The 911,670-nt window shown below is 69.2% G+C and carries 776 protein-coding genes, 10 tRNA genes, 3 other RNA genes, 1 pseudogene and 5 riboswitches (2 of these 795 cut by a window edge); of the genes and pseudogenes, 392 read left to right on the top strand and 398 right to left on the bottom strand.

Going from position 1 to position 911,670, the window contains the following annotated elements; all coding sequences use genetic code 11:
• A protein-coding gene (locus tag NYO99_RS06730; RefSeq protein WP_268166328.1) for a PKD domain-containing protein crosses the window boundary here: on the bottom strand, window positions 1-18,472 show its 5' portion. 2,357 nt of this gene lie to the left of the window's left edge; only the first 18,472 of its 20,829 coding nucleotides appear in the window; its start codon is at window positions 18,470-18,472; the stop codon falls past the left edge of the window.
• Between the two features lie 266 nt (window positions 18,473-18,738).
• On the opposite strand from NYO99_RS06730, the gene greB reads away from it, so the two are divergent.
• The gene (gene greB, locus NYO99_RS06725) at window positions 18,739-19,308 is read left to right on the top strand and encodes a transcription elongation factor GreB (RefSeq protein ID WP_268166327.1); all 570 of its coding nucleotides are present in this window, start codon (window positions 18,739-18,741) and stop codon (window positions 19,306-19,308) included.
• Here greB and NYO99_RS06720 read toward each other — a convergent pair whose 3' ends face one another.
• The 7 genes from NYO99_RS06720 to NYO99_RS06690 form a co-directional block, all read right to left on the bottom strand.
• The gene (locus NYO99_RS06720; protein WP_268166326.1) at window positions 19,309-20,814 is read right to left on the bottom strand and encodes a tetratricopeptide repeat protein; all 1,506 of its coding nucleotides are present in this window, start codon (window positions 20,812-20,814) and stop codon (window positions 19,309-19,311) included. It lies immediately after the preceding gene.
• A gap of 13 nt (window positions 20,815-20,827) precedes the next feature.
• Complete coding sequence (locus NYO99_RS06715; protein ID WP_268166325.1) at window positions 20,828-24,607, bottom strand: TonB-dependent receptor; 3,780 nt, start codon at window positions 24,605-24,607, stop codon at window positions 20,828-20,830.
• 266 nt (window positions 24,608-24,873) lie between these two features.
• Window positions 24,874-27,138, bottom strand: coding sequence for a RelA/SpoT family protein (locus NYO99_RS06710; protein WP_268166324.1), 2,265 nt, complete (start codon window positions 27,136-27,138; stop codon window positions 24,874-24,876).
• 76 nt (window positions 27,139-27,214) lie between these two features.
• On the bottom strand, window positions 27,215-27,418 hold the full coding sequence (rpoZ, locus tag NYO99_RS06705) for a DNA-directed RNA polymerase subunit omega (RefSeq protein WP_268166323.1): 204 nt from the start codon (window positions 27,416-27,418) through the stop codon (window positions 27,215-27,217).
• 25 nt (window positions 27,419-27,443) lie between these two features.
• Window positions 27,444-28,064, bottom strand: a complete 621-nt coding sequence (gmk, locus tag NYO99_RS06700) for a guanylate kinase (RefSeq protein WP_268166322.1) — start codon at window positions 28,062-28,064, stop codon at window positions 27,444-27,446.
• A 72-nt stretch (window positions 28,065-28,136) separates the two neighbouring features.
• Complete coding sequence (locus NYO99_RS06695) at window positions 28,137-29,387, bottom strand: glycosyltransferase (RefSeq protein WP_268166321.1); 1,251 nt, start codon at window positions 29,385-29,387, stop codon at window positions 28,137-28,139.
• Window positions 29,387-30,466 carry a nitroreductase family protein gene (locus NYO99_RS06690; protein WP_268166320.1) on the bottom strand — a complete coding sequence of 360 codons (1,080 nt, stop codon included), beginning with the start codon at window positions 30,464-30,466 and terminating at the stop codon, window positions 29,387-29,389. Before NYO99_RS06690 ends, NYO99_RS06695 begins: the two co-directional genes overlap by 1 nt.
• 114 nt (window positions 30,467-30,580) lie before the next feature.
• Here NYO99_RS06690 and NYO99_RS06685 point away from each other — a divergent pair, with 114 nt between their 5' ends.
• The 19 genes from NYO99_RS06685 to NYO99_RS06595 all read left to right on the top strand — a co-directional run bounded on the left by NYO99_RS06685 (window position 30,581) and on the right by NYO99_RS06595 (window position 54,158).
• Entirely contained in the window at window positions 30,581-31,462 is an 882-nt protein-coding gene (locus NYO99_RS06685) for a ThiF family adenylyltransferase (protein WP_268166318.1), read from the top strand.
• 271 nt (window positions 31,463-31,733) lie between these two features.
• The gene (locus tag NYO99_RS06680; protein WP_268166477.1) at window positions 31,734-32,318 is read left to right on the top strand and encodes an XrtA/PEP-CTERM system exopolysaccharide export protein; all 585 of its coding nucleotides are present in this window, start codon (window positions 31,734-31,736) and stop codon (window positions 32,316-32,318) included.
• 74 nt (window positions 32,319-32,392) lie between these two features.
• Window positions 32,393-33,985 (top strand): XrtA system polysaccharide chain length determinant, encoded by a 1,593-nt coding sequence (locus NYO99_RS06675; RefSeq protein ID WP_268166317.1) that lies wholly within the window; start codon window positions 32,393-32,395, stop codon window positions 33,983-33,985.
• A 1-nt stretch (window position 33,986) separates the two neighbouring features.
• Window positions 33,987-34,982, top strand: a complete 996-nt coding sequence (locus NYO99_RS06670) for an XrtA-associated tyrosine autokinase (RefSeq protein ID WP_268166316.1) — start codon at window positions 33,987-33,989, stop codon at window positions 34,980-34,982.
• A 76-nt stretch (window positions 34,983-35,058) separates the two neighbouring features.
• Window positions 35,059-36,519: a TIGR03016 family PEP-CTERM system-associated outer membrane protein gene (locus tag NYO99_RS06665; protein ID WP_268166315.1), complete on the top strand. Its 1,461-nt coding sequence runs from the start codon at window positions 35,059-35,061 to the stop codon at window positions 36,517-36,519.
• 86 nt (window positions 36,520-36,605) lie between these two features.
• Window positions 36,606-37,703, top strand: a complete 1,098-nt coding sequence (locus tag NYO99_RS06660) for an XrtA/PEP-CTERM system-associated ATPase (RefSeq protein WP_268166314.1) — start codon at window positions 36,606-36,608, stop codon at window positions 37,701-37,703.
• A 17-nt stretch (window positions 37,704-37,720) separates the two neighbouring features.
• A complete protein-coding gene (locus tag NYO99_RS06655) occupies window positions 37,721-38,608 on the top strand; it encodes an XrtA system polysaccharide deacetylase (RefSeq protein WP_268166313.1) in 888 nt (295 codons plus the stop codon).
• Window positions 38,609-39,658: a FemAB family XrtA/PEP-CTERM system-associated protein gene (locus NYO99_RS06650; RefSeq protein WP_268166312.1), complete on the top strand. Its 1,050-nt coding sequence runs from the start codon at window positions 38,609-38,611 to the stop codon at window positions 39,656-39,658. It abuts the gene before it with no gap.
• An 88-nt stretch (window positions 39,659-39,746) separates the two neighbouring features.
• A complete protein-coding gene (locus NYO99_RS06645; RefSeq protein ID WP_268166311.1) occupies window positions 39,747-40,937 on the top strand; it encodes a TIGR03087 family PEP-CTERM/XrtA system glycosyltransferase in 1,191 nt (396 codons plus the stop codon).
• A complete protein-coding gene (xrtA, locus tag NYO99_RS06640; protein WP_268166309.1) occupies window positions 40,931-42,505 on the top strand; it encodes an exosortase A in 1,575 nt (524 codons plus the stop codon). The genes NYO99_RS06645 and xrtA overlap by 7 nt, the downstream gene beginning before the upstream one ends.
• Window positions 42,506-42,552: 47 nt before the next feature.
• Window positions 42,553-43,833: a nucleotide sugar dehydrogenase gene (locus NYO99_RS06635; protein WP_268166308.1), complete on the top strand. Its 1,281-nt coding sequence runs from the start codon at window positions 42,553-42,555 to the stop codon at window positions 43,831-43,833.
• 83 nt (window positions 43,834-43,916) lie between these two features.
• Entirely contained in the window at window positions 43,917-44,960 is a 1,044-nt protein-coding gene (locus tag NYO99_RS06630) for an acyltransferase family protein (protein ID WP_268166305.1), read from the top strand.
• Entirely contained in the window at window positions 44,957-46,093 is a 1,137-nt protein-coding gene (locus NYO99_RS06625) for a TIGR03088 family PEP-CTERM/XrtA system glycosyltransferase (RefSeq protein ID WP_268166304.1), read from the top strand. The genes NYO99_RS06630 and NYO99_RS06625 overlap by 4 nt, the downstream gene beginning before the upstream one ends.
• A 128-nt stretch (window positions 46,094-46,221) precedes the next feature.
• The gene (locus tag NYO99_RS06620; protein ID WP_268166303.1) at window positions 46,222-48,141 is read left to right on the top strand and encodes an XrtA/PEP-CTERM system amidotransferase; all 1,920 of its coding nucleotides are present in this window, start codon (window positions 46,222-46,224) and stop codon (window positions 48,139-48,141) included.
• Window positions 48,142-48,160: 19 nt separating this feature from the next.
• Window positions 48,161-49,477 carry a nucleotide sugar dehydrogenase gene (locus NYO99_RS06615; protein ID WP_268166302.1) on the top strand — a complete coding sequence of 439 codons (1,317 nt, stop codon included), beginning with the start codon at window positions 48,161-48,163 and terminating at the stop codon, window positions 49,475-49,477.
• On the top strand, window positions 49,474-50,688 hold the full coding sequence (locus NYO99_RS06610) for a glycosyltransferase family 4 protein (protein WP_268166301.1): 1,215 nt from the start codon (window positions 49,474-49,476) through the stop codon (window positions 50,686-50,688). The genes NYO99_RS06615 and NYO99_RS06610 overlap by 4 nt, the downstream gene beginning before the upstream one ends.
• A 5-nt stretch (window positions 50,689-50,693) precedes the next feature.
• Window positions 50,694-51,890 carry a glycosyltransferase family 4 protein gene (locus NYO99_RS06605; protein ID WP_268166476.1) on the top strand — a complete coding sequence of 399 codons (1,197 nt, stop codon included), beginning with the start codon at window positions 50,694-50,696 and terminating at the stop codon, window positions 51,888-51,890.
• Window positions 51,883-53,202 carry a putative O-glycosylation ligase, exosortase A system-associated gene (locus NYO99_RS06600; protein WP_268166300.1) on the top strand — a complete coding sequence of 440 codons (1,320 nt, stop codon included), beginning with the start codon at window positions 51,883-51,885 and terminating at the stop codon, window positions 53,200-53,202. Before NYO99_RS06605 ends, NYO99_RS06600 begins: the two co-directional genes overlap by 8 nt.
• Window positions 53,199-54,158, top strand: coding sequence for a polysaccharide deacetylase family protein (locus NYO99_RS06595; RefSeq protein ID WP_268166299.1), 960 nt, complete (start codon window positions 53,199-53,201; stop codon window positions 54,156-54,158). Before NYO99_RS06600 ends, NYO99_RS06595 begins: the two co-directional genes overlap by 4 nt.
• Window positions 54,159-54,162: 4 nt before the next feature.
• Here the strand turns inward: NYO99_RS06595 and wecB are convergent, their stop codons facing one another.
• The 13 genes from wecB to NYO99_RS06530 form a co-directional block, all read right to left on the bottom strand.
• The gene (gene wecB, locus NYO99_RS06590; protein ID WP_268166298.1) at window positions 54,163-55,278 is read right to left on the bottom strand and encodes a non-hydrolyzing UDP-N-acetylglucosamine 2-epimerase; all 1,116 of its coding nucleotides are present in this window, start codon (window positions 55,276-55,278) and stop codon (window positions 54,163-54,165) included.
• Between the two features lie 19 nt (window positions 55,279-55,297).
• Window positions 55,298-56,974 carry an asparagine synthetase B family protein gene (locus NYO99_RS06585; protein ID WP_268166297.1) on the bottom strand — a complete coding sequence of 559 codons (1,677 nt, stop codon included), beginning with the start codon at window positions 56,972-56,974 and terminating at the stop codon, window positions 55,298-55,300.
• 15 nt (window positions 56,975-56,989) lie between these two features.
• Entirely contained in the window at window positions 56,990-58,093 is a 1,104-nt protein-coding gene (locus NYO99_RS06580; RefSeq protein ID WP_268166296.1) for a GNAT family N-acetyltransferase, read from the bottom strand.
• Window positions 58,094-58,184: 91 nt separating this feature from the next.
• Window positions 58,185-59,645 (bottom strand): oligosaccharide flippase family protein, encoded by a 1,461-nt coding sequence (locus NYO99_RS06575; RefSeq protein WP_268166295.1) that lies wholly within the window; start codon window positions 59,643-59,645, stop codon window positions 58,185-58,187.
• Between the two features lie 54 nt (window positions 59,646-59,699).
• Entirely contained in the window at window positions 59,700-61,577 is a 1,878-nt protein-coding gene (gene asnB, locus NYO99_RS06570) for an asparagine synthase (glutamine-hydrolyzing) (protein WP_268166294.1), read from the bottom strand.
• A 2-nt stretch (window positions 61,578-61,579) separates the two neighbouring features.
• Window positions 61,580-62,635: a glycosyltransferase gene (locus NYO99_RS06565; protein ID WP_268166293.1), complete on the bottom strand. Its 1,056-nt coding sequence runs from the start codon at window positions 62,633-62,635 to the stop codon at window positions 61,580-61,582.
• 17 nt (window positions 62,636-62,652) lie between these two features.
• Entirely contained in the window at window positions 62,653-63,843 is a 1,191-nt protein-coding gene (locus tag NYO99_RS06560; RefSeq protein WP_268166292.1) for a glycosyltransferase, read from the bottom strand.
• Window positions 63,840-64,787 (bottom strand): glycosyltransferase family 2 protein, encoded by a 948-nt coding sequence (locus tag NYO99_RS06555; RefSeq protein ID WP_268166291.1) that lies wholly within the window; start codon window positions 64,785-64,787, stop codon window positions 63,840-63,842. The genes NYO99_RS06560 and NYO99_RS06555 overlap by 4 nt, the downstream gene beginning before the upstream one ends.
• Window positions 64,784-66,157, bottom strand: coding sequence for a glycosyltransferase (locus NYO99_RS06550; protein ID WP_268166290.1), 1,374 nt, complete (start codon window positions 66,155-66,157; stop codon window positions 64,784-64,786). The genes NYO99_RS06555 and NYO99_RS06550 overlap by 4 nt, the downstream gene beginning before the upstream one ends.
• Entirely contained in the window at window positions 66,084-66,749 is a 666-nt protein-coding gene (locus tag NYO99_RS06545) for a hypothetical protein (RefSeq protein WP_268166289.1), read from the bottom strand. Before NYO99_RS06545 ends, NYO99_RS06550 begins: the two co-directional genes overlap by 74 nt.
• Window positions 66,746-67,633, bottom strand: coding sequence for a hydrolase 1, exosortase A system-associated (locus NYO99_RS06540; protein ID WP_268166288.1), 888 nt, complete (start codon window positions 67,631-67,633; stop codon window positions 66,746-66,748). Before NYO99_RS06540 ends, NYO99_RS06545 begins: the two co-directional genes overlap by 4 nt.
• Window positions 67,630-68,433, bottom strand: coding sequence for a hydrolase 2, exosortase A system-associated (locus NYO99_RS06535; RefSeq protein WP_268166287.1), 804 nt, complete (start codon window positions 68,431-68,433; stop codon window positions 67,630-67,632). The genes NYO99_RS06540 and NYO99_RS06535 overlap by 4 nt, the downstream gene beginning before the upstream one ends.
• Window positions 68,430-68,687 (bottom strand): acyl carrier protein, encoded by a 258-nt coding sequence (locus NYO99_RS06530; RefSeq protein ID WP_268166286.1) that lies wholly within the window; start codon window positions 68,685-68,687, stop codon window positions 68,430-68,432. Before NYO99_RS06530 ends, NYO99_RS06535 begins: the two co-directional genes overlap by 4 nt.
• A 122-nt stretch (window positions 68,688-68,809) precedes the next feature.
• Between NYO99_RS06530 and NYO99_RS06525 the strand changes: the two genes are divergently transcribed.
• Both NYO99_RS06525 and NYO99_RS06520 read left to right on the top strand, forming a co-directional pair.
• On the top strand, window positions 68,810-70,399 hold the full coding sequence (locus tag NYO99_RS06525; RefSeq protein WP_268166285.1) for an acyl-CoA ligase (AMP-forming), exosortase A system-associated: 1,590 nt from the start codon (window positions 68,810-68,812) through the stop codon (window positions 70,397-70,399).
• Window positions 70,396-71,658, top strand: coding sequence for a pyridoxal-dependent decarboxylase, exosortase A system-associated (locus tag NYO99_RS06520; protein ID WP_268166284.1), 1,263 nt, complete (start codon window positions 70,396-70,398; stop codon window positions 71,656-71,658). The genes NYO99_RS06525 and NYO99_RS06520 overlap by 4 nt, the downstream gene beginning before the upstream one ends.
• A gap of 10 nt (window positions 71,659-71,668) precedes the next feature.
• Here NYO99_RS06520 and NYO99_RS06515 read toward each other — a convergent pair whose 3' ends face one another.
• Together NYO99_RS06515 and NYO99_RS06510 are read right to left on the bottom strand one after the other, a co-directional pair.
• Window positions 71,669-72,412: an arginyltransferase gene (locus tag NYO99_RS06515; protein WP_268166283.1), complete on the bottom strand. Its 744-nt coding sequence runs from the start codon at window positions 72,410-72,412 to the stop codon at window positions 71,669-71,671.
• Window positions 72,409-73,140, bottom strand: coding sequence for a leucyl/phenylalanyl-tRNA--protein transferase (locus NYO99_RS06510; RefSeq protein ID WP_268166282.1), 732 nt, complete (start codon window positions 73,138-73,140; stop codon window positions 72,409-72,411). Before NYO99_RS06510 ends, NYO99_RS06515 begins: the two co-directional genes overlap by 4 nt.
• A gap of 24 nt (window positions 73,141-73,164) precedes the next feature.
• Here NYO99_RS06510 and NYO99_RS06505 point away from each other — a divergent pair, with 24 nt between their 5' ends.
• The 10 genes from NYO99_RS06505 (at window position 73,165) to NYO99_RS06460 (ending at window position 82,446) form a co-directional block, all read left to right on the top strand.
• Window positions 73,165-73,527 carry an ArsC family reductase gene (locus tag NYO99_RS06505; RefSeq protein ID WP_268166281.1) on the top strand — a complete coding sequence of 121 codons (363 nt, stop codon included), beginning with the start codon at window positions 73,165-73,167 and terminating at the stop codon, window positions 73,525-73,527.
• Between the two features lie 201 nt (window positions 73,528-73,728).
• Window positions 73,729-74,877 (top strand): ammonium transporter, encoded by a 1,149-nt coding sequence (locus tag NYO99_RS06500; protein ID WP_268166475.1) that lies wholly within the window; start codon window positions 73,729-73,731, stop codon window positions 74,875-74,877.
• A gap of 48 nt (window positions 74,878-74,925) precedes the next feature.
• Entirely contained in the window at window positions 74,926-75,630 is a 705-nt protein-coding gene (locus NYO99_RS06495; protein WP_268166280.1) for a riboflavin synthase subunit alpha, read from the top strand.
• 7 nt (window positions 75,631-75,637) lie between these two features.
• On the top strand, window positions 75,638-76,609 hold the full coding sequence (locus NYO99_RS06490; RefSeq protein ID WP_268166278.1) for a magnesium and cobalt transport protein CorA: 972 nt from the start codon (window positions 75,638-75,640) through the stop codon (window positions 76,607-76,609).
• 198 nt (window positions 76,610-76,807) lie between these two features.
• On the top strand, window positions 76,808-78,046 hold the full coding sequence (locus tag NYO99_RS06485; RefSeq protein WP_268166277.1) for a SpoIIE family protein phosphatase: 1,239 nt from the start codon (window positions 76,808-76,810) through the stop codon (window positions 78,044-78,046).
• Window positions 78,047-78,051: 5 nt separating this feature from the next.
• Entirely contained in the window at window positions 78,052-78,621 is a 570-nt protein-coding gene (locus tag NYO99_RS06480) for a SiaB family protein kinase (protein ID WP_268166275.1), read from the top strand.
• A gap of 26 nt (window positions 78,622-78,647) precedes the next feature.
• Complete coding sequence (locus NYO99_RS06475) at window positions 78,648-79,037, top strand: DUF1987 domain-containing protein (RefSeq protein WP_268166274.1); 390 nt, start codon at window positions 78,648-78,650, stop codon at window positions 79,035-79,037.
• Entirely contained in the window at window positions 79,021-79,773 is a 753-nt protein-coding gene (locus tag NYO99_RS06470; RefSeq protein ID WP_268166273.1) for a GGDEF domain-containing protein, read from the top strand. Before NYO99_RS06475 ends, NYO99_RS06470 begins: the two co-directional genes overlap by 17 nt.
• Window positions 79,774-79,820: 47 nt before the next feature.
• Window positions 79,821-81,164 carry a putative bifunctional diguanylate cyclase/phosphodiesterase gene (locus NYO99_RS06465; protein WP_268166272.1) on the top strand — a complete coding sequence of 448 codons (1,344 nt, stop codon included), beginning with the start codon at window positions 79,821-79,823 and terminating at the stop codon, window positions 81,162-81,164.
• Between the two features lie 37 nt (window positions 81,165-81,201).
• A complete protein-coding gene (locus tag NYO99_RS06460) occupies window positions 81,202-82,446 on the top strand; it encodes a M20/M25/M40 family metallo-hydrolase (RefSeq protein WP_268166271.1) in 1,245 nt (414 codons plus the stop codon).
• A 183-nt stretch (window positions 82,447-82,629) separates the two neighbouring features.
• On the opposite strand, the gene NYO99_RS06455 is transcribed toward NYO99_RS06460, so the two are convergent.
• Window positions 82,630-82,821, bottom strand: a complete 192-nt coding sequence (locus tag NYO99_RS06455; protein WP_268166270.1) for a hypothetical protein — start codon at window positions 82,819-82,821, stop codon at window positions 82,630-82,632.
• On the opposite strand from NYO99_RS06455, the gene NYO99_RS06450 reads away from it, so the two are divergent.
• The 14 genes from NYO99_RS06450 to dut all read left to right on the top strand — a co-directional run bounded on the left by NYO99_RS06450 (window position 82,820) and on the right by dut (window position 96,773).
• A complete protein-coding gene (locus NYO99_RS06450) occupies window positions 82,820-84,436 on the top strand; it encodes an ATP-binding protein (protein WP_268166269.1) in 1,617 nt (538 codons plus the stop codon). The two genes, NYO99_RS06455 and NYO99_RS06450, sit on opposite strands and share 2 nt — an antisense overlap.
• Window positions 84,437-84,478: 42 nt before the next feature.
• The gene (locus NYO99_RS06445; protein WP_268166267.1) at window positions 84,479-84,841 is read left to right on the top strand and encodes a hypothetical protein; all 363 of its coding nucleotides are present in this window, start codon (window positions 84,479-84,481) and stop codon (window positions 84,839-84,841) included.
• A gap of 194 nt (window positions 84,842-85,035) precedes the next feature.
• On the top strand, window positions 85,036-86,349 hold the full coding sequence (locus NYO99_RS06440) for an MATE family efflux transporter (RefSeq protein WP_268166266.1): 1,314 nt from the start codon (window positions 85,036-85,038) through the stop codon (window positions 86,347-86,349).
• Window positions 86,350-86,473: 124 nt separating this feature from the next.
• Complete coding sequence (locus tag NYO99_RS06435) at window positions 86,474-87,460, top strand: BMP family lipoprotein (RefSeq protein ID WP_268166265.1); 987 nt, start codon at window positions 86,474-86,476, stop codon at window positions 87,458-87,460.
• Between the two features lie 8 nt (window positions 87,461-87,468).
• A complete protein-coding gene (locus NYO99_RS06430) occupies window positions 87,469-89,004 on the top strand; it encodes an ABC transporter ATP-binding protein (RefSeq protein WP_268166264.1) in 1,536 nt (511 codons plus the stop codon).
• Entirely contained in the window at window positions 89,001-90,104 is a 1,104-nt protein-coding gene (locus NYO99_RS06425; RefSeq protein WP_268166263.1) for an ABC transporter permease, read from the top strand. Before NYO99_RS06430 ends, NYO99_RS06425 begins: the two co-directional genes overlap by 4 nt.
• Window positions 90,104-91,078, top strand: coding sequence for an ABC transporter permease (locus NYO99_RS06420; protein WP_268166262.1), 975 nt, complete (start codon window positions 90,104-90,106; stop codon window positions 91,076-91,078). Before NYO99_RS06425 ends, NYO99_RS06420 begins: the two co-directional genes overlap by 1 nt.
• On the top strand, window positions 91,078-91,494 hold the full coding sequence (gene cdd / locus NYO99_RS06415; protein WP_268166261.1) for a cytidine deaminase: 417 nt from the start codon (window positions 91,078-91,080) through the stop codon (window positions 91,492-91,494). Before NYO99_RS06420 ends, cdd begins: the two co-directional genes overlap by 1 nt.
• Before the next feature lie 9 nt (window positions 91,495-91,503).
• Window positions 91,504-92,340, top strand: a complete 837-nt coding sequence (locus tag NYO99_RS06410; RefSeq protein ID WP_268166260.1) for a purine-nucleoside phosphorylase — start codon at window positions 91,504-91,506, stop codon at window positions 92,338-92,340.
• Entirely contained in the window at window positions 92,337-93,101 is a 765-nt protein-coding gene (gene deoC, locus NYO99_RS06405) for a deoxyribose-phosphate aldolase (RefSeq protein WP_268166259.1), read from the top strand. The genes NYO99_RS06410 and deoC overlap by 4 nt, the downstream gene beginning before the upstream one ends.
• Before the next feature lie 9 nt (window positions 93,102-93,110).
• Window positions 93,111-94,421, top strand: a complete 1,311-nt coding sequence (deoA, locus tag NYO99_RS06400) for a thymidine phosphorylase (protein ID WP_268166258.1) — start codon at window positions 93,111-93,113, stop codon at window positions 94,419-94,421.
• Window positions 94,421-95,122, top strand: a complete 702-nt coding sequence (gene trmB, locus NYO99_RS06395) for a tRNA (guanosine(46)-N7)-methyltransferase TrmB (protein WP_268166257.1) — start codon at window positions 94,421-94,423, stop codon at window positions 95,120-95,122. Before deoA ends, trmB begins: the two co-directional genes overlap by 1 nt.
• On the top strand, window positions 95,122-96,324 hold the full coding sequence (gene coaBC / locus NYO99_RS06390; protein ID WP_268166256.1) for a bifunctional phosphopantothenoylcysteine decarboxylase/phosphopantothenate--cysteine ligase CoaBC: 1,203 nt from the start codon (window positions 95,122-95,124) through the stop codon (window positions 96,322-96,324). Before trmB ends, coaBC begins: the two co-directional genes overlap by 1 nt.
• Window positions 96,324-96,773 (top strand): dUTP diphosphatase, encoded by a 450-nt coding sequence (gene dut, locus NYO99_RS06385; protein WP_268166255.1) that lies wholly within the window; start codon window positions 96,324-96,326, stop codon window positions 96,771-96,773. Before coaBC ends, dut begins: the two co-directional genes overlap by 1 nt.
• 54 nt (window positions 96,774-96,827) lie before the next feature.
• Here dut and NYO99_RS06380 read toward each other — a convergent pair whose 3' ends face one another.
• Window positions 96,828-97,346 carry an FKBP-type peptidyl-prolyl cis-trans isomerase gene (locus NYO99_RS06380; RefSeq protein WP_268166254.1) on the bottom strand — a complete coding sequence of 173 codons (519 nt, stop codon included), beginning with the start codon at window positions 97,344-97,346 and terminating at the stop codon, window positions 96,828-96,830.
• A gap of 41 nt (window positions 97,347-97,387) precedes the next feature.
• Between NYO99_RS06380 and NYO99_RS06375 the strand changes: the two genes are divergently transcribed.
• Together NYO99_RS06375 and NYO99_RS06370 are read left to right on the top strand one after the other, a co-directional pair.
• Window positions 97,388-98,503 (top strand): JmjC domain-containing protein, encoded by a 1,116-nt coding sequence (locus tag NYO99_RS06375; RefSeq protein WP_268166252.1) that lies wholly within the window; start codon window positions 97,388-97,390, stop codon window positions 98,501-98,503.
• Window positions 98,500-98,994, top strand: coding sequence for a hypothetical protein (locus NYO99_RS06370; RefSeq protein WP_268166251.1), 495 nt, complete (start codon window positions 98,500-98,502; stop codon window positions 98,992-98,994). The genes NYO99_RS06375 and NYO99_RS06370 overlap by 4 nt, the downstream gene beginning before the upstream one ends.
• 491 nt (window positions 98,995-99,485) lie before the next feature.
• On the opposite strand, the gene NYO99_RS06365 is transcribed toward NYO99_RS06370, so the two are convergent.
• From NYO99_RS06365 to NYO99_RS06335, 7 genes are all read right to left on the bottom strand, one after another.
• Complete coding sequence (locus NYO99_RS06365) at window positions 99,486-100,265, bottom strand: MBL fold metallo-hydrolase (RefSeq protein WP_268166250.1); 780 nt, start codon at window positions 100,263-100,265, stop codon at window positions 99,486-99,488.
• Between the two features lie 25 nt (window positions 100,266-100,290).
• Window positions 100,291-101,481 (bottom strand): outer membrane protein assembly factor BamC, encoded by a 1,191-nt coding sequence (gene bamC / locus NYO99_RS06360; protein WP_268166249.1) that lies wholly within the window; start codon window positions 101,479-101,481, stop codon window positions 100,291-100,293.
• A 66-nt stretch (window positions 101,482-101,547) separates the two neighbouring features.
• Window positions 101,548-102,429: a 4-hydroxy-tetrahydrodipicolinate synthase gene (dapA, locus tag NYO99_RS06355; RefSeq protein WP_268166248.1), complete on the bottom strand. Its 882-nt coding sequence runs from the start codon at window positions 102,427-102,429 to the stop codon at window positions 101,548-101,550.
• A gap of 31 nt (window positions 102,430-102,460) precedes the next feature.
• Window positions 102,461-102,961, bottom strand: coding sequence for a class I SAM-dependent methyltransferase (locus NYO99_RS06350; protein WP_268166247.1), 501 nt, complete (start codon window positions 102,959-102,961; stop codon window positions 102,461-102,463).
• Window positions 102,958-103,083 carry a hypothetical protein gene (locus tag NYO99_RS06345; RefSeq protein WP_268166246.1) on the bottom strand — a complete coding sequence of 42 codons (126 nt, stop codon included), beginning with the start codon at window positions 103,081-103,083 and terminating at the stop codon, window positions 102,958-102,960. The genes NYO99_RS06350 and NYO99_RS06345 overlap by 4 nt, the downstream gene beginning before the upstream one ends.
• The gene (locus NYO99_RS06340; protein ID WP_268166245.1) at window positions 103,080-104,297 is read right to left on the bottom strand and encodes an MFS transporter; all 1,218 of its coding nucleotides are present in this window, start codon (window positions 104,295-104,297) and stop codon (window positions 103,080-103,082) included. The genes NYO99_RS06345 and NYO99_RS06340 overlap by 4 nt, the downstream gene beginning before the upstream one ends.
• A gap of 14 nt (window positions 104,298-104,311) precedes the next feature.
• Complete coding sequence (locus NYO99_RS06335; protein WP_268166244.1) at window positions 104,312-105,724, bottom strand: amidohydrolase family protein; 1,413 nt, start codon at window positions 105,722-105,724, stop codon at window positions 104,312-104,314.
• 77 nt (window positions 105,725-105,801) lie between these two features.
• Here NYO99_RS06335 and NYO99_RS06330 point away from each other — a divergent pair, with 77 nt between their 5' ends.
• The 5 genes from NYO99_RS06330 (at window position 105,802) to NYO99_RS06310 (ending at window position 112,139) form a co-directional block, all read left to right on the top strand.
• The gene (locus NYO99_RS06330) at window positions 105,802-107,796 is read left to right on the top strand and encodes a DNA topoisomerase IV subunit B (protein WP_268166243.1); all 1,995 of its coding nucleotides are present in this window, start codon (window positions 105,802-105,804) and stop codon (window positions 107,794-107,796) included.
• A gap of 21 nt (window positions 107,797-107,817) precedes the next feature.
• Entirely contained in the window at window positions 107,818-108,423 is a 606-nt protein-coding gene (locus NYO99_RS06325) for a GNAT family N-acetyltransferase (RefSeq protein WP_268166242.1), read from the top strand.
• Window positions 108,420-109,076: a lytic transglycosylase domain-containing protein gene (locus tag NYO99_RS06320; protein WP_268166241.1), complete on the top strand. Its 657-nt coding sequence runs from the start codon at window positions 108,420-108,422 to the stop codon at window positions 109,074-109,076. Before NYO99_RS06325 ends, NYO99_RS06320 begins: the two co-directional genes overlap by 4 nt.
• A complete protein-coding gene (parC, locus tag NYO99_RS06315; RefSeq protein WP_268166240.1) occupies window positions 109,073-111,445 on the top strand; it encodes a DNA topoisomerase IV subunit A in 2,373 nt (790 codons plus the stop codon). The genes NYO99_RS06320 and parC overlap by 4 nt, the downstream gene beginning before the upstream one ends.
• Before the next feature lie 220 nt (window positions 111,446-111,665).
• Window positions 111,666-112,139, top strand: a complete 474-nt coding sequence (locus NYO99_RS06310) for an FxDxF family PEP-CTERM protein (protein WP_268166239.1) — start codon at window positions 111,666-111,668, stop codon at window positions 112,137-112,139.
• Between the two features lie 95 nt (window positions 112,140-112,234).
• Here NYO99_RS06310 and NYO99_RS06305 read toward each other — a convergent pair whose 3' ends face one another.
• Together NYO99_RS06305 and NYO99_RS06300 are read right to left on the bottom strand one after the other, a co-directional pair.
• Window positions 112,235-112,723 carry an outer membrane protein assembly factor BamE gene (locus tag NYO99_RS06305; protein WP_268166238.1) on the bottom strand — a complete coding sequence of 163 codons (489 nt, stop codon included), beginning with the start codon at window positions 112,721-112,723 and terminating at the stop codon, window positions 112,235-112,237.
• 11 nt (window positions 112,724-112,734) lie between these two features.
• Window positions 112,735-113,775 (bottom strand): quinone-dependent dihydroorotate dehydrogenase, encoded by a 1,041-nt coding sequence (locus tag NYO99_RS06300; protein WP_268166237.1) that lies wholly within the window; start codon window positions 113,773-113,775, stop codon window positions 112,735-112,737.
• 87 nt (window positions 113,776-113,862) lie between these two features.
• Between NYO99_RS06300 and NYO99_RS06295 the strand changes: the two genes are divergently transcribed.
• From NYO99_RS06295 to rpiA, 6 genes are all read left to right on the top strand, one after another.
• Window positions 113,863-114,999, top strand: coding sequence for a 3-deoxy-7-phosphoheptulonate synthase (locus NYO99_RS06295; RefSeq protein WP_268166236.1), 1,137 nt, complete (start codon window positions 113,863-113,865; stop codon window positions 114,997-114,999).
• A 107-nt stretch (window positions 115,000-115,106) separates the two neighbouring features.
• A complete protein-coding gene (locus NYO99_RS06290) occupies window positions 115,107-115,538 on the top strand; it encodes a DUF2141 domain-containing protein (protein WP_268166235.1) in 432 nt (143 codons plus the stop codon).
• A gap of 283 nt (window positions 115,539-115,821) precedes the next feature.
• Entirely contained in the window at window positions 115,822-116,484 is a 663-nt protein-coding gene (locus tag NYO99_RS06285) for a PEP-CTERM sorting domain-containing protein (protein WP_268166234.1), read from the top strand.
• 17 nt (window positions 116,485-116,501) lie between these two features.
• Entirely contained in the window at window positions 116,502-117,146 is a 645-nt protein-coding gene (locus NYO99_RS06280) for a PEP-CTERM sorting domain-containing protein (protein ID WP_268166233.1), read from the top strand.
• 5 nt (window positions 117,147-117,151) lie between these two features.
• The gene (locus tag NYO99_RS06275; protein WP_268166232.1) at window positions 117,152-118,909 is read left to right on the top strand and encodes a glycoside hydrolase family 16 protein; all 1,758 of its coding nucleotides are present in this window, start codon (window positions 117,152-117,154) and stop codon (window positions 118,907-118,909) included.
• A gap of 51 nt (window positions 118,910-118,960) precedes the next feature.
• Window positions 118,961-119,620, top strand: coding sequence for a ribose-5-phosphate isomerase RpiA (gene rpiA, locus NYO99_RS06270; protein WP_268166231.1), 660 nt, complete (start codon window positions 118,961-118,963; stop codon window positions 119,618-119,620).
• A 76-nt stretch (window positions 119,621-119,696) separates the two neighbouring features.
• Here rpiA and NYO99_RS06265 read toward each other — a convergent pair whose 3' ends face one another.
• From NYO99_RS06265 to NYO99_RS06245, 5 genes are all read right to left on the bottom strand, one after another.
• Window positions 119,697-121,031 carry a methyl-accepting chemotaxis protein gene (locus NYO99_RS06265; protein ID WP_422395474.1) on the bottom strand — a complete coding sequence of 445 codons (1,335 nt, stop codon included), beginning with the start codon at window positions 121,029-121,031 and terminating at the stop codon, window positions 119,697-119,699.
• A gap of 126 nt (window positions 121,032-121,157) precedes the next feature.
• Window positions 121,158-123,047 (bottom strand): bifunctional tRNA (5-methylaminomethyl-2-thiouridine)(34)-methyltransferase MnmC2/FAD-dependent 5-carboxymethylaminomethyl-2-thiouridine(34) oxidoreductase MnmC1, encoded by a 1,890-nt coding sequence (gene mnmC / locus NYO99_RS06260; protein ID WP_268166229.1) that lies wholly within the window; start codon window positions 123,045-123,047, stop codon window positions 121,158-121,160.
• Window positions 123,044-124,327, bottom strand: coding sequence for an MgtC/SapB family protein (locus tag NYO99_RS06255; RefSeq protein ID WP_268166474.1), 1,284 nt, complete (start codon window positions 124,325-124,327; stop codon window positions 123,044-123,046). Before NYO99_RS06255 ends, mnmC begins: the two co-directional genes overlap by 4 nt.
• Window positions 124,327-125,697 carry an MBL fold metallo-hydrolase RNA specificity domain-containing protein gene (locus NYO99_RS06250; protein WP_268166228.1) on the bottom strand — a complete coding sequence of 457 codons (1,371 nt, stop codon included), beginning with the start codon at window positions 125,695-125,697 and terminating at the stop codon, window positions 124,327-124,329. The genes NYO99_RS06255 and NYO99_RS06250 overlap by 1 nt, the downstream gene beginning before the upstream one ends.
• Complete coding sequence (locus tag NYO99_RS06245) at window positions 125,694-126,386, bottom strand: Rossmann-fold NAD(P)-binding domain-containing protein (RefSeq protein WP_268166227.1); 693 nt, start codon at window positions 126,384-126,386, stop codon at window positions 125,694-125,696. Before NYO99_RS06245 ends, NYO99_RS06250 begins: the two co-directional genes overlap by 4 nt.
• A gap of 79 nt (window positions 126,387-126,465) precedes the next feature.
• On the opposite strand from NYO99_RS06245, the gene NYO99_RS06240 reads away from it, so the two are divergent.
• On the top strand, window positions 126,466-127,026 hold the full coding sequence (locus tag NYO99_RS06240) for a hypothetical protein (protein WP_268166226.1): 561 nt from the start codon (window positions 126,466-126,468) through the stop codon (window positions 127,024-127,026).
• Window positions 127,027-127,056: 30 nt separating this feature from the next.
• On the opposite strand, the gene NYO99_RS06235 is transcribed toward NYO99_RS06240, so the two are convergent.
• From NYO99_RS06235 to NYO99_RS06220, 4 genes are all read right to left on the bottom strand, one after another.
• Window positions 127,057-128,259, bottom strand: coding sequence for a hypothetical protein (locus NYO99_RS06235; protein ID WP_268166225.1), 1,203 nt, complete (start codon window positions 128,257-128,259; stop codon window positions 127,057-127,059).
• A gap of 25 nt (window positions 128,260-128,284) precedes the next feature.
• Entirely contained in the window at window positions 128,285-132,508 is a 4,224-nt protein-coding gene (locus NYO99_RS06230; protein WP_268166224.1) for a DEAD/DEAH box helicase, read from the bottom strand.
• 74 nt (window positions 132,509-132,582) lie between these two features.
• The gene (locus tag NYO99_RS06225; RefSeq protein ID WP_268166223.1) at window positions 132,583-134,085 is read right to left on the bottom strand and encodes a DEAD/DEAH box helicase; all 1,503 of its coding nucleotides are present in this window, start codon (window positions 134,083-134,085) and stop codon (window positions 132,583-132,585) included.
• Between the two features lie 177 nt (window positions 134,086-134,262).
• The gene (locus NYO99_RS06220; protein ID WP_268166222.1) at window positions 134,263-135,840 is read right to left on the bottom strand and encodes an ABC transporter substrate-binding protein; all 1,578 of its coding nucleotides are present in this window, start codon (window positions 135,838-135,840) and stop codon (window positions 134,263-134,265) included.
• Between the two features lie 157 nt (window positions 135,841-135,997).
• Between NYO99_RS06220 and ettA the strand changes: the two genes are divergently transcribed.
• From ettA to NYO99_RS06200, 4 genes are all read left to right on the top strand, one after another.
• Window positions 135,998-137,662, top strand: coding sequence for an energy-dependent translational throttle protein EttA (gene ettA / locus NYO99_RS06215; protein WP_268166221.1), 1,665 nt, complete (start codon window positions 135,998-136,000; stop codon window positions 137,660-137,662).
• A gap of 125 nt (window positions 137,663-137,787) precedes the next feature.
• A complete protein-coding gene (locus NYO99_RS06210; protein ID WP_268166220.1) occupies window positions 137,788-138,294 on the top strand; it encodes a Spy/CpxP family protein refolding chaperone in 507 nt (168 codons plus the stop codon).
• A gap of 92 nt (window positions 138,295-138,386) precedes the next feature.
• Window positions 138,387-139,103 (top strand): response regulator, encoded by a 717-nt coding sequence (locus NYO99_RS06205; RefSeq protein WP_268166219.1) that lies wholly within the window; start codon window positions 138,387-138,389, stop codon window positions 139,101-139,103.
• A gap of 2 nt (window positions 139,104-139,105) precedes the next feature.
• Complete coding sequence (locus tag NYO99_RS06200; RefSeq protein ID WP_268166218.1) at window positions 139,106-140,476, top strand: sensor histidine kinase; 1,371 nt, start codon at window positions 139,106-139,108, stop codon at window positions 140,474-140,476.
• A gap of 48 nt (window positions 140,477-140,524) precedes the next feature.
• Here the strand turns inward: NYO99_RS06200 and NYO99_RS06195 are convergent, their stop codons facing one another.
• From NYO99_RS06195 to trpS, 3 genes are read right to left on the bottom strand one after another with little or no spacing between them, the layout of a single operon-like run.
• Window positions 140,525-141,868 (bottom strand): MATE family efflux transporter, encoded by a 1,344-nt coding sequence (locus NYO99_RS06195; protein ID WP_268166217.1) that lies wholly within the window; start codon window positions 141,866-141,868, stop codon window positions 140,525-140,527.
• A gap of 23 nt (window positions 141,869-141,891) precedes the next feature.
• Window positions 141,892-142,287: a DUF3717 domain-containing protein gene (locus NYO99_RS06190; RefSeq protein ID WP_268166216.1), complete on the bottom strand. Its 396-nt coding sequence runs from the start codon at window positions 142,285-142,287 to the stop codon at window positions 141,892-141,894.
• Window positions 142,288-142,298: 11 nt separating this feature from the next.
• The gene (trpS, locus tag NYO99_RS06185; RefSeq protein WP_268166215.1) at window positions 142,299-143,300 is read right to left on the bottom strand and encodes a tryptophan--tRNA ligase; all 1,002 of its coding nucleotides are present in this window, start codon (window positions 143,298-143,300) and stop codon (window positions 142,299-142,301) included.
• A 71-nt stretch (window positions 143,301-143,371) separates the two neighbouring features.
• Here trpS and purN point away from each other — a divergent pair, with 71 nt between their 5' ends.
• The 4 genes from purN to NYO99_RS06165 all read left to right on the top strand — a co-directional run bounded on the left by purN (window position 143,372) and on the right by NYO99_RS06165 (window position 147,230).
• Entirely contained in the window at window positions 143,372-144,004 is a 633-nt protein-coding gene (purN, locus tag NYO99_RS06180; RefSeq protein WP_268166214.1) for a phosphoribosylglycinamide formyltransferase, read from the top strand.
• A gap of 27 nt (window positions 144,005-144,031) precedes the next feature.
• On the top strand, window positions 144,032-145,294 hold the full coding sequence (locus NYO99_RS06175) for an RsmB/NOP family class I SAM-dependent RNA methyltransferase (RefSeq protein ID WP_268166213.1): 1,263 nt from the start codon (window positions 144,032-144,034) through the stop codon (window positions 145,292-145,294).
• A 131-nt stretch (window positions 145,295-145,425) separates the two neighbouring features.
• Window positions 145,426-146,637 carry a DesA family fatty acid desaturase gene (locus NYO99_RS06170; RefSeq protein ID WP_268166212.1) on the top strand — a complete coding sequence of 404 codons (1,212 nt, stop codon included), beginning with the start codon at window positions 145,426-145,428 and terminating at the stop codon, window positions 146,635-146,637.
• Window positions 146,638-146,738: 101 nt separating this feature from the next.
• Window positions 146,739-147,230, top strand: coding sequence for a DUF3016 domain-containing protein (locus NYO99_RS06165; protein ID WP_268166211.1), 492 nt, complete (start codon window positions 146,739-146,741; stop codon window positions 147,228-147,230).
• Window positions 147,231-147,319: 89 nt separating this feature from the next.
• On the opposite strand, the gene rpmG is transcribed toward NYO99_RS06165, so the two are convergent.
• The 3 genes from rpmG to trxB form a co-directional block, all read right to left on the bottom strand.
• Window positions 147,320-147,490, bottom strand: coding sequence for a 50S ribosomal protein L33 (gene rpmG / locus NYO99_RS06160; protein ID WP_025564431.1), 171 nt, complete (start codon window positions 147,488-147,490; stop codon window positions 147,320-147,322).
• Between the two features lie 37 nt (window positions 147,491-147,527).
• Window positions 147,528-147,761, bottom strand: a complete 234-nt coding sequence (gene rpmB / locus NYO99_RS06155; RefSeq protein WP_268153841.1) for a 50S ribosomal protein L28 — start codon at window positions 147,759-147,761, stop codon at window positions 147,528-147,530.
• A gap of 180 nt (window positions 147,762-147,941) precedes the next feature.
• Window positions 147,942-148,901: a thioredoxin-disulfide reductase gene (trxB, locus tag NYO99_RS06150; RefSeq protein ID WP_268166210.1), complete on the bottom strand. Its 960-nt coding sequence runs from the start codon at window positions 148,899-148,901 to the stop codon at window positions 147,942-147,944.
• Between the two features lie 161 nt (window positions 148,902-149,062).
• On the opposite strand from trxB, the gene NYO99_RS06145 reads away from it, so the two are divergent.
• The 5 genes from NYO99_RS06145 (at window position 149,063) to NYO99_RS06125 (ending at window position 155,046) form a co-directional block, all read left to right on the top strand.
• The gene (locus NYO99_RS06145) at window positions 149,063-149,731 is read left to right on the top strand and encodes a Crp/Fnr family transcriptional regulator (protein ID WP_268166209.1); all 669 of its coding nucleotides are present in this window, start codon (window positions 149,063-149,065) and stop codon (window positions 149,729-149,731) included.
• 16 nt (window positions 149,732-149,747) lie between these two features.
• The gene (locus NYO99_RS06140; RefSeq protein WP_268166208.1) at window positions 149,748-152,150 is read left to right on the top strand and encodes a DNA translocase FtsK; all 2,403 of its coding nucleotides are present in this window, start codon (window positions 149,748-149,750) and stop codon (window positions 152,148-152,150) included.
• Complete coding sequence (lolA, locus tag NYO99_RS06135; protein ID WP_268166207.1) at window positions 152,147-152,752, top strand: outer membrane lipoprotein periplasmic chaperone LolA; 606 nt, start codon at window positions 152,147-152,149, stop codon at window positions 152,750-152,752. The genes NYO99_RS06140 and lolA overlap by 4 nt, the downstream gene beginning before the upstream one ends.
• A 93-nt stretch (window positions 152,753-152,845) precedes the next feature.
• Complete coding sequence (locus tag NYO99_RS06130) at window positions 152,846-154,123, top strand: replication-associated recombination protein A (RefSeq protein WP_268166473.1); 1,278 nt, start codon at window positions 152,846-152,848, stop codon at window positions 154,121-154,123.
• Window positions 154,120-155,046: an amino acid ABC transporter substrate-binding protein gene (locus NYO99_RS06125; RefSeq protein ID WP_268166206.1), complete on the top strand. Its 927-nt coding sequence runs from the start codon at window positions 154,120-154,122 to the stop codon at window positions 155,044-155,046. The genes NYO99_RS06130 and NYO99_RS06125 overlap by 4 nt, the downstream gene beginning before the upstream one ends.
• Window positions 155,047-155,195: 149 nt before the next feature.
• Here the strand turns inward: NYO99_RS06125 and NYO99_RS06120 are convergent, their stop codons facing one another.
• Both NYO99_RS06120 and NYO99_RS06115 read right to left on the bottom strand, forming a co-directional pair.
• On the bottom strand, window positions 155,196-156,536 hold the full coding sequence (locus NYO99_RS06120) for a sigma-54-dependent transcriptional regulator (protein WP_268166205.1): 1,341 nt from the start codon (window positions 156,534-156,536) through the stop codon (window positions 155,196-155,198).
• On the bottom strand, window positions 156,529-158,358 hold the full coding sequence (locus NYO99_RS06115) for a sensor histidine kinase (protein ID WP_268166204.1): 1,830 nt from the start codon (window positions 158,356-158,358) through the stop codon (window positions 156,529-156,531). Before NYO99_RS06115 ends, NYO99_RS06120 begins: the two co-directional genes overlap by 8 nt.
• Window positions 158,359-158,647: 289 nt before the next feature.
• Between NYO99_RS06115 and NYO99_RS06110 the strand changes: the two genes are divergently transcribed.
• From NYO99_RS06110 to NYO99_RS06095, 4 genes are read left to right on the top strand one after another with little or no spacing between them, the layout of a single operon-like run.
• A complete protein-coding gene (locus NYO99_RS06110) occupies window positions 158,648-159,571 on the top strand; it encodes a branched-chain amino acid ABC transporter permease (protein WP_268166203.1) in 924 nt (307 codons plus the stop codon).
• 11 nt (window positions 159,572-159,582) lie between these two features.
• Window positions 159,583-160,665 (top strand): branched-chain amino acid ABC transporter permease, encoded by a 1,083-nt coding sequence (locus NYO99_RS06105; RefSeq protein WP_268166202.1) that lies wholly within the window; start codon window positions 159,583-159,585, stop codon window positions 160,663-160,665.
• Between the two features lie 17 nt (window positions 160,666-160,682).
• Window positions 160,683-161,468 (top strand): ABC transporter ATP-binding protein, encoded by a 786-nt coding sequence (locus tag NYO99_RS06100; RefSeq protein WP_268166201.1) that lies wholly within the window; start codon window positions 160,683-160,685, stop codon window positions 161,466-161,468.
• Window positions 161,469-161,476: 8 nt separating this feature from the next.
• On the top strand, window positions 161,477-162,199 hold the full coding sequence (locus tag NYO99_RS06095; protein WP_268166200.1) for an ABC transporter ATP-binding protein: 723 nt from the start codon (window positions 161,477-161,479) through the stop codon (window positions 162,197-162,199).
• A gap of 129 nt (window positions 162,200-162,328) precedes the next feature.
• On the opposite strand, the gene NYO99_RS06090 is transcribed toward NYO99_RS06095, so the two are convergent.
• The 4 genes from NYO99_RS06090 to NYO99_RS06075 form a co-directional block, all read right to left on the bottom strand.
• The gene (locus NYO99_RS06090) at window positions 162,329-163,384 is read right to left on the bottom strand and encodes a Leu/Phe/Val dehydrogenase (protein WP_268166199.1); all 1,056 of its coding nucleotides are present in this window, start codon (window positions 163,382-163,384) and stop codon (window positions 162,329-162,331) included.
• A gap of 79 nt (window positions 163,385-163,463) precedes the next feature.
• A complete protein-coding gene (locus tag NYO99_RS06085; RefSeq protein ID WP_268166198.1) occupies window positions 163,464-166,511 on the bottom strand; it encodes a glycoside hydrolase family 2 protein in 3,048 nt (1,015 codons plus the stop codon).
• Window positions 166,512-166,623: 112 nt separating this feature from the next.
• A complete protein-coding gene (locus tag NYO99_RS06080) occupies window positions 166,624-167,352 on the bottom strand; it encodes a 2OG-Fe dioxygenase family protein (RefSeq protein ID WP_268166197.1) in 729 nt (242 codons plus the stop codon).
• Window positions 167,353-167,430: 78 nt separating this feature from the next.
• Window positions 167,431-168,459, bottom strand: a complete 1,029-nt coding sequence (locus tag NYO99_RS06075) for a CDP-6-deoxy-delta-3,4-glucoseen reductase (RefSeq protein WP_268166196.1) — start codon at window positions 168,457-168,459, stop codon at window positions 167,431-167,433.
• A gap of 151 nt (window positions 168,460-168,610) precedes the next feature.
• On the opposite strand from NYO99_RS06075, the gene NYO99_RS06070 reads away from it, so the two are divergent.
• Window positions 168,611-169,471 carry an SDR family oxidoreductase gene (locus tag NYO99_RS06070; RefSeq protein WP_268166195.1) on the top strand — a complete coding sequence of 287 codons (861 nt, stop codon included), beginning with the start codon at window positions 168,611-168,613 and terminating at the stop codon, window positions 169,469-169,471.
• Here NYO99_RS06070 and NYO99_RS06065 read toward each other — a convergent pair.
• Both NYO99_RS06065 and NYO99_RS06060 read right to left on the bottom strand, forming a co-directional pair.
• Complete coding sequence (locus NYO99_RS06065) at window positions 169,468-170,046, bottom strand: rhomboid family intramembrane serine protease (protein WP_268166194.1); 579 nt, start codon at window positions 170,044-170,046, stop codon at window positions 169,468-169,470. The two genes, NYO99_RS06070 and NYO99_RS06065, sit on opposite strands and share 4 nt — an antisense overlap.
• Before the next feature lie 98 nt (window positions 170,047-170,144).
• A tRNA-Leu gene (locus tag NYO99_RS06060) sits at window positions 170,145-170,229 on the bottom strand.
• Window positions 170,230-170,320: 91 nt separating this feature from the next.
• On the opposite strand from NYO99_RS06060, the gene cysM reads away from it, so the two are divergent.
• From cysM to NYO99_RS06045, 3 genes are read left to right on the top strand one after another with little or no spacing between them, the layout of a single operon-like run.
• The gene (gene cysM, locus NYO99_RS06055) at window positions 170,321-171,217 is read left to right on the top strand and encodes a cysteine synthase CysM (protein WP_268166193.1); all 897 of its coding nucleotides are present in this window, start codon (window positions 170,321-170,323) and stop codon (window positions 171,215-171,217) included.
• 2 nt (window positions 171,218-171,219) lie between these two features.
• The gene (locus tag NYO99_RS06050) at window positions 171,220-171,753 is read left to right on the top strand and encodes an NUDIX hydrolase (RefSeq protein ID WP_268166472.1); all 534 of its coding nucleotides are present in this window, start codon (window positions 171,220-171,222) and stop codon (window positions 171,751-171,753) included.
• 4 nt (window positions 171,754-171,757) lie between these two features.
• Entirely contained in the window at window positions 171,758-171,985 is a 228-nt protein-coding gene (locus tag NYO99_RS06045; RefSeq protein WP_268166192.1) for a sulfurtransferase TusA family protein, read from the top strand.
• A gap of 28 nt (window positions 171,986-172,013) precedes the next feature.
• Here the strand turns inward: NYO99_RS06045 and galU are convergent, their stop codons facing one another.
• Window positions 172,014-172,907 (bottom strand): UTP--glucose-1-phosphate uridylyltransferase GalU, encoded by an 894-nt coding sequence (gene galU, locus NYO99_RS06040; protein WP_268166191.1) that lies wholly within the window; start codon window positions 172,905-172,907, stop codon window positions 172,014-172,016.
• Window positions 172,908-172,992: 85 nt separating this feature from the next.
• Here galU and NYO99_RS06035 point away from each other — a divergent pair, with 85 nt between their 5' ends.
• Complete coding sequence (locus tag NYO99_RS06035) at window positions 172,993-173,946, top strand: NAD(P)-dependent oxidoreductase (RefSeq protein WP_268166190.1); 954 nt, start codon at window positions 172,993-172,995, stop codon at window positions 173,944-173,946.
• Here the strand turns inward: NYO99_RS06035 and NYO99_RS06030 are convergent.
• The gene (locus tag NYO99_RS06030) at window positions 173,943-176,756 is read right to left on the bottom strand and encodes a valine--tRNA ligase (RefSeq protein WP_268166189.1); all 2,814 of its coding nucleotides are present in this window, start codon (window positions 176,754-176,756) and stop codon (window positions 173,943-173,945) included. The genes NYO99_RS06035 and NYO99_RS06030 overlap by 4 nt on opposite strands.
• Window positions 176,757-176,934: 178 nt before the next feature.
• Here NYO99_RS06030 and NYO99_RS06025 point away from each other — a divergent pair, with 178 nt between their 5' ends.
• The 4 genes from NYO99_RS06025 to NYO99_RS06010 are packed head-to-tail and all read left to right on the top strand — an operon-like array spanning window position 176,935 to window position 179,453.
• Window positions 176,935-177,351 (top strand): hypothetical protein, encoded by a 417-nt coding sequence (locus NYO99_RS06025; RefSeq protein WP_268166188.1) that lies wholly within the window; start codon window positions 176,935-176,937, stop codon window positions 177,349-177,351.
• Window positions 177,348-177,671, top strand: coding sequence for a 4Fe-4S dicluster domain-containing protein (locus NYO99_RS06020; protein WP_268166187.1), 324 nt, complete (start codon window positions 177,348-177,350; stop codon window positions 177,669-177,671). Before NYO99_RS06025 ends, NYO99_RS06020 begins: the two co-directional genes overlap by 4 nt.
• A complete protein-coding gene (locus NYO99_RS06015) occupies window positions 177,649-178,380 on the top strand; it encodes a response regulator transcription factor (RefSeq protein ID WP_268166186.1) in 732 nt (243 codons plus the stop codon). The genes NYO99_RS06020 and NYO99_RS06015 overlap by 23 nt, the downstream gene beginning before the upstream one ends.
• On the top strand, window positions 178,377-179,453 hold the full coding sequence (locus tag NYO99_RS06010; protein WP_268166185.1) for an ATP-binding protein: 1,077 nt from the start codon (window positions 178,377-178,379) through the stop codon (window positions 179,451-179,453). The genes NYO99_RS06015 and NYO99_RS06010 overlap by 4 nt, the downstream gene beginning before the upstream one ends.
• A gap of 102 nt (window positions 179,454-179,555) precedes the next feature.
• Here NYO99_RS06010 and NYO99_RS06005 read toward each other — a convergent pair whose 3' ends face one another.
• Together NYO99_RS06005 and NYO99_RS06000 are read right to left on the bottom strand one after the other, a co-directional pair.
• Entirely contained in the window at window positions 179,556-180,533 is a 978-nt protein-coding gene (locus NYO99_RS06005) for a GMP reductase (RefSeq protein WP_268166471.1), read from the bottom strand.
• A 200-nt stretch (window positions 180,534-180,733) separates the two neighbouring features.
• Window positions 180,734-182,041: a DUF3422 family protein gene (locus tag NYO99_RS06000; protein ID WP_268166184.1), complete on the bottom strand. Its 1,308-nt coding sequence runs from the start codon at window positions 182,039-182,041 to the stop codon at window positions 180,734-180,736.
• A gap of 82 nt (window positions 182,042-182,123) precedes the next feature.
• Between NYO99_RS06000 and NYO99_RS05995 the strand changes: the two genes are divergently transcribed.
• Entirely contained in the window at window positions 182,124-183,257 is a 1,134-nt protein-coding gene (locus NYO99_RS05995) for a beta-ketoacyl-ACP synthase III (RefSeq protein WP_268166183.1), read from the top strand.
• A 7-nt stretch (window positions 183,258-183,264) separates the two neighbouring features.
• Here NYO99_RS05995 and NYO99_RS05990 read toward each other — a convergent pair whose 3' ends face one another.
• Together NYO99_RS05990 and NYO99_RS05985 are read right to left on the bottom strand one after the other, a co-directional pair.
• Window positions 183,265-184,803 carry a methyl-accepting chemotaxis protein gene (locus NYO99_RS05990; protein WP_268166182.1) on the bottom strand — a complete coding sequence of 513 codons (1,539 nt, stop codon included), beginning with the start codon at window positions 184,801-184,803 and terminating at the stop codon, window positions 183,265-183,267.
• A gap of 10 nt (window positions 184,804-184,813) precedes the next feature.
• Window positions 184,814-185,602, bottom strand: coding sequence for a transporter (locus tag NYO99_RS05985; protein ID WP_268166180.1), 789 nt, complete (start codon window positions 185,600-185,602; stop codon window positions 184,814-184,816).
• Window positions 185,603-185,700: 98 nt separating this feature from the next.
• Here NYO99_RS05985 and sbcB point away from each other — a divergent pair, with 98 nt between their 5' ends.
• Window positions 185,701-187,137 (top strand): exodeoxyribonuclease I, encoded by a 1,437-nt coding sequence (gene sbcB / locus NYO99_RS05980; RefSeq protein ID WP_268166179.1) that lies wholly within the window; start codon window positions 185,701-185,703, stop codon window positions 187,135-187,137.
• A 27-nt stretch (window positions 187,138-187,164) separates the two neighbouring features.
• Here sbcB and NYO99_RS05975 read toward each other — a convergent pair whose 3' ends face one another.
• Together NYO99_RS05975 and NYO99_RS05970 are read right to left on the bottom strand one after the other, a co-directional pair.
• Window positions 187,165-188,496 (bottom strand): amidohydrolase family protein, encoded by a 1,332-nt coding sequence (locus NYO99_RS05975; RefSeq protein WP_268166178.1) that lies wholly within the window; start codon window positions 188,494-188,496, stop codon window positions 187,165-187,167.
• Between the two features lies 1 nt (window position 188,497).
• Window positions 188,498-191,554, bottom strand: a complete 3,057-nt coding sequence (locus NYO99_RS05970) for an amidohydrolase family protein (RefSeq protein ID WP_268166177.1) — start codon at window positions 191,552-191,554, stop codon at window positions 188,498-188,500.
• 125 nt (window positions 191,555-191,679) lie between these two features.
• Here NYO99_RS05970 and NYO99_RS05965 point away from each other — a divergent pair, with 125 nt between their 5' ends.
• Together NYO99_RS05965 and NYO99_RS05960 are read left to right on the top strand one after the other, a co-directional pair.
• On the top strand, window positions 191,680-192,612 hold the full coding sequence (locus NYO99_RS05965) for a GGDEF domain-containing protein (RefSeq protein ID WP_268166176.1): 933 nt from the start codon (window positions 191,680-191,682) through the stop codon (window positions 192,610-192,612).
• A gap of 114 nt (window positions 192,613-192,726) precedes the next feature.
• Window positions 192,727-192,999, top strand: coding sequence for a flagellar basal body rod protein (locus NYO99_RS05960; RefSeq protein WP_268166175.1), 273 nt, complete (start codon window positions 192,727-192,729; stop codon window positions 192,997-192,999).
• A gap of 127 nt (window positions 193,000-193,126) precedes the next feature.
• On the opposite strand, the gene acnB is transcribed toward NYO99_RS05960, so the two are convergent.
• From acnB to NYO99_RS05930, 6 genes are all read right to left on the bottom strand, one after another.
• Window positions 193,127-195,724, bottom strand: a complete 2,598-nt coding sequence (gene acnB, locus NYO99_RS05955) for a bifunctional aconitate hydratase 2/2-methylisocitrate dehydratase (protein WP_268166174.1) — start codon at window positions 195,722-195,724, stop codon at window positions 193,127-193,129.
• A gap of 34 nt (window positions 195,725-195,758) precedes the next feature.
• The gene (locus tag NYO99_RS05950; RefSeq protein ID WP_268166172.1) at window positions 195,759-196,169 is read right to left on the bottom strand and encodes a type II toxin-antitoxin system VapC family toxin; all 411 of its coding nucleotides are present in this window, start codon (window positions 196,167-196,169) and stop codon (window positions 195,759-195,761) included.
• The gene (locus NYO99_RS05945; RefSeq protein WP_268166171.1) at window positions 196,166-196,429 is read right to left on the bottom strand and encodes an AbrB/MazE/SpoVT family DNA-binding domain-containing protein; all 264 of its coding nucleotides are present in this window, start codon (window positions 196,427-196,429) and stop codon (window positions 196,166-196,168) included. The genes NYO99_RS05950 and NYO99_RS05945 overlap by 4 nt, the downstream gene beginning before the upstream one ends.
• A gap of 109 nt (window positions 196,430-196,538) precedes the next feature.
• Complete coding sequence (locus NYO99_RS05940) at window positions 196,539-197,111, bottom strand: hypothetical protein (protein ID WP_268166170.1); 573 nt, start codon at window positions 197,109-197,111, stop codon at window positions 196,539-196,541.
• Window positions 197,112-197,227: 116 nt separating this feature from the next.
• Complete coding sequence (locus NYO99_RS05935) at window positions 197,228-198,229, bottom strand: HpcH/HpaI aldolase/citrate lyase family protein (protein WP_268166169.1); 1,002 nt, start codon at window positions 198,227-198,229, stop codon at window positions 197,228-197,230.
• 71 nt (window positions 198,230-198,300) lie between these two features.
• A complete protein-coding gene (locus NYO99_RS05930) occupies window positions 198,301-199,287 on the bottom strand; it encodes a malate dehydrogenase (protein WP_268166168.1) in 987 nt (328 codons plus the stop codon).
• An 85-nt stretch (window positions 199,288-199,372) separates the two neighbouring features.
• Here NYO99_RS05930 and NYO99_RS05925 point away from each other — a divergent pair, with 85 nt between their 5' ends.
• The 10 genes from NYO99_RS05925 to gntR all read left to right on the top strand — a co-directional run bounded on the left by NYO99_RS05925 (window position 199,373) and on the right by gntR (window position 208,515).
• Window positions 199,373-200,113: a GntR family transcriptional regulator gene (locus NYO99_RS05925; RefSeq protein WP_268166167.1), complete on the top strand. Its 741-nt coding sequence runs from the start codon at window positions 199,373-199,375 to the stop codon at window positions 200,111-200,113.
• 93 nt (window positions 200,114-200,206) lie between these two features.
• A complete protein-coding gene (gene sdhC, locus NYO99_RS05920; protein ID WP_268166166.1) occupies window positions 200,207-200,635 on the top strand; it encodes a succinate dehydrogenase, cytochrome b556 subunit in 429 nt (142 codons plus the stop codon).
• Window positions 200,636-200,658: 23 nt separating this feature from the next.
• Window positions 200,659-201,018 carry a succinate dehydrogenase, hydrophobic membrane anchor protein gene (sdhD, locus tag NYO99_RS05915; RefSeq protein ID WP_268166165.1) on the top strand — a complete coding sequence of 120 codons (360 nt, stop codon included), beginning with the start codon at window positions 200,659-200,661 and terminating at the stop codon, window positions 201,016-201,018.
• Window positions 201,018-202,808 carry a succinate dehydrogenase flavoprotein subunit gene (gene sdhA, locus NYO99_RS05910; RefSeq protein WP_268166164.1) on the top strand — a complete coding sequence of 597 codons (1,791 nt, stop codon included), beginning with the start codon at window positions 201,018-201,020 and terminating at the stop codon, window positions 202,806-202,808. The genes sdhD and sdhA overlap by 1 nt, the downstream gene beginning before the upstream one ends.
• A gap of 28 nt (window positions 202,809-202,836) precedes the next feature.
• Window positions 202,837-203,538, top strand: coding sequence for a succinate dehydrogenase iron-sulfur subunit (locus NYO99_RS05905; protein ID WP_268166163.1), 702 nt, complete (start codon window positions 202,837-202,839; stop codon window positions 203,536-203,538).
• Window positions 203,539-203,548: 10 nt separating this feature from the next.
• Window positions 203,549-203,824: an FAD assembly factor SdhE gene (locus NYO99_RS05900; RefSeq protein ID WP_268166162.1), complete on the top strand. Its 276-nt coding sequence runs from the start codon at window positions 203,549-203,551 to the stop codon at window positions 203,822-203,824.
• Between the two features lie 28 nt (window positions 203,825-203,852).
• Entirely contained in the window at window positions 203,853-205,163 is a 1,311-nt protein-coding gene (gene gltA, locus NYO99_RS05895) for a citrate synthase (RefSeq protein ID WP_268166161.1), read from the top strand.
• A 62-nt stretch (window positions 205,164-205,225) separates the two neighbouring features.
• Entirely contained in the window at window positions 205,226-206,149 is a 924-nt protein-coding gene (locus NYO99_RS05890; protein ID WP_268166160.1) for a ribokinase, read from the top strand.
• Window positions 206,150-206,168: 19 nt separating this feature from the next.
• Window positions 206,169-207,479 (top strand): TRZ/ATZ family hydrolase, encoded by a 1,311-nt coding sequence (locus NYO99_RS05885; RefSeq protein WP_268166159.1) that lies wholly within the window; start codon window positions 206,169-206,171, stop codon window positions 207,477-207,479.
• A 19-nt stretch (window positions 207,480-207,498) separates the two neighbouring features.
• The gene (gene gntR / locus NYO99_RS05880) at window positions 207,499-208,515 is read left to right on the top strand and encodes an HTH-type transcriptional regulator GntR (RefSeq protein ID WP_268166158.1); all 1,017 of its coding nucleotides are present in this window, start codon (window positions 207,499-207,501) and stop codon (window positions 208,513-208,515) included.
• Here the strand turns inward: gntR and NYO99_RS05875 are convergent.
• The 3 genes from NYO99_RS05875 to NYO99_RS05865 are packed head-to-tail and all read right to left on the bottom strand — an operon-like array spanning window position 208,507 to window position 212,697.
• A complete protein-coding gene (locus NYO99_RS05875; RefSeq protein ID WP_268166157.1) occupies window positions 208,507-210,837 on the bottom strand; it encodes a GH36-type glycosyl hydrolase domain-containing protein in 2,331 nt (776 codons plus the stop codon). The genes gntR and NYO99_RS05875 overlap by 9 nt on opposite strands.
• Before the next feature lie 4 nt (window positions 210,838-210,841).
• Window positions 210,842-212,197, bottom strand: coding sequence for an MFS transporter (locus NYO99_RS05870; RefSeq protein ID WP_268166156.1), 1,356 nt, complete (start codon window positions 212,195-212,197; stop codon window positions 210,842-210,844).
• Window positions 212,194-212,697, bottom strand: a complete 504-nt coding sequence (locus tag NYO99_RS05865; RefSeq protein WP_268166155.1) for a gluconokinase — start codon at window positions 212,695-212,697, stop codon at window positions 212,194-212,196. The genes NYO99_RS05870 and NYO99_RS05865 overlap by 4 nt, the downstream gene beginning before the upstream one ends.
• 165 nt (window positions 212,698-212,862) lie before the next feature.
• On the opposite strand from NYO99_RS05865, the gene rhaS reads away from it, so the two are divergent.
• The 5 genes from rhaS to purL all read left to right on the top strand — a co-directional run bounded on the left by rhaS (window position 212,863) and on the right by purL (window position 221,567).
• Window positions 212,863-213,855: a rhamnose ABC transporter substrate-binding protein gene (rhaS, locus tag NYO99_RS05860; RefSeq protein WP_268166154.1), complete on the top strand. Its 993-nt coding sequence runs from the start codon at window positions 212,863-212,865 to the stop codon at window positions 213,853-213,855.
• A 108-nt stretch (window positions 213,856-213,963) separates the two neighbouring features.
• Window positions 213,964-215,505, top strand: a complete 1,542-nt coding sequence (locus NYO99_RS05855) for a sugar ABC transporter ATP-binding protein (RefSeq protein ID WP_268166153.1) — start codon at window positions 213,964-213,966, stop codon at window positions 215,503-215,505.
• On the top strand, window positions 215,499-216,467 hold the full coding sequence (locus tag NYO99_RS05850; RefSeq protein WP_268166152.1) for an ABC transporter permease: 969 nt from the start codon (window positions 215,499-215,501) through the stop codon (window positions 216,465-216,467). The genes NYO99_RS05855 and NYO99_RS05850 overlap by 7 nt, the downstream gene beginning before the upstream one ends.
• Window positions 216,464-217,414, top strand: coding sequence for an ABC transporter permease (locus tag NYO99_RS05845; RefSeq protein WP_268166151.1), 951 nt, complete (start codon window positions 216,464-216,466; stop codon window positions 217,412-217,414). Before NYO99_RS05850 ends, NYO99_RS05845 begins: the two co-directional genes overlap by 4 nt.
• Window positions 217,415-217,580: 166 nt before the next feature.
• Window positions 217,581-221,567 (top strand): phosphoribosylformylglycinamidine synthase, encoded by a 3,987-nt coding sequence (purL, locus tag NYO99_RS05840; protein ID WP_268166149.1) that lies wholly within the window; start codon window positions 217,581-217,583, stop codon window positions 221,565-221,567.
• A gap of 113 nt (window positions 221,568-221,680) precedes the next feature.
• Here purL and NYO99_RS05835 read toward each other — a convergent pair whose 3' ends face one another.
• Window positions 221,681-223,012, bottom strand: a complete 1,332-nt coding sequence (locus tag NYO99_RS05835; RefSeq protein WP_268166148.1) for an MFS transporter — start codon at window positions 223,010-223,012, stop codon at window positions 221,681-221,683.
• 114 nt (window positions 223,013-223,126) lie between these two features.
• Here NYO99_RS05835 and cyoA point away from each other — a divergent pair, with 114 nt between their 5' ends.
• The 8 genes from cyoA to NYO99_RS05795 all read left to right on the top strand — a co-directional run bounded on the left by cyoA (window position 223,127) and on the right by NYO99_RS05795 (window position 230,432).
• The gene (cyoA, locus tag NYO99_RS05830) at window positions 223,127-224,206 is read left to right on the top strand and encodes a ubiquinol oxidase subunit II (RefSeq protein WP_268166146.1); all 1,080 of its coding nucleotides are present in this window, start codon (window positions 223,127-223,129) and stop codon (window positions 224,204-224,206) included.
• A 4-nt stretch (window positions 224,207-224,210) separates the two neighbouring features.
• Window positions 224,211-226,214 (top strand): cytochrome o ubiquinol oxidase subunit I, encoded by a 2,004-nt coding sequence (gene cyoB / locus NYO99_RS05825; RefSeq protein WP_268166145.1) that lies wholly within the window; start codon window positions 224,211-224,213, stop codon window positions 226,212-226,214.
• Window positions 226,215-226,242: 28 nt separating this feature from the next.
• The gene (cyoC, locus tag NYO99_RS05820) at window positions 226,243-226,851 is read left to right on the top strand and encodes a cytochrome o ubiquinol oxidase subunit III (RefSeq protein WP_268166144.1); all 609 of its coding nucleotides are present in this window, start codon (window positions 226,243-226,245) and stop codon (window positions 226,849-226,851) included.
• Entirely contained in the window at window positions 226,851-227,234 is a 384-nt protein-coding gene (gene cyoD / locus NYO99_RS05815; RefSeq protein ID WP_268166143.1) for a cytochrome o ubiquinol oxidase subunit IV, read from the top strand. The genes cyoC and cyoD overlap by 1 nt, the downstream gene beginning before the upstream one ends.
• Before the next feature lie 154 nt (window positions 227,235-227,388).
• Window positions 227,389-228,099: an SURF1 family protein gene (locus NYO99_RS05810; RefSeq protein ID WP_268166142.1), complete on the top strand. Its 711-nt coding sequence runs from the start codon at window positions 227,389-227,391 to the stop codon at window positions 228,097-228,099.
• Window positions 228,096-229,436 carry an ATP-binding protein gene (locus NYO99_RS05805; RefSeq protein ID WP_268166141.1) on the top strand — a complete coding sequence of 447 codons (1,341 nt, stop codon included), beginning with the start codon at window positions 228,096-228,098 and terminating at the stop codon, window positions 229,434-229,436. The genes NYO99_RS05810 and NYO99_RS05805 overlap by 4 nt, the downstream gene beginning before the upstream one ends.
• Window positions 229,420-229,983, top strand: a complete 564-nt coding sequence (locus NYO99_RS05800) for a response regulator transcription factor (RefSeq protein ID WP_268166139.1) — start codon at window positions 229,420-229,422, stop codon at window positions 229,981-229,983. Before NYO99_RS05805 ends, NYO99_RS05800 begins: the two co-directional genes overlap by 17 nt.
• A 38-nt stretch (window positions 229,984-230,021) precedes the next feature.
• The gene (locus NYO99_RS05795) at window positions 230,022-230,432 is read left to right on the top strand and encodes a hypothetical protein (RefSeq protein ID WP_268166138.1); all 411 of its coding nucleotides are present in this window, start codon (window positions 230,022-230,024) and stop codon (window positions 230,430-230,432) included.
• 9 nt (window positions 230,433-230,441) lie between these two features.
• Here NYO99_RS05795 and NYO99_RS05790 read toward each other — a convergent pair whose 3' ends face one another.
• From NYO99_RS05790 to modB, 6 genes are read right to left on the bottom strand one after another with little or no spacing between them, the layout of a single operon-like run.
• Window positions 230,442-231,431 (bottom strand): LLM class flavin-dependent oxidoreductase, encoded by a 990-nt coding sequence (locus NYO99_RS05790; protein ID WP_268166137.1) that lies wholly within the window; start codon window positions 231,429-231,431, stop codon window positions 230,442-230,444.
• Between the two features lie 60 nt (window positions 231,432-231,491).
• The gene (locus NYO99_RS05785) at window positions 231,492-231,941 is read right to left on the bottom strand and encodes a GNAT family N-acetyltransferase (RefSeq protein ID WP_268166136.1); all 450 of its coding nucleotides are present in this window, start codon (window positions 231,939-231,941) and stop codon (window positions 231,492-231,494) included.
• An 11-nt stretch (window positions 231,942-231,952) separates the two neighbouring features.
• The gene (locus NYO99_RS05780; RefSeq protein WP_268166135.1) at window positions 231,953-232,750 is read right to left on the bottom strand and encodes a TOBE domain-containing protein; all 798 of its coding nucleotides are present in this window, start codon (window positions 232,748-232,750) and stop codon (window positions 231,953-231,955) included.
• On the bottom strand, window positions 232,747-233,457 hold the full coding sequence (locus tag NYO99_RS05775; protein WP_268166134.1) for an ABC transporter ATP-binding protein: 711 nt from the start codon (window positions 233,455-233,457) through the stop codon (window positions 232,747-232,749). The genes NYO99_RS05780 and NYO99_RS05775 overlap by 4 nt, the downstream gene beginning before the upstream one ends.
• Complete coding sequence (modA, locus tag NYO99_RS05770; protein WP_268166133.1) at window positions 233,454-234,191, bottom strand: molybdate ABC transporter substrate-binding protein; 738 nt, start codon at window positions 234,189-234,191, stop codon at window positions 233,454-233,456. The genes NYO99_RS05775 and modA overlap by 4 nt, the downstream gene beginning before the upstream one ends.
• Complete coding sequence (gene modB, locus NYO99_RS05765) at window positions 234,188-234,874, bottom strand: molybdate ABC transporter permease subunit (protein WP_268166132.1); 687 nt, start codon at window positions 234,872-234,874, stop codon at window positions 234,188-234,190. Before modB ends, modA begins: the two co-directional genes overlap by 4 nt.
• A gap of 182 nt (window positions 234,875-235,056) precedes the next feature.
• On the opposite strand from modB, the gene NYO99_RS05760 reads away from it, so the two are divergent.
• Both NYO99_RS05760 and truD read left to right on the top strand, forming a co-directional pair.
• Window positions 235,057-235,698: a type II secretion system protein gene (locus NYO99_RS05760; RefSeq protein WP_326494822.1), complete on the top strand. Its 642-nt coding sequence runs from the start codon at window positions 235,057-235,059 to the stop codon at window positions 235,696-235,698.
• A gap of 152 nt (window positions 235,699-235,850) precedes the next feature.
• On the top strand, window positions 235,851-236,876 hold the full coding sequence (gene truD / locus NYO99_RS05755) for a tRNA pseudouridine(13) synthase TruD (protein WP_268166131.1): 1,026 nt from the start codon (window positions 235,851-235,853) through the stop codon (window positions 236,874-236,876).
• Window positions 236,877-236,889: 13 nt separating this feature from the next.
• On the opposite strand, the gene NYO99_RS05750 is transcribed toward truD, so the two are convergent.
• Both NYO99_RS05750 and NYO99_RS05745 read right to left on the bottom strand, forming a co-directional pair.
• Window positions 236,890-237,444, bottom strand: a complete 555-nt coding sequence (locus tag NYO99_RS05750) for a PEP-CTERM sorting domain-containing protein (protein WP_268166130.1) — start codon at window positions 237,442-237,444, stop codon at window positions 236,890-236,892.
• An 11-nt stretch (window positions 237,445-237,455) separates the two neighbouring features.
• Window positions 237,456-241,031: an alpha-1,6-glucosidase domain-containing protein gene (locus NYO99_RS05745; RefSeq protein ID WP_268166128.1), complete on the bottom strand. Its 3,576-nt coding sequence runs from the start codon at window positions 241,029-241,031 to the stop codon at window positions 237,456-237,458.
• A 218-nt stretch (window positions 241,032-241,249) separates the two neighbouring features.
• Here NYO99_RS05745 and NYO99_RS05740 point away from each other — a divergent pair, with 218 nt between their 5' ends.
• Entirely contained in the window at window positions 241,250-244,783 is a 3,534-nt protein-coding gene (locus NYO99_RS05740; protein ID WP_268166127.1) for an alpha-1,6-glucosidase domain-containing protein, read from the top strand.
• A gap of 89 nt (window positions 244,784-244,872) precedes the next feature.
• A complete protein-coding gene (locus NYO99_RS05735) occupies window positions 244,873-246,093 on the top strand; it encodes a tetratricopeptide repeat protein (RefSeq protein ID WP_268166126.1) in 1,221 nt (406 codons plus the stop codon).
• A gap of 9 nt (window positions 246,094-246,102) precedes the next feature.
• Here NYO99_RS05735 and NYO99_RS05730 read toward each other — a convergent pair whose 3' ends face one another.
• The gene (locus NYO99_RS05730; protein ID WP_268166125.1) at window positions 246,103-246,429 is read right to left on the bottom strand and encodes a YkgJ family cysteine cluster protein; all 327 of its coding nucleotides are present in this window, start codon (window positions 246,427-246,429) and stop codon (window positions 246,103-246,105) included.
• Window positions 246,430-246,485: 56 nt separating this feature from the next.
• On the opposite strand from NYO99_RS05730, the gene NYO99_RS05725 reads away from it, so the two are divergent.
• Entirely contained in the window at window positions 246,486-247,166 is a 681-nt protein-coding gene (locus tag NYO99_RS05725; protein ID WP_268166124.1) for a cupredoxin domain-containing protein, read from the top strand.
• Window positions 247,167-247,188: 22 nt separating this feature from the next.
• Here the strand turns inward: NYO99_RS05725 and NYO99_RS05720 are convergent, their stop codons facing one another.
• The 4 genes from NYO99_RS05720 to NYO99_RS05705 form a co-directional block, all read right to left on the bottom strand.
• Window positions 247,189-248,643: a bifunctional serine/threonine-protein kinase/universal stress protein gene (locus NYO99_RS05720; protein WP_268166123.1), complete on the bottom strand. Its 1,455-nt coding sequence runs from the start codon at window positions 248,641-248,643 to the stop codon at window positions 247,189-247,191.
• Window positions 248,640-249,416: a metallophosphoesterase family protein gene (locus tag NYO99_RS05715; protein WP_268166122.1), complete on the bottom strand. Its 777-nt coding sequence runs from the start codon at window positions 249,414-249,416 to the stop codon at window positions 248,640-248,642. Before NYO99_RS05715 ends, NYO99_RS05720 begins: the two co-directional genes overlap by 4 nt.
• A gap of 148 nt (window positions 249,417-249,564) precedes the next feature.
• Complete coding sequence (gene argF / locus NYO99_RS05710) at window positions 249,565-250,527, bottom strand: ornithine carbamoyltransferase (RefSeq protein ID WP_268166121.1); 963 nt, start codon at window positions 250,525-250,527, stop codon at window positions 249,565-249,567.
• Complete coding sequence (locus NYO99_RS05705) at window positions 250,524-251,729, bottom strand: aspartate aminotransferase family protein (protein WP_268166120.1); 1,206 nt, start codon at window positions 251,727-251,729, stop codon at window positions 250,524-250,526. Before NYO99_RS05705 ends, argF begins: the two co-directional genes overlap by 4 nt.
• A gap of 153 nt (window positions 251,730-251,882) precedes the next feature.
• Here NYO99_RS05705 and NYO99_RS05700 point away from each other — a divergent pair, with 153 nt between their 5' ends.
• Together NYO99_RS05700 and NYO99_RS05695 are read left to right on the top strand one after the other, a co-directional pair.
• A complete protein-coding gene (locus tag NYO99_RS05700; RefSeq protein WP_268166119.1) occupies window positions 251,883-252,212 on the top strand; it encodes a DUF3579 domain-containing protein in 330 nt (109 codons plus the stop codon).
• Between the two features lie 90 nt (window positions 252,213-252,302).
• Entirely contained in the window at window positions 252,303-253,160 is an 858-nt protein-coding gene (locus NYO99_RS05695; protein ID WP_268166118.1) for an alpha/beta fold hydrolase, read from the top strand.
• Between the two features lie 132 nt (window positions 253,161-253,292).
• Here NYO99_RS05695 and rpsT read toward each other — a convergent pair whose 3' ends face one another.
• Window positions 253,293-253,589, bottom strand: coding sequence for a 30S ribosomal protein S20 (rpsT, locus tag NYO99_RS05690; RefSeq protein ID WP_268166117.1), 297 nt, complete (start codon window positions 253,587-253,589; stop codon window positions 253,293-253,295).
• 120 nt (window positions 253,590-253,709) lie between these two features.
• Here rpsT and murJ point away from each other — a divergent pair, with 120 nt between their 5' ends.
• Genes murJ through NYO99_RS05645 form a run of 9 tightly spaced genes read left to right on the top strand, consistent with a single transcriptional unit; the run spans window position 253,710 to window position 261,647 of the window.
• Entirely contained in the window at window positions 253,710-255,272 is a 1,563-nt protein-coding gene (gene murJ, locus NYO99_RS05685) for a murein biosynthesis integral membrane protein MurJ (RefSeq protein WP_268166116.1), read from the top strand.
• The gene (locus tag NYO99_RS05680; RefSeq protein WP_268166115.1) at window positions 255,272-256,126 is read left to right on the top strand and encodes a SirB1 family protein; all 855 of its coding nucleotides are present in this window, start codon (window positions 255,272-255,274) and stop codon (window positions 256,124-256,126) included. Before murJ ends, NYO99_RS05680 begins: the two co-directional genes overlap by 1 nt.
• Window positions 256,127-256,155: 29 nt before the next feature.
• A complete protein-coding gene (gene hda / locus NYO99_RS05675; protein ID WP_268166114.1) occupies window positions 256,156-256,842 on the top strand; it encodes a DnaA regulatory inactivator Hda in 687 nt (228 codons plus the stop codon).
• The gene (locus NYO99_RS05670; protein ID WP_268166113.1) at window positions 256,839-257,507 is read left to right on the top strand and encodes an HAD family hydrolase; all 669 of its coding nucleotides are present in this window, start codon (window positions 256,839-256,841) and stop codon (window positions 257,505-257,507) included. Before hda ends, NYO99_RS05670 begins: the two co-directional genes overlap by 4 nt.
• Window positions 257,504-259,072 carry a polynucleotide adenylyltransferase PcnB gene (gene pcnB, locus NYO99_RS05665; RefSeq protein WP_268166112.1) on the top strand — a complete coding sequence of 523 codons (1,569 nt, stop codon included), beginning with the start codon at window positions 257,504-257,506 and terminating at the stop codon, window positions 259,070-259,072. The genes NYO99_RS05670 and pcnB overlap by 4 nt, the downstream gene beginning before the upstream one ends.
• Entirely contained in the window at window positions 259,069-259,545 is a 477-nt protein-coding gene (gene folK, locus NYO99_RS05660; RefSeq protein WP_268166111.1) for a 2-amino-4-hydroxy-6-hydroxymethyldihydropteridine diphosphokinase, read from the top strand. The genes pcnB and folK overlap by 4 nt, the downstream gene beginning before the upstream one ends.
• A gap of 15 nt (window positions 259,546-259,560) precedes the next feature.
• Window positions 259,561-259,917 carry a DMT family protein gene (locus tag NYO99_RS05655; protein ID WP_268166110.1) on the top strand — a complete coding sequence of 119 codons (357 nt, stop codon included), beginning with the start codon at window positions 259,561-259,563 and terminating at the stop codon, window positions 259,915-259,917.
• Between the two features lie 59 nt (window positions 259,918-259,976).
• Window positions 259,977-260,624 (top strand): DUF47 domain-containing protein, encoded by a 648-nt coding sequence (locus NYO99_RS05650; RefSeq protein WP_268166109.1) that lies wholly within the window; start codon window positions 259,977-259,979, stop codon window positions 260,622-260,624.
• A gap of 12 nt (window positions 260,625-260,636) precedes the next feature.
• Window positions 260,637-261,647, top strand: coding sequence for an inorganic phosphate transporter (locus NYO99_RS05645; RefSeq protein WP_268166108.1), 1,011 nt, complete (start codon window positions 260,637-260,639; stop codon window positions 261,645-261,647).
• Here the strand turns inward: NYO99_RS05645 and NYO99_RS05640 are convergent.
• A complete protein-coding gene (locus tag NYO99_RS05640; protein ID WP_268166107.1) occupies window positions 261,641-262,057 on the bottom strand; it encodes an NINE protein in 417 nt (138 codons plus the stop codon). The two genes, NYO99_RS05645 and NYO99_RS05640, sit on opposite strands and share 7 nt — an antisense overlap.
• Window positions 262,058-262,065: 8 nt before the next feature.
• On the bottom strand, window positions 262,066-262,611 hold the full coding sequence (locus tag NYO99_RS05635; RefSeq protein WP_268166106.1) for a GNAT family N-acetyltransferase: 546 nt from the start codon (window positions 262,609-262,611) through the stop codon (window positions 262,066-262,068).
• Between the two features lie 181 nt (window positions 262,612-262,792).
• Between NYO99_RS05635 and rpsP the strand changes: the two genes are divergently transcribed.
• From rpsP to NYO99_RS05590, 9 genes are all read left to right on the top strand, one after another.
• Window positions 262,793-263,053: a 30S ribosomal protein S16 gene (gene rpsP / locus NYO99_RS05630; RefSeq protein ID WP_268166105.1), complete on the top strand. Its 261-nt coding sequence runs from the start codon at window positions 262,793-262,795 to the stop codon at window positions 263,051-263,053.
• 6 nt (window positions 263,054-263,059) lie between these two features.
• Window positions 263,060-263,659, top strand: a complete 600-nt coding sequence (rimM, locus tag NYO99_RS05625) for a ribosome maturation factor RimM (RefSeq protein WP_268166104.1) — start codon at window positions 263,060-263,062, stop codon at window positions 263,657-263,659.
• Between the two features lie 4 nt (window positions 263,660-263,663).
• Entirely contained in the window at window positions 263,664-264,404 is a 741-nt protein-coding gene (trmD, locus tag NYO99_RS05620; RefSeq protein WP_268166103.1) for a tRNA (guanosine(37)-N1)-methyltransferase TrmD, read from the top strand.
• Between the two features lie 127 nt (window positions 264,405-264,531).
• Window positions 264,532-264,885 (top strand): 50S ribosomal protein L19, encoded by a 354-nt coding sequence (rplS, locus tag NYO99_RS05615; RefSeq protein WP_133604921.1) that lies wholly within the window; start codon window positions 264,532-264,534, stop codon window positions 264,883-264,885.
• Window positions 264,886-264,953: 68 nt separating this feature from the next.
• Complete coding sequence (locus NYO99_RS05610; protein ID WP_268166102.1) at window positions 264,954-265,637, top strand: CoA pyrophosphatase; 684 nt, start codon at window positions 264,954-264,956, stop codon at window positions 265,635-265,637.
• A gap of 32 nt (window positions 265,638-265,669) precedes the next feature.
• Entirely contained in the window at window positions 265,670-266,659 is a 990-nt protein-coding gene (locus NYO99_RS05605; protein ID WP_268166101.1) for a CobD/CbiB family protein, read from the top strand.
• A gap of 60 nt (window positions 266,660-266,719) precedes the next feature.
• Window positions 266,720-267,745 carry a nicotinate-nucleotide--dimethylbenzimidazole phosphoribosyltransferase gene (cobT, locus tag NYO99_RS05600; RefSeq protein ID WP_268166100.1) on the top strand — a complete coding sequence of 342 codons (1,026 nt, stop codon included), beginning with the start codon at window positions 266,720-266,722 and terminating at the stop codon, window positions 267,743-267,745.
• 2 nt (window positions 267,746-267,747) lie between these two features.
• Entirely contained in the window at window positions 267,748-268,509 is a 762-nt protein-coding gene (gene cobS, locus NYO99_RS05595; protein ID WP_268166099.1) for an adenosylcobinamide-GDP ribazoletransferase, read from the top strand.
• Window positions 268,509-269,042 (top strand): histidine phosphatase family protein, encoded by a 534-nt coding sequence (locus NYO99_RS05590; protein ID WP_268166098.1) that lies wholly within the window; start codon window positions 268,509-268,511, stop codon window positions 269,040-269,042. Before cobS ends, NYO99_RS05590 begins: the two co-directional genes overlap by 1 nt.
• On the opposite strand, the gene NYO99_RS05585 is transcribed toward NYO99_RS05590, so the two are convergent.
• The 17 genes from NYO99_RS05585 to NYO99_RS05505 form a co-directional block, all read right to left on the bottom strand.
• Window positions 269,014-271,032, bottom strand: a complete 2,019-nt coding sequence (locus NYO99_RS05585; RefSeq protein ID WP_268166097.1) for a prolyl oligopeptidase family serine peptidase — start codon at window positions 271,030-271,032, stop codon at window positions 269,014-269,016. The genes NYO99_RS05590 and NYO99_RS05585 overlap by 29 nt on opposite strands.
• Before the next feature lie 85 nt (window positions 271,033-271,117).
• The gene (locus tag NYO99_RS05580; RefSeq protein WP_268166096.1) at window positions 271,118-272,017 is read right to left on the bottom strand and encodes a Tim44 domain-containing protein; all 900 of its coding nucleotides are present in this window, start codon (window positions 272,015-272,017) and stop codon (window positions 271,118-271,120) included.
• A 56-nt stretch (window positions 272,018-272,073) separates the two neighbouring features.
• Window positions 272,074-272,778 carry an SDR family NAD(P)-dependent oxidoreductase gene (locus NYO99_RS05575; RefSeq protein WP_268166095.1) on the bottom strand — a complete coding sequence of 235 codons (705 nt, stop codon included), beginning with the start codon at window positions 272,776-272,778 and terminating at the stop codon, window positions 272,074-272,076.
• Window positions 272,779-273,369 (bottom strand): pseudouridine synthase, encoded by a 591-nt coding sequence (locus tag NYO99_RS05570; protein ID WP_268166094.1) that lies wholly within the window; start codon window positions 273,367-273,369, stop codon window positions 272,779-272,781. It abuts the gene before it with no gap.
• Window positions 273,369-274,271 (bottom strand): DMT family transporter, encoded by a 903-nt coding sequence (locus NYO99_RS05565; RefSeq protein WP_268166093.1) that lies wholly within the window; start codon window positions 274,269-274,271, stop codon window positions 273,369-273,371. Before NYO99_RS05565 ends, NYO99_RS05570 begins: the two co-directional genes overlap by 1 nt.
• 170 nt (window positions 274,272-274,441) lie before the next feature.
• Window positions 274,442-275,953, bottom strand: a complete 1,512-nt coding sequence (locus NYO99_RS05560; protein ID WP_268166092.1) for a hybrid sensor histidine kinase/response regulator — start codon at window positions 275,951-275,953, stop codon at window positions 274,442-274,444.
• Between the two features lie 70 nt (window positions 275,954-276,023).
• Window positions 276,024-276,845, bottom strand: a complete 822-nt coding sequence (locus NYO99_RS05555; protein WP_268166091.1) for a DUF2189 domain-containing protein — start codon at window positions 276,843-276,845, stop codon at window positions 276,024-276,026.
• A complete protein-coding gene (gene lspA / locus NYO99_RS05550) occupies window positions 276,829-277,314 on the bottom strand; it encodes a signal peptidase II (protein ID WP_268166090.1) in 486 nt (161 codons plus the stop codon). Before lspA ends, NYO99_RS05555 begins: the two co-directional genes overlap by 17 nt.
• Window position 277,315: 1 nt before the next feature.
• Window positions 277,316-280,147: an isoleucine--tRNA ligase gene (gene ileS, locus NYO99_RS05545; protein ID WP_268166089.1), complete on the bottom strand. Its 2,832-nt coding sequence runs from the start codon at window positions 280,145-280,147 to the stop codon at window positions 277,316-277,318.
• 75 nt (window positions 280,148-280,222) lie between these two features.
• Complete coding sequence (locus NYO99_RS05540; protein WP_268166088.1) at window positions 280,223-281,239, bottom strand: bifunctional riboflavin kinase/FAD synthetase; 1,017 nt, start codon at window positions 281,237-281,239, stop codon at window positions 280,223-280,225.
• Window positions 281,240-281,244: 5 nt separating this feature from the next.
• Entirely contained in the window at window positions 281,245-281,994 is a 750-nt protein-coding gene (locus tag NYO99_RS05535) for a pseudouridine synthase (protein WP_268166087.1), read from the bottom strand.
• Between the two features lie 39 nt (window positions 281,995-282,033).
• Window positions 282,034-283,143, bottom strand: coding sequence for an acyl-CoA dehydrogenase family protein (locus tag NYO99_RS05530; protein ID WP_268166086.1), 1,110 nt, complete (start codon window positions 283,141-283,143; stop codon window positions 282,034-282,036).
• A gap of 35 nt (window positions 283,144-283,178) precedes the next feature.
• Complete coding sequence (locus NYO99_RS05525) at window positions 283,179-284,378, bottom strand: acyl-CoA dehydrogenase family protein (protein ID WP_268166085.1); 1,200 nt, start codon at window positions 284,376-284,378, stop codon at window positions 283,179-283,181.
• A gap of 169 nt (window positions 284,379-284,547) precedes the next feature.
• Window positions 284,548-285,474 (bottom strand): PEP-CTERM sorting domain-containing protein, encoded by a 927-nt coding sequence (locus NYO99_RS05520; protein ID WP_268166084.1) that lies wholly within the window; start codon window positions 285,472-285,474, stop codon window positions 284,548-284,550.
• A 174-nt stretch (window positions 285,475-285,648) separates the two neighbouring features.
• Entirely contained in the window at window positions 285,649-288,453 is a 2,805-nt protein-coding gene (gene prsT / locus NYO99_RS05515; RefSeq protein ID WP_268166083.1) for an XrtA/PEP-CTERM system TPR-repeat protein PrsT, read from the bottom strand.
• A gap of 65 nt (window positions 288,454-288,518) precedes the next feature.
• Window positions 288,519-289,163 (bottom strand): retropepsin-like aspartic protease family protein, encoded by a 645-nt coding sequence (locus NYO99_RS05510; RefSeq protein ID WP_268166082.1) that lies wholly within the window; start codon window positions 289,161-289,163, stop codon window positions 288,519-288,521.
• Between the two features lie 9 nt (window positions 289,164-289,172).
• Window positions 289,173-289,661, bottom strand: coding sequence for a YajQ family cyclic di-GMP-binding protein (locus NYO99_RS05505; protein ID WP_268166081.1), 489 nt, complete (start codon window positions 289,659-289,661; stop codon window positions 289,173-289,175).
• A 38-nt stretch (window positions 289,662-289,699) separates the two neighbouring features.
• Here NYO99_RS05505 and murB point away from each other — a divergent pair, with 38 nt between their 5' ends.
• On the top strand, window positions 289,700-290,785 hold the full coding sequence (gene murB, locus NYO99_RS05500; protein ID WP_422395473.1) for a UDP-N-acetylmuramate dehydrogenase: 1,086 nt from the start codon (window positions 289,700-289,702) through the stop codon (window positions 290,783-290,785).
• Window positions 290,786-290,858: 73 nt separating this feature from the next.
• Window positions 290,859-291,686, top strand: a complete 828-nt coding sequence (locus tag NYO99_RS05495; RefSeq protein ID WP_268166080.1) for a DNA ligase — start codon at window positions 290,859-290,861, stop codon at window positions 291,684-291,686.
• A gap of 55 nt (window positions 291,687-291,741) precedes the next feature.
• On the opposite strand, the gene argG is transcribed toward NYO99_RS05495, so the two are convergent.
• On the bottom strand, window positions 291,742-293,061 hold the full coding sequence (gene argG, locus NYO99_RS05490) for an argininosuccinate synthase (RefSeq protein WP_268166079.1): 1,320 nt from the start codon (window positions 293,059-293,061) through the stop codon (window positions 291,742-291,744).
• 25 nt (window positions 293,062-293,086) lie between these two features.
• Window positions 293,087-293,647: a YaeQ family protein gene (locus NYO99_RS05485; protein ID WP_268166078.1), complete on the bottom strand. Its 561-nt coding sequence runs from the start codon at window positions 293,645-293,647 to the stop codon at window positions 293,087-293,089.
• Between the two features lie 130 nt (window positions 293,648-293,777).
• Between NYO99_RS05485 and NYO99_RS05480 the strand changes: the two genes are divergently transcribed.
• The gene (locus tag NYO99_RS05480) at window positions 293,778-294,443 is read left to right on the top strand and encodes a hypothetical protein (RefSeq protein WP_268166077.1); all 666 of its coding nucleotides are present in this window, start codon (window positions 293,778-293,780) and stop codon (window positions 294,441-294,443) included.
• 85 nt (window positions 294,444-294,528) lie between these two features.
• Window positions 294,529-296,574, top strand: a complete 2,046-nt coding sequence (locus tag NYO99_RS05475; protein WP_268166076.1) for a M3 family metallopeptidase — start codon at window positions 294,529-294,531, stop codon at window positions 296,572-296,574.
• A gap of 4 nt (window positions 296,575-296,578) precedes the next feature.
• Here the strand turns inward: NYO99_RS05475 and NYO99_RS05470 are convergent, their stop codons facing one another.
• From NYO99_RS05470 to NYO99_RS05435, 8 genes are all read right to left on the bottom strand, one after another.
• Window positions 296,579-296,947, bottom strand: a complete 369-nt coding sequence (locus NYO99_RS05470) for a YbaN family protein (RefSeq protein WP_268166075.1) — start codon at window positions 296,945-296,947, stop codon at window positions 296,579-296,581.
• Window positions 296,948-296,949: 2 nt separating this feature from the next.
• Window positions 296,950-297,717, bottom strand: a complete 768-nt coding sequence (locus tag NYO99_RS05465) for an ABC transporter ATP-binding protein (protein ID WP_268166074.1) — start codon at window positions 297,715-297,717, stop codon at window positions 296,950-296,952.
• A 1-nt stretch (window position 297,718) separates the two neighbouring features.
• On the bottom strand, window positions 297,719-298,834 hold the full coding sequence (locus NYO99_RS05460) for a succinylglutamate desuccinylase/aspartoacylase family protein (RefSeq protein WP_268166073.1): 1,116 nt from the start codon (window positions 298,832-298,834) through the stop codon (window positions 297,719-297,721).
• A 104-nt stretch (window positions 298,835-298,938) separates the two neighbouring features.
• Window positions 298,939-299,625, bottom strand: a complete 687-nt coding sequence (locus NYO99_RS05455; protein WP_268166072.1) for an ABC transporter permease — start codon at window positions 299,623-299,625, stop codon at window positions 298,939-298,941.
• The gene (locus tag NYO99_RS05450) at window positions 299,622-300,311 is read right to left on the bottom strand and encodes an ABC transporter permease (RefSeq protein WP_268166071.1); all 690 of its coding nucleotides are present in this window, start codon (window positions 300,309-300,311) and stop codon (window positions 299,622-299,624) included. Before NYO99_RS05450 ends, NYO99_RS05455 begins: the two co-directional genes overlap by 4 nt.
• Window positions 300,311-301,096: an ABC transporter substrate-binding protein gene (locus NYO99_RS05445; protein WP_268166070.1), complete on the bottom strand. Its 786-nt coding sequence runs from the start codon at window positions 301,094-301,096 to the stop codon at window positions 300,311-300,313. The genes NYO99_RS05450 and NYO99_RS05445 overlap by 1 nt, the downstream gene beginning before the upstream one ends.
• Window positions 301,097-301,122: 26 nt before the next feature.
• Entirely contained in the window at window positions 301,123-302,085 is a 963-nt protein-coding gene (locus NYO99_RS05440) for an alpha/beta fold hydrolase (RefSeq protein ID WP_268166069.1), read from the bottom strand.
• A 1-nt stretch (window position 302,086) separates the two neighbouring features.
• Window positions 302,087-302,851, bottom strand: coding sequence for a sulfurtransferase (locus NYO99_RS05435; protein ID WP_268166068.1), 765 nt, complete (start codon window positions 302,849-302,851; stop codon window positions 302,087-302,089).
• 75 nt (window positions 302,852-302,926) lie between these two features.
• On the opposite strand from NYO99_RS05435, the gene NYO99_RS05430 reads away from it, so the two are divergent.
• A complete protein-coding gene (locus NYO99_RS05430; protein ID WP_268166067.1) occupies window positions 302,927-303,856 on the top strand; it encodes an alpha/beta hydrolase in 930 nt (309 codons plus the stop codon).
• Between the two features lie 4 nt (window positions 303,857-303,860).
• Here NYO99_RS05430 and NYO99_RS05425 read toward each other — a convergent pair whose 3' ends face one another.
• From NYO99_RS05425 to NYO99_RS05415, 3 genes are read right to left on the bottom strand one after another with little or no spacing between them, the layout of a single operon-like run.
• Window positions 303,861-304,967, bottom strand: a complete 1,107-nt coding sequence (locus NYO99_RS05425; protein WP_268166066.1) for a response regulator — start codon at window positions 304,965-304,967, stop codon at window positions 303,861-303,863.
• A complete protein-coding gene (locus NYO99_RS05420; RefSeq protein ID WP_268166065.1) occupies window positions 304,964-306,511 on the bottom strand; it encodes a hybrid sensor histidine kinase/response regulator in 1,548 nt (515 codons plus the stop codon). Before NYO99_RS05420 ends, NYO99_RS05425 begins: the two co-directional genes overlap by 4 nt.
• Window positions 306,508-308,844 (bottom strand): hybrid sensor histidine kinase/response regulator, encoded by a 2,337-nt coding sequence (locus NYO99_RS05415; RefSeq protein ID WP_268166064.1) that lies wholly within the window; start codon window positions 308,842-308,844, stop codon window positions 306,508-306,510. Before NYO99_RS05415 ends, NYO99_RS05420 begins: the two co-directional genes overlap by 4 nt.
• A 137-nt stretch (window positions 308,845-308,981) precedes the next feature.
• Here NYO99_RS05415 and NYO99_RS05410 point away from each other — a divergent pair, with 137 nt between their 5' ends.
• The 5 genes from NYO99_RS05410 to feoB all read left to right on the top strand — a co-directional run bounded on the left by NYO99_RS05410 (window position 308,982) and on the right by feoB (window position 317,356).
• Window positions 308,982-310,148, top strand: a complete 1,167-nt coding sequence (locus NYO99_RS05410) for a sensor histidine kinase (protein ID WP_268166063.1) — start codon at window positions 308,982-308,984, stop codon at window positions 310,146-310,148.
• A 24-nt stretch (window positions 310,149-310,172) separates the two neighbouring features.
• Window positions 310,173-311,408: a transporter substrate-binding protein gene (locus tag NYO99_RS05405; protein ID WP_268166062.1), complete on the top strand. Its 1,236-nt coding sequence runs from the start codon at window positions 310,173-310,175 to the stop codon at window positions 311,406-311,408.
• Entirely contained in the window at window positions 311,408-315,157 is a 3,750-nt protein-coding gene (locus tag NYO99_RS05400) for a hybrid sensor histidine kinase/response regulator (RefSeq protein WP_268166061.1), read from the top strand. Before NYO99_RS05405 ends, NYO99_RS05400 begins: the two co-directional genes overlap by 1 nt.
• Before the next feature lie 82 nt (window positions 315,158-315,239).
• Entirely contained in the window at window positions 315,240-315,494 is a 255-nt protein-coding gene (locus NYO99_RS05395) for a FeoA family protein (RefSeq protein ID WP_268166060.1), read from the top strand.
• Complete coding sequence (gene feoB / locus NYO99_RS05390) at window positions 315,491-317,356, top strand: ferrous iron transporter B (protein ID WP_268166059.1); 1,866 nt, start codon at window positions 315,491-315,493, stop codon at window positions 317,354-317,356. The genes NYO99_RS05395 and feoB overlap by 4 nt, the downstream gene beginning before the upstream one ends.
• A 154-nt stretch (window positions 317,357-317,510) precedes the next feature.
• Here the strand turns inward: feoB and NYO99_RS05385 are convergent, their stop codons facing one another.
• The 3 genes from NYO99_RS05385 to NYO99_RS05375 are packed head-to-tail and all read right to left on the bottom strand — an operon-like array spanning window position 317,511 to window position 320,310.
• Window positions 317,511-318,455 (bottom strand): peptidylprolyl isomerase, encoded by a 945-nt coding sequence (locus tag NYO99_RS05385; protein WP_268166058.1) that lies wholly within the window; start codon window positions 318,453-318,455, stop codon window positions 317,511-317,513.
• An 11-nt stretch (window positions 318,456-318,466) separates the two neighbouring features.
• Window positions 318,467-319,366 (bottom strand): hypothetical protein, encoded by a 900-nt coding sequence (locus tag NYO99_RS05380; RefSeq protein ID WP_268166057.1) that lies wholly within the window; start codon window positions 319,364-319,366, stop codon window positions 318,467-318,469.
• Entirely contained in the window at window positions 319,345-320,310 is a 966-nt protein-coding gene (locus tag NYO99_RS05375; RefSeq protein ID WP_268166056.1) for a glycoside hydrolase family 43 protein, read from the bottom strand. The genes NYO99_RS05380 and NYO99_RS05375 overlap by 22 nt, the downstream gene beginning before the upstream one ends.
• A gap of 211 nt (window positions 320,311-320,521) precedes the next feature.
• Here NYO99_RS05375 and dnaE point away from each other — a divergent pair, with 211 nt between their 5' ends.
• Together dnaE and NYO99_RS05365 are read left to right on the top strand one after the other, a co-directional pair.
• Window positions 320,522-324,070, top strand: a complete 3,549-nt coding sequence (gene dnaE, locus NYO99_RS05370; protein ID WP_268166055.1) for a DNA polymerase III subunit alpha — start codon at window positions 320,522-320,524, stop codon at window positions 324,068-324,070.
• A 27-nt stretch (window positions 324,071-324,097) separates the two neighbouring features.
• Complete coding sequence (locus NYO99_RS05365; protein WP_422395472.1) at window positions 324,098-325,387, top strand: patatin-like phospholipase family protein; 1,290 nt, start codon at window positions 324,098-324,100, stop codon at window positions 325,385-325,387.
• On the opposite strand, the gene NYO99_RS05360 is transcribed toward NYO99_RS05365, so the two are convergent.
• Window positions 325,361-325,642 (bottom strand): ComEA family DNA-binding protein, encoded by a 282-nt coding sequence (locus NYO99_RS05360; RefSeq protein ID WP_268166053.1) that lies wholly within the window; start codon window positions 325,640-325,642, stop codon window positions 325,361-325,363. The genes NYO99_RS05365 and NYO99_RS05360 overlap by 27 nt on opposite strands.
• 3 nt (window positions 325,643-325,645) lie before the next feature.
• Window positions 325,646-327,382 carry an ABC transporter transmembrane domain-containing protein gene (locus NYO99_RS05355; protein WP_268166052.1) on the bottom strand — a complete coding sequence of 579 codons (1,737 nt, stop codon included), beginning with the start codon at window positions 327,380-327,382 and terminating at the stop codon, window positions 325,646-325,648.
• A gap of 37 nt (window positions 327,383-327,419) precedes the next feature.
• Between NYO99_RS05355 and NYO99_RS05350 the strand changes: the two genes are divergently transcribed.
• On the top strand, window positions 327,420-328,424 hold the full coding sequence (locus NYO99_RS05350; protein WP_268166051.1) for a glycosyltransferase: 1,005 nt from the start codon (window positions 327,420-327,422) through the stop codon (window positions 328,422-328,424).
• Here NYO99_RS05350 and NYO99_RS05345 read toward each other — a convergent pair.
• From NYO99_RS05345 to gyrA, 13 genes are all read right to left on the bottom strand, one after another.
• Complete coding sequence (locus NYO99_RS05345) at window positions 328,400-329,368, bottom strand: glycosyltransferase family 2 protein (RefSeq protein ID WP_268166050.1); 969 nt, start codon at window positions 329,366-329,368, stop codon at window positions 328,400-328,402. The genes NYO99_RS05350 and NYO99_RS05345 overlap by 25 nt on opposite strands.
• Entirely contained in the window at window positions 329,365-330,318 is a 954-nt protein-coding gene (locus NYO99_RS05340; protein ID WP_268166049.1) for a glycosyltransferase family 32 protein, read from the bottom strand. Before NYO99_RS05340 ends, NYO99_RS05345 begins: the two co-directional genes overlap by 4 nt.
• Window positions 330,319-330,325: 7 nt before the next feature.
• Complete coding sequence (locus NYO99_RS05335) at window positions 330,326-331,039, bottom strand: glycosyltransferase (protein ID WP_268166048.1); 714 nt, start codon at window positions 331,037-331,039, stop codon at window positions 330,326-330,328.
• 22 nt (window positions 331,040-331,061) lie between these two features.
• Window positions 331,062-332,204, bottom strand: coding sequence for a lipopolysaccharide assembly protein LapB (gene lapB, locus NYO99_RS05330; RefSeq protein WP_268166047.1), 1,143 nt, complete (start codon window positions 332,202-332,204; stop codon window positions 331,062-331,064).
• A complete protein-coding gene (locus NYO99_RS05325; RefSeq protein WP_268166046.1) occupies window positions 332,194-332,484 on the bottom strand; it encodes a lipopolysaccharide assembly protein LapA domain-containing protein in 291 nt (96 codons plus the stop codon). Before NYO99_RS05325 ends, lapB begins: the two co-directional genes overlap by 11 nt.
• Window positions 332,485-332,500: 16 nt before the next feature.
• Complete coding sequence (locus NYO99_RS05320) at window positions 332,501-332,800, bottom strand: integration host factor subunit beta (protein ID WP_056202110.1); 300 nt, start codon at window positions 332,798-332,800, stop codon at window positions 332,501-332,503.
• A gap of 107 nt (window positions 332,801-332,907) precedes the next feature.
• Entirely contained in the window at window positions 332,908-334,620 is a 1,713-nt protein-coding gene (gene rpsA / locus NYO99_RS05315) for a 30S ribosomal protein S1 (RefSeq protein WP_268166045.1), read from the bottom strand.
• Window positions 334,621-334,779: 159 nt separating this feature from the next.
• On the bottom strand, window positions 334,780-336,780 hold the full coding sequence (locus NYO99_RS05310; RefSeq protein ID WP_268166044.1) for a bifunctional 3-phosphoshikimate 1-carboxyvinyltransferase/cytidylate kinase: 2,001 nt from the start codon (window positions 336,778-336,780) through the stop codon (window positions 334,780-334,782).
• Complete coding sequence (locus NYO99_RS05305; RefSeq protein ID WP_268166043.1) at window positions 336,780-337,676, bottom strand: prephenate dehydrogenase; 897 nt, start codon at window positions 337,674-337,676, stop codon at window positions 336,780-336,782. Before NYO99_RS05305 ends, NYO99_RS05310 begins: the two co-directional genes overlap by 1 nt.
• Before the next feature lie 2 nt (window positions 337,677-337,678).
• A complete protein-coding gene (gene pheA / locus NYO99_RS05300; protein WP_268166042.1) occupies window positions 337,679-338,776 on the bottom strand; it encodes a prephenate dehydratase in 1,098 nt (365 codons plus the stop codon).
• Window positions 338,769-339,860 (bottom strand): 3-phosphoserine/phosphohydroxythreonine transaminase, encoded by a 1,092-nt coding sequence (serC, locus tag NYO99_RS05295; protein ID WP_268166041.1) that lies wholly within the window; start codon window positions 339,858-339,860, stop codon window positions 338,769-338,771. The genes pheA and serC overlap by 8 nt, the downstream gene beginning before the upstream one ends.
• Window positions 339,861-339,872: 12 nt before the next feature.
• Window positions 339,873-340,454, bottom strand: a complete 582-nt coding sequence (locus NYO99_RS05290; RefSeq protein WP_268166040.1) for a DUF2059 domain-containing protein — start codon at window positions 340,452-340,454, stop codon at window positions 339,873-339,875.
• Between the two features lie 5 nt (window positions 340,455-340,459).
• Window positions 340,460-343,102 carry a DNA gyrase subunit A gene (gene gyrA / locus NYO99_RS05285; RefSeq protein ID WP_268166039.1) on the bottom strand — a complete coding sequence of 881 codons (2,643 nt, stop codon included), beginning with the start codon at window positions 343,100-343,102 and terminating at the stop codon, window positions 340,460-340,462.
• A gap of 262 nt (window positions 343,103-343,364) precedes the next feature.
• On the opposite strand from gyrA, the gene ompA reads away from it, so the two are divergent.
• The 4 genes from ompA to ssrA all read left to right on the top strand — a co-directional run bounded on the left by ompA (window position 343,365) and on the right by ssrA (window position 345,866).
• Window positions 343,365-344,024 carry an outer membrane protein OmpA gene (ompA, locus tag NYO99_RS05280; RefSeq protein WP_268166038.1) on the top strand — a complete coding sequence of 220 codons (660 nt, stop codon included), beginning with the start codon at window positions 343,365-343,367 and terminating at the stop codon, window positions 344,022-344,024.
• 77 nt (window positions 344,025-344,101) lie between these two features.
• On the top strand, window positions 344,102-344,806 hold the full coding sequence (gene ubiG, locus NYO99_RS05275; protein ID WP_268166037.1) for a bifunctional 2-polyprenyl-6-hydroxyphenol methylase/3-demethylubiquinol 3-O-methyltransferase UbiG: 705 nt from the start codon (window positions 344,102-344,104) through the stop codon (window positions 344,804-344,806).
• Window positions 344,807-344,841: 35 nt separating this feature from the next.
• A complete protein-coding gene (gene gph, locus NYO99_RS05270) occupies window positions 344,842-345,480 on the top strand; it encodes a phosphoglycolate phosphatase (protein ID WP_268166036.1) in 639 nt (212 codons plus the stop codon).
• Window positions 345,481-345,493: 13 nt separating this feature from the next.
• Window positions 345,494-345,866, top strand: a transfer-messenger RNA (tmRNA) gene (gene ssrA, locus NYO99_RS05265).
• 82 nt (window positions 345,867-345,948) lie between these two features.
• Here ssrA and lexA read toward each other — a convergent pair.
• Window positions 345,949-346,617 carry a transcriptional repressor LexA gene (gene lexA, locus NYO99_RS05260; RefSeq protein ID WP_268166468.1) on the bottom strand — a complete coding sequence of 223 codons (669 nt, stop codon included), beginning with the start codon at window positions 346,615-346,617 and terminating at the stop codon, window positions 345,949-345,951.
• Between the two features lie 82 nt (window positions 346,618-346,699).
• On the opposite strand from lexA, the gene NYO99_RS05255 reads away from it, so the two are divergent.
• Window positions 346,700-347,617 (top strand): asparaginase, encoded by a 918-nt coding sequence (locus tag NYO99_RS05255; protein ID WP_268166035.1) that lies wholly within the window; start codon window positions 346,700-346,702, stop codon window positions 347,615-347,617.
• 45 nt (window positions 347,618-347,662) lie between these two features.
• Here the strand turns inward: NYO99_RS05255 and NYO99_RS05250 are convergent, their stop codons facing one another.
• Both NYO99_RS05250 and NYO99_RS05245 read right to left on the bottom strand, forming a co-directional pair.
• A complete protein-coding gene (locus NYO99_RS05250; RefSeq protein WP_268166034.1) occupies window positions 347,663-348,097 on the bottom strand; it encodes an organic hydroperoxide resistance protein in 435 nt (144 codons plus the stop codon).
• 59 nt (window positions 348,098-348,156) lie between these two features.
• Complete coding sequence (locus NYO99_RS05245; RefSeq protein WP_268166033.1) at window positions 348,157-348,654, bottom strand: MarR family winged helix-turn-helix transcriptional regulator; 498 nt, start codon at window positions 348,652-348,654, stop codon at window positions 348,157-348,159.
• A 118-nt stretch (window positions 348,655-348,772) separates the two neighbouring features.
• Here NYO99_RS05245 and NYO99_RS05240 point away from each other — a divergent pair, with 118 nt between their 5' ends.
• On the top strand, window positions 348,773-349,132 hold the full coding sequence (locus NYO99_RS05240; protein ID WP_268166032.1) for a DUF1304 domain-containing protein: 360 nt from the start codon (window positions 348,773-348,775) through the stop codon (window positions 349,130-349,132).
• Between the two features lie 6 nt (window positions 349,133-349,138).
• Here NYO99_RS05240 and NYO99_RS05235 read toward each other — a convergent pair whose 3' ends face one another.
• Genes NYO99_RS05235 through queF form a run of 6 tightly spaced genes read right to left on the bottom strand, consistent with a single transcriptional unit; the run spans window position 349,139 to window position 355,559 of the window.
• Window positions 349,139-351,085, bottom strand: a complete 1,947-nt coding sequence (locus NYO99_RS05235; protein WP_268166031.1) for an ATP-binding cassette domain-containing protein — start codon at window positions 351,083-351,085, stop codon at window positions 349,139-349,141.
• Window positions 351,082-351,942 (bottom strand): 50S ribosomal protein L3 N(5)-glutamine methyltransferase, encoded by an 861-nt coding sequence (prmB, locus tag NYO99_RS05230; protein WP_268166030.1) that lies wholly within the window; start codon window positions 351,940-351,942, stop codon window positions 351,082-351,084. Before prmB ends, NYO99_RS05235 begins: the two co-directional genes overlap by 4 nt.
• The gene (locus NYO99_RS05225; protein ID WP_268166029.1) at window positions 351,939-353,102 is read right to left on the bottom strand and encodes a PilT/PilU family type 4a pilus ATPase; all 1,164 of its coding nucleotides are present in this window, start codon (window positions 353,100-353,102) and stop codon (window positions 351,939-351,941) included. The genes prmB and NYO99_RS05225 overlap by 4 nt, the downstream gene beginning before the upstream one ends.
• 2 nt (window positions 353,103-353,104) lie before the next feature.
• On the bottom strand, window positions 353,105-353,929 hold the full coding sequence (gene dapD / locus NYO99_RS05220; RefSeq protein WP_268166028.1) for a 2,3,4,5-tetrahydropyridine-2,6-dicarboxylate N-succinyltransferase: 825 nt from the start codon (window positions 353,927-353,929) through the stop codon (window positions 353,105-353,107).
• Window positions 353,926-355,119, bottom strand: coding sequence for a succinyldiaminopimelate transaminase (gene dapC / locus NYO99_RS05215; RefSeq protein ID WP_268166027.1), 1,194 nt, complete (start codon window positions 355,117-355,119; stop codon window positions 353,926-353,928). Before dapC ends, dapD begins: the two co-directional genes overlap by 4 nt.
• Complete coding sequence (gene queF, locus NYO99_RS05210) at window positions 355,119-355,559, bottom strand: preQ(1) synthase (protein ID WP_268166466.1); 441 nt, start codon at window positions 355,557-355,559, stop codon at window positions 355,119-355,121. Before queF ends, dapC begins: the two co-directional genes overlap by 1 nt.
• Window positions 355,560-355,724: 165 nt before the next feature.
• On the opposite strand from queF, the gene smc reads away from it, so the two are divergent.
• From smc to ligA, 5 genes are all read left to right on the top strand, one after another.
• Window positions 355,725-359,237: a chromosome segregation protein SMC gene (smc, locus tag NYO99_RS05205; RefSeq protein ID WP_268166026.1), complete on the top strand. Its 3,513-nt coding sequence runs from the start codon at window positions 355,725-355,727 to the stop codon at window positions 359,235-359,237.
• A 52-nt stretch (window positions 359,238-359,289) separates the two neighbouring features.
• Window positions 359,290-360,339 (top strand): cell division protein FtsZ, encoded by a 1,050-nt coding sequence (locus NYO99_RS05200; RefSeq protein ID WP_326494821.1) that lies wholly within the window; start codon window positions 359,290-359,292, stop codon window positions 360,337-360,339.
• A 54-nt stretch (window positions 360,340-360,393) separates the two neighbouring features.
• On the top strand, window positions 360,394-361,683 hold the full coding sequence (gene paeA / locus NYO99_RS05195) for a polyamine export protein PaeA (RefSeq protein ID WP_268166025.1): 1,290 nt from the start codon (window positions 360,394-360,396) through the stop codon (window positions 361,681-361,683).
• A 194-nt stretch (window positions 361,684-361,877) separates the two neighbouring features.
• Window positions 361,878-362,966 (top strand): HD-GYP domain-containing protein, encoded by a 1,089-nt coding sequence (locus NYO99_RS05190; protein ID WP_268166024.1) that lies wholly within the window; start codon window positions 361,878-361,880, stop codon window positions 362,964-362,966.
• Window positions 362,967-362,996: 30 nt separating this feature from the next.
• On the top strand, window positions 362,997-365,036 hold the full coding sequence (gene ligA, locus NYO99_RS05185; protein ID WP_268166023.1) for an NAD-dependent DNA ligase LigA: 2,040 nt from the start codon (window positions 362,997-362,999) through the stop codon (window positions 365,034-365,036).
• Here ligA and NYO99_RS05180 read toward each other — a convergent pair.
• Window positions 364,990-365,931, bottom strand: coding sequence for a LysR family transcriptional regulator (locus tag NYO99_RS05180; protein WP_268166022.1), 942 nt, complete (start codon window positions 365,929-365,931; stop codon window positions 364,990-364,992). The two genes, ligA and NYO99_RS05180, sit on opposite strands and share 47 nt — an antisense overlap.
• 89 nt (window positions 365,932-366,020) lie before the next feature.
• Between NYO99_RS05180 and NYO99_RS05175 the strand changes: the two genes are divergently transcribed.
• The 4 genes from NYO99_RS05175 to NYO99_RS05160 all read left to right on the top strand — a co-directional run bounded on the left by NYO99_RS05175 (window position 366,021) and on the right by NYO99_RS05160 (window position 371,078).
• On the top strand, window positions 366,021-366,860 hold the full coding sequence (locus NYO99_RS05175; protein ID WP_268166021.1) for a pirin family protein: 840 nt from the start codon (window positions 366,021-366,023) through the stop codon (window positions 366,858-366,860).
• Complete coding sequence (locus NYO99_RS05170) at window positions 366,857-367,963, top strand: HlyD family secretion protein (protein ID WP_268166020.1); 1,107 nt, start codon at window positions 366,857-366,859, stop codon at window positions 367,961-367,963. Before NYO99_RS05175 ends, NYO99_RS05170 begins: the two co-directional genes overlap by 4 nt.
• Before the next feature lie 10 nt (window positions 367,964-367,973).
• Window positions 367,974-369,560 carry a DHA2 family efflux MFS transporter permease subunit gene (locus NYO99_RS05165; RefSeq protein ID WP_268166019.1) on the top strand — a complete coding sequence of 529 codons (1,587 nt, stop codon included), beginning with the start codon at window positions 367,974-367,976 and terminating at the stop codon, window positions 369,558-369,560.
• Between the two features lie 111 nt (window positions 369,561-369,671).
• Window positions 369,672-371,078, top strand: coding sequence for an efflux transporter outer membrane subunit (locus NYO99_RS05160; protein WP_268166018.1), 1,407 nt, complete (start codon window positions 369,672-369,674; stop codon window positions 371,076-371,078).
• On the opposite strand, the gene NYO99_RS05155 is transcribed toward NYO99_RS05160, so the two are convergent.
• Genes NYO99_RS05155 through NYO99_RS05145 form a run of 3 tightly spaced genes read right to left on the bottom strand, consistent with a single transcriptional unit; the run spans window position 371,041 to window position 374,382 of the window.
• The gene (locus tag NYO99_RS05155) at window positions 371,041-372,330 is read right to left on the bottom strand and encodes a 3-deoxy-D-manno-octulosonic acid transferase (RefSeq protein WP_268166017.1); all 1,290 of its coding nucleotides are present in this window, start codon (window positions 372,328-372,330) and stop codon (window positions 371,041-371,043) included. The genes NYO99_RS05160 and NYO99_RS05155 overlap by 38 nt on opposite strands.
• Window positions 372,327-372,974, bottom strand: a complete 648-nt coding sequence (locus NYO99_RS05150; protein ID WP_268166016.1) for a hypothetical protein — start codon at window positions 372,972-372,974, stop codon at window positions 372,327-372,329. The genes NYO99_RS05155 and NYO99_RS05150 overlap by 4 nt, the downstream gene beginning before the upstream one ends.
• Window positions 372,975-372,984: 10 nt before the next feature.
• Window positions 372,985-374,382, bottom strand: a complete 1,398-nt coding sequence (locus tag NYO99_RS05145; protein WP_268166015.1) for a phosphomannomutase/phosphoglucomutase — start codon at window positions 374,380-374,382, stop codon at window positions 372,985-372,987.
• Between the two features lie 150 nt (window positions 374,383-374,532).
• On the opposite strand from NYO99_RS05145, the gene NYO99_RS05140 reads away from it, so the two are divergent.
• The 5 genes from NYO99_RS05140 (at window position 374,533) to NYO99_RS05120 (ending at window position 379,323) form a co-directional block, all read left to right on the top strand.
• Window positions 374,533-375,639 carry a sensor histidine kinase gene (locus tag NYO99_RS05140; RefSeq protein ID WP_268166014.1) on the top strand — a complete coding sequence of 369 codons (1,107 nt, stop codon included), beginning with the start codon at window positions 374,533-374,535 and terminating at the stop codon, window positions 375,637-375,639.
• Window positions 375,640-375,652: 13 nt separating this feature from the next.
• The gene (locus NYO99_RS05135; protein WP_268166013.1) at window positions 375,653-376,405 is read left to right on the top strand and encodes a LytR/AlgR family response regulator transcription factor; all 753 of its coding nucleotides are present in this window, start codon (window positions 375,653-375,655) and stop codon (window positions 376,403-376,405) included.
• A 73-nt stretch (window positions 376,406-376,478) separates the two neighbouring features.
• The gene (locus tag NYO99_RS05130; protein ID WP_268166012.1) at window positions 376,479-377,939 is read left to right on the top strand and encodes a DNA-3-methyladenine glycosylase 2 family protein; all 1,461 of its coding nucleotides are present in this window, start codon (window positions 376,479-376,481) and stop codon (window positions 377,937-377,939) included.
• Window positions 377,936-378,427, top strand: coding sequence for a methylated-DNA--[protein]-cysteine S-methyltransferase (locus tag NYO99_RS05125; protein ID WP_268166011.1), 492 nt, complete (start codon window positions 377,936-377,938; stop codon window positions 378,425-378,427). The genes NYO99_RS05130 and NYO99_RS05125 overlap by 4 nt, the downstream gene beginning before the upstream one ends.
• Window positions 378,424-379,323 carry a DMT family transporter gene (locus NYO99_RS05120; protein ID WP_268166010.1) on the top strand — a complete coding sequence of 300 codons (900 nt, stop codon included), beginning with the start codon at window positions 378,424-378,426 and terminating at the stop codon, window positions 379,321-379,323. The genes NYO99_RS05125 and NYO99_RS05120 overlap by 4 nt, the downstream gene beginning before the upstream one ends.
• On the opposite strand, the gene NYO99_RS05115 is transcribed toward NYO99_RS05120, so the two are convergent.
• Complete coding sequence (locus tag NYO99_RS05115) at window positions 379,287-381,665, bottom strand: beta-galactosidase (RefSeq protein WP_268166009.1); 2,379 nt, start codon at window positions 381,663-381,665, stop codon at window positions 379,287-379,289. The two genes, NYO99_RS05120 and NYO99_RS05115, sit on opposite strands and share 37 nt — an antisense overlap.
• 232 nt (window positions 381,666-381,897) lie before the next feature.
• Here NYO99_RS05115 and NYO99_RS05110 point away from each other — a divergent pair, with 232 nt between their 5' ends.
• On the top strand, window positions 381,898-383,742 hold the full coding sequence (locus NYO99_RS05110) for a right-handed parallel beta-helix repeat-containing protein (RefSeq protein ID WP_268166008.1): 1,845 nt from the start codon (window positions 381,898-381,900) through the stop codon (window positions 383,740-383,742).
• 15 nt (window positions 383,743-383,757) lie between these two features.
• Here the strand turns inward: NYO99_RS05110 and NYO99_RS05105 are convergent, their stop codons facing one another.
• Window positions 383,758-385,173 carry a short-chain fatty acyl-CoA regulator family protein gene (locus NYO99_RS05105; protein WP_268166007.1) on the bottom strand — a complete coding sequence of 472 codons (1,416 nt, stop codon included), beginning with the start codon at window positions 385,171-385,173 and terminating at the stop codon, window positions 383,758-383,760.
• Window positions 385,174-385,345: 172 nt separating this feature from the next.
• On the opposite strand from NYO99_RS05105, the gene prpC reads away from it, so the two are divergent.
• Genes prpC through NYO99_RS05085 form a run of 4 tightly spaced genes read left to right on the top strand, consistent with a single transcriptional unit; the run spans window position 385,346 to window position 391,171 of the window.
• Window positions 385,346-386,500 (top strand): bifunctional 2-methylcitrate synthase/citrate synthase, encoded by a 1,155-nt coding sequence (gene prpC, locus NYO99_RS05100; RefSeq protein ID WP_268166006.1) that lies wholly within the window; start codon window positions 385,346-385,348, stop codon window positions 386,498-386,500.
• Window positions 386,497-389,115, top strand: coding sequence for a Fe/S-dependent 2-methylisocitrate dehydratase AcnD (acnD, locus tag NYO99_RS05095; protein WP_268166005.1), 2,619 nt, complete (start codon window positions 386,497-386,499; stop codon window positions 389,113-389,115). Before prpC ends, acnD begins: the two co-directional genes overlap by 4 nt.
• Window positions 389,112-390,293 (top strand): 2-methylaconitate cis-trans isomerase PrpF, encoded by a 1,182-nt coding sequence (prpF, locus tag NYO99_RS05090; RefSeq protein ID WP_268166004.1) that lies wholly within the window; start codon window positions 389,112-389,114, stop codon window positions 390,291-390,293. Before acnD ends, prpF begins: the two co-directional genes overlap by 4 nt.
• Window positions 390,294-390,310: 17 nt before the next feature.
• Entirely contained in the window at window positions 390,311-391,171 is an 861-nt protein-coding gene (locus NYO99_RS05085; RefSeq protein WP_268166003.1) for an isocitrate lyase/PEP mutase family protein, read from the top strand.
• A gap of 18 nt (window positions 391,172-391,189) precedes the next feature.
• Here NYO99_RS05085 and NYO99_RS05080 read toward each other — a convergent pair whose 3' ends face one another.
• On the bottom strand, window positions 391,190-392,086 hold the full coding sequence (locus tag NYO99_RS05080) for a LysR family transcriptional regulator (protein ID WP_268166002.1): 897 nt from the start codon (window positions 392,084-392,086) through the stop codon (window positions 391,190-391,192).
• Between the two features lie 122 nt (window positions 392,087-392,208).
• Here NYO99_RS05080 and NYO99_RS05075 point away from each other — a divergent pair, with 122 nt between their 5' ends.
• Genes NYO99_RS05075 through mmsB form a run of 4 tightly spaced genes read left to right on the top strand, consistent with a single transcriptional unit; the run spans window position 392,209 to window position 396,614 of the window.
• A complete protein-coding gene (locus NYO99_RS05075) occupies window positions 392,209-393,726 on the top strand; it encodes a CoA-acylating methylmalonate-semialdehyde dehydrogenase (RefSeq protein WP_268166001.1) in 1,518 nt (505 codons plus the stop codon).
• Between the two features lie 9 nt (window positions 393,727-393,735).
• Window positions 393,736-394,896 carry an acyl-CoA dehydrogenase family protein gene (locus tag NYO99_RS05070; protein WP_268166000.1) on the top strand — a complete coding sequence of 387 codons (1,161 nt, stop codon included), beginning with the start codon at window positions 393,736-393,738 and terminating at the stop codon, window positions 394,894-394,896.
• A 13-nt stretch (window positions 394,897-394,909) separates the two neighbouring features.
• Window positions 394,910-395,692, top strand: a complete 783-nt coding sequence (locus NYO99_RS05065; RefSeq protein ID WP_268165999.1) for an enoyl-CoA hydratase — start codon at window positions 394,910-394,912, stop codon at window positions 395,690-395,692.
• A gap of 25 nt (window positions 395,693-395,717) precedes the next feature.
• On the top strand, window positions 395,718-396,614 hold the full coding sequence (mmsB, locus tag NYO99_RS05060; protein ID WP_268165998.1) for a 3-hydroxyisobutyrate dehydrogenase: 897 nt from the start codon (window positions 395,718-395,720) through the stop codon (window positions 396,612-396,614).
• On the opposite strand, the gene NYO99_RS05055 is transcribed toward mmsB, so the two are convergent.
• A complete protein-coding gene (locus tag NYO99_RS05055) occupies window positions 396,598-397,446 on the bottom strand; it encodes a hypothetical protein (RefSeq protein WP_268165997.1) in 849 nt (282 codons plus the stop codon). The two genes, mmsB and NYO99_RS05055, sit on opposite strands and share 17 nt — an antisense overlap.
• Window positions 397,447-397,541: 95 nt before the next feature.
• Between NYO99_RS05055 and NYO99_RS05050 the strand changes: the two genes are divergently transcribed.
• Window positions 397,542-398,465, top strand: a complete 924-nt coding sequence (locus tag NYO99_RS05050) for a LysR family transcriptional regulator (RefSeq protein ID WP_268165996.1) — start codon at window positions 397,542-397,544, stop codon at window positions 398,463-398,465.
• On the opposite strand, the gene NYO99_RS05045 is transcribed toward NYO99_RS05050, so the two are convergent.
• A complete protein-coding gene (locus NYO99_RS05045) occupies window positions 398,452-399,351 on the bottom strand; it encodes a LysR family transcriptional regulator (RefSeq protein WP_268165995.1) in 900 nt (299 codons plus the stop codon). The two genes, NYO99_RS05050 and NYO99_RS05045, sit on opposite strands and share 14 nt — an antisense overlap.
• Before the next feature lie 99 nt (window positions 399,352-399,450).
• On the opposite strand from NYO99_RS05045, the gene metE reads away from it, so the two are divergent.
• Window positions 399,451-401,742 (top strand): 5-methyltetrahydropteroyltriglutamate--homocysteine S-methyltransferase, encoded by a 2,292-nt coding sequence (metE, locus tag NYO99_RS05040; protein WP_268165994.1) that lies wholly within the window; start codon window positions 399,451-399,453, stop codon window positions 401,740-401,742.
• 3 nt (window positions 401,743-401,745) lie between these two features.
• On the opposite strand, the gene NYO99_RS05035 is transcribed toward metE, so the two are convergent.
• From NYO99_RS05035 to NYO99_RS04970, 14 genes are all read right to left on the bottom strand, one after another.
• Window positions 401,746-403,566: a secretin N-terminal domain-containing protein gene (locus tag NYO99_RS05035; RefSeq protein WP_268165993.1), complete on the bottom strand. Its 1,821-nt coding sequence runs from the start codon at window positions 403,564-403,566 to the stop codon at window positions 401,746-401,748.
• Window positions 403,563-403,982 (bottom strand): hypothetical protein, encoded by a 420-nt coding sequence (locus tag NYO99_RS05030; protein ID WP_268165992.1) that lies wholly within the window; start codon window positions 403,980-403,982, stop codon window positions 403,563-403,565. The genes NYO99_RS05035 and NYO99_RS05030 overlap by 4 nt, the downstream gene beginning before the upstream one ends.
• Window positions 403,979-404,725 carry a hypothetical protein gene (locus NYO99_RS05025; protein WP_268165991.1) on the bottom strand — a complete coding sequence of 249 codons (747 nt, stop codon included), beginning with the start codon at window positions 404,723-404,725 and terminating at the stop codon, window positions 403,979-403,981. The genes NYO99_RS05030 and NYO99_RS05025 overlap by 4 nt, the downstream gene beginning before the upstream one ends.
• On the bottom strand, window positions 404,722-405,399 hold the full coding sequence (locus NYO99_RS05020) for a hypothetical protein (RefSeq protein ID WP_268165990.1): 678 nt from the start codon (window positions 405,397-405,399) through the stop codon (window positions 404,722-404,724). The genes NYO99_RS05025 and NYO99_RS05020 overlap by 4 nt, the downstream gene beginning before the upstream one ends.
• On the bottom strand, window positions 405,399-406,382 hold the full coding sequence (locus NYO99_RS05015) for a hypothetical protein (protein ID WP_268165989.1): 984 nt from the start codon (window positions 406,380-406,382) through the stop codon (window positions 405,399-405,401). Before NYO99_RS05015 ends, NYO99_RS05020 begins: the two co-directional genes overlap by 1 nt.
• Window positions 406,382-409,942: a DUF6701 domain-containing protein gene (locus NYO99_RS05010; RefSeq protein WP_268165988.1), complete on the bottom strand. Its 3,561-nt coding sequence runs from the start codon at window positions 409,940-409,942 to the stop codon at window positions 406,382-406,384. Before NYO99_RS05010 ends, NYO99_RS05015 begins: the two co-directional genes overlap by 1 nt.
• 7 nt (window positions 409,943-409,949) lie before the next feature.
• Window positions 409,950-410,411 (bottom strand): MSHA biogenesis protein MshP, encoded by a 462-nt coding sequence (locus tag NYO99_RS05005; protein ID WP_268165987.1) that lies wholly within the window; start codon window positions 410,409-410,411, stop codon window positions 409,950-409,952.
• Entirely contained in the window at window positions 410,408-411,223 is an 816-nt protein-coding gene (locus NYO99_RS05000) for a type II secretion system protein (RefSeq protein WP_268165986.1), read from the bottom strand. The genes NYO99_RS05005 and NYO99_RS05000 overlap by 4 nt, the downstream gene beginning before the upstream one ends.
• Window positions 411,210-411,770, bottom strand: a complete 561-nt coding sequence (locus NYO99_RS04995; RefSeq protein ID WP_268165985.1) for a type II secretion system protein — start codon at window positions 411,768-411,770, stop codon at window positions 411,210-411,212. Before NYO99_RS04995 ends, NYO99_RS05000 begins: the two co-directional genes overlap by 14 nt.
• Before the next feature lie 37 nt (window positions 411,771-411,807).
• Window positions 411,808-412,287 (bottom strand): type II secretion system protein, encoded by a 480-nt coding sequence (locus tag NYO99_RS04990; RefSeq protein WP_268165984.1) that lies wholly within the window; start codon window positions 412,285-412,287, stop codon window positions 411,808-411,810.
• The gene (locus NYO99_RS21340) at window positions 412,287-412,679 is read right to left on the bottom strand and encodes a type II secretion system protein (RefSeq protein ID WP_326494820.1); all 393 of its coding nucleotides are present in this window, start codon (window positions 412,677-412,679) and stop codon (window positions 412,287-412,289) included. Before NYO99_RS21340 ends, NYO99_RS04990 begins: the two co-directional genes overlap by 1 nt.
• 146 nt (window positions 412,680-412,825) lie before the next feature.
• Window positions 412,826-414,058: a type II secretion system F family protein gene (locus NYO99_RS04980; protein WP_268165983.1), complete on the bottom strand. Its 1,233-nt coding sequence runs from the start codon at window positions 414,056-414,058 to the stop codon at window positions 412,826-412,828.
• A gap of 7 nt (window positions 414,059-414,065) precedes the next feature.
• A complete protein-coding gene (locus NYO99_RS04975) occupies window positions 414,066-415,799 on the bottom strand; it encodes a GspE/PulE family protein (protein WP_268165982.1) in 1,734 nt (577 codons plus the stop codon).
• Between the two features lie 44 nt (window positions 415,800-415,843).
• Complete coding sequence (locus NYO99_RS04970; RefSeq protein WP_268165981.1) at window positions 415,844-418,345, bottom strand: GspE/PulE family protein; 2,502 nt, start codon at window positions 418,343-418,345, stop codon at window positions 415,844-415,846.
• Between the two features lie 68 nt (window positions 418,346-418,413).
• On the opposite strand from NYO99_RS04970, the gene pcp reads away from it, so the two are divergent.
• Window positions 418,414-419,064 carry a pyroglutamyl-peptidase I gene (gene pcp / locus NYO99_RS04965; RefSeq protein WP_268165980.1) on the top strand — a complete coding sequence of 217 codons (651 nt, stop codon included), beginning with the start codon at window positions 418,414-418,416 and terminating at the stop codon, window positions 419,062-419,064.
• A 1-nt stretch (window position 419,065) separates the two neighbouring features.
• Here the strand turns inward: pcp and NYO99_RS04960 are convergent, their stop codons facing one another.
• Both NYO99_RS04960 and NYO99_RS04955 read right to left on the bottom strand, forming a co-directional pair.
• Window positions 419,066-419,260, bottom strand: coding sequence for an anti-sigma factor family protein (locus tag NYO99_RS04960; RefSeq protein WP_268165979.1), 195 nt, complete (start codon window positions 419,258-419,260; stop codon window positions 419,066-419,068).
• Complete coding sequence (locus tag NYO99_RS04955; RefSeq protein WP_268165978.1) at window positions 419,257-419,835, bottom strand: sigma-70 family RNA polymerase sigma factor; 579 nt, start codon at window positions 419,833-419,835, stop codon at window positions 419,257-419,259. Before NYO99_RS04955 ends, NYO99_RS04960 begins: the two co-directional genes overlap by 4 nt.
• Window positions 419,836-419,937: 102 nt before the next feature.
• Between NYO99_RS04955 and NYO99_RS04950 the strand changes: the two genes are divergently transcribed.
• Genes NYO99_RS04950 through NYO99_RS04935 form a run of 4 tightly spaced genes read left to right on the top strand, consistent with a single transcriptional unit; the run spans window position 419,938 to window position 422,225 of the window.
• Entirely contained in the window at window positions 419,938-420,204 is a 267-nt protein-coding gene (locus tag NYO99_RS04950; RefSeq protein ID WP_268165977.1) for a BufA1 family periplasmic bufferin-type metallophore, read from the top strand.
• 10 nt (window positions 420,205-420,214) lie between these two features.
• The gene (gene bufB / locus NYO99_RS04945) at window positions 420,215-421,048 is read left to right on the top strand and encodes an MNIO family bufferin maturase (RefSeq protein WP_268165976.1); all 834 of its coding nucleotides are present in this window, start codon (window positions 420,215-420,217) and stop codon (window positions 421,046-421,048) included.
• On the top strand, window positions 421,045-421,746 hold the full coding sequence (locus NYO99_RS04940; RefSeq protein ID WP_268165975.1) for an HvfC/BufC N-terminal domain-containing protein: 702 nt from the start codon (window positions 421,045-421,047) through the stop codon (window positions 421,744-421,746). Before bufB ends, NYO99_RS04940 begins: the two co-directional genes overlap by 4 nt.
• Entirely contained in the window at window positions 421,743-422,225 is a 483-nt protein-coding gene (locus tag NYO99_RS04935) for a DoxX family protein (protein ID WP_268165974.1), read from the top strand. Before NYO99_RS04940 ends, NYO99_RS04935 begins: the two co-directional genes overlap by 4 nt.
• Here NYO99_RS04935 and tolA read toward each other — a convergent pair.
• From tolA to NYO99_RS04845, 18 genes are all read right to left on the bottom strand, one after another.
• Window positions 422,209-423,087: a cell envelope integrity protein TolA gene (tolA, locus tag NYO99_RS04930; protein WP_268165973.1), complete on the bottom strand. Its 879-nt coding sequence runs from the start codon at window positions 423,085-423,087 to the stop codon at window positions 422,209-422,211. The genes NYO99_RS04935 and tolA overlap by 17 nt on opposite strands.
• The gene (gene tolR / locus NYO99_RS04925) at window positions 423,087-423,521 is read right to left on the bottom strand and encodes a protein TolR (RefSeq protein WP_268165972.1); all 435 of its coding nucleotides are present in this window, start codon (window positions 423,519-423,521) and stop codon (window positions 423,087-423,089) included. Before tolR ends, tolA begins: the two co-directional genes overlap by 1 nt.
• A 1-nt stretch (window position 423,522) precedes the next feature.
• Window positions 423,523-424,200, bottom strand: coding sequence for a protein TolQ (gene tolQ, locus NYO99_RS04920; RefSeq protein WP_268165971.1), 678 nt, complete (start codon window positions 424,198-424,200; stop codon window positions 423,523-423,525).
• Window positions 424,197-424,592, bottom strand: coding sequence for a tol-pal system-associated acyl-CoA thioesterase (gene ybgC / locus NYO99_RS04915; RefSeq protein WP_268165970.1), 396 nt, complete (start codon window positions 424,590-424,592; stop codon window positions 424,197-424,199). Before ybgC ends, tolQ begins: the two co-directional genes overlap by 4 nt.
• Window positions 424,589-425,779, bottom strand: coding sequence for a pyridoxal phosphate-dependent aminotransferase (locus NYO99_RS04910; RefSeq protein ID WP_268165969.1), 1,191 nt, complete (start codon window positions 425,777-425,779; stop codon window positions 424,589-424,591). The genes ybgC and NYO99_RS04910 overlap by 4 nt, the downstream gene beginning before the upstream one ends.
• A complete protein-coding gene (gene nusB, locus NYO99_RS04905; protein ID WP_268165968.1) occupies window positions 425,779-426,270 on the bottom strand; it encodes a transcription antitermination factor NusB in 492 nt (163 codons plus the stop codon). The genes NYO99_RS04910 and nusB overlap by 1 nt, the downstream gene beginning before the upstream one ends.
• The gene (gene ribH / locus NYO99_RS04900; RefSeq protein ID WP_268165967.1) at window positions 426,267-426,740 is read right to left on the bottom strand and encodes a 6,7-dimethyl-8-ribityllumazine synthase; all 474 of its coding nucleotides are present in this window, start codon (window positions 426,738-426,740) and stop codon (window positions 426,267-426,269) included. The genes nusB and ribH overlap by 4 nt, the downstream gene beginning before the upstream one ends.
• A gap of 15 nt (window positions 426,741-426,755) precedes the next feature.
• Complete coding sequence (gene ribBA / locus NYO99_RS04895) at window positions 426,756-427,853, bottom strand: bifunctional 3,4-dihydroxy-2-butanone-4-phosphate synthase/GTP cyclohydrolase II (protein ID WP_268165966.1); 1,098 nt, start codon at window positions 427,851-427,853, stop codon at window positions 426,756-426,758.
• Between the two features lie 24 nt (window positions 427,854-427,877).
• The gene (gene ribD, locus NYO99_RS04890; protein WP_268165965.1) at window positions 427,878-428,909 is read right to left on the bottom strand and encodes a bifunctional diaminohydroxyphosphoribosylaminopyrimidine deaminase/5-amino-6-(5-phosphoribosylamino)uracil reductase RibD; all 1,032 of its coding nucleotides are present in this window, start codon (window positions 428,907-428,909) and stop codon (window positions 427,878-427,880) included.
• A 25-nt stretch (window positions 428,910-428,934) separates the two neighbouring features.
• The gene (locus NYO99_RS04885) at window positions 428,935-430,260 is read right to left on the bottom strand and encodes a type IV pilus modification PilV family protein (protein WP_268165964.1); all 1,326 of its coding nucleotides are present in this window, start codon (window positions 430,258-430,260) and stop codon (window positions 428,935-428,937) included.
• A gap of 11 nt (window positions 430,261-430,271) precedes the next feature.
• A complete protein-coding gene (locus tag NYO99_RS04880; protein ID WP_268165963.1) occupies window positions 430,272-431,570 on the bottom strand; it encodes a pilus assembly PilX family protein in 1,299 nt (432 codons plus the stop codon).
• Window positions 431,567-432,295: a PilW family protein gene (locus tag NYO99_RS04875; RefSeq protein WP_268165962.1), complete on the bottom strand. Its 729-nt coding sequence runs from the start codon at window positions 432,293-432,295 to the stop codon at window positions 431,567-431,569. The genes NYO99_RS04880 and NYO99_RS04875 overlap by 4 nt, the downstream gene beginning before the upstream one ends.
• Window positions 432,296-432,303: 8 nt before the next feature.
• Window positions 432,304-432,879 carry a pilus assembly FimT family protein gene (locus NYO99_RS04870; protein WP_268165961.1) on the bottom strand — a complete coding sequence of 192 codons (576 nt, stop codon included), beginning with the start codon at window positions 432,877-432,879 and terminating at the stop codon, window positions 432,304-432,306.
• 22 nt (window positions 432,880-432,901) lie between these two features.
• A complete protein-coding gene (locus NYO99_RS04865; protein WP_268165960.1) occupies window positions 432,902-433,372 on the bottom strand; it encodes a type IV pilin protein in 471 nt (156 codons plus the stop codon).
• A gap of 100 nt (window positions 433,373-433,472) precedes the next feature.
• Window positions 433,473-434,030, bottom strand: a complete 558-nt coding sequence (locus NYO99_RS04860) for a pilus assembly FimT family protein (protein WP_268165959.1) — start codon at window positions 434,028-434,030, stop codon at window positions 433,473-433,475.
• A gap of 144 nt (window positions 434,031-434,174) precedes the next feature.
• Window positions 434,175-434,618 carry a transcriptional regulator NrdR gene (nrdR, locus tag NYO99_RS04855; RefSeq protein WP_056876228.1) on the bottom strand — a complete coding sequence of 148 codons (444 nt, stop codon included), beginning with the start codon at window positions 434,616-434,618 and terminating at the stop codon, window positions 434,175-434,177.
• 9 nt (window positions 434,619-434,627) lie between these two features.
• On the bottom strand, window positions 434,628-435,881 hold the full coding sequence (gene glyA / locus NYO99_RS04850; RefSeq protein ID WP_268165958.1) for a serine hydroxymethyltransferase: 1,254 nt from the start codon (window positions 435,879-435,881) through the stop codon (window positions 434,628-434,630).
• 59 nt (window positions 435,882-435,940) lie between these two features.
• Window positions 435,941-436,061: riboswitch (ZMP/ZTP riboswitch) on the bottom strand.
• Window positions 436,062-436,069: 8 nt separating this feature from the next.
• On the bottom strand, window positions 436,070-436,927 hold the full coding sequence (locus NYO99_RS04845; protein ID WP_268165957.1) for a lytic transglycosylase domain-containing protein: 858 nt from the start codon (window positions 436,925-436,927) through the stop codon (window positions 436,070-436,072).
• Window positions 436,928-437,146: 219 nt separating this feature from the next.
• Between NYO99_RS04845 and ubiD the strand changes: the two genes are divergently transcribed.
• Entirely contained in the window at window positions 437,147-438,685 is a 1,539-nt protein-coding gene (gene ubiD / locus NYO99_RS04840) for a 4-hydroxy-3-polyprenylbenzoate decarboxylase (protein ID WP_268165956.1), read from the top strand.
• Between the two features lie 152 nt (window positions 438,686-438,837).
• On the opposite strand, the gene NYO99_RS04835 is transcribed toward ubiD, so the two are convergent.
• Entirely contained in the window at window positions 438,838-439,629 is a 792-nt protein-coding gene (locus NYO99_RS04835; protein WP_268165955.1) for a YdcF family protein, read from the bottom strand.
• 36 nt (window positions 439,630-439,665) lie between these two features.
• Between NYO99_RS04835 and NYO99_RS04830 the strand changes: the two genes are divergently transcribed.
• Genes NYO99_RS04830 through NYO99_RS04810 form a run of 5 tightly spaced genes read left to right on the top strand, consistent with a single transcriptional unit; the run spans window position 439,666 to window position 446,105 of the window.
• The gene (locus NYO99_RS04830) at window positions 439,666-443,136 is read left to right on the top strand and encodes a DUF748 domain-containing protein (protein ID WP_268165954.1); all 3,471 of its coding nucleotides are present in this window, start codon (window positions 439,666-439,668) and stop codon (window positions 443,134-443,136) included.
• A gap of 10 nt (window positions 443,137-443,146) precedes the next feature.
• Window positions 443,147-443,674, top strand: coding sequence for a peptide-methionine (S)-S-oxide reductase MsrA (gene msrA, locus NYO99_RS04825; RefSeq protein WP_268165953.1), 528 nt, complete (start codon window positions 443,147-443,149; stop codon window positions 443,672-443,674).
• Window positions 443,671-444,393 (top strand): ATP-binding cassette domain-containing protein, encoded by a 723-nt coding sequence (locus NYO99_RS04820; protein WP_268165952.1) that lies wholly within the window; start codon window positions 443,671-443,673, stop codon window positions 444,391-444,393. The genes msrA and NYO99_RS04820 overlap by 4 nt, the downstream gene beginning before the upstream one ends.
• Window positions 444,390-445,595 (top strand): FtsX-like permease family protein, encoded by a 1,206-nt coding sequence (locus tag NYO99_RS04815; protein ID WP_268165951.1) that lies wholly within the window; start codon window positions 444,390-444,392, stop codon window positions 445,593-445,595. The genes NYO99_RS04820 and NYO99_RS04815 overlap by 4 nt, the downstream gene beginning before the upstream one ends.
• 18 nt (window positions 445,596-445,613) lie before the next feature.
• Entirely contained in the window at window positions 445,614-446,105 is a 492-nt protein-coding gene (locus tag NYO99_RS04810; RefSeq protein ID WP_268165950.1) for a DUF3299 domain-containing protein, read from the top strand.
• Here the strand turns inward: NYO99_RS04810 and pdxH are convergent, their stop codons facing one another.
• Window positions 446,106-446,741: a pyridoxamine 5'-phosphate oxidase gene (gene pdxH / locus NYO99_RS04805; protein ID WP_268165949.1), complete on the bottom strand. Its 636-nt coding sequence runs from the start codon at window positions 446,739-446,741 to the stop codon at window positions 446,106-446,108.
• A gap of 104 nt (window positions 446,742-446,845) precedes the next feature.
• On the opposite strand from pdxH, the gene NYO99_RS04800 reads away from it, so the two are divergent.
• Window positions 446,846-447,451, top strand: a complete 606-nt coding sequence (locus NYO99_RS04800; protein WP_268165948.1) for a nucleotidyltransferase family protein — start codon at window positions 446,846-446,848, stop codon at window positions 447,449-447,451.
• 1 nt (window position 447,452) lies between these two features.
• Here the strand turns inward: NYO99_RS04800 and NYO99_RS04795 are convergent, their stop codons facing one another.
• Entirely contained in the window at window positions 447,453-448,076 is a 624-nt protein-coding gene (locus NYO99_RS04795; protein WP_268165947.1) for a gamma-glutamylcyclotransferase, read from the bottom strand.
• 132 nt (window positions 448,077-448,208) lie between these two features.
• On the opposite strand from NYO99_RS04795, the gene edd reads away from it, so the two are divergent.
• Together edd and eda are read left to right on the top strand one after the other, a co-directional pair.
• On the top strand, window positions 448,209-450,038 hold the full coding sequence (edd, locus tag NYO99_RS04790) for a phosphogluconate dehydratase (RefSeq protein WP_268165946.1): 1,830 nt from the start codon (window positions 448,209-448,211) through the stop codon (window positions 450,036-450,038).
• Between the two features lie 113 nt (window positions 450,039-450,151).
• Entirely contained in the window at window positions 450,152-450,778 is a 627-nt protein-coding gene (gene eda / locus NYO99_RS04785) for a bifunctional 4-hydroxy-2-oxoglutarate aldolase/2-dehydro-3-deoxy-phosphogluconate aldolase (RefSeq protein WP_268165945.1), read from the top strand.
• A 15-nt stretch (window positions 450,779-450,793) separates the two neighbouring features.
• On the opposite strand, the gene NYO99_RS04780 is transcribed toward eda, so the two are convergent.
• Window positions 450,794-451,342 carry a PaaI family thioesterase gene (locus NYO99_RS04780; protein WP_268165944.1) on the bottom strand — a complete coding sequence of 183 codons (549 nt, stop codon included), beginning with the start codon at window positions 451,340-451,342 and terminating at the stop codon, window positions 450,794-450,796.
• Between the two features lie 66 nt (window positions 451,343-451,408).
• A complete protein-coding gene (locus tag NYO99_RS04775; RefSeq protein WP_268165943.1) occupies window positions 451,409-451,834 on the bottom strand; it encodes a hypothetical protein in 426 nt (141 codons plus the stop codon).
• A gap of 102 nt (window positions 451,835-451,936) precedes the next feature.
• On the opposite strand from NYO99_RS04775, the gene NYO99_RS04770 reads away from it, so the two are divergent.
• From NYO99_RS04770 to NYO99_RS04760, 3 genes are all read left to right on the top strand, one after another.
• On the top strand, window positions 451,937-452,650 hold the full coding sequence (locus tag NYO99_RS04770; protein WP_268165942.1) for a helix-turn-helix transcriptional regulator: 714 nt from the start codon (window positions 451,937-451,939) through the stop codon (window positions 452,648-452,650).
• Between the two features lie 245 nt (window positions 452,651-452,895).
• The gene (locus NYO99_RS04765) at window positions 452,896-453,138 is read left to right on the top strand and encodes a hypothetical protein (RefSeq protein WP_268165941.1); all 243 of its coding nucleotides are present in this window, start codon (window positions 452,896-452,898) and stop codon (window positions 453,136-453,138) included.
• 82 nt (window positions 453,139-453,220) lie between these two features.
• A complete protein-coding gene (locus NYO99_RS04760) occupies window positions 453,221-453,877 on the top strand; it encodes a CatA-like O-acetyltransferase (RefSeq protein ID WP_326494819.1) in 657 nt (218 codons plus the stop codon).
• 53 nt (window positions 453,878-453,930) lie between these two features.
• Here the strand turns inward: NYO99_RS04760 and xth are convergent, their stop codons facing one another.
• Entirely contained in the window at window positions 453,931-454,701 is a 771-nt protein-coding gene (xth, locus tag NYO99_RS04755) for an exodeoxyribonuclease III (RefSeq protein WP_268165939.1), read from the bottom strand.
• A gap of 192 nt (window positions 454,702-454,893) precedes the next feature.
• Between xth and NYO99_RS04750 the strand changes: the two genes are divergently transcribed.
• From NYO99_RS04750 to NYO99_RS04710, 9 genes are all read left to right on the top strand, one after another.
• Entirely contained in the window at window positions 454,894-455,760 is an 867-nt protein-coding gene (locus NYO99_RS04750; RefSeq protein WP_268165938.1) for a lysophospholipid acyltransferase family protein, read from the top strand.
• Window positions 455,753-456,670: an aspartyl/asparaginyl beta-hydroxylase domain-containing protein gene (locus tag NYO99_RS04745; protein ID WP_268165937.1), complete on the top strand. Its 918-nt coding sequence runs from the start codon at window positions 455,753-455,755 to the stop codon at window positions 456,668-456,670. Before NYO99_RS04750 ends, NYO99_RS04745 begins: the two co-directional genes overlap by 8 nt.
• A 109-nt stretch (window positions 456,671-456,779) precedes the next feature.
• Window positions 456,780-460,031, top strand: coding sequence for an amidohydrolase family protein (locus tag NYO99_RS04740; protein WP_268165936.1), 3,252 nt, complete (start codon window positions 456,780-456,782; stop codon window positions 460,029-460,031).
• 28 nt (window positions 460,032-460,059) lie between these two features.
• Window positions 460,060-460,157, top strand: a riboswitch (glycine riboswitch).
• 20 nt (window positions 460,158-460,177) lie between these two features.
• A riboswitch (glycine riboswitch) is annotated at window positions 460,178-460,292 on the top strand.
• A 27-nt stretch (window positions 460,293-460,319) separates the two neighbouring features.
• Window positions 460,320-461,432, top strand: a complete 1,113-nt coding sequence (gene gcvT, locus NYO99_RS04735; protein WP_268165935.1) for a glycine cleavage system aminomethyltransferase GcvT — start codon at window positions 460,320-460,322, stop codon at window positions 461,430-461,432.
• A gap of 2 nt (window positions 461,433-461,434) precedes the next feature.
• Window positions 461,435-461,809 carry a glycine cleavage system protein GcvH gene (gene gcvH / locus NYO99_RS04730; RefSeq protein ID WP_268165934.1) on the top strand — a complete coding sequence of 125 codons (375 nt, stop codon included), beginning with the start codon at window positions 461,435-461,437 and terminating at the stop codon, window positions 461,807-461,809.
• A gap of 19 nt (window positions 461,810-461,828) precedes the next feature.
• Window positions 461,829-464,717, top strand: a complete 2,889-nt coding sequence (gcvP, locus tag NYO99_RS04725; protein ID WP_268165933.1) for an aminomethyl-transferring glycine dehydrogenase — start codon at window positions 461,829-461,831, stop codon at window positions 464,715-464,717.
• Between the two features lie 126 nt (window positions 464,718-464,843).
• The gene (locus NYO99_RS04720; RefSeq protein ID WP_268165932.1) at window positions 464,844-466,232 is read left to right on the top strand and encodes an L-serine ammonia-lyase; all 1,389 of its coding nucleotides are present in this window, start codon (window positions 464,844-464,846) and stop codon (window positions 466,230-466,232) included.
• Window positions 466,233-466,249: 17 nt separating this feature from the next.
• Entirely contained in the window at window positions 466,250-467,047 is a 798-nt protein-coding gene (locus tag NYO99_RS04715) for an NRDE family protein (RefSeq protein WP_268165931.1), read from the top strand.
• A gap of 32 nt (window positions 467,048-467,079) precedes the next feature.
• Entirely contained in the window at window positions 467,080-468,525 is a 1,446-nt protein-coding gene (locus tag NYO99_RS04710) for a YML083C domain-containing protein (RefSeq protein ID WP_268165930.1), read from the top strand.
• 15 nt (window positions 468,526-468,540) lie between these two features.
• Here the strand turns inward: NYO99_RS04710 and NYO99_RS04705 are convergent, their stop codons facing one another.
• A complete protein-coding gene (locus NYO99_RS04705) occupies window positions 468,541-469,560 on the bottom strand; it encodes a zinc-binding alcohol dehydrogenase family protein (RefSeq protein ID WP_268165929.1) in 1,020 nt (339 codons plus the stop codon).
• 102 nt (window positions 469,561-469,662) lie between these two features.
• Here NYO99_RS04705 and NYO99_RS04700 point away from each other — a divergent pair, with 102 nt between their 5' ends.
• The gene (locus tag NYO99_RS04700; RefSeq protein WP_268165928.1) at window positions 469,663-470,604 is read left to right on the top strand and encodes a LysR family transcriptional regulator; all 942 of its coding nucleotides are present in this window, start codon (window positions 469,663-469,665) and stop codon (window positions 470,602-470,604) included.
• A 160-nt stretch (window positions 470,605-470,764) separates the two neighbouring features.
• A complete protein-coding gene (locus tag NYO99_RS04695) occupies window positions 470,765-473,731 on the top strand; it encodes a TonB-dependent receptor (protein ID WP_268165927.1) in 2,967 nt (988 codons plus the stop codon).
• 297 nt (window positions 473,732-474,028) lie between these two features.
• On the opposite strand, the gene NYO99_RS04690 is transcribed toward NYO99_RS04695, so the two are convergent.
• Window positions 474,029-475,327 carry an oligogalacturonate lyase family protein gene (locus NYO99_RS04690; protein ID WP_268165926.1) on the bottom strand — a complete coding sequence of 433 codons (1,299 nt, stop codon included), beginning with the start codon at window positions 475,325-475,327 and terminating at the stop codon, window positions 474,029-474,031.
• 300 nt (window positions 475,328-475,627) lie between these two features.
• Here NYO99_RS04690 and NYO99_RS04685 point away from each other — a divergent pair, with 300 nt between their 5' ends.
• From NYO99_RS04685 to NYO99_RS04665, 5 genes are all read left to right on the top strand, one after another.
• Window positions 475,628-476,743, top strand: coding sequence for an ABC transporter substrate-binding protein (locus NYO99_RS04685; protein ID WP_268165925.1), 1,116 nt, complete (start codon window positions 475,628-475,630; stop codon window positions 476,741-476,743).
• Between the two features lie 130 nt (window positions 476,744-476,873).
• Window positions 476,874-478,844, top strand: a complete 1,971-nt coding sequence (locus NYO99_RS04680) for a TonB-dependent receptor plug domain-containing protein (protein ID WP_268165924.1) — start codon at window positions 476,874-476,876, stop codon at window positions 478,842-478,844.
• A gap of 5 nt (window positions 478,845-478,849) precedes the next feature.
• A complete protein-coding gene (locus NYO99_RS04675) occupies window positions 478,850-479,413 on the top strand; it encodes a YfiR family protein (RefSeq protein WP_268165923.1) in 564 nt (187 codons plus the stop codon).
• Window positions 479,410-481,227: a putative bifunctional diguanylate cyclase/phosphodiesterase gene (locus tag NYO99_RS04670; RefSeq protein WP_268165922.1), complete on the top strand. Its 1,818-nt coding sequence runs from the start codon at window positions 479,410-479,412 to the stop codon at window positions 481,225-481,227. The genes NYO99_RS04675 and NYO99_RS04670 overlap by 4 nt, the downstream gene beginning before the upstream one ends.
• A gap of 19 nt (window positions 481,228-481,246) precedes the next feature.
• Window positions 481,247-481,852, top strand: a complete 606-nt coding sequence (locus tag NYO99_RS04665) for a 3'-5' exonuclease (RefSeq protein ID WP_268165921.1) — start codon at window positions 481,247-481,249, stop codon at window positions 481,850-481,852.
• Here NYO99_RS04665 and NYO99_RS04660 read toward each other — a convergent pair.
• Genes NYO99_RS04660 through thiC form a run of 5 tightly spaced genes read right to left on the bottom strand, consistent with a single transcriptional unit; the run spans window position 481,825 to window position 487,237 of the window.
• Window positions 481,825-483,372, bottom strand: coding sequence for a bifunctional hydroxymethylpyrimidine kinase/phosphomethylpyrimidine kinase (locus NYO99_RS04660; protein ID WP_268165920.1), 1,548 nt, complete (start codon window positions 483,370-483,372; stop codon window positions 481,825-481,827). The two genes, NYO99_RS04665 and NYO99_RS04660, sit on opposite strands and share 28 nt — an antisense overlap.
• Window positions 483,369-484,157 (bottom strand): thiazole synthase, encoded by a 789-nt coding sequence (locus NYO99_RS04655; protein ID WP_326494818.1) that lies wholly within the window; start codon window positions 484,155-484,157, stop codon window positions 483,369-483,371. Before NYO99_RS04655 ends, NYO99_RS04660 begins: the two co-directional genes overlap by 4 nt.
• A 2-nt stretch (window positions 484,158-484,159) precedes the next feature.
• Entirely contained in the window at window positions 484,160-484,363 is a 204-nt protein-coding gene (gene thiS, locus NYO99_RS04650) for a sulfur carrier protein ThiS (protein ID WP_268165919.1), read from the bottom strand.
• The gene (locus NYO99_RS04645) at window positions 484,356-485,354 is read right to left on the bottom strand and encodes an FAD-dependent oxidoreductase (protein ID WP_268165918.1); all 999 of its coding nucleotides are present in this window, start codon (window positions 485,352-485,354) and stop codon (window positions 484,356-484,358) included. The genes thiS and NYO99_RS04645 overlap by 8 nt, the downstream gene beginning before the upstream one ends.
• A 2-nt stretch (window positions 485,355-485,356) precedes the next feature.
• Window positions 485,357-487,237 carry a phosphomethylpyrimidine synthase ThiC gene (thiC, locus tag NYO99_RS04640; RefSeq protein ID WP_268166463.1) on the bottom strand — a complete coding sequence of 627 codons (1,881 nt, stop codon included), beginning with the start codon at window positions 487,235-487,237 and terminating at the stop codon, window positions 485,357-485,359.
• Between the two features lie 96 nt (window positions 487,238-487,333).
• Window positions 487,334-487,457: riboswitch (TPP riboswitch) on the bottom strand.
• A gap of 57 nt (window positions 487,458-487,514) precedes the next feature.
• Between thiC and NYO99_RS04635 the strand changes: the two genes are divergently transcribed.
• A complete protein-coding gene (locus tag NYO99_RS04635; RefSeq protein ID WP_268165917.1) occupies window positions 487,515-488,651 on the top strand; it encodes a hypothetical protein in 1,137 nt (378 codons plus the stop codon).
• Between the two features lie 75 nt (window positions 488,652-488,726).
• Here NYO99_RS04635 and NYO99_RS04630 read toward each other — a convergent pair whose 3' ends face one another.
• From NYO99_RS04630 to NYO99_RS04615, 4 genes are all read right to left on the bottom strand, one after another.
• Window positions 488,727-491,972 (bottom strand): efflux RND transporter permease subunit, encoded by a 3,246-nt coding sequence (locus NYO99_RS04630; protein ID WP_268165916.1) that lies wholly within the window; start codon window positions 491,970-491,972, stop codon window positions 488,727-488,729.
• Window positions 491,973-491,982: 10 nt separating this feature from the next.
• Window positions 491,983-493,146 carry an efflux RND transporter periplasmic adaptor subunit gene (locus NYO99_RS04625; RefSeq protein ID WP_268165915.1) on the bottom strand — a complete coding sequence of 388 codons (1,164 nt, stop codon included), beginning with the start codon at window positions 493,144-493,146 and terminating at the stop codon, window positions 491,983-491,985.
• Window positions 493,147-493,346: 200 nt separating this feature from the next.
• Window positions 493,347-494,444 (bottom strand): chorismate synthase, encoded by a 1,098-nt coding sequence (aroC, locus tag NYO99_RS04620; RefSeq protein ID WP_268165914.1) that lies wholly within the window; start codon window positions 494,442-494,444, stop codon window positions 493,347-493,349.
• 75 nt (window positions 494,445-494,519) lie between these two features.
• On the bottom strand, window positions 494,520-494,987 hold the full coding sequence (locus tag NYO99_RS04615) for a CBS domain-containing protein (protein WP_268165913.1): 468 nt from the start codon (window positions 494,985-494,987) through the stop codon (window positions 494,520-494,522).
• 110 nt (window positions 494,988-495,097) lie between these two features.
• Between NYO99_RS04615 and NYO99_RS04610 the strand changes: the two genes are divergently transcribed.
• A complete protein-coding gene (locus tag NYO99_RS04610; RefSeq protein ID WP_268165912.1) occupies window positions 495,098-495,406 on the top strand; it encodes an Mpo1-like protein in 309 nt (102 codons plus the stop codon).
• A 14-nt stretch (window positions 495,407-495,420) separates the two neighbouring features.
• Here NYO99_RS04610 and NYO99_RS04605 read toward each other — a convergent pair whose 3' ends face one another.
• Genes NYO99_RS04605 through kbl form a run of 3 tightly spaced genes read right to left on the bottom strand, consistent with a single transcriptional unit; the run spans window position 495,421 to window position 498,415 of the window.
• Entirely contained in the window at window positions 495,421-496,230 is an 810-nt protein-coding gene (locus tag NYO99_RS04605) for a MipA/OmpV family protein (protein WP_268165911.1), read from the bottom strand.
• Window positions 496,231-496,265: 35 nt separating this feature from the next.
• Window positions 496,266-497,222 carry an NAD-dependent epimerase/dehydratase family protein gene (locus NYO99_RS04600; RefSeq protein WP_268165910.1) on the bottom strand — a complete coding sequence of 319 codons (957 nt, stop codon included), beginning with the start codon at window positions 497,220-497,222 and terminating at the stop codon, window positions 496,266-496,268.
• Entirely contained in the window at window positions 497,219-498,415 is a 1,197-nt protein-coding gene (kbl, locus tag NYO99_RS04595) for a glycine C-acetyltransferase (RefSeq protein WP_268165909.1), read from the bottom strand. The genes NYO99_RS04600 and kbl overlap by 4 nt, the downstream gene beginning before the upstream one ends.
• A gap of 93 nt (window positions 498,416-498,508) precedes the next feature.
• Here kbl and NYO99_RS04590 point away from each other — a divergent pair, with 93 nt between their 5' ends.
• The gene (locus NYO99_RS04590; RefSeq protein WP_268165908.1) at window positions 498,509-499,075 is read left to right on the top strand and encodes a helix-turn-helix domain-containing protein; all 567 of its coding nucleotides are present in this window, start codon (window positions 498,509-498,511) and stop codon (window positions 499,073-499,075) included.
• Window positions 499,076-499,084: 9 nt separating this feature from the next.
• Here the strand turns inward: NYO99_RS04590 and NYO99_RS04585 are convergent, their stop codons facing one another.
• A complete protein-coding gene (locus NYO99_RS04585; RefSeq protein ID WP_268165907.1) occupies window positions 499,085-501,196 on the bottom strand; it encodes an ABC transporter substrate-binding protein in 2,112 nt (703 codons plus the stop codon).
• 4 nt (window positions 501,197-501,200) lie between these two features.
• Window positions 501,201-502,484 carry a YihY family inner membrane protein gene (locus NYO99_RS04580; protein WP_268165906.1) on the bottom strand — a complete coding sequence of 428 codons (1,284 nt, stop codon included), beginning with the start codon at window positions 502,482-502,484 and terminating at the stop codon, window positions 501,201-501,203.
• Between the two features lie 27 nt (window positions 502,485-502,511).
• Between NYO99_RS04580 and NYO99_RS04575 the strand changes: the two genes are divergently transcribed.
• Complete coding sequence (locus NYO99_RS04575) at window positions 502,512-502,886, top strand: DUF2069 domain-containing protein (RefSeq protein ID WP_268165905.1); 375 nt, start codon at window positions 502,512-502,514, stop codon at window positions 502,884-502,886.
• Window positions 502,883-504,286: an FAD-binding oxidoreductase gene (locus tag NYO99_RS04570; RefSeq protein ID WP_268165904.1), complete on the top strand. Its 1,404-nt coding sequence runs from the start codon at window positions 502,883-502,885 to the stop codon at window positions 504,284-504,286. Before NYO99_RS04575 ends, NYO99_RS04570 begins: the two co-directional genes overlap by 4 nt.
• Here the strand turns inward: NYO99_RS04570 and NYO99_RS04565 are convergent.
• From NYO99_RS04565 to rpsO, 24 genes are all read right to left on the bottom strand, one after another.
• The gene (locus NYO99_RS04565) at window positions 504,264-507,485 is read right to left on the bottom strand and encodes an efflux RND transporter permease subunit (RefSeq protein ID WP_268165903.1); all 3,222 of its coding nucleotides are present in this window, start codon (window positions 507,483-507,485) and stop codon (window positions 504,264-504,266) included. The genes NYO99_RS04570 and NYO99_RS04565 overlap by 23 nt on opposite strands.
• 15 nt (window positions 507,486-507,500) lie before the next feature.
• Window positions 507,501-508,622, bottom strand: coding sequence for an efflux RND transporter periplasmic adaptor subunit (locus NYO99_RS04560; RefSeq protein WP_268165902.1), 1,122 nt, complete (start codon window positions 508,620-508,622; stop codon window positions 507,501-507,503).
• A 164-nt stretch (window positions 508,623-508,786) separates the two neighbouring features.
• Window positions 508,787-509,365: an NUDIX domain-containing protein gene (locus NYO99_RS04555; RefSeq protein ID WP_268165901.1), complete on the bottom strand. Its 579-nt coding sequence runs from the start codon at window positions 509,363-509,365 to the stop codon at window positions 508,787-508,789.
• A complete protein-coding gene (locus NYO99_RS04550; RefSeq protein WP_268165900.1) occupies window positions 509,352-509,654 on the bottom strand; it encodes a DUF2818 family protein in 303 nt (100 codons plus the stop codon). Before NYO99_RS04550 ends, NYO99_RS04555 begins: the two co-directional genes overlap by 14 nt.
• 13 nt (window positions 509,655-509,667) lie before the next feature.
• Window positions 509,668-511,149, bottom strand: a complete 1,482-nt coding sequence (nuoN, locus tag NYO99_RS04545) for an NADH-quinone oxidoreductase subunit NuoN (protein WP_268165899.1) — start codon at window positions 511,147-511,149, stop codon at window positions 509,668-509,670.
• A gap of 22 nt (window positions 511,150-511,171) precedes the next feature.
• Window positions 511,172-512,647 (bottom strand): NADH-quinone oxidoreductase subunit M, encoded by a 1,476-nt coding sequence (locus tag NYO99_RS04540; protein ID WP_268165898.1) that lies wholly within the window; start codon window positions 512,645-512,647, stop codon window positions 511,172-511,174.
• 13 nt (window positions 512,648-512,660) lie between these two features.
• Complete coding sequence (nuoL, locus tag NYO99_RS04535; RefSeq protein WP_268165897.1) at window positions 512,661-514,697, bottom strand: NADH-quinone oxidoreductase subunit L; 2,037 nt, start codon at window positions 514,695-514,697, stop codon at window positions 512,661-512,663.
• 7 nt (window positions 514,698-514,704) lie between these two features.
• Window positions 514,705-515,019, bottom strand: coding sequence for an NADH-quinone oxidoreductase subunit NuoK (nuoK, locus tag NYO99_RS04530; RefSeq protein WP_268165896.1), 315 nt, complete (start codon window positions 515,017-515,019; stop codon window positions 514,705-514,707).
• A complete protein-coding gene (locus tag NYO99_RS04525) occupies window positions 515,016-515,651 on the bottom strand; it encodes an NADH-quinone oxidoreductase subunit J (protein WP_268165895.1) in 636 nt (211 codons plus the stop codon). The genes nuoK and NYO99_RS04525 overlap by 4 nt, the downstream gene beginning before the upstream one ends.
• A 52-nt stretch (window positions 515,652-515,703) precedes the next feature.
• A complete protein-coding gene (gene nuoI, locus NYO99_RS04520; RefSeq protein WP_268165894.1) occupies window positions 515,704-516,192 on the bottom strand; it encodes an NADH-quinone oxidoreductase subunit NuoI in 489 nt (162 codons plus the stop codon).
• A gap of 10 nt (window positions 516,193-516,202) precedes the next feature.
• A complete protein-coding gene (gene nuoH, locus NYO99_RS04515; protein WP_268165893.1) occupies window positions 516,203-517,300 on the bottom strand; it encodes an NADH-quinone oxidoreductase subunit NuoH in 1,098 nt (365 codons plus the stop codon).
• A gap of 14 nt (window positions 517,301-517,314) precedes the next feature.
• Complete coding sequence (nuoG, locus tag NYO99_RS04510; RefSeq protein WP_268165892.1) at window positions 517,315-519,621, bottom strand: NADH-quinone oxidoreductase subunit NuoG; 2,307 nt, start codon at window positions 519,619-519,621, stop codon at window positions 517,315-517,317.
• A 21-nt stretch (window positions 519,622-519,642) separates the two neighbouring features.
• Entirely contained in the window at window positions 519,643-520,983 is a 1,341-nt protein-coding gene (gene nuoF, locus NYO99_RS04505; RefSeq protein ID WP_268165891.1) for an NADH-quinone oxidoreductase subunit NuoF, read from the bottom strand.
• A gap of 8 nt (window positions 520,984-520,991) precedes the next feature.
• Window positions 520,992-521,516 carry an NADH-quinone oxidoreductase subunit NuoE family protein gene (locus NYO99_RS04500; RefSeq protein ID WP_268165890.1) on the bottom strand — a complete coding sequence of 175 codons (525 nt, stop codon included), beginning with the start codon at window positions 521,514-521,516 and terminating at the stop codon, window positions 520,992-520,994.
• 13 nt (window positions 521,517-521,529) lie between these two features.
• Window positions 521,530-522,783, bottom strand: coding sequence for an NADH-quinone oxidoreductase subunit D (locus NYO99_RS04495; protein ID WP_268165889.1), 1,254 nt, complete (start codon window positions 522,781-522,783; stop codon window positions 521,530-521,532).
• A 2-nt stretch (window positions 522,784-522,785) separates the two neighbouring features.
• Complete coding sequence (locus NYO99_RS04490; RefSeq protein WP_268165888.1) at window positions 522,786-523,382, bottom strand: NADH-quinone oxidoreductase subunit C; 597 nt, start codon at window positions 523,380-523,382, stop codon at window positions 522,786-522,788.
• Window positions 523,383-523,390: 8 nt separating this feature from the next.
• Window positions 523,391-523,867 carry a NuoB/complex I 20 kDa subunit family protein gene (locus NYO99_RS04485; RefSeq protein ID WP_046113908.1) on the bottom strand — a complete coding sequence of 159 codons (477 nt, stop codon included), beginning with the start codon at window positions 523,865-523,867 and terminating at the stop codon, window positions 523,391-523,393.
• 30 nt (window positions 523,868-523,897) lie between these two features.
• Complete coding sequence (locus tag NYO99_RS04480; protein ID WP_268165887.1) at window positions 523,898-524,257, bottom strand: NADH-quinone oxidoreductase subunit A; 360 nt, start codon at window positions 524,255-524,257, stop codon at window positions 523,898-523,900.
• A gap of 185 nt (window positions 524,258-524,442) precedes the next feature.
• A tRNA-Leu gene (locus NYO99_RS04475) sits at window positions 524,443-524,527 on the bottom strand.
• 111 nt (window positions 524,528-524,638) lie between these two features.
• A complete protein-coding gene (secG, locus tag NYO99_RS04470) occupies window positions 524,639-525,013 on the bottom strand; it encodes a preprotein translocase subunit SecG (RefSeq protein WP_268165886.1) in 375 nt (124 codons plus the stop codon).
• A gap of 64 nt (window positions 525,014-525,077) precedes the next feature.
• Window positions 525,078-525,821 (bottom strand): triose-phosphate isomerase, encoded by a 744-nt coding sequence (gene tpiA, locus NYO99_RS04465; RefSeq protein ID WP_268165885.1) that lies wholly within the window; start codon window positions 525,819-525,821, stop codon window positions 525,078-525,080.
• Between the two features lie 10 nt (window positions 525,822-525,831).
• A complete protein-coding gene (locus NYO99_RS04460; protein WP_268165884.1) occupies window positions 525,832-526,818 on the bottom strand; it encodes an NAD(P)H-quinone oxidoreductase in 987 nt (328 codons plus the stop codon).
• Between the two features lie 9 nt (window positions 526,819-526,827).
• Window positions 526,828-528,981, bottom strand: coding sequence for a polyribonucleotide nucleotidyltransferase (gene pnp / locus NYO99_RS04455; protein ID WP_268165883.1), 2,154 nt, complete (start codon window positions 528,979-528,981; stop codon window positions 526,828-526,830).
• 218 nt (window positions 528,982-529,199) lie between these two features.
• A complete protein-coding gene (rpsO, locus tag NYO99_RS04450; protein WP_268165882.1) occupies window positions 529,200-529,466 on the bottom strand; it encodes a 30S ribosomal protein S15 in 267 nt (88 codons plus the stop codon).
• 385 nt (window positions 529,467-529,851) lie between these two features.
• On the opposite strand from rpsO, the gene NYO99_RS04445 reads away from it, so the two are divergent.
• A complete protein-coding gene (locus NYO99_RS04445) occupies window positions 529,852-530,241 on the top strand; it encodes an Hsp20/alpha crystallin family protein (RefSeq protein ID WP_268165881.1) in 390 nt (129 codons plus the stop codon).
• On the opposite strand, the gene tsaD is transcribed toward NYO99_RS04445, so the two are convergent.
• The 9 genes from tsaD to uvrB all read right to left on the bottom strand — a co-directional run bounded on the left by tsaD (window position 530,238) and on the right by uvrB (window position 538,896).
• Window positions 530,238-531,290, bottom strand: coding sequence for a tRNA (adenosine(37)-N6)-threonylcarbamoyltransferase complex transferase subunit TsaD (tsaD, locus tag NYO99_RS04440; protein WP_268165880.1), 1,053 nt, complete (start codon window positions 531,288-531,290; stop codon window positions 530,238-530,240). The genes NYO99_RS04445 and tsaD overlap by 4 nt on opposite strands.
• The gene (gene fdx / locus NYO99_RS04435; RefSeq protein WP_268165879.1) at window positions 531,287-531,625 is read right to left on the bottom strand and encodes an ISC system 2Fe-2S type ferredoxin; all 339 of its coding nucleotides are present in this window, start codon (window positions 531,623-531,625) and stop codon (window positions 531,287-531,289) included. Before fdx ends, tsaD begins: the two co-directional genes overlap by 4 nt.
• Before the next feature lie 10 nt (window positions 531,626-531,635).
• Window positions 531,636-533,480, bottom strand: a complete 1,845-nt coding sequence (gene hscA, locus NYO99_RS04430) for a Fe-S protein assembly chaperone HscA (RefSeq protein ID WP_268165878.1) — start codon at window positions 533,478-533,480, stop codon at window positions 531,636-531,638.
• The gene (gene hscB, locus NYO99_RS04425; protein ID WP_268165877.1) at window positions 533,480-533,998 is read right to left on the bottom strand and encodes a Fe-S protein assembly co-chaperone HscB; all 519 of its coding nucleotides are present in this window, start codon (window positions 533,996-533,998) and stop codon (window positions 533,480-533,482) included. Before hscB ends, hscA begins: the two co-directional genes overlap by 1 nt.
• Window positions 533,999-534,057: 59 nt before the next feature.
• On the bottom strand, window positions 534,058-534,381 hold the full coding sequence (gene iscA, locus NYO99_RS04420) for an iron-sulfur cluster assembly protein IscA (RefSeq protein WP_056876585.1): 324 nt from the start codon (window positions 534,379-534,381) through the stop codon (window positions 534,058-534,060).
• Between the two features lies 1 nt (window position 534,382).
• Entirely contained in the window at window positions 534,383-534,772 is a 390-nt protein-coding gene (gene iscU, locus NYO99_RS04415; RefSeq protein ID WP_268165876.1) for a Fe-S cluster assembly scaffold IscU, read from the bottom strand.
• An 18-nt stretch (window positions 534,773-534,790) separates the two neighbouring features.
• Entirely contained in the window at window positions 534,791-536,011 is a 1,221-nt protein-coding gene (locus NYO99_RS04410) for an IscS subfamily cysteine desulfurase (protein WP_268165875.1), read from the bottom strand.
• A gap of 35 nt (window positions 536,012-536,046) precedes the next feature.
• Complete coding sequence (locus NYO99_RS04405) at window positions 536,047-536,580, bottom strand: Fe-S cluster assembly transcription factor (RefSeq protein ID WP_268165874.1); 534 nt, start codon at window positions 536,578-536,580, stop codon at window positions 536,047-536,049.
• 186 nt (window positions 536,581-536,766) lie between these two features.
• Window positions 536,767-538,896, bottom strand: coding sequence for an excinuclease ABC subunit UvrB (gene uvrB / locus NYO99_RS04400; RefSeq protein ID WP_268165873.1), 2,130 nt, complete (start codon window positions 538,894-538,896; stop codon window positions 536,767-536,769).
• Between the two features lie 106 nt (window positions 538,897-539,002).
• Here uvrB and NYO99_RS04395 point away from each other — a divergent pair, with 106 nt between their 5' ends.
• The 9 genes from NYO99_RS04395 (at window position 539,003) to NYO99_RS04355 (ending at window position 544,973) form a co-directional block, all read left to right on the top strand.
• Complete coding sequence (locus NYO99_RS04395) at window positions 539,003-540,190, top strand: amino acid aminotransferase (protein ID WP_268165872.1); 1,188 nt, start codon at window positions 539,003-539,005, stop codon at window positions 540,188-540,190.
• A gap of 128 nt (window positions 540,191-540,318) precedes the next feature.
• Entirely contained in the window at window positions 540,319-541,641 is a 1,323-nt protein-coding gene (locus NYO99_RS04390; RefSeq protein ID WP_268165871.1) for a polyhydroxyalkanoate depolymerase, read from the top strand.
• Window positions 541,638-542,282: an electron transport complex subunit RsxB gene (rsxB, locus tag NYO99_RS04385; protein ID WP_268165870.1), complete on the top strand. Its 645-nt coding sequence runs from the start codon at window positions 541,638-541,640 to the stop codon at window positions 542,280-542,282. The genes NYO99_RS04390 and rsxB overlap by 4 nt, the downstream gene beginning before the upstream one ends.
• A gap of 21 nt (window positions 542,283-542,303) precedes the next feature.
• Window positions 542,304-542,948, top strand: coding sequence for an endonuclease III (gene nth / locus NYO99_RS04380; protein WP_268165869.1), 645 nt, complete (start codon window positions 542,304-542,306; stop codon window positions 542,946-542,948).
• Window positions 542,949-542,962: 14 nt separating this feature from the next.
• Window positions 542,963-543,175: a DUF904 domain-containing protein gene (locus tag NYO99_RS04375; RefSeq protein WP_268165868.1), complete on the top strand. Its 213-nt coding sequence runs from the start codon at window positions 542,963-542,965 to the stop codon at window positions 543,173-543,175.
• Window positions 543,172-543,483: a cell division protein ZapA gene (locus tag NYO99_RS04370; protein ID WP_268165867.1), complete on the top strand. Its 312-nt coding sequence runs from the start codon at window positions 543,172-543,174 to the stop codon at window positions 543,481-543,483. The genes NYO99_RS04375 and NYO99_RS04370 overlap by 4 nt, the downstream gene beginning before the upstream one ends.
• 17 nt (window positions 543,484-543,500) lie before the next feature.
• Window positions 543,501-543,681: non-coding RNA, 6S RNA (gene ssrS / locus NYO99_RS04365), on the top strand.
• A 24-nt stretch (window positions 543,682-543,705) separates the two neighbouring features.
• Window positions 543,706-544,164, top strand: a complete 459-nt coding sequence (locus NYO99_RS04360; protein ID WP_268165866.1) for an EVE domain-containing protein — start codon at window positions 543,706-543,708, stop codon at window positions 544,162-544,164.
• On the top strand, window positions 544,161-544,973 hold the full coding sequence (locus tag NYO99_RS04355; protein WP_268165865.1) for a sulfite exporter TauE/SafE family protein: 813 nt from the start codon (window positions 544,161-544,163) through the stop codon (window positions 544,971-544,973). The genes NYO99_RS04360 and NYO99_RS04355 overlap by 4 nt, the downstream gene beginning before the upstream one ends.
• Here NYO99_RS04355 and NYO99_RS04350 read toward each other — a convergent pair.
• Window positions 544,970-545,977: a GGDEF domain-containing protein gene (locus NYO99_RS04350; RefSeq protein ID WP_268165864.1), complete on the bottom strand. Its 1,008-nt coding sequence runs from the start codon at window positions 545,975-545,977 to the stop codon at window positions 544,970-544,972. The two genes, NYO99_RS04355 and NYO99_RS04350, sit on opposite strands and share 4 nt — an antisense overlap.
• A 214-nt stretch (window positions 545,978-546,191) precedes the next feature.
• On the opposite strand from NYO99_RS04350, the gene NYO99_RS04345 reads away from it, so the two are divergent.
• The 6 genes from NYO99_RS04345 to NYO99_RS04320 all read left to right on the top strand — a co-directional run bounded on the left by NYO99_RS04345 (window position 546,192) and on the right by NYO99_RS04320 (window position 550,955).
• Window positions 546,192-547,406, top strand: a complete 1,215-nt coding sequence (locus NYO99_RS04345) for a BaiN/RdsA family NAD(P)/FAD-dependent oxidoreductase (protein WP_268165863.1) — start codon at window positions 546,192-546,194, stop codon at window positions 547,404-547,406.
• Between the two features lie 165 nt (window positions 547,407-547,571).
• Window positions 547,572-547,784, top strand: coding sequence for a 30S ribosomal protein S21 (rpsU, locus tag NYO99_RS04340; RefSeq protein ID WP_007833691.1), 213 nt, complete (start codon window positions 547,572-547,574; stop codon window positions 547,782-547,784).
• A 102-nt stretch (window positions 547,785-547,886) separates the two neighbouring features.
• Window positions 547,887-548,333, top strand: a complete 447-nt coding sequence (locus NYO99_RS04335) for a GatB/YqeY domain-containing protein (RefSeq protein WP_268165862.1) — start codon at window positions 547,887-547,889, stop codon at window positions 548,331-548,333.
• Between the two features lie 9 nt (window positions 548,334-548,342).
• Window positions 548,343-548,687 carry a protein tyrosine phosphatase family protein gene (locus NYO99_RS04330; RefSeq protein ID WP_268165861.1) on the top strand — a complete coding sequence of 115 codons (345 nt, stop codon included), beginning with the start codon at window positions 548,343-548,345 and terminating at the stop codon, window positions 548,685-548,687.
• Window positions 548,688-548,784: 97 nt separating this feature from the next.
• The gene (locus tag NYO99_RS04325) at window positions 548,785-549,393 is read left to right on the top strand and encodes a TRAP transporter small permease subunit (protein ID WP_268165860.1); all 609 of its coding nucleotides are present in this window, start codon (window positions 548,785-548,787) and stop codon (window positions 549,391-549,393) included.
• A complete protein-coding gene (locus NYO99_RS04320) occupies window positions 549,393-550,955 on the top strand; it encodes a TRAP transporter large permease (protein ID WP_268166462.1) in 1,563 nt (520 codons plus the stop codon). Before NYO99_RS04325 ends, NYO99_RS04320 begins: the two co-directional genes overlap by 1 nt.
• A gap of 74 nt (window positions 550,956-551,029) precedes the next feature.
• Here the strand turns inward: NYO99_RS04320 and malQ are convergent, their stop codons facing one another.
• The 4 genes from malQ to NYO99_RS04300 are packed head-to-tail and all read right to left on the bottom strand — an operon-like array spanning window position 551,030 to window position 559,272.
• Window positions 551,030-552,541 carry a 4-alpha-glucanotransferase gene (malQ, locus tag NYO99_RS04315; protein ID WP_268165859.1) on the bottom strand — a complete coding sequence of 504 codons (1,512 nt, stop codon included), beginning with the start codon at window positions 552,539-552,541 and terminating at the stop codon, window positions 551,030-551,032.
• Window positions 552,538-554,613 carry a glycogen debranching protein GlgX gene (gene glgX, locus NYO99_RS04310; RefSeq protein ID WP_268165858.1) on the bottom strand — a complete coding sequence of 692 codons (2,076 nt, stop codon included), beginning with the start codon at window positions 554,611-554,613 and terminating at the stop codon, window positions 552,538-552,540. The genes malQ and glgX overlap by 4 nt, the downstream gene beginning before the upstream one ends.
• Window positions 554,614-554,633: 20 nt before the next feature.
• Window positions 554,634-556,811, bottom strand: coding sequence for a 1,4-alpha-glucan branching protein GlgB (glgB, locus tag NYO99_RS04305; protein ID WP_268165857.1), 2,178 nt, complete (start codon window positions 556,809-556,811; stop codon window positions 554,634-554,636).
• A 4-nt stretch (window positions 556,812-556,815) separates the two neighbouring features.
• Window positions 556,816-559,272: a glycogen/starch/alpha-glucan phosphorylase gene (locus NYO99_RS04300; RefSeq protein WP_422395477.1), complete on the bottom strand. Its 2,457-nt coding sequence runs from the start codon at window positions 559,270-559,272 to the stop codon at window positions 556,816-556,818.
• A gap of 371 nt (window positions 559,273-559,643) precedes the next feature.
• On the opposite strand from NYO99_RS04300, the gene NYO99_RS04295 reads away from it, so the two are divergent.
• The 17 genes from NYO99_RS04295 to NYO99_RS04215 all read left to right on the top strand — a co-directional run bounded on the left by NYO99_RS04295 (window position 559,644) and on the right by NYO99_RS04215 (window position 580,424).
• Window positions 559,644-560,765, top strand: a complete 1,122-nt coding sequence (locus NYO99_RS04295) for an ABC transporter ATP-binding protein (protein WP_326494817.1) — start codon at window positions 559,644-559,646, stop codon at window positions 560,763-560,765.
• Window positions 560,762-561,937, top strand: coding sequence for a maltose/maltodextrin ABC transporter substrate-binding protein MalE (malE, locus tag NYO99_RS04290; RefSeq protein WP_268165855.1), 1,176 nt, complete (start codon window positions 560,762-560,764; stop codon window positions 561,935-561,937). Before NYO99_RS04295 ends, malE begins: the two co-directional genes overlap by 4 nt.
• The gene (gene malF, locus NYO99_RS04285; RefSeq protein WP_268165854.1) at window positions 561,934-563,523 is read left to right on the top strand and encodes a maltose ABC transporter permease MalF; all 1,590 of its coding nucleotides are present in this window, start codon (window positions 561,934-561,936) and stop codon (window positions 563,521-563,523) included. The genes malE and malF overlap by 4 nt, the downstream gene beginning before the upstream one ends.
• 13 nt (window positions 563,524-563,536) lie before the next feature.
• Entirely contained in the window at window positions 563,537-564,427 is an 891-nt protein-coding gene (gene malG / locus NYO99_RS04280) for a maltose ABC transporter permease MalG (protein WP_268165853.1), read from the top strand.
• 187 nt (window positions 564,428-564,614) lie between these two features.
• Window positions 564,615-566,996, top strand: coding sequence for an alpha-amylase family glycosyl hydrolase (locus NYO99_RS04275; RefSeq protein ID WP_268165852.1), 2,382 nt, complete (start codon window positions 564,615-564,617; stop codon window positions 566,994-566,996).
• The gene (locus tag NYO99_RS04270) at window positions 566,996-567,892 is read left to right on the top strand and encodes an aldo/keto reductase (protein WP_268165851.1); all 897 of its coding nucleotides are present in this window, start codon (window positions 566,996-566,998) and stop codon (window positions 567,890-567,892) included. The genes NYO99_RS04275 and NYO99_RS04270 overlap by 1 nt, the downstream gene beginning before the upstream one ends.
• Before the next feature lie 328 nt (window positions 567,893-568,220).
• Window positions 568,221-570,068, top strand: a complete 1,848-nt coding sequence (locus NYO99_RS04265) for a methyl-accepting chemotaxis protein (protein ID WP_268165850.1) — start codon at window positions 568,221-568,223, stop codon at window positions 570,066-570,068.
• Window positions 570,069-570,083: 15 nt separating this feature from the next.
• Window positions 570,084-571,703 carry a chemotaxis protein CheW gene (locus NYO99_RS04260; RefSeq protein ID WP_268165849.1) on the top strand — a complete coding sequence of 540 codons (1,620 nt, stop codon included), beginning with the start codon at window positions 570,084-570,086 and terminating at the stop codon, window positions 571,701-571,703.
• A 16-nt stretch (window positions 571,704-571,719) separates the two neighbouring features.
• Complete coding sequence (gene cheB, locus NYO99_RS04255) at window positions 571,720-572,862, top strand: chemotaxis-specific protein-glutamate methyltransferase CheB (RefSeq protein WP_268165848.1); 1,143 nt, start codon at window positions 571,720-571,722, stop codon at window positions 572,860-572,862.
• Between the two features lie 14 nt (window positions 572,863-572,876).
• Complete coding sequence (locus NYO99_RS04250) at window positions 572,877-573,500, top strand: HEAT repeat domain-containing protein (RefSeq protein WP_268165847.1); 624 nt, start codon at window positions 572,877-572,879, stop codon at window positions 573,498-573,500.
• Entirely contained in the window at window positions 573,497-574,378 is an 882-nt protein-coding gene (locus NYO99_RS04245) for a CheR family methyltransferase (RefSeq protein WP_268165846.1), read from the top strand. The genes NYO99_RS04250 and NYO99_RS04245 overlap by 4 nt, the downstream gene beginning before the upstream one ends.
• Window positions 574,375-574,812 carry a response regulator gene (locus NYO99_RS04240; protein WP_268165845.1) on the top strand — a complete coding sequence of 146 codons (438 nt, stop codon included), beginning with the start codon at window positions 574,375-574,377 and terminating at the stop codon, window positions 574,810-574,812. Before NYO99_RS04245 ends, NYO99_RS04240 begins: the two co-directional genes overlap by 4 nt.
• Window positions 574,809-577,187: a chemotaxis protein CheA gene (locus NYO99_RS04235; RefSeq protein ID WP_268165844.1), complete on the top strand. Its 2,379-nt coding sequence runs from the start codon at window positions 574,809-574,811 to the stop codon at window positions 577,185-577,187. The genes NYO99_RS04240 and NYO99_RS04235 overlap by 4 nt, the downstream gene beginning before the upstream one ends.
• A complete protein-coding gene (locus NYO99_RS04230; RefSeq protein ID WP_268165843.1) occupies window positions 577,187-577,444 on the top strand; it encodes a hypothetical protein in 258 nt (85 codons plus the stop codon). Before NYO99_RS04235 ends, NYO99_RS04230 begins: the two co-directional genes overlap by 1 nt.
• The gene (locus tag NYO99_RS04225) at window positions 577,441-577,809 is read left to right on the top strand and encodes a response regulator (RefSeq protein ID WP_268165842.1); all 369 of its coding nucleotides are present in this window, start codon (window positions 577,441-577,443) and stop codon (window positions 577,807-577,809) included. The genes NYO99_RS04230 and NYO99_RS04225 overlap by 4 nt, the downstream gene beginning before the upstream one ends.
• 10 nt (window positions 577,810-577,819) lie before the next feature.
• Window positions 577,820-579,139, top strand: a complete 1,320-nt coding sequence (locus NYO99_RS04220; RefSeq protein ID WP_268165841.1) for a methyl-accepting chemotaxis protein — start codon at window positions 577,820-577,822, stop codon at window positions 579,137-579,139.
• Between the two features lie 19 nt (window positions 579,140-579,158).
• The gene (locus NYO99_RS04215) at window positions 579,159-580,424 is read left to right on the top strand and encodes a patatin-like phospholipase family protein (protein WP_268165840.1); all 1,266 of its coding nucleotides are present in this window, start codon (window positions 579,159-579,161) and stop codon (window positions 580,422-580,424) included.
• Here the strand turns inward: NYO99_RS04215 and NYO99_RS04210 are convergent.
• The 7 genes from NYO99_RS04210 to glk form a co-directional block, all read right to left on the bottom strand.
• On the bottom strand, window positions 580,386-581,138 hold the full coding sequence (locus NYO99_RS04210; RefSeq protein WP_268165839.1) for a sugar nucleotide-binding protein: 753 nt from the start codon (window positions 581,136-581,138) through the stop codon (window positions 580,386-580,388). The genes NYO99_RS04215 and NYO99_RS04210 overlap by 39 nt on opposite strands.
• Window positions 581,135-582,469 carry an alpha-amylase family glycosyl hydrolase gene (locus NYO99_RS04205; RefSeq protein ID WP_268165838.1) on the bottom strand — a complete coding sequence of 445 codons (1,335 nt, stop codon included), beginning with the start codon at window positions 582,467-582,469 and terminating at the stop codon, window positions 581,135-581,137. Before NYO99_RS04205 ends, NYO99_RS04210 begins: the two co-directional genes overlap by 4 nt.
• Entirely contained in the window at window positions 582,466-583,977 is a 1,512-nt protein-coding gene (locus NYO99_RS04200; RefSeq protein WP_268165837.1) for a tryptophan halogenase family protein, read from the bottom strand. Before NYO99_RS04200 ends, NYO99_RS04205 begins: the two co-directional genes overlap by 4 nt.
• 5 nt (window positions 583,978-583,982) lie before the next feature.
• Window positions 583,983-584,702: a DUF6445 family protein gene (locus NYO99_RS04195; protein WP_268165836.1), complete on the bottom strand. Its 720-nt coding sequence runs from the start codon at window positions 584,700-584,702 to the stop codon at window positions 583,983-583,985.
• Between the two features lie 12 nt (window positions 584,703-584,714).
• A complete protein-coding gene (locus NYO99_RS04190; protein WP_268165835.1) occupies window positions 584,715-586,235 on the bottom strand; it encodes a tryptophan halogenase family protein in 1,521 nt (506 codons plus the stop codon).
• A 79-nt stretch (window positions 586,236-586,314) separates the two neighbouring features.
• Window positions 586,315-589,053: a TonB-dependent receptor gene (locus NYO99_RS04185; protein ID WP_268165834.1), complete on the bottom strand. Its 2,739-nt coding sequence runs from the start codon at window positions 589,051-589,053 to the stop codon at window positions 586,315-586,317.
• Window positions 589,054-589,552: 499 nt separating this feature from the next.
• Window positions 589,553-590,539, bottom strand: a complete 987-nt coding sequence (gene glk, locus NYO99_RS04180) for a glucokinase (RefSeq protein WP_268165833.1) — start codon at window positions 590,537-590,539, stop codon at window positions 589,553-589,555.
• A 310-nt stretch (window positions 590,540-590,849) separates the two neighbouring features.
• Here glk and NYO99_RS04175 point away from each other — a divergent pair, with 310 nt between their 5' ends.
• A complete protein-coding gene (locus NYO99_RS04175) occupies window positions 590,850-592,766 on the top strand; it encodes a glucokinase (RefSeq protein ID WP_268165832.1) in 1,917 nt (638 codons plus the stop codon).
• A 189-nt stretch (window positions 592,767-592,955) separates the two neighbouring features.
• Here the strand turns inward: NYO99_RS04175 and NYO99_RS04170 are convergent, their stop codons facing one another.
• The 5 genes from NYO99_RS04170 to NYO99_RS04150 all read right to left on the bottom strand — a co-directional run bounded on the left by NYO99_RS04170 (window position 592,956) and on the right by NYO99_RS04150 (window position 601,481).
• Window positions 592,956-594,716 (bottom strand): glycoside hydrolase family 35 protein, encoded by a 1,761-nt coding sequence (locus tag NYO99_RS04170; protein ID WP_268165831.1) that lies wholly within the window; start codon window positions 594,714-594,716, stop codon window positions 592,956-592,958.
• A 152-nt stretch (window positions 594,717-594,868) separates the two neighbouring features.
• Window positions 594,869-597,715 (bottom strand): TonB-dependent receptor, encoded by a 2,847-nt coding sequence (locus NYO99_RS04165; protein ID WP_268165830.1) that lies wholly within the window; start codon window positions 597,713-597,715, stop codon window positions 594,869-594,871.
• Between the two features lie 47 nt (window positions 597,716-597,762).
• Window positions 597,763-598,926, bottom strand: coding sequence for a glycoside hydrolase family 88 protein (locus NYO99_RS04160; RefSeq protein WP_268165829.1), 1,164 nt, complete (start codon window positions 598,924-598,926; stop codon window positions 597,763-597,765).
• 108 nt (window positions 598,927-599,034) lie between these two features.
• Window positions 599,035-600,402: an MFS transporter gene (locus tag NYO99_RS04155; protein WP_268165828.1), complete on the bottom strand. Its 1,368-nt coding sequence runs from the start codon at window positions 600,400-600,402 to the stop codon at window positions 599,035-599,037.
• Window positions 600,399-601,481 carry a LacI family DNA-binding transcriptional regulator gene (locus NYO99_RS04150; protein ID WP_268165827.1) on the bottom strand — a complete coding sequence of 361 codons (1,083 nt, stop codon included), beginning with the start codon at window positions 601,479-601,481 and terminating at the stop codon, window positions 600,399-600,401. The genes NYO99_RS04155 and NYO99_RS04150 overlap by 4 nt, the downstream gene beginning before the upstream one ends.
• Window positions 601,482-601,802: 321 nt before the next feature.
• On the opposite strand from NYO99_RS04150, the gene NYO99_RS04145 reads away from it, so the two are divergent.
• From NYO99_RS04145 to NYO99_RS04130, 4 genes are all read left to right on the top strand, one after another.
• Window positions 601,803-602,954, top strand: coding sequence for an efflux RND transporter periplasmic adaptor subunit (locus NYO99_RS04145; protein ID WP_268165826.1), 1,152 nt, complete (start codon window positions 601,803-601,805; stop codon window positions 602,952-602,954).
• A gap of 80 nt (window positions 602,955-603,034) precedes the next feature.
• Complete coding sequence (locus NYO99_RS04140) at window positions 603,035-605,137, top strand: ATP-binding cassette domain-containing protein (protein WP_268165825.1); 2,103 nt, start codon at window positions 603,035-603,037, stop codon at window positions 605,135-605,137.
• Window positions 605,138-605,141: 4 nt separating this feature from the next.
• Window positions 605,142-606,524, top strand: coding sequence for a TolC family protein (locus NYO99_RS04135; RefSeq protein WP_268165824.1), 1,383 nt, complete (start codon window positions 605,142-605,144; stop codon window positions 606,522-606,524).
• 43 nt (window positions 606,525-606,567) lie between these two features.
• Entirely contained in the window at window positions 606,568-607,350 is a 783-nt protein-coding gene (locus NYO99_RS04130) for a glutaminyl-peptide cyclotransferase (RefSeq protein ID WP_268165823.1), read from the top strand.
• A gap of 21 nt (window positions 607,351-607,371) precedes the next feature.
• Here the strand turns inward: NYO99_RS04130 and NYO99_RS04125 are convergent, their stop codons facing one another.
• On the bottom strand, window positions 607,372-608,550 hold the full coding sequence (locus NYO99_RS04125) for an acyl-CoA dehydrogenase (RefSeq protein ID WP_268165822.1): 1,179 nt from the start codon (window positions 608,548-608,550) through the stop codon (window positions 607,372-607,374).
• Between the two features lie 158 nt (window positions 608,551-608,708).
• Between NYO99_RS04125 and NYO99_RS04120 the strand changes: the two genes are divergently transcribed.
• The 8 genes from NYO99_RS04120 (at window position 608,709) to NYO99_RS04085 (ending at window position 616,824) form a co-directional block, all read left to right on the top strand.
• The gene (locus tag NYO99_RS04120) at window positions 608,709-609,638 is read left to right on the top strand and encodes a LysR family transcriptional regulator (RefSeq protein ID WP_268166460.1); all 930 of its coding nucleotides are present in this window, start codon (window positions 608,709-608,711) and stop codon (window positions 609,636-609,638) included.
• A gap of 66 nt (window positions 609,639-609,704) precedes the next feature.
• Window positions 609,705-610,349 (top strand): DUF3011 domain-containing protein, encoded by a 645-nt coding sequence (locus NYO99_RS04115; protein ID WP_268165821.1) that lies wholly within the window; start codon window positions 609,705-609,707, stop codon window positions 610,347-610,349.
• Window positions 610,350-610,364: 15 nt separating this feature from the next.
• Entirely contained in the window at window positions 610,365-611,243 is an 879-nt protein-coding gene (locus NYO99_RS04110) for a transporter substrate-binding domain-containing protein (RefSeq protein ID WP_268165820.1), read from the top strand.
• An 86-nt stretch (window positions 611,244-611,329) separates the two neighbouring features.
• A complete protein-coding gene (gene kynB, locus NYO99_RS04105; protein WP_268165819.1) occupies window positions 611,330-611,974 on the top strand; it encodes an arylformamidase in 645 nt (214 codons plus the stop codon).
• Window positions 611,971-613,224, top strand: coding sequence for a kynureninase (gene kynU, locus NYO99_RS04100; protein WP_268165818.1), 1,254 nt, complete (start codon window positions 611,971-611,973; stop codon window positions 613,222-613,224). Before kynB ends, kynU begins: the two co-directional genes overlap by 4 nt.
• A gap of 1 nt (window position 613,225) precedes the next feature.
• Window positions 613,226-614,056, top strand: coding sequence for a tryptophan 2,3-dioxygenase (kynA, locus tag NYO99_RS04095; RefSeq protein WP_268165817.1), 831 nt, complete (start codon window positions 613,226-613,228; stop codon window positions 614,054-614,056).
• A gap of 51 nt (window positions 614,057-614,107) precedes the next feature.
• Complete coding sequence (locus NYO99_RS04090; RefSeq protein ID WP_268165816.1) at window positions 614,108-615,925, top strand: aminopeptidase P family protein; 1,818 nt, start codon at window positions 614,108-614,110, stop codon at window positions 615,923-615,925.
• The gene (locus NYO99_RS04085; RefSeq protein WP_268165815.1) at window positions 615,922-616,824 is read left to right on the top strand and encodes a DUF3616 domain-containing protein; all 903 of its coding nucleotides are present in this window, start codon (window positions 615,922-615,924) and stop codon (window positions 616,822-616,824) included. The genes NYO99_RS04090 and NYO99_RS04085 overlap by 4 nt, the downstream gene beginning before the upstream one ends.
• Here the strand turns inward: NYO99_RS04085 and NYO99_RS04080 are convergent.
• On the bottom strand, window positions 616,821-618,017 hold the full coding sequence (locus NYO99_RS04080; protein WP_268165814.1) for an MFS transporter: 1,197 nt from the start codon (window positions 618,015-618,017) through the stop codon (window positions 616,821-616,823). The genes NYO99_RS04085 and NYO99_RS04080 overlap by 4 nt on opposite strands.
• Before the next feature lie 13 nt (window positions 618,018-618,030).
• Window positions 618,031-618,108, bottom strand: a riboswitch (S-adenosyl-L-homocysteine riboswitch).
• Window positions 618,109-618,181: 73 nt separating this feature from the next.
• On the opposite strand from NYO99_RS04080, the gene NYO99_RS04075 reads away from it, so the two are divergent.
• Entirely contained in the window at window positions 618,182-619,264 is a 1,083-nt protein-coding gene (locus tag NYO99_RS04075) for an NAD(P)/FAD-dependent oxidoreductase (RefSeq protein WP_268165813.1), read from the top strand.
• A gap of 10 nt (window positions 619,265-619,274) precedes the next feature.
• Here NYO99_RS04075 and xopAW read toward each other — a convergent pair whose 3' ends face one another.
• Window positions 619,275-619,970, bottom strand: coding sequence for an EF-hand domain-containing protein (gene xopAW, locus NYO99_RS04070; RefSeq protein ID WP_268165812.1), 696 nt, complete (start codon window positions 619,968-619,970; stop codon window positions 619,275-619,277).
• Between the two features lie 166 nt (window positions 619,971-620,136).
• Window positions 620,137-622,356 (bottom strand): aminotransferase class V-fold PLP-dependent enzyme, encoded by a 2,220-nt coding sequence (locus NYO99_RS04065; protein WP_268165811.1) that lies wholly within the window; start codon window positions 622,354-622,356, stop codon window positions 620,137-620,139.
• Window positions 622,357-622,451: 95 nt separating this feature from the next.
• Between NYO99_RS04065 and NYO99_RS04060 the strand changes: the two genes are divergently transcribed.
• Window positions 622,452-622,919, top strand: a complete 468-nt coding sequence (locus NYO99_RS04060; protein ID WP_394397659.1) for an Lrp/AsnC family transcriptional regulator — start codon at window positions 622,452-622,454, stop codon at window positions 622,917-622,919.
• 211 nt (window positions 622,920-623,130) lie between these two features.
• Here NYO99_RS04060 and NYO99_RS04055 read toward each other — a convergent pair whose 3' ends face one another.
• Window positions 623,131-624,387 carry a hypothetical protein gene (locus NYO99_RS04055; protein ID WP_268165810.1) on the bottom strand — a complete coding sequence of 419 codons (1,257 nt, stop codon included), beginning with the start codon at window positions 624,385-624,387 and terminating at the stop codon, window positions 623,131-623,133.
• A 271-nt stretch (window positions 624,388-624,658) separates the two neighbouring features.
• Between NYO99_RS04055 and NYO99_RS04050 the strand changes: the two genes are divergently transcribed.
• The gene (locus tag NYO99_RS04050) at window positions 624,659-625,396 is read left to right on the top strand and encodes a recombinase family protein (RefSeq protein WP_268165809.1); all 738 of its coding nucleotides are present in this window, start codon (window positions 624,659-624,661) and stop codon (window positions 625,394-625,396) included.
• On the opposite strand, the gene NYO99_RS04045 is transcribed toward NYO99_RS04050, so the two are convergent.
• On the bottom strand, window positions 625,393-625,875 hold the full coding sequence (locus NYO99_RS04045; protein WP_268165808.1) for a DUF5063 domain-containing protein: 483 nt from the start codon (window positions 625,873-625,875) through the stop codon (window positions 625,393-625,395). The genes NYO99_RS04050 and NYO99_RS04045 overlap by 4 nt on opposite strands.
• A 220-nt stretch (window positions 625,876-626,095) precedes the next feature.
• Between NYO99_RS04045 and NYO99_RS04040 the strand changes: the two genes are divergently transcribed.
• Window positions 626,096-626,761 (top strand): hypothetical protein, encoded by a 666-nt coding sequence (locus tag NYO99_RS04040; protein WP_268165807.1) that lies wholly within the window; start codon window positions 626,096-626,098, stop codon window positions 626,759-626,761.
• Window positions 626,758-627,579, top strand: a complete 822-nt coding sequence (locus tag NYO99_RS04035) for a ParB/RepB/Spo0J family partition protein (RefSeq protein ID WP_268165806.1) — start codon at window positions 626,758-626,760, stop codon at window positions 627,577-627,579. Before NYO99_RS04040 ends, NYO99_RS04035 begins: the two co-directional genes overlap by 4 nt.
• A 71-nt stretch (window positions 627,580-627,650) precedes the next feature.
• On the opposite strand, the gene NYO99_RS04030 is transcribed toward NYO99_RS04035, so the two are convergent.
• The 8 genes from NYO99_RS04030 to uvrC all read right to left on the bottom strand — a co-directional run bounded on the left by NYO99_RS04030 (window position 627,651) and on the right by uvrC (window position 635,549).
• Complete coding sequence (locus NYO99_RS04030; RefSeq protein ID WP_268165805.1) at window positions 627,651-629,549, bottom strand: DUF6538 domain-containing protein; 1,899 nt, start codon at window positions 629,547-629,549, stop codon at window positions 627,651-627,653.
• Window positions 629,550-629,638: 89 nt separating this feature from the next.
• Window positions 629,639-629,714: transfer RNA gene (locus NYO99_RS04025), tRNA-His, on the bottom strand.
• 29 nt (window positions 629,715-629,743) lie between these two features.
• Window positions 629,744-631,657, bottom strand: a complete 1,914-nt coding sequence (locus tag NYO99_RS04020) for a peptidylprolyl isomerase (RefSeq protein ID WP_268165804.1) — start codon at window positions 631,655-631,657, stop codon at window positions 629,744-629,746.
• 105 nt (window positions 631,658-631,762) lie between these two features.
• Window positions 631,763-631,838, bottom strand: a tRNA-Val gene (locus tag NYO99_RS04015).
• Between the two features lie 34 nt (window positions 631,839-631,872).
• Complete coding sequence (locus NYO99_RS04010; protein ID WP_268165803.1) at window positions 631,873-632,145, bottom strand: HU family DNA-binding protein; 273 nt, start codon at window positions 632,143-632,145, stop codon at window positions 631,873-631,875.
• A gap of 187 nt (window positions 632,146-632,332) precedes the next feature.
• The gene (pgsA, locus tag NYO99_RS04005) at window positions 632,333-632,899 is read right to left on the bottom strand and encodes a CDP-diacylglycerol--glycerol-3-phosphate 3-phosphatidyltransferase (protein WP_268165802.1); all 567 of its coding nucleotides are present in this window, start codon (window positions 632,897-632,899) and stop codon (window positions 632,333-632,335) included.
• 80 nt (window positions 632,900-632,979) lie between these two features.
• The gene (locus tag NYO99_RS04000) at window positions 632,980-633,522 is read right to left on the bottom strand and encodes a hypothetical protein (RefSeq protein ID WP_268165801.1); all 543 of its coding nucleotides are present in this window, start codon (window positions 633,520-633,522) and stop codon (window positions 632,980-632,982) included.
• Window positions 633,523-633,536: 14 nt separating this feature from the next.
• Window positions 633,537-635,549, bottom strand: coding sequence for an excinuclease ABC subunit UvrC (gene uvrC, locus NYO99_RS03995; RefSeq protein ID WP_422395471.1), 2,013 nt, complete (start codon window positions 635,547-635,549; stop codon window positions 633,537-633,539).
• Between the two features lie 33 nt (window positions 635,550-635,582).
• On the opposite strand from uvrC, the gene earP reads away from it, so the two are divergent.
• Both earP and efp read left to right on the top strand, forming a co-directional pair.
• Window positions 635,583-636,626, top strand: a complete 1,044-nt coding sequence (gene earP, locus NYO99_RS03990; protein ID WP_268165800.1) for an elongation factor P maturation arginine rhamnosyltransferase EarP — start codon at window positions 635,583-635,585, stop codon at window positions 636,624-636,626.
• Window positions 636,627-636,726: 100 nt separating this feature from the next.
• Window positions 636,727-637,281 (top strand): elongation factor P, encoded by a 555-nt coding sequence (gene efp / locus NYO99_RS03985; protein ID WP_268165799.1) that lies wholly within the window; start codon window positions 636,727-636,729, stop codon window positions 637,279-637,281.
• Window positions 637,282-637,333: 52 nt separating this feature from the next.
• Here the strand turns inward: efp and NYO99_RS03980 are convergent, their stop codons facing one another.
• The 7 genes from NYO99_RS03980 to mltG all read right to left on the bottom strand — a co-directional run bounded on the left by NYO99_RS03980 (window position 637,334) and on the right by mltG (window position 642,219).
• Window positions 637,334-637,558: a hypothetical protein gene (locus tag NYO99_RS03980; RefSeq protein ID WP_268165798.1), complete on the bottom strand. Its 225-nt coding sequence runs from the start codon at window positions 637,556-637,558 to the stop codon at window positions 637,334-637,336.
• A 119-nt stretch (window positions 637,559-637,677) separates the two neighbouring features.
• Window positions 637,678-638,331 carry an ankyrin repeat domain-containing protein gene (locus tag NYO99_RS03975; protein ID WP_268165797.1) on the bottom strand — a complete coding sequence of 218 codons (654 nt, stop codon included), beginning with the start codon at window positions 638,329-638,331 and terminating at the stop codon, window positions 637,678-637,680.
• Window positions 638,328-639,113 (bottom strand): TatD family hydrolase, encoded by a 786-nt coding sequence (locus NYO99_RS03970; protein ID WP_268165796.1) that lies wholly within the window; start codon window positions 639,111-639,113, stop codon window positions 638,328-638,330. Before NYO99_RS03970 ends, NYO99_RS03975 begins: the two co-directional genes overlap by 4 nt.
• A gap of 35 nt (window positions 639,114-639,148) precedes the next feature.
• On the bottom strand, window positions 639,149-639,598 hold the full coding sequence (locus NYO99_RS03965; protein ID WP_268165795.1) for a PilZ domain-containing protein: 450 nt from the start codon (window positions 639,596-639,598) through the stop codon (window positions 639,149-639,151).
• A 13-nt stretch (window positions 639,599-639,611) separates the two neighbouring features.
• Complete coding sequence (locus NYO99_RS03960) at window positions 639,612-640,616, bottom strand: DNA polymerase III subunit delta' (RefSeq protein WP_268165794.1); 1,005 nt, start codon at window positions 640,614-640,616, stop codon at window positions 639,612-639,614.
• Window positions 640,610-641,227, bottom strand: coding sequence for a dTMP kinase (gene tmk, locus NYO99_RS03955; protein ID WP_268165793.1), 618 nt, complete (start codon window positions 641,225-641,227; stop codon window positions 640,610-640,612). The genes NYO99_RS03960 and tmk overlap by 7 nt, the downstream gene beginning before the upstream one ends.
• Entirely contained in the window at window positions 641,224-642,219 is a 996-nt protein-coding gene (gene mltG, locus NYO99_RS03950; protein WP_268165792.1) for an endolytic transglycosylase MltG, read from the bottom strand. The genes tmk and mltG overlap by 4 nt, the downstream gene beginning before the upstream one ends.
• 57 nt (window positions 642,220-642,276) lie before the next feature.
• Here mltG and ygfZ point away from each other — a divergent pair, with 57 nt between their 5' ends.
• Window positions 642,277-643,164, top strand: a complete 888-nt coding sequence (ygfZ, locus tag NYO99_RS03945) for a CAF17-like 4Fe-4S cluster assembly/insertion protein YgfZ (RefSeq protein WP_268165791.1) — start codon at window positions 642,277-642,279, stop codon at window positions 643,162-643,164.
• Between the two features lie 3 nt (window positions 643,165-643,167).
• Window positions 643,168-643,416 (top strand): DUF4936 family protein, encoded by a 249-nt coding sequence (locus NYO99_RS03940; protein WP_268165790.1) that lies wholly within the window; start codon window positions 643,168-643,170, stop codon window positions 643,414-643,416.
• Here NYO99_RS03940 and NYO99_RS03935 read toward each other — a convergent pair.
• Both NYO99_RS03935 and NYO99_RS03930 read right to left on the bottom strand, forming a co-directional pair.
• The gene (locus tag NYO99_RS03935; RefSeq protein WP_268165789.1) at window positions 643,413-644,270 is read right to left on the bottom strand and encodes a YbgC/FadM family acyl-CoA thioesterase; all 858 of its coding nucleotides are present in this window, start codon (window positions 644,268-644,270) and stop codon (window positions 643,413-643,415) included. The genes NYO99_RS03940 and NYO99_RS03935 overlap by 4 nt on opposite strands.
• Window positions 644,267-645,193, bottom strand: a complete 927-nt coding sequence (locus tag NYO99_RS03930) for an alpha/beta hydrolase (RefSeq protein WP_268165788.1) — start codon at window positions 645,191-645,193, stop codon at window positions 644,267-644,269. The genes NYO99_RS03935 and NYO99_RS03930 overlap by 4 nt, the downstream gene beginning before the upstream one ends.
• Before the next feature lie 105 nt (window positions 645,194-645,298).
• Between NYO99_RS03930 and NYO99_RS03925 the strand changes: the two genes are divergently transcribed.
• The 3 genes from NYO99_RS03925 to NYO99_RS03915 all read left to right on the top strand — a co-directional run bounded on the left by NYO99_RS03925 (window position 645,299) and on the right by NYO99_RS03915 (window position 649,567).
• Entirely contained in the window at window positions 645,299-646,438 is a 1,140-nt protein-coding gene (locus tag NYO99_RS03925; RefSeq protein WP_268165787.1) for an iron-containing alcohol dehydrogenase, read from the top strand.
• Complete coding sequence (locus NYO99_RS03920; RefSeq protein WP_268165786.1) at window positions 646,438-647,865, top strand: FAD-binding oxidoreductase; 1,428 nt, start codon at window positions 646,438-646,440, stop codon at window positions 647,863-647,865. Before NYO99_RS03925 ends, NYO99_RS03920 begins: the two co-directional genes overlap by 1 nt.
• Window positions 647,866-648,016: 151 nt before the next feature.
• Window positions 648,017-649,567, top strand: coding sequence for a methyl-accepting chemotaxis protein (locus NYO99_RS03915; protein WP_268165785.1), 1,551 nt, complete (start codon window positions 648,017-648,019; stop codon window positions 649,565-649,567).
• 110 nt (window positions 649,568-649,677) lie between these two features.
• Here NYO99_RS03915 and aceA read toward each other — a convergent pair whose 3' ends face one another.
• Window positions 649,678-650,976 carry an isocitrate lyase gene (aceA, locus tag NYO99_RS03910; protein ID WP_422395470.1) on the bottom strand — a complete coding sequence of 433 codons (1,299 nt, stop codon included), beginning with the start codon at window positions 650,974-650,976 and terminating at the stop codon, window positions 649,678-649,680.
• A 249-nt stretch (window positions 650,977-651,225) separates the two neighbouring features.
• On the opposite strand from aceA, the gene NYO99_RS03905 reads away from it, so the two are divergent.
• Window positions 651,226-651,777 carry a GNAT family N-acetyltransferase gene (locus tag NYO99_RS03905; RefSeq protein WP_268165784.1) on the top strand — a complete coding sequence of 184 codons (552 nt, stop codon included), beginning with the start codon at window positions 651,226-651,228 and terminating at the stop codon, window positions 651,775-651,777.
• 38 nt (window positions 651,778-651,815) lie between these two features.
• The gene (locus tag NYO99_RS03900) at window positions 651,816-651,962 is read left to right on the top strand and encodes a hypothetical protein (protein ID WP_268165783.1); all 147 of its coding nucleotides are present in this window, start codon (window positions 651,816-651,818) and stop codon (window positions 651,960-651,962) included.
• A 66-nt stretch (window positions 651,963-652,028) separates the two neighbouring features.
• Here the strand turns inward: NYO99_RS03900 and NYO99_RS03895 are convergent, their stop codons facing one another.
• From NYO99_RS03895 to queG, 6 genes are all read right to left on the bottom strand, one after another.
• Window positions 652,029-652,631 (bottom strand): MarC family protein, encoded by a 603-nt coding sequence (locus NYO99_RS03895; RefSeq protein WP_268165782.1) that lies wholly within the window; start codon window positions 652,629-652,631, stop codon window positions 652,029-652,031.
• 24 nt (window positions 652,632-652,655) lie between these two features.
• Window positions 652,656-655,025, bottom strand: a complete 2,370-nt coding sequence (locus NYO99_RS03890) for a TonB-dependent receptor plug domain-containing protein (RefSeq protein ID WP_268165781.1) — start codon at window positions 655,023-655,025, stop codon at window positions 652,656-652,658.
• 135 nt (window positions 655,026-655,160) lie between these two features.
• A complete protein-coding gene (gene xerD / locus NYO99_RS03885; RefSeq protein WP_268165780.1) occupies window positions 655,161-656,036 on the bottom strand; it encodes a site-specific tyrosine recombinase XerD in 876 nt (291 codons plus the stop codon).
• Window positions 656,029-657,003, bottom strand: a complete 975-nt coding sequence (locus tag NYO99_RS03880) for a tripartite tricarboxylate transporter substrate binding protein BugE (protein WP_268165779.1) — start codon at window positions 657,001-657,003, stop codon at window positions 656,029-656,031. The genes xerD and NYO99_RS03880 overlap by 8 nt, the downstream gene beginning before the upstream one ends.
• A gap of 33 nt (window positions 657,004-657,036) precedes the next feature.
• Window positions 657,037-657,639, bottom strand: coding sequence for a chalcone isomerase family protein (locus NYO99_RS03875; protein WP_268165778.1), 603 nt, complete (start codon window positions 657,637-657,639; stop codon window positions 657,037-657,039).
• The gene (queG, locus tag NYO99_RS03870; protein WP_268165777.1) at window positions 657,636-658,775 is read right to left on the bottom strand and encodes a tRNA epoxyqueuosine(34) reductase QueG; all 1,140 of its coding nucleotides are present in this window, start codon (window positions 658,773-658,775) and stop codon (window positions 657,636-657,638) included. Before queG ends, NYO99_RS03875 begins: the two co-directional genes overlap by 4 nt.
• 209 nt (window positions 658,776-658,984) lie before the next feature.
• On the opposite strand from queG, the gene tsaE reads away from it, so the two are divergent.
• Both tsaE and NYO99_RS03860 read left to right on the top strand, forming a co-directional pair.
• Complete coding sequence (tsaE, locus tag NYO99_RS03865) at window positions 658,985-659,479, top strand: tRNA (adenosine(37)-N6)-threonylcarbamoyltransferase complex ATPase subunit type 1 TsaE (protein WP_268165776.1); 495 nt, start codon at window positions 658,985-658,987, stop codon at window positions 659,477-659,479.
• Window positions 659,476-660,861 carry an N-acetylmuramoyl-L-alanine amidase gene (locus NYO99_RS03860; protein WP_422395469.1) on the top strand — a complete coding sequence of 462 codons (1,386 nt, stop codon included), beginning with the start codon at window positions 659,476-659,478 and terminating at the stop codon, window positions 660,859-660,861. Before tsaE ends, NYO99_RS03860 begins: the two co-directional genes overlap by 4 nt.
• Window positions 660,862-660,865: 4 nt before the next feature.
• Here the strand turns inward: NYO99_RS03860 and NYO99_RS03855 are convergent, their stop codons facing one another.
• From NYO99_RS03855 to NYO99_RS03835, 5 genes are read right to left on the bottom strand one after another with little or no spacing between them, the layout of a single operon-like run.
• Window positions 660,866-661,549, bottom strand: coding sequence for a phytanoyl-CoA dioxygenase family protein (locus NYO99_RS03855; RefSeq protein WP_268165775.1), 684 nt, complete (start codon window positions 661,547-661,549; stop codon window positions 660,866-660,868).
• Between the two features lie 16 nt (window positions 661,550-661,565).
• The gene (locus tag NYO99_RS03850; RefSeq protein ID WP_268165774.1) at window positions 661,566-662,765 is read right to left on the bottom strand and encodes an FAD-binding domain-containing protein; all 1,200 of its coding nucleotides are present in this window, start codon (window positions 662,763-662,765) and stop codon (window positions 661,566-661,568) included.
• Complete coding sequence (locus tag NYO99_RS03845) at window positions 662,758-664,305, bottom strand: cryptochrome/photolyase family protein (protein WP_268165773.1); 1,548 nt, start codon at window positions 664,303-664,305, stop codon at window positions 662,758-662,760. The genes NYO99_RS03850 and NYO99_RS03845 overlap by 8 nt, the downstream gene beginning before the upstream one ends.
• A complete protein-coding gene (locus NYO99_RS03840) occupies window positions 664,298-664,468 on the bottom strand; it encodes a DUF2256 domain-containing protein (protein WP_268165772.1) in 171 nt (56 codons plus the stop codon). Before NYO99_RS03840 ends, NYO99_RS03845 begins: the two co-directional genes overlap by 8 nt.
• The gene (locus tag NYO99_RS03835) at window positions 664,465-665,484 is read right to left on the bottom strand and encodes an NAD(P)/FAD-dependent oxidoreductase (protein WP_268165771.1); all 1,020 of its coding nucleotides are present in this window, start codon (window positions 665,482-665,484) and stop codon (window positions 664,465-664,467) included. The genes NYO99_RS03840 and NYO99_RS03835 overlap by 4 nt, the downstream gene beginning before the upstream one ends.
• 126 nt (window positions 665,485-665,610) lie before the next feature.
• On the opposite strand from NYO99_RS03835, the gene NYO99_RS03830 reads away from it, so the two are divergent.
• A complete protein-coding gene (locus NYO99_RS03830; protein ID WP_268165770.1) occupies window positions 665,611-666,606 on the top strand; it encodes a MerR family transcriptional regulator in 996 nt (331 codons plus the stop codon).
• A 76-nt stretch (window positions 666,607-666,682) separates the two neighbouring features.
• Entirely contained in the window at window positions 666,683-667,147 is a 465-nt protein-coding gene (locus NYO99_RS03825) for a hypothetical protein (protein ID WP_268165769.1), read from the top strand.
• Window positions 667,148-667,212: 65 nt separating this feature from the next.
• On the opposite strand, the gene NYO99_RS03820 is transcribed toward NYO99_RS03825, so the two are convergent.
• From NYO99_RS03820 to NYO99_RS03795, 6 genes are all read right to left on the bottom strand, one after another.
• Window positions 667,213-667,416, bottom strand: a complete 204-nt coding sequence (locus tag NYO99_RS03820; protein ID WP_422395468.1) for a YbdD/YjiX family protein — start codon at window positions 667,414-667,416, stop codon at window positions 667,213-667,215.
• Window positions 667,409-669,472 carry a carbon starvation CstA family protein gene (locus NYO99_RS03815; protein ID WP_268165768.1) on the bottom strand — a complete coding sequence of 688 codons (2,064 nt, stop codon included), beginning with the start codon at window positions 669,470-669,472 and terminating at the stop codon, window positions 667,409-667,411. The genes NYO99_RS03820 and NYO99_RS03815 overlap by 8 nt, the downstream gene beginning before the upstream one ends.
• A 121-nt stretch (window positions 669,473-669,593) precedes the next feature.
• A complete protein-coding gene (locus NYO99_RS03810; RefSeq protein WP_268165767.1) occupies window positions 669,594-670,232 on the bottom strand; it encodes a response regulator transcription factor in 639 nt (212 codons plus the stop codon).
• Entirely contained in the window at window positions 670,229-671,578 is a 1,350-nt protein-coding gene (locus NYO99_RS03805) for a cache domain-containing protein (RefSeq protein WP_268165766.1), read from the bottom strand. The genes NYO99_RS03810 and NYO99_RS03805 overlap by 4 nt, the downstream gene beginning before the upstream one ends.
• A gap of 14 nt (window positions 671,579-671,592) precedes the next feature.
• Window positions 671,593-674,943, bottom strand: a complete 3,351-nt coding sequence (locus NYO99_RS03800; RefSeq protein WP_268165765.1) for a S41 family peptidase — start codon at window positions 674,941-674,943, stop codon at window positions 671,593-671,595.
• Window positions 674,944-675,008: 65 nt separating this feature from the next.
• On the bottom strand, window positions 675,009-675,656 hold the full coding sequence (locus tag NYO99_RS03795; protein WP_268165764.1) for a DedA family protein: 648 nt from the start codon (window positions 675,654-675,656) through the stop codon (window positions 675,009-675,011).
• Between the two features lie 51 nt (window positions 675,657-675,707).
• On the opposite strand from NYO99_RS03795, the gene mutL reads away from it, so the two are divergent.
• The 10 genes from mutL to NYO99_RS03745 all read left to right on the top strand — a co-directional run bounded on the left by mutL (window position 675,708) and on the right by NYO99_RS03745 (window position 690,612).
• Complete coding sequence (mutL, locus tag NYO99_RS03790) at window positions 675,708-677,579, top strand: DNA mismatch repair endonuclease MutL (protein WP_268165763.1); 1,872 nt, start codon at window positions 675,708-675,710, stop codon at window positions 677,577-677,579.
• Window positions 677,580-677,582: 3 nt separating this feature from the next.
• Entirely contained in the window at window positions 677,583-678,908 is a 1,326-nt protein-coding gene (locus NYO99_RS03785) for a pseudouridine synthase (protein ID WP_268165762.1), read from the top strand.
• Entirely contained in the window at window positions 678,875-679,903 is a 1,029-nt protein-coding gene (miaA, locus tag NYO99_RS03780) for a tRNA (adenosine(37)-N6)-dimethylallyltransferase MiaA (RefSeq protein WP_268165761.1), read from the top strand. The genes NYO99_RS03785 and miaA overlap by 34 nt, the downstream gene beginning before the upstream one ends.
• Window positions 679,900-680,553 carry an ABC transporter ATP-binding protein gene (locus NYO99_RS03775; protein WP_268165760.1) on the top strand — a complete coding sequence of 218 codons (654 nt, stop codon included), beginning with the start codon at window positions 679,900-679,902 and terminating at the stop codon, window positions 680,551-680,553. Before miaA ends, NYO99_RS03775 begins: the two co-directional genes overlap by 4 nt.
• Before the next feature lie 93 nt (window positions 680,554-680,646).
• Entirely contained in the window at window positions 680,647-683,202 is a 2,556-nt protein-coding gene (locus tag NYO99_RS03770; protein ID WP_268165759.1) for an ABC transporter permease, read from the top strand.
• Window positions 683,199-684,230, top strand: a complete 1,032-nt coding sequence (locus NYO99_RS03765; RefSeq protein WP_268165758.1) for a lipocalin-like domain-containing protein — start codon at window positions 683,199-683,201, stop codon at window positions 684,228-684,230. Before NYO99_RS03770 ends, NYO99_RS03765 begins: the two co-directional genes overlap by 4 nt.
• A gap of 226 nt (window positions 684,231-684,456) precedes the next feature.
• Window positions 684,457-686,568, top strand: coding sequence for an acetyl-CoA hydrolase/transferase C-terminal domain-containing protein (locus NYO99_RS03760; protein ID WP_268165757.1), 2,112 nt, complete (start codon window positions 684,457-684,459; stop codon window positions 686,566-686,568).
• A gap of 40 nt (window positions 686,569-686,608) precedes the next feature.
• Window positions 686,609-688,414 carry an ABC transporter transmembrane domain-containing protein gene (locus NYO99_RS03755; RefSeq protein WP_268165756.1) on the top strand — a complete coding sequence of 602 codons (1,806 nt, stop codon included), beginning with the start codon at window positions 686,609-686,611 and terminating at the stop codon, window positions 688,412-688,414.
• 35 nt (window positions 688,415-688,449) lie between these two features.
• Entirely contained in the window at window positions 688,450-690,330 is a 1,881-nt protein-coding gene (locus tag NYO99_RS03750; protein WP_268165755.1) for a tetratricopeptide repeat protein, read from the top strand.
• 153 nt (window positions 690,331-690,483) lie between these two features.
• A complete protein-coding gene (locus tag NYO99_RS03745; RefSeq protein WP_268165754.1) occupies window positions 690,484-690,612 on the top strand; it encodes a hypothetical protein in 129 nt (42 codons plus the stop codon).
• A 10-nt stretch (window positions 690,613-690,622) separates the two neighbouring features.
• Here the strand turns inward: NYO99_RS03745 and NYO99_RS03740 are convergent, their stop codons facing one another.
• The 7 genes from NYO99_RS03740 to NYO99_RS03710 all read right to left on the bottom strand — a co-directional run bounded on the left by NYO99_RS03740 (window position 690,623) and on the right by NYO99_RS03710 (window position 698,542).
• A complete protein-coding gene (locus tag NYO99_RS03740; RefSeq protein ID WP_268165753.1) occupies window positions 690,623-691,345 on the bottom strand; it encodes an ABC transporter ATP-binding protein in 723 nt (240 codons plus the stop codon).
• Window positions 691,342-692,592, bottom strand: coding sequence for an ABC transporter permease (locus tag NYO99_RS03735; RefSeq protein ID WP_268165752.1), 1,251 nt, complete (start codon window positions 692,590-692,592; stop codon window positions 691,342-691,344). The genes NYO99_RS03740 and NYO99_RS03735 overlap by 4 nt, the downstream gene beginning before the upstream one ends.
• A complete protein-coding gene (locus tag NYO99_RS03730; RefSeq protein ID WP_268165751.1) occupies window positions 692,593-693,897 on the bottom strand; it encodes an efflux RND transporter periplasmic adaptor subunit in 1,305 nt (434 codons plus the stop codon).
• A gap of 298 nt (window positions 693,898-694,195) precedes the next feature.
• On the bottom strand, window positions 694,196-694,696 hold the full coding sequence (locus NYO99_RS03725) for an endonuclease V (RefSeq protein WP_268165750.1): 501 nt from the start codon (window positions 694,694-694,696) through the stop codon (window positions 694,196-694,198).
• Between the two features lie 53 nt (window positions 694,697-694,749).
• Window positions 694,750-697,122, bottom strand: a complete 2,373-nt coding sequence (locus NYO99_RS03720; RefSeq protein ID WP_268165749.1) for a TonB-dependent receptor domain-containing protein — start codon at window positions 697,120-697,122, stop codon at window positions 694,750-694,752.
• 119 nt (window positions 697,123-697,241) lie between these two features.
• Window positions 697,242-697,727, bottom strand: coding sequence for an EF-hand domain-containing protein (locus NYO99_RS03715; RefSeq protein ID WP_268165748.1), 486 nt, complete (start codon window positions 697,725-697,727; stop codon window positions 697,242-697,244).
• Between the two features lie 14 nt (window positions 697,728-697,741).
• Window positions 697,742-698,542, bottom strand: a complete 801-nt coding sequence (locus NYO99_RS03710) for a DUF4198 domain-containing protein (protein WP_268165747.1) — start codon at window positions 698,540-698,542, stop codon at window positions 697,742-697,744.
• A gap of 319 nt (window positions 698,543-698,861) precedes the next feature.
• On the opposite strand from NYO99_RS03710, the gene NYO99_RS03705 reads away from it, so the two are divergent.
• Genes NYO99_RS03705 through NYO99_RS03680 form a run of 6 tightly spaced genes read left to right on the top strand, consistent with a single transcriptional unit; the run spans window position 698,862 to window position 706,575 of the window.
• Window positions 698,862-700,091: an efflux RND transporter periplasmic adaptor subunit gene (locus NYO99_RS03705; protein WP_422395467.1), complete on the top strand. Its 1,230-nt coding sequence runs from the start codon at window positions 698,862-698,864 to the stop codon at window positions 700,089-700,091.
• Between the two features lie 15 nt (window positions 700,092-700,106).
• Window positions 700,107-703,250, top strand: coding sequence for an efflux RND transporter permease subunit (locus tag NYO99_RS03700; protein ID WP_268165746.1), 3,144 nt, complete (start codon window positions 700,107-700,109; stop codon window positions 703,248-703,250).
• Window position 703,251: 1 nt separating this feature from the next.
• A complete protein-coding gene (locus NYO99_RS03695) occupies window positions 703,252-704,646 on the top strand; it encodes an efflux transporter outer membrane subunit (RefSeq protein ID WP_268165745.1) in 1,395 nt (464 codons plus the stop codon).
• On the top strand, window positions 704,643-705,251 hold the full coding sequence (locus NYO99_RS03690; RefSeq protein WP_268165744.1) for a TetR/AcrR family transcriptional regulator: 609 nt from the start codon (window positions 704,643-704,645) through the stop codon (window positions 705,249-705,251). The genes NYO99_RS03695 and NYO99_RS03690 overlap by 4 nt, the downstream gene beginning before the upstream one ends.
• A 17-nt stretch (window positions 705,252-705,268) precedes the next feature.
• Window positions 705,269-706,084, top strand: coding sequence for a thymidylate synthase (locus tag NYO99_RS03685; RefSeq protein WP_268165743.1), 816 nt, complete (start codon window positions 705,269-705,271; stop codon window positions 706,082-706,084).
• Window positions 706,081-706,575 carry a dihydrofolate reductase gene (locus tag NYO99_RS03680; RefSeq protein ID WP_268165742.1) on the top strand — a complete coding sequence of 165 codons (495 nt, stop codon included), beginning with the start codon at window positions 706,081-706,083 and terminating at the stop codon, window positions 706,573-706,575. Before NYO99_RS03685 ends, NYO99_RS03680 begins: the two co-directional genes overlap by 4 nt.
• A gap of 95 nt (window positions 706,576-706,670) precedes the next feature.
• Here the strand turns inward: NYO99_RS03680 and NYO99_RS03675 are convergent.
• From NYO99_RS03675 to NYO99_RS03655, 5 genes are all read right to left on the bottom strand, one after another.
• A tRNA-Val gene (locus NYO99_RS03675) sits at window positions 706,671-706,745 on the bottom strand.
• Window positions 706,746-706,782: 37 nt separating this feature from the next.
• A tRNA-Val gene (locus NYO99_RS03670) sits at window positions 706,783-706,857 on the bottom strand.
• Between the two features lie 33 nt (window positions 706,858-706,890).
• Window positions 706,891-707,619: a DNA polymerase III subunit epsilon gene (gene dnaQ / locus NYO99_RS03665; protein ID WP_268165741.1), complete on the bottom strand. Its 729-nt coding sequence runs from the start codon at window positions 707,617-707,619 to the stop codon at window positions 706,891-706,893.
• A 7-nt stretch (window positions 707,620-707,626) separates the two neighbouring features.
• A complete protein-coding gene (lgt, locus tag NYO99_RS03660) occupies window positions 707,627-708,436 on the bottom strand; it encodes a prolipoprotein diacylglyceryl transferase (RefSeq protein ID WP_268165740.1) in 810 nt (269 codons plus the stop codon).
• A 57-nt stretch (window positions 708,437-708,493) separates the two neighbouring features.
• Window positions 708,494-708,754 carry a TIGR04438 family Trp-rich protein gene (locus NYO99_RS03655; RefSeq protein ID WP_268165739.1) on the bottom strand — a complete coding sequence of 87 codons (261 nt, stop codon included), beginning with the start codon at window positions 708,752-708,754 and terminating at the stop codon, window positions 708,494-708,496.
• Window positions 708,755-708,817: 63 nt separating this feature from the next.
• On the opposite strand from NYO99_RS03655, the gene NYO99_RS03650 reads away from it, so the two are divergent.
• Window positions 708,818-709,111, top strand: coding sequence for a c-type cytochrome (locus tag NYO99_RS03650; RefSeq protein ID WP_268165738.1), 294 nt, complete (start codon window positions 708,818-708,820; stop codon window positions 709,109-709,111).
• A 172-nt stretch (window positions 709,112-709,283) separates the two neighbouring features.
• Here NYO99_RS03650 and acs read toward each other — a convergent pair whose 3' ends face one another.
• Window positions 709,284-711,245, bottom strand: a complete 1,962-nt coding sequence (gene acs, locus NYO99_RS03645) for an acetate--CoA ligase (protein ID WP_268165737.1) — start codon at window positions 711,243-711,245, stop codon at window positions 709,284-709,286.
• A 119-nt stretch (window positions 711,246-711,364) separates the two neighbouring features.
• Here acs and NYO99_RS03640 point away from each other — a divergent pair, with 119 nt between their 5' ends.
• The 3 genes from NYO99_RS03640 (at window position 711,365) to ahr (ending at window position 714,764) form a co-directional block, all read left to right on the top strand.
• Window positions 711,365-711,952, top strand: coding sequence for a TIGR00645 family protein (locus tag NYO99_RS03640; protein WP_268165736.1), 588 nt, complete (start codon window positions 711,365-711,367; stop codon window positions 711,950-711,952).
• A gap of 147 nt (window positions 711,953-712,099) precedes the next feature.
• A complete protein-coding gene (locus NYO99_RS03635; protein WP_268165735.1) occupies window positions 712,100-713,638 on the top strand; it encodes a fumarate hydratase in 1,539 nt (512 codons plus the stop codon).
• Window positions 713,639-713,747: 109 nt separating this feature from the next.
• On the top strand, window positions 713,748-714,764 hold the full coding sequence (ahr, locus tag NYO99_RS03630) for an NADPH-dependent aldehyde reductase Ahr (RefSeq protein ID WP_268165734.1): 1,017 nt from the start codon (window positions 713,748-713,750) through the stop codon (window positions 714,762-714,764).
• Here the strand turns inward: ahr and NYO99_RS03625 are convergent.
• Together NYO99_RS03625 and NYO99_RS03620 are read right to left on the bottom strand one after the other, a co-directional pair.
• On the bottom strand, window positions 714,731-716,014 hold the full coding sequence (locus NYO99_RS03625) for a mechanosensitive ion channel family protein (RefSeq protein WP_268165733.1): 1,284 nt from the start codon (window positions 716,012-716,014) through the stop codon (window positions 714,731-714,733). The two genes, ahr and NYO99_RS03625, sit on opposite strands and share 34 nt — an antisense overlap.
• Before the next feature lie 72 nt (window positions 716,015-716,086).
• Window positions 716,087-717,022: a histone deacetylase family protein gene (locus NYO99_RS03620; protein WP_268165732.1), complete on the bottom strand. Its 936-nt coding sequence runs from the start codon at window positions 717,020-717,022 to the stop codon at window positions 716,087-716,089.
• 31 nt (window positions 717,023-717,053) lie between these two features.
• Here NYO99_RS03620 and NYO99_RS03615 point away from each other — a divergent pair, with 31 nt between their 5' ends.
• A complete protein-coding gene (locus tag NYO99_RS03615; RefSeq protein ID WP_268165731.1) occupies window positions 717,054-717,986 on the top strand; it encodes an AAA family ATPase in 933 nt (310 codons plus the stop codon).
• 28 nt (window positions 717,987-718,014) lie between these two features.
• Here NYO99_RS03615 and NYO99_RS03610 read toward each other — a convergent pair whose 3' ends face one another.
• Window positions 718,015-720,063: a M13 family metallopeptidase gene (locus NYO99_RS03610; RefSeq protein WP_268165730.1), complete on the bottom strand. Its 2,049-nt coding sequence runs from the start codon at window positions 720,061-720,063 to the stop codon at window positions 718,015-718,017.
• 193 nt (window positions 720,064-720,256) lie between these two features.
• Between NYO99_RS03610 and NYO99_RS03605 the strand changes: the two genes are divergently transcribed.
• The 4 genes from NYO99_RS03605 (at window position 720,257) to mltB (ending at window position 725,168) form a co-directional block, all read left to right on the top strand.
• On the top strand, window positions 720,257-721,231 hold the full coding sequence (locus tag NYO99_RS03605) for a DUF58 domain-containing protein (RefSeq protein WP_268165729.1): 975 nt from the start codon (window positions 720,257-720,259) through the stop codon (window positions 721,229-721,231).
• Window positions 721,228-723,246, top strand: a complete 2,019-nt coding sequence (locus tag NYO99_RS03600) for a transglutaminase TgpA family protein (RefSeq protein ID WP_268165728.1) — start codon at window positions 721,228-721,230, stop codon at window positions 723,244-723,246. Before NYO99_RS03605 ends, NYO99_RS03600 begins: the two co-directional genes overlap by 4 nt.
• 184 nt (window positions 723,247-723,430) lie before the next feature.
• Entirely contained in the window at window positions 723,431-724,057 is a 627-nt protein-coding gene (locus tag NYO99_RS03595) for a LysE family translocator (RefSeq protein ID WP_268165727.1), read from the top strand.
• Window positions 724,058-724,091: 34 nt separating this feature from the next.
• Window positions 724,092-725,168 (top strand): lytic murein transglycosylase B, encoded by a 1,077-nt coding sequence (mltB, locus tag NYO99_RS03590; RefSeq protein WP_268165726.1) that lies wholly within the window; start codon window positions 724,092-724,094, stop codon window positions 725,166-725,168.
• Here mltB and NYO99_RS03585 read toward each other — a convergent pair.
• Window positions 725,162-727,567, bottom strand: a complete 2,406-nt coding sequence (locus NYO99_RS03585) for a DNA internalization-related competence protein ComEC/Rec2 (RefSeq protein ID WP_268165725.1) — start codon at window positions 727,565-727,567, stop codon at window positions 725,162-725,164. The two genes, mltB and NYO99_RS03585, sit on opposite strands and share 7 nt — an antisense overlap.
• A gap of 101 nt (window positions 727,568-727,668) precedes the next feature.
• Here NYO99_RS03585 and NYO99_RS03580 point away from each other — a divergent pair, with 101 nt between their 5' ends.
• Complete coding sequence (locus NYO99_RS03580; RefSeq protein WP_268165724.1) at window positions 727,669-728,136, top strand: RidA family protein; 468 nt, start codon at window positions 727,669-727,671, stop codon at window positions 728,134-728,136.
• A complete protein-coding gene (locus NYO99_RS03575) occupies window positions 728,136-728,630 on the top strand; it encodes a disulfide bond formation protein B (RefSeq protein WP_268165723.1) in 495 nt (164 codons plus the stop codon). Before NYO99_RS03580 ends, NYO99_RS03575 begins: the two co-directional genes overlap by 1 nt.
• A 4-nt stretch (window positions 728,631-728,634) precedes the next feature.
• On the opposite strand, the gene NYO99_RS03570 is transcribed toward NYO99_RS03575, so the two are convergent.
• The 6 genes from NYO99_RS03570 to NYO99_RS03545 all read right to left on the bottom strand — a co-directional run bounded on the left by NYO99_RS03570 (window position 728,635) and on the right by NYO99_RS03545 (window position 736,351).
• The gene (locus NYO99_RS03570) at window positions 728,635-730,413 is read right to left on the bottom strand and encodes a gamma-glutamyltransferase family protein (protein ID WP_268165722.1); all 1,779 of its coding nucleotides are present in this window, start codon (window positions 730,411-730,413) and stop codon (window positions 728,635-728,637) included.
• 20 nt (window positions 730,414-730,433) lie between these two features.
• On the bottom strand, window positions 730,434-731,702 hold the full coding sequence (locus NYO99_RS03565; RefSeq protein ID WP_268165721.1) for a hypothetical protein: 1,269 nt from the start codon (window positions 731,700-731,702) through the stop codon (window positions 730,434-730,436).
• Complete coding sequence (locus NYO99_RS03560; protein ID WP_268165720.1) at window positions 731,692-733,074, bottom strand: DUF1501 domain-containing protein; 1,383 nt, start codon at window positions 733,072-733,074, stop codon at window positions 731,692-731,694. The genes NYO99_RS03565 and NYO99_RS03560 overlap by 11 nt, the downstream gene beginning before the upstream one ends.
• 7 nt (window positions 733,075-733,081) lie before the next feature.
• Window positions 733,082-734,791, bottom strand: a complete 1,710-nt coding sequence (locus NYO99_RS03555; RefSeq protein WP_268165719.1) for a DUF1800 domain-containing protein — start codon at window positions 734,789-734,791, stop codon at window positions 733,082-733,084.
• 212 nt (window positions 734,792-735,003) lie between these two features.
• Window positions 735,004-735,642, bottom strand: coding sequence for a CoA transferase subunit B (locus NYO99_RS03550; RefSeq protein WP_268165718.1), 639 nt, complete (start codon window positions 735,640-735,642; stop codon window positions 735,004-735,006).
• Between the two features lies 1 nt (window position 735,643).
• Window positions 735,644-736,351 carry a CoA transferase subunit A gene (locus tag NYO99_RS03545; protein ID WP_268165717.1) on the bottom strand — a complete coding sequence of 236 codons (708 nt, stop codon included), beginning with the start codon at window positions 736,349-736,351 and terminating at the stop codon, window positions 735,644-735,646.
• Between the two features lie 137 nt (window positions 736,352-736,488).
• Here NYO99_RS03545 and NYO99_RS03540 point away from each other — a divergent pair, with 137 nt between their 5' ends.
• Both NYO99_RS03540 and NYO99_RS03535 read left to right on the top strand, forming a co-directional pair.
• Complete coding sequence (locus NYO99_RS03540) at window positions 736,489-737,043, top strand: LuxR C-terminal-related transcriptional regulator (protein WP_268165716.1); 555 nt, start codon at window positions 736,489-736,491, stop codon at window positions 737,041-737,043.
• Window positions 737,040-737,948, top strand: coding sequence for a DUF3667 domain-containing protein (locus NYO99_RS03535; RefSeq protein WP_268165715.1), 909 nt, complete (start codon window positions 737,040-737,042; stop codon window positions 737,946-737,948). The genes NYO99_RS03540 and NYO99_RS03535 overlap by 4 nt, the downstream gene beginning before the upstream one ends.
• Before the next feature lie 5 nt (window positions 737,949-737,953).
• On the opposite strand, the gene NYO99_RS03530 is transcribed toward NYO99_RS03535, so the two are convergent.
• Genes NYO99_RS03530 through NYO99_RS03505 form a run of 6 tightly spaced genes read right to left on the bottom strand, consistent with a single transcriptional unit; the run spans window position 737,954 to window position 741,433 of the window.
• Entirely contained in the window at window positions 737,954-738,796 is an 843-nt protein-coding gene (locus NYO99_RS03530; protein ID WP_268165714.1) for a 2OG-Fe(II) oxygenase, read from the bottom strand.
• Complete coding sequence (gene yaaA / locus NYO99_RS03525; protein WP_268165713.1) at window positions 738,793-739,572, bottom strand: peroxide stress protein YaaA; 780 nt, start codon at window positions 739,570-739,572, stop codon at window positions 738,793-738,795. The genes NYO99_RS03530 and yaaA overlap by 4 nt, the downstream gene beginning before the upstream one ends.
• Before the next feature lie 37 nt (window positions 739,573-739,609).
• A complete protein-coding gene (locus NYO99_RS03520; RefSeq protein WP_268165712.1) occupies window positions 739,610-740,245 on the bottom strand; it encodes a DUF599 family protein in 636 nt (211 codons plus the stop codon).
• Window positions 740,246-740,248: 3 nt separating this feature from the next.
• Window positions 740,249-740,668 carry a DUF6691 family protein gene (locus NYO99_RS03515; RefSeq protein ID WP_268165711.1) on the bottom strand — a complete coding sequence of 140 codons (420 nt, stop codon included), beginning with the start codon at window positions 740,666-740,668 and terminating at the stop codon, window positions 740,249-740,251.
• Window positions 740,669-740,677: 9 nt separating this feature from the next.
• Window positions 740,678-741,112: a YeeE/YedE family protein gene (locus NYO99_RS03510; protein ID WP_268165710.1), complete on the bottom strand. Its 435-nt coding sequence runs from the start codon at window positions 741,110-741,112 to the stop codon at window positions 740,678-740,680.
• 3 nt (window positions 741,113-741,115) lie between these two features.
• Window positions 741,116-741,433 carry an ArsR/SmtB family transcription factor gene (locus tag NYO99_RS03505; RefSeq protein ID WP_268165709.1) on the bottom strand — a complete coding sequence of 106 codons (318 nt, stop codon included), beginning with the start codon at window positions 741,431-741,433 and terminating at the stop codon, window positions 741,116-741,118.
• A gap of 78 nt (window positions 741,434-741,511) precedes the next feature.
• Between NYO99_RS03505 and NYO99_RS03500 the strand changes: the two genes are divergently transcribed.
• A complete protein-coding gene (locus NYO99_RS03500; protein WP_268165708.1) occupies window positions 741,512-742,393 on the top strand; it encodes an MBL fold metallo-hydrolase in 882 nt (293 codons plus the stop codon).
• Between the two features lie 45 nt (window positions 742,394-742,438).
• Here the strand turns inward: NYO99_RS03500 and NYO99_RS03495 are convergent, their stop codons facing one another.
• The 3 genes from NYO99_RS03495 to NYO99_RS03485 all read right to left on the bottom strand — a co-directional run bounded on the left by NYO99_RS03495 (window position 742,439) and on the right by NYO99_RS03485 (window position 745,277).
• On the bottom strand, window positions 742,439-743,785 hold the full coding sequence (locus NYO99_RS03495; protein WP_268165707.1) for a TolC family outer membrane protein: 1,347 nt from the start codon (window positions 743,783-743,785) through the stop codon (window positions 742,439-742,441).
• Between the two features lie 153 nt (window positions 743,786-743,938).
• The gene (locus NYO99_RS03490; RefSeq protein ID WP_268165706.1) at window positions 743,939-744,592 is read right to left on the bottom strand and encodes a protein-L-isoaspartate O-methyltransferase family protein; all 654 of its coding nucleotides are present in this window, start codon (window positions 744,590-744,592) and stop codon (window positions 743,939-743,941) included.
• A gap of 43 nt (window positions 744,593-744,635) precedes the next feature.
• Window positions 744,636-745,277: a TetR/AcrR family transcriptional regulator gene (locus NYO99_RS03485; protein WP_268165705.1), complete on the bottom strand. Its 642-nt coding sequence runs from the start codon at window positions 745,275-745,277 to the stop codon at window positions 744,636-744,638.
• A gap of 141 nt (window positions 745,278-745,418) precedes the next feature.
• On the opposite strand from NYO99_RS03485, the gene NYO99_RS03480 reads away from it, so the two are divergent.
• From NYO99_RS03480 to NYO99_RS03460, 5 genes are all read left to right on the top strand, one after another.
• Window positions 745,419-746,276 (top strand): undecaprenyl-diphosphate phosphatase, encoded by an 858-nt coding sequence (locus NYO99_RS03480; protein ID WP_268165704.1) that lies wholly within the window; start codon window positions 745,419-745,421, stop codon window positions 746,274-746,276.
• A 12-nt stretch (window positions 746,277-746,288) separates the two neighbouring features.
• Window positions 746,289-747,104, top strand: coding sequence for a type I methionyl aminopeptidase (map, locus tag NYO99_RS03475; RefSeq protein WP_268165703.1), 816 nt, complete (start codon window positions 746,289-746,291; stop codon window positions 747,102-747,104).
• A gap of 1 nt (window position 747,105) precedes the next feature.
• A complete protein-coding gene (locus NYO99_RS03470) occupies window positions 747,106-749,694 on the top strand; it encodes a [protein-PII] uridylyltransferase (RefSeq protein WP_268165702.1) in 2,589 nt (862 codons plus the stop codon).
• A gap of 85 nt (window positions 749,695-749,779) precedes the next feature.
• Window positions 749,780-750,574 carry a DUF2189 domain-containing protein gene (locus NYO99_RS03465; RefSeq protein WP_268165701.1) on the top strand — a complete coding sequence of 265 codons (795 nt, stop codon included), beginning with the start codon at window positions 749,780-749,782 and terminating at the stop codon, window positions 750,572-750,574.
• 11 nt (window positions 750,575-750,585) lie between these two features.
• Complete coding sequence (locus NYO99_RS03460) at window positions 750,586-750,804, top strand: DUF2788 domain-containing protein (protein WP_268165700.1); 219 nt, start codon at window positions 750,586-750,588, stop codon at window positions 750,802-750,804.
• Between the two features lie 21 nt (window positions 750,805-750,825).
• On the opposite strand, the gene NYO99_RS03455 is transcribed toward NYO99_RS03460, so the two are convergent.
• Window positions 750,826-751,716, bottom strand: a complete 891-nt coding sequence (locus tag NYO99_RS03455) for an alpha/beta hydrolase (protein ID WP_268165699.1) — start codon at window positions 751,714-751,716, stop codon at window positions 750,826-750,828.
• A 50-nt stretch (window positions 751,717-751,766) separates the two neighbouring features.
• Between NYO99_RS03455 and NYO99_RS03450 the strand changes: the two genes are divergently transcribed.
• Window positions 751,767-751,842 (top strand) — tRNA-Ala (locus NYO99_RS03450).
• A gap of 187 nt (window positions 751,843-752,029) precedes the next feature.
• On the opposite strand, the gene NYO99_RS03445 is transcribed toward NYO99_RS03450, so the two are convergent.
• From NYO99_RS03445 to NYO99_RS03410, 8 genes and pseudogenes are all read right to left on the bottom strand, one after another.
• Window positions 752,030-752,479, bottom strand: coding sequence for a BON domain-containing protein (locus NYO99_RS03445; RefSeq protein ID WP_268165698.1), 450 nt, complete (start codon window positions 752,477-752,479; stop codon window positions 752,030-752,032).
• Window positions 752,472-752,687, bottom strand: coding sequence for a hypothetical protein (locus NYO99_RS03440; RefSeq protein WP_268165697.1), 216 nt, complete (start codon window positions 752,685-752,687; stop codon window positions 752,472-752,474). The genes NYO99_RS03445 and NYO99_RS03440 overlap by 8 nt, the downstream gene beginning before the upstream one ends.
• A gap of 57 nt (window positions 752,688-752,744) precedes the next feature.
• Window positions 752,745-753,473 (bottom strand): GGDEF domain-containing protein, encoded by a 729-nt coding sequence (locus NYO99_RS03435; protein ID WP_268165696.1) that lies wholly within the window; start codon window positions 753,471-753,473, stop codon window positions 752,745-752,747.
• Window positions 753,470-754,231: a Crp/Fnr family transcriptional regulator gene (locus NYO99_RS03430; protein ID WP_268165695.1), complete on the bottom strand. Its 762-nt coding sequence runs from the start codon at window positions 754,229-754,231 to the stop codon at window positions 753,470-753,472. Before NYO99_RS03430 ends, NYO99_RS03435 begins: the two co-directional genes overlap by 4 nt.
• A 52-nt stretch (window positions 754,232-754,283) precedes the next feature.
• Window positions 754,284-755,018, bottom strand: coding sequence for a Crp/Fnr family transcriptional regulator (locus NYO99_RS03425; protein ID WP_268165694.1), 735 nt, complete (start codon window positions 755,016-755,018; stop codon window positions 754,284-754,286).
• A gap of 101 nt (window positions 755,019-755,119) precedes the next feature.
• Window positions 755,120-755,866 carry a trypsin-like peptidase domain-containing protein gene (locus NYO99_RS03420; RefSeq protein ID WP_268165693.1) on the bottom strand — a complete coding sequence of 249 codons (747 nt, stop codon included), beginning with the start codon at window positions 755,864-755,866 and terminating at the stop codon, window positions 755,120-755,122.
• 61 nt (window positions 755,867-755,927) lie between these two features.
• On the bottom strand, window positions 755,928-756,203 hold the full coding sequence (locus NYO99_RS03415; RefSeq protein ID WP_268165692.1) for a hypothetical protein: 276 nt from the start codon (window positions 756,201-756,203) through the stop codon (window positions 755,928-755,930).
• Window positions 756,204-756,367: 164 nt separating this feature from the next.
• Window positions 756,368-756,913: pseudogene (locus NYO99_RS03410) on the bottom strand (DUF1003 domain-containing protein); the annotation flags it as partial.
• A gap of 176 nt (window positions 756,914-757,089) precedes the next feature.
• On the opposite strand from NYO99_RS03410, the gene NYO99_RS03405 reads away from it, so the two are divergent.
• Window positions 757,090-757,647, top strand: coding sequence for a hypothetical protein (locus NYO99_RS03405; RefSeq protein WP_268165691.1), 558 nt, complete (start codon window positions 757,090-757,092; stop codon window positions 757,645-757,647).
• A 20-nt stretch (window positions 757,648-757,667) separates the two neighbouring features.
• Entirely contained in the window at window positions 757,668-758,279 is a 612-nt protein-coding gene (locus NYO99_RS03400) for a sterol desaturase family protein (RefSeq protein WP_268165690.1), read from the top strand.
• Here the strand turns inward: NYO99_RS03400 and NYO99_RS03395 are convergent.
• Entirely contained in the window at window positions 758,245-758,580 is a 336-nt protein-coding gene (locus tag NYO99_RS03395; protein WP_422395466.1) for a BON domain-containing protein, read from the bottom strand. The genes NYO99_RS03400 and NYO99_RS03395 overlap by 35 nt on opposite strands.
• A 236-nt stretch (window positions 758,581-758,816) precedes the next feature.
• Here NYO99_RS03395 and NYO99_RS03390 point away from each other — a divergent pair, with 236 nt between their 5' ends.
• The 5 genes from NYO99_RS03390 to NYO99_RS03370 are packed head-to-tail and all read left to right on the top strand — an operon-like array spanning window position 758,817 to window position 770,757.
• Window positions 758,817-758,981 carry a DUF1328 family protein gene (locus NYO99_RS03390; protein ID WP_268165689.1) on the top strand — a complete coding sequence of 55 codons (165 nt, stop codon included), beginning with the start codon at window positions 758,817-758,819 and terminating at the stop codon, window positions 758,979-758,981.
• A gap of 3 nt (window positions 758,982-758,984) precedes the next feature.
• Window positions 758,985-759,176: a hypothetical protein gene (locus NYO99_RS03385; protein ID WP_268165688.1), complete on the top strand. Its 192-nt coding sequence runs from the start codon at window positions 758,985-758,987 to the stop codon at window positions 759,174-759,176.
• Complete coding sequence (locus NYO99_RS03380; RefSeq protein WP_268165687.1) at window positions 759,164-767,407, top strand: GH36-type glycosyl hydrolase domain-containing protein; 8,244 nt, start codon at window positions 759,164-759,166, stop codon at window positions 767,405-767,407. The genes NYO99_RS03385 and NYO99_RS03380 overlap by 13 nt, the downstream gene beginning before the upstream one ends.
• Before the next feature lie 25 nt (window positions 767,408-767,432).
• A complete protein-coding gene (locus NYO99_RS03375; protein ID WP_268165686.1) occupies window positions 767,433-768,185 on the top strand; it encodes an SDR family NAD(P)-dependent oxidoreductase in 753 nt (250 codons plus the stop codon).
• Window positions 768,166-770,757 carry a cation-translocating P-type ATPase gene (locus tag NYO99_RS03370; RefSeq protein ID WP_268165685.1) on the top strand — a complete coding sequence of 864 codons (2,592 nt, stop codon included), beginning with the start codon at window positions 768,166-768,168 and terminating at the stop codon, window positions 770,755-770,757. Before NYO99_RS03375 ends, NYO99_RS03370 begins: the two co-directional genes overlap by 20 nt.
• Window positions 770,758-771,480: 723 nt before the next feature.
• On the opposite strand, the gene NYO99_RS03365 is transcribed toward NYO99_RS03370, so the two are convergent.
• The 3 genes from NYO99_RS03365 to NYO99_RS03355 all read right to left on the bottom strand — a co-directional run bounded on the left by NYO99_RS03365 (window position 771,481) and on the right by NYO99_RS03355 (window position 774,737).
• Window positions 771,481-771,557: transfer RNA gene (locus NYO99_RS03365), tRNA-Val, on the bottom strand.
• 46 nt (window positions 771,558-771,603) lie between these two features.
• Complete coding sequence (locus tag NYO99_RS03360) at window positions 771,604-773,859, bottom strand: RelA/SpoT family protein (RefSeq protein ID WP_268165684.1); 2,256 nt, start codon at window positions 773,857-773,859, stop codon at window positions 771,604-771,606.
• The gene (locus NYO99_RS03355; protein WP_268165683.1) at window positions 773,856-774,737 is read right to left on the bottom strand and encodes an alpha/beta fold hydrolase; all 882 of its coding nucleotides are present in this window, start codon (window positions 774,735-774,737) and stop codon (window positions 773,856-773,858) included. Before NYO99_RS03355 ends, NYO99_RS03360 begins: the two co-directional genes overlap by 4 nt.
• 47 nt (window positions 774,738-774,784) lie before the next feature.
• Between NYO99_RS03355 and NYO99_RS03350 the strand changes: the two genes are divergently transcribed.
• Window positions 774,785-775,555 carry a 3-hydroxybutyrate dehydrogenase gene (locus NYO99_RS03350; RefSeq protein WP_268165682.1) on the top strand — a complete coding sequence of 257 codons (771 nt, stop codon included), beginning with the start codon at window positions 774,785-774,787 and terminating at the stop codon, window positions 775,553-775,555.
• A 7-nt stretch (window positions 775,556-775,562) separates the two neighbouring features.
• Here the strand turns inward: NYO99_RS03350 and NYO99_RS03345 are convergent, their stop codons facing one another.
• On the bottom strand, window positions 775,563-776,267 hold the full coding sequence (locus tag NYO99_RS03345; protein ID WP_268165681.1) for an SIMPL domain-containing protein: 705 nt from the start codon (window positions 776,265-776,267) through the stop codon (window positions 775,563-775,565).
• A gap of 134 nt (window positions 776,268-776,401) precedes the next feature.
• Between NYO99_RS03345 and ompR the strand changes: the two genes are divergently transcribed.
• Window positions 776,402-777,136 carry an osmolarity response regulator transcription factor OmpR gene (ompR, locus tag NYO99_RS03340; protein WP_268165680.1) on the top strand — a complete coding sequence of 245 codons (735 nt, stop codon included), beginning with the start codon at window positions 776,402-776,404 and terminating at the stop codon, window positions 777,134-777,136.
• A gap of 229 nt (window positions 777,137-777,365) precedes the next feature.
• Window positions 777,366-778,685 (top strand): ATP-binding protein, encoded by a 1,320-nt coding sequence (locus NYO99_RS03335; protein WP_268165679.1) that lies wholly within the window; start codon window positions 777,366-777,368, stop codon window positions 778,683-778,685.
• Between the two features lie 5 nt (window positions 778,686-778,690).
• Here the strand turns inward: NYO99_RS03335 and ispF are convergent, their stop codons facing one another.
• Entirely contained in the window at window positions 778,691-779,182 is a 492-nt protein-coding gene (gene ispF / locus NYO99_RS03330) for a 2-C-methyl-D-erythritol 2,4-cyclodiphosphate synthase (protein ID WP_268165678.1), read from the bottom strand.
• Between the two features lie 69 nt (window positions 779,183-779,251).
• On the opposite strand from ispF, the gene NYO99_RS03325 reads away from it, so the two are divergent.
• The 3 genes from NYO99_RS03325 to NYO99_RS03315 are packed head-to-tail and all read left to right on the top strand — an operon-like array spanning window position 779,252 to window position 782,580.
• Window positions 779,252-779,995 carry a type 2 periplasmic-binding domain-containing protein gene (locus NYO99_RS03325; RefSeq protein WP_268165677.1) on the top strand — a complete coding sequence of 248 codons (744 nt, stop codon included), beginning with the start codon at window positions 779,252-779,254 and terminating at the stop codon, window positions 779,993-779,995.
• Between the two features lie 30 nt (window positions 779,996-780,025).
• Window positions 780,026-782,239 (top strand): patatin-like phospholipase family protein, encoded by a 2,214-nt coding sequence (locus NYO99_RS03320; protein WP_268165676.1) that lies wholly within the window; start codon window positions 780,026-780,028, stop codon window positions 782,237-782,239.
• Window positions 782,233-782,580: a hypothetical protein gene (locus NYO99_RS03315; RefSeq protein ID WP_268165675.1), complete on the top strand. Its 348-nt coding sequence runs from the start codon at window positions 782,233-782,235 to the stop codon at window positions 782,578-782,580. The genes NYO99_RS03320 and NYO99_RS03315 overlap by 7 nt, the downstream gene beginning before the upstream one ends.
• A gap of 1 nt (window position 782,581) precedes the next feature.
• Here the strand turns inward: NYO99_RS03315 and ispD are convergent, their stop codons facing one another.
• The gene (ispD, locus tag NYO99_RS03310) at window positions 782,582-783,265 is read right to left on the bottom strand and encodes a 2-C-methyl-D-erythritol 4-phosphate cytidylyltransferase (protein ID WP_268165674.1); all 684 of its coding nucleotides are present in this window, start codon (window positions 783,263-783,265) and stop codon (window positions 782,582-782,584) included.
• A gap of 106 nt (window positions 783,266-783,371) precedes the next feature.
• Between ispD and NYO99_RS03305 the strand changes: the two genes are divergently transcribed.
• From NYO99_RS03305 to NYO99_RS03275, 7 genes are all read left to right on the top strand, one after another.
• Window positions 783,372-784,409, top strand: coding sequence for an RNA methyltransferase (locus NYO99_RS03305; RefSeq protein WP_268165673.1), 1,038 nt, complete (start codon window positions 783,372-783,374; stop codon window positions 784,407-784,409).
• Window positions 784,410-784,510: 101 nt separating this feature from the next.
• Window positions 784,511-785,110 carry a chalcone isomerase family protein gene (locus NYO99_RS03300; RefSeq protein ID WP_268165672.1) on the top strand — a complete coding sequence of 200 codons (600 nt, stop codon included), beginning with the start codon at window positions 784,511-784,513 and terminating at the stop codon, window positions 785,108-785,110.
• A gap of 171 nt (window positions 785,111-785,281) precedes the next feature.
• On the top strand, window positions 785,282-786,274 hold the full coding sequence (locus tag NYO99_RS03295; RefSeq protein ID WP_268165671.1) for a 2-hydroxyacid dehydrogenase: 993 nt from the start codon (window positions 785,282-785,284) through the stop codon (window positions 786,272-786,274).
• Between the two features lie 33 nt (window positions 786,275-786,307).
• Entirely contained in the window at window positions 786,308-786,631 is a 324-nt protein-coding gene (locus NYO99_RS03290; RefSeq protein ID WP_268165670.1) for a hypothetical protein, read from the top strand.
• A gap of 102 nt (window positions 786,632-786,733) precedes the next feature.
• Window positions 786,734-787,942, top strand: coding sequence for a TolC family protein (locus NYO99_RS03285; RefSeq protein WP_268165669.1), 1,209 nt, complete (start codon window positions 786,734-786,736; stop codon window positions 787,940-787,942).
• A gap of 4 nt (window positions 787,943-787,946) precedes the next feature.
• Window positions 787,947-789,191, top strand: coding sequence for an efflux RND transporter periplasmic adaptor subunit (locus NYO99_RS03280; protein ID WP_268165668.1), 1,245 nt, complete (start codon window positions 787,947-787,949; stop codon window positions 789,189-789,191).
• A gap of 12 nt (window positions 789,192-789,203) precedes the next feature.
• Window positions 789,204-792,311: an efflux RND transporter permease subunit gene (locus tag NYO99_RS03275; RefSeq protein WP_268165667.1), complete on the top strand. Its 3,108-nt coding sequence runs from the start codon at window positions 789,204-789,206 to the stop codon at window positions 792,309-792,311.
• On the opposite strand, the gene NYO99_RS03270 is transcribed toward NYO99_RS03275, so the two are convergent.
• Together NYO99_RS03270 and NYO99_RS03265 are read right to left on the bottom strand one after the other, a co-directional pair.
• The gene (locus NYO99_RS03270; protein ID WP_268165666.1) at window positions 792,308-792,826 is read right to left on the bottom strand and encodes a hypothetical protein; all 519 of its coding nucleotides are present in this window, start codon (window positions 792,824-792,826) and stop codon (window positions 792,308-792,310) included. The genes NYO99_RS03275 and NYO99_RS03270 overlap by 4 nt on opposite strands.
• Before the next feature lie 142 nt (window positions 792,827-792,968).
• Window positions 792,969-794,741 (bottom strand): DUF885 domain-containing protein, encoded by a 1,773-nt coding sequence (locus tag NYO99_RS03265; protein WP_268165665.1) that lies wholly within the window; start codon window positions 794,739-794,741, stop codon window positions 792,969-792,971.
• 119 nt (window positions 794,742-794,860) lie between these two features.
• Here NYO99_RS03265 and mfd point away from each other — a divergent pair, with 119 nt between their 5' ends.
• From mfd to NYO99_RS03245, 4 genes are all read left to right on the top strand, one after another.
• Window positions 794,861-798,328: a transcription-repair coupling factor gene (gene mfd / locus NYO99_RS03260; protein WP_268165664.1), complete on the top strand. Its 3,468-nt coding sequence runs from the start codon at window positions 794,861-794,863 to the stop codon at window positions 798,326-798,328.
• On the top strand, window positions 798,325-799,776 hold the full coding sequence (locus NYO99_RS03255; RefSeq protein WP_268165663.1) for a hypothetical protein: 1,452 nt from the start codon (window positions 798,325-798,327) through the stop codon (window positions 799,774-799,776). The genes mfd and NYO99_RS03255 overlap by 4 nt, the downstream gene beginning before the upstream one ends.
• A gap of 96 nt (window positions 799,777-799,872) precedes the next feature.
• Complete coding sequence (gene serB, locus NYO99_RS03250; RefSeq protein WP_268165662.1) at window positions 799,873-800,583, top strand: phosphoserine phosphatase SerB; 711 nt, start codon at window positions 799,873-799,875, stop codon at window positions 800,581-800,583.
• Window positions 800,580-801,338: a substrate-binding periplasmic protein gene (locus NYO99_RS03245; protein ID WP_268165661.1), complete on the top strand. Its 759-nt coding sequence runs from the start codon at window positions 800,580-800,582 to the stop codon at window positions 801,336-801,338. Before serB ends, NYO99_RS03245 begins: the two co-directional genes overlap by 4 nt.
• 16 nt (window positions 801,339-801,354) lie before the next feature.
• On the opposite strand, the gene NYO99_RS03240 is transcribed toward NYO99_RS03245, so the two are convergent.
• The 5 genes from NYO99_RS03240 to NYO99_RS03220 form a co-directional block, all read right to left on the bottom strand.
• Window positions 801,355-801,576 (bottom strand): RNA-binding S4 domain-containing protein, encoded by a 222-nt coding sequence (locus NYO99_RS03240; protein WP_268165660.1) that lies wholly within the window; start codon window positions 801,574-801,576, stop codon window positions 801,355-801,357.
• The gene (locus tag NYO99_RS03235; RefSeq protein WP_268165659.1) at window positions 801,573-802,436 is read right to left on the bottom strand and encodes a hypothetical protein; all 864 of its coding nucleotides are present in this window, start codon (window positions 802,434-802,436) and stop codon (window positions 801,573-801,575) included. Before NYO99_RS03235 ends, NYO99_RS03240 begins: the two co-directional genes overlap by 4 nt.
• Complete coding sequence (locus NYO99_RS03230) at window positions 802,433-804,154, bottom strand: thiamine pyrophosphate-binding protein (protein ID WP_268165658.1); 1,722 nt, start codon at window positions 804,152-804,154, stop codon at window positions 802,433-802,435. Before NYO99_RS03230 ends, NYO99_RS03235 begins: the two co-directional genes overlap by 4 nt.
• A 74-nt stretch (window positions 804,155-804,228) precedes the next feature.
• Window positions 804,229-805,329 carry an AI-2E family transporter gene (locus tag NYO99_RS03225; RefSeq protein WP_268165657.1) on the bottom strand — a complete coding sequence of 367 codons (1,101 nt, stop codon included), beginning with the start codon at window positions 805,327-805,329 and terminating at the stop codon, window positions 804,229-804,231.
• Window positions 805,330-805,391: 62 nt separating this feature from the next.
• Window positions 805,392-806,651, bottom strand: a complete 1,260-nt coding sequence (locus NYO99_RS03220; protein WP_268165656.1) for an MFS transporter — start codon at window positions 806,649-806,651, stop codon at window positions 805,392-805,394.
• A 116-nt stretch (window positions 806,652-806,767) separates the two neighbouring features.
• Between NYO99_RS03220 and NYO99_RS03215 the strand changes: the two genes are divergently transcribed.
• The 5 genes from NYO99_RS03215 to NYO99_RS03195 all read left to right on the top strand — a co-directional run bounded on the left by NYO99_RS03215 (window position 806,768) and on the right by NYO99_RS03195 (window position 810,442).
• Complete coding sequence (locus NYO99_RS03215; RefSeq protein WP_268165655.1) at window positions 806,768-807,580, top strand: AraC family transcriptional regulator; 813 nt, start codon at window positions 806,768-806,770, stop codon at window positions 807,578-807,580.
• A 123-nt stretch (window positions 807,581-807,703) separates the two neighbouring features.
• Window positions 807,704-808,804, top strand: coding sequence for a quinolinate synthase NadA (nadA, locus tag NYO99_RS03210; RefSeq protein WP_268165654.1), 1,101 nt, complete (start codon window positions 807,704-807,706; stop codon window positions 808,802-808,804).
• 71 nt (window positions 808,805-808,875) lie between these two features.
• Window positions 808,876-809,166 carry a late competence development ComFB family protein gene (locus tag NYO99_RS03205; protein WP_268165653.1) on the top strand — a complete coding sequence of 97 codons (291 nt, stop codon included), beginning with the start codon at window positions 808,876-808,878 and terminating at the stop codon, window positions 809,164-809,166.
• Between the two features lie 121 nt (window positions 809,167-809,287).
• A complete protein-coding gene (locus NYO99_RS03200) occupies window positions 809,288-810,178 on the top strand; it encodes an SPFH domain-containing protein (RefSeq protein WP_268165652.1) in 891 nt (296 codons plus the stop codon).
• 42 nt (window positions 810,179-810,220) lie between these two features.
• Window positions 810,221-810,442 (top strand): type II toxin-antitoxin system antitoxin, encoded by a 222-nt coding sequence (locus NYO99_RS03195; RefSeq protein ID WP_268165651.1) that lies wholly within the window; start codon window positions 810,221-810,223, stop codon window positions 810,440-810,442.
• Here the strand turns inward: NYO99_RS03195 and nadB are convergent.
• Window positions 810,439-812,043, bottom strand: coding sequence for an L-aspartate oxidase (gene nadB, locus NYO99_RS03190; protein ID WP_268165650.1), 1,605 nt, complete (start codon window positions 812,041-812,043; stop codon window positions 810,439-810,441). The two genes, NYO99_RS03195 and nadB, sit on opposite strands and share 4 nt — an antisense overlap.
• Before the next feature lie 132 nt (window positions 812,044-812,175).
• Between nadB and NYO99_RS03185 the strand changes: the two genes are divergently transcribed.
• From NYO99_RS03185 to NYO99_RS03175, 3 genes are all read left to right on the top strand, one after another.
• Complete coding sequence (locus NYO99_RS03185) at window positions 812,176-814,218, top strand: alpha/beta hydrolase family protein (protein WP_268165649.1); 2,043 nt, start codon at window positions 812,176-812,178, stop codon at window positions 814,216-814,218.
• 62 nt (window positions 814,219-814,280) lie between these two features.
• Complete coding sequence (locus tag NYO99_RS03180) at window positions 814,281-816,281, top strand: alpha/beta hydrolase family protein (RefSeq protein WP_268166451.1); 2,001 nt, start codon at window positions 814,281-814,283, stop codon at window positions 816,279-816,281.
• 80 nt (window positions 816,282-816,361) lie between these two features.
• On the top strand, window positions 816,362-818,362 hold the full coding sequence (locus NYO99_RS03175; protein ID WP_268165648.1) for a S9 family peptidase: 2,001 nt from the start codon (window positions 816,362-816,364) through the stop codon (window positions 818,360-818,362).
• Window positions 818,363-818,368: 6 nt separating this feature from the next.
• Here NYO99_RS03175 and NYO99_RS03170 read toward each other — a convergent pair whose 3' ends face one another.
• Window positions 818,369-819,244: a sterol desaturase family protein gene (locus NYO99_RS03170; RefSeq protein ID WP_268165647.1), complete on the bottom strand. Its 876-nt coding sequence runs from the start codon at window positions 819,242-819,244 to the stop codon at window positions 818,369-818,371.
• Between the two features lie 127 nt (window positions 819,245-819,371).
• Between NYO99_RS03170 and NYO99_RS03165 the strand changes: the two genes are divergently transcribed.
• Both NYO99_RS03165 and NYO99_RS03160 read left to right on the top strand, forming a co-directional pair.
• Window positions 819,372-820,358, top strand: a complete 987-nt coding sequence (locus NYO99_RS03165; RefSeq protein WP_268165646.1) for an AraC family transcriptional regulator — start codon at window positions 819,372-819,374, stop codon at window positions 820,356-820,358.
• Entirely contained in the window at window positions 820,355-821,335 is a 981-nt protein-coding gene (locus NYO99_RS03160) for a DUF2804 domain-containing protein (protein ID WP_268165645.1), read from the top strand. Before NYO99_RS03165 ends, NYO99_RS03160 begins: the two co-directional genes overlap by 4 nt.
• Here NYO99_RS03160 and NYO99_RS03155 read toward each other — a convergent pair.
• From NYO99_RS03155 to NYO99_RS03130, 6 genes are all read right to left on the bottom strand, one after another.
• Entirely contained in the window at window positions 821,276-822,448 is a 1,173-nt protein-coding gene (locus tag NYO99_RS03155) for a PepSY-associated TM helix domain-containing protein (RefSeq protein ID WP_268165644.1), read from the bottom strand. The two genes, NYO99_RS03160 and NYO99_RS03155, sit on opposite strands and share 60 nt — an antisense overlap.
• Window positions 822,449-822,455: 7 nt before the next feature.
• Window positions 822,456-824,579 (bottom strand): TonB-dependent siderophore receptor, encoded by a 2,124-nt coding sequence (locus NYO99_RS03150; protein ID WP_268165643.1) that lies wholly within the window; start codon window positions 824,577-824,579, stop codon window positions 822,456-822,458.
• Window positions 824,580-824,618: 39 nt separating this feature from the next.
• Window positions 824,619-824,795, bottom strand: coding sequence for a hypothetical protein (locus NYO99_RS03145; RefSeq protein WP_268165642.1), 177 nt, complete (start codon window positions 824,793-824,795; stop codon window positions 824,619-824,621).
• Between the two features lie 176 nt (window positions 824,796-824,971).
• Complete coding sequence (gene clpB / locus NYO99_RS03140; protein ID WP_268165641.1) at window positions 824,972-827,566, bottom strand: ATP-dependent chaperone ClpB; 2,595 nt, start codon at window positions 827,564-827,566, stop codon at window positions 824,972-824,974.
• A gap of 59 nt (window positions 827,567-827,625) precedes the next feature.
• Window positions 827,626-827,991: a fluoride efflux transporter CrcB gene (crcB, locus tag NYO99_RS03135; RefSeq protein ID WP_268165640.1), complete on the bottom strand. Its 366-nt coding sequence runs from the start codon at window positions 827,989-827,991 to the stop codon at window positions 827,626-827,628.
• A complete protein-coding gene (locus NYO99_RS03130) occupies window positions 827,988-828,461 on the bottom strand; it encodes a molybdenum cofactor biosynthesis protein MoaE (protein WP_268165639.1) in 474 nt (157 codons plus the stop codon). The genes crcB and NYO99_RS03130 overlap by 4 nt, the downstream gene beginning before the upstream one ends.
• 114 nt (window positions 828,462-828,575) lie before the next feature.
• Here NYO99_RS03130 and NYO99_RS03125 point away from each other — a divergent pair, with 114 nt between their 5' ends.
• From NYO99_RS03125 to NYO99_RS03095, 7 genes are read left to right on the top strand one after another with little or no spacing between them, the layout of a single operon-like run.
• Window positions 828,576-829,607 (top strand): SPFH domain-containing protein, encoded by a 1,032-nt coding sequence (locus tag NYO99_RS03125; RefSeq protein WP_268165638.1) that lies wholly within the window; start codon window positions 828,576-828,578, stop codon window positions 829,605-829,607.
• Complete coding sequence (locus tag NYO99_RS03120) at window positions 829,600-831,180, top strand: DUF4178 domain-containing protein (RefSeq protein WP_268165637.1); 1,581 nt, start codon at window positions 829,600-829,602, stop codon at window positions 831,178-831,180. Before NYO99_RS03125 ends, NYO99_RS03120 begins: the two co-directional genes overlap by 8 nt.
• A 21-nt stretch (window positions 831,181-831,201) precedes the next feature.
• Window positions 831,202-831,423 (top strand): DUF350 domain-containing protein, encoded by a 222-nt coding sequence (locus NYO99_RS03115; protein WP_268165636.1) that lies wholly within the window; start codon window positions 831,202-831,204, stop codon window positions 831,421-831,423.
• Window positions 831,416-831,760 (top strand): YciI family protein, encoded by a 345-nt coding sequence (locus NYO99_RS03110; protein ID WP_268165635.1) that lies wholly within the window; start codon window positions 831,416-831,418, stop codon window positions 831,758-831,760. Before NYO99_RS03115 ends, NYO99_RS03110 begins: the two co-directional genes overlap by 8 nt.
• Before the next feature lie 37 nt (window positions 831,761-831,797).
• Window positions 831,798-832,757, top strand: a complete 960-nt coding sequence (locus NYO99_RS03105) for a TolB family protein (RefSeq protein ID WP_268165634.1) — start codon at window positions 831,798-831,800, stop codon at window positions 832,755-832,757.
• Window positions 832,754-834,319: a polyamine aminopropyltransferase gene (locus NYO99_RS03100; RefSeq protein ID WP_268165633.1), complete on the top strand. Its 1,566-nt coding sequence runs from the start codon at window positions 832,754-832,756 to the stop codon at window positions 834,317-834,319. Before NYO99_RS03105 ends, NYO99_RS03100 begins: the two co-directional genes overlap by 4 nt.
• Window positions 834,316-835,860 (top strand): flavin monoamine oxidase family protein, encoded by a 1,545-nt coding sequence (locus NYO99_RS03095; RefSeq protein WP_268165632.1) that lies wholly within the window; start codon window positions 834,316-834,318, stop codon window positions 835,858-835,860. Before NYO99_RS03100 ends, NYO99_RS03095 begins: the two co-directional genes overlap by 4 nt.
• Before the next feature lie 9 nt (window positions 835,861-835,869).
• Here NYO99_RS03095 and NYO99_RS03090 read toward each other — a convergent pair whose 3' ends face one another.
• Genes NYO99_RS03090 through NYO99_RS03060 form a run of 7 tightly spaced genes read right to left on the bottom strand, consistent with a single transcriptional unit; the run spans window position 835,870 to window position 842,126 of the window.
• Window positions 835,870-836,334 carry a hypothetical protein gene (locus NYO99_RS03090; RefSeq protein ID WP_268165631.1) on the bottom strand — a complete coding sequence of 155 codons (465 nt, stop codon included), beginning with the start codon at window positions 836,332-836,334 and terminating at the stop codon, window positions 835,870-835,872.
• Window positions 836,334-836,699, bottom strand: coding sequence for an adenosylmethionine decarboxylase (gene speD / locus NYO99_RS03085; RefSeq protein ID WP_268165630.1), 366 nt, complete (start codon window positions 836,697-836,699; stop codon window positions 836,334-836,336). The genes NYO99_RS03090 and speD overlap by 1 nt, the downstream gene beginning before the upstream one ends.
• Window positions 836,700-836,703: 4 nt before the next feature.
• Window positions 836,704-836,961, bottom strand: coding sequence for a MoaD/ThiS family protein (locus NYO99_RS03080; RefSeq protein WP_268165629.1), 258 nt, complete (start codon window positions 836,959-836,961; stop codon window positions 836,704-836,706).
• Window positions 836,958-838,163, bottom strand: coding sequence for a molybdopterin molybdotransferase MoeA (locus NYO99_RS03075; protein ID WP_268165628.1), 1,206 nt, complete (start codon window positions 838,161-838,163; stop codon window positions 836,958-836,960). The genes NYO99_RS03080 and NYO99_RS03075 overlap by 4 nt, the downstream gene beginning before the upstream one ends.
• Entirely contained in the window at window positions 838,156-839,547 is a 1,392-nt protein-coding gene (gene thrC / locus NYO99_RS03070) for a threonine synthase (protein ID WP_268165627.1), read from the bottom strand. Before thrC ends, NYO99_RS03075 begins: the two co-directional genes overlap by 8 nt.
• Before the next feature lie 2 nt (window positions 839,548-839,549).
• Entirely contained in the window at window positions 839,550-840,869 is a 1,320-nt protein-coding gene (locus NYO99_RS03065; protein WP_268165626.1) for a homoserine dehydrogenase, read from the bottom strand.
• A gap of 30 nt (window positions 840,870-840,899) precedes the next feature.
• Entirely contained in the window at window positions 840,900-842,126 is a 1,227-nt protein-coding gene (locus NYO99_RS03060) for a pyridoxal phosphate-dependent aminotransferase (protein WP_268165625.1), read from the bottom strand.
• 122 nt (window positions 842,127-842,248) lie between these two features.
• Between NYO99_RS03060 and NYO99_RS03055 the strand changes: the two genes are divergently transcribed.
• The 4 genes from NYO99_RS03055 to NYO99_RS03040 all read left to right on the top strand — a co-directional run bounded on the left by NYO99_RS03055 (window position 842,249) and on the right by NYO99_RS03040 (window position 846,153).
• Entirely contained in the window at window positions 842,249-842,623 is a 375-nt protein-coding gene (locus NYO99_RS03055) for an Mth938-like domain-containing protein (RefSeq protein WP_268165624.1), read from the top strand.
• Window positions 842,624-842,752: 129 nt separating this feature from the next.
• A complete protein-coding gene (locus NYO99_RS03050) occupies window positions 842,753-843,232 on the top strand; it encodes a peroxiredoxin (protein ID WP_268165623.1) in 480 nt (159 codons plus the stop codon).
• Between the two features lie 174 nt (window positions 843,233-843,406).
• A complete protein-coding gene (locus NYO99_RS03045; protein WP_268165622.1) occupies window positions 843,407-845,080 on the top strand; it encodes a PhoH family protein in 1,674 nt (557 codons plus the stop codon).
• Between the two features lie 92 nt (window positions 845,081-845,172).
• Complete coding sequence (locus NYO99_RS03040; protein WP_268165621.1) at window positions 845,173-846,153, top strand: aldo/keto reductase; 981 nt, start codon at window positions 845,173-845,175, stop codon at window positions 846,151-846,153.
• Window positions 846,154-846,165: 12 nt separating this feature from the next.
• Here the strand turns inward: NYO99_RS03040 and NYO99_RS03035 are convergent, their stop codons facing one another.
• The gene (locus NYO99_RS03035) at window positions 846,166-847,548 is read right to left on the bottom strand and encodes a patatin-like phospholipase family protein (RefSeq protein ID WP_268165620.1); all 1,383 of its coding nucleotides are present in this window, start codon (window positions 847,546-847,548) and stop codon (window positions 846,166-846,168) included.
• A gap of 111 nt (window positions 847,549-847,659) precedes the next feature.
• Here NYO99_RS03035 and dinB point away from each other — a divergent pair, with 111 nt between their 5' ends.
• The 8 genes from dinB to NYO99_RS02995 all read left to right on the top strand — a co-directional run bounded on the left by dinB (window position 847,660) and on the right by NYO99_RS02995 (window position 860,437).
• The gene (dinB, locus tag NYO99_RS03030) at window positions 847,660-848,871 is read left to right on the top strand and encodes a DNA polymerase IV (RefSeq protein WP_268165619.1); all 1,212 of its coding nucleotides are present in this window, start codon (window positions 847,660-847,662) and stop codon (window positions 848,869-848,871) included.
• Entirely contained in the window at window positions 848,868-851,180 is a 2,313-nt protein-coding gene (locus tag NYO99_RS03025) for an ATP-dependent DNA helicase (RefSeq protein WP_268165618.1), read from the top strand. The genes dinB and NYO99_RS03025 overlap by 4 nt, the downstream gene beginning before the upstream one ends.
• A 118-nt stretch (window positions 851,181-851,298) precedes the next feature.
• A complete protein-coding gene (locus NYO99_RS03020; protein WP_268165617.1) occupies window positions 851,299-851,901 on the top strand; it encodes a CAP domain-containing protein in 603 nt (200 codons plus the stop codon).
• Between the two features lie 122 nt (window positions 851,902-852,023).
• Window positions 852,024-854,843 (top strand): methyl-accepting chemotaxis protein, encoded by a 2,820-nt coding sequence (locus NYO99_RS03015; RefSeq protein ID WP_268165616.1) that lies wholly within the window; start codon window positions 852,024-852,026, stop codon window positions 854,841-854,843.
• Window positions 854,844-854,846: 3 nt separating this feature from the next.
• Window positions 854,847-856,508, top strand: coding sequence for a chemotaxis protein CheW (locus NYO99_RS03010; protein WP_268165615.1), 1,662 nt, complete (start codon window positions 854,847-854,849; stop codon window positions 856,506-856,508).
• Window positions 856,509-856,666: 158 nt separating this feature from the next.
• A complete protein-coding gene (locus tag NYO99_RS03005; protein ID WP_268165614.1) occupies window positions 856,667-857,464 on the top strand; it encodes a tetratricopeptide repeat protein in 798 nt (265 codons plus the stop codon).
• 95 nt (window positions 857,465-857,559) lie between these two features.
• Window positions 857,560-858,714, top strand: coding sequence for an alpha-hydroxy acid oxidase (locus tag NYO99_RS03000; protein WP_268165613.1), 1,155 nt, complete (start codon window positions 857,560-857,562; stop codon window positions 858,712-858,714).
• Window positions 858,715-858,871: 157 nt separating this feature from the next.
• Window positions 858,872-860,437 (top strand): methyl-accepting chemotaxis protein, encoded by a 1,566-nt coding sequence (locus NYO99_RS02995; protein WP_268165612.1) that lies wholly within the window; start codon window positions 858,872-858,874, stop codon window positions 860,435-860,437.
• Window positions 860,438-860,470: 33 nt separating this feature from the next.
• Here the strand turns inward: NYO99_RS02995 and NYO99_RS02990 are convergent, their stop codons facing one another.
• The 9 genes from NYO99_RS02990 to NYO99_RS02950 all read right to left on the bottom strand — a co-directional run bounded on the left by NYO99_RS02990 (window position 860,471) and on the right by NYO99_RS02950 (window position 870,755).
• Window positions 860,471-860,812 carry a YnfA family protein gene (locus NYO99_RS02990; protein ID WP_268165611.1) on the bottom strand — a complete coding sequence of 114 codons (342 nt, stop codon included), beginning with the start codon at window positions 860,810-860,812 and terminating at the stop codon, window positions 860,471-860,473.
• Between the two features lie 7 nt (window positions 860,813-860,819).
• On the bottom strand, window positions 860,820-862,142 hold the full coding sequence (locus NYO99_RS02985; protein ID WP_268165610.1) for a hypothetical protein: 1,323 nt from the start codon (window positions 862,140-862,142) through the stop codon (window positions 860,820-860,822).
• Between the two features lie 276 nt (window positions 862,143-862,418).
• Complete coding sequence (locus NYO99_RS02980) at window positions 862,419-864,605, bottom strand: S46 family peptidase (RefSeq protein WP_268165609.1); 2,187 nt, start codon at window positions 864,603-864,605, stop codon at window positions 862,419-862,421.
• A 217-nt stretch (window positions 864,606-864,822) separates the two neighbouring features.
• Complete coding sequence (locus NYO99_RS02975; RefSeq protein ID WP_268165608.1) at window positions 864,823-865,191, bottom strand: hypothetical protein; 369 nt, start codon at window positions 865,189-865,191, stop codon at window positions 864,823-864,825.
• 187 nt (window positions 865,192-865,378) lie between these two features.
• Window positions 865,379-865,945 carry a dCTP deaminase gene (gene dcd, locus NYO99_RS02970; protein ID WP_268165607.1) on the bottom strand — a complete coding sequence of 189 codons (567 nt, stop codon included), beginning with the start codon at window positions 865,943-865,945 and terminating at the stop codon, window positions 865,379-865,381.
• 15 nt (window positions 865,946-865,960) lie between these two features.
• Window positions 865,961-867,520, bottom strand: coding sequence for an ABC transporter substrate-binding protein (locus tag NYO99_RS02965; protein WP_268165606.1), 1,560 nt, complete (start codon window positions 867,518-867,520; stop codon window positions 865,961-865,963).
• The gene (locus NYO99_RS02960; protein ID WP_268165605.1) at window positions 867,517-869,550 is read right to left on the bottom strand and encodes an amidohydrolase family protein; all 2,034 of its coding nucleotides are present in this window, start codon (window positions 869,548-869,550) and stop codon (window positions 867,517-867,519) included. The genes NYO99_RS02965 and NYO99_RS02960 overlap by 4 nt, the downstream gene beginning before the upstream one ends.
• An 18-nt stretch (window positions 869,551-869,568) precedes the next feature.
• Window positions 869,569-870,054: a ribonuclease HI gene (rnhA, locus tag NYO99_RS02955; protein WP_268165604.1), complete on the bottom strand. Its 486-nt coding sequence runs from the start codon at window positions 870,052-870,054 to the stop codon at window positions 869,569-869,571.
• Window positions 870,051-870,755: a class I SAM-dependent methyltransferase gene (locus NYO99_RS02950; RefSeq protein ID WP_268166450.1), complete on the bottom strand. Its 705-nt coding sequence runs from the start codon at window positions 870,753-870,755 to the stop codon at window positions 870,051-870,053. Before NYO99_RS02950 ends, rnhA begins: the two co-directional genes overlap by 4 nt.
• A 34-nt stretch (window positions 870,756-870,789) precedes the next feature.
• Here NYO99_RS02950 and gloB point away from each other — a divergent pair, with 34 nt between their 5' ends.
• Together gloB and NYO99_RS02940 are read left to right on the top strand one after the other, a co-directional pair.
• Window positions 870,790-871,572 (top strand): hydroxyacylglutathione hydrolase, encoded by a 783-nt coding sequence (gene gloB, locus NYO99_RS02945; RefSeq protein WP_268165603.1) that lies wholly within the window; start codon window positions 870,790-870,792, stop codon window positions 871,570-871,572.
• Window positions 871,569-873,158 carry a transglycosylase SLT domain-containing protein gene (locus NYO99_RS02940; RefSeq protein ID WP_268165602.1) on the top strand — a complete coding sequence of 530 codons (1,590 nt, stop codon included), beginning with the start codon at window positions 871,569-871,571 and terminating at the stop codon, window positions 873,156-873,158. Before gloB ends, NYO99_RS02940 begins: the two co-directional genes overlap by 4 nt.
• 18 nt (window positions 873,159-873,176) lie before the next feature.
• Here NYO99_RS02940 and NYO99_RS02935 read toward each other — a convergent pair whose 3' ends face one another.
• Genes NYO99_RS02935 through dnaX form a run of 4 tightly spaced genes read right to left on the bottom strand, consistent with a single transcriptional unit; the run spans window position 873,177 to window position 876,424 of the window.
• Complete coding sequence (locus NYO99_RS02935) at window positions 873,177-873,569, bottom strand: MAPEG family protein (RefSeq protein WP_268165601.1); 393 nt, start codon at window positions 873,567-873,569, stop codon at window positions 873,177-873,179.
• Window positions 873,570-873,582: 13 nt separating this feature from the next.
• The gene (gene recR, locus NYO99_RS02930; protein ID WP_268166449.1) at window positions 873,583-874,173 is read right to left on the bottom strand and encodes a recombination mediator RecR; all 591 of its coding nucleotides are present in this window, start codon (window positions 874,171-874,173) and stop codon (window positions 873,583-873,585) included.
• Window positions 874,161-874,487 carry a YbaB/EbfC family nucleoid-associated protein gene (locus NYO99_RS02925; protein ID WP_268165600.1) on the bottom strand — a complete coding sequence of 109 codons (327 nt, stop codon included), beginning with the start codon at window positions 874,485-874,487 and terminating at the stop codon, window positions 874,161-874,163. The genes recR and NYO99_RS02925 overlap by 13 nt, the downstream gene beginning before the upstream one ends.
• An 11-nt stretch (window positions 874,488-874,498) precedes the next feature.
• Entirely contained in the window at window positions 874,499-876,424 is a 1,926-nt protein-coding gene (dnaX, locus tag NYO99_RS02920; protein ID WP_268165599.1) for a DNA polymerase III subunit gamma/tau, read from the bottom strand.
• 45 nt (window positions 876,425-876,469) lie between these two features.
• On the opposite strand from dnaX, the gene NYO99_RS02915 reads away from it, so the two are divergent.
• From NYO99_RS02915 to ffs, 3 genes are all read left to right on the top strand, one after another.
• Window positions 876,470-877,579, top strand: a complete 1,110-nt coding sequence (locus NYO99_RS02915; RefSeq protein WP_268165598.1) for an AIR synthase-related protein — start codon at window positions 876,470-876,472, stop codon at window positions 877,577-877,579.
• A gap of 19 nt (window positions 877,580-877,598) precedes the next feature.
• Window positions 877,599-877,976: a SirB2 family protein gene (locus tag NYO99_RS02910; protein WP_268165597.1), complete on the top strand. Its 378-nt coding sequence runs from the start codon at window positions 877,599-877,601 to the stop codon at window positions 877,974-877,976.
• 18 nt (window positions 877,977-877,994) lie between these two features.
• Window positions 877,995-878,091: signal recognition particle sRNA small type (ffs, locus tag NYO99_RS02905), an RNA gene on the top strand.
• Window positions 878,092-878,143: 52 nt separating this feature from the next.
• On the opposite strand, the gene NYO99_RS02900 is transcribed toward ffs, so the two are convergent.
• The 3 genes from NYO99_RS02900 to hrpA all read right to left on the bottom strand — a co-directional run bounded on the left by NYO99_RS02900 (window position 878,144) and on the right by hrpA (window position 886,367).
• Entirely contained in the window at window positions 878,144-880,540 is a 2,397-nt protein-coding gene (locus NYO99_RS02900; RefSeq protein ID WP_268165596.1) for a serine/threonine protein kinase, read from the bottom strand.
• Window positions 880,541-880,554: 14 nt separating this feature from the next.
• Entirely contained in the window at window positions 880,555-882,291 is a 1,737-nt protein-coding gene (locus tag NYO99_RS02895) for an HDOD domain-containing protein (RefSeq protein WP_268165595.1), read from the bottom strand.
• Between the two features lie 221 nt (window positions 882,292-882,512).
• The gene (hrpA, locus tag NYO99_RS02890) at window positions 882,513-886,367 is read right to left on the bottom strand and encodes an ATP-dependent RNA helicase HrpA (RefSeq protein ID WP_268165594.1); all 3,855 of its coding nucleotides are present in this window, start codon (window positions 886,365-886,367) and stop codon (window positions 882,513-882,515) included.
• 39 nt (window positions 886,368-886,406) lie between these two features.
• On the opposite strand from hrpA, the gene argA reads away from it, so the two are divergent.
• The 14 genes from argA (at window position 886,407) to NYO99_RS02820 (ending at window position 906,582) form a co-directional block, all read left to right on the top strand.
• Window positions 886,407-887,750 carry an amino-acid N-acetyltransferase gene (gene argA / locus NYO99_RS02885; RefSeq protein WP_268165593.1) on the top strand — a complete coding sequence of 448 codons (1,344 nt, stop codon included), beginning with the start codon at window positions 886,407-886,409 and terminating at the stop codon, window positions 887,748-887,750.
• 74 nt (window positions 887,751-887,824) lie between these two features.
• Entirely contained in the window at window positions 887,825-888,103 is a 279-nt protein-coding gene (locus NYO99_RS02880; RefSeq protein ID WP_268165592.1) for an oxidative damage protection protein, read from the top strand.
• 313 nt (window positions 888,104-888,416) lie between these two features.
• Window positions 888,417-888,713, top strand: a complete 297-nt coding sequence (locus NYO99_RS02875; RefSeq protein WP_268165591.1) for an H-NS histone family protein — start codon at window positions 888,417-888,419, stop codon at window positions 888,711-888,713.
• A 205-nt stretch (window positions 888,714-888,918) separates the two neighbouring features.
• Window positions 888,919-892,089 carry a GGDEF domain-containing phosphodiesterase gene (locus tag NYO99_RS02870; RefSeq protein ID WP_268165590.1) on the top strand — a complete coding sequence of 1,057 codons (3,171 nt, stop codon included), beginning with the start codon at window positions 888,919-888,921 and terminating at the stop codon, window positions 892,087-892,089.
• A gap of 9 nt (window positions 892,090-892,098) precedes the next feature.
• Entirely contained in the window at window positions 892,099-893,988 is a 1,890-nt protein-coding gene (dnaG, locus tag NYO99_RS02865) for a DNA primase (RefSeq protein WP_268165589.1), read from the top strand.
• Between the two features lie 334 nt (window positions 893,989-894,322).
• Window positions 894,323-896,530 (top strand): RNA polymerase sigma factor RpoD, encoded by a 2,208-nt coding sequence (gene rpoD, locus NYO99_RS02860; protein ID WP_268165588.1) that lies wholly within the window; start codon window positions 894,323-894,325, stop codon window positions 896,528-896,530.
• A gap of 57 nt (window positions 896,531-896,587) precedes the next feature.
• Window positions 896,588-897,556, top strand: a complete 969-nt coding sequence (locus NYO99_RS02855) for an adenylate/guanylate cyclase domain-containing protein (protein WP_268165587.1) — start codon at window positions 896,588-896,590, stop codon at window positions 897,554-897,556.
• A gap of 8 nt (window positions 897,557-897,564) precedes the next feature.
• Entirely contained in the window at window positions 897,565-898,671 is a 1,107-nt protein-coding gene (gene hemH / locus NYO99_RS02850) for a ferrochelatase (RefSeq protein ID WP_268165586.1), read from the top strand.
• Window positions 898,668-899,090 carry an RNA-binding S4 domain-containing protein gene (locus tag NYO99_RS02845; protein ID WP_268165585.1) on the top strand — a complete coding sequence of 141 codons (423 nt, stop codon included), beginning with the start codon at window positions 898,668-898,670 and terminating at the stop codon, window positions 899,088-899,090. Before hemH ends, NYO99_RS02845 begins: the two co-directional genes overlap by 4 nt.
• Before the next feature lie 81 nt (window positions 899,091-899,171).
• Window positions 899,172-899,696 (top strand): nucleotide exchange factor GrpE, encoded by a 525-nt coding sequence (gene grpE / locus NYO99_RS02840; RefSeq protein WP_268165584.1) that lies wholly within the window; start codon window positions 899,172-899,174, stop codon window positions 899,694-899,696.
• A gap of 35 nt (window positions 899,697-899,731) precedes the next feature.
• Window positions 899,732-901,735 carry a molecular chaperone DnaK gene (gene dnaK / locus NYO99_RS02835; protein ID WP_268166448.1) on the top strand — a complete coding sequence of 668 codons (2,004 nt, stop codon included), beginning with the start codon at window positions 899,732-899,734 and terminating at the stop codon, window positions 901,733-901,735.
• Between the two features lie 67 nt (window positions 901,736-901,802).
• Entirely contained in the window at window positions 901,803-902,948 is a 1,146-nt protein-coding gene (gene dnaJ / locus NYO99_RS02830) for a molecular chaperone DnaJ (RefSeq protein ID WP_268165583.1), read from the top strand.
• A 265-nt stretch (window positions 902,949-903,213) separates the two neighbouring features.
• A complete protein-coding gene (locus NYO99_RS02825; RefSeq protein WP_268165582.1) occupies window positions 903,214-904,860 on the top strand; it encodes a response regulator in 1,647 nt (548 codons plus the stop codon).
• Window positions 904,861-906,582, top strand: coding sequence for a phosphoethanolamine transferase (locus NYO99_RS02820; RefSeq protein WP_268165581.1), 1,722 nt, complete (start codon window positions 904,861-904,863; stop codon window positions 906,580-906,582).
• On the opposite strand, the gene NYO99_RS02815 is transcribed toward NYO99_RS02820, so the two are convergent.
• The 7 genes from NYO99_RS02815 to hemC form a co-directional block, all read right to left on the bottom strand.
• Complete coding sequence (locus NYO99_RS02815; RefSeq protein WP_268165580.1) at window positions 906,579-907,715, bottom strand: PA0069 family radical SAM protein; 1,137 nt, start codon at window positions 907,713-907,715, stop codon at window positions 906,579-906,581. The two genes, NYO99_RS02820 and NYO99_RS02815, sit on opposite strands and share 4 nt — an antisense overlap.
• 139 nt (window positions 907,716-907,854) lie before the next feature.
• A tRNA-Arg gene (locus NYO99_RS02810) sits at window positions 907,855-907,931 on the bottom strand.
• Window positions 907,932-907,997: 66 nt separating this feature from the next.
• A tRNA-Arg gene (locus NYO99_RS02805) sits at window positions 907,998-908,074 on the bottom strand.
• An 82-nt stretch (window positions 908,075-908,156) separates the two neighbouring features.
• On the bottom strand, window positions 908,157-909,404 hold the full coding sequence (locus tag NYO99_RS02800) for a heme biosynthesis HemY N-terminal domain-containing protein (RefSeq protein ID WP_268165579.1): 1,248 nt from the start codon (window positions 909,402-909,404) through the stop codon (window positions 908,157-908,159).
• 16 nt (window positions 909,405-909,420) lie between these two features.
• Window positions 909,421-910,560: a uroporphyrinogen-III C-methyltransferase gene (locus NYO99_RS02795; protein ID WP_268165578.1), complete on the bottom strand. Its 1,140-nt coding sequence runs from the start codon at window positions 910,558-910,560 to the stop codon at window positions 909,421-909,423.
• 16 nt (window positions 910,561-910,576) lie between these two features.
• Complete coding sequence (locus NYO99_RS02790) at window positions 910,577-911,320, bottom strand: uroporphyrinogen-III synthase (protein WP_268165577.1); 744 nt, start codon at window positions 911,318-911,320, stop codon at window positions 910,577-910,579.
• Window positions 911,317-911,670, bottom strand: the 3' portion of a protein-coding gene (gene hemC, locus NYO99_RS02785) for a hydroxymethylbilane synthase (protein WP_268165576.1). 579 nt of this gene lie beyond the right edge of the window; the window shows 354 of its 933 coding nt (coding positions 580-933); the start codon falls outside the window, past its right edge; the stop codon is at window positions 911,317-911,319. The genes NYO99_RS02790 and hemC overlap by 4 nt, the downstream gene beginning before the upstream one ends.

Genomic DNA, 911,670 nt, shown 5'->3' with positions numbered 1-911,670 from the left:
CGATGCTGTAGCTCAAGGTGTCGGCGGCGACGTCGCTGCCGGTGATGGCCAGTGCGTACGTGGCGCCTTCGTTGGTGGCAGCGGCGCCCGCCAGGCTCAGGCCCGGGTTGGCGTTGCTGACGCTGAGCGAATGCGTGCCCAGCACGAAGCTGCCGTCCTCGTCGGTGGCGCTGACGGTGATGACCGGCGCGGCAGCGCCGTCGGCGTAGACATGCGAGAAGCTGCCCGCAGCGGCCTGCCATTCGGCGGGCGTGTAGGTGACGGTGCTGCCGTCACCCCAGGCGATGCTGTAGCCGGTGATGGTGTCCTGGCCGGGGTCGACGACGGCGCCGACCGACAGCGTGAAGGCCACGCCTTCCACCGCGCTGGCCGCGCCGCTGACCGGTGCGCTGGGCGCGGTGTTGCTGACGGTGACGTTGAAGCCATCGCTGAAGCTCTCGCCGGCCACGTCGGTGACGGTGACGACGACGGCATGCGTCGCATCGCCATCGGCGTAGAGGTGGTTGAGCTCGATGCTGGGCGTGGCGGTGCCGCCGTTGATGACGGTGCCGTCGCCGTAGTCGACGGTGTAGGTCCAGCCGGCAGCGCCGTTGTCCTGGCCATCGCTGAAGCTGATGGTGCGCGCGAAGGTTGCACCTTCGCTGAGCACGGCATTGCCGCCGGCCTCGAAGTTGACCGTGGGTGTCGGCGGGGACACGGTGACGACCTGGGTGGCGGCGGCAAAGCTGCCGTCTTCGTCCACCACCGTGACCGAGATGGTCGCGTTGCCGGCGCTGGCGAAGGTGTGGGTGACGCTGCCGGTGGCAGCGGCCACCGTCTGCGCCGGACTGCCATCGCCCCAGTTGATGATGTAGCTGGTGGCGGTGTCCTGGCCCGGGTCGACGCGGGCGCCGAGGTTGAGCGTGTAGGCCTGGCCGGCAGTGGCGGCGCCGCTGCCGCCCAGCGCCAGCGTGGGGGCGACGTTGTTGACGTTGACAACGCGGGTGGCTTGTGTGGAGCCGCCGTCCTCGTCGCTGGCCGTGACGGTGATGGTGCGCGCCGTCGTGTTGACCGGGCCATCCTGATCGTCCGCGAACACGTGGCCCACGCTGCCGCCGAGCGTGGCGAGCTGTGCTGCGGTGACGACCTGCGCGGGGGTGCCGTCGCCCCAGTCGATGCTGTAGCTCAGCGTGTCGGCGGCGACGTCGCTGCCGGTGATGGCCAGCGAGTAGCTGGCGCCTTCGTTGGTGGCAGCGGCGCCGGCGAGGATCAGGCCCGGGTTGGCGTTGTTGACCTGCACCGCCTGGCTGCCCAGGACGAAGCTGCCATCTTCGTCGGTCGTGCTGACAACGATGGTGCGAGCGGCGTCGCCATCGGCGTAGACATGCGAGAAGCTGCCCGCGGCGGCCTGCCACTGGGCCGCCGTGAAGTTCTCGACGCTGCCGTCACCCCAGGCGATGCTGTAGCTGCTGCGGGTGTCGGTACCGGGGTCGTTGGCCGCGCCGACAGACAGCAGGTAGGCCACGCCTTCTGTGACGCTGGCTGCGCCGGAGACCGCGGCGGTCGGGGCGACGTTGTTGACGTCGACGACGCGGGTGACCTGCGTGGAGCCGCCGTCCTCGTCGCTGGCGGTGACGGTGATGGTGCGCGGGGTGGTGTTGACCGCGCCATCCTGGTCGTCCGCGAACACGTGGCCGACGCTGCCACCCAGCGTGGCGAGTTGCGCCGCGGTGAGCACCTGGGTGGGGCTGCCGTCGCCCCAGTCGATGCTGTAGCTCAGCGTGTCGGCGGCGACGTCGCTGCCGGTGATGGCCAGCGCGTAGCTGGCACCCTCGTTGGTGGCGGCGGCGCCGGCCAGGCTCAGGCCCGGGTTGGCGTTGCTGACGCTGAGCGAATGCGTGCCCAGCACAAAGCTGCCGTCCTCGTCGGTGGCGCTGACGGTGATGACCGGTGCGGCAGCGCCGTCGGCGTAGACATGCGAGAAGCTGCCCGCAGCGGCCTGCCATTCGGCGGGCGTGTAGGTGACGGTGCTGCCGTCGCCCCAGGCGATGCTGTAGCCGGTGATGGTGTCCTGGCCGGGGTCGACGACGGCGCCGACCGACAGCGTGAAGGCCACACCCTCGGTCACATTGGCCGCGCCGCTGACCGGTGCGCTGGGCGCGGTGTTGCTGACGGTGACGTTGAAGCCATCGCTGAAGCTCTCGCCGGCCACGTCGGCGACGGTGACGACGACGGCATGCGTCGCGTCGCCATCGGCGTAGAGGTGGTTGAGCTCGATGCTGGGTGTGGCGGTGCTGCCGTTGATGACGGTGCCGTCGCCGTAGTCGACGGTGTAGGTCCAGCCGGCAGCGCCGTTGTCCTGGCCGTCGCTGAAGCTGATGGTGCGCGCGAAGGTGGCACCTTCGCTGAGCACGGCATTGCCGCCGGCCTCGAAGCTGACGGTGGGCGTGGGCGCGGCAATCACCACGGCCTGCGAGCCGGCGGCAAAGCTGCCGTCTTCGTCCACCACGGTGACCGAGATGGTCGCGTTGCCGGCGCTGGCGAAGGTGTGGGTGACGCTGCCGGTGGCGGCGGCCACCGTCTGCGCCGGACTGCCATCGCCCCAGTTGATGATGTAGCTGGTGGCGGTGTCCTGGCCCGGGTCGACGCGGGCGCCGAGGTTGAGCGTGTAGGCCTGGCCGGCAGTGGCGGCGCCGCTGCCGCCCAGCGCCAGCGTGGGGGCGACGTTGTTGACGTTGACAACGCGGGTGGCTTGTGTGGAGCCGCCGTCCTCGTCGCTGGCCGTGACGGTGATGGTGCGCGCCGTCGTGTTGACCGGGCCATCCTGATCGTCCGCGAACACGTGGCCCACGCTGCCGCCGAGCGTGGCGAGCTGTGCTGCGGTGACGACCTGCGCGGGGGTGCCGTCGCCCCAGTCGATGCTGTAGCTCAAGGTGTCAGCGTTGACGTCCGAGCCGGTGATGGCCAGCGCGTACGTGGCGCCTTCGTTGGTGGCAGCGGCGCCGGCCAGGCTCAGGCCCGGGTTGGCGTTGACGATGCCGATGGTCTTGCTGCCGATCGTGAAACTGCCGTCTTCGTCTGACGCGGTGACGCTGATGGTGCGCGGCGTGCCGGCGCCCACGCCGTCGGCGTAGACATGCGTGAAGACACCGCCGGCAGCGGCCCATTCAGCCGCGGTGAAGTTGCTGTTGGGCGTGCCGTCGCCCCAGTTGATGCTGTAGCCGGCGATGGTGTCCTGGCCGGGGTCGACGACGGCGCCGACGTTCAGCGTGTAGGCCGTGCCCTCGACCACCGTGTTGGCGCCGCTGACCGGCGCCGTGGGGGCCACGTTGGCCACGAAGACGCTCGAGACGCCAGCATCGACGAAGGTGCCGTCCTCGTCGGTGACCTGCACGCGGATCTGGCGCGTGATGTTGCCGTCGGCGTAGGTGTGCGTGAACTGGCCGTTGGCAGGGAAGCTTGCGGCCGGCACCACCTGCGCGGCGGAGCCGTCGCCCCAGTCGATGACGTATTCGGTGGCGGCGTCCGTGCCCGGGTCGTTCTTGGCCAGCGTGATGGTGTAGCTGCTGCCCTCGGCGACTGAGCCGGCGCCGCTGATGCTGACCGTGGGCGCGACGTTGTTGACGGTTACGAGGAAGCTGTCGCTGCCTTGCTGGGTGATGAGGCCGGAGTCGTCCACCGTCACGGTGACGGCGAACGGGCCGCCCTGGTCGGCATAGGCATGGCCGATGTTGAAGCTGGTTTGCCCAGCGGCCAGGAAGCCGGTGGAGGTTTGCCCATCGCCCCAGGTGACGGTGTAGCTGCGGCCGCTGGGTGACTGGTCGGTCGGGTCGTCGAAGGTGATGGTGCGGCTGAAGAACGTGCCTTCGTTGACGGTGATGTCGGCACCTGCATTGACCGTGATGACCTCGGCCGGTGCGCTGACCGCGATGGTCTTGCTGCCCGCCGGGTTGTAGCTGCCGTCTTCGTCGGTGAGCCCCACGAGGATGGTTTTGCTGCCTGTGGTCAGGTAGGTGTGGGTGACGATGCCGTTGGCCGGCAGCGTCGCGGCGCTGAAGGTCTGCACCGGGCTGCCATCGCCCCAGTCCACGCGGTATTCGCTGACGGTGTCGGCGCCCGGGTCGGCAGGGTTGCCGAGATCCAGCGTGTAGACCTGACCCTGCTCGACCGTGTTGTTGCCGAACAGGCCGATGGTGGGGGCGACGTTGGCAATGTTGGCGGTGAAGCTGCGCTGCTCGATGCTGTTGGGTCGGCCCTGCTGGTCGTTGACCGTGACGGTCACCGTGTAGGCGCCGTTGTCGGCGTAGCTGTGGTTGATCTGCGGCGTGGCGCTGCTGGTGGTGAACTGGGTGTTGGCGCTGCCGTCGCCCCAGTTCACCGTGACCAGATGGCCTTCGGGATCGGGGTCACCGATGTTGAGCGTGGCGGCGAAGTTGCTGCCTTCGCTGCCGTTGCCGTCGGCAATGACGGCCAGGCGCGGGCCATCGTTGACGTTGGCCAGCACGATGTTGGTGAACACCGGGGTGGACGCGAAGGCGATACCGTCGCTGCCGGTCCAGCGGAACTGGTCGTCACCAAAGAAATCCGTGTTGCCCTGGTAGGTCAGCAGGCCGGCTTCCAGGTCGGCGATGCTGATCTCCTGCCCGATGGTGACCGGTGTGCCGTTGAAGCGCAGTTCACCGAAGGCGGGCGGCGTGATGATCTTGATGGCCTGCAGGCTCTGGCCGTCGGGGTCGACGAAGCCCCCCTCGAACAAGGCATCGGTCAGCGTGATGAGCTGTTCCTCGGTGCCGTTCACCAGCACATCGCTGACGTTGGGCGCCGTGTTGCTGAAGCGTTGCAGGCGGATCTCGTAGGTGTCGTTGCCGCCGTCGGGGAGGCCGTCGCCGGTCTGGTCGCTGCTGTAGATGTAGCCGGTGTAGGCGATGACGAAGCCGCCGTCGGCCATGCTGGCCACGGCCGGCTGGGACTGTTGAGAGGGCAGGTACGTGTTGACCAGCGTTTCGCCATCGACCGCGCGGCCGCTGGCGTCGTACTGCTGCATCTTCACGTCCCAGCTCGTGCTGTTGCTGTCAGCCCAGGTGACCACGTAGCCGCCATTGGCCAGACCGGTCACCTCGGGTTGCGACTGTGTGCTGTTGATCGTCGTGTTGACGCGGTACTCGGTGCCTTGCGGGTTGCCCAGCGCATCGAAGCGTTGGGCGTAGATGCCGGTGCTGGACAGGTCCTGGCCCTCGGATTCCCACACCGCCACGAAGCCGCCGCCGGTCAGGGCGGCGACCGACGGCATCTCCTGCGTGCTGTTGACGTAGGCGTTCACCTGGAAGGAGGCGCCCTGGGCCACGCCGTTGGCGTCGAAGCGCTGGCCAAAGACGCCCGCGCCGGAGCCGTCGCGGTCGTTGTCGCGGTAGAGCACGACGAAGTCGCCACTGGCCAGCGTGGTGATGCTGGGCTGGTACTGCGCCACGAACTGGCCCGTGCCGGCCGGGTTGGCGCGCGTTTCGGCGCCGAGCGCGACGCCGTTGACGTCGAAGCGCTGGAACATCACGTCGGCGTATTCGGTGTTGCCTGGCGTGGTGTAGGAGTCGTCGGACCACGCCACGATGTAGCCTGTCGCGGTGGCGGTGACCGCCGGCTGGTATTGGCTGGAGTCGATGCTGGTGTTGACGCGGGCTTCGCCGCCGGCCGCGCTGCCGTCGGCGTTGTAGCGCTGGCTGTAGACGCCCGCACCGCTGCCGTCCTGGCCATCGCCGCGCCAGACGACGACCCAGCCGCCGTTGGACAGTGCGGCGACCTGGGCTTCGTACTGAGCGCCAGCCGTTGTCGTGTTGACCCGCACCTCGCCACCGACGGCGGCGTCATTGGCGTCGTAGCGTTGTTGGTAGATGCCGTAGCTGCCGCCGTCCTGGCCGCTTTCGTCTTGCCAGGTCACGACGTAGCCGCCATCAGCCAGGCGGGTGATGGCGGGCTCGGTCTGGTGGCCGCCGCGCGAGGTGTTGACCACCTTCTCGATGCCGAACTTCACCGCGCCATCCGTCTCGGGCGTGACGTTGATGGTGACGGTGCGTGCCTCGCTGGCGCCGCCGTCGCCATCGGTCACGCGGATGCTGACCGAGCGGCTGGCGAGTGGGTTGCTGGCGGTGTTGGCGTAGCTCAGGTTCTCGATGACCTGCTCAACGGCCGCCACCGTGGCGTTGGCATTGAACTGCACGGCCAGCTTGTTGCCGTTGGCGCCGTTGTGCGTGATGGTGCCGATGGCCACGCCCTCGTAGCTGACGGTGTTGCCCAGCACGCTGACCTGCTGCGCGCCCGTGCCTTCGCTGAGGATGCCGAGCTGGTCTTGCGCGTCCAGCCCTTGCAGGCCAAGTTGATCCTGCGCGCCGTAGCCCGTCAGGTAGTTGACCTCCAGCACGCCGCCGTCGAAGTTGGGCGAGTCCAGGTCCTGCAGGCCCACGCCGGCATCGATGCGCTGGGGCAGGGCGTTGATGGTGTTTTCGGCGAAGGTGACGCTGCTGGCCACGTCGACGAGCTGCGGGTCACCCTGGCGCACGAAGTTGGCGGGCGTGCCGAACAGCTGCTGGTAGACGTTGTAGGTGCTGGTGGTCTCGTCGTAGTCGCGGAAGGACACGACGAAGGCGCCGTTGGCCAGGCCAGCGATGGTGGGCGCGTCGCCGTAGTTGCTGCCGTTGGGCGCGAAATCAGCCTTCAGCTCGCCGTCGATGCGGGCGCCATCGGCCGCGAACTGCTGGACGGTGATCTTGCCCTGGTCGTACCAGCTGATGGCGAAGCCGCCGTGCGTCAGCGCCGCCACCGCCGGTTGCGACTGGTTGCCGCTGACCGTGGTGTTGACGCGGAACTCGCCGCCCACGGGGCTGCCGTCCGCCGCGTAGCGCTGGGCGTACACGCCGTCGCTACTGCTGTCTTGCGCGCGGGACGTCCAGGTAACGATCCAGCCGCCGTCGGCCAGGGCCGCCGCCGCAGGATCCCACTGGTAGTTGGCGGTCTCGCTGTTGACGCGGAAGGCGGCGCCGACTGTGGCGCCGCTGTTGTCGAAGCGCTGGCCGTAGACGCCCGACAGGTTGCCGTCTTCCGTGTCGTCGCGCCAGAAGGCCAGGAAGCCCCCTGCGGACAAGCCTACGAAATTCGGCTCGTACTGGTACTCGAAAGTGCCGGTGCCGGCCGGGTTAGCTCGGGTCTCCACGCCTTGAGCCACGCCGCTGGCGTCGAAGCGCTGGAACAGCACATCGCCGTACTCGGTGTTGGTGGGGTTGGTGTACGAGTCGTCATACCAGCCAACCACGAAGCCGCCGTTGGACAGGCCGGTGACGGTGGGCTGGTATTGGTTGCTGTCGACGCTGGTGTTGACGCGGAACTCGCCGCCCAGCGGCGTGCCACTGTTGCTGAAGCGCTGCGCGTAGACGCCTGCGCCGCTGCCGTCCTGGTTCTGTGAGCGCCACACGACGACGTAGCCGCCGCCGCTCAGCGCAGCAACCGCCGGCTCGGTCTGCGAGTAGGGCGTGTAGCTGTTGACCTGGAACTCGGTGCCAATGGGCACGCCGTTGGCGTCAAAGCGCTGGCCGTAGACGCCGGACTCCCAACCGTCCTGCGCGGTCTGACTTTCCCAGATGGTGACGTAGCTGCCGTCCGACAGGCGCGCGGTGGCCGGGCTGGTCTGCGTGCCGGGCTCGTAGCTGTTGACCTGCGCGTTGCCGTGCAGGGCCTGGGCGCCGTCGGCCTCGGGCGTGACGTTGATCTGGATGGTGCGCGCCTCGCTGGCACCGCCGTCGCCATCGGTCAGGCGGATGCTGACGGTGCGGGTTGCCGCCGGGTCACTGAAGGTGTTGGCGTAGGTGAGGTTCTCGATCACCCGTTCCACCGCCTGCGCCGTCGCGTTGGCATTGAAGCTGAGGGTCAGCTTGTTGCCGTTGACGCCGTCGCTGGTGATGGTGCCGATGGCCGTGCCGCCGTAGCTGACGGTGTTGCCGCTCACGCCCACCTGGCCGGCGCCGTTGCCTTGGTGGCGCAGGCCCAGCTGGTCTTGCGCGGACAGGCCGGACAGGCCGAGCTGGTCTTGCAGCGCGTAGCCGGTGAGGTAGTTCACCTCCAGCGTGCCGCCGTCGAAGTTGGCGGAGTCGGCATCGGACAGGCCGACCGTGGCGTCCAGCAGTTGCGGCGTGCTGTTCACCGTGTTCTCGGCGAAGGTCACCGTGGCGTTCACGTCCACCAGCTGCGGGCTGGCCTGCCGCGTGTCGGTAGCGGCGTTGCCGAAGAACTGCTGGTAGACGTTGTAGGTCGAGCCCTGCGAGTAGTCGTAGTCGCGGAAGCTGACGACGAAGCCGCCGTTGGCCAGGCCCACGACGCTGCTGGTCTCCGCGTTGCCGTTGTTGTCCAGCGTGTCGACGCGCAGCTCGCCGTCCAGGCGGGCGCCTGAGGCATCGAACTGCTGCACGTACTGCAAGCCCTGGCTGGTGTAGGAGACGACGAAGCCGCCGTGCGACAGCGCCGCCACGCTGGGCAGGCCTTGGGTGCTGGTGGTGAGCGTGTTGACGCGGAATTCACCGCCCACGAGGCTGCCGTCGGCGGCGTAGCGCTGGCCGAACACGCCGTCGCCGCTGCCATCCTGGTCGCGCGAATTCCACACCACCACCCAGCCGCCATCGGCCAGCCCCGTGGCGGACGGATTCCATTGGTAGTTGGCCGTCGTGGTGTTGGCGCGGAACACCGCGCCGCTGGCCGCGCCGCTGGCGTCGAAGCGCTGGCCATAGACGCCGGACAGGCTGCCGTCCTCGTTGTCATCGCGCCAGAACATCACGAAGCCGCCGCCGGTCAGTCCCGCCACCGCGGGCTCGTACTGCGGGTCGAATTGACCTGTGCCGGCCGGGTTGCCGCGCGTCTGGGGGCCTTGCGCGACGCCGGCGGCGTTGTAGCGCTGGAAGAAAACGTCCTGGTACTCGGTATTGCCGGCGTTGGTGTAGTGATCGTCGTACCAGGCGACGACGAAGCCGCCATCGGCCAGCGCGGTGATGGCGGGCTGGTACTGGTTGTTGTCGGTGTCGGCGTTGACGCGGAACTCATCGCCCAGCCGCGTGCCGTTGTTGTCAAAGCGCTGCGCGTAGACGCCGGCGCCACTGCCGTCCTGGCCATTGCTGCGCCACGTGACGACATAGCCGCCGCCGGCCAGGCCGGTCACGGCGGGCTCGGACTGGGCGTCACGCGTTTCGTTGTTGATGCGGAATTCGGCGCCCACGGCCACGCCCTTGGCGTCGAAGCGCTGGGCGTAGATGCCGGCGCCCCAGCCGTCCTGGCCTTCAGATGTCCAGACGGTGATGTAGCCACCATCGGACAGGGCTGCAGACGCCGGTGCGTCCTGCGTGCTGCTGCCATAGGTGTTGACGCGCTCGTTGCCGAACAGCGGCGCTGCGCCGTCGGCGTCAGGTGTGACGTTGATGGTCACCAGGCGCGGCGCGCTCGTGCCGCCGTCGCCGTCGGACAGGCTGATGCTGACCGTGCGGCTGCTCACCGGCGCCGACGAGCTGTTGCGGTAGGTCAGGTTCTCCAGCACCGCCTCGACCGCCGCAGCCGTCGCGTCAGCGTTGAAGGTGACCACCAGATCCGCACCGTTCTGGCCGTTGCCGGCGATGCTGCCGATGGCCACCCCGCCGTAGGTGACGGTCAGGCCAACCAGGCCCACCTGGCCAGCGCCGCTGCCCTGGTGGCGGATGCCGAACTGGTCCTGCTGCGCGGCGGGGTCGGCCAGCTGGGCGGTCTCGATGTTGCCGTAGCCGGAGATCACGCTGACCCACAGCGTGCCGCCGTCGAAGTTGGCGCTGTCGGGGTCGACGATGCCTACGCCGGTGTCGATGAGCTGCGGCGTGACGTTGACCAGGTTCTCCGCGAAGCTCACGTCCGACACCACATCGGTCAGCACCGGAGCGGCCGAGGTCGTGATGCTGCCGGCTGTGCCCAGCAGCTGCTGGAACACGCCGTAGGTGTTCTGGGTGCCAGACTCCTGGTCGTAGCCGGCCCAGACGATGACGGCCTTGTTGCCGTTGAGGCCCACCACATCGGGCAGATGCTGTGTGCTGGCCGTGGTGGTGTTGATCAGGCGCGGGCCGTCGACCTTGGCGCCGCTGGCGTCGAATTGCTGGGCCCAGACGTCGTAGCCGTTGCCGCCGACACCGAAATAGCTGTCCCAGGTGACGATGAAACCACCGTCGCTCAGCACCGCCACGCGGGCGTAATCACTGCTGGCGCTGCTGTCGACCGTGCTGACGGCGATTTCGCCGCCGAGCTTGCTGCCGTCGGCGGCGAAGCGTTGCGCATAGACCTGGCCGCCGCTGCTCCACCACGTGGCGACAAAGCCGCCGCCGGGTACGGCCGCGATGTCCGCGCCGTACTGGTTGGAGGCGATGGTGGCGTTGACCGGGATCAGTGCGCCAACCTTGTTGCCGGCGTTGTCGAAGCGCTGCGCCGCGACACCGTAGCCGTTGCCGTCACCGCTGGTGTCGCCCCAGATCGCGACGAAGCCGCCACCGTCCAGCGCCGCGAGTTGCGGCTGGTACTGCGTGGCACCGCCGGTCGTGTTGAGCACGAATTCGCCGCCCAACGGGTTGCCCGACGCGTCGTAGCGCTGGGCCAGCACGTCATAGGTGTAGTTGCCCGCCGCGTTGTTGTAGTCGCTGCGGAAGGCGACGATGAAGCTGCCATCGGCCAGGCCCAGCACGGCGGGTTCCTGTTGGTTGCCGGCCGTGCTGGTGTTGACACGGAACTCGCCGCCGGCGGCCGTGCCGTCTGCCAGGTAGCGCTGGGCATAGACCTCGTAGGTGCCGCTGCCGTCCTGCGCCTGGGCCCGCCAGGCAATCACATAGCCACCGCTGGCCAGGCCGCCGACGGCGGCTTGGTTCTGGTAGTTGAGCGTTGTGGTGTTGACCTGGAACTCGGCGCCCACGGCCGCACCGTTGCTGGCATAGCGCTGGGCGAAGACACCGTGGCCGTCGCCGTCCTGCGAAGCCTCGGACTGCCACACCACGACGTAGCCGCCGTCATTGCTGCCCATCAGGCGACCGACGGCGGGGTAGCTCTGCTGGCCCACCTCGTAGCTGTTGACCTGCTCCTGCGGGCGCAGCGCCACCAGCGCGGCGGCATCGGCCTGCGGTGTGACGTTGATGACGATGTCGTCACTGCCGCTGCTGTTGCCGGCGTTGTCGGTCAGGTTCAGGCGCAGCGTGCGGCTGGGCAGAGGCTGGGCCGAGCTGTTGGCGTAGCTCAGGTTCTCCAGCACGCGCTCGACGATGGCCTCGGAGGCGGCTGCCTTCCAGGTGATCTCCAGATTGCGGCCGTTGGCACCGTCCAGCGTGGCGCTGATGGTGCCGACGGACACGCCGCCGAACTGCACGTCGCTGCCGCTCACGCCCACCTGACCGGCACCGCTGCCTTCGTGCCGGATGCGCAGCTGGTCGTCCACACGGTTGGTGCTGGACAGGTAGCTCACCGTGAGCTTGCCGTTGAGGAAGCCGCCGGCGGCGCTGTGTACCAGTTGTTGGGCGCCGTCGATGACGACGCCGGCCGCGACCTGAGCTTCGGTGAAGGTGACGCTGCTGGCGACGTCGTCCAGCACCAGGGCGCTGGTGCTGACGCTGTTCTGGATGGTGATGACCACCTGGCTGGCGTTGCTGGCACCGCCGTCACCGTCGGTGAGGCGCAGGCCGACGTAGCGGCTGGTGGTGCCCGCTGGCGGCGCGGTATGCAGGTAGGTGATGGCTTGCGCCACCGCCTGCACGGCGGCGGCGTCGGCATTGGCGTTGAAGGTGATGGTCAGTGCGCCCACGCCGGCGCCGCCGCCCGTGAAGCTGCCCACCACGGTGCCGCCGACGCTGATGCTGCTGCCGCTGACGCCGACCTGGCCGGCGCCGCTGCCTTGGTCCTGTATGCCCAGCGCGTCATTGGCGCTGCCGTTGGACAGGAAGCTGACGAACAGCTGGCCGCCGTCGAAGTTGGCGGAGTCGGCGTCGGACACCGCCACATCGAAGTCGATGAGGCGGGCCACGCCGGCGTAGTTCACGGCGTCCGCGGGCGCATTGCTGAAGGTGCGTTGGGCGCGCACATCGCCAAGCAAGGGGTTGGCGCTCGTCGGCGCGAGTTCGGCGGCATCGCCGAAGCGCTGCGTGCGAATCTCATAAGTGCTCTGGCCAGACTCGTTGACGGTGTTGTAGTCGGCGTAGGCGACGACAAAGTTGCCATTGCCCAGATCGGCCACAGCGGGCGCACGCTCCGTGCTGTTGGTGCCAGAGGCCAGCTTGCGTTCGCCGTCCACGGGCACGCCGGTGCTGCTGAACTCGCGGATGTAGACATCCGATGTGGTGCCGGCGCCAGTGGTGTCGTAGTTGTCGTTGTACCAAGTGACGACGAAGCCGCCGGTGGACAGGCCGGTGACCTGGGCCTCGTACTGCCCGCCGGTCAGGCGCTCGTTGACGATGAACTCGCTGCCGAGCTTGTTGCCCGCCGCGTCGATCAGCTGGGCATAGACGCCGTAGCTGTTGCCGTCGTTGCCCGACTGGTCTTCCCAGACGACCACCCAGCCGCCACCGGCCAAGGCGGCGACGCTGGGCGTGGATTGGTTGCCGCCGCTGGTGGTGTTGACGACGAAGGTGCTGCCCAGCACGCCACCAGCGCTGAGCGTGCGGCCGAAGATGCCGACACCGCTGCCGTCCAGTCCCTGGCGGTCCTCCCAGACGATGAACAGGTCGCCGTTGGCCTGGGCCGCCACATCGGGCAGGTATTGCGTGCCGGCCTGGGCTGCGCCGGAGACGACGTTGATGCGCACCTCGGCGGCCGTCTGCGCGCCGGCGTTGTCGAAGCGGCGCACGTAGATGTCGGTGCCGTTGGCGCCCGCCGGGCCGCTCTCTGAGGCGTAGGCGATGGCGAAGCCGCCGGTGTAGCCGGCCAGCTGACCGTGGTATTGGCCATTGGTGGTGCTGGCGTTGAGCACCACGTTGGCGCCGATGGCTGCGCCGTCGCTGCCGTAGAACTGGCCGACCTGCGCCCAGCTGCTGCCATCGGCGCTGGGCGCGACGTTGTCCTGCCACGTGACGACGAAGCCGCCGTTGGACAGGGCCTCGACGTGCGGGAACTCCTGGTCGTTGCTGGTGTTGGTGCTGATGCGGAACTCGGTGCCGAGGGCCGCGCCACTGGCGCTGAAGCGCTGGCCGTAGACGCCATCGCCACTGCCATCCTGCCCGGCCGACTGCCAGACGACGACATAGCTGCCGTCGGCCAGCGTGGCAACGGATGGCGCCTCCTGGTGGTTCTCGCGGTAGGTGTTGACGACCGCGGACTCGCCGCCCACGGCGGGCGCGCCGTCCAGGCTGGGCGTGACGTTGATGGTCACGGCGCTGGCCGCGCTGCTGCCGCCATCGCCGTCGGACAGGCGCAGGCCGACGGTGCGGCTGGCGTCGGGGCTGGACGAGGTGCTGGCGTAGGTGAGGCTTTGGATCAGGGCCTCGACGGCCTCGGCATTGGCGTTGGCATTGAGTTCGACGCGCAGGGCGCCGCCATTGGCGCCGGTTGCGGCGGCAGCGATGCTGCCGATCGCCGTGCCACCGAAGCTGACGGTGCCACCGGCCACACCGATCTGCCCGGCGCCGTTGCCGACATGGCGCACGCCCAGCCGGTCGGTGGCCTGGCCGCCCTGCACGTAGAACAGATCCAGCCGGCCGCCGGCGAAGTTGGCGGAGTCGATGTCGACGACGCTGACCGCCGCATCGATGAGCTGCGGCGCGGCGTTGACGTCGCTTTCGGCAAACGTGACGCTGGCCGCCACATCGCCGATGACGGGGTTGGCCTGGCGGGCCAGGCTGGCCGCGTTGCCGAACAGCTGCTGCGTGATCTCGTAGGTGTTGGCGCCGTTGCCCAGCGCCGGCGTGGCGTTGTAGTCGCTGTAGGCCACGACGAAGTTGCCGCCGGTGAGCGCCGCGATGGCCGGGTTCTGCTCGGTGCTGTTGGTGAGCGACGCCAGCTTGCGCTCGCCGTCGATGGGCACGCCGGCGTTGGTGTACTCGCGGATGTAGACGTCCGAAGTGCTGCCGGTGCCGCTGATGTCGTAGTTGTCGTTGTAGTAGGACACCACGAAGCCGCCGCCCTGCAGCGCGACGACATGGGCGTCGTACTGGCCGCCATCGCGGCGCTGGTTGACGATGAACTCGTCGCCCAGCTTGGCGCCGGCCGCGCTGAAGCGCTGGCCGTAGACGGCATAGCTGCTGCCGTCGTTGCCGCTCTGGTCTTCCCAGACGACCACGAAGCTGCCGTCAGACAGCACGGCGACGTCCGGGTTGAGCTGGGTGCCGGCAGTGGTGGTGTTGATGAGGAAGGTGGCGCCGAAGGTGCCGGCGGCGGCGTCATACAGGCGGCCGTAGACACCCCAGCCGCTGCCGTCGTTGCCGTTGTCACGCCAGACGATGGCGAGGTTGCCGTTGGCCCAGGCGGCCACGTCGGGCAGGTCCTGCGAGCCGGGCGCGGCAACGCCGGCCGTCAGGTCGCTGACGCGCAGGTCTGACGTGATGACGGCGCCGCTGTTGTCGTAGCGCTTGAGGTAGATGTCGAAACTGTTGCCGCCGGCGTTGCTCTGCGAGGACCAGACGATGGCGAAGCCGCCACCGTAGCTGGCCACCTGGCCGTGGTACTGCTGGCTGACGGTGGCGGTCGCCACGCGGAAGGCGCTGCCGGCGGCATCGCCATTGGCGTCGTAGCGCTGGGCCCATTGGCTCCAGCTGTTGCCGTCGCTGGTGTCGTCCTGCCAGGTCACCACCCAGCCGCCGCCGCCCGCGCCGGTCAGGCCGGCGACCTGCGGGTAGTTCTGTTGACCGGCAACTTGCGTGTTGACGCGCACCTCGCCGCCCACCGCCACGCCCACGCTGTTGTAGCGCTGCATGTAGACGCCGTCGCTGTCGCCGTCCTGGTTGGTGGATGCCCAGGCGATGACGTAGCCGCCGTCGGCGAGCGCGCCGATGTGCGGATCTGCCTGGTTGCCGGCCGAGTAGGTGTTGACGCGCTCTTCGCCGTGCACGAGCGGCGTGCCGTCCAGTTCGGAGGTGACGTTGATGGTGAGCAGCGACACCTCGCTGGTGCCGCCGTCGCCATCGGCCACGCGCAGGCCGACGGTGCGTGAGGCCGCCGGGCTGGACGAGTTGCTGCTGTACCCGAGGTTCTGCAACAGCGCCTGAACGGCTTGCGGCGTGGCGTTGCTGTTCAGGTCGATGCGCAAGTTGGTGCCATTGCTGCCGCCGCTGACGGTGCCAATGGCGGTGCCGCCGTAACTGATGGTGGCGCCGGAGACGCCGATCTGTCCCGCACCGCTGCCGACATCGCGCACGCCCAGGCGGTCGCTCGCTTCGCCGCCGCTGACGTAGTAGAGGTCGATGCGGCCGCCAGCAAGGTTGGCGGAATCCACATCGTTGAAGCTCAGCGATGCGTCCAGCACTTGCAGGCCGGCGTTGGCGGCGTTCTCGCCGATGGTCACGGTGCTCGCGAAGTCGCCCACCGTCGGGCGCTCCTGGCGCGGCAGTTCGGCTGCGCTGCCGAAGATCTGCTGCACGATGCCGTAGGTGTTGGTGGCGCCCGTGACGCCGGTGTCGTAGTCCGCGTAGACGACGACGAAGTTGCCCTGGCCGAGGTCGGCAATCGCGGGTTCGAACTCGTTGTGGTTGGTGGGCGAGAGCAGCTTGCGCTCGCTGTCGATGGCGACCCCGGTGGCGTCGTACTCGCGGATGTAGACGTCCGATGTGGTGCCGCTGCTGGTGACGTCGTAGTTGTCGTTGTACCAAGTGACGACGAAGCCGCCGGTGGACAGGGCGGTCACTTGGGCCTGGTACTGGCCACCCAGCGTGCGCTCGTTGACGAGGAACTCGGCACCGACCTTGTTGCCGGTGGCGTCAAAGCGCTGGCCGTAGACGCCGTAGCTGCTGCCGTCGTTGCCGCTGTCGTCCTGCCAGACGACGACGAAGCTGCCGTCGGCGAACATGGCCACTGACGGCTCGTTCTGCGTGCCGGCCGTGGTCGTGTTGACCTGGAAGGTGGCGCCGAAGCTGCCGGTGGCGGCGTTGTAGGTGCGGCCGAAGATGCCGTAGTTGCCGGCGCCGTCGTTGTTGCCATCGTCGCGCCAGACCATGACCAAGTCGCCGTTGGCGCGGCTGGCGATCTCGGGCAGGTACTGGGCGCCGGTCTGGGCGGCGCTGCCGCCCACGCCGTCGCTGACGCGCAGCTCGCCACCGAGCTTGTTGCCGGCGTTGTCGAAGCGCTGCAGGTAGATGTCGTAGTTGCTGCCGCCGGCATTGCCGCTGGAAGCCCAGACGACGCCGAAGCCTGCAGGCACCGAGCCGCCGCCGGCCCAGCTGACGGTGTCGCTGTAGCGCTGCGTGCCGCTGGTGAAGGTGGTGGCGACGAAGTTGCCGCCGACCGGCGCACCGCTGGCGGTGTAGATCTGGCCGATGACGCCGTCGCCACTGCCGTCCGCCCCGGCGCTGACGTCATCCCAGATGACGACGTAGTTGCCGTTGGACAGGCCCGTCACGCGCGGCATCTCTTGCGTGCCGGCACGGGCGGTGTTGAGTTGCGTGAGTTCGGGGCCGATGGGCTCGCCGCTGGCGGACATGCGCTGGCTGTAGATGTCCCAGTCGTTGTTGTGCTGGTTGTAGGCCTGCCAGACCACCACGTAGCTGCCGTCGGCGAGCACGGCCACATCGGGGTGGCGCTGCTCGGCCGCCCCCATGCTGTTCACGGCTTGCTCGCCGTACAGCGCGGGCTGGCCATCGGCCTCGCGGGTGACGATGATTTCCTTGGCGTAGCCGGTGCTGGAGCCACCGTCGCCGTCGCTCACGCGCAGGCCGATGGTGCGGCTCGCGGCCGGGCTGGCGTTGGTGTTGGCGTAGGTGAGGTGCTGGATCAGCTGCTCGACGGCATCCACCGTCGCGTTGGCGTTGAACGTGACCACCAGGGCGCTGCCGTTGCTGCCGCCGCTGAGCGTGCCGAAGGCCGTGCCCTCGAACAGCACGGTGCTGCCGGAGACGGAGATCTGGTCATTGCCGCTGCCCACGCTGCGCACGCCCAACTGGTCTTCCGTGCCGCCACCTTGGACGTAATACAGCTCCAGCCTGCCGCCGTCGAAGTTGCTGCTGTCCAGGTCAGTCAGGCTGACGGCGGCGTCGATGATCTGCGGCCCCGCGTTGACGAGGTTCTCGCTGAAGGTGACGCTGCCACCCAGCGGCGTGCTCTCCCAGTCACCGACGGTCGGCGCAGCCTGCTGGATGGCCGGCGCGGCGCTGGGGCCGAAGATCTGCTGCATCACGTCGTAGCCCACGGTCGCGTCGACATAGGCGCTGTAGGTGACGGTCCAGCGGCCGCCGCCCAGGTCTGCGAGCTGTGGTTCGCTCTCGGCACGGTGCAGGCTGGTGGTGATCCGGGTGGGCGCTTCGGCAGCACTGCCGTCAGCGTTGTAGCTGCGCACCCAGAGGTCCTGGTTGCTGCCCTCGGCGCTGCCGTCGCTGTACCAGGCAACGACGAAGCCGCCGGTGGACAACATCAGCACGGACGGCTGGTACTGGTTGCCGCTGGTCACGCCACTGTTGACGAGAAACTCGCCGCCCAGCTTGGTGTTGTCGGCCGCAAAGCGCTGGGCGTACACGGCCGAGCCGCTGCCGTCGCCGCTGTCGCTGCGCCAGGCAACGACGAAGCTGCCGTCAGCCGCAACACTGACGCTGGGTTCGTACTGATGGCTGGCGATGGCCGTGTTGACGAGGAAGGTGTCGCCGAACGTGCCCGTGCTCGCATCGAAGCGGCGGCCGTAGACGCCAAACCCGCTGCCATCGTTGCCGGATTCGTCCCGCCACACGATGACTTGCGCGCCCGAGGCGTTGCCTGCAACGCGCGGCTGAGTCTGCTGGCCAGACTGGGCTGCCGTGGCGCCTGCGCCCGTGGCCGTGCTGGCCAACATCTCAGCGCCGTTGCGCGTGCCGTCGTTGTTCCAGCGTTGCAGGTAGATGTTGTGGGTGCCGTCCGGGGAATAGCCGGTGTAGACCGTGGAGTAGCCACCGGTGTAGCCGGCGCCGTCGAAGACGGCCTGCGTGCTGTTGGTGACGGTGTTGACCACCGTGTTGCTGCCTTGCGCAACGCCGGCTGCGTTGTAGCGCTGGGCCAGCACCGTCCAGCCCGAGCCGTCGATGCCGTTGTTGTCCTGCCAGCCGATGACGAAACCGCCGTCGCTGGTGGCGACCACGCGCGCGGCCTCCTGCGTGTTGATCGTCGTGCTGCTCACGCGCCACTCGGCGCCCAGCGCTGCACCGGTGGCCGAGAAGCGCTGCGCATACACGCCCCAGCCGCTGCCGTCCTGCCCGTTGGACTGCCAGACGACGACGTAGCTGCCGTCAGCGAGAACCGCGACGTGGCTGGCGCTTTGCTCGCCGGCACGGAAGGTGTTGATGCGCTTTTCGTTGGACAAGATCACGGCGGTCTCCGGTGTGCTTTGGCGGTGCCTGCTGCGGCACCGTGCCGGCGAGGCGCCGGCCAGCGCCATGCGCGCGGGCGCACGGCGTCAAGAATCCAGCCGGGCTTGTACGTGGGGGACGAAGGCGCTTTCAATCACTAGGAACCGAAATCCCCCGGGCTCGTGGGGGGCCGTGTCCACACGTCAAGTTAGGGATTGGTAGACCTGGCTCCAGGGCGTTAGCACGCCCGTTCAAGCCCGCTTGCGCGACGTTGGAGAATGCCTGCATGAGCAAGGCGTTCACCAAGGAATCCGAGGCCGCAGACGACGATGGCGACGGCCCGGCGCTGCCCGCGCTGCCGGCCGGCACGCGCAACTACATGACGCCCGCCGGCTATGCGCGGCTGCGGGCCGAGTTCATGCAGCTCATCGACGTGGAGCGGCCCAAGATGGTGGAGACCGTGTCATGGGCGGCCAAGAACGGCGACCGCTCGGAGAACGGCGACTACCTCTATGGCAAGAAGCGGCTGCGCGAGATCGACCGCCGGCTGCGCTTCCTCACGAAGCGGCTGGACATTGCCGAGGTGGTGGACCCGAGCGCCCACCATGGCAGCGAGCAGGTGTTCTTCGGCGCCACGGTCACCTACGCCAACGCGCGCGGCGACGAGAAGACCATCACCATCAAGGGCATCGACGAATCCGACAGCCTGGCCGGCGAGGTGAGCTGGGTGTCGCCCATTGCCCGCACGTTGCTGAAGGCGCGCGTGGGCGACGAGCTCAAGCTCGTCACGCCGGTGGGCGTGGAGAGCATCGAGGTCGTCGAGGTGCAGTACCCGGCGCCGGGCGCTGCGGGCTGATCAGGACTTCTTCGGCGCGGGCTTGAGCATCGCCTCGGCGCGAGCCTTCTCGTCAGGGCTGAGCTTGGCGGCGATGGCGGGCAGGGCGGTGGCTGCCTGCTCGTTGCCCAGACCCTTGGCCAGACTGCACCAGGCGTAGGCGGCGGCCAGGTCCTTGTCGCCGCCCTGGCCCTGGGCCAGCATGACCGCGAGGTTGAACATCGCATCCGGTTGGCGGCTGCGGGCGGCGGCCTGGAAGAGCTGGCGCGCGGTGGCGTGGTTCTGCGGCACGACCTCGCCGCTGTAGAAAAAGGTGGCCAGCGCGTTCTGCGCATCGGCGTGGCCCTTCACGGCGGCTTCCTTGTAGAACACGAACGCCTTCTCGGGTGCACGTGGCGTGCCTTCGCCGAGGTCCAGCATGCGGCCGTAGGCGTAGGTGGCTTCCAGGTTGCCGGCCCGGGAGGCCGCGCCGTAGTAGGCGCCGGCCTTCTCCAGGTCCAACGGCACGCCAGACGGCTGCTTGGGCACCTGGTGGTGATAGAGCTGGCCCAGCAGCAGCATGGCTGGCACATGGCCGGCGGCGGCGGCCGCCGTGAGCGCCTCGACGGCCTTGGGGCCGTCCGGCGCCGTGCCCACGCCGCTCACATAGGCCTGGCCGATCAGCGTGTTGGCGGGTTCGAAGCCGAAGTCCAGCGCCTTGCGCCACAGGCGAAGCGCTGCCTCGGGGTTGCGCTGGGTGCCCTGGCCGCCCAGATGCACGCGGGCCAGCAGCAGCGTGGCTTCGATGCGGGTGTTGATCTGGTCGGGCTTCTTGGGGTCGTAGCGCAGCCGGTCGTTGACCGGGTGGTAGCGCGCGTTGATGACCTCGTTGAGCCAGTCGATGGCCTTGGGTGTGCTGGCCGGCGTGCCCAGGCCCAGCAGGTGCAGGCGGCCCAGCATCATGGCTGCCTCTTCGTAGCCCAGCTTCTTCCAGCCTTCCTCGAAGCGGGCGCGCGCCTCGACGTAGTTGCCGGCCTCGTAGGCGTCGAAGGCCTGTTGCAGCGACTTGTCCTTGCGGGCGATCCAGTTGCGGCCCGCTGCGAAGCGGCGATCCGTGGCGGCGCAGGCGACCGACGGCGTCGTGGGCATGTCGGGGACGGCTGCGTTGGCTGTCGGTGCCGGCGCGGCGCCGGTGCTGTCGTCGGGGGCCAAGTCGCTGAGCTCGGCATCCAGCGAGCCGAACGAGCGCAGGTAGGCCAGCGTCACGTCATCGTCGGCGGCGCTGTAGCCGCCCATGAAGCCGCAGGACGACGCGAACTGCGCCGACAGGACCTTGTTCTTGGCCGCGACGATGGCGCTGGGGTCGATGGGGCGCGTGCGCTGACCCGTGACCTTGACGGAGCCCAGCGCCTGCACGTCGACCGTGGGCGAGGCGGCATTTGGCGTTTGCTGCGCGCCCGCTGGGCCCGCAGCGAGTGTGGAACACAGGGCCAGGACGGCAAAAGCCGTCCGGCCCAAAACTGCGTTGTGCCGGACGGCTTGCGTCATCGTGTCTCCCTGGTCAGCGCGGGCTGCGGTAGGTCATGCCCACCATGTAGGTGCGACCGTAGTACGCGTCGCTGTAGATGCTCGCGATGCCGCCTGCATAGTTCTGGTAGCCGCCGGTGCTGGTCTGGTTGCGTTCGCCAGTCAGGTTGCGCACGTCCGCGAACAGCTCGATGCCGCTCTTGAAGCGGTAGGACACCTTGGCGTCGATGAACGCCGTGCGCTTGTTGAACATGGGCGCACCGGGGTTGTACGGGAAGCGCACGGCGGACATCAACTCGCCCGGGAAGTTGTTGACGGCCAGGCCGCTGGTGTTCGAGTTCGGCGAGAAGCCCGCGTACTTCGAGGCCACCACCTGCTGCGCAACGCGGAACTGCAGCGCACCGTCGTCGTACCAGAGCGCGGCGTTGTACGAGTACTTGGGCTGGCCGATCAAGGGCAGCGCCTCACCGCTGATCTGGTCGATCATCGGCGAGCCGGCCGAGTTGCGCAGGCGGCTGTAGTTGGCGTCAAAGCCGGTGTAGCGCAGCACGGACGGCAGGAAGGTGAAAGCCGTCTTGGCGCTGAACTCGAGACCGCGTCGCTTGGACGGTGTCATGTTGTTCCATTGACTGAACGAGAACTCCAGGTCGCTCAGCGGCGTGCCGCTCAGCGGGTCCAGCAGCTTGCTGCCGGCGAAAAGGTTGACGTCCGAGTAGCCGACGCGCAGGTTGGGCGCGCCCACCAGATCGCGTTGCTCGAATGCCGAGACCGACAGCGAGGTTTCGCGGTTGACGTACCACTCCAGCGACAGGTTCTTGCTGATCGTGGTCTGCGGCTTCATGGCGGGGTTGCCGAACACGCGGTTGCACCCCTGGTCGGCTGCCGTGCCGTCGTCCTCGAGTGGGCGGTCCTCGACGATCTCGCTCACCGTGCAGGTCACCGTGCCATCGGCAATCGGCGCGACCCGGCTCATCGGCAGGCGGGCGATCTGCTTGGCCCAGGAGAAGCGGGTCACCAGCTTGTCCGGAATCGGCCACAGTGCCAGGTTGAAGGAAGGACTGACGTCAGTACGGCTGCCCTTGAAGTCGACGTTCTGGCTGACCTGCGCGGTCGTCACGTTGGTGGTGTCGCCGTTGCCTTCCACCCACTGGGGGTTTTTGCGGATGGAGCGGAAGATCATGAAGCCGGTGCTCTCCATGTCGGTACGCACGACGCGCACGCCGACGTTGCCGGCCAGCTCCAGGCCGAAGGGCAGGGCGTGGTCGGTGAAGGGCAGGCGATCGATCTCGAAGTCGGTTTGCAGATAGCCGGCGGTCTGTTTGTCCTTCAGCCCGCTCTTGGGCATGTCATAGACCTTGCCGTCGCTGGCCGTGCAGGTGCGGAAGCAATTCAGCGGCACGTTGAAGCCGGCCAGCTGGAACAACCTGTCGATGTCGATTTGGTTCCAGCCATTCAGTAGCGTGGCCGGGCGATCTTTGGCACCGCCGTAGTACTGCCCGTTCGGCGTGATCGTCAGGGTCTGGCGCACGAGTTCCTGGAACTGTGCCGTGGTCAGCGTGGTGGTGCCGCCAACGGTGGCGCCCACGCCAGCGTCGTAGCGCGGGTTCCGCACCGTGCCGTAGGCGCAGGGCTGACCGCCTGTGGCCAGCGATCCAGCGGTGTTCTCGCAGCCGATCACGTTCCAGCGGCCGGTCACGGACGGCGCGTACACGCCGGGCTTGAAGCCCGCCTGTCCAGCCGTGCCAACGGGCGACGCGAGCTCGCCGCCGCCACCACCCCAGGTGGTGGCGCTGTAGTCGATCAACTGCACACCGGTCTTAAGCGCGGTCAGGAAGGGCAGCTTGTCGACCGTGTTGTAGGTCAGGTCGAGCTTGAGCTGCTTCTCGGTGTTCTCGTTGTCAAACGCCCGGATGACGTTCAGTTGGGTGTTGTTTGTGTATTGCGCGCGCTGAGCCGCCGCATAGGCGGGCACGAAGAGCGGGTTGAAGTTGTCGACGGGAACGGCCGCGCTCTGGACCGCGGGGTTCAGCGTCGCGTAGCCAGCCAGATTGCCCATCTGGTCGATCGCTGCGCCACCCGGCCGCGTAAAGCTCCACAGGCCGTTGGGCTCCAGGTTGAAGTTGCCCACGCCATACAGCGTGCTGAACGACGCACGGCGGTCGTAGCGCAGGCCGGTGCCCTTGTTGAAGCTGCCCATGAACTTGGCGCGCAGGCGATCGTTGCGGTACTCGCCGCCGCCCTGCAGGGTCTTGTTCGTGGTGTCGATGCTGCTGAGGATGGTGTCGGTGCCGAGGAAGTTGCCGTCCGTCGAGTAGCTCGTCACGTGGTGGGTGCTGTCCACTGTGTAGCCGGGCAGGAGGTTGGTGGTGGCGCCCAGGATCATCGGCGCGTTGTTGGCGCGGAAGCTGTACGTGCCCGGCAGCGTGGAGCCCACTGCACCCGTCGCCAGCGTGCGGGTGCCGGCAACTACGTTGTCGGTGAAGGTCCCGGCCCCGTTGACGATGGGCGCACCGCCCATGCTCAGGAAGCCGACGATGTCGTCCACATGGCGGCGGTTGCTGATGAACTTGCCGTAGACGGAGAGCTGATCGTTGACCTTGTAGTCCAGGCGGATGTCGCCGCTGGTGCGGGTGTCATCATTGGAGCGGAAGTTGTAGCGTGGGCCGACCGAGTGCGACAGCGTGTAGTCGTTCCACTGGTTCAGGCAAGTCACCTGCTCGTTGACGCGCGACTGGTACGCCAGCGTGCGGTTGGCGGACGTCGTGATGGGGGCCAGCTGGGCGGTTGTGTACAGCGGGAACTTGGTCAGGCAGTCGGCCTTGGTCGCCGCCGCCGCTGATGTCTCCAGGATCTGCCGGGGTGTCAGCGAGGCGAACACGCCACCACCGGTGGTGGCCCACTGGGATACCGGCACGTCAGCAGCGCTGGGCAGCAGCGCATTCACGCTGTTGGCGTACGAGAAGGTCTTCTCGGGCGAATTGTCGAAATCGGCCAAGCGCACCAGGCCCTGCTGGGCGTTGCTGCCGCCCTGGCTGATCTGGTGGTTCTCGCGGACGGTGCGGGCACGGTTCAGGTTGACCATGACGCCCAGCTTCTTGTTGAAGAACTTGTCCGTCCAGATCAGGTTGGCATCCGGCGTCGTCTTCTTGGCAAGGTCGCTCTTGCTGGCGGCCAGGCGGAACGAGTAGTAGGGCTTGTCAAAGTCCAGGCCGTTGCGCGTCTCGATGATGACGCTGGCGCCCAGCGAGCCCTGGGTCATCGAGGCGGTGGCACCCTTCACGATGTCCACGCTCTTGATCAGGTCGGACGACAGTTCACGGAACTCCGTACCGCGGCCATCGCCACCGCCCAGCAGGTTGGTGCCTGCGCCCGAGCTGACGCCAACACCGTCCATCTCGACGCGGGTCGATTCCGGGCCGTTGCCGCGGATGGTGACGTTCACGCCCTCGCCGTAGTCGCCCCGATCCAGCGCCACGCCAGCGATACGGGAGATGGCCTCACCGATGTTGCGGTCGGGGAAGGCACCCACGTCTTCCGCCACGATGGAGTCCTGCACCGTCGCGGCCGTCTTCTTGCGGTTGATGGCCGACTGCTGCGACTGCCGCGTGCCGACGACCAGCACGGTCTCCAGCTCGTTCACCGGCGCCTTGGCCTTGGGGGCTTCCGCAGGCTTGGCGGCGGTGGCCGGCGCCGAGGCCGCGGCCGCAGGGGCGGCGGGTGTCTGGGCCATCACGGCCTCATGCGCCATCAGCGCCAGTGCGAAGGAAACGGCGGTTCCGATGCGGTCGCGCCGCAGCAGGGGGGTGCTGGTCATGGTCTCTCTCCGTGTTGGCCGGTCCCGGTCCGGCCATGCTTGTTGTCAGGCTTTGCGGCCTGGCGTGGAGAGCTGTTCAGGTCCCCGCATCAGGCGTCGGCGCAGACCATAAACATGGGGTTACATGGCGAGAAATACGATTTCCCGGATTTCCTATCTCGTCCGGGAATACCGGGGCCAGAAACAATGGTTAACCCGTGGACGCGTCGAGAAACACTCACGGCGGTGAGCGGCGGCGGTGCAAACGGGCAACACCGACAACGGTGTCAGGCCTTGGTGCGGGACACCCTTTGCACGGCGGGCGTGCGGCGCAACACGCGCAGCACATCGGCCAGGTGCAGGCGGTCGCGCACGGCGATGAGCAGGTTCATTTCCACCTCCTCCAGCGCCGGCGCCTCCTCGCCCATGGCGATGTGGGTGATGTCCGCTTCGGCCTGGGCCACGGCCTGGGCCACCTGGGCGAGCACGCCCTTGCCGTTGGTCAGCAGCAGCGACACGCCCACCTCGAAGCCGCGGGTCAGCTCCTCGGCCCACTCGACACGGATCCAGTGCTCGCTGTCGCGCTGGAACAGCCGCTTGCCGACGGCGCATTCGCAGGTGTGCACGACGAGACCCTCGCCCCGGCCCAGGTAGCCCCGCACCTCGTCGCCGGGGATGGGGCGGCAGCAGGTGGCCAGCTGCACCGAGGCGCCTTCGCTGCCGTCGATGGTGACGCTGGCGCGGTCGTCCACGGGCGCTTCGGTGAACCGGCCCAGCGTCAGCGCCAGCGCATCAGGGCGCTGGCCCTGCTCGGCCATCAGGCGCGCCAGCTTCTTGGCGATGATGGCGGCGATCTTGCGGCCGGCGCCGATGTCCACCAGCAGCTGCTCGGTGCTGGCGCTGCCGGCCCAGTCGGCCAGCGCATGCCACAGCGGCGCCTCGGGCGCGTCCAGCTCCAGGCTGGGCAGGCCCAGGCCCTCGGTGCGCATGGCCTGGGCCAGCATCTTCTCGCCCAGCTCGCGGGACTCTTCCTGCTCCAGATCCTTCAGGTAGTGGCGGATCTTGGAGCGCGCGCGGCCCGTGCGCACGAAGCTCAACCAGGCCGGGTTGGGGCTGGCGCCGGGGGCCGTGATGATCTCGACGATGTCGCCGCTGCGCAGCGCCGCCCGCAGCGGCACGGCCTCGCCGTTGACCTGAGCCGCCACGCAGTGATCGCCGACGTCGGAGTGGATGGCGTAGGCAAAGTCCACCGGCGTGGCGCCCTTGGGCAGCGCCATGATCTTGGACTTGGGCGTGAAGACGTAGATGGAGTCGGGGAAGAGGTCGATCTTGACGTGCTCCAGAAACTCGTTGGCATCGCGCGTCTCGTCCTGGATGTCGATGAGGCTCTGCAGCCAGCGCGCGTTGGCCTGCTGCGCGATCAGCGCCGAGGCCTGCTTGCCGCCCCGGCTCTTGTAGATCCAGTGCGCCGCCACGCCCTGTTCGGCGATCTGGTGCATGCCCTCGGTGCGCAGCTGGAACTCCAGCGGCGTGGCCAGCGGGCCCATCAGCGTGGTGTGCAGCGACTGGTAGCCGTTGTCCTTCTGGTTGGCGATGTAGTCCTTGAAACGGCCCGCCTGTGGCTTGTAGAGCTGGTGCAGCACGCCAAGGGCGGTGTAGCACTGCAGCGGTTCCTCGGTCAGGATGCGAAAGCCAAAGATGTCGCTGACCTGCGCGAAGCTCATCAGGCCTTTCTCGCGCATCTTCTTGTAGATGGAGTAGACCGTCTTCTCCCGCCCCTGCACCTGCACGCGCAGACCGGCCTTGGTGAAGGCCGTGCGGATCTCGCCCTCGATGCGCGACACCAGGTCGCGTCGGTTGCCGCGCGCCTTGGCCACGGCCTTGCTGAGCGCGGTGTAGCGCCAGGGGTGGAAGTAGCGAAAGGACAGGTCTTCCAGCTCGCGGAAGGTCTGGTTCAGGCCCAGGCGGTGGGCGATGGGCGCGTAGATGTCGAAGGTCTCGCGCGCGATGCGGCGAGCCTTGTGCGGCGCCATTGCGCCCATGGTGCGCATGTTGTGCAGCCGGTCGGCGAGCTTGACGAGGATGACGCGCAGGTCGCGCGCCATCGCCAGCAGCATCTTGCGGAAGGACTCGGCCTGGGACTCCTCTTTGGTGGAGAACTGCAGCTTGTCCAGCTTGGTGAGGCCGTCGACGAGGTCGGCCGTGGTGGCGTCGAACTTCTCGATCAGTTCGGCCTTGGAGATGCCGCAGTCCTCGACGACATCGTGCATCAGCGCCGCCATCAGCGCCTGGGCGTCTAGCCGCCATTCGGCGCAGATGCCGGCCACCGCGATGGGGTGGGTGATGTAGGGCTCGCCGGTGGCGCGCTTCTGGCCCAGGTGGGCCTCATCGGCGAACTTGTAGGCCTCGCGCACGCGCTTGACCTCGGCCTTGCTGAGGTAGCCCAGCTTGGGCAGGAGGGCATCGAAGGAGGCGGCTTCCGCCGGTGTCGGCGGCGCCTTGTCGCGCAGCCCGGGCAGGGTGAACCAGGCAGTGAGGGAGCGTTGGGCCATCGCCCGAATTTATCCGATGCCAGAAAGGCAACGGGCGTCCGAGGACGCCCGTTTCATGCTCAGTGCAGCGGCTGGATCAGACCGGCACCTTGCGCAGCATTTCCACGCCCACCTCACCGGCGGCGATTTCGCGCAGCGCGGTGACGCCGGGCTTGTTCTTGCTCTCGATGCGCGGGCTGTGGCCCTGGCTCAGCATGCGGGCGCGGTAGGTCGCGGCCAGCACCAGCTGGAAGCGGTTGGGGATCTTGGTCAGGCAGTCTTCGACGGTGATGCGGGCCATGGTGTTCCTAGGGGGTTGAGCGCGATCAGGGCAGATCGAGCGCCTGAAAGACGGCAGAGCGGTTGCGCCGCTGAGCTGCGTATTTTAGCCGCTGTGCGTGCACGATGGTCTTGAGGTCGAAAACAGCGGTGTCGAACACCGCGTTCACGACGACGAAATCGAAGTGCTGGGCCTGTGCCACCTCGGTGCGCGCGGTGTTCATGCGCTTGGCGATGACCTCCGGCGCCGTGTCGCCGCGGCGGTTCAGGCGCAGGCGCAGTTCGTCCCAGCTGGGCGGCAGGATGAAGATCAGCACAGCGTAGGGGAACAGCTGCTTGATCTGCAGCGCACCCTGGAAGTCGATCTCCAGCACGACGTCCTCGCCGTGCTGCAGCCGCGCCTCGATGCCGGCGCGCGAGGTGCCGTAGAGGTTGTCGTGCACCTCGGCCCACTCGAAGAACTCGCCGCGGGCGGCCATGGCGCGGAACTCGTCCGGCGAGATGAACCAATACTCGCGGCCATGCTGCTCCTGGCCGCGCGGCGCGCGCGAGGTGTGGGAGACGGAGACGGCCAGGCGCGAGTCCAGCTCCAGCAGGGCCTTGACGAGGCTGGACTTGCCCGCGCCGCTGGGCGCTGCGACGACGAAGAGATTGCCGGGGTATTCCATGTGCGTGTCGTTGCGGTGAAGGGCGGATTGTCGCCTGCCCGCATGCCAGCGCTTGCGTGCGCGCGCCGGGCGTCAACTCCGCGCAGGACTGTCGCGCCGGCTCTGCACAAGCCGCCGGGCGGCAGCGTCGAATGCCTGGGCCACGCCGGCGGCAGCGGTCAGCAGCTGCGGCTGCAGCCGGCTGGCTGCGGCGGGCGCGGCCGTCGAGCGCAGCAGTTGCTCGGCAGCGTCGCGGATGCGCGCCACGCTCAGCCGGTCAGCGCGCAGCGTGAGGCCCGCGCCGGCTGCTTCCAGCGGGGCCATGTTGAGGAACTGGTCCATGTTGCTGGCCAGGGCCAGTGTCGGGATGCCGGCCGCCAGCGCCTGCTGCGTGCCCAGGCTCCCGCCGTTGCTGATCATCAGCCGCGAGCGCCGGGCGGCCTCGTCACCTGGCAGGTAGGCGGCCAGCCTGGCGTTGGCCGGCACGCGGGCCGGCGCCGGCGTACCGGCGGTCGATGCGATGACGCGCACCGGCAGGTCCTGCAGCGCCTCCAGGATCATGGGCAGCAGGCCGACATGGCCGGAGCTGCCCAGGGTGACGTACACGCTGCCCAACGGCGCCTGGACGGCCTCATCCCACCAATCGGGTGCCGGCAGCGACGGCGCCCACATCAGCGGGCCGACGTAGGTGTGCGTGTCCGCCGGGCCGCTCAGCGGGAACAGTTCGGCGAGGTCGGGGATGAGCAGGTGGTCGGCGTCGGTATAGACGCGCCTCAGGTTGTTGCCCAGTGAGGCCAGGCCATGCCTTGCGCGCAGCCGGTTCATCGGCTGGCAGTGCGGGATGAAGGCCAGCGGCCGGAAGGTGTGGAACAGCGCCGAGGCCAGCGGCAGCGGCAGCGCACGGCTCAGCGGGATGACGGGCAGCGCGTAGCCGCCGGCGTACTGCGGGGTCCAGTAGGCGTTGGCGATGGCCATGTAGGGCACGCCGGCCAGGCGCGCGCTGACCGACAGCGACAACCGGAAGTCGCCCACCACCAGGTCGGGCTGGAAGGCGCGCAGCAGGCGCAGGTCCTCATCGACGTAGCGCTGCAGCGTGGCCTCGTCGTAGACCGGCGTGCCACGGGCGAGCGCATCGTTGAACTGGGCGCTGGGGATGCTGTGCAGGGATTCGTGCTGCCACGGGCCTTCGGCCGTGAACGTGGCGTAGCGCGGGTCGCAGGCCAGCATCAGCTGGTGCCCGGCCGGCGCGATCGCACGCGCCAGCGCCAGGGGCCGGGCCACATGGGCCAGCGTGACGGCCTCGCAGAACAGCGCGATACGCAGGGGGCGGGCTGTCGATGTCATCACGCCTCCTGGATCATCAGGCTGTCCAGCGGTCGGCGCAGCGAGCGGGAGCGGGGGACATTGCCATGACCCACGCGCCCCATGAACACGGCATGCGCCACGGCATGTTCGCCGACGAGGTCAACGAAGCGCTGCTCCAGCCGGCGCGCCATGTCGTGTGCGCCGGGCGTGCGCGAGAAGTCAATGCCGTTGCGGGCATAGCGGGTGAACACCAGCGGTGTGACCTCCGGCTGCAGTTGCAGCCCCAGGTGTGTGGCGGTCAGCCAGAAGCGCTGCATGGCGCGGCCGGCGGCCACGTAGTCGTCCAGCGTACGGGCGGGGCGCTCGGCCAGCAGCAGGAAATGGGCCGCGCAGGCGACGCCGGGCACGAAGTCCAGCTGGATGCGCGGCGCCCAGGTGCCGGCAAAGAAGCGGTTGAACATTTCCACGCGCGACCAGCTCTGCATGACGAAGCGCATCAGCCGCGTTGTCATCGGGTCGGTGCCCAGCGCCTGATCCGGCACGCGGTCGTCACTGAACTGCGACTGCCACTGGATGATGTCCTTGTGGACGCGGTAGGCCTCTGGCGTGACAAGCCGAATCTTGGCCGAGTGAAACAGCATCTTGGCCATGCGCAGGCGCTGGCCGGTGCTTTCCTGCCAGGTCACGGTGTAGCCCGGCCCGACGGCTGCGGCGAGCGACTGCTTCTGCGGCGCGGTCAGTGGCTGGGTTTTCAGCGGCCGGCGCTGGACGCTGCGGGTCTTGATGCTGTGCAGCAGTGGGTCTGGCGCGAGAGCGGCATCAGGCGTGAACTGCAGGTCGAAGACGGGGCGCGCATCCGGCGAGCCTTCGCGGCGCCTGGCCTGCATCTGCAGCCCGTGGTGGCTGGCGGCGATGGCTGCCGTCTCCAGCATTGCACCCATGGCGATCTGGCTGGGGTGGCCGTCCAGGTCGTAGACGCAATGCTCGCGCGTGTCAAAACCATGGATGGCGACGCTGGCCGGCCCGGTGACCTGAAAGCGCCAGGGTTGGGTGTTGTCGCCGCTGGGAGCCCATCGTGCAAAATCAAGAATCTGCAGAAGCGTGGCCTGGGAAACCATGGTTGACGACCTTTTCTGGAGTTGAAGATTGCCGCGTGGCTGCAACACCATGGCGGGTCGGCCCGTACGGCGGCTCGGGCCGGATTTTGGCTGCGCCCGCCTCAAAGGGGGAACATGAACCAAGCTGCGACATTTGATTACGCCACCGCATTTTCCAGGAACATCGGCTGGGTGACCCCGGCCGAGCAGGAAAAACTTCGTTCGGCCCGCATTGCCATCGCCGGACTGGGGGGGGTGGGCGGCGCGCACCTGCTGACCTTGAGTCGCCTGGGGGTGAGCAGGTTCAATATTGCCGACTTCGACGAATTCGGTGTCCACAATATGAACCGTCAGGTGGGCGCCTTCATGTCGACGGTGAATCAGCCCAAGGCCAGGGTGCTGGCCAATATGGCGCGCGACATCAATCCCGAGATGGATGTCCAGGTATTTTCGGAGGGCGTCACGGAGGCCAATCTCGATGAGTTCCTGCGAGACGTTGACCTGTATGTTGACGGCATCGATTTCTTTGCGCTCCCCGCGCGCCGCATGCTGTTCAGGGCCTGTCATGAGCGTGGCATTCCCGCGCTGACGGCAGCGCCACTGGGCATGGGCGTGGCGTTGATGTATTTCAAGCCGGGCGGCATGAGTTTCGAGCAGTACTTCCGCGTGGAAGGCCGCAGCGAAAACGAGCAATATGCGCGCTTCATCGCCGGGCTGTCTCCGGCCATGCTTCAGCGCAACTATTTGGTTGAGCCCGGCGCCGTGAATTTCCAGGAGCGCCGCGGGCCGTCGACGATGATGTCCTGCGATTTGTGTGCTGGCGTCATGGGTGTGGCGGCGCTCAAAGTGCTGCTCGGACGAGGGCGCCTGCGCGCCGCGCCTTGGGCCATGCAATTTGATGCCTATCACCAGCGCATCAAGTTCACCTGGCGTCCGTTCGGCAACGCCAATCCCATGCAGCAGTTGATGTTGATGCTCATCCGCCCGCTGCTCGAAGGGCGCGCGAAGGTCGGTTGATCAGCGCCACCTGCTCGGGTGGTCATCGGTGTGAAATTGCACGTCGCTTCGTGCGCATGCCCCTGTTTCGGAGGGCTGAGCGCCGCCATCCCTATGGCATCATGCGGCGCGCTGACTCCCGCGCTGGCGGGTGTTGCATTGCTGCTTGCGCTCTTTCGACGAACAGACCCAAAGAGGAATTGCCTTGGACTCCTACCACGCTGAAGCTCGCCATGATGCGCAAATGATGCCGACCGCCAGTAAGCGCGTGCGATCCGGGCTGGGCGTGGCCATGGTCGGCTTGGCGATGGCGCTGTTGGCGGGTTGTGCGAGTACCAACCATCCTGCGGCGCCGGCCACGGTGGCCAATGATGACTACAGCTACATCATCGGCGCTGGCGACAACCTGAGCATCCAGGTCTGGCGCAACCCGGAGCTGTCCATGTCGGTGCCGGTGCGTCCGGACGGCAAGATTGCGGCGCCGCTGGTCGATGAGATCGTTGTGCAGGGCAAGACCTCCGTGCAGGTGGCGCGCGATGTTGAGAAGCAACTCAGCAAGTACGTTCGGGATCCGGTGGTGACCGTGATCGTGACGGGCTTTGTTGGCCCGTACAGCGAGCAGATCCGCGTCGTTGGTGAGGCGGCACGCCCGCAATTTCTGCCCTTCAAGCAGAAGATGACGCTGCTGGACGTGATGATCGCCGTCGGCGGACTGACGGATTTCGCCTCGGGCAACAGCGCCACGATCCTGCGTACGGCCGAGGGCAATAAGCAGTACTCGGTGCGACTGAAGGATCTGATCAAGCGTGGCGATGTGTCGGCCAATGTCGAAATGCGGCCGGGCGACATCCTCATCATTCCGCAGAGCCTGTTCTGAGTCATGGGCCACGGGGTGTTTGGCATGCGGCCGGCACCTCAATCCCGCGCAAGCCTTAACTGAGACTGTTGCAGATGGAATTGCTGATTGCTCAGCTGCTGATCATCGTCCGGCGGATGTGGAAGTACCGCTGGGTTGGCCTGGTGGTGGCTTGGGTGGCCGGGGTGGTAGGGGCGGTGGTCGTGTTCGTGCTGCCGGATCGGTACGAGGCGAGTGCGCGTATCCACGTCGATACGCAGTCCACGCTCAAGCCGCTGATGGCAGGCCTGGCTGTGCAGCCCAATGTCGACCAGCAGGTGTCCCTGCTCAGCCGCACCTTGATCAGTCGACCCAATGTCGAGAAGCTGGTTCGCATGGCAGACCTGGACTTGAAGAGTCAGTCCAAGGCTCAGCAAGAGGCCACCATCGAGGCGGTCACCAGCAACCTGTCTATCCAGGGCAGTGGTCGCGGTGACAACCTGTACATCTTGGGTTACCGCGACAGTGATCCGGAAACTGCCAAGCGCGTCGTTCAGTCGTTGGTGTCTATCTTCGTTGAGTCCAGCTTGGGTGCTACCCGGAAAGACAGTTCGACGGCATCGACGTTCATCAATGAGCAGATCAAGGTCTACGAGGCCAAGCTTGAGGAGGCTGAAACGCGCTTGAAGGAGTTTCGGCTCAAGAATCTGTCGATTTCAGCGGATGGCAAGGATTCTGCAGCGCAGATTGCAGAGGTTGGTGGGCAGTTGGAACGGGCTCGTCTGGAGTACCGGGAGGCGGTGAACGCGCGTGATGCAGCCAAAGCGCAGCTGGCTGCTGAGAAGTCCGGGAACAGCGGCGCGCAGAGCACGGCGCAGAGTCTGTTGCAGGAATCGACCGCCAACGTCAGCACGCCGGAGCTTGATGCGCGCTTGGCCGAGTACCGCCGCAATCTCGACGGGCTGCTGCAGCGCTTCACGGATCAGCACCCTGACATCATCTCCACACGCAAGCTCATCAAGGATCTTGAGGAACAGCGTAAGCGCGAGATTGCCGAGTTGCGTAAGGCTGCGATGAGCCTCCCTCCTGCGGCCGTTGGGCAGTCCGGTGGTAACCCAGCTGTTCAGGAGTTGGTGCGCATCCTCGCGACCACGGAGGTGCAGGTCGCCTCGCTGCGCGCCCGCGTGGACGAGTACTCGGCCCGCTACGCCCAAGCCATGGCGGCCATGAAGACGGCACCTCAAATGGAGGCGGAGGCTGCGCAGCTGAATCGCGATTACGCGATTCACAAGAAAAACTACGAGGACTTGGTGCAGCGGCGTGAGCAGGCATCCATTTCGAGTGAACTGGACGTCGCCTCCGGTGTCGCTGACTTCCGTGTCATTGACCCGCCTCGGGCCAACCCAAAGCCAGTGGCGCCGAATCGGCTGCTTTTGCTCGCCGGTGTGATGGCAGCTTCGTTGGGTGTCGGCGTCTTCACGACGTTTGCGGCCAGCCAGTTGCGGCCCGTATTCCATGATGCCAACGACCTGCGGGCGCGGGTCGAGTTGCCCATCCTGGGCGTGGTGACGCGCCTGGTGACGGATGCCGACAGGGCTCGCCAGCGGGTGGATCTGATCCGCTTCTCGGCGGGTGCTGGCGGATTGTTGGTGATGTTTGCGGTCGCCTTGACGGTCTTGGCGGTGAAGTTGAGCCGGCAGGTGGTTTGACATGACGAGCTTGATAGAACAGGCCGCCCAGCGGCTGGAGCAGCTTCGCCAGGCTGGCGTCGTGCTGCCGGGTGACGAGCAGGCCACCCCGTCGCCAGACGCGGCTATGCCGCTAGCTGCAGCGCCGGCTCCTGTGGCGACGTCCGCTGCGCAGCCCGTCTCGGTCGCGCCCGAGCCTCCTCCGGTGGGCATCACGCTCGTGGACGAGGGGCCTCACACCTCGTCCAAGCGGGTTGAACTGGACGTGGTGGCGCTGGCGGCGCAAGGGTTCTTGATGCCACACACACCACGATCGCAGACAGGCGATCAATACCGCGTCATCAAGCGCCCGCTCATCAAGAACGCGATGGGCAAGGGGGCGGCGACGATCAACCACGCCAACCTCCTGATGGTGACCAGCGCACTGGCCGGTGAGGGCAAGAGCTTCACCTCCATCAACCTGGCATTGAGCATCGCGGCAGAGTTGGACAACACGGTCATGCTGGTGGACGCCGATGTGGCGCGGCCGTCGGTGCTGCGCATGCTGGGCTTGCCGCAAGGCCCTGGCCTGCTGGACGTGTTGGAAGAACGGGTCGACATGTCGGAGGTGCTGCTGCGCACCAACGTCGAAAAGCTGACCATCCTGCCCAGCGGCACGCCGCATCCGCGTGCCACCGAACTGCTGGCCAGCGAGTCCATGAGCCAGTTGCTGGAGAAGATGGCCAAGCGCTATCCGGATCGCATCATCATCTTTGATTCGCCGCCGCTGCTGTTGACGACAGAGTCGCGCGTGCTGGCCTCGCACATGGGTCAGATCGTCATCGTCGTGCACGCCGAGAAGACACCGCAAAGTGCGGTGCAGCAGGCGCTTGCAGCGATCGAGAATTGCCCCGTCAAGATGATGCTGCTCAACCAGGCCAGCCCCAATGCTGCGGGCGGCTATGGCTACGGCTATGGGTATGGCTACGGGTATGGCTACGGCTACGGCTATGGCAGCAATGACTCGGCGCAGAGCTGAGCCGCGTTGTCTCGCATTCGCACTGCTGGCCGGGGTGGCGTTGGCCCAGGCGCAGGGCACGGGTGGTCGTGGCGGCATGTTCTCCGTGTCTCCGCGCCTGAGCGCGACGCAGACGCTGACGGACAACCTGCAACTGACGGCGCGAGACAAGGACGCTGCCCTGATCACGACGGTGTCACCTGGCGTCAGCATCTCCAGCCGTACCGGGGCACTGCAGGGCAGTCTGGATTACGCGATGAACGGCATCCTGTACACCAAGACGGATCAGCCGTCGCGGGTGCAGAACGCGCTGTCCGCCAGTGGGCGTGCGGCGCTGGTTCCGGATGCCTTGTTCGTGGACATGCAGGCCAGCATCGGCCAACAAAACATCTCTGCGTTCGGGTTGCAGAGTGTGCCGAGCCTGGATGCACAGGGCGGCCAAGGTGGCATCAACAGCCTCGCCAACAGCAACCAGCGCGAGACGCTGAGCTATTCGGTCTCGCCTGTGCTGCAGGGCCGGCTTGGCGGCCTGGCCAGTTATGCATTGCGCGGCGAGTTCACGGGCAGCGATGCGCGCGGCAGCGAGCTGGGCGATAGCCGCGGCCGCGGCGCGTCGCTGCAGGTGGACCAGTTGGGGGCGCGTGCGTTCGCCTGGTGGCTGCAGCTCAACACCCGCGAGACCACTTCGGCGGGGAGTGCGACTTCGACCGCCCATGCCCGTACCAGCAGCCTGCGCCTGGGCGCGAACTACCGGCCCGACCCCGACTGGGTGTTCTCCGCCAACGCCGGTCAGGAACGCAGCAACTACCTCGGCAACGCGCAGCAGAGCGGCACGACGGCCGGTGCCACCGCGAGTTGGTCGCCGTCTGCTCGCACACGCCTTGGCTTGGACTGGCAGCGTCACGCCTACGGCAACAGCCATGGCATCAGCCTGGAGCACCGGCTGGCGCGATCGGTGTTGCGCTACTCGGACCAGCAGAGCACGGTGGTTGGCAACACGGGCTCGGCCGGCGGTGCGCGGAGCAACTACGACCAGTTCTTCCTGTTGTTCGCATCGCAGGAGCCCGACTCGGTCAAGCGCGACACCCTTGTGCGGGCTTATCTCCAATCGCAAGGCTTGTCGGCTGACGCGGTAGTCGCTGGCGGTTTCCTGTCGTCTGGCCCGAGTCGGCTGCGTAGTCAGCAGCTGGCTGTCACGCTGCAGGGGGTGCGTGCGAGCCTCACGGGCCAGCTCAGCCGTTCGGTGTCCGGCAGGTTGGGCAGCAATGTGAACCAGGGCAGCCTGGCCGACAGCTCGCAGATCGAGCAGCGGTCGATGTCGCTTTCGGGGAGCTACCAGCTCAGCGCCACCTCCGGCCTGACGCTGATCGCCACGCGCCAGGAGTCGGCGGGCGACACCAGCCGCCAGTCCACGCAGCTGACCAGCTATTTCGTCAACTGGACGGCCCGTCTGGGCGGCCAGTTGTCTGCACAGCTGGGCGCGAGGCACAGCCGCTTCGAAGGTGTCACAAGCTACACCGAAAATGCCATGCTGCTCACTTTGACGCAGCAGTTCTGAAATGAAACGACCGCCCGCACGCCTGCTTTCCAAGCACGCGCCCGGTGCGGCGCATCGGCGCCGCCGCACGGCCGGGAGCCACTGACATGTACGAAGCCTTTTATGGCCTGAGCAGCAAGCCGTTCCAGCTCAGCCCTGACCCGAACTTCTACTTCGGCAGCAAGCAGCACCGTCGTGCCAAGGCGTATCTGGACTACGGCGTGCTGCGCAATGACGGCTTCATCGTCATCACCGGCGAGATCGGTGCGGGCAAGACGACGCTGCTGCGCGGCCTGCTGGATAGCCTGAACCGCAGCAATGTCGTCATTGGCAATGTCGTGACGACCCAGCTCGACGCCGAGGACACGCTGCGCATGGTGGGCGCCGCCTTTGGTGTGCGCGTCAAGGATGCGCCCAAGTCCGAGCTGTTGATGACGCTGGAGGCCTTCTTCGTCAACCAGGTCACGCAGGGCAAGCGGTGCCTGCTGATCGTTGACGAGGCGCAAAACCTCAGTGCCCGCGCGGTAGAGGAACTGCGCATGCTGTCCAACTTCCAGTTCAGCAACCAGTCCCTGCTGCAGACCTTCCTGGTCGGCCAGCCCGAGTTCCGCGGCATCCTGCAGAAGCCCGAGATGGAGCAGTTCCGTCAGCGCGTGGCGGCCACCTGCCACATCGGCCCGCTGGACGAGGATGAAACGCAGCGCTACATGGAGCACCGCCTGAAGTGCGCGGGCTCCACCGGCAAGCCCACCTTCGATCACGACGCCTTCCCGGCCATCTACAAGGCCAGCAACGGCATCCCGCGCCGCATCAACCGGCTGTGCGACCGTCTGCTGCTGCTGGGTTTCATGCAGGGCCGCACACACCTGACGCTGGCCGATGTGAAAGAAGTGCTGCGCGACATCGCCCAGGAAAGTGAGGCGCCGCGTCACAGCGACGTCGGCGCGCTCGACAGTGCGCCCGCCAAACTGCCCGACAGCCGTCCGGCGGCGCTGGACAGCGCGCCGGGAGCGTTGGACGTGGCCAAGCTCAAGCTGAGCGTGGCCGAGGTCGACGGCCTGTCCAGCGAGATTGCCGCGTTGAGCGCCGACCACCACACCGACCGCTTGCAGCGCCTGGAGCGCAGCATGATGCGCCTGGAGCGCATCAACCTGCAGACGCTGGCGCTGCTGCAGAAGCTGGTGGATGCCGTGAAGCAACATTGAGGCTGTAGATCATGTTGATGCCCACCCCCGTCCCGCCGCTGCGCAATGCGATGAGCATCGATGTGGAAGACTACTTCCAGGTCTCTGCGTTCGCGCCCTACATCCGCCGCGAGGACTGGAACGGGCTGGAATGCCGCGTCGAGCGCAACATCGCCGCCATCCTCGCGCTGTTGGCCGAGAAGGACGTCAAGGCGACCTTCTTTACGCTGGGCTGGATCGCCGAGCGCTACCCGCAGGTGGTCAAGGCCATCGTTGCCGGCGGCCATGAGCTGGCCAGCCATGGCTATGGCCACGAACGCGCCAGCGACCTGAGCCCGGCGGCTTTCCTCGAGGACATCGCCAGCGCCAAGAAACTGCTGGAAGACCTGGGCGGCGTGCCCGTTGTTGGCTACCGCGCACCGAGCTTCTCGATCGGCAAGGACAACCTCTGGGCCTTCGACGTGCTGCGTGACGCTGGCTACCGCTATTCCAGCAGCGTCTACCCCATTGCCCACGATCACTACGGCATGCCTGACTCGCCGCGCTTTGCCTACCCGGTGCGCGAGGGCCTGCTGGAGATCCCGGTGACGACGCTGCGCGTCGGCGCCAAGAACCTGCCCAGCAGCGGTGGCGGCTACTTCCGCCTGCTGCCTTACGCGCTGTCGCGCTGGATGATCCGCCGGGTCAACGAGGTCGATGGCCAATCGGCGGTCTTCTACTTCCATCCCTGGGAGATCGACCCCGAGCAGCCGCGTGTGCCGGGCATCGATGCCAAGGCGCGCTTCCGCCACTATGTCAACCTGGCGCGGACCCAAGGCCGCATCGCGCGGTTGCTGGGCGACTTCCGCTGGGGGCGCATGGACGAGATCTTCCTGGGCCGCGAGGCCAGCCCGCGCGCCACGGCGCCCTCGCTGAGCGCCGCCTGAATGAGTGCCTCCCTCCGCATTGCGCGGCTGACCGCGCAAGACCGGGTTGCGTCCGCGCGCTGGGACGCGTTCGTGCTGGCCCATCCGCAAGCCACGTTCTTCCACCGCAGCGGCTGGCTGCGCGTCATCGAGCGCAGCTTCGGCCACGCGTGCTTCTTCCTGTATGCCGAACGTGACGGCGTCATCGAGGGCGTGCTGCCGCTCGCGCAGATCAAGAGCCGGCTGTTTGGCCACTCGGTCGCCAGCCTGCCGTTCGCCGTCTACGGCGGTGTGGCCGCACTGAACGATGAAGCCGCGGCTGCACTGGAAGCCGAGGCCGAGCGCATCGCGGGTGAGCTGGGTGCGGAGCATCTGGAGTACCGCTACCTCGGCGCCACGCGCCATGCGGACTGGCCGCGCCAGGACTTGTACGTCACCTTCCGCAAGGAAATCCTGCCGGACGAGGAGGCCAACATGCTGGCCATTCCGCGCAAGCAGCGGGCCATGGTGCGCAAGGGCATCAAGAACGAACTCAAGGCCGCGATCGACCCCAATGTCGACCGGTTCTTCGACCTCTACGCCGACAACGTGCTGCGCCACGGCACGCCGGCCATGCCGAAGCGCTACTTCCAGGCGCTGCTGGACGAGTTCGGTGCGGACGCCGAGGTGTTGACGGTCACGGCGGCTGATGGACGGCCGCTGTCCAGCGTGCTGAGCTTCTACTTCCGCGATGAGGTGCTGCCTTACTACGCTGGCGACGACGAGGCCGCGCGCGACCTCGCGGCCAATGACTTCAAGTACTGGGAGCTGATGCGGCGCGCCTGTGCGCGGGGCCTCAAGGTCTTCGACTACGGGCGCAGCAAGCAGGGCACGGGGCCCTACGCGTTCAAGAAGAACTGGGGTTTTGAACCGCAGCCGCTGAGCTACGAGTACCGACTGTTCAAGCGCGACGCGATCCCCCAGAACAATCCGAACAACCCCAAGTACCAGCTGATGATCAAGGCGTGGCGCCGCCTGCCGGTGGGCGTGGCCAACTGGTTGGGGCCGTTCATCGTCAAGAACCTGGGCTGAGGGCCGATGCGCACGACCCCACGCTCACTTCGTTCGCGCCGCGATGCGTCGGCGCGTCAGTGCCTCCGTGCGGCCGGGCAGCGCTGACATGAAGATCCTCTACCTCGTCCACCGTCTGCCTTACCCGCCCAACAAGGGCGACAAGGTGCGCTCCTACCATTTGCTCAAGCATCTGGCGGCGCGGCACGAGGTGCACCTCGGCACCTTCATCGACGACCCCGACGACGAGCAGCACCTGCCCCGCGTGCAGGCCCTGTGTGCAGGTCTGCATGTCGCGCGCCTGAACCCGCGCACCGCCAAGCTGCTGAGCCTGCGCGGCCTGCTGACGGGCGAACCCCTGAGCCTGCCTTACTACCGTGATGCCGGCCTGCAGGCCTGGGTGGCCGAGACGGCGGCCCGGGTGGGGTTCGACGCCGTGGTGGTGTTCAGCGGCGTCATGGCGCAGTACGTGCCGGCGGGGCTGCGCATGCTGGTGGACTTTGTGGATGTCGATTCCGCCAAATGGCGTGATTACGCGCCGGAGCACGCATGGCCGATGTCGTGGCTGTACCGGCGCGAATCGAGCCAGCTGCTGGCCTTTGAGCAGCGCACGGCCCGAGCGGCGCAGTGCAGCTTCTTCGTCACCGAGAACGAGGTCGCGCTGTTCCGTGACCTTGGGCCGGGCCAGCCCATGAGGCTCGCCGCGCTGGGCAATGGGGTGGACGCCGATTTCTTTGCCCCCGATGCCGCACGCGCCAGCCCGTTCACGACCGGTGAGCTGCCGCTGGTGTTCACCGGCGCGATGGACTACTGGCCCAACGTCGACGCCGTGACGTGGTTGGTGCGCGACATGTTGCCGGCGCTGCGCGAGCGCTTTCCGGCACTGCGCTTTCACATCGTCGGGCGCAGCCCGACACCCGCTGTTCAGGCGCTGGCCGGGCCGGCCGTCAACGTGACGGGCACCGTGCCCGACGTGCGTCCCTACCTACAACACGCTGCCGCCGTCGTGGCGCCGTTGCGGCTGGCACGGGGCCTGCAGAACAAGGTGCTGGAAGCCATGGCCATGGCCCGGCCGGTCGTGGCCGCCGGCAGCTGTGTGCGTGCGATCACTGAGACGGCCCAGCCGGGCTTGCAGGCTGCAGACGATGTGCAGGCGTACGTCGACCAGTTGTCGCTCTGGCTGGGTGACCCGGCCGCTGCCGATGCGGCCGGCCGCCGTGCGCGAGATTTCGTCGTCGGCGCCTACAGCTGGGACGCCCATCTGGCTGGCCTGGACCGGCACCTGGAAACGTCATGCTGAACATGCCCAAACCCTGGCGATTGCCGCTGCTCGTGCTGGTGCTGGCCTGGGCGCTGTTGGCGCTGATCTACCACGGCACCATCGGCGCCATGGTGTCGATCTGGGATCGCTCCGAGACCTTTGCTCATGCCTGGGTCGTGCCGCCAATTTCGGCCTGGCTGGTGTGGCGGCTGCGCGCTGAGCTGGCAGCGCTCCAGCCTGCGCCCGCGCCAACGTGGCTGTGGGGGCTGCTGCCGCTGGGCCTGCTCTGGCTGGTGGGGGAGCTGGCAGCGGCCAATGCGCCCACGCAGTTTGCCGTGATGGGCATGTTTGTGCTGCTGGTACCGGCCATGCTTGGCACCGAGGTGGCGCGTCGCATGGCGTTTCCGCTGGGTTTCCTGTTCTTTGCCGTGCCTTTCGGCGACTTCCTGACGCCGTGGCTGATGGACCGCACGGCTGACTTCACTGTGCTGGCCGTGCGAGCCAGCGGCATCCCCGTGTTCCGCGAAGGCTTGGACTTTGTCATTCCCTCGGGCTCATGGTCCGTTGTGCAGGCCTGCAGCGGCATCCGCTACCTGATGGCGTCGGTGATGGTGGGCACCCTGTTTGCCTACCTGAACTACCGCTCGCACACGCGGCGCTGGCTGTTCGTCGGCGTCGCCATCGTCACGCCGCTGGTGGCCAACTGGCTGCGGGCCTACATGATCGTCATGCTCGGCCACCTGTCCGGCAACACGCTGGCAGTGGGCGTGGACCACCTCATCTACGGCTGGGTGTTTTTTGGCGTCATCATGCTGGCGATGTTCATGATCGGCTCGCGCTGGGCTGAGCCCGATGCCGCCCCTGAAGCGGTGCCATCCGGCGCACCGGGCGCACATGGCGTGCCGTTGTCGCGCTGGTCGGTTGCGATCGCCGCGGCCTCGCTGCTGCTGGCCCTGCCATCGGTGTTGCGCATGCATGCCAACGAGCGCAGCGCCCATGGCGAGCCCGAACTGGTGGCGCCGCAGTTGCAGGGCTGGGCATGGCGCGCCGAACCCCACTCCAGCTGGCGCCCGGCGTTTGCGAACGCGGCTGCCACGCTACACGGGCGCTATGAGCCGGATCGGGGGGGCGATGCGATTGGCGTCTACATCGGCTACTACCGCGATCAGCGGCCGGGGCGCCAACTCGTGACTTCAGTCAACGGCTTGGTCGATGGAGAGGCGAGCGGCAACTGGTCGCGCACAGGTTCAGCGCGGGCAAGCCTGGACGCCGATGCGGGCGCAACGGACTGGCGTGTTGCTGAACTGCGTGGCGAGGCGCTCAGTCAAGTGAGCGGCGGGGGCAGCTTGGCGCCCAGGCTGCGTGTCTGGCAGGTTTACTGGATCAATGGACACGCCTTTACCAGCGATTGGCGGGCCAAGCTTTACGGCGCCTGGTGCAAGCTGCAAGGACGGGGCGATGACGCCGCTGTGGTGCTGGTGTATGCCGACAAGGACGGTGCCGGCCCAGACGATGCGCGTTTGCGGGCCTTCTTGTCCGCGCACTGGCGCACATTCCACACCGCTTTGAGTGGGGTCCGCGACCGGGGCATGCTTCGCCAACCCTGACAATGCGCCGCCATTCCAACAACGACAGCAACGAGAAGCAAACGACCATGAATACGCTCGCAGTCATCGGCCTGGGTTACGTGGGCCTGCCCCTGGTGGTGGAGTTCGGCAAGCAGATGCGCACCATCGGCTTCGATATTGCCAAGAACAAGGTCGAGGCCTGCCAGCGCGGCACCGACCCCAGCCGCGAGCTGAGCGATGAGGAAGTGCAGGCTGCCACGCATGCGATCTACACGGACGACCCCAAGATGCTGGCCGAGGCCGACGTCATCATCGTGGCCGTGCCCACGCCGGTCGATGAGGCGCATATCCCCGACTTCCGCCCGCTGATCGGCTCCTCCACGAGCGTCGGCCGGCACATGAAGAAGGGCGCCATCGTCGTGTACGAGAGCACGGTGTACCCCGGCGCCACGGAAGAGGTCTGCATCCCGGTGCTGGAGCGCGAGTCGGGCCTGAAGTGGAAGCAGGACTTCTTCGTCGGCTACAGCCCCGAGCGCATCAACCCGGGCGACAAGGAGCACACGCTGACCAAGATCCTGAAGATCGTCTCCGGCGACACGCCCGAGACGCTGGACAAGGTCGCCAAGGTCTACGAGAAGATCATCGTTCCCGGCGTGCACCGCGCGTCCAGCATCAAGGCTGCCGAGGCGGCCAAGGTCATCGAGAACACCCAGCGCGACCTCAACATCGCGCTGATGAACGAGCTGGCCATCATCTTCGACAAGTTGGGCATCGACACTTCCGAGGTGCTGGAAGCCGCCGGCACGAAGTGGAACTTCCTGAAGTTCAAGCCGGGCCTCGTTGGCGGCCACTGCATCGGCGTGGACCCCTACTACCTGACGCACAAGGCCGACATGCTGGGCTACCACCCGCAAGTCATCCTGGCCGGCCGGCGCATCAACGACGGCATGGGCAAGTTCATCGCCGAGCAGACCATCAAGCAGATGATCGCCAGCGGCAGCTACATCAAGGGCGCGCGCGTCAACGTGCTGGGCCTGACCTTCAAGGAGAACTGCGGCGACCTGCGCAACTCCAAGGTCATCGACATCATCAACGAGCTCAAGACCTACGGCGTGGAGATCTTCGTGACCGATGCGCAAGCTGAGGCCGAGGAAGCCATGCACGAGTACGGCGTGCGGCTGATGCCCTTCGACGACCTGCCGCGTGCGGACGCCATCGTGGCGGCGGTGTCGCACCGCGAGTACGCCGCGTTGTCGATGGAGGACATCGGCAAGAAGCTGGTCAAGGGCGGAGCCTTCATCGATGTGAAGGCGGCCTTTGATGCCAAAGCGCTCGCTGGCGCGGGTTTCCGCATCTGGAGGCTGTGAGCACGCCTGCACCCTCGCTCCGCGCCTGGCTGGTTGCGCGCCTGGAGTTGGGGCGCGTCGTGGGGGCTACGAACTTGCGCCCCATGGAAGGCCTGCGTGGCGTCGCGGTGCTGCTCGTGTTCCTGGTTCATTACGCCACGCTGGTGTCGCCCTGGGTGCCGGATGGCGGCCACAGTGAGTGGTTGCTGGAACAGGTCCACGCGATAGGCAACGTCGGCGTGGACTTGTTCTTCGTGTTGAGCGGCTACCTGATCTACGGCAGCCTGCTCGGCGCGCCCCGACCGTTCATGGACTACCTGGCGCGCCGGGTGCGGCGCATCTATCCCGCGTTTCTGGTGGTGTTCGCGGTGTACCTGCTCCTCGCCCTGGCCTCAGGCCGTGTCGAGCGTTTTCCAGCCGATCCGGCGGCGGCGGCGCTGTATGTGCTGCAGAACCTCCTGCTGCTCCCAGGGGTGTTTCCCATCGACCCGCTGATCACCGTCGCGTGGTCGCTGAGTTACGAGTTCTTCTTCTATCTGCTGGTGCCACTGGTTGTCACGGTGGCGAGCCTGCGCGCGCGCAGCGGTGCATGGCGCATCGGCTTCGTGCTGCTCTGCACGGTGCTTGCGCTGTTGAGCTTTGCAGCATGGGGTGGCCCGGTGCGCATGAGCATGTTCCTGGCCGGCATGTTGTTGTTTGAGTTGGTGCGCGGCGGGCATGGCATGGGCTGGGGCTCGCTGGCGGGATTGCTGACCGGGCTGCTCGGCCTGGCAGTTCCTCTGCTGGCGATGCCCGGCCCGGCCTTGCAAGCGCTGCGCGTGGGCCTAGTCTATGCAGCGTTCCTGGGCTTGTGCCTGGCGGCATTTCGTCAGCCCGATGGCTGGTTAGGCCGTGGCCTGTCGTGGGCGCCCTTGCGTTGGATGGGCAATATCAGCTATTCGTATTACCTGTTGCACGGATTGGCGCTGCAGCTGTTCTTCATCGGCTTGAAGCCCGTGCTGCCCGTGGGCGGTGAATGGGCGGCCGTGCTGTTGCTGCTGCCAGCGTGGCTGGCGACGTTGCCGCTGTGTCTGGCGTTGTACTTGGGCATCGAGCGACCGCTGTCATTGGCTGCGCGTGCCTCTGGCGGGCTTCGAGGGGGCGCATGAGTAGCGAGCGTCCTCTTGTTGTGCATTTGCTGCACCGCTTCGACACCGGCGGTTTGGAGAACGGGGTGGTCAACGTCATCAACCACCTGCCGGCCTTCCGGCATGCGGTGGTGGCTGTGACCGACATCACCGCGTTCAAGGAGCGCGTGAAGGCGCCGGATACGCAGTTCATCGCGCTGCACAAGCCGCCCGGTCAGGGCTTGTGGCTTTACCCGCGCGTCTACAAGCTGCTGCGTGAACTGCGCCCGGCCGTCGTGCACACGCGCAATTTGGGCGCGATGGAGTTCCAGTGGCCCGCATGGGCGGCCCGCGTGCCGCTGCGTGTGCACAGCGAGCACGGCTGGGACACGAACGATCTGGGCGGCATCAGCGTCACCAATCAACGTCTGCGGCGTGTCTATGGCGTTGGCACGCACCGCTTCGTGGCGCTGTCACGTGCGATCGAGACCTACCTCACTGGGCCGGTGGGTTTTGCGCCCGAGCGCGTGACGCGCATTTGCAACGGCGTCGACACGCAGCGCTTCGCGCCTGCCCATGCGGTGCCCGAGGCCTGGCCCTATCGGCGCGGTGAGCATCTGGTCATCGGCGCCGTGGGGCGTATGCAGGCGGTGAAGGATCCGTTGAACCTCATCGATGCCTTTTTGCGTTTGCGGGAGCTGTGCCCCGCCGAGTGGCCGCGGTTGCGGCTGGTGATGCTGGGGGGCGGGCCGTTGTTGGCGACTGCCCGCGAGCGTCTGATGCAGGCCGGAGCCGCAGCGCAGGCTTGGTTGCCAGGCGACCGCAGTGATGTCGCGGACCTGCTGCCGCAGGTCGATATCTTCGCGCTGCCTTCGCAAGCCGAAGGCATCAGCAACACGCTGCTGGAGGCCATGGCCTGTGGTTGTGCACCGGTCGCGACCGACGTCGGCGGTAATCCTGAGCTTGTGGAGCAGGGCGTGAATGGCCTGCTGGTGCCACCGCAGGATGCCGGTGCTCTTGCCGTCTCGCTCGCGAGGCTTGTCGGTGATTCCTCGTTGCGGCAGCGTCTTGCCGCTTCGGCGCTGGTGCGCGTGCGCGAGGAGTTCAGCCTGAACCGCATGGTGGAGGCCTACGGTGCGCTCTACTCGCACCACCTCCCCCGTACAGGGGGATAGGGCGTGCGCCACATCACGCCTGGCAGCGCCAGCGGCCGGTGGCGTCACCAAGCTCGGTAAGAATCCGACCTTCGCCGTGCAGTCCTTGCGCGAACATCCCATCAACAGGTTGAACCAGGTTCCAACGCATGTGCGGCATCACCGGACTCTTCGACACCCGCGGCCAGCGCCTTCCCGAGCGCGAGCGGCTGCATCGGATGAACGAGTCCCAGCACCATCGCGGGCCGGATGAGGGTGACCTGCACATCGAACCTGGCGTGGGCTTCGGCCACCGGCGCCTGTCGGTCATCGACATCGCGACCGGCCAGCAGCCCATCTTCAACGACGACAAGTCGGTCGCCCTGGTCTTCAACGGCGAGGTCTACAACTACCTGGAGCTGATGGACGAGCTGCGCGGCCACGGCTATGCGTTCCGCACCAAGAGTGACTCCGAGGCCATCGTGCGCGCGTGGGAGCACTGGGGCGAGGACTGCGTGCACCACCTGCGCGGCATGTTCGCCTTCATGATCCATGACCGCCGTCGCGACTGCCTGTTCATGGCGCGCGACCGGCTGGGCGTGAAGCCGCTGCATTACGCGATGACCGAGGACGGCTGGCTGCTGTTCGGCTCGGAGCTCAAGAGCCTGATGGCCCACGGCGGCCTGCGCCAGGAAATCGACCCGCGTGCCGTCGAGGCCTATTTCGCGCTGGGCTACGTGCCCGACCCGTGGACCATCTACCGCCATGCACAGAAGCTCGCACCCGGCCATCGGCTGCTCGTCAAGCGTGGCCAGCCGCTGGGCGAACCGCAGCGCTACTGGGACGTCAAGTTCACGCTGGACGCGAAGATCGGCGAGGAGGAGGCTGCGGAGGAGCTGCGCCGCCGCCTGACCGAGTCCGTCAAGCTGCGGCTGAAGGCCGAGGTGCCGCTGGGCGCCTTCCTGTCGGGCGGTGTCGATTCCAGCGCCGTGGTCGCAGCGATGGCGCAGCTGGATGGCCAGCCCGTCAACACCTGTTCCATCGGCTTCGACGACCCCAAGTTCAACGAGACCGAGTTCGCGCAGATGGTGGCGGACCGCTACCGCACCAACCACCGTGTCGAGACGGTCAGCAGCGACGACTTCGGTCTCGTGGACCTGCTCGCCCACCTGTACGACGAGCCCTATGCCGACTCGTCCGCCATCCCCACCTACCGCGTCTGCGAGCTGGCCCGTAAGCATGTGACCGTGGCGCTGTCCGGCGACGGCGGCGACGAGAGCCTGGGCGGCTACCGCCGCTACAAGATGCACATGATGGAAGAGCGCATGCGCAGCGCCTTCCCGCTCGCACTGCGCAAGGGGGTGTTCGGTCCGCTGGCACGCCTGTACCCCAAGGCCGACTGGGCGCCGCGCGTGTTCCGCGCCAAGACCACGTTCCAGGCGATCGCCCGCAACTCGGTGGACGCCTACTTCAACACCATGGGCCTGGTGCGCGACCCGCTGAGGCAGGCCCTCTTCAGCGACGCCTTCAAGCGCGACCTGCAGGGCTGGCATGCCAGCGAGGTGTTCCACCACCACGCGCGCCGTGCCGAGACCGACGACCCGCTGGCGCTGATCCAGTACCTGGACATCCACACCTATCTGCCCGGCGACATCAATACCAAGGTTGACCGCGCCAGCATGGCCCACAGCCTGGAGGTGCGCGAGCCGCTGATGGACCACCAGTTGGTGGAGTGGACCGCCACGCTGCCCTCGTCGCTCAAGTTGCGCGGCCAGGAAGGCAAGTACATCTTCAAGAAGGCGCTGGAGCCCATGCTCCCGCACGATGTGCTGTACCGGCCCAAGATGGGCTTTGCCGTGCCGCTGGCGCGCTGGCTGCGCGGCCCGCTGCGTCAGCAGACCCGCCAGGCCCTGCAACGGGGCGCGCTGGCGCAAACCGGCTGGTTCAACCCCGCCACCATCGGCCGCCTGTTGGACCAGCACGAGAGCGGCGCCATGGACCATGCCCAACCGCTGTGGGTGCTGCTGATGTTCGACGCCTTCCTGCGCAACGCGGGGCTGGGTGTGGCGCCGTCGCGCGCTGCCGCCTGATATCGACAAGGACAACAAGATGAAGGTTTCTGTTTTCGGTCTGGGCTATGTGGGCGCCGTGTCATGCGCCTGCCTGCCCGAGTTGGGCCACGACGTGATCGGCGTGGACATCAACCCGCTCAAGGTCCAGCTGATTGCCTCGGGCCAGTCGCCCGTGGTGGAGGAGGGCATCGAGGAGCTGATCGGCGCCGCCGTCAAGGCCGGCAAGCTGACGGCGACGAATGACGTGGCCGCCGCCGTGCAGGGCACCGAGGTGTCGCTGATCTCGGTGGCCACGCCGTCACTGCCCAACTACATGCCCGACCTGACCGCGCTGGACGCCGTCGTCGGCCAGATCGGTGCCGAGATCGCCAAGAAGGACGGCCACCACACGCTGGTCATCCGCAGCACCGTGGCGCCGGGCACGACGCGCGCGCGCATCGCACCGCTGCTGGAGCAGGCTGCAGGCCGCAAGATCGGCGACCGTCTGAGCCTGGTGTTCAACCCCGAGTTCCTGCGCGAAGGTTCATCGGTGGCCGACTTCCATAACCCGCCGCAGACCATCGTTGGCAGCCTGGACGAGGCCGGCGTCGACGTCATGAAGCGCCTCTACACCGGGGTGCCCGGCAGCTTCGTCGCGGCTGACGTCGGCGTGGCCGAGTCGGTCAAGTACCTGTGCAACGTCTTCCACGCGCTGAAGATCGTCTTCGCCAACGAGGCCGGCGCCGTGCTGAAGGAAGCGGGCCTGGACTCGCGCGACGTGCTGGCGCTGTTCTGCGAGGACAAGCAGCTCAACATCTCCAAGGCCTACCTGCGCCCCGGCTTCGCCTTCGGCGGCTCCTGCCTGCCCAAGGAGGTCAAGGGCTTCCTGACCATCGCCCGCGAGCAAGGCGTGGACATCCCCGTGCTGGGCTCGCTGCTGACCAGCAACGACGCCCACATCGGCCGTGCCTTTGACCTCATCGCCGCCAACGGCCGCAAGCCCGTCGCGCTGTTCGGCCTGGCCTTCAAGCCCGGCACCGACGACCTGCGTGACTCGCCGCTGGTGGTGCTGGCCGAGAAGCTGCTCGGCAAGGGCTTCGACCTCGCCATCTACGACAAGTTCGTCAAGATCGCGCGGCTGCTGGGCAAGAACAAGGAATACATCGACCGCGAGATCCCCCACCTCGACAAGCTGCTGCACGAGACGCCCGACGCGGTGCTGGCGCGGGCCGAGATCGTCGTCGTGGGCCATGCGGACGCCGAGACGCGCCAGCGCATCATCGCGCTGGCCAAGGGCGCGCGGGTCGTCGACCTGAACGGCTACGCCGACCTGCGCGATGCCGGCTTCGCCGAATACGAGGGCATCTGCTGGTGAGCCAGCCCGAGCGCCGCCTGAAGCTCGCCTTCATCTCGCCGGTCTTCCTGTTCCCGGCCGATGCGGGCGGCAAGATCCGCACGGGCAACATCCTGCGCGGCCTGAAGGAAAGCGGGCAGTTCGACATCACGCTGCTGTCGCCGGCTTCCGGTCAGCAGCAGCGCGACTGGCAGGGCGAGTTGGATCAGCAATGCCATCGCTTCGTCGGCTGGGCACCCAGCCCGCCGCGCCCGCGCTGGCAGCGCGCGCCGGACCTGCTGTCCTCGCTGCCCATCAACGTGGTGGCCGACCGCACGCCGGCTGCCGTCGCGGCCGTCGAGCAACTGCTGGCGGCCGAGCGCTTCGACGTGGTCGTGTTCGACTTCGTCCACGCCGCCGTGCTGCGTCCTGAGCAGCTCAACGGTGCGACGGTCTGCTTCACGCACAACGTGGAGGCCGAGATTTTCGAGCGCCATGCGAAGACGGCCGCGAGCGCGCCGCTGCGCTGGCTGTGGGCCTCGCAGGCGGCCAAGATGCGGCGCTTCGAGCGCGAGGCGCTGGCGCGCTTCACGCGTGTGGTCGCCGTGTCCGAACGCGACGCGAAGACGTTCGCGGCCGACGGGCTCGCCACGGCACGCGCCATCCCGACCGGTGTGGACCTCGACTTCTTCTCCTGGCAGGCGCCTGCGGATGGCGCGCCCGTGGTCGTCTTCACGGGCTCGATGGACTGGGAAGCCAATGTCGACGGCATCCGTTTCTACATCGAGGACGTGTGGCCGCGCGTGCGTGCGCAGGTGCCGAATGCGCAGCTGCGCGTCGTCGGCAAGAACCCGCCGGCGTCGCTGGTACAGCGCCAGGTGCCGGGCGTGCGCTTCACCGGCTTCGTGGACGACGTGCGTGACCACGCCCGCGACGCGCAGGCCTTCGTCATCCCGCTGCGCGTCGGCGGCGGCACGCGCATCAAGGCCTTCGAGGCCATGGCCATGGGGCTGCCGGTCGTCTCCACGGCGATTGGCATGGAAGGGCTGGATGTCGATGACGGCATTCACTTCCTGCGTGCTGATGGCGCCGAGGCGCTGGCCGAGGCCACGCTGCGGTTGCTGGCTGACGGCGCGCTGCGGCTGCGCCTGTCGCAAGCAGCGCGCGAGCTGGTGGAGGCGCGCTTCGGGCACCGCGTCGCTGCCGAGGTGTTTGGCCGCATCCTCGCCGAGGCCGTGGAGGCCGCCGCGTGAAGACGCTGAAGGTCCTCACGTTCTCCACGCTGTTCCCGAGCAGCGTGCGGCCCGGGCACGGCATCTTCGTTGAGACGCGGCTGCGTGAATTGCTCAAGAGCGGGCAGGTCGAATCCCGCGTCGTGGCGCCCGTGCCCTGGTTCCCGTCGACGGACCCACGCTGGGGCGAGTACGCGAAGTTTGCTGCCACCCCGCGGCGCGAACAGCGCAACGGCTTGGATGTGCTGCATCCGCGCTATCTGCTGGCACCCAAGATCGGCATGACCAGTGCGCCGCTGACGCTGGCACTGGGCGCCCGTGCAGCCGTGCAGCAGCTCATCGACGAGGGCTTCGATTTCGACCTCATCGACGCGCATTACTACTACCCGGATGGCGTGGCGGCGGCGCTGTTGTCGCAGTGGTTCAAGCGGCCGTTGACCATCACGGCGCGCGGCACCGACCTGAACCTGATTCCTCAGTACGCCATGCCACGCCGCATGATCGAGTGGGCCGCGCGGCGCGCCGCCGGCTCCATCGGCGTGTGTGCGGCGCTGATGGAGGTGCTGCGCGGCTGGGGGCATGACCCGGCCCGGCTGCACACGCTGCGCAACGGCGTGGACCTGGCGCGCTTTCGGCCGCTGCCGCAGGACGCCATGCGGGCCGAACTGGGCGTGGATGGGCGGCCGTTGCTGCTGTCGGTGGGGCACCTGATCGAGCGCAAGGGGCACCACATCGCCATCGAGGCGCTGGCCCGCGTCGCGCAGCAGCGGCCTGGGGCGCGGCTGGTGATCATCGGCGAGGGCGAGGAGCGCACCGCGCTGCAGGCGCTGGCGCAGCGCCTGGGCGTGGCCGACAAGGTTCGCCTGACCGGCGCATTGCCCAACACCGAATTGCTGAAGTGGTACAGCGCCGCCGATCTGCTGCTGCTGTGCTCCAGCCGCGAGGGCTGGGCCAACGTGTTGCTGGAGTCCATGGCCTGCGGCACGCCTGTGGTGGCCACCGACATCTGGGGTACGCCTGAAGTCGTCGCTGCGCCGGAGGCCGGCCGCCTGGTGGCAGAGCGCACGGGGCAAGCCTTTGCCGATGCCATCGAGGCCTTGCTGGCGGCTGGCACGGATCGCTGCGCGACGCGCCGTTTTGCCGAAGGCTTCAGCTGGCAGGCGACGACTGAGGGGCAGCTCCGGTTGTTCCAACAGATTCAGGAGCTGCGGGCCCATGCGTGACCTGATCCTGCTGAGCCTCATCGGCTGGTGCTGCCTGCAGGCCTTCAGGCGACCTTGGATCGGCCTGATGTGCTGGACCTGGATCAGCATCATGAACCCGCACCAGCTCAGCTGGGCCGTGCGTTCGCTGCCGGTGGCGGCGGCGGTTGGTGGTGCGTCGCTGCTTGGCCTGTTGATCACACGGGATCGGCGCGACTTCTCAACCAGCCGCGAGACCATCACGCTGATGCTGTTCATGGCGTGGATGTGCATCACCTTGCCGTTCTCCATCCTGTTCGACGACAGCTACGAGTTGTGGACACGGGTCATGAAGATCGACCTGATGATCCTGGTCGCCCTCGTGGTGCTGCACAGCAAGCGGCACGCGATGTTGCTCGCCTGGGTTCTTGTGGTTTCGATTGGCTTCTACGGCGTCAAGGGGGGCTTGTTCACCTTGGCCACTGGCGGTAGCTACAAAGTCTGGGGGCCGGACAACACCTACATCGCGGGCAATAACGAGATCGCGCTGGCGATCGTCATCACCATCCCGTTGATGCGCTTCCTGCAGATGCAGATGCAAGCCAAGTGGGCAAAGATGACGATGACGTTCTGCATGGCGTGCATGGCCATGGCGGCGTTGGGGAGCCATTCGCGCGGTGCGCTGCTGGCACTGGCGGCGATGGCCTCCGTCTTGTGGTGGCGCAGCAATAGCAAGGGCGTGGGCGCCATCGTGATGGTGGTGCTGGCAGTGGGCTTGCTGTCGGCCATGCCGCAGGAATGGTGGGACCGCATGAACACCATCAAGACGTACGAGCAGGACGATTCCGCCCTCGGGCGCATCAATGCTTGGCACATGGCGTGGAATCTGGCCAAGGACCGGGTGTTTGGGGGCGGCTTCATGGTGTCCACCGCGCCCATCTTCGCGATGTATGCGCCGGAGCCCATGCGAGTGCATGCTGCCCACAGCATCTATTTCATGGTGTTGGGTGAGCACGGCTTCATTGGTCTGGGCTTGTTCCTGACGCTGTTCTGCTTCGTGTGGGGAACCGCAGGCACGCTGCGCAAGAAGGGTGTCGCTCAGCCGCAGACGCAATGGCTGTCGGACTTGGGCGGCATGGTGCAGGTGAGCCTGGCCGGCTATGCCGTTGGCGGGGCTTTCCTGTCGCTGAGCTACTGGGACCTACCGTACAACCTCATGATCCTGACCGTCATCGGCAAGCGCTGGCTGGATCGCAAGGAGTGGCTGCGCGAGAAGGAGGAGCCTGTCATCCACTGGCCCGAGTTCCTCAAGAAGCGCTTCGCCAAGAAGAAGCGCGCGCCGCAGTTGCCATGAAACCAGCCTTCAGCCTCTTGTCACCCGCCGGCGCGCGGGGCCGTCTGAGCGTGCTCATCTTTCACCGGGTGCTTGCGCAGCCTGACCCGTTGTTCCCCGACGAGATGGACGCGGCGCGCTTCGATGCCTTGCTGGGCTGGGTCAAAGCCTGGTTCAACGTGCTGCCCCTGGACGAGGCCATCCGTCGGCTGGACGAAGGTAGCCTGCCTGCGCGCGCCGCGGCGCTGAGCTTCGACGATGGCTACGCCGACAACCACGACGTGGCCTTGCCGCTGTTGCGCCGTCATCGGCTGCCTTGCAGCTTCTTTGTTGCGACGGGCTTCCTGGATGGTGGGCGCATGTGGAACGACACCTTGATCGAGTCCGTGCGCCTGAGCACCTTGCCGACGTTAGACCTGCGCGGGCTGGTTGACGCGCATGGCGATGATTTGGGATCGCACGCCCTCGCCAGCACCGACGACCGCCGCGCCGCACTCGGCCGTTTGATCGAACGCGTCAAGTACCTGCCGCCGGAGCCGCGCTTGGCATGCGTTCAGGCGATTGCCCGGCGGGCTGAAGTGGTGCCGCCGGATGACCTGATGATGAGCAGTGCGCAGGTGCGGGCCTTGCGGGCTGCGGGTATGCAGATCGGCGCGCATACCGTCAGTCATCCCATCTTGGCCAAGTTGGACAACCACCAGGCGTCCGATGAGATCGCGCGTAGCCGCGATGCATTGCAGGCGTTGCTTGGCGAGAAGGTGCGGTTGTTTGCCTACCCCAACGGCAAGCCAGGCACGGACTATCGGCCCGACGTCCACCCGGGCATCGTGCGCGAGTTGGGGTTTGACGCTGCCGTGTCCACCCGCTGGGCAGCCGCGCGGCAGGGGGACGACGTCTTTCAGATTCCCCGCTTCACGCCGTGGGATCGCAGCCGGGTGCGCTTCGGACTGCGCCTCGCGCGCAACCTGTTCAGCTGAGCCCTCAGGCCGACAGCCGAGCCACCAGGGCCTCGACGATGCGCTCGGAGGAGCGCCCGTCCCACAGCGCTGGTCGACGACCCGCCTTGGCGCGCCCGGCGAGTGCCTCGCGGCAGGCCGCCAGCACGTGTTCCGGGTCGGTGCCGGCCAGCACGTTGCTGCCTTCGTCCACGGTCACTGGTCGCTCGGTGCTCTCCCGCATCGTCACGCAGGGCACGCCCAGCGCGGTCGTTTCTTCCTGCAGGCCGCCGCTGTCGGTCAGCACGACGACAGCGTCCTTCCAGAGATGCAGGAAGGACATGTAGGGCTGCGGGCCGAGCACGTGCACCGTCGGAGCAAGCGTGAGTCCGAGCGTCTCCAGGTTCTTGCGGGTGCGCGGGTGCATCGGGAACACGATGTTCACATCGGCCGCCAGTGCATTGACGACGCCCACGGCGCGTCGCAGATTGGCCTCGCCGTCGACGTTGCTGGGCCGGTGCAGCGTGACCACCGCGTAGCGACCGAGTTGGCGCTTCAGCGCGTCGCTTTCCAGCGCGGTGGTGTCGAAGTGCTGCCCCAGCTTGGCCGCTTGGTAGAGCAGGTTATCCACCATCACGTGGCCCACGTCGTGGATGGCCTCGGGCGACTGCCCCTCGTGCAGCAGATGGGCGCGGCCCGACGGCTCAGTCACGAAGAACCAATCGGTGATCGCATCCGTCACGAGCCGGTTGATCTCCTCGGGCATGCCACGATCGCCGCTGCGCAGGCCGGCTTCGACGTGGGCGACCGGCACACCGGCCTTTTTGGCGACGATGGCGCAGGCCAGCGTCGAGTTCACGTCACCGACGACGAGGCAGCAGGCAGGTTTGGCGTCAGTCAGGCAGGCCTCGTAGGCCATCATGATCTTGCCGGTCTGCTCCGCATGCGTGCCGCCGCCGCAGTTCAGGCGCACGTCGGGCGTGGGGATGCCGAGCTCCTGGAAGAACACGTCGTTCATGTCCTTGTCGAAATGCTGCCCGGTGTGGATGAGGCGCGCCTGCAGCCGGCCATCCGCCGCGATGGCGCGCATCAGCGGCGCGATCTTCATGAAGTTGGGCCGGGCGCCGGCGATCAGGTGGATCAGGGGTCGGGAGTCGGACATGGGCGGGCGTCGGTGAGGGTCAGGCGGCGATTCGGTAGTCGGGTGCATGCTTGCGCAGCCACTGCTCAAGCATCATCAGTATCCACACCATCTCGCCGTAGTAGCCTGCATGCTCCTTGAGGCGGCGGGTCAGCAGGCTTTCGACAAACTCGGGGCGCACGATGCCGCGGGCAGCCACGCCTCGCAGCGACTCGGCGGCCAGCGCATTGAGCGCAGCATCCTTGACGGCCCAGGGGCCGAAGGGCAGACCGAAGCCGTGCTTCTTCTTGGTCAGGATCTCGTCGGGCAGGAAGCCGCGCAGCGCCTCCTTGAAGAACCAGCGCAGCTTCAGGCCTTTGAGCTTGTAGGCGGTGGGCAGTTTCAGAGAGAAATCCAGCAGGCGTGTGTCAAGCAGCGGGAAGCTCACGTCCACGCCGGCCAGCGCCGTGGTGCCGACGACCTTGGGCAGGTCGTTCTCCGCCAGCGTGTAGCGCCAGTCGAAGGCCAGCATCTGGTTGACGAGGCTGGCCTGCTGCGGTCCGCTGGCCCAGGTGGCGCGCTGGTGCTCGCGTGGTGCCTGCGTGTCCACAGCGGCCAGGAAGCCTGGCGTCAGCACGTCGCGCAGGCCCAGCCGGTCCAGCAGGTTGTAGCTCTGCATGCGGTCGGGCATGGGCACGCGTGCCTGGCGGATGTAGCTGGTGCCCTTTTTCAACAGCGGGATGTTGCCGGTCAGCGGGTTCAGGAACAGCGGGTTCAGCACGCCAGCGCGCAGCGTTGACGGCACCTGGCTGTAGACATGGAACACGCGCTCCTTGGCATAGCGCACGTTGCCGCCGAACAGCTCGTCGCCCCCGTCGCCCGCCAGCATCCGCGTGTAGCCGTCGTCATGCGCCTTGCGTGCGCAGTAGAAGGCGGGCACGGCGGAGGAGTTGCCGAAGGGCTGGTCGTAGTGCGCGGCGACGTCGGGAATCGCCTTCACGAGGTCGGCCGGCGTCACGTAGTACTCATGGTGGTCGGCGCCGAAGGCCTTGGCCGCGATGCGGGCGTAGGCCATCTCGTCATAGCCCTCAGCCTCGAAGCCGATGGAGTAGCTGGCCGGCGCCTGGCCCGTGGTTTCGCGCAGCAGGCCGGCCACCGTGGAGCTGTCGGTGCCGCCACTCAGGAAGCAGGCCGTCTTGCCGTCACCCGTCAGCCGCTGCTTGACCGCGTCGCGCAGGATGTCGCGGAACTCGTCGCGCAACGAGTCAAAGTTGGGTGCGGGCTGTTCGTCGAAGCGTGGCGTCCAGTAAGGCGCCACGCGCAGCTGGCCCTGCTCGAACAGGGCGTAGTGTGCAGGGGGGAGGCGGTGGATTCCCGCGTAGATCGTGCGTGGCGACGGGATGCAATGGTGGAACAGGTAGTCGAACAGCGCCTGTGGGTCCAACTCGCGGATGCCCAGCCGCCGCGCCAGCACGTCGGCGCGCGTCGCGTAGTGCAGGCGACCGTCCTGCACCGCATAGCACAGGCTGTGCACGGCGAACCGGTCGACGGCCAAGTAGGTCCCGCCTCCCGGAAGATCCAGCGCCGCGGCGAACTCGCCACCGACATCCGCTGCACAGCCTGCGCCACGGCTGGCGTAGGCCTGTTGCCAGGCCGCCAGTGCATCGGTTGCGGGCGCGTTGAAGCGGGGGGTGCCGGCGGCGAATGGCGTATCGGGTGGCAGGTCGTGGGCTTGCATCGTCAGTGAGGAGGCTCAGGCGGCGTGATTGTCTGCCGGTGGAGGGGCTGGCGAGCGCAGCCGTTTGACGGCCTTGCCCAGGAGGTGGCGCGCCAGGCCGGCCAGGCCGCGCAGCGTCAGCGGGTCGTAGGCGATCAGGCCGTGCCGCTCTCGGCGCTGGCTCATCCAGGTGGCCTTGTACGGGTCATCGCCGATCAGGTAGTCGATCTCGAGCACCTGATCCGTGTCGATGGCGCGTTCCATCAACGCAGCGGTCAACAGTGTGCCCGGGGCGAGCGCCTTGTGTTCCTCGTCGTAGGCCAGCTTGTAGATGTCGGCACGCCGGTTGGCCACAATCCAGATCTGTGCGGCGACTGGTTTGTCACCCAGCCAGGCCAGCCCCAACCGCAGCCAGCCGCGTCGAGCGCATAGGCGGATGAGTCCCGGGATAAAACCGGGGTAGGGCTCGGGGACTTTCCAACTGCGCCCATACACCTGTTGGTAAGCGGCGAGGCCGGCCTCCAAGGCATCGCCGCCGGTGATGATCTCCAGCCGCCCTCCGGCCGTCGCGAACTTCTTGGCGTTGCGCTTGATCGTGTTGCGCACCTGGCTGCTGCGGTCTTGGAGGTAGTCAGCCCAGGTCTGCGTGACAGGCTGGAACCAGTTGCCGAAGGCGAAGAACGCGTGGGTGCTCAGCCCTGCCAGCTGGAGCGCCTGTTTGAGGATCGCGAACTCGTGTGAGGCCGGGTCCATCGGAGAAAAGCGGTATGTGGCGGCTCGGGACAGCTTTCGCACGGCAGTAACCAGGGGGGCCAGGTCTTGCGCGCTCGTGCCGGTGGCCAAGGCAGGTGCGTAGATGGCCGTGTAGAAGTTTGACAGCGCGCTGAGTTCCTTGCCCATGCTGCCAACGTGAAGCACCGTGGGCAGTACTGCGAGGGTGCGGCCGTCGCGACGGAGCACGTGGAGTGCCACGGTGTGCTGCTGTGGCTCGAGTGCGTAGACCTGCTCAAGCAGGTTGGCATGCCAGTCGGCGCCAAACTCGATGTGGCGCTGTTCGGCAAGCGCCATCAGGGCCCGGGCATCGTCGGGTAGATCCTGCACGCGGTGGAAGGTGTCGATCTGTGCGGAGCCGACGGTCATGGCAGGGGCAGGTTCAGGTCGTGCGGGCAGCGGGAGCCTCCATACGCGCCGGTCGCGGTGGTGGCTGGCGCAACGGGTGTGTGGACGGCGTTCATGAAGCCGCAGCGGCCGGGCGGCGGCGAGCGATGAACTTCTGGATTTCGCCGTGCATGGGGTGGCGGAGCAGGCGTAGACCGACGAGCCAGGCCAGCACGATGAGTGCGCAGCAGCCCAGCCACAAGGGCAGTGCGAGTGCACCGCCCGGCGGGCGTAGCCAAGTGATCACGAGGCCGGCGGGTAGCAGGCACAGGAAGGCGAGCACAAGGTTGCGGGCGATCTCTCGCGCCAGTCGCGGGATGTCGGTGGGCAGGCAGCGCTGTTTGAAACCGTAGAAATACGGCACGGCCACGACAGCCATGGCCAGATAGCCGATGGCGAGCGGCAGCAACGCGCGCCAGTGCCACAGCAAGCCGGCCAACAACATGGCCCGCACAGGCTGGATGATGAGATCCGCGATGGCCGCGAGGCGGGCATGGCCACAGGCCTGCATCAGGCTGGGTACATAGCTGCTGAGCACGCTCACTGCACCTGCCAGGCAATAGAACGGGACCAATTCCCCGGCAGCGTCCCACTGCGGGCCGAACATCAGCCGTAGCACCTCGAGCGGAAACAGTGCCACCGTGCCATAGAACGGCCATGCGACGGCGCAGGTCAGGGTCAGGGTTCGGAGGTACTGCGCTTCCAGATCCTGGCCTTCGCGCCACGTGCGCGCGAAAACGGGGAAGGTGACGGATCGGATGCTGCCCATCACGTCGCGATGGAACAGGTTCATCAACCCCATGGCCCGGCTTGCGATGCCGACCTGGGTGAAGTCCAGCAGCTTGCCCGTCACGATGTCGTTGATGTTCATGGACACCGACGTGACGATCCCCGCGAGCGTCGTGGAGCCACCGATGTCGAGAATCTCGCGGCATCGCGCCCGCCCGGGCAGCGCGGGGGTGAGCCAGCCGCGCGCATGGATCAACATCGCCATCGCGACCAGCGATGACGCGAGCTCGCCCAGCGCCAGGCTGACAGGCCCATGGCCCCGCCACGCCAGCAGCAATGTGACGCTGGTGCCGATGACAGCAGCGCTCACATTCGCCTTGGCAATGGCGCCGAACTGCAACTCGCGGCGGAGCAGGGCGGTGCTGATGGAGTTGAAAGGGTAGATCAGCAGGTTCAGCGACATCACGCGCAGGATGAGCGCGATGTCGGGCGTGTCATAGAAGCCGGCAATGCTGCTCGCTGCGGCGTTGACGCCAAGAAACAGCGTCAGGGCAATGGCGTAGGTGACGCCCAGCGCCTGACGGGAGACGTCATCGTCCAGCCGCGGATGCTGGATGACGTAGGTGCCGACGCCGAAGTCGCGCACCACCTGGACGATGGCCAGCATGGCCGCCAGCGTTGCATAGATGCCCACCTCGTTGGGGCTCAGCAGTCGAGCCAGCAGCACGTAGGCCACCAACTGGAGGGCGGTCAGCGCGTAGCGTTCCAGGAAGACGATGAACAGCGAACGCTGCACGGTGGCCATGGTGGGAGGCGTCGGGATGGGTGTGTGGGATGCAAGCGGTTGTCTTGTGCAGACTCAGCCCGCAAGCCCCTGCTGGCGTGACCAGATGATCCACTGCAGCGCGCGAACCAGCTCGGTGCTGTGATCGCCGCGGCGCTGCCGATGGGCCTCCAGCAGGGCCAGCAGCGCCGGCTTGCGAAGCCCCAGCGACTCCTCGGTGGGCAGCGAGGCAATCATGTCGCGCGCTGGGTCATGCAGCACGCCCTGCAGCCACCGCGCCGACGAGGTCGGAAAGCCGAACTTCTCACGCCGCTCCAGCACCGAGGCGGGAATGCGCCCAGTCATGGCCTGGCGCAGCAAGTGCTTGTTCAGGTCGCCGGACAATTTCCAGTCCGCTTCCAGTGACAGCGACATTTCCACCAAGCGGTGGTCCAGGAAGGGGACGCGGCCTTCCACTGAATGCGCCATGGAGTTGCGGTCTTCCACCCGCAGGTACAGCGGCAGCGGGTCTTGCTGCATCGACCGAATCAGCACCTGCTCCAGGCGCGGTGAGGCGTAGTCCGGGTGCCCAATGGCATGCCGCGCGAGGTCGGGTGAAAGCCAGGCGAGTGCCTGTGTGCGGCGTTGGAAGTTGCGCTGCGCGACGCGCCGGTAGGCCGCACTGCGGCGCAGGCTGGACTGCAGCGTGTGCCGCAGCAGTCCGTGGAACAAGCCCAGTGCGCCTTGACCCTTGGCCTGCGCAAAGCGCCGAACTTCGCGCCATGCGCGCAATGGGCCATGGTCCAGCAGCTCGCTGACCCAGCGGTCGCGGAAGTAGCTGGGGTAGCCGCCCAACACCTCGTCGGCGCCCTGGCCATTGAGCACGACGCGGATGCCATGCTCAGCCGTGAGCTGCATCAGCTGGTAGCCCACCACGGGTGTCAGCGAGTGCACGGGCTCGTCCTGTGCCGCAATGACGTGGGGCAGGTCCTGCCAGATCCGTTGCGCGTCGGTCTGCAGCGCGATCTTGCGTGCGCCGGTTTGAGCCAGCGTGTCGTCGATGAAGCGGGTCTCGTCGTAGTCCTTGTCGTTGTACGAGAACGCGTAGAGCGGGTCCTGCGCGCCAGTCTCAGCGCGCACGCGTGCTGCGGCGCAGGCGATGCTGGTGGAATCGAGTCCGCCCGACAGATGGACGGCGACGGGCACATCGCTGCGCATGTGCAATCGGATGGCGTCCTCAAACAGCGCCGCAAAGGCTTCCACCGGTGCCACGGGCGGCGCGCTCGCGCGGTCGCGTGGCTGCCAGTAGGGCCAACTGCGCAGTGCGCCCGTGGCATCGATCTCGAAGGCATGGCCGGCCGCCAGCGGCACGATGCCGTCGAACATGGTGCGGGCGCGGTCGTCCAGCGCACCGCTGACGAGGTAGTCAGCGGCGGCGCCCAGATCCGCACGCACCTGATAGCGGCCCGAGGCGACGATGGCCTTGATCTCGGATGCCGCAATCAGTTCGCGGCCGCTGTCATGCAGGTAGAGCGGCTTGATGCCCAGGCGGTCGCGCGAGCCGAAGGCCCGGCCGGTCTCGCGGTCCACGATGACGAAGGCCCACATGCCGTTGAGCTTGTCCAGCACCGCGGGGCCCCACTGTGCGTAGCCCTGCAGCAGCACTTCGGTGTCGCCGCTAGACACGAAGCGCCGACCCAGCGCCTGCAGTTCGCGGCGCAGTTCCACGTAGTTGTAGATCTCGCCGTTGAAGGTGATGACGTAGCGCCCGTCCGGGCTGGCCATAGGCTGGTGGCCGTGCGCGGACAGATCGAGAATGGACAGGCGGCGAAAGCCCATCAGGAAGTTCTGGTCGCTCCACGTGCCCGAATCGTCGGGTCCTCGGCGGGCGATTGCGTCGAGCATCGCCTGCAGCGGGGGCGGGCTGGTGGTCCAGTCGGCGCTGCGGCGGGCCAGAAAAACGAATCCACACATGGCTATCGCCGCTCCCTTGTCATGACGTCTTCGTACACCGCGATCAGATCACGCGCCACGGCATCCCATGAGAACTGCCGCACCGCCTGCCGGCAGGCCTGTGCGTCAGGCCGCTGGCGGGTGAGGTCGATCAGGTGCTGCCGGATCTGCGATTCGTTGTTGGGGTCCACCTCGCGCAGCAACGGTGAGGGGAAGCTCAGTCCCATCGAGTGGTTGCGTGTGACCAGTGCCGGCGTGCCAGTGGCCAGGGATTCCAGGGTCACCAGCGGCATGACTTCCTGCTGACTCACAAGCGCCGTCACGCCTGCCGCGGCGTAGGCCGAGGGCAGGGCGGGATCGTCGTAGTTCATGCTGCCCAGGTGGCGGGTGCCCGGCAGTTTCAGCACTTCGTCGAGGTAGGCCTGGTGCGCGGGCATGCATTGACCGATGAAGATGATGTCCAGCCCCAGTCCCTGTGCAGCACGGGCCAGGCCCAACTGGTTCTTGTGCGGCTCGATGGAGCCGACGCACAGGATGTAGCCGGGGCGCAGTCCGAAGCGCTCGCAGGCCAGGTCGGGCGTGGCCTGGAAGTAGCGGCCCGGGATGCCGTTGGGCACGATGGTCACGCGCTCGGCAGGCACCTCAAAGCACTGGATCAGATCGTCCTTTTCCTGCTGGCCCAGTGCAATCAGCTGTTGCGACAGGTGCAGGCCGCGGTGGATCTGTCGGTAGTTGGTGGTGACATGCCAGCCGGTGAGCCGGCCCACCAGGGACTCGAGCCAGCGGGCCCGTCGGCCGACGCTGCGTGTCCAGTGCTGGCGAACCAGTGGCGACATGACGACCGGAATGCCCAGGTCACGCGCCTGCTTCGCAATCATGTCGGTGCCGTGGATGGCAGCGAACACGTGGATGAGGTCGAAGTCGGCGAAGTTGTCGCGGTTGACATCCACCAGTCGCATGGCGTGGCCTTGGCGCTGGACGGCTGCCACGGTTTCCCAGACCTGGATCTGCAGGCCGCCGATGGTCTGGAACAGGAAGGGGTAGGAAATCGCCCCGATGCGCAGTTGCTGGTTCGCCATGTCAGGGGGGAGTGGGGTCATGCTCGGTGGGCGGGAGGGAAATGCCCGGCCATCGTCTGGGCATAGAACGCATCCAGGCGGTCTTGCCAGACCTCCCGGCTGAAGCTGGCCTGTGCTGCCTGGCGGCCTGCCGCGCCCTCGGCGGCGCAGCGCGCCGGGTCGTTCAGCAGCGTGACGATGGCCTGTGCGGTCGCGGCGATGTCGTCGAAGGGCACCAGTTGCCCGGTGCCTGCCGTCTTCAGCACATCGCGCGAGCCTGGGACGTCCGAGCACATCACCGGCACGCCGCAGGCCATGGCTTCCACGGTGGAGATGCCGAAGCCTTCCTGACGGCTGAGCAGCAGGTGCAGGTCCAGTGCCGGATAGATGCGTTCCGGCGCAGGCGTGAAAGGCAGGTGGTGTACCCGTCCCGCCAGGCCGAGCTGGCTGACTTCGCGCTGCAATGCCGCTTCAAGCGGGCCACTGCCCACGTAGAGGAGGTGGGCATTTGGCAGGGCATTGACGGTGGCATGAAAGCAGCGCAGCACCGTCAGGGGCTCCTTCTGCTCGTCGATGCGGGCCACTGACCCGATCAACAGTGCGTGTTCAGCCAAGCCCAGTCGGGCGCGCAATGCCTTGCGGTCGTCGGTCGAGGGCACGAAGCGCTGCGTGTCGACGAAGTTGTGCACGACGGTTTGAACCGTGCCGGGCACGATGAAATCGCCGTAGTTGGCTTGGAATGCCGCCAGCGCACTGTGGGAGACACCATAGATGCCGCGCACGCTGCGGAAGGCCTCTCGCGCCAGTCGGGCGGCCCAGGGGCTGAGCGGCTCCAGCGGGAAGGTGTTGTGCACACTGATGACGGACGGAATGCCCGCGCGATGGGCCAGCCACAGACGGGATCCACCGGTGTGCGTCCAGGCGAACGCGACATGGACCAGGTCGGGCGCGAGGCGCTTCAACGCGCCAACATGGCGCAGTCGGGCCCACAGCCAGTTCAGGTGGCGGTGACGCCACTCTTCAAAGAAGGGTGGGGGGGCGAACTCAGCGCTTTGCAGCCCCTCGGCCCGAAGCCGCTGCAGCCAAGCGTCTCGCCCGGGGAATGGGGAGGGCGCCAGCGGTGCCTCCAGACCATGCGAGCGCAGGTGGCGCGCCTCGTCGGCCAGTCGCAGCTCCATGCCGCCAAGCTGGCCAGACAAGCACGTCAACAGGACGCGGCCTTGCGTCATCGTGAACCGCCGGCCGCTGGCGCGCGGGCATCGGCGCGACGCGTCTGCCACCATTGCGCGAAGAAGCCGCGCAGGAAGGCGAGTTCCCACTCATGGACGAAGGCCTCGTCCGTGCCACGCAGCCGCAGCGCCTTCAGCCGATGATCGATGAAGGAACGGAAGCGCCAGCGCGGCATGCCGAGGAAGGTCGGTGTGCCGTCGCCGTTGCCGGCCTGTTGGTTCCAGGCATTGCGGCCAAAGCGGTAGGCGCGCTGTATCACCCACTGGGGATCCAGTTGCTTGGGGCGAATGATGTGCTGTACGGCCGCGCGCGGCTCGAACCAGCAGCGGCGGCCCTGCGCATGTGCCCGCAGGTTGAATTCGGTCTCGCTGCCCATCACGTACTGGCCGGCGCTTGGGCCGATCTGTTCGTTGAAGCGCATGCCCGCATCAAACACCGTTCGCCGCACCATCATGTTGGCACCCCAAATCAGGCCGGGGAACACGTCGCCAGCCGGCATCTGTGGATCTGTCAGACCGAAGGTGACGCCGAGCGGCGTTTTCTCCAACACCCAGCGTGGTGGCGGGCTGGGCCAGTGCGGCAGGATGTGGCCGCCGAAAATATCGAACTCGGTGTGGGCCAGCGCGCTGCGGTGAAGTTCGACCAGCCAGTTCGGGTCCGGCAACACGTCGTCGTCAGTGAAGACGATCAGTTCGCCCCGCGCAAGCGCCAGACCGGCGTTGAGGGCGCGGTTCTTGCCCCGCGCCCGGTGCTGCAGCACCGTCAGCGGCAACTCGGCGCTGGCTGCTTGCAACAGCGCATGCGTGTTGTCGCTGCTGTCGTTGTCGACGGCGATGATCTGTAGCTCGCAGGCCTCCGGGACGATGACTGATTTGAAGGCTTGCAGCATCGCGGGCAAGGTGCCCGCGCCGTTGTGCGAGGCGAACAGAACGGTCAGCGTCATGCGCGGCGCGCTCCGCCGACGGTGGCGACGCTGTCGAGTAGCCGGGCCAGTTCCTGCGCGCGGGCGTGGCGCGACACCGAGCGGACGAAGGCCGGGTCCGGTGCGGCTGCCTTGCGGGCGTCCGCCGAGTTCACGAAGCGCTGCAGCAGCGCCGCGATGGCGCCCGCGTCATCCAGCGGGCAGACCAGTGGCCCGTTTGCCTGCCGCAGCAGTGCAGCGGTGTCCCCCTGCGGATCGGTCAGCCCGACGATGGGCTTGTGGCAGCGCAGGTACTCGTACAGCTTCGCTGGGATCTGCTGATTGCAGTTGGCGGCCTGCAGCACGAGCAGGCCGTCGACCGCCTGCATCTCGGCGAGCGCCTCACGGTAGCCGACGGGCGGCAGCATCTCGACAAAGGCGGCTACGTCATAGCGCGCAGCCAGTGCGTGCAGCAAGTCATCGTGCACGGCAGCGCGGAAGCGCAACTTCAGTTGGCCAGGCTGCAGGCCTGCTTCGTCCACCATGCGGCGAAGGGCTTCGAAGAGTTGCGTGGGATCGCGCTCCGACGGATAGACGATGCCGCTGTGCAGCAATGTGATGCAGTCGCTCGTGGTGGCAGCCAGGGCTTGTGGCGGCAGCGAGGTGAAGCTTTCTTCGTCGTAGCCGTTCTCGATGAGCTCCACGCGTGCTGCCGCGGACGGGTACTTCTTTCGGTAATGCGCTGCAGCGCTGGGCGTGACGAACACGCTGCGCGTGGCCTGGGCCAGCGTCGCGGCTTCGATGGCCTCGAACTGCTGGCGCGTCCGTGGGTCGGTCGGATAGTCCGGCTGGGCCATCGGATCACGGAAGTCCGCCACCCAGGGCAAGCCGGAACTGGACTGCAGCGCGCGCCCGATGCTGTGTGCCGTCGCGATCGGATAGGTCGACCAGATGACGTCTGGCCGGAAGCGTTCGATGAGCTTTTGGCCGCGGCGCACGCCATCAAACTTCCAACTCATCCAGCGGTCCGGTCGCGCCAGTGCACCGGGATAGCGGCCGAAGGGGGCCAGATGGCGGGCAGTGTCCAGGCACCAGGCGCGCTCAACGTGGACTGATGGCGGCACGGCGGCCATCAACTCGTCCGAGGTGCGCTCGTACGCCATCGGGTTCACTGTCAGTACCACGGGTTCCCAGCCGAAGTCAGGCAACTGCTGCACGAAGCGCAAGGTGCGCTGGATTCCGCTGCTCCCCGCCACAGGCGGGAAGTGGTAGGCAATCATCAGGACGCGACGGCGTGCACTCATGTCGCTGCTTTCTGCATGCTGGGCGTGATGTTCATCATTGCGGTGCGCTCGCTCCGGGGGGCGTTGCTGTGGGCTCGGGCCAGCGTCCCATGGCTTGCAGGCGTTCACGCAGCAAAGGCTGTGGTGCGCCGAGTTCATAGGCGCGCCGGGCCGCCTCCACCGCCTTGTCGATCTGCCCCATGTCCAGGTAGATCAGCCCGACGTTGTGTTGCGTGAACGGGTTGTCCAGCGAGTTTGTCTCGACATAGCTCGCGTGCTGCAGGGCAAGTTCGGTCTGCTTGTTGCGGAGCAGCAGCAGCGCGTAGAGCAGGCGAACAGGGTGATCGTCTGGGCGGAACTGCAGCGCACGCTCGTAGTAGCACTCGGGCGTGTACTTGAGGCCCTCCGGTATCACTGCCTTCTCTTTTTGGGCGTAGCGATCCGCGGCGATCAGCGCGCGGGGGTGATTCGGAAACACCGACAGCGTGTAGGCGATGTCACTGCCGACTGTGCCGGATTTGCCGCGCCGCAAATTCTCGACGTCGGCTGTGAAATGGAAGTCCTCCACCAAGGCTTTCTGTCGGTGGCCGCGGTAGTCCTCCGGGCCGAACGCACCTGCCTGCTTGACGAACGTGAACTGCGGGCACGCGGGTTGCGCAGCCGCGGCGGTTCCCAGGCTGGTCAGCAGCGTCGCAAGAGCGAGTCGTGCGCGGGACTTCATTGGGGGCGTCCTTCAGCGAGTCTTTGGGGCGTGACTGGCCCAGTAGCTAACCGGCCGAGGAAGCCTACGGTCAGGGCGAACACAGTGCGGTGGTGTAGGGCCTGGGAGAACGTGTGGTCAGCCCCCTGGATCGACTGTCGGTCGATGAGGGCGATATCGTCGCTCCCAAGCCGGGCAGGCGGGAACATGTCGCTGAACTCTCTGGCCGTCAAGTCTTCGCTGCTGATCAGCAGCAGCATTGGCACGGGGGGCTGGGTCAGACAGGCGGCCATCCGGGCCTGGAAGCTCAGGGCCGGCGCGGCGCCAGCGCGACGCAGTGTCAGCATCAGGTTGCGAATGGCGCCGGTCAGCGCGGCCGCGCCAACGCCGCCGCGCAGCAGCTTGAGCCAGAAGTCACGTTGCAGCACGCGGCGGCCGTAGTAGTGCTTGACATGGGTGGCCGCCAGCGTATGGGCCGATCGGACCCAAGGGTTGGCCAGCGCCAGCCCGGCGACGCGCGGGTCTGCGTGCTCGCGTGCGTACAGCAGTGCTGCCGAGGCCGCATCGCACAGGCCCCACAGCACAACCCGGCGCAGCCCTGGTCGCGCCGCCATCAGCGCGCCGATTGCAGCGTCGATGTCCGCGGGAATCTGTAGGAAATCGCGCGCATCCCCATCGCTGTCCCCCATGCCCCGGTAGTCGAACCTCATGGTTGTGAAGCCTTGGCTCGCGAGGTGACGCGCCAGCAACGTGAACTGCCGGTGGCTGCCGGCGCGGTATTGCGGGCCGCCGACGATGATGAGCACGCCGACGTCTGCTGCGGGGCAATCGTGTGGCTCGGGCTCGGCCAGGATGCCCACCAGGTGCTCGCCCTCGCAGGGGAAGTTCAGCACCTGCTCCTTCATGCCACGGCCTCCAGGGTGCGTTCGATCAGGGCAGGCGCAATCTCGATCTCGGTGGTGGCCCAGAAGCCGGGGCCGGGCACGACCAGCGCTTGCGTTGCCCAGCCCGCGTCACGCCACTTGGTGACCGCCTGCTCACTGGCTGGCATCAGCGTCGCGTCCTCGCGGTTGCTCAACTCCAGCCACGCCAGCCGACCTGGCGGGCCGGATGGTGCAAGCGTGGCCGATGCCAGCCCATTCGCCAGCGAGGCGCCGAGCACGTAGCCCGCCACCTCGACGCTGCGGCCGGCGGCCAACTCGCCTTTCAGCTGTTCCATCAGGCCCTTGCTCGCGCCGCCAGCCATCTCGGCCGCCAGCTTCAGCCTCAGGAACTGCTGCAGCATCAGCTTGCCACTGGCCATGGGCTGCCAGAACAGGTGGTTCACCGGGCGGCCCCAGTCGGCGGCTGCGAGCAACGCACCAGCGCGCAGGCTCCACAGCCACAGCGGGCCGGCGGGCACACGCCGGTCAAGTTCGGCGAGGCCCAGGCGAACATCGTCTTGCCAGTCGGCCCAGCTCGCGTCGCCGAAGTCGGCCGACGAATCGCCACAGCCACGCAGGTCGATCTGCAGCACGGCATGTCCGGCCGCGGCGAGCGCGCGGCAGGTGAGGGCCACCATGCGGCGCGACTTGTTCATCTCTTCCGCAAAAGGGTGCAGATAGAGAATGCGGCTGCGCGGCGCGCCGGCTGGCGCGTGGAACAGGCACAGCCGCTGCTCGCCGTTCGCGGCGGGCAGGAAGAAGACGTCAGGCCGGGTGGTCAACCCAGTCGGGCCGCAACAAAGTCGGCCAGCGAGCCCACGGTGGCAAAGGTGTCGCCATCAATGTCGTCATCGTCAACGACCAGGCCCAGTTGCTCCTCCAAGCCGGCGATCAGGCTGACCACGGCCATGGAGTCCAACTCGGGCAGTGCGCCCAGCAGCGCCGTGTCGCGGGTGAAGGTCTGGGCGCGGCCGTTCAGGCTGAGCACGTCATCGAGAAGCCTCAGCACATGGCCGAGCACCTGGGCGTTATCCATTCTGGGAGGTCCAAAAAAGCAGCCGCGCAGTTTAGCCGCGCCACTCCTGGCGCCCGGGGCGTTCACCCCTTGTGCTCGGGGGCGCGTGCGATACTTTTTTCACTCTGATCTGCCCCCCGTCCATGCCTGAATCCACGCTGCTTCATGAGTTGGTGTCCGTCGCTGCCGAGCGCTCGCCCGATGCCCCGGCGCTGACCTATGGCGGCGCCACGCTGAGCTACGCCGCACTGGGCGCAGCCGTTGCCGGGTTTGCCAGCGGCCTGGTGGGCCTTGGCGTCGGGCGTGGCGAGCGGGTGGCGATCTACTTGGAGAAGCGCTTCGAGACGGTCGTGGCCAGCTTTGGCGCGCCGGCCGCAGGCGGGGTCTTCGTGCCGCTGAACCCCTTGCTCAAGCCCGATCAGGTGGGCTTCATCCTGCGTGACTGCGATGTTCGCGTGCTCGTCACGTCGCCGGAGCGGCTGGCGCAGTTGGGCGAGGTGCTCACGCAATGCCCGTCGCTGCGCCATGTGGTGTTGACCAGCGGTGCGGGTTCCGCACCGGTGCCAGTGCACGACTGGGCTGCGCTGCTGGCGTCGCCCGCCCGCACCGGCCACCGCGTCATCGACACGGACATGACGGCCATCCTCTACACGTCCGGCTCGACCGGCCGGCCCAAGGGCGTGGTGCTGTCCCACCGTAACATGGTGGCCGGCGGCAAGAGCGTGGCGAGCTATCTGGAGAACCGCGCCAGCGACACGCTGCTGGCGGCGCTGCCGCTGTCCTTCGACGCCGGCTTCAGCCAGCTCACCACCGCCTTCCACAGCGGCGCGCGCGTCGTGCTGCTGAACTACCTGCTGCCCAAGGATGTGCTGAAGGCGATGGAGCGCGAGCACGTCACCGGCCTGACTGCCGTGCCACCGCTCTACATCCAGCTGACGCAGCTGGAATGGCCGGCCGCCATCGACCAGCACCTGCGCTACTTCGCCAACACCGGCGGCCGCATGCCGCGGGCGACGCTGGATCTGCTGCGCGCCAGGGCGCCGTCGGCCAAGCCCTTCCTGATGTACGGGCTGACCGAGGCCTTCCGCTCCACCTACCTGCCGCCCGAGGAAGTGGACCGCCGGCCCGACTCCATCGGCAAGGCCATTCCGAACGCCGAGATCCTCGTGTTGCGCGAGGATGGCAGCGAATGCGCGCCCGACGAGCCGGGCGAACTGGTGCACCGCGGCGCGCTGGTGGGCCTGGGCTACTGGAACGACGCCGAGAAGACGGCCGAGCGCTACAAGCCCTTGCCCGTCGGCGTCGGCGGGCGTGAAGGCGGCCTGCAGCTGCCTGAGTTCGCCGTGTTCTCCGGCGACACGGTCAAGCGCGATGCCGAAGGCTTCCTGTACTTCGTCGGCCGCCGCGACGAGATGATGAAGACCTCGGGCTACCGCGTGAGCCCGACCGAGGTCGAGGAGGTGCTGTACGCGACCGGCCTGGTCGGCGAATGCGTGGCCTTCGGCGTTCATCACGACACACTGGGCCAGAGCATCCAGGTCATCGCAACGCCGCCCGACGGCGCCGCCGAGCTGGACCTCACCGCGCTGATCGCCGCCTGCAAGGCGCGCATGCCGGCCTACATGGTGCCGCACGGCATCGACCCGCGCAGCGGCCCGCTGCCGCGCAACCCCAACGGCAAGATCGACCGCAAGACGCTGTCGACTGACTGGCTAGAACGAAACGCCGCATGAGCGAACCCATTGCCCCCAAGCGCGCGCTGGAACACGCGCCCGTCCTGTTCTCCCGTGATGCCGCTGGCGAGCTGCTCGTCGGCGGCCAGCGGCTGTCGGTGTTGGCCGAGCGCGTCGGCCAAACGCCGTTCTACGCCTATGACCGTGGCCTGTTGCAGGCGCGCGTGGCCGAGCTGCGCGCGGCGCTGCCGCAGGGCATCGAGCTGCATTACGCGATGAAGGCCAACCCCATGCCGGCGCTGGTGCAGCTGATGGCCGGGCTGGTGGACGGCATCGACGTGGCCTCGGCCGGTGAGCTGCAGGTGGCGCTGAATGCTGGCGCGGACCCGCACGAGATCAGCTTCGCCGGCCCCGGCAAGCGCGACATCGAGCTGGGCCAGGCGGTTGCTGCTGGCGTGCTGGTCAACGTGGAATCGGCGCGTGAGTTGGCGCCGCTGGCGCGCGCGTCGCAGCGGCTGGGGCTGCCGGCGCGCGTCGCGCTGCGCGTGAACCCGGACTTCGAGCTCAAGGGCTCGGGCATGCGCATGAGTGGCGGCCCCAAGCAGTTCGGCATCGACGCCGAGGCGCTGCCCGAGGTGCTGGCCGAGGTCGGTCGGCTGAGCGGCGATGGTCTGGCCTTCGAAGGCTTCCACCTGTTCGCCGGCTCGCAAAACCTGAAAGCCGAGGCCATTTGCGAGGCGCAGCTCAAGAGCTACGAACTGGCGCTGCGACTGGCCGAGGCGGCGCCTGCGCCGGTCAAGTTCCTGAACCTGGGTGGCGGCTTCGGCATCCCGTATTTCCCGGGCGAGACGCGGCTGGACCTGGCGCCCATCGCCGACAACCTCACCGCGCTGCAGGCGCGCGCCAAGACCGATCTGCCGGCCGCCAAGCTGGTCATCGAGCTGGGGCGCTACTTCGTCGGCGAGGCGGGCGTCTACGTGAGCCGCATCGTCGACCGCAAGCTGTCGCGCGGCCAGGTGTTCCTGGTGGCCGATGGTGGCCTGCACCATCATCTGTCGGCGTCCGGCAACTTCGGCCAGGTGCTGCGCAAGAACTACCCGGCGTCGGTCGAGCCGCAAGGCCGGCGCGAGACGGTGACCGAAGCTGCCAGCGTCGTCGGCCCGCTGTGCACGCCGCTGGACCTGCTGGCCGACCGCATGGACATGGCCAAGGGCGAGATCGGCGATCTGGCCGTCGTCTACCAGAGCGGTGCCTATGGGCGCAGCGCGAGCCCTGAGGGCTTCCTGGGCCACCCCGGCTGCGTCGAGGTGCTGGTCTGACGCGGCCGCGTCAACTCACGTCGATCCAGCTGCCGTTCTGCAGAATCTGGTGCGGCAGGAAACCGGACTTGTAGGCCATCTTGGGGCTCTCGGCGATCCAGTAGCCCAGGTAGACATGGCTGAGCTTCAGCTCCTTGGCCTGCTGAATCTGCCACAGCACGCCGTAGGTGCCGTAGCTGGCGTCGATGTCGGGGTCGTAGAAGGTGTAGACCGCCGAGATGCCGTCGTTGAGGATGTCCAGGATGGACACCATGCGCAGCGGCCCGGGACCGGATTGGCCGTCGGGCAGGGGCTCGCGGAACTCCACCAGCCGCGAGTTGATGCGGCTTTGCAGCAGGAACTGGGTGTACTGGTCGACGCTGTCGTGGTCCATGCCACCGCCGCTGTGACGGCCGGCCTGGTAGCGCAGGTACAGCGCGTAATGCTCCGGTGAGTAGCCCAGCCGCATGACCTTGGCCTGCAGCGGGCTGTGCGCCTTCCAGGCGCGGCGTTGGGAGCGGTTGGGCTCGAAGCGGTCAACCGGCACACGCAGCGGCACGCAGGCGCGGCACTGGTCGCAATACGGCCGGTAGGTGAACAGGCCGCTGCGGCGAAAGCCGGTGGCGACGAGGTTGGAGTAGGCGTCGGCGTGAATCAGGTGGCTGGGTGTGGCCACCTGCGAGCGCGCCTGGCGGCCCGGCACATAGCTGCACGGGTAGGCCGCCGTGGCGTAGAACTGGATCTGCGCGAGGGGCAGTTCTTTGGGGTGGGTCACGAAGGGTCGAAAAGCCGGTGCCAGTGGTCGGGATGATAGGTCCAGGCCGTGGGGCGGGGCTGGTCGACATGGGCGGCCAGGTGGGCCTCGAAAGCCGAGCGCGGCACTTCAGCGCCGCCGAGCGAGGCCAGATGGCCGGTGTTCTGCTGGCAATCTATCCACGGGATGCCGGCCTCGCGGCACAGGCAGATCAGCGCGCACAGCGCGATCTTGGAGGCGTCGGTGCGGCGCATGAACATGGACTCGCCATAGAACATGCGCCCGAGGTTGACGCCGTAGAGGCCGCCGACGAGTTCGCCGTCCATCCAGGTCTCGACGCTGTGCAGCGCCGGCCAGGCCAGGTAGGCCGCCTGCAGCTCGGGCACGATCCAGGTGCCGTTCTGGCCATCGCGCGGCGTCTCGGCGCATGCTTGCAGCACGGCGGCGCGATTGAAGTCCACGCGGATCTCGCAGCCGGGCGTGGCGATGAAGCGTTGCACCGTCTTGCGCAGCGAGCGCGACAGCTTGAAGTCCGCCGTCTTCAGCACCATGCGCGGGTCGGGCGCCCACCACAGCGGCGGCTGGCCGGGGCCATACCAGGGGAAGATGCCGCGCCGGTAGGCGGCCGCCAGGCGCTGCGGCGTCAGCGTGCCGCCGGCGGCCAGCAGGCCGGGGGCGTCGGTGTCGGGCCCCAGCGCGCGGGTGGTGGGCGGGAAGTCCAGCGAGGCGTCGTCGAGCCAGTCAATCATGCCGGCCATGGTACGGTCGCCGCCATGATCACCGTTTATGGCATCCCCAACTGCGACACCGTCAAGAAGGCCCGCGTCTGGCTGGCCGAACACGGCCTGGAAGTCGCCTTCCACGACTTCAAGAAGCAGGGCGTGCCGGCCGAGCTGCTGCCGGCCTGGCTCGCGGCCTTCGGGCGCGACAAGCTCGTTAACCGCGCCGGCACTACTTGGCGCAAGCTGGACGACGCCGTCAAGGCCGCGGTAGTCGATGACGCGGCGGCGACGGCGCTGATGCTGGCCGAGCCCAGCGTCATCAAGCGCCCCGTGGTGCACTGGGCAGACGGGCGCTGGACGCTCGGATTCAGTGCGTCCATGTTCGAACAAGGTGCGTCGGGCGCACCAAAGTAGATCCATCCTCACCCCGCCCCGGTCGATGCCGGGTGACGCTGATGCCTTGAAGCTGGGCATTGAACTTGCTGTTTCGGTGCGGTTTTGCTCGGCTTGGTGCGTTGTGCCCAAGCCTGGAGCTGAGAACCGAGACAGGAGACAGCGTTGGAGTCATCGATCAAGCAGGGCGCGGATGCGCTCTTCATCCTGCTGGGCGCCATCATGGTGCTGGCCATGCACGCGGGTTTTGCCTTTCTGGAGCTGGGCACCGTGCGCAAGAAGAACCAGGTCAATGCGCTGGTGAAGATCCTCGTGGACTTCGCCGTGTCCACGCTGGCGTACTTCCTGGTCGGCTATGCGGTGGCCTACGGCATGCACTTCTTCGTCGGCGCCGAGCAGCTGGCGCAGAAGAATGGCTATGAGCTGGTCAAGTTCTTCTTCCTGCTGACCTTCGCCGCGGCCATTCCGGCCATCGTATCGGGCGGCATCGCCGAGCGGGCACGCTTCGGCCCGCAGCTGGCGGCCACGACGGTGATCGTCGGCTTCGTCTACCCGTTATTCGAGGGCATCGTCTGGAACCAGGGCCTGGGCCTGCAGGCCTGGCTGAAGGCGGCCACGGGCGCGGAGTTCCATGACTTCGCGGGCAGCGTCGTCGTGCACGCCGTGGGCGGCTGGATCGGCCTGGCGGCCGTGCTGCTGCTCGGGCCCCGCCTGAACCGCTACCGCAAGGACGGCGCGATGAGCGCACACCCGCCGTCCAGCATCCCCTTCCTCGCTTTAGGCGCGTGGGTGCTGACGGTGGGCTGGTTCGGCTTCAACGTGATGAGCGCGCAGACGCTGGACAAGATGTCCGGCCTCGTCGCCGTGAACTCGCTGATGGCCATGGCCGGCGGCACGCTGGTGGCTGTGCTGCTGGGCCGCAACGACCCGGGCTTTGCGTACAACGGCCCGCTGGCCGGCCTGGTGGCCGTGTGCGCCGGCTCGGACGTGATGCATCCGCTGGGCGCGCTGGTCACCGGCGGCGTGGCCGGCTGGCTGTTCGTCAAGTTCTTCACCCTCACGCAGAACCGCTGGAAGATCGACGACGTGCTGGGCGTGTGGCCGCTGCACGGCCTGTGTGGCGCGTGGGGCGGCATCGCCTGCGGCATCTTCGGCCAGCAGGCATTGGGCGGCCTGGGCGGCGTGGCCTTCAGCGCGCAGCTCATCGGCACGCTGGCAGGCGTGGCCTGGGCGCTGGCCGGCGGCTTCGTGGTCTACGGCGGCATCAAGCTGGCGGTCGGCCTGCGGCTGGACGCCGAGCAGGAGTTCGAGGGCGCTGACCTGTCCATCCACAAGATCGGCGCAACGCCGGACCGCGAAGTGAGCTGGTAAGCTGGCTGCAACACATCAAAACGGCCCCACCCGGGGCCTTTTTTCATCATGTTCACAGGCATCGTCCAGGGCGTCGCCCATGTCGAATCGATTGACGCCCGCGAGGGGTTGCACACGCTGGCGCTGAAGCTGCCGGCGGGCTTCGACGAGGATCTCGCCATCGGCGCCAGCGTGGCCTGCGACGGCGTCTGCCTGACCGTCACCGAACGGCCGTCGCCCGACGTCGCGCTGTTCGACGTGATGGGCCAGACGATGAAGCTGACGACGCTGGGGGATTTGCGCGTCGGCTCAGGCCTGAACGTCGAGCGCGCGGCCAAGGACGGTGCCGAGATCGGCGGCCATCCGCTGTCGGGCCACGTCGACGTGTCGGCCCGCATCGCCGAGATCCGCAAGCCCGACAACAACCACGTCATCCGCTTCGCCGTGCCGGCGCCGTGGATGCGCTACGTGTTCGCCAAGGGCTACATCGGCGTCAACGGCTGCAGCCTGACGGTGGCGGAGGCGCAGCGCGAGCGCGACGGCTCGGGCTGGTTCGAGGTGTGGCTGATCCCCGAGACGCTGCGCATGACGACCTTCGCCGACAAGGACGTCGGCGACGCCATCCACCTGGAGATCGACCGCAGCACGCAGGTCGTCGTCGACACGGTGCGCGATGCGCTGGACGAGAAGCTGGGCCCCTTGCTGCCGGTGCTGGAGGCGATCGCGAAAGAGCGCGGCATCGACCTGGGCCAGCTCGGCATCGGCAAGCCCTGAGCCGCCCATGCTGATCAACAGCGCCGTGTACGACGATGGCCGGCTGGTGGCCGAGCCCGGCCTGGACGAGTTGTCCGAGGCGCTGGCCGCCAGCGCCACCAGCTTCGTCTGGATCGCGCTGCGCGACCCGAATGACGACGAGCTCACCCGGCTGCGGCGCGGGCTGGACCTGCCGGCCCTGGCGGTGGAAGACGCGCGCAAGGGCCAGCAGCGGCCCAAGGTCGAGGAGTACGGCGACATCACCTTCGCCGTCATGCACCTGCTGGAGGCTGGGTCCGACGGGCTGGTCGTCGGCGAAGTGCATGTGTTTGTCGGGCCCCGCTTCGTCGTGTCGGTGCGGCACCGCAGCCAGCAGGGCTTTCTCGGCGTGCGCGACCGGGCAGAGCGCGAGCCCGAGCTGCTGCGCCAGGGGCCGGGCTTCGTGCTGTATGCGCTGATGGATGCGGTGGTGGACCGCTACATCCCGCTGATGGACGACATCGACGACAAGCTGGAGACGCTGGAGGCCACGATGTTCCAGCCCCGCCAGGACCGGCAGGCCGTCGTGCAGCAGCTGTTCGCGCTCAAGCAGCGGCTGGCCACGCTGCGCCACGCGGTGACGCCCCTGCTGGAGGTGACCTCCAAGCTGCACGGCGGGCGGGTGCCCATGGTGTGCAAGGCGCTGCAGGACTACTTTCGCGACGTCTACGACCACCTCGTGCGGCTGCAGGCCAGCATCGACGCGGCCCGCGAAACCATCATCGCCGCGACCCAGGTCAACCTGACGCTGGTGACGGTGGAGGAATCGCTGGTCACCAAGCGGCTGGCCGCCTGGGCGGCGATCTTTGCGGCCTCCACGGCGCTGGCCGGCATCTGGGGCATGAACTTCGAGCACATGCCCGAGCTGAAATGGGCCTACGGCTACCCGCTGGCGCTGGGCACCATCGCGTTGGTCAGTGGTGCGCTGTACTGGCGCTTCAAGCGCCTGCGCTGGTTGTGAGGGCAGCCCGGTCCACGTGACCGGGGCCGGGGCGCAAGACCTGACCCTGCCGAGGTGGCCCGGCCCGCAACCCGCTTCGTGATCTCCGCCACGCGCGGGGCGTTTTTCCTGCCGTGTGACAGTCTTGTCATAGGTGTTGCACGATGTTTTTCTAGGCTGCCTGCCTGACGTGATCACGCGTTCGCAGGAGCCCATGCCTTGACCCCCACCGTTCCCCTGGCCGCCCCCACGCGGCGGCCGCCGGCGCGCTTTGCCCAGCCCGTGGCGGGCGACCTGGCGCTGGCCTGTGTGTCCGTCACGCCGGAGCACAACAACGCGCAGGTGTTCGAGATCTTCGGCCGCCACCGCGAGCTGGGCAGCTTGCCCGTGCTGGAGGACGGACGGCCCATCGGGCTCATCAACCGCGCGCTGTTCCTGTCGCAGATCGCCAAGCCCTTCCACAAGGAGCTGTTCGAGAAGAAGAGCTGCATCGCCTTCATGGACAAGCAGCCGCTGGTGGTGGACGCCGCCGTCACCGTGGAGCAACTGGCGCTGCTGACCGTCGAGTCGGGCGAAAAGGCGCTGGCCGATGGCTTTCTCATCACCGAGCAGGGCCGCTTCACCGGCGTGGGCTACGGGCTGGACCTGATGCGCGTCATCGCTGAACAGCAGGCCGAGCGCAACCGCCACATCATGCAGAGCATTGACTACGCGAGCGTCATCCAGCGCTCCATGCTGGGCGTCTCTAGCGCTGCGCTGCAGCGCCGGCTCCGCGATGCCTGCCTGATCTGGGAGCCGCGCGATACCGTCGGCGGCGACTTCTACCTGTTCCAGGACGATGCCGATGGCTGGTTCGCGGCCGTGGCCGACTGCACCGGCCATGGGGTGCCCGGCGCCTTCCTGACGCTGATCGCCCACGCGGCGCTGAAACAGGCGCTGGAGCGGCACGGCCCGCGTGATCCGGCGCTGCTGATGACGGAGGTCAGCCAGGCCATCAAGGCCGCGCTGGGCCAACTCGATGGCGCGGGCTCGGCGTCCAACGACGGGCTGGACGCCGCCTTCCTGTGGTTTGACGCGGCCAGCAGCCGGCTGAGCTTTGCCGGTGCGCGCACGCCCTTGCTGTTGCATGAGCCGGGGCAGGCGGGCGTGGAGGTTATCGACGCTGACCGCCTGGGCCTGGGCTATGCCGACACGCCGGCCGATGCGCGCTGGACCTGCCGGCACATCGACCTGCGCCCCGGCGCCGTGGTGCTGGCCTGCACCGACGGCCTGGTCGACCAGATCGGCGGCCCCAAGGCCATCGCGTTCGGCCGGCGGCGCCTGCGCGAGGCGCTGGTGCGCCACGGCGAGCTGCCCATGGCCGATCTCGGCGCCGCGCTGATGCAGGAGCTGGCCAGCTACCAGGGCAGCCAGCTGCGCCGCGACGACCTCACCCTGTTTGGATTCCGACTGAACTGAGCCCCATGGAACCCCGTCACACCTACGAGCAATACCGCGAGTTCTGCGAGCTCGCGCGGCAGAAGCAGGTCATCTTCTACTACGTCGGCTACTTCTCGCAGAACATCGTCACCGCAATGGCCGAGGCCGTGCGGCTGCGCCTGGAGCAGTGCGGCACCGCCGGGCCCACGCGGCGGCGGCTGTTCTCGTCCTTCGTCGAGATGGCGCAGAACATCATTCACTACTCGGCCGATGCGCTGACGCCACCGGCCCAGACGCAGCATGAGCTGCGCCACGGCTCGGTGTGCATCGGCGTGGACGCCGAGGGCCGCTACTTCCTGCTGTGCGCCAACCCGGTGGATGGCGGCGTCGCGCAGCTGCTGCGCGAGCGCCTGCAGACGCTGCGCGCGATGACGCTGGAGCAGATCAAGGCCAGCTACCGCGAGACGCTGCGCGCCGAGACACCCGAGGACAGCAAGGGCGCCGGCATGGGCCTGCTGACGATGGCGCGCGACGCGAGCGAGCCGCTGGAGTTCGAGTTCCAGCCCACGGAGGACCCGGCCACCGCCATGTTCTTCCTGAAAACCACGATCTGAACGGCAGCCGACAAGAACACCAAGCCATGAACCCCCTTCACATCCCCGCCACGCCCAGTTCCCCCGAAGTCGATTTCCGTTTCGATGCGCACGTGCTGGCGTTGCGCGGCGAGTCCTTTCCCGAGAACGCTGCGGCCTTCTACGGCCCCCTGATCACGGCGCTGCGCGAGTTCCTCGCCCAGCCGCACGACGGCCACATGCTCACGGTGGAAGTGGCGCTGACCTACTTCAACAGCTCCAGCACCAAGATGCTGTTCTCGCTGTTCGACCTGCTGGATCAGGCCTGCGCGGCCGGTCGCCGGGTGCGGCTGGACTGGCAGCACGACGCCGAGGACGACACCATCCGCGAGTTCGGCGAAGAGCTGATGGCCGATTTCTCCCACCTCGAGATCGAACTCCGTGCTGTCGACGCCTGAGGCCGGCGCCCAGCCCCAGCATGACCTGTTCGAGCAGGAGGCCGCTGCGCTGGAGCGGGCGCTGCGCGTGCGTGACAACGCCACGCTGGCGGCTGCGGACTACCGTGCCGCGCTGGGCGACCTGGCCCTTCATTTCGAGCGCCTGATGCGCGAGAGCCGCCGCCTGATCCGCCGCAGCGATCGCGAGGAGCGCGAGCTCAACGTGCTCAACAGCGAGCTGCACCGCCTGGCCAGCCAGCTGGAATACAAGGCGCGGCATGACTCGCTGACCGGCGCACTCAACCGCGGCGCCATCTTCGAGCGCGCCGGCCGCCTGCTGGAGTGCTGCCCGCTGGCGCTGGTGGTGCTGGACATCGACTGCTTCAAGAGCATCAACGACGCCCACGGCCATCCGGCCGGCGATGCCGTCATCTGCGAGGTGGTGAACCGGCTGCGGCAGTCGGTGCCCGTGGGCGCCGAGATCGGCCGCGTCGGCGGCGAGGAGTTCTCCATCCTGCTGCCGTGCGCCAGTCTCGAGGCCGCGCTGCAGCGTGCCGAAGCCATGCGCCAGGCCATTGCCAGCCGGCCGTTCGATTGCCTGCCGGGCCGCGTGGTCACGGCCAGCTTCGGCGTCAGCACCACGCCTCAGCATGGCAGCTTCGGCGATGCCTATGCGCGCGCCGACGAGGCCATGTTCGAGGCCAAGCGCGGTGGCCGCAACCAGGTGCGCGCCGCGGCGGCGGCCCTGCAGGGATGAGGCGCCGCGTGCTGCCCTCGGCCTGGCTGCGTGCCTCGCTCGCCCTGATGCCTGCGCGCGTCGCGGCGCAGCCAGCCGCCGAGCACGCCGGCCGGCGCCGGTTGCTGGACAAGGCCCACACCGACGCACTGACCGGCCTGGCGCTGCGCGACCGCTTCGTCGCGGCGGCGACCGCCGCGCTGGCCGCGGGCGGGTCGGCGGCCCTGCTGTGCCTGGATGTGGACCGCCTCAAGACCGTCAACAACGTGCTGGGCTTTGCCGCCGGCGACTCGTTGCTGCTGGGCCTGGCCGCGCGGCTGGAGCGGTTGCAGGAGCAGGGCCTGCTGTGCGGCCGCCTGGCCGGCGGCTGCTTCGTGCTGCTGCTGCCGCTGGCTGATGCCGGCGGCTGGCAGGGCGAGGTGCAGCGCCTGCACGCCATGCTCAACCGCCGCCATGCCTGGCAGGGCCAGACGCTGGACGCCACCGTCTCCATCGGCGTGGCGCTGTGCCCGGCCCACGGCCGCAATGCCGAGACGCTCGTGCAGCGCGCCGAGCAGGCCATGTTCGAGGCCAAGCGGTTGCGCAACGAGGTGGCGCTGTATGACCCGGAGTTGGAGGCTGACCGGTTGTCGCACCTGAGCCTGCTGTCGGAACTCGAGGCCGCCATTGCCCAAGGCCAGCTGCGCCAGGTGCTGCAGCCCAAGCGCCGCCTGCGCGATGGCCGCATCACCGGCGCCGAGGCGCTGGTGCGCTGGCAGCACCCGTTGCGCGGCTGGCTGCCACCGGCCGAGTTCGTGCCCTTCGCCGAAAGCACCGGCCGCATCCGCCAGATCACGCAGTGGATGCTCCGGCGCGCCATCGCCACGCTGGCCACCTGGTGCGCGCAGGGGCGCGATGTGGCCATCGCGGTCAACATCTCCACGCTGGACCTGCAGGACGGCCAGCTCCCCGCGCGCATCGAGGCCTTGCTGCAGGCGGCCGGCGTGCCGGCGCGGCTGCTGCAGCTGGAGCTGACCGAGACTGGCCTGATGGCCGGCAGCCAGGACCCCATCCACGTGCTGCAGTCGCTGAGCCGGCTGGGCGTGCGCCTGGCCATCGACGACTTCGGCACCGGCCAGTCTTCGCTGGCTTACCTGCAGCGGCTGCCGGTGCATGAGCTGAAGATCGACCGCAGCTTCGTGGACGGCGTGGACCGTGATGCCAAGCGCCAGGCGCTGCTGGGCTCCATCATCACGCTGGGTCACGGCCTGGGGCTGGAGGTCACCGCCGAGGGCGTGGAGACCGAGGCCGAGCTGGCGGTGCTGCACCGCCTGGGCTGCGATCTCGTGCAGGGCTACTGGGTGGGCAAGCCGCTGCCGTTGGCGCACTTCGACGCGCTGCTGGCGCCGGCGCTGGCCTGCGAGTCGGCTTGAGCAGGCCGGGTGGGGCCGGCCGCTATGCTGCCGCGCCATGCAAACGCCCACCTCCCTGCTCGCCCTGGCGCTCGCCGCGATTGCGGTGTCCGCTCCCGTCAGCGCACAGACGCCGCCCGACCCGGTGACGGCGCTCGTGGACCAGCTGGATCTCGAGAAATACAAGGCCACCATCAAGGGCCTGACGCAGTTCGGTGACCGCCGCCAGGGCACGGCCCGCAACCGCGCGGCGCTGGACTGGATCGAGGCCCAGCTGAAGCAGCATGGCTGCACGAACACCGAGCGGCTGCGTTACGAGTTCACTGAGCCCGCGCGCCGCAACCCGGCGCAGCTGCAGCCCCGGCGCGCGGCCGGCCCGGCAGCGCAGGGCGGCGGCACGCTGTTCGGACCGCGCGCGCCGATCGGCGTCAACCTCGATCCGCTGGCCCAGCCCGACGAGCGGCTGCGCGCGCTGAACGCCGAGCTCCCGCCGCTGGGCACGGGGCCGCGCGAGAGCCTGTACTGCACCAAGGTCGGCACCACGCGGCCCGACGAGATGATCATCATCTCCGCGCACATGGACGGCCTCGGCTTTGGCGAGGCCGCCAATGACGACGGCTCCGGCACAGCGCTGGTCATGGAGCTGGCGCGCATCCTCAACGCGCCGGGCGTGACAACGGAGCGCTCGGTGCGCTTCATCCTCTGGAACAACGAGGAGACCGGCCTGAACGGCGCGCATGCCTACGTGGCGCAGCGCAAGGAGTTGCAGGGCATCGAGTCGCCCCCGGGCTCGGGCCGCTACCCCGAGCCGAAGTGGCTGGGTGTGATCCAGCACGACATGCTGCTGTTCGACCACGGCATGCCCGTCCCCAAGCTCGACGCCGCCGGCAAGCCCGTGCTGGACGCCAAGGGCCAGCCCGTCTACACGGCGCCCAAGGAGCAGCGCGCCGAGGCTGACGTGAACGTCGAGTTCCAGGTCAACAGCCAGCAGGCCGAGGCGTCGGCCAAGCTGGCCTGGGCGATGCGCGCTGCCAATGAGAAGTACGCCACCGACTATCCCGTCGCTGTGGGCAACCGCATGACCAACACCGACTCCGTGCCCTTCATGGACCACGCGCCCGCCATCTCGGTGCGCGAGAACGAGCGCGGCATGCACATCGGCGCGGGCTGGAACCCGCACTGGCATCAGCCCACCGACCTGTACGCCACGTATTCGGACAAGGACTTCCTGCTCGGCCTGAACGCCGCGCAGACGACGCTGGCCGCCGTTGCGCAACTGGTGGGGGCCAGAGGCAAGCCCTGACCCCGCGCGTGGCGCAACAGGCGCCGCCGGGCCGCTGGGGCGCGCTGCGGGTGCGGGAACGAGCGGTGGTTTCGCGAATCGTTGATGCGGGCCATCCCTCATGCCAACTGGCCTGGCGAGCGGGTGCAGCCCCCACATAATCCGCGCGCCTCAACCCGTGTCAGGTGCTTCATGTCAGGTCGTTCAGCAGTGCATGTCGGGCATGCTGCCGCGCTTGCGCGCGGTGCCGCCGGTGTGGCTGTGCAGGGCGATGAGACGGCGTTTGCTGAGGGACGCGTAGACCCGTGCGGCGCCTGGTGGGGCGGGTGCTGTGTCGTCCGTTGAGATGTCCACCCATCGCAGCGACGGGCCGCCGTCCAGCATCCTGCCGGACATGGAACCGCCGTGCCCCCCGGCGGCGCCACTGCCGCGCCCCTGGCTGTTGCGCGTCTATGCGCGCTGGCTGCGCGAGACCTCGTTCCGCCGGCATCTGAGCGTTGTCGTGGCGCTGGGCACGCTGGCCATGGCGCTGTTGCTGGCTGGCGTGAACGCCTGGCAGAGCGGGCGCGAACTGCGCGCCATGATGCTGGAGCAGGGCGGGCGCGTGGCCGCCAACCTGGCGACGAGCAGCTCGCTCGCGCTGCTGTATGCGGCGGCCGACAACGCGGACGAGGCCGTGCAGGCCTCGCTGTCCTTTCCTGACGTGACGGCCATCGAAATCCGCGACACCAACGGCCGCCTGCTGCTGGCGCTGGGCCCTGGGCGCGACAGCCTGCCGGCACCTGCGCCGCCATCGGCTGCGGCGAGCGAGGCGTGGCTGGACCACGAGGGCGACGACAGCTGGGCCTTCACCGCGCCGGTGTGGACGCGGCCGGAACCCTCGCCGTTCGATGTGGCGCTGCGCCCGGCGCAGCTGCTGGGCCATGTGCGCGTCATCCAGAGCAAGGCGACGCTGCATCGCGTGCAGACCTCGCTGTTCCTGTCCAACCTGGGCGTGGCGCTGGCGTTTGCCGGCGTGTTCCTGTTTGCGGTGCGCTTCCTGGCGCTGCGGGTGACGCGGCCGTTGTTGGCGTTGTCGCAGGCGATGGAGCGCGTCGAGCGGGGCGACAGAGATGCGCGTGCGCCCGCAGGCGGGCCGCGGGACATCGCGGCCATGGCCCACACCTTCAACCGCATGATTGCGGCGCTGGCGCAGCGCGAGGCCGAACTGGCCGGCCACCGGGATCGTCTGGAGGACCTGGTGCGCGAGCGCACGCTGGAGCTCAGCGCCGCCAAGGAGCGGGCCGAGGTGGCCAGCAGCGCCAAGAGCCAGTTCCTTGCGCGCATGAGCCACGAGTTGCGCACCCCGCTGAATGCGGTCATGGGTTATGCCCAGCTGCTGAAGATGGACGAGGCGATCAGCCCCAAGCAGCGCAGCGGGCTAGACATCATCCATAGCAGCGGCCAGCACCTGCTGACCTTGATCGTGGACATCCTGGACCTGTCCCGCATCGAGGCCGGCAAGGCCGAGCTGCGCCTGGCGCCCATGGCGCTGGTGCCGCGGCTGCATGCGGTGGCGGACATCCTGCGGGTGATGGCTTCGGGCAAGCAGATCGCGCTGGACCTGGCGTTGCATGCCGAGCTGCCGGCATTGGTGCAGGCCGATGACAAGCGGCTGAGCCAGGTGCTGCTGAACCTGGTGGGCAATGCGGTGAAGTTCACGCATGTCGGCGGTGTGACGCTGCGCGTGCTGCCGCTGCCGGGTGCGCCGCAGGGGCAGGCACGCCTGCGCTTCGAGGTGGTGGACAGCGGCGTGGGCATCGCGCGTGAGCAGGTCGCGCGCTTGTTCGAGCCCTTCGAGCAGGCCGGCAGTGCCGAGCAGCGCGTGGGCGGCACCGGGCTGGGTTTGGCGATCAGCCGGCAACTGGTGCGCATGATGGGCAGCGAGATCCATCTGCACAGCGAGCTGGGGCAGGGCAGCCGCTTCTGGTTCGACATCACGGTGCCGGTGCTGGCGGCGCCCGGCGGCTGACGCTGCACGAGCTGTCACACGGGCTGGGCATCATGGCGGGCCATGAACCCGATCCCAACCCCGCCGGCGATGCCGATGCGGCCGCTGCCCGTGGCCCATGACGATGTCGTGGACGTCGACCTGGATGTGCGGCTGAGCACGCCGTCGACGCTGGTCGTCCATGCCCGGCTGGAGACGGCCGTGCCTGAGGCTGAAGGCGAGGGTGGCGTCGAGCTGGCCCTGGTCATCCCGCGCTCGCGCTGCCGCGGCGAACGGCCGTTGCTGGCGGCCTTGCTGGAGGCTGCCCGGGCCGCTGTGGCGCGGGCCACGCGCGCTGGCATGCCGGCGCCGGCCCCGGCGGCGCGCCGGGTCGTCACCCAGGTGGCGGGGCGGCCGCACCTCATCCTCGTGCCCGACGCGGGCTGATCCGTCGCGCCGAAGGCCCCCGCCGCGGGGCCGCGCGCGGCGAACGCACGCCGGTGCAACCCGCAGCGCCGGTTTCCAAGCGGTTACTCCCGTAGCATGCCGGGTCTTTCTGGCGAGCTCGTCGTGATCTTTGTGAACCCCGGCCTTGGGAGGCAGCCGTGACCGCCTCATCCGCTCGCCCCCGTCTCTTTCCGTTGACCTGGCCGCTGCTGCTGGAGCTGCTGCTGGGCATCGGCATCGGCATCATCGGCACCATGCTGGCGGCGCGCCTGGGCGACGATGCCGGCGCGGCCTTCGGGCTGGCCAACCAAGTGTTCGCGGCGCTGTTCGTGCTGTTCCGCGTGATCGGCGCGGGCGTCAGCGTGGCCGTCACGCAGGCGCTGGGCGCCGGCCGGCGCGAGCATGCCGACGAGGTGGCCCGCGCCACGGTGGGCGCCAGCACCTGGCTGGGTGTGGGCGGGGCGCTGGCGGCGCTCCTGGCGGCCGGGCCCTTGCTGGGGCTGGTGAATGCCCCGCCAGAGGTGGCCCCGCTGGCCGCCACGCTGCTGCAAGCGCTGGCCCCGGCGCTGCTGCTGGACGCGCTGAACGCGACCATGGCCAGCGTGATGCGCGCGCACCTGCGCAGCCGCGAGGCGCTGGTGGTGGTTGTCGTCATCCAGTTGGTGACGCTGGTGGTGGCCTTGCTGGCCATGCCGCACCTGGGCCTGCCCGGGTATGCGCTGGCCTGCCTGTGCGGGCGCGGCGCCGGCCTGGCCCTGCACATCGTGCTGTGGCGGCAGCGCCTGGCGCTGCGCCTGCAGCCGCACGACTGGTGGCGCCTGGTGCGCGCGCCGCTGGCCACCGTGCTGCACATCGGCATTCCCGGGGCGGCCGAGAACATTTCCTGGCGGCTGGCCTTCATGACCAGCCTGGCCGCCGTCGCCCAGCTCGGCGCGCTGGCACTGGCCACGCATGCCTACACGATGCAGTTCCTGCACGTGATCCTGATGTTCGGGCTGGCCATCGCGTTCGCGGTGGAGATCCTGGTGGGGCACATGATCGGTGCGGGCGAGCTGCATGCCGCACACAAGCTGGTGCGCAAGTCACTTGGGCTGGGGGTGCTGGTGGCGCTGGCTGTGTCCGCCGGCTTCGCGCTGGCCGGGCCGTGGCTGCTGCGGCAGTTCACGACCGACCCGCAGATCGTCGCGCTGGGCTGCACGCTGCTGTGGTGGACGGTGCTGGTGGAGCCGGGCCGTGTGTTCAACATGGTGGTCATCAATGCGCTGCGGGCGGCGGGCGATGCGCGCTACCCCGTCGTTGCAGGGGCTGCGTCGATGGCGCTGGTGCTGGCCGGGGGGAGCTGGTTCCTGGGTGTGCACCTCGGCTGGGGCCTGGTTGGCGTGTGGATTGCTTATGCCGCTGACGAGTGGATTCGAGGCCTGCTGATGTGGCGCCGTTGGGCGACACTGGGGTGGCTGCCGCACGCCCGCGCTGCCCACCGCAAGCTGCGTCGCGCCAAGGCGGCATAGTCCGCACGCCGATGCCCGGCGACCTCACCTTCACGGGTGATTCGGGGGCGGTGTTTTCCTGGTTAGTAGAAATTGAGGGATGTTTTCTACAATGCGCGCTTTTCGCCTTGCCCAAGCCCAGCCCATGACCTCTCTCCTGCCCCATGCACGACCCCTGGCCGCCCTGACGCTGCTGGCCGCGTCGGCCATGGCCCAGGCCCAGCAGCCCGCGGTGATCTTCGACATGGGCGGCAAGTTCGATAAATCGTTCAACCAGGCCGGCTACCAGGGCGCCGAGCGCTGGAAGAAGGAGGCGGGCAAGAACTACCTCGAGTTCGAGATCAGCAACGACACGCAGCGCGTGCAGGCCCTGCGCCGCATGGCCGAGAAGGGTGCCAACCCCATCATCAGCATCGGCTTCGCCCAGGCGTCGGCGCTGCAGCAGGTGGCCAAGGACTTCCCCAAGACCCAGTTCGCCATCATCGACGCGCAGGTCAACCTGCCCAACGTTCAGTCCGTGCTGTTCAAGGAGCATGAGGGCAGCTACGTCGTCGGCGCCATGGCGGCCCTGGTCAGCAAGACCGGCAAGGTCGGCTTCGTCGGCGGCATGGACATTCCGCTGATCCGCAAGTTCCAGTGCGGCTACGAGCAGGGTGCCAAGGCGACCAATCCCAAGGTCGAGGTGTTCTCCAACATGACCGGCACCACGTCGACGGCGTGGAACGACCCCACGCGCGGCGGCGAACTGGCCAAGGCCCAGTTCACCAAGGGCTCGGACGTGGTGTTCGCCGCGGCCGGTGGCACCGGCGTGGGTGTCTACCAGGCGGCCAAGGATGCCGGCAAGCTCGCCATCGGCGTGGACAGCAACCAGAACCACCTGCAGCCCGGCGTGATGCTGACCTCCATGGTCAAGCGCGTGGATGTGGCCGTCTACAACGTGCTGAAGGGCTGGAAGCCCGGCGTGCAGGTGCTGGGTCTCAAGGAAGGCGGCGTGGATTACGCCGCCGATGAGCACAACGCCAAGCTGCTCACGCCCGTCTTGAAGGGCAAGGTCGACGCCGTGAAGGCCGACATCATCGCCGGCAAGGTGAAGGTGGCCGACTACATGGCGGACAACGCCTGCAAGTACTGAGCGGCAGCGTGGGTACGCCCGCAGTCCGCCTTCAGGGCATCTCCAAGCGCTTCGGCGCCGTGCAGGCCAACCGCGAGGTGTCGTTCGACATCGCCGCGGGCAGTGTGCATGGCCTCGTCGGTGAGAACGGCGCCGGCAAGAGCACGTTGATGGCCATCCTGTATGGCTATTACCAGGCCGATGCCGGCAGCATCGAGATCGCCGGCCGTGCCGTGCAGATCGCCAACTCCCAGCAAGCCATGGCGCTGGGCATCGGCATGGTCCACCAGCACTTCATGCTGGTGGACACGCTGAGCTGCCTGGAGAACATCATGCTGGGCGCCGAGGGAGGCTTCTTCCTCGGGGCGTCCAAGGCGCGGGTGCGCGCCCGGCTGGAGGCGCTGATGGCCGAGACCGGCCTGCAGGTGCAGCTGGATGCGCTGGTGGCCGACCTGCCCGTGGGCGAGCTGCAGCGGCTTGAGATCCTGAAGGCGCTGTACCGCGGCGCCAAGGTGCTGATCCTGGACGAGCCCACTGCCGTGCTGACGCCGCAGGAGACCGACCAGCTCTTCGTCACGCTGCGCAAGCTGCAGCAGCGCGGCACGACGCTGATTCTCATCACGCACAAGCTGCGCGAGGTGATGAGCCTGTGCAGTGCCGTGACGGTGATGCGCGCCGGCCAGGTGGTCGAGACGCGTCCCATCGCCGACTGGAGCGAAGAGGCGCTGGCCGAGAGCATGGTGGGCCGCAAGGTCACGCTGGGCCGCCCCGATGGGTTGCAGCAGCGGGCTGGCGAGGTGCGCCTGCAGGCCAGCGGCCTGAGTCTGAAGCATGCCAATGGCGTGCCGGCGCTGCGTGAGGTGAGCCTCACGCTCAAGGCCGGCGAGATCGTCGGCGTGGCCGGCGTGTCGGGCAATGGCCAGAGCGAATTGCTGGAGGTGCTGAGCGGCCTGCGCGCTCCCGAGGGGGGGCAGCTGGAACTTGGTGGCCGCCGCTTCACGCCCGAGGCGTGGCTGGACACCGCGCAGGCCCGACCGCTGCGGCTGGCGCATGTGCCGGAGGACCGGCACGCCGTCGGCCTGGTGATGAACTTCCCGGCCTGGGAGTCCGCCGTGCTGGGCTATCACGGCCTGCCCAAGTACCGCCGCGGCCTGGCCATGAACCATGCCGCCATGCAGGCTGCTACCCGCGAGATGCAGGAGCGCTTCGACGTGCGCCCGCGCGACGAGCACCTGGGCTCGTCCAAGTTCTCCGGCGGCAACCAGCAGAAGCTGATCCTCGCCCGCGAGATCGGCGAGCAGCCCACCGTGCTGCTGGTCGGGCAGCCCACGCGCGGCGTGGACATCGGCGCCATCGAATTCATCCACAACCAGCTGCGCGCACTGCGCGAGGCGGGTTGTGCGGTGCTGCTGGTCAGCAGCGAGCTGGACGAGATCCTGGCGCTGGCCGACCGCGTGGTCGTCATGAACGGCGGGCGCATCACCGGCGAACTCGCCATCGAGGATTGCGATGAAAAGCGTCTGGGCCTGCTGATGGCCGCACAAGAAGAACGAGCTGCTGCATGAGCCAACCGCTTCAACTTCCTCGCTGGATCGACATCGGCCTGTTGCCGCTGTGGAACCTCGCCGTCGCGCTGGCCGTGGCCGGCCTTGTCGTCATGGTCATCGGCCACAGCCCCTGGCAGGCGCTCACCGTGCTGCTGAACGGCGCGCTGGGCAGCGCCCGCGGCCTGGGCTATTCGCTGTACTACGCCACCACGTTCATCTTCACCGGCTTGGCCGTGGCGGTGGCCATCCATGCCGGCCTGTTCAACATCGGTGGTGAGGGCCAGGCCACGCTGGGCGGTGTGGGCGTGGCGCTGCTGGCGCTGTGGCTGGGCGCGTCGCTGCCGGCCGTCGTCATGCTGCCGCTGCTGGTGCTGGCGGCCGCGCTGTTCGGCATGCTGTGGGCGGCCGTGCCGGCCTACCTGCAGGCCTGGCGGGGCAGCCATGTCGTCATCACGACCATCATGTTCAATTTCCTGGCGGCCGGGCTGAATGGCTACCTGCTCGTCAACTGGCTGCGGCCGGCCGGCAGCATGGCGGTGGAGTCTGCCGAGTTCGCCGAGGCTGCGCGCATGCCGGGGCTGCACCAGATCGCGGCGGCCTTCGGCGTGGAGATGCCGTCCTCGCCGCTGAACCTCAGCCTCTTGATTGCGCTGCTGGCCTGCGTGGCCGTCGGCTGGTTCCTGTGGAAGAGCGCGGCGGGCTACGCCGTGCGGGCCGTGGGCAGCGCGCCGCGCGCCGCGCACTACGCCGGCATTGCGCCGCGTGCGCAGGTCATGCTGGCCATGGCGATCTCCGGTGCGCTGGCCGGCATGGTGGGCGTCAACGAGATCTCCGGTGTGCAGGGCAAGCTGACGCTGGACTTCGTCGCCGGCGCCGGCTTCACCGGCATCGCCGTGTCGCTGATGGGCCGCAACCACCCCGTGGGCATCGTGCTGGCGTCGCTGCTGTTCGGGGTGCTGTACCAGGGCGGCGTCGAGGTGAGCTTCGAACTGCAGGGCTTCAGCCGCGAGATGGTGGTCACGGCGCAAGGCCTGATCGTGCTGTTCTCAGGCGCGATGGCCACCGTGAGCGCGCCGCTGTTCGCGCGTGTCTACGCCGCCGTGAAGGGAGGCCGCTGATGGATGAAGTGCTGATCGCCTCGGTGCTGGCCTCCACGTTGCGCGTCAGTGCGCCGCTGCTGCTGTGCGCGATGGCTGGCGTGCTGTCCGAGCGGGCTGGCGTGGTTGACCTCGGGCTGGAAGGCAAGATGCTGTTCGCCGCGTTTGCGGCGGCTGCCACGGCGTCGGTGACGCAGTCGGCCGCCTTCGGGCTGCTGGCGGCCATGGTGGTGGCCTGTTCGGCCTCACTCGTGCATGGCTTCGCCTGCGTGTCCAACCGGGGCGACCAGGTCGTCTCCGGTGTGGCGCTCAACATGGTGGCGGCCGGGCTGACCGTGGTGCTGGGCATCGCCTGGTTCCAGCAGGGCGGCCAGACGCCGCCCATCACGCCCGATGTGCGCCTGACGGCGCTCGCGCCGGCCTTTGCCGAGCCGCAGGCGGGTGACTGGATCGCATCGGTGCTGGGCCATGGCCTGCTGAGCCACAACGGGCTGGTCTATGTGGCCTTCCTGATGGTGCTGGCCGTGTGGTTCTTCCTGGAGCGCACGCGCCCGGGCCTGCGCCTGCGCGCCGTGGGCGAGAACCCGGCCATGGTGGAGGCTGCAGGCCTGTCCGTGCAGGGGCTGCGCTACCAGGCGCTGCTGATGAACGGCGTGCTGTGCGGCCTGGCCGGTGCCTACCTGACGCTTGCGCAAAACGCGTCTTTCTCGCCCAACATGACCGCCGGCCGCGGCTTCATTGCGCTGGCTGCGATGATCTTCGGCAAGTGGAAGCCGCTGCCGACGATGGGCGCCTGCCTGCTGTTCGGCTTCCTGGACGCGGTGGCCATCCGCATGCAGGGTGTGCAGTTGCCCGCTGGATTGGGCGGTGGCGAGGTGCCGGTGCAGCTCATCCAGGCGCTGCCCTACCTCCTGACCGTCGTGCTGCTGGCCGGCTTCATCGGCTCCGCCATCGCGCCCAAGGCGCTGGGCCGGCCCTACGTGAAGGAGCGCTGATGGACCTGTCCCAGGATCTGCTGGATCGCCTGCTGGCAGAGTCGCTGCGTGCGCGCAGCTTTGCGCATGCGCCTTATTCCAAGTACCAGGTCGGCGTCGCGCTGCTGGACGAGCAGGGCCGCATCCACATCGGTGCCAACGTGGAGAACGCGTCCTACCCGCAGGGCTGGTGCGCCGAACCCTCGGCGCTGACGGCCATGCTCATGGCCGGCGGCAAGCGCGCCGTGGCGGCGCTGGTGACGGGCCCCGGCCCGGACATCATCACGCCCTGCGGCGGCTGCCGCCAGAAGCTCCGGGAGTTCTCCGAGCCCGACGAGCTGGTCATCATTGCCGGCGATCCTGGCGGCATCCGCCAACGCTGGACCCTGGCCGAACTGCTGCCCCACAGCTTCGGGCCATCCCACTTGAATTTCTGAGGTTCCCCCATGATCGACAACAAGACCCTCGACGTCGCCATCAGCGCGAGCGTCGACAAGCTGCAATCCCTGTTCGGCAGCGCGCCGGAAGTCGCCGTGGTGCTGGGCTCTGGCTGGGCCGGCGCCGTCAGCCATGTGCAGGACGGCAAGAACCTGCCTTACACCGAGCTGCCCGCCTTCCCGCAGCCCAAGGTGGAAGGTCACGTCAACGAGATCGTCGTCGGCCAGATCGGCGAGCAGCGTGTCATCTTCCTGCGCGGCCGCGCCCACACCTACGAGAGCGGTGAGTGCACCGGCATGGCCGGCGCGCTGCGCACGCTGAAGCGCTGGGGCGTCAAGCTGCTGGTGCAGACCAACGCCTCCGGCTCGCTGCGCGGCCACATGCCGCCGGGCAGCCTGATGCTGATCGCCGACCACATCAACGCGCCGCAGCGCAGCCCGCTCGTCGGCGAGCAGGGCAGCCACCGCTTCGTCGACATGGTCAACGCCTACGACGGCGAGCTGCGCAAGCACGCGTTGGCGCTGGCCAAGCGCGAGAACCTGATGCTGGGCGAGGGCACCTACTGCTGGGCGCTCGGCCCGCAGTTCGAGACCCCGGCCGAGATCCGCATGTTCGCCGCCTGGGGCGCCGACGCCGTGGGCATGAGCACCGTGCCCGAGACCATCCTGGCCCGCCATGCCGGCCTGAAGGTGATGGGCATCGCGCTGATGACCAACATGGCCGCCGGCCTGTCCGCCGAGGCGTTGACGCACGACCTGACCCTGAAGCAGGCCCAGGCCTCCGGCGAGCGCGCGTCGGCCTTCCTGGCCGCGCTGGTGGCCAGCCTGAAGGGCGTGGCGCTGTGAGCCAGGACCTGAAGGCGGCGGCCCGCACGGCGCTGGCCTGTCTGGACCTCACCAGTCTGAATGACGGCGACACCGTCGCGGACATCGACGCGCTGTGCCGCCGCGCGCAGACCGCGCACGGCCCGGTCGCCGCTGTCTGCGTGTGGCCGCGCTTCGTGGCGCAGGCGCGCGCGGCGTTGCCGGCCACCATCAAGGTGGCTGCCGTGGCCAACTTCCCCGACGGCGCGCTGGATGTGCCGCGCGCCCTAGCCGACGTGGCCGCCATCGCGCAGGCCGGCGGTGATGAGGTCGACGTCGTGCTGCCCTGGCGCGCCCTGCAGGCCGGGCAGTCCACCGAGGTCGCCGAGTTCCTGTCAGAAGTCCGCTTCGCGTCGCGCCCGCTGACGCTGAAGGTCATCATCGAATCCGGCGAACTGGCCACGCCCGAGCGCATCGCCCAGGCCACGCGCCTGGCGCTGGCGGCCGGGGCTGACTTCGTCAAGACCAGCACCGGCAAGACCGCTACCGGCGCCACGGCGGCCGCGGCCGCCGTGATGCTGAAGGAAATCCAGGCCAGCGGCCTGCCGTCGGCCGGCTTCAAGGCTTCGGGCGGCGTGCGCTCGGTGGCCGACGCCGCCGGCTACATCGCCCAGGCCGAAGCCGCGCTCGGCGCTGCCGCGTTGAACCCGCAGCGCCTGCGTTTCGGCGCCAGCGGCCTGCTGACCGACATCGAGGCCGTGCTTGCCGGCGCGGCCTCCACCGCCACCCAGGCGGCTTACTGAACTCCTCCCATGCTTGCCCAAGAAATCATCCGCACCAAGCGCGACGGCCAGGCGCTGAACGAAGCGCAAATCAACCATTTCGTCCGTGGCCTCGTCGACAACTCCTGGAGCGAAGGCCAGGTCGCTGCGCTGGGCATGGCCGTGTTCCTCAAGGGCATGGGCCGTGACGAAGCCGTGCTGCTGACGCGCGCGATGATGAATTCCGGCCGCGTCATGCGCTGGCCCGACATGCCCGGCCCAGTGCTGGACAAGCACAGCAGCGGCGGCGTGGGCGACAAGGTGAGCTTGATGCTGGCGCCCATGGTGGCGGCCTGCGGCGGCTATGTGCCCATGATTGCCGGGCGTGGTCTGGGCCACACCGGCGGCACGGTGGACAAGCTCGAAGCCATCCCCGGCTACACGACCACGCCCGACCCGGCGCGCTTCGACCAGCTCGTGCGCTCGCTGGGCTGCGCCATCATCGGCCAGACGGCCGACCTGGCGCCCGCCGACAAGCGCTTCTACGCCACGCGTGACGTGACGGCCACGGTCGAGAGCGTGCCGCTGATCACGGCGTCCATCCTGTCCAAGAAGCTGGCGGCCGGCCTGGAATGCCTGGCGATGGACATCAAGTGCGGCAACGGCGCGTTCGCGTCCACACCCGCCTTCGCGCAGGAGCTGGCCGAGAGCATCGTGGCGGTGGCCGGCGGTGCGGGCCTGAAGACGCGCGCGTTGATCACCGACATGAACCAGATCCTGGGCACCGATGTCGGCAACGCGCTGGAGGTGTGGGAGACCATCCGCTACCTGAGTGGCGAGCACCGCGAGCCGCGTCTGCACGAGGTGACGCTGGCGCTGTGCGCCGAGATGCTGGTGCTGGGCAAGCTGGCCCCGGACACGGCTGCTGCCCGCGTGAAGCTGCAGGCCGCGCTGGACTCCGGCGCCGCTGCCGAGAAGTTCGCCCAGATGGTGACGGCCCTGGGCGGCCCGGCTGATCTGATGGAGCGCCCGGAGGCCTACCTGGCTGCCGCGCCGGTGGTGAAGGCCGTGAAGGCGCAGCGTGCCGGTGTCATCACGGCGATGGCTACACGCGACCTCGGCGTGGCCATCGTCGAGCTGGGCGGCGGCCGCCGCCAGGCGGGTGATGCCATCGACATGCGCGTCGGCTTCTCGGCCGTCCAGCCCATCGGTACGCGCGTCGCGGCCGGCGAACCGCTGGCGCTGATCCATGCCGCCGACGAGGCTGCGGCCGACCGCGCGATCGCGTCCTACCTGGCCGCCGTGGCGCTGGGCGATGCCGATGTGGCCGCCGCGCCCATGGTCATGGCGACAATCGGCTGATGGACGAACAGAACGACAACCCACCGCAGAACCCGCTGCACCGCCCGATCAAGAGCTTCGTCACGCGGCCCGGCCGCATGGGCACGGGCCAGATCAAGGCGCTGGCCGAACTCGGCCCGAAGTTCGTGCTGCCCTACAAGGTCGAGCGGCTTGACACCGCCGCGACCTTCGGCCGCAGCGCGCCGCTGGTGCTGGAGATCGGCTTCGGCATGGGGGCGGCGACGGCCGACATTGCGCAGACGCTGCCCGACCATGACTTCATCGGTTGCGAGGTCCACGAGCCCGGCGTCGGTGCCTTGCTCAAGCTGATTGGCGAACGCGACATCGGCAACATCCGCATCGTCCAGCACGACGCGGTGGAGGTGCTGCGCGACATGATCGGCGAAGCCGCGCTGGACGGCGTGCACATCTTCTTCCCCGATCCCTGGCACAAGAAGCGCCACAACAAGCGCCGCCTGATCCAGGCGCCGTTCGTGGCCAATCTGGTGAAGCACATCAAGCCCGGCGGCTACCTGCATTGCGCGACCGACTGGCAGCCTTACGCCGAGCAGATGCTGGAAGTGCTGTCCGCCGAGCCGGCCCTCCAGAACACGGCGGCCGGCTATGCCGACAAGCCCGCCTACCGGCCGCTGACCAAGTTCGAGAACCGCGGCATCAAGCTGGGCCACGGCGTGTGGGACCTGGTGTTCAGGAAGCAGTGATGACGAGTCCCCTGGACGGCAAACACATCCTGCTCGCGATGACCGGTGGCATCGCCGGCTACAAGGTCGCCGAGTTGACGCGCCTGTTCGTGAAGGGCGGCGCGACCGTGCAGGTCATGATGACCGAGGGCGCCGAGGCCTTCATCACGGCGGTGACGATGCAGGCACTGTCCGGCCGCCCCGTTTACACCTCGCAGTGGGACGCGCGGCCCGACAACAACATGGCCCACATCAACCTGAGCCGCGAGGCCGACCTGATGCTGGTGGCGCCCGCCAGCGCCGATGCCATCGCCGCGTTGGCGCAGGGCAGGGCGGACGACCTCATCTGCCTGACCGCACTTGCCCGCCGCATCCATGAATGTCCGCTGCTCGTCGTGCCGGCGATGAACCGCGAGATGTGGGCTCACCCGGCCACGCAGCGCAACGTGGCGCAGATCACCGCTGACGGCGCCACCGTCATCGGCCCGGCCAGTGGCGACCAGGCCTGCGGCGAGATCGGTGACGGCCGCATGCTGGAGGCGCAGGAGATCTTCGACGACGTCGAGGCCTTCCTCGCGCCGAAATCCCTGCGCGGCAAGAAGCTGCTCATCACTGCCGGCCCGACCTTCGAGCCCATCGATCCGGTGCGCGGCATCACCAACCACAGCAGCGGCAAGATGGGTTTCGCCATCGCGCGCGCGGCGGCGGAGGCCGGTGCCGAGGTCACGCTGGTGGCTGGCCCCGTGCACCTGCCGACGCCGCGTGGCGTGCAGCGCATCAATGTGCAGTCGGCGCAGCAGATGTTTGATGCCGTGCTGCCGCTGGCGGCACAGCAGCACGCCTTCATTGCCAGCGCGGCTGTGGCTGACTGGCGCCCGGCGCAGACGCACGAGCACAAGATGAAGAAGGTCGAGGGCGGCGCGACGGCGCCCACCATCGCGATGACCGACAACCCGGACATCCTGGCCGCCGTCGCCAGGCTGCCCCAGCCGCCTTACTGCGTTGGCTTTGCCGCCGAGAGCGAGAAGCTCGCCGAACATGCCGAGGCCAAGCGTCGCCGCAAGGGCATCCCGCTCATCGTCGCCAATCTCGGCCCCGCCACCTTCGGCCGCGATGACAACGCGCTGCTGCTCATCGACGAGCACGGCCAGCGCGAGCTGCCGCGCAACGACAAGCTCAGTCTCGCCCGCGAGCTGATCGCCGAACTTTCGAAAAGACTCTGATGCACGCGATTGACCTGCAAGTGCTCGACGCCCGCATGGCCGAGCAGATTCCCGCGCACGCCACGCCCGGCAGCGCCGGCCTGGACCTGCGTGCCTGCCTGGACGCCGCCATCACGCTGGCCCCGGGCCAGACGATGCTGATCCCCACGGGCCTGGCCATCCACATCGCCGATCCGGGCCTGGCCGCCCTCATCCTGCCGCGCTCGGGCCTGGGCCACAAACACGGCATCGTGCTGGGCAACCTCGTGGGCTTGATCGACAGCGACTACCAGGGCCAGCTGATGGTCAGCTGCTGGAACCGCGGCCAGACTGAATTCACCATCCAGCCCTTCGAGCGCATCGCGCAGCTGGTCATCGTGCCGGTGGTGCAGGCGACCTTCCGGCGTGTCGACAGCTTCGATGCCACGGCCCGGGGTGCCGGCGGCTTCGGGTCTACCGGCAAGGCCTGACGACAAAAAGGGCGCCTCCAGGGCGCCCTTGCTGTTTCTGGCCGGTGTGGGGCCTCAGTGCAGCGGCTCGTCCGGCGGCGCGCCGGTCTGCACCATGAAGATGGGCTCGCCGACAGAGCCGGCCGTCACTTCCTGCTCGGTGGCCTCGCGCACGTCCAGCAGCGCCAGGTGCATGCGCAGGCCGATGCCGGCCAGCGGGTGGTTGCCGTCCAGCACCACATGCTCGGGGTAGACCTCGGTCACCGTGTAGATAGCCTCGGGCATGCCTTCGGTCGCGGCGCCGTCGGGCAGGCCTTCGAACTGCATGCCGGGCTGTACATCCTCGGGGAACAGGCCGCGCGCCTCGAAGCACACGAGCGCCGAGTCATAGTCGCCGAAGGCCTCCTCGGGCTGCAGCGCGAGGTCGGTCTCGAAACCGGCCTGCTGGCCGTCAAGGGCCGTCTCCACCTTGGCGAAGAGGTCGTCACCTCCCACCAGGAACTCCATCGGTTCGGCCAACTCGTCGATGAGCTGGCCCTGGGCATCTTCGAGTCTCCAACGCAGGGAGACGACACAGGGGCGGGTCACTTGCATGAGATCAATTTTCCCACAGCCCCTCTCGGCACAATGTCCGCATGCAGATCGATCTCCCCACCCCCATGCTCGCCGGCCTGAGCCCGGCCCAGTTCATGCGCAAGCATTGGCAGAAGAAGCCCTTGCTGGTGCGACAGGCCTTCGCCGATGCACAGCCGCCGGCGTCCCTGAAGCAACTGGCCGCACTGGCGGCGCGCGACGATGTCGAGTCCCGCCTCGTCACGGCGTTTGACGGCGACTGGAAGCTCAAGCATGGCCCCATCGCGCGGCTGCCGGCCATGAGCAAACCCGGCTGGACGCTGCTGGTGCAGGGGCTGGACCAGCACCTGGACGCGGCGCGCGCGCTGCTGGAACAGTTCCGCTTCGCGCCGGATGCGCGGCTGGACGATCTGATGGTGTCCGTCGCCAGCGACGGAGGCGGCGTCGGGCCGCACTTCGACTCCTACGACGTGTTCCTCATCCAACTTGCTGGCCAGCGCCGCTGGCGCATCGCGGCGCAGAAGGACGCCGTGCTGCGCGACGACGTGCCGCTGAAGATCATCGCCAACTTCGCGCCGGAGCAGGAGTTCGTGCTGGAGCCGGGCGACATGCTCTATCTGCCGCCGGGCTGGGCCCACGATGGTGTGGCGGTGGGCCCGGGCTGCATGACCGCGTCCGTGGGCTTTCGTGCCTCAACCGCCGAGGGGCTGGCGGCCGAGCTGCTGCCCCGCCTGCTGGATGACATCGACGGCGCCAGCAAGCTCTATGCCGACCCGCGCCAGGAGGCCACCACCGAACCCGCGCGCGTGCCCACGGCCCTGCTGGACTTCGCCCGCCGCGCGGCCGAGTTGGCGCTGAACAAGCCGCTGGCGCTGGAGCGCGCGCTTGGAGAGGCGCTCACCGAGCCCAAGGCCAATGTCTGGTTCGAGCCGGGCGACGTGCTGCCGCCGGGGCTGGGCGCGGTGCTGGACCGCCGCAGCCGCATGCTCTATGACACCAGCCAGGTGTTCATCAACGGCGAGAGCTTTCGGGCTGGTGGGCGTGACGCCGCACTCATGCGTCGCCTCGCAGATGTGCGCCAGCTGACGGCGGCTGAAGTCCAGCGCCTGTCCCCGGAGGCGCGCGAACTGCTGGATCAGTGGACCGAGGACGGCTGGGTGCAGCCGCTGCCTGCGTGACGCCGCAGACATTCACCGGTCGGGCGGCCTTCAGCCAGCTGAGCGCCGAGGCCCTGGTCTGGGCGGCTGGTCAGGGTTGCCAGTCGTTGCATGCCTGGGATGCCAGCTTTGTGGACTGGCCGTGGTCGGATGCAAACGTGCTGGCTGCGCTGACCGCATGGGCGCGGCAAGGGCGACAACTGCATCTGCTGGCCTTGCAGTACGACGACATCGTGCGCCAGCACCCGAGGTTTGTGCGCTGGCGGCGTGACTTCGCGCATTGCGTGACCGCGCGCATGGTGGAGCCCGAGCTGAAGCTGGAAGGTGCGCCGGAGAGTCTGCTGCTGGCGGCGTCGGCCGATGCAGCACTTAGCCTGCGCCTGCTCGACCGGCACCTCTGGCGTGGCGAGCTGAGCCTGGAGGTCGGCCAGCGCCGCCGTTGGCTGGACTGGTTTGATGCCGCGGCACAACGTTCCTGCGAATCATTTGCGCCAACAACTTTGGGGTTATGAAAGCTTGGTGCAAGGAGCCCCTATAATCGCGGGCTAGGCGAGGGAAGCGCTCGAGGTTTTCCGCGTCTTGTTCTGCGGGGTCGGCAGTTGGTGATGAAACACTGACGCACGGCCCCAAAATTATGGTGTGCACCGTCGTTTAAACGTTTGAGGACAAGTAATGAATAAGTCGATCCTGCTGGCTTCCCTGGTTGCCGTTGCTGCCCTGACCGCTTGCAGCAAGAAGGCTGAAGAGCCCAAGGTTGAAGCTCCCGCCGTGACCGCCCCGGCCGCTGCTGCTTCGGAAGCCGCTTCGGCTGCCGCCAGCGCCGCTGACGCTGGTGCTTCGGCTGCTGCCGACGCCGCTGCGTCCGCCGCTTCGAAGTAATCACTTCGTCCGCTCGGAAAGAGCCGTCGCTGCGCAAGCAGCGACGGCTTTTTTCATTGTTGAGGCGGCGCTGTGGTGCCAATCCAGCAATGGCTGGCTGAATTACAAAACTTTGCGTTCCTCGTCAGCCGAGGGCGACCCAGTCAAATCCCAATGCCGGGTCGGCGATTCGCACTTCGTTCGGCGTGCAGTCCAGTGTGGCCGCCAGGACCTCGCGCACGAGTGTGGGCGCGTTATTCCTCTCGCTGAGGTGGGCGGCGACGACGGCGCCAAGTGCAGGGTGCTGGCAGCGCGCCAGCAGCTCGGCGGCAGCGCTGTTGGACAGGTGGCCGTGGGTCCCCAGGATGCGCCGCTGCAGTGAGGCCGGGTAGGGGCCCGCGCGCAGCAGGGCTTCGTCGTGGTTGCACTCCAGCAGCAGCGCGTGGCAGCCGGCCAGCTGTTGCACGACGCTGTCAGGTGCGCAGCCCAGGTCGGTCACGATGCCCAGCCGGTGAGCGCCGTCGCTCAGGCACAGCTGCAGCGGCTCCTGCGCGTCGTGCGGCACGGTGAAGGGCTGTAGTTGCAGGTCACCGAGTGCGATGGGCTCGCCGTGCCGCGCCAGGCAGAGCAGGCTGGCGTCGAAATCGTCACTGCCGATGGCGCGCCAGGTGCCGCGGCTGGTGATCAGCGGGATGCGGTGCCGACGCGCGAACGCCACCGAGCGGCCGACATGGTCGCCATGCTCGTGCGTGATGAAGATGGCATCGATGTCGGCTGCCGTACAGCCCGCCATCCCCAGGCGGCGCGCCAGCTCGCGCTCGCTGAAGCCCGCGTCGACGAGGACGCGGGTGGTCGTGATGCCCTGGCTGGCCTCGACCAGCGTCGAGTTGCCGCCGCTGCCGCTGCCCAGGTTGCGAAACCGCATGGCAGCCGCTTCTGTCGAGGGGACCTTACTTGAGGTCGTCCATCAACAGCGACAGGATGCGCTTGGCGTTGTCGTCGGTGATGGGCTGGCTGCGCTCGTCGAGCATGCGCACCGTGCTCTTCACGCCGTCGGCCTTGACCGACACGCGGTAGCGCGTGGGCGTGAGGGCCTTGGCGCCGAACAGGCGCTGGAAGAAGTTGGGTTCGTCCTGGCCCGCCTTCTCGGGGTCGGCGTAGCGCAGGTAGAACAGGCCGGCCGCGCGGTCGCGGTCTTCGATGGTGAAGCCGTGACGGTCCAGCGACAGGCCAACACGGCGCCAGGCGCGGTCGAAGCCGTCGTTGACGGTCAGGCTGTCCGGCACTTCGGACAGTGGGCGGCGCGGGCGCATTGCATCACCGGCGGTGGGCAGTGCTGCGGCGGGCTTGGCGGCGGGTGCCGCCGGGGCAGCAGCGACCACGGCCTTGGCGGCGGCTTCCTGTCCGCCGAGCTTGAGCATCAGGCGCGACAGCATCTCGGCTTCCAGCGAGGGGTCGCTGGCGCGCGGCTGCCACGCTGTGCTGTCGCGCGAGGAGTTGGTGTAGACCTCTTGCATGCCGCGGTGGCTGATGAAGATGTCCGTGCCGTTGGCACCGCGCTCCACGCGGGTGCGGTACATGTCGCGCTCGCCTGTGGAGTACAGGCCTTCGAAGACCCTGCCGATGGTGGCGCGGATGAAGTCCTGCGGGAGCTTGGCGCGGTTCTCGGCCCAGTTGGTCTCCATGACGCCGACTTCCGGCTGCTCCTTGGTGATCTCCAGGCCGCGCTCCTGCCAGAAGGCGCGCAGCTGCGGCCAGACCTGTTCCGGCGTGGCCGTGGTGTGCAGCCAGCGCTCGGTGCCGCTGCGCTCCAGGCGGATGTCACCGGCGCTGTTGGGTGCCACGCTGTTGGCGGCCATGGGCGTGCCTGCGGCCACTGCGGCGGCGGGGCGGTTGGCGGTCAGTGCCGAGGCGGTGATGGCACCGCCCTGCACCTGGGCGCGGTTGTCCTTGGCGAGCTGGGTCAGGTCCGGCGGAACGTCCAGGCCCTGGGTCTGGCGGGCGGAGGTCTTGTAGTCGACCTTGTCCGACGAGAACATGCTGTCGATGGTGCTGCAGCCGGCGAGCGACAGGACGAGGGCCGTGCAGGCCAGACGGGTCGCCGTGGGGCGATGCGAGCAAATCGAGGAAAGGGACGTCACGCTGGAGATCTCCGAGGGAACTGGTTGCCCGCGTCTGGCGGGCAGCGGCGCATTAGACCAGAGGCGTCAGAGCAATCCGGCTTCGACCATGGCCTGACCGACGGCGGCCTGGCCAGCCGCGGTCAGCGGCGTGATGGGCAGACGCAGCGCGCTGCCGCAGCGGCCCAGGCGGGACAGGGCCCATTTGGCCGGGCCGGGGCTGGGTTCGCAGAACAGCTGCTTGTGCAGGCCCAGCAGCTGCAGGTGGATCTTGCGCGCCTCGATGGCATTGCCGGCGATAGCCAAGCGGCACATCTCGGCCATCTGGGCGGGCGCGACGTTGGCCGTCACGCTGACGTTGCCATGGCCACCCAGCAGCATCAGTGCCACGGCGGTGCCGTCGTCGCCCGAGTAGACGTGGAAGCCCTTGGGCGCGTGCTTGATGAGGAAGGCGGCGCGCTCGATGTTGCCGGTGGCTTCCTTGGTGCCGAACACGCCGGGCAGTTCGGCGCAGCGCAGCGTGGTCTCGGGCAGCATGTCTGCAACGGTGCGGCCGGGCACGTTGTAGAGCATCATGGGGATGTCCACCGCCTCGGCGATCGCCTTGAAGTGCTGGTAGATGCCTTCCTGCGACGGCTTGTTGTAGTAGGGCACGACGGACAGCGTGCAGTCCGCGCCGACTTCCTTCGCGTAGCGGCTCAGCTCGATGGCCTCGGCCGTGGAGTTGGCGCCGGTGCCGGCCAGGATGGGGATGCGGCCCTTGGCGTGCTCGACCGCGACACGGATGATTTCGCGGTTCTCCTCCATGCTGACCGTCGGCGACTCGCCGGTGGTGCCGACGACGCCGACGCAGGCGGTGCCGGACTCGACATGCCAGTCGATCAGGCGGCGCAGGGCGGGGTAGTCGATGCTGCCGTCCTCGTTCATGGGCGTGACGAGGGCGACGATGCTGCCGAGGATGGGCTTCATGGTGGAAATGTCTTGAGGAATTCGGGCGATTTTAGGCTGTCGGCGACGGCCGGATGGCCGCAACGCGCTGGACGTAGCGCGCGTTGACGCCGGCTTCAAACAGGTCTTCGTAAGCCACGATGCGCCAGTCATGGCAGACGCGCAGCAGTTCGCCCCGCTGCAGCAGGAAATCCGGGCGCGACGGCCGGCCGATGGTCTGCTGGCCGTCGGCAAAGGTTTCCCAGACGAGGCAGCCGCCCGGCTTCACGGCGGACTTGATCGTGTCGAACAGCGGCCGCCACAGGTAGTTGCAAACGACGACCAGATCGAACTGCTGGCCGTCGACGGGCCAGGGGCCGTTCTCGATGTCGGCGTCGACGATCTTTGCAAGGCTTTGCAGTGGCGCTGTGGCGGCCGTGTCACGGTCGACGCCGGTGACCTGCCAGCCGGCTGCGGCCAGCCAGCGCAGGTTGCGCCCGGAGCCGCAGGCGACGTCCAGCGCGGTGCCGGGCGTGGACGGAGCGAAGCGCTGCAGCCAGGCGGACGGCGTCATCCGAAGCAGGTCCAGATCTGCTCGCTGAGCTGCATCATGACCGCCGGGTGGCGGTAGGCGAGCACCGTTGCGGCCAGTGCGGCGGCGATCACGGTCGGCACGATCCAGCGGCGCGGCTTCATGCGGGTTGCACGCCGCGCCGGATGGCGGTTTCGCGCACCGGCAGGTTGGCCAGCATGGCCATCACGCCCAGCGCGATGGCCAGCCACCACACGACGTCATAGCTGCCGGTGGTGTCGTAGAGCTTGCCGCCCAGCCAGACGCCCAGGAAGCTGCCGATCTGGTGGCTGAAGAACACGAAGCCGCCCAGCATGGACAGGTGCTGCGCGCCGAAGATCTGCGCGACGACCGCGTTCGTCGGCGGCACCGTGGACAGCCACAGGAAGCCAATGACGGCAGCGAAGACGTAGACGCTCAGCGGCGTCAGCGGCGCGGCAATGAAGATGGCGATGGCCACCGCGCGCAGGCCGTAGATGGCCGACAGCAGGTAGCGCTTGGGGAAGCGCTGGCCCAGCATGCCGGCGGTGTAGGTGCCGAAGATGTTGAACAGGCCAATCAGCATCAGCGCACCGGTGGACACCTCGATGCCGAGGCCGTGGTCCTTCAGGTAGCTGGGCAGGTGCACGCCGATGAAGACGACCTGGAAGCCGCAGACGAAATAGCCCAGCATCAGCAGCTGGAAGCTGCGGTAGCCGAAGGCTTCCTTGAGCGCCTGGCCAATGCTCTGGTGACCGGTCGAGGCGGCCACGGTGTGGCGCTCGCGGATGCCCAGCGCCAGCGGCACGATCAGCAGTGCCGTGCCGGCCAGCAGGAACAGCGCGGTCTGCCAGCCGAGGTGGCTGATGAGCCAGGTCTCGAGCGGGATCATGACGAACTGGCCGAACGAGCCGGCTGCCGCCGCGACGCCGAAGGCCCAGGAGCGCTTCTCGGGCGACACGGTGCGGCCCAGCACACCGTAGATGACGGCGTAGGTGGAGCCCGACTGCGCGAGGCCGATCAGCACGCCGGCGCCCAGCGTGAAGCCCAGCGGGTCCGTCGCCAGCGCCATGGCCAGCAGGCCCAGCGCGTACGCGATGCCGCCGCCGATCAGCACCTTCCAGGCGCCGAAGCGGTCGGCCAGCATGCCAGCGATGGGGCCGGCAACGCCCCAGGCGATGTTCTGGATGGCCAGCGCGAAGGAGAAGGTCTCGCGCGTCCAGCCCCGCTCCGTGATGATGGGCTGCAGCCAGAAGCCGAAGCCATGGCGTATGCCCATGGAGAGCGTGACGATCAGCGCGCCGCACAGCAGCACCTGGTGAACGGACAGGCCAGGGGCGGCGGGGCGGGCAGCATTCATCTGCCGCACTGTACTCAGCGCCGCTTGGCCTTGCTGGCGGCCTTGGCTGCGGGCTTGGCGGCGGCTCTCTTGGCGCTTGCCTTGGCCTTGCTGCCCTTTTTCTTGGCAGCGGCCTTCTTCGGCGCGTCAGCCGTCGACGCGCTGGCCTGCGAGCTGGACGCGGCCACGTCGGCCAGGCGCGTCAGCAGCCGGCCCTGCTTGACGCGCAGTAGGGGCATGTCGACCTGGGCCAGGTCGGCGATGGGGTCGCCGCCCAGTACCAGGAAGCTGGCCTCGCAGCCGGGTTCGAAGCAGCCCAGCTTGCGGCCGGGGAAGAGGGCGCGCGGCGTGTCCTGCGTGGCCAGGCGCAGCAGCGTGGCGCGGTCCATGCCTAGCGCGTCCAGCGCATGCAGCTCGGCGCGGGCGGTGCCGATGAAGACGTCCGACCCGATCAGCAATTGCACGCCGGCCGCCTGCAGCTTCGCGAGGTTGGCACGCTGTACGTCGCGCAATGCGGCCAGCGGGGCGCCGTCGAGCTTGAAGAGGGCGGTGGCGGCCGTCGTCGTGATGACGGCGGTGCGCTGGCGCGCGGCGCGCGCAGCGGCCTCGTCGCTGAGGGCGAACTGCTCGGGCGCCTCATCCAGCATGTTGGCGTAGCCGGGCAGGTGGGCGATGGCGTCCACGCCGGCAGCCAATGCGGCGTCGAAATCAGCGGCCGTCTCGACGTGGGCGACGACCTTGCGGCCGTCGGCATGCGCCAGCTGGGTCAGCGTGGCGGCGGTGTCGGGCGTCAGGCCCAGGCGGCCGAAGTGTTCGGTCCGCTGGCGCAGCTCGGGGCGCTCGCTGTGGGCCAGCACCAGGCGCAGCCACTGGCCGCCGCGGGCCTTGATGGCCGGCCACTGCTGGCGGGCCTGTTCGGGGCTGTCGACGAGGACGATCTGCTGCTGCGCGGCCGCGGCCTCGGCGGTCGGCTCGGGCAGCACCGCGGCCAGCGGGTAGCCGTCGCTGGAGGTGATGCAGGCGGTGACGAAGCTGACCTCCGGCGCCGCTGGGCTGGCGGTGAGCGGCTTCACGTCGGCCACGCCGGCCGGGTCGCCGCACAGCATGGCGGCGTAGAACACGCCTTGGTCGATGTAGGTGTCGGCGAACTGGCCCCAGCCCCAGGCCGTCTGCAGGTTGTGGTTGTGCGCCTCGGCCAGCGGATTGATCAGTACCTGGCCGCGCATGTCCATCTTGCGGTTGACCTTGGGCGGCTTCTTGGCAGTGAACACGCCGTTCTCGACGTAGAGGTTGCCCTTCTGGATCTTGTGGCCGTCAAACCAGCGGGCGTTCTTCAGCTCCCAGGACAGCGGCGCGCTGGCCTGGTAGGGCTGCTGGGGAGCGGGGGATGTCTGAGCCTGTGAAAAAATACAGGTCGACAACAATAGCGAAGCGATCAGCAGTCTCAAGCGGCAGGACTCGGTGGAGTTCGGTCTTCAGGGAGCCGCGAATCCTAGCCCGAGCCACTTCATAGAATCCCGCCCCTATGTCCAGCCGTCCCCCGTCCACTTCCGCCAACGCCGCTGCCGCCTACGGCGAAGCCTCCATCCGTGTTCTGAAAGGCCTGGAACCCGTCAAGCAGCGGCCGGGCATGTACACCCGCACCGACAACCCGCTGCATTGCATCCAGGAAGTCATCGACAACGCCGCCGACGAGGCGCTGGCCGGCCACGGCAAGCGCATCGACCTGACGCTGCATGCCGACGGCTCCGTGTCGGTCGCCGACGACGGCCGCGGCATTCCGTTCGGCCTGCACCCTGAAGAAGGCGTGCCGGTCATCGAGATCGTCTACACGCGGCTGCATGCCGGCGGCAAGTTCGACAAGGGCTCGGGCGGCGCCTACAGCTTCTCGGGCGGCCTGCACGGCGTGGGCGTGTCCGTGACGAACGCGCTGGCCAAGCGGCTGGAAGTGGCCGTGTGGCGCGACAAGCAGGTGGCCGGCATCGCGTTCGAGCATGGCGATGTCGTGCAGCCGGTAGCCGCGCGCCCGGCGGTGAGCGGCGACCGCAAGCAGGGCACGACGGTGCGTGTCTGGCCCGACCCCAAGTATTTCGAGAGCGCCGAGCTGCCCAGGCACGAGCTGGTGCACCTGCTGCGGTCCAAGGCCGTGCTGATGCCGGGCGTCATCGTCACGCTGAAGATCGAGAAGACGGGCGAGGTCACGACCTGGCAGTACAAGGCCGGTCTGCGCGACTACCTGGCGCAGGCGATGAACAGCGACCCGCTGATCCCGCTGTTCGAGGGTGAGGGCTTTGCCGGCGCCGGCGAGAGCGAGAACTTCGCCGAAGGCGAGGGCGCTTCCTGGTGTGTGGCGTTCACGGAAGACGGCGCGCCGCTGCGCGAGAGCTATGTGAACCTGATCCCGACGGTGGCCGGCGGCACGCACGAGTCCGGGCTGAAGGACGGCCTGTTCGGCGCCGTCAAGGGCTTCATCGAGATGCACTCGCTGCTGCCCAAGGGCGTGAAGCTGATGCCGGACGACGTGTTCTCGCGCGCCAGCTTCGTGCTGAGCGCCAAGGTGCTGGACCCGCAGTTCCAGGGCCAGACCAAGGAGCGGCTGAACTCGCGCGACGCGCTGCGGCTGGTGTCGGCCTATGTGAAGCCGGCGCTGGAGCTGTGGCTGAACCAGCATGTCGAGCACGGCAAGAAGCTGGCCGAGCTGGTCATCAAGCAGGCGCAGACGCGCCAGCGCGCCGGCCAGAAAGTCGAGAAGCGCAAGGGATCCGGCGTGGCCGTGCTGCCCGGCAAGCTGACCGATTGCGAAAGCCGTGACCTGTCCTTGAACGAGGTCTTCCTGGTGGAAGGCGACTCCGCCGGCGGCAGCGCCAAGATGGGCCGCGACAAGGAGACGCAGGCCATCCTGCCGCTGCGCGGCAAGGTGCTGAACGCGTGGGAGGTCGAGCGCGACCTGCTGTTCAAGAACAACGAGATCCATGACATCTCGGTCGCGCTGGGCGTGGACCCCCACGGCCCCAACGACTCGCCGGATCTCTCCGGCCTGCGCTACGGCAAGGTCTGCATCCTGTCGGACGCCGACGTCGACGGCTCGCACATCCAGGTGCTGCTGCTCACGCTCTTCTTCCGCCACTTCCCCAAGCTGGTCGAGACCGGCCATGTGTTCGTCGCCCGCCCGCCGCTGTACCGCGTGGACGCACCAGCCCGCGGCAAGAAGCCGGCCGCCAAGCTCTACGCGCTGGACGACGGCGAGCTGACCGCGACGCTGGACAAGCTGCGCAAGGAAGGCGCCCGCGAGGGTTCGTGGAGCATCAGCCGCTTCAAGGGCCTGGGCGAGATGAACGCCGAGCAGCTGTGGGACACGACGCTGAACCCCGAGACCCGCCGGCTGTCGCGCGTGGCCTACGGCCAGTTCGACTTTGCCGCCACGGTGGACGCCTTCAACAAGCTGATGGGCAAGGGCGAGGCCGCGTCGCGGCGCGAGTTGATGGAGTTGCATGGCGACGCCGTCGAGATCGACATCTGATCGCCAGCGGACCGACGCGACATGAGCCTGCGCCTGCGCCCCACCATGCTGTCGGACCTCGACTGGGTGGCCTCGATCGAGCGTGACGGCGCGAACCTGCCATTCATCACGCCGTGGGAGCGCACGCAGCACGAGGGCGCCATCCGCTTTCCTGATGCGCGCCACTTCATCTTGGAAGCATGGAGCTCCTCGCCGGCGGGTACGCCGGCAATCCCCCACGGGGAGGCGGCCGCCCTCGGGAGCGGCCCGGCGGGCGGCCACGGCGACGCGCTGGCGCGCATCGGCTTCGTCATCCTGCAGGGCTGCCGCAACCCGAACGGCTCGGTGGAGCTCAAGCGACTGGTGCTGCAGCCCAAAGGCCGAGGCCTGGGCCGCCTGGCGGTGCGTCAGCTGAAAGCCATGGCGTTCACGCAGCTGAAGGCGCACCGCTTCTGGCTGGATGTGAAGGCGCTGAACCTGCGGGCTCTGAAGCTCTACCAGAGCGAGGGCTTCGTCGAGGAGGGCCGGCTGCGCGAGAGCGTGAGGGTGACCATCGACGGCGCGGATGGCTACGACTCGCTGGTCGTCATGTCGCTTCTGGACCGCGAATACCAGGCCCGCGTGGCGTTGGGGCTGGAGGCTGCATGAGTCGCTGGCTGGCCTTGCTGCTGTTCGCCCTGGCGCTGCCGGCACATGCGGAGCTGTGGGGCTACGTCGACGGCAGTGGCGTGGCGCACTTCGCGTCGCGCCAGCTGGACGCGCGCTACAAGCCCGTGCTGGGCAGCGTGGGCATGCAGCGCGTGCCCGGCAAGGCCGACGCGGGCCTGGCGTTGTTGAACTGGCTGGACATCGCGCCCGAGGTCAAGGCCGTGCAGCCCTGGGTGCGTGAAGCCGCTGAGAAGCACGGCGTGGACGCAGACCTGCTGAAGGCCGTCATCGCGGTCGAATCCGGCTACCAGCGCAATGCCGTGTCGCCGCGCGGGGCCACTGGCCTCATGCAGATCACCCCCGAGACGGCCAGTCGCTATGCGACGCCGGCCGACGCCGCGCGCCTCATCGAGCCGCGAATCAACATCCACACCGGCGCCCGCATGCTGGCCGACCTGCTGCGCCGCTTCGGCCGCATCGACACCGCCCTGGCCGCCTGGAATGCCGGCGAAGGCGCCGTGCGCCGTGCCGGCAACCGGGTACCCGACATCGAAGAAACCCAGGCCCATGTGCACCTCGTCCTTGAGCTGTACTGGGCCTTGCTGCAGCAGAGCCAACCGGCCCGAGCGCAGCGTGTGACCTTGCATCCATGAGTTCTGAACAGACCACCATCGACTTCAACGGCCCCAATGACGGCGCCCCTCCCGGCAACGCTCACGGCCAAGGCGGCAGCGGCGAGGACGACCCCAGCGCACTGACGCTGGCTGCCTACGCGCAGCAGGCTTATCTCGAGTACGCGCTCAGCGTGGTCAAGGGCCGCGCGTTGCCGTCGTATGCCGACGGCCAGAAGCCCGTGCAGCGCCGCATCCTGTACTCCATGCACCGCCTGGGGCTGGGCTGGAGCGGCGCGTCCGGGGCCAAGCCCGTCAAGGGCGCCAAGGTCGTGGGCGACGTGCTGGGCAGCTTCCACCCGCATGGCGACCAGTCGGTCTATGACGCGCTGGTGCGCATGGCGCAGGACTTCTCGCTGCGCTACCCGCTCATCGACGGCCACGGCAACTTCGGCAGCCGCGATGGCGATGGCGCCGCCGCGATGCGTTACACGGAAGCGCGCCTCGCTCCGATCGCCCGTCTCGTGCTGGATGAGATCGACGAAGGCACGGTGGACTTCCGTCCCAACTACGACGGCACAACGCAGGAGCCCGTCGAGCTGCCGGCGCGCCTGCCGTTCGCGCTGCTGAACGGTGCCAGCGGCATCGCCGTGGGCCTGGCCACCGAGATCCCCAGCCACAACCTGCGCGAGGTGGCGGCGGCCGCTGTCGCGCTGCTGAAGGACGACCAGCTGTCCGACGAGGCCTTGTTCGACCTGCTGCCCGGCCCGGACTTCCCCGGCGGCGGCCAGCTCATCAGCGCGCCGGAGGAAATCCGCGCGGCTTACACGTCCGGTCGTGGCAGCCTCAAGGTGCGGGCTCGCTGGAAGATCGAGGACCTCGCCCGCGGGCAGTGGCAGCTGGTCGTCACCGAGCTGCCGCACGGCACCAGCGCGCAGAAGGTGCTGGAGGAGATCGAGGAGCTGTCCAACCCCAAGGTCAAGGCGGGCAAGAAGACGCTGACGCCCGAGCAACTGCAGCTCAAGGCCAGCGTGCTGGCCGTGCTGGACAGCGTGCGCGACGAGTCCAGCAAGGAAGCGGCCGTGCGCATCGTCTTCGAGCCCAAGAGCCGCACGGTCGAGCAGCAGGACCTCATCAACGCGCTGCTGGCCCACACCAGCCTGGAGAGCAGCGCGCCGGTCAACCTGACCATGATCGGCGCCGATGGCCGGCCCACGCAGAAGAGCGTGCGCCAGGTGCTGGCCGAGTGGGTGGGCTTCCGCCAGGCGACGGTGCGCCGCCGCACCGAGCACCGCCTGGCCAAGGTCAACGAGCGCATCCACGTGCTCGAAGGCCGGCAGTTGGTGCTGCTGAACATCGATGAGGTGATCCGCATCATTCGCGAGTCGGACGAGCCCAAGGAAGCGCTGATTGCCCGCTTCAAGCTCAGCGACCGGCAGGCCGAGGACATCCTCGAAATCCGCCTGCGTCAGCTGGCCCGGCTGGAAGCGATCAAGATCGAGCAGGAACTGTCCAAGCTGCGGGACGAGCGCGCCAAGCTGGAGGAGATCCTGGGCTCGGCCGCCGCGCTGCGCCGCACGGTCATCAAGGAGATCGAGGCCGATGCCAAGCAGTACGGCGATGACCGCCGCACGCTGATCCAGGCCGAGAAGCGTGTCGTCGCCGAGGTGAAGATCGTCGACGAGCCCGTCACCGTCATCGTCAGCCAGAAGGGCTGGGTGCGGGCGCTCAAGGGCCATGAGGTCGACATCGCCGCGCAGACCTTCAAGGCCGGTGATGGCCTGTGGGGCGCGTTCCGCTGCCGCAGCGTCGATCCGCTGATCGTCGTCGGCAGCAACGGCCGTGTTTACTCCGTGGCGGTGTCAACCCTGCCCGGCGGCCGCGGCGACGGCCAGCCCATCACGACCATGATCGAGCTGGAGAGTGGCACGCAGATCGCGCACTACGTCGCCGGTGCGCCAACGCAGCGCCTGGTTTTTGCCGGCTCGACCGGGTATGGCCTGATCGCCCAGCTTGGTGATCTCGTCGGCCGCCAGAAGGCCGGCAAGACCTTCCTGGCGCTGGACGACGGCGAGGCCCCGCTGCTGGCCACCGTGCCAAGCGATGCCGCCGCGCTGCAACTGGGCGTGCTGAGCGCTCAGGGGCGTTTGCTGACGTTCCCGCTGGATGAGCTGAAGCACCAGCCCAAGGGCGGCAAGGGGCTGATGTTGATGGACTTGGAAGACAAGGACAGCGTGCTGTCGCTGGCCTGTTTCACACAGCAACTGCGCGTGGAAGGCAGCGGGCGCGGTGGCAAGCCTCGCGACGAGGTGCTGAAGAACCAGTCGCTCGCGGGCCACGCCGGCAAACGGGGGCGCAAGGGCAAGACGGTGGACGGCCTGCTGAAGGTGCTCCGTTTGGCTGTTGCGTGAGCGCGACCCCAACCTGGTGATACGAACGCACCAAGTTGGCAAAACTGTGTCAGACCCGTGCCGAAATGACCAAGGGTTCCCGCTATTTACAATCTGGCACTCATTTGCGGGGTCGGCCCCCTAGGGCTTGGGGCTGTGCACAAGTTCTCAAATTTTGGTTGCGGTGCACAATGGCTTCCAGGCGGTTGCATCCCTTGACCGCTCGATCAAGGAGTTGAAGATGAAATTGAAGTTGCTTGCCGCCGCCTCGCTGGTGGCCCTGAGCGCGACGGCTGCGCAAGCCGTGACGCTCGTCGACACCTTCGGTGGCGCACATGGTTCGTTCGAGGTTGCGGCTGAAGCTGGCATCGCAGCCCCGTTCTTCGAGACCTACGCTTTCACGCTGGGCAGCACGTCCAACGTGCAGCTGACCTTCGCATCCATCAACGTGCTCGGCGCTGTGGGTCTGTACAAGGCTGACAGCACCCCAGTGGACAGTTTCGCGGTGGGCGGCACGCAGTTCAGCGGGTCCGACTCCTGGACCCTGGCTGCCGGTAGCTACTTCTATGGTGTGTCCGGCACGGGCACGGCTGTTGGTTCCTACACGCTGACCTCCACGGTGGCCGCTGTGCCGGAGCCCGAAACCTATGCCCTGCTGGCTGCTGGTCTTGGCATCGTCGGCTTCGTGGCTTCGCGCCGTCGCCGCAACGACTGATCCCGTCGGGTCAGCGAGGCCAGTTGGCCCCGCGAGTGAACGTCTCTCTGATCGCCCTGGTGCTGCAAGCGCCGGGGCGCTTTTTTTGCTGCTGTTCAGTCATCCACGCCGGGAAGGCGTCGGTTGGGGAAGACCATGCTCTGGCTGGTGCGCACGACCCGACCGTCTTTGAAGTGAACGTTGAAGCGAAGGCCGTAGCCGCTTTGGTCGGGCTCGACGGTCCAGTCCCACACGTCCTCGCCGCTCAGGCGGAAGAACACGCGGCTGCGCTCCGTGCCGAGGATGCGGCTGACTTGCTCAGCCGTCATGCCCGGCTCGATGCGGGCGCGGCTGGCGGCCGACAGCCCGTCTTCGAGGCTCACCACCCGGCCGGTGGCGTCCAGCCTCACCATGAGGCAGTGCCGGCCCCAGGGCTGGCTGGAGTATTCGAGCGTGCGGCCGCCGTCCGCCTCGGGCCAGATCCGCCGTGGCTGACCGTAGGCCGCCAGGACGTCCTCGCTGCGGCTGATGCCTGCATGCAGCCGCGGCGCGGTGGCGCATCCCGCCAGCATCAGGGCACTGAGGGCGAGGGCGGCGACGCGCATGGGCTGTGCCTTCAGCGCCGGGCCAGCGCGCGGGCGCAGTCGCTGACCAGCGCCGGGCCTTTGTAGATCAGGCCGGTGTAGACCTGCACGAGGTCGGCGCCCGCGGCGATCTTGGTGCGGGCATCGTCGCCGCTGAGCACGCCGCCCACGCCGATGATGGGGTAGCCCACTGGCAGCGCTGAGCGCAGCAGGCGGATGACGCGGTTGCTGGCCTCGAACACCGGCGCACCCGACAGGCCGCCCGTCTCGTTCGCGTGGGCCAGGCCCTGCACCTTGTCGCGGGCGATGGTGGTGTTCGTCGCGATGACGCCGTCGATGCCGTTGGCCGTCAACGTCTGCGCGATGACGCTGACCTGGTCTTCGTCCAGGTCGGGCGCGATCTTCACGAACATCGGCACCTTGCGGCCGCTCCGGCTTTCCAGTTGCAGCTTGCGTTCCTGCAGCGCGCCCAGCAGCGCGTCCAGCGCCTCGTCGCTTTGCAGCGCGCGCAGGTTCTTGGTGTTGGGGCTGGAGATGTTGACGGTGACGTAGTCGGCATGCGGGAACACGCCTTCCAGGCCGATCAGGTAGTCGTCGGCCGCGTTCTCGATGGGCGTGGCGGCGTTCTTGCCGATGTTCAGGCCCAGGATGCCGCCAGCCTTGCGGAAGCTGTGGGCACGCTGCACGTTGGCGATGAAGTCTGCCAAGCCTTCGTTGTTGAAGCCCAGGCGGTTGATCAGCGCGTTGGCCTCGGGCAGGCGGAACATGCGCGGCTTGTCGTTGCCGGGCTGGCCCTTGGGCGTAACGGTGCCCACCTCGATGAAGCCGAAGCCCATCGCGCCCAGGCCGTCGATGCAGCGGCCGTTCTTGTCCAGGCCGGCGGCCAGGCCGATGCGGTTCGGAAAGCGCAGGCCGGCGATGGTCACCGGGTCGCTGACGCGCTCGCCGCACCACAGCGCCTGCGCGGGGGTGTTTTGCAGCCGGGCGATGCTGTTGAGGGTAAGTTCGTGCGCGTGTTCGGCGTCGAGGCCGAACAGGAAGGGGCGGGCGAGGGCGTAGGGAATCAGCGGCATAGCCCGTGATTGTCGCCAAGACCGGCGGCATGCGAGCGTGGCGGCGGCCGAGCGGTGACAATGGCAGGCTGTATTGGGAGCCCGGTCATGACATCTCTGGACAACGCGCAGCACGATCGCCACGCCTTCGAGGACGAGGGCGGCGCACGCGACAAGACGCGCGACACCACCCGCACCGACGACACCCGCATCGGCGCCGTGCGCGCGCTGATCAGCCCCGCGCTGCTGCTGGAAGAGTTGCCCATCCCCGATGAGACGCTGGAACTGGTCGCGCGGGCGCGCCAGGAGATCAGCGATGTGCTGCATGGCCGTGATGACCGCCTGCTGGTCATCGTCGGGCCGTGCTCCATCCATGACCATGACCAGGCGATGGACTACGCCCGCCTGCTGAAAGTGGCCCGCGAAGAACTCAAGCGCGACCTGCTCATCGTCATGCGCGTGTATTTCGAGAAGCCGCGCACCACGGTGGGGTGGAAGGGCTACATCAACGACCCGCGCCTGGACGGGAGCTTCCACATGAACGAGGGCCTGCGCCTGGCGCGTCAGCTGCTGCTGGACGTCGCGGCGCTGGGCCTGCCGGCCGGGACGGAGTTCCTGGACTTGCTGTCGCCGCAGTACATCTCCGACCTGATCGCCTGGGGCGCCATCGGCGCGCGCACGACCGAGAGCCAGAGCCACCGCCAGCTCGCGTCGGGCCTCTCCTGCCCGGTCGGCTTCAAGAATGGCACGGACGGCGGCATCAAGGTCGCTAGCGACGCGGTGCTGGCCGCCAGCAGCGCCCATGCCTTCATGGGCATGACCAAGATGGGCACGGCCGCCATCTTCGAGACGCGCGGCAACACGGACTGCCACGTCATCCTGCGCGGTGGCAAGGCGCCCAACTACGACGCGGCCTCGGTCAACGCCGCGTGTGACGCGCTGAAGGCTTCGGGCCTGCGCGAGCAGGTCATGATCGACTTCTCACACGCCAACTCCAGCAAGAAGTACGAGCGCCAGGTGGATGTGGGGCGCGACGTGGCGGGGCAGATCGCCGGCGGCGATGCACGCATCACCGGTGTGATGATCGAAAGCCATCTGCAGCCGGGCCGTCAGGACCTGGCTGAGGGCCAGACCCGTGCCGACCTGAAGCCGGGCGTGTCTATCACGGACGCCTGCCTGGGCTGGGCGCAGACCGAGCCGCTGCTGCGCGAACTCGCCGTCGCCGTGCAAAAGCGTCGCAGCTGACGCTGGCTGGTCGCCATTGGCGCCGGCAGGCGGTCGCCTGTCGCATGCCGGTGGTGGCGTGCAGGCGCCGTTCGCATCATCCGGTCATCCCTTACCTGGAGACCGAGATGAAACATGTTCTGGCTGCGGTGTGTCTGGCGGTGGCTCCGCTGTGGTGCCTGGCGACCGAGGTGACGCTGGAGATCGAGGGCCTGGATGCTGACCGCCTGCAGGGCGCCACGCTGATGGTGGGCGTGTACACCGTGCCGTCAACGTGGTTGGGGCGGCCGCAGGTCGGCCATCGCATCACGCTCACGCCCGCGGCGGCGCCTGGTGGCCGCTACAAGCTGGTGCTGAAGAACCTGCCCGCCGGGCCGCTGGCGATCAGCCTCTTCCAAGACGTCAACGCCAATGGGCGCCTGGACATGGGCGCGCTGGGCATTCCCACGGAACGCTACGGCTTCTCCAACAACGCCCGCGGCCAGTTTGCACCGCCAAGCTTCGAGCAGGCCCTGCTGACGCCGGTGGCCGGCCAGCTCCTGAAGATCCGCATGAGTTGAGCGCGCAGCAGCACGTGTTGGCGGCGCTGCACGCAGATCGGCGCGCGGTGCCTCATCAAGCCAGCGGCTCCTGCCATAGGGCCTGACCCTGTCCCTTGAACATGGGCCTTCGATGGCCCGTCAGGGCTGGCCGCATTGACAGCCGCCAGACCCGCACCTATGGTCGCCGTCGCCATTGAAAGCGCTTTCAGAAAGCGGTTTCAGATGAGCTGACGGGTGACCGGCAAGCAGTTCGTCGTCGCCACGTCGGGGCTTTTCCCACGTAGAAAACTGGAGACGAGACATGCTGAATCTGAAGGCCCATGCGGCCATCGCCACTCTCTGCCTGGCCGGTGCGGCCGGTGCGGCCACCACCAACGGCATCGCCAACGGCGGCTTCGAGGTCGTCAATGGCAACCAGCCGGTCGGCTGGGTCGGTGCGGACTCGTCCGCACCCGTGCTGTCCAACGACGCCCACTCGGGTGCCCACGCCATGCTGCTGAGCGTGCCGGGCGGTTTCGGCGGCTCCGGCATGCTGCAGGACTCCGTCGCGCATGGCGGCCTGGCCGCGCTGACGGCCGCCAACGTCGGCGACACGCCGGTGCTGAGCTTCTGGGCCAAGGGCGATGTCAGCCCCACCGGCAACGCCAAGTTCGGGCTCAGCTACATCGGTGACAGCGGCGTGCTGTACGACAGTGGCCTGCAGTTCTTCCACGGTGATCTCAGCACCTCGACGTGGAAGCAGTTCAGCTTCCAGGCTGCCGCCATCCCGGCGGGTGCCAAGGCGGTCTACCTGCTGATCAACACGGCCGTCGGGCCGCTGGAGGGGGGGCGCGTCAACGCGGTCTACATCGACGACGTGCAGCTCACGCTGACCACCGCCCCGGTGCCCGAGCCCGAGACCTACGCGCTGCTCATCGCCGGCCTGGGTGTCGTCGCTGCCGTGGCCCGCCGCCGTCGCGCCTGACGCCAAGGAGAACCCGCATGCAACTCCACGCACTTTCCAAGATCGCGGCTGCCACGCTACTGCTGGGCGGCCTGGCCGCCCAGGCCGGCGCGCAGACCGTCTTGCTCGACACCTTCGACGCCGACACCAGCTACCTGACTGGCTGGCCCAACCCGCTGCGCTTCGGCGAAGACGTCGCCGTCGCGTTCGAGCTCGGCAGCGCCGCGTCCATCCAGTCCATCCTGACCTCCATCGTGCGCGTCGGCGACAGCGGCGGCGTCACCTTGGGCGTCATCGCCCGCAACGGCGCGCTGCCGGGCAGCCTGAACTGGCTGCACAGCACCCATATTCAGCCCACATCTGTCGATGCCTTCGTGCACAACACGCTGGTGTCGCCCACCGGCTGGACGCTGAACGCCGGCAGCTACTGGCTGGTCGCCGTGGCGGATGCCGGTTTCGACGGCCAGTGGCAGAGCGCCACCGATGCCGGGCCGGCGCCCTATGCGGTGAGCACCTCGACTGGCGTGTGGCAGACGGTGGACAGCGGGTTCACCGGCATGCCCGGTGCGCGCATCACCGTCACCAGCGCCGTGCCCGAGCCCGCCACCTACGGCCTGATGCTGGCCGGTGGCCTGCTCGTCGCCGCGGCCGCGCGCCGCAACGCCCGTCAGCAACAAGGATGAACCCCATGAAGCTCCAACACCTCCTGGGCGGCCTGTTGTTGGCCGCCGGCAGCCTGGCGTCGGCCAGCGTCACCAGCCCCGTCATCGGCAAGCTGCTCTGGTCTGAGGAATTCAACGGCGCGGGCCTTGACGGCAACGTCTGGGCCGCCAGCAACGGCAACGGCTGCCAGATCGGCCTGTGCGGCTACGGCAACCAGGAACTGCAGACCTACACGCCCGGCAACCTGAGCATCGTCAACGTGCCTTTCGAGCCCGCCACGCGCGCGCTGGCCATCACGGCCCGGCGCGAGACGGTGGGCAGCAACCAGTTCACGTCCGGCAAGGTGGACACCGCCGGCAAGGTGCAGGTGAAGTACGGCCTCATCGAGGTGCGCATGGCCACGCCCAAGGTCGGTGTGGGCCTGTGGCCGGCTGCGTGGCTGCTGGGCACCAGCCCGCAGGCCTGGCCGCGCAAGGGCGAGATCGACATCATGGAAATGGGCGGCCGCCAGCCGGCTGGCCTGCCGGCGATCTCGCCGGATCAGTTCGTCGGCGCCAACGTCATCTTCTTCCACCAGGACGCCTGCGTACCCGGCAACGAGACCTGCGCCGCGTCCACCGCCTGGCAGACCAAGAACTGGTACACGCCCAGCCGCTCGCTCGCCAACCGCTTCGTGACCTACCGGCTCTACTGGACGGACACGCAGATGCGCTTCACGGTGCTGGACAACGGCCGCGAGTACGACATGTACAAGGCGCCCATCACCATCGCGTCACCCGCGCTGCAGGCGCCGTTCTACCTGCTGCTGAACATGGCCGTCGGCGGCAACTTCACGCCGGCGGCCACGCCGGCCCAGGTCACCGCGCCGCTGCCCGCCACCACCTATGTGGACTACGTGCGCGTCTACGAGCTGGACGGCAAGGGCGAGGTGAAGCTGGGCGTGGGCATCACCCCCGAGGTCGGCAAATTCGGCGTGTTCACCGACACCACGCCGGTCGAGAACAAGCAGGAGCTCGGCGCCTCGGCGGACTTCTTCATCTGGAACAACGGCGCCATGCGTGGCGGCAACATCCCGGCGTATGAGGGCGCCAACGTCATCGCGCTGGACTACTTCGCTCCCGGCCAGTGGTTCGGCGGCGCCATCGCGTCGCGGCAGGTGCACGACATGAGCGGCTTCCGGGGCGGCCACATCAAGCTGAAGATCAAGGCGCCGGCCAACGTCGCCTTCCGCATCGGCGTGCTGGACACCTACACCAACCACAACTGGGTGACCTTCCCCGCCAACCAGACTGCCTACGGCCTGGTGCGCAACGGCGAATGGGGCACGGCGACCATCCCCGTGGCCGAGATGGCGGGGCAGCTCGTCGCGCTGCAGTCCATGAACTCGCTGTTCGAGTTCCTTAGCGTGGACGGCGCCGTGCCGAACGCGCCGTTCCAGATTGCCTTCGACGACATCGTGTGGGACTCCGGCGTCGCCGGTGTGGCCCCGGTGAAGGTGGCGGCGGCCAGCACGGTCACGGCACCGGTCGTCAGCGGCAGCGCGACGCAGAGCGGCGCGACGACGCTGGACTTCAGCGCCACCGCGTCGGGCTGGGTCGACGTGCACTACACCGTCAACGGCGGTGAGGCCCGCACCGTGCGCATGCGACAGGACGGCAGCCGCAGCCGCTTCACGGCGGGCGGCCTGCAGCGCGGTGATGTGGTCGAGTACCGCTTCACGGCCTGGGATGCGCAGCGCCAAGTGGCGACTGACTCGGTCGCAAGAACGGTGGTCATGAAGTGAGTCCGAGCCGGGATGGGTGGCAGGCGCCACCTGTCCCGGCAAAATCACGGCATGAACCAAGACCAGCTCAAACAACTCGTCGGCCGCGCTGCGCTCGACTACGTCACCCCCGGCCAGATCGTCGGCGTCGGCACCGGCTCCACGGTGGATTGCTTCATCGACGCGCTGGCGGCCAGCGGCATCGCCATCGCCGGCGCCGTCTCCAGCTCGGAGCGTTCCACGCAGCGCCTGCAAAAGCACGGCATTCGCGTGCTGGATGCCACCGAGGTCACAGGCCTGACCGTCTACATCGACGGCGCCGACGAGATCGATGGCAACGGTTACATGGTCAAGGGCGGCGGCGCCGCGCTGACGCGCGAGAAGATCGTTGCCGATCTCGCCGACAAGTTCGTCTGCATCGCCGACGAATCCAAGCTCGTGCAGACGCTGGGCAAGTTCCCGCTGCCGGTGGAAGTCATCCCGATGGCGGCCGCGCAACTCGCGCGCCGCTTCGCCGCGCTGGGCGGCACGGCCACGCTGCGGGCCGGTGTCATCACCGACAACAGCTGCCACATCCTGGACGTGACCGGCCTGTCCATCACCGACCCGCTGGCCTTCGAGGCCGAGGTCACGCTGTGGCCCGGCGTCGTCACGGTGGGCGTGTTCGCGCGCAACAAGGCCCAGGTCTGCCTGCTGGGTGGCGCTGACGGCGTCCGCACGCTGAGCTTCTGAGCCCGGGCGCGCGCCGCCCGCTCAACAAAAAGGGGCGCCGATGGGCGCCCCTGATGGCGAGTGAGCCCGGCGAGGCTCAGAACGTTTCCCAATCGCCATCGTCGGCGGGCTTGGGTGCGGGCGCCGGGGCCGGGCGGGGGGCGGCGGCCGGTGCCGGCGACGCGGCGACCGGCTTGGGCTGCGGCTTGGCGGTGGCGGGCTTCGCCGCCGGTGCGGCCGTCGGCTTGGCCAGTGGCTTGGCCGCTGCGGGCTTTGCCGCAGCCGGCTTGTGCACCATCGGGGCCTTGGCCGTCACGCTGCGTGCGCTGGCGCCGCTGAGGCGGAACACGCTGATGACCTCGGCCATGCGGCCGGACTGCTCGCGCAGGCTCTCGGCCGCCGCAGCCGATTCCTCGACGAGGGCGGCGTTCTGCTGCGTCATCTGGTCCAGTTGCACGACGGACGCGTTGACGGAGGCGATGCCCTCGCTCTGCTCGCGGGCGGCGGCGCTGATCTCGCCAATGATGTCGGTCACGCGCTGAACGCTGGCCACGATCTCCGTCATCGTGGCGCCGGCCGCCTCCACTTGCTGGGTGCCGGAGTCCACGCGCTCGACGCTGGCGCTGATGAGGCTCTTGATCTCCTTGGCCGCTTCGGCACTGCGCTGGGCCAGCGTGCGCACCTCGCCCGCGACGACCGCGAAGCCACGGCCCTGCTCGCCAGCGCGGGCGGCTTCCACAGCCGCGTTCAGCGCCAGGATGTTGGTCTGGAAGGCGATGCCGTCGATGGTGCCGATGATGTCGTTGATCTTGCGCGAGCTCTGGCTGATCTGATCCATCGTGGCGACCACCTGCGACACGGCCTCGCCGCCGCGCTGCGCCACGGAGGCGGCGGAACTGGCGAGCTGGTTGGCCGTCATCGCGGCGTCGGCCGTCTGCTTGACCGTGCCGGTCAGCTCGGCCATGGCGGAGGCGGCGTTCTGCAGGTTGCTGGCGGTCTGCTCGGTGCGCTGGCTCAGGTCCAGGTTGCCCGTGGCGATCTCGGCGCTGGCCGTGCCGATGCTGTCCGACGCGCCACGCACTTCACCGATGAGCTTTTGCAGCGAAGACTGCGTGTCCGACAGTGCCGTCATGAGGCGGCCGATGTCGTCCGATCCGCCGCCAGGGATGGCGTGCGTCAGGTCAAAGCGGGCCAGCGCTTCAGCGGCCTCGGTGGCGGCGTGCAGGCTGGAGCCCTTGCCGCCGCCGGCCGTGGCCAGGCCTGCCACGCCAACCACCCAGGTCAGTACCAGGCTGGCCCACAGCCAGCCCTTGGCCGAACCGGCGTTGTCGCCCAGCCCGGAGAGCGCTACACCAACGCCCACGGTCACCACGCCCAGCACCACGCCAAGCGCCACCTTCAGTCGTTGCGAACCGTTGCCAGAACCGAACATGCCGTCGTCTCCAAGAGTCAAGGGAAAGCCGGCCGTGCCGGCAACAGCGCGCAGTGTCGTACCGGCCCCAGCGGGGTGGGTGCGTGATCAGGGGCTCAAACCGGCAATAGTTGCGCGAACCGGGCCTCAGCGGCCGGGCCGCCGCTGGCGGCGCAAGGGGAAGCGCAGCGGGTCGACGGCGTCCAGCAGGTCGGCTTCCAGCGGGCGCGGGCTGCCCAGCGCCAGCGCCGCCACGAGGCGCCCAGCCAGTGCGGCCCACGTGATGCCGCGCGAGCCGAAGCCGGTGCACACCACCAGGCCCGCGCGGCGTGGCTGCAGGCGCAGTTGGGCCGCCGCGTCGCCGGTGGCGGCCAGGCCGCCGATCAGTGGCAGCCGGTCGGGCGTGACCAGCCGCCAGCCCACGCGGCCGGCCAACGGCAGCGGGGCCATTGGCGCAGGCAGGCCGCCGAGCGCCGCATGGCGCGCGAGGTTCTCGGCCTGGTCGGACTCGCGCAGGCTGGGGTCGAGGTCGCCGTCCTGCGCCGTGGCGCCACACCACGCGCCTCCTTGGCCGTCGGCGATGGTGTAGCCGCCGCCCGCCACCGGCACGGCCGGCTGCCAGCGCGAACGGGCGATGTGCGTGAGCTGGCCGCGCTGTACGACCAGATCGGCCGTTAGCCCGTCCGCCAGCGCGCCCAGCAGCGGCACCTGGCCGTGCCCGCCGGCGAGCACGACGAGAGGCGCCTCGTCGATCACCGCCCCGTCGCTAGCCAGCAGCTGCCAGCCCTGTGCCGTCTCGCGCAGCGCCGCGACGGTGGTGTCCATGCGCATTGCCGCGCCGCTGGCCGCGAGCATGGCGCGGGTGTAGGCCGCCGGGTCCAGCGCGCCGCCGCCCGGGTAGAGCCAGGCGGGCTGGCCCAGCGCGGCGCCGGCCAGGGCAGCGGCGGCGTCGGCCGACAGCGCCTCGACATAGCCCGGCACCGTGGCCATCTGCGCCACGGCCAGCCGCGTTTCCAGGCGCAGCAGCCCGGCCTGATGCGGCAGGCCCAGCTCGGCCAGCAGGGCCTGCGTGGCCAGCGCGGCGGCGCGGTTGAGGCGGGCGTGTGGCCCGTCGTCGGGGTTGAGCGTGCCGTGGAACAGCCCGGCCGGGTTGCCCGAGCTGGCCTGGGCCGGGCCGGGCCGCGCATCGAGCACGGTGCAGGCGACGCCTGCGCGCTGCAGCGCCAGCGCGCAGGCCGCGCCTGCCAGGCCCGCGCCCACAATGACGGCGCGCCGCGCCTGCGGCGCCAGCGGCTCGCGGCCGGCGGGGCGCTGCGGCGTGTGGCGTGGTGCGAAGCGGGCGACCGTCATCTCGGGCTTGTTGGCGAAGCCGGGCGCCAGCCCGACCTCGAAGCCCAGCGACGCCAGCGCGCGGCGCATGGGGCGGTGGATGCTCCAGGTCGCCGCCGTCGCGCCCGGCCGCGCATGGCGGGCCAGGCTCTTCAGCAGCCAGTCGTCCCACAGCGCGGGGTTGAGCTTGGGCGAAAAGCCGTCCAGGTAGATCGCATCCGCATCCAGCACCAGCTCGCGCAGCAGCTCGCGCGCATCGCCCAGGCCCAGCAGCAGTTCGACGCGGCCGGCCTCGAAGCTCAGCGTGTGCAGCCCGGCCGTCAGCGGCGGCCAGTGGTCGATGAGTTGCGCGGCCAGCGCGGGCAGCTCGCTGGCCGCATGAGCGCGCTGCAGGTCGTCGCGGCTCAGCGGGTGCTTCTCGGTGCTGACGAACACCAGCCGCTCGCAGCGGGCCGGGTCTTGCCGCCAGGCGTCCCAGGTGGCGAGGAAGTTGTTGCCCAGGCCGAAGCCGGTCTCCAGCACGACGAAGCGCTCGCGCCCCTGCCAGCGGCCGGGCAGGCCGTTTCCGCCCAGGAACACATGGCGGGCCTGGGCCAGCGCGCCGGCGCGGGCGTGGTAGAGGTCGCCGTACGCGGGGGCCTCGGGCGGGCCGTCGGGGCTGAAGCTCACCTGGGCCGGTGTCATTGCCCAGGGCGGAAGCGCCGTCATGCGCCGCCCCCGGCCTGCAGCAGGATGGCCAGCGCGGCGCCCAGCAGCAGCGGCAGCGCCAGCGCGGGCATCACCTCGCGGGCAAAGCCCCAGCCGCCGGCGGCCACCGCGGTAATGCCGCGCGTGAGGCTGTTGCAGCCGAAGGCCAACAGCAGGCCCACGAGGGCCTGGTGCTGGCTGATGCCGCCGCCCGACTGCAGGCCGGCGAGCGACGCGATGGGCGCATGCACGTCGGCGAAGGCGGCCAGCGCCACGGCACCGTACAGGCCGGTGGCCCCGAACTGGCCCTGGGCCCAGCTGACGGCCACGGCCACGCCGCTGAGCATCAGCGACAGCAGCACCGCCTCGCGCAGCCGCAGCGGGCCGCGCCGGCTGGCGGGGTCGCTGGCGATGTCCGCATGCGCCTCGGCCTCGCGCGAGCGTCGCGCCAGCAGCCAGCCCAGCCCGCCGCAGACCGCGATGCCCTGCAGCGCGATGGGCAGCACTGCCAGCCCGAGCTGCGGCGCCATCGCGAACAGCATGGCCTGCGCCTGCAGCCAGGTGGCGCAGGTGGACATCACCGCGCCCGATGCGCAGGCCAGCCGCAGCGCCGGCTGGTGGCGCGCCTTGGCGCCCATCGCGGCGATGGTGGCCGTGCTGGACACCAGGCCCGACAGCAATCCGGACAGCGCCAGCCCCGCCTGCGGCCCGGCCAGCCGCAGCGCGACATGGCCCACTGCCTGCAGCGCCAGCAGCAGCAGCATCAGCCCCATCAGGGAGTTCGCCTTCATGCCGGCCAGCCAGGGCAGCGGCTGCTGCGGCATCAGCGGCAGCACCACCAGCGCCAGCGCGCCCAGCAGCAGGCCGTCGTGCAGCTCTTCCTCGCGCAGCATCTCCGTCGCGAAGCGGTGCAGCCGCGTGCGCGCGGCCAGCAGCGCCGTCAGCACGACCGCCGCCGGCGCGCCCAGCAGCGGGGCCTGCACGCACAGCGCACCGATCAGGCAGGTCACCAGCAGCGCCAGCGCGCGGGTGAGGCCGGGGTCGCGGCCACGCGCAAGCGAGATGGCGGCGAGCGCCGTCACGGCCAGCGTGGTGGCCACCAGCAGGCCGGGCAGGGCCATGGCCTGGGCGAGGCCGCCGGCCACGGAGGCCAGCGTGTAGGTGCGCAGGCCGGCCGCCTCGCGCCGGCCGCCGCGCGGCTTGTGGCGCTCGCGCTCCAGGCCGATCAACAGGCCGCTGCCCAGCGCGGCGGCCAGGCCGGTGAGGAGCTCGCTGGAGACGCCGAAGGCCAGCGCGTCCATCACCACGCGACGGTCTCGCCGTGCTGGGGCACGCGCACGGCCCAGCCCAACTCGTCCTGGATGCGGCTGCGCAGCGCGTCGGCGGCGGCGGGTTCGCCGTGCACGACATAGACCTGCTCGGGCGGCCGGGGCAGCGCGCGCAGCCACTGCATCAGGCCGTCGGCATCGGCATGGCCGGAGAAACCGTCCAGGTGGCTGATCTCGGCATTCACCGGCACCCAGCGCCCGCGGATCTTGACCTCGCGCTCGCCGGCCACCATGCGCGCGCCGCGCGTGCCGCCGGCCTGGAAGCCGGGGAAGGCGATATGGTGCTGCGGCTGCGGCGCCAGCGTCTCCAGGTAGTTCAGCACGCGGCCGCCGGTGGCCATGCCGCTGGCCGAGATGACGACGGCCGGCTTCGCGCGCGGCGCGGCCAGGCTGGCGGCGAGCTTGAGGCTCTGGGCCTGCTTGGTGACGTAGCGCACACGGTCGGTCAGGCTGCGTGCCTCGCTGGCGCTGATGCGCAGCAGCTTGGCATGCTGGATCGTCAGCTCGGTGGCCTGCTCGGCCATGGGGCTGTCCAGCCAGATGGGCACGTCCAGCGGCAGCTCGCCGGCATTGCGCAGGCGCTGCAGCACCAGCAGCAGCGCCTGCGCGCGGCCCACGGCGAAGCTGGGCAGCAGCACCGAGCCGCCGCGCTTGAAGGTGTTGCGCAGGATCTGCGCCAGCCGGGCCTGCGCGTCTTCCGGCGCATGCAGCCGGTTGCCGTAGGTGGACTCGATCATCACCACGTCCGCCGCCGGCGGCACCTGCGGCACGGGCATCAGCAGGTCGCCCGCGCGGCCGATGTCGCCCGAGAACAGAAGGCTGCGCCCGCCGTGGCTGACGTGGATGCTGCTGGCGCCCAGCAGGTGGCCGGCCGGCGTGAAACGCACGTCCGTCTGGCCCAGGCGCAGCCGGCCGTCGCGTGGCAGCGGCGCAAACTGCTTGAGCGTGGCCTCGGCCTCGCGCACGCTGTACAGCGGCTGGGCCTTGTCATGGCGGCTGGTGCCGTCGCGGTTGGCGCGGCGCGCGTCTTCCTCTTGCAGGTGGGCGCTGTCGCGCAGCAGCACCTCGCAGAGGTCGCGGGTGGCCGACGTGGCGTAGATGGGGCCCTTGAAGCCCTGGCGGCGCAGCGCCGGCAGGTAGCCGCAGTGGTCCAGATGGGCGTGGGACAGCAGCACCGCGTCGAGCTCGGTGGTCGGCCCTCCCAGCGGCATCCAGTTGCGTTCTCTCAGCGCCTTGAAGCCTTGAAAGAGGCCGGCGTCCAGCAGCAGGCGCTGGTCACCCAGCGTCAGCAGATGGCGCGAGCCGGTGACGGTGTCGGCGGCGCCGAGGAAGGTCAGCTTCATGGGGCTCCCAGGGTTTGCATCTGGCCGGATTCAAGCACCTGCACGGCCGGGCCGTCTTGAGAGAGCGCAAGCCGCAGCGCGCGGGCGACGCGGTCGGCGCGGATGGGGCGCCAGGCGGCCGGGATCACCCCGGCCAGCGGCCGCGCCAGGCGCAGGCTCCAGGCCTCGGCCGCGCGGGCGGGCTGGCCCAGCGCCTCGCGGTGGCCGTCCAGCAAGGAGGGCCGGGCGATGACGAGGCGCTCAAAGCCCAGCGCCATCAGCGCCTGCTCCGCTTCGCCCTTGACGCGGTTGTAGAACACGCGCGAGCCCGCATCCGCGCCCAGCGCCGACACCAGCGCGCAACGCGTGGCGCCAGCCGCACGTGCCGTGCGGGCGACGGCGACGACGGTGTCCAGGTCCACCGCGCGGAAAGCCTCCCGCGAGCCGGCCTGCGCCAGCGTCGTGCCCAGTGCGATGTAGAGCCGCCCCGGCGCAGGCAGCCCGGCTGGCAGCGCGCGCAGGTCCACCACCGCCGGCGCAACACCTGGCACCGCCTGGGCGGCCGGCAGCGGCCGGCGCAGCAGGGCCAGCACCGGTTCGCCCGCCGCGCTGGCCTGCCGCAGCAGCTCGCGGCCCACCAGGCCGCTGCCACCGGCCACCCAGCTGGTGTGAGAGGCAGCGGCGGGTGGGGCAGTGGGGGCTGTAGACATCTCGAGCGGGGAGGGAGTGCGGGCAAACACGGGCGGCGGGCCGCATCTTGCAGCATGCGGCACTCCTAAAATTTTCGCGATGAACTTTCGACCCGCTTTTCTGCTGGCAGCCAGCCTGGTGGCTGCTGCCCCTTCTTCAGCCCAGCCGCCCCAGCTCACCCGCGAGGAACTGGCCGCGACCACCGTGGAGGTGACGCCCGAGCGTGACGCGGCGGCCAAGTACATGGGCGAGCGCAGCGCGACGCTGTACGCCATGGGCGCCAGCTGCCGCAAGCTGCTGCGCATGCCGGCCCCGAGCTGGGGGCAGCCCGAGGCCAACGCCTGGGATCAGCACCATTACCGCTACAGCGCGGCGGTGTCGCGCTACATCCAGAAGCGCCAGGCGTTCAATGACGGCCTGAAGAGCTACATGGCTGCGCGCGAGCGCATCGAAGCCGCCTCCGCGCAAGGCGAGAAGGACGCTGCCGCGTGGCTGAAGGCTGCGCCTGACCGCGCCCAGGCCTGCCAGGATTTCTTTGCCGACAGTGCCGCGGGGCGCCTGAACCTGACGCCGGAGCATGTGCACACGCCAGTGCTGGAAGACCTGGCCCGCCGCCTGTTCGACCCGCGCACACCCGCGGCGGCGGCATCGGCGCCCTGACCCGGCGCGCGCGGTCCGCCCGTGGCCGCGTCAGGGGCTGGTGAACCAGGCCTCGACGCGGCGGTTCGGTGGCAGGGGCCGGCTGTCGGCCAGGAAGGCATGCGGCCCCTGGGCCAGGGCCTTCTGCCAGGTCTTGTCATCAGCCAGCACGGGCCCGTCTGCGCCGACCAGCGCGCGCCTGAACTCCACCACCACCACCGCGCCGGCCTGCACGTCCAGTTCGAGCGGCTTGCCCCGCTCGCGGTCGTAGGGGTCGATGACGTAGCGGCCGGGCGGCACGGCCAGCAGCGCATGCGTGAAGGGGTCCATCGGCGGCGTGATGCCAGGTATGGGCGGGTGCTCGTCCTTCATCCAGGCCTCGGACGCCCACCAGTCCTTCTTGATTGGCGGCGCGACGTAGGGCTGATCCGCCGGCCGTAGATCGAAGACCTTGCTTCGCCGGAAGTCCCGCAACCCGGACGTGAAGTGGTTGTTCACGAAGGCGATGGCACCCTGTGTGTCGGACCGCCACCCGGCGATGTCCGCGGGCGCCACCCACTGCGACCCTGGCACCGGGGCGTGCGCACGGGTCTGACCGCGCTGGCCCAGCATGGAGGGCAGGGTGTAGGCGAAATAGCGCTTGAGGTGCAGCTGCATGCCCCAGATGCGGCCCTTCTCGTACACGTCGTCGGTGTAGATGGTGCGCAGCGCGTGCCACAGCAGCCGCTGCTCGGTACGGTCCCACAGCGCTTCCTCGACGGTCCAGCGCATGCGCGGCACCAGCCCGTAGGGGTTGGTCTCCGCGTCGTAGATGCGCCAGCGGCTCAGCAGCACATGGCGGCGCTGCGCCGGCACATCCAGTTGCGCCACATGCGCACCCACGTCGCGCTGCTGCCAGGTCTGGCGCGACAGCCGCACCGGCAGTGCGCCTGCGTGGCTGTCCGCATAGGTGGCCAGCTGCCGGCAGAAGAACTCCACACCGGGTGCCACGGGTATCGGCACGCTGATGCCGATCAACTTGGTGAAGCGGGGCTTGCAGTACTCATCGCTGGCTTCCACGACGACCTCGATGTCCTCGGTGGCCAGCGTGTCGGGCAGCGCGTCGCGCCGCACCTCCAGATCGTGGGCGTTGTACTGGTTGGGGCCCCAGGGGGCTTCACGCAACTGCGCCTGTGCGGCGGGGGCGGTCAGCAGCAGGGCCAGCAGCACGCCGGCCAGCGGGCAGAGAACACGCAACGCGGGAGTGACGGTCATCCTTCAGTAACTCCAGGGGTTCAAATCAAGAAGCCAGCAAGGTTAGCAGCGCCGCGGTATCCAGCGGTGCCGCTTGGCCGTCGCCTTCCAGCATGCCCTCGGCCAGCCCGCGCTTGTCGCGGTGCAGCTCGACGATGCGCTCCTCCACCGAGCCCGCGGTGACGAGCCGGTAGACCGTGACCGGCCGCTGCTGACCCATGCGGTGGGCGCGGCCGCTGGCCTGGTCTTCCGCAGCGGGGTTCCACCACGGGTCGACGATGAGCACGTAGTCGGCCGCCGTCAGGTTCAGGCCGAAGCCGCCGGCCTTCAGGCTGATGAGGAACACGTCGCCGTCCCCGCCCTGGAAGGCGGCGGCGCGGCGGGTGCGCTCGGCCTGCGGCGTGCTGCCGTCCAGGCGCTGGTGGGCCACGCCCATCTGCACGAGGCGTTCGGCCAGCAGATCCAGGTAATCGGTGAACTGGCTGAACACCAGCGCCTTGTGGCCACCGGCCACCAGCTCGCGCACCAGATGTTCGAACTCGGCCATCTTGCTGCCCACCAGGCCCAGCTCGGGCGACACGAGGCGCGGGTCGCAGGCCGCTCGGCGCAGCCGCATCAGCTCGGCCAGCGCCTGCATGGGCGCGCCGCGCTCGGGGTCGGCGGCGGCCTGGGCGACGGCGGCGCGCGCGTCGCGGCGCAGCGCTTCCAGGAAATGGCGCTCGGCCTCGCTGGGCTCCACGCGGTGGACGATCTCGGTGCGGGGCGGCAGGTCTTGCAGCACCTGCGCCTTGGTGCGGCGCAGCAGGAAGGGCGCGACAAGGCGGCGCAGCCGCGCCCGGGTGGCGGTGTCCTGCTGGCGCTCGATGGGGCCGGCAAAGCGCTCGTTGAATTGCGGCGCCGTGCCCAGCAGGCCGGGGTTGACGAGGTTCATGATGGACCACAGGTCGGCCAGCCGGTTCTCCACCGGCGTGCCCGACAGCGCGAGCCGGAAGTCGGCGTCGAACTCAGCGACGGACCGGGCGCGTTTGGTGGCGGCGTTCTTCAGCGCCTGCGCCTCGTCCAGCACCAGGCTGGCCCAGCGCCGGCTGGCAAAGCCCTCGGCGTCAATCTGCGCCAGCGCGTAGCTGGCCACGATCACATCGCCCGGGCCGGCGGCGCGCAGCAGCGCCGTGCGGTCGGCGGCTTCGGCATAGACCTGCACGTTCAGCCCCGGCGCGAAGCTGGCGCTTTCGGCCGCCCAGTTGCCGCAGACGGACGTGGGCGCCAGCACCAGGGCCGGCCCGAGGGCACTGCGCTCGACCAGCAGCGCCAGCGTCTGCACGGTCTTGCCCAGGCCCATGTCATCGGCCAGGCAGGCGCCGAAGCCGGCCGCCGCCAGGCGGCTCATCCACGCAAAGCCCTCGGCCTGGTAGGTGCGCAGCTGCGCGCGCAGCGCCTTCGGCGGCTGCGGTTGCAGCGCGGCGGCGGCGCTCAGCTGGGCGAGGCGGGCGTGCCAGGTCTTGTCACCGCCCAGCTGCACGCCGGCCAGGCCTTGTTCCAGCCAGGCGGCGCCGGCCTGCGGCAGCTGCAGCTCGCCCTTCTTGACCTGGCCCAGCGCGTCCAGGTCGCGGAGCTGCTGGCGCAACTGCTCGGACAGCGCCAGGTAGTGGCCCTCGGCCAGCCGCACGAAGCGGCTCTTGCTGGCCCGGCTCAGCGCCAGCAGCTCCTGCAGCGCCAGCACGCGGCCGGGCTCGACCTGCACCTCGCCGCTGACGCCCAGCCAGTCGCGTCCGCTGCTGACGCTGATCTGCACCGCCTGGCCGTTCACGGGCAGCACGCGCACCGGCTTGCCCTTGGGCCAGGCCAGCGCGGCGATGCCGGGCAAGGCAGGCAGGCGCTCGACGGCGGCCAGGGCTTCTTCCGCGTCGGCGAGCAGCCAGGGCTGGTCGGGCGGCTGCTCGGGGGCCAGGAAGGGCAGGGCGTCCAGCACGGCGTGACGGTGCGCGGCCTCGGCGGCGAGGTCACGCTCGGTGGCCAGGCTGACGCCCTCGTGCAGGCACATCAGCCGCTCGCGGCCTTGGCCGGGCGTGACGGCGGGGCCGAAGTCGCCGAAGGGCTGGGCCACCAGCAGCAGCTGCAGGCCCTCGCCCTGCGGCGTGAGGCGGGCATGCAGGCGGCTATCGCCGGCCACGCGCTGGCCGGCCTCGGCGTCGGAGTGCAGCTGGAAGTGGCCGGTCAGCACCTGCAGCGCGGCGCCCAGCTCGGTGGTGGCGTCGGCCGGCACGCGCCAGCCCTGCGCCACCAGCTCGGCCACGCGGCGCTGCGTGGGCGTGATGCGGATCAGCCGCGCGCGGCCCGGCCCCTCGCGCAGCACGCGCTGGGTGTTGCGGCGCTCGCGCTCGGCTTCGGCCTGGGCGCCAAACAGCGCGCCCACGTGCGGCGCGTCGGTGGCGATCAGCGGCGGGTGCAGGTGGAATTCGAACGCTTCGCTGCCCTCATGCGCCACGCGGCGCACCTCCAGCTCGGGCAGCCCTTCGCTGAGCTCTACCCACTGGCCCGGCGCGTCGGCAAACATCAGGTGCGGGTGGCCCAGCAGCGCCACCAGCGCGGCGCTGACGTCCAGCCGCAGGTCGTGAACGCCGGCCCAGGCATCGCGCTCGATGTGGCGCAGCACGAGGTTGTCGCGGCTGCGCTGCGCGCCCTGCTTCTTCAGCTTGGCCAGCGTGACGGCCTTGAACTTGCGACCGCCGCGCGCGCCGGTGCTCATCTCCAGCGGCTCCAGCGTGTGCACGCGGCCGGCGGCGTCCAGCGTCAGCTGCCAGGCCAGCTCGACCTTGTTGGCGGCGTCGCCGGGCTTGCCGTCGTCGCTGAGGCCGGCGATGGCGGCGAGCGCATCCCGCCAGGCCGGGCGCGGCGCGCTGAGCATGGGTACCACGCGCGTCGGCGCGGCGCCACCCAGGTGCAGGCGCTGCAGCGCGTCGGACAGGTACTCCGCCAGCAGGGCCTGCTCGGGCAGCAGGGCGTTCAGCAGCAGTGCGGCCTGTGCGGGTGTCCAGCCCGGCGCCGGCTTGCCCAGCCAGGCGCACAGCAGCAGGCGGTCCTCGGGCGCGGCGTCGCCGGGCGCATGGGGCGCGAACGCGGCCTCCAGAAAGCTGTCCTCGCCCAGCCGTACGCCGATGCCATGCGCCCACAGGCCCCAGGCCTCGTAGGCCGTGGGGCTGCGCGAGCCGGACTCGGCGATGGCGTATTTGCGCGCTTTCGCCCAGGCCTTGGGGTCGTCCTGGGCCAGCAGCGCCAGCAGGTACCCGCGCGCGGTGTCCAGCGGCAGCGCGCCACGGCGGCTGCGGCCGGCGGTGTGGATGGCCTTGATGGCGGCTTCGAACGCCGTCGCGGCCTCGGCCCAGCGGCCGGCCGTCAGCGCGCGGGTGGCGGCCAGCAGCGTGACGCCGGGGCCGGTCAGGCCGTCGAGTTGGCGCTCGGCGTCGTCCAGCGCCAGCGCCTGGAGGTGGGCCTCGGCCAGCCGCGCGCGCATGGGCAGGGCCAGCGGGCCGGGGTGGGCGTTCAGCCAGGCGCGCAGCGCGGCGCGCACCGAGTACTGCGGCCGCAGCACATCCAGCACCAGGCCCAGCAGGCGGTCGCGCAGTTCCGGGTCGAGCTGGCCCAGCAGGCGCGGGCACAAGGGCTCGGTCAGCGCCTGCACGGTGAGCAGCGGGGCCTGCAGCGCGCTCAGCCGGGTGCTGAGCAGCGCATCGAACTCGGCCGCCGGCATGCCGGAGAACAGCATCAGGCGCAGCGCGGTGCGCATGTCGTCCTCGTGCCGGAAGTTGACCCAGCCCACCGGCTCGCGCCAATCGCCGCGGCCCGGGCCCTGCAGCCACAGGAAGCGGCGCCAGTGGTGTTCGGCCTGCGGCGTCAGCAGCAGGTCCTGCAGGCGCTCGACATGGTCGGCCAGCGCGACGCGCGTGCCCTTGCCCAGCAGCGACTCGGCTCGGCCCTGGGCCACCAGCGCCTGCAAGCCGTCGCGCACGGACGCGAGGTCGAAGGCGCTGCCATCGGCGCGCCGGCACTCGGCCAGCTTCAGCCACTGCAGCAGCGTGTTGATGCTGACGGTGCCGCCCAGCAGCAGCGCGGCATCGACCAAGGCCTGCAGGTCCGCCTCGGCCAGCGATGTGGATGCCGGCTGGTGAGCAGCGCTGGCGTTGCGGGCTCGGCGCAGCATCTCGTCGCCACTGACGAGGCTGCCGTCGGGCAGCGGGAACTTGAGGACGTTGTCGATGGGGGGGCGGGCCATGGCGCGGGATTAGATCAGCCAAGAAAAACGGCCTGCCCCGTGGAGGGCAGGCCGTGTCAGCCGAGCTGGGTGACTCAGCGCTTGGGCTGGGTCAGGCGCGGGCCGTTGTTGTGGCGCGGGGCGCCGCCGTCACGGCCGGGCTGGCCTTGCGGCTTGGGCGCGGTGCGGGCGCCGCCATGGCCGGTGTGCGCGCCGGCAGGTTTGGCGCCACCGTGGCCCGCGTGGGCCTGCGGACGGCCACCACCGCCACCGCCGCCACCACCGCCGCTGGGGCGGCCGCCGCGGTTGTCACCGCCACGGCCACCGCCGCCACCGCCACCCGGGCGGCCGCCGCGGCCGGCGTGCTGCGGCGGGTTGGGGTTGCGGCCCCGGCTGCCGTTGGGGTTCAGCACGGTGCGGCCCAGCACGATGGGCTCGGCCTTTTCGTTGGGGTCGGGCGCGAAGCCCGGCACGATTTCCTTGGGGATCTCGCGCTTGATGAGCTTCTCGATGTCGCGCAGGAAGCCGTTTTCGTCCACGCAGACGAGGCTGACGGCTTCACCCTGAGCGCCGGCGCGGCCGGTGCGGCCGATGCGGTGGACGTAGTCCTCCGGCACGTTGGGCAGCTCGAAGTTGACGACGTGGGGCAGTTGGTCGATGTCGATGCCGCGGGCGGCGATGTCGGTGGCAACGAGGCAGGTCAGGTCGCCCGACTTGAAGTCGGCCAGCGCCTTGGTGCGCGCGCTCTGGCTCTTGTTGCCGTGGATGGCCATGGCGCTGATGCCCTGGTCATTCAGGTAGTCGGTCAGGCGGTTGGCGCCGTGCTTCATGCGGGCGAACACGAGCACCTGGTGCCAGTCGCCGCTCTTGATCAGGTGCACCAGCAGTTCCTTCTTGCGCTCGCGGCCCACGGGGTGGACCTTCTGCGCGATCTGGTCGTTGGTCTGGTTGCGGCGGGCCACCTCGATGAGCGCCGGCTGGTTCAGCAGGCGGTCGGCCAGGTTCTTGATCTCGTCGCTGAAGGTGGCGCTGAACAGCAGCGACTGCTTCTGCGCGGGCAGCAGGGCCAGCACCTTCTTGATGTCGTGGATGAAGCCCATGTCCAGCATGCGGTCGGCTTCGTCCAGCACCAGGATCTCGACCTTGGAGAGGTCGAGGTTGCCCAGGTTGGCGTGGTCCAGCAGGCGGCCGGGCGTCGCGACGAGGATGTCCACGCCGTCGCGCAGCTTGTTGATCTGCGGCTGCATGCCGACGCCGCCGAACATGACCATGCTCTTGAGCTGCGGCAGGTATTTGCCGTAGGTCTGCACGCTTTCCTCGACCTGGGCGGCCAGTTCGCGGGTGGGCGTCAGCACCAGGGCGCGCACGGCTGGGCGCCCGCGCTTGTCGAGCGTGCGCTGGCCAGCCTGCAGGCGGTGCAGCATGGGCAGCGTGAAGCCGGCGGTCTTGCCGGTGCCGGTCTGGGCGCCGGCCATCAGGTCACCGCCCTTCAGGACGGCGGGAATGGCTTGGGCTTGAATCGGGGTGGGGGCCGTGTAGCCGGCGTCGGCGATGGCCTTGAGCAGCGGCGCTGCCAGGCCCAGGGTGTCGAAACTCATCGAATCCTAGAGAAGGGGAGGGCACGCCAACAAAACACCGGGGCTTGCCGTGACGCCGGGGAGGCGACACCAGTCTTCGGGCAAGCCAGGCCGCGTGCGGGGGCTCAAAAAATGAAACGCCGCGCAAGACTGAGAGCGCGGCGTTGGCGGCGATTCTAACGGCTGGTGCCGTGGGGCTTATTTAGAAACGGTGACCCATTCGACGCTGAGCCAGTTGTTGGCCGAGTGCAGCACGCGCACGTTGGCACGCATGGCCCACGGGATCATCTGCCGGTGCAGCGGGATGATGTTGACCTGCTGCCGGTACTCGGCCAGTGCGCCCTTGATGAGTTGCTCGCGCTTTTTCGGGTCGGTCTCGACGGTGGAGGCGCCGGCCAGCGCGTCGGCCTTGTCGTTCACCCAGCCGCCGTTGTTGGAGATGCCCACGCCCTGCTCGCCGCGGTTGCGCAGGATGGGGGTCAGCATGGTCTCGGCATCGGTGCTGCCGCCGCCCCAGCCGTGCAGGTAGAGGCTGGTGTCGTACTTGTCGATCTTGGGGAAGTACAGCGCCCGCGGCATGGCGTTGACCTTCACCTTCACCTTGAGCTGGGCCCAGAAGCTGGCGAGCGCCAGGCAGATCTTCTCGTCGTTGACGTAGCGGTTGTTGGGGCAGTCCAGCGTGACCTCGAAGCCGTCGGCATAGCCGGCTTCGGCCATCAGGCGGCGGGCGGCGGCCAGGTCGTAGGGCAGGCGGGTTTCCAGGCTGGCGTCGTTGTAGGCCCCCAGCGACGACGGCGTCAGCCCGCCGGTGGGCACCGAGAAGCCGGCCATGATCTTGGTCTTGATGGCGTCGATGTCGATGGCCTGGTAGAGCGCCCGGCGCACGCGCAGGTCCTTGAATGGGTTCTTGTCGCCGGGCACCTGGCCGTAGAGCAGCTTGTCGCGCGCCTGGTCCATGCCGATGAAGAGGATGCGGTTGTCCACGCCGTCCACCACCTTCAGCTCGGGCATGCCGCGCAAGCGCTCGACGTCCCGTGGCGGCGGGTCCAGCACGAAGTCCACCTCGCCGGAGATCAGCGCCGCGGTGCGCGTGGCGTCGATGCTGATGGGCATGAACACCAACTCCTGCACATTGCCCCGGCCCGGCAGGCTGCGGCCCCAGTGCGCGGCGTTGCGCTTGAACACGGTCTTCACGCCCGGTTGGCGGCTGACGAGGATGAAGGGCCCGGTGCCATTGGCGTTCTGGCTGGCGTAGGACTCCTCCTTGGCCTTCAGGTCCAGTGGCCGCGTGACGCGGTTGGCCTCGGCCCAGCGCTTGCTCATGATCCTCAGGCTGACCAGGTGCTCGGCAAAGATGGGGTTGGGCTTGTCCAGCGCGAACACCAGCGTCAGCGGGTCCACGGCCTTGGGCACGCCCACCGCATTGGCGTAGACGCGGTAGGGCGACACCGGGTCGCGCAGGCGCTGCAGGGAGAACACGACGTCCTCTGCCGTGAACGGCGTGCCATCGTGGAACTTGACGCCCGGGCGCAGCTTCACGCGCCACAGCAGCGGCGTGGCCTGCGTCCATTCGACGGCGAGCGCTGGCGCCAGGCTCTGGTCGGGCAGGCGCTGGATCAACGGCTCGTAGACCTGGCCGTTCAGCGAGTTGGTCTGTACCTCGTTCGCGGCATGCGGGTCGGTGGTTTGCAGGTCGCCCTGGGCGGCCCAGCGCAGCGTCTGGGCCTGGGCGACGCACGCCAACAGCACAAGTGGCAGCACAAGCAGCCGGCGCATAACCTCTCCCGCAATGGTGGTGGACGGAGTGTCCCGGCCTGGCCGGCGGTGTGCCCACGTGCAAACCCCGAGATCGCGCGCGCCGTGTCGGCGACAATAGCGGGCATCGCAGGCCCTCCCGGGGCCTGCCGCCATTTCAGCCACACAGGATTTGCCCATGGCCCAGTACGTGTTCTCGATGAACCGCGTCAACAAGACGGTTCCCCCCAAGCGCCACATCCTCAAGGACATCTCGCTGTCGTTCTTCCCCGGCGCCAAGATCGGCGTGCTGGGCCTGAACGGCTCGGGCAAGTCCACGCTGCTGAAGATCATGGCCGGCGTCGACAAGGAGATCGAGGGCGAAGCCGTCCCGATGCCTGGCATCAAGATCGGCTACCTGGAGCAGGAGCCCAAGCTCGATCCGGACCAGACCGTGCGCGAAGCCGTGGAAGAGGGCATCGGTGGCGTGCTGGCCGCCAAGAAGCGCCTGGACGAGGTGTACGCCGCCTACGCCGAGCCGGATGCCGATTTCGACGCGCTGGCCGCCGAGCAGGGCGAACTGGAGGCCATCATTGCCGCCGCCGGCTCCGAGAACACCGACCTGCAGCTGGAACTGGCCGCCGACGCGCTGAACTTGCCGCCGTGGGACGCGCAGATCGGCGTGCTGTCCGGCGGTGAGAAGCGCCGCGTGGCGCTGTGCCGCCTGCTGCTGTCCAAGCCCGACATGCTGCTGCTGGACGAGCCGACAAACCACCTGGACGCCGAGTCGGTCGAGTGGCTGGAGCAGTTCCTGCAGCGCTTCCCGGGCACCGTGGTGGCCATCACCCACGATCGCTACTTCCTGGACAACGCGGCCGAGTGGATTCTGGAACTCGACCGCGGCCACGGCATTCCCTGGAAGGGCAACTACTCCGACTGGCTGGACCAGAAGGAACGCCGCCTGGAGCAGGAGCAGAAGTCGGAAGACGCGCGCGCCAAGGCCATGAAGGAAGAACTGAAGTGGGTGCGCTCCAACGCCAAGGGCCGCCAGGCCAAGAGCAAGGCGCGTCTGGCCCGCTTCGAGGAACTGAGCGACGTCGAATACCAGAAGCGCAACGAGACGAACGAAATCTTCATCCCCGTGGCGGACCGCCTGGGCAATGAAGTCATCGAGTTCGAGAACGTCTCCAAGAGCTTCGGCGACCGCGTGCTGATCGACAACCTGTCGTTCAAGGTGCCGGCCGGCGCCATCGTCGGCATCATCGGCCCGAACGGCGCGGGTAAGTCGACGCTGTTCCGCATGATCCAGGGCGTGGAGCAGCCGGATTCGGGCACCGTCAAGATCGGCAAGACCGCCAAGCTGGCCTTCGTGGACCAGAGCCGCGCGAGCCTGGACGGCAGCAAGACCGTGTGGGAAGACGTGTCCGGCGGGCTGGACAACATCGTGGTGGGCAAGTTCGTCATGCCCAGCCGCGCCTACCTCGGTCGCTTCAACTTCAAGGGCAACGACCAGCAGAAGCTGGTGGGTTCGCTCTCCGGCGGTGAACGTGGCCGCCTGCACCTGGCCAAGACGCTGGCCCAGGGCGGCAACGTGCTGATGCTGGACGAACCGTCCAACGACCTCGACGTCGAAACCCTGCGCGCGCTGGAAGAGGCGCTGCTGGAGTTCGCCGGCTCGGCCATGGTCATCAGCCACGACCGCTGGTTCCTGGACCGCATCTGCACGCACATCCTGGCCTGCGAAGGCGACTCGCAGTGGTTCTTCTTCGACGGCAACTTCCACGAGTACGAAGCCGACAAGAAGAAGCGCCTGGGTGAGGAAGGCGCGCGCCCCAAGCGCATGCGCTTCAAGCCCATCAAGTAAGGTGGACGGCCAAGGCGCGATACGCGCCTTGGCCGTGTTTCACAGTTCTTTACCGCAGCCCCAAAGATCCCCAACAGGGGGCTCAGAAGATGCTCATCACACCCCCTTCCTTCAGGAGACCCGTGATGAAAGCCTTCCAGATCCAGAACCTGTTGCGCGTCGGCACCGTGGCTGCGGCGCTGGCCCTGAGCGGCGTGGCTGCACAGGCCATGCCCGGCGGTGGCCATGGTCGCCACGGCGGCCCGGACGCCATGATGGCGGGCGGCCCGTTGGGTGGCATGGGCGGCTTCGGCGGCCACATGCTCGACCTCGTGGACGCCACGGACGCCCAGCGCAGCCAGATCAAGAGCATCTTCCAGGCCGCTCGGCAGGACCTGTCGGGCCAGCGCGAGACCGGCGCCAAGCTGCGCCAGCAACTGGCAGCGCTCTACGCGGCGCCCAACATCGATGCGGCAGCCATCGAGTCGCTGCGTCAGCAGATGAGCGCGCAGCATGACGCCGCGTCCAAGCGCATGAGCCAGGCCAGCATTGACGCTGCCCGTGTGCTGACGCCCGAGCAGCGCGCCAAGATCGCGGCGTTGGCCAAGAAGCGCCAGGCGCGCATGGCCGAGCGCGCCGAACAGCGCCGCTGAGCCCGTGAGCGGCCAGGAGTTCTGCGATGCTTGAGCCCAGAACCACCGGCGCCGTGCCGCGCCGGCCTTTTATTCCTTCGCAGAACCTGCCGATGACTGCCCGACTGCTGCTGATCGATGACGACGCCCGCCTGACCGGCATGGTGGGTGACTACCTCCGCGCGGCCGGCTTCGATGTCAGCACGGCCGGCAGCCTGGCGCAGGCGCGCGAGGCGCTGGCGCAAAGCCGTTTCGACCTGCTGGTGCTGGACATCATGCTGCCTGACGGTGACGGGCTGGACTTCTGCCGCTGGCTGCGCGGCGACCCGCGCTGGCGCCACCAGCCGGTGCTGATGCTGTCGGCCCGTGGCGAACCCATGGACCGCATCCTGGGTCTGGAGCTCGGCGCCGACGACTACCTCGCCAAGCCCTTCGAGCCGCGCGAACTGCAGGCCCGCATCAAGGCCTTGCTGCGCCGGCTGGAGCCCAAGCTGGACGGCGACGAGGTGCTGCGCTTCGGCCGTCTGGACATCGACCTCGCGGCCCGCGTGGCGCGGCTGGACGGCAAGATCTGCGATCTCACCAGCCACCAGTTCGACCTGCTGGTCGTGCTGGCGCAAAGCCCGGGCCGTGTGCTGAGCCGCGACCAGATCATGGACGCGCTCAAGGGCCACCCGCTGGAGGCCTTCGACCGCTCCATCGACGTGCACATCTCGCGCATCCGCGCGGTCATCGAGGACGACCCCAAGACGCCGCGCCGTGTGCTGACCGTGCGCGGTGCGGGCTATGTGTTTGCGCGCAAGCAGGACGCTGACGGCGACGCCGGCTGATCTTGAAGTCCCTCTACCTGCGCATCTACCTGACGCTGGTGGCCTTGCTGCTGGCGTTTGCGTTCGGCTCGGCCTGGCTGTTCCAGCGGCATATCGAGCAGGAGCGCGGCAATGTCGAGATCGCCGCCAGCGAGCGGCTGAACGCCATTGCCGAGTTGCTGCGCCTGGCGCTGCCGCCGGCCACGGCGCCGCGTCGCGAGCAAGCGGCGGCATTCATGGAATGGTCCGGCCGCCTGCGCATGCCGCTGGCGCTGGAGGACGAGCGTGGCCGCATTGCGGCCACCGGTGCATTCCAGCGGCGTGTGGATGATCCGGGCGTGGTCATCATCCGCGCCAGCCTGGGCGACGGGCGCACGCTGGACATGGTGCGCACCGTGCGCCCCCCAGCGGCGCCGGGTGGGCCGGGTGGCCCGGGCCCCGGGGCGGGCGGGCGCGGCGGCCGGCCGGACGAAGGCTTGTGGAACGCGCCCTGGACGGCGCGTGCCGGGGCGCCCGGCAGCACGCAGCTGTCGACGCTGGCCGTGGTGCTGCTGCTGCTCTTCGTCGGCGTGGCGGCCGGGGCCTACCCGGTGGTGCGCCGGCTGACACGCCGGCTGGAGGCGCTCAAGGGCGGTGTCGAGCAATTCGGCGCCGGCCAGTTGCATCACCGCGTGGACGACAGCGGCCGCGATGAGGTGGCCGCCCTGGCAGCCAGTTTCAACCAGGCGGCCGCGCGCATCGAGACGCTGCTTCGCTCCCACCAGACGCTGCTGGCCAATGCCAGCCATGAGCTGCGCTCGCCGTTGGCGCGGCTGAAGATGGCGTTCGCGATGCTGGACGACGCAGCGCCCGCCCAGCGGCAGCGGCTGGCGCAGGAGATCGACGTCAACATTGCCGAGCTGGATGCGCTGGTCGAAGAGGTGCTGCTGGCCAGCCGGCTCGAGGCCGGCAGCGCCCTGGGCGACAGCCAGCCGGTGGACCTGCTGGCGCTGGCGGCCGAGGAGGCCGCGCGCACCGAGGTGGCCTTCGAGCCCGAAACTGGCGCCGCCAGCGTGGACGGGCAGGAGCGCCTGCTGCGCCGCGCGGTGCGCAACCTGCTGGAGAACGCGCGCCGCTATGGCGGCCCGGACGTGCAGCTCGGCCTGCGGCCGGTGGCTGGTGGCTACGAGATCGACGTTGCGGACCGCGGGCCCGGTGTGCCGGCGGAGCTGCGTGAGCGCATCTTTGAGCCCTTCTACCGGCTGCCCGGCCACGCCGAGATGGCGGGCGGCGTGGGCCTGGGGTTGAGCCTGGTCAAGCAGATCGCCGAGCGGCACGGCGGCAGCGTGCGCTGCCTGGCGCGCGACGGCGGCGGCAGCCGCTTCGTCATCTTCCTGCCGGCCAGCAAGCACTGACGAGGCGCGTCGCCATCAGGCGTCACGGGGAATGCCGCGGTGACGCGGTCAGCGGTTCTCGTTGAAGACGCGCTTGAGCAGCAGGCTGAGTAGCAGCGCCGCTGCGAGCAGGCCGGCGGTGGCGGCTTGCCAGAAGCCCACGGCGCCGTTGCCGCCCGCGCCGAACGCGACGACATAGCCACCGCCAATGCCCAGCCCCCACAGCGCGATGACGTAGATGATCATGGGCAGCGTGGCCACCTGGTAGGCGCGCAGCACGTAGGCCGCCACGGTCTGCAGCGCGTCGCCCAGGTGGAAGAACCACACCCACACCAGCAGCGGCAGCGCGGCGGCGGCGGCCTCGGGGTTGCTGGTGTAGAGCGCCACGATGGGCTCGCGCGCCAGCGCGACGACGGCACCCAGGCCGGCAGCCACCAGCGCGGCCAGTGCCATCGCATGCCGGCCGACGATGCGGGCCTCGCGCTTCTCGCCAGCGCCCAGGTGCTGGGCCACCAGCGTGCCGGCGGCCGTCGCCAGGGCCAGCGCGGTCATGAACATCATGGCGACCAGGTTGACGGCGATCTGATGCCCGGCCACCGGCGTGGCGCCCAGCCGGGCGATGAAGAAGGCCATGAAGGTGAAGCCCGTCACCTCCACGAGGATGGACCCACCCATGGGCAGGCCCAGCCGCACCAGCCCCGCCAGCGCCTGCCGGTCGGGCCGGGTGTGCCACAGCATGGGCACGGCGAAGGGGCGGTAGAAGGCGTCGCGGCGCAGCAGCGTCAGCGCCACCAGTGCCTGCGCCGTCATCGCGATGGCCGTCGCCCAGCCGCAGCCGCCCACACCCATCGCCGGGATGGGGCCCCAGCCGAACACCAGCACGGCGTTCAGCGGCACCTTGGCCGCGAGGCCGGTGAGCTGCATGGCCATGACGGCCTTGGGCCGGCTGACGGCGGTGGAGAAGCCGCGGAAGGCGGTGAACAGCAGCGCCGCCGGCAGTGCGAAAGCCTCGGGCCGCGTGTAGGCGCGCACCTTGTCCGCCTGCGTGGCGTCCAGTTGCGCCAGCGCGATGAAGGGGTCGGGAAACCACAGCAGCAGGCAGCCCGGCACGCACAGTAGCACGGCCAGCCACTGCGACTGCACGAAGCTTTGGCCGGCGCCGTGCAGGTCGCCGCCGCCGAACTGCCGGCCCGCGATGGGCCCCACCGCCAGCACCACGCCCATGAGGCCGACGAAGATGGTCACGTAGGCGGCCGAGCCCACGGCCAGTGCAGCCAGGTCCTGCGGGCCCACGCGGCCCATCATCAGCGTGTCCACCGTGCTGAACATCATCACGGCGAGCTGGCCCACGAGCACGGGCCAGGCCTGCGGAACGAGGCGGCGAACGGAGTCGACGAAGCGGATTCTGCTCATGCCTGCCAGCTGCTCGGCCTGCGTCACTTCAGCACCCGTTCGGCATAGCGGTTGAAGCGCCAGGCTGTGCCTTCCTGCGTGATGCGCTGCCAGACGAGGCGCTTCTCGAACGGCCCCAGCACCGGCCAGTGCTGCACTTCTTCGAAGCTGCGACCGCAGCCTTTGCAGAGCGGATCACCCTGGGCGGTGGAGCAGATGGCGATGCAGGGCGAGTCGGGTGTCGTCTCGTACCAGCTCAACCAGGCGCCCAGCGCCTGATCGCTCAGCGCGTCGACCTCGATGTCGGTTGCGCGGCGCCAGGCCAGCAGCGCGTAGGCTTCGGCGAGCGCACACACCTCGGGCGCAGCGCTGACGCTGTCGATGGAGGGCGAGCGCTCACGCCACCAGTTGATGGCGGCTTCGAGGTCGGTGACATGCACCCGCTCGCTGCTCAACTGACCAGCCCCATCGCGCCGCGCACTTCGCGCAGCGTCTTGCGCGCCACGGCACGGGCGCGTTCAGTGCCCAGCTCCAGCGTCCACTTGACCTGCTGCGGGTCCAGCGCCGCAGCCCGCTCGCGCCAGGGGGCCTGCTCCTTCTGGATGGCTTCGATCAGTGGCTGCTTGCAGTCCAGGCAACCGATCGAGGCCGTGCGACAGCCGGCGTCACAGGCGGCGCGCGTGGCGTCGTCGGTGTAGATCTGGTGCAGCGGCCAGACGGGGCAGCGGGCCGGGTCACCGGCGTCGGTACGGCGCGCGCGCTGTGGATCGGTCGGCATGGTGCGGATCTTGGCCGCCGTTGTCTCGGGCTCATCGCGCATCGCGATGGCGTTGTCCAGGCTCTTGCTCATCTTCTGGCCGTCCAGCCCCGGCACGCGGGCGGTCTCGGTCAGCAGCGCCTGCGGTTCAGCGAAGACCGGCGAGGCCTCGGCATAGAGCCGGTTGAAGCGCCGTGCGACCTCGCGGGTCACTTCGACGTGGGCGGCCTGGTCCTCGCCCACCGGCACGCCGGCTGGCTTGTAGAGCAGGATGTCGGCCGCCTGCAGCAGCGGGTAGCCGAGGAAGCCGTAGGTGGCGAGCTCGGGATCCGCGGCGACCTGGTCCTTGTAGCTGGGCATGCGCGCCAGCCAGCTGGACGGTGTGCACATCGCCAGCAGCGTGAACAGCTCGGCGTGCTCGGGCATGCGGCTTTGCAGGAACAGCGTGCAGCGCTCGGGGTCGATGCCGGCGGCCAGCCAGTCGGTGACCATGTCGTAGGCATGGCGTGCCAGCGTCTCGCCGCTGGGGCGCTGGGTGGTCAGCGCATGCCAGTCGGCGACGAAGAAGAAGCAGTCGTGCGTGTCCTGCAACTGCACCCAGTTCTTGAGTGCGCCGTGGAAATGGCCGAGGTGGAGTGCGCCGGTTGGGCGCATGCCCGACAGCACGCGCGGGCGGGTAAGGACGGGTGTCGTCATGGGGCGCGGATTGTCGTTCACGCGGCTTGCCCTGCCGAACGGCAGGGGTGCGCCACCTACACTTCTGTTCCATGAAGCGACTGGTGATTCTGATTTCGGGACGGGGCTCCAACATGGAGGCCATCGTGAAGGCCTGCGCGGCCGAAGGCTGGCCGGCCGAGGTGGCTGCTGTCATCAGCAACCGGCCCGACGCCGGTGGCCTGCAGTTCGCCGCCGCACATGGCATTCCCACCGCGGTGGTGGACCACAAGGTCTACGCCAGCCGCGAGGCGTTTGATGCCGAGCTGGCACGCGTCATCGATGGCTTCTCGCCCGACCTTGTCGTGCTGGCCGGCTTCATGCGCATCCTGACGCCGGGCTTCACGGCCCGTTACGCGCGCCGCATGCTCAACATCCATCCGTCGCTGCTGCCGGCCTTCACGGGCTTGCACACGCACGAGCGGGCCATCGAGATGGGCTGCAAGCTGGCCGGCGTGACGGTGCATTTCGTCACCGCCGAGCTGGACCACGGCGCCATCGTCATGCAGGCCGCCGTGCCGGTGCTGCCGGGGGATGACGCCAAGGCGCTGTCGGCCCGCGTGCTGACTGCCGAGCACTGCATCTACCCGCAGTCGGTGCGCTGGTTCGTCGAGGAGGCGCTGGTGTGGAGTGGCGAGCGCGTGCACCACCGCGATGGCGCCGCCCAGCACGTGCTGTTGGGGTAGCCAGCACAGGCTTGGGATAATGCCGCGATGCATCCCAACGCCTTGCTCGAGCTCTGTGCCGAGCTGATCGCCGTCGTCAACAAGCTCGACGCGCCCGCCGACTCCACCGTTTCGGCCTTCTTCCGACAACACAAGAACCTCGGCCAGCGCGAGCGCGCCAGCCTGGCGGAGACCGTCTACGCGCTGCTGCGCGAGCGGGTCAAGTTCCAGAACCTGGCCCAGAGCGGTAGTGGGCCCATGCCGCGCCGGCTGGCCATGCTCGCCTGGCGCGGCAGTGACAGTTTCCTGCGCGCAGCGCTCAGCCCGGCGGAGCAGCAGTGGCTGGTCCAGGTGCAGGCCATCGCGGTTGAGAGCCTGGCGCCACGGCTGCGGCATAACCTGCCGGACTGGCTGGCCGAGCCCCTGCGCGAGCGGCTGGGCGAGGACGAGTTCTGGCGTCTGGCTGCCGCGCTGAACGAGCCGGCGCCACTGGACCTGCGCGTCAACACGCTCAAGCTCAAGCGCGAGGACGCGCAGGCTGAGTTGGCGGCCGCCGGCATTGACGCGGTGCCTACGCCTTACTCGCCGGTCGGTCTGCGCATCGACGGCAAGCCGGCCATCAACAAGCTGGCGCTGTTCACGAGCGGCGGCGTCGAGGTGCAGGACGAGGGCAGCCAGTTGTTGGCGCTGTTGCTGGCACCCAAGCGCGGCGAGATGGTGGTGGACTTCTGTGCCGGTGCCGGCGGCAAGACGCTGGCCCTCGGTGCCCTGATGCGCAACACCGGTCGCCTGTATGCGTTCGATGTTTCCGGCCATCGGCTGGACGCGCTAAAGCCGCGACTGGCGCGCAGCGGGCTGTCCAACGTCTACCCGGCCCAGATCGCCCACGAGCGAGATGACCGCATCAAGCGCCTGGCCGGCAAGATCGACCGCGTGTTGGTGGACGCCCCGTGCTCGGGCCTGGGCACCCTGCGCCGCAACCCGGACCTGAAGTGGCGCCAGTCGCCGCAGGCCGTGGCTGAGTTGCAGGACAAGCAGCGCGCCATCCTGGCCAGCGCCGCGCGCTTGGTGAAGCCGGGCGGTCGGCTCGTTTATGCGACCTGCAGCCTGCTGGATGCGGAGAACGAGGTCATTGCCGCCGAGTTCGCTGCCGCCCACCCGGACTTCCAGCCGCTGGCTGCCGAGGAGGCGCTGGCCAAGGCCCAGGTCGAGCGAGCTGGGGAGCTGGTGGAGAACGGGGCCTTGCGGCTCTGGCCGCACCGGCACGCGACGGACGGCTTCTTCGCCGTGGCGTGGGAACGCCGCGCTTGATCACCGTCAAAAGGCGCGCCGATTTTCTCGCCTGCGCGCGAATGCGGTGCTGCCCGAAGAGCGCTTTTGGGGGCGCACCTCTACAATCACGGTCTCTTTGCATGCCCCTGAGCGGGTGAGGTCCTGGTCGCATGAATGACTTCTTGAACGCGTTGTTGAACTGGCTGGAAAACGGCCTGCTCGATTTCAGCGCCTGGCAACTGGTGGTGTACGGGTTGATCGTGACCCACATCACGATCGCGGCCGTCACGATCTTCCTGCATCGTTCGCAGGCACATCGGGCGCTGGATCTCGGCCCCATCCCGTCGCACTTCTTCCGCTTCTGGCTGTGGCTGACGACTGGCATGGTCACGCGTGAATGGGTGGCCATCCATCGCAAGCACCACGCCAAGTGCGAAACCGAGGAAGACCCGCACAGCCCGCAGACGCGCGGCCTGAAGAAGGTGCTGGCCGAAGGTGCCGAGCTGTATCGCGCCGAAGCCAAGAACATGGAGACCATTGCCAAGTACAGCCGCGGCACGCCGGACGACTGGATCGAGCGCAATGTCTACATCAAGCACAGCGCCATGGGCATTGCGCTGATGCTGATCATCAACGTGACGCTGTTCGGCGTCATCGGTCTCACCATCTGGGCGATCCAGATGGCCTGGATCCCGATCTGGGCGGCCGGCGTTGTCAACGGCATCGGTCACTACTGGGGCTATCGCAACTTCGAGGCGCCGGACGCATCGACCAACCTGACGCCCTGGACGCTGATCATCGGCGGCGAGGAGTTGCACAACAATCACCATACCTACCCGACGTCGGCCAAGTTCTCCATCAAGCCTTACGAGTTTGATATCGGCTGGATGTACATCCGTGGCCTGGAGATGCTGGGCTGGGCCAAGGTGCGCAAGACGGCGCCCAAGTTGAGCCTGGGTGAGGTGAAGCCGGCTGACGCCCGCACACTGGAGGCGCTGATCGCCAACCGCTACGAGGTGATGGCCAGCTATGCGCGCGACCTGAAATCGGTCTGTGCGGCAGAACTGGACAAGATCAAGGCCGAGGGCGGCAAGCACTCCGAGCGCTTTGCCCAGTTCAAGCTGGCCAAGCGTTGGTTGCACCGTGATGTCGAGCGCATTCCTGCGGGCGTGCATGGCCAGTTGGCGCACGCCCGTGCCGCCAGCCCGGTGATCGATAAGCTCGTCACGATGCGCGAGGAACTGCGCCAACTGTGGACACGCACGAACGTGTCCGCCGAGCAGCTGGTGGCCGACCTGCAGGCCTGGTGCCGTCGTGCGGAAGAGAGTGGCATCGCCGAACTGCAGGCTTTCTCGATGCGCTTGCGCGCCGTGCACGCCTGACACAGGTTTTCTATTGCGTAAAAGGGCGCCTCCATGAGGCGCCCTTTTTCTTGGGCTGACCTAGACTTCGTCAGTGTGGTCAATTCTTCTGGAGGCATCGCATGAAGTACTGCTGGATCGCTGTGAGCCTGTTGGCATGGGGCGCGGCTGCGCAGGCCGATGTGCAGGTCAGCTTCGTCAAACCGGAGACCTTCGTCGACATCAAGGACAACAACGGGTTTCGGGACGATGACGTCCTCAAGGACATCGAGAAGCACTTGCAGGCGCAGGCGCAGAAGTACCTGCCAGGGCGTGATGTGCGCTTCGAAGTGACGGACGTGGATCTTGCCGGCCACGTAGAGCCCTTTCCCCGCGTGTCGAATTGGGTGCGCGTGATGCGCACAGTCACCTTGCCGTCGATCTCGTTGAGCTACGAGGTGCGCGAGGAGGGCAAGGTGGTCAGGCAGGGCAAGGCGCTGTTGCGCGACATGAACTACCAGGATGGCTTCAATAGCTATTTCAGCAGCGACCGGCTGCGCCACGAGAAGCGCATGATGGATCGCTGGTTCGAGGCTGAGTTTGGCGCGGCGAAGGCTGTGGCTGTCGCCCGCTGAGCCATCTCCAAAAACAAAACCCGCCAGCGTTGCCGCTTGGCGGGTTTCTTCTTGGCGAGAAGTTCAGGGCGGTCAAGCCGCCCGTCACATCACTTCAGCTTGATTTCCTTGTACAGGACGTGCTTGCGCGCCTTGGGGTCGAACTTCATGAATTCGAGCTTTTCGGGCGTGGTCTTCTTGTTCTTGTTCGTCGTGTAGAAGTGGCCGGTGCCCGCGGTGGACTCCAGCTTGATCTTTTCGCGGCCGCCTTTGGATGCCATGGTCGTGTTCCTTCAGTAGGTCAGTGAACGGCGCGCTTTACAGCTCGCCCTTGGCACGCAGGTCGGCGACGACCTGGTCGATACCGACCTTGTCGATCAGACGCAGAGCGGCGTTCGAGATGCGCAGGCGCACCCAGCGGTTTTCCGATTCCACGAAGAAACGGCGGTATTGCAGGTTCGGCAGGAACCGGCGCTTGGTTTTGTTGTTGGCATGGGAAACATTGTTCCCGACCATGGGCTTCTTGCCCGTGACTTGACAGACGCGTGCCATGACGCTTCTCCACTCTGACGTTTGACCAGTCGCTGAGGAGCGTCCCCAGCAACCCTTTGACCGCATATGCCTGCTAAATCCAGCGCCTGAAGGTCTCAGGCGCCGAACGCGATCCATCCGGCAGGCAAGCCCGCGAGTATAGCGGAATTCCAGCCGGCCTGGAAGACTAGGGGCGGGCGCTCAACCCTGTTCCTGTTCCAGGAAGCGCTGCGCGTCCAGCGCGGCCATGCAGCCCGTGCCGGCGCTGGTGATGGCCTGGCGGTAGATGTGGTCCTGCACGTCGCCGGCCGCAAACACGCCGGGCACGCTGGTCATCGTCGCGAAGCCGTTCAGGCCGCTCTTCGTGACGATGTAGCCGTCCTTCATCTCCAGCTGGCCCTGGAAGATGTCCGTGTTGGGCTGGTGGCCGATGGCGATGAAGCAGCCGTGCACGGGAATGTCGACCTTGGCACCGTCCTTCACGTTGAGCGTGCGCACGCCGGTCACGCCGGAGGCGTCGCCCAGCACTTCGTCCAGCTGCTGGTGCAGGTGCAGCACGATCTTGCCAGCGGCAGCCTTCTCCATCAGCTTGTCGACCAGGATGGGCTCGGCACGGAACTTGTCGCGACGGTGAATCAGGTGCACGACGTTGGCGATGTTGGACAGGTACAGCGCCTCCTCAACGGCCGTGTTGCCGCCACCGACGACGCAGACTTCCTGGCCGCGGTAGAAGAAGCCGTCGCAGGTCGCGCAGGCGCTGACGCCGCGGCCCATGAAGGCGGACTCCGATTCCAGGCCCAGGTACTTCGCCGAGGCGCCGGTGGCGATGATGAGCGCGTCGCAGGTGTAGGTGCCGCTGTCGCCGACGAGGGTGAACGGGCGCTTGGAGAAGTCGACCTTGTTGATGTGGTCGAACACGATCTGCGTGTTGAAGCGCTCGGCGTGCTGCTGGAAGCGCTGCATCAGCTCAGGGCCTTGCACGCCCATCACATCCGCCGGCCAGTTGTCGACCTCGGTGGTGGTCATGAGTTGACCACCCTGGGCCATGCCGGTCAGCAGCGTGGGCTTGAGGTTGGCGCGCGCGGCATAGATCGCGGCCGTGTAGCCGGCGGGGCCGGAGCCGAGGATGAGCAGGCCGTGGTGTTGGGTGGTGGCGGTCATGTCAGGGGAGGTGAGGGTGGCGAGGCGTCTGTCAAGGGCTTCTGGGGGCTAACCCCGGCCTAACCCGGAGCGGCGAAGCCTGCCGCATGTGCACAATGCACGCCATTTTAGGCAGGCGTCATTTGTGGCGTGTGCCTGGGCCTCAAACCTGGAGATGGCATATGGCGATGATTTCCAACCTGGACCTGATCCGTCGGGTTCCGCTGTTCTCGATGCTGACGACCGACCAGGCCCAGTCGATCGCTGACAGCGTCGTCAAGCGCCGCTTCAAGCGCGGCGAACTGATCGTTGAGCAGGGCACGAAGTCGAATGCGCTGTTCATCCTGCTGAATGGCCGTGCGCGCGTGCTGACCGCCGACCAGCGTGGCCGCGAGGTCATCCTGGCCGTGCTGCAGTCGGGCGACTACGTCGGCGAGATGAGCCTGATCGACAACGAGCCCCACTCGGCCACCGTGCGCGCCGAGGTGCAGACCGACATGCTGGTGCTGGGCCGCATGGAGTTCGCGCGCTGCCTGCCGGAAAGCAGCAGCCTGTCCTACGGCATCCTGCGCGGACTTGTCGCACGCCTGCGCAATGCCGACCGGCAGATCGAGTCGCTGGCGCTGTTGGATGTGTACGGTCGCGTCGCACGCACGCTGCTGGACATGGCTGAGGATGAGAAGGGCATCAAGATCATCCGTGGCAAGGTCTCGCGCCAGGACATGGCCAAGGTCGTCGGCGCGTCGCGCGAGATGGTCAGCCGCGTCATGAAGGACCTGGAGGAGCGCGGCGTCATCGAAACGCTTGAGAACGGTTCGGTGGTCATCAAGGAACGACTGACCCACGATTGAGCGTGACAATGGCGGCATGAGTTTTCCCCTCGGTTCACTGCTGGGCGGCCAGGACGATCCCGGCGCCGCCGGCGAACCCGCCACACCCGCCAAACCCACCCGCCGCCAACCCCCTCGGCCGGCGCCAGCGCAGCCCTCGGCCGCTCAGCGCCTGCTGCGCACGCCGGTGTGGCTGGCGCTGACTGCGTTGTTGCTGGCGCTGCTGGTGCTGGCACTGGCCACGCACGACTTGCGGGATGCGGCGTTCAGCACCAGCGGGCAACACGCCGTGGCCGTCAATCGCCTGGGCAGCGTGGGTGCCTGGTTGTCGGATGGGCTGCTGTTTGTCTTCGGTTTCTCGGCCTGGTGGTTGCCGGTGTTGGCAGCGCGTGGCTGGTTGCGCAGCCTGGCTGGCCTGTTGCGGCATGACGTGGCGCCGCCGCCGCACTGGCGTGAACGCCTGGGTTGGTGGGTTGGTGTGGCATTGCTGGTGGGGGCCAGTTGTGCGCTCGAATGGAGCCGTCTCTACGCCGTGGAGCCCCGTCTGCCCGGGCACGCCGGCGGTCTGATCGGCTATGCGCTGGGGCCGCTGGGCATGAAGCTGCTGGGCTTCGCCGGCTCGGGTGTCGTCTGGATCGTGCTGCTGCTGACCGGCATGGCCTGGGCCTTCCGGTTCTCTTGGGGCCACCTGGCCGAGCGCATCGGCGAGCGCCTGGAACAGCTGCGCGAGCAGCAGTTGGAGAAGCGCGAGATCAAGGCCGATCAGCGCGCGGGCGAGCAGGCCGTCAAGGCGCGTGAGCAGGAGGTCGAGGTAGAGCGCGAGGCCGAGCGCCAGCTGGAGCGCGACCTCGGCATCGAGCCTGACGTGCCCCTGCTGATCGAGACCCCCATCGTTGAGGTGCCGCAGTCCACCCGCGTCGCCAAGGAGCGCCAGCAGACGCTGTTCACCGACATGGGCGATGCCAAGCTGCCGCAGGTGGACCTGCTGGACGCCGCGCCGGGCCGCCAGGAAACGGTGACGCCCGAGTCGCTGGAGATGACCAGCCGCCTCATCGAGAAGAAGCTGCGCGACTTCGGCGTCGAGGTGCACGTCGTCGCGGCGTCGCCGGGCCCGGTCATCACGCGCTACGAGATCGAGCCCGCCACGGGCGTGAAGGGCTCGCAGATCGTCAATCTCGCCAAGGACCTGGCCCGCTCCTTGAGCCTGGTCTCCATCCGCGTTGTCGAGACGATTCCGGGCAAGAACTACATGGCGCTGGAGCTGCCCAACGCGCGGCGCCAGACGATTCGGCTCTCCGAGATCCTTGGCTCGCAGGTCTACGCAGACGCTGCCTCTCAGCTCACCATGGGCCTGGGCAAGGACATCGTCGGCCTGCCCGTCGTGGCCGACCTCGCCAAGATGCCGCACTGCCTGGTGGCCGGCACGACAGGCTCCGGCAAGTCCGTGGGCATCAACGCGATGATCCTCAGCCTGCTCTACAAGGCCGAGGCCCGCGATGTGCGCCTCATCCTCATCGACCCCAAGATGCTGGAGATGAGCGTCTACGAGGGCATCCCGCACCTGCTGGCGCCCGTCGTGACAGACATGAAGCAGGCCGGCAACGCGCTGAACTGGTGTGTCGGCGAGATGGAGCGGCGCTACAAACTCATGTCCAAGATGGGCGTGCGCAACCTCGCCGGCTACAACAAGAAGATCGACGAGGCCAAGGCCAACGGCGTCAGCATCCCCAACCCGTTCGCGCTGAACAACGACGACCCCGAGCCGCTGGAGCGCCTGCCCTTCATCGTCGTCGTCATCGACGAGCTGGCCGACCTGATGATGGTGGTCGGTAAGAAGATCGAGGAGCTGATCGCGCGCCTGGCGCAAAAGGCGCGCGCGGCCGGCATCCACCTGATCCTGGCCACGCAGCGGCCGTCGGTCGATGTGATCACCGGCCTCATCAAGGCCAACATCCCGACGCGCCTGTCCTTCCAGGTCAGCTCCAAGATCGACAGCCGCACCATCCTCGATCAGATGGGCGCCGAGGCGCTGCTGGGCATGGGCGACATGCTCTACATGCCCTCGGGCACAGGCCTGCCCATCCGCGTACACGGCGCCTTTGTCAGCGACGACGAGGTCCACCGCGTTGTGGAGTACATCAAGTCGCAAGGTGAGCCCAACTACATCGAAGGCATCCTCGAAGGCGGCGTGCTCGACGGCATCGACGGCGAGGCGCCTGCGCCGGGGGAGTCCAGCGGTGAGCAAGACCCCATGTACGACCAGGCCGTCGCCATCGTGTTGCAGCATCGCAAGGCGTCCATCTCGCTGGTGCAGCGCCATCTGCGCATCGGCTACAACCGTGCCGCGCGGCTGCTGGAGCAGATGGAGAAGTCCGGCCTCGTCGGCGCGCTGGCGTCCAACGGCAGCCGTGAATTGATTGTTCCGAAGCGAGACGAATGAAGCAGTCCCTCATCGCCCTGACGCTGCTGCTGAGCGGCGTCGCCCATGCCGACGCCGTCGACGCGCTGCGCGATTTCGCCCGTGACGTGAAGAGCGGCAAGGCAGCTTTCACGCAGACGGTCACGTCGCCGGATGGCAAGCGCAAGAAGCTGTCGTCCGGCAGCTTCGAGTTCCAGCGGCCCAACCAGTTCCGCTTTGCCTACACCAAGCCCTTCGAGCAGGTCATCGTGGCCGACGGCCAGAAGGTCTGGATCTTTGACGCCGACCTCAACCAGGCCAGCTCCCGCAAGCTGTCCGACGCGCTGGGCGCCACGCCCGCCGCGCTGCTGGCCGGCAGCAATGTCGAGCGTGACTTCGCGCTGAAGGCCGCTGCGTCCGAGGGCGGGCTGGACTGGGTGCAGGCCAGCCCGAAGCAGGCCGAGTCCACCATCCAGTCGCTGAAGCTGGGCTTCAAGGGCAAGACGCTGGCGGCGATGGAGATCGTTGACGGCTTCGGCCAGCGTTCTCGGCTGGACTTCAGCGCCGTGCAGGCCAACGTGCCCATTGCGGCCGAGCGCTTTCAGTTCAAGCTGCCGGCCGGCGCCGACCTGATCGAGCAATAAGCAGCTGTGAGCGGCTCGCTGTTCGACGACGACGAAGCGTCGCCCCTGTCGCCCCCGCCGCCTGCTGCCGCCGGTGGCGCGGCGCCGCCGGTCATGCCGTTGCCCGAGCTGCTGCGGCCGCGCGAGCTGGGCCAGGTCATCGGCCAGAGCCACCTGCTGGGCGACGGCAAGCCGCTGCAGCTGGCGTTCAAGTCCGGCAAGCCGCACTCCATGATCTTCTGGGGCCCGCCCGGCGTCGGCAAGACGACGCTGGCGCGGCTGACGGCCAGCGCGTTCGGCTGCGAGTTCATCGCGCTGTCGGCCGTGCTGTCCGGCGTGAAGGACATCCGCGAGGCCGTCGAGCGCGCGCAGCAGTACGCCGGGCAGCGCAAGCGCACCATCCTGTTCGTCGACGAGATCCACCGCTTCAACAAGGCGCAGCAGGACGCGCTGCTGCCCCATGTGGAGTCGGGCCTGTTCACCTTCATCGGCGCGACCACGGAGAACCCGTCGTTCGAGGTGAACTCGGCGCTGCTGTCGCGGGCCCAGGTCTACGTGCTCAAGAGCCTCAGCGAGGACGAGCTGCGCCAGCTGGCCGCGCGCGCGCTCGGTGAGGCGCTGCAGCCCATGACGCTGGACGAGGCCGCGCTCACCACGCTGGTCGGCTATGCCGATGGCGATGCGCGCCGGTTGCTGCACCTGCTGGAGCAATGTCACACGGCGGCGCTGGCCGCCGGCATCGCAGCCGTGGACGCGGCCTTCATCACGCGCTCGCTGAGCCTGAACGTGCGCCGCTTCGACAAGGGCGGCGACAACTTCTACGACCAGATCTCCGCGCTGCACAAGTCTGTGCGCGGCTCCAGCCCCGATGGCGCGCTGTACTGGCTGTGCCGCATGCTGGACGGCGGCGCCGACGCGCGCTACCTGTCGCGCCGCATCGTGCGCATGGCCTGGGAGGACATCGGCCTGGCCGACCCACGCGCGCTGCAGATCGCCAACGACGCGGCGGCCACGTTCGAGCGCCTGGGCAGCCCCGAGGGCGAGCTGGCGCTGGCGCAGGCGGTGCTGTACCTGGCCTGTGCGCCCAAGAGCAACGCCGGCTACAACGCCTACAACGCGGCCCGCGCCTTCGTGAAGCAGGACGGCAGCCGCGAGGTGCCGGTGCACCTGCGCAACGCGCCGACGCGGCTGATGAAGGAGCTGGGCTACGGCCACGCCTACCGCTATGCGCACGACGAGCCCCATGCCTACGCGGCCGGCGAGACCTACCTGCCCGACGGCATGGCCGAGCCTGGCTGGTACCAGCCCGTGCCGCGCGGGCTGGAGGTCAAGATCGCCGAGAAACTGGCGTTTCTGCGCCGCCTCGACGACGAAGCCGGCGGCACGCCATGACGGGCTGGGTGCGCGCTCTGCGGCGGCTGGCCGGTGCGGCGCTGATGCTGATGGCCGCGACGGCCCAGGCTGCCCTGGCGGGTGACGGCCCCACGCTGAGCCGGGTGCGCGACACCGGCGTGCTCGTCATCGGCTACCGGCCGGCCTCGTTGCCGTTCTCCTATCTCGACGCGCAACTGCGCCCCACCGGCTACACGGTGGAGCTGTGCGAGCGCATCGTGGCCGCCGTGCGCCAGAAACTGCAGCTGCCCGACCTGGAGGTGCGCCGCGTGGAAGTGGCGTCGGCCACGCGCATGCCGCTGGTCATCAACGGCACGCTGGACCTGGAATGTGGCATCACGACACACACGGCCGAGCGCGCGCGCCAGCAGGCCTTCTCGCTGACCATCTTCGTCGCCGAAACGCGGCTGATGACGCGCGCCGCCGGGCGCGTGCAGGGCCTGGCCGACCTGCGCGGCCAGGCGGTCGCGTCCACGGTGGGAACGACCAGCATCCAGCACCTGGCCAAGGTCAACGAACAGCAGGCCTTGGGCATCCGCATCCTCGGCGGCCTGGACGATCCCGAGGGCTTCCAGCTGCTGCGCAGCGGGCGCGCGGCCGCCTTCCTGATGGATGACGTGCTGCTTCGCGCACTGCTGGCGCAGCAGGGGCCGGGCGCGGACGACTACCGCATCTCCGACACCGCCTTGACGGTGGAGCCCTATGCCATCGGTCTGCGCCGCGGCGACCCGCAGTTCAAGGCGCTGGTGGACGAGGTGCTGGCGGGGCTGTATCGCAGCGGCGAGATCCATGCCATCTACCGCCGCTGGTTCGAGCAGCCGCTGCCGTCGCAGGGTCTGAACCTCAAGCTGCCCATGAGTGCGGCTTTCCGCCGCGTCATCGCGAACCCGACGGACTCGCCGGACCCGGAGCGCTACCGCTAGGTGGGGTGCTTGGCGGGCCGAGCGCCGGGCCGCTCCCAAGCCGGCCCGGACTGGCGATGTGCTCGCGCCTCGATGGCGCGAGCATCGCCGTCCCCTCGGGGGACCGAGCAGGCTTGCCGGCGTTCAGCCGGCGCAAGCTGGGCGAGGGGTCAGCGAAAGTCATCCAGCACGATGCCGTGCCGGTTCAGCTTGTCGTAGAGCGTCTTGCGCGGTGTGCCCAGCAGCTCCATCGCGGCAGGCACCTTGCCGCCGCAGCGGCGCAGGGCCTGCTCGATCAGCGTCTTCTCGACGAGGTCCATCTGCCGCGCCAGGTTCAGGGACGGCACGGCCTGCAGCGCGGCCTGCGGGTCCAGGTCGTCCAGCGCCAGCACGAAGCGGTCGGCCGCGTTGCGGATCTCGCGCACATTGCCGGGCCAGTCATGCGCCATCAGCTCACGCAGCTTCTCGGGTGTCAGCTCGGGCGCGCCGCGCTCGTAGCGGGCGCAGGCCTGGGCGACGAAGTGCTCGAACAGCAGCGGGATGTCCTCGCGGCGCTCGCGCAGCGGCGGCAGGTTCAGCGTCGCGATGTTGAGGCGGTAGTAGAGGTCGTTGCGGAAGCTGCCGCGCTGCGCATGCTCGCGCAGGTCGCCCTTGCTGGCGGCGACGAAGCGCACGTTGACCGGCACCTCGTCGTTGGAGCCCAGGCGCTCGATGCGGCGCTCCTGCAGCACGCGCAGCAGCTTGATCTGCAGCGCGACGGGCATGGTCTCGATCTCGTCCAGCAGCAACGTGCCGCCGTTGGCATGCTCGATCTTGCCGATGCGGCGCTTGGCCGCGCTCGTGAAGGAGCCGGGCTCGTGGCCGAACAGCTCGCTCTCGAACAGCGCTTCGGGCAGGCCGCCGCAGTTGATGGCGACGAAGTGGCGGTCGCGGCGCGGGCTCTGGTCGTGCAGGCAGCGCGCTACCAGCTCCTTGCCGGTGCCGGTCTCGCCGACGATGAGCACGTCGGCCGATGTGCCGGCCAGGTTCATGATCTGCCGGCGCAGCTGCTGCATGGCGGGCGACTGGCCCAGCAGCGCCGCCTGGATGCCGTTGGCCCGCTGCAGCTGCTCGCGCAGCTCGTCGGCCGAGTGGCGCAGCGTGCGCAGGTCCAGCGCGCGGCGGGCCACGTCCACCAGCCGTTCGGGGGCGAAGGGCTTCTCGATGAAGTCGTAGGCGCCGGCCCGCATGGCCTGCACGGCCATGCTGACGTCGCCGTGCGCGGTGATGAGGATCACCGGGATGCTGGCGTCGGTGGCCTGCACATGCGCCAGCAGCGCGCGGCCGTCCATGCCGGGCAGGCGCACATCGGTGATGAGGATGGCCGGCGCGCCGGGCTGCAGGTGGGGCAGGGCTTCTTCAGCCGTGCGGCAGGGCTGCACGGCCAGGCCTTCCAGCTCCAGCGTCTGCGTGAGGCTGACCCGCACCGGCAGGTCGTCCTCGACGAACACGACCTTGTAGCCCTCAAACATCTGCAGTCTCCATCGTGCTTGTGGTGTCGACGGCCAGGTCGAACTCGAAGCTCATGCCGCGCTCCAGCCGCACCGCGCGTAGCGTGCCGCCGAACTCGTGCACGATCTTGGCCGAGATGACCAGGCCCAGCCCCAGCCCTTCGCCGGCCGGCTTGGTCGTGAAGAAGGGCTCGAACAGGTGGGGCAGGGCGGTCTCGCTGACGCCGGTGCCGCTGTCCTGCACCTGGATCAGCACGCGCCGGCCCTCGTCCAGCGGCCGGGCCCGCACGCGCAGGCGGCGCAGCGGTTCGTGCTGCATCGCGTCCAGCGCGTTGCCCATCAGGTTGACGAGCACCTGCTCCAGCCGGTTGGCCTCGGCGCGCACGCGCTGGCCGGCCGTCAGGTCCACATCGATCTGCACGCCGAGCGCACGGCTGCGGTGCTCCAGCAGCAGCAGCGCGGCGCGCACGCTGTCCAGCAGCGGCGTGCTGCCGCCGGCCGGCTCGTCGGCCTTGCGCGCAAAGCTCTTGAGCTGGCGCGTGATCTGGCTCATGCGCTCCACCATGTCGTCCATCAGCTGCAGGTTGGTGGCGACGGCGTCCCGCCGGCCGTTCTCCAGCAGGCGGATGGAATTGCGCGCCAGCGCGCGCAGCGCCGTCAGCGGCTGGTTGACCTCGTGCGACAGCCCCGCCGACATCTGCCCCAGCACGGCCAGCTTGCTGGCCTGCAGCAGCTCGCCCTCGGTCTGCAGGCGCTGCGCGATCTGGGTCTTGAGCGCTTCGTTGGCCTGGCGCAGCTCGGCGGTGCGGCTGTCCACCAGCTGCTCCAGCTGGGCGTGGGCCTGTTGCAGCTGCGTCTGCGCCTGGGTGAGCTGGCGCAGCGCGCGGCGGCGGGACGACAGGTAGAGCAGCAGCAGGCCTATGCTGGCGCCGAAGGCCGCGCCGCCCCAGGCTGCGGCTTGGGCACGCTGGCGCACCTCGGTCAGGTCGGACAACGCCACCAGCCGCAGCCCCAGGGGCACCAGCTGGCGCTGCTGGGCCAGCATGGGCTTGGCGCCCGGCAGCTTCACCTGCTGGCCCTGGTGAACCTCCAGCGATGCGGGCAGCTCCAGGTCGGCGCCGATGGCCTGTGGGTAGCGGGCGCTGGCCTGCAACGCGCGGCGGCGCGAGGGGTCGGCGTGGCCCAGCACGGTGTACTTCCAGGCCTGCACGGAGCTCATGATGACGACGTCCTGGTCGTCGGCCACGAGGATGCGCTCGTTCTGCGAGCGCAGCCCCAGGTCTACCCAGGTGGCCTCCAGCGGCGCGAGGTTGAAGCGCACGACGATGACGCCGGCCGCCGCCTGCTGCGGCTGGCGCAGCGGGTGCAGCAGGTAGAAGTCGCTGCTGCCCGTGGCCGGGTCGGCCGCGAAGAAGTTGGTGCGGCCCTGCGCCATGGCCTCCCTGAGGCGGGCGGGCGGCGTCAGCGGCTCGCTGGCGGACAAGACCTGGCCCTCGGCATCGGCCACAAAGAGCTGGTGCGTGCCGGCGCGCACGTTCACGCGGGCCAGCATCTGGCTGGCCGCGCGGCGCGCGTCGGCATCGTCGGGCGCGTTCATCAGCGCCTGCAGCGTCGGCGCGATGGCCAGCAGGCTGGGCAGCGACGCCTGCCGGCCGAGCTCGGCGGATAGGTTGGTGGCGTAGAGCTCTAGCCGCTCGGTGCTCAGGGCCGACAGTTGCTCGCGGCCGCTGCGCTCGCTGATGCGGTGCGCCAGCGCAAAGCCCAGCGCCATCAGTGCGCCGGTCAGGAAGAGGTAGAAGCCCGGCCGGCTCAGCAGCCGCGGCAGGCGAGAGACGTCAAACACGCCGCTAGTGTGCCCATGCCGTGGGCGGTCTCGGCGTGCGCAACACGGTTTTTTGCGTGCTGGCGGAAAGCCGCTCGGCCGGCTTGGCGGTTTGTGCGGATTTCCGCCCACCCGACCTCGGGTCGACACTCGTGACATTCGACCTTGACGCTGCAGGTGGGATGGATCAAACGGCCGGCCGGTGCAGTTTGTCGGTGAATACCCTTGAAATCCGCTCATTGGCACGGGGGTTGCGATTCACCCTGCGTCGCGTGGCGCATGCTGCGCCCAACAAATTTCGGGAGCCCTCATGGAGACTCTGATTCAACAGATCATCAACGGCCTGGTGCTCGGGAGCATGTATGCCCTCGTCGCGCTCGGCTACACGATGGTCTACGGCATCATCAACCTCATCAACTTTGCGCACGGCGAGATCCTGATGGTCGGCGCCATGATCGCGTGGACCGTCGTCACCGTGCTGGGCGACTCCGGCCTGCCAGGCTGGGCGCTGATGCTCATCGGCCTGGCGGTGGCCACCGTCGTCTGCGCAGTGCTGAACTACGCGGTCGAGAAGATCGCCTACCGGCCGCTGCGCAATGCGCCGCGGCTGGCGCCGCTGATCACGGCCATGGGCATGTCGCTGCTGCTGCAGGTGCTGGCCATGATCATCTGGAAACCCAACCCCAAGCCCTTCCCGCTGCTGCTGCCTACCGAGCCCTTCGACCTGGGCGGCCCGGTGATCACCGTCACGCAGTGCCTGATCCTGGGCCTGACGGTCTGCATCCTGGCAGCGCTGATGTACCTGGTGAACTACACCAAGCTGGGCCGCGCCATGCGGGCCACCGCCGAGAACCCGCGCGTGGCCGGCCTGATGGGTGTGAAGCCCGACTTCATCATCTCCACCACCTTCGTCATCGGTGCCGCGCTCGCGGCCGTCGCCGGCCTGATGTGGGCGGCCAATTACGGCACGGTGCAGCACACCATGGGCTTCATGCCGGGCCTGAAGGCCTTCACGGCAGCTGTGCTGGGCGGCATCGGCAACCTCGCCGGGGCAGTGGTCGGCGGCCTGGTGCTGGGCCTGATCGAGTCCATCGGTGCGGGTTACCTGGGTGACCTGACCGGCGGCGTGCTGGGCAGCCACTACGCCGACATCTTCGCCTTCGTGGCCCTCATCCTCGTGCTGACGCTGCGGCCTTCCGGCCTGCTGGGCGAGCGCGTGGCCGACCGGGCTTGAGGAGACACAGCATGCAAACCAAGAAACTCGTCACCTTCCTCGCTGCGGCCATCGGCCTGCTGGTCGTGCCGTTGTTCGCACAGCAACTGGGCAACGGCCCGGTGCGCATCATCGACCTGGCGCTGCTCTACGTGCTGCTGGCGCTGGGCCTGAACATCGTCGTCGGCTACGCCGGCCTGCTGGACCTGGGCTATGTGGCCTTCTATGCGGTCGGCTCCTACATGTTCGCGTTGATGGCCAGCCCGCACCTCAGCGAGAACTTCGAGGCCTTCCAGGCCATGTTCCCCAACGGCCTGCACTCGCCGTTGTGGATCGTCATCCCGCTGGGTGCGGGCCTGGCGGCGCTGTTCGGCGTGCTGCTGGGCGCGCCGACGCTGAAGCTGCGCGGCGACTACCTGGCCATCGTCACGCTGGGCTTCGGCGAAATCATCCGCGTGTTCCTGAACAACCTGGAGCACCCGGTCAACGTGACCAACGGCCCGCGCGGCATCGGCCAGATCGACTCCTTCCAGCTGTTCGGCGTGGACCTGGGCAAGCCGCTGGAGGTGGCCGGCTACACGCTGCCCTCGGTGACGCTGTACTACTACCTGTTCCTGGCCCTGGTGGTCATCAGCGTGATCGTCTGCTATCGCCTCGAGCAGTCGCGCATCGGCCGCGCGTGGATGGCCATCCGCGAGGACGAGATCGCCGCCAAGGCCATGGGCATCAACACCCGCAACATGAAGCTGCTGGCCTTCGGCATGGGCGCCACCTTCGGCGGCGTGGCCGGTGCGATGTTCGCGAGCTTCCAGGGCTTCGTGTCGCCTGAGTCCTTCAGCCTGCAGGAGTCGGTGATGATCGTCGCGATGGTGGTGTTGGGCGGCATCGGCCACATCCCCGGCGTCATCCTCGGCGCGCTGATGCTGGCCGCGCTGCCCGAAGTGCTGCGCTACGTGGCCGGTGACATCCAGGCCATGACCGACGGCCGCATCGATGCCGCCATCCTGCGCCAGCTGCTCGTGGCACTGGCCATGATCATCATCATGCTGGTGCGCCCGCGTGGCCTGTGGCCGGCGCCGGAGCACGGCAAGGCCGCGCCCACGCCCGTGAAGTGAGAAGGGACGCAAGCACCATGAGCACCCAAGACAACATCGTCCTCAACGTCAGCGGCGCGTCCAAGCGCTTCGGCGGCGTGCAAGCCCTGTCCGACGTCGGCATCCAGATCCGGCGCGGCCAGGTCTACGGCCTCATCGGCCCCAACGGCGCCGGCAAGACCACCTTCTTCAACGTCATCACCGGCCTGTACACGCCCGACGGCGGCAGCTTCTCGCTGGGCGGCACGCCCTACAAGCCGCAGGCCGTGCACCAGGTGGCCCGCGCCGGCATCGCGCGCACCTTCCAGAACATCCGGCTGTTCGCCGACATGACGGCACTCGAGAACGTCATGGTGGGTCGCCATGTGCGCACCAAGTCCGGCCTGCTGGGCGCGGTGCTGCGCACGCCGGCGTTCAAGGCCGAGGAGGCCGCCATCAAGGCCCGCGCGCAGGAGCTGCTGGACTACGTCGGCATCGGCCAGTACGCCGAGTTCAAGGCCCGCACGCTGAGCTACGGCGATCAGCGCCGCCTGGAGATCGCCCGCGCGCTGGCGACCGACCCGCAACTAATCGCGCTAGACGAGCCCGCCGCCGGCATGAACGCGACCGAGAAGGTCGTGCTGCGCGAGCTGATCGACCGCATCCGCAAGGACGGCCGCACCATCCTGCTCATCGAGCACGACGTCAAGCTGGTCATGGGCCTGTGCGACCGCGTGACGGTGCTGGACTACGGCAAGCAGATCGCCGAAGGCACGCCGGCCGAGGTGCAGAGCAACGAGAAGGTGATCGAGGCCTACCTCGGCGCCGGCCACAAAACACACTGAGCACGCACATGGCAGAAGCAAAGCAAACCCTGCTCAAGGTCAGCGGCCTGAAGGTGGCCTACGGCGGCATCCAGGCCGTCAAGGGCGTCAACTTCGAGGTGCGCGAGGGCGAACTGGTGTCGCTGATCGGCGCCAACGGCGCCGGCAAGACGACGACGCTGAAGGCCGTCACCGGCCTGCAGCCGGTCGCCGCTGGCGATGTGAGCTACCTCGGCCAGTCCATCAAGGGCAAGGGCGCCTGGGACCTGGCCAAGCAGGGCCTGGTGATGGTGCCCGAGGGCCGCGGCACGTTCACGCGCATGACCATCGTCGAGAACCTGCAGATGGGCGCCTACAACCGCAACGACGGCGAGATCGAGTCCGACATGGACAAGGTCTTCACGCTGTTCCCGCGGCTGAAGGAACGCGCCAAGCAGCTGGCCGGCACGATGTCCGGCGGCGAGCAGCAGATGCTGGCCATGGGCCGCGCGCTGATGGCCCGCCCCAAGGTGCTGCTGCTGGACGAGCCGTCCATGGGCCTGTCGCCCATCATGGTGGACAAGATCTTCGAGGTCGTGAACGACATCCACCAGCAGGGTGTCACGGTGCTGCTCGTCGAGCAGAACGCCAGCCGCGCGCTGGAGCTGGCCAACCGCGGCTACGTGATGGAGTCCGGCGAGGTCACGATGGAAGGCGAGGGCAAGGCGCTGCTCAACGACCCGAAGGTTCGCGCTGCCTACCTGGGCGAGTGAGCGGCCCACCCCCGAGGCGCTCACGCGCCTCCACCTCAAGGGGCGCCGCCCGTGGCCTGGCAAAGCCAGCCACACGGCGGCCGCTTGAAGGACGCACGCCTGGCAACGCCAGGCGGTTTCCTTTGAAGATCAGCCCAGCGTGACGAGCTTGCTGCGCGCCCAGTCGTCGGCGACGCGGGCCGGTGTCGAGTCGGCCTTCTGCACGCGCTGCAGCAACTCCTCCACGCGCTCGGCGATCTTGCTGACCTCGGCCATCACGGCTGCTTCTTCGCCCTCACCACGGTACTCGCGTGCCACGCTGATGATGCCGCCGGCATTCACCAGGTAGTCGGGCAGGTAGCAGATGCCGCGCGCCTGCAGCGCGTCGCCATCGGCCGGCGTCGCCAGCTGGTTGTTGGCCGCGCCGGCAATCAGCTTGGCGCGCACGGCGGGCACCGTTTGCGCGTTCAGTGACGCGCCCAGGGCGCAGGGCGCCAGCACGTCGACATCGGCCGCCAGGATTTCGCCCACATGCACGGCCACGGCGCCGAACTGCGCCACCGCGCGCTCGACCTTGGCTGCGTCCACATCGGCCACCACCAGCTTGGCACCGGCCCGGTGCAGGAACTCGGCCAGGTGCCAGCCCACCGCGCCCAGGCCCTGCAGCGCGACGCGCACGCCGTCCAGCGAGCTGCGGCCCAGCACGAGGCGCACGCCGGCCTGGATGGACACGAACACGCCCCAGGCCGTCTTGGGGCTGGGGTCGCCGCCGAACGCGTCGTCACGCGGGATACCGCTGACGAAGGGCGTCACGGCCTGCAGGCCGCGCATGTCGGCGGTCGTCGTGCCGACGTCCTCGGCGGTGATGTAGGCGCCATTCAGCGACTGCACGGCGCGGCCGAAGGCGGCGAAGAGGGCGGGGCGGTCGAAGTCGCCCTGCGGCTTCAGGATGACGGCCTTGCCGCCGCCGAAGGGCAGGTCGGCCAGCGCGTTCTTCAGGCTCATGCCTTGCGACAGGCGCAGCGCGTCGTTGAGCGCGGCGGCTTCGGAGTCGTAGTGCCACAGGCGGCAGCCGCCGAAGGCGGGGCCGCGCGCGGTGCTGTGCACGGCGAGGATGGCCTTGAGGCCGGTGGCCGGGTCGGTGGCGAGCAGCACGCGCTCGTGGGCGGCCTGGTCGGGCAGGCCGAAGAGGGAGGAGGGGGTCATGACGATCAGGCGCTTTTGGCGCGGCAGTGAAAGAAGAACGGCCACGCTTTTGGCGTGGCCGCTGCCATTCTATGAACCCTCAGAACTTCAGCAGAAGTCGGCCCTCGTAGCGGCCCGACGCGAGCGCGGGCTGGCCGGCCGGGCCGGTCAGGTCGGCCGCCTGGCCCTTGGCACCCATCGCGGGAATGGCGTGCAGGAAGCCGAGGTCGCCGGCCGGGAACTCGACGCTGGTGGTCGGAAAGTCCGCCAGCCGCGCGCCCAGCTGCAGAAAGGGCGCGCCCTCGTTGACGACCAGCATGTCGCCCGCCGCTGACGGCAGCCGCAGCCAGCGCGGGTCGGCGAAGTAGCCGCCGGGCATCAAGTCGTGCACGCCCAGCACCGGGCCGCGCAGGCGGTTCTGCCACACCGGCTGCGGCCCGCGCGCCAGCGCGCGCACCGGGCTGGCGTCGGTCTGCGGGCGGTCAAACGTGATGCCGTGGTACAGCACCGGGCCCTGCAGCGGGTAGCCGTAGTCCAGCACCAGCATCCCGTCGTTGCGCAGCGTCCAGCGCAGGCGCTCCAGGCCGCCGGCGCCGGGCGCGTCCAGCCACGCGCCGTGGGCGTCGCTGCCCGTCGTCACGGCGATCGGCAGCGCCGGCACCGCGAAGCGCTCGGCCTCGAACGCGAGTTTCACGGCCACGACCGCGGGCGTGCGCCGCACGCCGGCCAGCCGCGTCACGCGCAGCCCCTGCACGGGCTGGGGCGGAAAGAGGTAGGTCTGCCCGTCGCGCGCCACGCGGGCGCTGTCGTAGGCGATCTGCCAGCGCTGCCCGTCGGCCGACAGCTCCAGCCGGAAGCCGGCCCAGCCGTCGGCCTCGGTGATGCCCAGATCGATGCTGGCGATGTTGGCCATCGTCGCGGTGGGGAACTCGTAGACGCCGTCGCCACGGCTGGCCGGCAGCTGCCAGCGGGGTTCGGCCGCCGACTTGGGCCGGGCGACGACCAGGCGCGGTCCGTTGGCCAGCGACTGCACCTGGCCGCCGCGGGCCAGCTCACGCAGCAGCCCGGTGCGTGCGTCGAAGCGGGCGGAGAACGCGCCGGCCTGCAGGCGGATGTCGTCGCCGTCGCGCGTGGCCGTGGGCGTGCCGGCGCGGGGTGCGTCCAGCCGCACGACGGGCTGGCCGGGCCTGGCCCAGACCCAGGTCCACAGCGCCTCGTCGCCGCGCGTTGCCGTCAGCCGCAGCGCGTCGGCGTGCTGCCAGGCCGTCGGCAGCGGCAGCTTCAGCTCGCCGGTGGCCTGCGGCGCCACGGCGGAGCCGGCCAGTTCCCCCTGGGCCAGCACCGCGGCCTGCTGCGTGTGGTCGCTGGCGTCGGCAAAGCGGATCCATTCCCAGCGCAGGCGCACGGCGCTCAGCGGTGTGAAGTCGAACGCGTTGTGGAGCTTGAGCACGCCATTGAACTGCGCGTCCAGCACCGGCGGGTCGATCTGCACCGGCGACCAGATCTCCTTCACGGTGAAGTAGCTGGGCTCCTGCTCGCCCCGCGGGCCGACGATGCCGTCGGGCGCATAGCTGCCGAACAGGTCCAGCCGCCCGCCCTGGTCGGTGCGCGCGATGCCTTCGTCGGCCAGGTTCCACAGGAAGCCGCCGGCGCCACGCGGCGAGGCCTTCATCGCGCGCCAGTAGTCGTCCAACCCCGCGCCCAGGCCGCCGTCGAACAGGCCGTGCAGGAACTCGGTGGGCAGCACCAGCGTGTCGCCGGCCAGGCGGCGCTGCAGGTCGGGGTAGCGGGGGTAGTGCTTGGTGTCGATGCCGCCGAACGCTTCCCATGGATGGATGACGGGCCGCGCCTGCGGGTCGTGGAGCGCGAAGTCGCCGTCCAGTTCGCGGTTCCAGCCGCCCTCGTTGCCGTTGCTCCAGAGCAGGATGCTGGGGTGGTTGACGTCGCGCTCCACCAGCGCGCGCACCAGCTTGCGGCCCACCTCGGTGCCGTGTGCCTGCTGCCAGCCGCTGAGCTCGTTGATGACGTACAGCCCCAGCTCGTCGGCCGCTTCCAGGAAGGCCTTCTCGGGCGCGTAGTGCGCCACGCGCATCGCGTTCATGTTCATGGACTTGATGAGGCGCGCGTCTTCATAGGCTTGCGCGCGCGACACGGCGCGGCCGGTGTCGGGGCGGAAGCTGTGGCGGTTGATGCCCTTGAGCATCAGCCGCTGGCCGTTCAGGAACAGCCCCTGGCCGGCGCGCACCTCGAAGGTCCGGAAACCGAAGCGCTCGGTGACGTGGTGCACGGCCCGCTCGCCCTCCATCAGCGTCAACTGCAGCTGGTAGAGGTGCGGCGTCTCGGCGGTCCACAGCAGCGGCTGTGGGATGCGTCCGGCGACGCGCACGCGGCCCGTGCCGCCTGCCGGCAGTGCCACGCCGATGGGCGCGCCCACCGGCGTGCCGTCGCGGGCCGTGACCTGGGCGACGACGCGTGTCACCGTGCGTGGCGCGCGCAGCGTCACGTCGGCCGTGAGCTCGCCGCTGGCCTGCGCGTGGATGGCCACGTGCGCGATGGACTGCGGCGGCGACGCCTCCAGCCAGACCGGCCGGTAGATGCCGCCGAACACCCAGTAGTCGCCGTGGCGCTCGGCGATGTCGGTGGCCGCATCGGCCGAGGCCTCGCTGACCTGCACCTCGAGGTCGTTGTCCTCGCCGGGCTTGAGCCAGCGCGTCACGTCATGGCTGAAGCGGTTGAAGCCGCCCTGGTGCACAGGGCCGACGACGTGGCCGTTGAGCTTCACGAGCGTGTCGGTCATCACCGCGTCGAACACGACGCGCACCGTGCGGCCCTGCCAGTCGGCCGGCACCGTGAAGCGGCGGTGGTAGGTGCCGGTGTCGGCCTGGCGCGGACCCTTGTCGTAGCCGTACTGGTAGCGGCCAAAGCCTTGCTGCTGCCAGTTGGATGGCACCTTGATGCGCGCCGCCTCGCCGGCGCGCATGCCGCCGTCGATGCGGAAGTCCCACTCCACCGCGTCGTCCGGCCCGGTGCCGGACAGCATCAGCGTCTGTGTGGTGGGCGCGGGCTGCGCGCCAGCCGCCGGCATGGCCAGCGCGCAGGCCAGCAGCAGCCCGGCCTGCAGCGGGCGGGCGAGTCGTCGAAGTTCCACGGCGGGCTCCCGGTGCCGGCGGCCTCGTGCCTGCCGGTGCCGGGGATGCTAGGCGCGAGCGGCTGTGCGTTCCGGTCAAGAAGGCGAGCGTTGAGGCGCCCGCGCGGCCCGCTCAGGGCCCCTGGAAACCGCCGCGGCGCAGCGTCAGCACCAGGGTGTCGCGCCAGCCCCGCTCGCCGGGTGTCAGCGGCTGGATGGGCGTGGTCTCGTGGATGACGCGCTCGTCGTCCAGCAGCAGCAGCGTCCAGGGCTGCGTCATCGTGAAGCGCTGGCCGGCCGGGCCGTGGGCCTCGAACACGCGGGACTCGCCGCCCTTGATCTCATGACGGCTCACCAGCAGCACGGCCACGAGGTCCACGCCGTCGCGGTGCGCGCCCTCGGGCGTGGGGCGGCCGATGCCGTCGCTGGTGTCGATGCGGAAGGGGTGGGCCTCGATGAACCAGGGCTGCTCGCCCTTCATCGCCGAGGCCACGCGGGCCAAGCCCAGCAGCAGCGCGTTCCACGCGGGCGAGGCCACCATCTCCTGCGCCAGCGGCACATACCAGCGCTGGATGCCGCCGTGCAGCGCGTTGTAGTCCAGCGGCTGCCAGTGGGCGCGGTGGGGCTGCAGTGTCAGCGTGTCGCCGTCGGCGACGAAGCAGCCGTGGCGGCGGAAGCGGTAGCGGCCGCCGTCCTTCAGGTAGCCATCGGGCGGCAGGTCGTCCCAACAGGGCTTGAGGGTGTCGAGGTCCGCCGCGGACACGCCCAGGGCGCCCAGCGCCTGCGGCGCGAGCACGACCTCGCCCTCACGTTTCAGCGCGCCGACGAGGTCGGCGGGGTCGGTCCACGGCGGTTCGAACATTTCTAAATCAGGTGCTTGTAGTTTCGACTCACATTCGCCCCAAGGCGAATATGACCCTTCACTGCAAACAGGGCGGCGCTACGCGCCGACATGTTTGTCTGCTTCAGAGGTGAAGGCGTCGGCGTAGAACTCGCCGTCCGGCAGCTGGCATTGCGCGACGAGATCCTTGTGTGCGGACTCCACCATGATGGGCGCACCGCAGGCGTAGACCTGGTGGCCGGACAGGTCCGGCAGGTCCTGCATGACGGCCTGGTGGACGAAGCCGGTGCGGCCCGCCCAGCCTGCGTCGGGCTCGGACAGCACCGGCACATAGCTCAGCGTGGGCCACTCGGCGGCCTGCTGGGCCACCCAGTCGCTCAGGTACAGGTCGGCCTGCTTGCGGGCGCCCCAGTACAGCACCATGGGGCGGGTGGAGCCGATGTGGCGGGCGCGCTCGATGATGGCCTTGATGGGCGCGAAGCCCGTGCCGCTGGCCAGCAGCACGATGGGCTTGGCGCTGTCCTCGCGCAGGAAGAAGCTGCCGAACGGGCCTTCCATGCGCAGGATGTCCTTCTCCTTGAGCGCACCGAACACGTGATCGGTGAACTTGCCGCCGGGCATGTGGCGGATGTGCAGCTCGATCTGGCCCGGCAGCGAGTGCGGCGCGTTGGCCATCGAGTAGCTGCGGCGAGCGCCGTCGCGCAGGATGAACTCGACGTACTGGCCGGCGCGGAACTGGAAGTTCTGGTTGGCGGCCAGCTGCATGGTCAGCACGGCGACATCGGGCGCGGGGCGCGTCATCGCCGCCACGCGCGTGGGCAGCTTCAGCACCGGGAACTCGCCAGCGCCGGGCACGGTGCGGGCTTCGAGCGTGCAGTCGGTCTGCGGGCGGGCGCAGCAGGTCAGCACGAAGCCGGCGGCCTCTTCCTCGGCCGACAGCGCCTTGGCCTGGTGGTTGCCGTGCACGACGCTGCCTTCCAGCAGCTTGCTCTTGCAGGAGCCGCAGGCGCCGTCCTTGCAGCCGTAGGGCAGGCCCACGCCGTTGCGGATGGCGGCGGCGAGCAGGGTGTCGTCGCCGTCGGTGGTGTAGACGCGGCCGGCGGGCTGGATGGTGATCTGGTAGGACATGGGCTCAGGAAAGCAAGCGGCCCCGCGCTGAAGTCCGGGGCCGTAGACTGCCTGCCATTTTGCCCGACCAGGACATGGCCCCACGCTCACGCCGTTCGCTGCCTCCCCGAGGGGGCGCGTCAGCGGTTTCGGGCGGCCGGGCACCGCTGACATGACCCCCCGACTCCTCATCATTGGCTGCGGCGACGTGGGCTTGCGCGTCGTCAAACAGCTGGCCGGCCGCTGGCGCGTGACGGCGCTGACGTCCACGCCGGCCCGTGCGGAGGGCCTGCGGGCTGCGGGCGTCGTGCCGCTGCTCGGCAACCTCGACGAGCCCGCCACGCTGGGCCGCCTGGCCGGCCTGGCCGACTGCGTGCTGCACCTGGCGCCCCCTGCGCGCGACGGCCACACCGACGAACGCACGCGGCATCTGCTCGCCGCGCTGGCGCGCCGCCCGCCGCGGGTGCTGGTGTACGGCAGCACCACGGGCGTTTACGGCGACTGCGGCGGCGCGCGCATTGACGAGACGCGGGCGCTGAACCCGATGACGGACCGCGCCGCCCGCCGCGTCGATGCCGAGGCGCAGCTGCGCGCCTTCGGCCGCCGCCACGGCACGCGCGTAAGCCTGCTACGCATCCCCGGCATCTACGCGCCCGACCGCGAGGGCGGCCATCCGCGCGAGCGGCTGGCGCGTGGCACACCGGTGCTGCGGCGCGAGGACGATGTGTTCACCAACCACATCCACGCCGACGACCTGGCTCGCGCCTGCGTGCTGGCGCTGCTGCGCGGCCTGCCGCAGCGGGCCGTCAACGTGTGCGACGACAGCCAGTTGCTGATGGGCGACTACTTCGATCTGGCTGCTGACCTGTCTGGCCTGCCGCGTCCCGCGCGCATCACGCGCGCCGAGGCCGCCGAGCGCATGGGGCCAATGGCGCTGAGCTTCTGGAGCGAGTCACGCCGCATTGCCAACGGCCGGCTCAAGCGCGAACTGCGGCTGGCGCTGCGCCACCCGACGCCGGCCGACGGGCTTTAACGACGGCGCGACGAGCGCCAGTGGCGGATCAGCAGCCACGCGCCCAGCATGCCGCCCAGGTGGGCGAAGTGGGCGATGCCGCTGGCGCGGCTGAAGCCCAACACCAGTTCCAGCCCGCCGAAGATCGCGACGAAGTACTTGGCCTTCATCGGGATGGGCGGGATCAGCGGCACGATGATGCGGTTGGGGAACAGCATGCCGAAAGACAGCAGCAGCCCGAAGATCGCACCCGAGGCGCCGACCGTGGGGGCGTTGGTGCCGATGGCCCAGGTGAACGCCAGTTGAATGGCAGCGGCGCTCAGCGTGCTGGCCAGCAGGATCTGCGTGTAGCGGCGAGCGCCCCAGACGCGTTCCAACTCGCCGCCAAACATCCACAGGCCCAGCATGTTGAACAGCAGGTGCATGAAGTCGCCGTGCAGGAAGGCATAGCTCAGCGGCTGCCAGGGCAGGAAGGCGCCGGATTGCAGCGGCCACAGCTCGAACCAGAAGGCCAGCGATGGGAACAGGACGAAGAAGCAGAAGACACCGACGCAAGCCAGGATGAAGGCTTTGGTGACCGGAGGCAGCGGAGGCATGGAGTCGCGGCAGGGCGCCGGGGAGGGCGCGTCGCAATCGGGAGGGCCGATGCTTACCGCTTGAGTGTATGCCAGGGGTGCTGGCGCGCCGTTTCGTCTGGTGCCCGGGGCCGGACTCGAACCGGCACACCTTGCGGCGGGGGATTTTGAGTCCCCTGCGTCTACCGATTTCGCCACCCGGGCCCGTCGGAAACTGCGATCTCGCCATTGCAGCGAGGGGCGCATTATGCACTCGTTGAGGCTGGGTCTCGGGCTCGCTGCCACAATCGCCGCCATGAGTTACCCGACCCTCGAAGACGTCATCGGCAAGACGCCGCTCGTGCGCCTGCAGCGCCTGCCCGGCGCCGACACGCGCGGCAACGTGATCCTGGCCAAGCTGGAGGGCAACAACCCGGCCGGCTCCGTGAAGGACCGCCCGGCCATCAGCATGATCAAGCGCGCCGAGGAGCGCGGCGAGATCAAGCCCGGCGACACGCTGATCGAGGCCACCTCCGGCAACACCGGCATCGCGCTGGCCATGGCCGCGGCCATCCGCGGCTACCGCATGGTGCTGATCATGCCGGAGGACCTGTCCATCGAACGCGCGCAGACGATGAAGGCGTTTGGCGCCGAACTCATCCTGACGCCCAAGACCGGCGGCATGGAGTACGCCCGCGACCTGGCCGAGCAGATGGCCCGCGAAGGCAAGGGGCGCGTGCTGGATCAGTTCGCTAACGCCGACAACCCGCGTGTGCATTACGAAACCACCGGCCCCGAGCTGTGGGCCGACACGGGCGGGCGCATCACGCACTTCGTCAGCGCGATGGGCACGACTGGCACCATCACCGGCACGTCGCGCTTCCTGAAGGAGAAGAACCCGGCCATGCGCATCGTCGGCGCGCAGCCCGCCGAGGGCTCGCGCATCCCTGGCATCCGCAAGTGGCCCGAGGCCTACCTGCCCAAGATCTACGACCCGAAGGGCGTGGACGAGTTGGTGCTGGTGAGCCAGGCCGACGCCGAGGACATGGCCCGCCGCCTGGCACGTGAGGAGGGACTGTTTGCCGGCATCTCGGCGGCGGGGGCGTGCTGGGTGGCGCTGCAGATCGCCAAGCAGGTCGAGAACGCGACCATCGCGTTCATCGTCTGCGACCGCGGCGACCGCTATCTCTCCACCGGCGTGTTTCCGGCGTGAGCATGCAGGCGCCGCGCTTTTGCGCCGACTGCGCGACGCCGCTGGCCGCGATCACGCTGGCCGAGGACGGCGGCGACAAGACGCGGCTGCGCTGCCCGGCCTGCGGCTGGACGCACTGGAACAACCCGACGCCGGTGCTGGCCGCCGTCATCGAATGCACGGACCGCGAGGGCCAGGTCTTGCTGGCGCGCAATGCCGCCTGGCCGGGGCGCTTCTTCGGCCTCATCACCGGCTTCATGGAGGCGGGTGAGACGCCGGAAGACGGCATCCGCCGCGAGATCGCGGAGGAAACGTCGCTGCAGGTCGACCGCCTGCAGCTGCTGGGCGTCTGGGACTTCCAGCGCATGAACCAGGTCATCATTGCCTACCACGCGGCCGCCCGCGGCGAGATCCGGCTGTCGCCCGAGCTGGCGGAGTACAAGCTGATCGCGCCGGAGAAAGTGCTGTGCTGGCCGCAGGGCACGGGCCAGGCGCTGGCCACCTGGCTGCGCTCGCGCGGCATCGAGCCGCAGTGGATGGACCTCAAGCGAGAATGACGAGATGGACGTTCAACGCGAGATCGACACCCGGGGGCTGAATTGCCCGCTGCCCATCCTGAAGGCCAAGAAGGCGCTGGCGGAAATGCACAGCGGCGAGCTGTTGAAGGTCGTCGCGACTGACCCCGGCTCCTTGCGCGACTTCCAGGCCTTTGCGCGTCAGACGGGCAATGAACTCGTGCAGCAGGAGACGGCTGGCGCCGAGTTCATCCACGTGCTGCGGCGGCGCTGAAGCAGCGCCCGCAGCGGGGCTGACTTCCTCAGAGTGCGAGGCCCTGCAGGAATTCCTTGAACCCCGGGCCCAGCTGCGCGTGGGCCAATGCGAGTTCGACGTTGGCCTGCAGGAAGCCTTCCTTGCTGCCGCAGTCGTAGCGCTTGCCTTCGTAGCGGTAGGCGAACACCTTTTCGCGGCGCAGCAGGCCGGCGATGCCGTCGGTCAGCTGGATCTCGCCGCCCACGCCTCGCGGCTGGTTGGCGATCTCGTGGAAAACGCCAGGCGTCAGGATGTAGCGGCCAGCGACGCCCAGGCGCGACGGCGCGTCTTCCGGCGCGGGCTTCTCGACGATGCGGTTCACGTCCACGAGCTTGTCGTTGACCTGAATGCCCGCCACGATGCCGTAGCGGCGCGTGTGCTCGGCCGGCACCTCCTGCACGGCCAGGATGGAGGCGCGCCAGTCGGCGAACTGCTCCACCATCTGCTTCAGGATGCCGCGGCCGGGCTGCGGGCCCACCATCAGGTCGTCGGCCAGCAGCACGGCGAAGGGCTCGTTGCCCACCAGCCGCTGGCCACACAGCACGGCGTGGCCCAGGCCCAGCGCCTGCGCCTGGCGCACGTAGATGCATTCCATGTCGTTGGGTTTGACGCTGCGCACCACGTCCAGCAGCTCCTGCTTGCCGGCGTTCTCCAGCGCCACCTCGAGCTCGAAGGTCATGTCGAAATGGTCTTCGATGGGGCGCTTGTGGCGGCCGGTCACGAAGATCATCTCGCGCACGCCGGCCTCGTAGGCTTCCTCGACCGCGTACTGGATCAGCGGCTTGTCGACGACCGGCAGCATCTCCTTGGGTTGGGCCTTGGTGGCCGGCAGGAAGCGAGTGCCCAGCCCGGCGACCGGAAAGATGGCTTTGGTGATCGGCGAACGGGGCAGGGAGGCCATGGGTACACTGTTTTCAGATGAGGGCGCCGGGATTCTGTCATGCGACATGTGACGGTTTTGACCCTCGAGTTGGGCACAACAAGCAATGACCGTTCTGATCCTGGAGCCGCTGGAGGCCGATGTCGTGCAGTGGCTGGCCGAGCGGCACGACGCGCGTTTCGCGCCCGAGCTCGTCGGCGACCACGAGGCGCTGGCCGATGCGCTGCAACACGCGCGGGCGCTGGTGGCGCCGCCGGGCGTGCGGGTCGATGCGGAGTTGCTGCACGGGGCCCGGGTGCTGCGCGCCATCGGCCGCGCCAGTGGTGGTGCCGAGAACATCGACATGGAGGCCTGCCGCAAGGCGGGCGTGGAGGTGGTGCGCTCACAGGCATCCACGGCCAGCGCCGAGGCGGAGTTCGTGATCGGCGCGCTGCTCAGCCTGCTCAGGCGCCTGCCGGTGGAAGGCAGCGATGGCCTGCGGGTCGGCCGTGAATTGGGCTGTGCCACGGTGGGTCTGCTGGGCCTGACGCCGACGGCCCAGGTGTTGACGCAGCTGCTGCAGGCCTTCGGCACGCGGGTGATCGGCTACGACCCGGCGGCCCATCCCAGTGATTCGACCTGGCTGCGCTGGGGCATCGAGGCGGTCAGCCTCAGCGAGCTGATGGAGCAGAGCGACGGCCTGGTGTTGCTGCTGCCGTACTTCGAGCGCTTCCGTGGCCTGGTGGGCGAGCGGCAGTTGGAGATCGCCAAGCCCGAGCAGGTGCTGGTGGGCGTGAGCCAGTCCAGCCTCGTCAACGAGGTGGCGCTGATGCAGGCGCTGCGCAGCGGGCGCTTGCGGGCCGCGTGGTTCGACAGCCTGGAACCGGGCTGGCTGGAGGGCGGGCGGCCATTGAATGGGCTGGCCAACCTGCAGGTCACGCCGCGCGTGGCCGGCACGACGCGCGAGTCGCGCGTGCGTGCGGCTTGGGCCGTGGCCCGGGCCATCGACGAGCTGCTGATGCCGCCACGCAGCCGCACGGCGGCGGCACCGCCGCCGGCGGTGGACTACTACCGCGCTTAGGCCGGCAGCCGGGCCAGCTGCTCGCGCAGGCGGGCGACGGTTTCCTTGAAGCCGGCCACGCGAGCGCGCTCCTGCTCCACAACGGCGGCGGGCGCGCGGGCGACGAAGCTCTCGTTGCCGAGCTTGGCCTCGGCCTTGGTGATCTCGCCTTCCAGGCGCGTGGCCTCCTTGGTCAGGCGGGCGCGCTCGGCCTCGACGTCGATCTCCACCTTCAGCGCCAGCTTGGCCGCGCCATGCACCAGCACGGGTGCCGTGGCGCTCTGCTTCGTGAACTCAGCCTCGTCGGCGATGAGCTCGACGCTGCTCAGCTTGGCCAGCACCTTCAGCACGGCGGCGGCTTCGGACAGGAAGGACAGGTCGCCGCCCACCAGCAGCGGCACGCGCTCGGCCGGGCTCAGCGCCATCTCGCTGCGCAGGCTGCGCGTGGTGCCGACGACTTCCTTCAGCTGCGCCATCCAGGCGTCGGCCGCCGCGTCGATGCGCTCGGGCTGGGCGACGGGGTAGGGCGCCTGGCCGAGGTAGTCCACGGTCTTGCGGGCGGCCACCGGCGCCACGGTCTGCCACAGCTCTTCGGTGATGAAGGGGGCAATCGGGTGCAGCAGGCGCAGCGTCGTCTCCAGCACGCGGATCAGCGTGCGGCGCGTGGCGCGCTGCTGCGCCTCATCGCCGGTCTGGATCTGCACCTTGGCGATTTCCAGGTACCAGTCGCAGTACTCGTCCCAGACGAAGCTGTAGATGCTGTTGGCGACGTTGTCCAGGCGGTACTCGGCAAAGCCCTGGGCCACCGCGGCTTCCACGCGCTGCAGCTCGCTGACGATCCAGCGGTCGGCCTGGCTGAACTTGTTGTAGCCCGGCGGGCAGTGGCCTTGCGCTTCGGTCAGGCCGCAGTCCTGGCCCTGGGTGTTCATCAGCACGAAGCGCGTCGCGTTCCAGAGCTTGTTGCAGAAGTTGCGGTAGCCCTCGCAGCGCTTGGTGTCGAAGTTGATGTTGCGGCCGAGGGACGCGTAGCTGGCCATGGTGAAGCGCAGCGCGTCGGCGCCGTAGGCCGGCATGCCTTCCGGGAACTCCTTCTTCACGCGGGCGGCCACCTTGGGTGCCGTCTCGGGCTTGCGCAGGCCGACGGTGGACTTCGCCGTCAGCGTGTCCAGGTCGCAGCCCTGGATCAGGTCGACCGGGTCCAGCACATTGCCTTCGGACTTGCTCATCTTCTGGCCCTGCGAGTCGCGCACCAGGCCGTGGATGTAGACGTCCTTGAACGGCACCTTGCCGGTGAAGTGGGTCGTCATCATGATCATCCGGGCGACCCAGAAGAAGATGATGTCGTAGCCCGTGACGAGCACCGACGACGGCAGGAACAGCTCCTGCTCCAGCGTCTTCTCGGGCCAGCCGAGCGTGGAGAAGGGCACCAGCGCGGACGAGTACCAGGTGTCCAGCACGTCCGGATCGCGGGTGAGTTCACCGGTGTAGCCGGCGGCGGTGGCCTTGGCGCGCGCCTCGTCCTCGCTGCGCGCGACGAACAGCTCGCCGCCCGTGCCGTACCAGGCCGGGATCTGGTGGCCCCACCACAGCTGGCGCGAGATGCACCAGTCCTGCAGGTTGCCCATCCAGTGGTTGTAGGTGTTGACCCACTGCTCAGGGTGGAACTTGACCGCGCCGGTGTCGACGGCGGCAATTGCCTTGTCGGCGATGCTGGTGCCATCGGCGCCGGGCTTGGTGACGGCGACGAACCACTGGTCGGTCAGCATGGGCTCGATGACCTGGCCGGTGCGCTCGCAGCGCGGCACCTGCAGCTTGTGCTTCTTGATCTCGACCATCAGGCCCAGGGCCTCCAGGTCGGCGACGATCTTCTTGCGGGCGACGAAGCGGTCCAGCCCGCGGTAGGCCTCGGGGGCTTGATCGTTGATCCGAGCCTGCAGGTCCAGCACCGAGATCATCGGCAGCTTATGGCGCTGGCCGACGGCGTAGTCGTTGGTGTCGTGCGCCGGCGTGACCTTGACGACGCCGGTGCCGAACTCGCGGTCCACGTAGTCGTCGGCGATGACCGGGATCTCGCGGTCCGTCAGCGGCAGCTTGACGAGCTTGCCGATCAGCGCGGCATAGCGTTCGTCCTCGGGGTGGACCATGACGGCCACGTCGCCCAGCATCGTTTCCGGTCGGGTCGTCGCGACGACCAGCGAGCCTGAGCCGTCGGCCAGTGGGTAGCGGATATGCCACAGCGAGCCGTCCTCCTCTTCGGAGGCCACTTCCAGGTCCGACACGGCGGACTGCAGGATGGGGTCCCAGCTCACCAGGCGCTTGCCACGGTAGATCAGGCCTTCCTCGAACAGGCGCACGAAGGTCTCGACGACGACGCTCGAGAGCTTTTCGTCCATCGTGAAGTACTCGTGGCCCCAGCTCACCGAGTCGCCCAGGCGGCGCATCTGGCTGGTGATGGTGTTGCCGGACTCCTGCTTCCAGTCCCACACGCGGGCGACGAAGTTCTTGCGGCCGAGATCGTGGCGGCTCTGGCCGGCGGCCTGCAGCTGGCGCTCGACGACGATCTGCGTGGCGATGCCGGCGTGGTCGGTGCCCGGAACCCACAGCGTGTTGTGGCCCAGCATGCGGTGGTAGCGCGTCAGCGAGTCCATCACCGTCTGGTTGAAGGCGTGGCCCATGTGCAGCGTGCCCGTCACGTTGGGCGGCGGCAGCTGGATGCTGAACGAGGGCTTGGCCGGGTCCAGGGTCGGCGCGTACAGGCCGGCAGATTCCCACTTCGGGCCCCAATGGGCTTCCAGGGCGGCGGGTTCGAAGGACTTGGCGAGTTCGGTCACGGGCAGGTCTCGGCTGGCGCGCCGCGCGGCGTGCGCGGTGCATGTCTCAGGGGAGGGGAGCCGACGATTTTAAGGGTCGCCCCCGATACAAAACGAAACCCGGCGATACCCCGGCGAGATGTGCCGCGCGGGCCCGAACGCAATCATGACGACCACTCCCACCCTCCCGTGCATCGCCATGAACTTCCTCCGCCGCTGGCAGGCCCAGCGAGAGTTTCGCCACCACTTCGGGCAGGGCCACCGGCTGGGCCGCCACGGCGACGGCTTCGCCCACCTGCTGATGGCCCGCCTGGGCGCGCGTCTCGCGCTGGACGAAGAGCAGACACGCCGGTTGGGCGCCTGGCTGGCGCAGCTGCAGCAGCAGCGTGATGCGTTCCGGCAGCTGGTGCAAGGCCCCGAGCTGGCCGGCTTCCTGGCCCATGAGCAGTTCCCGCGCGAGGCAGCGGCGCAGCTGGTCGACGCGCGGCTGGCGGCACTGGGCGCGGCCGGGCCCGGCCTGGTCAACGCGTTCGCGGAGTTCTTCGAATCGCTCAACGGCGCGCAGCGCCAGGCCCTGCGCAGCACGCTGGGGCCGGCGAGGAGCGCCCGCGCATGAGCGGCACGAACGCCATCGCGGCGCCGCAGCGCTGGCTGCCGCACATCGACCGCAACCGCTGCGAGGGCGCGGGTGATTGCGTCGTGGCCTGTCCGCAGGGCGTGCTGGCGCTGGGCACGCTGGGCCTGTTCGATCGCCGCGCGCTCAGCCTGAGCGGCCAGCTGCGCGGCTGGGCGCACGACTGGCGCCAGGCCTTCGCCGTCCAGCCGCAGGACTGCCATGCCTGTGGCCGCTGCGTCGGCGCCTGCCCCGAGCGCGCGATCACGCTGGTGGCGGCCGACACGAATAATCCGGCCCATGCACCGATTGCTGCTGATTGATGACGATGAGGCGCTGGCCGGGCCGCTGCGGCAGTACCTGGCTCGCTTCGACTTCCAGCTGGAGGCCGTGACGCGGCCCAGCGCCGCGCAGGCCCGGCTGGCCGACGAGCGCTTCGATGCGCTCATCCTGGACGGCATGCTGCCCGAGATGGACGGCTTCGAGTTCTGCAAGCGGTTGCGCGCCGGCGCCGACGCTTGGCGCGACATCCCCATCCTGATGCTGACCGCCCGCGGCGACCTGACCGACCGCGTCGTTGGCCTGGAGCTGGGCGCTGACGATTACCTGCCCAAGCCCTTCGAGCCGCGCGAGCTGGCGGCGCGGCTGCAGACCATCCTGCGCCGCACGCGCCTGGCGGCGCCGGTGGCGCCGGCCCCACCGGCATCGGCCAGCAAGCTGTGCTTCGACGGCCTGGAGATCGACACGACGCGCCGCGAGGTGCGCGGCGCGAGCGGCCTTGTCGAGCTGACCGGCACCGAGTACGAACTGCTGCTGATGCTGGCCCGCGAGCCCGGCCGCGTCTTCTCGCGCGACGACATCCTGAACCGCCTGCGTGGCCAGGAGGCGGAGCTCTACACGCGGGCCGTGGACATCCTCGTGAGCCGGCTGCGCCGCAAGCTGGAGCCGCTGGCGGCGCTGAAGACGCTGCGCAATGCCGGCTACTGCTTTGCGCTGCCGGCGCGCGCCAGGGGCGCCGGAGCGATGACGTGAAGCCGCACCCCTACGACCACCGCTGGCGCGAGCGCTGCGACCGCATGAAGGCCAAGCGCGCGCGGCGCATGAACCGCGACTGGGAATACCGCTGGCGCGTGCGGCACCGGTGGCACCAGCGCTGGCACCACCAGCACAGGCGCTTCAACCATTCCCTGGGCGCACGCTTGATCGCCGTGTTCATCGTGCTGGCCTGCGCGAGTAGCGCCATCCTGTGGTGGTCGGAGGACAGCGCGGCCGGCCTGCTCTGGGCCGTGCCGGCGCTGCTGCTCGTCACGGGCCTGGCCTTCGGTGCCATCCGCCACATGGTGCAGCCGCTGCACGCGCTGGCCCTGGGGGCCGAGGCCTTCCGGCGCGGCGAGTTCTCGCACCGCGTGCCCGTCATCCATGGTGACGAGATCGGCGACCTGGCGCGGCGCTTCAACCAGATGGCCGCCGACATCCAGGCCATGCTGGACGGCAAGCGGGCGCTGCTGCTGGCGCTGAGCCACGAGTTGCGCAGCCCGCTGACGCGGGCCCGGCTGCATGCCGAGATGGTGGATGAGGGCAGCTCGCGGGACGCCTTGCTGGACGAGTTGGCGCAGATGCGCGACCTCATCAGCGCGCTGCTGGAGAGCGAGCGGCTGGGCGTGGGGCACCGCGCGCTGTCGCTGGCGGACTGCGACCTGGCGGCGCTGGCGCGCGAGCAGGCCCAGCCGGGTGTGGCCCTGCACATCGAGGCTGGCCTGCCGCGGCTGAAGCTGGACGGCCTGCGCATGCAGCTGTGCCTGCGCAACCTCGTGCAGAACGCGCTGCGCCACAACGATGCCGCGCTGGGCGAGGTGCAGCTGACGCTGGCCCGCGCGGGCGACGGCGTGCGCCTGACGGTGCGCGATTTCGGGCCTGGCGTGCCGCCGGAGTCGCTGGCGCAGCTGGGCCAGCCCTTCTACCGGCCGGATGCGGCCCGCAGCCGCCACGGCGGCGGCGTGGGGCTGGGGCTGTGCCTGTGCCGGCTGGTGGCCGAGGCGCACGGCAGCCGGCTGGAGTTGCGCAACGTCGGGCCCGGTTTCGAGGCGGCGCTGACGCTGCGCTGATGGTGCCCGCCGGGGGCGGTCACATGAACAAGTGTTCGCCCGCGTTTTGGCTGAGCCGAAACGCGGGCATCGCGCTACGCGCTCGGTGCCCGCTTGCGGCGGTCACATGAACAAATGTTCGCCCGCGTTCTCTCCGCCCAGGATCACGTAGTTCACCTTCTTCAGGTCGGTTAATTGCGTGCCGCCGGCATAGGAGATAGAGCTCTGCAGGTCTTCCTGCATCTCGCGCAGCGTGTCAGCGAAGCGGCCCTTGACCGGCTCCAGGATGCGCTTGCCTTCCACGTGCCGGTACTCGCCCTTGTTGAAGTCGCTGGCCGAGCCGTAGTACTCCTTGTAGCGCTTGCCGTCGACCTCCACCGTCTGGCCTGGGGACTCCTCGTGGCCGGCGAACAGCGAGCCGATCATCACCATGCTGGCGCCGAAGCGCACGCTCTTGGCGATGTCGCCGTGATGGCGGATGCCGCCATCGGCCACGATGGGCTTGGTGGCGACGCGGGCGCACCACTTCAGCGCCGACAGCTGCCAGCCGCCCGTGCCGAAGCCGGTCTTCAGCCGCGTGATGCAGACCTTGCCCGGGCCCACGCCCACCTTGGTGGCGTCGGCGCCCCAGTTTTCCAGGTCGATGACGCCCTCCGGCGTGCCGACGTTGCCGGCGATGACGAAGGTGTCGGGCAGGCGCTGCTTGATGTGGGCAATCATGCGCTGCACGCTCTCGGCATGGCCGTGGGCGATGTCGATGGTCAGGTAGTCGGCGCCCACGCCTTCAGCGGCAAGCTGGTCCACCAGCGCGTAGTCGGCCGGCTTCACGCCCACGCTCAGGGACACGATCAGGCCCTTGCCACGCATGTCGCGGGCGTAGGCCAGGCTGTCCAGGTCAAAGCGGTGCATCACGTAGAAGTGGCCACTGCGGGCCAGCAGTTCCGTGATGGGCTCGTCCACCACCGTCTTCATGTTGGCCGGCACGACCGGCAGCTTGAAGCGGTGCGGGCCGAACTGCACCGAGGTGTCGCAGTCGGCACGGCTGTCCACGCGGCACTTGCGCGGCAGCAGCAGGATGTTGTCGTAGTCGAAGATTTCCATGTTCAAGATCGCAAAGCGGCGTGCGTTGAGGCAGTGCACGACCTGGGCTGCGAGCAGCTTGACTTGCTTCGGCAAGAGGGCGGGCGCCCTCGACGGCCGGGGAGGCCGTCGCGTCGCAGGCTCACTTCGCTGGCGAAGTTAAGGCGCGACGCGCCGGGCCGAAGACAAAATTTGGGCCCGGTGATTGATTCTACGCAGTCTCAGTGGCTGAAGAAGCGGCGGTGGATGCGCCGCGTCGTCCACCAGACGCCCGCCAGCACGAACGGGATGGCCGCGCCCGCTGCGAGCTCCGGCGCCACCGGCAGCCAGCCCTCGGCCTTCAGTGCCTTGAAGAAGTACAGCAGCAGGCTGACGACGTAGTAGGTGATGGCCGCGAGCGACAGCCCCTCCACCGTTGCCTGCATGCGCAGCTGGGTGCGCTGGCCATCGCCCAACTGGGCCAGCAACTGCTGGTTCTGCGCCTCGGTCGCGATATCCACGCGCGTGCGCAGCAGCGCGCTCGCCCGCGAGATGCGCTGCGACAGGCTGGCCAGCCGCTGCGCCGTGGCGCTGACGGTCGCGATGGCGGGTGACAGCCGGCGCTGCATGAACTCGCCCAGCGTCTGCGTGCCCGCCACCTTGCCCTCGTGCAGCTCGGCCAGGCGCGTCTCGACGATGGCGTGGTAGGCCTGCGTGGCACTGAAGCGGTATTGGTGCTCGGCGGTCGCGTGTTCCACGCGCGCGGCAGTGGAGATCAGGTCGTCCAGCAGTTCGGCCTCGGACGCGGCGTGCGCCTGCAGCCGCGCGGTGATGGCGGCCAGCGTGGCCTCCACCTCGGCCAGCGTGCCGCCCAGTGACTTGGCTGCCGGCAGGCCGCGCAGCGCCATCAGCCGGTAGGTCTCCAGTTCCAGAAGGCGCTGGCAGATGCGGCCGGCCCGCGTCTCGGGCGTGCCGGGCTCGGCCAGCACCACGAGGTGCTCGAAGCCGGTGCCGCGCAGCTGGAAGTCGGTCACCACCAGCGAATGTCCGCCCATGGTGGAGGCGACGACCGCGTGCGCACCGAACCAGGCCTGCGCCTCGGCCAGTGCGCTGGGCGCGAAGGTCAGCGCCCGCTCGATCATCACCAGCTTGATGGCCGCGAATGTGCGGCCCGGGATGCGAGCCAGCCACTCGGGCGCCACGCGCAGGGGCAGGGCGTCCAGCGTCTGCGCGCCGGGCTCGGCGTCGGCCGGCAGGGGCTGGACGACGGCGTAGCGCGTGAACTCTGCGTGGCGCTCCCACTTCAGCGAGAAGTCGCCGCAGCGCAGGCGCAGGAAGTTGGCGGCCAGCGCCTCCTCGGGCAGGGCCTGCTGGCCGGGCAGGCGGCGCAGGTGGGCATGCTCGTCGGCACCGCTGATGCCGGCGTTGAGCACGGCCACGTTGACGATGACGGCCGGCAGCCGGATGCGCGCCGGTGGCCGGGCGTGCACTTCGTTGTGCAGCGTCAGGCGCAGCGCGTCGTCGGGAGGAAGCAGGCGGTCTTCGTTCATGGCCCCAGGCTAGTGCGTAGAGAGCGCCCCACTTTGGCTCGATAAAATTTCAGGCTTCGTACATCAGCAGGGCGTCCTCCTCATGCAAGCATCATTCCCGCCGGTCGTCATCTCCGGCACCGGCCTGTACCGCCCGCCGCACGTCATCACCAATGCCGAGCTGGTCGAGGCCTTCAATGCCTACGCCGACCGCCAGAACGCGCTGCACGCCGACGCGATCGCGGCCGGCACGCGGCCGGCCATGACGCATTCCAGCGTCGAGTTCATCGAGAAGGCCTCGGGCATCAAGCAGCGCTACGTCATCGAGAAGGACGGCGTGCTGGACCCGGCGCGCATGTACCCGCGCTTCGCGCCGCGCGGCGACAGCGAGATCTCGCTGATGGCCGAGATCGCCGTCGACGCGGCGAAGCAGGCCCTCGCGCAGGCGGGCAAGACCGGTGCCGACATCGACGCTGTGCTGTGCTCCAGCGCCAACATGCAGCGTGCCTACCCGGCCATGGCCGTCGAGATCCAGCAGGCGCTGGGCGCGGGCGGCTACGGTTTCGACATGAACGTGGCCTGCTCGTCGGCCACCTTCGCGCTGGAGCAGGCCTTCAACGCCGTGCGTACCGGCTCTGCCAAGTGCGTGCTGGTGGTGAACCCCGAGATCACGTCGGCCCACCTGGAATGGCGCGACCGCGACTGCCACTTCATCTTCGGCGACGTCTGCACGGCGCTCATCGTCGAGCGGGCCGACACCGCCACCGGCCCGGACCAGTGGGAAATTCTCGGCACGCAGCTGGCCACGCAGTTCAGCAGCAACATCCGCAACAACTTCGGCTTCATGAACCGCGCCGAGGACCGCGACCCCGACGCGCGTGACCTGACCTTCTACCAAGAGGGTCGCAAGGTCTTCAAGGAAGTGGTGCCGATGGCAGCGGCCCACATCGAGACCCACCTGGGCAAGCTGGACCTGGCCCCGCCCCAGGTGCGCCGCTACTGGCTGCACCAGGCCAACCAGGGCATGAACCAGCTGGTCATCAAGAAGCTGGTGGGCGCCGATGCCGGCAGCGAGATCGCACCGCTGATCCTGGACGAGTACGCCAACACCGCGTCGGCGGGCTCCATCATCGCCTTCCACCACCACCGCGCCGACCTGCAGGCCGGCGATGCGGGCGTGATCTGCTCCTTCGGCGCCGGCTACTCCATCGGCAGCGTCGTCGTCAGAAAGCGCTGAGCGCGGCTCAGCCGGGCAGCTTGAAGCGCGTCACCAGCTCGGCCAGCCGGGCGGACTGCTCCTTCAGGCTTTCGGCCGCCGCAGCGCTCTGTTCCACCAGCGCTGCGTTCTGCTGCGTCATCTGGTCCAGCAGCGTGACGGCCGAGCCCACCTGCTCGATGCCGTCGCTCTGGGAGCTGCTGGCATCGCTGATCTCCGCGATCAGCGCGCTGACCTTGTTGACCTCGTCAACGATGCTGCGCACCGTTTCACCGGCGTGATCGACCTGGGCCGTACCGGCCTCCACGCGTGACACGCTGCTGCCGATCAGGTCCTTGATCTCGTGCGCGGCCGTGGCCGACCGCTGCGCCAGCGCGCGCACCTCCGACGCCACGACCGCGAAGCCCCGACCCTGTTCGCCGGCTCGTGCCGCCTCGACGGCCGCGTTGAGCGCGAGGATGTTGGTCTGGAAGGCAATGCCGTCGATGACGCCGATGATGTCGGCGATGCGGCGGGAACTGGTGGCAATGTCGCCCATCGTGGCAATCACCTCGCTGACCGCCTCGCCGCCGCGCTGCGCAACCAAGGCGGCTGACTGCGCCATCTCGCTGGCGCGGTGGGCGATCTGGGCGTTGTTGCGCACCGTCGTCGTCAGCTCTTCCATCGCCGATGCTGTCTGCTCCAGGCTGCTGGCCTGCTCTTCCGTGCGCTGGCTCAGGCTGGTGTTACCGACAGCGATCTCGGCGGAGCCGGTCGCGATGGAATCTGCGCTGGCGCGCACCTGACCGACGATGTGGGCCAGGCCCATGCCCATCTGTTCCAGCGCAGTGAGCAGTTGGCCGGTTTCATCACGGTCGTGGCCTTCGATGTGGCGGCTCAGGTCGCCCGCCGCGACGCGTTGCATATGGCGAACGGCCCGGTGCAGCGGCAGCGAGATGCTGCGAGCCGTCGCGATGTTCAGGCCCAGCAGCAGGGCAGCGCCCACCAGCGTGGCACCGATGAGCAGTCGCTTGGCGCGCGTTGCCGCGGCGTCGGCATCCGCTTCGCTGGCGCGGGCGTAGGCAGCGATCAGGTCGCTGAGCTCGCCCATCTCCTGCTCCAGCGCCTTGAAGGCTGCCTGGAAGGCCGGCAGCTTGGCTTCGGCGGCAGGCAGTTCGCGGCCGGCCAGCGCGATGACTTCATTGCCGCTGCTGATGTAGGCCGCCAGGCCAGCCTGTGCCTTGGTCACCGCAGCATCGATCTCGCGACTGAGGCTCAAGGATTTGAGCGTCTCCATGTGCGCGCGGAACTCCTGCACATGCTCTGCGGCGTCCTTTTGTACGGCGCTGACTTCATCAGCCTGGCCCTTGACGCCACCGAGCACCGCTCGCAGCACGTCGGCTCGGAGTGCGTCGTGCATCATGTCCGCCTCCAGCTGGGCGCGCAGCGCGTGTTCCGCGCGCACGCCGGCTGCGGCGGCATCCGCCATATCGCCCAGCTCGACATGGCCTACCGCACCGACGAACGCGACGAAGAAGGTGCCCATCAGGCTCAGTGCCATCAGGCGCCTGCGGATGTTGAGGTTCATGCAAGCCTCCTCAGAAGCGGGTGGACAGGCCCACCGTCCATGAGAAATCCGGTGTCTGCGCGGTCAGTCCCCGCGCCACGGCCAGGTCCAGCTGCAGATCGCGGCTGAGCAGGTAGGCCACACCGGCATCCAGCGAGATCACACGCCCGCCGTTGCGTGCGCTGGTGAGCTGCTGCCCGGCCAACTCCACGAACACGCGCGTCTGCTCGGTGAGTGACTTGCCGACCACCGCAGCCAGGATGGCGCCGGTGTAGCGGCGTCCGTCGTCATTGCGGTCGCGATACAGACCGGGCATCACACCGACTGACCAGCCGCCCGCCAGTTCCCACTCGGCGACCATGCGCAGCGACGGGCGCAAGCCCTGGCCCCGGAAGACGCCGGAGCCGCTGTCGACGTCCACGTGCATGAGCCAGGCGATGCCCGGTTTGCCGCGCTCCTCGTCGCCGTCCTGTTGGTGCCATTTCGCACCGACCGACAGGTCTGACCAGCCGCGCTCGCGCACGCTGACACCCGCCTCTGTGGTGTGCTGACGCAGCCGTCCATCGGTTTCCAGCCGCAGCTCCCACTGCGCGCTGACGCCCATGCGCAACAAGGTGGGCGTGCTGGCGGTACGCACACGCATGCCGCCCTGTCGGTCACGGTCCCAGGCGAGGCTTGTCTCCAGCTGCACACGGCCGCGGCCGACAACATCGCTGGATTCGACGAAGTCCGGGCGATCGGTCGCCAGCGGTTCTTCGTCGGCGTGGGCCGTGGCGACAAGTGCCATCAGCCCGGCGGTTAGCACAGAACGGGTCTTCATATCGAGCTCCCTGATTCCATCGCCTGACCGCCGCACTCTAGCCAAGCTGAGGCGGGATGGCGAGCGTTGCGTGTCAGGCCTTGCGCTATCGTGACAACATGAACACGCTGAGCTTCTTCTGGCACGACTACGAAACCTTCGGCCGCGTGCCCCGCCGCGATCGCCCGGCGCAGTTCGCCGGGCTGCGCACCGATGCCGAGCTCAACGAGGTCGGCGAGCCGCTGATGCTGTATTGCCAGCCCGCGCCTGACGCGCTGCCCGACCCCGAGTCCTGCCTGCTGACCGGCATCCTGCCCCAGCACTGCCTGGAGCGCGGTGTGCCCGAGCACGAGTTCGCCGCCGCCATCGAGACGGTGCTGGCGCTGCCGGGCACGGTGGGCGTGGGCTACAACTCCATCCGCTTCGACGACGAGGTGACGCGCCACCTGTTCTGGCGCAACCTCATCGACCCCTATGCCCGTGAATGGCAGAACGGCTGCGGCCGCTGGGACCTGCTGGACGTCGTGCGCTGCGCCTACGCGTTGCGGCCCGACGGCCTGGCGTGGCCGAAGCATGAGGACGGTCGCCCCAGCTTCAAGCTGGAGCACCTGACGGTGGCCAACGGCGTGGCCCACGAGGCTGCGCACGACGCGCTGTCCGACGTGCGCGCGACCGTGGCGCTAGCGCGCAAGCTGCGCCAGGCCCAGCCCAAGCTGTGGGACTTCTGTGTGAAGCTGCGCAACAAGCAGGCTGTGTGGGACGAGATCGGCGTGGGCAAGCCCTTCCTGCATGTGTCCGGCATGTACGGGCCGGATCGTGGCTGCATCGCGCTGGTGTGGCCGTTGGCGCCGCACCCGACGAACAAGAACGAGCTCATCGTGTGGGACTGCGCTGCCGATCCGAGCGAGCTGCTGACGCTGAACGCCGCCGCCATCCGCGAGCGCATGTTCACCAAGCAGGACGCGCTGCCTGAAGGCGTCACGCGCCTGCCGATCAAGACCATCCACGTCAACAAGAGCCCCATCGTCATCAGCAACCTGAAGACGCTGAGCCCGGCGATGGCCGAGCGCTGGGGGCTGGACGTGGAGGCACAGCTGGCTAACGCGCAACTGCTGGCCGCGCAGGGCCGGCTGCTGGATGGCCTGTGGGCCGACGTGTTCCAGCGCGAGCCGTTCGAAGCGGCGGATGTGGACGAGGATCTTTACGGCGGCTTCATCGGCAACGAGGACCGGCGCGCGCTGAACCGCGTGCGCTCGACGCCGCCGGAACAGCTGGCCGAGCGCGCCGCCCAGGGCAAGCTGGCCTTCCAGGATGCGCGGCTGGACGAGCTCGTCTTCCGCTGGCGGGCTCGCAACTTTCCGGCCAGCCTGTCGACCGAGGAGGCCGAGCGCTGGCAGGCCCACTGCGCGGCGAGGCTGCATGAGGGACAAGGTGGCGCGCAGACGCTGGCGGCGTTCATGGAGCGCATCGACCAGCTCGGCGAGACGGCCGAGGACGAGCGCAGCCAGGCCATCCTCGGCGCGCTGTACGACTACGCCGAACAGATCGCGCCCTAGCGCGGGGCCGGCGCGCGCGCGGGCGCGTCAGCGCCGCTGCAGGTATTTGTCGCGCAGCGCGGTCTGCCGGTCGCTGAGTGGCACCTCGCGGCCTTGGACGAACACCTGCTCGATGCGCGTGCTCGGCTCCAGCGGGTCGCCGTCGGCGACGAAGAGGTTGGCCAGCTTGCCCACCTCCAGTGAACCCAGCCGGTCGGCCACGCCCAGGATCTGTGCCGGGTAGAGCGTGACGGCCTTCAGCGCGTCGGCCGGCGACAGCCCGTAGGCCCGCGCATGCGCGGCCTCGAAAGGCAGGTTGCGGGCGTTGGACGAGTCGCGCCCGCCCTCGGCGATGCAGAACTGCACGCCGGCCGCGGCCAGCCGGGCCGGCAGGCTGAAGAGGGCGTCCGGCGGGTCGTCGCGGCGCATGGGCAGGCGCAGCAGGCCGGTGACGATGACCGGCACCTGCCGCTCGCGCAGCGTGTCTGCCACGCGCCAGGCGTCGGCACCGCCGCTGAGGATGAGCTTCAGGCCGTGGCGCGCGGCAAAGTCCAGCGCGAAGCGGATCTGCGCCAGGTCGTCGGCATGCATGACCACCGGCCGGGCCGGCGCGCGGCCCGGTGCGGCGGGCAGCACCGGGCGCATGGCCTCCCAGCGCGTGTCCACGGCCGTGGCCGGGTCGGCCGCGCGGGCCAGCGCGTAGGCCTTGGCGGACTCGAACGCGTCGTCCAGCAGCTTGAGCCTGGCCTCGGTGGAGCGCCGGATCTCGGCCAGCCGGGCCTCGGGCTGGCCGGGGAAGAGGGCGCTGTTCAGCCGCAGGCGCGGCACGACGATGTGCAGCGCGAACTCGGGCGTGAGGGCCATGTCCTGCCAGTTCCAGCCCTCCAGCTGCAGCAGCGCGGAGGTGCCAGCGATCATGCCGTTGCGGCCGGCCTCGGGCACTGACAGCGCCGCGAGCACGCCGCCGCCACGGGTGACGGGCAGCAGCTCGCTGTCGGCGTTGAAGGCCACCAGCGCGCGGGCGTTGGGGTTGAGCGGTCCGGCCTCGCCGGTGTCGGTGGAGGCGGCGACGGCGCGGATCTCCGCCAGCCCCAGGCTGGACTGGGCGGCCACCAGGCCGGGGTAGACATGGCGGCCGCCCAGGTCCAGCGTGCGCGTACCGGGCGGCGCCGGCAGGTCGGCCCCGCCGATGGCACGGATGCGGCCGCCCTCAATGAGCAGGCTGCCACCGGGAATGGCGGGGCCGCTCACCGGGTGCAGCGTGGCATTGCGAAGCAGCAGGGGTTCGCGCTGGGGCGGCGGTGGTGTGTTCGGTGTGGCGTGGGCGGTGAGCGTGGCCCAGGAAACGGCGAGCGCGGTGATGCAGTGGGTGAGCTTCATGTCAGTACGCGTCCAGGGTGCACTCATGCCAGGCGTCGCCGCCGAAGTAGCTGTGGCGGTCGCGGTTCATCGCGTGCAGCCAGCGCTGCAGCTCCAGCTGGTCCAGCGCGGCGGCCAGCGGCGTGGCGGGCCGCCCCTCGGCCGGCGGCGCCGCCTTCAGGCGCTCGGGCAGGGCCAGCGCCACCAGCCGCTCGCGCTCGGCGCGGTCGCGCTCACGCAGCTGTGCGTCTTCCTGGCGGTCGAAGTAGCGCCGGCCATCAATCCACGTCTGTTCGGCCCGCGCCTGGCTGGACAGCGGGTGCGCGCTCCACAGCACGAAGTCGGCGTCCTTGCCCACCTCCAGCGAGCCCACGCGCTGGTCGATGCGCAGCTGCCGGGCCGGGTTGATGGTGACGAAGTCCAGCGCCTGCGCTTCCGTCAGGCCCCAGGCCTTGCCGCCATAGCGCAGCGCCTTGGCGGCCTCGGTGTTCAGCCGCCGGGCCAGCTCGTCGCTGTCGGAGTTGAAGCTGGTGAGCACGCCGGCCTTCTGGGTCATGGCGCCGTTGTAGGGAATGGCATCCTGCACCTCGACCTTGTAGCCCCACCAGTCCGAGAAGCCCGAGGCCCCGGCGCCCAGCGCGGCGATCTCGGGCGCCACCTTGTAGGCCTCCAGCACATGCTGGAAGGTCGCCACCTCCAGGCCGAACTCGCGCGCCAGCGCGGTGAACATCAGGATCTCGTCGGCGCGGTAGCTGTGGATGTGGATGACGCGCTTGCGCTCCAGCACCTCCACCAGCGCGTCGAGCTGCAGGTCGCGGCGCATGGCGGGGTGGCTGCGGCGCTGCTCGCGGTAGCGCTGTGCGGCCAGCAGCGCGTCGCGCATGACCTGCTCCACGCCCATGCGCGTGGTCGGGTAGCGGGGCTCGCTGTCTGCGGCAGCGGGTGCGTTGGCACGCTTGACGTTCTCGCCCAACGCCCACTTGATGCCCGGCCGCGCGCCGTCGAACTTCAGCGCGTCGGCGTCCAGCCCCCAGCGCAGCTTGATGACCTGGTTCTGGCCGCCGATGGCGTTGGCCGAGCCGTGCAGCAGGTTGGACGTGGTCACGCCGCCGGCCAGTTGGCGGTACAGGCTGATGTCGGTGGCGTCCAGCACATCGCCGATGCGCACCTCGGCGGTCACGGAATGTGCGAACTCGTTGATGCCACGGTGCACGGCGGTGTGGGAGTGGGCGTCGATGAGGCCCGGCGTCAGGTGCAGGCCCTGAGCGTCGATGACGACAGCGCCGGCGGGCGCCGCCAGCCCGCGGCCGATGGCGGCGATGCGGCCGTCGCGCACCAGCAGGTCGGTCTGCGGCAGCACACCGGCGGCCGCACTCGTCCACACCGTGGCGCCGCGCACCAGCACGGCGGCCGGTTGCGGCGGCGCGGCCGTGCGGCCAAAGGCGCCGGCCGGGTAGGTGGCCGGCGCCAGCGCGATGGGCGTGGATGGCTTGGGTGGCGGCGCCTCCAGCGCGGCCGTGCGCGTGGCGCGCCAGGCCTGCGTGCGGCCGTCGGGCAGTGTCAGAGCGCCGCTCAGCTGGTCGCCGCGACCCTCCAAGCGCAGGGCGTGCCCGCCGTTGCAGGGCCAGCGCAGCAGCAGCTCGCGGCCGCGCTGCGTGAGCTCGCAGGCCTGGCCGTCCACGCGCAGCACAGGCCGCGCGCGTGTGCCGGTGATCTGCCAGCGCTGCTCCGGGCCGTCGGCCGGTGTCACCGTCCAACTGCCGCGTGCGTCGAAGCGGCTCCAGGCGTCGGTGGCCAGCGGCTCGCCGTCGACGAAGCTCATCTCCACTTCGGCGTGCTCGTTGGTGAACAGGTCGCCGTGGGCGACGACGACATGGGCCAGCTGGCCGGCGGCCAGGCGGCCCAGGCGCGGCTGGCCCAGCAGCCGGGCGGGTGTGGTGGTCAGGGCGGCCAGCGCGGCGTCGGGCGCCAACCCGCGCTGCACGGCCTGCCGCAGGCGCGGCCAGAACTCGCGGCGCACATCCTTCAGCCCATGCGTGGCGATCGCGAACTCCACGCCCGCCGCCTGCAGCGCGGCCGCATTGCCGGGCGCCCGCTCCCAGTGCTGCAACTGGTGCAGCGGCACGTCCAGCGCGCTCTCGGGCTGCTCCACCTCCGGTGCCGCCGGGAAGGCCAGCGGCACGATGACGGGCAGGCGCAGCGCCTTGAGCTGCGCGGCCTTGCGGTACTCGGCGCCGCTGCCCAGCGCGATCAGGCGCAGCCCGAACTCGTCGCGCAGGCGCGCCACGCGCGGCAGACCCTCTTCGTCCAGCACCTCGTGGATGGCGACCTGCCGCCCCGCGAGCAGCGGAGCCAGCGCCTGCAGGCTGGCATTGAACTCACGCCGCTCGCCAGCCGGCGCCGGGCCGGCGGCCCATTGGCTGTTCAGCAGCGTCTGGCGTTGCAGCGCGATGCTGCCCATCAGCGAGGTCGGGTAGACAGTGCCGCTGCGCGCGCCGGTGTCGAAGTCGATGGTCTGGTACTCATGGGCGAGGTGCTGGGCCACGTCGGCGCTGAGCACGAGGCTGCGCGCGTCGCCGCCGTCGCGCAGGCTGATCAGCGCGCTCTGGCCGCGGAAGATGGCTCCGGCGGGCGGCATGGAGAGTGCGGCGGTGAAGCCCTGCTCGCGGGCGGCTTTCAGCTCGTCGTTGCGGATGTCCAGCGCGGCGGACTGGCGGAAGTCCGCCCGTACCCAGCGCTGGGCGGGCGTCAGGCTACGTCCCCGAGCGGCGTCGAGTTTGGCCTGGCCGACTGTGCTGGCCGCGTCGATGAAGCCGGCGTAGACCGTGCGCCCAGGCAAGTGCCAGACGCGCGCGCCGGCCGGCGGCTTGATGTCCGCTCCCACTGCGACGATGACGCCGTCGCGCATCACCAACGTGCCGTTGTCCACCGTGCGGCCGGGCTCCAACACCAGCTTCACGCCGGTCAGTGCATGCCAGCGTGGCGTGCCATCGCGCAGGCCCTGAGGGGTTTCACTGAGTTGCTGGGCCTGGGCGACGCCGCTGAGGCAGGCGAGCAGGGAGAGAGTCAACAATCGCATGGTCACCCGTCGTGGTGGCGCCTGGGGGCGGCGAAGCGGCAGACTCTAACGGCGTGATGTGCGTCATGGTCGAAATGTGGCAGTCCTGCGATAGTCGGGTTTAGTAGATTTCCATTGGAGACCCCATGAGCAGTGCTGCCCCAGCCCCCGTCGAGGATTCCACCGCCGCACGCCTGCGTGCCTTGCTTGGGAGGGCGCCCACCGCTGTGGCCTTTGTGTCAGGCCAGCGCTTCGAGGTCGTCAGCGACGAGTTCAACCACCTGTTCGGCTTCGGCGATGACAGCGACCTCGCCGGCCAGGGCACGCGGACCGTGCACACGACCGAGCTGGCGCATGCCGGCCTGCATGAGCGTGCTGCGGCGGCTTTTGCGTCCGGCCAGCCACTGGATGAGGAAATCGAATATGTGAAGCGTGACGGCCACCGCTTCTGGGGCCGCCTGCAGGCCTCGCCACTGAACTGGCAGGTGCCGGCGGGCGAGGCGCTGTGGATCGTCGAGGATGTGAGCGCAGCGCGCGCTCAGCGCCTGCAGCCCACCTGGACGGCCAAGCACGACGCGGTCACGGAACTCGCCAATCGCCGCGAGTTCGAGCGCCGGCTGTCCGAGCATGTCGGTAGCCGCCGCAACGAGCCGGTGTCGGTGCTGTGGCTGGATGTGGATCACTTCGCCCAGGTGCTGAAGGGCATGAGCGCCGAGGTGGGCGACCATTTCCTCTATGGGCTGGGCCAGATGCTGACGGGCAAGGTGCGGGCGTCCGACCTGGTGGCGCGGATGGAGGAGGATCACTTCGCCATCCTGTTGCCCGACTGCGACCAGCACTACGCCCAGATCATCGCGGAGAAGATCCGCGCGGCAGTGGCCTCCTACCGGCTGCACTGGGGCCTGCACCGAACGCGGGTGAAGGCGTCGCTGGGTGTCGTGCAGATCCATGCAACGCTGGGCACGGTGGACGCCGTGCTGGGCGCCGCCTCACTGGCCTGCACCGAGGCCAAGGCGGCCGGCGGCGACAGCGTGCGCGTGTTCGTGTCGGCCGGCGGTTTCGAGGAATTGGCGGGCTGAAGTCACGCGGGGCGGCCTGGCAAAGGGCGGAAACGACAGGTTTTTCGCCGTTTGTTCTAAAGTTCATGGCACCGCTGCCGATGTACGGCACAAGCGCCCCAAGACTTGATCGCCATGAACGTCCCGCTGTCCACCGCCCTGTCCGGCATCTCCGCTGCCAATGAGCGGCTGCGCGCGTCGGCGGCCAACATCGCCAACCTGGCCAGCAGCAATCAGGCGCGCCCCGGTGTGGAGCCGACGAACGTGGACAAAGCGCCCGAACGCGAGATCAACCCGGCCAATGAGGTCGTGGAGCAGCAGTCAGCGTCCTACGCCTTCGTTGCCAACCTGAAGGTACTGCAGACCCAGCTCAACACCACCGGCGCGCTGTTGGACATCAAGGCCTGACGGCGCCTGCCTTCCTCACGACCAAGCGGCCTCGGGCCGCTTTTTCTTTGCCCCAGCGCGCCGTGGGCACGAAAAAACCCGCCGGGCTTGCGCGCGGCGGGCTCGGGCCAGCGGGGCTGGCTCAGTGTCAGCAGGTCGGCGCCGCAGCCTTCGCACCTTCCGCGTATTCCTCGATCTGGTCGAAGTTCATGTAGCGGTAGACGCTGGCCTTGTCGGCGTCGATGACGCCCATTTCCTTCAGGTACTCCTCCTTGGTCGGCAGGCGACCCAGGCGCGAGGCGATGGCAGCCAGCTCGGCCGAGCCCAGGAACACGTTGGTGTTCTTGCCCAGACGGTTCGGGAAGTTGCGGGTGGAGGTGGAGATGACCGTGGCGCCTTCACGCACCTGGGCCTGGTTGCCCATGCACAGGCTGCAGCCCGGCATTTCGGTGCGGGCACCGGCGGTGCCGAAGGCCGCGTAGTGGCCTTCCTTGATCAGCTCGCTCTGGTCCATCTTGGTCGGCGGGGCGACCCACAGCTTGACCGGGATGTCGCGCTGGCCGCCCAGCAGCTTGGCCGCGGCGCGGAAGTGGCCGATGTTGGTCATGCACGAGCCGATGAAGGCCTCGTCGATCTTGGTGCCGGCGACGTCGGACAGGAACTTGGCGTCGTCCGGGTCGTTCGGGCAGCAGACGATGGGTTCCTTGATGTCGGCCAGGTCGATCTCGATGACGGCGGCGTACTCGGCGTCCTTGTCGGCTTCGAGCAGATCGGGCTTGGCCAGCCAGGCCTCGACCTTCTCGATGCGGCGCTGCAGCGTCTTCGCGTCGGCGTAGCCGTCATTAATCATGTTCTTCATCAGCACGATGTTGCTGGTGAGGTATTCCTTGATCGGCTCAGGGTTCAGCTTGATCGTGCAGCCGGCGGCCGAGCGCTCGGCGGAGGCGTCAGACAACTCGAAGGCTTGCTCCACCTTCAGGTCCGGCAGACCTTCGATTTCCAGGATGCGGCCCGAGAACACGTTCTTCTTGCCGGCCTTGGCGACCGTCAGCAGACCGGCCTTGATGGCGTACAGCGGGATGGCATGCACCAGGTCACGCAGCGTGACGCCGGGCTGCATTTCGCCCTTGAAGCGCACCAGCACCGATTCCGGCATGTCCAGCGGCATCACGCCGGTGGCAGCGCCGAAGGCCACCAGGCCGGAGCCGGCCGGGAAGGAGATGCCGATGGGGAAGCGGGTGTGCGAGTCGCCGCCGGTGCCGACGGTGTCGGGCAGCAGCAGGCGGTTCAGCCAGCTGTGGATCACGCCGTCGCCCGGACGCAGCGACACGCCGCCGCGGTTGCTGATGAACGCGGGCAGCTCGCGGTGGGTCTTCACGTCCACCGGCTTCGGGTAGGCGGCGGTGTGGCAGAACGACTGCATCACCAGGTCGGCCGAGAAGCCCAGGCAGGCCAGGTCCTTCAGCTCATCGCGGGTCATCGGGCCGGTCGTGTCTTGCGAGCCGACCGTGGTCATCTTGGGCTCGCAGTACGTGCCCGGGCGCACACCCTGGCCTTCCGGCAGGCCGACGGCGCGGCCGACCATCTTCTGGGCCAGCGTGAAGCCGGCGTTGGACGCGGCAGGCGCCTGCGGCAGGCGGAAGAGGGTGGAGGCGGGCAGGCCCAGGAACTCACGCGCCTTGGCGGTCAGCGAGCGGCCGATGATGAGGTTGATGCGGCCGCCGGCGCGCACTTCGTCGAACAGCACATCGCTCTTGAGCTTGAACTCGGCGACGGTCTCGCCGTTCTTCACCAGCTTGCCGTCATAGGGCAGCACGTCGATGACGTCGCCCATTTCCAGCTTGGACACGTCGACTTCGATCGGCAGCGAGCCGGAGTCTTCCTGTGTGTTGAAGAAGATGGGGGCGATCTTGCCGCCGAGCGTCACGCCGCCGAAGCGCTTGTTCGGCACGAAGGGGATGTCCTGGCCCGTGGCCCAGATCACCGAGTTGGTGGCGGACTTGCGCGACGAGCCGGTGCCGACCACGTCGCCGACGTAGGCGACCAGGTGGCCCTTCTTCTTCAGGTCCTCGATGAACTGCATCGGGCCGCGCTTGCCGTCTTCCTCGGGCTTGAAGGCCGCATCCGGGCGGGTGTTCTTCAGCATCGCCAGGTAGTGCAGCGGGATGTCCGGGCGGCTCCAGGCGTCAGGGGCGGGCGACAGGTCGTCGGTGTTGGTCTCGCCGGGCACCTTGAAGACGGTGACGGTGATCTTCTTCTCGACTTCCGGGCGGCTCGTGAACCACTCGGCGTCGGCCCACGACTGCATCACTTCCTTGGCCTTGGCATTGCCGGCCTTGGCCTTGGTGGCGACGTCGTTGAAGTAGTCGAACATCAGCAGGGTCTTCTTCAGGCCCTCGGCAGCGACACCGGCGACTTCGGCGTCGTCCAGCAGCTCGATCAGCGGGTGCACGTTGTAGCCACCCACCATGGTGCCCAGCAGCTCGGTGGCCTTGGCCTTCGAAATGAGGCCCACCTTGATGTCGCCATGAGCGACGGCGGCCAGGAAGCTGGCCTTGACCTTGGCCGCGTCGTCCACGCCCGGGGGCACGCGGTGTGTCAGCAGGTCCAGCAGGAAGGCGTCCTCACCCGCCGGCGGGTTCTTGATCAGCTCGATCAGCTCGGCGACTTGCTTGGCGTCCAGCGCGAGGGGCGGAATGCCGAGGGCGGCGCGCTCGGCGGTGTGTTGGCGGTAGGCGGTGAGCATGGATGAACTCCTGGGGGACGGGGATTGAAAGAGGTCAGGCCTTGGGCGCGATGACGCGCAGGCCCTTGAAGTAGTCACGGAAGAAACCGGCGTCGCGGGTGATCAGGCCCTGGCATTGCAGCAGGGCGTGGGCGCCAATGAGGAAGTCCGGAACGGTGCGCTTGGCGCCGGCGTTGGCGGGGAGGCGCTGGCGGTAGCGGCGCTGCATCTCGCCGGCGCGCAGCGCCGAGCGGATCTCCAGCGGCGAGAAGCCGATGCCAATGGCCTCCAGCGTTTCGAGCACGATGGCGCTGTGCCCCAAGCCGGCCACCACCTCGCTGACGACCACGTCGCAGGCAACGACCGGGCCGGTGGACAGCGCATTGCGCAGCAGCTGCTCGGCCTCGTCGGCCGACGGGCCGTCGCCGATGTAGTCGACGAGGATGGAGGTGTCGACGGCGATCATGCGGCGTCGTCGGCGGGCGGGGGGTAGGGGTCACCGGGCGCGCGGCCACGCAGCTCGCGCATCACGTCGTCGGTGGTGGTGCCTTCCGGCAGCTTGATGCGGCCGCGCATCTTGGACAGCGCGTCGCCCACGTCCTTGCGCAGGATGATGCGGCCGCCGTCCAGCTCGACCTTGAGCGTCGTGCCCTTGGTCAGGCCCAGGGCGTCTCGGACGGCTTTGGGCAGCGTGATTTGCCCGCGTTCGGCAACGGTGGCTTCCATGGCGACTCCGGCACTGCGTCGTCGCGGAAGCGACGGCTCAGGTATGCATCAGAAAGTATGCATTCATTCTACATACCCGGCGCGCCGTTTCAAGCGCAGGGGGCGCGGCTCACTTGCCAGCGGCGGGCGTGATGCCCAGGCTGTTGCGCGCGGCGGCGGCTTCTGCTTCGGGGTCCTGCATGCGGGCGGCCTTGGCGGCGGCCATCAGACGTTCCTGCTCGGGGTGTACGCATTCGTCCAGCAGGCGCTGGCCGATCTTGGTGTCCAGCAGCATGGACTTGTTGGCGATCTGGATCATCAGCGTGCGCCCGGTCACGTCTTCCAGGCGCAGTGCGCCGGTGGATGACAGCACCGGCTTCATCGTGAAGGTGTTCTTCTTCCAGACGACGTCGACATAGCCGGCCACCTTGGGGTGCTTCTGGATGTGGACCGACTCCTTGAACTCGCAGGCGTAGTCGCCCAGATGGGCGCGCTCGGCCGCGGCGAGTTGCGTCTCGTCGGCGTCGGTCAGCACGGGTTCGGGCGGGGGCGGCGGGGTCTTCTTGGCCAGCGTCTTGGGGGCCGGCTTGGCGCTGGCGGGTTTGGCCGCCGCAGGCTTGTTGGCCGGCGCCTGAGCAAGTGCGGGGAGGGCGGCGCTCAGGATGAGTGCAGCGGCGGCGCTGCGAAATGAGAGGGCAGGCATCGGAAGGAGCAGGTAAGGAGGGGAATCAGCCGTGCATCATCGGCCTGAATGGCCGCGAAGGCGGTGAGCAGATGTAGGCATTGTCCGACTCGCGCGCGCGCCGGGCGCTGCGTGATTCACCCGATGGCTGCGGGGAAGAAGGCTTGCCGGGCTGCGGCGGGCATTGGGCGACCCGTGCGGGCCGCTCGCTCCAGCACGGTCCAGAAGTAGCGAAAGCTTGCCCGGTCATGCAGGCGGCCGTCGAAGGCAATGGGCGCCCAGTTTGCGGCCTGGGCCTGCAGCAGCAGGGCGCTGGCTTCGTCGATCTCATCGGCGGCAGGCGCGAAGGCCTCGACGATGGGGCGGATTTGATCGGGATGGATGCTCCACATCCGCGTGTAGCCGAACTCCAGCGAGGCTTTGCGGGCCGCGAGGGCGAGACGTTCGGTGTCGCGGAACTCGGTAACGACGCAGTGGGATGGTGTCTTGCCGAAGGCATGGGCGGCGGCGCTGATCTCGAGCTTGGCGCGCACGACCAGCGGATGCTCGAACTGGCCGGGCAACTCCATCGCCGACTTCGGGATGGCGCCCCAGTGGGCCGACACGAAGTCCATCAACCCGAAGGACAGGGACTCGATGCGCGGGTGGGCTGCGATGCGGAAGACGTCGCGGAGCGCGCCGTGGGTCTCGATGAGGGTATGCAGCGGCAACCTGGGCCGGCCATGCCGATCGCAGGCGGCATCGATGGCGGCCACGGCCAGTGCCAGCTCGTCGGCGTCCTGTGGCTTGGGGATCATCAGGTAGGCCAGGCGATGGCCTGCCTTGCCGATGAGCGTGTCCACGTCGGCCTCGAACGCTGCGTGGCCCCATGGGTGTACGCGCGCGCCCACACGGCCGAAACGATTGGCGGTGCTCGTTGCCAACTCGCTGATGAGTTGTGCGTGTTCGGCCTCGCCGCCGATGGGGGCGCCGTCTTCGGCGTCCAGCGTGATGTCGAACACGGGGCCGAGCTCGGCCTGCAGCGCCAGGCTCTTGCGCATGCGGGCTTCGACGCCGCAGTAATGGTCAACCACCGGCAGCGCGCTGGGTGGCGTGTCATGGCCGAACAGGGCGATGCGAGGGTGCAGGGCGGTGGTCATCGGCAGCGGTTCATCAGCAATGAAAAAGGGCCGGCAAGCCGGCCCTTCTGGCACAAGGCAGGCGCCCCGGATTACAGCAGGTGCTTGACGCCGTCCTGCTCGTCCGTGAGTTCCTTCAGCGTCTTGTTGATGCACTCTTGCGAGAAGGCGTCGATTTCGATGCCTTGGACGATCTTGTACTCGCCGCCTTCGCAGGTGACGGGGTAGCCGAACATCACTTCCTTGGGGATGCCGTATTCGCCGCCCGACGGGATGCCCATCGTGACCCACTTGCCGTTGGTGCCCAGGGCCCAGTCGCGCATGTGGTCGATGGCGGCATTGGCGGCCGAAGCGGCAGACGACAGGCCGCGTGCGGCAATGATGGCGGCGCCACGCTTGCCCACGGTCGGCAGGAACACTTCACGGTTCCACTGCTCGTCGTTGATCAGGTCCTTGACCGACTGGCCATCGATGGTGGCGTTGCGGTAGTCGGCGTACATCGTGGGCGAGTGGTTGCCCCACACGGCCAGCTTCTCGATCGAGCCCACGGGCTTGCCGGTCTTGGCGGCGATCTGCGAGGCCGCACGGTTGTGGTCCAGGCGCAGCATGGCAGTGAAGTTCTTGGCCGGCAGGTCCGGTGCCGACTTCATCGCGATGTAGGCGTTGGTGTTGGCCGGGTTGCCGACCACCAGCACGCGCACGTTGCGCGAAGCCACGGCGTTCAGGGCCTTGCCCTGCACCGTGAAGATCTGGGCGTTGGCGGCCAGCAGGTCGGCGCGCTCCATGCCGGGGCCGCGGGGGCGGGCGCCGACGAGCAGGGCGTAGTCGGTGTCCTTGAAGGCGGTCATCGGGTCGCTGTGGGCCTCGATGCCGGCCAGCAGCGGGAAGGCGCAGTCTTCGAGTTCCATGATCACGCCCTTCAGCGCGTTCTGAGCCTTCTCGTCGGGGATTTCCAACAGTTGCAGGATGACGGGCTGGTCCTTGCCCAGCATCTCGCCAGAGGCGATGCGGAACAGCAGGGCGTAGCCAATCTGGCCAGCAGCGCCGGTGACGGCGACGCGAACGGGTTTCTTGCTCATGGAAAGTCTCCGAAGGGGCAGTTGAAAAAGCGTTAACGAGGGCTTGACCCGGGCATGGGGTCCTCAACCCGTCAAGTGTACGAGCATGCCCTGTGCTGCAATGCGCGTCATGCCCAAGACCGCCGCGCCCTTGTACGAGCAGATTCGCCAGCTCATCGTTGCCGCCTTGGCGGCCGGCGAGTGGCGCCCGGGGGATGCGCTGCCCAGCGAGGCGGCGCTCGCGCAGCGCTTCGGCGCCAGCCCGGGGACGGTCCGCCGGGCGCTGGATGAGTTGACTGCGGAGCACCTCGTGGAGCGCCGGCAGGGCAGTGGCACCTTTGTGTCCACGCACTCCGCGCCGCGTCAGCAGTTTCGTTTCCTGCGCCTGGTGGCGGACGATGAGGCGCGCGGCTTTACGCGTGAGTTGCTGGGATGCCGGCGCATGCGCGCGGTGGCAGCTGTTGCACGGGCCCTGGGTATTCGCACATCAGAACCCGTCATCGAGGTGCGGCGCATGTTGCATCGTCGCGGGCGTCCGGTCGTGTTGGAGGAAATGTGGCTGCCCGAGCGGCACTTCGAAGGGCTCAGTGCTGAGGTGATCACGGCCCACGCTGGCACCCTCTATGCATTGTTCGAATCCCGCTTTGGCGTTCACATGGTGCGGGCCGAGGAGAAGTTGCGTGCAGTGGCGGCGACTCCCGATGCTGCAGCCTTGTTGCAGGTCGCGCCCGGCGAACCGCTGTTGAGCGTGGAGCGGCTGGCCTTCACGTATGGCGACCGCCCGGTCGAATTGCGGCGCGGCCTCTACTACACCAATTCCGATCATTACCGCAACGAACTGAACTGAAGTTGACATTGGCGCAGTGCAGCATCAACGCTCAGGGGAATGACGCTTGGCTCTAGAATCGTTTGGTTTCATCAAGATTACGCAGGCTTGACCATGGCGGACAGCACAAAGACAAGACCCGTTTACACGAATATTCACGTCACGCAAATCGTCAGCTATCGCCTCCCCCCGGCGGGCATTGTTTCCATCCTGCATCGCATCAGCGGCGTGCTCATGTTCCTGCTGCTGCCTTTTGTGGTGTGGATGCTGGATGCGAGCTTGAGCTCCGAGATCTCGTATGACGCGTTCACCAACGTGTTCACCGCTGGTGTCGCCGGCTTGCCCGGCTGGTTTCTGAAACTGGTTGTTCTGGCGCTGCTGTGGGGCTACCTGCATCACTTCATCGCTGGCGTGCGCCACCTGTGGATGGACGCAACGCACAGCGTGAGCAAGGCCCAGGGGCACAGCTCGGCGGTGATCACCCTGGTGTTGAGCATCGGCTTGACGCTGGTGCTTGGCGCCAAGTTGTTTGGCCTGTATTGATCAATTTCCCTTAGGACATCGCAATGAGCACTTTTGGCTCCAAGCGCCTCGTCGTGGGCGCGCACTACGGCCTGCGTGACTGGCTTGCCCAGCGCATCACGGCCGTATTGATGGCTCTGTTCACCATCGCCGTGCTGGCCCGTTTCCTGGCGCCCGGCGAGCTGGGTTACGACCACTGGTACGGTGTGTTCGCGCCGCAGTGGATGAAGGTGCTGACCTTCGTCACCATCCTGGCACTGACCTACCACGTATGGGTGGGCGTGCGAGATATCTGGATGGATTACGTGAAGCCTGTCGGCATCCGGCTGGCCCTGCAAGTGTTTTCGATCGTGTGGCTGCTTGGCTGTGCCGGCTGGGCAATCCAGGTGCTGTGGAGACTGTGATGACGGCAAAGATTTCGACCCGCAAGTTCGACGTGGTCATCGTCGGGGCCGGTGGCTCCGGCATGCGTGCCTCGCTGCAGCTGGCGCGCGCCGGCCTGAACGTGGCGGTGCTGTCCAAAGTGTTCCCGACCCGCTCGCACACCGTGGCTGCACAGGGGGGCATCGGTGCGTCGCTCGGCAACATGAGCGAGGACAACTGGCACTACCACTTCTACGACACCGTCAAGGGCTCCGACTGGCTGGGTGACCAGGACGCCATCGAGTTCATGTGCCGTGAAGCGCCCAAGGTGGTGTACGAGCTTGAGCACTTCGGCATGCCCTTCGACCGCAACGCCGACGGCACCATCTACCAGCGCCCGTTCGGCGGCCACACCGCCAACTACGGCGAGAAGCCTGTTCAGCGCGCCTGTGCTGCGGCCGATCGCACCGGCCATGCAATGCTGCACACGCTCTATCAGCAGAACGTGAAGGCCCGTACGCAGTTCTTCGTCGAGTGGATGGCGCTGGACCTGATCCGCGACGCTGACGGCGATGTGGTTGGTGTGACCGCGCTGGAAATGGAAACCGGCGACCTGCACATCCTGCAGGGCAAGACTGTGCTGCTGGCCACGGGTGGTGCTGGTCGAATCTTCGCGGCCTCGACCAATGCCTTCATCAACACCGGTGACGGCCTGGGCATGGCGGCGCGTGCCGGCATTCCGCTGGAAGACATGGAGTTCTGGCAGTTCCACCCGACCGGCGTGCACAACGCCGGCGTGCTGCTGACCGAAGGCTGCCGTGGCGAAGGCGCCATCCTGCGCAATGCCAATGGCGAGCGCTTCATGGAGCGCTACGCCCCCACGCTGAAGGACCTCGCGCCGCGTGACTTCGTGTCGCGCTGCATGGACCAGGAGATCAAGGAAGGTCGCGGCTGTGGTCCGAACAAGGACTACATCAACCTCGACATGACCCACCTGGGCGCCGACACGATTGCCAAGCGCCTGCCGTCGGTGTTGGAGATCGGCCACAACTTCGCCAACGTCGACATCACGAAGGAACCCATCCCCGTGGTGCCGACCATCCACTACCAGATGGGTGGCATCCCCACCAACATCCACGGTCAGGTGGTGGCGCCGAAGAACGGCAACCCCAACGAGATCATCAACGGCCTGTATGCCGTCGGCGAATGTGCCTGCGTGAGCGTGCACGGCGCGAACCGACTGGGCACCAACTCGCTGCTGGACCTGCTGGTGTTCGGCCGCGCCGCCGGCAACCACCTCGTGGCCGCTGACCTCGGCAAGCGTTCACACAAGGCCCTGCCGGCCGACGCTGCCGACCGTTCGCTGGCCCGCCTGGCCCGGCTGGACAGCAGCACGAGCGGCGAGTACGCGCAAGACGTCGCCAACGACCTGCGCGCCGCCATGCAGCAGCACGCGGGTGTGTTCCGCACGCAGGCCATGCTGGACGAAGGTGTTGCCAAGATCGCCGAGATTGCCCAGCGCGTTAAGAACATCACGCTGAAGGACAAGTCCAAGGTCTTCAACACCGCGCGCATCGAGGCGTTGGAAGTCGAGAACCTCATCGAAGCCGCACAGGCCACGATCGTGTCGGCTGCTGCCCGCAAGGAAAGCCGTGGCGCCCATACGGTCAACGACTACGGCGACACCCCGGCCCACCCGAACGGCCGCAACGACGAAGAGTGGATGAAGCACACGCTCTGGTATTCCGAAGGCAACCGCCTGGACTACAAGCCCGTGAACCTCAAGCCGCTCACCGTTGAATCGGTGCCGCCCAAGGTTCGCACCTTCTGACGGCCGGTCGACCCAGGACATCAAGATCATGAAGCGCACTTTCCAGATTTATCGCTACGACCCGGACAAGGACGCCAAGCCCTACATGCAGACCCTCGAGGTCGAGCTGGACGGCAACGAGCGCATGCTGCTGGACGCCCTGATGAAGCTCAAGGCCGTCGACCCCAGCCTGTCCTTCCGCCGCTCCTGCCGCGAAGGCGTGTGCGGTTCGGACGCCATGAACATCAATGGCAAGAACGGCCTGGCCTGCTTGACGAATATGCGCACGCTGCCGGGCACCGTGGTGCTCAAGCCGCTGCCGGGCCTGCCTGTCGTGCGCGACCTCATCGTCGACATGACGCAGTTCTTCAAGCAGTACCACTCCATCAAGCCCTACCTCGTCAACGACAACATCCCGCCCGACACCGAGCGGCTGCAGTCGCCTGAGGAGCGCGACGAGCTCAACGGCCTGTACGAGTGCATCCTGTGCGCGAGCTGCTCCACGAGCTGCCCGAGCTTCTGGTGGAACCCCGACAAGTTCGTTGGTCCGGCGGGCTTGCTGCAGGCCTACCGCTTCATTGCCGACAGCCGCGACGAAGCCACCAACGAGCGCCTGGATAACCTCGAGGATCCCTACCGCCTGTTCCGTTGCCACACCATCATGAACTGCGTGGACGTCTGCCCCAAGGGCCTGAATCCCACGAAGGCCATTGGCAAGATCAAGGAACTGATGGTGCGTCGCGCCGTCTGAGTCTGGTCTCATGAGCGAAGTCGCCCCCCCGCTGATCGACGAGCGCGCGCTGTCCAAGCTGCGCTGGCGTTGCCGCCGCGGCTTGTTGGAGAACGACCTCCTCATTGAGCGATTCTTTGCGCGGCATGTCGAGTCCGGCATCAGCATCACGCAAGCTGAAGGGCTGACGATGCTGATGGATCTGGCGGACAACGATCTGCTGGATCTGTTGCTCCGCCGCAAGGAACCCAGTGGTGACATCGACACCGCCGCGGTGCGACAGGTTCTGAGCGACCTGCGCCCCTGATGCTTTTCAAAACCCTAAGGACTGAACCATGACCCCGTCCGACGTCAAAGCCACCCTGTCGTTCTCCGACGGCAGCCCCTCGATGGACCTGCCGCTCTACAAGGGCAGCATCGGCCCGGATGTCATCGACATCCGCAAGCTCTACGGCCAGACCGGCAAGTTCACCTACGACCCGGGCTTCCTGTCGACGGCGTCGTGCAATTCCACGATCACCTACATCGACGGTGACAAGGGTGAGCTGCTGTACCGCGGCTATCCCATCGAGCAGCTCGCGGTGAATTGCGACTACCTCGAGACCTGCTACCTGCTGCTGTACGGAGAGCTGCCCAACGCCGAGCAGAAGGCCGGCTTCGAAGACCGTGTGATGCACCACACGATGGTCAACGAGCAGATGCAGTTCTTCCTGCGCGGCTTCCGCCGTGACGCCCACCCGATGGCCGTCATGACCGGCCTGGTGGGCGCGATGTCGGCCTTCTATCACGACAGCACCGACATCAATAACCCCGAGCACCGCGAGATCGCGGCGATCCGCCTGATCGCCAAGATGCCCACGCTCGTGGCCATGGCCTACAAGTACACCATCGGCCAGCCCTACATCTACCCGAAGAACGACCTCAGCTACGCCGGCAACTTCATGCGCATGATGTTTGCCACGCCGTGCGAGGAGTACAAGCCCAATGACGTGCTCGTGCGCGCCATGGACCGCATCTTCACGCTGCACGCCGACCACGAGCAAAACGCGTCGACCTCGACCGTGCGCCTGTGCGGGTCGTCGGGCACCAACCCGTTCGCCGCCATCGCGGCCGGTGTGGCCTGCCTGTGGGGCCCCGCGCACGGCGGCGCCAACGAGGCCTGCCTGAACATGCTGGGCGACATCCAGAAGAACGGTGGCGTGGCCCGCATCGGTGACTTCATCAGCAAGGTCAAGGACAAGAACTCCGGCGTCAAGCTGATGGGTTTCGGTCACCGCGTCTACAAGAACTACGACCCGCGCGCCAAGCTGATGCGCGAGACCTGCCACGAAGTGCTGAACGAACTGGGTCTGCAGAACGACCCGCTGTTCGAGCTGGCCATGAAGCTGGAAAAGATCGCGCTGGAAGACGAGTACTTCGTCGCCCGCAAGCTCTACCCGAACGTGGACTTCTACTCGGGCATCGTGCAGCGCGCCATCGGCATCCCCGTGCCGCTGTTCACCGCCATCTTCGCGCTGGCCCGCACGGTGGGCTGGATCGCTCAGCTCAATGAGATGATCGGCGACCCCGAGTACAAGATCGGCCGCCCGCGCCAGCTGTTCGTCGGCGCCGCGCCGCGCGACGTGAAGCCCATCGGCCAGCGCTGATCCGCCTCTCGCCTCACGCGAACCCCTCGGTGCTCCCGAGGGGTTTTTCATTTGGAGACTTGATGACCGTTCCCGAGATCCTCGTGCTTGGCAGCGTCAACCGCGACCTCATCGTCCATGCGCCGCGCCTGCCGCTGCCGGGCGAGACGCTGCGTGGCCAGCGCTTCGGTTCCTGTCTGGGCGGCAAGGGCGCCAACCAGGCCGTTGCCGCGGCGCGGCTGGGCGCCCGGGTCGCGCTGGCGGCGCGGGTCGGGCTGCGGGAGAACGGCGCGGCCATGGTCGAGCAACTGATGGGTGAGGGCGTCGACACGCGCGCCGTCGCCCAGCCCGCCGACGAGGTGCCCGGCGTGGCGCTGATCGTCGTCGGCGCCGAGGATGCCGAGAACCAGATCGTCACCGTCGCCGGCTCCAACGGCACGCTGCCGCTGGTGCAGGTCGAGGCACTGGAACTGGCCGGCCTGCGCTGGCTCATCGCGCAGCAGGAGCTGCCGCTGGAGAGCGTCGCCCGCGCCTTCGAGCGTGCGCGCGCTGCGGGCGTGAAGACGCTGCTGAACGCCGCGCCCTACCGGCCCGGCTGCGAGTCGCTGCTGCCGCTGGTTGATGTGCTGGTCGTCAATGCGCTGGAGGCACAGGCATTGGTCACGACGCTGGGCGGGCCTGCGGCGGCGCCTGAGGCCTTGGCACAGGCGCTACGCGCCCGCGGGCCATCGGCCGTGCTCGTGTCGCTGGGCGCCGACGGCCTGTGCTGGGTCGATGATGCCGGCACGCGCCGTGTGCCGGCGCGCCGTGTGACGGCGGTCGACACCGTCGGCGCGGGCGATACGCTGGTCGGCGCGCTGGTCACGGCGCTGGCCGAAGGGCAGGCCATCGAGGCGGCGCTGTCGTTTGCGCAGGCGGCTGCGTCCATTGCCGTGTCGCGCCCCGGCGTTCAGGACGCGATGCCACGCCGCGAAGAAGTCGAGCAACTGCTTGGCCACAACAACTGATCCCACAAGGAGAGAACCCATGTCCCAGACCCTGCTGCTGCCCCGCTGGCTGCTGTCGATGAAGCCCGGCGAAGACACGCTGGAACACCATGGCCTGCTGATGGACGGCGAGCGCATTGCCGCCATTGGCACGCACGCCGAGCTGCTGGCGAAGTACCCGCAGGCCGCGCGCGTGGACCTGCCCGAGCAGATCCTCATCCCCGGCCTGATCAACGCCCATGCGCACTCCGCCATGACGCTGCTGCGTGGCGTCGCCGACGACGTGCCGCTGATGGACTGGCTGCAAAACCACATCTGGCCGCTGGAGAAGAAGTGGGTCAGCGAGGCCTGGACCTATCTCGGCTCCAAGCTCGCCGCCGCCGAAGGCCTGCGCAGCGGCACGACCTACATCAACGACATGTACTTCTTCCCGACCGCGATGGCCCGTGCCGCCGTGGACTCGGGCGTGCGTGCCGCCGTGTCGATGAACGTCATCGACTTCCCGACCGGCTATGCGTCGGGGCCGGACGACTACATCGCCAAGGGCGTGGCCGCCTATGAGCAGTACAAGGGCGAAAAGCTACTGGACTGGACCAGCGCGCCGCATGCGCCGTACACGGTGTCGGACGAGACCTTCATCAAGCTGCGCGACCTGGCCGAGAAGCTCGACATCCAGATGCACTGCCACATCCACGAGACGGCGGGTGAGGTCAGCGACAGCGTGAAGCAGTACGGCGTGCGCCCGATCGAGCGCCTGGACAAGCTGGGCCTGTTCAGCGAGCGGATGATCGCCGTGCACATGGTTCATCTGAACGAGGCCGAGATCGAGCTGATGGCCAGGAAGGGCGTGCACCTGGTGCACAACCCGAACTCCAACCTCAAGCTGGCCTCGGGCGTGATGCCGCTCAAGGCGCTGGAGGCTGCGGGCGTCAACACCATCCTCGGCACCGATGGCGCCGCGTCCAACAACCGGCTCGACATGTTCGGCGAGATCCGCTCGGCCGCGCTGCTGGCCAAGGGCATCACCGGCGACCCGACGGTGGCGTCGGCGCGCACGGCGCTGGAGATGGCGACCATCCGCGCCGCCAAGGCCATGGGCCGCGCCGACGACCTGGGCTCGCTGGAAGTGGGCAAGCTGGCCGACGTCGTGGCCGTGTCGCTGGACAGCCTGGAATGCCAGCCCGTCTACAACGCCGCCGCGCAGCTGGTGTACGTGGCGGGCCGCGAGCATGTCAGCAACGTCTGGGTGGGCGGCCGCCAGGTGCTGAAGGACCGCCAGCCCACCACCATCGACGTGCCCGGCCTGCTGGCCGAGGTGCGCGATGTCGTGGGCCGCATGAAGGCGGGCTGACCGCAGCATGCCGGGCGCGATGGGACGGCGCACCCGCGCCACGGGGCGGGTGACCTTGGCGGACGTGGCCGCAGCGGCGGGCGTGAGCCCGATCACCGTGTCGCGCGCGCTGCGCGGCGAGCGCGCGGTGGCGGCGGAGCTGGTGGCGCGCGTGCAGGCCGCCGCGACCGAGCTGGGCTATGTGCCCGACCCGGCCGCGCGGGCGCTCGCCTCGGCACGCAGCTCGCATGTGGCTGTGCTCATTCCCAAGCTCAGCAACACCGTGTTCGTCGAACTGCTGGATGCCTTGCAGGCGGCGCTGCTGCCGGCCGGCTACCAGACGCTGATCGGCGTCACGCATTACGACGGCGCCGAGGAAGAGGCGCAGCTGCGCAGCTTCCTGGCCCACCGGCCGGCCGGGCTCATCGTGACCGGCAGCGACCGGAGCCCCGCCGCGGCGGCGCTGATCCGGGGCAGCGGCCTGCCTTGTGTGCGCCTGATGGAGGTGGGCGACGACGTCGGTGGCCACAGCGTCGGCTTCTCGCAGCGCGAGGCCGGGCGGGCCATCACGCGCCAGTTGCTGGACGCCGGGCGCCGCCGCATCGTCTACGTGGCCGCGCAGCTGGACCCGCGCACGCTGCAGCGCGGCGAGGGCTACGAGGCTGCGCTGGCCGAGGCCGGCCTGTCGGCGCAGGCGCACAAGCTGTTGGTGGCCCAGCCCTCGTCCATGGCGCTGGGGGGCGAGCTGCTGGCCCGCGTGCTGCGCGAGGTGCCGGATGCCGATGCCGTCTTCTTCTGCAACGACGATCTCGCACAGGGCGCGCTGCTGGCCGCGCTGCGGCTGGGCATTGCCGTGCCCGGGCGGCTGGCCGTGGCCGGCTTCAACGACCTGCCCGGCAGCGACCAGATGCTGCCGCCGCTGACGACCGTGGCCACGCCGCGGCGCCAGATCGGCCAGCAGGCGGCACAGATGCTGATGGCGTTGATGCGCGGCCAGCCGGTGGACACGCCGCATCTGGACCTGGGTTTCCAGGTGCTGCGGCGTGGCTCAAGCTAACTCGACCTCCAGCCGGTAGCAGCGTCCGGGTTCGATGCCGCGCACGACCGCGCCGGGCAGCGGCTGGCCGTCCAGGCGCACGCAGGCCCGGCCGGTGCGGCGCACCTGCAGCTCGAACCGGGCGCCGCGGAACTCACGCGTTGCGTCCAGCCGGTCCCAGCCCGAGGGCAGCTGCGGCCGCACCCGCAGGCCCTCGGCGCAGCCGCGCAGGCCGCACAGCCCCTCGATGAGGCTGCGGTAGGCCCAGGCCGCCGTGCCCGTGTTGAACAGCTGGCTGGAGCGGCCGGCGGTGCGCGGGTACTGCGCATGGGCGCCGCGGTAGTAGTTGGGGATGAACACCGGCAACTGCCCGCGCTGGCGCAGATCGGCCTCGTCGGGGCCCGGGATCATCCGGCGCAGCGCGTGGAAGGCGCGATCGGCGTCGCCGACGGCGTACAGCGCATGCACGTAGAACGCGGCCGCGTGGTTGTAGACGGCGCCGTTCTCGGCCGAGCCCGGGTGCTTCTGCGTCACGCGCCCCACGTCGTCGCGCATGCGCGAGTAGGGCGGGTTGAACATGGCCACGCCGTGCGGCGTCTCCAGTTGCGCGTCGATGGCAGCCAGCAGGCGCTGCCGCTGCGTGTCGCTCGCTGCGCCGCTGAGCAGCGCCCAGGACTGCGGGTTCAGGTAGATCCGGCCCTCGGTGTCGGCCGCGATGCCGAACTTCACGTCGTCGTCGGTGATGCCGCGCGCGTACCAGTCGCCGTCCCACAGGTGGGTGTTGGCCGCGTCGTTGAGTGCTTGCGCGGCGGCGCGCCAGCGTGTAGCCGCTTCGGTGCGGCCGGCGTCGGCGCACAGGCCGGCCCACAGGGACATCGCGTACGCGGCTGCCACCGTCAGCCAGCCGGAGACGCCGCGGCCCCGGTAACCCACCATGTTCATCGGATCGCACCAGTCACCCTGGGCGATGTAGCTCAGGCCACGCGCGTCGCGGTCCTGCTGCAGCCAGGCCATGGCGGCATCCAGGCGCTGGGCGACCGTCTGGCCGTTCACGACCTCGCCGAGCAGCGCGAAGTCGGCCGTTTCGTCCAGGTAGGCCTGCAGGCACACGGGCAGCCACACGCAGTGGTCGGTGTGCGGCACCTGGTTGATGTACTTCAGCTCGGCGCCCTCGACGAGCAGGATGCCGTCGGGCATGGCGCCGTTGTCGTGCTGCTGGGCGAGCGCGTGCAGCAGCGCGCCGCGCGTGACGCTCGGTGCGATGTAGGCCATGCCCAGGTTGTCCTGCAGGTAGTTGCGCGTCTGCGGGTCGGTGCTGAGGCGGTTGACGTCGCCGTGATAGAAGACCTGGCGCGGCAGCCAGTGGTTCACGAAGCGGTCCAGCGCGGGGTCCGGCGTGCGGATGCGCAGGCCGCCACTGCCGCTGGCGATGTAGTCGGCATAGGCCGCGCGGGTGCGGGCGAAGCCGGCCTCGCTGAGGTAGGTGCTGCGCACCTGCGCAATCTCGGCATCGTCCAGCGCGGGGCCGAAGGCGAAGCGGTAGACCTCGCTCTGGTACGGCGCCAGCGCCAGCCGGTACTGCACGCAGGCGGCGGGCGTCTCGTAGCGGGCGTCGCCGCCGGCCAGCCGGTCGGCCTGCAGCGCGCTGGGGTCGTGCAGGCCGCCTTCGCCCTCGAACGCGGCCTGGCTGGCCTCCCAGCCATCGGGCGTGCGCTCGCAGAGGAAGTAGGTCTTGTCCTTGAGGTGCAGGTTCTTGAAGTGGTCGGCAACCTTCTGGTAAGGCGTCACGCTGCTGGCGACGATGGCGCCGAGGTCAGCGCGCCATTCGGCCGACTGGTTCATCCACGACATGTAGCCGATGGGGAAGTAGGGCACGACGCTGATGCGGCGCGGGCGGCCGCTCAGGTCGGTCACGCGCAGCTCCCACAGCTCCACCACGTCGTCGGTGGGCAGGCCCAGGCGCATCTCGACGCGCAGGCCAAGGTGCTCCACCGTCCAGGCCAGCTCATGCGTGGCGGCGGTGAAGCTGAAGCTGTCCAGCGGCGCGCGCACCGGCTCGTAGGGCGCAGAGAACAGCGCGCCGGTGTCCTCGTCCTTCACGTAGACAAAGCGGCCGGGGTGGTGGGCGTAGTAGGCCTGCTCCGGCTGCATGAAGGTCTTGGCCTCCAGGTTGGGGGCATGCGCGTACTTGGCCGGCTCGGGCTGCATGAACTGCGCGGTGGCGTAGCCGCGGCAGGTCACCTGGATCATCATGCGGCGGTTCCACAGGAAGCCGCCGGCCAGGGGCAGGGCGGTGGGGCTGGTCAGCTCGCAGCGGGCGCCGTCGTCGTGGTGGCGGATCATGGGGTCAGGTCTTGTCGGCCAGGGGCTGGCGGGCGGCGAGGTCGGCCTGCACGCGCGCCATCGTCGGGTTGTCCAGGGTGTAGAACATCATCAGCCCGGCGGCCAGCAGCATGAAGCCAGCCGGGATGACGGACATCAGCCAGACGATGCCGGCCTGCGAGTCGCTGGACTGGGCCGCGTTGGGCACGTAGCCCAGCGTTGTGAACAGCACGCCGATCACGCCCACGGCCACCGCCGTGCCCAGCTTCTGGGCGAAGGAGCTGGCGGCAAAGGTCAGCGCCGTGGCGCGGCGGCCGTGGCGCCATTCGTTGTAGTCCACGGCATCGGCCAGCATCGCGAAGTTCAGCGGCGACTTCGGCCCCAGCGTCAGGCCCAGCGCGATCTGCAGCGCATACATGAGCCAGATCTGCTGCGCGTCCACAAACAGGAAGGCCGCCGATAGCACCGAGGACAGCAGCATCAGCACGATCATCAGCCGGCGCTTGTCGATGAAACGGGCCAGCAGCGGCGTCAGCGCTGTGCCGGCAGCCGCGGCCAGCAGGTAGGCGGGCACGAAGCTGGCGAGCAGCTCGGGCCGGTGGACGACGTACTTGAAGTAGTAGGCCGCGCTGGTCATGCGCAGCGTGATGCTGACCATGATGATCAGCGCCAGCAGGAACAGCAGCACCCAGGGCAGGTTGCGGCGCAGGTCCGCCAGGTCCTGCCGCACGGGGGATGGCCTGGCCTGCACCGGCTGCACGCGCTCATGCGTGCCGTGGAAGGTCAGCGCCAGCATGGCGGTGGCCGCGACGCCCCAGACCGCCATCGTCAGCGGCCAGCCGCGTGTGGCGTCGCCCGCGCCCAGCAGCTCGACCAGGCGCGGCGTGGCCGCCGTCACCAGCGTGCCGCCCGCGAAGCCGGCGACGAAGCGCGCCGCGTTGATCGCGTTACGGGCCTGCGCGTCGCCGCTGATGACGGCGGACAGTGCGCTGTAGGGCAGATTGACGCCGGTGTAGATCGTCATCAGCAGCAGGTAGCTCACGCCGGCCCAGGCCAGCTTGCCGGTGGGGCCGAGGTCGGGTGTGGTGTAAGTCAGCACCGCGGCCGCCGCCAGCGGCACGGGCAGGAACAGCAGGTAGGGGCGGAACTTGCCCCAGCGCGTGCGCGTGCGGTCGGCGGCGGCGCCGATCAAGGGGTCGGTGAAGGCGTTGAAGATCTTCACGACGAACAGCATGGTGGCGGCCGCCGCCGCGGTGATGCCGAACACGTCGGTGTAGAAGATCAGCAGGAAGGTCGAGATGTTGGTCCAGTAGAAGTTGAAGCCCATGTCGCCCAGGCCATAGGCGGCGATCTCGCGGCGGCGCAGTGGCGGGGCGCTCATGGCGGCGGCATCCAGGCAGCAACCTGCGCCACCAGCTCGTCCAGCGGGCGCAGCGCGTCCAGGTGGAGCACGCCGGGCTCGCCGATGGGCGGCTCCAGCGTGTCGAACTGGCTGGCCATCAGGCGGGCCGAGAAGAAGTGGCCGCCGCGAGCGTCAACGCGCTGGCGGGCCGGCGCCGCTGCGATGTCGAGGTAGGCGAAGCGCAGGCCCGGGCTGGCGGCACGCAGCTGTTGCCGGTAGCTGCGCTTGAGCGCCGAGCAGGCCAGCACGGCACCGGGCTGCTGCTGCAACTGCTCGCACAGCTGGGCGAGCCAGCTGGCGCGGTCGTCGTCGGTGAGGGGGTGGCCCTCGGCCATCTTGCGGCGGTTGGTGTCGCCGTGGAAGTCGTCGCCTTCCAGGCAGACGCGGTGCAGGCGGCGGGCGACCGCATCGGCCAGCGTGGACTTGCCGCTGCCGGCCACGCCCATGACGACGAGAGAACAAGGCGTGGAAGAGGGCATCAAATGGTGACGAGGCGGCGCAACGCCGGGGATCGGGAGGTTGGACAGCGCTATCCTAATCGTCGGCATGAGTGTTGTGATCCGTACTTGCCCGCGGTGGGGCTGAACGCGGCGTTTTTTGGGGCCTACTGCGCGCCCGCTCGCCAAACACACCGCAGGAGACCCATGCACCGCATTCGCATCACGCTGGCCGCCGCCGTCGCGGCGCTGTCACTGGCCCAGCCCGCCCTGGCGGCGGACAAGATCGCGCTGGTGGTCAAGAGCCTGGGCAACGGCTTCTTCGACGCCGCCCGCCAGGGCGCGCAGGAGGCCGCCAAGGAGTTGGGCGGCCTGGAGATCATCTACGCCGGCCCGGCCAAGCCCACCGCGGAGGGCCAGGTGGAGATCGTCAATGCGCTGATCGCCCAGCGCGTGAAGGCCATCGCCATCTCGGCCAATGATCCCGATGCCTTGGTGCCGGTGCTGAAGAAGGCGCGCCAGCGCGGCATCCACGTGCTGTCCTTCGACGCCATGGTGCGCCAGGACGGCCGGCAGCTGCACCTTGCGCCGTCCAGCACACCGCTGATCGGCGCCAAGCTGGCGGCGCTGGCGCTGGAGGCGGCGCCTGGCGGCGGCGAGGTGGCGGTGCTGTCCGCCACCGCGCAAGCTACCAACCAGAACGGGTGGATCGCCGCACTGAAGTCCACGCTGGCCACTCCACCCTACGCCAAGCACAAGCTGGTTAGCGTCGTCTACGGCGACGACCAGACCGACAAGAGCTACCGCGAGGCGCAGGGCCTGCTGAAGAGCCACCCGAACCTCAAGGTCATCGTGGCGCCAACGACGGTGGGCATCGCCGCCGCCGCGCGTGCGGTGCAGGACGAGAGGCGCGTGGGCCAGGTGTTCGTCACCGGCCTGGGCCTGCCGTCGGAGATGCTGGGCCATGTGAGGGGCGGGGCGGTCAAGAGCTTCGCGATCTGGAACCCGGTGGACCTGGGCTACGCCGTCATCCAGCTGGCCAACGGCCTGGTGAAGGGCACGGTCAAGGGCATGGCCGGCGAGACGGTGTCGCTGGGCCGCATCGGCAAGACGACGCTCGACGCCGGCCTCGAAGCCGCCATGGCCGAGCCGTACACCTTCAACGCCAGCAACGTCGACAAGTTCTCGAAGGTGTATTGAGCCCGGCTCTCCCCAGGGGACGGCGATGCCCGCGGCATGGCGCCCCGTGCACGTCGCCGGACGGGTCGGCTTGGGGCGGCCCGGCGCTCGGCACGAAGGAAGGCGTGAATGACGACTGAACCTCTGCTCCAACTGCGAGGCATCACCAAACGCTTCGGCCTCACGCAGGCGCTGCGCGGCGTGGACTTAGACCTCGTGCCCGGCCAGGCGCTTGCGCTGATCGGCGAGAACGGCGCGGGCAAGAGCACGCTGGTCAAGACGCTGACCGGTGTGCATGCGCCCGATGCGGGCGAGATCCTGCTGGACGGCCGCCCCGTGCGCTTTGCGCGCACGCAGGACGCACAGGCCGCCGGCATCGCGGCGGTGCACCAGGAGACGGTGGTGTTCGACGCGCTGTCCGCCGCCGAGAACATCTTCATCGGCCGGCCGCCGCTGCGGCACCTGGCCGGGCTGCGCGTCATCGATTGGCCGCGCATGCGGCGCGAGGCACAGCAGTGGCTGGGCGCGGCGGGCGCCCAGTTCCCCGCGGACACGCCCACGCGTGAGCTGGGCATCGCGCAGAGGCACCAGATCGAGATCGCCCGGGCGCTGTCCCTGCAGGCGCGGGTGGTCATCTTCGATGAGCCCACGGCGGCCCTGTCGCGCGCCGAGATCCAGGACATCTACCGCCTCGTGCGCCAGCTCAAGGCGCAGGGCGTGGCGGTGCTTTTCATCAGCCACAAATTCGACGAGCTGTTCGCCGTCTGCGACCGCTACGTCGTGCTGCGTGACGGTGCGTCGGTGGGCGGCGGCGAGATGGCGACGGCGCAGGAGGCCGAGCTGGTGAAGCTGATGGTGGGCCGTGCGGTGGATGACATCTACCCGCCGCGCCGCCGCTCGCCCGGCGACGTGGCCCTGCGCGTGCAGGGTCTGAGCCACCCGACTGAGTTCGCTGACCTCGGCTTCGAGGTGCGGCGCGGCGAGGTGCTGGGCTTCTACGGGTTGGTGGGCGCCGGCCGCAGCGAGGCCATGCTGGCCCTGATCGGCCGCCAGCCCGACGCGACGGCGCGGGTCGAGCTGGCCGGCCGGCCACTGGACCTGCACGACCCGGCGCAGGCCATCGCGGCCGGCCTGGTCTATGTGCCAGAAGACCGCCGCGGGCAGGGCGCGCTGCTGGATCTGCCCGTCGGCGCCAACCTCACGCTGGCCGCGCTGGCCGGCCCGCGCCATGCATGGCGGGGCAGGCTGTCGCACGGCCCCTGGCTGTCGGCCGTGCGCGAGCGCGGCTTCGCCCAGGCGCTGATGGAGCGGCTGCGCATCAAGGCGGCGTCGCAGGACGCGCCCGTGGCCAGCCTGTCCGGCGGCAACCAGCAGAAGGTGGTCATCGCCAAGTGGCTGGGCCTGCAGCCGCAGGTGGTCATCCTGGACGAGCCCACCAAGGGCATCGACGTGGGCGCCAAGCAGGCGGTCTATGCGCTGATCGAGGACATGGTGCAGCAGGGGCTGGCCGTCATCCTGGTGTCGTCGGAACTGCCTGAGGCCATGCACCTGGCTGACCGCGTCATCGTCATGCGCCGCGGCCGGCAGGTGGCCGAGTTCCCGCACGGCGCGCCGGCCGAGGCCATCGCGGCCGCGGCCTCGGGCATGGTGCAGGAGGCACAGTCATGCTGACTGCCCGACGCGAGGGCCTGCTGCTGGCTGTTATCGCCGTGCTGGTGCTGGCCGTCGGCTGGCGGGCGCCGGTGTTCCTGACTGGGCGCAATGCGCTGGACATCGCCAACGAGTCGGCGCTGCTGGCTCTCCTCGTGGCCGGCCAGCTGGTGGTGCTGCTGACGCGCGGTGTGGACCTGTCGGTGGCGTCCAACCTGGCGCTGACCGGCATGGCCTGCGCGCTGGCCGGACAGGCCTGGCCCGGCCTGCCGGTGGTGGCGCTGCTGGGGCTGGCCGTCGTCGTGGGCGGCGCGCTGGGCGCCGTCAACGGACTGCTGATCGCGCACGCCGGGCTGCCACCCATCGTCGTGACGCTGGGCACGATGTCGCTGTACCGCGGCGCCGTGTTCGTGGCGTCGGGCGGGGCTTGGGTGTCCGAGCAGGACATCCACCCGGCCATCAAGGCGCTGCCGCGCGCGGAGCTGGCCGGTGTGCCGCTGCTCATCGTCATCGCCACGCTCGTGGTGCTGGCCGTGGCGGCCTGGCTGCGCTGGCGGCCGGCGGGGCGCGAGGTGGTGGCGCTGGGCAATCACCCGGAGGCGGCGCAGCTGGTGGGCATCTCGCAGCGACGCCGGCTGCTGCAGGTGTACATGCTGTCGGGCGCGCTGGCGGGGCTTGCGGGCCTGCTGTGGGTGGGGCGCTACGCGATCGCGTTCACCGAGCTCGCGGCGGGCTATGAGTTGACGGTGATCGCGGCCTGCGTGATCGGCGGCGTCAGCATCGCGGGCGGCATCGGTCACATGGGCGGCGCGATGCTGGGCGTGCTGTTCCTCGGCGTCGTCAACGCGGCGCTGCCGGTCATCCAGGTCTCGCCGTTTTGGCAGCAGGCCATTGCGGGTGCGGTCATCCTGCTGTCGGTGGCCTTGAACGCCAACGCACGGGGCCGCCGCGGCCTGCCTATCCTGGAGCGCAGCGAGCCATGAAAGCCTTCACTGCCTGGGAGCGCGTGCTGGCGGCACTGCTGGTGCTGCTGTACGCCGGCTTCGGCCTGGGGCTGGAGGGCTTTTTGTCGCCCTACGCGCTGGCCGATAGCACGGTCAACATGTCTGAGCGGCTCATCATCGCGATGGCCATGGCCCTGCTTATCGTGGCCGGGGAGATCGACCTGTCCATCGCCGCCACCATGGCGCTGGCCTCGTTGGCCATGGGCCTGGCGATGCAGGCCGGCGCGCCGCTGCCGATGATGGTGCTGGCGGCCCTGGCCACCGGCGCCGCCTGCGGAGCGCTGAACGGCTGGCTGGTCACGCGGCGCGGCCTGCCGTCCATCGTCGTGACCATCGGCACGCTGTCGCTGTACCGCGGCCTGGCGTTGGTGCTGCTGGGCGACCAGGCCATCACCGGCTATCCCGAGGCGCTGAGCGTGCTGGGCAACGGCACGCTGGGTGAGCTGATCGGCGTCGAGTGGCTGATCGTCCCCATCGAGTTCGCCATCGCGCTGCTGTTCGCGGTGGGCGTGGCGGTGTGGATGCACCGCACGGTGCATGGTCGGCGCGTCTATGCCATCGGCTCGAATCCGGTGGCCGCGCGCTTCAGCGGCATCGCGGCGGACCGCTACCGCCTCGGGCTGTTCGTCTTCGCCGGCCTCGCTGCCGCGCTGGCGGCCGTGCTGCTGACGGGCCGCATCGGCAGCACCCGGCCCAACCTGGCGGCCGGCTGGGAGCTGGACGCCATCACCATCGCGCTGCTGGGCGGCGTGGCCATCCAGGGCGGGCGCGGCAGCATGGTGGGCGTGATGCTGGCGGCGGTGCTGCTGGGCGCGTTCACGTTCGCGCTGGGCATGCTGAACGTGCCGGGCATCGTGATGGCCATGGTGGTGGGCGGGCTGCTGATCGGCGCGATGCTGCTGCCCCGGCTGCGGCCGCGCCGCTGACATGCAGGCCCCGGCAAGCGCGGCTTGTGCCCATCCGCACGCTGCCGGTGTGCGGCGGGGGAGCTGCCCTCAGTAGAATCCCGTGCTTTCGCACGCCGCCGCTTGCCCCAGGGCGCGTGCCTTCCAGAGAACCGCGCGGCCCCCGCGCCCAGCCTCCCCGGATCCCATGGCCCAGACCCCGCAACTGACCCATTTCGAGGGCGGCAACGCCTTGTCCGACTTCCGCGCCCAGGCCTTGCTGGCCGCGTTGCAACAGGTCAGTGCCCGCATCACCGGCATCAGCGCAAGGGCGGTGCATTGGGTCTGGACCGAAGGCGAGCTGGACGCTGCGACGCGCGAGCGCTTCGCGGCGCTGCTCACGTACGGCGAGCCGGCCGTGGCCGACGCCGCCGGTGACCTGGTGGTCGTCACGCCGCGCTTCGGCACGGTCAGCCCCTGGGCGTCCAAGGCGACCGACATCGCCCGCAACTGCGGCCTGGTGCTCAAGCGTGTGGAGCGCGTCGTCGAGTACCGCATTGCCACCAAGAGCGGCCTGCTGGGCCTGGGCGGTGCCAAGCCGCTGACGGCTGAAGAATTGAACGCCTGCGCCGCGCTGCTGCACGACCGCATGACCGAGTCGGCCTGCTTCAGCCGCGAGGACACGAAACACCTGTTCGACGAACGCACCGCCGAGCCGCTGGCCCACGTGGACGTGCTGGGCGCCGGCCGCGCCGCGCTGGAGCAGGCCAACGTCGAGTTCGGCCTGGCGCTGTCGGGCGATGAGATCGATTACCTGGAAACCAACTTCAAGAAGCTGGGCCGCAACCCCAGCGACGTCGAGCTGATGATGTTCGCGCAGGCCAACAGCGAGCACTGCCGGCACAAGATCTTCAACGCGAGCTTCACAGTGGACGGCGAGGCGCAGCCGCTTTCCCTATTCGGCATGATCCGCAACACCGAGAAGCTGAACCCGCAGCACACGGTGGTCGCGTACTCGGACAACGCGGCCATCATGGAAGGCCATGCCATCCAGCGCTGGATGCCGGCACCCACGGCCGGCGCTGCCTACGTGGCCCGCGCCGAGCAGGCCCAGGTGCTGATGAAGGTGGAGACGCACAACCACCCGACGGCCATCTCGCCCCACCCCGGCGCGTCCACCGGCGCGGGTGGCGAGATCCGCGACGAGGGCGCCACCGGCCGCGGCTCCAAGCCCAAGGCGGGCCTGACGGGCTTCTCGGTGTCCAACCTGCACCTGCCGGGCCTCAGCGAGCCCTGGGAGCTGCAACCCGTCGGCAAGCCGGCCCACATCGCCAGCGCGCTGCAGATCATGATCGACGGCCCGCTGGGCGGCGCCGCGTTCAACAACGAGTTCGGCCGCCCCAACCTGGCGGGCTATTTCCGCGTGTTCGAGCAGACGGTGGCTGGCGTGCGCCGCGGCTATCACAAGCCCATCATGATCGCCGGTGGCCTGGGCACCATCCGTGCGGACCTGACCAAGAAGATCGAGTTCCCCGCTGGCACGCTGCTGATCCAGCTCGGCGGCCCCGGCATGCGCATCGGCATGGGCGGTGGCGCCGCGTCGTCGATGGCGGCGGGCACGAACACGGCCGATCTGGACTTCGACTCCGTGCAGCGCGGCAACCCCGAAATCGAGCGCCGCGCGCAGGAAGTCATCAATCACTGCTGGGGCCTGGGTGCTGAGAACCCGGTGCTGGCCATCCATGACGTCGGCGCGGGCGGCATCTCCAACGCCTTCCCCGAGCTGGTGAACGACGCCGGCCGCGGCGCGCGCTTCGACCTGCGCAAAGTGCCGCTGGAGGAGTCGGGCCTCGCCCCGAAGGAAATCTGGTGCAACGAGAGCCAGGAACGCTACGTGCTGGCCATTGGGCCGGAGAGCCTGGCGCAGTTCACGGCCTTCTGCGAGCGCGAGCGCTGCCCGTTCGCCGTCGTCGGCGTGACGACCGAAGAGCGTGAACTCAAGCTCGTCGATGAGCAGACCGGCAGCGATCCCATCGACATGCCGATGGATGTGCTGCTCGGCAAGCCGCCCAAGACCCACCGCAACGTGACCCGCGTGGCCCGCGACGGCGGCGCGCTGGACCTGACCGGCGTGAAGCTGGAGACGGCCGCCTTCGACGTGCTGCGCCACCCGACGGTCGCCAACAAGCGCTTCCTCGTCACCATCGGCGACCGCACGGTGGGCGGCCTGAACCACCGCGACCAGATGGTGGGCCCCTGGCAGGTGCCGGTGGCTGACTGCGCGGTCACGCTTGCCGACTTCCAGGGTTTTGCCGGCGAGGCGATGAGCATGGGCGAGCGCACGCCGCTGGCCGCCGTCAACGCGCCGGCCTCGGGCCGCATGGCCGTGGCCGAAGCCATCACCAACCTGCTGGCCGCGCCCATCGAATTGCCGCGCGTGAAGCTCAGCGCCAACTGGATGGCCGCCTGCGGCGAAGCCGGCGAGGACGCCGCGCTGTTCGACACCGTCAAGACCGTCGGCATGGAGCTGTGCCCGGCACTGGGTATCTCCATCCCGGTGGGCAAGGATTCGCTGTCGATGCGCACCAAATGGAGCGACAACGGGGACGACAAGCAGGTCACCGCGCCCGTGTCGCTGATCGTCACGGCCTTCGCCAGCATTGCCGACGTGCGCGGCACGCTGACGCCCGAGTGGCAGCGCGAGGACTCCTGCGCCATCCTGATCGACCTCGGCCAGGGCCAGCGCCGCATGGCCGGCTCCATCCTGGCGCAGACGCTGAACCAGTTCGGCAACGACGTGCCGGACCTGGACGATCCGCAGCTGCTGGTGTCGCTGGTCAATGCCGTCAATGAACTGCGCGCCGCGGGCAAGCTGCTGGCCTATCACGACCGCTCCGACGGTGGCCTGTGGGCGGCGGCCTGCGAAATGGCCTTCGCCGGCCAGACCGGCCTGAGCCTGAACATCGACATGCTGGTCACCGAAGGCGACGGCATCAGCGACAGCCGCGCCGACACCGGCGACTCCAAGAACTGGGCTGCGCAAGTCAGCGGCCGCCGCGACGAGCTGACGCTGCGTGCGTTGTTCAATGAGGAACTGGGCGCGCTGATCCAGGTGCGCGCCGCTGACCGCGATGCCGTCATGCAGGTGCTGCGCGCGCATGGCCTGTCCAAGCATTCGCACGTGGTGGCCAAGCCGAATGCGAGCCGGCAGATGGAAGTCTGGCGCGACGCGAAGAAGGTCTTCGGCGCCGACCTGACGGCGCTGCAGCAGACCTGGGACGAGGTGAGCTGGCGCATCGCCAAGCTGCGCGACAACCCGGCCGGCGCCGACGCCGAGCATGCCGCCGCGGGCCGTGCCGACGACCCGGGCATGCACGTCCACCTGACGTTCACGCCTGAATCCATGCCTTCGCCGTTCGTGTCCACCGGCGCGAGACCGAAGGTCGCCATCCTGCGCGAGCAGGGCGTCAACTCGCATGTCGAGATGGCCTATGCGATGTCGCTGGGCGGCTTTGACAGCTTCGACGTGCACATGAGCGACCTGCAGTCCGGCGCGGTCAAGCTGGACGGCTTCGCGGCCTTCGTCGCCTGCGGCGGCTTCAGCTACGGCGACACCCTGGGTGCCGGCGAAGGCTGGGCGCGCTCCATCATGTTCAACCCGGTGCTGGCCGAGCAGTTCCGCGCCTTCTTCTCGCGCCCCGACACGCTGGCCCTGGGTGTGTGCAACGGCTGCCAGATGCTGGCGGCGCTGGCGCCCATCATCCCGGGCGCGGACGCCTGGCCGCGCTTCACGCGCAACCAGAGCGAGCAGTTCGAGGCGCGCCTGTCCATGGTGGAGGTGCTGGATTCGCCCAGCGTGTTCTTCAAGGGCATGGCCGGCAGCCGGCTGCCCATCGCCGTCGCGCACGGTGAGGGCTTTGCGAACTTCGCGCGCCAAGGGGATGCCGCCAAGGCCATCGCGGCAATGCGCTTCGTCGACAACCATGGCGCCGCCACCGAGGCCTACCCGTTCAACCCGAACGGCAGCCCGGGCGGCCTGACCTCGGTGACGACGGCCGACGGCCGCTTCACCGCGCTGATGCCCCACCCGGAGCGCGTGTTCCGCAACGTGCAGATGAGCTGGACATCGGGCGACCGCGCCCAGCACAGCCCGTGGCTGCGCATGTTCCAGAACGCGCGCAAGGCGCTGGGCTGAGTACCTGACCCTGGTCCCGCGCTGGCGGCGCCTCGCGCTGCCAGGCGCGGTGGCGCACGGCCCGGGGACAAAAAAAGGCGGGCCTCAGCCCGCCTTGTCGCCCTCAGGCAGCGTCAGTCCTGCACCACGGCGGCGGTCTGCAGCCGCTTGTTGACGCGCAGCGCCAGCAGTGTGCAGACGGCACCGGACAGCAGGTACACCGTCAGCGAGCCCAGGCCGAAGCGGGACGACAGGTACAGCGCGATGACCGGTGCGAAGGCGGCGCCCAGCAGCCAGGCCATGTCGGCCGTCAGTGCCGCGCCGGTGTAGCGGAAGTGCGGCAGGAAGTTGGACGTCACCGAGCCCGCCGACTGGCCGTAGGACAGGCCCAGCAACACAAAGCCGATCAGCAGGAAGGCGGCCTGGCCGGGCTTGCCGCCACCCAGCATCAGCGGCGCCGCGAACGCGAACAAGCCGATCGCGACGGCCAGGGAGCCCAGGAAATTGCGGCGGCCCACCTTGTCGGCGATCAGGCCCGACATGGGCATGGCCACTGCGGCGAACGCAGCGCCGAGCAGCTCCATCTTCATGAAGTCGTCGATGCCGGCAGGGTCAGACAACGCCACCCAGGACAACGGGAACACGGTCACGAGGTGGAAGAGGGCGTAGCTGGCCAGCGCGGCAAAGGCCCCGATGACAATGTGGTGACCTTGCGCCGGCAGCAGCTCGTTCAGGTGGGCGGGGTCGAGCTCGTGCTCTTCCATGCGCTTTTCGTATTCGTGCGTGACGACCAGGCGCAGGCGTGCGAACAGCGCCACCACGTTGATCGCGAAGGCGGCGAAGAACGGGAAGCGCCAGCCCCAGGACAGGAAATCGCGCACGTCCAGGCTGGTGTAGACGTACAGGAACACCCCGGAGGCGACGAAGAAGCCCAGCGGTGCGCCCAGCTGGCCCAGCATGGCGTACCAGCCGCGCCGCTGCGGCGGCGCGTTCAGCGCCAGCAGCGAGGGCAGGCCGTCCCACGAGCCGCCCAGCGCCAGGCCCTGGCCCACGCGGCACAGCGCCAGCAGCGCGACTGCAGTGCTGCCTGCGGTGCCGTAGCCGGGCAGCAGGCCCATGGCCACCGTGGAGCTGCCCAGCAGCAGCAGCGCAACCGTCAGCTTGGCGGAGCGGCCGAAGCGGCGCTGGATCTCCATGCCGATCAGCGTGCCGAGCGGCCGCACGACAAAGGCCAGCGCAAAGATCAGGAATGAGAACAAGGTGCCGGTCAGGCGGTCCACAAAGGGAAAGAAGACCTGCGGGAACACCAGCACCGACGCAATGCCGAACACAAAGAAGTCGAAGTATTCGGACGCCCGGCCGATGATGACGCCGACGGCGATGTCGCCGGGGGCCAAGTCTTCATCGCTGCGGGTGGGCTGCGGGCCGGACTGAGGGCGGGGGAGGGTACTGCTTGCGGTGGCCATGGCGGGCTTGTCTCCGTCGGTGACTAGGACAAAATGTCCAATCGTTGATTTACCTCAATCAACTTACATTCCAGCATCACGTGCAAGATCGTTAACCCTCGCGCGTTACTCCGGATGTACCCCACAAAGCCTCTACTTTCCCGCACGCTCGCCGTTTTGGCCAGCGTCGCCCTGTGTGGTTGTGACTGGGTCGTGATGAAGCCTCACGGCGACATCGCGCAACAGCAGGCGCAGCTGATCGTCACCTCCACGCTGCTGATGCTGCTGATCATCGTCCCGGTGATCGCGCTGACGCTGTTCTTCGCCTACCGGTACCGGCAGTCGAACACCGAGGCGACCTACGCGCCCGACTGGGATCACTCGACCCGTCTGGAGTTGGTGATCTGGGGCGCGCCGCTGCTGATCATCATCGCGCTCGGGGCGATCACCTGGATCACCACGCACAAGCTGGACCCTTACCGCCCGCTCGACCGCATCTCGGAAGACAAGCCGCTGGTGCCGGGCGTCAAGCCGCTGGAGGTGTATGCCGTCTCCCTGGACTGGAAGTGGCTGTTCATCTACCCCGAGCAGGGCATCGCGACCGTCAACGAAATGGCCGCGCCGGTGGACCGGCCTATCCATTTCCGGCTGACCTCCACGACGGTGATGAACACCTTCTACGTGCCGGCGCTGGCCGGCATGATCTACACGATGCCGGGCATGGAGACGCAGCTGCATGCCGTCATCAACAAGGCCGGCGCTTATGACGGCCTGTCGGCCCACTACAGCGGCGCCGGTTTCTCGGACATGCGCTTCAAGTTCCACGGCCTGTCGGACGCCGATTTCGCGCGCTGGGTTGAGGCCAGCAAGGCCAGCGGCAGCGCGCTAACCCGCGATGATTACCTCAAGCTTGAACAGCCCAGCGCCAAGGAAGCTGTGCGCCGTTACGCCAGCGTCGAGCCGGGCTTGTGGAGCGCCATCCTGGACCGCTGCGTTGATGGCAAGAAGATGTGCGCAAGCCAGATGATGGCCATCGACGCTGCAGGCGGTGCCGGCAAGGGCGGCGTGGCCGGCACCATGCGCAGCCCGTGGCTGACGCTGGATGGCATCAAGCGCGAGCGCACCGTCGTTGCCGCGTTGTGTACCCCTGTCAATCCGCTGGGCCTGGCGCTGGAACCCACCGCGCTGTCCTCCTCCTTCGCGCCGCAGAACTAAGCCGATGATTGCCTACCCCGAAGAGCTCCACCCGGTCCTGGGCCGGCTGGGCCTGCATGCCCTCCCGCTGCACGAACCCATCCTGATCGGCACCTTCGCGGCCGTGATGCTGGGTGGCCTGTTCGTGCTGGCCATGATCACCAAATACCGCCTATGGGGCACCTTGTGGCGGGACTGGATCACCAGCATCGACCACAAGAAGATCGGCATCATGTACATGCTGCTCGGCTTGGTCATGCTGCTGCGTGGCTTTGCCGACGCGATCATGATGCGTGCCCACCAGGCCATGGCCTTTGGTGACAACGCCGGCTTCCTGCCGCCGCATCACTACGACCAGATCTTCACGGCGCACGGCGTCATCATGATCTTCTTCGTCGCGATGCCTTTCGTGACGGGCTTCATGAACTACCTCGTGCCGCTGCAGATCGGTGCGCGCGATGTGGCCTTCCCGTTCCTGAACAACTTCAGCTTCTGGATGACCGCCGGCGGCGCCATCCTGGTGATGATCTCGCTGTTTGTCGGCGAGTTCGCCAAGACCGGCTGGCTGGCTTTCCCGCCGCTGTCGGGCATCCTAGCCAGCCCCGACCCCGGCGTGGACTACTACTTGTGGTCACTGCAGGTGGCCGGTGTGGGCACGACGCTGTCGGGCATCAACCTGATCGCCACCATCGTCAAGATGCGCGCACCCGGCATGACCATGATGAAGATGCCCGTCTTCACCTGGACGTCGCTGTGCACCAACGTGCTGATCGTCGCGACCTTCCCGGTGCTTGCCGCCACGCTGGCGCTGCTGACCGCCGACCGCTACCTCGCCACGAACTTCTTCACGACGGACCTGGGCGGCAACGCCATGCTGTACGTGAACCTGATCTGGATCTGGGGCCACCCGGAGGTCTACATCCTGATCCTGCCGATCTTCGGCGTGTTCTCGGAAGTGGTGTCCACCTTCAGCCGCAAGAAGCTGTTCGGCTATGCGTCGATGGTTTATGCGACGGTCGTCATCACCATCCTGTCCTACCTCGTGTGGCTGCACCACTTCTTCACGATGGGTTCAGGTGCCAGTGTGAACAGCTTCTTCGGCATCACGACGATGATCATCTCGATCCCGACGGGCGCGAAGATCTTCAACTGGCTGTTCACGATGTACCGCGGCCGCATCAAGTTTGAAGTGCCGATGCTGTGGACCGTGGGCTTCATGGTGACCTTCGTCATCGGCGGCATGACCGGCGTGCTGTTGGCCGTGCCGGCAGCTGACTTCGTGCTGCACAACAGCCTGTTCCTGATCGCCCACTTCCACAACGTCATCATCGGTGGCGTGGTGTTCGGGGTGTTTGCCGGCATCAACTTCTGGTTCCCCAAGGCCTTCGGCTTCCGCCTGGATGCGTTCTGGGGCAAGGTGAGCTTCTGGTGCTGGTTCATCGGTTTCTGGGTTGCGTTCACGCCGCTGTACGTGCTGGGCCTGATGGGCGTCACGCGTCGCGTCAGTCACTTCGATGATCCGTCGCTGCAGATCTGGTTCGTGATCGCAGCCTGTGGCGCGGCCATCATTGCGGTCGGCATTGCCGCCTTCCTGGTGCAGATCGCCGTCAGCATCTGGCGCCGCAAGGAGCTGCGCGATGTGACGGGCGACATCTGGGAGGGCCGCACGCTGGAGTGGTCCACCTCGTCGCCGCCGCCGGACTACAACTTCGCGTTCACGCCCGTCGTGCACGAGATGGACGCCTGGCACGACATGAAGCAGCGCGGCGCCCAGCGGCCTCGTAGCGGCTTCGTGGACATCCACATGCCCAAGAACACCGGCGCCGGCTTCGTCATCGCGATGCTGGCCACCGCGATGGGCTTTGCCCTGGTGTGGCACATGTACTGGATCGCGCTGGGTCTGCTGATCGCCACCGTGGCCGCGTCCATCGTGCACACCTTCAACTACAGCCGCGACTACTACATCAAGGCCGATGCTGTGACCCGCTGCGAAGACCAGCGCAGCCGCGAGCTCGACGCCGCGGCCTGATCGACAGAGCAATCCCATGAGCGCAAGCATGACCGCCTCGACCGGTGCGCCGGTCGTCTTCTACGACGACGGCCACCACCATCCGCCCAACAGCACGATGCTGGGCTTCTGGCTCTACCTGATGAGCGACTGCCTCATCTTTGCGGTGCTGTTCGCCACCTACGCCGTGCTGGGCCGCAACTACGCGGCCGGCCCGTCGGGGGCCGACCTGTTCGACCTGCAACTGGTCGCCATCAACACCGCGCTGCTGCTGTTCTCGTCCATCACCTACGGCATGGCCATGGTGGGCATGCAGGCGCGCAAGAAGGCCCAGGTACTGGGCTGGCTGGCGGTGACCGGCGTGCTGGGCCTGGGCTTCCTGGCCATCGAGCTCTATGAGTTCTACCACCTCATCCACCAGGGCGCCGGCCCGGCGCGCAGCGCCTTCCTGTCCAGCTTCTTCACGCTGGTCGGTACGCACGGTCTGCACGTCACCTTCGGCTGCATCTGGTTGGTGGTGCTCATGGTGCAGGTGCAAAAGCACGGCCTCATCGCCGCAAACCGCCGTCGCCTGATGTGCCTGTCGATGTTCTGGCACTTCCTGGACGTCGTCTGGATCGGCGTGTTCACCTTTGTCTATCTGATGGGAGTCATGTGATGGCGGCCAATCACCACCACGATCACGATGATCACCTGGACGGCGAGGAAGACTTCCACGTCAGCGTGAAGGGCTACGCGGTCGGCTTCATCCTGTCCGTCATCCTGACGGCCATCCCCTTCTGGCTGGTCATGGGCAAGGTGCTGCCCAGCCCGCAGACGACGGCGCTGGTCATCCTCGGCTTCGGTGCTGTGCAGATGGTTGTGCACATGATCTATTTCCTGCACATGAACGCCAAGGTCGAGCAGGGCTGGTCCATGCTGGCGTTGGTGTTCACCGTGGCGCTGGTGGTCATCATGTTCGCCGGCTCTGTCTGGGTCATGTACAACATGAACGCCAACATGATGCCCACGCCCGACCCCGCAGCGATGCGGAACATGTAGTCCACGGCCAGGCTGTTGCGCTGAAGGTGGCCGCTGAGATGGCGTGGCGTTCTGTCATCGCGGGGCCTTCGGGGCTGCGGCGGCCTGCAGCTTGCGCGTCGTTGCGGCCGACGGGTGCCGTCGGCGCTGCTGACTCCCGCGAGGTGTGCACGTGATGCGCGCAGCACGCTGGGCGCTGATCGCCGCTACGGCGATGGCCGGTCTGGGCTTTGCGGCACTGTCGCTGTGGCAGATGCAGCGGCTCGGCTGGAAGCAGGACCTGATGGCCCGCGTGGAGCAGCGGCTGCAGGCGGAGCCCGTCAGCCCACCTGCGCCGGCCGCATGGGCGACCCTTGGGCCGGCCGACGAGTACCGTCGGCTGCGGCTGCACGGGCAGTTCGAGCGCGGCGAGGTGTTGGTGCAGGCCACCACGGCCCTCGGCGGCGGTCATTGGGTCATGGCACCGCTGCGGCTGGCGGATGGCAGCGTGGTGCTCGTCAACCGAGGCTTTGTCTCGCCCGAGCGACGCGCAGCCGAGGCGCGTGAGGCGCCGGTGGGTGTCGTCGAGCTCACCGGCTTGTTGCGCCTGACCGAGCCCGGCGGCGGCCCCTTGCGCGCCAACGTGCCGGCCGAAGGGCGCTGGTACTCGCGTGATGTCGCCGGCATTGCCGCGCAGTTGGGCCTGGGCGGCGCCGTCGCCCCGTTCTTCGTCGACGAAGCGGCCGACCCCGCCCAACCGCAGCGTTGGCCGCGCCCGGGGCTGACCGTCGTGCGTTTCGCCAACAATCACGCCGTCTACGCCGCCACCTGGCTGGCGCTCGCCGTCATGGCCGCCGCTGCGGCGGTCTACCTGGTTCGCGAAGAACGCCGCCGCCTCCCGTCTTGAACGCTGCCCGCCTGCTGCCCTCTGCCGCCGAAGCCGTGACCCCCGAACGCCGGGCCGGCCGCGCCAACCTGCGCCAGCTCATCGAGCTGCGCTGGCTGGCCGTGGGCGGGCAACTGGCCACCGTGCTGGTCGTGCATCAGGTGCTGGGCATCACGCTGCCCTGGATCGAGATGCTCAGCCTGCTGGGCGTGCTGACGGCGTTCAACCTGTTCAGCGTGTGGCGCAACCGGCTGGAGCAGCCGGTCTCGCAGATGGCCTTGTGCGTTGCGCTGCTGGTGGACGTCGGCGTCTTGACCGGCCAGCTCTACCTTGCCGGCGGCAGCGACAACCCCTTCATCTACCTCTACCTGCTGCAGGTGGCCGTGGCCTCGGTGCTGCTGCGGCCCGCCTACCTGTGGGCCATCGTGCTGAGCACGGTGTGTGGCTTCGTGGCGCTCACGCAGTGGCACCGCCCGCTGTTGCTGGACCCGACCTCGCCCACCACGCTGTCGCCCAACTACCTGGGCGGCTTGCTGCTGTGCTTCCTGCTCAACGTGGGCCTGCTGGCGGTGTTCATCGTGCGCATCAACCGCAACCTGCGCCAGCGCGATGCCGAGCTCGCCGAGCTGCGCCAGCGTGCCGCCGAGCAGACGCACATCGTGCGCATGGGCCTGCTGGCCAGCGGCGCCGCCCACGAGCTGGGCACGCCACTGGCCACGCTCAGCGTCATCCTCGGCGACTGGGCCCACATGGCGCCGTTCGCGGCGGAGCCCGAGCTGCGCGAGGAGATCGAGGAAATGCAGCGTCAGATCCTGCGTTGCAAGGCCATCGTCACCGGCATCCTGATGTCGGCCGGCGAGGTGCGTGGCGAGGCCCCGCAACTCACCGCGCTGCGCAGCTTCATCGACACGCTCGCCCAGCGCTGGCGCCAGGCCCACCCCAGCGCTGAGCTGCACCTGGTGTGCGACCGCGAACTGCCCGCGCTGGACATCATTGCCGACAGCGCACTGGCGCAAGTGGTCGGCAACCTGCTGGACAACGCCGCCGAGGCCGCGCCCGGTCGGCCGCTGACGCTGGTTGCGGCCCACCCCGATGAGCACACGCTCAGCCTCAGCGTGCTCGACGAAGGCCCCGGCTTCGACGACCGCCAGCTCGCCCACTTCGGCGAGCCCTACCAGAGCAGCAAGGGCCAGCCCGGCCGTGGCATGGGCCTGTTCCTGTCCGTCAACGTGGCCCGCACGTTGGGCGGCCGGTTGGAGGCGCGCAACCGCGACGAAGGCGGGGCGGCGGTCACCCTCACGCTGCCGCTGGCTTCTCTGCTGCCGCAACAATCACGGGCCCATGCCACAAGCCGCTGAAGAAGACCGCCTGCTGCTCATCGTTGAAGACGATGACAGCTTTGCCCGCACGCTGAGCCGCTCCTTCGAGCGTCGCGGTTGGCGCGTGCTGCGCGCCACCGGGCTGGACGACATGAAGCACCTGCTCGATGAGCTGCCCGATGACGAGGAGCTCGGCCATGCCGTCGTGGACCTTAAGCTCGCAGGCGGCGCGTCGGGCCTGGCCTGCGTGCAGGCTCTGCATGGCTGGGACCCCGAGGTCCTGATCGTCGTGCTGACCGGTTACGCCAGCATCGCCACCGCGGTGGAGGCCATCAAGCTGGGCGCCTGCCACTACCTCGCCAAGCCCGCGAACACCGACGACATCGAGGCCGCCTTCGCGCGCCGCCAGGGCGATGCCGAGGTCGAGGTCACCGAGCGCCAGACCGCCAGCATCAAGACGCTGGAGTGGGAGCGCATCCACGAGATGCTGGCCGAGACCGGCTTCAACATCAGCGAGACCGCCCGGCGCCTGGGCATGCACCGCCGCACGCTGGCACGCAAGCTGGAGAAGCAGCGCGTGAAGTGATGGCGACCAACTGAAATACGCAGTCCCGCCAACACATCATGCAACTGCTGAGCGTTGCCATCGTTGCAGCAACAGGGGTGTTCCTGGTGGCGCTTGGCTTGGCTGCGTTGATTCGTCCGCCGCTTGTCTGCGGCTTCCTGCTTGGCTTCGCCGGGTCGGCTGCCAAACACTACGCTGAACTGGCGGTGCGTCTGCTGGTTGGCATCGCACTTGTGTGGGCGGCACCCGCGCTGGCCGGGTCGGCGGTGTTCTGGTGGTTTGGCTGGGTACTGCTGGGCACGACTGGCGTCTTGCTGGCTGTGCCCTGGCGCCTGCATCGTCAGTTTGCGCAGGCCAGCGTCCCGCAGGCCCTGCGCTTTCTGCCGGTCATCGGCTTGGCCTCGCTGGCTGCGGGCGCCGCCACGCTCTGGGCTGTCGTCGCTGCGGGTGCGATGGGACTTGGGCGATAAGCGGCCCAGTCAGAGCCCGGCGAGCAGCTCGTAGGAGCGCCGCCGCGCGGCGTGGTCGTGCACGGCGCAGGCCGCGATGAACTCGTCGGCGCCGGTGCGTTCGGCCGTGGCGGCCAGGCCCGCGCGCACGGTCTGTGGCGAGCCCACGACCGCTTCGCTGAGCATGCGCTCCACCTGCAGCCGCTCGGCCGGCGACCACAGCGCATCCATGCTGGCCACCGGGGCGGGCAGCTTGCCGCGCCGGCCGCGCACCATGCCGAGGAAGCGCTGCTGGATGGACGTGAAGAGCCGCTGCGCCTCCTCGTCGGTCGGCGCGACGAGCACGTTCAGGCCCACCATCGCATGCGGCTTGGGGTGGCGCGCGCTGGGCCGGTAGGTGCTGCGATAGATGTCCAAGGCCTGCATCAGCATGTCGGGCGCGAAGTGCGATGCGAACGCGAACGGCAGGCCCAGGTAGGCGGCCAGCTGCGCGCTGTACAGGCTGGACCCCAGCAGCCAGATCGGCACCTCGGTGCCCTGGCCCGGCACGGCGCGCACGGCAGCGTCGTCGGTGGCCGGGGCGAGATAGCCCTGCAGCTCCAGCACATCGTTCGGGAAGCCGTCCTCGCCGCTGCTCTCCAGGCTGCGGCGCAGTGCGCGCATCGTCGGCCGGTCGGTGCCGGGCGCGCGCCCCAGGCCGAGGTCGATGCGGCCGGGAAAGAGCTCGGCCAGCGTGCCGAACTGCTCGGCGATGGTCAGCGGCGCGTGGTTGGGCAGCATGATGCCGCCCGCGCCGACGCGGATGCGCCGCGACGCCGCGGCCAGCTGGCCGATCAGCACGGCCGTGGCCGAGCTGGCCACGCCTTCCATGTTGTGATGCTCGGCCACCCAGTAGCGCGTGTAGCCCAGCTCATCGGCGAGCTTGACGAGGTCCAGGCTGTTGAGCAGTGCGTCGCGCGTGCTGGCGCCCTCCACAACGGGCGCGAGGTCGAGGATGGACAGTGGGGGCAGGGCAGGCATGGGCGTCATCTTCGCGAGGCCGGCTTGGCCTTGCCAGGGCGGGGCCTTGGGGGCCTGTGCTCAGAGCTGCTTGCCCATGAACACGCTCAGCGGGTGATCGGGGTAGTCGCCGAACGGGCCGCGCCGCACGTAGCCGCGGCCCGCGTAGAAGGCCAGGGCCTCGGGCTGATACGGCCCCGTCTCCAGCAGCAGCTGCGGGCAGCCGCGCGCCCGTGCCGCGTCTTCGAGCACCTGCAGGATCTGGCGCGCCAGGCCGGCGCCGCGCGCGGCTGGCTGCACGTACATGCGCTTGAGTTCGCCATGCGTGGTGCGCAGCACCACGGCTGCACAGCCCCGCGCCACGCCCTGCGCGTCGCGCGCCACGGCAAACAGCACCTCGGGCTGGCACAGTGCGTCCAGGTCGAGCGCGTAGCGCGCCTCGGCGGGGTAGAGGCTGTCCTGGTAGGCATCGAGCTCGGCGATCAGCGCGATGACCTCGGGCTGGCGTGCGGTTTCAAGGGCAACGTGCATGGCGAATGATCTCAGTCCCGCACGGCCAGCATGACGGCATAGGCCTTGAACACGGCCGTCGCCGGCTGGCCTGCTGCGAGCGCGAGGCCGTCCACGGCGTCGTTGGTGACACTGGCCGTCACGACCGTGCCGCCGGGCAGCGTCAGGCCGATCAGCGACGACACCGCGCCGCGCTCCACGCGCGACACGGTGCCGGCCAGCTGGTTGCGCGCCGAGAGTCGGTAGCCGCCGAAGTCGGTCACCAGCACGACCTCGCTGCTCTTCACCAGCGCCAGCGCCTGCTGGCCGGGTTGCACGTCCAGCTCGGCGGCGGCCTCGGTGGTCAGCGCCGCCGTCACCGCCTGGCCACCGTCCAGTGCAACGCGCACCGTGGTCGTTGTCGGCCCAGGGTTCACGTCTGCAATGCGGCCCAGGAACTGGTTGCGGGCGGTGGTTTTCATGCTCATCCTCTTCAGCAGCGCATCCAGCGCCGGTTGGGTGGACAGCCAGGCGGCCTGTTCGTGCAGGAAGGCGGTGTGCCGGGCCTGCAGCGCGCGCCAGGCAGCGAGCAAGGCCTGGCCCTCGGCGGTCAGCCGCGTGCCGCCGCCGCCCGTGCCGCCGGCGGCCTTGTCGGCCAGCGGCGTGCGGGTCAGGGCCTGGGCAGCGTCCAGCACCAGCCAGGCGCCCTTGTAGCTGTAGCCGGCTGCACGGGCCGCCTTGTGCAGCGAACCGGTCAGCGCCAGTGCGGCCAGCAGGTCGAAGAAGCGGCCGTCCAGCCGGCCGGCCAGGCGCAGCTCGCCTTGCAGCAGCGGGTGGTCGCCGCCGTTCACGGCGCGGCCTCCAGTGCCGCGCGCAGGCCTGGGTCGTCGGCGCGCAGCCGGGCCTGCACGCCGCCACCGTCCAGCAGCAGCACCTCGTCGGCCAGGGCCAGCACGTCCTCGGGGTCGTGGCTGACAAGCAGCGTGGGGATGGCCAGGCGCTGGCGCAGCTCTCGCAGTTCGGCGCGCAGCTGGCGGCGCAGCGTGGTGTGCAGCGCGGCGAAAGGCTCGTCCAGCAGCAGCACCTGCGGCTGGCAGGCCAGCGCGCGCGCCAGCGCCACGCGCTGCTGCTGGCCGCCGGACAGCGTGGCCGGCCGGCTGTGCGCCAGCGCTTCAAGGCCGAAGGACGCGATCAGCGCGTCCACGCGTGCGGCGTCGTCGGCGGTCAGGCGGCGGCGCCAGCTGGTCAGGCCGAAGGCGATGTTGTCGCGCACGCTGAGGCGGGGGAAGAGGGCGTAGTGCTGGAACAGATAGCCCACGCCCCGCGCCTCGGGCGGCAGGCAGGTGCCGGTGGCGGTGTCCAGCAGCGTGTGCCCGTTCAGCCGCACATGGCCAGCGCGCACCGGCAGCAGGCCGGCGATGGCCTGCAGCGTCAGCGACTTGCCCGCGCCCGACGGCCCGTACAGTGCGACGACGGGCGCGTCGGTCGCCAAGGCAATGTCCAGGTCGAAGCGCCGGCGCGCGTCCTGGACCGAGAGCTGCAGGCGGATGTCGATCATGGCTGCGCGAACCCGTGCCTGGCGAGGATGGCCTGCGCCTCCGCGCCGTGGAGAAAGCCGATGAAGTCCCGCGCGAGTGCGGGTTGGCGGCTGTCTGCCACGGCAGCCACCGGGTAGCGGATGGGCGCGTGGCCGGTGACCGTGGCCGCCACGCGCACCTTGCTCCCGGCGATGCCGGCGTCGCTGCGGTAAACAAAGCCCGCCTCCACCTCGCCGCGTGCCACGTAGTCCAGCACCTGGCGCACGTTGTCTGCAAACACCAGCTTGGGCGCCAGTGCTGGCCAGAGCTGCGCACTGCTCAGCGCCTGCTGCGTGTAGCGGCCCACCGGCACGGAGGCCACCTTGCCGATGGCGATGCGCTTGACGGCCGGCCCTGCCAGGTCGGTCAGGCGCTGCACGGCGCTGCCGGGCGGCGTCACCAGCACCAGCGCGTTGGCGGCGAAGTCGCGGCGCGTGTCGACCGCAATCGCCCGCTGTGCCACGGCGCGGTCCATGCTGTCCGGGTCGGCGCTGGCGAACACGTCCACCGGCGCGCCTTGAACGATCTGCTGCGCCAGCACGCCCGACGCGGCGATGTTGAAGCGCACCGTGACGCCAGGCCGCGTGGCTTCAAAGCGCTGGCCGATCGCCTTGAACGCGTCGGTCAGGCTGGCCGCAGCGGAGACGGTCAGCTGCTGTGCGGCAGCCAGCAGTGGCAGCCAGCAGGCAAGGGCGGCGAGCAGGCGTTTCGTCACGGTGAAGGCGCGCGTTGCAGGAAGCGGTTAGACAGCACGAGGATGGCCACGGATAAGGCCGACACGATGAGCGCCAGCAGCAGCGCGACGTCGTCGCGGCCGGCTTGCACGGCGTCGTAGATGGCCATGGAGGCGGTCTGCGTCTGGCCGGGGATGGAGCCGGCCACCATCAGCGACGCGCCGAACTCGCCCATCGCGCGGGCGAAGGCCAGCAGCGTGCCGGCCAGGATGCCGGGCCAGGCCAGCGGCAGCGTCACGCGCACGAACGTGCTCCAGGCCGACTGGCGCAGCGTGCGCGCGGCGGCCTCCAGCTGCCGGTCCACCTGCGCGAAGGCGCTGCTCGCGCCCTTGAGCACCAGCGGCAGCGCCACCAGCGTGGACGCGATGACGGCGCCATGCCAGTGGAAGATGACCGTGTAGTCGAAGTGCTCGCGCAGCCAGCCGCCGAGGGCGCCGTGGCGGCCCATCAGCACCAGCAGGCCATAGCCCAGCACGGTGGGCGGCAGCACCAGCGGCAGCATGCAGAGGGCCTCCAGCACGCCGCGTCCGGGCAGGCGCGTGCGTGCGAACACCCAGCCCAGCGCGACGCCCAGTACCAGCGCCAGCCCCGTGGCCAGGCCGGCCACGCGCAGCGTGAGCGCCAGCGGCGCGGCGTCGAATTCGGTCCAGAGCGCGGTGGGCATGGTGCGTAATGTAGAGGACTACATTGCGCTATTGGGGCGCTGCGCCGTGCGGTGCGGGCCGGGGTTGCGCCCGCACGGGCTCGGCGTGGCGCGGGCGAGCGGCAGGTGTGGGCTGATCATCCTGCGGCATTGCGTGAAATCAGGCCGCTGCGAGCTCGGTGGCGTCACGCCGCGGGGATAGCATGCCGCGCGTGGAAGTAACGTTCTCATCGCATGCCATGACTTGTTCCCGAGCCTGCCTCGGTCGGTTGCGACCAACGGGACGCGCATGCATCGGCCGCCGAGGTGCGCTGCCGCCCACCCTGTCGGCGCCTTGCGATCCGGTTTGCCCACCCGGTCATCAGCGGCCGGCCGGCAGGCAGCGGGGCTTCACGCTGTTGGAGTTGGTGATGGCCATCGTCATCCTGGGCGTGCTGGGCGCGTTCGCGCTACCCGGGTTGATCGACACGGGCTCGCAGGCACGCGTTGCCCAGGTGAACTCCACGGCAGGTGCCGTGGCGACGGCGGTGTCCATTGCGGCCTCCAAGTGCGTCGTGACAGCGGGTTGCAATGTCAGGAACTGGTCGCTGCCGATGCGCGGGCCGGACCGAAAGATCGGCACCATGTTCAACGGCTACCCGACGGGCCAATCGCGCCTGCCCAGCTACTTCGGCATCAGGGATTGGGTGGACGTGAAGGGCGTCAGCATCCATGAAATCAACACGTCCATCACGCAGTTCAGGGTGGACACGGCCCCCGATCCCATGAATTGCATGGTGATCTACCACGAGGTGGTCAACTTCGGCGAGCAGCCGTCGGTGACGAAGCTGACGTCGGGCTGCTGACCGCCGCGAAGGCCTTGCGCGGCGGCTGCGATGGACGACAGGCCGGCTGCCCGCCTGCGGTGCACTGGGGCGAGAATCCTGGGCCCAATCGCCCACGCCAACCCCCGTTTGCAGCCTGCCCCACGGGCGCTGCAGGCCCGTGCCTTCCCTTCATGACCGACGTTTCGTACACGCGCTTGCCCCTGTGGCCCCGCGCCCATCCCGTCAGCGGCGCCAGCGCCACGCTGAAGCGCCACAACGAGGACTTCATCGTCACCGAGCTGCCGCTGCAACTGCCGTCCGGCGAGGGCGAGCACCTGTGGCTGGACGTGGAGAAGAGCGGCGCCAACACCGCCTTCGTCGCCCAGCAACTGGCGGCGGCCGCCGGCGTGGACGAGCGCGACGTGGGTTATGCCGGCCTCAAGGATCGCTACGCGGTGACCCGCCAGTGGTTCAGCATCTACCTGCCCTATGGCAAGGGCAAGGCCGAGACGCCCGACCTGACCTTGCTGCAGCATCCCGAGTTCAAGGTGCTGTTCCAGAGCCGCCATGTGAAGAAGCTGCGTCCGGGCGATCTGCGTGGCAATGCCTTTCGCCTCGTGCTGCGCGACGTGGCCGGTGACCGTGATGTGCTGGAGGCCAACCTGCGCGCCGTGGCGGCGCAGGGCGTGCCCAACTACTTCGGCGCCCAGCGCTTCGGTTTTGATGGCGGCAACGTCGAGCAGGGCCGCGCCATGCTGGCGCGAGAGATCCGCGTGCGCAACCCGAAGAAGAAGGGGATCTACCTGTCGGCGGTGCGCTCCTTCGTCTTCAACGAGGTGCTGGCACAGCGCATCCAGCAGGGCCTGTGGGGCCAGACCTTGCCGGGCGATGTGATGGACGAGGCCGGGCAGCCCACCGGTCCGCTGTGGGGTCGCGGCCGTGTGGCGACGAGCGAGCAGGCGCAGGCGCTGGAGATGGCCGTGGCCGCGCGGCACGCCAGCCTGTGCGACGGCATGGAGCACGCCGGCCTGGAGCAGGAGCGCCGCGCGCTGGTGGCCCGCCCGGCGGACATGGCCTGGAACTGGCCGCAGCCTGACGAGCTGGTGCTGAGCTTCTCGCTGCCGGCCGGGAACTACGCCACGTCGGTGCTGGACGAGATCCTGCGCACCACCGAGCCCGAGCGGCACGCGGAGGCCGAGCCGGCGCCGGCCGAGTGAATGCGGCGCGCGCTCAGCGGCGGCGCAGGCGGCGCGCGCCGGCCACCAGGCCCAGCCCGGCCAGCAGCAATGCCGCGCTGGCGGGCTCCGGCACGGGGCTGACGCCGAAGCTGAGCTGACCGCTGACCCAGCGGCCCTCTGCGACGCCGGGGCTCAGGTCCTTGAAGCTCTCGCTGAACTCGATGCGCAGCTGGCCGTCGGCGCCCACGGCCAGGTCCAGGCCGGAGAGATCCAGCGTGCCGCTGTAGCTGCCGGTGCCGCTGAAAGCGTCGTCCGCGGCAGGGGCCCAGTCCAGCGTCAGGCCGCTGGTGTTGCCGAAACTGACGCGCAGCTCCGACAGGCTGCTGGGTGCAAAGGCTTCCAGCACGACGTTCCAGTCGAAGCGGGTGAGGCGGCTGTGGGCGCCGACATCCACCAGCAGCACGGTGTTGCCGTCCTCGCCGAAGCCGTTGACGCTGGTGGCGCCAGCGACATCGACGACGACATCGGCGGCCTGCGCGGTGAGGGCGGCCAGGCCCAGCGTGGCGGCTGCGGCCGTGGCGGCGAGGTGGCGAAAGGTCTTGCTCATGACGGGATCTCTCAGTTGGCGGCCGCGCGGGGCGCGACAAAGACGACGGCGGTGCGGGCCGGCAGGCTGAAGCTGCCGCTTGCGCGGTCGAAGCTGGCGGCGCGGGCGCGCTGGTCGGCAACGTGTGCCGGGTGCAGCACCAGCGGGCGGCCGGCCAGCACGGGGAAGCTCAGCTGCTTGGCGGTCTTGTCGACGTTGATCAGGTAGACCAGTTCGTCGAAGTTGGCGCCGGCGTAGCCCACGCCGTTGATGCGGCCCACCAGCACCGTGGGCTCCTGCGCCGAGCCGGTGTTCAGGAAGCTCAGGCGCGCCTTGATGTCCTCGGCCGTGCGCAGGCGCAGCAGCGTGGTGCTGTTGCGGATCTTGAGCAGGTCGCGGAAGGCATCGCGGGTCCAGGCGATGTCGTTGGCGTGCGGCTTGATGAGTGGGTTGGCCAGCAGCGGGCGGGCCAGCGCCCAGTTGTCGGCGTTGTCCCGAGCGGGCGGCAGGCCGACGCCGAAGTTGTTGTCCTGGTAGGTCCAGTCCAGGCGGTTGAACCAGTCGCCGCTGTCGTAGCTGTTCTTGTCCAGGCTCTTGCTGCGCAGCACGTCGGTGCCGGCATGGAAGTAGGCCACGCCCTGGCTGAACGCATTGATCGCGTTGGCGAGGATCTGCACGCGGGCGCGGTCTTCCTTGCTGGTGCTGGTGGGCAGGCGGAAGGCGTTGTTGTCGAACAGCGTCAGGTTGTCGTGGTTCTCCACGTAGTTGACGACCTCGCCGGGCTCCAGCACCCAGCCGGCCGGGATGCCGCCGACGTCGATCTGGTCCAGGCGCAGCGTGGCGTCCCAGCTGGTCTGCATCTGGAAGCTGCGGATGGAGCCGGCCAGCGAGGCCTTGATGCGGTCGGCAAACCACATCAGCTCGCCGCGGCTCTGGCCGCTGGCGGCGGCGTTGGGGTCGTAGAAGAAGCCGTTGACATAGCCCTGGTTGGCCACCAGCGCGTTGCCGCTGTCGCAGCAGCCGCCGCCGCGCACGGCGTCGCGCATCAGCGGGTTGAAGCTGCCGATGCCCGAGCCGTTCAGGCTCAGCATCTCGGCCTGCACGAAGCGCGCGCCGTTGGCGACCTCGCCGAAGTTCCAGCCCTCGCCGACGATCTGCACCGCGCGCCCGGCGGCGGCCTCGACGCGGGCCTTCAGCGCCTCGATGACCGCGCGCGGGTGGTGGCCCATGATGTCAAAGCGCAGCGAGCTGATGCGGTAGTCGCGCACCCAGGTGACGGCCGAGTCGACCATCAGCTTGGCCATCATCAGGTTTTCGGAGGCGGTGTTCTCGCAGCAGGTCGAGCGCTCGATGCCGCCGGTGGCGTTGTAGCGGAAGTAGTAGCCGGGCACGGCCTTGTCGAGCACCGACGTGGCGTTCTGGCCGGATGAGGTGGTGTGGTTGTAGACCATGTCCATGCCCACGCGCAGGCCGGCCGCGTTCAGCGACTGCACCATGCGGCGGAACTCCACCACGCGGGCCAGCGGGTCGGCCGCGTTGCTGGCGTAGCTGCCGTCGGGCGTCGTGAAGTGGTGCGGGTCGTAGCCCCAGTTGAAGCAGTCGCTGCCGGCGGTCGCGGCCACGGCGGCCTGCTGGCTGTCGCTGTCAGCGGCGCCGCTGGGGGCGGGCGTCGTGCAGCTCTTCTCGTTGACGCTGGCGATGTCGAACACCGGCAGCAGGTGCACGTCGGTCAGGCCGGCGTCGGCCAGCGCCTTCAGGTGCTTCATGCCGTTGGACTGCGACTGCGTGAACGCGAGGTACTTGCCGCGCTGCGCGGCCGGCACGCTGGCGTCGTTGATGGAGAAGTCGCGCACGTGCAGCTCGTAGATGCTGAGGTCCGACGGCGCCTTGACGGTGGCCGGCGGTGCGCCCAGGTCCCAGCCGGCGGGCTTGGTGATGCCGGCGTTCAGGTCCATCACGACGCTCTGCTGCCCGCCCAGGGTCAGGCCTTGCGAGTAGGGGTCGGTGACGAGGTTCTTCACCAGGCCCACACCGCGCACGAAGACCTGCACCTGGTAGCGGTAGGTGGCGCCCTGCAGCGAGCCGGGCTTGGCCAGGCGCCACACGCCAGTGGCGGCGTCGCGTGTCATGGTTTCGGTGGTGGTGCGGGTCAGCGGCGAGTTGCCCAGCGGCGTGGTCAGCACCAGCGAGACGGCCTGGGCGGTGGGCGCCCAGAGCTTGAAGCTGGTGGCGCCGCGCGCGACGACGGCGCCCAGGTCGGGCACGTCGGCCGCCGCCGCGTACAGGTCGTCCAGCGCGCCGGCGATCTGGGCCGTCGTGGCGTTCTGCACCAGGCCGGCGGCGTTTTCCTGCACCAGCACCAGCTGCTGCTGATGCAGCGCGGGCAGGCGGGCGATGTCGGCGTCGCGCACGCTGAAGACGCTGCCGCTGGCAACAAACTTGAAGCGCAGTGCGTCGGCGGCGGGCACGCTGCCGGTGAAGGCGTCCAGCGTGATGAAGCCGTCGGCGCCGCTGACCGGCGCGTCCAGGCCCACGCGGATCTGGCCGGTGGCCGAGTAGTACAGGCGCACGCTGCCGCTGCTGGCCAAGCGCGGCCACTTGACCAGGCGCTTGTTCAGCCACACGGCGCGCGCGTCGGTGCTGGAGACGCTGCGCAGGTCGGGCGCGGCGGTGTAGACGGTGGGGTCGCGCTCGACCAGCCAAATGTGGCCGACCTGATCGCGGATGCTCAGCGCCGCGTATTCGACGCGGATGTTGTTGTCGCGGCCGTCCTTGTCGTTCTCGTTGGCCGGCATGCCGTGGATGATGAATTCCAGGCCCTTGCGGTTGACGTCGCCCTGCGGGTTCAGCACCGGGATGTCGAACACCACCTCGGCGTCGCCGGCGGCATGGCCGGGCAGGGCGTTGAGCGCCACCGGCTGGTTCCAGCGGTCGATGGTGACGCCGGCGGGCAGGCGCGCGGCGTCCAGCCCGCTGCCGTTCCACAGGTGCAGGCCCCAGGCGCTGTAGTTGCCGTCGAAGCGCTTGTAGTGCACGCGCACGGTCTTGATGTCCGGCGCGGGCAGCAGCAGCGGGTTGCTGGTGTAGCTGTTGCTGTCACCCTCCAGGCGCCAGATTTCGTTGACGCCGGCCTGCAGCGCGTAGCTCTGGTCGTTGCCGCCGTTGTCCTTGGTGTCGCCCTGGTGCAGCAGGAAGCCGACGTTGCCGGTGCCGGCTGCGAGCGGCACGTCGTAGTAGACGCCGAAGTCGGTGCTGCCGGCCGCGTTCCAGCCGGCGTTCCAGTTCGGGCTTTGCGCCGCACCCCAGGTGTGGAGCTGCCAGCCGGCATGGTTGCCATCGGCGCGGCGGTAGTGCACGCGTAGCGAGGTGGCGGGCTCGGCGGGCGTGGCCACCGCCGCGATCCGCGCGCGGGCAGTCTCAGGCGCGGGGACACCGGCCAGCAGCTCCACGCCGTCCTCGCTGACCGCCGTGGCCGCGCGGCTGGTGGGCGCCGGTTGCGCCGCCTCCATGCCGCCGCCGCAGGCGCTCAACAACCCCATCAGGCCCAGCGCCCAGGCGCCAGCCAGCTTGCGCGCTCGTTGCGCGACACCATCCGCCCACGTTGCCATCGGCATGTCTCCTTTTTGCTTTGGCGCATGCTAATGAAGTAAAACTACAAACAGAAGTTGGTGGAACTACTGTGTGCGCGGCGGAGCTGTCGTGCGGAAATGCGCGCCTTCTGGCGTCGTTGGCCAGTTGAAATACAGCGAATGTAGTTTTGCTTCTGATAAACAAAAAACAAGTGGCGCGCCGCGATTGCCCGAGCATGCGCCCCCGGAGACCCCTCATGCACGCCCTGAAACACCGGCTCTTTGCCGCCTTGACCGCCCTGGCTCTTGTGGCCTGCGGCGGCGGTGGTGGTGGCACCGCCACGCCCACACCCAGCCCCACGCCCGCTCCGCCGGCCGGTTTGGACATCGGCAATGACACGGCCTTCCAGAAGGTGCTGAGCGCACAGCCCGCCAATCCGGCCGCCAGCGCGCCCACCGCCGGCGTCCCGACGACGCTGACCGTCCACTACCGCCGCACCGCTGGCGACTACACCGGCTGGCAACTGCACCACTGGGGCGCGGCAGCGGCCGTGGACTGGAACGCCGGCCGCAACGCCGACAGCACCGACGCGTTCGGTGCGGTCTACAACGTGCCGCTGGCGGCGCAGACAGGTTCGGTAGGCTATTTGTTCCACAAGGGCGACACCAAGGATCACGGCGGTGCCGACCAGAGCTATGTGCTCAAGGCCGGCGTCAACGAGATCTGGCGCATCGAGGGCGACAGCGCGACCTACACCGCCAACCCGCTGGGCAGCGCGGCACCGGACGTGACGATCGTGCGTGTGCACTACAAGCGCTTCGACGGCGACTTCGCCGGCTGGGGCCTGCACCTGTGGAACGGCAGCGGGCTGGACACGGCCCGCGTGCCCGCCGGCGTCGCCATCGACGACTGGAACAACCCGGTCGCGCTGAACAAGATGCCGGGCTATGCCTCGGTGAATGCCGGCGAGGTGGTGTTCGACATCCCGGTGCTCAACCCCAAGGACAACAGCGCCCGCAAGTCGCTGGAGTTCATCATCCATGGGATGTCGCCCAACCAGGCCAACAAGGACGGCCGGGCCGACAACATCCGCGTGGACTTCGGCGCTTTCACGATCAAGGGTCAGGTGGCCGAGGTGTGGCTGGTGCAGGGCGATCCGCAGGTCTACCCGGCTGCGCCGGACACGCGCAGCGTCTCCACGACCGACGCCAAGGCCTACTGGCTGACCAAGCAGCTGCTGCAGTGGCCGCAGGTGGACGGCAGCGGCGTCTTCAAGCTCTACCACTCGGCGACGGCGCAGATCACCGCGGTCAAGGACGGCAAGGTCGCCGGCGCGGACGGCGCGCTCACGCTGGAGCGCTTCACCGGCAGCCTGGCCACGGCCGTGGCCACGCGCTTCAAGTTCATTGGCGCCGGCGTCGTGCTGGCCGTCAAGGACGCCGACCTCGCCCAGCTCGGCGAGCTGCACAAGAAGCAGCTGCTGCTGGTGCAGGAAGACAGCGCCGGCAACGTGCAGAACGCCACCAGCGCCCAGACCCCCGGCGCGCTGGACGACCTGTACGCGGCGGCCGCTAACGTCAACGACCTGGGCGTGAAGATCGCCGGCGGCCAGACCACCTTCAAGCTGTGGGCGCCAACGGCGCAGAAGGTCACCGTCTTCACCTACGACACGGGCACTGGCGAGGCCAAGACTGTGGACGCGCTGGCCTTCGACGCCGCCACCGGCGTGTGGAGCGTCAGCAAGGCGGGCGACCTGTCCGGCAAGTACTACCGCTTCGCCGTCGAGGTGTTCGTGCGCGGCGTCGGTGTGGTGCGCAACCTCGTCACCGACCCCTATGCCATCAGCCTGACGACCGACTCCAAGCGCAGCTACATCGCCGACCTGGGCGCCGCCAACCTCAAGCCCGCGGGTTGGGATGCGCTGGCCGCGTCCACCAAGGTGGCCGCGCAGACCGACATGGCCATCTACGAGCTCCACATCCGTGACTTCTCGGCCAACGACGCCACCGTGACGGCCGCCAACCGTGGCAAGTACCTGGCCTTCACCGAGGCGGGCTCCAACGGCATGAAGCACCTGAAGGCGCTGGCCGACGCCGGCCTGACCGACGTGCACCTGCTGCCCACGTTCGACCTGGCCTCGGTACCGGAGAGCGGCTGCACGACGCCCACGCCGGCCGGCGCCGCCGATGGCGAGACCCAGCAGGCCGCCGTGTCCGCCACGGCCGGCACCGACTGCTTCAACTGGGGCTATGACCCCTACCACTACAACGCTCCCGAGGGCAGCTACGCGTCCGACGCGGCCGACGGCGCCAAGCGCATCGTCGAGTTCCGCCAGATGGTCCTGGGCCTGAAGAACGCCGGCCTGCGCGTGGGCATGGACGTGGTCTACAACCACACCACGGCCTCGGGCCAGAACGAGAAGTCGGTGCTGGACCGCATCGTGCCGGGCTACTACCACCGGCTGAACGCCAGCGGCCGCGTCGAGACCTCCACCTGCTGCGACAACACCGCCACCGAGCACCTCATGATGGGCAAACTCATGAGCGACTCCGTGCTGCAGTGGGCGCGCGACTACAAGATCGACTCCTTCCGCTTCGACATCATGGGCCACCAGCCGCGCCCGGTCATGGAGGCGATGAAGACCCGCCTGAAGACCACGCTGGGCCGCGACATCCAGCTGATCGGCGAGGGCTGGAACTTCGGCGAGGTGACCGACGGCGCCCGCTTCGTGCAGGCCACGCTGTACAGCCTGAGCGGCTCGGGCATTGGCAGCTTCAACCCCATCATCCGCGACGCCGTGCGCGGCGGTGGCTGCTGCGACAGCGGCAGCGCGCTCGTCAGCAACCAGGGCTTCGTCAGCGGCCTGTTCTACGACCCCAACCCGTCCGCCGGCACGCGCAGCAAGACCGACCTGATGTGGCTGGGCGACCAGCTCAAGGCCAGCCTGGCCGGCAGCCTGCGCAGCTACACCTTCACGACGCACTGGGACGCCACCGTCACCGCCGAGAGCCTGGGCAACAGCATCGGCTGGAGCACGCAGCCGGACGAGGTTGTCAACTACGTGGAGAACCACGACAACCTGACGCTGTTCGACGTGCTGGCGCTGCGCCTGCCGACCACCACCAGCCGCGAGGACCGCGCCCGCGTGCAGCTGCTGGCCAACGCGATCAATGCGTTCAGCCAGGGCGTGGCCTACTTCCATGCCGGCACCGACGTGCTGCGCAGCAAGAGCCTGGACAAGAACAGCTACGACAGCGGCGACTGGTTCAACCGGCTGGACTGGAGCTACCAGGACAACTACTTCGGCACCGGCGCGCCGCGCGCGGCGGACAACAGTGCGGACTGGCCGATGCTCAAGCCCTTCCTCGCCAACGCGGCCATCAAGCCGGCGCCGGGCGACATCGCGTGGATGCGCGACGCCTTCCGCGACGTGTTGAAGATCCGCGCCAGCTCGACGCTGTTCCGCCTGCGAACGGCCGACGACATCAAGGCGCGCCTGAAGTTCCTGAACACCGGCTCGGGCCAGAACCCGGTCGTGCTGGCCGCCACGCTGGACGGCAACGGCTACGCGGGCGCCGGCTTCAAGCGCATCGTCTACCTGTTCAACGTCGACAAGACCACGCAGACGCTGACCGTGCCCGGCGAGGTGGGCCAGGCGCTGCAGCTTCATCCGGTGCACAAGGCTGCCGGCGCCGCCGACCAGCGTGTGGCCAGCGGCGCGAGCTTCGACAGCGCCACTGGCGGCTTCACGCTGCCGGGGCGCTCGGCGGTGGTGTTCGTGCTGCCCTGACCGGGGTGACTGCAGACAGGGGTGCGGCGCGGGACTAAGCTGGGGATGAGGCCTGCAAACGACAGGTCCGGACCCGCGAGGAGACCGCCATGTCCGTCCGCCCCCTGATTGCTGCCTGGGTCGTTGTGCTGGCCGCTGCTGCGCTGGCCGGCTGTGCCACCGAGGCGGTCGGCCCGCCTCGCGTCGACGTGTTCGCCGACGCGGCGTTCAAGCCGCCGGCCACGCCGCTGGACACCGCCGACCCGCTGCGCCTGAGCCCGGCCATGCAGCGCTTCGCCGAGACCGAGATGGCCCAGCAGATCCGCGCCAAGGGTGTGCGCGACGGGCTCATCGATGCGCTCTACACCAAGGGCCGGCTGCAGCTGGACTACGACAGTGAGCTCACCCGCACCGCCGCCGAGGCCTTCGACGCGCGGCGCGGCAACTGCCTGTCGCTGGTGATGATGACCGCGGCCTTCGCCCGCCACCTGAACCTGCCGTACCGCTTCAACAGCGTCCACCTCGAGGAGAACTGGACGCGCAACAACGGCATCTTCTTCGTCGCTGGCCACGTCAACATCAGCCTGGGGCGGCCCATCTCGGCGGCGGCCCGCGTGGCGGTCTATGGTGACCCGGAGATGCTCACCATCGACTTCCTGCCGCCGCAGCAGCTGGGCCGGCACCGCTCGCGCGTGGTCGACGAGTCCACCATCCTGGCGATGTTCCAGAACAACCGCGCCGCCGAGGCGCTGCTGCGCGGGCAGCTGGACGAGGCCTACTGGTGGGCGCGAGCGGCCGTGATCACCGACTCGCGCTGGCTGGCGGCCTACAACACGCTGGCCGTGCTGTACCGGCGCAAGGCCCTGCACCGTGAGGCCGAGCAGGCCCTGCGCCTGGTGCTGGCGAGTGAGCCGCTGAATGTGCAGGCCCTGTCCAACCTCGTGCTGGTGCTCAGTGACCTGGGGCGGCGTGACGAGGCGCAGACCTATGCCAACCAGCTGGCGCAGATGCAGCCGGTGCCGCCGTACAAGTTCTTCGACGAGGGCGTGGCCGCCATGAAGGCCGGCGAGTTCGCGGCGGCGCGCTCACTGTTCCGCAAGGAGGTGGCGCGTGCGGCCTATGTGCCGGAGTTCCATTTCTGGCTGGGCCTGGCGCACTACGGCCTGGGCGACGTCAACGGCGCCCGCGGCGAGCTGGCCAAGGCGCTGGAGCACAGCGCCACGGCGCAGGACCGCCACCTGTATGGCGCCAAGCTGGCCTGGCTCAACGAGCAGCGCGATCAGGGCTCGCAGCGGCGGCGCGAGCTGCTGCTGCCGCGCGCTGGCTCGTAGCGGGCGCTGTCAGATCGGTGCCAGCCCGTGCCGCGCGCGGGCGCGGGCGCAGGCATCGTCGCCGATGCCCATGGGCGCGCGCTCGCCGAACTCGCGGCAGGGCGAGGGCCGCCACTCGTGGATGCCGCAGCTGGCCCGCTCGCCCACCTTGCCGCTCAGCGCCGCGCAGCGCGGCTGCACGTGGTCGGTGCCGCGCATGCGCACGAGGCGTCCGGTCAGCGGCACGGCCAGCCCGTCCGGCACGCGGCCACCTTCGCTCTCCAGTTCGCTGCAGTCGAAATCCACACGGAAGCTGGCGCAGCAGGCGCCGCAGGTCAGGCAGGGGTTGCTACTCATGCGGCCAGTGTAGGCAGCGGTGGGACACTGGCCGCCTACCGACCCAACTCATCACCATGCGCGCCATCCTCCTTGCCTCGTTGTGTCTGGTCTCGGCCGTCGCCCAGGCCGCCGATCTCACCGTCACCGTGCTGGACCGCAACGGCCGCCCGCTGCCGGATGCCGTCGTGCTGGTGGACAGCAGCGTGCAGGGCGTGCGGCCCGCGCCGGTGCTGGAGGCGACCATCGCGCAGGAGAAGCTGCGCTTCGTGCCCACCGTGACGGTGGTGGGGCTGGGCGCCAAGGTCAGCTTCAGCAACCTCGACAGCTGGGATCACCATGTCATCCTGGGCCTGATGGGGGCGGGCGGCGTTTACCTGGACCCGGGGCACAACACGCAGTTCCGGTTGGCCGGTCGCGTGCGCGGCAAGCCGCCGGCGGTGGACAGCAAGCAGCTCACGCAGCCCGGCGCCTACCTGCTGGGCTGCCACATCCATGGCTCCATGCGCGGCCATGTGTACGTGGCCGACACGCCGTGGGCGCGGCTGGCCGGCGAGGACGGTCGCGCCCTGCTGCAAGCGCTGCCCGAGGGCCCGGCTCGCGTGCGCATCTGGCACCCCGACCAGCTCGTCGACGGCGCCGCGACGCCAGTGCAGGTGGCCGCCACGGGCAACGCGGTGACGGTGCAGACGCAGATCACGTCGTCCCGCAAGGCGCGCAGCGCGCCGGCGCCGGACCCGCTCTACCCGGGGCTGTGAGCCCGGCGGGACGCCGCCCGGCTCACTCGGTGCGCGGCTCGCGCACGACGGTGACCGTGCGGTCGGACTCGGCGACCACATAGCCCGACACGCTGCCCAGGTAGCGCCGCACCGGCGACGCGCCGCGTGCGCCCATGACGATGTGGTCCACGCCGTTGCGGCGCGCAAAGTCCACCAGCGCCTCGGCCACGTCCGGGGCCTCCAGCACGTGGAAGGTCAGCCGGCCGTCGTCCAGGTTCAGCGCCTTGCTGATGGGGCGGGCCCAATGCTTGAGCGCGATGAGCTGCTTCACATGCAGGCTCTGGCCGTGCTGGTCGGTGAGTTCGTCGATGCCGATGCGGTTGATCTTCATGACGGCCACGCAGGCCAGCCGCGCGCCGGCCTCGGTCTGCACGATGCGGCGCACCGTCTCGCACAGCTGGGCGCGCAGCTCGGGCGTGCCGCGGTCCAGCTCCACGGCGGCCATCACGATGGGGCTGCGGGCCAGCTGCTGGCCGTGTTGGGCCACCGGCGCGGGCTCGGAGCCCATCGCGAAGAACCAGCGCTTGAGCCGGCGCATGACGCCGCTGGTGTGCAGCTTCTCGGCGCGCGCCGTCAACACCACGCCGCGGGGCTCGCGCAGGTCCAGCGCCAGTTGGGCCGCGCTCTGGTAGCGGCGCTCGGCGCGCACTTCCAGGCAGCGCAGGATGATCTCTTGCAGCCACGGCGGCAGCTCGGGGCGGATGGCGCGTGGCGGCACCGGCTCCACGTAGAGCCGCCGGCGCAGGCCGCGCACCGAGTCGGGCTGGCCGAAGGGGCGCTCGCCGGTGGCCAGGTGGTAGAGCATCACGCCCAGCGCGAACAGGTCGCTGCGTGGGTCGCTGCGCACGAACTGCACCTGCTCCGGGCTCATGTAGGGGCCGGTGCCCATGGGCAGCGTGAACTCCTCTTCCAGCAGGTCGGGCAGCTGGGCATGGCGGCTGAGGCCGAAGTCCACCAGCACGGCCGTGCCGTCGGGCCGGAACATGATGTTGCTGGGCTTGATGTCCAGGTGCACCACATGCTGGCGGTGCAGCGCGGCCAGTGCCGTGGCCACGCGGGCGCCGATGTCGGCCACTTCCTCGGGCGGCAGCGGTGCGTCGTCCAGCCGCGGGCGCAGCGTCTCGCCGGGAATGCGCTCCATGACGATGAAGGCCTGGCGCGTCCAGTCGCCGCGCGCGATGAAGCGCGGCACATGCGGGCCGCTGAGTTGCGGCATCAGCATCTGCTCGACCTCGAAGCCGACGATGGTGGCCGGGTCCTCGCCGCCCTTGATGCGCGGCACTTTCATCAGCAGCTCGTGGCCGTCGTCCGTGCCGGCGTCGACGCGGCTCACGCGCCACAGGTTGGCCATGCCGCCTTGGTGCAGGCGCTCTTCGAGCCGGAAGCCGTCCAGCACCTGGCCAGCCTCCAGCGGAGCGGGTGCGGTGGTCGGGGAGGGGAGTGCGGTGCTGCTCATTCGCCCAGGGTCAGCCGGCGAGCCAGGCGTTCAACAAGGATGGTGGGCATGTCGGTGGCGCGCAGGGCGGCGCAGGCCGCCTCCACGTCGTAGCCGACGCGCTGGAAGGTCACGCGGGCATCGGCCAGGTCGCTGGTGGCAGGGTCGAGCAGCGCATAGCAGGCGGCTGGGTTGCCGTCGCGCGGCTGGCCACAGGCGCCCGGCACGACCAGCCACTGCCGGTGGCCGGGCAGCGGCATGGGCACGCCGGCCAGCGGGCGGAAGTCGCCCGCCTTGCCGGTGCCCGACAGGTGATACAGCATGGGCTCGTGCATGTGGCCGCAGGCCTGGATGCGGGCCGGGCTGGCATGCAGGCTCTTCACGGCCTCGGCCCGGCCCTGCACGTACTCCCAGCCGCCGGGTTGGAAGGCGTTGGCGTGCACGAACAGGCAGTGGCCCGGGTCGCCGTGCGCCTGCAGCGGCAGCCGGGCGAGAAAGCGCAGCTGGTCTTCGTTGAGCTGGGCGCGCGTCCAGTCGATGACGGCGCGGGCGTCCGGGTGCATGCCGGGCGTGCTGCCGTGGGCCACCGCCTCGTCGTGGTTGCCCTGGATGGCGATGGCGCCGTCGGCCACCAGGGCCATCACGCGATCGACCACCCAGGCGGGGTCGGCGCCGTAGCCGACGAAGTCGCCCAGCAGCGCGAAATGCGTCGCGCCCTGGGCGCTGGCGTCCGCCAGCACGGCCTCGAAGGCGTGCCGGTTGGCATGGATGTCGGTGATGAAAGCCCAGCGCATAGCCCGACAGCTTGCCATGAAGCGCTGACGTCCAGCTGCCGCGTGGCGCGCAAGCCGCGAAGGCTGGCTCGCCAAGGCTGCAAGGGCGTTGCGGCACGGGCACAAAAAAGCCGGCACGCGGCCGGCGGTTTGCGCGGGGCAGGTGGCGTCAACCGATGCGGCCCAGCAGCAGGTACTCCATGAGGGCTTTCTGCACGTGCATGCGGTTCTCGGCTTCATCCCACACCACGGACTGCGGTCCGTCGATGACGTCGGCCGTGACTTCCTCGCCGCGGTGCGCCGGCAGGCAGTGCATGAACAGCGCGTCCGGCTTGGCGCGGGACATCATGTCGCGGTCCACGCACCAGTCGGCGAAGGCGGCCTTGCGGGCCTCGTTCTCTGCCTCGTAGCCCATGCTGGTCCAGACGTCGGTGGTGACGAGGTCGGCGCCGATGCAAGCCTCGCGCGGGTCCTTGAAGACCTTGTAGCAGCTTGCATCCTTGATGCCTGCCACGGCCGGGTCGATCTCGTAGCCGCTGGGCGTGCTGACATGCACCGTGAAGCCCAGGATCTCCGCCGCCTGCAGCCAGGTGTTGGCCATGTTGTTGCCGTCGCCCACCCAGGCCACGACGCGGCCCTTCAGGCAGTCCATGTCGATGCTGCCGCGGCGGTCCATGCCACGGGCCTCGATGAAGGTGAACAGGTCGGCCAGGATCTGGCAGGGGTGGTACTCGTTGGTCAGCCCGTTGATGACCGGCACGCGCGAGTGCGCCGCGAAGCGCTCGATCTTGCTCTGCTCGAAGGTGCGGATCATGACGATGTCGACCATGCGGCTGATGACGCGCGCCGAGTCTTCCACCGGCTCGGCGCGGCCCAGCTGGCTGTCGCCGGTCGTCAGGTGCACGACCGAGCCACCCATCTGGTACATGCCCGCCTCGAAGCTGACACGCGTGCGTGTGCTGGCCTTCTCGAAGATCATGGCCAGCGTGCGATCCTGCAGCGGCTGGTACTTCTCGTAGTTCTTGAAGCGGCGCTTGATGATGCCCGCGCGGTCGAACAGGTGGGCGTACTCCTCGGCCCGCAGGTCCTTGAACTGGAGGTAGTGGCGCATCAGGCTGTCTCCCGGCTTCATGGCTTGGGTTCGGCCAGGAAGGCCTTGATCAGCGGCACGAGGATCGCGGTGATCTGGCGCGCTTCGTCGTGGGTGAGGATCAGCGGCGGCAGCAGGCGCACGACCCGGTCGGCCGTGACGCTGATGAGCAGACCAGCGTCGAGCGCGCGCGTCAGCAGCACGCCGCAGGGGCGGTCCAGCTCGATGCCCAGCATCAGGCCTTGGCCGCGGATGTCGACGACGCCGGCTTCGCCTGCCAGCCCTTCGGCCAGCCCGTCGCGCAGCGTCGCACCGACTGCCGCGGCGTTGGCCAGCAGGCCGTCCTCTGCCATGACCTTGAGCGTCTCGACGCCGGCACGCATGGCCAGCGGATTGCCGCCAAACGTGGTGCCGTGGTTGCCGGCCTTCAGCACGTCGGCCGCACGCGGGCCGCAGACGACCGCGCCGATGGGCACGCCCGAGCCCAGGCCCTTGGCCAGCGGCATCACGTCGGGCTGGATGCCCGCCCATTGGTGGGCGAACCACTTGCCGGTGCGGCCAATGCCGCACTGCACCTCGTCCAGCATCAGCAGCAGGTTGTGCTGGTCGCAGACGCGGCGCAGCCCCTGCAGGAATTCGATGCGGGCCGGGTTGATGCCGCCTTCGCCCTGGATGGTCTCCAGGAAGATGGCTGTCACGTTGGGGTGGGCCGCGATGGCGGCCTCGACGGCGGCAATGTCATTCAGCTTCACGCGCACGAAGCCCGGCACCAGCGGGCCGAAGCCGGCTTGAATCTTGGGGTTGGCCGTGGCCGACAGCGTCGCGATGGAGCGGCCGTGAAAGGCGCCCTCGAAAACGATCACCTCTGGCGACTCGACGCCGCGGTCATGGCCGAACTTGCGGGCGATCTTCAGTGCCGCCTCGTTGGCCTCCAGCCCGCTGTTGCAGAAGAAGACGTTGGTCAGGCCCGACAGCTCGACAAGCTTGTCAGCCAGCTGTTCCTGCAGGGGGATGCGGTAGTAGTTGCTGGTGTGAATCAGCTTGGTGACCTGATCCTGCAACGCCGCCACGAGGCGTGGGTGGTTGTGGCCCAGTGTGTTGACAGCGATGCCCGACAGCCCGTCCAGCAATCGTCGGCCGGCCGTGTCCCAGACCCACGCGCCCTGGCCGTGCGAAAGCGCAACGGGCAGGCGGCCGTAGGTCGGCATCACGTGGGCGTCGGAGGGAAGGGGCGCAGCGGTCATCGGGGCTCCGATTGAGTCGAGAAAAAATGAGCTTTTGATTCTAGGACGCGATGCACGGCGCTTTGCTGCGCCGCAATAGAACGGCATGAGCCGAGGCACAATAGCGGTCTTTGGCGGCGTCCCTCCGCTGACCCGCGAAGCCCACCACTTTCCATGACCGTTGCCTCCCCGCCGCGCGAAGTATTCATCCAGGGTGTGACACTGGATGGACGCACCTTCCGCCCGAGCGACTGGGCCGAGCGCCTGGCCGGTGCGATGTCCAGCTTCCGCCCCGGCGGCGCCCGCATGGGCATCGGCGCTCACATCGGCTATTCGCCGTATTGCGTGCCGACCGTTATCAATGGCGTGAAGTGCGTCATCGTCAACGAAGAACTGCGGCGCCTGGAACCCATGGCCTGGGACTTCGTCATGAACTTCGCCCGTGACAACAACCTGCAAGTGGCCGACGCCTGTCTGCTGCCTGACGGTAAACCGGGGGCCTGACCCCCTGATCGGTGGGTGCTTAGCGACACCCCCAGGCGACGTGTGGCGGCGCCACGGCTAAGCTCGCTCTGTGCCTTTTTCCACATGCCAATGATCGCCAGCCCTGTGTCCGAGGGCCCCGCCGCGCAGCTGCGCACAGGGGTCGTAGCTGCATCGCCCGTCTGGGTGCTGCTGCGCGGCATGTCCCGGGAAAGCGGTCATTGGGGCGTCTTTCCTGAGCACCTGCGGCACGAGTTGCAGGCGTTGAGGCCTGATGTGCGGGTGATCTCGCTGGATCTGCCTGGCACAGGCACCTTGCGGCGCCAGCCCAGTCCCACACAGGTGTCGGCCATCGTGGACGCCTGTCGCGCGCAATTGCAACGCCAGGGCGTCAGTGCGCCGGTGTCGGTGCTGGGCATGTCGCTCGGTGCAGCGGTATTGAGCGATTGGGCGAATCGCTATCCGGCGGAGGTCGATGCCGGGGTATTGATCAATCCCAGCTTGCGGCCGTTCAGCGAGCTGTTCCGCAAGTCGCGGCCGCTGAACTACCTGGGGTTGGCGCTGCTGTCACTGAGTCGTTTCGGCGCGCGCATGCGCGAGGAGCGTGTGTTGAGCCTGACGACGCGGCTGACGCCGCCACAGTCGGTCATCGACCGCTGGTTGGAACTGCAGCGTCAGCATCCGCTGGGGGTGCGCAACACGGTGCGCCAGTTGCTTGCCAGTGTGCGCTACCGGGCCAGCCGCACACGGCCTGCGGCGCCCATGCTGCTGCTCTGCAGCAAGGCGGACGGTCTGGTGGATTGGCGGTGCTCGCAGGCAATCAGCCGTGCTTGGGGTGCGCCGCTGCGCATGCATACCCGTGCAGGGCACGACCTGCCGCTGGACGATCCCTTGTGGGTGGCGCGTGCCATCGCCGACTGGATGCGCGATCGCAGCATTCAGGGTGTCGGGCCGGGCGAGTGGCACTGAGCGGCTGAGCCTTCGAGCCGTCATGCCGGCGGCGTGGCTCGGGCGTGGCGCGTACCGGTCGCCGGCAGCATCCGGAAATGCAAAAGGCCCGCCTAAGCGGGCCTTCTGCTTGCACCAGAGCTGGATTGGTTATCAGGCGGCGAGCGCCTTGATCTTGGCGGACAGGCGGCTCTTGTGACGAGCAGCCTTGTTCTTGTGGAAGATGCCCTTGTCGGCGACGGAGTCGATGACGGCTTGGGCGGTCTTGAACAGGTCGGCGGCCTTGGCCTTGTCGCCAGCCGTCACGGCCTTTTGCACGTTCTTGATGACCGTGCGGAATTTGGAGCGCAGCGCGGTGTTCGCGGCGTTGAGCTTGACGTCCTGGCGGGCGCGCTTGCGGCCCGATGCCAGGCGAACCGTCTTCTTCTTGGCTTTGGAGCTGGTTGCCATGCTGTATCTATACCCAGTTGGTGCAAAGACAGCGAGTATAGCGCGGTTTCATTGTTAAAGCCAAGTGTCGACGCGTAGTTTCGTCAGTTCTTGTGGCGACGACACAGATAATCCCGCGCCATGAATCTGCTGCGCGCCGCGTCAACCATCTCTTTGCTGACCCTGGCGTCGCGCATCACCGGCCTGGTACGCGAGACCATGGTGGCCGCCTTGTTTGGCGCGACCGCCATGACGGACGCGTTTCTCGTCGCGTTTCGGATTCCGAACCTGCTGCGACGCCTGTTTGCCGAAGGGGCGTTCTCGCAGGCCTTCGTGCCGCTGCTGGCGGCCACCCGCGCCACCGATGGGGAGGACGCCACCAAGCGTTTGATCGACGCTGTGGCCACGGTGTTGCTGTGGGCGCTGGTGGTGACGTCCGTCGTGGGTGTGCTGGGGGCGCCGGTGTTGGTGTGGATGCTGGGGGCCGGGCAGTCGCCCGAGGCGTTCGACGCGTCCGTCGTGATGACGCGCGTGATGTTCCCGTACATCGGCTGCATGTCGCTGGTGGCGCTGGCCGCGGGCATCCTGAACACCTGGAAGCGCTTCGTCGTGCCGGCGGCCACGCCGGTGCTGCTGAACCTGAGTGTCATCGCCGTCGGCTGGGCGCTGGCCGGGCCACTGGAGCGTGCCGGCCATCCGGGCATCTATGCGATGGCCATCGGCGTCATGCTGGGTGGTGTGCTGCAGTTGCTGGTGCAGTGGCCCGCACTGCGAGCGATCGGAGCGATGCCACGCATGCGGCTGAGTTGGCGCGGCCTGCGGGAGTCATGGGCTCATCCGGGCGTGGGCACCGTGCTCGTGAAGATGGGGCCGGCCTTGCTCGGCGTTGGCGTGGCGCAGTTGTCGTTGATGATCAACACACAGATCTCCACGCACATTGCTGCGGGCGCCACGTCGTGGCTCAACTACGCAGACCGGCTGATGGAGTTTCCGATCGGACTGCTTGGTGTCGCGCTGGGGGCTGTGCTGACGCCGCAGTTGTCGGCGGCTCAGGCCAAAGGCGAGGCGGAGCGCTACAGCCGGCTGCTGGATTGGGGCTTGCGCATGGTGCTGTTGCTGGCGCTGCCGTGTGCCGTCGCGTTGCTGCTGTTTGCTGAGCCGCTGACGGCCGTGCTCTACCACCGCGGCAAGTTCCTGCCGTCCGATGTGGCGCAGACGGCTCAGGCCGTGATGGGGTGGGGCGTGGGCTTGCTGGGTCTGGTGGCCATCAAGGTGCTGGCGCCAGGCTTCTATGCGCGGCAGGACACCGGCACGCCCGCCAAGATCGCGATCGCAGTGCTCGTCTTGACCCAGTTGTTCAATCTGGCGCTGGTGCCGTGGCTGGGCGTGGCGGGCCTGGCCTTGTCGATCGGCTTGGGCGCGCTGGTGAATGCCGGCTGGCTGCTGTTCGGGCTGCGGCGCCTGGGTGGCTACCGGCCGGAGCCCGGGTGGCTGGCCTTCGGGTTGCGCGTGGCGCTGGGCTGTGCGGCGATGGGCGCCCTGCAGTGGTGGCTGTCGACGCGGCTGGACTGGATCGCGCTCGGCGCGCATGAATGGCAGCGTGCATTGGTGATGGCAGCCAGCCTGGCGGGCAGTGCCGCCGTCTACTTCGGTGTGCTGGCACTTGCGGGCTTGCGCCCGCGCGCGCTGGGGCGGCCGGGCTGATGCGCTACGTTGCGCCCACGCCGCTGGACTACTTCGCCGCGCTGGTGGCGGAAGACAAGGGGCTGAACCTGCTGGAGGCTGCCATCAGCCTCGCGCAGGATGAATGCCCGACGCTGGACGTGCAGGCCGTGCTGGCCGAGGTGGATGGCCTGGCGCGCCGGCTGCGTGAGCGCCTGACGCCGCAGACCTCGCCACCCGAGCGCCTGCGCCAGTTGACGCGCTTCTTTCACGGTGAGCTGGGCTTTGCCGGCAACCTGAACAACTACTACGCGGCCGACAACAGCTTCATCCACCGGGTGCTGCAGACGCGTCGCGGCATTCCCATCACGCTGGCCGTGCTGTTGCTGGAGTTGGGTGAGCACGCCGGCCTGCGCATGGCGGGTGTGGCCTTCCCGGGGCATTTCCTCGTCAAGTGCCGCATGGGGCTGGGCGAGGTGGTGCTGGACCCCTTCACCGGCGACGCCTTGTCGCCCTCTCGGCTGGAAGAGCGGCTCGCCCTCTACCGCCAGGACAGCGGCTTGCCTCAGGACATGCCGGTGCCGCTGGAGTTCTTCCTACGTGCAGCGTCGCCGCGGCAGATTCTTGCGCGCATGCTGCGCAACCTGAAGGAGGTGCATCGTGCGGCGGGCGACTGGGTGCGCCTGCTGGCGATACAGCAACGCCTGGTTGTGTTGCTGCCCGATGAGGCCGCTGAGCGGCGTGACCGCGGCCTGGTGCTGGAGGCGCTGGGCGCGCAGGCCGCGGCTGCCGACGACCTGGATTTCTACCTCGCGCAGTGCCCCGACGCGCCCGACGCCGCGAGTCTGCGCGTGCGACTGGACCGGGCTGCCGGGCGGCGGCCTCCGCTTCAGTGACAATCCGCGCCCTCAAGTTTGCACCGTTGATGAGACAGCTGCCCCTCGCGCTGCTGGCGCCGCCCGCGCACAGCTTCGACAATTTTCTGCCCGGCGCCAACGCCGAGGCGCTGGCCTACCTGCTGGGCTTGCTGCCGGCAGACCCGCCCGTGCTGTTGTGGGGGCCGGCCGGCTCCGGCAAGACCCACCTGCTGCAGGCCTTGGCCGAGCGCTGGCAGGCCGCGGGTCAGCGCGTCGCCTGGTATGACGCCGACACGCCGCTGCCCTGGGAGCTTCCCGCGCACGAGAGCCTGCTGCTGCTGGACGACTGCCAGCGCTTCGATGCCGGCCAGCAGCATGCGGCCTTCGCGCTGTTTGTTCAGTCGGCGGGGCAGGGCTACACCGTTGTCGCGACGGCCGATGCGCCCGCTGTCGACCTGGCCGTGCGCGAAGACCTGCGCACCCGCCTCGGTTGGGGGCCCAGTTTCCAGCTGACGCCGCTCGGCGAGACCGAGATGCGCGCGGCCCTGCGCCGCGAGGCTGATCGCCGCGGGCTGCTGCTTGGCGACGAGGTGCTGAGCTATCTGCTGACCCGCTTCGAGCGCAATCTCAAGGGCTTGATGGCGCTGCTGGAGCGGCTCGACGAGTTCGCGCTGGCCAACAAGCGCGCGCTGACGGTGCCGTTGCTCAAGGCCATGCTGGCTGACGAGAAAATTGACTCTGACCCCACTTTATGAATCTCACGCTGTTCGATCTCGACGGGACGCTGATCCCGGTGGATTCCGACCATTCCTTCGGGGCCTTCATGGTCGACGTGGGGTGGGCAGACGGTGCGGCCTGGGGCGCGCGCAACGATGAGTTCTTCGCCCAGTACAACGCGGGCACGCTGAACCTGCCGGCCTATGTCGAGTTCGCCACCTCGGCCTGGCGCCATCGGCCTCTGGAAGAGGCGCTGGCGATGCGCGAGCGCTTCATGGCCGAGATCGGTGAGCCGGCGCTGCGGCCTGAGGCGCGGGCGCTCGTCGAGCGGCACCGCGCGGCCGGCGATCTGATCGCGCTGGTCACCGCCACCAACGAGTTCGTCACCGCGCCGTTCGCCCGGGCTTTCGGTATCGAGCACCTGATCGCCGTGCAGCTTGAGCGCGACGAGCAGGGGCGCTACACCGGCGCCATCCGGGGCGTGCCGAGCTTTCGCGAGGGCAAGATCGAGCGGGTGCAGGGCTGGCTCCAGGGGCTGGGGGCACAATGGCGCGATTTCGAGCGCGTGACCTTCTACAGCGACTCGACCAACGACCTTCCCCTGCTCGAACGTGTCAGCCACCCCGTGGCGACCAATCCCAGTGCGACGCTCGCCCGGATCGCCGGCGAGCGCGGCTGGCCTCAGCTGCAACTCTTCGCATGATCAAGAAGTTCATTGACAAGCTGCTCGGTAAGCCCGCAGCGGCCGCCGGCAAGACCAGCCCCCTCGGCAAGCGGGTGGAGATCCCGTCCGACGTCCACGGCATCGACCCCGAGCTGCTCGACGAGCGCGCGGTCAAGGTGGTCAAGACGCTGACGGATGCCGGCTTCGAGGCCTACATCGTCGGCGGCGCCGTGCGCGACCTGCTGCTGGGCGTGCGCCCCAAGGACTTCGACGTTGCCACCAACGCGACGCCCGAGCAGGTCAAGGGCCTGTTCCGCCGCGCCTTCATCATCGGCCGGCGCTTTCGCATCGTCCACGTCGTGTACGGCCGTGGGCGCGAGCACGAGGTCATCGAAGTCTCCACTTTCCGCGCACTGCCGACCGAGTCCGATGCCGTCGAGGGCAACGAGAAAACGTCTAAGCGCGAGCTCGAAGGCAAGTCCCACGCCGTGGACGCCAGTGGTCGCGTGCTGCGCGACAACGTCTGGGGGCCGCAGGTCGAAGATGCCGCCCGCCGCGACTTCACGGTCAACGCGATGTACTACGACCCGCAGCGCCGCCTCGTCGTGGACTACCACGGCGGCCTGGCCGACGCCCGCGCCAAGCTGCTGCGCATGATCGGCGACCCCGAGGCGCGCTACCGCGAAGACCCGGTGCGCATCGTGCGCGCCGTGCGCTTTGCGGCCAAGTTGGGCTTCACGCTGGAGCCCAAGACGCTGGCGCCGGTGAAGCAGTCCATCGCCCTGCTGCGCAACGTGCCGGCTTCGCGCCTCTTCGACGAGATGATCAAGCTGCTGCAGACCGGCCATTCACTGGCCAGCTTGGTGCAGTTGAAGAAGCTCGGCCTCGTGGGGCAGGGCGCAGGCGGTGTGTTTGCCGTGCTGGACGCCATGCTCAGTGACAGCGGCGATCTGCCGGACGGCGTGCGGGGCAAGTTCGTCCGCCAGGCCTTCGAGGACACCGACCGCCGCGTGCAGGAAGGTCGTGGCGTCAGCCCCAGCTTCATGCTGGCCTGCATGCTGTGGCATGAGGTGCTGGACCGTTGGACGCGCATCCGCAGCAGCGGCGAGCCGCCCGTGCCGGCGCTGGCGCAGGCCATCGACGCCGTGTTCGACGCGCGCATCGGCGATATCTCCGGGCGCGGCAAGCTGGCGGCGGACATGCGCGAGATCTGGATGATGCAGACGCGTTTCGAACGCCGCAGCGGCTCAGGCGTGTTCAGCCTCGTCGAGCAGCCGCGCTACCGCGCTGGGTTCGATTTCCTGCGCCTGCGCGCTGATGCCGGCGAGATCGATCCGGCCCTGGCCGACTGGTGGGAAGACTTCGCGCTGGGCAGTGATGATGACCGCCAGGCCTTGCTGGCCGATGCGCGCGCCGCGCAGCAACGCCAGCCGCGCGCCGTGCGTGCGCCGCGCGCCGAGTCGGCTGATGTTGCAGACGACACCGACGAGGCCGAAGCCGGCGAGTCGGTGGCCGAAGCGCCCGCGAAGAAGCGCCGCCGTCGCCGCCGCAAGCCGGCCGGAGGCGGCGAGGGCGCGGCCGCGCCGACGCCGGCCGCCGAGTGAGCTCGCGCGCCTACATCGGGCTGGGGGCCAACCTGGGCGCCGATCTGGCGCAGACGCTGGCCGATGCGGCCCGATGCCTGGCAGCGTTGCCCGGCACCCAACTGGTCGCCCTGTCCAGCGCCTGGCGCAGCGCGCCGGTGGAGGCTCTTGGGCCCGACTTCCTGAATGCCGTCGCTGCGCTGGACACCGAGCTGGCACCTTTGGACTTGCTGGATGCAGTGCAGGCCATTGAATTGGCTCACGGCCGCGAGCGACCCTATCGGAACGCGCCGCGCACGTTGGACCTGGACGTGCTGCTCTACGACGCGCAGGTGCTGGACACGCCGCGGCTGACCCTGCCGCATCCGCGCCTGCATGAGCGTGCCTTCGTGCTGCGGCCTCTGCTGGAGATCGCGCCCGAGTTGGCCGCGCTGGCGACCAGCGGTGACTGGCAGGCCCAGCGCATCGAATGCCTGGGGCCGCTGTCGATCTGAGCTGGAGTTCCGCTGATGTTCTCGACCATCGCCGGCTGGCAGACCGTGGGTCTGCTGCTGCTGTCCAACGTGTTCATGACCTTCGCCTGGTACGGACACCTGAAGGGCCTGGCGACCAAGCCGTGGTTCGTCGCGGCGCTGATCAGCTGGGGCATCGCGCTGTTCGAGTACCTGCTGCAGGTGCCGGCCAACCGCATCGGCCACGGCGCCGGCTTGTCGCTGGCGCAACTCAAGATCACGCAGGAGGTGATCACACTGGCGGTGTTCGTGCCCTTCAGCGTGTACTACATGGGGGAGCCGCTGAAGCTGGACTTTCTGTGGGCGGGCCTGTGCCTGCTAGGGGCTGTCTACTTCATTTTTCGGTCGGCGTGATGACGGTTTTGTGACAAGGGCCGCTAGACTGCGCGGCTTCCGAAAATCCGAGGTTGGCCATGTTCTTTGGCAAGTTGCTGCCCCGCGAGGGCAATTTTTTTGAGCTCTTCAACGAGCATGGCGCGTTCATCGCTGCGGGCGCACGCGCCTTCCAGAAGATGATCGAGAACTACACCGACACCGCGCTGCGTCAGCAGTACGCGGACGAGGTGGACAAGGCCGAACATGCGGCGGACCGCGTCACGGCCGAGGTGAACCGGCTGCTGCACCGTACCTTCATCACGCCCATCGACCGTGAGCAGATCCATGGCCTGATCAACGCGATGGACGACATCCTGGACCTGCTGCAGGACTCCTCGGAAACGCTGTCGCTGTACGACGTGCGCGCGGTGCCCGACCAGGTGCTGCAACTGGCCACGCTGTCGGTGCGCTGCTGCGAGCGCGTGCAGCACGCCGTCACGCTGCTGCCGCACCTGAGCCAGCCGGCCACGACCGAGGCGGCCATCAAGACCTGCGAGGAGATCGACCGCCTCGAGTCCGACGCCGACCGCGTCATGCGCGAGGCGATGTCGCGCCTGTTCCGAGAAGAGCCCGACGTGCGCGAGCTCATCAAGCTCAAGGCCATCTACGAACAGCTGGAGTCCATCTCCGACCGCTGCGAGGACGTCGCCAACCTCATCGAGGGCATCGTCCTCGAGAACTCCTGATCGGGGTCTCTGATGGCATCCGCTGAGATCGCCTTCTGGGTGGTGGCCCTGCTCGTCGTGCTGGCGCTGCTGTTCGACTTCATGAACGGCTTCCACGACGCGGCCAACTCCATCGCCACCGTCGTCTCCACCGGCGTGCTGAAGCCGCAGCAGGCCGTGCTGTTTGCCGCCTTCTTCAACGTCATCGCCGTTGCGTTCTTCCAGCTCAAGGTGGCGGCCACGATTGGCAAGGGCATTGTCGAGCCGGGCATCGTGGACCACCACGTCGTGTTCGGCGCGCTGATCGGCGCCATTGCGTGGAACACCATCACCTGGTGGTGGGGCATCCCGTCGAGCTCGTCGCACGCGCTGATCGGCGGCATCGTCGGCGCCGTGGTGGCCAAGGCCGGGCCGGATGCGCTGGTGGGCACGGGCATCTGGAAGACCGTGGCCTTCATCATCGTGTCGCCGACGCTGGGCTTCCTGCTGGGCTCGTTGCTGATGGTCATCGTCGCGTGGCTGTGCCGCGGCAAGTCGCCGTTGCGCATCGACGGCTGGTTCCGGCGCCTGCAACTGGTGTCGGCCGGGCTGTACAGCCTGGGCCACGGCGGCAACGATGCGCAGAAGACCATTGGCCTGATCTGGATGCTGCTGATCGCCGCCGGCATGGTGGCGGTGGGCGACAAGGCGCCGCCGGCCTGGGTGATCTGGTCCTGCTACATCGCCATCGGCCTGGGCACCATGTTTGGTGGCTGGCGCATCGTCAAGACCATGGGGCAGCGCATCACCAAGCTCAAGCCGGTCGGCGGCTTCTGCGCCGAGACCGGGGGGGCGATCACCTTGTTCCTGGCCACCGCCATGGGCATTCCGGTGTCAACGACGCACACCATCACCGGCGCCATCGTCGGCGTGGGCTCGGTGCAGCGCGCGTCGTCCGTGCGCTGGGGCGTGGCAGGCAGCATCGTCTGGGCATGGATCTTCACCATCCCCGCCGCCGCACTGATGGCGGCGATCTGCTACTGGGTCAGCTTCCTGCTTTACTGATCGACCTGGGACTCGAAGTAGCGCTGGGCGCTGAAGGCGATGGTCGCCATCAGCGTCGTGCCGCCGATGAACAGGCACAGCACGACGCCAATGACGGCCGGCCAGCCGCCCGCGCTGGCGGGCTGGCCCGCGTTGAAGCGCTCGTTCCAGCGTTCGTCGGGCGTGAGGCCATAGACGATGCCGCCGAGCAGTGCAGCGACCACACTGATGCCCAGCAGCGGGATCAGCACCCACGCTGCGCGGTCGTCCTGACCGAAGGCATTCATGCGCTGCAGTCCGGCGAGTCCGAGCAGAGTGGGCAGCGGGAATAGCCAGCCCCAACGGTCCTTCAGGCCGTGCAGGTAGAAGCGGTGAACTCCGAACACGCCCACCAGCAGCGCCAGCCAGGTGGCGATGGCTTTGTGCTTCACGTCGCCGCTCATTCGGGTGCCGTGGTGTCGCCCACGCTCAGCGTGCGCTGCATCAGCACGACGTCCAGCCAGCGGCCGAACTTCCAGCCGGCGCTCTTCAGCACGCCGGTGTGCTCAAAACCCAGCGCGGTGTGCACGCCGATGGAGCCGGCGTTGGCCGCGTCGCCGATGACGGCCAGCATCTGGCGCGCGCCCGCCGCTTCGCAGCGGGCGATCAGTTCCGCCAGCAGCAAACGGCCTACGCCTTGGCCCTGTGCGGCCGGGGCAAGATAGATGGAGTCCTCCACACAAAAGCGATAGGCGAGGCGAGGGCGGAAGTAGTTGGCGTAGGCGTAGCCAAGGATCTGGCCGTCACGCTCGGCCACCAGCCAGGGCAGCTGGCGGCTCAGCACCTCGGCACGGCGCCGGCCCATCTCCTCAACGGCTGGCACCTCGGTTTCGAAGGTGCCGGTGCCTTCCAGGACGGCTTGCGCGTAGATGGCCTGGATGGCGGGCAAATCGGCGTCGGTGCTGGGACGCAAGGTCAGGGGCGAGGTGGGGGCGGCTTGTGACATAGATGCTTGGGAACGAATGCAATCGAGTTTATAATGCGCGGTTTTGGCGCCGGTCGCAGTTCGATCAAACGAATCGCGGCGTATCTACGGAGCCTTCCCTGGCAGGGGTTTTCTGCCTTTTTCGACTTGCTCGCCCTGAGTGTCTCCTCGTGCGGTAGTCGCCCAATTTTTAGGAAACATCATGGTTGTCATTCGTCTGGCTCGCGGCGGTTCCAAGAAGCGCCCCTTCTACAACATCGTCGTCGCCAACAGCGCTCAGCGCCGTGACGGCCGCTTCATCGAGCGCGTCGGCTTCTACAACCCCATCGCCTCCGGCGCCGCTGAAAAGCTGCGTGTGGCGCAGGACCGCGTCAGCTACTGGATCGGTGTCGGCGCCCAGCTGTCGCCCACCGTGGCTCGCCTGGTTGACGACGCCAAGAAGGCGGCCGTCGCTGCCGCCTAAGCCAGCGTGGCAGGCAACAAGCCTCAGCAAGACGGCGCCTCGGCGCCGTTTTTTGCTTCTGCGGCCGGCTGGCCCGATGACCTCGTGCCGGTGGGCCGCATCCTGGACGCCTGGGGCATCAAGGGCGGCCTGAAGGTGCAGGCGTACTCGGCCGATGCCGATGCGCTGTTCAGTGCCAAGCGCTGGTACCTGAAGTCCACCGGCCCCAAGCCTGGGCAGCAGCAGCTGGCCGTGCGCTCGGTGCGAGAGCAGGGCGAGGGCATCGTCGCGACCGCTGAGGGCGTGGATGATCGCAACGCCGCCGAGGCGCTGCGCGGCCACGAGATCTACATCCCCCGCAGCGACTTCCCGCGCACGCCTGATGGTGAGTACTACTGGGTCGACCTGATCGGGCTGGACGTCGTCAACCGCGAGTCGCAGGCATTGGGCCGCGTCATCGGCCTCATCGACACCGGCCCGCATGCCGTGCTGCGCATCCTGCCGCCGGGCGTGGAAGAGCCGGCCAAGCCGGACCAGGAGCGCCTGATCCCGTTCGTGGGTGCCTTCATCGACGACGTGAACCTTGAGGCCAAGCGCATCACGGTCGACTGGGGTCTGGATTTCTGAGCTCATGCGCTTCGATGTCCTGACGATCTTTCCGGAGCTGTTCGCGCCGCATCTGACGCACGGCGTCACGCGGCGCGCCTTCGCGAGCCGTCAGGTTGATGTGCGCTTCTGGCCGCTGCGCGATTTCGCCGACGACAACTACCGCCGTGTCGATGACCGGCCCTACGGCGGTGGCCCCGGCATGGTCATGCTGGTGGAGCCGCTGGAGCGCGCCTTGGCCGCGGCCAAGGCGGATCGTGGTGAGGCGGCGCCAGCGGTCATCCACTTCACGCCCACCGGCCGGCGCATCGACCAGCCACTCGTACAGGAACTGGCCGCCGGCCCTGGCGCCATTCTGCTGTGCGGGCGCTACGAAGGCATCGACCAGCGTGTGCTTGACCGCCACGTGACGCTGGAGCTGAGCCTGGGCGACTTCGTGTTGTCTGGCGGCGAGCTGCCCGCGCTGGCGCTGCTGGACGCGGTCGCACGACTGCAGGACGGCGTGCTCGGCGATGCGCAATCGCACCAGCAGGACAGCTTCTCCGACGGCCTGCTGGACTGCCCGCACTACAGCCGCCCCGAGGTGCTGCCCGACGGCCGTGAGGTGCCGGCCGTGCTGATGTCCGGCCATCATGCCGATATCCGACGCTGGCGCCGCGAGCGTTCGCTGGCGCTGACGGCGGCGCGGCGGCCTGAACTGATCGCTGCAGCCCGTGCCGCGGGCCGGCTCAGCAAGGCCGACGAAGCCTTTCTGGCCAAGCTCTAGGCAAAACCCGCAAGCCGCGCTACACTAGCGGGCTGTCCGATCCTCTGGCGGGTCGAGTGGTGCAGGTGAGAGCCGGTGCTGCAAACATCCCGATAAATAGCGGTCCGCCAAGATCCCAGGAGTACAGATGAACCTGATCCAAACCCTCGAGCAAGAAGAAATTGCTCGCCTGAACAAGACCATCCCGGCCTTCGCCCCCGGCGACACCGTGATCGTCAGCGTGAACGTCGTTGAAGGCACCCGCAAGCGCGTGCAGGCTTACGAAGGCGTCGTGATTGCCAAGCGCAACCGCGGCCTGAACAGCAGCTTCATCGTTCGCAAGATCTCCAGCGGCGAAGGCGTGGAGCGTACGTTCCAGCTGTACAGCCCGCTGATCGCGTCGATCGAAGTTAAGCGCCGCGGTGACGTCCGCCGCGCCAAGCTGTACTACCTCCGCCAGCGTTCGGGCAAGTCGGCGCGTATCAAGGAAAAGCTGGCCTAATCAGCCGGTTCCTCACCGCCAAAGCCGCCTGGAGCTACGCTCTCGGCGGCTTTTGTTTTATCCGCTGCATGACCCGACCCGCCATCACCCAGCCGCAGCTCGTGCCAGTCACGAGCATCGACAGCCATCTGCCGGCCGTGCCGCCGGACGCGCTCACCCCCGACGCCCTGCGCGCCCGCCTGGCAGCGCAGGCGTCATGGACGCCCGAGCTTGCCGGCGACGGCGGTCGCTTTGCCGAGCGTGAGCCGGCCGGCGCAGCGGTGCTGGTGCCGCTGGTGCAGCGCGACGAGGGCCTCACACTGCTGCTGACCCGCCGCACCGACCACCTGCGTGACCATGCCGGCCAGATCAGCTTCCCCGGCGGTCGCGTCGAGCCCGAGGACGACGGCCCCATCGCCACCGCGCTGCGCGAGACCGAGGAAGAGATCGGTCTGCCGCGCGAGCACATCCACGTCATCGGCCAGTTGCCGGTGTATTCGACGGTGACGGCTTTCCAGGTCACGCCCGTCGTGGCGCTGGTCGAGCCCGGCTTCACGCTGGCGCTGGACGACTTCGAGGTGGCCGAGGCCTTCGAGGTGCCGCTGGCCTTTCTGATGAACCCGGCCCACCACCGCCATCACCGCTTCGAGTTTGGCGGCGTGGAACGGCGCTTCCTGTCCATGCCCTGGCAGGGGCCGGAGCGCGAGTACTTCATCTGGGGGGCGACGGCTGCGATGTTGCGCAACCTCTACCGACTGCTCGCAACGGCCTGAGGACGCCCTCGGCGCCACTATCATCCCGGCCCATGAATTTCTTCGCGGTGCTGCTGGCCCTGCTCTGTGAGCAACTCAAGCCCCTGAGGCACGGCAACGGTGTGCACCAGTCCGTCATCGGTTGGGTGCGCTGGACGGGCCGCAACTTCGATGCGGGTGGCGAACACCATGCCGTCATCGTCTGGACCATCACGGTGCTGGTGCCGGGCCTGCTGCTGACGTTGGCATATTGGGGCTTGAGCCACTTCAGCCTGCTGCTCGCGCTGGCGCTGAATGTGCTGGTGCTCTATCTGACGCTGGGCTTCCGCCAGTTCAGCCACTACTTCACCGACATCCGCGATGCGCTGGAGCGTGGCGACGACCTGACCGCCCGCCAGCTGCTGGCCGACTGGCGCCACCTGGACGCCAGCGAGCTGCCGCGCACGGAGCTGATCCGCCATGTCATCGAGCACTCGCTGCTGGCCGCGCATCGCCACGTGTTCGGCGTGTTCTTCTGGTTCATCGTCTTTTCCACGCTGGGCCTGGGGCCGGCGGGAGCGCTGATCTACCGCATGGCGGAGTTCGCCAGCCGCTACTGGGCCTTCAAGAGCCGCACGCTGGACGCACCCGCCAACCCGCGCCTGCTGGCGCTGTCGCGCCAGGCCTTCATGGTCATCGACCACGTGCCCGCGCGGCTGACGGCGGCGGGCTTCGCCATCGTGGGCAACTTCGAGGAGGCGGTGAACGCGTGGCGGCGTGATGCCAGCCTGTGGATGCATGCCAACGAAGGCATCATCCTCGCGTCCGCCGCGGGCGCCGTGGGCCTGCAACTGGGCGGTGCGGCGGCACCCGGCATCACGCCGGACCGCAGCCGCACCTTCGACGCCGGCTCGGAGCCCTCGGCCACCGGCGCCGCCGGTTCCACGGCCGGCGCGCCGCCGCAGTTGGCCCACCTGCAGAGCGTGGTCGGCCTGGTGTGGCGGTCCGTGGTGCTGTGGATGCTGTTGCTGGCCTTGTTGACGCTGGCCAATCTCGTCGGCTGAGGCGCGTCGTCGCCCCTCATCGCGGCGCCGGCCGTCGCGACATCTCCTTGCAAGCCTCTCATGATCCTTCCTGAACTGCCCGCGCTGGCCGACGCCGGGCTGGCTGCCCGCGTGCAGCACGCCATCGACCACAAGACCAAGCCGCTCGGGGCGCTGGGCCGCATCGAGGCGCTGGCCCTGCAGCTGGCGCTGATCCAGGGCGTGGAACGACCGCAGCTCCATGCGCCGCAACTGGTGGTCTACGCGGCCGACCATGGCCTGTCGCGCCGCGGCGTCTCGGCCTATCCGCGCGAGGTCACGCCGCAGATGGTGGCCAACATGCTGGCCGGTGGCGCCGCCGTGTCGGTGCTGGCGCATCAGCAGGGGCTGGCGTTGACGATCGTGGATTGCGGCGTCGATGCGCGGCTGGCGGACGGCGCGGTGGACCTGCGCATCGCCGCTGGCACAGCCGACGCCAGTGCCGGCCCGGCCATGTCCATCGTGCAGGCCGAGCAGGCGGTGCGCAATGGCAGTGCCTTTGTCGAGCGCCTGCCGGGCAATGCGCTGCTGCTGGGCGAAATGGGCATCGGCAACACCTCGTCGGCCAGCCTGCTGATGCAACGGCTGACCGGCCTGCCGCTGGCCGACTGCGTGGGCCGGGGCACGGGCGTGGACGACGCCGGCCTGGCGCGCAAGCAGGCGGTGCTGCAGCAGGCGCTGGCTGCCAACGCGGGCGCGCAGGCGCCGCTGGAGATCGCGGCGGCGCTGGGCGGGTTCGAGATCCTCACGATGGCCGGCAGCGTCATCGCTGCCGCCGCGCAGCGCCGCGTCGTGCTGGTGGACGGCTTCATCACGACGGCCGCTGTCGCCGTGGCCGAGGCGCTGCGCCCTGGGGTGCTGGCGGCCTGTGTGTTCGCGCACCGCTCGGCCGAAGGCCCGCATGTGCGCTGGCTGCAGCGACTGGGCGTGCAGGCCCTGCTGGATCTGGACCTGCGCCTGGGCGAGGGCAGTGGCGCTGCGCTGGCCTGGCCGCTGCTGCCGGCGGCCTGCGCGTTGCTGGCCGACATGGCCAGCTTCGACAGCGCCGGCGTCAGCAACAAGGGCTGAGCGTGCGGCTGTTCCTCGTTGCGCTGCAGTTCCTCACGCGGTTGCCGGTGCGGCTGCACCGCTTCGAGCCAGCCTGGCTGAACGACTGTGTGCGCCATTTCCCGCTGGTGGGCATGCTGGTGGGCGCGGTCGGTGCGGCCGTGCTGGCGGGCGCCGCGCAGTTCTGGCCGGCCTGGGTAGCCGCGGTGCTGGCGCTGGCAGCCACCGTCGCGCTGACGGGCGGCTTCCACGAGGACGGCCTGGCCGACACCTTGGACGCGCTGGGCGGCGTCGTCGGCCGCGACAAGGCGCTGGCCATCATGAAGGACTCGCGCATCGGCAGCTACGGCGCGCTGGCATTGGGCCTGAGCCTGCTGCTGCGCGCCGCGCTGCTGGCGGTGCTCGCGACACGGCCGCTGCTGGGCGCCGTGGCCGCGCTGCTGACCAGCCACGCGCTGGCGCGCATGGCGGCGGTGGGCGTGATGGCCAGCCTGCCGTACGGCGGCGATGCCGACCACGCCAAGGCCAAGCCACTCGCGCTGGCGGTGGCGCCGCGCAGCGTGGCCATCGCGCTGGCCTGGTGCGGCTTGTTGCTGGCCGGGCTGGCGGCGGCAGGCGTGCCGGCGTCGCAACTGCTGCTGGCCGGGGCTGCAGCCGCCGTCGTGGCGACGCTGATGCGCCAGTGGCTCCAGCGCCGCCTGGGCGGCTACACCGGCGACGGCCTGGGTGCGACCGAGCAGTTGGCCGAGATCGCGGTGCTGCTGGCCTTCACAGCGTCGCTGTGATGCCGGCCTTCACGATCTGGCGCCACCCCCGGCCGCGCGGCGCCGAGGGACGCTGCATCGGTGGCCGCACCGACCTGCCGGTGGACCCGCGCAAGGCCAAGCGGCTGGCGCACCGCATCCGCGCTCATGCGCGCCGGCAGGCGCTGCCGCGCGAGGTCGTCACATCGCCGCTGGCCCGCGCCGCCGATGTGGGGCGCTGGCTGAAGCGCTGGGGCTTTGTCTGGCAGGTCGATCCCGCACTGGCCGAGATGGACTTCGGCTGCTGGGACGGCCGGCCCTGGCGCGCCATCGCAGCGGGCGAGTTCGACCGCTGGATGAACGACTTCTGCGGCTTTGATTTCGATGGCGGCGAGTCGCTGGCCGCGCTGCTGACCCGCGCCGCGGCCTGGACTCCACGCTGCGCGCTGGCCGTGGGCCACGGCGGCTGGATCACCGCCAGGCACTGGCAGGGCGGGGCGGTGCCGACACCATCAAGCTGGCCGCCACCGCCCGGCTATGGCCGTCCTACGGCTTCAGCACCGTCTGCTGCATGAAGAGGATGGTGGCGTAGAACTGGAAGTCCTGGTTCTCCTTCTTCTGGAAACCATGGCCCTCGTTCTCGGCCCGCAGGTACCAGACCGGCGTGCCGCCTTCGCGCACCTTGGCGACGATCTGCTCGGCCTCGGTGTACGGCACGCGCGGGTCGTTCTTGCCTTGGATGACGAACAGCGGTTTCTTGATCTTGGCCACGTTGGTCAGCGGCGAGATCTTCTCCAGGTGAGCCCGCATCGCCGGGTCGCGCTCGTCGCCGTACTCGACGCGGCGGAGGTCGCGGCGGTAGCTCTCGGTGTTGTTCAGGAAGGTCACGAAGTGCGAGATGCCCACCACGTCGATCGCACCGGCGATGCGGTCGGCGTAGTGCGTCGACACGGCCAGCGTCATGTAGCCGCCGTAGCTGCCGCCGGTGACGAGCACGCGCGAGGCGTCCAGGTCGGGCTGCGTGGCGATCCAGTCCAGCAGCGCACCGATGTCCTTCACCGAGTCCTCGCGCTTGAAGCCGTTGTCCATCGCGAGGAAGCTCTTGCCATAGCCCGTGGAGCCGCGCACGTTGGGCTGGATCAACGCCATGCCCAGCTCCTGTGTGAAGTAGGCATTGCGGCCCAGGAAGCCCATCTGCGCCTGGGACTCGGGGCCGCCGTGGATGGAGATCAGCACCGGGCGCTTGCCGGTGAACTTCTTCGGCGGCGGTGTCAGCAGGCCGGAGATGGTCGTCCCGTCGAAGCTCTTCCAGCGCACGACCTTCTGCTCGGTGAACGTCGACGTGTCCACGCCAGCCGGCGCGTAGGCCTTGGTCCACTGCTGCACGCGGCCCTCGGCGTCCAGCGAATAGATCTGGCCCGGGCCCTGGGCATTGCTGACCGAGAAGGCCAGGTCGGCGCGTGCGCGGTGGTAGGCCGCCGTGCCGATATTGCCGGGGGGCAGCGTCGCGGGCGCTGCGCTCTCTTTGCCGGTGGCAGCGTCGAAGAAGCGCAGCTCGTCGCGGCCATCCACGTTGAACTGCGCCGCCAGCTTGCTGCGGTCAGCGGTCAGGCTGGCGCCGTTGAGGTCCCACGGGATGTGGCCGCTGACGCGGGTGATGCGCCCTGGGGTGGCGCCTGCCATCGCGAGCGTCATCAGCTCGCGGAACTCACCGGCGCGGTCACTGGCGAACCACAGCGTGGCGCCATCCGCCGACCAGCCCACGGGCGTGTACGTGGCTTTGGGCTCCTGGCTGCCCACGGCCGGTAGCAACTGCCGCATGGCACCGGAGGCGATGTCCAGCAGCCAGACCTGCGACTCGTTGGCCGACAGATAGCGAGACAACAGCAGGCTGCGCTCATCGGGCGACGGCCGGCTGGCGGACCAGCCCCCGCCGTCCAGCTCGGCCAGCTTGCGCCGGCCCTCGGGCTTCAGCGGGTCCAGCAGCCACAGCGAGGTGGTGACCTTGCTGCGCGTGCCGCCCTGGGCCGTGCGGTCGATGGGCACGGATGAATGGATGAGCTGACCGCTGTTGCGCAGCCAGCCGTTCATCGCGTGGCGCTCGTCGGGATTGGTCAGCAGCTGCGGCTGCGCGCCTGGCTGTGTCAGGCTCAGGCGGTACAGCTGGCCCACCTCGTTGCCGCCGGCGGCGCGCTCGAAGACGATGTACTCCCCGGTGCGCGGCTCATAGCTGGCCTGCGTGACCGGCTCGGCGCTGTCTGTCAGCTGCTGAAGCGCGCCCATGGGGCTGCTCAGGCGATACAGCTGCGCCGTGTTGGCGCCGGCCTTGCGGTGGGCCACCAGCATCTCGCGCTGCTGAGGGTGCCAGTCAACGAAGGCATGGCCGCGGAAGTCGTTGTAGCGGCTGACGGCGTCCGCCAGGCTCTGCGGCACCGGCGGAATGCCTTGCGCGATGAGGTTGGCGTTTGGCGCGACGACAGCAGTGGGCGCGGGCGTCGGGGTGGACGCGCAGGCGGTGAGCAGGGCGGTGGCCAGCGCGCACAGGGAGATCCGGAAGGGTGTCATGGGAGCCTTGAAAAAGAAGAATGGGCGCTCAAGGCGCCCATTCTCAGCGGAGGCCGGGCTCACGTTGAACCCGGCGAACCCTCGGTCATGCCGTCTGCTGGATGCCGGCGATCAGCCAGCCCTCGCCGGACTGCACCAGGTGCCAGATCTCGTCAAAGTTGCCAGCCGCCTGCTCGCTCTCTTCGCGGATCAGGCCCCAGAAGCGCACCGACACGATCTGCTGGCCGTTCTCGGTCGCGACGTCCACGACGCTGGCGTCCAGCTGCATCACGTCCGTGCGCTGCGTGCGCCCGGCACGCTCCAGCAACTCCTGCTGGATGTTCGCGTACATCTGCGGCGTGGTGAAGCGGCGCAGGTCAGCCTGGTCACCGGCATCGTTGGCGGCCTGCAGGCGGATGAACACCTGCTTGGCGATCTTCTCGAAGCCCGCAGAGTCGAAGTCGGCCGGTACGGCGCTCGTGCTGGCAACGGCCACCGGTGCGGCGCTCTGCGGCTGCCAGGCGGCAGGCTGCGGCTGTGCGGTCACCTCGGGCTGCAGGCGGAAGTTCGCGCCCGGCATGCCGGCACCGGCACCGGCGGCTGCCAGCTGCGCCTTGGGCTTGGCGAAGCGGCGCACCAGGAAGCCGATGACGACGGCGGCCACGAGGCCCAGCAACAGCATGGTCATCAGGCTGGCAAGCTCGTCACCGAAGCCGAAATGGCTGGCCAGTGCGGCCAGGCCCAGACCGGCGGCCAGGCCGGCCAGTGGGCCCATCCACGAACGCTTGGGCGCGGCCGCAGGCGTGGCGGGCGTGGCCGCTGCCTGCTTGGCTGGGGCGGCCTGTTGCGGCGCGGCGGGCTGCTGGGCTGGCGGCGTGTTGGGGGTGGTCTGCGTCGGCACGTTGCGCTTCATGCCACCGCCGCTCAGGCGCTTGGCCTCAGCGTCCTGGACGGGAAGGGCAACGGTCAGCACAGCGGCGAGGCTGACGGCAAGGATGCGGTTCAAGGCAGTCTCCAGAGGTAGGTTGGACGCACGACAGGTGCGCGCGCAGGTGCGGATTTTCAAGCTTCCCGGATGTCGGCGACGACAGTTTTTCCGAAGTCTGGCCGCGCGAGAAAGCGAACGATGGCGGCCGCTGTGTCGGCTGCCGTCTGCAGCTGTCCGCCGTCCTTCAGCCCCTGGAAGCGTGCCTGCTCGGGGAAGCGCGCCGGGTCGGCGCCGCGCAGCTGTACCTGCATGTCGGTGTCGATCACGCCGGGGGCCAGGGACACGACGCCGACGTCCGGCTCCTCCAGCGACAGCGCGCGGCTGAGGTGGTCCAGCCCGGCCTTGACGGCGCAGTAGCTGGCGCTGCCGGCCATGGCGCGCCGGCCCAGGCCGGAGGAGATGTTCAGGATCCGCCGTTGCGGCACGCCAGCCGTGCCGGCCAGGAAGGCGCGGCACAGCAGCGTCGGCGCCTCCAGGCCGACGCGCAGCGCGGCGGACAGCTCGTCCAGGCTGGTGGCGGCCAGCGGCCCGGGCGGGCTCAGCAGCGCCGCGTTGTTGATGAGCGTGGCGCTTTCCCAGCCGGTGTGCGCTGCCAGCCAGTCCTGCAGGCGCCGGGCCGCGGGCAGCGGGTCGGCGAGATCCAGCGGCCACTGTTCAGCAGGCAACTCGGGCGTGCGCTGGCGGGCGATGCCGATGACGGTGGCCGCGGGCCCGGCGAGTGCCTTCACGAGCGCGGCGCCGAGGCCGCGCGAGCTGCCGGTGACGATGTAGAGGTGCATTCAGAACTCCGGAGGGCAGAGGAAGTGGTGGCCGGCGATGCGCAGTTCGCTGGCGTGCAGCAGCAGCCGCGGGCTGGCAGCGGCGATGTCGGGTGCGGCGTACAGCGCATCGCCCAGGATGGCGTGGCCCAGCGTGGCCATGTGCACGCGCAACTGGTGGCTGCGGCCGGTCAGCGGTTCGAGCCGCACGCGCGTCGTCCCGTCGCCGTGGCCGAGCGCGCACCAGCGTGTCTGCGACGGTTTGCCGTGGGCGGCATCCACCTGCTGGCGCGGCCGGTTGGGCCAGTCGGCGGCCAGTGGCAGGTCGATGAGGCCATCACCATCGAGGCGGCCGGCGACGATGGCGACATACACCTTGTCCACGCGCCGCTCGGCGAAGTCCGCGCTCAGCTCGCGCTGCGCCTGCGGTCCGCGGCCGAACAGCAGCAGGCCGGAGGTGGCCTGATCCAGCCGGTGGACGATGAGCGCGTCGGGGTACAGCGCCTGCACGCGCGCGCTGGCGCAATCGGGCTCGGTGCGTCCCGGCACGCTGAGCAGGCCGGCGGGCTTGTCGATGACGACCAGGCGGTCGTCGGCATGGACGATGCGCATCAACGCGAGGACACCACGATGCCGGCGGCGATCAGCAGAAACGCCACGCCGTGGTACCAGGCCGGCCATTGGCCCAGCGCAGCGGCCGAGATGACGGCGGCGAACACCGGCGTCAGGTTGACAAAGAAGCCGGCCAGGGCCGGGCCCGCCTCGGCCACGCCCAGCCCCCAGCAGCGGTAGGCGATCAACGACGGGCCGATGGCCACGTAGGCCAGCACCGCGATGAGCGTGGGGCTCCAGTGGATGGCGGCGGGCGCCACTGCCTGCTCCACGCCGGCCGACACGGCCGAGAACACGACGCCGAACATCAGCTGCGCCATCAGCGACTCGGCCCAGTTCCAGTCCGGCCGCTCGCCTGGCCGTAGGCCTGCTGCGGGGCGGGCCAGCAGCCACGAGTAGACGGCCCAGCTGAAGATGGCCACCAGCATCAGCAGGTCGCCCGGCACAAAGTGCACAGCCCGCAGCGCGGCGGGGTCGCCGCGTGCGATGACGAACAGCACGCCCAGCAACGACAGCCCCGCGCCAGCCAGTTGCCGCGGCCTGGGCCGTACGCCGTAGAACACGGCGCCCACGCCCAGCATCCACACCGGCAGGCTGGCGGTGATCAGCGTCACGTTCAGCGGCGACGAGGTGTGCAGCGCCAGGTATTGCAGCGCGTTGTAGCAACCCATGCCCAGCAGGCCCAGCCAGGCCAGGCTGCGCCAGCGCCTCAGCGCCTCGCCGGGGCGGCGCAGCAGCGGCCAGGCCAGCGGCGCCAGCAGCAGCAGGGCCAGGCCCCAGCGCAGCGCGTTCAGCGTCAGGGGCGGGATGGCGTCGCGCACCAGTCGCCCGACGACGGCGTTGCCCGCCCACAGCAGCGGGGGCAGGGTCAGCAGCAGGGCCAGGCGTGGGGTCAGCGTCATCAGCAGCGGCGCGCGTCACAAGGGGGCAGGGGGGCTGGCACGATAACTGAGCGCGCCCATCGCGGGCGTCGCACGCATGAACACGCCTTGCTCATCACACCGTCCGCAAGGCCGCGCAGTCGCCGTGCGTGGCCCTGCAACGGCGGGCGCCGTGGTCGGGGAAGGTCGCCTCAGGCCGCGGCTTGCGCGGGCAGCGCTTGATGCTGTGCGGGCTCGGCGACATGGGCCAGCGCAATCTCGAAGCTGAAGCTGGAGCCCAGCCCCGGCTCACTCTGCACCTGCACTTCGCCGCCCATCAGGCCGACCAGGCGCTGCACGATGGTCAGGCCCAGGCCCGTGCCGCCGTAGCGCCGCGTGATGCTGCCGTCGGCCTGTGTGAAGGGATCGAAGATCTGCGCGATCTGGTCCTGCGTCATGCCGATGCCGGTGTCACTCACGGCAATGCGCAGGCGCACGCGGTCGGTGCTGTCGCCCGGCTGCGGCTGGCCTCGGGTGATCTCGACACGCACTTCGCCGTGCTCGGTGAACTTCAGCGCGTTGCCGATGAGGTTGATCAGCACCTGCCGCAGACGCAGCGCGTCGCCCGCGAGCCGCTGCGGCACGCTGGGCTGCACGGCGGCCTGCAGCCGTATGCCCTTGGCATGGGCCTGCAGCAGCAGGGGCTGCAGCGATTCGGCCAGGCAGTCGTGCAGGTGGAAGGGGTGCTCATCGATGACGGTGCGGCCCGCTTCGATCTTGGCCACGTCCAGCAGGTCGTTGATGATGGTCATCAGGCCTTTGGCGGAGTCGTGTGCCATCGTGATGAAGCGGCGCTGGCGCTCGTTGAGGTCGCCGGCCTGCAGCACGAGCTCGGTCAGACCCAGCACACCGTTCATGGGCGTGCGGATCTCGTGGCTCATGTTGGCCAGGAAGCTGCTCTTGGCCTGGCTGGCAGCCTCGGCGGCCTCGCGCGCGGCCACCAGTGCAGCCTGGCTGGCCTTGAGGTCGGCGATGTCGCGGGCGTTCAGCAGCATGACCGTGTCGCCGGTGACGGGGTCGCGCATGGGGCGTGCGTCAACCGCATGCCAGCGTGGGCCCGCGAGTGTCTGCAATTCGGCATCCTGGCGGCAGGTTTCGCCACGCTGCACGCGGGACAGGATGCCGGCGGCGTCATGCGCATGCGCGAACAAGCGCGTGAACTCGCTGCCGCCGGCGGGCGGCGGCGTGTCGCCGAAGGTCAGCGCGGCGGCCGGGTTGCGCATCAGCAGCTCGCCCTGCTGCAGGCCGAACACGGCGATGCGCACCGAGGTGTGCTGCAGCGCTTCCACGCCGCGCAGCAAGCTGGCATCGGCACCGCCGCCCAGCGAGTCGGCGGCGAAGAGCATGACCTGGCGCCGGTCAGGCGTGCGCATGCCGCGCGACACCAGCATCACGGTGGTGGGCTCACCGCGCGGATACAGCGTCCACAGCTCGCGCACGATGCGGCCCTGGGCGTGGTCGGCCGCCGTGACGGCCAGGCGTTCCTGCACCGCGTCGCCATGTTCGGCGAAGTCGCGGGACAGGAATTCCTCGGCGCTGTCGGCATGCCAGAAGCGCAGCGCGGCGGCATTGGCCCAGAGGTTGCGCTGCTGTTGGGGGTCGAAGACCCACAGGGGAACGTCGAGCCAGTCGTAATGGCTGAGGCTGGCGAAATCGAGGAGCATCAGGAACGGGAGGCGAGGGGCGCGGAATTGTCACCTTGTGTGACAGGCCCACCGCGTGAACTAGTGCGCGTCACGCGGATGCCGGTGGCGCCACGGCAGCGCGGTAGGCATGCCAGCTGGCGTGGCCCAGCCACGGCCCGACGATCACGAGACCCACGAACCACGGCAGCATCGCCAGCACTACGAGCGCTGTGAGCAGGGCGCCCCAGAACAACATGACCAGCGGTTGCGTCAGGCACAGCTTGAGGCTGGCGAGCCCGGCGCTCACGGCGTCGGTGTCGCGGTCCAGCAGCATGGGCATGGCAATGACGCTGATCGCGAAGATCAGGCCCGCGAACACGCCGCCGACGGCGAGATAGACGGCCACGAAGCCGAGGTGCTCGGCGCTCAGCAGCTTGCCGATGGCGCCGGCAAAGTCGGGCATGCCGTTGAAGCTGACCGCAAACACCACCAGCGCGGCGCGGCCCCACAGCATCTCCAGGATCAGCAGCACAAAGCCGAAGATGGCGATCTGCCTGAGATTGGCAAACCAGGCGCCGAGGGCGTCATCGATGCTCGGCGTCTCGCCACGCTCCAGCCGCAGGCTGACCTGGTAGAGCCCCAGGCACAGCAGCGGCCCCAGCAGCAGGAAACCGGCGCACAGTGCCAGCGTGTAAATAGGCGCGTGGCGGAACACCATCAGCACCGCCAGCCCCATCAGCGCGAAGCAGCCGCCGAAGAAGGTGCCGATGGCCGGGGCGCGTCGCAGGTCGGCCCAGCCCAGCCGCAGCCAGTGCAGCGGCGCCGAAAGCGGCAGCCGCCGCAGCGGCACCCCGAGCTCGCGGGGCGGCTCGGGCACGTAGGGAACGTAGGCGGTGTTGCCGGACGGGGCGGGCTCAGGTACGTCGGACACGGCGCAGTTCATCCAGGATCAACAGGATGGCGCCGATGGTGATCGCACTGTCTGCGACGTTGAAGGCGGGGAAATACCAGCCGCCTGCGTGAACCTGGATGAAGTCGACCACATAGCCGTGCACGGCGCGGTCGATGACGTTGCCGATGGCGCCGCCGAGGATGAGGGTCAGTGCCCAGGCAAAGAGCTTCTGCTGGCCGTGCTTGCGCAGCATCCAGGTGATGAAGACGGCCGCCGCCACGCCAATGCCCAGGAAGAACCAGCGCTGCCAGCCCGACGCGCCGTGCAGGAAGCTGAACGCCGCGCCGTAGTTGTGGGCGCGCACCAGGTTGAAGAAGCTGGTCACCGGGCGCACGTCGCCCAGCTGGAAGCTGCCGATGACGAGGATCTTGGTGAACTGGTCAGCCAGGATGATGAGCGCCGCGATCAGCAGCCACTGGGCCAGGCCCGTCGAGGACTTGCCCGCCATGTCAGGCCACCGTGCGGGTTTCGCCCGCGCCGTGCAGGTTGCTGTCGCAGCGGCCGCACAGCGTCGGGTGCGCGGCGATGCTGCCGACGTCGGCGCGGTAGTGCCAGCAGCGCTCGCACTTGGCGTGGCTGCTGGGCGTGACGAGCACGCTGAACTCGGCGGTCGGCACCAGCGTCACGGCGGACGTGATGAACACGAAGCGCAGGTCCTCGCCCAGGCTGCCGAGCAGCGCAGCGTCCTCGGCGTTGACGTGCAGCGTCAGCTCGGCCTGCAGCGACGCGCCGACGGCGCCCGTTGTGCGCACCGCCTCGATGGCCTTGTTGACCTCGTCGCGAATGGCGTGGATGCGATCCCACTTGGCCAGCAGCGACGCGTCCGTGGCGCCGAAGTCCCAGAAGGTCTCGGTGAAGATGGTCTCGCCCTTGGCGAACACCTGCCACGCCTCCTCGGCCGTGAAGCTCAGGAAGGGCGCCATCCAGCGCAGCATGGCGTGCGTGATCTGCCACAGCGCCGTCTGCGCCGAGCGGCGGGCCAGGCTCTTGGGCGCCGTCGTGTAGAGGCGATCCTTGAGCACGTCGAGGTAGAACGCGCCGAGGTCTTCGGAGCAGTAGACCTGCAGCTTGGCGACGACCGGGTGGAACTCGTAGCGCTCGAAGTGCGCCAGGATCTCGGTCTGCAGCTCAGCGGCGCGCGCCAGCGCGTAGCGGTCCACCTCCAGCAGTTGCTCCGGGGCCACGGCGTCAATCGCGGGGTCGAAGTCGCTGACGTTGGCGAGCAAGAAGCGCAGCGTGTTGCGTACGCGGCGGTAGCTGTCCACCACGCGGGCGAGGATCTTTTCGTCCAGTCCCAGGTCGCCGGAGTAGTCGGTCGCGGCCGTCCACAGGCGCAGGATCTCGGCGCCGAACTTGTCCGACACCGCCTGCGGCGCGACGACATTGCCCTGCGACTTGCTCATCTTGCGGCCCTGGCCGTCGACGACGAAACCGTGCGTCAGCAGGCCCTTGTAGGGCGCGCGGCCGTACAGCGCGCAGGCGATCAGCAGCGACGAGTGGAACCAGCCGCGGTGCTGGTCGTGGCCTTCGAGGTAGAGGTCGGCCTCGGGGCCGCTGTCGTGCGCGGCGCCCGGGTGGCTGCCCTTGAGCACATGCTCGAAGGTCGAGCCGGAGTCGAACCACACGTCCAGGATGTCGTTGCCCTTGGTGTACTGCGCCGCCTCGGCGCCCAGCCACTCGGCCGGGTCGAGCTTGGACCAGGCCTCGATGCCCTTAGCCTCCACCAGCTGCGCTGCGCGCTCGATGAAGTCCAGCGTGTTCGGGTGCGCCTCGCCGGTGTCCTTGTGCAGGAAGATGGGCAGCGGCACGCCCCAGCTGCGCTGGCGCGAGATGCACCAGTCGGGCCGGCCGGCGATCATGTCGTGCAAGCGGGCGCGGCCGTTTTCGGGGTAGAAGCTCGTCGCCTCGATGGCAGCCAGCGCCGTCTTGCGCAGGCTGTCCGGCGCCTTGTCGGTCGTGAACAGACCGTCGCCGTCGTCCATACGCACAAACCACTGCGCCGCGGCGCGGTAGATGACCGGTGTCTTGTGGCGCCAGCAGTGCGGATAGCTGTGCGTGATCTTGGACTGGGCCATCAGGCGGCCATTGTCCAGCAGCGTCTGCGCCACGACGGTGTTGGCCTTCCAGATGTGCTGGCCACCGAACAGCGGCAGGTCGGCGGCGTAGGTGCCGTTGCCCTGCACGGGGTTCAGGATGTCGTCGAAGGCCAGGCCGTGGGCCACGCAGCTCTGGAAGTCGTCCAGGCCATAGGCTGGCGCGGAGTGGACGACACCGGTGCCGTCGTCGGCCGTCGCGTAGTCGGCCAGGTAGACCGGGCTTTCGCGGTCATAGCCCGGGTGCACATGGGCCAGCGGGTGCTTGAACTTCAGCAGTTCGAGCTTGCGGCCGGGAACCGTGGCGACGACGCTGCCTTCCAGCTGCCAGCGCGCCAGGCACTTCTCCACCAGCGCCTCGGCGACGACGAAGAAGCCCTTGGGCGTGTCCACCAGCGCGTAGGGCAGCTCGGGGTTTAGGTTGAGCGCCTGGTTGGCTGGGATGGTCCAGGGCGTCGTCGTCCAGATGACGGTGAACGCTTCCTTGCCGAGCGGTGCCACGCCGAAGGCCGCGGCCAGCTTCTCGGCCTCGGCGCAGAGAAACGCCACGTCGACCGCGGGCGACTGCTTGTCCGCGTACTCGATCTCGAACTCGGCCAGCGACGAGCCGCAGTCGAAGCACCAGTACACGGGCTTCAGGCCACGGTAGACGAAGCCGCGCTCGAACAGCCGCTTCAGCACGCGGATCTCGCCGGCCTCGTTGGCGAAGTTCATCGTCTTGTACGGGTTGCTCCATTCGCCCAGCACGCCCAGACGCTTGAAGTCGGCGCGCTGGCCGTCGATCTGCTCGGTGGCGTAGGCGCGGCTCTTGGCCTGCACCTCGTCGCGCGGCAGGCCGCGGCCGAAGGTCTTCTCGATCTGGTTCTCGATGGGCAGGCCGTGGCAGTCCCAGCCGGGGATGTAGGCCGCATCGAAGCCCGCCAGCTGGCGCGCCTTGACGATCATGTCCTTCAGGATCTTGTTGGCCGCGTGGCCGATGTGGATCTGGCCGTTGGCATAGGGCGGGCCGTCATGCAGCACGAACTTCGGCCGGCCGCAGCTGGCGTCGCGCAGGCGCTTGTACAGGCCTTGCTCGTCCCAGGCCTTGACCCAGCCCGGCTCGCGCTTGGGCAGGTCGCCGCGCATCGGGAAGGGCGTGTCGGGCAGGTTGAGCGTGGAGCGATAGTCGGGTGCGTCCGGGGTGGTCATGGCGTGCGGCCAGGCGGCTGAGCCTGGCGGTTCAAAGGCGGGGGGGGCGACGGCGAAGAGCGGCTGGGCGCCGCTTCAAATTCGGTCGCGCGTGGTCTGGCGACGCTGGGCAGCGTGGGTGGCCAGGAAGGCGCGTGCAGCCTCGGTATCCGCCGCGATGGCGGCTGTGAGCGCATCCAGCCCGTCGTACTTGGCTTCGTCGCGAAGTTTGTGCAGCAGTTCCACGCGGGCGAGTTTACCGTAGCCCCCCTCGGCACCCAGGGGCCACTCCAGGCAATGGACCTCCAGCAGCACGCGGCCGGCGTCTTCCACCGTGGGGCGGTTGCCCAGGCTGGCGACGCCTGGCAGCGGCTCCTGCGTCAGGCCGTGCACGAGCACGGCAAAGATGCCGTGCGCGGCCGGCTTGTCGTGCGGGAAGCGCAGGTTCAGCGTGCGAAAGCCGTCGGCTGCGCCGGGCGCTGATTCGCCCAGTTGCCGGCCCAGCTTGCGGCCATGCGTGATGTGGCCGGAGATGGCGTACGGCCGGCCCAGCAAGGAGGCGGCGCGGTCCATGTTGCCCGCCGCGAGCGCCTCGCGCACGGCCGAGCTGCTGACCCGCAGGCCGCGCACCTCGTAGCTCATCATGCGGGCCACGTCGAAGCCGTGCGCCTGGCCGGCGGCGTCCAGCGAGGCGTAGTCACCCTGGCGCTTGGCGCCGAAGCGGAAGTCGTCGCCCACCAGCACATAGCGCGCGCCCAGGCCGTCCAGCAGCACCTGGCGGATGAATTCCTGCGGCGGCAGCGACGACAGCGCCTCGTCGAACGGCAGGATGACGACCTGGTCGATGCCGCAGCGCTCCAGCTCGGCCAGCTTGTCGCGCAGCGTCGCGATGCGCGCCGGTGCCAGCTCCGGCTTGCCGGTCTTGCGCGCGAAATAGTCGCGCGGATGCGGCTCGAAGGTCATCACGCAGGTCGGCAGGCCGCGGTGCCGCGCCTCGGACTGCAGCAGCGCCAGCATGGCCTGGTGGCCGCGGTGCACGCCATCGAAGTTGCCGATGGTCAGCGCGCAGGCGGGCGCGATGCCGGGATGATGGAAGCCTCTGAAAACTCGCATCGGACTCATTGTCCCCAGACCTCGGCCGGGCTGTTCACCCAGCGCCATTCACCGGGCTTGAGGTCGGCCGGCAGCGTCAGCGCACCGAACTGCGGCCGGTGCAGTGCCTCCACGCGGTTGCCCACGGCCGCCACCATGCGCTTGACCTGGTGGTACTTGCCCTCCAGCAGCGTCAGGCGCAGCAACGTCTCGTCGACGATCTCGGCGCCATCGGCCTTGGTCATCTCCGGCGGGCGCTGGAACTTGCCCGGCGGGCGCAGCTTGTCCTCCGGCTCGCGCAGCTCCACGCCGCCCAGCAACTGCTCCACCATCGCCGCGGTCAGCGGGTGTTTGCAGCGTGCCTCGTAGACCTTGGGCACGTGATGCTTGGGCGATGTGAGCTTGTGGATCAGCGCACCGTCGTCAGTCAGCAGCAGCAGGCCGGTGGTGTCTTCGTCCAGCCGGCCGATGGGCTGCACGCCGCGCTCGCGCAGCGGCGCGGGCAGCAGACTCATGACGCTGGGGTGGTGCTTGGGCTTCTGCGAGCACTCGTAGCCGGCCGGCTTGTTCAGCAGGATGAGGGCCTTGTCGAAAAAGGGCCAGACCTGGCCGGCGATCTCGAAGCTCAGCCCGGCGGTGTCGAACTCGGCCCAGGGGTCGTCCACGACTTCGCCGCCCACCTTGACCTCACCGTGGTGGATGAGGCCGGCACACAGCCGGCGGGTGCCGAAGCCTTGGGAAAACAGGATCTGGTCGAGGCGCTGGGGTTTGGACATGGCCCGGATTGTCGGGCCTCGCCCACCGTTCGCCGCGTCTCAGGCGAACACGCCGGCCGTGTCCTGCATGCGCGCGCTGACCTCGCCGAGGTGATGCAGCGTGTCGCCCCACTGCATCTCCATGACGGTCAGGCGCTTGAAGTAGTGGCTGCCGGCGTATTCGTCGGTAACGCCAATGCCACCGTGCATCTGTGTGCACTGCTGGCCCACGAAACGCATGGCCTGCCCCAGCTGCACCTTGGCCTGCGACAGCGCCCGGCGGCGCACCGCGGGTGCATCCCCCAGCCGCAGCGTGGCGTAGTAGCTCATGGAGCGGGCCAGCTCCAACTGCATCTTCACGTCCGCCGTGCGGTGGCGCAGCGCCTGGAAGCTGCTGATCGCCACGCCGAACTGCTTGCGCGTGTTCAGGTAGTCCACCGTCATGGCGAGGTAGGCCTCCATCACACCCACCGCCTCGGCGGCCTGCGCGGCGATGCCGATGTCTGCCGCCAGCTCCAGCAGCGCCAGGCCCTGGTCGGCTCCGACGATGAGCTGGGCGGGCGTGTTGTCCAGGTGCACCTCGGCAGCGCGCGAGCCGTCGTACAGCGAGTAGGCGCGCGTGTTCACGCCGGGCGCCGAGCGCTCGACCAGGTACAGCGCGATGCCGTCCGCGGTGCGCGCAGGCACGATGAAGGCGTCGGCCACATCGCCGGCAGGCACGAGGCTCTTGACGCCGGTCAGCCGGCCATCGACGGCGCGGGTGTCCACGCGGTCGAGGCGGTAGCGTGACTTGGCCTCCTGATGGGCCAGCACCACCAGTGCCTCACCACCGGCGATGCGCGGCAGCCAGGCCTCCTGCAAGGCGGCGGGGGCGTGACTCAGCAGCGCCGGCGCGATCAGCGCGCCCTGGGCGATGGGCTCCAGCACCAGGCCGCGGCCCAGCTCTTCCATCACCACCATGGCTTCGACGGCGCCAAAGCCCAGCCCGCCGTGGGCCTCGGGCACGGCCAGTGCGGTCAGACCGAGGCCCGCCAGGCCTTCCCAGGCGCTGCGGTCGAAACCGCCCGCTCGGGCGATCTGCGTGCGGCGCTCGAAGCCGTAGTCCTTCTCCACGAAGCGGGCCACGGCGTCGCGCAGGGCCTGCTGGTCTTCGCTGAAATCGAAATCCATCTGTCTGTCTCCTTGAGCGGCAGCGTTCGCAGCCTTTAGCCGAGCACCGTCTGCGCGACGATGTTGCGCTGCACTTCGTTCGAGCCACCGTAGATGGTGGTCTTGCGCACGTTCAGGTAAGTGCCGGTCACGGGAATGGCGTGCGATGCGCCACCCAGCCAGGCGCCACCCAGCCATTGGTCCCCCTGCCAGCCCGCTTCCATGGCATCAAGGATGTGGGGCAGGGCCAACGGGCCGCCGGCCAGCATCATCAGCTCGGTGTAACGCTGCTGCAGTTCGCTGCCGCGAATCTTCAGCAGGCCGGCGACATCCAGCGGCTGCTTGCCCGTGCGTTCACCGGACAGCACGCGCAGCACCATCATCTCCAGCGCGACGACATCCACCTCGCACAGCGCGATCTGGTCGCGAAAGCGTGCGTCGTCCATCAGGCCCTCGGCGGCGGCAATGCGCTTGAGGCGCTCCAGCTCACGCTTGGCGCGGTTCACGTCGGCAATGTTGGTGCGCTCGTGGGAAAGCAGGTGCTTGGCGTAGGTCCAGCCCTTGTTCTCCTCGCCGATCAGGTTCTCGGCCGGCACCTCGACGTTGTCGAACCAGACCTCGTTCACCTCGTGCTCGCCGTCCAGCATGATGATGGGCTTGACCGTCACGCCGGGCGACTTCATGTCGATCAGCAGGAAGCTGATGCCGGTTTGGGGCTTGCCTTCGGACGACGTGCGCACCAGGCAGAAAATCCAGTCGCCGTACTGGCCGAGCGTTGTCCAGGTCTTCTGGCCGTTGACGATGTACTTGTTGCCCTGGCGCTCGGCGCGGCACTTCAGCGAGGCGAGGTCGGAGCCGGAGCCTGGCTCGCTGTAGCCTTGGCTCCACCACACGTCGCCGCTCATGATGCCGGGCAGGAAGCGCTGCTGCTGCTCCGGCGTGCCGAAGGCCATGATGACGGGCGCCACCATCACCGGCCCGAACGGAACAATGCGTGGCGCGCCGGCCAGCGCGCATTCCTCTTCGAACAGGTGGCGCTGGATGGCGTTCCAGCCCGGGCCGCCGAACTGCGTGGGCCAGGCCCAGCCATGCCAGCCCTTGGCGCCGAGGATCTTGGCCCAGCGCTGCAGGTCGTCCTTGTTCAGCCGCAGGTCATGGCGCACCTTGTGCGCGATGTCTGCGGGCAGGTGGGCGCGCACCCAGTCGCGCACCTCGGCTCGGAACGCCAGTTCCGCGTCGGTGAAGTTGAGGTCCATGTGCTTGTCGCCTCGCCGTATCGTGATAGGAATGCCGCGCGTTTTAGCACGGTCGTTCGCATCTGCGCTGTCCGGCCAGGGACAGTGGACAAGGCGCGTGCAGACAAACAAAAAGGCGCTCCGAGGAGCGCCTTTGAGGTGCCCGCGCAGCGCGCGGAGCCGAAGGGGATCAAGCGGCCAGCTTGGCCTTGCTGCGGCGACGCAGACCGACCACGCCCAGCAGCGCGACGCTGGTCAGGGCGAGGGTGGCGGGCTCGGGCAGCTTGCCGCCCGTGTTGCCAGAAACCACATTGCCGGCAACGGCGTAAAGCTTGAAATAGTCCTTGCCGTTGTCGATGTTGGTGCCAACGGTCGCGCCACCGGTCAGGCCGCTGTTGTAGGCAGAGATCAACCACCAGCTCGACGTCAGGCCGCTGGCGTTCACGTTGCTGTAAGCCGCGGTCTGATCCACGCCCATGTCGTAGCTGCTGACCAGTTGCCAGCCGGAAGACGTCAGTGAAGAAGCCGAGGTGCTGGTCAGGTTTGGAGGCGTTTGACCCTGCGCACCAACCCAGCGGAACAGTGAGATGTCCGCCTTGATGGTCGAGTTGACCACCGCCCCGCCGTTCAGGCAGTTGCTGTAGTTGGTGCCAGAGGTTCCACTGCAGCTGCTCGACAGAAGCTGGCCGCTCGTGTTGTAGTTGCCGTTGCTGATCCAGCCCAAACCGATGCTCGTCAATGCCACGTTGCTGGTGCCGAAATTCAGCAGCACCGCTTCGGTGGAACCGCTGTTGTCCACAGCGTGATCGGGAGAGCTCTCCGAGCCGGTGACGACACCCAAACCACTGCCCGACCACGACGACAGCTTCTGCTGCGTCCAGTTGCCGGTCACGCCCGTGATGGTGCCGCTGCTGTTAACCGTATTCGTGGCTGAGAAGCCGGTCAACGTGACGCTCGGATCGCCATTCGTCGACGGTGCGGTTGCGCTGTAGGTCGCGCTCGTCTGACCGGTGATGGTCGAATTGCCGAAAACCCAAACTGCATGCGCACTTGTCGAAACCAGGGCTGCAACCGTGCCAAAGGCCAGCAGACTCAGGCGGAGATTCAGGAATTTCATCGGGTGATCTTTCTGGTTTCAGACGCTCGTGACGTCGGGAGTTTGAGGAGTTTTAGCAATCGTTGTGCCAACAACAGAAATTTGTTCCGGCTCAATCACTTGCGCAAACCGACCCCCTAGCTTTGCGAAGAATTGTAAGAAGGGTCGACAGGTTTTCAGGTGGGTGCGGCCCCCTCAGTTGAGGGTCGCCCGCAGCTGTTTGGCTTCATTGACCGTGCCAAATGTCGCGCCGCCGCGCAGGGCGGCATCGAGCTCCTCGCGGGCCTCGCCCTTGCGGCCAGCTTGGGCGAGCACGGCAGCGAGGTGGTAGCGGATATCGGGGTTGTCCGGTGCGCGCAGCCGGGCGTCGCGCAACAGCTGCAGCGCGCGCTCGGCCTTGCCGGCGCGGTGGTTGGCCCAGCCGGCGGTGTCCAGCAGTGCGGCATTCTGCGGGGCGGTCTTCAGTGCGCGTTCGGCCATGTCGACGGCGCCGGGGTCCTTCAGCTCGATCAGCACATTGGCCAGGTTGTTCAGCGCGACGGCGTTCGTCGGTGCGGTCTTGAGGATGGCGTCGTACTGGCGCCGCGCGCCCGGCAGGTCGCCCGCCTGCACCAGCTGCTCGGCCAGCGTGTTGCGCACGGCGATGTCGTTCGGGTTCTTGCGCAGCCAGGCTTCAGCCAGGTCGCTGGCCGGCTTGCCGCCCTGTGCCGCCTGGGCGCGCATGAGGCGGGTCAGCGAGGTGGCGGTCTTGTCGAGCTCGTGCGCCTTGCGCAGCGCGTCCAGCGCCGCAGCGCCCTGGCCCTTGCGCTGGGCGGCCTCGGCCAGCAGGTTGTAGCCCAGGGCCGACTTGGGGTTGGCCTCGATGACCTGCCGCGCCCGCTGCTCGGCACCAGCCACATTGCCCTGCGCCAGCTCCACGCTGGACAGCATGGCGACGGCGGCCGGGTCGTTGGGCGTGCCGGTGAGGGCCTTGTCCAGCGTGTAGGCCGCGGCCTTGAAGTCCTGAGCCTGGGCCTGCTGGCGCGCGACTTCGACCAGTCGCGGCGTGTCGAACGCGGCACGGCGCGAGGCATTGACCAGCGTGCTGCGCGCGCCAGGCGCATCGCCGCTGGCGAGTTGGGCGGCCGCGTAGGCCTGCAGCGCTTCCACGTCTTCCGGCAGCTTGGCCAGCAGCACCTTGGCCGCTTCCAGGGCGCGCGGCGCCTGGCCCTTGCGCAGGTGCCAGGCCACCAGGGCGAAGTTGGCGCGCGTCTCGCGGGCGCTGCTGGCCGAGGCGGCGCTGTCCAGCCACTTCAGCGCTTCGTCGTTCTTGCCGCGCAGTTCGCTGACCAGCGCCAGCTCGAACAGCAGGTTGACGTTGCGCTCGTCCTCCTTGAGCGCCGCGCGCAGCCGCTTCTCGGCGGCGTCGTAATTGCCGGTGACGGCGTCGATGCGCGCCAGGCCCAGCTTGGCCTCCAGCTGGTTGGCGTCCAGCTTGAGGGCCTTCTCGTAGCCGGCACGGCCGCCGGTGTAGTCGCGGGCCTGCGTCTTGGCGTAGGCCTGCACCATGATGACGGTGGCGTTGTTGGGGTTGGCACGGGCCAGGGTGTCCGCAACCGCCAGCGCCTTGGGGAACTGCTGGTTGCGCAGATGCAGCGTCACCAGCGCGAGGCCGGCATACGTCTGCTTGGGGTCGTTCTTGTAGGCTTGGGCGAGCTGTTCCTCGGCCATGCCGGCCTGGCCGGTCTGCAGCAGCGACAGGCCCAGCGCGGTGCGGTAGTCGGCGGAGTCCTTGGCCTTGAGTGCGTCCTGCATCAGTTGCACGGCGCGGGCGTGGCGGCCCTGGCGCATGTGGCTGTTGGCCAGCATCAGTAGGGCCTGGCCGTCGCCGGGGCGCAGCTTGACATAGCCGTCCAGCAGTTCGATGGCCTGGTTGGCATTGCCCTCGGTCAGTGCGATCTGGGCCAGCAGCTTGTACAGCGGGCTGCCGGGCTGCTGGCGGGCTGCCAGCTCCAGGTAGGGCTTGGCTTTTTCCAGCTCACCGAGGTTGTAGTGCGCCAGGCCGTTGAGCATCAGCAGCTGCGTGCGGTAGCGGATGAACTCGATGGGTACCGGGTCCAGCAGTTCGGTGATCTTCTTCTGCGAGGCGCGCGTGGTGGCGGCATCGCCGGCACGGTCGGCGAGCACGGCGCGCAGGTAGGTGCCACGCGGATCGTTGGGCTTGAGCACCAGCAGTTCGTTGAGCTCCACCAGCGCGTCCGCATCGCGGTTGACGTCGATGAGCAGGCCGGTGCGAGCCAGGCGGGACTCGGCGTGCTTGGGCTGGGCCTTGATGGCGCGCTCGTAGCCGGCCAGCGCCTGGGCGATCTGGCCGTTGGCATGGAAGATGGACGCCTTCTGGTACAGCGCCTCGGCGTTGTCGGGGGCGAGCTTCAGCGCCTGGTCGGCGGCGGCATTGGCTTCGGTGAACTGGCGGTTGCGCACGCGCAGCGGCACCTCGGCCAGCCAGCTGTTGACGTTGGTGGCGTCCAGCGCCCGCGCCTGCTGCACGCTGGCGAGCGCGGCCTTCGTGTCCCCGGTGTCGGACTGCGCGAGCGCCCGCTCGATGAGCAGGTCTTGCTGGATGCCGGTGGGCAGGCCGCTTGGCTGCAGCCGCGGATCGGTCAGCATCTGCGGTTGTTTGCCCTGGGCGTTGAGCGCCATGGCCAGCGGCACGGCAATCTCCGCACGGTTGACGCCCAGCCGCAGCGCTTCGCCGAACTGGAACTCAGCGGCCGACGGCTGGCTGTCGGCGAGCAAGGCCTTGCCCAGCAGCACATGCACGGGCAGCTGGTTCTTGTCAGCCTGCAGCGCGTTGCGCAGCTGCACGATGGTGCCGGCGATGTCGCGTTTCTCGTAGCGCTGCAGCGCGTCTTCGTAGAAGCGCGAGGCCTTGGCTGGGTCCTGGGCCTGGGCCAGTGGCGCGGCGGCAATCAGCAGGGCGGTCAGCAGGCGGGAGATCGGTACGAGCGGAGCGGTCATCGGGCGGGCAGGCGGCGGAGGGCGCCGGATTCTTGCAGAAGGGTGCTGTGCGGGCGGGCGAGGCCTCAGTAGCGAAGCTGTAGCGTCATGACATCGTTCTCGCGCCGCATCTGGAAGCGATCGAGAAAGCTGTTGCCCAGCAGCACGTAGGGCATCTGGCTGGGGATGACGATGGCGGCGACGTTGCGCACCTCCACGTCGGCGATGCGCACGCTGGACAGCTCCAGCGCGTAGGCCGGCACCGTGCCGTTGGCGGTGTGCGTGACGATGCGCCGCCCTTGCTGGTAGCGCAGGCCCATGCGCTCCGCCTCGACTTGGCTGATGGCGACACTGGTCGATCCGGTGTCCAGCAAAAACTGTGTGAGGTGGCCGTTGATGGTGCCGCTGGTCGTGTAATGCCCGCCGTGGCCAACCGGCATCACGATTTGCCTGGGCGCCGATGCGCCGGCCGTGACGCGCGCCGGTGCGGCCCCCAGGGACAGCGTCTGGCGGCGGCCGTCGATGTCGACCACGGCGCGCCCGTCTTCCAGCGCCACCAGGGTCACACCCAGCACGGAGGCGCCCAGCTGCACCGTGCGCGGCTCACCGTCGATGATCAACAGCGCGGCACGCGCGCCCAGCATGCCGTTGAGCTGCACCTTGGGCGCTGCCGAAGCGGGCAGTGCCAGCGCAGCGCCCAGGGGCAACACAGCCAGCCAGTGGGCGCGCATCGGCCGGGCTCAGTCGCGGAAGTTGTTGTAGGTCAGCGGCGTGTCGCTGAAGCTCTTCTTCAGGTGGGCGATGGCCACCTGCAGGTCGTCGCGGGCCTTGCCGGTCACGCGCACGGCGTCGCCCTGGATGCTGGCCTGCACCTTGAGCTTGCTCTCCTTCAGCGAGGCGACGATCTTCTTGGCCAGCGTGGCCTCGATGCCTTCCTTGATCTTGTAGACCTGGCGCACCTTGTCGCCGCCGAGCTTCTCGATCTTGTCCTGCTTGTCCAGGAAGCTGATGACGACGTCCTGCTTGGTCAGCTTGGCGTAGAGCACCGCCTCGATCTGCTCCAGCTGGAACTCGCTGTCGCCCGTCGAATGGATTTCCTTGTCCTTGAGCTCGACCTTGGCGCCCGTGCCCTTGAAGTCGAAACGGGTGCCGATTTCCTTGATGGCGTTGTCCACGCCATTGCGGATCTTGACGTGGTCGGGTTCGAGAACGGTGTCGAAGCTGGGCATTTGCAGGAGCAGTGAATGGAATCAGCGAAAATTTTCCCATGTCCACGCCCCCACTGACCCCCTCGAACGCAGTGCCGCACGCCGTGCTGCCAGCGCTTCCGGTCGAAACCGACGTCAATCTCAAGCCCTACAACACCTTCGGGCTGCCGGCTGTGGCCAAGCGCCTCGTGCGCATCCGCGAGGCTGCCGATGTGCGTCGCGTCGTGGACCACCCCGAGCTGGGCCGCGCGCCCAAGTTCGTGCTGGGCGGCGGCAGCAACCTGGTGCTGACCAAGGACGTGGACGCCGTCGTGCTGAAGGTGGAGATCCCGGGCATCCGCCTGCTGGAGGAGCGCGACGACGCCTGGATCGTCGAGGCCGGCGCGGGCGTCGTCTGGCACGACCTCGTCACCTGGACGCTGGATCACGGCTATCCCGGCCTGGAGAACATGGCGCTGATCCCCGGCACCTGCGGCGCCGCGCCGGTGCAGAACGTCGGCGCCTACGGCATCGAGGTGAAGGATCGGCTGGAGGCGGTGGAGGTGATGGACCTCATCACCGGCCGGCCGGCGCTGCTGCCGGCGGATGTCTGCCGCTTCGGCTACCGCGACAGCGTGTTCAAGCACAGCGACTTCGGCGGCCTGGCGGGCAAGAGCGTCATCACGCACGTGCGCTTCCGGCTGCCCAAGCCGTGGCAGCCGGTGCTGGGCTACCTGGAGATCGAGCGCAAGATGGCCGAGACGGGCATCAGCGCGCCCACGCCGCGGCAGATCTACGACTGGATCGTCGCCGTGCGCCGCGCCAAGCTGCCCGACCCGGCCGTCATCGGCAACGCCGGCAGCTTCTTCAAGAACCCGGTCGTCACTGCCGAGCAATGCAAGGACATCATCGGCCGCGACCCCGGCATCGTGCACTACCCGATGCCTGATGGCAGCGTGAAGCTGGCCGCCGGCTGGATGATCGACGCCTGCGGCTGGAAGGGAAAGACCGTGGGCGGTGCAGCTGTCTACGAGAAGCAGGCGCTGGTGCTGGTGAACAAGGCGGACGCGCGGGGCGCTGAGGTCGTCACGCTGGCGCGTGCCATTCAGGAGAGCGTCTACGGGCGCTTCGGCATCCGGCTGGAACCGGAGCCGGTCGTCGTCTGAAGGTGAATCCTGCCGCCCGCGCGCGGCAGGTCGGGATGATCATGCCGCCTCCAGTTCCTGCGGGAGGGGGGCGATGAGCAGCACGATGTTGAGCCGGCGCGTGTGCGTGGCCTGGCTGGGCGCTTGGGCCCTGCCGGTGCTCGCACGGGAGCCGCTGCTGGCGAAGAGCGCGCCGCCCGGCATTGACCCGAGGCGCTACCTGGTCAGCGAGAAACTGGACGGCGTGCGCGCGCTGTGGGACGGCACGACGCTGCGTTTTCGCAGCGGCCGCGTCGTCGCCGCGCCGGCCTGGTTCCTGGCCGCGCTGCCGAAGACGCCGCTGGACGGTGAGCTGTGGATGGGGCGGCGCCGCTTCGATGCACTGTCGGGCGCGGTGCGGCGCGCCGGGCCGGTGGATGCCGAATGGCGCCTCATTCGATTTCACGTGTTCGAGCTGCCGGCGGGCGAGGGCACGTTCGAGCAGCGGGCCGACAAGCTCAAGACATTGGCGAGCGACATCGTCGTGCCGGTCGAGCAGCAGCGCGTTGCGTCGAACGCGGAGCTTCGCAGGATGTTGAAGCAGGTCGTCGATGCCGGCGGCGAGGGGCTGATGCTGCACCGCGCCGACGCGCCGCTGGCGTCTGGTCGCAGCGATCTGCTGCTCAAGCTGAAACCGTTGGCGGATGCCGAGGCCGTCGTCGTCGGCCATGAGCCCGGCAAGGGCCGCTTGGCCGGCCAGCTCGGCGCGCTGGAGTTGCAGACGCCCGAAGGCGTGCGCTTCAAGCTGGGCACCGGCTTCACCGATGCCCAGCGCCGTGATCCGCCGCCCATCGGCGCGACGGTGACCTATCGCTACCGTGACCTGACACCGTCGGGCAAACCGCGGTTTGCCAGCTTCATCCGCGTGGCGGACGAGTTCTAAACCCGTTGGGGACAGAGCTACTCGCTTCGCTCGATCGGTCTGTCCCGCAAAGGCTTCAACTTTCCAGCTTCGGCAGCCCGCCACCCGCCAGCAGGCCCGTGCCGGTGTAGATGCCCAGCTTGCCGCGCGTGTCGGTGATGTCGAGGTTGCGCATGGTCAGCTGGCCGATGCGGTCGGCGGGGCTGAAGGGCGCGTCCTCCACCTTTTCCATCGACAGGCGCTCGGGCGCGTAGGTCAGGTTGGGGCTCTTGGTGTCCAGCAGCGAGTAGTCGTTGCCGCGGCGCAGCTCGAGGGCCACCTCGCCGGTCACGGCGCGGGCGATCCAGCGCTGGGCGGCTTCTCGCAGCATGATGGCCTGCGGGTCGAACCAGCGGCCCTGGTACAGCAGGCGGCCCAGCTTGCGGCCGTTGTCGCGGTACTGCTCGATGGTGTCTTCGTTGTGGATGCCGGTGACCAGGCGCTCGTAGGCGATGTGCAGCAGCGCCAGGCCCGGGGCCTCGTAGATGCCGCGGCTCTTGGCCTCGATGATGCGGTTCTCGATCTGGTCGCTCATGCCCAGGCCGTGGCGGCCGCCGATCTTGTTGGCCTCAGCCAGCAGCGCGACGGGATCGCGGTACTCGACGCCGTTCAGCGCGACGGGCACGCCTTCCTCGAAGCGCACCGACACCTCTTCGGCCTTGATCGCCACGTCCTCGCGCCAGAAGGCGACGCCCATGATGGGGTTGACGATGCGGATGCCGCTGTTGAGGTGCTCCAGGTCCTTGGCCTCGTGCGTGGCGCCCAGCATGTTGGAGTCGGTCGAGTAGGCCTTCTCCGCGCTCATCTTGTAGGCGAAGCCCTTCTCCGTCATGAAGGCGGACATCTCGGCGCGGCCGCCCAGCTCGTCGATGAAGGTCTGGTCCAGCCAGGGCTTGTAGATCTTCAGCGCCGGGTTGGTCAGCAGGCCGTAGCGGTAGAAGCGCTCGATGTCGTTGCCCTTGAAGGTGCTGCCGTCGCCCCAGATGTTGACGCCGTCGGCCTTCATCGCGGCCACCAGCATCGTGCCGGTCACGGCGCGGCCGATGGGCGTGGTGTTGAAGTAGGTGATGCCGGCGGTGCTGATGTGGAAGGCGCCGGCCTGCAGCGCGGCGATGCCCTCATGAACCAGCTGCGCGCGGCAGTCCACCAGCACGGCTTTCTCGGCGCCGTACAGCATGGCCTTGCGCGGAATCTCGTCGTAGTCGGGCTCGTCGGGCTGGCCCAGGTTGGCCGTGTAGGCGTAGGGCAGGGCGCCCTTGAGCTTCATCCAGTGCAGGGCCGCGGAGGTGTCGAGGCCGCCGGAGAAGGCGATGCCGACCTTCTGGCCGACGGGAACGGATTGCAGGATGGTGGACATGGTGTCGGTCTTCTGAGGGGGGCTGTTATTCGGTGGGGGTCTTCAGCGCGACGGGATGTATCTCGACCGACGCATCGGTCGTGGACACGTAGACGCTGCCGTCCTGGATGCTGATCTGCAGCTGCATGCTGCGCGCCGCCAGCCTGGCCAGCGCCTGCGACTGCTCGGCCGGGATCTGCCAGACGGCCAGTTTGGGTGTGCGCGTGAGCTTGTTCTCGAGATTGCGCCACCACACGTCAGTGCTGGACGCGAAGCTGTAGACGCTGACGCGCTCGCTGCGGCCGTGGGCCTTCATCAGGCGGCGGTCATCGGGCTGGCCGAGGTCGATCCAGTGCACCACATCGCCGGTCAGGTCCAGCTGCCACAGGTCGGGTTCGTCCACATCGGACAGTCCCTTGGTGAACTCCAGGCGGCCGCGCAGGTCGTCGGCGGGCACGTTCAGTGCGAAGGCCAGCACACGGATCATCAGCCGCTCCTCGGTCTCGCTGGGGTGGCAGGCGAGGGTGAGGTTGTGGTCGCCGTAGACATGGCGGTCCATGTCGGCAATCTGCAGCTGGGCTTTGTAGATGGTGGCTTTGAGCGCCATTCGGGCAGGGGCGGCAGGCGCCGTGTACAAGGTGGTAACGAAAGGGCAGCCGGGCATTATCGCGGCGAAGCCTCATGGCATCATTCCGGCTTCCCGTTTGGAACCTTCGCAACCCGGTTGCGCCCTCTTCATGAAACGCATTCTTCTCCCGCTGGCTCTGGTCCTGGCTGTCTCTGCCCAGGCGCAGATCACCAACAACCCCAAGGCCAAGGTCGACCCGAAGAACAACAAGGTCAGCAACCCGGTGGTCGAAAAGCCGAAGGTCAAGCTGATGTCGCGCGACGAACTGCGCGCCTGCATCAACCAGCAGGACGACAACAGCAAGGAAGCCGAGGCCATCAAGGTCGAGCAGGCGTCCTACAAGTCCAACGCCGAGAAGCTCAAGGCCGAGAAGCTGACAGTCGAAGCCGGCGAGGCCGACCTGGGCAAGATGATCGAAGGCGTCAAGACCGAGAAGCAGGGCATCCTGGACATGCACGCCGCGCTGACGGCCGAGGCGCCCAAGCTGTCCAAGGACGAGCTCAAGGCCCGCAACGAGGCCTACCAGACGCGCGTGAACGCCTTCAACGGCATGTTCGAGAAGATCAAGGCCGCCGACAGTGAGCAGGGCGCACGCCGCAAGGACTTTGCCGCCAAGGTCGACGGCCTGGATGCGCAGTTCAAGGCGCTGGAAGAGCGCACCGAAAAGCACTTCGACGCGCTCGACAACTGGAAGGCCGAGTGCCAGAACAAGCCCTACGACGAAGCCGACGAGAAGGCCATCCGCAAGGAGAAGGCCGCCGCCGCGGGCAAGTGATTCCCGCGTCACGCTGACGTCTCGCGCAGGCCGCGCCCCACCCGGGAGCGGCCTGTTTTGCTTTCTGCCCCCGGGAGATCCCCGCATGAGCCCCCTCAACCCCTTGCTGCAGACCTGGCAAGCCCCGCATGGCATGCCGCCCTTCGCCGACATCCGGCCCGAGCATTTCCAGCCTGCGTTTGACGTCGCCCTGGCCGCGCACCGCGCGGAAATCGATGCGATCGCGGCCTGCCCGCAGCCGCCCGACTTTGCCAACACGCTGGCCGCGTTCGACGCCAGTGGCCGCCAGCTGGCGCGCCTGCAGGCGCTGTTCTACACACTGGCTGCCTCGGCCACCTCGCCAGAGCTGCAGGCCGCGCAGCGCGCCATGGCAGCGCCGCTGGCGCAGCACCACAGCGCCATCTACATGCACCAGGGCCTGTTCCGGCGCGTGGATGCGCTGTTCCAGCAGCGAGACCGCCTGGGCCTGACGCCGGAGCAGCGCCGGCTGCTGGAGCGCGTGCATCTGGACTTCACGCGGGCCGGGGCCTGCCTGGCGCCCGACGCGCGGGCGCGTTATGCCGCGGTGATGGCGCAGCTGGCTGAGCTCAACACGCGTTTCGCGCAGAACGTGCTGGCGGATGAGGGCGGCTACCAGCTGCGCCTGAGCAGCGAGGCCGAGCTGGCCGGCTTGCCGGACTTTGTGCGGGCCGCCGCGCGCCAGGCGGCGCAGGACCGCGGGCTGGGCGAGGGCGTGCATGTGATCACGCTGTCGCGTTCGCTCATCCTGCCTTTCCTGAGCTTCAGCACCCGGCGCGACCTGCGCGAGCAGGCCTGGCGCGCTTGGGTGGGCCGCGGCGACGACACGGGCGCGACCGACAACCGCGCCATCTGCCGCGAGATCCTTGCGCTGCGCGCCGAACAGGCCGCGCTGCACGGCCACGCCTGCTATGCCGACTTTGCGCTGCAAGACACGATGGCGCAGCGCCAGGACGCCGTGATGGGCCTGCTGCAGCGCGTCTGGGAGCCGGCGCTGGCCGCGCAGGCGCGGGAGCGAGAGGCCGTGCTGGGCGCGATGGCAGCGGCCGGCGCCACGCACGCATTGGAGGCGTGGGACTGGCGCTTCTACGCCGAGCAGGCCAGGCGCGCCCGCTTCGAGCTGGACGAAGCCGAGGTCAAGCCCTACTTCGCGCTGGACCGCATGGTGGCCGCGATGTTCGACTGCGCGAGCCGCCTGTTCGGGCTGCAGTTCAAGCCCCGGCCCGACATCGCCGGCTATCACGCCGACGTACGCGCCTACGAGGTGCTGAACGCTGACGGTACGCTGCGCGGCCTGTTCCTGCAGGACAACTTCGCCCGCCCGCCGAAGCGCAGCGGCGCGTGGATGAACGCGCTGCGCAACCAGAGCCGGGCACTGGGCGCCACGCCCATCATCCTGAACAACAACAACTTCGCGCGCGGCGCGGCCGGCGAGCCCACGCTGCTGAGCTTCGACGATGTGCGCACGCTGTTCCACGAGTTCGGCCACGGGCTGCATGGCCTGCTCAGCGACGTCGAGTACGAGCGCCTGGCCGGCACGCAGGTGCTGCGCGACTTCGTCGAGCTGCCGTCGCAGCTGTACGAGCACTGGATGGCCGAGCCGCAGGTGCTTAAAGCTTTCGCGCGCCACTGGCAGACCGACGAACCGCTGCCCGATGCGCTGCTGGCCAAGCTGCAGGCCGCGCGCCAGTTCGGCCAGGGCTACGAGACGCTGCGCTACACGGCCAGTGCCATCGTCGACATGGCTGCCCACGCGTTGCCGGAGGCGCCGGCCGATGTCGTCGCCTTCGAGCGCGACACGCTGGCCCGCTGGGGCCTGCCGGCCGAGGTGGGCATGAACCACCGGCTCACGCACTTCCAGCACCTGTTCAGCAGCGCTGGCTATGCGGCCGGCTACTACGTCTACCTGTGGGCCGAGGTGCTGGACTGCGACGCCTTCGACGCCTTTGTCGAGGCGGGCGACGTGTTCGACCCCGCCGTGGCGGCGCGGCTGCGCGAGTGCATCCTGTCTGCCGGCAACAGCGTCGAGCCGGGCGCGGCCTTCCGGGCCTTCCGCGGGCGCGACCCGGTCGTCGAGCCCATGCTGAAGGATCGCGGCCTGCTGCAGGTCTGAGTCGTCAGGCTTCCGGCCGGCGCCACAGCCAGATCGCCACGGCCGCCATCACGGCGGGCGTGCCCAGCTTGACGGCCAGTGGCGCTGCCGACAGCGCCAGCAGCGAGGCGCTGAGCGTCATCATGCCGGTGGCGGCCCACTTGGCCCGGCGCGGCACCGTGCCACGCTCGCGCCAGCGGCGGATGGCCGGGCCATGGCGCGGATGGTTCAGCAGCCAGGTTTCCAGCGCCGGCCAGCCCTTGCCGCCGGCCCAGGCCGCCAGCAGCAGGAAGGGCACGGTGGGCAGCCCCGGCAGCACGATGCCGATCAGCCCCAGCAGCACGCTCAGCAGCGCCAGCGCCCGCCACAGCAGCCGCGCCAGGCCGCGATGCATGCCTACTTCAGCCCGCCGCTGAGGAACTGCTGCAGTCGCTCCGACTGCGGGCGCAGCAGCATCTCCTTGGGGTTGCCGGCTTCCTCGACCTTGCCCTGATGCAGGAACAGGCAGTGGTTGGACACCTCGCGCGCAAAGCCCATCTCGTGCGTCACGATGATCATCGTGCGGCCCTCGGCGGCGAGGTCGCGCATCACCTTCAGCACCTCACCGACCAGCTCCGGGTCCAGCGCCGACGTGGGTTCGTCGAACAGCATGACCTCCGGGTCCACGGCCAGTGCGCGGGCGATGGCCACGCGCTGCTGTTCGCCGCCCGACAGCTGCGCCGGGTAGACGTTGGCGCGGTGCGCCACGCCGACGCGCGACAACAGCGCCTGCGCGCGTTCGATGGCCTCGGCCTTGGGCTTGCCCAGCACATGCACGGGCGCCTCGATGACGTTCTCCAGCACGGTCATGTGGGCCCAGAGATTGAAGTTCTGGAACACCATCGCCAGGCGCGCGCGCCAGCGCTGCAGCTGAGGTGCGTCGGCCGCTTTCAGGCTGCCGTCGCGGTCGCGCACCAGCCTAAGCGCCTCGCCGCCCAGCGCCAGTTCGCCCTCGTGTGGCTGCTCCAGCAGGTTCAGGCAGCGCAGGAAGGTGCTCTTGCCCGAGCCTGACGAGCCGATCAGCGTGACGACGTCGCCGCGGGCGGCGCTCAGCGAGATGCCCTTCAGCACCTCGCGCTCGCCGAAGCGCTTGTGGATGTTGGTGGCCTGCAGTTGCATGCTCATGTCAGGCCCCCAGCAGCTTGCCGGTGCGCAGCGCCTCTTTGCCGGCCACCTTGGCGACGCGCATGCCGGCGTTGGCGAAGCGCAGGAAATCGCGCGCGAAGAACAGGCCGTCGACGGGGCTGGTGAGCTCGGTCACCTGGGCCGTGATGGGGTCGATGACATGGGCCAGCACGTCACCGGCCTTCACCTCCGCGCCGACCGGCTGCAGGAAGGTCAGCACGCCCGCGACGGGCGATTTGATGGGCATGCTGCCGGCCAGCGGGCGGGCGTCGCCTTGCGGCGCGGGCAGCGCGGGTTTGTCACCGGCGATCAGGCCGCGCCAGCGCAGGAAGTCGATGATGTTCATCGCGTCGGCGGCGGCCAGCTCATGCGTCACATCGCAGGCGCCGCGCAGTTCCACGGTGACCGACAGGCAGGCCTGCGGGATGGGGAAGCGGTCGCCGAAATGCGCCTTCCACTTCCACCAGACCTGCGAGCAGGCCTCGTCGAAGGGGCTGTCGCCCGAGTCCTGCGCCAGCAGCGTGAGGCGCGAGCCCAGGAAGCGCGCGAGCGGCTCGCAGTCGGGCCAGCAGGGCGTCTCGGTGTAGAGGTGCATGACGGCCTGCGCGTCGCAGTGCAGGTCCAGCACGATGTCGGCGTCGCAGGACAAACCCATCAGCGCGCGGCGCTGCGACTGCAGCTCGGTGTCCACCGGCGAGGCCAGCACGGCTGCCTTCAGCGCACGGCGCAGCAGCGCGACGTTGGCGGCGGGGTCGGCGCCCAGCTGCGGCTCGACGGCGGCGGCCACGGCCGCGATCTGGTCGGGGTAGTGGCGGTTGAAGTTCTCGCCCGACATCAGCTCGAAGCGGCCCAGGTGTGCATGCAGCAGGAACTGGGACAGGCCGATGGGGTTGGCCATCGGCACCAGGACGACTTCGCCGGTGATCTGGCCGGCGGCTTCCAGCGCATCGAGCTGCTGGCGCAGGTGGTGGGCCACCAGCATGCCGGGCAGCTCGTCGCCGTGCAGTGAGGCCTGGATGTAGGCCTTCTGGCCACCAGGCTGGCCGTAGTGCAGCGAGACCAGCTCGCGCTGCGTGCCCGGGGCAGGGGAGACAAGAGGGTGGTGAACAACTTGCATGGTCGTGGTGTCTTATCCAGCGGCTGCCGCAGAACCGGCTTTGCCGGGCTGCTGGCGGCGCCCACTTGAGGGGGCCGGCGAAGCCGGTAGGGGGTGGGCCATTGCTAGCGGCTCATCATGGGTTTGAGCCAGCGGTTCTCGGCCCAGCGGAACAGCCCAACCAGGCTGAGCGTCAGCGCGAAATAGAAGACGCCGGCGGTGATGAAGGCCTCGAAGGGCAGGTAGTACTTGGCGTTCACGGCACGGGCGGCGCCGGTGAGGTCCAGCAACGTGACGACGCTGGCCAGCGAGGTGCCGTGGAGCATGAAGATGGCCTCGTTGCCGTAGGCCGGCAGCGCCCGGCGCAGTGCGGCGGGCAGCACGATGCGGCGCAGCATCAGGCCGCGGCCCATGCCCAGCGCCTTGGCGGCCTCGACCTCGCCGGCCGGCAGCGCACGGATGCTGCCGGCGATGATCTCAGTGGTGTAAGCGGCCGTGTTCAGCGTGAAGGTCAGCCAGGCGCAGAAGGTGGCCGAGGAAAGCCAGGGCCACAGGGCGCTGTCGCGCACGGTGTCGAACTGCGCCAGGCCGTAGTAGCACAGGAAGAGCTGCACCAGCATGGGTGTGCCGCGGAACACATAGGTGTAGGCCCAGACGAGGCGCGACGCCAGACCCTTGGACACCGTGCGCACCAGCGCCAGCGGCACGGCGATCAGCAGGCCGCAGGCCAGCGACAGCAGCAGCAGCTTCAGCGTGATGCCGAGGCCGTCGACATACATCGGCAGGTTCTCGACGATGGCGTCGAAGTTCACAGCTCACCCTTTCGCACGCCGATGGCCAGGCGCTTGTTGGCCCAGGCAAAGGCCAGCTCCGACACGCTGGTGAAGGCCAGGTAGATGACCGCCACGGCGAGGTAGAAGCTGAACGGCTCGCGTGTGGTGCCGGCGGCCTGCTGGCCGCGCGTCATCAGGTCCGACAGGCCGATGATGGACACGATGGCCGTGCTCTTGATGAGCACCAGCCAGTTGTTGGACAGCGCCGGCAGCGCATGGCGCAGCATCTGCGGCAGCGTGATGCGCACGAGCACCTGGTGCGGGCTCATGCCATAGGCCAGGCCGGCCTCGCGCTGGCCCGGCGGCACGGCCAGGAAGGCGCCGCGGAAGGCCTCGGTCAGGTAGGCGCCGAAGATGAAGCCGATGGTCAGCACGCCGGCCACGAAGGGGTCGATGTCGATGTAGTCCTCATGGCCCAGCATCGGCGCCAGCGTGTTGATGCCCAACTGGCCGCCGTAGAACACCAGCAGCATCAGCACCAGGTCGGGAACGCCGCGGATCAGCGTGGTGTAGACGCCGGCCACGCCGCGGGCCATCCGCGAGCGCGACAGCTTGGCCAGCGCGCCGGCCAGGCCCAGCAACACGGCCACGGCCAGCGAGGCCAGCGCCACCGACAGCGTGACCGTCGCACCCTCCAGCAGGCTGGGCAGGAAGCCGTGCAGCATCACTTGCGGGCGGGGGCGATGTCGTAGTCGAAGTACTTGTCGGCCAGCTTCTTGAACGTGCCGTTGGCCTGCAGCGCATCGATGGCGGCGTTGAACTTCTTGCCCAGCGTGGCTTCGTCGGCGCGGCGCATGCCCACGCCCGTGCCCTGGCCGAAGATCTGGTCGTCCGTGATGGGGCCGCCAACGAAGGCGAAGCCCTTGCCCTCGGGCTTCTTCAGAAAGCCGAAGTCGGCTGCGGGGGAGTCCATCAGCGTGGCGTCGATGCGGCCGCTCTTGAGGTCCAGGAACACCTGGTCCTGCGTCGCGTAGCGCACGATCTCGCTCTGCTTGAAGGTGGCTGCTGCGTAGGTCTCGTGCGTCGTGCCGCGCTGCACGCCGATCTTCTTGCCCTTCAGGCCGGCGGCCGTGGGCTCCAGCTTGGCGCCCGCCTTGGCCACCAGGCGGGCCGGCGTGTTGTAGTAGGGCTTGGAGAAGGCGATGACCTTCTGGCGCTCCGCCGTGATGGAGACGCTGGCGAAGATGGCGTCCACCTTGCGCGACTGCAGCGCCGGGATCAGGCCGTCGAACTCCTGCTGCACCAGCGTGCACTGGGCCTTCATCTCCGCGCAGTAGGCCTGCACCAGCTCGATCTCGAATCCCTTGAGCTTGCCGTCGGCGCCGATCTCGGAGAACGGCGGGTAGGCGCCTTCGACGCCGATGCGCAACTTCTTCCATTCCGGCGCCTGGGCGGCAGCGAGGCTGCTGGCGGCCAGCAGCGTGAGGGCGATCAAGGTGGGCTTTTTCATGTCGGACCTTTTGGGCAGGACGGTGTTCAGTGGGCGACGCTGGGTAGCCAGTCGCGCAAGGCCGCAAGCGTAGCAGCCGGGTTTTCTTCCTGCGGCACATGGCCCAGGTCGGGGAAGTTGACGAGCCGGCTGCCGGGAATGGCCTGCTGGAAGGCCTGGCCCCAGCGCGGCGGGATCAGGCGGTCACGCTCGCCCCACAGGATGAGCGTGGGCACGCGGATCTCGGCCAGCCGGGCAACGGGGCCGGGGGCGAGCTGGTCCATGCGCTGCATCAGCGCGGTGCGGTTGCCTTCGCGCAGCGTCAGCTCGTAGTAGCGGTCCACCGTCTCGCCGCGCACGCGCGCCGGGTTGCCATAGACGTTCACTACGCTGCTCTCGACGGCGCGGCGCGGCAGCACCCAGCGCATGCCCTCGCGAAGCACGGGCACTTGCGCGAGGCGAAAGCCCAGCGGCACGGACTCGGGCACGACCTCATGGCCGGCGGCGTCGATCAGTACCAGGCCGGCCACGCGCCCGGGGTCGGCCAGCGCCAGCTGCCAGGCGATGGCGCCGCCCAGCGAATTGCCGGCAACGATGGCCCGTCCCACGCCCAGCCGCGCCAGCAGCTGGCGGGTGAAGGCCACATAACGCGCATCGCGGTAGTCGCCGTCGGCCTGATTGGGGTAAGGCCCGGTCAGCCCGAAGCCCGGCAGGTCGAAGCTGATGACGCGCCGCGTGCGCGCCAGTTCGGTGGCCCAGCCCTCCCAGGTGTGCAGGCTGGCGCCGGTGCCGTGGATGAGCACCAGCGGCAGCGGGTCGCTGCTGGGGCCCTGGTCGCGCACATGCACCAGCAGGCCGTCCACATCGACGAAGTCCGACGGCGGCGGCGCCCAGCGCGGCACCAGGCTCTCCAGCGAGCGGTCCGGCGCCTTGCTTGCAGCCAACAGCATGGCCGCCAGCATCAGCAGGATGCCAGCCGCACGCAGCGCGATGTCGCCGAACCGGCCCATCTCAGCCGGCGTTGCCGCCCGCGGCCGGCGCGACGGGCTGGAGGTTCGGCGCCAGCGACTCGCGCTCGTCGAACACGAAACAGCCGCCGTGATAGTGCGGGCCGCCGGTCTCCTCGAAATACTTCAGGATGCCGCCGTCCAGCTGCCAGGCCGTCAGGCCCTCGGCCTCCAGCACCATGGCGGCCTTCTCGCAGCGGATGCCGCCGGTGCAATAGCTCACGACGGTCTTGCCCGCCAGTTCGTCCCGGTGGGCGGCCAGCGCGTCGGGGAAATCGCTGAACTTGTGCAGCCGCCAGTCGATGGCGCCGTCGAAGGCGCCGACATCCACCTCGAAGCCATTGCGCGTGTCCAGCATGACGACCTCGCGGCCGTCGTCGTCATGGCCCTGGCCCAGCCAGCGGGCCAGCGTGGCCGGCGGCAGCGCGGGCGCGCGCGGCGCCTGGTCGGGGCGCACCGTGGGGCGGTTCATGCGGATGATCTCCGGCTTGACCTTGACCTTCAGGCGCTGGAAGGGCTGGGTCTCGCTCCAGCTCTCCTTGGGGGTCAGCGCGGCAAAGCGGGCGTCGGCGCGCAGCGCGTCCACCCAGGCGTTGACGGCCTCGGGCGGGCCGGCGAGGAAGAGGTTGATGCCTTCCTCGGCGATCAGCACCGTGCCCTTGAGGCCCAGCTGCTCGGCGTGCGCGTGCAGGCGATCGCGCAGCGCGGCGGTGTCGGCCAGCGAGACGAAGAGGTAGCAGGAAATGTTGAGAATGGCGCCAGCTTGCATGAGGCGGCGGATTATCGGCCCGCCGCCGACGCCCCGAGGGCCTGACGCCCTGACCGCTTGCGCCTGGAGACTGCCGTGCGACGCCTGTTGACCTTGTTGCTGACCACCTGTTTGCTCGCCGGCAACGCCGCGTCGACGAGCGCCGCCCCTGACGCAGCGCCGCTGCCCAGCGTTGCCGTCGGCCGCCTGGAGCGGCTGGCGTCGTTCCCGTCGCGCCATGTGGACGCCCGGCACGTCGATGTGTGGCTGCCGCGCGACTACCGCCCCGGCGTGCCGCATGCCGTGCTCTACATGCACGACGGGCAGATGCTGTTCGACGCCGGCACCACGTGGAATCGCCAGGCCTGGCGCGTGCAGGACGCCGTGCAGCGCCTCATCGACGCCGGCCGCATCCCGCCCACGCTGGTGGTGGGCGTGTGGAACAACGGCAAGTACCGGCACAGCGAGTACTTCCCCGAGCGCTTTCTCGGCCACATGCCGGCGCCGTTGCGGCAGCGCTTCGTTAAGGAGGCGCTGCAAGGCCAGCCGCGCAGCGATGCCTACCTGCGCTTCCTCGTGGAGGAGCTCAAGCCGGCCATCGACGCACGCTACGCGACGCGGCGCGACGCCGCCCACACGCTGCTGATGGGCGCCAGCATGGGCGGGCTGATCTCGGTGTACGCGATGAGCGAGTACCCGGCCGTGTTCGGCGGCGCTGCCGGGCTGTCCACGCATTGGGTCGGTACCTTCAAGGCGAATGCGGCCATCCCGCTGGCGGGCTTCAATTACCTGCGCGAGCGTTTGGCTGATCCGGCCACGCACAGGCTCTACCAGGATCACGGCACCACCGAGCTGGATGCGCTGTATGCGCCATACCAGCTCATCGTCAACGACCTGGCGCGCGAGGCGGGCTACGTGGACGGCGCGAACTTCGAGACGCGCGTGTTCACCGGCACCGGCCACAACGAGACCGCATGGGCCGAGCGGCTGGAGGTGCCGCTGCTGTTTCTGTTGGGCCGGCGCTAGCCGCTCAGTCGGCCCAGCGCGCGGCGATGGCCTTGACCGCGTCCTCGCAGGCGTCCAGCGCCTGCACCACGCGCGGGTCGAAGTGGCTGCCGCTGCCGTCGCGGATGAAGGTGAGCGCCTCGTCGTGGCTCATGGGGCGCTTGTACGGCCGCACGCTGATCAGCGCGTCGTACACGTCGGCCACTGCCATCAGGCGCGCGGCCAGCGGAATGGTGTCGCCCGCGAGGCCATCGGGGTAGCCGCTGCCGTCCCATTTCTCGTGGTGGTGGCGGGCGATCTGCTTGCCGAAGGTCAGCATCAGGCCGGCGTCGTCGCCCAGGCGGTCGATGGCGCGCTGCAGCAGGTCCGCGCCTTGCTCGGCATGCGTCTTCATGACGCGCCATTCGTCGGCCGACAGCTTGCCGGGCTTGAGCAGGATGCCGTCGGGGATGGCGACCTTGCCGATATCGTGCAGCGGCGCGGCCTTGGCGAGCTCGTCGATGGCCTCGTCGGTCAGCTCGGCGGGCGCGCCTGGCTGGTCGGCGATCCAGCGCGCCAGCGTGCGCACGTACTCCTGCGTGCGCTGGATGTGGTTGCCGGTGTCGGCGTCACGGAATTCGGCCAGCCCCACCATGACGAACAGCGTCGTGTCGCGCAACCGCTCCACCTCGCGGCGGCGTGCGTCCAGTTCGCCGCTGAGCTGGTGGTTGTGGCGCAGCAGGTGGTCTTCGGCGAGCTTGAGCTGCACATGGGTGCGCACCCGCGCCAGCGCGGTCGCCGGGTTGAAGGGCTTGTGGATGAAGTCGGCGCCACCGGCGTCGAAGCCGGCGGTCTCATCCTCCGGGCGCGTCAGCGCGGTCAGGAAGATGACGGGCACGCGACGTGTGGCCGGGTCGGCCTTGAGCTGGCGGCAGACCTCGTAGCCATCCATGCCGGGCATCATGATGTCCAGCACGATGAGGTCAGGCGCCTGACGGCGGCAGATCTCCAGCGCCTTGGCGCCGTTGACGGCCAGCAGCACGCGGTAGTCTGGCTTGAGCACCTGGGCCAGCAGCGTCAGGTTGGCCGGCGTGTCGTCCACGACCAGCACGGTGGGCTGCGCGGGCGGGGTGGGAGCGTCCTGCTGGGTCATGGTGTGGTTTTGCCACGCAAGGCGGCCTGGGCTTCGTCGAAGTCGAACCGCTGCATGGCGCCTGCCAGTGCCTTGGCCTGCGGGCCGGGCAGCGTGTCCATGAAGGCGGAGCTGTGCTGCTCCCACAGTGCGACGGCCTGTGCATCGGCATCGCCCAGCAGGGTGTCAAGCTCGCTGATCAGCGTGGCGGTGTCGGTGGCCGGGCCGTCGTCTTCGGTGGCCAACAGCGGTGCGGCCGGTGCGGCGGGCAACGGGCTGTCCAGCGCCAGCAGGCGGCGCAGCATGTCGGGCAGCAGGGGCTTGGGCACCAACGCGTGGGCGCCCTGGCGCAGCGCCCGTTCGCGCAGCACCGGCGTGTCAAAGGCACTGAGCAGCACGATGCGCTGCGCGCGCGGTGGCCCGGCTTCGGCCAGGCGGCGCAGCAGCTCGCTGCCCTCCATGTCGGGCAGCACCCAGTCCACCAGCAGCAGGTCGTGCGGCTGGCTGGCCGGCGTTGCGGCCAGCCGGCTCAGGCCCAGCCGCCCCTGCGGCAACACCTCCACGCGGGCGTCTGGCGCCAGCGCCTTCAGCAGGCCCAGCAGGCTGTCGTGGCCGGCGCTGTGGGGCGCCTGCACCAGCAGCACGCTGCGCAGCTGCGGCGCGGCCGGCAGCGGCAGCTCGGGGCAGGGCGGCAGTGGCAGGCGCAGCTCGAAAGTGCTGCCGCGGCCCGGTGTGCTGGTGGCCGTGAGCGTGCCACCCATGCGCTGCGTCAGCGCGCGGCAGATGGCCAGGCCCAGGCCGACGCCGCCGAAGCGCCGCGTGGCGCCGGCCTCGGCCTGCGCAAAGGGCGTGAACAGCCGCGCCAGCTGTTCCGGTTGCATGCCCAGGCCGCTGTCGCGCACGCGCAGCAGCCATGAGCCATCGGCGCCCAGCCCGGCCGTCAGTTGCACCTGGCCGGCCGGCGTGAACTTGACCGCGTTCACCAACAGCTCGGTGAGCAGTTGGGTCAGCCGCGCGGCATCCCCCCGGCGCGCGCCCGCCGCGCCGAGCAGCTCGGGCGCGGCGATGTCGCACAGCAGTTCGAGGTGCTTGGCCTGCGCGGCAGGGCGCACGGCGTCGAAGGCATCGGCCAGCAACTGCTCCAGCCGCAGCGGCTCGGCAGCCAGCGGCATGCGGCCGGCGTCGAGGTCGACATAGTCCAACAGGCTGTCGATGAGCTTGACCAGTGCTTCGCCGGCCTGGGCCACCTCCTGCAGCTGGGCGCGCTGGGCCGCTTGCAGCCGCCCGGCCAGCAGCAGGTGGGTCTGGCCCAGCACGGTATTCATGGGCGTGCGAATCTCGTGGCCGATGTTGGCCAGGAAGTCCGATTTGGCGCGCGCCGCCGCGTCGGCGTCAGCCTGAGAGCGCAGCAATTCGGCACGGCCGGCTTCGCATTGCGCGCGGGTGTCGGCCAAGCTTTGCTGCACACGGCGCAGCCGCCATGCCAGCACGCCGGCAAGCAGCACCAGGGCGGCCACGAGCGCGGCCAGCCCTGCCAGCAGCGGCGTGAGCATGGCGCCACTCATCGCGCAGCTCCGCGCACGGCCAGCAGTGCGGCGTCGAAGTCCAGCACCTCCAGCGCGCGGGCCAGGTCGTTCGCAGCCGCCGAGGGCAGGCCGCTGGCCTCACGGTGGGCAGCCCACCAATCCAGCGCACGTGCGTCGCTTTGCGTGAGCAGCTGCTCCAGCTCGGTCAGGTCGCCGGGTGATGTCGGCGCGCCCGTGCCGGCGGTGGCCGGCCGGGCCAGGTCGGCCTGCGCCTGCTGCAGCAGCGTGCGCAGCGCGGCCTCGACGTCCGACAACTGCTGGCCCGCCAGCGCGGCGTCGCCCGCCGCGGCGCTGCGTTCCAGCGCCAGCGCCGCGCGATGCAGCGGCCGCGCGCCCAGCGTGGCTGCCAGGCCTTGCAGCGTGTGTGCAGCGCGGCGCAGTTCGGGCCAGTCCCCCGCCTGCAGCCAGGCCGTCCAGCCGGCCAGGCCGGGGGCGTATTGCTGGACAAAGCCTTGCAGCGTGCGCCGGTACAGCGCGACCTGCCCGTCGAAGTGGCGCAGCCCGGCCGCGCTGTCCAGCACGGCGGGCGCGGCGCTGCGCCGGTAGCGCTGCAGCTCGCGCACCAGCCGCGTCACGTCCAGCGGCTTGGCGATGTGGCCTTGCATGCCGGCGGCCAGGCAGCGGGCGCGCTCGTCGGGCAAGGCATGGGCCGTCATGGCCAGCACGGGCAGGGTCTCGAAGCCGGGCAGCTCACGCAGGCGGCGCGTTGCGGCCAGACCGTCCAGCACGGGCATCTGCAGGTCCATCAGCACGAGGTCGAAGGCGTCGGGGCCGGCCTCGATGAGCTTGTCCAGCGCCTCCTGGCCGTTGGCGGCGAGCTCGACGCGGGCGCCCCGGCTGCCCAGCAGGCGCAGCGCGATCTCCTGGTTGACGGGATGATCCTCCACCAGCAGAACCTGCAGCGCCGACAGCGACTGCCCGTCCGGCGCACTGGCCACGGGCTTGTCGGTGCCGGCCAGCAGCCGCCGCAACTCGCCCGGCAGCAGGGGCTGTGGGCACACCGCGCGGGCGCCGAAGGCACGCGCCTGGGCGGCGGTTTCGTCGGCGCCGGGCCGCGCCAGCACGGCGATGCGCAGCGCGGGGTGGTCGCGTCGCAGCCGCGCCAGCAGGTCGGCGCCGCTCGGGCCGGGGCCGGGCAGGTCGCTGCTCAGCAGCAGCCACTCAAACGGTCGGCCGGCCTCGCGGGCCTCGGCCAGCAGCGTCAGTGCCGCCGTCACATCGGCAGCCACGCCGAGGCCGTCGCCCAGGCCGAGGTGCCCCAGCAGCGCGCGCGACGCGGTGCGGCTGGTGGCCGCGGTGTCGGCCAGCAGCAGGCGGCAGGGCCGCAGCGGCGGTGCGGGGAGTGCGGTGATGTCCAGCGGCAGCGGCAGGTGGATGTCGAAACGGCTGCCGCAGCCGGGGTCGCTGTTGACGGCCAGGCTGCCGCCCATGAGTTCCACCAGGCGTCGCGTGATGGCCAAGCCCAGACCGGCACCGCCCAGGCGCCGCGGCACGGCGGCCTCGCCGTCACCGAAGGCCCGCGACAGCGCGGCAATCTGCTCGGCGCTCAGGCCCACGCCGCTGTCCTGCACGCTGATGGTCAGGGGCACGCGTCCTTGCGCGTCCGTGGCGTCTGCCGCCAAGCGCAGCGTCACCAGCCCGGCCGGTGTGAACTTGAGCGCGTTGGACAGCAGGTTCACCAACACCTGCTGCAGGCGCAGTGCATCGCCACGCAGCAGGCCGCGCGTGCCCAGCAGCGAGGGGTCGTCCCACTCGCAGGCCAGCGTGACGCCGGCATCGGTGTGCAGCGGGCGCACCAGTTCGACAGCCTGCGTCACCACATCCTCCAGCCTTACCGGCTGGGACTCGATGACCATCAGCCCGGCCTCGATGCGCGAGACGTCCAGCACGTCGTTGACGAGGCTCAGCAGCGTGCGCGAGGCCACGTCGACCGTGGTCAGCAGCTTGCGCTGTTCCGGGCTGAGAGCCGTTTGCAGCGTGAGCTGAGTCATGCCCATGATGGCGTTCATGGGCGTGCGGATCTCGTGGCTGATCTGCGCGATGAAGCGCGCCTTGACCTCGGCGGCGGCCTGGGTGGACGTGGCCGCCTGCGTGGGCGCGGCCGCCGGGGCCGGCGGCTTGGCTGCAGGCCATGCGCGCCGAAGCGCCACCACGCCCAGCGCCGGCAGGGGCAGCAGCAACGCCGTGAGTGCCAGGGCAGCGTCCAGCCCCGCCGGATCGTCGCTGCGCAGGCCCAGCAGCAGCGTCAGCAAGGCCAGCAGGGCCATGAAGGCCATCAAAAGCAGGCCGAGCGTGAGGTGTCGCAGGTGCATGAATGGTGCAAGGGTGTCCGACGATTATCCGCAGCCGTCGCCGCCGGGCGCGCACCGGGCAGGTGTCCGCCGCCCTGGGGAAAGCCCAGCCCCGTGCCGCCGCGCGGCGGCTGAGGCTGCGGTTATCCTGACCAACCATGCCGTTGATCCTTGTCGTCGATGACCAGCCCAGCAACATCCACGCGCTGTATCAGCTGCTGGTGGATGACTGCGAGGTGTCCATGGCCACCAGCGGCGCCGAGGCGCTGGCGTTCTGTGCGCAGCAGCTGCCGGACCTGATCCTGCTGGACGTGCTGATGCCGGAGATGAGCGGCTACGAGGTGTGCGACCGCCTCAAGGCGGACCCCCGCACCCGTGGCATCCCCATCATCTTTGTCACCGTGCAGGGCAGCGCCGACGACGAGGCCGAGGGCTTCGCTCATGGCGCGGTCGACTACATCCCCAAGCCGTTTGTCGACGTGGTGGTGAAGGCCCGGGTGCGCACGCAGCTGGCGCTGAAGCTCGCGTCCGAGAGCTTTGCGCGCTCGCAGATCGAGCTTTTTCAGCGCGACAAGCTGGCCTCGGTGGGGCGCACGATCGCCGGCATTGCCCAGGAACTCAGTTCGCCGCTGGGCAATGCGCTGATCTCGGCCTGCACGCTGCAGGACGATGTTGCCCAACTGGCCAGCCAGGTGCAGGCCAACCAGGTGCGCCGCAGCGACCTGGACAAGCACCTGCGCGTCAGCGAGGAAAGCGTGGGCCTCGTGCTGTCCAACCTGCAGCGCGCACTGTCCATCGTCGATTCCTTCCTGCAATCCACGGCCGACAACTTTGGCGACCAGCGGCGCAGCTTCTCGCTGCTGGAGTTGCTGCACGAGGTGGTGGCGGGCTTGGCGCCGTCGCTGGAGGCGCATCAGGTGCGCTGCGAGCTCGACGTGGGCGACGACCTGCACCTGTTGAGCTTCCGCGGGGCGCTGGCCAAGGTGCTCACCACGCTGATCCAGAACGCAGTCAAGCACGCCTACCGCGAGGCGGGTGGCCAGGTGCACCTGCGGGTGCGGCCGCAGGGCACGGATCAACTCGTCATCACCGTGCAAGACCACGGCATCGGCATGCCGCCGGGCGTGCTGGGGCGGGTGTTCGATCCGTTCTTCTCGACGCGCTTTGGTGCCCAGCGCAGCGAGCCGGGGCTGTACATCGTGCGCAATCTGGTGACCTTTGCGCTGGGCGGGCAGATCCAGGTGGAGTCCACACCGGGCGTCGGCACGACCGCTCGGCTGCTGCTGCCGATGATCTCGCCGGAGTCGCGCCGGCAGCCCAGCTAGCGAACCGGCTCCACGCTCAAGCCCATGCGCCGCCGTCTCGTCTTGCTTGGAGGGGTGATGTTGCTGGTGGCTGCTGCGGCGGTGGGGCTGTGGCTGGTGCGTGCGCCTGCTGCAGCGGCTGCCCAGCGTGGCCCCATCGTCATCGGCGCGCTGCATGCGCAAAGCGGCCCATTGGCCGCCGCCGAGGCGCCGCTGCTGGCGGCCTTGAGGCTGGCGGTGGACGAGATCAACCGCGATGGCGGCCTGCTGGGGCGGCGCGTGGAGCTGCAGGTGGAGGACACCGGCAGCAATGAGATGTCGGCGGTCGCCGCCGCAGCGCGGCGGCTCATCGTCGAGCGCAAGGCGGTCGCGCTGTTTGGCTGTGGCACCTTCACCTGCCGCCAGGCCGCGCGAACCATCGTGGAAGCGCAGCAGCACCTGTTGTTCTACCCACTGGCCTACGAGGGGCTGGAGCGCTCGCCGCACATCATCTACCTGGGCGCCGTGCCCAACCAGCGTCAGTTGCCCGCGGCAGACTGGGCGATGAGCGGCTTTGGACGACGCGTCTTGCTGCTCGGGTCGGATGGCACGTACTCGCGCCGCATGCATGCCGTGCTGCGCGAGTTCGTGCCGTTGAGCGGCGGCCGGGTGATGGCTGAGCAGCGGTTGCCGGCGGGGTCGGTGGAGATGGGCGCGCTGCTGGCAGACCTGCGCCGGCTGCAACCGGATCTCGTGCTGAGCACGCTCAGTGGCGAGAGCAACCGCGCATTGTTCGACGCGCTTGTGGCGGCCGACCTGGCTGATCTGCCCCTGCTGTCGTTTGCCGTTGGCGAACCCGAGTTCAAGGCCTACGGCGCCGGCCGGCTGGGGCGTCACTTCACGGCGGTCAGCTACCTGCAGGCACTGCCCGGCGAGGTCAACCAGGCGTTCAAGGCGGGCCTGAGCCGCGTGCAGGGCGGTGAAGCCAGTGAGGCTGCGGCCGCGTCCTACGTGGCCGTGAAGCTGTGGGCGGCGGCAGTGCGCGAAGTGGGCGATACCCAGGGGGCCGTGGTTGGCGCCAGCGTGCTGCAGCAAAGCGTGCAGGCGCCGCATGGCGTGGCGGCGGTGGACGGTCAGAGCCGCCACCTATGGCGCAGTTTGCGCATGGCCCAGGTGCAGCCGGACGGCCGGCTGGCGGAGGTCTGGCACGACCCCCGCCAGATCAAGCCCATGCCCTGGCCCATGTTCCGCACGCAGGACCAATGGCACACCTTGGTGGCGCCCCAGGGGGAGCCGCGCTGATGGCCGCTGCCGACGAGCCGCGCAGCCCGGCCTGGCGCATCGCCCCCGCGTTGCTGCTGGGGTTTCTGGTGCTGTCCATGCTGCCGCTGGGCGCGATGGGTGTGTGGCAATTGGCCAGTTACGAGCGCAGCCTGCGCGAGACGGTGACCGAGCGCGTGGTGGCCGTGGCGCGCAAGAAGTCGACGGAGATCAACGAGTACTTCAGCGAGCTGCAGATCGACACGCACCTGACGGCAGCCTCGTCGGTGACGCGCGAGTTGCTGCTCGGCACCGTGCCTATGGGCCGGCCGCTGGACGGCGAGCGTGCGCTGTACGGCCGCTTGCTGGACACCGGCAAGTACGCGAACGTGATGCTGGTGCGCCCGGACGGGCGGGTTGCGTTTTCGGTGCGCCCGCTGCCGGGGAGCAGCGACGGCATGGCCACGCTGGACGGCGGCACGCTGGCCGGCAGCGGCCTGCTGGCCGCACACCGGCGTGCGCTGGGCCGCCTGGACGCACAGCTCACGCCGGTGGTCCAGCACCACCGTGACGAGCCGGCCACCTTGTACTTCGTGCAGGCGGTCGTGGACGGTGACCAGGTGCTGGGCTCGCTGGTGCTGCAGATCCGGCTGGCGCGGCTGCTGGCCGTGGCGGCGGACACTGCCGGGCTGGCGATCAGCGGCGAAACCATCCTGGTTCAGCGCCGCGGCGACAAGGCCCATTTCGTCAACACGTTGCGGCGCGACCCCGGCAAGTACGCCGAGCTGGCGCTGGACCCTCTCGCCCCTGACGCCATCCCCGCGCTGCGCGGGCTGCGTGGCGAGAGCGGGAGTGGGCTGACCCACAACTACGCCGGTGTGCCGGTGGTGTCCTCGTGGCGCCACCTGCCGGTGCTGGACTGGGGCATCGCCGTCAACATCGATGCCGATGAGGCCTTTGCCTCGGTGCATGCGTTGCGCAACCGCCTGCTCGCGGCGCTGGGCATTGCGATGCTGCTGGCGCTGGGGCTGGCCTTGCTGGTCGGTCGGCGGCTGGTGGCGCCAGTGCAGTCGCTGAACCGGGCGGTGGCGCGCATCGCTGGTGGCAACCTGGACGAGCGTGCGCCCATCAATGGCTTTCGCGAGTTCCGCGAGCTGGCGCGCAACTTCAACCACATGACCGAGCAGCTGATCGTCGAGCGGCAGCTGCTGGAGGCCCGTGTGGAGCAGCGCACGCGGGCGCTGAACGACAGCGAGCAGCGGTTTCGCGGCGTGTTCGAGCGGGCGCAGGTGGGCATTGCGCTGTGCGATGCCCAGGGTGTCGTGTTGGACGTCAACCTGGCGCTCACTGCCATGCTGTGCCGCACGGCTGACGAGCTGCGTGGCGGCAAGCTGGCGGATTTGCCCGATTTCCGCCCCGGCCGGCTGCCCGGCGGCGAGCTGAACCGGCTGGCCGCCGGGCGCATGGAGCATGTGCGCTTCGAGCGCGGCTTCGCGTTGCCGGGCGGCGGTGAGCTGTTCGCCGACGGCAGCGCCAGCGCCATCCGCGACCGGCGCGGGCGCCTCGTGAACGTCGTGCAGATGCTGATCGACGTGACCGAGCGGCACCGCGCCGAAACCGAGCTGGTACGCGCCCGCGTGGCGGCCGAGGCCGCCAGCCAGGCGAAGAGCGACTTCCTGGCCAACATGAGCCACGAGATTCGCACGCCCATGAACGGCGCGCTGGGCATGCTCAACCTGCTGCTGCGCACCGAGCTGTCACCGCGCCAGCACGACTACGCGTCCAAGGCCCGCACCGCCGCGCAGGCGCTGCTGGCCGTCATCAACGACGTGCTGGATTTCTCCAAGGTCGAGGCCGGCAAGATGGAGCTGGACCCGCACCGCTTCGAGCTCAGCGACTTCATGCGCGAGCTCGCCGTCATCCTCTCGGCCAATGTCGGGAGCAAGGACATCGAGGTGCTGTTCCGGCTTGACCCGCGCCTGCCACCCGCCCTGGTGGGCGATGCGACGCGGCTGCGCCAGGTGCTGCTGAACCTGGCCGGCAACGCGCTGAAGTTCACCGAGCGCGGCGAGGTGGTGTTGGCGCTGACGCGCTTGCCGGACCGGCAGCCGGGGCGGGCGCGCATCCGGTTCGAGGTCATCGACACCGGCATCGGCATTGCGCCCGACAAGCTGGAGCACATCTTCACCGGCTTCAGCCAGGCCGAGCAGACCACCTCGCGCCGCTACGGCGGCACCGGCCTGGGCCTGGCCATCAGCCGCCGGCTCGTCGCCCTGATGGGTGGCGAAGTGCGCGTGGACAGTCGCGTGGGGGAGGGCAGCCGCTTCCACTTCGAGCTGGTCCTGCCCGAGGCCGCGGCCGACCCGCAGGGCGAGCTGCTGCAGCGGCCCGGCCTCAAGGTGCTCATCGTCGATGACAACCCCATGGCCCGCGAGGTGCTGCAGGGCATAGGCGCCAGCCTGGGCTGGGACTGCGACCTGGCCTCCAGCGGTGAGCAGGCGCTGGCGCTGGTGCACCTCGCGGCTGAGCAGGGCGAGCCGCACTACCAACTCATCCTGATGGATTGGCGCATGCCGGGGCTGGACGGCTGGGAGACCTCGCGCCGCATCCGCGACAGCCACGAGTCCGACGCACCGGTCATCATCATGGTCACGGCGCATGGCCGCGAGTTGCTGGCCGAGCGCAGCGAGCAGGAGATCGCGTCGCTGGGCGGCTATCTGGTCAAGCCCGTCACGGCCTCTATGCTGCAGGACGCCGTCGCCGAGGCCACGCAGGGCACGCCGCGCCGGCGCCGCGCCGAGCTCGTCCAGCAGCGCCTGGCCGGGCTGCGCCTGCTGGTGGTGGAGGACAACGGCTTCAACCAGCAGGTGGCGCAAGAGCTGCTGGAGGACGAGGGCGCCCTCGTGACGCTGGCCGGCGGGGGCGTGGAGGGGGCCCACCTTGCGCTGGTCACCGAGCCGCCGTTCGACGCCATCCTGATGGACCTGCAGATGCCCGACATCGATGGCTTCGAGGCCACGCAGCGCATCCTCAAACAGCGGCCCGACAGCCTGGTCATCGCGATGACCGCCAACGCCATGGACGCCGACCGCCAGGCCTGCCTGGCCGCTGGCATGCGCGACCACGTCGCCAAGCCGGTGGACCTGGAGCAACTGGTGGCGACCCTGAGGCGCCATGCGGGCCGGGCCGAGGCTGCAGTGCCCGCGGCGGCGCCGGCCGCGCCGCCGCGCCTGCTGGACAGCGCCGCCGCGCTGCAACGCCTGGGCGGGCGGCAGGCGCTGTACGAGCGCCTGGTGGCCTCGTTCGCCAAGGACGCACCGGCCGAGATCGACAGCCTGCGGCGCAGCAGGCGCGAGGCCAGCGTGCCTGACGTCGCCCGCGCACTGCACACGCTGCGTGGCCTGGCGGGCGCGGTGGGCGGCAATGCGCTGGCCGCGCTGGCGGGCGCCCAGGAGCAGGCCGTGCGCAGTCTGAACGACGTGGCCGGCGCCGATCCTGAGGCGCTGCGGGCGCTGCTGGAGGAGACGCTGGCGGCCTTGCAACCCGCCTCGCCGCCCCCGCCTGCCGGCGGGCCTGTCGATGCGCTCGATGTGCCGCTGGCGCTGCAGCAGCTGCGCCAGTTGCTGGCCGAACGCAATATGCGCTCCGTGGCGCTGTGCGAACAGTTGGCCGGTCACGCCCAGGCATTGGGCGCCGAGTTTCCCGCGCTGAATGCTGCCGTCGGTCGTCTTGACTTCGCCTCGGCGCTCAAGGCCTGTGATGCGCTGCTGGCTGCGCAGCGACGCGGTTGAGTCCATCAGCGGCCGGCACCGTTGCAGCGGTGTTTAGAATGAGAACTGTTCTCAACATTGGCGTCGCCGCCGCAAGCCCTCCATGTCCGAGCCGCTGCCCTCCAGCCTCGCCCACGCCCCTGCCGGGCTGGCACTGACCGTCCAGCAGGTCAGCGCGCCGGCGCATTCGCCGGAATGGGCGACCTGGCTGTCCGACCTGGGCTTTCTGCCGGGAGAGGCCGTGCGCGTGATGCGCCGCGGCCGCCTGAGCGAAGGCAACCTGGTGGTGCGCGTCGGGCAATCGACGTTCGCGCTGCGCCATGCCGAGGCCGACTGCATCGCGGTGACGCCGCGATGACCGAGGCGCCCATCCATGTCCACCGCGGTGGCAAGCTGGTTGCGCTGGTCGGCAACCCGAACTGCGGCAAGACCGCGCTGTTCAACGGCCTGACCGGCAGCCACCAGAAGGTGGCCAACTACGCCGGCGTGACGGTCGAGCGCAAGGAAGGCCGCCTCGTCACGCCCGCCGGCAAGACGCTGCGTCTGCTGGACCTGCCCGGCACCTACAGCCTGCACCCGCGCTCGCCGGACGAACGCGTCACCTGCGACGTGCTGGCCGGCCGCGCCCGCGGCGAGAAGCGGCCGGATCTGGTCGTCTGCGTGCTGGACGCCACCAACCTGCGCCGCACGCTGCGCCTGCTGCTGGCGGTGCGTCGGCAGGGGCTGCCGGTGGTCGTGGCGCTGAACATGGCCGACCTCGCCGCCAAGCGTGGCATCGAGGTCGACGCGGCGGCGCTGAGCGCAGCGCTGGGGGTGCCCGTGGTGCGCACCGTTGCCATCCACAAGCAGGGCCTGAGCGCGCTGGGTGCGACGCTGGACCGCCCCGAGGCCTGGCAGGCGCCGCCGGTCAGCGCCGACCCCGGCGTGGACGATCAAGCCGCCATCCATGCGCTGCTGACCGGCCTGGGCCTGGCCGAGGAGTTGCCGGAGTTGCCCGGCGACCGCGTCGACCGCGTGCTGCTGCACCCTGTGTTCGGCTCGCTGATCCTGGCGGTACTGCTGTTCTTCCTGTTCCAGGCCGTGTTCGCCTGGGCCGAGACGCCGATGGGGCTGATCGAGGCGGCCACCGCCTGGTGTGGCGAGCAGGTGGGCGGCTGGCTGCCGGAGGGCTGGCTGCGCAGCCTGATGGTGGACGGGGTCGTCGCCGGTCTGGGCGGCGTGGTCGTGTTCCTGCCGCAGATCCTGATCCTGTTCTTCTTCATCCTCGTGCTGGAGGAGTCGGGCTACCTGCCGCGCGCCGCGCTGCTGCTGGACCGGCTGATGGGCAGCGTGGGCCTGTCGGGGCGCAGCTTCATCCCGCTGCTGTCGAGCTTCGCGTGCGCCATCCCCGGCATCATGGCGTCGCGCTCCATTGCCAACCCGCGCGATAGGCTGGTCACCATCATGATCGCGCCGCTGATGACCTGTTCGGCGCGCCTGCCGGTCTATGCGCTGCTGATCGCGGCCTTCATCCCCAACCGCGAGGTGGGCGGCTTCGAGCTGCAGGGCCTGGTGCTGTTCGGGCTGTACGTGGCGGGCATCCTCGGCGCGCTTGCAGTGGCCTGGGTCATCAAGCGGCTGGGCAGTTCGGGCCGCGAGGTGCGCCCGCTGATGATGGAGCTGCCGGCCTACCACTGGCCGCAGCCGCGCAGCGTGGCCATCGGCCTGTGGCAGCGGGCCATGATCTTCCTGAAGCGCGTGGGCGGCATCATCCTCGTGATGACCATCGGGTTGTGGGTGTTGTCCACCTTCCCGGCGCCGCCGGCCGGCGCGACGGGCGCGCCCATCGAGTACAGCATCGCCGGCTACCTGGGCCGCGCGCTGGCCGTCGTCTTCGAGCCGCTGGGCTTCAACTGGCAGATCAGCCTGTCGCTGGTGCCCGGCATGGCGGCGCGTGAGGTCATGGTCAGCGCGCTGGGCACCGTGTACGCGCTGTCGGCGACCGGGGACGACACCGCCGGTGCGCTGGCGCCGCTGATCGCGCAGACCTGGAGCCTGGCGACCGCGCTGTCGCTGCTGGCCTGGTTCGTGTTCGCGCCGCAATGCCTGGCCACGCTGGCCGCCATCAAGCGCGAGACCGGTGGCGTGAAGATGGCGCTGGCCGCGGCGGGCTACCTGTTCGGGCTGGCCTACCTGGCGTCGTTCATCACCTATCGCGTGGCGCTCGCTCTGGGCGCCTGATACGTTCTTGTCGCGTTCGGGCCGGGCGCTGGGCCGCTCCCGAGCCGGCCCGTTTGGCGATGGGCTTGCGGCTCAATGCTGCAAGCATCGCCGTCCCCTCGGGGGACCGTCAGGGCTCGCCCGCGTTCAGCGCGGCGAGCCCGGACGAGGGGCTTCAGGGCTGAGGCCGCGTCGGCACGGTCGCGCTGCAGACGTCGATGTAGCCCGGGCTGTGCACGAACCAGCCGCCGCGGTGGCGGCGCGCGTCCAGCAGCCGCGCCCAGGTGGCGGACTCGGTGCGCAGCACCTGCAGCGCGGGGCGTTCCTCCACCGGCATGTCGGCCAGCAGCCGCACGCGCTGGATGCCGGTGCGCTGCTCAGGCTTGTCGTAGAAGCCCATGGCGCCGCTGCCGCGCGGCAGCGCGGCCAGGTGCTCCATGCCCTTGATGACGCGGCCGACGACGGTGATGTTCAGGTCCAGCCCGCGCGGCGCCTGGCCGATGACGGCGTAGAGCTCGGCGCCATTGCTGGAATCGACCGCGTCGCTGCGGCCCGCGCCCACCACGCCGTAGCAGTGCGCCAGCCAGGCCTTGCCCGTCTTGGGGTTGGCGGCCACCGCGAAGCCCTCGGCGAAACCGGTGCGCGGCGCCCAGCCTTCGGCGTCGCGCAGGCGGGTGAAGCCGGCGGCCTTGCCGACGCGGTCCAGCGGCACCGAGAACTCGGCGGGCAGCTTCGCGCTGGCGCCCTCGGGCAGCGGCCGGGCCTTGGTGGGGTCGTCGCCGTCGGGGTCGCCCCATTGGGTGACGAAGTTGTCCTGCACGCGCACGACGGCCAGGCCGTTCCAGTAGCCGCCGCGGGCCAGGGCACGGATGTTGGCGACGTGGGCGGGCGCGAAGCGCGGCGCCAGCTCGATGAGGGCCTGGCCCGAGGGCAGTTCCATCAGCAATGTGTTGTCGGGGTCCAGCCCGCGCCAATCGCTGGCGGGCGACGTGGCCAGGATTTCCTGGGCACTCGGCTTGGGTGCGGGGGCCGGTTTGGCCTTCTTGGCCTTTGTGGCCGGCGCTGCCAGTGCCGTGGACAGCAGGCCGGCGGTGGCCAGCGCAAGGGCGAGGTGTTTCATGGGCGCGCAGCTTAGCGCGGCAGGAAGCGGTGCAAATCCCGCGCTCGCAGCGCCGCCGCCAGCCGTTGCGCCAGCGCCTGTGCGCCCGGTGGCGCCCGCTCCGCGCGCGAGGCCGTGCAGCCCTCGCCCCGCAGGCAGGCCAGCCAGACGGCGGGGTCACGCTCGTCGCAGGCCAGGCCGAACTGGCAGGGCAGCAGGTGCAGCGCGGCCTGGGCGGTGGCACGGCTGGCTTCGTCGTCGAAACGCTGGCCGTCGAAGTACAGCACCGGCTCGCCGTCGAGGCGGTGCAGCAGCAGGCGCTCGCGGAGTTCGTCCAGCAGCAGCGCGTCGGGCCGGGCCATCACGGCCTGCAGCAGCGGCGCGCCGTCCAGGTCGGACTGCTGCACGGCCAGCAGCGGGTCGCCGGCGGCGTCGTCGGGCGCCACGTTGACGAGCGCCAGCCACTCGGCGTTCGCGAACTGACCGCAGCCGGCCGCCAGCGCGGCCTGGCGGGCGACGGCACGCTGGTGGCGGGCATCGTTGGCGTCGGCCGTGTCCGCGGGCTGCAGGGCTGCCAGCTCCGCGCAGCGGCGGGCCAGCGCGCGGGCATAAAGGCGCCCGCCGTGGGCGCGGGCGGCCAGCGCCTGGTGCAGCGTCGTGCGCAGCGCGGTCTCGGGGGCGGTCAGCAACGCGGTCAGGTCGGGCGCAGCCGCCACCGCGGGACGCGGGGCGGCTGCCGGGCGCGCGCCGGGCGGCGGGTCGGCCGCCCAGCGCGCGCCGTGCTTTGTGTGCAGCGCGACGCTCGCGGCGGCCACGCCCTGGGCGGGCACCGCGGCGGGCTCGGCGGGAGGGCCCCACCAGGCCCAGCCCACCAGCGCGAGCCCGAGCACCAGGGCCGCGGGCGGCGCGATCACCAGACCGCTTGCGGCCATCCGTCGGAGCCCCAGGTCACGTTGCCGATGAACAGCACCGGGGCGCCGTTGTTCTGCGCGTCGTAGGCGTGCCAGGCCATCACCGAGCCGTCGCTCAGCAGCGACTGCCCGCCCGGGCCCTTGAAGCGCGTGCCGCTGGACGCCAGCACGGTGCCGCCGCCGGACATCATGGCCACGCCGGCCTTGTCGGCATACGGCCCGGTGATGGACGACGAGCGGCCGACGACGATGCGGTAGGTGCTGTTCGCGCCCTGGCAGCAGGCGCCCTTGGACGCGAACAGGTAGTACCAGCTGCCGCGGCGGACGACGAAGCCGTTCTCGATGCCGTTCACCGTGTCGCGGGCGATGTTGACGAGCCCGCCCGTCGGCGGCTTCAGGTTCACCTTGCTGACGCGGGTGATGTAGATACCGTTCCAGAAGGAGCCGAACACGAGGTAGGGGTCGCCGTTGGCGGCCAGCACGAAGGCCGGGTCGATGGCGTTGTAGCCGTCACCGGCCTTGGAGCTCAGGATGGCGCCCTGGTCCACCCACTGGCCGGCCGCGATGCCGCCGGCCGAGGTCGCCAGGCCGATGGCCGACTTCTGCGAGCCGAAGCTGGACACCGCGTAGTAGCAATAGCCCAGGCCGTTGTACTCGCCGCAGCCGGGCGCCCACACCATGGCGGTCTTGTCGGCCGGCAGGTAGGTTTTCCACCAGGCCAGGCCGTTGCTGAAGATGGGGCCGCCCTGCGTCCACGCCGTGCCGTTGGCGGAGTACTTCACGGCGATGCCGCCGTTGTCGGTGGTCTCGAACAGCCACCAGGTCGAGCTGGTCTTGTAGAGGTGCGGGTCGTGTGTGCCGATGGCGCCGGTCAGCGTCCAGGGGGCCGCCTGCGGTGCCGTCAGGGTGGCGGCGAGCGCGCAGCCGGCGGCCAGCCTCAGCAGGCGCTTCAGGGTCAGGAACATGGGGTGTCTCCGGTCGTTGTGGATGGCCGCCTCTGCGTGCGTGCCTGAGCAAATTAAATATGACTATTTGCGCTTCTGCATGCGAAGTAACGCCGATTCGAGAATTGACATCAATCAATAGTCATACGTCATCGCCCCGTGCGTGCCGGCGCGGACGCGGCCGCCTCGTGTGTTCGGGCGGGGCGCTGAGGCGGCTTCCTACAATGCCGCGATGTCCGAGATTGCTTCCGCCGACCAGCCCTTCGTCCACCTGCGCATGCACACCGAGTACTCGGTCGTGGATGGCACCCTGAGGACCGATGACGCGGCCGGGGCCGCGGCCAAGGATGGGCAGGTGGCGGCAGCCATCACCGACCTGGCCAACCTGTTCGGCGGCATCAAGTTCTATTCGGCCTGCCGCAAGAAGGGCGTGCAGCCCATCCTGGGCGCCGACTGCTGGCTGGAGCCCGACGCCACCGACAAGCCGCCCACGCGGCTGCTGCTGCTGGTGCAGAACAAGCAGGGCTACCTGAACATCAGCGAGTTGCTGTCGCGGGCGTGGATACAGAACGTGCAGCGCAACCAGGCCTGCGTGACCTGGGCCTGGCTGCAGGAGCTGGGCGAGGGGCTGATCTGCCTGAGCGGCGCTCAGCTGGGCGGCCTGGGCCAGGCACTGATGCAGGGTGACAAGGTGCGCGCGCGCGAGTGGGCGAACAAGCTCAGCGCCATCTTCCCCAACCGCTTCTACATCGAGCTGCAGCGCGCCGGCTTGCCCGGCCAGGAGGCGCTGGTGCAGGCCAGCGTGCCGCTGGCCGCCGAGCTGGGCCTGCCGGTGGTGGCGACGCACCCGATCCAGTTCCTGACCGAGGAGGACTTCGAGGCACACGAGGCGCGTGTCTGCGTGGCCGAGGGCGAGACGCTGGCCAACCCCAAGCGCATCAAGCGCTTCCTGCCCAGCCAGCATTTCAAGACGCAGGCGCAGATGCGCGAGCTGTTCAAGGACATCCCCAGCGCGATCCGCAACACGGTCGAGATCGCGCGGCGCTGCTCGCTCACCCTCGTGCTGGGCAAGCCGCAGCTGCCCAACTTCCCGACGCCGTTGATGGAAAACGGCCAGCCCATGCCGATGGAGCAGTACTTCCGCGAGCTCAGCCACGCGGGGCTGAAGGACCGGCTTGTGCACCTGTTCCCCAATGAGGTGGAGCGCGAGAAGGAGCGGCCGCGCTACGTCGAGCGGCTGGAGTTCGAGCTGAACACCATCATCAAGATGGGCTTCCCGGGCTACTTCCTCATCGTGTCGGACTTCATCCGCTGGGCCAAGGAAAACGGCTGCCCGGTGGGCCCGGGCCGGGGCTCGGGCGCCGGCTCGCTGGTGGCGTATGCGCTGCTGATCACGGACCTGGACCCGCTGCGCTACAACCTGCTGTTCGAGCGCTTCCTGAACCCCGAGCGGGTCTCGATGCCCGACTTCGACATCGACTTCTGCCAGGGCAACCGCGACCGCGTCATCGACTACGTCAAGAACAAGTACGGCCTGCCGGCGGTCAGCCAGATCGCTACCTTCGGCACGATGGCCGCCAAGGGTGCGCTGCGCGACATCGGCCGCGTGCTGGGCATGGGCTTCGGCCATGTGGACAGCGTCGCCAAGCTCATCCCGGCGCCGCCCGGCAAGACGGTCACGCTGGCCAAGCTGCCGCCCAACTTCGACCCCGAGAAGGCCAAGATGGTCTACGCGCGCCACGAGTCGCCCGAGATCGAGGAGCGCGAGAAGTCCGACGAGGAAGTGGCCGGCCTGCTGGAGATGGCGGCGCGCGTGGAGGGCACCGTGCGCTCCATCGGCATGCACGCCGGTGGCGTGCTGATCGCGCCGGGCAAGATCACCGACTTCTGCCCGCAGTACCAGCAGCCCGGCTCCACCAGCGCGGTGAGCCAGTACGACAAGGACGACGTGGAGGCCATCGGCCTCGTGAAGTTCGACTTCCTGGGCCTCGCCACGCTGACCATCCTGGAGCTGGCCAAGAACTTCATCGTCGCCCGCCATGCCGATCGCGCCGATTTCGACTGGGCCACGGTGCCGCTGACCGACCGCAAGACCTTCGACCTGTTCGGCAAGGGTCTGTCGGAAAGCATCTTCCAGTTTGAATCGCCGGGCATGCAGCGCCTGCTGAAGGATGCCAAGCCCTCTCGCTTCGAGGACCTGATCGCGCTGGTGTCGCTGTACCGCCCGGGCCCGATGGACCTGATCCCGTCGTTCGTGGCGCGCAAGCACGGCAAGGAGACCATCGAGTACCCGCATCCGCTGCTGGAGCAGGTGCTGGCCGAGACCTATGGCGTGTTCGTCTACCAGGAGCAGGTGATGCAGTCCGCCCAGGTGCTGGGCGGCTACAGCCTCGGCGGCGCCGACATGCTGCGCCGCGCGATGGGCAAGAAGAAGGCCGAGGAAATGGCCATGCACCGTGAGATCTTCCGCAAGGGCGCGGCGGAGAAGGGCATCGACCAGGTGAAGGCCGACGAGGTGTTCGACCTGATGGAGAAGTTCGCGGGCTACGGCTTCAACAAGTCGCACGCGGCCGCGTACGCGCTGCTGAGCTACCACACGGCGTGGCTCAAGGCGCACTACACGGCCGAGTTCTATGCGGCGAACATGACCATCGAAATGGACGACACCGACAAGCTCAAGGTGTTGCTCAACGACGCCAAGCTGTTCGGCATCGACTTCCAGCCGCCCTGCGTGAACAAGGGGCAGTACCGTTTCGAGCCGCTCAGCAACCGCCTTGTGAACTACGGCCTGGGCGCGGTCAAGGGCACCGGCCGCGGCGCCATCGAGGCCATCATCGCGGCCCGCGAGGCGGGCGGGCCCTTCCTGAGCTTCTACGACTTCTGCCTGCGCGTGGACCGCAAGGCCGTCAACAAGCGCGTCGTCGAGGCGCTCATCAAGGCCGGCGCCTTCGACAGCATCAACCCCGAGCGCTCCAAGCTGCTGGCCAGCGTGGCGCGCGGCTACACGCATGCCGAGACGACCGAGGCCAATGCCGACCAGGGCGGCCTGTTCGACTTCGGCGACTCGCACGCGTCCAGCACCGCCGAGCCGGACCTGGTGCACGCCGAGCCGTGGAGCATCAAGGAGCGGTTGTCGCTGGAGAAGACGGCCATCGGCTTCTACCTGTCGGGCCATCTGTTCGACCAGAGCGGCGCCGAGGTGCGGCGCATCGTCAAGCGCCAGATCGCGGATCTGCAGGACAGCCGCGAGCCCACCATGGTGGCTGGCATCGTCAGCGGCATGCGTGTCATCAACGGCCAGCGCGGCCGCGTCGGCATCTTCAAGCTCGACGACAAGAGCGACGCCATCGAGGCCGTGGCCAACGAGGAGCTGCTCAACTCCGCCAAGGAGTTGCTGGTGGAGGACGAGCTCATCATTGCCCAGGGCAAGGTGCAGAACGACCGCTTCTCCGGCGGCCTGCGCATGAACGTGCAGGCGGTCTGGAGCCTGACGGCGGCGCGCGCCAAGTTCGGCCGCCACCTGCTGCTGAACAACGCGGGCGCGGCGGGCCTGATCCACGACCTGGTGCAGCGCTTCCCGCCGCGCGAGGTCGAGACGGAGGAGGGCGGCGTGCGCAAGCAGGGCCTGCCGGTGCGCGTCAGCCTGCGCGCCGAGCCCGAGGGCGACCGCGTCGGTGCGCGCTGGCTGGTGGAGCTGGGCGAGTCCAGCCGCTTCTGGCCGGCCGACGAGGCGCTGGCCAAATTGGGCTCGGCGGCTGAGGTGATCTACGAGCTTGGCTGACGCGTCGCATCGGCGATGATTTCGCCGATGTTGCACGCCGTGCCCACCCTCGTCCCCGGGCCCACCCGCTCGCAGCCGGTCACGGGCCTGATCCTGACCGGTGGTGGCGCCCGTGCCGCCTACCAGGTGGGCGTGCTGGCCGCGATTGCCCAGCTGCGGCGCGATGCGGGCATGACGCAAAGCAATCCCTTCCCCATCATCAGCGGCACGTCGGCCGGCGCCATCAACGCGTCCACGCTGGCCTGCCATGCCGATGACTTCGATGGCGCCGTGGACGGCCTCATGCACCTGTGGCAGGGGCTGCATGTGGAGAGCATCTACCACGCGGACGCCTTCGAGGCCGTCAAGAGCGGCGCGCGCTGGGTGTCCATGCTGAGCCTGGGCTGGGCGATCGCCCGGTGGACGCGCAGCCGCCCGCGCAGCCTGCTGGACAACCAGCCGCTGCGGGAACTGCTGACCCGCTACCTGGACATGGGCCGGCTGGACGCCATGCTCGAAGGCGGCCATCTGCGTGCGCTGGCGCTGACAGGCTCCAGCTACACCTCGGGCCAGCACGTCACCTTCTTCCAGACGCACCACCATGTCGTGCCCTGGCTGCGCGAGCAGCGCATGGCCGTGCAGACCCGGCTGACGCTCGCGCACCTGATGGCCTCGGCCGCCATTCCCTTCATCTTCCCGGCCGAGCCGCTGGATTTCGAGGGCGCGCCTGAGTGGTTCGGCGATGGCTCCATGCGCCAGAACGCGCCGATCTCGCCGGCCGTGCATCTGGGCGCAGACCGCATCCTCGTCATCGGCGCCGGCCGCATGAAGGAACCCGAGGGCCGCCGCACGGCGGCCACGCAGAGCCACCCCAGCATGGCCCACATCGCTGGCCATGCGCTGTCCAACATCTTCCTGGACGCGCTGGCCGTGGACGTGGAGCGGCTGCGCCGCATCAACCGCACGCTGGCGCTGCTGCCGCCCGAGGCGCGCTCGGCCACGGCGCTGCGGCCCATTGAGCTGCTGGTCATTGCGCCCAGCCGGCGGCTGGACGACCTGGCCGGCGAGCACCAGGCCAGTCTGCCCAAGTCCGTGCGCGCCATGCTGCGTGCCATCGGCGTCAGCGGCCGCGGCAAGAGCACCAGCGGTGCGGCGCTGGTGAGCTATCTGCTGTTCGAGCCCAGCTTCATCAACGAGCTGATCAACCTGGGCATGAGCGACACGCTGACCAAGCGGGCCGAGGTGCAGCGCTTCTTCGGCTGGCCGGCGCGTGCGCCGCAGGTGGACCCGGTGCAGCTGCGCCGCAGCCGCTCAGCCGGCTTCGCTGCCGGCTGTTGACCAGGCCTGGCCGGCCACACGCAGGCCGGCCGCCGACAGCCGCCGCGCCGTGCCCGCCTTGACGCCCGGCACGCGCCGCATCAGGTCGTCCCAGTCCGCAAACGGCCGCTTGGCCAGCAGCCGCTGCACCAAGGCCGGGCCCAGGCCGGGCAGGGCCTCGAGTCTCGCGCGCGTCGCGGTGTTGACCTCAACGTCGGCCACGGCCTGGGCCGCGGCCGGTGCCGCGATGCACAGCAGCAGCGCGCGGCGACGCATGGCTCAGGCCTCGCCCGCCTGCGCCCGCACCATCGCCGCATAGGCGCCGTTGAGGGCGATCAGCTCGGCATGCGTGCCGGTCTCCACCAGCTTGCCAGCGCCCATCACGTGGATGGCGTCGGCATCGCGGATGGTGGACAGCCGGTGCGCGATGACGATCAGCGTCTTGCGGCCAGCCCACTGGCCGAGCGCCTGCTGCACGGCCCGCTCGCTCTCGGTGTCCAGTGCCGAGGTGGCCTCGTCGAAGATCCAGATGGGCGCGTCCTTGTACAGCGCCCGCGCAATCGCCAGGCGCTGGCGCTGGCCGCCGGAGAGCTTGCCGCCATTGGCGCCCACGGGCGTCTCCAGCCCTTCCGGCAGCGTCTGCACGAAGTCCCACAGGTGGGCAGCGCGCAGCACCTGCTCCAGCTTGGCGTCGTCGCGTGGCTGGGCGTAGGCGATGTTGGCGGCAACCGAGTCGTCGAACAGCACGATGTCCTGCGACACCACTGCGAACTGGCGGCGCAATGCGGCGCGGCTGAGTGCGCTGATGTCGGCGCCGTCGAGCCGGATGTGGCCACCATCGGGCCGGCCGAAGCCCAGCAGCAGGTGGATGATGGAGCTCTTGCCGGCGCCCGAGGCGCCCACGAGCGCGGTGGTCTTGCCGGCGCCGAAGGCCAGCGTCAGCCCGTCCAGCGCCGGCTGCGCGGCGCCCGGGTAGGTCAGGCGCACCGCGTCCATCGCGATGTCGCCGCGCGCGGGCGCGGGCAGCTCCTGCGTGCCGGTGTCGGCCTCCTTGGGCGCGTCCATCAACTCCAGGCAGCCCTGGGCGATGACGCTGGCGCGCGTCAGAGGCGCGGCCAGGTCGGACAGGTGGCGCAGCTTGGAGATCAGCAGCAGCAGCGCCGCGATGAACTCGGCGAACTGCTGCACGCCGGTTCCTTCGGCCCGCGCCTGCCACAGTGCCGCGCAGATGATGAAGGACAGGCCCACGCTGGCCACCAGCTGCGACATGGGCTGGGCCATGGCCGCGGCGGCCGCCGCCTTGAGGTTGTAGCGGCGCACCTCCTGCGCCGCGTCAACAAAGCGCTGGCGCTCGAACGCCGCCGCGCCGAACTGGCGCACCACGCGCCAGGCGCGGGTGATGTCGTCCACCTTGTTGACCAGCACCAGCTGCGAGTCGTAGGAGCGCGAGGACATCAGCCGGATGCGCCGGTTGACCTTCTTCATCACCAGCGCCAGCAGCGGCGCCACCACCAGCGCCAGCAGCGTGAGCTGCCAGTTCAGGTGGAACAGGTAGCCCACCAGGCCGATGGCCGGCAGGCCGTCGCGCAGCAGCGCCATGCCGACGTCGCCGGTGAGCTGCAGGATCTGCTGCGGGTCGTTGACGACCTTGGTGACGGCCGTGCCCGGCTGCATGCGGGTGTAGACCTGCGCATCCAGCTTCAGCAGCGCCTCCACCAGCGCGGTGCGGAAGTCCAGCACGCTGCGCGTGATGGTCCAGTGGAACAGGTACTGCCCGGCGAAGTTGCACAGCCCGCGCACGACGTACAGACCCACCAGCACCACGGGCACCATCCACAGCGGGAAGGCGTCTTTGGCGAAGCCCTCGCCGAAGGCATAGCCGATGAGCTTGGGCAGCATCAGCTCGGTGCCGGCCACACCCAGGTAGGCCACGATGGTGAGCACCGCGCCCCAGCGGTAAGGGTAGACGTAGCGGCCCAGGCGGCGGCTGACGGGAACGGAGGAGTCTTGGGACATGGGGCGCGATTGTCGTCCGTGTTTCAATCATGCCCCGATGCGCATCGCCCACCTTCTCTTCACCAAGCGCTTCGCTGGCAGCGAGCGCTACGCCATTGAGCTGGCCAACGCGCAGAGCGCGTCGCACGAGGTCTGCTTTCTGTTGGCACAGGCTGCGGCCGAGGACCGGCCGGACGCCTGGGCGCAGCGGCTGGATGCGCGCGTGCAGCAGCACCGGCTGGCCTGGCCGCAGCTGTTCACCGGCCACCGCGTGGCACGCTGGCTGCGGCACTGGCAGCCCGACGTCTGCCATGCCCACCTGAGCCATGCGTGCAAGGCGCTGGCGCGGGTGAGTGCGCCGCCGGTGCGCGTGGCGACGCTGCACATCGCCTACAAGCCGCATCAGCACCAGCACCTGGACGGGCTGATCGCGATCACGCCGCAGCAGCTGGGCCAGATCCCCAGCCGCTTTGGCGGCCGCGTTGCGCAGATCAACAACTGGAGCCAGCCCAGGCCGGCCGACCCCGGCGCCCGCGAGCGGCTGCGCGCGGCCTGGGGCGTGGGGCCGGACGACTGGCTGGTGGGCACGCTGGGCCGTGGCGAGCACAGCAAGGGCTGGGACCTGCTGGTGCAGGCCTTCGAGCGCGCGGCCTTGCCCGGCGCCCGCCTCGTGCTCGTGGGGCAGGGGCCGGACTGGCAGGCCGTGCGGGCGGCGGCGGGAGAGGACATCGTCATGCCGGGCTTCACGAACGAGCCGGCCAATTGCCTGGCCGCGTTCGACCTGTTCGTCAGCGCCGCGCGCAGCGAGCCGTTCGGGCTGGTCTTCCTGGAGGCCATGCATGCAGGCCTGCCCATCCTGGCCACGGCTACGGAGGGGGCGCAGCATCTGCAGGCCAGCTTCGAGCCTTTGCTGCCCTGCGGTGATGCGGTGGCGCTGGCGGCGGCGCTGGCCCGCCTGCATGCGCTGCGGCCGGCGCGCCGGGCGCACCCGGTTGAGCCCTATGCCCTGCCGGCGCGGGTGGCGGAGATCGAGGCCTTCTACCGCGCCTGCGGCGCGCGCTGAGCCCACCACTGCAGGGCGCGCAGCCAGCGGCCGCGGCGCACATAGGCCGCCAGCAGCTGGTCGCGACTCAAGGGGGAGCTGCGTTCGAAGCGCTGTGCATCGGTCGCCAGGCCGTCCAGTGCCGGCCCGCCCAGCTGCAGCCGGCGCCGCCTCGCGCGCAGCAGCGTGCGCGCGCAGAAGTGCGCAATCTCGAAGCGGGTGTCTTCATCCAGCGGCGGCAGTTGTGCGGCGAGGCCGTCGAGCGCGGCCGTCCAGTCGTCCAGCCGCTGCGTGCACAGGGCCGACATCAGGCTGCCGCCGCGCTGGCGGTAGGCCATCCAGACCTCGGGGATGTGGAGGTGGCGTGGCGTGTGCAGGGCCAGGCGCGGGTACAGCGCCAGGTCCTCATAGATGCGGCCGACGGGGAAGCGCAGCGATGCCGGCCAGCAGGCCCGGCGCACGACCTTGCTCCAGGGATGGAACTGCCCGTTGGCGAACAGGCCGCGCAGCCGCAGGTTCACGTCGTCCATGACGACGTGGCGCGGGCCGGCAAAGCTGCTGAGGTGGCGGTGGCGCGGCTTGACGGAGTCGGTGCACGGGCCATCGTCGAAAAGGCGGAAATCCAGCGTCAGCAGGTCGGGCTGGTGCTCGCCGAGCAGGGCTTTCAGCCGCGGGATGACGCCGGGTTCGACGAGGTCATCCGGGTCGATGAACCAGAGGTACTCGCCTCGGGCTTCGTCCAGAAGCCGGTTGCGCGCGGCACTGACGCCGCCGTTGGCCGGCAGGCGGATGACGCGGGCCTGTGGCAGCAACTGCCGCACGACGGCAGCGCAGTCGTCAGGCGAGGCGTCATCCACGCAGATGATCTCCACGCCCTCATCCAGTTGCGGCCGCAGCGACTCGATGCAGGCCGGCAGCCAGGCCTGCACGCGGTACAGCGGCAGCAGCAGGCTGAGCCAGCTCATGCGGTGCGCCGTCGCAGCAGGGCGTCCAGCGCGCTGCCGGGCAGCACGCGGCCGCGCAGCCAGTGCTTCTCGACGATGCGACGGTCGTTGCCGCGCAGCTTCAGCAGCGCTGGTAGCCGGCGCGGGCAAGGCGTCAGCGCAATGCGAACGTAGAGGTGCGTTTTGCGCCAGCCCACTTGGCTCAACCAGGCGAAGGGGCCGTCTTCGGCGCGCATCAGCACCAGGCGGTAGCCGTCGGCATGCTGATCCAGCAGGTCGGCGGTGACGACGTGCATCAGGAGGTAGCGCCGCGACTGCTCATCCAAGCCTTGCAGCACCCGGGTGGCCCGGCCCTGTGCTGCCAGACGGCCCAGCACGGCGTCCGCGCCCTCGTCCAGCGCCTTGTCGAAGGCGTGTGCCAGGGCCTGGGTGAACGGGCATCCAGGGGCGGCGGCCATCAGCCAGTTTTCGACGATGGGCTGGTCCGGGCGCGTGGTGTAGCGGTCGATGTAGAAGCCCACATAGCTCGCCGCGCGCCGTTCGCGCTGCTGATGCAACCAGTCCAGATTGCGGGCCAGCAGCATGGATGCATCCATCCACACGCCGCCGTGACGGGCCAGCAGTTGGATGCGCAGCCAATCGGCCTGGCGATAGGCGGGCAGGGTGTCGAAGTCGGCGCGCAGCGCGGGCAGCCAGTTCAGCGCGCTGTCGCGGTCGAGCAGGCGGATCTCGTGGTCCGGTGCGCAGCGTCGCCAGTTCTCCAGGCAGGCCTGGATGAAGTCCGGCGGCGGTGAGGCGTGCCAGTAGGTCCAGATGACCTTGGGAATGGGTGCGTCATGCCGGGCGTTGCCAACCGTCGTTTCGTGCGTGCGCTCGGGCACGCGGGCGCGCAGCACCGTCCACACCTCGCGCAGAAACAGCAGTGTGACGAGGACCAGCAGTCCCTTGAGGATCAGGACGACGACCGTCATGCGTCAGTCATTCGCGCCAATGGTCTGCAATCCAGCGCGCCGGCCGCGCATGGCGCCAATTGCCGTTGCTGCGGCCCGCCAGCGCATCGGGTGGGTTCATGACGCCGTGGAAGATGAGGATGCGGGCGCCTTGCGGGATGAACGGGTCGCGCCAGTAGCTGGTGGGCCAGGCCGGAATGCAGTGGTACTTGTAGCTGGCGCACCAACTCGCGTCCCAGTACTTCAGCTGGCCCTGGCGGTGCAACACGGCGGACAGAAAGGCCTGCTCGTTGCGGAACTCGGCCTTGGCCTTGGCCTGGTCGGCGACGAACTCGGTCAGCACGTCCTGGTGTGCGCCCAACTCCCAGCGGTAGACCGATGAGTTGCCGGTGATGCGCCAGGGGCGCTTCCAGTCGTGAATGACGAGGAACGCGCCTGGGACCTCGAAGAACGGCGTGATGTCATCGACGATGACGACGTCCAGGTCCAGGAACAGCGCCGTGCCGCGCAGACCGTAGTCGTTGACGAGCACCGGGCTGAAGGTGGTGAGCTTCTTCCAGCCGCGCTCCGGCTCGCCATTGGGAAGCGTGAGCTCGGGGATGGGGAAGCAGGTCACCTCGGCGCGGATGCCCTCGGTGCGATCGGTCAGGCAGACGAAGTGGAAATCGTCACGCAGGTGACGGCGCACCATTGCATAGAGGCGGTTGACGTATTCGGGGCCGTACTTGGTGCCCCATTTCATGCAGACGATATGGCGCATCGGATTACAGCTCTTCCACGTGCCGGGGAGGGTAGGTGTCCCAGTTCAGGCAACCAGGGCATTGCCAGAAGTAATGGGCGGCCTCGAAGCCGCAGGCGGCGCAGCGGTAGCGCAGCAAGGGCTTGGCAGCCTTCTCCAGCGTCTGTACCAGTGGGCCTGCTTCGTCGGCGGGCAGCGCGGCGGCGTTGAGCTTGAGCAGGTCTGTCGCAGCGGACAGCGCCGGCTGCTCGCGCAGGTGGGCCGCCAGGCGCTCGCGTTGTGGGCCGGGTTCCAGCGTGGCCAGCGCGCGCAGCAGGTGCATGCTGGGTGCGCGCTGATATTGCTCGGTCAGCAGCGCGACAGCGCGCTCGGGCTGCCCCAGCGCCTTGGCGGCAGCTGCGCAGTCGGCCGCGACGAGGTTGAAGGCCGGCGGGTTCGCTGCGAGCAGCGTCGTGAAGGCTGCCATCGCGGTCTCGGGCTGGCCGGCCTTCAGGGCCATCTGGCCCTGCAGTACATAGGCACGTGCGGCCTCGGGCGCGCGGCGCTGCGCCTGATCGAGCAGCTCGGGCGCGAGGTCGGCATGGCCTTGCGCTTGGGCAACGAGGGCCTGCTCGCACAGGTAGTGCGCAATGCGGCCCGAGAACGAGCCGGTGCCGGCAGCTTCCAGCTCGGCGGCCACCTCGGCCGCCTTGGCCCAGTCGCGCGAGCGCTCGTACAGCGACAGCAGCGCCAGCCGCGCCTCGCGCTCGAACGCCGTGCCACGCAGCGCGGCATAGGCGGCCTCGGCGCGGTCGAACAGGCCGGCCTTGAAGAAATCCTGCGCCAGCTCGTGCTGGGCGCGGTCGCGGTCGGCCTTGGCGATGTCGCCGCGCCGGATCAGGTGCTCATGCACGCGCACGGCGCGCTCGGTCTCGCCACGACGGCGGAACAGGCTGCCGAGCGCGAAGTGCAGCTCGGACGTGTCCGGGTCGTTTTGGACGGCCTCGATGAAGGCGTCGATGGCCTTGTCCTGCTGCTCATTGAGCAGCAGGTTCAGCCCCTTGAAGTAGGCCTTGGGCGATTCGCGCTGCTCGAGCTTCCACTGCTTGGAGTCCAGTTTGGAGGCCAGCCAGCCAAGGACGAAGACGACGGGCAGGACGAACAGCAGCCAGCGTGGATCAAACTCCATCTTGGTGGGCGGCGTAAGGAACAGCAGGCGCCTCGGGCGCGGGAGTGGCAGCGGGCTCGGCGCGCTGGGCCGCACGGCGGTGGCGCCACCAGGCCGGCACCATGGCCAGCACGCCAAACGCCGCGCCGGCCGCGAAGGCGACGAGCACGATGATCACCTGGGGAGCGCGCCATTCATGGCCGAAGAACCAGCGCACGACAGCGTCGTGGCCGTTGTTCAGCGCGAACGCGAACAGCGTGAAGAAGACGAGGGCTCGCAGGAGCCAGACGAGGGTGCGCATGGCCCCGGATTCTGGCTCAGGCGTCCGTGACGGGGAGGTGCTTGTCGACCGCTTCGCGCAGCGCCTTGCCGGGCTTGAAGTGCGGCGCCAGCTTCTCGGGGATCATGACCTGCTCGCCGCTGCGCGGGTTGCGGCCCACGCGGGGCGGGCGACGGCTGATGGAGAAGCTGCCGAAGCCCCGGATCTCGATGCGGTGCCCCCGGGCCAGCGCGTCGCTCATGGCGTCCAGGATGGTCTTGACCGCGAACTCGGTGTCCCGCTGGGTCAGTTGGCCAAATCGTTCGGCGAGCACGGCGACGAGGTCAGAGCGGGTCATGGCAGGGATTTGCAGGGATCAGAATTGAAACAGGCTCGCTGGCGAGGCCGGCGAGCCTGTGGGGAGCATACCCGGCCTGCATGCAGGCCGGGCGGTCGACCGAGAGCTTAGTTGCCCTGGTTGTCCAGCTTGGCGCGCAGCAGGGCGCCCAGGCTGGTCGTGCCGGCGTTCTCGCGCTCGTTCGTGGAGGCCAGGCGCTGCATGGCTTCCTGCTGGTCGGCGTTGTCCTTGGCCTTGATCGACAGCTGGATGTTGCGGGTCTTGCGATCCACGTTGACGATCACGGCGGTGACTTCGTCGCCTTCCTTCAGCACGTTGCGGGCGTCTTCCACGCGGTCGCGGGAGATTTCCGAAGCGCGCAGGTAGGCCATCACGCCGTCAGCCAGTTCGACTTCAGCACCGCGCGGGTCCACGGTCTTGACCTTGCCGGTCACCGAAGCGCCACGGTCGTTGATCGTGGTGAAGGCGGTGAAGGGGTCGCTGTCCAGCTGCTTGATGCCCAGCGAGATGCGCTCGCGCTCGACGTCCACGGCCAGCACGACGGCTTCGACTTCCTGGCCCTTCTTGAAGTTGCGCACGGCGGTTTCGCCGGCTTCGTCCCAAGACAGGTCGGACAGGTGCACCAGACCGTCGATGCCCTGGGCCAGGCCCACGAACACGCCGAAGTCGGTGATGGACTTGACCGGGCCCTTGACCTTGTCGCCGCGCTTGACGTTCTCGGCGAACTCTTCCCACGGGTTGGCCTTGCACTGCTTCATGCCCAGGCTGATGCGGCGCTTGTCTTCGTCGATTTCCAGAACCATGACTTCGACTTCGTCGCCCAGCGTGACCAGCTTGCTGGGGGCGATGTTCTTGTTGGTCCAGTCCATTTCGGAGACGTGCACCAGGCCTTCGATGCCCGGCTCGATCTCGACGAACGCACCGTAGTCGGCGATGTTCGTGACCTTGCCGAACAGGCGGGTGCTGGTCGGGTAGCGGCGGGCCACGCCGAACCACGGGTCGTCGCCCAGCTGCTTGATGCCCAGCGAGACGCGGTTCTTCTCGGCGTCGAACTTCAGGACCTTGGCCGTCAGTTCCTGGCCAACCGTCACCACTTCGCTCGGGTGACGGACACGGCGCCAGGCCATGTCGGTGATGTGCAGCAGGCCGTCGATGCCGCCCAGGTCGACGAACGCACCGTATTCGGTGATGTTCTTGACCACGCCATTGACGATGGCGCCTTCGGACAGCGTCTCGAGCAGCTTGGCGCGCTCTTCACCCATCGAAGCCTCGACCACGGCGCGACGCGACAGCACAACGTTGTTGCGCTTGCGGTCGAGCTTGATGACCTTGAATTCCATGGTCTTGCCCTCGAACGGGCTCATGTCCTTCACCGGGCGGGTGTCCAGCAGCGAGCCGGGCAGGAAGGCGCGGATGCCGTTGACCAGGACGGTCAGGCCGCCCTTGACCTTGCCGGAGACGGTGCCGGTCACGAAGTCGCCCGACTCCAGGGCCGTTTCCAGGCTCAGCCACGAGGCCAGGCGCTTGGCCTTGTCGCGCGACAGGATGGTGTCGCCGTAGCCGTTTTCGATGGCGTCGATGGCGACGGAGACGAAGTCGCCGACCTGGACTTCCAGTTCGCCCTGGTCGTTCTTGAACTCGTCGATGGGCACATACGCTTCGGACTTGAGGCCGGCGTTGACGACGACGAAGTTGTGTTCGACACGAACGACTTCGGCCGAGATCACTTCACCGGCGCGCATGTCGGAGCGCTGCAGCGACTCCTCGAACATCGCGGCAAAGGATTCCATGCCGAAAGAGGCGGTTTGGGTTTGGGACATGTTGGTTGATCCTGATGCGCCGTGGAACGGCGCGCGTTGCAGGCAAGCCTGCGGGGTTAGGTTGTTGACATCACCGGCCACGAGTTCCTTGCGTTGCTCATAACAAGCGGGCGGGCGCCCGATGCTGGCCGGCGGGCCGCGGCCCTTCTGCGGTTCAGTTCAGAAGGGCCTGCGCTGCTGCCACCAAGCCAGCATCTGGTCCACCGAGGCTTCGATGGTCAGCGCCGAGTTGTCCAGCAGTTGCGCGTCCTGCGCGGGCTCCAGCGGCGAGGTCGACCGGTTTTTGTCCCGTTCGTCCCGCGCCTCCAAATCCGCGCGCAAGCCCTCGATATTAGCCGAAATTCCCTTGGAAATCAATTGCTTATACCGGCGCTCGGCGCGCGTGGCGGCGCTGGCGGTCAGGAAGACCTTGAGCGCAGCGTCCGGGAAGATGGCGGTGCCCATGTCGCGGCCGTCGGCGACGAGGCCAGGCAGGCGGCGGAAGTCCAGCTGCAGCTGGTGCAGCGCACGTCTCACCTGCGGGTGCACGGCCACCTGCGACGCCAGCAGGCCGGTGGCCTCGGCGCGCAGCCGGGCGCTGACGTCTTCCTGGCCCAGGAAAACTTGGCCGTCGGCGAAGCGCAGCTGCAGCGTCGGCACGATGGCGGCGACCGCGTCACCGTCGTCCAGGTCCAGCCCCGCACGGCGCGCGGCGAGGCCGGTCACGCGATACAGCGCGCCGGAATCCAGCACGTTGAAGCCCAGCAGCTTGGCCGTTTCGTCAGCCAGCGTGCCCTTGCCGGAGGCGGTGGGGCCGTCGATGGTGATGACGGGCACGTCAGCAACATCGACGCTGACGACACCGAACAGCGTCTCGAAGTAGTCCGGGAAGGTCTTGGCGACGCAATGCGGCTCCAGGATGCGGACGGGCTTGGCGGCAGTCGTGACCAGGCCGTTGAACGCGGCCAGCGAGAAGCACATCGCGACACGGTGGTCGTCGTAGGTGTGAATGACTGCGGCCTGCCAGCGTTGCAGCGGCTGCACGCGGATCCAGTCCGGGCCTTCGTCCACCGTCGCGCCCAGCTTGCGCAGCTCCGTCGCCATCGCGGCGATGCGGTCGGTTTCCTTCACGCGCCAGCTGGCGATGTTGGTCAGCGTCGTCGGGCCGTCGGCGTACAGCGCCATGACGGTCAGCGTCATCGCCGCGTCGGGGATGTGGTTGCAGTCCAGCGTCAGGCCCTTGAGCGGCCAGGCGCCGCGCTTGACCTCCAGCCAGTTCGGGCCGGCCTTGACCTCGGCGCCCATCGCGGCAGCGGCCTCGATGAAGCGCACGTCGCCCTGCAGCGATTCGCTGCCGACGCCCTCGATGCGGATGGGCACGTCGGTGGCGGCAATGGCGCCCAGGCCGACGAAGTAAGACGCCGAGGACGCATCGCCTTCGACGAACACCTCGCCTGGCGACACGTAGCGGCTGCCGGCCGGGATGACGAACGCGGCCCAGCCTTCGCGCCGCACTTGAATGCCGAAGCGCGCCAGCAGTGCCAGCGTGATCTCGATGTAGGGCTTGGAGATCAGCTCGCCGATGACCTCGATGCGGATGTCGCGTTCGGCCACCAGCGGCAGCGCCAGCAGCAGCGCCGTCAGGAACTGGCTGGACACGTCGCCACGCACGCGCACCGGCGTGTCCAGCGCCAGCGTGGACGGGCCGCGCAGCCGCAGCGGTGGGTAGCCGGCGTTGCCGAGATCGTCGATCTCGCAGCCCAGGCCGCGCAGCGCGTCGACGAGGTCGCCGATGGGGCGTTCGTGCATGCGCGGCACGCCCGACACCTCAAAACTGCCGCCTTGCGTGGCGGCCAGCAGCGACAGCGCCGCCGTCAGCGGGCGCATGGCCGTGCCGGCGTTGCCGAGGAAAAGCTTGGCCTCCTTGGCGCGCAGCTGACCCCCCAGGCCGTCGATGACGACATCGCCGCCCTCGCGCCAGACGGCGCAGCCCAGCGTGCGCAGAGACTCCAGCATGACGGCGGTGTCGTCAGACGCGAGCAGGTCGCGCACGACGGTCCTGCCCTCACTGAGCGCAGCCAGCAGCAGCACGCGGTTGGAAATGCTCTTGGAGCCGGGCAGGCGCACCGTGCCCGCGGCACCGCGCAGCGGCGGCAGGTCGAGGAAGGGGATCTTGAACATCACTTAGCCGTCGTGCGGCCGGGAGGGACAGCGGGAGAGGACAGGTTCCAGGCCGCACGGCCTTCCGCGATCGGGCGCAGCGCGGCCTCAAGCGCGGCGGCGTCGCCGGCTTCGATGAGGGCCTCGAGCTGGTCCAGCATCGTGCGGAAGCGCTTGGACTGCGCCAGCACCTCGTGCTTGTTGGCCAGCAGGATGTCGCGCCAGACGCCAGGCTCGCCGGCGGCGATGCGTGTGAAGTCGCGGAAGCCTGGGCCGGCGAGGCTCAGGTAGTCGCGCGCGGCGGGCTGCTCGGCGATGGCCTGGAAGTAGGCGAAGGCCAGCAGGTGGGGCAGGTGGCTGACGGCGGCGAATGCGGCGTCATGGTTGTGTGGCCGCATCTTCAGCACCGTGCATCCGAGCGCCGACCACACGTCGGTGGCCTTTTGCACCAACTGCGGATTGGTGAAGGGCTGCGGCGTCAGGATGACCTGGCGACCTTCGTACAGCGTGCCTTCGGCGTGCTGAACGCCGCCCGACTCCTTGCCGGCGATGGGGTGGCAGGGCACGAAGCTGGTGGCACGTTCGCCCAGCGCGCGCCGCGCGGCTTCGATGACGTCGCATTTCGTCGAGCCGACGTCCATGAACAGCACGCCCGGGTTCACGAGGTGACGGATGGCCTTCAGCGTGGCCTCGGTGGCGGACACCGGCACCGCGATCAGCACGATGTCCGACCCCGACACGGCCAGCAGGGCCGACTCGGCGGCCACGTCGATGACGCCCATTCGCTTGGCCTGCTCGGTGGTGGATGGCGATTTGCTGTAGCCGATGACGCGCTTGACGAGGCCAGCCTTCTTCATCGCCAGCGCAAAGCTGCCGCCCATCAGGCCGCATCCGATCACGCCGAGCTGATTGAACATGGTCAGTTCTTCACCGGGTAGGCGCCCAACATCTTGAAGAAGGCGCAGTTCTCGCGCAGTTCCGCCAGCGCGGCCGCGACGTTGGGCTGGCTGGGGTGGCCGTCCAGGTCGATGTAGAAGTAGTAGTCCCACTGGCCCGTGCGGGCCGGGCGCGACTCCAGGCGGGTCATGGACACGCCGTGCGTCTTCAGCGGCACCAGCAGGTCATGCATCGCGCCCGGTCGGTTGGGCACGGAGACCACCAGGCTGGTGCAGTCGCGGCCGGTGGCCGGTGGCGTCGCCATGGTCTGCGGCAGGCAGATGACGGCGAACCGCGTGCGGTTGTAGGCCTCGTCCTGGATGGCGTGGGCTGTGATGTGCAGGCCGAACAGCGTGGATGCACGCTCGCTGCCCAGCGCGGCCCAAGCCGGATTGGTGGCGGCCAGCCGCGAGCCCTCGGCATTGCTGGACACCGCACGGCGCTCGACGTCGGGCAGGTGCTTGTTCAGCCAGTTCTGGCATTGGGCCAGCGCCTGCGGGTGCGCCAGCACGGCCTCGATGCCGTGCATGGACGGCTCCTTGCGCATCAGGTTGTGGCGGATCAGCAGGCTGACCTCGCCGACGACGTGGCAGGGCGTGTGCAGGAAGAGGTCCAGCGAGCGCGTGACGACGCCCTCGGTCATGTTCTCGACGCCGACGACGCCGAACTGTGCGCTGCCCGACGCCGTCGCGTGGAAGACCTCGTCGAAGTTGGCGCAGTAGGTCATGTCGGCGGCGCCGCCGAAATATTCGATGGCGGCCTGCTCGCAGAAGGTGCCGACGGGGCCCAGCACGGCGACCCGTTGTGGCGACTCCAGCGCCAGGCAGGCGGACATGATCTCGCGCCAGATGGCCGACACGTGCTCCGCCTTGAGCGGGCCGGGGTTGGCGGCGCGAATCTTGTCGATGACCTGTGCGACGCGGTCGGGGCGGAAGAACGGCGTGCCTTCGGCGCGCTTGATCTCGCCCACCTGCTCGGCGACGCGGGCGCGCTGATTCAGCAGCGCGAGTAGTTGCTTGTCGAGACCGTCGATCTGGTCGCGCAGCGCCAGCAGGGCCTGGGAGGCAACGGGTTCAACCATGGCGGGCCTCGAAGTCCTTCATGAAGCCGACCAGCGCCTGCACGCCTTCCAGCGGCATCGCGTTGTAGAGCGAGGCACGCATGCCGCCCACCGACTTGTGGCCCTTGAGTTGCAGCAGGCCGGCCGCCTTGGCTTCGGCAAGGAAGGCCTCGTTGAGCTTGTCGTCCTTCAGAAAGAAGGGCACGTTCATGCGCGAACGGCAGCTGGCGTCGACACGGTTTTCATAGAAGCCGGACGCATCCAGCGCGCCGTAGAGCAGAGCGGCCTTGTCGATGTTGCGCTGCTCGATGGCGGCCAGGCCCTGCTTGCCGCCGTACTCCAGCCCCTTGATCCACTGGAACACCAAGCCGGCGACGTAGATCGCGAAGGTCGGTGGCGTGTTGAACATGGACTGGTTGGCCGCGACGGTTTCGTAATTGAAGGCCGATGGGCAGATATCCAGCGCGCGGCCCAGCAGGTCATCGCGCACGAACACCAGCGTCAAGCCGGCCGGCCCGATGTTCTTCTGCGCACCGCCGAACGCCAGGCCGACGCGGCGCCAGTCGATGGGGCGCGACAGCACATGCGACGACACGTCCGCCACCAGCGGCACGCCGTTCGGCAGCTCCGGCATTGCGTGGAACTCGACGCCGTCAATCGTCTCGTTGGTGCAGACGTGCACGTAGGCTGCGTCGTCACGCAGCGCCCAGTCGGTCGGGATCTTGTGGCCGCTGCCGATGTCGGCGGCGATCTGTACGTCCGCATAGCGGCGCGCTTCGGCCGCGCTCTTGCGCGACCACGACCCGGTGACGACGACATCCACCTTGCCGCCGCGGCTGAGGTTCAGCGGCACGATGGCGTTCTCGCCGAGGCCGCCGCCCTGCATGAACAGCACACGGAAGTTGGCTGGCACCGCGAGCAGTTCGCGCAGATCGCGCTCGGCGGCTTCGAGGATGCTGCCGAACTCCTTGCCGCGGTGGCTCATCTCCATGACGCTCATGCCGCTGCCGTGCCAATCCAGCATCTCGGCGGCCACCCGGTGCAGCACCGGTTCAGGCAGCACCGCAGGGCCGGCGGAGAAATTGAACGGTCGCGCTGAGGTCATTGATGAGCAGGTTTACGGCTTCTTCGGTGCGGATGCAGGCGGCTTGGCGGGCGCGGCCGGCGGCTGCAAGCCCAGTTGCTTGGCGAGGTTGCCCTGCAGCGTCTTGAGGCGGCCCTCCAGTGTCGGCCCGGCTTCGGTCATGACCTTTTGCGCAATGGCTTTTTGAAGCTCCATGCTGGCCATGCCGAACTTCTGGCTGACCGGTGATTCTGCCCAGGCCAGGATCTGCTTCAGTTCGTCCTCGTTGAAGCGTTCGTCCAGCAGCGCCGAAGCCGTGTTGGGCACGGCCTTGACGATCTTGTCCTTCAGGTAGGGCACGTTCTCTTCGACGAACTTCTTCAGCTCGGCATCCATGGCCTTGGCCGTGGCTTCGCGCTTCTCAGCCGGCACCTGCTGCAGCGCGGCGCGGCCGGCCTGCATCAGTTGCGGCAGCGGCCCCTGCACGAGGTTGGCGGCCAAGCCGTCTGCCAGCCCCTGCTGCTGCAGTGCGACGATCTTGTCGATGAGCGCCTTCTTGGACGCGGAAGGTTGAGCCAGCGCGGAGCCGGCGGCCAGGGCGAGTGCCAGGGCCAGGCCCAGCTTGCGAGAAGTCATGTCAGTCAGTCCTTGGGGGTGTCCGGGGCTTCGGTCGTATCGGCGCCTTCGCTGCCTTCAGCGGCGGCGTCGGCTTCATTGGCGTCGTTCTCGACGATGCGCTGCAGGCCCGACAGCTTGGCGCCGTCGTCCAGTGCAATCAGCGTCACGCCTTGCGTGGCGCGGCCCAGTTCGCGGATCTCGGCGACGCGGGTGCGCACCAGCACGCCCTTGTCGGTGATCAGCATGATTTCGTCTTCCGGACGCACCAGCGTCGCGGCCACCACCCGGCCGTTGCGCTCGCTTTGCTGGATGGCGATCATGCCCTTGGTGCCGCGGCCGTGGCGGGTGTACTCGACGATGCTCGTGCGCTTGCCGTAGCCGTTTTCGGTGGCGGTCAGCACGCTTTGCGATTCGTCCTCGGCCACCAGCATGGCGATCAGGCGCTGGTCGGGTTCGAGCATCATGCCGCGCACGCCGCGGGCGGTGCGGCCCATCGGGCGCACATCGTCTTCGTCGAAGCGCACCGCCTTGCCACCGTCGCTGAACAGCATCACGTCGTGGTGGCCATCGGTCAGTGCCGCGCCGATCAGGTGGTCGCCCTCGTCCAGGTCGACGGCGATGATGCCGGCCTTGCGCGGATTGCTGAAGTCCTTCAGCGAGGTCTTCTTGACCGTGCCCATGGCGGTGGCCATGAAGATGAAGTGATCTTCAGGGAAGCTGCGGAACTCGCCCGTCAGCGGCAGCACGACGGTGATCTTCTCGCCCTGCTGCAGCGGGAACATGTTGACGATGGGCTTGCCACGAGAGTTGCGCGAGCCCTGCGGCACTTCCCACACCTTGAGCCAGTAGACGCGGCCGCGGTCGGAGAAGCACAGGATCCAGTCGTGCGTGTTGGCGATGAAGAGCTGGTCGATCCAGTCGTCATCCTTCGTCGCCGTGGCCTGCTTGCCGCGCCCGCCGCGGCGTTGTGAGCGGTATTCGCTCAGGGCTTGGCTCTTGATGTAGCCGGTATGCGAAAGTGTCACGACCATGTCCGTGGGCGTGATCAGGTCCTCGGTGCCGAGCTCCTGCGCGTTGTGCTCGATGACCGAGCGGCGAGCGCCCAGCTTGGTCTGGCCGAATTCGGTCTTCAGCTGGGTCAGCTCGTCGCCGATGATGGTCGTCACGCGCGAGGGCGTGGCCAGGATGTCGAGCAGGTCGGCGATCTCGGCCATCACGTCCTTGTACTCGCCGACGATCTTGTCCTGCTCCAGGCCCGTCAGGCGTTGCAGGCGCATCTGCAGGATTTCGCCGGCCTGCGCTTCGGACAGGCGGTACAAGCCGTCCGCCTGCATGCCGAACTCAGGTTCCAGGCCTTCCGGGCGGTAGGCGGCGCTGCCGCCTTCGGCGCGCGACAGCATTTCGCGCACCAGCGACGAGTCCCAGCTCTTGCTCATCAGGGCCGCCTTGGCAACCGGCGGCGTCGGCGAGGTCTTGATGGTCTCGATGAACTCGTCGATGTTGGCCAGCGCGACGGCCAGGCCCTCCAGCACGTGGCCCCGTTCGCGTGCCTTGCGCAGTTCGAAGATCGTGCGACGGGTCACCACCTCCCGGCGGTGCTCCAGGAACACGACGATCATGTCCCGCAGATTGCAAAGTTTGGGCTGGCCGTCCACGAGGGCGACCATGTTCATGCCGAAGCTGTCCTGCAGCTGCGTCTGCTTGTAGAGGTTGTTCAGCACCACCTCGGGCACTTCACCGCGCTTGAGCTCGATGACGACGCGCATGCCTGACTTGTCGGACTCGTCCTGGATGTGGCTGATGCCCTCGATCTTCTTCTCGTGCACCAGCTCGGCGATGCGCTCCAGCAGGCTCTTTTTGTTGACCTGGTAGGGGATCTCATCAACGATGATCGCCTGCCGGTTGCCCTTGTCGATGTCCTCGAAGTGCACCTTGGCGCGCATTACCACGCGGCCGCGGCCCGTGCGGTAGCCGTCGCGCACGCCAGCCAGGCCGTAGATGATGCCGGCGGTGGGGAAGTCGGGCGCCGGAATGATCTCCATCAGTTCATCCACCGTGCAGTCCGGCTTGCGCAGTGCAAACAGGCAGGCGTCGACGACCTCGTTCAGGTTGTGCGGCGGAATATTTGTCGCCATACCCACGGCAATACCGGCGGAGCCGTTCACCAGCAGATTTGGCAAACGCGTCGGCAGGACGAGTGGTTCCTTATGGCTGCCGTCGTAATTGGGTCCGAAATCGACAGTTTCCTTGTCGATGTCGGCCAGCATTTCGTGGGCGATTTTGTCGAGGCGGATTTCGGTGTATCGCATCGCCGCGGCGTTATCGCCGTCGATGGAACCGAAGTTGCCCTGACCGTCGATCAGCATGTGCCGCAGGCTGAACGGCTGCGCCATGCGGACGATGGTGTCGTAAATCGCCGAGTCGCCGTGCGGGTGATATTTACCCATGGTCTCACCGACCGCCTGTGCCGACTTGCGGTACTTGGCGTTGTAGGTGTTGCCCATCTCGTTCATCGCGTACAGCACGCGACGGTGCACCGGCTTCAGGCCGTCTCGTGCATCCGGCAGAGCCCGCCCCACAATCACGCTCATCGCGTAATCGAGGTAGGAGCGACGCATCTCCTCCTCAAGGCTGATCGGCAGGGTTTCCTTGGCGAACTGGGTCATGCGCGGCGTGGCGCGCGCCCAGGTGGGCGCGGCGTCATGGAAGGTAGGTGAAAGCTGGGGATTCTAATGGCGCGCCACCCTGTAGCAGCAGCGCAACATCGTCACCGTGCCCATGAACGTAGGCCGCCACAATGCATCGGTCTCGGTGCCCACATGGCACAATCGTCGAGTCCCTAGGAGAAACCCTAGAGTTTTTCCTGAGGTTAGAGGTTCGAGTACTGACTCTCGCAGGGCAACTGCGGCATTCCTTGAGAGGAGAATCATGAAGAAATTGAATCGCGTGGCGTCGCTGTTTGCGGTGGCTGCGGTCGCTGTTGCTGCATCGGGCGCATCGGCACAGACCATCGACAACTGGCGCGCGACCGACGGCACCGTTTGGAAGAACGGCACCAACGAATACTGCTGGCGCGACGGCTTCTGGACGCCCGCTACGGCCGCCAAGGGCTGCGACGGCGAAATCAAGCCTGCGGTCAAGCCGCCCGCACCGCCCGCACCGCCCGCGCAGCCGCCGGTTGCCCCGCCCGCTCCTCCGAAGCCGGTGCCCCCGCCGCCCCCGGCGCCCGTGAGCGAGAAGGTGACGTTCGCCGCTGACGCGTTCTTCGATTTCGACAAGGCAACGCTCAAGGCCGACGCAACCGCCAAGCTGGATGATCTGGTCAGTAAGACCAAGGGCATCAACCTGGAAGTCATCATCGCCGTGGGTCACACCGACTCCGTCGGCAGCGATGAATACAACCAGAAGCTGTCCATCCGTCGCTCGGAAGCCGTCAAGGCCTACCTGGTGAGCAAGGGTGTTGAGCCGAACCGCGTTTACACCGAAGGCAAGGGCGAGAAGCAGCCCGTGGCGGACAACAAGAGCGCCGACGGCCGCGCCAAGAACCGCCGCACCGAGATCGAAGTCGTCGGTACGCGCAACAAGTAAGCTCAGCGCCTTCGGGCGCTTTGCACAAAGCCCCGCACGGCCCGCCCGTCGGGGCTTTTTCATTTCCAGATCCTGTCATGACGATCAACGCCGACCCTCAAGAGCTCGCCAAGTTCGGCGAGTTGGCCCATCACTGGTGGGACCCCGAGAGCGACTTCAAGCCGCTGCATCAGATCAACCCGCTGCGCTTGGGCTGGATCCAGGCGCTGTGCCCGCTCGCCGGCAAGCGTGTCGTGGACGTGGGTTGCGGCGGTGGCATCCTCAGCGATTCCATGGCGCGGGCGGGCGCCCAGGTGCTGGGCATCGACCTGTCGACCAAGCCGCTGCGTGTGGCCGAGTTGCACGCGATGGAAGCTGGCACCGAGGGGGTGGAGTACCGCGAGATCGCCGTCGAGGCGCTGGCGGCCGAGCAGCCCGGAGGCTTTGATGTCGTGACTTGCATGGAGATGCTGGAGCATGTTCCCGATCCGGCCTCGGTGGTGCGCGCCTGTGCCGCACTGGTGAAGCCGGGCGGCTGGGTGTTTCTATCCACGCTGAACCGCAACGCCAAGGCGTTTCTTCTGGCCATCGTCGGCGCGGAGTACGTATTGAACATGCTGCCCCGGGGCACGCATGAGTACGCCCGCTTCCTGAAGCCGTCGGAGCTGGCGCAGTTCTGCCGTGATGCCGGCCTGGAACTGCAAGCCGCCCGTGGGCTGACGTACAACCCTTTGACGCAGCGTTATGCGCTGGGTGCAGACGCCGGCGTCAACTACTTGGTGGCCTGCCGGCGCCCGGTGTGATGTCGCTTGCGCCGTGCTGGGCGCATGTGCGATGCGTGTTGTTCGACCTGGACGGCACGCTAGTCGACAGTGCGCCAGATCTCGGGCGTGCCGCCAATGCCATGCGTCAGGCGCGCGGTCTTCCACCCCTGCCATTGGCGCAGTTCCGACCTCACGGCGGTTCTGGCGCGCGCGGCATGTTGCGTGAGGCCTTTGACATCGCGCCCGGTCATCCCGCGTACGAGGACTTCAAGCGTGAGTTCCTCGATTGCTACGAGGGCTTGATGTATGACACCACGCAGGCGTTCCCGGGCGTTGCTGCGGTGCTGCATGGACTTGGTGTCGCGGGCTTGGCGTGGGGCATCGTGACGAACAAGGCCGAGCGCTTTGCGCTGCCGCTGACGACCGCGCTGCAATTGGGCGCGACGGTCGTTGTCGGTGGCGACACCACCCCGCATACCAAGCCGCATCCTGCGCCACTGCTGGAGGCCGCGCGGCGCCTGGGTGTGGCGGTGACAGACTGCCTTTACGTCGGTGACGACGAACGTGACGTGATGGCGGGCCGCGCTGCGGGCATGGCTACGGCGGTGGCCGCGTGGGGCTATCTGGGGCCGCAGGCTCGCTACAGCGATTGGGGCGCCGACGCGGCATTGAATTCGCCAGGCGACCTCTTGAAGCTGCTCGGTCTGGCCTAAACTACTCAGTCCTGGGGCCGACCTGGTTTCGACGTGGGTGCGGATCCGGAGTAGGGCATGCCGAGCACCAGTCCGCTCGTAAAACCACTGGAAACAAAGTAACTGCAAACGACTCTACGTTCGCACTCGCCGCTTAATTGCGGTTGAGCTTCTCAACGGCAGGCCGATGGGCCGGGCTGCGTTCCGCAAGGGGCAAGGCTGAGAAGTCACTCACATCGGCTGGCGTCTGACCGGGTCACTCGGTCAGGCGTGAGATTCAGTGACTGGCGGGAAAGCTAGCGTGCCACTGCGCGAGTTGACCGTGAGATTCAAACCAGCCGGCTAAGCATGTAGATCTGCCCGGTGATGGCTTGCGGACGGGGGTTCAATTCCCCCCGGCTCCACCATCCAAAAGCAAAGGCCCGTGTCGGTGACACGGGCCTTTTTCATCTCGGTGAGCTTGGGCCGCTTGAGCCGTTGACGCTGGGCTCAGTTGAATCCGTGCCCACGGATCAGTCCGACGGCCAGGCCTTCGATGCTGAAGTGCTCGTCCTCGTTGACGACAATTGGCTGGAAATCAGCGTTCTCGGGCAGGAGTTCGATGCCCGCAGGCCCACGCTTGAAGCGTTTCACGGTCACTTCTTCGCCGACGCGTGCGACGACGATCTGGCCATTGCGGGCCTCCTTGGCCGATTGCACCGCCAGCAGATCGCCATCGAGGATGCCGATGTCGCGCATGCTCATGCCCTTGACCTTGAGCAGGTAGTCCGGTTGCTTGGCGAACAGGCTGGGTTCGACGGTGTAGGTCTGCTCGACGTGTTCTTGCGCCAGGATGGGGGCGCCGGCGGCGACGCGGCCGATCAGTGGCAGCGTGAGTTGCGCCAGACTGGGAATGGGCAGGCTGAATTGGCGGGCTCGGTTGAGGGCACTGAGCGTGTCGGACTTGAGCCGGATGCCGCGCGAGGTGCCGCCCACCAACTCCAGCATGCCTTTGCGGGCCAGCGCCTGAAGGTGTTCCTCGGCCGCATTGGCCGATTTGAAGCCCAGCTCGGCAGCGATTTCGGCGCGCGTGGGCGGCGCACCGGTGCTTTCGATCGCGTTGCGGACCAGGTCGAAGATCTGCTGTTGGCGGGCGGTAAGCTTGGGTTGGTCTTGCACGGGCGGCCTTTTTGTTGAGCTGGTTGTGTATCCAGTATCTGTATTTTTATCCAGGAATTGAAAATTGCAAACCCTTGAGCCCTTGATCGTCATTCTCGGCACCGGCGGCACGATCGCCGGCACCGCGCAGAGCGCCGCGGATGGCGTGGGCTACACGGCGGCGCAGCTGCGCGTGGAGGACTTGCTCGCCGCCGTGCCGACGCTGGCCGGGCGGCGGCTGGAAGCCCATCAGGTGGCCCAGGTTGACAGCAAGGACATGGACATCGCCACTTGGCAGGCGCTGGCCGCGGCAGTGCGGGCGCAGCTGGACCGGCCTGAGGTGGGTGGCGTCGTCGTCACGCACGGCACGGACACGCTGGAGGAGACCGCCTACCTGCTCCACCGCGTGTTGGCCCCCGCCAAGCCGGTGGTGCTGACGGCGGCCATGCGTCCGGCGACGGCGCTGGTGCCGGACGGTCCGCAGAACCTGGTGGATGCGGTGCAGGTGGCGGCGACGCCGGGCGCATCGGGCGTCGTCGTCGCGTTCGCTGGGCGCGTGCACGACGCGGTGCAGGTGCGCAAAGCACACAGCTATCGCGTCGATGCCTTCGAGTCGACTGACGGCGCGCTGATAGCGCGGGTGGAGGAGGGCGCGGTGCGCTTGCTGGGCCGCTGGCCGGCAGGCGAGGCGCTGGGCCTGGCCCGCATCGCCGCGCCGGCAGCGGACTGGCCGCGGGTGGATATCGTGCTGAACCATGCCGGCGCTGATGGCCGCATCGTGCAGGCGCTGCTGGCGGCGGGCGTGGATGGCATCGTGGCTGCCGGAACGGGCAACGGCACCTTGGCCAGGCCGCTGGAGGCGGCGCTGCGAGAGGCGCAGGCCGCCGGTGTGTGCGTGCTTCGCAGCACGCGCTGCGATGCCGGGCCAGTGATGGAGCTGCCCGGCCTGTTGCCGTCGGCGGGGGCATTGAGCCCGGTCAAGGCCAGGATCGAGCTGATGCTGGCTTTGCTGGCCAACTGAATGGGGTGCGCCCGCCGATTCGGTCGGCTCGGGCGCACCGTCGCATCAGACGATGGTCAGCGTGACATCCACGTTGCCGCGGGTGGCATTGGAGTAGGGGCAGACCTCGTGCGCCGTCGCCACGAGGGCTTCCAGCTGGGCGCGGTCCATGCCGGGCACGGAGATCTTCATGTCGACCTGGATGCCGAAGGCACCGGGCTTGTTGGCGTGCGGGCCGATGGCGACGTCGCTGGTGATGCTGACCTCGGCCGGCAGTGCGATCTTCTGGCGGGCCGACACGGCCTTCATCGCGCCGATGAAGCAGGCCGAATAGCCGGCCGCGAACAACTGCTCCGGGTTGGTGCCGGGGCCGCCTGCGCCGCCCAACTGGGCTGGGGTGGACAGCGCCACATCCAGGGCGCCGTCGGATGACTTGGCAGTGCCGGCGCGGCCGCCGGTGGCAGTGGCAGTGGCGGTGTAGAGGGCTTTCTCGATGGCCATGTGGGCTCCTTGGGTCGGGGTGGAAGGGAAGCGGAAACGTTGAGAAGTCGTTGAGGCACTCAGCGCGAGCCGCTGGCCGCCGTCAACTGCTCGCGCAGCGCGTGCAAGCGCGTGGTCAGTGAGGCGAGCTCGCTGAGCTCGCAGGCGCTGGCGCAGGCAAGCTTGCCGGGGATGTCCAGCGCCTGCTTGCGAAGTTTTCGGCCGGCCGGCGTCAACAGGATGTCGACGCGGCGCTCATCGTCCTGCGCGCGGCGCCGTTCGATGTGGCCCAGCAGCTCCAGTCGCTTGAGCAACGGGGTGAGGGTGCCGGAGTCCAGCGACAGCCGCTGGCCGAGCTGCCCGACGGCCAGGCCGTCGGTCTCCCACAGCACCAGCATCACGAGGTACTGCGGGTAGGTCAGGCCCAGTGGTGCCAGCAGCGGCTTGTAGAGCTTGGTCATGGCCAGTGAGCTGCTGTAGAGCGCGAAGCACAGCTGGCGATCCAGTTGCAACCATTGCGCCCGCGGGTCAGCGCCAGGGGCGGCGTCGGCTGCGGTGGTCGGCTTGCGGCGTGGCATGGCTAGGAATGTAGGTGGCAATTAAATTGCACACAATCAAAATGGTCTTTCTGGTGACAGCCGGTGCGCCGGCGGTCTGCGACCATGCGCGTCAATTCAACTTCAAGAGGAGAGGGACATGCAGACCCTGGCTTTGGTGCTTGCAACGCTGCTCGCGCTGCTGCACGTGTACATCCTGGTGCTGGAGATGTTCTTCTGGACCAAGCCGCTGGGCCGCAAGGCCTTCGGGCTGAAGGCGGACTTCGCCGAGCAGAGCAAGGCGCTGGCGGCCAACCAGGGGCTGTACAACGGATTCTTGGCCGCGGGCCTGGCCTGGGGCGTGATGCAGGGCGCGGTCACGGGCCGGCCCTGGATGATCTTCTTCGCGGGCTGCGTGGTGGTGGCTGGCGTGTTTGGCGCAGCCACCGCGTCGCGCAAGATCCTGTTCGTGCAGGCGCTGCCCGGCGCGCTGACGCTGGCGGCCGCGCTGGCCGCCTGAGCAGCGTCAAGCGCTCATCGCCTCAATCTGCTCGCCCAGTTCCAGCCAGCGCATCTCGTCAGCTTCGAGCTGGTCCGCAATCGCTTTCAGTCGCTTGCCCATCTCGGCAATGGCTGATGCCGCGGCGCCGTCGGCCAATTGCGCTTCGATGCCGGCACGTTCCTCGGCGAGTGCGTGCATGCGCTTGTCGATGGCCTCCATCTCCTTGCGCAGCGGGCGGGTTTGCTCAGCAAGTTTGGCGCGCGCCTGTCCAGAGGCCTTGCGGTCCTCGCGGGGCGCCGGGACCGGAGCGGCCTTCGGGGCGGCCACCGGCGCAGGCGCGGCAGCGGGCTGCTTCTTGGCCGCACGGGCGGCTTCCTTGCTCTGCTCCAGCAGCCAGCGCTGGTAGTCGTCCAGGTCGCCGTCGAAGGGCTTGACCTTGCCGTCGGCCACCAGCCAGAACTCGTCGCAGACCTCGCGCAGCAGCGCGCGGTCGTGGCTGACCAGCATCACCGTGCCCTCGAACTCGTTCAGTGCCAGCGACAGCGCCTCGCGGGTGTTCAGGTCCAAGTGGTTGGTCGGTTCGTCCAGCAGCAGCAGATTGGGCCGCTGCCACACCAGCATGGCCAGCACGAGGCGTGCCTTCTCACCGCCGGACAGGCTGCCGACCTGCTGGTTGACCATGTCGCCCGTGAAGCGGAACTGGCCGAGGAAGTCGCGCAGCTCCTGCTCGCGGCCCTGAGGGCCGACCTCGCGGGCCAGGCGCACCATGTGCTCGAGCGGCCCTTCGTCCAGGCGCAGCACGTCCAGCTCCTGCTGCGCGAAGTAGCCGATGGACAGGCCCTTGCCCTCGGTCAGCTTGCCGCCCATCGGCGACTGCGCGCGGGCGATGGTCTTGACCAGTGTGGACTTGCCCTGGCCGTTGGCGCCCAGGATGCCGATGCGCTGGCCGGCCAGCACGGAGCGGTCCACGCCGCGCACGATGATCTTGTCACCCTCATCGGTGCGGTAGCCGGCGCTGAGTTCATCGAACATCAGCATCGGGTTGGGCAGGTTCAGCGGTTCGCGGAACTCGAAGTTGAAGTCGGCCGATGCGAGCACCGGTGCCAGCTTCTCCATGCGCTCCAGCGCCTTCACGCGGCTCTGCGCCTGCTTGGCCTTGCTGGCCTTGGCCTTGAAGCGGTCGATGAACTTCTGCAGGTGGGCGACCTTTTCCTGCTGCTTGGCGTAAGCCGCCTGCTGCAACACCATGCGCTCGGCGCGCTGGGTCTCGAAGCTGGTGTAGTTGCCGCCGTAGCGCACCAGCTTGCCTTCATCCAGATGCAGCGTGACCTTGGTGATCGCGTCGAGGAACTCGCGGTCGTGGCTGATGATGATCAGCGTGCCGTCATAGCGCTGCAGCCAGGCTTCCAGCCAGACGAGGGCGTCCAGGTCCAGGTGGTTGGTGGGCTCGTCCAGCAGCATCAGCTCGGCCGGGCACATCAGCGCGCGGGCCAGCTGCAGGCGCATGCGCCAGCCGCCGGAGAAGCTGTTGACCGGCGCGTCGAGCTGCTCGGTCTTGAAGCCCAGGCCCATCAGCAGCGCCCGCGCGCGCGAGCGGGCGTCGAAGGCGCCGGCATCGGCCAGCGCGGCATGCGCATCGGCCATCGCGTGGCCGTCCTCGGCGGCCTCGGCCTCGGCGAGCGCCACACGGGCAGCCACCAGCGTCAGGTCGCCCTGCAGCACGTAGTCGGTCGCGCCGTCGTCGGTCTCGGGCATGTTCTGGGCGACTTCCGAACGGCGCCAGTGCTTGGGCACTTCCACCTCGCCGCGGTCGTTGGAGAGGCGGCCGGTCAGCAGCGCGAACAGGCTGGACTTGCCGGCCCCGTTGCGGCCGACGAGGCCGATCTTCTCGCCGGGCTGCAGCGTGGCAGAGGCGTTGTCGAGGACGACCTTGACGCCACGGCGCAGGGTGATGTCGCGGAGAGTGATCACAGCAGGTTTTCTTTCGTCACCAGCAGCACCTGGTCGGCGCCGGAGGAGGTTTCCATCCAGACGACTTCGAGCGCTGGAAATGCCGCCTCGAAGAACGTGCGCTCGTTGCCGATCTCCAGCACCAGCACACCGTCGTCGTTCAGCGCGGCAGGCGCGGCGCGCAGCAGCTCGCGGATGAAGTCCATGCCATCTGTGCCGCCGGCCAGCGCCAGCTCGGGCTCGGCGCGGTACTCGGCAGGCAGGGCGGCCATGCTGGCGCTGTTGACGTAGGGCGGGTTGCAGAGGATGAGGTCGTAGCGGCCATCGGCGCCGGCCAGGCCGTCGCCCTGCAGCAGGCGGATGCGGGACGCCAGGCCATGTCGCTCGACGTTCAGCTTCGCCACGGCCAGCGCGTCGACGCTAAGGTCCAGTGCATCCACCGCCACCTCGGGCCACGCCATCGCCGCCAGCACAGCCAGGCTGCCGTTGCCGGTGCACAGGTCCAGCACGCGGCGGCTGGCCGGGTTCAGCCAGGGGTCGATGCTGGCGTCGGCGATCAGTTCGGCAATGAAGCTGCGCGGCACGATGGCGCGCTCGTCGATGGTGAACGGCACGCCCTGCAGCCAGGCCTCGCCGGTCAGGTAGGCGGCGGGCTTGCGGGTGCTGATGCGCTGGTCGACCAGCGCCGTGATGGCCGCCAGCTCGGCGTCGGTCAGCTCGCGGGCCTCGTGCTCGTCCAGCGCGTCCAGTGGCAGGCCCAGGCGCCACAAGGCCAGCCAGGCCGCCTCGTCGAAGGCGTTGGTCGTGCCATGGCCAAAAAACAAGCCCGCCTGGGCGAGGCGGGCGGCTTGGGTGTCGATGCAGTCGATGAGTTTCAAGTGCCGCGGACGTCCAGGGTGATTTCGGTGAAGCTGGCTTCGTCGCCAGCCTTCTCTTCCTTGCGCGGGGCCGTCACGAGGCGCGCGCCGGGCGCGTCGTTCTGCAGCCGCCACAGCAGGTTGGTGGGCGAGTCGGCGAAGGCCAGGCCTTCCTCGCGGGTGATGACACCGTCGGTGATGAGCTTGGCGAAATGCTCTTCGTAGGTCTGCGATCCCTCGGCGATGGATTTCTCCATCGCCTCCTTCACACCGGCGAAGTCGCCCTGCTCGATGAGCTCGGACACCAGCTTGGAGTTCAGCAGGATCTCCAGCACCGGCACGCGGCCGCCGGCCGTGGCGCGCACGAGGCGCTGCGACACGATGGCCTTCAGGCCCGCCGCCAGGTCGTTCAGCAGTGCCGGGCGGGACTCCGGCGTGTAGAAGGACAGGATGCGGTTCAGCGCGTGATAGGTGTTGTTGCCGTGCAGCGTGGCCAGCACGAGGTGGCCCGACAGCGAGTAGCTGATTGCAGCCGTCATGGTCTCGCGGTCGCGGATCTCGCCGATGAGGATGCAGTCCGGCGCCTGGCGCAGCGCGTTCTTCAGCGCAATCTGCAGCGACGCGGTGTCGCGGCCGATCTCGCGCTGGTTGACCACCGAGCGCTTGTTGCTGAACAGGTATTCGATCGGGTCCTCGATGGTGAGGATGTGCCCGGTCATGGTCTGGTTGCGCAGCTCCAGCATGCTGGCGAGCGTGGTGCTCTTGCCGGTGCCGGTGGCGCCCACCATCAGGATCAGCCCGCGCTTCTCCTTGATCATGTTGCCGAGGATGGGCGGCAGGCCCAGGCTTTCCATGGTCGGGATGTCGTGCGGGATGTGCCGGAACACGCCCGCAATCGAGCCCCGCTGGCGGAAGCCCGACAGCCGGAAGCTGCCCACGCCGCTGACCGACACGGCCATGTTCAGCTCGCCGGATGCGTCCAGCTCGGACAGGCTGGCGGGGTCGATGACCTCCGCAATCAGCTGGCGCGGCTGCGGCGGCGTCAGGAGCTGATCGGACAGCTGCACCGTCTGACCGTTGATACGGATCAGCACCGGCATGTTGGCCGACAGGTAGCAGTCCGACGCACCCTTGTCGGCCATCAGCCGCAGGATGCGCTCCATGTTGCCGCTGGTGGCCATGCTCAGGCGCGCAGCAGTTCGTTGATGCTCGTCTTGGAGCGGGTCTGGGCGTCGACACGCTTCACGATGATGGCGGCGTACAGGCTGTAGTTGCCGCCGTCCTTGGGCAGGCTGCCCGAGATCACGACGGAGCCCGCCGGCACGCGGCCATAGCTGACCGTGTCGGTCGCGCGGTCGTAGATCGGCGTGCTCTGACCGATGTAGACGCCCATCGAGATGACCGAGTTCTCCTCGACGATGACGCCTTCGACGACCTCCGAGCGGGCGCCGATGAAGCAGTTGTCTTCGATGATGGTCGGGTTGGCCTGCAGCGGCTCCAGCACGCCGCCAATGCCCACGCCGCCCGACAGGTGCACGTTCTTGCCGATCTGCGCGCATGAGCCGACGGTGGCCCAGGTGTCCACCATCGTGCCTTCGTCGACGTAGGCGCCGATGTTGACGTAGCTGGGCATCAGGATGACGTTCTTGGCCTGGTAGCTGCCGCGACGGGCGACGGCCGGCGGCACCACGCGCACGCCGGTGGCGCGCAGTTCAGCTTCGCTCATGCCGGCGAACTTGGTGGGCACCTTGTCGAAGAAGGTCAGGTCCTTGTCGCCCATCAGGCGGTTGTCGTTCAGACGGAAGGACAGCAGCACGGCCTTCTTGACCCACTGGTGCACGGTCCACTGGCCCACGCCTTCGCGGGTGGCCACGCGCAGGCGGCCCGCGTCCAGTTCGGCGATGACGTGGTCGACGGCCTGGCGCACCTCGGGTGCGTTGACGGGGTCCAGCGAGGCGCGGTTGTCCCAGGCGAGGTCGATCGTGCTTTGGAGTTCTGCGGTGTTCATGGGCGGGATTTCGTGAAGGAGACGATGCGGCGGGCGGCCTCGAGGCATTCGGCCTCGTCAGCCACCAGGGCCAGGCGAATGCGCCCGGCGCCGGGGTTGCTGCCGTGGGCATGGCGGGCCAGCAGGCTGCCCGGCAAGACCGTCAGATTGTATTGAGCGAGCAGGCCCTGGGCGAAGGCGACGTCGTCACCGCCCGGCACGCCGGCCCACAGGTAAAAGCCTGCATCGGGAAGCGCCACGTCCAGCACGTCGGCCAGCAGCGGCGTGACCTCGGCGAACTTGCGGCGATAGCGCGCGCGGTTCTCGACCACATGGGTCTCGTCGCTCCACGCGGCGATGCTGGCGGCCTGCACGAGCGGGCTCATCGCGCTGCCGTGGTAGGTGCGGTAGAGCAGGAACTTCTTCAGCAGCGCCGCGTCGCCCGCCACGAAGCCCGAGCGCAGGCCGGGCACGTTGGAGCGCTTGGACAGCGACGTGAACGCGATGAGGTTCTTGAAGTCGCTGCGGCCCAGCTTGGCCGCGGCTTCCAGGCCGCCCAGCGGCGCTTCGTCCCGGAAGTAGATCTCCGAATAGCACTCGTCCGACGCGATGACGAAGCCGTGCTTGTCGCTCAGCTCGAACAGCGCCTGCCATTCGGCGAGCGGCATCACGGCGCCGCTGGGGTTGCCGGGCGAGCAGACGTAGAGCAGCTGCGTCTTCGCCCAGGTGGCGTCATCGATTTGCGACCAATCCGCGGCGAAGTTGCGTGCCGGGTCGGCGTTGGCGAAGGCCACGTCGGCGCCTGCTAGCAAAGCCGCGCCTTCGTAGATTTGATAGAAGGGGTTGGGGCAGACCACCGTGGCGCCGGCGCGACTGCCGTCCACCACCGTCTGTGCGATGGCGAACAGCGCCTCGCGCGAGCCGTTGACGGGCAGCACCTGCGTGAGCGGGTTCAGCGTGAGCCCGTAGCGGCGGGTGATCCAGCCGGCAATGGCCTCGCGCAGTGCCGGCGTGCCGGCGGTGGCTGGGTAGGCGGCCAGCTGCGGCATGGCGGCCTGGATGGCCTGGCCGATGAAGGCCGGTGCCGGATGGCGGGGCTCACCGATGCCCAACGAGATCGCCGCGAAGTCAGCGTTGGGCGTGATGCCTGCGGTCAGCTCGCGCAGGCGTTCAAACGGGTAGGGATTCAGCCTGTCGAGCAACGGATTCATCAGCCGAGCATCCCCGACTCGAAGCCATGTGCCGGCAGGTCCACGCGCGGCGCGGGCGTCCAGCCGGGCTTGCGGTGCTCGGCAACGACGTTGGTGTAGATGCCGCCGCGCACGTACCACTTGGCCGTGATGCGGATGAAGCGCGGGTCGGTGACCTTGACGATGTCGTCCAGGATCTTGTTGGTGACCTTCTCGTGGAAGGCACCTTCGTCGCGGTAGCTCCAGAAGTACATCTTCAGGCTCTTCAGCTCCACGCAGAGCTCGTCCGCAATCATGTCGATCGTGAAGTGCGCGAAGTCCGGCTGGCCCGTCAGCGGGCAGTGGCAGGTGAACTCAGGCACCTGGAACTGGATGACGTAGTCGCGCTCCGGGTTGGGGTTCGGGAAGACCAGGATGTCCTTGCTGGGCTTGCTCGGCGGGTTCTTGGGCACCTCGCGCATCTTGGGCTTGGCGTTCTTCTTGGCGGGGGCGGCAGCGGCGGACTTCTTGGTGGCCATGGCAGTGAGGCGTTCTGAGAGGGGGCGAATGCTATCATCCGCCCCCGTCGGAGCGCCTGTGAAAGGCGCTTTTCTTTAGCCAAATCAAGGGCTTACCTCGCGACCTCCATGCGGCTGAACTCGATCAAGCTCGCCGGCTTCAAGTCCTTTGCCGAACCCACGACCTTCCAGCTGCCGGGGCAGTTGGTCGGCGTCGTCGGGCCCAACGGCTGCGGCAAGTCCAACATCATGGATGCGGTGCGCTGGGTGCTGGGCGAGAGCAAGGCCAGCGAGTTGCGTGGCGAGTCCATGCAGGACGTCATCTTCAACGGCAGCGGCAACCGCAAGCCGGCGGGGCGCTCCAGCGTCGAGCTGGTGTTCGACAACAGTTCCGCGCGTGCCGGCGGGCCGTGGAACCAGTTCAGCGAGATCGCGGTCAAACGCGTGCTGACGCGCGACGGCACGAGCAGCTACTTCATCAACAACCAGCCCGTCCGCCGCCGTGACGTGCAGGACGTGTTCCTCGGCACCGGCCTGGGGCCGCGGGCCTACGCCATCATCGGCCAGGGCACCATCTCGCGCATCATCGAGAGCAAGCCCGAGGAGATGCGGCTGTTCCTCGAAGAGGCCGCGGGCGTCTCCAAATACAAGGAGCGCCGCCGCGAGACCGAGAACCGGCTCAAGGACACGCGCGAGAACCTGACCCGCGTCGACGACATCCTGCGTGAGCTGAATGCCAACCTCGAGAAGCTGGAGCGCCAGGCCGAGGTGGCGGCCAGCTATCGCAGCCTGCAGGACGCCGGCACCTTGAAGCTGCACCAGCTGTGGTGGCTGAAGCTGCGCGATGCCGGCAACGAAGCTGCGCGTGTGAAGCTCGCCCATGCCGAGGCGCTGACGGCGCTGGAGGCCCGTACCGCCGAGCTGCGCGCGGTGGAGGCCGAGCTGGAAGAGGTGCGCCAGCAGCACTACGCCGCAGGCGACGAGCTGCATGCGTCACAAGGCCGTTATGCCGAAGCGCAGCTGGAGGTGAGCCGGCTGGAGGAGCGCATCCGCTTCGTCGTTGAGAGCCGCAACCGGGCCCAGCAACGCCTGGCCGAGCTGCATGCGCAGGACCAGCAGTGGCGGGCGCGCGTCGAGGAGTCGGCAGCGGAGCTGGAAGGCATCGCCGAGCAGATCGCCGGCGCCGACGAGCAGAGCGAAATCCTCGCCGCGCAGGCCGAGGAGCAGCAGGCCCAGCTGCCCAACAGCGAAGACGCCGTGCGCGCCGCGCAGGCCCGCGCCAACGAGCAGCGCGCGCTGGTGTCGCAGGTGCAGCAGCAGATCCAGGTGCTCGCCGCCGAGAGCCGCAGCGTGGACGAGCAGGTCAAGACACTGCGCCAGCGCGAGGACCGGCTGACGGCCGAATCGCGTGCGCTCGGCGCGCCCGACCATGACGCCCTCGAAGCGCTGCGCGAGCGCAGTGCCGCCGCTGACGAGGCGCGCGAGCTGTCAGAGGGCCGGCTGCAGGAACTCGCCGAGCAGCTGCCGCAGCTGGAAGAGCAACGCCGCGCCGCACAGCAGGACGCGAATGCGCAGTTGGCGCGCCAGTCTGAGCTGACGGCCCGACTGGAGGCGCTGAAGGCGCTGCAGGAGAAGGTGCAGACCGAGGGCAAGCTCAAGCCCTGGCTGAACAAGCATGGGCTGGACAGCCTGCAAGGCCTGTGGACCCGGTTGCACATCACGCCCGGCTGGGAGAACGCGCTGGAGGCGGCGCTGCGCGAGCGCATGGGCGCCTTGAGCGTGGGGCGGCTGGAGACGGTGCGTGCCTTCGAACAGGACGCGCCGCCGGCCCGCTTGGCCTTCTACTCGACGCCGGCAGGCGCGATTGCGAACAGCCACGAGACGCTGCCCACGCTGACGTCGTTGCTCACGCTGGACGACGCCGGGCTGGTGGCGCTGCTCAACGATTGGCTGGAAGGCGTCTACACCGCGCCGACGCTGGACGCCGCGCTGGCCGCGCGCGACCGTCTGACCCACGGTGAGCTGATCCTGACGCCGCAAGGCCATGCGGTGGGCCAGTTCTCGGTGACGTTCTACGCGCCTGATTCTGAGCAGGCCGGCCTGCTGGCCCGCGCGCAGGAGATCGAGCAGCTGACGACGGCGCAGCGCGCCCAGAGCCTGGTTGCCGACGAGGCCCGGCTCACGCTCACGCGTCTGGAGCACCAGTTCAACGATGCCAACGGCCGGCTGGCCGCGCTGCGCCGCGAGGCCAGCGAGGCGCAGACGCGCGCGCACCAGCTGCAAGTCGAGCTGCTGCGCCTGACGCAGCAGGCCGAAGCCAGCCAGCAGCGCCGCAGCGCGCTCGACGCCGAGCTGGCCGAGATCGCCGAGCAGCAGGAGGCGCTGCAGGAGCGCCGCGCGGTGGGCGAGGCGCGCTTTGAAGAGCTGGACATCCAGCTGGGCGACGCGCAGCAGCGCCATGCCGAGCTGGAAGACGGTGTCATCGCCGCCGAGCGCAAGCTGGCCGATGCGCGTGAGCAGCTGCGCACGCTGGAGCGCCGTGCGCAGGAGGCCCGCTTTGCGACGCAGGCGCTCGCCGCCCGTCGCGGCGAGTTGCAGCGCGGCATCGAGACGGCGCAGGCGCAGATCGCCACCGTGGCCACGTCCGCCGCCAGCCTGCAGGCCGAGCTGGACGGTTTCAACGACGCTGCCGCCGAGGCCGGCCTTCAGGACGCGCTGGCGCTGAAGGTGGAGCGCGAGGGGCAGCTGGCCGCCGTGCGTGCCAGCTACGACGACCTGTCCCTGCGCCTGCGCAAGGCCGACGAGCAGCGCCTGACCTTCGAGCGCAGCCTGGATCCGCTGCGCGAGGCCATCACCAAGCTGCAGCTGGAAGAACAGGCCGCACAGCTGGGCGGCGCGCAGTACCGCGAGCAGCTGGAAGCCGCCGCCGTGGACCAGGAGGCGCTGGCCAAGTCCATCGAAGAGAACGGCGTCAAGCTCTACGGCCTGCAGGGCGAGATCGACCGCATCAACCGCGAGATCGCCGCTTTGGGCGCCGTCAACCTGGCCGCTTTGGACGAGCTGACGGCCGCGCGCGAGCGCAAGACCTTCCTCGACTCGCAGTGCACCGACCTGAACGCGGCCATCAAGACGCTGGAAGACGCGATCCACAAGATCGACCTGGAGACGCGCGACCTGCTGGGCTCCACGTTCAACCAGGTCAACGACCACTTCGGCCGCATGTTCCCCGAGCTGTTCGGCGGTGGGCAGGCGCGGCTGGTGATGACGGGCGAAGAGATCCTCGACGCGGGCGTGCAGGTCATGGCGCAGCCGCCGGGCAAGAAGAACTCCACCATCCACCTGCTGTCCGGCGGCGAGAAGGCGCTGACCGCGATCGCGCTGGTGTTTGCGATCTTCCAGCTCAACCCGGCGCCGTTCTGCCTGCTGGACGAGGTGGACGCACCGCTGGATGACGCCAACACCGAGCGTTATGCCAAGCTGGTCAGCAAGATGAGCAGCGGCACGCAGTTTCTCTTCATCTCGCACAACAAGATCGCGATGGAGATGGCCGAGCAACTGATCGGTGTGACGATGCAGGAGCAGGGCGTGTCCCGCATCGTGGCCGTGGACATGGACAAGGCCCTGGCAATGGCCGAGGTCTGAGGCCCGAAGCGGCCGACTTGATTGCAGAACGGATGAGTGAATGAGTCTGAGCTTGACTGAACTCCTCGCCATCGCCGGTGGCGTGGTGCTGGTGGGCGTCGTGGCGCATGGCGCCTGGGCCGCACGCAAGGCAGGCCCCAAGCGGGCACAACCGCTGCAGGAGGAGCCCAGCTTCGACCTGCCCACCCAGGCGCTGCCAGCTGAGGATGCGGAGCCGCTGGCGGGCATGGACGCCCTGGACCCCACACTGACCGCCGTGGCGCGGCCGCAGCGCAAGCCTTCGGCCCGCATCGATGCGCTGATTGACGCCATCGCCACCATCACCGTCGAGCAGCCCGTGGCCGGCGAGCTGGCGCTGCAGCATCAGCCGGGCAGCCGCCGCGCCGGCACCAAGCCTTTCCAGATCGAAGGCCTGAATGCCGAGACGGGCGACTGGGAGCTGCCGGCGCCGGGTCAGCGCTACAGCGAGTTCCAGGCCGGCCTGAAGATGGCCAACCGCAGCGGCGCGATGACCGAGATCGAGTACTCGGAATTCGTGCAGAAGGTGCAGGCCTTCGCCGATGGTGTCGGCGGCTATGTGCAGTTCCCCGACATGCTGGACGTCGTGTCGCGCGCCCGCGAGCTGGACCAGTTCGCCGCCAGCCACGATGCCCAGCTGGCGCTGCTGCTGCGCGCCAAGGCGGCTGCGTGGACGCCAGGCTTCGTGCAGCAGTCCGCAGCGCGGCATGGCTTTGTGGCCGGTGCGCTGCCGGGGCGCCTCGTGCTGCCGGCCGCCGAAGAGGGCGCGCCGCCGGTGCTGACGCTGCAGTTCGATGCCCAGGCCGCGCTGGCGGAGGATCCCGAGGCGCTGTCGCTGCGCGAGCTGACGCTGGCGCTGGACGTGCCGCAAACGCCCGCCGAGCAGGAGCCGTTTGCAGCCTGGCAGGAATCGGCACGCGCCTTGTCGCGCGACCTGGAGGCCGAGGTCTGCGACGACCGCGGCCAGGTGCTGGGCCTGCATGCCTTCGCCGCCATCGACGTGGAGCTGAAGAAGCTCTACGCGGCGCTGGCCGAGCGGGATCTGGCGGCGGGGTCCCCGGCGGCGCGGCGGCTGTTCAGCTGATCGACGGCCGCGGGGCGCGGCTAAACTGAAACGCCCCAACCCTGCGGAGCCCGCTTGAGCTTCAGCCTGCTGCTGATTGCCCTTCTGATCGCCGCCAGTGCGTTCTTCTCGATGGCCGAGCTGTCGCTGGCTGCATCGCGCCGGCTGAACCTGCAGCAGCGGGCGGATGCCGGGGATGGGCGTGCGGCGCAGGTGCTGGCCGTGCAGGCCCAGCCGGGCGACTACTTCACGGTCGTGCAGATCGGCGTGAACACCGTCGCCATCCTCGCCGGCATCGTGGGCGAGGGCGCTTTCACGCCGCATTTCGAGGCCGCGCTGCGCGTCGCGGTGGCGCCGGAGCTGGCGGCGACGCTGGGCTTTGCGGCGTCCTTCCTCAGCATCACCACGTTGTTCATCGTCATGGCCGACCTGGTGCCCAAGCGCCTCGCCATGAACGAGCCCGAGCGTGTGGCGATGGCGCTGGTGGGGCCCATGCTGCTGCTGTGCCGCGTGCTGAAACCGCTGGCCTGGGCCTTCAGTGCGATCACCGAAGGCCTGATCCGCGTGCTGGGCCTGCCCGCCAAGCGTGACGAAACCATCAGCCACCGCGACATCCTGGCGCTGACGGAGGCGGGCTACCAGGCTGGTGTCGTGGCGGACGAAGAGCAGCAGGTCATCGCCAACGTGTTCGAGCTGGACACGCGCACCGTCGAGACGGTGATGACCAACCGCGAGCGCATCGTGTTCTTCTCGCGCGACGACGACGACGCGCTGATCCGCAACCGCATCGCCGACACGCCGCACTCCACCTACCTCGTCTGCAACGATGGCGACATCGACCAGGTCGTGGGCTATGTGGACGCGACTGACCTGTTCCAGCGCGTGCTGCGCGACGAGCCGCTGTCCTTGCGCGAGGACGGCGGCGTCATCGTCAAGAAGGTGCTCATCGTGCCGGACCGGCTGACGCTGTCGGAGGTGCTCACGCAGTTCCGCGAGGCGCATGAGGACTTCGCCGTCATCGTCAACGAGTACAGCCTCGTCGTGGGCGTTGTGACGCTCAATGACGTGATGAGCACGGTGATGGGCGCGCTGGTGGCGCCGCACGACGAAGAGCAGATCGTGCGCCGCGAGGATGGCTCCTTCCTGGCGGATGGCATCACGCCCATCCCGGACGTCGCACGGGCACTGGACATTGCCGACTGGCCCAACGCCGGCACCTACGACACGCTGGCCGGGTTCCTGATGGTGATGCTCCGCCGCATTCCGCGCCGCACCGATCTTGTGGAATGGCAGGGCTGGCGCTTCGAAGTGGTGGACGTGGACAGCTATCGCGTCGACCAGGTGATGGTCACCCGCGTGGCCTAGCACCCGGCGCGGGCCGTGTGCGCAAGTTGTGGGTGGTGCGTGGCACGCCGTGGTGAGGATGTCACGCCCGCTTGCGCTGGCAGCGGTTTCGGCCGTCACGGGCGCGCCGCGGAGGCGCGGGCTGCATACCATGGGCCGTCGCGTCGACTTTCAGCCACGCCATGCACACCTCCGCACCGGTTCTGAATCACGCCGTGATCGAGAGATCAGGCCTGGGTTTGCGTATCCAGAGCCTGCACAGCATCCTGCTGACTCGCTACCCCTTCATCGCCCGGGTCGCACTCGCGCTCTATGACCCCGACACGGACCTGCTCAAGACCTTCGCCAGCAGCAACGAAGGCGGGCCGACCTTGCAACGCCATGAGGCCACGCTGGCCAGCGTGCCGTCCCTGCAGCGCCTGCGCGATACGCGCGCCAGCCGCGTGGTGGACGACATCGACGCGAGCTTCCCCGCCGCCACCGTGCACAGCGACTGGCTCAAGTCGCATCACTACCGCAGCAGCTACACGCTGCCGGTGTTCCGCGGCGACACGTTGTCGGCATTCGTGTTCTTCGACGCCACGGAGCCGGCGGCATTCAGCCCCACGGTGTGCGCCGTGCTGGACCAATTTGCCGACATCATTTCCCAGCTCTACCTGCTGCGTCTGTCGGCGGTGCATCACCTGATCGGCGCGGTGGACATCGCCACCGGGCTGGCGCGCATCCGTGACGTGGAGACCGGCCACCACCTGGAGCGCATGGCCAAGTACTCGCGCCTCATCGGCCGCGGCGTGGCCAGCCGCTATGGGCTGAACGACGAGGCCATCGAGTACGTCCATCTGTTCGCGCCGCTGCACGACATCGGCAAGGTCGGCATTCCGGACGCCATCCTGCTCAAGCCCGGCAAGCTCAATGCCGACGAGTGGCGCGTCATGCAGCAGCATGTGGCCATCGGAGAGCAGCTTGTGGACCACATCGTCGCCGACCTGGGGCTGGAGGGCGACAGCGCTGCGGACATCATGCGGCAGGTGGTCGCCGGCCATCACGAGCGGGGCGACGGCAGTGGCTATCCCCGTGGCCTGCGCATGGAGGACATTCCGGTGCCCGCCCGCATCGTGGCGGTAGCCGACATGTACGACGCGCTGTCGTCTGCGCGCCCCTACAAGCAGCCTTGGGATGAGGACCGCTGTGCCGCTGAGTTGCGCAGCCAGGCCAGCCGCCATCTCATCGACACGGGCTGCGTGGAGGCCCTGCTGGCCGACGACGACGCGCGGCGTCTCATCCGCGAGCGTTTCGCGGACTGAACCCCAGCACGCCGCCGCGACAATGGCGGCATGACCGCCGCTTCCGACACCCCCGCGCAGCAGCGCGCCGCCGCACTGCGTGCCCAGCTCAACCACCACGCCCACTGCTACTACGTGCTCGACGCGCCGGAGGTGCCGGATGCCGAGTACGACCGGCTGTTCGCCGAACTGCAGGCGCTGGAGGCTGCGCACCCCGAGCTGCTGACGGCGGATTCGCCCACGCAGCGCGTCATCGGCGCGGTGTTGCCCGGGCTGACGCCGGTGCAGCACGTGGTGCCCATGCTGTCCATCACGACCGAGACCGACACCACCGAGGGCGGCGCCATCGCGTTCGACGCGCGCGTGCGCCGCGAACTGGCGCTGGCCGAGACCGACCCGCCGGTGGAATACGCCGCCGAGCTGAAGTTCGACGGCCTGGCCATGAGCCTGCGCTACGAGCACGGCGTGCTGGTGCAGGCCGCCACGCGCGGCGACGGCGAGACGGGTGAAGACGTCACGCAGAACGTGCGCACCATCGGCCAGATCCCGCTGCGGCTGCGGGGCGACGCGCCGGCCGTGCTGGAGGTGCGCGGCGAGGTCTACATGCGCCGTGACGACTTCGAGCGCCTCAACGAGCGCCAGCGCGAGAAGGGCGAGAAGACCTTCGTCAACCCGCGCAACACGGCGGCCGGGGCCATCCGCCAGCTGGACCCGGCGCTGGTGCGCCAGCGCCCGCTGTGCTTCTACGCGTACGGGCTGGGCGAGGTGCAGGGCTGGGACATCCCGGCTACGCACGCCGCGATGCTGGACGCGCTGGCGACCTTCGGCCTGCCGGTCAACGGCGACCGCGTGGTGGCGCAGGGCGTGCGCGGGCTGATCGACTTCCACCAGGCCATGGCGGCCAAGCGTGACGCGCTGCCCTTCGACATCGACGGGATCGTCTACAAGGTCAACTCGCGGGCGCTGCAGCAGCAGCTCGGCTTCAAGACCCGCGAGCCACGCTGGGCGGTGGCGCACAAGTACCCGGCGCAAGAGCAGGTGACGACGCTGCTGGCCATCGACATCCAGGTCGGCCGCACCGGCAAGCTGACGCCGGTGGCGCGCCTGGAGCCGGTGTTCGTCGGCGGCACGACGGTCAGCAACGCGACGCTGCACAACCTTTTCGAAATGCGCCGCAAGGGCGTGCGCGCGGGCGACCGCGTCATCGTCCGCCGCGCGGGCGATGTCATTCCCGAAGTGGTGGGCCGTGTGCCCGGCGAGCGGGCGGCCTATGTGCCCAACTTCCACATGCCCCGCGCCTGCCCCGTCTGCGACAGCGCGGCCGCCCGCGAGCGCGGCGGCATGGACTACCGCTGCACCGGTGGCGTGTTCTGTCCGGCCCAGCGCAAGCAGGCGCTGCTGCACTTCGCCGGACGGCGCGCGATGGACATCGAGGGCCTGGGCGACAAGCTCGTCGAGCAGTTGGTGGATCAGGGCATCGTGCTGAGCCTGCCGGGCCTCTACAAGCTGGGCGTCGCCAAGCTGGCCGCGCTGGACCGCATGGCCGAGAAGAGCGCGCAGAACATCGTCGACGCGCTGGAGAAGAGCAAGACGCCGACGCTGGCGCGCTTCCTGTTCTCGCTGGGCATCCGGCAAGTGGGCGAAACCACGGCCAAGGACCTGGCGCGCCACTTCGGCACGCTGGACAAGCTGATGAGCGCCAGCATCGAGCAGCTGCTGGAGGTGCCCGACGTGGGCCCCATCGTCGCGGCCAGCATCCACACCTTCTTTGCGCAGCCGCACAACGTCGAGGTGGTCGAGCAGTTGCTGGCGGCCAGCGTGCAGCCAAAGGAAAGCGAAGGCGAGGGCGATGACCGCCCGCGTCCGCTGCTGGGCAAGACGCTGGTGCTGACCGGCACGCTGCCCACGCTGTCCCGCGACGAGGCGCAGGCGCTGATCGAGGCCGCCGGCGGCAAGGTCAGCGGCTCGGTGTCCAAGAAGACCAGCTACGTCATCGCTGGGGAGGAGGCCGGCAGCAAGCTGGAGAAGGCGCGCACGCTGGGTGTCACGGTGCTGGACGAAGCGGGTCTGCGGGCTTTGCTCGCGGGCTGAGCAGTGGCAGCCGCGCCCAGTCGGGGGCGGTCTCGAACAGGTGGTCGATGAAGGCCCGCGTCTTGGCGGGCATCAGCCGCCGGCTGGCGGTCAGCAGGTGCACCGGCAGCGGCTCATAGCACCAGCCGGGCAGCACCGGCACCAGCGTGCCGGCGGCGACGTCGGGCGCCACCATGCCGAACGGGAAGCTGGCGATGCCGCCACCGGCCCGTGTCAGCGACAACACCAGGCCGATGGAGTTGGCCTCCAGCGGGCCGCGCAGCGGCACCTCGGCCGACTGCCGGCCGTTGTGCAGCACGTGGCTCATGGCGCGGGCCTGGCTCAGCAGCACGAAGTCATGCGCGGCCAGCTCGTCCGGCGTCTGCGGCGCCGGGCGCGACTGCAGGTAGACCGGGCTGGCGTACAGCCCGCGCTCCAGCAGCATGAACTGGCGCGCCACCAGCTCGGGCTCGTCCACGGGGCCCATGCGCACGGCCACGTCGTAGGGCTCGTTGAACAGGTCGACGCGGCGCGGCGTGGTGTCCAGCTCCAGCTCCACCTTGGGGTAGCGGCGCACGAAGCGGGCAAAGCTGTCGGCCAGCACCAGCATCGCGAACTCCGCTGGCACCGACACGCGCACCTTGCCCTGCGGCGTGGCGTCGCGCGCGGCCAGCCAGTGGCGGGTCTCGGCGATGTCGTCGTCGTGCCGCGCGGCGCGTTCGGCCAGCTGCTCGCCCAGTTCGGTCAGCGTCAGCCGGCTGGCGCCGGGCACGAATAGCCGCGCGCCCACGGCCGTCTCCAGCGCCGCAAGGCGCCGGCTCAGCGTGGCCTTGGGCGCGCCCAGTTGGCGGGCCGCCTCGGACAGCGAGCCCGCCTTGTGCACCTGGGCCAGCAGCAGCAGGTCGTCGACTTTCATCTCGGTTTGTTTCGTTTCGTTTGTGGAACGTAGCGTTTGATTTTTGCGCCTATGCGCCAGAAGTGGAACTCTCTACAGTCCGACGCACGATGTCAACACCGCGCCTGCTCCCCGCCCAGCCGCACCGGATCGGCGCCGGCTTCCAGGCCAAAGGCTGGCGTGAGCCGCTGGCGCTGCTGGACCCGTTCATCCAGGTCGACCACTTCCGCCTGCGCGAGCCGGTGTTCGCGCCGCACCCGCATGCCGGCCTCTCGGCCGTGACCTATCTGTTCGACGACTCGGCCACTGGCATGGTGAGCCGCGACTCGCTGGGCGGCACGCATCCGATCGCGCCCGGCGGCCTGCACTGGACACTGGCTGGCCGCGGCGTCATGCACGACGAATTCCCCGCAGAGCCCGGCCGCGAGGCGCACGGCCTGCAGATCTTCGTGAACCTGCCGGCCGACCAGAAGCTGCGCGCGCCCGAGGTCCTGCAACTGGCGGCCGCGCAGATGCCGCGGCGGCAGGGCGATGGCTGGCGTGCCGTGCAGGTGTTCGGCGCTGCCGCACCGCTGCCCCTGTGCTGGCCGGCGGCGCTGGCCATCGTGGACATCGATGCCGGCGCCCATGTCGACACCGCGCTGGCCGTCGGCGAGCAGGGCTTCGCCCTTGTCGTGCACGGCGAGGGCCGGGTGGGCGCACTCGCGCTGATCCCAGGCTGCGGCTGGCATCTGCCCGACCACACCGCCCAGCGCGTGCAGGCCACGCAGGCGCTGCGCCTGGCCTGGTTCAGCGGCCGCCCGCTGCGCGAGCCGCTGGTGCGCCACGGCCCGTTCGCGATGAGCGACGAGAGCCAGGTGGTCGCCGCGCTGCAGCGCTTCCATTCCGGCGGCATGGGCCGCCTTGCTCCCCGAATCACCCGCACCGCTCCTGAGGATTCCCTGTCATGAACGCACCCCAAAGCCAGGCCGTCACGCCCCAGCCCACCCCGAACGGCCCGCTGAACGGCAAGAAGAGCGGCCCGCCCGTGCCGCTGCTCATCATCGGCGCCGCGCTGCTGATCGGTGGCATCGGGCTGGGAGGCCGCATGTGGTGGCGCAGCCAGCACCTGGTGGAGACGGACAACGCCTTCATCGCCGGCCGCATCCACCCCGTCGCCACGCGCGTGGCCGGTGTCGTCACCGAGATGCGCATGCAGGACAACGCCAGCGTCAAGGCCGGCGACGTGCTGCTGCGCCTGGACCCGGCCGACGCCGCCGTGCAGGTGGAGCGGCTGAAGGCGCAGATCGCGCAGGCCGATGCGGCCATCGCCACCAGCGCCGCGCAGATCGCGCAGGCCAAGGCGCAGGCCGCAGCCACCGCCTCGCAGGTGGCCCAGGCCGAGGCCGTGCTGGCCCGCACCGAGCTGGACGCCAAACGCAGCCAGGCGCTGTTCGGCGCCGAGCTGCGCGCGACGAGCAAGCAGGAGCTGGACGCCGCGCTCGCGGCCCGTGATGTGGCCCGTGCCGACCTGGCCGCCCGCAAGGCCAGCGCCGCCGCCGCCAAAGAGGCGGTGGCCGCCGCCGAGAGCGCGCGCCAGTCGGCCCAGGCGCAGAAGCTCGCCACGCAGGCGCAGCTGCAGGACGCGCACAACCAGCTCGGCTATGTGGAGCTCAAGGCCGCCAGCGACGGCCGCATCGGCAAGCGCACCGTGGAGGTGGGCCAGCGCGTGCAGCCGGGCCAGCAGCTCGCTGCCATCGTCGAGGCCGACACCTGGATCGTCGCCAACTTCAAGGAAACGCAGCTCGCCAGGATGAAGCCGGGCCAGAAGGTGCATGTGCACGTCGATGCCTTCCCCGGCCACGACCTGGTCGCCAAGGTCGACAGCTTCGCGCCGGCCTCGGGCGCCAGCTTCGCGCTGCTGCCGCCGGACAACGCGACCGGCAACTTCACCAAGATCGTGCAACGCGTGCCGGTGAAGCTGGTGTTCGAGCCCGAGAGCCTCAAGGCGCTGGGCGAGGCCGCCTCGCGCCTGGTGCCTGGCCTGTCTGTGCAGGTGGAAGTCGAAGTCTGAGCCCCACACCATGGGTCACGACCACCACCTCCCACCGCCGCCCGACCAGCGCGTCAGCGGCCGCACCTGGATCGCCGTGCTGGCCAGCCTGCTGGGCGCCTTCATGGCGGTGCTGGACATCGCCATCACCAACTCCTCGCTGCGCGACATCCTCGGCGCGCTGTCGGCCACGCAGGAAGAGGGCAGCTGGATCTCCAGCGCCTACCTGGTCGCCGAGATCGTCGTCATCCCGCTGGCCGGCTTCCTGGCCATGGTGTTCTCCACGCGGCGCTACCTGCTCGTCAACGTCGCGCTGTTCCTGCTGTTCAGCACGCTGTGCGGCATGGCCTGGAGCCTGGAAAGCATGATTGTGTTCCGTGCGGCGCAGGGCTTCACCGGCGGCGTGATGATCCCGATGGCGATGACGCTGGTCACCCGCAAGCTGCCGCTGAACAAGCGGCCCGTGGGCCTGGCGCTGTTCGGCATGACGGCCACGCTGGCGCCCACGCTCGGCCCCACCGTGGGCGGCTACCTGACCGAGCTCTACGGCTGGCCCAGCATCTTCTACATCAACTGGGTGCCCGGCCTGCTGCTGATCTTCGGCGTGGCCTACGGCCTGGACCGCGAGCCCATGAACCTCAAGGCGCTGCGCGACGTGGACTGGTTCGGCATCCTGTGCATGGCGCTGGGCCTGGGCTCGCTGACCGCGATGATCGAGGAGGGCAATGCCAAGGACTGGTTCGCCAGCCCCTTCATCGTCGGCACGGCGGTGCTGGCGGTGGCCGGCCTGTATGGCTGGGCCTGGCGCGGCCTGACGCGTAAGAACACCTTCATCGACCTGCACATCCTGGGCCGGCCCAGCTTCCTGATCGCGGCGGTCATCGCGTTCACGACCGGCATGGGCCTCTACGGCTCGGCCTTCATCCTGCCGCTGTACCTGGGCCAGATCGCGAACTACACGCCGATGCAGATCGGCCTGGTCATCATGTGGATGGGGCTGCCGCAGCTGTTCATCATGCCGTTCGCGGCCAAGCTCTCCACCCAGCTGGACAACCGCGTGATGATGAGCCTGGGCCTGGGGCTGTTCGCGCTGTCCTGCTTCATGAACACGCACATGAGCGCCGACACGGCCGGCCCCGAGCTGATCGCCGCGCAGATCGTGCGTGCGCTGGGCCAGCCGCTCATCATGATCACGCTGACCAACTTCGCCGTCAGCGGCATCCCGCCGCAGCTGCTGCCCAGCGCGTCGGGCATGTTCAACATGATGCGCAACCTTGGCGGCTCGGTCGGCATTGCGCTGCTGGCCACGCTGCTGACCAACCGCGAGCACCTGCACAGCGCCCGCATCGGCGAGGCCGTGACGCTGTACGACGGCGCCACGCAGGCGCGGCTGGAGGCGCTGGCGGCCAACTTCGCGGCCAAGGGCTTTGATGCCGCCACGGCGCAGGACATGGCGCTGAAGGCGCTGGACAACCTCGTGCGCCGCGACAGCTTTGTCATGGCCTACAACGATGCCTTCCTCATCCTCGGCGTCGCGCTGCTCAGCTGCGTGGCCATCGTCTGGATGAGCAAGAAGGTCATGGGTGGCGCGGCTGGCGCCGCCGAAGCCGCCCATTGAGACCACCCCCTGCGGCCTGACGGCCGCCCCCTTGAGGGGGCACCGCCAGCGGCCCGGCCAAGCCGGTTCCGCGGCAGTCACCGGATAGAACCTTCTGGATCGGAGATCGAGATGAATGCAAAGTTTCTCCTCACGTTGACCATGACGGCCGCGCTGGCGGCCTGCACGACCGTCGGCCCCGACTACCAGGCGCCCGCCGCCAACGCGCCCTCAGCCTACCGAGCCGCAGCGCCCACGGCCGGCGCCGAGCTGCAGCGCGACTGGTGGCTGATGTTTGGCGACGCCGAACTGAACACGCTGCAGGCCCAGGCCTTGCAAGCCAGCCCCACGCTGGCCGCCGCCGCCGCACGCATCGCGCGGGCCCGTGCCGTGTTCGGCGCGACGACGGCCGACCAGCTGCCGCGCGTGGACGTCGGCGCCAATGCCGGCGGCCTGCGCACCTCGGCCCGGGCCACGACGACGCCGGTGCTGAATGGCCGCGCCGTCAGCTTCGAGGGCGAGAGCTTTGGCCTGACGGCCAGCCTGGGCTGGGAGCTGGACCTGTGGGGCCGCGTGAAGCGCCAGCAGGAGGCGGCCCAGGCCCAGTTGGACGCCTCCACGCTGGACGCCGCCGCCGCCCGCGTGTCGCTGACGGCCGACGTCGCCGCCGCCTACTGGCAATGGCGCGCGCTGGCCGACGAGGCCATTGCGCTGCAGCGGCTGCGCGACAGCCGCGCCCAGGCCTTGCGCGTCGCGCAGACGCGCTTCGACGCCGGCGCCGCGACGACGCAAGACCTGGAACGCGTGCGCGCCGAGCTGGCCGCTGCCGACGCCGATGTAGCCGACCTGCCGCGCCGCCAGGCGCTGGTGCTGAACCAGCTGGCCGCGCTGACCGGCCAGGCCGCCGGCGAGCTCAGGCTCACCGCAGCCCCGCTCGCCACGCCGCCCGCCATCCGCGCCGGCCTGCCGTCGGAACTGCTGCAGCGCCGCCCCGACCTGGCGCAAAGCCTGGCGCAGCTGCATGCGGCGACGGCCCAGGTGGGCATCGCCGAGGCGGCCTTCTACCCATCCATCAAGCTGACTGGCAGCTTCGGCTACTCGAGCGAGGACCTGGGCGCGCTGCTGTCCGCACCGGCGCGGCTCTACAACATCGGCCCCAGCGTCTCGCTGCCGCTGTTCGACGGCGGTCGCAACCAGGCCAACCTGGCGTCGTCCAAGGCTTCGGTCGATGAGTCGCTGGCCGCCTTTCGCGGCCGCATGCTGCAGGCGCTGCGCGAGGTGGACGATGCACTGGCCGAACTGCAAGGCCGCACGGCGGTTGCCGAGGCGCAGGCGCGCACGCTGGCTTCCAGCAGCCAGGCGCTGGCCGTGGCCCGCAGCCGCTACGCCCAGGGCGCGGTCAGCTACCTGGACGTGACCGAGGCCGAGCGCACGCCGCTGGCCACCGAGCGTGCGCTGGCCCAGCTGCGCGGCGCGCAGTGGGCGGCGACGGCGCAGCTCGTCAAGGCCTTGGGCGGCGGCTGGGCAGTGAAAGGATGACGCCGGTCATGCGCGCCGCCGCGCCACGGTGAGCGGCCGCGAAGGCCAGCGCCTTCGCTGCCATCGCCTGGCGTGAGGGCGCCGCGTCGCCGCACAGTTGCAGCCCGCGCAGCACGGCTTCGCTGAGTCCGTCACAGCGCTCGATGGCACCGGCGGCCAGCGCCAACTCGGTGGCCTCGGCGAAGTTGAACGTGTGCGGCCCGGCCAGCACCGGGCAGCCGCAGGCCGCCGCCTCGATGAGGTTCTGGCCACCCAGCGGCTCGAAGCTGCCGCCCAGCAGCGCGACGCTGGCCAGGCCGTAGTACAGCGGCATCTCGCGCATGGAGTCGCCCAGCCAGACGTCCGCTTGCAGCGCGTCGGCCGGCGGCTCGTCGCCCCAGCGGCTGCGCCGCGCCAGCGTGAAGCCGGCCGCCTGGATGAGGCCGGCGATCTCATCGAAGCGCTGCGGGTGGCGCGGCACGATGGCCAGCAGCGGGCGAGGGCGGGGCTGCTGCGCCCACGCCGCCAGCAGCGCGGCCTCTTCGCCTTCGCGGCTGACGGCCAGCATCAGCACCGGCCGGCCCAGTCGCTGCGACCAGGCCTGGCCGCGCGCAATCAGCGCCGGGTCCACGGCGATGTCGTACTTCAGGTTGCCGGCCACCTCGACGCGGGCCGTGCCCATGGCGCGGATGCGCTGCGCGTCGGCCTCGGTCTGCGCCAGCGCCAGCGTCATGCGCCGCGCGGCCGGGCGCAGCAGCGCGCCAAAGCGCATGCCCTGGCGCAGGCTTTTCTCGGACAGGCGGGCGTTGGCCAGCACCATGGGCAGGCCGGCCGCTTCCGCCTCGCGCTGCAGCGTGGGCCAGACCTCGGTTTCCATCAGCACACCCAGGCGCGGCTGCCAGTGGCGCAGGAAGCGCCGCACGGCGCCGGGCGTGTCGTAGGGCAGCCAGGTCTGCGCATCACCCTCGCGCAGCAGCGCCTGGCCGGCCTCGCGGCCAGTGGCTGTCGAATGGGTCAGCAGCAACTTGAGTGTCGGGTCGCGCGCGCGCAGCGCGTCGATGAGGGCGCTGGCGGCGCGCGTCTCGCCCAGCGACACCGCATGGACCCACAGCCGACCCGGCGCGGTAGGCCCGGAGAACATGCCGAGCCGCTCGGCCATCGCATGACGGTAGAGCGGCTCCCGCGCGCCGCGCCGCCACAGGCGCAGCAGGTACAGAGGCGTCAACAACCGCAGCAGGGCCGCGTAGGCCCAGCGGGCGAGGGCGTCGCTCAAGGCGAATCCGATGGGGATTGCTTGCGCTGCCGGGCGCGCTCGATCGCCCACAGCACCAGGCCAAAGCCAGCGCCGCCCACGAGCCAGATCAGGGCCTGCACCGCCAGCCCACGCAGCTGCAGCGGTTCATCCCGCAGCAGCCTGGGCACCACGGCCATGGCCACGAACATCATCAGCCCCCAGCGCAGCACGCCCACCTTGACGACGTAGGCGACCACGCCGGACTGCATCTGCGCCTGGGCGGCGCGGGTGGCCTCGGCGTCAGCATCCGTTGAGCCCACGCCGGGCTTGAGCCAAGCTGCGGGCAGCTGCGACTGACGGAACACGCGGTGGACCGCGTCGGCCGGCCATCCGAAGTGGTGGCGGCAGACCTGTTCATTGAGTCGCCAGCCCAGCCACATGCCCGCGACGATGCCGACCAGCATCAGACCCAGGAGCAGCAGCATGACGCCCACGACCTCGCCCGTCATGGGGTGCAGCGACGGATAGCGTGCCTCGATCCAGGGCACGAGCCAGACGAACCACGGCACAAACGACAGCACCAGGCCCGCCAGCGGCAGCACCTGCAGGCCCCAGAGCACGCGGGGCCGCAGCAGCTGCGGCAGTTGGCTGTTCAGCCACAGCGGGCGTGCTGCCGTCTTCATGCGCCTGGTCTCAGTGACCGGCCGCAAACTGCGCGTCCGGCTTCACGCGCTTGAGCTGGGCCAGCACATCGTGCTGGATGCGCTCCAGTGCCTCGGGCGTGTGGCCTTCGAAGCGCAGCACCAGCACCGGCGTGGTGTTGGACGGGCGGATCAGGCCGAAGCCGTCGGCGTACTCGAAGCGCATGCCGTCGATGGTGTTGATCTCCAGCACGCCCGGCAGGTCGGCGGTGGTCACCAGTGCCTTCAGCTGCTTGACGACTTCGTGGTGCTCGCCTTCGGCGCAGGGCACGTTGATCTCGGGCGTGTTGAAGCTGTTGGGCAGGCCCTTCAGCGTGGCGCTGGGGTCGGCGTCACGGCTCAGGATCTCCAGCATGCGGCCGGCCGTGTACATCGCGTCATCGAAGCCGTACCAGCGCTCGCTGAAGAAGATGTGGCCCGACAGCTCGCCGGCCAGCGGTGCGCCGGTTTCCTTCAGCTTGGCCTTGGCCAGCGAGTGGCCGGTCATCCACATCAGCGGCTTGCCGCCGTGTTCCTTGATCCACGGCGCCAGGCGCTGCGTGCACTTGACGTCGAAGATGATCTCGGCGCCGGGCTGGCGCTTCAGGATGTCGGCGGCCAGCAGCATGATCTGGCGGTCCGGCATGATCATCTCGCCATCCTTGGTGACGATGCCGAGGCGGTCGCCGTCGCCGTCGAAGGCCAGGCCCAGTTCGGCGTCGGTGGCGTGGACGATCTTCTTCAGGTCTTCCAGGTTCTCGGGGCGGCTGGGATCGGGATGGTGGTTGGGGAAGTCGCCGTCCACCTTGGAGAAGATGTCGATGACTTCGCAGCCCAGCGCACGCAGGATGGCCGGGGCCGAGGCGCCGGGGATGCCGTTGCCGCTGTCGACGACGATCTTCATCGGGCGGGCCAGCTTGCAGTCCTTGACGACGCGAGCCGTGTACTCGGGCACGATGTTCATGTGGCCGACACGGCCCTTGCCCGTGGCGTAGTCCTCGGCTTCGATGCGCTTCTTCAGGCCCTGGATCTGCTCGCCGTACACGGCGGCACCCTTGAGCACCATCTTGAAGCCGTTGTAGTCCTTCGGGTTGTGGCTGCCCGTGACCATGATGCCGGAGTTGCAGCCATGCTTGCCGCGCGTGGCGGCCACGTAGTACAGCATGGGCGTGGTCACGGCGCCGATGTCGACGACGTCCAGGCCGGTCGACGCGATGCCACGGATCAGCGCAGCCACCAGGCCCGGGCCCGACAGGCGGCCGTCACGGCCCACGGCCACGGCCTTCTCGCCCAGCGCCTTGGCCTCGGTGCCGAAGGCGCGGCCCAGGTGTTCGGCGAGCGCCTCGTCCAAGGTCTTGCCGACGACGCCACGGATGTCGTAGGCCTTGAAGATGGATGCGTTGACCTGCATGGAATCCCTTTGGAAGCTGGATTGGTTTCGAAATCGCGGCGGATTGTAGGCATGGCCCATGACGCTTCATGACCCGCCATCCGTCGCGCCGGCTGTCGATTCGTCGCTCATGCAAGGGGCATGCCGCGGGGGCTTCCTACACTCGCCGCCATGCCGCTGACCTCTGCTGACGTTCGCGCCTCCTGGCGCTCCTGGATTCACTACCAGACCGACGAGCCCGTGGGGCCGGGCTGGCTGCATTTGCTGTGGACGCTGTTGTTCTGCCTCGGCATCGCCGTGGTGCTGACTGCGCTGAGCTGGTTGGGCGGGCGCTGGAGTCTGGCGCAGACCATGGTTTGGTTCGGCCGCAACCTCATCGTCTCCATGACCATTGGCCTTCTGATCCACGGGCTGTATCGCGTGCTCGGCCGCGTGTTCGGCACGCGTGAGCGCATGCGCCGCTGGACGAGCATGCAGCGCACCGCGTACTTCGCCGGCGTGCCCATGGTGGGCGTCGTCATCGGCTGGCCGCTGGGGCTGTTGTTCACCGGCGCCAACCTGGCGTGGTTTGTTGGCGAGCGTGGCCGTGTCTTGGTGATCGCGTCGCTGGCCACCTCGCTGTGCATCACCTGGCTGATGCACATCTACTTCGGCGCGCGTGCACGGGCCTACCAGGCCAGCCAGCAGGCCACCGAGGCACAGCTGCGACTGCTGCAGGGCCAGATCGAGCCGCACTTCCTGTTCAACACGCTGGCCAATGTGCAGAGCCTGATCGACTTCGACCCGCCGCGTGCCAAGCTCATGCTGGAGCGCTTCACCGACTACCTGCGCGCCAGCCTGGGCCAGCTGCGCGGCGAGTCGACGACGCTGGCTCAGGAGTTCGCGATGCTGGAGGCCTACCTCGGCCTGATGCAACTGCGCATGGGCGAGCGGCTGCGCATGCGGCTGGTGCTGCCGCCCGAGCTGGCCGGCGTGGCGCTGCCGCCGCTGCTGATCCAGCCGCTGGTGGAGAACGCCGTGCACCACGGCCTGGAGCCCAAGATTGACGGCGGCGAGATCACCATCTCGGCGCAGCGCGACGCCCAAGGCCTGTGCATCAGCGTCGCCGACGACGGCCAGGGGCTGGACGCGCCGCGCCGGCGGCCCGGCAATGGCGTCGCGCTGGACAACATCCGCGCCCGGCTCGCCGCCCGCTGGGGCGCTACCGCCACGCTGACGCTGGCGCCACGCGACGGTGGCGGCACGCTGGCCCTGATCCGCATTCCTTTCCCCGATTGATGCCCACAGCCGCATGACAACTGCCCTGATCGCCGACGACGAACCCCATCTCGCCCAGTACCTGAAGGCGCAGCTCGCGCAGGCCTGGCCCGACCTGCGTGTGCTGCGCCTGGCCGCCAACGGCGTGGAGGCCGCGGCCGCCATCGCCGAGCTGCGGCCCGACATCGCTTTCCTGGACATCCAGATGCCGGGCCTGACGGGGCTGGAAGTGGCCCAGGGCATCGAGGGCGCTACCCGCGTGGTCTTCGTGACCGCCTATGACCAGTACGCCGTGGAGGCCTTCGAGGCCCGCGCGGTGGACTACCTGCTCAAGCCCTTGAAGGCCGAGCGCCTGGCGGCCTGCGTGCAGCGCCTGCGTGCCGCACCCGCCGCGGCGCCGGGGGAGGAGGGCGCCCTGGCCGACACGCTGCGCCGCCTGCTGGCGCAGCCGGGCACGCCCACGCGGCTGCGCTATGTGCGAGCCGCCCAGGGTGAGCTGATGCACCAGGTGCCGGTGGAAGACGTGCTGTTCTTCCACGCCGACGACAAGTACACCGTCGTGCAGACGGCGGCGGCCGAGCACCTGATCCGCACGCCCATCGCTGAGCTCGCAACCCAGTTGGACCCCGACCGCTTCTGGCAGGTTCACCGCGCCACCATCATCAACCTCGACCACGTGGCCGGTACGCGGCGGGATGACCAGAGCCGCCTGTTCGTGCGCGTCAAGGGCAGCGCGCGCGAGCTGCCGGTGAGCCGCGCCTACGTCCATCTGTTCAAGGCGATGTAGGCCGCGGCGCTGGGCGGGAGGGCATGTCCGGAAACTGCCAGTCGCCGGCAGGCCCGCCCCCTAGACTGGCCGCATGTTGCACGCCCACCTGCCCCCCGATGCCGCCTACGCCGCCCTTCAGGCGCGTGATGCGCGCTTCGACGGCCGGCTCTACGTGGGCGTGACGTCCACCGGCATCTACTGCCGCCCCGTTTGCCGCGTGCGGCTGCCGCGCCGCGAGAACTGCCGTTTCTTCGCGTCGGCCGCGCAGGCCGAGGCGCAGCGCTTTCGGCCCTGCATGAAGTGCCGCCCCGAACTCGCCCCGCAGGACCTGCCGTGGACGACCGCGGACGCCTCCCGCACGCTGGCCCAGCAGGCCGCCCGGTGGCTGGACGCCTGTGACGACCCCGAGGCCAGCGTGGAGGGCCTGGCCACCCACCTCGGCGTCAGCGGCCGGCACCTGCGCCGCATCTTCCAGGCCGAGCACGGCGTGTCGCCGTTGCAGTACCTGCAGACGCGCCGCCTGCTGCTGGCCAAGTCGCTGCTGACGGACAGCGCACTGCCCGTGCAGGCCGTGGCGCACGCGGCCGGCTTTGCGAGCCTGCGGCGCTTCAACGCGGCCTTTCTCGAGCACTACCGGCTGCAGCCCACGGCGCTGCGCCGCGCCGGGCGCGAGGGCAGTGCGCCGCCGGCCTCGCGGCTGCGGCTGGCCTACCGGGCGCCGTACGACGTGCCGGGCGTGCTGGCTTTCCTGGCGCCGCGCGCGGTGGCCGGCGTCGAGCAGGTGGCCGATGGCGCCATCACGCGCTCGCTGGCGCTGGTGCATGGCGGCCAGCGCCATGCGGGCTGGCTGCGGGTGGGCTTTGCGCGGGTCGGCGAAGTGACGGTCGAGTTGTCGCCGGGGCTGTGGCCGGCCGTCGGCACGCTGCTGCCGCGGCTGCGCGGCTGGCTGGACCTGGACGCCGACCCCACCGCCATCGCCGCCGCGCTGGGCCAGGTGCCCGGGCCGGCCGCCGTGCCGGGGCAGCGGCTGCCCGGCTGCCTGGACCGCTTCGAGCTGGCGGTGCGCGCGGTGCTGGGCCAGCAGGTCACGGTGGCGGCGGCGCGCACGCTGGCGGGCCGCTTCGTCGAGCGCTTCGGCGAGCCGCTGGCTGAGGCGCCCGAGGGCTGCCAGTGCCTGTTTCCCAAGCCCGAGCGCATCGCCACCGCCACGCGCGACGACATTGCCTCGCTGGGCATCATCGGCCGCCGCGCCGACTGCCTGATCGCGTTGGCCCAGGCCTGGCCGCAGCTCGCGTTTGCGCGCCGCGAAGGCACGCCGGAGGCGGCTGCCGAGCAGCTGACGCAGTTGCCCGGCATCGGCCCTTGGACAGCGGCCTACATGCTGATGCGCGGCTGGAGCTGGCCCGACGCATTCCCGCCCGGCGACGTGGTGCTGCGCAAGGCCCTCAGCGGCGACGGCCCGCCGCTGTCGCCGCGCGCCTACCAGCTGGCCGCCGAGGGCTGCCGCCCGTTTCGCAGCTACGCCGTGCTGCATCTCTGGAGACATGCATGACTTCCCATCACCTGCTGCAGCGACGCCTGGCGACGCCGCTGGGCCCGCTGACCGCCGCGTGCAGTGCCGCCGGCCTGTCGGGCCTGTGGTTTGACGGCCAGAAGCACCACCCCGGCGCGCTGGCCGTGCCGGTGGACGACGGCCAGGACTCCGTCCTTGCCGCCACGGCCGACGCGCTGGCCGCCTACTTCAGCGGCCGGGCGTTCACGCTGCCGCCGCTGGACCCGGCCGGCACCGCCTTCCAGCGCGCCGTGTGGCGTGCGCTGCTGGACATCCCGCCCGGCGCGCCCGACACCTACGGCCGGCTGGCGCAGCGCCTGGGGCGCGCCAACGCGGCCCGGGCCCTCGGCGCGGCAGTGGGACGCAACCCGATCGCGGTGCTGGTGCCCTGCCATCGCGTCGTCGGGGCCGACGGCTCGCTGACAGGCTATGCCGGCGGCCTGGCGCGCAAGAAGGCCCTGCTGGCGCTGGAGCGCGCTGCCGCATGAAGCTCTTCGATCTCGGCGAGCTGGTGCTGCTCGCGGCGCTGTGGGGCGCGTCCTTCCTGTTTATGCGGCTGGGTGCGCAGGAGTTCGGGCCGCTAGCCCTGGCCTTCGTGCGGGTCGGCCTGGCCAGCGTGCTGCTGCTGCCGCTGCTGGCCTCGCGCGGGCAACTGGCCGAGCTGCGCACGCATTGGCGCGGCCTGCTGGTCGTCGGGGCGCTGAACAGCGCCATCCCGTTCGCGCTGTTCTCGTTCGCGGCGATGTCCATCACTGCCGGGCTGTCCAGCATCGTGAACGCCACCACGCCGCTGTGGACGGCCGTGGTGGCCTTCGCCTGGCTGGGCCAGGGCCTGACGCGGCTGCGCGTGCTGGGGCTGGCGATCGGCTTCGCGGGCGTGACCTTCCTGGCCTGGGACAAGGCCAGCTTCAAACCCGGCGCCGACCATGCGGGCTTGTGGGCCGTGCTGGCCTGCGCGGTGGCCACGCTGTGCTATGGCCTCGCCGCCAACGCCACCCGGCGCTGGCTGACCGGCGTGCCACCGCTGGCTGTGGCCACGGGCAGCCAGGCGGCGGCTGCGCTGCTGCTGGTGCTGCCGGCCCTGTGGCAATGGCCCGTGGCGCTGCCTGGCGCCGTGGCTTGGGGCAGCGCGCTTGCACTGGCCAGCCTGTGCACGGCGCTGGCCTACCTGATGTATTTCCGGTTGATGAGCCGCGTCGGGCCCACCAACGCGGTGTCGGTGACCTTTCTGATCCCGCTGTTTGCCATCCTGTGGGGATGGCTGTTCCTGCGCGAGCCCGTCACGGCGCAGATGCTGATGGGCGGCGCCATCGTGCTGGTGGGCATTGCGCTGGCGCTGGGCCTGGTTCAGTCAAGCCCGTTCACGAGGCCGTCGCCCAGGTAGGCGCGGTAGCGTCGGATGCGGCCAGCCACGCCGTCGGGCCCCTGGCGCGGCGTGTAGCGCAGCGCCGCGACCTCGACGCTGCGGCCCATGTCCACGATAAGCCGGTGCGGCGGCGGCGCGGCCGGTGCCTGGCTGTGCGCGCTGATCCAGCAATCGGAGTTCTGGCCGTTGATGGCATTCAGCGCCGAGCCGTCGGTGCTGAGCCGCTCCTCGCTGCTGACGTAGGCGATGGTCCAGTTGGACTGGTTCAGCGGTTTGTCGGACGCGTCCAGCAGCGCGATCTCGGCGATGGCCGCTATGGCCTGGTCCGGCACCTCCAGCGCGAAGAAGCGGCCCGTGACCGGCGCCGCGAAGCGCAGCACCTGCGTGGCTCCACCGGGCGCGAACTCGCCGTCCAGCACGGGCGTGACGCCGTCCAGCTGCGGGCGGGCGTGGTGGGCAGGCTGGGGCAGATCCAGCTCGGGCCGCAGGCGGTCGAGGATGGGCGTGGTGAGCCCGGTGATCTCGGCGCGTCGCGGGCCGGTCAGGTCCAGCACGACGATGTCGTTGCGGCCCCGGCGCAGCCACGGTGCCGGCAGGTACAGCGTCTGCGTGGGGCCGATGCTCCAGTAGCGGCCCAGGCACTGGCCGTTGACCCAGACGATGCCCTGGCCCCAGGAGGACAGGTCCAGGAAGCTGTCGCCCACCTCGTCCAGCCGGAAGCTGCCGCGCCAGAACGCGGCCGTCGTGGCGTCCGCGGGCCGGGCCGCGCGGAACTTCAGCGGCGGCAGCGCAGCATCGGCGTCGAAGTCGATGGCACGGATGTCCCAGCCCGTGACGGGCTGCGGCTCGCCACCGACGGGCGTGAAGCTCACCGGGCCGTGCAGGCCCTTGCGGTCATGCACCTCCACGCCAAAGTTCACGCGAGCGATGGTGTAGAGCAGGATCTCCACGCTGACCGCTTTGGCGCGTGCCGGCAGCCGCACGCGGTAGCGGCGGTGGCGGGTGTCGAAGCTGCCGACGGGCTGGCCGTCCACGTGCACCCAGGCCAGGTCGCGGGCCTTGGCCACCTCCAGCACGCCAGCCGGTCCGGCGGGGAGCGTCGTGCGGTAGGCGACGAGGCCGCGGCTGATGTCGTAGGCCTCGATGGGCTGCGGGCTGTCCACGCGCAGTCGGCGCGACGGCAGGTTGGCCAGCACCGGCGCCGCGTCTTTTAGCGTGAAGGGCGGGATGGCGATGACGGGCTGGCGCGGTGGGGGCGGCGGCAGCGTCTCACCGGCCGGCAGGAAGGGGCGCAGGCCCTCGCGGTAGGCCTGGAACTTCTCGCCGGTCCAGCCCGCCTCGCTGATGGGGGCGTCGTAGTCGTAGCTGGTGGTGTCGGGGCGGAAGGGGCGGTCGCAGCCGCCCCACAGGCCGAAGCTGGTGCCGCCATGGGCCATGTAGAGGCTGAAGGAGCCACCGGCCTTCAGCATCCAGGCGAGGTCGGCCACGGCCTTGGCGGCATCGCCCTTGCGGTGCGGCGTGCCCCAGGTGTCGAACCAGCCGGAGTAGTACTCGCCGCACATCAGCGGGCCTTGCTGCACGGCCTTCAGCGCGTTGAAGCCGCGCTGCGGGTCGCTGCCGAAGTTGGCCACCGACAGCAGCTCGGGGATGTGGGTCTTGGCGACGGCGTTGGTCGGGTTGCACTGAAACAGCGGCACGTCGAACTGCCCGTCCAGCAGCGCCTGGCGCATCTCGCGCATGTAGGCCAGGTCGTCGCCATAGAAGCCGTACTCGTTCTCCACCTGCACCATCAGGATGGGGCCACCGCGGGTGATCTGCAGCGGCGCCAGCTCACGGCCCACCTCGCGCATCCAGCGCCGGGCCGGCGCCACATAGGCGGGGTCGCGGGTGCGCAAGAAGGCATCGCTGGGCGACTTCTTCAGCAGCCACCAGGGCAGGCCGCCCATCTCCCACTCGGCACAGGCGTAGGGCCCGGGGCGCAGGATGACCCACAGGCCCAGCTCCTGCGCCAGCCGGCAGAAGGCGGCGGCATCACGCTGGGCGGCCCAGTCGTAGCGGCCTTCGCGCCATTCATGGAAGTTCCAGAACAGGTAGGCGCAGACGGCGTTCAGGCCCATGGCCTGGATGGCCTGCAGGCGGTGCCGCCAGTATTCGCGCGGCACGCGAGCGAAGTTCATCTCGCCGCAGCGGATCTGCAGCGGCTGGCCGTCCAGCATGAAGTGCTGCGTGCCGACCGCGAAGCGCGGGGAGGGCGCGTCCAGCACCTGGGCCGTCAGCGGGGTGAGAGGTAGCAGCGTGCTGCCCAGGGCGGCGCCTTGCAACAGGCGGCGGCGAGAAACGCGGTCAATCGGTCGGGACATGCGCGGCGATGCTAGCGACGCGCACCCGGCGGCTGGGATTCCTTTTTTCGTCACAGCTATGCCAATCCGCGCGTCACGCTCATGCGCATGAGCGATTGCACCTTTGGGAGGCGCAGCCGGCCAATTCCCCATGCGAGATCCGGTCATCCGCCTCGCGTCGCAGTCGTGGTAGCGTGCGGCTCCCAGCGATTGGTAGCGCTACCTTCGCTCATAAGAACTGTTTGGAGACTGCATGCTTTCTGACCTGAATCAGCACCTGCGCCGCTGCCTTGGCGCTTTCGGCCTGCTGGCGGCTGCGGCGGCTGTGGCCCAGCCTTCGGGCGGGCCTTACGGGCCGGTGCCGCAACGCTACGCCGTGCCCCAGGCGCCCAACGTCTACTTCGTCGCTCCCGACGGACGCGCCGACGCCACCGGCAAGTCGCTGGCACAACCCACCACGCTGGAGGCTGTCGTCGCCCGTGTGGTGACCGGCGACGCCATCGTGCTGCGCGGCGGCATCTATCGCACCGGCGGCCTGCAGCTGAATCAGGGCGTCAGCCTCCAGCCCTACCTGGACGAAGCCCCGGTGCTCAAGGGCACGCGCGTGGCTGCCGAGTGGCAGGCACTGCCCAACAACGTCTGGCGCACGAGCTGGAAGACGCTGTTCCCGGCGCAGCCGCTGGCCTGGTGGCATGCGGACCGCGAGTCCATGCACACACCGCTGCACCGCTTCAACAACGACATGGTGTTCATCGACGGCGAGCCGCTGCAGTCCGTGGGCTGGCCGGGCGAGCTGGGCAGCAAGGGCTTCTACATCGACTACGCCAAGGGCCATGTCTACATCGGCGTGAACCCGGCGGGCAGGACGGTGGAGATCACCGCGCACGATGTGGCACTGCACCGCCCGTCGCGCCCCGTGCACGGCAAGCCGTCGGACCGCAAGGGCTTCCAGCTGCGCGGCATCACGCTGACGCAGTACGCCTACCGCGCCATCGACATCGAGGGCAAGAAGCCGTCGACGCTGGTGTCCGAGGAGCCCACGGACGACCCCGTCGGCCCGTCGCCCGAGAGCGAACATGGCAAGGAGGTCGTGGGCACGCTGCTGGAGAACGTGACCATCAGCCACTGCTCGCGCGTGGCGGGCTTCTTCCGCGGCGACAAGCTCGTCATCCGCAACTCGCTGATCAGCGACACCAGCACCGAGGGCATCTACGTGATCGGCTCGTCCGACGTGCTGCTGGAGCGCAACCTGATCCGCCGCAACAACGTCGAGCGCCTGACCGGCTACTACCCGGCGGCCGTGAAGATCTTCAACCAGTCTCACCGTGTCGTCGTGCGCGACAACCTCGTCATTGAACAGCCGCACTCCAACGGCGTCTGGTGGGACGTGGGCAACCGCGATGGCGTGTTCGTCAACAACCATGTCGAGGGCACGATGGCGGGGGTCTTCTTCGAGATCTCCCACGGCCTCACCGTGGCCGGCAATGTGTTCGTCAACAACCAGCAGGGCGCGCGCATCCTCAACGCCGCCGGAGCGAAGTTCCACCACAACACCTTCGTGAACTCGCCGGTGCTGATCGACCGCAATGAGCGCAGCGCGCAGGGCGACCACTTCGGCTGGCACCCGCAGACCGGGCCCGACGTGCACGAGCGTGTGGGCCATGTGTTCGAGGGCAACCTGCTGGTGGCCGATGCCGGCGTCAAGGGCGCGCTGCTGCGCTTCGAGCAGCCGCCGCTGGTGTGCGGCAAGGTGACTGCGCCCATGTCTACGCGCGTGAACGGCAACCTCTACCTGCGCGCCGGTACGGGAGAGCCGCTGGTCAGCTGGGCGCCCACGGCGAGTGCGGCAGGCACGGCCTGCATCGCCCAGCATGCGACGCTGGACGCCTTCCGCCAGGCCGTGCCGGGCGTGGAGGCGCAGGGCAGGGCGCTGCCGGCGCCTGCGGGCGCGATCTTCCGCAGCCCCGAGCTGCGTCGCTACGAGCTGGCCCGCGTGCCCGAAGGTGTGCAGCCGCTGCCGGTGCCGGCCGAAGTGCGCCGGGCCACCGGCTGGACCGAAGCCACCCGTTTGCCAGGCGCGCTGCCGGCGGCGCGCTGACGCCGCCAACGGCCGCTACTGCGCGGCATAGGGCTGGGCCACGCGCTCGTTCTCATCGATGTGCAGCCGCTTGCCCAGCGACGGAAAGGCGCGCTGCGCGCAGCCCTCGCGCTCGCACAGCTTGCAGCCCGGGCCGATGGGCGTGGCGCTGGCCGAGTCGTCCAGCGCCAGCCCCTTGGCATAGACCAGCTGGCTGGCGTGCCGCAGGTCGCAGCCCAGGCCGATGGCGAACTCGCGGTTGGGTGAGCCGTAGCCGCCGGTCGGGCGGGGCTCGCAATGCGCGATCCACAGGTAGGCGCGGCCGTCCGGCATGCGGGCCACCTGCGTCAGCACACGCCCAGGCTGGGCGAAGGCCTCGTAGACATTCCACAGCGGGCAGGTGCCGCCGCCGCGCGAGAAGTGGAAGTCGGTGGCGGACTGGCGCTTGGAGATGTTGCCCGCCCGGTCCACCCGCACGAAGAAGAAGGGCACGCCCCGCGCGCCACGCCGCTGCAGCGTGGACAGGCGGTGGCACACGGTCTCGAAGCTGACGCCGAAGCGACGTGCCAGCAGCGCGATGTCGTAGCGCAACTCCTGCGCCGCCGCCAGGAAGCGGCCGTAGGGCAGCACCAGAGCCCCGGCAAAGTAGCTGGCCAGCCCGATGCGCGCCAGCGCCGCGGCCTCGGGGCTGAAGGGGTTGGAGGCCACGAGCCGGTCGATGGTCGGCCCGGCCTCCAGGTAGGCCAGCTGCGTGGCCAGCTGGAAGGCACGCTGGCCGGCCGTCAGCGTGTCGCCCAGGCGCAGCCGGCGCTCGGCGGGGTCGAAGCGGCGCAGCCGGCCCTCCACGACGCCGCGCACCTGCACGCCGTGCGTGGCCTGCAGGTAGGCCTCCAGTTGCGGCACCAGGTCCTGCGTGCTGTCGCCGGCTTGGAGACGGCGGGCCAGCGCCTCGGCCGCGCGATCCAGGCCGTCCATGTGGTTGTGGTGGGCGTAGAAGAAGTCGCGCACCTCTTCGTGCGAGGCCTGGCCGCCGGCCGCCGGGCCGCCGTCGCGGTGGCCCTGGCCCAGGCTGGCCAGGCGCTGCTCGGCGCTGCGCGCGCGGGCGTGCAGGCGCAGCAGCAGCTGGGTCACGGCGGGCATCTGCTGGGCCAGCGTGCGCAGCTCGGCATCGGGCACGCCGCCGCCGGCTTCGCCCGGGCGTGCCGCCTCGGCGACGATCTCGTGCAGTTGCGCCAGGCGCCGTGCCTCATCGTCCTCGGAGAAGAACTGCAGGTCCACGCCCAGCGTGGCCTGCAGGCGCTGAAGCGTCGCCATGCTCAGTGGCCGCTGGTTGTTCTCCAGCTGGTTCACATAGCTGGGCGACAGTGCCAGCCGCTGCGCCAGCGCCGCCTGCGTCAGCCCATGCTGCTCGCGCAGCGTCTTGAGCTTCACGCCCAGAAAGATCTTTCGCATGGCCCGATTGTTCGCAAAGTTTGCAAAACGCGACCGCGATCTTCGCATTCACACGCCATCGTTTGGTTGAGCCGCGCGCACGGCGCTGCGAAGATTGCAAACATCGACGAACCCCAGGCGCCGGCCACCTGCAGGCCCGCGCCGCTGCCACACCAGCCAGGAGACTTCCGCCATGAGCGACACCCCCAACCCGACCTTCAAGCCCAAGAAATCCGTGGCGCTGTCCGGCGTGACGGCCGGCAACACCGCGCTGTGCACGGTGGGCCGCAGCGGCAACGACCTGCACTACCGCGGCTACGACATCCTGGACATCGCCGAAGTCTGCGAGTTCGAGGAAATCGCCCACCTGCTGGTGCACGGCAAGCTGCCCACGCGGGCCGAGCTGAAGGCCTACAAGGCCAAGCTCAAGGCGCTGCGCGGCCTGCCCGACGCGGTGATGAGCGTGCTGGAGACGCTGCCCGCTGCCGCCCACCCGATGGACGTGATGCGCACCGGCGTGTCGGCGCTGGGCTGCACGCTGCCCGAGAAGGATGACCACAACCTGCCCGGTGCCCGCGACATCGCGGATCGCCTGATGGCGAGCCTGGGCTCCATGCTGCTGTACTGGTACCACTTCAGCCACAACGGCCGCCGCATCGAGGTGGAGACGGACGACGACTCCATCGGTGGCCACTTCCTGCACCTGCTGCATGGCGAGAAGCCCAGCGACAGCTGGGTGCGCGCGATGCACACCTCGCTGAACCTGTACGCCGAGCATGAGTTCAACGCGTCCACGTTCACGGCCCGCGTCATCGCCGGCACCGGCAGCGACATGCACTCGGCGATTGCCGGCGCCATCGGCGCGCTGCGCGGCCCCAAGCATGGCGGCGCCAACGAGGTGGCCTTCGAGATCCAGAAGCGCTATGACAACCCGGACGAGGCCGAGGCCGACATCCGCGCCCGCGTCGAGCGCAAGGAAGTCGTCATCGGCTTCGGCCACCCGGTCTACACGGTCAGCGACCCGCGCAACGTCGTCATCAAGGGCGTGGCCAAGCAGCTGTCCGACGAGGCCGGCTCTACGAAGATGTACGACATCGCCGAGCGGCTGGAGTCGGTGATGTGGGAGGTCAAGAAGATGTTCCCCAACCTCGACTGGTTCAGCGCCGTCAGCTATCACATGATGGGCGTGCCCACCGCCATGTTCACGCCGCTGTTCGTCATCTCGCGCACCAGCGGCTGGGCGGCCCACGTCATCGAGCAGCGCATCGACAACAAGATCATCCGCCCCAGCGCCAACTACACCGGCCCCGAGGACCAGCCCTTCGTCGCCATCCAGGATCGCAAGTGAACCACGCCCACCGCAAACCCCTGCCGGGCACGACGCTGGACTACTTCGACGCCCGCGAGGCCGTCGAGGCGCTCCAGCCCGGCGCCTGGGCCACGCTGCCCTACACCGCTCGCGTGCACGCTGAGAACTTGGTGCGTCGCGCCGAGCCCGCGCAGCTGAATGCGTTCCTGGGCCAGCTCATCGGCCGCAAGCGTGAGCTGGACTTTCCGTGGTTCCCGGTGCGCGTGGTCTGCCACGACATCCTGGGCCAGACCGCGCTGGTCGACCTGGCCGGCCTGCGCGATGCCATCGCCGCGCAAGGCGGCGACCCGGCGGCCGTGAACCCGGTCGTGCCGGTGCAGCTGATCGTGGATCACTCGCTGGCGGTGGAATGCGGGGGCTTCGACCCCGACGCCTTCGCGAAGAACCGCGCCATCGAGGACCGCCGCAACGAGGACCGCTTCCATTTCATCGAGTGGACCAAGCGCGCCTTCGACAACGTCGACGTGATCCCGGCCGGCAACGGCATCATGCACCAGATCAATCTGGAGAAGATGTCGCCGGTGGTCTACGTGCAGGACGGCGTGGCCTTCCCCGACACCTGCGTCGGCACCGACAGCCACACGCCGCATGTGGACGCGCTGGGCGTCATCGCCATCGGCGTGGGCGGCCTGGAGGCCGAGAACGTGATGCTGGGCCGTGCCTCGTGGATGCGCCTGCCGGACATCGTCGGCGTCGAGCTGACCGGCCGCCGCGCGCCCGGCATCACGGCGACGGACGTGGTGCTGGCGCTGACCGAGTTCCTGCGCCAGCAGAAGGTCGTGGGCGCGTATCTCGAGTTCTATGGCGAGGGCGCGGACAGCCTGTCCATCGGCGACCGTGCCACCATCGCCAACATGTGCCCGGAGTACGGCGCGACGGCGGCGCTGTTCTACATCGACCGCCAGACCATTGACTACCTGCGCCTCACCGGCCGCGACGACGAGCAGCTGCGCCTGGTGGAGCAGTACGCCCGCACCGCCGGCTTCTGGGCCGAGGACTTGAAGACGGCGCAGTACGAGCGCGTGCTGCGTTTCGACCTCGGCAGCGTGGTGCGCAACATGGCCGGCCCGTCCAACCCGCATCGCCGGCTGCCGACCTCGGCGCTGCGCGAGCGTGGCATCGCGGTGGACCTGGACAAGGCTCGCTCCCAGGAGGCGCAAGGCCTGATGCCCGATGGCGCCGTCATCATCGCGGCCATCACCAGCTGCACCAACACCAGCAACCCGCGCAACGTCATCGCCGCCGGCCTGCTGGCCAAGAAGGCCAATGCGCTGGGCCTGGCACGCAAGCCCTGGGTCAAGTCCTCGCTGGCGCCCGGCTCCAAGGCCGTGGAGCTCTACCTGAAGGAAGCCGACCTGCTGGGCGAGCTGGAGCAGTTGGGCTTCGGCATCGTGGCCTTTGCCTGCACCACCTGCAACGGCATGAGCGGCGCGCTGGACCCCAAGATCCAGCAGGAAATCATCGACCGGGACCTCTACGCGACCGCCGTGCTGTCCGGCAACCGCAACTTCGACGGCCGCATCCACCCCTATGCCAAGCAGGCCTTCCTGGCCTCGCCGCCGCTGGTGGTGGCCTACGCGCTGGCCGGCACGGTGCGCTTTGACATCGAGAACGACGTGCTGGGCGTGGTGGACGGCCGCGAGATCCGCCTGAAGGACCTGTGGCCCAGCGACGAGGAGATCGATGCCGTCGTTGCGGCTGCGGTCAAGCCGGCGCAGTACCGCGCCGTGTACGAGCCGATGTTCGCGATCCGCGACAGCGCCGAACGCGCCGCGCCGCAGTACGACTGGCGCCCGCAGTCCACCTACATCCGCCGCCCGCCGTACTGGGACACCGAGGGCGTGGGCGCGCTGGCTGCCAACCCGCGGACGCGGCGCGGCATGCGCCCGCTGGCGCTGCTGCCGGACAACATCACCACCGACCACCTGTCGCCGTCCAACGCCATCCTGATGGACTCGGCCGCTGGCGAGTACCTGCACAAGATGGGCCTGCCGGAGGAGGACTTCAACTCCTACGCCACGCACCGGGGCGACCACCTGACCGCGATGCGCGCCACCTTCGCCAACCCGACCTTGAAGAACGAGATGGTGAAGAACGCCGACGGCAGCCAGCGCGTCGGCTCGCTGGCCCGCGTGGAGCCCGAGGGCCAGGTCATGCGCATGTGGGAGGCGATGGAGACCTACCTCAACCGCCGCCAGCCGCTGATCATCATTGCCGGCGCCGACTACGGCCAGGGCAGCTCGCGTGACTGGGCTGCCAAGGGCGTTCGCCTGGCGGGCGTGGAGGTCGTCGTGGCCGAGGGCTTCGAGCGCATCCACCGCACCAACCTGATCGGCATGGGCGTGCTGCCACTGGAGTTCCTGCCCGGCACCAACCGCCTGACGCTGCAACTGGACGGCACCGAGGTCTATGACGTCGAGGGCGACATCGCGCCGGGCGCGACGCTGAACCTCGTCATCCACCGCCGCGACGGTCGCACCGACCGCGCACCCATGCGCTGCCGGCTGGACACGGCCGAGGAGGTGCAAGTGCACGACGCCGGTGGCGTGCTGCAGCGCTTTGCGCAGGACTTCCTCGCGGAGCACGCGGCATGAGTGCGCAGCCCCAGGCCCGCATCCCCGCCACCTACCTGCGTGGCGGCACAAGCAAGGGCGTGTTCTTCCGGCTGGAGGACCTGCCCGAGGCCTGCCGCGTGCCCGGCCGGCCGCGCGACCGGCTGTTCCAGCGCGTCATCGGCAGCCCCGATCCCTATGCCGCGCAGATCGACGGCATGGGCGGCGCCACCAGCAGCACCAGCAAGTGCGTGATCATCTCGCCCAGCACGCGTGCCGGCCATGACGTGGACTACCTCTACGGTCAGGTGTCCATCGACAAGGACTTCGTCGACTGGAGCGGCAACTGCGGCAACCTGTCGACGGGCGCCGGTGCGTTCGCCATCCATGCCGGCTACGTGCGCGACGTGCCGCAGGACGGCATCTGCACCGTGCGCATCTGGCAGGCCAACATCGGCAAGACCATCGTGGCCCATGTGCCGGTGCGCGGCGGCCAGGTGCAGGAGAGCGGCGATTTCGAGCTGGACGGCGTGACCTTCCCGGCCGCCGAGATCGTGCTGGAGTTCTTGGATCCGGCCGACGACGGTGACGACGGCGGTGCGATGTTCCCGACCGGCAAGCTCATCGATGAGCTGGACGTGCCTGGCCTCGGCACGGTCAAGGCCACGCTGATCAACTCGGGCATCCCGACCGTCTTCGTCAACGCGGCCGACATCGGCCACACCGGCGCCGAGCTGCGCGAGCACATCAACAGCTCGCCCGCGCTGCTGGCCAAGTTCGAGGCGCTGCGCGTGGCCGGCGCGCTGCGCATGGGCCTGATCCAGACGGCCGAAGAAGCCGCCACGCGCCAGCACACGCCCAAGATCGCCTTCGTTGCGCCCGCGGCGGACTACACCACGTCCAGCGGCAAGGCCGTGCCGGCCGGCGACATCGACCTGCTGGTGCGCGCGCTGTCCATGGGCAAGCTGCACCACGCGATGATGGGCACGGCCTCGGTCGCCATTGCCACCGCTGCCGCCATTCCCGGCACGCTGGTCAACCTCGCCGCGGGCGGCGGCGAGCGGGCGGCTGTGCGCTTCGGTCACCCGTCCGGCGTGCTGCGCGTCGGCGCCGAGGCCTGCCAGGTCGACGGCCAGTGGACGGTCACCAAGGCCGTCATGAGCCGCAGCGCCCGCATCCTGATGGAAGGCGTCGTCCGCGTGCCCGCGGGCAGCTTCTAACCCAACTTCTCCACGTCATGTCCACCCGCAAACAACTCAAGGCCCTTGTCGAAGCCCGCCGCGGCGTCATCGTGCCGGGCGCGTTCAATGCGCTGTCGGCCAAGGTCATCGAAGACCTCGGCTACGAGGCGCTCTACGTCACCGGCGCCGGCGTCACCAACATGTGGTTCGGCATGCCCGACCAGGGCTTCATGGGCCTGGCCGAGATCGCCGACCACACGGCCCGCATCCGCGATGCGGTCAACCTGCCGCTCATCGTCGACGCCGACACCGGCTTCGGCAACGCGCTCAACGTCATCCACACCGTGCGCACGCTGGAGCGCGCCGGTGCCGACTGCATCCAGCTCGAAGACCAGGTCGCGCCCAAGCGCTGCGGCCACTTCTCGGGCAAGGAAGTCATCTCCGCCGAGGAGGCGACGGCCAAGATCAAGGCCGCCGTGGATGCGCGCCGCGACCCGGACTTCATGATCATGGCCCGCACCGATGCGGCCGCCACGCTGGGCTTCGAGGCCGCCATCGAGCGTGCGCAGATGTTCGCCGAGGCCGGCGCCGACATCCTGTTCGTCGAAGCCGTCACGAAGGAAGACGAAGTCCGCGCGCTGCCCAAACGCCTGGGCAAGCCCCAGCTGATGAACATGGTCATCGGCGGCAAGACCCCCATCTTCGGCGCCGAGGAACTGGGCCAACTGGGCTACGGCATCGTGCTGTACGCCAACGCCGCGCTTCAGGGCGCCGTGATGGGCATGCAGAAGGCGCTCACCGCGCTGCGAGACGACAAGCAGGTGCTGGAGAGCAGCGGCCTGGTGGCGCCGTTCGCCGAGCGCCAGCGCCTCGTCGGCAAGCCCGGCTGGGATGCGCTCGAGAAGAAGTACACCTGAGCCCGGCGGTCCGCCGCGTCAGGGTGCCAGCAGGCGCGGCTGCTCACGCTCGGCCAGTTCGCGCAGCAGCGCCCACACGGCCTGCATGCGCGGCAGCTGCCGCGCCTCCTGCGGCATGGACATCCAGAAGGTGCGCTTGAACTGGTGCTGCGGCAGCAGCCGCACCAGCCGTGCGTCGCTCGCCGCGACGAAGGCCGGCAGCACGGCGATGCCGGCGCCGGCCGCCACCGCCTCGTACTGCGCCAGGATGCTGGTGGAACGCAGCGCGAACTGCTGCGGTCGGTGCAGCTCGTCCAGGATCTGCAGCTCCTTGGTGAACAGCAGGTCGTCCACGTAGCTGACGAAGCTGTGGCCGGCGAGCTGCTCCACCGTCTGCGGCCCGGGCTGCTCGCCCAGGTAGTCGCGGCTGGCGTACAGGTGCAGGCTGTAATCGGCCAGCTTCGCGACGATGACCGACCCGCGCGCGGGCCGTTCCAGCGAGATGACGATGTCGGCCTCGCGACGCGACAGGTGCACGAGGCGGGGCAGGGCCAGCAGGTCCACCACCAGCCGCGGATGCAGGCGCGAGAACTGCGCCAACGCGGGCGCCAGCACCCGTGTGGCCAGGCCCTCGGTCGCGCCGATGCGCACGACGCCGGACAGCCCCTCGTCGGCCGCCATCGCCAGCGGCCCGCTGCGCTCCATCTGGCGGAAGGCCGCCTCCATGGCTTCCACCTTGGGCAGCAGCTGCCGCCCGGCCTCGCTGAGGCGGTGGCCGTCGGCCTCGCGCGTGAACAGCGTGGCGCCGGTCTGCTGCTCCAGCGCCCGGATGCGGCGGGCCACGGTGGTGTGGTCCACCTCCAGCCGGCGTGCGGCCGCGTGCAGCGTGCCGGCCCGGGCCAGCTCCATGAAAAAACGCAGGTTGTTCCAGTCCATCGCCACCTCGGTGTGGTTTGCATTCTTGCAAACTGCAGGCGCGAATTTGCGCCTTGTTCAGGCAAATATGCAAAGCTAGGATGACCGCAACATCTCTTCACCCGACATCGCCGGAGACACCCATGACCACCCACGCCACCCCCGCCGTGCCCACCATCCCGTTGCTGATCAACGGCGAGTTCGTCGAGTCCCGCACGACGCAGTGGCGCGACGTCGTGAACCCCGCCACGCAGCAGGTGCTGGCCCGTGTGCCCATGGCCACGCAGCACGAAGTGGCTGCAGCCATCGCCAGCGCGCAGGCCGCGTTCAAGACCTGGAAGAAGACGCCCATCGGCGCCCGCGCCCGCATCTTCCTGAAGTACCAGCAGCTGATCCGCGAGAACATGAAGTCGTTGGCCGCGACGCTGACCGCCGAGCAGGGCAAGACGCTGGCCGACGCCGAGGGCGACGTGTTCCGCGGGCTGGAGGTGGTGGAGCATGCCGCCAACATCGGCAGCCTGCAGATGGGCGAGCGCGCGCACAACGTGGCCGGCGGCGTTGACACCTACACGCTGCTGCAGCCGCTGGGCGTGTGCGCCGGCATCACGCCGTTCAACTTCCCCGCCATGATCCCGCTGTGGATGTTCCCGATGGCCATCGCCACCGGCAACACTTTCGTGCTGAAGCCGTCCGAGCAGGACCCGATGGTGACGATGGAACTCGTGCGGCTGGCGCTGCAGGCCGGCATCCCGGCCGGCGTGCTCAACGTCGTGCACGGCGGCGAGGACGTCGTCAACGCGCTGTGCGACCACCCGGACATCAAGGCCGTGTCCTTCGTCGGTTCCACCAAGGTCGGCACGCACGTCTACCACCGTGCGTCGGCCTCGGGCAAGCGCGTGCAATGCATGATGGGCGCGAAGAACCACGCCATCGTGCTGCCCGATGCGCACAAGGAGCAGACGCTGAACGCGCTGGCCGGCGCCAGCTTCGGCGCTGCCGGCCAGCGCTGCATGGCGGTGTCGGTGGCCATCCTCGTGGGTGAGGCGCGTGGCTGGGTGCCCGAGCTGGTGGCCAAGGCCCGGACGCTGAAGGTCGGCGCGGGCGACGCGGCCGGCACCGATGTGGGCCCGGTCATCTCCTGCGCGGCGCGTGAGCGCGTGGAAGGCCTGATCGAGCGGGGCATCGCCGAGGGCGCGCGGCTGGAGCTGGACGGTCGCAAGCCGGCGCTGGACGGCGCGCTGCGCGAGGGCAACTTCGTCGGCCCGACCATCTTCTCGGGCGTCAAGCCCGGCATGAGCATCTACGAGCAGGAGATCTTCGGCCCCGTGCTGTGCATCGCCGAGGCCGAGACCATGGACGAGGCCATCGCGATGATCAACGCCAACCCCAACGGCAACGGCACAGCCATCTTCACGCAGAGCGGCGCCGCGGCGCGCAAATTCGAGGAAGAAATCGACGTGGGCCAGGTCGGCATCAACGTGCCCATCCCGGTGCCGGTGCCGCTGTTCTCGTTCACCGGCTCGCGCGCGTCCAAGCTGGGCGACCTCGGCCCCTACGGCAAGCAGGTCATCATGTTCTACACGCAGACCAAGACAGTCACCGCGCGCTGGTTCGATGACGACGTGTCCACCGGCGTCAACACCACCATCTCCCTGAAGTAAGGCCGCGCGATGGACTTCGAACTGAGCGAAGACCAGCGTGCCTTCGCTGCCACCGCGCGCAGCTTCGCGCAGAGCGAGCTGGCGCCGTTTGCTGCGCAGTGGGACCGCGAGCACTTCTTTCCGCGCGACACGCTGCGCGCGGCCGGCGAGCTGGGCTTCTGCGGCCTGTACGCGCCCGAGCGCATCGGCGGCCTGGCGCTGCCGCGGCTGGACGCGACGCTGGTGTTCGAGGAACTGGCCGCGGCCGATCCGTCGACGACGGCCTTCCTCACCATCCACAACATGGCCACCTGGATGCTGGGCACCTGGGGCAGCGATGCCGTGTGCGAGCGCTGGGGCGCCGACCTGGTCAGCGGCGCCAAGCTGGCGTCCTACTGCCTGACCGAACCCGGCGCTGGCTCCGATGCCGGCTCGCTGAAGACGCGCGCCGAGTGGGATGGCGCCCAGTGGGTGCTGAACGGTGGCAAGGCCTTCATCTCGGGGGCGGGCGCGACCGATGTGCTCATCGTCATGGCGCGCACCGGCGGCGCCGGGCCGTCGGGCGTGTCGGCCTTCGTTGTGCCGGCCGATGCGCCGGGCATCAGCTACGGCAAGCAGGAGCACAAGATGGGCTGGAACAGCCAGCCCACGCGCACCATCGCGTTCGACAGCGTGCGCGTCGGCGCGGAGGCGCTGCTGGGCGCCGAAGGCCAGGGCTTCAAGCTCGCGATGAAGGGGCTGGATGGCGGGCGCATCAACATCGCCACCTGCTCGGTAGGCGCCGCGCAGGGTGCGCTGGATGCCGCGCGCCGCTACCTGCATGACCGCCGCCAGTTCGGCCAGCCATTGGCCAGCCTGCAGGCGCTGCAGTTCCGCATCGCCGACATGGCCACCGAGCTAGTGGCCGCACGCCAAATGGTGCGCCTGGCCGCCGCCAAGCTGGACGCGGGCCATGCCGAGGCGTCCACCTACTGCGCGATGGCCAAGCGCTTCGCGACCGACGCGGGCTTCACTGTCTGCAACGAGGCGCTGCAGCTGCACGGCGGCTATGGCTACCTGAACGAGTTCCCGCTGGAGCGGCTGGTGCGCGATACCCGCGTGCACCAGATCCTCGAAGGCACCAACGAAATCATGCGTGTCATCGTGTCGCGCCGCGTGCTGCAGGACGACGCCGGTGACGCCATCCGCTGAACAAGGAATCAACATGACGGACTACACCGGCCTGAAGCTCGAAAAGCGCGGCCACACCGCCCTCGTCACGCTGCACAACCCGCCCGCCCACACCTGGACGGCCGACAGCCTCGTGGCGCTGACGCGCCTGGTGCACGACCTGAACGCCGACCGGGAGATCTACGCGCTGGTCATCACCGGCGATGGCGAGAAGTTCTTCAGCGCCGGCGCCGACCTGAAGCTGTTTGCCGACGGCGACAAGGGCGTGGCGGCGACCATGGCCAAGCGCTTTGGCGACGCCTTCGAGGCGCTGTCCGCTTTCCGCGGTGTCAGCGTCGCGGCCATCAACGGCTATGCGATGGGCGGCGGGCTGGAATGCGCGCTGGCCTGCGACCTGCGCGTCGTCGAGAGCCACGCGGTGATGGCATTGCCCGAGGCGGCCGTGGGCCTGCTGCCCTGCGCGGGCGGCACGCAGTGGCTGACCTGGACCGTCGGCGAGAGCTGGGCCAAGCGCATGGTGCTGCTGGGCGAGCGCGTGGACGCCGCCACGGCGCTGCGCATCGGCCTGGCCGATGAGGTCGTCGACAAGGGCCAGGGCCTGGCCCGCGCGCTGCAGATGGCCGAGGCCGTGCAGAAGCAGAGCCCCAGCAGCGTCGCCGCCTGCAAGCGGCTCATCCAGGGCGCACGCCACATGCCGGCCCAGCAGGTGCTGATCCAGGAGCGCGAGTTGTTCGTCGGCCTGTTCGACACCGAGGACCAGCGAGAAGGCGTGAACGCCTTCCTGGGCAAGCGCGCGCCGAAGTGGAAGAACGCCTGACCCAGCCCCACAAGGAGACAAACACATGAGCACACGCATCGCCTTCCTTGGCCTCGGCAACATGGGCGGCCCGATGGCTGTCAACCTGGCCAAGGCCGGCCACGCCGTGCAGGCCTTCGACCTCAGCGCCGAGGCCTGTGCCAAGGCGGCCGAACAAGCCGGCGTGAGCATCGCCGCCACGGCCGCTGCCGCTGTGGACGGCGCGCAGGTCGTCATCTCCATGCTGCCGGCCAGCCGGCATGTGGAGGCGCTGTACCTCGGGGACGACGGCCTGCTGGCCAGGCTGCCGGCCGGCACGCTGGTCATCGACTGCAGCACCATCGCGCCGGCCTCGGTGCTGAAGGTGGCGCAGGCAGCCAGTGCGCGCGGCATCGCCATGCTGGACGCACCGGTGTCCGGCGGCACGGCCGGCGCGGCGGCCGGCACGCTGACCTTCATCGTCGGCGGCGAGGCTGAGGTGCTGGAGCGCGCGCGCCCGGTGCTGCAGGCCATGGGCAAGAACATCTTCCACATGGGTGCCAGCAGCGCCGGCCAGGTGGCCAAGCTGTGCAACAACATGGCGCTGGGCGTCATCATGGCCGTTACTGGCGAGGCGCTGGCCCTGGGCGCAGCCCATGGGCTGGATGCCAAGGTGCTGTCGCAGATGATGGCCGTCAGCACCGGCCGCAGCTGGGCCACCGAGGTGTGCAACCCCTGGCCCGGCGTGCTGGAGAACGCGCCGGCCTCGCGTGGCTACACCGGCGGCTTCGGCAACGACCTGATGCTCAAGGACCTGGGCCTGGCCGCCGAGGCCGCGATGAGCGTGGGCGCCACCATTCCGCTGGGCGAGCTGGCGCGCAACCTCTATGCGCTGAACAAGCAGGCCGGCCGCGGCGGGCTGGATTTCTCCAGCGTCGTGAAGCTGATCAGCGACAAGGCCTGACGTCCTCGCGCCACAGCGCGCGGCGCAGGGCGCCCAGCTGCGCGGCGGCGGCCGCGCCCGGCGGCTGGGCCAGCCAGATGCGGCCACCACGCAGCGCACGGATCTCGCGCGCCAGGGCCAGCGGTGCGCTGGCGCGGCTGAGCTCCAGCGACAGCTCGCGCTCCCGTGGCAAGCGCCGGGCCAGCTGGGGCAGGGCGGGGGCGTCGGCATCCACCTGCAGGCCGGCCACCGGCAGCTCGCAGGCCAGCGCCAGGTTGTCCTCATCCGGCAGCGCGCCGGCTGCCATCAGCAGAGGCTGGTCGACCCGGCCCAGGCGGCCGTAGGCCTCGCGCAGCGCCTGTTGCCAGGCGGGCGACAGCGGCTGGGACAGCAGCGGCTCGTCCAGCTGCACCCAGGTCACGCCGCGTGCGGCGAGCCGCGTCAACAAGGCCTCGTAGACATCCAGCAGCCGGGGCAGCAGGCGCAGGCGGTCGCCGCCCGGCCGGGCCTCGGCGCACAGCGACAGCAGGCTCACCGGGCCCAGCAGCGTTACCTTGGGGCTGGCGGGGCGCGCAATGACGGCATCCACCCGTGCGAGCAAGGGCTCGGCCTGCAGCGCAAAGCGGCTGGCGTCGTCGAGCATGGGGCGGCGGTAGGGCTGGCCCGTCCAGGGGCAGGTGGCCGTCTCGGTCGGAGCGTCGCAGCCGAGCAGCTGCCAGTGGGCCTGCAGGCCATCGACCATGGGCGGCTCGCCCACGGTCAGCAGGTCCAGCACGGCCGTGGGCGCTGCCGTGGCGTCGACCGGCGAGGACGGCCGCTGGTGCCACGCGTGGGAATCATGAATCCGGATCATGCAGGTTTCGATGTGAATGAAATTGGCTCGCATCATTCCTGCTGCTTGACTATGATTCAAACGAAATGTTTTCAGGCTGACCAATAGTTTCACTCATGACGACGCCCCTGGAGCTGCGCCACCTGCGCACGTTGGCCGCGCTGCGCGAGGCGGGCAACCTGTCGCGCGCGGCCCAGGTGCTCAACCTCACGCAGTCGGCGCTGTCGCACCAACTCAAGGCGCTGGAGGCGCACTACGGCACCGAGCTGTTCGCACGCAAGAGCCAGCCCCTGGTGTTCGGCGTCGCCGGCCAGCGGCTGCTGGCACTGGCCGATCTGGTGTTGCCGCAGGTGGACGCGGCCGAGGCCGACATGCGCCGGCTGGTGGCCGGCTCGGCGGGCCAGTTGCGCATTGCGGTCGAGTGCCACACCTGCTTCGACTGGCTGATGCCGGCCATGGACGCCTTTCGCGAGCGCTGGCCGGAGGTGGAGCTGGACATTGTGTCGGGCTTCCACACCGACCCCGTCGGCCTGCTGCACCAGGACCGCGCCGAGCTGGCCATCGTCTCCGACGTGGACGCAGGCGAGGCCGGCGTGGTGGTGCACCCGCTGTTCAGCTTCGAGATCGTCGCGCTGCTGCGCAAGGGCCATGCGCTGCTGGCGCGCCCGTGGCTGGCGGCCGCCGATTTCGCGGCCGAGACGCTGATCACCTATCCGGTGCCCGACGACATGCTGGACCTCGTCCGCCAGGTGCTGCAGCCGGCTGGCATCAACCCGCCGCGCCGCACCAGCGAGCTGACGGTGGCCATCCTGCAGCTCGTGGCCAGCGGCCGCGGCGTGGCCGCGCTGCCGCTGTGGGCGGTGGAGGGCTATCTGGCGCGCGGCTACGTGGCACGGCAACGCATCGGCGCGCAGGGGCTGACCGGCCGGCTCTACGCCGTCAGCACCGCGGCCTTGGCGGCCAAGCCCTTCCTGGCCGACTTCGTGCGCATCATGCGCGAGACCTCGCGCCTCACCCTGCCCAACGTCAGCCTGCTGTAGCGGCGCCGCTGTGGCGGGCCAGGTCGATGAAGGCCTGCAGATAGTCCACCTGCAGCTCGCTCGCGCGGGCGCCGAGGTAGATCTGCTTGGCCACGCCGTGCTCGCCGAGCTTGACCGGCACGATGTCCAGCCGGGCCGCGTACTCCTGCACCAGCCAGCGCGGTAGCGCGGCCACGCCGCGGCCGCTGGCCACCATCTGCAACATGATGTCCGTCGTCTCGATGGGCTTGTGCTGGCGCGGCGTGATGCCGGCGGGCAGCAGGAACTGCGTGTAGACGTCCAGCCGCTCCACCGCGACCGGGTAGGTGATGAGCACCTCCTCCGCCAGCTGCGCGGGCAGCACATGGGCCGCGCCGGCCAGCGCATGGCGCCCGCTCACGACCAGCACCTGCTCGTAGTCGAACACCGGCTCGTAGTGCAGGCCCGGCTTGTGCAGCGGGTCGGGTGTGACGAGCAGGTCGATCTCGTGCCCGAACAGCGCGGCGATGCCGCCGAACTGGAACTTCTGGCGCACATCCACCTCCACGTCCGGCCAGGCCGCGAGGTAGGGCGAGACGACCTTCAGCAGCCATTGGTAGCAGGGGTGGCACTCCATGCCGATGCGCAATGCGCCCCGCGTGCCGGCGGCGAACTGGCGCACCCGCTGCTCGGCCATGTCCAGCTGCGGCAGCAGCCGGTTGGCCACGGCCAGCAGGTACTCGCCGGCCTGCGTCAGGCGCAGCGAGCGGCCCTCGCGCAGCCAGATGTCCGTGCCCAGCTGGCCTTCCAGCTTCTTCATCGCGTGGCTCAGCGCGGACTGCGTCAGGCACAACACGCCGGCCGCGGCCGTCAGCGAGCCCTGGCGGTCAACTTCGCGAATGATGGCCAGGTGGGCGCGCTCAAGCATGAATGAAATCGATTGATCTCTGAAAAATGACCATTTTACTTCATGGGTTGCGATTCCTAGCATGCCGCTCCCTGCACTTCACTCCCTGGCCAGACCGACATGACCCGCATCCACAACCTCGGCTTTCCCCGCATCGGCGCGCGCCGCGAACTCAAGTTCGCGCTGGAGGCCTACTGGCAAGGCCGCAGCAGCGCGGCCGAGCTGAACACCCAGGCCGCCCGGCTGCGCGAGCGCCACTGGGCGGCGCAAGCCGCGCTGGACTTTGTGCCCGTCGGTGACTTCTCGCTCTACGACCAGGTGCTGGACATGAGCTTCACGCTGGGCCACCTGCCGCAGCGCTTCCAGGGCTTGGACGGCGCGGCGCTGGACAACTACTTCCGCGTCGCCCGCGGGCGGTCTGCGCCGCCGGCCGAGGGCCACGGCGCCTGCTGCGGCGTCGCCGCCGGCGAGATGACCAAGTGGTTCGACAGCAACTACCACTACATCGTTCCCGAGTTCCGGGCCGGCCAGACCTTCCGCCTGGACGCCTCGCGCCTGCTGCAGCAATTGGCCGAGGCCCAGGCCCAGGGCCGGCCCGCCAAGCCGGTGCTGATCGGTCCGCTGACCTACCTGGCGCTCGGCAAGGCCAAGGACGGCAGCGAGCGCCTGGACCTGCTGCCGCCCTTGCTGGCGGTCTATGCCGAGCTGCTGGACATGCTGGCGGCGCACGGCGCCGGCTGGGTGCAGATCGACGAGCCGCTGCTGGTGACCGAGCTCGACCCTGGCTGGGCCCTGGCCTACCGCGAGGCCTATGCCGTGCTGGGCACACGCCGCACGCAGCTGCTGGTGGCCACCTATTTCGGCCCGCTGCGCGAGAACCTGCCGCTGCTTGCCGAGCTGCCGGTGCAGGGCGTGCACCTGGACGCCGTCAACGCCCGCGACGAAGTGGCGCCGCTGCTGGCCGCCTTGCCCGGCGACCGTGTGCTGTCGCTGGGCGTCATCAACGGCCGCAACATCTGGCGCACCGACCTGAACGCCACGCTGGACTGGCTGGAGCCGGTGGCCCGGCAGCTGGGCGAGCGGCTTTGGCTGGCGCCGTCCTGCTCGCTGCTGCACGTGCCGATGGACCTGGCCCAGGAGCAGCAGCTGGACGCCGAGCTCAGGTCCTGGCTGTCCTTCGCGCTGCAAAAGCTGGACGAGCTGGCGCTGCTGGCGCGCGCGCTGCGCGAGGGGCGCGCCGCCGTGCAGGCCGAACTGGACGCGAATGCCGCGGCGCTTGCGGGACGGCGGGCGTCGCCGCGCGTGCACAACCCGGCGGTCGCGCAGGCCCTGGCCCGCGTGGATGCCGGGCTGGCCCAGCGCCCCTCGTCACATGCGCAACGCGCCGCCACGCAGGCTGCGCGGTTGCAGCTGCCGGCCTTTCCCACCACGACCATCGGCTCCTTCCCGCAGACGCCCGAGATCCGCCAGGCCCGCAGCCGGTTCAAGGCCGGCGAGATCACGGCCGCGGCCTACGACGACGCGATGCGCCGCGAGATCGCGCATTGCGTGAAGGCCCAGGAGGCGCTGGGGCTGGACGTGCTGGTGCATGGCGAGGCTGAGCGCAACGACATGGTGGAGTACTTCGGCGAGCAGCTGGACGGCTATGCCTTCAGCCAGTTCGGCTGGGTGCAGAGCTATGGCTCACGCTGCGTGAAGCCGCCCATCCTGTTCGGCGACATCAGCCGCCCGCGGCCCATCACCGTGGCCTGGAGCCGCCATGCGCAGTCGCTGACCGAGCGGCCCATGAAGGGCATGCTGACCGGGCCGGTGACCATGCTGAACTGGTCCTTCGTGCGCGACGACCAGCCGCGCGCCACCACCTGCCGACAGCTCGCGCTGGCGCTGCGCGAGGAGGTGCTGGACCTGGAGCGCGCCGGCCTGCCCATCATCCAGATCGACGAGGCCGCGTTGCGCGAGGGCCTGCCGCTGCGCCGCGCTCAGTGGGGCGACTACTTGGACTGGGCCGTGGCCTGCTTCCGCCTGATGGCGGGCGGCGTGGCCGACGCGACGCAGATCCACACCCACATGTGCTACTCAGAGTTCAACGACATCCTGCCGGCCATCGCGGCCATGGACGCCGACGTCATCACCATCGAGACCTCGCGCTCGGACATGGCGTTGCTGGACGCGTTCCGCAGCTTCCGCTATCCCAACCAGATCGGCCCGGGTGTCTACGACATCCACTCGCCCAACATCCCCAGCCAGGCGGACATCGTGACGCTGATGAAGCGCGCCGCCGAGCGGGTGCCGGCCGAGCGTTTGTGGGTCAACCCGGACTGCGGGCTCAAGACCCGCCAGTGGGCCGAGGTGACCCCGGCTCTGCAGCGCATGGTGGCCGCAGCCCGGCAGCTGCGTGCCGAGCTGGGCTGAGCGTCATTTGGCCGGGGCCGGGGCCGGAGCTGCGGCGGGGCCGTCCAGCCGGATGACGCGACGGGCGCGGCTCTCGGTGTCGCTCAGCGACTCGCTGACCAGCCGGTTGTGCTGCGCCCAGTCGTCGGCGCTGCGGATGATGCTGGGCTTGATCAGCACCACCAGCTCGCGCTTGCGGCCGCTGTTGGCGCGGTTGCCGAACAGCGTCGACGTCAGCGGGTTGGTGTCGGCGCCGGGCAGGCCCGAGCCGCGCCGCGACGACTCCATCTGCATCAGCCCGCCGATGGCCACGATGTGGCCATCGGGGATGCGCACCACGGTGTCGCTCTCGTTGACGCTGGCGCTGGCCAGCGGCAGGCGGAAGTTGCCCACCTCGCCCAGGTCCACTTGCTTGACCTTTTCGGTGACGGCCGACACCGACGGGTGGATGTGCAGCGTGATCATGTCGGCCGCATCGATCTGCGGCGTCACGTCCAGCGCGATGCCGCTGAAGAAGGGCGTCAGCGTCAGTGTCGGGATCTGGTTGGTGGTGTTGCCGTTGGTGCCCGTCGTCGTACCGCTGTTGCTGCCGCTGATGCCGGTGATGAAGTAATCGTCCGTGCCCACCTTGAGCACGGCCTTCTGGTTGTTCAGCGTCGCGATGCGTGGGCTGGACAGGATCTGCGTGTCGCCGTGGCTCTCGACGAAGCTCAGCAGCGCCTGGAAGCCGCCGCGCGCCAGCGCCAGGCCGAAGGTGCCGCCGCCGGCCGAGGGCAGGGGGATGAGGTCGGGCCAGTTGGGGCTTTGCGTGCCGCTGGACAGCGTGGGCAGGCCTCGCGTGTTGCTGACGAGCGGGTTGATGATGCTGTTCACGCCGCTCGGTGTGGACGGGTTGGCGCTGGTCTGGCCGATGGCGCCGCGCTCGCCCACGCGCGACCAGTCGATGCCGCTCTGGTAGCCCTCGCGCAGCTCGACCTCGACGATCTTGGCCTCCAGCATGACCTGGCGCTCCACCGCCACGCGCGTGGCCTTGAGCCAGGCCTCCACGTGGCGCAGCTCCTCGGGCATGGCGCGTACGGCCACCGTGCCGGTCTGCGGGCTGGTGATGACGGTGCGGCCCTCGCCGCTGCCCACCAGCGCCCGCAGCGCGGCGGCGGTCTCGGCCCAGAAGTCGGTGGCGACCTTGGTGCTGAGCTGGCTGCTCTCCTGCTGCTGCACGCTGTTGCTGCTGCCGCCGCTGCCGGAGGCGCCTGCGCCCGTGCTGCCGGCGGCGCCGCCACTGCCCCCGCTGCCGCCACTGCCGATCGGCGCTGCACCCGAGCTCACGCGCACCTCGCTGCGGCCGCTGCGCTGGTGGGCCAGCGCGTTGATGGTGAACACGCGGGTCTGCAGCGTCGGCGGGAAGACGGTGATGCGGCGGCCGTCAATGGTGTAGTCGAAGCCGTAGACATCGCGGATGGCGTCCAGCGACTCGCGAATCGTGACGCCCTTGAGCGTGACCGAAAGCTGCCCCGTCACGGTGGGGTGCACCAGCATGCTGTAGCGCGTGTCGCTGACCAGGGACAGGAACACGTCGCGCGCCGGCGCGCCGTTGACGATGAGGTCGAAGCGCGGCTCTGGCGGCGCGGCCGGCGCGATGGGTACGGCAGCCACCGGCGCCGAAGGCGGTACGACGGCCGCAGCCACGCTGCTGGCAGCGGGGGCCGGTGCAGGCGCCGAGCGCTGGGATTGCAACTCGTCGCGCAGGGCTTGGCTGGGCTGTGCCAGGCGCAGGGGCTTGTCTGCGCAGGCGGCCAGCAACAGAGCCGTGCTGAGCAGCAGCAGACGGGGGGCGGGGGCCTTCATGGCTTCTCCTTGGATTTCTTGATGCCTGAGGCGGCCGGACTTGGCGAGAGGGCTGGGGCGCGCTTTTCGACGCCGCCGTACAGCGACTCCCGGCGCAGCGTGCCCGCAGCCTCGCGGAACCAGACGGCATGTTCGGTGATGCGCTCGATGCGGGCGCCGTCCAGGCTTTCGCCCACGGCATAGCGGCGACCGCGTTGAACCACGTAGGCGCGTCCGTCGGCCATGATCACTTGGCGCACCGGTGCTACCGCAATGGCATCTGGCGCAGACGCCGCAGGCGTTGCCTGTGCGGCGACGGCAGCGCGCAGCGCGGGCGGCCATTGCGTGGGGTCACGCGCAGCGACGGGCTCCTGCCCCGAGGCCGCTGGACTGGCCACGGCGCTGGCCATGACGCACAGCCACAACCAGGTTCTCATGGCTGCACCCTCAACAAAAACAATTGCACCTGCAAACGGGACGACTCAGGGCCGCTGCCGGCCGCCAGTTGAAGGTCGCCCCAGCGCAGGCCAGGCAGCTCGCGCTCCAGCTGTTGCAGGTAGCGCTGGGCGACGGGATAGCTGCCGCGCACCACCAGTTCCACGCCTTGCCAACTCATGCCGGGCAGCAGCTGAGACGACGACGGGGCGCCGGCGCTGGATGGCGCGGAGGCTGTGGCGCCTGACGCTGGGGCCGATGCCGCGGTGGCCATGACGGGGGTGTCGTCCAGCAGGCGCAGACGCTCCAGGCTGAGCCCGGCTTGCTGGGCCAGCAGGCGTTGCAACACGGCCGACAGGCCTTCGGCGGAGCTGACTGCCGCGGTGTCCCGCAGGGCGGTGTCGAGGCGCGTGCGCTCGGCGTGGGCGGCTTCGATTTGCACGCGCCATGGCGTGGTGGTGTCGGCTGCACCGCTGCTGGCGTTGACGAAGCCGCTGCGCAGTTGCGCCAGCTCGGTATCTTGCTGGCGGCGTTGATCGAGCCGCTGCTTCTGGCGGCTTGCTTGTGGGCCCAACACCCAGGTGTCAAACGCTGCAGCCAACACGGCCACGATGCTCAGGAACAGGATGGCGCGTTCACGCAGGCTCAGGGCGTCAATCCGCTGGGCGTGGCGCGCCCAGGCAGATTGCAGCGGGGCCAGCTGGCGCTGCAGCCACGCACGATCGATGCGGGTTTGGGCTTTCATCGCGCAACTCCTTGCGGAGCGGAGGCGGCCACCGGCGAACTCACCACGCGAAAGCTCCATACGGGCAGGCCGCTGGGGGCGGTGGCGCCGCTGCGGTCGAACAGCGGGGTGGCATCACCGGCTGTTGCGCCCACCCGGTCCACGCGCAGGGCGGTGAGTTCCTTACCGGCGAGCAGCGGGTGCGCCGCAACCTGACCGAGCCAGGGGCGCAGCACAGCGGTGTTCAGCGTGCCGCCAGCCACTTCCAGCCGGCCCGGCGCGTAACGCACCTCGGTGACCCACGCGGTATCCGGCAGGCTGCGGGCCAGCAGCGCCAGCACGTCGGAGTGGCGTTGCCCGACGGGCGCCGTGCCATCGCGGCCCAGGCTGACGAGCAAGCCGCGGCGCTGGGCGTTGCCCGCCTCGAGCTGCTGCAGTTGCTGCTGCAGTGCCGTGGGGTCTTGCGGCGCGGGCAGGCCGGCCTGGGCGACCTGCAACTGTTGACGTTGCTCGGCGTACTGAGCCATCAGGGCTTGGTGCTCGGCTTCGATGCGGCGCTCGCGTTGCTGCAGCCAAAACGCCGCCGCCAGGCCCGCCAGCAGCATCAGGGCCGCCGCCTGCAACAAGGTCAGCGCCGAGAAGTAGCGCTTGGGTGCCAGCAGGATGGGCGTGAGTAGGTTGATCTGCTGTGGCATCAGAGTCGGCGGTTCTCGGTGCGCAATGCGGCACCCAGCAGTGGCAGGCAGGCGGCCAAGGCGGCACGGGCATCGCCTTCGGGCGCGGGCGCGTTGGGACCAAAGGCCATCAGCGGGTTCAGCGCGACGGTGCGCTGTCCCAGTTCACGCTGGATCAGCGCGGCCACGGCGTCGCCATGATCGGCGGTGAGCACGTACAGGCGCGCCAGCGGCAGCTCAGGCCAGCTGCGCTCCCACACATCGATGGAGCGCTGCAGTTCAACCACCAGCGGAGACTCCTGGTGGCTGGCGGTTTCAAAGTCGCCCCCGGGCTGGTATTCAAAGCCCAGTGGCACTTCGACCGGGCTCACGGAGGGGGTGTCACCACGGGCTCGGGCCACCAGGTCGGCGTCGGGTTCGATACGCCGGGTGTAGAACAGTTCGTCACCCGCGCACACCACCAGCAGGCATTGCGTGTCTTCGATCAACACCGCCGCACAGGCGCGGCCGCTGAGGTCGTCGCGGCGCGCTTGTTGAGCGAGCAGATTGCGCAGGCTGGTTTCCCAGATGTCCACGATGCCGATCTCGCTGTGCATGGCCGCTGCACCGCGGGCCAGCGCCTCAATCGCGCGATTGCGGGCAGCCACCACGAACAGCTGACGCTGCGCGCGTTCCACATCGCCGCCGACGTGAAGCACATCCAGCGTGAGGTCGGCGCCGTCGACGTCGACCATGTCCTTGATCAGCCAGCGTGCGGCTGCCTTGAGCTCCTGCTGGGGCACGCTGGGCGTTTCCACCTTGAGGATCTGGTAGTGCTCCGGGTCGAGCAGTGCAATTGCTTCACCGGCGGGCAGGCTCTTGGCTTCGGGCATCAGGCCCCAGCGCAGCAGTTGGGCGGGTTCACCTGCGGGAGCGCCGCTGGTGAGCACGAAGGCATGTTGTTCGCCCACGCGCCGCAGCACAAGGCGTTGGTTGTTGCGGCGAGATGACCAGGGCCATCGCATCAATAGTTCTCCCGCTGGTAGACCACGCCATTGCTGCCGCGGTACAGCCCCCACACGGCGCGGGCGCTGGGGTCGCTGGTGTAGTTGCCGCCGCACCACGCACCACGCAGCGCCGCCAGGTTGGCGCCCGTGGTGGCAGCCGTAGTGGCCGTCCAGCCGGCGGCGGTTTTGAGGCACGAGGCGTCTGACGGGGAGCTCCCCGTGCCCAAGGCCACGGCGATGTCCGCACTGCCCACGCGGCTGCCGCCGGGCGCCGCCAGCGTGATGAAGGTGGGGCTGGTCGGGTTCACCGTGACGCTGCTGGGGCTCATGACCAGGTCGGCCGCCGTCAAGGACTTGCGCAGATTGCCGAAGCTCAGATTCGCAGCGGTCACGCGGGTGCAGGCATCCAGGGGGTTGGTGACAAAGGCCGTGCCGTTCCAGTACTGGGCAGTCAGCGGCAGTGTGAGCGGCCGGTTGGCCGCACTCATGCCATTTTGGAGGCGCAGGCGTCCGTGTCGCAGCGGGATTTGTCCCAGCAGTGTGCGATCCGCCCCATTGGCCGGACTGTCGGTGTCGAGGTTGAGCGTCAGCATGGTCACGCCGTCAGTGTCGGTGGGCGCGATACCGAACTGTGCCGTGTCAAACGGGCCGTCGGGCACCGCAGCTCGGGCCACACGAGCGGTCAGGGTGATGGCCGCTGTGCCTGCGCTGCCGCCCGTGGCCCAACTGCCCGTGCTGGCGGATGTGCTGACGCGGGTGCCGGGTTTGAACATCGTGCTGCCGCTGATGCCGGCAAGACTGAAATTGCCTGGGGTGGTGAGGGCCAACTTGGCGTAGCTGCCCACGTAATTGCGCGTGGTGGCGCCCGCCGCGTTTTGAGCGGTGAGGGTGAAGCCCAAGGTCACGTCCTCGTCCAGATAGGTGAAGCTGGCGGCCGCTGCGCAGGACATCGCGCTGCGGTGCGCTGCGCTGTACCCGCTGAGCGCAAACCCTGCTGGCACAAAGCGGCCCACACGGTTGCTCTGCACGCCGCTGGCGTTGAACACCGTGGCGTTGAGCGCGAGCCCGCTGGCGAGGAAGTTGCTCACCACGCCGGTGGTGTTCAGCTGAAAGCTGCCGGCTTCGCTGTAGGTGAGGTTGATCCAGTTCACGCTCCCGCCGCCTTGGGAGGTGATGGTCCCGGTGCCGAGCGTGCCGAGCACCCCGCCTGATGAGGCCGTGGGCGTTTGGGACCCGGCGAGTGCACTCAGGGTCACCGTGCTGTTGAAGCCAGCAGCCACGCCACCGGCCGACACCTGGCTCAGCGTGGCTGCAGCGTCGGGCACGCCGTCGTTGGAGGCGTCAGCGCCACCGGACCATCGGTAGGCCGTCGCCGTCGCTGAGAAACTGGCGCCGGCCTTGCCGAAGACGGCGTCGCTCGCGAGGCTGCCGCCCGGATTGCCGGTGCCAGACAGCGTGAGGCCGCGGATGGCGATGGTGAATGGCCGCACGACCAGGTCGCCGACGCTGCCGCTCAACGTGGTGGTGGCGTAGGTGAGCGAGTCGTCGTCGAGATTGAGCCTGTACTTGCCGATGTCGGTGGTCCCGAGGTTCAAACTGGCCACGCCGCTGGTGAAGCTCAGCGCAAGGTTGTTGGATGCAGGACGTGCTGCCGGGATGGTGAGGGCAGGGCTGGTCACGCTGGGCGCTGTCCAGGTGCCGCCGCTGTCGGTGCGCCACAGTTTGAGATTGCGCGTGCCGGTGAAGTCGGTGGCCACGCCGCAGCTGCCGGTGCTGGGGTCTTTCTTGATGAGTGAGACCTGCATGTCGTGTGGGCGGCCTGCCACCACGACGTTGCTGCCACTGACGCGGCCGCTCAGATCCTCTGACCAGACGAAGGCGTTGTCTCGAAAGGCAATGGTGGCCGAGGTGGTGCTGGCGCTGGGGTCCATCGAGTCGGCGACCGTGACGGTGATGTTCTGCGCGAGGCTGTGGCTCAGTTGGAGCTGCACGCTGCCCGCATCCGCCACCGCGTATTGGTAACTCGCGGCCCCGCTGTTGGCCGAGCCGGCCGTGAAGCTGCCTTGCGGTGCGGAGGCCGTTCCGGGTGACCAGTTGCCGCGGCCCGACGAGGTGGTGACGTTGACGGTGCCGTTGTAGTTCAGGATCGTGGCGCCCGCCGCGTCGCGGGCCGTGATCGTGAGGGTTTGCGGCTGGCAGGTGGACGCGGATCCCGTGCCGCTGATGTCAAAGCTGGCCACGGCTGCAGGCACACAGTGGTACAGCTCTTCGGCCGGAATGGCGACGAACGTGCTGGATCCGGGCGGTTGCCATTCCAACTGGATCACGGCGCTGCCACCGCGCTCGTAGTACTCCAAGGTCACCGGCACGTAGCTGCCTGCGATCAGCGACATGGCGCTGCTGACGTCGTAGCTGGCGCTGTGGTCGCTCCAGTTGTCGACCGCGTTGCTGCCGTTCACATACAGCCGTACGCCGTCGTCCGAGCGGGTGCGAAATACGTAGCTCCCGCTCGTGGGCACACGGATCAGGCCGGTCCAGCGCACGGTGAAGTCATCAGCGCCGACGCCTGACACGCCGGGTGCGCCGCCGCCCCAATCGAAGTTGACGGTGCTGTCCACGCGCTGCACGGCCGTTCCGCCAAAGTAGGCCTCGGGAACGCCGTTCTGGCTGTAGTAGGCGCCGAGCAGGCCGCTGGCCAGGGTGGTGGGGGCGTAGGCCACCTGCTTGGTGCTGTTGGCCGCGATCGTGTTGCCGGCCAGATCACGCACGTTGTTGACAGTCAGTGTTCGCGTGGCGGTCATGGCTGGACTCATCGTGAGCGCCACCGCCGTACCGTCACCTGCCAGGGTGGCGCCCGTGATGGTGTGCCCGCCGGACAGGCTGTAGTTGGCCGTGTTCTGCGCGGTGGACGCATCGACCGGCTCCGAAAACGTGACCAGCATCTGGCTCGTGGCGCCGCAGGCGAGCTGGGCCGACACGATGGTGGGCGGTGCAGCATCGGTAACGCCGCTGTACAGCCCCTGCGTACCGTCACCCTTCGGGATCACCACGAGGGTGGAGCCGACAGGGCTGGGGCCGGCCCAACTCAGGCGGATGGACTGTTCGCCGCCGCGCTCGTAGTACTCCAGCTTGAATTTGTACCGGTTGCCCGCAACGAGGTTGTTGCTGCACGCCACGCGGTAGGTGGTGGTGGACTGCTCCACCCAGCGGTCAAACAGCTCGTTGCTCTGAAAAACGCCGTCATTGCTGCAATCGACCCAGAGGCGGATGCCGTCATCGGCTTCGATCTGCAAGGTGTACGACCCCGTGGCGGGAATCAGCAGGCTGCCGGTGTAGCGGATCTGGTAGTTGTCGGAGCCCACACCGGGCGCTGGCGACGCGGTGGAGCGCAGGACGCTGATGGTCGATTCGACCCGGTCCACCACGGCCCCACTGGCGGGGACGCTATCGGGTGGCGGGCCGCTGTAGTTGAAGTATTCCGCACGCACGCCGGGCGTGCCTTGGCCCAGGGCCAGTCCCGGCAACAGGGCCACCACGCAGGCAGCGGCGGCGCAGCGGAGACGCTGAAGCAGCTTCATCAGGCTCTCAACGTGACACCGTGCGCGCCATCTGACGCTCGGTGAAGGTGGGTTCGCTGGTGGAGCCGTTGGGGCAGGCCCCGCCCGCGGTGATGTTGCAGGCCGTGGCCACCAGTTCGTAGAAGACCAACGCGGTACCGCCGTCGCTCACCGTGCCTGTGCTGGGCGTTCGCGTGCAGGTGATGGTGACGGTGAAATCCGCGAGTTGGTCGGGCATCTGGATATTGCGCGCGCTGAAGCACCCGGGTGCGCTGGCCCCGGCCAACACCTGATAGCTGCCCCACTCCAGACCCGCCACGGCCGCCTGATACGCCTTGGCGGCCGCCAGCTCCCCGGCGGAGCCCAGTTGCTGCCGTTGGCTCAGGGCCGCCAAGGCGGTACCCAGCGCCGCAAGCACCACCAGGATGAACAGCATCGACATCATGGTGAAGCCGTGCCGGCGGCTGGCGAGATGGAGGCGGGGCTTCACGGCAGGTTGTCCACGTGCACCGCGTGGTAGAGCGATACCGACTCACCGTTGCGGGTCAAGGTGATCTGCAAGCTGGCCAACGCGTAGCGGGCACCCGCGGCGCCGGTGGTGTAGCTGAAGCTGCAGGCGCTGACGTCCTTGGCCAGTACCGCGCTGGTGCCTCCGGTGGGTGGGTCTGCCTGCGTCGCATTGAAGCCGTAGCCGGTATGACGAGTGAGCGTTTGGGCTGCAGTGTCGCAGCGGTAACTCACGGGCGACTCGATCGCGTAGACCCGATAGGGCGGGGCCAACAACGCATTGGGCAAGGCAGCACCAGTCAGGCCCACCGTTGTGGCGTCGCCCGCTGGGTTGGTGGCGCTACGGACGTTGGCCAGCGTGTAGGCATCGGCGTCGGCGATGCCGGCACCGAGGTTGAACCACGCCAGTTGCTGGCTGGCGCGGCTCAGGCGCAACGCAGGCCCGACGATGCTGAAGCTGCTGTCAGCCGGTGTGGTGCCGAACTGGAGCGGGTCGCCCGACTCGGTGGCGTAGCGTGCGCCGCCGCTCACCGGGATGAGTTCCACGGTCCGGCCGCTGGCTGCCACGCGCACACTGTTGGGCAGTGCCAGCGCTAGGTCGCGGGCCATGCGGCGCAATGCGGTGTCGGCGTGATCGCCCAATTTGGCGCGGTCGCTGCTGGCGAAGTAGGCAGACGTCGCCGGCAAGATGAATACCGACACCACGGCGATGACCACGCCGGTGATGGTGATCACCGTCACGGCTTCGATCAGCGTGAAGCCGCCCTGACGGCGGCTGCGTTCAGTCCGGCGCATTGGGGGCATACCGGGTTCGCCAGCCTTGAAGGTTGAGGGTGCTGCCGTCGGGGGCCGTGACGGTGACGGTGATCTTGAGCGCGTCAGTGGACGACACCGTGTCCAGCGCTGCAGCGGCCACGGCGACCGAGGCGCTGTAGTTCGCCAGCCCGGGCACCACCGTGTTGTTCAGGTCGCGAATGCCGGTCATGGAAAAGCCGGCGTAGTCGTTGACGTTGTTGAAGAAGCTGGTGGGGCCGTAGCGTGTTTGCCCGGCTTCCGGCCCACTGTTCTCCGGCAACGAGGCGCAGGCGCTGGCAGACGCTGCGGTTTCGACATTGGCGTCCGAGGGGTCACAGCGGGTGAATGGCATCAACTGCACTTCGCGCAGCAACGATTCGGCAATGGCGAGTTGCTGGCGACGGATCATCGGATCGGCGCTGGCCCGCGTGGCGGTCACGAACACTTGCAGCATGGCCGCCAGGGCGATACCCACCACCACCACAAACAGCAACAGTTCAATCAAGGTCAGGCCGCGCTGACCTCGGTAGCGGAGTGAAAACGGCATTCCTCGAATGCTAGCCCGGCGCCGCATGGCCAATCGTTCAAGGAGTGGGGTAGATCAGCCCGGTGTCCGCTTCGATGCGGTAGCCCTGGCTGTAGTCGCCGTAGGCCACTGTGGCCACCAAGGCTGCACCGGTGCTGGTGGTCACCGCGCCGCTGTTGCCGCTGTTGAATGTGACGGTACGGCTGCCGCTCTCGGCAATGCACGGTGACTCCGTCGCAGGGCATGGCAGCGTGCCGACGGTCGCGCCGCCAACATAGGCCCAGGAGATGCCAGTGCTGTTGATGGTGGTGACGATGGCGCGACGCTGCTGCAGCGACAGGCGCAGCATGGCCTGATGGCGAGCCTGGAACTCGTCGCCAAAAGCACGCAGCCGCCACAGCGTCGTGTCCAGCACTCTTGGGAGGGCGAACACCGCCAGGGCGGCTGTCATCACGATGACGAGGATCAACTCAACCAGCGTGAAGCCGCGGCATGCGCCGCGGTTCGAGGGGCCACGCGTGCTGCGCGGCAGGCGCATCAGGAGATGCCGGTGGCCGTGAAGTTGGCCGTCTTGCCGTTGCCCGTCACGACGCAGTTGGTGACCGTGGACTCCGCCGTGATCGCCGCAGCCGTGATGGTGTAGCCGCTGGGCAGGCCGGTGCCGGCGGTGCCGTTGTAGCTTTGCATGGTCTTCTCGACATCCGTGCAATTCGCGATCGCCACGCCCTTGCTGCTGTTGGCCTTGCGCGAGGCGTAGTTGATGGCCGAGCCGGAGCTCAGCGCGCCCGCCACACCGTTGACTGCGGCCTGCTTGGCGTCGTCGTCAACGTTGACAAACTTCGGCAGCGCCACCGCGGCCAGCACGCCGAGGATGACGATGACCATCACCAACTCGATCAGCGTGAAACCAGCTTGTTGGGGCTTGTTCATGGGGAGTCCTTCCTGCGCAATGCGCTCTCGTTCTGGGATACCCGCACTATCGTGCAAGCCTGGGTGGCCCAGGAGTGAAAAGCGCACGCGTTTGCGGGCTGAATGCAGCTGGGCTGCAAACCGTTGCAGCCGTCACGCACAAGGCATCAGCGACCCATCGCCGCCTGGCCGAGGTTCCACAGCGGCAGGAACACGCCCAGCGCGAGCACCAGCACCAGCGCGCCGATGATGGCCAGCAAGATGGGCTCGATGGCCGCCGACAGGCCCTTGATGGCGTAGTCGGTCTCGCGCTCGTACATCTGGGCGATTTCGGTCATCAGCGTGTCGAGCTCGCCGGTTTCCTCGCCCACCGCAATCATTTGCAGCACGATGGGTGTGAACACGCCCGTGCCGGTCGCGCAGCGCGAGATGCTCTCGCCGCGCTCCACGCCGTCGCGCATCTGCTCGATGCGGGCGCCGATGTAGGCGTTGTCCACCGTCTGCGCCACCACCGTCATGGCCTGGCTGATGGGCACGCCCGAGCTGCTGGCCAGCGCGAAGCTGCGCGCAAAACGGGCCAGCGTCGCCTTCAGCACGATGTCGCCAGCGATGGGCAGCCGCAGCTTGAGGCGATCCCAGGTGTAGCGCCCGCTGGCCGAGGCCACCCAGTTACGCCACACGAACACGGCCCCGATGCCGCCGGCCAGCACCAGCGGCCACCACTTCACCGTCCAGCCCGAGAAGCCCAACAGGATGCGCGTCATCAGCGGCAGTTCGCTCTTGAAGTGCGCGAAGACCTCGGCGAACTTGGGCAGCACGAAGAGGTTGATGACCACCAGCGCAATGCCCATCGCGATGATGACCATCACCGGATAGCGCAGCGCCTGCTTGATGCGAGCGCGGATGTCGAGTTCGAACTCCAGGTGCTCGGACAGGCGCTGGAACACCTCGGTGAGGCGGCCGGTCAGTTCGCCCACGCGCGTCATCGCGACATAGAAGGCGCTGAACACGGCGGGGTGGCGCGCGAAAGCGGCAGCCAGTTCCCGACCCTGATCGAGGCTGGCGCGCACATCCTGCAGCAGCTTGATGATGCCGGGGTGGGCGGTCGAGGCCTCCAGCCCGGCCAGCGCGCGCAGGATGGGCACGCCGGCCTTTTGCAGTGTGTAGAACTGGCGCGTCAGCACCAGCGTGTCCTCCCCGGTGATGGGGCGGGCCAGCAGCGCTTGCAGCCAGCCACCGGCATCGGGCGAGTTGCTGCCCTCGGCGGCAGGCTCAATGCTGACTGGCACCACCCCGCCCGCCATCAGCTGCGCGGCCACGGCATCACTGCTCGGGGCGTCGACGATGCCCTCCACCAGTTCGCCGCGGCCGTTGCGGCCCTTGAAGGCAAAGTTGCTCATGCCGCCGTCACTCGGTGTCCACGCTGATGCGCACCGCTTCGGCCAGCGAGGTCTTGCCCTCGAGCACCAGCGCCAGGCTGCGGTCGGCCAGCGTCTTGCCCTTCAGTGACTTGCGCGCCGCGCTGAGGAAGGCCCCCGCATCGCTGCGCTGGATGGCCAGCGCCATGTCCGGGTCCAGCTCCAGCATCTCGTAGATGCCGCGCCGCCCTTGCGTGCCGGTGCCGTGGCATTCGGCACAGCCGCGGCCCTTGACGCTGTGGATGGGCCCCGGCGGCAGGCCGTTCATCGCCTGCACCTCGTTGACCCAGGCCTGTTCCTGCGGCGTGGCGACATGCGGCTCGGCGCAGTGCTTGCAGACGCCACGCAGCAGCCGCTGCGCCAGCACGGCCTGCAGCGACGTGGCCACCATGAAAGGCGGTGCGCCCATGTCCAGCAGCCGGAACGGCGTGGAGACGGTGTCTTTGGTGTGCAGCGTGGACAGCAGCAGATGGCCGGTGATGGCCGCGCGCAGGCCGATCTCGGCCGTCTCGGGGTCGCGCATCTCGCCGACGAGGATGACGTCGGGGTCTTGCCGCAGCGCCGCGCGCAGCACGCGGGCGAAACTCAGGTCGATCTTCTCGTGCACCTGCACCTGCGTCAGCCCGGGCAGGCGGTACTCCACCGGGTCTTCGACGGTGATGATCTTGAGCCGTTCAGCATCCAGCTCGGCCAGCGCGGCGTAGAGCGTGGACGTCTTGCCGGAACCGGTGGGCCCAGTCACGAGGATCATGCCGGCGTCGCGCGCCAGCAGCTCGCGGAAGCGGGCCAGCATGTCGTCGGGCATGCCGATGGCGTCCAGCCGGCGCAGCGCCGAACCCTGGCCCAACAGGCGCATGACGACCGATTCGCCGTACTGGCTGGGCATGGTGGACAGCCGCACGTCCAGCGTGCGGTCCGACAGCCGCAGCGTGAAGCGGCCGTCCTGCGGCAGGCGCTTCTCGGAGATGTCCAGGCCGGCCATCAGCTTCAGGCGCTGCGCCAGCGCAGGCGCGATGCGCTTGTCGGCCTGCGTGAGCGTCTGCAGCAGACCGTCGACCCGGTTGCGGATCAGCAGCTCGCCTTCCTGCGGCTCGATGTGCACGTCGGACGCGCCGGCCCGCGTGGCGTCCTCGAACACGCTCTGCAGCAACCGCACGACCGGCGCGCCCTCCTGGCCCACGCTGGCTTGCAGCGCGCCGAAGTCCACCGCGTCGCCGATGTCCTTCTCCAGCGCCTTGGCCAGGCCGGAGATCTCATCGCTGCGGCGGTAGTGCTTGTCGAACACCGCGGCAAGCTGGCTATCGGCCACGACGGCCATGGCCAGCCGGCGCTTCAGGATCTTGGCCAACTCGTCGAAACCGAACAGGTCCAGCGGATCGGCCATCGCGACCAGCAACGTGTCGCCGCGCTCCTCCAGCACCAGTGCGCGGAAGCGCCGGGCCGGCGTCTCCGGCAGCAGGCGCACGAGCTCCGTCTTCAGCGGGAAGGTCTTGAGGTTGACGAAGGGCGCGCGCAGCTGGCGGGCCAGCACGTGGGCCAGCGCCTCCTCGGTGATGAGGTTGGCTTCGATGAGGATGCGCCCCAGCTTCTTGCCGGTGGCGCGCTGCAACTCCAGCGCCTGCCCCAATTGCTCGGCGGAAATCAGCTGCTGTTCGACCAGCACGTCGCCCAGCCGCAGCTTGGGGCGGGGCGCGGCCGCAGGTTCCATCGACGCTTCACTCATCGGTTTGCACTCTTCAAACAGGGGTTCGCCGCCCTTGGGCAGCGCTAGACATTGCTGGTGGCGTGCACCTCGGCGATCGTCGTGATGCCTTGAAGCACCTTGACGATGCCGTCCTGGCGCAGCGAGCGCATGCCCTCGGCCAGGCCGGCGCGGTGCAACTCCTCGGCGCGGGCGCCGGTCTGGATCATGCGACGCAGGTCCTTGGAGACCGACAGCAACTCGTGCAGGCCGGCACGGCCTTTGTAGCCGGAGTGGCCGCAGGCGGGGCAGCCCGGGCTGGTGAACTTCATCAGCCGGCCTTCGTGTGCATGGTGCTTGATCCACTCCGCCGTCAGCGCCAGCCGGCTGGGCCGCGCGTCGGCCGGGAAGACGTGCAGGTAGTCGTCCAGCAGCTCACCCAGCTCAGCCTCGCTCAGCGGCTCGCGTACCTGGCAGGCGGTGCAGCTGCGCCGCACCAGGCGCTGGGCCAGCACGGCCAGCAGCGAGTCGGCGAAGTTGAACGGGTCCATCCCCATGTCCAGCAGCCGCGTGATGGTCTCGGCCGCACTGTTGGTGTGCAGCGTGGACAGCACCAGGTGGCCGGTCAGCGAGGCCTCGACGGCGATCTCGGCAGTCTCCTGGTCGCGGATCTCACCGACCATGATGACGTCCGGGTCGGCGCGCAGGAAGGCCCGCAGCGCCTTGGCAAAGGTCCAGTCGATCTTGGGGTTGACCTGGACCTGGCGCAGGCCGGCCTGCGTGATTTCGACCGGGTCTTCGGCCGTCCAGATCTTGCGGTCCGGCGTGTTGATGTGGGCGAGCGCCGAGTGCAGCGTGGTGGTCTTGCCAGAGCCGGTGGGGCCCACGCACAGCACCATGCCGTAGGGCCGTCCCACGGCCGTCTCCAGCGCCTGGCGGTTGGCGGGCGTCAGGCCGATCTTGTCCAGCGGGATGGGCTTGCTGGAAGCCAGCAGGCGCATCACCACGTCTTCCAGGTTGTTGTTGGTCGGGATGGTGGCCACACGCAGCTCCAGCCGGTGCTGGGGCGAGAAGCGCGCGAAATTGATCTTGCCGTCCTGGGGCTTGCGGCGCTCCGAGATGTCGAGGTCGCACATGATCTTGATGCGCGCAATCATCGCGTTGCGGTAGGTGTGCGGCAGCTCCAGATAGGGCTGCAGCACGCCGTCGCGGCGGAAGCGGATCTTGAGCTTCTCGCGGCCGGGGTAGGTCTCGATGTGGATGTCGGACACGCCCTGGCTGTGCGCCTCGATGATCATCGAGTTGATCAGCCGCACCAGGCTGTTGTCGCTCTGTTCGATGGGCGACTCGTCCTCGCGCGAGACGCGCTCGCTGCTGTCGCGCTCCAGGCTCTCGATGAGCTTGTTGGACGACTCCAGCGTGAAGTCGGGCTGAAAGTCGGGCAGGGCGTCTGCGCCACCCGAGGGCAGCGCATCGCTGCCGAATCGGTCGAAGGCCGCTGGAATGGCGAACTGCAACGTGCCCAGCTTGGTCAGCGTGGGCACGACCTTGAGCTGGGTGATGAACTCCACCTCGTCGATGGCCTCGCGCCGCGTCGGGTCCTCCATGGCGACGATGAGGCGCCCGTCTCGCAGGACCAGCGGCAGCATCTCCAGCCGCTTGGCCACCGCGTGCGGCAGCTTGCGCACGGCATCGGGCTCGATGGCGAAGTTCTCGACGTCGACGACCGGGTAGCCCATCTTGCGCGCCAGCGCCGACTGCAGCTGCGCGCGGCTGATGATGCCGCGGCGCACCAGCAGCTCGCCCAGCGGCACGGAGCGATCGGCACGCTGTTGCACCAGCGCCTGCTCCAGCTGCTCGGGCTTGACCAGCTCCAGTGCCAGCAAGGCCTCGCCGATGCGCACCATGGGCATCTTGGCCTGCTGTTCGATGGCCTGCAGCAGCTGCTCGGCGGTGACGATGTGCTGCTCCACGAGGATGTCGCCCACGCGGCGCTGGCGCAGCTGCGTCTGCTCGACCGCCGCCGCCGCCAACTGCTCCTGCGTGACGAGCTTGTCCTTGAGCAGCAGCTCGCCGATGCGCTCGCCCACCTCGAAATGCGCCAGCACCTCGCGCGGAATGAAGACGCGGCGCACCGAGTCGTCGGCCTCTGACAGCGGCGGGAACAGGAACAGCCCGAGCTCGTCGACCTGGTGGCCGATGGTCACGCCCTTGAGCTCGTCACCGCCGTTGAAGACGATGCGGAACTCGCTGCGCGGGCGCTGATCCGCATCCAGGCGCTCGTCGCGGGGCGCCGCCACCAGCACGCGCATCAGCTTGATGGCGCGGAACTGGCTGAACTTCAGCGGCATGCTGTTGCGAGCCGGCGGCACGTTGATGCGCACCTGACGCCCCGCGGCGTCCAACGCCAGCAACTGCCCGCCGCTGCGGCTGTTGTTCAACCCGAGGATCTCGCAGGCCTCCGGCTCCTGCTGGCGCTGCGGCTGGGCATAGGCCGCATAGGGCGGGCTGGGCCAGACAAAGCCCGCAGACTGGCCAGCCTCGGCCTCTCCATGGGGCCAGGGCAGGGGCTCAAATGGGTCGGTCATGGGGCGATTATGGAGGTGGCCCGTGACGCTTCAGAGCGACGGCGTGCCTGCGTCGCGACAATCTGGCCATGAACATTCTGCTCACCGGCTTCGACCCCTTTGGTGGCGAGGCCATCAACCCCTCCTGGGAGGTCGCGCGCGCGCTGAACGGCCAGTTCATCGGCGCGGCACAGGTGCATGCCCGCCAGCTGCCGACGAGCTTCACGGGCGCGCCCGTCGCGCTCGGGCGGGCGCTGGATGCGCTGGCGCCTGTCCTTGTCGTGGCGCTGGGCCAGGCCAGCGGACGGGCCGAGATCTCGATCGAGCGCGTTGCCGTGAACCTGATCGACGCGCGCATCCCGGACAACGACGGCCAGCGCCCGCTGGACCAGCCGGTGCGTGCCGATGCCCCGGCGGGCTACTTCTCGACGCTGCCGGTCAAGGCCATGCGTGACGCGCTGCGCCAAGCCGGCCATCCGGCCGGGCTGTCGCTGACCGCAGGGGCCTTCGTCTGCAACCAGGTCTTCTTCGAGCTCCAGCACCGGCTGGCGGGCACCGGCGTGCGCAGCGGCTTCATCCACCTGCCGGCGCTGCCCGAGCAGGCCGCGCAGGCCCAGCCCGCGCCGCCCAGCATGGCCCTTGCCGCTCAGGTGGCCGCCATCGGCCTGGCGCTGGCGGTGGCCATGGGCAGCACGTCGATCAGCGCAGCCGCGGCGGACGAGGGCGCGCCGACGAGCTGAGTCAGTCCTGCGTGTAGCCGCGCCAGCGCTCGCCAGCCTGCTGCATCAGCGCGAGCTGCCCGGCGAAGCGGCGGCAGTTGCGGCACAGGCGCTGGTGCAGCAGCATGCCCAGGCGCTCGCTCAGCGTCAGGGGTTGGTCCTGCGCCTTGAGCAGGCGCCGTGTCGTCTCGCGGCAGGTGATCATCAAGGGGCTCACGTGGCAGCTCCGGTCGTACCGAACCAGTTCAGCTGCAGACATTCGCGCAAGCGCAGGCGGGCGCGGTGCAGCATGACCCACAGGTTGGTCGGCGTGATCGCCAATTCCTTGCAGATCTCGTCGGATTCCAGCTCCAGCCACTCGCGCATCATGAACAGGCGCCCCTGCTGGCCAGGCAGCTTCTCGACGCAAAGCTCCAGGACCTTCATGAAGTCGGTCTGCCGCAGCGCATCTTCCGGGTTGCCCCAGTCGTGCGGCGACTCGCGCCAGTGCCCGTCCACCGTGAAGAGCAGATCATCGAGATCCTCGCCATCCTCACTGGTGGATGTGGCTGACATCTCGCGGCTGTTGCGCCGGATCTGGTCGATGAGCTTGTGCTTGAGGATGCCCACGAGCCAGGTCTTGAGCTGGCTGTTGCCGGCGAAGGCCTGCGGCTTTTCCAGCGCGGCGAGCATGGTTTCGGACACCGCGTCCTCGGCCCAGGCCGGATTGCGCAACTGCAGGCGGGCGTACTTGAGCAGCACGGGCTGCAGCGCTTGAACACGATGGCTGAATTCGGTATCGGCATGGGGCATGGCGGCGCGAGTGTAAGGATGGCGGGGTCGCTTGCGACATCTGCTCAGCGGTCGGATGATCGGCCGCGTTTTTCTGGTCCCCCACCTCTACGGAGCATCCTCATGAAGCAACAAGCCCTCGTCTCATCCGCCCTGGCCGCCGCGCTGTCTCTGGGCCTCGTCGCCCAGGCCGAAGCCCAGGACAAGGCCGCCAAGGAAAAGTGCTACGGCGTTGCCAAGGCGGGCCAGAACGATTGCGCCTCGGCCAACGGCAGCCACTCCTGCGCCGGCCAAGCCAAGATGGACAACGACCCCAACGAGTGGAAGTACGTGGCCAAAGGCACCTGCGAGAAGTCGGGTGGCAAGCTCAGCTCGCCGGCCAAGAAGTAAAGGCTGCCGCGTGGCGCCGGAACCTGTCGTCGGCATCGGCTGGCGCCATGCGCACTACGAAGCCCTGCTGGCCCAACGGCCGGCGCTGGGCTTCATCGAAGTGCATGCCGAGAACTTCTTCGCCGACGGCGGCGTCACGCTGGCCGTGCTGGATGCAGGCCGCCAGACCTATGACCTGAGCCTGCATGGCGTGGGCCTGGCGCTGGGCTCGGCCGCTGGGCTGGACCAGCGGCATCTGGCTCGGCTGGCCCGCCTGGTTGAGCGCATGCAGCCGCGCTGGGTGTCAGACCACGCCTGCTTCGCGCGCACCGGCTCGGGCCTGCACGCGGCCGACCTGCTGCCCATTCCCTTCACCGACGAGTCGCTTGCGCTGATCTGCCGCCATGTCGACGAGGTGCAGCAGCGGCTGGGCCGCACGATGCTTGTCGAGAACATCAGCGCCTACGTCGGCTGGGCCGGCGACACGCTGGCCGAACCCGAGTTCTTCAATGAGTTGACGCGCCGCAGCGGCTGCGGCCTGCTGCTGGACGTCAACAACCTCTTCGTCAACGCGCGCAATGCCGGCCATGACGCTGCCGGGGCAACGGCCGAGGCGATGCGCTGGGTCGACGCAATCCGGCCCGGCAGCGTCGGCGAGATGCACGTGGCCGGCCACTGCGAGCGGGACGACGGCCTCGTCATCGACGACCACGGCAGCCGCGTGCGCGATGAGGTCTGGCGCGTCTACGCGCACGCCATCCAGCGCTTCGGCCCCACCCCTACGCTGGTGGAATGGGATACCGACGTGCCGGCACTGGACGTGCTGCTCGCCGAGGCCGCGCAGGCGAGGGCGCTGCAGCGATGAAGGCCGCGCAACAGGCCTTCGTCGACGCGCTGCTCGGTCGCGCGGATGCCCCGGAAACGCTGACCGGCGGCGAGCGCGGCCTCGCGGCCTACCGGCACAACCTCAGCGCGCTGGCCCGGCAGGCGTTGGCCGTGCCGTTCACGCAAGTGCGCGAGGCGCTCGGCGAGGACGAATTCGCCCAGTTGGCCTGGAGCTTCTGGCGCGCCCACCCGCCCAGCAGCGGTGACCTGGGCGACTGGGGCGGTGCGCTGGCGGGCTTTCTGGCCGAGCGCGCGGGCGAGGCCTCCGGCCTCCCCGATCTCGCGCGGCTGGACTGGGCCATCCACCGCGCCGAGCGCGCCGCCGATGCCACGCTGGACGCCGACTCCCTGCAGTTGCTGGGCAGCACACCGCCCGAGACCTTGTGGCTGCAACTGCGCCCGGGCGTCACGCTGCTGGCGCAGCAGGCGGGCGCCGTGCTCGTGTGGCGCGATGGCTGGCGCGGCGTGTCGCAGCCGCTGCCAGCGCCCGACGCCGCCTTCATGCACGCGTTGCTGGGCGGTGCAAGCCTGGCGGCTGCGCTGGAAATCGCCGCCGATGTGCAAGGTCTGGGCGCTGAGTCCGACTTCGACTTTGCCGCGTGGCTGCAAGCCGCGCTGCGCAAGGCCTGGCTGCACGCGGTCAGGTCAACGCCCACAAACCAGACCGACCCGCCATGAACGCTCTGCTCTGCGCCACGCTGCGCGCCTGCACCGACCCCGGACTCACGCCAACGCGGCTGCCCGCGGCACTGGGCGCGCTCGCCAGCCACCTGCAATCGCTGGCGCTGCTGGGCGCGCGGCTGTATGTCGCCCAGGTGTTCTTCCTGTCAGGGCTGACCAAGCTGCGGGACTGGTCGTCCACACTGGCCTTGTTCCAGGATTACTACCAGGTGCCGTTGCTGCCCCCGGTGCTGGCCGCGTGGCTGGGCACGGGCGGGGAGTTGGTGCTGCCGGTGCTTCTCGCACTGGGCCTGGCCGGGCGCTTTGCCGGCGCCGGGCTGTTTGTCGTGAACTTCGTGGCCGTGCTGTCGCTGAGTGCCGACGACCTGTCGCCCGCGGCGCAGGCCCAGCACGCCTTGTGGGGCGTGCTGGCGCTGGCGGTGGTGCTGTGGGGCGCCGGCCGCTGGTCGGCCGACCGCGTTATTCGCGCGGCCTGAACGTCAGGATGATGACCGGGGGCACGCGTCCGTCGGTGTCACGCGGCAGCGTCTCGGCCTTTTCAACGGCCCGCAGCACGGCGCGGTCCCATTCGGCGTCACCGCTGGCCTTGAGCACCTTGCTGCCCAGGATGCGGCCGTCCGGCGCCAGTGCCACCTGCACCTCGGCCATCGGGTTGGCGCCGCCGTCGTCGGCGTAAATGATGAGCGGGCGCACCTTGCCCTTGACGCGGCCCACCCAGCCCGCCGACGGCGCCGCGTTCTGAGCAGCCGTGCCGGTGGAGCCCGGCGTGCCGCCGGCCATGCCCTGGATGCGCTTGAGGAACTCCTGACGCTGCGCCTCGCGCCGCGCGTCGGCCTCCTTGGCCAGCTTCGCCTCCTTGGCGTCCTTGGCAGCCTTCTCCTTCTTGCGCTCCTGCTCTTCCTTGGCAGCCTTTTCCTTCGCGGCCTTGTCCTTGGCGGCCTTCTCTTTGGCTTCCTTCTCTTTGGCTTCCTTCTCGCGCTCCAGCTTGGCGGCTTCTTGACGAGCTTTCTCTTCCTTCAGCTTCTTGGCCTTGGCGATAGCGATCTCGGCCTCGCGCTGCTCGGCGGCCTCTTCCTCAGCGGCGCGCTGTTGGGCGGCACGGTCGGGCTCCGGCGGCTTGGGCGCCTCGGGCTCCGGCTCGGGCGGAGCTTCCTCGCGCGGCGCTGCGATCTGCGGCACCGAGGACCACAGCTCGGCCTCGAACGCTGCCTCGCTGCTGCTGCGCCAGTTGACCGACCAGCTCAGCGCTGCCAGCAGCAGGCCGTGCGCGGCCAGCGCGAACAGCAGGCCGCGGCCCATGCCAGCGGCTTCGGGAGGGCGCAGGGTGGCTGTCGACATCAGTTGGACGCGGCGCCGCTCTTCACGGCCAGGCCCACGCGCTGCACACCGGCGCGCTGCAGCGTGTCCATCACCTGCACGACGGCCTCGTACTTGACGTTCTTGTCCGCCGAGATGACGACCGGGTTGCTGGCGTCACCGCCCTGGGCCTTCTTGACCCGCTCGGCCAGGCGGTTCACCGGGATGCTTTCGGGCTCCAGCTGGTCGACCTTGATCTTCAGCCGCTCGTCGGTGCCGACGATGACCTGGATGACGTGATCCGGCTGCTGGCGGCTCTTGCCCACGCTGGGCAGGTCCACCAAGCCGGTCGTGATCATGGGCGCGCTGACCATGAAGATGATGAGCAGCACCAGCATCACGTCGATGAACGGCACCATGTTGATCTCGTTCATCGTGCGGCGCCGGCGGCCGCCGCGGGCAGAGACGGCGGCCATCTCAGCCGCCCTGCGTGGAGTTGCGCTGCAGGATGTTGGAGAACTCCTCGATGAAGGTCTCCAGCGTGATCGCCGTGCGGTCGATCTGGCGCGCGAAACGGTTGTAGGCCAGCACCGCCGGAATGGCAGCGAACAGGCCGATGGCGGTGGCCACCAGCGCCTCCGCGATGCCCGGTGCCACGGTGGCCAGCGTCACCTGCTGCAGGTTGGACAGGCCGACGAAGGCATGCATGATCCCCCAGATGGTGCCGAACAGGCCCACATACGGCGACACCGAGCCGACCGACGCGAGGAAGGACAGGTTGCTTTCCATCGCGTCCAGCTCGCGCTGGAAGCTGGCGCGCATCGCGCGGCGGGCGGCGTCCAGCAGCGCGCTGGAGTCGGCCACGCGCTTCTCGCGCAACTTCAGGAACTCGCGCATGCCGGACGCAAAGATGCGCTCCAGCGGCGCGCCGTCCTGGCGGTTGCCCACCGACTGGTAGAGGTCGTTGAGGTTCTTGCCGCTCCAGAACTCGGACTCGAAGGCGTCGTTGCGGCGCTTGATCTGGCCCAGGCCGATGAGCTTGCCGAAGATGACGCTCCAGCTCGCAAGCGACACGAGCAGCAGGCCGGCGATGACGAGCTGCACCGCCAGGCTGGCGTGCATGATCAGGGAGACGATGGAGAGGTCTTGGTTCATGAAGCGATCGCCGCGATGACGGCGTCAGGGAGGCGTTGGGGTTTCAGGTCTTGGGCGCGAACGCAGCCGATGCGGATCTCACCCTCGGCCAGCAGCGTGTCGCCGCGCAGCGCGCGCTGGCGCACGACAAGGCTGGCGCGGCCGGCCGGTTCGGGTTCGACGGTGATGGTCAGCAGGTCGTCCAGCCGTGCCGGCGCCGCATAGCGCAGGCTGGTGGCGGCGACGACGAACATGAGGCCGGTGTCCTCGCGCAGCTGGTGCTGTTCGACACCGGCCGCGCGCAGCCACTCGGTGCGGGCGCGCTCGAAGAACTTCAGGTAGTTGGCGTAGAACACGATGCCGCCAGCATCGGTGTCCTCCCAGTACACGCGGACCGGCCAATTGAAGCTCATGCCAGCACCTCGCGGAGGCGGGCCACCGCTTCCTGCAGGTCTTCAAGCGAGGAGGCGAACGACAGTCGCATCCAGCGTTGCGGGTCGGCCAGGCCGAAGTCGCGCCCCGGCGTCAGCGCGACCTGGGCGCTCTGCAGCAGCTCATGCGCGAAGGCCCAGCTGTCGGCATGAAAGCGCGACACATCCATCCACGCGTAGAACGCGCCGTCGGGCGCGACCGGCACGGTGAGGCCCAGCGCATTGAGCGCCGGCACGATGTAGTCCCGGCGTTCGCGCAGCACGGCGCGACGGCGCTCGAACTCAGCGATGGACGCCGGCTCGAAGCAGGCCAGCGCCGCCTTCTGCGCCAGCGTGGACGGGCAGATGTAGAGGTTCTGCGCCAGCCGCTCGATGGCGGGCACGAGGGCCGGCGGCAGCACCAGCCAGCCCAGCCGCCAGCCGGTCATGCCGAAGTACTTGGAGAAGCTGTTGACCGACACGATGTCGTCGCCCAGCCCGTCCGGCAGCCCGAGCGCGCTGCGGCCGAAATGGTCTTCGTAACTCAGCGGCAGGTAGATCTCGTCGACGACCGTGACGCCACCGCGCTCGCGCACGAAGCCGGCGATGTCCGCCAGCACCTCGGGCGCGATGGACGTGCCGGTGGGGTTGCTGGGTGAGGCCAGCAGCACGCCGCGCGTGGCCGACGTCCAGGCGTCACGCACCTGCTGCGCGCCAAGCTGGAAGCGCTCCGCCGCACCGGTGGGCAGCAGGCGCGGCGTGGCGTCCGCCGCCGTCACGAAGTGGCGGTTGCAGGGGTAGCAGGGATCGGGCATCAGCACCTCGTCGCCGCGCTCGAAGAGCGCGAGGCAGGCGAGCTGCAGGCCGGCCGAGGCGCCCGCCGTGATGGCGATGCGCTCGGGCGCAATGGCCAGGCCGAAGCGCTGGCCATACCAGCGCGAGATGGCGTCACGCAGTGCCGGCAGGCCCAGCGCGTCGGTGTAGGGCGTGTCGCCCTGCGCAATGCGGGCGACGGCATCACGCACGGCGGGAGCGGCGCCGAAGTCGGGCTCGCCGATGTTGAGCCGGATCATGCGCCGGCCGCCGCGGGCCGGGTCGCACAGCGGGCCAGCCGCGAGCTGCGCCGCCGCCTTGGCCAGCTCCATCACATAGAAAGGCTCGATGCGGTCCAGCCGCGCTGCCAGTCTCATCAGCGCTTGGCGGTGACCTCGAGGGGGCGCAGGTCCACGGCCGCGCGGTCCAGCACGCCGTTGACGTACTTGTGGCCGTCGGTGCCGCCGAAGGACTTGGCCAGCTCCACCGCCTCGTTGATGGCGACCTTGTACGGGATGTCCAGGCAGTGCTTGAGCTCGTAGGCGCCGATCATCAGGATGCCGTGTTCGATGGGCGACAGCTCGGTCGTCTTGCGGTCGACATGGCGGGACAGGATGGCGTCCAGGTCGGCGGCCTCGTGCACGCAGCCGCCCAGCAGCGCCTCGTAGTGCTTCAGGTCGAGCTTGGCGTAGCCCTCCTGCTCACGGCCCAGCGCAATGATGGCGCCGATGTCTTCACCGGTCAGCAGCCACTGGTAGAGGCCTTGCAACGCTGCTTCGCGCGAGCGGCGGCGGGCAGACTTGACGGCCGGCTTCTTGCCGGCGGGCTTGTTGGCCGTCTTGGGTGCGGTCTTGTTGGGGGTGTTCACTCGATTTCTTTCAGCAGATTGGCCATCTCGACGGCCACACGGGCGGCATCGCGGCCCTTGGGCTCGGCGCGGGCCCACGCCTGGGCCTCGTTCTCGACGGTCAGGATGGCGTTGGCGATCGGGATGCCGTGATCCAGCCCGATGCGGGTGACGGCCGAGCCGCTCTCGTTGGCGACCAACTCGAAGTGATAGGTCTCGCCGCGGATGATGCAGCCCAGCGCGATGAGGGCGTCGTAATCGTTGGTCTCGGCCAGCGCCTGCAGCGCCAGCGGCACCTCCAGCGCGCCGGGGACGGTCACGTGGCGGATGGCCTCTGCCGGCACGCCCAGCACCGACAACTCCGCCAGGCACGCGCTGGCGAGCGCAGAAGTGATGGCATCGTTGAAACGGGCCTGCACGATGGCGACGCTGAGGTCGCTGCCGTCGAGGGCGCCCTCGAAACTGGGCCGGCCTTGGTCGGAGTCTTGCATCTCAGGTCTCTCGCGTCAGCAGGAAGGGGAGGTGACGAAGCCGGTCACTTCCAGTCCGTAGCCGGTCATGCTGGGCATGCGGCGCGGGCTGCCGAGCAGCTTCATGTGGTGCACACCCAGCGCCTTCAGGATCTGGGCGCCAACGCCATAGGTGCGCAGGTCCATCGCGCCGCGCGCGGGCGCGGCCGGTTTGGCGTCGCGCGCACGGGCCAGCACGCCGGCAGCGTCTTCGCCGCAGTTCAGCAGCACGGCGACGCCCGCCGGGCCGGCCTTGATGGCTGCCAGCGCCGCCGGCAAGCCCCAGGAGTGGCCGCAGGAACCCGCCTCCAGAAGGTCCATGACCGACAGCGGCTCATGCACCCGCACCAGCACTTCGTCGTCACGTCGCCAGGCGCCATGCGTCAGCGCGAGGTGGGTGCCGCCGGTGCGGTCGGTAAAGACGTGGCAGTCGAACTCGCCCTGTGCGGTCGCCAGCGGACGCTGGGCGACGCGGTTGACGAGGCTCTCGTTGCGGCTGCGGTACTCGATCAGGTCGGCGATGGTGCCGATCTTCAGGCCATGTTCGGCAGCGAAGATCTCCAGATCCGGCAGGCGCGCCATCGTGCCGTCGTCCTTCATGATCTCGCAGATCACCGAAGTCGCCGACAGGCCAGCCATGCGGGCCAGGTCGCAGCCGGCCTCGGTGTGACCGGCGCGCATCAGCACGCCGCCATCCTGCGCCTGCAGCGGGAAGATATGGCCGGGCTGCACCAGATCGCTGGCCTTGGCATTGGCGGCGACGGCTGCCTGCACGGTGCGGGCGCGGTCGGCCGCCGAGATGCCGGTTGTGACGCCCGTGGCCGCCTCGATGGACACCGTGAAGGCCGTGCCGTGCTGCGTGCCGTTGCGGCGCGTCATGGGCGGCAGTTGCAGGCGCTCGCAGTGCTCGCGCGGGAGCGTCAGGCAGATGAGGCCGCGGCCGTGCTTGGCCATGAAGTTGATGGCCTCAGGCGTGACGAGGTCGGCGGCGAGAACGAGGTCGCCCTCGTTTTCACGGTCTTCTTCGTCGACGAGGATGACCATGCGGCCGGCGGCCAACTCGGCGACCAGCTCGGGGATGGGAGAGATGGGCATAGCCGGTGATTGTAGGTGGCGACCCTAGGTTGGGCGCAGCCGAAGGCGAAGATCTGCACCGAGGGGCATGGCTTCCACGAGCCGCCAGCGCCGGGCCTGATCCAGCCCCGCCAGCGGCTGCAGTGTCGCCAGCGGTCGCCCCTCGCCGATGAGCAGCGGCGCCTGGTAGATCAGCAGTTCATCCACGAGCCCTGCGTCGAGGAAGGCGCCGGACAGCGTCGGGCCGGCTTCCACGTGCAACTCATTGATACCCTGACGGCCCAGATCGGCCAGCAGTGCCGGCAGGTCGGCTCGACCCGGGCCGATGACGCGGGCCTCGCCCGGCGGCTGCAGGATGCGCGCGTGCGCGGACAGGCGCTGTTGTGGGTCGAGCACGATGCGCAGCGGCTGCTTGACGGTCGGCACCAGGCGCACATCCAAGCGGGGATCGTCGGCCAGCACGGTGCCGATGCCTGTCAGCACGGCGCCCGCACGGCGTCGCCAGGCATGACCGTCAGTGCGCGCGGCCTCGCCGGTGATCCATTGGCTGCGCCCGTCCGGCAACGCCGTGCGCCCGTCCAGCGAGATGGCGGATTTCAAGCGCACAAACGGGCGGCCGCGTTGCATGCGAGAAAAGAAGCCGATGTTCAGCTCACGCGCCACATCGGCGGTGGCGGCATCTGCGAGTTCGACGGCGATGCCGGCGGCCTGCAGGCGCGCCAGGCCCTGGCCCGCCACCTGCGGATTGGGATCGGCCACGGCGACGACGACGCGCGCGACACCGGCGGCGATGAGCGCGTCGCAGCAGGGCGGCGTGCGGCCATGGTGCGAGCAGGGTTCCAGCGTGACGATGGCGATGGCGCCGCGCACGTCGTGGCCGCGTGCGGCCGCATCGCGCAGCGCCATGACCTCGGCATGCGCCTGACCGGCAGCCTGTGTATGGCCAGAACCCAGTTCGCTGCCGTCAGCGCTCAGCAGCACACAGCCGACACGCGGGTTGGGATCGGTCAGGCCGATGGCTTGCGAAGCGAGCGAGAGGGCGCGCTGCAGCGCGGCGTCAATGTCGAGAGTGGGCATGCGCCCAGTCTAGCCAGCCCCGGGCTCAGGGCTGCATCTGCGCGGTCGAGTAGTCGACGAAGACGCCTGCGCTCGGATCGGGTGCCGGCGCCACGGGGCACATCACATCGCCGCGAACGACCAGAAAGTTCTGCCGCGCAAGCGAGTAGCTGACTCGCTGATAGGCCGCCGGGTGCTCCTCGTTGTCGATCTTGTCCAGCCCTTCGGGATCGGTCGTCGGGATGTGCGTGTAGCCGTTGCCGTTGTAGTCGGCGCTGTAGCGGCAGACCTTGTAGGTGCTGCTCGTGGTGCCCACACTCAAGCCGGTCAGCAGCAGCTGGCCCCACCAGTTGCGTGGGGACTGGGTGTTGGGATGCACCAAGCACGAGTAGTTCACCAGCGTGCGGGTTGTCACGCCGGGCTCGGGCGCGTCACTGAAGCACACATGGTTGGGCGTGACCGGATAGTCGCGCCCAGGCGCAAGCACGAGCACACCATTGACGCGGGTCTTGAACTGGCTGGGCGTGAGGTTCAGGCTCGCATTCAGCGGCTGCGGCAGGGCCGTGGACGAAGGCGCTGTGGCATCCGGCGTGTCGCCGAAGGCAAAGCGAATCGTTCCGCTGATGAGGTAGCCGACGGTGTTGTTGCGGCATGACTCGACATCGTTGGCGGTCAGCGTCGACACGGCCTGATCGACCGGAATCTCGCAGACGCCAGTGATGACGCCGGTGCGGTTGTTGAAGACCCACACGGCCGTGCTGCTGCCGCCAGGCCGGAAGGCGCTGGCGCCGTTGCCGAGGTCCTTGGCAGAGGTCGGAATCACCGGATTGCGCTTGTCCGGCAGACGCAAGCCGCTGCTGGGCGGCGCCACCCCTATGGCAAGTGCGAATACAGGGTCTGCCCTGGAGATGATGCTGTCCAGCACCAGCTGCTGCGGTGCGCCGCTGCGGTCTTGCCACCCCACCTTCACGGTCACCGCCTGGGCCCGCAAGGTCTGCGGCTCGTTCACGCCGGCAGGAAGCGTGACACCTTGCACGAGCGGCCTGACCGTGCGAGCCAACTCGAACACAGCGTTGGTGTTTTGCGCGGCCACGGTGCGGTCGGCCACGGCAGCCAGCAGGTCCTGGTCGTAGTCACGCACGTTCGCAGCGGCGCCTGCTGCCTTGGTCAGGGTCGAGAAACTGCGCAGCGACTCCATCTCGGCCTGAGCGATGCGCATGGCCTCACCACGCTGCTTGGCGATGTCGCCGCTGTAGCGCAGATTGCCCAGGAGACCGACCAGCGCCACCATGCCGAAGGACATGACGACGAGGGCGACCAGCGCCTCGATCAAGGTGACGCCACGCTGGGCTTGCATCCGTCGACGCAACATCATGACTGTCCTTACTTCCCGTCAATCCAGCTGCCGGACACGCGGACAAAGCTGCCCATGCGGTTGCGGAGATGGTCAGCGACCGTCTGTTGATAGGCAATGTCCATGCGCCCGGAGGTCTGCAGGTTGCCCCCGACGAGCAGGATGCCGTTGATCAAGGACGGCAGGCCGGTGTCGTTGGCCCAACTGACGTTACCGGGCGTGACCAGCATGCCGTTGAGCTGGAAGGGACCGTCGAGCGTGACATCACCCGTCGCCACGATCAGCAGCGGGTCATTCACGCTGCCAAGCACACGGTTGCTGCCGATCGACAGCGTGCCCGACACCCACACCATGCGCTGACCGGCAGCGTAGGCCGCTGCCAAGTCCGCGCTGCAATCGCCGTTGCAGGCCAGCGTGCGCAGCGCGGCATGCTGAGGGTAACGAGCCAAGCTGGTGCCCATGTACATCATGAACACGGCCTCGGCGCTGGCCGCACCGAGGCCCGCGTCCCCTTGGAGGATGGCCTGACTGACCGCAGAGCCTGGCACTGTGTCCAGCCGCGATTCGACCGGGCTCGTCCAAGCGCCGCCAATGGTGGCGAGCAGACCCGACGAGCGCGCGTCACTGTTGTGCAAGCCAAGGCCGGCCCCGCTGCTGTTCACATGCCCTTTCACAACCAGCGGAGCGGCGGGCGGCGTGCGCACCGCACTGACCAGTCCGACCAGCACAGTCGCGCGCGCAAACCCGATCTGCGACTTGCTGAGCTTGATGCGGTTGACGTCTTCCAGGCACCTGTCGACAACACTGTCGGTACAGCCCAGCCCGATCAATTCCATCGTCCCGCTGCGCTTCGCCTCCCGAAACCGGATAGCGAAGCTGGGGGTCATCTGATCGCCACCCAAGGATTCACGAGGGACGCGGTCGGCATCGGCCTGAGGACAACGACAGGCCCAGCCCCCGTTGGCCACGTCACGAGCGCAATCCACCAACTGGGGCACAGCGGGGCGGATGCGCGACGTCAAGCGCCGGTCGGACAGGTCGAACGCCAGGTATTTGTCAGCAAAGCGCTGCCCTGCGTTCTCGACAGGCTTGCAGTTGGCGTCTACGGCAGTGCCATTGAGCTGCGCCAGCGTCCATTCCACAGCGCCTTCTGCAGCCTCCTGGGCCAAGCCTGCACGGATGTAGCTGGTTGCCACACGTTGCTCAAACAGCAGGCTGCGATTGGCGTAAGCCGCCAACAGCGCCATGATCAGGAACAGCATCATCACGACCACCAAGGTGGCCGCACCACGCTGCCCGTGCTGACCGGTGCGCAGGGCCGAGTTCATGCGGGGCAAGCTCCAGTGATCTGATCAGCGCGCACACGCTCGGTACCCGACAGCGTGCGTCGCACCCGTGCATCGTGCTTCGCCTCCCCGACGATCGTGAAGCGAACCTGCCGAACCGCCACAGTCGGGCAGGCGTTGGCGCCGCCCGCCACGCTGCAAGGCACCTCACAGAAGTCTGGGACCGGCGTGGTCTGTTCGATCAGCTCGATGTTGAAGGCGGTGATGAGCAAGGTGTCCGGATCCGTGATGGGCTGCCAGTTGTCCTTGCCATCGACCAAGCCGACCCGCAGGTAGAGCGTCTTGCCTTCTGCACTCCATTTCACGCCGAAGTGTTCGGCACTGCGGGGATCCGGGGCGCCGCTTTGCTCGTCGATGATGCGCGCGTACGTGTAGGTAACGATGCGCGCGCCTTGTTCGCTTACCACCGACAGCGGCGCATACGTGTTCGCTGACGCCAGAGCTTCGGCCGTCTCAGCCGTCGTTCCAACGGCGGTGGGCGGCGCCCACACGCTGCGCTCCACCAAGCCGCGAAAGCCAGCACGTCGGATGTCCAACTGCAGCAGATCTGCTGCGGTACGCAGGTCCTGCTGGATCTGCGTCTCCAACATCAGCCGCCGGTGTTCCGTGATCTGATTGACAGCCACCAGCGATGCGCCGGCTGCCACGATCAAGCCGACGGTGATACCCACCATCAACTCGACCAAGCCCATGCCGCGCTGGCTCATCGACGCTCTCAATTGCATGCAGGGAACCCGCCAATGCTGCCGTCGGGCGAGCAGGTGCGCACCCGTCCGGCGTGGTTGTATTCGACATGCAGCACCGCGTTGGACTTGACGCCTTTCACGACGATTCTGAGGTTGCTCACGTCGGTCTTGTAGACGCCTCGTTCGATGGTGACGATGTAGTTCACCCATCCCCATTGGGCAACTGACTCGTCAACTGAAAAACGAACCGATGACGAATGCGGCAGCAAGTATTCACGCACCAAGGCGGACGAGCCGATGGAACAGACTTTGCTGATTGCGCGGTCGCAGCGGCAGGTATCGCCAACCTCCGCGGTGCTCATGCGCAAACAACTGAAGGCCCCCACCCGCTCTGGGACGGGCTGCATGTGAAGCCGGATCGGATTGGTCTGCAGGGCCGACTCCGATCGGGCTTGTGAAAACAGGCTGGCCACCTCACCCGCAACCGCAACCACGCGCCTGCGTTCCATCATGTTGGTGAGGGAAGGCGTGGCCACGGCCAGCAAGATTCCCGCGATTGCGACGGCAACCAACATCTCTACCAGCGTCAGGCCGGCCAGCGTCAAACGGGGACCAGGGCGCCGCATATCAATGCCGCCAGCAGTTCTGCGCCGTCGTGTCATCGCCGGCAAGGTTTTCGGAGGCGTAGCTGTAAACCGAGCCGTCAAGCTTCAGCTTCAGCACCTGGCAATCCTTGTCATAGGCTTGCGGGCTGTTCGTGCGAGGCGTGGCGGTCAGGACGTATCCCGTCGAATAGGCCGGCTCACCCAAGCCTTCCATCGTGACCTCGTAGTACTTGTGCGCTGCCGCCAGAGTGGCTTCCATGCCGAGACCTTCGGAACCGAAGCTGCTGGCATACAGGGTACGGTTTGAACGGTAGCGCTCCTGCGCTTGCATGACCGACGTCAGCGCCGCAATCGCGTCTGCCCGCCGCCCGCGCGCCACCATGGACGTGAACGCGGGGTAGGCCACTGCCGCAAGAATGCCGGCCACGACAACGGCGACCATCAGTTCAACCAGCGTGAATCCGCAAGAACGGCGGGTGGCGTGAGGATTCATGTGTGACATTTTCAACAGGCTGTTCGACACGAGAGGTTACAAGCGCGCCGCTCGTCCGCCTTCCGCGACCGCTGGTCGCAGGCCACCACGATCAAGGGGTTCACGCACACTTCGGCATGCCAGCGAGTTTGACGCCGCTGTAGCAGTGCCGAACACGGCCGGTGATGGCGATGACCTGACGGATGCCGGCCCCGCCAGCCAAGCTCACCTCGATGCTCCCCGTCTGGGTCACCAAACCTTGCCGATGCTGGAATTGCAGGGTTTCGGCGTTGCTGCGCAGCCGCATCGCATGCTGGGTTGGCAGCCATTCCGCCTTGATCACGGCGCTGCCCGGCGCTGTACAGGCAGCTTGGCCGCCTGCGCAGTCGCAGTCGTTGCGATTGCCGATGTAGACGACATAGCAAGCTTGTGCACCCTTGCCGCTGACGCGGAAGTACACCGAATCGCTGAGCCGAGCGGCCTCAGCCCGCGCCAAACGCAGATCGTCACCCAGCGCATCAGCCACGGCCCGCAATGCACGCTCCTGGTGCATCTTGGTCAGCGCCGGCAATGCCTGACCTGCAAGGGCACCCACAATGCCGAGACCCACACACAACTCGACCAGCGTGAAGCCGGCATTGGCAGACTTGGGAGCGACGGCGAAGGGCGTGCGGTTCATGTTGCTTCCTGAGGTTCGTTGGCGATGAACGAACTCTAGGAAGCACCCAGTCCTACGTCTTTCCCCCTTAAGGCGGATCGAGGGGGGATGGGCGGCCAAGGCATCCCCCCGACACCCCCTGAAGGGGGATAGGGAAACCCCGCGTTAAATTTCCCGAATCAGCTGACGGAACTCGTCAACGTCCTCGAAGCTGCGATAGACCGACGCGAAGCGGACGTAGGCGACCTTGTCGATGCGCTTGAGCTCGCGCATCACGAGTTCGCCCAGCCGCGTCGACGCGATCTCACGGGCGCCGCTGGCCAACAGCTTTTCTTCGATGCGGTTGATGGCTGCGTCGATCTGCTCGACGCTGACCGGCCGCTTGCGCAGCGCCAGTTGCATGGATGCCCGCAACTTGGCGGCATCGAAATCGGCGCGCCGCCCATCTTTCTTGACGACGGACGGCAGCGCGATATCAGCCCGCTCATAGGTCGTGAAGCGCTTGTCGCAGGACAAGCAGCGGCGCCGGCGCCTGACAACGTCGCCCTCGTCGGATTCCCGGGTCTCAGCGACCTGGGTTTCGGTGTGAGAGCAGAACGGACAGCGCATGAGAACCGCTTAGCCGCGGTAGACCGGGAAGGCCGACGTCAGCGCAGCCACCTTCTCGCGCACGGCGGCCAGGTTGGCCTCGTCGTGCGGCTTGTCCAGCACGTCGGCGATCAGGTGGGCCGTGGCGCGCACCTGTTCTTCCTTGAAGCCGCGCGTCGTCATGGCCGGCGTACCCAGGCGGATGCCGCTGGTGACCATAGGCTTTTGCGGGTCGTTCGGGATGCCATTCTTGTTGCAGGTCATGTGGGCGGCGCCCAGGATGGCCTCGGCTTCCTTGCCGGTCAGGTTCTTGGGGCGCAGGTCCACGAGCATCACGTGGCTCTCGGTGCCGCCGGAGACGATGCGCAGGCCGCGCTCGATCAGCGTGTCGGCCAGCACCTTGGCGTTCTTGACGACCTGCTGCTGGTAGGCCTTGAACTCGGGCGACAGCGCTTCCTTGAAGGCCACGGCCTTGCCGGCGATGACGTGCATCAGCGGGCCGCCCTGGATGCCGGGGAAGATCGCCGAGTTGATCTTCTTGGCGATGTCTTCCTTGTTCGTAAGGATGATGCCGCCGCGCGGGCCGCGCAGGCTCTTGTGCGTCGTGGACGTGACGACGTCGGCATGCGGCAGCGGGTTCGGGTAGACGCCCGCGGCGATCAGGCCGGCGTAATGCGCCATGTCGACCATGAAGTAGGCGCCGATCTCCTTGGCGATCTTGCCGAAGCGCTCGAAGTCGATGCGCAGCGAGTAGGCGGAGGCGCCAGCGATGATCAGCTTGGGCTTCTTCTCGCGGGCGAGAGCTTCCATCGCGTCGTAGTCGATGGCTTCGTTGGCGTCCAGGCCGTAGCTGATGACGTTGAACCACTTGCCACTCATGTTCAGCGGCATGCCGTGGGTCAGGTGGCCGCCTTCGGCGAGGCTCATGCCCATGATGGTGTCGCCGGGCTGAAGCAGCGCGAAGAACACGCCCTGGTTGGCCTGCGAGCCGGAGTTGGGCTGCACGTTGGCGAACTCGGCGCCGAACAGTTGCTTCAGGCGGTCGATGGCCAGTTGCTCGGCCACGTCGACGTACTCGCAGCCACCGTAGTAGCGCTTGCCGGGGTAGCCCTCGGCGTACTTGTTGGTCAGCTGGCTGCCCTGGGCTTCCATGACGGCCGGCGAGGTGTAGTTCTCGCTGGCGATCAGCTCGATGTGGTCTTCCTGGCGGCGGGTTTCGTTCTGGACGGCCGTCCAGAGCTCAGGGTCGACCAGGGCGAGGGTGGAGTTGGTGCGGTCAAACATGGCAGGTATTCCGAAGGTCAGGCGGTAAATCCCGGTCGCCCACGAGCAGGCGCGACGAACCAGGCTGCCCAGGCGAACGGCTGAAAGCGGTGAAGGGTCACCCTCGGCCGCCTCACGCTCCCCGGTGGTGGCCCACCTCAGGACAGCTTGTGCCCCTGATCGCCAGTCGCGTGAGCGTCCAGTGTAATTCAGCGCAGCAGCGCGATCTGCGCCGCATCGGGCGCCGTGGACGGCGTGGAGGCGGCATCGCGCGGCGGGCGCAGCGTCGGCGTTGCATTCGGCGACACCGAGCGGCCAGAGGTCACTGCTTTCAACAGATCGTGCTCGGCCAGTACCCGGGCGGTGTAACCAGTGTCCTCCGGCAAGTTGGCGGCGCCGACGTAGAAGCGCAGGCCTTCCTCCAGGCTGCCAGCTCGCTGGATGCACTCCTTGAGCACTTGCACGCCAACGCGCAGGTTGGTCACTGGGTCGAACGCGGCCAGCGTGCCACCAAACGCTTCGTACTTGTCGTCGTGCACGCGGGTCATGACCTGCATCAGGCCTTGCGCGCCGACGGCGCTCTGCGCGAACGGGTTGAAGCGCGACTCGATGGCCATGATGGCCAGGATCAACGTCGGCTCGACCTTGGCGCGGTTGCCCACGGCCCAGGCTTCCTGCACGAGGCGGCTGATGGGCTCTGGCGCCACGCTATAGCGGCGCGCCAGCCAGTGAGCGACGGCCGCCTGCTGGCGGCTCAATTCCTTAGGGTCGGTGGCGGTGGCTCGGGCAACCGCATCGGGTTCGGCAGCCGCCAGCAGCGTGTTGCCCTCGGCCTCGGCGCGCGCCTCCTGGCGGGCGTTGAGCCAGCCCAGGGCGGACGATTCCAGCTTGTGGCGCAAACCGGCCTGGCTGGAGAACACCAACAGCACCGACACCACGGCCAGGCCCAGCAAGGCCAGCGTGTTGTGGCTGACCACCAGCAGACCGTTGCCGATGTCCTTCACGAACAGCGACGCCGAATCGCGCGTCAGGCGCGCCAGGCTGATGAGATCTTGACGTGTCGTCATGCGACTCCTTGGTGTCGCGGCCCGCCACAGACGCCGCACTAGCGACGGCCTGGATGGGGCGACAGTGATAATTTGCCGGCCATCGGCACGCGGTCTGCGGCTTTCAGATGCCCGCCACGTGCGGCCGTTTGGGTTCCGTAGAAACCCGAGGTGTGCGGATTCTAGGGTTTGAAGATAACCCGTCAAGGCTGTTTCAGCCAATCAAAACTACTTTCAGTTATGAAATACAGCGACCTGCGGGACTTCATTGCCGGCTTGGAATGCCTGGGTGAGCTCAAGCGTGTGCGTGAAAACGTCTCGCCCATGCTGGACATGACGGCGCTCAGCGACCGCGTGCTGCGCGCGGGCGGACCGGCATTGCTGTTCGAGAACCCGACCGGGCACTCGACGCCCGCCTTGACCAACCTTTTCGGGACAACGCGCCGCGTCGCATTGGGCATGGGCGCGGACTCTCTGGCCGATTTGCGGGACGTCGGCCGGGTGCTGGCCAGCCTCAAGGAACCCGAGCCGCCCAAGGGCTTGAAGGACGCTGGCAAGCTGCTGCAGATGGCCAAGGCGCTGTGGGACATGAAGCCCGCCGTGCAGCGCAAGGCGCCTTGCCAGGAAGAGGTGTTCGAAGCTGCCGACATCGACCTCGGCCGCCTGCCCATCCAGCATTGCTGGCCGGACGATGCGGCCCCGCTGATCACGTGGGGCCTGGTCATCACGCGCGGCCCGACGCGCACCCGCCAGAACCTTGGCATCTACCGCCAGCAGCTCATCGGGCCGCGCCAACTCATCATGCGCTGGCTCGCACACCGCGGCGGCGCGTTGGACTTCCGCGACTTCGCGTTGGCCAACCCGGGTCAGCCGTTCCCCATCGCGGTGGCGCTGGGCGCGGACCCGGCCACCATCCTGGGCGCGGTCACTCCGGTGCCGGACAGCCTGTCGGAATATCAATTCGCCGGTCTGCTGCGCGGCTCGCGGACGGAGCTGGTCAACACCGGCGTCGGCGGCGACAAGCCGCTTCAGGCGCCGGCTTCCGCCGAAATCGTGCTGGAAGGCCACATCCCGCCGGCGCCGGCCGGCTACACCGGCGTCAGCGAGCGCGGCGTGCCGCTGAAGGAGAAGGGCGGCTACCTGCACGCGCTGGAAGGCCCGTTCGGCGACCACACCGGTTACTACAACGAGCAGGACTGGTTTCCCGTCTTCGAGATCACGCGCCAGACCCAGCGCGCCCACCCGATCTACCACTCCACCTACACCGGCAAGCCGCCGGACGAGCCGGCCATCCTGGGCGTGGCACTGAACGAGGTGTTTGTGCCCATCCTTCAGAAGCAGTTCCCGGAGATCGTCGATTTCTATCTGCCGCCGGAGGGCTGCAGCTACCGGATGGCCGTCGTGTCCATCAAGAAGAGCTACCCCGGCCACGCCAAGCGGCTGATGTTCGGCATCTGGAGCTTCCTGCGCCAGTTCATGTACACCAAGTTCATCGTCGTCGTGGACGACGACATCGACACGCGCAACTGGCAGGAGGTGATCTGGGCCATCACGACGCGCATGGACCCGGTGCGCGACACGACGCTGGTGGACAGCACGCCCATCGACTACCTGGACTTCGCGTCACCCGTCAGCGGCCTCGGCGGCAAGATGGGGCTGGACGCCACCAACAAATGGCCCGGCGAGACGGACCGCGAATGGGGGCGCGGCATCACGCTGCCGCCGGACGTCACCGCGCGCGCCGAAGCGCTATACGGACAAATCTTCTTGAAGCCGTGATGTTGCTCGCCTATCGTTCTCAGGCCTTTTGAGGCAAATCCTCTGGCGCAATCTTTGCGCGCCAGGAGCCCAGCGGCAGATCGCCCTTGAGCCCCAAGGTGGCATCGCCACCCGACCCCGCCCGGCCCGCAAGCCCGGCGGGGTTTCTACTTCTAGCGGCCGCCCGCGCGGGCCATCGCTTCATAGACAACGTAGCGCACACGTTCGAAACCGCTGTGGCTCGGGCACCAGTCGTCCCAGCTCATGGGGCCGGCTGCACGCAGCCCGACGGGCGCGGCCACGATGCGCAGACCCAGCGGTGCGGCCTGGGCCTCGAAGGCGCGCAGTGCCCGCGCCATGTGCTCCTCGTGCGTGACGAGCAACACCTGGCGCACACCGTCCTGCGCCAGCAGCGGCAGTGTGTTGGCGGCGTTTTCCCGGGTGTCCCGCGAACGATCTTCGGCCCAGCGCAAGGGCAGGCCAAAGTCCTCCTGCGCCACGCGGCTGACGATGCTGGCCTCGGACTGCTGCAACTCCCTGGCCGTCCACCCGATGCCGCCAGTGAAACCCAGCGGCCAGCCCGTGCGGCGCGCCAGCCAGACGCCGTAGGCCAGGCGCTCGGCGGTGATCGCCTTCGGCCGGCCCATGCCGTACTCCGGCGCCTGGCGGCGCACGCCACCGCCGAGCACCAGCACGGCGCCATCGCGTTGCTCCTTCAGCGCATCAACCTGGGCCGGCGTCAGCAGCGGCGGCTGGCCGGCCAGGTGGCTCAATGCTTCGCCAGCCACCTCGGTGGTGGACAGCCATCCCAGCACCAGGCCCAGTGCCAGCAAACTGCCGCCGCCGCGACGCGCCTGCTTCAGGCGCCAGCCGCCCCACGCGGCCAGCAGCAGCATCGGCGCCGGTGGCAGCGCGAGCACCAGCAGCAGCGTCTTGAAACCTGAATAGTCGAAGGGAAAGCTCACGGCGCCATCATCGTCGACATCAATAATGCGGCCGCCGTGATCCCTGTTTCCCGCTCTCCCTTCCGTCTTGCGCTCTGGACCCTGGTCGGCCTGTCGGCCCTGGTCTCGCTGCTGCTGCTCATCGTCACGCTGGCGCTGCCGGGGTGGATCGCGGGCCGCGGTGTGGCGCTGGCCAGCGAGGCGCTGGGCCGGCCCGTGCACATCGAGCAGGCGCACTTCCAGCCCTGGCGATTGGCCGTGGTGCTGGACGGCCTGCAGATCGACGCCGCCACACCGGGCCAGTCGCCGCTGCTCACGCTCGCCCGGCTGGACGCGGCGCTGTCGCTGCGTTCGCTGCTGCGCGGCCATGTCGTCATCGAATCGCTGGCGCTGGACCAGCCGGTGCTGCGCGTCGCCCGACTGGCCGAGGGGCGCTACGACATCGACGATCTGCTGCAGCGCTTCGCCCCCAAGCCCGGCGCGCCGGCAAGCGAAGACACCGAGTTCGCCGTCTACAACATCGAGCTCAGCGACGGCCGGGTTCTGTTTGACGACCGGCCCGTGCAGCGCCGACACGAGCTTGCCCAACTGCGGCTGGCGCTGCCCTTCGTGTCGACGCTGGAGGCGGACGTGAAGGTCCAGGTGCAGCCCCAGCTGAGCGGCCGTCTGGACGGCGTCGCCTTCGACAGCCGCGCCGAGGCGCTGCCGTTTGAAGACGACGCCAGCGCGCGCCTGTCCTTCAAGCTGGCGGGGCTGGACCTCGCGCCGCTGGCGGCTTACCTGCCGGCCGGCCTGCCACTGCGCCTCGCAGCTGGCCGGCTCGACCTCGATCTGACGCTGGATTTCGCCGAACGCACCGGCAAGCCGCCCAACGTCAAGCTCAGCGGCGACGTGCAGTTGCACGAGTTGGCGCTGACGCAGCCGGACGGTCAGCCGCTGCTGGACCTGAAACGTCTGCGGCTGCCGCTGACCGATGTGCAGCCGCTGCAACGCCGGTTGGGCTTCGGGCAGGTGGTGCTGGCGTCGCCCCACGCCTGGCTGCGCCCGCTGCCGAGCCCCACGCCCGCCGGTGCCGGCGCTGGCGCGCCGTGGACGCTGTCCGCAGCCGGGCTGCAGCTCAGCGACGGCCGCTTCACGGCGGGCGAGGTGGCGCTGTCGGCGATCGAGCTCAAGGTCGGTCCGGCCACCTGGCCCCTGAAGCAGCCCGTGTCGCTGGACGCCAGCCTGCGCATGGACGGCGCCACGCTGAGCGCCCAGGCCCGCTTGTCGCCCCAGATGCTGGAGGCGAACGCCGCCTTGCAGGACCTGGCCGTGCAACAGCTGGCAGCCTGGCTGCCGCTGCCCGGCGGCGCCAGGCTCGAGGCCGGCGTGTCCGGCCAGGTGACGCTGCGCGTGGAGAAACCGCTGGCGGCCGCGGCCGCCGACCGTGCGCGCCTGGTGCTGCGCGACTGGCGGATTGCCGACGCCCGGCTCACGCTCGCCGGCAGGCCGGTGCTGACGCTGGCCGGTGCGCGCCTGGATCAGGCCGAGCTCGACCTGGGCCAACGCCAGCTGCGCGCCGGTACGCTCAAGCTGGACGCCCCGCGTGCGCAACTGGCCCGTGATGCAGAGGGCCGCATCGACCTGCTGGCGCTGCGGATCCCTGAGACCGCCGAGCCCGCCGCATCAGTCCCTGCGCCCGGCCCGGCCTGGGCGCTGCGGCTCGCTGGTCTGCAGGTTGAGCGGGGCGCGCTGCGCTGGCGTGACGCGGCCGTGCCGGCCGGCGTGGCGCCGGTGGCCGTGGCGGTGGAGCCGCTGAACCTGCAGCTCGGCGCACTGACTTGGCCTGCCACCGCGCCCGTTCAGGCGCAACTCAGCGTTCAACTGGCCGCGCTGGGCGCCAATGACCGGCCCGTGGCGGCGAGCGCCGGCAGCCTGCGCTGGCAGGGCCGGCTGGGCCTCGCGCCGCTGTCTGCCGCCGGGCGCCTGCAGGCCCAGGCGCTGCCGCTGCGCCTGCTGGACGCCTACCTAGACCCCGCCTGGGGCGTGCAGATCGAGCGCGCCGAGCTGGGTTTTGCCACCGAACTGCAGGCGACGCAGCAGCCCGATGGCGCCTGGCAGGCCGCGCTGACCGGCGACATGCGCATCGGCCCGCTGGCGCTGGCGCAGACGCGGCTCATCGACGGCCGGCGGGTCACCGGCGAGGATTTGCTGAGCTGGCAGGTGCTGCAGCTGGAGGGCCTGCGGCTGGCGCTGGCGCCCGGCGCGCCGCCGCGGCTGGCGGTGCGTGATGCCCAGCTGGACGACGCCTACGCCCGCCTCATCGTCGACGAGGCGGGGCGCTTCAACCTGCGCGACCTCGGCCCGGCCCGAGCGGCTTCGGCGCCCGCTGTCGCCGCCACGCCTGCCGCCTCGGCAGCGCCGCCCGAGGTTGCCATCGAGCGCATCCGCGTCCAGCGTGGCGCCGTGGACTTCAACGACCGCTTCGTGAAGCCCAACTTCAGCGCCCGGCTGACCGAGCTGCAGGGATCGCTCGGTGCGTTCTCGACGGCCGCCGCCGCCATGGCGCCGTTGAGCGTGCGCGGCAAGGTCGCCGGCACCGGCCTGCTGGAGATCGACGGTCAGCTCAGGCCCGGCAGCCCGCCGGCGCTGGACATCCGGGCCAACGCGAGCGACATCGAACTTGCGCCGCTGTCCACCTACGCGGGCAAGTACGCCGGCCATGCCATCGAGCGCGGCAAGCTGTCGGCGCGGCTGGCCTACCAGGTCGATACAAGCGGCCAGCTCGTGGCCAGCAACCAGATCATGCTGAACCAGCTGACCTTCGGCGAGCGCGTGGAAAGCCCGGACGCGACCTCGTTGCCGGTGCGCTTCGCCCTGGCCCTGCTGAAGGACGGCAACGGCGTCATCGACCTCAACCTGCCCGTCAGCGGCTCGCTGAACGACCCGGAATTCAGCATCGGTGGCCTGGTCTGGAAGCTGTTCCTGAACCTGACGGCCAAGGCGCTGACCTCGCCGTTCTCGCTGTTCACCGGCAGCGACGCGCCCGAGCAAGCGCTGGTCGCCTTCGCGCCGGGCGGCACCCTGCTGAGCAGCACCGATCAGCTGGACCGCATCGCCCGGCTGCTGACCGACAAGCCCGGCGTGCAGCTCACGCTGACCGGCTGGGCCGATGCCGAGAGCGAGATTCCCGCGCTGCGCGAGCAGCGGCTGGCTGCCGCGCTGAAGGCCGAGAACGCCGCCACGCCCGAGGCTGCGCTCAAGCGCCTGTACACCGCCACGCCGCTGCCCAACAAGCCGCGCAACCTGCTGGGCCTGGCCCAGGACCTGCCACCCGCGCAGATGCGCGGCCTGCTGATGGCCAGCTACGCGGTGGACGACGAGGCGCTGCGCCAGCTGGCCGTCGCCCGCGCCGTGGCCGTGCGGGACGCGCTGCTCGCCCGTGGCGCGCCCAACGCCCGCGTCTTCCTCGGCGCGCCCAAGCTCTGTGACGGGGCTTGCGCGACCGGCTGGCGCCCCCATGTCGAGCTGTCGCTCGCAGCCCACTGAAAGGCAACACATGACTCTCGAACGCATCACACTGGCTGGCGGTTGTTTCTGGTGCCTGGAGGCCGTCTACGAGCAGGTGCGCGGCGTGCACCGCGTGGAGAGCGGCTACAGCAATGGCGCCCATCCCAGCCCGAACTACGAGCAGGTCTGCAGCGGCACCACTGGCCATGCCGAGGTCGTGCGGCTGGATTTCGATCCCGCCGTCGTGTCGCTGCGCGAGCTGCTGGAGGTGTTCTTCACCATCCACGACCCGACGACGCTGAACCGCCAGGGCGCCGATGTCGGCACGCAGTACCGCTCGGCCATCTACTGGCATACCGAGGCGCAGCGTGCGCTGGCGGCCGAGCTCATCCGCGAGGCCAATGAGCACCACGACGGCCGCGTCGTCACCGAACTGCAGCCCGAAACCAACTACCACCCGGCCGAGGCCTACCACCAGCATTACTACGCCCGCCACCCGGAGCAGGGCTACTGCGCCTTCGTCGTCGCCGGCAAGGTGGACAAGTTCCTCGCCAGCTTCAAGCGCCTCGTCAAATGATGCTGGCCTGGGGCGGGCTGCGCCACCGCTATGCCGGCGGCGCCGAGGTGGCGTACGCGGACTTCCTGCTGCCCGCCGGGCGCCACCTGCTGCTGCGCGGGGCGTCAGGCTCAGGCAAGTCCACGCTGTTGGCGCTGCTGGCCGGCCTGTTGCGCGTGCAGCACGGGCTGCTCAGCGTGGCGGGCACCGAGCTGCAGTCCATGAGCCCGCGCGCGCTGGACGCCTGGCGCGGCGCGACGCTGGGCGTCGTGCCGCAACGCCTGCACTTGAGCGACGCGCTGTCCGTGGCCGAGAACCTAGCGCTGCCCGCATTGGCGGCCGGGCAGGGCGCCGACACGGCGCGCGCGGCCGAACTGCTCGCTGCGCTCGACCTCGCCGACCTCGCCGGCCGCCGCCCGCACCAGCTCAGCGTGGGCCAGGCCCAGCGTGTGGCGCTGGCGCGCGCCCTGATGCGCCGGCCTCGGCTGCTGCTGGCTGACGAGCCCAGCGCCAGCCTGGACGATGAACATGCGCTGCACATGCTGGCGCTGCTGCTCACCACCGCCGAACGGGAGGGCTGCACGCTGATCATCGCCAGCCATGACGGCCGCGTCATTGACGCGCTGGGCGATCGCGATGACGTGACCGAGCTGGTGTTGCCCGGCCGCACGCTGGGCGGGCAGCTGACCGGCGGCTCATCAGACCGCACGACGCTCTGGGCCAGCGGGGTGACGCGATGATGCGGCTGGCCTGGCGCTATCTCTGGTCCAGCCCGCTGACGACGGCGCTGAACCTGCTGCTGCTGACGTTGGGCCTCGCGGCCGTGACCTTTGTGCTGCGCGCCAGCGCCCAGGTGGAAGCCGGGCTGCGGCGTGACTTGGCCGGCATCGACCTCGTCGTCGGCGCCAAGGGCAGCCCCATGCAGATCATGCTGGCAGGCGTGTTCCACCTCGATGCGCCCACCGGCAACATCCCGCTGGCCACGCTGGAGCTGCTGAAGCGCCAGCCGCTGGTGGGCCAGGTGGTGCCGCTGTCGCTGGGTGATTCGTTCCGCGGCTTTCGCATCGTTGGCACCACGCACGACTACCTCGGTCTGTACGGCGCCAAGCTCGGTCAGGGCACGCTGTGGGCCCAACCCATGCAGGCCGTGCTGGGCGCCGAGGTGGCGCGCGCGAGCGGCATGAAGCCGGGCGACCGCTTCGCCGGCAGCCACGGCCTGGCCGGTGGCGACGCCCACGGGGAGCATCAGTTCGAGGTCGTCGGCGTGCTGGCCGACTCGGGCAGCGTGCTGGACCGTCTCGTGCTGACTGACCTGGCCTCGGTCTGGGAGGTGCACGCCGAGCACCACGATGACGCGCACGACGGCCACGACGCGCATCACGCGGAGGACGAGGCGCGCGAGATCACGCTCGCGCTGGTGCGCTACCGCAGCCCGCTGGGCGCTGCCATGCTGCCGCGCTGGGTCAATGCGCAGCAGGGCCTGCAGTCTGCCGCGCCCGCGCTGGAGACGGCCCGGCTGATGCGGCTGGTGGGGGCGGGCACCGAGGTGCTGCGCGGCTTCGGCATCGTGCTGCTGATCGCAGCGGGTCTGTCGGTCTGGGTGGCGCTGCTGCACGCGGTGCGCGCCCGCCAGGGCGACCTCGCCATGCTGCGCATGCTCGGAGCGCCGGCCCGGCGCGTCGCCGCGCTCATCGCGCTGGAGGCGCTGCTGCTGGCCGCACTGGCGACCGTGCTCGGGTTGGCGGCGGGGCACGGTCTCGTCGCCGCGCTGGAGCACCTGCTGGCCGAGCGGCAGTCGCTGCGCCTGGGCCCGCTGGGCCTCAGCGAGGCGGAATGGCTGGTGCCGCTGCTGGCCGGCGGCCTGGCGCTGTTGGCGGCGGCGTGGCCGGCCTGGCGGGCCTACCGGCTGGATGTGACCACGCTGCTGCAGGCGCCCCGCTGAACATCGACAATTGGCGCCATGAAGTTCAAGACCGTCCTCGCCCTCTGCCTGGCTGCCTCGGCCGCCGCCGCGATCGCCCAGACCCCGCCCGTCATGGGCCAGGGCCCCGGCTATCACGACCCGCGCAGCCCCTTCAAGCCGCTGGAGGAGCGCGCCGACATCGTGTCGTGGAAGCTGCTGTCCCAGGTGACGGCGCGGGCGGAAAAGAAGAAGCTGGTGCCAACCTTTCCGGCGGCCGTGCAGGCGCTGGACCGCAAGACGGTCAGGGTGCAAGGCTTCATGACGCCGCTGGAGGCGGGCGACAAGCAGCAGCACTTCCTGCTGTCGTCGGTGCCGACGAGTTGCTCCTTCTGCGTGCCCGCCGGCCCGGAGGGCATGGTGGAGGTGCGCACCAAGAAGCCGGTGCGCTACACGCTGGAGCCGGTCGTCGTCGAGGGCACGCTGGCCGTGCTGACCGACGACCCCTATGGCCTGTACTACCGCGTGGAAGACGGCCTGGCCGTCAACTGATCAGGGCGCGAGCCGGTCGCGGCGCCAGGCAGCGCCGTCCAACGTGAACGCCAGCCGGTCGTGCAGGCGCGAGCGGCGTCCCTGCCAGAACTCATAGCGGTCCGGCACCAGGCGGTAGCCGCCCCAGTGCGGCGGGCGCTCCGGGTTGAGCCCGTGCTCGACGGCGGCCTTGGCCGCGTTGGCCACCAGCACGGCGCGCGAGCTGATGATGCGGCTTTGCGGCGAGGCCCAGGCGCCCAGCCGCGAGTCCAGCGGACGGCTCTTGAAATAGTCGTCCGATTCCTGTGCCGATGTCTTCTCGACCCGGCCCTCGATGCGCACGACCCGCTCCATCTCCACCCAGTGGAACTGGAGCGCCGCGAACGGGTTGCCCGCTAACTCCTCACCTTTGCGGCTGTCGTAGTTCGTGAACCAGACCATGCCACGCGCATCGCAGCCCTTGAGCAGCACCACGCGCGTGGACGGCCGGCCGCTCGCGGCCACGGTTGCCACGGTCATCGCGGTGGGCTCGGACACATCGTGTGCGATGGCCTCGTCCATCCAGCGATTGAACAGTGCCAGCGGGCCATCGGCGGCCTCGGCCTCGTCAAGCGCCCCGAGTTCGTAGCTCTTTCGGAAATCACTGAGTTTGCTCATAGGTCGAAGTATGCAGACCTTCCCTTAGGTAGACGTCCCAGTTGGTCAAGATCCGGTGCGACCGGCATGCTCGCGGCACTGCAGCAAAGGATTCACTCCCGATGATGAAACGACGCCCCGCCGTCGTCGTGCTCGCAGCAGGACGTGGCTCACGCTTTCGCGGTCCGGGACACAAGCTGGAACAACGGCTCGGCGCAGCGCCGGGCGCGGACACCTTGCTGACCCGCACATTGCGTCACGCCATTGCCACGCAGTTGCCCGTGGTCGTCGTGACCACCGCCGCATTCGCGCCGACGGCCCATCGGTTCGTGGCGGCACGCGATGTCGTGACCTTGCCCGAACGTGATGCCGCTGGCCGGCCGCAGCCCATTGGCATGGGGCATTCCATCGTCGCGGGCGTCAGCGCCTCGGGTGACGCCGACGGCTGGCTCATCCTGCCGGCCGACATGCCGCTGGTGCAACCGGCCACCATGCTGGCCGTCGCGCAAGGCCTGGACCGCTACCCCGTCTGCTTTGCGCAGTACCGCGGCATCCAGGGGCATCCGGTGGGGTTCGGCACCGAGCTCTACTCGGAGCTGATGGCCCTGCACGGCGACGAGGGCGCCCGGCGCATCGTCGCCCGCTACGCTGCCCAACCCGTGCCGGTCGACGACCCCGGTGTGCACATCGACGTGGATACCGCCGAGGACCTCGCGCGCCTGCTGGGCTGAGTCACAACGGCGCGCACAGCCCATGGCGCGCGGCCAGGTGGGCCTGACGCTCCAGCTCCATGTCCCGGATGCCATGCTCGCGCAACCCCTGGACGGTGCGCAGCAGGTAATCCAGCGTCGTGCCGTAGCGCCCACGGGCGTGGCGAAAGATGTGCAGCAACTCGGGCTCGTGCAGCGGGCCGGTCCAGTTCGGGCTCTGGCGCGACAGCGTGAAGGCCAGCGCGCGCAAGCGCCCCGCGTCGGTGTCGCAGTTCAACCAGCGTGGCTCGTAGACGCCATTGGGCATCTCGCGCGCCCACAGTCGCGGCAGCACGGCCTCACCGGCCTCGCGCGGAATGCGGTACACCAGCCCGCGGCAGCTGCCGCCGGACAGCAAGGCCAGCACCAAGCCTGGCTCCTGCGGCGAGCCCCGGTTCACGCGGGAGCGCATGCGCAATACACGGTGAAAGCCCAACACGCGGGCGGGCAGGGCGTGTGTGAAGTCAAACTCGGGCCGCCAGATCAGCGAGCCATAGGCGAACAGCAGCAGGTCGTCGCCGCTGGCGCGCCATTCGGCGGTCGTGCGCTGCAGCAGGTGTTGGCTGCGTTCGGGGCCGTGGGGAATGTGGAGTGCCTTTGACGCCATGGCCCGCGATCTTGGCACGGCACGATGCGGGCGGTACCCAGCCCGTAACCCGCAAACCTGCGCGGGCAAGTAATATGGTTACCTAAATTCTCAACGTCCGGTTACGAACGCCGAGACGCCAGGAGACCAGAGATGAACACCACCCTGAACGAAGTCACCGCCCGCATCCGCGAGCGCAGCGCCAAGCTGCGCGGTGACTACCTTGCCCGCATCGCCCAGATGAACAACCGGCAGCGCGGTTTCGAACGCATGGGCTGCGCCAACGTCGCACACGCCGTGGCCGCGCTGCCGGCCAATGACAAGCTGCGCATCGTCGCCGAGAAGGCGCCGCACCTGGGCGTCGTCACGGCCTACAACGACATGCTGTCGGCCCACCAGCCCTACGAGGACTACCCGGCGCAGATCCGCGCCGAGGCGCACCGCCTGGGCGCCACCGTGCAGGTGGCCGGCGGCGTGCCGGCCATGTGCGACGGCGTCACGCAGGGCCTGCCTGGCATGGAGCTGAGCTTGTTCTCGCGCGACACCATTGCGATGAGCACGGCCATCGCGCTGACGCACGATGTATTCGACGCTGCGCTGCTGCTGGGCATCTGCGACAAGATCGTGCCAGGCCTGCTGATCGGCGCGCTGCACTTCGGCCACCTGCCCACCGTCTTCGTGCCGGCCGGCCCGATGGGAACGGGCATCTCCAACAGTGAAAAAGCCAAGGTGCGCGAGCTGTACGCGCAGGGCAAGGTCGGCCGCGACGAGCTGCTGAAGAGCGAGTCTGCCGCCTACCACGGCGCCGGCACCTGCACCTTCTACGGCACCGCCAACAGCAATCAGATGCTGCTGGAAGCCATGGGCCTGCACGTGCCCGGCAGCGCCTTCGTGCACCCGCACGACGACCTGCGCACGGCACTGACGCGCGAGGCCGTCGCGACGGCGCTGAATATCTCCGGCCGCGTGGCCGGCAAGGCTGCCAAGCCCATCGGCCACGTCGTCGACGAGCGCTGCATCGTCAACGCGATGGTGGCGCTGCTGGCCACCGGCGGCTCGACCAACCACCTGATCCACTGGGTCGCCGTCGCGCGCTCGGCCGGCATCCTGATCAACTGGACGGACTTCTCCGACCTGTCCGGCGTCGTGCCGCTGCTGGCCCGCGTCTACCCCAATGGCAGCGCCGACGTGAACCAGTTCCAGGCCGCGGGCGGCCCCAGCTTCGTCATCCGTGAGCTGCTGGACGCCGGCCTCATGCATGAGGACGTGCTTAGCGTGGGCGGCGACAACCTGCGGCCCTACACCACCGTGCCGCGCGCGGTGGGGCAGGGCGGCGAGGTGGTGCGCGAGGCGCTGCCGGCCGCGCCCATCGACGACAGCGTCGTGCGCACCGCAAGCGCGCCGTTCAGCGCCACGGGCGGCCTGAAGCTGCTGGACGGCAACCTGGGCCGCGCCGTCATCAAGTCGTCCGCCGTGCCGGAGGACCGCCACACGATTGAGGCGCCCTGCCGCATCTTCACGACGCAGGAGGCCATGCTGGCCGCGTTCAAGAACGGCGAGTTGGAGAAGGACGTCGTTGTCGTCGTGCGCTTCCAGGGCCCGCACGCCAACGGCATGCCCGAGCTGCACAAGCTGACGCCGCCACTGGCCGTGCTGCAGGGCAAGGGCTTCCGCGTCGCGCTGGTCACCGACGGGCGCATGAGCGGCGCGTCGGGCAAGGTGCCCGCGGCCATCCATGTCAGCCCCGAGGCGCTGGCCGGCGGCCCGCTGGCCAAGCTGCGTGACGGCGACGTCGTGCGCGTCTGCGCCGTGAACGGTGTGCTGGCCGCGCTGGTCGACGAGGCGGAATGGGCGGCACGCGAAAGCGTCACGCTCAACCCCGCCGAAGCCGACGTCAACGCACACGGCCTGGGCCGCGAACTCTTCGCAGGTCTGCGACGCAACGTGCTGAGTGCCGAAGAGGGCGCTGTCACCTGGTTATGAACAATTGCGTGCCAGACCGCCCGAGCGAAGCGACTGGCTCTGGCACATCTGATGACCTGAGTGCCAGACCGTCCGAGCGAAGCGAGTAGCTCTGGCACCACTGACTAAAGAAAATGCTTGAAACCCTGAGCCTGGCCAGCCACGGCCCCGTCATCCCCGTCATCGTCATCCAGCGCCTGGAAGACGCCGTGCCGCTCGCCGAAGCTCTGGTGGCCGGCGGCGTCAAGGTGCTCGAAGTGACCTTGCGCACGCCTGTCGCGCTGCAGGCCATGGAAGCCATGGCCAAGGTGCCCGGCGCAATCGTCGGCGCCGGCACGCTGCGCACGCCGCAGGACGTTACCAACGCGAAGAACGCCGGTTGCGTGTTCGGCGTCAGCCCCGGCTACACCGACGCGCTGGCCGCTGCCTGCAAGGCCGAGGGGCTGCCCCTGCTGCCAGGCGTCTCCACCGCGTCGGAAGTGATGCAGGCCAACGCGGCCGGCTTCAATTTCCTGAAGCTGTTCCCGGCCACGGCGGTGGGCGGCGTGAACCTGCTGAAGGCGCTGGCCGGCCCGTTCCCTGACGTGGCCTTCTGCCCCACCGGCGGCATCTCGCTGCAGACGGCGCCGGACTTCCTGAAGCTGTCCAACGTCAAGGTCTGCGGCGGTTCGTGGCTGACGCCGCAGGACGCCATCGACGCCAAGGACTGGGGCCGCATCACGCGCCTGGCCGCCGAGGCGGCCGCCCTGCGCGGCGCCTGAACGCGCGGCGCGGCCTCAGTCGCCGCGCCTGTCGAACACCAGGCAGGTGGTGCTGGCGTGGGCGTACAGCCGCCCGTCGTGGCCCACCAGCTCGGCCTCCGCCGTCATCACCTGGCGGCCGCGGTGCACCACGCGCCCGATCGCACGCACCAGCGGGACCTGCGCTGTCAGCGCGCGCACCAGGTTCACCTTGAACTCCAGCGTCGTGTAGGCGCGCCCCGGTGGCAGCGTCGTGTGCACAGCGCAGCCCAGCGCTGAGTCCAGCAGCGTTGCGAACCAGCCGCCATGCACGCTGCCCAGCGGGTTGTAGTGCTTTTCCTGCGGCCGCCCCTGGAACACGGCCTCGCCGTCGGCGACCGAGATCAGCATGAAATCCAGCGTCTCGCCGATGGGCGCGCGCGGCGCGAGGCCGTCCAGCATGGCCTGCATCTGCTGCAGCCCAGTCTTGCCGGCCAGCAGCTCGGGAGAGGCCACACCGGCCTGGGGCGTCAGTCGGGCGCGCACGGCGGCTTCTTCGCCGCGCCAGCGGGCGAGAGTGTCGTCAGGGTCGCGGGTGGGGAACATGTGGGCAGCTCCACGGTGGAGCTGCCGATTCTGCGCAGCGCTGCCCGAGCCGCGTGTCACCTCGGTTCAGGCGGCCAATCGCATAGGCGCAGCCGCGCCGACAGGCACGCGGCGCTGCGGGGCGCTTTGGCGCAATTCGTCCAGCACAGCCCCCTGCCAGGGCAGCAGATAGACCAGCGTGGCCAGCGTCGCCCGGCGCCGCGATGAGAGCAACGGCCGGCCGCACTCGTCCAGCAGCAGCACGTTGGAGCGCACGTTCAGCGGATCAGCCTGCACCACGGTGCCTTCGTCCATCTCGACCCAGTTCCATTCCACCCAGGCCAGCATGTCCGCGTAACGGCGCTCCCAGCGCGTGGTGCCACTCAGAAAGGGGGCGCTATCGCCGGAGCGGGTGATGCGGGTCTGCGCATGGCGCACGTCCTGGGCAGCACTGGAAAGCGCGGCCACGGGCCAGCAGACACTGCCTTCCGGCAGGCGGATCAGGGATGACATGGTCAGCACCTCGCGGTCGTGTGATTCGAACGGGAGGCAGTCTCGTTTTCCGACGGGGGGCACAACAAGCTGGCAGACTTGTCAGGTATGGCAGCCCCGGAAATGAACTATCAGCAACTGATCGACGTCGGCATGAGCGAGGACTTCGAGAGCTTCGAGCGTCGGCTGGTGGCGACGGCGGATGCGATGGGGTTTCCGTTGATCTCGGGCGGACTGATGCGCGGGTCGCTGAGGGAATCAGGGGTGCAAGGGCGGAGTTTCGGCAATCGCCCTGATGCCTATGTGGAGTCGCACAACGACATCGACGATGCATTGCGTGATCCGGTGCTTGAGCAACTGATGGCTCAATCGGTTCCGGTGGTTTACACGCAGCGAACGTATGTGGACGCCGGCGTTGGCGAACTGTGGGAAGTGCAAGCGCCCTACGGTTACAAGACAGGCATTGGCGTCAAGCTGCACCTGCCGGGTGACAAGCTCTTCCTACTTGGCGTAGATCGCGATGAGGCATTGCCAGAACCCGGCACGGGGCTGATGCAAATGATGGCAGGCCTGCAATTACTCGCCACTCACGCAATGGTTGCCGCAGACCGCTTACTCGGTCCAGCTATCGATGCTGCCGACATACCAAAGCTCACCAAGCGCGAAATGGACGTCTTGAGCTGGACGGCGCAGGGAAAGACGGCCTGGGAGGTCAGCGTGATCCTGACGATGAGCGAAAAGACCGTGAACTTCCATTTGGGCAATGTCATGCGCAAGCTGGAAGTCAACTCGAAGCACCAGGCAGTCATCAAATGCATGGCGGCCGGCATTCTTTGAAACAGGCAACCTAGCAGACCTTCCAGGTTTCTAGGGGGATGAAAAAAGGGACAGTCCGGGTTAGCGAATTCACGCACGAACCCAGGAGTTCCCCATGAGCCTCATCGACGTCATTCTCGAAGTTTTCGGCCTCCCCCGCACCGGCTTCTGAGCCGAGGGGAGCGCGGGCTGCTATCGGCCACTCGAATACGCCGGCTGGTCATGGCTTGTTGCCAACAAGCGATCAGCGTACCGTTGACCACACCGTGTCCATCTCCGCCGAAACCTACTCTCGACTTCTGAGCCTTGCAGATCAAGCGCCACTCGAGTGTCTGCCGTTGTCGGCACGCACACTGGCTTGCGCCAAGACGCTGGGCTACAACCAGATTGGCCAGATTCGCAGTACGCCGGCCAATCGGCTGGCAGGCGATCTTGGCCCGGAGCGCGCCGAGGAACTTCAGCGCGCGCTCGACGACTTTGGCATGAGGCAGACGGGCACCGCCGCCTGAGGCCCGGCCCGCTGACCACGTTCATGCACGGCCCAGGGCGCTGTAGGCGACCTGGGCTTTTTTTCTGCTGGGGCATGCGAGCATGCGGGCCATGCAAGATCGCCTCATTCCCCTGGATGCCTGGCCGCGACGCGCGGCCCTTGAACATTTCCGCTGCATGCCCCAACCGGCCTTCAGCGTCACCGTGCCGGTGGACGTGACCGGCCTGCGCGAACGCGCGCTTCAGCACGGCGCCACGCCGTGGCTGGCTTACCACCACGCAGCGCTGGAAGCGGCGAACAGCGTGCCGGCCATGCGCCAGACGCTGCTGCCAGCCGACCAGGGCGTCCGCGAGTTCGGTGCCGTACACGCCAGCACGACGGTGCTGCGCAGTGATGGCAGTTTCGGTTTCGTCACCCTGGTTCGAGATGCATCGCTGGCAGCGTTTGCCGCGCGGTCGAAACCGCTTGTCGAGCGCGTGCGGCAGGCAAGCGGCAGCCTGTCAGCCGCTGACGACCCCGGCGGCACCGATCCGCTGGCCACCGTGCACATGACGGCGCTGCCGTGGTTTGCCTTCACCGCCTTCACGCACGCGCGCGGGCAGGGCGACGACCGGCCCAAGCTTGCTTTCGGCCGATTCAAGGAAGAGGGCGCTCGGTTGCTGATGCCGGTCGCTGTGGACGTTCACCACGCGCTTTGCGATGGCGTGCATGTGGGCCGCTTTTTCGAGCAGTTGCAGGCCAAGCTCGACGCCATCTGACACGCTGCCTTGCCAGTCGAGCGTTGCTACTGGGGCGAGCTGTCCGGAGCAGCTCAGTCCGCCAGGGTCACGATGACCGGCGCGTGATCGCTGGGTCGCTCGTTGCGGCGCGGCTGCTTGTCGATCTCGCAGGCCGTCACGCGCTGCTTCAACGCCTCGCTGACGAGGATGTGATCGATGCGCAGGCCCTGGTTCTTGCGGAACGCCAGGTTGCGGTAGTCCCACCAGCTCCAGCTCTTGGGCGCCTGCTCGAACAGGCGGAAAGCGTCGGTCAGGCCCAGGTTCAGCAGCGCCTGGAAATGCGCGCGCTCCTCGGTGGTGCAGTGGATCTGGCCAGCCCAGGCCACCGGATCGTAGACATCCTGGTCTTCCGGGGCGATGTTGAAGTCGCCCATCAGCACCAGTTGCTCGTGCGCGCGCAGTTCATCGGCCAGCCAGCGGCGCAGCCCGTCCAGCCAGTTCATCTTGTACGCAAACTTGTCACTGCCCGGCGCCTGGCCGTTGGGGAAGTAACCGCCAATGACGCGCACGCCGCCCACCGTGCCGGCAATGACGCGGGCCTGCTCGTCGGGCAGCCCAGGGATGTTCTTGACGACGTTCTCGGCGCGCTCACGGGTGATCAACGCAACGCCGTTGTAGGTTTTCTGACCGAACCACTGCACCTGGTAGCCGGCTTCGCCGATTTCCATCGTGGGGAACTTGTCGTCGGTGAGTTTGGTCTCTTGCAACACGAGCGCATCGACAGGATGCGCGGCCAGCCAGTCCAGCAACTGCGGCAGACGGACGGCGAGTGAATTGACGTTCCAGGTCGCGAACTTTTTCATCATGGCATCGTAGCGGCGCAGCTATGCATGCAAAGCTGACAATGTGCATTATGTCAATCATAAGAGCGCAGCGGCCGGGTGCGGTGATGGCACCGACCGAGAACAAGCGCCGCAACCACTACGATGCCGCCCCTGTGAGCATGGGATGTTGTTGATGCAGGACGATGAAATGGCCAAGGGGCGCATATGGGCGTGAAGCTGCTCGTGGGCCTGGTGTGGCTGCTGAGCTGGCTGCCGTTTCGGGCCGTGTCGGCACTGGGCTGGCTGATCGGCAGCCTGATCCACGCGTTGCCGTCATCGCGCCGCCGGATCGGCCGCGTGAACCTGCGGCTGTGCCTGCCCGACATGCCGGCCACCGAGCGCGAGCGCCTGCTGCGCCGGCACTTCGTGGCCATGGTGCAGATGCTGCTGGAGTACGGCTACTGCTGGTTTGCGTCGCCTGAGCGGCTCAAGCGCCTGATGCGCATCGAGGGGCTGGAGCACCTGCGCGCGCTGGAAGGCCGCAATGTCATTTTGATGATGCCGCACTTCACCGGGCTGGACCTAGCCGGCCTGCGCATCTCGCTGGAGACGCACGTGGTGAGCATCTACTCGGTGCAGAAGAATCCGTGGCTGGACGCCTTCTTCCGCGCCAAGCGCATGCGCTTCGGCACCGGCACCATCTTCTCGCGCCAGCAAGGCACGCGGCCCACGCTGCGCGCGCTGAAGGACGGCGGGCGGCTGTACTACCTGCCGGACCAGGACTTCGGCGCCCGCGACTCGGTGTTCGTGCCCTTCTTCGGCGTGCCGGCCGCCACCATCACCGGGGTATCGCGCATGGCCAGCATGGCGGACGCCGTGGTGCTGCCCTGCTACCCACGCCGCGAGGCAGGCGGCTACACGCTGGTCATCGAGCCGCCGCTGCAGGACTTCCCCACGCGCGACCTCACGGCCGACGCTGCCCGCATGAACGCCGTCATCGAGGCACAGGCGCGTCGACAATTGCATCAGTACTTCTGGCTCCACAAGCGTTTCAAGTCCCGCCCGCCCGGCGAGCCGGACTTCTATGCCCATGACTGACCTTCCCTATTTCAAGATCGCCATCGTGGCGGTGTTCGTCGCGAGCACTGTCTACGTGCACTTCCGTGGCCGCGTGCGCCTGAAGTTCTTCCGCCAGCTGACGGACCACTCCACGTTCATGGCGCCGATCAACTGCTTCATGTACCTGTTCTCGAAGCTGCCGGCCAAGCCCTACCTGCCCGTGGCGGGCTTCCCGGAGCTGCAGCTGCTGCAGGACCACTGGCAGGACATTCGCGCCGAGGCCTACAAGCTGGCTGCGGCCGGCCAGATCAAGAAAAGCGACAAGTACAACGACGCCGGCTTCAACAGCTTCTTCAAGACAGGCTGGACGCGCTTTCACCTGAAGTGGTACGGCGACGCCCACGCGTCGGCCAAGGCGCTATGCCCGGTGACGACCGAGCTGCTGCAGCGCATTCCGACGGTGAAGGCCGCGATGTTCGCCGCACTCCCGCCCGGCGGCCGCCTGGTGACGCACCGCGACCCCTTCGCCGGCTCGGTGCGCTACCACCTGGGCCTGGTCACGCCCAATGCGGACAGCTGCTACATCTCAGTGGACGGCGAGCGCTACGCCTGGCGCGATGGTGAAGGCGTCATCTTTGACGAAACCTACCTGCACTACGCCGAGAACCAGTCGGACCAGATGCGCATCATCCTGTTCTGCGACGTCGAGCGGCCGCTGAACAACCCGCTGGCCCGCTGGGTCAACCGTTTCATCAGCCACACGCTGATCCGCGCGGCCTCGGCTCCCAACGCCGACACCGACAAGACCGGCAGCATCAACAAGGCCTTCGCCTACGTGCAGCAGGTGCGCCTGTTCGGCAAGCGCATCAAGGCGCGCAGCCGCTTCGCCTACTACGCCATCCAGTGGGTGCTCTTCGGTGGCCTGCTGCTGTGGTGGCTGTGGCCCTGAGCGACACCGCGGCACCCGGCTGACGCCCGGGCAAACCCGCCCGTGACGAACGGGCCGGCAAGCCTGGCTTCGCTAGCATCGAAGGTTTTGGTCACCCCAAACCTTCACCATGCTCCGTCCGTCCGCCGCCCCTGCCCTGCTGCTGGCCGCCGCCCTCGCCGCCCACGCGCAGGACGCTGCCAAGCCCGCGTCTGCCGCCTGGAACGTCAACGCGCCGCCCGGCGCGGCCAAGACGGCAAGCATCGACACCCGCACCGGCACGTGGATGAGCGTGGACGTCAGCCCCGACGGCAAGACGCTCGTCTTCGACCTGCTGGGCGATCTCTACACGCTGCCCATCACCGGCGGCGAGGCCAGGCCGCTGACGCATTCCATGGCCTGGGAGCAGCAGGCCCGCTTCTCGCCCGATGGCAAGCAGATCGCCTTTCTGAGCGATGCCGGCGGCGGTGACAACCTGTGGCTGATGAACGCTGATGGCAGCGGCGCCCGCGCGGTCACCAAGGAAGACTTCCGCCTGCTGAACAACCCGGTCTGGCACCCGGACGGCAAGTACCTGCTTGCCCGCAAGCACTACACCGGCACGCGCAGCGCCGGCTCGGGCGAGATCTGGCTGTACCACGTCGACGCCGAGGCGGCCAAGAACAAGGGCGTGCAGCTCAACGAGAAGCCCAACTGGCAGAAGGACCTGGGCGAGCCCGCCATCTCGCCGGACGGCAAGTACCTGTACTACTCGCAGGACACGACGCCGGGCCGCACGTTCGAGTACAACAAGAACAGCAACGGCGAGATCTACAAGATCTTCCGCCAGGATCTCAGCGACGGTTCCGTGGAAGCCTTCGTGCAAGGCCCCGGCGGCGCGGTGCGGCCCACCCCGTCGCCCGACGGCAAGTACCTCGCCTTCGTGCGCCGCGTGCGCAACCAGAGCACGCTGTTCCTGAAGGACCTGGCCACGGGCCGCGAGTTCCCGGCCTGGAGCGGCCTGTCGCGCGACCTGCAGGAAAGCTGGGCCATGTGGGGCGTGTACCCCAGCTTCGCCTGGCTGCCCGGCAGCCAGGAGATCGTCGTCTGGGCCGAGGGCCGCATCTGGCGCGTGGACCCGTTCAAGGGCACGGCCGCCGACATCCCCTTCCACGTCAAGCACACCCGCGAGCTGCGCGAGCCGCTGCGCTTTGCGCATGAGGTGGCGCCGGAGCGCTTCGCCGTGCGCCAGCTGCGCGGCGCCCAGGTGTCGCCGGACGGCAAGCGCGTGGTCTACGCCGCGTTGGGCGCGCTCTACCTGAAGGACCTGCCGAACGGCGAACCGCGCCGGCTGACGCGCCAGACCGAGGCCTTCGAGCTGGCGCCGCACTGGTCGCGGGATGGCAAGTCCCTGGTCTACGCCACCTGGCGCGACGACACGCAGGGCAGCATCCGCCGGCTGGATCTGGACTCGGGCAAGGAGACCGTGCTGGTCAAGGCGCCGGGCAAGTACCTGGAGCCGCGCCTGTCGCCGGACGGCCGCCGGCTGGTGTACCGCAAGGTGCGCGGCGGTGCGCTGACCAGCCCCTGGCATGGTCTGGACACCGGCATCTACGTCACGGCCGCCGACGGTTCGGGCAAGGCCGAACGCATCAGCAAGGACGGCAGCGGCGCCCACTTCGGCGCCCGCAGCGACGAGCTGTTCTTCACCCGCGTCAGCAGCACCAGCGAGGTCGACCAGCGCTTCTCGCTGCTGCGCATGAACCTGCAGGACCGCAGCGAGACCGAGGTGGTCCGCAGCGACTTTGCCTCCGAGTACAGCGTCTCGCCCGATGGGCAGTGGCTGGGCTTCGTGGAGCGCTTCCATGCCTACGTCGTGCCGCTGCCCTCGGTGCAGGGGCAGGCCGGCAAGGTCATCACCGTGGGCGGCAAGATGGACGCGCTGCCCGTGCGCCAGCTGGACGTCAATGCCGGCTACGCGCTGCACTGGAGCGGCGACGCGCGGCGCGTGCACTTCACGCTGGGCGAGGAGCTGTTCACCGCCAGCACCACCGGCAAGGACAAGGCTACCGCGCAGAAGATCGGGTTCCAGCAGGCCAGCGACAAGCCTGTCGGCAAGATCGCGCTGACCGGCGCGCGCATCGTGACGATGAAGGGCGACGAAATCATCGAGGCCGGCACCGTGCTGGTGGACGGCAACCGCATCGTCGCCGTCGGCAAGGACGTGACGATTCCGGCGGACGCCCGCCGCATCGATGCCAGCGGCAAGACCATCGTGCCCGGCTTCATCGATGGCCATTGGCACGGCGCGATGAACGACGCCGGGCTGATCCCGCAGCAGAGCTGGGTCAACCTCGCCTCGCTGGCCTTCGGCGTCACGACGCTGCACGACCCCAGCAACCTAAACGCGGCCGTGTTCACGCAAGCCGAGATGCAGCGTGCCGGCGTTGTCGTGGGCCCGCGCATCTACTCGACGGGCAGCATCCTGTATGGCGCCCGCACGCCCATCACGGCCACGGTCGCCAACCTGGACGACGCCCTCACCCACCTGAACCGCCAGAAGGCCGAAGGCGCCATCAGCGTGAAGAGCTACCAGCAGCCGCGCCGCGACCAGCGCCAGCAGGTGCTGGAGGCCGGCCGGCAGACCGGCGTGATGGTGGTGCCCGAAGGCGGCGCGCTGTTTCAGAACAACATGACCATGGTGGTCGATGGCCACACCACGGTCGAGCATGCGCTGCCCATCGCCGAGGTGTGGGACGACGTCAAGCAGCTGTGGGGCCAGAACGGCGTGGGCTACAACCCGACGCTGAACGTAGGCTATGGTGGCCTGGACGGTGAGCATTACTGGTACGCCCGCACCGAGGTCTGGAAGCACCCGCTGCTGACCCGCTACGTGCCCAAGGCCGTGCTGGAGCCGCGCGCCATCCGCCGCGAGACCGCGCCCGAGGAGGACTTCAACATCCTCAAGGTCGCCCGCACCGCCAACGACCTGGCCAAGGCCGGCGTCAACGTGATGATCGGCGCGCACGGTCAGCGCGAGGGCCTGGGCGCGCACTGGGAGATGTGGATGCTGGCGCTGGGCGGCATGAAGCCGCACGACGCGCTGCGCGCCGCAACCCTCAACCCGGCACGCAACTTCGGGCTGGACAAGGATCTCGGCTCGCTGGAACCCGGCAAGCTGGCCGACCTCGTCGTCATCGACGGCAACCCGCTGGCCGACATCCGGCAGAGCGACCGCGTCGTGCAGGTCATGCAGAACGGCCGGCTGTTCGATGCGCTGACGATGAACCAGATCGCGCCCGTGGCCAAGCCGCGCAAGCCACTGTTCTTCGAGGGTGCCGCTGCTGTGGGCATGCCCATCGACGCCGAAGGCCTGGAAGGCACGCACGGTCACGGCCACTGATGCCAAGCGCTGCGGCAGGCGGCTAGAATGACGCCCGTCAGGAGAGCGTCCCGGTGCAGTTGGGGGCCGCCGAAGGCGCAGGGTCACACGATTCGAACGCTCAGGCAAAAGGACTGACAAACGCCCCGCAGTGCTCGACACTGCCGGCGTTCCTCACTGGAGAGAGGCGGGCCCGCGAGCTCGTCCACCGAAGGGGCAAGCGAGCGCGGGACAGGCCACCCGCTCGTCAATCTCTCAGGTACCCCGGACAGCGAGGACATCCAAACCCGAATTCCGTCGGAGCTTCTGATGTCCTCTTTGCTGCAAACACCGCTTCACGCCCTGCACGTCGAACTCGGCGCCAAGATGGTGCCCTTCGCCGGCTACGACATGCCGGTGCAGTACCCCACCGGCGTGATGGCCGAGCACAAGCACACGCGTGCGGCCGCCGGCCTGTTCGACGTGTCCCACATGGGCCAGGTGCGCCTCGTGGGCGCCGATGCTGCCGCGGCGCTCGAAACGCTGGTGCCCGTCGACATCATCGACCTCGGCGTGTTCAAGCAGCGCTACGCGCTGTTCACGAACGACCAGGGCGGCCTGCTGGACGACCTGATGGTCTGCAAGCGGCCGGACGACCTGTTCGTCGTCGTGAACGCCGGCTGCAAGGAGCAAGACGTTGCCCACATGCAGAAGCACCTGGCCGGCCGCTGCGAGGTCATCCCCGTGCCCGAGCGCGCGCTGCTGGCGCTACAAGGCCCCGAGGCCGTGACGGTGCTGTCGCGCCTGAACCCCGACGTCGCCAAGCTGACCTTCATGACCGGCGGCTTCTTCACGCTCGACGGCATCGACACCTTCCTGACCCGCTCCGGCTACACCGGCGAAGACGGCTACGAGATCTCCGTCCACGAGAACGACGCCGTGGCCCTGGCCCGCAAGCTGCTGGCGCATGCCGAGGTCAAGCCCATCGGTTTGGGCGCGCGCGATTCGCTGCGCCTGGAAGCCGGCCTGTGCCTGTACGGCCACGACATCGATACCACCACCACGCCGGTTGAAGCCTCCATCACCTGGGCCATCCAGAAGGTGCGCCGCGCCGGCGGCGCGCGTGCCGGTGGCTACCCCGGCGCGGCGGTCATTGACGAGCAACTCGCCAACGGGGCTGCGCGCAAGCGCGTGGGTCTGGTCGGCAAGGAGCGCATGCCCGTGCGCGAGGGCGCCAAGATCGTCACTCTAGAGGGCACCGAGATCGGCGTCGTCACCAGCGGCACGCTGGGCCCCACGGTCAACCAGCCGGTGGCGCTGGCCTACCTGGCGAAGGAACACACCGCCGTCGGCACCGAAGTCTTTGCCATCGTGCGCGACAAGCGCACGCCGATGGTGGTCTCTTCCACCCCCTTCACCCCCAACCGCTACTACCGAGGTTAAGCATGTCCATCAAGTACACCCCCGACCACGAATGGCTGGAAGTCCACGGTGACGGCACCGCGACGGTCGGCATCACCGTGCACGCACAGGACGCGCTGGGCGATGTGGTCTTCGTGGACCTGCCCGAAGTCGGCAAGACCTACGCCGAGAAGGACGTCGCCGGTGTCGTCGAGTCCGTCAAGGCCGCGGCCGATGTCTACATGCCCGTCGACGGCGAGATCACCGAGGTCAACGAAGCCCTGCGCGACGACCCGGCGCTGGCCAACTCCGACCCGCTGAAGGCTGGCTGGTTCTTCAAGGTCCGCTTGAGCAACCCCGCCCAGCTCGACGCGCTGATGGACTCGACCGCCTACGACGCCCTGCTGAAGTCCCTGTAATTCCGAAGTAAGACCTGCCATGCCGACGCCGCTCTCCATCCTCGAAGACGCCACCGAATTCCACGCCCGCCACATCGGGCCGGATGCCGTCGATGAATCCCTGATGTGTGCCGCCGTCGGCGTGGCCAGCCGCACCGCGTTGATCGACGCGGTCGTGCCCGCAGCCATCCGCCGCTCGCAAGGCATGAAGCTGCCCGCCCCCATCACCGAGGCGGGCGCGCTGGCCGAACTCAAGGCCATCGCCGGCAAGAACAAGGTCTACAAGAGCTTCATCGGCCAGGGCTACTACGGCGTGCACACGCCGGGCGTCATCCTGCGCAACATCCTCGAGAACCCCGCTTGGTACACCGCCTACACGCCCTACCAGGCCGAGATCTCGCAGGGCCGCATGGAAGCCATCCTGAACTTCCAGACGCTGGTGACCGATCTCACCGGCATGGACATCGCCAACGGCTCCATGCTGGACGAGGCCACCTCGGCCGCCGAGGCGGTCACACTGGCCAAGCGCTCGGTCAAGAGCAAGAGCAACACGCTGATCGTCGCCGGCGATGTGCACCCGCAGACCATCGAGGTCATCCAGACGCGCTGCAAGCCGCTGGGCCTCGAGGTGCTGGTCGGCATGGCGCCTACGCTGATGGCCGAGCACGACTACTTCGCCGTCGTCTGCCAATACCCCAGCACCACCGGCCTCATCCATGACCTGAAGGCCTTCGCCGAGCAGGCCCACGCCAAGAGCGCCGCCTTCATCGTCTGCACCGACCTGCTCGCGCTGACGCTGCTGACCTCGCCCGGCGAGTTCGGCGCGGACATCGTCGTCGGCAACAGCCAGCGCTTCGGCATGCCCATGGGCGCTGGCGGCCCGCACGCGGCCTTCCTGGCCTGCAAGGACGAGTTCAAGCGTTCCATGCCCGGGCGCCTCGTTGGCGTCAGCAAGGACGCGCAGGGCCACACGGCGATGCGCCTGGCGCTGCAGACCCGCGAGCAGCACATCCGTCGCGAGAAGGCCACCTCCAACATCTGCACGGCACAGGTGCTGCCGGCCGTCGTGGCCAGCATGTACGCCGTCTACCACGGCCCGCAGGGCCTGAAGCGCATCGCCGAGCGCGTGGCCAGCTACACGGCCATCTTGCATGCCGGCCTGACCCGCATGGGCGTCAAGGTCGTCACGCCGCACGTGTTCGACACGCTGCTGGTGGAGTGCGACGTGGCGAGCGTGATGGCCAAGGCCGTCGCCGCCCAGGCCAACCTGCGCAAGCTGAGCGACCAGCATGTCGGCATCGCGCTGGACGAGACGACGTCGCGCGCCGACATCGAAGCGATCTGGGGCTGGTTCGCGCCTGCTGGCGTCACTGTGCCGACGGTGGCCGAGTTCGCCGCCGGCGTCGACAGCCTGATCCCGGCGCAGCTGCGCCGCACCAGCACCTTCCTGACCCACCCGGTGTTCAACACCCACCACAGCGAAACCGAGATGCTGCGCTACATCCGCAGCCTGTCGGACAAGGACCTGGCGCTGGACCGCAGCATGATCCCGCTGGGCTCGTGCACGATGAAGCTGAACGCCACGGCCGAGATGATCCCCATCACCTGGCCCGAGTTCGCCAACCTGCACCCGTTCGCGCCGCAGGACCAGTTGGCCGGCTATACCGAGCTGGACACGCTGCTCCAGCAATGGCTGACCGAGTGCACCGGCTACGCCGGCATCAGCCTGCAGCCCAACGCCGGCTCGCAGGGCGAGTACGCCGGCCTGCTGGCCATCAAGGCCTGGCACGAATCGCGCGGCGACCACCAGCGCACGGTCTGCCTGATCCCCGAGTCGGCCCACGGCACGAACCCCGCGTCGGCGCAGATGTGCGGCATGTCCGTCGTCGTCACCAAGTGCGACAAGGAAGGCAACATCGACCTGGCCGACCTGAAGGCCAAGTGCGAGCAGCACGCCGACAAGCTGGCCGCCATCATGATCACCTACCCCTCCACGTACGGCGTGTTCGACACGCACGTGAAGGAGATCTGCCAGGTGGTGAAGGCCCACGGCGGCCGTGTCTACGTGGACGGCGCCAACATGAACGCGCTGGTCGGCGTGGCCGCGCCTGGCGAGTTCGGCGGAGATGTCAGCCACCTGAACCTGCACAAGACCTTCTGCATCCCCCACGGCGGTGGCGGCCCGGGCGTGGGCCCGGTGTGCGTCGTCGACGACCTCGTGCCCTTCCTGCCGGCGCACCGCACGGCGGGCCTGGGCAAGGCAACGAACATCGGCGCCGTGTCCGCTGCGCCGCTGGGCAACGCGGCCGTGCTGCCGATCTCGTGGATGTACATCCGCATGATGGGCGCCGAGGGCCTGAAGAAGGCGACCGAAGTGGCCATCCTGTCGGCCAACTACGTGGCCGCGCGCCTGTCCGACCACTACGACATCCACTTCTCCGGCGGCATTGACGGCGTGAAGGGTGGCGGCGTGGCCCACGAGTGCATCCTGGACCTGCGCCCGCTGAAGGACAGCTCCGGCGTCAGCGCCGAGGACGTCGCCAAGCGCCTCATCGACTACGGCTTCCACGCGCCGACGCTGAGCTTCCCCGTTGCCGGCACGCTGATGGTCGAGCCGACCGAGAGCGAATCGCGCGCCGAGCTGGACCGCTTCATCGACGCGATGATCCAGATCCGCCACGAGATCGCCGAGGTCGAGGCCGGCAAGCTCAGCCGCGAGGACAACCCGCTGGTCAACGCGCCGCACACGGCGATGGTCGTCAGCGCCAGCGACTGGGCCCATGGCTACAGCCGCGAGGTGGCGGCCTACCCGCTGCCCAGCCTGCGCCGCCAGAAGTACTGGTCGCCGGTGGGCCGCGTGGACAACGTCTACGGCGACCGCAACCTGTTCTGCAGCTGCGTGCCGCTGTCCGAGTACGACGCGGCCTGACCCCCCCTAGCGGCTTCGCCGGGCCCCTCAAGGGGGCGCTGCCGGTGGCCTGGCAACGCCAGTTCCACGGCAGCCACTGGATGAGTCGGGCGGCCACAAGCCGCCCTCTACCGAACCGAGGCAGACATGGCCGTTTCCGTTTTCGACCTCTTCAAGATCGGCATCGGCCCGAGCAGCTCGCACACGGTGGGCCCGATGCGCGCCGCGCGCCTGTTCGGCCTGCGGCTGCAGCACGACGGCCTGCTGGACCGGGTGGCCCGCGTTCAGGTCATCCTGTACGGGTCACTGGGCGCCACCGGCAAAGGCCACGGCAGCGACAAGGCCGTGCTGCTGGGCCTGGCGGGCCATGAGCCGGACACGGTGGACGTCGAGGCCATTCCCGCGCTGCTTGACGCCATCCGTGCGGGCGATTTGAACCTCGTCGGCCAACGCCAGATCAGCTTCGACGAGGCCAAGGATCTCGTCTTCAAGCGCCGCGAAAGCCTGCCCTTCCACGCCAACGGCATGCGCTGCCTGGCCTTCGATGCTGATGGGGCCGAACTCGCCAACCGCGTGTACTACTCGGTAGGCGGCGGCTTCATCGTCAGCGACGAGGTGGCGGCCGACGGCAGCAAGCAGAAGGTGATCGCCCCCGACACCACCGTGCTGCCCTACCCGTTCAAAACCGGCGACGAGCTGCTCGCGCTGACGAAAAAGTACGGCCTGTCCATCGCCGAGGTCATGCGTCGCAACGAAGGCCACTGGCGGCCCGATGCCGAGACGCGTGCGGGTCTGCTGAAGATCTGGAGCGTCATGCAGGCTTGCGTGCAGCGCGGCTGCAGGACCGAAGGCATCCTGCCCGGCGGCTTCAAGGTCAAGCGCCGGGCGCCCAGCCTCTTCAACAGCCTGATCTCCAACCCCGAACAGGCGCTGCGCGACCCGCTGCAGGTCATGGACTGGGTCAACCTGTACGCGCTGGCCGTCAACGAGGAGAACGCCGCCGGCGGCCGCGTCGTCACGGCGCCCACCAACGGCGCGGCCGGCATCGTGCCGGCTGTCTTGCACTACTACGCCCGCTTCGTGCACGGGGCCACCGAAGACGGCGTCATCGACTTCCTGCTGACCGCCGCCGCCATCGGCATCCTCTACAAGGAAAACGCGTCCATCAGTGGCGCCGAGGTCGGCTGCCAGGGCGAGGTGGGCGTGGCCTGCTCGATGGCCGCCGGTGCGCTGTGCGCCGTCATGGGCGGCACACCCGAGCAGGTGGAGAACGCCGCCGAGATCGGCATGGAGCACCACCTGGGCCTGACCTGCGACCCGGTGGGCGGCCTCGTGCAGATCCCCTGCATCGAGCGCAACGCCATCGCGTCGGTCAAGGCCATCAACGCCGCGCGCATGGCGCTGCGCGGTGATGGCACGCATTTCGTGAGCCTGGACAAGGTCATCAAGACCATGCGCGACACCGGCGCCGACATGATGACCAAGTACAAGGAAACGGCGCGCGGCGGCCTGGCAGTGAACATCGTCGAGTGCTGATGGCGCGGGGCTGAGCCATGTGCCTCGCTGCCTTTGCGCTCAACGCCCATCCACGCTTTCCGCTGGTGCTCGCGGCCAACCGTGACGAGTTCTTTGCACGCCCCGCAGCGGCGATGGACTGGTGGGCCGACGAGCCCGACCTGCTGGCCGGGCGCGACCTGACGGCCGGTGGTAGCTGGTTCGGCCTCACCCGCTCCGGCCGCCTGGCGCTGCTGACCAATGTGCGCGAGCCAGGCCGCAACGACGCGGCCGCCCCATCGCGCGGTGCGCTGGTGACGGACTGGCTGCGCAGCAAGGCGCCGCTCGCCGACTTCGCCGCGCAGCAGTTGCCGGCCGGCCACAACGGCTTCAACCTGATCGCGGCTGATGTGGCGAGCAACACCTGGCACTGGCTCAGCAACCGGGCAGCGGCGCCCCAGCAGCTGGGGCCGGGCCTGCATGCCCTCTCCAACGCCGCGCTGGACACACCCTGGCCCAAGACCACCGGCCTGCGCACCGCCCTGGCCGACGCGCTGGCGCAGGCCGCCGACGCGCCGGCACTGATCGAGCAGCTGCTGGCCGCCCTGGCCGACGACAGCACCGCACCCGACACCGCGCTGCCCGACACGGGCGTGGGGCTGGAGCGGGAGCGGCTGCTGTCACCGCGCTTCATCCGCATCCCGCCCGGGCCGGGCGCGGCGGTCTACGGCACACGCTGCTCGACGGTGCTGGTGCGCGAGGCCGACGGGGCCACCTGGGTCGTGGAGCGCAGCGTCACGGCGAACGGCGAGCCGCTGCCGCGCCGCGAGCACCGGCTACCACGCTGGCCGGTCTGAGCCCGCACGGCGCAGGCCACAATCGGCCCGCCGTGAGCGCCGCCGCCGTCCATCCCCGCCGCCCGCCTGACCCTCGCCTGGTGCAGCGCTGCCTGCTGCTGGCGGCGCTGCTGCATGTGTGGCTGGTGCTGATGTTCGGCACCGCCCCCAGCAACACCGCGCCAGGCCAAAGCGGCTGGGGCAGCCTGACCGTCAAGCTGCGCGGTTTGAGCGGCGCGCAGAGCGATGCACCACCGGCCGCCCAACCCGGCGGCAGCACCGCGCCCGAGGCCGCCACGGCCCCAGCGGCAGCACGCACAGCGGCCGTCAGCGAGCACACAGACGCGCCCGCCGACGCCGCCACAAGCACCGCGACGCTGGTGCTGCCCGACGGCTTCCGCCCCGTGGAGCGCCAGGACCTGGGCCCGCCGCCCGCGGCCACCGCGCCCGCCCTACCGGCCGCCGACCTGCCCGCCGGCCGGCTCGCGCGGCTGGAAGCGCGCCCCGATGCCAGCGTCGCGCCGCTGACGCCCGCCGCCCGACTGGCCCCAACGCCTCTGCCGGCCGCGCGCGCGGATCTGCCCACGCTGGACGCCACGCTGCCCACGACCGTGAACCGCCTGGACGCGTCCTCAGCTGCCGCCGCGCTCACGCCCGCCCTGCCCCGGCCGGCCGACTTGCGCGCCACCACGCCGCCCACCCCGGCCCTGCCGGCCGCCGCCGAGCTGCCCAACGCCGTGGCCCGGCTGGAAGCGCCGCAGGTCCCGGCCACCACTGGCGCGCTGCCCCGTGCTGCCGACTTGCGCGCCGCACCACCCGGCGCCTCACCGATGCCGCCGCCCGCCGTCTTGCCGGCCCCGGTCCAGCGGCTCGAAGCCGCCACACCCGAGGGCGGCACCGTCACGCCGTTGAGCCGCGCCAGCGCGCTGCGGCCGGCACCCACCAGCGCCAGCACGACGGCGCTGCCCGGCGCGCAAGACCTGCCCGCGCCCGTGCGCCGGCTGGAGTCCGAAAGTGCCGCGGCCGTGGCGCCGCTGCAGCCGACGGCCGCGCCGCGTGCCCCGATGGCCACACCAGCGCCAGAGGGTCTTGGCGACCTGGCCGGCAGCTTGCCCGGCCAGGTCAGCCCGCCCGCTGGCCTCGCCCAGGGCGATCCGGCGGCCCGCATTCAGGCGCCCGCACGCGCTGCAGGGGTGGCGCCCGGCCCGGACGCCGGCACCCGCGTCGGGCCGGAGGCAGCGCCGCCCCCGCAGGCGGCGGCGAGCGCGCCGCGCGCACCGCTGAACCTGTCGCTGCCCCGCGGCGACATGACGGCCCGGCGCGGCAGCAGCGGTGTCATCGCCCTGATCCCGCCACCGCCGGAGCGCAAGTCCAAGCTGGAGCAGTCGGTGGAGGACGCGGCCAACAAGGATTGCCGCAAGGCCTACAGCGGCGCAGGCCTGCTGGCCGTCGTGCCGCTGGCCATCGACGCGGCGCGCGGCAAGGGCTGCAAGTGGTGAACGGCGCCCGGGCGCTCAGCCGCCAAAGCCGCTGATCACCAGCTTGCCGCGCATGCGGCCCGACTCCAGCAGCGCATGCGCCTCACGCAGCGTGGCCGCGCAGATGGGGCTGAGCTGCTGGCTCAGCGTCGTGCGCAGCCGGCCCGCGTCCACCAGCGCGGCCACGCGAGCGAGCAGGCGGCCCTGCTCGGCGATGTCGGGCGTGCCGAACAGCGAACGCGTGAACATCAGCTCCCAGTGCAGCGACACCGACTTGCGCTTGAGCGCCATCACGTCCAGCGGCGTGGCCGGGTCGTCGATGAGCGCAATGCGGCCCTGCGGCGCCACCGCGTCCACCAGCGCGGGCCAGTGCTGGTCGGTGTGCGTCAGGCTGGCGATGTGGCTGACCTGCGGCAGGCCGGCGGCCACCAGCTGGGGCCGCAGCGGCTGCGTGTGGTCCACCACCGCGTGCGCCCCCAGGCCGCGCACCCAGTCCTGCGTCTCCGGCCGGCTGGCGGTGCCGACGATGTGCAGCTGCGTCAGTTCGCGCGCCAGCTGCACCAGCATGGAGCCCACGCCGCCGGCGGCGCCCAGCACCAGCAGGCTGTCGCCCGCGCCGCCGCCCTCGGCCACACCCAGGCGGTCGAACAGCAGCTCCCAGGCCGTGATGGCGGTCAGCGGCAGCGCGGCAGCCTCGGCGTCGGACAGGCTGACCGGCGCGCGCGCCACGATGCGGTGATCCACGACATGCAGCTCGGCATTGGCGCCGGGGCGGTTGATCGCGCCGGCGTAATAGACGCGGTCCCCGACGGCGAATCCCGTCACTGCCTCGCCCAGCGCCTGCACGGTGCCAACGGCATCCCAACCCAGCACCTCGGGCTGCCCCGGCTGCGGCGCGCGGTTGCGGCGCACCTTGGTGTCCACCGGGTTGACGGAGACCGCCGCCACCCGCACCAGCAGGTCCAACGGCCCGGGCTGGGGCTCGGGCAGTTGCAGGTCCAGCAGGGCCTCGGGGTGACTGATGGGCAGGGACTGGGTGTAGCCAACGGCTTTCATGGCAAGGCGCTCACGGCGAAGTCGGAAAGCCGTGATGGTGGGCCGATGCATTCAAACCAGAAAGCCTAGGATTCGCGAATCACTTTCATGGTTATCAGGAATATGGATCGACTCGGCCCGCTGCAGCTCTTCGTCGCCGTTGCCGAGGCGGGCAGTTTCTCGGCCGCGGCCCGGCGGCTCGCGCTCGGCCCGGTGCAGGCCAGCGCCACCATCGCGCGGCTGGAGCGCGAACTGGGCGTGCGCCTGTTCGAGCGCTCGACACGCCGGCTGCGGATGACCGAGGCCGGCGAGCAGTGGCTGCCGCATGCCCGCCAGCTGCTCGCCGCCTGGGCCGAAGGCGAAGCGGCATTGCGCGCGGCCGCGGGTGACGGCCAGCCGCTGACGGGCCGGCTGCGGGTGAGCCTGCCCAGCGACCTGGGGCGCCAGCATCTGTGGCGCTGGATGGAGGACTTCATCGCCGCGGAACCCGACACGCCTGATGCGCGGCTGCAGTTGGAGCTGCGCCTCAGCGACCGCCTGGCCGACCTGCTGCAGGAGCCGGTGGACTACGCGGTGCGCTACGGCGAGCCGGCGGACTCGCGCCTGGTGGCGCTGCCGCTGGCGCCCGGCAACCGCCGCGTGCTGTGCGCCAGCCCGGCCTATGTGGCCCGGCATGGCGCGCCGCAAACACCGGATGAGTTGTACGACCACCATTGCCTGCGCTTCGTGCTGGGCGACAGCGTGCACGGCCGCTGGCGCTTCACCGGGCCCGCGGGCGAGACGCGCAGCGTGGACGTCAGCGGGCCGCGCGTGGCCGACAACGGCGGCCTGGTGCGCGAATGGGCGCTGGCCGGCCTGGGCCTGGCCTACAAGAGCGCGCTGGACGTGGCCAGCGACCTCGCCGCCGGGCGGCTGCTGGCACTGCTGCCGGGCTGGACGGGCGAACCGGCCCCGCTGCACTGGATGACCGTGGGCCGCCACGGCCTCACCCCCGCCGTGCGCCGGCTGGCCCAGGCGCTGCGCGAGCGCTGCTCGCAGACGCTGGCCACACTGCCTGGCGGATGAGGCCCGCCGCCAGTCGCCAAATCACCACACCTCCCGGGCTATCCCGTAGGCCCGGCAAGCAACCGCTTGAGCGTTTGGCCGCCGAGCATTGCCGCCATCCAGTTGTCCGATGACCATCGCAGCGCCCCGCCACAGAGGGCAACCGACGACTGGAGTAGACATGACCGAATTTCGTGGAAACAAGACCCGCGGCCCCTGGCGCCGCAGCGCCATTGCGCTGGCCATCGCAGCGGCCGGCAGCCCGGCCCTGGCCCAGGAAGACACGAGCAAGCTCGATGCCGTTGTGGTCACGGGCTTCCGCGCCAGCCTGAACAATGCCCTGGCCAGCAAGAAGAACGCCGACGGCATCGTCGACGTCATCAAGGCCGAGGACGTCTCCAAGTTCCCCGACGCCAACCTGGCCGAGTCGCTGCAGCGCGTGCCGGGCGTGGCGCTGGCCCGCGGCGACGGCGGCGAGGGCAAGCAGATCAGCGTGCGCGGCCTGAATGCCGGCTTCACGCGCGTGCGCATCAACGGCATCGAGGCCATCTCGGCTACCGGCGCCTCGGACATCAACGGCAGCACCAACCGCAGCCGTGCGTTCGACTTCTCGGTGTTCGCTGCCGAGCTGTTCAACAGCCTGGAAGTGCGCAAGACCTCGCAGGCCGACATCGAGGAAGGCTCGCTGGGCGCCACCGTGGACCTGCGCGGCGCCCGCCCCTTCGACTTCAAGGGCCAGACGCTGAGCATCGGCTTGCAACAGAACTACAACACGCTGGCGCGCAGCTCGTCGCCGCGCGTGACAGGGCTGTTCTCGACCCGCGCCAACACCGGCGTGGGCGAGGTGGGCGTGCTGGTGTCAGGCGCCTACTCCAAGCGCAGCGCGACCGAGGAAGGCTATGAGGCCGTCGAGATGCTGAGCGCCAACGCCGACGGCGGCTTCTGCTCGCCGCTGGGCGCCACGCCGCAGAGCCCGGCCGACAACGCCCAGCGCGGCGTGACCGCCGCCAACTGCGGCTTCAACCTGCCGCGCACCTCCAGCACCACGGCCTACAACAACGTCTTCGGCCGCACCGACAACTACGGCGGCACTGTGGCCACACCGGCCGCCGGCAGCGGCGCCTTCCACCCGCGCATCCCGCGCTACCGCCGCTCGGTGGCCGAGTACGAGCGCCTGGGCGTCAGCGCCGCGCTGCAGTGGAAGGCCTCGGAAGCCACCGAGGTCAACTTGGATCTGCTGGGCGGCCAGTTCAACAACAACCGCTACGACAACTACATCTCGGCCATCTCGTTTGGCCGCACGCTGGCCGCCGCCAACGGCAAACCGCAGACCTCCATCGTCGAGGCCTCGTTCAACGGCAACGGCAGCTGGGAGTACGGCAAGTTCAACGGCGTGGACGTGCGCTCCGAGGGCCTGCTGGACGTCAACAACACCAGCTTCCGCCAGCATGTGCTGAGCGCCACACACAAGCTCACCAACGACATCAAGCTCGAAGCCATGACCGGCATCTCGGCCAGCCGGCTGAGCTCGCCCATGCGCACGACGGTGCAGTTCGACGCGCCCAACGTGAACGGCTTCTCGTTCGACTTCCGCAACAACCGCAACGTGCCGACGCTGAACTTCGGCATGGACGTGGCCAACCCGGCCAACTTCACCTTCGGCCCCACCGACCCGGATGGCACCGTACATGGCCAGTTCGTCGGCCGCCAGCTCAACACCGGCAACACGCTGAAGACCAACGCCGTGGGCGCGACCTGGGACGTCAACGACCACCTCGCCCTCAAGGCCGGCTACTCGGCGCGCAACAACACCTGGGACAACTTCGAGATCAGCTACGGCGCAGCCAACGGCCTGGCCAACCCGGCCGGCTTCACGATGGCCAGCGTGTCGCGCCTGATCACGAACTTCGGCAAGGGTCTGGAAGGCTCGGGCTACCCCAGCCAGTGGGTGGCGGTGGACCTGGACAAGTTCCGCAAGGTCTGGGACATCGAGTGCAACTGCGCCGCCGTGCCCGGCTCGCAGCTGGTGACGCTGAACCAGGCCAACCGCACGGTCAGCGAGAAGATCAACGCCGCCTACCTGTCGGCCGACTTCAACTACCAGCTCGCCGGCATCACCTTCCGTGGCAACGCGGGCGTGCGCTCGGCCGAGACCAAGGCCACCGCGTCGGCGCTGGTCAACGTGGGCGGCGTGCTGCAGCCCGTCACGTTCGACAAGACCTACCGCGATGTGCTGCCCTCGTTCAACCTGACCGCCCAGCTGCCCAAGGACGTGTTCGTGCGCTTCTCGGCCGGCAAGACGCTGTCGCGCCCCGAGTACGTGGATCTGGCGCCCTCGGCCTCGGTCAACACCAACGCGCAGACGGTCAGCATCGGCAACCCGCAGCTGGACCCCATCCGCGCCAAGACCTACGACCTGCAGGCCGAGTGGTACTTCGCGAAGAACTCCATGCTGTCGGCCGGCGTCTTCCACAAGAAAATCGACACCTACATCCAGCGCGTCAGCGAGCGCGTGGCCTACAACACGCTGGGCCTGCCCGACGCGCTGCTGACTGGCGGCGGCACCTGCTCCATCACCGGCGGCATTCCGGCCTGCCCGACGCTGCCGTCCTCGACCGTGACGGTCAGCCGCGCGGCCAACACCCCGGGCGGCCCGCTGACTGGCTACGAGCTGAACCTGCAGATGCCGTTCAGCTTCCTGCCGGGCGTGTGGAGCAACTTCGGCATGCTGGCCAACATCACGCACGTGAAGTCGACCATCAACTACATCACCCGCACCGCCACGCCCACGCTGCCGCAGCTGGCCATGAACGCGGCGCTGGTGGGCATGTCGCCCGATGCACGCAACCTGACGCTGTACTACGAGGACAGCAAGTTCAGCGCCCGCGTATCGGCGGCCTACCGCTCCAAGTACCTGTTCAACGTGCTGGGTGACGTGAACGGCCATGACGTGACCTTCGTCAACGCGTCGACCAACGTCGACTTCTCGGCGTCGTACAACGTCAGCCCCAAGCTGAAGGTGAGCTTCGAGGCGGCCAACCTGACCGACCAGCCGCTGCGCTACGGCCGCGATTCGCAGCGGGATGACACGCTGCTGTACGCGCACTTCGGGCGGACGTTCGGGGTGGGCATGTCGTACAAGTTTTGACCCCTCGCCCAGTCGCGCCTGCTGAACGCGGCGCGTCTGGTCGGTCCCCCGAGGGGACGGCGATGCGTGCGGCGTCGAGCCGCACGCACATCGCCTTGCCGGGCCGGCTTGGGAGCGGCCCGGCGCTCGGCCCGAAGACGAACAACGGCGCGTCGCTGAACGCGGGCGAGCCCAGGCGGTCCCCCGAGGGGACGGCGATGCGTGCGGCATGGAGCCACACGCACATCGCCTTGCCGGGCCGGCTTGGGAGCGGCCCGGCGCTCGGCCCGGCTACCTAGAACCGAGTGCCCGCCGCGCTCAGCGGGGCGGGAGCTCGACGGCGTAGATCACTGGCCGGCCTTCGAGGTTCGATCGATACACCAGCCACTTGCCGTCCGGCGTGAAGTGCTGGTTGGGCTCCAGCGTGTAGTCGTGGCGGGACAGGTCGGCCACGCGGATGCTCTCCAGCTTGCCGGGCGTGATCAGGCCCGGCACCGGGCGCTCGCGCAGCACCGGCTTGAGCAGGCTGATCCACTTGCCGGCGTTGCCGCCATCGCCCGAGAACATCTGCCCGTCGGGCGACTGCATGAAGTGGTAGGAGGCCTGGTCGCGTGCCACCTCATAACGCCACTGTTCGCCGGTGACGAGGTTGCGCCCCGTCAGCCAGGTCACGCCGCCACGCGGCGTCTGCAGGTCGTACCAGACGGTCTGGCCGTCACGCCCCCAGAACTCGTGCCCGGCAATCTCGCCGGCCATGGTGCGGGTGTGGATCTTGGTGAGCTGCGACCCGTCGGTGCGGATGGTCCAGATGCGGTCCACCTCGTGCCACGGGCCCTCGTGGCAGAACATCAGCAGCGCCGGGTCGGTGGGCGAGAACTTCAGGTGGTTCAGCCAGTCGGTCGCGCGGTGGATGGTCTTGCGCTCGCCGGTGGCGATCGTCACGCTGTACATCTCCATCGGCACGCGCGCGGCCAGCCGCGCGGCCATCCACTGGCCCTTGGCAGCGGCGAAGGACAGCGGCTTGCCGTCCTTGTCGACACCGGCATAGGCCGGCGAGCCGGTCACCGGGTCGCGCCGGCCCTGGCGCGCGATCTCGGGCGGCGGCGGCGAGGTTTCCCACACGCCGGCCAGCAGCGTCTCGTCGGCATTGATCGCCATCACGCGGCCGCCGGGCAGCTCGGCGATGCGGCGGGTCTTGCCGCTGTCCAGGTCCACGGCCCACACGGTGGACGGCCCGCCGTCGTCCACGTTCGTGGCGCGCGTCGTGTAGTAGGCCGAGCGCGATTTCGGGCCGGCGAACAGCAGCCGGTCCACGCCGGCTTTGAGCACCAGCCGGGTCTGCCAGGTCTTGGTGTCGGCGACGCGGATGCCCTCGGGAGTGAGGTAGATCATCAGATCGCCCTGCGGCGTGAACGGGTTGTAGTTGAAGTAGAGCGCGTAGACGCCGGGGCTGTCGTCCACACGCACGATGCGCTGGCCGGTCGTGGTGTCCAGCCAACTGGCCGGGGCGGCGCCCGCAGGCGCGGCGGCAGGCGCTGCCGGGGCAACTGCCCCGGACGTGGCCAGAGCGAGCGCAAGCGCGAGGCGGGTCAAGCGGGTCAGGGGCGAAGCAGGCATGGTCAGCGCAAAAGATTGATGCTAGCCAGCAGCCGCCGGCCGCCGAGCCCAGCAGCGCGATCGCTCAAGCGATTGATCCGAGCACCGCTGGCGCGTGAACAGGTGGCAGACGTCGCCGCCGGCTGGGCGCCACTCACCAAATCTCACGGACGCCGACGCCCCGCCCCTGGAAGATGCGCCGCCGCCGGCCCGCGCCCGGGCATCGCGGCGCCCGCGAGCGTCGCACCGCATGCATTGCCACAATGCGCGCCTGCTGCCTTTGAACCGATCGGCACCCCAGACCCAGAGGAGACACACCCCATGATTCGAAGCAAATTCCTGATGCCAGTGCTGGCCCTGGCCATGCTGGCCTGTGGTCACGCGCGGGCGCAAATCCTGATCGGCCAGACCGCGGGCTTCAGCGGGCCGGTGGCCGCGGGCGTCAAGGAGGTCAGCGACGGCGCCAAGCTCTATCTGGACTCGGTCAATGCCCGCGGCGGCGTGAACGGTCAGACCATCCAGGTCCTGACGATGGACGACAAGTTCGAGCCCAAGCTGGCGGCCGACAACGCCCGCGAGCTGATCATGCAGAAGAACGTGCTGGCACTGTTCCTGACGCGTGGCACGCCGCACACCCAGGCCGTCATGCCGCTGCTCACCGAGCACAAGGTGCCGCTGATTGCGCCCTCCACGGGCGCCATGGCCCTGCATGCACCCGTGCACCCATGGTTGTTCAATGTGCGCGCCACCTACCAACGCGAGGCCGACCGCGCCGTGCGCCACCTCAGCCTCGTCGGCATGACGCGCATCGGCATCGTGCAGGTGGACGACAGCTTCGGGGCCGACGCCATCAAGGGCGCGCTCAAGACCTTTGAGTCGCTGGCCAAGCAGCCGGCCTTCATCGAGAAGTTCGACCGCAGCAAGCCCGACTTCAGCGCCATCGTGCCCAAGGTGCTGGCGGCCGACGCGCAGGCCGTGCTGTTCATCGGCGCGGGCCAGGCGGTGGCCGACGGCGTGGCCGCCCTGCGCCGCGCGGGCTCGCGGGCGCAGATCGTCACGCTGTCCAACAATGCGTCGGCCGGCTTCATCAAGCTGCTGGGTGAACACGGGCGCGGCACCATCGTGACCCAGGTCTCGCCATATGAACGCTCGATCTCGGCGGCCATCATCCGCGAAGCCCGCGAGCTGGCGCGCGCCCGCGGCGCCGAGGACATCACGCCCGCCATGGTGGAGGGCTTCACGGCAGCCAAGGTGCTGGTGGAGGGCCTCAAGCGCGCCGGCCCCAACCCCACACGCGACAAGCTGCGCACGGCGCTGGAGACCTTCAAGCGCGTGGATCTCGGTGGCCTGGAGGTCAGCTTCAGCGCGACCGACCACTCGGGCGTGGACTTCGTCGACCTGTCCATCATCGGCGAGGACGGCAAGTTCCGCCGGTGACGCGGCGGCGCTGCAGTGCGCGCCTGAATCGCGCGGCCACGTGACATCTGACAAACGGCCGTGCGACGGCGGCAGATAAGCTCGCCGCATCGCATCCACGCGCCTGCCGGCCACGGCGGCGCCTCACGACGTGCCCCCCTTTGCGCGCGCACTGCGCTGTCTGCCCCTGCTTGCCCTCACGCCGCTCGCCCTCGCTGGCGCGGGCGACGACACCGCCGACGACGACAAGGCCCTGGAGGCCCTGCTCAAACGCGAGGTGCAAGGCCCCTCCCGCTATGCCCAGAGCCTGATGGAGGCGCCGGCCTCGGTCAGCGTGCTGGAGCGCACCGAAGCGGCGGCGCTCGGGCACCAGACCGTGGGCGACATGCTCGCCAGGCTGCCCGGCGTCTACCTCAGCAATTCGCGCAGCTACAGCGCCCTGGGCCTGCGGGGCTTCAACCGTCCCGGCGACTACAGCGCCCGCGTGCTGATGGCCATCGATGGCCAGCGCATCAACGACGCCATTTACGACCAGGGCCTGCCGCAGCTGGAGCTGCCCGTGATCGCCGAATGGGTCAAGCGCGTGGAGCTGGTGCATGGCCCCGGCTCGTCGGTGTACGGCAGCAATGCGCTGCTGGGCGTCGTCAACGTCGTCACGCTGGACGGCTCGGACGCCCCCGGCCTGACGGTGCAGTCCAGCCTGGGCAGCGAGCGGCAGCGGCGCTTCGAGGCGCACTACGGTGCGGCCTCGGGGTCTGAGCGCGACCTGTTCGTGGGGCTGAACCTGCAACACAACGCGGGAGAGAACCTGTACCTGCCCGAGCTGGGCACGCCCGATGGCTGGGTGCGCGGGCTGGACGGCGAGCGCCAGGCCGCGCTGCTCGCCAAGCTGCGGCATGGCGGCTGGCGCCTGTCACTGAACGCGGTGCGTCGCGACAAGGAGGCCCCGACCGCCCCCTACGGCACGCTGGCCGGCGTGGCCGGCACCCAGTACAGCGACAGCCTGGCGCTGGCCGAGCTCAGCCATGACAACGGCTGGCAGGACGATGTGCGGCGCGTCGTACGGCTGAGCCTGGCGGGCTATGAGTTCCGCGGCCGCTATGTCTTCGCGCAGGACCCCGACCTCATCAACCGCGATGTGGCCCGCGCGCAGTGGGCCACGCTGGAAGGCCGGCTGCTGTGGCGCGGCCTGCTCAACCACCAGCTGATGCTGGGCGCCGAGCTGCGCAGTGCACCGCAGGGCCTGCAGCGCAACTTCGACGAGCAGCCCTACAAGCTCAGCCTGGACTCGCGCGTCACGCAGGATTCCGTGGCCGTCTACGCCCAGGACCAATGGCGGCTGTCCTCCACGCTGCACCTGACCACCGGCCTGCGCGTGGACCATGTGCGCGGCTTCAAGGCGGCGGTGTCGCCGCGCGCGGTGCTGGCGGTGCGGCCGGATGAGCGGGAGTCGCTGAAGTTCATGTGGGCCCAGTCCTTTCGCACGCCAAACCTCTACGAGCGCTTCTACGACGACGGCGGCGTCAGCCAGATCAGCAACACCGCGCTCAAGCCCGAACGCCTGGACTCGGCCGAGCTGAGCTGGGAGCGTGTGCTGCGCAATGGGCTGGCGCTGGGCGCCAATGCCTATCACACGCGGCTGCGCCGGCTGATCGAGCTTGTGCCGCTGACGGACGCGCCCGACGCCGTCGTCCAGTACCGCAACCTCGGCCGGGTGACGCTGACCGGCGTGGATCTCAGCATCGAGCAGCGCTCGACCGATGGCTGGCTCTGGCGCGGCAGCGGCTCCTGGATGCATGCGCGCGACGCCGCGGGCCGGCAGCTCAGCAATGCGCCCCGGTGGATGCTCAAGGGCCATGCCGTCACGCCGCTGGTGAACGGCTGGAAACTGGGCGGCGAACTGCATTGGCTGAGCGCACGGCACGGGCGGGCCCCGGTCCCGCCGACGCTGCTGCTCAACGCACACCTGCGCTGGCAGTTCCGCGCCGATCAGAGCCTGGCGCTGCACCTGGGCAATGCCCTGAACCGGCGCAACCAGGACCCGTCCACGCCTGACACCGCCTTGAGCGCCATCCCCCAGACCGGCCGCACCTGGCGCATCGACTGGCGGTTCACGCTCTGAGTGCCATGCGACGCTGGCTGCCTCCACTCGCCGACACGCTGCGCCGCTGTGGGCTGAGCGCTGCGGTGCTGCTGGCTGGCCTGTGTCCGGCGGCCGCTGGCGCGCAGTCCGGCACGCCTGAGGCGCTGAAGGCCGAGGTGGTTTATCGCGTGTTGATGTTCGTCACCTGGCCACCGGAGCGCGAATCGCTCGGGCGCAGCCTGCAGCTGTGCACGATGGGCGACGGCCGGGTCGATGCCGCGCTGCAGGCATTGGCCGGCCGGCCCATCCGGCAGTTCACCATCGAGACGCGGCGCCTGGGGCGCTCCGACCCGCTGGCCGGCTGCCACCTGCTGTACCTGCCTGCGCCCAACCCGCCGCTGCGCCCGGTGCTGGCAGACCTGCCCGTGCTCGTCGTGTCCGACGCTTCCACCATGCTGGAGCATGGCGCCATGATCAACCTGCAGATCGAGGACGGCCGCATCGTGTTCGACGTCGAACTATACGCTGCGCGCCGCGTTGGCCTCGCCATCAACACCAAGCTGCTGCGCCTGGCGCGCTACGTCCGGCACCAGACCGGCCAGCCATGAAACACAACTTCGCCGACGCCTTCGAGCGACTGCGCGAACTGGTGGTAGCGCTGGCCGCGCTGCTGGCCTTCGCCCTCGTGCTGAGCCTGCTGCAGTACCTGCGCCTGGCGGAGCGCCAGCTCAGCGACCTGCACACGCAAGCCAGCATCGTGGCGCAGACCGTGTCGGCCGCGCTGGTGTTCGACAGCCGCGACGACGCCAGAGAAAGCCTCAGCGCGCTGCAGCAAAGCCCCGCCATCCTGCAGGCCCGGCTGACGCGCGCTGATGGCGAGCTGTTCACCGCCTACACCCGCCAGGCCGCCCCCGCCTCGCGGCTGGAGGCGCTGGCCGGCAGCCTCGTCGTCGAGGTGCCTGTCAGCGCTGACGCGCTGCGCGTCGGCACCCTGACCGTGCAGGCCAGCCGGCTGCCCATGTGGCTGGACCTCGGCCAGTTCCTCGGCGCCACTTTGGCCACGCTGGCCGCCACGGCCGGGCTCGCCTGGGTGCTCGGCAAGCGGCTGCGCGCCCAGATCAAGGAGGTCGAGCGCCGCACACGCTACCTGGCCCGCTTCGACGCGCTGACCGACCTGCCCAACCGCGATCACATGCGCACCCTGCTGGACCGCGCGCTGCAGCAGGAGCAGGCCGGCACGCTGCTGATCCTGGACCTGGACAACTTCAAGCAGATCAACGACCAGCACCACCATGCCGCTGGCGACGCCGTGCTGCAGGCCGTGGGCCAGCGCCTGCGCCTGCTGTGCCGGCCGGGCGACCAGGTGGCCCGACTGTCGGCCGACGAGTTCGCGATGCTGCTGCCCAAGCTCGGCGGCGACGCCCTGCGCGCCCATGTCGCCCACCTGCAGCACGCACTGAGCGAGCCGGTCATGCATGACGGGCACTGGCTGCCGCTGCATGTCAGCGCCGGCGCCGTGACGCTGGGCCAGCACGCCCAGGACGCCAGCGAGGCGCTGCGCCGCGCCGACGCCGCACTGCGCCACGCCAAGCAGTTGGGCAAGGACAGCTTCCAGCTCTTCACGCCGCAGATCGGCGAAGCCCTGCAACAGCGCCTGGCACTGGAGCACGACCTGAGCCTGGCCCTGCAGGCGGACGACCAGCTCGTGCTGGCTTACCAGCCCCAGTACGACGCCCAGCGGCGCATCCGCGGCTTCGAGGCACTGGCGCGCTGGAAGCATCCCCAACGGGGCTGGGTCTCGCCGGCCGAGTTCATCCCGGTGGCCGAGCGTTCCGGCCTCATCGTCGACCTGGGGCTGGCCGCACTGGCGCTGCTGCGCCGTGACCTGGACGCCTGGAAGGCGCGCGGGCTGAGCTGTCCGCTGGTCGCACTGAACCTGTCCTGGGAGCAATGCCGCAAGCCGCAGCACCGCGACCGCTTCCTGCAGGCGCTCAAGCAGCTGCAGCTGACACCCAACGAGATCGAGTTCGAGCTGACCGAGAGCGCCGGCTTCGAGGATCTGGACCAGCCCGACTCCTTCGTCTTCACGCTGCAGGGCCTGGGCTATGGCCTGGCCATCGACGACTTCGGCACCGGCTACAGCTCGCTGGCCTACCTGCGGCGCATCCGGTGCCGCAAACTCAAGATCGACCGCCTGTTCGTACACGGGCTCTCGGCCAACGCCGACTCCCGCACGCTGGTGGAGGCCATGGTGCATGTGGCCCACGCCATGCACATGCTGGTGGTGGCCGAAGGCGTGGAGCTGGCTGCTGACGAGGCGGCGCTGATCTCGATGGGCTGCGACCTGATGCAGGGTTTCGGCTTCAGCAAGCCGGTGCTGGCGGCCGAGGTGCCGGCGCTGCTCGGCAGCGGTGCGCCCTGAGCCGGCCATACTGCGCCCGATGCAAGCCCGCTCCCCGCTGCCCCGCCCCACCCCCGAGCAGATCGCCACGCTGCCGCCCTACCCGGCCCTGCCGCCAGCGCGCATCCACCTGCTGAAGACGGCCGATCAGCTGGCCGCCGCCGAGCAGGCCCTGCGCGCCGCGCAGCACGTGGGCTTCGACACCGAGAGCAAGCCCACCTTCGTCGCCGGCCAGCCACAGACCGGGCCCGAGGTCATCCAGTTCGCCACGGCCAGCGACGCCTTCATCGTGCAGACGGCCATGCCCGGCGTGGCGGACTTCCTGCGCGCCATGATCGAGTCGGACGAGGTCATCAAGGTCGGCTTCGGCCTCGCGTCCGACCGGCCGCAGATCCAGCGCAAGCTGGGGCTGACGCTGGGCAAGTCCATCGACGTATCGCAGTTGGTGAAGCGGCTGGGCTTCAAGGACGCGGTCGGCCTGAAGGTCGCCGTGGCCGTCGTGCTGGGCCAGCGCTTCGCCAAGTCCAAGAAGGCCACCACATCCAACTGGGCCAATCCAACGCTGACGCCGCAGCAGTTGCAGTACGCGGCCAACGATGCGCACGCGTCGCTGCTGGTCTACAAGGCACTGACCGCAGGCGGCTGATCCAGCGACGGATGCGGCCAGCCTGGCTCGGGCGTCAAGGGCGTGGCCAGGCCGCGGCGCCAGGCGGCCTGCCAGTCCTGCACCGGCAGCGCCTTGAGGCCGCGCACCACGCAGCCGGCCGCCGCCCCCGCCGCGGCGATCTGCATCAGCTGGTCTGGCGCCATCACGCCGCCGATGCCGACGACCGGCAGCGGCGACATCGCCCCCCACCAGGCCAGGTTGTCCAACCCCTGCGGCCGCCACGGCATGGCCTTGGTGAGCGTGGGCCACACCGGGCCGCAGGCCACGTAGTCGGGCGCCCAGGCCACGGCTCGGGCCAGCTCCCACAGGCTGTGCGAGCTCAGGCCCAGCCGCAGGCCGCGTGCGCGGGCCTGGGCCAGGTCGGCCCGGTCATCGGCCGCCAACGCCAGCAGGTCCTCCTGCCCGAGGTGCACGAAGTCCACCCCCAACGCCAGCGCGGCGCGCCAGTGGTCGTTGACGATGAAGGTCGCGCCGTGCTGGCGCGCGGCATCGCGCGCGGGCTGCACCTCGGCGGCCAGGCGGGTGTGCCAGGCGGCGCCGCTCTCGCCGTCGGCGCGCTTGAGGCGTAGTTGCACGACCCTGAGCCCCGCGTCGAACAGCGCGACCGCCTGCGCGCCGCTGTCAGCGATGCCGTAGACGCCGGCAACGGCCGGCGGGCCATCCGTGCGCGCTGGCCAGGCGGCCGGGGGCGTGTCGAACAGCGCGGGCAACAAGCTCGCATCGGTGATGAAGCCTGCCGACGGCCGCACCGGGCCGGCGCCCGCGCCGGGGGTTGCGTCGGCCAGCAGGCCTGACGTGGTGGCCATCTTGGCCAGCACCGCCGCGTCGGCCGGCACGAAGCCGCGGGCCAGCGCGGCCGCCAGCGCCGTCGCGAAGCAGCAGCCGGTGCCGTGGTGGTTGCGCGCGTCGCGGCGGGGCAGCGCCAGCCAGCCGCTGGCCTGCGGGCTGTGCAGCCAGTCCAGCGCCAGCGGGCCGGCCGCGTCGCCGCCGGTGATGCAGGCCGTCTCCACGCCCAGCCGCCGGGCCTGCTGCGGTGCGCTGCCCTCACCCACCAGCCGCGCGGCCTCGCGGCGGTTGGGCGTGACGACCGTGGCGCGCGGCAGCAGCTCGTCGCGGTAGGCCTGCAGCAGCGCGTCGTCGGCAAAGCTGGCGCCGGTGGAGGCGCGCAGCACCGGGTCCACCACCAGCGCCACCGGGCCGCGTTCGCGCAGGCGGTCGACCCAGCGCGTGACGATGCGCAGCTGCGCCACGCCACCCAGCAGACCGGTCTTGATGACGGCCGGGGGCAGGTCTTGCGCCAGCGCGGTGAGCTGCGCGTCCAGCTGCTCCGGCGGCACGGGGAAGACGGCCTGCACGGCCACGCTGTTCTGCGCCGTCAGCGCCGCCGCCACTGGGCACAGGGGCAGCCCAAACGCATCTGCCGCGCGCTGATCGGCGGACAGGCCCGCGCCGCCGCCACTGTCCAGCCCGGCAATGCTCCAGAGCGTCGGCGCCGTCATGGGATCAGCAAAGGTCTGCCGCCCACCGGCGTGCTGGCCACCGCCATGTCCTGTTTCGCCATCACGCCGGCCTGGAAGCCCAGCCGCCCGGCCTGGATGGCCAGGCCGAAGGCGCTGGCCATGCGCACGGGGTCGCCCGCCTGCGCGACGGCGGAGTTCAGCAGCACGCCGTCCAAGCCGAGCTCCATCGCCTGCGCCGCATGCGACGGCGCGCCGATGCCGGCGTCCACGATCAGCGGCACGCCCGGCAGCCGTTCGCGCAGCGTGCGCAGCGCGAAGGGGTTGATCAGCCCCTGGCCCGAGCCGATGGGCGCGCCCCAGGGCATCAGCACCTGACAGCCCGCGTCCAGCAGGCGGCGGCAGGTGACGAGGTCGTCGGTGCAGTAGGGGAAGACGTCGAAGCCGTCGCGCACCAAGGTCTCGGCCGCGCTGACCAGCTCCCACGGGTCAGGCTGCAGCGTGTGCTCGTCGCCGACGACTTCGAGCTTGATCCAGGTCGTGCCGTAGAGCTCACGCGCCATGTGGGCCAGCGTGACGGCCTCGCACGCCGTGCGGCAGCCGGCCGTGTTGGGCAGCAGGTGGCCGCCGAGCTCGCGCAGCGTGTCGCGGATGGCGGCGACGAAGCCGTTGTCACCGGCGGCCGCCAGCGTGCGCTTCAAGCCCACGGTCACCACTTGGGCACCGCTGGCGTGTATGGCCTGGCGCAGCACGTCGGGTGAGGGATAGCCGGCGGTGCCGAGCAAAAAGCGGCTGCGCAGCGCGCGGCCGTAGAGGGTCCAGGACATGCTTATCCGCCAGTGATGGGTTGGATGAGGGTGAGTTCGTCGCCAGGCCGGATCAGCGTGGCGGCGCGCTGGCCGCGCGGCACGAAGCAGCCGTTCAGTGCCGTGGCGACGGCGTCGGCCGCCCAGCCCTGCTCGGCCAGCAGCGCGGCAACGCTCAGGCCCTCGCGCCAGGGCTGGGCTTGCTGGTTCAGCGTGAACTCAGACATGGGCCAGCACCTGTTCCGCCAGTGCCGGTGCCAGCAGCCAGCCGTGGCGGAACAGGCCGTTGATGCGCAGCAGGCCGGGCTGGTGCGCCAGGTGCGGCTGGTGGTCCGGCAACGCGGGGCGCAGGTTCGTCTCCATGTGCACGATGCGCGCCTCGGCCAGCCCCGGCAGCACGCTGTGCGCGGCCGACAGCAGCTCCACGGCGCTGCGCAGGCTGACGGGCGAGCGGTCCTCGCTCTCCACCTCCGACGCGCCGACGACGATGACATCGCCCGGCCGCGGCACAAGGTAGACGCGGTGCCGCGGGTGCAGCAGCCGCACCGGGTGGTGCAGCGCCACGCCCGGCGCATGCAGCCACAGGATCTCGCCCCGCACGCCGCGCAGCGCGGCCAGGTCGGGCCGGGCGCCGAGGCCGCGGGTGTCGATCACGAGGTCGGCGTCCAGCCACTGGCCGTCGTCCAACGCCAGGCGCCGTGGGTGGACGGAGGCCGCGCGGCGGCCCCAGAACCAGTCGACACCGGGGGCCTGGCGGGCCAGCGCCTGCAGCAGCTCATGCGGCAGCAACTGGCCCTCGCCCGGCAGCAGCCAGGCCTTGAGGTCGGGCGCCAGCGCCGGCTCCAGCGCCTGCAGCGCCGCGCGGTCCAGCGGCTGCGGCCCGGCCGGCAGCCGGGACAGCACGCGCTGGGCGGCTCCGAGGTCGGCGCCATGGGCCAGCAGCAGGCTGCCCGCCGTGCGCACCAGCGCGGGCTGCCCCAGCGCCTGCGCAATCGCGGGCCACAGGGCCAGCGAGCGCCAGCCGAGTGCGGCCACCTCGGCGCTGGCATGTTCGCGCTCGGCCAGCGGGCTCAGCATGCCCGCCGCCGTGAAGGCTGCAGCCCCAGGCTGGGCGGGGCCGTCCGCCGGGTCGACGACAGCCACGCGATGGCCCGCGCGCGCCAGCTGCCAGGCCAGCAGCCGGCCCATGACGCCGGCCCCTGCGATGACGACCTGCATGCTCAGGCCTTGGCGATGGGGATGTAGAACTCACCGCCCGCCGCCTTGAACTCGGCCGACTTCTGCGCCATGCCGTCGGCCACCACGTCGGCGGCCTCCAGCCCCTGGGCTGCCGCGTAGTCGCGCACGTCCTGCGTGATCTTCATCGAGCAGAACTTCGGCCCGCACATGGAGCAGAAGTGCGCCTCCTTGGACGAGTCCTTGGGCAGCGTCTCGTCGTGATAGTCACGCGCCGTGTCGGGATCCAGGCCGAGGGCAAACTGGTCCAGCCAGCGGAACTCGAAGCGCGCCTTGCTCATCGCATCGTCGCGCGCACGGGCGCCGGGGTGGCCCTTGGCGATGTCGGCCGCGTGCGCGGCGATCTTGTAGGCGATCAGCCCCTGCTTCACATCGTCGCGGTCGGGCAGGCCCAGGTGCTCCTTGGGGGTCACGTAGCAGAGCATGGCCGTGCCCATCCAGCCGATCATGGCGGCGCCGATGCTTGATGCGATGTGGTCGTAGCCCGGTGCGATGTCGATGGTCAGCGGGCCCAGCGTGTAGAACGGCGCCTCGTGGCAGTGCTTCAACTGCTCGTCCATGTTGGCCTGGATCAGGTGCAGGGGCACGTGGCCGGGGCCTTCGATCATGGTCTGCACGTCGTGCTTCCAGGCCACCTGTGTCAACTCGCCCAGCGTGCGCAGCTCGGCGAACTGGGCCTCGTCGTTGGCGTCGGCGGCACTCCCGGGGCGCAGGCCGTCGCCCAGCGAGAAGGTCACGTCGTAGGCCTTCATGATTTCGCAGATCTCTTCGAAGTGCGTGTACAGGAAGTTCTCGCGGTGATGCGTGATGCACCACTTGGCGAGGATGGACCCGCCGCGCGACACGATGCCGGTGCGGCGCTTCGTGGTGAGGTGGATGAACGGCAGGCGCAGGCCGGCATGGATGGTGAAGTAGTCGACGCCCTGCTCGGCCTGCTCGATCAGCGTGTCGCGGAAGATGGCCCAGGTCAGGTCCTCGGCGACGCCGCCCACTTTCTCCAGCGCCTGGTAGATGGGCACGGTGCCGATGGGCACGGGTGAGTTGCGAACGATCCAGTCGCGCGTCGTGTGGATGTTGCGGCCGGTGGAGAGGTCCATCACCGTGTCCGCGCCCCAGCGGATGCTCCACACCAGCTTCTCCACCTCTTCCTCGATGCTGGACGTGACGGCCGAGTTGCCGATGTTGGCGTTGACCTTCACCAGGAAGTTGCGGCCGATGATGGTCGGCTCCAGCTCCGTGTGGTTGATGTTGGCCGGAATCACGGCGCGGCCGCGCGCCACCTCGTCGCGCACGAACTCGGGCGTGATGAGGTCGGGGATGCGCGCGCCCATCGCGTTGCCGCGCAGGCGCTGCTCGCGCTCGGCGTCGCCCAGGTAGTCGCGCATCCATTCGCGCTTGCCGTTCTCGCGCAGCGCGACGAACTCCATCTCCGGCGTGACGATGCCGCGGCGCGCGTAGTGCATCTGGCTGACGTTGGCGCCGGCCTGCGCGCGGCGGGGAAGGCGCTGCAGCGCAGCGGCCTCGGCGCGCAGCGCGGCGATGCGCTCGTTGTCCTCCTTGCCACCGTCGTCCAGCGCGACACGCGTGCGGCCCGCGTAGGCCTCGGTATCCGCTCGGTCGCTGATCCAGCTGGCGCGGACCGGCGGCAGCCCGCGGCGCACGTCGATCTGCGCAGCCGGGTCGGTGTAGGGGCCGGAGGTGTCGTGCACGACGACGCGCTCGCCGTTGGTCAGCGCGATCTCGCGCATGGGCACGGCCACGTCGGCGCGGCTGCCGGTCACGTAGACCTTGCGCGATGCCGGGAAGGGCTCGCGCGTCAGCGACAGGCGCTCGGTGAGCGAGAGGGAGGATTCGGGGGCGTTCATCGCGGCGGTCTCCTGGAGGCGGTTGATCACGTGCTCCAAGGCCGCCTGCGGATGCGCCCGAACAGCCACCTCGAGGGTGGTGATGTCCATGGCACGCCGCTTGGCATGCGCTCTCCTTACGCCGGTACTAGCCGGTTCAAGTTCACGGGTTCGGTCATCGATGACCGTCTCAGCGTCAAGGCCCGCCTCGCGGCGGACCCCGGCACCCCGGAGCGGGCGCGATTGTGCGGGTGAGGCCTCGTCCTTGGCAAGCCCGGCGCATGTCAGGATGCGTCCCATGAGTTCATCAGGCCCCCGTCCCTCCGCCCCCACGCCGGCCACGCCCACCCCGGCGCGGGAACGACTGCGACTGCAACTGGGCGCGGTGCTCGCCTTCAGCCTGGCCCAGCTGACCCTGGCCGCGCTGCCGGTGCTGTGGGCGATCGCGACATGGCTGCCGCTGGCGCTGCTGGCGGCGGCGGCCGTGCTGGCACTGCCCGCCGTGTGGTGGGCGCGGCGCCGCACACGCGCGGCGTTATGGCCATGGGTCAGGAGCACGCTGGCGCTGTACGGCGTGAGCGGCCTGCTCATCGCGGCGCCTGTCTACTACCTGGCGCTCGTCACGTCGCTGAAGCCGCCCATCCAGCCCCAGGTGGTGCTGACCAATGGCAGCCGCACGCTGACCTTCCAGGGGATGATGCATGTGGGCACCGACGCCTTCTACCGTTCGGTCGTCTATGACGCGGGCAAGGCGCTGGTGGAAGGCGCGGTCATCTACTACGAGGGCGTGCTGCCCGACCCACGCGCCGATGCCTGGCTGAATGAGTACCTCGGCACGGGCCCCGACCTTGCCCGCGCCTACGAGCAGCTGGCCTCGACCTGCGGCCTGGTCTTTCAGGCCCGCTACTTCGAACCACTGGAGATCGACAAGCGGCAGCACCCGGCGCGGCATGTGGCGGCGGACGTGTCGTCGCGCGCGCTGCAACAGGAGTTCGATCGGCTGCTGGCCACCGATGTGAGCTTCCTGGAGGCCATGCAGGACCGCGAGGCCAGCCGCAGCGTGCCCGGCATCGGCAACCGACAGCTGGCGGCCTTTGTGGCCTGGCAGCGGCGCGGCAACGAACGCCAGCAGGCCATTGCGGGCACCGTCTGCCGCGGCATGCTGACGCTGCTGCTGCGCCCGCGCAGCGCCAAGGCCCGGCCGCGTGACCCGTTCGACGCCGTGACCATCGACTTCCGCAATCGGCAGCTGGTGCAGCGGCTGCTGGCCGACCCGCACGACAAGATCTTCCTGACCTACGGCGCCGCCCACCTGCCGGGCGTCTACGCGCTGCTGAAACAGGCCGATGCGCGCTGGCGGGTGGAGTCGGTCAAATGGATGCGCAGCGTGGCGCCGCCCGAGCACCTGAACGGCCGGCTCGACCTGGAACCCTGAGCCGGCCTCAGCAAAAAGGGCCGGCCACTTGCGCGGCCGGCCCAAAGCGCTGAAGCGCTCGAGGGGATTCGGTCGTCAGTCCTTGTCGGCCGGCATTGCGCCCGGCATGCCGTGCAGCGGCAGCGCGGTGGCGCCGCCCTGCGCTGCCGCCGGTTGGATGGCGGGCTTCTTGTCGCGCACGAGGTAGCTGTACAGCACCGGCACCACCACCAGCGTCAGCAGCGTCGACGTGATGACGCCGCCGATGATGGCGCGGCCCATGGGCGCTTGGATCTCGCCGCCGTCGTTGAGCGCGATGGCCATGGGCAGCATGCCGAACACCATGGCCGCCGTCGTCATGATGATGGGGCGCATGCGGATCAGCCCCGCCTCGCGCAGCGCCTCGGCCACCGTCGCGCCGGCCTTGCGGGCGTGGTTGGCGAAGTCGACGAGCAGGATGGCGTTCTTGGTCACCAGGCCCATCAGCATGACGAGGCCGATCATCGAGAACACGTTCAGCGTCGAGCGCCACAGCAGCAGGGCCAGCATCACGCCGATCAGCGCCAGCGGCAGGCTGGCCATGATGGCGATGGGCTGCAGGAAGCTGCCGAACTGGCTGGCCAGCACGATGTAGATGAAGATGGCCGCCAGCGCCATGGCCGCCAGCAGGCCGTTGAAGGCCTCGGCCTGCTGCTTGCCGGCGCCGTCCACCTTGAAGCTGGTGCCCGGGGGCAACTGGGTGTTCTTGATGAGCTTCTGCACGTCGGCGTTCACATCACCTGCCGGGCGGCCCTGCACGCCGGCAAACACGGCCTCGCGGCGCTGCAGGTTCTCGCGGCGGATGACCTCCGGGTTGAACACCGGCTCAATGGTGGCCACCTGGTCCAGCGTGATGGGCGCGCCCGTGGCCGAGAAGGCCACCGGCAGCTTGGCCATCTGCTCGATGCGCTCGCGCTGGTCGCGCGGCAGACGCAGCAGCACCTCGACCTGGTTGCCATCGGGCGTCGTCCAGTAGGTGGCGATCTCACCGTTGACGTAGGCACGCAGGGACGAGGCCACCTGCGGCGCCGTCAGGCCCAGCTCGCGGATGGCCGAGTCCTTCAGCCGCACGGCAAAGGCTGGCAGGCCGGGCTTGACGGTTGTATCCACGTCCACGGCGCCCGGGATCTTCTTGATGTTCTCGACGAGGTCCTTGGCGGCCTGCGTCAGCACCTCGGGGTCACTGCCCAGCAGCGTGATCCAGATCGGCCGGTCGAAGCCCACACTGACCTCCACGCCGGGGATCTTGGCGATGTCGGCGCGGATGGCGTCCTCGATATCCTTCTGCGTGCGGCGGCGCTCCTTGCGGTCGGTCAGCGTGATGTTCAGCGAGGCCTGGTTGCGGCCGGTGGCCATGCCCTCGCCGGTGCTGCCCACGACGGTGGAGACGGTCTTGATCTCGGGGTAGGCCTTGAGCAGCTCCTCGATCTGCGCGACCTTGGCACTGCCGCGCTCGATGCTGCTGGCCACCGGCATGCGCAGGTTGACCTGCGTGAAGCCGTTGTCGGTCTGCGGCACGAACTCGCTGCCCACCATGGGCGCCAGCGCGAGGGCGGCGACGAAGCTGGCGAAGGCGCCCCACATCACCAGGCCACGCGGCGTCAGCGTGGCGAAACGCAGCACGCGCCGGGCGCCCTTGTCGCGCTGGCCGTCCGCACCGAACGGATGACCGTAGGCGGGGATGGGCGGCACGAACACGCGGTAGCGTCGGCCGGAGAAGGCCCAGTCGATGGTGCGGGCGTAGCCATCGTGCAGCCGGTCCATCGCCCAGTCGGTCGCGCGGATCAGGTGGCCGATGACGGGCCACTGCTTGATGCGCGTGCTCGGCGGGTCCTGCCAGACGGAGGACAGCATGGGGTCCAGCGTGAAGCTGACGAACAGGCTGACCAGCACCGCCACCGCCACGGTGATGCCGAAGGGGTAGAAGAACTTACCGATGATGCCGCCCATGAAGGCGACCGGCACGAACACGGCGCAGATGGCAAACGTCGTCGCCATGACGGCCAGGCCGATCTCGTTGGTGCCGTCGAAGGACGCGGTGCGGTGGTCCTTGCCCATGCCGACATGGCGCACGATGTTCTCGCGCACGACGATGGCGTCGTCGATCAGCAGGCCGATGCACAGCGACAGCGCCATCATCGTCATGAAGTTCAGCGTGAAGCCGAAGGCATGCACGGCGATGAAGCTGGAGATGACGGCGATGGGCAGCGTCAGGCCCGTGATGATGGTGGAGCGCCAGCTGTGCAGGAACAGGAAGACGATGGCCACCGTCAGCAGCGCGCCTTCGATCAGCGTGTGGCGCAGGCCATCGAGCGAGCCTTTCACGAAGTCGCTGCTGGCGTAGATCAGGCGCAGCTCCACATCCTTGGGCAGCACCTTGCGCAGCTCCTCCATGCTCTCCTTGATGGCGTCGCCGGTCTTGACGATGTTGGCGTCCTGCTGCTTGAAGACGTTGAAGCTCACGGCCGGCTGGCCGTTGATGCGGGCGATGCTGTCCTGCTCGCGCTCGCGCTCAACAAGCGTGCCGAGGTCGTTCAGCGTCAGCGCCAGGTTGCCGCGGCGGGCCACCACCATGTGGCCGAAGGCCTTGGGGTCCTTCACGCGGCCTTCCACGCGCAGGATGGCGTCGCTGGTCTGGTCGGACAGCAGGCCCACCGGCTGGTCGGCATTGGCCTCGGCCAGTGCCTTGGCGATCTCGGCCGGCGTCACGCCATAGGCGCGCAGGCGCATGGGGTCGAGGTCGATGCGCACCTCGCGGGTCGTCATGCCGCCCACGTCCACCTTGGCCACGCCTTCCACGCGGCCCAGGCGCTTGGCCACGATGAGGTCGGCCATCATGGACAGCTCGCGCGAACCGCGCGTCGGGCTCAGCAGCGCCATGACGACGACGGGCTGCGCGTTGTCGTTCTCGAAGCGCTGCACCGTCGGCGGCTTGGCATCCCGCGGGAAGCGCGCCTGCGCGGCGGCCACGCGGTCGCGCAGGTCCTGCATCGCGCGGCCCATGTCGGCGTTCAGCGAGAACTCGACGCTGGCCTGCACACGGCCCTCGAAGCTGCGCGACTGGATGCGCTCCACGCCGGCAATGGTGTTGAGCGCCTCTTCCAGCGGCTTGGCGATCTCGCGCTCCACGGCCTCGGGCGAGGCGCCGGGGTAGCGCACGTCCACCGACGCGCCGGGGAAAGAGATGTCGGGCATCTGCTCGACACCCAGGCGCGAGTAGGCAAACAGGCCCAGCACGCACAGCGCGACCATCACCATGGTCGCGAAGACCGGGTTCTGGATGGAAACACGGGTCATCCACATGGCGCGCCCCTCACTGCTTCACCGGGGCCGAAGCGCCGGCGCTGGCCAGTCGTGCGGCCTTGGCGGCCACCACGCGCGCCGGGTCACCCTCGCGCAGGTTGTCGAAGCGGGCGGCCAGCACCAGGGCCTGCGGCGCCAGGCCGTTCAGGATCTCCACGCGGCCCTCGCGCACATCGCTGCGCCCGGTGGTGACGACGCGGCGAGCCAGCGTGCCGTTCTCGATCATCCAGACCTGCTCCTGGCCCGCGTTGCGGCTGATGGCCGACATCGGCACGGTCAGGCGCTGCGTGTCGTCGGCCAGCACCACCTTGGCCACGGCGTACTGGCCGGCGCGGTAGAGCTCCTTGGGGTTGTCCAGCACCAGCGTCACGCCGATGGACCGCGTGCCCGGCTCGGCGCTGGGCGCGATGCGGGCGATCTTGGCCTCCACCGCCTGCTCCACGCCCTCCACCGTGACCTGCACCGCCATGCCCGGCTGCAGGCGGCTCACCTCGTGCGTGCCCACCAGGCCGGCCAGTTCAAGCTTCGCGAGGTCGACGATGGTCAGGATCTGCTGCTCGGCGGCAAGCTTCTCGCCCGGCAGCGCATGGCGCTTGGCGACAATGCCGTTGATGGGCGCGACCAGCCCGGCCTGGCGCATCGTCACCTGGCTGGTGTCCAGCTGCGCCTTGGCCGCCAGCCAGTTGGCGCGCGCGGACTCATAGGCGGCGCGCGAGTTGTCCAGTGCCGTCTGGGCGATGAAGTTTTTGCTGGCCAGGCCCTCGTTGGCCTTGTGGCTGCGCTCGGCCTGCTCCATCTGCGCCCGCATGGCGTCGACGCTGGCGCCGCGCTCGGCGATGCGATAGCGCAGCTCCTCCAGGTCCACCTGGCCCAGCGCCTGGCCGGCCTTCACGCGGCTGCCCTCGGCCACCGCGAGGTTCAGCAGCGTGCCGTTGGACTTGGCGCGCACGACCACGGTGCCGGGCGCCACCAGCGGGCCGCTGAACTCGATCTGCGCCGGCATCGCCATGACAAGCGGCTTGACGACCTCGCTGGCGACGAACTCGAGCGCCGGCTTGGCCTTTTCGGCCGGCGGCTGCTGCGGGCTCTCGCCCTTGCTCGCCATGACACCCACGCCCGCACCGCCGACCAGCACCACCGCGGCAATGCCACCCCACTTGAACGACTTGCGCATGACTCCCCCGAATTGCTCTCTGAAACAGACCTTTGCAGTCTAGAAACGGAGCTTTCTCGGCGCAGCGCCGGAGTGACGAAACGCGGATTGCAGGGGCTGAGCTGCACAAGGCCGATGCTGGGCCGGCCGCAGGGGTAGTCCGCGCCAGGCGCCGCGCCGCGCGGCAGGCGGCGGTCCACGCCCGCCGCTGGCGCTACCGATCAGCGCTGGCCAGCGATGGGTGGCACGGGCAGCGCCACATCCCCGCACTGCGCGCGGTGGCGCAGCGCATGGTCCATCAGCACGAGGGCCAGCATGGCCTCAGCGATGGGCGTGGCGCGGATGCCCACACAGGGGTCGTGGCGGCCGAAGGTCTCGACCGTGACCGGGTTGCCGGCGCGGTCGATGCTCGCCTTGGGGCTGCGGATGGAGCTGGTGGGCTTGATGGCGATCTCGGCCACGATGTCCTGGCCGGTGGAGATGCCGCCCAGCACGCCGCCGGCGTTGTTGCTGGCAAAGCCGTCGCGGCTCAGCTCGTCGCCATGCTCGGTGCCCTTCTGGGCGACCGACGCAAAGCCCGCGCCGATCTCCACGCCCTTGACGGCATTGATGCCCATCAGCGCGTAGGCGATGTCGGCATCCAGCTTGTCAAACAGCGGCGCGCCCAGGCCCACGGGCACGTTCGTCGCCTCCACGCGGATGCGCGCGCCGACCGAGTCACCGGCGCGGCGCAGGTCGTCCATGTAGGCCTCCAGCGCGGCGATCTGGCCGGCGTTGGCGGCGAAGAAGGGGTTGTCGCCCACGTGTTGCCAGCCTTCGAAGGCGATCGGCACTTCGCCCAGCTGCGTCATGCAGCCGCGGAACTCGGTGCCGAACTTCTCGCGCAGCCACTTGCGGGCCACGGCGCCGGCACCCACCATGGGCGCCGTCAGCCGCGCCGACGAGCGGCCGCCACCGCGCGGGTCGCGCACGCCGTACTTGCGCCAGTAGGTGTAGTCGGCATGGCCGGGGCGGAAGGTGTCGAGGATGTTGCCGTAGTCCTTGCTGCGCTGGTCGGTGTTCTCGATCAGCAGGCAGATGGGCGTGCCAGTGGTCACGCCCTCGTAGACGCCGGACAGGATCTTCACCGCATCGGGTTCGTTCCGCTGCGTGACATGCCGGCTGGTGCCGGGGCGGCGGCGATCCAGCTCGGGCTGGATGTCGGCCTCGCTGAGGCTCATCCCCGGCGGGCAGCCGTCGATGACGCAGCCGATGGCCGGCCCGTGGCTTTCGCCGAAGTTGGTGACGCGGAAGAGTTCGCCGAAGGTGCTGCCTGACATATCCGGCAATTTTAGGACGCGCCCCAAAGCGAAAGCGGCCCCGCAAGGCCGCCTTCTCGGGATGCGAACAGCCGCTCAGGCCTTGGGTTCAGCCTCTGCGTTGCCCTCCTCCACCGGCCAGTCACGGATGTAGGCCTTGAGCATGCGGTTCTCGAAGTCCTGGCTGTCCACCACCGCCTTGGCCACGTCGTAGAACGAAATGACGCCCATCAGCGTGCGGCCGTTCAGCACCGGCATGTAGCGCGCATGGCGGCCCAGCATCATGCGGCGCACCTCGTCGATCTCGGTCTCGGGCGTGCAGGTCAGCGGCGCGTCGTCCATGACCGTGCGTACGATGGTGGCGCCGACCTCACCGCCGTTCTTCACGACGGCCTGGATGGCCTCGCGGAAGGTCAGCATACCCACCAAGTCGCCATGCTCCATGACGACCAGGGAGCCGATGTCCCGTTCCGCCATGACGGCCAGCGATGCCTTCAGAGGCTCGTCGGGCGAGACAGTGAACAGGGTGCCGCCTTTGACACGCAGGATATCGACGACTTTCATGGGGAGGCCTCCGGGGAAATCTGCGGGCAACATAGCACACAAACCGCCGCTGGCGACCCCATGGAATACAGCATGTGGCCCGGATCGCGGCCACGTTGGAATGTGGCCTCATGAGCGCCGACCGCTTTCAACGCTTTGCCGATTTCTACCCGTTCTACCTTCGCGAGCACAGTGACCGGCGCAACCGCCGGCTGCATTTCGCGGGCTCCACGCTGGTGTTGGGCTGCATGTTGCAACTGGGCTGGACGCGCGACCCCCAATGGTTGCTGTGGGGCCTGCTATGCGGCTACGGCTTTGCGTGGGTGGGGCACTTCTTTTTCGAGAAGAACCGCCCGGCCACCTTCCAGTACCCGCTCTACAGCCTGATGGGTGACTGGGTGATGTATGCCGACATCTGGCGCGGGCGCGTCAAGCTGTGAGCCGGCGGCGCGCCTCAGCGCCGCCACGCCACACCCAGGTTGACCTGATGGCTGCCGGGTTGCTGGACCCAGGGGCTGTCCGCCGCAGGCCCGAGCAACCGGCGCACGCCCACGCTGCCGAACACCAGCCAATGCGGCCCGAGCGCACGCTTCACGCCCACCGACAGTGACGCATCGCGCACCCCCATGCCGGGCACGTAAGCAGGCAATCCACTGCGCTCAACGGCCGACACGGGCACACCGAAATGGCTGCGCATGTTCAGCGCACTGGCGGCTGTCACCGCCAGGCTGGCGCTCCACTCCGCGTCCGCGCTGCGGTGGAAACGCCAGCCGAGGTCTGCACCGGCCAGCCAGCCGCCGCCGCGCCCCAGCGCGTCTTGGGACCACCAACCATCCAGCTGCCAATCCTTGGTCAGGCTGTAGTTGGCGTAGATCCGCACCCGCAGCGTGCGCTTGACGTCGGGCAGACCGCGCGTGGCGTCGGCGTCTGCGCTGTCCCGGCCGTTGTCCAAGCGCAGCGCTGCGCCCACTTGCCAATCCTCGCCGGCCAGCAGTTCGGTGCTTGCCCCGGCGCCGGCAACCTGGCGCCCGAAGCCCAACAGACTGCTGCCGCCGGCGCTCGCAATGCGCACGCGACCCAGCCTGAACGCCAGCACCGGCCGCAACTTGAGCTCACGCCGAGTAGCACCGTCATATTCGGGTGCCGCGGACGCGGCCAGGCCCAACACATAACGCGGTGATTCCTCGCTGTCGGCCGCCTGCGCCCAACAGGGCAGCGCCGCGATGGGGCCGAGAACCAGAAGGACGGTCAGCAGGCCTTGCATGGCGCAAGACTAACAGCGCCATGCGAGCCGAGGCCTCAGTCGCCCTGAAGTTCGCGTGTCAGATTCGACAGCATGTCGTCCACCATCGCATCCAGGTCGTACTGCAGGGCCCAGCCCCAATCGGCCTGCGCTGCGCTGTCGTCGATGCGCTGCGGCCAGCTGGCCGCGATGGCCTGGCGGAAGTCGGGCACGCAGTCCATCGTGAATGCGGGGATGCGACGGCGGATGCTGGCAGCGATCTGCTCGGGCGTGAAGCTCACGCCGGCCAGGTTGTAGCTGCCGCGCTGCTTCACCGCCTCGGCCGGCGCGTTCATCAGCTCCAGCGTGGCACGCAGCGCGTCGGCCATGTACATCATGGGCAGCGCCTGGTCCTGCTGAAGGAAGCAGGTGTAGCGGCCTTGCTGGATGGCGGCATGGAAGATCTCCACGGCGTAGTCCGTCGTGCCGCCGCCGGGCGGCGTTTTCCAGCTGATGAGGCCGGGGTAGCGCAGGCTGCGCACGTCCACACCGTGCTTGGCGTGGTACCAGGCGCACCAGCGCTCGCCCGCCAGCTTGGAGATGCCGTAGACGGTCGTCGGGTCCATCACCGTGGTCTGCGGCGTGTCCACGGCCGGCGTGTTGGGGCCGAAGGCCGCGATGGAGCTGGGCCAGAAGATCTTGTCCAGCTTCTCGTGCCGGGCCAGCTCCAGCACGTTGAGCAGGCCCTTCATGTTCAGGTCCCAAGCCCACATCGGGTGCTTCTCGCCGTTGGCCGACAGCGCGGCCGCGAGGTGGTAGATCTGCGTGATCTTGTGCCGCTTGACGATGGTGGTCAGCGCGCCGGCGTCGGTCACGTCCAGCGTTTCGTGTGCCAGCGTGGGCACGCGGCCCTTGGGGGCGAGGTCACTGGTGATGACCGCGTCGTTGCCGTGCAGCTTGGCCAGCTCCACCGCCAGCTCGGTACCGATCTGCCCGTTGGCGCCGATGATCAGGATGCGGGTGGGGCGGCTCATTGCACGATCCCCAGTTCGCGGCCGGCTTGGGCGAAGGCTGCGACCGCCTTCTCCAGGTGCTCACGCTCGTGCACCGCCGAGATCTGCACACGGATGCGCGCCTGGCCCTTGGGCACCACCGGGAAGAAGAAGCCCACGGCGTAGATGCCCAGCTCCAGGATGCGCTGGCTCAGCTTCTGCGCCTTGACCGCGTCGTACACCATGATCGGCACGATCGGGTGGGTGCCCGGCTTGATCTCGAAACCCGCTGCCTGGATGGCCTCACGGAAGTAGGCGGTGTTGGCCTCCAGCTTGTCGCGCAGCGCAGTGGAGCCTTCCAGCAGGTCCAGCACGGCCAGCGATGCGCCCGCAATGCTGGGTGCCAGCGTGTTGCTGAAGAGGTAGGGGCGCGAGCGCTGGCGCAGCAGCTCCACCACCTCCTTGCGCGCCGCGGTGAAACCGCCGGACGCGCCGCCCAGGGCCTTGCCGAAGGTGCCGGTGATGATGTCGATCTTGCCGAACACGCCGCAGTGCTCGGGCGTGCCGCGGCCGGTCTTGCCCATGAAGCCGCTCGCGTGGCATTCGTCCACACCCAGCAACGCGCCGTACTGGTCGCACAGCGCCCGGATCTTGTCGAGCTGGGCGATGGTGCCGTCCATGCTGAACACGCCGTCGGTGAACACCAGCGTGAAGCGGGCGCCCTTGGCTTGGGCCTCCTTGAGGCAGCGCTCCAGATCAGCCAGGTTGTTGTGCTCGTAGCGGTAGCGCTGCGCCTTGCACAGGCGGATGCCGTCGATGATGGACGCATGGTTCAGCGCGTCGCTGATGATGGCGTCTTGCTCGCCCAGAAGCGGCTCGAAGAGGCCGCCGTTGGCGTCGAACGCGGCGGCGTACAGGATGGCGTCTTCACAGCCCACGAAGCGGGCGATGCGCTGCTCCAGTGTCTTGTGCAGGTCCTGCGTGCCGCAGATGAAGCGCACCGACGACAGGCCGAAGCCGTGCGTGCGCAGCGCCTCGTGCGCGGCCTCGATGACGGCCGGGTGCGACGACAGGCCCAGGTAGTTGTTGGCGCACAGGTTGATGACCTCGCGGCCATCGCTCGTGTGCACCACGGCGCCCTGCGGCGTGGTGATGATGCGCTCGGCCTTGTAGAGGCCGGCGGCGCGGATGCCGTCCAGCTCGGACTGCAGGTGTTGATAGAAGGCTTGGCTCATGGCGCCGCTCCTGGTGCACAATTCGGTAAATTGAACGCGTTCGATATATCGAACTTGCGTGCAGTATCTGAAAAACATCTACCGCCGTCAAGCATGAGCATGGATACCGAACCGCCCCGCGTCGGCGCGGCCCTGCAGGCCCTGCGCACCAGTCGCAGCCTGTCGCTGGACGACCTCTCCAAGCGCGCCGGGGTCAGCAAGTCCATGTTGTCGCAGATCGAGCGCAACCAGGCCAACCCCACGGTGGCCGTGGTCTGGCGGCTGGCCAATGCGCTGGGTGTGGACATGGGCGAGCTGCTGGGCGGCGAACGCACCGCCACGCCCGCCATCGAGACCGTGCCGGCGCACGCCACGCCCGGCCTCACCAGCCCCGACGGCCTGTGCAAGCTGCGCATCCTCGGCCCCATTGAGCTGGCCGGCCAGTTCGAGTGGTACGAGCTCAGCGTGCAGCCCGGGGGCGTGCTGGACAGCCAGGCGCACGAGCCCGGCTCGCGCGAACACCTGTCCGTGCTGACCGGCAGCCTGGAAGTCAGCGCCCAGGGCGTGACGAGCAAGCTCAAGGCCGGCGAGACCGCGCGCTATGCCGTAGACGGCCCACATGCGATCCGCAACGTCGCCAAGTCGGCGGCCACCGCGCTGCTGGTGGTGCTGCACCCCTGAACGGGGCGCTCAGTCCTTGCCGGTGTAGCCGGCCGCCGCCATGCCGGCGGCGGCCGCCGCCTGCGCCCGCTGCAGCGCATCGCGCACGGGCACCTGGCCGCCCAGCACGCGCGACACCTCCACGGCTACCTGGCCGCCAATGGACGCGAACTCCGGGATGCCGACGTACTGGATGCCGACGTAATGCCGGTTCAGCGTCAGCGCGTCGTCTTCGGCATTGGCCAGCGCGGCCTGAACGGTGGCGTGGAACGGCGCTGCGGCGCGGTAATCGCGGCTGGCATAGGTGGAGCGGCGCGTGCCGGGCGGCACCGCCACCCAGCCATGGCGCTTGGCCACCGACTGGATGTAACCCCGAGACGTTGCCCACGCGATGAAGGCCTGCGCCTCGGCGGCGCGCGGCGACGAGTGCGGCACAGCGAGCGACCAGCTCCACAGCCACGCACTGCCTCGCGCCGTGACGGCCCGTGGCGCGGCCACCACGCCCACCTTGTCGGCCACGCGGGAGCGGCGCGCGTCGTACAGCGCCCCGGCAGCCACCGTCGCGTCCACCCAGATCGCGCAGCGGCCGGCGGAGAACAGCCGCAGGTTCTCGTTGTAGCCATTGCGATCGGCGTCCGGCGGCCCCCAGCGGCGCAGCAGCGTGGCGTACATGGACACAGCTGACTGCCAGGCCGGCGAGGTGATTTCGGGGCGCCAGGACTCGTCAAACCAGCGGCCGCCATAGGCGTTCACCATGGTGCTGACCAGCGTCATGTTCTCGCCCCAGCCGGGCCGCCCGCGCAGGCAGACGCCATACACACCCTGCGACGGCTGGTGCAGGCGCTCGGCGGCGTGAGCGATGTCGTCCCAGCTCGGCTGCGGGGGCATGCGCAGACCGGCGGCGTCCAGCAGGTCGCGGCGGTAGTAGGTGATGGAGCTTTCGGCGTAGAACGGCAGCGCGAACAGCCGGCCTTCGTGCGACAGGCTGGCCCGCACGCTGGGAAAGATGTCGGCCACGTCGTAGGCAGGCGCCGGTGTCGGCGGCGGCACCAGCCAGCCGCGGCGGGCCCACAGCGGCACCTCGTAGGAGCCCAGCGTGACGACGTCGAACTGTCCGTCGTGGATGGCCAGATCACTCAGCAGCCGCGTGCGCAGCGTGCCCTCGTCCATCACCCGCCAGTGGAGCTTGACGCGCGGGTGGCGGGCCTCGTACTCCCGCGCCAGCTCCCGCATCAGCAGCATGTCGGCGTTGTTGACGGTGCCAATGGTCAAGCGAACTTCGCCGTTGCCCGTGGCCGACGGTGCGGCGGGCTGCAGGCCGTGACGGGCCAGGATGCGCTCCAGACCGCCATCGCTGGCCAGCCGGCGCAACCCGGCATCAAACACGGCCAGCCGCCGCCTGCCCTCAGACGACTTGACGTTGAACGCCACATGGAAGGGACGCGACTGCGCCAGCCCCGGCACGAAGGCCAGCTTGCCGATGAGCTGGGGGCGTCGGCCGGTGATGAGGTCCGCCGCGGTAAAGCGATCGATCAGCAGCAAGCGCACGCGGTCGCGGTCGAGCTTGTCGATGTTCTGCAGATCGTCGCTGGCCAGCTCAACGCCAGACATCGCCGGGTCGGGCTCGCCACGGCGCACCACGCCCAGCGTCAACCCACGCTGGCTGAGGCCAGCCGCCACGGCCTGCAGCCCGGCGTCGAGATCAACGTCAGCCGGTAGCGCCGTGGACTTCTTCTTCAGCAAGCCCAGCGTATCGCCAGGAAACGCGCTCGACACCTGCAGCGTCTCCGGCAACTCAGCATCGCCGGTGGCCACCGGCAGCACGCCATGCACCTCGCCGCGCGCCGCCAGCAACAGGGCGCGGGCGGGTGGCACGAAGCGGAACTGCACCGTCCACCCCTGGGTGCGCAGCGCCTCGGTCACGAGTTCGGCGACATAGCCCTTGCCAGGCAGCGACTCGCCCACATAGGGCACGCGCTCGCTGGCGGCCAGCACGATCTGCCGCGCAGCGGCATCCTGCCCGCGCGCCGCCGACGCGGCCACCACCATGCCGGCCAGCGCCAGCAGCCGGACGGCAGCTCGCCATGCAGGCGCCGCACGCGGCGAGCTCGTCTCGGGGGCGGTCCGGCGTGCGGCGCTCATGCGTTCAGCGGGTGGGGCTGGCGGGCTCAAGCAGCCGGTCCAGCGTCAGCCCGGCCCACTGGCCCTGGGCCCACAGGTTGGCGAGCAGGCCCTGGCGGTCGGCCAGGAAGCCGGTCAGCAGCGGCTCGGCCGGCGCCCGCTCGGGCGCGCACAGCAGCACCAGGCGCTGGGCGCCCTCCTCTTCCAGTCGGCCTATCCAACCCATGCTGAGCAGCTTGTCGACGACGGGGCTGAGCTGCAGCGGGTCCACGCGCAGCGCGCGGGCCAGGCCCAGGTCGGACAGGCCCTGGCGGCCCGCATCGCGCACGCGCCACAGCTCGCGCAGCACCTCCAGCGCCATGGCCAGCGGCTGGCCCGGCGTGTCGGGCCGCAGGTGCAGGCGGCCGGTCAGGCTGGGCGTGTTGGCGGCGAGGATGGCGCCCAGCAGCACGATGACCCAGCCAAGGTAGACCCAGATGAGGAACACTGGCACGGTGGCGAAGGCGCCGTACAGCGTCGAGTAGGTCGGCACCTTCTTCACGTACCAGGCCAACAGCGACTTGGCGATGGCGAAGCCGATGGACACGAAGGCCCCGCCCAGCAGTGCGTGGCGCCAGCGCACATGGGTGTTGGGCACGTAATGGAACAGGCCGGCAATGGCCAGGCCCAGCAGCACGATGTCCGCGCCACCCAGCAGCGTGGTGAGGCTGGCCGGCGTCTTGTTGATGAAGCCCTGACCGACGTCGAGCGCGTAGCTGGTCAGCGCCAGGCTGCCGCCCAGCAGCAGCGGGCCCAGCGTCAGCGCGGCCCAGTACACCAGCACCCGCTGCGCCATGGGGCGCGGGCGGCGCACGCGCCAGATGGCATTGAGCGTGCGGTCGATGGTGAGCATCAGTGCCAGCGCCGTCACGCCCAGCACGATCAGGCCTGCGGCACCCAGCTTGCTGGCCTTGGCGGCGAACTGCGTCAGCGAGGCCAGCACCGGCTTGGCGATGTTGGGTGGGATCAGGCTCTTCAGGAAGTACTGCTCCAGCGCCGATTGCAGGCTGGCAAACATCGGGAAGGCCGTGAACACCGCCAGCATCACCGTCAGCAGCGGCACCAGCGAGATCAGCGTCGTGAACGTCAGGCTGCCGGCGGTCAGGCCCAGCCGCTCCTCGCGAAAGCGCTGGCGGAAGGTGTGCAGCGTCTGCAGCCAGGGCCAGGCCAGCAACTGGTCGATGAAGTTCTGCGCAAACGCGATGGGGTTGCGGGACAGTGGTGCGTCGGGGTTGTCGGCCAGGTTCGGCGGCACGGGAGCGGGGGACATGGCTTCTATGATGCCGCAGCTATGCCCATGCCTCCTGAAAGAACCCTGCCCACGCCGGCCGAACAGTTGTCGCGCAACCTCGCGCTGGCCTCGGTATCGGCCCTGATCCTGCTGTGCCTGGCCTGGGAGCTGTGGCTGGCGCCCACCGGCAGCGGCACGCTGGCGCTCAAGGTGCTGCCGCTGCTGCCCGCGCCGCTGGGCCTGTGGCGCTACCGGATGTACACCTACCGCTGGGTGGCGCTGGCGATCTGGCTCTACGTGCTGGAAGGCCTGGTGCGCGCCACCAGCGAGGGCGGCCTGGGCCAGTGGCTGGCGATCGGCGAGGTGGCGCTGAGCGTCATCGCGTTCACGGCCTGCACCGCGCAGATCCGCCAGCGGCTGGCCGCCGCCAAGCAGGCATGAGCGCGCTGCTGGACGGTCTGCGGGCCGCCCTTGGCGACGCCGGCCTGCTGGTGGGTGGCGACCTGTCAGCCTATGAACAGGACTGGCGCAAGCGTTACGCCGGCCGTGCCTTGGCCGTGGCGCGCCCGGCCAGCACCGATGAGGTGGCCGCCGTGCTGCGGCTGTGCCACGCGCACCGCGTGGCGGTCGTCCCGCAGGGGGGCAACACCGGCCTGGTGGGCGGCTCCACGCCGGACGACAGCGGTCGCCAGCTGGTGCTGAGCCTGTCGCGCATGAAGCGCGTGCGCGGCGTCGATGTGGCCAATGCCAGCCTGACGGCCGAGGCCGGCTGCGTGTTGGCCGAGGTGCAGGCGGCCGCCGCGGGCGCGGGGCTGCTGTTCCCGCTGAGCCTCGCGGCCGAGGGCTCGTGCACGCTGGGCGGCAACCTGGCCAGCAATGCCGGCGGCACGCAGGTGCTGCGTTATGGCAATGCCCGCGACTTGTGCCTGGGGCTGGAAGTCGTCACCGCGAGCGGCGACATCTGGCACGGCCTCTCCGGCCTGCGCAAGGACAACACCGGCTACGACCTGCGCGACCTGTTCATCGGCAGCGAGGGCACGCTGGGCGTCATCACGGCCGCGACGATGAAGCTTTACCCGCAGCCTCGCGAGCGGCTCACGGCGCTGGCCGCCTGCGCGTCCATGGACGATGCCGTGGCCCTGCTGGGCCTGGCGCGCGAGCGCGCGGGCGATGCGCTGACGGGCTTCGAGGTCATGAGCGCAGCCGCGCTGGCGCTGGTGGCGCGCGAGTTACCGCAGCTGGCCCAGCCGCTGGGCGCGGCGCCGTGGACGGTGCTGCTGGAGCTGTCGGATGCCGAGAGCGCCGAGCACGCGCGCGGCGTGTTCGAGGGCCTGCTGGAAGCCGCCTTCGAGCGCGGCGCCGTGCAGGACGCGGCCATCGCCCAGAACCTGCAGCAGGCTCGAGGCCTCTGGCACCTGCGCGAGTCCATCCCGCTGGCCCAGGCGCAGGCCGGGCTCAACATCAAGCACGACATCGCGCTGCCGGTGTCGGCGATTCCCGGCTTCGTCACTGAGATGGACGCGGCGCTGACGGCCTATCTGCCGGGCATCGAAGTGATCAACTTCGGCCACCTGGGCGACGGCAACCTGCACTACAACGTGCAGGCACCGGCCGGCGTGGCGGCGTCCGCCTTCTTGGCGGCGCACGAGGCGCCGATCAACGCGATGGTCTACGACGCCGTGCAACGGCGCGGCGGCTCCATCTCCGCAGAGCACGGCATTGGCCGGCTCAAGCGGGAGGAACTGGGCCAGCGCAAAGACCCGACGGCCCTGGCGCTGATGCGGGCGATCAAGCGGGCACTGGACCCGCTGGACCTGCTCAACCCAGGGCGGGTGCTGTAGCGCGACGGCCCGTCACAACGCGCCCCAGCTTGACCAGCATGCGCCACACAAAGCGCACCAGCAGCAGCGTCAGCACCGCCTCAATCAGCGTCATGACGAAGGCGCCGACAACCGTGAAGCGCGGCGCGCGGCGGTGGAACTTGGCAATGGCCCGGTCACGCGCGATCTCGATGCTGTCGTAGAAGCTGGGCACCACGAGCAGCGTCAGGATGGTGGACGTGATGGTGCCGCCGATGATGGCGACAGCCATCGGGCGGTAGAACTCGCCGCCCTCCCCGATGCCGATGGCCACCGGCAGCATGCCGGCGATCAGCGCGAGCGTGGTCATCAGGATGGGCCGGAAGCGCTTGCGGCCGGCGTGCATCAGCGCCTCTTCGCGGTCGACACCGGCGGCCTCTTCCTGGCGGGTGGCGTCCAGCAGCAGGATGGCGTTCTTGGCCACCAGGCCCATCAGCATGATGACGCCGATCAGGCTCATCAGATTGAGCGTGCCGCCGGTCATCAGCAGGGCCAACACGACGCCGATCAGGCTCAGCGGCAGCGACATCATCACGCCCAGCGGCGCGGTGAAGCTGTTGAACTGGATGACGAGCACGAAGTACATCAGCGCGATGCCGGACAGCAGCGCCGTGATCATGGCCGTGAAGACCACCTGCTGATCACGCGCTGCGCCCGCCAGCTCAATACCGAAACCGGGCGGGAAGTCGATCTTCTCGGCCAGCTTCTTGGCCTCGGCCGTGATCTCGCCGGGCGAGCGGCCCTGCGCATTGGCGCTGACGGTGATGGTGCGCTTGCCGTCGCCATGCTGGATCTGGCTGGGGCCCTTGCCCATGGTGACCGTGGCAATCTGGTCCAGCGGCACCATGCGGCTGGTGCCGCTCACCGCGATGGGCAGGCGCTCGATGTTGGCCGCATCCACACGATCGCTCGGATGCAGGCGGATGGACACGTCGCGGGCCTCGCCGGTCGGGTCGATCCAGTCGCCGGCTTCCACGCCCGCAAAGGCCACGCGCAGCGCCTGGGCAGCATCATTGACGGAGATGCCCATCTGGTTGGCCAGGCCGCGGTCCAGCTCGATCTGCAGCTCGTTCTGCGGGTCCTGCTCGGAGTAGCCGATGTCGACCGCGCCCTTGATGCCCTGCATGGTCTTCTGGAAGTCCTGCGTGATCTGCTGCAGCTTGCGCGAGTCGGTACCGTAGAAGCGGATCTGCACCGGCTTCTGCGCGCCGTTGTTGAGGTCGTCGAGCACGACGTACTCGGCACCCACCAGGCGCGAGACCTTGGCGCGCAGCTCCGTGGCGACCTCGGCGGCCGAGCGCTGGCGCTCCGTGCTCTTGCCGATGTCGACATAGATGCGGCCGCCGCTGGCATTGGGATAGGCCGTGGTGGCCTTGGTTTCCTTCAGGGTCGAGGCCAGCGCGGCAGCAGCATCGAGCTTGAGCTTGGCGTAGTCCAGGCTGCTGGACGCGGGGGCGCGCACCTCGATGGCCAGGAAACCGGCATCGGCCTGGGGCAGGAAGCTGGATCCGCCGAACTTGGCCTGCAGCGCGATGGCACCGACGAAACTCGCGACCGCGAAGACGGCCATCCAGCGCCGGTGGTGCAGCGCCCATGCGATGACGTGCCCGTAGCGGTCGGCCACGCCGTCGAACCAGTGGTTGAAATGCTGGAACCACTTCTCGATGCCGCGCTTGGGCTGCTCGTGGTAGCCCGGAGGGTCACCCCAGTAGGCCGACAGCATGGGGTCCAGCGTGAAGCTGATCAGCAGCGACACGATGACGGACGCCACGACCGTCAGCGCGAAGGGCTTGAACCACTGGCCCGGGCCGTTGCCCATGAAGGCCACCGGCACGAAGACGGCCACGATGGCAAAGGTGGTGGCGGCCACGGCCAGACCGATCTCGGCTGTGCCCTCGCGCGCCGCCGTCACGCGGTCGCTGCCGCGCTCCATGTGGCGCACGATGTTCTCGCGCACGACGATGGCGTCGTCGATGAGCACGCCGATGGCCAGCGACAGGCCCAGCAGGCTCATGAAGTTCAACGAGAAGCCCATCAGCCACACGGCAATGAAGGCCGCCAGCACCGACGTGGGCAGAGACAGCGCCGTGATCAGCGTGGAGCGCCAGCTGTTCAGGAAGGCGTAGACGACGAAGATGGTCAGCCCGGCGCCGAACACCAGCGCATGCGTCACGTTGTAGAGGCTGTTCTCGGCGTCCTTGCCGCCGTCCTGCGTGATCTCGAGCGTGGTGCCGGCGGGCAGTTCCTTCTTGACCTCCTCCACCACCTTGCGCGTGTCGTTGGCGACGCTGACCGTGGACGCGTCGCGCGAGCGTGTGATGGAAATGCCGACGTTGGGCTGGCCGTTGCGCAGGCTGTAGCCCGTCATCTCGGCAAAGCCGTCACGCACCTCCGCCACCTGGCCCAGCCGGATGACCGTGCCCACGCCATTGACGGTCGTGCGCTTGACGATCATCTGCTCGAACTCGGCCGGGCTCTCCAGCCGGCCGAGCAGGCGGATGCTCTGGTCTTCCAGCGTGCCCCGCACCTTGCCGACGGGCGCCGTCGTGTTCTGCGCGCGCACGGCGTTCAGCACCTCGGTGACCGACACGCCGAACTCGCGCAGCTTCTCCGCCCGCAGCAGGATGGACAACTCGCGCTTCAGTGCGCCGTTGACGCCCACGGTGGACACGCCCGAGATGCCGCGAAAGCGCTCGGCCAGCTTGTCCTCGGCCAGACGGCTGAGCTGGGCGTGGGTCAGCGTGGTGCTGGTCAGCGACAGCTGAAGGATGGGCTGGGCGCCGGGGTCGGCCCGCGAGATGATGGGCTCGCGGATCTCGGTCGGCAGCTTGTAGCGCACCGACGCGATCGCGTTGCGCACCTCGTCGGCGGCCTCGATCATGTTCTTCGAGAAGTCGAACACCAGCACGAGCGTGGCACTGCCCTCGCGCGACGTGGAGTTGGAGCGGTCCACCCCCGAGATGCTCTGCAGCGCTTTCTCGATGCGGTTGACGACCTCGCGCTCCACCGTCTCAGGCGATGCGCCGGGATACGGGATGTTGATGACGAGCACCGGCGGCTCGACCTCGGGAAGCTGGTTGACCTTGAGCTTGGACAGCGCCAACAGGCCCACCAGCATCAGCCCGATGACCAGAACGACGGTCGCAACGGGCCTGCTGATGCTGAAATTGGAGAGGAACATGGGCTGAGCCTCCGCTTACTTGCTGGCAGCGGCCGCCGGAACCGCCGACGCCGCACCGGCGCCAGCCGCCACGCGCTGCACGGGCGCGCCGTCCACCAGCGCGCCGGTGGGCGAGCGCAGCACCACATCGCCCAGCGCAAGGCCCGACAGGATCACCAGTTCGCCGCGGCGGTCGTCGCGATCGCCCAGCGTCACGGCCACTTTCTTCAACTGGTTGCCGACAACCTGCCAGACAAAGGCGTTGTCCCCCTGGCGCTGCACCGAGCCTTCGGCAAGCACCAGCGCCTTGCGGTCCGCGCTCTCGACGCGACCTTCGGCGTACAGACCCGCAACCTGCGGCGCCTTGCTCTTGTCGCTGAACTCGGCGGCCAGTTCGACCTGGCGCGTGGTGGCGTTGGCGGCGGCGTCGATGCGGGCCAGCTTGCCCTGGAACTGCGTGTCGCCAAAGCCGTTGATGCGGAAAGACACGGCCTGGCCGAGTTTGAGCTCGCCAAGCCGATCGGCCGAGACCTGGCCTTCGAAACGCATGGAGTTGGGGTCGATGACCTTCACCAGTTCGCGCCCGACCTGCACCGTGTCGCCCACGGAGATCTTGCGCTCGCTGACGATGCCGTCGAACGGCGCCCGCACCTCGGTGCGCGAGACCTGCTGGCGGGCCGTGACGGCGCGCGCCTTGGCGGCGGCCAGCTCGCTCTGCGCGGCATTGCGGCGCACTTCGGCATCTTCCAGGCCTTGCATGGAGATCATGCCCTGCTGGTTCAGCGTGCGCTGGCGGGCCAGCACGCGCTCGGTCTGCTCGAAGCTCTGCTGGGCGGCTCGCAGCGCCTCTTCGGCCGAGGTCAGCGCATCGCGGATGGAGGTGGGATCGAGCCGGATGATGAGGTCGCCGGTGCGCACACGCTCGCCGTTGTCCTTGGCGACCTGCAGCACCACGGCCGCGACTTCGGCGCGCAGGTCGGCACGGCGGGCCGGCTGGATGGCGCCGGTGATGACGGGCGCCCCGATCAGGCCGCTCTGCCCCACCTGGCGCAGATCCTCGGGCGCCAGCAGCAGCGGCGCTGTTGGCTTGGCCACGGCCTTGGCTTCTTCGGGCTTGCCGCCCTTGCCGCAAGCGGTCAGCAACAGGGCCAGGGTCAAGGCAGTCAGGATCGGCGTGGCACGCGGCATGGAGAGACCTTCTGTGAGGACTGTGGGCAAATTTCTCGAACGCGCGAGCTTAACCACTTGACCTGGCCTCGCCAGAGGTCATGCACCCGGTTGAAACCACGATGACACGCAGCGCACCGCGCCGCGTGCAGCCATCAGGCGGACTGCCAGTCCAACGCCCAGGCGCCCTGCTGCCAGCGCTGCAGCCACAGCAGGCCGATCAGCGTCTTGGCATCTGTCAGCTCGCCACGCGCCGCCAGTTGGTCGAGCTCGTCGGGGCTGTGGGTCACGAGGTCGAGGAACTCGCCCTCGTCCAGTTGCCGCTCACCGCGGCGCAACCCGCGTGCGAAGTAGATGTGGATGCCTTCGTCGGAGTAGGCGATGGCGTTGTGCAGCACACCTGCATATGCCCACTCGGCGGCGCTGTAGCCCGTTTCCTCCAGCAGCTCGCGCTGGCCGCAGCGCAGCGGCGGCTCGCCGGCATCGAGCTTGCCGGCGGGGAACTCCAGCATCACGCGGCCCATCGGATAGCGGTACTGCCGCTCCATGAGCAGACGGCCGTCGTCCAGCAATGGGACGACCATCACCGCACCAGGATGGCGGATGTACTCGCGGTGCGCGGTCTTGCCGTCCGGCAGCGCGACGCGGTCGCGCCGCACATCAAGGAAATGGCCCTGGTAGACCTGGGCGCTGTCGAGCTGGCGCTCGACGAGATGCTGCTCAAGCTCGTCCACGGCGCAGGTATCTCCAGACGAAACCGGGGAAGCCCAGGGTGATGAACAGACAAGCGGCCGCCGCATAGAACTCCCAGCCCTGCGCGTGCCGCTGACCGATGCGGGACTCCAGCAGTGCACCGACGGCAAATGTCAGCACCGCCATCAGCGCCAGCTCCAGCAGGCGCCAGCCTGCGCCCTTGGGCGCACGGCGCGGGCCCACCAGCAGCAGGCGCTCGCTCAGGTATGGCAGGTTGGCCGCCAGCACGCCGACAGCAAGCACCAGCCAGACGGCGACGGTCTGGTCCACGTGCGATCGACCGTCAGGTCGCCAGGGCCTGGCGGATGGCGACCTTGCACAGTTCCAGCAGGCCGCCCGGCATCAGGCCGAACACCAGCACCGCGGCGCCGTTGAGCGTCATGACGAAGCGCACGTCAGCAGGCGCTGCGAGCGGCGTCGTGTCGGCGGGCGCGTCGAAGAACATGACCTTGACGATGCGCAGGTAGTAGAAGGCGCCGACCAGCGACACGACGACCGCGAAGATCGCCAGGCCCAGGTAGAACGGATGACCGTTCACCACCAGCGCCTGCAGCACAGCCAACTTGGCGTAGAAGCCGACCATGGGCGGAATGCCCGCCAGCGAGAACATGAACAGGGTCATGACCAGCGCAAACCAGGGGCTGCGCTTGGCAAGGCCAGCCAGGTCCTTGATCTCTTCGGCCTCATGCCCCGCACGCGACAGCAGGATGACCATGCCGAAGGTGCCCAGCGTCGTCAGCACGTAGGTGACGGCGTAGAACATGGCAGCGCTGTAGGCGTTGCTGCCCCACTGCGTGCTCTCGTTGACAACACCAGCCGTCAGGCCCAGCACCATGAAGCCCATGTTGGCGATGGTGGAGTAAGCCAGCATCCGCTTGAAGTTGGTCTGCGCGATAGCCGCCAGGTTGCCCACCAGCAAAGACATGACGGAGAGCACGACCAGCATCTGCTGCCAGTCCACCGCGAGGCCGCTCATGCCTTCCACCAGCAGACGCACCGTGATGGCGAAGGCCGCCAACTTGGGCGCGCCGCCAATCATCAGGGTGACCGCCGTGGGGGCGCCCTGGTAGACGTCGGGCACCCACATATGGAAGGGAGCAGCGCCCAGCTTGAAAGCCAGGCCGGCGACGACGAACACCGTGCCGAACACCAGCACCGACTTGTTCGGGATGCCCTTGGTGATGACGTCGAAGACTTCAGGAATGGTCAGCGAGCCGGTGGCGCCGTACATCATGGACAGGCCGTACAGCAGGAAACCGCTGGCCAGCGCACCCAGCACGAAATACTTCATCGCCGCCTCGGTCGAGACCGCGTGGTCACGGCGCAGCGCGACGAGCGCGTACAGCGACAGGCTCATCAGTTCCAGGCCGAGGTAGATCACCAGGAAGTTGTTCGCCGACAGCATCACGTTGATGCCCAGCAGCGCGAACAGCGCCAGGATGAAGAGCTCGCCCTTGAGCATCTCGCGAGAGGCCGCGTAGGGGCGTGCATACACCAGCGTGATCAGCGTGGCCACGCAGGCGAAGCCCGCCAGCAGATGGCCCATCGGATCGGCCACCACCATGCCCTGCATGGCATAGGTGGTCACGCCGGCATCGAAGTAGGCGAAGTGCATGCCGCCCACGACCACCAGCGTCAGCTGGGTCAGCCAGTAGGTGGGGCGACGCTGTTCGTCGGTGACCCAGAGGTCCGCGAGGGCGACCACGCAGCCCATCACGAGCAGCAGGATCTCGGGGTAGATCGCGAGCCAGTTCATGTCGTTCATTGTTCTTGCCTCTAGCTCGGAATCAGGCCGGGATCTTGCTCAGCGCCACATGCTTGAGCAGGCCGGTGACGGACTCATGCATCACGTCCGTGAACGGCTTCGGGTAGAGGCCCATGTACAGCGTGGCGATGGCGAGCAGTGCCAGCATGATGAATTCGCGCGAGTTGATGTCGGTCAGCTTGCGCACGTCGTCGTTGGCGATGTCGCCGAAGTAGACCCGCTTGACCATCCACAGCGTGTAAGCCGCACCGAAGATCAGCGCCGTGGCAGCGATGCCGCCCAGCCAGAAGTCGTACTTCACGGTGCCCAGGATGACCATCCACTCACCGACGAAGCCGGCGGTTGCGGGCAGGCCGCAATTGGCCATGCCGAAGAACACGGCGAAGGCGGCGAACTTGGGCATGGTGTTGACCACACCGCCGTAGGAGGAGATCTCACGCGAATGCACGCGGTCGTACAGCACGCCGATGCACAGGAACATGGCACCCGACACGAAGCCGTGGGCAATCATCTGCACCAAGCCGCCGGAGACACCGAGCTCATTGAAGATGAAGAAACCCAGCGTCACAAAACCCATGTGCGCGATTGACGAGTAGGCCACCAGCTTCTTCATGTCCTTCTGCACCAGCGCAACGAGGCCGATGTAGACGACGGCGATCAGCGACATGGCGATGATGAGCCACGACCATTCCCGCGCGGCGTCCGGCGCGATGGGCAGCGAGAAGCGCAGGAAGCCATAGCAGCCGAGCTTCAGCATGATGGCTGCCAGCACGACGGAGCCGCCGGTGGGCGCCTCGACGTGGGCGTCGGGCAGCCAGGTGTGCACCGGCCACATCGGCACCTTGACCGAGAACGCGGCCAGGAAGGCGAAGAACAGCCAGGTCTGCGCGCCGCCAGGCAGCGGCAGCTGGTGCCAGCTCTGGATGTCGAAGCTGCCACCGGACTTCGCGTACAGGTACAGCAGCGCGATCAGCATCAGCAGCGAGCCGGCCAGCGTGTACAGGAAGAACTTGAAGGCCGCGTAGACACGGTTCGGGCCGCCCCAGACACCGATGATGATGTACATCGGGATCAGCGTGGCCTCGAAGAACACGTAGAACAGCATGCCGTCCAGCGCGCTGAACACGCCCACCATCAGGCCCGACAGGATCAGGAACGCGCCCATGTACTGGTTGACACGGTTCTCGATGACCTCCCAGGCGGAGATGACGACGATGACGGTGATGAAGGCCGTCAGCGGCACGAACCACATCGAGATGCCGTCCACACCCAGGTGGTAGCGGATCGCGAAGCGCTCGATCCAAGCATGGTTCTCGACGAACTGCATCGCGGCCGTCGACGTGTCGAAGCCGGTGATCAGCGGCAGCGTGACGAGAAAGCTCGCCACGGCAGCCACCAGCGCCAGCCAGCGCACAGTGCGGGCCTGTTCGTCACGCCCCAGGGCCAGCAGCAAGGCGCCGCAGGCGATGGGCAGAAAAATCGCAAGAGTCAGCAACATTCTTTTTATCCCCTCACGAGCCGATCAGGGCTTTGAACTGAGGCTCGATGTAGGGCCACAGCTGCCAGGTCATCAGCCCCGTGACGCCGAGGATCATGACGAGCGCGTACCAATACAGATAACCGGTCTGCACGCGCCGCACGAGGCCGGCGATGCCACCCACGGTGCGGGCTGAACCGTTGATGACGAGACCATCGATCAGCATGCCGTCACCGCCCTTCCACAAGCCGGTGCCCAGCAGTCGCGCCCCGCGGGCCAGGATGTTCTCGTTGATCCAGTCCATGAAGTACTTGTTCTCCATGATGACGATCAGCGGACGCAGCACCTTGGCGAAGGTCGCCGGGATGCTCGGAGCCACCATGTAGAACACATAGGCCGTGACCACGCCGCCCAGCGCCAGCCAGAACGGCAGCGTCTGCAGGCCGTGCAGGGCCATCGCCGCGGCGCCGTGGAAGTGGTGCGCGATCTCGGCCATCGCCGGGTGCGCGGCGGTGTTGACCGTGATGGCGTCCTTCAGGAAGTCGCCATACAGCATGGGCTGGATGGTCAGGAAACCGATGACGACCGACGGAATGGCCAGCAGCACCAGCGGCACCCAGACGACGGCGGGCGACTCGTGCGGCGTGTGCGCATGGCCGTGGTCATCGTCATGGTGATCGTGCTCGCCCGGGAAAGGCTTGTGGTGGAAGTGCTCCTTGCCGTGGAAGACGAGGAAGTACATCCGGAACGAGTAGAACGCCGTCACGAACACGCCGATCAGCACGGCGACGTAGGTGATGCCCGACGCCGGCAGGTTGCTGGCGTGCACGGCCTCGATGATGGAGTCCTTCGAGTAGAAGCCCGAGAACAGCGGCGTGCCGATCAGCGCGAGCGAGCCCAGCAGCGACGTGATCCACGTGATGGGCATGTACTTGCGCAGGCCGCCCATGTTACGGATGTCCTGGTCGTGGTGCATACCGATGATGACCGAGCCGGCGCCGAGGAACAGCAGTGCCTTGAAGAACGCGTGCGTCATCAGGTGGAACACGGCGACCGAGTAGGCCGACGCGCCCAGCGCCACGGTCATGTAACCCAGCTGCGACAGCGTGGAGTACGCGACGACCCGCTTGATGTCGTTCTGGATGATGCCCAGGAAGCCCATGAACAGCGCTGTGATCGCACCAATCACCATGACGAAGTTCAGCGCTGTGTCGCTCAACTCAAACAGCGGCGACATGCGCGCCACCATGAAGATGCCGGCGGTCACCATCGTCGCGGCGTGAATCAGCGCGGAGATGGGCGTCGGGCCTTCCATGGAGTCCGGCAGCCAGACGTGCAGCGGGAACTGCGCCGACTTGCCCATCGCGCCGATGAACAGGCAGATGCAGGCAACCGTCAGCAACGCCCAGTCGGTGCCGGGGAACAGCATCTGTGCCAGCACATCCTTCTTCGCGAAGGTCTCGGCATAGTTCAGCGAGCCGCCGTAGGCCACCAGCAGACCGATGCCCAGGATGAAGCCGAAGTCACCGACCCGGTTCACCAGGAAGGCCTTCATGTTGGCGAAGATGGCCGTCGGCTTCTTGTACCAGAAGCCGATCAGCAGGTAGGACACCAGGCCCACCGCTTCCCAGCCAAAGAACAGCTGCAGCATGTTGTTGCTCATGACCAGCATCAGCATGCTGAACGTGAACAGGGAGATGTAGCTGAAGAAGCGCTGGTAGCCGTCGTCCTCTTCCATGTAGCCGATGGTGTAGATGTGCACCATCAGCGACACGAAGGTCACCACCACCATCATCATGGCGGTCAGGCCGTCGACGAGGAAGCCAACCTCCATCTTCAGCGGCCCCAGCACCATCCATTCATAAATGGTGGCGTTGAAGCGCGCGCCATCCACAGCAACGCTGTACAGCGTTTGCGCAGACAGGATGAAGGCGATCAGCACGCCCAGGATGGTGACGATGTGCGAGCCGCGGCGGCCCACCGTCTTGCCAAAGAAGCCGGCCACGATAGCGCCGACCAGCGGCGCCAGCGGCACCGCCAGCAGCAGGTTCTGGTTCAGTGTTGCAGACATCTTGTGCTTAGCCCTTCAGCGCGTCGAGCTCTTGGACGTTGATGCTCGCCCGGTTGCGGAACAGCACGACCAGGATGGCCAGGCCGATGGCCGACTCAGCGGCCGCCACGGTCAGAATGAAGAACACGAACACCTGGCCCGCCATATCGCCCAGGTAGTGCGAGAAAGCGACGAAGTTCAGATTGACCGCCAGCAGCATCAGCTCGATGGCCATCAGCAGCACGATCAGGTTCTTGCGGTTCAGGAAGATGCCAATCACCGACAGCGCGAACAATAGTGCGCCCAGCGTCAGGAAATGGCCCAGGGTCAGGGCGCCGATCATGCCTGGCCTCCTTCTTGGGGTGCTTGTGCAGGGGCGGCAACGGTGGGCGCCATCTTGACGATCTTCAAGCGATCAGCCTTGGTGACCTTGACCTGTTCGGAGGCGTCCATGGCGCGCGAGTCCTTACGGCGGCGCAGCGTCAACGCGATGGCAGCCACGATGGCGACCAAAAGCAGGACGGCCGCAATCTGCAAGGGGTAGAGGTAGCTGGTGTAGATCTCGATGCCCAGCAGCTTGCTGTTGCCCATCTGGATCTGCTCGGCCGTCGCCACCGGGGCATCAGCCAGCTGGAAGCCGCCCATCAGCACGATGCCCATCTCGAAGGCGATCAGCGCACCGACCACTGCGGCGATCGGCAGGTGCTTCCAAAAGCCCTCACGCATGCTGTCCGTATTGAGGTCGAGCATCATCACGACGAACAGGAACAGCACCATGACCGCGCCGATGTACACGAGCACCAGCGCAATCGCCAGGAACTCGGCCTTGAGCAGCATCCAGATGCAGGACGCCGTGAAGAAGGACAGGATCAGAAACAGCGCCGCATGCACGGTGCTGCGCGCCGTGATGACGCGAAAGGAACTCACCAGCAGGATGCCGGAGAAGACGTAGAAGAGGATGGTCGTGATATCCATACGATTCCAGGCCAGCTGAGCTGGAACGCTGAGGGACGAAGCCGTTCAGCGATCAGCGGTACTTGGCGTCGGCCTCCTTTTGCGCAGCGATCTGCGGCTCGTACTTATCACCAACGGCCAGCAACATGTCCTTTGTGAAGTACAGGTCACCGCGCTTTTCGCCGTGGTATTCGAAGATGTTCGTCTCGACGATGGAATCGACCGGGCAGCTCTCTTCGCAGAAGCCGCAGAAGATGCACTTCGTCAGGTCGATGTCATAGCGCGTCGTGCGACGGCTGCCGTCCGCGCGCACATCGCTCTCGATGGTGATGGCCATCGCGGGGCAGACGGCTTCGCAGAGCTTGCAGGCGATGCAGCGCTCTTCGCCGTTTTCGTAACGGCGCAGCGCATGCAGGCCGCGAAAGCGCGGCGACAGCGGCGTCTTCTCTTCCGGGAACTGAACGGTGATGTTGCGCGACAGGAAATGCCGGCCGGTCAGCTTCATCCCCTTGAGCAGTTCCCAGAGGAAGAAGGTCTTGGCGAAATTCGTGATTGCAGTCATGGTCGCCGCCTCACTTCCAGATGTTGAACGGGGTCTGCATCCAGGCACCGACAACGACCAGCCAGATCAGCGTGATGGGAATGAAGATCTTCCAGCCCAGACGCATGATCTGGTCGTAGCGGAAGCGCGGGAACGTGGCACGCACCCACAGGAACATCGTGACGACGAAGAAGGTCTTGGCGAACAGCCAGAACCAGTTCCAGAACGCCATCGTCTGCTGGAAGAAAGCAGGCGTTTCCATGCCCAGCAGGCTCCAAGAGATCGGTGCGCTCCAGCCACCCAGGAACATGACGACGGCCAGTGCCGACACCAGGATCATGTTGGCGTACTCGGCCAGGAAGAACATCGCGAACGACATGCCCGAGTACTCGATCATGTGGCCGGCAACGATTTCCGATTCGCCTTCGACCACGTCAAACGGGTGACGGTTGGTTTCAGCCAAGCCCGAGATGAAGTAAACGATGAAGATGGGGAACAACGGCAGCCAGTTCCAGGACAGCAGGTTGATGCCCATGTCCGCGAACATGCCCTTCTCCTGCACCTGGACGATGGTGGTCATGTTCAGACTGCCGGTCACCATCAGCACGACGACGAGCGCGAAGCCCATCGCAATCTCGTACGAGACCATCTGGGCCGACGCGCGCAGGGCGCCAAGGAAGGCGTACTTCGAGTTGGAAGCCCAGCCGGCGATGATGACGCCGTAGACCTCGAGCGAGGTGATCGCCATCAGGAACAGCAGGCCCGCGTTGACGTTGGCCACGGCGGCATCCGGGCCGAAGGGCACAACCGCCCAGGCGGCCAGCGCCGGCATGATGGTCATGACGGGGCCAAGGAAGAACAGGCCCTTGTTGGCAGCCGTCGGCTTGATGATCTCCTTGAAGATCAGCTTCACCGCGTCGGCGATGGGCGTCAGCAGGCCGTAGGGACCCACGCGGTTCGGGCCCGGGCGGATCTGCGACCAGCCGATGGCCTTGCGCTCCCACAGCGTCAGGTAGGCCACGCAGCCCAGCAGCGGCAGGATCACCGCGACGATCTTCAGCAGGCTCCACACCAGGGGCCACAGGCCTCCCAGCAGCGCTGCGCCGTTTTGGTAGAGAGAGTCGATCATGGGTTCAGGCTCCCTCAGACCTTGCTGATGCTCAGCGTGCCGAAGGCGGCGCCGAGAGTGGCGGTTTGGGCGAGGCCGGCCGGCACGCGGGCCAGGCCTTCCGGCAGCCCGGCTTCGAGGCGGGCGGGCAATTGAGCCGCACCGCCGTCCTGCACGACGCGGACCTGATCACCGTCAGCCAGACCCAGCTGCTGCCACAGGCCGGTCGGCAGGCCGACGGTCGCAGCTTCACGGCCATCAGTGGTCAGCTGCAGCGAGGTTGCGTTGCGCACCAGCGCGTCGGTCGCGTAGATCGGCAGGTTGGCGAAGCGCTCGATGCCCTCGGCCTTGGCGACCGCTTGCACCGCAGCCGACGTGGCGTTGGAGAGGCGGCCGCTGAGCTCGCCACCGAGCGCCTGCTCGCGGACCTGCTCGGAGCTGTCCTGATCGAAGCCTTGCAAACCCAGCAGGTTGCCCAGCACGCGCAGCACCTTCCAAGCCGGGCGCGTCTCCGCCAGCGGCTTGACGACGCCGACAAAGCTCTGGAGGCGCCCCTCGGCATTCACGAAGCTGCCAGAGGTCTCGGTGAACGGGGCGATGGGCAGCAGCACATCGGCGTATTCCAGCCCGGTCTTGAACGGGCTCAGCACGACGACCATCTCGGCCGCGTCCAGCGCCTTGGCGGCCGCGGCCGCGTTGGCGGAGTCCAGCACCGGATCGGTGTTCAGCAGCAGCGCGGCCTTCAGGGCGGTGCCCGACAGCATCTGGCCGGCGTTCAGGCCGTCGGCTTGCGGCTGCGCCTTCACGAGCTGCGCGCCGACGGTGTTGGCCGCAGCCGTCAGGTAGCCGACGCTGGCGCCCGTCTTCTCTGCAATCCACTGCACCAGCGCTAGCAGGCTGGCGGCCTGCGGATGCTCGGCGGCGGCATTGCCCAGCAGCACGGCCTTGGCACTGCCGGACAGCAGGCTGCCGGCGACGGCCTTGGCCTCATCGGTTGCCGTACCGGCCAGCGGAGCGCCTTCGCCGATGGCGGCGGCCACATCGGCCAGGGCCTGCACCCAACCCGACGGGGCGACGCTGGTCGACGCGGCCAGCGGCATCAGCCAGTCGTCGCTGCTCACGCCGATGCGCGAGATCGCGGCACCACGGCGCGCGGCGTGACGCAGGCGGGCGGCGAACAGCGGGTGGTCCTTGCGCAGGTTGGAGCCGATCACCAGCGCACGGTCCAGCTCGGACAGCTTGGCGATCGGCAGGCCCAGCCAGCGGGCCTGGCCGGCCGGCGCGGCATTGCCGAAGTCGCTGTGGCGCAGGCGGTGGTCGATGTTGTCGCTGCCCAGGCCGCGCACGATCGCGCCCAGCAGGTGCAGTTCTTCCACCGTGCTGTGGGCGGAGCCCAGCGCGCCGATGGCCTTGGCGCCGTGGTCGGCCTTGATGACCTTCAGACCGTTGGCAACGTACTCCAGCGCCGTCGTCCAGTCGACCTGCTTCCAGGCGCCGCCCTGCTTGATCATCGGCGCGTTCAGGCGCGCATCGCTGTTCAGCGCTTCATAGCTGAAGCGGTCGCGGTCGGCGATCCAGCATTCGTTGACGTCCTCGTTCTCCAGCGGGACGACGCGCAGCACCTGATGGTTCTTGACCTGGACGACCAGGTTGGCACCCGTCGAGTCGTGCGGGCTGACGCTCTTGCGGCGCGACAGCTCCCACGTGCGGGCGCTGTAGCGGAATGGCTTGCTGGTGAGCGCGCCGACCGGGCAGATGTCGATCATGTTGCCCGACAGCTCGGAGTCCACCGTGCGGCCGACGAAGGTCTGGATCTCGCTGTGCTCGCCGCGGTGGGCCATGCCCAGTTCCATCTGGCCGGCGATCTCCTGGCCGAAGCGCACGCAGCGGGTGCAGTGGATGCAGCGGCTCATCTCCTCCATGGAGATCAGCGGGCCCACGTTCTTGTGGAAGACAACGCGCTTCTCTTCGGTGTAGCGGCTCTTGCTGCCACCGTAGCCAACGGCCAGGTCCTGCAATTGGCACTCGCCGCCCTGGTCGCAGATGGGGCAGTCCAGCGGGTGGTTGATCAGCAGGAATTCCATGACGCCCTGCTGGGCCTTGATCGCCTTGTCGCTCTTGGTGCGGACGATCATGCCCTGCGTGACCGGTGTCGCGCAGGCGGGCATGGGCTTGGGCGCCTTCTCCACGTCCACCAGGCACATGCGGCAGTTGGCCGCGATGCTCAGCTTCTTGTGATAGCAGAAGTGCGGGATGTAGGTACCGGCCTTCTCGGCAGCATGCATGACCATGCTGCCTTCCTGGACCGAGACCTTCTGACCGTCGAGTTCGATTTCAACCATGATGGTGTTTCCCTAGGCAGCTCAGGTCGGAGCCACCAGGGGCTTCTTGTGTTCAATCAGGTGCACGAACTCGTGCTTGAAGTGCTTGATCATGGCGCGCACGGGCATCGCGGCAGCGTCGCCCAGCGCGCAGATCGTGCGGCCCTGGATGTTGTCGGCAACAGAGTTCAGCAGGTCGATGTCCTCTGCCCTGCCCTCGCCGTGGTAGATGCGCTCCAGCACGCGGTGCATCCAGCCCGTGCCTTCGCGGCAAGGCGTGCACTGGCCACAGGACTCGTGCGCGTAGAAGTAGGACAGACGGAGCAGGCTCTGCACCATGCAGCGCGAGTCGTCGATGACGATGACGGCACCCGAGCCCAACATGGAGCCAGCCTTGGCGATGGAGTCATAGTCCATCGTGCACTGCATCATCACGTCGGCCGGCAGCACCGGCGCGGACGAGCCGCCAGGAATGACAGCCTTGAGCTTGCGACCCTTGCGCACGCCACCGGCGAGCTCCAGCAACGTGGAGAACGGCGTGCCCAGGGGGATCTCGAAATTGCCGGGCTTCTCGACGTCGCCCGACACCGAGAACAGCTTGGTGCCACCGTTGTTGGGCTTGCCGATCTCAAGGTAGGCCTGGCCGCCGTTGCGGATGATCCAGGGCACCGCGGCAAACGTCTCGGTGTTGTTGATGGTGGTCGGCTTGCCGTACAGGCCGAAACTGGCCGGGAACGGCGGCTTGAAGCGCGGCTGGCCCTTCTTGCCTTCCAGCGACTCCAGCAGCGCGGTTTCTTCGCCACAGATGTAGGCGCCGAAGCCGTGGTGGGCGTGCAGCTGGAAGCTGTAGCTGCTGCCCATGATGTTGTTGCCGAGGTAGCCGGCCGCGCGGGCTTCTTCGAGGGCCGCCTCGAAGCGCTCGTAGACCTCGAAGATCTCGCCGTGGATGTAGTTGTAGCCAACCGTGATGCCCATCGCGTAGGCGGCGATGGCCATGCCTTCGATGACCTGATGCGGGTTGTGCATCAGGATTTCGCGATCTTTGCAGGTGCCCGGCTCGCCTTCGTCGCTGTTGCAAACGAGGTACTTCTGGCCGGGGAACTGGCGAGGCATGAAGCTCCACTTCAGGCCCGTCGGGAAGCCGGCACCGCCGCGACCGCGCAAGGCCGAGGTCTTCACTTCGGCGATGACCTGGTCAGGCGTGAGACCTTCGCCGCCATCCTTGCCGAGGATCTTGCGCAGGGCCGCGTAGCCGCCACGGGCCTCGTAGTCCTTGATTGACCAGTTCTTGCCGTCCAGGTCCGCGTAGATCTGCGGGCTGATGTGGCGGCCGTGGAAGCAGGTCTCGTTGCCGGTGCTTTGGAATTTGGAGAGGTCCAGCATCGTCATCCTCAGGCCTTCGCGGCTTCAGCGCGCAGCACGTCGACGAGTTCGTCGAGGCGGTCGTTCGTCATGAAGCTGCACATTTGGCGGTCGTTGACCAGCATGACGGGCGAGTCGGCGCAGGCACCCAGGCACTCGCTCTTCTGAACGGTGAAGAGGCCGTCTGCCGTTGTGCCGCCCTGCTCGATACCGAGCTTGCTGCACAGATGATCCAGCGCCTTTTGGCCGTCGCGCAGTTGGCAAGGCAGGTTGGCGCAGACGTTCAACTTGAACTTGCCCAGCTTGCGCTGGTTGTACATGTTGTAGAAGGTCGTCACCTCGTACACGGCGATGGGCGCCATGCCGAGATGAGCAGCGATCGCGTCTTCGGCAGCACGCGGCACGTAGCCCTCTTCCTGCTGCACGATGGCCAAGCAAGCCATCACGGCGGACTGACGCAGTTCGTACGGGTACTTGGCGACCTCACGGTCGAAGCGCGCGCGCGTGGCGTCACTGAGCGAGTAGCTCGAAGCGGTGGAGTTGGAAGTCGTCATCGTCGTCACAGCTTCAACGGTCGATCTCGCCGAACACGATGTCCATCGTGCCGATGATGGCCACGGCGTCCGCGATCATGTGGCCCTTGCCCATTTCGTCCAGCGCCGCGAGATGCGGGAAGCCGGGCGCGCGGATCTTCAGGCGATAAGGCTTGTTGGCACCATCGCTGACGATGTAGATGCCGAACTCACCCTTGGGGTGCTCGACAGCCGCGTAGGCTTCCCCCTCGGGCACGTGGAAGCCTTCAGTGAACAGCTTGAAGTGGTGGATCAGCTCTTCCATGCTGGACTTCATGTCCACGCGAGCCGGCGGCGCCACCTTGTGGTTGTCGGTGATCACCGGGCCAGGGTTGGCCTTCAACCACTTCACGCACTGCTCGACGATGCGGCAGGACTGGCGCATTTCCTCGACACGCACGACGTAACGGTCGTAGGTGTCGCCATTGGTGCCGACCGGGATGTCGAAATCCATCTTGTCGTACACGTCGTAGGGCTGCTTCTTGCGCAGATCCCACGCAATGCCGGAACCGCGCAGCATGGCACCGGAGAAACCCATGTTGAGCGCACGCTCGGGCGACACGACACCGATGCCGACCGTACGCTGCTTCCAGATGCGGTTGTCAGTCAGCAGCGTCTCGTAGTCGTCGACGTTCTTGGGGAAGCGACGGCAGAAGTCTTCGATGAAGTCGAGCAGCGAGCCCGAGCGATTCTCGTTGAGCTGTGCGATCGCCTTGGCGTTCTTGATCTTGCTGACCTGGTACTGCGGCATGCTGTCCGGCAGATCGCGGTAGACGCCGCCCGGACGGAAGTAGGCCGCGTGCATGCGCGCACCCGACACCGCCTCGTACATGTCGAAGATGTCCTCACGCTCCCGGAAGCAGTAGATGAGGATGTTCATCGCACCGCAGTCCAGACCGTGGCAGCCCAGCCACAGCAGGTGGTTCAGGATGCGGGTCAGTTCCGCGAACATCACGCGGATGTACTGCGCGCGCTCGGGCACCTCAATGCCTAGCATCTTCTCGATAGCCAGGCAGTAAGCATGCTCGTTGGCCATCATCGACACGTAGTCGAGGCGGTCCATGTAGGGCAGCGACTGGATGTAAGTCTTCTGCTCAGCGAGCTTCTCGGTCGCGCGATGCAGCAGGCCGATGTGCGGGTCGGCGCGCTGGATGACTTCGCCGTCCAGCTCCAGCACCAGACGCAGCACGCCGTGGGCGGCCGGGTGCTGGGGGCCGAAGTTCAGGGTGTAGTTCTTGATCTCTGCCATGTTCAGAGCCCGCCGTACTTGTCTTCGCGGATGATGCGCGGCGTGATTTCGCGCGGCTCGATGGTCACCGGCTGGTAGACCACGCGCTTTTGCTCGGCGTCGTAGCGCATCTCGACATGACCCGACACCGGGAAGTCCTTGCGCATCGGGTGGCCGATGAAGCCGTAGTCCGTCAGGATGCGGCGCAGGTCGTTGTGGCCGTCGAAGATGACGCCGTACATGTCGAAGGCTTCGCGCTCAAACCAGTTGGCAGCACTCCAAACCGGCGTGACCGAGGCCACACAGGGGAAGTCATCATCGGTGGCGAAGACCTTGAGGCGCAGGCGCCAATTGTGGGTGACCGACAGCAGGTGGCTGACGACGGCGTAGCGCTGGCCTTCGTAGCCACCGTTGCCGTAGTCGCTGTAGTCGACGCCGCAGAGGTCGATCAGCTGCTCAAGCTTGAGCTCGGGATGGTCCCGCAACGTGGTGGCTACCGCGAGGTAGTCAGCCGCGCTCACCGTCAGCGTCAGTTCGCCCAAGGCGTTCTTCAGTGAGACGACGCGGTCGCCGAGAATGGCACCAATCTGCTGGGCCAGGGTGTCGAGGTTCACGCTCATTCCTTGACTCAGCGGGCGATGGTGTTTTCGCGGCGGATCTTCGCCTGCAGCTGCAGGATGCCGTACAGCAGCGCCTCGGCGGTCGGCGGGCAGCCCGGCACGTACACATCGACCGGCACGATGCGGTCGCAACCGCGCACAACCGAGTAGCTGTAGTGGTAGTAGCCGCCACCGTTGGCGCAGCTGCCCATCGACAGCACCCAGCGCGGCTCGGCCATCTGGTCATAGACCTTGCGCAGCGCCGGCGCCATCTTGTTGCACAGCGTGCCGGCCACGATCATCAGGTCGGACTGACGCGGGCTTGGGCGGAACAGCATGCCGAAGCGGTCGATGTCATAGCGGGCGGCGCCCGCGTGCATCATCTCGACGGCGCAACAGGCCAGACCGAAGGTCATCGGCCACAGCGAACCGGTCTTGGACCAGTTGATGAGCTTGTCGACCGAGGTCGTGACAAAGCCCTCTTTCAGGACGCCTTCAATACCCATATCGAATTCCCAGCTTGTGTCGGCGAACGCTCATTCCCAGTCGAGGGCACCCTTTTTCCACTCGTAGGCGAAGCCGACGACCAGAATGCCGAGGAAGATCATCATCGCCCAGAACCCTGTCGCACCAATTTCCTTGAGCGCAACAGCCCACGGAAACAGGAAGGCAATTTCCAGGTCGAAAAGAATGAAGAGGATGGCGACGAGGTAGTACCGCACGTCGAACTTCATCCGTGCGTCTTCAAAGGCCTCGAAGCCGCATTCGTAGGGGGAATTCTTGGCCTCGTCCGGCCGATTGGGGCCCAACAGGGCGCCGAGCACCTGGGGCGCGATCCCGACCACCGCGCCGACCAAGATGAAGAGGATGACGGGCAGGTATTGTTCGAGATTCATCGTTGAGTTCCCGGGCCGGTAAAACTTCTGTGAACGTGACCGCTACACAAGCCGACCACAAAAGCAAACAGGCGCGCCACCAGCGAGATCGAAGGATGTCGCTCGCGGATCGCGCCCGCCTGGAACCTTGCCACAACCCAACCGATTGACTCAGCGGGCCGCGGCGACAGGCCGCTTCAATGTTCTGGTGCCGTCGGCGAGACTCGAACTCGCACAGCTTTCGCCACTACCCCCTCAAGATAGCGTGTCTACCAATTTCACCACGACGGCAGGTACTCAATTTGCCTGGCAACTTCGGAGGGTTTTGCCTGCCAGACAGCCTCGCATTCTATACCGAAAATTGGGGACTTCCCGGCAAAGAGACGAGGGTTTTTGTCGGACTTAGTTCGACGCCGCAGATGCTGCCGCAGGAGCCGGCGCAACCACGGCGCCGGGAATGGCCGCAGCACCCGAGGCCGCTGGCGCGACGACTGGCGCGCGATCCAGCGCCGTGTCTGCGCCAGCCGCAGCCGACGGCTTGCCGTTTGCAATGAACGCAAGACCCAGCGTGCACGCAAAGAACAGCGTGGCGGCGACCGCCGTGCTGCGCGACAGGAAGTTGGCGCTGCCAGTGGCGCCAAACAGACTGCCCGACGCACCACTGCCAAACGAAGCGCCCATGTCGGCGCCCTTGCCGTGCTGCACCAGCACCAGAGCAATGATCGCAAGGGCCGAAGCCAACTGAACGAACAACACCAGATTCGCAAAGAACTGCATTCCAAACACTCCATCAAAACACGTGTGGCGCCCTGCCTTCGGCTTGAGCACCTGGGTAACTCAGTCAGTGGGCAGCGGCCCGGCAGATCGCAGCGAAGTCGGCCACCTTCAGCGACGCGCCGCCGATGAGGCCTCCATCGATGTCCGGCTGCGAGAACAACTCGGCCGCGTTGTCGGCCTTGACGCTGCCACCGTAAAGGATGCGCATCGCACCCGACCTGTCGGTGGCCGCATGCAATTGCGCGCGCAGCACGGCGTGCACGGCCTGCGCTTCGGCCGGCGTGGCCGTCAAGCCCGTGCCGATGGCCCAGACAGGCTCATAGGCCACGACCATCTCGCCGGTGCAATGACCCAGCGTGTGGATGACGGCGGCGAGCTGGCGCTTGACGACAGCTTCGGTTTGGCCAGCCTCGCGCTCGGCACGGGTTTCACCGACGCAAACGATCGGCGTCACACCGTGCGCCAGCGCAGCCTTGGCCTTGTCAGCGACAAGCTGATCGCTTTCCGCGTGATAAGCACGGCGCTCCGAGTGCCCCACGATGACGTAGCGGCAGCCGATGTCCTGCAGCATGACCGACGACACCTCGCCGGTGTAGGCGCCCTGCTCGTGCGACGAGCAGTCCTGCGCACCGTAGGCGATGACCGTGCCGGTGAGCGCGAGTGCCGTCTCAGCGATGTAAGGGAAAGGCACGCAGACCGCGACGTCGGCGTTCCAGGGGCCAGCCTCCTTGAGGCCGGCAAGCAACTGCGCATTGGCAGCGCGGCTGCCATGCATCTTCCAGTTGCCCACGACGAGTTTCTTTCTCATCTCAGCTCCATCACCAGGTCAGCACGATCTTGCCGATGTGCTGGTTGGATTCCATCAACGCGTGCGCCTCGGCCGCCTGAGCAGCGGGCAGCTCTCGGTAAATGACCGGCTTGATCCGACCGGCTTCGATCAACGGCCAGACCTTGTCGCGCAGCGAGCGCGCCAGAGCAGCCTTGAAGGCCGCCGAGCGCGGGCGCAGCGTCGAGCCGGTGATCGTCAGACGCCTGCGCAGCACGAGGCCTGCGTCGATGTCCGCCTTCACACCGCCCTGCACCGCAATCAGCGCGAGGCGACCGTCTTCAGCCAGCGCCTGCACGCCACGGGCGATGTAGTCGCCCGCCACCATGTCCAGGATCACGTCGACGCCGCGGCCGCCCGTGGCGGCCCTGGCCTCGGTGACGAAATCCTGCTCGCGGTGGTTGATCACCACGTCAGCACCCAACGCCTTGCAAGCCTCGGCCTTCTCGGCACTGCCCACGGTCACCAGCACACCAGCACCCAACGCCTTCGCGATCTGGATGGCCGTCACGCCGATGCCGCTCGAGCCGCCGTGGATCAACAGCGTCTCGCCGGCTTGCAGGCCGGCGCGATCGAACACATTGGCCCAGACGGTGAAGCAGGTCTCGGGCAGCGTGGCCGCCTGCGTCAGCGTCCAGCCCTTGGGCACCGGCAGGCACTGGCCGACCGGCGCACTACACAGCTCGGCGTAGCCACCGCCGTTGACCAGCGCGCAGACCTTGTCGCCCAGCTTGAAGCCATGCGCAGCCAGCGCGTCGGCATCGCCCGCGACGATCTCGCCAGCGACCTCCAACCCGGGCAGATCACTCGCCCCCGGCGGCGGCGGGTAAGCGCCCTTGCGCTGCAGCACGTCCGGGCGGTTGATGCCCGAAGCGGCAACGCGGATCAGGCACTCGCCCGGGCCCGCGACCGGATCCGGCCGCTCGGCCGACTCCAGCACTTCGGGCCCGCCTGGGCGGGTGATCGCGATGGCTCGCATGCGGGTGAATTACTCCGCAGCGGCCGGCGTTTGCTCGGCTGCCGGAGCAGCTTCGCGCGGCTCGCGCTCGGGGCGATCGATCAGCGCCTTCATGGACAGCTTGATGCGGCCCTTCTCATCGGTCTCCAGCACCTTGACCTTGACGACCTGGCCTTCCTGCAGGAAGTCGGTCACCTTCTCGACGCGCTGGTGGGCGATCTGGCTGATGTGCAGCAGGCCGTCCTTGCCCGGGAGCAGGTTCACGAGGGCGCCGAAGTCCAGGATCTTGACGATCGGGCCTTCGTAGACCTTGCCCACTTCCACTTCGGCGGTGATCTCGGCGATGCGCTTCTTGGCCAGTTCGGCCTTCTCGGCGTCGGTCGAGGCGATGGTGATGGTGCCGTCTTCGCCGATGTCGATCGTGGTGCCGGTTTCTTCGGTCAGCGCACGGATGGTGGCGCCGCCCTTGCCGATGACGTCACGGATCTTCTCCGGGTTGATCTTCATCGTGTACAGGCGCGGCGCGAACTGCGACACCTCGGTGTTGGCCGTGCCCATGGCTTCGACCATCTTGCCCAGGATGTGCAAGCGGGCTTCCTTGGCCTGGGCCAGCGCGACCTGCATGATTTCCTTGGTGATGCCCTGGATCTTGATGTCCATCTGCAGGGCGGTGATGCCGGTCGTCGTGCCGGCCACCTTGAAGTCCATGTCGCCCAGGTGATCTTCGTCACCCAGGATGTCGGTCAGCACGGCGAAACGGTTGCCGTCCTTGATCAGGCCCATGGCGATGCCGGCCACGTGGGCCTTCATCGGCACGCCGGCATCCATCAGCGCCAGGCAGCCACCGCAGACGGAAGCCATCGACGACGAGCCATTGGACTCGGTGATTTCGGAGACGACGCGCAGCGAGTACGGGAAGTCTTCCTTGCTCGGCAGCGCGGCGATCAGCGCACGCTTGGCTAGGCGGCCGTGGCCGATTTCGCGACGCTTGGGCGAACCCACACGACCCGTCTCACCGGTGGCGAAGGGGGGCATGTTGTAGTGCATCATGAAGCGGTCTTCGAACTCGCCGTCCAGCGCGTCGATGCGCTGCGCATCGCGGTCCGTGCCCAGCGTCGCGATGACCAGCGCCTGCGTCTCGCCGCGCGTGAACAGAGCCGAGCCGTGGGTGCGCGGCAGGATGCCGTTGCTGATCTCGATCGGGCGCACGGTGCGGGTGTCGCGGCCGTCGATGCGGGGCTCGCCGGCCAGGATCTGGCTGCGGACGATGCGCGCTTCGATCTCGAACAGCAGGCCTTCGACCTCGACCTTGTCGAAGGCCACGCCTTCGGCGGTCAGTGCGGCAAACACGTTGGCGGTCGCGGCGCGGCAGGCTTGCGTGCGGGCCTGCTTGGAGCGGATCTGGTAGGCCTCGCGCAGCGGGCCTTCGGCCAGGCCGTTGACCTTGGCGATGAAGGCTTCGTCCTTGGCCGGGGCAACCCAGTTCCACGACGGCTTGCCGGCTTCCTTGACCAGCTCGTTGATCGCGGCGATGGCAATGTTGCCCTGCTCATGGCCGAAAACGACGGCGCCCAGCATGACTTCTTCCGACAGGCCCGAGGCCTCGGACTCCACCATCAACACGGCAGCTTGTGTACCAGCGACGACCAGGTCCATCTGGCTGTTGGCCAGTTCGGACTTGCTGGGGTTCAGCGTGTACTCGCCGTTGACGTAGCCCACGCGGGCAGCGCCGATCGGGCCGTTGAACGGGATGCCGGACACGGCCAGCGCGGCGGACGTGCCGATCATGGCGGCGATGTCGGCCTGCACTTCGGGGTTCAGGCTGACGACGTGAACGACGACCTGGACTTCGTTGAAGAAGCCTTCGGGGAACAGCGGGCGGATCGGGCGGTCGATCAGACGGCTGGTCAGCGTCTCGTGCTCGCTCGGGCGGCCTTCACGCTTGAAGAAGCTGCCGGGGATCTTGCCGGCGGCGTAGGTCTTCTCGAGGTAATCGACGGTCAGCGGGAAGAAGTCCTGGCCGGCCTTGGCTTCGGTCTTGGCGACCACAGTGGCCAGCACGACGGTGCCTTCGATGTTGACGAGGACGGCGCCGGTGGACTGGCGGGCGATCTCACCCGTTTCCAGCACGACGTTGTGGCGGCCCCATTGGAAGGACTTGGTGACCTTGTTGAACATGGACATGCTCATCTCCTGGTTGTGGTGGGCGCCTGCATCACACGCAGGCAACCCGGTGAACACCGGAAACGAGGCTGGGTTTGGCCCAGATGCCATTCCAGGGCGGCTCGGCAAGGAGCCGTCTTGGAATGATCCGCGACCACGTCAGCTTGGTTCCGGCAGATGGACAAAGAGCCTGTGCTGGGCTTTGAGGACCAGACAGGCTCCTTGACGGATTCGCTAGCTTACTTGCGCAGGCCCAGCTTCTGGATCAGGGCGACGTAGCGGGCGGAGTCAACACGCTTCAGGTAGGCCAGCAGGCTCTTGCGGGTGTTGACCATCTTCAGCAGACCGCGACGGCCGTGGTGGTCCTTGGCGTGCGTCTTGAAGTGGGGGGTCAGATCGTTGATGCGGGCGGTCAGCAGAGCGACCTGGACTTCCGGGCTGCCGGTGTCGTTGGCGCTGCGTGCGTTGGCCTTGACGATCTCGGCCTTCTTTTCGGCGATGGACATTTGTTTTCCAAAAGGTTTCGGAAGTCCGGCCGGGCGAGGCACAACGAGAGGCGCTGCCGCAGACGGTTTCCGGGGTTGACTTGCGGACACGGGGGAAACCACCCCGAGCCGTGCTCATGTTCCATGCACTGAAAGTCAATGCGCAGAACCGGCGGATTGTAGCGCAAAGCTGGCAATCGACCCATGCCGCCCTGCGCCAAGTTAGCGGACGTGGGGACGGCTGCGGCCGGCTTCAAGCGGCGGCACACGACCAACCCCTCGAATGCACGCTTTCGCACGGGCGCCTGCAACAACACCCTTGAAGCGCAACCGGCCTACCCTATGTCTGGGTCACCGGGAGCTGCTCCCGACTGGTTCAGCAGCGCAAACAACGGAGTCTTCATCCATGTTCTACGTGACCCAACCCCGCCATGTCGCCCGTGTCTTGCGCCGGTTCGATGCGGACAATGTCCGCACACCCGCCCTGGATATCAGCGAGGACGACGAGGCCTACAGCGTCACCGTCGACATGCCCGGCGTCGCCAAAGAAGCCGTGAAGGTGCGCATCGACGGACGCCGCGTCCACATCGAATCCACCGCCGCCGACACTCCGCCGCCGGCCGATGGCTCGCGGTTGCTGTACCGCGAGCGTCGCACGGCCAGCTACGCGCGCAGCTTCGCGCTGCCCGTTGAGATCGACCAGACGCAATCGCAAGCGCGCTTCGACAACGGCGTGCTCACACTGCATCTCGTCAAGCGCATCGCTGACAACGGCAGCGAACTCAAGATCCTTTAAGCCGCAGAAAGATCCCAGCGCGGACGGACTTCAAACCCGCCGTCGCGCCTGGGCTGGGCCATGCCACGCTGCACACGCAGCGCAGCGGCCATCGCGATCATGGCGCCGTTGTCAGTGCACAGCGACAGCTCGGGGTAGTGCACACGCACGCCCCGCTTCGCACATGCGGCGTTCAGCTGCTCACGCAGCTTGGCGTTGGCCCCGACGCCGCCAGCGACAACGAGGCGCCTCAGCCCCGTTTCCTTGAGTGCCAGCAGCGACTTCTTGACCAGCACCTCCACGATGGCCGCCTGCGTCGAGGCGGCCAAGTCAGCCTTGGCCGGGTCGCTCGGCGAACACCCATCCAGGCCGAGCTTCTTCACCTGCGTCAGCACCGCCGTCTTCAAGCCGGCAAAGCTGAAGTCCGGCTTGCCGCTGTGCAGCAGCGGCCGCGGCAGTGCGAAAGCCTCCGGGTTGCCCGACTCGGCCAAACGAGCCAGGTGCGGGCCGCCGGGATAGGGCAAGCCCAGCAGCTTGGCGCTCTTGTCGAAGGCCTCGCCAGCGGCATCGTCAATGGTCTCGCCGAGGATCTCGTAACGGCCAACATCGTCCACGCGCATCAGCTGCGTGTGACCACCGCTGACCAGCAGCGCGACGAACGGAAACTCCGGCGGATCAGCCGACAGGAAGGGCGACAACAGGTGCCCTTCCAGATGATGGATAGGCAGCGCCGGCACATCCAAGGACGCCGCCAGCGACACAGCCACACCCGCCCCCACCAGCAACGCACCGGCAAGCCCCGGGCCTTGCGTGTAGGCGATCAAGTCCACGTCATGCAGCGCCAAGCCAGCCTGCGACAGCACCTCGCGTGTCAGCGGCAGCACGCGGCGCACATGGTCGCGCGACGCCAACTCCGGCACCACCCCGCCATAGGCCTGGTGCATGCTGATCTGGCTGTGCAAGGCCTGCGCCAGCAGCCTGGGCGGCGCGTCAGCCGTCACCTCGACGAGCGCCACCCCAGTCTCGTCACAGGACGATTCAAAACCCAGGATGCGCTGAGCGGCGCTCACTTGCCTTCCTTGGCGTGGTTGATCGAGTACTTGGGAATCTCGACCGTGATGTCCTGCTGCCGCAGCAGCGCCTGGCAGGACAGCCGCGAGTCCGGCTCCAACCCCCAGGCTCGATCAAGCATGTCCTCCTCGTCCTCTTGCATCTCGGAGAGCGACCGGCCGCCTTCACGGACGATGACATGGCAGGTTGTGCAGGCGCAGACCTGATCGCAGGCATGCTCGATATGAATGTCGTTGGCCAGCAGCACTTCGCAGATCGACGCGCCGGCTGCGCCGGTCAGCGTCGCGCCATCGGGGCAGTACTCGGCGTGCGGGAGGATCTTGATGACAGGCATGGTGTGAATCTCAGAGCTGGCTGACATCGCGGCCGGTGAGCGCGCGGGCGATGGAGCGGTTCATGCGTTCGGCGGCAAAGCCTTCGGTGGCCTCGGCCAGCGCCTTGACGGCAGCGTCAATGGCATCCGCGTCGTCGTTCATCGCGGCCAGGGCTGACAAGCGGGCCTCCAGCGCCTCGCGCTCGGCATCGGGCAGCAGGTCACCATCGGCCGCCAATGCGCTGCGCGTGGCCAGCACCATGCGCTCGGCTTCAACCCTGGCCTCGCGCAGCTTGCGGGCGGCCATGTCGGCGTCCGCGCTGGCAAAGCCGTCCTTCAGCATGCGGGCAATCTCATCGTCTGCCAGGCCGTAACTGGGCTTCACGGTGATGGCCGCCTGCACGCCTGACGTCAACTCCTCGGCGGACACGCTGAGCAGGCCGTCGGCGTCGACCTGGAAGCTGACGCGGATGCGCGCCGCACCGGCCGCCATCGGCGGGATGCCGCGCAGCTCGAAGCGCGCCAGCGAGCGGCATTCACTGACCAGCTCGCGTTCGCCCTGCACGACATGGACCGCCATCGCCGTCTGACCGTCTTTGAACGTGGTGAAGTCCTGGGCCTTGGCGACCGGGATGGTCGAGTTGCGCTCGATGACGCGCTCAACCAGGCCTCCCATGGTCTCCAGCCCCAGCGACAGCGGGATCACATCCAGCAGCAGGATCTCGCCATCAGCGGCATTGCCGGCCAGCTGATTGGCCTGGATGGCTGCACCCAGCGCGACGACCTCATCGGGGTTGAGGTTGGTCAGCACCTCGCGGCCGAACAGCTCGCCGACCGCGCGACGCACGACGGGCATGCGCGTGGAGCCGCCAACCATCACCGTGCCCTGCACATCCGCAGCTTTCACTTTGGCATCGCGCAGCACCCGCTTCACGGCGGACAGCGTCTTGGCGATCAGCGGCTGGGCAAGTTCCTCGAACTGCGATCGCGTGACCGTCACGCGCAGTTCGCCTGCATCCAAGGAGGCAACCAACTCGGTCGCATCCGCCTCGGACAGCGCCTCCTTGGCTGCTCGCGCAGCAACGAGCACCGCGCGCTTGTCGTGCGCCGATGCGAGCGCACGACCGCCCAACGCCCACTCGGCCAGCGCGCGGTCGAAGTCATCGCCCCCCAGCGCGGCATCGCCGCCGGTCGCGACCACCTCGAACACGCCACGCGTGAGGCGCAGCAGCGAGATGTCAAAGGTGCCGCCACCCAGGTCGTAGACGGCGTAGAGGCCTTCGCTGGCGTTGTCCAACCCGTAGGCGATGGCCGCAGCAGTCGGCTCATTGATGAGGCGCAGCACCTTGAGGCCAGCGAGCTCGGCAGCGTCCTTGGTCGCCTGCCGCTGGGCATCGTCGAAGTAGGCCGGCACCGTGATGACGACGCCAAAAAGATCGTCGAGGAAGCTGTCCTCGGCGCGGAAGCGCAGCGTAGCCAGGATCTCGGCCGACACCTCCACCGGGCTCTTCACGCCGTCGCGCGTGGCGATGCCCAGCATGCCGGGGCGGTCTTCAAACTGGTACGGCAGATGCTCGCGATTGGCGACGTCCGCCAGCGAGCGGCCCATGAAGCGCTTCACCGAGACGATGGTGTTCTCGGGGTCTTCGGCCTGCGCGGCCAGCGCGTCAACGCCGATCTGGCGGCGGCCTTCGGGCAGGTAGCGCACGGCCGAGGGCAGGATGACGCGCCCCTGCTCGTCGGGCAGGCACTCGGCCAAGCCGTGACGCACGGCGGCGACGAGGGAATGCGTCGTGCCGAGGTCGATGCCAACGGCGATGCGGCGCTGGTGCGGGTCCGGCGACGCGCCGGGTTCGGAGATTTGGAGCAGGGCCATCAGGCGTCGAGCGCCGCGAGGCGCTGGTCAATGTCGGCGCGGAAACGCTGGATGAACATCAGCGCCCTCACCTGCGCGGCTGCCGCCGGCGCGTCGTTGTTGTCGTCGAGCAGGCGCTGGGCCAGAGCCAGGGCAGCAGCCTCAGCCCGCGCCGCGTCGACATCCAGGGCCTCGAGCGCGGACTCGCTGCGCGCGTCATCGAGCGCCTCACGCCATTCCATCTGTTGCATCAAAAAGGCCGCCGGCATGGCCGTGTTGGTCTCCGCCCCCACCGCCGCACCGCGCAACTCACAGAGGTAGGCCGCGCGCTTGAGCGGATCCTTCAGCCTCTGGTAGCCCTCGTTGACACGCATCGCCCATTGCATGGCCACGCGTTGGGCGGCTGCCCCTTCGGCCGCAAAGCGATCCGGATGCACTTCAGCCTGCAGCGCTTTCCAGCGCGCATCAATGGCAGCGCGCTCCTGGGCCTGCGTCTCAGGCAGGCCAAAGAGCTGGAAGTCGTTGTCGGTCAAGCGCATGGCGGTCGATGAAAAGCAAAAGCGCGGCAGCGCCGCGCTCCGCGAAACGTCAGGGTCGGTCAGACACGGAAGGATTCGCCGCAACCGCAGCGGTCCTTCTCGCGCGGGTTGCGGAACTTGAAGCCTTCGTTCAGCCCTTCGCGGACGAAGTCCAGCTCAGTGCCGTCGAGGTAGGGCAAGCTCTTGGGGTCGATGAGGATCTTGACCTCATGACCTTCGAAGACAACGTCCTCGGGCGCAACGTCGTCGGCGTACTCGAGCTTGTAGGCCAGGCCCGAGCAGCCGGTGGTCTTCACACCCAAGCGCACGCCCACGCCCTTGCCGCGCTTGGCGATGTAGCGCTTGACGTGGCGGGCTGCGGCTTCGGTCAGGGTGACGGACATGTCAGCTGGCCGCGTGCTTGGCGCGGTAGTCGTCAACCGCAGCCTTGATGGCGTCCTCGGCCAGGATGGAGCAATGGATCTTGACCGGGGGCAGCGCCAGTTCTTCGGCGATCTGCGTGTTCTTGATCGACAGCGCCTCATCCAGGCTCTTGCCCTTGACCCATTCGGTCACCAGCGAGCTGGAGGCAATGGCCGAGCCACAGCCGTAGGTCTTGAATTTGGCGTCCTCGATGAGGCCGGTCGCCGGGTTCACCTTGATCTGCAGCTTCATCACATCGCCGCAGGCCGGCGCACCAACCATACCGGTGCCAACGTCCTCATCCCCCTTGTCGAAGTTGCCGACGTTGCGGGGGTTCTCGTAGTGATCAACGACTTTTTCGCTGTATGCCATGTTGTTCTCCTGATGGGCTTAGTGCGCAGCCCATTGAATCGTGCTGAGGTCGATGCCGTCCTTGTACATGTCCCACAGCGGGGACAACTCGCGCAGCTTGGCGACCCGGTCGTTCAGCACGCTGATGGCGTAATCGATCTCTTCTTCGGTCGTGAAACGGCCAATGGTCATGCGCAACGAGCTGTGCGCCAGTTCGTCGCTTCGACCCAGGGCGCGCAACACATAGCTGGGCTCCAGGCTGGCCGACGTGCAAGCCGAGCCCGACGACACCGCCAGGCCCTTGACGCCCATGATCAGCGACTCGCCCTCGACGTAGTTGAACGAGATGTTGAGGTTGTGCGGCACGCGGCGCTCGAGGTCGCCATTGATGAAGGTCTGCTCGATGCCGGAGAGGCCCTTGATCAGGCGCTGCTGCAGCGCGCGGATGCGCTCCTGCTCGGCAGCCATTTCTTCACGGGCGATGCGGAAGGCCTCGCCCATGCCGACGATCTGGTGCGTGGGCAGCGTGCCCGAGCGCATGCCACGCTCGTGGCCGCCACCGTGCATTTGGGCTTCGAGACGCACACGCGGCTTGCGGCGCACGTACAGCGCGCCCATGCCCTTCGGACCGTAGGTCTTGTGGGCCGACATGCTCATCAGGTCGATCGGCAACTCGGCCAAGTTGATCGCAACCTTGCCGGTCGCCTGGGCCGCGTCGACATGGAAGATGATGCCGCGCTCGCGGCACAGCTTGCCGATCGCCACCACGTCCTGAATCACGCCGATCTCGTTGTTGACGAACATGACCGACACCAGGATGGTGTCCGGGCGCAGGGCCGCCTGGAAAGCGTCCAGGTCGAGCAGGCCGTTGGGCAGCACGTCGAGGTAGGTGACTTCGAAGCCCTGCCGCTCCAGCTCACGCATGGTGTCCAGCGTGGCCTTGTGCTCCGTCTTGACGGTGATCAGGTGCTTGCCGCGCGTCTTGTAGAACTGGGCAGCACCTTTCAAGGCCAGGTTGATGGCTTCGGTGGCGCCCGAGGTCCAGACGATCTCGCGCGGATCAGCGCCAATCAGCTCAGCCACCTGTACGCGCGCCTTCTCGACGGCTTCTTCCGCCTCCCAGCCCCAGGCGTGGCTGCGCGACGCCGGGTTGCCGAAATGCTCGCGCAGCCAGGGAATCATGGCGTCCACCACGCGCGGGTCGCACGGCGTCGTCGCGCCATAGTCGAGGTAGATCGGGAAATGCGGGGTCATGTCCATGGAACGACTACTTTGAAATCTTGTGCCGGATTGGCTTACTTGCTGAACGCGCCACCCAGCGCGAACACCGAATTCGGCGCCGTCACGCGGATGGGCTTGAGCACCGGCTGGCTGGAGATGGCCCGCTTGACCGGCGCTGCCTCGACCTCGAAGCCCTTGGCGAGCTGCTCGTCCGCCAGCTTGCGCAGCGACACGGAGTCGAGGTACTCGATCATCTTGGCGTTCAGATTGGTCCAAAGCTCGTGGGTGATGCAGCGGCCACTGTCCTCACCCATGCAGTTTTCTTTGCCGCCGCAGCCGGTGGCGTCCAGCGCCTCGTCCACAGCGACGATGATGTCGGCGACCGTGATGTCCTCGGCCTTGCGACCCAACGAGTAGCCGCCGCCCGGGCCTCGGGTCGACTCCACCAGTTCATGGCGACGCAGCTTCCCGAACAACTGCTCCAGGTAGGACAGCGAAATCTGCTGCCGCTGGCTGATCGCCGCCAGGGCCACCGGGCCCGCATTCTCGCGCAGCGCCAGATCCAGCATCGCGGTGACTGCAAACCGGCCTTTGGTGGTGAGACGCATGTGAAACTCCTTGGCGAGGTGCCCGAACCAGAGAAGTCCAGGACAAGAATTCGGGGTTAACCCGTGACGCACTGGACAATAGCCGAGCGAATCATTTCCGATGATTTTACTCGACTACCAAGCCCATGCTTCGCGCAAGCCGGCGCACCCCAATGTGCACAGGGCTTTTGCTGCGGCGCAGCAGCATCAACGCGACACGCCGGGCTTGCGGGCCGACTCAAGCGGCACGATGTTGTCGTGTACGCGAGCGCCGAAGGCCTGCTCGCGCAGTTGCGCCAATTGGTCGCGCAAGCGGGCGGCCTTCTCGAATTCCAGGTTGCGGGCATGCTCCAGCATCTGCTTCTCCAGTTGGGCAATGCGCTTGGCCAGGTCCTTCTCGGACAACTCCTCGACCTGGGCCGCCGCCAGCAATTTGGCCTCATCACGGCCAGACTCCTCCGAGTAGACGCCGTCGATGAGGTCCTTGATGCGCTTTTGCACGCTGCGCGGCGTGATGCCGTGCTCCTCGTTGAACGCGATCTGCTTGGCGCGGCGGCGCTCGGTTTCGCCAATGGCCTTGCGCATGGACTCCGTGATCTTGTCCGCGTACAGGATGGCCTTGCCGTTCAGGTTGCGCGCGGCGCGGCCGATGGTCTGTATCAGGCTGCGCTCAGCGCGCAGGAAGCCTTCCTTGTCGGCGTCCAGGATGGCCACCAGCGACACCTCGGGGATGTCCAGCCCCTCGCGCAGCAGGTTGATGCCCACCAGCACATCGAAGGCGCCCAGCCGCAGGTCGCGCAGGATCTCGACGCGCTCCACCGTGTCCACGTCCGAGTGCAGGTAGCGCACCTTGACGCCGTTGTCGCTGAGATAGTCCGTCAGCTGCTCGGCCATGCGCTTGGTCAGCGTCGTGATCAGCACGCGTTCATTGACCTCGACGCGCAGGCGGATTTCCTGCAGCACGTCGTCCACCTGGTGCGTCGCCGGGCGCACCTCGACCACCGGGTCAACCAGGCCCGTCGGCCGCACGACCTGCTCGACCACCTGCCCCGCGTTGTCCTGCTCGTACTGCCCCGGCGTCGCGGACACGAACACCGCCTGGCGCATCTTGCGCTCGAATTCATCGAACTTCAGCGGCCGGTTGTCCAGCGCTGACGGCAGCCGGAAGCCGTACTCCACCAGCGTCGTCTTGCGCGCCCGGTCGCCGTTGTACATGCCGCCAAACTGGCCGATCAGCACGTGGCTTTCGTCCAGGAACATGAGCGCATCGGGCGGCAGGTAATCCACCAGCGTCGGCGGTGGGTCGCCCGGCTGGGCGCCCGACAAGTGCCGCGTGTAGTTCTCGATGCCCTTGCAGTGCCCCACCTCCTGGAGCATCTCCAGGTCGAAGCGTGTGCGCTGCTCGATGCGCTGGGCCTCCACGAGCTTGCCCTCCTTCACGAAGAAGCCCACCCGCTCGCGCAGTTCCTCCTTGATCGCATCGGCGGCCGCCAGCACGCGCTCGCGCGGCGTGACGTAATGGCTGCTGGGGTAGACCGTGAAGCGCGGGATCTTCTGGCGGACATGACCGGTCAGCGGGTCGAACAGCGACAGCGCCTCGATCTCGTCGTCGAACAGCTCGATGCGGATGGCCAGCTCCGAATGCTCGGCCGGAAACACATCGATGGTGTCACCGCGAACGCGGAAGTGGCCGCGGCTGAACTCCATCTCGTTGCGCGTGTACTGCATGCGGATCAGGTGCGCGATGACGTCGCGCTGGCCCAGCTTGTCGCCCACGCGCAGCGTCATGACCATCTGGTGGTAGTCCGCCGGCGAGCCGATGCCGTAGATGGCCGACACGGAGGCCACGATGACCACGTCGCGGCGCTCCAGCAGGCTTTTCGTGCAGCTCAAACGCATCTGCTCGATGTGCTCGTTGATCGCGCTGTCCTTCTCGATGAACAGGTCGCGCTGCGGCACGTAGGCCTCGGGCTGGTAGTAGTCGTAGTAGCTGACGAAGTACTCGACCGCGTTCTTCGGGAAGAAGTCCTTGAACTCGCTGTAGAGCTGCGCGGCCAGCGTCTTGTTGGGCGCAAAGATGATGGCCGGGCGGCCCAGGCGCGCGATGACGTTGGCCATCGTGAAGGTCTTGCCTGAGCCGGTCACGCCCAGCAGCGTCTGGTAGCTGAGGCCGTCGTTGATCCCCTCGCACAGCTGGGCGATGGCGGTGGGCTGATCCCCCGCCGGCGGGAAAGGCTGAAACAGCTGAAACGGGGAGCCTTCGAAGCTGACGAATTCGCCCTTGCGCTCCTCGGCGTCTCCGTCCGGGGCGGTCTGGGCGTTCAGGGCGTCTTGCATCGGGTAAATCCTGGGAAAATCTGCGGCTTGCGCAATCCGTCAGCTTAAGCGCAGTCCCCCGCTGACCCCCTCCCCCTGCTGCCAACGCCCCTTCAGGAATCTCGACATGTCTTTGTTCGCCGACGTCGCCCTTGCCCCCCGTGACCCCATCCTGGGCCTGAACGAGCAGTTCAACGCCGACACCCGCCCCGGCAAGGTCAACCTCGGCGTGGGCGTGTACTACGACGAGAACGGCAAGCTGCCGCTGCTGAAGTGCGTGCGCGAAGCCGAGGCCGCCATGGCCGCGGCGCCCAAGCCGCGGGGCTACCTGCCCATCGACGGCATCGCCGCCTATGACAAGGCCGTGCAGAAGCTGGTGTTCGGCAGCGAGCTGAAGAACGTCGCCACCGTGCAGGCCATCGGCGGCACCGGCGCGCTGAAGGTCGGCGCCGACTTCCTGAAGCAGCTCAACCCGACCGCCAAGGTGCTGATCTCCGACCCGAGCTGGGAGAACCACCGCGCGCTCTTCACGCAGGCCGGCTTCACGGTCGAGACCTACCCCTACTACGACGCAGCCAACAAGGGCATCAACTTCGCCGGCATGCTGGCCGCACTGAACGCCGCGCCGGCTGGAACCGTCGTCGTGCTGCACGCCTGCTGCCACAACCCGACCGGCTACGACATCACGGCTGCCCAGTGGGCCGAGGTCGTCGCCGTCGTCAAGGCCAAGGGCCTGACGCCCTTCCTGGACATGGCCTACCAGGGCTTCGGCTTCGGCCTGAAGGAAGACGGCGAAGCGGTGCGCCAGTTCATGGCCGCCGGCGTCGGCTTCTTCGTGTCGACCAGCTTCTCCAAGAGCTTCTCGCTGTACGGCGAGCGCGTCGGCGCACTGAGCGTGGTCTGCAGCAGCGATGAAGAGGCCGTGCGCGTGCTGTCGCAGCTGAAGATCGCCATCCGCACCAACTACTCCAACCCGCCCACCCACGGTGCACAGGTCGTGGCCGCCGTGCTGTCCGACGACACGCTGCGCGCGATGTGGGAGGAAGAGCTGGCCGGCATGCGCGTGCGCATCAAGGCCATGCGTTCGGCGCTGGTGGCCGCGCTCAAGGCCGCCGGCGTCTCGCAGGACCTCTCCTTCGTCACCGAGCAGCTGGGCATGTTCAGCTACTCGGGCCTCACCGCCGCCCAGATGCAGCGCCTGCGCAGCGAGTTCGGCGTCTACGGCGTGGACTCCGGCCGCATCTGCGTGGCCGCCCTGAATGAGGGCAACCTGCCCACCGTCGCCGCCGGCATGGCGGCCGTCATGAAGGGCTGATCGCCGCGCAATGCACCGTTGAAGTGCGACGGATTGGCGGTTTGACCGCCAATCCATGTTGCAGCGCACAACGCTGCAAGCGTTTTCTGGCACCATCGCCTCATTCCTGAACCTCGCCAAGGCCGGCCATGCTGTATCAATTCTTCGAAACCCAGCGCGCCCTGCTCAGCCCGTTCTCCGAGTTCGCCGCCGCGTCGGCCAAGCTCTACAGCCACCCGCTGTCGCCGTTCACGCACACACCGATGGCGCAGCGCCTGTCCGCCGGGCTGGACCTGATGCACCGCCTGGCCAAGGACTACGAAAAGCCCGAGTTCGACATCAAGACGGTGGAAGTCGACGGCGTCGATGTCGCCGTGCAGGAGCTGGTGGCCATCGAGAAGCCGTTCTGCCGCCTGCTGCGCTTCAAGCGCTACACCGACGACCCCGCCGTGCTGGCCAAGATGAAGGACCAGCCCACGGTGCTGGTCGTGGCGCCGCTGTCGGGCCACCACAGCACGCTGCTGCGCGAGACCGTCAAGCAACTGCTGAAGGATCACAAGGTCTACATCACCGACTGGACCGACGCGCGCATGGTGCCGCTGGAGGTGGGCCCCTTCCACCTGGACGACTACATCCGCTACGTGCAGGAGTTCATCCGCCACGTCGGCGGCGCCGACTGCCACGTGATGTCCGTCTGCCAGCCCACGGTGCCCGTGCTTGCCGCCATCTCGCTGATGGCCTCCGCTGGCGAGGCCACGCCGCGCAGCATGACCATGATGGGCGGTCCCATCGATGCCCGCAAGAGCCCGACAGCCGTCAACAACCTGGCCATGAACCGCAGCTACAGCTGGTTCGAGAACAACGTCATCTACCGCGTACCGACCAACTTCCCCGGCGCCGGCCGCGAGGTCTACCCGGGCTTCCTGCAGCACACCGGCTTCGTCGCGATGAACCCGGACCGCCACCTCTCCTCGCACTACGACTACTTTCTGGACCTGGTGCGCGGCGACGACGACAGCGCCGAGGCACACCGCAAGTTCTATGACGAGTACAACGCCGTGCTGGACATGCCCGCCGAGTACTACCTGGACACGATCAAGACCGTGTTCCAGGACTTCGCGCTGGTCAACGGCACCTGGTTCGTCGACGGCCAGCAGGTGCGCCCGCAGGACATCCAGACGACCGCGCTGCTGACGGTCGAAGGCGAGCTGGACGACATCTCCGGCGCCGGCCAGACCCGTGCCGCGCACGACCTGTGCGAGGGCGTACCCAAGGCCCACCAGTTCCACTATGACGCCATCGGCGCCGGGCACTACGGCATCTTCTCGGGCCGGCGCTGGCGCGAAAAGGTCTACCCGCAGGTGCGCGACTTCATCGCGAAGTACGAAGCTGCCCCGCTGAAGCAGACGGCCAAGGCCGCGCCGGTGAAGGCGGCGGCCAAGCCCGCCGCCAAGCGCACCCGCCGCGCGTGAGTCTCGCGGCCCTCATCGACGCCGCGCTGCCGCAGACCCAATGCACCCGCTGCGGCTACCCGGACTGCCGCCGCTACGCCGAAGCCGTCGCCGCCGGTGAGGCCGGCATCAACCAGTGCCCGCCCGGAGGCGCCGAAGGCGTGGCCCGGCTGGCCGCCATCACCGGCCGGCCGGCGCTGCCGCTGAACCCGGCCCACGGCATCGAAGCCACGCGCGGCGTCGCGGTCATCGACGAGGCCTGGTGCATCGGCTGCACGCTGTGCATCAAAGCCTGCCCGGCCGACTGCATCGTCGGCGCGCCCAAGGCCATGCACGTCGTCGTCACGGCACAGTGCACCGGCTGCGAGCTGTGTGTGCCGGCCTGCCCGGTGGACTGCATCTCCATGCCCGAGGTGACCACAGCCACCGGCTGGGCCGCCTGGAGCCAACCGCAGGCGGACGAGGCGCGCGAACGCTACGCCTTCAAGCAGTTCCGCCGCCACCGAGAGGCCGAGGAGAACGACGCCCGCCTGGCTGCCAAGGCCGAGGCCAAGCTGGCCGACCTGCCAGCGGCATCGCACATCACCGACCCGGCGCAGCTGGACCGCAAGCGCGCTGCCATCGAGGCTGCACTGGCCCGAGCCAGAGCCAAGCGAGGCTGAAGGCGGCTGACAATCGGCCGCATGAACGCCGCCCAAGTCGATCGCTTCTTCGCCACGCTGCAACGCGCCAATCCGGCGCCGCAGACCGAGCTGGAGTTCTCCAGCGTCTTCGAGCTGCTGACGGCGGTGCTGCTGTCCGCGCAGGCCACCGACGTCGGCGTCAACAAGGCCACCAGGCGCCTGTTCGCCGTCGCCAACACGCCCGCGCAGATCCTGGCGCTGGGCATCGCCGGGCTGGAGTCGCACATCAAGACCATCGGCCTGTACCGCAGCAAGGCCAAGCATTTGCTGCAGACCTGCCAGATCCTCATCGAGCAGCATGGCGGCGAGGTGCCGCGCTCGCGTGCGGCGCTGGAGGCGCTGCCCGGCGTCGGCCGCAAGACCGCCAACGTCGTCCTCAACGTCGCCTTCGGCGAGCCGACGATGGCGGTGGACACGCACATCTTCCGCGTCAGCAACCGCACCGGCCTCGCGCCGGGCAAGACGCCGCTGGCCGTCGAGCTGGGCCTGCTGCAGCGCGTGCCCGCGGCCTATCTCGTCGACGCCCATCACTGGCTCATCCTGCATGGCCGCTACGTCTGCCAGGCACGCAAGCCCTTGTGCAACGTTTGCGCCGTCATCGACGAATGCGATGACGGGCGCCGCCTAAAATCGGCGTCCGCCTGATCAGAAGCCCCTCCATGGCCAGCCTCACCGACCTGACCGACCGCGTTGAGCGCCTGCTCGTGCGCCACGACGAAATCCTGCGCACCAACCTGCTGCTGCAGGTGCAGTTGACCGCCATCACGCAGGAGCGCGACAGCCTGCGCTCGCGCCTGAGCGCCGCGCGCGCGCGCGTCGACGCACTGCTGGAGCGCCTGCCCGCTGAGGCGCCCAAGGAGGAGCAGCCGTGAAGCAGATGGAAGTGACCATCATGGGTCAGAGCTACCTGCTGGGCTGCCCGCCCGGCGGCGAGGCTGCACTGACCGCGGCCGTCGCCCAGGTGGACCGCGAGATGAGCGCCATCCGCGACGCCGGCAAGGTCAAGGCCCGCGAGCGCATCGCCGTGCTGGCCGCGCTCAACCTCGCCTACCAGCTGGTCGAAGCGCCGCGCGAGACGACTGCGGCTGCACCCTCGCCCGCGCCGGCTGAGGTCCCCGAGATCGATGCCCTCATCAAGCGCCTGGACGAAGCGCTCGGACACGACGGCCAGCTGCTCTGACCGCGTAAACTCCGCGACGTCCACTGCGTTCCTCTGGGGCTTTAATTTCCTTCATCCGATGCTCTATGAGCAAGGGCTTGGAATATGCCGGATGGGCGTGAGCGTCTCGCGTCAGATGAACCCGAAGTCCGGATGACCTGGCCCACCTGATTACCCCTGGGTGTTCAGGATCTCGGCCCCCAGGATCGCGGTGGACACCTTTTCCTCCCCTAGCATCGGCCCATGAACTACTGGCTGATGAAGTCCGAGCCCGACGAGGCGTCGATCGATGACCTCCGGCGTGCAGGCACCCTGCCCTGGACAGGCGTACGCAACTACCAAGCCCGCAACTTCATGCGCGATGCCATGCGCATCGGTGACGGCGTGCTGTTCTATCACTCGTCCTGCGCCGAACCGGGCATTGCCGGCCTCGCGGAAGTCTGCAGCGCCGCCTACCCGGACGCGACGCAATTCGACCCGGCCAGCCCCTACTTCGATCCCAAGTCCAAGCCCGAGGCACCGCGCTGGGTGCATGTCGACGTGCGCTGGCGTGAGACGACGCGGCTGCTGAGCCTGAAGGCCATGCGCGAGGCGCCTGAACTGGCCAGCATGGGCGTGCTGCAGCGCGGCAGCCGGCTGTCCATCACCCCCGTCACGCCGGCCGAATGGCAGGCCGTGCTGACCAGGCTGCATCAGGCATGACGCTCACCCTCGCCCTTGAACTGCTCGCCCTGGGGCTGAGTGCTGGGTTCCTGGCCGGCCTGCTGGGCATCGGCGGCGGCATGCTGATGGTGCCCTTCCTGACCTTCATCCTCGATCAGCGCGGCGTGGAGCCCGGGCTGGCTGTCAAGATGGCCATCGCCACGTCCATGGCCACCATCATGTTCACGTCGCTGTCCAGCGTGCGGGCGCACCACCGCCGCGGTGCCGTGCGCTGGGACCTCGTCAAGGGACTGGCCCCCGGCATCCTGGCCGGCGGCCTGCTCGCGGGCGCCGGGCTGTTCAGCATCATCAAGGGTGCCTGGCTGGCGCTGCTGTTCGCGCTCTTCGTCAGCTTCTCGGGCTGGCAGATGCTGCGCAACAAGCGACCGGCGCCCAGCCGGCAGATGCCCGGCCCCGCCGGCCAGTTCGGCGCCGGCAGCGGCATCGGCCTGCTTTCAGGTCTGGTGGGTGCGGGCGGCGGCTTCGCCAGCGTGCCCTTCATGGTCTGGTGCAACGTGCCGGTGCATGCCGCCGTGGCCACCAGCGCGGCGCTGGGCTTCCCGATCGCGCTGGCCAACACGGCCGGCTATGTCGTCGGCGGCTGGAGCCAGCCGCCCGCGCTGCCCGGCGCCGCGGGCTACCTCTACCTGCCGGCGCTGGCGCTCATTGCGGCGGCCAGCGTGACCATGGCCCCGATCGGCGCCCGCGTGGCACATGCGATGGACGTGGCGCAGTTGAAGAAGGCCTTCGCCACGCTGCTGTTCGCGCTGGCAGCCTACATGCTCTACAAGGGACTGAGCGGGCTTTAGCCGAAGGCGATGGAGGCCAGCACGACCTGGTTGCCGCCACGGCGCTGGGCCTCGTGCACGGCGTTCTCGCTGGCCGTCATCAGCTCTTCCTGGCGCGACGCGGTGTGCGGGAAGCTGGACACGCCCATGGAGATCGACAGGCCCAGGTCCTGCCCGTTGAGCACAACGATCTGCGCCGCGCACTGACGGCGCAGCTGCTCCATGCGGGCATGCGCCGTCGCCAGGCCCACGCCAGACAGCAGCACCGCGAAGCGTTGCGGCCCGATGCGGCAGGCCGAGTCCATCGCCCGCGTGTTAGCCCGCAACATGCGGCCGATGCCTTCCAGCAGACGCTGCTGGGCTTCATCGCCCAGCTCCGACACAGCCGGGGATGCATCCAGCGCGATGACCACCAGCGCGAACTCACGGTGCTCGCGGGAGGACAGGTCGATCTCGCGCAGCAGTTGGTCGTCGAACTGCGCACGCAGATAGAGGCCCGACACGTCGTCACGCCCCGACCCCTGCTGCAACTCGCGGCGGATCTGCTCGATGGCGCCCTGCTGCTGCTCGATCTGCGTCAGCGCGCGCTGCAACTGCGTCTCACGATGCCGCTCCTCGGTGCGCTCCTGCCAGACCGCCAACAGGAAGTCCGACCCGAGCGCCAAGCGTGTAACGCTGAACTCGCGGCGGCGGCCATTGATCTCGAGCTTGTGCTCGGACACGACGGGGTGCCGCTGCGCCATGACCGTCTGCTCGACGCGGCGCAGCGCACTGATCTCGTCGGGCCGCAGCAGCTCGGCATCGTTGTGCCCCACGGCCTCCTCGCGATCCAGCATCTGGGCGAAGCCGGTGCTGGCGAACGCATAGCGCCCGCTGGCCGCCTGCTTGATGGCCGCCTGGCAGCCCAGGGGCTCGATGAGCGCCACCAGGCCCGCCAGCGTGTCGCCGCCCAGTTCGGGATGCTCGGCCAGCCAGGCGGACAGGCTGCCCGGCGGCGTCGCGGAGGTGTCGGCGATCGTGTTCATGAACTCGTGGTGATTCGATCGAGTGCCGCTGGCGGGGGCCAGGGCTTGCGCGGGTGTCGAGGCACTGTAGTTGGGCGGCCAACCAGCCTGCAAGGCCGGGCCATCCCACGATCCGGGCCTCCCCCCTAAGAAGCCTGGTGCGTCAGCTGCGAGGCATCGTAGCGAGTTTCAATGCCTCGCCCCGCGAGAATGCATCCCTATTCGAGGGAGGTTTATGCAGGCATTTGACGTCGTCGTGGTGGGGGCTGGCGCCGCCGGGCTGTTCTGCGCGGGGCGCGCGGGCCAACGCGGCCTGCGCGTGCTGCTGATCGACCACGCCTCCAAGCTGGCTGAAAAAATCCGCATCTCCGGCGGCGGTCGTTGCAATTTCACCAATCGTGATGTCACGCCGGCCAACTTCCTGTCCGAGAACCCGGCCTTCTGCCGCTCCGCGCTGGCCCGGTTCACCGCGCAGGATTTCATCAAGCTGGTCCAGCAGCATGGCATCGCCTTCCACGAAAAGCACAAGGGACAGCTGTTCTGCGACGACTCCAGTGAACTGATCATCCAGATGCTGCTGCGCGAGTGCGAGGCCGGCGGCGTCACACGCTGGCAGCCCTGCACCGTCGCCGATGTGCGCCCGGTGGCAGACGGCTTCGAGCTGGACACAGCCCAGGGCCCCGTGCGGGCGCGCCGCGTGGTGGTGGCCACAGGCGGCCTGCCCGTGCCCAAGATCGGTGCCAGCGACTGGGGCCTGCGCCTGGCCAAGCGCCTGGGACACGCCATCGTCGAGCCCCGCCCTGCCCTCGTGCCGCTGACCTTCGATGCCGACGCCTGGGCGCCGTTTGCCGCGCTGGCCGGGCTGTCGCTGCCAGTGGAAGTCAGTGTCGGTAGTGGCAAGGCGCGCACGCGCTTTCTGGAAGACCTGCTGTTCACCCATCGAGGCTTGAGCGGCCCGGCCATCCTGCAGATCTCCAGCTACCGCACGGCGGAGCAGCCGCTGCAGATCAACCTGGCACCCGAGCTCCGGCTGGACACCGAGCTCGTGCAGGCCAAAGCGAGTTCGCGCCGGCAGCTCGGCAACGAGTTCGGCGCGCGGCTGCCGCAGCGCCTCGCCGCCGCCTGGCTGGAGCGGGCCGCGCTGGACGCCGCGCGCCCGCTGCCGGAATGCCGCGACGCCGACCTGCAGCGCCTGGGCCGCAGCGTCCACGAGTGGCAGCTGATGCCCAATGGTGATGAGGGCTGGCGCAAAGCCGAGGTCATGCGCGGTGGCGTCAGCACCCGGGACCTGAGCTCGCAGACCCTGGAAAGCCGCCACGTGCCCGGCCTGCATTTCATCGGCGAGGTAGTGGACGTGACGGGCTGGTTGGGGGGCTACAACTTCCAATGGGCCTGGTCCAGCGCTGCGGCCTGCGCCGAGGCGCTGGTAGCCGGCTGCGCAGAAAACTGAGGGAATCTTGGCAAACCCTTGATTTCCCGGCTACAATCCTCGGCTTTGCTAGCAAACCCGCGCGTCGATTCGCTGCACTTCTCGAAGAAGACCAAGAGAAGCAGTAATCCGGAACCTGCTGCTGAAACTTAGCCGCGAACACCGAGCGCACTCTGAAGGAAATACATGACCACCATCCGCGTCAAGGAAAACGAGCCGTTCGACGTTGCACTGCGTCGCTTCAAGCGCACCATCGAAAAGCTGGGCCTGCTGACCGACCTGCGCGCCCGCGAGTTCTACGAAAAGCCCACCGCCGAGCGCAAGCGCAAGAAGGCTGCGGCCGTCAAGCGCCACTACAAGCGCGTGCGCAGCATGCAGCTGCCCAAGAAGCTGTACTGATAACGCCTCCTGACGCGATCCGGGATCTCGCATTCCGGTGAACTCCAGAACCCGCCACAGGACGCTGTCGCGGGTTTTTGTCTTTTTGAACCGGAATCTCCCATGAGCCTCAAAGACCGCATCACCGAAGACATGAAGGCCGCGATGCGCGCCAAGGACAGCGACCGCCTGCTGACCATCCGCGGCCTGCTGGCTGCCGTGAAGCAAAAGGAAGTGGACGAGCGCATCGTCGTGGACGACGCCGGCCTCGTGGCCATCGTCGACAAGCTGATCAAGCAGCGCAAGGACTCCATCAGCCAATTCGCCGCAGCAGGCCGTGAGGATCTGGTCGCCAAGGAAAGCGCCGAGCTCGCCGTGCTGCAGGTCTATCTGCCGGAGCGCCTGTCCGCCGAGGCCGTCGCCGAGAAAGTGGCGGCCATCGTGGCCGAGCTGGGGGCCAGCGGCCCGGGCGACATGGGCAAGGTCATGGCCGCCGCCAAGGCGGCGCTGGGCAATTCCGCCGAGATGAGCACCGTCTCTGCCGCCGTCAAGGCCGCACTGGCCAAGTAAGGAGCCGCCATGAGCCTGCCGCTGCAAGCAATCGCCCCCGACATCTGCGCCGCGCCGCAACTGACGCCTGACGCCATGGCCGAGGCCGCGGCCATGGGTTTCAAGAGCGTGGTGAACAACCGGCCCGATTTCGAGCACGGACCAGACCAGCCAACCTCGGCCGAAATCCAGGCCGCAGCACAGGCTGCCGGCCTGCAGTACCGCCACCTGCCGGTGGCCGGCGGCTACCAGTCGCCCGAAGAGATCGCGGCCATGGCCGCACTGCTGGCGGAGCTGCCGCGGCCGCTGCTGATGTTCTGCCGCTCGGGCGCGCGTTCGGCGCGCCTGTTCATGCAGGCGCAGCAACTGGGCTGAAGCCGTCGGGGCTTTCCCTGAACGGCGGCCGCTGTCAGCTGCCGCCTATGCAACGGTCGCTACATTGGCGGCCGTTTTGCATTTCAGCTCTTGCTCCATGAACGCCCTGCTCAGCCTGGCGCGGCGCATCGACAGCCTGAACGATCGCTTTGGCAGCCTGGCCGCCTGGGCCGTGCTGCTGTCGTGCTTCATCAGCGCCGCCAATGCCGTCGTCCGCTACACGCTGGACTACTCGTCCAACGCCTTCCTCGAAATCCAGTGGTATCTGTTTGCCACCTGCGTGATGCTGGGTGCCGCGCAGGTGCTGCGGCTCAACGAGCATGTGCGGGTGGACCTGGCCTACAGCCGCCTGAGTGGCCGGGCCAAGGTGGGCGTGGACCTGTTCGGCCTGATCGTCTTCCTGCTGCCGGTGATCGGCTACATGGCCTGGCTGTCATGGCAGCTGTTCATCGTCAAGCTCAGCACCGGCATGGCGCCGACCGACTCGGTCGCGAGCCTCGGGCTCATGGGTTACTGGGCCAAGCTGCTGACGTCGGGCGAGGTGTCCAGCAATGCCGGCGGCCTGATCCGCTGGCCGGCCGTGCTGATGCTGCCGCTGGGCTTCGGGCTGCTCGCACTGCAGGGCGTCAGCGAGGTGATCAAGCGCGTGGCCTGGCTGGCGCACAAGCTGGAACTGGACATGCACTACGAGAGGCCGCTGCAATGATGGCGATGGAGAGCTTCCCGCCGCTGATGTTCGCGGGGCTGATCCTGGTGCTGCTGATCGGCTTCCCGGTCGCGTTCTCGCTGGCCGCGCTGGGGCTGGCCTGCGGCTTCTTCGCCGTGAGCCAGGGCTGGTTCCCGCCGGAGTTCATGAGCGCGCTGCCGCAGAACGTGTTCGGCATCCTGTCCAACGACCTGCTGCTGGCCATCCCGTTCTTCACGCTGATGGGCGCACTGCTGGAGAAATGCGGCCTGGCCGAGGACATGCTCGATGCCATGGGCCAGCTGTTCGGCCCGGTGCGCGGCGGCCTGGGCTACTCGGTGATCATCGTCGGCTTCATCCTGGGCGCCATCACGGGCACGGTGGCGGGCCAGGTCATCGCGATGGCCATGATCTCGCTGCCGGTCATGATGCGCTACGGCTACAACATGCGCTACGCCACCGGCGTGCTCGCGGCCTCGGGCACGATCACGCAGCTGGTGCCGCCCTCGCTGGTGCTGGTGGTGCTGGCCGACCAGCTGGGCCGGCCGGTGGGCGACATGTACAAGGGCGCCTGGGGCCCGGCCATCCTGCAGGTGCTGATCTTTGCGCTCTACACCTTTCTGCTGAGCCGCATCAAGCCGGACCACGTGCCCGGCGTACCCAAGGAGGCCCGCACGCTGCAGGGCTGGGCGCTGTGGCGCAAGTGCCTGCGCGGCATCATCCCGTCGGCCGTGCTGATCTTCGCCGTGCTGGGCTCCATGGGCGGGCTGCCGGGCATCAACACCGCCATCTGCACGCCCACCGAAGCCGGCGCGATGGGCGCGGTGGGCGCCTTCATCCTGGCCGCCATGCACCGCCGGCTGAACTGGCCGCTGGTCAAGGAAGCCATGATCGGCACCATGCGCATCACCGCCATGGTGGTGTTCATCCTGATCGGCTCGCGCACCTTCTCGCTGGTGTTTCAGGGCGTCGAGGGCGGCCACTGGATCGAGAACCTGCTCAGCGACCTGCCCGGCGGCCAGATCGGCTTCCTGATCGCGGTCAACCTGTTCATCTTCTTCCTGGCCTTCTTCCTGGATTTCTTCGAGATCGCCTTCATCATCCTGCCCCTGCTGGCGCCGGTGGCCGAGAAGATGGGCATCGACCTCGTCTGGTTCGGCGTGATGCTGTGCGTGAACATGCAGACCAGCTTCATGCATCCGCCGTTCGGCTTCGCGCTCTTCTACCTGCGTGGCATCTCCGACACGCTATTCAAGAACGGCGCCCTGCCCCGCAAGGTGCTGTCCAAGGACATCTACCTCGGCTCCATCCCCTGGGTGGTGATGCAACTGGTACTGGTGGCCATCGTCATCTTCTTCCCGCAGACGGTGACAGCCTTCCTGGACAAGGAAAAGGCGGTGGACCTCAACCAGGCCTCCGAGCTGCTGCAGCAGATGGGCGGCCAGGACAAGCCGGCCGAGGACCTCAGCGCCGACGACGCCAGCAAGCTGTTCGCGCCCGAGGTGCCAGCGTCCGAGGCCAGCGCGCCGGCCGACGACGGCGACGCGGTGCGGCGTGCGCTGGAAGAAGCGGCGCGCAAGTAGGCGCCACCAAGCACAACGGGCGCTCCAGGCGCCCGTTGCTTGTTGCTGCCGCTCAGGTGGCGGCGATCAGGCGATCAGCTCGGCAGCTTCAGCAGCTCGAACGGCCCACGGCCGGCCGCGGCGGTGATGAGGCCCAGCACGCGGGTCGGCTCGGCGCCGATCCAGTCCCAGCGGAATCGCCAGCCCCAGTTGCCGCCCAGCACGCCGGGCACGTTCATGCGGTGGGCGCTGTCCAGCCCCAGCACGTCCTGCAGCGGGTAGACCGCCATGTTGGCCACGGAGTTGGCACAGGCACGGATCATGGCCCAGTGCACGTCGTGCTCGCCACAGGCGAGGTAGGAGCCGGCGAACGCCCGCTCGCGCGGCTTGGCCTGGTTCCACCAGCCGCGCACGGTGTCGTTGTCGTGCGTGCCGGTGTAGGCCACCGAGGTGGCGGGCCACATGTGCGGCAGGAACTCGTGATCGCCCTCGGCGCCGAAGCCGAACTGCAGGATCTTCATGCCGGGGAAGCCACAGCCGTCGCGCAGCGCGTGCACGTCGTCGGTGATGAAGCCCAGGTCCTCGGCCACGATGGGCAGCGGGCCCAGCGCCTTCCTGATGGCGTCGAACAGCGCCATGCCAGGGCCGGTCTTCCACTCGCCGCGCGTGGCGTCGGGGCTGTCGCCGGGGATCTCGTAGTAGCCGGCAAAGCCGCGGAAGTGGTCGATGCGGAACACGTCAGCCTGGGACAGCGCACGTCGAACGCGCGCCGTCCACCAGGCGTACTTCTCTTCGGCCATCTTGTCCCAGCGGTACAGCGGGTTGCCCCAGCGCTGGCCCAACGGGCCCAGGTCGTCGGGCGGGCAGCCGGCGACGACGGTGGTCTGGAAGTGCTCGTCGAGGTAGTACAGGTCGGGGCGCGACCAGCAGTCGGCGCTGTCGTGCGCGACGAAGATGGGCAGGTCGCCCATGATGTGCACGCCGCGCGCGTTGGCGTAGCTTTTGAGCGCGCCGATCTGCACATCGAACTGCCACTGGACGAACTGCCAGAAGGCGATCTCGTCGGCGTAGTCCTTGCGGGCCTGGGCCAGCGCGGCGGGGTCGCGGCGCTTCAGGCCTTCGCTCCATGTCCACCAGGGCTGGCCGTTCAGCGGCGAGCGGATGGCCATGAAGAGCACGTAGTCGTCCAGCCAGCTCTGCTGATCCAGGCACCAGGTGGCGAAGGCGATGCGGTCGGCGTCGGCCGCGTTGGCGAAGAAGCCCTGGGCCGCGGCGCGCAGCTGCTGCTCGCGCCAGGGCGTCACCTCGCCGTAGTTGATCAGCTCGCCGTCGAAAGCCGGCACGACCGGCGCGCTGAGCCAGCCCTTGGCGATCAGCGGCTCCAGCGCCACCATCCACTGGCTGCCGGCAAAGGCCGACACACCTTGGTAGGGGCTGTCGCCGGGGCCGATGGGCGTCGTCGGCAACAGTTGCCAGATGCGCTGGCCGGCGGCCTGCAGCCAGTCGACGAAACGATAGGCGTCGGGGCCGAAGTCGCCCATGCCGTGCGGGCCGGGCAGCGAGGTGATGTGCAGCAGCACACCCGAGGAGCGTTGGTTCAGGTTCATTGATGCCTCAAGACGAGGAGGGAGCGAGCCGGCACGTTCAGCGGCTGGCCAGGAAGGACGAGCGGCGCGGCGGAGTCGCCGCTGCTGTCGAGGATGAGCTGCCACGGCCCGTTGCACAGCAGGAAGGGCAGCGGCGTGGGGTCGGGGTTGAAGACGATCATCAGCCGCGGCGTGCTGGCGCCAGCCTCGCGCAGCTGGGCGCCGAAGGCGCGCTGGCCGGCGTCGTGCCAGTCGTTGGGCGTCATCTCGTGGCCACTGGGTGCGTACCAGGCGATGCTGGCCTCGCCCGGGCCGTTAGCGAACCAGCGCGGGTGGCGCAGCAGCGGCTCCTGCGCGCGCAGCGCCAGCAGTTGCGACACCAACTCGGTCAGCCAGCCGTCGGCATGGTCCCAGTTCAGCCAGGTCGTCGGGTTGTCCTGGCAGTAAGCGTTGTTGTTGCCGCCCTGGCTGTTGGCGATCTCGTCACCCGCGCACAGCATGGGCGTGCCCTGCGCCAGCAGCAGCGTGGCCAGCAGCGCGCGGCGCACGCGGTCGCGGGTGGCGTTGATGGCCGCATCATCGGTCGGCCCTTCAACGCCGAAGTTGGCGCACAGCTCACCGTCTCGGCCATCGCGGTTGTCCTCGCCGTTGGCATGGTTGTGCTTGGCGCTGAAGCTGGTCAGGTCGGCCAGCGTGAAGCCGTCGTGCACGGCGATGAAGTTGACCGAGGCCGTGGGCTGGCGCTGGCCGTGGTGGAACACATCGCTGGACGCCATGAAGCGCCGCGCGAATTCGCCGCGGCCGACGCCGGGGCCCGCCTTCAGCCAATAGCCGCGCACCGCATCGCGGAACTTGTCGTTCCACTCGAGGAAGCGGCCGGGGAAGCGGCCCACCTGGTAACCGTCGTAGGCGGCGTCCCAGGGCTCGGCGATGAGGTGCACGCCGGCCAGCACCGGGTCCTGCCGCAGCGCGGTGAAGAAGGCGGCATTCGGGTCGAAGCCGTGCGAGCTGCGCCCCAGCACGGGCGCGAGGTCGAAGCGGAAGCCGTCCACACCCATCTCGGCCACCCAGTAGCGCAGCGAGTCCAGCACGAACTGCGTCACGCGCGGGTGCGAGGCGTGCAGCGTGTTGCCGCAGCCGGTCAGGTTCTCGTAGCGGCTCCAGTCGCCGCCGACGAGCCGGTAGTAGCTCTTGTTGTCCAGTCCGCGCAGGGACAGCGTCGGGCCGAACTCGTTGCCCTCGGGCGTGTGGTTGTAGACGACGTCCAGCACCACCTCCAGCCCGGCCTCATGCAACGCAGCCACCATCTGGCGGAACTCGGCCGTCACGGCCGTGGGGTCGTGGCGATGCGCGGCCTGCGCCCAGCGCGGGTCGGGGCAGAAGAAGCCCAGCGTGTTGTAGCCCCAGTAGTTGTTCAGGCCGCGCTCGGCGAGATGAGGCTCGGCGATGCAGTACTGCACCGGCAGCAGCGACAGCGTCGTCACGCCCAGGCGCTTGAAGTGCGCGATGGACGCCGGATGCGCCAGGCCCGCGTAGGTGCCGCGCAGTTCGTCCGGCACGCCCGGCAGCAGCTTGGAGAAGCCCTTGACGTGCACCTCGTACAGCACGGCGTCGGCAGCCGCCACACGCGGGCGGCGCAGCGCGCACGGCACGGGCGGCGGCGCCACGCGGGCCTTGAGCGCCTGCGTGGCGTTGTCCCGCGTGTCGAAGGAGCGCGGGCCGTCCGGGTGGCCCAGTTCGTAGCCATGGTGCTCAGCCCGCCAGCCGAAGTGGCCGACGATCTCGCGCGCCTGCGGGTCCAGCAGCAGCTTGTGCGGGTTGAAGCGATGGCCCTGCTCCGGCGCGTAGGGGCCGTGCGCGCGCAGCCCGTAGACGAGGCCGGGGCCGACGCCGGGCAGGAAGCCATGCCACACGCCATCGTGCGGGCCGTCCAGCACATAGCGGCGCAGCTCGCGCTGGCCTTCGGCATCGAACACGCAGAGCTCGATGCGGGTGGCGTTCTCGCTGAAGACGGCGAAGTTCACGCCGCCGTCACGGGCCAGCGAGCCCAGCGGCTCGTGCCAGCCGGGTTGGAGGTCGGGCAAGTGCGCCATGCGTGACTGCTGCAAGGTGACTAGATGGGGACGAAGAAGACCGTGGCCAGCGGGGGCAGATTGATCGTGATGGACAGCCGCTTGCCATGCGCCGGCTGCGCCTGCACCGGCAAGCCGGCCGCCGCCACGCCATTGCCCATGTTGCTGCCGCCGTAGTAGGCCGAGTCGGTGTTCAGCGCTTCTTTCCAGGCCGTCACGCCATCGGGCACGCCCAGCGAGTAGCCCTCGCGCGGCACCGGCGTCATGTTGCAGACGACGAGCACCATGCGGCCCGTGCCGTCGCGCCGCACCCAGGCATAGATGGAATGCTCGGCGTCGTGCGCGCTGATCCACTCGAAGCCGCCGGCCTCGCAGTCCAGCCGGTGCAGCGCGGAGTGCTCGCGGTAGAGCTTGTTGAGATCGCGCACCAGGCGCTGCACGCCCGCGTGGCGGTCGTCCTCGAGCAGCCCCCAGGGCAGGCTCTCGGCATGGCTCCACTCGTTGCGCTGGGCAAACTCCTGCCCCATGAACAACAGCTTCTTGCCGGGGTGACCCCACATGAAGCCGTAGTAGGCGCGCAGGTTGGCGAACTTCTGCCAGTCGTCGCCCGGCATCTTGGCGAGCATGGAGCCCTTGCCGTGCACCACCTCGTCGTGCGAGATGGGCAGCATGAAGTTCTCGCTGAACGCGTAGATCAGGCCGAAGGTCATCTTGTCGTGATGCCAGCGGCGGTTGATCGGGTCCTCGGCCATGTAGCGCAAGGTGTCGTTCATCCAGCCCATGTTCCACTTGTAGTGAAAGCCCAGGCCGCCCGCGTAGGTGGGCGCCGAGACACCGGGGAAGCTGGTGCTCTCCTCGGCCACGGTGATGGCGCCTTCCACCTCGCCGACGTGTTCGTTCATCTCGCGCAGCAGCGAGATGGCTTCCAGGTTCTCGCGGCCGCCACGGATGTTGGGAATCCATTCACCGGCCGGGCGCGAGTAGTCGCGGTAGAGCATGCTGGCCACCGCGTCCACGCGCAGCCCGTCCACGCCCCAGCGCTCGATCCAGTAGGTCGCGCTGCCGATCAGGAACTCGCGCACCTCGGTGCGGGCGAAGTTGTAGATCAGCGTGTTCCAGTCGCGATGGAAGCCTTCCTTGGGGTCGGCGTATTCATAGAGCCGCGTGCCGTCGAACTCGGCCAGGCCGTGGGCATCGGCCGGGAAGTGGGCCGGCACCCAGTCCAGCAGCAGGCCCAGGCCCTGCTCATGCACGGCCTTCACAAAGCGCGCAAAGCCCTCGGGCGGGCCGAAGCGGGCGCTCGGCGCGTACATGCCCAGCGTCTGGTAGCCCCAGGAGCCGTCGAACGGGTGCTCGCTGATGGGCATGAGCTGCACATGCGTGAAGCCCAGGTCGGCCGCATAGGCCGGCAGGTGCTCGGCCAGTTCGTCCCAGGTGGGAAACTCGCCCGACACGCCGCGCCGCCACGACGCCGCATGCACCTCGTAGACGCTGATGGGCGACTCGCGCCGATTGGCGCGCTCGCGCTGGCGTGGCAGCGGCGTGGGCTCGGGCAGCGCGGCCACGATGCTGGCGGTGTCCGGCCGCAGCTGCGCGCGGCGGGCGTAGGGGTCGGCCTTCAGCGGCAGCAGCGCGCCGTTGCCGTTGACGATCTCGAACTTGTAGAGATCACCCTCGGCCGCGTGCGGCACGAAGATCTCCCACACGCCGGCCTGATGGCGCAGGCGCATGGGGTGGCGGCGGCCGTCCCAGTTGTTGAAGTTGCCGACCACGCTGACGCGCCGCGCATTCGGCGCCCAGGTCGCGAATCGCACGCCACTCACGTCGCCATGCGTGACGAGGTGGGCACCCAGGCTCAGCCAGGGGCGGACGTTGCGCCCCTCGGCAAAGGCCGCCAGCTCCTCGTCGCCGAGCTGGGGGTAGAAGTTGTAGGGGTCGGCGTAGACGCCCTCCCCGCCCCCGGCCCAGCGCACGGCCAGCCGGTAGTCGAACCGATGCTTGCGGCGCGGCACCTGGGCCTCGAAGAAGCCGCCGCGGCGCTGCGTCAGGTCGACGATGTGCTTCTTGCTGCCGGCATCCAGCAGCGCCACGTCGGACGCCCCGGGCAGCAACACCCGCACCCACAGCCGACCACTGTCATCCGCGTGAAGACCCAGCCGACTGAAAGGGTCGGCATGGCGGCCTGCCAGGAGGGTGTCGAGGTCGGCTTCGGTGAGCATCGGATCAGTTCAGAGATTTGACGGACCAGACACGGTCCACGTACTCGGCGATCGTGCGATCGGACGAGAACGGGCCCATGCCGGCGATGTTGCGCAGCGCACGCTCAGCCCAGGCGGCGCGGTCGGCAAACAGCGCATCGACCTTGGCCTGGGTGGCGACGTAGTCAGCGAAATCGGCCATCAGCAGGTAGACGTCGCGGTGCAGCAGGCTGTCCACCAGGGCGCGGTAGCGCTCGGTATCGCCGTTGCTGAACACACCCGCCGAGATGGCATCGATGACTCGCTTCAGCTGGCGATTCTCTTCGACGTACAGGCGCGGGTCGTAGCCCAGCTGCTTGATCTTGGCGACCGCATCGGCGCGCAGGCCGAACACGAACATGTTCTCCACGCCCATGGCCTCGGCCATCTCGATGTTGGCGCCGTCCCAGGTGCCGATGGTCACCGCGCCGTTCATGCCGAACTTCATGTTGCCGGTGCCCGAGGCCTCGGTGCCGGCGGTGGAGATCTGCTCCGACAGGTCGGCCGCCGGGATGATGCTTTCGGCCAGCGTGACGCTGTAGTTGGGCAGGAACACGAGCTTCAGCTTGTCGCCCACGCGCGGGTCGCTGTTGATGACGCGGGCCACGTCGTGCGCCAGGCGCACGATGCTCTTGGCCATCTGGTAGGCGGAGGCGGCCTTGCCGGCAATGATGACCGTGCGCGGCACCCAGTTCGCGTCCGGGTTGTCGCGGATCGCCTGGTAGCGGCTGATGACGTGCAGCAGGTTCAACAGCTGGCGCTTGTACTCATGGATGCGCTTGATCTGGATGTCGAACAGGCTGTCGACGTTGACCGTGATGCCGAGTTCGCGGCGGATCAGCGCGGCCAGGCGCTCCTTGTTGGCGCGCTTGACGGCCAGGAACTCCTCGCCCAGCTCGCGGTTGGCAGCCAGCGGCGCCAACTCGCCCAGCTGCGCCAGGTTCTTGCGCCAGCCATCGCCGATGCGGCTGTCCAGCAGGCGGGACAGCGCCGGGTTGGCCTGTTGCAGCCAGCGCCGCGGCGTGACGCCGTTGGTGACGTTGTGGAAGCGCTCGGGCCAGATGCGAGCGTAGTCGGCAAAGATGGTCTGCACCATCAGCTCCGAGTGCAGTGCCGCCACGCCGTTCACGCGGTGCGAGGCCACCAGCGCGAGGGATGCCATGCGCACGCGGCGCTCGCCGTGGCCGTGGCCGCCCTCATCGATGAGGGACACGCGGGCCGCCAGCGCATGGTCGCCCGGGAAGCGCTGCTGCAGCTCCTCCAGGAAGCGGTGATTGATCTCGTAAATGATCTCGAGGTGGCGCGGCAGCAGCTGCTCGAACATGCGCACCGGCCAGGTCTCCAGCGCCTCGGGCATCAGCGTGTGGTTGGTGTAGGCCACCGCCTGGCGCGTGATCTTCCAGGCCTCGTCCCAGCCCAGGCCGTGTTCGTCCAGCAGCAGGCGCATCAGTTCGGCCGGCGCCAGCGCGGGGTGCGTGTCGTTCAGGTGGATGGCGTTGGTCTTGCCGAGGTTGTGCAGCGTGCCGAACTCGCGCAGGTGGCGCGCGATCAGGTCCTGCAGCGACGCGCTGACGAGGAAGGCCTCCTGCTTCAGGCGCAGCTCGCGGCCGGCCTCGGTGGAGTCATCGGGGTACAGCACCCAGTTCAGCGCGTCGGCCAACACCTGGTGGCGCGCAGCGCGGGCGTAGTCGCCCTCGCAGAATGGCTTGAAAGCGATCGGCGCGGCCGTGGCCTGCCACTGGCGCAGCGTGGAGACGCGGTCACTGTGGTGGGCAGGCACGATGAAGTCGAAGGCCTGCGCCTCGATCTCGTCTGCCGGCAGCCAGCGGCGCACGCCGGAGGCATCGACCTCCACGCGGCCACCGAAGCCGACGTGGAAGCGCACATCGTGGCGCGGCAGCTCCCAGGCGGGCGCGTCGCGCGTCCAGTCATCGGGCTGTTCCTGCTGGCGGCCCTGCTGGATGACCTGCGCGAAGGTGCCGTAGCGGTAGCGCAGGCCGTAGCCGAAGGACGGCAGCTCCAGCTCGGCGAACGAGTCCAGGAAGCACGCCGCCAGGCGACCCAGGCCGCCGTTGCCCAGCGCGGCATCGGGCTCGCGCTCCAGCACGTCGCCCAGCGTCGTGCCCTGTGCGGCCAGCTTGGCCTGCAGCGGATCGACAAGCTTGAGCGCGGCCAGCGCGTTGGACAGCGCGCGGCCCATCAGGAATTCCATCGACAGGTAGTGCACGCGGCGCACCGGCGCCTTCTCGCCGCGCTGCGCATCCTCGGCCTGGGTGCTGGCCCAGCGGCGCGCCAGCGTCTCACGGCAGGCCACGGCCGCCGCATGCAGCGCCGCCTGCGGCGTGGGGCCATGGCTGGATTGGGACAGCTCGCGCTCGTAGGCAGTCTCGAACGCGGCATGCAGCGCCTGGTCTTCGGCGCTCAGAGGGGTCGGCTTCTTCATCGCGGGGGAGGCCTTGGTGCTGGACTTGCGCGCCACGGCGGACGCGGCGCTCTTGGTGGTTGGGGTGTTCATCAGTGCCAGCCCCCGGCGACGGGGGCAAGAATGCTACTCGACCGGCAGCGTTGACCGAAGTATCGGCCAGTCACGGCAAGTTGTGTAGTTTGACTACATCGGGAAAACCCGACAAGCATCGCAACACCTTGATTTTCCTTGTTTTATGCAGAGTTCGCAAAGGAAGTTCCTGTTGTTGCCGCCCGCCTCGGAATGTATATTGTCTACAAAGACGGCCAAACACGTGAAATTTGAGCCCGATTCTGCGAGACAAGCGGGCCCGCGCCAAGCGCCGGCGCCCGTTGATTGAAAGGTAAGAAGTGGCAGACGTTCGACTGACCGGTGTCGAGAAGGCTTATGGCGACATCCGCATCCTTCACGGCATCGACCTGGAGATCCGCGACGGCGAGTTCATGGTGTTCGTCGGGCCCTCGGGCTGTGGCAAGAGCACGCTGCTGCGCTCCATCGCCGGGCTGGAAGAGATCACCGGCGGCACGCTGAGCATCGGGGGCCGCGTCGTCAACGACGTGCCGCCTGCCGAGCGCGGCATTGCGATGGTGTTCCAGAGCTACGCGCTCTACCCGCACATGAACCTGTTCGACAACATGGCGTTCGGGTTGAAGCTGGCCAAGGTGCCCAAGGCGGAGATCGAGACCGCCGTGCGCAACGCGGCCAAGATCCTGCACATCGAGCACCTGCTGGACCGCAAGCCCAAGGATCTCTCCGGCGGTCAGCGCCAGCGCGTGGCCATCGGCCGCGCCATCGTGCGCAAGCCCGAGGTCTTCCTGTTCGACGAGCCGCTGTCCAACCTCGACGCCGCCTTGCGCGTACGCATGCGCTACGAGTTCGCCAAGCTGCACGAGGACCTCAAGACCACGATGATCTACGTGACGCACGACCAGGTGGAGGCCATGACGCTGGCCGACCGCATCGTCGTGCTGTCCGCCGGCAAGGTGGAACAGGTCGGCTCGCCGCTGGAGCTGTACGAGCACCCGCGCAACGTGTTCGTGGCGGGCTTCATCGGCAGCCCCAAGATGAACTTTGTCGCCGGTGAGCTGGTGGCCGTGGCGCCGGGCCAGGTGAGCGTGAAGCTGGCCGGCAGCGGCGTGGTGCTGCGCGCATTGGTTGATGCAGCCGACAGCCGGGTGGGTGACGCCGTGACGGTGGGCGTGCGCCCCGAGCACATCCGCCAGGGCGGGCCCGACAACCTGCTGCAAAGCACCGTGGCCTTCGTCGAGTCGCTCGGCGGCCTGACCTTCGCCTACTGCCCCTACCCGGGCCTGGAGGAGCCGCTGACCTGCCAGTTCGAGGGCCGCAACGGCGCCGACCGGCTGCGCAGCGGCCAGGCGCTGGACCTGCACCTGCCGGCCGAGGCGCTGTATGTCTTCAATGCGCAAGGCCTGGCCCTGCGCCGGCTCGCCGCACCGGAGCTCGCATCGTGAGGCTGGCCGCTGTCTGCATGGCGGCCCTGCTGGCCGCCGGGTCAGCCGTGGCGAAGTCGCCGCAGTTGCTGGTCTGGATCAACAGCGACAAGGCCTACAACGGCCTGCAGAAGGTCGGCGACGCCTTCGAGAAGGTGTCGGGCGTCAAGGTCGTCGTGGAGCATCCGGTGGACCCCACCGACAAGTTCCAGCAGGCCGCCGGTGCAGGCAAGGGGCCGGACATCTTCTGCTGGCCACACGACCGCGTCGGCGAGTGGGCCAAGGCCGGCCTGCTGACGCCGCTGCGCCCCTCCGCGCGCCTGAAGGCCGAGTCCGAGGCGCAGGCCTGGGACGCGCTCAGCTACCGCGGCCGCATCTGGGGCTACCCGCTGGCCATCGAGACGACCGGGCTCATCTACAACAAGGCGCTGGTGAAGACGCCGCCGCAGACCTGGGACGAGGTCATCGCGCTGGACCGCCAACTGCAACGCCAAGGCAAGCGCGCCATCCTGTGGCACTACAACAAGAGCTTCTTCACCTGGCCCCTGCTGGCCGGCGCGGGCGGCGAGATCTTCGGGCGCAACGCGCAGGGTGATTTCGACGCCGGCAAGGTCGGCGTCAACACCGACGGCGCCCTGCGCGCCGCGCAGGTGCTGGATCGCCTGATCCGTGACGGCCACATGCCCAAGGGCGCCAACTACGCGGAGATGGAGTCCGGCTTCGCGCGCGGCGAGGTGGCGATGATGATCTCCGGCCCCTGGGCCTGGGACAACGCGCGCCGCGCCAAGATCGACTTCGGCGTGGCCGGCATCCCGGCCGTCGTGCCCGGCCAGCCGAGCAAGAGCTTCGTCGGCGTGCTGGGCTGCATGATCGCCGCGCCCAGCAAGCACAAGGACCTGGCCAAGGAGTTCATCGAGAACCACCTGATGCGCCCCGAGGCGCTGAAGGTGCTGGACGCCGACGTGCCCATCGGCGTACCGGCCAACAAGGCCTTCTACGCCGAGCTGTCGGTCAACCCGCTGATCGCGGCCAGCATGGTCAACGCGCGCAACGGCGCGCCCATTCCCAACATCCCCGAGGTGGGCCGCTTCTGGACCGCGATGGACGCGGCACTGGAAGCCATCACCAACGGCCTGCAATCACCGAAGGACGCGCTCGACGGCGCGGCCGCCCGGATGCTGCTGAACAAATGAACGCGACCTCCTCTCCCCTCGGGCAGGGCAGCTACACGACGCTGCCGCCCAGCGTCGGCGAGCGGCTGCTCCGGGCGCTGTACTGGCCAGCCGCCGTCGTGCTGATGCTGGGTGCGCTGTACCTCGTCTTCGCCATCTACACGTCCGGCCAGGCGGCCTGGGCCACCGGGCTGCTGGTGCTGTTCACGGCCGGCTTCTACGTCTACCTCAGCCGTGGCGGCTTTGCGTGGCGCTACCTGTTCCCCGGCGTGGCCGGCATGCTGGTGTTCATCGCCTTCCCGCTGCTGTACACGGCGCAGATCGGCTTCACCAACTACTCCAGCACTCACCTGCTCGGCGAGAGCCGGGTGCGCGAATACCTGCTGGAGCAGCGCGACGCCATCGAGCCCCAGGTGCTGGGCTACAGCCTGCATGCCGAAGGCGCCGAGTTCCGCGTGGCGCTGCAAGCCGACGGCGAGGCCGCGCCGCGCTGGCTGTCGCCGCCACTGGCGCTGCGCAGCGGCAAGCCGCTGAAGGTGGCGCTGGCCCCGCCCGCCCCGGGCTTCATGCTGCAGCCGCCGCTGGCGCTGGCTGAGCTCGTGAAGCACCGCGACGCGCTGGCGCAGCTGGTGCTCGTGCTGCCCGACAAGACCGAGCTGCACTACCTGGGCCTGCGCGAGTTCGGCCCCGTCAAGCCGCAATGGACGGCGGCCGACGACGGCAGCCTGACGCGCACGGCCGACGGCGTCGTCTTCAGCCCCAACCGCGATACCGGCTTCTTCGAATCGCGCAAACCGGACGGGACGGTCGAAACCCTGCAGCCCGGCTTCAAGGCCTTCATCGGCACGGCCAACTACAGCCGCATGCTGTTCGACGCCGAGTTCCGCGGCCCCTTCCTGTCCATCTTCACGTGGACGGTGGTGTTCTCGGCGCTGACCGTGCTGTTCGCCACGGCCATCGGCATGCTGTTCGCCGTGATGCTGAACTGGGAGGGCATGAAGTACCGCACCACCTACCGCACGCTGCTGTTCCTGCCGTACGCGGTGCCGGGCTTCATCTCCATCCTCGTCTTCAAGGGCCTGTTCAACCAGAACTTCGGCGAGATCAACGCCATCCTGGACGCGCTGTTCGGCGTCAAGCCCGCCTGGTTTGCCGACCCGCTGCTGGCCAAGGCCATGCTGCTGATCGTCAACGTGTGGCTGGGCTACCCGTACATCATGATCCTGTGCTCGGGCCTGCTGAAGGCAATTCCGGCCGACCTGTACGAGGCCTCGGCGCTGGCCGGCGCAAGCCCCGCCACCAACTTCTTCAAGATCACGGCGCCACTCATCATCAAGCCGCTGGCGCCGCTGCTGGTGAGCGCGTTCGCGTTCAACTTCAACAACTTCGTGCTGATCGCGCTGCTGACCGACGGCCGGCCGGACTTCCTGTCCACCAAGCTGCCGGCGGGCCAGACCGACATCCTCGTCAGCTACACCTACCGCATCGCGTTCAAGGACTCGGGCTCCGACTTCGGTCTGGCGGCAGCGATCTCGACGCTGATCTTCTTCCTGGTGGCGGCGCTGTCGTTGATCAACCTGCGTCTGTCTGCCAAGGCGCAGAAGTAAGAAGGAACCCGACATGGCCATCGTCCTCGGCAAACAAGCCCGCTGGCGCACCTTCGCCGCCCACGCGGTGATGTGGGTGTTCATCGCCATCACCCTCTTCCCGCTGCTGGCGGTCGTCTCGATCTCGCTGCGGCCCGGCAACTTCGCCACCGGCAGCCTGATCCCGACCGAGATCAGCCTGGAGCACTGGAAGCTCGCGCTTGGCATTCCCTACCAGGCCGCCGACGGCAGCCTCGTGCAGCCGCCCTTCCCGGTGCTGACCTGGCTGTGGAACTCCATCAAGATCGCCACCGCGTCGGCCTTCCTCATCGTCGCCATCTCCACGACCGCGGCCTACGCCTTCGCGCGGCTCAAGTTCAGCTTCAGCAAGCCCGTGCTCAACGGCATGCTGCTGCTGCAGATGTTCCCGCCGGTGCTGGCGCTGGTGGCCATCTTCGCGATCTTCGAGACCATCGGCACCTACATCCCGGCACTCGGCGTCGAGACGCATGCCGGCCTGGTGCTGGCCTATCTGGGCGGCATCGCCACCCATGTGTGGACCATCAAGGGCTACTTCGAGACCATCCCGGTGGAGATCGAGGAGAACGCCAAGGTCGACGGCGCCACGCACTGGCAGGCCTTCTCGCGCGTGCTGCTGCCCATGGCCGTGCCCATCCTGATGGTGGTGTTCGTGCTGGCCTTCATCGGCACCATCATCGAGTACCCCGTGGCCAGCATCCTGCTGCGCGAGGAAAGCAACCTCACCCTCGCGGTCGGCTCCAAGTACTTCCTGCATGACCAGCGCTTCCTGTGGGGCGACTTCGCCGCTGCGGCGGTGCTCTCCGGGCTGCCGATCACGGCGGTCTTCCTGCTCGCCCAGCGCTGGATCGTCTCCGGCCTGACTGCTGGCGGCGTCAAGGGCTGAGCAGGCAGACCCCTCGCCCAGCCTCGCATCGCTGAACGCAAGCGAGCCTGGTCGGTCCCCCGAGGGGACGGCGATGCTTGCGGCATGGAGCCGCAAGCACGTCGCCAGCGCGGGCCGGCTTGGGAACGGCCCGGCGCTCGGCCCGCAAACTTCAAATGGCATGAAACCGTTCCGACGGCATCAACAAATGATGAAACTCCTCGCGCTGTGCGCAGCGCTGCTTTCGCTCGCCTCGGCGTCCCACGCCGCCGACTGCAAACCCGCGCCGCTGGGCGACGCCACGCTCTACCTGCGCGGCGGCGTGAACAACTGGGCGGCGGCGGACGAGTACGCCTTCGAGTACCGCTGCGACGCCTACTTCCTGAACCTCAAGGCCAGCGGCGTGCAGGAGTTCAAGCTCGCTGACGAGGACTGGACAGACCGCCTCACCTTTGGCGGCGACGGTCAGGGCAACCCGGCCCGGGGCGGCGCCGGCAACATCCGGCGCGAGTTCTCCGGCGAGCACACGCTGCGCCTGAGCATCGCCGCTGACGGCAGCGCGCAACTCAGCGTCGGCCCGCTCAGCTTCAAGCCCACGCCGCCCGCGCCGCTGACCGACAAGGTCGCGCTGCGCACCCGCTTCGACTCGCGCGACACCGCCTTCAAGCAGCCCTTCGGCGCCCAGCCGGCTGGCACCGACGTGAGCTTCAGCATCGGCAACGACATGCCGGGGCTGAAGGCCGCCACGCTCGTCATCGAGCGCCGCCAGATGAGCGGCAACCAGGAGCAGCTCGCCTACGAGCCGCTGGCCCGCATCCCCATGACGCCGCGCGCCCGCGGCCTGGGCACCGGCTTCAGCGCGCGCTACCGCTTCGACGCTGCCGGCGTCTACGGCTATTGGTTCGAGATCGAGAGCGCCCAGGGCAAGTACGCGCTGCAGAACAACAAGGACGCGATCTACTGGACGCGCGAGAAGGGCTCCATGGGCCCGGCCACGGTCGAGCGCCTGCCGGCCAACCTCAACCGCGTGCGCCGCTACCGCCAGACCATCCACGCGGCCGACTTCCAGGTGCCGGCCTGGGCGCGCGACGTCGTCTACTACTACGTCTTCCCCGAGCGCTTTCGCAACGGCGATGCCAGCAACGACCCACGCCCCGGCGGCGGCCGCCCGCAGGACCGCTACCAGGACCGTGACGTGGAGCGCCACGCCCGCTGGAACGAGAAGCCCTTCAAGCCCGGCACGGGCGACGGCTCCGACGCGCTGTTCAACAACGACTTCTTCGGCGGCGACCTGCAGGGCCTGATCGACAAGCTCGACTACATCAAGGCCCTGGGCGCCAACGCGCTCTACCTCACACCGGTCTTCCGCGCGCCCAGCAACCACAAGTACGACGCGGCCGACTACAAGCAGATCGACCCCGCCTTCGGCAGCAACGCCGACTTCGAGCGCCTGTGCGCCGAAGCCGCCAAGCGCGGCATCCGCGTCATCCCGGACACTTCGCTGAACCACGTCGGCGCGGACTCGCCGTACTTCAACCGGTTTGGGAATTTCCCGGCGGGCGGCGCCTTCGACAACGGCAAGATCAACCCGGCCTCGCCCTACGCCAGCTGGTTCAAGTTCAAGCCCGACGAGAAGGACCCCAACAAGCAGTTCCAGGGCTGGGTGGGCGTGAGCGACCTGCCGGAGTTGGACAAGAACGACCCGTCCTGGCGTGCCTACGCCTACCGCGACCCCGACTCGGTCACGAACTACTGGCTGGACCGTGGCGCCGCCGGCTGGCGCATGGACGTGGCGCCCTGGGTGCCCGACGACTTCTGGCGCGAATGGCGCAGCGCCGTCAAGGCCAAGAAGCCCGACGCGCTGACCGTCGCCGAGACCTGGTTCGACAGTTCCAAGTACTTCCTCGGCGACATGTTCGACAGCACGATGAACTACATCTTCCGCAACGCGGTGCTGGACTACGCCGCCGGCAAGAGCGGCAAGCTGGCGGCCGCCAACCTCGAGCTGATGCGCGAGGCCTACCCGCCGCAGGCCTTCTCGGCACTGATGAACCTGCTGTCCACGCACGACCAGCCCCGCGCGCTGCACCACTTCGGCGAAGACCGCGACCTGCCGCAGGCCAAGCGCCGGCTGCTGCTGTCGGTGTTCTTCCAGATGACCTACCCCGGCGCGCCCACCATCTACTACGGCGACGAAGTGGGCCTGGGCGGTGGCGATGACCCCTACAACCGCGCGCCCTACCCCTGGGCCGACCAAGGCGGCCAGCCTGACGAGGCGCTGCTGCGCGAGTTCAAGCGCCTGGTGGCACTGCGTCACGAGCTGCCGGTGCTGCGCCACGGCACGCTGTCGGCGCCGCTGCACGCGGATGACCACGTGCTGGTGCTGGCTCGCCAGCTCGGCCCCACCTGGGCGCTGACCGCCACCAACAACAGCCTGCAGCCGCGCACCGTGCATGTCACGCTGCCCGCGGGCCTGCCGCGCGATGCGCGCTTCACGAACGCGCTGGACGGTGGCAAGCCGTTGCAGGCGCGCCGGGGCCGGCTGACGCTGACGCTGGCGCCGCTGTCCGGCCTGGTGTTGACCCGCTGATGGAGCAGCGGCTGCTGGGCCACACCGGCCTGCGCGTGTCGGCGCTGGGCTTCGGGGCCATGCACCTGAACGACCTGCGCACCACCGAGGCCGAGGCCGCCGCGCTGCTGCACCAGGTGCTGGACCTGGGCATCACCCTCATCGACACCGCGCGCGGCTACGGCCTCAGCGAGGAGCGCATCGGCCGCCACCTCAGTGCGCGGCGCGCCGAGTTCGTGCTGTCCACCAAGGTCGGCTACGGCGTGGACGGCGTGCCCGACTGGACCTACGACTGCATCGTGCAAGGCGTCGAGCGCGCGCTGCGGCTGATGCGCACGGACTGGCTGGACATCGTCCACCTGCACTCCTGCCCACTGCCTGTGCTGCAGCAGGGCGATGTCATCCGCGCGCTGCAGGACTGCCGCGCGGCCGGCAAGCTGCGCGTGGCCGCGTACTCGGGCGACAACGACGAGGTGGACTTCGCCATCGGCAGCGGCGCCTTCGGCAGCCTGCAGACCTCGGTGAGCGTCTGCGACCAGGCCCACCTGCAGCGGCGCGCCGCGCTGGCCGACCACGCCGGCCTCGGCGTCATCGCCAAGCGCCCGCTGGCCGGCGCCGTATGGCGGCACCGCAGCCGCCCGACCGACGTTGCCGAAGGCCACTATTGGGACCGCTGGCAGGCCATGGGCTTACCGACCGGTACGCAGGCGGACGCCACCGCCACGCTGGCGGCGCAGGCGCTGCGCTTCGCCGCCTTCCACACCGGCGCGGCCAGCGTCATCGTTGGCACCGCCACGCCGCACAACCTGCGGCGCAACCTCGAGGCCGTAGCAGCCGGGCCGCTGCCAGCAGCGCAGGCACTCGCGCTGCGCGACGCTTTCACCCCGCACGCCGCTGCCTGGCCGGGCGTGATCTGAGCCCCGCAGGCGGACCCCCGCGCCGCCACAAACAACAAAACTGATTCGCCCCACCGGGGCTCGAATCGTTTTCAGCGCGCGCTTTTGCAGACTATTTCACAGGAAATCTCGCCACACCTGCCAATCACGCACCCTCTACTAGCTTTTTTATCAATTCAGGCGCCCAATTCAATCACTTGAACGGCCGTGCCTCATGACACACCCCGGCAGCGGCCAGCCCGGCAACCGTGAAGCAAGGAGAGTGGCAATGTCGCTGGTGATGAAAAACAAGGACGCCCTTCAACCCTCGAGCCCGGCGGCGGTGGTCGCCAAGGGCCCGAGCCGGAACATGAGCCGCGACGCCGAGCTGTATCGGCGCCGTGCCCGCACGCTGGCCAAACAGCAGCAGGCCGCTGAGCGCATCGCCAGCGCCAGCACCGAGCTGTCCAGCGGCATCAACGAGGCCGCGTCGGCCGCTGAAGAGCTCAAGCGCGCCACCGACCAGATCGCCAGCGGCGCCGAGGAGGCAGCCGGTGCGGCGCAGGAATCGCTGGCCGCGATCACGCAGGTCAACGGCGCGCTCACGCGCCAGCTCGAAGCCTGCCGCGACTCGCAGGCCAAGGCCGAAGGCATGCGCGACCTGGCTGGCAAGGTCAACACCGAGATCTCGGCCACCATCCAGGCGGTCGGCGTTGCCGCCGAACGCCAGGCCGAGTCGGTCAAGATGGTCGGCGAGCTGGAGCGCCAGGCCGCCAACATCGGCGACATCGTCAAGGCAGTCGCCCGCATCGCCGACCAGACCAACCTGCTGGCGCTGAACGCAGCCATCGAGGCCGCACGCGCCGGCCAGCATGGCAAGGGCTTTGCCGTCGTCGCCGACGAAGTGCGCACCCTGGCCGAGACGAGCGAGAAGAGCGCCAAGCAGATCCAGGAACTGGTGGGCCAGATCCAATCCGAGGTGACCAGCATCGCGTCGGGCATCAACACCTCGGCCGAAAGCATCAAGTCCGAGGTCGACAAGAGCCGCATCATCACCGAGCAGCTGGACCGCATCCGCATCGACGCCGCGGAGATCGTGAATGGCGCCACCACCATCGCCACCGCTGCCGCGCAAAGCGCTGCCGCCGCCCAGCAAGCGCTGCGCGGCACCGAGCAGATCGCGGCGGCGTCGACCGAGCAGAGCTCGGCCTGCGAGGAGTCTGCCAAGACGGTGGAAGAGCAGTCGGCTGCACTCGCGGAGTGCGAGCAGACCGCCGCCAACCTCTCCGAGATCGCCGACGAGCTGAAGAACTCCACCGACATCTCCAAGAGCGCTGAAGAAGTGGCCTCCGCCGCGGAGGAGCTGTCCAGCACGGTGCAGGAGATCACGCGCGCGGCCACGCAGATCATGGTGGCCCTCGAGCAGATCCGCAAAGGCGCACAGACCCAGGCCAGCGCCACCACCGAGTCGGCGGCCGCCATCGCGCAGATCAGCAAGGCGGCCCAGCTCGCCGAACAGCGCGCCAACGATGCCCGGGAACGTGCGGCCGCCATCCGCAGCCTGATGGGCGAGAACAACCGGCACATCAACTCGCTGGTGACCAGCATCAGCGACGGCGTCGAGTCGACCCGCACCAGCATGCAGCAGATCAAGGAGCTGGAGTTGGTGAGCCGCAAGATCGACAAGATCGTCGACGCCATCACGCAGGTCTCGGTGCAGACCAACATGCTGGCCGTCAACGGCAGCATCGAGGCGGCGCGGGCCGGCGAGTACGGCAAGGGCTTCGTGGTCGTGGCCACCGACATCCGCAACCTGGCTCACGACTCAGCCGAGAACGCTGACCGTATCAAAGACCTCGTGAAAAGCATCCAGGACCAGATCGCTCTGGTCGGCCGCGATCTGTCCGAGATCATGAGCGCCGGCCAGTCCGAGGTGGAGAAGGCTCGCAGCGTCACGCAGAACCTGTCGAGGATGGAGCAAGACGTTGTGGCCGTGGAAGCCGGCAACGCGGCGACGGCGCAAAGCGCGGTCGAGATCTCGGCTGCGCTGGCCCAGGTGCGCACCGGTGTCGACCAGATCTCCGCCGCCGCCGCGCAGGCCGAGAAGGCCGCCGAGCAGGCCGCGGCTGCCGCCAAGCAGCAGAGCCAAGGCGCAGACGAGCTGAGCGCAGCGATCGAGGAGATCTCGTCGCTCGCCGACGAACTGCAAAGCAACTGACCCCCGGGAGGCGTCATGGACACCCTGGACTCCAGCGCCCCACCGGGCGCACTGCAGGCCCCGGCTGACGGCCAGTTCGTCAGCTTCGAGCTGGCCGGCGAGAAGTTCGCCGTGCCCATGGGGCCGGTGCAGGAAATCATCCGCCTGCCGGAAGTCGCCCGCTTGCCGCTGGCCCCCGCCGCGCTGCTCGGCCTGGCCAATCTGCGCGGCCGCGTGCTGCCGCTGATGAGCCTGCGGCGCCTCGTCGGCCTGCCCGACCTGGCGCAGAACGACGCCGCACGCGCGCTGGTCATCAACTGCGGTCAAGCGCTGGGCTTCCTGGTGGACACCGTGCTCAGCGTGCTGCACGTCGAGCCCGGTGAGCTGCAGCCCGCGGCAGGCATCCAGTCCGTCGTGCAAACCGACTGTCTGACCGGCCTCATCCGCCGCCCCGGCGCCAACGGCCACGACGACCTGCTGATGGTGCTGGACTTTGAGCTGCTCGTGCAACGCGCCTTCCGCAGCGTGATGCGCGAGCCCCGCGATACCGCGCTGGACACCGGCGGCCGCGAGGCGCTGAGCCGTTCGCTGGACGCGGCCGAGGGCGATGCGCTGAACCAGGACCTGCGCATGGTGAGCTTCACCGTCGCCGGCCAGGAGTACGCCCTGCCCATCGAGGACGTGCAGGAGATCGTGCAGCTGCCCGACAGCGTGACCGCGCTGCCGCAGGCACCGGCCCATGTGCGAGGCGTCATCACGCTGCGCCAGCGCCTGCTGCCGCTGGTGGACCTGCGCAGCCTGTTCCGCCTGGGGCTGCCCGCGCAGGACGAGCATCAGCGCATCGTCGTCGTCAGCCTGGACGGCTGTGGCCCGGTCGGCCTGGTGACCGACGCCGTGAAAGAAGTGCTGAGCGTGCCGCGAACGCTCAGCGACGACGTGCCCGACCTGCTCAGCCGCGACGGCCAGCTTGCCGAGTTCAGTGCGATCTGCCGGCTGGATGACGGGCGCCGCCTGGTGTCGGTGCTGTCCTCGGCGCGCCTGATCGGCCTGGAAGAAGTACGCGAAGCCGCTGCGCTGGCCGGTGCCTTGCAGCAAGCCCCTGAACAACCCGTGGAGTCCAGCATGCAGGACAAGCCCAAGGACAGCGCGATGCAGGAAGACCTGCAGCTCGTGATCTTCCGCCTCGGCGCCGAAGAGTTCGGCGTGCCCATCATGTGCGTGCAGGAGATCGTGCGCGTGCCCGAGCAGCTCACCAAGGTGCCGCGCACGCCCGCCTTCGTCGAGGGCGTCATCAACCTGCGCGGTGCGGTGCTGCCTGTCATCGATCAGCGCAGCCGGCTGGGCCTGGAGCCGCTGGCCCGCAACGACCGGCAGCGCATCATGGTGTTCACGCTCGGCGAGCAGCGCACCGGATTCATCGTCGACTCGGTCGCCGAGGTGCTGCGCGTGCCGCGCCACTGCCTGGCCCCGGCGCCGCAGCTGTCGGACGCGCAGGGCCGCATGATCCGCGAGGTCGCCCGGCTGGACGAGCAGCAGCGCTTGATCATGCTGATCGACCCGCCGCAACTGCTGCAGTGGCAAGCCCAAGCCAACCTCGACATGGCCGCCAGCGACCTGGCCGAGCCGCTGCCCGAGCCGCAGCGTCAGGCCGCCTGAGCACGGGGAGCGCATCATGGGCAACAAGGTTCTTGTCGTTGATGACTCTGCGCTGATGCGCAAGGTCTTGCGTCAGGTGCTCAGCGAAGCGGGCTTCGAGGTTGAATCCGCGCGCAGTGGTCGTGAGGGCATCGAGCTTGCACAGACCTTCGAGCCCGACGTTGTGACGCTTGACGTCAACATGCCGGAGATGGATGGGCTGACCGCGCTGTCGCTCCTGATGGCGCAGCGGCCGACCCCGGTGATCATGGTGTCGTCCCTGACGACGGCCTCCGCCCTGCCCACGCTGGAAGCGCTGGCGCTCGGCGCGGTCGACTACATCGCCAAGCCCGGCGGCACCATCTCGCTGAACCTGAACGAAGTCGCTGCCGACCTGGTGCAGAAGGTGCGCACCGCCAGCACCGCCCGCGTGCGCACGAGCGCCCTGCGCGCCATGCGGCCGGACCCGGCGCGCGCCCGCTCACCCCTGCGTGCCCGCCCCGTGACGCCGGCAGGCAGCGCCACCGGCCCGGGCCGCACGCCGGCCACCGGCACGCGCCAACAGGCCGCCGCGCCGAACGCGCTGCGCGACCTGGGCCGCCCGGACGGCCTGGTGCTGATCGGCGTGTCCACCGGCGGCCCGCGCACGCTCGAAGACATCCTGCCCGCCCTGCCGGCCGACTTCCCCTGGCCGGTGCTGGTGTGCCAGCACATGCCCGCACAGTTCACCTCCACCTTCGCGCAACGCATGGATTCGCTGTGCGCGCTGGAGGTGCGCGAATGCGACGGCCCGACGCCCTTGCAGCCCGGCCAGGTCGTCATCGCGCGCGGCGGCTACGACATGGTGATTACCGAGCGCCTGGGCCGGCTGGTGGCACAGCCGGTGCCTGAGGCCCCGGCCCAGCCTTGGCACCCCTGCGTGGATGTGCTGGTGGACAGCGCGATGCGCCAGATGCCGGCGGATCGCCTCGTCGGCGTGCTGCTCACCGGCATGGGCTTTGACGGTGCGGCCAGCATGGCGCGCCTGCACCAGCAAGGCGGCCGCACGATCGCCGAGTCGGCCGAGAGCGCCGTGGTGTTCGGCATGCCGCAGGAACTCATCAACCGCCAGGGTGCCGACCGCATCCTGCACGCCAGCCGCGTCAGCGACCAGCTGCGCGACTGGATCTGCAAGCACTGAAAGGAGCATGCGTCATGGCTCTGCGCAAGACACCTGTTGCCCCCTTGCACGCGGTTCAGCCTCGTCAGCTCACCCGTGACCTGCGTGGGCTGCAACAGCAACTCAACGACGCCGACCCGCGCCAACGCCGGCACGCCGCGCGCGACCTCGCCGCCTTCCCCGATGCCGCGCTGAGCCTGGGCCAGGCCCTGTCGCACGAGACCGAGCCCAGCGTGCGCGAGGCCCTGTTCAACAGCCTGGGCCACATCGCCAGCGACGCCGCCGTGCAAGCCCTGCTGCCGCTGCTGCGCACCGAGGATGCCGGCTTGCGCAACGGCGCCATCGAAGCGCTGGCCGCCATGCCGGACCTGGTGGCCCCGTGCATGGACCGGCTGCTGCTGGACCCCGACCCGGACGTGCGCATCTTCAGCGTCAACCTGATGGGCGACCTGCGCCACGCGCAGGTGCCGCACTGGCTGCAGCAGGTGCTGCGCCACGAGTCGCACATCAACGTCGTCGCGGCAGCGCTGGAGGTGCTCGCGGAAGTGGGCAGCGTGGCCGACCTCCCTGCCTTGCGCAGCGCGCGCGAGCGCTTCGACAGCGACGCGTTCATCCAGTTCGCGGCCGACGTCGCCATCAGCAGGATTGAAACGTCATGACCTCAGCCCTGCGCACCCCATCGGCGCGCGTCGAGCGTGCGGTCACGGATGCAGACTTCCTGAAGTTCAGGGAATTCTTCTACCGCAAGACCGGCATTCACTTCGACGAGAACAAGCGCTACTTCGTCGACAAGCGGCTCGTGGACCGCATGGAAGCCACCGGCGCCAACAGCTTCCGCGAGTACTTCATTGCGCTGCGCTTCGAGTCGCAGGGCCTGGAGTTGCAGCACCTGGTGAACTCGATGACGGTCAACGAGACCTACTTCCTGCGCGAGTCCTACCAGTTCGACTGCATGAGCAACAACCTGCTCGACGAGCTGGTCACGCGCAAGCGCGGCAACGAGCCGCTGCGCATCTGGTCCATCCCGTCTTCCACCGGCGAGGAGCCCTACTCCATCGCGATGCACCTGCTGGAACGCTGGCCCGGCATCAACCGGCACGATGTCGAGATCCTGTCCTCGGACATCGACACCCAGGTGCTGGACGCGGCGCAGCGCGGCGTCTACAGCGCGCGCTCGGTGGCCAACCTGCCCAAGCACTGGCTGGACAAGTACTTCACCCGGCGCGGCGACAACGAATGGGCCATCTCGCGTGACCTGGTCGCGGCGGTGGAGTTCTCACGCGTGAACCTCAGCGACCCGGCCGACACCCAGCGCTTCCGCGACATCGACCTGATCTTCTGCCGCAACCTGCTCATCTACTTCGATGACGTCTCGCGGCGCGCGGCCGCCGAGGCGATGTACGACGCGCTCAGCCCGGGCGGCTTCATCTGCCTCGGGCACTCGGAATCGATGAGCCGCATCAGCGCGCTGTACCGCGTGCGTCGCTTCGCCGACGCCATGGTCTACCAAAAACCCCTGACAGGAGAGGCGCCATGACTGCCGCTCGCATCCTCGTGGTCGATGACGCGGCCACCATCCGCATGTACCACCGCAAGCTGCTGGGCGACGCCGGCTGGCAGACCGACGAGGCGATCAACGGCCTCGAGGCCGTGGAGAAGGTCATCGCCGCCGGCGCCGTGCGCCCGTTCGACCTGTATGTGGTGGACGTCAACATGCCCAAGCTCGACGGCTACGGCTTCGTGCGGGAACTGCGCCGTCTGCCAGCCTCGCAGCAGGCGCCCGTGATGATGGTCTCCACCGAAGCGCAGTTGCAGGATGCCTCGACCGCGCAGGACGCCGGCGCGAACTGCTACCTCGTCAAGCCGACCCGCCCTGCCGAGCTGGTGCTGACGGCGGCCCTGTTGCTGGGCGACGCCGAAGCCGCTGCGCAGGCCGCGGCCGCTCACCCGATTCCTGGAGTTGCACGATGAACACCAGCAGCGAAATCCTCGAACAGTTCGTGCTGGAGGCGCGCGAGTGCCTCGAGGCCATCGGCCAGCGCCTGCTGGACATCGAACGCCGGCCCGACGCACCGGACCTGCTGAACGACCTGTTCCGCTCCGTGCACACGCTCAAGGGCAACTGCGGGCTGTTCGAGTTCGGCGCCCTGGAGCATGTGGTGCATGCCGGCGAGGACCTGCTCGACCAGGTGCGTTCCGGCAAGCTCACCTACAACACCGCGATGGCCGACGCGCTGTTTGCCGCGATGGACCACAGCGCCGAACTGATCGACGCGATCGCAGCCCAGGGCCAGCTGCCGGACGACGCGATGGCACGCTCCCAGGAGCTGGCGCGAGCGCTGCGCGCCTTCCTCGGCGGCCCCGCAGCTGCCCCGGTCGCCACGCCGGCCCGGGCCTCACAGGCCGCCGCGGCCCCTGCGGCCGTGCCGGCGCCGCCCGCCGTCAAGCCGGTGCCCGCCAGCGCCGCCGCGCCGCTGCCGGCCTGGGCCAGCCCGCTGAAGCCCGAGTGGCAGGCCCTCGCCAAGCCCGGCTACTGCGTGCTGCGCTACCTGCCGGAGCCGGAGTGCTTCTTCAAGGGCGAGGACCCGTGGAAGCTCGCCCAGCTCACGCCGGGTCTGCTCGCGATGGAGGTGCTGAAGCCCGACGACTGGGGGCCGCTGGACGCGTTCGACTGCTACCGCTGCCAGCTCGGCTTCCTCATGCTGAGCAGCAGCCCCGAGGCCTATCTGCAGGAGCACTTCCGCTACGTGCCCGAGCAGTGCGAGATCGTCACGCTGCCCGCCGAGCCCGCCGCGCCACAGCTGGACGACGCCCACCAGCAGCTGCTGGCCCAGCGGCTGGCCCAGCTCTGGAGCGACCAGATCGCCGTGCTGCAGCGCCCGGTGCCCACCGGGGGCACGGTGGCCGCCGCCCGCCAGGTCTTGCTCAACCTGCTGGGCCTGCGCAGCGGCCTGCCGGGCGTCGACGGCGCGGCGCTGGTGGAGGCTCGCACCGCACTGCCCAGTGACGACGCCAGCGCACCGGCACTGGCCAGCTGGGCCCGCCAGCATCACCCGCTGGGCCCGGTCGTTGCCGACGCCCCCGCCGCCGCGCGCGGCATCGCCACAGCGCCCAGCGCCAGTGCCGGCACGGTCAGCAGCCTGCCCGACGAGGCCAGCACCGAGCGCGGCAGCCACAAGGTCTTGAAGGTTGCGCAGGACAAGATCGACCGCCTGATGGACCTCATCGGCGAGATGGTGGTGGCCAAGAACGCCCTGCCCTACCTGGCCCAGCGTGCCGAGACGCACTTCCGCCAGCGCGAGCTGGCCCGCGAGATCAAGAACCAGTACGCCGTCATCAACCGCATCGCCGAGGACATGCAGCACGCCATCATGCAGGTGCGCATGCTGCCGGTGGGCACGGTGTTCCAGCGCTTCGGCCGCCTGGTGCGCGACATCTCCAAGCGCCTGGGCAAGGAGGTGCAACTGGTCATCGAGGGTGAAGACACCGAGGCCGACAAGAACGTCATCGAAAGCCTGGCCGACCCGCTGATCCACATCCTGCGCAACAGCCTGGATCACGGCATCGAGACGCCCGAGGTGCGCGTGGCCGCCGGCAAGCCTGCCCACGGCACACTGCGTGTGAGCGCCCGCCAGGACGGTGACCGCGTGGTGCTGGACATCAACGATGACGGCGCCGGCATCGACACCGCCCGCGTGCGCAGCAAGGCCGTGGAACGTGGCCTGATCCCGGCGGACCGTGCCGATGCACTGACCGAGGCCGAGGCGGCGCAGCTGATCTTCCTGCCGGGCTTCTCCACGGCCGAGAGCATCTCGGACCTGTCGGGGCGCGGCGTCGGCATGGACGTCGTGCGCTCGGCGGTGGAGCGGGTCAACGGCACGGTGCAGTTGCACAGCGTACGCGGCCAGGGCACCACGCTGACCCTGACGCTGCCGCTGTCCATGGCGGTCACGCACGTGATGATGATCCGCTCGGCCGGCTGCCGCTTCGGCGTGCCGATGGACCTGATCGTCGAGACCGTGCGCGTGCCGGCCGAGGACATCCACCGCTTCAAGTCGGCGCAAACGGTGGTGCTGCGCGGTCGCATCGTGCCGCTGCGCAGCCTGAATGAACTGCTGGGCATGGACGAGCCGCAGCGCCTGAACACCGAGCGCGAGCACGCCGTGCTGGTGCTGCGCTGGGGCGGCGAGCCCGTGGGCCTGGTGGTCGACGAATTCGACGGCACCTCCGACATCATCCTGCGCCCCCTGGAAGGCGTGCTCGGCGGCATGACCGGCTTTGCCGGCTCGGCGCTGATGGGTGACGGCAGCGTGCTGATGATCCTCAACCCCAAGGAGCTGCTCTGATGGCCATCCGCTACCTCAAGACCTACGCGGCGCTGGAAGGTCACCTCGGCGCCGAAGACGCCGAAGGGCTGCTGACCTGGCTGCGCAGCAAGCCCCGCCCGACGGTGCACCTGGGCCGCTGCGAGTCGCTGCACACCGCGCTGCTGCAGACGCTGCTGGCCTTTGCGCCGGCCGTCAAAGCCCCGCCGGCCGACCCTTGGCTGTGCCAAGCCCTGGGCCTGTCCCCCATCCCCACCTCACCCGGGAGCGCCGCATGAACAAGACCATTCTTCTCGTCGACGACTCGGCGACCATGCTCATGAGCCTCAGCAAGACGCTGACCATCAGCGGCCTGACCGTGGAAACCGCCACGGATGGCAGCGCCGCGCTGGAAAAGCTCAAGGGCGGCCTGAAGCCGGCGCTGATCATCACCGACATCAACATGCCCAAGCTCGACGGCCTGGGCCTGATCCAGGAAGCCCGCAAGCTGTTGCGCTTCACGCCCATCCTGGCGCTCACCACCGAAAGCCAGCAGGGCAAGCGCGACGAGGCCAAGCGCAACGGCGCGACCGGCTGGCTGGTCAAGCCCGTGGGCGGCAACGAGCTGCTGCAAGTCATCCGTCAGGTCATCCCTGGCCTTTGAGGAGCCCACCATGGATTCCACCGATTCCCCACCGGTTGACGCCAGCAACGGCGCGCCCCGCGGTGCCCTGGGCACGGCTGCGCACTGGCTGAAATCACACCGCCTCGCCCTGCTGGGCGTGGGTGCCGGCACGGCCCTGATGGCCTTCGCGCTGCAAGGCGCTGCGTCCTGCAGCAGCGCCGGCGCGCCACTTTTGTGGGCCGCTGGCGGCGCCGTGCTGGGCTGGCAAGCCCAGCGCTGGCAGCAGCGCCGCCGCACCCCGCCTGCCGCCGCAGCCATGCAGCACCCGGATGCGAACACCGTCGTCGCGCAGGACATCTCGACGCTGCAGCAGGCCTTCTCGGTGCTGGGCCAGCAGGTCAACGCAACGATACAGACCTCCGAGACCGCCGTGCTGGCCATGTGCGGCCGCCTGGACCGCGTGCACAGCCGCACGACCGACCTGCGCCAGCGCGTGGTGGACGCGGTCGCGCGCTCGGAGCAGCTGTCGGTCGCCTCGCTGCAGCAGAGCACCGAGCATGCTGCCGCGGTCGCTGACCTGGCCTCGCACCAGGAGGTGTTCGAGAAGACCCGCCTGGAGTTCCTGCAGCGCGTGCGCAACTCCGCCGACCAGGTGCGGCATCTGGCGCCGCTGGCCGAGCTCATCAGCGACATCGCGCGCCAGACCAATATGCTGGCCATCAACGCCGCCATCGAGGCGGCGCGTGCCGGCAACGAGGGCTCGGGCTTCAAGGTGGTGGCCGGTGAGGTGCGCCGCCTGTCGACGCAGACGGCCGATGCCGCCAAGCAAGTCACCCAGGGCATCCAGCAGGCGGCCCAGGCCATCGAGCGCGAGGCCGCCCAACTGGAGGCCGAGGTGGGTGAAAGCTCTGCGGCCCAGCTGGGCGAGATCTCACGCCACATCCAGAACATGAGCCAAACGCTGAGCGAGGTCGTGCCCTACCTCGGCCAGCTGTCCGAGCAGATGGATCACGGCATCGCCGATGTCACGTCGGACATCGTCGACACGCTGGGCGACATGCAGTTCCAGGACATCAACCGCCAGTTGCTGGAGCAGATCAACCACGCGCTGGGCAGCCTGTCCACCCACTTCGCGCAGCTCTACCAGCTCATCGACGGCCAGGCCCCGCCGCCCCCGATGCTGCTGGAGGAGCTGCTGCAGCGCTGGACCAAGGATTACGTGATGCAGTCGCAGCGCGTGGCCCATGTGCTGGCCGTGGGCAGCGGCCAGCGCGGCACCGTCGTGCCGCTGCGCCCGGGCAACGCGCCGGCACAGGAGGAGCCTGTCGCGCTGGCCGTCGTCAACGGGCCGCGGATCGAACTCTTCTAGCCGCTGCCGGGAGAACACCATGCATGCCATGCCACTCACCGGGTTGGTGCTGAGCGGCGGCGGTGCGCGTGCCGCCTACCAAGTGGGCGTGTTGAAGGCCATCGCCCGCATCCGCCAGGACGTGACCGACCCCACCCACCGCGACGACAACCCGTTCGGCGTGATCTCGGGCACCTCGGCCGGTGCCATCAACGGCGCGGCGCTGGCCTGCCATGCCGACATGTTCGACACCGGCGTGGACAACCTCGTCAAGGTCTGGGCCAACTTCCATGCCCAGCAGGTCTACCGCTGCGACACGCTGGGCCTGGTGACGAACGGGCTGCGCTGGCTGAGCGTGATGTCCATGGGCTGGGCCATGCGGCGCTTCCGCCCGCGCTCATTGCTGGACAACTCGCCGCTGGGCGCGCTGCTGCGCGAGGTGGTGCCCATGCACCGGCTGCCCAGCCTGCTGGCCCGGCGCCATCTGCATGCGCTGGCGATCAGCGCGTCCAGTTACTCCACCGGCCTGCACGCAACCTTCTACCAAAGCAGCGCCCCCATCCCGACCTGGATACGCAATCAGCGCATCGCCGCGCCCACGATGCTGATGCACGAGCACCTGCTGGCGTCGTCGGCCATCCCCTTCATCTTCCCGGCCACCCGGCTGCACCATGACGGGCGCGGCCAGTGGTACGGCGACGGCTCGATGCGCCAGTCATCGCCGCTGTCGCCGGCCATCCACCTCGGCGCCAAGCGGCTGGTCATCATCGGCGCCGGGCGCATGCACCAACCACAGGATGACATCCCCGACAGCCACCGCTACCCCAGCCTCGCGCAGGTGGCCGGCCACGCGATGGCCAGCATCTTCCTGGACGCCCTGCACTCCGACATCGAGCGCATGCAGCGCGTGAACCGAACGCTGGAAGCACTGACGCCCGAGCAGCGTGCCGGCCATCCGCTGCAGCCCATCGACGCCATCGTCATCACGCCCAGCCAACGGCTGGACGACATTGCCTCCCGCCACATCCACCACCTGCCGCGCGCGGTGCAAATGCTGCTGCGCTCCAGCGGCGTGCGCGACGGCCAGCGCCAGGGCGCCGCGCTGGCGAGCTACCTGCTGTTTGAAAGTGCCTACACGCGCGAGCTCATCGAGCTGGGCGAGCAGGACGGCCTGGCGCAGCGCGAGGCGCTGACCGCCTTCCTGCAGCCCAGCGAGTTCGCCGTGGCGCGGGCCCAGCGCCTGCAGACCGGCGGCCGCAGCCTGCCTTCAACCGCCCAAGCGGGCCAAGCAGGCCAGGCGGGCTGACAGCGGCGGCAAACCACAGGGGCCGCCGACCAGGCGCTGGTCGTGGCGGTAGTCCTCGGTGGCCACGACCTGCCAGTCCCGCCCGTGCGCGCGGGCCAGGGCATGCACCAGCTCGTCGAAGCGCCAGGCCTCCTGCGCATTGCTGTCCAGGTGATGCACGCCGGGCTGCGGCTGCTCGATCAGCGCCAGCAGCGCCGCGGCCGTGTCGGCCATGAAGGAGCAGGCCGGCGTCCACGCGCGGCTGGCCGCCACGCGGCCCTCGCGGCGCTGCCACTCGTCCAGCGCCATCAGCATGTTGTTGCCGGGCTGGCTCGGGTCGATCTGCCAGCCGATACGGGCGATGGCAGCACGGCCGCTGGCCGCCCGGATGGCGTCCTCGCAGGCAATCTTGTAGCGGCCGTAGTCGTCCGTCGCGGTGCGCGCATCGGCCACGTCGTGCGGGCCGTCCGGCGCACCGCCAAACACCATGGCCGTGCTTGTGAACACCAGCCGCTCGCAATGCGCCGCGAGCCAGCCGGCGAAGCGCGCCGACCCCATGCCCAGGTGGGCGATGGCGTCGGGCTGCTGCTCGGCCAGCCAGCGGGCCGAAGCGGCTTCATCCTCGGGGTCCACGGCCACACGGTTCCAGCCGATGACGGCATGCCCGGCCGCGCGCGCGGCCTGCGCCAGGCGCGGGGCCAGCGTGCCGTTCAAGCCGGTGACAAGCAGCCTCAAGCCAGCCACCAGCCCCAGGCCTTGAGCGCGTGGCTGCGCCAGGTCTGCGGCCGCGCGGTGAGGTTGACCGCCACGCGCACCACGTCCGCACCCAGCCGACGCTCGAAGGCCACCACGCCGTCTGGTGCATCCAGCAGCACCACCGGCGCGCCGTACTGGCCTGCCGCCAGCGCCGGGTGCCGGTGCTTGAACGCGATGAGCTGCTGGTAGAAGGCCGTCAGCTCGTAGGTGTTCCACGCGATGGCGTCCTTCTCGAAGAAGGCCAGCCGCTTGTTGAGGCGGGCTTCCTGCCCGTTGTAGATCAGCGGCATGCCGGGCAGCGTGAAGCTCAGCACCGCCAGCGCCTGATGGGCGTCGCCGTACAACTCCGCATCGCTGCCATGCCAGGAGTTGTAGTCATGGTTGCTGGTGAAGCGCATGCGGTAGGCATGCGCCGGGTAGCCGGCCGGCTGCTTCTGCAGCCAGGCCTTCAGCAGCGGCGCGCCGGGCTCGCCCTTGCCGATCTTCTTGAATACCTGGTCAGGCAGGTCCCAAGAGTAGGTCATGTCGAAGGCGCCGCTGGTGTGCAGCGCCACGGCGTCGGACTCGGCCAGCATGAACATGGGCTTCACGGCGTCCAGTTCGCGGCGCGCGCGTACCCAGAAGTCGATAGGCACCAGGCTGGCGACGTCGCAGCGGAAGCCGTCCATGCCCACTTCGCGCACCCAGAACTTCATCGCGTCCAGCATCGCGTCGCGCAGCGCCGGATTCTTGTAGTTCAGCGCGATGACGTCGGTCCAGTACTCGACCGTGGCGCCCTCGCCGAAGGTGACAGGGAACAGCTCCCCCTTGGCGTCGAGCTGATACCAGTCCTTGTGCTGCGTGGCCCAGGGGTGGTCCCACGCGGTGTGGTTGGGCACCCAGTCCAGGATGACCTTCATGCCCTGCGCCTGCGCCGCCGCGACGAAGGCCTTGGCATCGGCCACGCTGCCGAACTCGGGGTTCACGGCGGTGTAGTCGCTGATGGAGTAGTAGCTGCCGAGCGTGCCCTTGCGGTTGAGCTTGCCAATGGGCTGCAGCGGCATCAGCCACAGGATGTCCACGCCCAGTGCCTTCAGGCGTGGCAGGTCCGCCTGCACCGCAGCCAGCGTGCCGGCCTGGGAGTACTGGCGCACATTGATCTGGTAGATGACAGCCTGGCGGGTCCAGGGCAGGTGGGGCATGTCGGCGACGGTGTCGAAGGCGACAGCGGGCGCGGTGGGCGTGGCACTCATGGCAGGCAAGGCAGGCAGGGCGAGGGTGGCGGCGGTGGCGAGGACCGAGCGGCGGGTGGGCATGGACGGAGCCTTCATGCGGCGCAATGCTGGGCGATGTAGTCGGCGTGGCCGGGCATGACCTCCACGCACTTGGCCACAACCTGGCGCACGCGCTCCAGGTGCTCCTGCGCGACGGCGTCGTCGAGCAGCCCGGCGAGCGGATGGGCAGCCTCGGGGTGCAGGTTCTGGCCCTCCATCACCTGGATCCAGCCAACCTCGGCGAACAACTCGTTGTCGCGCCGCACGACGCGGCCACGGCTGCGGTAGAGGTCCATCTTTTCCGTCAGCGTCTCGGGCACGGCCATCGCGGCGCAAGCCTGCCAGAACGGCGCATCGTCACGCTGGTTGAGGTGGTAGTGCAGGATGATGAAATCGCGAATGCGTTCGTAGTGGAAGCGGTTGGCACGGTTGAACTCGGCAACGTCCGCCGGGCTGAAGCCGCGGTCGGGGAAGAAGTCGATGAGCTGCTGGATGCCCTGCTGGATCAGGTAGATGCTGGTGGACTCCAGCGGCTCCAGGAAGCCGCTGGCCAGCCCGATGGCGACGACGTTTTCGTGCCAGGCCAGGCGCCGCATGCCGGTGCGAAAGCGGATCGGTCGCGGGTCAGCAAGGGGCCGGCCGTCGAGGTTGGCCAGCAACGTCGCCGCAGCTTCGTCGTCGCTGATGTGCTGGCTGCAGTAGACGTGGCCATTGCCGGTGCGGTGCTGCAGCGGGATGCGCCATTGCCAGCCGGCACGGTGGGCGGTAGAGCGGGTGTAGGGCGTCAGCGGCGACACCGACTCGCACGGCACCGCCAGCGCGCGGTCGCAGGGCAGCCAGTGCGTCCAGTCCTCGAAGCCGGCCTGCAGGGTCTGCTCGATCAGCAGGCCGCGAAAGCCCGAGCAATCGATGAAGAGATCGCCCGCGATGCGCTCGCCGCTTTCCAGCACGACGGCATCGATGTGGCCCGCGTGGGCGCCCTCCCCGCGCCGCGTGGCATGGCTGATGCGGCCTTCGGTACGCTGCACGCCGCGCGACTCGCTGAGGCGGCGCAGGTAGCGGGCGTAGAGGCTGGCGTCGAAGTGGTAGGCGTAGGCGATGTCGGCCAGCGGCGAGTTGCCGAGGTCGGGCCGTGCGGGCATGAACTTGTTGGCCTTGGCGGCCATCCGTGTGATGGAGTACTGCTCCAGCGGATGCGCGCGGCCCTGGGCCCGCAGCCGGTGCCAGTACTGGTCGAAGGGCACCGTCCACACGTCCTGGCCGAGGCGGCCGAAGCCGTGCATGTAGCGCTCGCCCAGGCGCCCCCAGTTCACGAACTCGATGCCGAGCTTGAAGGTGCCCTGCGTCTCGCGGACGAACTCAGCTTCGTTCAGGCCGAGCACGGCGTTGAAGCGCTGGATCTGCGGGATGGTGGCTTCACCGACACCCACGGTGCCGATCTCGTCCGATTCCACGACGCGGATGCGGTACTGGCCGCGCAGCACGGTGGACAGGGCCGCGGCGGTCATCCAGCCGGCCGTGCCGCCGCCGACGATGACGATGTCCTTCAGGGGGGCGTGGTTCATGCGCGTCACAGCCCGGCGCTCGCGCGCCGGCAGGGGAAGAAGCCGTTGACGGTCAGGCGGCCGGTGGCCGGGTCGTCGCTCAGCAGTTCGGGGTGGTCGATGGCGGCGCAGTGATAGGCGCCACCGTCGTAGATGATCATGCGGTTCCAGGCGGCCGGCACGGTGGCGATGCACTCGAAATGGGTGGAGTCGGCACCCGGGTAGCCGGGCGCGACGCCATGGCGCGCCGTGAAGGCCTCGGGGCCCAGGGTCTCGGCATCGCTGTAGAGCGCGGCCAGCGCCTCGGGCGAGCAGCGTGGCGCAAAGAAGCGCGTGCCGCCGAGCGCCGGCTGGCGGAACAGGTAAAGCACCGAGGCGGCGAAGAGGGTCTGCGACGCGTCCTCCTCGATGCGATCGCGGTGGCAGAGCCACTGCAAGGGTTGCAGCCGCGCCGGCGGCGTGGTGGCCATCGACAGCCGCACATAGGCAGCCTGGCAGCGCCGCAGGCGGAGCGGCCCGCGCGCGTACTGCCAGAAGCAGTCACGCAGGCGGGCGTCGAACTCCGCCGACAACGCCGCGACGCCACCCGGGTAGAGGTTGCCCTGGGGTGCTTCGAGCGGGGTGCGGCTGGCGTAGGCCACCAGGGTCTCGGGCTCCAGCAGCACATCGTCCAGCACGACGCAGCGCGCGCCGGCCCTCAACTCGAGCACCTCCACCCGCGGCCGGGGGTTGAACAGCTGGATCATGGCTGGCGAGTGTCAGCGCATCGGCGCTGCGGCGCAGTGCTCACGGATGAAGTCCTCGTGCAGCGGCAGGCTGTCCACCTGGCGGCGCACCGCCTCGCGAACACCGGCCACGAAGTGCGCGCACTCCTCGGGCTTGAGCAGATCCGCCAGCGGATGGTGCGCCTGGGGGAGCAGGCGCTGGCCTTCCATCACCTGCAGCCAGCTGGGCTCGGTGAAGATGTCGCCGGCCGAACGCAGGATGCGCCCGGTGTGGCGGAACAGGTCGAGCTTGTGCTGAAGCGGCTCGGGCACGGGCATGTCGCGCACATAGCGCCACAGCGGGCTGTCGTCGCGCTCGGTGGCCTTGTAGTGCAGGATGATGAAGTCGCGCACGCGCTCGAACTCTTCGTCGGCGAGGCGGTTGTGAGCGTCGATGTCGGCCTGCGAGAAGCCGGCATGCGGGAAGAACTGGATGAGCCGCGAGATGCTGGATTGCACGAGGTACAGGCTCGTGGATTCGAGCGGCTCCAGGAAGCCGCTGGCCAGGCCCACGGCCACGACATTCTTGTGCCAGAGCTTGCGGCGCTTGCCGGTCGTGAAGCGCAGCGGACGCGGGTCGGCCAGCGGGCGGCCTTCCAGCTTGCCCATCAGCACGGACGTCGCCTCGTCGTCACTGATGAAGCGGCTGCAGTAGACATGCCCGTTGCCCACCCGGTGCTGCAGCGGGATGCGCCATTGCCAGCCCGCGGCATGCGCGGTCGACCGCGTGTAGGGCGGCGGCGGCCCGGACGATTCGCAGGGCACGGCCACCGCCCGATCCATCGGCAGCCACTCGGACCAGTCGATGTAGCCGGTCTTGAGCACCTCCTCGATCAGCAGGCCGCGAAAGCCCGAACAGTCGATGAAGAGGTCGCCCTCGATAAGCTCGCCGGAGACGAGCTGCAGAGCTTCGATGAACCCGTCGTGCCCGCGCTGGCGCACGTCGACCACCTTGCCTTCATGGCGCACCACACCGGCCGCCTCGCTCAGCTTGCGCAGAAAGCGGGCATAGAGACCGGCATCGAAGTGATAGGCGAAGTACACCGGCTGCGCGGGCAGGCCGGGCGCCCTCGCCTCAGGCGAAAAGCGGCCAGCGCGTGCCGCCATCGTATTGATGGCGTACTCAGACAGATCGGCCGCCTGCCCCTGCCGGCGCGCCTTCAGCCAGTAATGATGGAAGGGCACCATGCCCAGGTCCTGCCCCACCTGGCCGAAGCTGTGGATGTAGCGGTCGCCCAAGCGGGCCCAGTTCACGAACTCGATGCCAAGCTTGAATGTGGCCTGGGTCTCGCGCACGAACTGCGCCTCGTCCATCTCGAGCCCGGCGTTGAACTGCCGGATTTGTGGAATGGTGGCCTCACCGACACCGACGGTGCCGATGTCCTCGGATTCGACCAGATGGATGCTCACCTGATTCATGAGCACCTTGGACAGTGCCGCTGCGGTCATCCAGCCCGAACTGCCGCCTCCCAGGATCACGATGCGGCGCACGGGCGCTTGCGAGAACTCGGTCATGTCAAACAGCCACTGTGAAGAAAAAACCCCTGCCAGATTTCTCCGGCAAGGGTTGTCACGCTAGCACTTGCGCGGTGGATCAGAACTTGTAGTTCACACCGAACAGGTAGGTCTTGCCGTACTTGGTGTACTGCTTGGTCTGCGTGAGGTCGTTGTTGTAGTACTCGACGTAGGGCTCGTTGCCGACGTTGTTGATCTGGAACAGCACGGACAGGCCCTTGGCCATGCCGCCCTGGAACTCGTAGCCGAGCTGCAGGTCGGTGACCTTTTCCTTCTTGACGTACTCGAAGGTGCGGTCGGCGCCGAAGCCCGTCACCTCGCCGACGAAACCGTCGCGGATGCGCGTGCTGACACGGGCCGAGAAGCCGTACTTCTCGTAGTAGGCCGTCAGGTTGTAGGTGTTGGGCGAGAGACCCGGCAGCGGGCGGCTGTCGCCGGGGCCGAACGGCGAGATCTTGCTCTGCACATAGGCATAGCTCAATTGCACGCCGAAGCCGTCGAGGATGGGAGCCACGATCTGGAGCGGCACCGACACCGCCAACTCCGCGCCAGACATCGAGCCGCCCTGACCATTGGCCTGGGTTTCGTACTCGCCGATATCAGAGGCCGGCGTCACGCTGCCCGGAGGCGTCAGCGTGCCAAAGCGCTCGCGGAAGTTGACGTTCAGCTTCTGCTTGTAGATGTAGGTCTTCAGGTCCTTGTAATAAGCCGCGACGGACACGTAGCCCTTGTTGCCGAAGTAGTACTCGTACGACAGGTCAACAGCATCGGCCTTCCACGGCTTGAGCTCAGGGTTGCCGCCGTCGCCCGTCCAGATGCGACGCGTGTTGTCGACGCCGTAGGACTGTGTGGCACGCATGTCATCCATGCGCGGACGTGTGATCTGGCGGGCAACACCGAAACGCACGTTTTGGTTGTTTGCCACCTGCCACGTCAGGTTCATGCTGGGCAGCCAGTCGGTGTAGTCGGTGCCACGCGTTGTCGGGCTGGTCGTGCCGCCCTGAATGCTGAACGCGCGCGACTCCTGCTCAGCGTTCACAGCCTGCACCCCAAGGTTGCCGCGCAGCGGCATGCCCAGAAGCTCGGAATCAATGTCGGCCTTGACAAAAGCGGTCGTGATCGTTTCCTTGACCGTCCAGTCCTTGTTGATGATGTCCTTGTTGCCCAGGTTGGCGCGCAAGTTGTAGAACTGCGCTGCGGCAGCGCGGGCGTCGTAAGAAATGAAGTCACCCAGGCCGGCATAAGCCATGCTGTTCGACGCGAACAACATGTTGGCCGGGATGGTGGTCGGCGAAGTCTTCAAATCAAGGAACCACTCCGGCACGTTGCGCGACTTCTCACGCTGCGTGATGTTGACGCCGCCCTCGATACCGCTGAAGAACAGCAGCTCTTGGCTGTACTTGCCCGACAACTTGGCCGACTTGATCTCGTCCTTGACTTCAGGCTTCTTCAGATAGCCCGCCTGACCCCAGCCGCCGGCGTCAACCAGCTTGATCAGCGACGGGTCGGCATAGTTCAGGCCCGCCGAGATGGTGGGCAGGCCGCCACCGACCGGCAGCGAAACCTTGAAGGTGTCAGTCGCGCCCGAACCGCCGGCACCAGTACCTGCGTAGAGCTCCATGATGGATTCCTGACGCTTGGCTTTAGACCAGCTCAGGTCACCAACGAGCGTCAGTGCAGGGCTCAACACCAGCTTGCTGTTCCAGCCCAGAGCGGTGATCGTGTCGTCACGGTCGTTGGCATCGTGGCGCAGCACCGGCTTGACGCCGACGTAATCGGCCTTGGTCAGCACGCCGCCCTTGTAGGCGTTCGGGCCGGTCTGCGTGGCGCCTTCCACAACCGGATTCACAAGCTGCGCGCCCGACCAGGCCAAACCGGCCTCGAAGCCGCGCTGCAGCGCGATGCGCTCATAGGTGGAGTGGTAGGCGTCGACGATGGTCTCGAAGTCCTTCGAGGGCTTCCACTGCACCACGCCCATCAGGCCGTTGCGCTTCTGGGACGCCGACTCGTTGCGCAGCTGCACGCCGCCTGGCAGGCGGACGTCGGTGTAGGTCGTGGCGCCAACAGCGCCATTGCCGGTCGGATAGCCCCAGTTGCGGAAGTAGTTGTTCTGATTCGGGGAGTCCAGTCGGGCATAGCCGAGAGCTACGCCAACCGTACGGTCCGCGAACTGATCGATGTAAGAGAAGCTGAAACGGCTGCCTTTGTCGCTGGCAGCACCCGGATTCAAGCGGCCGAGCGAGTTCTTCTCGGCGCGAAGGTTCAAGGCCATCGCCCGGCTGGCGAAATTCAGCGGACGCACGGTCTGCAGGTCGATGGTGCCCGACAAGCCCTGGCCGACGAGCGCGGCATCGGGCGTCTTGTAGATGGTGACGCCGCTGAGCAGCTCGGACGGGTATTGGTCGAACTCGGCGGAGCGGTTGTCGCCGGTGCTGACCTGCTCGCGGCCGTTGAGCAGCGTGGTGGCGAACTGACCAGCCAGGCCGCGGATCTGCACTTCCTGGGCGCGACCGTTGACGCGCTGCGCGGTCAGGCCAGGCAGACGGGCGATGGACTCAGCGATGGAAGAGTCGGGCAGCTTGCCGATGTCTTCGGCCGAGATGGCTTCGACGATGGAGTCGCTGTTGCGCTTGACCGAGATGGCAGCCTCGATGCCCTTGCGGATGCCGGTCACGGTGACGGTCTCGAGCTGCTGCGGCGCAGCTTGTTGGGCGGTGGCACTGGCGGCTGCAATCAGCATCACGCAGCCAACGGCCACCGGGCTGATGCGGAAGGAAGCGCGGGCGGCGGTGCTGCGCTGTTCGGTGTTCAGGGTCATGGATGTCTCCTCTGGTTCATTGGAAAACGGCTTGGCCCTCAGCACGGCGCCGGCACATCGGCGCACCACACAGGGGCGAGAACCCAACGTCTCAGCCAAGTTTGTATCAAAACTAGATTTTGATCCGCACCTGCGTAAACCCTAGACGTTGCGCAGAAACGACCAGATTTCGGCCCAATACCAAGGGTTAACCAGCATCAAATAAGTGAAATCACGGGAGCATTGCGCCGCAAGTTCGCAACAGCATCGCCAGTCCTGTAGCTCAACTACATTCACCCAAAAGCCACTAAACAGGGCGCGAAAGGGTGAACAAAGTCACGCCATCCGCACAGCCCATGCGGCGCTGCGGCGGCGCGCCTGGCACGCCACGCGCGGCGCGACACCGCACGGAGCCCGGCGGCAGCCAACAGCCGCCGCAGCCCTGCGCAGGGGAAGCGGGATGGGGAGATGCAGCGCAGCGCTCAGGCAGGCGGCGCCCGGCCGCCCTGCCTGAACGACATCAGGCCTGAGCCTGCTCCAGCGCCAGCGCGGCGCCCGACAGGGCTGCCAGCGTGTCGGTGATGAGGGCCGTGGGGATGCCGGCCAGGAAGGGCTGGAAGCGCCCCTTCGCCTCGAAGCGGGCGCGGAACGCCGACTGGAAGAAGCGCTCACCCAGGCGGGGCACGATGCCGCCGCCGATGAACACGCCGCCGCGCGAGCCCAGCGTCAGCGCCACGCTGCCGGCAAAGCCGCCCAGCATGGCGCAGAACACGTCCAGCGTGCGCGAGCAGGCGGGCGATTCGCCGCTCAGGCCGCGCGCGACGATCTGCTCGGTCGTCAGCGCCGCCACGTCCTCGCCCTGCGCCAGCGTGGCCGCAACCGAGCGGCACAGCACCGGCAGGCCGATGCCCGACAGGAAACGCTCTGCGGACACGTGCGGGAACTCGCGCCGGGCATGGCCCAGCACCTCGCTTTCGAAGTCGTCTCCGGGCGCCAGCGTGGCATGCCCTCCCTCACCCGGCAGCGTCAGCCACAGGCCCGGCGCGCGCACGACCCCACCCACGCCCAGCCCCGTGCCGGGGCCGATGACCGCCAGCACCGTGCCGACCGGCACCTGCTGGGCCGCCGCCGGCGCCTCGCCCCAGGGGCGCAGCTGGTGCGGCCGCAGGCGCGGCAGCGACAGCGCCTGTGCTTCGAAGTCATTCAGACACAGGAAGGTCTGCAGGCCCAGCTCCGCCTGCGTCGCACGGCGGGAAAAGTCCCAGGCACCATTGGTCAGCGCGATGCGGTCCTCGTGCACCGGCGTGGCCAGGGCCATCGCCACGCTGCGCGGTGCCGGGCCGTCACGACCCTGCAGGTAGTGGCGCACGGCGGCGGCCGGCCCGGCATGCGCCGCCACCGGCAGCACGCGCACATCTTCGACTCCGGCGCCCGGGCCGGACACCGTGCCAAAGCGCGCATTGGTGCCGCCAACATCGGCCACCAGCCACGGATAGGGCGCGCTCATGCACACCCCCGGCCCGCCGCCGCGGCATTTGCGGCAGCAGGAATGGAATTCAGCTTCTGTAGAAACACGGCCATGAAAACTCGAAAAATGGGTCGGCGCGGACGGTAGCAAAACTACAACACATCGGCAATGCAGACTCACCCCAGCCTCCCTGCGGAAATGCCGAAGCCTCTCTCTGAAACCCGTTTTTCACCCGCACTGACAGCGTAGTGAAGCTACAGATCTGGCGCTGCCAGGCCTCGCGGTGGAGAGCCGCGGGCGTGCTGAATAATCCGCTTCCTCTCCTTCACCGGTTTGCCCAGCCCCACCGATGCCCCGTTTCGACAGCCCCCGCCTGCTTGCCGACATCGGCGGCACCTATGCCCGCTTCGCGCTGGAAACCGGCCCCGGCGAGTTCACGCAGATGGCCTCGCTGCGCTGCGCCGACCATGCCGACTTTCACGCCGCCGTGCGCGCCTACCTGAGCGGCCTGAGCTGGCAGGACGGCGCCCAGCAGATCGCGCACGCCGCCATCGCCATCGCCAACCCGGTGGAAGGCGACCGCGTGCGCATGACCAACTACCACTGGCAGTTCTCCATCGACGAAATGCGCCAGCGCCTGGGGCTGGACACGCTGGTGGTCGTCAACGATTTCACCGCGCTGGCGATGGCGCTGCCGCGGCTGGCCGAGGTAGACGTGCGCCAGGTGGGCGGCGGCCAGGCGCGCCGACCCAGCGTCATCGGCCTGCTCGGCGCAGGCACCGGGCTGGGCGTGTCGGGGCTGATCCCGGCGGGCGAAGGCTGGATCGCGCTGGGCACCGAGGGCGGCCACGTCAACTTCGGCCCGCGCGATGCGCGCGAAATGGACATCCTGCAGTTCGCGTGGAAGCACCTGGACCAGGACCACGTGTCCTACGAGCGCCTGATCTCCGGCCCCGGCCTGGAACTGATCTACAAGGCCCTGGCCGACCGCAACGGCGTGGCCGGCGCCGAGCCGCTCGGCGCCCCCGCCATCACGCAGCGTGCGCTGGACGATGGCGACGCACTGTGCCTAGAGACACTGGAGGTCTTCTGCGGCCTGCTGGGCACGGCGGCGGCCAACCTGGCGGTGACGCTGGGGTCGCTGGGCGGCATCTACATCGGCGGCGGCATCGTGCCGCGCCTGGGCGAGTACTTCGACCGCAGCCCGTTCCGTGCGCGCTTCGAGGACAAGGGGCGCTTCCGCGAGTACGTCTCGGCCATCCCCACCTTCGTCATCACGGCCGAGCACGCCACGTTCAAGGGCGCCTCCGCCATCCTCGAGAACCAGCTGCGCCACCTGCAGGCCTCGCCCGGTTCGGCCATCCTCGGCCAGATCCGCCGCGCCCGCAGCGAACTGTCGCCGGCCGAGCTGCGCGTGGCCGACCTGGTGCTGGCCCAGCCGCGCTCGGTGCTGAACGACCCCATCGCCGAGATCGCCCGCGCGGCCGGCGTCAGCCAGCCCACCGTCATCCGCTTCTGCCGCTCGCTGGGCTGCGAGGGCCTGTCGGACTTCAAGCTGCGCCTGGCCTCGGGCCTGACGGGCACGGTGCCGGTCACGCACACGCAGGTCAACACCAACGACTCCATGCTGGAGCTGGGCGCCAAGGTGCTGGGCAACACGGCCAGCGCCATCCTGCAGGTGCGCAGCCACCTGAACCGCGACACCATCGACCGCGCCACCGAGATGCTGCTGGCAGCCGGCCGCATCGAGTTCTTCGCGCTGGGCCACTACGGCGTCGTCGCGCAGGACGCGCAGTTCAAGTTCCTGCGCTTCGGCATGCCCTGCGGCGCCTACACCGACCCGCGGCTGCAACTGCTGGCGGCGGATGTGCTGCGCGAGGGCGATGTGGCCGTCGCCATCAGCAGCGGCGGGCGCCTGCCGGAGCTGCTGCAGGTGGTGGAGAAGGCCCAGGAGCGCGGCGCCAAGGTCGTGGCCATCACGGCCAGCCAGAGCCCGCTAGCCAGGCGAGCCGACGTGGCGCTGATCGTGGACCACGTGGAGGACATCGAGACCCACCTGCCCATGGTCAGCCGCATCCTGCACCTGCTGGTCATCGACATCCTGGCCGTGGGCGTGGCCATGCGCCGCAACCCCGACAGCATCTCGGCACTGGCGGTGGGCGCCGATGAAGAAGACGCCAAGCCCGGCCGCCCCGGCGCCACCACGGTGGCCCCAGGCGTCAGTGCCGCCACGCCGCTGGCGCGGCTGACCTCGCACAGCCGGTAACGCGGCGCCATCCTCGGGGCGCAAAGGCCCTGGAGAGCCGGTTGCGGCCAGCATCCCGCTGAGGCCGCCCTCGCGGACGCCAGCCGTCGTCCGCTGGATGACCTGCGGCCGGACGCCATCGGCGACAACAGTGCCCCTGGCCAGCACAAGCGGAGTTGGCGCGAGCAGCCGCGTGGCTGCGGCGCTCGGTCATGGCGCCCGGCCCGCAGGCCTTTGCGCGGTGAACAGCGCCTCGCAAGCACCGTGCGGGTGCAGCTCAAGCACCGTCAACTCGTTGCCGCCTGTTTTCAACAGCGGCGCCGGCACGTAGAGCGCAGTCTGCGGGCCTCGCGACCAGTAACGCCCGAGGTTGAAGCCGTTGAGCCAGACGACGCCCTTCTCGCCCGCAGGCAGCGACAGGAAGCAATCGCCCGGCTGCTCGACGTCAAAGCAAGCTCGGTAGAAGGTCGGCCCGGCCACGCCGGGCGACGCGCCGAACCTCAGCGCCGACAGATCGTTCAGCGCCAGCGGCCAGCACTGCCAGCCATGCAGCACGGTGTGCGTGCCCAGGCGAACGAGGCCCAGCAGGCCCTTGCGATCCAGCAGCTGCGGGCCGTAGTTCACGCGGCCCAGGTTCTCGACCAGGATGTCCAGCGTGACCGGCCCCGGTGGCAACGTCAGCGGCAGCGACAGCGGCTGGTTGCGTTCCAGCGTACCGACCTCCACACCGTTGACGAACACCTGCGCCCGGTCGTGCAACTGCGTCAGATGCAGCGTCGTCGGCCCCGGCGGGTGCCTGAGTTCGGTGCGATAGAGCACGAAGCCGTAGCTCTGGCCCAGGCTTTCCATGGGCCGCGGCACCGGCGTCGCCTGTGGCGATGACAGCTGGTCCAGCGCGGTGAACAGCGGCTGCGACTGCGTCAGCCGCAGCGGCCCGCGCTCGAAGCGCGGCACCGGTGGCGGCAACTGCAACGGCGGCAGCGCGACGTGCCTGCCAATGACCTCGCGGAATGCGTGGAACTTGGCCGTCAGCTGGCCATCCTCCGACAGCGGCGCGTCGTAGTCATAGCTGCCCACGGTGGGCTGGTAAGCGCCGGTCTCCAGGTCCGTGTTGGCACCGTTCATGAAGCCGAAGCTGGTGCCGCCGTGGAACATGAAGACGTTGACGGACGCGCCGGCTGCCAGCACCTCATCCAGCGCCTGTGCGGCATCCGCGGCCGCACGCAGATGCTGCGGCTCACCCCAGTGGTCGAACCAGCCGCACCAGAACTCCATGCACATCAGCGGCCAGTTCGGCTGGTACTCACGCAGCTTGGCGAACTCGCCCGCAGCTCGCGAGCCGAAGTTGGCCGTCTTGAGCACATGGGGCACGGTGCCGTGAGTGAGCATGAAGTCCGTCGCGCCGTCTGACGTGAACAGCAGCGTGTCGACACCGCGCGCGCGCAAGGCGTGCTCCAGCCAGCGCAGATAGGTCTGGTCGCTGCCGTAGCTGCCGTACTCGTTCTCCACCTGCATCGCGATGACGGGCCCGCCCTGCCCTGCCTGCAGCGGCAGCAAGGGTGGCAGCAGCGCATCGAGAAAGCGCGCCACCGCGTCGAGGTAAGGCGGATACATGCAGCGCAGCGCCATCTCCGGGTCAGCCAGCAGCCAGGCAGGCAGGCCGCCAAACTCCCATTCGGCGCAGATATAGGGCCCGGGCCGCACGATGACGTGCAGACCCAGCGACCCCGCCAGCCGCACGAAGGCCGGCAGGTCCAGCCCGCCTGTGAAGTCGAACGCGCCGGGCTGCGGCTCGTGCAGGTTCCAGGCGACGTAGGTCTCAACGCAATTCAAGCCCATGGCCTTGAGCTTGAGCAGGCGGTCCTCCCACTGCTGGGGCATCACGCGGAAGTAATGAAGGGCGCCGGAGAGCAACCGGTGTGGGCGGCCGTCGAGCAGGAAGTCGTTATTGGCGACGGTGAAGCGGGTCATCGAGTACGGATTCAGGGCGTGCCGAGCAGCAGCACGGGTTGATAGGCATTGGCATGGCGCGAGCCTGGCGAGGCCCAGTGGCTACTGCCATGGGTGGCCGCCCCGCCCTCGCGCAACCTGGGCGGCGGCCAAGCCCGGCACGCCGCACACGCTCAGTACTTGTAGCGAAGGCCCACGTAGACCTGGCGGCCGCTGTTGTAGAGCGCCGTGGTCTGCTCGGGCAGCGCCGCGTTGGTGGGCACCTTGTTGAAGTAGCGCAGCGTCGGGCTGTTCAGGTTCAGGCCTTCCACGTTCAGCGACAGGGCGTCGGACAGCTTCATGCCGAAGGACGCGTTCACCGTGCCGCTGGCCGCCGCGTAGCTCTGCTGCGCGCCGTACAGGCCGATGCGGATCTCGCTGCGGTGCGCGTAGGCGATGCGCGCGTTGAAGAGGTCGTCCTCGTAGTAGGCGCCGAGGTTGTAGGTGTGGCGGGCGGCGCCCATGATGGGGTTGCCGTTGGCCTCCTTGGCGTCGGCGAAGGTGTAGTTCGCGTTGGCGCCGAAGCCGCCCCACAGCGGCTGCTCCCAGCCCAGCTCCACGCCCTTGGACTTGCCCGTCACCGAGATCGGCTGGCTGACCGTCGTGTCCATGAAGGCGGGCTTGAGCACGCCGGTGACCGGGTCCTTGGCTGCCGTGTTGAACAGGTACTGCACCGAGCTGCCCGCGCCGATCAGCGAGTCGAAGTCGATGACGAAGGCCTGCGCCGACAGCAACGAGCGCGGCTGGAAGTACCACTCCACGCCGAGGTTGTAGTTCTTCGCGACCACCGGCTTCAGCGTCGGGTTGCCACCCGCTGCGGTGGACACCGGCGTGGCCGCGGGGTTGTACTGGAAGTTGCCGATGGCCGTGCCCAGCGCGCTGTACTCGGGGCGCGACATGGTCTTGGCGACGGCCGCGCGCACGGTCAGCTGCTTGCTGATGTCAAACACCACGCTGGCGCTGGGCAGCAGCTCGCTGCCCTGGCTGTCGGTCGTCATCGTGAAGAAGTTGCCGAAGCGCGAACCGGTCGTCAGCGTGGCGCCGGCGGGCACGAAGGCCGCGCACGCGCTCGCCTGCAGCGCGCTGCCGTAGGTGATGACGGTGCCGTCCGCTGCCTTGGAACCAGCCGCGCCGCAGGACAGGCCGGTGTTGGTCGTCACGCTGGTGCGCGTCTTCACGTAGCGCAGGCCCAGGTTGCCGCGCCAGGCATCGCCGCTGAGCTTGCCCATCACGTACAGCGCCTGGCTCTTCTCGCCGACACGGAATGGGCCGGACGCCGGGCGGTTGAAGACCGGGTCGGTGCTGAGGTTGGCCTCGCTCCACTGCTGGATGGCGCTGGACGACAGCGACGGCACCTGGCCCGCCAGACCACCCGCGCCGCCGCCCAGGCTGGCGCCGAAGTCGGAGGGCAGCGTGGCACCGTTCCACGCGATCTGCGGCAGGCCGCTGTCCACCTGGCCGGTGCCGGCGGCATTCATCGGCCAGCCGGTCTTCAGCGGGCGGTAGGCCTGGCGCAGGTGATCGGCGCCGCGCCAGCCGAACTTGACGCTGTTCAGCACGCCACCGTCGAAGCTCCATTCACCGTCCAGCTGCGCGAAGTCCTCGCGATCCACGCTGCTGGCCAGCGTGTGGTTGTGATCGCTGCGGATGAAGTTCCAGTTGCTGGCGGACAGGCCGCTGGGCAGGCTGACGCTGGTTGCACCTGCCTCGTGGCCCAGCGTGTACGCCTGCGTCACGCCGCGGAAGCTCATGTAGTGCTCGTAGAAGTCGGCCATGCCCTCGGCCTTGGTCGTGCCGGCCAGGCCGTTGACGCTGAGGTTTTCGCTGGCCTTGAACTTGAAATCGCCGGTGTAGTACCCCGTCTTGACCGCCGCGCCGGGGTTGTAGGTGGCCTGCAGGTTGTTGCCGTTGTTGGTGGTGTTGGCAAACGTGCCGCCAGTCAGCACGCCATTGCTGATGACGGCATTGGTCGGAACGATCTTGGCGTTCAGGCTGTTGGCGAAGTCGGTGTTGAAGATCTGCCGGTAGTAGCTCGCGTCCAGTTGCGAGTGGAAGGCCTCGCCGCCAAGCACCAGATCGTCGCTAGGCCTCCACTGCACGCCCAGCACGCCGCCACGGCGCTTGCGCTCCTGCTCAAACAGCTGCGTGGCCACGTTGGTGACGAAGGTGGTGCCCTGCGGCACGGCCGCGTTGGCCTGCGCGGCGGTGGCCACGCCGTAGTTGCGCACCTGGCCGTCGCGGCGCACGTGGCGGCGCTCGTCGAAGAACTGGCCCATCACACCGAAGGTGTTGCTGGCGTTCTTCCAGTTCAACAGCGCCGACAGTTGCGGGTCGGTCTTGCCGGCGCGGTCGCTGTAGACAGCCTGCACGCCGACCTCAGCCGTGAACGGCTTCTTGAAGTCCAGCGGCCGCCTCGTGATGATGTCGATGGAGCCAGCCACGCCACCCTCGATGTCGTCAGCCTGCGCACTCTTGTGCACGACGACCTGACTCACCAACTCCGACGGCAGCAGCAGGAAGCTGACGCTGCGCGCCGAGCCGCTGGTGTTGGGGCCGGCACCGCCGGCGATCATGTCGCCGTAGTCCCAGTCGGCCGACGCGACCGAGTGGCCATTCAGCGTGACCAGCGACAGGCTGGCGCTGGTGCCGCGCATGCTGACGCGGTCGTTCTCGTCATAGCCGCCATTGCCGCCGGTACCGGTGGCGGTGTTGATGCCGGGCACGCGCTGCAGCGCATCGGCGACGTTCTTGTCGGGCATCTTGCCGATGTCCTCGGCGCTGATGACCTCGGTCACGCCGTCGGCAAAACGCTTGGCTGCGAGCGACTTGTCCTTGGCCGCCCGGATGCCGGTGACGAGCACGGTCTCCAGCTTGTTGTCGGCATCGGCCGGCGTGGGCGACTGCGCATGGGCGGCGCCCAGCAGCAGGGAGATGGCGGCGAGCGCCGTGGGGCGCAGGCGGGGGAAGGAAGTCGATCGCATGGTTTGGCTCCGAATGATGATGGTTATGGGTGATGCGGCGCTGGCTGTCAGCCGCCTGGGTGCCAGAAAGGTGCCCAACCCCGCTCACGGCGGGCCAGGGCTTCGAGGAAGAAGAAATCGCCCCACAGGCACGCCTCGTCCACGCCCAGCCCCTCGGGCTTGCTGTAGACGCTGTGCAGCAGCAGCGCGTTGCTGCCGGGCGTGCGCCAGCCGGCGCAGTGCTGCAGCAGACCGGCGAGCAGGCGGTCGGCGTGCTGCAGGTAGACGGCAGCGTCGTCATGGCGGCCCTCGGCCTGCAGCAGCTCGGCGATCTCGATGAGGCCGCTGGCCGCGATGGCGCTGGCCGAGCTGTCCCAGGGCTCGCGCGGGTCGGCGGCCAGGCTCAGGTCCCAGCAGGCCACGCCGTGCTCGGGCAGGCCGGCGAGGAAGCGCTGCGCCAGCCGCTCGGCCGTCGCCAGGAAGCCATGCCCCGGCGCCCAACGGTGGTTCAGCGCAAAGCCGTACAGCCCCCATGCCTGGCCGCGGGCCCAGCAGGAGTCGTTGGCCGCGCCCTGCGCTGTCGTGCCGTGCCGCGGCGCGCCAGTGGCAGGATCGAAGTGGAAGGTGTGAAAGCTGGTGTCGTCGGAGCGCACCAGGTGGTCCTGCGAGCGCAGCGCGTGGCTGACGGCCGCGTCGGCAAAGCGTGCATCGCCCGTCTGCACGCTGGCCCAGTGCAGCAGCGGCAGGTTGAGCAGGCAGTCGATGATGATGCGGCCGCGCTGCGCGGGCTCGTCGAGCCGGCCCCAGGCCTGGATGACGCCAGCCCCGGGCAGGTAGCGCCCCATCAGCAGCTCGGCCGCCTGCAGCGCGGTGCCACTCGCGGCCGCAGCACCGGCCCCACCGTTGTGCTTGGCGGCTATGCAAGACGGCATGAACAGAAAGCCCAGGTCGTGGTGGTCGACGACGTAGCGCTTGCGCAAGCGCTCGCCGTAGCCAGGCAGCTGCGCACATGCTGCAGTGGCGAAGCGGGCCTCGCCACTCAGCGCATGTGCCATCCACAGCAGGCCGGTCCAGAAACCCGCCGTCCAGCTGCCGTTGCTGCCCAGCGGCGCATCCGGCCAGCGCGACGGCCAGAAACGGTTGGCCTCGCTGGTGTCGCCAGGGAAATGCTCGCCCAGTTGCTCCAGGCATCGACCCACCTGTGCGCAGGCCTGTTCAATCGCACCAGGCATCAGCACGTGCAGCCTCGATTCTGTGAAAGTCTGTTGTTCATGAGTTAACGTCAACATCTTTGCCGCAAAAAAAAACGGCCACGGGCCCGGCCGCGGCCGCAAAGGAGATCAGGGAGCGCGGTAGGCGGCAAAGCCGCCGAGCCCACGCATCTGCCGGGCCACCATCAGGTAGCAGAACGCCGACCCGGCGGCGAGTGCGCCGCTGGCCAGGAACGTGTGTCGGTAATGGCTGCCGGTTGCGTCGAGCCATACGCCCATGCCGGGCGCGACCAGCATGTAGCCCAGCGCGGCCAGCAGGTTCATCGCGGAGAAGAACTGCGCAAAGCTGGCTCGCGGGAACAGGTACTGGCCCAGCGCCGCCGTACCCGTCAGGTAAATGCCGGACACGACGCCGTGCAGCACGAACGCCAAGCCGAACTGCCGAGCATCCTGCACCCACAGACCTGAAGCCACCATGCACACCGCGTAGGCCGCGATGGAGACCAGCCCAACGCGCAACGGATGAAACCGATCCGCCAGCCAGCCCACCGGCAGCGCCAGCGCCAGGGAGAAGACATAGGTCACCGCCAGCGCCTGGCCATAGCCGTCCAGCCCCAGGCCCACCTGCTTGGCATAGAACACGCCAAAGCTGTTGACCGGGCTGCCACTGACGAGGCCCAGCATCATGGCGAAGAACAGGATCACATAAAACCGGTGGCTGAAGCATTCGCGCAGATAGCGCTGCGTGGCACCGACCCAGCCGCCCTCTTCCTCCGGCACCGGCTCGGGCGGCGGATAGTGGCCTTCGCGCACGCGCCAGCACAGCAGCGCAAAACACAAGCCGTAGATCAGCGCAATGCCGACGAAGATCACTGAGAACTGCTGCTCGGCATAGCCCAGCACCTGCGAGCTGAAACCGATGCCGGCCAACAGGCTGGTGGCGCGGAACAGCCCATAGAAGCGGCCAACGAGCGCCTGTGGCACGACGTCGTTGATGAGCCCGCCGAACACCGCGTTCGCGGTGACAGAGGCAATCTCGAACACGGTCCACATCAGGCTGAACCACGCGAGTTGGCAGACGCGCAGCGACACACCGCTCAGTTCATTTAGCAACGCGCCGACCCACGGCGTGGCCGCCATGCCCAGCAGGCCGACGACGATGGGCGGCGTTGGCAGCAGCAGGTAGGGAATGCGCCGCCCCAGTGGCCCGCGATGCCGGTCTGACCGCACGGCGATGACCGGCCCCAGCAACATGCCCAGCGCCGCCGGTAGCGAGCCGACCACCAGCGCGATGAAGAAGTCGCTGGCCTGAAGCTGCTTCAGCAGCACCTGCGCCACGGGCACGACCGCGCGCTCCTTGAGGCTCCAGGCGAAATCGCCGAGCAGCAGCCATGCGAACAGCACGGCCAGCCCGCCCACGCCATAGACGAGGCTGCCCTGGCGCCACTGGCGCGGCTCGCCACCGAGGTCAGCTGGTGTATTCCCGGCAACCGTCATGCGCGCTTCTTCGCGCCAGCGCGCCGGCCTGTGGCTGCAGCAGCGGTGGAGCCGCGCACGACGACATGGCTCTGCAGTTCGATACGCATGCCGCGCTGCGTGCCGTTCTCGATGTGCTGAAGCAGCAGCCGCACGGCGCTATCGCCCAGCTGCTCGTAGTCCTGCCTCACGGTCGTCAGCGCCGGATGGCACACGGCGGCGGCGGGAATGTCATCGAAACCCGCGATCGACAGCTGGCCCGGCACCTCCACACCTGCGGCCTGCGCAGCGTTCAGCACGCCCAGCGCCATCAGGTCGTTGGCGCAGAAGATGGCCGTCGGCGGCTCCGCCAGGCCCAGCAAGACCTGCCCCTGCTCGACGCCCGAACGCTGACCGAAGTCGCCCTGCACGATGAGCTCCGGGTCGGGCGTCAGGCCCGCCTCGGCCAGCGCCGCCAGGTAGCCGCGTTCGCGCTCCGGGCTCTGCCCGGAATGCGCCGTGCCGCGCACGAAGGCAATGCGGCGGTGGCCCAGTGCCAGCAGGTGCTGGGTCACGGCGTAGGCGCCTTCGTAGTTGTCGGCACGCACGACCGGCAGCGGCGTCGGTGCGCGCCAGTAGTTCACCAGCACGACGGGCAGCTTGGCGCGCTGGAACTGCGCCAGCTGCTCGGCCTGCTTGCCAGGCAGGATGAGCAGCAGGCCATCGCACAGGCTGGACATCAGCGGCACGATCTCCGGCCGGGCGCTGTCGCCGTCGGGCGTGGCAATGTCGTACAGCAGCAGGTCCAGCCCCGCCTGCTTCACGACGCGGCTGATCGCGTTGATGATGGCCGCGATGACCGGAGACTGGAAGTCGGTCACCAGCAGGCCCAGCACCCGCGTGCGGCCGCCCTTCATCGCCTTTGCGCCCACGTTGGCCACGTAACCCATGGACTGAGCCACCTGCTGCACCTTGGCCCGCGTGGCCTCGGCCACATAGCCCTTGCCGCTGAGTGCGCGCGACACCGTCATGACCGACACGCCCGCGGCAGCCGCGATGTCGGTGACCGTCACGCGGCCCGTGCCACCGGGGCTGCCGTCGTCATCCTGCTGCTGGGCCATGGCGTGTTAGAACCTGTTGTTCAATGTGTTAACGTTAGCCTATCGTACGCGAGACCCCACAGCCGGGCAAGGCCTGTCGCCACAGGGTTTACGACAGGTGGGCCGCGGCCGCGCGAACAGGCCGCCGGCGCGCACGACAGGCCAGGCAGCACACCGAGGGCCGCATGACTTTCGCCAGGGCACTATTCACTCAGCAGGATGCGCCCCGTTCGCTCGCCGGCCCGCGCGGGCTTGTTAGGCTGCGCCGCGTTTCATCGCACCAGCCGCCTTGAGAACGGCGACCACTTGCGGGCCTCGCAGGCCCGACGTCCTGGGAGGGACATGAAAGCCTCATTGCTGAAGCGCTGGCGCACGCGCCTGATCGTCATCGCCGTGCTGGCCGCCGCGGGCGGCGGCTGGTGGGCCACCCGCAAAGCCGATGCCCCGCTGCCGCCGCCCAGCGGTGTCGTCGCGCTGGCCGACATCACGCAGGCCGTACAGGCCGCCGGGGTGCTGCAGGCGCGCACCAAGGTGGATGTCGGCGCCCAGGTGAGTGGCCAGATCCAGACCATCCACGTCGAACTGGGCCAGCAGGTGAAGAAAGGCGACCTGCTCGTCAGCCTGGACCCCGACCTGGCCCGCAGCGACGTTGCGCAGGCCGAGGCCGCCGTCGCCCAGGCCAGCGCCGCGCTGGACAGCCGCCGCATCGACGCCGACGCGGCGCGGCGTGAGCTCAAGCGTCAGCAGCGCCTGCTGGCCGGCCAGGCGACGTCGGGCAACGAGGCAGAGCGCGCCGAGACCGAGCTCGCCAAGATCGAGGCCGACCTGCGCGGCCAAGCAGCCAACCTGCAGCGTCTGCAGGCCGACCTGGAGAAGCGCAAGGTCAACCTGTCCTACACCCGCATCACGGCGCCGATGAACGGCACCGTCGTCAACCTGCCGGTGCAGGTGGGGCAGACGGTGATCTCGGTGCAGGTGACCCCGGTCATCCTGACGCTGGCCGACCTGGACACCATCACCGTGCGCACCAAAGTGCCCGAGGCCGACATCCAGGCCATCAAGGTGGGCCAGGTGGCGCGCTTCTCCACGCTGTCAGGCGAGGGCAAGCGCTACGAGGGCAAGCTGCGCGTCATCCAGCCGGTGCCCGAGCGCGCGGGCAACGCCGTGTTTTACAACGTGCTGTTCGAGGTGGACAACCGCGACCGCGCGCTGTTCAGCGACATGACGGTGCAGGTGGACATCGAGACCGGCTCAGCCAAGCAGGTGCCCGCCATGCCTATCGTCGCCCTGGGCGAGCGCGGCAAAGACGGCCGCTTCACGGTCACGGTGCTCGACGCCGCCGGCAAGCAGACGCCGCGGCAGGTCAAGGTCGGCCTGCAGGACGGCGCCAAGGTGCAGGTGCTGGACGGCCTGAAGACGGGCGACAAGGTGCTGCTGGCACCGCCGAGCGCTGCGGATGCCGCGGCGTCTGCCGCCAGCGCCACGTCCAGCTGACATGACGCCCCCACGCTTGCTTCACTCGCTGCCCCCCGCGGGGGCGCTTCAGCGCCTGCGGGCGACCGGACGGCGCTGACATGGCCCTCATCGAACTGAAAGACGTCGCCCGGCATTACCAGCTGGGCGAGATCGACGTCCCGGCACTGGCCGGTGTGAGCCTGGCCATCGAGGCCGGCGAGTTCGTGGCCATCATGGGCCAGTCGGGCTCGGGCAAGAGCACGCTGATGAACGTGCTGGGCTGCCTGGACAACCCCACGCGCGGCAGCTTCCACATCGACGGACAGGACGCCAGCGCCTTAGGCGCGGACGAGCTCGCCGCGCTGCGGCGTGAGCGCTTCGGCTTCATCTTCCAGCGCTACCACCTGCTGCCCCACCTGGACGCCCGCGCCAACGCGGCGCTGCCGGCCGTCTACGCCGGCGTGGCCAGCGGCCCGCGCACCAGCCGCGCCGAGGCCCTGCTGGAGCGCCTGGGCCTGGGCGAGCGCCTGCACCACAAGCCCAACGAGCTGTCCGGCGGCCAACAGCAGCGCGTGTCCATCGCGCGGGCGCTGATGAACGGTGGTCAGATCATCCTGGCCGACGAGCCCACCGGCGCGCTGGACTCCGCCTCCGGCGCCGAGATGCTGCGCCTGCTCAAGGAACTGCACGGACGCGGCCACACCATCATCCTGGTCACGCACGACCCCAGCGTCGCCGCCCATGCGCAGCGTGTCATCGAGCTGCGCGACGGCAAGGTGGTGGCGGACAACGGCACACCGGCCGGCCATGTGGCGCCCACCGCGCTGCCCGGCGATGCGCCGCCGGTCGAGGATGGCGGCGGCGGACTTCCGCCGGGCCTCTCCCAAGGCAGTCCCTCCCCCTCGGGGGGCGGGCGCAGCCTGCTGCGCCCTGGGGGCGTCTTCATGCGCCTGCAGGTGCAGTGGCGCGAGGCCATCGCCACCGCCGTGCTGGCGCTCAAGGGCAACCGGCTGCGCACGGCACTGTCCATGCTGGGCATCAGCATCGGCATCGCGTCGGTGGTCAGCATCGTCGCGCTCACCACCGCGGCGCGGGCCTCCATCGAGACCGACCTCAGCAGCCTGATCTCCGGCCGCATCCCCGTCTGGCGCGGCAACCCGGCGCTGCCGCCCGGCGCCGTGGCGCAGCCCTTCCGGCCCCACGAAATCGATTCGCTGCGCGCGCTGCCGGGCGTCAAGGGCATCACGCTGAACCGCCAGATGCAGCTGACGGCCCGCCACCAGTCGCGCGACGCGATGCTGGAGGCCGTGGCGGGCGACCCCAACACGCTGCGCGCCCGCAAGCTCAAGCTGGCCCAGGGCCGCTACCTGGCCGCGATGGACTACGAGACGCGCAGCCAGGTCGTCGTGCTCGACGAGAAGGCGCGTGACGCGCTGTTCAAGAAGGGCGAGTCGCCGCTGGGCAAGCTGGTGTTCGTGAACCCCATGGCGGGCGGCGGCAACGGTGCTGAGATGCAGCCGCTGTTGCCCGGCGCGCCACCGCCGCCAGTGGCCGCCCTGCCCTTCACCGTCGTGGGCGTCGTCGCCTCGGAGGGCGGCGCGTTCAGCTTCGGCAGTTGGCTGGGCCAGATCTACCTGCCGCACACGACCTTCTCGCGCAAGCTGGACGCCCGCGCCGATGTCGACAACTTCGACGTGCTGCTGGACCTGACGGTGCCGCCGCAGCAGGTGCGCGAGCAGATCATCCATCGCCTGAAGGCGCTGCACGGCGCCGAGGATTTCGGCACCTGGAACGGCGAAGAGGAGTTCCGCAAGTTCCAAAGCGTGACCAGCGCGATGGCAGCGCTGTTTGCCGGCGTGGCGGCCATCTCGCTGCTGGTGGGCGGCGTGGGCGTGATGAACATCATGCTGGTGTCGGTGTCGGAGCGCACGCGCGAGATCGGCATCCGCATGGCGGTGGGCGCACGCCAGGGTGATGTGCGCCTGCAGTTCCTCATCGAAGCCGTCGTCCTCTGCTGCCTGGGCGGGCTGGTGGGCGTGCTGCTGAGCTGGCTGGCCGCACAAGGCCTGAACGCAGCCCAGCAACACCTGCAGGTCAGCATCAGCTGGGCGGCGCTGGGCGTGGCGTTTGGCGTATCCAGCCTGGTGGGCCTGGTGTTCGGCACGCTGCCGGCGCGGCGCGCCGCGGCGCTCAGCCCCGTCGATGCGCTGGCTCGGGAGTGAAACCATGAAGACAAGACTGACCGCCCTGGCCGCCGCGCTGTGGCTTGCGGGCTGCGCTCACGGGCCGGCCGCGCGTGCGCCCGAGGTCGCCATGCCGACCGCTTGGAGCCAGGCCGCCGGCACCGCCTCGCCCGACTGGGCCGGCCTGCTGGACCCGACGCTGGCCGCACTGCAAGCCCGCGCGCTGGCAGCGAACCTGGACATCGCCATCGCCGCCCAGCGCTGGCAGCAGGCTCAGCGCCTCGCTGAGCAGAGCGCGCTGCGCTGGCAGCCCAGCGCCGGCCTGTCCACCAGCGCCAGCCGGCCCGTGGAGACGCAGAGCAGCACGCGCAACGTGGACGTGGGCGGCGGCATCACCGTGCCCGTGACCACCAGCACCGGCTGGAGCCGCAGCTACGGCGCCTCGCTGGGCGTGGGCTACGAGCTGGACCTGTGGGACCGCCTGGCCCACACCACCGCGGGTCAGCGGGCCAGTGCCGAGTCCGCGCGCACCGACATCGAGGCGGCGCGGCTGTCCATCCGCAGCCAGGTGGCCGAGGCCTACTGGACGCTGGCCGCGCTGCGTGCCCAGCAACCGCTGGCCGAGACCCAGCTGGCGCTGACCCGTGAAACGCTGGGCCTGACGCGTCAGCGCGTGCGCGAGGGCAAGCTGCTGCCCGTGGAGCTGGACAAGATCGCCATCACCGTGCAGGCCGCCGAGAACCGCGTGGCGGACATCGCTGCTGACACGCTGCTGCAACGTCAGCGCCTGGCGCTGCTGCTGGCCGAGCCGCTGCCCGGCCCGTCGCCCGATGCCGCCCTGCCCGCCACCGAGCCGCCGCGCTGGCGGCTGGCCGAGCCCGCCGAGCAGCTGGCCCGCCGCCCCGACGTGCAGCGCGCACGGCTGGGCGTGGACCAGGCGCTGGCCCAGCTGCGCGTCAGCGAGGCCGAGCGCTACCCGCGGCTGAGCTTCAGCGCCGGCCTCAGCACCGGCGGCACGCAGGCGCGCGACTGGCTGTCCCAGCCGCTGGCCAACCTGGGCGCCAACCTGGCCGTGCCGCTGATCGACTGGCAGCGGCTGAACCTGCAGCGAGACAACGCCCGCAGCCAGCTCGACAGCGCCGCGCTGGGGCTGCGCGACACGCTACAGAAGGCGCTGGCCGAGATCGAGGCCCAGCGCATCGAGGCCGAGCGGCTGAGCCAGCAACTCGTCGCCAACACCGGCCGGCTGCGCGAGGCCCGCGAGAACGAGCGGCTGGCGCAGCTGCGCTACGACATCGGCGTCATCGCCCGCGCCGACTGGCTGCAGGCGCGCAGCGCGACCTTGGACGCCGAGCAAAACGCCGTGCAACTGCGCCTGCAGCAGTGGCTGCGGCAGGCGGCGCTGTTCAAGGCGCTCGGCGGCTGAGCAGCACGGCCGCCGTGCCCTGCGCTTGATTTACGCTGCCGGCATGCAACCGAGTTCCTTCCCGCGCCGCCTGGCGCTGCTGGCCGCGCTGGCTGCTGCCGCCTTCGCGCCCCTGGCGCTCGCCGCCACGCCCGTGCAGGGCTACAAGGTCGTGCGCAGCTATCCGCATGACCCTGACGCCTTCACGCAGGGCCTGTTCTTCCACGACGGTTTTCTGTACGAGGGGACGGGCCTGCGTGGCCGCTCCAGCGTCCGCAAGGTCGAGCTGGAGACCGGCCGCGTGCTGCAGGCCGTGGAACTGCCGCCCGAAGTGTTCGGCGAGGGCATCACGCGTTGGGGCGACCGCATCATCGCCCTCACCTGGCAGGAGCAGACCGCCTTCGTGCTGGACCTCAAGACCTTCAAGCTCTGGCGCAAGTTCAGCTACCCCGGCGAGGGCTGGGGCCTGGCGCACAACGAGCGCGAACTGGTCATGAGCGACGGCAGCGCCGAACTGCGCTTCCTGGACCCGCTGAGCTTCAAGGAGCTGCGCCGCGTGAAGGTGACGGCCGACGGCCGGCCGCTGACGCAGCTCAACGAGCTGGAGTGGGTGGAAGGCGAGATCCTCGCCAACGTGTGGCAGACCGACCGCATCGCCCGCATCGACCCCAAAACCGGCCGCGTGACCGGCTGGATCGACCTCACCGGCCTGCTCGCCGGCCCGCAGCGCCCGCACCCGGACGCCGTGCTCAACGGCATCGCCTACGACGCCAAGGCCAAGCGCCTGTTCGTCACGGGCAAGCTGTGGCCGCGGCTGTATGAGATCCAGCTGACCGCGCCGCGCTGACGCTGCAGCGCGGCGCGGCGCTCAGAACGCCGCGATGCCGGTGATGGCCCGGCCGAGGATGAGCGCATGGATGTCGTGCGTGCCCTCGTAGGTGTTCACGACCTCCAGGTTCACCAGGTGGCGGGCCACGCCGAACTCGTCGGAGATGCCGTTGCCGCCCAGCATGTCGCGCGCCATGCGGGCGATGTCCAGCGCCTTGCCGCAGCTGTTGCGCTTCATGATGGACGTGATCTCCACGGCCGCCGTACCCTCGTCCTTCATGCGGCCCAGGCGCAGGCAGCCCTGCAGGCCCAGCGTGATCTCGGTCTGCATGTCGGCCAGCTTCTTCTGGATGAGCTGGTTGGCGGCCAGCGGCTTGCCGAACTGCTGGCGGTCCAGCGTGTACTGGCGCGCGGTGTGCCAGCAGTCCTCGGCGGCGCCAAGCGCACCCCAGGCGATGCCGTAGCGGGCGCTGTTCAGGCAGGTGAACGGGCCCTTCAGGCCGCGCACCTCGGGGAAGGCGTTCTCCTCCGGGCAGAACACGCGGTCCATGACGATCTCGCCGGTGATGGACGCGCGCAGCCCCACCTTGCCATGGATGGCCGGCGCCGACAGGCCCTTGGCGCCCTTCTCCAGCACGAAGCCGCGGATCTGGCCGCCCTCGTCCTTGGCCCAGACGACGAAGACGTCGGCGATGGGGCTGTTGGTGATCCACATCTTGGCGCCCGTGAGCTCGTAGCCGCCGTCCACCTTGCGGGCGCGTGTGACCATGGAGCCGGGGTCGGAGCCATGGTTGGGCTCGGTCAGGCCGAAGCAGCCGATCCACTCGCCGCTGGCCAGCTTGGGCAGGTACTTCTGCTTGGTGACCTCGGAGCCGAACTCGTTGATCGGCACCATCACCAGCGACGACTGCACGCTCATCATCGAGCGGTAGCCCGAGTCCACACGCTCCACCTCGCGGGCGATCAGCCCGTAGCTGACGTAGTTCAGCCCCGCGCCGCCGTACTCGGCCGGGATGGTGGGGCCCAGCAGGCCCAGCTCACCCATCTCACGGAAGATGGACGCGTCGGTCTTTTCCTGGCGGAAGGCGTCGCGCACGCGCGGGCGGAGCTGGTCCGTGCAGTAGGCGGCCGCCGCGTCGCGCACCATGCGCTCGTCGTCGCTGAGTTGCGTGTTCAGCAGCAGCGGGTCGTCCCAGTGAAAGCTTGCCTTGTGGGCCATGGCGGTCTCCGTGTGGTCGTGGGGCCTGCAGTCAGGCACTGATGATGGCGCAGCCTCTCAGCCTGCGCAGCGACCCCAGTATTCCGCCGCGCACGATTCGTGTCCAATTCAAGAATCCACTTTCACGATTCGTCATGCCTATCGAGGCCATCCGCTCCCTGGAGTTCCGCCACCTGCGCTACTTTCTCGCCCTGGCCGACGAACTGCACTACGGCCGCGCCGCACAGCGCCTGTCCATCTCGCAGCCGCCACTGTCGGTCGCCATCCAGCAGCTGGAGGCCAGCGTGGGCGCGCGCTTGTTCGACCGCGACAGCAAGGGCGTGCGGCTCACGCCGGCCGGCGCCGCCTTTCGCGGCAGCGCCCAGGCGCTGATCGACCGCGCGGAAGACGCCTGCGCGCTGGCGCGCGACGTCCAGGCCGGCGAGGTGGGGCGGCTGCGTGTCGGCTTCGTCGGCTCCACGCTGTTCAACGGCCTGTCCGGCTGGCTCAAGGCGTTCCAGGCCGCGCACCCCAAGGTAGAAGTGGTCGTCGTGGAGCTGAATTCACAGGACCAGATCGACGCGCTGCTGCACGACGAGCTGGACCTGGGCCTGGTGCACACCGACCGGCTGCCGCCCGCGCTGGCCGCGGCGCCGCTCTACACGGAGCCCTTTGTCGCCTGCCTGCCTGCGGATCACCCGCTGGCGGCGCAGCCCTGCATCGCGCTGCCCAGCCTCGGCGAGCAGCCCTTCATCCTGTTCTCCCGCAAGGGCTCGCCGGACTACCACGCCCGCATCGTCGACATTTGCCGCCGGCACGGTTTCTACCCGCGCCTGCAGCACGAGGGCCGGCACTGGCTGTCGGTGGTGTCGCTGGTGGCGCAGGGGCTGGGCGTCAGCATCGTGCCGGCGGCCTTCCAGCGCGCAGGGCTGCAGGGTGCGGTGTTCCGGCCGCTGGTCGGTGAGGTGGAGGCCTCCACGGTGTTCGCCGCATGGCGCCGCGACGCTGATCCGGCACTGCGCGAAGCCCTGCTCGCCACAAGGCCCCCGACCGTTGCCATCCACAACGCTGGGGATGCCACGCAAGCACCGCGGCACCAGCAGGGCTGAACCGCGGCCCATCGACACCTACGATGCCGGGGCTTCGAACGGAAGCGCTGCCCGACAGGAGACCGCATGCTGGCCAGACGTTGTCAACAGTGGACCGCCGCGCTGGTCAGCCTCGGGCTCGTGGCCCTGCCCATGCCAGCCGTTGCCGAGCAAAACCTGAGCTGCGACAGTCACGGCTTCAAATATCGCTACTGCCGCGCCGACACGGACAACCGCGTCGAGCTGATCCGCAAGCACAGCCTGTTCGACTGCCGCGAAGGCCGCAGCTGGGGCTACGACCGCTACGGCGTGTGGGTGGACCACGGCTGCTCGGCCGAGTTCCGTGTGGGCCGCGACGGCCACCATGACCGCAACAAGGCCATCGGCATTGGCGTAGCCGTGCTGGGCCTGGCCGCGCTGGCAGCGGCGGCCAACAGCCGCAAGCAGCAGGCGCAGCAGGAAGCCGAGGGCGACGTGCCGGCCTGGGCTGTGGGCCAGTTCAGTGGCTACGACGAGCAGGAGCGCGTTGAAGTGCGGCTGCACATCCTGCCCGGCGGTGGCGTCACCGGCAGCGCGGGTGACCACGAGTTCAGCGGCCAGTGGCGCAACGGCCAGCTCGACGCCGGCAAGCAGCGCTTCCGCGTTGAGCGCAGTGGCAGCGGATTCCTTGCCACCGACGTCCGCGATGACCGGCACCGCGTGAGCTTCCGCCTCGCGAGCTCGGGTTACTAAGTAAAGAGGCACGCCATGCGTCAACTCCTGGCTTCCCTGCTGTTTGCAGCCGCCGCTTGCGCGGGGGCCGCAGAGACCACCGTGCCGGCCCGTGCTGCGGGCTCGGCCTACGCCCCCGAGGGCTCCGCGCCGCCGCCGCGTGCCGCCCGCGTCGAGGCGGCCACCGTCTGGCGCGCACCGGCGGTCGACCAGCTCGCCACCATCCGCCAACGCGGCCAGCTGCGCGTGGGCATCGTGCCGGTTGTGCCCATGGTGATGCGCACACCGGACGGCGACTGGGCCGGCTACAGCATCGACCTGGCGCGCCGGCTGGCCGCAGACCTCGGCGTGGCGGTGAGCTTCGTGCCCACGACCTGGCCCGATGTCGTGCCCGACCTGCTGACCCAGCAGTACGACATCATCGCGACCGGCTTGTGGGTGACCGTGCCGCGTGCCCTGGTGATGAACTTCACGACGCCCACGGCCATTGAAGACGTGCTGCTGGTGGCCAGCCGCCGCGGCGCACCCGGGCTCAAGAGCGTGGCCGATGCCAACCGCGCCGGTCTGACCGTGGCAGTGGGTGCCGGCACGGCCGAAGTGGCACTGGCCGGCCGGCTGCTGCCCCGCGCCACGCTGCTGAAGCTGGACAGCGACCCGCTGGCCGCCATCGTCGCCGGCAAGGCGCAGCTGGCGCTGCTGCCCACGCTGTCGGCCCGCGCGCTGGAGCAGGTGGCCGGCGAGTCGGTCTACCTGCCCCTGGCCCAGCCCCTCGCATCGGCGCAGGCCGCGATGGCCATCCGCAAAGGCGACCCCGACTTCCTGAACTTCCTCAATACCTGGCTCAGCCTGCAGCGGCAGCAGGGCTGGCTGGACGAGCGGCTGGTGCATTGGTCGCTGAACCCCGAGCCACGCTAAGGGCCTGAGCGCGGCGCTGAGCGCGCTCAGCAGTTGGATTTAACCGACACCACGCCAACGCAGGCGCGGCTATGGTGCCGTCCGCCATGCCTGACGCCCCTTCTTCCCCACGCCTGTGGGACATCTCGCCCCTCGTCGCGCCGGATGCTCCCATCTTCCCGGGCGACGCCCCCTACCGCCTCGACTGGACCGCACGGCTGTCGCCGGGCTGCCCGGTCAATCTCAGCGCGATCACGATGTCGCCCCACGTCGGCGCGCATGCAGACGCGCCGCTGCACTACGCCAACGGCGAGCGCGCCATCGCCGACGTGCCGCTGGACGCCTACCTGGGCCGCTGCCGCGTGATCCATGCCGTCGGTGCAGCGCCGCTGATCACGGTCGCGCACCTGCAGCACGCCGCGCAGGACCTGCCGCCCCGCGTGCTGGTGCGCTGCTGCGAGCGGGCCGACACCGTGTGGAGCGACCACTTCACGGCCTTCGCGCCCGAAGCCATCGCCTGGCTGGCGGCCCGCGGTGTGCGGCTGATCGGCATCGACACCCCCAGCGTCGACCCGGCCAGCTCCAAGTCGCTGGACAGCCACCAGCAGTTGCTGCAACTCGACCTGCGCGTGCTGGAAAACCTGGTCCTCGACGAAGTTCCGCCGGGGGACTATGAATTGATCGCGCTGCCACTCAAACTCCAAGGCGCCTGCGCATCTCCCGTGCGCGCCATCCTGAGGGAACTGCCATGAATCTCGACGACGCGAAGCGGCTGGACGCCGCCGACCCGCTGCGCAGCCTGCGCGAGCTGTTTGCCTTGCCCGAGGGCATCACCTACCTGGACGGCAACTCGCTGGGCGCCTGCCCCAAGGCGACGCCCGAGCGCATCCACCGGGCGGTGACGCAGGAATGGGCACAGGGCCTCATCAAGAGCTGGAACAGCGCCGGCTGGATCGACCTGCCGCGCCGCCTCGGCGACCGCCTGGCGCCATGGCTGGGTGCGCGGCCGGGCGAGGTGCTGGTGGCCGACTCCACCTCGATCAACCTGTACAAGGTGCTGCACGCCGCGCTGCAGCTGCAGCAGGGCCAGCGCCGCATCATCGTCAGCGAGCGCAGCAACTTTCCGACCGACAACTACATCGCGCAGAGCGTGGTGCGCGCCCATGGCGGCGAGTTGGTACTGGCCGAGACGCCCGAGGACATCCCCGCGCTGCTGGACGACCGCTGCGCCGTGCTGATGCTCACGCACGTGAACTACCGCACCGGCCGCATTCATGACATGGGCCTGCTGACCCGCTGGGCCCAGCAAGCCGGCGCGCTGGCGGTGTGGGACCTAGCGCACAGCGCCGGCATCGTGCCGGTGGATCTGCTGGGCTGCGCCGCCGACTTCGCCATCGGCTGCGGCTACAAATACCTCAACGGCGGCCCCGGTGCCCCCGCCTTCGTGTGGATGCACCCGCGCCACGAGGGCCAGGTATTCCAGCCCCTGACGGGCTGGCTGGGCCACGCGCATCCGTTCGACTTCGACAGCGAATACCTGCCGGCCCCCGGCATCCAGCAATACCAATGCGGCACGCCACCGGTGCTGGCCATGTCCGCACTGGACACCGCGCTGGACATCTACGACGCCGCGCAGAAGCTGGGCGGCATGCGCGCGTTGCGCGCGAAGTCGCTGGCGCTGACCGAGGCCTTCATCGCCGGGGTGGACGCCCGCGTGCCTGGTGCCGAGATCCACACGCCGCGCGACGCCGCATCGCGCGGCTCGCAGGTGTCGCTGTCCCTGCCCACGGGCGTGGACGGCTATGCGGTCATGCAGGCCCTGATCGCGCGCGGCGTCATCGGCGACTTCCGCTCCGGTGTGCCCGAGCTGCTGCGCTTCGGCTTCGCGCCGCTGTACAACAGCTTCGCCGACGTCGTGCACGGCGTCGATGCGCTGGCCGACGTGGTCACCTCCGGCGCCTGGAACGCGCCTCAGTTCACCAATCGCGCCAAGGTGACCTGACGTGAGTGACACGCTCCAACACCACGGCGCGCAGCTCGATTTCTCGCGCGACATGAGCTACGGGGACTACCTCCAGCTCGACGCCATCCTCAACGCCCAGACGCCGCTCTCGCCCGACCACAACGAGATGCTCTTCATCGTGCAGCACCAGACCTCGGAGCTGTGGATGAAGCTGATGCTGCACGAGCTGCAGGCGGCGGTCGCCCACGTCGCGGCCGACCGCCTGCCCGAGGCCTTCAAGATGCTGGCGCGCGTCTCGCGCATCATGGAGCAGCTCGTGCACGCCTGGGATGTGCTGGCCACGATGACGCCGCCCGAGTACAGCGCCATCCGTCCCTACCTCGCCAAGAGCAGCGGCTTCCAGAGCGCGCAATACCGGCGCATCGAGTTCATGCTGGGCAACAAGAACGCCGCGATGCTCAAGCCCCACGAGCACCGCGCCGACCTGCTGGCCCAGGTGCAGGCTGCCTACGAGGCGCCGTCGCTGTACGACGAGGTGCTGCAGCTGATGGCCCGCCGCGGCATCGCCGTGCCGGCCTCGCACACGCAGCGCGACTGGACCCAGCCCTACGCTGCCGACGACGGCGTCAAGAACGCCTGGCTTACCGTCTACCGCGCGCCGCAGCAGCACTGGGACCTCTACCAGATGGGCGAGGAGCTGGTGGACCTGGAAGACGCCTTCCGGCTCTGGCGCTTCCGCCATGTCACGACGGTGGAGCGGGTCATCGGCTTCAAGCGCGGCACCGGCGGCACGGGCGGTGTCAGCTACCTGCGCAAGATGCTGGAGGTGGTGCTCTTCCCGGAACTGTGGGCATTACGAACGGAGCTCTGAGGGGGCAAACCTAGAATCGGCGCACCGTTGCTGCCGACAAGGTCCGCCACCATGGACGCCCGAACCTCCACCACCCGCCTCCGCATTGAACGCCTGCGCGATGCGCTGATCGCCACCGGCACCCACGCCGTGCTGGTGCCATCCGCCGACCCGCACCTCTCCGAGTACCTGCCGCAGCGCTGGCAGGGCCGCGAGTGGGCCTCCGGTTTCACCGGCTCCATGGGCAACCTGGTCGTCACGCGGGACGGCGCCGCGCTGTTCGCCGACAGCCGCTACTGGGCCCAGGCCGAGGCGCAGTTGGCCGGCAGCGGCATCGCGCTGGAGAAAACCACGTCCGGCGCCTCCACGCAATACATCGACTGGATCGCCACCCACCTGCAGCCCGGTCAGGCCCTGGCCGTCGACGGCCAGGTGCTGGGCCTGGCGCTGGCCAAGGCGCTGCGTGCCGGCCTGAGCGCCAAGGGCATCGCGCTGCGCACCGACCTGGACCTGGTCCAGCAGGCCTGGGACGACCGCCCCGGACTGCCCACCGAGCCTGTCTACGAGCACCTGCCGCCGCAGGCCGCCGTCACGCGTGCCGACAAGCTGGCCCGCGTGCGCGCGGCCATGGCCGGCATCGGCGCCACGCACCATCTGGTGTCCACCGTCGACGACGTCGCCTGGCTGCTGAACCTGCGCGGCAGCGACGTGGAGTGCAACCCCGTCTTCATCGCCCACCTGCTGCTGGATGCGGCCGGCGGCCGCCTCTTCATCGCCGACGGCAAGGTGCCCGCCGACCTGGCCGCGCGCCTGGCGGCCGACGGCATCCAGCTCGCGCCCTACGGCGAGGCTGCCGGCGCGCTGGCCGCACTGCCGGCGGACGCCGCGCTGCTGATCGACCCCCGCCGCGTCACGTTGGGCCTGCGCGAGGCCGCGCCAGCCGGCGTGAAACTCATCGAGCAGATCAACCCCAGCACGCTGTTCAAGAGCCGCAAGACCCCGGCCGAGGCCGTCTTCATCCGCCAGGCCATGGCCGAGGACGGCGCGGCCATGTGCGAGTTCTACGCCGAGTTCGAGGCCTCGCTCGCGCGTGGCGAGCGCTGGAGCGAGCTGGACGTGGACGAGCGCCTCACCGCCGCGCGCCGCAAGCGCCCCGGCTTTGTGGGGTTGTCGTTCTCCACCATCGCCGGCTGGCAGGCCAACGGCGCCCTGCCTCACTACCGCGCGCTGCCCGAGTCCTTCGCCCATATCGACGGCGACGGCCTGCTGCTGATCGACTCCGGCGGCCAGTACCTCGGCGGCACGACCGACATCACCCGCGTGTGGCCCATCGGCAGCGTCAGCGCCGCGCAGAAGCGCGACTACACGCTGGTGCTCAAGGGCACCATCGCGCTGTCCGCCACGCGCTTTCCGCGCGGCACGCTGAGCCCCATGCTGGACGCCATCGCCCGCGCGCCGCTGTGGCAGCACGGCCTGGACTACGGCCACGGCACCGGCCACGGCGTGGGCTACTTCATGAACGTGCACGAGGGCCCGCAAAGCATCAGCAAGGCCATCCCCGAGCCCACGATGGCGATGGAGCCCGGCATGATCACGTCCATCGAACCCGGCCTGTACCGGCCCGGCCAGTGGGGAGTGCGCATCGAGAACCTGGTGCTCAACGTGGCCATCGACACGCCAGAGCACAACGCCTTCGGCGAGATGCTGGCCTTCGAGACGCTGACGCTGTGCCCCATCGATACGCGCTGCATCGACCTGAGCCTGATGCGCGCCGACGAGATTGCCTGGCTGAACAGCTACCACGCCACCGTGCGCGAGCGCCTGCAGCCGCTGGTGAGCGGCGCGGCACTGGCCTGGCTGCTGGCCCGCACCGAGCCGCTGACTGCATGATGGCCGCGCTGGCCCTCGCGCTGGTGGCCGGCTCGGCCGTGCAGCATGTGGGCCTGAGCGACGCGTCGGCCGGCATCGCGCTGGACGACGCGCACTTCGTCGTCGCCAACGACGAGCACAACCGCCTCGTCATCTACCGCCGGGGCCTGCCTGCCGCGGTGCGTGAGGTGGACCTCAGCGCCTTCCTGGGCGCCCGCAAGGAAGCCGACCTCGAAGGCGCGGCCCGCATCGGCAGCCGTCTCTACTGGATCGCCTCGCATGCACGCAACGCCAAGGGCAAGGTGCGCGAGGACCGGCAGCGCTTCTTCGCGACCGACATCGGCGCCGGCCCCACCGTGCGCGCCGTCGGCACGCCCTACACGCGGCTGCTGGACGACCTGATCGCATCGCCCGCGCTGGCCGCACTGAAGCTGGCCGACGCTGCCCGCCTGGCGCCCGAACTGCCCGGCGGCTTCAACATCGAGGGCCTGGCCGAAGGGCCGCAAGGCAGCCTGCTGATCGGCCTGCGCAACCCGCTGCACCAGGGCCGCGCGCTGCTGATCCCGCTGCTGAACCCGGCTGAGCTCATCGTGCCCGGCGGCGGGCCGGCACGCTTCGGCAGCGCGCTCACGCTGGATCTGGGCGGCCTGGGCGTGCGCAGCCTGGAACGGCTGGCGAACGGCAGCTACCTGATCGCCGCCGGCCTGCCGGGCGATGGCGGCCGCTTCCAGCTGTTTCACTGGACCGGGCGCGCGGGCGACACCCCGCAGGCCGCGCCGCTGGACCTGGGCGACCTGCGCCCCGAAGGCCTGTTCGCCTGGCCCGACGGCCGCCTGACGCTGCTCAGCGACGACGGCGCGCTGCACAAGGACCTCCCCGAAGCGCGCCAGCGCTTTCGCGCTGTCGAGATCAGACCCTAGGCACGACCCGGCACCGCCTGCACGGCCGGATAGCGCCACACCAGCGACGCGCTCAGCAGCAACTGCAGCCCCACGCCGCAGAACACCGGCACCGCGCCGGCATCGCCATCCAGGAAGGGCGCCACCAGCTGCGTGCCCAGGGCCCCGGCCGCCAGCAGTGCCAGCACCAGCAGCGCCGTCGCACGGCCCATCTGCGCGGGCGGCACGGCCAGCGCGTCGACAAAGGTGGCTGGCCCCCGCAGCGCCAACGCGCCGCAGAAGCACATCCAGTAGGCCGCCACCGCTGCGTAAGTCAGCACGCCGCACGCGGCCCCGGCCAGCGCCAGCCCGCAGGCCAGCACCTGCAGCAGGGCTCCCAGCCGCACGATGCGCGCATGCCCCAGACGCTTGGCCAGGCGGCCCGACTGCGACGCGCTCAGCATGAAGGAGCCCACGCCCAGCACCTGCAGCAGCGGAAAGGCCTGCGGGCCCTGGCCCAGCGCGTGGTGCAGCAGCTGCGGCGCACTGGCCAGGAAGGTCAGCAGCGCGCCGATGCACAGCGCATGCGACAGCGCCAGGCGCAGGTAGCTGCGGTCGCGCAGGATGGCGGCGTAGCTGGCATCGTGGTCAAGGTTGAGCCCGGGCAACTCGCGCGGCGCGATCTTCACCACCCAGGGCAACACCAGCAGCGACAGCGCCGCCAGCACCCAGAAGGTGCCGCGCCAGTCCACCACCTGCAACATCAGCGCGCCGAGCACGGGGCCGGCCGCTGGCACGATGGCTTCCACCATCGAGATGGCGGCGATGCCGCGCACGACATCGGCATCGCCCAGCGTGGCGCGCACGACGGTGGGCGCCACGACGGTGGCGGCCGCCGCCGCCACGCCCTGCAACAGCCGGCACAGCAGCAGCCACTCGATGCCCGGCGCCATCGCGCAGCCCAGGCTGGTCAGCGCCAGCAGCGCCAGGCCGATCTGCAGGCAGCGGCGCGGGCCCAGGCGGTTCAGCAGCTCACCCCACAGCAGCTGCGCGCCGGCCAGGCCAGCGAGGTAGACGGCCACGGTGGCCTGCGCCAGCGACACGCTGATGCCCATGCCCCGCTGCAAGGCGGGCACGGCGGGCAGGTAGAGATCCATCGCAGCCATGCTGACGCCGGTGACGAAGGCGAGCGGCAGGATGGTGCGTATGGACGCGGAAGGAGAGACAGCAGACACGGACAACCCTGGTTCACAAAGGGCGCCCTTGTCCTGTCGTCGGCACCGAGCGTGGCGGAGACCGGGCTCCGTCGCAGCACCCCTCGGCGGGACGTCACCGCCACGCGGTGCCCGCGAATTCTAGGAGCCGGTCCGGCTCGGGGTCGGGTGCTAGGCTCGCCGGCATGGATCAAGTGGACATTGCCGTCATCGGCGCTGGGGTCGTGGGCCTGGCCATCGCGCGTGAGCTGGCGCTGCGCGGGCGTGAGGTCGTCATCATCGAAGCGGCCGGCGCCATCGGCACCGGCATCTCGTCGCGCAACAGCGAGGTCATCCACGCCGGGCTCTACTACCCGGCCGGCAGCCTGAAGGCGCGGCTGTGCGTGCGCGGCAAGGCGCTGCTGTACGACTACTGCGCTGCGCGGGGCATCGCGCACCGGCGCTGCGGCAAGCTGGTCGTCGCGACACGGCCTGAGGACGTTGTGCGGCTGCAAGCCCTTGCCGCCAGCGGCGCGGCCAACGGCGTGGAGGATCTGCGCCTGCTGGCACGCGCCGAAACGCTGGCCCTGGAGCCCGCGCTGCAGGCCGCAGGCGCGCTGCTGTCGCCGTCCAGCGGCATCGTCGACAGCCATGGCCTGATGACCGCGCTGCTGGGCGATGCCGAACAGGCCGGCGCCATGCTCGCGCTGGCCAGCCCGGTGACCGGCGGCCGGCGTGACGGCGACGGCTGGCGGCTGCAGGTCGGCAGCGACTTCGCGATAGGGGCGCGGGTCGTCATCAACGCGGCCGGGCTGTTCGCAGCGCAGGTGGCGGCGTCGCTGGGCACACCGGCGCCCGCCTTGCGTTTCGCGCGTGGCCACTACTTCTCGCTGGCCGGGCGGGCGCCCTTCTCGCGGCTGATCTACCCGCTGCCGGTGGACGGCGGCCTGGGCGTGCACCTGACACTGGACCTGGGCGGCCAGGCGCGCTTCGGCCCCGATGTGCAGTGGCTGCCCGACACCGACCCGGCCACGCTGGCCTACGCCGTCGACCCGGCGCTGGCGCCCGCGTTCGAGGCCGAGGTGCGCGGCTACTGGCCCGACCTGCCGGCCGGCGCGCTGCAGCCGGCCTACAGCGGCATCCGGCCCAAGCTGGGTGGCCCGGGCGAGGCCGCGCCGGACTTCCGCATCGACACCGGCACGCCGGGCCTGGTGCAGTTGTTCGGCATCGAGTCGCCCGGGCTGACGGCCGCGCTCGCGCTGGCCGAGGACGTCGCCGCCCGGCTCTGACGCCGCCCGGTCAAGCCGTGGTGCTGAGCTGCGTGGCCGTCGTGGCCGGGCTCTGCAGCCAGTTCTTCGCGATCTGGTCGTAGAGCTTCTGTGCGAGCTGGGCGATCTCGGTGGTGGCGGGGTCCTGCGCAGCGTCGCTGGCCTTCGCATCGGCCAGTTCCTTGAGCTGGCCCGCCAGGCGCTCGATCTCGGACACCGTGCCGTCCTGGTTCACGTCCAGCGGGTCGTAGTCCGTCGATGTCGCGCTGGTGGTGCTGGTGCTGCCACCGCCGGCGGCCGGGGGCGGCATGCCGCCGGGCGGCGGCGCCGGGCGGCCGGCCTCGAACTCGGCGCGCGTCAACTGGCCATCGCCGTCGGCGTCCAGCTCGGCGAAGGCGTCGACCTCGTCGTTCGCAGCGCCGCGTGACTGCGCGAACGCCAGCGTGGACGACGGCGGCGGCATCAGCTCGCGCATGCCCTGGCCCAACTCCTCGCTGGACAGGCTGCCGTCGCCATCGCCGTCCATCTGGGCCAGCAACTCGGCGCTGTCGCCGGACTGGCCCGTGTGTTCCAGCATCGAGGCTAGCTCGGTGGCGTCCACGCCGCCGCTGCCGTCGCTGTCCACCTTGGCGAACAGGCGCGCCTCGTGTTCGGCCTTGCGGCTCTGGCCGCTTTCGGCGCTTGGCCAGGAACGGCTCATGCCGCCCAGGCCGCTGATCGTGCTCATGGTGACTCCTTCGCAAAGAGGTTGAGGCCCCGCCACGTCTGCGGCGGCGGGTGCGCTCATTCTTGGAAGCGCAGGTAAGCCCTCTGTCGCCGCTGTATGTCGGGGCGGACACAAAGCGGCCCGGCAAGCGCCGAACTGGCTGGCCTGGGGGGCCTTGTTCGGCCGATCAGATCGCCAGCGCGGCGTCTGCCGTCGCCACCGGCGCGCGCGGCCACAGCGCCAGGCCGCCGGCCAGGCTCCAGGCTTGCGCGCAGCCCAGCCGCCGCAAGGCCCGTGCGGCCTGGGCGCTGCGGTTGCCGCTGCGGCAGAAGAACACGACCGGCGTGCCGGCCGGCAACGCCAGCCAGCCCGGCAACGCATCGGGCAGGACGCCGAGCGGCACGGCTTCCAGCACGCATCGGCCGGGCAGCGCGGGCATCAGCCCCAGGCACTGCTCGTACGGCTCGCGCACATCCACCAGCCGCAGACCCGGGTGCGCCGCCAACAGCGCACGCAGGGCCGGCGCGCCGAGTTCCACGGCGTCCGCCGCCCGATCGGGTTCCACACGCGCGCCGCAGGCCAGCGTCTGGTACCGGGTTGGTGCCAGGTCTTGCTCCAGCAGCGCCTTGGCCTGCGCCAGCCCGGCGGCATCCAGCCGCCCGCCCAGCACCGCGGCCAGCAGCGGCTGCGCAGCGCATTCCACGGCCAAGGTGGTCGCCACGGCGCCGGCCTCGTCATGCCCGGGCAGCAGCAGGCCGTGCAGGCCCACCGCCTCGGCCAGGCGCTGCAGCGAGCCGGCATAGGCCAGCGGCGCGCTCTGCGGGAAGTCGCTGCGCCCCAGCGCGCCGGGCAGCACGGTGTCGCCGACGAAGGCGTGGCGCAGGCCAGTGGCGTCATGCAGCAGGTAGGCGGTCGAGTCCTGCGTGTGGCCGGGCAGCGCCAGCCGCGTGATGGAGCGCTCGCCCAGCGCCAGCGCCGCCGCCGCGTGCGGCCAGCCCAGTGCATCCACGTCGCCGGGCGCCTGCCCGACCGCGGCCCACAGCGCCGCTGCCGACGACGCGTGATCACCGTGGCTGTGGGTGTCGAGCACGGCTGCGAGCGTCAGCTGCTGACCGCCCAGCCAGCGCGACAGGCGCTCGGTGAGCTCCGGCAGCGGGTCGATCACCACCGCTCGCCGGCTGGCGGTATCGGCCAGGGCATAGCAACAGGCGCCATCCACGACGAAGCGGGTCAGGCCGGCCACCGGCAGGCTGCTGTCGCGCAAGGCCTGGCCACAGCCCCGGATGCGCGCACAGGCTTCGGTGATGAAGGCTTGGTCTGCTGCCGGCCCGAACGACAGCCGCACCGCCGACGCAGCCTGCCAGGCCGGCAGGCCCATGGCCGTCAGCACCTCGCTGGGCCGCGCTGCGGCCGCACTGCAGGCCGAGCCCCCGCTCACGCGCAGCTCGGCCGCGTCGAACAGGTCCAACAATTGGCGCGAGCTGACACCGGGCACGGAGAAGTTCAGCGTCGTGGGCAGACACAGCGCCGGCGGTGCGTTGAACACCAGGGACGGGAAGGCCTCGCGCAGCGCCGCCGCCAACTGATCACGAAAGCCCGCCTGCGTCGCGGCGTCGGCAAACGTGCGCCCGTCCTCCAGCGCACTCAGCACGGCACCTAACGCAGCAATGCCCGACATGTTCTCCGTGCCCGCCCGCGAGGCGCCCTCCTGGCCGCCGCCCGCCAGCAGCGGCGTGAACGGCGCACCGTCGCGCACGTACAGCAGGCCGATGCCCTTGGGCGCGTAGAGCTTGTGGCCCGAGAACGGCGCGTAGTCGATGCGCCGGCGCGTCAGTGCCAGCGGCAGCTTGCCCAGCGCCTGCACGCCGTCCACCAGCCACAGCGCCGGGCCGCCGGCCAGCGCGTCAGCGATGCCGTCCAGGTCGCTGATGACGCCGGTCTCGTTGTTGGCCGCCATGGTGCACACCAGCCCGGCCCGCGGCGCATGGGCGCGAAGCCAGTCGAGATCGTGCCGGCCATCGCGCGTCACCGGGATGGCCAGCAACTGCAGGTCCAGCCCCAGCAGCGCCTGCCAGTGCTGCAAGGCTTCGGGCACGGCCTTGTGCTCCGTAGCGCCGTAGAGCAGCAGGGCCGGCCGGTCCACACGGTCGCGCAGCGCCAGCAGCGCGGACAGCACGGCCGTCTGTATGCCCTCGGTCGCGCCGCTGACGAACAACAAGCGCCCGCCATCGGCACCCAGCACGCGGCGCGCCCGGTCGCGCACACCGTCCATCAGCGCCCTCGCCTTCAGGCCGGTGCCATGGATGCTGCTGGGGTTGCCGAAGTCCTCCGCCATCGCCGCCAGCGCCGCCTCGCGGGCCTGGGGCAGAACGGGCGTGGTGGCGTTGGCGTCGAGGTAGATGTCCATGCCGGCATTCTGCGGACGGCGGCTGAGCACCACATTGCCGAAATAGCGCCCGTCAACGCGCTTCGCGCAATGCAATTCCTCTTAGCATCTCAAGAATGAAATTGGATGCCATTGACATCAGGATTCTCGACATCCTTCAGCGGGATGCGGAACAACAGGTCGCGCAGATTGCCGAGCAGGTGGGCCTGTCCAGCACGCCGTGCTGGCGGCGCATCCAGCGGCTCAAGGAGGCGGGCGTCATCACGCGCCAGGTGGCGTTGGTGGACGCACGCAAGGTCAACGTCGGCGTGACGGTGTTCGTGTCGGTGCGCACCAGCGTGCACACCGAGGCCTGGTTCGAGACCTTCAAGGCCACGGTGCAGGCCATTCCGGAGGTCGTCGAGTTCTACCGCATGAGCGGCGACGTGGACTACCTGCTGCGCGTTGTCGTGCCGGACATCGCCGCCTACGACAAGGTCTACAAGCGCCTCATCGCGGGCACGCAGCTGCACGACGTGAGTTCGAGCTTTGCGATGGAAGAGCTCAAGCTCACGACAGCACTGCCGCTGGGCTACGCGTCTTGAATAACACTGCGCTCAGCCAGGCATAAGCGCGCCGCACAAAGAAAAAGACCCGGAGGCTTTCGCTTCCGGGTCTTCGTTTTTTTGGGGTGGCTGATGGGAAGCTGAAATCCCGCAGCGCCGCCCTTACGAATCAAGCACTTAGGCGCCATCAGTTCAAGCCAAGTACAAAGAGAGGTTCAAGGCTCAGTCTACCGCGGCAGGCGATGGCACGTCAGTAGTCGCTCCAGCGCAGGTAGAACAGCAAGTAGGGGTCGCGGATGTCAAACACGTCGCTGCCACCATCCCACTCGATCACATTGCGATTCTCGGAATCGTTGGCGATGCCCGCCATGTGCGAGCAGGCTCCCGTGACGCTCGACCCGCTTGGATGATCCTTGACGCAAAGCGACTGAATCCGGCCTTGGAGGTTGGGATACCTCAAAGTCAACTCTGGAGGGTCCTGCGCGATAGCCCGCAGGATGAGCGGATAAACGTCAACGACGTCTTGGCTGCTTGTCAGGTAGGAGTTCCGCTCCGTGCCGCGCGTCTTCGGCCCCTGCTTCATCTTCGCCACCGTGGATGAGTAGTCTGCAATCGCAACTGCACGACTGCACACCTTCTCTATGGCCGCACGGTCAGATGCGAGCTGGCGGACAGCCCCATCCGCACGCTCACGCACATCGTTCTCGAAGCAAGTGTTGAGGCACAGTGACTGCATGAGCTGGGGCGACCCCGCTGCCTCGCTGGCCAGCGCCGTGACATAGGCCGGGGAGGCACTGGCGTTAAGCGCCTCGAAACCCTTCTGGGCGATTTTCGCCAGCTCGTCTGGCCTCCAGTAGTCGAAGTCCAACTTGATCATGCGTCCACGCAGGTCAGGGTTGGCGCGGATGGCATCGTCTGAGTGGTAGGGCACAGACGCAACGACGAAGATGACATCGTTGCGGATGGCCTCCTTGATCTGGTTGGACAGCTCGACCTGAACGTCACTCGGGATGTAGTGGAAATCGTCGATGAAGACGACCAGCCCCGTGCCGCCCAGCTCTCTGATCAGCAGTTGGAGGTAGTCGATGGAGGTATCGACCTTCTCGGCAGAACTGCCCCCGGACTTGTATCCCGCGGAAACCTCGCCGCTCCCCTTCGCAAGAAACGGCACGCCCGCTTCGCCGCCGAGCTTCCCGCCGAGCGATGACTCGTTTGAGGTGGTCGTCGTGACACTCTTGCCTGTCGGGGTGCCAATCAAATCGAAAACACGGTCCCAGAGCTTGGCAGTGTCTGTGACGCCCGCTCCGGTCACCTGGATCAGCCGGTCTTTGCCAATGTTCTTCTCAATGAAAACAGTCTTGCCTGACTTTGACGGGCCGGACAGCGAAATGACCGTTGCGCCGGATGACAGGGCATCGGCCAGCCTCCCGGCCCTCTCCTTGAGGTGGTCGTCGATGTACGTGATTCCAGGCTCCTTGCCTGGCGTGAAGACCTCGACTGCTTTCATTCCATCGTCCCCCTATGGCCGCGATGATGGCACGGCAGCAACCTCGCCAAGCAGCGACGCGGGCGATGTTTTGGCGAGATTTTTTGAGAGGTCATCGGATGTGATCCCGGGCCGACCGCCCCCCCTGCCCCCCACGGTTTCCAGCAAGCAGAACCTAACTACAGCCGGTAGGGCATGCAGATTCAGGCGGCGAAGAAGCCATGTCACACCATCGCAACGAACGTAGCCATGATTTGACACAGCGCGGCGCGCCGGGCAGGATGCGCGCCCAATGAAGACCACAACAACCTCGCGCAAGTTCGTCGGCTACTACCGGGTCAGCACCGCCAAGCAGGGCCGTAGCGGCCTGGGCCTGGAGGCGCAGCGCGAGCTGGTGCGCCAGTTCCTGACCGGCTCGACCGGCTTCCCTCCCATCGTCGAGTTCGTAGAGGAAGAGAGCGGGCGCAACGACAAGCGCCCTGCCCTGGCCGCAGCCTTGGCCGCCTGCCGGGTTCACCGGGCCACGCTCATCATTGCGAAGCTGGACCGGCTATCCCGCAACCAGCGGTTCCTGATGGAGCTGGTGGACAGCGGCGTGGATGTGCAGTTCTGCGACCTGCCCCAGATTCCCCCCGGCGCTGCAGGCCGCTTCATGCTCCAGCAGATGGCCTCGGTGGCCGAACTGGAGGCTGGCCTCATCAGCGAGCGAACGAGGGCAGCGCTGCGCGCGAAGGTAGCCCGCGATGGGCAGTGGGACCGCAAGGCTTCCCACCACCTGCGCCCTGGCGTCGGACAGAGTGCGGCCACCGCAGCGGTCAAGGCCGCGGCAAACGCCCGCGCCGCCGACTTGGCCTGCCACATTCAAACCCTCCAGGCCCGTGGCATCACGAGCCTGAACGCCATCGCCCAGCAGCTTGACGCGGAGGGCATCGCCACGGCGCGCGGGGGGCAATGGACGGCAACGGCAGTCCGCCGAGTGCTTGAGCGGGCGCCCAGCCGCGGCTCAGTCAACGCCGCCGCGGACAACTAATCGAGGTTCGACAGCGTTAGGCCGTGAAGCGCGAGAAGCGCACCTGCGCAGTGCCGCCCCCAATGGACGCGATGCAGGAACGACCACTGCCAAAGCGCCTCAGCGACAGCACCGTCGTCGAACAGCATCAGACCGCGCCGTACATCCTTGTAGGTGTCCAGCAAGTCATCGCCTATGTCGCCGATGACGGGTTGGTCGTCCAGTTCCGGGGCTGGATCAAACACTTCGCGGTAGTACCGGCCACTGAAACCCGCCAGATTGGTCTGCACGCGCAGGAGGACATCGGTTGGCAGGTCGGGCAGACCATCCTCGTTGTCGGAGTTCACCGATGGAAGCACAACTCCCAACCCGTAAAGACGGGCCAGCCAAGACGCAGCATGCACATCAGTGCGCTCAGCGCTTTCATCCTCACACCAGATACAGAATCCGCGCGCAGTGGCTGCGAAATCCAAGACTGTTTGGAATTCGTTCGGTGTCATGGGCAGCTCGGAATCGTGTAGGCCGCATGATCCCACTGTCGGCGAAGAAGGCCCACCCAGCCATAGCAGATGGCGCGAGGTCGAACCAAAGACGTGCTGTCCGCGCTCGGCCCAGTTAGGCCGCGTGGGACACTCCCTTCTGCCGCCCCGCCCAGGGCCGCGAATGTTTCCTTGCCTGTCCCCGCGGGGGGATGGGGACGAATCTGACAACTCCGAGAACATGACGAAGCAATGCGCAGCGCGAGGCTGCACCGAGGGCACCACGGGCTATTCCACCCTCTGCGACAACCACAAACACATCCAGCGCCGCCACGGCCACCCCGAGCAGGACGGCATCACGGTTCACCGGCTCAAGCCTTACCTGAAGCGCGTAGAAGCCCGCCGCGCCAAGAACATCGACAGCGCCGCCTGGAGCATCCTAGAGGCCCGCTGGGCCGCTCTGGAGAGCCACGCGCAGAGCATCCTGGCCGAATGGAGCACGGGTAACGCGATGGTCGCCACCCAGGTCCATGCAGCACAGCAGGTCCAGGCCCTGGCCGGCTCGGTCCTGCCCGCAACCGTCGTAAACGCAGCCCTGGCGATGTTCCTCATGCGCGATGCGGAGCCCCGACGATTCGCCTCTGACCGAGCCTTTGACTTCCAGCTCGTGCGCCGCGTGCGGGGCCTCGCGGCCGTCAACGCCGGGTCCTACTGGAACCACAAGGCCCAGCGGACAACGAAGGTCTACCGGGACTTGCCGCCACGCGTGGCAGAGTTGCTGGGTCGCCAGCTCCGCGAGGCGTTCGGGCTGGCCGGCTTCATGCTGGCGGAGAAGGAGCGCGCCGAGGAAGCCAAGGCCAAGGCCGAGCAACGCCAGCTCGCGGAAGCCCTGGAGGCGCTGGCATGAAGCGCCCGGCAGGGAAGGCCGCGAGCCGCGGCAAGGCATGGACCAAGCTGACCAAGGCGCACACGGGCGGCAAGCCACAGCCAAGCATCGGCGACTCACTGTCCCTTTGGAGCATCCGGACCATCCCCGAGGTGTTCCAGGTGCGTGACCCGAACGAGGCCGACAGCGTCAGGCACATCGCGGACCTCGCGGGGGTCATCAAGGCGCAGGGCAGCGTGGACCCTATCAGCGTCTGGTGGAGTGGCGCGGAATGGGTCTGCGTCGATGGTCACCACCGGCTCGCCGCCTACGAGAAGGCCGGCGCGGAGCAGGTCAAGGTGAAAGTCGAGGTCGGCACGCCGCAGGCCATGCTGATGCTCGCCACGAACGAGAACAAGAAGAACCGACTCCACATGGGCACAGCCGAGCGGGCCGAGGCCGCGTGGAGGCTCACTTGCCTGCCGGAAGCCGCCCGCCCCTCCAAGAAGGACACGGCCGCTGCCACCGGGCTGGGAACCTCGGCAGTTGGGGATCAACGCCGCGTGCATGCGTCATTGACTGGCACCCACGGCTACACCGATGCTGCGGTCCAGGACATGACCTGGAGGGAGGCGCGCCGGCTCGAGAAGGGGCTCACGGACGGCGAACCGGGAGGCGACCAGTGGGAAGAGCGAGAGGTCGAAGAAATCTGCAAGCAGCTCGGCAAGACCTGGGGCACCCTGCACGACTCCAAGGTGGAGTTGTTCCTGCGCGCGTTGCAGCGCTGGGACCGGCGACTCCAAGAACGCGCTGCGAGCGAATGGGCTCAGGAGCCCGAAGAGGAAGAAGCCGACTTCTGAGCCCGGCGCGAGGCCCAGAAGCGCCCAGCCTGTACACCCCTACGGGGAACGATTCGTACAGGCAGGCTTTCCTACTGGTCGGCCGGTCTGTGCCGGCAATGGAATGGAGGGGCCACCTCGAAACGGATGCGCTCCAACACTGCCAGCTTCTCACGCGCCCGCGTGGGCTCCATTAGGTAGGACTTCCGGACCACGGCTGACCGGGACGGGTCGGCATGCCCAGTCAGCGCCTCGAAGGGCAGCTTCAGGTGGCCCGCCTGTGTGCAGAAGGTCTTGCGGAAGGCATGACAGCCCGTGAGCATCGCCCCTGGGGTCTCGTCGCGAAGCCCGAGCTGATCCAGCCAGACGCCAAACCAGTCTTTCGCACGATAGGCCGCGTCCCCCTTGTTGATCCCGAAGGCCGGGAACAACCGGCGCGCACCGCCAGCCTTGATCCGCTTCAGGTAGTCTAGGAAGCCCAGGCGGACCAGTTCCGGGTGAATGGGCACCTGCCGGGCTTCATGCGTCTTGACCGACTTCACCACGCCCTCATCGGCTGGCGTTGCCTTGTCGATGGTCAAGAAAGAAACACCCTCGAACTCTCCGAAGTCGGTCTGCGGATTGACCTGGCACAGCTCGCGGGCTCGTGCCCCTGTGTAGAGCAGCGCCAGCGGCAACCAGTATTGGTGTTCCACGGTCGGGTCGGCAGCAAGTGCCGCGAACTCGGCCCCCTCGAACATCCGGCGCAGTTCGTCAGCCTTGAAGTTGCGCTGCTTCTCCTCATCCTCCCCGCGCTCGCCACGGTACACGGCGAACTCAGTACCGAGCCCGCGGGGGAAGCCTTGGTCCCCGAACTCGTGCGCGGCGCGCCGAAGGAGCGTCCCGACCGCCATCCGGTAGGTGCTCTCGAACGTGGACGGGCTGATGCACTTCGGATGCTTCTCGGCGAGGAGCTGACGGACGCTGTCGCCGCGCTGCGTGCGCGTGTACCAATCCACCGGCAGACGGCTGATGGCGTCGAGGAAGTCGCTCACATGCTTCTGAAGCAAGCCGGCGGCGGGCATCTTCGGGTCGATGCACTGCTGCATGAGCCACGCGGCGGACTGGACCTTGCGCTTGAATCCGTTTTCGGGGTGCCTGGAGACCACCTCGCCCAGTACATGCCCCAATGTCAACACGGCGGCAGGTTTCGGCGCGGCCTGAAGCGGCTTTGGCGTTTCGACCAGTACGCCTTGCCCTCGTGCGGCCAGCGCCTCCAGACCGTCGAGGTAGGCCCGCTGGCATGCCTTGCGTAGCTCCGCAGCTTCCCGACTGGACCAGCCATCTGCCCCCAGGTTCACGCCAAGGGACTGTGCTGCGGCATCGGCCAGGAGCAGGAACGGCCCTGACTGCCCACGGGCCAAACGCTGACGAGCATCCTTGTGAGCCGCCTCGTGACGCTCATGGAGCATTGGCAGCAACTCGAACAGCGGCACCTCGGAGCGTCCAACTCGGACCTGCATTTCCACATCCTGCCGGCCGCTGTCGGTCAGCACCCGCGGCACCTGGCGCGGCCTGTAGGCGTCTTCCTCGGTGGCCTCGTGGGCGACCTTGCGGCCACGCTCCTGAGTCTCCCACCAGCCAGCCAGTGACTGCGCCAACGCTACCGGGTCAGACCGCTGCGCCTCGTCGGCGGCCAGCATGCGCGCCTTCAACTGATGCGCGATGGCGCCCCGCAGCTCAGTCGAGACGGCCTCGGGTGGCGTGATGGTCAGGGCCTGCCGCATCAGCGCCCACTGTTTCTCCAGCCCGGACAGCAGATGCGCGGCCTTGCCGTTCGCTTCGCGGAGGTCGGACGTGCCCAGGGTTCCGCGGTGCGCCCACCCGTTGCGGGGCGCCTCCGGGTGCCCTTGCAGGTCCTTCGGAAACTTCTTTTGGTAGTGCCAGTTCACCGAACCTTCCGGCCGGTGGACGCCTTGCATGGGCTTCAATTCAGGGCTCGCTTTCGTCATAGCGAACCTCTCAGGTACAAAGGCAAGTACAAAGCGCCAAAGAAAAATCCCCTATGAGAACCAGTCTTCATAGGGGACTTCGTATTACTTGGGGTGGCTGATGGGACTCGAACCCACGACAACAGGAATCACAATCCTGGACTCTACCAACTGAGCTACAACCACCGCAGAGCCATAGAGTATAGCGCAGAAATTTACGGTGCGCTAGCAGAAGATGCGGGAGCGGCCACTTTGATGACCGCCTTGTACTGAGACTTCAGCACCGACAGGTAGGCCTGGCCTTCGGCTCGTGCCCAGGCGGCGGCGTATTGCTGGGCGGCGCGCTTGTCGTCGATGACGCTCGCATCACGCGGCTGCAGTTGGTTGATGCGCACGACGACATAGCTGCCGTCGTCCGCAGCCACACCCACGGCAGCCGGCAGCTTGCTGGCGTCAGCACCGAGCACGGCCTCGAGCTGAGCCCGGCTGAGGTTCATGGGCTTGGCCCGCGACACGGTCGTCGCGGCCTCCAGACCAGCGGTGTCGGCCGGGTTGGCCTTCAGCGCGGCCAGGCGCGCCTCGCCAGCCTTCTTGGCTTCGGCGCTCGCGAGCTTTTGCAGCAGTTGGGCGCGGACCTTGTCCTTCACATCGGCCAGCGGCGGCACGCGCGCCGGGTTGTGCTGCACGACACGCGCCGACACGAGCTGGCTGGGGCCGGCCTCAACGGCTTCGGTGTTGCGCTTGTTGCGCAGCGCTTCGGCGCCGAACACGGCATCCAGCACCTTGGCAGAGGCCAGCGGGCCGACGGCGCCCGGCTGGGGCTGGCGGGCGACGGTGGCCGTCTGGATCTGAAGCTTGAGCTTGTCGGCCGCGGGCTGCAGGCTGTCGGACTGCTCGTAGACGAGGTTGCCGAACTGCTCGGCCGCTTCGGTGTACTTGCGCTGGGCCAACTGCTTGCGCACCTCGGCCTCGACCTCGCCACGCACGTCGTTGAACGACTTCTTGTCACCGCCGCGGGCGCCCGTGAGCTGGATGATGTGGAAGCCGAAATCGGTCTCGACGACGTTGCTGATCTCGCCCTGCTTCATCGCGTACACGGCGGCGTCGAATTCCTTGACCATCGCACCACGGCCGAAGAAGTCCAGGTCACCGCCGTTCACGGCCGAGCCCTCGTCCTGCGAGTTCTTCTTGGCGACATCGGCGAACGACGCCGGGTTCTTGCGCACCTCGGCCAGCAGGGCTTCGGCCTTGGCCTTGGCTTTGGCGCGCTCATCGGCGGCCGCGCTGCGCTCGGCCTTGATGAGGATGTGGCTGGCGCGGCGCTCTTCCGGCACGCCGTAGCGCGAAGCGTTCTCGTCGTAGTACTTGCGCAGGTCGTCCTCGGTAAAGCTGACGTCCTTCTTCAGTGCCTCGATGTCCAGCACGAGGTATTGGATCTGGGCCGATTCGGGCAGCTGGAACTTGGTCGCGTTGGCCGGCTCCTTGTAGAAAGCCTCCAGCTCGGCGTCGCTGGGGTTCAGCTTGGCGGCAAACGCGGCGACGTCAAAGCGCTGCAGTTGCACTTCGCGTTGCTGCAGCAGCGCATCGAAGGCGAGCTTGGCATTGGCCGCGCCGCCGATGGCGGACGTTTCCACGGGTGCCATCACCTGGCGCAGGCCGTAGTCCTGGCGCAGACGCTCCAGGAAGCCCGATGGCGTCATCCCCTGGGCGGCCAGGATGGCCTTGTTGACGGTGCCATCCGCGTTGCGCAGGAAGGCCAGTTGCGGATCGGCCCAGAAGCGCGCCTTGGTGACCTCGGCACTGGGCGTGAAGTGCTGGTGCAAGGCTGCGGCCTGCAGCGTGCGCTCGTTGACCATGCCTTCCAGCGCCTGGCGCTTGGCCTCGGGCGTGTCCAGCAGCTTGGCATCCACGGTGGGGTTCTGGCGGCGCACGCGGTCGCTCTGCTCGCGCACGGCCATGTCCCACTCGCCTTGCGTGATCTTGCGGCCGTTGACGCTGGCCACGCCGGCGTTGGCGCCGCCCATCATGCTGGTGTAGCCCTCCATGCCGACGAACGCGAAGGACGGCAGGATCAACAGCAGCAGGATGAACTGGAACAGGCGGTTGTGCTGGCGAACGAAATCAAACATCTCGGAGAGCCTTGAGGGATCAAACGCAACAAAGGCGAACCGAGGTTCGCCTTCGAGGGGAGCTGCATTCTAGATGCGGCACCGCAGCTGCCGCTGCAGGGTGGGTGGTGGGCGCTGACGGGCTCGAACCGCCGACAATCTCCGTGTAAGGGAGGTGCTCTACCAACTGAGCTAAGCGCCCGGAAAACCGGGATTATCAGGCCTGGCGAGGGGGCTCAGTTGCAAGCGTCTTTCAGCGCCTTGCCGGGCTTGAATTTGGGCACCTTGGCCGACTTGATCTTGATGGCGTCGCCCGTCTTCGGGTTGCGGCCGGCGCGCGCTGCGCGCTTGGTGACGCTGAAGGTGCCGAAGCCCACCAGCGAGACCGTGCCGTTCTTCTTCAGCGTCGTCTTGACGCCGCCGATCACGGCCTCGAGCGCACGGCCGGCAGCGGCCTTGGAAATGTCGGCCTGCTTGGCGATGTGCTCGATCAATTCGGACTTGTTCACTCATGCCCCCCCAGATTGGACGATTCAGCGATTGGGTCCCGCGTACTGCCGCCAGCTCTTTGATGACCGTGATGACGACGGCCCGGGCTGGCGCGGGGAAGCGGATTCTAGACGCGGCTCCGCGGCGCGGAGGGGCGGGAAAAGTCCGGATACAACTCGCCCTGCTGCCGGCCGCCACGCCGCACGATCAGCGCGCCTTGGCGCGGATCTCGGGCAGCGCCTTCTGCAGGTAATACACCATCGACCAGATGGTCAGCACGACGGCTGCGTAGATCAGCCAGGTACCCCACAGACGCGTCGGAACGAAGCCGAACAGCACGCCGTCGTACAGCAGGAAGGGGATGGCCACCATCTGCACCGTGGTCTTGAGCTTGCCCACCATGTGCACGGCCACGCTGCGCGACGCGCCGATCTGCGCCATCCATTCGCGCAGCGCCGAGATGGCGATCTCGCGGCCCACGATGACCAGCGCCACAAAGGCATTCACGCGCCCCAGCTCCAGCAGGATGAGCAACGCAGAGCAGACGAGGAACTTGTCGGCCACCGGGTCGAGGAAGGCACCGAAGGACGAGGTCTGGTTGAGCTTGCGGGCCAGGTAGCCATCCAACCAGTCGGTCAGCGCGACGACGATGAACAGCACGGTCGCAAACAGGTTCTGGTGCGCAGGCGCCAGCTCCAGGTAGAACACCCCGACGATGAGCGGGATGGCCACGATGCGGGCCCAAGTCAGCAGGGTCGGGAGTGTCCAGAACATGGCTGGCATTGTGCCCAAGGCGGCAGCCTCCTCAGGCCAGGACTGTGGCGGCGTTGCCAAGCGGCCCGCGGCGGCAGGGCTTAGTCCAGGCTGCGGGGCTTGAAGCGACGGTCCTCGTCGAACAGAAAGCTCTCGGTGAAGCGCCAGGGCTCGGGCATGCGGCGCACATCGCCGAAGGGCGCGGCGCGGTGCACGGCATCGATGGCCATCTGCAGCGTCTCAGGCCCGAAGCGCGGCGGCCGCAGCACATTGATCTTGCGAACGCTGCCATCGGACTTGAGCTCCACGTCCAGCACGACGACGGTGAGCAGGTGCGAAGGCGCGGGCGTCATGTAGGTGCGCTCGGGGTTGGCCATGATGATGCGGTCGGCCGCCTGCCGACGCAGCTCCTCGTGCGTGCGAACGGCCTTGGGCGCCGGCAGTCCCTTGGGCTTGGTCAGCGCCGCCGACGGCTGAGCAGCGGCGGGCGCAGCGAGCGCAGGCGCCGGGCTGGCCACAGGCGCGGGCGGCGGCGGTGCCGCCGTTACGTTGGTTGCCGGTGCGCGCGGCGCTGCGCCGCAAGCCGCCAGCAGCGGTGCGATCAGCCAAGCGGCAACACGTTGGCAGGCGGTGGTGAGCGTCATCACGGGTCTCCGGGTCAATGCAAGGCTCGGTAGATATCTTCGGCGAGTTCGCGCGAGATGCCCTTGACGCTGCAGAGCTCGTCCACGCTAGCGCCGGCCACGCCACGCACGCCGCCAAAGCGCTGCAGCAGCTGCGAGCGCTTCTTGGGGCCGACGCCCGGCACATCCTCCAGCCGCGAGCCGCCGGTGCGCGTGGCGGCACGCTTGGCGCGCATGCCGGTGATGGCGAAGCGGTGCGCCTCGTCGCGGATCTGCGCAATCAGCATCAGCGCCGCCGAGTCGCGGCCGAGGTAGACCTTCTCGCGCCCGTCGGCGAACACCAGTTCCTCCAGGCCGACCTTGCGGCCCTCGCCTTTTTCGACGCCGGCAATCAGGCTCAGATCCAGCCCAAGTTCCTCAAAGACCTCGCGTGCCATGCTGACCTGGCCGCGGCCGCCGTCCACGAGCACGAGATCCGGCAGCCGTCCGGTACCCAGCTGTGCGGCCTCCGCCATCTTGGCGTAGCGACGCGTCAGCACCTGGCGCATGGCGGCGTAGTCGTCGCCGCCGGTGATGCCCTCGATGTTGTAGCGGCGGTACTGGCTGCTCTGCATCTGATGCCCTTCGAAGACAACGCAGCTGGCCATCGTCGCCTCGCCGGCCGTGTGGCTGATGTCGAAGCACTCCACGCGGAACTTGTCGATCTCAGTGACGGACAGCTCCAGCGCGTCCACGAGCGCACGCGTGCGCGCCTGCTGCGAGCCCTCCTCCGCCAGCAGGCGCGCCAGCGCCAGCTCGCCGCCCTTGACGCACATCTCCAGCCAGATCCGCCGCTGGCCACGTGGCTGAGCCTGCACGCTAACCCGACCACCCAGGCGGCCGCCCGCCTGGCTGCCCAGCACGTCACCCAGCCCGGCATCGACCGGCTCACTGACCAGGATGAGTCCAGGCGGTGGCGAGGCCAGGTAGTGCTGTGCCATGAACGCCTCCAGCACCTGCCGCTCGGGCGACAAGGCCTCGTCGTCGTCCATCAGCATCGCGGTCGCATCGTCGACATGCTTGGGGAAGAAGGCGCGATCGCCAAGATGGCGCCCCCCCCGCACCATGGCCAGGTTCACGCACGCCTTGCCGCCCTGCACCTTGACGGCCAGGATGTCCACGTCGCGTTCGCCGCCCGTGGCGCTGCTCTCGTCAACGACCTGCTGCTGCAACACCTTGGCCAGCGCCTGGATCTGGTTGCGCACCTCGGCGGCCAGTTCGTACTCGAAGCGTTCGGCGTAGGCGGCCATCTGCTCCTGCAGCGAGGCCATCACCGCGTCGGTATCGCCGCGCAGAAAGGCCTCGGCGCTCTTCACATCCCGCGCGTACTCGCCCGTCTGGCCGGCGGGCACACAGGGCGCAGAGCAGCGCTTGATCTGGTGCAGCAGGCAGGGCCGGCTGCGGTTGTTGAAGACGCTGTCTTCGCAGGTGCGCAGCTTGAAGACCTTCTGCATCAGCTGGATGGACTCCTTCACCGCCCAGGCGCTCGGGAAGGGGCCGAAGTACTGATGCCGCTTGTCCACCGCGCCGCGGTAGTAGGCCATGCGGGGGTAGTCGTGCGAGGTGATCTTCAGGTAGGGGTAGCTCTTGTCGTCCCGGAACAGGATGTTGAAGCGCGGGTTCAACGCCTTGATCAGGTTGTTCTCGAGCAGCAGCGCCTCGGCCTCGGTGCGCACCACCGTGGTTTCCATGCGGGCGATACGCGCCACCATCATGCCGATGCGCGTGCCGCCATGATTCTTCTGGAAGTAGCTGCTGACGCGCTTCTTCAGGTCCTTGGCCTTGCCGACGTAGAGCACCTCGTCCTTGGCGTCGAAGTAGCGATACACGCCCGGCAAGGCCGGCAGCGCGCCGACCTCAGCGAGCAGCCTCTCGCGCATCACGCGCGCGGCGGCCTCCATCTCGGCGGTGCGCTGCTTCTCGGCAGCCTCGATGACGGCGCGCTCGGCGGCCCACTCGGCCTGGGTCTGCTCGCCGAGGTCGGCGTTGGAAGGAGTCGTGCTGGACATCGGCAGGATTTTGGCCTGGGACAATCACGCCTCATGAAAGCGCCGATGCTCTGGGACATCTTCTGCCGCGTCATCGACAACCATGGCGACATTGGCGTGTGTTGGCGCTTGGCGCGGGACATCGTGGCCCGCGGCGGCCAGGCGCGACTGTGGGTGGACGACGCCTCGGCGCTGGCCTGGATGGCGCCCGAGCGCCCCGACCGGCGTCATGGCGTCGACATCCGCCCCTGGCCCGTGAGCGACGTTGACGTGACACCCGGCGACGTGGTCATCGAGGCCTTTGGTTGTGAGCTGCCCGCCTCCTTCGTCAACCGCATGGCCGCGCGGCGGCCCGCGCCGCGCTGGATCAACCTCGAATACCTCAGCGCGGAGGATTACGTGGAGCGCAGCCACGGCCTGGCGTCGCCGCAGTGCCACGGCCCCGGCGCGGGGCTGAGCAAGCACTTCTTCTACCCCGGCTTCACGCCCCGCACCGGTGGCCTGCTGCGCGAGACCGGTGTGCTGGAGCGCATCGAGCACTTCGACGGGCCGGCGTGGCTGGCCGCACGCGGCTGGGCGCCCGAGGAGGGCGAGCGTGTCGTCAGCCTGTTCGCCTATGCCAACGCGCAGCTGCCCGCGCTGCTGGCGAGTCTGGCCGAGCAGCCGACGTTGGTGCTGGCCTGCCCCGGGCCGCTGCAACCGCTGATCACCGCGCGCCCCAACCTGCGCAGCATCGCTCTGCCCTACCTGCCGCAGGACGACTACGACCGACTGCTGTGGGCCTGCGACCTGAACTTCGTGCGCGGTGAGGACTCGTTCGTGCGCGCGCAGTGGGCCGGCAAGCCCTTCGTCTGGCACATCTACCCGCAGCCGGAAGACGATGCCCACCACGCCAAGCTGGAGGCCTTCATGGCCCGCGCCGGCCTGCCCGAAGCCTGGCGCGCCGTCTGGCGCGGCTGGAACGGCCTGGATGCGTTGCCGGCGTCACTCATCGGCCTGGATGAAGCCGCCACCCATGCGCCAGCCTGGCGTGCGCAGTTGACGGCCCAGCCCGATCTGCTGGCGCAGTTGCAAGGCTTCGTAGGCGCTTACGGCTAGAATGTCGGGCTTTGCCGCGCCACGCCGGGAGATTTTCGGAGTCTGGTGCGCACCACAAGCCGGCTGATTCGCTGCCGGCCCTCACTCTGAGATACCCACCATGAAACTCGCTCAAGAAATCCGCGCCGGCAACGTGATCATGCAGGGCAAGGACCCGATGGTCGTGCTGAAGACCGAATACAGCCGTGGCGGCCGCGGTGCAGCCACCGTGCGCATCAAGATGAAGAACCTGCTCAACGGCGCCGGTGCTGAACTCGTGTTCAAGGCCGACGACAAGATGGAGCAGATCATCCTCGACAAGAAGGAGTGCACGTACACCTACTTCGCTGACCCGATGTATGTGTTCATGGACACCGAGTACAACCAGTACGAAGTCGAAGCCGAGAACATGGGCGATGCCATCTCCTACCTGGAAGACAGCATGGCCGTGGAAGTGACCTTCTACGACGGCAAGGCCATTTCGGTCGAACTGCCCACCAGCGTCGTGCGCGAGATCGAAACCGAGCCGGCCGTCAAGGGCGACACCTCGGGCAAGGTCATGAAGCCCGCCCGCATCGTCGGCACCGGCTTCGAAATCGCCGTGCCGCTGTTCGTCGAGAACGGCGACAAGATCGAAATCGACACCCGCACGCACGAGTACCGCAAGCGCGTCTGAGCGCCGGCAACCGCGTCAACGAAAACGCCCGCAGTTGCGGGCGTTTTTGCTTTCAGAGCGCGTCGTCGGACAGGTCGGGCACTTCGGGCTCGGCGTCGATGGCGCGGTCGAAATCCGAAGCCCCGCTGCGCAGCGGGATCCACGGGCGGTCCAGCGGCCGGTAGACCCGGCGCTGCAGGCGAGCCAGGCGGTCGGAGCGCTCGATCGCGGTCATCACCGCATCGGGCGAGATCAGCATCGCGAAGGGATCGGCCAGGTTCGGGGTGTTGGACAGCATGGTGGGCCTCGGGTGGAGTCGATGGCCTCACTGTAGGCAGCCGGCTCATGCCGCAACAGTCGGCACAGCGCGCTGCGGGCTGTCAGGTTTTTTCCTACACGGCCGCTGCGGCGCAGCGCTCAACGCCCGGTGTCTGCCGCACGCTGGCGCTCGGCCATGGCGCGCCGCAGTTCGGCGGCCATCGCATCGCGCCCGCCGCGCACCGCGAAGTCGGCCGCGGTCAGCTCCTGCTCGTTGGCTGCGCGCGGCTCGGCGCCGGCCTTCAGGAGCAGCGGCACCAGGTCGCCGCTGCCATAGCGGGCCGCCATCATCAGCGGCGTGGTGCCGTTGTCGGAGCGCGCATTCAGCGCCGCCCCCTGCGCGATCAGAAAGGCGGCCACGCCGTTGTCGGGCCCGCTGCAGGCGTAATGCAGCGGCGTCCAGCCCTTGCGGTTGACGGCCGCGCCGCGCTTCACCAGCGCCTTCACCGCAGCCAGTTCGCCACGGATGGCCGCCAGCATCAGCGGCGTCTCGCCATCGGCATTGGGCGCATCGGCATCCAGCGCCGCGTCGGCCAGCAAGGCCTCCAGCGCCTGCAGCGACCCCTCGCGCACGGCCGTGAACACGGCCGTGCGGCCACGTGCATCGGCCTGGTTGGGGTTGATGCCGCGCGCCAGCAGCGCCTTGACGGTTCGCGGGTCGTTCATCTCGGCCGCCTTGACGAAGTCGTCGATGGGCGCGGCCTGCGCCAGCAGCGCGCCGGCCAGGGCCAGGGCGGTCAGCGCGCGCTTCATGCGGCCTCCGGCAGCCGGAACAGGCGCCGCGTGTTGGACGACGTGCGCGCCGCCAGTTCGGCCACCGGCAGGCCCACGGCGTCCGCCACCGCCTGGGCCACGTGGGGCACGTAGGCCGGCGTGTTGGTCTTGCCGCGGAAGGGCACGGGCGCCAGATAGGGGCTGTCGGTCTCGATCAGCACGCGGTCCAGCGGCAGCAGCTTCAGCAGGTCACGCAGGTCCTGCGCGTTCTTGAAGCTGACAATGCCCGAGAACGAGATGTAGTAGCCGCGCTCCACCGCCGCCAGCGCCACCTCGGCCGTCTCGGTGAAGCAGTGGAACACGCCGCCCGCCTGCTCGCCGCCCTCCTCGTCCAGCACGCGCAGCGTGTCGGCGGCGCTCGACCGGGTGTGGATGACCAGCGGCTTGCGCGCCTGCTTGGCCGCGCGGATGTGCGTGCGGAAACGCTCGCGCTGCCACTCCATGTCGGCGATGCTGCGGCCGTTCAGGCGGTAGTAGTCCAGCCCCGTCTCGCCGATGGCGACCACCCTGGGGCGCGACGCGAGCTGAACCAGCTCGGCCACGTCGGGCTCGCGCATGTCCTCGGTGTCGGGGTGCACGCCGACGGTGGACCACAGCGCGTCATGCGCCATGGCCAGCGCATGCACGTCCTCGAACTCCTCCATCTGCGTGCAGATGCAGATGGCCTGCTCGACCTGTGCATGGCGCATGTCGGCCAGGATGTCGGGCAGGCGCTGGCGCAGCTCGGGAAAGCTCAGGTGGCAATGGGAATCGATGAACATCGGTCACGGCGCCCGCGTGGCGCGGGCGAATCAGGTCAGAGCGTCTGCGTGGGCTTGCTGGAGGACACAGCCGTGCCCAGCACTTCCTCGATGCGCACGCGGATCAGGCGGGTCTTCTCGTCGCCCGGGAAGCGCACGCCCACGCCCTGCGTGCGGCCGCCGGAGGCATTGGCCGGGGTCAGCCAGGCCACCTTGCCGGCCACGGGGTAGCGCTGGTTGTCGTCCGGCAGTGCCAGCAGCAGGTAGATGTCCTCGCCCAGCCGGTAGTCGCGCGTCGTCGGCACGAACAGGCCGCCCTCGGTGAACGCCGGGATGTAGGCCGCATACAGCGCCGACTTCTCGCGGAACACCAGCTGGATGACGCTGGGCCGCGCGCCGGAACTCGCGCCAACACCGCCCACGACGGGCAACGGCAGCGCCCCGCCGAGCTGGCTGGGCTGGAATTGCAGGGAGGCCGGACCCTGCTTGGAAGTGGCGTCGCTCATGGCCCGAGTGTATTCAGCGAACGGCTGCCACGATGGCGGCCTGGGCCTGCGCCACCAGCGACTCGATCCACAGGCTAGCGTTCAGCGGATGGTCAGCATGCCGCGCGGCGCGACGCAGCTCGGCCTCCCAGGCCAGCAGCGGGCCGGCGCGCTTGGGGCTAGGCAGCGAGGCCGGCGCGAAGAACTGCCCCGGCTGGCCGTGGCTGCGGCGCACGAGGTCGTGGCACAGGCGCTGTAGCGCGTCGATGGCGCGCGGCGGCGCAAGCTCCGACAAGGCCTGCACCTCGCCCCGCGCCACGCGCTTGGGCAGGGCCTGCCAGGCGGCGTCACTGAGGCCGGCGTGGGCCCACTCCAGCGCCTGTTGTGGCCTGCCGCCCGTGGCGGCCAGCAGCCCTTCGGCGCCCTCCACGCCCTTGGACGCCAGCCAGGCCAGCGCCGCGCCGCGCTCGGGCAGCGCCAGCGGCAGCGGCTGGCAGCGGCTGCGGATGGTGGGCAGCAGGCTGGCGGGGTCGAAGCTGGCCAGCACGAAGCGCAGCAGGCCCGAGGGCTCCTCCAGCGTCTTCAGCAGCGCATTGGCGGCGACGCCGTTCAGCGCCTCGGCCGGGAAGATGACGACCACCTTGGCCCGGCCGCGCGCCGACGTCGCCTGCGCAAAGGACAGCAGGCCGCGCACGGCCTCGACCTTGATCTCGCGGCTGGGCTTGGCCTTGCCGGCCTTGACCTCGATCTCCTCGAATGGCAGGCCCAGCGACTCGCGTGCGGATGCGTCCAGCGCCTCGGGCAGCAGCAGCTGGAAATCCGGGTGCGTACCGCTCGCGAACAGCTTGCAGCTGGCGCAGTGGTTACACGCCGGCTCGCCCGGCGCAGCCGCCTCGCACAGCCAGCTCTGCGCCAGCTTGACGGCCAGCTCCAGCTGCCCGACGCCGGCCGGCCCCTGCACCAGCAGCGCATGCGAACGGGCCCGCGCCAGCGCCTCGGCCAGCGGCGCCTGCAGCCAGGGCAGGTCGGCGTTCAGCATGCCGGATACCGCTGCGCGAGCACGGCCTCGACCTGCTGCCAGACGGCGTCCGGGCTCAGGCTGGCGTCGATGCGCACGACGCGCTGCGGCGCCTGCGCGGCGCGCGCGGCAAAGCCGGCGCGGGCGCGCTCGAAGAAGTCCAGCTGCTGGGCCTCGATGCGGTCGGCCTCACGGGCGCCGGCACGGCGCGCGGCGGCCACGGCGGGCGGCAGGTCGAACCAGAACGTCAGCTCAGGTTCAGTGCCCGCCTGCACCCAGTCCGCCAGCGGCTCCAGCATGCTCAACGGCAGGCCGCGGCCGCCGCCCTGGTAGGCGAAGCTGGAGTCGGTGAAGCGGTCGCACAGCACCGTCCGGCCGGCGGCCAGCGCGGGCTGGATCAGCGCCTGCAGATGATCGCGGCGGCCGGCAAACATCAGCAGCAGCTCGGTCAGCGCATCCATGGGCTGGTTCAGCACCAGTGCGCGCAGCTGCTCGGCCAGCGCGGTGCCGCCGGGCTCGCGGGTCAGCACGACCTCGTCGCCGCGCGCGCGGAACCATGCCGCGATGGACGCGATCTGCGTGGACTTGCCGGCACCGTCGATGCCCTCGAATGAAATGAATCGCCCCGTCACTTGCCGCCGCGCTGGTATTGGTTGACCGCGCGATTGTGCGCGGCGAGGTCGTCGCTGAACTGGCTGCTGCCGTCGCCCCGTGCCACGAAGTACAGCGCCCGCACCGGCGCCGGGTTCAGCGTGGCTTGCAGCGCGGCCGCGCCGGGCATCGCGATGGGCGTGGGCGGCAGGCCGCCGCGGGTGTAGGTGTTGAACGGTGTGTCGGTCTGCAGGTCGCGCTTGCGCAGGTTGCCGTCAAAGGCCTCACCCAGGCCGTAGATGACGGTGGGGTCGGTCTGCAGCGGCATGCCGATGCGCAGCCGGTTCACGAACACCGCCGCCACGCGGCTGCGGTCGGCCGGGGCGCCGGTTTCCTTCTCGACGATGGAGGCCAGGATCAGCGCGTCATCGGCCGACTTCAGCGGCAGGCCCGGCTGGCGCTGCGCCCAGGCGGCGGCCAGGCGCTTGTTCATCGCCTCGTGCGCACGGCGCAGCACGGTCAGGTCGCTGACGCCACGGCTGTAGGCATAGGTGTCGGGGAAGAAGCGGCCCTCGGGCGCCACGCCGGGCGCGCCCAGCGCGGCCATCACGTCCGCATCGCTCATGCCGGCCGTCCTGGGCTGCAGGTGCGGCGCGGCGGCGAGCGCCGCCCTCACCTGCCGCCAGTTCCAGCCCTCGATGAGGCGCAGCTGCTCCAGCACCTGGTCACCGCGCACCATCTTGTCCAGCAGCGCGCGTGGGGTGACGCCGGCATGCACCTCGTAGCTGCCGGCGCGGATCTGCCGCGCCTGGCCCGACCACTTGAACCACTGGTAGAGCAGCCGCGCGTCCGTCTGCACACCGGCCGCCACCCAGGCGCGCGCCACCTCGGTCGGGTTGCTGCCCGGCTCGATGGACAGTTCCACCGACGGCGCGGCCAGGCCCAGCGGGCTGCGCAACCACTGCCAGGCCGCACCGGCTGCCAGCGCCACGATCAACAACAACGCGAGCAGCGCCCGCAACAACCACTTCATGCGCTGTAAACCCAGAGAGACGGCCCGGTGAAAAGGGCGCTGATGATAATTGCGCGCATGTCTGAAGCCTCCCCCGCCTCCCAACTCCGCCTCCATGACTGGGGCGTGATCCGCGCTGCCGGCGCCGACGCCGCCAGCTTCCTGCACGGCCAGCTGACGCAGGACTTCGCGCTGCTCGGCCGCGACCACGCGCGCCTGGCCGGCTTCTGCACGGCCAAGGGCCGGCTGCTGGCCACGCTGGTGGGCTGGAAGCCGGCGGATGACGAGATCCTGCTCGCACTGCCGGCCGAGACGCTGGCTGCCACACTGAAGCGGCTGTCCATGTTCGTGCTGCGCGCCAAGTGCAAGCTCAGCGATGCGAGCGCCGAGTTCGCCATCTACGGCCTGCTGGGCACGCCGGCCGCCGAGGCCTGGACGCTGGCGCGCGACGGCGACGCCGTGCAGATCGCACTGCCCGGCGCCACCCGTGCGCTGCGCGTGCAGCCGCAGGCCGCGCCCGCGCCGGCCGGCACCGAGATCGCCGCTGAAGCCTGGGCGGCTGCCGAGGCCGAGGCCGGCATGGCCTGGGTGCGCGGCGCCACCGTCGAGGCCTTCGTGCCGCAGATGATCAACTTCGAGGTGCTGGGCGGCGTGAGCTTCAAGAAGGGCTGCTACCCCGGCCAGGAGATCGTGGCGCGCAGCCAGTACCGCGGCACGCTGAAGCGCCGGCTGCAGGTGTTCGAGACCGATGCCGCCGCCAGCGTGGGCCAGGAGATCTTCCACAGCGCCGACCCCGAGCAGCCGGCCGGGGTCGTGGCCGGCTGCGGCTCGCGCGACGGCCGCACCGTCATCGCCGCCGAGATCAAGCTCGCCGCGCTGGACGGCGGCAGCCTGCACCTGGGCCACGCCGGCGGCGCGGCGCTGATGCCGCGCGCCCTGCCCTACGAGATTCCGCCGCAGGATTGAGTCGTGCAGCTCTACGTGTACTACCGCGTCGCCGCTGACAACGTCGACAGCGCCCTCACCGTCTTCCGCAAGGCGCGCGTCGAGGCGCCCATCGAGCTGCTGCAGCGCCCCGAGCCCGACGCCGAAGGCCGCTGGACCTGGATGGAGATCTACCCCGAGGGCTGGACGCACCGCGAGCCGCAGGTGGCGGCCGCGATGGCGCCGTGGGTCGCGACGGAGCGGCGCGTCGAGCGCTTCGAGATGCTCGGTTAGAGCGCGCGCACCATCTCGACGTGGCCGATGCCGGCTTCCTCGAACGGCTCGCCCCGGCGCTGAAAGCCGGCGCGCAGGTAGAAGTTCTCGGCCGACAGCTGCGCGTGCAGCAGCACCTCCCGGTAGCCCTGCTGCCTGGCCTCGGCCATCAGCGCATCCAGCACCAGGCGGCCGATCTGCGCGCCGCGCATGGAGCGCCGCACGGCCATGCGGCCGATCTTGGCCACACCCGGCACGTGTTCCAGCAAGCGGCCGGTGGCCAGCGGCAGGCCGAAGCGGTTGCGCGCCAGTGCATGCAGGCAGGTGGCGTCGGCGCTGTCCCATTCCAGGTCGGCCGGAATGTGCTGCTCCTGGACGAACACCTCGCGGCGGATCGCCGTGGCGGCCGCGCCGTGCTCGGCCCAGCTGCCCAGGCTCACGTCCACCACCGGGCGGCCGGCCTCGAAGTCGTGGATCAGGCCGCGCAGCGCGTCGGGCACCGGCAGCGGTGACTGCGTGGCCGGATCGGCGAACACGTAGACCATCTCCGCCTGCACCAACAGTTGCTCACCGTGGAAGACGGCGCCGTCCACCTTCATGGAGCTGTTGCCGAACTCGCGCACGCGGATGCCGATGTCCAGCCGGTCGTCGTAGCGCGCCGAGCCGCGGTAGTCCAGCATGGCGCGGCGCACGTAGAGGTCGCCGCCCAGGCCCTTCATGGTCTCGGCATAGGGCATGGCCAGTGCGCGCCAGTAGCCGCTGACGGCGGTGTCCATGTAGGTGAGGTAGTGGCCGTTGAAGACGATGCCCTGGGCATCGATCTCGGCCCAGCGCACGCGCAGGGGCTCGTGGTGACGGAACTCGGTCTTCTTCATGTCGTCTCCCTGAGATGGTCGGCAATTGCCGCCGCGCAGAAGTCCAGCGCGGCGAGCGCTTCGGGCAGGCTGCGGCCCATTTTGATGAAGTCGTGCGTGACGCCGCGCGTCAGTTCCAGCTGCACCGGCACGCCGGCTGCGCGCAGCGTGTCGGCGTAGGCCAGGCCCTCGTCCACCAGCGGGTCGGCCTCGGCCAGCAGCACGGCGGCGGGCGCCAGGCCGGCGTGATCCTCGGCCAGCAGCGGCGCGAAGCGCCAGTCGGTGCGCTCACCGGGGTCGATGTAGTGGCTGAAGAACCACTCGATGCCTTTGGCGTCCAGCAGAAAGCCCTCGGCGAAGCGGCGGTGGGAGTCGTGGCCCATGTGGGCGTCGGTGCCGGGCGTGATGAGCAGCTGCCCCTTCAGCGGCAGGCCACGATCGCGGGCGAAGAAGGCACAGCCGGCCGCCAGCGTGCCACCGGCGCTGTCGCCGCCCACGGCGAGCCGGCTGCCGTCCAGCCCCAGCGCATCGGCGTGCTCGTGCAGCCAGGCCAGCGCAGCCCAGCTGTCGTCCACCGCCGCCGGGAAGCGGTGCTCGGGCGCCAGCCGGTAGTCCAGCGACAGCACGGCCGCGCCGCTGCGCAGGCTGAGCTGGCGGCACAGGCTGTCATGGGTCTCCAGGTCACCGATGGTGAAGCCGCCGCCATGCAGGTAGAGCAGCACCGGCAGCCGCGCGTCACTGGGCGCGTACAGCCGCGCCGGCCGGCCGGCGGCGGTGAGGTCCTGCACGCGGGGCAGCGGCGCACGCGGCAGGTCCAGGATCTCGGCGCCCATGCGGTAGGCGATGCGCGCCTCACGCGGCGTGAGGGTGTGAAAAGCCGGGCGCTTGGCACGCTGGATGCGCGCCAGCAGCTCGGCCATGCGGGGAGACAGCGGGTGGGTCATGGAGGCCGGATTGTCCGGCTGCCGGCAGCGCCGCGCGAGTCGCCCGCACGACGCGCACGTCAGCGCACCCGCACTAGGATGACGTCAACACGGCGGAGACCACGCATGGCCCAGATCCTGTACCTGACCCGTATCGAACTCGAGTTCGGCGCCCGCCGGCTGCTGCCCGCGGAATGCGAGCGAGTGGGCATGCACCGCCCGCTGGTGGTGACCGACGCGGGCGTGCGCGCTGCCGGCGTGCTGGACCAGGCGCTGGCCGCCTTCGCCACACCGCCCGCGGTGTTCGACCGCACGCCGCCCAACCCCACCGAGGCCGCCGTGCGCCTGGCTGTCGAGCAGCTGCGCGAGGCGGGCTGCGACGGGCTGATTGCCGTCGGCGGCGGTTCCAGCATCGACTTGGCCAAGGGCGTGGCCCTTGCCGCCACGCACGAGGGGCCGCTCAAGCGCTGGGCCACGATCGAGGGCGGCGCGGTCAACATCACGTCCAAGGTGCTGCCCGTCATCGCCGTGCCAACGACGGCTGGCACCGGTAGCGAGGTGGCGCGCGGCGCCATCCTCATCGTCGACGACGGCCGCAAGCTGGGTTTCCACAACTGGGAGCTGTGCCCCAAGGCCGCCATCTGCGACCCCGAGCTGACGCTGGCGCTGCCGCCGCACTTGACGGCCGCCACCGGCATGGACGCCATCGCCCACTGCATCGAGACCTTCCTCGCACCGGCCTTCAACCCGCCGGCCGATGGCATTGCGCTGGAGGGGCTGCGGCGCGGCTGGCAGAGCATCGAGCGCGCCACGCGCGACGGCCAGGACCGCGACGCGCGGCTGGACATGATGTGCGCCAGCGTGCACGGCGCGCTGGCCTTCCAGAAAGGCCTGGGCGCCGTGCATTCGCTGAGCCATGCACTGGGTGGCCTGGCACCTCGGCTGCACCACGGCACGCTGAACGCGGTGTTCCTGCCGGCCGTCATCCGCTTCAACGCCGAGGCCGCCAGCGTGCAGCGCGACGGCCGCATCGCGCGGCTGGCACAGGCCATGGGCCTGGCGGTCGGCACGGCCGACGCCGTGGCCGACGCCATCACCGCCTTGAACGCCCGGTTGGGCCTGCCCGCCGGCCTGGCGGCCATGGGCGTGGCGCCCGAGCTGGACGACGCCATCATCGACCGCGCACTGCTGGATCACTGCCACAAGACCAACCCGCGCCTCGCCAGCGCCGACGACTACCGCGCACTGCTCGCCGCCTCGCGCTGATGGCCTGGCGTCGGCGCGAGTTGCTGGCGCGCGCGCTGGCGCTGGCGGGCCTGCTGGGCACGCTGCCGCTACGTGCGCTCGGCGCACCCAGCGTGGCGGTTCGCAACGTCACGGGGCTGTACACGGTCGAGGTCGCCCGCGTCGCCACGCCCCGGACGACCGATGACGTCGTGCAGGCGCTGGCCGCCTGGCCGGGCCAGGTGTGCATCGGCGGCGGGCGCTTCAGCATGGGCGGCCAGGTGGGCCTGGTGGGCGGCCTGCACCTGGACATGCGGGGCATGGCCGAGCTGCTGTGGCTGGACGTGCCGGGCCGCCAGGCCCGCGTGCAGGCCGGCATGCGCTGGCGCGACCTGCAGGACCACCTCGACCCGCAGGGCCTGGCCGTCAAGACCATGCAGAGCTACGCCAACTTCAGCATCGGCGGCGCGGTATCGGTCAACGCGCATGGGCGCTATGTGGGCCACGGCCCGGTGGGGCATTCGGTGCGCGCGCTGCAGCTGGTGCTGGCCGATGGCCGCGTCGCGGAGTGCAGCGCCGCGCAGAACCCGGCGCTGTTCGCCGCCGCCATCGGAGGCTACGGCGCAGTCGGCGTCATCACCGAAGTGGAGCTGGACCTGGCCGACAACGTGCGCATCGAGCGGCGCTACACGCCGCTGGCGCTGACGGCCTACGCCGAGCACTTCCGCGACCACGTTTTGGCCGACCCCGCCGCCGTGCTGCACAACGCCGACCTGCTGCCGCCAGCCTTCGACCGGCCGCACGCCGTCACGTGGCGGCGCTGCGGCGACGACAAGCCGCTGACCGAGACCGCCCGGCTCGTGCCGCGCCGGCAGTCGTACGCGAAGGAGCGCCACATGATCCGGCTGCTGACCGAGGCGCCCGGCGGCACGGCGCTGCGGCGCTCGGTCGTGCATCCGCTGCTGAACCGCCCTGCCGCCGTGCAGTGGCTGAACCACGAGGCCAGCCGCGACGTGGCCGAGCTGGAGCCGCACAGCCGCGCCGTGTCGACCTATGTGCTGCAGGAGTACTTCGTGCCGGTGCGGCACTTCCTGGGGTTCGCGCGGGCCATGGCGGCTGAGCTGCAGCGGGCCGGCGCGCAGGTGCTGAACATCTCCATCCGCCATTCACCGGCCGACCGCGTCAGCGCCCTGCCCTGGGCCCGCGAGGAGGTGTTCTGCTTCGTCCTGTACTACCGGCAGGGCACCAGCGCACAGGCGCAGGCTGCAGTGGGCGTGTGGACGCGCGCGCTCATCGAGCTGGCGCTGAAGCACGAGGGCCGGTACTACCTGCCCTACCAGCTGCATGCCGAGCCGCGCCAGTTCAACGCCGCCTATCCGGAGGCTGCCAGCCTGCGCCGGCTCAAGGCCGAGGTCGACCCGCAGGGGCGCTTCTCCAACGAGATGTGGCGCCGCTATCTGCCGGCATAGCGCGCCGCCGCGACATCGTTTTCACCGCGGCAAGCGTGATCGAAGTCCCGCTTTGAATCGGCGTGCCCGCGCGCCGCCGCCCTAGCATTGCCGGTTGCCCCCGACCCAGCCGGGCCAGGGCGTCAAAACAACAAGGCAAGAGGCGAATCCCATGATCAATCTATCCATCGGCCAACGCTTGGCCGCAGGCTTTGCGCTGGTGCTGGCGCTGGCCGGCTGCGTGATCGCGCTGGCGTCCTGGCAACTGACGTCGACCGCCACGGCCACCCGGCAGATGATGGCTGCGCCGCTTGCCAAGGAGCGCTTGATCTCGGACTGGAGCCTCTACATCAACGCTGGCGTGCGGCGCACGATGGCCATCGCCAAGAGCGCCGATCCGTCGCTGCTGGCGCTTTTCAAGGACGATGCGGCGCAGACCTCGCGCGCCTCGGCTGAGCTGCAGGACAAGCTCAAGGGCATGATCAGTTCACCCGAGGAGCAGAAGCTCTTCGATGCCGTCAACGAAGCACGCAAGGTCTACCTGGAGTCGCGCGACAAGATCACGCAGCTGAAGAAGGACGGCGACGCTGAAGGCGCCGACAAGCTGTTGACCGAGGTGTTCGTGCCGGGTTCCAAGCTGTATCTGCAGCGCATGCAGGAGTTCCTGGATCACCAGCGCAAGAGCATCGACGCGACGGCCCTCGGCATCAATGACGCGACCGGGCGCAGCCGCGCCGTGCTGATCGCGCTGGGGCTGCTGATGCTGGCCCTGGGCGCAGCGGCAGCCTGGCACATCACGCGCAGCATCACGGTGCCGCTGGCCGCTGCGAACGAACTGGCCGACCGCGTGGCCAATGGCGACCTGACGCGCTCGGGCAAGGGCATGAAGGCACGGGCCGACGAGATCGGTCAGCTGCAGATGACACTGCGCCGCATGCGCGAGTCGCTGTCGACCACCATTGCCGGCATCCGCGACACCGCCGAGTCCATCGGCAATGCGTCGTCGGAAATCGCAGCCGGCAATCAGGACCTCAGCGCCCGCACCGAGAAGGCCGCGTCCAGCCTGGAAGAGACCGCCAGCGCGATGGAGCAGCTGACCGGCACCGTGCAGCAGTCCGCCGCATCGGCCGGCCAGGCCAATCAGCTGGCGCAATCGGCGGCCACCGTCGCCCAACGCGGCGGCGAGGTGGTGGCCCAGGTGGTGCACACCATGGATGAGATCAATGGCAGCTCGCGCAGGATCGCCGACATCATCGGCGTCATCGACGGCATCGCCTTCCAGACCAACATCCTGGCGCTGAACGCCGCGGTGGAAGCGGCGCGCGCCGGGGAGCAGGGCCGTGGTTTCGCCGTCGTTGCGGGCGAGGTGCGCTCGCTGGCCGGCCGTTCGGCCGACGCTGCCAAGGAGATCAAGAGCCTGATCGGCAGCAGCGTGGAGCGCGTGGAAGCCGGCTCACGGCTGGTGGCCGAAGCGGGCCGGACGATGGACGAACTCGTCGGCGCCGTGCAGCGCGTGAAGGACATCATGGGCGAGATCACCACCGCCACGGCCGAGCAGTCCGACGGCATCGCTCAGGTCAACCTCGCCATCGGCCAGCTGGACCAGGTCACGCAGCAAAACGCCGCGTTGGTGGAACAGTCCACCGCCGCGGCCGAGAGCCTGCGCGAACAGGCCACGACGCTGAACAGCGCCGTGGGCACCTTCCAGGTCGCGGGCCGCTGACGCGCCTTCGTGCGGGCCGGCGTCCTGCGCGACGAAAAAAGGGCCCGCATCAGCGGGCCCAAAGCTCGGGGAGTTGACTTTCCCTGATCGATACAACGGTCTCGGTGTGCTCAACCGTGCTTGGCGTCGAAGAACTGTTCGTCTTCGGTCGAGCCCTTCAGGGCCGCGGTAGAGGCCTGGGCTTCGATGGTGGTGGTGACGGCGTCGAAGTAGCCTGTGCCGACTTCGCGCTGATGCTTGACGGCGGTGAAGCCCTTCGCGGCAGCGGCGAACTCCTTCTCCTGCAGCTCAACGAAGGCGCTCATCTGGTTGCGGGCGTAACCGTGGGCCAGTTCGAACATCGAGTAGTTCAGGCTGTGGAAGCCGGCCAGCGTGATGAACTGGAACTTGTAGCCCATGGCGCCCAGCTCGCGCTGGAACTTGGCGATGGTGGCGTCGTCCAGGTTCTTCTTCCAGTTGAACGACGGCGAGCAGTTGTAGGCCAGCAGCTTGCCAGGGAACTTGGCATGGATCGCATCGGCAAAGGCCTTGGCGAAGGCCAGGTCCGGCTTGCCGGTCTCGCACCAGATCAGGTCGGCATAGGGCGCGTAGGCCAGACCGCGGCTGATGGCCTGGTCCAGACCGTTCTTCGTGCGGTAGAAGCCTTCCACGGTGCGCTCGCCGGTGCAGAAGGGCTTGTCGTTGTCGTCGATGTCGCTGGTGACGAGGTCACCGGCTTCGGCGTCGGTGCGGGCCACCAGCAGCGTGGGCACGCCCATGGTGTCGGCCGCCAGGCGGGCCGCCACCAGCTTGGCCACGGCTTCACGGGTGGGAACGAGCACCTTGCCACCCATGTGGCCGCACTTCTTGGCGCTGGCCAGCTGGTCTTCGAAGTGCACGCCCGAAGCGCCGGCTTCGATCATGGCCTTCATCAGCTCGAAGGCGTTCAGCACGCCGCCAAAGCCAGCTTCCGCGTCGGCCACGATGGGGGCGAAGAAGTCGATGTCGTCCTTGCCTTCGCTCCACTGGATCTCGTCAGCGCGCTTGAACGTGGCGTTGATCTTCTTGACGACCTTGGGCACCGAGTCCACCGAGTACAGCGACTGGTCGGGGTACATCTCGCCGTTGCTGTTGGCGTCGCCAGCGACTTGCCAGCCGGACAGGTAGATGGCCTTCAGGCCGGCCTTGACCTGCTGCATGGCCTGGTTGCCGGTCAGCGCGCCGAGGGCGTTCACGAAGGGCTCGGTGTTCACCAGGCCCCACAGCTTTTCGGCGCCACGCTTGGCCAGCGTGTGCTCGATCTCGACCGAGCCGCGCAGGCGCACGACGTCGGCGGCGGTGTAGCCGCGGGTGATGCCCTTCCAGCGGGGGTTCTCGGCCCAGTCTTTTTCGAGGGCGGCAATCTGTTGTTCACGGGTCAGGCGGGTCATGGAGGGCTCCTTGCTAAACATCAAAAACCGATGGCTCAAGCCTAGTCCTCGCCCTGGCTGCTGCATAGCCCCAAGTCTTGTACAAGACAAAATTCTTATCCCATATAAATCAACATCTTACGCAGCACTTTTCAAATCACAAAAACACATTACTCATAATGAGAAATTATGCGGCGCCGCAACAATCGTCGCTTTCACGATATGGGATGCAACTTCCGAATCGTGAGACCGCAGCGTCAGAATGGTGGGATGACTGTGCTGCTCACCCCCAGGCTGCGGCTGGAGCCGCTGGACGACTGCCATCTTGATGGCCTGCACGAACTCAACCGTGACCCCGTGGTGATGCGCTTCATCACCGGCCGGCCGGACACCCTCGACGACACGCGGCTGATGATCGAGCGCGTGAAGGCGCGGTGGACGGAGTTCGGGTACTCCTGGTGGGCCTTCGTGTCACGGGACAGCGGTCAGCTGCTTGGCAGCGGGTGCATCCAGCATCTGAACCGCGACCCCGCCGGACCGCTCGAGACCGGCTGGCGCCTCCGCCAGGACACCTGGGGCCAGGGCTACGCCAGCGAGGCCGCCCGCCACATGGTGGGCTGGGCGTTCGCAACCTTGGAGCCAGAGCGCGTCTGTGCGGTGTGCCAGCCGGAGAACCACGACTCCGCCGCCGTCATGCAACGCCTGGGCATGAGCTTCACCAGCCTGGGCCGCTGGTACGACATGGATTGCGCGCGCTACGACATCACGGCAGAGCAATGGCAGCACAGTGACGCGCGGGCGCGTTACCTTGCTGAGGCATAGTTCAGATTTCCTGGATTCACTCTTTGCCCGGAGGACGTATGGCGAATACCGAACAGCGCAGCAACAAGATGGCGAAAAAGCCCAAGAAGGACGCCCCGCAGGGCAAGACGGCTGGCTCCGACCGCCCCGTTGCGCCGATGACCAGCGTCATCCCCAAAGGCAAGGAAGCCAAGAAGAACAAGTAAGCCCGTGCGGGCTTCGTAAAGTGGGGTCGGAGTCGATTTGCCAGAAAATCGACTCCGACCCCACTTTCATAGTCCGCCGACGAAGTAGCGCTTCAGGCCGGCAAGCACCATTTCCACCGCGATGGCCGTCAGCACCAGACCCATCAGCTTCTCCAGGGCCGACACGACGGAGTCGCCCAGCAGCTTGCGGATGCGGTCCGCCATCACCAGCACGATGCCGCACACCAGCATGGCCGCTGCCAGCGCGCCGATCCACTCGTAGATGCGGTCCGGCTGGCGCGAGGCCAGCAGCAGCACTGTCGCCATCGCCGACGGGCCGGCCAGCAACGGCACGGCCAGCGGAAAGATCAGCGGCTCCTTCCCCGCCTCCAACCCATAGGCCGACTCCGGCGAGCCACCGAAGATCATGCGGATGGCGATGATCATCAGGATCACCCCGCCTGCCACTTCCAGCGAACGCTCGGACAGGTGCATCACCCGCAGAAAACCTTCGCCGAGGAACATGAAGGCGAACAGCACGCTGAAAGCGATGCCCACCTCGCGCACGGCCACGCGCGTGCGCCGCTCCTTGGGCACGCCGCGCATGATGGGGATGAAGATGGGAAGGCTGCCCAGCGGGTCAAGCACGAGCAGCAGCAGGATCAGGGCGGAAAGAAAACTGTGGTCCATTCGCCCGGATTGTCCCTGAGTGCGTCAGAAGCGGTAGTGCGCCCGTGCGTAGTACGAGGCGCCATTCAGGCCGAACTGCACGCTGTCGTAGTAGAAGCCGTTGTCGGTCTCGAACGGGTCCTGGCGCGTCGGCTTCACGTTGAACACGTTGTTGCCGCCCACGCTGAGCTTCAGGGCGGGTGTGGCCTGCCAGGTGGCGCCCAGGTCCATCGAGGTCTTGGGCTTGTACTTCAGCAGCACGCCGTCGCTGAACCCACCCTGGGTCTGCTTGCCGAAGTGGATGAGCTTGGCCTCGCCCGTCCAGGCACCGCGGCTGTACTCGACGCCCAACGTACCCTTGGCGCGCGGACCGGCCTCCTCGATGAACAGGCGCTCGCGCGTCGACAGCAGCACGTCCTCGAATCCCTTCAGCGAGGCCGGCGCGTTGATGCCCGACACCGTGGTCCGGCTGACATTGAGCGCCAGGAAGGTGCTCAACTGGCCGTCGCCGAGCTTGGCGCGGGTGGACGCCGTCACATCCAGCCCGCGGGTGCGCGTGTTGACGGAATTGACGAAGAACTGCGCCTGGCCGACGCCCAGCCCCTGCAGGATGGCGCCCAAGGCCGGGTAGTTGTCGGCATCGAAGCGGCCCGAAAGCACGATGCGATCCCGGATATTGATCTGGTACAGGTCTGCCGTGATGGCGGTGTCGCTGCCGGGCTTGAACGTGAAGCCCACTGACAGGTTCTTGGACTTCTCCTGCTTCAGCGCCGGCACCCCGGCGGCATTGCTGATCTTGCTGCCGTTGGGCGCGAGCACGACGTCCAGCGGTTGGCCGCTGATGAAGTCGGTGAAGGTGGACGAGAAATAGAGTTGCTGCAGGCTGGGCGCGCGGAAGCCGGTGCTGGCCGCTCCACGCAGCAGCAGTGCCTTGCTGAGGCTGTAGCTGCCGGCCAGCTTGGCCGTCGTCGTGGAGCCGAAGTCGCTGTAATGCTCCGCGCGCAGCGCCGCATCCACGGTCAGCGAAGGGGTGAGCGTGGCCTCCCAGTCAGCGTACAGCGCCTGACTGCTGCGGCGCTTGTTGGTGGCGTCGCCCGGCTGGAAGCCTGGAAAGCCCTGGCTGCCGGCGTTGCCGCCTTGGCCGACGCCGTCGGCATCGACGTAGGAGCCCGGCTCGCCGGCCACGATGTCGTACTTCTCGCGGCGGTACTCGGCGCCGAAGGCGATGTTGCTGCCGCCCAGCAGATCGGGGAAGTAGCGGCTGACATCGAGGTTGGTCGTCGCCTGGCTGAAGCCGAAGCCGCCGGCATCAAAACTCGTCGGGCTGATCCCCTTGCCGCCCCCAGCCAAGTCCTTGTTGGCGATGGACGCGTTCAGCGTGTTGCTGATGTTGTAGCGCATCTTGTTGGCGCCATAGGTCTGCGACAGGTCGGTGTCCCAGCCGGCGACGCTCGACTTCCAGCCGACGATGACGTAGCGGTCCTTCACGTCGCCGTTGATGAAGGGAACGAAACCGTTCGGGTACATCGCGGCCGAGTTGCGGCTGGGGATGTCGCCCGAGCCCACGCCGCCGCGCGACCAGGCGCCCGATGACGCGTCGCGGTCTTGGGCGCCGGCCGTCAAGTAGACCTTGTTGTCGCCCGCCAGCGGGAACTCGCCGTTCAGGTAGACGGTCTTGTTCTTGACCGCGGTGTCACCGATGGTGCGCGGGCCCACGTTCTCGTCGTTCGGGTCGTTGCGGTTGGAGCGCCCGCGATCCTGCCATTCGCCGGTGATGCCCAAGGTGCCACCGCCCAGCTTCACGCCGCAGTAGGCCGACGCGAGATAGTTCTTGCCATCGCCGGCCGAATACTGGCCGTAGCCGGCCACGGCCTCGCAGCCCGCCCGCTTCTTCAGCTGGATGTTCAGCACGCCGGCGATGGCGTCCGAGCCGTACTGCGCCGCCGCGCCATCGCGCAGCACCTGCACGTTGTCGATGGCCAGCAGCGGCAGCGAGTTCATGTCCGTGCCGGTCGCGCCACGGTTGCGCGCGCCGAACAGATTGACCAGCGCCACTGTGTGGCGGCGCTTGCCGTTGACGAGCACCAGCGTCTGGTCCGACCCCAGGCCGCGCAGCGCGGCGGAGTCGATCAGGTCGGCGCCATCCGCACCGGTCTGGCGCGTCGAATTGAACGACGGCGACAGGAACTGCAGGCTCTGCGCCAGGTCGAACTGCCCGCCACCTTCAGCCACTTTGCCCATGGCGTAGATGTCCACCGGCACCAGCGTCTCGGTGGCGGACGCCGCAGGCAGCGACTTGCGCGACCCCACGACGGTGACACGCTCAAGGCTGCTGGCCTCTTGGGCCAGAACGGGAGCACTGCCCAGCAGGGTCAGCGCTGCAAGCGCGGTGGGCAACAGGCGGATGGCGTGCATGCGGGAAGCTCCGGGCGAACTGATGATGGGCGCGGAGTTTGCGCTTTGCCGCACCGGCCCGGTGTCGGGGTGTTGTGGCTTGCCGACAGCAGGCACGGGATGGCAGGCCCGCGGGAAAACACCGGTGCCATGGGCTCAGCCGCGCGGATGGTGCGCCGCGTGCAACACCTTGAGGCGTTCGCGCGCCACATGGGTGTAGATCTGCGTCGTCGACAGGTCGGCGTGCCCCAAAAGCAGCTGCACGGCGCGCAAATCGGCGCCGTGGTTGAGCAGGTGCGTGGCGAACGCATGTCGCAAGGTGTGGGGAGACAGCGGCGCCGTGATAGACGCAAGCACCGCGTAGCGCTTGATCAGCATCCAGAACATCTGCCGCGTCATGCCCGCGCCGCGCGCGGTGACGAACAGGTCGTCACTGCTCTGCCCGGCCAGGATCTCAGCGCGGGCCTCACGCACATAGCGCGCCATCCAGTCGCGCGCATGCTCGCCGAACGGCACCAGCCGCGCCTTGCTGCCCTTGCCGGTGATGTGCAACACAGCGTCCTTGAACGCCACATGCGCGCTCTTCAGCGTCACCAGCTCGCTGACACGCAGGCCGCTGGCATACATCAGCTCCAGCATGGCGCGGTCCCGCAGGCCCAGCGCCGTGTTCACGTCGGGCGCGGCCAGCAGCGCACTGACCTGCGCCTCGCTGAGCAGCTTGGGCACGCGCAGCGGCGCCTTGGCCGCTGCGAGCTTGAGCGTCGGGTCGGCCGCGATGCGGCCCTCGCGCAGCGCCCAGCGGAAGTAGCGCTTGAACACCGACAGGCGCCGGTTGGCCGTGGTGGTCTTGAGCGCCGGCCGCTCCACCGCGTAGGCGAACAGCTGCGCTTCGGTGCAGGCGTCCAGCGCCGCCGGCCGCAGCCACGCGGCCAGCGCGGCCAGGTCGCGACGGTAGGCCGCCTGCGTGTTGGCGCTCAGGCCGTCTTCCAGCCAGAGCGCCTCGATGAAGGACTCGATGCCTGGGTCAGTCAAGCTTCAGCTTCTGCTGCGCCACGACCTTCTTGTAGACCTCCAGCTCGGCCGCGATCTGCGCGGCAAACTCGGCGGGCGAGTTGGCCACGATCAGCGAGCCCGTGTCCTCGATGCGCTTCTTCACCTCGGGGATCTCGACGGCCTTCTTCACCGCCGCGCTGATGCGATCCACGACCTCCTTGGGCAGGCCCTTGGGGCCGTGGATGCCGTAGAAGGCCATGCGGTTGACGGCCTCCAGGCCGACCTCCTTGAAGGTCGGCACCTGCGGCAGCGAAGCCACACGGTTCGGGGCCGCCACGACGATGGGGATCAGCCGGCCGTCCTTGATGAAGGGCAGCGCCGACGGCAGGTTGTCGAAGATCATCGGCACCTGGCCGGCCACCGTGTCGTTCAGCGCCGGGCCGGCGCCGCGGTAGGGGATGTGCAGCACAAACACGCCGGCCAGCGTCTTGTACAGCTCCATCTGCAGGTGGCCGATGCCGCCCGTGCCGGAGGTCGCGAAGCTGTGCTTGCCGGGGTTCTTCTTGAGCTCGGCCAGGAAGCCCTTGTAGTCACGTGCCGGGAAGCTCGGGTGCACCGCGATGACGTTGGGCGTGGCCGCGACGTTGATGATGGGCGTGAAGTCCGTCAGCGGGTTGTAGGCGATCTTGGGGTTGATGGCCGGGTTGGCCGCCGTCGTCGACACGGTGGCCACGCCCAGCGTGTAGCCGTCCGGTGTCGCGCGGGCAATTTCGGTGGCGCCGATGGTGCCGCCGCCGCCGGCCTTGTTGTCCACCACCATGGTCTGGCCCAGCAGTGCCGGCATGCGCTCGGACAGGATGCGGGCAATGATGTCCGTCGTGCCGCCCGGTGCGAAGGGCACGATGAGGCGCACCGACTTGGCCGGGTAGGCCTGGGCCAGGGCCAGCTGCGACAGAGGGCTCAGGCCGGCCAGCGTGGCGGCCTGCAGAAGTGAGCGGCGTTGCATGCGAATGTCTCCTCGGTGTTGGATGCGGTGATGCTAGCCCGGCTGCCCCAGCAGCGCGGCGCGCAGGTGGGCATCGCTGTTGCGATCGCCCAAAAACACTTTCAGGAAGGCGCTGTAGAAGTCCTGCCCCGGGATGGGGCTGCCCCAGGTCTTGCCGTTCACCGTCAGCACCGTGCCGCCCTGGGCCGGCAGGTAGTCGATGACCAGCAGGTCGCCCTTCTTCACGCGCCCCACCTCGGCGATGGCCGCATTGAACTGCGCCACGCGCTCGGCCACGGCAGCCTTCTCGGCCTCGGTGCTGTTGCGGTTCACGCCCTTGTTGATGGCCTTGACGAACTCCTGCGTGGAGACGTCCTTGACCAGCGGGATCACGATGCGCAGCTCCAGCCGCTTGGGGCCCACCTGGCCATAGATGGCCTGCGGCGTGCCGGCCTTGGCGGGCAGGTACAGCGCTGCCAAATACATCGGATAGATCGCCACCTGGCGCTTGCCCACGCCGTTGAGCACCAGCGTGCTGCCGCCAAGCGGCAGCGTGTCGGCGAAGTCCTGGCCTTCGTAGCGCACGGCCTGCGCGGGCAGCGCGGCAGCGGCGGCCAGCGCGACGGCGGCCGCGCGCAGGCGGACGGAAAAACTCATGCAGAAACTCCCTGGCAAACCATGGACGGTGACGATAACGCGGCGCCCGCCGCCATCGCCGACAAGGCCCAGCCGATGTGCTCCGCCACCAGCGCATCGGCGCCCTCCAGCGCCCGCTGCAGCGCGACGCGCAGTTCGGCGTCCTCCTGCTGGCGCAGCGCATTGCCGGCCGCCACAGCCAGATTGCGGCGCCAGCGCACAAAGCCGATGCGCCGGATGGCTGAGCCCTCGGTGCGGCACAGGAACTCGGCCTCGCTCCAGCCCAGCAACGCCGCGATGGACGTGCCCGCCATGCCCGGGCGCACATCGAAGTCCGCCAGCATCGCCGGCTTGGCAAATTTATTCCAGGGGCAGGCCAGCTGGCAGTCGTCACAGCCATACACCCGGTTGCCCAGCAGTGGCCGCAACTCCTCGGGAATCGGCCCGTCGTGCTCGATGGTGAGGTAGGAGATGCAGCGCCGCGCGTCCACGCGGTAGGGCGCGACGATGGCCGCCGTGGGGCACACATCCAGGCAAGCGCGGCACTCGCCGCAATGGGCGCTGGTGGCCTCGGTCACGGGCAGCGCGAGGTCGATGAAGATCTCGCCGAGGAAGAACATCGAGCCGGCCTCGCGGTGCAGCGTCAAGGTGTGCTTGCCGCGCCAGCCCAGGCCCGAGCGCGTGGCCAGCTCCACCTCCAGCACCGGCGCCGAATCGGTGAACACGCGAAAGCCCAGCGGGCCGACCTCGGCTGCCAGTTTCTCGGCCAGCTTTTGCAGCCGGTTGCGCAGCACCTTGTGATAGTCCCGCCCCCGTGCGTAGACCGAAATCTGCGCCTGCGTCGGCCGCGCCAGGCCAGCCCATTCGACGGCCTGCCAGCCGGGCTCGGTGGCCGGCGGCAGGTAGTCCATGCGGGCGGTGATGACGCGCAGCGTGCCCGGCACCAGCTCGGCCGGACGAGCCCGTTTCATGCCATGAGCGGCCATGTAGTGCATGCTGCCGTGGTGGCCCGCGTCCAGCCATGCCTGCAGGCCCGGTTCGGCATGCCGCAAGTCCACATCGGCCACGGCGATCTGTGAGAATCCCAGCTCACGCGCCCAGCCGCGCAAACGCTTGAACAGCGCGGCAGCATCGACAGTGGACGGGACCTCTTGCATTTGCCTGCGATTCTAGAAAGCGCCAGCCTCAGTGCGGTGGCCGGACGTGCCCGAGTGGGCCGTACCGGCGCGGTCCGGCAAGGCGCGACAACGCTGCGGGCTTGTGCCCGCAAGGCGGCGCAACGCCGCCGGGGCGTGGCGGGGCGGCGCAATCGGGTGCGTAGCGTTGAAGGAACGAGCGGCATGTTGGACGTGGGACGCATTGATTGATGAGTGAGCCTGTTGCAAGCGGTGGCGAGCAGACAGCCACCGAACTGAGGCTGTTGTGGCCCGACGAGGCCGCAGCCCAGGCCACCGCCGAGCAACTGGCGGCGGCACTGCTCCCAACCCCTGACGCCGTGATCGAGCTGCATGGCCCGCTGGGCGCCGGCAAGACGACTTTCACGCGCCTGCTGCTGCGGGCACTGGGCATCACGGGGCGCATCAAGAGCCCCAGCTACGCGGTCATGGAAAGCTACGAGCTGCCGGGCGGCGGCGTGGCCAGCCACTTCGACTTCTACCGCTTCGGCGACCCGCGCGAGTGGGAGGACGCCGGCTTTCGCGACGTCTTCGCCGCGCCCGGCCTGAAGGTGTGCGAATGGCCCGAGAAGGCCGCCGGGCAGCTGCCGCCGCCGGACCTGCAGCTGTTCATCGAGCTGCTGCCCGACGACAGCCGCCGCGTGCGCGCGGTGGGTGCACGCCGGCTGGTGGAGGCCTTGTCGTGAAGCGCCGCGAGTCGCTGGGCCTGCTGGCCCTGCTGCTGCAGGCGCCGCACACGCTGGCTGCCAGCAGCGAGGCCCGCATCCTGGCCGTGCGCGTGTGGCCAGCGGCGGACTACACCCGCGTCACGTTGGAGTCTGACCGGCCGCTCGCGGCCAAGCATTTCCTCGTCGACTCGCCGCACCGCCTCGTCATCGATGTCGACGGCCTGACGCTGAGCCCGGGGCTGCGCGAGCTCATCGGCAAGGTCAAGGCCGACGACCCCTACATCGCCGGCGTGCGCGTGGGCCAGAACACGCCCACCGTCGTGCGCATCGTGCTGGACCTCAAGCAGCCGGCGGCGCCCCAGGTCTTCACGCTGGCGCCGGTGGCGGCCTACAAGCACCGCCTCGTGCTGGATCTGCACCCCAGCACCGAGGTCGACCCGCTGGCCGCGCTCGCGCAAGCGCAGCCACCAGCCGCCACCGCGGCCCGCCGCGCCGAGGACGCGGCCAGCGCCGTCAACGACGCGCTGGGCGAGCTGATCCAGAAGATCGAGCGCCCTGCCCCGCCGGCGCTGCCACCGACGGCCGCCACGAAGCCGCCCACGCCCGCCAGCGCGCCTGCCGTCGCCACGGCGCCCCGGCACGCGCCGGAGGCCAAGCCCGGTGCGCCCGCGTCCATGGACAGCCTCATCGTCATCGCGCTGGACCCCGGCCACGGCGGCGAGGACCCCGGCGCCATCGGCCCGACCGGCCTGCGCGAGAAGGACGTGGTGCTGGCCGTGGGCCTGAAGCTGCGCGAACGCCTGCAGGCCAACCCCAACATCCGCGTGCTGATGACGCGCGACGCCGACTTCTTCGTGCCGCTGCAGGAACGCGTGCGCAAGGCGCGGCGCGTGCAGGCCGACCTGTTCGTGTCCATCCATGCGGACGCCTTCTTCACGCCGCAGGCGCGCGGCGCATCCGTGTTCGTGCTGTCGGACGGTGCCGCCACCAGCGCTGCCGCGCGCTGGATGGCCAACAAGGAGAACGCGGCGGATCTGGTGGGCGGCGTCAACGTCGGCGCCGCCACCAAGGACGCCCAGGTGCTGCGCGCCATGCTGGACATGAGCACCACGGCGCAGATCAAGGACAGCCTCAAGCTCGGCGGCGAGGTGCTGGGCCAGATCGGCAAGATCGGCCGCCTGCACAAGCCGCGCGTCGAGCAAGCGGGCTTCGCCGTGCTGAAGGCGCCAGACATCCCCAGCATCCTGGTCGAGACGGCCTTCATCTCCAACCCCGAGGAAGAGAAGAAGCTGCGCGATCCCGACTACCAGGATCAGTTGGTCGACGCGCTGGCGTCCGGCATCGCGAAGTACTTCGCGAAGAACCCGCCGATGGCGAGGAAGCGCAGCACGACGCTGTGACGCGTCAGACGGCCTGATGCCAGCGCAGCCCCAGTAGCAGCTCGCGCGGCCCGAACAGCACATGCAGCACGCGCCGCCGCCCGGACGGCGCGGTCGCCTTGGACGACGCATGCAGCGCCAGCGGCCGCATCAGCAGTGCGTCACCGGCCCGGGCATCGACGGCCACCTCGCCCCGCTGCCGGCGCCAGGTCGCCACGGCAGCGTCGTCGAGCACGCCCGCCCGGTGCGAACCCGGCACAAAGCGCAGGCCGCCATCGGCCTCGGTCGCGTCGTCCAGGTGCAACCGCAGTGCCACCATCTGCGCCAGCAGCGCGGCGGGCGCCAGCACGAAATGGCGTCCGCCCTTGACGGACCAGCCGCTCAGCGCGGCGTGGTCGACGCGCTCGGCGACCGGCACGGCCAGGTCCTGGTGCAGTGCCACCAGCCAGTTGCGGTCAGGTGACTTCTCGAACAGCGTGCACTGCACGGCCACGCCGTCGGTCGGCAGGAACGGCTGCAAATGCGGCAGCGCCTTCAGCCACCACGCCAGCGCCTGGCACCAGGGCTGATCCAGCAGTTCACGCTGCCCTGCCGCACCGGGCGGCAGCGCGGCCAGTTCGGCGACCAGCGCCTGGCGCCGCTTGGACGTCAGCAGGCCGGGGAGGAGGCGGAAGCCTTCGGGCAGGGCGTCGTCGCGCGGGACCAGCATGGCCCGCGCTTGTACCTCACCAGGCCGGCACCTCGTTGACAGCCAGCAGGTCGGTCGCCGACGTCAGCCCGCGGGTCGCGCGCGTCCACCACTGCGAGAAGGAGTCGCAGCGGTGCTCCACCGGCGGGAACAGCGCCGGTGCGGGCAGGCACTCCGCCCAGCGGGTAAGCCACGGCGCCAGGTGCGGCTCGGCCACGCTGCGCACGCTCGCCGCCCCTTGCAGCGCGGCGGCGATGGCCGCCGAGTCGCCGTGCCAGACCTCGTCCACCAGCCCGGCCAGCCGCGGGCCGACGAAGCGCCAGCGGCGCTCGCTCCACGGCCAGGCGCGGTGAAAGTCGGCCACGCAGAGGCCGATGACGCGCGTGCCAGCCGGCAGCGCGGCTGGCAACTCGCCCAGGTTCCAGGGGTGGACCAGCCAGACCTCGGCGCCGGCCACGCGGGCCGGGTTGGGCGCGATGGCACCCAAGTCGGCCGGCGGCTCGCAGCTCAAGCCCGGCTCGATGACGTCCGCCACACGGCGGCCCTGCGAAGCGTCCGGCCGCGGCTCGCGCGCCATGCGGTCCAGCGCCTCGTAGCTCGTGTCGATGACGCTGCCCGGGCTGTGCCAGGCCGCGGGCGCATAACGGGCCACGTTGTTGGCATTGAACAGGTAGGGCTTGTGGCTGCCGGTGCCGGCCACCCACTGCCAGCTGAGGTGGTTGCTGGCCAGGTCGCCGTCCAGCAGGTGGGCGTAGAGCCAGTCGGCGCCGGCCCGCCAGTGCACCTGGCGCACATGCACCACGTAGCTGGCCAGCCACATGCGCGCATGGTTGTGCAGCATGCCGGTGGCGTAGAGCGTGCGCACAGCCTCGTCCACCACGGGCACGCCGGTGCAGGCCTGGCGAATGTCGTCGGGCAGCGCGCGGGCGTAGGCCTGGTCGGGCAGCGGGCCGTCGTGCAGCGATTGCAGGATGCCCTCCCCCCGATGCGCCCACACATGGCGGAAGTAGGCCCGCCAGCCCAGTTCGTAGACGAACTTGTGCTGCACGTCCAGCGGGTGGCGCGCCACCACGCCGGCCAGCACCTCGGGCAGCGTCACCAGGCCGTGCGTGAGGTACGGCGACAGCCCGGTCACCGCGCCATCCAGCGCGTTGCGCGTGCGGGCATAGGCCGACGGCCGCACGGCGGCGATGCGCGCCCGGGCGGCGTCCAGCGTCGGGGCGAACGCGTCAGCCATGGCCCACCTCGCCGCGGCGGATGGCGCCGGCACGCGCCAGCACCGCCTGCCGGTCCGCATCGCTGAGCCGGGCCACGTTCTTCACCTGCAGCGCCATGCGCGGATTGCGCGCCAGTGCCTGCTCGTGGCGCATCAGGAAGTCCCAGTACAACGTCGTGAACGGGCAGGCGCGGTCGCCGGCCCGCTGCGCGGGGTCGTAGCGGCAGCTCTGGCAGTGCGGGCTCATGCGCTGGATGTACTTGCCGGTGGCGACATACGGCTTGCTGCCCATCAGCCCTCCATCCGCGTACTGGCTCATGCCCAGCGTGTTGGGCAGCTCCACCCACTCGACCGCGTCCACGTACACGGCCAGATACCAGGCATGCACCTGCTGCGGTTCGACACCGAGCATGAGCGCGAACAGGCCCGTCACCATCAGGCGCTGGATGTGGTTGGCGTAGCCGTGCGCCAGCGTCTGCGCCAGCGCATCGCGCAGGCAGGCCATGTCGGTGGCGCCGGTCCAGTACCAGGCGGGCAGGTCCTCGTGCGCGTCCAGCGCGTTGCCGTCGGCATAGGCCGGCATGCGTGTCCAGTAAATGCCGCGCACGTACTCGCGCCAGCCGAGGATCTGGCGGATGAAGCCTTCCACGCTGGCCAGCGGCGCGTGGCCGGCGCGCCAGGCGGCCTCGGCGGCGGCCACCACCTCGCGCGGGTTCAACAGTTTGAGGTTGAGCGCGGCGGACAGGTGCGAGTGGTACAGCCAGGGGTCGCCCGGCCACATCGCGTCCTGGTAGCGACCGAACAGCGGCAGGCGGTGAGTGATGAAGTCCTGCAGCGACTGCAGCGCCTGTTCGCGCGTGACCGGCCAGGCAAAGCTGTCCAGGCGGCCGGGGTGGCTGGCGAAGCGGCGCTGCACCAACTCGATGACGTCGCGCGTGACCGCATCGGGCTCGAAGCCCGCGCGCGGCGGCAGCAGGCCCGGGCCTGCCGAGCCAAAGGCCTCGCGGTTGTCGGCGTCGAAGTTCCACTGGCCGCCCTCGGGCTGGCCGTTCTGCATCAGCACGCCGTGCCGCTGGCGCTGCTCGCGGTAGAAGTACTCCATGCGCAGCGACTTGCGGCCCTTCGCATGGGCCGCGAACTCGCGCACGGTGACGAAGAAGTGGCGGTCCTCGCGGATGTCCAGCGGCAGGCCCGCTGACGCGGCCACCGCCTTGATGGACTGCAGCACGCGCCAATCGCCCGGCGCGCTCATCACGAGGCCGGCGGGCCGCAGCCGCGCGATGTCGGCCGCCAGCTGCGCGGCCAGCGAGCCGGCATTGCCCGCATCCTCCAGCCGCGTGTAGTGCAGCGGCCGGCCGGCCGCCTGCAGCGCCAGTGCGAAATGGCGCATCGCGGCGAGGAACACCGCTGTGCGCGGCTGGCTGCTCCAGACGTGGGTGGACTCCTCCGCCACCTCGGCCATCCAGACGGCGTCGGTCGCGGCGTCGAAGCCGTCGAAGCCCGACGCGTCCAGGTCCAGCTGGTCGCCCAGCACGATGACGAGGTGGCGCAACTCAGCCACGCGCGTCTCCACGGCGGCGGCAGGCGTCGGAGCAGTACTTCACCTCGGCCCAGGTCTTGGCCCAGCGGCGGCGCCAGCTCATGGGCAGGCCGCAGGCCACACAGGGCTTGCTGGGCAGCGCGGCCTTGTTGCCGCGAAAGCCCTGGCGTTCGCGCGCGCTCACGCGGCCTCCGCCGTGCCGCGCGCCCAGCGTTGCACCGCCTCTGCCAGCGACTGCGCCGACAACCAGGCGCCCTCCGCGCCCGCCCCACCCAGAAAGTCGCCGCACACGCCCAGGCCTTGCGCGCCATCCCACCAGAAGGACGCGCCCGGCGCGCTGAGGCGCTGTGGCGTGGCGTAGCGCCAGCGGTGCACGGTGGCGTGCTGCCAGGCCACCGCATGGCCGAACAACTCGGCGATGGCGGCTTGCAGTTGCTGCTGCACCCACTCGGGCGACTGCTCCAGATGCTGACGGCTCCAGCCCGCACGGGCATGGGCCACCCAATGCGCCTGCCCTGGCACCCGCTGCCGGCCGGGCCGCGCGTCGTTGCGCATCAGCCAGGCCAGCGGGCCGGCGGCGGGCCGAGCCAGCGTCCAGTCGGGCGCGCCCTGCTCGGCGGCCACGCCCATCAGCGTCCAGCAGGGCTGCATGGGGGCCAGCGCCGCATGGCGCGACCAATCGTTGCGGTGCGGGCCCAGCAGCGGCGCCGCCTGGGCCGGCGGCAGCGCCAGCAACACGGCATCAACCGGCGCGCCCTGCGCCTCGCCAGCCGCCTCCAGCTGCCAGCCAGCGGGCGTCCAGCGCAGCTGATCAATCGCGCACGACCACGTGGTGCTGACCCCGCTCAGCAGTTGGCGACACACCTCGGGGTTGTCGGGCACGGGCACGTGGAGCACCGCGTCCTGCAGCGCCGGCTCGCTACCCTCGGCCAGCACCGGGTGCCACTGCGCAAGCCAGCCGAACCGTTGCCCCTGGCGGATGAACGCATCAAACGCGCCGCCCTGGACGCTGAGACCGGGCGTGCCGTGATCCAGCCGCGTCTCGATGGGCTGGCCGGCGCCGTCCACCCAGGCCATGCGTCGTGTGGCCAGGCGCCCGCCGGGCCCACGGGCCTTGTCGAACACCTGCACCGCCAACCCGGCCTGTGCGAGCGCCTGCGCGCAGCTCGCCCCGGCCATGCCGGCACCAATGATGGCCATGCGCCTGATTTGACTCGTCAACATCGCGCCATCGTAAGCATTACGAACTCATTTCGGATTCACATCACCGAAATCGCCGCCACAAATCACATAATGCGATTCAAACCCGATTCATTCAGGAGAGCCATGACCCGATCCTCACGCACCACCAGCCATCACCGCAGCGGTGCCGTCGCCCGCATGCTGGGCGTGCCGGTGGCCACGCTGCGCAACTGGGAGCGCCGCTACGCGCTGACGCAGCCGGCCACCTCGCCGAGCGGCCAGCGCCTGTACTCGGCGGACGATGTGCGGCGGCTCACCCTCATCAAGCAGCTCAATGACCTGGGGCATGCCATCGGCCAGCTCGCGGCGCTGGACATGGCGCAACTGCAGCAGGTGGCAGCCACGCATGCGAACACGCTGGCCGCCACGCAGTCGGCCGGCGGCCGCGCGGCCGCTTTGGCGCCCCGGCCGCCGCTGCGCCTGGCCGTCATCGGCGCCGCGTTGGGCGAACGGCTGCGTCGCCCGACGCTGCTGCAGCGGCTGGGCGCGGCGCTGGTGCTGCTGGGACCGTTTGAGGACGCAGCCCAGGCCGCGGCGGCGCTGGCCGACACGCCGGTGGATGCCGTGCTCGTGCAAAAGCCGCAGCTGCACCCGGACTGGCTGGCCGCCTTTGACACCGCCGCGCCGGCGCTCGCCGCCACGCCCAAGGCGGTGCTGTACCGCTTCGCCGCCGATGCGGTCAGCGACGCGCTGGCGGACGCCGGCCTGCGGCTGCTGCGCGAACCGCAGCCCGACAGCGTGCTGGCGCAATGGCTGCAAGACCTGAGCGCGCCTCACGCGGGCACCGCGCCCACGCTGCCACTGCTGCCCACGCCGGCCCCGCGCCGCTGGAGCGACGCCGCGCTGGCCGACTTCGCCAGCCTGTCGTCCACCATCGCCTGCGAATGCCCTCGCCACCTGGCTGAGCTGCTGGTGCAGCTGTCGCACTTTGAGGCCTACAGCGCCGACTGCGAACACCGCAACGCGGCCGATGCGGCCCTGCACGGCCACCTCGTCCGCGTCACGGCGGCCTGCCGCAACAGCCTGGAAGCGGCGCTGGAACACGTGGCCCGGCACGAAGGCCTGCTGCTGCCGCGCTGAGCGAGCACCGTCAACCACGCATGCGCTCACCCCGCCGCGCTGCACCGCTGCTGACGGAGAGACACTGCCGCACGCCATGACTCGAACACTGGACCACCCGATGCGCGCACTTCGAGGGCTGCTGGGTCTCATGACCGCCGCCACGTTGACTGCCTGTTCACCGAGCCCGCAGGTATCCGCGCGCATCGGCGCCGAAGCGGCCAAGGCCGAGACGATTGACCTTGCAGCACTCACACCGTTTGCGTGGGATCGCGCGTTGGTGTTCAGCCCCTACACCTCGACGGACGACATCTGCAGCGCCCTGCCAGCGTCGTTCACGTCCTGCGCGAACGCCTACCCGCAGGGCGTCGATGAGGGCAGCTTCCTGCTGGTCTTCGTCCGCGCCGGCAACGTGGTTCACCATGAACTGCACGGCCGCCACAACGGCGAGTTCTGTTCACAGAGCTGCAGGCTTGAACTCAGGCCGGAGACGGCACGCTTCACGGTCTCGTCTTCAGCGTCCGACCAGGACAGAAAGCATTTCTCGCCAGCGGCTCGCTGAAACCGCACTGCAGGCAGCGCCTGCGGGTGGTCTTCAGGAAGAGGCGTGGGGTTCGCGCTGCGGGGTCAGCAGCACTTCCCGACACGCGCGCTGTAGCGCGCGGCCTGCCTCTCCCTGAAGAACTCCTCGTAGCTCATCGGCGCCCGGTCCGGGTGCGTGGCCTGGTGGTGGGCCAGGTAGCTGCCGTAGTCCGGCACGCCCACCATCAAGCGCAGGCTCTGCGTGAGGTAGCGGCCGGCCTGGGCCAGCTCGCGGCCCAGTTCACGCACCTTGGCCCGCCGGCAGCGCCACGAAAGGCGTTTCCTGCGCCGTGACCTTGCCGGTGCGGCGCGCAGCCAGGATGGACTTGACGCTGTAGATCAGCACGCTGATCACCACGCCCATGAACAGCGCGCACAGCGCCGCGTCCAGCCGGTCGTTGAACACCACGCGCGACATCGCGTCCAGGCTCTTGGCCGGTGCCAGCACCTTGCCCTCGGCAATCGCGGCAGCGTACTTGTCGGCATGGGCCAGGAAGCCCAGCCTCGGGTCGGCAGAGAAGATCTTCAGCCAGCCGGCCGTCATCGTGCAGACCAGCAGCCAGGCGGCCGGCACCGCCGTCACCCAGGCGTAGCGGTCCTTCTTCATCTTGAACAGCACGACCGTGCCCAGCAGCAGCGCCACGGCGGCCAGCATCTGGTTGGCGATGCCGAACAGCGGCCACAGCGTGTTGATGCCGCCCAGCGGGTCGACCACGCCCTGGTACAGGAAGTAGCCCCAGGCCGCCACGCACAGGCCGGTGGCCAGCAGGTTGGCCACCCAGCTCTCGGTGCGCTTGAGCGAGGGCACGAAGCTGCCCAGCAGGTCCTGCAGCATGAAGCGGCCGGCGCGCGTGCCGGCGTCCACGGCGGTCAGGATGAACAGGGCCTCGAACAGGATGGCGAAGTGGTACCAGAAGGCCATCATGGCCTTGCCGCCCACCACCTGGTGCAGGATTTCGGCCATGCCCACGGCCAGCGTCGGCGCACCGCCGGCACGGGCCAGGATGGTCTTCTCGCCGACGTCGGCTGCGGCCTGCGTCAGCATCTCGGGCGTCACGACAAAGCCCCAGGTGGACAGCGTCTGGGCCACCGTGGCGGCGTCCTTGCCGACGACGGCCGCGGGGCTGTTCATCGCGAAGTACACGCCCGGCTCGATGCACGAGGCGGCCACCAGCGCCATCACGGCGACGAAGCTCTCGGCCAGCATGCCGCCGTAGCCGATGTAGCGGGCGTGGGTCTCGTTCTCCAGCAGCTTCGGGGACGTGCCCGAGGAGATCAGCGAGTGGAAGCCCGACACCGCGCCACAGGCGATGGTGATGAACAGGAAGGGGAACAGGTTGCCGGCCCACACCGGGCCGTTGCCGGCGGCGAACTGCGTCAGCGCCGGCATCTTCAGCGGCGGCGCCACGATGATGATGCCGATGGCCAGCGCGACGATGGTGCCGATCTTCAGGAAGGTCGACAGGTAGTCGCGCGGCGCCAGCAGCAGCCACACGGGAATGCAAGCGGCCACGAAGCCGTAGCCGATCAGCGCCCACACCAGCTGAACCGGCGTGAAGGTAAACAGGTGCGACAGCGTCGGATGCTCGCTGACCCACTGGCCGCCGAAGATGGCGGCCATCAGCAGCGCGAAGCCGATGACGGACACCTCGCCGATGCGGCCCGGGCGGATGAAGCGCAGGTACACGCCCATGAACAGCGCCACGGGGATCGTGGCCGCCACAGTGAACGCGCCCCACGGCGACTCCGCCAGCGCCTTCACGACGATGAGCGCCAGCACCGCGAGGATGATGATCATGATCATGAACGCGCCGAACAGCGCGATCAGGCCGGGCACGGTGCCCATCTCCTGCTTGACGAGGTCGCCCAGCGACCGGCCATCACGGCGCGTGGAGATGAACAGCACGATGAAGTCCTGCACCGCGCCGGCAAACACCACGCCGGCCAGGATCCACAGCAGCCCGGGCAGATAGCCCATCTGCGCCGCGAGCACCGGGCCCACCAGCGGGCCGGCACCGGCGATGGCCGCGAAGTGGTGGCCATACAGCACGTGCTTGTTGGTGGGCACGTAGTCCAGGCCGTCGTTGTACTTCCAGGCCGGGGTCTGGCGCTTGGCGTCCAGCTCCAGCACCTTGTCGGCGATGAACAGGCTGTAGTAGCGGTAGGCGATGAGGTAGACGCACAGGGCGGCGGACACGACCCACAGCGCGCTGATCGTCTCGCCACGGCTCAAGGCCACGGTGGCAAGCGACGCAGCGCCCAGGATCGCGACGCCCGCCCACGCGAGGTGGCGGCGCAGGTTCATGAGGCTTGTCTCCAAAGCGGCGCGCACGTCGGGATGGGCGGCGCTGCCGGGCCGGTCAGTGTCGAAAAACCGCCCCGGCCGGGCATCGGTCAAGCCACGCGGGCCAGACGCGCGGGACTACCTAAGGGTCAACCCCAGCGTCCCGCGCATGCTCCACCGCATACCGGATCAGCTCGGCCTGGCCCTCCAGGTCCAGCTTGCGCTTGATGCTCTGGCGGTGGGCTTCCACCGTGCGCACGGACAGATCCAGATCACGCGCGATCTGCTTGCTGGACGCGCCCTGCCCCAGCTTGGCGAGGATCTCGCTCTCGCGCGGCGTCAGCACCGGCTTCGGCGCCTGGCTGCGGAACAGCCGGCCCGACACGGCCGCGCTCAGGAAGGTGCCGCCGGCCGCCACCGCGTCGATGGCTGACACGATCTCGGTGGCCGGCGCGTCCTTCAGCACGTAGCCGCGCGCGCCCGCCTGCAGGGCGCGCTGCACGTACTCGGGGTTGTCGTACATGCTGAACATCAGCAGCTTGATGGCCGGCCGCGCGGCCAGCATCTCGGCGCCCAGCGTGATGCCGTTGACATCCTTCAGCCCGACATCCATCAGCACGACGTCGGGCGCCACCTGCGCCAGCAGCGCCAGCGCCTCGTCGCGGTGGCCGGCCTCGCCCACCACCGCGAAGCGCGGCACGCCGGCCAGGCGCGCCACCAGGCCCTCGCGCACCATGGGGTGGTCGTCGACGAGCAGGATGCGGATGGGGGCGGCAGTCATGGGGCGATGCGGGCGAGGTCGGCAGCCGAGAGTGTGACGCGCAGCCGGCAGCCCACGCCCGGTGAGGTCACGAGGCTCAGCACGGCGCCCAGCGCGTCGGCCCGCTCGCGCATGCTGCGCAGGCCCAGGCCGCGGTCGGCCACCGCCTGGGCGGCATCGGCGTCGAAGCCGCGGCCGTCGTCCGCCACCTCCAGCGCCACGCCGTCGCGCGGATCGAAACTCAGGCTCACTGTCACGGCCGTGGCCTGCGCGTGGCGGGCCGCGTTGCTGAGCGCCTCCTGCGTGATGCGGAACAGCGCGGTCTTCACCGCCTCGGGCAGCGCCACCTCGTCACCGCGCACCCGCGCGGTGAAGCGCGTGCCGCCGGCCGCGTCGAACTCGCCAGCCAGATGCTGCAGCGCGGCGGGCAGGCCCAGCGTGTCCAGCAGCGCCGGGCGCAGCGCATGCGACAGGTGGCGCACCTCGGCCAGCGTGCTGTTGAGCCGCTTCAGCGCCAGCGCCTGCAGCCGCTCGGCCTCGGCCGGCGCCTGCTGGGCCGACTCGATGAGCAGCTTGGTCGCGACAAGCGCCTGGCTGACGCCGTCGTGCAGCTCGCGGGCAAGCCGGGCGCGCTCGTCCTCCTGGCTCTGCACCACCTCGCGGGCCAGCGCGCGCAGCTTGGCCTCGGCGCTGCGGTGCTCGCTGAGGTTGAGCGCCAGCGCGCCGGCACTGATCAGCGCCACGCCGATGACGGCCACCGCGCCCACCCACAGCAGCGTGACGGTGATGTTGTGGCGGGCGCCGCGCGCCAGCTCGGCCATCGTGGCCTCGATGCCATCCAGGTACAGCCCCGTGCCCAGCATCCAGCCCCACTCGGGCACGGCCACCACATAGCCCAGCTTGGGCGCCAGCAGGCTGCTGGACGGCTTGCGCCACTGGTACTCCACATAGCCGCCACCGGCCTTGGCCTGCGCAATCAGCTGCTGGATGGTGAGCCGGCCCTGCGGGTCGCGCAGCGCCCAGAGGTTCTGACCGGTCAGCTCGGGCTGGCGCGAATGCATCAGCACCCGGCCCTGCAGGTCGTAGACGAAGAAGTAGCCGTCACGGCCGTAGTCCAGCGACTGCAGGATGTCCAGCGCGCGGCGCTGGCCATCGGGCTGGCCCAGCAGCGGCCGCACCGTGCTGACGGCCAGGTCCACGTAGTGCTTGAGCTCGGTGCGGCGCGCGTCCAGGTAGCTGGCCCGCACCAGCGCCTGCTCGCGCTCGGCGAGCGACTGCTCCTGGTGGCGCACGGCGAACGCGATCAGCGCCAGCGACGCCAGCAAGGGCAGCAGGGCCAGCAGGAACAGCCGGCCGCGCAGGGACAAGCCCGCCCCGCCCCTCATCGGCCGAGGGTGGCCGGCGCGGGCGCCGTCTTGCGCTGCACGGGCTGCCACGTGGCCAGCCGCTTCATGACGTCGGCGATGGCCGCGTCCAGCTGCGTGTCCTCGCCGCGGTTGACGGCGGCGGGGTCCAGCTCCACGTCCATGTCCGGCGCCACGCCCTCGTTCTCGATGCGCCACTCGCCCTCGGGCGTGTAGAAGCGGAAGTACGGCACCGTCAGGAAGCCGCCGTCGATCAGCGGCGGGTTGGCCGAGATGCCGATCAGCCCGCCCCAGGTGCGCTTGCCGATCAGCGGCCCCAGGCCCACGCGCTTGAAGGCGTAGGGCATGAAGTCGCCGCCGGAGCCGGCGTCCTGGTCGATGAGCATGGCCTTGGGGCCGTAGATGGCGCCGCCGGGTGTCTCGAACACCAGGCCGTCGCGGTCCTTCCAGCCACCCAGGTAGGGGCGGGACAGCAGCTCGATCACGTAGTTCGCGGCCTGGCCGCCGCCGTTGCGGCGGTCGTCCACGATGAGGGCGGGCTTGTCGATCTGCGCGAAGAACATGCGGTTGAAGTGCTCGAAGCCCTGCCCCGCGGTGTCCGGCATGTAGACGTAGGCGATCTTGCCGCCGCTCTTGGCCTGCACCTTCTCGCGGTTGCCCTCGATCCACGCCCAGCGGCGCAGCAGCGCGTCGCTGGCGACGGGCTCCACGGTCACGTCGCGCCTGCCCGTGCCGGCGGCGTCCTGTGCGACGGTCAGCACGACCTGCTTGCGCAGCGTGTTCTCCATCAGCGCATGCACGTTGGTCGCGGCATCGAGCTCGCGGCCGTTGATGGCGAGCAGGAAGTCGCCCGCCTTCACGCCCAGGCCGGGAGCGGCCAGCGGCGCGCGCAGGTGCGGGTTGAGGCGGTCACCGGCGTAGATGCGCGTGATGCGGTGGCGCCCGCCCTCCAGCGCGAAGTCCGCACCCAGCAAGCCCACGGGCACCGTGGGCTCCTGCAGCACATCTCCGCCGCCCACGCGGTTGTGGCCCACCTGCAGCTCGGCGATCAGCTGCACCAGCAGGTCGTTGAGGTCCTCGCGGCGCTGCACGAAGGCCAGCTGCGGCAGGTAGCGGTCGTAGACGGCCTGCCAATCCAGGCCGTGCAGGGCGGCGTCGTAGAAGAACTCCTTCTGCATCCACCAGGTCTCGTCGAAGATCTGCCGCCATTCGGCGCGCAGGTCCACGCGCATGCGCAACGACTGCTCCACCGGCTTGCCGTCGAGCTTGTCGTTGGCGTCGCCCACTTCCAGCGCGTTGCCGGCCAGCGTCAGCAGCAGCTTCTTGGCGTCGCCGCTCAGCGAGAACTCGGCCACGCCCTCCTTCAGCCGCTTGGCCTTGCGCTCCTGCGGGTCGTAGCGCCACAGCTCGGCGGTGGCGCGGCGCTCGGCCTGCGGCGCCTCGTTGCTGGCGCCGGGCTGCGGGCGCTGCAGATAGAACAGTGCGCCGTCCGCGCCCACGGCCAGGTTGTCGTAGTTGCGCTCGGCCAGCGGCAGCGCCACCAGCCGCTGCGGCAGGCCGTCCAGGTCGATGCGGATCGGCTTGGGCGCGGCCGGCTTCTTCGCCTCCGGCTTGGCGTCGTCAGGCTTCTTGGCGGCGGGCTTGGCGGCCTCGTCGTCGTCCTTGCGGCCCTCCTCGTCACCCGGGCGCGGCGCCAGCGGTGACTTGCCATCGGCCGCCAGCACCAGCGCGTACAGCCCGGCGCGGCGCGGCCGCTCCTGCGTGGACAGGTCCAGCCCCACCTGGCCGGGGCCGGAGTTGATGGACGCGCTGAAGTACAGCACGTCGCCCTTGGGCGAGAACACCGGGTTGCCCGCGTGCGACAGGCCGTCGGTCACGGCGTGATGGTGCCCGCTGCCCAGCTCGTGCAGCCAGATGCGGCCAAAGTAGTTCTCGCCCGAGGTCGTGTAGGCCAGCCAGCGGCTGTCCGGCGAGAACGACACCGAGAAGCCGTCAGAACCGAAGCGCCGCGCGTCCGACGCCAGCTTCACCAGCTGGCCGCGCTGCGCGCCCGCCGCGAGGCCGAGCGTGTAGAGGTTCAGGTGGTTGTCGTGCAGCACCAGCGTCTGGCCGTCGGGCGACCAGTCCAGCAGCGTGAAGTAGCTGCCCTTGCCCAGCGCAAAGCGCTCGCGCGGGCCCAGGCCGTTCTGCGCCTGCAGCACCAGCTCGTGCCGCATGCCCGGCGCGTCCGACACATAGGCCACGCGCTGCCCGTCGGGGCTCCACAGCGCGTCCTTCTCGCGCACACCGGCGCTCTCGGTCAGGTTGCGCACGCTGCCGTCTTTCACGGGCAGCGAAAACACCTCGCCGCGCGCACTGACCAGCACGCGCTTGCCCGTGCTGGACAGGCGCGCCGAGCTCAGCGCCTTGGCCGCATCGCGCCACTGCGGACGGGCCAGCGCGCCGCTGTCGGCCACGCGAATGTCCAGCGTCACCGGGCTGCCGCCGGCCAGCTCGATCTGCTTGATGCGGCCACCGCTCTCGTACACCAGCGTGCTGCCCACGGCGTCCACGCTGCGCACGTCCCAGCGGGTCTCGCGGGTCAGCTGGCGCAGCGCGCGCGTGGACGGGTTGAACACAAACAGGTTGGCCACGCCGGTTGCATCGCCGTCGCGGTCGGAGATGAACACCACCTCACCGCCCGCCCACACGGGCGCCGAGTCCGTCGCATTGACATGCGGGATCTGCTGCCAGCGCTGTCCGGCCTGCGGGCCCTGCATGTCCATGATCCACACCGGCGGCGTCGAGCCGCCGCGGCTCTGGCGCCAGCCGCTGGGGCCGCTGTAGGCCGCGTTGTAGGGCCGGTAGGCCAGCTGGCGGCCGTCGGGCGACCAGGCGCCCTCGAAAGCCACGGCCGCCATCAGCCGCTGCTCAAAGCCACCCTTCACGCTGACCTCGAACAGCTGATTGCTGCGGTTGTTCAGCACCTCGCGCGGCGACGCAAACAGCACGCGCTGGCCGTCGGCGCTCCAGCCGTTGACGGTGTCGGGCGCCGGGTGCCAGGTCAGCCGCTTCGCATCGCCGCCGTCCACGCTGATGACGTAGACGTCGGTGTTGCCGTCGTAGCTGGCCGAGAACGCGATCTGCCGCCCGTCCGGCGAGAAGCGCGGCGCGAACTCTGCTGCAGCGTGGCTGGTGAGCCGGCGCGGCTGAGCGCCGTTGCGGTCGGCAATCCACAGGTCGCCACCGTAAACGAAGGCCAGGTGCGTCTTGGACACGGCCGGCTGACGCAGCATCAGCGTCGGCTCGGCCACGGTGGCGGCCTGCGCCAGGCCGGAGGTCGTCCAGGCCAGGGCCAGCGCCGCCCGCATGAGGGGGGACAGGGTCATCGGGATCTCCGACTAGAGTCGCAAAGCCCGCGACTCTAGTCCCGCGGCACCGTCCGTTCGAAAAGTCAGCCCGGCTGACCCTTGAATCGCGCCCGCAGGCCGCCGGCGATGACGATCAAGCCCGGGATGACGATCATGGCCCAGATGATCTTGCTCAGGTGCGTCTGCACCCACGGCAGGTTGCCGAACAGGTAGCCGGCCACGCACAGACCCACCACCCAGATGACGGCGCCCACGACGTTGAACAGCGTGAACTTGCCGCGGCTCATCTCGGCCACGCCGGCCACGAAGGGCACGAACGTGCGCACGAAGGGCATGAAGCGGGCAATGATGATGGTGATGCCGCCGTGCTTCTCGTAGAAAGCATGGGCCGCGTCGAACGCCTTCTTGTTGAAGAAGCGCGACTGCTCCCACTGGAAGACCTTGGGGCCGATGTAGCGGCCGATCATGTAGTTGCACTGATCGCCCAGGATGGCGGCGGCCAGCAGCACGGCGATGGCCACCGGCAGGCTCATCAGGCCCGCGCCGCACAGCGCACCGACGACAAACAGCAGTGAATCACCCGGCAGGAAGGGCATCACCACGACGCCGGTCTCGGTAAACACGATGAGGAACAGCAGCGCATACACCCAGACGCCATAGGTGGCCACGAAGGTGGCCAGGTGCTTGTCCACATGCAGGATGAAGTCGATCAGGAAGGTCAGCAGGTCCATGGCGCGGCATTATCCGGACGCCACCATGACACCCCGTCGATAATCCCGCAGATGGATGTGCCCCTGCCAGAACTTGCCCCGCCGCGCGTGATCCGCGAGCTGCCCGATGAGCTGATCAGCCAGATTGCCGCCGGTGAGGTGGTGGAGCGGCCGGCCTCGGTGGTGCGTGAGCTGGTGGACAACGCGCTGGACGCCGGGGCGAAGAACGTGCTGGTCAAGCTGATGGCCGGCGGCGTGCGCGCCATCGTCGTCGAGGACGACGGCTGCGGCATCCCCGTGGCCCAGCTGCCGCTGGCGCTGAAGCGCCATGCCACCAGCAAGATCGCGTCGCTGCACGAGCTGGAGTCCGTGGCCACCATGGGCTTTCGAGGCGAGGCGCTGGCGGCCATCGCGTCGGTGTCCGAGATGTCGGTGGCCAGCCGCACGGCCGACGCGCCCCACGCCCACCGGCTGGACGCCCGCAGCGGCGAACTGGCCGCAGCCGCCCGCTCGCGCGGCACCAGCGTGGAGGTGCGCGAGCTGTTCTTCGCCACGCCTGCGCGCCGCAAGTTCCTGAAGACCGACGCCACCGAGCTGGCCCACTGCGTGGAGGCCGTGCGCCGCCATGCGCTGGCGCGGCCGGACGTGGGCTTCGCGATCTGGCACGAGGGCAAGCTCGTCGACCAGTGGCGGGCCGCGTCCGTCGAGCAGCGCATCAGCGACGTGCTGGGCGAAGACTTCGTGCACGACAGCCGCGCCTTCGAGCACAGCGCCGGCCCGCTGGCGCTGACCGGCCGCGCCGGCCTGCCCGAGGCCTCACGCTCGCGCGCCGACCAGCAGTACGTCTGGGTCAACGGCCGCTATGTGCGCGACAAGCTCATCAGCCACGCCATCCGCTCCGCCTACGAGGACGTGCTGCACGGCCAGCGCCAGCCCAGCTACGTGCTGTTCATCGAGATCGCGCCCGAGCTGGTGGACGTGAACGTGCACCCGACCAAGATCGAGGTGCGCTTCCGCGACGGCCGCGCCATCCACCAGGCCGTGCGCCGCGCCTTCATCGACGCGCTGGCGCAATCGCGCAGCGCCGAGGTGGCCGGCGCCGAGGCCATCGAGTCCGCGATGGCGCCGCTGGCCTTCGAGCCGACGGCCGCCGCCACGCTCTACGTGGCCGAGCCGCGCCCGGCCTACGCGGCGCCGGCCGCCTTCACGCCGCCCGTGCCGCCCACGGCCGAGCAGGTGCGGCTGTCGCTGGTGCAGACCGAGGCGCTGTGGCAACCCACCCGGCCGGTCGTGCCCACCGCGCTGCCCGACAGCCGGCCCGCGCCGCTGGTCGACCTGCCCGCGCTGCCCAAGAACCAGGACTGGCCGCTGGGCCGCGCGATCGCGCAGATCCAGGGCGTCTACATCCTGGCCGAGAACAAGCAGGGCCTGGTCATCGTGGACATGCACGCGGCGCACGAGCGCGTTGTCTACGAGCGGCTGAAGGCCAAGCTGGGCTCCACGACCATCGAAAGCCAGCCGCTGCTGATCCCGGTCAGCTTCGCGGCCACGGCCGAAGAGGTCGCCGCCGCCGAGCAGCATGCCGACACGCTGAGCCAGCTCGGGCTGGACGTGTCGCCGCTGTCCACGCGCACACTCGCCGTGCGCTCGCGGCCGGCGCTGCTGGCGGCCAGCGACCTCGTTGCGCTGACCCGCGAGCTGCTGGCCGAGATGGCGCAGTTCGACGCCAGCTCGGTGCTGGAACGCGCCCAGCACGAGATCCTGGCCACCATGGCCTGCCACGGCGCCGTGCGCGCCAACCGGCAGCTGACGCTGGACGAGATGAACGCGCTGCTGCGCGACATGGAAACCACCGAACGCGCCGACCAGTGCAACCACGGCCGCCCCACCTGGCGCCAGCTCGACATGAAAGAGCTGGACGCCCTTTTCCTCCGCGGACGCTGAACCATGGCCACGCTCACCCTCAAGAACAAGAAACCCGCCGCCAAGACCGCCCGCACCGCCGACGGCGAGAAACGCGGGCCGCTGCGCGGCAAGGGCGTCTCCAAGCCTCGCCCCACGCTGGCCCGGGCCCAGGCCGACCGCGCCGAGCGCGAAGCCCGCTACCAGCAGGCCCAACAGGCCAAGCAGGAGCGCGAACGCGGCGCGGCACAGCGCCAAGATCGCCAGGAGCGCCCGGCCCGGCCCAAGCCCACCGGCTTCCGGCCCGAGCAGCCGCCCCAGCGTGGCGAGCCCTTGCGCCGCGATGACCGCGATGACCGTGACCACCGCGGCGGCCGCCCTGCCCCGCGCAGTGGCGGCTTCAACCCGGACGCGCCGCAGCGCGCGCCACGCGGCGAGCCGGTGCGCCGCAGCGAACACCGCGACGAACGCCCCGGCGACCGCCCGCGGGATGACCGCCCGCCGCGCGTGGACCAGCGCCGCGTGGCCCACCGCGGCCCGGACTTTGTGCCGCCGACGGCGCGCCGCAACCCGGCCCGCGAGGTGGACGCCGAGGACGGCGACCGCCTGTCCAAGCGCATGAGCGAGCTCAAGCTCGCGTCGCGCCGCGAGGCCGACGAGTGGATCGCCGCCGGCTGGGTGCGCGTCGACGGCAAGGTCGCCGTGCTGGGCCAGCGCGTCGTCGGCGATGTACAGATCGACATCGACCCTGCCGCCCGCCAGGCGCAGGCGCAACTCGTCACCGTGCTGCTGCACAAGCCCATTGGCTATGTGTCGGGCCAGGCCGAGGATGGCTACGAGCCCGCCGTCGTGCTGTTCCAGCAGGAGAACCGCTGGAAGGACGACCCGTCCGGCATCAAGCCCCACCCCAACCACCACCGCCACCTGGCGCCCGCCGGCCGGCTGGACATCGACTCCACCGGCCTGCTGGTGCTGACGCAGGACGGCCGCATCGCCAAGGCGCTGATCGGCGACGACTCCGACATCGAGAAGGAGTACCTCGTGCGCGTGGAGTACGTCGGCCTGCCCGGCGATGAACCCGTGCCCGAGGGCACGCTGCCCAATTCGGCGCTGTCCAACAACAAGCTCGCGCTGCTGAACCACGGCCTGGCGCTGGACGGCGAGACGCTCAAGCCCGCCAAGGTCAGCTGGCAGAACGAGCAGCAGCTGCGCTTCGTGCTGCGCGAGGGCAAGAAGCGCCAGATCCGCCGCATGTGCGAGCTGGTCGGGCTCAAGGTCGTGGGCCTGAAGCGTGTGCGCATCGGCCGCATCCCGCTGGGCCACCTGCCCGTCGGGCAATGGCGTTACCTGGCACCGTGGGAGCGCTTCTGACCCCGATCTGTTTGGCCGGCCCCACCGGCTGCGGCAAGACGGCGGCGGCCTTGGCCATCGCCGAGGTGCTGCCGGTCGAGATCATCAGCGTCGACTCGGCGCTGGTGTACCGCGGCATGGACATCGGCACCGCCAAGCCCACGGCCGCCGAGCAGGCCGCGGTGCCGCATCACCTGATCGACATCCTCGACCCGCTGGAGAGCTACTCCGCCGCCGACTTCGTTCGCGACGCCAAGCGGCTCGCGGGCGAGATCGCCGCGCGCGGCAAGCTGCCGCTGCTAGTGGGCGGCACCATGCTGTATTTCAAGGCGCTGTTCGACGGCCTGTCGACGCTGCCGCAGGCCGATGCCGACCTGCGCGCGGCCATTGACGCCGAGGCTGCCGAGCGCGGCTGGCCCGCCATGCATGCGGAGCTGGCCACGCTGGACCCCGAGACCGGCGCGCGCCTGGCCCCCAACGACAGCCAGCGCATCCAGCGCGCGCTGGAGGTCATCCGCCTGACCGGCCAACCCTTGAGCGCGCTGCACGCCGCGTCGCGCGACGACGGCGTGGACTGGCCGCTGTTTTCGCTGGAGCCCACCGACCGCGCCTGGCTGCACGAGCGGCTGGCGCAGCGCTTCGATCAGATGCTTGAGCATGGGTTGATCGACGAAGTGAAGGCACTGCGCGCGCGCGGCGACCTGTCACTGGCGCTGCCGTCCATGCGCTGCGTGGGCTACCGGCAGGTGTGGGAGGCGCTGGACGCCGATGAAGAGATGGCGCCCCCAGGACTGGGCAATGACCAGTCCGCCCCCCGAGGGGGTCAAGGCAGCTTGGGGCGGCCCGGCGCTGCCTTGGGCGACCTGCGCGAGCGCGGCATTGCCGCGACGCGGCAGCTTGCCAAACGCCAGGTCACCTGGCTGCGCAGCATGCCCAGGCGGCGCGTCATCGCCTGCGATGGCGCGCAGCCCATCCCGGAGCTGCTGGCTGCATTGCAAAGGTGGATGAACGCATGACGGTGCTTTCTGCCCGCGGGCTCGCGAAGCGCTACGCCGACACGCCGGTGTTCACCGGCATTGACCTGGACCTGGCCGCGGGCGAGATCGTTGCGCTGCTGGGCGAATCGGGCAGCGGCAAGTCCACGCTGCTGAACTGCCTGGCCGGGCTGGACGAGGCCGATGCCGGCTCGATCACGCTGGCCGGGCAGGACCTGCGGCCGCTGGACGACGAGGCGCGCTCGGCGCTGCGGCGGCAGTCGCTGGGCTTCATCTTCCAGGCCTTCCACCTGCTGCCACACCTGAGCGTGGCGGACAACGTCGCCCTGCCCTTGCGGCTGCTGGGGCAGCGGGACGACGGCCGGGTGGCGGCGATGCTGGACGCGGTGAACCTCGGCTCGCTGGCGGCGCGCATGCCGCGGCAGTTGTCGGGCGGGCAGTTGCAGCGGGTGGCCATCGCACGCGCCTTGGTGCACCGGCCAAAGCTGGTGCTGGCGGACGAGCCCACTGGCAACCTGGATGCACGGCATGCGGCGGAGGTGCTCGACCTGCTGCGGCGCTGCACGCATGACGTTGGCGCGGCTTGTCTGCTGGTGACGCACTCGGACGTGGCGGCGCAGGCGGCGGATCGCCGGTTGCGCCTGGATGCAGATGGGTTGCATGCCTCGTGACTTTGGCTTGACGCCACCGCCCATGCCGGGAGTTCGCCCCGGCGGGCGACGTCCCGGCATCGGCCTGGGCGGCAAGCCAGATCGCGCGAAGCCATGACGTCCCTCTGGCGCCACCTCACCTGGCCCGCCTGGCGCGACCAGCCCGGCCGTGTGGTGCTGGCCGTCATCGCCGTGATGCTGGGCGTCGCCCTCGCTTTCGGCGTGCACCTGCTCAACGGCGCCGCGCTTACCGAGTTCGCGCGGGCCGCGCGCAGCGTCAATGGCCAGCCCGACCTCGTGCTGCGCGCCCGCAGCGGCCCGCTGACCGATGCCGACTTCACCGCCCTGCTCCAGCAGCCCGAGGTGGCCGCCGCCAACCCCGTGCTGCAGGGCCAGGCCGTCTGGCGCGGCAAGACCGGCGCCGATGAGCGGCCGCTGCTGATCCGCATCACCGGCGCTGACGTGCTGGCCCTGCTGGCCTCGGCCGGCGGCGCCCGGCCGCTGGCGCCCGACCTGCTGCCCCAGGTCGATGGCGGCGGCCCCGGCGCGCTGCTGGGCGCGCGCACGCTGCACCTCAACGCCGCCGCGCGCCGCCACCTCGCCGAGGGCCAGACCACGCTGACGCTGCGCATCGCCGTGCCCGGCGACCCCACGCCGCGCGATGTCGAGTTCGCGGTTGGCGGCCGCATCGCCGCCGGCAACGCCCCGCTGGCGCTGCTGGACATCGCCGACGCCCAGCAGCTGCTGGGCCGCCTGGGCGCGCTGGACCGCATCGACGTCCAGCTCGCCGACGGCGTGGACGCCCGCGCCTGGGCCGCGCGCCAGCCCGCCCACTGGCGCGCCGAGCCGCCGGCCGATGAAGGCGAGCGCCTGTCGGACATGACGCGCGCCTACCGCGTCAACCTCGGCCTGCTGGCGCTGATGGCGCTGTTCACCGGCAGCTTCCTCGTCTACGCCGTGCTGTCTCTGGCCACCGCGCAGCGGCTGCCGCAATGGGCGCTGGTGGGCGTGTTGGGCGTGTCGGCACGCATGCGCTGGCGGCTCATCCTCATCGAAGGCGCGGCCATCGGCATCGTCGGCACGGCGCTGGGGCTGGCGCTGGGCGTGGGCCTGGCGGCCGGCGCGCTGAAGCTGCTGGGCAGCGACCTGGGCCTGCATGGCGAGGGCGGCTCGTCGGTCGGGCTGCTGTTCAACCAGCCACTGCTGGGGCCAGGGCTTGCCTACGGGGCGCTGGGCCTGGTGGCGGCGCTGGCCGCCGCGCTGGCGCCGGCACTCACCGTGCGCCGCATCGCACCGGCCCTGGTGCTCAAGGGCCTGGGGCTGCCGGCCGGGCGCACGCTGCCCGCCTGGGTGGGCCTGGCGCTGCTGGCGCTGGGCGCGGCGCTGGCCACCCTGCCGCCACTGGACGGCACGCCGGTGGCAGCCTATCTGTCGATGTTCGTGCTGTTGATCGGCGGCATGGCGCTGGTGCCGGCGCTGGTGCGCGGGCTGGCGGCGCTGCTGGCACGCCTGCCGTCGGGCGCGCTGCTGTTGCTGGCCCGCGAGCGCAGCCGCGATCAGGCCACCGAAGCCCGCCGCTCGCTGGCCGGCGTGCTGGTGGCGCTGGCGCTGGCCGTCGCGATGACCGTGATGATCGGCAGCTTCCGCGCGTCCCTGATGCAGTGGCTGGACCACGCGCTGCCGGCCGACCTCTACGTGCGCTCCTCGCTGCGCGGGCCCGACGGCCTGCCCGCCCCGCTGGCGCCGGCCTACCTGCAGGCCGTGGACCAGCTGCCCGCCATCGCCCGCAGCGCGCCGCAACGCAGCACCCGCGTGCGGCTGGCGCCGGGCGCCGAACCCGTGTCGCTGACCGCCCGGCCCATGGACGAAGGCGGCCTGCCGCTGCTGCAGCGCTGGCAAGGCGAGCGGGCGCCGGGCGCACTGGCGGTGTGGGTCAACGAGGCCGGGCGCGACCAGAACGGCCTGCAGCCCGGCCGGGTGCTGACCGTGGAGCTGGTGGACGGCGGCGGCCGCGTCAGCGTGCAGGTGATGGGCGTGTGGCGCGACTACTCGCGCCAGAGCGCCGCGCTGTGGATGGCGCTGGCGGATTACCGCGCCGCCAGCGGCGATGAGCGCATCACCGAACTCGCGCTGTGGCTGCGGCCCGGCCAGCCGCTGGACGCCGCCCGCCAGGCCGTGCGCGCCGCCGCCGCGCAGGCCGAGGACATCGACACCGCCGCCGCCGGCGAGTTGCGCACGCTGTCGCTGCAGATCTTTGACCGCAGCTTCGCCATCACCGTGTGGCTGCAGGCCGTGGCGTTGGCGGTGGGGCTGTTCGGCGTCATCGCCAGCCAGTCGGCACAGGCGCTGGCGCGCAAGCGCGAGTTCGGGCTGCTGCGCCACCTGGGCCTGTCGCGCCGCGCGCTGATGAAGCTGCTGCTGCTGGAAGCCAGCCTCACCGGCGGCGCGGGCGCGCTGGCCGGCCTGGGGCTGGGCTTGGGCCTGAGCGCGGTGCTGGTGTTCGTCGTCAACCCGCAGAGTTTTCACTGGAGCATGGAGATGCACCTGCCCGTCACGCGCCTCGCCGTGCTCGTGGGCCTTGCGTTCGCGGCGGCCGTGTGCGCGTCGCTGCTGGCCGGCCGGCGCGCGCTGGGTGACCATGCGGTGCGCGCCGTGCGGGAGGACGCATGAAGCGCCGCGCCCTGCTGCTCGCCGCCCTGCCGCTGAATGCGCGTGCGGCGATGCGCTTCCCCGCCGACTTCGGCGCCCACCCGGCGCTGGGCATCGAGTGGTGGTACGTCACCGGCCTGCTGGGCACGCCCGGCCAGCCGCCGCGCTACGGCTACCAGCTCACCTTCTTCCGCGTGCCCGGCCCGGCACCGAGCGACCACCCCAGCCCGCTGGCCGCCAAGCAGCTGCTGCTGGGGCATGTGGCGCTGTCGGACCTCGCCGCCCGCCAGCAACGCCACACCCAGCGGCTGCTGCGCGCGCTGCCCGGCGTGGCCGAGGCCCGCGTGGGTGACTGCGCGCTGAAGCTGCGCGACTGGACGCTCACGCGTACGCCCGAGGGCTACCGCGCCGCGTTCAACGGCCCCGGCTTCACGCTGGCGCTGCAGCTCGCCACCACCGCGCCGCCGCTGCTGCAGGGCGAGGCCGGCATCTCACGCAAAGGCTCGGACGAAGACCAGTTCAGCCACTACTACTCCCGCCCGCAGCTCGCGACGACGGCCGACCTCGTGCTCGACGGCCGCCCGCAGCGCCTGACCGGCCGCGCGTGGCTGGACCACGAGTGGAGCGACAACTACCTCGGCGACACCGCCGGCTGGGACTGGCTGGGCATCAACCTGCACGACGGCCGCGCGCTCACGCTCTTCCAGTTGCGCCGCGAGGACGGCCAGCGCGACTGGGCCGGCGGCAGCGTGCGCACGCCGGGCCAGGCCGACCGCAGCTTCCGCCCCGACGAGGTGGTGATGACGCCGCTGCGCCACTGGACCAGCCCGGTCACCAGCGGCCGCTGGCCGGTGGCCTGGCGGCTGCAGAGCCCGGCCGGCGAGATGCGGCTGGAGGCCGCCTTCGACGCGCAGGAGGTGGACGCCCGGCGCAGCAGCGGCCTCGTCTACTGGGAAGGCGCCGCGCGCCTGCTGGACGCCGCCGGCCAGGAGATCGGCTGGGGCTACCTGGAGCTGACCGGCTACGTCGGCAAGCCGCCCATGGTCTGAGAGGTTGACAGTCTTTCACCCATGCCCGCCTTGCACGCCAAAACGCCCTCGCCCGTCGTTGCAAATGCTCGCCATAGCCCGAGTTATGGCTGCGCTTTGCGCCTCGTTCGAGGGCGCTTTGACGCGCCTTTCTGGCACGGCCGAAAAACTCTCAACCTCTGAGCCACGCGCCGCGCGCCTGCGCCAAGTCAAGCCCTGGCCCCGCGCGATGGCCGAGACTGCGGCCATGCCCGCCCTGCTCACCGATCTCGACACCGCCGTCACCACCCTGCTGGCCCGTGTGGACGGCCCCGTCCACCTGGCGCTGCCGCTGGGCATCGGCAAGCCCAATGCGCTGGTCAACGCGCTGTACGAGCGCATGGCCGCCGACCCGTCGCGGCCGCTGACCATCCTGACCGCGCTGTCGCTGGAAAAGCCCGCGGGCGCCAGCGACCTGGAGCGCCACTTCCTCGCGCCGCTGGTGGCCCGCGTGTTCGGCGACTACCCCGACCTTGCCTACGTGAAGGCCGCCCGCGCGCAGGCGCTGCCGGCGCACATCGCCGTGCGCGAGTTCTTCCTGAAGACGGCCGACTACCTCGGCAACGACGCCGCGCAGCAGGGCTTCATCTGCAGCAACTACAGCCTGGCCGTGCGCGACATGCGGGCCCAGGGCGCCAACGTGCTGGCCCAGGCCGTGGCGGTGCGCCGCGACGCCGATGGCCGGCGGCGCTACTCGCTGTCCAGCAACCCCGACCTCACGGCCGACTTCGTCGACCACTGCCGCGCGCTGGGCCAGCCACTGCTGGTGGTGGCGGTGCTGAACGAACAGCTGCCCTTCATGCCCGGCCCGGCCGAGGTGGGCGAGGACTTCTTCGACCTGATCGTGGACGTGCCCCAGGGCCACCACGCGCTGTTCGCGCCGCCCAACCCGGCCGTGTCCAAGGCCGACTACGCCATCGGCCTGCACGCCGCCAGCCTGCTGCCCGACGGCGGCACGCTGCAGATCGGCATCGGCTCGCTGGGCGACGCCATCGCGCAGGCGCTGCTGCTGCGCGAACGCTGCAACGGCGAGTTCTGCGCGCTCATCGAGAGTCTGGACCGCGCCGCGCCGCTGTCCGGCCGGCACACGGGCCGCTTCGAGCAAGGCCTGTACGGCTGCTCCGAGATGTTTTCCAACAGCCTGCTGCAGCTGCTGGACGCCGGCCTCATCCGCCGCCGCGTCTACCCCGACCTCGCGCTGCAGCGCCTGGCCAACGCCGGCCGCCTGCCCGCCGCGCCCAGCCCGGCCGCCGTGCAGGCGCTGGCCGACGACGGCGCCCTGGCGACGCAGCTCACGCCCGCCACGCTGGCGCACTGGCAACAGCTGGGCCTGCTGCACCCCGCGCTGCAGCTGGACGGCGACCGCCTGCGCTGCGGCGAGCTCAGCTGCGCCAACGACGTGAACCTGCTGCCCGCCGGCATGCTGGGCGCCGCCTGGCGCGGCACGGTGGCGATGCACGGCGGCTTCTTCCTCGGCCCGCGCGCCTTCTACCAGCGGCTGCGGGACATGAGCGACGCCGAGCGGGCCGACATCGCGATGACCCGCATCGCCTTCGTCAACGAGCTGTACGACAGCCCCGGCGCGCCCGAGGCACTCAAGCGTGCGCAGCGGCGCGACGCGCGCTTCATCAACACCACGATGAAGATGACACTGCTGGGCGCCGCGTCGTCCGACGCGCTGGGCGACGGCCGCGTCGTTTCCGGCGTGGGCGGGCAGTACAACTTCGTCGCGCAGGCGCAGGCGCTGGCCGGCGCACGCTCGGTGCTGGCGCTGCGTGCCACGCACGACAACGCGGCCGGCCTGCAGTCCAACATCGTCTGGAGCCACGCCAACTGCACCATTCCGCGCCACCTGCGCGACCTCGTCGTCACCGAGTACGGCGTGGCCGACCTGCGCGGCGCGACCGACGCCGAATGCGTGCAGCGGCTGCTGTGCATCGCCGACTCGCGCTTCCAGCAAGGCCTCATGCACGAAGCCCAGGCCCACGGCAAGCTCGCGCCCGACTGGCAGCTGCCCGAGGCGGCGCGCCACAACACGCCCGAATCGCTGAAAGAACTGCTGCGCCCGGCCCGCGAGGCCGGCGCGCTGCCCGACTTCCCGTTCGGCACCGACCTGGACGAGGACGAACTCCGCATCGTGCGCGCGCTCAAAAAGCTCAAGCACGCCAGCCATCACCCGCTGGAGCTGCTGCAACTGGCGCTGGCCAGCCTGGGCCCGCAGCGCGCCGTGCCCGCCGCCTACCTGCAGCGGCTGGGGCTGGACGAGGCCCACAGCCTGAAGGACGTGGTGCTGCGCCGGCTGCTGGGCGCCAATCTCTGAGTAAGCTGGCGGGGACGCGAGCCGTCCCTACACTGCCCCGATGCCCGAAACCTCCCAACGCCCGGCCGCGCGCCAGGCCCGTTCGCTGTCCGGACTCGCCCCCTTCCTCAAGCCCTACCGCGGCCGCATCGCGCTGGCGCTGCTGGCCCTGGTGCTCGCCGCGCTGGCGACGCTGGCCTTCCCCATCGCGCTGCGCGGCCTCATCGACGCCGGCTTCGGCGCCGCCAATGCCGGCGAGCGGCTGATGGCGCTGCGCGAGCACTTCCTGGCGATGTTCGCGGTGGGCGCGGCTTTAGGCATCTTCTCGGCCTCGCGCTTCTACATGGTGACCTGGCTGGGCGAGCGCGTCACCGCCGACCTGCGCAACGCCGTCTACACCCACGTGCTGCGCCAGAGCCCCGAATTCTTCGAGACCACGCAGACCGGCGAGGTGCTGTCCCGCATCACGACGGACACGACGGTGGTGCAAACGGTGGTGGGCTCCAGCCTGTCCATGGGTCTGCGCAACACGGTGATGGGCATAGGCGCGCTGGTGATGCTCATCGTCACCAACCCCTACGTGATGGGCCAGGTGCTGGGCATCCTGGTGCTCATCGTGGCGCCGGCGCTGTACTTCGGGCGCCGCGTGCGCAAGCTGTCGCGCGCCAGCCAGGACCGCGTGGCCGACACCTCGGCCATCGCCGCCGAGGTGCTGAACGCCGTCACCGTGGTGCAGAGCTACACACAGGAAGGTGCGGAGGCCAAACGCTTCGCCGACGCCAGCGAGGCCGCGTTCGACACCGCCCGCAAGCGCACCACGGTGCGCAGCTTCCTCGTCGCCTTCATCATCACCACGGTGTTCGGCGCCATGCTGTGGGGGCTGTACCAGGGCACGCAGGCCGTCATCGCCGGCAGCATCACCGCCGGCCACCTGGGGCAGACGGTGGTGTACGTGACGCTGCTCGTCAGCAGCGTGGCCGTGCTGGCCGAGGTCTGGGGCGATGTGCTGCGCGCCGCCGGCGCCACCGAGCGGCTGGTGGAGCTGATGGAGGCCAAGTCTCCCGTGGCCGAGCCGGCCTCACCGCAGCCGCTGCCCGCCCCGGCCGGCGGCTCGCGCGTGGAGTTCAGCGATGTGCGCTTCCACTACCCGTCCCGCCCGCAGACCGCAGCGCTGGACGGCATACAGCTCAGCATCCAGCCCGGCGAAACCGTGGCGCTGGTGGGCCCCAGCGGCGCCGGCAAGACGACGCTGTTCCAGCTGCTGCTGCGCTTTTACGACCCGCAGGCCGGCGTCATCCGCCTGAACGGCCAGCCCACGCAGACGCTGCGCCTGGCCGACCTGCGCGCCGCCATCGGCCTGGTGCCGCAGGACAGCGTCATCTTCTCCACCACCGCGATGGAGAACATCCGCTACGGCCGGCCCGACGCCACCGACGAGGAAGTGATGGCCGCCGCCAAGGCCGCCTTCGCCGACGACTTCATCCGCGCGCTGCCGGAGGGCTACGCCAGTTTCTTGGGCGAGCGCGGCGTGCGCCTCTCGGGCGGCCAGCGCCAGCGCATCAGCATCGCCCGCGCGATGTTGAAGAACCCGCCGCTGCTGCTGCTGGACGAAGCGACCAGCGCGCTAGACGCCGAAAGCGAACGCGTCGTCCAAGCCGCGCTGGAAGCGGCGATGCAGCACCGCACGACGCTGGTCATCGCGCACCGGCTGGCCACCATCCAGAAGGCCGACCGCATCGTCGTGCTGGAAGCCGGCCGCATCGTCGACATCGGCCGGCACGATGAGTTGGTGGCGCGCGGCGGGCTGTATGCGAAGTTGGCGGCGATGCAGTTTGGGTTGGAAACTGGTACTGGCATTGCGGGTTAATCTACAGCACATCTCAGAAGACCTGCGCTGCTGCTTTGCAGAACACGGGAAAATGCGGCCGTTACGGCCATCTATCAAGTTGCCAGAATCAACAACAAGAATTGAAACGACAATCTGATGAAAGAAAACCAGGGAGCAATTTCATGAAGAGGCTGCTGACCATTTTCGTCTTGCTATGGGGCACAGCGGCAGCACAAGCCGTTCAGACATCCACAGCTGCATTAAAGGACCAGCTGGATGCGCTCAAGGAATTGCAGCAAAGCAAATTAGAATCACAGAAAGAGCTTCAAGTCAAAGATATTGAGGCCGTCCGACAGCAAATCACCGCCGTCGACAAACGCGTAGATGACCAATTGACCCAATTAGGGCAGAGCGTTGATCGCTTGGGAATTCTGATCACCATACTTGGCGTCGGCATCACAGTTTTGTTAGTTTTGGGCGGCTTCCTCGGATACCGCAATGCCAAATCCGAAGCCAAAGAAGCAGCATCCGACGCTGCCAAGGCTAGTGCGCAAGAGTGGTTTGACAAGCAAGCAATGGTGCTGAAAGAAAAGATTGAAGCGATGGAAAATAAAGCTGCTCTGCTTCACGCTGAAATGGATCAGCACGCCCAGGGCGTTCAAGAACACGCCGCCGACATCGCGAAAGCATTAATTACAGCCCAAGAGTCAATCGGCAAGACAAGCACACAAGCCCCCTCAGGTCTGGAAGAGTCAACAAAGGTTCTTGCTCAGCGCGACCGCGAGTTGCGAGCCTCTACCGAAGATAGCTACTCCTTCGATGACTGGAATACTCGCGCGCACGCCGCTTACACCAACGGGGCGTTGGAAGACGCTGGTTACTTCTGGCTTAGGGCTGCACGTGTCACAAATGCAGGTGCTGCGAACGTTGCGCAGGTGTTGATAAATCGCGCCATTACCCAGGGAGACCTGAACCAACGCGAAGCGGCTATCGCCACCTATGACGAAGTCATCCGCCGCTTCGGTGAAGCCCCTGAGCTTGCGCTGCGGGAGCACGTCGCAAGGGCTTTGCTTAACAAAGGCAGTCTCCAATCCAAACTGAACGACAACGAAGCCGCCATAGTTACCAACGACGAATTGCTAAAGCGCTGCGTCGAAGCAACCGAACCTCGGCTACTCAAGAAAGTAGCCATGGCCCTAGTCAACAAAGGCGTCGCTCAGTGTCGACAAAATCAGCTACAAGCGGCCATGATTACCTTTGATGAGGTATTACACCGCTTTGGCGAGGCTGTAGAACCTCACTTGCGCGATGCGGTTGCAAAATCGTTGGTCAACAAGGGAATTGCTCAAGAGCAACTAAACCAATACGAAGCTGCTATAGCAACCTATGACGAAACGCTGCGCCGCTTTGGTGAGGACACTGATCTTGGCATACAAATACAAGTCGCAAGGGCATTGGTCAACAAGGGCATTGCTCAAGACCGCGGCAACCAGGGTGGGAACCACATAGCCACTTTTGACGAGGTAGTGCGCCGATTCGCTGAGGCGGCCGAACCAACTATACGCCAGCAGGTCGCGTTGGCTTTGAACGGCCGCGGCTTTCACCACTTGATTCAAGCAAAAAGTCTAATGCAGCAGGAGGACCCAGAGGCGAAATTGCAATTGCAGATCGCGTTGGAAAATCTGAACGATGCGGCGCACCGATGTGCACGGCCAAACGGATTGATCCTCGGCAATCGCGCGTATGTTCAGTACTTGCTTGGAAACGTTGACGCAGCCAGCGACGATTTCGCCGAGGCATTACGAGCGCCTGAAGATGGAGGCAAGGGGCTATATGAAGCCACCCTAAAGGATTTGGATATCAATCCTTTGACAGTAGATATTGAGATTCGCAAAATGGTGGAAAAAGCATGGGCCACTTTCCAGATGCTGCGTGGATCGGGGTCAGGTCTTTAATCTAAACCCCTCCATCCAACGCCAGAGCCGGCTTGCGCCGGCTGATCAGATCGACGTTTCCTGGCCCACACGCCAGCCCAGCATCTCCACCCCACGCGCCTGCACATCGCCGCCCTGCTCCTTCCGCTGGCCCCCGCCCTGACCAGCTGCGCGGTGTTTGAAGCGCTGGGCGGCATGCCCGATGCCGAGACGACGTTGCCCCGGCCGCCCGCAATCACCAGCACCCCAGCGCTGGACTGCGTGGCGGCCTCGGTGCAGTCGCTGCGCAAGCGCAACGGCTGATGGAGGGAGGTCAGCCGCGCGAGCCCGGCAGAGCCGGCGTGAGGCGGTCGCTGGCAATCAAGCCGTCCACCAGTTCGATCACCCGGTCGCAGCGCGCGGCCAGGCGGGGGTCGTGGGTCACGACCAGAAAGGCCGTCCCCACCTCGGCGTGCATGCGGCGCAGCAGGGCAAACACCTCGTCGGAGGAGGCAGTGTCCAGATTGCCCGTGGGCTCGTCAGCCAGCACCAGGGCGGGCTCCAGCACCAGGGCGCGGGCAATGGCCACGCGCTGCTGCATGCCGCCCGAGAGCTGCTTGGAGGGCCGGTCCATCGCGCTGGCCAGGCCCACGGCCGCCAGCAGGGCCCGCCCCCGCTCCCGCAGGGCGGGGCTCACATGACCGTCCCGCGCCAGACCCGGCAGGCAGACGTTCTCCAGCGCGGTGAAGGCCGGCAGCAGATGGTGGAACTGGAACACGAAGCCCAGCGTGGCCTGCCGGGCCTGGGTCAGGGCCTTGTCGTCGAGGTCCTGCACGGCGCGGCCGTCCAGCAGGTACTGGCCGCTGCTGGGGCGCTCCAGCAGACCCAGCACGTTCAGCAGAGTGCTCTTGCCCGAGCCCGAGGGCCCGATCAGGGCGGCAAACTCGCCATGAGCCAGGCTGAGGTCCAGTTGCTTGAGCACCGCCACCTCGGAGGGCTGGCCCGGGTCGTAGACCTTGCCCAGGCCCTGGAGCTGAATGAGGGGCCGTTCGCTCATAGCCGTATCGCCTGGGCTGGGTCCATGCGTGCGGCGCGCCGCGCCGGGGCCCAGGCCGCCAGCACGCCGGCCGCCAGGGCCATCAGGCTGACCTGCACCGCCGTGCTGGCCGGCAGGCTGATGGAGAACAGCGGCAGGCCGTCCGCGCCGCGCACAAAGCTGGTGAAGGCCCAGATCAGCGCAACCGCCAGCAGATTGCCCAGCACCGCCCCCACGCCGCCCACCAGGGCGCCTTGCAGCAGGAAGACGCGCATGATCTGCCCCTGGGTCACACCCATGGCGCGCAGGATGCCGATCTCACGGCGCTTCTGCACCACCGACACCACCAGCACGCTGGCAATGCCCAGCACCACCACCACCATCACCACCGCGCGTATCAGGGTGGTGCTGATGCTCTGCGCATTCAGGGCCGAGACCAGCTGGGCATTGGTCTCCTGCCAGCTCTCCACCTTGTAGGGCAGCTGGCGCGCCAGACCGGCCGCCAGCTCGCTCGCGCTCCAGACATCGGCCACGCGCAGGTCGATCTGGGTCACGCCGCCGGGCAGGTCCAGCAGGCTCTGCGCCGAGCGCAGGGGCAGCACCACCATGCGCCGGTTCAGATCGCGCACACCGTAGTCCAGCAGGCCCACCAGGCGCACCGTATCGCTGCGGCTGCCGGTGTTGAGCACCATGCGGTCGCCCACACGCAGCCCCAGATCGGCCGCCAACAGCTGGCCCACCAAGGCCTCGCCCGGCAGCAGGCGGAATTCGCCTGCCACCAGGCGCTGACGCAGGCCCACGATGGTGTCGTAGCGCGCCAGCTCCACCCCCATCAGAGCCGCCGAACGGCTGGCCTCGCCGCGCTGGGCCAGCGCCGGGCCAGAGACCAGGGGCGACACCGCCGTGATGCCGGGCCGCTCGCCCAGCCAGCCTTCGTAGGACAGCCAGTTGCCCAGGCTGCGCAGGCGCTGAGCGCGGGCCTGGGTGTCGCTGAGCGACTGCGTACCCGAGGCCGCCGGCCAGGCCGGCAACACTTTCTCATCGGGCGGCGTGATTACCACGTGGGCCTGGGCACCCAGGGTCTTCTCCAGGGTGTTGCGCTGCAGGCCCCCGACCAGCGCGGAGATGTAGGCCACCACGGCCACACCGGCGGCCACGCCCACCACGATGAGCAGGGTCTGGAAGCGCCCCTCCAGCAAAAAGCGCCACGCCACCTGGCGCTCGAAGCCCAGGCCCACATGGGCCGATCTTGAGGACGATCCGGGCATTCAGCGAGCCCCGCCGCCCACGGCCTGGGCCATGGGATTGCCGCCCCCCGCCGCACGCGCCGACTCTGCAGCGGCCGGGGCAGCCACACCGCGCACCCGCGCGCCCAGGTCCAGCCGTGGGTCCAACAGCAGCAACTCGCCGGCCTGCAAGCCTTGCTGCACCTCCACCCGGTCCAGGCTGCGCAGGCCCAAACGGAGCGTCCGCTCAACCACCTGCCCCGCCTCCAGCACCGCAACACGGCCTTGGCTTCCCCCGTCCTGGCGCAGCGCGGACAGCGGCACGGCCAGCGCCCGCTCGCGCTCGGCCGTGAGCAGTTCCACCGACAGCGTCATGTCCTCACGCAAAAAGGCGGGCACCTGCCCCTGCGGCCGCAGCCAGACCTGCACCGCGCCGCGCTGGGCGTCCACCAACGGGGCCAGGCGCTCCAGCCGGGCGTCAAAGGGCTGCTGCGGATAGGCATCGGCCAGCACGCGCGCGCGCTGGCCCGGCTGCAGCTGCGAGAGATAGCGTTCATCCACCGACGCCACCAGTTCCAGCGGCCCCTCCACACTCTGCACCAGCAAGGCCTTGCCCGGCTGCACGATCTGGCCGGGCTCGGCATGGCGGGCCAGCAAGACCCCGTCACCCACGGCCAGCAGGCGGGCCTGGGCCAGCTTGGCCTCGGCCGCCTGGGCCGCGGCTTCCGCCGCGCGCCACTGGGCCAGGGCCGCGGCGGCCTCGGCACCGCCGCCGGCCTGGCCTTGCAGCGCCGCGTCGGCTGCGCGCAGGGCGGCATCGGCCGTGTCCAGGGCGCGGCGTGAATCATCTAGACGCGCCGGGCTCAGAAAGCCGGCGGCCACCAGTTCCTCGTTGCGTTGATAGTCGCGCCGCGCCGCCGCCTGCTGGGCTGCGGCCTGGGCGCGCTGCGCCTCGGCGGCCACCAGGCCCTGTTCACGCTGCCCACGCAGGCGCTCCCGCGCCTGCTGGGCCTGGGCCCGCGCCTGCTCGGCCGCGGCCCGCCATTCACTGTCGTCCAGCGCCAGCAAGACCTGGCCCTGCTTCACACGCTCACCCTCACGCAGGCTCACGCTCTGCACCCGCCCGGTGAGGGTGCTGCCCAGCTCCACGCGCCGGGGTGACTCCACCCGGGCACTGAACTGCAGGCTCTGGCGCAGGGGCCCAGCCGACAGCTCCAGCACCGAGGCGGCCGGCGGCCGCCACCAGGACCAGAGGGCCCAGCCCAACGCGATGAGCAGCGGGGCCGTCCAGAAGGCGCGCTTGCGCATCAGGCGAACGATGAAAGCGGGCACCTTGTTGTCTTCCATGCAAAGCGGATCGGAGGCCCGGCAAACCCAGGCTGCCAGATGCTAGCTGCGCCCAAGGGTCGGCTCGCCCGTCTGGCCCGTCACCATCCTCCGCGTGCTGCTGGCCGTGGGCTACCGGCAATCGCGCAGCCTGCCACGCTGATGTCGCTGACAGCAGCCATGCTGGCACTGCCCATCTTCAGCGCCAGCGCCACCCTCGGGGCCGGCGCCGTGCCGGTGCTGGCCTGGGCAGCAGGCGTTGCGGCCACGGCGAGCGAGGGCGCCCCGCTGCTCGCGCCGCATGGCCTGGCGCGGCGGCTCACTCGCCACCCTTCGCCAGCCGCGCCACCAGCTTCATCAACGTCGGCACGCGCTTGCGGCCATGCATGCCGCGCACGCGCACCTTGGCGGCGCCGATGTCCAGGCCCGCGCTGGTGACCGTCAGCGGCTTGGCTTCTTCCTCCCGCATCACCTCGAACTGCGCCGTGAGCCCCGGCCGGCTGGCCTTGGCCACGCCGATGACCGGCACGCGGCAGCCCAGCGCGAGGAACAGGTGCTGGCCCGGGCCCGGCGTTTCGTCAGCGTCGAGGTGAACGAAGCCGTCGAGGAGGATGAGCTCGGGCGCCAGCGCATGCTCGCGCAGTAGCTGCATCACGCAATGCAGCTCGCGCAGATCGGGCTCGCCGCGCGCGGGCTTCTCGACCTGGGCGACGTGGGTGACAAAGCTGCGGGTGGCTTCGGGCGCGTCCCAGGCGTCGAAGGCGACGGCCGCCGCGCGGGCCTGCGAGCCGTCGAAGTGAACGGTGATGGCGAGTTTCATGCGGCATTCTGAGGCGCCCGCCCGGGCGCAGCGCCTCAGAAGCCGAATGAGGCTCAGTACTCCGCGCTGACGCTCAGCGCGAACGTGCGCCCCGGCGCCGTCGCCAGCTCGATCTGCTGCTGGTCGCGCGCGTTGGCGGGCTGCAGGCTGCGGGTGCTGGCGTAGCTCCAGTAACGCTTGTCGCCGACGTTGAGCACAGCGGCATTCAGGCGCAGCTGCGGGGTCAGGCGCCAGTAGCCGGCCAGGTCGAAGCGGGCGAAGCCGGGCACGCGGTAGAGCTGCGTGGTCGAGTCGGCCAGCTGGGCGCCGGGGTTGTTGCTGAAGGACTGGCGCGTGGTGGCCACGGCCTGCTTGGCGCGCACGAAGGTGCCGGTGAGCTGGCCGCCCCACACCTTGCGCTCGGCCTCATAGCCCAGGCCCAGCACGGCCTTGGCGGGCTGCACGGTGTCGAGGTCCACGTCCTTGTCGCCCGCGTAGTTGGACTTGGACGTGCCCTGGCTGTAGCCCAGCGCCCAGCTGCTGTAGAGGCCGCGCAGCGCGGGCGTCCAGGTGCCGTGCTCCAGGCGCAGCTTGAGCTCGGCGCCGTAGATGGTGGCCTCGTCGCGATTGGCGGCCTGGTAGAGGATGGACAGGCTGGGCTGGATGTTGACGAACTTCTCCGGGTTGTTGGCGCGCGTGTAGCGGGTGTAGGAGATGAAGTCCTCGTACTGTGTGTAGAACATCGAGCCGGCCAGCGTGACGCCCGGCGTGGGCGAGCCCTTGAGGCCGATGTCGAAGGCGTTGCTGGTTTCGGCCTTGAGGTTGCGGTCGCCCAGCAGCGCGTAGCTGCCGCCGCCGCTGTTCCAGTAGCCAAAGATCTCGCTGTTGGTGGGCGCGCGGCCGCCGCGCTTCCATTGCGCATAGGCGCTCAGGCCGGGCTGCAGTTCGTACAGCAGCGCCAGGCTGGGGCTGGCGATGGTGGTGGCGGGCGCGTTGCCGTACATCGCCTCCAGTTCCGCCTGTGTGATGCGCGTGCTGCCGAAGCGCGCGGTGTTGCGGATGCTGGGGTCGATGCGGTCCACGCGCAGGCCCGGCACGACGGCCAGGCGCTTGCCGGCCAGCGTGAAGTCGATGCTGTCCTCGATGAAGGCGCCGGTGCGCAGCGTCAGCGTGTCCGGGAAGGGCTGGCCCACGGCGCCCAGGCCGGTGTCGGTGGTCGTGAACGGGTGTTCGTTCTCGGTGCGCGAGTGGTTGAGCCCGAACTTGAGGCCATGGCGACCGAGGCGCTTCTCGCCCACGGTGGAGACGCCGACCTGCGTGGTGCTGTTGCGCGAGGTTTCCAGCGTCTGCGCGTTGGTGGCGAGCGTGACGGTGCGGGTGGCGTCGTCCATGTCGGTGTTCTGCGCGAAGACGCGGGTATCCAGCCGGTCCAGCAGGCCGCCGGCGCCGGGTGTCCAGCGGTGGGCCAGCGAGACGGTGTCGCGGCGCGTGCTGGCGTCCTGCACCGAGCGGCCGGTGATGGCCGTGGCCGCCGTGTTCCAGCTGTCGAAGGCGGCGTCGCTCTGCTTGCGGTAGAGGTCGGCTGCGAGTTCGAGCTGGTGCGCCGGGTTCACGCGCAGCACGCCCTTGAGCAGCAACGCGTCGGAATGCCAGTCCTCCGGGTAGGCGGCGACGGTGGCGCTGTGGTTCTCGGTCTGCTGGCCGTCGCGGCGGGTGTAGCTGAGCAGCAGGCCCAGGTCGCCGGTCTGGGCGGCCAGCGTGGCGCCTTGGGTCCAGGTGCGGTTGGCCTCGTTGTAGCCCAGCTTGGCGCCAGCGTAGAACGGCTTGGTGACGCTGACGTAGTCCTGCGGCGACTTGCTGCGAAAGCTCACCGCGCCGCCGATGCCGCCGGCCGAGCGCTGGGCGTTGGTGGTGCCGGACTGGATGTCCACGGCGGCGTACTGGTCGGGGTCGATGAAGTCGCGGCCCATGCCGAAGGTGCCGTCCTCGGACCGCGCGGTCAGCGGCGCGCGGCTGACGGCGTCGGGCATCTCGATGCCGTCCACGTCCAGGCCCACGCGGTTGCCCTCGACGCCGCGGATGTTGTAGTTGGTCGTGCCGCCACGGTCGTAGCGGCTGGCGCCGCGGGTGGAGCCCAGCGTGGTGCCGGGCGCCTCCACCAGCGGCTGCTCGCGCACGACGTCGGCGATGCCGGTGCCGCCGCTGCGCTCGACATCGGCCGCCGTCACGACGCTGCGGCTGCCGGCCTCGGGGCGCTCGGCGGCGGCCTTGACGCGCACGACGGGCAGCGCGTCGGCGTCGTCGGCGGGCTTCTTGGGCGAGGAGGTCTGTGCCTGTGCGGTGGCGCCGGTCACGGCCAGCGCGATCAGCGCCTGGCGTGCGGCTTGAGAGAGCGCCAAGGCGCGGGGAGCGCGAACGACAACGCGCGAATGGGTCTTCTTGTTCATGCGAAACCTGGTGGGAATGGCCGGTTGGCTGGCTTCGCAGGGTTCGCGATGGCTGGCTGGAGATCTGGAAACGTCGGGGCACGCCCCGTCGTGCGGGGCAGCCGGGGTGGCGAGGCTGGTCAGGGCGACACGAAGCCGGTCTTGCCGGCCTTGCGCTCTTCTTCGGCGAGCTTGATGTCGACCTCGTCGACGCCGTTGTCCTGGTTGCGGTCGTGCAGCTTGAACATGCGCAGGCCGGTGGCCTGGAACTCCTCCAGGCTGATGCTGCCGTTCCTGTCGGCGTCCAGCACACCGAAGCGCACCTTGGCCTGGCGCATCTGGCGCTGCAGCTCTTCCTTGCGCTTCTCGGGGTCGGCCATCTTGCCGACGCGCTGCATCAGGCGGCCCTCGAACTCGCCCAGGTACTCGGCCTCGCTGAGCTGGCCGTCGGCGTTGAAGTCCATGCGCGTGAACTCGACCTGGCGGCCCAGCTTGAACTCCTCCAGCAGCACGCGGCCGTCGCCGTTGATGTCCTGCTCGGTGATGAAGGTGGTGGAGGAATGCGAGGCGGCGGCGGCGGGCAATGCGGCGATGGCGAACAGGGCGGCGGCGAGGGTGTGCTTCATGGCGATGGCGGGTTTCACGGCTGGGGCTGGACTTCGACGGTGAGCGTGGCGGTGTGGCTGAGCCACAGCGCGGGGTTGTCGGGCGAGGCGCGGCGCACGCGCACCTGCAGCAGGTACAGGCCGGCGGTCTTGGGCTTGAAGCTGACCTCGCCGGCGGCGTTGCTGGTGTAGTCCTGCTCGGGCTGCTTGTGGTTGGCATAGTTTTGGCCGTCAGCAATGACGGTCAGCACCTGGCCGGCCAGAGGCTGGCGGCCGTCGCGCACGCGCACGGTGACGGTCTCGCCGGCGTACAGCGCATAGGGCTTGCTGACGGGCTGGATCTGCACGCCGGCGGTGTCGAACTCGGCGGCCGTGGGCGTGCCGCGCGTCACGTAGACGTCGGCGCGCGTGAGGCTTTGCACCTCGATGGGCTGGTCACCGGGCTGCACGTCGTCCTGGCGCTCGGCGAAATGCACCTGGCCCTGGCGCAGCACGCCCTTGGCGAGGCGCCCCTTGCGCAGGCCGCTGGACACCAGGTAGGTGCCGTTGCCGGCGGCCAGCGGGACTTCCAGGTAGCTGGCGTCCTTCAGCACGGCGGCGGGCGTCAGCGGCTGCTGCTTGCCATCGGGGCCGACGAGGTGGAAGGCGTCTGACTTCATCGCCACGTCGGGGCGCAAGTCGCCCTCGGCGAACGAGGCCTCCACGGTCACATGCTTGCGCTGCGCCGAGGGGTTGAAGTCGTTGGGCTTGAGGTAGGGCGAATGGGCCTGGGCGGCGGCACTGAGCAGCAGCGGGGCCAGGCAGGCGGCAAGCGGACGGAGCCGGGAGGGGGACATGGCGTGTGGGGTGAAGGGCAAGGGATGACGGTGGCGCTGCCCGAGCGACAGCAGTGCCTTTCATCATAAATGCGAACAAATCGCATTTGCGAATTATTCGCATCAAAACCCTGCGAGCGCTGCGGCTGATCACCGCCACGCGGCCCGGCGGCCGGCGTGTGCACAGCCCGTGCGGGATGCCACGACAGCGCCGGCAAAGCCCCCACGGGACTGAATGGTCATTCAGATTTCGCTTGCTGCAGCGCAGCAGAAAAATAGAATGAACGATCATTCAGTCTTCAAAGCGCCGCAGGCAGCGGCTCCGCCACCGAGGTTCACGATGTCCAAGTCCCCTTCCCGTCTCTCACTCGGCATGCCGGTGTTCACCGCGCTGACGCTGGCGGTCGCCGTGCTGGCCGCGCTGTCGCTGACCGCCTGCGGCAAGGCCGATTCCAAAACCCAGCCACAGGGCGGCGCCGCGCAGGCGGCCCCGGTGAGCGTGCTCACGCTGCAGCCGCAGCGCGTCACGCTGGCCACCGAGCTGGCCGGCCGCACCGTGGCCACGCAGACTGCCGAGGTGCGGCCGCAGGTGACCGGCATCGTCAAGACCCGCGCCTTCACCGAGGGCAGCGACGTCAAGGCCGGCCAGCTGCTCTACCAGATCGACCCCGCCAGCTACGAGGCCGCGCTGGACAGCGCCCGCGCCACGCTGGCCAAGGCCGAGGCCGCCGCGACGACCGCGCGCCTGAAGGCCGCCCGCTATGACGAGCTGGCCGGCATCGACGCCGTCTCCAAGCAACTGCGCGACGACGCGCAGGCCGCGCTGAAGCAGGCACAGGCCGACGTGGCGGCCGCCACCGCCGCGGTGCGCACCGCACAGATCGACCTGGACCGCACCCGCGTGACCGCGCCCATCGCCGGCCGCATCGGCCGCTCGGCCGTGACGCCCGGCGCGCTGGTGACCGCCAACCAGACCACCGCCATGGCCACGCTGCAGCAGCTGGACACCATCTATGTCGACGTGCAGCAGACCAGCGCCGAGCTGCTGCGCCTGCAGCGCCAGCTGGCCGACGGCACGCTGCAGCGCGACGCTGCCGGCCAGGCCCGCGTGACGCTGCTGCTGGAAGACGGCAGCACCTACCCGCTGCCCGGCACGCTGCAGTTCAGCGAGCTGCAGGTGGACCCGGCCAGCGGCAGCGTGACGCTGCGCGCCCAGTTCCCCAACCCCAAGCGCCAGCTGCTGCCCGGCATGTATGTGCGCGCCCAGGTGCAGAGTGGCGTGCAGGCCGAGGGCATCCTGGTGCCGCAGGCCGCCGTGCAGCGTGATGCCAAGGGCAACGCCACGGCCATGGTGGTCGACAAGGACGGCAAGGCCGAGGCCCGCGTGCTGCAGACCGGCGCCGTGGTGAACGGCCAGTGGCTGGTGACCTCGGGCCTGGCCGCGGGCGAGCACCTCATCGTCGACGGCCTGCAGCGCCTGCGCCCGGGCGCACCGGTGCAGCCGGTGCAGGCCCCCGCCGCCGCCGCGCCTGCCGCCACCGTCCCGGTCGCCGCCGCGCAAGCCCGCTGATCGAAAGGCTCTCCCATGTCACGTTTCTTCATCGACCGCCCCATCTTCGCGTGGGTGCTGGCCATCGTCGTGATGCTGGCCGGCGCGCTGTCCATCCGCACGCTGCCGGTCTCGCAATACCCGAGCATTGCGCCGCCGCAGGTCTCCATCAATGCCACCTACCCCGGCGCCTCGGCCAAGACGCTGGAAGACACCGTCACCCAGGTCATCGAGCAAAAGCTCAAGGGCATTGATGGCCTGACCTACATGTCCTCCACGTCGGACTCGCAGGGCAACGCCAGCATCACACTGACCTTCGCCGCCGGCACCAACCCCGACACCGCCCAGGTGCAGGTGCAGAACAAGCTGGCCGCCGCCACACCGCTGCTGCCGCAGGAAGTGCAACGCCAGGGCGTGCAGGTGGTGAAGTCCACGATCAACTTCCTGATGGTGGTGGGCTTCGTGTCGGAGGATGGCAAGCTCTCCGGCACCGACCTGTCGGACTACGTGTCCACCAACGTGCTGGACCCGTTGAGCCGCGTGGAAGGCGTGGGCGAAGTGCAGCTGTTCGGCGCGCAGTACGCGATGCGCATCTGGCTGAACCCCAACCAGCTCAACCAGCACGGCCTGACGCCGGCCGACGTGTCCGCCGCCATCCAGGCGCAGAACGCGCAGGTCTCCGCCGGCCAACTGGGCGCCGCGCCCGCCAACGTGGGCCAGCAGCTCAACGCCACCGTCACGGCGCAGAGCCGCCTGCAGACGCCCGAGCAGTTTCGCAACATCGTGCTGAAGACGGCCGCCGATGGCGCCACCGTGCATCTGCGTGACGTCGCCCGCGTGGAGCTGGGCGCGGAGAGCTACGCCACCGTGTCGCGCTACAACGGCAAGCCCGCCGCAGGCGTGGCCGTGAAGCTGGCCACCGGCGCCAACGCGCTGTCCACGGCCAAGGCCGTCGAGGCGGAACTCAAGCGCATGGAGGGCTTCATGCCCGCCGGCGTGAAGGCCGTCATCCCCTACGACAGCACGCCCTTCGTCGAAGTCTCCATCCACGAGGTGGTGAAGACGCTGATCGAGGCGGTGATCCTCGTGTTCCTGGTGATGTATCTGTTCCTGCAGAACTTCCGCGCCACGCTGATCCCGACGATCGCGGTGCCGGTCGTGCTGCTGGGCACCTTCGGCGTCATGGCCGCGGCGGGCTTTTCCATCAACACGCTGACGATGTTCGGCCTGGTGCTGGCCATCGGCCTGCTGGTGGACGACGCCATCGTCGTCGTCGAGAACGTCGAGCGCGTGATGACGGAGGAAGGCCTGTCCCCGGTCGAGGCCACGCGCAAGTCCATGGGCCAGATCACCGGCGCGCTGGTGGGCATCGCCCTCGTGCTGTCGGCCGTGTTCGTCCCGATGGCCTTCTTCGGCGGGTCCACCGGCGTCATCTACCGCCAGTTCTCCATCACCATCGTGTCGGCCATGGTGCTGTCGGTGTTCGTCGCCCTGGTGCTGACGCCGGCGCTGTGCGCCACGCTGCTCAAGCCGGGCCACGGTCCGGCCACGCGCGGCTTCTTCGGTGCTTTCAACCGGCGCTTTGACAGTGCCACCACCGGCTACCAGGGCGTCGTCGCGCGCATGCTGCGCCGCTGGGGCCGCCACCTGGTGGTCTACGGCGCGCTGGTGCTGGGCATGGCCTGGCTGTTCATGCGGCTGCCCACGTCCTTCCTGCCCGAAGAAGACCAGGGCATCCTGTTCTCGCAGATCCAGCTCCCGGCCGGCGCCACACAGGCGCGCACGATGGACGTCGTTCAACGCGTGGAGAACCACTTCCTGCAGAACGAGAAGGACAACGTCGAGTCCGTGTTCGCCGTCACCGGCTTCAGCTTCGCCGGCCGTGGCGAGAACATGGCCATTGGCTTCGTGAAGCTCAAGGACTGGGGCGAGCGCAAGAGCGCCGCCCAGCAGGTACAGGCCATCGCCGGCCGCGCGATGGGCGCCTTCATGCAGTTCCGCGACGCCTCCGTCTTCGCGTTCGCACCACCGGCCGTGCTGGAGCTGGGCAATGCCAGCGGCTTCGACATCTACCTGCAGGACCAGGGCGGCGTGGGCCGCGACGCGCTCGTCGCCGCGCGCAACCAGTTCCTGGGCCTGGCCGCCAAGGACCCGACGCTGGTGGCCGTGCGCCCCAACGGCCTGGCCGATGCGCCGCAGCTGCGCCTGGACGTGGACACGGCCAAGGCCGGCGCCCTGGGCCTGTCGGTCGCCGACATCAACAGCCTGCTGTCCACCGCCTGGGGCGGCAGCTACGTGAACGACTTCATCGACCGCGGCCGCGTGAAGAAGGTCTACCTGCAGGCCGACGCGGCCTACCGCATGCAGCCTGACGACCTGAACAGCTGGCGCGTGCGCAACGCGCAGGGCCAGATGGTGCCGTTCTCGGCTTTCGGCACCGCGAGCTGGGAGCTGGGCTCGCCCCGCCTGGAGCGCTACAACGGCCTGCCCGCACTGGAAGTGCTGGGTCAGCCGGCGCCGGGCCAGAGCTCGGGTGCGGCGATGAAGTCGGTGGAAGCCATCGTCGCCCAGCTGCCCCCGGGCATCGCCGTGAGCTGGACGGGCCTGTCCTACCAGGAACGCCTGACCGGCGACCAGGCACCCATGCTGTACGCGATCTCGCTGCTGGTGGTGTTCCTGTGCCTGGCCGCGCTGTACGAGAGCTGGAGCATCCCGTTCTCGGTGATGCTGGTGGTGCCGCTGGGCGTCATCGGCGCGCTGCTGGCAGCAACGCTGCGTGGCTTGTCCAACGACGTGTACTTCCAGGTCGGCCTGCTGACGACCATCGGCCTGTCGGCCAAGAACGCCATCCTCATCGTCGAGTTCGCCAAGGAGCAGATGGAGGCCGGCCGCGACGCCGTCACCGCCACGCTGGAGGCCGTGCGCCTGCGGCTGCGCCCCATCCTGATGACGTCGCTGGCCTTCGCGCTGGGTGTGTTGCCACTGGCGATTGCCACCGGCGCCGGCTCGGGCAGCCAGAACGCCATCGGCACCGGCGTGCTGGGCGGCATGTTGAGCGCGACGGTGCTGGGCATCTTCTTCGTGCCGGTGTTCTTCGTCGCCGTGCAGACCTGGTTCCCCAAGAAGACTTCCCCGGCGCCCGCCCCGCAGGCGGCGCCCCAAGCCCTGGAGGGCGTGTGACATGACCAAGTTCCTGACCATCCTCGCCGCGAGCCTCGCGCTGGCCGGCTGCGCCAGCATGGCGCCCACGTATGAGCGCCCTGCCGCCCCGGTGGCTGCGCAATGGCCGGTGCCCCAGGGCAGCGCCACGCAAGCCAAGGCCGCCGATCTCGGCTGGCGCGAGTTCTTCACCGACGCACGGCTGCAAGCCCTGATCGAACAGGCGCTCGCCAACAACCGCGACCTGCGCGTGGCGGTGCTGAACGTGCAGCGCGCCCAGGCGCAGTACGGCGTGCAGCAGGCCGACCGCCTGCCCAGCGTCAACGCCGCCGCTGCTCAATCGGCCACGCGCTCGCCCGGCGGCAGCATCAGCCGCCAGTACACCGCCACGCTGGGCGTCAGTGCCTGGGAGCTGGACCTGTTCGGCCGCGTGAAGAGCCTCAACGACGCGGCGCTGCAGCAGTACCTTGCCACCGACGACGCGCGCCGCAGCGCGCAGCTCAGCCTCGTCGCCGAAGTGGCGGGTGCCTACCTGACGCTGGCCGCCGACCAGGAGAAGCTGCGTCTGGCCGAGCAGACGCTGCTGGCCCGCCAGGACGGCCTGCGCCTCACGCAGCGGCTGCAGGCGGCCGGCGTGGCCTCTGCGCTGGACCTGCGCCAGGCCGAGATCGCCGCAGAGACGGCACAGACCGATCTCGCCGGGCTGACCACCCAGGTCGCGCAGGACCGCAATGCGCTGGCGCTGCTGGTGGGCCAGCCGCTGACGCCCGAGCAACTGCCCGTGGCCGGCACCGCCACGGCCGTCACGCAGACCGCCGAGCTGGCCGCCGGCCTGCCCAGCGAGGTGCTGCTGGCCCGCCCCGACGTGCAGCAGGCCGAGCGCACGCTGCAGGCGGCCAACGCCAACATCGGCGCGGCGCGCGCGGCGTTCTTCCCGCGCATCAGCCTCACGGCCAGCGCCGGCAGCGCCAGCGGCGAGCTGGACGGCCTGTTCCGCTCGGGCTCGGGCCTGTGGACCTTCATGCCGCAGGTGTCGCTGCCCATCTTCGACGCCGGCCGCAACCAGGCCAACCTGAGCATCGCCCAGGTGGACCGCGACATCGCGCTGGCGCAGTACGAAAAGGCCATCCAGGCCGCCTTCCGCGACGTGGCCGATGCGCTCGCCGCACGCGCCACACTGGGCCAGCAGATCGCGTCGCAGCAGCGGCTCGTGGCGCAGACGCAGGACGCGCTGCGGCTGGCAGAGGCGCGCTTCCGCCAAGGTCTGGACGATCGCCTCGCCACGCTGGACGCCCAGCGCTCGCTGTACGCCGCCGAGCAGGGCCTGATCAGCAGCCGGCTCGCCCAGCAGGTCAACCGCGTGACGCTGTACAAGGTGCTGGCCGGCGGCCAGGCCGGCACACAATCCGGCTCGTGACTGTCACCACCACTCCCTCCGACCGCACGCTGGCGCGCCGCCAGCAGGTACTGGACGCCGCGGCCGACTGCTTTCGCCGCCGCGGCTTCCACGCCGCCAGCATGGCCGAGATCGCCAAGACGGCGGGCATGAGCCCCGGCCACATCTACAACCTGTTCGAGAACAAGGACGACATCATCGCGGCCATCGTCGAGCGGGACTGCGAGGACATCCTCGCCCGCATCGCCGAGTTCCGGCAGGCCGGCGACCTGCTGGAGCAGATGCTGGCGGGTACCGAAGCAGCCATCGACGAGCACAGCCAGGTGGCCGAGGCCGCACTGCAGCTGGAGGTGCTGGCCGAGGCCAGCCGCAACCCCAAGCTCGCGGCGGTGGTGCAGCAAAGCCAGGCGCTGGTGAACGCAAAGGCCCAGGAACTGATCCGCCAAAGCCTGGGCGAGCATGCGGACCGCCTGCCCGCCGGCGAGATCCAGGGCCGCGCGCTGATGCTGGGCGCACTGTTCAACGGGCTGACCGCGCTGAGCGTGCGCGACCCGGCGATGTCGCAACGCGTGCCGGCCATGGCGCCCGTGATGCGGCGCGTGCTGCAGGTGCTGCTCGCGCCGTAGCAGAGACAATGCCGGGCATGAGCACCCTGCCCCGCCCTCCGCAGCAATACGAAGATTTCATGCGCCATGTGTTCGAGCATGGCGTGCACAAGAGCGACCGCACCGGCACCGGCACGCGCAGCGTGTTCGGCCACCAGATGCGCTTCGACCTCGCTGCCGGCTTCCCGCTGGTGACGACCAAGAAGGTGCACCTGAAGTCCATCATCCTGGAGCTGCTGTGGTTCCTGCGCGGCGACAGCAACGTCAAGTGGCTGCAGGAGCGCGGCGTGACGATCTGGAATGAATGGGCGCGCGAGGACGGCGACCTGGGCCCCGTCTACGGCGTGCAATGGCGCAACTGGCCCACGCCAGACGGCGGCCACATCGACCAGATCGCCGAGGTCGTGAAGACGCTGAAGTCCAACCCGGACTCGCGCCGCATCATCGTCAGCGCGTGGAACGTGGCCGACCTGTCCAAGATGGCGCTGATGCCCTGCCACGCGTTCTTCCAGTTCTACGTGGCGGACGGCCGCTTGAGCTGCCAGCTCTACCAGCGCTCGGCCGACATCTTCCTCGGCGTGCCGTTCAACATCGCCAGCTACGCACTGCTGACCATGATGCTGGCGCAGCAGTGCGATCTGGCGCTCGGCGACTTCATCTGGACCGGCGGCGACTGCCACATCTACGACAACCACGTGGAGCAGGTGCAGACCCAGCTGGCCCGCGAGCCCCGGCCCTACCCGACCATGACGATCAAGCGTCGGCCGGCATCGATCTTCGACTACGAGTTCGAGGACTTCGAGCTCAGCGGCTACGACCCGCATCCAGCCATCAAGGCACCGGTCGCCGTATGAGCACGATCACGCTGGTTGCGGCCGTGGCCCGTGACGGCGCCATCGGCCGCGACAACGCGCTGCTGTGGCACCTGCCCGAAGACCTGGCGCGCTTCAAGGCGCTGACGCTGGGCAAGCCCGTCGTCATGGGCCGCAAGACCTGGGACTCCCTGCCGGCGAAGTTCCGCCCGCTGCCCGGCCGGCGCAATCTCGTCGTCAGCCGCAGCGCGAGCGAACTGCCCGGTGCCGAAGTCTTCGCCAGCCTGGACGCGGCGCTGGCCGCCTGCGCCGAGCCCGAGGTCTGCGTCATCGGCGGCGGCGAGATCTATGGGCTGGCGCTGCCGCTCGCGGACAAACTCGCACTGACCGAGGTGGATGCCGCTTTCCCCGATGCCGACCGGCATTTCCCCACGTGGCCGCGCGACCGATTCACCGAAGCCACGCGCGAGACGCGCACCAGCAGCGCCGGTTTGCGCTTTGACTTCGTCGACTACGTCCGACGCAGTCGCTAGGGCGGGCAGCCCGCTTGCCTCGGACAGACTGGACAAACGGGCGACAAACCGGACAAAGAAAAACCCCCTCGCCACAAGGCTGAGGGGGTTGGTCTTGGTGGGCGGTGCAGGGTTCGAACCTGCGACCCCTGCCGTGTGAAGGCAGTGCTCTACCGCTGAGCTAACCGCCCGAAATCTGGCGCTGCGTTTTCAAGGTACCAGGAAACCTGGTGGGCGGTGCAGGGTTCGAACCTGCGACCCCTGCCGTGTGAAGGCAGTGCTCTACCGCTGAGCTAACCGCCCTCGAAAACGCATCGGCTTTCGGGAAGCCCACGATTATGCCACGGTTTCTTGCGGCTCAACAACTCGCCATTTGCAATTTCCACCGGCGGCCTTGTCCAGGTCGGCCAGCATCTTGGTGTGTGCCGCCAGTTCGGCCTCATCAGCACGCAACACCGGCAGATCAAAACGGCTGAGGTCCACCACTTCGATGGCCGCTTCGGCCTCACCGGCCGGCGCATCGCCGTGGTCGTCCATCAGCAGCGCGTCCTGCCCGCGCGTCAGGCGGATGTAGACATCGGCCAGCAGTTCCGCGTCCAGCAGCGCCCCGTGCAGCACGCGCTTGGTGTTGTCCACCTCCAAGCGTCGGCACAGCGCATCCAGCGAGTTGGCCTTGCCCGGAAACTGGTCGCGCGCCATCAGCAGCGTGTCGCGCACGCCGGCCACATGGTCGGTCAGCACACCGCGCTTGAGCCGCTTGAGCTCGGCGTTGACAAAGCCGATGTCGAACGGCGCGTTGTGGATGACAAGCTCGGCACCGGCCAGGAAGTCCAGCAGCCGATCGACGATCTCGGCGAACTTGGGCTTGTCGGACAGGAACTGCTCCGTCAGCCCGTGCACGCGCAGCGCGTCCTCATGGCTGGCGCGCTCCGGGTTGATGTAGAGGTGCAGGTTGTTGCCGGTCAGTTGCCGGTTCACCATCTCCACGCAACCGATTTCGATGATGCGGTCGCCCTTGTCGGCTTCCAGGCCGGTGGTTTCGGTGTCGAAGAAGATCTGTCTCATGATCGGCTCAGGCGGGGCGCTGGTTGCGCCGGGTGGCCCAGAGGAAGATGGCCAGGCCGGCCAGGATCATCGGCAGGCTGAGCCACTGACCCTGGCTCCAGTTCAGCGCGCGCAAGCCCAGGAAATCGTCCGGCTCGCGGAAGTACTCGGCCACGAAACGCAGCGTGCCGTAGCCCATCATGAACACGCCGGAGATCTGTCCCGTGGCGCGCGGCTTGCGGGCGTACAGCCACAGGATCACGAACAGCAGCAGCCCCTCGCCCAGGGCCTGGTAGAGCTGCGAGGGATGGCGCGCCATGCCGCCGTCGGCCGCCTGCGGGAACAACATGGCCCACGGCAGATCAGCCGGCGCCGGCCGGCCCCAGAGCTCGCCATTGATGAAGTTGCCCAGGCGCACGGCCATGATGCCGGTGGGCACACAGGGCGCGATCAGGTCCGCAACCTCGAAGAAGCCACGCCCGCGCCGCCGCCCGAACCACCACAACGCCAGCAGCACGCCGAGCAAGCCGCCATGAAAGGCCATGCCGCCCTTCCAGACCGCGAACACCTCACCCAGGTTGTGCAGGTAGTAGTCGGGCTTGTAGAGGAAGCAGTAGCCCAGCCGCCCGCCAAGCACCACGCCCAGCACGCCGTAGAACAGCACGTCGTCCACGTCACGGCGCGTCCAGCCCACGGCAGCGTGCTGGGACATGCCCACACGCTTGCCGGCCAGCCACAGGAACAGGCCGAACGCAATCAGGTAGGTGATGCCGTACCAGTGCACGGCCAGCGGGCCGAGACGGAGGGCGATGGGGTCGAACTGGGGGTGGACCAGCATGAGCTCGGCAGGAATCAAAAGCGGCCGGCATCATAGCCAGCAGGCCAGGCGCCCCGTTCAGCGGCGCTTCTTGTTGCCGGGCCGGGCCTGCCCCAGCCCCTCCATCAGCTGTTCCCGGCGCGCGGCCTTCTTGGCGTCCAGCGCCTGCATGGCCTTTTTCTGCGTCAGCCCCGTGCTGTCGGAGAACCACCACCACAGCACCGCCAGCGGGAACGGCGACAGCACCAGCGCCCAGGCCCAGAACTCGTCCTTGTGAAACTGCACAAAACCGCCGACCTTGAGCACGATCAAGAGCACGCCGATCAATACGAACGCCATGCGGCATCTCCTTCAGGTATCTTTACGACCACTGTAGTTCACGCCTCCCCCTGAAAGGTTCCCATGAAAGCCCTGTTGCTCGGCCTCGTCCTGATCGCCCCCGCCGCCTTCGCCAGCCAGGACCTGGCCCAGAAGAAGAACTGCATGGCCTGCCATGCGGTAGACAAGAAGCTGGTCGGGCCTTCGTACAAGGACGTGGCCGCCAAGTACGCGAAAGACAAGGACGCCGCCAAGAAGCTGGCCGAGAAGATCCAGAAGGGCGGCGCCGGTGTCTGGGGTGCCATGCCCATGCCGGCGAACAACGTCACCCCCGCCGAAGCCGAGACGCTGGCCAAGTGGGTGCTGGCGACGAAGTGACCTCTCGATGCCGCCGCTGACGCGCGGCACGCCACGACAGGCCCTGCGGGGCCTGTTTGTGTTTCTGGCAATGCGTCGCCGCGCCGGCTGGACGCACCCCACAAAAGCATGAGGCCGCCGGGCTCTCACCCGGCGGCCTGCGCAAAAGACGCGTCGATCAGTCCTGCACGAATCAGTACGCCTGACCCAGTTGCTCGAGGATCGCCGGGTTCTCCAGCGTCGACGTGTCCTGCGTGACCGACTCGCCCTTGGCCACCGAGCGCAGCAGGCGGCGCATGATCTTGCCGGAGCGCGTCTTGGGCAGGTTGTCGCCGAAGCGGATGTCCTTGGGCTTGGCGATGGGGCCGATCTCCTTGGCCACGTGGTCGCGCAGCTGCTTGGCGATGGCCTTGGCCTCGTCGCCACTCGGGCGCGGACGCTTCAGCACAACGAAGGCGCAGATGGCCTCGCCGGTCGTGTCGTCCGGGCGGCCGACGACGGCGGCCTCCGCCACCAGCTCCGTGCAGCTGACCAGCGCCGACTCGATCTCCATCGTGCCCATGCGGTGGCCCGACACGTTCAGCACGTCGTCGATGCGGCCGGTGATCGTGAAGTAGCCCGTCTCGGCGTCGCGGATGGCGCCGTCGCCGGCCAGGTAGTAGCCCTTGAGCTCGGCCGGGTAGTAGCTCTTCTTGAAGCGCTCGGGGTCGCCCCAGATCGTGCGGATCATCGACGGCCACGGCTTCTTGACGACGAGGATGCCGCCCTGCCCGTTGGGCACGTCGTTGCCGGTCTCGTCGACGATGGCCGTCGTGATGCCCGGGAAGGGCAGCGTGCAGGAGCCGGGCACGAGTGTGGTCACGCCGGGCAGCGGCGTGATCATGTGGCCGCCGGTCTCGGTCTGCCAGAAGGTGTCGACGATGGGGCAGCGGCTGCCGCCCACATGCTGGTGGTACCACTCCCAGGCGGCCGGGTTGATGGGCTCGCCCACCGAGCCCAGCAGACGCAGGCTGCTCAGGTCGTACTTCTTCGGGTGCACTGCCTCGTTGCTCTCGGCCGCCTTGATCAGCGAGCGGATGGCCGTCGGCGCCGTGTAGAAGATCGTGACCTTGTGCTTCTGGATCATCTGCCAGAAGCGGCCGGCATCCGGATACGTGGGCACGCCCTCGAAGACGATCTCGGTGCCACCCAGCGCCAGCGGGCCGTAGGTGATGTAGGTGTGGCCCGTGACCCAGCCGATGTCGGCGGTGCACCAGAAGATGTCGTCGTCCTTCAGGTCGAAGGTCCACTTGGTCGTCAGCGCCGCATGCAGCAGGTAGCCGCCGGTGCTGTGCTGCACGCCCTTGGGCTTGCCGGTGGAGCCGGACGTGTAGAGCAGGAACAGCGGATGCTCGGACTCGACCCACTCGGGCGCGCAGGTCGTCGGCTGCGCGGCCGTCAGCTCGTGCAGCCACAGGTCACGCCCCTCCACCCAGCCGATGTTGCCGCCGGTGCGCCGGTAGACGATGACGTCCTTCAGCGTCGGGCAGCTGTTGTCGGCCAGCGCCTCGTCGACGATGGCCTTCAGCGGCAGTGCCTTGCCGCCGCGCTGCTGCTCGTCGGCGCAGATCAGCGCCACGGCGCCGGCGTCCTGCACGCGGTCGCGCAGGCTCTGCGCCGAGAAGCCGCCGAACACGACCGAGTGCGTCGCGCCGATGCGCGCACAGGCCTGCATGGCCACGACACCTTCGACCGACATGGGCATATAGATGACGACACGGTCGCCCTTCTGGATGCCGCGCGCCTTCAGCGCGTTGGCCAACTGGCTGACTTTGGCCAGCAGCTCGGCATAAGTGACGCGGGTCACGGCGCCATCGTCCGCCTCAAAAATCAGCGCCGTCTTGTCGCCCTTGCCGGCCTCGACATGGCGGTCCAGGCAGTTGTAGGAGACATTGAGCTTGCCGTCCTCGAACCACTTGAAGAACGGCGCGTCGCTGTCGTTCAGCGTCTTCGTGAACGGCGTCTGCCAGCTCAGCAGCTCGCGGGCCAGGCGGGCCCAGTAGCCGGCGTAGTCCTTCTCGGCCTCCGCCACCAGCGCCGCGTAGCCGGCCTCCCCCTTCACATGCGCGTTGGCCACCCACTCGGGGCTGGGCGCGTAGGTGTTCAGCGTGCTCATCGCTCTGTCTCCTTGAGTTGATTGGCGCGGACTGTGCTTCGGGCGTCTGACGATGCCCTGACGGCGTGACGTCATTCACGCCACCTAGAATTTCCGGCAATTCTGCTCGGTCCCACCCCATGCCCAACGCTCCCCAGCTCCGCCCCCTGCCCCGCCTGATCTTCGCCAGCCGCTGGCTGCAGCTGCCGCTGTACCTGGGCCTCATCCTGGCCCAGGCGGTCTACGTGTTCCAGTTCTGGACCGAGCTGGTGCACCTGATCGAGGCCGCCTTCGGCAACCAGGCGGCGCTGGAAATGCTGGTCAAGAGCATCGGCTACAAGGGCGACGGCCTGCCCGGCAAGCTCAACGAGACCATCCTGATGCTGGTGGTGCTGGGCCTGATCGACGTGGTGATGATCAGCAACCTGCTGATCATGGTCATCGTGGGCGGCTACGAGACCTTCGTGTCGCGCATGGACCTGGACGGCCACCCCGACCAGCCCGAGTGGCTGAGCCACGTGAACGCGTCGGTGCTGAAGGTCAAGCTGGCCACCGCCATCATCGGCATCAGCTCCATCCACCTGCTGAAGACCTTCATCAACGCCAGCAACTACACCGAGCAGACGCTGATGTGGCAGACGCTGATCCACGTCGCCTTCCTGCTGTCGGCCATGGCCATCGCCTACACCGACCGCCTGCTGGCCCACAACGACAGCGGCAAACACTGATTCAAGCCTCCCAGCCCGAGGCGCTGGCGCCCGCGCCCTGTCAGCGTCATGTCGGACGCAGGCTGCAGCATGGGCGCCCCGCCGTGAGCGCCGCTTTTCAGCGCCGCCGATAATTCCGCGCAACCCTCACACCGCTCCAGGCTCGCCATGACCACGATCCGCCAGCAAGACCTCATCGACAGCATCGCCGCGGCGTTGCAGTACATCAGCTACTACCACCCGGCCGACTACATCGCCCACCTCGCCCGCGCCTACGAAAGCGAGCAGAGCCCGGCAGCCAAGGACGCGATCGCGCAAATCCTGACCAACAGCCGCATGTGCGCCGAAGGCAAGCGGCCGATCTGCCAGGACACCGGCATCGTCAACGTGTTCCTGAAGATCGGCATGGATGTGCGCTGGGAAGGCTTCAGCGGCAGCATCGAGGACGCCATCAACGAAGGCGTGCGCCAGGGCTACAACAACCCCGACAACAAGCTGCGCGCGTCCGTGCTGGACGATCCCATCTTTGCCCGCAAGAACACCAAGGACAACACGCCCGCCGTCGTGCAGATGGAAGTCGTGCCCGGCAACACGGTGGACGTCATCGTCGCGGCCAAGGGCGGCGGCTCGGAGAACAAGAGCAAGGTCTACATGCTCAACCCCAGCGACGACATCGTCGACTGGGTGCTGAAGACCGTGCCCACCATGGGCGCTGGCTGGTGCCCGCCGGGCATGCTGGGCATCGGCGTCGGCGGCACGGCCGAGAAGGCCGCCCTGCTCGCCAAGCAGGCGCTGATGGAAGACATCGACATGTACGAACTGCTGCAGCGCGGCCCGCAGAACAAGCTCGAAGAGCTGCGCATCGAGCTGTACGAGAAGGTCAACGCGCTGGGCATCGGCGCCCAGGGCCTGGGCGGCCTCACCACCGTGCTCGACGTGAAGATCAAGACCTTCCCGACGCACGCGGCCAGCAAGCCCATCGCGATGATCCCGAACTGCGCGGCCACCCGCCATGCGCACTTCGTGCTGGACGGCAGCGGCCCCAGCTACATCGAGCCGCCCAGCCTGGACCTGTGGCCCGACGTCAACTGGGCGCCCGACTACAACAAGAGCAAGCGCGTCGACCTGAACGCGCTGACGCCGGCCGAGGTGGCCAGCTGGACGCCCGGCCAGACCCTGCTGCTGAACGGCAAGATGCTGACCGGCCGCGACGCCGCCCACAAGCGCATCCAGGACATGCTGGCCAAGGGTGAGCCACTGCCCGTGGACTTCACCAACCGCGTCATCTACTACGTCGGCCCGGTCGACCCGGTGCGCGACGAGGTGGTGGGCCCGGCCGGCCCGACGACGGCCACGCGCATGGACAAGTTCACCGACATGATGCTGGCCAAGACCGGCCTGATCGCGATGGTGGGCAAGGCCGAGCGCGGCCCGGTCGCCATCGAGTCCATCAAGAACCACAAGAGCGCCTACCTGATGGCCGTGGGCGGCTCCGCCTACCTCGTCAGCAAGGCGATCAAGGGCGCCAAGGTCGTGGGCTTCGCTGACCTGGGCATGGAAGCCATCTACGAGTTCGACGTGGTGGACATGCCCGTCACCGTGGCCGTGGACGCCACCGGCACCAGCGCCCACATCACCGGCCCGGCCGAGTGGAAGCAGCGCATCGCGGCGGGCAAGCCCGTGGCCATCCCGGTCAACGCCGTCTGAGCGCCGGGGCCACCGGCCCCGCCTCCTCTCTGCGCCGCGGTGTCGCCAACGCGCACCCGCGCGCCGCGGGCTTGCTGAAGAATGCGGGCTTCTCGTCGAGGAGCCCGTCATGGCCCATTTCCGCGCGTACGCCGCCCACACCGCTGGCGGCCCCCTGCAGCCGTTCGACTTCGACCCCGGCCCGCTGGGTGACGAGGATGTCGAGATCACCGTCGAGCACTGCGGCATCTGCCACTCCGACCTCGCGATGATCGACAGCGAGTGGTTCCCGGCCAGCTATCCCGTCGTGCCCGGCCACGAGGTCGTCGGCCGCATCACCGCGCTGGGCCCGCGCGCCAAGGGCCGGCAACTGGGCCAGCGCGTGGGCGTGGGCTGGCACACCGGCAGCTGCACGCACTGCAACTTCTGCCTTGGCGGCGAACAGCACCTGTGCGGCCAGCGCCAACCCACCCTGATCGGCCGACACGGCGGCTTTGCCGACCGGCTGCGCGCGCACTGGTCCTGGGCCATCCCCATCCCGGACGCGCTCGATCCTGCCGCCGTCGGCCCGCTGATGTGCGGTGGCGGCACGGTCTTCCTGCCCTTCGTGCTGCACGCCGTGAAGCCGACCGACCGCGTGGGCGTCGTCGGCATCGGCGGGCTGGGCCACCTGGCCGTCAAGTTCGCGCGCGCCTGGGGCTGCGAAGTCACGGCGTTCACGTCGTCCGCCAGCAAGCGCGACGAGGCGCTGGCGCTGGGCGCGCACAAGACGGTCTCCAGCGTCGACAAGGCCGAGCTCAAGGCCGCCGCCGGCAGCCTGGACTTCCTGCTCATCACGGTCGGCGCCGCGCTGAACTGGGACGCGCTGATCGGCACGCTGGCGCCCAAGGGCCGCATGCACCTGGTGGGCGTGGTGACCGAGGCGTTGAGCCTGCGCAGCGGCGGTTTGCTGAGCTGGCAGAAGGGCCTGTCCGCCTCGCCCACGCCGCCGCCCTCGGTGCTGGCGACGATGCTGGACTTCGCCGCGCGGCACCAGGTGCTGCCGCAGGTGGAGCGTTTCCCGATGAGCCGCGTCAATGACGCGATCGACCACCTGCGCAGCGGCCGTGCGCGCTACCGCGTGGTGCTGGACTCCGACTTCAGCTGACGCTGCACCTGCTGCGGGTAGGGAATCTCCACGCCCAGCTCGCCCAGCGTGCGCAGGATGGCGAGGTTGACGTCGGAGCGCACGCCGCCGGCGCCGTTCTCGGGGTCGGCGATCCAGAAGAACGCCGTCAGCTCCAGGCCGCTGTCGGCGAAGCGGCTGAGCTGCACCGCCGGCCCGGGCTCGGCCAACACGCGCGGCACGGCGGCCACGGCCTTCGCCAGCGCGGCAATGACAGCCTCCACGTCACAGCCGTAGTCCACCTGCACGACGGTGGACAGCAGCACCCGCGGGTCGGCGAGCGAGGAGTTCTCCACCCGCTGCGTGATCAGCATCTCGTTGGGCACGATGGCTTCCTTGCCGCCCAGCGAGCGGATCACGGTGTAGCGCGTCTTGATGTCGGTCACCCGGCCCTCGAAGTTGTCCACCTTGACCATGTCGCCGATGCGCAGGCTCCGCTCGGCCAGGATGACGAAGCCGCTCACGTAGTTGGCCGCCAGCTTCTGCAGGCCAAAGCCCAGGCCCACACCCAGGGCGCCGCCCAGCACACCCAGGGCGGTCAGGTCGATGCCCGCCGCCGACAGCGCGAACAGCAGGCCCACGAACAGCAGCAGCGCGCGGATGGCGCTGGCGGCGATCTTGCGCATGGACAGGTCCATGGACTCGCGCTGCAGCAACCGCGACTCGATGGCCGCCGAGATCCACAGCGCCACCACCAGCACCAGCGCCGCCGTGAGGCCGCCCTCGATGAGGTTGCGCAGCGTCAGCCGCACGGTGCCGAACTTCCAGCCGATGTCGTCCAGTTCGTCCAGGATGATGGGCAGCAGGCCGGTGATCCACAGCACCGCGCCCAGCCACATCAGCCAGGAGCCGATGCGCTCGACCAGGCGGATGGGCGCCGAGTCGGGCCAGGCCGCATGCAGCACGCGGGCGATGACACGGATGACCGCCAGCGACACGAGCACCGGCAGCGCCAGCTTGAACAGCGCCGGCGACAGCTCCCACAGCGGCATCAGCCGGCGCGCGCCAAAGGCCAGCGCCAGCGCCAGCAGCGGGAACAGTGCGCCGTCGATCACGCGGTCGCCGAACAGCACGCTGTGCTCGCGGCGCGTGGCCGCGCGCGACAGCGCCCAGCTGACCAGCCCGGCCACCGCCAGGCAGGCCAGCAGCAGTGCCCATTCGGTCAGCGCGTCGGCGCTGAACACGCGGCCCAGCAAGGCCTGCAGTTCGTTCAGGCTCAGCGGTTGATGCATTGAATTCATTTCAAGGCGCGGGCCGCACGGCGCGGCCGCGAAGGTCGTCAAACAAGATCGGGAAACGAGGGCTCAGAGATCGGCCAGCACCCGCAGGTGCACGCCCACGCTGCGCGCCAGCGCGCCGAGGTGGTAGCCGCCCTCCAGCACCGAGACGATGCGGCCCTTGGCATGGCGCGCGGCCACGTCCTTGAGCTTGAGCGTGATCCACTCGTAGTCAGCTTCCACCAGCCCCAGTTGCCCCAGCTCGTCCTCGCGGTGGGCGTCGAAGCCGGCCGAGATGAAGATCATCTGCGGTTTGAAGCGCTCAAGCGCCGGCAGCCACATCGCCTCGATGATCTCGCGCACCTCGGCACCCCGCGTGTAGGCCGGCACCGGCACATTGACCATGTTGGTGCCTTTCGGCACCGCACCGTTGTACGGGTACAGCGGATGCTGGAACAGGCTGACCATCAGCACGCGCTCATCGCCCGCGACGATGTCCTCGGTGCCATTGCCGTGGTGCACGTCGAAGTCCACGATGGCCACGCGCTGCAGGCCACGGTCGTCGAGCGCGTGGCGCGCCGCGACGGCCACGTTATTGAAGAAGCAAAAGCCCATGCTCTGGTCGCGCGTGGCGTGGTGGCCGGGCGGGCGCACGGCACAGAAGGCGTTGTCGGCCTGGCCGTCGATGACGAGGTCGGTGGCCTGCACGGCCGCGCCGGCCGCCATCTGCACGGCCGCCCAGGTGTGGGCATTGGCCGACGTGTCGGGGTCCACCGCGCAGCGCTCGCCGCGCTCGGCACAGCCGCGCAGCAGCTCGCCAATCTCGGCCACGTAGCCGTGCGTGTGCGCCCGCTCCACGGCCTTCAGGTCCACCGGCCGGGTGTCCACATGCAGCAGTGCAGGTGCCACGCCGGACGCGATCAGCCAGTCATCGATGGCGGCCAAGCGCTCGGGGCATTCGGGGTGGCCGTCGCCCATGTCGTGGCGACGGCATTCGGGGGGATTGAAATACGCGGTGGGCATGGGCCGGAGTCTCTTGATATGGTCTGGGCCCATGACGCAAGCACGAACCTTGGCAACGCAACTGCAGGCGCTGCAAAACCAGATTAGCACGGTCATCAAGGGCAAACCCGCACAGATCGCCGATGCCCTGGCCTGCCTCATGGCTGGCGGCCACCTGCTCATCGAGGATCTGCCCGGCGTCGGCAAGACGACGCTGGCCCACGCGCTGGCGATTTCGCTGGGCCTGCAGTTCTCGCGGCTGCAGTTCACGGCCGACCTGCTGCCCAGCGACCTGCTCGGCGTCAGCGTGTACGAGCGTGAGAAGAATGGCTTCGTCTTCCATCCGGGCCCGGTGTTCGCGCAGGTGCTGCTGGCCGACGAGATCAACCGCGCCGGACCCAAGACGCAAAGCGCGTTGCTGGAGGCGATGGAGGAATACCAGGTCAGCGTGGAAGGCGTGAGCCACCCGCTGCCCCAGCCCTTCTTCGTCATCGCGACGCAGAACCCCAGCGAGCAGCTGGGCACCTTCCCGCTGCCAGAGTCGCAGCTGGACCGCTTCCTGATGTGCATCTCGCTGGGCTACCCCGACGCCGCTGCCGAGCGCGAACTGCTGATGGGCGGCGACAGCCGCGAGCAGCTCAAGGCGCTGCAGCCGGTGATGACGCCAGCGGAATTGATTCAGGCGCAGGCCCTGGTCAAGACCATCCACGCCGCCCCGCCGCTGCTGGACTACCTGCAGGCGCTGATCGCCGCGACCCGCTCGGGCCAGTGGTTCGTCGAAGGCCTGTCGCCGCGCGCGGGCCTGGCCGTGCTGCGCGCCGCGCGGGCGCGGGCGCAGCTGCTGGGGCGGGACTACGTGTCGCCCGACGACATCCAGGCCATCCTGCCGCAGACCATCGCCCACCGGCTGCAGCCGCGCGCCGGCGCGGGGCGCGGCGCGCGCGAGCAGGTGCGGGCGATGGTGGAGGCCATCCCGCTGCCTTGACGCCGCGGGACGCCCCATTGCGCCGCACTTACCAGATGCGCACGCGCTGCTCCGGCGGCAGGTAGAGCTTGTCGCCCGGCTTCACGTCAAAGGCGCGGTACCACTCGTCGAGGTTGCGCAGCGGGCCGTTGACGCGGAAGGTCGGCGGCGAATGCGGGCCGACCTTGAGCTGGTTGAGCATGGCCTCGTCGCGGTACTTGGACTTCCAGACCTGTGCCCAGGCCAGGAAGAAGCGCTGGTCGCCGGTCAGACCGTCGATCACCGGTGCTTCCTTGCCGTTCAGGCTCAGCCGGTAAGCCGTGTAGGCCATGGACAGGCCGCCAAGGTCGCCGATGTTTTCGCCCAGCGCCAACTGGCCGTTGACGCACTGATTGGGCAGCGGGCAGTAGCTGTTGTACTGCGCCACCAGGGCCTTGGTGCGGGCCTCGAAGCGCGCGCGGTCTTCGTCGGTCCACCAGTTGCGCTGGATGCCGGCGTAGTCCGACTTGGAGCCCTGGTCGTCGAAGCCATGACCCATCTCGTGGCCGATCACGCCACCGATGGCCCCGTAGTTCACGGCCGGGTCGGCATTGAGGTCGAAGAAGGGCGGCTGCAGGATGCCGGCCGGGAACACGATCTCGTTGAAGGACGCGTTGTAGTAGGCGTTGACCGTCTGCGGCGTCATGAACCATTCGTCGCGGTCGGGCTTGGTGCCCAGGCGGCGCAGCTGGTCGTTGATGGCATAGCGGCGCACGGACAGCACGTTGGCCATCAGGTCGTCGGCCACGATGTTGACGCCGGCGTAGTCACGCCACTTCTTCGGGTAGCCGATCTTGGGGTTGAAGGTCTCCAGCTTGCGATAGGCCTCGGCCTTGGTCGCCTCGCCCATCCAGTCGAGCTTCTGGATGTTCAGACGCAGCGCCTTGCGCAGGTTCTCGACCAGCGTGTCCATCGCCGCCTTGGCCTCGGGCTTGAAGTGGCGGGCCACGTAGACCTGGCCCACCGCATCGCCGATGCCGTTGAGCTGGGCAATGCCGCGCTTCCAGGCTTCACGCTGCGCCTTCTGGCCCTGCAGCACGCCGCCATTGAAGGCGAAGGCCGCTTCGTCGATCCCGGTGCTCAGCAGCGGGGCGTGGTTGCGCACCGCGTGGAAGCTCAGATAGTCGCGCCAGACGTTCAGCGGCGTCTTGGCGATCACGTCCAGCAGCGGCAGCACCGCGCTGGGCGTGCTGACGTTGACCTCGGCGGGCGGCTTGGTGATGCCGCTGGCGGCGAAATGGGCCGCCCAGTCGTAGCCCGGGAACTCCTGCTGCAGCTGCGCGAAGGTGCGCAGGTTGTAGGTGCGGTCGCGGTCGCGCAGCTGGGCACGGTCCCAGTGCTTGCTGGCGATCTCGGCCTCCAGCGCCACGATGGCCTCGGCGCGCGCCTTGGCATCCTGCACACCGGCGAAGCCCAGCATCTTCTGCACGTGCTCCAGGTAGGCGGCGCGGATCTGCACGAAGCGCGGCGCCGGGTTGACGTAGAAATCCTTGTCGGGCAGGCCCAGGCCGCCCACGCCGATCGAGACGAGGTAGCGGTTCGGGTCCTTGCGGTCCAGCGTGATGCCGGCGCCCACCGGCGTGGCCGTGCCGTCCATGCTGGCGCTGCCGAAGGCGGCGGTCAGCTTGGCCAGCGAGTCGATGCGCTCGATGCGCTGCAGCGTGGGCAGCAGCGGCTTGATGCCGGCAGCGTCGCGCGCCGCCTTGTTCATGTAGCTGGCGTAGTAATCGCGCACCTTCTGCTCGTTGCTGCCGGGCTTCAGGTCCTTGCGCGCCAGCAGCTCCTCGACGATGGCGCGGGTCTGCTCCTCGGCCCGGTCAGACAGCGCGTTGAACGAGCCGTAGCGGGTCTCGTAGTCCTTGAGCGCATAGCTGTCCGACCACGCGCCGTTGGCGTAACGGTCGAAGTCGTCGCCCGGCTTCACCGAGGTGTCGCGGTTGGCCAGTTCGACGCCGAAGCTGCCGAGCTGCGGCTTGGCGCCGGCAGCCAGCGCGGGCGAGGCGCCAGCGCTGAAGGCGAGGCCCACGGCGATGGCGAGCAGGGAGGGAAGGTGCTTCATTGGTGAATCACGAAGTGAAGGTTGGTGAGTCAGGCTAGCGCAAAACGTGCGCCACCGTGATGTGCCAAAGGTCTTGTCGCACAGGCGTCAGCGGGGCTGGCGACAGTGGCCTGTTGCATGATGAGTCCCCCGGCCATTGACGGACCGCGGCCACGGACTCTCCCGAGCAGGCAACATCCCGCAGATGAACCCCATGCAGTTGGCACGCCAGCGCTGGCAGGCCTGGTGGCAGGCCCGCCAGCCGGTGGCCGATACCCACCTCACCACGCAGCGCAACACCTACATCCTGCCCACGCCGGCCGGCCTGGCTTTCTGCGCCACGCTGGGCGTGCTGCTGCTGGCCAGCATCAATGAACAGCTCAGCCTGGGATACGCGCTGACCTTTGCGCTGACCGGCGCGGGCCTCGCGTCCATGCACACCACGCACGCCAACCTGCGCGGCCTGCAGATGGACCTGCGCGCGCCCGAGGGCGTGCATGCCGGCGACGACTACGCGCTGGAGCTGCGCCTGCACAACCCGGGGCGCGAGCGCTTCGGCATCGCCGTCAGCGCCCAGCTGGACGACGGCGCCAGCGAACCCGCCTGGGTGGACGTGCCGGCGCGCGGCCACGCCGTGCTGCAGCTGCGCCTGCCGGCCGCGCAACGCGGGCTGCGGGCGCTGCCCCGGCTGGTGGTCGCCACGCGCTTCCCGCTGGGCTTCTTCCGTGCCTGGAGCTACTGGCGGCCGGCGGCGCAGGTGTGGGTCTACCCGCGCGCCGAGGCGCAGCCGCCCGCCTTCCCCGCCCAGGCCGAGGCCGGCGCCGGCGAAGCCGCCTCGACGCGGCAGTCCACGCAGGGCACCGACTTTTCCGGCGTGCGCAGCTACCGCCGCGGCGACTCGCTGAAGCAGATCCTGTGGCGCAAGTCCGCGCTGGCGCTGGACCAGGGCCTGCCGCTGTGGGTGCGCGAGACCGAGGCCCCGCTGGCACGGGACCTGTGGCTGGACTGGCGCGACACCCCCGGCCGCGACATCGAAGCCCGGCTGTCACGCCTGACGGCCTGGGTGCTGGCCGCCGAGCGCCTGGGCCAGCCCTACGGCCTGCGCTTGGGCGGCCGCGAGATGGCGCCCGCGCTGGGCGCCGCCCACCGCCAGGCCTGCCTGCAACTGCTCGCGGGGTTCAGCGCATGAACGGCCTGCAACGCTGGTGGAGCCGCCTGCCACGCGACGCGCGCGACAGCTTCTTCCTGCTGGCCGTCATCACGGCCGTCATGGCGCCGCACGCCAGCCACCTGCCGCTGTGGGCCACCGGCCTGACCGGCCTGGTGCTGGCCTGGCGTGCCCACATCGCCTGGCGCCAGCGGCCGCTGCCCAGCCGCTGGGCCTTGCTGGCCATCGCGCTGGTGTACGCGGTGCTGACCTGGCTGACCTTCCGCACGCTGATCGGCCGCGAGGCCGGCATCACGCTGCTGACCGTGCTGATGGCGCTAAAGACGCTGGAACTGCGCGCCCGGCGCGACGCCTTCGTCGTGTTCTTCCTCGGCTTCTTCCTGGTGCTGACGCAGTTTCTGTACTCGCAGTCGCTGCTGACGGCGGCCGGTGCGCTGCTGTCGCTGTGGGGGCTGCTGGCGGCGGTGGTGCTGGCGCAGATGCCCACGGGCGTACCCAGCATCGCCATCGCCGCGCGCCGCGCCGCCAGCACCACGGCGCTGGGCCTGCCGGTGATGGTGTTGCTGTTCGTGCTGTTCCCGCGCATCGCGCCGCTGTGGGGCGTGCCCACCGAGCAGATCGGCAAGACGGGCCTGAGCAACCAGCTGGAGTTCGGCGCGATGAGCGAGATCGCCAACGACGACAGCATCGCCATGCGCCTGAAGTTCGACGGCCCAACGCCGCCGCCCGACCAGCGCTACTTCCGCGGCCCGGTGCTGACGCGCTTCGACGGCAAGACCTGGCGCGCCCCCGACACCCGCCCCAGCCAGGCCTGGCTGCGCGGCAACGACGACCTGCTCACCCAGGGCCCGGCGCTGCGCTACGAGGCCACGCTGGAGCCGCTGCGCATTCCCGTGCTGCCGCTGCTGGAGATGAGCCCCGGCACCGCGCTGGCCTTGCCCGACCTGGCCGTGCAGCGCGGGCCCGAGCTGCAATGGCTGGCGCCCCGCCCCATCACCGAGCGGCTGCGCTTCACCGCCACCGCCCACCTGGGCTGGCGCGCCGGCCAGCAGCTCAACCGGCTGCAGTACGCGGCGCTGACCGAGCTGCCGCCCGGCGCCAACCCGCGCACGCTGGCCTGGGCGCTGGCGCTGGCCACGCAGCCGCGCTTCACGGCGCTGCCGCCGGCCGAACGCGCCGAGGCCCTGGCCGCCGCGCTGCTGGCCCATGTGCGCACCGAGGACTTCACCTACACACTGTCCCCTGGCCGCTATGGCGAGCAGACGCCGCATGTCATCGACGAGTTCTGGCTGGACCGCCGGCTGGGCTTCTGCGAGCACTTCGCGTCGGCCTTCGTCGTCATCATGCGGGCCATGGGCGTGCCGGCGCGCATCGTCACCGGCTTCCAGGGCTGGGACGCCGACCCGCAGGACGGCTACCTCGTCGTGCGCAACGCCAATGCCCACGCCTGGGCCGAGTACTGGGTGCAGGGCAAGGGCTGGCTGCGCAGCGACCCCACCGCTGCCGTGGCGCCCAACCGCGTCACGCAAGGCCTGGCCCTGCAGCCGCAGCCCGGCCTGGTGGGCCAGCTGAACCCGACACTGTGGCGCGCGCTGCGCAACGGCTGGGAGACGGTCAACAACCGCTGGCAGCAGCTGGTGCTGAACTATTCGCGGCAGAACCAGTTCGACCTGCTCAAGCAGCTCGGCTTCGAGCGCCCGGACTGGAGCGCGCTGGGCCAGGCGCTGGCCGGCGTCATCTTCCTGACGGCGCTGCTCGGGCTGGCCTGGCTGCGCTGGAACAGCCGCCCGCACGATGCGTGGAGCCGGCAGCGGGCGCGCATCGCCGCCCGGCTGGCCGCCTTGGGCGTGGAAGCGCCGCCGCACGAAAGCCCGGCCGGCTGGGCCCAGCGGCTGCAGCAACGCCACGGCCCGGCGGCCCAGGCCGCCTGCGACTGGCTGCTGCAACTGCATGCCGCGCGCTACGGCGACGGCCGGCCCGCGCCGGCCTGGGCCGACTTCCGGCGGGCGCTGGCGGCGCTGCCGGCGCGACGCTGAGGGCGTGAACACGCGCGGCGCTGCACGCCAGCGCCGTGGTGTGGGCCGCGCCGCGAGGCCGTGATGCACACTCCGCTGCCGCAGGCGCTGTCCGGGCGCGGCGGCCCGGGCGTGCACCTGTTCGACCCGGAGTTCCGCTTCAAAGCCCCATGCACGACGCCCTCGACTGAACACGCCACGACCCATGCTGGACCTGCCCCAGACCCTCGCCTTCCTCGCCGCCGCCCTGCTGCTCACCGCCTCGCCCGGCCCCGACAACCTCATGGTGCTGAGCCTAGGCATGGCGCGCGGCCGGCGGGCCGGCATGGTGTTCGGGCTGGGCTGCGCCTTGGGCTGCCTGAGCCACACGCTGCTGGCCGTGGTCGGCATCGGGGCGCTGGTGGCCGCGTCGCCATGGGCGCTGCAGGCCCTGACCTGGGCCGGCGGCGCCTACCTGATCTGGTTGGGCGTGGGCGCCTGGCGCCATGCCGGCCGGGCGGCGGCGGGCGACGCCGGACATGACGCCACGCCCCTGCGCCGGCTGTTCACGCAAGGCCTGGTGGCCAATGCGATCAACCCCAAGGTGGCGCTGTTCTTCCTGGCCTTCCTGCCGCAGTTCGTCGTGCCCACGCAGGGGCCGGTGGCCGCGCAGCTGGGCCTGCTGGGCCTGCTGTTCACGGCACAGGCGGCCGTGCTGTTCGGGCTGCTGGGCTGGTTCTCCGGCCACGTGGGCGCCTGGCTGCAGCGCGTGCCCGGCAGTGCCCGCGTGCTGGACCGGCTGGCCGGCACGGTGTTCATCGGGCTGGGCCTGCGGCTGGTCGCCAGCCGCTAGCCTGCGCCCTGCGGCGGCGCCTTATGCTGGCGGCGTGAACCGCCTCGCCCACTGCCTCGCCGCCGCCCTGCTGCTGGCGGCCCCTGCCCTTGCCGACGCCAAGCCCCGCCGCGAACCGCCGCTGAAGCCGCTGGGCACGCGGCCGGCGTTGGTGGCCTTTGCCAACGAGCTGGCCGCCGCCGAGGGCTGGAACGCCGCCGCGCTGCGCCGCCAGCTCGCGGCGGCCCGCCACCTGCCCAAGGTGCGCCAGCTCATCCTGCCCGCCAGCGCGCCCAGCGCCAAGAACTGGGGCGCCTACCGCGACCGCTTCGTCGAGCCCGCCCGCATCGAGGCCGGCCTGGCCTTCTGGCGCCAGCACGAGGACGCGCTGGCCCGCGCCCAGGCGCGCTGGGGCGTGCCGGCCGAGGTCGTCGTCGGCATCGTCGGCGTGGAGACCTACTACGGCCGCATCACCGGCGGCTTCAAGGTGCTGGACGCGCTGGCCACGCTGGCCTTCGACTTCCCTGCCGCCCACCCGCGGGCGGCCGAGCGGCAGGCCTTCTTCCGTGCCGAGCTGGCCGAGTTCCTGCGGCTCACGCGCGAGCAAGGCCTGGCCCCGGAGGACGTGCGCGGCAGCTATGCCGGTGCCTTGGGCTGGCCGCAGTTCATGCCCGGCAGCTGGCGCAAGTACGCGGTGGACTTCGACGGCGACGGCCACATCAACCTGATGGCCAGCCCGGTGGACGCCATCGGCAGCGTGGCCCACTACCTGGCCGCCTTCGGCTGGCAGGCCGGCCAGCCCACGCACTACGACATCACACTGCCCGAGGACCCTGCCGCGCGCGCCCGCCTGCTGGCCCCCGACATCAAGCCCAGCTTCAGCGCCGCCGAGCTGCAGGCCGCTGGCGCCACGCTGCCTGAGGCCGCCCGCAGTCACGCCGGCCCGCTGGCCGTCATCGAGCTGCAGAACGGCGGCCAGGCCACCACGCCGCTGCTGGGCACGCAGAACTTCTGGGTGGTGACGCGCTACAACTGGTCGGCCTACTACGCGCTGGGTGTCATCGAGCTGGGGCAGGCCGTGGCACGGGCGCGCACGGCCGCGCAGGCAGCGCCTCAGCAAGCCGCTCAGTAAGCCGGCCAGGCATCCGCGTCGGGCGTCGCGATCTCGGGCGCCGGGCCCATGGGCATGGCGGCGCTGGTGCTGCGCCGGTCCTGCCAGTAGCGCGGGCGCCGCTCGCGCTCGCACTGGCCCGCCGCTGGCGGCACATCGCTCTGCCAGCGCCAGGCGCCGCAGGTGGCGCTTTCCACGACGGCGATGCCGGCGGCCTGGTAGCGGGCCAGCACCGCGGGCGCCGGGTGGCCGAAGCGGCTGCGGTACGCGGCCTGCACCAGCGCCACCGAGGGCTGCACGGCGGCCAGCAGGGGCTCGCTGGAGGACGTCTTGCTGCCGTGGTGCGGCACCAGCATGACGTCAGCGCGCAACTCAGCCTCCCGCTGCACCAGCGCCCGCTCCTGCCCCGCCTCCAGGTCGCCCAGCAGCAGCGCGCGCCGGCCCGAAGCGGCGGTGATGCGCAGCACGCAGGACAGGTCGTTGGGCTTGAGGCCGGCATCAAAGTCCTGCGGGCGCGGGTGCAGCAGCTCAAAGCGCACGCCGTCCCACACCCAGCCCTGGCCGGCCTCGCAGCGCCGCGCGGCGGCCGGCGGGCGCTGCAGCGGGTGATCGGGCGCCAGCGAGCTGCGCAGCTCGGCCACCGGCAGCGCCTGCATCAGCGTCGCAGCGCCGCCGACGTGGTCGGTGTCGCGGTGGCTGAGCATCAGCAGATCCAGCTGCCGCACGCCCAGGCGCCGCAACAGCGGCAGCAGCACGCGCTCGCCGGCATCGGCACCGGGCGAGTAAGCCGGGCCGGTGTCGAACAGCAGCGTGCGCCCGGCGGTGCGCACCAGCACCGCATTGCCCTGCCCCACATCGGCCGCCAGCAGCTCGAACTCGCCCGGCGGCGGCCGCGGCACGGCAGGCCACAGCAGCGGCACCAGCAGGGCCAGCCCCACCAGCCGCAGCCGCCAGGGCAGCCGCAGCACCACCAGCCCCGCGCCCAGCAAGGCCAGCGCCTGCGCCCATGGCGGCGCCGCCGGCAGCCACCACACCGCGCCGGGCAGCGCCACCAGCAGCTGCAGCCAGGCCATCAGCCCCTGCGTGATCCACGCGGCCAGCGCCCACAGCGGCGGTGCCAACCCGCCCAGCAAGGCCAGCGGCGTGATCAGGAAGCTGATGACCGGGATGGCCACCAGGTTGGCCAGCAGGCCCACGGCCGACAGCTGCGCGAAGCACACCAGGCTCAGCGGCGCCAGCCCCACCGTGGCCACGGCCTGGGTGCGCAGCGCCGCCTGCAGCCGCGCGCGCCAGCCCTCGGCGCGCCGCTCGCCCGCGGCCATCAGCAGCGCCACCGCGCCGAACGACAGCCAGAAGCCCGGCTGCACCAACGCCCAGGGGTCCACCGCCGTCACCACCACGGCGGCCGCCAGCAGCACCAGCGGCCAGGGCCAGCGCAGCCCCAGGCTCTGCAAGCCGGCCACCCCGGCCAGCATCAGCACCGTGCGCTGCGCCGGCACGCCCCAGCCCGAGAACAGCGCATAGCCCAGCGCCGCCAGCACGCCCGCCCAGCGCGCCGCCGTGGGCGCCGGCCACGCCAGGCACAGGCGCCCGCTGCGCCGCCACAGCGCCCCGGCCACAGCGCTGGCCAGCCACGCGAACATCGTGACGTGCAGCCCGCTGATGCTGAACACGTGCGCCACGCCGGTGTCGCGCAGCAGCGCCCAGTCGGCGTGGGTGATGGCGTTCTGGTCGCCCAGGCTGAGCGCGGCCAGCACGCCGGCCATGCCAGGGTCGGCCACCTCGGCCTGTATGGCTGCGCGCAGGCGCTGGCGGGCGGCGTCGAGGTGCCCGGCCGGCGCGGCGGCCAGGCGCTCACCGCTGCGCACCACGCCGCTGGCGCGCAGGCCCTGCTCGAACAGCCACAGCTCGGCATCGAAGCCGCCCGGGTTGGCCAGCCCGTGGGCGCGCTTGAGTCGCGCGGTGAGGCGCCAGCGCTCGCCGGCCCCCGGTGGGCGGTCGGCCATGCCTGGGCTGGCATACGACAGCAACATCAGCCGCGGCGGCACCTCGGGCGGCAGCGCCGTCCCCGTGGGGCCCACGGATTCCACCGCGAACTCGAAGCGCCAGCCCGGCACGCCGCCCTGGCCGGTGATGGCCACGGGCAGGGAGTCGATGCGGCCGGTCAGCACCAGGTCGCGCCCTTCCCAGGCCGGGTGCAGCTCAGACGCCAGCCGCCATTCCGCGCGCAGCGCGCCCTGCGCGAAGGCCAGTGCGGCGATACCAACAGCCAGCCCCCACCAGCGCCGCCGCAGCGCGAAGCCCACCGCCAGCAGCCCGGCCAGCAGCGCGACCTCGCCCGGCGCCGGCAGCCGGGCGCACTGGTGCAGCACGGCCAGGCCGGCCAGCCAGGCCAGTGCCGCCACCGTCAGTTCCTGCACGCGCCAGCGAGCCTGCGCCAAAACCCCTCCCGCGCCCCGCTGCATGGGGGGCGGGGTGTAGCATGCCGCCGTTTTTCCGTCGCGCCATCGCGCTTCTACCCATGAGCTCCACCGCCATCCAGGCCAAGCTGGCCGAACTGGGCATCACCCTGCCGCCCCTGGCCATCCCGGCCGCCGCCTACCTGCCCTTCACCCGCACGGGCAATCTCGTCTTCCTGTCCGGCCATCTCGCCAAGAAGGACGGCAAGGTCTGGGTGGGCCAGCTGGGCAAGGACGTCGACACCGCCACCGGCCAGGCCGCCGCCCGCGCGGTCGCGGTCGACCTGCTGGGCACGCTGCAGGCCGCCACCGGCGACCTGGGCAAGGTGGTGCGCATCGTCAAGGTGATGAGCCTGGTGAACAGCACGCCCGACTTCACCGAGCAGCACCTCGTCACCAACGGCTGCTCCGAACTGCTGGCCGCCGTGCTGGGCGACGCCGGCAAGCATGCGCGCAGCGCTTTCGGCGTGGCGCAGATCCCGATGGGCGCCTGCGTCGAGATCGAGCTGATCGCCGAGGTGCGCGACTGATGTTCGTCAGCTCCCCCTCCCGGCTGCCCGGCCTGGCGCTGCTGGGCGTGGCGGTGGCCAGCTTTGCGGCTGTCGGCGTGGCGCTCGTGGCGCAGCACCAGTTCGGCGTCAAGCCTTGCCCCTGGTGCGTGCTGCAGCGCGGCATCTTCCTGCTGATCGGCGCGTTCGCGCTGCTGGGCTGGCTGGTGCGCGGCACGCGCGGGCTGCGGCAGGCCGCACTGGTGCTGGTGCTGACGCTGTGCGCGGCCGGCCTGACGGCGGCCGTGTTCCAGCACGAGGTGGCCTCGCAGACGGCCACCTGCGCCATGGGCCTGGCCGACCGCATCGTCATGGCGCTCAAGCTCGAGGAGCTGTGGCCGGCGGTGTTCATGATCACGGCCAACTGCGCCGAGGCCGCGGCCTACCGGCTGCTGGGCCTGCCCTATGAGGTCTGGAGCGGCCTGCTCTTCGCCGGCTTCGCGGCGCTCAGCGCCATGGCCATCGGCAAGCGCTGAGGCCTCACTCGCCCAGCACCACGCCCTCGCGGCGCGGGTCGGCGCCGCCGACCCAGCCGCCTTTCACGCGCTGCAGCACCTGCAGGCCGCTGGTGAGGTCGGTCTCCACGACCTGATGCCCGCGCCCGCGCAGCGCCGCCAGTTGCCCGGCCGTCAACGCGTGGCGCTCCACAATGAGTGCGCCGCCATTGAAGTGGCCAAAGTTGGGCAGGTCCACCGCCTGCTGCACCGGCAGGCCCCAGGCCAGCGCGCCGGTCAGCACCTTGGCCATGTAATGGATGATGACCGGCCCGCCTGGCGAGCCGGCCACCATGACGAGCTGCCCGCGGCGGTCGAACACCAGCGTGGGCGCCATGCTGGAGCGCGGGCGCTTGCCGGCCTCCACGCGGTTGGCCACCGGCTTGCCCTCAGCGCCGGTAGGCTGCAGCGAGAAGTCGGTCAGCTGGTTGTTCAGCAGGAAGCCACCGGCCAGGCCCGTGCCGCCATCGCTCATGACGCGGTTGCCAAAGGCGGATTCGACGCTGGTGGTCATGGCCACCGCCCGGCCCTCGGCATCGACCACGCTCACATGGCTGGTGCCGGACTCCCGTTGCGGCGCCTGCGGGGCCAGGGCTTGCCGCAGGGCACCGGGGTCCCCCGCCGTGGCGGGCGGCATCGCACGCTCGCCGATCAGCGCGGCGCGCGCCTTCAGGTAGGCCGGTGCCAGCAGCAGTTGCCAGTCACCGCCAGGCGCGGTGACGAAGGCCGGGTCGGCAATGAACTGCGCGCGGTCGGCAAACGCCAGCTTGGCGGACTCGGTGTAGGCATGCAGCCAGTCGCCCGTGAGGCCCTGGGCCGCCACGGCAGCGGGCTGGCCGTCGAGCAGGCCGAGGATCTGCATCAGCGTCAGGTGGCCCGAGGTGGGCGGGCCGAAGCCGCAAACGCGGTAGCTGCGCCAGTCGTTGCACAGCGGCGGGCGCTGCACAGGCTGGTAGCCGGCCAGGTCGGCCACGGTCAGCCGGCCGGGCCGGGCATGGCCTTGCACGCGACGGACGATGTCCTCGGCCACCGGGCCCGTGTAAAAGCCCGCAGCGCCCTGCTTCGCAATGGCGCGCAGCACGGCCGCGTAGGCCGGGTTCTTCAGCACGGTGCCGACGGGCTTGGGCACCCCGGCTGCGTCGAAGAAATACGGCCCCGCCTGTGCGTCGCTGCGCAGCGCAGTCTCGCCGGCCGCCAGCTCGAACAGCCGCGGGCTGATGGCAAAGCCCTGCTCGGCCAGCATGATGGCGGGCTCGAACAGCCGCGCCCAGGGCAGCCGGCCGTGCGACTTGTGGGCCTCGGCCAGCATGGCCACCACGCCGGGCACGCCGGTGGACAGGCCACTCAACACCGCGTCGCGCATGGCCATCGGCTTGCCGTCGGGCTTCAGGAACAGCGCGGGCGTGGCGGCAGCCGGCGCGGTCTCGCGGCCATCGAAGGTCTGCACCTGCCGGCCATCCCAGTGCAGCAGGAAGGCGCCGCCACCGATGCCGCTGGACTGCGGCTCCACCAGCCCCAGCACGGCCTGCACGGCAACCGCCGCGTCGACGGCCGAGCCGCCGGCGCGCAGCATCTCCAGTCCCGCCTGCGCGGCCAACGGGTTGGCCGCAGTGATCGCGAAGCGCTGGGCGGGCTGCGTGAGGCCGACGGTCTTGGCGGTTCGCGTGGTGGCCGCTTCGGGCTGCTCCAGCGGGGCAGCGGGCTGGCTGGCGGCCGCCAGAGCCAGCAGGGCGAGCAGGGACGACAGGGTGGCGGTGCGCAACATGACGGCCATCTTAGGCAGGCTCAGTGGCCGGGCGGGCGCGGCACATGGCTGCGCCAAAAGGCCTCCCAGCGCGCCAGCGCCCAGGTCTCGCCGTCCTCGTGCGCCGCGACGATGGCGTTGCCCACCAGGGGCTGCAGCTGGGCGCGGGCCGCCTCCACGCCTTGGCTGGCCTCCAGCCAGCCACGGTAGGCGCTCAGGAAGGACAGCCGTGCGCGGGCGTCAGCCCCCGGCAGCTTGCGGGCGGCGATGAGTGGCGCCCAGTGGCCGGCCTCGTCCAGCCGGCCGTCGTGGATCAGCATCGTCATCAGGTCGCCGGCCATTTCCGTGACCAGGCTGGCGTCGTTGCAACGCGAGCACCCCGGCTCCCGCCATTCGGCGTGCAGGTAGTGCTGCAGGTAGAAGCGGTACAGCGGGATGAATTGGGGATCGTGCCCGGCGGACAACAGAGCCGCGAGTTCGGCCGGCCGCTCACGCAGGCCGAGCATCTGCGCCCGCACCAGCTTGTAGCGGCGCTGCGCGCGATCGTCCTCGCCCAGCCCACCGGCGCGCAGCCATGCCAGTTGCGCTTCGCTGCCGGCCTGCAGAGGGTCCAGCCCGCGCCAGGGCAGCCGCGCCCACCACCAGGGCCGCGGCGCAGCCGCATCGAGCTCGGGCCAGGACGGCCAGCGGGCCTCCAGCGACAGGTCGGCCTGCCGGGCGGCCCGGTCACGCAGCGCCAGCGCCTGGCCGGCCACCACCGGCAGCGCGGCCGCCACCACCAGCAGCGCCTGCAAGCGCCGCGCGGCACGCCGCCGCTCGGGGCCAGGCTGCGGATGGCGCTTGAGCAGCCCGGTGTACGGGAAGGCCCACAGCACACCCACCACCAGCAACCCGAGCGCCGGCGCCAGGCCCAACGACAAGGGGTGCGCCGGCACAAAGGCCGCGTTGGCGGGCTGCGTCAGCGGGTCGTGCAGCAGCGTGAGCCGGTCACCCGGCTGAAGCAGGGGATACAGCGTGGGCGCCAGCAAGCTGACGCGGGCAGGCCTGTCCTCGCGGCGCGGGTCGACCACATCCACCTCGACTTCCAGCCGCACCGCGCTGCGGCTGCTGCCGGTCGGCCCCACGCGCGTGCTGCGATGGAGATCCACCACCTCGCCCTGCAGCCACAACCCATGCTGCAGCCAGCCCAGGCGTTGCTGCAGCAGCCAGCCCAGCCACAACGCCGCCAGCAGCGCTGGCAGCAACAGCAGCCCCTGCAGCACGCAGCCGCCGCGCGGCGCGGCCGGCGCCGGGCGACGCTCAGGCGGCAAAGTAGCCCAGGTCCTTCTGCGTGTAGTTGCCAATCTGCGGCAGCACCAGCGGCAGGTCGGTGGCGGACACGCCCATCCACGTTGCCAGCGTCGCGGCCAGTTGGTCCACCGAGGTCGTGGGCAGCAGCCGGCCCTGGCCCACGTCATCGGGCCCGTTGACGCTGACCGACGGCAGCGCGCCGTAGTAGCGCCCGCCCTTGACGGCGCCGCCCATGACGAAGTGGTGGCTGCCCCAGCCGTGGTCGCTGCCGTCGCCGTTGCTGGTCAGCGTGCGGCCGAAGTCGCTGGCGGTGAAGGTGGTGACCTGGTCGGCCACGCCCAGCTCCACCGTCGCGGCGTAGAAGCTGGCCATCGCGTCGTCGATCTGCTTGAGCAGCAGCGGCTGCTTGGACAGCAGCAGGTCATGCAGGTCGAAGCCGCCCAGCGCGACGAAGAACACCTGGCGCTTGGCGCCCAGCGCCTGGCGGGCGGCGATCAGCCGCGCCACCATCAGCAGCTGGTTGGACAGGCTGGCCGTGGTGTCGAACACGGTGCCCAGCGCGGCCTGGTTGGCCAGCGCCGTGCCCAGCACGGCTTGGGCATCGACCGAACGCTTGACGACGCGGTTGAGCTCGGCCTCCATCCAGTGCGTGCGGTCGGCGGTGATCAGCGAGCGCAGCGCCGTGGAGCAGGCGGCCGAGCCGAACAGCGACCGCGTGACGCCGTTGATAGGCACCGCGCCGGCCGTGGACACCTGGTATTGCACGGCCTGCTTGCCGGACATGAACACGGCATTGCCGGCGACGTTCATGCACGTGAAGGTGGACGGGTTGTTGCCGCTCAGGAAGAGATCGCCCACGCGGCCGCCCCAGCCGCTGGTGGCCCCCTCGGGCGTGCTGGCCTGCCACAGCGACTGCTGGTCGTTGTGCGAGAACAGTTTGGGCGGCAGCGGCACGCTCTTGGCCTTGTACTGGGCCAGCGTGGTGGGCTGCACCAACGTGCCGACGTTGAGCTGCACGCCCAGCCGGCCGGCATCCCACAGCGCCTTGAGGCGCGGCATCTGCGGCGCGAGCGCCATCTGGCGCCCGCCGATGCTGCCGGCCAGCGCGGTGGCGGCCAATGCGTCGCGCGGCGTGGCCAGCGTCTGGCGGATGGTGGCGTACTCGGCGTGGCTGGCGGCGTCGAACGGGATCAGCGTGTTGCCGTAGTCGTTGCCGCCGTTCAGGAACACGCACACCAGGGCCTTGTAGTCACTGGCAGCGGACTGCGCCGCCGCCTCGCCCATGACGGCCAGGTTCAGCGCCCAGGGCGCGGCCGCCCCGGCCACGCCCAGCGCGGACGCGCGGCGCAGGAACTCGCGGCGCTGCAGTTCGGGGAGTTGGTTGAGCTTCATGGCCGCCTCACTTCTGGACCAGGTATTCGGGGCAGGCCATCAGCATCAGGATGGCGGCGTAGACGCGGTTGAGCTTGCCGGCGTCGGTGGTGGCGGTGATCGTGGCGACCGCGGTGGCGATGGTGGCCTGCGTCTCGGCCGAGATGCCGCCGCCGCCCAGGCGCAGCGCCAGGTCGGCCACCAGCGCGGGCACGTCGGCCACCAGCGCCAGCTCGGCCGTGTAGCTGGCCTTGACCTCGCCGACGCCGCTGCCGATCGCCGTCTGCAGGAAGTTCAGGTAGCCCGCCACCGTGCTCTCGTTGCAGAGCTGGAATTCGGGCGCCGTGATGGCGTTGCTCCCCAGCTGGGAGTTGGGCGGCACATAGCCGGGGCGGAAGAAGTTGAACACCGACGGGCTGCGCAACGGGCTCTGGCCCAGTCGCGTGCCGGGGTTGCTGGTGTCGCCGATGTTCCACACCCCGGTGGGCGACGTCGTGTTGAAGCTGCGCGCCCACTGCACCAGGCGCAGCACCGGCTCGCGCAGCTTGCCGCCCGACGCGGCCGTGGGCACCTTGCGGGCCTCGGGGTCCAGCAGGATGGCCTTGACGACGGCCTTGAGGTCGCCGCGCACACCGGCACCGTTGTCGTTCCACACGGCGCTGACGCGGGCGATGTAGGCCGCGCTGGGATGCGAAGCCACCAGGCGCTGGATGAGCTGGCGGCCGATGAAGGGCCCGACGTTGGGATGCGCGGCCAGCGTGTCCATGGCGGTCTTCATCGCGGCGGCGCCGTCGGCAGTGGCTGGGATGGCCACGCCCAGCACCTGCTTGGCGCCGGTGGCAAAGCGCGTGGCGATGTTGAGCATGGGCCGCCGCACGTAGCTCGGGTCGGTGGTGCTGGCGCCGTCGTAGTCCCAGCCGGTGAACACGCGCGCCAGCTCGGTGATCTGCGCCTGCGTGTAGGTCTCCAGCGCCTTGCCGTCGCTGCCCAGCTTGGGGCTGCCGTCGGCGTTGAGCTGCACGAGGCCGATGCTGAACAGCTGCATGCACTCGCGGGCGTAGTTCTCGTCGGGCACGCGGCCGGTGCGGGTGTCTTCCTTCTGGTTGCCGCGCATGTTGAGGTAGACGCCCATCGCGGGCGACAGCGTCACGGCCTCCAGCAGCGCGCGGTAGTTGCCGAAGGCGTGCTGCTCCAGCAGGTCCAGGTAGGCCGCGCCCATGAAGCTGCGCCAGGACACCTCCAGCCCGTTCATCGACACGACGAAGATCTCCGACAGCGCCAGCACCACGCGCTGGCGCAGCGTGTCGGGGGCGGACATCAGCTTGCGCCAGATGGTGTTGTCCAGCCCGGCCGTGCTGTTGCGGTTGGCCTCCACCGCATAGCCGCGCTCCAGCAGCCAGTCGAAATGGCTGGCATTGACGGGCTGGGCGAACTGGGCGTCCAGCCAGGCGGCATAACCGTTGGCCTTGACGGTGGCGATGTCGGCCGTGGATGCGGCAAAGCCGGCCTGCGCCAGGAAGCGCGCAGCCTCGGCATCGGTGGGCGGCGCGGGCGGGGGCGCGGCGACGGATGCGCTGGTGCCGGGGCTGGCCGAATCGCCACCACCGCCGCCACAGGCGGTCAGCAGCGTTGCGGCGGCCAGTGCAGCCGACGGCGCGACGGAGGCAGACAGCTCACCGGCGGCGGCCGGCCGTAGCGCCGGGGGCGCGTCCAGATCAGGGATGGGGAGTTCGGGCATGGCCACCTCGCGAGTTCGGCGCGCATGATGGCAGCGCCGACGCGGGGCGGCGCGCCCGTCCGTTGTGCGCCGTGAACAACGCCCCGACCCTTACGTAGAGAAACATCTGGCCGGCGAACTGGGCACCGCTCTGGTGCCCCGCCCAACGACAACGGGCCGGCGATGGCCGGCCCGTGCGGGGCCCCGGTGCAAGCCGGGGCTGCGGTGCGAGGTCAGAGCAGCGGCACGCCGGTCTTGGCCTGCGCCTGCTCGCGCGTGACCCCGTCAGCCAGCTCCACGATGCGGATGCCGCCGGGCACGACGTCGAACACGCCGAGGTCCGTGATGATGCGGTCCACCACGCCCACACCGGTCAGCGGCAGCGTGCAGCTGGGCAGGATCTTGAAGTCCTCGCTGCCGTCCTTCTTGCGGGCGACATGCTCCATCAGCACGATGACGCGCTTGACGCCCGCCACCAGGTCCATGGCGCCGCCCATGCCCTTGACCATCTTGCCGGGGATCATCCAGTTGGCCAGGTCGCCGCTGGCGCTGACCTGCATGGCGCCCAGGATGCTGAGGTTGATCTTGCCGCCGCGGATCATCGCGAAGCTGTCGTGGCTGCCGAAGATGCTGCTGCCGGGCAGCGTCGTGACCGTCTGCTTGCCGGCGTTGATGAGGTCGGCATCGACCTCATCCTCGGTCGGGAACGGGCCGATGCCCAGCATGCCGTTCTCGCTCTGCAGCCAGACTTCCTTGTCCGCCGGCACATGGTTGGCCACCAGCGTCGGGATGCCGATGCCGAGGTTCACGTAGAAGCCGTCTTCCAGCTCCTGGGCCGCGCGCGCGGCCATCTGATCTTGTGTCCAGGCCATGTCAGCTCTCCTTCTTGGGCGACAAGGTCACCTTCTCGATGCGTTTCTCGGGGTTGGCGTTCACGACGATGCGGTGCACGTAGATGCCCGGCAGGTGGACCGCGTCCGGGTCCAGCGCGCCGGTCTCGACGACCTCCTCCACCTCCACCACCGTCAGCTTGCCGGCCATGGCCGCCGCCGGGTTGAAGTTGCGCGCCGTGCGGCGGAACACCAGGTTGCCGCTCTTGTCGGCCTTCCAGGCCTTGACCAGCGACACCTCGGGCACCAGGGCGCGCTCCATCACGTAGGTCTCGCCGTCGAACTCGCGCAGCTCCTTGCCCTCGGCCACGACGGTGCCCACGCCCGTCTTCGTGAAGAAGGCCGGGATGCCGGCGCCGCCGGCGCGCAGCTTCTCGGCCAGCGTGCCCTGGGGCGTGAACTCCAGCTCCAGCTCGCCCGCGAGGTACTGGCGCTCGAACTCCTTGTTCTCGCCGACGTAGCTGGAGATCATCTTCTTGATCTGGCGCGTCTCCAGCAGCTGGCCCAGGCCGAAGCCATCGACGCCGGCGTTGTTGGAGATCACCGTCAGGCCCTTGACGCCGCTGTCGCGCAGCGCGGCGATCAGCGCCTCGGGGATGCCGCACAGGCCGAAGCCCCCCACCGCGAGCAACTGCCCGTCCTTCACCACGCCGCGCAGCGCGTCCGCCGCGCTCGGGTACAGCTTGTTCATGTCGTCTCCTGCTGGAAGAAGGGCGCAGCGTAGCGTCGTGCCGGTGACTCGTCGATTACGCAAGATTGACTAAGCCGCCTGGCCCGGCGGGTAGGATCGCGCCCGCTCTCCACATCGACCCGCCCTCCCCGCCCGCCGTGCCGCACGACGCCCTCGACTACCGCAGCGCCTTCCAGCTGGCCCCCGTCGGCCTGGTGCTGTCGGTGCAGCGCCAGATCGTGGACTGCAACGAGCGCGTGCTGCAGATCTTCGGCGCGACGCGCAAGCAGTTGCTGGGCTGCAGCTTCGCGGTGCTCTATCCCAGCGCCGCCGAGTTCGAGCGCACCGGCGCCCGCATCATTGCCAGCCTCGACGCGCAGGGCCATTACGCCGACGACCGCGTGATGCGCCGCGTGGCCACGGGCGAGCCCTTCTGGTGCCACGTGACCGGCCGCGCACTCGACCCGACCGACCCGCATGCCCGCGGCATCTGGAGCTTTGAGGACCTGTCTGCGCGCCGCCAGATCACGGCCGACCTGACGCCGCGCGAACGCGAGATCGCCGCGCTGCTGGTGCAGGGCCACACCAGCAAGCTGATCGGCCGCCAACTCGGCGTGAGCCCGCGGACCGTGGACATCTACCGCGGCCGGTTGATGAAGAAGTACCAGGCGGGCAGCACGCCCGAACTGATCCACAAGCTGCTTTCCGCATGAGCCATTCCGCGCCGCACGCCCCCGAACTGCCCTACTGCCGCAACTGCCACTACACGCTGGCCGTGCCGCGGCCTGTGTACTGCGGCCACTGCGGGCAGGAGACCGACCTGCATCCGCCGTCGGTGCGCGAGATGCTGACCGAGTACCTGGGGCATTACGTCGCGCTGGACGGGCCGCTGTGGCGCACGCTGTGGGCGCTGATCTGCCTGCCCGGCCTGCTGACGAACGCCTACTTCCACGGCGCCCGCCGCCGCTACGTGCTGCCGCTGCGCGTCTACCTCAGCGCGAGCTTCGTTTTCTTCGTCGGCTGGGCGCTGCTGCCGCAAGGGCCCACGCAGTTCATCGAGGCCGGCCCGTCAACGCAGGCCGAAACGGTCGTGCCGGCCACGACAAAGGACAGGAACGAGGCGCCCGCCAGCGGCGCCAGCGCGCCACGCCGGAACACCCAGATCGGCGACTGCGACCCCGCACGCCCGCAGAGCTGCAATGCGGTCGAGCGCTGGGTGGACGGCGCCATGCACAAGGCCGCCCAGATGACGCTCGAGCAATGGAAGGCGCGGGCCCGCGCGCTGGCGCCCTACGCGATGCTGGCGATGCAGCCGGTGTTCGCGGCGCTGTTGCTGCTGACGTTTGCCGGCAGCGGCCGACGCTATGCCGAGCATTTCGTGTTCTCGCTGCACAGCCACAGCCTGTGGTTCCTGGCGCTGCTGCTGGCCATTGCCGCGTCGCTGGAGGGCAGCCTGCTGATGGCTGTGTTCGCCCACGGGCTGGTGGCCCTGCGGCGGGTCTACGGCCTGGGCTGGTGGGGCGCGCTATGGCGCGGGCTGGTGCTGAGCTGCCTGTATTTCGTGCTGCTGGCCATGGTGGCCACCGCGTTCGCGCTGCTGATCGCCGCCACCGCCTGACCGGCTCAGTTGAACACCCGCTGGCGCAGCCACTTGGTTGCCACCCACTTCTCGCCCTCCAGCACGGGCGAGCCGCCATGCAGGCTCTGCGTGGACGGGTGCGGCCGGTCGTAGCTGAAGAACACCGCATGGCCCTTCACGGGCGCGACGTCCAGGCCGATGTCCGGGAAGATGGTGGAGCCGCCGGCCGCGGGCGTGTTCAGGTAGATCACCAGCGTGCCCACGCGCTGCCCGCCGCGCTTGAGGATGTTGGGCGTGCCGACGTGGCTGGGGTCGAAGTAGTCGTAGTGCGGCTGGTACTCGGCGCCGGGCCGATAGCGCAGCACCTGCAGGCCCTCGCCATGGTCCAGCGGCCAGCGCAGCAGCGTCGCGATGCGCGACTCCACGCGCCGGATCAGCTCCGTCTCGCAGCGCTCGAAGAACATGCCGTCGCTGGTGCGCGCCGCGTTCACCTCGCTGCCGTCGTTGCCGGTGGCCACCGTCTCGGAGCGCGACAGCCGCTTGGACGCGAGCGCGACGATGCCATCGCATTCCTCGTCGGACAGCAGGTCGGCAAACACCACCACGCGCGGCTGGCGCAGCGCCATGACGACCTTGACCTGCCGGTCCCCCACATCCAGCAGCGGCGTGAAGCGGCTCAGGTCGGGCTCGGGCAGGCCGGGCGTGCTGCCGTCGGCCGTGGTCAGCGTGGCCGACTGGCCCAGCGTGCGCGCCAGTGCCTGGCGGGCGATGGCCTCGTCCCAGCCGCTGCCCAGCATGGCCGCCAGGATGCTCTCGGACGCGTGGCCGACGCGGCTCTGCTCGGCAATCCATGCACACAGCTCGGGGGTGATGACTTGTTGGCTCATGACTTGCGGCGAAAAACCAGTCGATCCGGGGAAGACACGTCAGGCGTGAAACGATAGCCGTCCAGGTTGAAGGCCTGAAGACCGTCCGGCGTCTCAAGGCGCTGCTGGATGGCGAAGCGCGCCATCAGGCCCCGGGCGCGCTTGGCGAAGAAGCTGATGATCTTGTAGTCGCCGTTCTTCCAGTCCTCGAACTGGCACTCCACGACACGCGGTTTCAGCACCTTGCGATCCGCCGCGCGGAAGTACTCCTGCGACGCCAGGTTCACGATGACGGGCGCCTTCTCGCCCGCCGCGAGCTTGTTCAGGTGGAGCGCCAGGCGGTCACCCCACCAGTCGTACAGACTGGCACCGGCCGGCGTGGCCAGCCGCGTGCCCATCTCCAGGCGGTAGGGCTGCATGCGGTCCAGCGGGCGCAGGATGCCGTACAGCCCCGACAACATGCGCACATGCTGCTGCGCCCAGGCGATGTCGTCAGCGGACAGCGTCTTCGCGTCCAGCCCGTCGTAGACATCGCCGTTGAAGGCCAGCACGGCGGGCTTGCTGTTCTTGTCGGTGAAGCGCGGGCGCCAGGCGGCGTAGCGGTCCACGTTGAGCTGAGCGAGCGGCTCGGACAGATCCATCAGCGTGCGCACCTCGTCCACCGACTTGGTGCGCAGCACGTCGATGAGGGCGGCGGTGTCGTCGAGGAACTGCGGGCGGGTCAGCGCGTCGGCCAGTACGGGGGGCGTCGGCGTGTCGTAATCGAGCGACTTGGCGGGCGAAAGCAGGAACAGCATGGCGCGGATTTTGGCGCCTGTTCGGGGTGGCTCCCGCTCAGCCCGGCACGGCCTCGCCGCCGAAACGGTCCAGCGCCAGCAGCACGGCCACCACCACCAGCGCCGCCACCGGCCCCGCGGCCGGCACCAGCAAGGCCGCCACGACCGGCACCACCAGCACCAGCTGGCGCAGCCCCACGCCGTACAGCAGGCCGGCGCGGCGCACATAGCGCACGCCGACGTCCGCCCAGCCCGCGCGCACCGGCGAGGCCGTGGGCATGCCGACGATGAAACCAGCGTGGTTGTAGAAGCGCACCGCCATCAGGCTGGCCACCAGCGAGGCCGACAGCAGCGCCAGCAGCACCAGTTCCATCAGCAGGCGTGGCCCGCCCTGCCCCAGCCCGCCGGTGCCGGCCAGGCCAGCGTGCAGGGAGGGCGCGGCCAGCGTGGCCGCCCCCATCAGAGCCAGCGCGGCGGTGGACGCCAGCAGCGTCGCCGACATCAGCGAGTTGCGCAGCGTCTGCACCGCCAGCAGCTCCGAGCCTGGCTGGCCCGACACCGCACGCAGCCAGTCCTCGCGCAGCCCCGCATGCCGGGCGGGCGCCAGCTGGCGCGGCAGCAGCAGCACGGCTTCGTACAGGCCCGTGATCGCCAGCGTCAGCGCGACGCCGGCCCATGCCCAAGCGGCGTCCATGGCTCAGCCCTGGCGGCGCCGTTCGAGCAGCTCGAACACGCCCATGCCCGCCAGCATGGCGGCAACGAACACCAGCGCCTTCAGCTCGCCCATGCCCAGCGCCACCAGCGCCGGGCCCGGGCAAAAGCCGGCCAGCCCCCAGCCGGCACCGAACATCAGGCTGCCGACCAGCAGGCGGCGGTCGATGACGCTGGCCGTCGGCAGCCGCAGCGGCAGGCCCAGCAGCGTGACCTCGCGCCGCCGCGCCACCGTGAAGGCCAGCAGACCCACAGCGATGGCGCCCACCATGACCAGGGCGAGCGACGGGTCCCAGGCACCGGCCAGGTCCAGAAAGCCCAGCACCTTGGCCGGGCTGGCCATGCCCGACAGGATCAGGCCCAGGCCGAACACCAGGCCGGCCAGCAACGATGTGAAGATGGACATGGCAGCTCCTCAGAAACCCACAACGTGACGCAGCAGGAACACGGTGGCAAAACCTGCCCCCATGAAGGCCAGCGTCGCCGCCAGCGAACGCGGCGACAGCCGGGACAGGCCGCAGACCCCATGCCCGCTGGTACAGCCCGCGCCGTAGCGCGTGCCCACGCCGACCAGCAGGCCGGCCAGCACCAGCGCGGGCCAGCCCGCATCGATACGCGGCAACGGCACGGCCGTGAACAGCGCATAGGCCAGCGGCGCGCCCACCAGGCCCAGCACAAAGGCCACGCGCCAGGCCACGTCGCCGCGGGCCGGCCGCAGCAGCCCGCCCAGCACGCCACTGATGCCGGCGATGCGGCCGTTCAGCAGCACAAACAGCGCCGCCGCGAGGCCGATGAGCGCACCGCCAGCCAGCGAGGCCACGGGCGTGAAAGCGTTCCAGTCGATGTTCATGGATTACTCCTTGGGGCAATAGAGGCTGTAGAGCACAGCAAGCACCTGCAGCAGCCGCTCATCGGCCACGCGGTAGAAGATGCGCTTGCCGTCGCGCCGCGTGTCCACCACGCCCTCGGCACGCAGCACGCCCAGTTGCTGCGACAGCGTCGGCTGGCGGATGCCCAGCACCTCTTCCAACTCGCCGACGGCCATCTCGCCCTGCGACAGTTGGCACAGCAGCAGCAGGCGGTCTTCGTTGGCCAGCACCTTCAGGGCGGCGACCGCCTGGCCGGCGGCCTGGCGCAGCGTGGCGGGGTCGATGAGGACGGGGTTGGACATGTCAGGCTCCGTGGCGTTGACTTCATTATGCAAACAAATATAATGTCCGTCAATATATTGAACCAAGCAGGAGCACGCATGACCGCTCGCACCACCGTCCAGGCCTTCTTCGACGACAAGACCTGGACCGTCTCCTACGTCATCGTGGACACGGCCACGCGCAGCGCGGCCATCGTTGACCCGGTGCTGGATTTCGACTTCAAGTCCGGCCGCACCCACACGCTGCAGGCCGACAAGCTCATCGCCCATGTGCGCGAGCACGGCCTGACGGTGCAGTGGATCCTGGAGACCCACGCCCACGCCGACCACCTCTCCAGCGCCCGCTACCTGCAGCAGCACCTGGGCGGGCGCATCGCCATCGGCGAGCGCATCACGCAGGTGCAGCAGACCTTCAAGAAGCTGTTCAACCTGGAGCGCGGCTTCCTGCCCGACGGCACGCAGTTCGACCACCTCTTCCAGGACGACGAGGTCTTCCACATCGGCGGCGTCGAGGCACGCGCACTGCTGGTGCCGGGCCACACGCCGGCCGACATGGCCTACCTCGTCGACGGCGCGGTGTTCGTCGGCGACACGCTGTTCATGCCCGATGTCGGCTCGGCCCGTGCCGACTTCCCCGGCGGCGATGCGCACGCGCTGTACGCATCCATGCGGCGCATCCTGGCCCTGCCGCCCGAGACGCGCATGTTCGTCTGCCACGACTACCCGCCCGCGGGCCGCGCCCCGGCCTGGGAGACCACCGTGGCCGCGCAGCGCGCTCACAACATCCATGCCCGCGACAGCATCGGCGAGGCCGAGTTCGTGCAGATGCGCCAGGCGCGCGACGCGACGCTGGACGTGCCCACGCTGATCCTGCCGTCCATCCAGGTCAACATCCGCGCCGGGCAGTTGCCGCCGCCCGAGGACGATGGCGTCAGCTACCTGAAGATCCCGCTCAACGTGATCGGCCGCGCCCAGCCATGAAAAAACCCCGCCGTGGCGGGGTTCGGTCGACGCTGCTGCCGGGGCTTACTTGACCAGCAGCGAGTTGACGGCGCTCAGGTCCTCGGCGCGCAGCTGGCCCGAGGCCTGGCGCAGCTTGAGACCGGTCACGACCACGTCGTAGCGCGCCTTGGCCAGGTCGCGCTGCGTGGAGTAGAGCTGGGTCTGCGCGTTCAGCACGTCCAGGTTCACCCGCACGCCGACCTTGTAGCCCAGCTGCGTGGCTTCCAGCGCCAGCTTGGTGGACGACTCGGCGGCCTCGTAGGCGGCCACCTGGGCCTTCAGCGACTGCACGCCGAAGAAGGCGCGACGCGTGGCCTCGGCCACGCTGCGGCGGGCGAAGTCCAGGTCGTTGCGGGCCTTGTCCTCCAGCACCAGGGTTTCCTTGATGCGGTTCTGCGTCGCGCCGCCGGTGTAGAGCGGGTAGGTCAGGGTCAGGCCCAGCGACGCGTTCTTGCTCGTGCCCACACCGGAGGACTGCGCCGCCAGGCCGCTCAGGCTGTTGTGCAGGTTCTGGGCGCCCAGCGTGGCGCTGGCGTCCAGCGTGGGGCGCTCGCCGGCACGGGCGATCTGCGTGTCCAGCTGCGCCACCTCCAGGCCGAGACGGGCCTTGCGCACCAGCGGGTGCTGGTCATCGGCCGTGGCCACCCAGGTCTCGACCTCGGTGCTGGGCAGCGCCGGCAGCGCCACCGGCTGGATCAGGCCCTTGGGCTCCACGCCCACGCGGCCGACGAACTGGTCGAGCGTCACGCGCTTGACGCGCAGGTCGTTGTCAGCGGCCAGCTCCTGCGCAACGGCCAGGTCGTACTTGGCCTGGGCTTCGCGGGTGTCGGTGATGGTGGCCGTGCCGACCTCGAAGTTGCGCTTGGCCGACGCCAGCTGCTCGGCGATGGCCTTCTTGTTGGCCTGCGTGGTGGACAGCGCGTCCTTGGCGGCCAGCACATCGAAGTAGGCCGTGGCCAGGCGCACGATGAGGTCCTGCTCGGCCGACTCCAGATCAGCCTGGGCCACGGCCTGCCCGCGGCGCGCCTTGTCGATGGTCGGCAGGCTGGCTGCGTTGTAGACCGAGTACTTGCCCTGCAGGCCGGCCGTCAGCGTGCGCGACGTGATGTTGCTGCCAGCCGGCGGCTCGGCACGCGCTGCGGTGGCGGCGGCCGACAGGCCCAACGTCGGGCGCGTCAGCGCCTCGGCCTGCGCCGCGCGGGCACCGGCCGCCTCCGCGTTGGCGCGGCTGGCCAGGTAGGTCGCGTCATAGCCGCGCGCGGCGTCATACAGCTCCTGCAGGCTCTGCGCCTGGGCCGCGCCAGCGATCAGAAGGCCGGCAGCCACGGCCAGCGGTTGCAGGATCAGGCGTTGAGCGGTGACGAGAGGCATGAGGTTCCTTGGCTGGAGCGATGGATGAAGCAGCGGCCGGGGTTATAGAGCCAAATGCACCCGGTGACTGAAGCCATGTGACGAGTTACGCCCCGACGGCGGCAAACGGCAATAGGCGGCGACGGGCGGCAATCGGCGGCACGCGCTGCGGCTTCAGAAACTGAAGGCCGGCGCCTCGGCGAAGCCCGGCAGGCGGCCGGCCACGGTGTCAAACAGCTCGACCGTGCGGAACTCACCGGCCGCCACACGGGTGACGAGCACGGCGCGCATGACCGGCTCGCCGCCGACGATGGCCGCCAGGCGACCGCCCACCTTGAGCTGGTTCAGCAGCGCCTGCGGCACCACGGCGACCGAGCCCGACAGCAGGATGACGTCAAAGGGTTCCTCGCCGGCCACACCGGCAGCGCCATCCTGGTTCAGCACGCTGACATTGGCCGCGCCGGTGCGCTTGAGGTTGGCGGTGGCCTGGGCAGCCAGGTCGGCATCGGCCTCCACGGCGACGACCCGCTGCGCCTGCCGCGCCAGCAATGCGGCCAGATGGCCGGTGGCGGCGCCGATCTCCAGCACCTTCTCGTGGCGCTGCACCTTCAGCTCCTGCAGCAGGCGGGCCTCGACGCGCGGCGCCAGCATGCGGCGGGTGGCGGTCAGCGGCAGCTCGGTGTCGACGAAGGCCTGGTGACGGTGCGCCGCAGGCACGAAATCCTCCCGGTGCACGACCTGCAGCAGCTCCAGCACGCTGGGGTCGAGCACATCCCAGGGGCGGATCTGCTGCTCGATCATGTTGAAGCGGGCTTGTTCGACGTTCATTGGGTTCTCCGAGGGCGCGGTACGGCGGGACAAAAGCAAAATTCTAGGTGCGCGGCGGCACCGCCAGCAGACCATGCAGCAGGACGGCCATCTGCGCGTCCAGCAAGGCCTCGGCGCTGGCGCTGTCACAGCAGCTGGCATGCTCGCCGAACGAGTGCTCGTGCAGCATCAGGTGCAGCATGGGCGCGATCAGCAGATGCACCGTCGCCTCCAGTGGGACGGCCCTGAACTCACCCGCCTGGATGCCGCGCGTGATGAGCTCGCCAATGAAGGCCTGCGACGGGCGGATGACCTCGTCGACATAGAAGCGCGCCAGTTCCGGAAAATTGCGCGCCTCCACCATCATGATCTTGCAGACCGTGCCCGCCCGGCCCTCCCCGACCTTGGCCCACCAGGCCCGCATCATCTGTTGCAGCAGCGGCGCGACGGCGCCCCGGTGCTGCGCCGCCTGCGCGGCGGACTCGGCGATGTGGACGGACAGGTTCTCGCGCACCATGGCCTTGAACAGCTCGTCCTTGCTCGGGTAGTAGCGGTACAGCGTGCCCTTGGCAACGCCGGCACGCGCGGCGATCTCCTCGCTGCGCGTGGCCGCAAAGCCTTTTTCAACGAATAGCGCCAGCGCCGCGTCCAGCAGTTCCTGCGGGCGGGCGTCCTTGCGGCGTTGGCGGGGGGTGACGGCGGTCAAGGGCGGCTTGTTAATGACCAGGCGGTCAGTAATGTAGCCGTGCGGGCGTCGCACCCGCAAGGCCGCTCCCCAGGCGCTGGCTACACTGCGCCGCCTTTTGCAACCTCGCGCAATCTCACTCGCGTTTCCCCGGAGCTGAACGTGGACGTCATCCTGCTGATCAAAGCCGCCATCATGGGCATCGTGGAGGGGCTGACCGAGTTCCTGCCGATCTCGTCCACCGGCCACCTCATCCTCGCCGGCTCGCTGCTGAACTTCGTCGGTGAGAAAGCCAAGGTCTTCGAGATCGCCATCCAGACCGGCGCGATGTTCGCCGTGGTGTGGGAGTACCGCGAGCGCCTGGCCAACACGCTGCGCGGCATTGCCGGCGAACGGCCGGCGCAGCGCTTCGCGATGAATGTGCTGGTCGCCTTCATCCCGGCCGCCGTGCTGGGCCTGGCGTTCGGCAAGCTGGTCAAGGCGCATCTGTTCCACCCCGTGCCGGTGGCGCTGGCCTTCATCGTGGGCGGCTTCATCATCTTGTGGGTGGAGGCCCGCCACAAGCGCCTGTACGGCGACATGGACATGCAGGGCACGCGCCGCGCCCGCATCGAGACCGTGGACGACATGGGCCCGCTGGACGCACTGAAGGTGGGCCTGCTGCAGTGCCTGGCGCTGATCCCCGGCACCAGCCGCTCGGGCGCGACCATCATCGGCGGCGTCGTGCTGGGCATGTCGCGCAAGGCGGCGGCGGAGTTCAGCTTTTACCTGGGCATCCCGACGCTGATGGGCGCCGGCGCCTACTCGGTGCTGAAGCAACGCGATGCGCTGGCCTGGGGCGACCTGCCCATGTTCGCCGTGGGCCTGGTGTTCGCTTTCATCAGCGCGCTGCTGTGCATCCGCTGGCTGATCCGCTACGTGTCCAACCACGATTTCAAGATCTTTGCCTGGTACCGCATCGCCTTCGGCCTGGTCGTGCTGGCCACGTGGCAGACGGGCACCATCGTCTGGGCCGATTGAGATAATCGCGCCATGGCCATCACGATCAAGACCGCTGCCGATGTCGAGGGCATGCGCATTGCCGGGCGCCTGGCGTCCGAAGTCCTGGACATGCTCACCGCCCATGTGCAGCCAGGCGTCACGACCGAGGCGCTGGACAAGCTGGCCCACGACTTCATCGTCAACGTGCAGCAGGCGATTCCCGCGCCGCTGAACTACTGCCCGCCGGGCTACACGCCCTACCCCAAGTCCATCTGCACGTCGGTGAACCAGCAGGTGTGCCACGGCATTCCCAACGACAAGCCGCTGAAGAACGGCGACATCGTCAACATCGACGTCACCGTCATCAAGGATGGCTGGCACGGCGACACCAGCCGCATGTTCGTCGTCGGCGAGGGCTCCATCGCCGCCAAGCGGCTGTGCGCCTTCACCTACGACGCCATGTGGAAGGGCATCGCCAAGGTGCGGCCCGGCGCGCGCCTGGGCGACATCGGCCATGCCATCCAGACCTTTGCCGAGAACGCCGGTTTTTCCATCGTGCGCGAGTTCTGCGGCCACGGTATCGGCCAGGTTTTCCATGAGGAGCCGCAGGTGCTGCACTACGGCCGCCCCGGCACGCTGGACGAGCTGGTGCCGGGCATGGTGTTCACCATCGAGCCCATGATCAACGCCGGCCGCCGCGAGATCAAGGAAACCGGCGACGGCTGGACCATCGTCACCAAGGACCGCTCGCTGTCCGCACAGTGGGAGCACACGGTGCTCGTCACCGACACGGGCTACGAGGTCATGACGCTGTCCGCCGGCAGCCCGCCGCCGCCGGCCTTCATCACGGCCGCGGCCAGCGCCTGACGTGGCGACGCTCGCCGATCTCCGCCAGCAGTTCAAGGCCGGCAAGCAGGCGCTGATCGACGGCTTCCTCGCCGAGCGCCCCGCGCAGGCCGGCGCCGAACGCCTGGTGCGCCGCCTGGCCCGTCATGTCGACGACACGCTGCGCCACCTGTGGTCTGCCGCCGGCATGCCCGCCGGTGCCTGCCTGGCGGCCGTGGGCGGCTACGGCCGCGGCGAGCTGTTCCCGCACTCCGACGTGGACGTGCTGGTGCTGCTGCCCGAGGGAGCCGAGGCCTACCAGCCCGGCCCGGTCAAGCAGGCCATCGAGAGCTTCATCACATCCTGCTGGGACGTGGGCCTGGAGATCGGCTCGTCGGTCCGCACGCTTGACGAATGCCTGACGGAGTCCGCCGGGGACGTGACCATCCAGACCGCGCTGCTCGAAGCCCGGCCGCTGACCGGCGCGACCCGCTTGTTCCGGCAGATGCACCAGCGCTTCATGCAGGCCATGGACCCCAAGGCCTTCTTCCGCGCCAAGACGCTGGAGGCCGTGCAGCGCCATACCAAGTTCGACGACACGCCCTACGCGCTGGAGCCCAACTGCAAGGAAAGCCCCGGCGGCCTGCGCGACCTGCAGATGCTGATGTGGGTGGCGCGCGCGGCAGGCCTGGGCAAGACCTGGAAGGAACTCAGCGCCCGCGGCCTGATCACCCCCTTCGAGGGCCGCCAGTTGCAGCGCAACGAGAACCAGCTGCGCCTGATCCGTGCGCGGCTGCACGCCGTGGCCGGCCGCCGCGAAGACCGCCTCGTCTTCGACCTGCAGAACGCCGTGGCCCAAAGCTTTGGCTTCGAGAGCACGACCTCGCAGCGCGCCTCCGAGGTGCTGATGCGGCGCTACTACTGGGCCGCCAAGGCCGTCACGCAGCTGCACCAGATCCTGTTGCTGAACCTGGAGGAGCAGATCGGCGGCCTGCAGCAGGACCACCTGCGCCCGCTGGAAGGCCAACCCGACTTCATGGACCGCGGCCGCATGCTGGAGATCGTCAGCGACGACCTCTACCAGCGCGACCCGCACGCCATCCTGCGCACCTTCCTCGTCTACCAGCAGACGCCGGGCATCAAGGGCCTGTCGGCGCGCACGCTGCGTGCGCTGTACAACGCGCGCGGCCTGATGGACGCGGCCTGGCGCCGCGATCCGGTGAACCGCACCACCTTCATGGCCATGCTGCGCGCGCCCGAGGGCCAGACGCACGCCTTCCGGCTCATGAACCAGACCTCGGTGCTGGGCCGCTACCTGTGGGTGTTCCGCGCCATCGTGGGGCAGATGCAGCACGACCTGTTCCACGTCTACACGGTGGACCAGCACATCCTCATGGTGCTGCGCAACGTGCGCCGCTTCCTCATCCCCGAGCACGCGCACGAGTACCCGTTCTGTTCACAGCTCGCCACGCAGTTCGACGCGCCGGAGCTGCTCTACATCGCCGCCCTCTTCCACGACGTGGCCAAGGGCCGTGGCGGCGACCACTCCGAGCTGGGCGCCGTCGAGGTGCGCCGCTTCTGCCGCCAGCACGGGCTGAACGCCGACGACACGGCGCTGTGCGTGTTCCTCGTCGAGCACCACCTGACGATGTCGCGCGTGGCGCAGAAGGAAGACCTGTCCGACCCCGACGTCATCGCCGCCTTCGCCGCCAAGGTGGGCGACACGCGGCGCCTCACCGCGCTCTACCTGCTGACGGTGGCCGACATCCGCGGCACCAGCCCCAAGGTCTGGAACGCGTGGAAGGGCAAGCTGCTGGAGGACCTGTTCCGCATCACGCTGCGCGCGCTGGGCGGCGCGCGGTTGAACCTCGACGCCGAGATCGAGGCCCGCAAGCAGGACGCCCGGCAAGACCTGGCCCTGCACTCCCAGCTGCCCGGCACCGAGGAGCCGCTGTGGAAGACGCTGGCCCTGAGCTACTTCGCCCGCCACGACGGCGCCGAGCTGGCCTGGCATGCGCGCTCGCTGTGGCGGCACGTCGAGACCACCGTGCCGGTCGTGCGCGCCCGCCCCTCGCCCATCGGCGAAGGCCTGCAGGTGCTCGTGTACGCGCCCGACCAGCCCGACCTGTTCGCCCGCATCTGCGGCTACTTCGACACCGCCGGCTTCAGCATCCTCGACGCCAAGGTGCACACCACGCGCAAAGGCTACGCACTCGACACCTTCCAGGCCATCCGCCCCGAGGCCGACGTGCACCACCGCGACCTCGTGCCCATGGTGGAGCAGAAGCTCGCCGCGGTGCTGCAGGCCGGTGGTCCGCTGCCCGAGCCGCGGCGCGGACGGCTGTCGCGGCGCGTGAAGAGCTTCCCCTACACGCCGCGCATCTCGCTGCGACCCGACGAGCGCGCCACCGCCTGGCTGCTGACCATCTCCACCAGCGACCGCGCCGGCCTGCTCTACGCCATCGCCCGCGTGCTGGCCCGCCACGGCATCAACCTGCAGCTCGCCAAGATCTCCACGCTGGGCGAGCGCGTGGAAGACACCTTCCTGGTCGACGGCCCGGCGCTGCAGCAAACCAAGGCGCAGCTGCAGATCGAAAGCGAGCTGCTGGACGCGGTCTCCCTGCCGGCCTGAAAAACGTCCCCACCGGTGTGACGTGGCGCTGGCTTGCGCCGCGTCAACACGGCACGCGCACGGGCACGTCACACTCCGTGCCGCCATGCCCAACCGCCACAGCGAACAGGCCCTGAGGGAATCGCGGGCCTTCGGCGTCCGCCACATCCCCCTGCTGCGCCCGCTCGGCTGGCTGGCGCGCGGCTGGCGTGATCTCTGCGCCGCGCCGCTGGCCTCGCTGGCCCACGGCCTGGCCATGGCGCTGTTCGGTGCGCTGCTGCTGGCCATCGCGCACGAGCGCTTCTGGCTGCTGGCTGGCGCCTTCACCGGTTTCCTGATCGTGTCGCCCATCCTGGCCACCGGCCTGTACGCCATCAGCCGCGAGCTGGAGCGCGGTGGCCGCCCCGGCTGGCACACGGTGCGCGAGGCCTGGCGGCCACGCGACGGGCGCCTCATCGTCTTCGGTGTGCTGCTGGCCTTTGCCGGCACGGGCTGGGTGCTGTGCTCAGCCGCGCTCGTGACCGGCTTCGCCGCCGACCCCATCCACCATCCGCGGGACTTCCTCATCAAGGTCGTGCTGAACGACGACAGCCACCTGTTCTCGACCTGGCTGGCGCTGGGCGCCCTGTTGGCCGCGCCCATGTTCGCGTCCACCGTCATCGCCATCCCCGCCCTCATCGACCAGCCGCCCGGCAAGCTGGGCGTGCTGGGCGCCGTCTTCACAAGCTGGAAGGTGGTGCTGGAGCACCCGGCACCGCTGGCGCTCTGGGCGGCGTTGATCCTCGCGCTCACGCTGGCCGGCATGGCGACGCTGTTGCTGGGCCTCGTCATCGTCGCCCCATGGCTGGGGCATGCCAGCTGGCACGCCTACCGCGACCTCGTCAGCCGGCGCCCTGACTGAGCAGCAACACCATGTGGGGCTACACCGAAGCAGAAATCGCGCAGTTCGGCCTGACCTTCGGGGTCACGGCCTTCATGCTGTACATGGTGTTCATCATCCTGCAGCTGGCGCGCGAGTCCAAGGCAGGCCGCTTCGGCACCTTCGTGCTGCTGCTGGGCCTGGGCTTCGGCCTCGTCGGCTTCGCCGCCAAGGGCGTCATCAAGTACTTCCTGTCGGGCGCCATCGGCTAGCCGCCGCAACGCTCGACCCGCTCAGACCAGGCCGCTGTACCAGCGCAGGCCCAGCAGCTGGCGCAGCAGGTGATGCGCGCGCCCCTGCGGGTCGGCCAGGTCGTACAGCACACTGAAGTGGTCGTGGCCGGGCAGGCTCTCGCAAACCGGCACCGCGCGCGCCCCCCAGGCCTGGCGCAGCAACCGCGCCTGCCGCTGCATCTCTTCGCTCTCCAGCCCGCCCACCAGCGAGAACAGCGTCTGCGGCGCAGGCGGCGCCGGGAAGTGCACCGGGCTGAGCCGGCGCACCGCCGCGGCGTCCAGCTGCAACTCGGCCTGCAGCGACGGCACGCGGCGCAGTGGTGCCAGGTCATGCAGGCCCGACACGGACATCGCCCCCTGCACCAGCCGGCGCGGCAAATCACGGCCCACGCGCTTCCAGTCGCAGCAGCTCAGCATCGCCGCGAGGTGGCCGCCACCGCCATGGCCGGCCAGCACGATGCGGCTGGGGTCGCCGCCATGGTCGGCCGCATGCCGCCAGACCCAGGCCACGGCCCCGGTCAACTGCATCGCGATGTGGTCCAAACGCACCTCGGTGCAGGGATCGTGGTCGGGCACGATCACCAGCGCGCCCTCGTCCGTGAAGCTGGCCGCCAGAAACGCCGGGTCGGCCCCGCGCAGGCCGTGCCAGCCGCCACCAGGAAGCAGCACCAGCACCGGTGCGAACCCGCCAGCAAATGCGGTGTCGGGCACGAAGACGTCAAGCGTCTGACGGGGATCCGCCCCGTAGCGCAGCCCCACGTGGCCACGCCCCTTGTGTCGCACCAGCGCCGACGCCGCTGCCCAGCGGGCAAGCATGTCGGCGCTGCCGGATACGTGAGAGCGATGGTCGTACTGCGCCTCGAAGTAGGCAGCGGGCTTTCGCGGCATCATGGCCGCGCAGATTAGCAGCCACGCACGGGGCTATACTGCGCCACTCGCGTGGGGGGGTAGCTCAGCTGGGAGAGCGCCGCGTTCGCAATGCGGAGGTCGGGAGTTCGATCCTCCTCCTCTCCACCACACGCTTCCAAGGCCTTGATCTTCAAGGCCTTTTCTTTTGTTCGATCAACTTGGACCTGGCACGCCGCCAAACATCCAAGTTCATGCATCCGAACACACCACCACCCGAGTACGTCCCACATTGGTGGTGCCACCGCACCTACGCGCCCTCCATCGAATACATGCGGCATGCAGAACGCTCGTCACGCTATTTCCCGGGCGCTTCCCGTCCTCCATCCAGCCGCGGAGAGTGCACGCGCAAGGTGATGCAGTCCCGGATGCCAATGACGCCAGCAAGGCCACGGACGCAGTTGATGGCGTCCTGCCGTTGGTAATGCCATGGCACCACGCCTGACAGGGTGATCCAGCCATTCTCCACGCTGACGGCGATAGCCTCGCGCGGCAGACTCTGGTTCCAGATCAGCGCGGCTCGGGCCCGTTCGGCAAGGTCCCGGTCACGGACGCGTTGCGGTTCAGGCCGGCGGGTGGTCGACGCAGCGGTCGAGTCACACTGCTCAATACGACGGCCGTCATTTAGAAGCGCATCACCGGTGTCCCGTGCGGCGTCCGGCCCCTTCTCGCCCGCAATCGATTGACACGCGTCCTTGCCCGCCGTGCCGCATCGCGTCGGTGCGCGGGCTGCGGATGAATCAGTCATGTCGGTCGCCTGTGTACTGCGAACGGCGGTGATCCTCCGCCACGTGCTGCCTCTCGTACAGCCTGTCCAGCTGCAGATCAAGCGCACTGACTGTCGTACAGGCTTGCATGTACTGCTCCTGCTCGCCTGCGGTTCTCCAGTGATCGCAGGCCCGCTCAGCGCGTGCGATGCGTTGCTTGAGGGAGGCCAGTTCTTGCTCAAACTTCATGATCGTTCTCCTGGTAAGCCGCAACGAAGAAGGCGTCGCTGACGTCGGAGCACATGGTCACGGCCGCGCCAACACCGCGTCTGTACGCTCGGACACAGGCTCATGCCCATCGCATGGTGGGGTGACGCCTTGTCGCTTTCGAAGTCGTTTCGCCCGGTACATCGCGGCGTCAGCGGTTGCCAGCAGGGTGTCCACACTGTTCCCGTCGGTGGGGCTCACGGCCATGCCCAAACTCGCGAGGAGAGACACGCGACCTTCCGCCACATGCATGGGGGACGCAATGGACAGCGCGAGCTTGCGCGCCAGCACCGTCAGCTGTTCGCTGCCGGCCACGTTGCGCAGCAGGCAGGCGAACTCATCACCGCCCAGGCGCCCCACCACGTCACCACTGCGCAACGCATGGCCAATGCGGGCCGCCATGATGCGCAGCACCTCGTCCCCCGCTGCATGGCCGTGGTTGTCGTTGACCTGCTTGAAGCCGTCCAGGTCCAGCATCAAGACGGCGACGCGGTTGTCCTCGGCCAGCGCCTGCTGCACGCGCGTGCGGAACGCCGCGCGATTGAAAAGGCCGGTCAGATCGTCGTGTTCGGCGAGGTGTCTCTGCTGATGTTCCCGTCGGTGGCCGGCTTGAAGTTGGGCTTCCAGCTGGCCGCAGCGCAACCGCGAGGCCGCGAGGCTCTCCAGCGCGTGGTGCAGCTGCCGCTGCAACTCGCCATCTCGCATGGCAATGACGGGACAGGTGGCGGGGGCACCGCCGGTGGCGCTGTCGGGGCAGGCATGCATCATGGCTTTGGAGGGTTTGCTGTTGACAACGAGGGAGAGGCGGCGTTGCCGCCCAACCAAGCTGGCATGGGCGGAAAGTCCATGCCACGGTGGTACGCAGTCAGGTCTTGCTCGTAGCAGCTGCAGGAGAGCGACTGCAAACCAGTACGGTTGCAGACGCTGATCCAGCCGCGGTGATAACGGATATAGCCGGCCTCCTGCAGAGCGCCCGCCGCGACCGTGACACCAACGCGGCGCACGCCCAGCAGCTGCGCGAGCCCGCTGTGGGTGACGGCGAAACCGTCGCCCTGCGCGCGGTCTTGCCCCATCAACAACCAGCGCGCGAGTCGCGCCTGAAGGGGGTGGAAATGCAGACATGCCGCAGCCGTGGCGGCGTGGCGTAGCTGCACCAGCAGATAGCGCGTGAGCAGACGGCGCAGTCCGGGGTTGAGTGGCAGCGCGCGCTGCAGCGCGGCGGCGGGCAAGCTCCACGCCTGGCCTTCCTCCTGCACCACCACGCCCACAGCGCTGAGGCTGCGCCCCAACAGCAACTGAGCGCCCAGCACCCCCTCGTGGCCCACCATACCCAGTTGAAGCGGGGGATGCTGTTCCAGCGGCGTGACGAGGCAGACAAACCCCTTCAATGGGAAAAGCAACTCGCGTACCGGCAGATCCTGGGTCAGCAGCGACTGACTGCCCCGCAGTGATACCTCCGCCCCCAACCCCCACAGCCGTCGCAACTCGGCAGCGGGAAGGTGGTCGAGCAACTGGTTGGTGGGCATGCCTCAGTCTGCGCGTGGTCACGCCGGTGCGGCTGTGCGCCAACGCACTGAATCAGCGGTGCGTTCCCAGCGGTGTTTTCAGCAGCCGGTCGTACTCGCGCTTGACCACCGCGTAGCACTCGCAACTACGCTGCTCCAGCGCGGCCCGATCGAGCACGGTGATGTGGCCGCGGGCATAGTCGATCAGCCCGAGCTTCTGCAGCTTGAGTGCGGCCTCCGTGACCCCCTCACGGCGCACGCCCAGCATGTTGGCGATCAGCTCCTGCGTCATCACGAGTTGGTCACCCGCGATGCGATCCAGGCTCAGCAGCAGCCAGCGGCACAGTTGCTGTTCCAGCAGATGGTGTCTGTTGCAGACGGCGGTCTGGGCCATCTGCGTCAGCAGGGCCTGCGTGTAGCGCAGCAGCAGGTGCATGCCCACGCCGTAGCGGTTGAACTCGGCCTTGATGACGGCTGCTCGCAGCCGGAAGCACCCTCCGGCGCTCTGCACGACCGCGCGGCTCGGGGTGGTTTCCCCGCCCATGAAGAGCGCCACACCCACCACACCTTCGCAGCCCACGACGGCGATCTCGGCTGACGCACCGTCCTCCATCACGTAGAGCAGCGACACGATGGCCGTGGTCGGAAAGTACACATGGCTTTGTGGCCGGCCCGATTCATACAGCACCTGCCCCAACTGCAGCGGCACGAACTCCAGCTGAGCTGACCACCGTGCCCATTCCTCGTCGGGCAGCGCAGCAAGCAGACCGTTGCTATGCGGATTCAGCGCATCAGGCGGTACAGACATCCGACCCTCCCGAGCCGTGGTGATCACGTGCGGAGAAGTCTATCCAGTGGGTCACGTTGGGTTGGTGCGGTAGCGCACATTGACGCCAGACGTACGCACGCCTACTGCGTCAACGCGAGCAGCACATCGGAGTACCAAGCCAAGTTCAGGCCCAGCGAAGCGTCCTGCCGGGTGTCTCGCGATTCCATGTCCATGCGCGTGGCATGCACGCCCAACAGTTGCCAAGGCAGGCTGGCATCGCCCGTGGGGTCATGGCGCACCACCGGCGCGCCGCTGCTGCCACGGTGCATGGGCGCATCGGTTACGAAGCAGCCTTGCCCCTGAAACCGCACCCCGAAGGCTGACGCCACCACGGCGCCCCGTGCCACGGGAAGGTGGTGCAACGTGTCGTGAAAGCCCAACGGAAATCCCACCAGAAGCAGCGGCTGACCCAGCGGAACAGCATGCATTTGGACCTGGATGTGACGAACACCGAAGGCGCTGAACTGGGCGCCCCTGGGTATGGCCATGCCCGGAACCTCCAGCGCCGCCACGTCAACGTCACCACCGCTGTCACCAGCCTGACGCCACAGCGGTTTACCGTGGTCATACAACGGCAGGGAAATGCGGTGATGCTGCGTGAGGTCCAAGCCAGCTGCATGCACACCGAACTCGATGCGCAATGGTCGGTGGTCGGTCGCGCCGTCGAACAGCACATGGCGACTGGTGATCAGGAACAAGCGGGCGCCGCGCTGGAAGAAGAAGCCGCTCGCCGATGTCAGCACTTGTGAGCCGTTGAACGTGTCCACACAGGTGCAGGCGAGCAGCAACGGCTCGACACCGTGCGAGCGGAGCTGAGAGGCGTACATGGGTGGTTTTCTCGATGTTGTGAAGGGACGGTCCTGCGCAGCCACACCCACGTAGCGTGAATCAACGGCTCAGGGCGCGCAGCAGCCAGGCAAGCGCCACACCAGTGCCGGTAGCGATCAACACCGAACGAACGGGATGCGCGCGGATGTGCTGAGCCGCGCCGTCACGCAAGGCCTCGGTCTGACCGCGCCATTGTTCGGCGCGGCTGGTCAGATCGCTGACCTTGGTGACCAGCTGACGCATGGCGCCGTTGTCTGGCGGCTCGGCGTGGTTCGGCAGTTCGGCGTCGTGCGTCGGGCGGGTCGGCGAAAGCGGTGTCGGGTCGGTGCGGGTCATGGCGTGTCCTCGTTGGTAGCGTGGTGGCGCCGCTGGCCGCAGTGATTGCGGGGCGAACCAGGGTCGGTCTCCTGACCCTGATCCGAGGGACCAGCGGCGTCGCCATCGTGCGGCTCCGGGCACGGCAGCGTCGGTGCGCTGGCGCACGTGGGCGGCAGCGCCGCCACCAGGGCGGACAACAGTCGCATCTGCTCCGTCTGCAGCGCGAGCAACTCGCTCCATTGCTGTTGGCGCAAACCGTCCAGCTTGTCGTGCAGCAGCATGATCTCGAGCTCGGCCTTGAGGTTGACCTCGTAATCGTGAGTTGCCGTGATCCTGTCTTTCTCCGACTGACGGTTCTGGGACATCAGGATGATCGGCGCCTGAACGGCCGCCAGCATGGAGAGGAACAGGTTGAGCAGGATGAACGGATAGGGATCGAACGTGTTGCCACGGGTGCTCAGCAGCAGCACGTTCAAGCCCACCCACAGCACCATCACGGCCGCAAACAGACCGACGAAGCGCCATGAGCCGCCAAAAGCGGTAACAGCGTCAGCAGCACGCTGGCCCCGCGTCGGCGGCCGCGCCGGTGGGGCCTCCGGGTGGCGAGCGATGGGCTGTCGTTGGCTGATGTGCTGCGCCACGCGCTGCGCCTGCGCATCCAGCTCTGCAAAGGGCCGTCCCAGCAGCGCCGCAGCGTGCTTGTCGTCGTGATCCAGTGGGGGCGTCATCGCTTGCGGTTCTCGTGGTTAGCCGGCAGGAGCTGTCGAGTCTGGATCGACGGGGATCGACCCACGGTGTGCTGGCGCACTGAGTGCGCGGGCGCACCGACCCGGGCGTCTGGCATCGTCAGACTGCCAGGCAGTGAGGCGCCGCCGGTGCTCGCCAATCTGCCCAGAGGATTGCCATGACAAGCTCTCGCGCCGTTTCCAGCCGCGCACACGCGCTCAGGCTCACCGTCAGCGGCTTGCTGACGTTGCTGCCGGGCATGCCTGCACTGGCCGACCGCACGCTGATCAGTGCGGAAGAACTTGCAGCCGGAACGGCTCGCGCCGAGGCCACCCGTGTGGCCGAACAGTCGGCTTGCACCGCGCTCACCGGCACGACGCGCGATGTCTGTCATGAACGCGCACGCGGCAAGGCATGGGTGGCCAAGGCAGAGTTGCAGGTCGCCCGCACCGGCAGCCGAGCATCCCAAGAGCAGCTCGCAGTCGCCCGCGTGGACAGCGCATACGCGTTGGCCAACATGCAGTGCAAAGGACAGGCCAGTGAGACCCAGCTCGTCTGCGCCAAGCAGGCCCACACCGATCGCATGGAGGCGCTTGCCGCGTGGAAGCATCACCGACGCATGACCGAGGCCAGGCCCGGGGCGCATGGCGGCGCGTGCGCCGTCCAGGACGGCGTCGTGCGTGATGGCTGCAGGGCGGCCGCGCCCGCTGAGGCCGCCATGCCGGCGTCGCGCTGACAGCCGCCGCGCCGCTTGCGATGCGCTGGCTGACCTTCGAGCACAGCCCTGTGGCTTACCGGGTGGACTTCTGTCTCTACGGGGCGCTGTTGCTGACGCTTTGCGCGGGGCTGCTGGCCACTTCACCGGATGTGATGCTGGCCGCTTGGGTCTTGGCAGGCGCATGGGGCTGGACACTGCTGGAATACCTGCTGCATCGCTTCGTACTGCATGGCCTGCCGCCGTTCAAGCGCTGGCATGCCGAGCACCACCGGCGGCCCAAGGCCCTGATCGCCGCGCCCACGCTGCTGTCGATGGCCCTGTTCGCCAACCTCTTGCTGCCGGCGGTCTGGCTGATCGGTGCACGTGCTGCCGCCGCGCTGGCCATCGGCCTGATGGGGGGCTACCTCGGCTATGGCCTGATCCATCACGCGATGCACTGGCCCATGAGGCCCAGCGCCCTGCGCGTCGGGCGGCGATGGCTGCTGCAGCGGCGGGTGTGGCATGGCTTGCACCACCGCCGGCTGCCTGGCAGCGGCTCGGCGGCAACCGCCTTGCATGGCTACTACGGCGTCAGCACGACCTTCTGGGATCGCGTGTTTCGCAGCGACCGGCGCGTCACTTCAGCTGCATGTCGTTCGCCACGCTGGTGACCCCCTTGACCTTGCGTGTGACGTCGACGGCCATGTCCATCTGCGGGCGTGACGAGACGAAGCCGCTGAGCTGCACCCGTCCCTTGAAAGTTTCCACGTTGATTTCGGCGGCCTTCAGTGCCGGGTCGCCGAGGATGGCGGACTTCACCTTGGCTGTGATGACCGTGTCGTCGAGGTAGCCGCCCGCCCCCTCCTGGGTGCGGGTGGCCGCGCAGCCGGCCAGCAGCAGCACTGCGGCAGCCGCGCAGGCCATGGTGAGGCGGGAAGCGTGTGCGAGCAGGGAAGCGCGGGACGTGTGCATGGCAGTTCCTCGGGTCAGGCCGCGTTGGGCGGCAGAACGCCGGCAGGCCCGGCGGGCCAGCGCTGCCACACGGGGTGATCCCGTCGCGGCACGCTGTGCTGCGGACTCTGTAGTTGGGCGCCGCCCCTGTCTGCTCGCTGCCGCACGCAGCACCCTGCGCGGCAGTGTCTGTTGGCGCACAGACGCTGGTGGCGCGCGGGGCCAGCATGGCCGTCCCGTCATCTCCCGAGCACCTCATGCTGCATTACGCACTGATCTTCGTCGTGGTGGCACTGGTGGCCGCCCTGCTCGGCTTTAGCGGCCTGGCCACGGGAGCGCTCGGTCTGGCGCATCTGCTCGCCATGCTCTTCATCGTGCTGGCGGTACTGGCCCTGGCTGCCGGACTGTTGCGCGGGCGCTGAACGATGCCTGCCCAGGAACCGATCACCGCAGCGGCCGCGCTGCGTGCCCACCTTGCGGACTGTCTGCGGGCGCGTGGATGGTGGCATGGCCTCAGCGGCGCACTGCAGTCCTGGCATGCCTGGCTGAGGCCGCGTCTCGTCTCCACGCTGCTGGTGCTGCTGGCCCTCCTGGCGGGCGCACTGTGCTGGGCCTGAGCGCGGGCTGGCGCAGCTGCACCGGGCGGGGTCAGGAGAGCTTGCTGTCGGTGGCGCGAGGCGCGCTGCAGCCGCCCATCCGCGCGCCGCTGCTGGGTGCCGAGGGCTTTGCCTTGCTGGGTGCGGCCCTGGCCCACGAGCACGGTGCACCGCAGCGGGTCGGCCCGCCCATCGCATTCTTTCCGCGGCTGCGTGACAACGTCGCGGTGCTGCGCTTGTCGGAGCAGGTCATCCTGCGCCAGCAACAGCGCAGGCGAACGCTGAGCCCGGCTGCAGAGTGGCTGCACGACAACATCCATGACGTCATCGCGCAGACCCGCGTCGTGCGCGACGCGCTACCCCACCACTACTACCGCCGTCTGCCCGTGTTGGCCGGGCCAGAGCTGGCCGGCCTGCCGCGCATCTACGCGATTGCTTGGCACTACCTGGCGCACACCGACAGCGCCTTTGATCCCGAACTGCTGGTGTCCTTGCTCCAGGCCTACCAGCGCGTGCACGGCCTGACGCAGGCGGAGCTGTGGGCACTGCCGACCACCTTGCGCGTGGTGCTGGTGGAGAACCTGCGCCGCCTCGCCGAGCGGGTGGCCAGCGAAGAGGCCGCGCGCGAGGCCGCGCACGCGCTGTGCGACGCGCTGGCGACTGAGGACGCACCACCACCGGCGCCGGGCCCCTGGTTCGATCGGCTGGGCCGGCGTGGCGTGGCAGACGCCTTTGCGCTGCAGGTCATGCAGCGGCTGCACGCCGACTCCGAGACCGGCACCGCCCGGGGCGCCGCGGGCCGCGAGGCCATCCGTGTGGCGCTGGCCGAGGCCCTGCCGGACCCGGCCGCCGCGCTGGAAGCACAGCAGGCCGAGGCGGCGGCCGATACCCTCAGTGTCGGCCGCGCCATCGTGGCGTTGAGCCGCATGGAACGGGCCGATTGGCGCGGGCTGGTCGCCCGCTGCAGCGAGCTGATGCAGCGCCTGCTGGCATGGCCCGCCTTTGCAGCTGAACACCCCGACACGCAGGACGCCAGCCTGCACGAGATCGAGCGCCTGGCACGGCGGCGCCGCTGCAGCGAGCGCGCCGTCGCTGACCGGCTGCTGGCGCTGGCTGCGCGGGAATCCAAGCCCGACGGGCACCTGCCCACGCTGTCGCTGGGTCATTGGCTGCTCGGCGGTGGTGTGACGGCGCTGCATGCCGAGCTCGGGCTGCCACGGGCGCGTGGCCACAGGCGGCCCGGCGCGCTGCTGTTGCTGCTGGTGGTGCTGGCCGTGCTCAGCGTGGGCCTCACGGCGCTTTTCATGCAGGTCGCGGCAGCACCTGGCTTGGCCGGTTGGGCCTGGTGGGGGCTGGGCCTGCTGGCCTTGCTGCCGGCCAGCGAGGTGGCCATGGCGCTGCTGAATCGCCTCGTCAGCGAGGCGCTGCCGCCGCGCCAGTTGCCGCGCCTGGCGCTGGCGCTGGGCATCCCGCCCGCCCACCGGGTGCTGGTGGTCATGCCCGTGCTGCTGGACAGCGTGGAGACGATGCGCGACCTGGTCGCGCGGCTGGAACGCCATCACCTGGCCAACCGCGAAGCCCACGCGCAGTTCGCGCTGCTGGCCGACTTCGCTGACGCGTCGCAGCCCGAGGTGGACGGGGATGTGGCGCTGCTGCAGCAGACGCTCGTTCAGATCGATGCGCTGAATGGCCGCCATCCTGCCGCGCCTGGGCAGGAACTGCGCTTCCTGCTGCTGCATCGCCCCCGGCGCTGGAGCGCCAGCGAGGCGTGCTGGATGGGGTGGGAGCGCAAGCGCGGCAAGCTGGAGGCCTTGATCGTGCTGCTGAGCGGCGGCGCCAGTGCCTTCCTCGACTTCGGTCCACGCTCACGGCCGGCACCGGCCACGCCCTACGTCGTCACGCTGGACAGCGACACCCTGCTACCGCCGGGCGCCCTGCGCGACCTGGTGGCTGTGGCCGCGCATCCGCTGAACCGGCCGCAGCTGGGCGGCCCGCCGGGCGCCGCGCCGCGTGTCGTCAGCGGGCATGGCATCCTGCAGCCACGCCTGCAGCCCATGGCGCCGCCAGTCGGTGCCGGCAGCCTGTTCCATCGCCTGTTCACCGGGCCCACGGCTGGCCACGACGCCTATCACTCGGTGGCCTCCGAGGTCTACCAGGATCTGCTGGACGAGGGCAGCTTCAGCGGCAAGGGACTGCTGGATGTGGCGGCTGTGCACGCGGTGCTGGTCGGCCGCCTGCCCGAGGGCCAGGTCTTGAGCCATGACTTGCTGGAGGGCTGCATCGCGCGTTGCGGCAGCGTGGGCGACGTGAGCCTGTTGGAGCCTGCGCCTCAGCATGCCGACGTTGCCAGCGCCAGGCTGCACCGCTGGACGCGCGGCGACTGGCAGTTGCTGCCGCTGCTGCTGCAGGCCCGCCGTTACGGCCTCAGCGCGCTGCACCGCTGGAAGCTGCTGGACAACCTGCGCCGCAGCCTGGTGTCGCCCGCCGCATTGGCGCTGTTGCTGCTGGCACTGGCCGGCGCACCCTGGTCAGCCTGGGCGGCGCTGGCGCTGGGTGTCGCGGCCTTCGGCGCCGCGCCGCTGCTGGGCGCTGTGGCCGGCCTGGCCCCCAGCCGTGACGACATCGCGCTGGGTCATTTCGTACGCGACGCGCTGGCCGAGCTGGGCCGCGCGCTGGCCGGCTTGGCCTGGCACCTGGCGCTGTGGCTGCGCCAGGCGATGCTCACGCTGGACGCAATCGGGCGCGCACTGTGGCGCAGCGGGTTGAGCCATCGCGGCCTGCTGGCCTGGACCACCGCCGCCGCTGCCGAAGGGCGAGCGGTGCAAGGGCTGGGCCAGCAGCTGGTGCAGAAGGCGCCGCTGGTCGGGTTGGCCGTGAGCCTGGGCGCCGGACTGCTGGCGCTGGGCACGCCGGCCCCCGCGCTCGCCGTCGCGCTGTGCCTGCTGTGGGCAGCCACGCCTTGCTGGGTGGCGTGGGCCAGCCGGCCCGCAGTGGATGGTGGGCCGACGTTGGGCAGGGATGAGCGCGACTACCTGCGCAGCGTGGCGCGCGAGACCTGGGACTGGTTCGCGGTCCATGTCGGCCCGGATACCCACCATCTGCCGCCCGACAACGTGCAGACGCTGCCACGGCTGCTGATTGCCCAGCGCACGTCGCCCACCAACATCGGCCTGTACCTGCTGGCCGTGGCCAGTGCACGCGCCTTCGGCTGGGTCACGCCGATGGAGATGCTCGAACGCCTGCATGCCACTCTGCATACGCTGGAGCACCTGCCGCACGAGCATGGCCACCTGCTCAATTGGATTGCGACCGACACCTTGCAGCCACTGCTGCCGGCCTATGTATCGACAGTGGACAGCGGCAACCTCTGCGGCCACCTGCTGGCGGTGGCGAGCGCCTGCGAGGCCGTGGGCGCCGCCCCGGCGCTGCAGCAACAGCTGGACCGCATCGCAGCTCGCTGCCGCAAGCTGGCGGAAGCCGCTGACTTCGCCTTCCTCTACGACGCGCAGCGCCGCCTGCTGCACATCGGCTGGCAAGTGGCCGACCAGAAGCTGGACCCGGGGTTCTACGACCTGCTGGCCAGCGAGTCGCGCCTGGCCAGCCTCTGGGCCATTGCCAAGGGCGATGTCCCGGTGGCGCACTGGGCCGCGCTGGGGCGCCCTTTCCTGGCGCAAGGCGCCGAGGTCGGGTTGAAGTCGTGGTCGGGCTCGATGTTCGAGTACCTGATGCCCCAGCTGGTGCTGGACGAGCCGGACGGCACTGCACTCGGGCGCGCGGCGCGCATGGCCGTGCGCGAGCAGCGCCGCCACGCCCGTGCCCTGCGCCTGCCCTGGGGGGTCAGCGAGTCAGCCTACGCGGCCACCGACCGACTGCTGGCCTACCAGTACGCGCCCCAAGGGGTGCCGGCGCTCGCGCAGCGCCGCACCGCGGCCGACGAACATGTCGTGGCGCCATACGCCACGGTGCTGGCGGCGATGTGTGAGCCGCAGGCCGCGGTGCGCAACCTGCGACGGCTGCAGATGCTGCAGATGCGCACGCCCTGGGGCTTCTTCGAGGCGCTGGACTTCACCGCCACACGACAGCACGACGACCTGCTGTGCACCCGCGTGCAGACCTACATGGCCCATCATCAGGGCATGAGCCTGGTGGCCTTGGCCAACGTGTTGCTCGACGGTCTGCCGCGCCGTTGGGGCATGGCCGACGCGCGGCTGGCAGCGGTGGCCACCCTGCTGCAGGAGCGTGTGCCGCGAGAGGTGGGCCGCCAGAGCGACACGGCGCCCACACTGGAGCGCGAGGAGCGCGTGTGCGCCGAGACGCCGCTGCGCGACATGGTGCCGGGTGAGGAGGCCTTGTCCCGCACCCAGCTGCTGGGCAACGCCGGCTACCGCGAGGCAGCAGACCCGGCCGGCAGCGCGGCACGCCCGGCGTACAGCGTCTCGCTGCGCGCCAATGGCGCCGGCTGGAGCCGCCTGGGTGAGGTGGACATCGGCCGCTGGCGCGACGACGCGCTGCGCGACGCCCACGGGCACTTCCTGTACCTGCGTCGCACGAGCAACGCCACGCCGGTGTCGCTGACCCAGCACCCCGCGCCCGATGCCCAGGCGCAGTACAGCACCCGGTTTCTGCCGGACCGCGTGTGCTTCGACGCGAACTGGCCCGAGTTGCACACGCGCTGCACGGTCTGGGTCAGCCCCGAGGACGATGTGGAGCTGCGCCGGGTGGAGTTGTGGAACACCTCCAGCCAGGCGCTCACGCTGGAGCTGATGTCGGCCTTCGAGGTCAGCCTGTCGCCGGCCCGCGCTGACGAGATGCATCCGGCCTTCGCCAACCTCTTCATCAGTGCCGAGTGGGACGCCGACGCCCAGGCGCTGTTCCTGGCGCGGCAGCCACGCCGTGATGGCGAAGCCGGCCAGCGCGCCGTGCACTTCATCGCCCAGTCTGACACCGGTGCGCCGCTGGCAGCGCGTGCACTGGCCGACCGGGCCCGCTGGCTCGGCCGCCTGCGTGAGCCTTGGCAGCCGCTGGCGGATTTCGACGCCAGCCCCACGGCCAGCGGGCCGCTGGACACCGGGCTGGACCCGGTGGCCGCCCTGTGCGTGACGCTGACGCTGGCGCCACATGGCACCGCCCAGCTGACCTGGGCCACAGCCGCGGCGCCCAATGCCGCGACGCTCGCCGCGCTGGTGGACAGTTACTGCCGCCCAGGGGCGGTCGAGCGGGCCTCGCAACTCAGTGCCACGCTGCACGCCTTGCGCCAGCGCGAGCGGCGCCTGAGCGGGGAGGACCTGGGCGCCATCCAGGCGCTGACCAGCCTGCTGGTTCTGCTGCATGCGCGTCCCGACCCGGCGCCTGCCGGCCCGCTCTGCGATCGTCGCCTGCTGTGGCGCTTCGGTCTGTCCGGGGAGCGGCCGCTGGTGGTGGTGACGGTGTCGTCGATGTCCGGGCTGGCGCTGGTGCAGACGCTGATCCAGGGCCTGCTGTACTGGGCCCAGGGCGGTGTGGGCGTGGATCTGGTGCTGCTCAATGCCGAGCCGCGCTCTTACCTGATGCCGCTCGCCCACGGCTTGCAAAGCCTGCGCGAGCGCTACCTGCCCGAGCTACAGCATGGCCATCCAGCAGCACGTGGCGCGCTCGTGCTGCTGCAGTCGGCCGACGTCGGGCCGGTGGAGCGCACGACACTGAGCCGGCTCGCACGCGTGCGGCTCAACGCCGACGGCAGGCCGCTGGCCCGCCACGTGGCTGACCTCCAGGCCTGGCACGAAGGCGCGCGCGCGCTGCGCGAGACCTGCGAGCGCTTCACGCCCATGGTCGCGGCGCCAGGACAGCCGGTGTCTGCGCCGCCGGGCCACTTCGATGCAGCGGATGGCCGCTACGCCTTCCCGGTCTCGCTGGCGCGCCCGGTCGCGCGGCCCTGGGTCAATGTGCTGGCCAACCCGGGCTTCGGCACGCTGGTGTCGGAGAGTGGCGCAGGCTGGAGCTGGGCGGGCAACAGCCGGCTGCACCAGCTCTGCGCCTGGAGCAACGACCCGCTCGCGGACACGGCGCGCGAGCACTTTGCGTTGCAGGACCTGCGCACCGGGGAGGTCTGGAACCTGGCACCCGGGCCGGGTGCGGCGCCGGTGGACTACCGAGTGGAGCACAGCCCGGCAGGCAGCCGCATCAGTCATCAGCGTGGCGAACTGCGCGTGACGCTGAGCTGGCAGGTGGACGCCGAGCTCGCGGTGCGCCGGGTGCAGCTCACGCTGACCAATGGCGCTGAGCACAGCCGGCGGTTGCGCGTACTCGGCGCCATCGAGTGGTTGCTGGGTGCGGTGCTGGTGGACCGGCAGTCGGTGCGCACCAGCCACGCGGGGCTGATGGGCGCGGGCGGCTTGCCCGTAGACGCCTTGCTGGCAACCCAGCTTGATCAGCATGACGGCGCCGCCGGCCAGACGGCGTTCTGGCTGCTGCAGGCCGACGGCGCCGACGGCCATGATGCGGTGACGCCCGACTGGACCTGTGACCGCCGCGAGCTGTTCGATGCACGCGGCCGTCGCGTCTGGCCGCACAGCTTCGCGCGGCAGGCCGGCCACGGCGGCGACCCTTGCGCAGCAATGGGGCGGGTGCTGCGGCTGGGCGCGGGTGCCACGCGGCAACTGACGTTCCTGCTCGGCCACGCAGACACGCTGCCTACGGCGCTTGCGCTGGCGCAACGGGCGCTGGACGGCCCACCCGGTCAGACACCCACGCGGCTGGACGCGCTGCAGGTGTGCACGCCCGACCCGCTGTTCGATGTGCTGGTCAACCACTGGCTGCTGCACCAGACCACCGCATGCCGGCTCTGGGCGCGCGCCGGCTTCTACCAGGCAGGCGGCGCCTACGGCTTCCGGGACCAGCTGCAGGACGCGATGGCGCTCACGCTCACCGCGCCCGAGCTCTTGCGCGAGCACCTGCTGCGCGCCGCCGCGCGCCAGTTCGTCGAGGGGGATGTCCAGCATTGGTGGCACCCGCACAGCGGTGCTGGCGTGCGCACCCGCTGCAGCGACGACCTGCTGTGGCTGCCTCATGCCACCCATCACTATGTCAGCGGCACCGGTGACCTGGCCGTGCTGGACGAGGTGCTGCCCTTCATCGAGGGCGACGCGCTGGCCGACGGGGCCGAGGATGCCTACACCGTGCCGCGCGTGAGCACCGAGGCGGCGACGCTGTTCGAACATTGCGCCCGTGCGATCGATGTGCGCCTGCAAGTGGGCCCCCATGGGCTGCCGTTGATCGGTGCCGGCGACTGGAACGACGGCATGAACCGCGTCGGCCCTGGCGGGCAGGGAGAGTCGGTGTGGCTGGCTTGGCTGCTGTGCCGTGTCGTGGCGGATTTCGCCCCCCTGGCGGAGGAACGCGGCGAGCGACTGCGGGTGGCACGCTGGCAGGCAGCGGCCCGGGGATGGCGGCAGGCACTGGCGGGCCCGGCCTGGGATGGCGCCTGGTATGTGCGCGCCTTCTTCGACGACGGCACGCTGCTGGGAAGCAAAGCGGGCGGTGAATGCCGCATCGACTTGATCGCGCAGGCTTGGAGCGTGTTGTCAGGCGTGGCATCGCCCGAGCGCAGTCAGCTGGCCATGGCCTCGGCCGGGCTGCGGCTGGGCGAGGCCGAGTGGGGGTTGCTGTGCCTGCTGGAGCCGCCGCTGGCCCGGCACAGCCCCTCGGCCGGCTACATCCAGGCCTACCCGCCCGGCGTGCGCGAGAACGGCGGCCAGTACACCCACGCCGCGGTCTGGGCCGTGATGGCCTGGGCGCAGCTCGGCCAGGGTGACGCCGCATGGCAGGCGTGGGTCGCCTGCAGCCCGGCGCATCGCAGCGCCGACCCGGTGCTGGGGCCGCGCTTCGGTCTGGAGCCTTATGCGGTGGCGGCTGACATCGCCAGCCGGCCGCCCTGGGCGGGGCGCGGCGGCTGGAACTGGTACAGCGGTTCAGCCGCCGGCCTGTATCGCGCGGCCACGGGCTCGATCTGCGGCCTGCAGGTGCAGGGGGCGCGGCTGCGCTTTGTGCCGGCGCTGCCCAGCCACTGGCCCGCCGTGCAGTTGACGCTGCGCCTCGGTGGCCGCGTGCTGTGTATCAGTCTGTGCCGCGCCAGTGCTCACCGGGACATCGAGGCCGCGCGGGCAAGCGGCGCGAAGCCACTGAAGGTCGGCGAGTGGCTGGGCGCCGATGCGGCCGGTGCCTATCTGGTGGAACTTGAGCAGGATCAACACGCGGGCCACGCGATGGGTGCCTGATGAACGCTTTTACAAGGAGAGAGCCATGCTTCAAGACAAGGTCGCCCTGATCACGGGTGCAGCATCCGGCATTGGACGCGCAGTGGCCCTGACGCTGGCGCGCGAAGGGGCCCGAGTGGTGGTGTCGGACGTCGACGCCGAGGGCGGCCGCGAAACGGTCGCCTTGATCGCGCGTCAGGCAGGCGTGGCCAGCTTCTGCGCGGCAGACGTCAGCCGCGCGGAGGACTGCCGGACACTGGTGGCCCATGCGGTGCAGACCTTCGGCCGGCTGGACATCGCCTGCAACAACGCTGGCATTGGGGGTGAACTCGCGCCGACAGCTGACTACCCGGACGAGGCCTGGGAGCGCGTGGTGGCCGTGAATCTGTCGGGGGTCTTCTACGGCATGAAGCACCAGATCGGCCAGATGCGAAGGCAAGACGGTGGGGGCGCCATCGTCAACATCACGTCCATCCTCGGCCAGGTCGGGTTTGCCAATGCGCCTGCGTACACCGCGGCCAAGCACGGCGTGGTGGGACTGACCCGCACCGCCGCGCTGGAGTACGGCGCCAGCGGCATACGCATCAACGCGGTGGGGCCGGGCTTCATCCACACGCCCATGATCGAGCGGCTGGAACAGGATCCAGCGACCCAGTCCGAGCTGGTGGCCCTGCACCCGCTCGGGCGGCTGGGTCAACCGCAGGAGGTGGCGGAGCTGGTGCTGTGGCTGGCGTCCCCGCGGGCGTCCTTCGTCACCGGCAGCTATCACGCCGTGGACGGTGGCTACCTTGCCCGCTGAGCCACTGTCGGCCGCACAAGCGTCAACATCGCTGACGCAGGGGCTCAGCGACGCGGAGGCCGCCAGACGCCTGCACGTGCATGGCCCCAACGAGGTGCTGGACCACGAGCAGCGCAGCCTGCTGCGCACGCTGCGCGGCGTGCTGGCCGAGCCGATGTTCCTGATGCTGCTGGTGGCCGCCGGGATCTATCTGGTACTCGGGGACCTGGGCGAGGGCTTGTTGCTCGCCTTCTTCGCCGTGGTCAGCGTGGCGCTGGTCGTCTTCCAGGAGCGCCGCAGCGAGCATGCGCTGGACGCGTTGCGCGTGCTGTCATCCCCCAAGGCACGCGTTGTGCGCAGCGGCCGCGTCGTTCGCATTCCGTCCCGCGAACTGGTGCCTGGCGACATCTTCTGGGTGGCGGAAGGTGAGCGTGTCGCCGCCGACGGCGTGGTGCGCGACACGGTGGCACTGCGGGTGGATGAATCGCTGCTCACCGGCGAATCGGTCCCCGTGGGCAAGCGAGTGTTGACGCCGTCCGGGTCGCCGGGCGACCGCGACGATGACAGCGAGTGCGTGTACGCCAGCACCCTGGTGGTGGCTGGCCGCGCGCTGGTGGAAGCGGTTGCCACTGGCAGTGACACCCGGGTGGGTGGCATCGGTCGTTCGCTGGCCACCATCGAGACGGCGCCGACGCCGCTGGAGCGCCATCTGCGCCGCCTCGTGCGGGTCTTTGGCGTATTGGCGGCGATGGTCTGCACGGTCATCGTGGTCACGTATGGATGGCTGCGCGGTGACTGGATGCAGGGGCTGCTGTCGGCACTTGCCATTGGCATGGCCATGCTGCCTGAAGAGTTCCCAATGGCCTTGGCCGTGTTTCTGTCGCTGGGCGCGTGGCGCTTGGCAAAGATCCAGGTGTTGGCGCGGCGCCCGGCGGTCATCGAGGCACTGGGTTCGGCCACCGTGTTGTGCGTGGACAAGACAGGCACGCTCACCGAGAACCGCATGCGGCTGTCCTGGCTGGTGACGGACGACGCCGAGGTCCAGATGGCCCCCGGCATCAACCCGCCACCGTCGGTACTGCTGCTGCTGGAGTTCGCAGTCTTGGCCTCCCGTCCGGAGAGTGCCGACCCGATGGACCGGGCTGTGCTGTCCCTTGGCAGCACGATGCTGACTGGTAGCGACGCACTGCATCCGGACTGGACCCTGACCCGCGAGTTCCCGCTCAGCGCGGAACTGCTGGCGATGTCGCTGGCATGGACGGATGGCGCCGGGCAGCTGCACATCGCAGCCAAAGGTGCGCCCGAGGCCATCGCCGAGTTGTGCCACCTCGACCCCATCCGCAAGCAGACCCTGCTCGGCCGCGTCAAGGCGTTGGCAGACCGCGGGCTGCGCGTGCTGGCTGTGGCGCGAGGGGCGGCACCGAACGGCGTAGAGGTGGGGAGCCCGCGCGACTTCGCCTTTGAGTTGCTGGGCCTGGCAGCCTTCCATGACCCCTTGCGCGCCAGTGTGCCGGCGGCAGTGGCGCAGGCGCGCGAGGCCGGCATCGCCGTCGCAATGATCACGGGAGACCATTCAGCGACCGCCGTCGCGATCGGGCGCGAGGCCGGCATCGACACCGAGGCCGGCGTCCTGACCGGAGCCGACATCGAGGCCATGGGCGAGGTCGCGCTCGCCGAGGCGGTGCGTCGCGTTCGCGTATTTGCGCGGGTGATGCCCGCCCAGAAGCTCAAGCTGGTGCTGGCGCTGCGCCGCAACGGCGAGACCGTCGCCATGACGGGCGATGGCGTCAACGACGCGCCAGCGCTGAAAGCAGCCCACGTCGGCATCGCGATGGGCGTTCGCGGTACGGATGTGGCGCGTGAGGCCGCGGGACTGGTCTTGCTTGACGAGGACTTCGGACGCATCGTCGGCGGCATCCGCATGGGACGGCGCATCTTCGACAACCTGCGCAAGGTCATGACCTACATCACTGCGATACACGTCCCCCTCGCGGGCCTCGCGCTGCTGCCTCTGCTGATCGGCCTGCCACCGCTGATGCTGCCGGTGCACGTCGTGCTCACCGAGATGGTGATTGATCCCGTGTGCTCGCTTGCGTTTGAGGGTGCCGCCGAGGCACCCGGGTTGATGCAGCGACCACCGCGTCGCACCGATGACGGCCTTGTCGGCTGGTCCATGCTCTGGCAGGGCCTGACACAAGGAGGTTGGCTGCTGGCAGCCACGCTGGCCATCTACTTCGTCGCGCTTGATCTCGGGCGTGCCGTCGATGTGGCGCGAACGCTGGCCGTCGTGGGCTTGACGCTCGGCAACCTGATGCTGGTGGGTGGCAACGTCTGCTTGGGCATCGGCCTGAAGGCGCTGGTGGGAGCGCATGCACGCGCCTACTGGACGGTCGCGGGAATCGCTGGCGCCACGCTGGCAACAGCGATGTGGGAACCAGGCATGCGGCAACTCCTGCATTTCGCATTGCCAACAGCGACCGACCTGGCCCTATCACTGGCGACTGTCGCACTGGCGGTGGGCGCTGGCATCACCTGGAGCGCTTGGCTGAACAATCGCACCACAGGCTTGCCGAGCACGTTGCAAGGACGTTGAATTGCCCGCCGGAGCATCTCAGTAGCCTTCCGCCAATCGACCTAAAGACGAGCACCAGCGGACAGTCACACCGGACTACAGGCTGCGTAGCAACTGCGAACTGGCGCCGCAGAGGATCGAACTCCGGGGAATTCTCCGCCACGTTTTTTGCAGTAACTGGTGCAGTAACTGCACACCAAGGACGGATGCATTCTCAGCAACCATGCGGCCTGGAGGGGCGTTGTCGACGCTTCCTCCTCCTCTCCACCACCTGATCATTCGAACGGCGCCACGCCGTTTCAAGAACAGCAAAAAGCCCAAGCGCGTGAGCGTTCTTGGGCTTTTGCGTTTCGTTGTCGCCGCAATTCATTCAGCGCGGTTAGCGACTACATCCGAGCAAGCCGGGCTTCGCATCAACCGACCCCAAGTGCAGATGCCTACGACCAGGGCCTCGCGCCAGCAAGAGGCACCATTGCAGGCTCTGCGGCAAGTCATGGTGTCAGACTGAACCTGCTGCAGACGATCTTCGGCTGGGCATCTGGCAGAGATGCGCGCGTGCTGATGCGACCGCCAAGCCCGCCGCAGGGACACACCAAGTCGACGCGATCGCAACTCACTCACCGGTGACGACGCTAGCAACGCCGGTTGCAACGAGCGCTCGGGCTGTGCCGCCGAGCGACACCAACGCTGGAAAAGAAAAAGCACCTAGCGTTTCCGCCAAGTGCTTTTTCAACCTACCAAATTTGGTAGGCGCGATTGGATTCGAACCAACGACCCCCACCATGTCAAGGTGGTGCTCTAACCAACTGAGCTACGCGCCTGAAGAGCTTCGCACTATAGCATGGATTTTTCGGTGTCGTCAAAAATTCATTTCCGACGTGCTGAACGGACGCCGCTGATAGCGCACAGATCCCGCAGCACCTTGGCCAGGCGCGTCGCATCGGACAGCTCCAGCGTGAAGCTCATCCACGCCGTGTCGCCACCGCCCGTGCGGGGTTTGGCGGCCGCACTACCCTGCAGCGACTGGGTGTTGACGGCCACCACGTTCATCTTCTCTTTGGCGAACACCTCCAGCACATCGCGAAGCAGGCCTTGCCGGTCACCTGCCTCGACGAGCACATCGACCGGATAGACCGGCGCTGACTTGCCCGCCGCATCGCCCCCGGCCCAGGCCACGGCGATGACGCGCTCCGGCGACCGGCGCCGCATCTCCGCAAGGTTGCTGCAATCGCTGCGATGGATGGCCACGCCCTTGCCGCGCGTGACGAAACCCGAGATCGCGTCCGGCGGCGCGGGCCGGCAGCAACGCGACAAGGTCGTCAACAGCGAGTCGATGCCCACCACCAGCACGCCACCACGCCCGCCGCCCGGGCTGCTGGCGCTGCGCGTGTGCCGCTGGGCCAGCAGTTCGTCCTCATCGGCCACCGGCTCGGGCGGGCGCAGCAGCAGCTCGATATTGCGCAGCGAGTACTCGTCCTTGCCGACCACCTCGAACAGCGCGTCCGCCCCCTTGAAGCCCAGCCGCGCGGCAAGCTCATCGAGCTTCAGCGCTGTCTTGCCCTCGCGCTGCAGCAGCTTCTCGACGAGCTCGCGGCCCTTGGCGATGGTCTGCGCCTGTTGCAGCGCGTTGAACCACGCCCGCACCTTGGCGCGCGAGCGCTGGCTCTGCAGGTAGCCCAGCTCGGGGTTGAGCCAGTCCAGCGACGGGCCGCCCTCCTTGATGGCGATGATTTCCACTGTCTGGCCGCTGTGCAGCGCCGTGTTCAGCGGCAGCATCTGGCCGTCGATGCGGGCGCCGCGGCAGCGGTGGCCCAGGTCGGTGTGCACCGCATAGGCGAAGTCCACCGGCGTCGCGCCAGCCGTCAGCTCGACGATGGTGGCCTGCGGCGTGAAGACGTAGATGCGGTCATCGAACACCGCCCCGCCCTCGCCCTGCACGGCGTCGCGCTCCCAGGCCAGCAGCTGATTCAGCACGGCCTTGCGCGCGCGCGCCACCTGCTCCTCGAACTCCCCGGCCGCACTGACCCCGGCGTAGCCCCGCGCGCCGGCTTCCTTGTAAGCCCAATGTGCCGCTACGCCATGCTCGGCATGGTCATGCATCTCGCGCGTGCGGATCTGCACCTCCATCGCGCGGCCGTCGGCACCCAGCACCACGGTATGCAGCGACTGGTAGCCATTGGGCTTGGGCTTGGCGATGTAGTCGTCGAACTCACCCGGCACCGGCGTGTAGACCTCGTGCAGCCGCGCAAGCACCGCATAGCAGTCAGCCACGCTGGCGACGATGACGCGCAGCGCCCGCAGGTCGAACACACGGTCCAGCGACAGGTGCTTGCCCTGCATCTTCTTGTGGATGCTGTAGAGATGCTTGGGCCGGCCCTGCACCTCGGCCACGATGCCCTGCGCCAGCAGATCGCTCTGTAGCGCGGCGCGCGCGGCCTCGATGCGCTGCTCGCGTTCGACGCGCTTTTCCTGGAGCCCCTTGGCCAGTGCCTTGTAAGCCTCGGGCTCACGGAAGCGGAAGGCCAGGTCTTCCAGCTCCCACTTGATCTGCCAGATGCCCAGCCGGTTGGCCAGCGGCGCGAACACCGCCTGCGACTCCGCCGCCAGTTCCGCCGGGCACGGCTGCTTGCTGGCCGCATGCCAGCGCAGCGTCTGAAGCCGGGAGGCCAGCCGCAACAGCACGACGCGCAGATCACGCGAGAACGCGAGCAGCATCTTGCGCACGCGCTCGGTCTGCTCGGCGCGCTGGTCGGTGCTGACCTGAGCGCGGCGCGCCGCTCGCTGCATCTGCACCAGCTTGCGCGTGTGCGTGACGAGGCTGGCATGACTGTCGCCGAAGGCTTTGGCAACGATCTCCTCGGGCTTGGCGAGGAAGTCCGCCGCGTAGACCAGGTAGGCCGCCGCCTGCAACTCCTGCGCGGCGCCGATGCCTTGCAGGATGGCGACCACGCCGTCCGCATGGGTCAGTGCGTTCTCGCCGGTGTCCAGCGTCTCCGCTGCCAACAAGGGCTCGGCAAACGCGCGGGCGCGGGCCACCTCGGCCTGGGAATGTCCGGTGCTGGCATCCAGCAGCGCGACGATGGGGGCCGCATGTGCGCCCTCCGGCATCAAGCCTGTCTTCATGAACTCAGGAAATCGGTGACGAGAGCGATCTGGTCGTCGTGGATCAGCGTGGGCGCATGCCCGACGCCGGGCAGTTCCACCAGTCTTGCGCGCGGCCCGCGCTGCGTCATTGCGTGCGCCGTGTCAGCGCCCAGCAGATCGCTGTCGGCGCCGCGGATCAGCAGCGTGGGGCAGCGCAGTTGGTCGTACACGGCCCACAGCGCCGCCTCGCCGGCCGCCGCGACTTCGGGCGTGACGGCCGCGAACGGCACGGCGATGGCCGGGTCGTAGCGCAGGACCCAGGCCTCGCCCTCTTGGCGGAACAGCGGCTCGGACAGCGCCAGCCACTCGGCATCCGTGTGCGGGCCGAAGCCTTCGGAGATGCTGCGCAGATAGCCCGCACCTTCCGTCAGCGATGTGAAGCGCAGCACCTTGCCCAGGTAAGTGCCGATGCGCGCCAGCGCTTCGAAGCGGATGGCCGGGCCCACGTCGTTGAGCACCAGCCGGCGGATGAAGCCATCCGGGTGGGCGCCGCCGCGCAGGGACGCCACGCCCAACCCGATGAGCCCGCCCATGGACGTACCGACCCAGTCCACCTGGGCCACATCCAGGCGCGCCAGCAGCGTGACCATGTCGGACACATAGGTCGGGATCTGGTACGCGCCCGGCTGGCGCAGCCAGTCGGATCGGCCACGGCCGGCCACATCCGGGCAGATGACGCGCCAGCGCTTGCTGAGCGTTCGGGCCAGCGTGTCGAAGTCCCGGCCCTGACGCGACAGTCCGTGCACACAGACCAGCACCGGCGCGTCTGCGCTGGGGCCGGCCCATTCCCAATAGGCCATGCGGTGCAGGCCAGTGGCATCCAGGCAATCGACAAAGCGCAACGCGGGCTGGGTCATGATGCAATCCTTTCAAGTCATCGTAGCAACCCGAGAGGACTCCTCCCATGTTGAAAGGCAAGACCGCCCTCGTCACGGGCTCCACCAGCGGCATCGGCCTGGGCATTGCGCTGGCCCTGGCGCGCCAGGGTGCCGACGTCATCCTGAATGGCTTCGGCGATGCCGACACGCCGCGCGCCGAGGTCGCCGCGCTGGGCGTCAAGGTGGGCTACCACGGCGCGGACATGAGCAAGCCCGACGAGATCGCCGCCATGCTGGCCTATGCACAGGCCGAGTTCGGCGGCGTCGACATCCTCGTCAACAACGCCGGCATCCAGCACGTGGCCAAGGTGGAGGAGTTTCCGGTCGAGAAGTGGGACGCCATCATCGCCATCAACCTGAGCTCGGCCTTCCACACCACGCGGCTGGCGCTGCCCGGCATGCTGGCCAAGGGCTGGGGCCGCATCCTGAACCTGGCCTCGGTGCACGGGCTGGTTGCGTCGGCGCAGAAGTCGGCCTACGTGGCGGCCAAGCACGGGCTGGTGGGCTTCACCAAGAGCGTGGCGCTGGAAACGGCCACGACGCCGGTGACCGTCAACGCCATCTGCCCAGGCTGGGTGCTGACGCCGCTGGTGCAGAAGCAGGTCGACGCGCTTGCCGCCCGCGACGGCGTGGACAACGACGAGGCCAAGCGCCGCCTGCTGGCCGAGAAGCAGCCCTCGCTGCAGTTCACGACGCCGGACGAGCTGGGCGCGCTGGCCGTGTTCCTGTGCTCGGACGCCGCCGCCAACGTGCGCGGCCAGGCCTGGTCCATGGACGGCGGGTGGACGGCCGTCTAAGGGCGCGTCAGCGCGGCGACGACTCGCGCGTCAGCTGCACGCTGCCGCTGACGTTCACCGTCACGCTCGCTTTGCCCGCCTCGGTGGGCAGGGCCGCGTCGGCCATGGCGCCCTTCATGCGCATCTCGGCCATCATGGGCCGCATGACCTGACCCTCGTCGCCAGCGATGCTGACCTCGCCCACCACATAGCCGCCGTAGCCGAACTGCCGGGCGTAGTCCGCCGCCTTGGCGCGGTAGCGGGCGATGGCCTGGGCGGTGATGTCGGCCTCGGCCTTCTCGCGCGCGTCGCGCGACAGGCTGTAGCCGACGCGGGCAATGCTCAGCGTGCTGATGCGGCCGGTCAGCTGCGCGATGGCGGCCGTGTCGCGGCCTTCCACCTGCAGCTCGGCGCTGCCCTGCCAGCCATTGATCTTGCCGGTCTTGGGATCGTGGCGCGGGTACAGCGAGAAACCGCCCGTCTGCACGTCCACCTGGCCGGGCTTGGCCAGCTTGCGCGCTTCGGCCAGCGCCGCGTCCAGCGCCTGCTTCAGTGCGGCCTGCACGGCCGTCGGGTCGGCGCCCTCGCGCGAGGTCGAGAAGCTCACGCCCAGCACATCACGCGTGACCTCGGCGGTCGCGCTGGCCGACAGGCTAAGTCGCTCGCGCGGCGGCTCCACCGCCTGGGCAGCACCGGCAAGCACGAGGGCGGGCAACAAGATCAGCGAACGCATGGGAACTCCTTTGAACGAGGCCTCGCGAGCTTAGCCGCCCGACTTGGCAACCAGCTGTAACGGTTGCCTGCCGTCCTACAGGCCGGGGTTTCAAACCTGCACACAATGCCGCTGTTACAAATTTAGGAAGCGCGATGAACAACGCCGCCAATCCCCGACAGAACCGCATCCTCGTCGTCGACGACGATGCCCGCATCCGTGACCTGCTGCGCCGCTACCTGACGCAGGAAGGCTTCGACGTGCTGCTGGCCGAGGACAGCCGCGCGCTGAACAAGCAGCTCACCCGCGAGACGGTGGACCTGATCGTGCTGGACCTGATGCTGCCCGGCGAGGACGGCCTGACCATCTGCCGCCGCCTGCGCGCCGCCAACGACACCACGCCCATCATCATGCTGACCGCCAAGGTCGAGGACGTGGACCGCATCGTCGGCCTGGAAGTGGGCGCCGACGACTACCTGGCCAAGCCCTTCAATCCGCGCGAACTGCTGGCCCGCATCAACGCCGTGCTGCGCCGCCGCCCGCCGCCGGAAGCGCCCGGCGCGCCGAGCAAGGAGCCGATGACCGTCACATTCGGCCCCTTCGAGTTCGACCTCGCGCTGCGCCGCCTGACCAAGAACGGCGAGCAGCTGCCGCTGACCACGGGCGAGTTCTCCATGCTCAAGACGCTGGTGCGCCACCCGCGCCAGCCGCTGTCTCGCGACAAGCTGGCCCAGCTGGCCCGCGGCCGCGAGTTCGAGCCCTTCGACCGCAGCCTGGACGTGCAGATCTCGCGCCTGCGCAAGATGCTGGAGGCCGACCCGGCCCAGCCGCGCTACATCCAGACCGTCTGGGGCGTGGGCTACGTCTTCGTCCCCGACGAGAACACGTGAGCCGTATGTGGGCCGAGCGTCGGGCGGGCCCAAGCCGGCCCGCCGGGCGATGGGCTTGCCGCTCAATCCTGCAAACACCGCCGCCCCCTCGGGGGCTGAGGCCGGACACGGCAAGTCCTGTGGACTTGTCGTGCCTGCCGAAGGGCAGCCGCACTGTCGGCTGCGCGGTCTGCAAGACCGACAAGGCTTGCCCGCGTGCAGCGCGGCATGACTGGGCGAGGGGCTTGTGATGCCCCGCCCTCACCTGGCGCTCAATCTCTTCTGGCGCACCTTCGCCTGGCTGGCCCTGCTGCTGGCCGGTGCGGTGCTGGCCTGGCAATACACCTTCAAGCTGCTGGAGGCGCAACCGCGCGCGCTGGAGTCGGCCGAGCAACTGGCCGGCCTCGTCAAGCTCAGCCGCATCGCGCTGGAGCACACCGACCCGATCAACCGCGTCGCCGTCATCACGTCGCTGTCGCGCGGCGACACGGTGCAGGTGCGCGTAGCCGAGCAGTCCGACCGCTGGCTGCCCTACAACACCAGCAGCTTCTCCGAGCGCCTGGCCGCCGAGCTGCGCCAGACGCTGGGCGAAGGCACGGTCGTGGCGCGCAGCGTCAACGACACGCCAGGCCTGTGGGTGCGCTACACCGTGGGCCAGGACGCCTTCTGGCTGCGCACCAGCCCCGCGCCGATGGCGATCTCCCTGGCCAGCAACTGGTGGTGGGTGCTGATCGCGCTGCTGGCCACCGTCGTCGGCTCGGCGCTGATCGCCCGCCTCATCAACCAGCCGCTGCGTGAGCTGGCCGAGGCCGCCGGCCGCATCCGCGATGGCGAGTACGACTCGCGCCTGGACGAGAACACCATGACCAGCGAGATCCGCGAGGTCAACATGGGCTTCAACCGCATGGCCCGCGAGCTCGCCAAGCTGGAGGAGGACCGCGCCGTCATGCTCGCTGGCATCTCGCACGACCTGCGCACGCCGCTGGCCCGGCTGCGGCTGGAGACCGAGATGAGCGTCAGCGACGAGCAGGCGCGGCACTTCATGGCGCAGGACATCGACCAGCTCGACGCCATCATCAGCAAGTTCATGGACTACGCGCGCCCGAACGAAACACAGCTGCGCCCTGCGCGGCTGGCCGACATCGTCGAGCGCGAAGTGCAGGGCTTCCGCGACCCCGAGCAGATCCGCTTCCGCGTGCAGGTCGGCGCGGCACTGAAGGTGAAGGTGGACGACACCGAGCTGGGCCGGGTGCTGCTCAACCTGTTCGAGAACGCCCGCCGCTACGGCCACCAGCCGGGCGAACCGGCACGGGTCGAGGTCAGCGCCAGCCGCCAGGGCGCGTGGGTGGAGCTGCGCGTGCGCGACCATGGCCCCGGCGTGCCCGCCGATCGTCTGGCGCGGCTGACCACACCCTTCTACCGCGGTGACGCTGCACGCACGGCCGCCAGCGGCGCCGGCCTGGGGCTGGCCATCGTCGAGAAGTCGGTGCAGCGCCTCGGCGGGCAGCTGTCCATCAGCAACTCACCCGAAGGCGGCCTGCTGACGGTGCTGAAACTGCAGTCCGCCTGAGCCGTTCAGCCGGCCGCCAACAGGCAGACGGCACGCGCTTCCATCGCGCGGCCCTCGCCCACCGGGCCCATCTTCTCGGCCGTCTTGGCCTTGACGTTGATCTGGCCCACGTCGACGGCCAGCACCGCCGCCAGCCGCTCGCGCATGGCCGGGATGTGCGGCGCCATCTTGGGCGCCTGCGCAATGATGGTGGCGTCCAGGTTCACCAGCGCCCAGCCCGCCTCGCGCACGCGGCGGTAGGCCTCGGCCAGCAGCACCATGGAGTCGGCGCCCTTGAACTCGGCCGCCGTGTCGGGGAAGAGCTTGCCGATGTCGCCCAAGGCGGCGGCGCCCAGCAGCGCGTCGGTGATGGCATGGGCCAGCGCGTCGGCGTCGGAGTGGCCCAGCAGGCCGTGGCTGTGAGGGATGGTGATGCCGCCCAGGATCAGCGGCCGGCCGGTGACGAGCTGGTGGGTGTCCCAGCCCTCGCCGATGCGCAGGGAAGAAGCGATGCTCATGCTTCGGATTGTCAGCGCAAGGCGACGGCGCCATCGCGGCACGCGCACCAAAGGCAGTACGCTGCGCCCATGCCAAGCCCTCGATCCACCCCGCCCTGGCGGTGCCTGCTGATTGCGGCGCTGGGCCTGGCGATCGGCACCGGGCTGCAGGCGGCACCGGCGCTCAAGCTGCTGGCCTTTCCCGTGCCCGGCCTGTATGACCTGGCCGAGGACGGCAGCGTCGCCGGCCCGGGCGGCCTGCTGATGAACCGGCTGATCGCGGCCAGCCGGCTGCAGGCCAGCACCGAGGTCATGCCGGTGCCGCGCGCCTTCAGCACGCTGATGTCGCCGCCGCCCAGCTGCATCGTCGGCATGGTGCGCACGCCGGAACGCGAGACCACGCTGCAGTGGGTGGGGCTGGTGTCGCGCGCCGAGCTGGCGGTCTATGCCCGCCGCGGCGAGCGGCCGCTGCCCGACACCAACCCGCCGCTGGCGGCCCTGCGCGGCCGGCGCGTCGTGGTCGTGCGGGACACGGCCATGGCGGCCCAACTGCGCGAGCTGGGCGTGGAGGCGCAGGAGGTCAGCAGCAACGTCAGCGCCCTGCGCATGCTGCAGGTCAGCCGCGTGGACTACTGGTACACGCACCAGCTGCTGGCCGAGCCCGCCGCGCGCGCCACCGGTGGCACACCCATCCAGGCGCTGCTAAGCATCGCCCGCATCGACGGCTACCTGGCCTGCAACCCGGCCGTGCGCGCGGCCGACATCGACGCCATGCGCCAGGGCCTGCAGCAAATGCGCCGCAACGGCGCGCTGGCGGAGTTCGGGCTGCGCTGAGGTCATCGGCGCCTGCTATGGTGCCGCGCCATGCGTCGCCCTGCCCTCTGCTTCCTGCTCGCGCTGCTGACCAGCGCCCACGCTTTCGCCCAACCGCCCACGCCTGCGCAGCAGACCGCGGCGCGCCCGCGCGTGGGCCTGGTGCTGTCCGGCGGCGGCGCGCGCGGGCTGGCCCACATCGGCGTGCTGCGGGTGCTGGAGGAGCTGAAGGTGCCGGTGGACCTCGTCGTCGGCACCAGCATGGGCGCCGTCGTCGGCGGCGCCTACGCGTCGGGCCGCAGCGTCGACGAGCTGGAGGCGCTGGTGAAGAGCGCCAACTGGGACGCCATCCTGGCCGACCGCCCGGCGCGCGAGCGACTGTCCATCCGCCGCCGTGAGGACGACGAGCGCCTGCCCTCGCGCATCGAATTCGGCTTCGACCTGCGCCACGGCGCCCGCCTGCCGGCCGGGGCCGCCGGCAACGGCCAGCTGGAGGCCACGCTGACCGCCCTACTGCCGACGCAGCGCCTGGACGACCCGCTGCGCCGCCTGCCCCTCCCCTTCCGCGCCGTGGCCACCGACCTGCTCTCCGGCGCCATGCTGGACCAGGCCGACACGCCGCTGTTCGAGGCGCTGCGGGCATCGATGGCCGTGCCCGGCGTGTTCTCGCCGCTGCGCGTCAACGGCCGGCCGCGCGTGGACGGTGGCCTGGTGCGCAACCTTCCCGTCGACATCGCCCGCCAGCTCGGGGCCGACATCATCATCGCCGTCAACGTCGGCACGCCGCTGCTGGAGGATCGCGAGATCACCAGCGCCGTCATGGTGGCCAACCAGATGCTGCAGATCCTGACCGAGCAGAACGTGCAGCGCTCGCTGCGCGAACTGCGGCCGCAGGACATCGTCATCGACCCCGACCTCGGCGGCATGGGCTTCATGGAATTCTCGCGTGCCGACGAGGCCATGAGCACCGGCCGGCGTGCCGCGCTGGCGGCGGGCGAGCGCCTTGCCGCGCTGGCGGCCCCGGCCGCGCAGGCCGCGCTGCAGGCACAGCGCCTGGGCCAACCGGAGGCCGCGCTGGGGGCGCTGCCGCTGGGCGAGCTGACCATCACCGGCACCCGCCGCCTCAACCCCGAGGCCTTGCGCGCCGAGCTGGGGCTGCGCCCGGGCGACGCGATCGGCCGCGCCGAGCTGAGCCGCGCCGTCGAGCGGCTGGACGGCACGGGCGACCTGGAGCGCATCGAGACCGAGATCGATGACCGCGACGGCCGCCGCGACGTCGAGTTCCGGCTGACCGAGGCCGACTGGGCCGCCAGCCGGCTGCGCCTGGGGCTGGAGCTGTACAGCGACTTTGCCGACGCCAGCAGCTACTCGCTGGTGGCCATGCACGTGGCCAACTGGCTCAACCCCTGGGGCGCCGAGCTGCGCAGCGTGGCCCGCATCGGCACCACGCGCGGGCTGAACACCGAGTTCCACCAGCCGTTGGGCCCGGGCTCGCGCTGGTTCGCGTCCGCCAAGCTGGGCTACGAGGCCGGCGCCAGCGACATCTTCAACCAGGGCCAGCGCGCGCTGCGCCTGTCCAGCAGCCTGACCAGCGCGCAGCTGGAGCTGGGCCACCGCGTGGCCGGCCTGGGCGACGTGCGGCTGGGCATCGGCCGGCTGCGCGCCAGCAACGAGGTGGTGCTGCCGCTGCTGAGCGGCAGCCGCGCCTCCAACACCTACAGCCAGCAGTACCTGGAGCTGCACACCGACACGCTGGACTCGCTGGCCTTCCCCAGCCGCGGCCAGTGGACGACGGCGCGCATCGAATGGCTGCAGCCGCGCGGCGAAGGCGGCGTTGTCAACGCCTCGCTGCTGGGGCTGACGGCCTTCCGCCTCGGCGAATGGGCCGGCCAGCTCTACGGCGAGTACGCCCATGCCGAGCGCGGCCAGGCACGGTCGCTCGGCGGCTACCTGCGCCTGTCGGGCACGCCCGACGGCGCGCTGCTGGGCGAGAACATGCTGCTGGCCCGCCTCGTGATGGCGCGCCGCATCGGCCAGATGCCGGTGGGCCTGGGCGGCGCCGTGCGCATGGGCTTCTCGCTGGAGACCGGTGCCGTGGGCAACGGTGCCGGGCTGAAACTGTCCAACCTGCCGCGCCACGGCTGGCAGCAGGCCGCCAGCGGCTTCCTCAGCGTGGACACGCGCTTCGGCCCGTTCTTCCTCGCGCTGGGCGCCACGCGCGGCGGGCACACCTCGGCTTACCTGCTGCTGGGCCCGACGTGGTGATGCGCCGCTTTTCCCGGCTAGCAATGCACCTGCTATCGCTGGCGCTGTCCACGTCGACCGCCATCGCCCAAACGCGTTGCGAGGTGCAGGGCGAAGTCGCTCACTGGATGTACGACGCCTGTATGTTCGATTCAGGAACGGACGACGGCCTGGCTCCTGAGGTGGAAGCCTGCATAGCGCGTGCCGAACGAGCGCTACACCGCTTCAAGCCTTGCACGAAGAAACGCATCCTGAAAGAGCGCGTCTGCCGCAAGGCAGTCGGCCAGGTATCGAAGGACGTCAGGTACTGCATGCAGGATCCCGGAATGAAGGGCCCAACCGTCCGTAACGGCGGCCTCTGAATCAGCACGCCATCCAGCGCTCCGCCAGCGCGAAATCCTCCGGCCACGTCACCTTGAAGTTGGCCATCGACGCGCGCACCAGCTGCGGCGCCAGGCCCAGCGCCTCGACGGCGCTGGCCTCGTCGGTCGCCGCAGCGCCCATCGCTGACAACGCCTGCTCGACAAGGCCGAGGCGGAACATCTGCGGCGTTTGCGCCGCCCACTTGTCGCGCCGGTCCACGGTGGCCGTGACGCGGCCGTCGGCGCTGCCGGCCTTCAGCGTGTCGGCAATCGGCTGAGCGAGCAGGCCGCCGACGGCGTCGTGCTCACACGCGTCAATCAGCGCATCAACCCACGACGGCTGCAGCAGGCAGCGGGCGGCGTCATGCACCAGCACCCAGTCCTCGTCCGTCGCGCCCCGGCGGCGCAGCTCGGCCAGGCCGCCCAGCACGCTGTCGGCCCGGCTCGCGCCACCCACACGTGCCACCCATGCGCTACAGCCCGGCAATGCGGCCTCGAAGCGGTCATCGGCCGGCGACAGCACCACCAGCGTCTGCACGAGGCGCGGCACGGCCGCCAGCGCGGCCAGCGTATGGGCCAGCATGGGGCGGCCGGCGATCTCGACGTACTGCTTGGGCATGCCGGCGCCGGAACGCTCGCCGATGCCGGCGGCGGGAACGAGGGCGAAGAAACGGGGAGCGGTCATGAGCGGCATTTTCAGGCGACCTTGATGCAGCTGTTGACGCAAGCCAGCGACGGATGAGGCGCGAGCGGTCAACTGCTGGATCAAGGTCCGGGACAATTGCGCCGTCATGCTGATCTCCGACTTCCGCCAGCGCCTGCGCGCGCTGGGCGCCAACCCTGCCCATGAGTCCCGCGTGCTGCGCCACTGGCTGCAGCTCCTGCCGCTGGACGCCGGCAAACAGCCGCTGCAGGGCTGGCTGCCCAAGGCCGTCATGGCCGCGCTGCCAGGCCTGTTCGCCGAGCTGGACGCGCTGCTGACCGTGAAGAGCGAGCATGCCGGCGGCGACGGCATCTCGGCGCGCCTGCTGCTGGGCCTGGCAGATGGCCAGACCGTGGAGACCGTGCTGCTGCCGCGCGACGGCGTCTGCGTGTCCAGCCAGGTGGGCTGCGCGGTGGGCTGCCGCTTTTGCATGACCGGCGTGGACGGGCTGATCCGCCAGGTCGGCAGCGGCGAGATCGTGGCCCAGGTGCTGCTGGCGCGGCGCCGCAACGCCAGGCTGAAGAAGGTCGTCTTCATGGGCATGGGCGAGCCAGCGCACAACCTGGCCAACGTGCTGGACGCTGTTCAACTGCTGGGCCGCGAGGGCGGCTTCGCGCACAAGCAGCTGGTGTTCTCCACCGTGGGCGACGAGCGTGCCTTTGCCGCACTGAACGAGGCGGCGGTCAAGCCGGCGCTGGCACTGAGCCTGCACACAACCGACGCCGACAAGCGCGCCGAGCTGCTGCCGCGCGCACCGCGCATCTCGCCGGAAGACTTGGTGGAGGCCGCCGACGCCTACGCCCGCGCCAGCGGCTACCCCATCCAGTACCAGTGGACGCTGCTGGACGGCGTCAACGACGGGCCCGAGGAGCTGGACGGCATCGTGCGCCTGCTCAAGGGCCGCTACGGGTTGCTGAACATGATCCCGTTCAACAGCAACGAGGGCCTGCCCTTCCAGCGCCCCAGCTGGGAACGCGCACGCGCCATTGCAGCCGAGCTGTCGGCGCGCGGCGTGCTGACCAAGCTGCGCGACTCCGCCGGCCAGGACGTCGAGGGCGGCTGCGGCCAGCTGCGCGCCCGCGAGGCCAAGGGCCGCCCGGCGCGGGTTGTGAGGATTCACACCTGACGCAGGCAACAGCCACCAGAAACGGTGGCTCCCCGCCGAGGCTGCCGCCACAGAATGCGCCCGCCGCATCTGGGATGCGAGAAGACAGCCCCGGAGGAAAGATGACCCGACTTCACGCATTCGCCCGCCGCGCCCGCCTGGCCACGCTGATCGCCGGCACCGCCTTGTGCCTGCAGGCCGGCGCCGCCACCACCGTGCACAAGTTCGAGCCCACAGCACAGCTCGGCGGCAGCACGCTGCTGCTCAACGGCAAGGGCACGCGCGTGCGCCTGGTGTTCAAGGCCTACGACATGGGTCTGTACACCGCCCGCCGCGCCAGCACGCCGGCCGAGTTGCTTGCGCTGCCCGGGCCGAAGCGGCTGCAGTTCACGGCGCTGCGCGAACTGCAGGGCACCGAGCTGGGCCGCCTGTTCCTGCGCGGCATGGGCGACAACGCACCCAGCGCCCAGCTGACCCGGCACACGCTGTCCACCACGCGGCTGATCGAGATCTTCTCCGGCAAGCCCAAGCTGATGCCCGGCGACACCTTCGCGATGGACTACGTCCCGGGCAAGGGTACGCAGTTCTACATCCAGGGCCAGGCCCAGGGCGAGCCGGTCGGCGACGACGAGTTCTTTTCGCTGGTGCTGCGCATCTGGTTTGGCGACATGCCGGCCGACGCCAAGCTGCGCGACGCGCTGCTGGACGGCGGCAGAGATTGAAGCCCCTCGCCCGGCCTCGCCACGCTGGACGCGGGCGAGGCTGGCCGGTCCCCCGAGGGGACGGCGATGCTCGCGGCATTGGGCCGCGCGCACATCGCCCAATGCGGGCCGGCTTGGGGCGGCCCGGCGCTCGGCCCGCTAGAGTCGCGCAACTCGGAGTTACCGCGCCCCATGAAAACCGCCGTCTTCAGCGCCCGCCGCTATGACCAGTCGCTGCTCAGCCAGGCCAACGCCCAGGCGGGCCATGAGCTGGTCTTCATCCAGGACCGCCTGACCGCTGACACCGCGCGGCTGGCCGAAGGCTGCACGGCCGTGTGCGTGTTCGTCAACGACAACGTGGACGCCGCCGTGCTGGGCCGCCTGGCGGCGCAGGGCACACGCATCGTCGCGACACGCTCCACCGGCTACAACCACATCGACGCCGCCGCCGCGGCCGCGCTGGGCATCGCCGTCGTGCGCGTGACCGACTACTCGCCGCACTCGGTGGCCGAGTTCGCCGTCGGGCTGCTGCTGGCCGTCAACCGCAAGATCGCCCGCGCCAGCCTGCGCACCCGCGAGGGCAACTTCGAGCTCGACGGGCTGATGGGCTTCGACCTGCACGGCAAGACCGTGGGCGTGATCGGCACGGGAAAGATCGGCGCCATCTTCGCGCGCATCCTGCACGGCTTCGGCTGCACGCTGCTGGGGCATGACCTGACCCCCAACCCGGCCTTCGAGGCACTGGGCGGGCGTTACGTGCCGGTGGACGAGCTGATGGCGCGTTCCGACGTCATCTCGCTGCACTGCCCGCTGTTCGAAAGCACGCACCACATCGTCAACGCGGCCTCGCTGGCCGGCGTGAAGCGCGGCGCCATCCTCGTCAACACCAGTCGGGGCGGCCTGGTGGACACCGAGGCGGCCGTGCAGGCGCTCAAGACCGGCCAGCTGGGCGGCCTGGCCCTGGACGTCTACGAGCAGGAGGCCAGCCTGTTCTTCCAGGACCTGTCGTCCACCATCATCACCGACGATGTGATCCAGCGCCTGGTGTCCTTCCCCAACGTCATCGTCACCGGCCACCAAGCCTTCTTCACCGTCGAAGCCATCGGCCAGATCATGGCCACGACAGTCGAGAGCCTGAGCGACTTCGAAGCCGGCCGCCCGCTGCGCAACCGCATTCCCGCGTAGGGGCTTGTCCATCTCTGCCTAGAATCCGCGCCCATGCGTCGCTGGTTCCTCGCCCTGATGGCCCTGTTCGTCGCCGCCCAGATGAGCTGGGCGGGCGCGCAGCTGTGCTGCGTGGCCGAACTGGCGCCGCAGCCGACCGAGCAGTCGGTGGCGGCCCATGACGCCGCGCCCGGCGAGGCGCCCGCCGTCTGCGAGACCGGCCATTGCCACTGCCACCACGCCGGCTGCGCCGCGCCGCTGGATGAACAGCGCGCCCACCCGGCGCGCCAGGCCGCACCGCCCGAGCCGGCTGCGCTGAGGCGGCCCAAGTCCCACATCCCTGCCGGGCTCGAACGCCCCGACTGGCTGCGCGCCTGAGTCGGCGCGTCGCTTTCACCCCCTTCCCTGACGAAGCGAGGCACCCGCCGGGTGCCCCGACGCGCCGAACTGCCTGCCGTTGTTCCACCACCGGAGAGTTCGATGCGATCCCTGTTCCCGGCGCTGCTGTTGGCGCTGGCCCCCGGCGTGTCCCACGCCCTCACGCTGGCCGAGGCGCAAGCCCTGGCCCTGACCCACAACCCTGAACTGGCCCAGGCGCGGCTGGAGCTGCAGGCGCTGCAAGGTGCCGAACTGCAGGCCGGCGCGCGCCCCAACCCCGAGCTGGGCCTGTTGCTGGAGGACACCCGTGCCGCCACACGCAGCAGCACCGTGCAGCTCAGCCAGGCGCTGGAGCTGGGCGGTAAGCGCGCCGCCCGCATGGCCGTTGCCGCCCAGGCCCGCGAGCAGGCCGCCGTGGCGCTGCTGGCCAAGCAGGCCGAGCTGCGCGCCGGCGTGGCCGCCGCGTTCTTTGAATTGCTGGGCGCCGAGGCCCAGCAGCGGCTCGCCGCCTCGGCCGTCACGCTGGCGGCCCAGGCCAGCGCGGCGGCGGCGCTGCGGCTGCAGGCCGGCAAGGTGCCACCGCTGGAGGCCGCCAAGGCCCGCGTCGCCGAGGCCCAGGCGCGTGCCGAGCTGGCCCAGGCGCAGAGCGCCACGCTGCAGGCTCGCGCGCGGCTGGCGGCCCTGTGGGCGCAGGGCCCGCAGGCCGTGCCCCACGCCGAGGGTGACGCCGCCACGCTGCCCGCCCTGCCCGATGCCGGGCAGCTGCTGGCCTGGCAGGCCGACGCGCCCGCGCTGCGCCTGGCGCAGCTGGACATCGCCCGCCGCCAGGCGCTGACCGCCGGCGAACGCGCCCGGCGCGTGCCCGATGTGACGCTGACGCTGGGCGCCAAGCGCGACGCCGAGCTCGGCCGCACCCAGGCCGTCATCGGCCTGACGCTGCCGCTGCCGCTGGCCGACCGCAACCAGGGTGGCCTGCTGGAAGCCCTGCGCCGCGAGGACCAGGCGCGCGAGGCGGTGCACGCCGCGACGCTGAAGCTGCAGGTGGACGTGGCCGCCGCGGCGGAGCGCCTGCGCGCCAGCCGCGAGCAGGCGCTGCTGCTGGCCGGCGAGGCCCTGGCCGCCGCGCAGGCTGCGCACGACACGGCGCTGCGGGGCTACGAGCTCGGCAAGTTCGCCTTCCTGGACGTGCTGGATGCCCAGCGCAGCCTGTTCCAGCTGCAACGCCAGCAGCTGCAGCACGTCGCCGACGCCCACCGCGCCGCCGCCGAGCTGGACCGTCTGCTCGGCCGCAACACCCAAGACAAGGACTGACCCCATGAACAAGAAGACTGCACTGGCCCTGGCCGCCGTGCTGGCGCTGGGCCTGCTGGCCGGCACCGCCATCCTGCACCGCGAAGGCGACGGCCACAGCCACGACGCGCATGACGACCACGGCCATGCCGAGACCCCGCCCACCGCACCGAAGGCCCCCCAGGCCGCGGCCAGCGCCGCTGGGCCGGCCGCCAGCGCGGCCGAGGCCGGCGCGCATGCGCAGGCCCGCATCACCGATGAACAGCTGCGCCATAACGGCGTGCAGCTCGCCACGGCCGGGCCTGCACGCGTCGCCGGCACGCTGAGCCTGATGGGCGAGGTGGCGCTGAACCAGGACCGCAGCGTCGTCGTCACGCCGCGGCTGGCCGGCGCCGTGCAAGCCGTGCACGCCAACGCGGGCGACCGCGTGCAGCGCGGCCAGCTGCTGGCCGTCATCGTCAGCCCGGCGCTGGCTGAGCAGCGCGCCGAGCTGCTGGCGGCTGAGAAGCGCCTCGCGCTGGCCCGCCAGACGCACGAGCGCGAACACCAGCTGTGGCGGGACAAGATCTCGGCCGAGCAGGACTACCTGGCCGCGCGCCAGGCGCTGCAGGAGGCCGAGATCGGCGTCGAGGCCCTGCGGCAGAAGCTCGCCGCGCTGGGCGCCACCGCCACGGCCGGCACGCAAGGCCTGGCCCGACTGGAGGTGCGCGCGCCGATCGCGGGCGTGATCGTGGACAAGAAGATCAGCGCCGGCGAGGCACTGCCGGACGACGCGGCCATCTTCCAGCTGGCCGACCTGAGCAGTGTGTGGGTGACGTTGGCCGTGCCCGCGCAGGACCTGGCCCGCTTACAGACCGGCGCGCAGGCCCGCGTGACGTCCACCGCCTTCGAGGCCGAGGGCCAGGGCCGCCTCACACACGTGGGCGCGCTGGTGGGCGAGCAAAGCCGCAGCGCGACCGCGCGCGTGCTGCTGCCCAACCCGCAGGGACTGTGGCGACCGGGCCTGCCCGTCAGCGTGGCGCTGAGCCAGGACGCCGCCGCCGTGGCGGTGGCCGTGCCGGCCGACGCGCTGCAGACGCTGGACGGCCGCACGGTGGTGTTCGTGCGACGCGGCCAGCAGTTCGAGGCCGTGCCGGTGCAGACCGGCCGCGCCGACGGCCGGCAGGTGGAAATCCTGCAAGGCCTGTCGGGCGGCGAGCGCGTGGCCGCGAAGAACAGCTTCGTCGTGAAGGCCGAGCTCGGCAAGGGCGAAGCCGGCCACGAGCACTGAGGAGCACCCACGATGTTTGAACGATTCATCCGATTCGCCATCACGCAGCACGTGCTGGTGCTGCTGGGCGTGCTGGCCATGGCGCTGGCGGGCCTGGCCGCCTACCAGCGCCTGCCCATCGACGCGGTACCCGACATCACCAACGTGCAGGTGCAGGTCAACACCGAGGCGCCGGGCTACTCGCCACTGGAGGCCGAGCAGCGCGTGACCTACGCCATCGAGACGGCCATGGCTGGCCTGCCCCGGCTGGCGCAGACGCGCTCGCTGTCACGCTACGGGCTGTCGCAGGTGACCGTCGTGTTCGAGGACGGCACTGACATCTACTTCGCCCGCCAGCTGGTGGGCGAGCGCCTGCAGCAGGCCCGCGCCAGCCTGCCGGCGGGCCTGACGCCGACGCTGGGGCCCATTTCCACGGGCCTGGGCGAGATCACGATGTGGACGGTGGAGGCGCGGCCCGGTGCGCTCAAGCCCGATGGCTCGCCCTACACGCCGACCGACCTGCGCGAGATCCAGGACTGGGTCGTGAAGCCGCAGCTGCGCACGGTGAAGGGCGTGACCGAGATCAACACCATCGGCGGTTTCACGCGCGAGGTGCAGGTGGCGCCCTGGCCGGACCGGCTGGCTGCGCGCGGCCTGACGCTGGCCGACATGGTGCAGGCGCTGGAACGCAACAACGCCAATGTGGGCGCGGGCTACATCGAGCGCCGCGGCGAGCAGGTGCTGATCCGCGCGCCGGGCCAGCTGCGCACCGAGGCCGAGATTGCCGACATCGTCATCGCCACCGTGCAGGGCGTGCCGGTGCGCGTGCGCGACGTGGCCGACGTGGGCCCCGGCCAGGAACTGCGCACCGGCGCCGCCACCGAGAACGGCGAAGAGGTGGTGCTGGGCACGGTGTTCATGCTGATGGGCGAGAACAGCCGCGAGGTGTCGCTGGCCGTCTCGCAGCGGCTGGCCGAGATCAACCGCAGCCTGCCCGAGGGCGTGGTGGCGCAACCGGTGTACGAACGCACGACGCTGATCGACAAGGCCATCCGCACCGTGCGCAACAACCTGCTGGAGGGCGCACTGCTGGTCATCGTGGTGCTGTTCGTGTTCCTGGGCAACCTGCGCGCGGCGCTGATCACGGCGGCGGTGATCCCGCTGTCCATGCTGTTCACCTTCAGCGGCATGGTGGCCGGCAAGCTCAGCGCCAACCTGATGAGCCTGGGGGCGCTGGACTTCGGCCTCATCGTCGACGGCGCGGTCGTCATCGTCGAGAACTGCCTGCGCCGGCTGGGCCATGCGCAGGCTGCGGCCGGCCGGCTGCTGACGCGTGACGAGCGCTTTGCCGAGGTGTTTGCCGCCGCCCGCGAGGCGCGCCGGCCGCTGCTGTACGGCCAGCTCATCATCATGGTGGTCTACCTGCCCCTCTTCGCGCTCGGCGGGGTGGAGGGCAAGATGTTCCACCCGATGGCGCTGACGGTGGTCATCGCGCTGGCCGGTGCCATGTTGCTGTCCATCAGCTTCGTGCCGGCCGCCGTGGCGATGCTGGTGACGGGCCGCGTCGAAGAACGCGACAACCGGCTGATGGCCTGGGCGCGACGCGCCTACACGCCGCTGCTGGGCTGGACGCTGGCCAACCCCGCCGTAGCGCTGGCCATCGCCGCTGTCGCCGTGTGTCTGAGTGCGCTGATGGCCACCCGCATGGGCAGCGAGTTCGTGCCCAGCCTGGACGAGGGCGACGTGGCGCTGCATGCGATGCGCATCCCCGGCACGGCGCTGGGCCAGGCGGTGCAGATGCAGCGCGAGCTGGAGCGCACGCTGGGCGAGGCGCCCGAGGTGGCGCGGGTGTTCTCCAAGATCGGCACCGCCGAGGTGGCCACCGACCCCATGCCGCCCAACGTGGCCGATACCTACGTCATCTTCAAGCCGCGCAGCGAGTGGCCTGACCCCGGCCGCAGCAGCGCGGCCGTGCTGGCCGACCTGCAGGCGCTGGCGGCACGCCTGCCAGGCAACAACTACGAGTTCACGCAGCCCATCCAGATGCGCTTCAACGAGCTGATCTCGGGCGTGCGGGCCGACGTCGCCGTGAAGGTGTTCGGTGACGACATGGCCGTGATGGAGGCCACGGCAGCGCAGATCGCCCAGGTGCTGCAGGGCGTGACCGGCGCGTCGGACGTGAAGGTGGAGCAGACCAGTGGCCTGCCTGTGCTGACGCTGAGCATCGACCGCAGCCGCCTCGCGCGGCTGGGCCTGAGCTTGGCCGAGGTGCAGGACACGGTGGCCATTGCCGTCGCGGGCCGCGAGGCCGGCGCGGTGTTCCAGGGCGACCGGCGCGCCGACCTGCTGGTGCGCCTGCCCGAGCGCCTGCGCAGTGACCTGGACGCGCTGCAGCGCCTGCCGCTGCGCCTGCCGTCGGGCGGCCATGTGCCGCTGGGCGAGGTGGCGAGCTTCGAGCTGCAGCCCGGCGTCAACCAGGTCAGCCGCGAGAACGGCAAGCGCCGCGTCGTCGTGACGGCCAATGTGCGCGGGCGCGATGTCGGCTCCTTCGTGGCCGACGCCCAGGCCGCGCTGGCGCAGCGCGTCAAGGTGCCGGCCGGCTACTGGACGCAGTGGGGCGGCAGCTTCGAGCAGCTGCAGTCCGCCAGCGCGCGGCTGCAGCTGGTGGTGCCGGTGGCGCTGGGGCTGGTGGCGCTGCTGCTGTTCGCGATGTTCGGCAATGTGCGCGACGGCTTGCTGGTGTTCACCGGCGTGCCGTTCGCGCTGACCGGCGGCATCGCCGCGCTGTGGCTGCGCGGCATCCCGCTGTCCATCTCGGCCGGCGTGGGCTTCATCGCGCTGTCGGGCGTGGCGGTGCTGAACGGGCTGGTGATGCTGAGCTTCATCCGCGCGCTGCGCGACGGCGGCACGCCGCTTGACCAGGCTGTGCGCGAGGGTGCGGTGTCACGGCTGCGGCCGGTGCTGATGACGGCGCTGGTGGCCTCGCTGGGCTTCGTGCCCATGGCACTGGCCACCGGCACCGGCGCCGAGGTGCAGCGGCCGCTGGCCACCGTCGTCATCGGCGGCATCCTGTCGTCCACCGCGCTGACGCTGCTGGTGCTGCCGCTGCTGTACCGCTGGGCGCACCGGCGGGCCGGCTAGTTGCCGAAGGCGATGCGCGCGATGTCGAAGCGCGCGCCGTCGCCCAGCGGCTTCACGTGCACGACGCGGAACTGCTTGCCCGTGCCGACGCGGTACTCGTACTCGCCGGCCGGCGGCAGGCCGCCGTCGCAGTGGAGCTTGTCCGAGTCCTTGGGAGGCTTGACGCGCGCTGCCGGCTCCCGGCAGTCCAGCACCTGGCCGTGCTGGGCCAGGGCCTTGGCGTAGAAGGCGGCAACACGCTCCGGCGTGTCGGCCACCTGGAACTTCATGACGTTCAGCCGCAGCCCGAAGGCGCCGGCCCAGGCGCCCAGCGTGACGGCCGACTTGTCGCCCTGGCTCTCGCTGTAGGGCCGCGCGCCCGGGTAGCCAGGCAGGCCCACGTCAGCCAGCGAGGCCTGTTCGCGGCCCTCCAGGCCGATGCGAAAGCCCTTGGGCTCGTCGGCTGCCCACGCTGGGGCGGACATCAGGCCGGCGGCCAGCAGGCAGGCGGCAGCGCGTGGCAGGTAGGGGTTCATGGGGTCTCCGTCGCAGTGATGGGGCACAGCCTACCGAGCCCCCGGCGGCGCCTGCGAGCCCCGCGCGATGCAGCGCACCGCCAGAGGCACAGGCTGCATCCCGGCAAGACAGGCGGCGGCCCGCAGGCCGCCGCTGCAGCGCTCAACGGCGCGTCTTGACCCAGTCCATCACCAGTTCCCGCAGCACCGGCAGCGGCACCTGGCCGGCCGTCAGCACGACGCGGTGGAAGCCCTTGATGTCGAACTTCGCGCCCAGCGCCTTCTCGGCATCGGCGCGCAGCTTGGTGATCTCCAGCTGGCCGATCTTGTAGCCCAGCGCCTGGCCGGGCCAGACGATGTAGCGCTCGACCTCGGAAACGACATCGCTCTCGGCCATGGACGAGTTGTCCAGCATGTACTGGATGGCCTTTTCACGCGACCAGCCCTTGTGGTGCAGGCCGGTGTCCACCACCAGGCGCATCGCGCGCAGCTGCTCGTCACTGAGGCGGCCGTACCACTGGTAGGGGTCGGTGAACAGGCCCAGCTCCTTGCCCAGGCTCTCGGCGTACAGCGCCCAGCCTTCCACGTAGGCGGTGTAGTTGCTGCCGAAGCGGCGGAAGGCCGGCAGCTGCTGGTCTTCCTGCGCGATGGCGATCTGGAAGTGGTGGCCCGGCGACGCCTCGTGCAGCGACAGCGTCTCCATGCCGAAGATGGGCTGGGCCTTCAGGTTGAAGGTGTTCACATAGAACACGCCCGGGCGCGAGCCGTCGGCCGATGGGTCCTGGTAGGACGCGCCGGCCGCGCTCTCGGCGCGGAAGGCCTCGACCTCGCGCACCTCGTAGTCCGCCCGGGGCTGGATGTCGAACAGCTTGGGCGTCAGCGCGTTGATCTTCTTCTGCAGGTCGCGGTAGCCGTTGAGCAGGTCTTCCGGCTTGGTGAAGTAGTACTTCGGGTCTTCGTTGAGGTGCTTGAAGAAGGCCTTGAGATCGCCAGCGAAGCCCACCTGCCGGCGCACGGCGTCCATCTCGCCCAGGATGCGCGCCACTTCCTTCAGGCCGATGGCGTGGATCTCGTCGGGCGACAGTGCCACGGTGGTGGACTGGCGCACGCGATGGGCGTACCAGGCCTTGCCGTCCGGCAGGGCAGACCAGGCCGTGCTCTTGCGCGCCTTGGGTGCGTACTCGTCACGCACGTAGGCCAGCAGGCGGCCATAGGCCGGCAGCACCTGCGTGGCCAGCAGCTGGCGCAGGGCGGCGGTGATGCGCTCGCGCTCGGCAGCCGGCACGGCCTCGGGGAAGTCCTTGACCGGGCCCCAGAACAGGCTCTGCTCGGGCTCGCTGACGGCGAGCGCCTGCAGCTGCGGCAGCACCTTGTCCACCACGGCGCGGGGCTGGGTCACGCCCGCCTTCACGCCGGCACGCATGTTGGCGATGGTGCCGTCGAACTGCGGCACGGCCTTGCTCAAGCGGCTCAGCCAGTCGTCGTAGTCCTTGACCGTCTTGAACGGCTGGATGGACTGGCCCGTGCCCAGCTGCGCCAGAAAGCTGGGCAGGCCGCCGATCTGGCTGATGGGCTGCATCCACTCCGGGAAGCGCTCACCCGCCAGGGCATGTTGCAGGTCCAGCTTGAGCATGCTGTAGGACACGCGGTCCTTGGGCGCCAGCTTGGCCTTGTCAAAGCCGGCCAGCGCCTTGAGCTGCTGCTGCATCTCGCGCCGGGCCTGGGCGCGGTAGGCGGCAGTCGTCGTGTCGGGCAGCTGGTCGTTGTAGCGCGGGTCGCCCAGCGAGGTGGCGAGCACGGGCTGCTGCTGGAGGGTCTGCTCCCACTGGGCGTCCAGCCATTGGTGGAAGCGCTGGCTCTCGGTGGGGGTGGCGTGAGCGGGAAGGCTGAGGGCAAGGCTGGTGGCCAGCAGGCTCAGGGCATGACGACGTTGCATGAAATCTCCGGTAGGAACGGGCGGCATGCTGCCATGCCCCCAGACCCCCGACCAAAGACATGCCCTCCGTAGAATCCCGTCACGCCCCGCATCGGGGCTGTTGTCGTTTGTAGGTCCGCATGACTCTGCCCTCGCTGCCGGCTGTTCAGCCCGGCAAGAAGTTCACCCATCCCCGCCCGCTGGGCTCGGCCGACGCGCTGCTGCTCGCCCGCTTCGTGCAGCAGCAACAGGCCGCCGGCCGGCTGGCCGCCATCTTCACGGCCGAGCCGGGCGACACGCAGCGGCTGGAGGACGAGCTCAAGTTCTTCGCGCCCGAGCTCAAGGTGGCCGTGTTCCCGGACTGGGAGACCCTGCCCTACGACAGCTTCAGCCCCCACCAGGACCTGATCTCCGAGCGCCTGGCCACGCTGTGGGAGCTGCTGCAGGCGAAGAAAACGAAGTCCATCGACGTCGTGCTGATGCCAGCCTCCACCGCGCTGGTGCGCCTGGCGCCGCCCAGCTTCCTGGCCGCGACGACCTTCAATTTCAAGCAGAAGCAGCGGCTCGACGAGGCCTCGCTGCGCGCACAGCTGACGCTCGCCGGCTACACCAACGTCAGCCAGGTCGTGCAGCCGGGCGAGTACGCGGTGCGCGGCGGCCTGATTGACCTGTTCCCGATGGGCTCGGCCGTGCCGTATCGGGTGGACCTGTTCGGCGACGAGGTGGATTCCATCCGCGTGTTCGACCCCGACAGCCAGCGCAGCCTCTATCCGGTGCCCGATGTGCGCCTGCTGCCCGGCCGCGAGTTCCCGATGGACGAGGCGGCGCGCAAGGCCTTCCGCAACCGCTGGCGCGAGAAGATGGAGGGCGACCCGACCAAGTCGCGCCTCTATCGCGACATCGGCGAGGGCGTGGCCTCGGGCGGCATCGAGTACTACCTGCCGATCTTTTTTGAACAGACGGCCTCCGTGTTCGACTACCTCGGGGCCGAAGCCGGCCTCGCGCTGCACGGCGAGGTGGACGAGGCCATCCAGCGCTTCTGGACCGACACCAGGGAGCGCCACCGCTTCCTGCAGCACGACCCCGAACGGCCCATCCTGGCGCCGGCCGAGATCTTCCTGACGGCCGAGGACTTCTTCGGCCTGACCAAGCCGCACGCGGTGCTGTCGGTGCGCGGCGCCGAGCCCGTCGACTTCGCGCGCCCGTTGCCCGACGTCAGCGTGGAGCGCGGCACGCAGGAGCCGATGGCGCGGCTGGAGGCGCACCTGAAGAGCACGCCGCACCGCGTGCTGCTGGTGGCCGAAAGCGAAGGCCGCCGCGAAAGCCTGCTGGAGCAGCTGCGCGACCACAAGATCGACCCGCCCTCGGTGAAGGACCTGGCCGAGTTCGCTGCCAGCGACGAGAAGTACGCCATCACAGCGGCGCCGCTGGCGTCGGGCTTCTTCTGGGTTGACGAACAACGGCCCGTCCAGCTCATCACCGAGACCGAGCTGTTCGCGACGACGCCCACCACGCGCCGGCGCCGCAAGCAGGAGCAGGTCAGCGACGTCAACGCGCTGATCAAGGACCTGTCCGAGCTCAAGGTGGGCGACCCCGTCGTGCACATCAACCACGGCATCGGGCGCTACCAGGGCCTGGTCAACATCGACCTCGGCGACGGGCAGAAGAGCGAGTTTCTGCACCTGGAGTACGCCGACAAGGCAACGCTGTACGTGCCGGTGGCGCAGCTGCACCTGATCGGCCGCTACACCGGCGTGAGCCCCGAGGAAGCGCCGCTGCACAAGCTGGGCTCCGGCCAGTGGGAAAAGGCCAAGCGCAAGGCCGCCGAACAGGTGCGCGACACCGCGGCCGAGCTGCTCAACCTCTACGCCCGCCGTGCCGCCCGCGAAGGCCACGCCTTCCGCTACTCCGGCCACGACTACGAAGCCTTCGCCGCGAGCTTCGGCTTCGAGGAAACGCCCGACCAGCGCGCCGCCATCCACGCGGTCATCCAGGACATGATCAGCCCGAAGCCGATGGACCGCCTGGTCTGCGGCGACGTGGGCTTCGGCAAGACCGAAGTCGCCCTGCGCGCAGCGTTTGTGGCCGTCATGGGCGGCAAGCAGGTCGCCATCCTGGCGCCGACGACGCTGCTGGCCGAGCAGCACTACCAGAACATCGCCGACCGCTTCGGCGCCTGGCCGGTGAAGGTGGCGGAGATGAGCCGCTTCCGCTCGGCCAAGGAGATCAAGGCAGCGATGGAAGGCATCGCCGACGGCAGCATCGACATCGTCGTCGGCACGCACAAGCTGCTGTCCGCCGAGGTGAAGTTCAACCGGCTGGGGCTGCTGGTCATCGACGAGGAACACCGCTTCGGCGTGCGCCACAAGGAGGCGATGAAGGCCATGCGCGCCGAGGTGGATGTGCTGACGCTGACCGCCACGCCCATCCCGCGCACGCTCGGCATGGCGCTGGAAGGCCTGCGCGACCTGTCGGTGATCGCCACCGCGCCGCAGCGGCGCCTGGCCATCAAGACCTTCGTGCGCGCCGAGAGCAGCGGCACCATCCGCGAGGCGGTGCTGCGCGAATTGAAGCGCGGTGGCCAGGTCTACTTCCTGCACAACGAGGTCGAGACTATCGAGAACCGCCGGCAGAAGCTCGAGGAGCTGCTGCCGGAGGCGCGCATCGTCGTCGCCCACGGCCAGATGCCCGAGCGCGAGCTGGAGCGGGTGATGCGCGAGTTCGTGGCCGGCAAGCACAACCTGCTGCTGTGCTCCACCATCATCGAGACCGGCATCGACGTGCCGAGCGCGAACACCATCGTCATCAGCCGCGCCGACAAGTTCGGCCTGGCGCAGCTGCACCAGCTGCGCGGCCGCGTCGGCCGCAGCCACCACCAGGCCTACGCCTACCTGATGGTGCCGGACCTGCAGGGCCTCACCAAGCAGGCCACGCAGCGCCTGGACGCCATCCAGGCCATGGAGGAACTGGGCTCGGGCTTCTACCTGGCCATGCACGACCTGGAGATTCGCGGTGCCGGCGAGGTGCTGGGCGACAACCAGAGCGGCAACATGATGGAGGTGGGCTTCCAGCTCTACAACGACATGCTCAGCGAAGCCGTGCGGGCGCTGAAGAGCGGCCGCGAGCCCGACCTGCTCTCGCCCACCGGTGCCTTCTCCACCAACACCGAGATCAACCTGCACGCCCCCGCCCTGCTGCCCGACGCCTACTGCGGCGACGTGCAGGTGCGGCTGAGCCTGTACAAGCGCCTGGCCACGGCCGAGAAGCCCGAGCAGATCGACGCGATGCTGGAAGAGATCACCGACCGCTTCGGCAAGCTGCCCACGCAGGGCCAGACGCTGTTCGACCTGCACCGCCTGCGCGTGCTGGCCAAGCCCTATGGCGTCATCAAGGTCGACGCCGCGCCGGGGCTGATCAACCTCAACTTCCGCCCCAACCCGCCCATCGACCCGATGCGCGTGATCGAGCTGGTGCAGAAGAACCGCAACATCAAGCTGGTGGGCAACGAGAAGCTGCGCATCGAGAAGGCGCTGAGCAGCCCGCAGGACCGCGCCCAGGCCGTGCGCGAGGTACTGCGGCTGCTGGGCCAGCCGGTCAAGACCGCATGACGGCGGCCCAGCTGCTGCTGGCCGGCCTGCTCGCCAGCGGCCTGGCCGCTGCCCAGGCGCCAAGCGACACCCAGCAGCTGGCGCAAGCGCTGCGGCATGCCGATGCCGACGTGCGGACCGCTGCGCTGCAGCTCGCGCTCGAGCAGCGCTGGACGGTGCCGCCCGAACTGCTGCCGCACCTGCTGAAGGATCCCTCGCCCGACGTGCGGCGCCTGGTGGCCTCGGCCCCGCAGCTGGACGCCGAGCAATGGCTGACGCTGTGGACCCACTCGCCTGAGCCAGAACTTCGGCAGATGCTGGCCGACGGACTGCGCGGCCGCTTCGCCACCCCGGCGCCCGCCCTCGTGTCCCGCCTGCTGGATGCTGCCGACGACCGGCTGGACTGGGCGCTGCTCGCCCCGCCCGCTCTGCCGCTGACGCCGGCGCAGCTGGCCGTGCTGGAGCGCCGGGCTGACCTGCTGACCCGCTGGTTGCTGGCTCAGCGCCTGCAGCAGCCCGATGCCGAGGCCCGCCTGCAGCAGGTGCTGACGCAAGGCGATGACGAACGGGTGCACCACGCGTTCCGGCTGATGGCGCCCGCCGCACGCCAGCAGGCAAGCCCCGGCCTGCTCGACCAGGCCCTGGCGCAGCGACGCGAGGCGCTGCTGCTGCGCCTGCTGCCGCAGTTGCGCACAGCCGAAGGCGGCTTGCCGCCGGAGACGGCCACACGCCTGTTGCGCGAAGCGCCCGTCGCCGTGCGAGAACGACTGACCATGGAGGCCTGGTGGCTGCCCCGCTACAACGCCGAGCAGATCGCACTCGTGCTGACCGACCCGGCCCCGCTGGTGCGCATCGGCCTGCTGCGCCGACGCGACATTGCGCTGCCGGCCGAGCAGATCAATGCCGGCCTGCTGCACGAGGACGAGAACCTCGCTTCGTGGTACCGCGGACGGCCGGAAGCGCGCCCGACCCCGGCCCAGGCGGCCGCAGGGCTGGCGCATCCCAACCCCGTCGTGCGGCGCGGCTGGACGAGCCAGCTCGCGGCCAGCTTTGATGCCGCTCAGCTGGCCCAGGCCCTCAGCGACAGCGACCAGAGCGTGCGCTGGCTGGCGCTGCGCGAGGCCCGGCTGCCGCTCAGCGACACGCAGCTGGACCGCTGCCTCACCGACCCCGCGTTCGTTGTTCGGGAGCGCTGTGTGTCGCGCCGCGAGTTCGTGCTGACGCAAACCCGCTTCGAGACCCTGTTGGCCGACCGCAATCCCAACGTGCTGCGCGCGGTGCGAGGACCGGACGGCCGCGCGCCGGACTGGGCACCCTTCATCTGGGCAACGCTGCGCGAGGGCCCACCAGCGGCGCGCGAGCTGCTCGCCCGCCAGCGGGCCTTCCCCCTGCTGCCCGAGCAGTTGGCCGCGGGCCGGCTCGATGCGGTCGATGCGGTGCGTGAGGCCTTCGAGCAGCGCCGCGACTGAGCCGCTGCCGCGCAAGCGCCCCCTCGCGCGGCACGAACCGTGGCGGGGTGGGCGCGTCGGGATAATCAAGCCAACTCCTGCTGCCTTCCGCCTCCCGTGACCTCCGCCTCTGCCCCCGGCCTCGTCGTCCAAGCCGGCCTCGCCCTGCCCCCGCTCAGCCACTTCAAGCTTGCCGCCTTCGACATGGACTCGACGCTGATCAGCATCGAGTGCATCGACGAGATCGCAGCCCTCGCGGGCAAGGGCGAGGCTGTCGCCGCCATCACCGAGGCCGCGATGCGCGGCGAGATCACCGACTTCCGCGACAGCCTGCAACGCCGCCTGGCCCTGCTGGCGGGCGTGCCGGCCAGCGTGCTGGAGCGCGTGCTGGCCGAGCGGCTGACGTTCAACCCCGGCGCGCGCGAGCTGTGCGCGGCGCTGAAGGCCGCCGGGCTGACGCTGGTGCTGGTCTCGGGCGGCTTCACCTTCTTCACGCGCTTCGTGGCGGCCGAGCTGGGCATGGACTACGTGCGCAGCAACGAGCTGGAGATTGCCGACGGCGCCCTCACCGGCCGCGTCGTCATGCAGGACTGGGGCGACATCTGCGACGGCGAGGAGAAGCGCCGCATGCTGCTGCAGTGCTGCGCCGCCATCGGCTGCACGCCTGCCCAGGCCATGGCCATCGGCGACGGCAGCAACGACCTGCCCATGATGGGCGAGGCCGGGCTGTCCGTGGCCTTCCACGCCAAGCCCAAGGTGCGCGCCGCCGCGATGGTGGCCATCAACGAGGGCGGCCTGGACCGGCTGCTCACGCTGCTGCCGGCATGACGCACCGGCCGCCGCCCCCGCTCCGCCCCAGCCTGCGCTGGCTGGCCGGGCTGGCGTTGGCGGGCTCTGCACCTGCCGTCATGGCACAGGGCACACCGGCGCCCCTGCGCTACGTGGTGCCCACCAACCAGGCCATGCCGCTGCTGGCCATGGCGGGATCGCAGCCGGTCGACGGCCTGCTCAAGGACATCGCCGACACCCTGGCCACCGGCCTGGGCAGGCCGCTGCAGTACGTAGTGCTGCCGGCCAAGCGCGCGGCCTCGGCGCTGCACCGGGGCGAGGCCGACGTGCACTGCTACGTGCAGCCCGGATGGCTGGAGGGGCAATTGCTGTGGACGCAGCGCTTCATCACCTCGGCCGAGGTGGTGGCGGCCTCACGCGACGCGCCGGCTCTGGCGGCCCTGTCGGGCCTGGCAGGTGAACCCGTCGGCACCGTGCTGGGCTACCACTACCCCAAAGTGGAAGCCGCGCTGCCCAAGACCTTCAAGCGCCAGGACGTCGTCGACGCCGACACCAACCTGCGCCGCCTGGCCGTGGGCCGGGTGCGCTATGTGCTGACGGACCGGCTGTCGCTGCAGCACTTCATCAAGCGCCACCCGGACGCGGGCCTGCGCGAGGTGCTGGAGTTCGACCGCACCGAGCTGGGCTGCGCGGTGTCCAGCCGCGAAGCCGCGGCGCTGGAGGCCATCAACCAGGCCCTGCGCCAGATGCGCAGCGAGGGCCGGCTGAACCAGATCCTGGATCGCTACCGCTGAGGCCGCTGCCAGCGCGTCACTGCGCCGGCACGACGCGCACGGTCTGGCCGGCGAAGCGCACCACCTGGCCGGCGCGCATCTTGGCGGTCTTGCGCAACTCCACCTGGCCGTCCACCTGCACCTCGCCGGCACTGATCAGCGCACGCGCCTGCCCGCCGCTGTCGGCCAGGCCGCAGGCCTTCAGCAGCTTGTCGAGTTCGATGTAGTCACCACGCAGTGCCAGGGTCAATTCGCTCATGCGGGCATTGTCCCTGAGCGCTGCGAGGCTGCGTCCAACGCGGCGAAGCGGTCTGGCACGGGCCGGCGGAAGCGGTCCTGCCAGCCCTGGAGGAAGAGGCCCATCAGCGTCAGCGCATGGAACAACAGGCCCATGCCAGCAATGCCATAGCCGCAGTACAGGCACAGCGACGAGTCGGTCTTCCAGCGGCCGTCCCGCGCCACCCAGATGGCTTCTGCGTTGCCCACCTGGGCCTGCGCCAGCCGCGACTTGCGCGAGATGTGCACGTAGGCGCCCTGCCCGTCCAGCCGGTGCAGCGTCACGCGACGCTGGCTGGACCGGCTGGAATCGGGTTCGTTGCTGACCACGCGGGCCTCGTAGCGGACGGCACCGTCCATGAAGCGATCGGTGCGCCCCTGCTCCCACAGCCCGACGCCGGTGAACACGCCCGGCACAAGCTGCAAGGCCAGCAGCAGCAACAGCCAGCGCCGCCAGTAGGCCCAGGGTGAGCGCGGCACGCGGGCGGCGATGTCGGCCTCGCTGCGCCAGCGCCGGCCGCGCCGCCAAGCGGCGCGCGAGCCGGTGTCGTCGGGGGCCGCGACAAAGGCCTGCAGGCGGCGCACCACCTCGGCCCGGCTCAGCGCGGCCCGCTCGCTGCGCAGCGGCGAGGCGGCGCCGTCCAGCAGGCGCAGCTGAAAGCCCTGCCCCATGTCGCCCGCGGCCTGCAGCACGCGGCCGGCGCCGCCCAGCGTGGCATGGCTGCCGGGCTCACGCCCCCAGCCCTGCAGCGCATCGGCCACGTCCTGGGCCGTGGCGACGGCGTGGCGGCTGCCGTCCTGCAGCGACAGCGTGAGGCCGACGCGCGCCGCGCCGCCGCTCACGCGCCAGCCAGGCGCTGCTCGGCCGCCGCGCGGATGGCGCTGAGCGTGCTGCGGCTGGTGGACACGTCAGCGTCCAGCTTCAGGTGCAGCAGCGTGGGCTGCTCAGGATGGGCCAGCGCCTCGGCCAGCGCGCCGGCCACCTCCTCGGTGCGCGTGATATGTGCGGCCCGCCAGCCGAAGGCCTGCGCCAGCGCGGCGAAGTCGGGGTTGTACAGGTCGCTGCCCGACACGCGGCCCGGATACTCGCGCTCCTGATGCATGCGGATGGTGCCGTAGGTGCCGTTGTCGACGACGACGACCAGCAGCCGCTGGGCGCCATAGCCGGTGGCCGTGGCCAGCTCCTGGCCGGTCATCAGGAAGTCGCCATCACCAGCGATGTTCACCACCCAGCGCTGGTCCTGCAGCAGCGCGGCAGCCACCGCAGCGGGCACGCCGTAGCCCATGGCGCCGGAGGTCGGCGCCAGCTGCGTCTTGCCGAAGCGGTGCAGCGCCGTGTAGCGGTGGAAGCGGTGCAGCCAGCCGCTGTAGTTGCCGGCGCCGTTGGTGAACACCGTGCCCTCGGGCAGCGTGGCGTCGATGAGGCGCATGACCTCGGCCATGTCCAGCGGCGCCACCGGCGTGGGCACGAGGTTGGCGCGGTAGTCGGCGTTGGCGGCGGCCGTCCAGTCGCGCCAGGCGATGTCGGCCGGCGGCGCCAGCGCGGCCAGCGCCGGCGCGGCCTGGCTCATGCTGGCGTTGATCAGCAGCTCGGCCGTGTAGACGCGGCCCAGTTCCTCGGCGCCGGCATGGATGTGGATGAGCTGCTGCGCCGGGCGCGGCGCCTGCAGCAGCGTGTAGCCGCCGGTCGTCATCTCGCCCAGGCGCGGGCCGATGGCGAGGATGAGGTCGGCGTCCTTCACCCGCGCCGCGAGCTTCGGGTTGATGCCGATGCCCACGTCGCCAGCGTAGTTGGGGTGAGCGTTGTCGAACAGGTCCTGGAATCGGAAGGCGCAGCCCACCGGCAGTTGCCAGGCTTCGGCGAACGACTGCAGCGCCGCGGTCGATGCGGGCGTCCAGCCGCCGCCACCGGCGATGACCAGCGGCCGCTTTGCCGCCGCCAGGCGCTCGCGCAGCTCGGCCAGCGCGGCGGGTGTGGGGGCGGCTTCGGCGGGCCGCGCGGGGGCGACTACCGGCGCCGCGATCGGCCGGGTCAGCATGTCCTCGGGCAGCACCAGCACCACGGGGCCGGGCCGGCCCTGCATGGCCGTGTGGAAGGCGCGTGCGACGTACTCGGGCAGGCGCTCAGCCTCGTGGCATTCGCCCACCCACTTGGCCATGCCCAGCGTGCCGGGGCCGAACATCTGGCGGTAGTCGACCTCCTGGAAGGCCTCGCGGTCGCGCTGGTCGCTGGCGACCTGGCCGATGAACAGGATCATCGGCGTGCTGTCCTGGAAGGCGGTGTGCAGGCCGATGCTGGCGTTGGTGGCGCCGGGGCCGCGCGTGACGAAGCAGATGCCGGGCTTGCCGGTCAGCTTGCCCTGCGCCTCGGCCATGAAGGCCGCGCCACCCTCCTGGCGGCAGGCCACGAAGCGGATGCGGTCGCGGTGCTCGTGGAAGCCGTCGAGGACAGCAAGGTAACTCTCACCAGGAACGCCGAAGACGGTGTCGATGCCCTGTGCGATCAGCGCCTCCACCAGCTTGTGGCCGGCCAGGCGGGGGGATGTCTCTTGTCTAGTCATGTCGAGACTGTAGCCCGCGCGCGCCGCCGGCCATCGACCCAGCGGCGCGGCCCGCCGGGCGCTGGGCCGAGGCGCTAGCGCTCGCTCGCCCGCTCACCTTCCGCCGCGGCGGCCTCGCGCGCCGTGGCAAACAGGTCCCAGACCACCATGAACATCGCCGCAATGACCGGGCCGATGACGAAGCCGTTGATGCCAAACAGGCCCATGCCGCCGATGGTGGAGATCAGCACCAGGTAGTCCGGCATCTGCGTGTCCTTGCCCACCAGCAGCGGCCGCAGCAGGTTATCCACCAGGCCGATGACAAGCACGCCGTAGGCGATCAGCGCCACGCCCTGCCAGGTGGCGCCGGTGACGAGAAAGTAAATCGCCACCGGCAGCCAGATCAGCCCCGCGCCAATGGCCGGCAGCAGCGACAGAAAGCCCATCAGCACCGCCCACAGCAGCGCGCCCTTGATGCCCAGGAACCAGAAGGCCAGCCCGCCCAAAGCGCCCTGCGTGGCGGCGACGAGGACGTTGCCCTTCACGGTGGCGCGGATGACGGTGATGAACTTGGCCGCCAGTTCGCGGCGGTGCTCCGGCGCCAGCGGCACGGCCGCGCGGATGCGCCGGCTCAGCGCCGCGCCGTCGCGCAGCAGGAAGAACGCGAGGTAGAGCATGACGAAGAAGCCCACCACGAGGTCCAGCGCGTTCTGGCCGATGCTGTAGACCTGCGTCGCAATCGCCTGGCTGCCGCGCGCCACGGCCTGGGTGATGCGCTCCTGCAGTGCCGCGAGGTCGGTCAGCCCGAAGTGCTCCAGCAACTCATGCAACCAGGCCGGAGCGACGGCCAGCACCTGCTCAAAGTAGCGCGCAAAGTTGGTCTCGCCCGACTGCAAGCGCTGGTAGAGCGCTGCGCCCTCCTTCAGCAGCGTGCCCATCAGCAGCGTCATGGGCAGCAGCACCATGACGACGATGACGGACAGCGTGGCCAGTGCCGCCAGCGTCTGCCGGCCCGGCCAGCGCCGCACGAGGGCGGCATACAGGGGCGTGAAGACGATGGCGATCACCGCGCCCCAGAAGACCGCGCCGCTGAACGGCAGCAGGATCCACACGAAGGCGATGCTGACCGCAATCAGCAGCGCCAGGAAGGCGTTGTTCTCGAACGTGGCCGAGGTGACGAAATGCTTGAACTTCATGCGGGCAGCAGCCTCCATCGAGCGGGAGCGCGCATGGTACGTGCCGCCGTGCGGCGGTGGCGTCAGCTGCCGGCAACCACCAGCCCGCGGCGCCGCGCCAGGCCAAGCCCCACCAGCCCGGCCGAGCCCACACCCAGCATCAGCGCCACCGCTGCGCCGGCGAACACGCCACGCGGCATGCCGTGGTCCAGCACCCAGCCGAACACCGGCGCGGCCAGCGCGAAGCCGATGTCCAGCCCCGAGTACACCGTGCCGTACACGCGACCCGTGGCCCCGGGCGGCGCGGCGCGCTTGATGAGCATGTCGCGCGACGGCCCGGCCAGCCCGGTGCCAAAGCCCGCAAGCGCCGCCACGCCCGCCGCCAGCAGCCCCGGCAGCAGGCCGGTCGCCACCAGCAGCAGCAGCGCGGCGGCAAACGCCATGGCCAGCGCGATAGTGCGCTCCAGCCGCTCGGCCCGCGCCACCAGGAAGCCGCCGCACACCATGCCGGCCGCGCCGGCCAGCATGTAGCCGGTGACGACATAGGCCGTCAGCGCCAGCGGCAGGCCGTACATCTGCTGCAGCGCCGGGCTGGCAAAGCTCTGGATGCTGGACAGCGCCGCCGTCGTCCAGAAGAAAAACGAGAAGCACAGCCACACCGAGGGCAGCTTCAGAAAGGCCATGGGGTGCTCGGCCGCCGTGCCGGGCGCCGCCTTGGCATGGCCCCAGGACCCCTGGCGGTCATCGATGGCGTCGCGCTGCCAGTACAGCAGGGCCAGCACGGCCAGCGCCACCAGCGCCGTGCCCAGGTAGGCATAGCGCCAGTTGCCGCTGGCCTGGGCGATGCCGATGGAGAACACCGGCGCCAGCGCCCAGCCCAGGTTGCCGGTGATGCCATGCACCGAGAACGCGTGGCCCAGCCGGGGCTGGGAGACGCGCTTGTTCAGGATGGTGAAGTCCGCCGGGTGGAAGGGCGCATTGCCCAGGCCGGCCAGCGCCGCCGCCAGCAGCAGCCCGCCAAAACCCTGGGCCAGGCCGGCCGCCGCGGAGGCCAGCGCAAAGCAGCCCATGGCCACGAACAGCACGGGCCGCGCACCGATGCGGTCGACGATGAAGCCCGAGGTCGCCTGGCCGGCGCCGGAGATGACGAAGAAGGTCGTCACCAGCAGGCCCAGCTCCGAATAGCTCAGGCCGAAGGCCTGGATGAAGGCCGGGAACAGCGGCGGCAGCAGCATGTGAAAGAAGTGCGAGCTGCCATGCGCCACGCCGATGGTGGAGATGGTGGCGATGTCGCGGCGGCGCTGCAGACCGGCGTCCAACGGGGTCGCGAGAGAGGAATCCATGGCCGGCACTGTAGGGAGCGGCGCCGCGGCGCAGTTACGATAGCCCGTCAAGTTCTATCGATTTCCCGCCAATGACGCCTGAGCTCCACCGACCGCGCGCCCCGTCTGCGCCCCTGGTGCTGCGAACACGTGCCGGCGAACTCTCCTACCAACCCGAGCGGCGCGACCCGAGTGACGAGCGCCCGATGCGGGCGAACCGCCGGGTGCTGGCGCACTTGACCGACATCCAGCCCCACCACCACGACTGGGGCCAGCTGGTGTTCTCGGTCAGCGGCGCGGTGCGGGTGGACACCGAGCAATCCACCTTCATCGTGCCGCCGTCACGGGCGGTCTGGATTCCTGCGCGCCTGGAGCATGCCGTCACGGCCATCGAGCGCGCCGACCTGCTGACGCTCTACATGCGCTGCGAACTGCTTGACGGTGCGCTGTGGCTGCAAAGCCGAGTTCTCGAGGTGTCGCCGCTGCTGCGCGAGCTGACGCTGGCCCTGCCCATCGATGCCGACCCCTGCCCGCCAGAGACAGCGGACGACGCGGCCCGGCGCCGCGGCCTGCAGGCGCTGGTGGTGCACGAGCTGCAGCGCGCCCGAGCACTCTCGCTGGGCATGCCGCTGCCGCGGGACGCACGCCTGAGATCGCTGTGCGAAGCCATGCTGCGCGAGCCCGGTCGCCATGCCGGGCTGGAGGACTGGGCGGCCGACGCCGGCTACAGCCCGCGCACCCTGAGCCGGCTGTTCCGCGAGCAACTGGGCACCAGCTTCGCGCAATGGCGCTCGCAACTGCTGCTGGCCCACGCCTTGACGCTCGCCGCCCGCGGCCGGCCCATGAGCCACATCGCCGCCGAGCTGGGCTACGCCAGCGCCAGCGCCTTCACGGCGATGGTGACGCGCACCGTGGGCATGCCGCCGAGCCGCTTCTTCGCCGAGGCCTGAATTCCACGTCGACGCCATGCCGTCATCGCCGGGGCGTCGACAATCATGCCCACTGACACACGCCGACTGCAGCCAGCCCCGCGGGCTCGGCGCAGCGCGCTGCTCTCACCTGCCAAGCCCCTTATGGAACAACAGCTGTTCGACTACACCAAGCAGGATGCCGCCGGCGCCTGCTCCACCGCCCACGCCTGGGCCAAGGTGCCCGCCCCGCTGACGGCGCCCGAGCGCCAGACCCTCACCGAACGCGCTGCCGAACTGCTGAAGGCGCACAACGCCGTGCTGGTGGCGCACTACTACGTGGACGGCCCGCTGCAGGACCTGGCGCTGGCCACCGGCGGCATCGTGTCGGACTCGCTGGAGATGGCCCGCTTCGGCCGCGACCACGCGGCGCAGACGCTGGTCGTCGCCGGCGTGCGCTTCATGGGCGAGACGGCCAAGATCCTCAGCCCTGAGAAACGCGTGCTGATGCCCGACCTGGACGCCACCTGCTCGCTGGACCTGGGCTGCCCGGCCGACGACTTCGCGCGTTTTTGCGACGCGCACCCCGACCGGCAGGTCGTCGTCTACGCCAACACCAGCGCCGCCGTGAAGGCGCGCGCCGACTGGATGGTGACGAGCTCCTGCGCGCTGGAGATCGTGTCCGACCTGCACGCCAAGGGCCAGAAGATCCTGTGGGCGCCCGACCGGCACCTGGGCCGCTACATCCAGGAGCAGACCGGCGCGGACATGCTGATGTGGAACGGCGCCTGCATCGTGCACGACGAGTTCAAGGGGCTGGAGCTGGAGCTGCTGCGCGAGCAGCACCCGAACGCCCAGATTCTTGTCCACCCCGAGTCTCCCAAGAGCGTCGTCGACATGGCCCATGTGGTGGGCTCCACGTCGGCCCTCATCAAGGCCGTCGTCGAGGGCACGGCGCAGGAATACATCGTGGCCACCGACAACGGCATCCTGCACCGCATGCGCCAGCTGGCGCCGCACAAGACGCTGATCGAGGCGCCCACCGCCGGCAACAGCGCCACCTGCAAGAGCTGCGCGCACTGCCCGTGGATGGCCATGAACGGTCTGCTCAACCTGGTGCAGTGCCTGGAGCGCGGCACGCCAGAGATCCACGTGGACGAGCCCACCCGCGTGAAGGCGCAGCGCTGCATCAACCGCATGCTGGACTTCACGGCCGCCCGCAAGGCCCAGGCCTCCGGGATGACCCCGGGCATCGGCGCGGCTTGATCTGGGACAGTGGAGGCCGCCACCGCGCGGCGCTATAACCGCGCATCGTTCCTGACCCAGAAAGGCCGCCCATGCCCGCCGATTTCAGCTCCCTGTACAACCACCACGAGCGCGAGGTCTTCGCCGCCGTGATGGACGCCGCCGAGGCCCACCCCGAGATCGCCGCCAGCAACGACCTGCTGTGCGACGTGGCCTGCGTGGCGCTGAACCGCCTGACGCCGCGCTACATCCGCCACGAGGTGGACTTCAGCTTCTACCTGACCGAACACGAGCGCCACGAGATCGACACCGCCATCGCCGATGCGGTGAGCTACGCCTTCAACTTCGTGCAGGCCCGCACCGCGCTGCGAGCGCGCGCCTGAACTGACGCCTGGCGCTGAGCCTCTGCGACCACGCCCGCAAGCTGCGGGCTTTTTTTCGCCCGCCCCTTGCAATCGCCTTCGAAATGCAATTAAAGTGATATCACTTTTACAGGAGGCCATGATGATTCAGACGAACGCGCAGCGCCAGGAGACGGCGGCCAGCACCACCAGTGGCTATCTCGCCATCCTGGGCGGCCTGGGGCTGCTGGTGCTGGGCCCGCTGGTGCTGTGGGCCGGCCGTGGCCAGCCGGTGGTGATGCTGCTCGGTGTGCTGCTGATCGTGGCGGCCGTGCTGATGTTCGCGGGCCTGTACATGCAGCAGCCCAACGAGGGCCGCATCCTGACGCTGTTCGGCCGCTACACCGGCACCGACCGCGCCGAGGGCCTGCGCTGGGCCAACCCCTTCGCCGTCAAGCGCCGCATCTCGCTGCGCGCACGCAACCTCAATGCGCCGACCATCAAGGTCAACGACAAGCGCGGCAATCCCATTGAGATCGGCGTGGCCGTCGTCTGGCGCGTGGAAGACAGCGCCCGCGCGGTGTTCGAGGTGGACGACTACGAGGCCTATGTGGGCATCCAGGCCGAAGCCGCCATGCGCCACCTGGCCTCGCAGTACGCCTATGACGACGGCGAGGACCTGAGCGTCGGCGAGACCACGTTGCGTGCCGGGCAGGACGAGGTCGCGGCCGCGCTGGTGCACGAGCTGCAGGCCCGCTTCGCCGAGGCCGGTGTGCGCGTGCTGGACGCCAAGATCACCCACCTCGCCTACGCGCAGGAGATCGCCCAGGTCATGCTGCGCCGCCAGCAGGCCGAGGCCATCATCAGCGCCCGCAAGAAGATCGTGCAGGGCGCGGTGAGCATGGTGGAAGAGGCCTTGCGCGGCCTGTCGGAGCGCGACATCGTGGAGCTGGACGACGAGCGCAAGGCGGCCATGGTGTCCAACCTGCTGGTGGTGCTGTGCTCCGACAAGGACACGCAGCCCATCGTCAACGCCGGCACGCTGTATTCATGAGCCTCTCGCCCCGTCTCGGCCCGCAAGCTGTCGGGATGCGCTATGGCCAGCCCTGACAAGAAGAGCTTCGCGCTGCGGCTGGACCCGGCGCTGTGGGCCCAGATCGAGCGCCTGGCCGCACAGGAGCTGCGCTCGGCCAACGCGCAGATCGAGTACCTGCTGCGCGACGCGCTGGCGCGGCGCGGCATCAAGCCGGCCAGCAGCCCGGCGCCCAAGCGCGGGCGGCCGGCAGCCGAGCCTGACCCAGAAGCCGGCGACGCCTAACGGCGCCGGCGCTCGCTGATCAACACCGTCGGGAAGCTCACCGGCAGCGTCTGCGGGTAGTCGCGGCTGTAGTGCAGGCCACGGCTTTCGTGGCGCATCAGCGCGGACTTGACGATGAGCTCGGCGCAGTCGACGAGGTTTCGCAGCTCCAGCAGATCGCGCGTGACGCGGAAGGACCCGTAGTAATCGTCGATCTCGCCGCGCAGCAGCTCGATGCGGTGCAGCGCGCGCTCCAGCCGCTTGGTGGTGCGCACGATGCCGACGTAGTTCCACATCAGCAGGCGCAGCTCGTCCCAGTTGTGGGCAATGACGACCTGCTCGTCGGCATTCTCGACCTGGCTCTCGTCCCAGGCCGGCAGCGGTGCGGCGGGCTGAGGCGGTTGGCCGAGGATGTCGCTGGCGCAGGTCTGGCCCAGCACCACGCATTCCAGCAGTGAGTTGCTCGCCAGCCGGTTGGCGCCATGCAGGCCCGTGTAGCCGGTCTCACCGACGGCATACAGCCCCGGCAGGTCGCAGCGGCCGCTCAGGTCAGTCACCGCGCCGCCGCACGTGAAGTGCACGGCCGGCACGACGGGGATGGGTTGCCGCGCGATGTCGATGCCCAGCTTCAGGCAGCGCGCATGGATGGTGGGGAAGTGCTCGATGAGGAAAGCCTCGCCCAGGTGCGTGGCGTCCAGCCACACATGGTCCAGGCCGTGCTTCTTCATCTCGAAGTCGATGGCACGGGCGACGATGTCGCGCGGCGCCAGCTCCATGCGCTCGTCATGCGCAGCCATGAAGCGCGTGCCGTCGGGCAACTTCAGGTGGCCGCCCTCGCCGCGCAGCGCCTCGGTGATGAGGAAGCTGCGTTCCTGCGGGTGGTACAGGCAGGTCGGGTGGAACTGGATGAACTCCATGTTCGCGACGCGGCAGCCGGCGCGCCAGGCCATCGCGATGCCGTCGCCCGTCGACGTGTCGGGGTTGGTCGTGTAGCGGTAGACCTTGCCAGCGCCGCCGGTAGCCAGCACGACGGCGCGTGCGGCCAGCGTCTCGACGCGCTGGGTGTCGATGTCCAGCGCGTAGACGCCGTAGACGCGCGGCGGCTCGTCGCGCTGCACATGGCGCGAGGTGATCAGGTCCACCGCCATCCAGCGCTCCAGCAGCCGGATGTTGGGGTGGCGTCGCGCCACGGCCAGCAACTGGTCGTGGATGGCCTTGCCGGTGGCGTCGGCCGCGTGGGCGATGCGGCGCACCGCATGGCCGCCCTCGCGCGTGAGGTGCAGGCCCATGGGGCCGGTGTCGTCGGGCGTGAACGGCACGCCCTGCTCCACCAGCCAGCCCACGGCCGCCGCGCTGCGCTCGGCGATGAAGCGGGCCGTGCCTTCGTCGACGAGGCCGGCACCGGCATCCTGCGTGTCGCGCACATGGCTGTCGATGGAGTCGTCGCTGCCCAGCACGCCGACGATGCCGCCCTGCGCCCAGGCGGTGGCGGCTTCGGTCAGTTCGCGCTTGGCGAGCACGACGACGGGCACGGTGTCGGCCAGGTGCAGGGCCACGGTCAAACCGGCCAGCCCGGCGCCGATGATGACGACGGGAGCGTCGTCCTGGGGAACAGCAGTCATGGCGGCGGATTGTCCCGCAGCGGCGCTGCGTGTCCGGCGATGTGAGGATTGCCAACTCAACCAGCCTGGCTACGCGCCAAACCGAACTATGCTCCCCCAAAAGATAGCGCTATCCAGCACCATGAGGAGACCATGATTCGGCGTTCCCACCAGGCCCTGACGACCGCCCTGCTGCTGACCCTGAGTGCCTTCGCGCAGGCCGCTCCGCCACCGGCCGCGAGCTTTTTCAATGACCCCGACATCGCCGAAGCCGTGTTGTCGCCCTCGGGCAAGCGGCTCGCCATCACATCAGCCAAGGGCGCAGCCCGCGTCGGCCTGGTCGTGATGGACCTGGCGCCTGGCGGCCCGCTGAAACGCGTCGTGGGCTCGCAGAGTTCGGATGTGGTGCAGGTGCGCTGGGCCAACGAGGAGCGCCTGCTGTTCAGCCTGACCGACCTCGGCGAGGCCAGCGGCAGCCACCACCGCGCGCCGGGCTTGTTCGCCGTGAATGTCGACGGCTCGCGCATGCGCATGCTGGTGCGCCAAACGCACAACTTCATCAACACCGATAGCAGCCACACTGACAGCCTGAGCTGGAACCACCGCCTGCTGCTGGTGCCCGAACTGCGGCCAGGCGAGGCCAACGACCGCGTGCTGCTCGCCGAAACCGGCGGCATCGGGGGCATCTACGCGGAGAACCCGGTCTGGCTCAACGTCAACACCGGTGCAACGCACGCCTACGCCACGACCGCCCCCGCCAGCAGCTATCGCTGGGTGGTGAACCGCCAGGGCAAAGCCTGGGCGACGCTGACGGTACGCAACGACCGGGTGCAGGCCCACTGGCTGCCACCGAACCAGACCGGCTGGGTACAGCTCTACGACACGACCGTGATCGACCAGCCCTTCACGATCGAGGGCGTCGGCGATGACGGCACGCTGTACGTCAGCCATGTGCCGCCGGGCGCCGCGCAGCGCGTGCTGGCACGCTACGACCCGCAGACGCGGGCGCCATCGACCACCCCCCTGGTGCGCGCGCCAGGCTTCGACTTCAGCGGTCACCTCCTCAGCGAGGGCGGTGTGCTGCTCGGCGTGCGCACGCTGGTCGACAGCCACACCACCGTCTGGCTGGACGAGCGCATGAAGAAGTTCCAGGCACAGGTGGACCGCTTGCTCGCCGGCAAGCTCAACCACATCGACTGCCGCCGCTGCGGCCAGCCGGACATGGTGGCGCTCGTGCACTCGTACAGCGACCGCGACCCCGGCAAGCTGTGGCTCTACCAGGCCCGGCCCGGCGACGGCGAGAGCCGCTGGCGCGCCATCGGCCGCCTGCGCGAGGACATCGACCCGGCGACGATGGCCAGTCTGGACCTGCAGTCCATCCAGGCCCGCGACGGCCGCGAGCTGCCCGTGTGGATCACGCGCCCCGAGGGCGCCACGGGGCCGCTGCCCGCGGTCGTGCTGGTGCACGGCGGCCCGTGGGTGCGCGGCGTGGTGTGGCAGTGGAACGCCTGGGCGCAGTTCCTCGCCTCGCGCGGCTACGTGGTCATCGAACCGGAGTTCCGTGGCAGCGACGGCTACGGCGAAGCCCACTTCCGCGCCGGCTTCAAGCAGTGGGGCCAGGCCATGCAGGACGACGTGACGGACACCCTCAAATGGGCGCAGCAGCAGGGTCTGGCCAGCGATCGAGCCTGCATCGTGGGCGCGAGCTATGGCGGCTACGCCGCGCTGATGGGCCTGGCCAGAGACCCTGAGCTCTACCGCTGCGGCATTGCCTCGCTGGCGATTTCGGATCTGGCGCTGATGACGAACGGCTCGTGGTGGGTGACCGATGACGGCGCCGTCGCGCGCCGGCTGACCCTGCCCGAGCTGGTGGGCGACCCTGTCAAGGATGCCGCCATGCTCGCTGCGAACTCTCCCGTGAAGCTGGCCGAGCGCATGAAGGCGCCGCTGCTGCTGGCCTATGGCGAGCTGGACCAGCGCGTCCCGCTCGCCCATGGCACGCGCATGCGCGACGCCCTCATCGCCGCCGGCCGGCCGCCCGAGTGGGTCAGCTACCCCGGCGAAGGCCATGGTTGGAGCAAGCCCGCGCACCGGCTGGACTTTGCCCGCCGCGTCGAGACCTTCCTGGCCCGCCACCTGGCCCCGCCCCCGCAAAACAGCGGCCCGGCGCCGGGCACGACCGCCCCAGCTCGCTGACACCTGGCCGTATGCTCCCGCTCCGCCCACAAGGCTGTGACGAGGAGAAGCGATTGAAGACAGTGTTCCGCTGGGCGGCCTGTGTGACCGTTGTGCTGCTGGCTGCCGGTGCCCAGGCCGCGCCGCCTCCCGCCGAGGTGTTCTTCCGCGAACCCGACATCGTCGACGCTCGCCTGTCGCCCAGCGGGCGCTGGCTGGCCATCACCGGCACGCTGGGCGCCGAACGGGCCGGCCTGGTGGTGTTCGACGTCATCAACGGCGGCCAGCCGCGGCGGGTGGTGCAGTTCGAGGACGGTGACGTCACCAACGTGCACTGGGTCAACGACGGGCGGCTGGTGTTCAGCGCGGTGGACTTCTCGCAGGGCAGCGGCCGCGGCCGCGGCGCCGGGGGCCTGTTCGCCGTCAATGCCGACGGCACCAAGCGCCTGCAGCTGGTGCGCCGGCTGAACACCCGCACCGTCCGCGACCCGGCCACGGGCGGACTGCTGGACTGGAACCACCGCCTGCTCAGCACGCTGCGCTCGCGCGACGGCGTCGGCAGCGAGGAGGTGCTGGTGGGCCGTGTGACCGTCAACGACGAGCGCACGCTGACGCCGCTGTGGCTGAACACCCTGACCGGCCGCACGCGCAGCGCGGACTTCAAGGTGCCGGCCGGCACCGTCGACCTGCTGACCGACCCGCGGGGCGAGGCGCGCGTGGCCGTCGCGCGGCGCGATGACCGCATCAGTGCCGCCTGGCGCGCGCCCGGCAGCGAGGACTGGCAGCCGCTGTTCGAGGCCGCGCTGGGCCAGGCCCCCTTCACGCCGTTCGGCGTGGACAGTGCCGGCACGCTCTACGTGACGCAGTCCCGTGGCCAGGACGGCCAGCGCGTGCTGGCGCGCTATGACTTCACGCGCCGCGCGCCCGAGGAGCAGCCGCTGGTCGTCACGCCGGGCTTCGACTTCACGGGCCAGTTGATGACGCTGAACGACGGCCAGCTGCGCGGCGTGCGCGTGGTGACCGAGGCCGAAACCACCGTGTGGCTGACCGACGCCATGAAAGCGCTGCAGGAGCAGGTGGACGGCCTGCTGCCCGGACGCGTCAACCGCGTCACCTGCCGGCAGTGCGACCGCCCCGAGATGGTGGTGCTGGTGCACTCCTACAGCGACCGCGAGCCCGGCGAGTGGTGGGTGCATCGCGGCCCGCTGGACGGCGGCAAGGGCTGGCGCAAGGTGGGCCGCGCGCGCGAGGCCGTCAAGGCCGAGGACATGGCGGCGATGGCCTTCCAGCGCATCACCGCCCGCGATGGGCGCGACCTGCCGGTGTGGGTGACCCGCAGCCCCGCCGCCAAGGGGCCGCTGCCGGCCGTGGTGCTGGTGCACGGCGGCCCGTGGTCGCGCGGCAACATCTGGGGCTGGCATGCCCAGGCGCAGTTCCTCGCCTCGCTCGGTTACGTGGTCATCGAGCCGGAGTTCCGCGGCAGCACCGGCTACGGCGAGGCGCACATGAAGGCCGGCTTCCGCCAGTGGGGCCAGGCCATGCAGGACGACGTGGCCGACGCGCTGCGCTGGGCGCAGAAACAGGGCCTGGCCAGCGACAAGGCCTGCATTGCCGGTGCGAGCTACGGCGGCTACAGCACCTTGATGGGCCTGGTGCGCGACCCGGCGCTGTACCGCTGCGGCGTGGCCTGGCTGGCCGTGACCGACCTGGAGCTGCTGGTGAACGGCTCCTTCTGGGTGGACGACGACGCACACCTGATGCGGCGCTACCGCATGTCCGAACTGGTGGCCGACGGCAAGGCCGACGCGGGGATGATCCTGGCCAACTCCCCCGTGCTCCAGGCAGCCCGCCTCAAGGCGCCGCTGCTGCTGGCTTTCGGCGAGGAAGACCGCCGCGTGCCGCTGGCCCACGGCAAGCGCCTGCGCGAGGCCCTGCAGGCGGCCGGCAACGAGCCCCAGTGGGTGACCTACCCGGGCGAAGGCCACGGCCTTGCCGTGCTGAAGAACGAGGTGGACTTCGCCGAGCGCATGGCGGCCTTCCTGGCACAGCACCTCGCACCGGCCGGCTCCGCCCAAGCACGGTGAGTATTGCCAGGCTGGGCCGGCGGCGCACCCGCTGGCGGCCCTAAGCTGCGCGCGCTGCCGCCAGAGCAGCGGGAGGACTCATGACATCCATCGTCAGACGCTGGGCCGGCGCCATCGCCGGCCTGCTTTGCTGCGCGGCCGTGCAGGCCGCGCAGCCGCCGGCCGAGGTGTACTTCAAGGACGCAGACATTGCCGAGGCCAGCCTGTCGCCCTCGGGCCGCCTGCTGGCCATCACCACCGCCCGCGGGCTGACGCGCGTGGGGCTGGCGGTGGTGGACCTGAACAGCGGCCGCATCATGCGCACCGCCCAGTTTGCTGACGGCGATATCGTGCAGGCCCGCTGGGTGAACGACGGCCGCCTGCTCTTCGGTGTGCAGGATCTGTCAGAGGGCAGCGGCCGCCCCAACGGGGCGCCAGGTCTGTATGCCGTCAACGTGGACGGCAGCGAACTGCGCCAGCTGGTGCGCCGCATGGGCCGGCCCATCGTCAGCGACGGCTCCGGCCGCCACGAGCGCCTGCTGGACTGGAACCACCGGCTGCTGCGCGTGCCCGCAACCCACGACGCCGCGGCCGGCGATGAGGTGCTCATCGCCCACATCAGCACCGGCGACGACCGCACCGCCACGCCGCTGTGGCTGAACACGCGCACCGGCCGCACACGCAGCCTCGATGCACAGGCACCGGCCCATGTCGTCGACTGGCTGACCGACAGCCGCGGCGAGCTGCGCGTGGCGCTGACGCAGCACGCCGGCCGGCGCGCCGCCTACTGGCGCGGCCCCGGCCAGCAGGCCTGGCGCCGGCTGTACGAGAGTGGCCTGTTCGAGGTGCCGTTCAACGTGCACTCGGTGGACGATGCCGGCCAGCTGTACGTGCTGCGCAGCCCGGCCCAGGGGCGCGAGTCGGTGCTGGCCCGCTATGACTTCGAGCGCGGCGCGCCGGAGCAGCAGGCGATGGTCGAGGCCCCGGGCTTCAGCTTTACCGGTCGGCTGCTCAGTGACGCCGGCGGCCCGGCGCTCGGCGTGCGGCTGATCATCGATGGCGAAACGACCGTGTGGTTCCACGACGCGATGAAGACGCTGCAGGCCCAGGCCGATGCGCGCCTGCCGGGCCGCATCAACCGCATCGACTGCCGGCGCTGCGGCGAGGCCGACATGAGTGCGCTGGTGCGCAGCTTCAGCGATCGCGACCCCGGCCAAATCTGGCTCTACCAGGCCCAGCCGCCTGCCGGTGAAGCCACCTGGCGCGCGGTGGGCAAAGTGCGCAACGACGTGAAGCCGTCGGAGATGGCGCTGATGGACTTCCACCGCATCCGCGCCCGCGACGGGCGCGACCTGCCGGTGTGGGTCACCCGCAGCCCACAGGCGCAGGGCCCGCTACCCGCCGTCGTGCTGGTGCATGGCGGGCCCTGGGTGCGCGGCAACGTGTGGGGTTGGCATGCATGGGGGCAGTTCCTGGCGTCGCGCGGCTACGTCGTCATCGAGCCGGAGTTCCGCGGCAGCACCGGCTATGGCCATGCGCACTACCGCGCCGGCTTCAAGCAGTGGGGCCAGGCCATGCAGGACGACGTGGCCGACGCACTGCTGTGGGCCCGGCAGCAGGGCCTCGCGAGCGACCGCGCCTGCATCGCCGGCGGCAGCTACGGCGGCTACAGCGCGCTGATGGGCCTGGTGCGCCACCCCGAGCTCTACCGCTGCGCTGTGGCCTGGGTGGCCGTCACCGACCTGGAGCTGCTGCTGAAGGGCTCGTGGTGGGTCAACGACGACACCAGCGGCGAGGCCCGCCGCCACCACCTGCCGGAGACCATCGGCGACCTGGAGAAGGACGCCGCGATGATCATCGCCAACTCACCCGTGCGCCAGGCCGCGCGCATCCAGGCGCCGGTGCTGCTGGCCTTCGGCGAGAACGACCTGCGCGTGCCGCTGGCCCATGGCAAGCGCATGCGCGATGCGCTGCGAGAGGCTGGCCATGAGCCCGAATGGGTGACCTACCCCGGCGAGGGCCATGGCTTCTCGATACTGAAAAACCGCGTGGACTTCGCGACGCGCATGGAGGCCTTCCTGGCCCGCCACCTCAAGCCCTGAGCGGCGTCACTCCCTGAAACCGTTGGAATGCCGCCGCCATTCGGGCGGCTTCCACAGGTGGGCCAAGCGCAGGCCCCACGTCTTCTCGGCGGCCATGTCACGCAACATGGCCCGCCACTCGTGCGCATTCAGCCAGAACAGGTGGTGCGTCGGGAACGGGTGCTCCAGGCCATAGTCCACCGGCTCGCGCTCCGGCTCGAAGGTGCCGAACAGGCGGTCGAACACGATCAGCGTGCCGCCGAAGTTCTTGTCGATGTACTGCGGGTTGCGGCCGTGGTGGGCGCGGTGGTGCGACGGCGTGTTGAAGACGGCCTCGAACCACGCCGGCATGCGGCCCACCCAGGTGGTGTGCACGAAGAACTGGTAGCCCAGGTTCAGCGACAGCGCGAAGAGCACCCAGCGCGGCTCGAAGCCCAGCCACACGGCCGGCAGGTAGAACAGCCAGTTGCCGGCCAGCGGGTAGAACCAGCTTTGCCGCAGCGCGGTGCCGAAGTTCATCTTCTCGGAGCCGTGGTGCACGACATGCGCGCACCAGAACCAGCGGATGCGGTGGCTCGCGCGGTGAAAGCCGTAGTACAGCAACTCCACGAACAGGAACAGGCCGAGGAAGCGCAGCGGCGTCACGTCGACGGTGAACAGCCGGTGGTCGTACACCCAGCCCATGGCCGGCAGCACAAGCACCGTCAGCAGGATCAGGTCGGCCACGAGGTAGCTGCCGCCGCTGTTCAGGCTGTCGATGCTGTCCCGCAGCTCGAACACGCCGGTCCTGCGAAAGCGCCAGGCCTCGCAGGCAATGGCGATCATGAACAGCGGCGACAGTACCAGCAGCGTCAGGTCGCGCCAGTCGAAGTGGCGTTGATAGAGATCGAGCACCCAGTCCATGCCGCGATATTGGCGCCAAACGCGCCCGGCTTCTTGACGGCAAACCCCGGGTTTTTGACAGATCGCGCCAGGCCTGGGGTGATCCCGCAGCGGCAGCCGGGCAGGCACACGGGATGATGCCAGCCCCATGGATGACACCCGCGTCGCCGCCAGCTATGTCCAGTTGCTCTTTGAGCACGTGGCGGCGCAGGGCCGTGCGGGCGCGCTGGGCGAGCCGCCCTCGCCTGCCCAGGGCTTCGTCGCCCTCAAGCGCTGGCAGGCGCTGCTGCAGCAGGCCCGTGACCTGGACGCCGGCCCCAAAGCCACGTTCACGCTGCGGCTGGCGCGCGGCATTGCGCCGCGACACTTCGGCATCGTCGGCTTCGCGGCGCTGGCCTGCAGCACGCTGGCCGAGGCGCTGCAGCGGCTGGAGCGCCACCACCGCGCGATCTACGACGTCAACCTCGCCCAGGTGCACCCCTGTGCCGAGGGGCTGTGCATCGAATGGGGCGTGGCGCGCGGCCGGCCCGGCGCGCTGGTGGACGAGACCGCCATCGCCGCGCTGATGCAGCTGACGCGCGAGTTCACCGGCCGGCCGGTGCGCGCGCTGGCGGTGGACTTCGTCAACCCGCGGCCGGCCGACGTGCGCCCCTATGAAGACTTCTTCGGCGGCCCGGTGCGCTTCGGCCAGCCCAGCACGCGCGTCGTGCTGGCGGCAAGCGACCTCGCGTTGCCGCTGCGCGGCGCCGATGCCGCGCTGCTGGCGCTGCTGGACGCGCAGGCCGAACGGCTGCTGCAGGAGGTGGCGGCCGTGACCGGGCCGCTGGCCGTGTGGCGCCAGGCGCTGGTGGGGCTGATCCGCAGCGGCCGCACCCAGCTGGCCGACCTGGCCGACAGCCTGCAGATGAGCCCGCGCAGCCTGCAGCGGCGCCTCGCCGAGCAGGGCATCAGCTTCCAGGCCCTGCTGGGCCAGACGCGCCAGCAGCTGGCCGAGGCCTATCTGCGCGACACCAGCGTGGAGCTCGCCGAGGTGGCGCTGCTGCTGGGCTATTCCGAACAAAGCGCCTTCACGCGCGCCTTCCGGCAATGGACCGGCCAGGCACCGCTGCAATGGCGCCGGCAGCAGGCGGGATGACGCCGGCACCTGCCAGCGTCGTCATCGACGGCGCGCCTGCCCACGGCCGTTACGCGGGTCGCATCGCGGCCATCGACTGGGCGGGCCTGCAGCCCCGGCCCGGCCGCCTGTGGCGCCGGCTACACCACAAGCGCTGGCAATACGTGGGCCTGGGCAACGAGGCCGTGTTCATCGGCGTCGCCATCGTCGATGTCGGCTGGGCCGTCAGTGCGTTCGCCTACCTGTTCGACCGCCAGACCCGCACGCTGCAGGCCGACTGGAGCCAGGACGGCCTGCCCGGCCTGCAGGCCCACGTGGGCGACGCGCCGCTGACCGGTGCCGACGCGTGGTTCCGCGGCCCCGGCGCGCGGCTGTCACTGCGCGAGGCCGGCGGGCGGCTGGGGCTGCAGGTCGCCACGCGCGCGCTGCATGTCGACGCCGAGCTGGACCTCACCGCCATGGCGCCGCCGCTGCTGGCCATCGCCCCCATCGCGGGTGGCCTGGCCCACGCAACGCAGAAGACCACGGCCCTGCCCGTGCGCGGCTGGGCCGAGGCAGCCGGGCAACGCTTCGCGCTGGACGGCGCCTGGGCCGCCGTCGACGCGTCCAACGGCCTGCTGGCGCGCGACACCGCCTGGCGCTGGGCCAGCGCACACGGGCCGGACGTGGGCTTCAACCTGCAGCAGGGCTATTTGGGTCAGCAGGAAAACGTGCTGTGGCTGGCAGGCGCGCCGATCGCGCTGGGCGCGGCGCAATTCGAGTTCGACGCCACCCGGCCGCTGGCGCCATGGCGCGTGCGCACCGACGACGGCCTGCTGGACCTGATGTTCACGCCGGAAGGCGCTCGCGCCGCCAACAAGAACCTGGGCTTTGCCGCGAGCCGCTATGTGCAGCCAGTGGGCACCTTCGCGGGGGAAGTGCGCACGGCCCCGCGGGCGCTACCGCGGCGCATCAACGGCCTGCTCGGCGTGACCGAGGACCACGCCTCGCGCTGGTGACACGGCCGGGCCACGCTTCTTCAGCCACAGGTACAGGCCACTGCCCAGCACGACGATGGTGGCGATGTCCAGCAGCGCCCACAGGATCTTCATCGGCATGCCGCCGTAGTCGCCGAAGTGCAGCGGCTGCGAGATCAGCAGCGCGTCCAGGTACCAGGGCAGCTCCGGCGCGGCCGTGACCTGCGCGGTGCGCGCGTCGACCAGCACCGGCAGCAGCAGCTTGGACGTGAGTGGCGTATTGCCCCGCATGAAGAACGTGGTGTGGTGCGGACTGGAGAACGACGTGCCGGGAAAGGCCACGAAGAACAGCTGCTTGCCCGGCGCCGCGGTCTGTGCGGCCTCCAGCGCGCGCTGCAGCGGCGCGCGCTCCGCTTCGGGCACCAGCGGCTGGCCCTGGTAGGGCTTCACCAGCTCGCCGACATGCTCGTACTGCCAGTACTTGATCAACAGGTCGGCCCAGGTGTTGATGACGCCCGTCGCGCCGACGACGAAGCACCACACCAGCGTGACGATGCCGATCAGGTTGTGCAGGTCCAGCCAACGGGTGCGTGCGGCACGCGCGTGGCGCACCGTGCCGAAGTCCAGCTTGCGCATGAAGGGCGCATACAGCACCACGCCTGACACCAGGGCGACCAGCAGCAGCAGGCCCATGAAGCCCAGGAACAGCTTGCCCGGCAGGCCGGCAAACAGGTCCACGTGCAGGCGCAGCATCAGGTCCATGAAACCCTCGCCGACCTTGTACTCACCGACGACCTGTGCCGTGCGTCCGTCCACCATCACGGATTTGTAGTCATCGGTCGGTGCGGGCGTGGGCGTCAGCGTCGCCCACCAGAGCCGCTCGTCATCGTCGGACTTGCCCATGAACTGCACGATGCGGTTCGGGTACGTCGCACGCGCAGCGGCCATCACGTCGTCGGCGGAGGCCAGCTGCCGGTCCTGCGCGGCGGGCAGCTCCGGCGCCTCGATTTCCGTGCCCAGCAAATGGCCGATCTCGTGGTGAAAGATCAGCGGCAGGCCCGTGAGGCACAGCAGCAGCATGAAGAGCGTGCAAACGAGGCTGCTCCACTTGTGCAGCCAAGTCCAGATTCGGAGCGAGCGCGCGGTGAGGCTCATGGCGACCTCAGAGCTTGTAGTCCAGGGTCACCGACACATTGCGCGGCTCACCGTAGATGGCGCCGTAGGCCAGACCGCCGATGTACTTCTTGTCGAAGACGTTGTTGACGTTCAGGCGTAGCGTGGCGGCCGGAGACAGCTCGTACGCAGCAAAGGCATTGGCCACCAGGTAGGCGTCCTGCTTGGCGCTGCCCACCTTGCGGACGTCGGACTGCCAGCGTCCGCCCAGGCCCAGGCGCAGGGCCGGCAGTGCGGGGACACGGCTGTCGACACGGACGTTGACGGTATTGCGGGGCACCCACTCGTAGATGTCCTGACCGTCGGGGCCGGTGAGCTTGAGATGGGTGTAGCCCAGGGTGAGCTTGGCGTCCTTGCCCAGCCGGCCTGTCGCCTCGGCCTCGACGCCGCGCGACTTCACGTCCTTGCCCTCGTACCAGGACTGGCCATCGAGCGAGGTGCCGGTGCCACCGATCACGCCGCCGTAGGTCGCCAGGCCTTGCTGTTTCGCCGTGAACACGGCGAAGGTGGTCAGCAGCGCGCGGTCCAGCCATTCGGCTTTCACGCCCGCCTCGGCGTTCAAGCCCTGCATCGGCGCGAGGTACTCGCCCTGCTTGTCGGTCTGATCCTGGTTCTGGAAGATGTCCGAGTAGGACACATAGCCCGTGACGGCCGGCGTGAAGGCGTAGGTCAGGCCGACATACGGGCTGACCTCCCGGGTGTCGGGGTAGACGGTGTTGGTCGCCGCGTTGCCGTAGATGGAGGCGCCACTGCGCGCCAGGCGCACGGCATTGACGCCGAGAATGCCCTTGAGCTGCTCGGTCAGGCCGATCTGCGAGGCGGCATAGAAGCGCGTCAGCTTCTGCTCGCCACGGGTGCTGGGCTGGCGCGTGCCCCAGGTGGGCTCGGTGTAGACGTCGCCGCCATAGGGGAAGGCCGGCAGCGCGTCGCCCATGTGGCTCTGCACCGCGAAGGTGTCGACGGCCGTCTTCTCCCGCGACTGGCTCAGGCCCAGCAGCAGCCGGTGCTGGCGGCCAAAGGCCGTGAAGTTGCCGCTCAGGTTGGCGTCCAGCACCCGGTGGTCGGTGTCACCCTCGCTGCGGTAGGGCCAGCCGACGAGGCCGGTGTTGTCGGCCTTGAGCACGCCGGTGGGCGAGTAGGCGTAAAGCAGCCGCGTCGACTCGTCGCCGTGGCGCGTGTTGTAGGTCAGCTTGGCCTCCCAGCCCTCGGCGAGTTGGTGGGCGTACTCGATGAAGGCGTTGTAAGAACGGGTGTTCCAGTAGGTCCAGCGCTGCGAGGTGGAGGCGCCCACGGGGAAGTCGGCCTGCGTGCCGTCGGCGCGCAGCAGCGTGAGCGAGCCCCACATCGGCGAGTCCTGCTTGGCGTCGACCGCCGTGATGCCCACCGTCAGCACGCCGTGGCTGCCGATCTGGCCGTCCACCACGCCATAGACCGAGCTGCGCTGGTTGTGCAGATCGCGCAGGTACGAGTCCTTGTCCTCATGCGCCACCACCAGGCGGCCGGCCCAGGCGCCGTCCGCGGTGAGCACCTGGTTGACGTCCAGCGCCGCGCGCTTCTTGCCCCATTGACCCAGGGTGACGTTGAACTCGCTGCTGTCCTGGTTCAGCGGTCGCTTGCGGATGTAGTTGATGGTGCCCGACGCATTGCCCACGCCGGTCAGCAGGCCGTTGGCCCCGCGGATCAGTTCGATGCGGTCGAACAGGAAGGTGTCTTCCCGGCCGACGACGGTGCCCCAGGAGTTGGTCATGCCCAGGCCATCGATCTGGGTCAGCTGGATGTCGAAGCCGCGGGCGTTGAAGGTGGCGCGGTTGGTCTCGTACTGCTCGACGTTGATGCCGGTGGCCAGGCCCAGGGCCTCGTTGCTGCCGGTGAGGCCGAAGTTGGCCATGTCCTCGCGGTCGATGCTGCTGATGGTCTGCGGCGTCTCCTTGACGTCCATCGGCAGGCCCGTGGCGCCCTTGGACACGCGGTTGGCACGCTTGCCTGTCACCACCACGGTTTCCAGGTTGGCGGCCTGCGGCGCATCGGGGCCGGTGGCGGCGATCTGGGCTTGGACGCAAGTGCCGGCGGCAGCCAGTGCGCAGGCGGTCAACAGAAAGGCAGGACGAGTCATCGAGCAGGCAAGGCAGTAACAGTGGAAACGGAAAGGCGTTCAGCGGCGCAGCGAGCACCAAGCGATGACGAGTACCGGCAGGCCCAGCGCCAGCCAGGACCAGGCATCGCCCCAGGTGTCCGACACCAGCGCCGAAACCAGGCCGCTGGCGCTCACGAGGCCCAGAGCCACCGGCCAGCGCCACAACAGCCAGCCCGCATGGCGGCCATCGGGCATCGCGTGATGCAGAGCCCGTGAGCGTGCGTTGTGCGGCATCGCCACCCCTCAAATACAAATGCGAATAATTCTTATTATATGCATGAAACCAAGAAAAACCGCTTTGTCTTGCGATCAAAGCGGTTTGAGGGGCGGATGCGCCGGCCGACGCACCCAACCGGCGTCAGTGACGGCCCTCAATGCACCACGCGCCCGAACGAGAACTCGCCGCCGTCCACATCCACCGGGATCACGTCCTTCGGGCCGAACTTGCCTTCCAGGATGAGCCGGGACAGCGGGTTCTCCACACGCTGCTGGATGGCACGCTTCAGCGGCCGGGCACCGAACACTGGGTCGAAGCCGACCTTGGCGATCTCGTCCAGCGCCGCCTCGGACACATCCAGCTTCATCTCCAGCTTCTCCAGGCGCGCCTCCAGCTGGCGCAGCTGGATCTTGGCAATCGCCTTGATGTTCTCCGCACCCAGCGCATGGAAGATGACCGTCTCGTCGATGCGGTTCAGGAACTCGGGCCGGAAGTGGCTCTTGACCTCACCCCACACCGCGTCGCGGATGACGTCCTCGCCCTGCCCCGCCAGCGCCATGATGTGCTGGCTGCCGAGGTTGGACGTCATCACGATGACGGTGTTCTTGAAGTCCACCGTGCGACCCTGGCCGTCGGTGAGCCGCCCATCGTCCAGCACCTGCAGCAGCACGTTGAACACGTCCGGGTGAGCCTTCTCCACTTCATCGAGCAGCAGCACCGAGTAAGGCTTGCGCCGCACGGCTTCGGTCAGCGTGCCGCCTTCCTCGTAGCCGACATAGCCCGGCGGCGCGCCGATCAGGCGGCTCACCGAGTGCTTCTCCATGAACTCGCTCATGTCGATGCGCACCATGTGGTCTTCGCTGTCGAACAGGAAGCCGGCGAGCGCCTTGCAGAGCTCGGTCTTGCCGACGCCCGTGGGGCCGAGGAACAGGAAGCTGCCCAGCGGCCGGTTCGGGTCGGACAGGCCGGCGCGTGAGCGGCGGATGGCATCGGACACGGCCTGGATGGCCTCGTCCTGGCCCACCACGCGCTCGTGCAGCTTGCCTTCCATCTGCAGCAGCTTCTCGCGCTCGCCCTGCATGAGCTTGGACACCGGAATGCCGGTGGCACGGGCCACGACCTCGGCGATTTCTTCAGCGCCCACCAGCGTGCGCAGCAGCTGCGGCTTGTCGGGGTTGCCAGCCTTGCCCGCCTCCTTGGCCTGGGCCTCCTTGAGCTGCTTCTCCAGCTCGGGCAGGCGGCCGTACTGCAACTCGGCGACCTTGTTGAAGTCACCCTTGCGCTTCAGGTCCTCGATCTGCTGCTTGATGCGGTCGATCTCCTCCTTGACGTGCGCCGAGCCCTGCGCCTGGGCCTTCTCGGCGGTCCAGATTTCTTCCAGGTCGTCGTACTCGCGCTGCAGCTTGAGCAGTTCCTCTTCGATGAGGGCAAAGCGCTTCAGCGAGCCCTCGTCCTTTTCCTTGCGTACGGCCTCGCGCTCGATCTTGAGCTGGATCATGCGGCGGTCGAGCCGGTCCATCGCCTCGGGCTTGGAGTCGATCTCGATCTTGATCTTGGCGGCGGCCTCGTCGATGAGGTCGATGGCCTTGTCGGGCAGGAAGCGGTCGGTGATGTAGCGGTGGCTCAGCTCCGCCGCGGCGACGATGGCCGGGTCGGTGATCTCCACGCCGTGGTGCACCTCGTACTTCTCCTGCAGGCCGCGCAGAATGGCAATCGTCGCCTCCACGCTGGGCTCGTCCACCAGCACCTTCTGGAAGCGGCGCTCCAGGGCAGCGTCCTTCTCCACGTACTTGCGGTACTCGTCCAGCGTGGTGGCGCCGATGCAATGCAGCTCGCCGCGCGCCAGCGCGGGCTTGAGCATGTTGCCGGCGTCGATGGCGCCCTCGGCCTTGCCGGCGCCCACCATGGTGTGGATCTCGTCGATGAACAGGATGGTCTGGCCCTCGTCCTGGGCCACTTCCTTGAGCACGCCCTTCAGGCGCTCCTCGAAGTCGCCGCGGTACTTGGCACCCGCCAGCAGCAGCGCCATGTCCAGCACCAGCACACGCTTGTTCTTCAGCGAATCAGGCACCTCGCCATTGACGATGCGCTGCGCCAGGCCTTCGACGATGGCCGTCTTGCCGACGCCCGGCTCGCCGATCAGCACGGGGTTGTTCTTGCTGCGGCGCTGCAGCACCTGGATGGCGCGGCGGATTTCTTCGTCCCGGCCGATGACCGGGTCCAGCTTGCCCAGGCGGGCGCGCTCGGTCAGGTCCAGCGTGTACTTCTTGAGCGCCTCACGCTGGCCCTCGGCCTCGGCAGAGTCCACTTTGGCGCCGCCGCGCACGGCCTCGATGGCGGCTTCCAGTGCCTTGCGCGTCAGGCCGTGGCCGCGCACGATGCCGGCCAGGTCGGTCTTGGCGTCGGCCAAGGCCAGCAGGAACATCTCGCTGGCAATGAACTGATCACTGCGCTTGCCGGCCTCCTTCTCGGCCGCCTGCAAAAGCGCCACAAGATCGCGGCCGGCCTGCACGGTCTGCCCAGCGCCGCTGACCTGCGGCAGCCCAGCCAGCAGGCCATCCAGTGCTGTCTTCAGCGCGGGCGACTTCACGCCCGCACGCTCCAGCAGCGCACGCGGCCCGTCGTCCTGCGCCAGCATCGCCGACAGCACGTGGACGGGCTCGATGTAGGGGTTGTCACGGGCGATGGCCAGGCTCTGGGCCTCGCCCAGGGCTTCCTGGAAACGGGTGGTGAACTTGTCGGCTCGCATGGGATGGGACCTCCTGTTGCCAAGCCAAGTGGGCGCCTTTCAGCGCTTTTCAAGTTGATTCAGATCAAGCTTTGCATCAGCTTCATGCCCGCCCAAGCCGCCAGCAGCGAGCCCAGCACATGGGCCAGGCCATGGGCCAGCGCCATGCCCAGCTCGCCATGGCGCAGCAGCGCCAGCGACTCCCCCGAGAACGCCGAGAACGTCGTCAGCCCGCCCAGGAAGCCCGTCACCAGCAGCAGCTTCAACAGCTCGTGGGGCTGGCGGCCCAACCATTCCAGCGCCATGCCGATAAGCAGGCCACCCACCAGGTTCACCAGCAGCGTTCCGAGCGGAAAGCCGGCCCAGCGCGCGTTGAACATCAGGCCGGCCTGCCAACGCACCAGCGCCCCCAGCGCAGCACCCAGCGCCACTGCAGCGGCGTTCACGCCGCGTTCCCGGCGGCGATGCCCCAGCGCGCCAGCGCCTCGTCGTCGGCCACTCGAGCGTCCACCCAGTGCGCACCGTCCGGCGTGTGCTCCTTCTTCCAGAACGGCGCCTGCGTCTTCAGGTAGTCCATCAGGAACTCACAGGCCTGGAAGGCCTGGCCGCGGTGGGCGCTGCTCACCAGCACCAGCACGATCTGCTCACGCGCCAGCAGCCGCCCGACGCGGTGGATGACACGCGCGCCGAGGATGTCAAACCGGGCGAACGCCTCGTCCACCATGGCCTCGATGGCCGCCTCGGTCATGCCGGGGTAGTGCTCCAGCTCCATCGCCGAGACGGCCGCGCCGCTGCTGTGCTCCCGCACGGTGCCGACAAAAGCGACGACGGCGCCCACGCCGCCGTTGTGCTGGCGCAGTTGCAAGGTCTCATGACCAAGGTCGAAGTCCTCGGCTTGGATGAATACTCTGGGCATGGCACAGATTCTCACCTCCTCGGTCGGTGAGATTCACGTGTTTGCGACAGGGCGCCCCGACGCGCCGGCCGATACTCGCGGCCAACTTTCATTTCACCGTTCGCAGGAACCGACATGGCCCTGATGGATTTCATCAAGAAACAGTTCATAGACGTCATCCAGTGGACGGAAGACGGCGATGGCACGCTGTCGTGGCGCTTTCCGATGGCCGGCATGGAAATCCAGAACGGCGGCCAGCTCGTCGTGCGCGAGTCGCAGGTCGCCGTCTTCGTCAACGAGGGCCAGGTGGCCGACGTCTTTGGCCCGGGCACCCACAAGCTGACGACGCAGACGCTGCCGGTGCTGACCTATCTGAAGAACTGGGACAAGCTGTTCGAGTCGCCCTTCAAGAGCGACGTCTACTTCTTCAGCACCCGCCAGCAGATCGACCAGCGCTGGGGCACCAGCCAGCCCATCGCCATCCGCGACAAAGACTTCGGTGCCGTGCGCCTGCGCGCCTTCGGCAATTACGCCTACCGCGTCCAGGACGCCAAGACCTTCCACAGCCAGATCTCTGGCACCCGCGAGCGCTACACGGTGCAGGAGCTGGAAGGCCAGCTGCGCGGCCTCATGCTGCAGCACATCAGCGACGCCGTCGCCGGCAGCGGCACGCCCTTCCTGGACCTGGCCGCCAATCAGACCGCGTTCGCCGCCGCCCTCCAGGCCGCCACCGCGCCCGCATTTGCAGCGCTGGGGCTGGAGCTGATCTCGGTGACGATGCAGAACGTGTCGCTGCCGGAGGAGCTGCAGAAGATCCTCGACCAGCGCATCGGCATGGGCATCATCGGCCAGAACATGGGCCAGTTCATGCAGTACCAGGCCGCGCAAGCCCTGCCCGAGATGGCCAAGGGCGCAGCCGGCGGCGGCAGCGGCATCGCAGGCGAAGCCATCGGCCTGGGCGCCGGCGTGGCGCTGGGCCAGACGCTGGCGCAAACACTGGGCCAGGGGCTGGCCGGTGTGGGCGCTGCTGCGCCCGCCCCCGCCCCCACGCGGCCCGACGACATCGTTTCGCTGCTGGAAAAGCTCGGCGACCTCAAGGCCAAGGGCATCCTGACCGACGAGGAATTCGCCGCCAAAAAAGCGGACCTCCTGAAGAAGCTTGGCTGAGTCCCAGCGCCGCTGGCGCGCGAGCTGCCCCAACTGCGGCGCGCCCGTCGAGTTCGCGAGCGCAGCGTCGGCCAGCGCCGTGTGCGGCTTCTGCCGCAGCACGCTGCTGCGCGACGGTGACACGCTGAGCCGCATCGGCCAGAGCGCCGAGATTTTTGACGACTACTCGCCGCTGCAACTGGGTGCCACCGGGCGCTGGATGGGCGCCGGTTTCGCCGTGGTCGGCCGCGTGCAGCGCGGCTCGGAGCTGGGCCACTGGAACGAATGGCATCTGCTGTTCGACGCCGACGGCACGCCCCGCGTGGCCTGGCTCAGCGAGGACAACGGCCAGTTCGTCCTCAGCTTCGAGGCGCCGCTGGACGAGGCGCCGCCGCCATCCCCCCAGGTCGGCCAACCACTGACGCTGGCGGGCCAGCGCTGGCAGGTGGCCGCCGTCATCGAGGCGACTGTGCGCGCCGCCGAGGGCGAGCTGCCGCGCGTGCCGCAGGACGGCGGCGTCGTCGAGCTGCGCAATGAGCGCGACGAGGTGGGCGCGCTGGAGTACCGGCAGGATCTCTCCTTCGTCTGGTCCGTCGGCCGCCCGGTGCAGCTGGCCGAGCTGGCGCTGCAGGGCCTGCGCACGACGGCCGAGGGCGAGTCCATCGCCGAGGCCCGGTTCAAGGGCCGCGCCATCGGCTGCCCCAGCTGCGGCGCGCCGCTGGAGCCCCAGCTCGCGCAGACCAAGAGCATGGTCTGCGCGCAGTGCAACGCCGTTGTCGACCTGCCCGAGGGCGACGCCAAGGCGCTGGGCTTCACCGCGCAGTCGCCAGGCCAGCCGCCGCTGATCCCGCTGGGCCGCAGCGGTTCACTGCCCGACGCCGGCGGCAAGCCGCAAGCCTGGCAGGTCGTGGGCTACCAGGAGCGCTGCGACATCCCCGAGGATGCGGAGGACGAGCAGAGCTTCTGGCGCGAGTACCTGCTGTTCAACCGGCTGGCGGGCTTTGCCTTCCTCGTGGACACGCAGGAGGGCTGGAGCCTGGTGCAGACGCTGACCGGCGCGCCCATCCCGTCGCGCAAGGGCGCCACCTGGAAGGGCCGGCACTACGACCAGCGCTGGACCTACCAGGCCAAGACGACCCATGTGCTGGGCGAGTTCTACTGGCCCGTGCGGCTGGACGACCGCGTGCAGGTGACCGACTTCGCCAGCGCCGACGGCCAGTTCCTGCTGAGCCGGGAACAGCAGGGCCCGGAGGTCACGTGGAGCGCCGGCCGCACGCTGCCCGCCGCAACCGTGCAAAAGGCCTTCGGCCTGGCCACCGCGCCGGCCGCAAGCTTCACGCGCGACGCCGCAGCCTTCAACGCCGGTGGCGCCAAGCTGCTGGTCTATCTGTTCTTGGGGCTGTTCGTGCTGCTCCTGCTGGGCGCGCTGCTGCGCGCCTGCGCCAGCGACGACTGCCAGCAGTACAAGACCAGCTTCGGCGAAAACAGCAACGAATACCGCCAATGCCGTGCCAACACGCGCGGCAGCGGCGTCTACATCCCCAGTGGCGGCAGCTACGGCGGCTACAGCAGCGGTGGCGGCAGCCACAAATAAGACGCACAAGGAGCGCTCACCATGACCCTCGACTGGCTCAAGCCCGAAGTCGTCCTCGGCACGACGATGTACGCCCTCATCGGCGTCGTCATCTTCTGGATCTGCTTCATCGTGGTCGACAAGATCACGCCCTACAAGCTGTGGGAAGAGATCGTCGAACACAAGAACCTGGCGCTGGCCATCGTCGTCGGGGCGATGTGCATCTCCATCGGCAACATCGTCGCTGCGGCGATTCATGGGTGAGCATGACTTCGCCGTGCTGACGGCGAATGCCCATGAAGACTGGACGCTGTTCGCCGTCCGTTTTCACGACAAGCCCGGCGCCGGCGCTCTGCGCCAGCAACTGCTGCAAGCGCACCTCGAATGGGTCGCCGCCCAGCGCAGCATGCTGCGGGTGGCAGGCTCGCTGCGCACATCGCCCGACGCGACGCCAGTGGGCGCGCTGTGGGTCGTTCGCGCACCGGACAAGGCCGCGGTCGAGGCGCTGATCGCCACCGACCCCTTCACCACCGGTGGCCTGCGCGCCGGCTGGGACATCTTCCACTGGAGCAAGGCGCTGCCGGAGCGGGTGTCTTTCTAGCCGACACTCGCGGCCCGTCGCTCTGCACAGGCATGCCATGCACCACGCCCTCCGCCGCCTCGCCCACGCCTTCACGCTGTTCCTGACCGTCGCGCTGCCCGCCGCGGCCGCGGACGCGCCACCCGATGTCGCCGTCTTCGTCGCCCGGCTGGACCTGAAGGCCGGCACGCTCACCGAGCTGCGCAACATCACGCTGACCAAGGGCAGCCACATCCAGCCCGCCTTCACGCCCGACGGTGCGACCGTGGTCTACAGCGCTGGCCACACCGGCAGCTACAACGTCTACCGGCACGAGCTCGCCAGCGGCAGCACAACCGCCGTCACCCGGACGACCGAGAACCTCTACTCGCCCACCCCGCTGCCCGACGGCAGCGGCTTCTCGGCCATCCGCGTGGTCACGGCCGACCCGGCCTACGGCATCGAGATGCACCAGCCCTCGCTGTGGCACTTCGGCTGGGATGGCCAGCCCGTGGCGCCCGTCGTGCCGGTCAAGCGCATCGGCTATCACGCGTGGATCACGCCAGAACTCATCGCCGCCTTCATCGTCGACGACGTGCCGCAGCGCAACCAGCACCGGGCCGTGCTGATCGACCGCCGCAGCGGCCGGCAGACGCTGCTGACCGACAAGCCCGGCCGCGCGCTGGCCCGCACGGCCGATGGCCGACGCGCGCTGTTCGTGGACCAGACCGACCCGCAGCGCTGGCGCATCAGCGCACAAGGCCCCGACGAGGCCACACCTCAGGTGCTGGTGGAGACGCCGCCGCTGCCCGAGGGTGACAAGCCCGCCAACCGGCCGCAGTACTTTGCCCGGCTGCCGGACGGCTCGCTGCTGATGGCGCGCGGCCACCTGTTCCTGCGCTGGGACGGTAAGGCCGGCAGCGGCTTCCAGCCCTTCGCCGACCTGCCCGCGCTGGGCGGCGCCGTGCGCAACATCGCGGCCAGCCCGGACGGCACGCGGCTGGCCGTGTCCGTGACGCTGACGCCGCCCAAGCCTTGAGCGACGCCGCCCCTCCCACCGCCGCCGCGCGCGTCTCGGCCGCCGAGGTGCTGCTGCTCGTCAGCGTGTTCTTCATCGCGGCCTGCGGCCTGGTCTACGAGCTGGCTGCCGGCGCGCTGGCGAGCTACCTGCTCGGCGACTCGGTGCTGCAGTTCTCCACCATCATCGGCGTCTACCTGTTCGCGATGGGGCTGGGCTCGTGGCTGTCCCGCTTCGTGGAGCGGCAGCTGGTGGGCGTGTTCCTGCAGGTGGAGCTGCTGGTGGGCGTCATCGGCGGGCTGATGCCAGCGGCGCTGTTCGCCGTGCACAGCCTGCTGCCGCCGGGCGCCGCCACGCCGTTCCGCGTGCTGCTGTATGCGCTGGTGCTGCTGGTGGGCACGCTGGTGGGGCTGGAGATTCCGCTGGTCATGCGCATCCTCAAGCGCCACTTCAGCGCGCGCTACGGGCTCAAGGACCTGGTGTCGCAGGTGCTGACCTTCGACTACCTCGGCGCGCTGCTCGTGGCGCTGGCCTTCCCGCTGGTGCTGGTGCCGCACCTGGGGCTGGTGCGCACGGGCGTGGTGTTCGGGCTGCTGAACGTGGCCGTCGCGGTGTGGGCGCTGTGGCTGTTCCGGGCCGATGTGCGGGCGCGTGGCGCGATGGGCGCGGCCTGTGCGCTGTCCGCCGGCCTGCTGCTGGCCGCGCTGCTGGGTGCCGAGCGGCTGACGACCTGGGCCGAGGACCGCTTCTACGGCGAGGACATCGTCTTCAAGCAAAGCAGCGCCTACCAGCGCATCGTCGTCACCGAGGGCGCTGGCGGCACCCGGCTGTTCCTGAACGGCAATCTGCAATTCCACTCGCGCGACGAGTACCGGTACCACGAGGCCCTGGTGCAGCCGGCCATGGCCGCGCACGGTGCGCCCAAGCGTGTGCTGGTGCTGGGCGGCGGCGACGGCATGGCCGTGCGCGAGGTGCTGAAGTACGCCAGCGTCGAGCAGGTCACGCTGGTGGAACTGGACCCGCTGATGACGACGCTGTTCCGCGACAACGCCAAACTCGCCGCGCTGAACGGCCAGGCGCTGTCGTCACCGAAGCTGCGCGTCATCAACACCGACGCCTTCGGCTGGCTGGAGCAGCAGACCGAGACCTTCGACATCATCATCATCGACTTCCCCGACCCGTCCAACTTCGCACTGGGCAAGCTCTACACGGCCAGCTTCTACGAGTTCGTGGACCAGCGCCTGAGCGCCGGCGGCTATGCGGTCGTGCAATCCACGTCGCCGCTCATCGCGCGGCGCAGCTTCTGGACGGTCGTGGCCACGCTGGAGTCTGTCGGGCTGACGGCCACGCCCTACCACGCTCATGTGCCGTCCTTTGGCGAATGGGGCTTCATCCTCGCGTCGCGCCGCCCCTTCCGGCTGCCGACGCAGTTCCCACCAGGGCTGCGCTTCATGAGCGCACAGACCCTGCCCACGCTGCTGGACTTCCCGCCCGACATGGCCCGCGTGCCCAGCGAGGTCAACCGCCTGAGCAACCAGGTGCTGGTGCAGACCTTTGAGGAGGAATGGGGAGCGGTGCATTGAGGCGGCGCACGCTGCTGCTCGCGGGCGTGGCGGCCGCCGGCTGCACGCCCGACGCGCCCACGCTGCGAGGCGGCTGGGTCGGCACGCATCCCGAGCGCGGGCATCGGCTGCGCGGCGAGTTGCCGCGCGCCGACGGCCCGCTGCGCCAGACGGGCGTGCTCATCGTCGGCGCCGGCATCGCCGGCCTGGCCTGCGCGCGGGCGCTGAGCCAACGCGGCGTGGACGACATCGCGCTGCTGGACCTGGAGGATCAGGCCGGCGGCAACAGCCGCGCGCACGCACTGGGCGGCGCGCCCTGCCCGCTGGGCGCGCACTACCTGCCGCTGCCCGGCGCGGACGCGCACGAGGTGTCGCAGCTGCTGGCCGAGCTGGGCCTGTCACGCCAGCGCCTGGGCCGCACCGACTGGGACGAGCGCCACCTGTGCCACAGCCCGCAGGAGCGCCTGTTCATCGACGGCGCCTGGCACGAGGGCCTGTTGCCACCGGCCGACGACGCGGCCACGCGCGAGCAGTACCGGCGCTTCGCCGCGCTCGTCGCGCAGGCGCAGCGCAACGCCGGCTTTGCGATGCCGACACGCCGCGCGCGCTGGACACCCGCCCACGCCGCGCTCGACGCACAGACCTTCGCCGCCTGGCTGGACCACCAGGGCCTGCACGACACACGGCTGCGCTGGTACCTGGACTATTGCTGCCGCGACGACTTCGGCGCCAGCGCCGACGGCGTGTCGGCCTGGGCCGGCCTGCACTACTTCGCCAGCCGCCACGGCTTCCATGCGCCAGGCGATGACAGCGCCGAGCGCGAGCCCGTGCTGACCTGGCCCGAGGGCAACGGCTGGCTCAGCCAGCGCATCGCCGAGCCGCTGCGCGACCGCCTGCACCTGGGCCGCAGCGTGCTGCGCGTGACCGAGACGCGCGACGGCATCGAGGCACTGGCCTGGAACGAGGCCGCCCACGCCCCCGAGCGCTGGGCCGCGCGTGCCGTCGTCATGGCGACGCCGCTGTTCGTCAGCGCCCGGCTGCTAGCCGCGCCACCCGCCGCGCTGCGTGCACTGAAGCCCAGCTACGCGCCCTGGCTGACGGCCAATGTGCTGCTGCGCGAGCCCTTGCTGATCCGCCCCGGCCTGCCATCTGCGTGGGACAGCGTGCGCTACGGCACAACAGCGCTGGGCTATGTGAACGCCCGCCACCAGTCGCTGGACCCGACGCCACAGCCGCCGCTGCTGACCGCCTACCTCGCGCTGCCGGCCTCGCAACGCGGCGAGCTGCTGAGCCAGCCATGGCAGCACTGGGCCCAGGTCGTCATCGACGAGCTGGCGCAGACGCACCCCGATCTGCCCGGCCAGGTCGAGCGCATCGACCTGTGCCGCTTCGGCCACGCAATGAGCATCCCGACGCCGGGCCTGCGCGGCTCGGCGGCACTGGCCGCACTGAACGAGGCGAGCGGCCGGGTCGTGTTCGCGCACAGCGACCTGGCGGGGTACTCGGTGTTCGAGGAGGCCTACACGGCCGGCGTCGGCGCGGCGGCGCGGGTCAGGCTCTGAACGCTGGCGTCAGTGCCGTGTTGCCAGTTGGAACACGAACGCCTCCGCCGCGAACGCCGCAAAGAACAGTAACCAGCCAGCCACCTGCGTGACCAACGCAAAACGACGGTAGCGGAACTCGTTGGCGCGCGTGTCGTAGTGATCCACGACAACCGACAGCATGTTGGCGGCAGCGCATGCCATCGCCGCACACAGCATCCACAGCGGCGGGCCATGCAGATGGATGCCCGGCCCGCGCCGGCCACTGATGTGAAGATCGTCGTGGAGTGCAGCATGCAGCGAGCAGGCGAGCAGCCCAAGCGACATCAACGTGTTGGCGATGCGCTCGCCACGAGGGATGTGATTGGCGATGTGCAGCTGGCCGTCGACCGCGTCAATGCGACGTCGTTGCGCCCTCGCCCGAGACACCAGTTCGTCCATCTCTTCCGCCGACGAGGCCTGCGCGGACTCGCGGTGCATTCGCTCGCCGGCCATCAGCCTCTTCGCAGGCGCTGCACGTTGGCCACTTCGGGTGCCAGCGCAGCCAGCAACGTCTCCATCAGCGCCTCGGCCTTGGCGCTGTTGTCGGCGCCGTAGTTGCAGACGTAGACGTCCAGCGTCACGCCGCCCAGTTCGGGCCAGGTGTGGATGGCCAGGTGAGACTCGGCCAGCAGCACGACGCCGGTGATGCCGCCCTGCTCGTCAGCCGCACCAAAGCGGTGGAACAGTTCGGCGACGCCACTGAGGCCCGAGCCCGTGACGGCGTCGCGGCACAGCGACGCCAGCGCCACGGGGTCGCGCATCAGCGGCAGCGCCGCGTCGACGCCGCGCAGGTCGGCCGTCAGGTGCAGGCCGTTCAAGCGATCAACCGCCGGTGACGGGCGGAAAAAACGCGAGCTCGTCGCCATCCGCCAGCACCGCGGACTCCGCGCACATCTTCTGGTTCAGCGCCGAGCGCACCGCGCGGCCCGCAGCCAGCGCTTCGGCATGCGCGCCGCCGCGCGCACGCAACGCCGCGCGTGCATCAGCCACCGTGCTGCCGGCGGGCAGGGCCAGCGCCTCGCCTTCGCCCAGCTTCTCGCGCAAGGACGCGAAGAACTTCAGACGCACGGTGATCGTCATGCCAGCAACTCCGAGAACGGAATGAAGCGCACGGCGTCGCCCGCCTTGAACGCCTGCCCGGCGGGGTTGTCCACCAGGCCATCGGCCCAGAAGGCCGAGGTCAGCACGCCGCTGCTCTGGTTGCCGAACAGGGCCAGGCCGCTGGCTTCATCCAGCCGCACGCGCAGGAACTCGCGACGCTTGTCGGGCTTGGGCCATTCGAAGCCGGCGGGGATGCGATAGCCACGCGGCGCCAGGCGCGTGGCGCCCTGCAGCTTCAGCAGGAAGGGGCGCACCAGCACCAGGAAGGTCACGAGGCTGGACACCGGGTTGCCTGGCAGGCCAATGAAATGGGCGTCGCCGACGCGGCCGTACGCAAACGGCTTGCCGGGCTTGATCGCAATGGCCCACAGGTCCAGCCGGCCCTCGGCCTGCACGGCCGGGCGCAGGTGGTCTTCCTCGCCGACGGACACGCCACCGGAGGTCAGGATGACGTCGGCCCGGGCCGCCGCCTCGCGCAGCGCAGCACGCGTCGCGTCGAGCTTGTCGGGCACGATGCCGAGGTCAACGACCTCGCAGCCCAGGCCTTCCAGCAGCGCGCGCAGCGTGAAGCGGTTGGAGTTGTAGATGGCGCCGGGCGGCAGCGGCTCGCCGGGCATGACGAGTTCGTCGCCCGTCGAGAACACGGCCACACGCGGGCGGCGTGTGACGGTCAGCTGCGCTGCGCCGGCCGTGGCCGCGAGGCCCAGCGACACGGCGTCCAGCCGCGTGCCGGCCGGCAGCACGACGGCGCCGGCGCGCACATCCTCACCGCGGCGACGCACATGGGCGCCGGTGGTGACGAGCTGCGTCACGCGCAGATGGCCGTCGACCAGCTCGGTGTGCTCCTGCATGACGACGGTATCCGCACCGGCCGGCACCTGCGCCCCGGTGAAGATGCGCGCCGCCTCACCGGCGGCCAGCGGCGCGGGCACGCTGCCGGCGGGAATGCGCTGCGTGACCGGCAGCAGCGCGCCAGCATCGGCCGCACGCAAGGCGTAACCGTCCATCGCCGAGTTGTCGGCCGGCGGCACATCAACCGGCGACACGAGATCGGCCGCCAGCACGCGGCCGCGGGCCTCGGCGGTGGCGACCGCCTGCGTGCCAGCCAGCGGCGTGACCTGCGCCAGCAGCGACGCGAGCGCGTCGTCCAGCGGGATCAGCGGCTTGCGGGGCTCAGACATGGGCGTGGATGTAGGCCTTCACCTGCTCCACATCGACCGGCATCACCTTGACGCGTTTGGGCAGGTCCTCGATGCCCTCCAGGCCCGCAGGCCGCGGCGGCTCGATGCCCAGCGCCTCGTGGATGGTGGCGGCGAACTTGGCCGGCAGCGCCGTCTCCAGCACCAGCATGGTCACGGCCGGGTCGTGCTGCTCCAGCGCCACCTTGAGGCCGTCGGCCGTGTGCGGGTCGATGACGATGCCGTGCTCGGTGTAGGTGCGGCGGATCGTGGCCACGCGGTCGGCGTGTGTGCTGCGGCCGGAGCTGAAGCCGAAGCCGGCGATGGCGTCATGCTCATCGCCCGTCAACGCGAACTGCGGGCTGGTGAAGCACTGCTTCACGCGCGCGCCGTCGCGGCCCAGCAGGTCGAACACGAAGCGCTCGAAGTTGCTGGCCTTGGAGATGTCCATCGACGGGCTGGACGTCTCGTGCGTGTCCGCCGTGCCGCGTGGGCGGTAGGCGCCGGTGCGGAAGAACTCGTCCAGCACGTCGTTCTCGTTGGTCGCGACCACCAGCTTCGCGATGGGCAGGCCCATCTGGCGCGCCACATGGCCGGCGCAGACGTTGCCGAAGTTGCCCGACGGCACCGTGAAGCTGACCTTCTCGGCGTTGCTCTTCGTCGCCTGGAAGTAGCCGGCGAAGTAGTAGACGACCTGCGCCAGCAGCCGTGCCCAGTTGATGCTGTTGACCGTGCCGATGCGGTGCTCGCGCTTGAAGACGAGGTCGTTGGACACGGCCTTGACGATGTCCTGCGCGTCGTCGAACACGCCGTCGATGGCGATGTTGTGGATGTTGGCGTCCTGCAGGCTGAACATCTGCGCCTGCTGGAACGGGCTCATGCGGCCGTTGGGGCTGAGCATGAAGACCTTGACACCCTTCTTGCCGCGCATCGCGTATTCAGCCGCGCTTCCGGTGTCGCCGGACGTCGCGCCCAGGATGTTCAGCGTCTCGCCGCGGCGGCCCAGTTCGTACTCGAACAGCGCGCCCAGCAACTGCATGGCCATGTCCTTGAAGGCCAGCGTCGGGCCGTTGGACAGACCCTGCAGCGCGATGTGGTCGCCCAGCCAGGTCAGCGGCGTGATCTGCTCGGTGCCGAAGACCTCGGCCGTGTAGACGCGGCGCGTGATGGCGCGCAGGTCGTCGGCGGGGATGTCGTCGATGTAGAGCGACAGGATCTCGAACGCGAGGTCGGCATAGGCAAGGCCACGCCAGCGGGCCAGCGTGGCGGCGTCGACCTGGGGGTAGGTCTTGGGCAGGTAGAGGCCGCCGTCGGGCGCCAGGCCTTCGAGCAGGATGTCGGAGAAGCCGCGCTCGGCCTGGTCGCCGCGGGTGCTGATGTACTTCATGGTCAGGCGAGTTCTTCCTTGCGCAGCTTGACGATGGGGGCCAGCACGGTGGGCAGCCCCTGCATCTTGGCCAGCGCCTCGTTCATGCGGCCTTCGGACGTGTCGTGCGTCAGGATGATGAGGTCGGTCTGGCGCTCGCCTTCCGCCGACTCGCGCTGCAGCACGGCGTCGATGGAGATGTCGTGCTCGGCCAGGATGGTGGTGATGCGCGACAGCACGCCGGCCTGGTCGGCGACGACGAGGCGCAGGTAGAAGGCCGTCTGCACATCGGCCATGGGCAGCACGGGCGTGTTGCTCATCGCATCCGGCTGGAAGGCCAGGTGAGGCACGCGATGGTCGGGGTCGGCGGTGGCCAGGCGGGTCACATCCACCAGGTCGGCGACGACGGCGGAGGCCGTTGGCTCGGCGCCGGCGCCCTTGCCGTAGTAAAGCGTGGTGCCAACGGCATCGGCCTGCACGACGACGGCGTTCATCGCGCCTTCGACGTTGGCGATGAGGCGGGTAGCCGGAATCAGCGTCGGATGCACGCGCAGCTCGATGCCGTTGTCACGCCGGCGCGTGATGCCCAAGAGCTTGATGCGGTAGCCGAGTTGTTCGGCGTACTTGATGTCGGTGGCCTGCAGGCTGGAGATGCCTTCCACATGGGCCTTGTCGAACTGCACCGGCACGCCGAACGCGATGGCGCTCATGATGGTCAGCTTGTGGGCGGCGTCCACGCCTTCGATGTCGAAGGTCGGGTCGCTCTCGGCATAGCCCAGGCGCTGGGCCTCCTTCAGCACGGTGGCGAAGTCCAGGCCCTTGCCGCGCATCTCCGACAGGATGAAGTTCGTCGTGCCGTTGATGATGCCGGCGATCCACTCGATGCGGTTGGCGGTCAGGCCTTCGCGCAGCGCCTTGATGATGGGGATGCCGCCAGCCACGGCCGCTTCGAACGCGACAACGACGCCCTTCTCGCGCGCGGCTTCGAAGATCTCCGTGCCATGCAGCGCCAGCAGCGCCTTGTTGGCCGTGACGACGTGCTTGCCGTTGGCAATCGCCTGCAGCACCAGCGTGCGCGCCGGCTCGATGCCGCCGATCAGCTCGACGACGATGTCGATGGCCGGGTTGTTGACCAGCTGCTGCGCGTCGCCCGTGCAGGGCACGGCGTCGCCGACGATGGCCTGGTAGGCCTTGGCGCGCTCGGGATTGCGGGCCGCGACCATCGCCACTTCGATGCCCCGGCCAGCGCGGCCACGAATCTCGGTCTGGTTGCGCTGCAGAACGTTGAAGGTGCCGGCACCGACGGTGCCGAGGCCGATCAGGCCGACTTGGATCGCTTTCATTGCAGGGCTTTCAGACAACGGAAATCGGAATCAGGCGGAGTGGCGGCGGCGATAGCCGGCCAGGAAACGATCGATGCGGCCGATGGCCTCGCGCAGGTCGTCCACGTTGGGCAGGAAGACGAGGCGGAAGTGGTCGTGCTCGGGCCAGTTGAAGCCGGTGCCCTGGACGATGAGCACCTTCTCTTCGGCCAGCAGCTCATAGGCGAACTGCTGGTCGTCGGCGATGGGATACATCTTGGGGTCCAGGCGCGGGAACATGTAGAGCGCCGCCTTGGGCTTGACGACGCTGACGCCCGGAATCTGCGTCAGCAGCTCGTAGGCCAGGTCGCGCTGGCGGCACAGCCGGCCGGTGGGCGCGACGAGGTCGTCGATGCTCTGGTAGCCACCCAGCGCCGTCTGGATCGCCAGCTGGCCCGGCGTGTTGGAGCACAGCCGCAGCGAGGCCAGCATGTTCAGGCCCTCGATGTAGTCACGGGCATGGCGCTTCTCGCCACTGACGACCATCCAGCCGGCACGGTAGCCGCAGCTGCGGTAGTTCTTGGACAGGCCGTTGAAGGTCACGAACAGCACATCGTCGGCCAGTGCGGCCATGCTGGTGTGGACGTTGCCGTCGTACAGCGTCTTGTCGTAGATCTCGTCGGCGAAGATGACGAGCTGATGCTTGCGGGCCAGCTCGATGATGCCCAGCAGCAGCTCGTTCGGGTACAGCGCGCCGGTCGGGTTGTTCGGGTTGCAGACCATGATGCCGCGCGTGCGCGGGCTGATCTTGCTCTCGATGTCCGCCAGGTCGGGCAGCCAGCCGGCGCCTTCGTCACAGCGGTAATGCACCGGGCGACCGCCGGACAGGCCGACGACCGCGGTGTAGAGCGGGAAGTCCGGCGAGGGGATCAGGATCTCGTCGCCATCGTTGACCAGCGCGTTGATGGCCATCTGGATCAGCTCGGACGCGCCATTGCCCAGATAGACGTCGTCCACCGTGACGCCCTTGACGCCCTTCTGCTGCGTGTAGTGCACCACCGCCTTGCGCGGCGCGAACAGGCCCTTGCTGTCGGTATAGCCGCCAGCGTCGCCGAGGTTGCGGATCATGTCCTGCACGATCTCGTCGGGCGGTGTCAGGCCGAACACGGCCGTGTTGCCGATGTTCAGCTTGATGATCTTCTGGCCCTCTTCCTCCATCTGCCGGGCCTTGTCGAGCACGGGGCCGCGGATGTCATAGCTGACGCTGGCGAGCTTGCTGGACTTGGCGATGGGCTTCAAAAGGGGGCTCCGACGCAGCCTGGGGCTGCAATGCAAGGGGAACCCCGAAGTTTAAGGGCCGGGCCACGGGCCACGCCGTTCTGGGCGACACTCGCGGCCGGCCTTCTGCCCCGCGTTTTCCGATGAAGTTCCAGCTCGATGAGCCGCAAGGCGGCAACAGCATTTCGCGCCACGATCCCCAGGGCGTCTGGGTCAATGGCAAGCCCCACACGGCCAGCGTGCTGGTGCCCTGGAAAGGCGCCGTTCAGCCCTGGCCGCCTTCGCGCTTTGAGGAACTTCAGCCCGCGCATTTCGAAGCAATCCTGGCACTCAAGCCTGAGCTGGTCGTCTTCGGCAGCGGCGCTAAGCTGCGTTTTCCGAGTCCGGCGCTGTGGCGCGGGCTGGTGGAAGCCCGCATCGGCTTCGAAGTGATGGACATCGCCGCCGCCTGCCGCACCTACAACGTCCTGGCCAGCGAAGGCCGCAACGTGCTGGCGGCACTGCTGATCGAGGGATGACCTCCGGCAGCCGGCGGGGGCCGAGGCCTTATAATGACAGGCTATTGCTTGCGGGCGCCCGCGTGACATGCTGCACAGTTGGCGTTCACGACCCGGAGACCCCGCGAGCTCAACTTGCCGCACCCCCCAATGACGCCTGCGCTCAACAAACCCCTGCCGGAAATTGAGGCTCAAGCCACCGGCGGCGTGAAGTTCACCGCCAACGCCTTCCTGGGCAAGTCGGTCGTGCTGTACTTCTACCCGAAGGACAACACGCCGGGTTGTACCACCGAAGCGATGCAGTTCCGCGACCGCCACAAGGACTTCGTGAAGGCCGGCGCGGTCGTCTTCGGCGTGTCGCGCGACAACATGGCCTCGCACGACAAGTTCAAGCAGGCGCTGGAACTGCCCTTTGAGCTCATCGCCGACACGGAAGAGAAGCTCTGCCACATGTTCGGCGTGGTCAAGAACAAGATCATGTACGGCAAGAAGGTCAAGGGCATCGAGCGCTCGACCTTCCTGATCGCCCCGAACGGCATCCTGGTGGGCGAGTGGCGCGGCATCAAGGTTGCCGGCCACGTCGACGAGGTGCTGAAGGCCGTCAAGGGCCAGAAGAAAGAAGCCGCCTGAGGCGCTGACACCCGGCCCGGCGTCCTCTCGCGGGCCCCTGCTGGATGTGCATAATCGGCTCATGCCCCGGGCCGCATTCCAGACTCCTGCCGAAAAGCCGCACTCATCCTGTGCGGCTTTTTGCTTTCTGGAGCCGGTTGCGCATGGGGTTCACCTTCCGCCGACACGCCGTACATGCCACTGCCCAAGCCTCCCGCACAACGCGCCAGCCGCCTCGATGCCACTGCTTACTCGGCCAATCTGACCCCCAGCAAATCCCGCGGTGCGCCTCGCGGTGCGCCCGCCGCGCCCGTGGCCGCACCGGCTGCGCCCGTCGTGGCGCCGCCAGCCGAGGTGCTGCGCCTGCCGACGGCCGCGGCCCCGGCGGCCAAGCCGGCGCTGCCGACCAAGTCGGTCAGCAAGGCACCGGCCAAGGCCGCTGCGCCCAAGCGCACACGCAAGCCGGCTGGTGCCACCAAGCTGTTCGTGCTGGACACCAACGTGCTGATGCACGACCCGATGTCGCTGTTCCGCTTCGAGGAGCACGACGTCTACCTGCCCATGATCACGCTCGAGGAACTGGACGGGCACAAGAAGGGCATGACCGAGGTCGCCCGCAATGTGCGCCAGGTCAGCCGTGAGCTGGACCAGCTCGCCGCCAGCCTGAAGAGCAGCTCCATCGAAGAAATGGCCAAGGGCCTGCCGCTGGCCGGCACCGGCCACCGTGAGGCCGAAGGCAAGCTGTTCTTCCAGACCCAGCTGATCGACACGCCGCTGCCCCAAGGTCTGCCGCAGGGCAAGGCGGACAACCAGATCCTGGGCGTCGTGCAGGCACTGAAGAACCTGCACCCGGATCGCGAGGTCGTGCTGGTGTCCAAGGACATCAACATGCGCATCAAGGCCCGCGCCTTGGGCCTGCCCGCCGAGGACTACCGCAACGACAAGACGCTGGAAGACTCCGACCTGCTCTACACCGGCGTGCAGGCCCTGCCGGCGGACTTCTGGGAGCGCCATGGCAAGACCATGGAGAGCTGGCAGCAGGGCAACACCACCTTCTACCGGATCTCCGGCCCGTTGGTGCCCACCCTGTTGGTCAACGAGCTGGTCTACCTGGAGGCGCCGGGCGCCACGCCGCTGTACGCCAAGGTCACCGAGATCACCGGCAAGACGGCCGTGCTGCGCACGCTGAAGGACTACGGCAACCAGAAGCATGCCGTCTGGGGCGTCACCTCGCGCAACCGCGAACAGAACTTCGCGCTCAACCTGCTGATGGACCCGGACTGCGACTTCATCACGCTGACCGGCACGGCCGGCACCGGCAAGACGCTGATGACGCTGGCCGCCGCGCTGGCCCAGGTGTTCGACGACCGCCGCTACAGCGAGATCATCGTGACCCGCGTGACCGTGCCCGTGGGCGAGGACATCGGCTTCCTGCCCGGCACCGAGGAAGAAAAGATGGGCCCTTGGATGGGCGCGCTGGACGACAACCTGGAGGTGCTGGCCAAGGGCGGCTCGTCCGCCGGCGAATGGGGCCGCGCGGCCACCAACGACCTCGTGCGCAGCAAGATCAAGATCAAGAGCCTGAACTTCATGCGCGGGCGCACCTTCCTGAACAAGTTCGTCATCATCGACGAGGCCCAGAACCTGACGCCCAAGCAGATGAAGACGCTGATCACACGCGCCGGTCCCGGCACCAAGATCGTCTGCCTGGGCAACCTGGCGCAGATCGACACGCCCTACCTGACCGAGGGCAGCTCGGGCCTGACCTTCGCGGTCGACCGCTTCAAGGGCTGGGCCCACAGCGGCCACGTCACGCTGGCGCGCGGCGAGCGCTCGCGGCTGGCGGATTTCGCGTCCGAAGTGCTCTGACCACGGCCTCCTTCACGGAAAGGCCCCACGCCGGGGCCATTTTTCTGCGCCGCTATGATTGCGCTACCAAATCGCTCATTACCTGACGCTCCATGATCTACCGCCCCCTTGGCCGCACCGGCCTGAACGTCTCCGCCATCGGCTTCGGCGCCTGGGCCATCGGTGGCACCTGGGGCGATACCGACGACACGGCCGCGATGGCCGCGCTGCACCGCGCGCTGGACCGCGGCGTGAACTTCTTCGACACGGCCGACGTCTATGGCGACGGCCACAGCGAGCGCCTGCTGGCCCGGCTGCGCCAGGAGCGGCCGAACGACCCGTTCCATGTCGCCACCAAGGCGGGCCGGCGACTGAACCCGCATGTGGCCGAGGGCTACCGCAACCTGCGCCCCTTCATCGAGCGCAGCCTGCAGAACCTGGGCACCGACACCATCGAGCTGCTGCAGCTGCACTGCCCGCCCACGGCGGTCTACACGATGCCCGAGGTCTTCGGCGCACTGGACGATCTCGTACGCGAGGGCAAGCTGCGCCACTACGGCGTCAGCGTCGAGCGCATCGACGAGGCGATGGCGGCGCTGAAGTTCCCGGGCGTGCAGTCGGTGCAGATCATCTTCAACCTGTTCCGCCAGCGGCCGCTGGAGGCCTTCCTGCCCGCCGCTCAGGCCGCGCAGGTCGGTGTGCTGGCGCGGCTGCCGCTGTCCAGCGGCATGCTGTCGGGCAAGTTCACGAGCAGCAGCACGTTCGCCGCCGACGACCATCGCGGCTTCAACCGCCAGGGCGAGGCCTTCGACAAGGGCGAGACCTTCTCGGGCGTGGACTACGAGCAGGGCCTGGCCGCCGTCGAGGAACTGCGCCGCCTGCTGCCCGAGGGCGTCAGCATGGCGCGGCTGGCGCTGCGCTGGATCCTCATGTCCGAGGCCGTCACCACGGCCATCCCCGGTGGCCGAACACCGGCCCAGGTGGACGAGAACGTCAGCGCCGCCGACCTGGCCGCGCTGCCCGCGCCGCTGATGCAGGCGCTGGCCGAGCTCTACCAGCGCCGCATCGCACCACAGGTGCACGCGCTCTGGTGAGCGGACGGCGGTTCACTCGCCGCGCTGCACCATGCGCGAGAAACGCCGCACGTCAGCATCCCGCGCCGCCGCGTCACGACCGGCCGCGATCAGGCGGTCGATCTGCTCGGCCGGCAGCTTGAGCCGCGTCGGGATGGCATTCAGCGCCGCCTCGTCCGCCTCGGGCAGGTCGGCAAAGCTGATCTGCGTGACGCTGAAGCGGATGTCCTCGCAGCGCCAGTGCGGGTCCAGCGCCCGCAGCGCGTCCTTGCGCGCGTCGGGCAGCGAGCAGCGGTAGGTCACCAGGTCGCGCTCCCAGTTGCGCATCATGGGTACGAAGTAGGCGTAGCTCATGCGCATCGTGCTCTCGATGGCGGTGTCCACGGCCGCTGTCGCGATGTCCACGCCCGAGGGCCCGGCCAGCTCACGTCCCCAGTCGCCGCTGGGGCCCTGGCCGGCGTCCACGACGACGAACAGCAGTCGGCGCAGCGTCACCGCCTCGTGCTCGCCGATGGGGCCGTAAGGCGTGTCCAGCAGCACGCGGCTCTGCAGGATGCTGACCAGGCCCAGGTTGTCAGTCACGCCGCCGTCCACCAACTTCAGGTAGCGGCCGGCGCGTGGGTCGCGGTAGTCCTTCATGGCGCGCTGCAACGCCAGCCGCAGGCGGTACTGGTCGTCGCGCTCGGCACCGCGCCGCACCAGGCTGGTGGGCAGTGGCTCTCGGCAGGCATCCGGGAACTTCTCCAGCACCACCGGCGCGAAGAACAGCGGCACCGCCATCGACGCCGCCACCGCCTCGGACACCGGGAAGCTCGCCAGATCGCTGCAGATGGACGCGAACGCCCGCTCATGAAACGGGAAGGCCAGCCGGTACTGCGCGTTGCTGGCATTGATCCACACCACCGGCCGCTCGCGCTTGAACATGTCGGCAAAGGTGGCGCCCTTGAACACGTCGCGATCCAGCCAATCGTTCAGATTGCTGCGATCGTTCAGGCCGCCGGCGAACAGGCGCATCAGGTTGGTGGGGTTGAGCAGGCTGAAGCGCAGGCCCGCCTCGCCGTCGCGCAGCAGCACCTTGTCGCGAAAGCTCGGCAGGCCCTCCGCGCCGTGCAGGCCGAAATACGCCGCCGTGATGGAGCCGCCCGACACGCTGGTGATGAAGCCCACGTCGTCCAGCAGGCTCTGCCCGCCTGCCGAAGGCAGCGCCCGCAAGCCCTCCAGCACGCCATAGGCAAATGCCGCCGCCCGCAGGCCGCCGCCCGAGAAGCTCAGCGCCACGACCGTGTCGCGGGTCTCGGTGGGCGGGGTGCGCAGCACCGGCTGCACCACCGCCGGCTGGTTGCGTGGGGGGTTCAACGGGCTGCCGGCACAGGCGGCCAGCAGCAGGCAGGTGGACAGCAGCAACGCAAAACGCATGGGGCCTCACTCGACAACTGCGCGCATTCTGACCATGCCGACAGATCCTGTCTTTATTCCCAGTGACAATCCGCCGCATGCCGCCCTCGCCCGCCCCTGCGCCACGCTGACATGCAGCTGCCCGAGCGCTGGATCGCCCACCTCGACATGGACGCCTTCTACGCGTCCGTCGAGCTGCTGCGCTATCCGCAGCTCAAAGGCCAGGCGGTCGTCATCGGCGGGCGCCGGGCGGACGCGCCGCAGCAGCTGGAAGACGGCAGCTGGCGCTACGCGAAGCTGCGCGACTACACGGGCCGCGGCGTCGTCACCACGAGCACCTACGCGGCGCGCGACCTCGGCGTGTTCTCGGCCATGGGGCTGATGAAGGCCGCGCTGCGGGCGCCCGACGCCATCCTGCTGCCGGCCGACTTCGACAGCTACCGCACCTACTCGCGCCGCTTCAAGGCCGCCGTGGCCGAGGTGGCCCCGGTGATCGAGGACCGCGGCATCGACGAGATCTACATCGACCTCACCGACGTGCCCGGCGTGCGCGATGCGGTCGGCCACGACCCGCTGGGCGGCGTGAAGGCCGTGGCGCGCGAAATCAAGAACTCGGTGAGCCGCGCGACCGGGCTGACCTGCTCCATCGGCATCACGCCCAACAAGCTGCTCAGCAAGATCGCCAGCGAGCTGGACAAGCCCGACGGCATCAGCGTGCTGACGATGGATGACATCCCGACCCGCATCTGGCCGCTGGCCGTGCGCAAGATCAACGGCATCGGCCCGAAGGCGGGCGACAAGCTCGTCCAACTGGGGCTGCACACCGTGGGCGACATCGCCGCGGCGCCGCCCGCCTGGCTCATCGAGCAGTTCGGCGACAGCTACGGCGCCTGGCTGCACAACGCCGCGCACGGCCGCGACAACCGGCCGGTGGTCACCTACAGCGAGCCCGTCTCCATCAGCCGCGAGACCACCTTCGAGCGCGACCTGAGCGCCCGCCACGACAAGGCACTGCTGGGCCAGATCATGGACGAGCTGTGCGCGCGCCTGGCCGACGACCTCGCGCGCAAGCGCTACGCGGGCAAGACCGTGGGCATCAAGCTGCGCTTCGAGGGCTTCGTGACCGTCACGCGCGACCAGACGCTCAAGATCCCCGTGACCAGCGCAGCCGACATCCGCCACGCGGTGGGCCTGTGCCTCAAGCGCGTCACCTTCGACAAGCGGCTGCGGCTGATGGGCGTGCGCGTCGGCAACCTGGTGCATGCCAGCGAGGTGCTGGACGCTGCGCCAGCCGCGCCGCGCGCCGACCCCCGGCGCGCGCCCGACAACCTGAGCCTGTTTTGAGCGACTGGACCTACACCGTCTCCGTCCGCAGCCTGTGCGAGTTCACCGCCAAGCGCGGCAGCCTGGACCGGCGCTTCACGCCGTCCGCCACGGCGCTGGAGGGCCAGGCCATGCAGCTTGCCGTGCTGGCGCGGCGCTCGCCCGGCTACGAGATCGAGCTGCCGCTGGAAGCCATGCACGGCCACCTGCGCGTGCGCGGCCGCGCCGATGGGTATGAAGCCGACGTGAACCGGCTGGAGGAGATCAAGACCATCCGCGGCCCGGTGGACCTCATCCCCGAGAACCGCCGCGCGCTGCACTGGGCGCAGCTGGAGACCTACGGCGCCCTCATCGCCGCGGACCGCGGGCTGGCCGAGCTGGAGCTGGCCCTGGTCTACGTGGACGCCGACACACAGCATGAGACCGTGCTGCGCGACAAGTTCAGCGCCGCCGCGCTGCAGGCGGCGTTCGAGGCGCGCTGCGCGCAGTTCGAGGCCTGGGCCGCGCAGGAGGCCGCGCACCGCAGCGCGCGCGACGCCAGCCTCGCCGCCCTGCCCTTCCCGCTCGGCGAGCTGCGCCCGGGCCAGCGCCTGCTGGCCGAGGCTGTCTACCGCGTGGCCGCCAACGGCCGCCACCTGCTGGCGCAGGCGCCCACCGGCATCGGCAAGACGCTGGGCACGCTGTACCCGCTGCTGCGCGCCATGCCCGGCCAGCGGCTCGACAAGATCGGCTACATGACTTGCAAGGGCACGGGCCGCATCACGGCGCTGGAGGCGCTGCACGCGCTGCGCGAGGCGGCGCCCACCAAGGCCCTGCGCGTGCTGACGCTGGTGGCCAAGGAGCAGGCCTGCGAGCACCCCACCAAGGCCTGCCACGGCGACGCCTGCCCGCTGGCCCACGGCTTCTACGACGCGCTACCCGCCGCCCGCGCTGAAGGCCTGCAGGCCGGCTGGCTGGACGCGCCCGCGCAGCGCCGCATCGCGCTCAAGCATGGCGTCTGCCCCTACTACCTGGGCCAGGAGCTGCTGCGCTGGGTCGACGTCGTCGTCGGCGACGTGCACCATGCCTTCGACCCCCACGGCCAGCTCTACGGCCTCGCGCAGGCGCAGGGCTGGAAGCTCGCGCTGCTGGTGGACGAGGCGCACAACCTCGTTGACCGCGCGCGCGACATGTACAGCGCCAGCCTCAGCCTCGAGCGCGTCCGCAGCGCCGTGGCCGATGCACCCAAGGTGCTGCAGCCGCCGCTGCGCCGGCTGGCCAAGGAGCTGGCCACGCTGGCCCGCGCGCAGCCGGCCGACTACCAGCCGCTGAAAGCCATTCCCGACGACCTCGCCGAGGCGCTGCAGCGCGTCAACACGGCGCTGGGCGAGCATGTGCAGAACCACCCGCTCGACGTGGGCCCGCTGCTGGAGTTCTATTTCGACGTGCTGGGGCTGCAGCGCCTGCTGGACCGGCTGGACACGCACTCGCTGTGCGACCTGCAGCGCAGCGCCGCCACGCGCCAGGCCGCGCCGCTGGACGCCCCCGTCAACCTGTCGCTGCTGGAAGACGACGACGACGGCACGACCGACGTGCTGCTGTCCGTGCGCAACATCGTGCCCGGCTTCTTCCTGAAGGAGCGCTTCGAGGGGCTGCACAGCGTCACGCTGTTCTCGGCCACGCTGGGCCCGCCCGACTACCCGCGCGACCTGCTGGGCCTGCCCGACAGCACCGCGTGGATCGACGTGCCCGCGCCCTTCCCGCCCGAGCACCTGACCGTGCGCGTGGCGCCGCTGTCCACGCGCTACGAGCACCGCCAGGCGTCGCTGAACCCGCTGGTGGACGTCATCGCCACCCAGTTCGCTGAAGCGCCGGGTAACTACCTCGCCTTCTTCAGCAGCTTCGACTACCTGGAGCAGGCGTCGCAGCGGCTGGCGCTGCGCCACCCCGAGGTGCCGCAGTGGAGCCAGGCCCGCGCGATGGGCGAGGCCGCGCGGCGCGGCTTCCTGGACCGCTTCGTCGAAGGCGGCCAGGGCGTCGGCTTCGCCGTGCTGGGCGGCGCGTTCGCCGAGGGCGTGGACCTGCCCGGCACGCGCCTCATTGGCGCCTTCATCGCCACGCTGGGCCTGCCGCCGGTGTCGCCGCTGCAGGAGCAGGTGCGCGAGCGGCTGGACGCGATGTTCGGCGCCGACCACGGCTACGCCGACCTCGTGCCCGGCCTGCAGAAGGTGGTGCAGGCCGCCGGCCGCGTGCTGCGCTCGGTGGACGACAAGGGCTATGTCTGGCTGCTGGACCAGCGCTACCGTCGCCCCGATGTGCGCGCGCTGCTGCCGGCCTGGTGGCAACTGTGAGACCTTTGCCACGGCCAGCGCCCGCCGCGCACGCCAGGTGTGTGGGGATGTTGCGGCGCCCAGCTGCCCGCTGCACCCGGTAACCTGCCCACGCGCCGGCCGTGCGACGCTGCGGCCCATGCAACGCGCCTTCCACACCCTGACCGCCGCGGCCCTGGCCGGCCTGCTGGCCGCCTGCGGCGGTGGCGGTGGTGCCGACGGCAGTGCCAGCACTGTCGCCACCACCCCGCCCACCACACCCACCACACCGAGCACACCAGCCCCCGTTGCCGGCACGCGGCTGAGCTGCAACCTGAGCAACTTCCAGGCGGACATGCTGGCCGCCGTCAACGCCCACCGCCGCGCTGGCGCCAGCTGCGGCGCGCGGGGCAGCTTCCCGGCGGTGGCCGAGCTGGTCTGGAACGCCAACCTCGCCCAAGCCGCCGCCGGCCACAGCGAGGACATGGTGGCGCAGAACTTCTTCAGCCACACCGGCAGCAACGGCAGCAGCGTGGGCGACCGCGCGACCGCCGCCGGCTACCTCTGGCGCAGCGTGGGCGAAAACATCGCGGCCGGCCAGCCGGACGTGGCCGCAGTCGTGGACGCGTGGATGAAGAGCGACGGCCACTGTGCAAATTTGATGAATTCGTCGTACCGCGACATCGGTGCCGCTTGCCTTGCCGGCACGGCCAACAACACATACCGGACGTACTGGACACAGAACTTCGGCGCCGCCCGCTGAGGCTCATTAATTGATAATTTCGATACAAGCGGGAAAATTGCACTAAGCGCAGTGGGGTGCATGCACACAGCGGCGGGCTGTGCAGGCAGAGTCACATCGCCCTCCACTGACGCCCCGCTGCCATGGCCAACACCGCACCACCCCCGGCCTCCACGGACGCCCCCAGCGTTGCGCATCCGCTGCCCGACACCGCACTGGACTCGTTGCGCAAGCGATGCCACTGCTTCTGGTTCGACCGCAGCAGCGGCGAGTTGCTGGCGCTGAGCAGCGCCGCCGCCGACAAGCTCGGCTGGGACGCCGATGCACCGCCTGCGCTGCAGGTCACGCACTGCCTGCAGCCCACGCCGGAGGCCTCGGCCGAACAGCAGTGGGAGCAGGCGCTGGCGGGCGAGTCCATCGAGGCGCGGCTGCGCATCCGCGTGGGCAGCGAACTGCAGATGGCCGTGGCCGGCGAACTGGTGGCGGACCAGCGCCGCGGCCGCGACTGCCTGCTGCTGGTGGGCCTGAGCATGGACGGCCCGGGCCGCGAGTTCCGCGACATGGAGCGCCAGCTGCAGAGTGTGGACCGGGCGCTGGAGATCCTCGAGTTCGCGCCCGACGGCCGCATCCTGCGCGCCAATGCCAATGTGCTGAAGCGCTTCGGCTACACCGCCGCGGAGCTGGCCGGCCAGACCGAAGCGCTGCTGCTGCCTGACGGCGTGGCCAGCTCCGCCGAGCACCAGCTGCTGTGGGAGCAGGTGCGCAACGGCCAGTACGTCGAGACCCGCATCCACCGGCGCGACAAGCGCGGCCACGACCTCTGGCTGCGCGCCGGGTTCGCCCCCATCGCCGACGACGGCGGCCGCCTGCAGCGCGTGCAGCAGTACTCGGTCGACGTGAGCGACGTGACCGAGGCCGCCGCCGAAGACGCTGCGCGGCTGCAAGCGCTGGACCGCATCACCAACATCTGCGAATACGACCTCGACGGTCGCGTGCTGCGCGCCAACAGCAACTTCCTGGCGCTGATGGGCTACAGCGCGGACGACCTCGTCGGCAAGCACCACCGCGTGCTGTGCGAGCCCGACAGCACGCGCGGCGCCGGCTACGACAAGTTCTGGCGCTCCCTCGCCGACGGCGAGCACACGGCCGGCGAGTACAAGCGCCTGACCAAGCAAGGCGGCAAGGTCTGGGTCAAGGCCTCGTACAACCCGGTGCTGGATGCGCTGGGCCGGCCGGTGCGCGTCATCGAGTACGCCACCGACGTCACCACCTCGCGCCTGCGCCAGGCCGACTACGAAGGCAAGCTCGACGCCATCCGCCGCTCCATGGCCGTCATCGAGTTCACGCCCCAGGGCGAGGTGTTGGCGGCGAACGAGCAGTTCCTGCAACTGCTGGGCTACCGGGCCGAGGACGTGGTCGGCCGTCACCACCGCATGTTCGTGGACGCCCAGCACGCCAGCAGCGACGACTACGCGGCCTTCTGGCAACGCCTGGCCCGCGGCGAGTACGAAAGCGGGGAATACAAGCGCTTCGGCCGCGACAGCAAGGAGGTCTGGATCCAGGCCACCTACAACCCGGTGTTCGACCTCGACGGCCAGGTGGTCAAGGTGGTCAAGTTCGCGCAGGACATCACGGCCGCCAAGCTGCGCAATGCTGAGTTCGAAAGCCGCGTCAACGCGATGCGCCGCGCGCAGGCGGTCGTGGAGTTCGACGTCAGCGGCCGGGTGCTGGATGCCAACGAGAACTTCCTGAAGCTCATGGGCTACGAGCTCGCTGAGGTCAAGGGCAAGCACCACCGCATGTTCTGCGACCCGGCCTACACGCAATCCGAGGCCTACCTGAACTTCTGGGAGAAGCTGGGCCGCGGCGACTTCGAGACCGGCGAGTACCGCCGGCTCGGGCGCAATGACAAGGAGGTCTGGATCCAGGCCACCTACAACCCCATCTACGACCTCAACGGGCGGGTGTCGCGCGTCGTCAAGTTCGCGATGGACATCACGCGCCAGAAGCAGCGCAACGCCGAGTTCGAGAGCCGCGTGCGCGCGGTAGACCTGAGCCAGGCGGTGGTGGAGTTCGACACCGAGGGCAACATCCTCGCCGCCAACGACAACTTCCTGCGCACCATGGGCTACACGCTGCGCGAGCTCAAAGGGCAGCACCACAGCGTGCTGTGCGCGCCCGATTACGTGCGCTCCAACGAGTACCGCGACTTCTGGCTGCGCCTGAGCAAGGGGGAAACCCGCACCGGCCGCTTCCACCGCGTTGGCAAGTTCAACCGCGACGTCCACATCCAGGCCAGCTACGCCCCCATCCTGGACGCCCACGGCGTGACGCAGCGGGTGGTCAAGTACGCCTTCGACATCACCGAGCAGGTCGAGTCCGAGCGCGCGCTGCAGCGCGTCATGGCCGATGTGCGCGCCGCCATCGAAGGCCTCACCGGGGTGGTGTCGTCGGTGCGCCGCGCGTCTGACCGCACCGAGCGGCAGATCGGGCTGACGCAAACCACGTCCAGCGCCGGCATCAAGTCGCTGAGCGCCTCGCTGAACAGCATCCAGGGCGCACGCTCCAGCACCGATGCGATTGCCGAGATGCTGCGCGACATCGAGGAAATCTCCAGCCAGACCAACCTGCTCGCGTTCAACGCCGCCATCGAGGCCGCCCGGGCCGGCGAGCATGGCGTGGGCTTCTCCGTCGTGGCGGGCGAGGTGCGCAAGCTGGCCGAGCGCAGTTCCCACACCACGCGCGAGATCAGCAAGATCATCATCGAGGCGCGGGTGCGCAACGAGCAGAGCGAGGCCCAGTCCAGGGAGGCCAACGGCTCGCTGGAGAACATCGGCGTGATGGTGAACCAGAGCCACGGCGCGATGGCCGAGATCGTCGCGGCGATGAAGTCCCAGGAGGCGGTGGTGGACAAGCTCGCCGCCCTGCTGCGCAACAGCGCCGGCAGTGCCACGACGGAGTGACCCATGCTTGCCCATCGTCGCCCCCCACCCAGCCGCTGGCCCGTGCACAGCCTGCGCTCGGCACGGGCTGAGTCACCGGCCACGCCCCCAGCCACGGCCCCCGCGCTGCCCGATGGGGCCCTGGGCCTGATGCGACTGGGCGACACCCTGCTCGCGCTGCCCATCGACGCGCTGCGCGAGGTGGCGGCTTGCCCCGCCAGGCTGCACCCCATGGCGGCCGGCGCCGACGGCATCGCCGGTGCGCTGAACCTGCGGCAGGTGCACGTGCCGGTGCTGGATCTCGGCCCGCGCCTGGGCCTGCCCTCGCAAGAGGCGGGCAAACACAAGGTGGTGGTGATCCTGAGCTGGCAGCAGCGCCGCATCGGCCTGCTGGTGGACGAGGTCTGCGGCATGGCCCAGGCCACCCCCGGCCAACTGCAGGCGCTGGCCGGCCCGTTGGATGACCACACACCGCGCATCACCGCTGCACTGGCCAGCCTGCCCGACGGGCGCTGCGCCAGCCTGCTGGACCTGAACGCGCTCGCCAGCCAGCCCGGCCTGCCCTGGGTGGCCGACCAGCGCGGCGACCACCGCGCCACCAACGCCCTGGCCGGCGCGGGCGAAGGCCGCATCTCCCTGCTGCTGTTCGACGCCGACCCCATCCCGCTGGCCATCGAGGCCACCGAGGTGCACACCACGGTGCCCGAGGCCGAGGTGCAGCCGAATGCGCTGACCAGCGCGCTCTGCGCCGGCGTCATCGACTACCAGGGGCGCCAGGTGCCGGTGCTGGACACGCTGCGCGCGCTGGGCCTGGGCCAGCAGCAAGCGGCCAGCCGGGTTTCCGTGCTGCTGCTGCGCGCGCCTCAGGGCGGCATGCTGGCCCTGCGCCTGGACCGCGTGCGCGACATCACCGCCGTCCCCCGCCAAGTCATTGCCCCCATGCCGGCCATGGCCGTGCTCGACGAAGGCCTGTTCGCCGGGGTCTACCACTGCCCGCAGCGCGGGCAGCACCTCATCATCAACCCGACCGGCCTGCTGACCAACGAATGGATACGGGGCCTGGCCGAGACCGCCCGCCCCAGCACGGCCGCCGCCCGCGCGCCGCTGGGTGCCGCACGCGCACCGGGCGCCCCCGTGCCGGCCACACACGCCGCCGCGCAGCAGGACAGCTACCTGGTGTTCAACGCGGGCAGGTCCTACGCCTGCCGCTTGCGTCTGGTCAGCGAAATCATTCGCTACCCGCGCGACCTCGTGGCGCTGGACGGCCGCGGCGAACTGCTCGGCCTGCACATGCACCAGGGCCGCGCGGTGCCGCTGCTGTGCCTGTCGCGCATCCTCGGGCATGCGGCGCCGACCGACATCGACGCCGTGCGCGTGCTCATCGTCGAGCGCGCGGGCCAGATGCTGGGCCTGGCCGTGCAGTCCGTGACCGGCATCGAGACCGCGCACTGGCACCACTGGCCACGCCGCGCCGGCGACGACGGTGACGGCAGCGGCCTGCAACTGGGCGAGCTGATCGAGATCAGCAGCCTGGACGGCCAGAGCCGCCACACCGTGCCGGTGCTGGACCTCGACCGCTGGCTGGACGCCATGACCGCCCCCGGCGCTGCCACCTCGCTGCGCCAGCGGCTGGCCCAGAGCGCGGTGGAGTGCGGCATCCGCAATGCGGGCTGCGACGTGGTCTGATCGGCGGCGCGGTGGTCGCATACCAGCAGGTCAGCCCCTGGCGCTTACCCTAACGCCCCCCTGCATCGGGTGGCACACTACATGCAACTGAGGATGCGGGTCGCGCAGAATGCCGCCCGGGCGCCACGAGCGCCCCTTGCCCGACCCTCAGCCGCTGCATGAACACCCGACACCCGCGCCCGGCCCCCAAGCCCCTGATCGCCGCAACCATCACCCCTGTGGTGAACCCGCTGCAGCAGGGCCTGGCACTGTTCCACGCCGCCACACCTGACTACGAGCGCGCAGCCGGCTGGTTCCGTACCGCCGCCGCGGCGGGCGATGCCGAGGGCATGACCATGCTGGCGCTGTGCCAGCTGGAAGGACTGGGCGTGGCCGCAGACGCGGTGCAGGCCCGTCGGCTGCTGCTGCGTGCGGCCGCACGGGGCAGCGCCAACGGCCAGTTCCAGCTCGGCCGCGTGCTGATGACGGGCCGTGGCGGCCCGATGAACGAGGGCGACGGCCTGACGGCCTACGTCAACGCGGCAGCCCTGGGCCACGCCGAGGCCACCTTCAACCTGGCCGCCTGCCTGTTTTCCGGCGTCGGCTGCCTGCCCGACCGGCTGGCCGCCAAGGCGCTGTACCTGCGCAGCCGCACGCTGGGCTGCCCGCTGCGCGCACAGGGCGTCATGGTGCGGCGGCGCGAGCTGAAGGCCGTGCGCACGCTGGCCACCCGCTTTGCCGACCCCGGGCGGCTGGTGTTCCTGATCCAGGAGCGCCAGCAGGAGCTGGCCCTGCTGCAGGCCGTGGCGAGGCCACGCCAGGCCGCCGCGGCGGGTGCATCTGGCGGCATCAAGCCGCGCCCGCTGCGCCAGGCCGGCCGGCTGGCCGTGGGCGTGGTGGCCGCGATGGCCGGCACGCTGGGCCAGTACCTGCGGCCGCAGTCGCGCGACGCCGGGCCGACCACGCTGACGTTCTGAAAAACTCAAGTCGCTGAGCACTCGGGCGCGCCGCCCCGGCGCCGGCCCGCAGGCAGGAAAATCCACGGTTGACCCAACCGCCCTGCCCCGCTGCCATGCCCGTCATCACCTGCGTCGAAGACCTGCGCCAACTCGCCGAGAAGCGCGTGCCGCGCATGTTCTACGACTACGCCGACTCCGGCTCCTGGACCGAGACCACCTACCGCGCCAACGAGGCGGACTTCCAGGCCATCAAGCTGCGCCAGCGCGTGGCTGTCAACATGGAGGGCCGCAGCACGGCGGTGAAGATGATCGGCCAGGACGCCAAGATGCCCGTGGCCATCGCGCCCGTGGGCCTGACGGGCATGCAGCACGCCGACGGCGAGATCCACGCCGCGCGCGCGGCCGAGAAGTTCGGCATCCCGTTCACGCTGTCGACGATGAGCATCTGCTCCATCGAGGACATCGCCGAGAACACCTCGTCGCCGTTCTGGTTCCAGCTCTACATGATGCGTGACCGCGACGCCATGGCCCGCATGATCGACCGCTGCAAGGCCGCGCACTGCTCGGCCCTGGTGCTGACGCTGGACCTGCAGGTCATCGGCCAGCGCCACAAGGATTTGAAGAACGGCCTCACCGCGCCGCCGCGGCCGACGCTGAAGAACATCCTCAACCTCGCCACCAAGCCGCGCTGGGTGCTGGGCATGGCCGGCACGAAGCGCCACACCTTCCGCAACCTCGTGGGCCATGTGAAGGGCGTGAGCGACATGCGCTCGCTGTCGGCCTGGACCAACGAGCAGTTCGACCCGCGCCTGTCCTGGGCCGACATCGCCTGGGTCAAGGAGCGCTGGGGCGGCAAGCTCATCCTCAAGGGCATCATGGAGGTGGAGGACGCCAAGCTGGCCGTGCAGGCCGGGGCCGACGCCATCGTCGTCAGCAACCACGGCGGCCGCCAGCTGGACGGCGCGCCCAGCAGCATCCATGCACTGCCGGCCATCGTGGCCGAGGTGGGGCATCAGATCGAGGTCTGGATGGACGGCGGCATCCGCTCCGGCCAGGACGTGCTCAAGGCCTGGGCGCTGGGCGCCAAGGGCACCATGGTGGGCCGCGCGATGGTCTACGGCCTGGGCGCCATGGGCGAGGCCGGCGTGACCAAGATGCTGCAGATGCTGCACAAGGAACTGGACGTCAGCATGGCCTTTTGCGGCCACACGCAGCTCAGCCAGGTCAGCCGCGACATCCTGCGGCCCGGCACATTCCCAACGCCCTGACTGCAGGCACCGCCCGACGCCGCAAGCGGCGCTCAGTGACACCCATCACGATCAACCCCAGGCCGTGAGGGGCTGAAATGTCACGGCCTTGCTTTCTTCCTAGACTATGCACCGACTTGGGGCCTTAGGCCCCACGATGGTGAACAGGGAGAGAAGAATGCACCGTCCGATGACCGTCGCGCAACGGCTGGCCCTGGCGTTTGGCTTGTTGCTGGCCCTGCTGCTGCTGATCGTGCTGTTTGCCTGGCGGGCGTTGAGCCAGTCAGACGCCGCGATGAAGACCCTCTACGAGGACCGCACCGTGCCCATGGGGCAGCTGGGCGAGATCCGCTACCTCGCGGAACGCGACCGGCTGCTGTTGGCGGACGCCGCCGCCAGCACCGACACGGCGACGATCAGCGCGCGGCTCGCCGAGTTCGACCGCAACCGCGCCCGCTCGCAGGCCGAGTGGGACGCCTACATGGCCACCTACCTGACGCCCGAGGAGACGCAGCTCGCGCACACGCAGCGCGACGCGATGCGGGCGCTGCTCACCCAGGGCCTGGCGCCGGCTGCCGACGCCCTGCGCCGCCAGCAGCCCGACGCGGCCCGGGAACTGCTCGCCGGCCCGGTGGCGACACTGGCACCCGCCATGCGCACCAGCCTGGATGCGTTGCTGGCGCTGCAGGTGCGCGTGGCGCGCCAAACCTACGAGGACGGCGCCGCGGACAACCGGCGCCAACTGGCGCTGATGCTGGCGCTGGGCGCGGCCAGCAGCCTGCTGGCCGCAACCGCCACCCTGCTGGTGACACGCCGCCTGACGCGCCAGTTGGGCGCCGAGCCGCACGAGCTGGTGGCCGTGGCGCAACGCATTGCCTCGGGCGACCTGACGCTGCAGTCGCTCAGCCACACGCCGCAGGAGGGCAGCGTCATGGCTGCCATGCAGGCCATGCGCCAGACGCTCAACCAGTTGGTGCAGGTGGTGCGGCAAGGCGTGGACAGCGTGTCCACCGCCAGCGGCCAGATCGCGCAGGGCAACCTGGATCTCAGCGCCCGCACCGAAGCCCAGGCCTCCAGCCTGGAACAGACCGCTGCCTCGATGGAGCAACTCACCAGCACGCTGCAAAGCACCGCCGGCAATGCGCGCAGTGCACAACAGCTGGTGGGCGGCGTGGTGCAGGTGGCGCAGCGCACCGGCGACGCCATGTCCAACGCCGTCGACACCTTCAGCGGCATCCAGGCGGCCAGCCAGCGCATTGCCGACATCATCGGCGTCATCGATGGCATTGCCTTCCAGACCAACATCCTCGCGCTGAACGCGGCCGTCGAAGCCGCCCGGGCCGGCGAGCAGGGCCGCGGCTTTGCGGTGGTGGCCGGTGAGGTGCGCGTGCTGGCCCAGCGCAGCGCGGACGCCGCGCGCCAGATCAAGCAACTGATCACCGAGTCGGTCGAGCGCATCGACGCCGGCTCGGCATTGATCACCCACGTTGGCAGCACCATCGGCGAGGTGGTGAGCCAGATCGAGGGCGTCAGCGGCCTGATCGCGCAGATCGCGCTCGAGGCCTCGGAACAGAGCGCCGGGGTGGCGCAGATCGACAGCGCGATGCAGCAGCTAGACCACACGACGCAGCAGAACGCCGCCCTCGTCGAAGAGGCAACCGCCGCCGCGGCCAGCCTGCGTCAACAAGCCGGCGCACTGGCGCAGGCGATTGCCGTCTTCAAGGCCCAGCCCGCCGCGCACTGACGCGCAGCCCGGCGGCCGAGCGCCGGCCCGTGCTCACGGCGAGGCGGGGCGCGCTGGGCCGCACATGATCACCGCCATGCCGGCAAAGCACAGGCCCACGCCGATCCAGTCCGTCGTCGTGGGCTTCACCTTGTCCACCACCATCAGCCACACGATGGCCACGCCGATGTAGACACCGCCGTAGGCCGCGTACACGCGGCCGGTCGCCGTCGGGTGCAGCGTCAGCAGCCACGCGAACAGCGCCAGGCTGGCCGCGGCCGGCAACAGCAGCCAGGCCGGGCCGCCCTGCCGCAGCCACAGCCACGGCAGGTAGCAGCCGACGATCTCGGCCAGCGCCGTGGCCACGAAGAGCGCAAAGGTCTGGAGCAGTGCCATGCAGCCCTCAGCGCCCGGTGGCCGTGACGAGGGCGAGCGCCTCGGCCGCCGTCACCGGCCCTGGCCCCGGCACCTCGACGACGAGCAGATAGCCCGCCAGGTCCTCCCGCACGCTGGCCGTGGCGTAGGCCTGCGCGAGCGACAGGTGCTGGCTCGCGACGAGCCGGCCGCTGGCCGCGTCCCAGCGCTCGCTGGAGATCAGGCAGCCCTGCTGTGGCGTGCCGGGGAAGTAGGCGCTGCCGGCGTAGTAGGCCGGGTTGACGGTCGTGCCGTGCACCAGCAGCTCATCACGCCCCGCGCGGCCAGCGAGCCAGGCCTCCTTGATGGGCGGCCAGTGGCGCCAGCGCGCGGGCAGGAAGCTGTCGTAAGCGGCCTCGCTCCACGCGGCCCCGTCGGCCACCGGCGCATGCTCGAACTCCGCCACGGTGGCCTCGACGGGCAGCTTGCTGTGCAGGTAGGGCGTGGGGCCGATGTTGGGATTGGTGGCCGTGCCGGCGCCGACGATGGTGAACAGGCCCTGCGGCGTGTTGCCGTTGGTGAGCGTGCCGGGCAGGCCGCTGCGCGCGAGCGCCAGCTGCGGCGACGTGAACAGTTGGCCCGCCGCATCGCGCACGAAGCGGCCGTCCGCGCCGCGCACCAGCGCCAGGCCCATCGCCTGCCGGCCGGGGCGCTGCAGGCTGAAGATCACCGGCAAGCCCGGCCGCAGCGGCGCGGCGAGCAGCTCGCTCAGCGGCGGTGCGTCGGCAGCCGCAGGCGCGAGCCGCTGCATCAGCGCAGTCAGCCGCGCGTCGTCGGCCCAGGCGGGGAACTGGCGCGGCACGATGTCAGCCAGCCGCGCCGCGGCGCCAGGCTCGGCCTGCAACAGCGTGGCGGCGGCAATGGCGAAGGGCTTGCTCGCCGTGAGCTGCGGCAGCAGCGGCCACAGCAGGGGCGCCGCCTCGGCGGCGTACAGCGTGTGCGCGGCCGTCAGCAAGGCGCGCTGGAACTCGGGCTCGCGCTGGCCCAGCGTGGGCAGCACCGCCAGCAGCAGCGGGCGGGCGGCCTCGATCTCGGCGTTGTGATGCGCGACGCGGTCAAAGAGCGCAGGCAAGGCGGCGTCACGCGCCGGGCCCGGCGGCAGCACAAGCGTGCTGTGGATGTCCGCCAGCACCTGGCGGCGCAGCGCACGCTCGCCGGCCTCCGATGTGGCCGGCCAGGCGAAGTCCGCCGGCTGCAGTGCACGCAGCTCGGCGGCGGTGTAGCGCTTCTCAGGGGGCGGGGGCTGGGGCGTCAGCGGTGCGCAGGCGGCGAGCGCAAGCGCCAGCAAGGCAAGCAGTGGGCGAAGGTGCATGGCGAGGATGAGGGCGCCCGTCGAAACCAGGGCGCCTGGATCGCCGTAGTGTCAGGCATCCAAGCGCTTGGCTAGCGCACGCGCGCCCTCGCTGCCACGGCAGCAAGGGCGGGTGCTTCACGATGGCGGCTCTCGCCAAGGCGTCACGCCGCAGGCGAAAGCACAACGGCGGCCTCAGGCCGCCGTTTCTCGTGGTGCACACCGGGCCGCGCGCCGGCCTGCACAGAGCACCCAGGCGGCCCGCAACCAGCGCGCCAGCCCGGGCCGAGGGGCTCGTTACTTCACGCCCATTTCATCGAGCAGACGCGTCGTCTTGTCGACCTTGCTCATCTGCCACAGCATGTAGCGCGAATCCACGCAGATGCTGCGGACCATCTTGGGGTTGAAGTCCCAGTCGGAGATCACGGCGTCCAGCGTGCCGTCGAACAGCAGGCCCACGAGCTCGCCCTTCTTGTTCAGCACCGGGCTGCCGGAGTTGCCGCCGGTGGTGTCCAGCGTGGCCAGGAAGTTCACGGGCACGGAGTCCAGCGCCTTGACGCCGTAGGCACCGAAGTCGCGTGCCTTGATGGCCGCCAGCTGCTCGGCCGGCGCATCGAACTCGCCACCGGCCTCGGTCGGGCCCTTGTGCTTGGCCACGATGCCGCGCAGCGTCGTGAAGGCCTTCCAGCTTTCGCCGTCACGGCCGGTCTCGCGGCCCTGCACCTTGCCGAAGCTGATGCGCAGCGTGCCATTGGCGTCCGGGTACACGGCCTGGCCGCGGCTGGCGGCGAAGTCGATCTTGGCCTGCTGCACGCCGGCATAGGCCTTCTGCAGCTTGCCGGCCAGTTCCTTGTCGCGGCTCTCGCGGGCCTGGTCGTCGTCGTACAGCGCGACGGCCAGCTTGATGAAGGCGTCGTCGCTGGCCTTGAAGGCGGCCACGTCCTTGTCCAGCCAGGCCATGCGGCTGGCCGTGTCGCCCAGCTTGCTGGCAGCGTAGAGGGCGTCCAGGCGAGCGCGGATGGCCGCCTCATTCTGGCCGGCCTGCAGGCCCAGCGCGCTCAGCCATGCGGCGTTCAGCGTGTTGGCGGGTTGGGCCAGGTAGGCGGCCAGGAAGTGCGTGGCCACGCGCTTGTCGGTCTGCTCGTCGTAGCGGCGGTCCAGGGCCTGCTGGCCGGCCTTCAGGCGCGGCATGTCGCGCTCCTGGTAGCCGCTCTTGCGCTCGGCGTCCGGCTTGGCGCGCTCCTGCGCCGCCTGGTAAAGCTGGCGGGCAGCGCCCAGCAGCGTGGGCGACATGAAGCTCATGTAGTGCTCGTTGCGGGCCAGCGCCTGGCGCTCGGCGATCAGGCTCTCGGTGGCGGCCAGGTCGGCGCCATAGCGGGCCTGGCGCTGCGGCGAGCCGTTCACCCATGCGCGCAGTTCGTCGAAGGCCGCCTGCTTGCGCGCCAGGATGTCGCTGCCGTCATAGCTCTGCTGCTGACCCTGCAGGTTCTTGTAGAAGTTCTGCAGGCCCTGCATGCGGCTGGCCATCTTGATCTCGGCATCGCGGCGGCCGGCAGTCTCGGCCTTGATCAGGTCGATGGCCTGGCCCATGGTCTTGATCTGCGTGGGGTGCTGCCAGCCGAAGGCGAAGTCCACCTCGGTGGGCAGGCGATGGCGGTTGGTGCGGCCCGGGTAGCCGGTGACCATGACGAAGTCACCCTCGTTCAGCGGGCTGGCCGTGGGCGAGGCCACCTTCAGGTGATGCTTGGGCTCGTAGGGCTTGTTGTCCTTGTGGTAGTCGGCGGGCTTGCCGTCCGGGCCCACGTAGGCGCGATAGAAGCTGTAGTCACCGGTGTGACGCGGCCACATCCAGTTGTCGGCATCGCCGCCGAACAGGCCCACGCCGGTGGCCGGGGCGTGCACCAGGCGCACGTCGCGGATCTCCATCTGCTTGATCAGCTGGTACTGCAGGCCGCCGAAGAAGGGGTAGACATTGCAGCGGTGGCCCTTGTCGGCCTCGCAGGCGGCAACCAGCTTCTTCTCGGTGGCCTCGATCGCATCGGTGCGGGCCTTGCCGGTGAGTGCCAGCGTCTGGGCGTTCAGCACCTCGGCCGACACGTCCTTCATGTCCACGGTCACGAGGATGCGGCTGCCGGGCGCGGCGGGCAGTTCATCGGCCAGCGTGGCGGCGTAGAAGCCCTTCTTCAGCAGGTCACGCTCGGGCTTGGAGTTGTACTGGATGCTGCCGTAGGCGCAGTGGTGGTTGGTGACGGTGAGGCCCTGCGGCGACACGAAGCTCGCCGTGCAGCCACCCAGCGAGACGACCGCGCCCATGGGGAAGGCGGTCAGGTCGTTGAGCTTGGCCGGGTCCAGCGCCAGGCCGCCGGCCTTCAGCGCCTTGGAGATCTGCGGCAGCTGCTTGGGCATCCACATGCCTTCGTCGGCATGGGCGGCAGTGGCGGCCAGCGCGGCAGCGGCCAGCAGGGAACGGGAGAAACGGGTCATGGTGGAGCGGCGGTGATGCAAAGGCGCGAGCGTACCCGCGCCAGCCCCCGCGCCCCGAGTGAGGAAAGACAGGCTTCGGGCCAGGGAAACCCTAGGCCATCATCTGCACGTCGTGTCGCGAGCCGAGCGCCGGGCCGCTCCCAAGCCGGCCCGACGTCCCCTCGGGGGACCGGACAGCCTCGCCCGCGTTCAGCACGGCGAGGCAGGACGAGGGGCTTCAGTGCGCCAGGCCGATCCACTCCCCGGCGGATTGGTAGGCCTCGTACAGCGACAGCGCCAGCTCACGCAGGCCCGGATGTTCGCTGCCGTGGCCGTCGGCCAGGCACTCATAGGCGTACTGGCGGTCGTACAGCATGCGCGTGGGGTTGATGGCCAGGCCGGCATCGCTCATCAGCTGACCAAAGCGCAGCAGCTCGGCGGTGGAAACCGGCCCGCTGGCCGCGCCGGCCACGGTGAGGCCCAGCGCGCGGATGTCCCCGAGGTTGACGCCCTGCGCGATCTTCAACCCGCTCCAGGCGTGGCCCGGGTCGCCCGCGCCGCGCGGCTCGTCGGCGGGCACGGGAATGAGGTGCAGCGGGATCAGCATGGCAGCCCCACACGGCCGGCCGGAAAAGCTGACGCAACGCCTTGAGGGGCCGCGAACGGAGGGCGCGTGGGGGTGGTCATGTGGGCCTCGGCGGTCGTCTGGCGGGTGTCGCCATCGTGCCGACGCCTCGGCGCCGCAAAGCCCGGATAAAGCCCGAAAAGACCGGGCACTCACCCGGTCATCGCGCTCAAGTCTTGGGCAGCGTGACGCCCACCTGGCCCTGGTACTTGCCGCCACGGTCCTTGTAGCTGGTCTCGCAGACCTCGTCGCTCTCGAAGAACAGCACCTGCGCGCAGCCCTCGCCCGCGTAGATTTTGGCCGGCAGCGGCGTGGTGTTGCTGAACTCCAGCGTCACATAGCCTTCCCACTCGGGCTCGAAGGGTGTCACGTTGACGATGATGCCGCAGCGCGCGTAGGTGCTCTTGCCCAGGCACACGGTCAGCACGTTGCGCGGGATGCGGAAGTACTCCACCGTGCGCGCCAGCGCGAAGCTGTTGGGCGGGATGATGCAGACGTCCTTGTTGACGTCCACGAAGCTGTTCTCGTCGAAGTTCTTCGGGTCCACCACCGTGGAGTGGATGTTGGTGAAGACCTTGAACTCCGGCGCGCAGCGGATGTCGTAGCCATAGCTGCTGGTGCCGTAGCTGACGATCTTGCGGCCGTTCTGCTCGCGGATCTGGCCGGGCTCGAACGGCTCGATCATGCCGTGCTGCTCGGCCATGCGGCGGATCCACTTGTCGCTCTTGATGCTCATTTTGTTGTCCTTGCGTCAGCGCGGGAGTGCGCCATCAAAGTAGGTGCTGCCGTCCAGCTCCAGCACGAAGCCCTTCACCGTGGCGCGCAGGGGCACCGCCACGCGGCCATAGGCCATCGGCGTCCACGGCAGCTGCTCCAGCACCAGTTGCTGGGCCTTGCTGTAGACGGCCTTGCGCTGGTCCAGTTGCTGGGCCTGGCGGCCCTGGGCCAGCAACTGCTCGTAGGCGGGGCTGCACCAGAAGCTGCCACTGGCCGACCCGCAGGCCAGCTGCGCAAACGTGCCCGAGGGCTCGGGGTCGCCGTTCCAGCCGGACATGGCCACGTCGTGCTCGCCCGCATCGATGCGGCGCAGGTACTCGCCCCACTCGTACGTGACGATGCGCGCATTCACGCCCACCTTGGCCCAGTCGGCCTGGATCATCTGCGCCATCAGCTGGCCATTGGGGTTGTAGAAGCGCACCACGGGCATGGCCCACAGCGTGAGGTTCAGCGGGAGCACGCCGGCCTGCTTCAGTAGCTCGCGGGCCTTGGCGGGGTCGTGCGGCGCGGGCTTGAGCGTCGCGTCGTGCGACCAGTTGGACGCCGGGATCAGCGTGGTCGCCGCCGTGCCCGCGTCGCCGTACACGGTGCGCAGGATGGCGGCCTTGTCGATGGCCATGTCCAGCGCCTGGCGCACGGCCAGCTTGGCGAGCGCGGGCTTTCGGGTGTTGTAGGCCAGGATGCCGACGTTCATGCCGGCCGCCGTGGCCAGCTTGATGGCCGGGTCCTGGCGCAGCTGGGCCAGCTCGGCCGGGCCCACGGGTGCGGCGATGTCGCACTCGTTGCGGCGCAGTCGCTGGGCGCGCACGGTGGCGTCGGGCGTGATGGCGAACACCAGCTGGTCTGCGCGCGGCACCTCCGCACGCCGCCACCAGCCCGGGTGGGCGCTGTAGCGGATGACGCTGTCCTTGCGGAAGCTCTTGAGCTGGAAGGGCCCGGTGCCCACGGGCAGCTGCGCGATGCGCTGCGGCGTGCCGGCCTTGAGCAGCTGCGCGCCCAGCTCGGCCGACTGCATGACCGTGAAGGTCTGCGTCAGCGTGGCCAGGAAGCCGGCATCGCGCTCGCTGAGCGTGATGCGCACCTCGTGCTCGCCCAGCTTCTCGACCTGGCGGATCAGCTTCTCCCAGCCGAAGGACACCACGTAGGGCGCCACCGCCGGCAGGGCCTTGGCGAAGGCGCTGTCGCGGCTGAGCAGGCGGCCGAAGGTGAACAGCACGTCATCGGCGTTGAAGGGCCGCGTGGGCTGGAAGTCGGGGCTGCTGTGCCAGGGCACGCCCCGACGCAGCTCGAAGGTGTAGGCCAGGCCGTCGGGGCTCACGCGCCAGCGCGTGGCCAGGCCGGGCACCAGCTCGTCGGTGCCGCGCTTGGTCTCCACCAGCGTGCCGAAGATGGGCAGGTGCGAGATGTGGTCGATGCCGCTGTCGGTGACGGCGGGGTCGAAGGTCGTGGGGCTGCCGGCCGCGCAGAAGCGCAGCGTGGTGTCGGCGCCCGCCAGCAGCGGCAGCGCGAGCAGCAGTGCGGCCAGCCGGATCACTGGCGCACCTCGGCGGCCGGCACGAAGGGCAGGATGCCCATGGCTTGGTAGAGCGCGGCGGGCGACAGCGCGCGGGTCTCGTCGCCCTGCCCCTGGATCACCAGCGCCACGCGGCGGATGGCGCGGATGTCGGCCACCGGGTCGCCGTCCACCAGCAGCAGGTCGGCCCGCTTGCCCACCTCGATGCTGCCGATCTCGTGCAGCCGGTCGCTGTACTTCGCGCCGTTCCAGGTGGCGATCTTCAGCACCTGCGCGGCCGGGATGCCGGCCTGCGCGTACAGCTCCAGCTCGCGCTGGAAGGCGAAGCCGGCCGTCGCGTCGGTGCCAGCCACCAGCGGAATGCCGGCCGCGTGCATGCGGCGCAGCAGGTCCGTCATGACCCTCCAGCTCGCGCCCCAGCGCTTGGCCTTCGCGTCGTCCATCTCCGTCTCGGCCGACAGGAAGCTGCGCTGCACGACCGCCGGCAGGTGGGCCGCGACGACGGCATAGCTCGGGTTGGGCTGGCCCTGGCGCTGCGTGAACTGGCCCTCGAAGGCCACCATGGTCGGGTCCACGACCGTGCCCTTCTTTATTAGCAGGGCCAGGAAGTCACGCGTGCGCTGGTCGTTGAGCTTGAGCTCGGCCGCCTTGTCCCCCACGAGGTTGAAACGCAGCAGCGTGCGCGTGTCGTCCGTGCGGCTGACAAGGAAGTTCAGCGTGACCTGGTTGATGTGATGCAGCTCGTCGAAGCCCGCCTCCACGGCCTCGCGCGCCGTCATGAAGGCCGGCACATGGCCGCCGGTGCGCAGGCCCAGGCGCCGCGCATGCGCCACCATGGGCTTCACCCATTCGGGGCGGATGGAGTTGTAGAGCTTGAGCTGGCGGTAGCCGTGCGCGGCATACCAGTCGATGGCGGCCAGCGCCTCGGGCAGCGAGTCGGGCACGAAGTCGGCCTGCGACGAGAACGGGCTCTTGCCCTCGATGAAGCCGTTGGCCGCGATGCGCGTGCCCAACAGCTCGCCCCGGGCGATGCGCTCGCGCAGCTGGGCGATGTCGGCATGGCTGTTGCCCACGTCGCGCACGGCGGTCACGCCGGCGGCCAGGTTGAGCAGCAGATCGCCCGGCGACACATGCGCATGCATGTCCACGAAGCCGGGCAGCAACGTGCGGCCCTGGCCGCTGATGCGCTGCGCGGGCACGACCTGGCGCAGCGCGCCGGGGCTGGCGATGAAGGCGATGCGGCCGTCGCGCAGGTAGACGTCGGACGGCCCACGCAGCCGTGCGGCCTGCGCGTCGAACCAGCGCACGCCCTCGATGACGGTCAGCCCGGGCAACGCCTTGGGCAGCTCGCGCGCCAGCCGCTGCAACCGCGCCAGCTCGACCGCCTGCTGCGCCTCGCCCAGCCGATCCACCTCGGCCTCGAAACCCTGCAGCACCGTGCCACCCCAGCCCGGGTAGACCTGCGCGAACAGCGCGTGGCCGTCCTCGCGCAGCCACAGATAACGCGGCTCCAGGTCCAGGCCGGTGATGGCGTACAGGCCGACCTCGCCGTCCAGGCCCGCCAGCGTCAGCCGCTGCACACGCTCGATCGCCAGGCGGCCGACGGGCAACACCTCGGTACGACCCGTCTTGCTGGCCAGCAGCGTGCGCGCCACCCGCGCCGCCCAGGCCGGGCTGGCCTCCACGGGCAGGTAGACGGCGTCCCGCGACACGCCGGCGCGCTCGCCGCGGTCCACCGGCGACTGCCAGCGCACGGTGCCGTCGCCGTCGCGCGAGAAGCGCTCGTCGATGCGCGCGCCGTAGGTGGCCGTGCCCTCGTTGCGATAGCCCATCCAGGCGCCGTCCGGCGCGAAGCTCAGGGTCTCCTGCTGGCTGGGACCGCGGCCGTTGTTGCGGTAGCTGTAGCTCACCTCCAGCCGGCCCTCGCTCTCGCGCGCCTGCAGCTGGCCGCAGGCCGTCTTCACGCAGACGACCGTGTAGGTCTGGGCCTGAACCGCACCGGCGGCGCACAGCGCCAAGGCCAGAGCCAGCCGCTTGGGCAACAAGGTCATGGGCAATCCCCGCGAGGTTTAGGTGGGGCGCACTTTACTGATCGAGGCCACGCCCTTGTTGGCCAGCATGTCGGCGCGCTCGTTGCCGGGGTCGCCGGCATGGCCCTTCACCCAGCGCCACTCCACCGCATGCAGCTTGCGCAGCGCGTCCAGCCGCATCCACAGGTCGGCGTTCTTGACCGGCTTGCCGTCGGCGGTCTTCCAGCCGCGGCGCTGCCAATTGAGGATCCACTCGGTGATGCCCTTGCGCACGTACTCGCTGTCCAGATAGACCACCACCTCGCAGCTGCGCTTGAGCGAGGCCAGCGCCTCGATGGGCGCCATCAGCTCCATGCGGTTGTTGGTGGTCTCGCGCTCGCCGCCGAACAGCTCCTTGTCATGCCCGCCGCTGGACAGCCAGGCGCCCCAGCCGCCAGGGCCCGGATTGCCCTTGCAGGCGCCGTCGGTGTAGATGGTGACCTGCGGCTTCTTGATGGCAGGCGCAGGCTTGGGGGTATCGGTCATTTCTTGTTCTGATGATGATTCAGGGCAACGGCGGGCGCCTTCTGTGCGGCCCGGCGCTGATTGCGGGCCAGGCCGACCATGCGCGTGCCGTTCACGCGCTTGATGGCCTGGATGAAGTAGACGGCGCCCAGCACCGGCCACCAGCGTGCGCCCACGGCCTCCACCCACTGCCAGCGGGCCAGCCAGGCCTCGGTACGCAGCGGCGGGCGGTAGACGCCGAAGCGCGCCGCCTCGACCTCAAAGCTCAGCAGCTTGAGCCAGTCGCGCAGCCGCCAGTAGCCGATGAAGTCGCCCTCGCGGGGCAGATAGGGCTCGCTACGCCGCTTGAGGCGGCCCAGGTTCTGGCGCAGCCCCCACAGGCTGGCCGGATTCAGGCCGAACACGATGAGCCGCCCCTCGGGCCGCAGCACGCGCTCGACCTCGCGCAGCAGCGCGTGGGCGTCATCGGCCAGCTCCAGCGCATGGGGCAGCACCACCAGGTCCAGGCTGGCGCTCTCGAACGGCAGGGCCTCGAACTCGCAGTGCAGGTCGCGCCCCACCAGCCAGCGGTGCGGCATGCGGTTGGCGTGCAGGCCATCGAGCTCGGGCAGGCCCAGCTGCAACGCATGGAAGCCGAACAGGTCGGCCACCGCGGCGTCCACCTGGCCCTGCTCCCAGGCCAGCAGGTAGCGGCCCGGCGGGGTCTGCAGCCAGGCTGCCAAATCTATAATCGGCTCTTTACTGGTGACGCTCACGTTGACGCTCACGCCTCTCTCTGCTTTCGACGACAACTACCTCTGGCTGCTGGACAACGGCCACGAGGCCCTGGTCGTCGATCCCGGCGACGCCGCACCGGTGATCGCGGCACTCGACGCACGAGGCCTGACGCTGGCGGGCATTCTATTGACCCACCACCACGGCGATCACGTCGGCGGCGTGGACGCGCTGCGCAGCCGGCTGCAAGGCCCCGTCTACGGCCCCGCCCGGGAGCGCCTGCCCGAACCCGTCACACGCCTGCGCGGTGGTGACCACGTCACGCTGCTGGGCCTGCGCCTGACGGTGCTGGACGTGCCCGGCCACACCGCCGGCCACATCGCCTACTTCGCCCAGCCCGTGGACGCTGACCCGCTGCTGTTCTGCGGCGACACGCTGTTCAGCGCCGGCTGCGGCCGCCTGTTCGAGGGCACGCCGGCCCAGCTGCATGCGTCGCTGCAGGCGCTCGCCGCGCTGCCGCCGCAGACGCGCGTGTGCTGCGCCCACGAGTACACGCTGTCCAACCTGCGCTTCGCCCTCGAAGTGGACCCGGCCAACCCCGCGCTGGCCGCCTACGCAGGCTGGTGCGAAGCCCAGCGCGCTGCCGGCCAGCCCACGCTGCCGGGCCGCATCGCCACCGAACGCCAGATCAACCCCTTCCTGCGCTGCCACGAACCGGCGCTGCAGGACGCCGCATGGCGCCACGCCCCCCTCCAACTCCCGGCCGAGCCCAGCCCGGTCGACGTCTTCGCCACCCTGCGCGAATGGAAGAACGGATTCCGATGACGCTGCTCCATCGACTCGCCCCCCTGGCCATCGCGGTGTTGCTCACCGCCTGCGCCACAACCACCCCGCCGCCCGCGCCCACCGCGGAGCCGGCCGCCCTCCCCGCCCCCACACCCGCCGTCGACACCGCGCCCGCCCCCGAGGCTGCGGCGCCGGTTGCCCTGCGCGCCATGGGCGCCGACCTGCTGGAAGACAGCCTGCGCCCCGGCGAGAAGGTCGACCTCGACGCCCCCGACGCCAACGCCGACCTGTGGGCCCGCGTGCGCAAGGGCTTCCAGCTGCAGGACCTGGACGACGACTGGGTGCGCAAGGCCGAGGCCTGGTACAGCGCCCGGCCCGACTACGTGGACCGCATGACGACGCGCGGCAGCCGCTACCTGTTCCACATCGTCGACGAGGTCGAGAAGCGCGGCATGCCCACCGAGCTGGCGCTGCTGCCCTTCATCGAGAGCGCCTTCGTCACGCACGCGGTGTCCAGCGCCAAGGCCACCGGCATGTGGCAGTTCATGCCCGCCACCGGCCGCGACTTCGACCTCAAGCAGAACATCTTCCGCGACGACCGCCGCGATGTGCTGGCCTCCACGCGCGCAGCGCTCGACTACCTCGGCCGCCTGCACAAGATGTTCGGCGACTGGCACCTGGCACTGGCCGCCTACAACTGGGGCCAGGGCAATGTGCAGAAGGCCATCGCGCGCAACCAGCGCCTGGGCCGGCCGACCGACTACGCCAGCCTCAAGCTGCCCGACGAAACGCGCTACTACGTGCCCAAGCTGCAGGCGGTGAAGAACATCGTGCTGGCACCGGAGCGCTTCGCTTTGAGCCTGCCGCCGGTGGCCAACCATCCCTACTTCCTGAGCGTCAAGATCGAGCGCGACCTCGACGTGGCGCTGGCCGCCGAGCTGGCCGGGTTGTCGCTGGAGACCTTCCAGCAGTTCAACCCGCAGATGAACAAGCCCGTCATCCTGGCGGCCGCCACGCCGCAGGTGCTGCTGCCCTACGAGCAGGCCAGCGCCTTCGCCGAGAAGCTGGCCCGCCACCCCGGCCCGCTGGCCACCTGGACGGCCTGGGTCGTGCCCAAGACCATGAGCCCGGCCGAAGCGGCCCGACGCACCGGCATGGCCGAGGCGGCGCTGCGCGAGCTCAACCGCATTCCGCCCAAGATGCTGGTCAAGGCCGGCTCCACGCTGCTGGTGCCGCGCGCCGAGCATGTGCGCGACGACGTCTCCGAGCGCCTGGCCGACACCGCCAGCCTGAGCCTGGCCCCCGATGCGCCGCCGCTGCGCCGCATCAGCGTCAAGGCCGGCAAGAGCGACACCGTGGCCGGCATCGCCGCGCGCTACAAGGTCAAGGCCGAGCAGGTGGCCCAGTGGAACAACGTTGGCCGCAGCGCCCGCTTCAAGCCGGGCCAGGCCGTCGTCGTCTACACCGCCTTCAAGCCCACCACGGTGGCCAAGGCCTCGGCGTCCACGCGCAGCAGCGCCAAGGCCAAGGCCAGCGCCCGGGCCGCCAAGGCCACGGCAGCGCGCACGCTGGCCAAGGAACGCGGCGGCCAGGGCCGCAACGCTGTCGCGTCGGCCGCGCGCTGAACGACGCGGCCGGCGGCCTCAGCGCACGAAGAACAGCGCCACGCAGGCCGCCAGGCCGGCCACCCACACCACCGATCGCAGCCAGGCCTGGTCGGCCAGGTACAGGCCGATGAAGGCCAGGCGTGCGGCAATGAAGCCCGCAGCCAGCGCATCCACCGTGGCCTGGGCGGCCTGGTGCTGATGCGCCACGAAAAGCCCCGCGATGAAGACGGGCAGCGCCTCCCAGCTGTTGGCCTGCGCCGCGTTGGCGCGGGCCTGCCAGCCCTGCAGCAGGGCCAGCCATTCGCGCGGTGCGTGGTTGTCGAAGCCGCCATCCCGGCGGCGCTTGCCAAAGCCCTTGGACTTGGCCAGCCCGGCGCAAAGGACGGGCAGCACACAGGCCACCAGCAGGCAGAGTTGGGCGATGGTCATCCGGTGGCCTCCTTCAACGGCGATCCGTCAATGCATGGGCGATGGTGCCCAGGTCCACATACTCCAGCTCGCTGCCCACCGGCACGCCGCGCGCCAGCCGCGTGGACTTGATGCCGCGCACGCGCAAGGCCTCAGCCAGCACATGCGCCGTCGCCTCGCCCTCGGCGGTGAAGCTGGTGGCGAGGATGACCTCGCCGACACCGGCCTCCGAGGCCCGCACCAGCAGCTCGGCCGCGCCGATTTCGCGCGTGCTCACGCCGTCCAGCGGCGACAGCCGCCCCAGCAGCACGAAGTAGTAGCCCCGGTAGGAGCCAGTGCGCTCCAGCGCCGCCTGGTCGGCCGGCGTCTCGACGACGCACAGCAGCCGGCCATCGCGCTCGGTATCGGCGCAGACGCTGCAGATCGGCGCCTCGCTGAAGGTGTGGCAGCGCTCGCAGTGGCGGATGCCCTCGCTCGCCGCCGTCAGCGCGTCGGCCAGCCGCGGCATGGCCGTGCGGTCATGCTGCAGCAGGTGGTAGGCCATGCGCTGGGCCGACTTCTGGCCCACCCCGGGCAGGCGCCTGAGCGCCTCGATCAACGTGTCGAGTGCGTTCAAAAGGGGAATTTCATGCCCGGGGGCAGCGGCATGCCGGCGGTCAGCTTGCCCATCTTCTCGGCGCTGGTGGCCTCGGCGCGGCGGGCCGCGTCGTTGAAGGCGGCGGCGACGAGGTCTTCCAGCATGTCCTTGTCATCGGCCAGCAGGCTGGGGTCGATGGTCACGCGGCGAACCTCGTTCTTGCAGGTCATCAGCACCTTCACGAGGCCGGCGCCGCTCTGGCCCTCCACCTCGACGTTGGCGAGCTCTTCCTGCGCCTTCTTCAGGTTGTCCTGCATCGCCTGGGCTTGCTTCATCAAGCCGGCGAGTTGGCCTTTCATCATGGTCTTGTCCTTTAAGTTGAAGGTGTCAGCACGGGCTGCACGGAGCCCGGCAGGATGCGTGCCGACGGGAATTGGGAAAGCAGCGTGCGCGTCATCGGGTGCGTCTCGGCCAGGTCCTCGGCCGCGCGCTGCTGCGCTTCTGCGCGGGCGACGGTGCGCAGCGCGATGGAGTCTTCGGCCACGCCGGCCTCAATGTGCAGCTTGGCGTCCAGCGCGGCTTCGAGCTTGGCGACCAGCGCCGGCGCGCGCAGCGACTCGCGCTCCACGCGCAGGCGCCAGACCTCGCGGCCGTCCACCATTTCGCAGCCCAGCGCCTGGGCCTGGCGGGCCAGCTCGCCGGTCATGCCAAGGATGTTGAGCGCTGCAATGCGCTCAGCCCAGCGCGCACCCTCGGGCGTCTCGCGCAGTTCAATGCGCCGCGGCGCGTCCGGCTCGCGGGCGTCGGGCGCAGCGGTGCTTGGGGCGTCGTCAGCGTCCATCCACGGCGGCGGCGCATCGTCGGGCGGCGGGCCATCACCGAAGTCGGGCTCATCGTCCGCCGCCGACTGCTCGACGGGCCGCGGACGCAAACGCGCGCCGAAGGATGCGGCTGGCTCGGACGCTTTGGGCGCCGTCACCGACGCCGGGGCAGCTGCGACGGGCGCGGGCACGGGTGCAGGCTCGGGCGCAGGCGCCACGACCGGCGCGGCGATCACGGGGGCCGGCGCAAGCGCTGGAGCAGGCGCTGGGGCATCCGCCACCGCCGGCACTGCCTTGGGCAGCGGCACGGCCACCACGGCCTTGGCGACCGCCGGCGGGCGCACCAGCGCCGCGGCCTTCACGGGCTTGGGCACCGTGCCGGCCGGGCGAAAGGCCAACATGCGCAGCAGCACCATCAACAGCCCGGCGTACTCGTCAGGGGCCAGATGCAACTCGGCGCGGCCGTGCAGCGCCATGCTGTACATCAGCTGGATCTCATCGGCCGGCAGCGCCGCAGCCAGCCGGCGGATCTCGGCGGTCTCGCCGTCGGCATCGTCCAGTGCAGCCGGCGCGGCTTGCGCCAGCGCCATCTGCTGGAACAGCGAGGCCAGGTCCTCCAGCGTGCCGGCAGCCGACAGGCCCGCGCCACGCAGTGCATCGGCCTGCGCCACGACAGCCTCGCCGCTGGCCGCCGCCAGCGCGTCGACGATGGCCACCACGTGGCCGCGGTCCACGCTGCCCAGCATCTGGCGCACGCCGGCCTCGGTCAGGTTGCCAGCACCGAAGGCGATGGCCTGGTCGGTCAGCGACAGTGCGTCGCGCATGGAGCCGCGCGCCGCGCGCGACAGCAGCCGCAGCGCGCCCGGCTCGGCCGGCACGTTCTCGGCCCCCAGCACATTGCCCAGGTGGCTCTGCACATCGGCGGCCGCCATGGGCCGCAGGTTGAACTGAAGGCAGCGCGACAGCACCGTGACGGGCACCTTCTGCGGGTCGGTCGTGGCCAGCACAAACTTCAGGTACTCGGGCGGCTCCTCCAGCGTCTTCAGCATCGCGTTGAACGCGGTGTTCGACAGCATGTGCACTTCGTCGATCATGTAGACCTTGAAGCGGCCGACGACGGGCTTGTAGACCGCCTGGTCCAGCAGCTGTGAGATCTCCTCGACGCCGCGGTTGGACGCCGCGTCCAGCTCCACGTAGTCGACGAAGCGGCCGGAGTCGATGTCGCGGCAGGCATTGCACACGCCGCAGGGCTGGGCCGTGATGCCGCCCGTGCCATCGGCACCGGTGCAGTTCAGGCTCTTGGCGAGGATGCGCGACACCGTCGTCTTGCCGACGCCACGCGTGCCGGTGAACAAGTAGGCATGGTGCAGGCGCCCCTGCGTCAGCGCGTTCGCCAGGGCCTGCACGACGTGCTCCTGACCGACGAGCTGCTCGAAACTCTGCGGGCGGTATTTGCGGGCCAGGACCAGATAACTCATGGGCCGCGATTCTATGGGTGGGGCCACCGGGGATAATCCCGGCCCATGACCTCGCAAGCCCCCCTCACCTACGACCAAGCCGGCGTCAACTACGACCTGATTGACCCGCTGAAGGTCACCGCCCAGCGTGCCGCCGCCGCCACCGCATCCCACCTGACCAGCCACGGCTTCAGCGAGGTCAAGGCCTCGCGCGGCGAGTCGGCCTATGTCGTGGACGTGGGCCCGTTCTACGTCGCCTCCATCGTCGAGTGCCTGGGCACCAAGACCCTTGTGGCCGACGAGATGGCGAAGCTGACCGGCAAGAGCTTCTTCGCCGGCATCGCGCAAGACACCATCGCCATGGCGGTCAACGACCTCATCACCGTCGGCGCCACGCCGCTGGTGGTGCAGGCCTACTGGGCCGCCGGTGGCAGCGACTGGTTCGGCGACGCTCAGCGTGCGCAAGCGCTGGTGGCCGGCTGGAAGGCCGCCTGCGACACCTGCCAGGTGGCCTGGGGCGGCGGCGAGACGCCGGCGCTGGCGGGCATCGTCGAAGACGGCCGCATCGACCTGGCCGCGTCCTGCACCGGCCTGATCAACCCCAAGGAGCGCCTGTCGGTCGGCGACAAGCTCGGCGCCGGTGACGCCATCGTGCTGCTGGCCTCCAGCGGCATCCATGCCAACGGCCTGAGCCTCGCCCGCAAGCTGGCCGAGCGCCTGCCGCAGGGCTACCTGACCGAGATCGAGCCGGGCCTGACCTACGGTGAAGCACTGCTGGCGCCTACCGCGCTGTACTCGCCCGTGACCGAGGCGCTGTGGAAGGCCGGCATCGCGCCGCACTACTGCGCCAACATCACCGGCCACGGCTGGCGCAAGCTGCTGCGCCACCCGTCGGCGCTGACCTACCGCATCCACACCGTGCCGCCCAAGACGGCCGTGCTGGAGTTCATCCAGCAGCAGGCCGGCCAGGACGACCGTGAGGCCTACTCCACGCTGAACATGGGCGCCGGCTTTGCGATCTTCGTCAAGGCCGAGGACGCCGAGCGCACGGCTCAGGTGGCGCGCGACTGCGGCATCCAGGCCTGGGTGGCGGGCACGGTGGAGGCGGGCGAGAAGCAGCTGCTGATCGAGCCGCTCGACATCCGCTTCAGCGAGGACGACCTGGCCCTGCGCTGAGGGGGCAGCCGGCTCACCGATGGCGCTGAACTTTCACGAACTGGTGCAGTGGCACGCGCTGCTGGCCTGGGTCAGCATCGCGCTGTTCTTCCTGCGCGGCGCGGTGTGCCAGTTCGGCACGCCGCGCGTGCAGGAGCTGGCGCGGGATGCCCGCTTGGTGGTGCTGTCGGTCGGCATCAATGCCTGCCTGGTGGTGTCGGGCCTGAGCCTGTGGAGCAGCATGGGCTACCACCCACTGCGCGACGGCTGGCTGGGCATCAAGCTGATTGCACTGATCGGCTACGCGGGCTGCGGCCATTGGGCCATGAGCCGCGACCGGCTGCACCTGCTGGGCTACCTGACCGCACTCGCGCTGCTGGCTCTGGCCATGGATCTTTCAATCAACCGGGGTCTGTAGCCGGTTAGAATGCGCCTCGACGGGCCTTCCCGCATGGAAGCGCGCCCAACCGGGTCAGGTGGGGAACCAAGCAGCCCTAAGCGTTGCGACCAGTGCCGGGGTCAGGCTCGTCACCCTCCCCTCCTCACCGTTCAGCCCAGCCGCTCCGGCCCTGGGCGCAGGCAGCCTCAGCTGCTCGCCTGCCGGAACGCCATCACGGCCTGGTTGCGCAATGTGCGCAGCAGTGACAGCTCCTTCTCGCCCAGTTGCACCGCGCCCGCCTCGGCGTGGTCGGCATAGATGAGCCCCAGCGGCGCGCCCTTGAGCACCAGCGGCAGCATCAGGAAGCTCTGCGCCTGCATCTCGCCCTTGAACCACGCCGGCAGACGGGCGGCGACGTTGGGCGCACGGGCGTCCTGGATCAGCGTGTCGGCGCCCTTGATGCAAACGGCGGCCAGCAGGTCGGGCGGTTGCTGGGTCAGCTCCACGCGCAGCAGCGGCGCCAGCCGCTCCACGTCCTGCCCCACGCCCAGGCGGCCGGTCAGCGTCTGGCCCCGGCCGTCGCGCAGGCAGAAGATGACGCGCCGAAACCCCAGCGCGCGGTAGATGGTCTCCAGGATCATGCGCAGCACGCCATTGAGCTGGAAGCTGTTGACCATGGCGTCGGTGATCTCCTGCACGCCGGCCGCCAGCAACTCGGCCACCTGCGGTTGCGGCTGGGGCTGCGGCGCTGCCACGGCCTGGGTGCGCTCCATGACCATGGTGGGCGCGAGCTCGTGGGCGGTCAGCGAGTCCTGTGCGGTCGGTGTCAGCGGCGCCAGCAGGCGCTGCGCGCGCGAGTTCTGCGGCAGCCGCAACTCCAGCGCCTCGGTGACCTGGGTAAGGCGCTGGCGTGCGGTGTCGGCGGCCTCCTCGAAGGTCTCGGGCCGGATGCCCAGTGCGCGCGAGTAGCGCTGGGCCAGCGCCTTGACCTTGGCATAGGCCTGATCGGGCGGCGTCTGCAGGATGAGGTCGGCCATCTCGTTGGAGGCGCGCGCCAGCCAGCGCTGTCGTTCCGGCGCGTCATCGACATGCTTGGCCGGCGCCTCGCCGGGCGGGCGGCGCATCGACCGCTGCAGGCTCTCGGGCAGACCCCATTGCTTGGCCACGCCCAGGCCCAGCGCCTCGTAGCTCATGCCCAGCACCTGGGCGGAGGCCGCTGCCTCGCTGACGGCCAGGCCGTCATCGGTCGGGCTCACCAGGCGGCGCACCGCGTCGGCCTCCTCGGGAAAGTAGAACTCGGTGAGCGTGCGCCCGAGGTGGTGCAGCATGGCGCCCAGGAAGGCCTCCTCGGCCTCACGCGGGTTCAGGCACAGCTCGCGCGCCAGCGATGCCGCCATCAGGGAGCGCAGGAAGTCCTCGCGCAGGCGCTGCGCGTGGCCCTTGTTCTCCATGCGTTCCAGCAGCACCAGGCTGAGCGCGAGATTGCGGATGCCGGCAAAGCCGATCAGCGCCACCGCGCGCGACACGGTGCTGATGCCGCCGCCACCGGTGTGCCGGTAGGCCGCCGTGTTGACCAGGCGCAGCAGCTTCTGCGTCAGCGCCACGTCCCGCAGGATCTCGTTGGACAGGCTGGCCAGGCTCTCGTTCTCGGACTGCGTGAGCCGCTGGATGCTGGCGATGGCGTCGGACAGCGCGGGAAAGTCGCTCTTGTGGCGCATGCGCCGCAGCAGGAAATCCAGCACCGGCGCGTCCTGGGCGTCGGCGTCGGGCTCCGCCACCGGCCGCAGCCAAGCAGCCAGCGCATCGCGCATCTGCGTGGCGCTGGGCCAGCGGGCCTGGGGGTCGCGCGCCAGGCCGCGCTGCACGATGGCGCGCAGGGCATCGTCCACGTCGCGCCCCAGGCCGGAGGGCAGCTCGAGATCGGTCGTCTGCGCGCGCTGCACGGCACGCCAGGGATCAGGGTCGTAGTTCAGGCGCTGGCCGGACAGCATCTCGGCCAGCACGATGGCCGCCGCGAACACGTCCATCTGCGGGTGCGGGGCCGCGCCGGCTGCGGCCTCGGGCGAGATGTAGCCCGGCGTGCCGACGACGCGCGAGGGCTGGTTGGACGCCGACGACACGCGGGCAGCGATGCCGAAGTCCATCACGCGGGGGCGGCCGCGCGCGTCCATCAGCACGTTGCTGGGCTTGAGGTCGCGGTGCACCAGACCGGCGGCGTGGGCCGCAGCCAGGCCGTCCAGCACGCCCAGCATCAGCGTAACGGCCTCGGCCGCGCTGAGCCGGGGGCCCGCGCGCAGGCGCTCGCTGAGCGTGCCGCCGCTGACGTACTCGAACACGAGATACGAGCGGCCGCCCTGCGTGTCGGCCTCGAACACCGGCACGATGTTGGGGTGCGTGAGCCGGCTGACGACGCGAGCCTCGTGCAGCCATTCATCGACGGTGCCCGGCGCCGAGGCGTCCACGGCCTGCGTCTTGAGCAACTTGACGGCGACTTCGCGGTCCAGCAGCGGGTCATGGGCCAGCCAGACCGTGGCCTGCGCCCCCTCGCCCAGGCGTTGCAGCAGACGGAAGCGGCCCAGCTCGGGAGGGGTGTCGTCGGTCATCGGTGAGGCTGAGGTCAGGAGCTGCGGCCGGCCAGGCGTTCACGCAGGGGGCTGGCTTGAGGCGCGCGCGCGGCGGGCGCTTGCGCGGCCGCAGCGGGCGCCGACTGAGCGGGCTTCTGCGTGCCGGGGTTGAGTGCGTCCATGACCTCACGCAGCCCCAGGCCCAGTGGCTTGGCATAGCGGCGCGTGGCGGCTTCCACGCCGGGGCGGCGCTTGGCCTCGGGCAGCGTCAGCGCATCGACCAGTTCGTTGGCCAGGCTGCAGGTCAGGCGCAGCGTGTCGGCATCGGTGCGCGGCGGGTGGACGGGCGCGTCCAGCGGCTGGCGGCGGATCATCTGCAGCAGCTCATCGCCCAGGCCCCAGTGGCGGGCCACGGCTGCACCCAGCGCATCCAGGTCACAGCCGAGCACCGCATAGGCCGCCGCCTGCTCGCTCAGCGACGGCGGGTGCGGGATCTCCTCGGTGGGCTCGGGCGGCACCATGAGCTGGCGGATCTGCTGAGCGTCATCCGGGAAGTGGTACTGCAGCAGCAGCCGGCCCAGGTTCTGCATCACGGTGATGAGGTAGACCACCTCGGCGTCGTAGCCCGCCGGGCGCAGCGCCTGCGCGACCTGACCGGCCTTGATGACGCGGGCCATCACCTGGCGCAGCATCTCGGCCGCCACCGGCGTCAAGGGGCCAGGCCAGGGCTTGAGCGCGTTGGCGGCGCGCTGCACGCCATCCAGGCCCAGCATCTGGATGGCGCGCTGCATGTTGAGCACCGTCTCGCCGCCGTCGGCGGACTGGTGGCCGCTCTGGCGCAGCGCGTTGTTGACGCGGCGCAGCAGCTCCAGGCTGAGCGCCATGTCCTTGAGCACGAGGTCGGACAGCGCGCTGGCGTGCTGCGCCTCCAGGCCCGAACCGGCGGTGAAGCGGTGGATGCCGGTGGTCGTCGTCGGCAGGTGACCCAGGCGCTGCAGCTTGTCCAGCAGCAGCACGATGGGGCCGCCGTTGTCCTGCGCCGCGGCCTGGCGCCAGCCATCGAGCGCGCGCCAGAAGCTGCGGGCCAGGTGGTAGCGCTGGCGCAACTGGCGGTCGGTCGCGCGGTTGCAGATGGCGCGCAGCGGGTCGGGGATGGGGTGCGGCGTCTCCCAGCCCAGGCGCACGATCTCGCGGCCCAGCGGCTGCATCTGCTGCACCACATGCTGCAGGTCGTTCTCCTCCAGCACCGGCTTGCCGCTGAGGATGCGGTTGAGCATCAGGCCCACGCACAGCACATCTTCTTCGGCCGACTCGCGCACGGCGCGGCGCGTCACGGCATTGAAGTCCACCGTGGCGGGGAACACCTCCTGCGCCACCTCCAAACCCATCAGGCGCACCTTGTCGCTGCCGTCGATGAGCAGGCTGGCCGTTTGCAGGTCGCGGTGCGCATGGCCGGCCTCGTGCGCAAAGGCCAGCCCCTCCAGCACCTGCCCGATCCACTGAGCGGCATCCAGTGGCAGCGGCGCCGGCTGGCGCGCCAGGCGCTCATCCAGCGTTTCACCGAGCGCCCGGTCGTAGGCCACGTAGGGCCAGTTCTCGACTTGGCCGATCTCGAAGGGCTGCGCGAGGTTGGGATGCTGCACACGCTCGGCGCCCTGGGCCATGCGCAACCAGTGCTCCAGGGCTGCGATGCTGTTGGGCTTCTCGCGCGGCATGCACAGCATCAGCTCCTGGCCATGGCGGGCATCAAAGACGCGCCAGATCAGGCTGCGCACGCTCTTGGACAGCAAGGCGCGCAGTTCGAAGCGACCGAAGCTTCTCAGCGGGGAAGGCGCAGCAGCAGGGGTGGTCTCAGACACGACAGAGGTGACCGCAAAAGTAACACTTGTTATCCACGCATTGGACTCCACGCAAGCCGGCCCAAACCTGAAAGAAGCGTCGAAATGCGACGGATTTCCCCAGGGTCATCCCGCAGTCACCGCCTTTCGTGCTGCAACTCACGAACAGGCGGTCAGCCCGCGAGCTGACCCCACACCTTCTCCAGCCGCTTGACGCTGACCGGCTGTGGCGTGCGCAGCTCCTGCGCAAACAGACTGACACGCAATTCCTCCAACTGCCAGCGGAAATCATCCAAGCGCGCGTCTCGCACGCCCTTGAGCTCCGCCAGACGGCGGGTGTAGCGCTGCTCCAGCGGCCGGATTTCGCCGATGAGCTTGGCATCGCGCGCCGGGTCGGCACGCAGCTTGTCCAGCCGCGCGGTGACGGCCTTCAGATAGCGCGGCAGGTGCTGCAGCTGCGACCAGGGCGTGTCGATGGCAAAACGCTTGGGCACCAGCCGCTGCAGCTGCGCAGCGATGTCGTCAGACACGTCCTTTGGCGGCCGCGCGTCCTTGAGCTTGCGGCTGGCATTGGCGAGTTCCTGCAGCACGGCGTGCACGGCGCGGGCCACCTCCTGCGCGATCAGGTTGAGCCGGCTGCGGCCTTCGTCGATGCGCTTCTTGAAGCTGATCGGATCGGTCGGCAGCGGGTCAGCCAGGAAGGCGCGGTCCAACGCGACACCGATGACCTGGTCGCGCAACTCCTCGGCCGTGCCCAGGCCCATGAACAGCACCGACATGCGCTGCAGATCGGGGATGTTCTTTTCGAGATAACGAAGCGGCTCCTTAAGCTGCAGCGCGATCAGCCGGCGCAGGCCGGCGCGGTGCTTGGCGGCGGCGACCTCGGGCTCGTCGAAGACTTCGATCTCGACATGGTTGCCCTTGTCGATCAAGGCCGGGAAGCCGATCAGCGTCTGGCCGCCAGAGCCAGGTTTCTGCACTTCCAGCAGCTCAGGGAGTTCGCCGAAGGTCCAGTCGGTGTACGCCTGACTGGCGTCGCGCGCCGGCTCCGGCTTCTTCGCGACGATCTCGGCGCGGATGCCCTTCCCTGCCACGGGTGCGGGGGCTGGCTTGGGCGCCTCGGCTGCGGGGAGCTTGAGCGCGGCCAGCGCCTGGAAGGCCGAGCGCGCCTGCCCGCCCAGCTCCGCCTTCAGCGCCGCCAGCTGGCGGCCCTGGCCCAACTGGCGGCCATGCTCGTCCACCACGCGAAAGTTCATGAACAGATGCTGCGGCAACTGCTCCAGCTTGAAGTCGTTGCGCTGCACGGCCAGCTGCGTGCGGTCCTTGACGGCGCGCAGCAGCGTGTCCACCAGGCCGCCCTGGCAGAACGGCTGCAGCGCGATGAACTCGGCCACGAAGTCCGGCAGCGGCGTGAGCCGCGCGCGCGGTTTCTGGTGCAGGCTCTTGAGCAGCGCCGTCACCTTGGCCGCCAGCATGCCGGGCACCAGCCATTCGGCGCGCTCCTCGCTGACCTGGTTGAGCGCAAAGATGGGCACGGTCACCGTCAGGCCGTCGCGCGCATCGCCGGGCTGGTGCAAATAGGTCGCCACGCAATCCACGCCGCCCAGGCGAATGACCTTGGGGAAGGCCTCGCTGGTGACGCCCGACGCCTCGTGGCGCATCAGCTCGTCCTGGCTCAGCTGCAGCAGCTTGTCGTTGCCCTTGCTGGCCTCGCGCCACCACTTCAACAGCGTGGCGCCGCTGAACACGTGGGCCGGCAGCTTGTCGTCGTAGAAGGCGTAGATCAGCTCGTCGTCCACCAGCACGTCCTGGCGGCGCGACTTGTGCTCCAGCGCCTCCACCTTGGCGATCTGCCGGCGGTTGTGGCCGATGAAGGGCAGTTGCTTGACGAGGTCGTCCGGCAGCTCGTCGTTGACCAGGCCCTCGCGGATGAAGATCTCGCGCGCCGTCTTGGCGTCCACGCGGCCGAAGTTCACCCGCTTGCCGCTGTACAGCACGATGCCGTAGAGCGTGGCCCGCTCCAGCGCCACCACTTCGGCTGCCTTCTTCTCCCAGTGCGGCTCCAGCAGTTGCGTCTTGATCAGGTGGCCGGCAATCGGCGGCAGCCATTGCGGCTCGATGTTCGCCAGACCCCGGCCGTAGAGCCGCGAGGTGTCGACGAGTTCCGCCGCGACGATCCAGCGGCCCGGCTTCTTGGAGAGATGCGCGCCGGGATGGCGGTAGAACTTGATGCCGCGCGCGCCGAGGTACCAGTCCTCGTCGTCGCTCTTCTGGCCGATGTTGCCCAGCAGGCCGGCCAGCATGGACAGGTGCACCTGCTCGTAGGTGGCCGGGCTCTGATTCAGCCGCCAGCCATGCTCGGTGACGACGGTGTGCAGCTGCGAATGCACGTCGCGCCACTCACGCACGCGGCGCGGGCTGACGAAGTTCTCGCGCAGCAGCGCCTCGTGCTTGCGGTGGGACAGCTTGTGCTCGCCCTCCCCTCCCTTGCTGTCGCCCAGCCATTTCCACAGCTTCAGGTAGCCCATGAACTCCGACTTTTCGTCGTCGAACTTCTTGTGCTTCTCGTCGGCGGCCTGGGCGGCTTCCTGCGGGCGGTCGCGCACATCCTGACCGCTGAGCGCCGACGCGATGACCAGCACCTCGGTCAGCGCGTCGCGCGTGCGGGCTTCCAGGATCATCCGCCCCACGCGCGGGTCCAGCGGCAGGCGCGAGAGCTCCTTGCCCAGCGGCGTCAGCTCGTTCGCGTCGTCCGTGGCGCCCAGTTCGTTGAGCAGCTGGTAGCCGTCGGCAATCGCCTTGGGGCGTGGCGCCTCCAGGAAAGGGAAGCGCTCCACATCGCCCAGGTGCAGCGACTTCATGCGCAGGATGACGCCGGCCAGGCTGGAGCGCAGGATTTCCGGGTCGGTGAACTTCGGCCGCTCGTTGAACTCCTTCTCGCTGTACAGCCGCACGCAGATGCCGTTGCTCACCCGGCCGCAGCGGCCGGCGCGCTGGTTGGCCGCCGCCTGGCTGATGTTTTCGATCAGCAGCTGCTCGACCTTGTTGCGGTAGCTGTAGCGCTTGACGCGCGCCAGGCCGGGGTCGATGACGTAGCGGATGCCCGGCACCGTGAGCGACGTCTCGGCCACGTTGGTGGCCAGCACGATGCGGCGCGCGGCGTGCGGCTCGAAGACCTTGTTCTGCTCCGCCTCGGACAGGCGCGAGAACAGCGGCAGGATGTCCACGCCCGGCGGGTGGTGCTTGCGCAGCGCCTCGGCCGCTTCGCGGATCTCGCGCTCGCCGGGCAGGAAGACGAGCACGTCGCCGCCGCCCTCGCGCCACAGCTCGTCCACCGCGTCGCAGATGGCGCTGTTGAGGTCGTACTCGCGGCTTTCCTCGAAGGGGCGGTAGCGCTGCTCGACGGGGAACAGCCGGCCGCTGACCATCAGCACTGGTGCCGGCCCCTTGGCCGACTCGAAGTGCTTCGCGAACCGGTCTGCGTCGATGGTGGCCGAGGTGACGATGATCTTCAGATCCGGCCGGCGCGGCAGCAGTTCGCGCAGGTAGCCCAGCAGGAAGTCGATGTTCAGGCTGCGCTCGTGGGCCTCGTCGATGATCAGCGTGTCGTAGGCCTTCAGCAGCGGGTCGCTCTGCGTCTCGGCCAGCAGGATGCCATCGGTCATCAGCTTGACCGACGCGCCCTTGGACAGCCGGTCCTGGAAGCGGACCTTGTAGCCCACCACCTCGCCCAGCGGCGTCTTCAATTCCTCCGCAATACGCTTGGCCACGCTGCTGGCGGCAATCCGCCGCGGCTGGGTGTGGCCGATCAGCCCGCCGCCGTTCAGGCGCCCACGGCCCATGGCCAGTGCGATCTTGGGCAGCTGGGTGGTCTTGCCGGAGCCGGTCTCGCCGCAGACGATGACGACCTGGTGCTCGGCCAGCGCCTGCATGATCTCGTCGCGACGCGACGAGACGGGCAGCGATTCGGGGAAGGAAATAGAGAGAGCCGGCGCTGGAGACCGGCTCTCGATGTTTTGGGAACTCATTGCCGCGCCATTGTCCCGCAGGCCCGAGAATCGCGCGCCATGAGCGGTCTCGTCTTTCCCCACACCTTCGTGCCCTGGTTCCGGTCGGTGGCGCCCTACATCCACGCCTACCGGGGCGAGACCTTCGTCGTCGGCATGCCGGGCGAGCTGGTGGCCGCCGGCAAGCTGAACAACTTCGTGCAGGACCTGGCCATCCTGCACGCCATGGGCATCAAGATCGTGCTGGTGCACGGCTTTCGGCCGCAGGTGAACGAACAGTTGGCCGCCAAGGGCCAGACGCCGCGCTACAGCCACGGCCGCCGCATCACCGACGCCGTCGCGCTGGACTGCGCCCAGGAGGCCGCCGGCCAGCTGCGCTTTGAGATCGAAGCCGCCTTCAGTCAAGGCCTGCCCAACACGCCCATGGCCAACGCCACCGTGCGCGTTGTTTCCGGCAACTTCCTGACCGCCCGCCCGGTCGGCATCGTCGACGGCGTGGACTTCCAGCACTCCGGGCTCGTCCGCAAGGTGGACGGCGGCGCCATCCAGCGCGCCATCGACATCGGCGCCATCGTGCTGCTGTCGCCGTTCGGCTTCTCGCCCACCGGCGAGGCCTTCAACCTGAGCATGGAAGACGTCGCCACCGCCACGGCCATCGCGCTGCAGGCGGACAAGCTGCTGTTCGTCTGCGAAGTGCCCGGCGTACCCGAAGACGCCTCCGACCCGGACAGCGCCATCGACACCGAGCTGGCGCTGGCCGATGCCGAACGCATGGTGGCCCAGGCCGGCCCGGCCCCCGAGCCGACCGACGTGGCCTTCTACCTGCGCCACTGCGCGGAGGCCTGCCGCGCCGGCGTGGAGCGCTCGCACATCATCCCGTTCGCCGTGGACGGCGCGCTGCTGCAGGAGGTCTACACGCACGACGGCATCGGCACCATGGTGGTGGACGAGAAGCTGGAGAGCCTGCGCGAAGCCAGCGCCGACGACGTGGCCGGCATCATCCAGCTCATCGAGCCCTTTGAGCGCGATGGCACGCTGGTCAAGCGCAGCCGCACCGAGATCGAGCGCGACGCGGAGCTCTACACCGTCATCGAGCACGACGGCGTCATCTTCGGCTGCGCCGCGCTCTACCCCTATGTCGAAGCGCGCACGGCCGAGATGGCGGCGCTGACTGTCTCGGCCGAAGTTCAGGGCCAGGGCGATGGCGACCGACTGCTGAAGAGAATAGAGCAGCGCGCCAAGGCCATGGGGCTGGACAGCATCTTTGTGCTCACCACCCGCACCATGCACTGGTTCATCAAGCGGGGTTTCAGCCAAGTCGATCCCGAATGGCTGCCCGAGGAGCGCAAGCGCAAATACAACTGGGACCGCCGCTCGCTGGTGCTGGTCAAACGTTTCAACTAAGCCCCCATCCGGCGCCGATACGTCCGGCACGCTAAAGTGCCACCCGTTTTGTTTAGATATCCAGGAGTTCCGCCATGCCCCGCGTCGTCCAATGCGCCTATCTGAAGAAGGAAGCCGAAGGGCTGGACTTCCCGCCCTACCCCGTGCACACGGAACTCGGCAAGAAAGTGTGGGAATCCGTCAGCAAGGAAGCCTGGGCAGCCTGGATGAAGCACCAGACCATGCTCGTCAATGAAAACCGGCTGAACCTCGCCGACCTGCGCGCCCGGCAATACCTCATGCGCCAGGCCGACCAGTTTTTCTTCGGCGCCGGCGCCGAGGCTGTCGCCGGCTACGTGCCGCCCTCCGCCTGAAGCCCGAGTCACCGAGATACTCAAGGGCCGGAACGTCAGTCGCCGGCCCTTGCTGTATCTGCGCCAAGCGCCCCGCATGCAATCAGGCGCCAGCGGCGTAGCGCACAACCCCAGCGGGTCGGCCTTATTCTTGAATTAATCATCTCCGAATGAAAACCCGTAGCGATCGGCCAACGAAAACTCTTGCACAAACCCACCTCGTCGCGATTTAATTCGGGCACGGAGATATTCGAGCGGCCCGCTCCGCACGCTCCGAGGCCGCGAACCCCAAGGTCGCGAGTCTCATCGGTCAATTCGCAAGAGGAATAGCAACATGTCCAGTCTCAAGGAACTCCTTGCCCAACGCGCCGCGCTGGATGAACAGATCAACGAAACCAAGGACCGCGAGCGCAATGAAGCCATCGCCAAGGTTCGCAGCCTGATGAGCGAATATGGCCTGACGGTCGCGGATCTGAGCGTGCGCGCCCCCAAGCCGGTCAAGACTTCCAAGGTCGCCGCCAAGTATCGAAATCAAGCCACCGGCGAAACCTGGAGCGGCCGCGGCCTGCAACCGAAATGGCTGAAGGCCGCCATTTCCGGTGGTGCGCAACTGACTGATTTCGCCGTCTGAGCTTGCATCCCCCAAGCGCCTGAACGTCAGGCGCCCCCATGAATCAAGGGCCGCACATGAAGCGGCCCTTTTCATTTGGCGAGGCGCGCACCCTAAACTCGCGCGCATGGGCATCGCCACGACATCAACACGGTCGGGCTGCGGACGACGTCTGCAGGCAGCGTCGCGTCTGCGCGGCGGAAGCTGGCAGGCCCTGCACTGAGTCATGGTGCAGCTTTCCAGCCTTGGCGATCCAACGGAAGGCCCCGGCCACACGACGACGGGGGCGCCACCGTCGACCTTGCCGCCCGGCCCCCGCCGCATCCACGACCAACGCCGCGGCTGGCGCCGCCTGCGCCGCGCCGGGCTGGCGACCCTGACTGGCCTGGCTGGCGGCGCGTTAGCCGCCTGGGCGCTGCTCGCGCCTGAGCTGCCGACGCCGCTGCGCCTGCCCACACCCCCATCGGCCCAACCGGCCGATCGCTTGTTGGTACCGGTGCTGCTGGCCACGCTGGGCTTGGTGGCACTCTGGCGGCTGAGCGCCTGGGCAATGCCGCTGGTCATCGCCGGGCTGCTGCTGGGCTGTGGCCTGCCGCTGCTGCTGAACCCGCACGACAACCTCTTGGGCCAGCTGAACACACCCGCCCCGCTGACCGCACTGGCATTGGCCGTGGTTGCGGCGGTACTCAACCGCACGCTGCTGCGCCGCGTCGGACTCACAGGCCGCCTCGCCTCGCTGCACGAAGTGGGCAGCTTTGCGTTGCTGGCTGGGATGGCCGCTCCACTGCCGGCCGGTCTGCTGGCCTTCGGCGCGATGCTGATCGCCGGGCAGCCGGTGGCCAGCGCAGCCATCGCAGCCACCGCCTTGACGTCCGCCTGGGCGATGGCCCTGGTGAGCAGCGGCACCGCGCTGCAGGCCAGCACGCTCAAGCCCCGCCGCAGCGGCCGTTGGACGGGCGCGCTGATTGCACTGACGGCCCTCGCCACACAAGCCGCTCAGCCTTGGCTGCCCAACACCGGCCTGGCCACACTTCTGCTCCCCCACCTGCTGCTGTGCCTGCACGCCCTGCAGGCGTCACCACGCAGCAACGCACGGCTGGGGCTGGCGCTGCTCGCGCTGTGGGCGCTGGGCGCGGCCGCGACGCCCACGGCCTATGCCGCAGGCGCCCTGCTGGCCGCCCTGCCGCTGGCCGTCATCGCGCTGACCCAACATCAACTGCGCGACCGTGACAGCTGGCGCAGCGCGCTGGATGCGCAAGGCTTGGCGCTGGCGGAGTGGCGGCTGCCGGACGGCCGCCGCCATGCTTCGGCGCGCTGGCTGGCATTGACCACACCGCCCGACGCCGCCGCCGCGCCCGGCAACGCGCCGCTGGACTGGGTGCGGCAAGCCCACCCCCGCGACCGCGAGCCGGCGCGTCGCGCGCTGCGCGACCTGATGGCCCTGCCCGGCGAGGACCGGCTTGCCCTCTCGCTGCGCCTGGCCGCTGACGGCGGCGACTGGCGCTGGCACGAACTGCACGCCCATGTGCCGCAACGCGAGCGCGACGGCCGCGCGCGCCACCTCATCATGACGCTGGCCGACATCAGCTGGCGCCGCACCGCCGAGGAGCGCGAGCGGATGTCCGCCACGCTGTTCCAGCAAGCCAGCGAAGGGCTGGCCGTGCTGGACGCGCAATGGCGCATCGTGGAGGTGAACCCCGCGTACTGCGACATCCTGCATGCAGCCCGCGAAACGCTGATCGGCCGCGTGGCGGCACCGCTGAGCACGCCCAACCTGCAGCGCAGCGCCCACGATCCCGCCGAGATCGCCACCCGGCTGCGCGCTGGCGACAGCTGGAGCGGCCAGCTGCAGGCCGAGCTGGAAGACGGCGGCCGACATGTGTTTGCCGCCCGGCTGAGCCCGGTACCGGAGCCCGATGGCACCACCCCGCGCTGGCGCCTGCTCAGCCTGACCGATCTGGGCGAAAGCCTGCGCCAGCAGGAGCAGCTGCGGCGCAGCCTGCGCTATGACATCGCCACAGGACTGCCCAACCGCGACGAGTTCATGCGCCTGCTGCACCAGGCCATGGGCGCGGCCAACCGCGACGACTTCAAGCTCGTCATCGCCGTCATCGACCTGGATGACTTCGCCCGCGTCAACGTCGAGCACGGCCAGCTCGTCGCCGATGCTGTACTGCTGCAGCTGAGCCGTCGGCTGCAGGCCACGCTGCGCGGCGCGCGCGGCGCCTGGCCCGACACGGCCGACCAGCTCGCGCGCCTGCACGGCGATGAGTTCGCCGTGCTGTTGCGCGTGCAGTCGCCCGAGGAGGGGCACCGGGCGGTCGAGCGCCTGATGGGCCTGCTGTCCACGCCTGTCGCGGTGCGCGAGAGCCGCATCGGCGACGGCCTGGCGCTGGAGATCGGCGCCAGCATGGGCGCCACGATCTACCCGCTGGATGACGCCGACCCTGAAACGCTGCTGCGTCACGCCGGCCACGCGCTGTACCGCGCCAAACACGCCGGCCGCGGCGTGGCCCAGTTCCATGACCCGGCGCTGGACCAGCGAGACGAGGCCAGCCTCATCGCGCTGGCGCGGCTGCAACGCGCGTTGGACGCCGATGAGCTGGAGCTGTACTACCAGCCCCAGATCGACCTGCGCACTGGCCAGGTCATGGGCGTGGAGGCGCTGCTGCGCTGGCATCACCCCGACCGCGGGCTGCTGACGCCCGCGCACTTCCTGCCGCTGGCCGAGACCACCGGCCTGGCCGTGCAGATCGGCGACTGGGTCATCGAGAAGGCACTCGCGCAAGCGGCGGCCTGGGCCCAGGCCGGCATCAACGGCGGCCGCGGCCTGCCGGTCAGCGTCAACGTCGGCGCCCGTCAGCTCCGCCGCGCGGACTTCCCGCAACGCCTGCAGGAGCTCGTCCAGCGCCAGCCCGCCGGCCTGGCCGCGCTGCTGCACCTGGACATCCTTGAAGCCGACGCGCTGCAGGAAACCGCCGCCACGCAGGCGCTGATCCAGCGCTGCCTGGTGCTGGGCGTCGGCATCGCGCTGGATGACTTCGGTGCCGGCTATTCGCGGCTGTCCTCGCTGAAGCAGCTGTCGGTCGACACGCTCAAGCTGCACCGCAGCTACGTCCAGGGCATGCTGGGCGACGCCCAGGACCTGTCCCTGGTGGAGAGCGTCATCGGCCTGGGCCGCAACATTGGCTGCACGGTCCTGGCCAAGGGCGTGGAAAGTCGCGCCCACGCACGGGAGTTGCTGCGTTTGGGCTGCCGCCTGGGCCAGGGCCACGGCATCGCCGCCGCCATGGCGCCGCAAAGCCTGCCCGGCTGGATCGCCCGCTTCACGCACGACGGCTGGGCCAACCCGGTGAAACCACCCGCTCAGAAGCCGCCCACGCAGGCACGTCTTTAAACTGCCGGGGTGATACCACCGGCCTTCATCCACGACTTGCTCTCCCGCGTCGACATCGTCGATGTGGTCGGCCGCCATGTTGACCTCAAGAAGGCCGGCATCAACCACAAGGGCTTGTGTCCCTTCCACGGCGAAAAGTCCCCCAGCTTCATCGTCAGCCCCAGCCGCCAGACCTACCACTGCTTCGGCTGCGGCGTGCACGGCAACGCCATCGGCTTCCTGATGGAGCACACGGCCGCCACCTTCGTCGAGGCCGTGGAGGACCTGGCCCAGCAGGTGGGCATGGTGGTGCCACAGGACGAGCGCTCGCCCGAGCAGCGCGAGAAGGCCAAGGCCGAGAAGCAGAAGCAACAAAGCCTCACCGACGTGCTGGCCCGCGCAGCCGACTTCTACAAAGCGCAGCTGCGCAAGTCGGAGCGCGCGGTGAGCTATCTGAAAGGTCGCGGCCTGACCGGCCAGATCGCCGCGCGCTTCGGCCTGGGCTATTCGCCCGAGGGCTGGCGCTCACTGGCCAGTGGCTTTCCGTCCTACGACGACCCGCAGTTGGTGGAGTCGGGGCTGGTCATCACGCCGGACGTGGAGCCCGGCCAGGATGCCAAGCGCTACGACCGCTTCCGCGACCGCATCATGTTCCCCATCCGCAATGTGCAGGGTGAGGTCATCGGTTTCGGCGGCCGCGTGCTGGACAAAGGCGAGCCCAAGTACCTGAACTCGCCCGAGACGCCGGTCTTCCACAAAGGCCGTGAGCTGTACGGCCTCTACGAAGGCCGTCAGGCCATGCGCCAGCGCGGCTATGCGCTGGTCGTCGAGGGCTACATGGACGTCGTGGCGCTGGCCCAGTACGGCATCGGCAATGCCGTCGCCACGCTGGGCACGGCCTGCACGGCGGACCACGTCCACAAGCTCTTCCGCCACACAGACACCGTGGTGTTCAGCTTCGACGGCGACGCCGCCGGCCGCCGCGCCGCCGTGCGCGCACTGGAGGCCGCCCTGCCCCACGCGACCGAGACGCGCACCGTCAAGTTCCTGTTCCTGCCGACCGAACACGACCCCGACTCTTACGTGCGCGACCTCGGCGCCGACGCGTTCGAGCGCTGCGTCGAGGGCGCGGTGCCGCTGTCGCGCCAGCTCGGCGCCGTGGCCGCCGACGGCTGCGACCTCGGCACGCCGGAAGGCCGCGCCCGCATGCTCAAACAGGCCCACCCGCTGTGGAACCTCCTGCCCGAGGGCCTGCTGCGCCGCCAGTTGCTGGGCGAACTGGCCCGCCAGGGCCAGATGCCGGAGGCCGAATTGCAGGCGCTGTGGCTGGGCCAGGCTGCGCCCGCCGCCACAGCCGCCGAGAGCGCACCGGGCGAGCCCCCGGCCGAGAAGCCGCGCTGGCAACCCAAGGGCGAATGGAAGCCCAAGGGGGAGTGGAAGCCCAAGGGCGACTGGAAAGGCAAGCGCCGTGGCGAGGAGGAACGTCCTGCCGGCCCGCGCGCCGCGCCGCCCACGCCGACCGACAACGCGGTACGCCTGCTGCTGCAACACAGCGAACTGTGGGAGCCGCTGCCTGACGAGGATCGCGCGCTGCTGCACGACCTGCCCGGCATGCACGGTCAGCTCGTCCACTGGCTGGAGCGTCACCTGACGCACCACGGCGCCAGCCCCTGGGCTGTCGTGCAGGCCGGGCTGCACGCCGATGGCCTGGGCGAGCAGGCGCAGCGCCTCGTGCGCCCATCGCAGGAACTGGGCATCGAGGAATCCGATCCCGCCGGAGACCTGGCGAACGCGATTGCCGAGTTGCACGCGCGCGCGCCCGCTGTGTTGCCTGGCGGCAGTGGCGCCACCGATGACGAACGCCGCCGGGCCCTGGAGGCGCTGGCCCGGTTGCGCGAGCGGCACGGCGTGCAGTCCTAGGGTTTGCACGGTCACGATTTTGCAATTCAGCGGTTTGTCGCTGATAATCTCGCGTTTTCCGCGCGCGTCAACAAGAGTGACGGCAGAGAGATGCCGGACCCGGCCACCCAGCGACACTGGGCAACCCACTGAGGGTTTTGATGGCCATATTCCCCGCCACCTCTGCACTCCAAACGATCACGCCAGCTTGTTCGCGCCACGACGGGGTCCCTCACTGACACCCTGGCGATGAAAGCCACCGCACTCAGCCCCGCCGGTTTGAAGCCGAGCCCGGGCCGGCTGCGGTGGCTGCTGCATTTCTGAATTGACCCGCGCAACCCCTCGAAGGACCTGCATGACCGCCAAGAAGACCGCGCCCAAGGCAAGCACCGCCCCCGCCGAAGAACCCAAGAAGAAGCCCGCGGCCAAGGCTGCAGCCAAGCCGGCGAAGGCAGCCGCGACCGACGAGGACAAGCCCAAGCGCGGCCGCAAGCCCAAGGCGGAAACCACGTCCAAGAAGGCCAGCAAGAAGGACGCTGACGAGGAAGAGGACTTCTCTGACATCGACGCGGACGTTGAAGGCGAAACCGAAGAGGTCGAAGCCGAAGAAACCACCGCCGTCGCGGAAGAGACGGTCAAGGCCAAGCCGCTGCGCATGAAGGTCAGCCGCGCCAAGGAACGCGCGCTGATGCGCGAGTTCGGCCTGGAAGAGACCGCGCTGACCGAAGAAGAAGCCCTCAAGCGCCGTAGCGAGCTCAAGACCCTCATCAAGATGGGCAAGACGCGTGGTTTCCTGACGCACCAGGAAATCAACGACCACCTGCCCGAGAAGCTGGTCAGCGAGGAAATCCTCGAGGCCATCGTGTCCATGCTCAACGACATGGGCATCGCGGTGTACGAGCAGGCGCCCGACGCCGCCACGCTGCTGATCCAGGGCAACACGACCGCCACGTCGACCGAGGAAGAGGCCGAAGAAGCCGCTGAAGCCGCGCTGTCGACGGTGGACTCCGAGTTCGGCCGCACGACCGACCCGGTGCGCATGTACATGCGCGAGATGGGCACGGTGGAACTGCTGACGCGGGAAGGCGAAATCGAGATCGCCAAGCGCATCGAAGGCGGCCTGCAGGCCATGATGCTGGCGATCTCGGCCTCGCCGACGACCATCGCCCACATCCTCGAGTACGCCACCAAGATCCGCGCCGGCGAGATGCAGATCTCCGAAGTGGTGGACGGCTTCGTCGCCGCCGACGAGGCCGACGACTACGTGGCCGAGGAAGACTTCGACGAATTCGACGAGGAAGATGACGACGACGGCAATGGCGGCTCCAAGGCACTGACCAAGAAGCTGGAAGAACTGAAGACGGCGGCGCTGGTGAAGCTGGACGCGATGTCCGACAGCTTCGACAAGATGCGCAAGGCCTTCGAGAAGGACGGCTACAAGTCGCCGTCCTACAACAAGGCCCAGCAGGCCATCAGCGCCGAGCTGATGACCATCCGCTTCACGGTCAAGACCATCGAGAAGCTGTGCGACATCCTGCGCAGCCAGGTCGACGACGTGCGCCGCTATGAGCGCGAGTTGCGCAAGATCGTGGTCGACAAGTGCGGCATGCCGCAGGAACACTTCATCAAGACCTTCCCGCCGAACGCCTTGAACCTGAAGTGGGCCGAGAAGGAAGTCGCGGCCGGCAAGCCCTACAGCGCCATCCTGAGCCGCAATCTGCCGCCAGTGCAGGAACTGCAGCAGAAGCTGTCGGACATCCAGGCCAAGGCCGTCGTGCCGCTGGACGACCTGAAGGACATCAACAAGAAGATGAACGAGGGCGAGAAGGCCTCTCGTGACGCGAAGAAGGAAATGATCGAGGCCAACCTGCGCCTCGTGATCTCCATCGCCAAGAAGTACACCAACCGCGGCCTGCAGTTCCTGGACCTGATCCAGGAAGGCAACATCGGCCTGATGAAGGCGGTGGACAAGTTCGAATACCGCCGCGGCTACAAGTTCTCGACCTACGCCACGTGGTGGATTCGCCAGGCCATCACGCGCTCCATCGCCGACCAGGCCCGCACCATCCGCATCCCGGTTCACATGATCGAGACGATCAACAAGATGAACCGCATCTCGCGCCAGCACCTGCAGGAGTTCGGCTACGAGCCGGATGCGCCGACGCTGGCCGAGAAGATGGAGATCCCGGAAGACAAGATCCGCAAGATCATGAAGATCGCCAAGGAGCCGATCTCCATGGAAACGCCGATCGGTGACGACGACGACAGCCACCTGGGCGACTTCATCGAGGACACCAACAACACCGCGCCGATCGAGGCCGCCATGCAGGCCGGTCTGCGCGACGTGGTGAAGGACATCCTCGACAGCCTGACCCCGCGCGAAGCCAAGGTGCTGCGCATGCGCTTCGGCATCGAGATGCAGAGCGACCACACGCTGGAAGAAGTCGGCAAGCAGTTCGACGTCACGCGTGAGCGCATCCGTCAGATCGAAGCCAAGGCCATCCGCAAGCTCAAGCACCCGAGTCGCTCGGACAAGCTGCGCACCTACCTCGACAACCTCTGATCGGGGGCGCAACGAAGGCCGGTTTCCCGGCCTTTTTTGCGCCTATAAACTTTCCCCATGACCGCGATCCGCGAGCGCACCGTTCTCTTCGCCGACCTGCGTGGCAGCACCGGGCTGTACGAGTCCCTCGGCAATGCCGAGGCCAGCGGCTTGGTCACGCAGACGGTCAGCCAGGTCAGCGAGGCGGTGCTGGAAAGCGGCGGCCACCTCATCAAGACGCTGGGCGACGGCCTGATGGCCGCGTTCGAGACACCGCGTGAAGGTGTGCGGGCGGCCCAACGCATGCAGGAAATGCTGGAGCGCACCGTGCAGCGCGCCCGGCGCATGAACAACCCCGCCATGCTGTCGCTGCGGCTGCAGGTGGCGCTGGCACGCGGCGAGGTGGTGGAACTCAATGGCGACTGCTTCGGCGACGCGGTGAACGTAGCAGCCCGCCTGATCGACCACGCAGGCGACGGCGAGATCCTCATCACCGCCGAGGTGCTGGCGGGCCTGCACCATGCCTCCAAGGGGCGCTTCCGCAGCCTGGATCGCATCTCGGTGCGCGGCCGTGTCGAGCCTGTGCACGTCTACCGCATGGACGCCACGCCGCTGGTCAGCGCGGACGACACCGCCACGCAGTTCGGCGAGCCCATGCGCTCCGTCGAGCCCGACGGCATGCGCCTGATCTGGCACGACCTGGACCGCGTCTTCGACCTCGACGCCATGCCCATCGTGCTGGGCCGCAGCGTGCAGGCCACCTACTGCATCACCGACGCCCGCGTGTCTCGCTCGCATGCCCGCATCGACTGGCAGGGCAGCAGCTTCGAGCTGACCGACCTCTCCTACAACGGCACCTATGTGCGCTTTGGCGAATCCGGCGAGTTGCTGAGCCTCAAACGCGGCAGTTGCACGCTGCACGGCTGCGGCGTCATCGGCCTCGGTGGCCCGCCGCATGACGAGCAGTCACCCATCGTGCGCTTTGAGGTGCTGCACTTCGCCGACACCGAACCCCAAGCCTTCGGCGGCCCGCGTTCGCGGCGCTGAGCCCCTCCATGCCCTTCTCCCCCGAACCCACGCATCGTCACGGTGCGGCACCCGGCGGCCCCCTGGCCACCGACGTGACCGTGCTGCTGTGCAACCTCGGCACGCCCGAAGCACCGACCGCCTCGGCGCTGCGGCGCTACCTGGCTCAATTCCTTGCCGACCCACGCGTCGTCGAGATCCCCAAGCTCGTCTGGGCGCTGATCCTGCACGGCATCATCTTGCGCGTGCGGCCGGCGAAATCGGCGGCCAAGTACGCGACCGTCTGGACCGCCGAAGGTTCACCGCTCAAGGTCTGGACCGAGAAGCAGGCCAAACTGCTGCAAGGCCAGCTGGGCGAACGCGGACTGCGCGTGCGCGTGGCCTATGCCATGCGCTATGGCCAGCCCGCCATCGCGGCGACGCTGGACGCGCTCAAGCGCGAAGGCGTGCGCCGTGTGCTGGTGCTGCCCGCCTACCCGCAGTACTCGGGCGCCACGACGGCCAGCGTCATCGACGACGTGGCGCGCTGGGCGCTCAAGACCCGCCACGTGCCTGAGCTGCGCTTCATCAACCGCTACCACGACGACCCGGCCTACATCGCCGCACTCGCGAAGACCGTGCGCGAACACTGGCAGCGCGATGGCCGCGCCGAGAAGCTGGTGATGAGCTTCCACGGCATGCCCGAGCGCACGTTGCACCTCGGCGACCCCTACCACTGCGAATGCCTGAAGACCGGCCGGCTGCTGGCCGAGGCCCTGGGTCTGCGGGATGGCGAATGGCTGGTCACCTTCCAGAGCCGCTTCGGCAGGGCCAAATGGCTGCAGCCCTACACCGAACCCAGCCTCGTGAAGCTGGCACAGGGCGGCGTGAAGAGCGTGGACGTCATCTGCCCCGGCTTCTCGGCGGACTGCCTCGAGACGCTGGAGGAAATCAACCAGGAGGCCCGCGAGGCCTTCCTGCATGCGGGTGGGCAGCGCTTCGGCTACATCCCCTGCCTCAACGACCACCCGGACGGCATGCGGGCGCTGGCACAGCTGGCCGAGCGCCACCTGCAGGGCTGGCCCACCGACCCCGCCCATGCGGACACGCTGGCCGCACAACGCGCCCGGGCCTTGGCCGCCGGCGCTCGCGAATGAGCGAGACGCCCGCCGCCATGCGGCTGGACAAGTGGCTGTGGGCCGCACGCTTCTACAAAACCCGCGCTCTGGCTGTCGATGAGATCAACCTGGGCCGTGTGCGTGTGGGCGGCCAGCCGGTCAAGCCGGCGCGCGACGTGCGGGTGGGCGATGTGTTGAGCATCCGCATCGGAGCCGTGGCGCGCGAGGTCGAGGTCAAGGGCCTGTCCCACCAGCGCGGGCCGGCGCCGCAAGCCCAGGCGCTGTACGCCGAGACCCCGGCCAGCATCGCCGCCCGCGAGGCCGCGGCCGAAGCGCGCCGGCTGGCGCCCGAGCCGGCGGCCACCATCGTGCAGGGCCGCCCCACCAAGCAGGACCGGCGCCGCCTGGCGGACTGGGACCGCTGGTCCGCCTCCGTGGACGACGAAGATCCGGGTTGACCCGGATAATCCCGCGCCAATCTCCCCTCTTGAAACCAGGACATCGCGCCCCAAGTGGACGCGGTTGCTTCCTTTTCTGCCATGACTACCGAACATCCCCTGCCCGAAGACGCCGCCGGCGCCGCCGAGCCTACGGCCGCCGAACTGAACCCCGAGATCAAGATCGCCGAGCTCGAAGGTCGGCTGGCCGAGATGAGCGACGCCTACCTGCGCGCCAAGGCTGAGGTCGAGAACGTGCGTCGCCGCGCCGACGAGGACATCGCCAAGGCCCGCAAGTTCGCCGTCGAGGCCTTTGCCGAAGCCATGCTGCCGGTGATGGACAGCCTGGAAGGCGCCATCGCCACGCCCAACGCCAGCGTCGAGACGGTACTGGAGGGCGTGCACGCCACGCGCCGCCAGTTGTCCAGCGCGCTGGAGCGCAACAAGGTCGTGGAGATCAACCCGGGCCAGGGCAGTAAGTTCGACCCGCACCAGCACCAGGCCATCTCGGTGGTGCCGGCCCCCACGCAGGACGCCAACACGGTGGTCACCGTGCTGCAGAAAGGCTTCCTGATCGCCGACCGCGTGCTGCGCCCGGCTCTCGTCACGGTCGCCGCGCCCAAGTAATTCACAACTCGCGCCCCCTTGAAGGCGGCCGAGTTATCCACAAATCGAACACATCACCAAATCCTCAGGAGCACCTCATGGGAAAGATCATCGGCATTGACCTCGGCACCACCAACTCGTGCGTGGCGGTCATGGAAGGCAACACGACGCGCGTGATCGAGAACGCCGAAGGCGCCCGCACCACGCCGTCCATCATTGCCTACCAGGAAGATGGCGAGATCCTCGTCGGCGCCTCGGCCAAGCGCCAGTCGGTGACCAACCCGAAGAACACGCTGTACGCGGTGAAGCGCCTAATCGGCCGCAAGTTCACCGAGAAGGAAGTGCAGAAGGACATCGACCTGATGCCCTACACCATCGCCGCCGCCGACAACGGCGACGCCTGGGTGGAAGTGCGCGGCAAGAAGTTCGCGCCCCCGCAGGTCAGCGCCGAAGTGCTGCGCAAGATGAAGAAGACCGCCGAGGACTACCTCGGCGAGGAAGTGACCGAGGCCGTCATCACGGTGCCGGCCTACTTCAACGACGCCCAGCGTCAGGCCACCAAGGACGCCGGCCGCATCGCCGGCCTGGACGTCAAGCGCATCATCAACGAGCCCACCGCCGCCGCCCTGGCCTTCGGCCTGGACAAGCATGGCAAGGGCGACCGCAAGATCGCCGTGTATGACCTCGGCGGCGGCACGTTCGACGTGTCCATCATCGAGATCGCCGACGTGGACGGCGAGAAGCAGTTCGAAGTGCTGTCGACCAACGGCGACACCTTCCTGGGCGGCGAGGACTTCGACCAGCGCGTCATCGACTACATCGTCACCGAGTTCAAGAAGGAACAAGGCGTCGACCTGACCAAGGACGTGCTGGCCCTGCAGCGCCTGAAGGAAGCCGCCGAGAAGGCCAAGATCGAGCTGTCGAACTCGTCGCAGACCGACGTCAACCTGCCCTACATCACGGCCGACGCCTCGGGCCCCAAGCACCTGAACGTCAAGCTGACCCGCGCCAAGCTGGAGTCGCTGGTGGACGAGCTCATCGAGCGCACCATCGCCCCCTGCCGCATCGCCATCAAGGATGCCGGCGTGTCGGTGTCGGACATCGATGACGTCATCCTGGTCGGCGGCATGACCCGCATGCCCAAGGTGCAGGAGAAGGTCAAGGAGTTCTTCGGCAAGGAGCCGCGCAAGGACGTCAACCCCGACGAGGCCGTGGCCGTCGGTGCCGCCATCCAGGGCCAGGTCCTGGGCGGCGAGCGCAAGGACGTGCTGCTGCTGGACGTCACCCCGCTGTCCCTGGGCATCGAGACCCTGGGCGGCGTGATGACCAAGATGATCAAGAAGAACACGACCATCCCGACCAAGTTCTCGCAGACGTTCTCCACGGCTGACGACAACCAGCCGGCCGTGACGATCAAGGTCTACCAGGGCGAGCGCGAGCTGGCCCAGGCCAACAAGTCGCTGGGCGAGTTCAACCTGGAAGGCATCCCGCCGGCGCCGCGCGGCGTGCCGCAGATCGAGGTGAGCTTCGACATCGACGCCAACGGCATCCTGCACGTCGGCGCCAAAGACAAGGGCACCGGCAAGGAAAACAAGATCACCATCAAGGCGAACTCGGGCCTGTCGGAAGCCGAGATCGAGAAGATGGTGAAGGACGCCGAAGCCAACGCGGCCGAGGACAAGAAGAAGGTCGAGCTGGTGCAGGCCCGCAACCAGGCTGACGGCCTGGTGCACAGCGTGCGCAAGTCCGTGGCCGAGCACGGCGACAAGCTTGAAGCAGCCGAGAAGGATGCCATCGAGGCTGCTGCCAAGGATCTGGAAGAAGCCATCAAGGGCGACGACCAGGCGGCCATCGAGTCCAAGACCGAAGCGCTGATGACGGCCAGCCAGAAGCTGGGCGAGAAGATCTACGCCGACCAGCAGGCCGCGCAAGCCGCTGCAGGTGCCGCCGCCGGTGCTGCCGAGCAGCCCCAGGCCGCGCCGCAAGGCGAAGCACCCAAGCGCCCGGCCGACGACAACGTCGTGGATGCCGAGTTCAAGGAAGTCAAGGACGGCAAGTAATCCTTCGATGACCGCGGCCCGGAAGCGTCTCCACGCCTCCGGGCCTTTGCTGCTTTAAGAGACGAGCATGGCTTCCAAGCGCGATTACTACGAAGTCCTCGGCGTCGCCAAGAACGCGACCGAAGACGACATCAAGAAGGCCTACCGCAAGCTGGCCATGAAATACCACCCTGACCGCAACCAGGGTGACGGGGCCAAGGCGGCCGAAGAGCAGTTCAAGGAGGCCAAAGAGGCCTACGAGATGCTCTCCGACCCGCAGAAGAAGGCCGCCTACGACCAGTACGGCCATGCGGGCGTGGACCCCAACATGGGTGGCCGCGGCGGCGCGGGCGCCGAAGGCTTCGGCGGCTTCGCCGAGGCGTTTGGCGACATCTTCGGCGACATCTTCGGCGGCCAGGGCGGCGGGCGTCGCGGCGGCGGCCAGCAGGTCTATCGCGGCAGCGACCTCAGCTATGCGATGGAAATCACGCTGGAAGAGGCGGCCCGCGGCAAGGAAACGCAGATCCGCATTCCGAGCTGGGAGAGCTGCGAGACCTGCTCCGGCACCGGCGCGAAACCCGGCACCAGCGCCAAGAACTGCGGCTCCTGCGGTGGTTCCGGCACGGTGCACATGCGTCAGGGCTTCTTCAGCATCCAGCAGACCTGCCCGCATTGCCACGGCAGCGGCAAGATCATTCCCGACCCCTGCACGGCCTGCAACGGCCAGGGCAAGGTGAAGAAGCAGAAGACGCTGGAAGTGAAGATCCCGGCCGGCATCAACGAGGGCATGCGCATCCGCTCCGCGGGCAATGGCGAGCCCGGCGTGAACGGCGGCCCGGCGGGCGATCTCTACATCGAGATCCGCATCAAGCAGCACGACATCTTCGAGCGCGACGGTGACGACCTGCACTGCACGATGCCCGTGTCGCTGATCACGGCCACGCTGGGCGGCGGCATCGAGGTGCCGACGCTGGGCGGCAAGGCCGAGATCGAGCTGCCCGAGGGCACGCAGCACGGCAAGACCTTCCGCCTGCGTGGCAAGGGCATCAAGGGCGTGCGCTCCAGCTACCCCGGCGACCTGTACTGCCACATCGCAGTCGAGACGCCGGTCAAGCTCACCGAGCACCAGAAGAAGCTGCTCAAGGAGCTGGACGAGTCGCTCAAGAAGGGCGGTGAGAAGCACTCGCCCAACGCCAAGAGCTGGACCGATCGCGTCAAAGACCTGTTCAAGTAAAGCGCGCCGCGCGCGCGTGACGGCATGACCGGCCGCAGCCCCTTCGCGGGGACTGCGGCTTTTTCATTGCCGCGCGTGCTGCGGCCAGCGCTGCGCTTCGCGCGTCCGAAGTCACGAAATCGCGGGCCCGCCCCGCGTAAACCATCTCACGGTGCGAAGTTGTCGCGCCTAAAGTGTGACAACCTCAATACACCCCGTCATAAGTGATTCCTTCGCTGCTGCCTGCATCACCGGCCTGCGGCCCCCTGCCCGGGCAGGAGGTCGCATGTTTCTGATGGACGAGACCATCCAGGCCGCGTCGGCGCTGATCATCGACAGCAACGCCAACTCGCGCAGCCTGATGTGCGCGCAGCTGCGCGATCTGGGCGTGGGCACGGTGCGCCAGACACCGCGCGTGAAGGACGCGCGCGTGATGCTGGAGCATCACACCTTCGACATCGTGCTGTGCGACTACCACTTCGACAGCAGCGACACCTCGGGCCAGGACCTGCTGGACGAGCTCCGCCGCGAAGGCCTGCTGCCCTACTCCACCGTGTTCTGCATGGTGACGAGCGAAGCCACCTACGCCAAGGTGGCCGAGGCTGCCGAGGCAGCGTTGGATGCCTACCTGATCAAGCCCTACACCAGCGCCAACCTCGCCGAGCGCCTGGCCAGCGCCCGCCAGCGCAAGCGGACGCTGAAGGACATCTTCGAAGCCATCGAGAACGAAGACTTCGAGACCGCGGCCGACCTGTGCCTCGCGCGCTTCGAGGCCAAAGCCAAGTACTGGCTGTACGCCGCGCGAATCGGCGCCGAACTGCTGCTGCGGCTCAAGCGCTTCGACGACGCCAAGGTGCTGTACGAGGCCATCATTGCCGCCAAGACCGTGCCCTGGGCACGCCTGGGCGTTGCCCGCACCGAGGTGGCCACCGGCAACCTGCAGAAGGCTCGCCGCACGCTGGAGAACCTCATCGGCGAGTTGCCTGACTACGCCGACTCGCACGACCTCATGGGCCATGTGCAGATGGAGCAAGGCGATCTGGGTGAGGCCCTGAAGACCTACCAGACGGCCGTGACCCTCACGCCAGGCTGCCTGCTGCGCCTGCAGCGCTGCGGCTCGCTAGGCTTCTATTCCGGCCACCGTGTCGAGGCGTTGCGCATGCTCGAGCGCGCAATGTCGCTGGGCCTGCGCTCCAAGCTGTTCGACATGCTCAGCGTCGTCCTCGTCGGGCTGATCCGCTTCGACAACAAGGACTACAAGGGCTTCAAGTACGCCCATGACGCGCTGATCAGCGCGCTGGAGCGCTCGCCCGGCTCGATACGGCTGCAGCGCTTCGACCTCGTGTTCCGCGGCCTGTCCTACCTGCTGGAGCGGCGCGTGGGCCAGGCGTTGCTGATCGCCCGCGAGTTCACCGAGCATGCCGATGCCGGCAGCTTCGACCTCGAGGCCGCCTCGCTGTTGGCCGCGCTGTGGCTGCGCCTGTCCAGCCAGGAGGTGGAGCTGGAGGAGATGATGCCGGTGCTGAAGTCGCTGGGCCTGCGCTACTGCACCTCCAAGGCCGCCACCGAAATCCTCGTGGCCATGGCCGAGACGCATGAGGGCGCGGCCGAGCAATTCCGTGAGTGCCACCAGCAGATCTTCAACGTCGCCGAAACCGCCATGCGCCACTCGCTACGCGGCACGGCCAAGGTGGCCGTGGAGCTGCTGATCCAGCAAGGTGAGCTGACGCGCAGCGCCAAGCTCATCGACATGGCCGGCCTCGTGCTGCGTCGCCACGCCGAGAAGATCGATAGCGCACAAGACCTCGCTGAGCGCATCGACGAACTGCACAACCGCTACGTGAAGCCCATGGGCGGCAGCGGCTCCAAGGTCCGCGCGACCGGTGGCGTCGCGCTGCGTTCCGGCAGCGGCAAAGCGGCCGCACCCGCGTAAATGGCTGCGCGCGCTGACAAGCATCTCCAGCCGCCCCACGATCGCCGAGTCCCGCTGCCACGCCGACTGCTGGCCTGGCTGCGCCTCGACGCCACACGGCCGCTGACACAGGCCTGGCTGGCCGCGCTGTGGATGAGCCTGCTGGCCAACTGGCCGCTGTGGCGGCAGTTGCACCAGATGGCGGAGCCCAGCCCACTGTTCATGGCGGCCTTCGTGGGCATGGTCACGGCGGCCACGGGCGCCCTGCTCAGCCTGCTGGCGTGGCCGCGCCTCATCAAGGTGGCGCTGACCGTGCTGCTGCTCAGCGCCGCCGCGCTGGCGCACTTCATCGGCAGCTACGGCATCGTGTTCGACCCGACGATGGTCACCAACATGATGCAGACCGACGTGCACGAAACGCGCGATCTGCTAAACGGACGGCTGCTGCTGAGCCTCGCCCTGCTGGGCGCCCTGCCCGTGTGGTGGCTGCTGCGCCGGCCCGCCGCACCGCCGCAGCCCCTGGGCGCCCGGCTGGGCGGCAGCCTCGCCGGCTTCGCGCTGGGCCTGCTGGCCATGGTGCTGCTGGCGCTGGCCGTGTTTGCCGAGCTGTCGTCCACGATGCGCAACCACAAGGCGCTGCGCTACATGGTGACGCCGTTGAACGCCGTCTACTCGCTGAGCGCGGCCGCCGTGCGCAGCCGGCAGGCGCCCGCCGGGCCGCCGGCCGTCATCGGCGCCGACGCCCGCCTGCTGCCCCGCGCGCCTGACGCCAAGCCACCGCTGCTGCTGCTTGTGGTGGGCGAGACCGCGCGCTCGATGAACTTCAGCCTCAACGGCTATGCACGCCCCACCAACCCGCAACTGGCCAAGCTGCCGGCCAGCAGCCTCGTGAGCCTGCGTGACGTCACCTCCTGCGGCACGGCCACGGCGGCATCCCTGCCCTGCATGTTCTCGCCGCTGGGCCGAGACGCCTTCACCAGCCTCAAGGGCCGGCAGGAGAACCTGCTGGACGTACTGCACCGGGCCGGCCTGGCTGTGCTGTGGCTGGACAACCAGAGCGGCTGCAAGGGCCTGTGCGACCGCGTGCCCCACAGCTTCACGAACGAGCTGCCGCCAGGTGCGCCGCCGCTGCCGCCCGGGCTGTGCGACGGCAAGGAATGCTTCGACGCGGCGCTGCTGCACGGCCTGACCGAGCGCGTGGCCGCGCTGGACCCGCAGCGCCTGCAGCGCGGCCTGGTGCTGGTGCTGCACCAGATGGGCAGCCACGGCCCGGCCTACTACAAGCGCTCGCCGCCCGCGCTGAAGGTCTTCCAACCGGAATGCCGCAGCAACGCGCTGCAGCAATGTCCGCGCGAGCACGTCGTCAACGCCTACGACAACACCCTCGTGAGCACCGACCACCTGCTGGCCAGCGCCATCGCCTGGCTGCAGCTGCAGCAGCCGCGCTTCGACACCGGCCTGCTGTACGTGTCGGACCACGGCGAGTCCCTGGGCGAGAACGGCCTGTACCTGCACGGCATGCCCTACGCGTTCGCGCCCCGTGAGCAGACCCATGTGCCCATGATCCTGTGGGTGCCAGAGGGCGGCGCGCTGGCCGGATCGCTGAAGCCCGGCTGCCTGGCCTCACTGCGCGACAAACCGGCGTCGCACGACCACCTTTTCCACACCGCCATGGGCTGGGTGGGCGCGCGGGCCGATGTCTACCGGCCCGACTGGGACCTGCTGGCCAACTGCCGGCGCTAGAACAGGTTGCCCTGCGCAGACGCGGGGGCCAACGGCCGGGCCGGCCGCTGGAACAGCGCCAGTTGCACCGGCCGGCGCTCGGTGCGCAGCCCCAGCTGGGCCGCCGCCCGCCGCAGCCGCGCGCGCAGCAGATCGGCCCAGACGCCCTCGCCGGTGAAGCGGGTGCCGAAGCGGGCATCGTTGTCCTTGCCGCCGCGCATGTCGCGGATGCGCGCCATCACGCGCTCGGCGCGCTCGGGGAAATGGCGCAGCAACCAGTCCTGGAACAGCGGGTTCACCTCCCATGGCAGACGCACCGGGATGCTGAAGGCGCTGCTGGCGCCGGCCTCGGCGGCGGCTTCGAGGATGCGCTCCAGCTCCGGCTCGTTGATGAACGGGATGATGGGCGACACGCTGACGCCCACCGGCACACCGGCGTCTGCCAGCAGCCGCAGCGTGCGCAGCCGACGCGCCGGGGCTGCGGCGCGCGGCTCCAGGATGCGGGCGAGCTCGTTGTCCAACGTCGTGATGGACACATAGGCCGACACCAAACCCCGAGCCGCCATCGGCGCGATGAGGTCCAGGTCGCGCTCGATGCCGCTGCTCTTCGTGACGACGGAGAACGGGTGGCCCGCCTCGGCCAGCACCTCGATCACGCGCCGCGTGATGCCCAGCCGGCGCTCCACCGGCTGGTAGGCATCGGTGGCCGTGCCCAGCACCAGCGAGCGTGGCTCGTAGCGCGGCGAGGCCAGCGTCTCACGCAGCCGCTCGGCGGCATTGACCTTGGCGACGATGCGCGTCTCGAAGTCCAGCCCCGGCGACAGGTTCAGGTAGCTGTGCGTGGGCCGCGCGAAGCAGTACACGCAGCCATGCTCGCAGCCACGGTAGGGGTTGATCGAGTAGTCGAACGAGATGTCCGGCGACTGGTTGCTCGTCACGATCTTCTTCGCGAGCTCTTCGATGACCTGCGTGGCCGGCGGCAGGTGCTCCTGGGCAGCGTCCTGATCCAGCGAGCCCCAGCCGTCGTCGACCTGCTCGCGCTCATACCGCTCGAAGCGATGCGGCATGGCCGTGGCCGTGCCGCGTCCCTTGATGGAGGCAACGGGAACCAGGGCAGGCTGGGCGGCGGCAATGCGACGGGACGAAGACGACATGCTGTAAATATATACAGCATTTTGAATGCCTGGGGTGCCCCAACGATGACGCGTGCCGACGCGCCATGCACATCGGCCCCAGCAAAACAAAACGGGCCAGCGTCTTTCGACACTGGCCCGCTGAATCACTTCTAGTTATTGGCGCGGCTGGCAGGATTCGAACCCACGACCCCTTGGTTCGTAGCCAAGTACTCTATCCAACTGAGCTACAGCCGCTGAAAACTGACGATGTATTTGGAAGCTTGCCTTGCGGTACAGCAACCTGTTGATTTTTCTAATTTTTGGCGCGGCTGGCAGGATTCGAACCCACGACCCCTTGGTTCGTAGCCAAGTACTCTATCCAACTGAGCTACAGCCGCTGCAAGCCTCACAGTATAACCAGATTTTCATGCGCTCAGCAATAGATTGCTGATTTTTTAATGTCGATCGCTTCGACAGTGCTCAAGGAAGGCGGGCAGCCGCCTCGAAGCAGCGTGCGCGGCGAGCGTCATCTCCCTCCTGCTCCGCCAGCGCGGCAAGCGCCAGCCAGCTGCGCCTGCGGGCAGCGCTGGGCATCGACACATCCTCCGCGACGGCATCCAGCATCAGCCGCGCCTTGCCCCACAGTTGGCGCTCGGCCAACGCGTGGCCCAGCGCATAGGCCAGCGCGCGCTCACGCGGGAAGCGCGACTGCGCTGCCTCCAGGCGCTGCAACCAGTCCGGCCCACACCCCGCCAGCACCGGCACCAGGGCCAGCGTCAGCGCGTGCCGATCGTCTGCAGACAATTCGGCCACGTCATCAAAGAACGGGCGCAGCCAGCCCCGGCCATCGTCCGGAGCACCCAGCTGTGCGGCGCAATGCGCCGCACGCGCGGCCACCAGCGGATCGCGGCGATCGGCGGGGTCCAGTTGTTGCCAGGCGGTGCGGAGCTGGTCCACATCACGGGCTGCGTCCAACGCCTCGAAGGCCAAGGTACGCAGCAAGCCTTGGGCAGCCACCTTGGAGAAGGCCTGGTGCTTGGCGAGCAGGCGTGCGGTGCGCAAGGCGTCCAGCGACTGGTTGGCCAGGCGGGACGCTTGCAGCCGCAGGCGCAGTGCCTGGGTGCGGCGGGCGACGCCCGGCGGCAGTTCACCCAGCAGACGCAATGCGCGTGTCGCGTCGCGGTCGTCCAAGGCCCACTCGGCCGCCAGCAGCCGGGCGCCGTCTTCCTGGCCACGCGCGCCGCCAGCGAGGCGGGCGGCTTCCAGCGCCTGGCCGAGTTGCTCATCGCGATGGCGGCGGTCCTGAAGCCGGTGCGCGCTCGCCGCCGCCAGCAGGTGAGCCAACGACATGAAGGCCTGGTCGGCCGACAGCTCGGGCGTGGCGGACTGGATGTTCAGCGCCTTCTGGGCGGCCTTCTGCGAGCGGCTGAAGCGCGCGCCGAAGTACTCCACCAGCGCCTCGCGCAAGGCGAGCTGAGCGCTGCGCTCACGCTGCGCCAGACGCCATTCACGGGCGCGCTTGGGCAGCGTCGTCAGGGCCTCGAAGGCTTGGATGGCCGTCACGATGGCGAAGCAGCCGGCCACCAGCAGCAACAGGAAGAGGTTGAGCGAGATGTCGAGCCGCCAGCCGCCCCAATAGAAGCTGGCCAGGCCGTCGTTGGACCCCAGCGTGAGCGCCGCAACCACCGCGACGACGAACAGCAGAACCAGCCAGATGACGAGACGCATCGGATGCCTTCCTGCGTCAGCGGCCGGCCGCCGCAGCCGTCAGCGCGGCGAGCGTGTCGTCCGGGCGCGGCACGCTGACCTGACGCGCCTGGCCGGCCACCTGGCGCAGCAGTTCGGCCACGCTGGCGACCTTGCGCGAGCGCGTGTCGAAGTAGCGGTTCAGCATCTCCTGGCTGTCGCGCAGGTCGGCCTGCGTGGTGTCGAACTGCCGGCTCAGCAGCGCCAGGCGGGCGTTGAGCAAACGCAGTTTGAGGTTCTCGCGCAGGAAGAAACTTTGGTCGGGCGCGATCAGCGCCGCCTCGGGGTGGTCGATGCGGGTCACGCGCAGCAGGGTCTTGGCCTCGCCCCAGGCGATGTTCGTCCAGCTGGACAGCTGCTGGGTCGCCTGCCACCACCACAGCGACAGCTGACCTTCGGCCGCTGCCGCGGCCTGCTCCCGCTGCAGCCGCAGCGCCTGCTCGCGCGCCTTGGCGGCCGCATCGGCGCGGCGCTCATCACGCGGGCTGCTGACCACATCGCCGCCCGTCAGCAGCGGCAGCTCGTCGGCCATGCGCACGACTTCGTCGAGCTTGATGGTCAGCGTGGACACGTCGACGGTGGCGACGGCCTTCACGCGATCCAGGTCGCGCGCGACGGCGCGGCGCACGCCCTCCAGGCGCGGCTGCTTATAGCGCAGCAAGCGCTCGTCGGCCTGCTTCAGCGTGGCCACCAGCGGCTCGGCGCTGCCGGTGATCTGCGTCTGCTGCAGCGCCACCCTGATGGCGGCCTCGATGTCGCCGACGACGTTCTCGTCACGCGAGCGGGACATGGACTGGATCAACTCCTCCAGCTGGCCGCGTTGCAGCGCGACCTCGGCCAGGCGGGCCTCCAGCAGCGAGACCTTGGCGGCCGTGTCGCGCACGAGGTCGGCGGACTGCTTGGCGGCCAGCCGCGCCTCGGTGGCCTGGGCCTGGCTGGCCTCCTGGCGGCGCACCAGCTCCTGCTCCAGCGACTGCTGGCGCGACAGGCTTTGCCAGGCCAGCGCCACACACACCAGCACGGCCGCGCCCAGCAGCGCAAGCAGCCAGGGCAGCCAGGCAGGCAGCGAGGGAGTGGATGGCGGCGGCGGAGCCAGGGGCTCGGCCGCGGGAACAACAGCGGAAATCGGCTCGGTCACAGTGCGACGGATTCTGTCAGAGGGCCTTCAGGGCCTGCGTCACCGCTTCGGGGTCGGGTCGCGCCAAAACGACAGGATGGAACCCGGCGGCGCGGGCGGCCTCGGCGATGCGCGGGTGGGTGGCAATGGCACGTTGGCCGGCCAGCGGCAGGCCCTGCAGATGACCCACGGCCTCGGCGCTGCTGAACAGCCAGGCATGGGCAGCGGGCCGACCCAGCACGTCCGCCAGCAGCGCCCGCTCGGCAGCGTCGAAATGCGGGCCGCTGCGGTGATAGACGGTCACGGCCCCCACCCGCGCGCCGGCCTCGGACAGCCGCTCGGCCAGCCATTCGCGGCCGCCGTCGCCGCGCAGCAGCAGCGCGCGCGCGCCGGCCCAGTCGCGCCGCGGGGCCAGTTGTTGCCACAGGTGTTCGGAGTCCAGACTGGCCGCATCGGCCGCAGGCTGAACGATGAGGGCCGCCGGCACGCCGTGCGCGGCGAGCGCCTGCGCGCTGCCCGGGCCCACGCAGGCGGCCAGCGTGTGCGCCGGCCACGCAGCGCCGCCGGCCCGCGCGAAGAACTGCTCGACCGCATTGGGGCTGACGAACACGGCCACATCCGCGGTGGCCAGCGCGGCCCAGGCGGCCTGCACGGGCGCCACATCGCGGGCCGGCAGGATCTCGATCAGCGGCAACGCCCTCGCCTGCACGCCCAGCGCTGCCAGCCGCGCCAGCCAGGCCTCGCACTGCGGGCGGGGCCGGGTGACGATGAGGGTGGTCATCCAGGCAGGTAAGCGCCGGCGCCCTGCTCGCGCAGCTGCGCGGCAGCCTGCTGGCCCAGCGCGCGGGCGCTGGCCACATCGGTCACGTCAGCGGCCGCCGGCGCCCGCAGCAGCGGTGAGGTGTGCAGTTCGGCATGGCCCAGCGCCGCGTCCAGGCACAGCGTGGCGCCTTGCCAGCGCGCATGGGCCGCCAGCGGCAGGCTGCAGCTGCCGCCCAGCGCGCGGGACACAGCCCGCTCGGCCTCGCAGGCCAGCTGCGTGGGCATGTGCGCCAGCCGGGCCAACGCCTCGGCCAGTGCGCCGTCGTCGGTGCGGATCTCCAGGCCCAGCGCACCCTGACCGGCGCAGGG

Source organism: Roseateles hydrophilus, from assembly GCF_026712245.1.
GTDB lineage: Bacteria > Pseudomonadota > Gammaproteobacteria > Burkholderiales > Burkholderiaceae_C > Pelomonas > Pelomonas hydrophilus.
Note: the sequence above shows the minus strand (reverse complement) of the source record. Positions and strands in the feature narration are given on the sequence as shown.

Bases quoted from the DNA above. Each gene is read 5' to 3' on its own strand.
- greB (WP_268166327.1), top strand. From the start codon at position 18,739: ATGAGCAAGGCGTTCACCAAGGAATCCGAGGCCGCAGACGACGATGGC.
- NYO99_RS06720 (WP_268166326.1), bottom strand. From the start codon at position 20,814: ATGACGCAAGCCGTCCGGCACAACGCAGTTTTGGGCCGGACGGCTTTT.
- NYO99_RS06715 (WP_268166325.1), bottom strand. From the start codon at position 24,607: ATGACCAGCACCCCCCTGCTGCGGCGCGACCGCATCGGAACCGCCGTT.
- NYO99_RS06710 (WP_268166324.1), bottom strand. From the start codon at position 27,138: ATGGCCCAACGCTCCCTCACTGCCTGGTTCACCCTGCCCGGGCTGCGC.
- rpoZ (WP_268166323.1), bottom strand. From the start codon at position 27,418: ATGGCCCGCATCACCGTCGAAGACTGCCTGACCAAGATCCCCAACCGC.
- gmk (WP_268166322.1), bottom strand. From the start codon at position 28,064: ATGGAATACCCCGGCAATCTCTTCGTCGTCGCAGCGCCCAGCGGCGCG.
- NYO99_RS06695 (WP_268166321.1), bottom strand. From the start codon at position 29,387: ATGACATCGACAGCCCGCCCCCTGCGTATCGCGCTGTTCTGCGAGGCC.
- NYO99_RS06690 (WP_268166320.1), bottom strand. From the start codon at position 30,466: ATGGTTTCCCAGGCCACGCTTCTGCAGATTCTTGATTTTGCACGATGG.
- NYO99_RS06685 (WP_268166318.1), top strand. From the start codon at position 30,581: ATGAACCAAGCTGCGACATTTGATTACGCCACCGCATTTTCCAGGAAC.
- NYO99_RS06680 (WP_268166477.1), top strand. From the start codon at position 31,734: ATGGTCGGCTTGGCGATGGCGCTGTTGGCGGGTTGTGCGAGTACCAAC.
- NYO99_RS06675 (WP_268166317.1), top strand. From the start codon at position 32,393: ATGGAATTGCTGATTGCTCAGCTGCTGATCATCGTCCGGCGGATGTGG.
- NYO99_RS06670 (WP_268166316.1), top strand. From the start codon at position 33,987: ATGACGAGCTTGATAGAACAGGCCGCCCAGCGGCTGGAGCAGCTTCGC.
- NYO99_RS06665 (WP_268166315.1), top strand. From the start codon at position 35,059: ATGTTCTCCGTGTCTCCGCGCCTGAGCGCGACGCAGACGCTGACGGAC.
- NYO99_RS06660 (WP_268166314.1), top strand. From the start codon at position 36,606: ATGTACGAAGCCTTTTATGGCCTGAGCAGCAAGCCGTTCCAGCTCAGC.
- NYO99_RS06655 (WP_268166313.1), top strand. From the start codon at position 37,721: ATGCCCACCCCCGTCCCGCCGCTGCGCAATGCGATGAGCATCGATGTG.
- NYO99_RS06650 (WP_268166312.1), top strand. From the start codon at position 38,609: ATGAGTGCCTCCCTCCGCATTGCGCGGCTGACCGCGCAAGACCGGGTT.
- NYO99_RS06645 (WP_268166311.1), top strand. From the start codon at position 39,747: ATGAAGATCCTCTACCTCGTCCACCGTCTGCCTTACCCGCCCAACAAG.
- xrtA (WP_268166309.1), top strand. From the start codon at position 40,931: ATGCTGAACATGCCCAAACCCTGGCGATTGCCGCTGCTCGTGCTGGTG.
- NYO99_RS06635 (WP_268166308.1), top strand. From the start codon at position 42,553: ATGAATACGCTCGCAGTCATCGGCCTGGGTTACGTGGGCCTGCCCCTG.
- NYO99_RS06630 (WP_268166305.1), top strand. From the start codon at position 43,917: ATGGAAGGCCTGCGTGGCGTCGCGGTGCTGCTCGTGTTCCTGGTTCAT.
- NYO99_RS06625 (WP_268166304.1), top strand. From the start codon at position 44,957: ATGAGTAGCGAGCGTCCTCTTGTTGTGCATTTGCTGCACCGCTTCGAC.
- NYO99_RS06620 (WP_268166303.1), top strand. From the start codon at position 46,222: ATGTGCGGCATCACCGGACTCTTCGACACCCGCGGCCAGCGCCTTCCC.
- NYO99_RS06615 (WP_268166302.1), top strand. From the start codon at position 48,161: ATGAAGGTTTCTGTTTTCGGTCTGGGCTATGTGGGCGCCGTGTCATGC.
- NYO99_RS06600 (WP_268166300.1), top strand. From the start codon at position 51,883: ATGCGTGACCTGATCCTGCTGAGCCTCATCGGCTGGTGCTGCCTGCAG.
- NYO99_RS06595 (WP_268166299.1), top strand. From the start codon at position 53,199: ATGAAACCAGCCTTCAGCCTCTTGTCACCCGCCGGCGCGCGGGGCCGT.
- wecB (WP_268166298.1), bottom strand. From the start codon at position 55,278: ATGTCCGACTCCCGACCCCTGATCCACCTGATCGCCGGCGCCCGGCCC.
- NYO99_RS06585 (WP_268166297.1), bottom strand. From the start codon at position 56,974: ATGCAAGCCCACGACCTGCCACCCGATACGCCATTCGCCGCCGGCACC.
- NYO99_RS06580 (WP_268166296.1), bottom strand. From the start codon at position 58,093: ATGACCGTCGGCTCCGCACAGATCGACACCTTCCACCGCGTGCAGGAT.
- NYO99_RS06575 (WP_268166295.1), bottom strand. From the start codon at position 59,645: ATGGCCACCGTGCAGCGTTCGCTGTTCATCGTCTTCCTGGAACGCTAC.
- asnB (WP_268166294.1), bottom strand. From the start codon at position 61,577: ATGTGTGGATTCGTTTTTCTGGCCCGCCGCAGCGCCGACTGGACCACC.
- NYO99_RS06565 (WP_268166293.1), bottom strand. From the start codon at position 62,635: ATGGCGAACCAGCAACTGCGCATCGGGGCGATTTCCTACCCCTTCCTG.
- NYO99_RS06560 (WP_268166292.1), bottom strand. From the start codon at position 63,843: ATGACGCAAGGCCGCGTCCTGTTGACGTGCTTGTCTGGCCAGCTTGGC.
- NYO99_RS06555 (WP_268166291.1), bottom strand. From the start codon at position 64,787: ATGACGCTGACCGTTCTGTTCGCCTCGCACAACGGCGCGGGCACCTTG.
- NYO99_RS06545 (WP_268166289.1), bottom strand. From the start codon at position 66,749: ATGAAGTCCCGCGCACGACTCGCTCTTGCGACGCTGCTGACCAGCCTG.
- NYO99_RS06540 (WP_268166288.1), bottom strand. From the start codon at position 67,633: ATGAAGGAGCAGGTGCTGAACTTCCCCTGCGAGGGCGAGCACCTGGTG.
- NYO99_RS06530 (WP_268166286.1), bottom strand. From the start codon at position 68,687: ATGGATAACGCCCAGGTGCTCGGCCATGTGCTGAGGCTTCTCGATGAC.
- NYO99_RS06525 (WP_268166285.1), top strand. From the start codon at position 68,810: ATGCCTGAATCCACGCTGCTTCATGAGTTGGTGTCCGTCGCTGCCGAG.
- NYO99_RS06520 (WP_268166284.1), top strand. From the start codon at position 70,396: ATGAGCGAACCCATTGCCCCCAAGCGCGCGCTGGAACACGCGCCCGTC.
- NYO99_RS06510 (WP_268166282.1), bottom strand. From the start codon at position 73,140: ATGATTGACTGGCTCGACGACGCCTCGCTGGACTTCCCGCCCACCACC.
- NYO99_RS06505 (WP_268166281.1), top strand. From the start codon at position 73,165: ATGATCACCGTTTATGGCATCCCCAACTGCGACACCGTCAAGAAGGCC.
- NYO99_RS06500 (WP_268166475.1), top strand. From the start codon at position 73,729: ATGGTGCTGGCCATGCACGCGGGTTTTGCCTTTCTGGAGCTGGGCACC.
- NYO99_RS06495 (WP_268166280.1), top strand. From the start codon at position 74,926: ATGTTCACAGGCATCGTCCAGGGCGTCGCCCATGTCGAATCGATTGAC.
- NYO99_RS06490 (WP_268166278.1), top strand. From the start codon at position 75,638: ATGCTGATCAACAGCGCCGTGTACGACGATGGCCGGCTGGTGGCCGAG.
- NYO99_RS06480 (WP_268166275.1), top strand. From the start codon at position 78,052: ATGGAACCCCGTCACACCTACGAGCAATACCGCGAGTTCTGCGAGCTC.
- NYO99_RS06475 (WP_268166274.1), top strand. From the start codon at position 78,648: ATGAACCCCCTTCACATCCCCGCCACGCCCAGTTCCCCCGAAGTCGAT.
- NYO99_RS06465 (WP_268166272.1), top strand. From the start codon at position 79,821: ATGCCTGCGCGCGTCGCGGCGCAGCCAGCCGCCGAGCACGCCGGCCGG.
- NYO99_RS06460 (WP_268166271.1), top strand. From the start codon at position 81,202: ATGCAAACGCCCACCTCCCTGCTCGCCCTGGCGCTCGCCGCGATTGCG.
- NYO99_RS06450 (WP_268166269.1), top strand. From the start codon at position 82,820: ATGGAACCGCCGTGCCCCCCGGCGGCGCCACTGCCGCGCCCCTGGCTG.
- NYO99_RS06455 (WP_268166270.1), bottom strand. From the start codon at position 82,821: ATGTCCGGCAGGATGCTGGACGGCGGCCCGTCGCTGCGATGGGTGGAC.
- NYO99_RS06445 (WP_268166267.1), top strand. From the start codon at position 84,479: ATGAACCCGATCCCAACCCCGCCGGCGATGCCGATGCGGCCGCTGCCC.
- NYO99_RS06435 (WP_268166265.1), top strand. From the start codon at position 86,474: ATGACCTCTCTCCTGCCCCATGCACGACCCCTGGCCGCCCTGACGCTG.
- NYO99_RS06425 (WP_268166263.1), top strand. From the start codon at position 89,001: ATGAGCCAACCGCTTCAACTTCCTCGCTGGATCGACATCGGCCTGTTG.
- NYO99_RS06420 (WP_268166262.1), top strand. From the start codon at position 90,104: ATGGATGAAGTGCTGATCGCCTCGGTGCTGGCCTCCACGTTGCGCGTC.
- cdd (WP_268166261.1), top strand. From the start codon at position 91,078: ATGGACCTGTCCCAGGATCTGCTGGATCGCCTGCTGGCAGAGTCGCTG.
- NYO99_RS06410 (WP_268166260.1), top strand. From the start codon at position 91,504: ATGATCGACAACAAGACCCTCGACGTCGCCATCAGCGCGAGCGTCGAC.
- deoA (WP_268166258.1), top strand. From the start codon at position 93,111: ATGCTTGCCCAAGAAATCATCCGCACCAAGCGCGACGGCCAGGCGCTG.
- trmB (WP_268166257.1), top strand. From the start codon at position 94,421: ATGGACGAACAGAACGACAACCCACCGCAGAACCCGCTGCACCGCCCG.
- coaBC (WP_268166256.1), top strand. From the start codon at position 95,122: ATGACGAGTCCCCTGGACGGCAAACACATCCTGCTCGCGATGACCGGT.
- dut (WP_268166255.1), top strand. From the start codon at position 96,324: ATGCACGCGATTGACCTGCAAGTGCTCGACGCCCGCATGGCCGAGCAG.
- NYO99_RS06380 (WP_268166254.1), bottom strand. From the start codon at position 97,346: ATGCAAGTGACCCGCCCCTGTGTCGTCTCCCTGCGTTGGAGACTCGAA.
- NYO99_RS06375 (WP_268166252.1), top strand. From the start codon at position 97,388: ATGCAGATCGATCTCCCCACCCCCATGCTCGCCGGCCTGAGCCCGGCC.
- NYO99_RS06365 (WP_268166250.1), bottom strand. From the start codon at position 100,265: ATGCGGTTTCGCAACCTGGGCAGCGGCAGCGGCGGCAACTCGACGCTG.
- dapA (WP_268166248.1), bottom strand. From the start codon at position 102,429: ATGAAGCCCATCCTCGGCAGCATCGTCGCCCTCGTCACGCCCATGAAC.
- NYO99_RS06350 (WP_268166247.1), bottom strand. From the start codon at position 102,961: ATGACGCCGTCCGCCTGGCTGCAGCGCTTCGCTCCGTCCACGCCCGGC.
- NYO99_RS06345 (WP_268166246.1), bottom strand. From the start codon at position 103,083: ATGAAGCCGCGCCGCTGGATCGTGCCGACCGTGATCGCCGCCGCACTG.
- NYO99_RS06340 (WP_268166245.1), bottom strand. From the start codon at position 104,297: ATGAATGCTGCCCGCCCCGCCGCCCCTGGCCTGTCCGTTCACCAGGTG.
- NYO99_RS06330 (WP_268166243.1), top strand. From the start codon at position 105,802: ATGTCCAGCCGTCCCCCGTCCACTTCCGCCAACGCCGCTGCCGCCTAC.
- NYO99_RS06325 (WP_268166242.1), top strand. From the start codon at position 107,818: ATGAGCCTGCGCCTGCGCCCCACCATGCTGTCGGACCTCGACTGGGTG.
- NYO99_RS06320 (WP_268166241.1), top strand. From the start codon at position 108,420: ATGAGTCGCTGGCTGGCCTTGCTGCTGTTCGCCCTGGCGCTGCCGGCA.
- parC (WP_268166240.1), top strand. From the start codon at position 109,073: ATGAGTTCTGAACAGACCACCATCGACTTCAACGGCCCCAATGACGGC.
- NYO99_RS06310 (WP_268166239.1), top strand. From the start codon at position 111,666: ATGAAATTGAAGTTGCTTGCCGCCGCCTCGCTGGTGGCCCTGAGCGCG.
- NYO99_RS06305 (WP_268166238.1), bottom strand. From the start codon at position 112,723: ATGCGCGTCGCCGCCCTCGCCCTCAGTGCCCTGATGCTGGCGGGATGC.
- NYO99_RS06300 (WP_268166237.1), bottom strand. From the start codon at position 113,775: ATGCCGCTGATTCCCTACGCCCTCGCCCGCCCCTTCCTGTTCGGCCTC.
- NYO99_RS06295 (WP_268166236.1), top strand. From the start codon at position 113,863: ATGACATCTCTGGACAACGCGCAGCACGATCGCCACGCCTTCGAGGAC.
- NYO99_RS06290 (WP_268166235.1), top strand. From the start codon at position 115,107: ATGAAACATGTTCTGGCTGCGGTGTGTCTGGCGGTGGCTCCGCTGTGG.
- NYO99_RS06285 (WP_268166234.1), top strand. From the start codon at position 115,822: ATGCTGAATCTGAAGGCCCATGCGGCCATCGCCACTCTCTGCCTGGCC.
- NYO99_RS06280 (WP_268166233.1), top strand. From the start codon at position 116,502: ATGCAACTCCACGCACTTTCCAAGATCGCGGCTGCCACGCTACTGCTG.
- NYO99_RS06275 (WP_268166232.1), top strand. From the start codon at position 117,152: ATGAAGCTCCAACACCTCCTGGGCGGCCTGTTGTTGGCCGCCGGCAGC.
- rpiA (WP_268166231.1), top strand. From the start codon at position 118,961: ATGAACCAAGACCAGCTCAAACAACTCGTCGGCCGCGCTGCGCTCGAC.
- NYO99_RS06265 (WP_422395474.1), bottom strand. From the start codon at position 121,031: ATGTTCGGTTCTGGCAACGGTTCGCAACGACTGAAGGTGGCGCTTGGC.
- mnmC (WP_268166229.1), bottom strand. From the start codon at position 123,047: ATGACGGCGCTTCCGCCCTGGGCAATGACACCGGCCCAGGTGAGCTTC.
- NYO99_RS06255 (WP_268166474.1), bottom strand. From the start codon at position 124,327: ATGGACGCGCTGGCCTTCGGCGTCTCCAGCGAGCTCCTCACCGGCCTG.
- NYO99_RS06250 (WP_268166228.1), bottom strand. From the start codon at position 125,697: ATGAAGCTGACCTTCCTCGGCGCCGCCGACACCGTCACCGGCTCGCGC.
- NYO99_RS06245 (WP_268166227.1), bottom strand. From the start codon at position 126,386: ATGTCTACAGCCCCCACTGCCCCACCCGCCGCTGCCTCTCACACCAGC.
- NYO99_RS06240 (WP_268166226.1), top strand. From the start codon at position 126,466: ATGAACTTTCGACCCGCTTTTCTGCTGGCAGCCAGCCTGGTGGCTGCT.
- NYO99_RS06235 (WP_268166225.1), bottom strand. From the start codon at position 128,259: ATGACCGTCACTCCCGCGTTGCGTGTTCTCTGCCCGCTGGCCGGCGTG.
- NYO99_RS06230 (WP_268166224.1), bottom strand. From the start codon at position 132,508: ATGGCCCGCCCCCCCATCGACAACGTCCTCAAGTTCCCGCTGCCCGAC.
- NYO99_RS06225 (WP_268166223.1), bottom strand. From the start codon at position 134,085: ATGAGTTTCGACACCCTGGGCCTGGCAGCGCCGCTGCTCAAGGCCATC.
- NYO99_RS06220 (WP_268166222.1), bottom strand. From the start codon at position 135,840: ATGCGCCGGCTGCTTGTGCTGCCACTTGTGCTGTTGGCGTGCGTCGCC.
- ettA (WP_268166221.1), top strand. From the start codon at position 135,998: ATGGCCCAGTACGTGTTCTCGATGAACCGCGTCAACAAGACGGTTCCC.
- NYO99_RS06210 (WP_268166220.1), top strand. From the start codon at position 137,788: ATGAAAGCCTTCCAGATCCAGAACCTGTTGCGCGTCGGCACCGTGGCT.
- NYO99_RS06205 (WP_268166219.1), top strand. From the start codon at position 138,387: ATGACTGCCCGACTGCTGCTGATCGATGACGACGCCCGCCTGACCGGC.
- NYO99_RS06195 (WP_268166217.1), bottom strand. From the start codon at position 141,868: ATGAGCAGAATCCGCTTCGTCGACTCCGTTCGCCGCCTCGTTCCGCAG.
- trpS (WP_268166215.1), bottom strand. From the start codon at position 143,300: ATGACGACACCCGTCCTTACCCGCCCGCGCGTGCTGTCGGGCATGCGC.
- purN (WP_268166214.1), top strand. From the start codon at position 143,372: ATGAAGCGACTGGTGATTCTGATTTCGGGACGGGGCTCCAACATGGAG.
- NYO99_RS06175 (WP_268166213.1), top strand. From the start codon at position 144,032: ATGCATCCCAACGCCTTGCTCGAGCTCTGTGCCGAGCTGATCGCCGTC.
- NYO99_RS06170 (WP_268166212.1), top strand. From the start codon at position 145,426: ATGAATGACTTCTTGAACGCGTTGTTGAACTGGCTGGAAAACGGCCTG.
- NYO99_RS06165 (WP_268166211.1), top strand. From the start codon at position 146,739: ATGAAGTACTGCTGGATCGCTGTGAGCCTGTTGGCATGGGGCGCGGCT.
- rpmG (WP_025564431.1), bottom strand. From the start codon at position 147,490: ATGGCATCCAAAGGCGGCCGCGAAAAGATCAAGCTGGAGTCCACCGCG.
- rpmB (WP_268153841.1), bottom strand. From the start codon at position 147,761: ATGGCACGCGTCTGTCAAGTCACGGGCAAGAAGCCCATGGTCGGGAAC.
- trxB (WP_268166210.1), bottom strand. From the start codon at position 148,901: ATGACCGCCACCACCCAACACCACGGCCTGCTCATCCTCGGCTCCGGC.
- NYO99_RS06145 (WP_268166209.1), top strand. From the start codon at position 149,063: ATGGCGATGATTTCCAACCTGGACCTGATCCGTCGGGTTCCGCTGTTC.
- NYO99_RS06140 (WP_268166208.1), top strand. From the start codon at position 149,748: ATGAGTTTTCCCCTCGGTTCACTGCTGGGCGGCCAGGACGATCCCGGC.
- lolA (WP_268166207.1), top strand. From the start codon at position 152,147: ATGAAGCAGTCCCTCATCGCCCTGACGCTGCTGCTGAGCGGCGTCGCC.
- NYO99_RS06130 (WP_268166473.1), top strand. From the start codon at position 152,846: ATGCCGTTGCCCGAGCTGCTGCGGCCGCGCGAGCTGGGCCAGGTCATC.
- NYO99_RS06125 (WP_268166206.1), top strand. From the start codon at position 154,120: ATGACGGGCTGGGTGCGCGCTCTGCGGCGGCTGGCCGGTGCGGCGCTG.
- NYO99_RS06120 (WP_268166205.1), bottom strand. From the start codon at position 156,536: ATGTTTGAGGGCTACAAGGTCGTGTTCGTCGAGGACGACCTGCCGGTG.
- NYO99_RS06110 (WP_268166203.1), top strand. From the start codon at position 158,648: ATGGAGACTCTGATTCAACAGATCATCAACGGCCTGGTGCTCGGGAGC.
- NYO99_RS06105 (WP_268166202.1), top strand. From the start codon at position 159,583: ATGCAAACCAAGAAACTCGTCACCTTCCTCGCTGCGGCCATCGGCCTG.
- NYO99_RS06100 (WP_268166201.1), top strand. From the start codon at position 160,683: ATGAGCACCCAAGACAACATCGTCCTCAACGTCAGCGGCGCGTCCAAG.
- NYO99_RS06095 (WP_268166200.1), top strand. From the start codon at position 161,477: ATGGCAGAAGCAAAGCAAACCCTGCTCAAGGTCAGCGGCCTGAAGGTG.
- NYO99_RS06090 (WP_268166199.1), bottom strand. From the start codon at position 163,384: ATGACCCCCTCCTCCCTCTTCGGCCTGCCCGACCAGGCCGCCCACGAG.
- NYO99_RS06080 (WP_268166197.1), bottom strand. From the start codon at position 167,352: ATGTTCGAACCGCCGTGGACCGACCCCGCCGACCTCGTCGGCGCGCTG.
- NYO99_RS06075 (WP_268166196.1), bottom strand. From the start codon at position 168,459: ATGTCCTACCAGATCACCATCCAGCCCGCCGGCCGCGTCTACACCACC.
- NYO99_RS06070 (WP_268166195.1), top strand. From the start codon at position 168,611: ATGACCCCCCGACTCCTCATCATTGGCTGCGGCGACGTGGGCTTGCGC.
- NYO99_RS06065 (WP_268166194.1), bottom strand. From the start codon at position 170,046: ATGCCTCCGCTGCCTCCGGTCACCAAAGCCTTCATCCTGGCTTGCGTC.
- cysM (WP_268166193.1), top strand. From the start codon at position 170,321: ATGAGTTACCCGACCCTCGAAGACGTCATCGGCAAGACGCCGCTCGTG.
- NYO99_RS06050 (WP_268166472.1), top strand. From the start codon at position 171,220: ATGCAGGCGCCGCGCTTTTGCGCCGACTGCGCGACGCCGCTGGCCGCG.
- NYO99_RS06045 (WP_268166192.1), top strand. From the start codon at position 171,758: ATGGACGTTCAACGCGAGATCGACACCCGGGGGCTGAATTGCCCGCTG.
- galU (WP_268166191.1), bottom strand. From the start codon at position 172,907: ATGGCCTCCCTGCCCCGTTCGCCGATCACCAAAGCCATCTTTCCGGTC.
- NYO99_RS06035 (WP_268166190.1), top strand. From the start codon at position 172,993: ATGACCGTTCTGATCCTGGAGCCGCTGGAGGCCGATGTCGTGCAGTGG.
- NYO99_RS06025 (WP_268166188.1), top strand. From the start codon at position 176,935: ATGAACTTCCTCCGCCGCTGGCAGGCCCAGCGAGAGTTTCGCCACCAC.
- NYO99_RS06020 (WP_268166187.1), top strand. From the start codon at position 177,348: ATGAGCGGCACGAACGCCATCGCGGCGCCGCAGCGCTGGCTGCCGCAC.
- NYO99_RS06015 (WP_268166186.1), top strand. From the start codon at position 177,649: ATGCACCGATTGCTGCTGATTGATGACGATGAGGCGCTGGCCGGGCCG.
- NYO99_RS06005 (WP_268166471.1), bottom strand. From the start codon at position 180,533: ATGGAAATCTTCGACTACGACAACATCCTGCTGCTGCCGCGCAAGTGC.
- NYO99_RS06000 (WP_268166184.1), bottom strand. From the start codon at position 182,041: ATGAACGAAGACCGCCTGCTTCCTCCCGACGACGCGCTGCGCCTGACG.
- NYO99_RS05995 (WP_268166183.1), top strand. From the start codon at position 182,124: ATGCAAGCATCATTCCCGCCGGTCGTCATCTCCGGCACCGGCCTGTAC.
- NYO99_RS05990 (WP_268166182.1), bottom strand. From the start codon at position 184,803: ATGAACCTCAACATCCGCAGGCGCCTGATGGCACTGAGCCTGATGGGC.
- NYO99_RS05985 (WP_268166180.1), bottom strand. From the start codon at position 185,602: ATGAAGACCCGTTCTGTGCTAACCGCCGGGCTGATGGCACTTGTCGCC.
- sbcB (WP_268166179.1), top strand. From the start codon at position 185,701: ATGAACACGCTGAGCTTCTTCTGGCACGACTACGAAACCTTCGGCCGC.
- NYO99_RS05975 (WP_268166178.1), bottom strand. From the start codon at position 188,496: ATGAAGCTCACCCACTGCATCACCGCGCTCGCCGTTTCCTGGGCCACG.
- NYO99_RS05970 (WP_268166177.1), bottom strand. From the start codon at position 191,554: ATGCGATTGTTGACTCTCTCCCTGCTCGCCTGCCTCAGCGGCGTCGCC.
- NYO99_RS05965 (WP_268166176.1), top strand. From the start codon at position 191,680: ATGAGCAGTGCTGCCCCAGCCCCCGTCGAGGATTCCACCGCCGCACGC.
- NYO99_RS05960 (WP_268166175.1), top strand. From the start codon at position 192,727: ATGAACGTCCCGCTGTCCACCGCCCTGTCCGGCATCTCCGCTGCCAAT.
- acnB (WP_268166174.1), bottom strand. From the start codon at position 195,724: ATGCTCACCGCCTACCGCCAACACACCGCCGAGCGCGCCGCCCTCGGC.
- NYO99_RS05950 (WP_268166172.1), bottom strand. From the start codon at position 196,169: ATGATCGCCGTCGACACCTCCATCCTCGTCGACTACATCGGCGACGGC.
- NYO99_RS05945 (WP_268166171.1), bottom strand. From the start codon at position 196,429: ATGGAAGCCACCGTTGCCGAACGCGGGCAAATCACGCTGCCCAAAGCC.
- NYO99_RS05940 (WP_268166170.1), bottom strand. From the start codon at position 197,111: ATGCCTGCCCTCTCATTTCGCAGCGCCGCCGCTGCACTCATCCTGAGC.
- NYO99_RS05935 (WP_268166169.1), bottom strand. From the start codon at position 198,229: ATGACCACCGCCCTGCACCCTCGCATCGCCCTGTTCGGCCATGACACG.
- NYO99_RS05930 (WP_268166168.1), bottom strand. From the start codon at position 199,287: ATGAGCAAGAAACCCGTTCGCGTCGCCGTCACCGGCGCTGCTGGCCAG.
- NYO99_RS05925 (WP_268166167.1), top strand. From the start codon at position 199,373: ATGCCCTGTGCTGCAATGCGCGTCATGCCCAAGACCGCCGCGCCCTTG.
- sdhC (WP_268166166.1), top strand. From the start codon at position 200,207: ATGGCGGACAGCACAAAGACAAGACCCGTTTACACGAATATTCACGTC.
- sdhD (WP_268166165.1), top strand. From the start codon at position 200,659: ATGAGCACTTTTGGCTCCAAGCGCCTCGTCGTGGGCGCGCACTACGGC.
- sdhA (WP_268166164.1), top strand. From the start codon at position 201,018: ATGACGGCAAAGATTTCGACCCGCAAGTTCGACGTGGTCATCGTCGGG.
- NYO99_RS05905 (WP_268166163.1), top strand. From the start codon at position 202,837: ATGAAGCGCACTTTCCAGATTTATCGCTACGACCCGGACAAGGACGCC.
- NYO99_RS05900 (WP_268166162.1), top strand. From the start codon at position 203,549: ATGAGCGAAGTCGCCCCCCCGCTGATCGACGAGCGCGCGCTGTCCAAG.
- gltA (WP_268166161.1), top strand. From the start codon at position 203,853: ATGACCCCGTCCGACGTCAAAGCCACCCTGTCGTTCTCCGACGGCAGC.
- NYO99_RS05890 (WP_268166160.1), top strand. From the start codon at position 205,226: ATGACCGTTCCCGAGATCCTCGTGCTTGGCAGCGTCAACCGCGACCTC.
- NYO99_RS05885 (WP_268166159.1), top strand. From the start codon at position 206,169: ATGTCCCAGACCCTGCTGCTGCCCCGCTGGCTGCTGTCGATGAAGCCC.
- gntR (WP_268166158.1), top strand. From the start codon at position 207,499: ATGGGACGGCGCACCCGCGCCACGGGGCGGGTGACCTTGGCGGACGTG.
- NYO99_RS05875 (WP_268166157.1), bottom strand. From the start codon at position 210,837: ATGATCCGCCACCACGACGACGGCGCCCGCTGCGAGCTGACCAGCCCC.
- NYO99_RS05870 (WP_268166156.1), bottom strand. From the start codon at position 212,197: ATGAGCGCCCCGCCACTGCGCCGCCGCGAGATCGCCGCCTATGGCCTG.
- NYO99_RS05865 (WP_268166155.1), bottom strand. From the start codon at position 212,697: ATGCCCTCTTCCACGCCTTGTTCTCTCGTCGTCATGGGCGTGGCCGGC.
- rhaS (WP_268166154.1), top strand. From the start codon at position 212,863: ATGCACCGCATTCGCATCACGCTGGCCGCCGCCGTCGCGGCGCTGTCA.
- NYO99_RS05855 (WP_268166153.1), top strand. From the start codon at position 213,964: ATGACGACTGAACCTCTGCTCCAACTGCGAGGCATCACCAAACGCTTC.
- NYO99_RS05850 (WP_268166152.1), top strand. From the start codon at position 215,499: ATGCTGACTGCCCGACGCGAGGGCCTGCTGCTGGCTGTTATCGCCGTG.
- NYO99_RS05845 (WP_268166151.1), top strand. From the start codon at position 216,464: ATGAAAGCCTTCACTGCCTGGGAGCGCGTGCTGGCGGCACTGCTGGTG.
- purL (WP_268166149.1), top strand. From the start codon at position 217,581: ATGGCCCAGACCCCGCAACTGACCCATTTCGAGGGCGGCAACGCCTTG.
- NYO99_RS05835 (WP_268166148.1), bottom strand. From the start codon at position 223,012: ATGGCCACCGCAAGCAGTACCCTCCCCCGCCCTCAGTCCGGCCCGCAG.
- cyoA (WP_268166146.1), top strand. From the start codon at position 223,127: ATGTACCCCACAAAGCCTCTACTTTCCCGCACGCTCGCCGTTTTGGCC.
- cyoB (WP_268166145.1), top strand. From the start codon at position 224,211: ATGATTGCCTACCCCGAAGAGCTCCACCCGGTCCTGGGCCGGCTGGGC.
- cyoC (WP_268166144.1), top strand. From the start codon at position 226,243: ATGACCGCCTCGACCGGTGCGCCGGTCGTCTTCTACGACGACGGCCAC.
- cyoD (WP_268166143.1), top strand. From the start codon at position 226,851: ATGGCGGCCAATCACCACCACGATCACGATGATCACCTGGACGGCGAG.
- NYO99_RS05810 (WP_268166142.1), top strand. From the start codon at position 227,389: ATGCGCGCAGCACGCTGGGCGCTGATCGCCGCTACGGCGATGGCCGGT.
- NYO99_RS05800 (WP_268166139.1), top strand. From the start codon at position 229,420: ATGCCACAAGCCGCTGAAGAAGACCGCCTGCTGCTCATCGTTGAAGAC.
- NYO99_RS05795 (WP_268166138.1), top strand. From the start codon at position 230,022: ATGCAACTGCTGAGCGTTGCCATCGTTGCAGCAACAGGGGTGTTCCTG.
- NYO99_RS05790 (WP_268166137.1), bottom strand. From the start codon at position 231,431: ATGCCTGCCCTGCCCCCACTGTCCATCCTCGACCTCGCGCCCGTTGTG.
- NYO99_RS05785 (WP_268166136.1), bottom strand. From the start codon at position 231,941: ATGCACGTTGCCCTTGAAACCGCACGCCAGCCCGAGGTCATCGCGCTG.
- NYO99_RS05775 (WP_268166134.1), bottom strand. From the start codon at position 233,457: ATGATCGACATCCGCCTGCAGCTCTCGGTCCAGGACGCGCGCCGGCGC.
- modB (WP_268166132.1), bottom strand. From the start codon at position 234,874: ATGCCCACCGCGCTCTGGACCGAATTCGACGCCGCGCCGCTGGCGCTC.
- NYO99_RS05760 (WP_326494822.1), top strand. From the start codon at position 235,057: ATGCCGCGCGTGGAAGTAACGTTCTCATCGCATGCCATGACTTGTTCC.
- truD (WP_268166131.1), top strand. From the start codon at position 235,851: ATGACCGACGTTTCGTACACGCGCTTGCCCCTGTGGCCCCGCGCCCAT.
- NYO99_RS05750 (WP_268166130.1), bottom strand. From the start codon at position 237,444: ATGAGCAAGACCTTTCGCCACCTCGCCGCCACGGCCGCAGCCGCCACG.
- NYO99_RS05745 (WP_268166128.1), bottom strand. From the start codon at position 241,031: ATGGCAACGTGGGCGGATGGTGTCGCGCAACGAGCGCGCAAGCTGGCT.
- NYO99_RS05740 (WP_268166127.1), top strand. From the start codon at position 241,250: ATGCACGCCCTGAAACACCGGCTCTTTGCCGCCTTGACCGCCCTGGCT.
- NYO99_RS05735 (WP_268166126.1), top strand. From the start codon at position 244,873: ATGTCCGTCCGCCCCCTGATTGCTGCCTGGGTCGTTGTGCTGGCCGCT.
- NYO99_RS05730 (WP_268166125.1), bottom strand. From the start codon at position 246,429: ATGAGTAGCAACCCCTGCCTGACCTGCGGCGCCTGCTGCGCCAGCTTC.
- NYO99_RS05725 (WP_268166124.1), top strand. From the start codon at position 246,486: ATGCGCGCCATCCTCCTTGCCTCGTTGTGTCTGGTCTCGGCCGTCGCC.
- NYO99_RS05720 (WP_268166123.1), bottom strand. From the start codon at position 248,643: ATGAGCAGCACCGCACTCCCCTCCCCGACCACCGCACCCGCTCCGCTG.
- NYO99_RS05715 (WP_268166122.1), bottom strand. From the start codon at position 249,416: ATGCGCTGGGCTTTCATCACCGACATCCATGCCAACCGGCACGCCTTC.
- argF (WP_268166121.1), bottom strand. From the start codon at position 250,527: ATGAAGCCGGGAGACAGCCTGATGCGCCACTACCTCCAGTTCAAGGAC.
- NYO99_RS05705 (WP_268166120.1), bottom strand. From the start codon at position 251,729: ATGACCGCTGCGCCCCTTCCCTCCGACGCCCACGTGATGCCGACCTAC.
- NYO99_RS05700 (WP_268166119.1), top strand. From the start codon at position 251,883: ATGACCGTTGCCTCCCCGCCGCGCGAAGTATTCATCCAGGGTGTGACA.
- NYO99_RS05695 (WP_268166118.1), top strand. From the start codon at position 252,303: ATGATCGCCAGCCCTGTGTCCGAGGGCCCCGCCGCGCAGCTGCGCACA.
- rpsT (WP_268166117.1), bottom strand. From the start codon at position 253,589: ATGGCAACCAGCTCCAAAGCCAAGAAGAAGACGGTTCGCCTGGCATCG.
- murJ (WP_268166116.1), top strand. From the start codon at position 253,710: ATGAATCTGCTGCGCGCCGCGTCAACCATCTCTTTGCTGACCCTGGCG.
- NYO99_RS05680 (WP_268166115.1), top strand. From the start codon at position 255,272: ATGCGCTACGTTGCGCCCACGCCGCTGGACTACTTCGCCGCGCTGGTG.
- hda (WP_268166114.1), top strand. From the start codon at position 256,156: ATGAGACAGCTGCCCCTCGCGCTGCTGGCGCCGCCCGCGCACAGCTTC.
- NYO99_RS05670 (WP_268166113.1), top strand. From the start codon at position 256,839: ATGAATCTCACGCTGTTCGATCTCGACGGGACGCTGATCCCGGTGGAT.
- pcnB (WP_268166112.1), top strand. From the start codon at position 257,504: ATGATCAAGAAGTTCATTGACAAGCTGCTCGGTAAGCCCGCAGCGGCC.
- NYO99_RS05655 (WP_268166110.1), top strand. From the start codon at position 259,561: ATGTTCTCGACCATCGCCGGCTGGCAGACCGTGGGTCTGCTGCTGCTG.
- NYO99_RS05650 (WP_268166109.1), top strand. From the start codon at position 259,977: ATGTTCTTTGGCAAGTTGCTGCCCCGCGAGGGCAATTTTTTTGAGCTC.
- NYO99_RS05645 (WP_268166108.1), top strand. From the start codon at position 260,637: ATGGCATCCGCTGAGATCGCCTTCTGGGTGGTGGCCCTGCTCGTCGTG.
- NYO99_RS05635 (WP_268166106.1), bottom strand. From the start codon at position 262,611: ATGTCACAAGCCGCCCCCACCTCGCCCCTGACCTTGCGTCCCAGCACC.
- rpsP (WP_268166105.1), top strand. From the start codon at position 262,793: ATGGTTGTCATTCGTCTGGCTCGCGGCGGTTCCAAGAAGCGCCCCTTC.
- trmD (WP_268166103.1), top strand. From the start codon at position 263,664: ATGCGCTTCGATGTCCTGACGATCTTTCCGGAGCTGTTCGCGCCGCAT.
- rplS (WP_133604921.1), top strand. From the start codon at position 264,532: ATGAACCTGATCCAAACCCTCGAGCAAGAAGAAATTGCTCGCCTGAAC.
- NYO99_RS05610 (WP_268166102.1), top strand. From the start codon at position 264,954: ATGACCCGACCCGCCATCACCCAGCCGCAGCTCGTGCCAGTCACGAGC.
- NYO99_RS05605 (WP_268166101.1), top strand. From the start codon at position 265,670: ATGAATTTCTTCGCGGTGCTGCTGGCCCTGCTCTGTGAGCAACTCAAG.
- cobT (WP_268166100.1), top strand. From the start codon at position 266,720: ATGATCCTTCCTGAACTGCCCGCGCTGGCCGACGCCGGGCTGGCTGCC.
- NYO99_RS05590 (WP_268166098.1), top strand. From the start codon at position 268,509: ATGCCGGCCTTCACGATCTGGCGCCACCCCCGGCCGCGCGGCGCCGAG.
- NYO99_RS05585 (WP_268166097.1), bottom strand. From the start codon at position 271,032: ATGACACCCTTCCGGATCTCCCTGTGCGCGCTGGCCACCGCCCTGCTC.
- NYO99_RS05575 (WP_268166095.1), bottom strand. From the start codon at position 272,778: ATGCACCTCTACATCGTCACCGGCAGCTCGCGCGGCCTCGGCGCCGCG.
- NYO99_RS05570 (WP_268166094.1), bottom strand. From the start codon at position 273,369: ATGCGCATCGTCCATGCCGACGACCGCCTGGTCGTCATCGACAAGCCC.
- NYO99_RS05565 (WP_268166093.1), bottom strand. From the start codon at position 274,271: ATGACGCTGACCCCACGCCTGGCCCTGCTGCTGACCCTGCCCCCGCTG.
- NYO99_RS05560 (WP_268166092.1), bottom strand. From the start codon at position 275,953: ATGCTCCTCGATTTCGCCAGCCTCAGCCATTACGACTGGCTCGACGTT.
- lspA (WP_268166090.1), bottom strand. From the start codon at position 277,314: ATGGCGGGCAAGTCCTCGACGGGCCTGGCCCAGTGGCTGCTGATCGCG.
- ileS (WP_268166089.1), bottom strand. From the start codon at position 280,147: ATGACCACCCCGGACGCACCCGACTATCGCTCCACGCTCAACCTGCCC.
- NYO99_RS05540 (WP_268166088.1), bottom strand. From the start codon at position 281,239: ATGCGAGTTTTCAGAGGCTTCCATCATCCCGGCATCGCGCCCGCCTGC.
- NYO99_RS05535 (WP_268166087.1), bottom strand. From the start codon at position 281,994: ATGTCCAAACCCCAGCGCCTCGACCAGATCCTGTTTTCCCAAGGCTTC.
- NYO99_RS05530 (WP_268166086.1), bottom strand. From the start codon at position 283,143: ATGGATTTCGATTTCAGCGAAGACCAGCAGGCCCTGCGCGACGCCGTG.
- NYO99_RS05525 (WP_268166085.1), bottom strand. From the start codon at position 284,378: ATGGACCTCAACTTCACCGACGCGGAACTGGCGTTCCGAGCCGAGGTG.
- NYO99_RS05520 (WP_268166084.1), bottom strand. From the start codon at position 285,474: ATGAAATTCCTGAATCTCCGCCTGAGTCTGCTGGCCTTTGGCACGGTT.
- prsT (WP_268166083.1), bottom strand. From the start codon at position 288,453: ATGACCGCTCCGCTCGTACCGATCTCCCGCCTGCTGACCGCCCTGCTG.
- NYO99_RS05510 (WP_268166082.1), bottom strand. From the start codon at position 289,163: ATGCGCGCCCACTGGCTGGCTGTGTTGCCCCTGGGCGCTGCGCTGGCA.
- NYO99_RS05505 (WP_268166081.1), bottom strand. From the start codon at position 289,661: ATGCCCAGCTTCGACACCGTTCTCGAACCCGACCACGTCAAGATCCGC.
- murB (WP_422395473.1), top strand. From the start codon at position 289,700: ATGTCCACGCCCCCACTGACCCCCTCGAACGCAGTGCCGCACGCCGTG.
- NYO99_RS05495 (WP_268166080.1), top strand. From the start codon at position 290,859: ATGAGCAGCACGATGTTGAGCCGGCGCGTGTGCGTGGCCTGGCTGGGC.
- argG (WP_268166079.1), bottom strand. From the start codon at position 293,061: ATGTCCACCATCCTGCAATCCGTTCCCGTCGGCCAGAAGGTCGGCATC.
- NYO99_RS05485 (WP_268166078.1), bottom strand. From the start codon at position 293,647: ATGGCGCTCAAAGCCACCATCTACAAAGCCCAGCTGCAGATTGCCGAC.
- NYO99_RS05480 (WP_268166077.1), top strand. From the start codon at position 293,778: ATGAAACGCATTCTTCTCCCGCTGGCTCTGGTCCTGGCTGTCTCTGCC.
- NYO99_RS05475 (WP_268166076.1), top strand. From the start codon at position 294,529: ATGAGCCCCCTCAACCCCTTGCTGCAGACCTGGCAAGCCCCGCATGGC.
- NYO99_RS05470 (WP_268166075.1), bottom strand. From the start codon at position 296,947: ATGCATCGCGGCCTGGCGCGGCTGCTGTGGCGGGCGCTGGCGCTGCTG.
- NYO99_RS05465 (WP_268166074.1), bottom strand. From the start codon at position 297,717: ATGAGCATGCAACTGCAGGCCACCAACATCCACAAGCGCTTCGGCGAG.
- NYO99_RS05460 (WP_268166073.1), bottom strand. From the start codon at position 298,834: ATGCAAGTTGTTCACCACCCTCTTGTCTCCCCTGCCCCGGGCACGCAG.
- NYO99_RS05450 (WP_268166071.1), bottom strand. From the start codon at position 300,311: ATGCTGCACGGCTTCCTGCCCAGCCTGCTGGAGGGTGCGACGGTCACG.
- NYO99_RS05445 (WP_268166070.1), bottom strand. From the start codon at position 301,096: ATGAAAAAGCCCACCTTGATCGCCCTCACGCTGCTGGCCGCCAGCAGC.
- NYO99_RS05440 (WP_268166069.1), bottom strand. From the start codon at position 302,085: ATGGGCCGGTTCGGCGACATCGCGCTGCGTGCGGCTGGCATCCTGCTG.
- NYO99_RS05435 (WP_268166068.1), bottom strand. From the start codon at position 302,851: ATGCAAGCTGGCGCCATTCTCAACATTTCCTGCTACCTCTTCGTCTCG.
- NYO99_RS05425 (WP_268166066.1), bottom strand. From the start codon at position 304,967: ATGACCCAGCAGGACGCTCCCACCCCGCCCGCGCAGCCCACCGTGCTG.
- NYO99_RS05420 (WP_268166065.1), bottom strand. From the start codon at position 306,511: ATGAGTGGCGCCATGCTCACGCCGCTGCTGGCAGGGCTGGCCGCGCTC.
- NYO99_RS05415 (WP_268166064.1), bottom strand. From the start codon at position 308,844: ATGCACCTGCGACACCTCACGCTCGGCCTGCTTTTGATGGCCTTCATG.
- NYO99_RS05410 (WP_268166063.1), top strand. From the start codon at position 308,982: ATGCCGTTGATCCTTGTCGTCGATGACCAGCCCAGCAACATCCACGCG.
- NYO99_RS05405 (WP_268166062.1), top strand. From the start codon at position 310,173: ATGCGCCGCCGTCTCGTCTTGCTTGGAGGGGTGATGTTGCTGGTGGCT.
- NYO99_RS05400 (WP_268166061.1), top strand. From the start codon at position 311,408: ATGGCCGCTGCCGACGAGCCGCGCAGCCCGGCCTGGCGCATCGCCCCC.
- NYO99_RS05395 (WP_268166060.1), top strand. From the start codon at position 315,240: ATGTCCGAGCCGCTGCCCTCCAGCCTCGCCCACGCCCCTGCCGGGCTG.
- feoB (WP_268166059.1), top strand. From the start codon at position 315,491: ATGACCGAGGCGCCCATCCATGTCCACCGCGGTGGCAAGCTGGTTGCG.
- NYO99_RS05385 (WP_268166058.1), bottom strand. From the start codon at position 318,455: ATGAAACACCTCGCCCTTGCGCTGGCCACCGCCGGCCTGCTGTCCACG.
- NYO99_RS05380 (WP_268166057.1), bottom strand. From the start codon at position 319,366: ATGGCCGCAAGCGGTCTGGTGATCGCGCCGCCCGCGGCCCTGGTGCTC.
- NYO99_RS05375 (WP_268166056.1), bottom strand. From the start codon at position 320,310: ATGTTCCTGACCCTGAAGCGCCTGCTGAGGCTGGCCGCCGGCTGCGCG.
- dnaE (WP_268166055.1), top strand. From the start codon at position 320,522: ATGTCCGAGATTGCTTCCGCCGACCAGCCCTTCGTCCACCTGCGCATG.
- NYO99_RS05365 (WP_422395472.1), top strand. From the start codon at position 324,098: ATGTTGCACGCCGTGCCCACCCTCGTCCCCGGGCCCACCCGCTCGCAG.
- NYO99_RS05360 (WP_268166053.1), bottom strand. From the start codon at position 325,642: ATGCGTCGCCGCGCGCTGCTGCTGTGCATCGCGGCACCGGCCGCGGCC.
- NYO99_RS05355 (WP_268166052.1), bottom strand. From the start codon at position 327,382: ATGTCCCAAGACTCCTCCGTTCCCGTCAGCCGCCGCCTGGGCCGCTAC.
- NYO99_RS05350 (WP_268166051.1), top strand. From the start codon at position 327,420: ATGCGCATCGCCCACCTTCTCTTCACCAAGCGCTTCGCTGGCAGCGAG.
- NYO99_RS05345 (WP_268166050.1), bottom strand. From the start codon at position 329,368: ATGAGCTGGCTCAGCCTGCTGCTGCCGCTGTACCGCGTGCAGGCCTGG.
- NYO99_RS05340 (WP_268166049.1), bottom strand. From the start codon at position 330,318: ATGACGGTCGTCGTCCTGATCCTCAAGGGACTGCTGGTCCTCGTCACA.
- NYO99_RS05335 (WP_268166048.1), bottom strand. From the start codon at position 331,039: ATGAAATGGGGCACCAAGTACGGCCCCGAATACGTCAACCGCCTCTAT.
- lapB (WP_268166047.1), bottom strand. From the start codon at position 332,204: ATGGAGTTTGATCCACGCTGGCTGCTGTTCGTCCTGCCCGTCGTCTTC.
- NYO99_RS05325 (WP_268166046.1), bottom strand. From the start codon at position 332,484: ATGCGCACCCTCGTCTGGCTCCTGCGAGCCCTCGTCTTCTTCACGCTG.
- NYO99_RS05320 (WP_056202110.1), bottom strand. From the start codon at position 332,800: ATGACCCGCTCTGACCTCGTCGCCGTGCTCGCCGAACGATTTGGCCAA.
- rpsA (WP_268166045.1), bottom strand. From the start codon at position 334,620: ATGTCCCAAACCCAAACCGCCTCTTTCGGCATGGAATCCTTTGCCGCG.
- NYO99_RS05310 (WP_268166044.1), bottom strand. From the start codon at position 336,780: ATGTTCAAGATCCCCTTCCTCGACCTGCCGCCGCTGCGCGGTGCCGCG.
- NYO99_RS05305 (WP_268166043.1), bottom strand. From the start codon at position 337,676: ATGTTCAATCAGCTCGGCGTGATCGGATGCGGCCTGATGGGCGGCAGC.
- pheA (WP_268166042.1), bottom strand. From the start codon at position 338,776: ATGGTTGAACCCGTTGCCTCCCAGGCCCTGCTGGCGCTGCGCGACCAG.
- serC (WP_268166041.1), bottom strand. From the start codon at position 339,860: ATGACCTCAGCGCGACCGTTCAATTTCTCCGCCGGCCCTGCGGTGCTG.
- NYO99_RS05290 (WP_268166040.1), bottom strand. From the start codon at position 340,454: ATGACTTCTCGCAAGCTGGGCCTGGCCCTGGCACTCGCCCTGGCCGCC.
- gyrA (WP_268166039.1), bottom strand. From the start codon at position 343,102: ATGACCCAGTTCGCCAAGGAAACCCTGCCGATCAGCCTTGAGGAGGAG.
- ompA (WP_268166038.1), top strand. From the start codon at position 343,365: ATGAAGAAATTGAATCGCGTGGCGTCGCTGTTTGCGGTGGCTGCGGTC.
- ubiG (WP_268166037.1), top strand. From the start codon at position 344,102: ATGACGATCAACGCCGACCCTCAAGAGCTCGCCAAGTTCGGCGAGTTG.
- NYO99_RS05250 (WP_268166034.1), bottom strand. From the start codon at position 348,097: ATGGCCATCGAGAAAGCCCTCTACACCGCCACTGCCACTGCCACCGGC.
- NYO99_RS05245 (WP_268166033.1), bottom strand. From the start codon at position 348,654: ATGCCACGCCGCAAGCCGACCACCGCAGCCGACGCCGCCCCTGGCGCT.
- NYO99_RS05240 (WP_268166032.1), top strand. From the start codon at position 348,773: ATGCAGACCCTGGCTTTGGTGCTTGCAACGCTGCTCGCGCTGCTGCAC.
- NYO99_RS05225 (WP_268166029.1), bottom strand. From the start codon at position 353,102: ATGGCCACCAGCGGCAACATGGAGCGCATCCTGCGGCTGATGGCCGAC.
- dapD (WP_268166028.1), bottom strand. From the start codon at position 353,929: ATGAACACCGCAGAACTCCAAAGCACGATCGACCTCGCCTGGGACAAC.
- dapC (WP_268166027.1), bottom strand. From the start codon at position 355,119: ATGAATCCGTTGCTCGACAGGCTGAATCCCTACCCGTTTGAACGCCTG.
- queF (WP_268166466.1), bottom strand. From the start codon at position 355,559: ATGCGCGAGGTGCCCAAGAACCCGCCGAGCAAGCCCAGCAAGGACATC.
- smc (WP_268166026.1), top strand. From the start codon at position 355,725: ATGCGGCTGAACTCGATCAAGCTCGCCGGCTTCAAGTCCTTTGCCGAA.
- ligA (WP_268166023.1), top strand. From the start codon at position 362,997: ATGACCGCCGCTTCCGACACCCCCGCGCAGCAGCGCGCCGCCGCACTG.
- NYO99_RS05180 (WP_268166022.1), bottom strand. From the start codon at position 365,931: ATGAAAGTCGACGACCTGCTGCTGCTGGCCCAGGTGCACAAGGCGGGC.
- NYO99_RS05175 (WP_268166021.1), top strand. From the start codon at position 366,021: ATGTCAACACCGCGCCTGCTCCCCGCCCAGCCGCACCGGATCGGCGCC.
- NYO99_RS05170 (WP_268166020.1), top strand. From the start codon at position 366,857: ATGAACGCACCCCAAAGCCAGGCCGTCACGCCCCAGCCCACCCCGAAC.
- NYO99_RS05165 (WP_268166019.1), top strand. From the start codon at position 367,974: ATGGGTCACGACCACCACCTCCCACCGCCGCCCGACCAGCGCGTCAGC.
- NYO99_RS05160 (WP_268166018.1), top strand. From the start codon at position 369,672: ATGAATGCAAAGTTTCTCCTCACGTTGACCATGACGGCCGCGCTGGCG.
- NYO99_RS05150 (WP_268166016.1), bottom strand. From the start codon at position 372,974: ATGAAGACGGCAGCACGCCCGCTGTGGCTGAACAGCCAACTGCCGCAG.
- NYO99_RS05145 (WP_268166015.1), bottom strand. From the start codon at position 374,382: ATGCAGGTCAACGCATCCATCTTCAAGGCCTACGACATCCGTGGCGTC.
- NYO99_RS05140 (WP_268166014.1), top strand. From the start codon at position 374,533: ATGCCGCTGACCTCTGCTGACGTTCGCGCCTCCTGGCGCTCCTGGATT.
- NYO99_RS05135 (WP_268166013.1), top strand. From the start codon at position 375,653: ATGACAACTGCCCTGATCGCCGACGACGAACCCCATCTCGCCCAGTAC.
- NYO99_RS05130 (WP_268166012.1), top strand. From the start codon at position 376,479: ATGTTGCACGCCCACCTGCCCCCCGATGCCGCCTACGCCGCCCTTCAG.
- NYO99_RS05125 (WP_268166011.1), top strand. From the start codon at position 377,936: ATGACTTCCCATCACCTGCTGCAGCGACGCCTGGCGACGCCGCTGGGC.
- NYO99_RS05120 (WP_268166010.1), top strand. From the start codon at position 378,424: ATGAAGCTCTTCGATCTCGGCGAGCTGGTGCTGCTCGCGGCGCTGTGG.
- NYO99_RS05115 (WP_268166009.1), bottom strand. From the start codon at position 381,665: ATGTCCCGACCGATTGACCGCGTTTCTCGCCGCCGCCTGTTGCAAGGC.
- NYO99_RS05110 (WP_268166008.1), top strand. From the start codon at position 381,898: ATGCTTTCTGACCTGAATCAGCACCTGCGCCGCTGCCTTGGCGCTTTC.
- NYO99_RS05105 (WP_268166007.1), bottom strand. From the start codon at position 385,173: ATGCGAAAGATCTTTCTGGGCGTGAAGCTCAAGACGCTGCGCGAGCAG.
- prpC (WP_268166006.1), top strand. From the start codon at position 385,346: ATGAGCGACACCCCCAACCCGACCTTCAAGCCCAAGAAATCCGTGGCG.
- prpF (WP_268166004.1), top strand. From the start codon at position 389,112: ATGAGTGCGCAGCCCCAGGCCCGCATCCCCGCCACCTACCTGCGTGGC.
- NYO99_RS05085 (WP_268166003.1), top strand. From the start codon at position 390,311: ATGTCCACCCGCAAACAACTCAAGGCCCTTGTCGAAGCCCGCCGCGGC.
- NYO99_RS05080 (WP_268166002.1), bottom strand. From the start codon at position 392,086: ATGGACTGGAACAACCTGCGTTTTTTCATGGAGCTGGCCCGGGCCGGC.
- NYO99_RS05075 (WP_268166001.1), top strand. From the start codon at position 392,209: ATGACCACCCACGCCACCCCCGCCGTGCCCACCATCCCGTTGCTGATC.
- NYO99_RS05070 (WP_268166000.1), top strand. From the start codon at position 393,736: ATGGACTTCGAACTGAGCGAAGACCAGCGTGCCTTCGCTGCCACCGCG.
- NYO99_RS05065 (WP_268165999.1), top strand. From the start codon at position 394,910: ATGACGGACTACACCGGCCTGAAGCTCGAAAAGCGCGGCCACACCGCC.
- mmsB (WP_268165998.1), top strand. From the start codon at position 395,718: ATGAGCACACGCATCGCCTTCCTTGGCCTCGGCAACATGGGCGGCCCG.
- NYO99_RS05055 (WP_268165997.1), bottom strand. From the start codon at position 397,446: ATGATCCGGATTCATGATTCCCACGCGTGGCACCAGCGGCCGTCCTCG.
- NYO99_RS05050 (WP_268165996.1), top strand. From the start codon at position 397,542: ATGACGACGCCCCTGGAGCTGCGCCACCTGCGCACGTTGGCCGCGCTG.
- NYO99_RS05045 (WP_268165995.1), bottom strand. From the start codon at position 399,351: ATGCTTGAGCGCGCCCACCTGGCCATCATTCGCGAAGTTGACCGCCAG.
- metE (WP_268165994.1), top strand. From the start codon at position 399,451: ATGACCCGCATCCACAACCTCGGCTTTCCCCGCATCGGCGCGCGCCGC.
- NYO99_RS05035 (WP_268165993.1), bottom strand. From the start codon at position 403,566: ATGAAGGCCCCCGCCCCCCGTCTGCTGCTGCTCAGCACGGCTCTGTTG.
- NYO99_RS05030 (WP_268165992.1), bottom strand. From the start codon at position 403,982: ATGAGAACCTGGTTGTGGCTGTGCGTCATGGCCAGCGCCGTGGCCAGT.
- NYO99_RS05025 (WP_268165991.1), bottom strand. From the start codon at position 404,725: ATGAAAGCCCAAACCCGCATCGATCGTGCGTGGCTGCAGCGCCAGCTG.
- NYO99_RS05020 (WP_268165990.1), bottom strand. From the start codon at position 405,399: ATGCCACAGCAGATCAACCTACTCACGCCCATCCTGCTGGCACCCAAG.
- NYO99_RS05015 (WP_268165989.1), bottom strand. From the start codon at position 406,382: ATGCGATGGCCCTGGTCATCTCGCCGCAACAACCAACGCCTTGTGCTG.
- NYO99_RS05010 (WP_268165988.1), bottom strand. From the start codon at position 409,942: ATGAAGCTGCTTCAGCGTCTCCGCTGCGCCGCCGCTGCCTGCGTGGTG.
- NYO99_RS05000 (WP_268165986.1), bottom strand. From the start codon at position 411,223: ATGCGCCGGACTGAACGCAGCCGCCGTCAGGGCGGCTTCACGCTGATC.
- NYO99_RS04995 (WP_268165985.1), bottom strand. From the start codon at position 411,770: ATGCCGTTTTCACTCCGCTACCGAGGTCAGCGCGGCCTGACCTTGATT.
- NYO99_RS04990 (WP_268165984.1), bottom strand. From the start codon at position 412,287: ATGCGCCTGCCGCGCAGCACGCGTGGCCCCTCGAACCGCGGCGCATGC.
- NYO99_RS21340 (WP_326494820.1), bottom strand. From the start codon at position 412,679: ATGAACAAGCCCCAACAAGCTGGTTTCACGCTGATCGAGTTGGTGATG.
- NYO99_RS04980 (WP_268165983.1), bottom strand. From the start codon at position 414,058: ATGAGCAACTTTGCCTTCAAGGGCCGCAACGGCCGCGGCGAACTGGTG.
- NYO99_RS04975 (WP_268165982.1), bottom strand. From the start codon at position 415,799: ATGAGTGAAGCGTCGATGGAACCTGCGGCCGCGCCCCGCCCCAAGCTG.
- NYO99_RS04970 (WP_268165981.1), bottom strand. From the start codon at position 418,345: ATGACCGACCCATTTGAGCCCCTGCCCTGGCCCCATGGAGAGGCCGAG.
- pcp (WP_268165980.1), top strand. From the start codon at position 418,414: ATGAACATTCTGCTCACCGGCTTCGACCCCTTTGGTGGCGAGGCCATC.
- NYO99_RS04955 (WP_268165978.1), bottom strand. From the start codon at position 419,835: ATGCCCCATGCCGATACCGAATTCAGCCATCGTGTTCAAGCGCTGCAG.
- NYO99_RS04950 (WP_268165977.1), top strand. From the start codon at position 419,938: ATGAAGCAACAAGCCCTCGTCTCATCCGCCCTGGCCGCCGCGCTGTCT.
- NYO99_RS04940 (WP_268165975.1), top strand. From the start codon at position 421,045: ATGAAGGCCGCGCAACAGGCCTTCGTCGACGCGCTGCTCGGTCGCGCG.
- NYO99_RS04935 (WP_268165974.1), top strand. From the start codon at position 421,743: ATGAACGCTCTGCTCTGCGCCACGCTGCGCGCCTGCACCGACCCCGGA.
- tolA (WP_268165973.1), bottom strand. From the start codon at position 423,087: ATGTCGACAGCCACCCTGCGCCCTCCCGAAGCCGCTGGCATGGGCCGC.
- tolR (WP_268165972.1), bottom strand. From the start codon at position 423,521: ATGGCCGCCGTCTCTGCCCGCGGCGGCCGCCGGCGCCGCACGATGAAC.
- tolQ (WP_268165971.1), bottom strand. From the start codon at position 424,200: ATGAACCAAGACCTCTCCATCGTCTCCCTGATCATGCACGCCAGCCTG.
- ybgC (WP_268165970.1), bottom strand. From the start codon at position 424,592: ATGAGCTTCAATTGGCCGGTCCGCGTGTACTGGGAGGACACCGATGCT.
- NYO99_RS04910 (WP_268165969.1), bottom strand. From the start codon at position 425,779: ATGAGACTGGCAGCGCGGCTGGACCGCATCGAGCCTTTCTATGTGATG.
- ribH (WP_268165967.1), bottom strand. From the start codon at position 426,740: ATGCAAGACTCCGACCAAGGCCGGCCCAGTTTCGAGGGCGCCCTCGAC.
- ribBA (WP_268165966.1), bottom strand. From the start codon at position 427,853: ATGCCCATCTCTCCCATCCCCGAGCTGGTCGCCGAGTTGGCCGCCGGC.
- ribD (WP_268165965.1), bottom strand. From the start codon at position 428,909: ATGCCCACTCTCGACATTGACGCCGCGCTGCAGCGCGCCCTCTCGCTC.
- NYO99_RS04885 (WP_268165964.1), bottom strand. From the start codon at position 430,260: ATGTTGCGTCGACGGATGCAAGCCCAGCGTGGCGTCACCTTGATCGAG.
- NYO99_RS04880 (WP_268165963.1), bottom strand. From the start codon at position 431,570: ATGAACTCGGCCCTGCGCACCGGTCAGCACGGGCAGCGTGGTGCGGCC.
- NYO99_RS04875 (WP_268165962.1), bottom strand. From the start codon at position 432,295: ATGAGCCAGCGCGGCATGGGCTTGGTCGAGTTGATGGTGGGTATCACC.
- NYO99_RS04865 (WP_268165960.1), bottom strand. From the start codon at position 433,372: ATGAATCCTCACGCCACCCGCCGTTCTTGCGGATTCACGCTGGTTGAA.
- NYO99_RS04860 (WP_268165959.1), bottom strand. From the start codon at position 434,030: ATGAACCGCACGCCCTTCGCCGTCGCTCCCAAGTCTGCCAATGCCGGC.
- nrdR (WP_056876228.1), bottom strand. From the start codon at position 434,618: ATGCGCTGTCCGTTCTGCTCTCACACCGAAACCCAGGTCGCTGAGACC.
- glyA (WP_268165958.1), bottom strand. From the start codon at position 435,881: ATGTTTGACCGCACCAACTCCACCCTCGCCCTGGTCGACCCTGAGCTC.
- NYO99_RS04845 (WP_268165957.1), bottom strand. From the start codon at position 436,927: ATGACGACACGTCAAGATCTCATCAGCCTGGCGCGCCTGACGCGCGAT.
- ubiD (WP_268165956.1), top strand. From the start codon at position 437,147: ATGAAATACAGCGACCTGCGGGACTTCATTGCCGGCTTGGAATGCCTG.
- msrA (WP_268165953.1), top strand. From the start codon at position 443,147: ATGACTCTCGAACGCATCACACTGGCTGGCGGTTGTTTCTGGTGCCTG.
- NYO99_RS04820 (WP_268165952.1), top strand. From the start codon at position 443,671: ATGATGCTGGCCTGGGGCGGGCTGCGCCACCGCTATGCCGGCGGCGCC.
- NYO99_RS04815 (WP_268165951.1), top strand. From the start codon at position 444,390: ATGATGCGGCTGGCCTGGCGCTATCTCTGGTCCAGCCCGCTGACGACG.
- NYO99_RS04810 (WP_268165950.1), top strand. From the start codon at position 445,614: ATGAAGTTCAAGACCGTCCTCGCCCTCTGCCTGGCTGCCTCGGCCGCC.
- pdxH (WP_268165949.1), bottom strand. From the start codon at position 446,741: ATGAGCAAACTCAGTGATTTCCGAAAGAGCTACGAACTCGGGGCGCTT.
- NYO99_RS04800 (WP_268165948.1), top strand. From the start codon at position 446,846: ATGAAACGACGCCCCGCCGTCGTCGTGCTCGCAGCAGGACGTGGCTCA.
- NYO99_RS04795 (WP_268165947.1), bottom strand. From the start codon at position 448,076: ATGGCGTCAAAGGCACTCCACATTCCCCACGGCCCCGAACGCAGCCAA.
- edd (WP_268165946.1), top strand. From the start codon at position 448,209: ATGAACACCACCCTGAACGAAGTCACCGCCCGCATCCGCGAGCGCAGC.
- eda (WP_268165945.1), top strand. From the start codon at position 450,152: ATGCTTGAAACCCTGAGCCTGGCCAGCCACGGCCCCGTCATCCCCGTC.
- NYO99_RS04780 (WP_268165944.1), bottom strand. From the start codon at position 451,342: ATGTTCCCCACCCGCGACCCTGACGACACTCTCGCCCGCTGGCGCGGC.
- NYO99_RS04775 (WP_268165943.1), bottom strand. From the start codon at position 451,834: ATGTCATCCCTGATCCGCCTGCCGGAAGGCAGTGTCTGCTGGCCCGTG.
- NYO99_RS04770 (WP_268165942.1), top strand. From the start codon at position 451,937: ATGAACTATCAGCAACTGATCGACGTCGGCATGAGCGAGGACTTCGAG.
- NYO99_RS04760 (WP_326494819.1), top strand. From the start codon at position 453,221: ATGCGGGCCATGCAAGATCGCCTCATTCCCCTGGATGCCTGGCCGCGA.
- xth (WP_268165939.1), bottom strand. From the start codon at position 454,701: ATGAAAAAGTTCGCGACCTGGAACGTCAATTCACTCGCCGTCCGTCTG.
- NYO99_RS04745 (WP_268165937.1), top strand. From the start codon at position 455,753: ATGACTGACCTTCCCTATTTCAAGATCGCCATCGTGGCGGTGTTCGTC.
- NYO99_RS04740 (WP_268165936.1), top strand. From the start codon at position 456,780: ATGCTCCGTCCGTCCGCCGCCCCTGCCCTGCTGCTGGCCGCCGCCCTC.
- gcvT (WP_268165935.1), top strand. From the start codon at position 460,320: ATGTCCTCTTTGCTGCAAACACCGCTTCACGCCCTGCACGTCGAACTC.
- gcvH (WP_268165934.1), top strand. From the start codon at position 461,435: ATGTCCATCAAGTACACCCCCGACCACGAATGGCTGGAAGTCCACGGT.
- gcvP (WP_268165933.1), top strand. From the start codon at position 461,829: ATGCCGACGCCGCTCTCCATCCTCGAAGACGCCACCGAATTCCACGCC.
- NYO99_RS04720 (WP_268165932.1), top strand. From the start codon at position 464,844: ATGGCCGTTTCCGTTTTCGACCTCTTCAAGATCGGCATCGGCCCGAGC.
- NYO99_RS04715 (WP_268165931.1), top strand. From the start codon at position 466,250: ATGTGCCTCGCTGCCTTTGCGCTCAACGCCCATCCACGCTTTCCGCTG.
- NYO99_RS04705 (WP_268165929.1), bottom strand. From the start codon at position 469,560: ATGAAAGCCGTTGGCTACACCCAGTCCCTGCCCATCAGTCACCCCGAG.
- NYO99_RS04700 (WP_268165928.1), top strand. From the start codon at position 469,663: ATGGATCGACTCGGCCCGCTGCAGCTCTTCGTCGCCGTTGCCGAGGCG.
- NYO99_RS04695 (WP_268165927.1), top strand. From the start codon at position 470,765: ATGACCGAATTTCGTGGAAACAAGACCCGCGGCCCCTGGCGCCGCAGC.
- NYO99_RS04690 (WP_268165926.1), bottom strand. From the start codon at position 475,327: ATGCCTGCTTCGCCCCTGACCCGCTTGACCCGCCTCGCGCTTGCGCTC.
- NYO99_RS04685 (WP_268165925.1), top strand. From the start codon at position 475,628: ATGATTCGAAGCAAATTCCTGATGCCAGTGCTGGCCCTGGCCATGCTG.
- NYO99_RS04675 (WP_268165923.1), top strand. From the start codon at position 478,850: ATGCGACGCTGGCTGCCTCCACTCGCCGACACGCTGCGCCGCTGTGGG.
- NYO99_RS04670 (WP_268165922.1), top strand. From the start codon at position 479,410: ATGAAACACAACTTCGCCGACGCCTTCGAGCGACTGCGCGAACTGGTG.
- NYO99_RS04665 (WP_268165921.1), top strand. From the start codon at position 481,247: ATGCAAGCCCGCTCCCCGCTGCCCCGCCCCACCCCCGAGCAGATCGCC.
- NYO99_RS04660 (WP_268165920.1), bottom strand. From the start codon at position 483,372: ATGACGGCGCCGACGCTCTGGAGCATTGCCGGGCTGGACAGTGGCGGC.
- NYO99_RS04655 (WP_326494818.1), bottom strand. From the start codon at position 484,157: ATGTCCTGGACCCTCTACGGCCGCGCGCTGCGCAGCCGCTTTTTGCTC.
- thiS (WP_268165919.1), bottom strand. From the start codon at position 484,363: ATGTCTGAGTTCACGCTGAACCAGCAAGCCCAGCCCTGGCGCGAGGGC.
- NYO99_RS04645 (WP_268165918.1), bottom strand. From the start codon at position 485,354: ATGCAGGTCGTCATCGCAGGGGCCGGCGTCATGGGCCGGCTGCTGGCC.
- thiC (WP_268166463.1), bottom strand. From the start codon at position 487,237: ATGAACGCCCCCGAATCCTCCCTCTCGCTCACCGAGCGCCTGTCGCTG.
- NYO99_RS04635 (WP_268165917.1), top strand. From the start codon at position 487,515: ATGAGTTCATCAGGCCCCCGTCCCTCCGCCCCCACGCCGGCCACGCCC.
- NYO99_RS04630 (WP_268165916.1), bottom strand. From the start codon at position 491,972: ATGTGGATGACCCGTGTTTCCATCCAGAACCCGGTCTTCGCGACCATG.
- NYO99_RS04625 (WP_268165915.1), bottom strand. From the start codon at position 493,146: ATGCGCAAGTCGTTCAAGTGGGGTGGCATTGCCGCGGTGGTGCTGGTC.
- aroC (WP_268165914.1), bottom strand. From the start codon at position 494,444: ATGTCAGGCAGCACCTTCGGCGAACTCTTCCGCGTCACCAACTTCGGC.
- NYO99_RS04615 (WP_268165913.1), bottom strand. From the start codon at position 494,987: ATGAAAGTCGTCGATATCCTGCGTGTCAAAGGCGGCACCCTGTTCACT.
- NYO99_RS04610 (WP_268165912.1), top strand. From the start codon at position 495,098: ATGAGCGCCGACCGCTTTCAACGCTTTGCCGATTTCTACCCGTTCTAC.
- NYO99_RS04605 (WP_268165911.1), bottom strand. From the start codon at position 496,230: ATGCAAGGCCTGCTGACCGTCCTTCTGGTTCTCGGCCCCATCGCGGCG.
- NYO99_RS04600 (WP_268165910.1), bottom strand. From the start codon at position 497,222: ATGAGCCGCCCCACCCGCATCCTGATCATCGGCGCCAACGGGCAGATC.
- kbl (WP_268165909.1), bottom strand. From the start codon at position 498,415: ATGAGCCAAGCCTTCTATCAACACCTGCAGTCCGAGCTGGACGGCATC.
- NYO99_RS04590 (WP_268165908.1), top strand. From the start codon at position 498,509: ATGAGCATGGATACCGAACCGCCCCGCGTCGGCGCGGCCCTGCAGGCC.
- NYO99_RS04585 (WP_268165907.1), bottom strand. From the start codon at position 501,196: ATGAGCGCCGCACGCCGGACCGCCCCCGAGACGAGCTCGCCGCGTGCG.
- NYO99_RS04580 (WP_268165906.1), bottom strand. From the start codon at position 502,484: ATGTCCCCCGCTCCCGTGCCGCCGAACCTGGCCGACAACCCCGACGCA.
- NYO99_RS04575 (WP_268165905.1), top strand. From the start codon at position 502,512: ATGCCTCCTGAAAGAACCCTGCCCACGCCGGCCGAACAGTTGTCGCGC.
- NYO99_RS04570 (WP_268165904.1), top strand. From the start codon at position 502,883: ATGAGCGCGCTGCTGGACGGTCTGCGGGCCGCCCTTGGCGACGCCGGC.
- NYO99_RS04565 (WP_268165903.1), bottom strand. From the start codon at position 507,485: ATGTTCCTCTCCAATTTCAGCATCAGCAGGCCCGTTGCGACCGTCGTT.
- nuoN (WP_268165899.1), bottom strand. From the start codon at position 511,149: ATGAACGACATGAACTGGCTCGCGATCTACCCCGAGATCCTGCTGCTC.
- NYO99_RS04540 (WP_268165898.1), bottom strand. From the start codon at position 512,647: ATGTTGCTGACTCTTGCGATTTTTCTGCCCATCGCCTGCGGCGCCTTG.
- nuoL (WP_268165897.1), bottom strand. From the start codon at position 514,697: ATGTCTGCAACACTGAACCAGAACCTGCTGCTGGCGGTGCCGCTGGCG.
- nuoK (WP_268165896.1), bottom strand. From the start codon at position 515,019: ATGATCGGCGCCCTGACCCTGGGCCATTTCCTGACGCTGGGCGCACTA.
- NYO99_RS04525 (WP_268165895.1), bottom strand. From the start codon at position 515,651: ATGGATATCACGACCATCCTCTTCTACGTCTTCTCCGGCATCCTGCTG.
- nuoI (WP_268165894.1), bottom strand. From the start codon at position 516,192: ATGACTGCAATCACGAATTTCGCCAAGACCTTCTTCCTCTGGGAACTG.
- nuoH (WP_268165893.1), bottom strand. From the start codon at position 517,300: ATGATCGACTCTCTCTACCAAAACGGCGCAGCGCTGCTGGGAGGCCTG.
- nuoG (WP_268165892.1), bottom strand. From the start codon at position 519,621: ATGGTTGAAATCGAACTCGACGGTCAGAAGGTCTCGGTCCAGGAAGGC.
- nuoF (WP_268165891.1), bottom strand. From the start codon at position 520,983: ATGCTGGACCTCTCCAAATTCCAAAGCACCGGCAACGAGACCTGCTTC.
- NYO99_RS04500 (WP_268165890.1), bottom strand. From the start codon at position 521,516: ATGACGACTTCCAACTCCACCGCTTCGAGCTACTCGCTCAGTGACGCC.
- NYO99_RS04495 (WP_268165889.1), bottom strand. From the start codon at position 522,783: ATGGCAGAGATCAAGAACTACACCCTGAACTTCGGCCCCCAGCACCCG.
- NYO99_RS04490 (WP_268165888.1), bottom strand. From the start codon at position 523,382: ATGAGCGTGAACCTCGACACCCTGGCCCAGCAGATTGGTGCCATTCTC.
- NYO99_RS04485 (WP_046113908.1), bottom strand. From the start codon at position 523,867: ATGGGTATTGAAGGCGTCCTGAAAGAGGGCTTTGTCACGACCTCGGTC.
- NYO99_RS04480 (WP_268165887.1), bottom strand. From the start codon at position 524,257: ATGAATCTCGAACAATACCTGCCCGTCATCCTCTTCATCTTGGTCGGC.
- secG (WP_268165886.1), bottom strand. From the start codon at position 525,013: ATGCAGTTCTTTGCGAATCTGGTGTTGTTCGTTCAGTTGGCTTCGGCC.
- tpiA (WP_268165885.1), bottom strand. From the start codon at position 525,821: ATGAGAAAGAAACTCGTCGTGGGCAACTGGAAGATGCATGGCAGCCGC.
- NYO99_RS04460 (WP_268165884.1), bottom strand. From the start codon at position 526,818: ATGCGAGCCATCGCGATCACCCGCCCAGGCGGGCCCGAAGTGCTGGAG.
- pnp (WP_268165883.1), bottom strand. From the start codon at position 528,981: ATGTCCATGTTCAACAAGGTCACCAAGTCCTTCCAATGGGGCCGCCAC.
- rpsO (WP_268165882.1), bottom strand. From the start codon at position 529,466: ATGTCCATCGCCGAAAAGAAGGCCGAGATCGTCAAGGCCAACGCACGC.
- NYO99_RS04445 (WP_268165881.1), top strand. From the start codon at position 529,852: ATGTTCTACGTGACCCAACCCCGCCATGTCGCCCGTGTCTTGCGCCGG.
- fdx (WP_268165879.1), bottom strand. From the start codon at position 531,625: ATGCCTGTCATCAAGATCCTCCCGCACGCCGAGTACTGCCCCGATGGC.
- hscA (WP_268165878.1), bottom strand. From the start codon at position 533,480: ATGGCCCTGCTCCAAATCTCCGAACCCGGCGCGTCGCCGGACCCGCAC.
- hscB (WP_268165877.1), bottom strand. From the start codon at position 533,998: ATGCGCTTGACCGACAACGACTTCCAGCTCTTTGGCCTGCCTGAGACG.
- iscA (WP_056876585.1), bottom strand. From the start codon at position 534,381: ATGTCCGTCACCCTGACCGAAGCCGCAGCCCGCCACGTCAAGCGCTAC.
- iscU (WP_268165876.1), bottom strand. From the start codon at position 534,772: ATGGCATACAGCGAAAAAGTCGTTGATCACTACGAGAACCCCCGCAAC.
- NYO99_RS04410 (WP_268165875.1), bottom strand. From the start codon at position 536,011: ATGGACATGACCCCGCATTTCCCGATCTACCTCGACTATGGCGCGACG.
- NYO99_RS04405 (WP_268165874.1), bottom strand. From the start codon at position 536,580: ATGCGTCTCACCACCAAAGGCCGGTTTGCAGTCACCGCGATGCTGGAT.
- uvrB (WP_268165873.1), bottom strand. From the start codon at position 538,896: ATGCAAGACGCCCTGAACGCCCAGACCGCCCCGGACGGAGACGCCGAG.
- NYO99_RS04395 (WP_268165872.1), top strand. From the start codon at position 539,003: ATGTCTTTGTTCGCCGACGTCGCCCTTGCCCCCCGTGACCCCATCCTG.
- NYO99_RS04390 (WP_268165871.1), top strand. From the start codon at position 540,319: ATGCTGTATCAATTCTTCGAAACCCAGCGCGCCCTGCTCAGCCCGTTC.
- nth (WP_268165869.1), top strand. From the start codon at position 542,304: ATGAACGCCGCCCAAGTCGATCGCTTCTTCGCCACGCTGCAACGCGCC.
- NYO99_RS04375 (WP_268165868.1), top strand. From the start codon at position 542,963: ATGGCCAGCCTCACCGACCTGACCGACCGCGTTGAGCGCCTGCTCGTG.
- NYO99_RS04360 (WP_268165866.1), top strand. From the start codon at position 543,706: ATGAACTACTGGCTGATGAAGTCCGAGCCCGACGAGGCGTCGATCGAT.
- NYO99_RS04355 (WP_268165865.1), top strand. From the start codon at position 544,161: ATGACGCTCACCCTCGCCCTTGAACTGCTCGCCCTGGGGCTGAGTGCT.
- NYO99_RS04350 (WP_268165864.1), bottom strand. From the start codon at position 545,977: ATGAACACGATCGCCGACACCTCCGCGACGCCGCCGGGCAGCCTGTCC.
- NYO99_RS04345 (WP_268165863.1), top strand. From the start codon at position 546,192: ATGCAGGCATTTGACGTCGTCGTGGTGGGGGCTGGCGCCGCCGGGCTG.
- rpsU (WP_007833691.1), top strand. From the start codon at position 547,572: ATGACCACCATCCGCGTCAAGGAAAACGAGCCGTTCGACGTTGCACTG.
- NYO99_RS04335 (WP_268165862.1), top strand. From the start codon at position 547,887: ATGAGCCTCAAAGACCGCATCACCGAAGACATGAAGGCCGCGATGCGC.
- NYO99_RS04330 (WP_268165861.1), top strand. From the start codon at position 548,343: ATGAGCCTGCCGCTGCAAGCAATCGCCCCCGACATCTGCGCCGCGCCG.
- NYO99_RS04325 (WP_268165860.1), top strand. From the start codon at position 548,785: ATGAACGCCCTGCTCAGCCTGGCGCGGCGCATCGACAGCCTGAACGAT.
- NYO99_RS04320 (WP_268166462.1), top strand. From the start codon at position 549,393: ATGGCGATGGAGAGCTTCCCGCCGCTGATGTTCGCGGGGCTGATCCTG.
- malQ (WP_268165859.1), bottom strand. From the start codon at position 552,541: ATGAACCTGAACCAACGCTCCTCGGGTGTGCTGCTGCACATCACCTCG.
- glgX (WP_268165858.1), bottom strand. From the start codon at position 554,613: ATGGCGCACTTGCCCGACCTCCAACCCGGCTGGCACGAGCCGCTGGGC.
- glgB (WP_268165857.1), bottom strand. From the start codon at position 556,811: ATGCTCACCGAAGCCGACCTCGACACCCTCCTGGCAGGCCGCCATGCC.
- NYO99_RS04300 (WP_422395477.1), bottom strand. From the start codon at position 559,272: ATGAAGAAGCCGACCCCTCTGAGCGCCGAAGACCAGGCGCTGCATGCC.
- malF (WP_268165854.1), top strand. From the start codon at position 561,934: ATGAACGCGACCTCCTCTCCCCTCGGGCAGGGCAGCTACACGACGCTG.
- malG (WP_268165853.1), top strand. From the start codon at position 563,537: ATGGCCATCGTCCTCGGCAAACAAGCCCGCTGGCGCACCTTCGCCGCC.
- NYO99_RS04275 (WP_268165852.1), top strand. From the start codon at position 564,615: ATGATGAAACTCCTCGCGCTGTGCGCAGCGCTGCTTTCGCTCGCCTCG.
- NYO99_RS04270 (WP_268165851.1), top strand. From the start codon at position 566,996: ATGGAGCAGCGGCTGCTGGGCCACACCGGCCTGCGCGTGTCGGCGCTG.
- NYO99_RS04265 (WP_268165850.1), top strand. From the start codon at position 568,221: ATGAGCCGCGACGCCGAGCTGTATCGGCGCCGTGCCCGCACGCTGGCC.
- NYO99_RS04260 (WP_268165849.1), top strand. From the start codon at position 570,084: ATGGACACCCTGGACTCCAGCGCCCCACCGGGCGCACTGCAGGCCCCG.
- cheB (WP_268165848.1), top strand. From the start codon at position 571,720: ATGGGCAACAAGGTTCTTGTCGTTGATGACTCTGCGCTGATGCGCAAG.
- NYO99_RS04250 (WP_268165847.1), top strand. From the start codon at position 572,877: ATGGCTCTGCGCAAGACACCTGTTGCCCCCTTGCACGCGGTTCAGCCT.
- NYO99_RS04245 (WP_268165846.1), top strand. From the start codon at position 573,497: ATGACCTCAGCCCTGCGCACCCCATCGGCGCGCGTCGAGCGTGCGGTC.
- NYO99_RS04240 (WP_268165845.1), top strand. From the start codon at position 574,375: ATGACTGCCGCTCGCATCCTCGTGGTCGATGACGCGGCCACCATCCGC.
- NYO99_RS04235 (WP_268165844.1), top strand. From the start codon at position 574,809: ATGAACACCAGCAGCGAAATCCTCGAACAGTTCGTGCTGGAGGCGCGC.
- NYO99_RS04230 (WP_268165843.1), top strand. From the start codon at position 577,187: ATGGCCATCCGCTACCTCAAGACCTACGCGGCGCTGGAAGGTCACCTC.
- NYO99_RS04225 (WP_268165842.1), top strand. From the start codon at position 577,441: ATGAACAAGACCATTCTTCTCGTCGACGACTCGGCGACCATGCTCATG.
- NYO99_RS04220 (WP_268165841.1), top strand. From the start codon at position 577,820: ATGGATTCCACCGATTCCCCACCGGTTGACGCCAGCAACGGCGCGCCC.
- NYO99_RS04215 (WP_268165840.1), top strand. From the start codon at position 579,159: ATGCATGCCATGCCACTCACCGGGTTGGTGCTGAGCGGCGGCGGTGCG.
- NYO99_RS04205 (WP_268165838.1), bottom strand. From the start codon at position 582,469: ATGAAGGCTCCGTCCATGCCCACCCGCCGCTCGGTCCTCGCCACCGCC.
- NYO99_RS04200 (WP_268165837.1), bottom strand. From the start codon at position 583,977: ATGAACCACGCCCCCCTGAAGGACATCGTCATCGTCGGCGGCGGCACG.
- NYO99_RS04195 (WP_268165836.1), bottom strand. From the start codon at position 584,702: ATGATCCAGCTGTTCAACCCCCGGCCGCGGGTGGAGGTGCTCGAGTTG.
- NYO99_RS04190 (WP_268165835.1), bottom strand. From the start codon at position 586,235: ATGACCGAGTTCTCGCAAGCGCCCGTGCGCCGCATCGTGATCCTGGGA.
- NYO99_RS04185 (WP_268165834.1), bottom strand. From the start codon at position 589,053: ATGACCCTGAACACCGAACAGCGCAGCACCGCCGCCCGCGCTTCCTTC.
- glk (WP_268165833.1), bottom strand. From the start codon at position 590,539: ATGAGCGCGCCCTATCCGTGGCTGGTGGCCGATGTTGGCGGCACCAAT.
- NYO99_RS04175 (WP_268165832.1), top strand. From the start codon at position 590,850: ATGCCCCGTTTCGACAGCCCCCGCCTGCTTGCCGACATCGGCGGCACC.
- NYO99_RS04170 (WP_268165831.1), bottom strand. From the start codon at position 594,716: ATGACCCGCTTCACCGTCGCCAATAACGACTTCCTGCTCGACGGCCGC.
- NYO99_RS04165 (WP_268165830.1), bottom strand. From the start codon at position 597,715: ATGCGATCGACTTCCTTCCCCCGCCTGCGCCCCACGGCGCTCGCCGCC.
- NYO99_RS04160 (WP_268165829.1), bottom strand. From the start codon at position 598,926: ATGCCTGGTGCGATTGAACAGGCCTGCGCACAGGTGGGTCGATGCCTG.
- NYO99_RS04155 (WP_268165828.1), bottom strand. From the start codon at position 600,402: ATGACGGTTGCCGGGAATACACCAGCTGACCTCGGTGGCGAGCCGCGC.
- NYO99_RS04150 (WP_268165827.1), bottom strand. From the start codon at position 601,481: ATGGCCCAGCAGCAGGATGACGACGGCAGCCCCGGTGGCACGGGCCGC.
- NYO99_RS04145 (WP_268165826.1), top strand. From the start codon at position 601,803: ATGAAAGCCTCATTGCTGAAGCGCTGGCGCACGCGCCTGATCGTCATC.
- NYO99_RS04140 (WP_268165825.1), top strand. From the start codon at position 603,035: ATGGCCCTCATCGAACTGAAAGACGTCGCCCGGCATTACCAGCTGGGC.
- NYO99_RS04135 (WP_268165824.1), top strand. From the start codon at position 605,142: ATGAAGACAAGACTGACCGCCCTGGCCGCCGCGCTGTGGCTTGCGGGC.
- NYO99_RS04130 (WP_268165823.1), top strand. From the start codon at position 606,568: ATGCAACCGAGTTCCTTCCCGCGCCGCCTGGCGCTGCTGGCCGCGCTG.
- NYO99_RS04125 (WP_268165822.1), bottom strand. From the start codon at position 608,550: ATGGCCCACAAGGCAAGCTTTCACTGGGACGACCCGCTGCTGCTGAAC.
- NYO99_RS04115 (WP_268165821.1), top strand. From the start codon at position 609,705: ATGCTGGCCAGACGTTGTCAACAGTGGACCGCCGCGCTGGTCAGCCTC.
- NYO99_RS04110 (WP_268165820.1), top strand. From the start codon at position 610,365: ATGCGTCAACTCCTGGCTTCCCTGCTGTTTGCAGCCGCCGCTTGCGCG.
- kynB (WP_268165819.1), top strand. From the start codon at position 611,330: ATGCCTGACGCCCCTTCTTCCCCACGCCTGTGGGACATCTCGCCCCTC.
- kynU (WP_268165818.1), top strand. From the start codon at position 611,971: ATGAATCTCGACGACGCGAAGCGGCTGGACGCCGCCGACCCGCTGCGC.
- NYO99_RS04090 (WP_268165816.1), top strand. From the start codon at position 614,108: ATGGACGCCCGAACCTCCACCACCCGCCTCCGCATTGAACGCCTGCGC.
- NYO99_RS04085 (WP_268165815.1), top strand. From the start codon at position 615,922: ATGATGGCCGCGCTGGCCCTCGCGCTGGTGGCCGGCTCGGCCGTGCAG.
- NYO99_RS04075 (WP_268165813.1), top strand. From the start codon at position 618,182: ATGGATCAAGTGGACATTGCCGTCATCGGCGCTGGGGTCGTGGGCCTG.
- xopAW (WP_268165812.1), bottom strand. From the start codon at position 619,970: ATGAGCACGATCAGCGGCCTGGGCGGCATGAGCCGTTCCTGGCCAAGC.
- NYO99_RS04065 (WP_268165811.1), bottom strand. From the start codon at position 622,356: ATGGACATCTACCTCGACGCCAACGCCACCACGCCCGTTCTGCCCCAG.
- NYO99_RS04060 (WP_394397659.1), top strand. From the start codon at position 622,452: ATGAAATTGGATGCCATTGACATCAGGATTCTCGACATCCTTCAGCGG.
- NYO99_RS04055 (WP_268165810.1), bottom strand. From the start codon at position 624,387: ATGAAAGCAGTCGAGGTCTTCACGCCAGGCAAGGAGCCTGGAATCACG.
- NYO99_RS04050 (WP_268165809.1), top strand. From the start codon at position 624,659: ATGAAGACCACAACAACCTCGCGCAAGTTCGTCGGCTACTACCGGGTC.
- NYO99_RS04045 (WP_268165808.1), bottom strand. From the start codon at position 625,875: ATGACACCGAACGAATTCCAAACAGTCTTGGATTTCGCAGCCACTGCG.
- NYO99_RS04040 (WP_268165807.1), top strand. From the start codon at position 626,096: ATGACGAAGCAATGCGCAGCGCGAGGCTGCACCGAGGGCACCACGGGC.
- NYO99_RS04035 (WP_268165806.1), top strand. From the start codon at position 626,758: ATGAAGCGCCCGGCAGGGAAGGCCGCGAGCCGCGGCAAGGCATGGACC.
- NYO99_RS04030 (WP_268165805.1), bottom strand. From the start codon at position 629,549: ATGACGAAAGCGAGCCCTGAATTGAAGCCCATGCAAGGCGTCCACCGG.
- NYO99_RS04020 (WP_268165804.1), bottom strand. From the start codon at position 631,657: ATGTTTGATTTCGTTCGCCAGCACAACCGCCTGTTCCAGTTCATCCTG.
- pgsA (WP_268165802.1), bottom strand. From the start codon at position 632,899: ATGTTCTGGACACTCCCGACCCTGCTGACTTGGGCCCGCATCGTGGCC.
- NYO99_RS04000 (WP_268165801.1), bottom strand. From the start codon at position 633,522: ATGACGCTCACCACCGCCTGCCAACGTGTTGCCGCTTGGCTGATCGCA.
- uvrC (WP_422395471.1), bottom strand. From the start codon at position 635,549: ATGTCCAGCACGACTCCTTCCAACGCCGACCTCGGCGAGCAGACCCAG.
- earP (WP_268165800.1), top strand. From the start codon at position 635,583: ATGAAAGCGCCGATGCTCTGGGACATCTTCTGCCGCGTCATCGACAAC.
- efp (WP_268165799.1), top strand. From the start codon at position 636,727: ATGAAACTCGCTCAAGAAATCCGCGCCGGCAACGTGATCATGCAGGGC.
- NYO99_RS03980 (WP_268165798.1), bottom strand. From the start codon at position 637,558: ATGCTGTCCAACACCCCGAACCTGGCCGATCCCTTCGCGATGCTGATC.
- NYO99_RS03975 (WP_268165797.1), bottom strand. From the start codon at position 638,331: ATGAAGCGCGCGCTGACCGCCCTGGCCCTGGCCGGCGCGCTGCTGGCG.
- NYO99_RS03970 (WP_268165796.1), bottom strand. From the start codon at position 639,113: ATGTTCATCGATTCCCATTGCCACCTGAGCTTTCCCGAGCTGCGCCAG.
- NYO99_RS03965 (WP_268165795.1), bottom strand. From the start codon at position 639,598: ATGAGCGACGCCACTTCCAAGCAGGGTCCGGCCTCCCTGCAATTCCAG.
- NYO99_RS03960 (WP_268165794.1), bottom strand. From the start codon at position 640,616: ATGCTGAACGCCGACCTGCCCTGGCTGCAGGCGCCGCTGGCCGAGGCG.
- mltG (WP_268165792.1), bottom strand. From the start codon at position 642,219: ATGAAGTGGTTGTTGCGGGCGCTGCTCGCGTTGTTGTTGATCGTGGCG.
- ygfZ (WP_268165791.1), top strand. From the start codon at position 642,277: ATGTCTGAAGCCTCCCCCGCCTCCCAACTCCGCCTCCATGACTGGGGC.
- NYO99_RS03935 (WP_268165789.1), bottom strand. From the start codon at position 644,270: ATGAAGAAGACCGAGTTCCGTCACCACGAGCCCCTGCGCGTGCGCTGG.
- NYO99_RS03930 (WP_268165788.1), bottom strand. From the start codon at position 645,193: ATGACCCACCCGCTGTCTCCCCGCATGGCCGAGCTGCTGGCGCGCATC.
- NYO99_RS03925 (WP_268165787.1), top strand. From the start codon at position 645,299: ATGGCCCAGATCCTGTACCTGACCCGTATCGAACTCGAGTTCGGCGCC.
- NYO99_RS03920 (WP_268165786.1), top strand. From the start codon at position 646,438: ATGGCCTGGCGTCGGCGCGAGTTGCTGGCGCGCGCGCTGGCGCTGGCG.
- NYO99_RS03915 (WP_268165785.1), top strand. From the start codon at position 648,017: ATGATCAATCTATCCATCGGCCAACGCTTGGCCGCAGGCTTTGCGCTG.
- aceA (WP_422395470.1), bottom strand. From the start codon at position 650,976: ATGACCCGCCTGACCCGTGAACAACAGATTGCCGCCCTCGAAAAAGAC.
- NYO99_RS03905 (WP_268165784.1), top strand. From the start codon at position 651,226: ATGACTGTGCTGCTCACCCCCAGGCTGCGGCTGGAGCCGCTGGACGAC.
- NYO99_RS03900 (WP_268165783.1), top strand. From the start codon at position 651,816: ATGGCGAATACCGAACAGCGCAGCAACAAGATGGCGAAAAAGCCCAAG.
- NYO99_RS03895 (WP_268165782.1), bottom strand. From the start codon at position 652,631: ATGGACCACAGTTTTCTTTCCGCCCTGATCCTGCTGCTGCTCGTGCTT.
- NYO99_RS03890 (WP_268165781.1), bottom strand. From the start codon at position 655,025: ATGCACGCCATCCGCCTGTTGCCCACCGCGCTTGCAGCGCTGACCCTG.
- NYO99_RS03880 (WP_268165779.1), bottom strand. From the start codon at position 657,003: ATGCAACGCCGCTCACTTCTGCAGGCCGCCACGCTGGCCGGCCTGAGC.
- NYO99_RS03875 (WP_268165778.1), bottom strand. From the start codon at position 657,639: ATGAGTTTTTCCGTCCGCCTGCGCGCGGCCGCCGTCGCGCTGGCCGCC.
- queG (WP_268165777.1), bottom strand. From the start codon at position 658,775: ATGCAAGAGGTCCCGTCCACTGTCGATGCTGCCGCGCTGTTCAAGCGT.
- tsaE (WP_268165776.1), top strand. From the start codon at position 658,985: ATGAGTGAGCCTGTTGCAAGCGGTGGCGAGCAGACAGCCACCGAACTG.
- NYO99_RS03855 (WP_268165775.1), bottom strand. From the start codon at position 661,549: ATGCTGGTCCCGCGCGACGACGCCCTGCCCGAAGGCTTCCGCCTCCTC.
- NYO99_RS03850 (WP_268165774.1), bottom strand. From the start codon at position 662,765: ATGGCTGACGCGTTCGCCCCGACGCTGGACGCCGCCCGGGCGCGCATC.
- NYO99_RS03835 (WP_268165771.1), bottom strand. From the start codon at position 665,484: ATGGCCATCATTGGTGCCGGCATGGCCGGGGCGAGCTGCGCGCAGGCG.
- NYO99_RS03830 (WP_268165770.1), top strand. From the start codon at position 665,611: ATGACCCGATCCTCACGCACCACCAGCCATCACCGCAGCGGTGCCGTC.
- NYO99_RS03825 (WP_268165769.1), top strand. From the start codon at position 666,683: ATGACTCGAACACTGGACCACCCGATGCGCGCACTTCGAGGGCTGCTG.
- NYO99_RS03815 (WP_268165768.1), bottom strand. From the start codon at position 669,472: ATGAACCTGCGCCGCCACCTCGCGTGGGCGGGCGTCGCGATCCTGGGC.
- NYO99_RS03810 (WP_268165767.1), bottom strand. From the start codon at position 670,232: ATGACTGCCGCCCCCATCCGCATCCTGCTCGTCGACGACCACCCCATG.
- NYO99_RS03800 (WP_268165765.1), bottom strand. From the start codon at position 674,943: ATGACCCTGTCCCCCCTCATGCGGGCGGCGCTGGCCCTGGCCTGGACG.
- NYO99_RS03795 (WP_268165764.1), bottom strand. From the start codon at position 675,656: ATGGACCTGCTGACCTTCCTGATCGACTTCATCCTGCATGTGGACAAG.
- mutL (WP_268165763.1), top strand. From the start codon at position 675,708: ATGGATGTGCCCCTGCCAGAACTTGCCCCGCCGCGCGTGATCCGCGAG.
- NYO99_RS03785 (WP_268165762.1), top strand. From the start codon at position 677,583: ATGGCCACGCTCACCCTCAAGAACAAGAAACCCGCCGCCAAGACCGCC.
- miaA (WP_268165761.1), top strand. From the start codon at position 678,875: ATGGCGTTACCTGGCACCGTGGGAGCGCTTCTGACCCCGATCTGTTTG.
- NYO99_RS03775 (WP_268165760.1), top strand. From the start codon at position 679,900: ATGACGGTGCTTTCTGCCCGCGGGCTCGCGAAGCGCTACGCCGACACG.
- NYO99_RS03770 (WP_268165759.1), top strand. From the start codon at position 680,647: ATGACGTCCCTCTGGCGCCACCTCACCTGGCCCGCCTGGCGCGACCAG.
- NYO99_RS03765 (WP_268165758.1), top strand. From the start codon at position 683,199: ATGAAGCGCCGCGCCCTGCTGCTCGCCGCCCTGCCGCTGAATGCGCGT.
- NYO99_RS03760 (WP_268165757.1), top strand. From the start codon at position 684,457: ATGCCCGCCCTGCTCACCGATCTCGACACCGCCGTCACCACCCTGCTG.
- NYO99_RS03755 (WP_268165756.1), top strand. From the start codon at position 686,609: ATGCCCGAAACCTCCCAACGCCCGGCCGCGCGCCAGGCCCGTTCGCTG.
- NYO99_RS03740 (WP_268165753.1), bottom strand. From the start codon at position 691,345: ATGAGCGAACGGCCCCTCATTCAGCTCCAGGGCCTGGGCAAGGTCTAC.
- NYO99_RS03735 (WP_268165752.1), bottom strand. From the start codon at position 692,592: ATGCCCGGATCGTCCTCAAGATCGGCCCATGTGGGCCTGGGCTTCGAG.
- NYO99_RS03730 (WP_268165751.1), bottom strand. From the start codon at position 693,897: ATGGAAGACAACAAGGTGCCCGCTTTCATCGTTCGCCTGATGCGCAAG.
- NYO99_RS03725 (WP_268165750.1), bottom strand. From the start codon at position 694,696: ATGAAACTCGCCATCACCGTTCACTTCGACGGCTCGCAGGCCCGCGCG.
- NYO99_RS03720 (WP_268165749.1), bottom strand. From the start codon at position 697,122: ATGAACAAGAAGACCCATTCGCGCGTTGTCGTTCGCGCTCCCCGCGCC.
- NYO99_RS03715 (WP_268165748.1), bottom strand. From the start codon at position 697,727: ATGAAGCACACCCTCGCCGCCGCCCTGTTCGCCATCGCCGCATTGCCC.
- NYO99_RS03710 (WP_268165747.1), bottom strand. From the start codon at position 698,542: ATGTCCCCCTCCCGGCTCCGTCCGCTTGCCGCCTGCCTGGCCCCGCTG.
- NYO99_RS03705 (WP_422395467.1), top strand. From the start codon at position 698,862: ATGTCCAAGTCCCCTTCCCGTCTCTCACTCGGCATGCCGGTGTTCACC.
- NYO99_RS03700 (WP_268165746.1), top strand. From the start codon at position 700,107: ATGTCACGTTTCTTCATCGACCGCCCCATCTTCGCGTGGGTGCTGGCC.
- NYO99_RS03695 (WP_268165745.1), top strand. From the start codon at position 703,252: ATGACCAAGTTCCTGACCATCCTCGCCGCGAGCCTCGCGCTGGCCGGC.
- NYO99_RS03685 (WP_268165743.1), top strand. From the start codon at position 705,269: ATGAGCACCCTGCCCCGCCCTCCGCAGCAATACGAAGATTTCATGCGC.
- NYO99_RS03680 (WP_268165742.1), top strand. From the start codon at position 706,081: ATGAGCACGATCACGCTGGTTGCGGCCGTGGCCCGTGACGGCGCCATC.
- dnaQ (WP_268165741.1), bottom strand. From the start codon at position 707,619: ATGAGACAGATCTTCTTCGACACCGAAACCACCGGCCTGGAAGCCGAC.
- lgt (WP_268165740.1), bottom strand. From the start codon at position 708,436: ATGCTGGTCCACCCCCAGTTCGACCCCATCGCCCTCCGTCTCGGCCCG.
- NYO99_RS03655 (WP_268165739.1), bottom strand. From the start codon at position 708,754: ATGGCGTTCGTATTGATCGGCGTGCTCTTGATCGTGCTCAAGGTCGGC.
- NYO99_RS03650 (WP_268165738.1), top strand. From the start codon at position 708,818: ATGAAAGCCCTGTTGCTCGGCCTCGTCCTGATCGCCCCCGCCGCCTTC.
- acs (WP_268165737.1), bottom strand. From the start codon at position 711,245: ATGAGCACGCTGAACACCTACGCGCCCAGCCCCGAGTGGGTGGCCAAC.
- NYO99_RS03640 (WP_268165736.1), top strand. From the start codon at position 711,365: ATGCCCAACGCTCCCCAGCTCCGCCCCCTGCCCCGCCTGATCTTCGCC.
- NYO99_RS03635 (WP_268165735.1), top strand. From the start codon at position 712,100: ATGACCACGATCCGCCAGCAAGACCTCATCGACAGCATCGCCGCGGCG.
- ahr (WP_268165734.1), top strand. From the start codon at position 713,748: ATGGCCCATTTCCGCGCGTACGCCGCCCACACCGCTGGCGGCCCCCTG.
- NYO99_RS03625 (WP_268165733.1), bottom strand. From the start codon at position 716,014: ATGCATCAACCGCTGAGCCTGAACGAACTGCAGGCCTTGCTGGGCCGC.
- NYO99_RS03620 (WP_268165732.1), bottom strand. From the start codon at position 717,022: ATGCCCACCGCGTATTTCAATCCCCCCGAATGCCGTCGCCACGACATG.
- NYO99_RS03615 (WP_268165731.1), top strand. From the start codon at position 717,054: ATGACGCAAGCACGAACCTTGGCAACGCAACTGCAGGCGCTGCAAAAC.
- NYO99_RS03610 (WP_268165730.1), bottom strand. From the start codon at position 720,063: ATGAAGCACCTTCCCTCCCTGCTCGCCATCGCCGTGGGCCTCGCCTTC.
- NYO99_RS03605 (WP_268165729.1), top strand. From the start codon at position 720,257: ATGCAGTTGGCACGCCAGCGCTGGCAGGCCTGGTGGCAGGCCCGCCAG.
- NYO99_RS03600 (WP_268165728.1), top strand. From the start codon at position 721,228: ATGAACGGCCTGCAACGCTGGTGGAGCCGCCTGCCACGCGACGCGCGC.
- NYO99_RS03595 (WP_268165727.1), top strand. From the start codon at position 723,431: ATGCTGGACCTGCCCCAGACCCTCGCCTTCCTCGCCGCCGCCCTGCTG.
- NYO99_RS03580 (WP_268165724.1), top strand. From the start codon at position 727,669: ATGAGCTCCACCGCCATCCAGGCCAAGCTGGCCGAACTGGGCATCACC.
- NYO99_RS03575 (WP_268165723.1), top strand. From the start codon at position 728,136: ATGTTCGTCAGCTCCCCCTCCCGGCTGCCCGGCCTGGCGCTGCTGGGC.
- NYO99_RS03570 (WP_268165722.1), bottom strand. From the start codon at position 730,413: ATGTTGCGCACCGCCACCCTGTCGTCCCTGCTCGCCCTGCTGGCTCTG.
- NYO99_RS03560 (WP_268165720.1), bottom strand. From the start codon at position 733,074: ATGAAGCTCAACCAACTCCCCGAACTGCAGCGCCGCGAGTTCCTGCGC.
- NYO99_RS03555 (WP_268165719.1), bottom strand. From the start codon at position 734,791: ATGCCCGAACTCCCCATCCCTGATCTGGACGCGCCCCCGGCGCTACGG.
- NYO99_RS03550 (WP_268165718.1), bottom strand. From the start codon at position 735,642: ATGGCCTGGACACAAGATCAGATGGCCGCGCGCGCGGCCCAGGAGCTG.
- NYO99_RS03545 (WP_268165717.1), bottom strand. From the start codon at position 736,351: ATGAACAAGCTGTACCCGAGCGCGGCGGACGCGCTGCGCGGCGTGGTG.
- NYO99_RS03535 (WP_268165715.1), top strand. From the start codon at position 737,040: ATGAGCCATTCCGCGCCGCACGCCCCCGAACTGCCCTACTGCCGCAAC.
- NYO99_RS03530 (WP_268165714.1), bottom strand. From the start codon at position 738,796: ATGAGCCAACAAGTCATCACCCCCGAGCTGTGTGCATGGATTGCCGAG.
- yaaA (WP_268165713.1), bottom strand. From the start codon at position 739,572: ATGCTGTTCCTGCTTTCGCCCGCCAAGTCGCTCGATTACGACACGCCG.
- NYO99_RS03520 (WP_268165712.1), bottom strand. From the start codon at position 740,245: ATGGACGCCGCTTGGGCATGGGCCGGCGTCGCGCTGACGCTGGCGATC.
- NYO99_RS03515 (WP_268165711.1), bottom strand. From the start codon at position 740,668: ATGTCCATCTTCACATCGTTGCTGGCCGGCCTGGTGTTCGGCCTGGGC.
- NYO99_RS03510 (WP_268165710.1), bottom strand. From the start codon at position 741,112: ATGAACATCGACTGGAACGCTTTCACGCCCGTGGCCTCGCTGGCTGGC.
- NYO99_RS03505 (WP_268165709.1), bottom strand. From the start codon at position 741,433: ATGTCCAACCCCGTCCTCATCGACCCCGCCACGCTGCGCCAGGCCGCC.
- NYO99_RS03500 (WP_268165708.1), top strand. From the start codon at position 741,512: ATGACCGCTCGCACCACCGTCCAGGCCTTCTTCGACGACAAGACCTGG.
- NYO99_RS03495 (WP_268165707.1), bottom strand. From the start codon at position 743,785: ATGCCTCTCGTCACCGCTCAACGCCTGATCCTGCAACCGCTGGCCGTG.
- NYO99_RS03490 (WP_268165706.1), bottom strand. From the start codon at position 744,592: ATGAACGTCGAACAAGCCCGCTTCAACATGATCGAGCAGCAGATCCGC.
- map (WP_268165703.1), top strand. From the start codon at position 746,289: ATGGCCATCACGATCAAGACCGCTGCCGATGTCGAGGGCATGCGCATT.
- NYO99_RS03465 (WP_268165701.1), top strand. From the start codon at position 749,780: ATGCCCAACCGCCACAGCGAACAGGCCCTGAGGGAATCGCGGGCCTTC.
- NYO99_RS03460 (WP_268165700.1), top strand. From the start codon at position 750,586: ATGTGGGGCTACACCGAAGCAGAAATCGCGCAGTTCGGCCTGACCTTC.
- NYO99_RS03455 (WP_268165699.1), bottom strand. From the start codon at position 751,716: ATGATGCCGCGAAAGCCCGCTGCCTACTTCGAGGCGCAGTACGACCAT.
- NYO99_RS03445 (WP_268165698.1), bottom strand. From the start codon at position 752,479: ATGACTGATTCATCCGCAGCCCGCGCACCGACGCGATGCGGCACGGCG.
- NYO99_RS03440 (WP_268165697.1), bottom strand. From the start codon at position 752,687: ATGAAGTTTGAGCAAGAACTGGCCTCCCTCAAGCAACGCATCGCACGC.
- NYO99_RS03435 (WP_268165696.1), bottom strand. From the start codon at position 753,473: ATGATGCATGCCTGCCCCGACAGCGCCACCGGCGGTGCCCCCGCCACC.
- NYO99_RS03430 (WP_268165695.1), bottom strand. From the start codon at position 754,231: ATGCCCACCAACCAGTTGCTCGACCACCTTCCCGCTGCCGAGTTGCGA.
- NYO99_RS03425 (WP_268165694.1), bottom strand. From the start codon at position 755,018: ATGTCTGTACCGCCTGATGCGCTGAATCCGCATAGCAACGGTCTGCTT.
- NYO99_RS03420 (WP_268165693.1), bottom strand. From the start codon at position 755,866: ATGTACGCCTCTCAGCTCCGCTCGCACGGTGTCGAGCCGTTGCTGCTC.
- NYO99_RS03415 (WP_268165692.1), bottom strand. From the start codon at position 756,203: ATGACCCGCACCGACCCGACACCGCTTTCGCCGACCCGCCCGACGCAC.
- NYO99_RS03405 (WP_268165691.1), top strand. From the start codon at position 757,090: ATGACAAGCTCTCGCGCCGTTTCCAGCCGCGCACACGCGCTCAGGCTC.
- NYO99_RS03400 (WP_268165690.1), top strand. From the start codon at position 757,668: ATGCGCTGGCTGACCTTCGAGCACAGCCCTGTGGCTTACCGGGTGGAC.
- NYO99_RS03395 (WP_422395466.1), bottom strand. From the start codon at position 758,580: ATGCACACGTCCCGCGCTTCCCTGCTCGCACACGCTTCCCGCCTCACC.
- NYO99_RS03390 (WP_268165689.1), top strand. From the start codon at position 758,817: ATGCTGCATTACGCACTGATCTTCGTCGTGGTGGCACTGGTGGCCGCC.
- NYO99_RS03385 (WP_268165688.1), top strand. From the start codon at position 758,985: ATGCCTGCCCAGGAACCGATCACCGCAGCGGCCGCGCTGCGTGCCCAC.
- NYO99_RS03375 (WP_268165686.1), top strand. From the start codon at position 767,433: ATGCTTCAAGACAAGGTCGCCCTGATCACGGGTGCAGCATCCGGCATT.
- NYO99_RS03360 (WP_268165684.1), bottom strand. From the start codon at position 773,859: ATGAAGACAGGCTTGATGCCGGAGGGCGCACATGCGGCCCCCATCGTC.
- NYO99_RS03355 (WP_268165683.1), bottom strand. From the start codon at position 774,737: ATGACCCAGCCCGCGTTGCGCTTTGTCGATTGCCTGGATGCCACTGGC.
- NYO99_RS03350 (WP_268165682.1), top strand. From the start codon at position 774,785: ATGTTGAAAGGCAAGACCGCCCTCGTCACGGGCTCCACCAGCGGCATC.
- NYO99_RS03345 (WP_268165681.1), bottom strand. From the start codon at position 776,267: ATGCGTTCGCTGATCTTGTTGCCCGCCCTCGTGCTTGCCGGTGCTGCC.
- ompR (WP_268165680.1), top strand. From the start codon at position 776,402: ATGAACAACGCCGCCAATCCCCGACAGAACCGCATCCTCGTCGTCGAC.
- NYO99_RS03335 (WP_268165679.1), top strand. From the start codon at position 777,366: ATGCCCCGCCCTCACCTGGCGCTCAATCTCTTCTGGCGCACCTTCGCC.
- ispF (WP_268165678.1), bottom strand. From the start codon at position 779,182: ATGAGCATCGCTTCTTCCCTGCGCATCGGCGAGGGCTGGGACACCCAC.
- NYO99_RS03325 (WP_268165677.1), top strand. From the start codon at position 779,252: ATGCCAAGCCCTCGATCCACCCCGCCCTGGCGGTGCCTGCTGATTGCG.
- NYO99_RS03320 (WP_268165676.1), top strand. From the start codon at position 780,026: ATGCGTCGCCCTGCCCTCTGCTTCCTGCTCGCGCTGCTGACCAGCGCC.
- ispD (WP_268165674.1), bottom strand. From the start codon at position 783,265: ATGACCGCTCCCCGTTTCTTCGCCCTCGTTCCCGCCGCCGGCATCGGC.
- NYO99_RS03305 (WP_268165673.1), top strand. From the start codon at position 783,372: ATGCTGATCTCCGACTTCCGCCAGCGCCTGCGCGCGCTGGGCGCCAAC.
- NYO99_RS03300 (WP_268165672.1), top strand. From the start codon at position 784,511: ATGACCCGACTTCACGCATTCGCCCGCCGCGCCCGCCTGGCCACGCTG.
- NYO99_RS03295 (WP_268165671.1), top strand. From the start codon at position 785,282: ATGAAAACCGCCGTCTTCAGCGCCCGCCGCTATGACCAGTCGCTGCTC.
- NYO99_RS03290 (WP_268165670.1), top strand. From the start codon at position 786,308: ATGCGTCGCTGGTTCCTCGCCCTGATGGCCCTGTTCGTCGCCGCCCAG.
- NYO99_RS03285 (WP_268165669.1), top strand. From the start codon at position 786,734: ATGCGATCCCTGTTCCCGGCGCTGCTGTTGGCGCTGGCCCCCGGCGTG.
- NYO99_RS03280 (WP_268165668.1), top strand. From the start codon at position 787,947: ATGAACAAGAAGACTGCACTGGCCCTGGCCGCCGTGCTGGCGCTGGGC.
- NYO99_RS03275 (WP_268165667.1), top strand. From the start codon at position 789,204: ATGTTTGAACGATTCATCCGATTCGCCATCACGCAGCACGTGCTGGTG.
- NYO99_RS03270 (WP_268165666.1), bottom strand. From the start codon at position 792,826: ATGAACCCCTACCTGCCACGCGCTGCCGCCTGCCTGCTGGCCGCCGGC.
- NYO99_RS03265 (WP_268165665.1), bottom strand. From the start codon at position 794,741: ATGCAACGTCGTCATGCCCTGAGCCTGCTGGCCACCAGCCTTGCCCTC.
- mfd (WP_268165664.1), top strand. From the start codon at position 794,861: ATGACTCTGCCCTCGCTGCCGGCTGTTCAGCCCGGCAAGAAGTTCACC.
- NYO99_RS03255 (WP_268165663.1), top strand. From the start codon at position 798,325: ATGACGGCGGCCCAGCTGCTGCTGGCCGGCCTGCTCGCCAGCGGCCTG.
- NYO99_RS03245 (WP_268165661.1), top strand. From the start codon at position 800,580: ATGACGCACCGGCCGCCGCCCCCGCTCCGCCCCAGCCTGCGCTGGCTG.
- NYO99_RS03240 (WP_268165660.1), bottom strand. From the start codon at position 801,576: ATGAGCGAATTGACCCTGGCACTGCGTGGTGACTACATCGAACTCGAC.
- NYO99_RS03230 (WP_268165658.1), bottom strand. From the start codon at position 804,154: ATGACTAGACAAGAGACATCCCCCCGCCTGGCCGGCCACAAGCTGGTG.
- NYO99_RS03225 (WP_268165657.1), bottom strand. From the start codon at position 805,329: ATGAAGTTCAAGCATTTCGTCACCTCGGCCACGTTCGAGAACAACGCC.
- NYO99_RS03220 (WP_268165656.1), bottom strand. From the start codon at position 806,651: ATGGATTCCTCTCTCGCGACCCCGTTGGACGCCGGTCTGCAGCGCCGC.
- nadA (WP_268165654.1), top strand. From the start codon at position 807,704: ATGGAACAACAGCTGTTCGACTACACCAAGCAGGATGCCGCCGGCGCC.
- NYO99_RS03205 (WP_268165653.1), top strand. From the start codon at position 808,876: ATGCCCGCCGATTTCAGCTCCCTGTACAACCACCACGAGCGCGAGGTC.
- NYO99_RS03200 (WP_268165652.1), top strand. From the start codon at position 809,288: ATGATTCAGACGAACGCGCAGCGCCAGGAGACGGCGGCCAGCACCACC.
- NYO99_RS03195 (WP_268165651.1), top strand. From the start codon at position 810,221: ATGGCCAGCCCTGACAAGAAGAGCTTCGCGCTGCGGCTGGACCCGGCG.
- nadB (WP_268165650.1), bottom strand. From the start codon at position 812,043: ATGACTGCTGTTCCCCAGGACGACGCTCCCGTCGTCATCATCGGCGCC.
- NYO99_RS03185 (WP_268165649.1), top strand. From the start codon at position 812,176: ATGATTCGGCGTTCCCACCAGGCCCTGACGACCGCCCTGCTGCTGACC.
- NYO99_RS03175 (WP_268165648.1), top strand. From the start codon at position 816,362: ATGACATCCATCGTCAGACGCTGGGCCGGCGCCATCGCCGGCCTGCTT.
- NYO99_RS03170 (WP_268165647.1), bottom strand. From the start codon at position 819,244: ATGGACTGGGTGCTCGATCTCTATCAACGCCACTTCGACTGGCGCGAC.
- NYO99_RS03165 (WP_268165646.1), top strand. From the start codon at position 819,372: ATGGATGACACCCGCGTCGCCGCCAGCTATGTCCAGTTGCTCTTTGAG.
- NYO99_RS03160 (WP_268165645.1), top strand. From the start codon at position 820,355: ATGACGCCGGCACCTGCCAGCGTCGTCATCGACGGCGCGCCTGCCCAC.
- NYO99_RS03155 (WP_268165644.1), bottom strand. From the start codon at position 822,448: ATGAGCCTCACCGCGCGCTCGCTCCGAATCTGGACTTGGCTGCACAAG.
- NYO99_RS03150 (WP_268165643.1), bottom strand. From the start codon at position 824,579: ATGACTCGTCCTGCCTTTCTGTTGACCGCCTGCGCACTGGCTGCCGCC.
- NYO99_RS03145 (WP_268165642.1), bottom strand. From the start codon at position 824,795: ATGCCCGATGGCCGCCATGCGGGCTGGCTGTTGTGGCGCTGGCCGGTG.
- clpB (WP_268165641.1), bottom strand. From the start codon at position 827,566: ATGCGAGCCGACAAGTTCACCACCCGTTTCCAGGAAGCCCTGGGCGAG.
- NYO99_RS03130 (WP_268165639.1), bottom strand. From the start codon at position 828,461: ATGCCCAGAGTATTCATCCAAGCCGAGGACTTCGACCTTGGTCATGAG.
- NYO99_RS03125 (WP_268165638.1), top strand. From the start codon at position 828,576: ATGGCCCTGATGGATTTCATCAAGAAACAGTTCATAGACGTCATCCAG.
- NYO99_RS03115 (WP_268165636.1), top strand. From the start codon at position 831,202: ATGACCCTCGACTGGCTCAAGCCCGAAGTCGTCCTCGGCACGACGATG.
- NYO99_RS03110 (WP_268165635.1), top strand. From the start codon at position 831,416: ATGGGTGAGCATGACTTCGCCGTGCTGACGGCGAATGCCCATGAAGAC.
- NYO99_RS03105 (WP_268165634.1), top strand. From the start codon at position 831,798: ATGCACCACGCCCTCCGCCGCCTCGCCCACGCCTTCACGCTGTTCCTG.
- NYO99_RS03090 (WP_268165631.1), bottom strand. From the start codon at position 836,334: ATGGCCGGCGAGCGAATGCACCGCGAGTCCGCGCAGGCCTCGTCGGCG.
- NYO99_RS03080 (WP_268165629.1), bottom strand. From the start codon at position 836,961: ATGACGATCACCGTGCGTCTGAAGTTCTTCGCGTCCTTGCGCGAGAAG.
- NYO99_RS03075 (WP_268165628.1), bottom strand. From the start codon at position 838,163: ATGTCTGAGCCCCGCAAGCCGCTGATCCCGCTGGACGACGCGCTCGCG.
- thrC (WP_268165627.1), bottom strand. From the start codon at position 839,547: ATGAAGTACATCAGCACCCGCGGCGACCAGGCCGAGCGCGGCTTCTCC.
- NYO99_RS03065 (WP_268165626.1), bottom strand. From the start codon at position 840,869: ATGAAAGCGATCCAAGTCGGCCTGATCGGCCTCGGCACCGTCGGTGCC.
- NYO99_RS03055 (WP_268165624.1), top strand. From the start codon at position 842,249: ATGAAGTTCCAGCTCGATGAGCCGCAAGGCGGCAACAGCATTTCGCGC.
- NYO99_RS03050 (WP_268165623.1), top strand. From the start codon at position 842,753: ATGACGCCTGCGCTCAACAAACCCCTGCCGGAAATTGAGGCTCAAGCC.
- NYO99_RS03045 (WP_268165622.1), top strand. From the start codon at position 843,407: ATGCCACTGCCCAAGCCTCCCGCACAACGCGCCAGCCGCCTCGATGCC.
- NYO99_RS03040 (WP_268165621.1), top strand. From the start codon at position 845,173: ATGATCTACCGCCCCCTTGGCCGCACCGGCCTGAACGTCTCCGCCATC.
- NYO99_RS03035 (WP_268165620.1), bottom strand. From the start codon at position 847,548: ATGCGTTTTGCGTTGCTGCTGTCCACCTGCCTGCTGCTGGCCGCCTGT.
- dinB (WP_268165619.1), top strand. From the start codon at position 847,660: ATGCAGCTGCCCGAGCGCTGGATCGCCCACCTCGACATGGACGCCTTC.
- NYO99_RS03020 (WP_268165617.1), top strand. From the start codon at position 851,299: ATGCAACGCGCCTTCCACACCCTGACCGCCGCGGCCCTGGCCGGCCTG.
- NYO99_RS03015 (WP_268165616.1), top strand. From the start codon at position 852,024: ATGGCCAACACCGCACCACCCCCGGCCTCCACGGACGCCCCCAGCGTT.
- NYO99_RS03010 (WP_268165615.1), top strand. From the start codon at position 854,847: ATGCTTGCCCATCGTCGCCCCCCACCCAGCCGCTGGCCCGTGCACAGC.
- NYO99_RS03005 (WP_268165614.1), top strand. From the start codon at position 856,667: ATGAACACCCGACACCCGCGCCCGGCCCCCAAGCCCCTGATCGCCGCA.
- NYO99_RS03000 (WP_268165613.1), top strand. From the start codon at position 857,560: ATGCCCGTCATCACCTGCGTCGAAGACCTGCGCCAACTCGCCGAGAAG.
- NYO99_RS02995 (WP_268165612.1), top strand. From the start codon at position 858,872: ATGCACCGTCCGATGACCGTCGCGCAACGGCTGGCCCTGGCGTTTGGC.
- NYO99_RS02990 (WP_268165611.1), bottom strand. From the start codon at position 860,812: ATGGCACTGCTCCAGACCTTTGCGCTCTTCGTGGCCACGGCGCTGGCC.
- NYO99_RS02985 (WP_268165610.1), bottom strand. From the start codon at position 862,142: ATGCACCTTCGCCCACTGCTTGCCTTGCTGGCGCTTGCGCTCGCCGCC.
- NYO99_RS02980 (WP_268165609.1), bottom strand. From the start codon at position 864,605: ATGACCCGTTTCTCCCGTTCCCTGCTGGCCGCTGCCGCGCTGGCCGCC.
- NYO99_RS02975 (WP_268165608.1), bottom strand. From the start codon at position 865,191: ATGCTGATCCCGCTGCACCTCATTCCCGTGCCCGCCGACGAGCCGCGC.
- dcd (WP_268165607.1), bottom strand. From the start codon at position 865,945: ATGAGCATCAAGAGCGACAAGTGGATCCGCCGCATGGCCGAGCAGCAC.
- NYO99_RS02960 (WP_268165605.1), bottom strand. From the start codon at position 869,550: ATGACCTTGTTGCCCAAGCGGCTGGCTCTGGCCTTGGCGCTGTGCGCC.
- rnhA (WP_268165604.1), bottom strand. From the start codon at position 870,054: ATGACCGATACCCCCAAGCCTGCGCCTGCCATCAAGAAGCCGCAGGTC.
- NYO99_RS02940 (WP_268165602.1), top strand. From the start codon at position 871,569: ATGACGCTGCTCCATCGACTCGCCCCCCTGGCCATCGCGGTGTTGCTC.
- NYO99_RS02935 (WP_268165601.1), bottom strand. From the start codon at position 873,569: ATGACCATCGCCCAACTCTGCCTGCTGGTGGCCTGTGTGCTGCCCGTC.
- NYO99_RS02925 (WP_268165600.1), bottom strand. From the start codon at position 874,487: ATGATGAAAGGCCAACTCGCCGGCTTGATGAAGCAAGCCCAGGCGATG.
- dnaX (WP_268165599.1), bottom strand. From the start codon at position 876,424: ATGAGTTATCTGGTCCTGGCCCGCAAATACCGCCCGCAGAGTTTCGAG.
- NYO99_RS02915 (WP_268165598.1), top strand. From the start codon at position 876,470: ATGACCTCGCAAGCCCCCCTCACCTACGACCAAGCCGGCGTCAACTAC.
- NYO99_RS02910 (WP_268165597.1), top strand. From the start codon at position 877,599: ATGGCGCTGAACTTTCACGAACTGGTGCAGTGGCACGCGCTGCTGGCC.
- NYO99_RS02900 (WP_268165596.1), bottom strand. From the start codon at position 880,540: ATGACCGACGACACCCCTCCCGAGCTGGGCCGCTTCCGTCTGCTGCAA.
- hrpA (WP_268165594.1), bottom strand. From the start codon at position 886,367: ATGAGTTCCCAAAACATCGAGAGCCGGTCTCCAGCGCCGGCTCTCTCT.
- argA (WP_268165593.1), top strand. From the start codon at position 886,407: ATGAGCGGTCTCGTCTTTCCCCACACCTTCGTGCCCTGGTTCCGGTCG.
- NYO99_RS02880 (WP_268165592.1), top strand. From the start codon at position 887,825: ATGCCCCGCGTCGTCCAATGCGCCTATCTGAAGAAGGAAGCCGAAGGG.
- NYO99_RS02875 (WP_268165591.1), top strand. From the start codon at position 888,417: ATGTCCAGTCTCAAGGAACTCCTTGCCCAACGCGCCGCGCTGGATGAA.
- NYO99_RS02870 (WP_268165590.1), top strand. From the start codon at position 888,919: ATGGTGCAGCTTTCCAGCCTTGGCGATCCAACGGAAGGCCCCGGCCAC.
- rpoD (WP_268165588.1), top strand. From the start codon at position 894,323: ATGACCGCCAAGAAGACCGCGCCCAAGGCAAGCACCGCCCCCGCCGAA.
- NYO99_RS02855 (WP_268165587.1), top strand. From the start codon at position 896,588: ATGACCGCGATCCGCGAGCGCACCGTTCTCTTCGCCGACCTGCGTGGC.
- hemH (WP_268165586.1), top strand. From the start codon at position 897,565: ATGCCCTTCTCCCCCGAACCCACGCATCGTCACGGTGCGGCACCCGGC.
- NYO99_RS02845 (WP_268165585.1), top strand. From the start codon at position 898,668: ATGAGCGAGACGCCCGCCGCCATGCGGCTGGACAAGTGGCTGTGGGCC.
- grpE (WP_268165584.1), top strand. From the start codon at position 899,172: ATGACTACCGAACATCCCCTGCCCGAAGACGCCGCCGGCGCCGCCGAG.
- dnaJ (WP_268165583.1), top strand. From the start codon at position 901,803: ATGGCTTCCAAGCGCGATTACTACGAAGTCCTCGGCGTCGCCAAGAAC.
- NYO99_RS02825 (WP_268165582.1), top strand. From the start codon at position 903,214: ATGTTTCTGATGGACGAGACCATCCAGGCCGCGTCGGCGCTGATCATC.
- NYO99_RS02820 (WP_268165581.1), top strand. From the start codon at position 904,861: ATGGCTGCGCGCGCTGACAAGCATCTCCAGCCGCCCCACGATCGCCGA.
- NYO99_RS02815 (WP_268165580.1), bottom strand. From the start codon at position 907,715: ATGTCGTCTTCGTCCCGTCGCATTGCCGCCGCCCAGCCTGCCCTGGTT.
- NYO99_RS02800 (WP_268165579.1), bottom strand. From the start codon at position 909,404: ATGCGTCTCGTCATCTGGCTGGTTCTGCTGTTCGTCGTCGCGGTGGTT.
- NYO99_RS02790 (WP_268165577.1), bottom strand. From the start codon at position 911,320: ATGACCACCCTCATCGTCACCCGGCCCCGCCCGCAGTGCGAGGCCTGG.